The sequence below is a fragment of the Wolbachia endosymbiont (group B) of Melanostoma mellinum genome (assembly GCF_947251465.1).
Classification (GTDB): domain Bacteria; phylum Pseudomonadota; class Alphaproteobacteria; order Rickettsiales; family Anaplasmataceae; genus Wolbachia.
Map to the genome: position 1 here is coordinate 864680 of NZ_OX366366.1, position 922746 is coordinate 1787425.

The window sequence follows — 922746 nt, forward strand, 5'->3', positions numbered from 1 at the left end:
TGCTACGTTGCTTATTACCTTGTTTCTACGCGCTGTATATCCAATAATTATTGCAATGCTGATCGAGATTAGCGCGGTAATAAATGATAAACCAACACTATTTGCTATTATATTATAGAATCTTGCTTCGTATATGAAAAAGCCTTTCTCTATGCTCCAATATATAAGTGGAATCATTGGTAAAATAAAGCCTATTAATATCGGCAATAAACACATAAGATAAGAAAAGATCAACGATATAGAACCGTTTATACTACGTTTATTGTGATAATCTGCATTAGTATTGATTGAAGAGTAAGATATTTCTCTTTTTTGTAGTTTTTTCTCGATAACTATTAGTGTTGCAACGAAAATCAGTTCTGCAACTGCCAAAACAGTAGTTGAATATTTGTCATGCAATAAAAACCAAGTACGGTATATTCCTGTCGTGAAAGTATCGATAGCAAGAAACTGTGGTGTGCCGAAATCTGTAATTACTTCCATTAGTACCAAGGATAACCCAGCTATAATTGATGGACGTATGGAGGGTATGATGACAGAAAACAGACTCTGTAATGAGGAGAACCCAAGTGTTGATGCAATAGTGACTGAGTTACTAACGCTCTTTAGACTTGAGCGGACCAACATATAAACGTATGGATATAGACTAAATCCCATTACTAATATTCCACCACCTAGGGATTTGATCTCGGGAAACCAATAGTCACCTTTGCCCAATTGAAAAGTATCTCTTAACAAGCTCTGAATCGGACCTGAAAACTCTAGCGTATTTACATAAACAAACGATACTATATATCCAGGAATTGATATCGGAAAGAATAAGGCAATCTCAAAAATTCTACTTCCGGGAAACGAAAAAAATGTAGTAAGCCAAGCTGGAATTACTCCAAATATAAAGGATATTAACCCTACTCCTACCATCAAAATTAACGTATTGAGTATATATTCAGGAAAAAGTCTACTAATTACCCATCCAGAGTTTGCTGATTCTGTAAATAGAATCGATATTAACGATAGTATAGGGCAGACAAATAATACACTTACTAAAAACAAGAATATATTTTTAAATACTCTCAGAAACATTAACTTGAATCTATATTTGATATTAAAATGTTATATGCAAAAACTAAAGATATCCAGTAATTAACAGCCGTCCTATTGAATATCTTCATAATTTTATATATTATGTTTTAAATCGATAAACTAATTAATTATGAGTTTTGTCATTGCAACTTTCTATCATTTTGTAAAACTCTCTAATTATTATGACATGAAAGATGAAATAAAAGTTGCATGCGACAATGTCGAATTAAAGGGTACTATACTCCTTGCAGAAGAGGGAATTAATGCAACCGTATCTGGTGAAAGAAACGCGATTGATAAAATATTCGATTTTCTACGTTCTGATTATAGACTAAGGGACCTTACATGGAAAGAGAGTGCAGCAGAATATCAACCATTTAGTAAGATGAAAGTGAGATTAAAAAGAGAAATTGTGAATCTTGGTGTAAGTAATCTCGATACTTCCGTTAGAGGTCAGTACATTGATCCAGATTATTGGGATGATTTTATCTCTCAACCTGATGTTTTAGTGATAGACACACGAAATGATTACGAAGTAAAACTAGGCAAGTTTAAAAATGCAATCAATCCACATACTCAGCGTTTTCGAGATTTTCCTCAGTGGGCAGAGTCTTTCTCTGAGAGTAAAGATCTGAAAGTGGCTATGTACTGCACTGGTGGAATCAGATGTGAGAAATCTACAGCATATATGAAAAGCCTTGGATTTAAAGATGTTTACCATCTTAAAGGCGGTATTCTTTCCTATCTTGAAAAAACTGGTAATAAAAGTGGTAATTGGGAAGGCGAGTGTTTTGTTTTTGATGATAGAGTTGCTGTTGATCACTCACTCGCCCCAAGTGATAAAATAAAATGCATATTCTGCTCAAGTAAAGTTTCAACTGATGAGCTGAAATCAGTTCCACGTGGCCAGGTAGTTTGCTCTGATTGTAAATCTTTAAGTATTGAAAGAAAGCTAGAATTCAATACGAACCTCTAAGAAAATCTGCTTATTGCACACTTACTAACCTCAATTTTATCAAGACATTTACCTACTACATAGCTCGCTCCAGCTCCAAGTAACGCACCAACTATAGCAAATGCAATCAACACTACACCAGAACCGCCAATAAGAGCTAAAGTGTCTTGCCATAAACAACATGCTGCAACTAGACCAGCAACTAAACCAATTCCTACACCTATGCACCTAAGTTTCATGTTATTACTAATATTGTAACCTCTTCTATGCTTTAGGCTATGACTAGTATTGTTACTTATCCAATCAAAGATTTTGACATTTGGGTTTTTGTCCATAAAATCGATAAGCTCACCTATTGTTTTGTTACGCAAACTATCTAAAAATATAACTTTATCTTCTACATATTGTTCAAATACATTTTTTTTACGTGTCATTTATTTTTCCATACTATTAGAATATGTTTTTACTACACTGCACATCTTAACAATTGGTAAATTCCCATACAAGAATAAGTAGATAATCTTACCACTATAGGTGGGACTAAAGCGCTATAAGATTAAATTCCTGAAAAATGTTGGTAAGAAGAGCTTTTCCAAAAACAATAAAGTTAAGAGTTGAAGAGATAGTAAAAGAGCGACTTACAGTTAATCCAATTGATTTTGGTGAATCGTTTTGTTACAAACTCAAAGGATACAGAAGACTGAGAACTGGCGATTATCGTATCATGTAAATGCTGCAAAGTATGAAGTGTTTCAATAAAACACAGAAAAGACATTTATGAATCCTAGATTAATATCCTTCCAGTATTAACTTACTGTAACCTTTCCGGTTGATCCACTGCGATTCTTTGCAACGTTTATCTCTAATCCGTTATTAGCATCGATTTTATAGTCTGTAGAATAGTAAAATTATAGGGGTATAGTCAAAAAATGAGTTATTTTTGAGCTGAGCAAAGCCGCCTAAGGTGAAGAGGAAGAAGGGCTGTATAATGTATATTTAATGTTTATATTTATTTTTTATAAATATCACATCTATGTCCTATCTCTGTGATAGTTACTATTTGTTCTAATTGATTTACTCTATAAATTATACGGTATTCACCAACTCTTAGTCTTCTATGTCCTTTTAGGTTATGATGTAATGGTTCACCGAGGTTTATTGGATCAACTGTAAGACGTTCTTTTATAGCCTTTTGGATTCTTAACCTTATTGTTTTTTGAAGGTTTGGTAAATCTCTCTCAACAACACTTTTGAGAGACTTAACTTTATAATGCTCTAATCCCACTTAATATCTTCAAAATCGACTGTTTCTGCACCTTCAACATCACGCTCATCAGAAATTTTAGACACTAAAAAGTCTTCAATTTCAAGCTCGATTGCTTCTTTAAGTAGTTTTTCTGCTAATGCTTGAGCAGGTTGCTTAGTAAGTTCAGATAATTCAGCAAGATGCTGTAAAGTTTCTTTACTGAAAGCTATATTAGCGTTTGCCATAAGTTTTACCAAATTCTACTACTCTATAATTATACAACATTTTTCTGAAATTTTCAATAAAGAAAGCGAAATAATTATATCAGTATTAATATAATATTAATACTGATATGTTAATATTATGTTAGTTTTTTAATTAAGGAGAATATTATGATAGGAAATCTTACAAAGTTTAAAGATGTTAAGTTCAATGCTCCAGAGGAGTCAGATGATCAATCAACACAATATGGAGTTAATCCAGGTCGCTACAATTGCCACAGAGAGTGTGAAAAAAGCTGGGGTAGTTTGGCTCGTGCAATTTGCAAACAAAACTGTAATTATTATTATAAAGAATTTGGCGCTCCTGAACATACCCCACAAGAGTCGGCATCTACTGTCATAAGTAATACATTACAAAATATAGGAGATAATTTCCATGCTCTTGCAGATTCATTGTCTGTTTTGTAGCAGATAAAGTTTAATATCAAAAAAGTGTGAGGCTTCTTTTGTCTTCCGAAATTTTCAATAAAAGCAATCATACTATTGTTAATATAGTATTAATGCTTATATGTTATAACTATGTTAATTTTTTAATTAAGGAGAATGTTATGGTATCTAATTTACAAAGAGGTATTGTTGCTACAAATTCAGGAAGGTGGGGAGATAATATATTCAAAGCTCCAGAACAAGAGTTGAAGGATCAATTAATACAACATGGAGTAACACGGGTACATCTGGGAGAAGTACTGAACCATGATCCATTTGATGGACATTACTGGTGCCATAGAAAGTGTGAAAGTGACTACACTAAATGGTACGAAGGACTCGATAAATCTATGTGCAAGGCCAGATGCAATAGACAATATCAAGCTCCAGAGAAATCTCAGAGTTCTGAATATCCTTCACAAGCTAGTGACATAAAGAGTACATTAGAAAATATTGGAGATAGTTTCTATACTCTCGCAGATTCATTTTCTGTTCTGTAGCAGATACAGTAAAAAGCGTGAGGCTTCTCTTGTTTTCCGGAATTTTCAATAAAAGTAATTATACTATTATTAATATAATATTAATGCTTATATGTTAAAATTATATTAGTTTTTTAATTAAGGAGAATATTATGAGTTTTTGTTATGATTATGTTAAGCAATTAAGAGAATGTATTAATTCGGGAAGATCAGATTGTGTTAAAGTTAATAAGCATCATGATTGTCACAGATGCTGTGAAAGGGCTACTGATAGTCCTGCGTGGAAAGCACTGTGCAAAAGAGATTGTAATTACGAGTATGCATCATTTAGTGATACAAAGGATACACCAGAAGATATTTCCTATTATTCTGCAGATTCATTTTCTGTTCTGTAGAAGGTACAGGTTTAATATCGAAAAAGTGTGAGGCTTCTCTTTTCTCCCGGAATTTTCAATAAAGAATTATATTGACAGATTATGACAGGTTGAGTATATACGGGTATTAGCTTTTGCTGAGGTTAGGGAGAAATGACACAGACTAAGTATAGTATTGCAAGATATTGTTAGGAATAGGGAAGGTATGCTGGCTACTGGATGTATTTCTATGATAACAACTACTCTTCGTCATCAAAAATCAAGAAGGCTCTGCAACTTGATAACTCTATTCTTTTATTGACGTAGATGACTCTGAAAAATTGCGGAGCTGAAGTGCTAATGCTATATGGTTATTACGTTCAAGAACAAAACGGAAAATCCTATTATACTAGAAATAATGTGCGGAAAAGGGGGGATTCGAACCCCCGACATATTTTCATATGTGCACGCTTTCCAAGCGTGTGCTTTAGACCGCTCAGCCACCTTTCCATACTTATTCATAATATTAAAAATTATGCTGCTAAACAACTGGTATATATGGTTCGCCACGGAAATTCACAGTATTGTTAAACTTGTTTTTGCACGTTAAAAACGCTTTATCACAACCTGCAAGTATCGAATATTTATCTCCGGTAGAAATTTGATATGGAGGAGAAGCAAATAATGTAACTACTTTATTTTTGTATTCTTTAACTACAACTTCAAATGTTGCTGAACTAAACACTCCGTGCTTATAATATCCATCGCTTTCGATTAAATTAGTGTCTTCAAATCTTCTTTCATCTATCACTTTAGTAATTGTGCTCATTCTACTAAACTTTTTAGCATCAGCTTTACATCTATCATCGCAAAATTGTGCCCTGCATACAGGAGAATATAGCTCTGTTATGCTTCTCTCAAGCTTTGTCGCAAGACCTCTAATTTCAGCGATAAACCTCCCACTATTTAATGTTACTTTACCAAAAGTTCCTGCATGCAAATTCATAATTCCCTGACTCAAATCTTTATAATTCACAAGAAATATTTCAATATTTGCAAAGTCATGCCTTCCTGATAAAACATCTTTTTCTTTAATATCAGCACTATTTAATATTCCTTCAATTTCTAGATTATCAGTTCTCAAATCGCTATTTAATATTATACTGCTGGCTATAAAACCGCTTGAAGATTTATAGAGTATATTATTGAGATTTAAATCTTTATCATAGTCAGTGAATCCCATTACCTCCCCACTTACAAGTGTTAATTTCCAGCAAGTAGCGATGGTAAGTAATTCTCCAGTTAAATGGTTTTTTAGTTTGGTTTGCATACTGCTTAATTGATTGAATTTGAAAACGTTCGATAGGTAAGGGATTATATCCATTATCTGAGTAGCCATAGGGTGTCATGCCAGCGCCCAGACATTGGCATCCAGTTAAATTTACGAGTATAGAAGTAATGTTAAAATACAACGTTTCTGATGATGATGGAAAAATGGATCCCAGTGTCAAGCACTGGGATGACACCATCTACTATGCAAATTGCCACAATTTTCGTACAGCTGTGACTGGTATGACATTACTTATTGTGTGAATAAAATAAATACTCGTAGAGTTTGTTACGCACTGGCTTATGTTTATTTGATCGATGAGTAAATGCTAACAGATAAGACACACACCACATTCAAGTTGTGGTGTGTATTACTAGAACAAATTAGAAAGAAAACTTCACACCAGTGAGGAGAAGAATTCCTTGGTTAGAAGGTACATCAGCATTATTTTTACCTTTCAGCGCACCTTTTTCATCAGTCATAAAATAATGTAAGGCTGCATAAGGAACAAACTTGCTCTTATTGCAAGAAGATAGATCATACTGAACACCAAGTGCAACATCATGAAGCATATCTTTATCATTCATTGTACTGCCAAAGTATGTCAAGCTTGTATAAACATTCTCATATTGATAACCAGCACCTGCAGTCCAATACATGGTGTCCTTGTCATTAAATTGCTTTAAGCCATTTTTTCTAGCAATATCAGTAGTCTCTTTATATTCTTTTGAAGCAGGGTCGAGTTCCTTGATAATCTTCGGTTGACCAGATTTGCCTAAATATGCAAAAGAAGCAGCGAATTTTATATTTTGACCTTCATCAATCTTATAATCAGCGCTTACACCCAAATTAACACCCATCAGGTCATTGTACTCTACAAATTCCTTATAAAGATGCTTATCTTTACTCGGTTGCTTTGAAACCCCATATTCACCAACTACGGAAGTTTTAACTTTTACATTATGTTTACTAAAGTCATATTCATATGACGCACCAGCACTTATTATATGCTGGTAATCTGGTCCAACATGTCTTAACGTTTCCTCATTCTTTACCCCTGTTACCTTATTACTTGAATCTTTGAGGAAATCTGGAGCTATTTCTTTTACAACGGATAAACCACTATCGTAGCGAGGTGAGTAGCTAAGACCAAATCTTGCACCCATATAATTCGGCGAGTAGTAAGCAGCTCTAAATGGCAATGTGGTCATAACCTCTTTGTTGTATTTTCCTGCCATACGGAAGGAGAGTTTTTCGCTCTCGCTCGAGAAGCTTTCAGTGTAAAGACGTGGTGTTACGTAAAATGGGAAGTTTGCAGCACTTCCTTCTAAGTTTACTTTTCTGAACCAGTCACTATCTGCAGCTCCATCAACAGTTGCAATTCTTGTTGCATCAAGTCTCATCAGAGACTCAGGACCAAACTGATAGCCAAGTTTCAGATCACCATATTGTGAATTTAAGAATACATGCGCACTTCTACCTCTTGCAGCATTCACGCCTTGTGAAGCTCCTTTACCTTCAGTAACTGGAACATGGAATTGTACATCGGCACCATAACGAAGACCAATATCCTCATTTTTATTTTCAGCTCTTAAGTGCAATATTGCATCTGAAATCATGCCCATGTTTTCACTGTAATCACCAATATTCCCTATCCCTTTAGGAAATATTGGATTTGCTCCTTTTATACTATCTGGAGTATTGTTAAAATAATCTGTAGATTTACCTGGCATAACATTATAATGGTTATAGCCACTTAGCCCATGGTTACCATAACCTTGAGAATCAACAACGCCACCGAAAGTTATTCTTAAACCATCCCCTTGATTGGTATTGATAATATCAATACCACCAACTGAAACAACAGGACTTGCCTTACCTTTTTCCTCTGTATTGCTGTTAACAACTTTTACATCCTTTTTTATATCTTTAGCTTCAATTTTAGCATTCTTAGTTTTAGAACCCTTAATTTTTGACTTTTCTACATTAGAATTTTTAGTGCTTAGAGCTTTCGCCTTTGAATCCTCTATAAGCTTTGCTTTTTTCTCTTTTGCTAGCCTAATTTCATCTTTTTTCTTTTGTTTTGCTACTAATTTTAACTCTTCTTTTTTCTTCTTTTGTTCAGTTGCTAATTTTAACTCCTCTTTTTTCTTCTGCTCAGCTGCTAATCTTAGTTCTTCTTTTTTCTTAAGCTCCTCAGCTTTTTTTCTTGGATCAGCATTACATATCCTGTCCATTTTTTCTTTTAGTTTCTTATTTGACGTCTTCATCACTTCCATCTTTCCAGAAGTTTTGATTGACTCGTTACTCTCTTGCTTTTTTACTTCCTTCATACTCTCGTCAGAAAAGTCAGCAGCAAAGCCACTGAAAGAACATAAAGTCAATAGAGAAGCTAGAGCAGTTCTAGTATAAATAGATTTTTTCATGAAGTGCCCCCAAAAAATTTTAAAATCATAACATAAATAGTATAAAGGTGTTGAAAATCCAACTTAAAGCAACCTTATAGCGAAAATAAAAGTAAAATGCAATACTTTAAAAGCAACTTTCTTAATACGCTCAACGTGTATATTAACCAAAATTTAGTACAGAGGTTTGCTTGTTAGTGTATTATAACTCTATACTTATTCTATGGAAGTAAAATTTACTCAAGTGAAAGTACATAAAGATTAAAATATTAATATAACTATTGACAATAATATTAGTTTATATTATAATTAGTGAATTATTGTTTTATTTTTAATAATTAAGGTATTTATGGATTTTAGTTTTTTACGAAATTGGTTTAGCACTACAGGTGCTGCTACAGGCTCAGAGCCAGGTAATACTGAACAGCCAGATTCTATTTCAGTAGATGATGGCAAATACGAGATGAAAGAATATGACGATGAATTTGAGATCATTGAAGATTATGAATTTATAAATCGTGCTGATCCAAATGAGCCATGTTCTTTACCTTCTGACTATAAAATAGATGAAAGTATTGTAAAAATTGCAGGATTTGATCGAGAGAAATTATTAGAAATGGGTAATTTCTGCAAGATAAGCTATGGCGATGATGATGGTAAATTAAGTAAAAAAAGATGTAACAACCTAGCTCAAAGAGTATACAAAACTGAATTTGAAATTGTAGAAGATTTTGAAATTGTTCCATCTACTGAAAAAATGTATAAAACTAGAGCTGAACTCATCAGCGAAGGTTATGAAATTATTCCATTTGGTAATAGCTTTGAAAAAGATGCTGGTCACGTTTTTATAAAAGGTAAAGAAATAACAATAGCTTACCATGGTACTCGTCTGAGCCAGAGTTTTAATGATGGAATTACTGATATAAATGTACTTTTTGCTACTTCGGAATTTTTACCTGAAGGTGGAAGAATTCATTGTGGTTTCTATAATTCATTTATGGATTCATGGCCTAATCTGTATGGCATTTTGAAATCTTATGCTGAAAAACAAGAATCAGAAATCAAAGATTTTAAAATCAATCTCACAGGTCACAGTATGGGAGGAGCTATTGCTAAGATAGCTGCTTTATGCCTCAATAAAACAGAAGGAGCTGAAGATGTTCATGTTGCAACTTTTGGTGATCCACGAGTTTTTGATCTTACTGCTAGTGAATTTTATAATGATGTTCTTCAAGAAAAAACCATTAGAGTAACTCAACATAGACAAGACCCAGTACCAGCGGTATCACCTGGTATTTGTGGTTATGCTCATGTAGGTGCACAATTGAGAATATCAGTACCTGAAGGATATTTTGTTCATCAAATAGATGGTTATCATGAAGCCATTAAAATAATGGATGAAAAGGATTTCCGATCGAACAATAACGTTTCTCTCTTTTATTACCCTTCGAGAATATTAAGTCGAATTAACTGTGCAGTTTTAGGTAATGCTCAATATTATGCTGCTAATTTAGGTAATTATATTCTTGGTGGACAAAATTTTTTCGAGAAAGTAAAAAAGGAATACCAAGATAAAAACTTAGAAAATTTTTCTAAGCTTGAACAAGCAGAAGTTAAGCAAAGGGCACATCAAAATGTCTTTTCTACTACAAGGAGTTTATAACTACTATACAGAGCAATCATTAGATTGCTCTGTAGCATCTATTCATTTAAATTCAATATAAAAATTTTCACCAGAAGTTATTTTCCATTCTTCTTTAAATTTCTTTAGGTGTTCTTTTTTTTCGCATTCTAAAAGCAGTTCTTCTATGCTCTTATTATAGCTTTCTGTAGTAATTCTTCCTTGATGATGCATAAACCTCAAATAAATCAAATAAGTGTTAATCACATCTGTTTCACAATAATCGCGAATCTCTTGTATTTTGCCACTATCATATAAGTCCATAACTTGTGAACCATCAACTCCAATCTTACCGGGAAGATTAAATGCTGCGCAAACTTCGTTCATCTTCATTCTTGCGGAAGCTCCAAAATCAGAGAGAGATTCAAGCAAATCACAATGCCAATCACTACTGTACCTCTGATTGTAACTATTCCACTTATCGCCAGCTTTGTGAAAATATTCTGCTTGAATGCCATGAACCATAGCACGGTACTTCAGTACCGGTATATCAAAAGTGCGTCCATTGAACGAAACTAGTCTTGGCTTTTTCTCTGATATGTAGTTAAAAAATCCCTTTACTAGCTCTTTTTCATTGGAGTTTACTGTGCCTCCAGATCTTATTTCTTGTAGTGTGAACATTTCATAACCGCTCTGGCGTGTTATATTACAAAGTAAAAAACTAATGACTACAACAAGGTGGAAGGGCTGACGCAGAAAAGAGTTTTGCCCGTTTGTTATTTCAAGATGATATTTTGTTAATGCGTTCCTCTTTTCTTCTACACTGCTATCATCACTAATATTTAGTAAATTCTTGCAGGAATTTACATCTGGTATAGTTTCAATATCAAATACTAACAAAGAATTAAGCATTACTTATATATTCCTCAGGGCGATCAGTCCAAGGTCGCACTTTTACGAACAAAAAGAGATGAACTTTACACTCAAATAACTTTTCCAATTCTGTACGTGCCTCGATATTAATTTTTTTTATGCTACTGCCGTCTTTTCCTAGCACTATTTTCTTATGATTATCTTTCAATACAAATATGATCTGTTTTATGACTAAACTCTTATCTTTTTTTTCCTCAAATTGTTCAGTTATAACAGCTGTAGAGTATGGCAATTCTTCACGTAGGTTCAAGAATAACTTTTCTCTCGTAATTTCCGCTGATAAAAAATCAGCTGAGGAATCAGTTATTTGATCTTTTTCATAAAACCAAGGGCCTATCGGTGCAATTTTAGACAAGTAACTAGTCAGATCAGAAAGTCCATCATTCTTCAGTGCCGAGATCGTAAAAATTTTTTCAAACTTATAAAGCAAATTTAGATGCTCATGTGCCATCTTGAGCTCTGATTTCTTTACTAAATCAGTTTTATTGATAACCAAAATGCATCTGCCTTTTGTGCGCTCTAGTCGTGCAAATATCGTTTTTATTCTTTCTATATTTTTTAGGTAATTGTTTACATCAACAAGCAACAAAGTAATGTCACTATCCTTAACTGCTCCCCATGCAGATTTGACTAAAGCTTTTTCAAGATTTGTTTCTGCTGAAAACACTCCTGGAGAGTCAGTAAAAACAATTTGCGCATTGTTGCATATAGCAACACCCCTTACCTGCGTCCTTGTTGTCTGCACTTTAGGGGTGACAATAGCAATTTTCTTGCCTACGATGCTGTTAATCAGCGTTGACTTTCCAGCATTTGGCAAACCAGCTATCGTTACAAATAAGCATCTTTCTTCTTTCACAAAGGAAATTATAAAGAAAACTAAATGCTAACGTCAATTGATTATTTTGCAGGTAGATCGCACTCTTCCTCTTTTGAAGAAAAACGCTCAACTATAGGTGATATAATATACTCATTCACTTTTTCAGCTATTGGTTCAATAACACAAACTGTTACAAATAACCCTGCGATTACTGCTATGGGTGCTATCACCGCACCTGCTAAAGCTGCCGATCCCATTCCAAGCATTGCACCAGGGAAAACAGCAGTTGCAGCTGCAGCAAGACCAACTCCAATTGCAGCACTTGCAAGTGCGAAAATACCAGAATAGATAGGATCATATTTTTCATCCTTTTGAATATGATCTTTTTTGCAAAATTTGTATAGTAGCTTCCCCGCAAACAGAGCTGTAATCAATGCTGGAACTATAGAACCAACAATCCCACCCATTACCAAAGGTGATAAAGCTGTAAAACTGAGTCCCAAACCTGTAAGTGCTCCTATTGATGTAGCTATACCTAAGTCAAATAACATTGGTTTAGTCTTGTTGTCCATATAATCTTCCTAAATAATAATTTTCTAAAAAGCTTTTAGCTACTTTTAGTATAGCTGAACTAGTTGAATAGGGGAAGGAAATTTTTTATGTTAAAATTAAAGAGCGGGAGAAGGGCCTCGACCTCAACCTTGGCAAGGTTGCACCTTACGAACTTCCACAAGCCACTTATAGGCAAAATAAAAAGCAAAAACCTCACTTAAACTCCCTGTTCTTTTGAAGAAAAACGCTCAACTATAGGTGATATAATATACTCATTCACTTTCTGAGCTATTGGTTCAATAATACCAAATGCTACAAGGAACCCTGCAATTACTGCTATGGGTGCTATTATTGCACCTGCTAAAGCTGCCGATCCCATTCCAAGCATTATACTTGGAGAAATAGCAGTTGCAGCTGCAGCAAGACCAACTCCAATTGCAGCACTTGCAACAAATAAACAAGCATGAGCGCAAGCATGAGCATAAGAGAATTGGGATTGTGAGAGTCTCTCACCTGTACAAAGGGCAAAGTGTAAGAGTGCAGGAATTGCAGCAATAATTCCACCCATTACCAAAGGTGATAAAGCTGTAAAACTGAGTCCCAAACCTGTAAGTGCTCCTATTGGTATATCTGTACCTAAGATAAATAACATTGGTTTAGTCTTGTTGTTCATATAATCCTCCTAAATAATAATTTTCTAAAAAGCTTTTAGCTACTTTTAGTATAGCTGAACTAGTTGAATAGGGGAAGGAAATTTTTTATGTTAAAATTAAAGAGCGGGAGAAGGGGTTCGAACCCTCGACCTCAACCTTGGCAAGGTTGCGCTCTACCAACTGAGCTACTCCCGCAGTTAAATTCTGCTTAGATTCTACTTCTAATTATAGGTACATATTACAATTTGTAAACCCTACATGCATGAAAATCATGAGAGCCAATTTTCTATGATCTTTTCGTATACTTAAAACTCATTTTTGATTATTGTATATGTCATAAAACATATTAAATTTATGAGAATATTTATATATAAGGACGACCTGCCAGCCAGTGCAATACCGAATGATATAAAATCTATAGCTGTTGATACAGAGGCAATGGGGCTACTGCATAGCAGAGATAGATTATGCCTTGTTCAGCTCTCTTTCAATGATGGCAACGCTCACTTAGTTCAATTCAAAAACGATTATACAGCTCCAAATTTGAGAAAAATATTAGAGGATAAAAATATAACCAAAATATTTCACTTTGCGCGATTTGATGTGAGTATAATACATTACTACCTGCAAACTTGGGCACTGCCTTGCTATTGCACGAAAATAGCCTCACGTTTAGTTCGCACCTACACAGATAATCATAGCTTAAAAGAGTTGTGCTTAGAACTACTTGATATAAAATTAAATAAGCAACAACAATCTTCTGATTGGGGAAATGAAAATTTAACAGACAAGCAAAAAAGTTATGCTGCATCTGATGTTTTATATCTCCATAAAATAAAGGAAAAGCTAGATTTAATGCTAGAACGTGAAAATAGAAAAGAATTAGCCGAAAAGTGCTTTGAATTTCTTCCTACTCGTATTGAGCTAGATTCAATGGGTTGGGGGAGTGTAGATATCTTTAATCATCATATGTAATCACTTCACTTGAATCCAGAAAAATTTAGTTGATCAGCTGTTAATTGATACGCTATATTTATAAAAATTTAGGTATTTTATGAGTGATGATATTAAAGCGGTAAATGATCAAAATTTCGAATCTGAAGTTGCTAACCACAAAGGATTTGTGCTGGTAGATTTTTGGGCAGAATGGTGTGGACCATGCAAAAGTCTGATGCCACGTATCGAGCAGTTAGCCAAGGATAGAAAAGACAAGATCAAAATCTGTAAGTTTGACATAGATGGAGAAACTGAGGTGCCAAGTAAGTATGGAGTTCAATCTATACCTACTTTAATCATATTTCAAGATGGTAAGGAAATTGCACGCAAAATTGGCGCAATAAATGATTTACACAGTTGGGTTGATAGTGAAATAAGCGAGTAGACAAATTTCCTTTTGCGTGTATTATAGGTGTTGATAAAAGGGATTGTAGCTCAGTCGGTTAGAGCAGTTCGCTCATAACGAATTGGTCGTAGGTTCGAGTCCTACCAATCCCACCACTATTGATACAATTGCAAGGCCTACTCTCTTAGATAAGCTTTTTGCCTTATTAAAGTACTTGGTTGTTAGTGTTTGAAAACTCCATGATATTAGATTCCTTGCATAACTGGAATTCAAAAGTTCCAGCGCGGTTTTCTTATTGGATCTCAGCTGGGATGACGCCTCGTTATGAAAGAAATCTATTGTCAAAAAAAATTACTTCCGCGTATTTTGAATCTGATTATAATGACAATTAGAGATATTTTAAGAGCTCAAAAATTTATCTTTGTCTGCAGACTTTCAATTAACTTTTCAATAAAAAACGTAGCGTATCTTTTTCAGCGTATACACACTTCTGTCATATGTGCGCTGCATTTTTTTCTAATCTTTTTATACAGGAGGATTTTATGTCCAGAATTCCAGATACTTGACCTTTACTTTAGCTAATAAAAACCAACTGGCGCCTTTGGTTTTTATAAAGAAAATCTAGGAAATAACCAAAAACTGTTTCCAGGCATAAATTTGCCATGTATGCCTAAAAAGTAATAATATTAACATAATGTTCATATTTGTATGCTAATATTAGAATTATTTGAATTGGAGAATATTATGCAACAACAAGCATCAAACAGAGAGCAAGGGATTAAATTTAGATATAATCAATGTCAGCAGAAATGCCATTCCTACAAAACAAAACGGACAGACCAAGAATGCCTAGATGAATGCTATGAGAAGTACGTTTCTAAACTTTATCCACAAATTAGTGAGAAATTATTAGCTAGTGAAAACAATCTCTATGATGAAAGCACAAAATTATCACTTATGGCAGATACTCTAGATGCAATGTTTTTTTAATCACAAAAGAAACACTTATTTCAATATTTGCAGAGATGTTAGCTTTTTAGATATATTCTGACTTATTGAATAATTCTTTAAATTGGTAAAATACTGTTTCTTTTCCTCTATTTCTTTTTCACTATTCTTTCCACATATCGCTTCTGTTTTTATCTCTGGTTGTTTCTCTTGATTGAGAGAGCCCTTCTTTTCAAAATAATTATCTGTGAATTCTAAAAAGAGTGAAATCAGCTCAGGAAGATTGTATTTGTGTTCACTTGATGAGCACAATTCTGTAATCGAAGAAAAGTGAATATCATCTGCCTTAATAGGTAGTAACGATAGAAACTTATTCCAGCATTTTTTCATTATTCCAACTTCAGGTTCAAGGTTTTTTATTTTAGCTAAGTTGGCATGCTCCATAAAAAACTCTTTATATTGCTCAAAACCTTCAAAAGTTTCTTTTTTTTGGTAGTTTTTTTTCCTATGACTTTTTTCTATGTCAGCAATTTTAGTACCTATATTTGCCTGCTTACTAATAAAGCCATCGTTCTCTAAGTTAAAACAAATTGTGTATGGAGTAATGTCGTTTACTATTGTGTGTGGCTTAAAGTGCCAACCAAAGCATTTGAGTATGAATTTTATTATAGGAGGAAATAGCCATTTAGGTTTTGATATGTGTAGTAATTTCACTACAAGTTTTTTGAATGAGCTAAAGGATTTATTGATAATGCATCTTAAATGAATATTTTCATCTTTTTTAAACTTTTTATAAACCTCCGCAGCTATTGGTCCTCCAGCACAGCTTCCATACAGTACTATATTGTCTGGGTGAATGCCTTGCTTTAGAAGATCTGAAATGACTCCAATTCCTGCATTTACTCGATTTCGACCGTTTAAAGAATGGCCTTTGCTTTTTCCAGAACCAGGAAAATTAATAAGGTGAACATCCATACCTGCTTCAGCTGCCCAATTCCATTCACTTTTGTCTTCATTTGGCTCTTTTTCAAAAGTATATGTAAGCCCTGGAAAGTAAACTATATGCTTTTTCTTTCTGCTATCTGCACTGCTCTTCGAGTTTGACATCACTATCTTTTGAATTCGCATTCCATTTTGAACTTCTACGAACTCTTCCCTAATTTTTATTGTATTTTCTTCTGTTACTTTCATTTTGCGTTTTTCACTATATTGATTTAATAATACATGAAATTTTAGAAAAAATCAATTTTACTAAAAAATTAACTTATAGCGTATCTATCTTTATATTTATTGGAATTAAAGTAGTAGTGAGAAATGCCTCTTGACATTTGATAAACCTAAACGTAGCCTAAAACAATTTACTGTTTATTTATGACATTTGTTCAATTACTTAATAATCAATTAGATAGTTTACACTTATTAAAACACCCATTTTACGAGTCATGGAATGAAGGTAGCTTAAGCCTGCAGGCTCTGCAAACCTACGCTAAGGAATATTATCACCATGTTGCTGCTTTTCCTCGTTATATCAGCGGTATACATTCCTTGTGTCCGAATTTGAAAATGCGGCAAGTTTTACTTGGTAATTTAATAGAGGAAGAACAAGGCGACGAGAATCACCCAGAATTATGGCAGCGTTTTGCTGAAGGACTGGGAGTAGCACGTTCAGAACTTTGTGAAAATGCACAAATTAAGGAGACACGAGAATTAGTTGATGGTTATTTTGACATTGTAAAATCAGATTTTGCAGCAGGTCTTGGAGCTCTGTACGCTTATGAACGTCAAACTCCAGAGGTTTCTAAGTCTAAAATTGAAGGTCTGAAAAAACACTATTCAATAAATGATGAGCGTTCTCTCAAATTTTTTACCGTTCATATGGAAGCTGATGAGTGGCATTCTGAAGAATGTGCAAACCTTATTGCAGATTTAAACGAAGAAGAACAAGAGAAAGTTATGCAAGGCGCTGAAAAAGGAGCAAAACTCTTATGGGGTTTTCTTGATGGCATGATGAATGTTGATGTTTGTCATTAATTATAAGTAGATACTAAATTCAGTGGTAGCATGTAATCTTCTTATATCTGATTTACGGCTTTGGGTTCATTTGGGATGTAGTGCAGAAGAGAAGTCTTCTCCCCAATTGGTGAGTATTGACGTTGATTTCACTTTTAAATCTCCTCCTTCAGGGCTTACAACTGATCAACTTAAAGATACTATCTGCTATTTGGAAGTAGTGCAAAATATTCAATCTCTTGTTCAGGGCAAGCAATTTAATTTAATCGAGCATTTAACTCATGAGATATACAGAGCCATTAATAACCTTTTGCTGCGAAAGAAGCATATTATTTCTTCTGTCAGGGTGACTACTCACAAAATCGCACCACCAGTTCCTGGTGTGCATGGGGGCGTTTTTTTTACTTACTGTAATGAATTGCAAGAATGATCTATATTTCTATTGGATCAAATATAGGGAATCGCCTTTCCCATTTACAAAGAGCTACTGAGTTACTAAAGAAGCGCTATTTAAAAGGCTTAAAGTCTTCGATCATTCTAGAAACTGAGGCTATTTTACCAAATGGTGCTCCACCTGAGTGGAATAAGCCATTTCTTAACATGATTGTCTATGGAAGTTGTTCTTCTTCTCCTGAGGAGCTACTAAAAGGCTTAAAACAAATTGAATGTGACATTGGTCGTCCACAAGTCTACGAAAAATGGGCACCTCGTGTTATTGATTTAGATATTTTGTTATGGGATGATCTAACGCTTGATACACCTGACCTTAAAATTCCTCATCCAGAATTGGTACACAGACCATTTTTGCTCCACTTGATGGCAATGGTTAACAAAACTTTTGCTTTCAATGTTCAAGAATGTTTTTCAAAGAGTTTTACGCTTTCACCAAAGCTTATGGGTATCGTCAATATTACCCCTGATTCATTTTCAGATGGTGGTCTTTATTATGATGCGAATCGAGCAACCAAGCAGGCATTGCAGTTGGTATCAGATGGTGCAAGCATAGTTGATCTTGGAGCTCAATCAACAAGGCCTGGAGCTTCAATAAAGACACCAGAGGAAGAGTATGAACGTCTAAAACCAGTACTTGATAATCTTAGCGACTATATGAAAAATGGTGATATTGAAGTCAGCATTGATAGTTTTTGGCCAGACATTATTTTAAACGTTTTGAAGCACTACAATATTGCCTGGGTAAATGATCAGAAGGGAGATCTGAGTAGTAATACCTTAAAAGAAGTTGCTAGCAGTGGGTGTAGTGTCGTTATTATGCATTCACTTTCGATACCACCACATAAGGAAAATATTATTCCACATGATATTGACCCAATTGATATCATAAATAATTGGGCAGAGAAGAGCATTAATAGGTTACTTGACCTTGGTTTTGATGAAAATTCAATAATTATTGATCCTGGTATTGGTTTTGGCAAATCTATGTATCAGAATATTCAGATTTTACGCAGTATAGAAACTTTACAAAATTTTGGCTGCAAGGTTTTAGTTGGCCATTCTAGAAAGTCATTTATTTCTTCTTTTTCCACAGAGCCTGCCTCTAATAGAGATTTAGAAACAATTGCTACATCTGCTATACTGCACAATAAGGTTGATTTCCTTAGAGTGCATAATGTACGCGACCACATGAGATTTTTTGTAGCCCAAGCTGTCTTAAAAGGATGAAGATTATTGGAATTATGGCTGTTGACCCTAATGGGGTAATTGGAATAAATAATGATTTGCCCTGGCGTTATCCAAGTGAGTTTAAACATTTTTGTCAAGTGACCGACAAACAAATTATTGTGATGGGAAGAAAGACATTTGAAACCGTGCCTCAAAGCATACTAAAGAATCGTACACCTATTGTTTTCTCCCGTAACAAGTGTTTTAATAGAGGTCCAAAATGTACTGTTGTCTCTTCCATGCAAGAATTTCTGTCAATTCAAAGTAGTTCTCAAGTCTTTGTGATTGGTGGGGCACAAATAGCACACCTTTTTTTAGAGCATAACCTAATCTCAGAATTTATTATAACTGAAATTCACAAGCCCTATAAGGGTGATACATACCTCAATTTAGCATTTTTTGATGGATGGAATAAAACTATTCTCGTCAGAACAGAAGACTATACTATATTCAATTGTATCCGTTCGGCAGAGTAGTAAAATTATTAGCATAAAAGTAATCAACGTTTCTAATGAAAGCTGGATCCCAGTGGGCTTTGTTGCAAATACCCTTTTATGAACCCGACTGTTTGTCTTAAACCAATTCTAAAGAAACTGACGATTATATGCACTAAAATCACAACTTTATCACTATAAATATAGTTGCCACCCTGCATTTTTGGACAATTCTCGTACCAATTTTCTATGGCGTCATTGATATAACAAAAAATGCTTCCTCTTTCTTGGAGAAATTTGTTATATTTATGGCAGTTACTGACTCTCATTTTTTGTGGCATATTTTTTCTTCAACAGTTAAATGGCTGTTTTATAATGAATTTTGTCAGTAACTGCCAGTTCTTTTCACTTGAGCGATGCAACAAAGCCCACTGTGATCCAGCCTTTCTTACCAACAAAAACCTAGCATAACTTTTGTGCTCAAAAGATTTCTGGATTCCAGCATCAAGTGCTAGCCTGAAGCTTTAGCTATAAATATTAAGAAATTTACCAAACGAAGAAAAAAGGCAGAAGAATCCCCGTGTGACGAGTTTTATAATGTAAATTGGCGCTATAATAATGTGCTAACAAGCGCGTTTTGGCTGAATGTAGAAAAAATAAAAAAGGCCGCTATAATTTTTGTGTAATTTGCCAATAAATATTTGAGTTTTTTACTGATTTTGTGATTGAGCCTGCAGGTCAAAAATAAGGATAAATACTCTTAGTATCATAGTAAAGGGAATGACGAAATTTGTAAAGTAGTTTTCACTCAAATGACGCCCAGGCAAAAACTATATGGTTATGCAAAAAATCTATTTTTAAAACTGTTAATATAACATAGAAAAAACCTCACCTTCATTAATAATAGATTACTTACCAATTGGGTAGTCACCAGTGAAACAAGCATCACAATATTGCGGTGTAGCATTGTTACGTTTTTCTGCTTTAACAGCTCTGTATAGCCCATCAATACTCAAAAAGGCTAAGCTATCTACTCCTATACTTTCCTTTATCTCTTCTATAGATTGAGTCGCAGCAATTAAATCTTTGCAATCTGGTGTATCTATTCCATAAAAACAAGAGTGCTTAATTGGTGGACTTGAAATTTTGAGGTGAATCTCTTTTACTTCTGCATCCTTTAGCATAACTATTATATTTCTGAGCGTACTACCACGCACTATACTATCATCTATTAAAATTATGTTTTTGCCTTTCAAAGTGTGCTTATTAGCATTGAATTTTAATTTTATTCTAACTTTACGTACTTCAGCGGTGGGTTGTATAAAAGTTCTTCCTATGTAATGATTACGAATTATCCCCAGTTCCATAGGTAATCCTGAATGCTTTGCATATCCAATAGCTGCAGGTATTCCAGAATCAGGTATTGGTACAACCATATCTACATTGTTTTTTGGTGGGCTCTCTTCTGCAAGTATTCTTCCTATTTCTTTTCTTATATCATATATGGACCTCTTCTCCATTATGCTGTCTGGCCTCGAGAAGTAAACGTATTCAAAAATACAAAAACTTGATTTTTGCTGTGGGAAAGGAAACATTGAGGCTAGCTTACTATCCGAACTGATGGTAACTAATTCGCCTGGTTCTATTTCTCTAATAAACTCTGCATTTATTATATCAAGAGCACAAGTTTCAGATGCAAGAACGTAAGAACCGTTTAACTTTCCTAAAACAAGAGGCCTGATTCCAGATGGATCACGTACTCCAATAACTACTTCTTGATTGATTGCCACAAAAGAATAAGCACCTTGTATTTGCTTTAATGCATATATAAAACTCTCTAAAAAGCTATCTTTTTCACCGCTTGCTGTCAGATGCACTACTACTTCTGTATCAATATCTGACTGAAAAACGCACTCTTGTTTAATTAATTGTTCGCGTATCGGAGAAATATTAATTAAATTACCATTATGTGCTATGGCAAAATCCCCAAATTTGCCACTTTTGCCAAACATGGGCTGCACTCCAAATTTACTACCACTTGTTGAGTATCGAACATGACCTATTGCACAATCTCCAGGTAAGGATTTCTTTATTTCATCTATATCATCAAATACACTGCTCACTTGACCCTGAAAGTGATAAGAGTGCAGCTTATCGTTGTTACTGGTTACTACGCCAAAAGACTCTTGACCTCTATGCTGCAAAGCGTGGAGAGCAAGTATAGAGTTAAAAGCAGCACTTTGGTTGTAACTTATGCCAAATACCCCGCACTCCTCATGTACTTCATCAAGCATGAAAAATATTAAATAAAGCCTGATTGTACTTTAGTAGAGGCAAAGTACAAGAATTTTATTTGTTAATCCCTTTCAAAGTTGAAGTTTTCTACGGTAGTTTTGATGTATACCAGAAAGTAGGTTATATGCAATTAACCAATTTTGAGATTTTTGACAATTTTTTAGCACTGAAGAGAAAAAGATATTTTTATTGACTTATCTATGTATTGAAGTAATCACTAAAAAGTTTTAGTGGTTATGGTATATAATATGTCTAAGCAAGTAGGTAAACAAGGTGAAAGTAATCTTATTTTAGAGCCTGAACAGTTCTCTAACAGCTTCTTCAATAGTCAACAGAGTAGTTCATCAAATCCAAAATTACCGACTATAAGTCGTAAAGATAGGCATATGGATTTAATCAAGAAAAGGTACGCAAAAAACAAAGATGTTGCAGAATATCTAAGAAGTTATGACTTTATTAAAAGAGCAGAAGAATTGTCAATAATTTATCTTTTTGAGCGAGACTCATCTTCTACGAAATTGCAAATACCATTGACTACAGATGAACAAATTCTAGTTAAAAAATTTTGTGATGAGATGATAAAAGGTATAACAGAACACGATGAGCAAGAAAGCGTTTTAAAGTACATGGAACGCATAATAGAGGGTTATTTAAATCAAGGAATAAGATTAAACTCATATTACGGTAAGGATAATAAGACTGTAACAAATTTTATATTTGAAAAAATGGAAGAATTAATTAATCGCTTTCATGCAAATCCACACAATTCAACTACAAAAAATATCATACAAAAGATCACTCGTAATTTAGTGTTAAAAGGTGGGGTAGAAAAAGGATTATCTTTTTATAGCGATATTGAAGGCGGATATTACGGCTCTAATTATTTAAATGATCTTAACGAACAATGTAAGAGTAAGAAAAAAATGCTAGAGGGTCTAGCATATGAAGGTATTGTGAAAGAAAATAACAAGCAAATTGATAAATATGATCTTGAAGTAGAAGTAGATAATAAATATTTTTATATTAAGTATCCACAAGGTAGTATTGTTGAAACTGCGAGAACTTTAAATAATGAAAAAGCTAAGGATTTAGAAGTTGGCATATTTCAGATTGAGGAAAGTATAGTAAAAGTTGAAATTACAGAAGATGGAAAAAGAAATTACACAGATATCTTAAAAGGTGGTATTGAAATATTTTTTACTACTAAAATAGGAGAGATTAGTATTTATCTACGGAAAGATGGTAACAAAATGGTAGTAGAAATTGATGAGAAAAGCAAAATAAGGTTTAGCAAGTTAGAAAACAAATCAAGCTTTGGAGGGAATTGTCTTATACAGGGGAAAAGTGTTTTAGAAGTTATGGGCAAGAGTTTTGAAAATATTCCTGAGGAGTTAACTCAGACTATTAAAAACGTTCCATCTACTAGTCTTATGCAAACATGTTTACAACAACAAGAAAACTCTAATAGGGAATTAAATTAATGTATTTTTAGGATAATAATTAAGAAATTAATTATAAACATTCATACGCATTCGATTGTAGTAGAGGATATGGGGCAGCAATTAGCACAAGAACTAAAGGCAAATGTGGTTGGTTGTCAAATAGTGATTGATTAAATCAATTTAGAGAGGTAAATAGCAGCTTTGCAGCTTGTTTTTATGAACAAAGATAAAACGTTGTAGCCAAGTGCGCTTTCGGCATTGTGCTGAATTGCAATATCTCTGTGCTCTAATTCCTCATCGCGAAATTTACTTATAGTTTCTCTTAATTCCCCATCTTCTAAATGTAAGACTTGCTCCTTGTAGTGCTTTCCGATCACTTCTTCAACTGCAGCAGTGCAAGCCATAGCGGCTTTTTTACCCATCATGGCAGTTACAACACCAAGTGATACCCCTAAAGCACCCCAAACTGGCAACAAAACAGTAGGACGAACTCTTTGCTCCTTGATTTTCTCATTAAAATAGTGGAAATGTTTTTTTTCCTGCTCCTCCATTTCAATTATTTTGTCAATTATGGAAGATTTTTTAAGAATAAATTTTTGACCGGAATAAATGCAAATGGCTCCATATTCGCCAGCATGATTTACTCTAATTGCTTGTTCTAAAAAATTTCCTTTCAATTTTTTTATATTGCTTTCCAATGTCTCCTCCCTTTATTTCTGCATTAGTACTACTATAAACCAACATATTATAGAGTAAATAAAATTCCATGCGTGCATTGCACCAACATTGTGATTACAGGAACTCAAGCAGCTATAGCAACGGCAAGAGTTACTTGACGGACTCCGCCATTCTCCTTAAAATAAGGGTGAAGATATATTATTTATCTTCAGTCTGTGCAGATAAAACGACAAAAAGCTCAATATACTTGATGTTTAATTTTTTGCACTATGTGCACTCTATGTCTTTATAAAACTTTTACCCACATAAGCTAAAATGCGCTTATCAAAGCATTTAATACAATGAAAAACGCCAATTAAAAAAATAGGTAGTAGCTGATAGATTTTCTTTTGCCTTTTTCTCTGTTTAGTAAATTTTTCAATATTTAATGCAATTAGCCGGCACTGGGATGACAACGAGTAGTGAGCTAAACGTCCGTGTGGTTATTGGTATTATCAAGATATTCTCTAATCTTCTTTAAATCTTCCCAAGCTAAGCGTTTTTGTGCTGGTTGACGAAGTAGATAGGCTGGATGAAATATAGCGGCTGTGGTAATTGCATGAGATAAATATTGGTTAGTATAAGTATGAAATTTGCCACGCAAGTTCGATATAGTCTTTGTGTTATCAAGAAGGCTATAACATGCAATTCCTCCAACTAAAATTAGAATCTGCGGTAAAACAAGAGCAATATGCTTCTCAACAAATGGTCTGCACATATCAAGCTCTAGATCAGTTGGTTTTCTATTACCTGGTGGACGCCAAAACACGGTGTTGCTTATATATACCTTAGTGCGGTCCAGATTAATTGCACCGAGCATCTTATCGAGCAGCATTCCGCTTGCACCACAAAATGGTATGCCTTTCAGGTCTTCATTTGCTCCTGGTGCTTCACCAATAAGCATGATTTTTGCATTTGGATTACCATCAGAAAAAACAGTATTAGTTGCAGTTTTTTTTATTTCACAACCCTCAAATGACTTAACTGCACTTCTTAGTTCATCTACACTACCACATTCACTTGCAAGCTTCCTTGCTTCAATGATCCAGTCACTTGGGAACATGGCTTTTTTCTGCTCGATGACAGAAGACTGTGCAGCTCTCTCATTTTCCACTTTTTTTTCCTCTTCACCTTCAGTTAGCGTGCAGTCAACACCCACTTCATGATAGAACTTCAACAATTCTAGATCTTCATTGTTCATAGTGCCTCTTAACCTTTTGAGCTTTTTTCATAGCCATATCGTACTTCAATTTAGACAAATGTCTAACGTATAATATACCATTTAAATGATCTAACTCATGCTGAATACACCTTGCAAGCCAACCACTAGCTTTTAGCGTCTGTTCTTCGTTATTTAAATTTTTATATTTCACAGTTAAATATTTTGGACGCTTAATTTCATGGCTTTGCTCTGGAATTGAAAGGCACCCTTCTTTGAGAATTACTTGTTCACCCGATAATTCTGTAATTTCAGGGTTAATCATGCAAAATTTGCCAGTTGATTCATATCCTGCTGGCCCATCTTCAGCCTTCTCTGGCTGAACGTCCATGATAAAAATTCTCTTCAGCACTCCAACTTGTACTGCAGCAAGACCAAGACCTTCTGCATAGTACATAGTTTCGAACATGTCGTTTACTAATTCTTTAATTTTATCGGTTATATCTATTACTTCACTGGCACGTGTAGTTAACCTTTCATCAGGGGCAATTACAATTGGCAATTTAGACATAAAATTAAAATTTTATGTTTTATTTTTTCCTTTGTACAGTATTTTGGGTATATTAAAATGTTGCTGTATTTTTAATAGAAATATAAATTATTAAAGGAAGCTACAATTTGAATGGAATTGTGTCATAAGGTCAACTAATGTACTCTGCAGTAATAATAAAACCAAAGCGAAATGTTTTTGCCGTTTTAGACGTAGGTACAACAAAAATTATCTGTCTCATTGTTAAGATCAATAGCAACTTCAGCTATAAAATAATAGGAACGGGTTATAAAAGTGCAGAAGGTATAAGCGGTGGATCAATAACTGATGCAAAGCATGCAAGTTACTCTATTTCATCAACTATAGGTTTAGCTGAGCAAGTATCAGAAGAGACTATAGACCAGATATATGTGAATGTAGCCGGATGTGGAGTCTCATCTTTTAACGTATATAACGAAATTATTGCAGCTAATCACGAAATTTCAGACCGAGATATAAAACGTGTAGTCTTTCAGACGTTTGAGAAATATATCGAAGAAAATGTTATCATTCACAATATACCACTGAAATATCACTTGGATGACATGACTGATATAAAAGAGGTTGGTGGATTGTACGGAAAAAGACTATCTGCTGATGTTAATGTCGTCACTGCTTCGCGTCCAGCGCTTACCAACATTGAAAATTGTATAACTAATAATAGCGGGATAAGTATGGCTGGTTGTATTGCTTCCGCATATTCTGCAGGCCTTGCCTGTCTAAGTGAAGATGAAAAAGAGCTAGGAACTGCCATTGTTGACATAGGGGGTGGGTGTACTGCAATTGGAATTTTTAAGAGAGGAAAGCTTATATACACAAGCAGCATTCCAATTGGTGGCATTCACATCACTCGAGATATAGCTTATGGACTATGCACAAGTATAGAGCATGCTGAACGCATAAAAATACTATACGGTAGCACTGTCGTAACTTCAATAGATGAGAACGAATATATTACACTGCAAAACAGTGAAAATGATGAACCGACTCGAGTACCCAAGTCCGAACTTATTGACATCATAAGACCTAGAGTTGAGGAGATATTTGAACTGGTAAGAGAACAATTTCAAGAACAAAAAGATCCAATCAATAAAGTAGTGCTCACAGGTGGAACCAGTCAACTCACAAGCATGAAAGAGATTGCAAGCTATATATTCAACAAACAAGTCCGCATTGGATGCCCTGAGTCTCTCAGTGGCCTTGATGGCGAGTATGATAAAAATCCCGTATTTTCTGCTGCCATAGGCTCTATCAAGCTAATAGTTGACACTTTTTATAAAAATAACTCTGGAATGCTCGGTCAAGATGGTAAAATGAGTAAATTGTATAATTGGGTTAAATCGAAAGTCACGGTTTGATTTTACCAAATAAAGTTTTGATATCCGTCAAAGGAAGTATAAAGAAAATTATTTCAAGATTGATAAATTGATTCGTGATCATACACCTGAAATTATGCGCTCCCATGGAATGATTGTTTATGATATGGTAATGGAAAAAGATGAATATGCTGAACGTCTCATTCTATGATAAAAGATAAAACAGGCTGGATCCCAGTGGGCTTTGTTGCATCGCTCAAGTGAAAAGAACTGGCAGTTACTGACAAAATTCATTATAAATAGCCATTTATAGCTCTTTTCATAATAGTCCGAAAAGCTTATAGAAAAGCGGAATCAACAGCATGACGAAAAGATGTGAATAGAGGACTAGCTCTGTTTTTTATAGCAAACCAATGATGCTCAATTTTGTTAAAATCGGGAGAATAAGGCGGTAGATATAAAATTTCTGCGCCAACTCCTTTAGCAAATCTTATTAGACTTATGAAAAGTAGCATTATCAAGGATAACAGTTTGTCCAGGTTTCAAAATCGGTGTCAGAAACTGCTCAAACCATTTATTAAAGATATCCATATTACAGTGGCCTTCAAATGTTAACGGAACAACTATTTTTCTGCCGTTTAAGGCTGCAATCATACTGATTCGTTGAATTTTTTTACCAGATTTTAGAGCATAAAACCTCTGTCCCTTCTGGCAATATCCATAACTCGGTGTCCAGACTCATCTATATAAACTAAGTTTTGAGGTTCTTTTGTTGCTATAATTTTCAAAAATTCAGCGCGTTTTTCTTCGTTTCTTTCTTTGTATCCATATGTCTTTTTTTGCGTGTGAGTCCAATTTTTTTAAGAGCTCGATGGATCGTTGGGATACTAACATTGCTCCAAAGCTTAGCCATTTCCGATACCACCATATTTTTTAGCAAATTCAGTAAATTTATTCCAGTCAGTAATTTTGTGATTATAACCTCCATTTCCAAGTTTTTTTGACTGAAAATCTCCTGTTTCTTTTCTTCTTTGCTGCCACTCCCATAACGTAGTTCTTCCAATTTTAAATCTTGCTGCCACCGTTTCCCTGCTTTCTCCTTCTTCTAGTGCTTCCATTGCTTTTTTTATAACTATATGCTGCTGGCATCCTTACCTTCACTACTATAAAACCTTATTTTACCTCGTTTGGACTATTATGAAAAGAGCTATACTTTTAGAGTTTATTTCTTGCTCGTTTACAATATAATGAGTTCTTATAAAATCTATGCATGTTTGATACCCTGACCGAGCATTTCTTCCTTCGTCGCCATCTTTAGGAGCTTCTAATAGACAAAGCAAATTATTGAGTGGAAGTTCTAAAATAATATTCTCATCAATATCACTGCTTTCATAAGCTGAATTAAGACTTGCTCTAGGTTCTGGAAGATTTTGCAGTTCTGATGCTAGAGTTTTTGATGAGTATTTTTCTTGTGTAATCCCTGTCACTACTAGTACCTTAGTGTTATTACAGTATACTGTTAAAAAAAGATTTTTGCAACTTAGCACTAATTTTTCTCAATCTAAAATATTTTTCAAAACAAACCTCTCTCTACTGTCAAATTAAATTCTTTTATTGACTTGTTTACTCTATCTAAATTGTTGAAAAATACCCTATATTGTAGAGAAATAGAGAGTATTCTTAATAGATTATGTAAAATATAGAGTTTTTATGGGTAAATATTGACAGTGAGATACCGTGTTTATTTGATTAGTTTTTAGTGTATTTTTGTATTTTAAATTTTGGCTAAAAACTCTCCATTTAATGGGCGATGACAGTGCCACTGCCATTAAGTTAAGGGAAAGAGAAGTTAAGATTGGACAAAAAATTTGAAGTGATTGATAATTATGGTAAATACTAGGGTGAATTTTTAAGAAAAGGGAGTCTGAAAAGTGCAAGTTATTTAAAAAAGTAATAATTGCAGGTTATTTTGCAAAGAATGTACTAATGCAATGATACTGAAAAGATATCTTGAATTTAAAACACATGTTTTCTAGCTCTTTTCTGGTAGTTGAGTGAACGAATATCAGATATCTTATGACGATCAACTCTTCTCCCTTTTCTCACCACTAAAGTGTTCATCAAAAATAACTGTGATAGTCGATACATAATGCAGTCTATGTCTGACTCTGTAGAAAAAATATCAAAGGCTAAGTTTTTAATCGCATTAAATGAGACAGATTTATTGATGCTTTTTTTTAGTTTACTATTCTGTGAGCTCAATGTCTCTTCATCATCTTCTATCATGATACTTTCTAGATTACTGATGAAGATAGTTGACCAAAAATCCTGCTTGATAGTTTCAATACTTTTTCCTGTGAAATTCTCTAAATTTAATCTTCCCTTCAGCCTAGAAAAAAATGTTTCTACTCCCCAGCGCAAGTAATATAATCTCTCAAACTCTTCAACTGTAAAACGTTTCTCATCTAACAGAGATGTTACTAACACTTCAACTTCGCCAGAAGAAAGTATTATTTTGACTAACCTGAATTTCATCTCATCAGGTAATCCTAGCTTTCGTAGCTGTCTTGCTACTTTAATAGGTGCGGTAGACACTACCACCGTACTAGATGGGCTTTCCGGCTTAAACATAGTGTTTATTTCATTGAAAGACGAACTTGAACAGCGAATTATATAATTGATTTTCCTTCCTGTAAGCTCAGCAAGAAATCGATAAGATACGTATCCTCTATCACAGATTAACAAATCGTCTGATTTTATGGATTCAAGCATACCGATTGCTAAATCAACCTCATAGCTGTCACCTCTACTTAGCACAGATTTTATTGCAATATTATTTAGCACATCGTAGCAAACTTCAAAGGTTGCACTTGTATAGTCTTCAAATCTCTGGATTCCATTCCATACTGCTCTTGAGCCAAACTCACCTATTATTTTGTCGCTCTTTGGCAGAATCAGTATTGAAGCATCAAATGCAAGTACTCTGAAGCCATGGTGGGTTTTAAATTCCTGATCTTGGTAGTATAGGGAAACTATATCATCATTTAACTCTGAAAACGCAGTATGTTTTAGCTTCTTTCTTGCTTGAGTAAATGCACTTGCCGTAATTGTATAATCTTTTCTTGTATGCAGAACAAACTCATTAAGCATCACTTGTAATGACTTTACACTCTTTCTAAAAATCAGGAGAAATACATTAACGAAGGGCAGCTTTCTTTTTCGTGAGAAGTCTTTTGAGGATGCTCTGTGTGCGTTTATAAAGTTTAAACTCATCAATTTATTTTTTATAAACATGATTATTCTTTTTTTTACTCATGTCATTACTTCTTTTAATTTGTGAATCTTACCTGATTTTATAATACAGTTCATCACTTTTCCTTAACTTAATGGCAGTGATGACAGTGCCGACCCCCTCGGTGTAAACGAGATGCTCTACCAACTGAGCTAACCGCCCTTTTCTTGTTTGTGGATTGGTGGAGGCAAGCGGGATCGAACCGCTGACCTTCTGCGTGCAAAACAGATGCTCTACCAGCTGAGCTATGCCCCCAACTTTTGCTTAAAGCATAAATCACTCAGGCTGAAATGCAAGAAATATTTATTTGTGAGGCTATTGCTAAATAGTGCACAAATTCTGCATTTATGTATAATTCTCTATCTTTTTAGAGTTGTACGTCAGCTTTACCAAATGAATCTTTGAATTAACAAGAAGTTTTCCTTCAAAAATTTTTAATTAAATTATCACTAATACAGTACATTATATAATTTATTTAACCACACATGAAAATTTTAGTTTGATTAAAATGGATAAAAACTATATTACTGTTTATTATAGCTGAAAAATAAAATGATCCCGTAGCTCAGCCGGTAGAGCAACTGACTTTTAATCAGTGGGTCACGCGTTCGAATCGCGTCGGGATCACTTAGAATCTTAAAAGCATGCTAAAAGAACAGGACAAAATATTCACAAACTTAAATGGTAAAGAAACACCACTACTTGAGGGTGCAAAAAAACGTGGTAGTTGGCAAAAAACAAAGGAATTACTGGATTTAGGATCAGAAAAAATCATTGATGAAGTAAAGAAATCTGGCTTGAGAGGTCGAGGGGGTGCAGGATTTTCTACTGGCCTTAAGTGGAGCTTTATGCCTAAAAATCCTCCAAAAGCATATTTAGTAGTCAATGCAGATGAGTCAGAACCTGGTACATGTAAAGACAGAAACATATTACGATATGAGCCACACAAGCTACTTGAGGGAATTCTTCTGGCTGGCAGAGCGATCAGCGCATCAGCTGCGTATATTTATATCAGGGGTGAATTTTATAATGAACATTTAGTTCTAAAAAAAGCACTTGAGGAAGCCTATAAAGAAAACTTAATTGGAAAAAATGCCTGCAAGTCAGGTTATGATCTTGATGTGTTTATCCATAGGGGTGCAGGAGCTTACATATGTGGGGAAGAAACAGCTCAACTCGAATCCATTGAAGGAAAAAAGGGCTTTCCTCGCATGAAACCTCCATTTCCCGCAGGTGTTGGACTTTTTGGCTGCCCCACTACAATAAACAACGTTGAAACTATATCTATGGTTCCAGATATCCTAAATCGCGGAGGAGAGTGGTTTGCATCTCTTGGTAAACCAAATAATACTGGCACTAAGGTCTTTTGTATTTCAGGGCATGTAAATAATCCATGTAATGTTGAAGAAGAGCTAGGAATTTCACTACGTGAATTAATTGAAAAATATGCAGGTGGAGTGCGAGGAGGTTGGGATAACTTACTTGCTGTAATACCTGGTGGGTCTTCAGTACCATTAATTCCAAAATCTATATGCGATACTATTGAAATGGATTTTGATTCATTGAGAGCTGTACAATCAGGGCTTGGTACTGCTGCTGTGATAGTGATGGATAAATCAACTGACATAATAGCTGCAATAGAAAGATTATCACATTTCTATATGCATGAGTCCTGTGGGCAATGTACACCATGTCGTGAAGGTACTGGATGGATGTGGAGAATTATGAGAAGAATGGTAGCAGGAAATATTAAACCTGGTGAAGTAGATAAGCTACTTGACCTTACAACTCAAATAGAAGGACATACAATTTGTGCGCTTGGCGATGCTGCAGCTTGGCCAGTGCAAGGGCTAATCAGACATTTTCGTCATGTAATTGAAGATAGGGCAGTAACTTAACTTACACTTTTAAGTCGTTTTACTACTTAGCAACCAGAGTTAGAAAATATTGATTTCCTTCCCTTTTAGGCGCTAGCTCTACCTTTGCAATATCTTCAGTGTCTCGAATTAGCCGTTCTAATTTTTCCACTCCAACCTCAGTATTTATAAGCTCTCTACCTCTAAATTTCATTGTGCACTTGATTTTATGCCCAGATATAAGAAAATCTCTTGTTTGACGCAATTTTGTTTCATAGTCATGATTATCAATATTGGGGCCCAGCTTAATTTCCTTTATAGTTAATGCTCTTTGTTTCTTTTTTGCCTCGCTTGCCTTCTTTTTTGCATCATATTTTTGTTTACTGTAGTCGAGTATTTTACATACTGGAGGAGTTGAATCAGGTGCAATTTCTACCAAGTCTAAATTGACACCTTGTGCAACTTCCAAAGCTTGTCTTAATGGCACAATTCCAACCATTTCACCATTATGATCAACTAAGCGTACTTCCTTAGCTGTAATGAATTCATTAATTTTGTTTTTATTATTCTTTTGAACTTGCAAGTTTTTCTCCCTTAACTCAAATTAATACTTTTTAAAAGCAATTCAGTAGCCTTTTCCAAAGGAAAAGACTCTTGTTCTTCTGACCCTAAATTTCTCACTGACACAGTTCTATTGATGATCTCATTTTTACCTATAACCCATAATATAGGTACCTTATTTGAACTATGCAAGCGTATCTTATAACTAATTTTTTCATTGGTCAAATCGGTCTTAATTCTAACACCTTGTTCTTTTAAAATATTGCTGATTTCAGTAGCATAACCATCAGCTTCATTTATAATGGTCAGAATAGCAAGTTGCGTTGGAGCAAGCCAAATTGGAAATTTTCCTGCATAATTTTCTATCAAAATCCCAATAAAACGTTCAAAAGTTCCAAGAATTGCTCTATGTAGCATAACAGGGTGGTGCTTTTGTCCGTCTGCTCCTATATAAAAAGCTCCAAGCCGCTCCGGTAAAATAAAATCAACTTGCAACGTTCCACATTGCCAATTTCTACCTATTGCATCTTTCAAAACAAACTCTAACTTTGGACCATAAAATGCACCTTCACCAGGATTAAGTTCATAACTAAGCCCTGCTTCTTTAACTGCTTCAAGCAGTGCTCTTTCAGCTCTATCCCACACTTCATCATTACCTGATCTAGTATCTGGACGGTCTGAAAATTTCACAGAAATTTCATTGAACCCAAGTTCTGAATATACTTCTTTTAAAAGGTCACAAAACTTTACAGTTTCAGAATTCACTTGTTTTTCCATACAAAAAATATGTGCATCGTCTTGCGTAAAACCACGCACTCGCATCATTCCATGCAATGAGCCTGAGCTTTCATTTCTATGGCATGTGCCAAACTCTGCCATACGTATCGGTAAATCACGATAGCTTCTGGTGTGAGAATTAAAAATCTGCACATGACAAGGGCAATTCATGGGTTTTATTGCTAGCTTTTTACTTTCAGATTCATCAATAATGAACATATTTTCACGAAACTTATCCCAATGTCCCGATTTTTCCCACAGCTCTTTGCTTACTAAAATAGGTGTTTTTACCTCAAAGTAGCCATTGTTCATTAACTTTTTTCTGATGTAAGACTCAAGAACATTATATAAAGTATATCCCTGTTCATGCCAAAAAATCTGCCCAACAGCTTCCTCTTGAATGTGAAATAAGTCCATATCCTTAGCAATTTTGCGGTGGTCGCGTTTTTCTGCTTCCTCCAGACGTTTAAGATAAGTATTTAATTCATCCTTATTTCTCCACGCGGTGCCATATATTCTTTGCAACATTGGGCCCTTAGAATCGCCACGCCAGTATGCACCTGCTACTTTCATAAGTTTAAACGCTTTAACTCTGCCAGTTGATGGTGAGTGCGGACCACGACATAGGTCTACAAAGTTGCCTTGTTTATAAACAGTTAGGTTTTCGTTTTCTGGTATTGATGAGACAATATCAACCTTGTATCTTTCACCTATATCACTAAAGAAATCAATTGCCTGCTTACGAGTCCAAACTTCTCGGACGAATCTGTGGTTACTTTTTATAATTTCCTTCATTTTTTTTTCTATTGCAGTAAGATCGTCCGTGGTAAAGGCACGATCTGTAGCAAAATCATAGTAGAAACCATCTTGAATTGTTGGCCCGATAGTAATCTGAGTATTAGGAAAGAGCTCTTTTACTGCCTGCGCCATTATATGAGCAGCATCATGCCTTATTATATCTAAACCCGCTTCGTCACTCAGTTGTATTACCTCTATCTCTGTATCAGATTCAATTTCACGTGAGAGATCATACAACTCACCATTTACCTTAAAGGCAATTGCTTCTCTCAAAGCATCCGGTTGTAATATATCAAAGCCAGTGACTCTACCACTGTATTCTTTTACTTTTTGTTCGGATAAAAAGGTAACTTTTATCATTCATTAGACCTTTTGTCATCCCAGTGCTTGACACTGGGATCCATGTTTCTTTCTTTTCTAGATTCCAGCGTCACGCGCTGGAATGACACCAAAAGGTGAGCTACTGATCTTTCAGTTAAATAACAGTTGTACAAGAGATCTATTACATACTTGCTGTAAGAAATTTTAATTGTTGACATACCTAGTTAATAATACGGCCTGTTCTTTTTTAACCTGAGTGCAATTGCGTCTTCCCAAACTTCACCATTACGCAATAATTTTTCCTTATTGTACATTAGCTCTTCTCTTGTTTCAGTAGCAAATTCAAAGTTAGGACCCTCCACAATTGCATCAACAGGACATGCTTCCTGGCAAAGCCCACAATATATACATTTTGTCATATCAATATCATAACGTGTAGTGCGACGACTTCCGTCTTCTTTTTCCTCTGCTTCGATAACTATTGCTTGGGCAGGGCAGATAACTTCACATAATTTACAAGCTATGCAGCGCTCTTCACCGTTTGGATACCTACGCAACGCATGCTCACCACGAAACCTTGGACTTAACGGGCCCTTCTCCATAGGATATCTCAAAGTAACCTTTGGCTTAAACATATATTTTAATGTAATAACAAACCCTTTAATCAACTCTATAAATGACCAATACCAAGCTAATTTCTTGAGCATAAAATGTTTAAAACCCGTATTCATGATTATAAATCATATTATCAGTTTTCAAAATAAATATTTTTACCTGACGGTTTTTCTATACAATATATTTACTAATACTGCATTAACATAAATTAGCAAAATAAGTAAAAATTTTTTAGATTAAGTATTTTAAATTGCTAAGTAGTGTATATAAATTAATGACAAACAAAAATGAAACTATCTTTGCCTTATCAACTGTATTTGGTAAGTCAGGAGTTGCAGTAATTAGAATTTCAGGTAACGATGCACTTAAAGCTTTAAATCATTTTAACATTAAGAAAGAAGTTAAACCAAGGCTTGCTACTTTAGTTGACTTATATGATGGTTCCAATCAATTGATAGACAATGGAATAATTATTTATTTTCCTGCCCCAAACAGCTTCACTGGCGAGGATGTTATAGAGTTACAAATGCATGGAAGCAAGGCAATTATAAAAATCATCTTGGAGGAATTATCAAAAATTTTCGTTATGGCCAGGCCTGGGGAATTCTCACTTAGGGCTTTTCTAAATGGTAAATTTGACTTAACGCAAATAGAAGGGATTGCAGACTTAATTGATGCTGAGACGAAAATGCAAGCTAAACAAGCGATTAAGCAGATATCAGGAGAATTGGAGAGACTATACAGCAATTGGAGGCAAAGATTAATAACGATACAATCCAAAATCGAAGCATATATAGACTTTCCAGAAGATATTTTGGCAGAAAAAAATGAGTTGGAAAAAATTAATAATGAAGTGAAAACTCTTGTGCAATCAATACAAGAGCACCTAAATGATAATAGACGAGGCGAAAGGTTGCGTGAGGGTTTACACGTTGTAATAACTGGTAAACCAAATGTTGGTAAATCAACTCTGTTTAATTTCTTAGCCAAGCGTGATATTGCTATTGTTTCTGAATATGCAGGCACAACAAGAGATATACTTGAAGCTCATATTGACATTGGTGGATACCCAATCATTCTCTCTGATACTGCTGGAATTCGTGAGAGTTCAGATCCAATAGAATCAGAAGGTATAAGTCGAGCGAAAAAAAGGTCTTTTGAAGCTGATTTAAGAATAGAACTATTTCCTTTTGAACAGCGTCATAATATCAATTGCAACGTTGTAAATAGCGATACTATTTATGTATTGAGCAAAGCTGACGATGTTATCAATAATCACAATATAAAAATTAATGGCATAGATCTTTTACCCATTTCTATTCTAAAGGGAATAGGTACAAACAAATTGATCTCTCTCATAAAAGAGAAGGCAAAGGAAAAATTTGGGCATGATAGAGATACTCCTGTGATTACTCGGCAAAGACATAGGAATCACATGCAGAAAGCACTGGAACATTTACAGCGTTTTAATATCTATAATCCAATTGAGTTGATATCTGAAGACTTGAGGCTTGCTGCATTTGAACTTGGTGCAGTAATTGGAATTATTAATGTTGAGGAAATATTGGATAGTGTGTTTAGTAGCTTTTGTGTAGGCAAGTAAGATTTTTATAGATTGCTTGAAATTAAATATTGTGGTAAAAAAGAGGTGGACGGATGGCCGAGCGGTTTAAGGCACCAGTCTTGAAAACTGACGTACGTGATGAGCGTACCATGGGTTCGAATCCCATTCCGTCCGCACAGCATCTCGCTATGATAGCTGATTTTTAGAGCTTATTTGGACTATGTGGTTCATAACGCTGGAAATCTTATCTAATCTAGCCACATCTTTTAAAAATACATCCCTTTGTAAATTGACCTTGTTAGCAAAGAAAGCTAATATCTATAAATAGATCACCATCTGAATATGGAAACCGATATCGTAATAATAGGTGCAGGGCCTGTTGGAATATTCACTGCTTTTCAAGCGGGAATGCTTGATATGAGATGTCATGTAATAGATGTTTTGGATCAAGCAGGAGGACAATGTACAGCTCTTTACTCAGAAAAGCCAATATATGATATACCTGGTTATCCTGTAATTACTGCCCAAAAATTAATTGAGCGACTAATGGAGCAAGCTTCACCGTTTGAGCCTGTTTACCATTTAAGTCAAAAAGTGGAAAAGATTTCAAATAACGAAGGTGAAAACTTTACTATCATAACGAACATAGGTACAGAGGTAAAATGCAAAGCCGTTATCATTGCTGCAGGTAACGGAATGTTTGAACCTAACCGTCCACCCTTAAGTGGTATATTAGAATATGAAAATAAATCTGTATTTTATAATGTAAATAAAATTTCTGATTTTCAGGACAAAACTATAGTCATTGCAGGGGGGGGGGATTCTGCGGCTGATTGGACTGTAGAACTTTCTAAAGTTGCAAAGAAAATTTATGTGATACATAGGAGAAAGGAATTTCGCTGCACTCCTGAAACTAGAAATAAATTAGAATCACTTGAAAATAATGGAAAGATAGAACTGGTAGTGCCATATCAATTACACGAACTAGCAGGAGGTAATGGGCAGTTGAGCGCAGTGATAGTAAAAAACATTGCCTCTAAGGAAGAAAAAGAAATATCCACTGATTTTCTGCTGCCATTTTTTGGATTGTCAATGAATCTTTGGCCAATAAACAGTTGGGGTATAGAGTTAGAACATGGCCGCATAACTGTCGACCCAGCTACACTTAGAACCAGTAGAGATAGAATATATGCAATCGGAGATATAGCTACTTATCCAGGCAAACTAAAATTGATACTAAATGGCTTTGCTGAGAGCGCCATGGCTTGTTATCACATATACAAAGTAATTCACAATTCTCCAGTTAATTTTCAATATTCAACTTCAAAGGGAATTCATCGAAATTAAAGAGTAAAGAGATCCATGAACCTGCATGCAGTTATCTCAAGCATAAGGGAATACAAACGAAAAAGATTACTTTACAAATTCCCCCAACTCCCTTGCCATGATAATAAGAGTATTTATCCTTATTTTTGACCTGCAGGCTCAATCAAAAAATCAGTAAAAAACTCAAATATTTATTGGCAAATTACATAAAAATTATAGCGGCTTTTTAAATTTTTTCTACATTCAGCCAAATCACGCTTGTTAGCACATTATCAATTTAAATTATTAAAACTCGTTACACGGGGACTTTTTTGCTTTTTTTTGCTTGGTAAATTTTTTAATATTTGTAGCTAAAGTAATTTTCGAGAGGTGTTATGTAAGTAGCTGACACACAGCTGTACGAGCATTCATTTTTGAAAGTAAATTGCGTAGCAAATGGTGTCATCCGAGTAGCTGACGCTGGGATCCATCTCTTAATACAGCCTCATCAAAAATGTTGTGTTTTAACATAAAATTAACTGCTTCTATGCTCATAAACTTAATATCTAATCAAATTTCCTGGATCCCAGTGTTAAGCACTGGGATGACAAGGGAGGGATTACTAGAATAACACCTTTATGGTGGCTTAAGTCACAAGTTCGTGCAATGATGGTGCTTCTTTAAGAAGCACCATTTGCTAATGTTTTGAAGCTTTAATGCTTATTATGCGCATGTATTTGTTGTTGCATTCCATGTTTTACCATCAGGGCAAGCAGTTGCACCATCTTTACAAATCACACCACCTGGTACTATTTTTGAAACAACTACAGGTGCACCAAAAAACACAGCAGTAAATGCACCAAGTGCAAAGAGCGCCGGCCACGGCATTCTGCCAAATATCGCAAGCAAAGCTGCACCTATTATCACTATTGTAATCATAGGCCCACCTATACCGTGAGTATAGCCTACTATTTTGCATATTGTATTGGTTGTTGCATCATCAGTAACAGTAGCAGCAAAAACATTATCAAATGCAAAGGAAAGAATTAAAGCTACAAGTAGAAGAAAATTTTTCATTATGCCTCCGTATTTAACGCTGGATTATCTATCATTTTGATTAAATTTAAGTAAACGGTGAGGATTTTTTGCTTAAAAGTATGCTTTATTTCATTTAGAATACTTTTCTTAGTTTATTTATATTACAAGTGCTACAGAAATTTTATAGTATCGTTTATTGCCTTTATCGTGCTTTAATTGACACAATTTATAATGATGGAGTGGAGCATGCAGGGTATCTATCATTTTTAATCCTGTTATCAATATTTCCTTTTCTTATTGTTTTAATAGCCATGGCATCAACGTTCGCAAATTTCTTAGATCAATACAATGTCGGCTGGGCATTTATTATTGATAACATGCCACAGGATATTTTATCATCTTTGATGCCACGTATTAGGGAGATAATATCAGGCCCTCCGCAAAGCTTATTAACCTTGGCAATTGTAGGAGCTGTTTGGACTGCCTCATCGACAATTGAAGGATTTAGAACGATATTGAATAAGGCCTATAAAGTTCCGGTTTCATCGCCTTATATATGGAGAAGGGTGCTCAGTATATTACAATTTTTAGTAATTACGCTTGTTACAACTCTGACTATAGTATTTTTTACATTAGTGCCAATGTTAATTGATTTTTCTTACCAAGGGCTAAGTTATACTAGATATTTACTTATTGAGTTTGTGCTTTTTACTATAGTATCTTGGCTATATTTCACATTGCCAAACATAAAACAAAACTTATCAGACGTATTTCCCGGATCTTGTGTGGCTGTTATTCTTTGGACGATCTCTGCTTCAGCTTTCAAGCAATATTTAAAAGCTTCCTTTGACCAACTGAATTTGATATATGGAAGCTTAGGTGGTGTGGTAGTATCGTTACTATTTTTTTATGTGCTAAGTTTAATTTTTATATATGGAGCAAAATTTAATTTTCAGCTAAAATATTTCAATAGATCTTGCTAAGGAGAAAGAAATGGGTGACTTAGAAGGTAAAATAGCTTTAATTACCGGAGCTTCAGGTGGAATAGGTTCTTCTGTTGCAAAAAGATTTGTAAAAGAAGGTGCATGTGTAATTCTGATTTCCAGATCTCTTGATAATCTCAAGCCATTGTATAACGAAATTGAAGAGCTTAAAGAAGGCTCTGTGAAACTAATTCAGCTTGATCTTTTAGACTTTGAAAACGTAGAAAAACTGGCAAATATGATAGAAAGCCCAAAATTATCAGAATCTGGAACACTTGATATACTGATTACATGCACTGAAATTTTAGGTAAGTTGAGCTCTGTTCATGATTGTGAGCTTGAAGATCTACAGAACGTAATGAATACAAATTTTACTGCCAGTTGGTACTTGCTAAAAAATTTGGGTCCAATACTAAAAAAGTCTAATGCTGGAAGAGCGATATTCATGACCTCAGAGATAACACTTTCTCCTTCCTCTTATCCATATTGGGTACCATATGCTGCAAGTAAGGCTGCACTAGAAGTAATGGTGAAGATATATGCATCTGAGACAAAGCATACGAACTTATGCATAAATGCCGTGTATTCGGAAGAGCCTATCGATAGTGAGATGTATAAGCAAGCATTTTCGGGAAAAGATATATCTGAATTAGTATCGCCTGAGAAGTTAACAAATAAATTCGTAGAGTTGGCTTCTGATGACTGCAGTATATCAGGACAAATCTTGCCACTTAGCAAATCTACCGAGTAAATTACCATAGTATCTGCAAAGATACCGTTAAGCCCACAACTGTATGAACATTGTGATTTGAGTCCACTAGGAAGGATGTCATCCCAGTGCCTCTATGGTGTCATTCCAGTCCGGAATCTAGTCTTTATTGTGCGGCCACTTATTTAAAGTTAAGTTTTCTGGATCCCAGACTGGGATGACACCTCTGGGCACTGCCGTCATAAAGGAACCAGTGTCAGCTACTTGAATGACATCATTTGCTGTGCAATTTACCTTCAAAAATGAATGTTTGTACAGCTGTGTGTCAAGCACTGGAATCTGCCACGCAAATTGCAATGTTCGTACAGTTATGCGTCAAGCCTAAAAGTAGTTAGCTAATAGGTTTAATAAAAATTCACATATACAGGAAAGATTGGTAACATTACTTGAATAGAGATCGTTATTGTAATTATGCCAAAACGCACAGATATAGAATCTATATTAGTAATAGGAGCAGGTCCAATAGTTATAGGTCAGGCATGCGAGTTTGATTATTCTGGAACGCAAAGCTGTAAAGTATTAAAAAGTGAAGGTTATAAAGTCATTTTGGTTAACTCCAACCCCGCAACTATAATGACAGATCCTGAATTCTCTGATGCAACTTATATTGAGCCGGTACTGCCTGAAATCATAGAAAAAATTATAATTAAGGAGAGGCCAGATGCAATATTACCAACAATGGGCGGGCAAACAGCACTGAACTGTGCAATAAAACTTGCAGATGATGGAGTGTTAGACAAATACAACGTAGAATTAATAGGGGTAAATAGAGAAGCAATAAAAAAAGCGGAAGATAGAGAATTATTTCGCCAATCCATGGATAAAATAGGGCTAAAATACCCAAAAAGTATCATTATAAAAAATCAAGAACAAATAAAAAAGGCTTTGGATTACATTGGATTACCAGCAATCATCCGTTCATCATTCACTCTTGGTGGCGCAGGTAGTGGCATAGCATACAATAAAGAGGAGTTTTTCAATATCACAGAAAGTGCTCTAAAAATTTCACCAATAAATGAAGTTCAGATAGATGAATCAATTATCGGCTGGAAGGAATATGAAATGGAAGTTATCCGTGACTGCAAGGATAACTGTATAATAGTGTGTTCAATAGAAAATGTTGATCCAATGGGAGTGCACACCGGAGATAGTATCACAGTTGCTCCTGCTTTGACTCTGCGTGATGCTGAATATCAACAAATGAGAAATGCATCTATAGCAGTGCTGAGGGAAATTGATGTTAGTGCCGGTGGTGCAAATGTTCAGTTTGCAGTGAATCCTAAAGAAGATGGAAGCCTCGTTGTAATTGAAATGAATCCAAGGGTTTCTCGCTCTTCTGCACTTGCCTCAAAAGCAACAGGCTATCCTATTGCAAAAGTTGTCACTAAACTTGCTATTGGCTATTCGCTCGATGAAATACGTAACGACTGTGCTCCAATAATACCAGCAGCATTCGAACCAGTGATTGATTATATCGTCACTAAAATTCCTCGATTTGAGTTTGAGAAATTTAAGGGGACAAATTGTGAATTATCAACCTCCATGAAATCAGTGGGAGAAGTGATGTCAATCGGCCGTACTTTTAATGAGTCACTGCAGAAAGCTTTTCGCTCACTTGAAACAGGGCTCACGGGACTTGATGAAGTGTTTTCTGAAGACACAGATATTAAATCTCAGTTAGCAAAATTGCTGCCAAACAGATTACTGATTGCTGCTGACGCAATGCGCCACGGAATTAGCATAGAAGAAATAAATTCGATTACAGGTTATGATTTATGGTTTTTGCAAAATATACAGCAAATTATATTAGCTGAACAAAAAATCAAGGAAAACGGCCTTCCTGAAACTGCATATGAAATATTAGAGCTGAAAAAAATGGGCTTCTCAGATGCAAGGCTCGCAAAGTTAAGTAATAGACCTACCTCTGTCATCCCAGCTGGGATCCAAGAAAAAAATAGGTGGATTCCAGTGTCACGCACTGGAATGACATCAGAGCAAATTGAAGCAATGAGGAAAAAATTTGGTGTTAATCCAGTTTATAAACGTGTAGATACCTGTGCAGCTGAATTTGAATCGAGCACTGCTTATATGTATGGATGTTATGAGGGAGACATTACAAACAGGACAGAATGCGAAGCGGACATTTCTGACCGAGAAAAGGTTGTCATTTTAGGAAGTGGTCCAAATCGCATTGGTCAAGGTATTGAGTTTGATTATGCATGCGTTCATGCAGTTTCTGCCACCAAAGAAATGGGATACGAAACAATAATGATTAACTGCAATCCCGAAACCGTTTCAACTGATTATGATACCGCTGATCGTTTATATTTTGCACCACTCATTGCAGAGGATGTGCTTGAAATACTAAGTAAAGAGCAAGAAAATGGCACACTAGTTGGTGTAATAGTTCAAATAGGTGGTCAAACGCCTTTAAAATTAGCCAAAGTGCTGAACGAAAGAGGTTTTAATATCTTGGGTACATCTTTTGATTCTATTGACCTTGCAGAAGATCGCATGAGATTTAAAAATCTTGCTTTGCAACTTAATTTAAAACAACCTGAAAATTCTATCTGTCATTCAGTGGAAGAAGCGTTAATCAACGCAGAAAAGGTGGGGTTTCCATTAGTAGTGAGGCCATCCTATGTCCTTGGTGGTCAGTCTATGTCAATTTTGCATGATATTGATAGCTTCAAAGAGTACGTCCTGAATCACACTAAAATCTTTGAGCATGGTTCGCTGCTTCTTGATAAATTTTTAGTCAATGCAGTTGAGGTTGACGTTGATGCTGTATGTGATGGGGAAAGAGTTTTCATTGCAGCGGTTATGGAGCATATTGAAGAAGCTGGTATCCACTCTGGCGATTCAACATGTTCAATACCGACAAATACATTGAGTGACGAAGTAATAAAAGAGATCGAGCTCCAAACTGAGAGAATAGCATTAGCATTAAAAGTGAAAGGTCTGATAAACATTCAGTTTGCTGTTCAAGAGAGTGATGTATACATACTTGAAGTAAATTTACGAGCTAGTCGAACCGTTCCTTTTATTTCCAAGGTGATCAACATTCCTATTGCAAAGCTTGCCACTCAGGTTATTTTGGGTAAAAAATTGAATCAGGAAAACAAGCCTTTCAATCATTTTGCAGTTAAAGCTGCTGTTTTTCCATTTACCCGCTTTGCAGGAGTTGATACTTTACTTGGTCCTGAAATGAAATCAACAGGAGAAGTAATGGGAATTGACTCATCTTTCGAAGCTGCACTTGCAAAAGTGCACATGGCTGCAGGATACAAGTTACCAACAGAAGGAACAGCTCTGGTTTCAGTAAAAGATGATGATAAAGAGTATATATTGCCTGTTGCACGAATGTTGAAAGAACTGGGCTTTGAAATATATGCAACTAAAGGTACAGCTTCGTATCTGAACAATAACGGCATTGCTGCAAAAGCTGTAAATAAAGTGAGAGAAGGCAGACCCCACATAGTTGATATGCTCAAAGATGGAAAAATAAACCTAGTGATCAATACCTCAAAAGGTGTAAAGTCAGTTTCAGATAGCAAAGATATTCGCAGAACTGCTATTTTGCAAAATATAGCTTACAGCACCACAGCTTCTGGAAGTAAAGCGTTAGTGCTTGCAATTCAGTATGTAAAGAATAGCACTTTGGAAGTGAAATCATTACAGCAAGTACAAAACGTTTAAATATTAAAACTAATATTACTCTACTTCAATGAGAATTTTGTAACGTAGCAAGTTCAAGTGAGTTAGAAATTCAATTAAAGAGATTTTATTATGGTTGTCGATATATAATTGCCTTGAGAATTTGGTTGCTCGTTGAAATGCTTTGTACTAATTCTCTTGATTCAAACAATATGCTAGATTTTAACTGTAAAAATCTGTGTACTTATAGCATGATTCCTGCTTTATAAGTGATCACGACTGAAAGGTGTTTTCATGCATTTTTTACCTGAGTGCAATAAGTATAATTCATTGAGTTTCTAAAATTGATAATGAAGAAAAGTATTATTCGTCTAGTAAAAGCAATTCAATATTCTTGTGAAGGAATAAAATCAGCTTTTATATCAGAAGTTGCGTTCAGACAGGAGTTACTGCTTTTTATAGTATGTGTTTCAGCTTTATTTGTTTTAGATGTAAGTAATCTAGAACGTGCAGTGATGGTGAGCAGCCTATTTCTAGTGTTAATTGTGGAAATTATTAACACTGCTTTTGAAACAACAATTGAGCGTATTTTCAGTGAACAACACATACTGTCAAAAAAGGTGAAAGATTTAGGTAGTGCAGCAGTTTTTCTCTCATTAATTAACTTCTTGATAACATGGATGATAATATTGATATGAATTTTATTAAGATATATTTTCAAATTCACCGATTAAGACTTGCATGTCTTGTGGTACATCAGAAACAAATTCCATGTATTCCTTACTTTTTGGGTGATATAATCCCAGCGTGTGAGCATGTAGTGCCTGTCTATTGAAATTACGGATAAAGTCAGAATTTTTAGCATATTTTACACTTTTACTACTATTTTTTCCGTAAACTTGATCACCAACTACAGAATGTCCTATGTGGCTCATGTGTACTCGAATTTGGTGTGTTCTGCCTGTCTCTAAAGTACATTTAACCAGGCTTGCTTGCCCTATAATTTTCTTCACTGAGTAATGAGTGATTGCTAATTTGCCTGTTGTTTTTGTTACGCACATCATTTCTTTATTACTGCGTTTTGGAGCAATATTAGTTTTTATAGTTCCTTGCAGATTAGGTAATGTTCCCCAAACTACTGCTAAGTATTCCCGTTTTATTTTACGATTTGATAGCAGCTCAGACAAGAAGCTGTGGGATTGTTCATTTTTTGCAATTACCATTAGTCCACTGGTATCTTTATCGAGTCTATGAACAATTCCTGGTCTTGTATTTGTATATGGGATTTTGCCAAGGTGAGCAATAACTGCGTTCAAAAGTGTATCATTGTTTGTTCCAGCACCTGGGTGCACTGTTAATCCACTTTGTTTACTCAGAACTATAATGTCCTCATCTTCGTAAATGATATCAAGCTTTATATTATGGTTAGGTTCAATTGATGTGGATTCATTTTCACAAGTAAGATGCACCGTGTACTTCTTGCCTATTTTTACTATATGATTGTTGTCGATTACAGGAATGCCAAGCAATGTTACCCGCTCATCTTGTATCAATCTTTGTGCTTTACTGCGTGATATGTTACACTTTTTAGCTATGTAAGTATCTAGCCTTAATTTTTTTTCGTCACTATTAACATTTAAGGTTATATCTATGGTCACTACCCTGCGCAAGCTACTTTGAATGCTGCATGAACATCTGGATTCACAAAATCAACTTTTGTACTAGGTTGAATTTGAAGGCCGTCTTGTTTTTTAATATGGCAAATTGTTTGAGAGCCATCTTTCCAGTAAATTATTATTTTATTATCAAAATCCCGTAGCGTTAACTCCCTCTTTTCTTCTTTTTTATCTTTTTCTTCTAGCTTAATAGACTCTAATAAATAATATAGAAAGTCACTTGCTTTACCGTTAACTTTTTTTCTCCATTCATCCATTTTTTCTTGTTCAGATAATTCTTTTTCCAATTTTGCATTTTCTTGCTCCAGCTCTTTCATCCTTTTTTTTGATTTTAATAATCTATGTTTTTCTATTGCTTTTTTCTCTTCATCTCGCTGTTTTTCAAGAGAAGTAGCAGTAATACTGCCTTCACTGCTATTAGGTTCATTTGATTGAGTCTGTTTATTCTTTAATTCTGCTAGCTCATCTTTTACTTTTTTTAGTTCTTCTTCTAATTCGTTCTTTATCTTTTCCGCTTCTTCTTTTTGTTTTTCCAATGTATCTATGAACTCACGATCATCGCTAATTGTTCTTTCTCCAGATTGAAAAAAGCCAACTAATCTGCTTGGTTCAAATCGCTCAACCTTATCTTCAGCGATTTTAATAGTATTCTCTAAACTAGAAAAAATGCTTTCAATTTTTAGTGAATTTGTTCTTTTTGCCAGCTCTTTAGCTTCGCTTAAAATGACCATCATTTCCTTACGCAACTTATCTAAATCTTTTTTGATGTCTCCTCTAATTCCTTGTAGATGAACAAGTGTTTCTTGAATTTCATCATTTGCAGGTTTTAGAAGTTTGCTATCAAGTAGATCTTTAGCTTCATCTAAGCGCTTATCAAATGAGTCAACAATTTTATCTGTAAAATTAGTCAAGTGCTTATCTAGTAATTTTATTAATCGAGATATTGGATCATTTTCTTCCTCATCTTTTGTCTTTTTTTCCATTACCGATACAAAACCACCTCTTCTGCATGGAAAGAGAATATCTAAATTATTAAATTTTTTAATAATATTATGATTATTGTTTATCTCATTGGTTTTTAGCTTGCTGAATGTTATACATATTCCAACGATAGCAATGATACTAGCCAGTACAACTGGAACCCATTCCAAAGCCTGAATATTGGCAAAGCTCAATCTATTTTGTATTAACGCACCAACTATAATTACAGCACTAATTACATATGGTATGGTAAGAAAAATGGCCTTATTTTTATTCTCTTGTATTTGATTATCTAATATTTTTTTCTGATTTTCAGAAATTGGCAAAACTATTGAAAAGTTTGCTTTTTTGGAATCTATAAGACTTAAATTTGGTTTTATCTCTATTTTCAGAGCATTTTCAGCGATTTCACTCATCTCGTTGTCTTTGCCACCTCTAATTTTATTATTTATTAATTCCTCTATCAACTTTTCTCCTTCTTTTATCTCCTGCTTATGCATATATCTCATAGCAGAAGAGGCTACAAAAGTTGTTAAAAGAATAATAGAAACCAAAGTGTAAATTGGCATGAATGTTGGGTTAAAAATATCTGTAATAAACCTTAGATCATTATGGGTTATTATTATTGCAGCTACATAAGCCAAAGAAAATTGAAGCCAAATATTTACAATCGCTATGGGTAGAGTGTTACTTACAGAATATTTCTTTGTTGCACGCCATAACCTAGGAAAAAAACCAATAGCATCATCTATTTTGGCAAAATTATGATCTTGTATCTTGTAAAAAGCATCTAATGTTTTAAGCTTAAGCATTAGATGGAGAAGAGAAGAACTCTGTCAGTGGTCTTAGATATAAAATCTGTAAGGTAGATAAGAGTTCTCTTCTCAAGAGTACAGGCTGGACGGTATCGTAGAAAAACCTAAATGGTTCTAATTCTGTATTCACAAGACTAGCCTTACTTTTCATTTTTAATGGTAACGCATGGGGTTATATATGATCAACAACTTTTTAGGTATAGATGTATCGAAAGATCGCTTTGATGTTTTTCTCTCGTTCATAAGCAAAAAAGGAAGATGTGAAACTAGAAAAAGGAGTTTTAAAAACGAGGATTCTGGGTTTCAAGGTTTACTTAGCTTTCTACAAAAACATAATGTAGAAGAAGTAAAAGCCTGCATGGAGGCTACTGGTTGTTATAGCGAAGCTTTGGCTGAGTTTCTGCACAACGCTGGACATTCTGTTAGTGTTGTAAATCCTTATTGCATAAAATCTTATGCAAGGAGTAAGCTGATACGACAAAAGAATGATCAGACCGATGCAGAAGTTATTGCTGATTATTGCCAAAGACAGGAACCTTCTAGTTGGACACCACCTTCTCCTGAAATGAAAAAATTAAAACATCTTTATCGTTGCTCAGTTGCGTTAAAAGATGAGTTAACATTAGTAAATAACCACTTAGAAAAAAAAGAGAGACTGCTTAAAGAAGTTGCAAGTGCTTGGGAAGACCTTGCAATGAATATAGCTCAAAAAATAGAAACAATAAAAAACTCCGTACGTGAACTATTAAATCAACATAAAGAATTGTTGGAAAATTTTCAACTTCTATTGACTATTCCAGGAATAGGAGAAGAATCAGCAATAGCTATTTTAGCTGAAGTTCCTGACATAGAGGTTTTTAGAGATGCCAGGCAATTGGCAGCATATACAGGAGTTATACCACGAAATATGACGTCAGGTTCCTCTGTATATGCCAAACCCAGATTAAGTAAATCCGGTTCACAAACATTACGTAAAGCACTTTTCTTTCCTGCTATAGTAGCTAAGAATCACAATCCTATCATTATTAGTTTTTGCCAGAGATTAAAGGAAAAGGGTAAGCATAATATGGCTATCGTTGGTGCTGCAATGCGTAAGCTACTCCATATCATTTTCGGTGTTCTAAAATCCAAAAGTGCTTTTAATCCTGACCATATCAAGAATTACAGGGCAAAGCGGTTGGAGGAGAATTTAGTACTTTAAAATCAAAAAATGCGTACTTTCTATCTTATGTAAAATAGCATTTTACACAAATTTATTTAATGTAGTTGGTTAGTGTATATGTTGATAGAAAGTATTTTTTGATTTCGTAATACAGCTTAAGATTCAATTTCTATAATTTTCTTGTTGACTGACAAGACGGTATCTACCTATTATTCAAATAGTACCACATGATGACAAATTAACTCGATTTCACCGAATTGTCCCAATTATAGAATCTGAGCGGGTTTTTCTCCCTAACCAAGCAGTATGGCTTAGCGACTTTGAGTATGAGATTTTAATGTTTCCAGAAATCCGTCACGACGATCAAGTAGACAGTACCGTGCAATATCTTCAGTGGGTGAGAAATAATATTGCTAGAGTGGTAGCTATACGTTCATTGTAGCTTGAAAAGGTTCCTCGGAATTGTGTATAATTTTTTTAACTGAGCTTATTTAACTTATCCATTTTCTGAATGATATTTTAGGGTTTATTGAAATAAATACTACGCAAAAATTCTATCTCTGGGTGCTTAGATGAATATCTTTATATTAGACGAAAATCCTGTAACTGCAGCACAAATGTTATGCGATAAGCACATAGTAAAAATGCCGCTAGAAACTGCTCAATTGCTTAGCAGTGTTTTTTCAATAGCATTAAAAGAGCCAAATCCTTTAGTCAGCATTACAAACCAGAATATAGAAGTTCCATATAAACTTACTCACAAAAACCATCCTTGTTCTTTATGGGCTAGACAATCAAAAGGAAACTTTGATTGGTTAATAAAATATGGAAAAGAATTGTGTATAGAATATAGCTTGCGATACAAAAGAACGCATAAATCCGAAGAAGTTATAGATTGGTGCGATAATAACAAGGATTTGCTAATATTTCGATCAGCTGATATACAAGCTTTTACACAAGCGTTACCTGATCGATATAAATGTAATAACCCAATAGAAGCATATAGAGAATATTACCTAAAAGAAAAGATGAGATTTGCTAAGTGGGAAAAAGGTAGAGAAGCACCAGATTGGTTGCTAGACAAAATGCTATAGGTTATAAAATTATCCAAACCGATCATAAAAAAGGTAGAATTGAAGTTGCAAAAGCAATGCTGGCTGATAATGTTGATGTTTATCAAGTTTATTGATCTTTCTATTTGTGAGATTAAAGAATTCAGTAAACTGTTATTCCCAGTATATGGTAGGCTACTTGCACTATAGAGTGTCATGTACACATCTGTACTAAAAAGCAGAGGTAAATCTAAGTCAGTTTAGATATAACATTTACTTTAAAAAACTTTATTTTACGCTGATATTCTAGCGCTTTTCTGTGGTATTTTGTTGGGGTATAATTTGCAAAACTATCTTCCTTATAGGTTAAAAAATTACACTGCTTTATATGTAACTCTATCCACTCTGCATAATCCTGATGATCAGTTGCAATAAATATTTCACCTGTGACAAGTATTTTTTTTGCTAATAAATTTAAAAATTCCGTATTAATTAACCGTCTTTTGTTGTGACTTCTTTTTGGCCATGGATCTGGAAAGAGAATAAAGAATTTTTCAACACTGTGGTCAGGAAAATTGACAATTAATTCTCTTGCATCTTCTGTCCATATTAAAATATTTTTTATGCTGTGTGCTTCTATGCTTTTTAGCAAGGAAGAGACCCCCTTTAAATAAGGCTCACATCCTATAAATAATAGATCAGATTCATTGAATGCCTGATGGAGCATATTTTCACCATTACCGAAACCTATTTCTACTCGTATTCTTTTTTGTAAGTCTACGATCTTTTTTATAGATTCCTTGCTGTTTTTAATAGAATACTTCTTCAAAACATTCAACTTCAACCTAGATCTTCTGGAAAATGACCTAATCCAATTATTATTCCTAGATAACATATCTTACATAACTTAATCTTTTATAGCTTAAACAATTCTCGAAATGAATTAATGAGAATTTACTTGTCACTAATTATTAATATTATATAATATATGAGTTCTAATGAAGTTAAAATTAAAAGGTATGGAAAGTACAGTTGCTATCAAGAGGCTATCATCAAATAGGTTCATAGAAGAGATATTTCAAGATCAATTTGATAATCAAGACAATGACTTTTGTGAAGATTCTTTTGCTAACAAAATCAAAGAAGGAGATGTGGTAGAAGGTATAATCACAAGAAGAAATTCTAATGATATTGTGGTTGATGTTGGTTTAAAGTCAGACGGAAGAATTCTGATTAAGGAGCTCAGTTGTAATGATGATATCACTGTTGGCTCGAAAATTAGAGTTTATGTTGAGAGAATTGAAGATTACCATGGTAATGTTGTTCTTAGTCGTGAGAAAGCAATCAGAGACGAAAAATGGAATAAATTGGAAGAAAGCGCAGTTACAAAAGATGAAGTAACAGGAATCATTAAACGCTCAATTAAATGCGGTTTTATTGTTGATCTTGGTGATGGAATAAGTGCGTTTTTACCGCTGAGTCATGTGGATTTGAAGCAAATAAAAGATGCTAATCACCTTATTGAAACTGAACAAAAATTCATCGTGCTTAAAATGGATAAGAAGCAGGGGAATATTGTAGTATCAAGAAAGCTGGTATTAGAGAAATTGCATGCTGGTGAAAAAATTAAGTTTTTAGAATCTTTAAATGAAGGTGATGTAGTAGAAGGCAAAATAAAAAGCATCACTCACTACGGTGCATTTGTTGGCATTCATGAATCAGATACAGTGGGAGTTATAGATGGGCTGCTACATATTACAGATATCTCTTGGAGTAATGTAAGTCATCCATCTGCAATTTTTTCTTATGGTCAGCATATAAAAACTAAAATTATAAAAATAGATAGAGAAAATGGAAAAATCTCCCTGGGTGTAAAACAATTAGGAGACAATCCTTGGCAAGATCTAGAGTCAAAATGTCCAATTAACAGCGTACACAAAGGATGTGTAACGGGTATAAAAGATTGTGGATTCATTGTTGAGATTAAACCTGGGATTGCGGGTTTGGTACACTCATCAGAAATAACTTGGAGCAAGAGTAATTTACCAATCAGTAGTTTTGTAACAATAGGACAAGAAGTGGATGTAAAAATTCTCGGTATTGACATTATTAAAAATAAGATGAGTTTAAGCACAAAAAGGTGCGTAGAGAATCCTTGGCAAGTATTTATTGATAAATATCCTCTTGGTTCTATTGTTTCTGGTAAAGTTAAAAGCAACAATGGTTCACAAATATCTGTGACTTTTGATAATTCTGAGATATCTGAGGACGTAGAAGGAACAATTTATATGCAAAATCTAAGTTGGTCGAAAAACAATTCAGATGAGATAAAAAAGTATAATGTAGGTGATGAAATAGAAGCAAAAGTGATAAGGGCTAACGTAGATCGGACAAGAATTTATCTTGGAGTAAAGCAAATAGAGTATGATCCTCTTGAAGAACTGATAGAGAAAGTTAAAGTAGGGGATAAAATTCAGGTTACTGTAAGTAAGAGAGAGGAAAATGGTCTAATCGTTGAGGTTGAGAACAATGTAACCCTTTTAGTAGATCAAGAGCATTTACCAGAAAATAAAAAGTTTTCTATATCAGAAAAAATACAAGTTGAAGTAGTAGGTGTTGAAAAATATAATATAATATTATCTGCCAAATAACTTCTTGTGCTTCATATAAATGGCAACGAAATCTGATATAATAGCAAAAGTGGCAAAAAAACACCTTTTGTTAGATAAGGTCATTATAGCAGACATAGTTGATAGTTTCTTTCGAGTGTTTTCAAACACGTTGAAATATCATAATAGAGTTGAAATCAGGGGGTTTGGTTCTTTTTCAATTAGAAGCTATAACTTGAAAGAAGCAAGTAATTTGACGTCACAGAAGGTTGCAAAACATCAATACTTTAAAACTTATTTTCGTAGCAGTAAAAAGTTATCCCTCTTGATAAATGAATAAAAATCTATATTGTAAATTTGAAAGTTGTACAATATAGCATCATATGCAAGTAGTAGAAATAGTTATACATAATAACACATATAAAATATCTTGCGAAAGTAAAAAGAAGGACCATTTATTACAACTTGCTAATAGCTTCAACAAGCTAGTTAGCTCCATATCTCAAAGAACTGGAGGTAAGGGCTCAGATGCATTAAATTTCTTACTTGCAGCATTGACTCTCGAAGACAAAATTTTAGAATTAACAAAGCGATTAGACGAAATAAATCAAGAATGCAAAAAGTATAGGGAGGAAAAAAGAGTAGAATATGCTGAAGTATTAGATAGGGTAAACAAGATTATTGGGTGCATAAGTGATTAAAGCAAGCAATCAAATCGACTACCTCACTACTCAAATCAGGGGGGAGAAGTTTCTTACGAGTGATGTAACAATATAATTCGCAATCATCAAGATCAACTATTTTTTCGTATTCAATTAGTTCACTTAAGGAAAATTTATCAAGATATTTCAATGCAAAATGCCCTAAAAGTATATCAGTTTCTTTACAACCCCTATGCCAACTCCTATACATCAGTTTTCTTCTTAATAAGGAGATATCTATCATTGTCATTAAACTTTTTTTTAATTTAAAGACTAAACTAAATACTTGTCAAGCAAGGCGCATTTTAATATACTCAACGTTTGATTAAGATTTAAAACATAGGTGGAATTAATTTCTCATCAACTTAGCGCTGGAATATATTATTTTTTATCGTTTTCTTTAATAATTTCTATCATAGTATTCGTGCATGAATATGGGCATTATATTGTCGCTAAAGCATGCAAGGTTAAAGTTGAATCTTTTTCTATAGGCTTTGGTCCTGAAATTTTTGGTTTTAACGACAAGTCTGGAACTAGATGGAAATTAAGTGCCTTTCCATTGGGTGGCTACGTTAAAATGTTAGGGGATACTAATGCAGCAAGCGTTCCTGTTGATCAACAAAAATTAACTGAAGAAGAAAAATTATACTCATTCCATACAAAACCTCGATATCAAAAAGCAGCAATAGTTTTTGCAGGGCCTTTTGCAAACATGATATTTACCGTTATAGCTTTCACAATATTTTTCAGCGTGGCAGGTTATTATCGTACTCCACCAGTAATTGGTAATGTAATTGAAGAAAGTGCAGCAAAGCAAGCTGGCCTATTACCAGGTGACACTATTACACAGATCAATGAGTACAAAATAAAATACTTTGAAGATATTTCACGCGTGATAATGTCCAATCCTGAAACAAGGATAGAAATTAAGTATAGCAGAAATAACGAAGAGTACAGAACTATTCTAACTCCGTTTACAGTTGAGGATAGAGATGTCTTTGGTAACATAATAGAAAGAAAAACTATAGGAATTACCTCAATTAATATGATAGGGTTAAAACAGTCATCTTTTCTTGGAGCTGCTAGCCTATCAGTGAATGAAACCTACCACACTATGTGTTTAACAATCAAAGCACTCTTTCAAATTGTTGTTGGTAAAAGGAGTATAAATGAAATAGGTGGGCCAATAAAAATTGCAAAATATTCAGGGCAATCAGCTAAAAAGGGACTTATGATGGTTCTATATTTTATGGCAATTATTTCAGCTAATTTAGCTGCAATTAACTTGCTGCCAATACCACTACTAGATGGTGGGCATTTATTTCATTATATTATAGAAGCAGTTATACGTAGAGATTTGAGTTTGAAATATCAAAAATATGCAGTCACTTTTGGTGCTACCATACTGTTTTTGTTGATGGCAGTTGCAATCACAAATGATATTAGGCATCTTTTTTAAGATACATATGAAAAAGTTATTTCACATACTAATAATAATACTTATTTCTTTTCCCACTCTACTTGTTGCTCTAGAAAATAAAGAAAAAGTACAGATAAAAAATATTAAGTATATTGGCAATGAGCGAGTAAGTGATCAAACAATAAGGTTTTATACAAAATTAGAACCAGGTAGTCATATAAATGATGATGATGTAGATTCAGTTATAAAAGATTTATACAAAACAAAGTTATTTGCTAGTATTAACGCCTATATCGATGATGAAAAAAACTTAGTAGTAAAAATTCATGAGAATCCATTGATTAACAAAGTAATATTGAAAGGCAATAAGTTATTTAACAGTAAAGAGTTGCTAAATAACGTTATCCAGTCAAAATCACTAACTATTTTCACTGAAACAAAATTACAAAACGATTTAATAAATCTAGCTACTCTTTATAGGAACAGTGGTAAAATTGGTGTTAAAATTGCATATGAGCTAGATAAGCTTGGTAGCAATAGGATAAACCTAATTTTTAAGATAAAAGAAGGAAGAACGTCTAAAATTAAGGGTTTACGATTCATAGGTAATAAAAACTTTTCAGCAAATGAGCTAGAGCAAGTTATCAAAAGGCATAGCAACGATATATTTAGTAAGTTATTTAGAGCCATTTTTAAAAGCGGAACTCATTATTCACCTCAATATCTACTGATTAACACAGAACTGCTTGATCGCTTCTATTCATCTAAGGGATATATTCAAAATAATATCCAACCAATTGTTGAGGTTGATAATAACAACCAAATAGAGTTAACTTTTTTGATTGATGAAAAGCAGCAATACTTATTTGGAAATAATGAAGTTGATATTGAAACTGAGATTCAGGATTTAAGTTTAAGGGAAGAAATATTAGAATTTATCAAAGAGGAAAATAATCAAATATTTAATAGGGTTAAAATTAACAATACAGCAGAAAAAATAAGTAAACATTTAAACGAAAAAGGATATATATTTGCAAAAGTTAATCCAGAATATACACAACGTAACAATATTGTGGATGTAACTTACAAAGTGCTACCAGGTAAAAAGATTTATATAAACCAAATTACTATTGATGGCAATGACCGCACTTTAGATAAAGTAATTAGAAGAAAACTTAGCATGGCAGAAGGCGACGCATATAACACATCTGAGATTCAAAAATCACGTAGAAAACTTATATATAGCGATTTTTTTGAAACAGTAAAAATAAATAGTTATATAGTGGATGAAAATGCAGTAAATCTTGATTTAAATGTCAAAGAAAAAAGAACTGCCTCGTTATCTTTAACAGGTGGCATGTCTCTTCCTGGTGGAGTATTTGTTAAAACCGATTTCACAGATCGTAATTTATTTGGTAGTGGTAAAGAGGTATCTTTTGCTCTTGAAAAAAGTCAATATGTTCTTTCTACTAGTATAGACGCTGTTGAAAATAATTTTAACGATTCTGATACGTCATTAGGCGTAGGTATATTTTATGAAAAACAAGATAAGCCAAACACCACTTTTGATACTTGTGACTGGGGAGGAACAGTAAAATTATCTTATAAAATTTTAGAAAATCTAACCAACTCTATTCGCTATTCTTATAAATATAACCATATACATATGGACAATAAGAGTGGAAAAGATGAGGATATCTCTGAGATAATAAGAGATCAAAAAGGTGAGTATCAGATCTCATCAGTTGGATACACGTTAGCGTACAATAAATTGGATAATCTATATACTCCAAAGGAGGGGTACTTGTTGCGCTTAAATCAGGATATTTCAGGATTGGGAGGAAATGTAAATTTCCTAAAATCTGAGTTTTTGTCTTTTTATACACGCCCTATACTAAGCAAAATTGATGATGATATAACATTGCGCTTTAAAATAGCAGCAGGTCATATTTTCTCTTATACCGATAAAGAGCTAAATATTGGCCAGCACTTTTTTAAAGGTGGTAATGAAATTAGAGGGTTTGATCTTTCTGGTATTGGACCAAGAGTAAAAGATAAGAAAGGTAAAGAAGGTAAAGAAGGTAAAGAAGGTAAAGAAGATAGAAGCTCATTAGGAGGCAAAACTTATTTTAATTTAACACAGCAAGTAGATTTTCCATTACCTAAATTATACGACTACACTGGTATCAAAGGCTCATTATTTGTTGATTATGCAATGCTTTTTGGCTTAGATGAAAAAGTAGGGTATAAAGGAAAATATTACGACAGTAAGCTTATAAGAGTATCACCAGGTTTTGGCTTTTCAATGCCCTCTCCTTTTGGTAGACTTAGATTAGATTTTGGGTTTCCCTTAGTAAAGGAAACTTATGATATAATACCATCACCAAACGTTAAAATTTCTATTGAAGCGGGGATTTAAATGAAATATATACAGTTATTTACATCAGTTATTGCCTTAATTATTTCCTTATTTGTGGGGTATAAGTTTGTAGGGTATCAACCTCAGAGCACGCTTAATACAAAGGCTGCCATTATTGATAGTGACAAAGTTATCAACGAATCTCTGGCTCTGCAAAATATACAACAACAAATAAAGGAGCAGAATTCTAGATTACAGCAAGAATTTGAAAATGAGTTAGAAAAATTTAAGCCATCGAAAGAAGAATTTGACCTTTTGTCAGAGGAAGCAAAAAAAGAAAAGACAGAACAATTTAGTAAGCATACTGTAAGCGTTAGGGATAATTACGCTAAGAAAATGTCACATTTAGAAGAAAATTATAGAGAAGCAGTAGAAAGTGTCTTTAACAAGATAAAAGAAGTTGCTAAAAGAACGGCAGAAAAAAACAATATAGATTTAGTACTATTTATTTCAAAAAAGAATCAAGTTTTATACTCCATGGATGAAGTCGATTTATCGGATGTGGTATTAAAAAATGTAAACAAGGAAATACCTGAATTTGCTTTGCAAAGCATTGAGTAGGCTTATGCAATGTAATATCAATGATATTATAAAAATACTACCACATTCTTATCCTTTTCTCTTAGTAGATAGGGTTATAGAATGCGAACCTGGTAAAAGTATAAAAGCAATCAAAAATGTGACTTTCAACGAGCAATTTTTTATTGGTCATTTTCCTGGCCATCCGATAATGCCAGGAGTTTTGATAATTGAGTCTTTAGCTCAGGCATCTGCTATATGTGTTCTCGGTAAAGAAACAATAGAAAATAAAGTTGTTTACTTTATGTCTATTGAAAACGCAAAATTCAGAAGACCAGTTATTCCAGGGGACACGTTGGTTCTTCAATCCAATATAAAAAATGCGCGTTTGGGTGCACGCAAATTTGAGTGTGTTGCATATGTTGGGGAAGAAAAAGCTGCAGAAGCAACAATCTTAGCAAGACTGCAAGACAAATAAAATCTTCATCTGTAAGAAACAGTATGTACACTGTATAGTATAACAATGCAACTGAATTTCAAAATCTCATTTTCAAACTTATACACTTGTAGTGGATTAATAAAATTAGATGAGACGTTTTTAGATTATATAAAATCGTGCGATGAAAGCTTGTTTTGTTCATTAATTGAAGCAAGAGAAAAAGCAGCTTCTTCTTTGATGTCATCCCAGTGCTTGACACTGGGATCCATAGAACAACCAATGTTGGCCACTCAAATGACAGATAGTCAGTTAATAATAGACCTCTCATATTTACTTGATGAATTTATTGCAAAACTTTTTAATATTGGAAAAGAAGCAGAGGAGCTAAAGAAAAAGCACAACGACTTTGCTGCAATATATAAGTGTAAAAGGTTATTTGTTCAACGCTATGCATTAAAGAAGTACACTGATATAGCAGATATAGATATTGATTATGTTACCAGCAAATTAAATCGCTTTCTTGCCCTACCAACAACAGAAAAAAATTTTGCTGAGCAGGTGATGCGTTGGTTGGAAAATAAAGAGGATCACAAAGAAGAAATAGAACTTGCAGCGCAATATGCAGCGTGGAGAGTGAAAAATAAACAGAGTATACTTTTTAGTATTCACAGAAAAATTGATCACGAAAATCTCGTATCGTTCTTCAAAAAAGAAGTAGACGAAGTTGAGGTATTGTATTCAAGCAAAACAAAAAGACGACATGGTTTTGATCTGACAAGTGAAAAAGTGAGTTTGAATAAAGCATTGGATAATGCTCATTACTGCATATTTTGTCATAAGCAAAATAAGGACAGTTGTTCAAAGGGGCTAAGTAATAACGACAATACCTTTAAACAGTCCCCACTCAAAGTTGAATTGCACGGCTGTCCACTAGAACAGAAAATATCAGAAATGAATCTGGTGAAAAGCGAAGGGTACAGCATAGCAAGCCTTGCAATTGTGGTAATAGATAACCCATTATGTGCAGCTACTGGGAACAGAATATGCAATGATTGCATGAACTCATGCATATATCAGAAACAAGAACCTGTAAATGTGCCAATGATTGAAACAAGGATTCTAGATGATGTGCTCAGTTTACCGTATGGATTTGAAATATATTCTCTGCTTAGCCGTTGGAATCCTTTAAATTTTCAGCGTCCATTGCCAAAAGGAAACACAGGAAAAAACGTCCTAGTTGTAGGGCTTGGTCCTGCGGGTTTTAATTTAGCTCATCATTTATTAAACGATGGGCATAACGTTATCGCCATTGATGGACTAAAGATTGAACCTTTGATCGATAATTTTCAGCTAATTAAAGATTTCGAGCATGAAAAACTAAGTGAACGCACAGCTGGTGGATTTGGTGGAGTAGCAGAGTATGGCATAACCTCTAGATGGAACAAAAATTATCTAAAAATCATTAGACTTTTGCTGGAAAGACGTGAGAATTTCGCACTTTATGGAGGCATTCGTTTTGGCAGCACGATAACTGTTGATGACGCATTTAACTTGGGTTTTGATCACATTGCCTTGGCACTTGGCTCTGGTAAGCCACGAATGATCAAAATAAAAAACATGCTAGCTCGTGGAGTGCGCATGGCATCTGACTTTCTTATGTCATTACAACTGACTGGCGCTCTTAAATTTGATTCTATAGCAAATCTGCAAGTTCGTATGCCGATAGTTGTTATAGGTGCGGGGCTTACTGCGATTGACACTGCCACTGAAGCTTTAGCGTATTATCCAATTCAAGTAGAAAAATTTCTTCTTCGTTATGAAATATTGGTTGATAAGTACGGAAAAGACTGTGTTGAAAAAGATTGGACAGAGGAAGAACACAAAATTGCAAATGAGCTGATATCGCATGCACAATTGATCCAAAAAGAGCAAGAATTAGCAAAAAAAGAGAATAGAGGAGCAAAAATACTGGAGTTAATGCAGAGCCTTGGGGGAGTGAAAGTTGTATATAGAAAAGAGCTAAAAGACTCACCAAGTTATCGATTAAATAGTGAAGAGGTGCAAAATGCACTGTCAGAAGGGATTTACTTTATTGAAAATTTAGAGCCAGTTGAAGTTGTGACGGATAAATATAACCATGCTGAATCAATAAAACTAATAGACAAAAAATCCGGCGAAATTAAATGCATGAAAGCACGTTCTATTTTTATAGCAGCAGGTACTGAGCCAAATACAGTTATTGCAACAGAAGATAAAAAGCATTTTAAATTAAGTAATGGGTATTTTACTCATTTGAATTCATCAGGAAAAGAAATAGACCCAATATTTTCTCCTAAAATGCAAAATAAAGATAGAATATTAGTGTATAAGCAAGGCAATAAAACAATCAGCTTTTTTGGTGATCTTCACCCTTCGTATAGCGGCAGCGTCGTGAAAGCTATGGCAAGTGCTAAGAACGGCTACCCTATTATTTCTCAGCTTTTGAGTGGAGTGATCCAAACAGCTAATCAGCCAGCGTCACGCGCTGGAGTGACGCTGTTCCGTCAAGCTAACAAAGAATTCTTTAATAGAATCAAAGAGCAATTCACTGCAAAGGTTATAAAAGTTCAATATTTAACAGACAAAGTTGTGGAAATAGTGATCAAAGCACCACTTGCGGCAAAGAATTTTAAACCTGGACAATTCTTTAGGTTGCAAAATTTTGAAACCAATAGCAGAAAAACTCACCTCACTATGGAAGGTATAGCAGTAACCGGCACTGAAGTAGACAAAAAAAAAGGATTTATTTCTACTATTGTGCTTGAAACTGGCGGTTCCACTAATTTATGTAAATGTTTTAAAAAAGGTGAACAAATAATTCTTATGGGTCCAACTGGCAGTCCTACTGAGATTGGTTAAACCTATTTTGTACTAACTATACCATAATGTATATTATTTATTAATAAATCTATACTATAATAATGATTTTTATTAAGGTAGTATTATGACACATCAGTTAATATTCACACTTCCAAAAGAAAGCTACTCTATAGCTATAGGACCATGTTCTGCAAAAAGTAGAAAGTGTAAGGAGTTTATAGCAAAAAACGAAGACGTAGGTATGAAATTTCTTATTTCTACTAAAGATGATACTGGCAAAACAGGAAAAATGTCCCTTTGTAAAGATAATAACGGTCAAGATGAGTGTACAACATCCTACACAGTTCAATCTCCAGTAATTTATAATGATCTTTTTAATGATAGCTTTAGCTACGTAAGTGTTCTTTCGGATCATGATAAAGGACATTTAACTAGGATGCGCAATGAATTCGATAAATATAATATTGATTACAAAGTTATGGATGACGGTAAAACACAGAATGTGCTGTCAGAGGATTTTATGATCTAATTTTCATTATACAGCTACTAAAGAGCTTTCTTGATTCCAGTGTCCGCTACTCGAATGCCGTCATTACAGTACTTGATACAGGGATCTATAGCTAAAACAATTTAAGATTCCGCTACGTGTTAGCGGAATCTATGCTGAGACACCGCGGCGGTATCTAAAAAAAGCGTTAAAGACTAGATTAGCAAAGAATTCTTTAATAGAATCAAATATTGCGAAGAGCATAAAAGTCGAATGAGTGCATTGAAAACTGGCAGCTCCATTAGATTTATGCAGATACTTAAAACAAAGAAAGTAAATCACTCTCAACTAGCAGACTTACTGAAGTTCTGGATATTGAATTGATGCCAAATTTTATTTCAAAAAGTAAATAATTTACTAACGCTCGTGCACAAATTAAAAATAAATTATGCACGAGTGTAGCACTGTGAATTAGGAGTGCTATATTAAAGCTTACCTCACTATTAAAGCTATCGGTCAGATTAGATTAAAAACCTAATCTGACCGGTTTCTCTATAACCTTCTAAACCCTGATATAATTATATGGTAATTAGCTTAACTAGTGGTTAATATGCAAATTGATTTTATTTGTATGTTGAGGTAGCATAAACCATACTGTTTTACATCATTGTGCAACTTTATAAATTTTTATTGCTATTTCTATTGACTACATTAATAGTGATAGTCCTAATATTACCTAAAAATTTAGGTACTACACTGAATTGCTCTCATCCAGTTCTAAATTTTGATTTATCTTTTCGCATCGTACTAATATCTTTTTTATCAGTTGCATTTTTAGCTGTTCTACCAACACAAAATTTGACTTTTTCAGAGATGCTATCTTTTTTTGCTTATACTACCTGCTCACTCTGTGCAATTTTATCCAAGCAGATAATGTTGGTTATAATATTCTTTGAATTAATGACCATCAGTGCATTTTTTATTATCGCAGCTAGCTGTAGAGATAGTGGATCTGCAATAAGGTACGCTTGTGTACACTTTTTGGTTGGAGTTATATTGACAGCAGGATTGGCACTTCAAAGCACTAACCTGATAATTTTGGGTTTATTGATAAACTGCGCTTGTTTTCCTTTTTCGTTTTGGGTTGTTGATGCATATCCTGCTGCATCACTACATGGCACTACATATCTCTCTTTATTTACCACTAAAGTCTCTTTTTTAGTGATGCTTTTACACACTTACACCCTATGGCAAGATTGTACTGAAATATTAGCACTTGTAGGCGCCATCACTGTAATTTACAGCATTATATTTGCTTCTCTTGAGCAAAATATTCGTAGATTTCTATGCTATAATGTTGTAGGACAAATGGGCTTGCTGATTATTGCAGGAGGTTTACTCAGCCCTTCGGAAAAGGCAATACCAATTTTGATGCTACACATAATTTTCTCTCTTGTTTATCAATCATTATTGTTTGTGGTTAGCAATGCGATTATTTCGCGGACAAAAACAATTAGTTTTAATGGAGTGGGTAAATTGATGTCAGTCGAAGGCATGTGTGCTATAATTGCGATATTCACAGTGGCTGCATTTCCTGGAACCGTTGGATTTATTAGCAAATCATACATTACAGCCGAAATTGAAGCAAGTGGTGCTAATTTAGAAGTGTATAAAAATTTATACAAGATTCTAAATTTACTGCTTTATTTAAGCGTGGGACTCAAGTTTTTCTATTACATATTTATCGCTAAAAGCAAGTCCAAACCTTCAGAAGGGAAAGAAGGTAGAATAACAATGATTATTTTAGCATTCATATGTATAATTGCTGGCAACCCTTACTTGCCTATTTACAATAACCCTTCGATTTTCGATTTTGTGTACAACACAAAAAATATTTTGTCGCAATTTAATTTGTTATTATGTACCACTTTATTGTTTATTCCTTTACGCAAGTTATTTTACCCAAGAATAAATTTTAAAATGGATATTGATTGGATTTTTAGAGCTTTCGTACCCTATATTGTCTTGCTGTTCAATCAATTGGTCTTTAAAGTGAGAGAAATGTCTGCCAACGTACTGCAAAACTTGACTAATTCACTTACTAATTTATACTTTAATAATATTACTAAACTTAAAGAAGTGATAAGTTATAACTCAGTAAGTTTTGTTTCAGCTTCTTCTCTCTTTTTAATGAGTATTCTACTAATGCTATTATGTTTAAATCGTTAACTGAAAGTTTAAATTCTGTATTTAGTAAACTGAGAGGAAAGTCGATCATTTCTGAAGATGATTTTAATCTTGCCATGCGTGAAATACGTATAGCTTTAATTGAAGCTGACGTTTCACTTGAAGTTGCAAAAAAATTCATCAACGACATTAAAGATAAAGTGATTGGGGAAAAAGTCATAAAAAGTGTTTCTCCAGCACAAATGATAATTAAAATTGTGCAGGATAATTTAGTTGCAGTTCTCGGATCAGAGAAAAGTGACTTAAATCTAGCAGTTAAACCCCCTGCTGTGATTATGATGGTGGGCTTACAAGGTGCAGGTAAAACAACTACCTCAGGAAAGCTTGCTTTAAAGCTAAAAAAGCAAAAGAAAAAAGTGATGCTTGCCTCTTTAGACATTTATAGGCCGGCTGCCCAGAAACAACTTGAGGTGCTGGGTAAACAGATAGACGTACAAACTTTATCTATAGTAATAAATGAGGAGCCTATTGCAATTACAAAAAGGGCACTGGCAGCAGCAAAGAACGATAATTATGATGTATTAATACTAGACACCGCAGGCAGGCTTCATATTGACAATAATATGATGAATGAGTTGAAAGCCGTAAAGGAAATAGCTTCACCTGCAGAAGTTATTTTAGTAGCCGACGCAATGATAGGCCAGGATGCGGTCAACATTGCCAAATCATTCAATGAGGTAATAGGTGTAACCGGCATTATTCTCACCCGTGTTGATGGTGATGCACGTGGTGGTGCTGCTCTTTCTATGAAAATGATCACCGATTGTCCAATTAAATTTATTGCTTGTGGTGAAAAATTAAGTGACCTCGATGATTTTTATCCCGATAGAATTGCAAAAAGGATACTTAGCATGGGTGATGTTGTATCATTGGTTGAAAAAGCTGCTGAGATTGTTGGTCAGGAAGAAATTGATAAGTTACAAAAGAAAGTAAAAAAGGGTAAATTCGACCTAAACGACCTAGTGGGAATGTTAAAAACTCTGAGTAAAATGGATGGCATTAGCAACATAATGAAATTCATCCCTAGTTCATTCACAAAAAAGCTAAGTAGCAGTGTGCCAGACGACAATAAAGTGAAAAAATATATAGCCATCATAAACTCAATGACCGAAAAAGAAAGGCAAAATCCAGATATTTTAAATGGCAAAAGAAGACTTAGAATTTCTAAGGGGTCCGGAACAAGTGTAACTGACGTTAATCTTCTAATTAAGCAGTATAATCAAATGAGCTCTATGGTGAATAAATTCAGTAAAGTTGATCATAATAAACTCAAAGAATCTGATTTAATGGATATGCTGAGCAGAAAATAAATCAGCAGGTAGTAGAATGAAATAAAATCATCAGTTGTAATTGCTGTTGAGTAGTGAAGTAACAAATTCAATAAATTTCCGCAGTTGGAATTGGCATAATAATAAAAATTGATATAAGTTACTTTAGCTATATTTAATGCGTTGTTTTATAGCTAACACACCATACCACCGTGGCACTACACTAGTAACAGAACGACAATTGTCAGTAGCTCAAGTTAGGCTAGATATGGCATTCACAATATCGTTTGTAAACCTATAGCTATATATAATGAATGAATTTTTTTATATATTCGTTATTAGTATTTTGTATTTCTTGGACAGTTCCGTGGTAGATAATATTCCCTTCGTATAATACTGCTATTTTATCAGCTATTTTAAATGCACTATGAATATCATGTGTAATCGTGATAATTGTAGGGTTAAAGTCTTTAGATAATTTTATTATTATCTCATTTACCATATCTGACATAATTGGGTCCAATCCTGAAGTTGGCTCATCCAATACAATAATTTCTGGATTGTGCGCAATCGCCCTTGCAAGTGCTACTCTTTTTTTCATTCCGCCTGATAGCTCGATTGGAAACATATCTGCTATGCTTTCCTCCAGTCCAACATCATTTAACTTCTCGATTGCTAGCTGTTTTGCCTCCTTTTCGCTGATATTAAAGCGCTTTTTATAATTAAAAGATATATTTTCCCACACTGTAACGTAGTCAAATAAAGCAGAATTTTGAAATAAGACTCCAAACTTATTTTTGCTTTCACTATTTATTTTAATAGACCCTGAGTCTGGTTTTAGCAATCCAATGATTATTTTTGTTAATACAGATTTACCACTTCCTGAGCCGCCAAGTATGACTAATGATTCCCCCTTCGATATATTAAAACTTATGTTGTTTAATATCGTTCTATCATCAAAAGACAAGCTTAGGTTCAATATTGATATTATGGGGCTATACATGTATCAAAGTAATCAAGTAGTTTGCTAAAATGATCAATATGGACGAAAAAACAACAGTTGATGTTGTAGCAACACCTACTCCTCGTGCACCTTCTCTACAATGGTAACCGTAATAACAACTTGAAACAGAAATTATAGCGCCAAAAGCAGTCGCTTTCATTAGCCCAACAACAAAATCGTTTATATTAAAGAATTGAGCTGTATATTTTATGTATATATTTAAATTGTGGTTAAATTCAAAGACTGCGGTGACATACCCTCCAAATATTCCTATTAGATCTGCACATACTGTAAGTATTGGAAATACTATAACTGACGCTAGAATTCTTGGTGCAATTAAATATTTGAAAGGATTGATGTCCAAAGTTGTAAGTGCATCTATTTGTTCAGTGATGCGCATCGTGCCAATTTCTGCTGCAATTGAGGACCCAACCTTTCCTACCATTATTAAGCTAATCAAAACTGGCCCTAACTCTTTAATGATAGTGATCGTAACAAGCTTAGGTACTACTTGTTCTTGATTAATCAATAGACCACTTAAGCTACTTTGTAAAACTATCACCGCTCCTATAAAAACTCCAGTGAGCCCAACAATTGGTAAAGAGAAAAAGCCTATCTCTATAATTTGTTTTGCTACATTGCTAAAATAATACGGTGGCACAAAGCAGTGGTATAGAGATTGAATAAAAAACACAAATGCGTTACCAAGCCTCAACAGAAAGTTGATAAAGCACCTACCGATTATTCTAACACTGTTTACATCAAAGGAACTCACTTTGCATTTATCTTAGCTAAAAATTAGTTTTACTGATTTTATTAAAATTTTTATTAACTCTATCGCAGAGTATAGTCAAGATATATCTTAAGTTCAATATACTTTGATCAAAATGCTTGAGTTTAAGTTTATAAGACTGAATTGTATAAGAAAACCTTACTTATTTCGCTATTTACTTCTTGTAAAAAACATGCTACTAATAAATTGTGTTATATAATTGAATTGGAGTAAGTTTTGGCAGTTCCGAAGAGAAAAAAGTCAAAGTCAAGGCGTAATATGCATCGTTCTCATCATACTATTAAGCCTAAGAATATTGTGGTATGTGCAACAACTGGAGAATTCATGTTGCCTCACAACATAGCAGTTGACAATAGTTACAAAGGAAAACGTGTTTTCATTAAACAAAAGGCGGAGTAACTCATGATATGTTACCCACGGTCAACAACAACATAGTTATCGCACTTGATGCTATGGGAGGGGATTTTGCACCTCTTTCCGTAATTCAGGGTGCTAGTTTTTTCTTGGATAATCTTGTTGATCCAGGTGTTGAAGTTTTTTTTCATATTTATGGAGATCAGAAAGAAATATCTCCTTTGCTTTCAAAATACAAAAAAGTAATCGATAACTCCGAATTTACCCATTGCTCTGATAATGTTCTTCCAAATGATAAACCCTCTTTTGCACTGAAACATCGCAAAGATTCAAGTATGAAGGCAGCTGTTGAAGCAGTGAAAAAAGGTAAAGCTTTTGGAATGGTGTCTTCAGGCAACACTGGAGCATTGATGGCTATCTCCAGATTTATTTTAGGAACATTACCCAATATCTATCGTCCTGCTATTGCATCTGTCTGTCCAACTAAGACAAAAAGCTTTGCATTGCTTGATCTTGGTGCAAATGTTGACTGTAATACTGACTCATTATTTCAATTTGCATTAATGGGGAGTATATTTGCAAAAATAGCATTAAAAGTTGAAAATCCTGAAGTCGCTTTGCTAAACATTGGTACAGAAGAAGTGAAAGGTACTGACTCAGTAAGAGGAGCTTTTGAGTTACTCAAAAATGCTCCAAGTATTAACTTCAAAGGATATATAGAGGCAAGTGAATTTTTAGATGGTAATATAGACGTAATTGTTGCTGATGGTTTTGTTGGTAATGTAATGCTCAAGACAGCTGAGGCAACTGCTGGTACTTTTATCAGTCTAATAAAACAGGAAGTATTTAATTCATGGATGACAAAAATGCTTGTCGGCATATTGTTGAAACCCAAGCTAAATAAAGCATTAGAGCGTTTTAATCCTAAAATTAGAAGTGGAGCTATGTTTTTAGGGCTAAATGGTATCATTATAAAGAGCCACGGAAATTCTGATGCTATTTCTTTTGCTCACGCTATAAAATTTGCAGTAAATGCAATCAGTGAAAATTTAAACCAGAAGATAATTAACGGGGTAAGTCATATTGAATAAAAGTTTCATATTGAGCACTGGTTCTTACCTACCAAAAAAAATTTTGAGTAATAACGAAATTGCATCGATAGTTGAAACAAACGATGAATGGATAAGGCAAAGAACAGGAATAGTTCAAAGACATATAGCAGATGAAGGAGAACTAACGTCAGATTTAGCTGTTAATGCAGCGAAAAATGCTATAGAAAAAGCGAAAATTTCAATAGATGAAATTGGTTTGATCATAGTTGCAACAACAACACCTGACAAAACTTTTCCTAGCTGTGCAACGATTATACAAAGTAAATTAAAGTGTAAAAACGCATTTGCTTTTGATGTACAGGCAGCATGCTCTGGTTTTATATATGCAGTTACAGTTGCTGATTCACTTATAAAGTCTAACGATAGAATTAAATACGCGCTTGTTATTGGTGCTGAAATAATGTCTAGGATTGTTGATTGGGAAGATAGGTCAACTTGTGTACTCTTTGGTGATGGTGCTGGTGCAGTGATAATGAAATCAGAAATGAGTAGCAGTAGCATTATATCAACAAACTTACACTCTGATGGCAATGTGGACTTATTATGTACAAACGGAGGAATATCCTCTACTCGTGATTCTGGAAAGATACTTATGAATGGAAGAGAAGTGTTTAAACATGCAGTAGAGAAATTAACAGCCTCAGTAGAGGAAACTCTAAAATGCAATAGTTTGAAGATTACTGATATTGACTGGTTAATTCCCCATCAAGCAAACATTCGCATTATTGAAGCAGTAGTAAAGAAATTAGATTTTCCTATAGAAAAAGTAATTAATACAGTTGATAAGCATGCAAACACCTCAGCAGCGTCAATTCCACTAGCCTTAGACTATGCAGTACAAGAATCAAAAATAAAGTCAGGAAATCTGATATTGCTGATTTCAATAGGTGCAGGTTTAGCCTGGGGTTCTGTGTTACTGCGCTATTAGACTTCCTATTACCCACGCTTCTTTTTTCTCAATTTTATCGTTACATGCTGTACTGACAAAGTTTTGAGATATTATCACAAACATTATATTCACAAGAAATACTTGACTTCACGTGTACTAAGAAGCATTTTATATATGATGTGTGCCCGTAGCTCAGTTGGATAGAGCAACAGCCTTCTAAGCTGTGGGTCGTAGGTTCGAATCCTACCGGGCACATTCTTCTATCAATGCTTTCTATAAATTTTCAAGTATTCTGGTACCACATTTTCAATTGCTAGTGGTCTAATTTTCATTGTTTCGAGATCATCTGACTTTTCGATTGAACTACTCATCATAACTTTCACCTGATCTCGAGTAAGTATAGGGCTTGCATCTCCAGTTATAGGTTTTAACAGCACAGAAACAACTTTACTTTCTAAGAAAAAGGCTATCAATCTTGCCATTGGAAAAGGTACATTGATCAGTAGACACTTTCTGTTAGTCACATTCAGAATAAACTTTAATAAGCTTTTAAAAGAGTAAACTTTTGATCCACCTATATTATAAATTTTTTTATCTTGCTTATTAAAGCTGATAATACGGTATACCACTTCAGCTAAGTTTGTTACACATATCGGCTGAAACTTCGTTATTCCACTACCGATCAACGGCAAAAAAGGAAGAATTGTTGCTAATCTTGCAAATTTATTAAAGAAATTATCTTCTTTACCAAATACAAGACTGGGCTTAATTATCATTGCTCCTTGAAACGCCGAAGCTACAGCTTTCTCACCTTTCAATTTACTTTGGGCATATTTTGATAACTTATCATTTTCTATTCCCATGGCAGAAAAATGTATCATCATGGATACATTTTTTATTTGCGCAGCTTTTGCTATTCTTTCAGCTATTCCAACATGAACTGTATAGAAATCGTATTTTCTTTTTTCATATAATATTCCTACTAAGTTTATAACAACATCACACCCCTCCATACTTTCTAAAATTGATTTTTCATTAAAAAAATCTCCTTCAAGTATTGATATTTGCCCTAAGTTGCCACATAACTTTAGACAAGCAGCTTTTTCCTGATCACGAGTAAATATTCTTATTAAATACCCCGCCGCTGCCAAGCGTCTTACGATGTGTTTTCCTATAAATCCCGTTCCACCAAAAATAACTATACGTTTTATCACAGTTAAAACTTCCAATAACTTAACTTTAAATTAATACAATAGTTTTATTTAATATTCTATTGTGAATTCCTGCACTATAAGGTCCATTCTCATTCCATGAGAACCTTTAACTAAAATTACATCATTACCTTGAACAATATTAGCTAAATTACTTTTCAATTGGTTAGAATCATCGAAATGCATGCCTTTTATATTCTCCGGTAAAAGTTTATTCAATTCTAACATAAATTTACCAACTGTATGAACTTTATTCACATTTTGTTTTACTATAGAGTCAAGCAATTCTGTATGAAATACTATGCTTTCATTACCAAGTTCTAACATATCGCCGAGTAGTGCCACTTTTCTTAAATTAGAATATGTACCTAAAGTTCTTATTGCAGCCTTCATTGAAGTAGGGTTAGCATTATAGGAGTCGTTAATCAAATGTACTAATTTTCCATTGTATTTAGCTTGATGAACATTACCTCTACCTTCTGTTACAGTAAAATTCTCAAGTGCTAGTGGTAATTTCGATAAATCAAGTCCTAGACTTTGCACAACTGCTGTCACAACTAATGCAGAGTATGTAAAATGCTCACCCCGCAAACGTAAATTACAGTTTATAATTTGACCGTTGTGCGGTTTAATTTTTAAATTTATACCGCTATCGTTTCTTATTAGGTCTAACAAACGAACAGTAGCACTTTCATTCTTACCAAAGCTCACTACATTTCTGTCAGCATTTGATAAAAGATAATCATAATGTTTATTATCCTTGTTCAAAATCAAAGTACCATTATTTTTCATACCACATAGGACTTCTAACTTCGCTTGCGCAATATCAAGTAGAGATGAAAAATTTTCAACATGCGCAGGTTCGATGTTGGTAATAACTGCAATATCCGGATTGCTAATCTTCGATAGCTCTTTTATCTCACCAGCTCTATTCATTCCCATTTCAAGGATTAAGTACTGGCAGTTTTTTGGGACTTTTAGAATAGTAAAAGGTAATCCTATATTATTATTCAAGTTATCTTTGTTTGCATAAGACGCTCCATATTGCGATAGAACAGTGTGCAGCATGTCCTTTGTAGTCGTTTTCCCGACACTACCTGTAATTGTAATAACTTTAGCATTAACAAGAACATTTCTAATGTAATATGATGCCATATTATGCAAAGCTTTTAGAGTATCTTGCACAATAATTAGAGGAAAAGTTCTATATTTATCTTCGCTTACTACCGCAGCAACAGCTCCTTTTAAAAATGCTTCATGTAGAAAATCATGCCCATCAAATTTCTTTCCCTTGAGAGCAATAAATAAATCACCTTTTTTTATGCTTCTTGTATCCGTTGAAATATTTGAGCTATATACCGAATTACAAATACCCTCCCCTCTTCCGCCAGTAGCATCGATAATATTATTTACGTTCCATTTTAACATAATTTATCTTTAAAGGTAATTTGAACAAGAAAAGCAGCAAAAATACTACATACTTTGGTAATGTACAAATAATGATTGCTATCTCTATAATTTCATCTTATAATAGATATACAAGCTTAAATATTTTCGTCTATAATTGGGTGTATTTTACTATCTGATTGTAGAAAGTGACTTGGAGGTATGTATGGCAAAAGATGAGTCAAATAAAAAGTCTATTTTGGCTAAGATAAAAGGCGTGTTTTTTCTTGTGCCTAAAGCACTTATTTATCCTATAAAGAAACCGTTTGCTTCAATTGATGAAATGAAGCATGATGCTAAAGTTTCATTAAAAAAGGCTGTGAGTGATGTAACTAAAGAAGAAGAGAAATATGACCCACCTATAAAAACCACAGAAGCTAGTAAGTACCTTGGCATACAAATAACAAAACAAGAAAAAGGTAAGGTAAGTTTTTTAGCGTCAAGAACTTTAACGGGGGATATACCTTACTTGATTCCAGAGAAATTAGATAAAATAAGGAAAGATCTGCCAAATATAACTATTTTTAGAGAAGAAAACAAAATTGTAATTGAAGTTGATGTTGAGAAGATTATCCAAGAAATAAAAGATAAAAATCCAGGTATAGACGCAAAAGTAATGAAAAAGTACGCTCTTGAAGGAATTTATAATAAAATTGATTATGATCTCAAAAATTTGGCAAAAATTACTGGTGGAGAGTTTAAAGTTCACACAGACCGAAAGTTGCTGTATGATATTGCAGAAAAGTTGTATAGTGGATACGATAGTAAAAAGCAACAGTCACAAGAAGTTATAAGGTCTATAGGTAAAGAAAAGTCATCAGAGAAAATTTTAAATAATTGGCAAAAAGCTATTAAACAAGATTTTGAAAGTTGCGAAAGCATAAGAGGTAGGGGGAAATAAATTATGGAGAGTGTTATGAAAGAAGTTAAAATAGAGGAAAGGTATCATAGCCTAACTGTTCCTGGAGATATGTATCATTTACAACCAGAAGTTATTGCTGCAAGAAGGGCAAAAAGAATAGAAACGTTTTCAAAAAGACACCAAATGGACTATGGGTCAGTTTTGCGTGGACAAGATATACAGCTAAAAGACGTTTCAAGTCTTGAAGATGCTTCTAGCGAAGCAGCAATAAGCCCACCTTCTACACCAAATCATAAGCAAAATAGAAGAGGACCAGGAATTTAATAAAGTATGGGTAGTACAGCTTATGATGACACTAATATTTTTGCTAAGATATTAAGAGGTGAGTTGTCTTATGAGGAAATACATAAAAATGAAAATTTGCTAGCTTTTCGTGATAAGTATCCTGATGCACCAGTTCATATTCTAGTTATACCAAAAGCTCAATACGTTTCATACGATGATTTTGTTCTGAAAGCTTCCGAAGAGGAAATAGTAAGTTTTTTTAAAACTGTTAGAGAAATAGCACATAAATATAACTTAGAAAAAACAGGATATAGATTAGTTACTAATCACGGTAAAGATGGAGAGCAAGTTATACCGCACTTTCACATACATATTTTAGGTGGTAAAAGATTAGGAAAGCATGTAAATTCATAGTGTTATATGTTTTTTAAATGAGTGAATATTTAACCATATTAATTTTTATCTGTGTATCAATTGTAGTATCCTTTACTTTAGGTGTATTACCTATGTTTCTTGCAGTCAGTAACCCAGATGGTGAAAAGCTTTCTACATATGAGTGTGGCTTTAATCCTTTATCAAGAGCCAGAAAAAGTTTCGACATAAAATTTTACTTAGTTGCAATATTGTTCATAATATTCGATTTAGAAATTGCTTTTCTTTTCCCTTGGGCCGTTTCTTTATCTAAAATAAGCTATTGCGGATTTTGGTCTATGATGATATTCCTTGCAATACTTACTATAGGCTTTATTTATGAGTGGTGTAAAGGTGCGTTGGAATGGGAGTAAATTTATCTAATGACGACTGGAATCGTTACAAAAAAGAAGGTTTTCTTATCACTAAATTTGGCGATTTAATAGATTATATAATGAACTGGGCAAGGTCTGGTTCATTGTGGCCAATGACATTTGGTCTTGCATGTTGCGCAGTAGAGATGATGCACACTGCATCCAGTCGTTATGATCTTGATAGATATGGCATAATCTTTCGTGCAAGCCCAAGGCAAGCAGATGTTATGATTGTTGCTGGCACGTTAACTAATAAAATGGCAGCAGCATTGCGTAAAGTTTATGATCAAATGGCAGATCCCAAATACGTCGTTTCTATGGGAAGTTGTGCAAATGGCGGTGGCTATTATCATTATTCTTACTCAGTAGTCCGTGGTTGCGATAGAATTGTGCCAGTTGATGTGTATGTTCCTGGATGCCCTCCAACTGCTGAGGCGTTGCTATATGGAATGCTATGTCTACAAAATAAAATAAAACGAACTAAAAATATATAGCATGGATAAAACTGCAAAATACATACAAAAAAAGACTAAATGTGAATGTACTCAGAAAAATGATGGCACTATTGTAATATATTCAGCTTTGAATGACATTGAAAATCACTTACTCTTTCTACGTGATGATGAAAAGTGTAGGCTTGAATTATTAGTTGACGTTTTTGGAGTTGATTACCCAAATAGAGAAAAACGTTTCGAGCTAATATACAATTTGCTCAGCGTTGTACACAATATCAGAGTGCACATAAAGCTTCAGTTATGTGAAGGTGATATACCTCTAAGTGTAGCAAAGATATTTAACGCAGCTTCGTGGTTTGAGCGTGAAGTATTTGATATGTATGGAATAGAGTTTTCTGATCACCCAGATTTACGTAGGATTTTAACGGATTATGGATTCAAAGGTCATCCAATGTTAAAAGATTTTCCTCTCACTGGCTACGAGGAAGTAAGATACGATATAGAGGCAAAAAAGGTTGTATATAATCCTATAGACTTACCACAAGATTTTCGTATGTTTGACAGCTTATCCCCTTGGGAAGGTAGTAAGGCCACAAAAGTAAATATAAAGGAGTAGAAAATGACAGCACAAAGAAAAAAAATATCTTTGATTGGTGCAGGAAATATCGGTGGGACTCTTGCCCATATGATTGCACTAAGAGAGCTAGGAGATGTTATTTTGCTTGATGTAAGCGATGGAATACCACAAGGTAAAGCACTTGACATTACAGAATCATCTCCTATTGATCGATCTAATGTCAATATTACTGGTACAAATAGGTATGAAGATATAAAAAACTCTGAAGCAATTATAATAACTGCTGGCATTGCCAGAAAACCTGGAATGAGCAGAGATGACCTTCTGCAAACTAATGCTGCAGTAATGAAAGAGGTTGGGGAAAATATTAAAAAACATTCTCCAAACGCATTTGTAATAGTGGTTACCAATCCTTTAGATGCTATGGTTTCAGTAGTATACAAATCTTCAAGTCTGCCAACTAATATGATTGTTGGTATGGCAGGAGTGCTTGACTCTGCTCGTTTTCGTTATTTTCTTGCAAGTGAGTTAAATATTTCTGTCGAAGATGTATCTGCTTTTGTGCTTGGAGGACATGGTGACACTATGGTACCACTAATCAATTATGCTTCAATTGCTGGCATTCCACTTACCCAAATCATTGAGATGGGCTTGATTACGCGAGGAAAAGTTGATGAAATAGTTGAGCGCACTCGTAATGGTGGAAAAGAAATAGTTGATCTACTTAAATCTGGATCTGCATACTATGCTCCTGCATCTTCAGCCATAAGCATGCTAGAATCATACTTAAAAGATAAAAGGCGTATATTACCATGCGCTGCTTATCTTAATGGTGAATATGGTGTGAAAGACTTATTCATTGGTGTTCCTACTATTATTGGCAAAAATGGAGTTGAGAAAATTCTAGAAGTTAAGATGGATAATAGTGAACAAGAGATGTTCAATAAATCTGTAAATGCAGTGGAAGAGCTTTGTCGGCTAAATTAATTGCCCTATAGAATTTCTTTGAGCTCAAGTTTTGTAAACAGCCTAAAAAAATTATTTGTAGTTATTTTTGCTACTTGTTCCGGCGATTCATTCCATAATTCTGCTAAACAATTCACAACATATTTCACCATTGCCGGTTCATTTTTTCTTCCTCTGTAAGGCTCAGGAGATAGATAAGGTGCATCAGTTTCAACTAAAACACGCTCACGTGGCACATTTTGTGCAATTTCTCTTAGTAAGTTCGCATTTTTAAAAGTAATAATTCCAGAAAATGAAATGTATAATCCCAAGTCCATAGCCTTATAAGCAAGCTCTTTAGAAGAAGCAAAGCAATGCATTACTCCACTAAAAGCGTCCTTCTTCATTTCTGAATTTAACATATCAATCATCTCACTATCAGCATTTCTAGTGTGAATAACTAAAGGTAATCCTGTTACTTTTGCCGCTTCTATATGTGATGCAAAACTTTTTTTTTGATTGCTTTTGTTATCAGATTTATAAAAATCTAATCCGGTTTCACCGATACTAATTACCTTTTTGCCCTTAGTAAATTCAATCAATTCATCAGCATTTATACACTCACCTTTTTCCACATTAGTATCAAGCGGATGTATACCAACGGAGCAGTAGACTTGATCATAGGATGAAGAGATTTTTAATAATTTAGGGATATCATTAATGCTTATACATATGTTATGCAAAATTCTCACACCATTTTGCTCTGCTCTTGAAATTACCTTTGGTATTTCATCATCAGAAAAATAAATTAGATGACAATGAGAATCAACTATCATAAATAGATCCTTTTATGATAGAAGAAAACTCTTCTATCACTTTTTTATAAACTTCTTTTTTGAACGGTATGGCACTGGCTACCAAATCATCCACATTTTGCCAACGCCACTCTTTGAACTCTGGATGATCAGTATAGTTAATATTAATATCCTTATCCTTCCCACAAAATTTCATTAAGAACCATCTTTGCTTTTGGCCAGAATATCTCCCATTCCAGCATGTTGGTATAACTTCCTCAGGTAAGTTATAGTGTATCCACTCTTTATTTTTAGCCACAATTTCTGCTTTATCAGTACCAACTTCTTCCAATAGCTCACGTAGCGCTGCCTGCTCTAGCTCTTCACCATCGTCAACTCCCCCTTGCGGCATCTGCCAATAAGAGTCACTATCAAAGCGTTTTCCAATAAAAATATTCCCCTGTTTGTTAAATAGCATTATGCCAACACAAGGGCGATACTCTTTCTCCTGGCTAACCACAAATATTCTCTGTTACTAAATTATCTATCATAGAAGTTCCAACTACTTTTTTACTATTCATTTTTTCAACAATTTTTTTTGCAACTTCTTTTGCGCTTAAGTTTGAGTTATCAATTTCAAGTGAACCTTGAGGCACAAATAGTTTCTTTCCTTTAATTCTTCTCATAGCAAAATCTGAATCAGTAATTTTTCTCTCCTGCTCTCTTTCCTTTAATTGAACGCGCTTTACTAGTTCTCCACTATTACAATATAACACCACAGGGAGAATCTCCACGTTCATTTTTTTACTTAAATTCACCACTGAGTTATATACTTTTTGATCATAGGAATCACCTTTTATCAATTCGTTTGTAAATATATAATGCTTTGATTCTATATGGTATTTTTCCAATATTGCTAACATATTCTCTCTAATCACAAAAATTTCTTCCCATATTTCACTTGTAACCTCAGCGTTTCTGAAATCAATCATATCAAATATAATATTATTAAACAGGTTATTGTCTACTATCACCCCATCAATAATATTACACAGCTCTTTTGCAATCGTAAGTTTGCCACTACCCGGAAATCCGATTAAGTAAATGATCATACCATCAGAAAACTATCATATATTACAAATATATGTATTATAAACGTTACACTAGAAACATATCAAAAATAGTTCATATTCAGAAATTTTGAGTGTATCATTACAGATAAATTATATAATTTAGAATAATGAATGGTGATACAGAATCAATAAAAAATACAATTGTAGATGTAATAGATCAAAACAAAGGTCAAGATATAGTTACTTTTGATGTACAGAATAAAACTGTCATTGCAAAATATATGATCATTGCATCCGGTGATTCGAGCCGCCATGTAAAAGCATTAGCTGAGCAAGTGATGAAAAATCTCAAGCAATATGATAAAATAGATGTAGAAGGTATGGATGAAGGTAACTGGGTGATTGTGAATTTTCAAGGTATAATGGTTCACCTATTCAGGCCAGAAGTAAGAGAATATTATAAGATAGAAGAGTTATGGAATTGATTATCCAGGTAGCTGGTATACACTTGCTCAAATGTTGTAATTTTGAAGGCAACCCTTATGAAGTTGGTGGTGTCATTCCAGTGCTTGACGCTGGAATCTAGAAAACTTAATCATAAACGAGCACACTATACAACATTTTTGATGAAATTTCATAATAAACTGGATTCCAGCGTCAAGCACTGGAATGACACCATCGTTAACAACACCGTTTACACACAAAATAACATATTATGAAACATAAATCCGAGTTTTTAAACTTCATTCAAGAAAGAGGATACCTATATCAATGTACAAACATTGATAGGTTAGACCAGCTATTATCACAAGATAATTATATAATTGCATACATTGGGTTTGATTGTACGGCACCAAGTTTGCATATTGGCAGTCTCATTCAAATCATGATGCTCCGTCACCTACAAAAATTCGGTTATAAGCCAATAGTTCTACTTGGAGGTGGCACAACAAAAATTGGTGACCCATCTGGTAAAGACAAAGCAAGAAGCGTCTTGCCGATAGAAGATATCAATCAAAATATACTTGGTATAAAGAAAACCCTCGAGAAGATGATATCTTTCGATTATGGAAAAACTGGTGCAATCATAGTAAACAACGCAGATTGGTTAGATAACATAAAATATATAGACTTTTTGCGTGATATAGGGACACATTTTTCTGTAAATCGCATGTTAGGCTTTGATAGTGTGAAAATTAGGCTAGATAGGGAGCAAAATCTAAGCTTTCTCGAGTTTAATTACATGTTGTTACAAGCCTATGATTTTGTCGAGTTGAATAAAAAGTATGGCTGTCGTCTCCAGATTGGAGGGTCAGACCAATGGGGAAATATAGTAAACGGAATTGAACTTGGCAAAAAGTTAAATTTACCTGAGCTGTTTGGTCTTACCACACCTCTTTTATTAAACGCACAAGGAAAAAAGATGGGCAAAACTGAAAGTGGAGCAGTATGGCTTGATGGCAGCATGCTAAATTCTTATGACTATTGGCAATATTTTCGCAATGTTGATGATCAAGATGTTGGTCGTTTCTTGAGACTTTTCACTGATTTACCAACTGATGAAATTAAAAAACTAGAGTCCTTGAAGGATCAAGAAATAAATGAAGCAAAAAAGGTCTTGGCAACAGAAGTGACAAAAATATGTCATGGTTGCAAAGAAGCTGAACTTGCACGATCTGCTGCAATCTCTGCTTTTGAAAATGAAGACAGTTCATTGCTTTCTGGTTACACTATCACAAGAGAACAAGTTGCAAATGGCATACTCCTGATAGACTTGCTTCATGACACCGGTTTTGAACCTTCAAAAGGTGCGGCAAAGCGTTTAATACAGGGAAATGGATGTAAAGTTAATGATAATACTATAAACGATGTTAACTATATAATAAATTCTGAGAGCTTCAAAGATCAGTCATTCATAAAATTGTCTGCAGGAAAGAAACGCCATATTAAAATTTTAGTGAGTGAAGTAAGAAAGTGAATTTGTATCTGTTCAGCAGAATAGCAAAATAAGGTAGCCAAGAAAAGATAATTATAGGAACAAATGGATATCATTGAAGCAGCTGACACTGTGGCAGAATCGCTAGGCAAACCTACTATCGCTAGCAGTTTCTTGCTGTCGATTTGCTAAGATTGGTTTATCAACTTGAGTATCAGGCTTTGACAATTTATATATAGCATTGCCAACTATTAGTGCTGTTGCTGTAATTGCAACTACTGCTATAACTATAGGTATTAACTCAGCTGTAATTGCTCCGGCTGTAAAAAGTGCTATAGATATAGCAGTACCTAATAATGCAGTTACTCCACCGGGGCTTTGTTGCATCACTATCTATGAAAGGCTAACTATACAAGCAGCTTATTGAAAATCTTATTTTTTGCAATCAATCTGATTAAATTTAAGAATAGTAATTTATTGTTTGTACTAGTAAATTTAATTCTACTTAAAATAGCTAAAGCATTGAAATTCTTTAATTCTAGCTAGATTAGTGAATGATAGTAAAACTTCTTTTACTTAAATTTAGATATTTACTGACTGTCCTTACTATAAATGCTAGAATAATAAGCTATTGATATTCTACATTTTATCTTTTATTCATCGTAGATAGCGATTCAACAAAGCCCAATAGCGTCAACTTAAGGAAAGATGTTAAGGAGTAAAATACTGTGAAAAATAGGACCTTTGGTTTCTATTTTATTTCAATAAAGAAGATATCAGTAAAGCTTATCTATTAAGGTGTCACATAGAGGAGTGCTATAAAAGACTCAAAGTAGAAGGAGAATTAGAGAATTTTTCTGAGATAAATTTAGAGATAAGAATTTTGTGCAAATTTGGTCATGTGCAATACTTCATATGTGTGATGCACAAGAGCCTTGGAACCCAGATCAAATTGCTAAGTATCGTTTAAATTTTTCAGTTTTATTTGCTATAATGAAACAAAAACTTTATCAGGTGCTTGTTGGAACCAAAAAATTTTCAAGCCCTTTTTAAAATACTCACTAAAGTTAACGTGAAGATTGTATAGCCGCAATAAAGTAGATAAGCCTAAACGCCATAATGTCTTTAGGAGAGCTTGCTAATTTATTCTCTTAAGTTAACGCCATTGCCTGAACAGATACATAAAAAAGTAGTACTTGCAAGAAAGAGTTACTTAAGAAATTAATTAACTTTGCTATTTTCTCTAACATACCTAGAAGAAATAGATACATTATCTAATGCACTACTAATCCTAGTATTCCTTTCATTAATCGCTGCAGTTGGTTGAAAAGTGGCATAGATATATTGTGGTATGTCATTAATTCGTACTATAATAGAATTAATACATTCAATATTACCTTTATGTATAGCGATGCCAAGTGGCGTTAAGCTGTACGTCTGACCAGTTGGAGATATTACAGCATTGTGATTAGCAAGAATATCTTGCAATATACCACTATTTTGAGCATGAGTTAAAATCGAATTAATATGTGCATGATTACCTTCATATATAGCAAAGCCAAGTGGTGTTAAGTTGTACTTCCAACCATTGTAAGTTAAAAATATGATATAAAGGAGATAAGAGGGAAGATAACCCTACTCACTATAGGAATAGAGTTATCACGGGCGTGTGCGACCGACCAACTGTTGGTATTATAACCGTTCGGATCAAGGTACACTAGCCCATCTCTCGATACGTTTGAATAGTTGCATGGGACATATGTATGCACCCGTTTACAATCTTAAATTAATTAAAACTAATCGAGGTTATTATGATTACATCTTATCAAAATTTTATTGGCATTGATATTGGAAAATTTAAAAATGTTGTTGCAGTTCACAAACAGAAGAACGCTGTCGAATTCGACAATGATACTGCTGGCTGGCAACAATTGTTTCAAGATTTTTCAAATATCTTACCTAATTCTTTAGTAACTCTGGAAAACACTGGAAAATATGAGCTTGGCTTAGCACATTTTCTTGTTGATAAAGATATTGCTGTACATCGAGCTAATACTCGCAAAGTAAAAAGCTTTGTTCTATCTCATGGAACTTTAGCAAAGTCTGATCAATCAGATGCAAGAGCCCTTGCTCAGTATGGGTTTGAACGCTATAGTACTCTATCTCTATTTGCACCTATGTCAAAAGAACAAACAACCTTAGTTGCACTTTGTCAACGTCGTGATGACATTACAAAAATGAGAGCTCAAGAGAAATCTAGGCTTGCAGCACCTGAAAACGACCATATAAAAGAAAGCTGTCAGAAAACTATTGAATTCTTTAATAGCCAGATAGATGAGCTCAACAATACCATACAAAAAATTATTGATGAGAATCCAGAGTTACAAAAGCGCCAAAAAATCCTTAAAACAGTTCCAGGAATAGGTGCAAAATTATCTCAAGATTTTCTGTGTCTAATGCCAGAACTTGGTTATGTAAGTAGGGGAGAAATTGCAAGTCTTGCTGGAGTTGCACCTCATCCGAAAGAAAGTGGTAAAACTATTGGTTATCGCAGAATAAGTGGTGGCAGAAGCAACGTTCGTGAAAAGCTTTTTACAGCTGCGATGTCTGCTTCAAGGTCTAAGTCTGCGCTTGGTGCCTTCTATTCAAGGCTTGTTGGTAAAGGTAAAAAGAAGATGGTGGCTATGACAGCTCTAATGCGTAAAATCATAGTAATTGCCAATGCGAGGCTTAAAGAAGCAGTCAATGTGAATTAAAAAAATCTGCATAGAAAATAGGTTAACGAATATGTGGATAAATACGTCTACACACATTTAAAGTATTTATACACATATTCGTTAACCATAAGATCTAAGCAGTAACTGTTGTTTGATACAAAATTTTTCTATGATTAAGTTAGGGTTTTTATTGTCAAAAATGCACTTTTTACTCGAATAAAAAACAAAATTACAAACAAAAGTTGTAATGAAACTAAATTCAAAAAATTTTAAAAAACATAGTTGATCTGAAGAATACAAAGTATTTTTAGCAGTAAGAACTTCTTGCAGCTTACCATTATTTTGAGCTTGTCTTAAAATAGAATTAACATATTCATTGTTATTTCTATATATAGCAAGGCCAAGCAATGTTAAAATGTATGTCCAATTATTCAGAATATCTTGCGATACAACATTATTTTGAATCATTGTTGAAATGTAGTTACAACATTCCTTATTATTTTCATATATGGCAAAGCTAATTGGTGTTAAAATATGCGTCAGACCATCTGAAAACTGTAAAATATTTTCAGCAATAAAAACGCCTTGCAGCATATCATTATTTTGAGCTTTTTCTAAAATAGAACTGATACATTCTTTATTACCTTTATATATAGAGAAACTGAGTGGTGTTAAAGCATACTCCTTAGTATTGAAATACTGTACAATATTTCTAGCAGCAAGAATATCTTGTAGTATTCCACTGTCCTGGGCTTTTGTTAAAATATCATTAATATATCTTGGCTTATTGTAATGTATAGCAAAGCCAAGCGATGTTAAGGTGTACATCAGACCATCTTGATAGTTTATAATATTTTCAGTATTAATAATCTCTTGCAGTGTACCGTTATTTTGAGAATGTATTAAAATAGAATTAACGCATTCGTTATTACATTTGAATATGGCGAGGCTAAGTAGTGTTAAAGTGCGTTCCCCACCTCTTGGAAATCGTTTAGTATATCCTATTGTAAGAACTTTTAGTAAATCATTCTCTGAGGCTCTTTTCAAGATATTACCAATTTCCTCACCATTTGATATTACCTTTTTCAACTTTAAATGCAAATTTCGTTGTGCTTGTGTTAAGTTGTTATCATTTAGCATATTCTTGTAACCTCGCTTTAAAGTCAGTGCAGTTTAATTATTCTATGTTAGTATACACCAATAGAAAAAATTTCATCATATGTTCTGGAAAAAATTTACACAGGTTAATGAGGAAATCGTAAGAGAGAGCCTAAAAAAGGTTATAGAGAAGAAAAGTGGTAAGAATGTTGGTGTAGTATCCTCAATTGTTATTAAGGGTAAAGATGTTGCTTTTGCTCTTGAAGTTACTGAGCCAAATGAAGAATTAAGAAAAAATTGTGAGCAAGCTGTTAAGGCGATACCGGGAGTAGGAAAGGTTACTGTAGTTGCTACTGGTCAAAAACAAGCTAGGCAACAAAAAGCTAAACTTCATATCGAAGGAGTGAAAAATATAATTGTCGTTGCTTCTGGTAAAGGAGGTGTGGGTAAGTCGACAGTTGCACTAAATCTAGCTCTTTCGTTAGCAGAATTAAAACATAAAGTTGCTCTAGTTGATGCAGATATATATGGTCCTTCGATTCCTAAAATGTTGGGCACTGAGAAATTAAAACCAGAAATACAGAGTGGTAAAGCAATGCCTATAGAGAAACATGGTCTCTATACTATTTCAATTGGCTATTTTATTGATAAGGACCGCGCAGTAATATGGCGTGGACCTATGATCACAAAAGCACTTTACAATTTGCTAATGGGAACAAGGTGGTCTGATATAGAATATTTAATCATTGATACACCGCCTGGCACTGGCGATGTACATTTAAGTCTGATGGAGAATTTTAGTTTAACTGGAGCAATAATAGTTTCAACTCCACAGGAGCTTGCTTTAGTCGATGCACAAAAAATTTATGATATGTTCACAAAGCTCAGCGTGCCAATTATCGGCATTGTGGAAAATATGAGCTATTTTGTTCAAGATAATTCAAAAATACACATATTTGGAAAAGGTGGTGCAAAAAAAATGTCTGAAGAGCTGGGAGTCAAACTCTTGAGCAGAGTTCCTCTAGATCCGCAAATATGTAGTGCTTCTGATTGTGGAAATCCTTCAATACTAAGTGAGGATTTAGTAAGGATTTATGAAGGCATTGCTAAAGATGTTAGGTCTTTTGTATGCAGTCTATAAAGTTTTTTTAAACTACTTTTAAAATAGGTAGAATGTAATTTTAGGTGAATAAAATATTTCAAATGGCAGCAGCTACCTCGTATCTGAACAGACAATAGACTTCTTGGATAACTTAAGAAACAAGTAGTAGAAGCAATATTAGGGAAGGTATAAATTTTGAGCAGATAAGTAAACTTGATGAAGAGAAGCTTCGAAGACTAAGAGGAGTAAAAAGAAAAACATTGGAAAAATAATAGAAATTTTAATAGAGGAAGAGGCCAAGAAAAAGGCAAGAGGAGGAAAACCAAATATATTTATTAATAGCACTCGAATATTTGTGTAAATACCGTACATATTTCCATATAGTGCAAAGCTATGGAATAAGTGAAAGTTCTTGCTAACGGCTGAATAGAAGATGCATTGATAAAACATCCAGATTTCAGGAAGATAAAGAGCTATTAAAGTTAAATAGGAGTATGCAAAAGTTTTATAAAAAGGGAATGTTCAACTCCCCCATAGAAGATCAAAAAATATCCTTAGGTTATCCAAGAAGTCTATTGTTGGTAAACATAAAAGGCTATTTGCCTTTTTATCTAGTTTATGCAGGAGGTCTAATATTTATTGTTGAGTGTGATTTTAGGCATGTCTGCTAAAACGCAACTTTTAAATCGCCAAAATTTCTCCTTGCCTTTACTAATTCCGATTCTTGGAGTGCACACATAATCTGGTTTGAGGTGATATTCATAGAGACAAAATTCATGACTTATAGTAAGGTCTTGTTTATTATGTTCTTTTGTAATGTTTAATTTTTTGCACAGTATGCCTGGCCCGCCTAAATTTGCTTCAAGCGGTTCAGTGAGCTTTAATCCTCGTATTAACACTGCTGCTGGGAATCCTTCTGCTTCTGTTACAATATTTAGACAATAGTACATTCCATATATAAAATATACGTACGAAAACCCTGGCGTACCAAACATTACTGAGGTTCGATTAGTATAGCCTCTTGCTGCATGACAAGCTGGGTCATCCATTCCTATATACGCTTCAACTTCAGTTATTATTCCACTAAAATTAGAAAATTTCAGCATCTTCCCTAGCAGCTCCCCAGCTACGGTTAAAGTTGGCCGTTCATAGAAATTTCTTGGTAATATTGTGTTATTCATCATAGAAGTACAAGTTACTTACATTTGCAAGCAACTCATACTATTTTCGCTTTTCCTTATTTAGATAAGAGGATACCTACATCTCTGAGAAGTAGAAGTTGGTGTTGTTGTCACATTTGTTACATCTGTTGAAGGCTGCTGTAAAACCTTGACTGATTCAGAGCTCTTTTGTTGCAATTGCGGTACTAACGCTTCATATAAAGATTTTGGTTCACGTCTCTTACCTATTTTGACTTCTTTATTTGCACGCAACTGCTCTGCAGTAACACCGTTGCCTTCAAGGAGAGTTACACCATTATTACCATCAATGTTAACTTTAATTTTGCATTCTCTTCCATCAACATACCACTTTAAAGTCATTTCATATAACCCACTAATTATTTCATAAACTCTTTCCTCATTATCACTATCATTATTAATATAGCAACATGCCCCTCTCTTTTTTTCTTGATTAGGATGACAAAATGTAATTGTTCTTACACCATACTCTTTACATATACTACCGCCTAGAAGTTTAGCTATATCTACTCCTTCTTTATTGGCATGTAGCACAACTCTCACGGTGGGGTAAACAATATTACCTTCCCTTTTGCCTTCTTTTATCATTTATGGACTCTATGGTATATACCTTCGATATCTCTGCCTTAATTTGGTCAGCAATCTTGCCTACAATCTCTTTACCATGATAGTGAGATTCTCCTTTCTTCGGAGAAAAAGGTTCTTTGTTTGTAGTATTAGTGTCTGGATCATTCTGTAACTTAAAGAATTTATCCCATTCTTCATCACTGTCTAATTTAATATATTCACGCTTGTTCTTGCCTGATACTGCATTCTGAATACTAGACGATCCTTCTGTTACAGTTGTACCAGAGCTATTGCCTTTACCTTTTAGAAGAACAAGATGCTCTTCTGACCTTTCTTCCTTACTCAACTTTGAAGCTGCATCACCAAAAGAAGGTTTCTCTACTATATGCGTGTAAGAACTTTTAACTCTACTCTCATTATCAGGTACTGTATTAGCCCACAAAAGCTTTTTAATATAATCTAACATATGCCACCTCTTACCATTAACTAAATATCAGTATGCAAACTTTGCTATAACTAATCAATAACTAAATTTACTCCAAATAAAATAAGCTGATAAAAAGGTATAAATTGAGATTAGGTAAAGCTTTTGGTATAATATCTAGTTAATTTTGAATAGGCAGGTGATCTCAGCTACAAAGACGTTTTTTATCTCATTTATTTTTGGGTTTATTCTCTTTCCCTATTTTATAAAACTTCTAAAAAAGATAAGTAAAGATGGACAACCAATCAGATCATATGGACCAGAAAGTCATTTAATAACAAAAAAGAATATACCACCTATGGGTGGAATAATAATACTAACTTCTGCTTTATTACCAATCCTGCTTTGGACTCAATTAACACCAGAAATTTCATTGCTGGTATTTATAACTCTATTTTTTGCTCTACTTGGATTTATTGATGACTATTTAAAATTGAAGACAAATCACCACCGAGGTTTAAGTGCAAAAACCAAAATACTTATTCAGTTTGTCGTTACTCTGGTCTGTATGTTTATACTTAAGCTACAATCTGCTGAAGGTTTTACAAAAATTTCTCTATTTAGAGAAGTAGCAATCGACCTTGGCTATCTATATCTTCCGTTTGCTGCATTTGTAATTGTCGGCTCTTCTAATGCTGTGAATCTTACAGATGGCCTAGATGGCCTTGCTGCAACTCAAGCCATTACTTCCTTTGCTTTTTTGGGGCTAATTGCATACATCACTCAGACAGATGTAAACATTACTTTATTCTGCATTGCATTTATAGGAGCTATTTTAAGTTTCTTGTGGTTTAACACACATCCAGCAAAAATATTTATGGGTGATGTTGGAAGCCTATCAATCGGTGCAGCTTTAGGACTCACTAGTGTTCTAATTAAAAAAGAAATGCTTTTTGCCGTTATTGGAATAATCTTTGTAATAGAGACTTTATCTGTGATTATTCAGGTATCATATTTTAAATATACAAAATTTAGATATGGAGCAGGAAGAAGAATTTTCCTTATGACACCAATACATCATCACTTTGAAAAGAAAGGGTGGTCAGAAAATACAATAGTTATAAAATTTTGGATAATTTCTATTGCTTGTTCGATTTTTGCTTTAACTTTCTTATTATAGGAATTATGAAATATCCAGACTTTTCATTAGAAAATACATTATCAGGAATTATAGCAGGAGTAGATGAAGTAGGAAGAGGTCCGCTTGCCGGTCCAGTGATATCTGCAGCTGTAATATTTACTGATAGAGATACGGTTATTGATGGAATAAACGACTCAAAAAAGCTAACCCCTAAGTGTAGGCAAGTTCTATACGAAAAAATAACGTCTGTTGCAAAATTTGGTATAGGAATGGCAAGCGTAGAAGAAATAAACTCATACAATATTTTGCAAGCAACAAAGCTTTCAATGAAACGTGCGTTGGCAAACTTGAATCTAGAACTAGATTATGTGCTAGTTGATGGTAATCAACCACCTGAAGTAAAATGGCAAGTAAAATCTATAGTGAATGGTGATAGCTTAAGTATATCAATCGCAGCTGCTTCAATCGTTGCAAAAGTTACAAGAGATCGGCTTATGGAAGAATTGCATAATAAACATCCTCAATATAATTGGTATAAAAATAAAGGATATGGAACAAAAGAACACCTCAGCGCTATTGGCCTTCATGGAATTACGAAGCACCATAGAAAGAATTTTGCACCTATAAGAATACTATAGCCTTTAATCACTTACCTTTTTTGAAAGGTATGTTTTCATTAAACAGGCAGATTGTACTTGATCCGTTTCTTAAGGTAAATACCGAGCTTACTCTTTCAATTATCAGGTAGTCATCAACTGTACGAAAATTTATCAAGGATTCATATCCTGCAGAATCAACCATAAAAACTGCCGGGAAATCAGAGTTTATTTTATTAAATTGTAGATATGTAAATTTTCCGTCATCAAAAACCTTAATTGGTATTATTGATTGACTGCCTTTAACGTGCGAGATGGAATAGTTAAAATTCAAGCCTTTCTTTATAACCTCAATATCACTTATATCAGGGATAGTGGTATGACTAGCTTGCTCTAGAATATCACCGTTACTCGTTGAATAAATTTCATCACTGTTGAACAGTGGATAAAGAAACCTTACTTCATATGCTAACCTTGGATCATCTAGCCCGTTTGCTTCTTCAGCATGAAACTCGAAATAATAAACTCTTTTATTGGTAATTATAGTTGCATTAGTATCGGCAATATCATCTATAGGCTTAATAAATAATCTATTACCTTGAGGAAGGAGCTGCCAACCGGTTGCATCACCCATTGAAAGACTCTCTATTACCTCCCCTGGCTCAAACAATATGCTGGATTGATAACCATAAAAGCCCGTGTACTTATGTATAGCCTGTGGATTATAATTCATTACCTTTATGTGGTTATCACCAGCTATTGGTCTTGGTTCCTGTTTTGCAAGTGCATGACCACCACAAAAAAATAATAGTGCAACAAAGAGTACCCTAATCATAGTATCAAAATAAACTGATCTTTATTTTATCATTGATAGACATGTACTGCAACTATCAAACTATCCCAGTAGTAAGCGACAGAAAATGCAAGCTTCATAATAATTCATTACTGCAGGAAAAAGGGGAGTGTTAAATAAACTACAGATTTTATGTCTAAGTTACTCCACAAAATTTTTCCTTTCCTTATCCAAGATTCAAATTTATAGTATCGATTCCTTTTTATGAAATATGAAGCCACCTCAAGTTATAGTTAAGCCTATATTCAGTGAATTACTTTCACAAGTGCAATTGATTTTAGTGTTATACTGTTCTAACAGTAAAGAAGTCATATAGATAATAATGTCTTTTGTATCCAAACGAATATCATTTTTTTTTGTTAATTTGCTCACTAATAATGTACTTATTGATTTATGTTCATTTACTACTTTTATAGTGAGTAGTGTTTTATCTTCTGTTTTAGTCAGTAAAATAGACACTAATTCAATTTGTGCCACTGCACTGATTATAGTTATCACCATATTGGAAATTATCTTATTTATTTTTTCAATTAAGTTTTCTGTAGGACATTCACTTACTCTCCACTGAAGCTTTACTTTTTTTTTTAATAAATAATTTTCTATATTGGATTTAGTCTTAACAAAGCTGCAATTATCTGATGAATGAGAATACGCTTGCTTCATAACTTTATATTTATATATTAAATCATCGGAGCTTTCTTTAAGCAATGACAATGCTTCGTTTTGCATATTAGGGTTGTTTTCTTCAAGCTCTTCCAATCCACCCACTATTCCTTGCATAGAACTAGCAAAATCATGAAGAATTCGTCCTGATAGGCACTCTGTTATTAACATTATGTTTTTATTCATTGGATAAAAGTATAAATGATTTAAGTTAACCCTATATTGGTAGGCATGTAGTAGTCAATTTAAGAGAAAGTTTCGTTGCGCTTTTTGTGTCAAAGCATTAATGTAGTATTAATAATTATAAGATTTATGAAGGCGTTATGAATACTTATGCTAAATCTGGAATAGACCTTAAACTATATAATGAACTAATAAAAAAAGTTAAACCTATTATTGAAAAGACTAAAGGAGAAGAAGTAATTAGTGAAGTAGGATCATTTTCTGCATTGTTTGACTTTTCTTCGCTGAGTAAGAAATACGACCATCCAGTACTTGTTTCCTCAACTGATGGAGTGGGCACAAAACTATTAATAGCTCAAGAGGTGAATAAGCATGATACTATAGGTATAGACTTAGTTGCAATGTGTGTAAATGATCTACTTGCACAAGGAGCAACACCTTTATTTTTCCTTGATTACTTTGCAACAGGCGTTTTAAACAAAAACGTTTTATTGTCTGTAATCCAGGGCATTGCAGAAGGGTGCAAGGAATCTAAAATAGCATTAGTTGGTGGAGAAACTGCAGAAATGCCTGGAATGTATGGTAACAATCACTATGACCTTGCAGGGTTTGTGGTTGGTGTTGTTGATCGAAAGCAAATTCTTCCAAACTGTAGTATAATGAAAGCAGGTGACTGTGTAGTTGGTTTAGAATCAAATGGAATTCACTCAAATGGATTTTCTTTGGTGCGCCATATTTTTAAAAGCTTAGGTATAAATTATAATGATATATCTCCATGGAATAATAAATCTTGGGGTGAAATATTACTTAAGCCAACAAAGATATATGTTGATTCTTTGTTGCCTATTATGCCAAAGGTAAAAGGCATTGCGCATATAACAGGTGGCGGGTTAATAGACAATATTCCAAGAATTCTCTCAGGAAATTTATTTGTAGACATAAATATTAATTCTTGGAAATGGCCAGATATATTTTTATGGCTGAAAGAAGAAGGCAAAATAGAAAAGAGAGAAATGTTAAAAACATTTAATTGCGGCATAGGTATAGTACTGATTGTAGATCCCGATAATATGAAGGATGTGGAAAGCCATTTCCAAAAGCGTGGAGAAAAAATTGAGATTATTGGAAAACTTGATGAGGCATGTAACCCTCCACTTGATAGAGTAGTATTTAGTTAGTCTAACTTTACTGACAGTCTTTTTGCAACTTCTGAGTATGCTTCCTTTAAGTTTCCTAGATTTAAACGGAAAACATCTTTGTCTAGCTTTTTATGCGTATTTTTATCCCATAGCCTACAATTATCAGGGCTGATTTCATCGGCTAAAATGATTTTAGTGCTGTTGTTTATCAATTTGCCAAATTCTAACTTGAGATCAACTAAATATATATTTGCATTTGAAAATAGGTCGACTAAGATTTTGTTGATCTTTAAAGTTGTAGTTTTAACTTCTTCCATTTCTTTATGGGATAACCAACCAAAATATAGTATGTGATTTTCATTCACCATTGGGTCGGCTAGGTCATCATTTTTGTAAAAAAACTCGATTATAGGAGATGTAAGTGTCTCACCTTCTTTGATATTAAAACGTTTGCAAAAGCTGCCAGCTGCAATGTTTCTAACCACTATCTCAAGAGGTATTATCTTGAGTTTTTTGACTAGCTGTTCTCTTTCGTTTAAAGTGTTTATAAAGTGCGTGCTAATTCCTGCTTCTTCAAGCTTTTCCATGATAAAAGCACTAACATGATTATTAATTATTCCTTTGCCCTCAATAATTTCATATTTTTCCTTGTTGAACGCTGTAACATCATCTTTAAAGTACTGTATAACAGTTGATGAGTCTTCAGTTTCAATAATGACTTTGGCTTTACCTTCGTATATCGTTTTATTCAGTGACATGATTGATTTAGCTGTATACTATAAGATAATATCAAATTGCTGCTTAGTTTACTACAAATTTGCTAATGACGTTTAGTGTTACAGTGTTAACCATATTTCCAGAAATGTTCCCCGGGTTTTTGAACTATTCTCTTGCCGGAAAAGCGTTAGAAAAAAAAATATGGAACCTTGAAGTAATAAATATTCGTTCTTTTGCAAAAGATAAACATTCAACTGTGGATGATGTTCCATACGGAGGTGGGGCAGGGATGGTTATGCGCCCAGATGTGATTGGTAATGCAGTTGATAATGTGCTTTCTGCTCATAAAAATACTAGATTTATTTATATGACTCCATCTGGTACAAAATTTAATCAGAGCATTGCAAAGGAGTTAACAGAAATTCCTCATGTAACAATATTGTGTGGTCGATTTGAAGGTGTTGACCAAAGAGTAATTGATGTGTATACTCCTTATGAGTTAAGTATTGGAGATTATATACTTTCGGGAGGTGAGCCAGCTGCAATGGTGGTTCTTGATGCATGTATTAGGCTTCTTCCAGGTGTAGTAAATAATTTCGATAGCGTTGCTGAAGAAAGTTTTAGTTATAGTGGTGGTATGCTTGAATATCCTCAATATACTAGGCCTGAGCAGTGGAGTAGGTACAAAGTTCCTGAGGTTCTGTTGTCTGGCAATCACAGAAAAATAAGTGATTGGAGAAGGGAACAGTCATATGTTAGAACAAAGGAACGTCGACCTGAATTGTTGAATGGAGATGATAAATGACAAACTTACTTGAAAAATTTAACGAACAACAAATACAAAGGTTAGCCAAAGAGATGCCAGCTTTTTGTCCTGGCGATGATTTGAAGGTCACTTTTAAGGTAGTTGATAGTACGGGTGAGCGTATACAGATATTTGAGGGCGTATGTATATCAAAAAGAAATCGTGGATTACACTCTTCTTTTTCAGTTAGAAAGGTAAGTCATGGAGAAAGTATAGTATCACAATTTTTTGTTTACTCTCCTGCATTAATTTCAGTACAAGTGATAAGAAAGGGAAAGGTCCGTAGAGCAAAATTATATTATCTGTGCAAGCTATTTGGGAAAGCTGCAAGGATCAAAGAACGTACTACTTATGTTAAAAAAAAATCTAAGTAGATACAATAGGGAGTGATGTCAATTGTATCATCTCAAAACTCTCTCTTATTATCCCAGTGTGTGGCGCACAACTGTACTTTGCCTCCTGCTGTGGTGTCATCCCAATGTTTGACACTGGGATCCAGATTCTCCTTTTGGTTTGTGCTTTCATGGAAAATATAAAAATTATTTGCAGGCAAAGCCTGTTAGATCTCAGTGTCAAGCACTGGAAAAAGGGGAAAGTCTTTTCAAATCCTCATGTAAAGAAAAGTAAATGGGTATAATAAAGAAAAACTTCCTTAAGTTACTTCAATCTAAGCGCGTACATGCTCGTGTAAAAAGAAAAAATAAAAAGAACAGCATTTTATGCTTTTGCTCTTTTACAGCACTGATTGTCTCAATTGGGTGTCCTATATGTATATTACTAAGTATATTAGTTAACTCTTACAGTGCTTTAACAGTAACGAAAATTTTATTGCCAGTTGAAATAAATGCTGATCTTATTTTAACTAATAATCCTGGTGATTTACGATATAAGTCCATTGGCTTACTCAACAATTCTTTACGTAAGGTGTTTGAAGGAACTGATTTTAAAGACGGTGACGAAATTTTAAGTCGTAATTCTTACAAAGAACTAGAGAAATTTTTTCGTAAGAGAGTAAAAAATAGTGGTGAATATGAGATCTGGTTTACCGCATCGAGTGTGATCAATTCACTATATAAAAATAAATGTTTGAATGATCATTATGCTAAATTACTTGATTGGTTAAAGGAGAAGGGAAGAGTAAGAAAATTTTTTAATAAGTCTCTGTTTCTTAAGTCTGATTCTCGTGAGCCTGAGAATGCAGGGATTTTAGGGGCATTTATCGGTTCATTAATGACAATTATAGTATGCTTAGCGTTGGCATTGCCAATAGGAATTATGTCAGGTATCTGTCTTTATGAATTTATGCCTAGAAATAGGCTAATAACCAGTATTGTAGAAATTAGCATGAATAACCTTGCTGCAGTGCCTTCGATAATATTTGGTGTGGTAGGACTGACTCTCTACTTGGGCATATTTGGTTTACCCCGTTCTTCACCGCTTGTTGGCGGGATGACTCTTTCATTTATGATGCTGCCTAATATTATTATTGCAACAAAAAATGCCTTTACAAACGTTCCTATTGCAATAAAAGATGCAGCGTTTGCGCTAGGTGCACCTCACATCAAGGTGATATTGGATCACTCTTTACCGATTGCGTTGCCACGGATAATACATGGTGCAGTGCTTGCAATTGCAAGGATTTTAGGCGAATCTTCCCCTTTACTTATGATAGGCATGGTAGCATTTATTGCTGATACACCTACATCCTTCTTCGATCCGGCAACTGTTTTACCTGTACAAATATACATATGGTCAAGTAGTCCTGAAATTTCATTTATTGAGCTTGCTGCCATTGCAATTATAGCTTTATTGTTAATGCTATTTGCTTTGAATTTAATAGCAAATTTTGTAAAAAGAAAGTTCGAGTTTTTTGATTCATGAAAATTACAATCCTATCTGGTTATGGCTTAAATTGCGAAAAAGAAACTGCATTTGCATTTATGGAATGCAGCAGAAAGCTTGGTATTAATAATATTGAAGTAAAAATCGTTCACATTAATGATATTATAGATAATCCAAGTGAACTGAAATTAAGCAATATACTTGCAATTCCAGGAGGTTTTTCCTATGGTGATGATACTGGTGCTGGTAATGCATTTGCTTTACGTATAAAAAACAACTTGTTAGACGAATTTCAAAATTTCTTATCTCAGGATAAGCTTATTATAGGGATATGTAATGGTTGCCAGATATTAGTAAAATTAGTTCCAGAATTCTCTAATCTAGCTTTAACCTCTAATGATATAGGTAATTACCAATGTCGTTGGATTAGAGTGAGAGTTAATCCGCAGAGTAGTTCTGTTTGGCTACGGGGCCTGAGTGAGCTATATCTTCCTGTTGCTCATGGAGAAGGCAGGTTTTTTATGGATCAAGATATTTTAAATCAATTGATTGAAAATAATTCCGTTGCACTGCGTTACGTTGATGAAAATGGTGACTATGCAAATTTACAATTTCCTTACAATCCAAACGGATCTATATACGACCTGGCAGCTTTGTCAGACAAAAGTGGTAGAGTTTTAGCTTTAATGCCTCACCCAGAGAGAGGAATATTTTTTACTCAGCAGGACAACTGGCCTCTTGAAAAAGAAAAATGTAAACGTTCAGGAGTGGCTATGCCAAAATATGGTGATGGAATGCTCATATTTGAGAATGCACTAAAATATTTTGCGTAACGTTACATACAACAAGCCATAAAAAGTTACTTTCCTTGTTATGACAATAAATCCTTATTTTTGATCTGCAGAGTAGCTTTCTCTAACGTTAGGGATATAATTGTTCCACTTTCCAATTGCTTTTCTCAACAAGAGTATATCTAAATCTAGTGTGTCTCCTATATTCACCTTCTTGCCAAAATTCAATTACCTTTGGGATTACGCAAAATCCCACCCAAAAGTCAGGACGAGAAACTTGTGTATTGTGAAATTCTTTCTCTTTCAATTCTATAGCCTGCTCAAAATCTTGCCAATTTTTCAGAACTCTTGATTGTTTTGAGCACCACGCGCTAATTTGACTATCACGTGCTCGAGAAGAGAAATATTCGTCAGCCTTTTTGCCGCTTAGAAGCCTAACTTCTCCTTCAATTCGTACTTGTCTAGAAAATTCTGTCCAATGAAATACGAGTGCAGCTTTGGGGTTCTCAGTCAATTCTTTTCCTTTTCTACTGTTTACGTTAGTAAAGAACACAAAACCTTCTTTACTATATTCCTTTAGTAATACCACTCTTGCAGATGGAATGCAGTCTTTGCTACACGTTGCTAGCGTCATTGCAGTTGACTCTTTACACGGAAAATTAAGTACTTCTTGATACCACTTTGAGAACAAATCAAAAGGATCTTTTTCAGGTAAGAGTGTCATATGCAAAAATAAAATTTAATTCTGACATGCATTGCAAAAATAAGTGCTACGACCATTTTGTCGTATAAGTGTTATGATATTGTTGCAGATTCTGCAAGGTTTTTGCACTTTACCATATACGTAAAAGTTATTTTGAAAGTATCCAGCAGATCCAGATGGTTGTGCATAATCTTTCAGTGTTGAACCACCAGCAGCAATTGCATCACTCAGAGTATTTTTTATTTCGATAGCAAGTTTTTCGCACTCTATATATGTTAAATCTTGTGCTAGCCTAAGTGGTGATATGCGAGCTCTAAATAAGCTCTCAGAAGCATATATGTTACCTACGCCAACTATTAGCTTATTATTCATTAATACTGATTTGATATTTGCTTTTCTGTTCTTTAGCAACTTCTGTAAATAATGTCCGTCAAATTCATTCGTGAGGGGTTCTATTCCTAGGTTATTAAAAAAATTTAGTTCTTGCTCTCTGTTTAAAACAATCACTAATCCAAACCTTCTTGGGTCATTAAAGATTAGTGAAGTGTTGTCAGAAAATAAGAATATCACATGATCATGTTTGTTCTGTGCTTGATTGTCTTCAGCATATATAAGCTTTCCGCTCATGCCAAGGTGTATGATGACAGCCATACTAGCATCTATATTCGAGATTATATATTTACCTCTACGCTTGATATCATTTATAACTTTGCCCTTTAGCAAATCATCAATATTTTTTGTTATTGGTACACGCAAATTACAATTATTGACTGTCACATTGCTTATTTTCTTATTTTTGATTTTATCAAATAAGAAGTTAGAGATGACTTCCACTTCTGGCAGCTCTGGCATGATACCTCCTTCAAAACTTAAGTTTCTGATGGTAATTTTGTTGTTAAAGCTTCCTCAAATACGTTTGGGTATTCTGCGGCGCTTTCTCCTAAAAATTCCTCACCACAAACAAATTTTGAAAGGGGTCTGCTTTGTCTACTCTGTTGCTGTTTTTTTCTTTTTAGAATATTTTGCTTTAAAGCTTTTGCCAATCTTTTTCTCTCTTCTTCTTTTTCCTTATTTTTTTTTATGTTATTCATTATCATAATACGTGAACTTGCCGTTGTAGCTCAGGTGGTAGAGTACGTCATTGGTAATGACGAGGTCCCAAGTTCGAATCTTGGTAACGGCACACTGAATTATATTCATGTTATTGTAGACGTAAAGTAATTAATAAGATTTAAGGTAGGAGCAATAAATGGTAGAAAATGTAATTATAGACTTATCGCACTGGGAGCAAGATGTAGATTTTAAATTAGCAAAAGAAGATGGGATATTAGCCCTAAAAGACAGGAAAAACGACTTATTGGATAAGCTTTTTGCTAATTGGCAAAGTAAACAAAGACAACTTTTGTATATCTTTGTTAGTAGTCAGTGCCTTACTTATATACTCTCACTTGAAGTCTTTTTCATAATTAGCTGATGAGTATCTTTACTTAAAATCAACTACAAAGTTTAAAAGAACAAAGGTTATAGAGGTTTTCTATGTTCTTATCATCATAGCGCTGTTACTACAGTAATAACACTAAGAATAACTATAAGTTTCTTTGAATGATAGTTGAAGCTTGATTGAAATTTTGAGGCTATAAAAACCGCAGGTACCAGTTGGTTTTTATTAGCTAAAGTAAACGTCAAATATCTGGAATTCTGGACATAAAATCCTCCTTTGAAAAAAAGATTAGAAAAAAATGCAATGCACATACGACAGAAATTAAGTATGTGTGTATGCACCCACATACGCTGAAGAGGATACGCTACATTTTTTTATGAGTTTAATAAAAAAAGTCTGCAGACAAAGATAAATTTTTGAGCTCTAAAAGTATCTCTAATTGTAGTTATAATCAGATTTAAAATGTGCGGAAGTAATTTTTAGCTAAAGTAAGAATATATTGTAGAAAAAAGAATCCAAAAGTTAGCGTTATTGGTAATCCAACTTGGTGTAACGGCACTGTAGACCTTACAATAAAGACTGAGAGGAAAGTTACAAAGGAAGATTATCATGCTTCTTCCATATTCTTTCTACTTTCTTGTTTTTAAGTAGCTCTAATGCTTTGTGAAAGTGATGCCTTGTTTTGCTTGGCACTATTATATCATCAATATATCCATACGATGCAGCAAAAAATGGATTAGCAAATTTCTCTTTATATTCTTTGATTAACGTTTGCTGGTCTTTTTCATGCCTAAATATAATTTCAACTGCACTTTCAGGGCCCATTACAGCTATCTCAGCGGTTGGCCAAGCATAATTTATATCACCTTTTAAATGCTTTGAGTTCATAACAATATATGCACCACCATACGCTTTTCTAGTGATAAGGCTAATTTTCGGCACGGTCGCTTCAGCGTAAGCGTAAAGCAGTTTCGCTCCGTGTTGTATTATATTATTGTATTCTTGATTCGTGCCAGGTAAAAACCCTGGAACATCAATAAGTGTGATGATGGGAATGTTAAATGCGTCACAAAATCTTACAAACCTTGCAGCTTTTCTTGAAGAGTCAATATCCAAGCATCCTGCAAGGTGCATAGGTTGATTTGCAACAACACCAATAGTATTTCCTCCAATTCTGCCAAAGCCAATTATGATGTTACGAGCAAAATCGGGTTTTAGTTCAAAAAATTTCCTTTCATCACACACCTTTTCAATGAGTTCATACATATCATAAGGAGTATTAGGATTATTAGGAACTAGAGTGTTCAAAGATTCATCAACATCATCAATTAAGTCGCAGATTGGTACAGTTTTTGGCAACTCTTGATTATTTGCTGGCAAAAAGGTGAAGAATTTTCGCATTTCTAGTAGCATTTCAACTTCATTATTGAATGCAAAATCTGCTACTCCTGTTTTGCTCGTATGAATTTTTGCTCCACCGAGATCTTCGTGGCTTACGTTCTCGTATGTAACTTTTTTCACTACATCTGGTCCGGTTATAAACATGTATGAGCTATTTTTTACCATGAAAATAAAATCGGTTAGCGCTGGAGAGTAAACTGCACCGCCAGCACATGGGCCCATGATTAGAGAGATTTGTGGTATAACGCCTGATGCATTTACATTCCTTTGAAAAATTTCTCCGTAACCAGCAAGGGAATTTACTCCTTCTTGGATTCTGGCTCCACCAGAATCGTTTAGTCCGATAATTGGAATTCTGGCATTAATTGCCATATCCATAATTTTGCATATTTTTTTTGCATGTGATGCACCAAGTGATCCACCAAAGACAGTGAAATCCTGAGAATAAACAAAAACTTTTCTGCCATAAATAGTACCATGGCCAATTACAACTCCATCACCTAAAAAATCAGCATTTTGCATGCCAAAATCAGTTGCGTGATGCTTCACAAACTTATCATACTCTTGAAATGAATTTTCATCGAGCAATATACTCAGCCTTTCTCTAGCGGTTATCTTTCCTTTTTCATGTTGCTTGTTAACTCTATCAGGACCTCCTCCTTTTTCGGCTTCTAATGTTTTGATCTTTAGAGTTTCTAGTATTTCAGAGTCTTGCATGTAGTAAAATAACTTTCAAATTGGTTGTAAACTTTATTGAGCTTACAAATCCTATTGATTATACACATACACCGTTGCTGCATGCAACGGTGTATGTGTACGATAATTAATGCGCTAGCAATTTCTATTTAATATTTTGAGAATGCTGAGACTCACTAACATTCTGTGCACTTGCACTTGTTACACCTGTTGATGGATTAATTGTTATAACTTCTCTTTCAATTCCTTGTAAGTTTGAAGCCAATGAGACCAATTTTGCTAGAGTCATGTCATTATATTTATCCATCTTCTTATTCTCATAATAGCCAATTTTTATTTTTACAGCTTTGTTTTCCTCGAAGTCCTCAGGACTTATATTATCACTTAAATCAGTACAAAATACGTTACCATTTCCACTAATATTTAAAGCAATACTGCAATCTCTATCACCCACTTTCCAGTTAAATTTAATTATACAAGACTCATTTAGTATTTGATAAAGCCTTACACCATCATCACTTTGTGAAACACGCACCAACCTTTTATCTTCTGGAGATACCAATGTAAAAGCTCCAATTTTTGGATTACTATCCTTTAAGACTTTACCAGGAAATGAGTTATCAAATTTTAACTCACCTCTGCCTTCTTTTAACGATACCCATGCAGTAAATGATTTATCTTCTTTTCCTCTCAACCTCACATCTACAGAATCATTACCTGTATATTCAGCAATTCCTTTTCGAATTACACTCAGAAATTTCTTAGTTTCTTCATCATTGTCACTCAAAAAAAGCTCCTTATTTGCATGTGACCGGGATGGATCATTGAGATTCTCCAATGCTTTAGCTAAAGTTATATAGTTATATATACGTGTCCTGTTGTTATAAGGTGTCCCTAATTTATAAATTTGAGGAGTTAATTGAGCAACTTGATCGAAATTCATTATTAAAGTTTCATTTGCATTATGCATAGCGCCTCCAATTCTACATAATAAACTTAAGATAAAATATACTAATTTTAGGATAGATATATAATCTATCAAGTCAATAGTTAAAATGAAAAATTTTGATTATAATCTATTATGTACAAAACATGCTCTTAAACTATGCTGAAAATAGTCATAATAGGCCTTCCAAATGCAGGCAAGTCAACTCTATTTAATAGGCTAGTAAGAAGAAAAGCAGCGGTAGTTAGTGACATTCCAGGAGTAACGAGAGATAGGCGTGAAGGAATTGGAAGAATTAGTGATTTAGAGTTTAAAGTTATAGATACAGGAGGATGGAATGACCAAACCAGTTTTTCACTACAAGTTATTGAACAAATAGAGTTTTCTTTATTAAGCGCAGATGTAATTTTTTTTCTTGTTGATGCAAAAGTGCAAAACGAGCAGAACAAAGAGTTTGCAAAGTGGCTGAAGAGAAAAACGAACAAACCTGTAATACTAATAGCAAACAAATGCGAAAGTCATAAATCGGAAAATGTTGATTATTTGCAGTTCTTCAACTTCATAGGTCCGATGTATATCTCAGCCGAACATAATCTTGGTATGATTGATCTTTATGATGTATTAGCTGGTGTTATTGAAGATTTTAACAAAAAAACTGAGCTGCCTGAAAGTGAGTCCATTAGACTGAGGATTGCAATCATCGGTCGCCCAAACGTTGGAAAATCAACTTTTTTAAACAGTTTACTTGCAGAAAATAGACTAATAGTAAGCTCAAAACCTGGTACCACGCGTGACTCTGTGGATATTTCATACGACCATAATGGAAAATTAATCACTCTCATCGATACTGCGGGAATCCGCAGAAAGGCAAATGTTGTTGATAACTTAGAATCAAGATTTGTTGAAAAAAGTATAGAGTCAATAAAGCGCTCTCATGTAGTGATCTTAATGCTAGATTCCTTGCTTGGCGTTGAGCAGCAGGATTTATCAATTGCTGAAGCTGCAATTAAAGGGGGGAAGGGAATTATCATTGTTTTAAATAAGTGGGATTTAATAGGTAAGGATGACAGAAGTAAGTTAATAAAATTTGTCAAACAACAGGAAGTGACTCGGTTATTTTTGGAAGTGCCAACTGTAACAATTTCTGCATTGAAAGGTATGCGCTGTGGTGATGTGATAGATAAGTGTCTTGAAGTGAGTGAATCCTTAAACAAGAAGATCAGCACTGCAAAACTGAATAATTGGCTAATAGATGCTGTGGAAAAACATTCTCACCCACTTATAAAAGGTAGAGCAATTAAAATGAAGTATATTGCTCAAATTGGCACCAAACCTCCAGCTTTTTCTTTGGTATGCAACGTCCCGGAAAGTGTTGATGAGAGTTATAAACGTTATTTGACTAATGGTCTTAGAAAAAACTTCTTTGTTGAAGGCGTACCAGTCAGATTGCTTTTGAAAAAGAATAAGAATCCCTATGTAAAGTAGGTAATCTTGTTTTATTAATAATATAGTTTTTTATCTTATTAATATTCTTAATAAGTAAATAATATTACTTAAATAAGTAGTTGATAAATTAATATTATATAGTAAAGTATTAACTTGTTTAGTACTTTTGCTATGAATTATAAAGGACAAGATTTAAGGCCTGGATCTCCACATACTTTCACGGTTGATACACCTTTAGTATTTCAGTGGCTTCCAAGGCGATATGGATATCCGATCCCAGAAAAATATTTGGAGAGATTGAGCGAATGGGCAAAAAGAAAAGATACGCGTGTAGTGAAGTTAGTAATAAATGGATCTGGTTTTACTCCTACGCAACGTAAAGAGTTGGAGAATAAAATATCAAACAGAGAGTTTAACCCAAACAAAAACATAGAGCTTATAGACTTTAATGAGCTGGATTTAGGAGAGTATGAATTCAGCTTTCACTTACAACCAAATAAGAAAACAGAACTATCTAAATGTCCTTTATACAATGTATCTCAATATTTCAAAGATCTATACTCTATTCCAGAAAGTAAAAGATTATCTTTTGGTGTTGAGATAGACAGTATGCGTATATTTATGTTGTTAGCACTGAAGTCTCCTATGATCTATTTTGATTTTGATATCTTACCTAAAGAAGATAAGAAAGTTGGTGAGATTCAGGCTGTGCATGGCTTTTTGGTTGCTGAAAATGACAGAAAAGGTTATGACTATGATGGTATAGCAAGTATTGAAAATGCTATCATTGCTCTAAGCGATGCTGGTAGAGTAAAAATTATGGAAATTTACAATGAAGTAAAGAATAAGTTTCAAAAAGATTATCCTTTGTTTAAGTTATCAGAACATGAGATTTACAAAATTATGGAAGAGATAGTATATTTCACTCTTTCTAATGACGTTCTTCTTCTTATATCTAGCTATCAAGATTCTAACAAACGTTACAATAGACGTTTGGAAGAAGCAAGATTGCTTATGCAAGAAACATTTGGGTTTAAAACCAATGGAGGAGAAGTTGATATTCAATATGACAATAGCTGGACGAAAAACAAGGATGAATTGTATACCAAAGAAGAAATTGCAAAAATAGATAGTGATACTAGGGTTGTAACTAGTATGCAAACTAAATCAGTATCTAGCTGTGAATACATGCATAGAGGCTAGATAAAAAAGTTATAGAGTGATATGTGTCGCTTTATAATTATATAGAACATTATTAAACAAAAGTTGACTTTTTCGGTTGTTGTGGTAATTCGTTAATTATGTCAGATATAAATAACAGTTCTACAATCTTTTTGCTGTCAAGTGCCGCTGCTCTGATTTTTGCATATGTGCTAGAGTATTTCTTCAATATGCTACCATGCAAGTTATGCATATACGAGCGAGTAGTTTACTATGTTACAGGGCTACTTGCAGTTGCGTACATGTTCAAAGACAACAAAATCCTAATCTATGCAATGTTTTGCAGCTATCTCATTGGTGCAATAATATCTTTTTATCATGTAGGTCTTGAACTCCACTTATTTCATGATGTTTTAGGCTGTACAGAGCAAGCAAGTGGTAACGTTAGCATAGAAGAGCTAAGAAATAATCTATTAAACCCTAACTACTCTCCGTCTTGTGACAGACCTCATTATATTTTTGGTGTTTCGTTAGCAACATGGAATCTTATTTATCTTATAGTAGCTCTATTCTTATCAGGTAAAATGTATTGTGGAGAAAGAAATAAGGTACAACAGTAACTGGTATAGACGCTGTACTTGTTCGTTACTTGGTGCTGTCCGTAATTTAAAAATTTGGCAAGTCACACCCACTGATTCTTGCACAGCTGTACGAACATTATGGTTCAGCATGCCAGTGCCCTCTTTCTTGTCATCCGAGTAGCTGAAACTGGAAGTGCAGCTATCATCCAAATAACCTTTCATTGTTATGAAAGCAGCCTATTTCTTGTCATCCCAGTGCCCAGATACTGGGATTCAGTTTGTCCATAGTCTCACCAAAAACGTTGTATTTTAGCATAATTTTGTGCTCAATATGCTTATTTGTAGTAAAGATTTCAGCATCAAGTGCTGGCCTGAAGCTTTAGCTATAAATATTAATAAATTTACTAAGTAAAAAAAGGCAAAAGAATCCCTATATAGCGAGTTTTAATAATGTAAATTGATAATGTGCTAACAAGCGTGTTTTGGCTGAAGTAGAAAAAATTTAAAAAACATGTAGCCGCTATAATTTTTATGTAATCTGCCAATAAATATCTGAGTTTTGTTGTTAAACCCGCGGAGATTAAAAATAAGGATAAATACTCTTATTGATATAAGAAGAAAAGTGGGAAGGTTTGTCAAGCCGCTTCTATGCACCTGAGCATTGATCATACGGGTTCCATCTGTTATATATAGTCTTTTGCATACGAAGAAAACTGATGAATGAGTATGATATTACAGTTATAGGCAGCGGTCCTGGTGGTTATATAGCAGCAATTAGAGCGGCGCAGCTTGGACTTAAAACTGCAATTGTTGAAAAGGAGGAAAATTTGGGTGGTATATGCTTAAATTGGGGATGTATACCAACAAAATCGCTACTTAGAGCGTCTGAAGTTTATAGATTAATAAGAAGATCAGAAGAATTTGGCATAAAAGTAAAGGATACAAGTTTTGATATACAATCAATAGTGAAATATTCAAGGAACGTTGTTGATAAGCTATCAAGTGGTGTTGAGTATTTGATGAAAAAAAATAACATCAAAGTTCATCAAGGCTTTGGTAAACTTGCAGGTAACTATGTTGTAAAAATTCTTAATGATAAGAAGGAGGAGGAAATTTCTTCTAAGCATATCATTTTAGCAACAGGTGTAAGGGCAAGAAATCTTCCTGGAATCGAAGTAGATGGAGATTTAATATGGAATGCGCAGCACGCTATGACTCCAAAGAAGTTACCAAAATCTCTACTAATCATAGGTTCTGGTGCGATAGGAATAGAGTTTGCAAGTTTTTATAGTACTTTGGGAGTTGATGTAACAATTATAGAAGTAAAAGACACTATTTTGCCGCTGGAAGATAAAGATATTTCAAATTTAGCACAAGAAATATTCACAAAACAAAGGATAAAAATATATACAAACAGTAGCGTAAAAGCTTTGACTAAAAATAAAGACTTTGCTCAAGTGTTACTAAGTAGTGGTGAGAGCAAAGAATTTGATAGGGTGATTGTTGCAGTTGGCGTGCAAGCAAACACTGAAAATATAGGTTTAGAAAATACAAAAATTAAGTTGAGTCCTTCTGGTTTCATTGAAACGAATGAGTGGTATGAAACAAGTGAATCAAGTGTGTATGCAATAGGTGATGTAGCTGGTCCCCCATGTTTAGCGCATAAAGCAAGTCATGAAGCTGTAATCTGTGTTGAGAAAATTGCCGGTAAAAATGCTCATAAGTTAAAAAAAGAGTGCATACCAAATTGCACTTACTCTCATCCGCAAGTAGCAAGCGTTGGCCTTACTGAGGAACAGGCAATAAAAAGTGGATACGATATAAAAGTAGGAAAATTTCACTCCAACTTTAATGGTAAATCTATTGCACTAAGTGAAACTGAAGGTTTAGTGAAAACAATTATAGACAAAAAAACAGGCGAACTTCTTGGAGCTCACATGATAGGAGCGGAAGTAACAGAGTTAATTAGCAATTTCGCTCTTGCAAAGCAACTAGAGGGAACAGACTGCGACATAAAATCTACGATTTTTCCTCATCCAACTATTTCGGAAATTATACACGAATCAGTACTTGCTGCAGATGATGAATCGTTAAATAGTTAAGCTAACGATCCATTGTTTTAGAGCTACAATTATCCTGATTAGGCGATTCAATTCTAATAGATTGATTACCAATATCAGATTTTTCTAACTTTTCTTTTAACCCTTCAGCTGCTTCTTCCACTTCAAGCTTTTTTTCCTGATTAAGATCCTCTGGGCTTTTTCTTTTACTGTCTAAACCTTGTTGTCTATCAATATTTTTATTGAGTTGTTCTTGCTGAGGTAGATCAACAACTGAGTTAAAAAGAGCTTTTATTATGTTTTTTAATAAACCTCCGCTTCTGCTTTGCTCTTGAGGCTTATTTTTTACTGTCACTATTTTTAGGCATTTTTAACTCAACTATCATAAAGCTTGATAAAATTTTACATGCAAAGTATTAAAAAATAATTAACAATCTATTATCAAATTACTACTTACAGATGACTATTATTCTAGCAACAGGCGGTACAGGTGGGCATGTTTTTCCAGCTATAACCTTAGCAAAAGCACTAAAGGTACAAGGGCACAATTGTATATTATTCAATGATCAAAAAACCATCAATATAGAAAGTTATATTTTACCATTGTGCAAGCCAAGTGGCAACAAATTGAAGTTTCTCTTTTTGTTAATGTATAGTTGTGTATTAGCACTGTATCAAACGAGAAAATTAAAACCAAAGCTAATCATTGGTTTTGGTAGCTACGCTTCTTTTCCAACTCTTCTTGCAGCAAAGATTCTTTCTATACCTATAGTTTTACATGAACAAAACACAGTTTTAGGGAGAGTAAATAGATTCTTTTTCAAGAGTGCAAAATTAATTGCAACTAGCTTTCCAGAGACTAAGTATGCAGAAGGTAGTAAATGCGTTTTTACAGGAAATTTTGTCGATATAGAAGCACAAGGCTATTCTAGAGCTGAAACAGTTTTAAACGTGTTAATAATAGCAGGCAGTCAGGGTGCAAATTTTTTTGATGATGTAGTGAGCAGCGTAATTTGTGATCTACCTGTTGAAGTAAAAGAGAGGATGAGAGTAACGCAGCAATGTACGAAGAAAAATATAAACAAGGTCAAGAGTCTATACAAAAGTGAAGGAATTGATTGTGAGTTAAGTGAGTTTTTCGATGATATGGAAAATAAACTGGCCAATGCTCATTTGGTAATTAGCAGAGCGGGGGCAACTTCAATAGCAGAGATTACTCTTGCTGAGCGTCCTGCTGTATATATTCCTTATCCTCACTCAAAAGATAACCATCAATTTTATAATGCAAAACATATTGAAGATTCGGGAGCAGCTGTAATTGTTGAGCAAAATAGTAACGCGAAAAAGAATCTAGGAGAGTTGCTAGTTGATTTATTGCAAAATTGTCAAAAATTGCGTGATATGGCTAATAATACTAAGAAAACAAGAATAAGGAATGGAGTTACTGAATTTATTAAGGCAATAGCTCAAGAACTTAGTTGACGAATTGCTTTTTTTCAAATGCATCCCATAGTTCTTTTTCTAGTGATTTACTATACAATTTATTGATATAAACTACTCCCGTAGGCGAAGTTGTGTTAATTTCAAGAAGGAAGTCATCTATAATATCAATGCCAACGAATATTAGCCCTCTTTTCTTTAGCTCAGGACCAATTTTATTACATATTTCAGTGTCTCTATCATTCATTTGGGCAGGCTCAAAACTTGCTCCGAGTCTCAAATTTGTTCTGATTTCTCCGCTAGACTTTGGAACTCGCTTCATTACTCCTATTTGCTTTCCATCCAGTAGCAGTATTCTTTTATCTGTATTTATCTTTTTACAAAATGCTTGTGCAATTACAGGACATTCATATTTTGCAATCATGAGATCGACTACCACTTGAATGCTATTTTGGTCTTGTATTCTTATTACGTCATTTCCTCCATAGCTATATAGTGGTTTCAAGATGATATCTTGATAGTCGTGACAAAAATTTCTAATCATCGATATATTTTCAGTGATCAAAGTTGGAGGAATTAGCTCTGGAAATAGTGAAGTAATTAATTTTTCAGGACAGTTTCTTATTTCTGTTGGATTATTTATTACTAACGCAGTAGTCTTTTCTAAGATATAGGTTGTTGTAATGTACCGCATATCAAATGGTGGATTCTGTCTGATAAATATGATATCCATTTCATTTAGGTTGATTACTACATCCTCTTTTGAAATGAAGCTACAATCATCAACGCTGACTTTCTGAGCAAGGGCAATTGGCTGATTTAACTTGAGTGCTAAATTATTAGGTACATAAACAAAAATTTCGTACTTTCTCCTCTGCGCTTCTTTTATTAATGCAAATGTAGTATCAGTTTCAAAATTTATATTTTCATCCATTTGAAAAGCTACTTTCATTTATCCTCCCTTCCTATTACAATATACTATAGTACCATAAAAGTGTTAATAATGGAGCAAAGTATGGAATTAACAATAGGAAATAATGCACCTGATTTTAGCTTGCCAACAGATTCTGGTGAGATTTTATCACTGAGTGAATTTTTTGATAAAAAAAATGTAGTTCTTTATTTTTATCCTAAAGACGATACTCCGGGCTGCACAATGGAGGCAAAAGGCTTTAGAGACAATATAGAAAATTTCTCTTCTTTTGACACAGTGATAATTGGTGTATCAAAAGATAGCGTTAAGTGCCACGCTAACTTCAAAGCAAAATATTCTCTGCCATTTTCTTTAGTTTCTGATGAAAATGCTGAAATGTTGGAAAAGTATGGTGTTTGGGTAGAGAAAAGTATGTTTGGCAAAAAGTATATGGGAATAGAGCGCACTACTTTTTTAATAGATAAAAAAGGTAAAGTAGTGAAGATCTGGAAAAACGTAAAAGTTAGTGGACATGTTGATGAGGTTCTAGAAGAAGTAAGGAGAATATAAATTAAAGAATGACTACCCATTGCTATATAAAAAAACTGAAATTATATAACTTTCGTAGTCATTCAAACTTTGAACTGGATTTAGATGATAGACCAGTTGTAGTAACTGGCAAAAATGGTATTGGAAAAACTAATATACTTGAAGCAATCTCATTGCTTGCTAAAAGCAACGGAATGAAAAAAGCAAAAATCAATGAGATGCAAAATAGGCGCAGTAATGAAAGTTGGGTAGTGTATTATGATTTTTTCAATGGAGCAGAGCTTAACTCAATTGGTATAGGAAAGAATCTTAATAAGAAATTAATACAAATTGATGGGAAAACGCAGTCAAGCTACTCATCTTTGTATAGAATATCTAATGTAATATGGCTAATTCCACAAATGGACTATATTCTTCTTAATTCTCCAAGCGACAGGTTAAAATTTTTAGACCGTATAGTTTCACTATTTGAAGAAAATTACACCTATTGCTACATGAAATATAGAAAAGCTAAGCATGAGCGAAGTAAATTGCTTAGAGAGAATATTTTGGACGAAAGTTGGCTCTCTAGTCTTGAAAACGTCATGGCTACCAATGCAATTGATATTTTACGTATGCGATCATCTGTTTTAAAGATATTACAAGACACAATTGATAACCATTCTTGTGAGTTTTTTCCAAAGGCAAGTTTGAAATTTAGCAGTCAGCTAACTTTGAACGATACTGCAGAATATTTTCAGAATCGTCTAAAGGAAAACAGAGAAAAAGACTCATTAACTGGTAGAGTAACCTTTTCTGTACATAATGATAATTTTTGGGTTTTTTGCCAAAAAGGGGACATGCCAATAAATCTTTGTTCTACTGGAGAGCAAAAGCTATTACTGCTTTCTATCATCTTATCTAGTGTAAAAGCAAGGTGTATTCATTACAATAAAGCACCTCTTCTTCTGCTTGACGATATAATGTCGCATCTGGATAAAGATTACAGAAAGGTGTTAATGGAGGAGGTGTTAAGTATTCAATGTCAAACTTGGATAACCGATGTAAATCAAGATAATTTCAATAACTATCTTTGCTCTTTCAAGTTTTTTGAATTATCAAGTAAATAAATTTCAAGCGTGCTGTCATACATCAAGCTCATATTCGGTATGTAAATCTCTAATTAAAGCCTCAGCGTGTTTTTTTTGAACAACTATACTGATCTTGATTTCGGACATTGTGACAGCAAGTATTTCTATCTTTTTTTCGCTTAAAACCTTGAGTGTGCAGTGCATCACAGACATAACACCAATACCAATTATTGAAATTTTAGCTATATTATTGTTTACGACATAATTTTCATTTTTGTTCAGCAGCTTTCTCATTGAGTCAACATCAAACTCGGAAATCACAAAGCTTGATCCATGTATCATGTTAATTTTAATATTTGCCCCTGCAATATCTTTTAGAATACACAACATATCTGCAAGGTTAGTGAAAGTTACAAGAGCTTCGTTAGTGCTATAAGTTATTCCAGTAATTAAGTATCTTTCCAGTACATCTTTTTCGTGTAGTACTGTAGTGCCTTCTACTTCCTCAAAAGTGGATAACACCTGCACCTTAATATTATGCTTCATTGCAAGTTGTACTGAACGATTATGCAATATTTTAGCACCAGATGACGACATCTCCAATATTTCATTGTAAGAGATAGATTTAAGCTTGCGTGCCCTTGGAACAATTTTTGGGTCTGCTGTATATATTCCGTCAATATCAGTAAAAATTTCACAAGTCCTAATACCAAAGACTACAGCAAAGGCAATTGCTGAGATATCAGATCCTCCTCTACCAAAAGTAGTGATTCTATCATCGTGTATACCCTGAAAACCAGCAATGATTGCAGCAGTATAACCCTCAGCAAAAGATCTTTTTACATGGTCAATTTTTATCTTTTTTATTTTAGACTCAGAATAAAAATTATCCGTTACAATTGGTAACTGCCAGGCGAGCCATGATTTAGCATTAACTCCAACAGACAGAAGAGTGATAGCTAATAACCCGCAAGAGATTTGTTCTCCTGCTGAAAGCAGGACATCATACTCTGATAACTCTTGTCTACAATTTAAATTTGAAATTTGCCTGGCTTGAAAAGCCATTTGGTCAGTGAATCCTGCAGCAGCAGATACAACAGCAATTACATTATAACCTTTTTCAATATCGTTTTTTATTAGATTTGCAACTCGATTTAAGTCAGTTAGCGAAGTACCACCAAATTTTTTTATTATTATTTTGTTCATAGTTACAATAAGGTCAATTTCACCTTTCTAGAGAGTATAGTTGCTTAATTAAATGTGTTTTTCTGGTCACTAATTAAAGTGATAGAGGATTATTCATCTTTATCACTACCAAGGTCTTTTAACATACTGTAGTTGCCTTTTCTAAATTTACCTTTTAAAGATGTAACTCCGCTTTCGCTAATTCCACTTAAGCTTAATGCTGCTCCACCTAGCTGCAATCCAATCTCAGACGTCTCGGGAATAATTTTACTAGCCCCTAGATCTTTATAAACCTCCACATTATTCAAATCTGGTAAACGTATTATAATATTTACATGCGGGAAGTTTGTTGCAACTAGAGAAACTATTTTCTTTATAGTGACTTCGTTCTTTATTGAAACCACAAGAGCTTGAGCTCTTTCTATTCCTACTGATTTTAAAATTTCATATCTTGTAGCATCTCCAAGATATATAGGGAAACTGTCATTTTTTCCTTCTTTCACTATTTTTGATTGAATATCTACAACAACATAACTTAAATGCTCTGCAGTAAGCATTTTCGTTACCATATATCCCACTCTACCAAACCCAGCAACTATTACGTGATTATAAAGGTCTTGTGTGTCTGTTTCGATTGCTTCATCGTCTAGTATTATTTTTTCAGTGCTAAATGAATTTGCTATCCAGTCTCCAATTCCCGATAAAAGAGGAGTAAAAGCCATAGTTACTGTAGTTACCATCATAAGCACTTGAGCGATTTCACTTGATAGTACATCTAATTCATCTGCTAAACGGAATAAAATAAATGCAAATTCACCGCCTTGTGCAAGCAGTAATCCAGCTTGTATTGCAGGTGCACTTCTAAATCCAAAAAATCTACACAATGTATATATAATGGACGTCTTTAAAACGATAAGGATAATTGATAATAAAGTAACGAGTGGTAACTTATTGAGTAAAAGGTCAATATCAATAGACATGCCAACAGTCATAAAGAATAAACCAAGAAATAAGTCTTTAAATGGCAATACTGCATGTTCTACCGAATTCCTGTGTTCTGTTTCTGCAACTAGTAACCCAGCAACAAATGCGCCTAATGCCATTGATAAATGAAATTGTTCAGTAATAAATGCTGATCCTAATATTATCAGAAGTGTTGTTGATATAAAGATTTCATTACTCTCCATTTTGGCAATAACCGAAAACAATGGCCTCAGTAATAACCTACCAGTTACAAATATCAACACCAATGCAATAGCTGCTTGCACTAATGAGCCTGCCAACGAGCTTATTAAGCTGTGTTCAGAATTGCCAGTAAGCAGGGGCACTAGTACTATTAGAGGTACCACTGCAAAGTCCTGCATTAGTAGCACTGCTATTGACAATCTACCAACTTGGCTTGCTTGAGAACCCTTTTCTTGCAGAACCTGCAACACTATTGCTGTTGAGGATAGTGCAAGTCCACCACCAATAACTGCTGCCATGTTTGTATTTACTCCAAAGGCAAGAGCAATGCACCATATTGCTATCATGGTAACTATAACTTGAAGGGAACCAAACCCAAACACATGCCTACGCATAGCGATAAGGCGTTCAAATGTCAATTCAAGACCTATAATGAACAATAGGAAAACTACGCCAAACTCTGCAAAGTTATCCATTACTTCAACTGAATGTATCAGATTAAATCCATGAGAACCAATCAATGCACCTGCAACAAAGTAACCAAGTACTGGGCTAATATTCATTTTCCAAAACGCTATGACTATAAACACAGCAGCAGAGAGTAAAATTATAATATCAAACAAATGCTGAGAGCCGCTGTGCATAATATTTAACCTGTAGAATTAGACCATTTTATTGAACAACCAATGCTTGATTTTTGGTCAACTGGAGGATTGCTAGTTTCTGCAATAAATTTCATGGCTTGAAATAAATCACTACTTCCTACTTCGTAATTTTGAACTTTCTCTTTTTTTGTGTTGTTAAAACGCCCGCGATAGCAGAGGGCTAGTTTGGAATTAAAGCCAAAAAAATCAGGGGTACAAACAGCACCATACTCTTTAGCTACTTCTTGGTTGTTGTCAATCAAATATGGAAATGTAAACTGATTTTCCTTGGCAAAATTAATCATGTTTTCAAAGGAGTCTTCTGGGTACTCATTTACATCATTTGGCATGATTGCAACGGTGTTTACCTGATAATCTTTTTTCAACAAATTAACATCTCTTACTAGATTGCTAATAATTGATTGAACGTAAGGACAGTGATTGCATATAAACATTACAATGAGACCATTTTCCCCATAGCAGTCACTTAATGTATAATATTTGTTATCCACTCCCAGGAGATTGAAATTCTTTGCAGTAAAGTCTAAATCTATCTTAGGAGTGTCTAGCGTAACCATAGCTCATAGAGAATTGTATACCATAATTTATGATCTTATTGCTTAAATGTCAAATGGTTTCTATGTACACTGCTTGCATTTAGCATTGTAATTATAAAATTTATGTTCATAACCTTCGAAGGAATAGATGGTTCTGGTAAAACAACACAGTCTGAGTTACTTGCAAATTATTTCAAGCAAATTCACGGTGAAAATAATGTCGTATTGACTAGAGAACCAGGTGGTACTGATTTTGCAGAAAAAATAAGAGGATTACTACTTAAGGATAATATTGATCCTATTTCTGAACTCTTGCTGCTTATCTCGATGAGGCACGAACATATGAAAAAATTAATATTGCCAGCTCTTAAAGAGGGAAAGACAGTTATTTGTGATCGATTTATCGATTCAACTATTGCGTATCAAGGGTATGGACTAGGTGTTGACTTGAGTCTAATAAGAGACTTACACAAATTAGTGGAAATTAAATATCCAGATATCACATTTATTTTAGATATTGATGTTCAAGTTGGACTCAGCAGAGCAAAGGATAAAAATAAGTATGAAGAAATGAGCATTGATTTCTATCATAAAATTCGAAAAGGATTTCAAGAAATAGCTATAAAAGAATCTAATAGATGTAATGTTATTACTGGAATTGAAAAAAAAAGTGATAATCATGTACACAATGAAATTATTGATATTGCAAAGACTTAGCTATACGTATTGAACTTTTGCTAACCTAAACAGTTACTGCATTAACCTGTGGTAAAAAATTATCAATTTTAGGTGACGTTATTTCATACGAAAGACTCTCTTTTTGATTAGCTAAAAAACTTTGTATTTCATTTTTAGGTTTTTCACTTATTGTTCTATATATTCTTGCGCGATTAATTAGCTCATTTCTACTATTCTTATTGCTTACTTCAGTTATGGTAAAAAATTGATCAAAGTGATTTAACAGATCCTCGTCTTTTATCGAGGATGCAACGCTATCAATTTCTCTTACATATAAAGCAAGTTTGTGCGCTTTGATACGATCCTCAAAACAAAGATTAATCAGTATGTTACAAAACTTATTTTTTGTGATATCTCTTGTTTTTGCTAGCAAAGATTCGATCTCGTCTTGGCAACGCACTCTCTTAACTGACTCAGCAGGTTCAACCATACCTAGAACATTTTCTACTACAGATTTTTTCTCACAACCAAAAAGAAACGTATAATATCCCATAGACAGAGTCAAGAGAAGGAATATAGCTGGAAGCAAGAATGGAGCAAGTACATTTTGCGATCCAGGAAAGATAAACCAGATAGCAGTTGCTGCTGATACAGCTAAAAATAACCCTGACATAACGAGTTTTATTTTTCTTCTGTATCCGTTATCAATAACCGTATTTACGCCAATAAAAGCCACATCAACCATTGCTCATACCTCACTAAAAGTAATATTAGCTTAATAATAGCATTGTTGTGATAAGAAATCAATATTATGAATATTTTAATTAATTTATAAAATCATCCAACCAAATAGAAAAAAGGCAAAAGAAGTCCCGAATAGCGAGTTTTAATAATTTAAATTGATAATGTACTAACAAGCGTGATTTGGCTAAATGTAGAAAAAATAAAAAAGACATGCAGCCACTATAATTTAATGTAATTCACCAATAAATACCTTAAGTTTTTTACTGAATGTTGCGATTGAGCCTACAGGTCAAAAACAAGCTTTGAGTCAGAAATACCATTGCTATTATAATAAGAGAAATCGCGATGTTTGTACAATTGAAAGATGGTTGCGGGAGTAGGATTTGAACCTACGACCTTCAGGTTATGAGCCTGACGAGCTACCGAGCTGCTCCATCCCGCGTCGTTGCTTATTTATTATTATATGCGTAATAATAATAAATAAAAGAATAAAATCACACTATTAGATATATTTATATATCTATTAACCTTTCTTAACATGATAGTAAATTATATACATAACAATCTGTGCAATGAAAAATATAACTTGATATTGTGGTTCCCTGTTTTTCAGTGTGCAGGAATTTTAACCTATTTCTCATTAAATTTTGAACCAAGCTGTGCTTTCACTATATCTATTTTTCTCTTGCTTTCACCTATACTAATTCTGATTGCAATATTATACAGGAAATACGCAATATTATGCATTTCTTTAATTGCAGTGCTCATAGGATTTACAGCCAGCAAATTCAGAACAGATTCAGTTAATACTCACATTCTTGATAAGGAAAGGTATGTGAAAGATATTGTTGCTACAGTGAAGGATATTAACGATAGGGGCTCATATAAACAATTTTTGCTTTATGAAATAAAAAACACGAAGTTCAAGCTGGATAACATCAGAATATCAGTTAAAACCAAAGCGGAAGAAGGCATTAAAATAGGGGATCAAGTAAAATTATCAGCAAAACTCTTTCCTCCAAAAATTGCGCCTTCGGAATATGCATATGATTTTGCAAGAATAGCATATTATCAGAAAATAAGTGCAACAGGCTTTGCAACAAGCAAAATAGTCCTGTACAAAAAGGCTGAAGCAAGAAAATTTCAAGAGTATATAGAATCTTTCCGTCAATATATCTATGAAAACCTACAGCAAAATACCAAAAAGCCACACGCGGACATAATCTCTGCATTATTAATTGGCAAAAAAGACGGGATAGATCAAAAAACTATGAATGCGATACGAGATTCAGGTATAGCACATTTATTCGCTATATCTGGTTTACATTTATCGTTTGTTGCTGGTCTATTTTTTATAGTATTCCGTAATTTATTTGCAATATCTGAAACTTTGACTCTTAAATATAACACTAAAAAAATATCTGCATTCTTTACTATCTTGCCAACTACCTTTTATTTGTTGATTACCGGTATGCAAATTTCTGCTCAGCGTGCCTACATCATGGTGATCTTGGTACTTGTTGCAATAATCATAGAAAGGAAATATCGAGGATTAATAGCAATTGCGTTTGCTGCTTCGGTGATACTCATAGTGGAGCCAGAAGCAATCTTAAAGCCAGGTTTTCAAATGTCATTTTCTGCTGTTTTGGCACTAGTTGCCAGCTATCAGATCAATGCCAACAAATTTTTAAAAATAATAAAATATTTTGTGTCGATAATGATCAGCTCAATAATAGCAAGTTTAGCAACGGTTCCGTACACAATATACAACTTTAATTATTTTTCAATCAGCGGCATTATCACAAATTTAGTTGCTATACCAATAGTTACACTCATTATTATTCCACTTGGAATAATCTATGTTTTATTGATTCCTTTAGGTACTCAGTGGATTATAACGCCTCTCATGGAACGCCCAATTGACAGCGTTTTATATATAACAAATGCAATAGCTAATCTTCAGTATCTGGTTATTCCTATTCGCACTTTTCCTGCATCATCGATCATTATAATAACGCTTGGGTTATTGTGGCTGTGCCTGTGGGAAAGGAATTGGCGTTTCTTTGGAATTTTCTTTATTCTGCTAGGTATTTTCTCTAGCGCTATGTATAGAACTCCTGATATTCTAGTCAGTGCTGATAATCTTGCTGTAAAAGAAGGTGACAATTTACTATATTCTCTTACTAGAAAAAACAGAAATTTTGTTGTCAAAACGTGGGCAAAGCAAAACGGGCAGAATCAAATTGTGAATCATACTAAATTCAGTGATTCAAACAAAAGGCTAAAATGTAATGATTATGGCTGTATATATAATAAAGGAAATAATAAGTCAGTGTTGCTAGCTCACAAAAGAGAAGATATTTTAGAAAATTGTAACAATGTCGATCTAGTAATTCAGCTAAGCAAATTCAATCACCCAGCTTGCAATACTAAAATCATCAAGTATTCTGATTTAGAAGTATATGGTACACATTCTATTTGGCTAACAAATAGTGGCGTAAACGTTAGTAAAGTGCGTTCTAATCGTCCTTGGCATAAGCCAAAAACTTGTTTTTAAAGTATCATTTATATATAATTACTTAATTAGGATGTAAGGAAATTTATGCCTTTAGATACAACAAATCCTTTCAATGTTAAAGTAGATACCGTCTTGTCAGTCAACAAGAAAATTATAGAAATTGAATCTTAAGCTGTATTACGAAATCAAAAAATACTTTCTATCAACATATACACTAACCAACTACATTAAATAAATTTGTGTAAAATGCTATTTTACATAAGATAGAAAGTACGCATTTTTTGATTTTAAAGTACTAAATTCTCCTCCAACCGCTTTGCCCTGTAATTCTTGATATGGTCAGGATTAAAAGCACTTTTGGATTTTAGAACACCGAAAATGATATGGAGTAGCTTACGCATTGCAGCACCAACGATAGCCATATTATGCTTACCCTTTTCCTTTAATCTCTGGCAAAAACTAATAATGATAGGATTGTGATTCTTAGCTACTATAGCAGGAAAGAAAAGTGCTTTACGTAATGTTTGTGAACCGGATTTACTTAATCTGGGTTTGGCATATACAGAGGAACCTGACGTCATATTTCGTGGTATAACTCCTGTATATGCTGCCAATTGCCTGGCATCTCTAAAAACCTCTATGTCAGGAACTTCAGCTAAAATAGCTATTGCTGATTCTTCTCCTATTCCTGGAATAGTCAATAGAAGTTGAAAATTTTCCAACAATTCTTTATGTTGATTTAATAGTTCACGTACGGAGTTTTTTATTGTTTCTATTTTTTGAGCTATATTCATTGCAAGGTCTTCCCAAGCACTTGCAACTTCTTTAAGCAGTCTCTCTTTTTTTTCTAAGTGGTTATTTACTAATGTTAACTCATCTTTTAACGCAACTGAGCAACGATAAAGATGTTTTAATTTTTTCATTTCAGGAGAAGGTGGTGTCCAACTAGAAGGTTCCTGTCTTTGGCAATAATCAGCAATAACTTCTGCATCGGTCTGATCATTCTTTTGTCGTATCAGCTTACTCCTTGCATAAGATTTTATGCAATAAGGATTTACAACACTAACAGAATGTCCAGCGTTGTGCAGAAACTCAGCCAAAGCTTCGCTATAACAACCAGTAGCCTCCATGCAGGCTTTTACTTCTTCTACATTATGTTTTTGTAGAAAGCTAAGTAAACCTTGAAACCCAGAATCCTCGTTTTTAAAACTCCTTTTTCTAGTTTCACATCTTCCTTTTTTGCTTATGAACGAGAGAAAAACATCAAAGCGATCTTTCGATACATCTATACCTAAAAAGTTGTTGATCATATATAACCCCATGCGTTACCATTAAAAATGAAAAGTAAGGCTAGTCTTGTGAATACAGAATTAGAACCATTTAGGTTTTTCTACGATACCGTCCAGCCTGTACTCTTGAGAAGAGAACTCTTATCTACCTTACAGATTTTATATCTAAGACCACTGACAGAGTTCTTCTCTTCTCCATCTAATGCTTAAGCTTAAAACATTAGATGCTTTTTACAAGATACAAAATCACTGTTTTTCCTGAGCTCCTGAACCAATTGCTGACCGCTTGCTTTTGCTTCGATTAAAATTGCGTGTGGCTTCCACCTTGCAGCCAGCGATAGAACTTTCTCTTTAAGTTTTGGATATTCAAGTTTTGCGCGATATACATCGAGTAAATAGAATGTATTATCTACTTTTGTCCAGGTAGTGCAGACACTAAAGTCACTTGTATTGTTTGTTGAAATTGCAGTATCCCAACTTTGTGTTACATGCAAGAGGCTATCAGGAAAATTTTTATAGCGCTTCAACCACTCTCGTTTAATTATAGCACTTGAAAGTGGTAGAGGGTTTTGTTGGTATTGAGCAGCAAAACCATAACTCCCAAGTTCAGCTTTTATCATCTCAATTTCTTCTTTTCCTTCAGTTAGGGAATACAACAATTGACCTTCTTTTCTTGAGTATATTTCCTGTTCATGCTCTGGAATATGATTATTAACTGAATAAATAATCTCCTTATCTTCAGCTATTATTGGTAAACAGACATGATGCCATATGTTTCTTGGTTTACAGAGGAGGTGACCAGTTAAATCTTCTAAATGGAGTCTGTGCATCACAAGAACGATAACTCCTTTTTTTCTGTCGTTGAGCCTGGTTACTAAAGCCTGATCAAACCAGTTTGCAGCACGCTTTCTAAATGTTTCGCTCAAAGCTTGTGCGGGACTTAGTGGATCATCCACGATAATGAAATCTCCACCTTCACCGGTTAATGTTCCTCCAACTGATGTTGCAATTCGACATCCTCTCTGCACTGTTTGAAATTTATATTTAGTGTTTTGATCTTTGCATAATTCTACTTTCGGAAATAGCTCTCTATACCAATCAGATTGCATTATGCACCTTGTATCGAGTGAGTGCTTTTCGCTGAGGAGCCGAGAATAACTTGCAACTATTATTCTTGCAGTTGGCTGATTTCCGAGTATCCATGCGGGCCATGCAACACTTACACAAATAGACTTCATTGAACGCGGAGGCATATTGAATATTATTCTTTTCACTTCACCTGAACTTGCCGCTTCAAGCCTATCCGCTATGACTTTTATATATTGATAATCATTATACTCACACCCCGGCACTACCGTTTGAAAGCATAATTCAATGAATTTTAAAAAGTTTATATTGTTCATAAAATTGAGATTTTGTTGATTTTTTAAGATTTTTTTGTATAATTATAGTGAGAGTTAAAATATGAAAGAAATAAGAGAGCAAACTGAGAGAGAATTTATAAAAACTCAAAACGGGATGAAAATAGAGACAATTACGCTTCTTGGTAAAAATCAAAACAATAATCAAGGTGAAAAACATCTGGTATACTTTATTGGCGGAGATAAAGCATTAAGTCCTAGCAAAGATTATTTCCAAAACTTCGATTGGGCTACAGATCAAGGTATTACTGTATACCTTTTTAATTATCCTGGATTTGGTTTAAGTAAAAATAACTCACTGATACGTAGCAATAGAGTTAAATCTGGTATATCAGTTGTAACTAACTTGTTGGAAAAAGGTATAAAACCAGATGATATTATATTGTTCGGAAACTGCTTAGGTGGACATGTAGCAGCAGAGGTTCATAAAAATTTTAAAGATAAGGATATACATCTAAGATGTATAGTTAATAAGGCTGCTAGTTCACTCAAACAAGCTTCTCTTTATTATTTTGGATTCATAGCGAAATTAAAAATTTTTCTTGCTCCAATAATCAAATTAGTACTAAAGGTTTTTGGTTGCCATTGGAAAACACACAAAATTATTAATGCAATTACCCCTTACACCTTATACTTTAATCAAGAAGGAGACAAGACGATAAAACAACCAGCACAACTTGCAACAAAAATAGAAAAAATAGATCAAAGCGGTAGAAACCAAGAAAAAGAAGTGTTTGAAGGTTTTGAGGAATATGAAGAATTTTTCAAGCAGCATATAATATTAAGAAAGAATGATAAATGTATTGATTCTAAAAAAGCTGATAAAGATATACATAAATTGCCAATTACGTGTTTAAAGTCTTCCAACAAAACTGACTACACTTTTCCTGAGCTGATTAGTTTATATATTCAAATAACAGATGAGTATTTTTCTAAACATGGCTCACTAAACAATGAAGAGAAAGTTAAAGTGTTTAAAGAAAGTAAATTTTATAAAGATTTTTCAAGCTGTAAAAATTCAAAGGGCTTTTTGCATAATCACATGAAGAAGCAAGAGATGTCATTTCAGCATGTGATAATAGAATCTGGGGAAAAAAGACCTTTCTTGACAAGTCAAAGAAGGTAGTTGCTCTTAACTTGACGCGTATACTTTTTTTAACATTTGAGCCATCTGTATCTGTTCAGATGCATGCAAATATTGAAACCAGTGTTTCTTTTCTTGTCATCCGAGTACTGGGATTCAGAAGACTCAGGTAATAAGAACTAGATTCCAGCGTCACGCGCTGGAATGACACCGTCATAAACTGCTAGGCCTTCATAATGTCATCCCAGTACTGGGATCCAACTAAATTGGTGAACACTTTACAGCATTTTTGATAGAAAGAACTAGATGCCAGTGTCAAGCACTGACCATTTTTTCCTTAAGTTTTTGCAGCTTGTGTTCTATTACAAAACCACTGCGGTACTAACGAGCGGCAAAATGGTAGCGAATCTAAACTAAAAAGAATACATTTTTACACTGCTTGAAAGTCTACTCGATTCAATTTTAAAAACAATTATTGAAACAATTATAATATACTTTGTGCGTGGTTAAGATAGCTCTGGAATAGTATAAAGAACTATGTCATCATTGAAGAGAAACTCATCTGTTGCTGTGTACTCTTTATTAATTTTATAAGAATCATAAACATCGTAATCTGCTTTTGTATGGTAATCACAATATTGAAACTTACCCTCTTTATTGAAAAAGCCAAATTGATCAATTAATGTAGCCATTTTCTCACGTTTTGCTAATTCAAATACATCAGCTGGGAAGTGGCCTGAAGAATCTTGATTAGTAGTTCCTTTTGCAATAAAAAAAGATGGTTTATCGTTAAGTAACTTGCAGAAATTTGGCTTATATTCCTTTTTCATACAGTTTAAACTTATATATTGATATTTATCTGGAATATTTGAGTATTGAGAATCGTATTTTTTATGTTCAAAAAACTCATTACCTAAGAAATTACAAAACGTTAATTGATAATCATCATTACTACTGGACTTGACTACTTTAAGATAATGAAAGTCTCTAGGAATTTTTATCTCTTCTTCTGTAACGTGATTATGTATGACCAATTGGTCATCAAGCATGCAGTAACCTATTTTTGGTAAAGTAGCTACAAGCTTACCGTTTAACATGATATCTGCTTGATAGATATTATCCGATAATTCTTTTCCCTTTTGCAAAGTAAAATTCTGCCATGCCTTAGCTGGCGCACTGCATTGCTCAGTTTTAGTTAAGTTTTTTATTATTGTTGATATCTCACTAATTTCTAATATATCATGTTCATTTTTTGTGTATTGATACTTATAGCAACTACCATCTTCACATACTGGAAGACATTTTCCTTCTTCATCTGATATATAGATATAATCACCTTCTATTGTAAAATAAAGTCCACCTTTTTCTTCTTGAATTTTTTGTAGTACTGGGTCATTTTCATCGTTAAAATTGATAAAATTGAGTACTCCAGTTATATCTCTACCAGACAATTTGAGGCCAAAGTTAGGACTATCTTTTATGTTGTAAAGCGAAATCAAGATAGGTTTTGATTCAAGCTTTTCTATAATATTGTTTCTATTTGTACTTATTATAGCTTCTTGTTCTACAATAAGATCCTCTTTAATAGAGTTTCCACTTTCATCAGATCTTTCTGCCTGCAGGGGTAAGTTTCCTTCATATAAAGATATTTTATCTCCCTGCTTCTTTAACTTTAAACTATTAATATTCTCTACTTTAATTGTACCAATATGTGAATGGATAACCTTACTATTTTTGTTTAATATATAATATTCAGCAGGAAGTTTAATCAATTTTTTATAGAGCGGGTTTTTATCCTCTATTTTAAATATATGTTTTTCCATGATATTACCTTAAATAACCGACAACTTGCTGATTAATAGCACTGAGGCTACTAGGAGGAGAGACATAACTCATAAAACTCCTTGGCTGCTCATTATTTGCCACTATTTTTTCAGTATTAACGAAAGCTCTTTGCTGCTCATTGTCTTTTAATCTTTTTTCCATATGATCTTTAAAAGTAAACAAACATTTACTAGTTTGTTTGTAATTAGGGAGTGATTTTTTTGCAGTTACACACAAGAACTTCAACAACTCATTATGATTTTCATCATTAAGTAATGACTTATTGATAATGGTTGACTGCAGTTCCACTGGATCAAAATTTAGACTTTTCTTTGAAATGCCACATTTCACAGCTGTTGCTCCCAATACTTCTTCAAATTTTGTTACAACATCTGCTGCATCTATTATTTTTGCCACTTCCTGTATTTCATTTTTTACTTTATATTCGTCCTGTCCTACCGCAGGGTAAAAGAAATTTATGACTTGAGATATAAATGAAGTTGGTCTGCTTGCTCCGCTTGTCACTGATGATTTTTTAGTTTCCCTCCTTCTTCTGCGTGCACTACAAACTTGATCTGCAGGATTTGTTGTACAAAACATATCTCTTACGCTACTATGCAATGCTTCCGCATTTTCTGCGGATTGAAGTGCTTGATCAGCAGAATCTTCAGCTTCTCCTGTAAGATTCACTGTTTGATTGTGTAGTATTTTAACCTTATCTTCCGTATCTTTAGCTTGTTTGGCAAAACCTTCTGAAGCATTTTTAGCTGCCTCTGCTGCTTTTTTAGCATCCAGAGTTTCATTTTTTGCTTTTCTTATCTCACGTAAAAACTGATCAGCTAATGTAGCACCTATTCCATCTTCTCCCTTGGAACCTGGCAATCCATTCGCACCTGGAGCTCCGGTATCTCCTTTTGGACCTTGTGGACCTGGCATACCCTTAAGACCAGATCTACCAACTTGACCTTTAGGTCCTTGCAAACCTATCTCTCCCTTAGGTCCTTGCAACCCATTCGCACCTGGTTCTCCTTTGTCACCTTTAGAACCTATCTCTCCTTTCTCACCCATATCACCTTTTATTCCCATGGCTCCGTCTAATCCTTTAGGACCAATATCTCCCTTTGTTCCATTTATACCTGGCTCACCTTTTATACCTTGAGGTCCTATATCTCCTTTTAATCCTTCTATACCCGGCTCACCCTTGTTACCTGTAAGACCTTGTGTACCATTGAAGCCCCTCAGACCTGGCTCTCCCTTAGGACCTTCTGGACCTTGCAATCCATTTGCACCTGGTTCTCCTTTCTCACCCATATCACCTTTTATTCCCATGGCTCCGTCTAATCCTTTAGGACCAATATCTCCCTTTGTTCCATTTATACCTGGCTCACCTTTTATACCTTGAGGTCCTATATCTCCTTTTAATCCTTCTATACCCGGCTCACCCTTGTTACCTGTAAGACCTTGTGTACCATTGAAGCCCCTCAGACCTGGCTCTCCCTTAGGACCTTCTGGACCTTGCAATCCATTTGCACCTGGTTCTCCTTTCTCACCCATATCACCTTTTATTCCCATGGCTCCGTCTAATCCTTTAGGACCAATATCTCCCTTTGTTCCATTTATACCTGGCTCACCTTTTATACCTTGAGGTCCTATATCTCCTTTTAATCCTTCTATACCCGGCTCACCCTTGTTACCTGTAAGACCTTGTGTACCATTGAAGCCCCTCAGACCTGGCTCTCCTTTTGAACCTGGCAACCCATCTGATCCTTTAGGACCTTCTGGACCTTGCAATCCATTTGCACCTGGTTCTCCTTTCTCACCCATATCACCTTTTATTCCCATGGCTCCGTCTAATCCTTTAGGACCAATATCTCCCTTTGTTCCATTTATACCTGGCTCACCTTTTATACCTTGAGGTCCTATATCTCCTTTTAATCCTTCTATACCCGGCTCACCCTTGTTACCTGTAAGACCTTGTGTACCATTGAAGCCCCTCAGACCTGGCTCTCCTTTTGAACCTGGCAACCCATCTGATCCTTTAGGACCTTCTGGACCTTGCAACCCATTCGCACCTGGTTCTCCTTTGTCACCTTTAGAACCTATCTCTCCTTTCTCACCCATATCACCTTTTATTCCCATGGCTCCATCTAATCCTTTAGGACCAATATCTCCTTTTTCTCCCTTTGGACCTTGGACTTCTCCTGGATTTTTCCTTAGTTCTTCTGCAATGCTTTGTGTTAGCTCGGTATTATTTGCAAGGTTTTCTACTAATGTATGATTAGCATCACTTAGTAACACATCTGCTAGCTCTTCCATTCTGTTATCAGCTAATGCAATGGCTATTCCTGTTTGAATATCTTGATTACTAATAATTCTTCCTGCAACTTGCTTCTCTAATACTAAATCTCCGCCTTGGTCACGATATTCAAGCACCTGATTAGCAATAGTGCCATTATTAATTAATTTTTGTGCAACTTCTTCAGGACTTGCATCTCTACCTTTATCACCTTTAGAACCAGTATCTCCTTTGGGACCTTTAGAACCTATCTTTCCTTTCTCACCCATATCACCTTTTATTCCCATGGCTCCGTCTAATCCTTTAGGACCAATATCTCCCTTTGTTCCATTTATACCTGGCTCACCTTTTATGCCTGGCTCTCCCTTAGGACCTTGTGCACCTGGCAATCCATCTGTTCCGGTATCTCCTTTATCACCTTTAGAACCAGTATCTCCTCTCTCACCTTTTAGACCTTGAGAACCAGGCTCACCTTTCCAACCCCTTGGCCCACTCGTTCCACTTTCACCTCGCACACCTCTATCACCCTTTATACCTTTTGTTCCATCTATACCTGGCTTACCCTGAGAACCAGATTCTCCCTTGTTGCCTTTTGGACCCAAATGGCCTGGTTCACCTTTAGGACCACGTGCTCCAGTGCTACCTACAGAACCTTCTGGACCAGGAAAACCTCGGTCACCCTTATCACCTCTGGAACCTTGGTTGCCGTTGAACCCCGGTTCACCGGGTGCACCGGTATAACCTAGTTCGCCCTTTTGTCCTGGAGGACCTTGAGGACCAGGCGCTCCATCGAAGCCTCTATCACCTTTTTGTCCCCTTTCACCTGGCTCACCTTTAGGACCTTGTACACCAGTACGTTCTAATCTGTCTATTCTGCGTTTTAAAAGTTCAATTTCTGTTTCTAAATTTATATGTTCTTGAATATTCACATCAACCTCCAAAAAGTTATCAAAATTTTCTAAGTTATAATAATAAGGATATGGACCTGGTCTATTGTCGTGCTCATACCCAAAAGAATTAGGGTTAAAATTATAAAAATTTTTGCATGTGCTATTTTCATACGATATGCAACCAACATAACTATTGCCTAACTTTTTTACTGCGAAATAGGTATCTTGTGCTTTCAAGCTCTCCATTTCATGAAAAGGGAATAGCTGGAATATATTGTCTATACGAGTAAATGCTGAAAGGATATTATTCAATATGCCAACTTTTCCACCAGTTAAATTATATACCTGAGCGCTCCTATATAATTTGTATATATTTCTTGATTCTTTAAACAAATAGTCTCCTATTTTTATTTTGAGTCTTTTATCAGGTGAACTTTTAAGATCTTCCAAAATAAGACTGACATTTTTGCTACTAATTATGTCTTTTGGATCTATTAAAACCTTCCTGTTTTCTAGCAGTTCATAATAAATACTACAGCTTTCACGATTATATGCGTTAACATAGAAACCATCTGTGTAACCATGAGGTATACGATCAATAGTATCTATCATAGTATTTTTGCCATCATAGTAATAATAATAAGGTTGATCAGAGGTAGTAACTAAAGCGAATTTGTAATCATTTCCTACCCTTTCTAGCTTTAATTGTGGCCATTCAGATAAGTCGTTTAGTATACTTGCCACGTCATGCTTCAAATCCCAAATTTGAAAGTGCAGACCAATATTGTTGTCGATGATAATGTAAGATACACTAGGCAGGCTAAATGTTGTTTTGTTATTTAATCTTATTTGTGCAGGTACCCTACGACCAATTCTATTATTACAATCGTTTTGTGGAATATCTTCTTTTTCTAGTTTAAAACGCATCTCCACCTCCCTTTGCGATTAGATATAGTTAATTTATGGGTATTAATTATTGATTAATAATGATGATAAGTAAATATGATTATGCTTTATACTAATTTAGTTATAAACTAATTTGTGAAAGAAAGTTATTTTTTTACAACTGAGCATAAAAATGCTTTATATTATCGAATTTCTTACCACTCCAGCTCTTTCATCTTATAGATGATGATGTTCCAGTGCTTGATACTGAAATCTAGTTCTTCCATAATCTCGTTGGAAACGTTTTCAGTATAGGGATAAATTTTATTAATCTAGAGAAAAGCCCTCACCCTTAGGGTAAAGAAGCTAGTTAAATTTGTCAAGCAATTTTTTCATGACCAGCTAGATAAATAGCTACTTCTTCAATTTGATTGAAGTAAAAAACTGGTTTCCATTGCGGTAAATAAGCAACATTACTGAATCTTTGCCGTCTTTCTTTACTGCTGAATCAATTTGTTTTTGAAAATCATTAGTATTTTCAATATCGATTCCATCTAGTTGGATAATTATATCACCTTTCTTAATAACACGTAGTGTAGAATTACTACTACTATCTACACTAGTAACTACTACACCCTTTGTGGGTGCATTTTTTTTTAGTTCTTTTGGCAAATTTGAAACGGTTAAACCACTTATATAACTAGATGTTGATTTATTTTCTTCTTGATTATTACCTGAATCATCATTTGTAGATTCCTCGATTGCAACCTTGATATTGACTTCTTTACCTTTTCTAAGTAACTTAACCTGTACTTTCTTTCCGGGCTCAGTTCGTGAAACCATATGAGGTAATTGCGTCATTCTATCAATTTTTTTGCCGTCAAACTCTAATAGTATATCACCTACTTTGATTCCTCCTTTCTCTGCAGGACTGCCCTTTACTACGCTTGCAACTAATGCACCTTTGATATCTTTTAAACTCAAGGATTCAGCAAATTCTTTTGTTATAGGCTGAACTTGCACGCCAAGCCAACCATGTTTTATTTTTTTACCACTTTTTAATGTGTCAATAATTGAAATAGCTAGATTAGATGGTATAGCAAAGCCTATACCCACGTTACCGCCAGACTCAGATGGGGAATAAATAGCAGTATTAATACCTATAACTTTTCCATTTAGATGAAATAGTGGTCCCCCTGAGTTACCTCTATTAATTGCAGCATCAGTTTGAATAAATTCATTCATAGTACCAATACTAATGTCTCTAGATCTTGCAGACACAATTCCTGTACTTACAGAGCCACCCAAACCAAAAGGGTTGCCTATTGCAATAACTGTATCACCAACTCTTGCTTTATCAGAGTTACCAAATTCAACAAAAGGAAGATCTTTATCAGAATTAATCTTAAGCACAGCAAGATCAGTTTTTGCATCATAGCCTAAAACTTCTGCTTTGAAATAAGTATTATCGTTCATAGTAACTGTAATATCTTGGGCATTTTTAATAACGTGATAGTTGGTTACTATGGTTCCACTTTTATCTATAATAAATCCAGACCCAAGTAACGTCACTTCTCTATTAATGCTAGGAGCTCTATCGAAAAATTGATCAAAATGCTCGAAAAATTCTCTAAAGTCATCAAAGAGATTATTTCTTGGCGTAAAGGGAATTTTAGTTCTACTGTTATTTTCTTGCTTAACTATTTGCTCACTTGAAATATTTACAACTGCGGGAATAAGTTCTTCCACTATATCAGCAAGCCCTTTATTACAACTACATACAGGATCTGCAACTGTTTTTGCAAACAGATTAGCATATGAAGAAAATGAAATTAAAAAATATGCAAATATAGATAAAATAAATGCTTTACTTTTCATAAACTATTTCCATCCCTTGTTCAAAATATCTAAGAAATTATTATTTGGTGAAAGCACAAATTTAGTATTACCCTCAGCAAATGATTTACTGTAAGCTTTCATAGAGCGATAAAAGTTAAAAAACTCTTCATCAACCTTGAATGCCTCATTATAGATTCTAGTTGCTTCAGCATAACCACGGCCTCTTATTTCATGTGATTCTTTTACTGCACTAGAGACAATTCCCCTTTTTAATTTATCAGCTTTTGATCTAATTTCTTGTCCAGCTTGTTCTCCTTCTGCTCTAATTTCTTTTGCTTCCTTTTCTCTTTCAGTTTGCATGCGGCGGAATATTGCAGAACTATTTTCTTCTGGTAGATCTGCTCTCTTAATTCTTACATCTATTATCTCTATGCCAAATTTTCCAGCTTCAGAATAAACTCCACGTTGAATTAATTGCATAACTTCTGATCTCTTTTCATTCAACAAACTAATTAATGAAAATCTTCCTATATTCTCCCTTATGTGAGCTTCTATGACAGGATATAATCTTCTAACTAGCCCTGATTCATTTTTCACAGTTTGATAAAAAGTAATAGGATCTATTATTTTATATTTTGCATAAGCATCTACTATAATACGCTTTTGATCTGCAGTTATCACTTCCCTTGGAGTTTTATCAGGACTTAAATCTAAAATTCTCTTATCAAGAAATTCTACGTTATTTATAAATGGCAATTTAAAATATAAACCACTGTCCCTAACATCTTTTACGACTTTACCGAGTTGTATAACTATTGCTTGTTTTGTTTCTTGAACAACGAAGATTGAATTAGATAAGGCAATCAATAATACAACAAATATAAAAGCAAAAACAATTTTTATATTACTACTCATGGCTATTTTCTTAAATTTGTAAGAGGTAAATAAGAGAACATACCTTTCAGATCGTCTGTTATAACAAACTTATCTACCTTGCTGAAAATATTTTCCATAGTTTCAAGATAAATACGATTCTTAACAAGAGAAGGATTTTGTCTATATTCTTTGTAAAGAGATAAAAAGCGATTTGCATTACCTTTTGCTTCATTTATTATTTCATTCTCGTATGCTTCTGCATCTAATTTTATCTTTATTGCTTCACCTTTTGCACGAGGTATAATATCATTACTGTAAGCGTATGCTTCGTTTATGGTACGCTCCTTATCTGCGCGAGCACTTTGTACATCCCTAAATGAGCTAATCACCTTTTCTGGTGGATCAATTTTTTTCATTTGAACGGATAAAATCTCTATACCCATTTGATATCCATCAAGAATCTGTTGCAATAAAATTATAGTATCTCTGGAAATTTCAGCCCTGCCTTGACCTTCGAGTGCAAAAGAGATCGTATTCTTACCTATTATTTCTCTCATAGCACTTTCAGCAGCATTTTTAACGCTAAAACCAGGTTTATAATCCCGCACTTTGAATAAATAATCTTTAGCATCCCTGACTCTCCATTGGACCTCAAAGTTAACGTTGACTATGTTCTCATCTCCGGTAAGCATCACTCCTTCACCACGATCTGTATCTCGCCCATAAGAGCTGCTTATCCCAATTTCTTCACGATTTACTTCTTTAACATTTACTTTAAAAACCTTACCAATAGGGTAGGGAAAGTGATAACGCAAACCAGATGTTTCTGTATTGGAATATTTGCCAAAAGTAAGTTCTATACCTTCCTCACTCGGATGGACAATATAGAAACCAGTACAAAGATAAAACAACAAAACAATAAAAATGATGAAATAAGGTTTTTTCCCTCTATTTCTGGTTAAGCCATTAAAAAAGCATCTTATATCAGACACAGCTTTACTTAAAATATCTTCATTACTTGAACCTGACGGTTTCTTTCCAAGATTCCAAGGATTACGCTCATCCATAAAAATTATTAATTGTATAACTAATACGCTGATATTACTTAATCTTATCAAAAAATGCAAAACTATTTTGTTTGCAGATTAATGATCGGAGTGAAGGATGTGATCATACACTTCCTTTTTCTCTATATGATATGGTCAATTCTACAGAATTTCTGGCTTTTTTTGAATTCTTTATTGTCGTTTTTGATAAGTATCTTTAGTTGTATATTAATTATTAACATAAAAGACAATGCCTGGGATTTAGGAAACTTAATTTTAATCAAGTAGCTGCATAATAAATCATCGTCAAGTAATAGAATGACATTATCTACTATACAAATTACCTGCAAATTGCAATGTTCGAACAATTGTGTATCTGAGTTTTGAGATGACGAAACTAGGGTTGTATAATCTATACACATTTGTGACAATTTCTTACCTTCGCTCAAATAACTTTTCAATATCGCTTAATTTCATTTCTATATAGGTTGGTCTTCCGTGATTGCATTGTCCAGAATATGGTGTTTTTTCTATTTGCCTCAACAACTCATTCATCTCCTCTAATTTCATCTTTCTACCTGCTCTAATTGATCCATGGCAAGCAATTGTAGCTAGTATTTTATTTATTTTATCCTCTATAGGTAGAGTATCTTCTATTTCTATTAATCTATCCACTATATCAATTAGCATTTCCTTCACATCTATTGACCCTAAGATTGCAGGTATTTCTTTTACTATGATCGCATTTTCTGATTTAATTTCGATATCAAAGCCCATTTCGAAAAGCTTATCCTTATAAACTTCTATCATTTCCATACCGGCTTGACTTTTGATTTCAACCATTTCAGGCAAAAGAAGTTTTTGTCTTTTTATACTTGATTTCTCCTTTAAGCACTCGTATACTAGTCTTTCATGGGCTGCATGCTGATCTACTATAATTAGTTTGTCTCTTACCTCGGCAATAATATAAGTATTGTAGATTTGACAGTGTGCAAACCCAAGTGGATAGTCCCTTATTAGATCGGTTTGTTTCCTTTCCAAAATTGTAGTTTCTGCTCGTGGAGGAGATTTTTGCATACCAGTATAATCAAACGATTTTGAATGTTCTGATAAGCTTTTTGTCTCTATATTTGGAGAAGTAAATTCTCTCATTAACTGGTTTTCAAAAGGATCCGACCTTCTTCCATAAAATTCATTTTTAAGACTAGACCTACTAAAAGGATCTGATGATAGATGATTCGTTGTTGTTCCACTCTGGGCCAATACAGTTTCTGCAAGATCTATTCTCTTTGATAGCACTTTTATTAGCCCTCTTCTCACTATTTCATATATTAGCCTCTTGTTCTGAAACCTTACCTCTGATTTATTTGGATGCACATTTACATCAACTTGATCATACGGTATCTCTAAGTGCAGCGCTGCAAAAGGATATCTATTGCTTGGAATAAGGTCGTGATACGCATAACGAATTGCACCAATAAGTAGATTATCTTTAATTGGTCTACCATTAACAAATGTATAGATCTGAGTTGAATTGCTACGATTGACAGTAGGTTTACAGATGTATCCTGTAAGTCTAATGCCATCTTCTTCTTCACTAATTTGCAAAGAGTTTTCATGAAATTCTTCTTCTACTTCGCATAGCCTGCTAAATAATGAGTTCTGCTTAGCATACTTAAGAAGCTTCTTATTATCGGAGATAAGAGTAAACTCAATTCCATAATTGATCATTGCTAAGTTGTTTACAATATCAACAATGCTTTGTGTTTCTGCCCTTTCGGTTTTGAGAAATTTTAGTCTATTTGGTGTGGCAAAAAATAAATCTCGTACTTCAATATATGTTCCTATCGATAAAGGATAAGGAACAAGCTCTCCTATTTTTTCTCCCCCCTCATACCTTATAGACCATGCTTGATCTGCTTTGCTTGCCTTAGATGATAATTTTATTCTGCTTACTGCTGCAATTGAAGGCAAAGCTTCTCCTCTAAAGCCAAGATGCTTGATCTCTATCAATTCACTGTCACTCAATTTTGAAGTAGCATGGCGCATAAACGCAAGTTCTAAATCATCCTTTTTTACTCCGCTACCATCATCGATTACAGTAATGAGGTTACGCCCACCACTTTCTATCTTAATTTCTATCTCTGAGCTTCTGGCATCTATTGCATTTTCGACTAATTCCTTTACCACACTTGCAGGCCTTTCTATTACCTCTCCTGCTGCTATACGATTTATGGTTTTTGTATCTAAAAGAACTATTGCCATTATAATGTTGGTTTTTCTTTTACTGCTTTAGTTTGCCCCTCTCTCCATTTTTTTAATCTATCTGCAATTTCACTATTAGAAATCGACAATATAGATGCAGCAGTAATAGCGGCATTGCATGCTCCACTCTCTCCTATAGACATTGTTGCAACTGGAACACCTTTTGGCATCTGCACTATAGATAATAGACTATCTAGCCCATTTAATTGCTTGCTATGCACAGGAATACCGATAACAGGTAAATAAGTAAGCGATGCAGTCATACCAGGTAAATGAGCCGCTCCTCCTGCACCAGCTATAATAACCTTAAAGCCTTTTTCTTGAGCAGACTTAGTAAAATTAAAGAGTCTCTCTGGTGTTCTGTGTGCGGATATTATAAATACATCATGTGAAATTTCCAATTCTTTTAATAGGTTAATAGCATGCACCATAGTGCCATAATCCGACTCGCTTCCCATAATTACAGCAACATCCTTTTTCATTTTTTCTGTATTAGACATGATTTTATTTACTAACCAAATAGTATTTCAGAAGCAACAGATATTTAAATTAAATTACGAATATGATATAGCATTCTTATTAAATAGAAACTTTAAAAATTGAAATGAATCCCTATATTAAAATATAGAGGTATAAATTTCGGATATAAGGGTCTATTCATAATCTTTTTAGAAGCAAAGCGGTGGAAGCAAGAAGACGATTTGTAAGCTAGTATTGAATTTTGCTTATCACAATTGTCTACACTTTTCTATAAGAGTATTAGAGACTTACCTTTTGACAATACGGCAAAGATTTCTACAGTTACATCCTTTTATTTGTTTCTTTGCAATTACTTTTTTATATATGTTTCAAAACACTTTCTTTACTTCCGCTATGTTTTTTACTTCATTTATTAAAATAATCTTGCCATTTTGAAAACATTGTTGATTCACTGAAGCCACTTTTTAGGACCTGTAACACTATGTAAAATATATCCTAAATCTTCTTGATTTTGTTTCTTTCTACAGAACTCTACTCAGTTTTTCTCCTACTCATCTTGCTCTGTTTTCATAATTTACATACTCTATCTCCCGCTTTATTCCTTTCTTGAGATCATGTACAGTCTCTAAAACGAGTTTGTAAAATGATTATTTCTGTATTTTAAACTTTGCAATTTCAACTTATTCTCTTTAATAGTAAGTTTTTTACAAAATAATAGTTTGAAATTACTAGTATTTTGATAAAAATTATAGTCAATTTAAAATTTTGAGTATCAGTATATCATTATAGTTATTGACAAATTATATAATATTAATATATTGGTATATTAAATATTATGATATAATATTTAATAAAGCTAGTTGGTATGTGAGAGTAAAAATTATGGAAACAATATCATTAAACAATCTGGATAGTGAAGCAATAAAAAAAAAATTGCTGAGCATAATAAGTAAAATTATAGGAAAAAATACTTGGACTCAAGCTTGTGCGGCTGAGAAACTTGGTATTGATCAACCAAAGGTGTCACAAATTAAAAGTGGTAAGACAAGTGGTTTTTCTTTAGAGAGACTGTTAGGTTTTTTGAAAAAGCTTGATCATGAAATAACAATTACAATAACAGAAAATCAATCAGTAAAAGCTAAAGAAGAAAAAGTAGAATGTAGAATTGGATCTCAATAGATCCGAAGTTGACATCTTATTTTTTGTGATATAGTATAAAGTTTATCAAGGTAGTATTTTATGATTGAGTCTATTGTAGAAAAGTGTGTAGAACAGGTACACAACCGTTTTAAATTGGTTCTGCTAGCAAGTCAAAGAACGCATGATTTGAGTACAGGGGCAAGCGATCCCGTTGAAATGGTTAAGTTTAAAGATCATAAGGATACGATAGTTTCTTTATATGAAATAGCAGAAAAGAAGGTGAATACTCATGAGTTGTTTAACCTTTTGGTGAAAAGGTGCAAGGAGCACATGAAAGGAAACACAGATAATACTTATATTAATAGTCCAAGTAAGCTAGCAAATTTGTTAAATTTTTCTGATCATCAACTTAACACAAGTCTGGATGTAAGTCAAGAAAGCCACGATGATGAAATAGATGATCAAGATAGTGGTGAAGAAGTACCGATTTAGAAATCTGCAGAGGTTATAATAGCTTATAAATGATTAGTATTGCTATCTATGCGCTTTTGTTCTGTATGAGTGTAATGTTATGTTGTATAGTATTTAGGTCAAGTGATGTGTACAATAAGATTTTAGCATTCAATAGTTTATCAACACAAGTAGTTTTACTCATAACAGCAATATCGATTACTCTGAATGATTTTTTTTTAATTGATATAGCATTACTATATGCTAGCATCAGCTTTATATCAACTATAGCGCTAATGAGATTAATGTTGTTTTGATAATTTATGGTAGCATCCATTCTCATATTTTTAGGTGTTTGTTTAATAGTCATTTCAAGCGTAGGAGTAGTAGTATTTCCTGATTTCTATACTAGACTACATGCTGCAGGTATTGCAGATTCTAGTGGCGCAATGTTGTTGTTGATTGGTTTTGCTTGGCAAAATGAATTTTCAATCAATACTATTAAAGTTATATTATTGATTTTTATAATATGGATAGCCAATTCAACTAACAGTTATATTTTAGCGCTTACTTATTATAAAAGTAAAGACTATTAAAGAAGGTTAAGATGCTAGAAATACTGAATCTAATATTACTTTTGCTGTTACTCACGGTTACAGTTTTTATAGTTCTTTCGAAACATTTGGTTGTAAGTGCTGTTCTAATGTGTGTATTTAGTTCACTTATTGCACTTATGTACTTGATTATGAATGCGCCAGATGTTGCAATTACTGAAGCTTCTGTTGGTGCAGGATTGAGCACAGTCTTTACGTTTGCAGCACTCTCTTTGGTAAAGAATTACAAAGCAAATTTATCTCATAGCCCCACAACACTTTTTTTTATGTTATTTTTGACTGCATGTTTATCATACTTTATGATTCAATTACCAGATTTTGGCAGTCATAATGCTCCAGTTCACTTGCACGTTGCTCCTTATTATGTAGAAAATACTGAAAAAGCTATTGGTATTCCTAATATAGTGACAGCTGTTTTAGCAAGCTTTCGTGGCTATGACACATTTGGAGAAACTATAGTAGTTTTTACTGCTGCACTTTGTATAATGTTAATATTAGAAGAGAAAGAAAGTGATTAAAGATCCGGTATTAAGTGCAGTAACATTTTTGATGATACCTTTTATCATTTTGTTTGGTTTATACATACAGTTTCATGGTGACTATACTCCAGGTGGAGGTTTTCAGGCGGGAATAATTATTGCTTCTGGGATAATATTATATTCTATGTTATTTGATATACCTACAACTTTAAAAGCAATACCTTACTCTATTATCAAATTTACTAACGTACTAGGTATTTTAACCTATGGAGGAGCTGGTATTATAACAGTTTTATTTGGCCAAAATTTTTTATCCTATAGTATATTGTCAGCTGATAGTAGAACAGGTCAAAAATTGGGTATTTTCTTAGTGGAGCTGGGTGTATTGCTTACCGTCTCTTCTTCCATGTTAATCATATATATAAATTTTGCTCGCAAGAAAAAACAATGACTCTATATAATTATGTAGGCATTACTATATTAATGGTGCTAGGTTTCTATATCATTGTAAATGATAAAAACTTAATCAAAAAAATGATGGGATTAAGTGTCTTACAAGCATCTGTTTTATTGTTTTACATATCTTTAGGGTATGTAAAAAGTTCTTTACCTCCTATATTGACTTCAAATTTTCACTTATATACCAATCCTATACCTCACGTCTTAATGCTTACTGCTATAGTGGTTGGAATTGCAACATTTTCAGTTGGATTGTCCATAGTAGTAAGAATGGAGAGATTAGTTGATTAAGAAGAGTGTGAATAAATTGACAGTATCTTAAACTATATGAAGTAGCAAGTAACTATAAATTAAGAATAAAACTATAAGCTTGCTAATTGTAAGTTTATTTGATAAATAAGAAATAAAATTATAAACTGTAAAGGTAATGATGTCAACTATTAATGGTACGGAAGATAGGAAAAAGATCATCAAAGATCTTGTAACCAAAAGTATAAGAAAGGGCGGTTTTATCACTTTTGATGATATAAATGATAAGTTGTCAGATGAAAGTTTTCCACCTGATTTTATAGATGATACTATAGCTTTATTGCAAGACTCTGGAATTAACATACTCGAAAGTAGTGAAGATGAGGAAGAAGCTCCTTCTAATGATGATGGTAATAAGCTTGATGATGATGAGACATCGTTGAATACTACTACAACTTTAGTGCAAAATGATGATCCAGTAAGGATTTATTTACAAGATATGAGCTCTGTAAAGCTTTTGTCACGAGCAGATGAAATTAAGATAGCAAAAAAAATTGAATCTGAAAAGCATAACATGTTACGTGCAATAATTGAAACATCAGTGGCATTCAACATGATCAAAACATGGCGTGATGATTTAAGTGGGGGAACTTTTTTGCTGAGAGAAATGATAAATCTAGATGCAATTTATAACTCTGATTTCAATATGGTAGCCAAAGAAGAAAGTGAAGCTGAAGATGTTAAAGATTATGTTGATGATGAGGAAAAAGGCAACGATGAAAAGGGAAATGAGAGTGAAGATATAAGTTCAGCGAATTTAAACATTTCTGTTCTTGAAATGGAAAGTGATTTATTGCCAAAGGTTATCACAGCATTGGATGAGATCATTACTTTAACAAATGAAGCATTGGTATTGAAAAAAAATTCTAAAGATTTCTCTAATGAGCTAGAAAATTTATATAATCAAATATGGTCTGTAGCATTACAAATTCAGTTTAGTGATGCTGCTATTGCCAGAATTACACAAAAACTTTACGAAATAAATAGATTAATCACGTTTGAAGAAGCTAATCTTATTACTGAGGCTAGAAAGTACGATATTGATAGAGAAAGTTTCTATAATATTTATTGTGCTGTGCTTTTAGAGCACGAATTGAGCGAAATCAGTCTTTTAAAGAAGAATGAAAATCAGTCCCTTTTTACAGGTGAATTAAAAAATAAATTCTTAAGGTTTATAAACGATAACTATGAATATATAGCTAGTGCCTTAAGAAATATTAAGAGTTATGTACAAGGAGATAAAGTACAAGAGTTTAAGGAGCTAATCAAGAGAATACAAAAACACGAACGAGAAGTCTCTGAAGCAAAGCAAGAGATGATAAAGGCTAATTTAAGGCTAGTGGTTTCAATTGCTAAAAAGTATTCAAAAAGAGGGCTTGATCTACTTGACTTGATACAAGAAGGCAATATTGGTCTTATGAAGGCTGTAGATAAGTTTGATTACAAACGTGGATATAAATTTTCGACTTATGGTACTTGGTGGGTAAAACAATCAATAACTAGGGCAATACCTGAACAGTCTAAAGTAGTTAGAATACCAGTTCATATGGTGGAAATTATCAGTAAAATCAATAAAGCATTAAGAAAGATGACTCATGGAATGGGTAGAGAGCCAACATTAGAGGAATTAAGTATAGAATTGGCAATGCCGATAGAAAGAATACGTAAAGTTATGAAAATAGCAAGAGATCCAGTAAGTCTTGAAGCTCCAACAGGAAAGGATGATAGTAGTACCTTCGGTGATTGTATAGAAGATAAGCGAGTTTCTAAACCAGAGGATGCTGCAATACTTGCCGACTTGCGCGGTATTACGACCAATGTTCTTGCAACTTTAACACCAAAAGAAGAAAGAATTCTAAGGATGCGCTTTGGCCTTGGTAAAGATGGAAAGGAGCATACCTTAGAAGAAGTAGGAAAAATTTTTAATGTTACACGTGAAAGAATTAGGCAAATAGAGGCAAAAGCACTACGTAAGTTGAAACATCCAAGCCGTGCTAAAAAACTTAGAGGTTTCTTTTAAGGCAGAAGGGCTGCTCAAAAAATAGGTAAAATTCAGCCAAAGTTCTATAATTTTACCCTATTTTTCTTTTTTTATAGGCTTCATAGAGCAGTATGATTAGATATTGAATGTTATGGCAAATGAAAAGAATAACTCTAATTCAAAGTGTAAAAATTTTTGTGTTCTGGGTGATAGTTTATCTGATAATGGTGTAATTATTGAAATTTTAATAACTTATCCTTTGTAAGAAACGTGAAACTTAATGCCCCTTTTTATTAAGGAGGATTTTTAGCAATTGCCTTACTGTTGTTGAATATGTAGCAAGGTATTTAGGTTTAGAAGAATTTAAGTCATCATGGAGATGCTCATTTTTTGATCGATACTATGAACAGTAAGGTCATAACTATGCGATTTTATATGCAACAGCATCTGAAATTCTTAACCCTATTTTTTCTTATTTCCTCAATAAATTTCGTTTAGTTAATCAGCTAAACGCAGTAATTAAACATCATCCAGACGTAGGTAAAGGAGATTTTATTTTTCATTATAATCGAGGAAATAATATTATGGGTGCCACTGCTTATAACAATGTTAAAGCAGAAAAAGTATTGAAATAAAGCGGTTAGTGAAATATGTAATGCATTTGGTTCTAAATGAATATGGTGTAAAGCATGTGATTGTTGCAAATGTGACTGAGGTTGGTTTGATACTAGCTTTAATAAAGACGAAAAGCAAGAGAGCTGGCTGCAAAGCTTACACAGAGTTTCAATACAAAATTAGCTAATGATTTAGATTATATGAAGAAAGGTGCAGATCTTGAAATAAAAGCATTCGATCTTAATTCTAAAATGAAAAGTATGCTTGGTAAATATAAGAGCAAAGGGTTAAATGATCGAGATGCATACCTATCAAACATCGTAGACCAGTTTGGGGGAGGGTGATTTGGAAAAAGTATAAAGATACTCTTGTTGATATTTAAAGGAAGGCTTGATACTTACTATAATTCTGGATGCAGCACAGAAATACTAAAGGATTATTTCTTTTTTGATTATTTTTATCCAACTGCAGAACCTTATTGTGAAGTTGGTAATGAAATGTATGAGTTGATAAAAAATTAGATTTCTTTTAAACATCTTTACGGTTTGTAGTAACTATCTGCGTAGCTGAATGATAAAGGGAGGGGGGTAAACAAAGTAATCTAAAATATAGAGAAAATACAACGGTGCTTGATACATAGCTATTGCGATTTTATCCTCTTTTTGTCATTTTAGTGCTACAATGACATTCTGCGAGTGAAGTTTATTCTTTGATATATTAACTATAAATATAGAGAAGTCTTACTAAATAAAAAGGTAAAAGGAACCTCTGAGTAGTGAAATTTTGACTCTATATTACTGTAAGTGGTGCTGTAATAATGTTCTAACAAGCGCGACTTGGCTGAGTATAGAAAAAATTTAAAAAACCGCTATAATTTTACGTAATCTACCAATAAACACCTAAGTTTTTACTGGATTTTGTGATTGATCCTACAGTCAAAAACAAATTTTGAGTCATAAATACTTTTAGTGCCATAATAAAATAGGGAGGTTTGTCAAGTAAAGTTCTTTATTTCATCAGATGCGCTGCCAAATTGTTATGCAAGCAAGTTTTTTAGTTTTCGTATATCCGAAGTAATTCTTGTGCATTGGCCTTGATTAGAGTCGGACATTCTCTATCATTTAATAATGAATGCAATATTTCAATTGCACCTTTAATGTCGTTACTGTGTATCTTTACTATAGCGATAGCTTCTTGGCTTGAATAAGGGTACACTGCATTTGATTCTAAATTACTAATTTTATCTCTATTTGTTTTTTCACCGCTGGAGTGAAGTAAGCTCATTACTTCTAAGTATTGTGCTAACTCACGCAAAACATCAGGAGCATCTTTATCGTCTGCCAAAGCATTATAAATAATAGATGCTGTGTCTGTTGGCATTGAATCTGAGATATGATTGAATGCGCGTTCAAAATTTGCTAAATACTCCCAATTTGAATCTATTTCTTCTAGCAGTGACTTATTATCTTTTTTTAAGAATAATACTTCGTAAAACTTGTCACCTGCAGTTATAGATTGTTTTGTGTTATCAATGTTGCGCAATAAGTATAATGTGATGCCAACTAACATTGGCGCGAGTGCAAGCAGAAAGATGTATTTTTTCATGGTAATATTCCAAATAGTTATATATTTATACATTAATGCTTTTGATTTGCAAAAACATATTGACATAGTGATTATATCACATAATAATATTCTTAGAGTTGTTTGAATAGTTGGAGATTAAAATATTTCTAAAGTAGAAATAAAGACAGCAGTATTAAGCTAAATTATTTTTTGTCGGATTTATCCGATGTACCCTCAACCTTTTATAGGTTGAAGTCTAAATTTGAGAGTTTGATCCTGGCTCAGAATGAACGCTGGCGGCAGGCCTAACACATGCAAGTCGAACGGAGTTATATTGTAGCTTGCTATGGTATAACTTAGTGGCAGACGGGTGAGTAATGTATAGGAATCTACCTAGTAGTACGGAATAATTGTTGGAAACGGCAACTAATACCGTATACGCCCTACGGGGGGAAAATTTATTGCTATTAGATGAGCCTATATTAGATTAGCTAGTTGGTGGAGTAATAGCCTACCAAGGCAATGATCTATAGCTGATCTGAGAGGATGATCAGCCACACTGGAACTGAGATACGGTCCAGACTCCTACGGGAGGCAGCAGTGGGGAATATTGGACAATGGGCGAAAGCCTGATCCAGCCATGCCGCATGAGTGAAGAAGGCCTTTGGGTTGTAAAGCTCTTTTAGTGAGGAAGATAATGACGGTACTCACAGAAGAAGTCCTGGCTAACTCCGTGCCAGCAGCCGCGGTAATACGGAGAGGGCTAGCGTTATTCGGAATTATTGGGCGTAAAGGGCGCGTAGGCTGGTTAATAAGTTAAAAGTGAAATCCCGAGGCTTAACCTTGGAATTGCTTTTAAAACTATTAATCTAGAGATTGAAAGAGGATAGAGGAATTCCTGATGTAGAGGTAAAATTCGTAAATATTAGGAGGAACACCAGTGGCGAAGGCGTCTATCTGGTTCAAATCTGACGCTGAAGCGCGAAGGCGTGGGGAGCAAACAGGATTAGATACCCTGGTAGTCCACGCTGTAAACGATGAATGTTAAATATGGGAAGTTTACTTTCTGTATTACAGCTAACGCGTTAAACATTCCGCCTGGGGACTACGGTCGCAAGATTAAAACTCAAAGGAATTGACGGGGACCCGCACAAGCGGTGGAGCATGTGGTTTAATTCGATGCAACGCGAAAAACCTTACCACTTCTTGACATGGAAATCATACCTATTCGAAGGGATAGGGTCGGTTCGGCCGGATTTTACACAAGTGTTGCATGGCTGTCGTCAGCTCGTGTCGTGAGATGTTGGGTTAAGTCCCGCAACGAGCGCAACCCTCATCCTTAGTTGCTATCAGGTAATGCTGAGTACTTTAAGGAAACTGCCAGTGATAAGCTGGAGGAAGGTGGGGATGATGTCAAGTCATCATGGCCTTTATGGAGTGGGCTACACACGTGCTACAATGGTGTCTACAATGGGCTGCAAGGTGCGCAAGCCTAAGCTAATCCCTAAAAGACATCTCAGTTCGGATTGTACTCTGCAACTCGAGTACATGAAGTTGGAATCGCTAGTAATCGTGGATCAGCATGCCACGGTGAATACGTTCTCGGGTCTTGTACACACTGCCCGTCACGCCATGGGAATTGGTTTCACTCGAAGCTAATGGCCTAACCGCAAGGAAGGAGTTATTTAAAGTGGGATCAGTGACTGGGGTGAAGTCGTAACAAGGTAGCAGTAGGGGAATCTGCAGCTGGATTACCTCCTTAGGCTTTGTACGTAATTCACCATTTCAAATAATAGTGTCATTATGTACTATACTGCTGTCTTTACTTCTACTTTATTTTTTAATTTCTCGATAACGAAATTTTATGAGTAACAGGCCTCTTTCCCCACATTTACAAATATATAAAGTACAAGTTACTAGTTTTTTTTCTATTATGCATAGATTGACTGGTATCTTGCTATTTCTTTTATTAATCATACTTTCTTGGTATTTTATATTATATGTTTACTCCCCTAAGTTAATTATAGTAAGGTGCTTAAATGCATTATTGTTCACTCCTGTTGCTAAATTAGCTTATATCTTATGCTTTGTAAGCTTTATGTATCATTTTCTTAATGGTATTCGTCATTTATTGTGGGATGCTGGGCTTAATTTACAAATTGCTAGTGTTTTAAAAAGTGCTATATTACTAACAATAATGCTATTTCTTTCTACTATGGCTTTTTTATTTATATTTATATGAGTCAATCTGTAAATTCAGTACATCATTGGTGGATCCAGCGTGTTTCTGCGGTGATTTTGTTATTTTTATTTCCTTGGTTTATTTACTCATTTTCTTGCACATTTTATGTTGATAGCCCTTTATCTTTTAATGAAAAATTATTTCAGGCTATTAATCATCCACTAGAGCTTTTGTTTTTTGTTATACTGGTGTTTTGCATTTTTTGGCATGCAGTTCTTGGAATGCAGGTAGTGTGTGAAGATTATATAGACAGAGTACCTCTAAGGATTTTTACAATTACATGCATGAAATACTTATCAAGCATTACTTATATAGTCCTTGCTTTTACGACTTTTTTCTTTTATAGGCATATTTTCTTGTAAAGTTGCCAGTTCTATGTTAATATATTATTAGTGTACTAGTTTTATTATTGAACTATAGCGATTTTGGTTTAGCAATATGTTAGAGACATTGAAAAAGCGGGGAATAGACCTTACGCTAAAGGTGAAGGATCTATTTAGTTCATCTGAGTCTCAAGTTTATGTCAAAGACCTTAGAAAGGTAATGATATATGAGGATGGACGAAAGTGTCAATATCCAAAAAATTATGATCAGATTGTAGATTCTGGGAGAGTTGTAAAAAAAAATGACAAGCTTGTAAAAGATAAAGACGGAAATCCAGAGTACCAGCTTATATATAATGAATACAAATTTGATCTAGCCTTGGTTAAGGAAATTGATAAAAAATCTTACTTTACTATTGACTTTTTAGTTAGTAAAGGTAGGCGTGAGGTTAATGATTATAGTAAATTTTATAAGCCATTTAAGTTTTCAAAAATAGATCTTGAAAAACACTTGCCGGTCTTTGAGGTTGATACTAAGTTACTTAGATTAACTAATTCTTCTTTTCTTGCTAAAAAAGGTTGCTTCATCAATGATGACACGGGAGAAGTTGATGAGAAAGATAGAGATGAAAAAGGAAGAAATGGAAAATTACTATACGCTAGTGATTACAAGAAGCTAAGCACCCATTTTTCAGAAATTAGAGATCAGGATGGTAATCTAGAGCTAGATAAAAGTCTTATATCTGTTTCTATCGTTTTTGCTACAAGCTTGGCTAAAGTTTGTACTAAATTGTTGACCTCTCTTCCTATAAAGTTAGGGGAGTATTTAATAAGCGAACAAAACCCAATTGCAAAGTCTTTTGGCTATCTTTTGTTCACCCCTGCAATGGCAGTAAAAAATTTAGTGAATATGGGAGCTACCATACTTAAGGCTCCAATTTTATTGTTTGTAGCAAATGAGAAAAAGTATGGTGATGCTTATCTTACTATGTGGAAACACCAATTGAAAGAATGTTGGAAAGAAGTAAAAAGCGACTTTAATGTTGTTACAAATGGGGAAAGGCCAAAGCCGAAGCAGAAGGATCATAAGCCACTTAGCATAGCGGGTACATGGAAAGAGCTTAACGCTAGAAAATCAGATATTGAAAAAAACTTAGAGAAGGGGTTGAGCAAAAATAGTGAAAGTATAGATAAATCTAGAGAACTAGTTGTTGGAGAAAGCTTAAAGGAAAAGTTGCAAAACAAAACTGATGAAAAAGTAGCTGCAGCCGTTAATCAAAAAAGCAACACTCCTCATATTGATAGAGAGATAGAAAGAAGACAAGACTCATCACGAAATGTAGGGACTCCATCACGCTCGTAGTCAACCATCACTTTAAATTACTTTTTACTTTAATCATCTCACAATAAAAACTTGCATGCATTTTGCCGTTAGTATAAGATATTAATCAAATAATTAATATCTTAATTAAATGCGCCCTGTAATACTGTGTGGTGGTAGTGGCAGCAGACTTTGGCCTCTATCTAAGCCAAAGCAATTTCAGAAAATATTTAGTCAGAATACTATGTTTCACAACACTTTGTTGAGGCTAAAAGGCGATTATATGCCACCCATCATTACCACAAATATACAATATGAGTCATTATTGATGCAGGAATTACATGCATTACAGGAATGTAAAGTAGTTTTTGAACCAGTTAAAATTGGGACAGCGGCAGCAATACTAATTGCTGTGCTTCTCTGCGATAGGAACGAGACAATCTTAGTTCTGCCTTCAGACCATTTTATAGGTGATTTGAATAGTTTTTATGTTTCTATTGAGAAAGCGTCTAAGCTAGCCTCTGAAACTGACTCTATAGTCACTTTTGGGATAAAGCCTCATGAATTCAATTCGGAATACGGCTATATAAATGCAGTATATGGTCAGAAAGAAAAATGTCATATAGTAAAAGATTTTACAGAAAAACCCGAGCGTAAGGTAAGTAACGATCATTATTGGAACTCTGGAATATTTGTGTTTAGAGCAAAACGCTATATAGATGAGATAAAAAAAATTGCTCCGACTCTCTATAATTTATGTTGTGAAAGTATGAAGCATTTTGTACCACGAGAGAGATTTCTGTATTTAGAACAGCAAAATTGTGCAGGAATGGGTGATACATCTATTGATCACCTAGTGATAGAAAAAGCAGAAAATATTGCAATGGTAGAAGCTAATTTTGATTGGATGGATATTGGTACTTGGAGTTCAGTTTTAGAACTGAGTAAGAGATTTAGTGAGAATTTAGTTTCATTTCAGCATGTAACAAAAGGAAGAGAGCCAGTTTTGATGACAGAAAATGATGAAAAGATTTTATTAGGTAGAGTTTATAAACGGCAAAATAAGAGCCTAATGTTGTTCATTAATAAAGTTAAAGAAGCAAAGCCAACAAGGAAAGAGATTAAGCCATGGGGATTTTATAGTGTGATTTTAATGGGTAAGGATTTTCTTATAAAATACCTTTTTATAAATCCACTGAGCTGCACTTCTAAGCAATTTCACCACTATAGAGATGAGTACCATATAATACTATCAGGGGTTGGATGTGTGAGTTTAGATGACAAAACATATGCTATAACAAAAAATCATGTAGTAGAGATTCCAAGGAAGGTGTTTCATAAAATTGAGAATAAAAGTACAAGATTTCCTCTTGAGATAGTTGAGTTTCAGGTAGGAAAGTTTTTATCTGATAATGATATAGTAAGATCGGACGATATATATGGAAGGTCTTAATATAGAATATTGAATATATTCTATAAGCTTGCTAAATTTAGACAACCTAATTTGAGGTAAAGGAAAAATTACAGTTATATGAAGCATAAAAAGTATGATATTTAAATCTTAGTATAATGTCTATTGCCTTTGAATTTACTATGGCTATTCGCTATTTGCGAGCAAAGAATTCTAGATTTTGCTCTATAATGGCCTTGTTTTCTATTATTGGTATTGCTCTTGGAGTTGCAACGCTAATAGTAGTAATGTCTGTAATGAATGGGTTCAGAGCAAAGCTGCTCGACTCTGTACTTGGCATTAATGGCCATATTAATGTTTACTTTGATAGAAGCATAAATTCAGATTACCACGCAGTGTTAAAATCTATTGAGAAAATACCAGGTGTATTAAAAGCTACTTCTATGACCAATGATCAAGTGATCGTTGCATCAAATGGTGGAATTGTGGGTAGCGTAGTTCGTGGTGTATCAGCTAAAGACTTATTTAATAACACTACCGTTAAGAATAATGTAATTATGGGTAACGTGGAAAAATTCGATGAAGGTATCATAATAGGGGCAAGATTAGCAGAAGCTTTGAATATTGATTATGGTGATAACATTATGCTTATATCAACTGAAGGATTTGACGCACTGTCTGGTGAAATACCAAAAATGAAAGAATATAAAGTTGTAGCAATATTTGATATGGGTATGTTTGAGTACGACAATACCTTGATGTATATGCCCATGAAATCAGCTCAGGCTTTTTTTAATTATAAAGATAGTGTGAGAAATATAGAAGTGTTCATAGACGATATTGCTGCGGCTAATAAGCTAGCAAATGCTATAGTAGAAGAAACAGGAATGAAAGCTGAAAGTTGGCAATCTCAGCAAAGCCATTATGTTAATGCTTTAAAAACTGAAAGAAATGTGATGTTTTTAATTCTTACTTTGATTATAGTTGTGGCAGCATTCAATATTGTTTCAAGTTTGATGATGATAGTGCAAGAAAAGAAATCCGCAATTGCAATTATGCGTACGTTTGGTGCAACAAGTGGAAGCATTATGCGCATATTTTGTGCTTGTGGGCTGTTAATTGGTTTTACAGGAACTTGTCTTGGCTCTGTTATAGGAGTTATTTTTTCTCTCAACATTGAAAATATTAGAGTGTTTTTAGAAAACATTACCAACATCAAGCTATTTGATCCTATGATATACTTTTTTTCAAGTTTGCCAGTGATATTAGTTTCTCAAGATGTAGTGAACATTTCTGCACTTGCATTGTTCTTGTCATTTTTAGCAACAATTCCTCCTGCATTGCAGGCAGCTGCACAAGACCCAGCGGAGATATTACGTTATGAATGATACTCGAAAAAAATGCATAGGTTGGTTCTTAATTATATTGTTATTTGTTAGCCATATTGCAATAAATAACATAATATTTTTCAAAATAAATCAGCAAGAAAGTGAAAATAGTATAAATGGTTTAACGGAAAAGATGGATGAACTTAGAGTATTGCTTGAAGTGAATCAATCTAGGGTAGAGAAAAGGATATTTGACTTAAAGAGAAATCTGCACACTCAATGTGAGCAAGGTGATGGTAGTTTAAGGCATAAGAACCTCGCAAAGTTGCTGCTACTTGTGATTAAGATGAAGAATTCGTTATTGCGAGAAGCCAAGTTTGATAATCATATAAATTCAATAAAGCCTTTGATATCAGAGCTTGACGATCCAGAGATAGAAAATGCAGTAAATGAATTGGAAAATTTGAAAGAGGTAGATACTTTACGCGGGTTGAAATTGTCTTTTGAGAAGAACATGACTGTTATTAACTACAATAAAAGTAACTTGTTTAAAAAAATCATTTCAAATTGGATAAAGATAGATGATCGTAGTGATCCACTCAGGTTAAAGCTTGCGGAAATTGAAGAATTAATAAGCGATAATGATTGGCAGAGCATAGCCACCGCAATAAGTGACTTAACATACCCAGAATTCAAACCATGGCTTAATAAATTGAATGATTTTATTGTAGCTTTCAAGAATACTTCAATAATATATCGTCACTTATTACAATACATCTCATGATTTATTTTATAATTTTTGCTTTTTCGTTTTTATTTGGCATATGGATCAAGGTAAGTGGTGAAGTAATAAAATTGGAATTAGGCAATTACACTATAAGTATTGATCTATATTTCGTTATTCTTGCTTGCGTAGTCTTATTATTTTTATTGATTGCAGTTGCACGTTTTTGTTCTTCTATTTCATCAACATTTGCTAACATAAAAAATAGAAGAAGAAGTAGGGAAGAATTGCTTCTCTTTGAAGCTTTCTTTAGCTTAGACTTAGGTAATATAGAGAACACCAATAAGCTAATTAAAAATCTAAATGAAGAAAGTGGTAAATTATCTTTAGTAAAGCTCTTTAATTCAGGTAAAACGGGAAATTACAGCTTTTTCAGCCATAATTTAACGAGTATTGCAAGTAAAAATCGCAACTTAGCTCTACTTCTGATCAATAAACTGATTATTCACCTAAAGCAAGAAAGGTTAGTCTTTCAAAAATTTATAGAATATTGCTCTAGTTCAATTAATGATAAAATTTTGTCTATTCCCTTTCAAATAGAGCATTGTATATTGCAAGAAGATTGGATAAATGCAATTTCAAAGTTAAAGGAAGCTATCAAATTCAATATTTTTCTTCCCTTTGATCGTAAAAAGATGTTAGCGGTTTTTTATTGCGCTTTAGCAAAGCAATACGAAAGTAAAGGAAGTTTTTACAAAGCTATAGATTATTTAGCTAAAGCACAAAGTTATTATGCAAATTTTCAGCCCATCAATTATTTAAAGGCAGAATTATATATCAAGCTTGAAAAAATCAAAAAAGCTTCCACAGTATTAGAGGAAGAGTATAGAGTAAATCCTACTCCTCAATCAGCTAGAATGTATATCAAGTTAAATAATAAAGGCGCTGAAAGACTATATAACTTACGCCCTGATTATTATTTTAGTTATTGCTTGCTTGCTTTGTCTTCAATTAGCTTGGGGAAATATGATCTTGCAAGTCAGCATTTAGATATTGCTATGAAAAAAGCTAATTACATATCAATCTACCTTGTTATGGTACAGCTCAAGATTATGTTGCAAGAGTATGATCAAGCAATTTATTGGTTAAACAGGATGGACTCAGAAGCTGTGCCTGATCCAGGTTGGAAATGTGCTGATTGTAATAAAGAGCTAAAGCAATGGGATTATAAGTGCTCAAGTTGTAATAGTCTTAATTGTATTTACCTTATATTATAAGACTCCATAAGGTGTGATACTTTTACATCGAGATTGCTTTAATATAATCTTTATCTCAAAACAGTAAATCTGTGAGTTTCTTAGTTAGGTTTGACTCCAATGTCAAAAAAACTTGTTTTTAGACATTACCAGTTATATATTTTAATAAATTAGAATTATATACAAAATGAAGAGCTTAAAGGAATTATCCTTAAGAATTAAAAATATTAAGTCTGTGCAGAAAACCACGAAAATAATGCAAATGGTTTCTGCAGCAAAATTATTACAAAGCCAAAAGAAATTATCAAATTCAAAATTGCATATATCTAAGCTGCATAGCATTATTTCTTCACTAGCGCTATCAGCGGATCAAGAGTTACTAGCAAGAATTCTAAATATCAATAATGAAGATTCTTTCCTAGTATTTATTATTGCATCTGATCGTGGTTTATGTGGCAGCTTTAACTCCTCTGTTGTTAAATTCAGTCAGGAGCATATAAACAAATTAATTGCAAATGATAAGAAAGTAGAAATTGTTTTTTTTGGTAAGAAAGCTTTTGAGACAGGCAAAAATAGATTTAATTCTAAAAATATCTTGAAGGTTGAAAATAGTAAGGGAATCACACTAAAGCGTGTGGAAGCCTTGGTTAGTGATATAGATCTAAGTAAATACAATAAAGTTAAGGTTTTTTACAGTAAATTCTATAATACCTTCATGCAAAAGCCAATATTAGAAACAATAAAACCATGGAGTAAAGACTCATTATTAATTGATAATTCTGTAGTTAGTCCTCTAACAGATTACAGCTATGAGTATGAACCACAAAATATTGAGTTTATTTTAAAATCTTTGACTCAAGATTATGTTACAGCTGCTCTTTATTCTGCTTTACTTGAAAGTGCAGCAAGTGAAAACAGTGCTAGGATGGTTGCTATGGAATCAGCAAACAGAAATACAAAAGAAATGCTAAATAAACTAGCATTACTTTATAATCGTTCTCGTCAAGCAGCAATTACAACTGATTTGATTGAAGTTATAGGTGGTGCAGAATCTTTATAGAAACTCAAGGAATGAAAAATGAATATATTAAATATTGCAGCAGATATCACTAAACTAATAAAAAAGCAGAATCAAGACGCAGAAGTTACAATATATGAAACTAATAAGACCTCGGTTTCTCAGCGTCTATCAAAAATTGAACAAATATCACAATCTAGAAACTGTACTGTCGGAATTAGAGCTATAGCAGGTAAGAACAAAGCTGCGTATATTTCCACAAACGATTTGAATAATCTTAGTAGTGCAGTGAGCCAAGTGGTGGAAATGGCAAAGAATGCCCAGGAAGATCCTTATATTAGTTTTGCTGTAGATGGCAGTAATTATATCTCTTCTGCAGATTTAAATATCTCAGATAATAATGTTGTAACAATTGATAAATTAAAAGAAATTACTGAAGCTACAGAAAATTCAGCTCTTGCACATAAAAATATTATTAATTCCGAAGGAGCTTCATCTTCACATACTTCAGTAAATACAGTATTATCAACCGTTTCTGGTTTTGTTGGTTCATTTAGTAAGTCAACTTTTGTTAATCAGGTTTCTGTTGTTGCTGGAGAAAAGAGTGAAATGAAAATAGGCTACGATTACGATGTAGCATGCAACTTCAGTGATTTAAAAACACCGGAGTCAATAGGGAAAGGAGCAGCAAAAAGAGCAATAGATCAATTGGGTTCATGTACAATCAGGACAGGCAAATTTCCGGTTGTTTTTGAAAAAAGAGCAGCAAAAGAGCTAGTAAAGAGCTTTGCTTCTGCCATAAATGGTAGCAATATTGTAAATAATAGCTCTTTTTTGAGAAATAGTTTAAATAATCAAATTTTTAATACTGAGATTAGCATTATTGATGACCCATTGTTACCAAGGGGTATAACATCAAGACCGTTTGACGGGGAAGGAATAATGAGCAGAAGAAATGAATTTGTAAAAAATGGAGTACTGCAAAACTGGATTTTAGATCTATATTCGGCTAGGAAATTAAACTTGGAAACGACCGCAAATGCAACTCGTGCAAGTAATGCTGCAATTATTCCTTCAGCTAGTAATTTCTATTTCAAAAATGGTAATAGATCGTTTAAGGAATTAATTGACGAAGTAAAAGAAGGAATATATGTAACTGATTTATTTGGTTTTGGTGTTAATTTAATCAATGGCGATTATAGTCAAGGTGCATGCGGATTTTTTATAGAAAATGGTAAAATAACGTATCCAATACACGAGATTACTGTTGCCGACAATTTGAAAAATATGTTTAGCAATTTAGTTGTTGCAAATGACCTAACTTTCTGTGGGCAGTTTAATTCACCAACGATTAAAGTTAGCGAAATGACAGTAGCAGGTTCACTTAGTGATTAAAAATTTTAGTTGCATTAAGTACAATAATTGTGTACTATTACTATGTAATGTTAAGAATAGACTATGGAGTATAGAAGTTTAGTTGCAGTAACTAAGCTTAAAGCATTCTAAATCGTAATTTCAAAGTTTTTCATCACATTAATAATATTAGTTAGTAGTTTAGGAGTTATCCATATGGAATTTGGTAATATAAAATGGTTTAATGTTGAAAAAGGCTATGGTTTCATCAAGCCAGAAGGTAAAGGTGAGGACGTTTTTTTACATGTTAGTACATTAGAACGTTCAGGAATAAGACCTGATGCACTTCGAGGAGAGGATAAAAAGGGAGGAATGAAAGGGGAAAGAGTAAGTTATGAGCTTAAAGAAGAGCGTGGTAGGAACGGAGAAAATAAAAAGTCTGCAATAAATTTAAGATTGGAAGATTAGTCTATCGTGAAGCTTTTTAATAGGGTAATGTATTGTGAGTAATTTTCATGAAATGGGGCTTCCAACTTTGCTTAGGCAAGCTCTAAGTAAAAATAATCTTTGTGTTCCAACCCCGATTCAGGTGCAAGCGATTCCTCTAGCTCTTCAGGGCAAAGATATTCTTGGGTCTGCTCAAACGGGAACTGGAAAAACCTTAGCGTTTGCTATTCCACTGGTTGCTAAATTGATGAATGAGCCAAGCATTGGTTCAGCTTTAGTCATCGTGCCAACCAGAGAGCTTGCTCATCAGGTAACAAGTGAGATAAGAAAACTCTTATCTCAAAGTTCTTTACTAAGAGTTGCTTTGTTGATCGGAGGCGAGCCTATTTTTAGGCAGCTAAATCAGCTTCAGAAAAAACCACAAATTATAATAGGTACTCCTGGTCGTATTATAGACCATATTGAGCGTAAAACTTTAGTTACTCGGAATGTTGGTATTCTTGTGCTTGATGAGACGGATCGTATGTTTGATATGGGCTTTGGAATTCAGATTGAAGAAATTATGAAGCATTTGCCTAAAATAAGGCAAAATCTTATGTTTTCTGCAACTCTTCCTGGAGAAATAGTAAAACTTACTGAAAAATATCTTAATCAACCAGAGCGTGTTTCTGTTGATTGCCAGGCTACAACTTCTGTAAAAATTAAACAAGAAGTTGTTTATGCATCAGAATCAGAAAAATATGGCAAGCTTGTTACACAATTATGTCAGCGCAAAGGATCGATCATTATTTTTGTCAAAACAAAGCGAGGAGCGGATCAGCTAGCTGACAAATTGCACAAAGATGACTATAGCGCTTTGGCAATTCATGGTGATTTAAGGCAGCACAAGCGTGAAAGAGTCATTGATTCTTTTCGTCGTGGCCGCAATCAAATCATGGTTGCAACAGATGTTGCTTCTCGCGGCCTTGATATTCCGCACATTCAACATGTTATCAATTATGATGTACCACAATCGCAAGCTGATTATGTTCATCGTATAGGTAGAACTGCACGTGCGGGAGCTGAAGGATTTGCATTATCTTTTGTTACACCTCAAGATAAGAGAAGACTGCCTGCACTAGCAGATAAAGAAGGAGAGCCAAATTTTGATTGTAGTATGCAATCTCAAAAACGTAACAGCAAAAAGATCTTTAAAAGGCCAAGTACGTTAAAGGCTAAATACGGTAGAAAAAAGATCAATGTATTTAAGAAGAAAAGCAGAGTACTAGAAAAAGCGTATTAATGTACTTAACTATTCTTCTATTCTTTAAAAGCTCCAGTAAACTTGCTGCAAAGTGAAGTGATTGGAGGATGGTAGAAAGAATATATAGCTAGCCCAAATTAGATTTACCTACAATTTGATAATCTTAATTCTGCTGCTTATAACGTTTTGAGATTATCACAACGGTATAATGTTAGGCTGTGTGGACTATAATCTGTAGCTTAATTTAATTTGGCTACAACGAGCTGCTAGATTTCAGTTTTTTTAATAATTGTGTGCTACTAATTATATATAAATTTACACTTTTAAAGAGAATAGATGATTTCTAAAAATTTAGAGGCAAGTTTAAATAGAGCGTTACAGATTGCTTCTAATTGTAAGCTTAAATATGCAAAAGTGGAACATTTGTTGCTAGCATTAACCAAAGATGTGGATGTAAATTATGTTTTATCAAGATGTAACATCAGAGCTGGTGAAATCATAAATATAGATAATATTATATTAAGGAATGATCGTGGTAATAATACAAAAGGTTTTTTACAAGACAACTCCGAATTAACTGTCAATAAAGTTGAGCCTGATGTGCTATTTCAACGCATAATACATAAAGCCATGATACGAGCTCATCGTCTGGGAAGAAAAGAAATAAATGGAGCAAGTATTCTATTAGAGATTCTGTCTGAGCAAGATTTATACATTGAAGAGCTATTACGCAAACAGAATGCAAAGGATTCTAATTTGATTTATAACATATCCAATATAAAATATTCAGGTGATATAGAAGAATATGTAACTAATCGCAAGATAAAACTTGATAAGAATAACGATATCTCTACTGTAGCAAATAAAGGTGAATTATTAAAAGATGAAGAAGTTCTACAAAATTATTGTAGAAATTTAAATGATTATGCAAGAAGCAAAAAAATAGATTATGTCATTGGTCGTGATTATGAATTAAATCGCACTATAGAAATCTTGCTAAGACGCAGAAAAAATAACCCTTTATATGTCGGAGAACCAGGTGTTGGTAAAACAACAATAGTTGAAGGCTTGGTATTGAAAATTATTGAAGGTAGTGTTCCGAGTGCACTGAGATCCAGCATAATTTATGCTTTGGATTTAGGATCACTTCTTGCAGGAACACGCTATAGAGGTGACTTCGAAGAGAGAATAAAATCTATAATAAAAGTAATTGAGGCAAAACCTGGCGCTATTCTTTTCATTGATGAAATACACACTATTATTGGAGCGGGTTCAACAAGTGGCAGCTTTCTTGATGCTGGCAATCTGCTCAAACCTGCACTTGCAAGAGGTGCATTGCGTTGTATAGGTGCAACTACATATAGAGAATATAGCAATAGCTTTGAAAAGGATAAAGCATTAGCAAGGAGGTTTCAAAAAATTAATGTAAAAGAGTCTTCTATTAATGATACAGTAAAGATACTAGATGGTATAAAGCATTACTATGAAAGGTATCATGGAGTGTATTACACGAAACATGCCATTAAATCTGCAGCTGAACTTTCACACAAGTATATTACTGGGCGAATATTACCTGATAAAGCAGTTGATGTTATAGATGAAGCAGGGGCATATTGTAAGTTACAAAAAAACAGGCGAAAAATTATAAACAGTAGAGATATTAAGAATACTATCACTAGGATTACAAACGTACCTTGCGAGCTTGATGATGTGCAAAGAGTAAAATCTTTGAAAGAAAATCTCAAGAAAGCCATTTTTGGTCAAGAGCAAGCGATAGAGTCTCTTGTTAATTCTATTAAAATTGCTAAATCTGGTCTGAGAAGTTACAGTAAACCCTTGGCAAATTATCTTTTTGCAGGACCAACTGGCGTAGGTAAGACTGAGCTTGCAAAGAAATTAGCACAGAATATGGGTATGAACCTTATACGATTTGATATGTCCGAGTATATGGAACCTCACACAATATCTAGAATGATTGGTTCCCCTCCTGGATATGTGGGTTACGACCAAGGTGGATTGCTTACAGAATCTGTATCTAACAATCAATATAGTGTGGTACTTCTTGATGAAATTGAGAAAGCTCATAGTGATATTTACAATATATTACTACAAGTCATGGATTATGGTTATGTTACAGATACTTACGGGCGTAAAGTTAATTTTTCCAATACAATTTTAATTATGACAACCAATGCAGGTGCATTTGAGCGTAGCAAAAGTTCTATTGGCTTTGGGTATAAGGACTTTAATATTGGTGATAGCGAAAAAGCAGTAGAACGGATTTTTAGCCCTGAATTTCGTAATCGCTTGGATGCAGTCATTTCTTTTTCTGACCTCAATTTAGATGTCATTTTGTATATTGTGGATAAATTTGTTCAAGAATTGAAAAAGCAACTTATGCAAAAGGGCATAAGTTGCTCAGTCGAAGAGGAAGTAAAGTTTTATCTTGCACAAACTGGCTACAGCAAAGAAATGGGAGCACGTCCGATAGAGAGGTTGATTGAAAAAGAGATAAAAAGTCATTTGGCTGAAGAAATGCTGAATCGTCAATTAATCAAAGGAAAGAAATTAAGGATTTATATGGATAAACAAGAAATTGCTTTTAATATAGTTTAAATTCTTGCTTGAGTATTAAATTTGTAGTATAGTCACTATTTTTTAATGAGGCTATAGTGGCAAGTTTAACTAGAAATCAATATTACAGTAATCAAGATTTACAGAACTTATTTTCAAGGCTGGGAATAAAAGCAGAAGAAGTAATAAGCCAGGAGTTTGATGATGTACTTAAGTTAGTTGAGCGGCACTTTAGAAGAGCTTCATTAAAATGTCACCCTGATAAAGTAGTAGGAGAGAAAGAGAAAAAAATAGCTGAAGAAAAGTTTAAAAAACTTAGTGCAGATAAAGATAAGCTAGAGAAATATCTTAACGACTTAAAAGCAGCTGGCATATCTATAACATTACAGCGAGAAGTGCAGGAAAAACAAAGGAGAATCAATGAGATTCTATTGCGTAGAGAGAAAGCTGTGAATAGAGCATGTTTATTTTTTATATTAGCAAATGTGGTACTTGGTCCGTCGCCTCAAGTCAAATATTGCTTATCACAACTTGCTAACAGTGGCAAAGTGCAAAATATTGCTTATAAATTTTATGCATTCAGCATCGGAGTTTGGCCATGGTTATTTATTATATCCTTTTGTAGTATTATCTATGCAGCAAGTAAACAAAGAGGCTCACAAGAAGGAAATATGGATAGATTCAACCGAAGGTTTAATTTACTTATTGCTGCTGATAATTATGTGATATGTATTGCAGTAGCGTTTGCTGTGTGCAGTTTAGCATCGGAAATTGCACAAAATGGCTGGCCTGTTCAATATGGAACAATGCTGATAGTTAATTTGGCATTGGATTTATTACTTATTGCTTTACTTAGAACTTTTACGAAAGCTTCTGAATTATATAGCGAACACTGCATTCAGCGTTTATATGAAGAAGACACAGAATTTAGCTACAAGGAAAAATTTGCATGGTATGACTACAAATTAGTGCTTATGCCACTCATTCTTCCTATTGTTAAAATGTATTTTGAAGATTTAATTCAAGAAAAACCACAACAGCACACCACCGATCCTAAAGTTACACCTTTAAATATAGGTGTAGGAGCAAGAGTATAAAAAGGTCTTTGCTTCAACTATAGTTTTTGCTACACTTTAAGTAAATTTGAAGATATTAATGAGTGAAGAAGTAAAACAAATCCTAAGTTATTACGAAAGTGAAAATCCTGGAGTAAAAGCAAATCTTGCTCGTATTCTTATGCATGGAAAACTTAGTGGAATTGGCAAGTTAGTAATTCTTCCTGTAGATCAAGGATTTGAGCATGGGCCAATAAAAAGTTTTGAAGTTAATCCTGATGCTTACGATCCGCATTATCATTTTCAGCTTGCAGTTGATTCGGGAGTAAGCGCATATGCTGCTCCGCTTGGTATGATCGAAGCTGGTGCTTCAACTTATGCTGGAATGCTACCACTTATTTTGAAGCTTAATAGTGCTAACTCCTTGCACTCGAAAAACTTAACTTCTGATCAAGCAATAACTGCTTCTGTAAAAGATGCGCTGCGTTTGGGTTGCGTAGCTGTTGGGTTTACTATATATCCTGGTTCTGCTAAGTGCTTCGATATGATTGAAGAAGCTCGCGAAATTATAGCTGAGGCTAAGTCTTGCGGCCTTGCCGTAGTGCTATGGTCTTATCCACGCGGTGAAGGAATTTCCAAAGAAGGCGAAACAGCAGTTGATGTTATTGCCTATGCTGCGCACATAGCAGCTTTACTTGGCGCTAATATAATCAAAGTAAAACTTCCAATTAACTATTTGGAAAGGGAGAAAATAGAAACAGAAAATATTGAGTCATTATCTAAAAGAATTGAATATGTTAAAAGATCTTGTTTTGCAGGGAAAAGAATAGTAGTTTTTTCTGGTGGCGAGTCGAAATCAGTGAATGACATATGCAATGAAGCGAAAGAAATTAAGCAAGGCGGTGGTAATGGTTCAATTATCGGGCGTAACACTTTTCAAAGAAAAAGAGAGGATGCTTTATCTATGCTAAAAGATATAATGGATATCTATGCATAAAAAACGGCTGGGTGGCAGAATGGCTTATGCGGAGGACTGCAAATCCTTTTATACCGGTTCAATTCCGGTCCCGGCCTCTTACTCCAATTAGATCGTTTTTTCTTCTGAAATTTTAACAAGAAGTGTGGCTTTTAATGAAATATTTAAAAAAATAAGATACTATATTCAAAATATAAGCAGTAAAATGCCAAAGAGATTAACAGAAGTTTTATTATTGATTGGTTTGCCCTTCTTGCTTACCAGTTGCACTTTTCACTATTTATTAAAGAGCTCGTATACTCATCTTGCACCAGAAAAGTACCCTTCATCCAACAAACAGCCGGTTTACGTCGGTACAGCTTACAGTGCACAGACTATATATAATGCGTTATTTAATGACTTTCTGTTAATAGGTAAGTCATCATTCACAGCCAAACATGGGCGTGCTAGTCAATATGTTAACTATGGAAGAGAAGTTGGAGCAGATGTGATAATCGTATCATTTCAAAATATGCAAAAGGATAAAGAGCATTTTAGCATCACAGAAAAACTATTATGGGACACAAGCTTAACAACATTTCATACAAGGACCATTATAAACTTTGATCAGGACGTACTCTTTCTAAAAAAGGTAGGTGATGCAAAAGCTCCATGGGAATATGTCAAAGGAGAGTTCAAGCTTCACGAAAAAGACGATACTGATCCATATCTAGGGAATTGGGTAGGGTATAGAATATGCAAGATTGCAATATCTTCTTCAGAAGATGAATACTTAGGATTTGTAAATGAAGATAATTGTAAAGAAAAATCTGGAATAAATAAGATGCTTGCTTGGAAAAATGGGGATGTAAGGTTGCGGATTAATAAACAATCAAAACAGGGATTTTATTTAAATCGCAATAAGATTCCTATACTAATAAAATCTCAAATTAACAAATTTGGCTACCTCGAATTAGTAGATAAAAATACTGATCAAGTTCTGGTTTCCCTTCAGAAAAATTAGTTTTTACTACTCATAGAAACTATATACTTACTATTTTGATAAACCTCAAGCTTTCTAAGTTATTCTTGTTGCATGGTAAAAAATAAACTAAAAATAAGCAAAGTGTTTTACAAAATGATATTACGTAATTTATTGTTTTTACTGCCGCCTGAAATTGCTCACTCCTTGGTAATAACGGCGTTAAAAAAGATGCCCTGTAGGAAACCTATAGAACTACCTAAGTCTTTAAATGTAAACTTTTTTGGTAATAAAATTAGGAGTCCTGTAGGTCTTGCTGCAGGTTTTGATAAAAATGCGGAAGTTGTAAAGCCGATGCTCTCATTTGGTTTTGGATTTATTGAGGCTGGTACTGTAACTAAACATCCCCAATATGGAAACAAAAAACCGAGAATTTTTCGATTAATTAAAGATGAAGGAATAATTAATAGATTGGGATTTAATAATAAAGGAGTAGACTATTTTCTTAAACAGATAAGTGAAACTAAACTTGGTGATTGTATTTTTGGTATAAATATAGGAAGAAACAGTACATCAAAGGACCAAATCAGCGATTATGTTGACTTAATAAAGATAGTATATGGAAAGAGCAATTATATAGTACTGAACATCTCATCTCCAAACACACCTAACTTGCGCAATTTGCACAATAAACAAGAATTATCCAAATTGTTGAAATCTATCACTCTAACCCGAAAATCAATCGATAGCTCTGAATCCATACCGATAATATTAAAAATTTCTCCAGATATAGATCAGCAAACAAAAGAAAATATCGCTGAGCTTACACTAGAATATAAAATTGACGGCTTAATAGTAAGCAACACTACGATAAGTCGAGATTCTTACTATAATGAGAGCGGTGGGTTGAGTGGCAGACCATTGTTTCAACTTTCAACTGAGTTATTGAGTGATATGTACAAGCTTACTAAGAGCAGAATTTTATTGATAGGATGTGGGGGAGTTTCAAGTGGTGTTGACGCATATGAAAAAATAAAGGCAGGAGCTTCTTTAGTCCAGCTATACACTGCTCTTGTATACCAGGGGCATCAAGTTGTGAACAAAATTAACCTGGAGCTTGCGGAACTAGTAAGAAGGGATGGATTTAGTAACGTTACTGAAGCGGTGGGTTGTATACATTAATTTTGGAAGTGGTGGTATTATTTTAATAAAATAAAACTAATTCTCTGGTATAAAGGTGGTAGAAAGCGTTTTTCTTTTGAATGATGAACATGAAAGTTTTGAACGATATAATATCTAAAGTTATTAATTATCAATTTACAGATCATGCAATATTAGAAGAGGCATTAACCCATCCAAGCGTAAATAAAAGGAATAGCGAAGACCAGATCGTAAGCTACGAAAGGCTAGAGTTTTTGGGCGATAGTATTTTGAACATGGTTGTATCTGCTATGCTGTTTAAAATGTTTCCTGAAGAAAAAGAAGGAGCATTGGCAAAAAGAAAAACGGATTTAGTTTGTGGTAGTACCATTGCTAATGTTGCTAAAGAAATAGAGTTAGGTAACTTTATTATCATTAATAATAGTGAACGTTGCAACGGAGGGAAATGTAACTTAAAAAATTTAGAAAATTCGCTTGAGGCACTAATAGGTGCAATTTATATTGACGGTGGACTTGAGAGTGTTGAAAAATTTATTATCCGACATTGGGAAAAGCTAGCTAAAGACATCCTCGATCCTCCTCAAGATCCTAAAACTTCACTGCAAGAGTGGACTCAGAAAAACAAATTACCTTTACCAGAGTATGAACTTGTAAAACAAACTGGACCAGCACACAATCCTGAGTTTACTATATCAATTTTCATAGAGAATTATGGCAAAGTTTCTGCATGCGCTTCTAGTAAGAAAATTGCTGAACAAAAAGCTGCTGAGTTGATCCTAGAAAAAATTAAAAAAACGACTTAGTTTAATCAAAATAGCTGTTAGCATAAATTTAAAGTAAGCTAAGCTCTTTAGTTCAGCTTACATATTTTTTTATCTCAGCCAGAATCTTATCAGATTGACTTTCATCTGAATTTAAATCAGCTACAAAGTGTGTGACATATTTTCCTTCAGGGCTAATAAGGTATATCATTGAAGAATGGTTAATTTCCTCTTCTCCATCTACTTTACTTGCATATACTTTATACTTTGCAACTACTTCATCTATTTTTTGTCTTTCACCAGTTAGCATTTGTATTCTATGGTCAAATTGCTGCTGAAATTCTTTAAGCCTTTCTGTGTTATCGCGCTCAGGATCAACTGTGATAAAAAATGTTTGTAGCTTATTGTCAGTTTTCTTATCTAACTTTGCAAGTGTTTCTGAAATTATGCCGAGATTCATAGGGCAAATTCTTTTGCATGAGGAAAATCCGAAAAAAATCATCATATACTTATTTTTAAAATCACTACTGCGTACTGTTTGTCCGTCTTGATTGATCAAAGAAAAATCTCCACCTACCTTAATTTCTGTATTTTGTGAAACAAATATGCCTTGCTTGGTAAAATAACAATAACCTAAGAAGATAGCTGCTACTGTTATTAGCAAACTAGACAATAACCTTATAAACTTTATCATTAAAGCGTTTCCAATAAAGTTAAATCATATATTGATTAGTTGATTGATTCAATATATTCCTTCCAAAGTGGGTTGTTAATTTTATCTAACAATTTCTTATGCTCATCAATTTCTTTAATACTTGGTGAATGTTCTCTGCGAGCTAAATTACGCACTTTATGCTGAATAAACGTAGAGTTATTGTCCTGAGCACATTCATTATTAAATAAAAAGGTTTGCAATCCTCCTGTAAGCTCAACATAGACCTTTGCAAGCAATTGAGCATCAACTAATGCTCCGTGTAACTCTCTACCTTCTAGCGATATATCAAAACGCTTGCATAATGCATTTAAAGAAGCAGGTGATCCTACAAACTTTTTTCTTGCAAGTGGTAATGTATCTAGCACTCTATCTGAGGAAATTAACCCGGCATTCAACTTGTTTAACTCCATATTAAGGAACTTAATATCAAACTCAGCATTATGAATTACCAAGATGTCATTAGATATGAAGTCAAGAAATTCAAGTGCAACATCTGAAAATAGTGGCTTATCTTCCAAAAACTCCTCACTAATACCATGAATCTTAAATGAGTGGTAAGGTATATCTCTCTCTGGATTAAGATATCGATGAAATGTTTTACCTGTTGGAATACGGTTAATTAGTTCTACACATCCTATCTCAATAATTCGATGGCCAGACTCAGTGTCAAGACCTGTAGTTTCAGTATCAAGTACTATTTCTCGTAGCCTACTTTCCATCGGTTTAACTAATCTTACTTGTCATTTGCTGTTAAATTTTTATCGGTACTTGCCTTCTTGTAGTTAATGGAAACAAGCAACCAGGTTGGATCTGATGAATTAATATTTTTTTTGAATTGCCATACATCCTCAACTTTGTTAATAGTAGACATACTACCTGATATGATATCTCCTTCATTATTCTTAACGAAGTTAATTTGCTCTGAAAGGAAATATACTGCAATAAATATTACGTTTTTTACTAGCTTTATTTCTAAGATCTTTTGTGAAACGATAGAAACAATTATAGACTCGTGTATCTCTTTACGATGCTTAATCTTATCCACAAAGCTGTTATACAAATCTTTGTCCAGAAGGGATTTTAATTGAGGTAAATTCCCTTGGTTAAAATATTTAATTATTAATTCAAAAGCTATGCTTGAACCTTCTATAAAATTGGAAATAGAGAACTCTCTGTTTTTTTGTAATATTTGTTTATAAGTAGCTTCTATTGAACTTTTGTCGTTGCTATAAATATAATCTTCGATATTTTCTACCACATCCTCTTTACTTTGACTTGCATCCAATACAACTGTTAGCTTTTTTAGGTTGAGACTGGCTGATCTTCCTAAAGAATTGTATAAGCGTGAAAAAATAAACGCCGCTAGTAAAGCATATATTACAAGCTCTATCATGGTAACTTAACCCCTTGGTATATAAAGTATCTAAATATTATTAATTATTGATAAAAATATGTTTTGCATATTAGCCTATAGTTAGGTTTGCTATTCGTTTATAAATGAATATATTATATAAGAAAGTATTAAATATCTCAACTTAATTAAAGGAGAAGTAAGAAATGTTACAACACAAAATGAAAATTCATGGTCAGTATGTCAAAGATCTTTCGTTTGAGAATCCAAATTCGCCATTCCTTCCTTCTAGTAAAGCTCCCGATATTAATGTAACGGTTAATATTAATTCAGCAAAATTAGAAGGAACGGAAAGCAAAGAAGGAATAAATGAAGAAAAACCTTTTCATGAAATTACTTTGCATATAGAAGTCAAAGCGACGGTAAAAGATGAAGATATAAAAAATGGTATAGCTTTCATTTGTGAGATAAAGTATTGTGGTATTTTTTCAATAGAAAATTTGAAAGAGTTGAGTGAAGAGGAAGTAAGACAAGCTTTGTTTATTGGCGGGCCTACTTTTCTTTTTCCTTTTGCAAGAGAAGTAATTGCAAGAACTACAAGTAGTGGTGGGTTTCCTCCACTTATGCTAGATCCTATAGATTTTGAAACTATGTATCAGCAGCAAAGTCAACAACAAAAAAGTAGCGCTAGTAATTCCAATTTTAACTAATACAGGATGAACAATTCTTTAAATGCAAAGACGACTTTAAATATTGATGGAAGGTTATATAACTACTTTAACCTAAGTAACGCTGGTAAATTCTTAGGAGTAAATTTAACCAAATTGCCTTGTTCACTCAAGGTATTGCTTGAAAATTTATTGCGCAACGAAGATGGAGTAAGCGTTAAATTAGATGACATAAAGATATTAGCAAATTGCGTCAAGAAACACATTAATCACGAAATTAGCTACAAGCCAGCAAGGGTTTTGATGCAGGATTTCACAGGAGTTCCTGCTGTCGTTGACTTAGCTTCAATGCGTAATTATGTGAAGAAAAACGGAGGTAACCCAAGCAAAATAAATCCATCTGTAACTGTTGATCTTGTGATCGATCACTCTGTTCAAGTAGATAGTTATGGAAGCACTTCCGCATTCAGTAAAAATGTTGAGCTAGAAGTAAAAAGAAATTTGGAGAGATATCAATTTTTAAAGTGGGGAGAGTCGTCCTTCACAAATTTTAGAGTAGTACCACCAGGTACTGGAATTTGCCATCAAGTAAACCTTGAGTATTTAGCGCAAGTTGTGTGTAATAATGATGGGGTCATATATCCTGACACTTTAGTTGGTACTGACAGTCACACTACAATGATTAACGGGTTATCAGTCCTTGGTTGGGGTGTTGGAGGCATAGAAGCTGAGTCTGTGATGCTTGGTCAACCAATTAGTATGGTGATTCCAGAAGTAGTTGGATTTAAATTAATTGGCAGACTACCGGAAGGAGTAACTGCGACTGATTTAGTGCTGACGGTTACCAGTATCCTAAGAACAAAAGGTGTTGTTGGTAAATTTGTAGAATTTTATGGTGATGGTTTAGATTATTTATCTCTAGCAGACAGGGCCACTATAGCTAACATGGCCCCAGAGTATGGTGCAACTTGTGGGTTTTTTCCAATTGATCAGAAAACACTCGATTATTTACATTTAACAGGGCGACCAGAAGAGCTGATCAAATTAGTTGAAGTCTATTCAAAAGAGCAGGGATTGTGGCGTAGCAGTAATGAGTTAGCATTTTTTGACACACTAGAGCTTGATTTATCAAGCGTAAAGCCAGTGATGGCTGGTCCTAAAAGACCACAGGATAAGATTTTCCTTTCAGAAGTAGCGGAATCTTTTTCTACATCTTTTCCTATTAATGAGACAAACAGACCTCCGTTGGAACCTATCTATGGCGATCAGCTCCAGAGTGGCAGCGTAGTGATTGCAGCAATAACAAGCTGCACTAACACCTCAAATCCAAGTGTGATGATTGCTGCAGGTCTTGTAGCTCGTAATGCAATTAAACTTGGATTAAAATCAAAGCCTTGGGTTAAAACTTCTCTTGCTCCAGGGTCACAAGTTGTGACAGAATATTTAGAAAAGTCTGGATTGCAGGTAGATCTAAATGCTTTGGGTTTTAATCTAGTTGGATATGGCTGCACAACTTGCATTGGAAATTCTGGTCCACTTAATAAGGATATAGAGGATGATATAAAAAACAAAAACTTAACTGTTGCTGCAGTTTTGTCTGGCAATCGTAACTTTGAAGGAAGAATTCATCCGTTAGTCAAAGCTAATTACTTGGCATCTCCGCCACTTATTGTTGCATATGCACTTGCAGGCACTGTGCAAATTGATTTGACAAAAGATTCAATATGCAAAGATAAGAATGGAAATGATGTCTATCTCAAAGATATATGGCCAACAAATAATGAAGTTGAGAGCTGTGTTAAAAGTGTTGTGACGCGTGAAATGTTCATACAAAAGTATAAGGATGTTTTTTCTGGTGATGAGCATTGGCAAAAGATAAAGTGTGAGAAAGGTGAAATCTATGATTGGGACGCGAAAAGCACTTATATACAAAACCCTCCCTATTTTGATAATTTATCGACTAAGAACAATGGAAGCAACATAGTTGATATAAAGAATGCGCAAATACTAGCGATGTTTGGCGATAGCGTCACTACCGACCACATTTCCCCTGCTGGAAATATTGCCTCAAATAGTCCTGCAGGCATATATTTAAAAGGTCTTGGAGTTGAACCGCAAGATTTCAATTCATATGGATCTCGCCGCGGTAACCACAACGTAATGATGCGTGGAACCTTTGCTAATATCAGAATAAGAAATAAAATGGTGAGCGCTGAGGGTGGCTATACAAAACATATTCCTTCTCAAGAAACTATGTCAATTTTTGATGCAGCAATGCAATATAAAAGAGAAGCTGTTCCATTAGTTGTCATTGCAGGAAAAGAATATGGTACAGGTTCAAGTAGGGATTGGGCAGCAAAGGGTACTGCATTACTGGGAATTAAAGCTGTGATTGCAGAAAGTTTTGAACGCATACATAGGTCCAACTTGGTCGGCATGGGTGTTCTTCCACTTATATTCCAAAATGGAATAACCAGAAAGATATTTGATGGTAGTGAGATAATAAGCATAAAAGGTGAAATAGTATCAAATGGAAATCTAGAATGTATCATTAAAAGACAGGATAATTCAAAGCAATCAATACAACTCAAATGCTGTGTACAAACCGCAACTGAGATTAAATACTTAATGAGTGGTGGAGTGTTAAGCTACATACTTCTTTCGACTTAGTAAAAGTAAGTACTAGACTTCTTTTAGCTCCAGCCCTGGTCCTTTTAAATAATGATTTGTTCTATGCGAAGTTATGATATAATTTTACCTTACATATAGTAAAGGTGTTTTATAGATAATTATGATTAGCTCTATACAAGAACCTAATGAACTCAGAAAACGTTTACAAGGATTTTATCGTACTGATGAAAAAAGCTGTGTACGTTATCTTGTAGAAAAAGTAGAACTTTCGGTTGATTCGAAAAACAGAATTTACAATATTGCAAAACAAGTTATTGAAAAAATCAAACACAATAAATTAAGTATTGTAGATTCCTTTATGCAGCAATATTCGCTTTCCAATGATGAAGGAATAGCATTGATGTGCCTTGCTGAATCGCTACTTAGAATACCAGATGATTACACAATAGACGAATTGATCAAAGATAAAATTACCAACCAAGAATGGAATAAACACTTGGGGCGTTCCTCTTCATTGTTTGTTAATGCTTCCACATGGAGCTTGATGATAGGTAGCAGTATATTGAGAGATAATGAAGGCGATTCGAAGTTCTATTACGCAATTTCTAAGTTACTTAAGAATTTAGGGGAACCGATCATTCGCAAAGCAGTAAAACAAGCAATGTCTATGCTTGCTAATCATTTTGTTGTTGGAGAAACCATAGAAGAAGCTTTAAGATATGCAAAACTAGATGACAATAGTAAGTTTTTATACTCTTTTGATATGCTTGGCGAAGCTGCTCACACAGCTGAAGATGCAGAAGAGTGTTTTGATTCATACATGCACTCAATAAAAGCTATAGGTGCAACTACTGAAGTGAATGATTGTTTTAAATCCCATGGAATTTCAATAAAACTTTCTGCTTTGCACCCACGTTATGAATTTGGTCAATTTGACCGAATTGCTGGTGAGATATTTACTAGGGTTTTAGAGCTCTGTCGTGAAGCAAAAAAATACAACATTTCACTATGCATAGATGCAGAAGAATCAGAAAGACTTGAGATGTCATTAGTTTTATTCGAGCAACTGCGTCTTGATGAGTCACTTTCTCAGTGGGGAGGGCTTGGCTTGGCTGTACAAGCATATCAAAAACGTGCTTTATCTGTGCTTGATTTTGTTGAGGATGTTGCTATCCGATCAAAGCATAAAATTATGGTGAGGCTTGTGAAAGGTGCATATTGGGACTCAGAAATCAAGTGTGCACAAGAGCTAGGGTTAAGTGGTTATTCAATATTTACAAGAAAAAGCTATACTGATGTATGCTACCTTGCGTGTGCACAGAAGCTTTTAAGCAAAGTAAATCACTTTTACCCATGCTTTGGAACTCATAATGCCTATACTTTTGCTACTATAATAGAGCTTGCTGACAAAGATCATCCTGGATTTGAGTTTCAGCGTTTACACGGAATGGGTGAGGATTTATATGATTATGCAATGTCAGAACTTGCAACAAGCATCAGCTGTCGTATATATGCACCAGTTGGTAAACGTAGTGATTTATTACCATATCTTGTTAAGCGTCTTCTTGAAAATGGAGCTAATAGTTCGTTCGTCAATCAAATAAATGATCCTAACGTTAAAATTGAAGAATTAGTCTCGGATCCATTAGAAAAAGCTAAAAGTTTAGAATATGAACCTCATCAAAACATTCCATTGCCACAAGATATTTTTGGAGAGGAAAGAAAAAACTCCTTGGGGATGGATATTAGTGATTCAATTACAGTTTCGCAATTTGCAAATGATATAAAAAAATTTAGTGAAAAGAAATGGCAAGTTGGGCCAATAATTGATGGAAAGGCACTACTTGATAGTGCTGAATTTATCGAAGTAGTGAATCCTGCACATTTGGAAAATGTAATTGGAGAAGTGTCAAGTACAACAAGCGCTCAGGCTTTAAATGCTCTTGAAATAGCACATAGTGCTTTTACTAAGTGGCAGAATATTTCAGCAGAAGAGCGCGCTAAATGCCTTGAAAAAGCTGCAGATTTGCTTGAGGAAAGGATGAAAGAGTTGGTTTACATTCTCATCTTGGAAGCAGGAAAAATTTTATCCGATGCAATAGCAGAAGTAAGAGAGGCAATCGACTTTTTGCGTTATTATGCAATGATAGCAAAAAACGAACTGAATGACTGGAAAAAATTGCCAGGTCCAACAGGTGAAGATAACTTTATCTTTTTTGAGGGCAGAGGAGTTTTCTTATGCATATCACCGTGGAATTTTCCACTCGCTATCTTCATTGGACAGGTTTCAGCTGCACTTGCAGCAGGTAATGCAGTGCTGGCAAAACCGGCAGAGCAAACGCCGATTATTGCCTGTGAAGCCGTTAAGATACTACACGAAGCTGGAATACCAAAAAATGTGCTACACCTTATTCCAGGGGATGGTTGGTATTTAGGTAAAACATTAGTGCCAGATAATAGAATTTCCGGTGTAGCTTTTACTGGTTCAACACAAACTGCTCAAATAATTAATCGAATGCTTGCTAGTAGAGATGGTCCTATTGTGCCACTTATCGCTGAGACTGGTGGATTAAATGCTATGATTGTTGATAGTTCTGCTCTTTTAGAGCAGGTAACTAAGGATGTTTTAATTTCTGCATTTCGCAGTGGCGGTCAACGTTGTTCTGCTCTCAGAGTGCTATTTATTCAAGAAGATATAGCAGAAAAACAAATAAAAATGATATGCAATGCAGCTCAAGAACTAAAGATAGGTGACCCAATACAACTGAGCACAGATATTGGTCCAATAATTGACAAAGCATCTATTGATATGCTCACTAAACATACGGAAAAAATATCAAGGGATGAAGATTCAAACCTTTTGTCCAAGGTACCCATGGATACAAATTCTTATAATGGTTATTTCTTTCCTCCGTACATTTATGAGATACAAAAAATTTCGCAATTAAAGCAAGAAGTGTTTGGGCCTATTTTACATATCATACGTTTTAATAAGTCGCAGTTAAATGAAGTTATAAGTGATATAAACAATACAGGATATGGACTTACGTTTTCTTTGCAAAGCCGTGTACAAAGTCAGATCGATTTAATAAGCAAGAAAATATCAGTTGGAAATGTATACATCAATCGCAATCAAATAGGTGCAGCAGTTGGAATGCAACCATTTGGCGGTAGAGGACTGTCAGGTACCGGACCAAAAGCTGGTGGTCCTAATTATCTGCAACGTTTTTCTATAGAAAAGGTTGTAAGTGTCAACACTACAGCATGTGGCGGTAACATTACACTTGCGTGTTTGGATTGATTTGCAATTTCTAAATTGGAAGTCCGTGCAGTTGTGTATGCAGTACTAAAACCTAAAACTCATACACTGAAAGGATAGTTGTGATTCTAAGGAGGCTTCAAAGAAAGTCTTGTCTTTAATAAAAGAAAAAGGTTGCTATAATTCTGATAAAAGCACTATAAACAAAATGAATGTAAAAAATATCTTATTAGCGTTTTTAGTACAGTTTATATTCGATTTGTCATTATTTGCAGCTGATCCTATTTTGCTTAATTGTATTGAAACTCCAGGGATTTATGATCTTGAAACAAGGCCAAAAAGCTTTAACTCTTCAAATAATTTAAGAAGAAAACCTGGCTCTCCAAATAATGCAGCAGGAGAATTAATAAATGTAGTGGGTAGAGTTACTGATGTAAATTGCTTACCGATACAAAATGCTGTGGTTTCTATATGGCACGCAGACTCAATTGGCATGAGCTATTATGATGAAAATGTGGAGCTTGATCCAAATTTTGCTGGATCAGGAAGATTTGTAGTAAATAACCTTGGCTATTATAATTTTATTACAATAGTACCAGGTAAAATTGGTGATAGGGCTCCACACATCAACTTTTTGGTCCAACATCCAGATTTTCCAGAATTCACAACACAAATGTTTTTTGCTGATCATAATTGCGATAACTGTGATGATCTTCTTCTTGGTAATCTTATTGAGAGTGGACTTGCAAGCCTTCTGATAGCACCATTTACTTATAACAATCAGGCCATGAAGACCTACACATTTAATATAACCCTAGGTGGGCATAACAAATTTTCTGATAAAAGATAAAGCCCTTGCATATCAGGGGAGTTCATAGTAGTCTTAAGCGCTATTGTACTTAAAATGTATATGAAAAATATCTTACTAATGTTTTTACTATATTTTATGTGCAGCTTACAATTATTTGCAACGGAGATGTCAACGATGAAGATAACAATTTCTAAAGCTTTACCCGATTTTGAGACGCTAGTGGTAGGTTTGTTTGAGGGTGATAAGCTCATAACTAATGTTCTACAAGATAAGCAAGCTATAGATAACATCAAGAAATTTAGTGGTTTTAATGGAGGTTTTGGTGAATTTTTCTCCGTTACTTCATCAGAGGGAAAAAATATTATAGTTGCTGGTCTTGGAATGAGAGATGAATGGGATGAAAGCAAAGGATTAAATATTGGTGGTAAAATATATTGTGAGCTAAGCAGATTAAGAATCAAGCGAGCAGCTATTTCAATCGAGGGCAGTACAGCAAATGTTGCATATGGAGCATTTCTGCGCAGTTTCAAGTTTAATAAGTATAAAACTAAAAAGGATGAAAAAATTACAGAAGTAGAGGAAATTACATTATTAGTAAAAGATGAACAGTTAAGTAGCATTGAAAAATCATTTGAGCGTTTAAAACACGAAGGTGAAGGTATCTTTCTTGCACGTGCTTTTACTACTGAGCCACCTAATATTTTATATCCAGAGTCTTACGCTAATCGTATAAAAGCTGAACTTACTAAACTTGGTCTTGAGGTTGAAGTGCTTGATAAAAAGCAAATGGAAGAGAAAAAAATGGGAGCCCTGCTTGGAGTAGCACAAGGAAGTAGTAAAGAGCCAAAGTTAGTGGTGATAAAATGGAATGGGGCTTCTCAAGAACAAAAACCAATAGCTTTTATAGGCAAGGGTATAACGTTTGACACTGGTGGAGTGTCACTCAAGCCTTCGCGTGGCATGGAGTCAATGAAATATGACATGGCGGGTTCTGCTACTGTGGTTGGGGTGATGCGTACTCTAGCTGGACGAAAAGCAAAGGTAAATGCAGTTGGTGTAGTTGCACTTGCAGAAAATGCAGTGGACGGTAATGCTCAAAGACCAAGTGATGTAGTAACTTCGATGTCTGGACAGACGATAGAAGTGTTGAACACTGATGCAGAAGGAAGGCTCATACTTGCAGATGCTTTGTGGTATACGCAAGACAGATTCTCACCTAAATTTATGGTTGATCTTGCAACTTTAACTGGTGCTATAGTGGTTGCGCTTGGAAATAATGAATATGCTGGTCTTTTTTCAAATAACGATGAATTAGCAAATCATCTGATTGATGCAGGAAATGAAGTAAATGAAAAATTATGGCGCTTTCCTATGAATGAAACTTATAACAAAATTATTGATTCGCCGATTGCTGATGTGCAAAATATAGCTCCTGCAGGTTCTGGTGGAGATAGTATAATGGCTGCACAGTTTCTACAGCGTTTTGTAAACGACACTTGTTGGGCACATTTAGACATTGCAGGCACTGCTTGGCACGAAAAAGGCACTGATATTTCTCCAAGAGGGGCAGTAGGTTTCGGTGTAAGGTTGCTAAATAAGTTGGTTGAGAAGTACTATGAGATTAATAATTAAGGATCTTTGTATTGAGTTTATAGCTTAATTTACGGCTACATGAATGTCTATTTATAAGACGTAGAAAATGATATCATCAAAGTAACTTACATTTTCTTTTTTGGGGATTCTAAAGTTACACACTTGAGCAGCATCAAGAGAAAGTATTTTGTTCAAATGATGATTGTAATGATGGACTATTAAAACTTTAAAGCTATTTAGCATTGACGGTGTATACTTAAGTGTTAAAATAAAATAAGAAGTTTTTAGGAGTTTATATGGCAGCAGGTGGGAAAGCAAAGACAGCTAGTAAAAATAACCCTACTCAGCGTAAGAAAGCCGAGCAAAAAATGTATAAAGATAAACCGGTAAAACCTGTTAGATATATAGATCGTGATTCGCGCATGAATTATATGTCTGCTCAATATGACAACGGCAATCTGGTTGAAGATGAGGTGAGCGGCAATCCTATAAAGTGGGAAGCTGTATAATAGTTGTGGTTAAAGTTACTATTAATTCTAAGGAATGTGAAGTAGAGCATGGGCTCACTATAATTCAAGCTTGTGAAGTTGTGGGCGTTGAAATTCCACGTTTTTGTTATCATGAGCGTTTAGCAATTGCTGGTAACTGTAGAATGTGTTTGGTTGAAGTGGAGGGTGGACCTCCAAAACCAGTAGCCTCTTGTGCAATGCCAGTTGCAGAAGGGATGGTTATTCACACTGATACCCCTAAGGTTAAAAAAGCACGTGAAGGTGTGCTTGAGTTTTTGCTAATTAACCACCCGCTTGATTGCCCAATTTGCGATCAAGGTGGTGAATGCGATTTGCAAGATATCACGATGGCTTATGGGAAAGGAACCAGCAGACTTGATGAGCATAAAAGAGCTGTGCCAAAAAAACATTTTGGTCCACTGATTGGAACTGCAATGAATAGATGCATTCATTGTACTCGATGTGTTAGATTTTTGTCTGATGTTGCAGGTACAAATGAACTTGGAGGAATCGGAAGGGGAGAAAATGTAGAGATTAGCACTTACATAAAAAGGCATATTAGTTCTGAATTATCTGGAAATATCATAGATCTCTGCCCGGTAGGGGCTTTAACTTCAAAGCCTTACTCCTTTACAGCGCGTCCATGGGAGCTATCACATTGTGAGACTATAGATGTGCTAGATGCTGTGGGAAGTAATATTAGAGTTGATTGTCGTGGTCCTGAAGTTATGCGAATATTGCCAAGACTCAATGAAGAAGTGAACGAAGAATGGATATCAGACAAAACTCGTTTTGCTTACGATGGACTCAAAGTACAACGCCTCGATCGACCTTATATAAAAAAAGAGGGCAAATTAATTCCAGTTGATTGGAATGAAGCATTGGCTTTTGCTGCAAAGAAATTAAAGAATACAAAATCAAATAAAATAGCTGCAATTGCAGGTGATTTAGCAGATTGTGAGTCTATGCTTCTACTCAAAGAAGTGATGCAGAAGCTTGGTTCGGGGAATATAGACTGCAGGCAAGATGGTGCAAATCTTATATCAAGTAATCGTGGATCTTATGTGTTCAATACCACTATTCAAGGTATAGAAAGTGCAGATTTATGCTTGCTAATCAATACGAATCCAAGGATAGAAGCACCAATAATTAACGCAAGATTGAGAAAGAGATATTTACAAGGTAATTTCACTATTGCAAATATTGGTCCTAATCTTGAATATCTATATAATGTTGAAAGATTAGGTGATGGTCCAAACGTTCTAAAAGAAATAGAAGAGGGAAATCACAAATTCTGCGAGTTACTGAGTGCGGCTCAGAACCCTATGCTAATTATCGGTCAAGATGCATTAATAAGAGATGATTCTGAATCAGTTTTAGCTCTAGCTGGCAAAATTGCAGAAAAATTTAACATGATCAGAGATGACTGGAATGGCTTTAACGTACTGCATAAGGCTGCAGCAAGGGTTGGTGGACTCGATATTGGATTCGTTCCTAGCAAAGGTGGAAAAGACATTAATCAGATGCTAAAACAGGCAGAAAGTGGTGAGATAGAAGTAGTCTATCTTCTTGGCGCAGATGAAATTGATATATCAAAGTTAGAAAGTACATTTGTAATTTATCAAGGTCATCATGGTGATAGTGGAGCACACATAGCAGATGTTATTCTACCTGGAGCTGCTTACACAGAGAAATATGCAACTTATGTAAATACTGAAGGGCGAGTACAGAGAACAAATTTAGCTGTTTTTCCTCCTGGTGAAGCAAAGGAAGATTGGTTGATTATAAAAAATTTATCCCAATATTTGGGCCTTTCCTTACTATACGATAATTTATTTGATGTGAGGAAGAAATTATACACTATTGGTCCACAGTTTAGAGATGCTGACCAAGTGGTGAAAAACAAATGGGTACCAATTACCTGTGATGAAATAAAATTAAGTAATATCTCTTTCACTCTAAAAAAGTGTAATTTTTATATGACAGACTCAATAAGTCGCGCTTCAAAAATAATGGCAGATTGTACTAAGGATTTTTATGAACACTCTACTTAATATTTTATTTATTCTAACACCATTATTACTAATAACTCTGGTATATTTTCAACGAAAATTAAACTCTATATTTTTGTGTAAAGAACAAAATACATTAGAAAAACAGTTCGTTTATAAGCTAGTTGATTTTATCAATGATATTATTGCACTATTTACGGAAGGATATGTATGGATGGCAATAACATTTATTATAGTTACCGAGGGAAGAGGGAATTATTTGCCTCTTACAATGATCTTAATTATGATGTCACTAGTGTCATTCATATGCATATCATTTTACTATTCTATTAAGCTAAATGCTGTACAGAAAAGTGTTGTCCTATTGATTTCAATAGGGACATTGTCTTTTGTGTCTAGAGCATTTGCTGTATTTTTTATTGCCACAATTATGAACTATTTTTTTGATTTAGGGTTGCATGTACTTGATATTTGATATTCTTTTTCTTCTTATTCCACTTTTGCTTTCAGTAGCATATTTAGTGTACTTTGAGCGTAAAGTTATTGGTGCAATTCAACTAAGGCATGGTCCAAGTGTAGTAGGGCCATTTGGGCTACTACAGCCATTTGCAGATGCTATCAAATTGATAATTAAAGAGCCGATAATACCATTTAGAGCAAACACCATACTGTTTATTATGGCTCCAATGCTCACCTTTATTTTAGCATTAATTTCCTGGGCAGTTATACCATTTGGAGCTGAAATAATTACAGAAAATGGACAGCAGGTAATAATCCCTAAGGTAATAGCAAATATTAATGTTGGAGTGCTTTATGTGCTAGCTATATCCTCTTTGGGAATATATGGCATTATTATTGCAGGCTGGTCTAGTAATTCTAATTATGCATTTCTTGGCGCTATAAGGTCAGCTGCTCAAATGATTTCATATGAAGTTTCAATAGGTCTAATAGTTGCTACAGTTGTTATTACAACTGGCACATTAAATCTTGGAGAGATGGTGGTAGCGAAACATAATATGCCATTTTGGATTGATTTATTACTAATTCCTATAGGAATAATATTTTTTATTTCTTTGCTTGCCGAAACTAATCGTCACCCATTTGACTTACCAGAAGCTGAAGCAGAGCTCGTCTCTGGGTATAACGTCGAGTATTCATCAATGCCTTTTGCTCTCTTTTTCTTGGGAGAATATGCAAATATGATTTTAGCAAGCGCTATGATGACAATATTCTTTCTAGGAGGGTGGTATCCTCCATTAGAGCTTAGTTTGCTGTATAAAATTCCTAGTTTAATCTGGTTTGTTTTGAAGATAGTTGTACTTTTGTTTATATTTGTTTGGATTAGAGCTACAATACCTCGTTATCGTTATGATCAATTAATGCGTCTTGGTTGGAAAGTATTTTTGCCAATATCGGTACTTTGGGTAATACTCATTTCAGGAGTGTTGCTTTTTACTGGGAATTTGCCTGGATCCAATGTTTAATTTCCCAAATACAAGGTTAAGGCGTAGGCGCTCAGGCAAGTGGATTCGCAATTTAACAAGTGAAAGCACTTTATCAGTAAATGATTTGATTTTTCCCTTATTTGTTCATGACGGAGAAGAAACAATTGAGCCAATTTCTGGCTTACCTGATATCAAATGTTATTCAATAGATGGATTAATTTCTATAATTCAGAAAGCTAAGGACTCGGGGATTAATGCTGTTGCAATTTTTCCTGTAGTTGATAGTAAACTAAAATCTGAAAACGCCGAGGAAGCGTACAATCCTGACAATTTAATCTGTAAAGCAATTTGTGCTGTAAAATCAAATGTACCGGATATTGGCATTATTGCAGACATTGCACTAGACCCATACACTACTCACGGTCATGATGGCATTTTAAAAAGCAGTAGGATAGATGTAGAAAATGACGAGACTGTGTCAGCATTATGTAAGCAAGCACTTGTTTTAGCAAAAGCAGGATGCGATATAGTTGCTCCTTCTGATATGATGGATGGCAGGATAGGAAAAATAAGAAAAACATTGGATGATAATAACTTTCAGAATGTGTCAATATTGTCCTATGCAGTAAAGTACTGTTCTAGCTTCTATGCGCCGTTCAGGCAAGTTGTCGGTTCGTGCGCATCATCAAATTTCATCGACAAAAGTGGTTATCAAATGGATTATAGAAATGCACGTGAAGCAATCTGCGAAATCGAAATGGATATAGATGAAGGTGCAGATTTTATTATGATAAAGCCGGGTATGCCATACTTAGATGTAATAAAAACAGCAAGTGAAAAGTTTAATTTTCCGATTTTTGCTTACCAAGTAAGCGGTGAATACGCAATGATAAAAGCTGCAGCAAATAATGACTGGCTGGATTATAACAGAGTGATTTATGAGTCCTTAATTGGTTTTAAACGTGCAGGTGCAAGTGCAATATTTACCTATGCTGCACTTGATGTTGCAAAAATTTGGTATCTACTTAGCAGTGTGGAACATCTAAGTAGGTAGCTGGCCGAAGTGACTTGACAAACCTTCCCACTTTCCTTATCATATCAATAAGAGTATTTATCCTTGTTTTTAATCTCTGCAGATTTAACAACAAAAATTCAGTAAAAAACTCAGGTATATATTGGCAGATTACATAAAATTATAGCGGCTTTTTTTATTTTTTCTACGTTCAGCCAAATCGCGCTTGTTAGCACATTATTACAACGCCAATTTAAATTATAAAACTCACTACTGGGGGATTCTTTTGCCTTTTTTTTCGCCTGGTAAATTTTTTAATATTTTGAATTAGCTATACATACTGACATCATATCACAGTGCGTGACACTGTGATCCAGAAAAACTAACCGCAAATTGAATCATAATAAAGACTAGATTCCAGCGTCATGAGCTGGAATGACATCAACTTTTGAATTCCAGTTATGCAAGAGATCTAATGACGCAAAGGGGCTACTTGAATGACAGGAAAAGGAGCACTGGGATAGAGGCACTAATATGAAGAAAGAAGGGATAACGGTTATTGGTAAATTTAGATCGTTTTTAACTATTTGCCTTTTTTCTATGCAAGAAGTGTATTGATAAGTCCATTACAATTCAGTATTGTGAAAAATATAAGTCAAGTGTTAGTTAGGACATGGGGATTTTTTTTAAATTTTTGGGTAAGGTGCTAGGCAAGGTTTTTCCTGCCAAAATAGTAAGCTCTTTTTTAGGAGTAGGATATTTACCGGGTTGGCAGCATTATTGGTCTTCTTTTCTAATATTATTTATTACCGACATTATATTAATGCTTACATACGGAGGTGATTTTATACTATATAAAATGCCGAATTCAGGCATAGTTGTAGCTGCTATTTTTACCAAGCTAGCAATAGTTATGTTAGTGCTGCAATTAGTTGGCATATCTATTTTTCACACTCAAGATCCTTCAGCTAGCAGTGATGAGAATATAGTAATACAAATAGCATCAGGACAGGTGCTGACTGTTGCGCTTTCGATGCCGGCAATAATGTCAATTTATTATATTGTAAGTAAATTCTATCTAAGTATATGTAAAGCAATACTTCAATGTCCATTTTGGTTTAATGATCTTATGCATTTGTTCTTTTTCTTTATAATACCTTATTTATTTTTTAATATTGTAGAAGTAATAAAACCATGGCCGATAAGTACGATACAGCTTAGTTATAACAATGCAATATCAATCACATTTGAAGGGATTTTTCATGTGTTTTATGCAGTGATTTTATTGTACTTGACTGCATTTATATTCTGCGATCTGACTATGCATGATGCGATTGTTTTAAATAAAAGCATATTTGAGTATGTAAAAGAAAGTTCAATAGCCTTAAGTGACTATTTCCATGGCACTATTAAAAAAATAAGTATAGAATAGTACTTATTTGCTTATATATTCAGTTTAAAAGATATACAGTTTGCGTGAATCTACAGGATATAATAAAGGGATTACAAGATTTTTGGGCAGATGAAGGGTGTACTATACTTCATCCATATACGTCTGAAGTTGGAGCTGGAACACTACATCCCGCAACAATCATGTCAGCGATTGACGAAAAATCAACAAAAATTGCGTATCTACAGCCAGTAATCAGACCTGCAGACGGACGCTATGGCGACAACCCTAATCGTTTATATCAGCATCATCAATACCAAGTTATAATAAAACCATCTGGCAGCAATTTGCAAGATATTTACTTAAATAGCTTAAAAGCTCTTGGTGTATCGACAAAAGAATATGATATTAAGTTTATTGAAGATGATTGGGAAAACCCAAGTGTTGGTGCATCCGGTCTTGGTTGGGAGGTTACATGCAACGGAATGGAAGTAACACAACTTACTTATATACAGCAAGTGGGAGGTATTGACTGCAGAATAATTCCTGGTGAAGTAGCATATGGGTTAGAGCGTTTAGCAATGTGCATACAGGGTGTAGATAATGTTTACGACATAATGTGGAACGGTAGCGGTGCAACTTATGGAGATATTTTTAAACAAAGAGAGCGAGAGTTTTCTTACCTGGCACTTGATTATTATGATACTAAAGTAGTACAACAGCAGTTTGAGGATACAGAAAAACTGTGTAAATTCCTTGTTGAAAAAGAATTGCCGATAGCAGCTTATGACCAATGTATTAAAACGAGCCATCTACTTAATCTACTTGATGCAAGAGGTGTGCTTGGTGTGAATGAACGTACAGCCTATATTGGTAGAGTGAGAGAGTTAACAAAAAAATGCTGTGAATTATATAGAGCAAAGTAGAATATGTTGTCACAATTATTGTTTGAATGTCTTTCAGAAGAAATTCCATCAAGAATGCAGAATTCATCTGCAGCTCAGGTTAAGAGCTATATCACTAATGCTTTTAGTAAAAATAATGTGAAATTTGCATCTATAGAAGTTTATGTGACTGCACGTCGCATTGCTCTTTTTATTGATGGTATAAGTGCTTTGGAGCTAAAAGATTCTAACAATGAGATTAAAGGACCAAGAGTTAATGCACCGAAAAGTGCTATCGAAGGTTTTTTGAGAAAAAATCGGAAAGGTGAAGAAGATTTACTCATTCGCAAAGTAAATGATGAAGATTTTTACTTCATTAAGAGAGAAAGCTGCTTATTTAACATCAACGGGTTTCTCAAAAATCAACTGGAGGAAATGCTAAAAAACTTTTATTGGCCAAAGAGTATGAGATGGAGTGAAAGAAAAGAGAGATGGGTTAGGCCAATTAAAAATATTCTATGTATTTTAAATGACGAAATAATACCTATATCTTTTGCAGGGGTTACAGCATGCAACGTGACGTATGGTCATAGGTTTCTCTCAGGTGATGCAGTACTTACTGTTAAAACACCCAAAGACTATTTTGAATTGTTAGAAAAAAATAATGTCATTCTCCAGTTGGACAAAAGAAAGCAATTTATACTAGATCAGATTAATAAGTTTACAAAAGAGGAGAACTTACAACTTGAAAAAAATGATTATTTACTTAATGAATTGGCAGGGCTTATAGAGTGGCCAATAGTATTATTTGGTAAAGTAAAATCATCAGAATTACCGAAGGAAGTAATACTTAGTATAATTAATACGCAGCAAAAGTATCTTGCTTTAAGTGATGGACAGAAAATATCACATTTTGTTACTGTTGTAAATGTTAACAATAATGAAGTTGTCAAAGGTCATGAAAGAATATTAGAAGCACGTCTTGCTGATGCCCAGTTTTTGATATCTCAAGACAAGAAGGAAAACCTAGATTACTATGTCAAAAAATTGAGCTCTATTTCATTTCATGCTTCGCTCGGTAGCGTAGAAGAAAAAGTGAAGCGTATTATCGCTCTTTCAAAGTATATAGCGATATTTATTCCACATGCTTCATTAATTAAAGTTGAACGTGCTGCATATTTAGCAAAGGCAGATCTTGCAACGTTGATAGTGAAAGAATTTCCGGGATTGCAAGGAGTAATGAGTGGATACTACGCTTCTTATTTTCAAGAAGATAAAGAAGTAGTAGAAGCTATAACTGAGCACTATAAGCCAATTGGATCGGAGCAAGAATGTCCTAAATCTCCTACTGCGATTGCTGTAGCTATTGCAGACAAAATGGATAGTTTGGTTGGCTTAATTGCAGCAGGTGAGAAAATCTCTGGTTCGTATGATCAGTTTGGTTTGCGGAGAATGACAATTGGTATAATTAGAACAATACTTGAAAATAATTTGCATATTCCAATTAGATTGCTGATAGATAAGTCAGTATCTTTATGTTCAAGGCTTCTATTGAATAAAAATATAACTCCAGTTGATAAGCCAAGTGAAAAACAAATTTTAGAACTAGTATTTAAATTCTGCTTAGAAAGGTTCAAGATTATTTTAAAAAATAGAAATATAAGGCAAGATGTTGTAGATTCAATACTATATAAAGTCGATATTAATGATCTGCTGAAAGCGGAAAAGCAAACTGTGATATTGGATCGTTATCTTAGTACAAAAGAAGGTGAACAGGTTCTAAGCACTTATAAAAGAGCCAGTAACATGATGAGCAAAGTGAGAAAAAGTGATGGCACTACTTATAATGCATCTTACAGTAAGAAGTTTTTGATTGAAGATGAGGAGATTGCGCTATCAAATTGTGCTATAGCTGCTTGTAAAAACATCAAACAAGCGATAGAAAATAACGACTTTAATACAGCGCTTGATGAACTTGCTCGTTTTGCTCCGTTTATCAATCAATTTATGGACAGTGTAAAGATTAACTGTGATTCTAATGAGCTTAGAATAAACAGGTTATCTTTGCTTGCAAATGTTGTTTCTACCTTTCATTTAGTAGCAGAGTTTAACCTTATACAGGTTAAACAATTGATAAATGCTCAGGCAATATAAGGAACAAATCAAATCATCTCCACAATCCTGTGGCGTTTATAAGATGATTGGAGATAAGAGTAAGGTTTTATACATTGGTAAAGCAAAAAACTTGAAGTCAAGATTATCCGACTACCTTCAATTCGAAAACCTTTCTGAACGAATCAGAGTAATGATCTCACAGGTTATTAAGGTTGAAATATTCATCACTGAGAATGAAATCGAAGCATTGCTTCTTGAAGCACAGTTAATAAAATCGTTAAAACCATCTTATAATATTTTGCTTAGGGATGGAAAATCTTATCCTTATATAACAATTTCTAAGCATGATTATCCAAGAATAGCGAAATATAGAGGTAAGTTTAAGAAGAATGAGTTTCATTACTACGGCCCTTTTCCATCTGCCGCTGCTGTTAAGAACACTATATTATCATTGCAAAAAGCTTTTCTCTTAAGAGTATGTTCAGATCAATATTTCTCTTCAACAAAAAGACCATGTCTTGAGTATCAAGTTAAGCGCTGTTCAGCACCATGCGTAGATAAAATTACAAAAGATGATTACTGCAAATCAGTAAAACAAGCACAAGATACTCTGCTAGGAAGGAATAAAGAAGTGCAAAGACAGCTATTTTCTACAATGGAAAAGTGCAGTAGGGAGATGAACTACGAGCTTGCTGCTGTCTATAGAGATCGATTGAAATTTCTTCAGCAAATTCAAATGCAGCCAATGGATTTTTCTTTTGAAGAAGATGCAGATTTCTTCAGCATTGTACTTGAGGCAGACTTAGCATGCATTGGTGTACTATCTTTCAGAGATAAAGGTAACTATGGAAGCATTCCTTACTTCATTGAGAATTGTAGTGATCATCCAAATAATGAAATTTTATCCACCTTTTTGGTCAATTTGTATAATCCAGTTAATACACCACCAGCACAAATTTACGTTCCCGATTTTATTAAGGATAAGGAAATTATAGAACAAGCACTTTATGCTCTTACTCAAAAATCAATAAAAGTTTTGTATGCGAAAAATAGTAAAGAGCGTGATTTGTTGAATTTTATTTACAATAATTCTAAGCATAGCCTAGAGCAGAAGCTTACTGATTATAGAAATAACCTAGAAAAGCTCGAAGAGCTTAGGAAGATTTTCTTGTTACCAAATATTCCAAAGCGTATCGAAGTTTATGACAATAGCCATATATCTGGAAATCAACAGATTGGTGTGATGATTGTTGCAGGGCAGGAAGGTTTTTTAAAAAGTGAATACAAAAAATTTACTATAAAAGAAGAAATTTCAGGTGATGACTATAAAATGATGAGAGAAGTGCTGACTAGACGTTTCTCTGGCAATATAAAAGATATAATCCCTGATTTTTTACTGATTGATGGCGGTCCAGGACATGTTTCCATAGTGCAGAATGTATTGGAAATATTGAATATAAAAGTTCCTTTTGCTTGTATGGCAAAAGGTCATGATCGTAATGCAGGAAATGAAAGATTTTATGTGCCGAGCAGAGAAGAATTTACTCTAGCAAGTGACAGCAAGGTCATGCTTTATTTACAATTGCTGCGTAATGAAGCTCACCGTTTTGCGATAACTTCGCATAGAAAAAAACGCGATAAACAGTTTTTTGCTTCACAATTAAGTAAAATATCTGGTGTTGGCAGTAAAAGAAAGAAGGCACTCATGTCTCATTTTGGTTCGGTAGAAAACATAAGCAAAGCTTCTCTAGCTGAAATTCAAAACGTACCTGGAATTAGTAAAGGTTTAGCAGAAATCATTCTTCAACACGTGAATTCTAAGAAAGGTACTCCTAAATAGGTACTCTAAAATTAACCTTTATTTCTTCTTAATAAGACATAAAAAGCTCCTTTGCCACCATGTTTTTTTATGGCTTGCTGATAGTATAAGATCATATTTCGAACTTTTGTGTCATTCAACCACTTATTTAAGCTATTCTTTATAGTGTCTATTTTATCTGTACTATTACCATGCCCCGTAATTACCAATAAGCACCTATTCCTTGCTTGATAATTTTTGATAATAAAATCTATCAATTTACAATAAGCATTATCTATACTATAGCCATGCAAATCGAGTTTATCGCTTATAAAATATTTGCCTCTATCGATCTTTAATTTTGTATTGTAGTCAAGACAAAATGATGAATCACCATTATCGGTATTAAGAAAATTTTCTTGTAAGCCAGAGATACCTTTATCAATCATAGATTTTATATTTACTTTGTGATCAACTTTCAAAGTAACTTTGCCACATTCTATTGGCTTAACATTTTTTTGCCAATCTAACTCATCGTCTGACATAAATTCATTAATTGAACTGCATAATTTTACAATAATATATAAACACAGTAAAATATTGCTTACTCTATAAAAATCTGATTTTTAATAATGAGATGAAATCATCAAAAGCTAATGAAAACTGTTGGATATATGGAAAGCACACTTGTATTTCAGCATTAAGAAACAAAAATAGGCGGTGTATAGAACTGTTAGTAACAGAAAATTTCTACAGAGAATTTGAGAAAGAAATTAAACAATGTGCAGATAGTAAGGGCATTAAAGCTCGACTGGTAGAGAACAAAATGTTCAATGATGTTTTACCCAAAGGTGTAAATCACCAAGGAATTGCTTTAAAAGTTACTCCTATTTTTCACAGCTTAAATATTGAAGAAATAGCTGAAGGTTCAGGTGAAAACTCTACTATAGTCATTTTAGATCAAATTACTGATACACACAATATAGGTTCGATTTTAAGAACCTCAGCTTGTTTCAACATTGATGCATTGGTTTTACCACATCACCATTCGCCGGGCGAAAATGCATCTATCGCAAAAGCAGCAAGTGGAGCACTGGATATTGTCCCTCTAATATACGTTACAAACATAGTAAAGACGATGGAGTCTTTAAAAAAGATAGGCTACTGGTGTTATGGGTTTGATTGCAATGCAAAGGAAAATATAGATGAAATAAAGAATTTTGGGCAAAAAAGAGTAATTGTTTTTGGTTCTGAAGAGAAAGGAATGCGGAGACTAGTTAAAGAAAATTGTGATTATCTTTTAAAAATCCCAATGTCAAACGTAATTAACAGTCTAAATGTTTCAAACGCAGCAGCAATAGGACTATATTCCATTTACATTAAAACAAAAATCACTGCAAATTAGTTGCAATGAAAAATATACTTCTTGCCTGTTATCAAGACCGTTGGAATCTAGAAAAAAGAATGCCAGTATCCGTTCAGAGGTGTGGTTTAAGAAACAACAGCTAGCAGGTTTTGAAAAGGGTTTAATTCCTTTTGTTTCCAAGTCAGATACAACGAAATTATCCGCTCAAGAAATCTATTCCCTCGCTCTGACTGTGCAAAATATGAATTCTTACGATAGACAACATAATGCCGTATCTGTCGCTCAACATGGTTATTCGTTAATGGAATATTCTCTGGGTCATCCAAAAATGTCCACATCATTGACTCGGATTTTATAATACCCTTTACCGTTCGTGAAGCTCCTTTTGCTTCAAGTATATAAGATATTTTTATCATGCAGTACTGTATGTATCTTCGTAATTCTTTAGCTTGCTTAGTGAACTTTGAAATACTAATTTCATTTTCTGACAAAGCGTTTTTTAATACAAACAATCCATTAGCTGCGTCTTTTAAACAATGGCTAAGTCTCATTACTTCACTATTCCAACTATGAGATAACCTCTCGAAATTTCTCAATAAGTGAGCCCAACAAATTTGTCGTTTTTCATCACTGAAGTGGTTGTAAACTGCATATCTGTCAGTAATTACCAGGTTTTTGTAATCACAAAATGCACTATTCTTTAAAAATTTCATTCCTCTTGTATCTGCTAACTTCATAAGACTTGCTTTATTGTTGGCAAACATCCAGCACCATCCCAATTTGCCTTTGTTGTAGTGACTGGTTTCATCAATATGCAAAATTTCGCTTGCTTTTATTTCTTCCTCTATTTGTTCATAGGCTTCTTTACATTTTGACGAAACCCTTGCTTCACTATTGGACACACTACCAACACTTATACTCATGTTAAAGATGTCTTTCATAATATTCGCTATTTCTCGCTTTGAATTCTTATAAAACCCACTTAGTGATGCAACTACTGACTTAACTCTAGGACCAAAGGTATCCGGTGTAACTCCTTCTGGTAATTTGCTACTCCTTCTTTTTCCGCATTTACGACAGCGACCATGTTCTAATTGATACTCAACTACGTAAGGCTTAATTTCTGGTAAATCAACTTTTTGATAGACATATGGTTTTTCCGATATTGCGATTTCTTCACCACACTCGCATCTATTTGGTAACTCTACCTTCACCACCTCATCTGCTTCCATTTTAGCTCGGCAATTCCCCTTATGTCCAACTTGACCACCTATCTTCCTGCCGCCCTCTGACTTATCTTCTGGTGTGTCTTTTTTTATTTTGTACAGCTCTTTTGAACTTGGTAAAGATGAATTCCTTGAGTTTAAGCCGAGTCTCTCTCTTAGTTCAGCATTCTCTATTTCTAAGATTTTATTTTTTTCTTCAAGCTTTGCTACTTTCTGCTCTAAGTTTTTACATAACTCTACAATACTGATCAACAATTGAAGCATCTAGCCTTACTTTACTATCAACATTTTGTGTTATTACTACTTTAATATATTATGTCAATTGTTTTTTATCCTTGCCACACCTCTGAACGGATACGAATGCCATTTTAGCTTCACATGCACAGCTGGAAGATGTCATCCCAGTGCGTGACACTGGGATCCAGTTAAATTTGCGAGTATAAAAGTAATGTTAAAATATAACGTTTCTTATGATGATGGGAAAATGGATGCCAGTGTCTGGGCACTGGCATGACATCTTCCTACAGAATAATGTTCGTACAGCTGTGTATCACATGCTGTAATGACAACAGTAAATGACATAGCGAGATATCATCTACTGGCACTTACATTACCAATCCCAAGAAAGAGGTGAACTTGAATCTGTTGGAATCTCGAAGGATGGCTGTGACACTATCTCTTTTATCTCATTTTTAGTATCCGTTCAGAGGTGTGGCAAGGATAAAAAACAATTGACATAATATATTAAAGTAGTAATAACACAAAATGTTGATAGTAAAGTAAGGCTAGATGCTTCAATTGTTGATCAGTATTGTAGAGTTATGTAAAAACTTAGAGCAGAAAGTAGCAAAGCTTGAAGAAAAAAATAAAATCTTAGAAATAGAGAATGCTGAACTAAGAGAGAGACTCGGCTTAAACTCAAGGAATTCATCTTTACCAAGTTCAAAAGAGCTGTACAAAATAAAAAAAGACACACCAGAAGATAAGTCAGAGGGCGGCAGGAAGATAGGTGGTCAAGTTGGACATAAGGGGAATTGCCGAGCTAAAATGGAAGCAGATGAGGTGGTGAAGGTAGAGTTACCAAATAGATGCGAGTGTGGTGAAGAAATCGCAATATCGGAAAAACCATATGTCTATCAAAAAGTTGATTTACCAGAAATTAAGCCTTACGTAGTTGAGTATCAATTAGAACATGGTCGCTGTCGTAAATGCGGAAAAAGAAGGAGTAGCAAATTACCAGAAGGAGTTACACCGGATACCTTTGGTCCTAGAGTTAAGTCAGTAGTTGCATCACTAAGTGGGTTTTATAAGAATTCAAAGCGAGAAATAGCGAATATTATGAAAGACATCTTTAACATGAGTATAAGTGTTGGTAGTGTGTCCAATAGTGAAGCAAGGGTTTCGTCAAAATGTAAAGAAGCCTATGAACAAATAGAGGAAGAAATAAAAGCAAGCGAAATTTTGCATATTGATGAAACCAGTCACTACAACAAAGGCAAATTGGGATGGTGCTGGATGTTTGCCAACAATAAAGCAAGTCTTATGAAGTTAGCAGATACAAGAGGAATGAAATTTTTAAAGAATAGTGCATTTTGTGATTACAAAAACCTGGTAATTACTGACAGATATGCAGTTTACAACCACTTCAGTGATGAAAAACGACAAATTTGTTGGGCTCACTTATTGAGAAATTTCGAGAGGTTATCTCATAGTTGGAATAGTGAAGTAATGAGACTTGGCCATTGTTTAAAAGACGCAGCTAATGGATTGTTTGTATTAAAAAACGCTTTGTCAGAAAATGAAATTAGTATTTCAAAGTTCACTAAGCAAGCTAAAGAATTACGAAGATACATACAGTACTGCATGATAAAAATATCTTATATACTTGAAGCAAAAGGAGCTTCACGAACGGTAAAGGGTATTATAAAATCCGAGTCAATGATGTGGACATTTTTGGATGACCCAGAGAATATTCCATTAACGAATAACCATGTTGAGCGACAGATACGGCATTATGTTGTCTATCGTAAGAATTCATATTTTGCACAGTCAGAGCGAGGGAATAGATTTCTTGAGCGGATAATTTCGTTGTATCTGACTTGGAAACAAAAGGAATTAAACCCTTTTCAAAACCTGCTAGCTGTTGTTTCTTAAACCACACCTCTGAACGGATACAGTTTTCTTCTCTATGCAACTGCACCTCAAGCTAATAATGGACCATCAGGCGTATTACCAATTACATTGATCTGGTTTAATATTTTATTAGTGGGGTAAAAATAATTTTTTATAAACTCCTTATATATAGCTGTTAATTTATGTATATCGTCTATTGATACGCATTCATTTACCTGATGTGCGGTTTTGTTGATCATACCAAATTCAATTACTGGACAAATATCCTTAATAAACGCAGCATCAGATGTGCCACCATTTGTACTCAGCACAGCATCAATGCCGGTAATTTTATTTATCGCATCAAGCATAATATCAGTATTTCTATCAGGAATAGAGAGAAAAACGTTTCTGCTGCTCTGCATAGACAGTTTATAATCGTTAGTTACACTAGAGCATATTTCATCAATCAGCTTATATAAGCCGTCAAGCGTCTGTATGTTGTTATATCGAATATTGAAACCTGCTGCTATTGAGCTAGGTATTAGATTATTAGTATTATTTCCAACGTCGATAGTAGTAATTTCGCAATGTGAAGGCTGAAAATATTTATTACCAGTATCAAAAGTGGTATCTTTTATCTTACTTAGTATCGATACCATTTTATATATTGGATTATCTGCTAGATCTGGGTAGGCAACGTGCCCTTGTTTACCATGGCAAATCAATTTAAATGTTGCAGAACCTCTTCTACCTATTTTTATGGTATCACCTAATTTCTCACTACTCGTTGGTTCTCCAACTATACAAAAATCTATCTTTTTTTGCTTACTTTTCATCCATTCCAAAACTTCCTTTGTTCCATGTTCTTCCGCGCTTTCTTCAGCACTGGTAATCAATGCACTGATTGAACCACTGAATCGAAACTTACCTGCAACTGAATCTACCATAGCAGCAATAAATGCAGCTACTCCGCCTTTCATATCAGCTGCTCCTCTTCCGTATAGCATTCCATCTCTAACTTCTGGCTTAAATGGATCAGATATCCAATCTTTTAACTCACCTGGTGGTACAACATCAACATGTCCAGCAAAACACAAGTTTGGTACTCCATTTATATATTTCGCATAAAGATTTTTAACTTTATCACCAAACTCTAAAATCTCACATTCAAAACCACTTTTCTTGAGAATGGCTGCTATATGCTCTATTGCCCCATCGTCTTTTGGTGTTATACTTTTAAAAGAAATTAATTTCTTAGTTAGTTCTACAGGGTCAATCTTCATACCAATCTTGAAATACTAACATTACCGTATTGTAAACATTCTATGCGATATTTAAAACAAATATTACAGCACACAGAACAAGTTCTTATTAGGGAAGTTGCTGATAATATCTATGAAATATGTAGACAATATGGAAATGACATTTTTCTGATTGCAGATGAAAATACAGCAAAACTTTTAAACAAAAACATACTTAATAAAGTTTCTCATTTAATTATTCCAGCCACACCTGTCATTCCAGCGCGTGACTATGATGGATCGCAGTGTCACGCTACTTGGATGACACCAAATAGACTGAACAGAGCTGCTTCTCTCCAAGCTGTAAACCTAGTTAGAAATAAAGCAAAAGATAGTGACTTAATGGTTGCATTTGGCAGTGGCACTGTTAATGATATCTGTAAGTACGCAAGCTATTTAGAAGGCAAAGACTACATATCCTTTCCAACAGCTGCTTCCATGAATGGATATAGCTCTGCAAACGCTTCAATATTAGTTGATGGATATAAAAAATCGTTCGGAGCACATCTTCCAAAGGCAATATACATTGATACCGATATAATTGCCAACGCACCACTACGCCTCACATTAAGTGGATTTGCAGATTTCATCTGCCGTTCAACAGTACAAGCCGATTGGCTATTATCTCATCTATTACTTGGCACAGAATATAATGAACTCCCCTTTAAACTTGTTCGCAATCTGGAGGAAATTTTGCTCAGAGAACACTTGGCACTTGCTAAAAAAGATAAAAGAGTAGTTTTATTACTTATGGAAGCCTTATTGATTTCAGGACTCGGAATGGTGATGTCAAAAGGCAGTTACTCTGCAAGTCAAGGAGAACATATGATAGCTCATGCAATTGAGATGGTAACACAGGATTATTCCTCCTCGTTACATGGGGAAAAAATTGCTGTGACAACGATTACCATGGCTAACTTGCAAGAGGAGATATTGTCAATACGAAACCCGATTACCAAACCGATCACTTTAGATGTAAAACATATAACTCAGTGCTTTGGTAATACCGAATTTATAAAAATTCTAAAGCAGAAGCAAATGATGCAGCAAAAAATTCAAGAGATTATTTGCAAAGAATGGAGTAATATTTCTAGTTTAATTAAGCAAAATTTACTATCTGCAAAACACCTGCAGAAAGTATTTGAAGATCTATCAATTCCGTACTTACCGGAGCATCTTAATTGGAACAAAGAGCAATATTGCAAGGTAGTCAATCTTACATTTGCAACAAGAGATAGATTCACCTTTCTTGACCTGGCTGGTTGTATAGAAAAAAGTTAGATTTTGTGTATTCGTTCAGTAGGGTAGCAAAATAAGATAGACAAAAACACAGTAACAAATGGTGTCATGCAAGTAGCTATCCAGCCTTTCTTAACAACAAAAACTTAGCATGACTTTTGTGCTCAAAAAACTTCTGGATTCCAGCATCAAGTGCTGGAATGACATGGTAAAATATTATTCAAGTAGCCTCTGTCCCAGTACCTATTCGGTGTCATTCAAGTCAACTCTTTTCTTGTTATCCCAGTGCCTAGACACTGGGATCCAGAAAACTTCACTTTAAATGAGTGCATTAGATTGTCTTTATATAGATGCCAGTGTCAGCTACTCGGATGAAATTCATTTAGTTGTCTTTTCTCATCTACCTTACCACTTTCTTGAACGGATACCATTAGCCATTCCCCTGAATAGATACAACAAATGTTGTATCTTTATCGCTTCACATACATTATTCCATATACTATATGAACAACTGAAAAAAAACTTCAGTTAATTGACAATGAATCACGTTATTTTGTCAAGTGCGCTGCTATCGCCAAACCATAGCTTAGCTTGAGTGGCTGAGGAGGGATTTGAACCCCCGACCAAGAGATTATGATCCTCCTGCTCTACCACTGAGCTACTCAGCCTAATTAAAAACCTTGCTATATATGTAATCTATATGTTTCATATAATACTTCAAATCAAACAAAGACTCAAGTTTTTCAGAGTCAATAATTCCATGCAAGGATTTATCTTGTTTCAATTCGAACAGAAAATCACTGTTATCTTGCTTTACTTTCATTGCATTATTCTGAACAATTTTATATGCCTCTTCCCTCGCCAAACCAATATTTACCAACTCGAGTAATACTCGTTGTGAAAAAACCAAGCCTTTTGAAGAATTTAAGTTCTTTTTAATGTTTTCCTTATTGATCACCAATTTATCTATCAAATCTGTTAATCGTACTAAAGCAAAATCCATTGCTATACAAGCATCAGGAGCAATGCATCTTTCCACAGACGAGTGCGATATATCTCGTTCGTGCCATAATGCAACATTTTCTAATGCAGGAAAAACATAGCTGCGTATTAAGCGTGAGAGCCCAGTCAAATTCTCACTTAAAATAGGATTACACTTATGCGGCATAGCAGAACTTCCCTTCTGACCAGTGGAAAAATACTCAGAAATTTCTCCAACTTCAGTTCTTTGCAAGTGACGTATTTCAACGGCAATATTCTCTATTGAACTTGCAATCACTCCTAAAACTGAAAAGAATATTGCGTGTCTATCACGAGGAATGACTTGAGACGATATGGTTTCAGGTATAAGTCCCATTTCTTTCGCTACATACTCTTCAACAAACGGATCAACATTTGAAAAATTACCTACTGCACCTGATATTTTACAAATCGAGATCTCTGTTTTCGCGCTAATTAATCTCTGATAATTGCGTTTAAATTCAGCATAAAATCTAGCAAATTTTAATCCAAGAGTTGTTGATTCTGCATGCATTCCATGACTGCGCCCAACACAAACAATATTTTTATAGTCCTCAGCCTTTTTTTTCAGTGCTGCAAGTATATTTTTTAAATTTTCGAGCAAAATATCACATGATTCCTTTAACTGAACCGCAAGGCATGTATCTAAAACGTCAGAACTTGTCATTCCATAATGAAGATAACGAACATCAACTCCCGCTTCTTCAGCAACATATGTTAAAAAAGCTATAACATCATGTTTTACAATGGATTCAATTTCGTTAATACGTTCAATATCAAATTCAATAACATCAGAGAGCTTCTGAGCAACACTATTTGGAATCACTCCTAACTCTGCTTGAGCTTCACACGCTAATTTTTCTATTTTGAGCCATATATTAAACTTATTTTTTTCTTCCCAAATGGAAGACATTTCTTTGCGGCTATAGCGTGGGATCATTTTTGATTTATTCCAATAATGGTGTCATTCCAGTGCATGACACTGGAATCCAGATATAAAAGTATTTGCAAATTATTCAATGGACAACGGATTCTAGAAGCATAAAATAATGTCCATGATGAAATAAACTGGATCCCAGTGTCACGCACTGGGATGACATGAGGGGAGCACTGGGATGATACCAGCTTAGCAATGGAAGACATTTCTTTACGACTATAACAAGGGATCATCTTTGATCAGCTATCATCACCATCAGTAGCTTCTTTACTCGCATCTTGCTCTGCCTCTTGTTGCTCAGATTTCTGATTTTGCAACTTTACTTGCCTCAATTCATGTGCATCTTTTTCAGATCTTACAACGTATATAGTAATTGGAACTATCACTTTACTATGTAATTCTATATTTACTTGATACTCGCCCAAATTTTTGATACTTATTCCACCAAAAGATAAACTATGATGACTTATATCATATCCTTCTTGTAATAAAGTTTTTGCAATTTCACGTGTGGTTACAGAGCCAAAAATCTTTCCATCCTCTGAAGCTTGCTTTATTAATATAATAAATTTATCATGCAGTGATGATGCAAGCACTTTTGCTGCATTTAATTTTTTGATATTTTCTTCTTCCAATAATAAACGCTGTTCCTCTAACTTTATTAAATTTTCCTTAGTGGCTTTCATCGCCTTTTTTTGTGGAAAAAGAAAATTACGTGCATAACCTGGCTTAACTTTGACAACTTCACCAAGCTTACCTAAAGTTGTTATATTTTCCTTTAAAATTATTAACATAAATTACCTAACTTTTTTAGTACAGTAAGGAGCAAGAGCTAAAAAGCGTGCTCTTATAATTGCTAAGCGCAACTTTCTTTGTTTTCTTGCGCACACACCTGTTAACCTTCTAGGTAATATTCTACCATAGTCAGAGGTGAATTTGGACAATAAATCTATATTCTTATAGTCTATGTCCTCATCTTTAGATGCAGTAAGAGGACAGACCTTAGGACGCCTAAAGCCAGTTCTGTTATTTACAGACACGTAAGAATTATTAAAACTATTTCGTCTTTTCATCATTATGCACTTTTCTCCTCAATTTGTTTATCCAGCATGTAAGATTTACCTTTAAAAAACTCATTAACCCGTACAGACAAGTGGCGAATAATATTCTCATTCAGTTTTACTCTACGCTCAAATTCATCCATAATGCTTGAAGTAAAACTTATACACATCATACAGTAATGACCACTTTTCATCTTATTTATTGGGTATGCAAAATCCAATAGACCCCAATATTCATATTTTATCAATCCTGAAGCTTCAATATTTTTCAAAAGCACTTCCAGCGTTTTACTCAATTGATTTGAGTCTACTATTTTAAAACTTTTTAAAACCTCTTGAAGGGGCTTTATTAGATGTTGTGAAATATTTTCCTTAAAAGCATTTACTACATTATAGATAAATGCACTTTTAGTGTTAGCTCCTGGAAGGTCCATAAAATTTTGTTTTATTCCCGTATCACTTAGTTCATTTTTCAATTCTTTATCGATTCTTGACTTTATTTCTTTTAAATTTGAAAAATCTTCTTCCAATTCAACCCATAAAATTTTTGTCAGAGTTTCCAAAAAATCAGAGTAAACAATCAGACTTTTTTTAATGCTTTCAGTACTTGCCTCTAGCTCTTGTTTTGTAACTGTGCTATGTTCTCTTTCTATGAGACCTTTAACCTCCTGAGAAATAACATCTGCTTTAATATTTTTCAACAAAATAGCCAATTCTTGGACCATTTCTTCTACTTCTTGCTGCAATAAGTTCGGTTGTGCTATAAAAGTAAATTCATAGAGATTCACTATATCTTCCTTTAATATCAATTAAACACTTTATTATATAAAACTTTTTTATATAAGCAAGTTATTTGTATTAATTTCTACGCCTTCAATCCAACTTAAGTGAGATATTTCATAAATAGCTTGGGGGGTGATTGAATATGTACCTGGCAACAAGATGCTGACTTTATGTTTTTTGAGAAGAAACTTTAGCATTATTTTGGTTTTGCCTCCATTTTTCAACACTGAATTCAACTCCTCAGCAACTTTTTGCGAGTCTGCACATACAGCAGTTAAAACTAATCCTTTCATTAGAGAAGTAACCTTTTCTGTAAATTCAGATATGTCCTTTCCTGATAGTCTCGTTGTGTTTTCTGAAATTTCAAGATCAATTATCACAAATGCTCCAGGTGAAAATAGATTCCTTTTTTCTTCTATTATTTCATTATTGTAGAATGCTATTTCAGAAACATTGTGGGGATCAGAAAGTGTTAGGATAACAAATCTTCCACGTTCTGAGGTTCTCATACGCACATTTAATATTACACCAGCAGTTTTTATCGTCTTACTCTCTCCGATAAACCCAATATTTAATTTTTTCAAGAGAGTTCTAAACTTTTCAAGTGGATGATTAGTTAAGTAAAATCCCAATGAAAATAACTCATGCTCTAATTTTTCCTCTTCATTAAAATCTTCCACGTTCTCAAGTTTTGGCTTCAGAATATCAAGATTACCAAATAAAGCAGCTTGATTTGACTGCCTATTTTTATTTGCAAAGTAAATCAATGTGTCTATTGACTCGTATAACTGCTTTCTATTTTTGTGCACACTATCGAAAGCTCCAGATTTAATTAAGCTTTCTAGCGCCCTCTTATTTATCATATGACCAGAATTTTGAATAAATTCCCATATGTCCTTATAAGGTGCATTTACTATTCCTTCTGCTGTAGCAAAACCAACATTACGCAAAGCAGCAATTCCGTAGCGTATGTGCTCACCCTCTATTGAAAATTCAGCCTTAGATTTGCTGATATCAGGCGAAAGAACAGCAACTCCACTGAATTTTGCAGCATGATAAAACAAATTCAGTTTGTCTCTATCATCAATGTTGAGATTCATCAAGGCCGTAAAAAATTCTAGCGGGTAGTTAGCCTTAAGGTAAGCTGTTTGGTAAGATATAATCGCATATGCTGCAGCGTGGGATTTATTAAATCCATAACCAGCAAATTTTGCAACAAGATCAAAAATATAACTTGCCCTGTCGTAATCAACACCGTTTTTTGTTGCTCCTTGAACAAAAAGTTCACGTTGTTTATCCATCTCTGCCTTAATTTTCTTACCCATGGCACGTCTGAGTAAATCCGCCTCTGCTAAGCTATATCCAGAGAGAATACGCGCTATTTCCATTACCTGTTCTTGGTAGATTATTACTCCGAATGTTTCTTTTAACACCTCCTCAAGCAATGGATGAATGTAATCTGGCTTTTCAAGTCCATGCTTTCTTGCAACATAAGTTGGAATGTTATCCATAGGCCCTGGGCGATAAAGAGAAATTAAAGCGATGATATCTTCAATGCAGTCTGGCTTTAGTTTGATTAAAGCTTCTCTCATTCCCGAACTTTCAAGCTGAAACACTCCGATTGAATCACCTCTTGAGAGCATTTCATAGGTTCTTTGATCAATCAAAGAAACCGAGGAAATATCAAATTTTTTTTCATCACGATTAATTAAACGACATACATGATCTATTAGTGTTAGCGTACCAAGTCCAAGAAAATCAAATTTTATTAACCCAGCTTTCTCTACATATTTCATGCTGTATTGAGTGATTGGCAGAGCCGAATTTGGATCATAATAGACGGGAACAAAATTTTCTAATTTTTGATCGCATATTACAATTCCAGCAGCATGAGTTGAAACGTGACGATATATTCCTTCGAGCTTTAGTGATATATCAAGAAGCTTTGCAATTACCTCATCACTATCTCGTTCTTTCTGTAGGTTTTGATCAAGCTCTATCGCTTGCGATAAAGTTACAGGATTTACTGGATTAAATGGAACCATTTTAGATATTTTATCCACTTGAGAGTAAGGCATTTGCAATACTCTACCAACATCACGCAATACTGCCCTTGCTTGCAATTTTCCAAAAGTGATTATTTGAGCAACATAACCGTACTTTTTCTGAACATAATCAATAACCAGGTCCCTTTTCTCTTGGCAGAAATCGATATCAAAGTCAGGCATCGATACACGATCAGGATTTAAAAATCTTTCAAAGATCAGACCAAACTTTATTGGATCAAGATCTGTAATTTGTAAGCTCCAAGCAACAATCGATCCAGCACCAGAACCTCTTCCCGGTCCAACTGGAATGCCATTTGCTTTGCTCCAACGAATGAAATCAGAAACTATCAAAAAGTAGCCAGCGTAGTTCATCGAAGTTATTACGCTTAGTTCGTAATTCAGCCGATCGTAGTATTGTTTAAGGTCTATGTCCGTTTCATTTGCAATGCGGAATTCTAATCCTGCAACTGCCTGCTCCCTCAGTTCTTCATTCTCAGTTTTATTTTCTCGACAAGGAAATTTAGGCAAGATAGGCTGCCTGCTTCTTGGCATGTAAGAGCACCGCTTAGCTATCACTGAAGTGTTATGAATTGCTTCGGGAATGTCGCTGAACAGTTCCTCCATTTCTGCCACAGATTTGAAGTAATGCTCGGTAGTTAACTTCTTTCTGTTATTCTCCAGGGCATAACTGCCCTCTGATATGCACGTTAATATGTCATAAGCCTCATAGTCAGACTTATTTGGAAAAAACACATCATTCGTTGCAACTAGTGGTATATTGCGCTGATAAGCAAAATCTATTAAAGCTTCTTCAAGCTCTAGCTCTTTATTCAGCCCATGACGCTGCAATTCAACATATAAATGACCATCGAATGCTGAGAGCAGTCTTTTTATCGTTTCTTTATCTTGCTTCAATAACAGTTGAGCCAATATGCCGTCATATCCACCAGTTAAGGCGATTAGGCCTGAACTTAAATTTAATAGCTCATCAAAATCAACGTAAGGAATATCGCTGTTATTCTTGCACTTTTTAAAAGACTCACTCACCAAGGTGACTAAATTAGTGTACCCTTGTTCATTTTTTGCAAGTAGCAGTATTGATAAATTTTGTTCTAAGTGTCGAACGATAATATTGCATCCTATTATTAGCTGTATTCCCCTACTTGCTGCATATTCTGCAAATTCAAGTGAGCCAAATAAGTTACCTGAGTCAGTAACTGCAACTGCCGGCATTTTGTTCTGCAAACAAAGACCAATCAGCTCCTCAATTTTAACCGAACTCTCAAGCAGAGAATAAACGCTATGAACACGCAAGTGTATGAACATAAAAAACTTTAGATTAGCAATAAAAGGATAACATTAATTTGCTCGTAGGGATATGAAAAGGTCTAACACTGAAATAACACCAAAGAGGCTATTTGAATCTAATTTACTATTCACAATCCCGGTTATTAGCTTGTTTTAATTGACTTTTTATCATAATCATGTAATAATTAAACATATCGTTTAATATTGAAGGTAAAATCATGACAGGAGAATATGAATTACTGAAAAAAGTACTGAGGACGATTGAGGTTAAGGAAGGCTTAAATACAGATAATATAATTGAGGAAATACAAGAAGAACTAAAGAAACAGGATCAAGGTCTATATCAAGAGTGGGAGAAAGATGAATTTGATGTAAATGATGCATTTGATATTCTCCTACGCAGAAATCAGAAGTTATTAATTATAGCTGCTCAGAATGGTTACACAAAGACAGTAGGGGTTTTACTCGAAGCAGGAGCAGATGTTAATGCGAAAGATATGTTGAATCGCACTGTTTTGCACTATGCTGCTTTGTGTGGTCGCAAAGAGATAGTAGAGTTTTTAATCTCAAAAGAAGCAGATGTTAATGCGAAAGATATGTTGAATAGCACTGCTTTGCACCATGCTGCTTTGTATGGTCGCAAAGAGGTAGTAGAGTTTTTAATCTCAAAAGGAGCAGATGTTAATGTGAAAGATAGTGCGAATCGCACTGCTTTGCACTATGCTGCTTTGTATGGTCACAAAAAGATAACAGAGTTTTTTTTCGGAAGAGGAGTAGATTTTGGTTTAAAAGAACCTCTTTTTTTACATAATGATGCTAAGAATGGTCTCGTAGGTATAGTAGGGATTTTATTACAAGAAGGAACAAATGTTAATGCAGTAGATTTATATGGAAAGACTCCTTTAGATTATGCTAAGAATCAAGACTTAGTAAAAGCTCTATTAGACGCAGGAGGACGTTCTTTTGTGGAAGAACATAATAATAAGGCAATGATTGTGAAAGCACGTAATAAATCAATGATTGCCGGTGGAGTAACTACATTATTAGGCACTGCCATAGCAGTGGCACTTTTTACAACTGGAACAATTACAGCTCAGTTGATACCTATAGTTATAGCAGTGGTTGCAGTTACAGCAGCAGCACTGGTAGTTGGTTGTGCTACATATGAATTACTAAAGCCTAGTACTAAAGTTGATGGAGCAGAAAAACCAATTGTCAACTCAATAAATGAACAGCAGGGAGTTACTGGCATTCCTTCATAGTAGAGCGCGTGACGCAGGTTCCTGGATCCCAGTGTCTGGGCACTGGGATGACAATGAAGGGGCTGCTTGAATAACAACGAAGGGTTATTTGGATAATAGCCGTACTTGATCTGGATTCCAGTGTCTAGGCACTGGGATGACAAGAAGGAGGGCTACTTGAATGGTTGAAGGGAAAGTGCTGGAATGAAAGGAGTGTGAGATAAAGCTACTTGTATAACTGTTGCACATCCATAAACTCCTTCTCGTTTTGAATGCTGATGATAGTGTGAGTGTTGAGAGGTAAAGGGTCATTTATATGTCCATGGCCTACTCCTTTCATTGTAAATACTGGAAAGTTAACACTTTTTGCAAACCTTTCTTTTACAATTTCAACAAGATTATCATTATAACAGTTAACAAAGTCACCAAAGATTACTGCATGTACTCCATCAAAAATATGAGCTTGTTTTAGGTGATCTAAACTGCGTTCAATTGAATATGGATAAACTCTTATGTCTTCTAAAAATAGAATTTTGTTTTTTGCGTTTATTTGCCAAGCAGTTCCTATACTGTTTTCAACCAAAGTCATATTACCACCGATGATTTTAGACTCTAATCTGCCATTTTTTAGTCTAACTCCATTATTTATCATCTTTAAGTTGTCAAATCTGATAGAGTTGCGTTGGTTAAGAATTAATTCTTTTAATTTTTCAACAGAGCTTTCAGCAACAGAGTTATTTACTATCATTTCCAACATGGTGCCGTGGAGGGTTTGCCAGTCGTATTTAACTTGCAGATAAATATGTAAAGCAGTGATATCACTATAGCCTATAAGAATTTTTTTGTTTTGAGCAATTCTTTCTTTTTTATCATTGGGCAGCTTTTCTAGGTAAGGAATTAGCCGAGAAGCCCCTTCTCCTCCTCTGATACACCAAATTATTTTGCTATCATCAGTGAGCGCATTAACCAAATCATTCGCTCTAAACTCATCAGAGTTAGAATAAAATGGGTTGTCATTACTGTATATTTTCTCCGAAATGTGAGGATTAAAATCCAAAGTTTTTACGTATTCTCTTATAGTAGGCAGATCTGATCCTTTTCCTTTCGAAGAAGGAGCAATAATATCAACTTGATTTGCAGGATTAGTGAGTAAAAGGCATAGAAAATAAAGAATAGAAAAATACATTAAAATATCTTATGAAACTCTTGCTTTAATATATCATCTAATTCGCAAAGAGAAACTTTTACTCCTAGTTTTTCCATTGATGTAACGCCGTAATCTTTTAGTCCACAAGGAATAATACCCTTATAGTGGGAAAGATTCGGAGAGAAATTAAGCGCTATGCCATGATAAGTTACCCATTTTCTCAAGCGAATGCCAAAAGCTGCTATTTTTTCTTCTACTCCGTTGTTGTTCACCCAAATGCCTATTCTATCTTCCTTAAATTCCCCAAGTATATTAAAGTGTTTTAAAACATTTATGATCCAATTACTTAGGTCTCTGATATATAGTTTTATGTCACATTTGTTTCTTTTTTTAAGATTTAGCATTAAATATATAATGCGCTGCCCTGGTCCGTGATATGTATATTTACCGCCCCTGCCTGTTTTATAGACAGGAAACAATTTTTCAATAATGTCATCATCTGTTGCACCGATTCCTGCAGTATAAAGTGGAGGGTGCTGGAGCAGCCATACTAGCTCGTCAGATAAATTATTGTAAATTTGTTGAATTTTTGCTTCCATGAATTCTACAGCATTGTTATAATCAATAAGTTGGTTAGATATTAGCCATTCTGTCATATTCTATTTCTTTAGGTCTATCAATGTCATTCCAGTCTGGAATCCAGAAATTTGATTGTAGATAGCACACTGAACTGGTAAGCATAGCTGTTTTACGCTAAAAGGAACGTATTTGACTAAATTGTATAAAAAGATGGATCCTAGTGTCAAGCTACTTGGATGACAAATATGGGCTACTTGAATGGCACTATCGCAAACGAACTAGTGTCAGCTACTCAGATGATATCATTCTTGTAACACCAATTGATATAATTCAACTATAATTTTAATCTTTTAACAAATTTAATTTTTCAGGAGGCACATATGAATTTTAACATTTTTCAAAGAAAGAAAAGCAGTGAATACTCTGCTTTGCAACTAATGATGGAACCAAGTTGGAGTAGGCGTGATTATGTAAGTTTTGCTGAGGAAGGCTACATAAAAAATGTTATTGCCTTTCGAGCAATTAATATGATCGCAAGTGCTTCATCTTCGGTACCTTTTACTCTCTGCCAGCTTACTGACCAGGGAAAATCACAACTAAAAGCGCATCCATTACTGAAGTTACTTTATTCTCCTAATCCAATGACATCAAAATCGGAATTTATTGAAGGGATTGTGACTTATCGATTAGTTAATGGCAATTCTTATGTATTGATGATTGAGGCGCAGAATAAACCAACAGAGCTTTATCTTCTGCGCCCTGATAGGGTTGAAATTATTCCAGGGAGAAGTAACGTTCCTTATGCCTATCGTTATACCGTAAATAACAACAGTTATGACTTTAGAGTTGATAAATTAACCGGGCGTTCAACAGTACTGCATCTTAAAACCTTTAACCCTTTGAATGATTGGTATGGACTTTCACCAATTGAGGCAGCTGCATATAGTATAGATCAGCATAATCAGGCTGGTGCTTGGAATCAGGCAATGCTGCAAAATGGAGCAAGACCAAGTGGTGCAATAGTTGTAAAATCAGAAAAGGATGGAAGTGGTGGAAACTTAAGTCAAGAGCAGTACCAACGCTTAAAAGCACAGATAAATGATCATTATTCAGGTCCTGTCAACGCTGGAAGACCAATATTACTTGAAGGGGGCTTAGAGTGGAAGGAGATGAGCTTATCACCAAGGGATATGGATTTTATTGAATCCAAGCATAGCTCAGCTCGTGATATTGCGCTAGCTTTTGGCGTTCCGCCGCAGTTGCTTGGCATACCAGGTGATAATACTTATAGCAATTTGATCGAAGCACGTCTTTCCCTTTGGGAACAGACGATTTTACCAACGCTAGAAAATATTATTTGTCACTTAAATTCTTGGCTAGTGCCCAAGTTTGGCAAAGATTTATGTTTGTCATATGATAAAGACGCGATAGAAATTCTAATGGAGAAAAGACAAAAGATGTGGAAATACGTGCAAAACGCAAGCTTCATGACGCTCAATGAAAAAAGAGAAGCTTTTGGCTTGCCACCGTTACCCGGTGGTGATAAGTTGAATTGATATTTATATAGTGTAGATATTTATACTAAGCTGTAATAAACTGGGGGTATTTTATGTATCAAGAACAAGGAAATTCAGTAAGTAATTCTCGATTTACTCTTCCTCATATAGAATTGTTATCGACATGCAAAGCGAATGTTAATGCAGCAGATCATAAGGGTGCTACTCCCTTACATTATGCTGCTTGCGGAAACCGCTTAGAGGAAATGAAATTATTGCTTAAAAACGGAGCGAGTGTTAATGCAGTAGATTATAATGGCGCTACTCCCTTACATTATGCTGCTTGCGGAAACCGCTTAGAGGAAATGAAATTATTGCTTAAAAACGGAGCAAATGTTAATGCAGTGGACAATTCTGGTTTTACTCCTTTGCATTTGTCTGTTTGTGAAGGCTACAGGGAGATAACACGTTTATTGCTTGGAGAGACAGAGAGTCCAAGCACAAGCTGCAGCGACGCAAGCATTGAGAATGTACAAACAATCAATCAGTTTTATCATTGGTGAGAGTAGAACATCTTTTACTAAGGTCTAACTTAAAGATAGATGGTCCCTTAAATCCTACATCTAAATGAGTTAACTATTTTTCTTGCTAACTAAGGTGTTGTAAATTTGGTCTACATCAAAACTCATCTTAGGGCACCAAATAGGGCCATCTAAGTGTGCCTCGATATAAAGAGGACTATTATGATTTGGTAGTATGAAAAAGAGTCTGAATATAGAAGTTAAGGAGAAATTAGATAAGATTAAATTAGAAGAGATAGAACCTGATGCTTGATCGGTACTAAACTGTGAACTAGTTGAACATACACCACTGTTAATACTTACTTTTCCATTAATATTTTCAAAAAGCGTACTGCCATTATATATATCAACGTAAGCAAGCTTGGAAATTTCAGGTTTATTCTTACTGCTTAACAACTTAGTGATGAATGAATTAAAATCCACATTTGTAAACTCTATTTTCTGTGCTTGAAAGTTTACATTTCCTGATAAGTTACTAGCCCAATCATCAAAGCTTGTCCCTTGAGTTTTGATTTCACCACTTAAGCTTATCTTGCCATTTATGTTATTAACTCCTATAACTTCCTTGGTGTCCAAATTTGCAATAGAAAATTTTGTGTGAATTGAGCCTGCTTTTAGATAACCCTGAAAAAACATTTGTCCATGTTCTAGTATGTAACTTATCTGTTTGATAGTGATAGTGTTGTTTCTTATCACTGTATCCAAGTTAAAATCTTTTAAGACGTTTTGCCCAATTTTAAATTCTGTAGTTTTGATTTGCACGTTTGCATCAAAATCTCCTTTCTCATCTAAAAAATTAAGCTGCTTTGTTGACCATTGAATTTGATTTATTTCATTTCTTGAGTTTCTTTTTACCTCTAATAGTTTTGGTAATTTAAAGATATTTCCATTAAATTTATTACCTGTAAGGTTTACGTCTAATAAAGGCTTAGTGTATTTTTGATCCACTAATATTTTTACACTACCGGTAATGTCGAAATTTTCTCCGAATAACTTTATTTTATCTGCAACTAGCTTGTTCTCTTGTATTTTTAATGAAAAATCCAAATCTTCAATTTTTGTACCATTGAATATAGAATCTTTAACACTAGTTCTTATATTTACATCATATTTAAGATTTTTCAGCCATTGCACTTTGCTGAATAATGAATAATCATATTTATCTATATTAATGTTATGTATGCTAAATTTACTATCGATCATATTGTGTTTTTTTGTGTGATTTACCTTAATTGATCCTTGCCAAGATTCTTTGTTATTTAGCAATCTGATATCTGAAAGAGATAATATTCTAGGTGCTAAATATAGTTTAGAACTTGCTGTAAATTGACTTTTCTCTCTTTCTTGCATCTTGATAGAAGGTAAAATATGTGAGATGAACGACTCACCCTTTATCAATATATCACCATTAAATTCAGACAAGTTGCCATTGTTTGAAACTCTTCCTGATAAGCGAGATATATTATTGGTTCCAGGAAATTGAAGAAGAGTATCAACGTTTATTTCGCCATTAGCAAATTTTAGCGTAGCATGAAATTTGTCCAATATCCTGTTTTGATATTGAATATTTGAAGCTTCCATATTAAAATCCAAGCTCAGGTTCTTTGGCACAACCTCTCTAAAAGATTCTAAAAGACCCTTCATATCTGTTGTTTTGTGTGAGCCGTTTTTTAGGTCGACTTTACTAAAACTAATATTGATATTAGTATGATCACTTTTTCTATCATTTTGTATTATACCAGTGCCTTGCATGCTTTTGGACTCAATTTTTAAATCAGTTGCCGTAAACTCGCTTTCATTGAGATTGATATTGGATGATATCTCAATATTTTCGCTGGGAATCACATAAGAAAGGAAGCTAAGATTAATGATTTTTGCTAAATTGCTCACAGAACCGGAACTGTTATTGATTGTCAGTGTTAAATTACCCTGTTGATTTCTATTACCTTTAAATAGCAAATTTGCAAAATTTGAATCAACACTAATGTATACATTATTTTTTGTGACATTAACCTTTCCAGAAAAATCGTAATTGTTGTCACCAATCTGTACTTCACCAAAAAACTGCTTATTTTTTTTTATAGCAACTTCCTTGATGTTAATAGTATCGGCGTTAAAACTTATTTGGCTGTCCTTTATTAATATATCAACTATATTATCATTGGCTTTCGTATTTATAATATTAAGTAAATTTTCTTTGTTGCTTTTCATGCCCAAAAATGAGATTGACTTTGGTTGCAATGAAAATGAAAACAACGATGGCCTTATTTCAATTTTTTTTGCACTAATTAAATCTGATAATTTTTGTTCCTTGTTTTTGTTATATTGTACATATACATTGTAAATAGTAAGTTTTGGAGTAATGAGCGAAACTTCAATTTTTCCTCCAACATGTACTTTAGCATCATACGTCTTCTCTAACTCTTTTACGATATATTCTCTGTAGCCACTCCAATCCTTAAAAGTTGCAGCAACGTGCATGAGAATTAATAGCAACGAGATTGATGATATGGCGTATAAAGAAAGTTTCATAATAGACCTCTCATTCCAGCATCCCTTCTCTTCTTGTCATCCCAGTCTGGGATCCAGGAAATTTGATTAGACATTAAGTTAATTAGCAAAAAAGTAGCTATTCTTATGTTAAAACACAGCATTTTTACATGAGAAGCTGGTCTGATGAGCACTGGGTTCCCAGTGGAAATTGCTCTCAAACCACAACACTCATACAGTTGTGTGTGTGACACTGTGATCCAGTGTGACTTAAATAAGGTTTTCCAGATTATATAATCAACAAAATTTCTGGATCCCAGTGTCAAGCACTGGGATGACAGGAATAGGTGCTGGGATGACAGGAATAGGTGCTGGAATGACAGGAATAGGTTATGGGATGAAAGGAGTGGATATTGGAATAGTAGCTGAAATGACATATAGCAATACAAAGGGTGTAATTTATACATATTTCAAATTATTCAAATTTCCTCTAAAAATTAGGTAAAGAGTGCTAGAATAAATAATAACACTCAAAGCTATTAAAGTTACTAAATAAACAATACGAGCTAGCCCTCTATCGAAAAACAACCCTGCTGATAAGTAATTAGAGAGATAAAGAACTATTGACATAACCAATGTTGCAGTGAGAATTTTTACAATATTTAGTAATAATGCTTGGCTAATCTTATACATCTTATTTATTGTTAAATAATTAATCAATAAAATAGAATTTATCCAAGTGGAAATGGAAGTAGCAATAGCAATTCCTATATGTTGGTATTTGTTCATTAATATGAGATTTAGTATTACATTAATTCCAAGGCACGTTAATGAGAACATAGTTGGTATTTTTAGCTTTCCCCTAGCAAAGAATGTGGGTAGCAATACTTTATTTATAATAAATGCGGGTAAAGAAAGAGAAAATGCTACTAATGTAGGAACAGTTTGCTGCACTGCATAATAATCAAATCGGCCGTAAGAAAAAAGCGTAAGTAAAATTATGTCAGGAATAATGATAAAAGCAGCAGTTATTGGCATAATTAATATTAACCCTATATTAAGGGCCTTGTTCTGTATTTTGACTATATTCTCAGTATCATTTATTCGTTTTGAAATCAGAGGAAGAAGTACTGTACCAATTGCAGTGCCAATTACTCCTTGCGGTAGTTGATTTAGTCTATCGGCATAATATATATAAGAAACTGCATTTGGTATAAAACTCGCCATGATTGTGTCAATCCATACACTTATTTGTATTACACAATTGTTGATAATTGCAGGTATCACACGTTTAAAAAATAATTTTACTTCGTTACTTAATTCTAAACTAAAAGAAAAGAAAGCCTTTAATTTGTATGCACTAAATATTATTAAAAGTAGCTGCAAAATCCCTCCAATCAGGACAGCTATAGAAAGGTTATGAGCCGGTGTTTCAATGTAAGGTAAAAACAAACTGATGATTAAACAGAGGTTCAAAATGATTGGTGAAATAGCTGTTGAAGCAAAATGCTGTTTTACTTGCAACATTCCACCAATAAGTGATGCGATTGACACGAAGATTATGTAGGGCATCATAATTTTCGACAAAGTTACAGTAAAGGTAAATTTATTTTGGTCAAATCCAGGAGTGAAGATTTTGATCATGTAAGGGAAGAAGGTTTGTGTGATAAGGCAAAAAATTACTAGAATAATAAACGTAATGGATATTACACTACTTGCGAAATTAAATGCCTTTTTATTATCATATGACTCTGCAGAGTATAATGGTATGAATGAGGTAGTAAATGCTCCCTCTGCAAAAAACGATCGAAATAAATTAGCAAAGCGAAACGAGGAAAAGAATATATCTGCAAGAGAAGTTGCACCAATAACTGTAGCAATCAATACATCTCTTATTAGCCCTAAAATTCTTGAAATAGCTGTAAAAAAACTAAATGTGAAAATACTTTTAAACATATCACGATTTCAATACGATTAACTATAATGCTAAAAGCATAAATGAAAATGTTTATTCGCTAAACTTAAAACTCTATGCAAAAGTAGGTAGCTTAAATAATTAATTGACTATTTATGCTTGTGTGTTAGAAATTTTATACCTTGGCGGGCGTAGCTCAGTTGGTAGAGCGTCAGTTTGTGGTACTGAATGTCGCCAGTTCAATCCTGGTCGCTCGCCCCACTAAAAATTTCCACTTTACATAAATATAAACATTAGATATTTTTGCACGTCCGTTAGCATTCCTTGTTGCTTTAGTATTTAGATGGCGGAGGGGAAGTTTGCGATTTAGAGTAAAAATGATGCCTATTAATTAGTGAGAGGGATTGTATGTATATTTGTTTGTTAGCTTATAGTATAGTGTCAGCACTAGGAGTATTATCTTGGTGGTTAAGTTTTGACACTTCATCACCTTTAGCCATAGGTGGAATTGCTGGTTGTATAGCTCCAGCATTGATTGCGGTTTTTCACGTAGGATGTTTGCTATATAAGTTTTGCAAAAGAGATCCTGTTGGGGAAAAGCATGAAAAAGCAGCAATTCTTTTGAGTATTACTATATCTGCAAGTGCTATAATTGGAATTACACTTACTGCAGGTGCAGCTTCTATTTTTCCTAATCCAATAATAGGATTTACATTTATAGGTACAATAATAGGTCTAATAGCACCGATTTTAGGGCTTTTTACAACTGTAGCTATAATGCATTGTGTAGATAAAACAGCAATTACATCTGCAGTAAGTGCAATTTCTATTACAGATTCTACATATGTCAAAATATCTCAGGAAGAAGAAGTAGATGAATGTATTACCTTTCCGGAAGAAGAAGTTAATAAAAGTATCATCTTTCCCAAAGTTGAAAAAGTTTTTTCTGCGAGAGAGACGGCAGTTTGAGCTAAGTTAGTGTGCAATGTTGTAATCTGTAAAATTTGACATCAATCACTGATAGTTGGAATATTATAGAGTAGGAATTACTCAAGAAGATGCATAAGTACGATGTAGTGGTAGTAGGTGGCGGTCATGCCGGGTGTGAAGCAGCCGCAGCTTCAGCTCGTCTTGGTGCAAACACGCTACTTATAACTCATAAAATTTCAACTATAGGAGAGATGTCCTGTAATCCAGCAATTGGAGGAGTTGCAAAGGGTGTTGTGGTGAGGGAAGTTGATGCTCTTGATGGAATAATGGGAAGAGCTATCGACCGAGCAAGCATACACTCAGTCATTTTAAATAGCAGCAGAGGTGCAGCAGTATGGGGACCACGTGCACAGGCAGACCGAAAATTATACAAAAAAGCAATACAGGAAATTATTCTAAATTATAACAACTTGACAGTAAAAGAAGAGTCAGTTGACGATTTTCTTATCGAAAGTGATAGCAATGGAGAATCTTATATAAAAGCTGTAATAACAGACTCAGGTGAACGTATACTGACAAGCAGAGTTGTTTTGACTACAGGGACTTTTTTACGTGGTGTGATTCATATAGGAGAGCAAACAACTCCTTCTGGAAGAATGGGAGATAAACCTGCAATAGAGCTTGCAAATACGCTAAAGAAGTATGATTTTAAACTGGGCAGATTACGTACCGGAACTCCACCGAGGCTTGATCGTGGCACTATAAACTGGTCGGTATTACAAGAACAAGTGGGTGACAATCCACCTACACCATTTTCTTATCTTACAGAGAAAATTAACCAGCCTCAGGTTTCATGTTTTATTACTCATACTAATGAACATACACACAAAGTAATTCGAGAGAATCTTCACAGATCAGCTTCTTCATATTTAGATAACGTTATTGCACCAAGATACTGCCCATCAATTGAAACTAAAGTTAAAAAATTTGCAGAAAAAAATAATCACCAAATATTTCTAGAACCAGAAGGGATTGATGATAACACTATATATCCAAATGGAATTTCAAATTCATTGCCCATCGAAGTGCAGTATGAAATGATAAAGAGTATAAAAGGGCTTGAAAATGCAGAAATATTAAGACCTGGATATGCAGTTGAATACGATTATATCGATCCACGAGAGCTATTTCATACTCTCGAAACTAAGAAAGTTAAAGGACTATATTTTGCTGGTCAAATTAATGGTACCACTGGATATGAAGAAGCAGCCGGGCAGGGAATTATTGCCGGAATCAATGCAGCATTCTCTTTATCTCAAAAAAGTTTTGTTCTTCATCGTACAGACTCATATATCGGTGTAATGATAGACGACTTGGTCACTAAGGGAATTGCTGAGCCTTACAGATTATTCACCTCGCGTGCAGAATATAGACTGGCAATCAGGTCAGATAATGCAGATAGAAGATTGACACAAAAAGGTTATGACATCTCTCTTGTGTCGCATGAGAGATACTCTGTTTTGCAGGGTAAACTTAAATCCATTAAGCAACTTGAGGAGAAATTAGAGAGCCTAACAATTACTCCTGAGCAGCTCAGGTCCTATGGCATTAAAATATCTTATGATGGAATAAGAAAAACAGCATTAGATTTGCTCGGTTATCCAAATATTGACTGGAATAAATTACGAGAAATATGGCCAGAGTTAAACATGGATTCCAGTGTCAGCTACTTGCATAACACCAAAGCACCTCTTCCTGTCATCCAAGTAGCTGACACTGGGATCCAGTACTTGAATGATGATAGAATGGATGCAGTTGACACTGAAAAAAATGTAGATTCCAGCGTCATGTGCTGGAATAACACTATAACTGATAGCATAGCCAAGAATGAAATATATGAAGCAGTTGCAATTGAAGCAAAATACAAGCCTTATTTAGTAAGACAAGAAGCCGATATGAAGTTTCTACAAGAGGAAGTTAATACTCAAATTCCAACTAATTTCAACTACTCACAGATTAAAGGCTTGTCAACTGAAGTGATAGAGAAGTTGCAATCAATAAAACCAGCAACAATTGGCATTGCAAAGCAAATACAGGGCATCACTCCAGCAGCAATAGTTAGCATATTAGTGTACCTTAGGAATAAGAAAACGAAAATAGCTGCTAATTCTGCGTAACATGTCAAAAATCGAAGAATTTCGCTCTTTTATGCACGAAATAAATGTTGATGCATTTATGTTGCATACTAAAGACGAGTATTTAAATGAATATTCAAAAGAGTTAGCAGAGTTATGTGGCTTCACGGGAACAAATGGGCTACTTATCGTTACAAAGAGTAATAAGTGCCCATTTTTTACAGATGGACGCTATATCACACAAGCTCGCAGTCAGCTCGATCAGGGCAGTTTTCGAGTATATAATATACAAGAAGAGGATCCACACAAATGGGTAAAAGCAAACTTAACATTGACTACCTCACTGGGTTACTATCCGCAATATTTTACTATGAAGGACATAAGAAAATATGAAGGCATTTGTAAACTAGTACCATACTTAATTAAAAAAGATAGTAGTCATAAAGCACAAACAATAGTCTCACATGTATCTGGTGAGAGTGGTAAGGATAAATGTGAAAGAGTAGCTAAAAACATAGAGGCTGAAGCAGTGCTTCTGACTGATCCAAATTCAATTTCGTGGTTATTAAATTTAAGAAATGAAAGTGCTGAATATACTCCTTGTATATTGGGTCGTGCTATATTGTATAAAAATGCCAATGTTGATTTATTTATTCAAGATAAAGAACATTCAACTATAGAAGCAAATTTTGATAACCATATAAATGTTTTTGATATTAGTGAGCTAGAAAATTCACTACATAAGTTAAATTTGGTGGTGATAGATCCAAGCACGACTCCAATGAGCATTATGAATGCAATAGATCCCTTGTATAACCATTATTTAAATGAAAAATCAGCTTCGGTGTCATTCCAGTGCTTGACCAGAAATAAAAAAGCATGGATCCCAGTGTCAAGCACTGGGATGACAATAAGTAATGAAAGAGGTCTAATAGAAAATAAGCAGATAATTGAGAAGGAGGATCCTTGTTTGATTCACAAAGCAGTAAAAAATCAAACTGAAATAACTGGAGCTATAAGTGCGCACATCAAAGATGGAGTAGCAGTTATAAATTTTCTATATTGGCTTGAAAACAATATTGACAGTGAAATTACTGAGCTTGAAGCTGAAGAAAAAGTTTTAGAATACAGAAAAGAGCAGAATTTGTTTAAGCAATCGAGTTTTCCAACAATTTCAGCATTCAACGAGAATGGAGCAATCATTCATTACCGTGCAAGCAATAAGACAAATAAAGTCATTCAAGAAGATGGGCTGTATTTAATTGACTCTGGTGGTCAGTACCTTGATGGCACAACCGATGTTACAAGAACTATAGCAATTGGTAGTCCAACCAATGAGCAACGAGCTCACTACACAATAGTATTAAAAGCTCACATTGCGATAGCAAGTGCGGTCTTTCCTTCTGGCACTACTGGTGGAGAATTGGACATATTAGCGCGTATACATTTATGGAAATTTGGAATGGATTACATGCACGGTACAGGACATGGAGTAGGAAGTTACCTTTCGGTACACGAAGGACCGCAAGCAATATCAAGAGGAAATAAAGTGGAACTCATTCCAGGCATGATACTTTCTAACGAGCCTGGTTATTATATTCCAGGAAAGTATGGAATAAGAATTGAGAATCTGATGTATATTGAAAGGCGAGAAAACGTCTTTTTAAGCTTTAAACAATTGACCTCTGTTCCTTATGATAAAAAGCTAATAGATATACAAATGCTTACTGAAGATGAAGTTAAATGGATAAATAGCTATCACCAATTTGTTTATAAAAATATAGAAAATGGCATAAAAGATAAGGAATGGTTAAAGAGAGTATGTGAACCTTTAAAATAGTTAATTTGTCATTTAATCAAGTATTAATATAGTTGTTCTTGTATTGTTTTTAATTAAAAACAATATATAATATTAGTTTCAAATAGGTGTAATTATGACAGATAAAATGCAAGATGATGAATTTATGAAGCAGTACATGGATACTTGCAAAGAGCAAATAGAAAAATTGGCAAGCGACCCTAATTTGCTTCAACAGACCTTAAAGCCATTCATGCAAATGTCTCAGCAACTTATGGCTGGCGGTATGCTAGAAGGAAATATGCCTAGCATGATACCTGATATGGGTGGTATGGATATCAACAAGATGATTGCTCAGATGAAGGAAATGTATGATTACATAAAGAGTAATCACAAAGAGCTCATGAGAAAAGATGCTTCACAAATTCAAGAGCTTGATGATTCCAGCAGAAGATTGAGAGGCTTGGTCAAGAAATTGATAGAGAAAGTTGAAGCTAAGTAGTATTTATTCATATCAAAGAGCTATAGCAGTAGTGAGGTCTTGTTCCTCAAATTTAGTATTACCATAAAGTTAAATATAAACATAAAGGGATGAAGAGATGATTGAACTACAAAGCCAAGAAATTTGTCCAAATGGAAATAAGAAAAATTTGATTATTTTTTTTCATGGTTGGGGTTCAAGTGGCGATAATTTCGCTCACCTTGCTAAAGTTATGAGCAAATTTTTACCCGATTCATGTTTTGTGGTACCGAATGCTCCGTTTGAGAGGGAAATAGGTGATGGTTATCAGTGGTTTAGTTTAGAGGATCGTAGTGAAGAAGCACTATATAATGGGGTGAAAAATGCTGCATCAATTGTAAATCATTTTATTGATACAAAATTAAAGGAGCTTAATTTAAAAGATACTCAGCTTTCTTTAGTTGGATTTTCTCAAGGGGCAATGCTTGCAATACATGTGGCTCTTACCCGGCTTCAGTCTTGTGCGTCAGTTGTTGCGTATTCTGGTAGATTTCTTTCGCCTTCAAAAACTGCACCGCAGATAAAATCAAAACCTAACATATGTATTATTCATGGTGACGCTGATGATGTGGTACCTTTTTCTTCACTTGATTTAGCGGTTAAAGCTCTGAAAGAAAATGGAGTAAACGCTCAAGGATACCAAATTCATGGACTAGGCCATATTATTAATGAAGAAGGAATAAGGTTAGGGGTTGAGTTTATCAAGAAGAATTTTGGAAATTAATTTCCATGCACTTGTTTTGCTTTGGTTACGGATATGTAGCTAAATTTCTATCGAAAAAATTGCTAAATTTAGGCTGGAAAGTTAACGGTACATCAAGAAATAAAGATATACAACTTTTTGATTATGAAAAGGTTGATCAAGATCTGCTTAAAAGCGTAACGCATGTTTTAGTTTCTATTCCTCCAGACGGCGATGATGTTATGGAGAGATACGGTCATTGTCTGGAGAATATTAAATGGCTTGGTTATCTGTCTGCAACTAATGTTTATGGTGACCACTGTGGTAATTGGGTGAATGAGGAATCTGAAACAAAGCCTATAGAAATTAGAGGAGAAAAGCGCCTTGAGTCTGAAAAGAAGTGGCTAAGTAGCAAATTGCCTGTACATATTTTTCGTTTGGCTGGGATATATGGTCCTGGTAGAAATGCGCTAATTGACCTGCAGCTTGGCAAAGCAAGAAATGTGAAAAAAATTTTTTCTCGTGTTCATGTTGAAGATATATCGAATATTTTATTTTCTTCCATGCAAAATATAAAGCCTTATGAGATATACAATTGTGCAGATGATTTACCTGCTACGCAATCTGAAGTGGTCACGTATGCAGCCGAGCTTCTCAATATTAGCCCTCCAGAGCCAGTTGAGATCTCTTCCGTACCAAATTACGCACGGGGTTTTTATTTAGGGTCAAAAAAAGTAAGCAATACTAAAATTAAAAAAGACCTTGGTGTCTCTCTAGTTTATCCTGATTACAAGTTGGGTTTAAAGAGTTTGTATATATTAGAATAGAGAAAATAGATTGCCAGATGCAAAAAATTTTTCTTGAATGTTCCTTGTTTTGATGTAGTACCACTAGGCATACTATTATATAGAGGTAAATATGTTCAGCACTCAATCGCTCCCGGTTGAAAATATTCTATTACATCAAGCCGCTTATAATGGTAACATAAATGAAGTTAGGTTATTACTTAATGTAAAAACTGATATCAATATCAAGGATAAAAAAGGATTTACAGCCTTGCATTTTGCTGTTTATTCAGGACATTTAGACTTAGTAAAGTTACTAATCAGTAAAGAAGCTAATATTCATGCAAGAACTACTAAAGGCAGTACAGTTTTACACTTTGCTGTTGTAGCTGAAAGCAAAGCTATAGTAGAGGAGTTAATTAAAGCGGGAGCTGATCCCAATATAAAAGACTGTACTGATGGTAAGACACCTTTACATATTGCTGCTCAAAATGGACTTGTAGAAGTTGTAAAGGTGTTACTTAATACTCAAGAAATTAAGATTGATGCTAAAGACAATGAATTTGGTATAACAGCTCTGTACTTAGCCTCTCAGAACGGACATACTGAAATAGTTGAACTATTAATTAGCACAAAAAATGCTGATGTTAACATAGTAGATAAAAAAAATAATGTCACACCCTTGTATCTAGCTGCTCAGAATGGGCATGAAGCAGTAGTCAAGTTGCTTCTTGATAATGGTGCTAAGGTCAATGGCTGTAATGTCGATAGAGATCCTTTAAGTGTAGCTATCAAGAATGGCCATAAGAAAATAGTTGAGTTATTACTTAGTATAGAAGGAATAAATGTCAATATTGGCGATAAGATTGGCAATACACCTCTACATATAGCAGCTATAACAGGCCGCAAAGAAATAGCAAGATTACTATTAGCAAAAGGAGCTGATGCTAATATTAAAAACCATTCAGGAGATACTCCTTTACAAATAGCTGAGATAATTGAAAACTCTACAGTTTTTATGCTTGAAAAGGATACAAATTCAGTACTTCTTGTGAAAAAAGGAGTTAAGGAGCTTTTGTCACAACATGTGAAGAACAACAAACCTAGCTCATCAGTAGATAAAATTGACGTATCTGTTCAGCAGAGTAGCAAAATAAGATAGATGAGAAAACTAGTTTGTGACATTGGCGTCCAGTTAAATTTACATGGATTCCAGTGTCAAGCACTGGAATGACATTATGGAAGCTGTGATGACAAGGAAGGAAGCACTAGAAAGAAATGGGTGTCACGCACTGGGATGACATTATGGGAACTGAGATACAAGAAAAGAAACACTGGTTTGACATGCACCTGAACAGATACTCTCAGTGATGTAAATTCAACTTTACCCCATTTGCAACCATCAGGGTCCTTTGACTATAATCCTAACAATTCTTTTCTAATTTCTTCTTTAATTGTATCAATAATCTTTTGATCAAGTTTATTTATTAAGGAATCATCAATACCTGTGATATCATCTGGATTTTGTATCATTTTTTCAATAGCATCATCTATTTTTTTTACTCTTTTTTCATTAATTTCCTCAAATATAGGTTTAATGTTTGCGTAACCAGGAGCGCCCTTGCTATAACTTTTGCTGCTTTCGTTGATACAACCACCAGCACCATATGTTTTATTCACGTAGTTTTTACTACATTTTGTTACATCTTTATACCCAATCTCACCATTTTCTATATATGCTATTTTATTATCTTTACTAGAGTTTAGCTTGTCACCTTTCTTAATTTCTTCTTTTAATTTTAAACTTTGTTCATGAATTATTGTATCTTTGTAATTCTTTCCCCCATAGGTTCTGTATGTACCTCCGCCTGCAACAGTAATTAAATCTTTACAAATTGTTTCTGAAGAGTCTCTGCACATTTTTATTAAAGTTGGTCCCCCATCCTTGTTAGATTCATCATCTTCTTGTCCACCACCTCCTTCTGTCACTTTTACTTTAATATAGGGATAATTGGGGTTGATTTTTAGTTTAGCTTTAATGTAATCACCTGGCATTCCTAGTCTACTTATAGTAGACTGAGCTTTATCAGCTATATGACCAGCTTCACCACCTCCCCATGCTTCTATTTCAACGTAATCATACATTGACAGATCATCTGTATAGCCATCTCCAAGCTCATAAAGTTTTTGATCCCTGTTTTCAATAATCTGCTTCTTATGTTTCAATTGTGCTATTATTATTTCACGTAATCTCTTTTTTAAACCCTCTAAATCGAACCTACACAATGTATCAGCATAAAAGACTTCTGTTCTATTTGCTTTAATCGGTTGATTTTTTAATTGTGTGCACTTTTGTATTTCACCTTTCTCGTTTTTTACTGTTTTACCATCCTTATCCTTGCAATCCACTTCCTCATATCTTAAGTAAAATAGTTTATCATTCTTATCTAAATACTGTGTTGAGCGACTACATACTCCATCAAAGCAGAGGCAACCATCATCACCGTGATTACAGTTTTTTTCTTCATACTTTCCATCTGTTAACTCATATACTATTTTGCATTTGTCACAATTTTGTTTTGTATCTACCTCTTTATCCTCTTTTGCCATGCAATTGTCTCTAGGCTTATTTTCTTCAGGAATAGAAATATATCCTTTCTTATTGAATATTATTTTATTTAGTGCATCTTGTGGCTTTGCTAAAACATCAACTAATTCAATAATTCCCCCTTTTTTGCAAGGAAAATAATAAGATTGATTTGATTCTTTCGAGTAAACAGTATTGTGTTTAGCATAGCTTGCTCTCATTGACTTCAGTGATATTAGCTCACTTCCTTTTTCAAGAACGAATTCCTCCGGTTCTGGCTGCCAACCAGAAAGGCATAGCATTTTACTTTTAGGATTTTCTTTATATTTTATTTCTACTTTTGGATATCCTGAGCCATCTAGTTTGCACTTACCATTCTGAAGCTCTTTACATTCTGCTTCGATATCGGGAACATACCCATATTTTTCTAGAACTTCAAATTGCGAATTATTTTTTAATATACCTTCTATTACGCTATCGATGTCGCTTTTACTGTTACTGCTATCAGTTGTTTTTGCCACTATTGCTGGCTTTACTACTTTTAAAGGTAGATGGCCAACATATGTAGGAGAATTTTTACTAACATAAAAAGTACAGATGCCATTACTGTGAGTTCCACGTGCGTCATAAGTACAAACGTTCTCACTCATCTTCATTTTTACTTTTAGCGTATTTTCGCCTTTACCCTCATTAGGCTTTGGTATGCTCACTTCTTCAATCTTTGGAGCAGGTGGCGCTGGGAAGCAGCGAGCAGGAAATTGTAATTTTCTTTTTGATTCTTCTTTTTCAGTACCATAATATTCAGCGCAGAGCTGATCTTTCTTTCTATAGGTTTTGAAATAATGGATAGTATCTTTATCTGGAATAGGATATGTCCAACTTGGAATATTCTTGTGATTTGAAACAGCAGATGGAACATATATCTCCCTTCTTTCTTTCAGCTCACCAATAATGACTCCAACTCTTGGATGGAAATAATCATTTTCTTCATTTGTTATAGGAACAATTCTAACTTGTGGTGGTGACATTGCAAGTTGTTCACAAAATGGAGGTGGACCAGGTGCAAGTTGCACAGGGGCACACTTTACTTTTGTTTGATAGCATGTATCACAAGCTTTTTCCATCTCTCCAGGACGAAAAATATTTTCCCCAGAAAATACTCTAGAGCCCCATGAAGAAATTCCTGACATACAAGCCCCCTTTTGACTACAAGCGCATATTTTAGGGGCATTAACAAATTTTACTTTTTCTTCATCAGTAACACCATCTGCCCATTCCCATTCAAGGCGTTTCGCAATTCCTTCTTTGATTTCTTTACTGTTATCTGTCTTAATTGTTCCATCAGCTAACATTTTATCTCCTTCCCAATCGATAAAAGCTGCTGCAGAAACTCCAGCACCTGTGGCTTGTGTGCCATATATTTTGTGGCAAGATGTTCCACTGGATAATATATAACAGTTGTCGTTCCCTTCGTAATTGCAGACCTTAATCTTTGGATCGAAGTAACCTTCTGGTCCCTGATTATTTACTGCTGTAACTTTAATAAATTGCAATAATTTTTTGTCAAAGTCTAAATCGCTCCACTTGCCTTTAAAAAAATTTGCAATACCTTTTCCTGTTTTATTTCCTACAACCTCAAGTTCAGTATTGCTCTTTACAAAATACGGACAATCAGCATATCCTTGATAAGAAAGACAAAATATCAAGGAGAATATCAATAAAAAATTAAGCTTTACATTTTTCATAGAACGCCGGTAACCACTTACTCACTTTTTCGCCTTTTTCCTTTATTGCTTCATACATATACTTTATAGTCTCTTTATTAGCTGAAAGTACATGTATTTCTTTCATATTCTTCAAATCTAGATTTAAAGTTACTAAACCTTTGTATTGCTTTATCAAAAATAAACCTTCCTGTGTTGGTGTTTGCAAAATGACATTCAGTTCCTCTTTCGACAGAGAAAATGCTTTCATGTATAACCTGTTTGCATTTATGTTCGGCATCAGGATTCTCGTATCGACATGCTTATCTAAATATTGAGTAAACTTGCTAGCAAATGCTAGGTTTAAGTTTTCAGTACTTAGAATTACTACAACATTTAACTTTGTCATTCTTTGCATCCAGTCGTCAAACTCTCCCTCTGTAGGAAAAATATTACTTATCTCCCATGCTTCATCCAAAACAAGTATTGCAGGTGAGCTATCACATTTTGCTTCGAAAGAGTATAAGAAATAGTAAAGTATCACGGACATACATTCTTTTTGCTTAGTGAGATTTGCAGTATTGAGGGATATAGTTTTTGTTCCCCAGTCAATATCTGACTCATCACCATCTTGGAATAAGTAAGCAAATTCACCTTCACCACACCATTTACTTATTTTGCCTCCAAGAAGTAAAAGCACTTCAGAAATTTGAGAAATAGATCGCGATTCTCTTGGTATAGCAAATATAGAATCTACAATTTTTTTTGTCTTTTCTTCTACGTCTACCAAACTTGCATCTGCAACCATCCTTTTGATCAATTCAACAAGCATATTGCGATTAGAAGCACTATCTTCAATGTTCAGTGGGTTAAATTTTAGACTTTTATCTTTATATTTTGGATCAATTATGTAATATTGGCCGCTTACTGCTTTAGTAAATATTATTGATTTTCCAGTATTATCCAATATAACAATCCTAGGGTTAAATTTTCTTGATTCCGAAAGTAAGAAATTGATCAGTGAGGTTCTACCTGAATTTGGAGCTCCAAGTATTGTGGTATGACCATTATTTTTCTTTCCATGAAAGTTAAAAAAGTAAGGACTGCCTTTTTTTGAAAAAAAAACTGTTACTGCTTCTTTCCATCTTCCTCCTTTTAACGTACCTGATGTAAAATCATGCAACATAGCAAAGCTGCAAGCATATTTTTCTAATATATTTTTTGGTTGTGTAACAAAAGCAAAGTTTCCAGGAAGCTGTGCCCAAAAATGATTTTCCATGTGCAGATCAGTTCTAAACATCATCAACCCGATTAACGACATTACAGAGGATAAATCGCTGATATTTTTAGCTAACCTATTCTTATCATCTGCAAAGATTGTAACAATAATTTTCTGTTGACAAAAATCCATAGCAGAAATTTTTTCAAGCTCTATTATTTCATTTATTCCTGAGTTTTGAAGTAAGGTATTGTCCTCACTGATTTGCAGTATATTAATTTGTTTTTTGAATTCTTTTACTGCTTTATTATTACTAGTAAATATTATTATTTCTGTGATGATAAGCTCAGAGTCAAGTTGCAAACACCTATCTATATTTTCTAAGGGGATTTCTCGATATTCCTTTATGCAAAAAATAGAACCAAACTTCTGTTGACCTTCAAACGATGTTTGAAATTTATTGAAACCAAAAGCTACTTTTAAATTTTTAACATGCTGCGATAGATCCCTTTCACATATTGGATAATCTTTGTGCGTTAATGTAATAATGTAATGGAGAAATTCCATCATTTGAGAATATATTTTGCCTTCACTAGACCTAAGGCCCAGTTTTTTAGCTCCAAAAGGTTCTAAATCTTTTTGAATCAGGTCAGTTATTTTTTGTAATTCTTGATGATTTTTTTGTAAAAATAACTTGTGCCTATTCTTTATCCTGCCAAAAAAAAATGCATTATTAATATGTTTGCCAAAATCACTAAGTAACACCACAATGTATAACTCATTTATATACTGTAGTTTACTATCAACTAGTTTATTAAACCACGTTGAGTGTAGCTGATCGGAAAAGTCTGCAGTTTTATTCCACTGTAAGCTCAGTTTATTGCGCTTACGGACAGTGTGAATCCAAACTGTAAAATATAAACTCTGGATATTTTTTGATATACTTTTTCTAATTTCAGTTCTAAGATCACCATAGTTATCAACTGAAGAATAGTCTTCTAACTTGATTATTTTTAACAATTCTCCCTGTTTTGTTAGTATAGTTTCTTCATCGTAGTGGCAAGCATAAGGGATAAAATCTAAATTAATACTTTCTAGTAACGCTAAATTGTTCTTTTTTTCAGAATTAGAGCTAGTGGCCGGTACTTTTGGTTGCATACAACATTATGTGTATTCAATAAAAAGATAATTAAAAAACATAAAAATACTATCTTAATTTTTATCTTTTTTTTCGCTGTCGGGCTGTAATTTTATATCTTTTGCAAAGTTGAATTTTTCTTTCAAGTAATCTGTTGCTTTTTCTGTACTCCCAAACATCATGATCAGTACACCAAACAGTATCATGAAGAAAATTAGACCTCTGAACACTACTGCAAGTATCACTGTAGCTATACATAACCCTATAATTGTCGAAGGATTCATATTTTCCATAGTATCTTTAACTGAAAATGAAGAAATAAGTTCTTTCAACGTTCCTGGTATATTTTTCAATTCATCACTTGCTTTGCTAGAACATGACATGAAGATAAAACTTAACAGGGCTACAATAGCAAAAACTCTACCCAATTGAATACGCATCAGCTAAATACCTTTAAGATACTCCTTAACTGTAACAATTTTTACATCAATAGGCAAGAACCGAATTCACTTGCTCACCATAAGTAACTCATATTTAACTTTTATCACTGTGTTAGCCCTTTATTATCAACAAGAGGACTCACACTAATGGATATCAATTTACTTGACAGAATATTTGAACACAATTCAGCAGCAGCAGCTGTAGCAAACACTGCAGCCACCACAAACAGTCCTGCTCCTACTAATCCTGATGTCATTGCTCCTGCAACAATGCACCCTATTGCTAAGAGAGCAGAACTTGTTACAAGTGCGACGTGAAGATTTTTGTTTTTGATTTTACTATTATTTTCATAATTATTGGATTGCATTGTATCTTTTACCTTACTGCCTGTCACTGCGATCACACAATGAGGCCCTTCTTCAGTCTTCTTATAATGTTTAGAAGGGGATCTTCTTCCGCTTGGGCCTTTGGGCCTTGTTTTGTTCGGATGTGCTAATTTTGTTTTTCCTTCATCTTCTAGTTGCAAACTATTATCTTCCTCAGCAGGGTTTAATTTTAAGTGTACACTTTCCTCAGATGAAATGCTTGTTACTGAAGTTAAGCTGTTCCTTCTGCTACTTGATGCCAAGCTAGATGAATTTATTCGACTATCTAAATCACTACTACTACTGAGTTTAGAAGTATTTGCACCACTTGGCACTTCTACAGCATTCACAGTTATATTAGGCTTTTCATTTTTTAAATCTTTACTATCAATCGAAAGATCAGATTGACTATTCAATTGTGATTGTGTGATCTTCTTTCTTGCTTGCGATTGTTTTGATGTAAGAATTGTTGAAGCATCATAACTATCTAAACTTCTCAAGGAATTATATGTTCCAGAGATTCCTATTCCACTTACACCCTTGCCTGCAGAATCCTCTTCCTGAGGAGTCATGTCCGAACTTGTAGAATTTGGAACTTCAGCAGGAAAACTTTTTTTCTTAAATAATCCCATAGCATTATCTTGCCTATCTGTTTGATTGTTTTTACGACTTTTTTGATTTTGAATAGTGCTACTAGAATGATTTTTGTCACTACTTTTATTAGTAATCCCTGTAATCTCTAAAATTATTCCTAATATTTTTCCTCTTCTTGTTGGTGATCTTTGTGATGATTTTTCTTCATTGTTAAGTACTGAAGGTTTCATTAATTCCTCTGACTCTATCACTTCTTTTTCCAATGCTGGAAGAAATTTCTCGGTGTAATAATTATAATATTTTTCTTGCTCTCTCAGTAATTTTTCTAATTTAATTAATATGTTCGGATCAGCTCCTTTGTTGAACAACTCTATGCATTTTGCGATAGTTCCATCTCCCTTTTTTAGATTTTCATGATTATGTCTTTTTTTTGTGACCTTTTTGTGTATAATTTCGTGCAACTCTTTCGTTTTTGATGCTGAAGAATTCCCTGTTTTCTCCTTTCTCTTATCTGAGATTTGTGAACTTCTGATAGGATCGCTAGTAGATGAGTAAGTATTGTTTCCTACTGCGCTATCAAATAGCACTCTTTTCTCATATGATGAATCAAACATAACATTCCTCTCATATAAATAAAATGTATGAATACCTCTTTAGCGTTAATTTTACATTAAAACTGGGCAGTTATGCCTTATTGCGGATAATTATAGCAATTTGCTAACTATTTTCTTTGCTGATTACTGATTTTACATTTCAACATAATTGCTTGCCTGTTGAACTAACATATCTATCACTTCTTTTACAGGCTTTTCTCTATCAACCATGCCAACACTTTGACCGGCCATTAAAGATCCTGTTTCAACATCTCCATCAATTACTGCCCTTCTTAAGGCTCCAGCCCAGAACTTTTCTATTTCAAGCTGCCCATTTTCTTTTGAGATTTCTCCATTTTGATATTTATCAATAATGTCTCTTTGATGCTCCATAAAATCGTCACTTGCTTTGTTAACTATAGCCCTTACTGGAATTACAGGGAAATCAGCACTAATCTGCACAGAAGATACAGCATTACGCGCAGCTGATTTGATGAATACTTCTTTAAAATTTTTGTGAGCGATTGACTCATTCGTGCAGACAAATAATGTACCTATTTGACAGCCACTTGCTCCCATTTCTAGGTAGTTCACTATCATTTCGCCTCTTCCTATTCCACCTGCAACAAACACCGGTGTTTTCTCATTTTTAAAATGAGGTAATATCTCTTGTGCGAGAACAGAAGTGCTAACAGGACCGATATGTCCTCCTGCTTCCATACCTTCTATTATTAACGCATCTACTCCCATTTTTACTAACCTTTTCGCGAGGCTTAATGCTGGTGCAAAACACATAACTTCAATGCCCGCACTCTTGATTTTTTCTATATTAGGCTTCGTTGGTAGTCCACCGGCAAGCACTATATGGCTTACTTTCGTTTCAATGCACACATCTATCAACTCACTCAACTTTGGGTGCATAGTAATTAGATTTACACCAAATGGTTTGTTAGTTAATTTCTGTGTCTCTATGATTTCTTTTTTCAGTAAGTCTGGAAACATTGCACCGCAAGCAATCACGCCAAATCCACCAGCATTTGAGATTGCTGAAACCAAATTTCTCTCTGAAACCCAGCTCATAGCACCACCCATTATGGCAAACTCACTACCGAGAAAATTTGTTCCTTTTTTCCAGAGGCTACTTAACATATAACCTATATCATACGTTTAAAAATGTTTTGTTTATCTATAAATGTGTGTTTTAAAGCACCAATTATATGCAAGGCTATAAAGAGTATCATAAAATATGCAAGTATCGAGTGTAACTGATTAGCTGCACTAGCTAGATCTTCATTATGGTTAATTAATAAAGGGATATGGAAAAAATATTTGATCTCTTTGCTAGAAGCAGAAGACATGACATAACCAGATAGTGGCATTAGCACCATCAAAGCATATAAACCAAAGTGTATCGTTTTGCTCGCATTGATTACAAATCGAGAAAAATTGGCTGGTAATGGCGGAACATAAGTAAAGACGCGAAAAAATATACGTACTATAATTAATCCAAGAACGGTGATACCACAAGCCTTATGAACAGCGTATATGCTGAATTTAATTTCACTGCTAATCGGCAAACTTTTCATGTACAGCCCAGAACAAAGCATGCCAATAATAAAAGCAGACATTAACCAATGAATGATCCTTAAACCTAAACTATATTTATTGTCTTTCATTAATTTTGATTACTCTAAAGTAGAATTTATATAGTAGAAAAACTATTTCTCAATCAAAATTATCTATACATAATTTCGCTGCCTTGATCAACATAAGTGCAATAATTGTATGTGACACATAAACATTGTCTATCAGATTATGAAGAAGTGGTGAAGTTTTTGAGAGTTTTTCTATTGTAACGATGAGTTATAGCTTGTACAAGAAGCCTATTGACTTTAAGCACATTTTACCCTATACAATTCCAATACCTTAAGCTACCAAAGCATGCCTGATCTAAAGACAATGATGCTAAATTTTGGCCCTCAGCACCCAGCTGCACACGGGGTGTTACGTCTTGTTTTAGAGATGGATGGTGAAGTGATCGAGAGGGCAGATCCCCATATTGGGCTTTTGCACCGTGGCACTGAGAAGTTAATAGAACATAAAACGTATCTTCAAGCTCTGCCTTATTTTGACCGCCTTGATTATGTGTCACCAATGTCACAAGAGCATGCATATTCGTTATGTGTAGAGAAATTATTGCAGTGCGAAGTTCCGATTAGGGCAAAATATTTGCGTGTTCTATTTTGTGAGCTGACAAGAATACTAAATCATTTACTAAATATCTCTTCCCAAGCACTTGATGTTGGGGCGATGACTCCTCTTTTATGGCTCTTTGAAGAGAGAGAAAAAATACTCGAGTTCTATGAAAGGGCCTCAGGTGCAAGATTTCACGCAGCTTATATAAGGCCAGGTGGACTTGCAGAAGATATCCCAGAAGGTTTGATTGAAGATATTGCAAAATTTATAGAGCAATTTCCAAAGTATATAGATGATGTTGATGAACTTTTAACGGAAAATAGGATATGGAAGCAACGCACTGTAGGAATTAGTGAAATATCAATAAAACAGGCGCTTGATTGGGGCTTTAGTGGACCAATGCTCCGTGCTGCTGGGCTTGCTTGGGATCTGCGAAAAAGCCAGCCATATGAGATATATGACCAATTAGATTTCGATATACCAATTGGCCAAAATGGTGACTGTTATGACCGTTATTTAGTAAGAATGGCGGAGATCAGACAATCTATCAGCTTGGTGAAGCAATGCATAGAGAAGATGCCTGAAGGGTCAATAAAAACTGAAGATAGAAAAATTTCTCCACCGCCAAGAGCAGAAATGAAAGAATCTATGGAGGCTATGATTCATCATTTTAAGCTTTATTCAGAAGGATATCATGTGCCAGAAGGTGAGGCATATGTGGCTGTTGAAGCGCCAAAAGGTGAGTTTGGAGTATATATAGTTTCAGATGGTACCAATAGACCTTATAGATGTCGAATAAGAGCACCTGGCTTTGCGCATTTACAGGCCTTAGATTTCATGGCAAAAGGACACATGCTTGCTGACATTGCAGCAATTATCGGTTCACTCGACATAGTCTTTGGTGAGATTGATAGGTAATTATTTTAAAATAGTAACTTAACTAATGGTTAAGACATCTTCTATCATAAATTGTATAAATTCATTGCCATTCCAGTAATTCATAGAGATTTTACCCAAAATGGCTTTAACATTACCCTGCATAATAGCAGAGCCGAGCTCAGTATTTGCACAGCGAAACGCAATAGCTTTGACCATAACATTATCGTCAGCAATAAAACATTTTATATGGTCAACTCCTATAACTTCCGGCTTTCTTATCTTTGCCCCTTGAATGATGAATCTTGGTTCAGGATTGCCAGCTCCAAATGGCTCTAAGCGCTGCAGTTGATTCCAAAGGGATAAGTTTATTGCTTTAGCTGTTACTATACCATCAGCTTTTATAGTTTTATCGTTTGTGGAGTTTGCAAATCTTTCAGTAAAAAAATCATGTAGATCACTTATTTTATCTTCTTCAATCGAAAATCCTGCTGCCATACTGTGACCACCACCTTCAATGATTAGGTTGGTAAATTTTGCAGAAAGAACCGCAGCACCAATATCTACTCCAGAAATTGACCTACAGCTTGCTTTTCCTATTCCATTGTTTAAAGATATCACTATCGTTGGTAAGTGAAACTGCTCTTTTAGTTTTGATGCAATGATACCAATTATTCCCTGGTGCCAATTACCACTTACCATTATAAAATTTACACCTAAGTGGGCAAAATTTTCCGCTTGTGTTGTGGCTTCCAAAATAGCCTCATTTTCTAGCATTTTTCTTGCATTATTCAAATCTATTAGTTTTAGCGCGATTGAATGTGCATCATCATCATCATCGGTGGAAAGCAACCTTGCACCGAGCGATGCTTCTCCAATTCTTCCTCCGGCATTTATACATGGCCCAATACTAAACCCTAATCGTGAAACACTTGGTTTTTCAAGGATTCCCAAAGCGTCAAACAAAACACGTAAGCCAACATTTTTTCTTGCTGACATAACTTTTAATCCTTGTAAAACAAAAGCCCTATTTAGGCCTGTAATCTGCATAACATCGCAAACAGTTCCAAGAGCAACCAAATCCAGTAGATCAAATAAATCTGGTTCTTTTTTGTTGGTAAAAAATCCTTGCTCACGTAGGATTCTGTTAAGAGCAACAATTAGCAGAAATGACACTCCAACTGCTGCTAAGTTATTATAAGGAGAGCTCTCATCAAGGCGGTTGGGATTAACAACTGCTACAGCACTTGGTAATTTTTCTGTTCCAAGGTGATGGTCGACAACTATAATATCAAGTCCAAAGACTTTTGCATCTTCTATTGGTTGATATGCAAGCGTACCGCAATCAACAGAAATACATAAATCAATACCATTCTTTTTAAGTTGTAATAAAGCATCTGTGTTCAATCCATAGCCCTCATCAACACGATCTGGAATATAGATTATAGAGCGTGTTCCAATCGCTCTTAGGTACCTATTAATCAATGCTGATGACGTTGCACCATCAACATCGTAATCACCAAATATTGCAATATTCTCATTATTGTTTATTGCTTTTATTATGTGAGAAACAGCTTTATCCATATCAAGGAGGTGAAAGGGATCTGGTAATAGCGATCTGATTAGTGGGTGTAAGAAGTCATGTGCATTTTCTATGTTAACACCACGAGCAACTAATATTCTTGCTAATATTTCTGGCAACTCAAATCTCTGTATAAGAGTAAAAATCTCCCTTTGATCTGCTTCTTGTAACTTCCACAGTGCATTTGTTATGCTGCGTTTTTCAATATCAAGTAGCATATTTTTTGTAAATAAAACTACTTTACCAGAACTTTTACGCTTGTTCTATAATTGTGTTAGACTTCTGTATAACCTAAAGAAAGATATAGGAGAGTGTCACTCGAAAGGAATCACATTTATTTTGACAAAGAGCATCTGTAAAATCTGATACTTCTTCTTGCATAACATGCTCTTTAATTAGTATTATATCTATATTAGCATATAAGTGTGAATATTATATTAGTGTAATTACTTTTTGGTATACATAACAAATTTATGCCTGGAAACAGTTTTTGGTTACTCAAACCTTTTCTACCTTTATTTCATATTCTTTAAAGTATTTTTTGCACTTTCTTTATAAAAACCATAGGTACCAATCGGTTTTTAGCTTAAGAATAAAGGTTAAGTATCTGGAATTCTGGACATAAAATCCTCCTGAAAGATTAGAAAGAAAATGCAGCGCACATACAACAGAATTTGAACACGTGCTGAAGAAGATACACTACGTTTTTTTTTGAAAAATTGACTGAAAAGTCTGCAGACGAAGATAGATTTTTGAGCTCTTAAAATACCTCTACTGTTAGAGTAAGGAAAGCGAGAAGGTTTGTCAAGCAATCTTTATTGGCTGTTGTACTAGAATTCAGTTTTTCGTATAATTTGCTAGAATTTGTGTGAAGAATTTTAAATATGAAAGGCCTATATATTAAAACTTACGGCTGTCAGATGAACGTTTATGACTCCATTTTAATGGAGAATATAGTTAAGCCTTTAGGGTTCAACGTTGTTAGTGATGCAGAACAAGCTGATTTGGTGATATTAAATACTTGTCATATTAGAGAAAAGGCAGCAGAAAAGCTTTACTCAGAGCTTGGAAGAATCCATTCATCACAAAAAAATAAGGAAATGACCATAGTGGTGGCTGGATGTGTAGCGCAAGCAGAGGGAGAAGAAGTGTTCAGAAGGGCTCCTTTTGTTGATATTGTTGTTGGTCCGCAGAGTATTTCTGCTTTACCGGAGTTAATAGTCAAAGCAAGCAGAAGTAAAGGTCATGTAATAAATACTGATTTTCCAGAAGTTGCGAAGTTTGATAAATTGCCAGATGAATGCTATGGCAATAGCCAGGGGTCTTCTGCGTTTCTTGCCATACAAGAAGGTTGTGATAAATTTTGTACGTTTTGTGTGGTACCATATACACGCGGGGCTGAGTATTCACGACCAGTAAATGAAATATTCCGTGAAACATTGAAGTTAGTTGTAAATGGGGCAAGGGAAATCAATTTGCTCGGTCAAAATGTTAATGCTTATCATGGAGAGTGCGAAGGAGAGGTGTGGGATTTAGGAAAATTAATTAGTCACATTGCTAAAATTGAAAAGCTAGAAAGAATCCGCTACACAACTTCTCATCCAAGAGATATGCACGAATCTCTCTACTTGGTACATGCGGAGGAATCAAAACTCATGCCGTTTGTTCACCTACCTGTGCAGTCAGGTTCGAATAAAATATTGCATGCAATGAATAGAAAACACACGGCAGAGGAATATTTGGGAATAATAGACAGATTGCGCAAATTGAAACCTGAAATTGAATTTTCTTCTGATTTTATCGTTGGCTTTCCTGGAGAAACTGAAAAAGATTTTGAAAAAACTATGAAATTAGTAGAAAAAATAAAATATGCTCAGGCTTATAGTTTTAAATATAGCCCAAGGCCAGGAACGCCAGGGGCGGAAAGAAAAGATCAAGTACCAGAAGAGGTTAAAACAGAGCGCCTTCTTCGTTTACAGAAATTAATTAGTGAACAACAACTTGAATTTAACCAGAGTATGATAGGCAAAACTGTATCTGTTCTATTTAGTGATAAAAAAGGTAAACACCAAAATCAAATTATTGGTAAAAGCCCATACATGCAATCAGTATGCGTTGATGATCCTGACGATAAATACAAAGATAAAATAGTAAATGTAAGGATATTGGAAGCTCGGCAAAATAGTTTGTTGGGATGCGCTGCCTAATTAGAGAAAAGTGCTCCCATGGTCTCATGTAGAAGCACTTTGTGTGTTTTTATAAGTTTATAAGCTATCTAGATTTAATCCTTAAGGGACTACAACTCTCTGTTACGCAATCATATGAGACTTGATATAATAGATTTGCGGGATTTTTTTTCTTTTCCCACTGATAGTGTACTTTTTCAACCTTTCCAGAATTATTATATTCATAAGAAAGCGATCTCCAAATAACGCTGCTTTTACTATTATTTTTGTTAGCATCGTGAAATTTCTGATAAGGCCAACTGTTATTGTCTTTATTCATCTTTAACTTAAGTAAATAAGTCTGATTTATTAATATGCTGTATAATAATGTCAACACCTATCAATGTTTATAGAAACAGAGTTTTTGGATTTGTAATTTTCCAGAAAGCTCTATATTCTTTGATTTTATCCAGTTAAAATGAATATGAAGTATTATCCTGATACAAGCAGCAGTCCTGATTTTTCATTGCTAGAAAAGGAAATCATAAAATTTTGGCAGGAAAATAAAATTTTTGAGCAGTCAGTCGAGAAACGTTCCAAGGATCATTGTTTTGTATTTTATGATGGGCCTCCGTTTGCAAATGGACTTCCGCATTACGGACACTTGCTTACTGGTTTTATAAAAGATGCATTTGCAAGATATCAAACTATGCTGCAAAAAAGGGTTGAACGCAGATTTGGTTGGGATTGCCATGGGCTACCGGCTGAGATGGGCGCGGAAAAGGAACTTAGAATATCTGGTAGAACTGAGATAGAGAAATTTGGCATTGAAAAATTCAATAATCATTGCCGTACTTCTGTGATGAAATTTTCATCAGAATGGGAGAAGTATGTAAATAGACAAGCAAGATGGGTAGATTTTCACAATGACTATAAGACTATGGATAAGTCATTCATGGAGTCGGTCATGTGGGCATTTAAGCAGCTTTATGATAAAGGTCTGGTGTATGAATCAATACGCGTTGTTCCCTATAGCTGGGCGTGCGAAACTCCACTCTCTAATTTTGAAACAAGGCTTGATAATGCATATAGAGAAAAAATTAGCAAAGCTGTAACTGTTGCTTTTGAACTTTTAGAAAATCCAAAGCAATTTAAACAAAAATGTAGATTACTTGCTTGGACTACAACGCCTTGGACGTTGCCGAGCAATCTTGCACTGGCAGTAGGGGAGGATATTGAGTATTGTATGGTGTTAGTAAATGGTGAAGTCTGCATCTTTGCTGAAAGTTATTTAGAGAAATTTGTCAGCCACTGTGAACAAAGCAATATTCAATATGAAAACTGTAATACAAAACTTAAAGCGAGTGATCTTGCAGGTCTTTCCTATAAACCACTGTTTGATTACTTTAAAGATACAAAGAATGCGTTCCGTGTTTTCATTGCTGATTATGTTACAGGAGAAGATGGTACTGGTGTTGTGCACACTGCTCCTGGATTTGGTGAAGAAGATTTTTACCTTTGCCAAAGCCATGATATTCGAGCTGTTTGTCCAGTTGATAACGCTGGAAAATTTACTACTGAAGTTTCAGATTTGGCAGGAGTTCATGTTTTTGATGCCAATGATACAGTAATCAAGAAATTAAAAAGGCAGGGGAGCTGGTTTAAAACTGAGCAATATATTCACAATTATCCACACTGCTGGAGAACTGACACTCCTTTAATCTACCGCACTATGCCTTCTTGGTATGTTGCTGTGACAAAGTTTAAGGGAAGAATGACAGAGCTAAATAAGAGGGTTAATTGGATGCCAAATCATATAAGAGATGGTCAATTTGGAAAATGGCTTGAAGGAGCGCACGACTGGTCTATTTCACGCAATCGATTCTGGGGTACTCCAATTCCTGTGTGGAAATCAGACGATGCAAAATATCCAAGAGTGGATGTGTATGGCTCAATAGCAGAACTAGAGCGAGACTTTAATGTTAAGATAGATGACTTGCACAGACCGTTTATCGATACTTTGACGAGACCAAATCCTGATGATCCAACAGGAAAATCAGTTATGCGTCGTGTGCCTGATGTGTTTGATTGTTGGTTTGAGTCTGGCTCGATGCCGTTCGCGCAAGTTCACTATCCATTTGAAAATAAAGAATGGTTCGAGAAAAATTTCCCTGCGGATTTTATCACTGAATATATAGCACAAACAAGAGGATGGTTCTATACGCTTTTTGTGCTTTCCACTGCTTTATTTGACAGTGAGCCATTTAAGAACTGCATATGCCACGGTGTGGTTCTTGATGTGAAAGGGCAGAAATTATCCAAACGTCTGAATAATTATGCGGACCCAATGGAAGTGTTTGACAAATATGGTTCTGATGCGCTGCGTTTTCTTATGCTGTCTGGTTCCATTGTCTGCGGTGGTAATTTACTACTCGACAAAGAAGGAAATTTAGTGCGTGATGTTCTGAAAAACGTAATAAAACCTATTTGGAACAGTTATCACTTTTTTACTATGTATGCAAATGCAGATGGAATTAAAGCTGAGATTTGTAGGGATTATCAGAATACTATTGATTGCTACATGATTTCAAAATGTTTTGAAGCTGTGGAAGGTATGCGAGCTTCTATGAACAACTATAACTCCCAGGAGGCTTGCAAAATCCTGACAGATTTCTTTGAAGTGCTAAATAACTGGTATATTCGTCGCAGTCGTGAGCGTTTTTGGAAAGGTGATTTAGATCAAGACAAAACTGACGCTTATAATGTGCTATACACAGTTTTTTATTACATGCTTCGAGCTGCAGCTCCTTTGTTGCCACTCATAACAGAGACTATATGGCAAGGGCTTAAGTACAAAGAAACATCTGTTCATTTGGCTGATTTTCCACAATTAGATAGATATAATAGTGAACTCATTGCCAAGATGGATTTGGTAAGGGAAATATGTAATGCTGCACTCTCTATTAGAAACATGTTTAACATACGTATAAGGCAGCCACTTGGTAGCATGACTATTTATCATAAGCCTTCCTGCAATTTTCTTGAAGATGAATATCAAGAGATGGTAAGAGATGAGGTGAATGTAAAAGAACTAGAAATAGTAAGTGAATTGAAAGAGGTTGCATCACTAGAGTTAAAATTAAATTTTCCTGTGCTTGGAAGAAAAGTTCCAGACAAAATCAAGAAACTAGTTCAATACGTTAAGGAAGGAAAGTGGAAGCAAGTTGAAAACGAACAGATATTTTTGGGAGATGAAACAGAGAGCTATACTATGGAAAAAGGTGAATATGAACTATTATTAAAAGCAAACAGTGAATATTCTGCTGTGTTTGATAATAACAAAGGAGTTGTTATTCTAAATACTGAATTAAATAATGAACTAATTCTAGAAGGGCTGGCAAGAGATATTGTGAGGCTTATTCAAGAAACTAGAAAACAGGCTGATTTTTATATATCAGATAGAATCAGAGTAATAATCAAAGCAGAAGATGAGAAAATTAAGGAAGCAATAAATACATGGGTTGAATATATAAAAGATCAGACCCTTGCCTTATCTTTGGACACTAATAAAGAGATCGAGGCCGATTTCTATTCTAAGGAATACCAAGGTTTGACAGTTGGTATTAAGTTAATAAAGTTGCAAAGTTAGTAATGTTTATGCTATACTTAAATTGCTTTAAGTAGGGTGGTGATATGAATCAAGTTGTTGCAGATGGTCATAGAGAAGTTATTGATTTAAATAACAATAGTGATGGTTTAGGTAAAGTAGAATCTATTTCCAATGTTGCTTTGGAAGAGGAAGAAGAGTTTTTTGATGCTATGGAAGATGTTTCTAATGTAGAAGAAGGGAATGATTTAGGTCTTGCTAATTCAGAAGAGGAAGAAGAGTTTTTTGATGCTGTAAGTAAGCAGGATTGGTTAATTAAACAAATAGCTGCTTTTAATGTTCCGCTCAGTATATTCCATTATAAGGATTATGACTCTGACTTTTTTACCTCTTGGTATAATATGTCAAGCGAAATATTGAAAGAGATAAACAGAGCTTGCCCAGAGAAGAAAGTATTAAATTTAGCTCTGTCAGTTTTAATGCTCCCTTATATTGCTTTTACTGCACTGGGGTTAGTCATATACAGTAGATTTAAAGCAAATAGCAAGACACAAGAAGGTGTAGTGGAAGATAAGACAAAAAAGAGTGAAACAGGTGTGCCAAAAAGATTGGCATATGGCGCTCTTGCTGCAATGGCAATTTTTGTTAATGTGACTGTGCTTGTAGCCTTAATCGTTCCTGCAACAGTTGCTTTGGCTACTTTTTATCTTTTAAATAGAGAGTTATCTCACTCTTTAGTTACTGCTCTTAAAATAACTATGGGGCAGTATTCTAATAAGCACCAAAATATTGAGATATCTTTTCATAAAACGGAGTTTCCTGAACCAAACATTACATGGGATATGGAAATAAAATTTCCACCGCAATTTAAACAACTGCTTAGAGATTTATGTGAAAATGGAAATGATAAATGGTTTAGTGTGAAGCGGGGTTTAGAGCATAATATCATACTGAAATTATCAGCTAGTATCAATTTAAAAAATGGTCTTAAGCCCTTACATAGTGAAATCAAGAATGTGCTTGCAACTTCGATTCAAGAATGCGCAAGAACTATGGAAGAGCTGATGAAGCTAGAAAAGAAAGAGATTACATATGATAAACTGAAGGAATTGTTGAACGAATTCAGGCTGAAAGTTGTAGATAGTATAGGCCATCAATTGACAACTCATTTGATAGAAAATGCTTATCAAGTTGCCTTCATACAAGCAATTAAGTTTCATCAAAATAGACGGGAAGAAGATTTTTTACTGGAGGATGAGCTAAAAAATACTTTAGTGAAACAGAAATTAGAAAGTCAAGGTAAGGAATTACCAAATGAGAAAGAGATGATAATAAAAGATCTGAGAAAAGCAGGAGCAAAAGTACCAGATATCTTAGAAGATAGTGAGCTTCCTGTATTTAAAGCAGAATGGGAACGGCTTAAAGAAGAAAGGAAAATATCTAAGAGGGCAATTATTGATGTTTATGAGGATATATATCCTCAAGAAACGAAGAAAGCTCTAGATAACACTAAAAGAGAGATTGAGTGTTTAAAAAAAGAAGGACAGGAAAGATATATTAGGATACATGAAAAATTGAAAGCAATATATGATGAAGGAAAAAATAACTTAACAGACAATGATTTAAAAAGGAAATTAGAAGGTCTTTTTAAGTTCGAGTATGGTGATCAAGAAGTTGAGCGAAGGCTAGTAAAATCAGTAATGAGAAAAGCAAAGGGTGAGTTAAGCCTGTTAGGAATACTAAGCTTAATAGACCAGTTTCGAGATTTAGAAGAGGAGATAAAAGGTCCTTTGAATGGGGAAAGTTTAGAAGAAGCTTCAGGTAAAGTGAATGATTTTATAGCAAAGATGTATTTAGAAATAACGAAACGTAAAACGCAAGATTTGTTTAAAAGTCAAGCAAAGGGTATAGAGAATTCATGTAAGCTGTTAGAGGAAAAGGAGCCGGATTTAGTACAGAGGATTAATGTGCACCGAGTGAAAATTGCAGAATGCTTAGATCAACCTATATCGTTAAGAGAAGTAATAGAAGAAAGTGAGGATTTAAATAAGTACTTAGAAGATGAGCGAAAGAGAAAAGGAGAAAAGCATCCAAATACAAAGCTAATACAGAAGCACTTAGAAAATAACAAAGAAATTCTAAAAGCATTAGAACAGTTAAAATTAGAAAAAGAAGGATTATTGATAAATGAAAAAACAAAAAATAATTATAGAGAAGAGCTAGAATCTCGTGAAAAAATAAAATTTGCAATAATAGAGGATGATTTACTGGAGGCGTTCGAGCATGAAATTTTTGATGAAGAAGCAATTAAGAAGTTGCTAGAGAAAGCAGAGCTTGGGTACTATTTGGCAGAAAAGTGCATAAAAAGTCCTGTAATTAAAATGAAAGATAATATCAAACACTTTTGTCAAGATTTATTGTCTCCTCTAGTAGATAGATTAGCAAATCTTATAATAAATAATGTACCAAAAGATAATGAGAGTGGTGTGTGGAGGATTTGGAACTCTCTCAAAGTTGGTTTTAATTATAATGTGATTGGATGGTCAGCTACTGTAAACAAAGATAATAGCACAGAAGGGAAAGCATTGAGTGTGGCACATGATACTCATAAGGAAGTAGAGACATTTCTTCAACATTTTCAATCAAGTTATGAAGAAATTGGAGTGTTTTTAGGTAATTTATTTTCTGATGATGGAACGACATTTAAAAATGATGTCTGGCCTAAAGTAGAAGAGCATTTGCATGGAATGTGGGATAGGTTTTTCAAGGATATTGAATTCAAGATAGGGAATAAATTGGATGAAGTAAACGTGACACATCAAAATCAGGAAACGGTGATTACGGCTTAATAATGAGCTCTCAAAGTTCCTTCAGTATTTTCACACACTAAGTTGACTATCATATTTGATTCTTTTTGGATTTCCTCTTCAGTTAAAGTGTGAGTTGGAGAGCAGAAAGTAACTGAAAATGCTATAGACATCTTATTCGATTCTATATTGTTTCCATGATATACATCAAATATCAAAACTTCTGTGATGAGCTCTGAGCTTTTTTTCACCATATTGATTATACTGCCTGCTGCTACATCTTTATTTACAATAAATGCAAAGTCGCGTTTTACACTTTGATATTTATAATCGATAAATTTTTTTCTACTTATAGGTAAATTTTCGATATTTTCTAATATCAACTCAAAGCCTACAATTTTTTGTTTGATGTTAAAAAAATCCAATATACTCGGATGCAATTCTCCAAAATAACCAACTATTTTACTTCTAAAAGATAAGGAGCCTGATTTTCCTGGGTGATAATATTCTTTTTCTGCTCTCTCTATTGCTAAATTATCACAATTGACATTAAAAAGTTCCAAAGCTGTTATGAGGTCAGCCTTTGCGTCAAAAATATCTATTTTTCTATCAGTGTTATAGTGGTTTTTCGGCGAATTATTTCCTGATCTAATTCCACTTAAAACGTACTTAGACTGAGCCTCACCATTATAAATTGGTCCAATTTCAAAAATTGCGAGATCAGATATCCCGTGAGCAATATTATCTGCAGTGACTTGCAACAAATTTGGTATGACACTTGGCCTCATTATATTGAAGTTATTATTAAATGGATTATCGATAATGAATAACTTATTCAAGTAACCAAACTTTTCAGCTGTTGATTCACTCATAAAAGACCAAGTTATCACTTCATGAAACCCTCTGCTTGCCATTAAAATGCGCAAATCATCTTGTGTCTCTTCTTCTACTGTAACGTCTTCTGCTAGTTGCTCTTCCTTTATTTTATCATAGCCGTATATTCTTACTACCTCTTCAACTAGGTCAGCAGGTATGGTTATGTCTGGTCTCCAGCTTGGTACATGTACGCTCCAATTATTTTCAGTTCTTTTATCAATACTAAACCCTAATTTTGTTAAAATATTGAGTACTTCATCAGGTGATGCAGATACACTTCCAAGTTTGTTTGCATTCTGATAATCAAAATTTATCTTGGTATCAGCCTTGTTCAGATTGCCAGCAGACACTACACTTGACACTTCTCCGCCACATAAATCCAAAATCATTTTGGCTGCAAGATTGAGTCCATCAAGGGTAAATTCAGGGTCAATTGAACGTGCAAATCTGTAACTTGAGTCTGTGGAGATGCCTAGCTGCCTTGAAGATTTAGTGATGGAGATGGGGTCAAACCAAGCAGACTCTAAAAAGATATCAGTAGTTTCAAGTGTACATTCGCTATACTTGCTGCCCATAATTCCAGCAATTCCATGAACATTTTTATCATCAGAAATAACTCTTATTTCTTTATTTAATGAATATTCTTTACCATTTAAACCAATAAATTTTTTTCCATCATTTGCTTTGCATACTATGAGCTCACCTTCTATTTTCTTTGCATCATATGCGTGCATTGGGCGGCCAAAAGATATCATGATGTAATTAGTAATATCAACTATTGCAGAAATGGAGCGCATTCCTATCGATTCCAAATTATCTTTTAACCATTTTGGGCTTTCTTTATTTTTTACATTGGTGATGTATATTCCACTAATAAAGCTCTCCCCGTCAGTAACTTTGACGTTTACTGGTGAATTTATAGAGCAGGCAAGTTGTGGAATGTTTAAAGCCTTTAACGTTCCAATTCCAGTTGCTGCTAAATCTCGAGCTATTCCATATACGCCTAAGCAATCTCCACGGTTTGGGGTGATGTTTATGTCAATTACAGGATCGCAATTGAAAAATTTATCTCCTGTTTTATAATCATCAGAAAGTTCAATTATTCCCTCACTTTCCTCTTGAGTGAGCGCAAGTTCGAAAGCAGAGCAGAGCATCCCTTCACTTAGCACTCCTCGTATTTTTGTAGGCTTAATTGTAAAGTCGCTTTCTGGCAATGTGCTACCAAGAGATGCAAGTACAGTCTTCATGCCTTCTTTAACATTTTTTGCTCCGCAGACTATCTGCAGAACTTTACTTCCATCATTTACTTTACATAATTTTAATTTATCAGCATTTGGATGAGGTGCGATTTCTAATACTTTTGCAACAACAAATCCAGCTAATTTGGTATTATCTACTATATCTTCGACTTCCAATCCTATGTGAGTTAGCTTACCAGTAATTTCTTCTAAATTGGCATTAGTTTCTAAGTACTCTAGTAACCAAGATAATGTGAACTTCATTTATCTAACAAGAAACAAAAATTCATAGTAATGTAAAATGTGATGTTTTTAAAGTTTGTTGTAATAAGTGGCTTCTATATTGCAAGAAACAACAGAGAAGCCTACTCTTTCTACAAAGAAAGAATTTTCTTTATATCACCTTTGCAGTCCATTTCCATGCAGAGTTGAATGTTCATATTGTGATCATCTATATGGAAATTATAAATGTAAGCATCACCAGTGAAATTTCCTATAACATCATGGCTTTCATTTAGCATTTCACCTGCCATGTGGAAAAGACCAGTGTCTGAGTTAGAAGAATAATCTGTAAACTTGATGTACCCGTTACCACATTCCTGTTCTAAATTTAAAGGTGGATTAGTAAAATCTATTTCGTTCATAATTGCCTCATATTAAAACTAAATTATAGTTAAAATAAGATGTTAAGTCAAGAATTTAGAATAAGATTGGTAGCTGACTATAATTTGCATTTTAATTGTATATTTTGTTAATATGTTAATGCTATAATAATACAGAGCTCCTTATCTTAATTCTTGACTTTATTTTATAAAATTTATACTTTATTTACTGCTGCAGTTTAAGTATACAGGGTCAAAATGGCGTTAAATCCGCTAGAACAATTTAAAGTATATACAATAATAGAACTACCAAAATTATTTGGGTATGACATAAACTTTACCAACTCATCTCTTTTTATGATGATCTCGGTGATATTAATGGTACTGTTTTTGCTCCTTGGAATAAGAAAAGGTGCAGTAATACCAGGATATTTGCAAGCTGCAGTTGAATATGTATATGATTTTGTTGTTTCAATAATAGAAAGTAACACTGGAAGCAAAGGTTTGGAGCACATTCCTTTGATATTTACAGTATTTATTTTCATTTTATCGTGTAATTTAGTTGGTGTTCTTCCTTATAGTTTCACAGTTACAAGTCATGTGATAGTTACCTTCGCTTTATCAATGGTGGTTTTTACTTATATAACGATTGTTGGGTTTAAAGAAAGAGGAGTAGAATTTTTACGCATATTGCTACCAAAAGGAACTCCTTCGTGGCTTGCACCTATAATCATCATTATTAAATTATTTGCTTATTTAGTAAGACCGATTAGTTTATCAATAAGGCTTGCAGCAAATATGATTGCGGGTCATACAATCATCAAAGTGATAGCAGGATTCGTCATAAATATGAACATATTTTTTACACCTGCACCTTTTTTGTTTATAATTGCACTAATAGGATTTGAAGTATTTGTTGCAGTTTTGCAAGCTTATATATTTACTATATTAACATGTGTATATTTGTCAGATGCAGTAAAGTAATTGACTTCCTTGCAGAATATTTTACAATTATATTATAAAGAAATAGTTAAAGGTAATATATGGATTTAGTGGCTTTAAAATTTATAGCAATTGGTTTGGCTGTATTTGGAATGCTCGGTGCTGGTTTAGGTATAGCTAATATCTTCTCTGCTATGTTAAATGGGATTGCGAGAAATCCTGAGTCAGAAGGTAAAATGAAAAGTTACGTTTATATTGGTGCTGCCATGGTTGAAATCATGGGGTTGCTTGCGTTTGTACTTGCAATGTTATTAATATTTGCTGCTTAACAGATGCCACAGCTTGATGTTTCAACTTTCTCTTCTCAAATTTTTTGGTTTTTAATTTTTTTCTCTTCACTTTTTTTTGTAGTGAGTTGTTTGTTTTTACCGAAGTTAGATGAAATAATAAGCACTAGAAGTAAAGAAGTGTTAGATTCATTTAATAGTTCTATTCACCTTTTAAGACTTACAGAAGAGCAAATTGCCAAGTATAATGCAGCTTTAAATCAAGCTAGAGTACGGGCAAAAAAAATCATAGATGATGCATTTGCTCAAGTAGAAGAAATGAGAGCGAATGTTAAGGATATATTGGAAGAGGAAGACAAGAAGATGATTAAACTTGTTGAAGAAAAGGTAGTACAATTTAAATCTAAGTATATTAGTGAATTAAAACAAATGGCTACTAGTATTGCTTTGATTTACTATACTAAGTTAACTAATTCTGAGATTGAAGAGGAATTTGTTGCTGACTTGGTGTCAAAAGAATTTTAGGGTTTTTATGTCTACATTACTAGTTATAAGCCTTGCTTTTTTAGTAGGTTTTATCCTCTCATATAAATTGCTAAGGAAGGTAATAAAAAACGCGCTTAACAATAAACGTAACAAAAGCAAGTTTTCAAGTGAAGAAACTGAAAAATTCAGAAAAGATATGTTGGAGTATTACAAAAAATCTTCTGAAAAATACAAAAAATTAGATGCAGAAGTTAACAAAATGATGAATGAAGCACTTGATAAGGCTAATAGTATTATTAAGCATAATAGACAGCAACTCGATCAAACGTTAGATGAAAATGCCCATTCTAATTTGAAGAAAGTTACTGACCAAGTTGAAAAAGCTCTTGGGGATTTACAAGCTAACACAGCGAGTATAGCTGCTGATGCTGTAAAAAAAATAATGCATGAACGTAAAGATGATAAGCGTAGTAGTGAGGTTATATCTTCGTTTTCACGTGACTTGAGCAAAAAGTTGCATTAAGTTTAATGCCTGTACTTCAAACTGATAATGTAGAAAAAATTAAATTTGATTCTAGTTTATGCAAAGAACAAGAGAAACTTTTCTACTATAGGTTTAATATAATTCCTTGGCAAAAATTAAATGATACTACTTTTTTTATGGTTGAAGACATAAGCCAAGATATCAACCTTTGGGTCGAATCTCATTACGGTATTGAATATGTATTGATAAAAGTAGATAGCAAACAGATTTTAAATCTTCTTAACTCACACTTTGGTATTTCAGAATTCGCAAGTAACTACTTATATTATAAGAATCCTAATTTTTCAGCTAAAAGCATTAGGCTCAGTTCAATCTTTTTTTCCTCTTTCTTTGTTATGATTTCGACTTTAACACTGACAAAAAAATATGCATATTTTGCTTTGGTGTTGATATTTATAATCGGATGTTCTAGTTCTTTATTCAAATTTGTAACTAAAATTTTTGGCTTGCGTAAAATTTCTAACCAAAAAGCAGATTATGATAAGATGAATGAACCTATATATACTATTTTATTGCCTGCTTTTAAAGAGAATGCGGTTATAAAGCAATTGATTAAGAGCATTGAAAGTTTGGATTATCCAAAATCAAAATTAGATGTAAAGCTTGTGATAGAGAGCGATGATCAAGAAATGTTGGCAGCTATAGAAAAATGCACTTTACCACAGTATTTTGAAGTAATAAAAGTGCCTCATTCTCTGCCTAGAACAAAAGCTAAGTCATGCAATTATGCTATGAGCTTTGCTAGAGGAAAGTATGTGGTAATATATGATGCAGATGACAAGCCAGATCCGTTGCAGTTAAAAAAAGCACTAATTGAATTTAATAAGGGCGACGAAAAGTTGGCTTGTGTACAGGCGAAATTAAATTACTATAACTTTGGTTGCAATTTTCTTACAAAATTCTTTTCTCTCGAGTATATGAACTGGTTTCAATATTTTTTGCCTGGATTTCAAAAAATGAACATGCCAATACCTTTGGGTGGTAGCAGTAACCATTTTTCAGTGGAAATTTTAAAGAAAGTGCTTTTTTGGGATGCTTACAATGTCACTGAAGACGCTGACCTTGGTTTGAGACTTGCGCAAATGGGATATAAAACCAGGATTATTGATTCAGAAACATTGGAAGAATCACCAACTACTGTGTTTGCTTGGATCAAACAAAGAGCACGCTGGATTAAAGGTTATATGCAAACTTATATCGTTCATTTAAAAAATATAAAATTACTTTTTAAGCACACTGGGCTTAAGGGAGTTTTGCTATTAAACCTTTTTGTTGGTTCCTCAGCTTTTATATTTTTCACGACTCCTTTTTTGTTACTTTCATTGGTGCTGACTCAAATTTTGAATGAATTATTCTTATATTATTTTATAATAGTATACGGTATTAACTTGATTTTTTTGATAATAGCTATCAGACAACAAAAAATGCCTTTTTATTTTTATATAGTATCAATATTTTTTCCCGTCTATAGTCTACTACATAGCGTTGCAGCTTTTCTCGCTTTGTGGGAATTTGTTATTAACCCTCAGCAATGGAATAAAACTCAGCATGGATTATGGAAGCAAAACCTGTAGCTATTTGGCTTTTTCTCTGCTCTCTCATGGTGATTTGCATGGTGGGAATTGGTGGATTTACCAGACTTTCAAAAGCAGGATTGTCAATCACGGAATGGAAACCAATTACCGGAACATTGCCACCGCTGAGTGAACAAGACTGGCTAAAAGAAAAATCAAAATATGAAGCTACACCTGAATATAAAGCATTTAATTATGGTATGAGTATGGAAGAGTTTCGCACCATATACTTAATAGAATATGTGCACAGGTTAATTGCAAGGCTGACAGGTTTAGTTTTTATCTTACCATTTATATACTTTACACTAAAAAAAAGAATACCTAAAAATGCAGTAATAAGGTTATCTACAGCACTATTATTTGGAATTTTACAAGCTTTTGCTGGTTGGTATATGGTAAAAAGCGGTTTGGTAGTCAATCCTCATGTTAGTCACTATAAGCTTGCACTTCACTTACTGCTTGCGTTGGTTATTTTTGCATTATTGTCGTATCAATTTTTTGATTACCAAATCAAACCAAGGCAAACTAAACTTAAGGTTAGTACATGTTACATATGGATAATTTTAATCCTAGTGACAGTACAAATAATCTTCGGTGCATTTGTTGCAGGGCTAAATGCTGGTTTAATTTATAATACCTTTCCACTGATGGATGGACAAATTGTTCCAGAAGATTTATTTTACTTACAGCCTGCTTGGCTAAATATCTTTGAAAATAGAGTAACAGTGCAATTCATACACCGGGCATTGGCATTGCTGATATTAGTTCTGACAGCAATACTCACAATAAAAAATGCCAGTGTAAAACCAGTATATATTATGCTACTCTCCGTCATTATTCAGGTAATTTTAGGAGTAGTAACTTTGTTGCTGCATATACCAATGGCCATTGCCATAGCCCATCAAATGTTTTCATTTATCTTATTTGGGTCAGGTTTATACTGCTTGCGTTATTTAAGAAATCAGATCTAATACCAAATCACCAGCATGTATATTTTTTCCTTCTTTAACAGGGATATTTTTTATCACCATTTCTGATTCAGCACATATGATATTTTCCATTTTCATTGCCTCTACAACAAATAGAGGTTGTCCTACCTCTACCTGATCTCCAGCATTGACGTGTAATTTAACCAATAAACCGGATATTGGAGATTTCACAGTGTCTACTGAAATCCCTTCTGTTTTGTTGTTTAGCATTAATTTGCTTAGTTCAGCTACATGAGGTTTCAATACACAACATTTAGCTTTCATACCTGCGTGTCTTATAAAGTATTTGCTGCCTTGCCTTTCTATTTTAAGTGCTATATTGGTATCATCATTAATTGTGATATATAGTAATCTGTAACTTGATTTCCACTTACCCACCACGGAGTATTTATTGTGGTTATATACTGTTGTTAATGTGTTATCTTGATACTTTGCATTTACGGAGTACTCATTGTCATCTATTTTCACTATGAATGCTTCGTCTGTTGACTTACTGTAATACTTTCCCTCATTTTCTAAGTGAACATACAGTGCAGTAAAGATAAATATTTTAATATATTCTTCTGTAATAAGATCGCCTTGAAACCCACCAGGATAATGGTCTGGAATGAATCTTGTGTGGAGTTTTGCTGCAATAAAATTTGGATTATGGAAGATGGATTCTAGAAATTCTATATTATTTGTTACTCCTTCTATATAACATTCAGACAATGCTTTTTGCATTCTGCTGATTGCTTCTATTCTATCTTTTCCATAGGTTATAATTTTTGCAATCATTGAGTCGTAGAACATGCTGATTTCTGAACCGCTAGCTACTCCATCATCTATTCTTACATGACCATTTTCATCTGGTTTGTCGTAATATTTGATTCTTCCGCTGGAAGGAAAAAATTTCTTTGATGGGTCTTCAGCACAAATTCTACTTTCTATTGCAGAACCAGTAAGTTTAATATCATCCTGATTGAATCTCAATTTTTCTCCACAGGAAGTTCTAATCATTTCTTCTACTATGTCTATTCCAGTTATAAATTCTGTTACTGGATGCTCAACTTGTAATCTCGTATTTACCTCAAGAAAATAGAAGTTTTGGTCTTTATCTACAACAAACTCGACAGTACCTGCTGAAAAATAACCAACTTGCTTTGCCAAAGAAACACATTGGGCATACATTTTTTGTCTTACTTCTTCACTAATAAATGGACTTGGAGTTTCTTCCATTATTTTCTGGTTATTCCTTTGTATCGAGCATTCCCTCTCTCCAAGACACACTATATTGCCATATTTATCTGCTATGATTTGTATTTCAATGTGTCTTGGCAGCTCTATATATTTCTCTATAAAAATACTGCCATCTTTAAAACTTTTCTCTGCTTCATTTGTTGCTGATGTAAATGCTAGTTCAATTTCTTTTTTGGAATATACAATTCGCATTCCTTTGCCACCACCACCTGATGCAGCTTTGAGCATAACGGGAAAACCAATCTCTTCAGCAACGATGGCTGCGTGGGCAGCATCTTCGATCTTACCCATATATCCTGGCACTACATTTACTCCAGCCTTTCTTGCCTCTTCTTTTGCTGTTATTTTATTGGCTGTAACTTCTATTGTTTCTGCACTTGGACCAATGAAATCTATGTTATGTTTTTCCAGAGCACGGGGAAAATCTGGATTTTCTGCTAAAAACCCATAGCCAGGATGAACCGCTTCAGCACCTGTTTCAACTGCCACCTCGCATATTTTTTCAATATTTAAATAACTCAGGCAAGAAGGTGAAGGACCAATGTACTTCGACTCATCTGCTTGCCTTACATGCACAGAATTTACATCTGCATCTGAATATACGCATACACAAGATATACCCATCTTGCGCGCAGTTTTGATTATCCTGCAAGCAATCTCTCCTCTATTTGCTATTAAAATTTTACTATACTTCTTTCTTATCATCTTATCAGTATACTTTCTTAAGTTAAGAAAGTAAATTTCTATATTATTCCTTGCAAGTACTTCATGTTGGGGCTAAACCACCCTCTAAAAGTTGCATAACATTAGGATCTGTCACTATAGTACTTTCGTTATAGAGGCCATATACCTCGTTACATGCCTTAAATAACAGATATGAAGACCCTCCAGAAGCTATTGTCGCTATTGAAGCCAACGCAAGAGACTGAGAAACCGAAAATAGAAGATACAAAGATACACACATAGCGATAGCACACACTATAGCCCCTGCTATATATAAGCATAGATGAAACTTCTTATTACATATAAAGCCACATTTTATATCTGCAATTTGCTTAACTTCTTTCCGCTCTGCAGGGTCCAAGAAATAAAGGGGTGATACTGCCTTCACTGCCATTAAGTTAAGGGAAAGAGAAGTTAAGATTGGACAAAAAATTTGAAGTGATTGATAATTATGGTAAATACTAGGGTGAATTTTTAAGAAAAGGGAGTCTGAAAAGTGCAAGTTATTTAAAAAAGTAATAATTGCAGGTTATTTTGCAAAGAATGTACTAATGCAATGATACTGAAAAGATATCTTGAATTTAAAACACATGTTTTCTAGCTCTTTTCTGGTAGTTGAGTGAACGAATATCAGATATCTTATGACGATCAACTCTTCTCCCTTTTCTCACCACTAAAGTGTTCATCAAAAATAACTGTGATAGTCGATACATAATGCAGTCTATGTCTGACTCTGTAGAAAAAATATCAAAGGCTAAGTTTTTAATCGCATTAAATGAGACAGATTTATTGATGCTTTTTTTTAGTTTACTATTCTGTGAGCTCAATGTCTCTTCATCATCTTCTATCATGATACTTTCTAGATTACTGATGAAGATAGTTGACCAAAAATCCTGCTTGATAGTTTCAATACTTTTTCCTGTGAAATTCTCTAAATTTAATCTTCCCTTCAGCCTAGAAAAAAATGTTTCTACTCCCCAGCGCAAGTAATATAATCTCTCAAACTCTTCAACTGTAAAACGTTTCTCATCTAACAGAGATGTTACTAACACTTCAACTTCGCCAGAAGAAAGTATTATTTTGACTAACCTGAATTTCATCTCATCAGGTAATCCTAGCTTTCGTAGCTGTCTTGCTACTTTAATAGGTGCGGTAGACACTACCACCGTACTAGATGGGCTTTCCGGCTTAAACATAGTGTTTATTTCATTGAAAGACGAACTTGAACAGCGAATTATATAATTGATTTTCCTTCCTGTAAGCTCAGCAAGAAATCGATAAGATACGTATCCTCTATCACAGATTAACAAATCGTCTGATTTTATGGATTCAAGCATACCGATTGCTAAATCAACCTCATAGCTGTCACCTCTACTTAGCACAGATTTTATTGCAATATTATTTAGCACATCGTAGCAAACTTCAAAGGTTGCACTTGTATAGTCTTCAAATCTCTGGATTCCATTCCATACTGCTCTTGAGCCAAACTCACCTATTATTTTGTCGCTCTTTGGCAGAATCAGTATTGAAGCATCAAATGCAAGTACTCTGAAGCCATGGTGGGTTTTAAATTCCTGATCTTGGTAGTATAGGGAAACTATATCATCATTTAACTCTGAAAACGCAGTATGTTTTAGCTTCTTTCTTGCTTGAGTAAATGCACTTGCCGTAATTGTATAATCTTTTCTTGTATGCAGAACAAACTCATTAAGCATCACTTGTAATGACTTTACACTCTTTCTAAAAATCAGGAGAAATACATTAACGAAGGGCAGCTTTCTTTTTCGTGAGAAGTCTTTTGAGGATGCTCTGTGTGCGTTTATAAAGTTTAAACTCATCAATTTATTTTTTATAAACATGATTATTCTTTTTTTTACTCATGTCATTACTTCTTTTAATTTGTGAATCTTACCTGATTTTATAATACAGTTCATCACTTTTCCTTAACTTAATGGCAGTGATACTGCCTTCTTCCCTTCATCCTTAATATAGCTTTTATCGAGGAGTGCTTCCTTAATATATTTCTTGTTATTCTTAAATTCCTTTTCTAATCTTTTTACTTTTTCCCAATCTTTAGCTTCTTTTGCTTTTTCAACCTCACTCCTGGTACTTTCTTCTAAATCCTTTATGATCTTCTGTAACGCAGATAATAGAAACCCTTTACTTGCTGCTATATGAAATGGGTTTCCATTTTCATCAATTCTATGCTTAGCTACACAAGCAACTCTTTCCTTGCAAGAATCGACAAATTTATCCACATTCCCTTTTCTTGCAATTTCAAATAAATTATCCATATATACACCTCACTGCATTCACTAATATTAAATTATACAATGCAGTTTGTTAAAAATAAATGTAAATTGATCTTTCAAATTTACTATAGTTCCACGTTGTTGCAAGTACAAATTTTAGTTATCATCGGTTACGTTATCACAATAGACAAATATGCCAGGTATAGTCACTAGATTCGCTCCATCACCAACAGGATTTTTACATATTGGAGGAGCTCGCACAGCTTTGTTTAATTGGCTCTATGCGCAGCGTCATGGTGGCCAGTTTTTACTAAGGATTGAGGATACCGACAGAAAACGTTCAACACAGGAAGCAATTGATGCAATAATAGATGGGTTAAAATGGCTTGGAATAAACTATGATGGAGAAATAATATACCAATCGAGAAGAATAGCTAGACATATTGAAGTTGCAAATCTTTTAGTTGAAAAGGGTAGGGCGTATCACTGTTACTGCCCTGAAGATGAAGTTGCAGAAAAGAAGGCAAGAGCAAGAGAAGAAGGAAAAATATATAAGCATAAGTGTACTCATTCGACATCAAGCGCAAACCCTGTTGTCCGTTTCAAAGTGCCAGACTCAGAAGATATTGTTGTTGACGATAAAATATACGGCCAAGTTACAATAAGTAGCGATCAGCTTGATGACATAGTAATCTTGCGCTCTGACAATACTCCAACATATATTTTTGCTGTAGTGGTTGATGATCATGATGCTGGAATAACCGATATTATACGTGGCTCTGATCATCTCACTAATACCTTCAAGCAATTACTAATATACCAAGCTCTTGATTTTGATGTTCCACGCTTTGCACACGTACCGCTTATTCATGGAGAAGATGGGAATAAGCTATCTAAAAGACATGGTGCAACAAGTGTTTGCGATTATGAAAAGATGGGAATATTGCCACAGGCAATGCGTAATTACTTGCTAAGACTTGGCTGGAGTCATGGCAACGATGAGATTATTAGCGATGAGCAAGCAATAGAGTGGTTTAATTTAGAAAGCATCGGTCGTTCACCTGCACGGCTCGATTTCAAAAAACTGGAGCATTCGAATAACCACTATATTAGTAATATGAGCAATGAAGATATTCTGACTCTAATGCTTAGAGAAAATACTCTAACTGACAAAAAAAAGGGCTATTTACTGCAGGGACTGACAGAGCTGAAAAAAAGAGCAAACTATCTGACCGAATTATTGGATTTAGCAAAATTTTATATTCAAGTTGATTTTAGTGAAGAAGCTCAGCAAATTGTCAAATCTAACCTCGATGTAATTAAGTTACTTGCATCATTTCTTTCGAGTGTAGGTAGTGAAGATTGGAATAAGAATTTTTTATCTTCTCAGATTAAGGAATTTTCAAAATTACATAATATAAAAATGAGCGATATATACCACTCATTACGCGCCCCAATAACTGGAATAATGGATGCGCCTGGAATCATCGATATCATGGTAATTCTTGGTAAAGATGAGTGTATAAAAAGATTGCGAGCAGTTTAAATAAAAAATTACTTGACAGACTCTGGTGGCTTCATTATAGTGGAGGATGAAGATTTTTTAGGATCCAAAATCTATCTTCACCTGCAGGTTTTTTCACCAAATAATCAAATTTCAGCAAAAAATATATAAGTTTATTTTTGCTAGCTCTTTATTCATATAGGAGGGTTTATGTCTAGAATTCCTGATACTTGACTTTTATTTTTAAGTTAAAAAAACAATTGGCGCCTATGGTTTTCACATTAAATCATTTTAAATTGTTAAAGTTAATACGGGCTTTTTTTGCCTTTTTTTTATTGGTATTTTTTTCATATTTTATTATATCATTATACTGTGGTACCATATAGACTTCAGTTTCATGATAAGGGGAGCAGGCTCCGTCTCAGCTATGGAATTAAAAAATGACTATGCATAAGATCTAATGGTGTGTCTAATCTATAGATAATTTTTTGTATTGCTAAGTTAATATTTTGCATATCTGTTCAGCAAAGTGGCAAAAAAGACAACTAAATGAGTGTCATGAAAGTAGCTTACACGTAGCTGTAGGAATATTCATTTTTTAAGGTAAATTACACAGCAAATATTGTCATTCAAGTAGCTGACACTGTAATTCCAGCTTCTATAATGTCATGCCAGTGCTCGACACTGGCATCGAGCAAAATTTATCACAAACAAGACAACATTTTCAATTAAAAAATCAGTGTCTGGGTGCTAAGATGACACCTTCATAAGGGAGCCAGCATCAGCTACTTTCATGACATTCATTTAGTTGTCTTTTCTCGTTTACCTTATTTTGCCACTCTGCTGAACAGATATTAAAATAGCAAGCCTCAAGGTCAGAAGCCTGCTATTACTTACTGGTTACTTTACATCAATTTTCTTGATGTGTTTCTCTGACTTAGGTATGGTTACATGCAATACCCCATCTAAAAAGTTGGCAGATACCTTATCTTGCTCTACATTTGTTGGAAGTTGAATAGATCTATAGAAAGAACCATAGTACCTTTCTTTATGGTAAAACTGCTTATCTTTTGATTCATTATTACATGTTTTTTCACCCTTCACTATTAAGTTATCGCCAGATATACTAATGTCTATGCTTTCTTTAGGAATACCTGGTAACTCTAATGATAGGCAATAGCTTTCCTTTGTTTCATAAAAATCACAAACTGGTAGTAGACTACTGCCTCTTTTGGAAAGCTCTGGGTTCCATCCTGTAAAAAAGCTATCAAATATGTCATCAACGGCTCTTTGTAACCCTCTTACACTAAAATTATCACGATTATTGTTTTTATTTAAATGAACTATATTACTCATGTTGTACCTCCTTTTACTAATACATGCATTACATAATCACTCCACTTATTAATTTCAATCCTAAATCTAAAATTTTTTAGATGCGAAAAATTTTCCCCGTTTACTATAACTTGATTATGAGAAAAAATCTTGTTTGGATTACCACGAGTAGTTCTATAAACTAGATTAACTGTAAAAAAGGGCAAGTGTATGCAAATTTATTACTTCTCTTTCCACTTCCACAATCAAACAATTTTGAATGTTTCTTATTTGACTTGCCAACAATGAGAATTGGTATAACTGCTAGCTCCGTCTTTCAGATATGGCATTAAACAATGACATGCATAAGATCTAATAATATGTATAATTTATAAATAATTTTTGAGGTAAATTGTGAAATTGGGCGTTAATATTGATCACGTTGCAACCCTTCGCAACGCACGTGGAGCTTCTTATCCAGATCCATTAAAAGCAGCAAAAATAGCTATTGATGCTGGAGCAGATTTTATCACCGTACACTTACGAGAAGACAGAAGGCATATCAGAGATGAGGATGTATTCAATCTAAAACAAAACATTAGCACTGAGTTAAATCTTGAAATCGCAGCTACGGAAGAAATGCTCAAAATAGCAAAAGAAGTAAAACCCTATTCGATTTGTATAGTACCAGAAAAAAGAGAAGAATTAACAACCGAAGGTGGCCTGAATATCGTGAATATGCACAGTAAACTTTCTGGTATAATAGAGGAAATGCATAGCTTTGACATAAAAGTCTCACTGTTTATCGATCCAAATATTAATCAACTAAAATATCTTGAGAAGCTAGAAAGAAAGCCTGACATAATAGAAATTCACACAGGGGATTACTGTGATAATCCATCAGAAGAAAAATTAAAACTTATTACTAACTCTGCAGAATACATTAATAAGCTAGGAATAGAATGCCACGGAGGGCATGGCATAAATTATAAACATGCTAAAAGAATAAAAGAGATACCTCACATCTCAGCTCTTAATATAGGCCATTCTTTAATCAGCGAGGCTATATTTCATGGCTTACATAGTGTAACTAAAAAGATGAAAATGACAATATCTAAGTAGCTTATACTTTCTCTTTGGTATTTAAAGTACTTGAAAGAGCTTGACTTGCTTTAAACCTTACTCTTTTCTTTTCAGGAACGGTCATAATCTCACCATTTTGAGGATTACGGCATTGTCTTTCCTTACTTATAGCAGTAGAGAATGTCCCTATTCCATGCAAACGTATTTCACCTTTACGATTTAGATCGTTCTTGATTGTTTCCATAAAAATATCATGAAGCTTACCCAAACTAGCTTTTGTTATATCTATACCTTGACTAGAGCACTCTTGACTCAGTTGGTTTACTATATCTTCTTTACTCATAAATTACCTTAATATTGAAAAATTACATAAACAGCATATTATGCTAATGCCAATAGTCAACTAAATTCGTCATAAAAAGAGAAAATGTCATAAACCCTTGTAAGAACTTGTATAATATTTACAAAAAAATACCATTATGAAACAATTATCTCTTAGAAAACTGACATTTTTTCCGAGCTTTATGTTGACCATATTTCTTACGCTCAACAACACGTGAATCTCTAGTTAGGAATCCACCCTTACGTAATATAGAGTGTAGATCTTGACTTATACTACTTAAAGCTCTGCTTATTCCATGAGCTAAGGCACCTGCTTGGCCAGATAGTCCTCCACCTTTTACAGTTGCAAACACATCATACCTATCTAACATAGAAGTTACTATGAATGGCGATTTAATCATTTGACACACTGATTCTCTTTTAAAATAAGAAATTAAATCATCTTTTTTATTAACACTAAATTTTCCACTTCCTGGCTTTATCCATACTCTTGCTACAGATTCTTTCCTTCGACCTGTGGCATATGAACGACCAAGTGAGTCAATCATTTCCTTTTTTGGCTGATCATTATTATTTATTTTCACTTTTTACTCCATTATTTCTTATTTTTACGATTTAAAGAGGCAAAATCTATTTTTTCAGGTTGCTGTCCTTGATGCTTATGTTCTGAACCAGAATAAACATACAAATTTTCAAACCGTCTACGTGCCATAGGACCATCATCAAGCATTCTTTTTACTGCCATTTTTATCACACGCTCAGGGAATTTGCCATTTAAAATATTATCTGGAGTAGTTTTCTTTAAACCACCAGAATAACCTGTATGCCTATAGTAAATTTTATCTTTAAGCTTCTTCCCAGTAAAATGCACCTTTTCTGCATTAACAATAATTACATTATCTCCACAATCCATATGAGGTGTGTATTCAGGCTTATGCTTTCCACGCAATAGCGCTGCTACAAACGCTGCAAGCCTTCCTACTACTAATCCTTCTGCATCTATAACAAGCCATTTTTTATCGACTTGTTTCTCTTTTAAGAAAAAAGTTTTCATATATCAATACATAACAGTAGATTATGATATACTAAGTTGCTTGATAGTGTCAACAACATTAGTTATTGATTATTAAAGTAATTTATGCTAATAACTTTAATAATATGCTAGAAAGCAAAATGTTTCGATTGATTATTATATTTGTAATCGCTTTTAGTGCTATAGATTGCTATGCAATCGATTTGGAAGAGGCTATAAGCAAAGCTATCAAAAATAGCTCAAAAATAAAGTCTCAATTTTACCAATATAAAAGCGCAGAAAAATATTATAAATCTTCTGGGTTAGCTGGATTTTTACCTGACATTAATTTACAATATAATTTCGATAGTAGTTTTAGCCTGGAAAACTCTGGAAAGGATCTAATATTAAGTCAAAGAATAATAGATGGTGGTGGCACCTTTGCTACATTCAGTCGATCAAGTAATCTTCTCAAAGCAGCAAAAATGCAATTTCAGCAGTCAAAACAAGAGCTTGCACTTAATGCTGTGAAAGCATATGTTAGTGTTTTACAAAAGACAGAAATATTAAAGCTCAGAGAACATAGAGAACGCGTTTCTTTGGAACATTTGTCAGCTATGAAAAAACGCTTTTCCCTTGGAGAAGTTACTAATGCTGAAGTTTTGCTAGCAAAAGCAAAATTTTTGTCTTCTATATCCGAAAGAGTTGATGCTGAAGGTAAATTAAAATTGGCAAATATTGTTTATTATCATTTGATTGGCGAAGATGCTGATGAACTTTCTGAAGCTAATGATAAATTACCTTCTGTTCCAGAGCTAAATGAATGTTTACAATTAGCAAAAACCAATAATTTATCTCTAAAAGCAGCAGTTTATCAAAAAAGAGCTGCTGGAATGGAAGTGATCGCTGAAAGCTCCAAGTGGCTTCCTTCTTTAAATCTAAGAGCAAACAAAAATTTTGGGAAGGATGGTGTAAAATTAGACAAGCTATTAGAAAATGTTCATATAGTTTTTACTCTTGATGTTCCAATCTTTAAAAAAGGAGCGAATGCTTTTGGTGTCAGTAAAGCTAAAATGGATGCAAAAAAATCTACCTACGATTATTATGAAACGGTAAAAAATATAGAAGGAGCAGTTGTAGATGCTTGGAATAATGTGCTAACAGCAAAAGCTATTATTAAAGCAAGTCAAGAAGCGGAAAAAGCAGCAGCTTTAGCATTGGAAGGAGTTGAGCAAGAGGTAAACTTAAGTTTAAAGAGTACATCTGACCTTTTGGACACTGAAGATGCATTATTTAAAGCACGCTCCGATCTGGTTGGAGCAAAAAGCAATTATGTAATTAGTGTTTACAACTTGCTTTTTATGATAAATAGTATAAACCTTTAAATTTAATGGTATGAGCGATAATCAATCTGTAAAAGATATCCTAGAAGATATAAAAAAGCTATATCGGGTAAAAATGCAAGTGTTGATAAAGCAGAAGTAATCGATGAAGATGATGATGTACTATGCCTTGAAGAGGAGTATCCAGAAGACATCGAAGAAAAAGAAAATAGTGAAGAAGAGAATAATTGCCAAAGTGAGAAAATGAATAACCAATTTAATAGCCATAGTTACAACTCAGAAGAGAAAAATTTGTATGATAATATCCAAATGAGTAATAACAAAGTGAGCTATCAAGAACAAAGTAACGAGCATTTAGTTTTAAAAGAAAATATGGAGGAAATTAAAACATTGCTTGAAAAGATGCAAAGCGAACTACGGCATAAACAACAAAAAAGAGCGGATCTTACTGTTGAAGAATTAGTTGTATCTCTTTTAAAACCTCAGCTTTCAGAGTGGCTGAATAAGTATCTACATGCATTGGTAAAAGAAGTAGTTGAAAAAGAGCTCAAAGATATAATCAATAATAAGTAGGTTATTAGTATAAAGACCAGAGTAAAAACAGCTAGAGGTAGAAAGTTATCTTCAACAAGATGGCTACATCGCCATTTGAATGATCAGTATGTGCAAAAAACCAATAAGGACGGTTATAGATCGCGCTCGGCATATAAGTTAATAGAAATAGACGATAAATTTAAACTACTCCAACAAGGGCAAAAAATTATTGATCTTGGCGCTTTTCCTGGTGGGTGGTCACAAGTTGCATCTAAGAAAGGAGCGAGTGTGATTGCTGTTGACATCAAACCAATAAACGCAATTAGTGGAGTAGAGTGTATACAGTGTGATATTATCAGCGAACTTGAAATTTTAAGAGAAAAATTCAAGGATCACAAATTTGATGTAATTTTATCTGATATGGCACCAGAATCTTGCGGTTTAAAATCGTTAGATCATATAAGAATTATGCTTTTATGCGAAGCAGCGCTCAATTTTGCAAAGCATTTTTTGAATCATGATGGCAAATTTGTAGTAAAAATTTTTCAAGGGGAATCTGATAAAGATTTCTGCAATGAGCTAAAAAAAATGTTTAAAACAGTAAGATACTTCAAACCAAAATCAAGTAGATCTGAATCTACAGAAATGTATTTGGTCAGCTTAGGCTTTATTGGTAGCAACCCTTCTATATAGAAGATACTTACAGAAACGTTGACGAATCTTATCCTATTAAACTGAAGATTAATAACGCTCGCACAAAAGCCCCTTTTTCTTGCTTGAGTGTTTATGATAGTTAATTAAATTCTTGACTTTATTGCTTAAGTATATAATAATTAAAGTATATTATTATTTTTATAGGAGAATTTTATATGTATTTAGCATTGTTCGAACAGGTATTAGGTATAGTAAATCGTGAAAATGATTTGAATGGTGATAACATAGTTGAAAAAATAAAAGAGCAACTAGAAAAAGTAGACCCATCTACTTGTAAAGAATGGGAGAAGAAAAGTTCTGATATAAATTATAAATTTAGTGATAATGATGGCTTTAGAAAAAAAGAATTAATATTATTACACATAGCATGTCTAAATGATGAAAAAGATGTAGTAAAAGCTCTATTAAATGCAAGAGACATAAATGTTAATTTGCAAGATGTATCTAAGGAAACCCCTTTACATTTGGCTATTGAAAAAGGTAACGAAAATATAGTAAACGCTCTATTAGCAGCACAAGGTATAGATGTTAATTTGAAAAATCGATCTCAAGCAACTCCTTTACATTTGGCTATTAAAGAAGGTAACGAAAATATAGTAAAAGCTCTATTAGCAGCACAAGGTATAGATGTTAATTTGCAAAATCAATCTCAAGAAACTTCTTTACATTTGGCTATTGAAAAAGGTAACGAAAATATAGTAAACGCTCTATTAGCAGCACAAGGTATAGGTGTTAATTTGAAAAATCGATCTCAAGCAACTCCTTTACATTTGGCTATTGAAAAAGGTAACGAAAATATAGTAAACGCTCTATTAGCAGTAGAAGGTATAAATGTTAATTTGCAAGATAACGATAAAAAAACTCCTTTACATTTGGCTATTGAAAAAGGTAACGAAAAAATAGTAAAAGCTCTATTAGATAAGGGGGCTGATGTTAATTTGCGAGATAACGATAAAAAAACTCCTTTACATTTGGCTATTGAAAAAGGTAACGAAAAAATAGTAAAAGCTCTATTAGATAAGGGGGCTGATGTTAATTTGCGAGATAAAAGTGAAAGAACTCCTTTATATCTTGCTGTTGAGAAAGGCAAAATGGAGATAGTAAAGGCTATATTAGATAAGAAGCCTAGTATTGATCTTCCAAATGAATATGGACACACTCCTTTGTGCGTTGCTGCTCGGGAACATCATAAAAAGATAGTAAGAGCTCTATTAAAAGCAGGTGCTGATCCTTTATTAGATAATCTTGATAACAAAACTCTAGATAAAGAACTTACTGAAGACGCAATTATGCTAGCAATAATCTCGGGTGTTGGTATATTTGTTATTGCATCTGTTGTAGCTGCGATAATAGTTACTTCTGCATATTTTATTGGTGTGTCATTATCAGTAGGTGCTATGGCTGGGATAGCTGTGGCTGCTGCTGTACTCACAGGACTTGTTGCTGGTGGCATTATATATGAAGTGTTGAAGCCTTGTGATGAGTTAAAGGATGCTATTGCAAAAGCAACGTCAAGTCCTGGTAAGAAGCTAAATGGAGTTGATTTACAATCAGAAATTTCTTCAAAGTCAAGTGTAACAGTGTAGTTAAGTAGAAGGAAGAAGTCTCTTCTTCCTTTTCAAGTAGCTGACACTGGTTTCTTACCAAGAAAAACTTAGCATAACTTTTGTGCTCAAAAAAACTTCTGGATTCCAGCATCAAGTGCTGGAATGACATGGTGAAATATTATTAAAGTAGCCAGTGTCCATTTGGTGTCATTCAAGTCAGCTCTCTTCTTTTCATCCCAGTACTGGGATCCAGAAAACTGACCGGGTTGGTCACGCGCTGGCTCTCTAAAATTACTTTAGCTATGAATATTAAGAAATTTACTAAATAAAAAAAAGACAAAAAAATTCCCGTGTAACGAGTTTTAATAATGTAAATTGATAATGTGCTAACAAGCGTGATTTGGCTGAATGTAGAAAAAATAAAAAAAGCCGCTATAATTTTATGTAATTTGCCAATAAATATCTGAGTTTTTTACTGAATTTTGTCGTTGAGCCCAAAAACAAGGATAAATACCTTTATTAGTATAATAAGGAAAGTGGGAAGGTTTGTCAAGTAATAAAACTAGAGGACTCAAATGAAAGAGGGTAAACTCTAAAGTGTACGTTCAGTAGCACTTTCTATAAGAGAGATTGTATTATCTATTCCATAAAGCTTGATAAAAGATCCCATTCTAGGACCGGTTTTTTGTCCAAGTAATGTTTCATACAAAAACTGAAACCAATCGCGTAAGTTATTGTAATTATGTTTTTTTCCGATGGAGAAAACCTGAGATTGAATCTCTTCAGCAGTGGCTGTAATAGGCAGGGAATGTAGGTTGTTCTTTAAATCTAGTAACGCTTCTTTCTCTTTTTCGTTTGAAGCTTTATACGCTTTTGTTGGCTTGATAAAGTCGTGATAATACCTAACTGCAAAATCCGAAAGCCTATCTAGCATTTTGTTGCTTTCTGGTGTAACGTTTGGTGCATAAGTTGATATAAAACCCCAAAGAATCTCTTTGTTTTCAGCATTACAAGCTGCTGCCAGGTTTAAAAGTAACGAAAAATTTATGCCTGAAGTTTCTACGTTTGGAACTTTACCCTGGTGGATGTGCCATACAGGACTGTTTACATCCTTTTCTTTACTTTCATTATAACGCTTAACAAATTCCAAATATTCATCAGTTGATTTTGGTATCACATCAAAATATAAACGTTTAGCTTTTTTAGGACTCTGAAAGATGTATAATGCTAAACTCTCTGTGGGTGCATAAGTTAGCCACTCCTCAATTGAAATACCATTTCCTTTTGATTTTGATATCTTCTTTCCTTCTTTATCAAGAAATAACTCATAGCAAAACAAAAGCGGTGGCTTTTCTCCAAGTATTTTACATATTTGACTTGAAAGCACAGCAGATGGAGTCAAATCCTTTCCATGAGCTTCGTAATTAACTCCGAATGCAGCCCACCTCATCCCCCAATCAGGTTTCCATTGCAGTTTACATTTTCCTTTTGTCACTGGAACTTCTATTTTTTCCCCGTTTGGGTCTTCATACGTGATTGTTCCTTTATCTGTATTTGTTTCAATTACTGGAACTTGTAAAACTTGGGAAGTTTTTGGGCATATCGGCAAGAATGGACTGTAAGTCTGCTGCCTTTCTTCCCGAAATGATGGAAGCATTACTTCCATCACTTTATCATAATTTTTCAGCAGGAGTAAAAGTTTTTCATCGTAAACGCCAGATTTATAACACTCTGTTGCACTCCTAAATTCGTATTCAAATCCAAACAAATCAAGAAATTTACACAACAACGAATTCATGTGATGACCATAACTCTCATGAGTGCCAAATGGGTCAGGTATCATGGTTAATGGCTTGTTCAGATTCTCTCTTAGCATTTCCTGATTTGGTACATTATCTGGTATTTTTCGCAAACCATCCATATCGTCGGAAACTGCAATGATTTTGGTTTTTATACTAGGAGCTATTTTTTTTAGAGCGTTTGCAATAACTGTGGTACGAAAAACTTCCCCAAAAGTACCAATATGTGGTAAACCCGATGGACCATAACCAGTCTCAAATATTATCTCTTTTTTATTAGGGAATTCTTGTAGTATTTTTTCTGCTTCTTGAAATGGCCAGCTTATAATCATTGAATTTAAATTAATTATCTTACCTAAAGTGCTATTCATTTCAATAGATTTTTAATTAATGATGTAGTATTAGTGTTAGAGCTCTTATTAGAAGGTTAAAGATATGTCTACTGGCAGCATACAAACGAATCAATTATTTAAAGGTCTTACAAGACCTGCAATGCTCTTTGGTGTGAGTTATATGTTTGCAATATTAAACGTTCTAATTTGCATGCTAATTTTCATTAATACAAATGATCTTAGAGTAATTCTCCTGATGTTACCAGGTATACATGGACTTGGCTATATAGCTTCTGCAAAGGAACCGTTGTTTATTGAGTTATTTATGGTAAAGTTGGGAAAATGTTCCAAATGTTTAAATCGGTTTTATCATGGAGCCAATTCTTATGACATTACTTGATGTTATGCAATGTTGAGATTTAGAGCTATTCAATCAAAGAATAAATCTATTCTAAGTAGAGAGGTTCACGCTGCCGAATTTATACCTTATTCTTGCTATTGGAATAGTACAACCTTGATAACAAAGCAGAATTGGTTAGTTAAATTTATAAAATTAAATGGCTTTGCGTTTGAAACGGCCGATGATGAAGACTTGGTGATACAAAATAATATCAGAAATCAGATGCTAAGAAGCATTTCATCTCCAGCATTTAGTTTGTACTTTCATACCATCAGGCGTAAGAAGAATATCTTTTCTGATGAATTTGCAAACCAGAGTTTACCAAATTTTTTTGCTAACCATGTAAATCTAAAATGGAGAGAAAAACACGCAACTAGGCAATCTTTTATTAATGATTTATACATTACGATTATTCGTAGGGCAGATACAAAGGGAGTAGAATTTTTATCACATCTACTGAAAAAATTTGGGCATGTAACTTCAAAACATGCTTGGGAAAGTGATATGCGTGATACCTATGAAGATTTAGAGGAAACGACAAATCGTATAGTAACAAGCCTTAGGAATTATTCGCCTAAAGTCCTTGGAGTAAAAGAAACTCCAAACGGGCTGTTTTGTGAAATAATGGAGTTTCTGTCTAGAATTGTAAATTGTGGCTTTGTTACAAATACGCTTTTTCCACTAAAAACTGAAATATCAAGATACTTACCAGTTCATAGGTTATTTTTTGGCCATAAGATGATACAGGTTGTGACTCATAATGAAAGTAAATATGCTGGAATAGTTAGTATCAAAGAATATGGAAATAATACTTCCGCAGGAATGCTTGATTCTTTTTTACAACTTCCTTATGAATTTATTATCACGCAGTCTTTTCAATTTACAAATAGGCAAATGGCAATTGCGAAAATGCAGATACAGCAAAATCGTATGATACAATCTGCAGATAAAGCTATTTCTCAAATAGCAGAAATTTCTCATGCGCTTGATGATGCAATGAGTGGTAAAATTGCGTTTGGTGAACACCATTTAACTATCTTATGTATAGAAAAAAGCCCTAAATCATTGGACAATGCTTTATCATTGGTTGAATCGGAGCTTTCTAATTGTGGTGTTTATCCTGTTCGTGAGAGGGTTAATCTAGAACCAGCATTTTGGGCGCAAATTCCTGGTAATTTTGATTATATAGTAAGAAAAGGTACAATAAGTAGTCTTAATTTGGCCGGTTTTGCATCTCAACATAATTATCCTACTGGTAAAAAATTCAATAACCACTGGGGAGATGCTGTTACAGTTTTTGATACAACATCTGGCACTCCATTTTTCTTCAACTTTCATATAAGGGATGTTGGACATACTATGATAATTGGGCCAACAGGTGCTGGCAAAACTGTTTTAATGAATTTTTTATGTGCTCAAGCAATGAAATTTTCTCCAAGAATATTCTTTTTTGATAAAGATCGCGGTGCAGAAATTTTTTTAAGAGCACTTGGTGGTATCTATACTATAATAGAACCAAGAACTAAGACAAATTTTAATCCTCTGCAACTTGACGATACTCCTGATAATAAAACATTTTTGATGGAATGGATAAAATCTTTAATTTTAGTGTACAACGATAAATTCACTTCAGAAGATATTGCTAGAATTAATGATGCAATTGAGGGAAATTTTAAATTAAAAAAAGAAGACAGATTTTTGAGAAATCTTGTACCATTTTTAGGACTTGCGGGCCCTGATACTCTAGCTGGAGCAATATCTATGTGGCATGATGATGGCTCTCATGCTGCAATATTTGACAATAAAGAAGATTTGCTAGATTTTTCAAAAGCAAGAGTGTTTGGCTTTGAAATGGCTAGCTTGCTAAAAGATCCTGTTGCTCTTGGGCCGGTCTTGATTTATTTGTTTCATAGGATTAGTATATCGCTTGATGGCACTCCATCTATTATTGTTCTTGATGAAGCATGGGCGTTAATAGATAATCCAGTTTTTGCACCTAAGATAAAAGACTGGTTGAAAGTGCTGAGAAAGTTAAATGCTTTTGTAGTTTTTGCTACTCAGAGTGTTGAAGATGCAAGTAAAAGTGCTATTAGTGATACGCTTGTACAGCAGACAGCAACACAAATTTTTTTGCCAAATCTGAAAGCTACTAGTGTCTATCGAGATGTTTTTATGTTAACTGAACGTGAGTACATACTGATCAAACACACAGATCCAAGTACTAGATTCTTTTTAGTAAAGCAGGGAGTTAATGCTGTAGTAGCTAGAATAGATCTGAAAGATTTGGATGATGTGGTCAACGTGTTATCTGGACGTGCGGAAAGTGTTCTATTGTTATATGATATACTGAAAGAAGTCGGAGATGATCCAAAGATGTGGTTGCCTGTGTTTTATCAAAAGGTGAAAAATGTTTAAAACTAAACTGTCATTACTGTTAGTTGCGATATTTTTGTTAAATATAGATTTTTTGCTCTCGTATCCAGTGTTTGCAGATACAGTAAGTGGTACTGACAAAACGGAATTTGTTAGCAGATTTAATTCTACTGGTAGCTTTAGCCGTGCCTCTAATCCTGACTGTAAGGCGTTTGAAACATCTGCAGCAGTTGCTGGGATAGCAATTGCTATTGGTGCAATATTTACTGGTATTGTTTTGATTGTCTCTTCTGCTGGTTTATTTACTGCTCTTGTTATCGTTGGAATGATAGCTGCAATTGTTGGAGTCTGGAAGGCAGTTGGGGGACTTATTGTTTGTCAGCATAGTTTTGTTAGGCATCCAGTTGCATACGATAATGATGGGAGATATAAAAATTTTAAACTAAAAGATACAGGTTATAGTGGTGATACAGATAAAAATTATCGAACAGAAGATGAATATTTTTCTGCATTACAGAAAAGATCAGGAAAAGATGGAAAACAAACAGAGAAAGATATTTTAAACTTTACTGATTGGGATGTTGTGAATGTTGATAGGGAACACTACTACTGGCCAAAAAACGGTGTGCAATACAGTGAATATATAGAAATATGTCATCGAAATCCTTTAACTTTTGGTAATCTTTTTAACAAGAAAGACTTTGATTCCAGAGAAAAAACTGGATACATAGACTTTGATGTAAGGGAAAAAGATACTGGATATGTAGATGGGTCATGGTCCCCGACGGTCGATGGTGAGCTGAAATGTAAAGTTCTCAAAGCAGGACAGAGCGAAGACATATATGGATCAACGTTCAGGGCAGTGAGAAAAATGGGTAGGTTATGTGTGGAATTGGCTGAAGTTAGGGCAGCTGGAACTGCTTGGCCGCAAGGAATTGATATAGGATGCACGGAATTACCACCTGATCCGATTGCTCCTATGTGTGAACAATCTGTGATATTATTCAAAAATAAAGATGGTACAGGTGGTGAAGAAAGGAGTTTTATCAACAGGGATGACGATTATAAAACTCTTATCAGGAAAAAAGAAAAAGAAGGAAAAATTTTTGTAGGTTATGACAATAAAAGCTGTTTTAGCTCGTATGTATCTGAAGCTTGCTACAATCAAGCGGGAAGTAAGTCATTATCTCCTATTCCTATAACTTCTATGATAGTGCAATGCATTAAGGAATCGTTAGATAATTTAGTGGCAGGTATTGATTCAAGTGGTAACTTACTTACAGACAAAAATGGACATGCTAAGGGTAGTTTTTTGTCTGTAGCACAAAAAAGACTGAAGAACACTGTTACTGCTATCTTAATTTTAGCTTTGATATTGTTCTCTATAAAAGTTATGTCTGGTGGAGTGCGTAGTCCGCAAGAAATGTACATGTTGATCATTAAATTCGCTTTAGTGATTTACTTTACGACAGGTAGCACTATGTCTCATTATTACGGGGAATTAACAAAACTTTCGAACGGCTTATCAGAAATAGTGCTTAAAGCTTCATCTGAGAGTAAAAATATATGTAATTATGAGGCAGGTAAAGATTATGAATACGATCGTGCAGGGCAGAAGGTATCCTACAGTTATCTTGCACCTTGGGATAGGCTTGATTGCAGAATTTTATTTTATTTAGGTGCCCCTTTAGATGGAATTGGTGGCAAAATTGGTACTGGAGGTGTTGCAACGTTAGCGGTTTTGCTTGGCGCTGCTCCTGTCTTGTTAGTTGCAGGTTCGGTGATTGGTATTATTTTCGCTGGTGGACAAATTTTAGTAGCTCTTGTCTGTATATTTATGGCCATTTTGCTGATGATGGTTATTTTGTGGATGTGCTATGTATTTATTTTATCTCTAGTTGCTTTAAGTGTAATTGTTATTCTATCACCTTTGTTTATTCCTATGGTTTTATTCCAACACACCAAAGGATATTTTGACGGCTGGGTGAAAGAGTTGATTACCTATAGCTTATACCCGGTTATCCTTTTTGCGTTTTTATCCTTTATGTTCATAGCATGTGATAAAATCTATTTTAAAAATTTAAATTTTAAACTGGACGAGTCATATAAAAATGAACAACCAGACAAGTCATATGAAAAGAAACAAGCAGAAATCTCATATAGTAAGAAAAAACAGTGGTTTAAATTGAAAGATGGGGAATGTGATAAAAATGAAACTACTCTCGCATGTATGATGCAAAATTATAGCTTTAAAAAGAGCAGCATACTTGGTCTATTCGACTTTACATACATGGAGTTTGGCAGCTCTCTAATCGGAGAATTATTAAAATTGTGTTTAGTATTATTCCTCTTTTACCACTTTTTAAACGTTCTTCCCGGCATGGCTGCTGAGCTTGCTGGTAATCACAGGGCAGCACTTGGTTCAGGTAGCACTCCTGCACAAATGGTGAATAAAGCTTTATCTGCTGCCAAAGATGCTGCTGGAGGTGCTGGTCAAGTTGCTGCTGCGGCTGTAAATAAGGCAAGAGGGGCTATTGGAGGAGGTGGAGATGATAATAAGGGATCGGGATCTTCCTCTAGTGAATCTATAAAACCAGGTGGAGAGTGAGCGCAGGTGAGTAACAGATGTTTGAACATTTGAGCAACCAAAACTTGGTTAAGCTATGCATAAGTTTTGTGATACTCTTTTTATTATCTGGGTGCGGGTGTATTAAGCCAGAAGATTCATCAGGCTTGCGTGAGAAATTGGATATAGTGTCAACAGAGCAGAAATGGGTTGATTCTGGAGTTTATATTTCGGATAAAATAAAAGTAACAGAGATTAATATAGTACCTAATAAGGTTAATTTTTGTTCGCAATATAAAGATTTTGCAATTGAACCTGGAGTAGGAAACGTTACATTACCGTTTGCGCTTAAAGATGGCGATGCGATAAGCTTTAGTGTTGTTGGAAGTAAAATGTGTAAAAACGATAATGGCGCGGTCACCTATAAAAAAATTGACGAGAGTTGCGGTGAAGGAGAGACGGAGTATTTTGCACATGTTTTAAATCAAGAGAATTGTCAAGGTGAAATATGCCCTAATAAATATATCATAGGTAACGCAAAATGGTTGAATGGAAAAGAATACTGGAATCCAAGTTTTGTAAAATCTGATCAAGATGAAAAGGAGATTGAAAATATCATTAATTCTATAAAACAAGGAGAAAATATAGACTGCAGGAGGCTTTCAAGCAGTCAGAAAGTTGAGATAGATACGTACCTTTTAAATCTTGCGTGTGAGAATACATGTTATTATGCCAGTCAAGATTGTGTGCAAATTGAATCTAATACTATAGATGGCAATAAACGTAATGTAGCTAAAAATCTTGCCAACGAACTAGCTGTTGGAAAAGTAAGTAAGGAAGAAGCTATCAAGAAGGCTGTAGATGGTATAATGGTAGTGTTAGATGATAGCAACATAGCTAAAGGACACAGCGATAGTTCAGATGGTGAAAAGGATAAAGTAAATACAGAAAAAAATACCAAGGGAGCTGTGGATGATATAAGAAAAAAGAAAATGAAGAGGATAAAGACTTACATTCCATCATTAAAGGTGTCGATAGGAAGAAAGGAAAGTTTTAAATATGTAAGGAGTGATGGTATACGAACTAACTTTGATTATAAGATCGAAAAAGAAAACTATGATAAGGGTACAGAGTTAGTATTTACACTTAAAAATGCTAAAGAAAAGAATGCTGGTAAAGGGGGATATAATATAAGGGTCACAAAGAGCCATAGTCTAGCAAAAAACTTATATATACATGTTTCTGATAAGTTTCCTGAGCACAATCCTGGTGAAATTCTGGGGGATATACCTGTGAATATCAGTGAAGTTCATAATACTGAGTATATGGAAAGATTAAAAGAAAAGCTAAAAGACAAGAGTGGCACTATATATTACGGAATAAGAGATCATGGCTGTGATTATAAGAAAAATGAAGGTCAGTTTAGCATTAACCTTACAACTAAAGAGCCACCTGTAAGAACTTTTAGTGCGATATATAATTTTTTTGATGAAAAAGTAAAAATTGCATTTTTTGGTTCCAGTTATAAAAATTCAGAATGGAATCACTCTGAATCTAGTCCCGTGAAGTCTCTTTATCAAAGTTTTGTAGCGTCAAATAGAACAAAGACTATCAGATCCACAATAGTGTCGTTATTAGTGTTATATATAACTTTATATACCCTTTATTACTTTTTTGGATTGTCTCATGCTTCTACATATGAATTTTTAATTATATGTGTAAAGATAGGAGTTATTACCCAATTGCTGAACGATAACAGTTGGAGTTTTTTTTATAACAATGCATTTTCTATTTTTGTTAATGCTCCAAAACAGTTAATAGAAATAGCAAATTTCAGAGGTACAACATCAAATGTTTTTGAATTTCTTGATTTACCGCTCAATAGGTTTTTATCAGCACACTCAGTGTTACTCATAGTATCTCTTATATTCTCTGGTCCTTTGGGTATTGTATCGTTTTGCTTGGTGATTTGGGGTTTGATAACAGTGAGCTTATCGATGTTTAACGCCTTATTTTCTTTTATCACATCTATAGCAATAGTTGCATTATTGCTTTCCTTGGCGCCTCTTTTTATTATTTGCCTTCTATTTGGATATACTAGACAGATGTTTCACAATTGGGTCAAAAATTTAGCAAGATTTGCAATTCATCCGGTAGTGCTTTTAATTTTTATATCATTAATAAGCCAGGTTATGGATTATATTGTGTATTCGGTCTTTAATTTTGAGGTCTGCCCTACATGTATACTTAATCTTAACTTAAAGATTTTTAATCCTTGTATTATTTATGGTTATGCTTCCAAACATGCACCTAATATCACCGCTATGATGGCTTTTGTGATTTTGGGACATGCTATGAAAGCTTTAGTTGAGGCATCTTCAACAATATCTGATTCGTTGTTTGGTGTTTATGTGGCAAGCGAACCAGGAAGGCAATATCAGCAAAGCTTAATGGGAACAGTAGGTTTAGATGAACAAAGTATCCAAAGAAGAGCAGGTCAGCAATCTGGTACACCAAGTCGAAGACCTCAAATACCACAATCAGCTCAAAGATCAGCACCTAAAATACCGACAAACACAGGAAATCAATGATGAGCAGAAAATCATTATTATTGATACTATGTCTTGTAATTACTGGCTGCACAATGGATTGTGTTGAACCTGGGCTGCAGAGCAGAAATACTAGTGTCAGTATAGATGTTCCAGTTCGTGAAGCTGGCGAAGGAGTTAAAATTCATTGGGTTGATTCTGGTCAAGTAATTAGCAAGGATGAGAAAATCAAATTTACTCTTGGTGGGTCAGTAAATTTTTGTCCTCTTAAAGAAGGGAAAAATCCAAAGAGAGTACTTGTGCCCGCTGTATTTTGTGCTAATGATTTAATACCAAATTACAGTAATAAGTTAATTGATAATGCTAGTCTTGATGAACGAGAAATATGTGGTGATATAGGCTTTGGAAATAATGAATTCTATAGCAATAGACGTTATGTAGATACTGGAATTAAAGCAAATCTTGGTGATAAGTTAAGCTTTAGCTTAGTTCCCAGAGAGATAACGATTAATTATGACAATCCGGAAGGGAAAGGTATCAGCTTTGATGACAATTGCTATAGAGCTGAAGAAAATGATAAAAAAGACAAAGCTACAATAAAAGACATGCTCAATGGAGGAACGTTCTTTTGTGGAGAAAGTGGTAAGAGGACTAAAGTAGAATTTCCTAAGATTAATAAAGAGAACATAGAAGAAAGAAGAGTGCTAGTTGGTAATGGCTACACTCCATATGATAATAAGGTACATTTTAATAAGGATTATATTCAAAATTCATGGATAAATGGTGCATTGTTAGATTTACGACGAACTAAAATAGGACTGGATAAATTATGTAATGGGAAAAAATGTGATTTTAATGAGATAAGCAAGTACAGCTCTTATGAGCTTAATTGTTACTATCAAAATATATGTTACAACGCAAAAGGTATAGGGGAGAATTGCGTCTCTTCTATAAGGTATGAGAAGTATGATAAAAGAAATACATGTGACATGTATTCTCACCTTAAACGTATTGAGGATGAACTAAAAGAGATTGAAGAAAATAAGAGGGATTCTAAGCAGATTGACATTAATTTAATATCAAATTCTAAATTAAACTTCAAAGAGGACAGAGAAGATATTTCTTGGGCTGAGGCTCTTGTTGCAAAAGTTGGCGATCTTAATAATCAGAATACTGCTAAAGGTATTCAATGTTTTCCAGAGAGAAAGGGTGCAAAAGGGGATAATGTGTGTTCGCAAATTGGTGATAATTTTGAACATTTTTCTTTGAAATTAAATCATGATTATAAAATAGATGAAAAAGATATAATACCTGGTAGTAGTGTGATGCTTGCTATAGCAAGCAATGGCAATTACTTTCTTCATAGAGGTGGATATCATGTTGCAGTGACTAGATCATGTAACTTCGATAGTGGTGAAAAACTGTATATGTACTTGGGTGATAGCCCGCCAGAAGATCCATCTGCTCGAAAGACTAATAATTTCAAAAAAGTAAAGAAATTAGATAAAATAACAGAGGATAATGTAGACTATTACATAATAGATGGAAGTCATTTAAAGGATAAAGAGTCTAAAAAGATATACTTTGGTATTAATGTAGAAAACGTAAAGAAAGATGATATTACGGACAAAGAAGGCAAATATTATGAAGATAACAAATACACAGTAAATTTATTTTTAAAAAGAAAAATAAACGATTTTATTTCATCAACTGTAAACAAGATTTTTGATTTCATAACAGACGGGGGTGAAGACGGAATTAAAATTCCATATGAAGGATATAGAAAGGGGCTTCTACAAGGAATAAGAGCTTTGCTTATTCTATACGTTATATTTACTGTTGTTGGCTATATGCTTGGAACAATACAATTAAGTAAATTCGATTTTATTATAAGAATATTCAAAATAGCATTTATAGCTTTTGCTTTTAGTGATAGAAGTTGGGAATTCTTTGGTACAACTTTGTCTGGGCTTTTTGTTGATGGTAGCATTTATTTAGTTGATAGTTTTTCTGGCTATATAGGAGAAGGAGGTAAAAAATTTGCATTCTTAGATTTAACAGCGGGAGTATTATTTACAGGAGAAACATGGCTGAAATTTTTGTCTTTAATGCTATCAGGACCTTTTGGCTTTATTGCATTTTTGGCAATACTTTATGCTACTTTTGTGTTTTTAAGATGCATTATTAGTGCTACGTTTAAGTATGTAATATCTACTGTTTTAGTGGCATTTTTATTGTCATTAGCACCTTTATTTATCGTATTTATTCTATTTCAACAAACTAAAACATTATTTGATAATTGGATAAAAACGCTGGCTCATGTTTCATTGCAACCAGTCATTTTATTTTCATCCTTGTCTCTTTTAAACCAGTTAATGTATTCAGTTCTATACAACCTCACAAATTTTTCTGCATGCTATCAATGCTTAATTAGTGTAAATTTTTTATCGTATGATCTGTGTCTTATGAAATCAATATTACCTCTTGGGTATAGTCCTGGTACTAGTGTTGATGTTGCGTTCAGTACTGGAGAAAGGGCTGGTGGGCACTTTGCAGCATTACCTATAGATCTAATCCAGGCATTTATATATCTCATCATTGCTAGTGCAATGGAAGCTTTTGTTTCTATATCAGAAACTATGGCGCAGGCGTTGTTCAGCTCTGGTTATGGAGTTGCTCAAAGTGTTAGTCATATTTCTAGGAGCGCATCACAAGCTATGCTGTCAACTGTTGGCCTTGATGATAGAACCCAAAATATGATACATAACATCAAGCAGGGAATGAGTAAAGATCGTAGCAAAATTGAAGCTAAATTGCCTGATACACCAAAGCAAGCAGATGGGAAAGGGAGTGCTGGCAGAGAAATGAGCAAATCTGAAACACTAAGCCAGCCAGATAAGCAAAAGGATTCTGATAAAACAAAAGGACAAGTCAAGGAAGATTGATGAGATATATGGAGTAACTAATTAAAAAGATATTTGAAGTAAGGTTTTAGAAATTTATTCTGTATTGGAAAAAGTTTAGGTATGCAATCACGCTTAGGCAAATGTTGGTTTAGGTTATTAATTTTGGTAATCTGTGTTCTGGTTACAGGTTGTAGTAAGAATGATATGCCTTTTCCAAGATGTATATCTGCTGATTATTTTGGTCCTGAACCCATTGCAATTGGTGCTCATTTTTCAAGAGATCATGATGCTTTTGTTCCAGAAGATAGAGAAATTATTGATCCTAATACTGGAGAAATTAATTATGGTTTTCACTCTAATCAAGTGGTGAAGTGGAAAGATACTGGATTTGAAACCAATGGAGATAGTTTAGTAGTACGAGTAAATGGTGCATGGACATCTTGGAGCAATAGTAATAAGAAGAAATCTCAAAGTAGTTATAGTTTGGAAAGTTTGGAGCAGTTAAAATATGCAACCAAATTTGAAAGAGGGGAAGGTGACAACAGTCTGCCTGACTTTCACTTAGTTTGTAATGATTATAAATCTAGCATACAAAAATTTTCAAGTAAGCCTAAAGCGAGTTGCACTGTAAAGTGCAAGTGCATTAATGAAGATGATAGCGCAAATACAGTATCACGTGGTGCTCCATGTTGGTTTACCAACGGTCATGGTGCTTATCTTTTGTTTAAAACGGGGAAAGGTGATCCTAACGAAAATCTAAAGTTAATGCGCGATCCTCAATATCCTACTGTACATCTAGGTTACAACTCCATGGCAGAAAATGGGAGCGGTCTTTTTACTTTAGACAGAGATAACACCATATTACAGGACAGGAATTGTAATACGGTGAGGTTAGAAAAAGGATGGAAAATATATGTAAAGATATTAGATAGATATTATCTAGATAATGCAGGTGGCTACTCTTTTGAATTTTTGAGCGGAGTGCAGAAACCAAGTAACTTTGGATTTTTTGATTACGTTTATAACTATCTAAAATGTGTATTATTGATTAACGAAAATTGTAAAAAGCATTTTGATAGCAATGATCCTGCAGCTGCACAAGCGATATTTCAAAATATAGCTGAAAAAAGTACGAGCTTTCACAATTTTGTTCTTTCCTTGCTTGTTCTATTTATAGTGATTTCATCGCTTCTTTATCTTTTTGGAATGATAAGAGAAACTAAGCATGATATGCTCATCAGAATGATGAAAATCACTCTAGTAATAGTGCTTATATCTCCTGGAAGTTTTAGATTTTTCTATGATCATTTTCTTGTTTTATTTGTTAAAGGTCTTGAACAATTGATAAGCATAATTACTAATTTTGCTCCCAACATGAACACCGGAGGTAATTCAAACGTTGCTCAAGGAAATGAAGCTAAATTGTTTAGCTTCATGGAGGATATGTTTAATAAGTTTTTTGCTTACTCTGTTTGGAAAAAGTTTGCAGCATTTTTACATTATCAAATGTGGGCAAGTCTCCTTATGATACCGGCAATTTTTATAGGGATTGTCTTATATTTCCTGCTGTGTATGTATGCTTACATAATATTCCTTTCTGGTTTTATGGGTATAGCTTTTCTTGTAGCTATAATGCCGCTATTCCTAATCTCTATTTTATTTTCACCACTGAAAAGTCTATTTGAGGGTTGGATAAAATTCTGTATTAGTTTCTGTTTGCAATCAATTATGATATTTACCCTGCTGTCATTACTTGCTGCGATGATAATGAATACCTTTTATAAACAGTTAGGCTTTACTGTGTGCTATAATAAATGGCTTGAAATAAAGTTATGTGCTCCAAAATGGGTATTTGGTGGTTTTTGTATAATTGATAAAGAATACTTTAGCTGGACTCCAGGGCAAATTTTTGTACCTTATGCTATTGGAGAGGCTTCTCCATTGAACGTAGATAAGAATATAGAAGGTATAGAAAAACTAAGCAGAATAGGTGGTACAGTAAAGTTTACTGGTGGCGCTGGATATATCCCTCTTCCACCAGATTACATTAATAAAGGTTTTCGTTATATAGATTATCCTTTCTTTAATCCAATTCCTGGAACTAAAGATAATCCAGCAGACCACTATATTGCGGAAAGTGATATGATAGTTAGTAATGGCTGTAGTGCAAAAGATCTAGTACGCTTAACAAATAGTTTATCTCATGCATCAGAGAGGGCTGACATTATATTACTGATCAACAATATAGAGAAAAGGATAGGTGATGTTAGTGAAATAATAAAACGCTACTGTCAAGATATAAATAAATGCAATAGTTATAGGGAAATAATTAATGAAATAAGATCTTTAGTGCGGAGTGCGATAAAAAAACAAGGTTGTAGAATACTGAAACTTCATGATTTATATAAGGATCCCAACAGTGAATACTGTCAGAAATGTAAAGATTGTGAGGATTGCAAAAATTATAAAGAAAATAGTGATTACCAAAGGGTGCAAGACATACAGAGAGGTTATTTAATCAACGCAGGAGAGATCTTTGTATTGTTCTTGCTTTCGTTTTTGATGTTTTCTTTGAAGGAGTTTGTACAACAGATGGGCTCAAGCATTGCCGGTGGTGGGTTTGGTGTTTACAATATATCTAGTATGTATCAAGCATCACCTGTGACTGGTTTAATGCAGGGATTAAAACAACAGATGCAAGATAAAATTGGTGGAGGGCTAGAGTCTTTAGGTAATTGGGCTACTCATGTACCGGACAGATTAGCTGGAGGTACAGCTAATTTGCTAGGTAGAATACCAGGAGTTGGGGGTGTGCTGAAATATTCTATTAATGTGCCACGTAAGCTTGTAGGTGCTACTATTGAAGCAACAAAATTTGCAACATCACCTAAAAATGATGTTGATAAGCTTGAGGAAAAAATCTACAGGGCGTTTGGAATTGATAAAGAAGATATTGCACATAGAAGAATTGATAAATATTTAGAATATTATAAAGGATATGTAGGATCACATTTGGGCTATACAATAGAAGATGCTATGAAGTTTACTTGGGAACATGGTCTCGACTCTATAGGAATTAACCCTGCTACAGGAGAAAAGGATGGTTACCAGCATAATCTACTCTATAGAGCAAAAACATATAGACGGGAATTTCTTGAGAAGCTTCATGACTACACTATTGGCCGCAAGAGAGAACCAGAAGAAGATGAATCATCAAAAGAAAATAAGCCTAATCAATCAAATCGAAAATTAGGTACGGAACCAGAAACCCTAAAAAACACTACAGAAGCTATACGTGCCGGAGAAGATAGAGAGCGTCAAGATAATGAAAGGAATGAGAACATAGAGAATGATGAAGAATCGTAATTTCAAAGGGCTAAGTTATTATGGTCTTCAGCAAGACGAAGATGGTAATATCAAGTTAAACGATTACAATGATGTTTTAAATGCGCGCAGAGCGAGGGTAGATTTGTTACTAGATAGCACTAAGCAAGGTGATGTTAGTCTTTCAAAGCTAAATAAAGCTCTGAATGAGAGACTTATAGATGATAAAGGGCTATCGTCAGAATTTGACAAAGAAGACAAAGAAATTGCACAGAAGGAGCTTAAGATGTTCTCTATTTTAGACGATCTTGATAATCTTGCAAACATTGAAAGTGAAGATCTATTAGAGGTTAGTTTGTTACTATCAGATCTTAGTTTTATAGAGAGAAATATTGTGTTGAATGCCGATCAGAGTTCTGATCTAATAGGGTTCAAAAGTCTATTTATAGAAAAAAAAGCATCTGGTGAGGAATATAGTGATGAAGAGTGTCACAATTTCCTCGATAGTATAGAGAAAATCAATACTTTAATTAAGTTAGAGTTAGAAAGTAGAATTGAAGGGATGGGTCATGATGAAAAAAACAACCATGATGATTTACAAGACGAGATTGGTCGTGCAATCAGTATAGAAAATAAATCAAAGAAAAGCGATTGATCTTGCGTTCCTCCACAAGCAACCTTCTTTCTATTAGACTGCTGAAGCTATGTTGACATTAAATGTGTATTATAAATAATTAGTTAACTTCGAACTTGTTTTATATGTTACGTGTTATTGCGGGTAAATATCGTGGAAGAAAAATAACTACAGGCAAGAATTTAGCTGCACGGCCCACTATGAGTAGTGTCCGAGAAGCAATATTTAGTATACTTTCTTCAAGAAAACCTATTTATAACCTAAATGTACTTGATTTATTCTGCGGAAGTGGCTCTTTTTCATTTGAAGCACTTTCTCGAGGTGCTAAACATGCATTCATGGTAGATGCAGATTATTACAATTTGCAACTGCCTAAAAAAACAGCAGAAGATTTTGGAATTACGAACGATATCACGTTAATTTGTTGCAATGCTAACGGATTACCAAGACCTATTTCAAAGTGCGATATAGTTTTTATGGACCCACCTTATAATATCAATCTGGTTAACTCAACTTTAGACGAGTTAGCTCACTCAGGCTGGTTAAATGATAATGCGTTAATAATTCTAGAAATGAGGAAAAATGAAGGTTTTGAGTGCAATAAAAACTTCAATATAGTTGTGGAGCGTACCTACGGTATTGCAAAAATAATTTTTCTTTCTTCACTCACTTGAATTTCTTTTGTAAACATCTATAGCTAAGCTAAGTAAGATTTTTCCGAGGACTGAAAGAAAAAATCAATTCGTTTTGGTGGGAATAGGGTGTGTAACAGCAAATCAATACGAGTTGATATACTAGAAGAAGCAGTATGGAAAGAAATGAAGATGGTACTCAAAGAACCAGAGGTAATGACAAAGGTTAGACTTTTAAAATATGAAAATAAGCAGGCAAAGGATGAGATTGAAAAACGCGCAGATAAAATAGAACAAGGTATAGAAAAATTAGCTTATGTATATGCAAGGGGTCATATAACGAAGGAAAAGTATGACTTAGAAGTTGAGAGCATGGAAAAGGAGTTAAAGGAATCAGAGATCAAAGGGAAGAAGCTATCGATGAAAAGAGGCTACAGAAAGAATTAGATTTTATCACAAACAGTGTAGAAAGTTTTTCCTCTGAGAGAGCTTAATCAAGCAGACTATGAAACTAAACTTGATATAATAAGAAAGTTAGTTCAACGCATTGAAATTGATGATGATAACGTGCATGTAGTGTTTCGGTTGAAAGAACTCGCTCGAAAGGGAGTGTTAAATAAACTGTGTCAAACCGAGAAGTAAAGTAATAAATTGATAAAATGGAGGTTTGACACAGTTTATTTAACACTCCCCAACATTCTATCGGGATGCCAGTGTCAGCTACTTGCATGACATCCTCTTGCTTCTATAGGTGTCTTTATCTCGTCTACTTTATTTTGCCACACAGATACAATGGTTTCACATGCACTTGGTAGGCTATCTATTTTGAAAAAGAAGGACTACCAACACCTTCAGCGTTTGCATCACTAAACTTACTTGCTACTTTATCAATAGTCCAAACTAGTGGTGTAATAACAAGCGCAGCAGCCCAAATGACAGCACTAACAGCATAACTCAAAACTGTTTCAACAAATGTAGCTAATGTATTACTGTGATTCCCTGCCTTATTTGATAACATAGATGAATAATCTATTAACGATTTTGTGTTACACTTAAGATCAAAACTATCTACTACTTTCGCTAATCCTTTTGCCGGCCAGTATGACAAATACGCCAATGCTAGATATAAAGGTTGCAGAATTACACTAGCTAACGCAAAAGTAGTAGTCTGAATCATAGAAGGATTTTGGTAACTACCAAGAGCTACATTTTTCACTGGCCCAACAACACTGTTGATAAGGTAAACGGATTTATAGAAACTATTTTGTGGAATTTTGTTACATCCAACACTTTTGGTAGGAACATCTCCAAACTTAGCATATTTCTTAAAATTATCATATAAATTTAACATATTACCCCTCTAAAATAAAAACATAATTATCTTACTAATATCGCTTGTTTTAGAATAAATGCAATCACTACCTAACTAAATTATCTGTTGCGCAAAAGCACATATTACCATACCATCGAAAATAAAGAGGTCAGCATGAGTTTTACTTTACCTGAGCTGCCATATGATAAAGCAGCTTTAGAACCTTACATATCTGCAAATACATTGAATTTTCATTATGATAAGCACCATAAGGGATATTTAAATAAACTCAACGAACTGGTTGAAAACACAGATTATCAACATATGGAAATTGAGGAATTAGTAACGAAAGTTCATGGAAATAATAATACAGTTCCTATTTTTAACAATGTAGCACAAGTTTGGAATCACACTTTTTATTGGAATTCAATGAAAAAAAATGGTGGTGGTAAACCTAAAGATGATGGTCTTCTAGCAAAAAAAATTCAAGATGATATCGGTGGCTTTGACAAATTTTGTGAAGAATTTTCAAATTATGGAGTAAGCCAATTTGGTAGTGGATGGGTGTGGTTAGTGCTTGAAAAAGGAAAACTCAAAATCACTAAAACTCCAAATGCGGATCTACCGCTAATTTATGGCCAAGTGCCACTACTTACTATGGATGTATGGGAGCATGCATACTATTTGGATTGCCAAAATCGCAGAATTGACTACATAAAAGTTTTTCTTGATCATTTGATCAATTGGGATTTTGTAGAAGAGAATTTAAAGAAGAATATATAAGATGAATATACCACAAGTAACAAAACTAGATAATGATCTGCGCATAATAACTGAGCGAGTGCATGAAGTTGATTCCGTAGCTTTAAATATACGAGTTGGTGTTGGCAGTAGAGCTGAAAGTGCAAGTCAAAATGGAATATCTCATTTCCTAGAGCACATGGCTTTCAAAGGAACGAAAACGAGGACTGCATTTGAAATTGCAAAAGCTTTTGATGATATAGGTGGAGCCTTCAATGCCTGCACCGGTAGAGAAAGCACCAGTTATTATGCAAAGGTTCTTAAAAAAGATATAAAAACTGGCATTGATATATTAATAGATATATTAATGAATTCTACATTTCCAGAGGATGAATTGGAACGCGAAAAGGGTGTTGTAATACAAGAGATTTTTCAAACTAATGATTCACCGAGCGATATCATTTTTGATAAGTATTTTGAAGCAGCTTATAAAGATCAACCATTTGGTAGGTCAATCTTGGGTACGCAAGATACTGTCAAATCTTTTACTCGAGCTAATCTAGATAACTACATAAATGAGCATTACTTTGGCGAGAACATTATATTTGCTGTTGCAGGAAATGTTGAACATGAGGAGGTTGTTCAATTAATCAAAGACTTTCTCTCAAAGATTCATTCAAAAGAGCTGAAAAAAATCGAGAATGCAAGTTATACCGGTGGTGAGTATTTAGAACATCGTAAATTAGATCAAGTACATTTATTAATTGGTCTACCTAGTGTTTCTCGTGATGATAATAGATATCACACATTCAAAGTTCTTGATGCCATACTGGGAAGTGGCATGTCATCACGCCTGTTTCAGGAAGTAAGAGAAAAGCAGGGGCTTGCTTATTCCATTTACTCATTCAACTCTAGCTATGCTGATACAGGAATGCTTTCGATTTTTGCTGGTACAGATAGCAGTAATCTAGATAAGCTTTTGAAAGCTATAACGACAGAGTTGAAGAAATTGTCTACAGATGATTTAAAGGAAGAAGAAGTAAATAGAGTAAAAGAACGAGTAAAATCTCAAATTTTAATGTCACGCGAAAGTGTTAGCTCGCGTGCTGAAACGTTAGGACACTACTACGGTAACTATAATAAATACATCAGTAAAAACGAATTAATAGAAAAAATTAGTGCTGTTACTATTTACGATATAAAAAAAGCAGCAGAAGAATTGCTATCTCAGCATGAAAGAATTACTTTAGCTGCGATTGGAGAAATTAATTCATTGCCAAGTTACGATAAAGTGGTTTCTATGCTTAGTGTACTTTAATTATGTTGCTTATGCTCACTAAAAAGTTCAATGAATGGTTGCAAAATCCTTTCTATAAAAAGTTTGCTTTCTGGTTCATCGCATATACCACTAATCATTTTATTGAAAGTTTTTTCGCTGTTTTGTAAAAATAAATAGCTTTCTACTGATTGCACGTATCCGTTCAGAGGTGTGGTTTAAGAAACAACAGCTAGCAGGTTTTGAAAAGGGTTTAATTCCTTTTGTTTCCAAGTCAGATACAACGAAATTATCCGCTCAAGAAATCTATTCCCTCGCTCTGACTGTGCAAAATATGAATTCTTACGATAGACAACATAATGCCGTATCTGTCGCTCAACATGGTTATTCGTTAATGGAATATTCTCTGGGTCATCCAAAAATGTCCACATCATTGACTCGGATTTTATAATACCCTTTACCGTTCGTGAAGCTCCTTTTGCTTCAAGTATATAAGATATTTTTATCATGCAGTACTGTATGTATCTTCGTAATTCTTTAGCTTGCTTAGTGAACTTTGAAATACTAATTTCATTTTCTGACAAAGCGTTTTTTAATACAAACAATCCATTAGCTGCGTCTTTTAAACAATGGCCAAGTCTCATTACTTCACTATTCCAACTATGAGATAACCTCTCGAAATTTCTCAATAAGTGAGCCCAACAAATTTGTCGTTTTTCATCACTGAAGTGGTTGTAAACTGCATATCTGTCAGTAATTACCAGGTTTTTGTAATCACAAAATGCACTATTCTTTAAAAATTTCATTCCTCTTGTATCTGCTAACTTCATAAGACTTGCTTTATTGTTGGCAAACATCCAGCACCATCCCAATTTGCCTTTGTTGTAGTGACTGGTTTCATCAATATGCAAAATTTCGCTTGCTTTTATTTCTTCCTCTATTTGTTCATAGGCTTCTTTACATTTTGACGAAACCCTTGCTTCACTATTGGACACACTACCAACACTTATACTCATGTTAAAGATGTCTTTCATAATATTCGCTATTTCTCGCTTTGAATTCTTATAAAACCCACTTAGTGATGCAACTACTGACTTAACTCTAGGACCAAAGGTATCCGGTGTAACTCCTTCTGGTAATTTGCTACTCCTTCTTTTTCCGCATTTACGACAGCGACCATGTTCTAATTGATACTCAACTACGTAAGGCTTAATTTCTGGTAAATCAACTTTTTGATAGACATATGGTTTTTCCGATATTGCGATTTCTTCACCACACTCGCATCTATTTGGTAACTCTACCTTCACCACCTCATCTGCTTCCATTTTAGCTCGGCAATTCCCCTTATGTCCAACTTGACCACCTATCTTCCTGCCGCCCTCTGACTTATCTTCTGGTGTGTCTTTTTTTATTTTGTACAGCTCTTTTGAACTTGGTAAAGATGAATTCCTTGAGTTTAAGCCGAGTCTCTCTCTTAGTTCAGCATTCTCTATTTCTAAGATTTTATTTTTTTCTTCAAGCTTTGCTACTTTCTGCTCTAAGTTTTTACATAACTCTACAATACTGATCAACAATTGAAGCATCTAGCCTTACTTTACTATCAACATTTTGTGTTATTACTACTTTAATATATTATGTCAATTGTTTTTTATCCTTGCCACACCTCTGAACGGATACGATTGCACAATAGACAAGGCAGTTAAAATTCCTCCTATCACTAAACAAGAAGCTATAGCAGGTACGGTACCCACTGCAATTCCAGTTGCGATTAATGATAAACCAGCTAAGAGTGTAAAGGCTGAAACGCAAAACGCTATTTGATGTTTTTCTTTATTTTTAACCATAAATGCCTCACAAAAATTATATTTCTAGTATATCCGTATATATAATGTACTGTCAAGTTTTTAAAGAAGATTAAAAAATGCAACGCACATGTGCAAAATATGAACTAGGTATATAATTCACAATGCAGCGGTATTTCACTAATCCAATTATTTTTTTCCTGATCTAGCCTATCATTCAATATTGCTTGTCTTATTGATTCCATCAACTTATTCATGAAGAAAACATTGTGAATGGTAACGAGTGTATAAGCCAGCAACTCTTTAGCTTTCAGTAGATGGTGTATATAAGCTCTTGAATGTTTTCTGCAGGTAAAGCACAAACAATCACTCTCAATTGGGTTATCATCTAGTTCGAATCGTTGATTTCGCAAATTAATATGCTCTTTGCACTTTGAAGAAATAGAATCTCTATTTTTTACTTTAACAAGCGCGCCACCATGTCTTGCGAGGCGAGTTGGATGCACGCAATCAAATGTATCAACTCCAAGCTCTACTCCACGAAAAATGTCTACAATTCCACCAATACCAAGCAAATGAGTAGGCCTATCTTTTTTTAAATGTTTCATAGTAAAGGAAACTACATCATACATCTGCTCTTTACTTTGACCAAGTGATCCACCTATTGCTTGACCAAAAAATGGCAAATCGTTGATAAAATCACAACTTTCTCTACGCAAATCTTGATACACTCCGCCTTGACTAATTCCATAAAGCACCTGTTTGCCATTATTATTTTTTTCAAATTCATTTAAAGAACGTTCAGCCCATCTATGGCTCATGAGCATCGATTTCCTTGTGTACTCCTTGCTGACGTGAAATGGAGTACATTCATCTAAAACTAAGATTAAATCTGCACCTAATTTTTGTTGAATTTGTATCGACTTTTCAGGAGTTAGACAATAAGTTTTACCATTTATGTAAGAACGAAAAATTGCCCCATCCTCGTTAATTTTGATCAGAGTTTTTTGTTTCTGTCTTACTCCCTTTATCTCTTCTGAAACTGATCCGTGTCCTAAACTAAATATCTGGTATCCACCAGAATCAGTGAGCATTGGCCCACTCCATCCCATCATCTTGTGCAAGCCACCAAGCTTTGCCACAGTATCCTCTCCCGGTTGGAGCATTAGGTGATAGGTGTTGGAAAGTATTATCTGAGTACCTGCTTCTCTGATTCTCTCGATATCTGCAGCTTTAATAGCAGCTTTGGTTGCACAAAATATAAATGCTGGTGTTTCTATACTTCCATTTGGAGTTTTGATCGTTCCAACTCTTGCAGAACCTGATTGCTTGGTTATCCTAAACGAGAACTTTTCCATCTATTTACTTGAAAGTTCTGCTATGATATTTTCCACTTTTTCAGGAGTGAGGTTTTCATAAAAATCGTTATTGATCTGTACAACAGGGGCATTAACACATGCACCAAGACATTCAACTTCCTTTAAAGTAAATAGATTATCTTTAGTGGTTTCACCGATATTGATTCCAAGCTTCTTTTTAAAGGTACTTAAAACTTCCTCGCTATTGCATAACCAGCAAGGAGTTGTTCTACAAACTTGTATTAGATATTTACCTACTGGCTTTAAATTATACATGGTATAAAAATTTGCCACTTCATACACGCGAATATGTGGAATATGAAGCATGTCAGCAACGTAGCGCATGGCAGATTCAGGAACCCATCCGCATTGTTCTTGTACTAGATACAGTAAAGGCATAACAGCGCTTCCTTCTCTACCTTTAGGATACATCTCTATAGACTTTTTTGCTTTGCTAAGATTGTCTGGTGTAAAACTAAACTGCTCTTCTTTCTCTTTCATCTAATAAGGTTCATGTAAATCTCAACAAATTATACTTGAAGAGTTAACAATTGCAATTAGACTTCTTGCATAATCTAAGACCTACTGTAAACCAAGCTTAGTATAATCCAATTTGACGTACCTTATTATTTTTTTTACTTTGTAATTGATCTACATGAGAAACTTTTTCACCACTTTGTAATCTTTCTCCCTGAAAAATTCCTGCAGGCCTTTCAAAGTACCCACGTTCAATAGCATTGTAAACTGAGTAACCACCAAATAAGCAATTTTTTCCTATTTCTTCTCCACAATCTTTTAATTCTTTCAACCTCTCTTGATCTCTTACTTCTACCTTTATCCAGTCTTTATTTTGCTTATCAGGATATAACCTAACGTCTAACTCTCCCTTAGTGGTAGGGAAAGTCAACACTATATCACTATCGTCCGCAAGATTGGTGTAATTCCTTATACCATTCTTTGTTATAATTGCTACCTCACTTTTACCAATCTTTATTATATCTCTTTCATAGCCTATGTTGCCCTGAGCTCGCCTTAACTCACTAGCTTTTTCTGTGAGCCTTGCAACATTTATCATACTATCTTCGGAATATTCCGAGTATAAAGTAGTGTTATCTATTTTTGCATTCTTTACCATACCATTAATAACTGCTCCTTTTATAACTTCCATAAAATCTAGGGTACTCTCTAGATAATCTAGATAAGCTTCTATCATATTTTCTTTGTGCTCTTTAAATTCAGATTCTAGTGTATCAATTACTTTCATATTATCTTTATTATATAACACTGCCCCTATTGATACCAACTTGCATACTATCTTGCTTGCAACTTCAGGATTCTTTCCTAACTCACCAATCCTTTCCATAACACAATCTGTAAAATTACGCTTCTTATCTTGAGAAAATCGTCTATTAATCCTTCCTCCTGAGAGAATAGCCTCATTTACAACTCCTTCTAGTTCATCCATATTTTGAGCTTTAGAAACTTTATCTAAAAATTCTTTTAGCTTTATCTGTCGATTCGGCGGTAAATTACTCCATAAATCCCTAGAATAATACTCCTTCTCATCATAACTTGACCATTGTAAATTGATTGCATCTGCTTTCAAAAGTAATCTTTTTACTTCAAATTTATTTGCTCTTTCATCAGTACCTGAACGAGCAAAAGAATCAAGATTTTTAGCATGTTGATGCACCTGCAACTCTCCTTCATTACTTCGAAGATTCAAAACCATTCTTAGATCTTGATCATTCCCAAAATCATCTAAGAATTCTTGTAGATCTTCAACAACTGAATCACCTTCTGAGTTATTTACTATATCCAACAACTTTCTTCTCAAGCCCCCCTGTCTCTTAGTTAAAACGTAACCTGAACCATCTTCGAACCAGTCTTTTGTTTCCATTATAGAGCGTAACTTATCACTCAACTTCTCTCGCTTATAAGTCACAAAGTACTTTTCAATATGTTCATGATGATTATCACGTGCAACTTGCAGAGGAGTTTTTCCTTGTTTATCACCTTGATCAGAAATAGCTCCTTTCTCTAAGAGTAAAACTACGCCTTCAGAACAACCAACACTAGCAACATGATGCAAAGGCGTTTTTTTTTCATTATCTTCTGCATTAAGGTCAGCTCCCTTTTCTAAGAGAGCAGCTATACTATAAGGTCCAGTAGCATAGTGTAATGGTGTCCTTCCTTTATCATTCTTGATATTAGGGTCAGCTCCTGCTTCTAAAAGCAAACTTACGGCACAATCATATTGTTTTCTTGCCCAAGCCATACTTGATATTATGTGCAATATCGTCAAACTAGACTCTCCCCTTTCACAATTAAGAACGGTTTTTAGATTTTGATTATCTTTATTATTTAATAAAAACTTTTGAAGTTGTCGGTAACTATCTCCTGCACTCAAAGATCTCATTGCACTAAAAATAGATAGCAATTCCTCATCTAACTCTTCTTGACTGTCTGTCAACTCAGTTGTAACAAGCCACGCACACATTAAATTATCAAACGAGCCTTTTGTAGCTTCAGCAATATCTACCAAATGACGCCTATCAGGAAACATGAATAAACTTTTAATCAATTCATATTCATAATCCTGTTGTAGCTCGTTTTCTATTCTACTTTCCTTATTAGAATCTTCCCCAGTAACTTCTGGCATATTTACTCCTCACTTTATAAAACCGAATGTAATTATAACAAATAAAGCTAATGCAAGCTAGCTTTCTACTACTTCTTGTATAGTTATATCACTAACACGTAGCGGGATTATAAACATTAAGAAATTAACTAGATGGAAAAAAGGCAAAAGAATCCCCTAGTAGTGAGTTTTATAATGTAAATTGGCGCCGTAATAATGTGCTAACGCTTAAAATAAGCGCGATTTGGCTGAATGTAGAAAAAATAAAAAAAGCCGCTATAATTTTATGTAATTCGCCAATAAATACTCTGAGTTTTTTACTGAATTTTGTCATTGAGCCTGCAGATCAAAACAAGTTTTGAGTCATAAATACCCTTGATGTCATGGTAAGGGTATTTGGGGGATTTGTAAAGGAATTTCTGTTGTCAACAAGCTGCTAAATTTATTATATGGTTTCAAAGGAAACATATTGTCTATGGGAAATCTGGGTTTATTAGCGTATTATCTTAGAGTACTTAAAAATTAATTTCTTAATTTTAGTTAAAATTTTATTGACGTTACATATAGAAATAATCATAATAGCGTTTTATTAAAATTTTAAATATAATTATGTCTATATTAAGTAGATTATTTAGAGTTAATACAACTACACTGAAAGTTAAAGAAGCGATAGGTTTTAACCCAGTAAACGTAGGGTTGATTGAAGGAAATGGAGTTACTTATGGACTCAGCTATCAAGATAACGGCAATGGAAGCAGTAGAGTAAAGTTACTTATTAGTCCATTATATCAATCGAAAACATACGAGTGTGATACATGTGTCAACGTAGCAAATGAATTCAAGGGCCAATTATCTCCCACACTAATAGAAAATTCAGCTGAAGTAGATAAAGTTGGAGTTATTTTTCCTACAGGAGAAATTAACAAAAAAGAAAAGTGCATCAAAGGCTTAACATTCAACACCTACGAAATCAAGCATTCAACTAATATTCCCTTAGTTGAATACGTAGGAAAAGTAAAATTATACAAGAACATTGATATACATAATCTTGCAAATGAAGACAATAGTTACTTTCAACCAAAAGCAGTAAAAGTTGGTAAAGGTAATGTCATTGTAATCGCTCATAACTTAAAGGATCAAGCTTTAGTTTCTTGGTATTTACAATCAGACACGAATGGAAAATTTAAAGCTTTATCTGGAGCAAACGGCATCATAGAAAGAAAATTATTCAAGTTTAATAATCCAGGGCAATTAGTACTAGATGAAAATACGATGCTTTATTCGCAAGTGGGAAAAAATAGTATTGAAAATCAAGAGGTAAGAACAAATATTTTTAAGTTCGATATGGCCAAAGTGGTTGAGGATCTAAAAAGTGGAAAGAAAGATGAATGTTTGCTTAGTAAGAGATGTCAGATAGATAATAAAGCACTATCTCTTTCCAGAGAATATGAAATAAGCTTTTTACAGTATGTGAAACAAACTGAAGGCGATGATCAGGTTGCTTTTCTTGCAAAAAAACAATCTTCTAATACGCAAGAATTGCATTTAGTAAGCCTTGCTAAGAAAGGACCAAAATCAAATTTTACTGTTTGTGAATGTGAAGATCCTATAGAACAATTGTACGTTAAAGACAATGGCCAAGGAGGTTTTATCGTCACTGCGGTAAGTGGAGAGAGTATTATAACTTTTAATAGAGAGAGCTCTGGAAAATCTTCTGAAGCAACGATAATACCGACAAGCAGTATCAAAGCTCTCAGTGATTTTGTTAATATCATTAACGGCCAATTGATGCCTAGTATTATTTCCAGCAGTACTGTGGCTCCTATAACTGTTACAGAGACGGTTGTGACTTCTAAGAAAACGACGACTGCTGCAATTACTAGCACAACAGAAACCGACACTGTAAAGACTACCAAATTAACAACAGAAGCATCAACTATCATTGTACCAACTTCCACAATGAGTAAATCTTCAACAGAGTCAACAACTCAGGCAAGTACAGTAACAGTGGAGTCAACAACAGTAGCATCAACTACCACTGCACCTACTTCTACAACGAGTAGGCCTTCAACAGAGTCAACAATTCAAACAAGTACAGTAACAGTGGGGCCAACAACAGTAGCAAAAACAACTTCTACTTCACAAACGACCACGGTTGCTAAAACGTCAACTAGTGTGCCTTCGGAAACTGAGACAAGTACTGTAAAATCTACAGCAGCGACTGTTGAGTCAACTTTTACAGCAAGCAGTACTACGATGAGTAAGCCTTTAACAGAATTAACAACTAAGATGAGTACGTCATCAGAACCAACGACAGTAGCTGAAACTATTGCGACTTCACAAGCAACTATGATTACTACAATGCCAACTAATGTGCCAACAACAAACTCAGAGGCAACTATACAAACAGTGTCCACTATATCAAATACTGGAACAAAGGTAACAACTCCTTTGTTCACTACAACTTTACTTCCTCAAACTACTCTTTCAACACAGCCCGCTCAGCTTGCTATAGAGTCTAATAGGGCAGGAATGATAGGTGGGTCTTTGGTTGGAGCGATAATAAGTATTGCTGGAATTATAGGATTCATAGCATACAAATATGTTAAGGGTCGTAATTCTGTCCCTGTGTTAGAACTAACTAATTTCAATGATAGAAGGCGATCATCTTCAAGTGGCAATAGCGATGAAGAAATTTTTATCGCTAATAACAGAATGAGACATATATCTATGCGAACTATGGATCAATCTGAAACAGTGCTAAACAGTATATCGGTGGAGAGTAGTAGTCGGTCAAGAAGTAGCTCATCGTCTTCAAGCGGTGGACCAGGATCTTGACTGACTGAGCTAGAGTCTAAAAGTGAAAAAAGCTTATCTTGGGATAGCAATGATGTACCGGAATATCACCTTTAGCTATTTGTCTGAATGTTTTTAGTATGTAGACTGTTAGGAAATTTTCTTTTGCTTTTGTGATTTTAATGTTAAAGTATAATTTCTAGGTGAAATAAGTAGCTGCTGTTGTGTGATAAACACAGCAGAGGAAAGTCCGAGCTCCAAGAAAAGGTAGTGACGGGTAACGCCCGCCGGAGGTAACTCCAGTTATAGGGCTACAGAAAATTACCGCCTAAAATATTATTAGGCAAGGGTGAAAAGGTGTGGTAAGAGCGCACCATAACAATGGCAACATTGGTAGTCAAGTAACCAACACTAGGAGCAAGATTAAATAGAAGTAGATTTTATGTTTTTCTCATATCTACTCGGGTAAATCGCATGAAGTAAATGGTAACATTTACTCCAGATAAATAGCTACATAAACAGAACTCGGCTTATATTTCACCTAGGCAATGCATGAATGTCAGCCATACTATGTAAATGTATCAAACATTTCACATATCCTGTACGCTCAATTTGACCACCTATATTCCTTTTACTTCTTGGCTTATCTCTTTTTTTATTTCCTTTTGAACTTAACAAAGCTTGAATTTTAACCGAGCTTTTCCTTTAACTCGTCATTCTCTATCTCTAAAACCTTATTTTCTTACCTATAACTTTTTAGCTTAGCTTCCAACTTTTCTATTTTTTGCTGCAAGTCTTTGTAAAGTTCTAAAAGACTAACCATGTTACCTCACTTTTACGATTGGTTTTTATCTTATTTCATCTACCTATTTTGTTGCTTCAATGAATGGGTGAATAAAGCATTTCATGCGTTGTCCTTCACTTGTTCTGCTTGATAGTCACTACTGCTTTCGCTTATATTAACACTAGAGTATTCTTCATCGTCAACATACTCTTTTAGAACATATCCTCTACCCCAAACGGTTTCTATGTGGCTTATTCCATCATTTGCACTTTCAAGTTTTTTACGTAATTTACACATAAAAACATCAACTATTTTGTTGTCTGAAGGTTCGTCCAAGCCATTGTAAAGATGGTTTAAAAACATTTCTTTTGTCAACACTGCTCCTTTACGCAATGCCAGCAATTCTATCATGGAATACTCTTTGTTAGTAAGGTGAACTGTTTTGCCTTTTACCTCAACAATCCTGTGATCAAAATTGATATTCATATTACCAATCTTTATCACTGATTCGGGATGGCCTTTAGTACGTCGGACTATGGCCTTAATTCGAGCTAATAATTCGCTCTTGTGAAATGGCTTGGTTAAGTAATCGTCGGCACCATACCCAAGTCCTTTAGCTTTATGGTTGGCAGCGGAGATACACGAAAGTATTAAAACAGGAACTTTGATTTTTGCACTTCTTAATCTTAACAGTATATCATATCCATCAATATCACCAGGCAGGTGTATATCTAGAATAACTAGATCGTAACAGTCTCCACCCGAGGAAACCATATTATTGTTATAATCTTGTGCAGAAGTAACAACGTCGCAAAAATGTCCATCAGAAGTTAAGGCATTAACTACAGTCCTTGCACTTACTTGATCATCTTCAATTAATAATATACGCATATTTTACACCCCATAAATAATTTATAATTTTAGTAATATATATAACCAAGGAAAGTAACAAATCAAATTTTTATTAATGAATAATAGAAATTACACTTATTAATTAATAGTTAATGTGTCGTTCCAAAATTATACAAATAGATCTAAAATACAATAGATATACTATAATAACACTATTTTTAGTAAATATTGAATAGAAGCTATTTTTATTAAAAGAATACTTAGGTTAATAGATATTTAAACTATTTTATACTTTTATGTTATATTTTTAATTTACTTATTCTACAGTTTTAAATTATAAGTAATACTTTCAGGAATATTGAGTGGTAATATCAGTTTTAGGTGCTGGCGCATGGGGTACAGCAATTGCGATTTCATTAAGTAGTAAGAAAAATGTAATTTTGTGGACTCGCAATAAGGCCATATTTGAATCAATTAAAGAGAAAAGAGAAAGTGACAAGCTACCTGATTGTCCAATTTCTGATAATGTATCAGTAAAATTAGCTATTGAAGATGCAGTTAATGCTTCAGTAATAATTCTAGCTGTTCCCACTCAGTCTCTAAGGGAGATATGTCATCAATTGAATGATTGTAACCTAAAAAAAAATGTAGCAATAATTTTGGCTTGTAAGGGAATAGAAAAATCTACATTAAAATTACCTAGTGAAGTAGTCAATGAAGTTTTACCTAATAATCCTCTTGCTGTTTTTTCTGGTCCTAGCTTTGCTATAGAAGTTGCAAGAAAATTACCATATTCGATGGTTCTTGCATGTCAAAATGAAGTATTAGGTTTAAAATTAGTATCAGAGCTACAGCAAGAAAATATTAAATTGTACCTTAGTAGCGATGTTATAGGAATACAGGTTTGTGCAGCGTTAAAGAATGTTTTTGCTATAGCATGTGGGGTTGTTCTAGGTAGGTTTGGGTTTAATGCTCATGCAGCATTAATTACGAAAAGTATGAGTGAAATTAAGGCTTTATACTCAGCAAAAGTTGGTGACGGCAATGTAGATATAAATACACTACTTGGACCAGCATGCTTAGGCGATTTGGTTGTGACATGCACATCATTAAATTCAAGAAATCTATCTTTTGGATCTAAAGTAGCTAATAGTAATGGTTCTAGTGCTCAGCAGATTTTATCAGAAGGTAAGTCGGTAATTGAAGGTTTTAACACTGCTAAGTCTGCATTTGATTTAGCAGAAAAGCTAAAGATAAAAATGCCCATATGTGAAGCGATCTATAGATTGCTATATGAAAATACTTCTATAGAAGATACTATTTCTGTTCTTGTAAATTAGTTTTATATTTCGGTATATTGTGAAATTTTTATATAAATTAATATCAACATGGTGGCTATCTGGCACGGTAAAACACATGCCAGGTACTATAGGCAGCTTGGCTGCTTACCCAATTGTTCCTATATTACTCAATGACAGAATTTTAGGTACAGCAATTATTTTTTTTTTATTCTTAGTTGGATTATGGTCTACAGGCAATTATATACAACATTACAAAGCTCCGCATGATCCAAAAGAGGTAGTAATTGATGAAGTAGTTGGTCAATTGCTGACAGTACTTCTAGTTTCAATATTATTAGAACAAGAAATGAATAGCTCTGTATTGTTGGTGTGCTTTTTCTCCTTTAGGTTTTTTGATATAATAAAAGTGTGGCCTATAAATTTGATTGATAAAAATACAAAAGGTCCTTTAGGTATTATGCTAGATGATGTTGTAGCTGCAATTTTAGCCTTTGTTTTTATAGGAGCCTTTTATTGTTTATTGTTGGTTTATGCAGAATAAAAAAATTTGTTATTCAAGCTTAATTATTCAGAACCTAAAGGATTATATACTTTATGCAACGAATTTGTCCAAGTGGGAAATACATGACGAATTTGATAATGTTATATTTACAGTAAATGGTACCAGAGAATCGTTATTTAATTTTGTGTTTTGTGAAGATCAATGTACTGAGCTTTCCATATGCAGAACTCTAGATTATCTCAAAGCACGAAATATAGAAGCAACATGGATAATAAGTCCACGTATAAAAATAGGGGGTATTTTAGAAAAATGCGAAATAAAACACGTTAGCACACCAAAAAAAGTTTTACTCAATATAAAAGATTATTTTTTGCCTGATGATGCTGTTCCAAATTTGAAGTTCAATGTTGTAAATAGTAGTGAGCTCTTAGAGCAATTAGATTTACACACTTCTAAAATTTTTTATCACAGAATTAGTATTGTTAGCACATTTTTTCGCCAATTATCGAATTATGATGATAAGAGCTCAAGGTTAAGATTTTTTCTTGTAATGCTAAATAACGAAATTGTTGGAACATGCGGTCTTTATATTCAAGACAGCATAGCTGGTTTTTATAGCGATGGAGTTTTACCAATTTACAGGGGTCGTGGAATAGGAACTCAAATGGTTCTAGAAAGAATAAAGATAGCTAGGCAATTTGAATGCAAATACATAGTAGCACATTGCATGAAACCTTCTGTAAACCTTTATAAGAGATTAGGCTTTAGGGTATTGGGCAATCTTCACTTATATACCTCTTCAGTACAATCTCTTTGCTGAGAGATTATAAATTTTTATATTTGTTTTAGAATACTATGTTTTTTTTGTATGAAATAGTTTTACTACTAATTCTAGTATTCTTCTTTTTCTCATATTCTAAATTAAAAATTAGTAATAAAATTAAGGACTTACAACATCAAAATGTTATCATAAATAATTTAATAGATACTGTAAATGATGGATTTTATATTTGGGACGCAAAAAAACGTATAGAAAAATTTTCTCCCAATTTACTAATTTTGCTTAATACTGTTTTTTATTCATTTAATGAGTTTGTAAATTTTTTTGAGCAATCAGAAAGCTTAATTAAAAGTTTTGCTGAGGCAAAGGAAATAAATAAATCTTTTACTCTAGATTTAAAGTCAAAAGACAGTGAGGTTTATTGCACATGTTATGGTAAAAGCATAATAGATTATTCTAATAATGTGATTGGTGTGTTGTTGTGGATAAGAAATATCTCCGATTATAAGATAAAAGCTAATGAACTTGAGTTAGAAAATAGTAAGCTTATGCGAGAATTGGAGAACTATAAAAAAATTTTTGACTCTTTACCATTTCCAATACTGAAGCACAATAAGAATAAAAAAGTAAGGTTTTATAACTTATTTTATGATAAATATATAGGCAGCTCTAAAAAATTTACTGTTGCGAGTGGCTCCTATAACGTAAAACCAGGAGAGTGTGTAATAACTTACAAGAACGAACCTAAGGTTTTTAATTTTGTTGAAGTTCCAGTGCAAAATTCTAATAGCATAGTAATGTATGGAAAAGATATTAGTGATGAAAAAAAATTACATACTGAGCTAAGCAATTGTTTAGCTGCACAAGAAAGTTTGCTTGAGAAGCTATCGATTGCTGTAGCGATATATAGTAAGAATCAAAAGCTAAAATTTTATAATAATGCTTTTATAAAAACTTTTCAGTTTGATCCAAAATTTTTGGAGTCTTATCCAACTTATCACGAGATTATGCTTCACCTATTTGAATCTAAAAAGCTTTTAGGAAAAGAGGATTTTCAAACTATTAATAATCAAAGACATGAGTTGTTTAAAAGATTACTGGAATCATATGGTGAAACAATACATTTCATGAACGGAAGAACGTTTAGAGTATTAACAATACCCTATGCTTCAGAGGGTCTACTATTTTCTTACGAAGAGTGCCAGAAATAACACTCAAATTCCTTCTCTCTCTACCATAAGCTGTTTTACTTTCGCTATCGCTTTTGCTGGGTTAAGACCTTTCGGGCAGGTTTTTGTACAATTCATTATTGTATGACAACGATACAACTTAAATGGGTCGTTTAAAGAAGCAAGTCTTTCTTCTTTCTTATTATCACGACTGTCAGCAATCCATCTATAAGCTTGCAGTAATATCGCTGGCCCTAAAAATTTATCACCATTCCACCAATAGCTTGGGCAACCAGTCGAACAGCAAGCACATAGTATACAATCAGACAGACCATCCAATTTTTTTCTATCTTCAGGAGATTGAAAGTATTCTTTATTTTGTAAGGCAGATTTATCTGTTTGTAACCAAGGTTTAATCGATTTGTATTGCTCATAAAATTGGCTTAGATCTGGAACTAGATCCTTTACTATATACATATGAGGTAGTGGATATATTTTTACTTCACCTTTTATATCATGTATAGATTTAGTGCATGCAAGAGTGTTGGTACCATCAATATTCATTGCACAAGATCCGCATATTCCTTCTCTGCAAGAGCGTCTAAAAGTTAAGGTTGAATCTATTTCATCCTTTATTTTTATTAATACATCAAGTACCATAGGGCCACAATTATCCATATCGATAAAAAATGTGTCTATTCTTGGATTTTTATCATCATCAGCAGACCAACGATAAATTTGAAATCTTCTAATATTTTTTGCTCCAGTAGGAGTAGGATAAACCTTGCCCTTTTTATTAACTTTAGAATTTTTTGGTAAAGAAAACTGAACCATATTGCTTACCTTTTACAGCTAAAACCCCTTTTTTGTAAATAACATATTTTGGTATTATCTACCATACTTTTCCTTTTCAAATTCAAGCAAAGCTAAAATCTTGCTCTCTAAACTTTTCATTATAATTTCTTCATCTTCTTTTTGATGATCATAGCCAAGTAAATGCAGCAATCCATGAACTAACATGTGTGCAGTGTGAGTGAGGATAGATATACAGTACTCATGAGACTCTCTTTCTATTGTATCTACTGCAATTGCTATGTCTCCTAGATCACATTCACTAGATAACTGTTCGCATGGAAATGATAGTACATTAGTTGGCTTATCTATTTCTCTAAACTTAAGATTAAGTTGATGTAGCAAGTTATCATCAGCGAGAGCTATTGATATATTTGGTTTATAATGATCTATTTTTAATTCTTTTAGAGAAGCATTAATAATATTTAATACAAAACTCTGTGGGTCCTTCGTAATACTATGCCACCTCTTATCAAGAATATTTACTTCTAACATGAATAAAGCACCAGAAAGGACATTATCCCATCACTTGACATTGGAACCCAAAAAAGAAGAATTATAGACCATCGTATCATACACACAACTATACGAATATTGTACACTAGAAGTATGTCATCCCAGTGCTCCGACACTGGGATCCAGGAATTCTGATTAGACATTAGGTGAGTGAATATAAAAGCTATATTAAAACACAACATTTTTAATGTGGTTGCATTACAGCTGGATTCCAGTGTCAAGCACTGCTTTGTGTTTGATGAAAAATCGGCTACTTCGAAACAAACACTCATACAGCTGTATGTTGTGTGCTGAGGTAATATTGTTTGGCAACAGGTATTACACATCACTCATCCTTATTATTTCATTCCACTCAGTCTCTAAAACTGGAGAAACTGATAAACGTGATTGTTTTAATATAACCATATTTTTCAAAAGTGGGTTTTGTTTTATACTGTTTAACGTCACTTGGTTACTTAAAGGTTTCAAAAATTTTACATTCACTAGTCCAAATTTGGAATTATAAACATGATAATACTCCTTTAATACTTCAACTATTCCAAGTATAACTCTCTCTTTACCTGTATGATAAAAAAATGCAAGATCGCCTAATTTCATAGCTCTCATGTAATTTTGAGATTGATAATTGCATACACCATTCCACTGCGTCACCTGCTCCTTTCCCATTTTTTGCCACGAGTATTCACTTGGCTCTGACTTGAGTAGCCAAAATTGCATTATTTTTTTCTTCTTAAATAAGCTGGTATATCATAAACATTGCTACCCCACTTAACTCTTTCGTTTGTTTGCTCAGTTGAAGCATATTCTTTTGTTTCTAATATTGGAATTTGATTATAAGGCCATTTAAAATTTTTTTCCTCTGCTGGGATCTTGTTTTGATTAACAGATGAATTGTTGTTACAGCTATCAATGCCAGTTGCAAGAACAGAAACTCTAACTCTTCCCTCCATCGCCTGATCAAAAGTAGCACCAAATATTATATTTGCATTTTCATCCACTTCTTCACGCACTCTATTTGCTGCAGAATCAACTTCAAATAGAGTCATATCTCCACCACCAGTAATATTAATCAATATTCCTTGCGCACCTTTCATTGATACATTATCAAGCAATGGATTAGATATCGCAGCTTCTGCAGCACTAATTGCCCTATCTTCTCCTTCTGCCTCTCCAGTACCAATCATTGCTTTACCCATCTCACTCATTACTGTTTCTATATCAGCAAAATCAAGATTAATCAGTCCTGGCATGATCATCAAATCAGTTACTCCTCTTATGCCAATATGTAGAACATTATCGGCGAGTTGAAATGCGTCAGCAAATGTAGTTTTCTCGTTAGCAATTCTAAATAAATTTTGATTTGGAATGACAATAAGTGTATCTACGTATTTTTGCAACTCTTCAAGTCCAAGCTCTGCAATGCGCATACGTCGCACACCTTCAAAACCGAACGGCTTAGTTACAACTCCAACAGTCAGTATCTTTTTTTCTTTTGCTCCTTTATCTTTAACTACCGCTCTTGCTTCTCTGGCTGCTTTTGCAATTACCGGTGCAGCACCTGTTCCAGTACCACCACCCATCCCTGCTGTGATAAAGAGCATATGGCTATCTTTTATATGCTCCATAATTTCATCAATTGATTCTTCTGCTGCACCTTTACCAACATCAGGCAAAGCACCAGCACCAAGGCCCTTAGTTAAGTTAATACCAAGTTGAATTTTTTTATCACATAATGACTTCTCTAACGCTTGAGCATCGGTATTTGCTACAACAAAATTTACTCCTTGTAAATTGGATTGAATCATGTTGTTCACAGCATTTCCACCAGCACCACCCACTCCCACAACGGTAATCCTTGGGTGCAATATGGGTAATTCTGGTAAACTAAGGTCGATTGACATTTAAATTTTACTCAAATATTAGTGAATTCACTTGATAACAAGTTACTGCTTTTTTAACAATATGCAAACATTTTTCATTTTGATATATGCAAATAGTAAACAAGATTTACTTATTCTTAACATTATTAATCAGTAGGTATAATAATTGCAGGCTTTCAAACAGCACTACTTAGAATGCAAAAAAAATTGTGAAAAAGGGATAGAGGCCTATCCCTTTTCTTGATTTTTGTTAAAAATTAATTAAACACTTTGTACAGTTTGTAAACCAAGTATTTGCTTAATATTATTTAGTTTAGTATCTGGTTGTGTAATACTACTGTCATTCAGCACTTCTGCTACTTTCTCAACTTGAGCTGCCTTATTACTGTTTTTATATGCATACACAGGTGCAGTTATTAAAGCTGCTACTGCAGCAAGAACTACCAAACTAGCAATGAGTGGATGAGCAACTGCAAATGCAGACATTGCAGTAATAGCAGGACTAACAAGTGTTGCAGCTTTTGTTCCAACTGTACCAACAAAAGTTGCATAAGCTGGACTTAAGAGATAAGCAGCTGTAAGCGAGGCTACTGCTATAACTGCTAAAGAAATACCAATTGTCTTGCCTTTATGTTCTTTTACGAGATCCCAACCTTGCACAGGCACTTCTTTAGCTGCTGACCAAAGTCCTTCGCCTCTATATTTATTTTTTATTGCTTCAAGTTTTCCCATAACTATACTCCAAAAATATTAAAATTTCACTAAGGGTAGTATATGGCAAAAAAAGTTTCCTGTCAAGTAAATTAACTTATTTATACATTCTTATTCTGTAATTTAGTGCTTCTGCAATATGTGCTCTTTTTATTTCCTCACTTTTTGCAAGATCTGCAATGGTTCTTGCAACTCTTAATATGCGTATGTAGCCTCGATTGGAAATGTAATTTTCTTTCAGTACGTATTTTAGTAATTCTAATCCTTCCTCGTCTGGCTTAGTTAATGCTTCACCACTTACTTCTGCATTACAATAAATATTCAATTTACTATAACGCTCAGCTTGAATTTTCCTCGCTGCTATCACTCTTTTTCTAATATTTTCAGTGCTTTCTCCTTCTGAAGAAATTTCAGGAGAGAGTATACTAACGTTTGGCATTTCAATGCATATGTCTATTCTATCAAGCAAAGGTCCTGATATTTTATTTCTATAATCTGTGCCGCATTTTGGAGCTTTGTTGCACGATCTACTTGCATCACCTAAGTAACCGCACCTGCAGGGATTCATTGCAGCTATAAGTTGAAAATTAGCTGGATAAGTAATGTGAGCATTTGCCCTTGCGATAGTGACTTTTCTATCTTCAAGTGGTTGGCGTAGAGAATCAAGCACAAGCCTTGGAAATTCAGGTAGCTCGTCAAGAAATAACACACCATTGTGAGCCATGGTAATTTCCCCAGGCTTTGCATTTTTTCCTCCTCCTATCATTGCTGGCATGGAACATGAGTGATGAGGTTCACGAAAGGGACGAGTTACTTTAAATGTTTCGTTACTGGCTTTTGTTATGCTAGAGATAATATTAACATCAATCATCTCCTGCTCAGTCAAATCAGGTAATAGCCCTATAAATCGCTTAGCAAGCATTGATTTTCCAGTACCAGGAGGTCCAACAAGAAGCATATTGTGTCCACCTGCTGCTGCAATTTCAGCTGCTCTTTTTGCAACAACTTGACCTTTAATATCCTTTATATCTGGAACTGAATTTTTTCTTTGGGTGCAGCGCTATAGTTAAAAGTTACCGGCTGAATTAACTGCTCACCCTTAAAATGTCTGATAATATCGGTTAATTTCTCTATAGCTAGAATAGAAACATTCTTTATCCATGAAGCTTCTACTCCATTTCCCCTTGGGCAAATTACTCCTTTATTTGCCTGTTTTGCATTGATTGCTGTTGGAAGTACTCCTGAGATTGGTATGACTCTGCTGTCTAGTGCAAGCTCGCCCATAATTATATAAGACTGAACTTTTTCAACTGGTATCACATTCATTACAACAAGTAATCCAACAGCAATAGCTAAGTCATAATGACTACCTTCTTTAAGCAAATCCGCAGGGGAAAGATTAACCGTAATCCTTTTTGGAGGTAACAGAAGATTGATTGAATTTAACGCTGCTCTGATGCGCTCTCTGGATTCTGCAACAGTTTTATCTGGCAGTCCAACAATATTGACTGCTAGTACAACATTGCATAATTCTATTATGGCTATTTTGATCAAAATTTGCAAGACTTTTTATGCGAAATACTATATACAAGTGATTGTGATTGATTTCAATTTGATGAATTAACATTCTAATAATATTTTGCTTAGTCTGCCAATCCACTTGATCAAGCTTTGATTCAACACTTGAGGAAAAGTTTTTCAAGCTATCTGTAACAAGGCTCAATTCTTGTTGTAGTTTTTTTTGATCAAGCGTTCTTTCTTTCTCTTCTTCAATTTCTTTCAAATGCTGTTTCATTGTTGTGATTCTTGGTTCAAATTCTTCTTGGCTTATAAACCCTTTAGCATAGCTATCAATAAATTTTTTGATACTTAATCTTAACTTACTTTCTTGCTTTTCACGTGTTTGATTATGTAAAGGTTTTTTGTTCTCTGATAATCTACGTTGATATTCATTTGCAATCCTATCTGGCTCTTTCAAGATACTCTTGACTTCTTCCCATATAACTCCATCTAATATATCAGTGCGTATTGATTTATTATCGCAGATTTTATTGCCATTGAATTTGCTAGAGTTTGTACCAGAGCAACGATAGTAATAATATGTCGACTTTTTATGAACGTGGTTTGTACCACAATAAGTATATTGACAACGTTGACATACCATTAAACCTTGCAATAAATATGTTTCTCTTCTTTGTCGTACTCTTGCTCTTTGCCTATTTTCAGTTAGTTGTGCCTGCACTGAATCAAATAAATGCTCATTGATTATTTTTGGTACTGGAATATAAGTCCAATTCTCTTTATCACTATTAAAGCGACCACTTTTAAGTTTACCACAAGTTCCTTTTTTTGATTTTTTTACTTGTGGTTTTGAGCATGTCCTAGTTTTACCATAAGCTGCTTGTCCTATATAAGCAGGATTTTTTAACATGTTCCAAATAGTGCTCCTTTTCCAATACCTTTTTCCTGTTCGTGTTATTACCGGTATCTTATTCAGTTCATGTACAACTTCTCCTATACTTGCTCTTTCTTGGCCAACCCGACTAAATATTTTACGCACTATATTTGCCTCTTCTTCATCAACCTCAAATTGAGCACTTCCTTCACCTACATGTTTTGCTATGTAGCGATAACCGTAAGGCGCCCTACCCATCACACTTATACACCCAGCTTTGGCCGCATGAAGTTTACCTCTACGGTTTCGTTCCATAATCTTTGCACGTTCATACTCTGCTATTGCTCCCTGAATCTGTAGAAATAAATGGGAATCCGGATTATCATCAAACTTATGATTCAAAAATACTATTTCAGATCCAGCCTTTTTAAACTCTTCGAGTAAGATCATTTGATATGAAAATTTACGTGATAGCCGATCAGGTGAATGAATGTATATCTTATCAATCTTACCTTCTGCTACTCTATCACGTAAACTCTCTAAGCCAGGACGTTCTAAATTTGATCCACTGTAACCATTATCGATGAACCTATGCTCATCTAACAATTCATGTCCATCACTACTAATGCGACGCTCCAATTCTACAATCTGACTCTCTATTGTATTCTCCTGTGCCTGTTGTCTTGATGAAACTCTTGCATACAAGCTTACCGTTATCATTTTCTTCTACCTCCTTTGTTTTATATTTCAACAATTGTTCATAAGCATCTGCCAAATATGTACCTGCCAACCGACTGGGCTCATAACGGCAATAAATAGTTAAATCCCCTTTTTGCATGTTTTTCTTCCTGTGAATTTTTTTATAAGGTTAGGAGACTTCTATTAAACTAAATCAATGCACACCTTATTTAAGAAAGCTATCTAGTTCACACAAATTCTCCTTAATTAAATATACAAGATTTGAAGAAATTATGTCCAAAAAATCTTTGCTCGAATTGTCATATTATGTATAATATAGCTTATTTAGTGTGTTATGAATATTCATCCAAGTTACGAATTCTGGGAGAGTGATTTAGAAGTTCCCGTTAATCTTTTACTAGATCGCTTTCAAGATTCAAAGATACGCCAATCCTGGCTTGACTCCCTTTCTGGTAAGCAACTGAGCATCATTTTTCAGCATTGCTTTAAAAATCATTTAAATGGACAACTTTTTCAGGACGGAGATTATGACGATAGATCGACTCAACAAAAACGTAAGATACTTACCAGTTACTCTGACTCTCTTTTTGACTATTATCTCATTAGCTACTTTGATCGTACGAAACTTGAGGCTACGGTCAGTGAAGTGGCAAGATTTGCTCTGACTGAGAAGTTAATGAGATCGTACCTGGTAAAAAACAATACCAAGTATGATAAAAGATCCTTATTGTTTTTACTATTTCACATAAATTGCGAACTTCTAAAATCTGTTTATCACTTTGATAAAGTGCAAAAGAAAGGTTTCGTATCATTTGCTTTACAGAAATCACCAAGACAAATAAACACTTCATTTAAAGAGTTTATGTCACAAGAAGCTGTAGAGCAGATACTTAAGGATGATGACCAGTTGCAGGGTTTTTTCCATCATCAAGATCGAATATATATGTTTGTACGTCGAGGAAGTGACATGGATTTACTGCTTAATTCAAACAAAGTTGTTCATGGTCATAAACCTGAGTGGATGATTTTAGACTTTTCTCTTGATGGCACTCAGGTTAATCTTTGTGCTAAAAATACTAACAAGGCTGTGGAAATAGCAAATAGCATTGTAAGTGGGTATTTTGACTGCGAATGTACTTTTGTAAATATACAAGATAAGAACTTTCCATTACAAGTGCACAAATTTCTTCAAGCATGTATAGATGGTTCTGACCCTGACATTTGTATATTTGAGTTAAATTTCAAGTCAGATTATTTTAAAAATAGTAATACATATCTTACTTTAAGTGTAAAACCGTATGATCCTATTGCACCAGAGTTACATATTTTAAAGCCAGCTATTGGCAACATACTACAATCTATTCAATCAGCTAAAGTAATGTTCCAAAACAAAAAGGTAACATTTTCTTTCAAAATAAGTGGGGAAGTTTATTATTCAGAGCATCCACTCAATAAAAAAGAAAGAGAGGACCTGAAGAAACATATGGAACAATCTTATGGTCTTAAAATTCTTTCACGAGCAAATTGCTGATCTTTTAAGTTCAAATAGTTCCTGGATTAATCCAAGCCAAAATCATATTAAAGCAGCAAGATACTTATTCGATCTTGGATTGATAAAAATGCAAGAAAGGTATTATATTGTTTGCTCTCGTGAAGAAGATCATCTTGATTGGCCAAATGTAATTGATTCAAGTTGTAGCAATGAGATTTTTATCGATTCAGACTTTGATGAAGCATGTGATGACGCTATTTGTGAAAACTGTTCTCGTCATATTCTGCCTAATACTTATCAAAAACAGAGATTTCATCTCTTATCCATATACTTAAATACAGAAAAGGTCATAGACTGGTTTGAAACAAAGTTGAATGATTCAAAACTTATGTGGGAAAAAGTGGAAAAAGGAGTTTATTATATTTGTAATCAAGGTCGTATTGTAAATCTAATAATCCTTGATTTTTGTACTGATGCGATATTTTTAACTATAGATAAACTTAGAGTCCACCCTACAGTTCTCATCACTCTAAAAAAAGATATACCGAATCTATTATTGAGCCTATATGTAGTGCCAATGGTGAAACTGTTTTGTCAGCTTAAGACTGTAACTGAGATATTCCAAGAAGCAGCTAAAAAAGGAGTACCAGAGGTAGTAGAAAATACTTCTTTGCAAGTTTTACCAGCTTCATATATTTCGCTTAAACGTGTTGAACCAATTGTGCCAACAAAGCTTCTGGAGTTACAGGTAGTTAAAGGTATGGTATATGTTAATAGTGTTGAAGTTATAAATAAAAAAGCTGTATCATGTCTTAATATTTTTCGAATATTGTTCAAGCAATTTTTACATGACTGTGAGAAAGAATTACCACCTGAAAAACATAAACTTCTCAATATTAACCAGTTAGAAAAACTCTTGGGACTTAGTTTAGAAGCAGATTTAGAACAACAGATCAGAAAGCCATTAAATAAAATGCAAAGAACAATCAAATCTACACTTGCTGAGAAATTAGGATTAAGTATTGAACGTGATGATGTAATACAAACCCTTGGTTGGCAAAGATCATCATATGGTTATCGTATTAACCCTTTTACTTTGACTATAAAAAAATAGAATTTCCTGATTTTAAAAATTTTCAGCTCCATGAGTAAATTTTCCAACTCCACGTGCAAATGGTCCTGTTTTTACATCAAGCCATTTATCTTCTTTTGAACCATTAGCCATTCCTTTAACTATTTGCTTTGCTTGTAAAAGCTCTTGAACTATACGCTCTAGTCTATCCCTTCCCATACTATGAAAAACTTCAAGCAATCTATGTCGTTGTTTATGTATGCCTGCACTTCCTGTATGAGTAAATGGATGTCCTGAACTAGCAGCTCGCGCAATTGAGTCAATAAGATATATTTTTAGATCTTTATCGCTAATATTTTGAGCTTTTAATTGTTCAGTAATGTCTTCCAATAGCCCTGTTTCTTCATTTCTCAGATAAGTACGTACAGTACGATCAGCCAGGCCATTTGCCTTAACAACAGCTCCATAAAATAGTGCATTTTGTCTTGGGATTTTTCCAATTGACCTAAAAATCATTGGTTTAGTCATATCTTCAACAGGCCAAAAAGCAAAAGAACACCTGACTCCATTTACGAGAGCAGAAGTACCTCGAATAGCATCTCGTGCTTGCTCTACTGTTGATATAGGCTTTTCTCCCTTCAGCTTTCTCATATGATGTGCAGTAATTATTGAAGCTCCAGTGCTACATGCTAAATCAGATAATAAACACATGAGATAATCCCCTACTGCTGGGTCAGCATTTAAATCTGCATGAATGAAAGAAGCAAGGGGATCAAATATAATGAGCTTTAAATCCTTTATTCTGCTCAGCTGCTTCATTACCAACTCAAATTCTGGAGATATTTCTACAACTTTACCGCGAACATTCTTAAGTATGGTAAATGATCCTCCTATATTTGGCAATGGTACAATAAATAGCCTATCTTTATATTTTAATCTCTCGCATTTTGGATCAAGTCGTTCTAAGCGACGATGTATTTCATTTGTATCATCCTCTGCGGAAAATACCACCACAGACCCATGTTCAGTAACAGGTGGGCCAAATCCACACACCTGGTCTATGCTACTTGCAACCTTGAGGGCTAGGTCAAGAAGAAGCATACCTTTGCCTGTATCTCCCATTGCAGCCAAAATGGAGGTTACACCCAAAGGAAATAATCCTTCAACCAAGAATCTTTGCTTTGGTACTGGACCTACAAAACGCTCTACACTCCAGCTGAAAATATCAAGTGGTGGTTTAATAATTATTTTTCTTGAGTTTTTTTCAATAAATTCCGAAACATTTATTCCCTCTAACAGACAATCAGCAGCATCCCAACTCCTTGGTTTATTCGGTGGAATCTTAAGCGTAGTAAGTGATGCAACACCAAGTTCTAAAAGCTTCTTTTCAGCGTTTTTGGCATATTTATTACCTGCTTCATCGTTGTCTGGCCAAATGATAACATGTTTACCTCTAAGCGGAGTCCAATCTGTTCTATCAATAGGTGCATTTGCTCCAAACATCGCAGTTGTAGCTTTAATTCCTTTCTCTATAAGTGCTTCTGCGCATTTTTCTCCTTCAACCAGAATAACCTTATCGGACTTTAAAATACCTGGAATGTTGTAGAGTGGCCTGATCTCTGGCTCTTTGAATTTTTGTCTTTTAACATCAAATGGTTTAAACTGTTTTTTCTCTAAAGGAGGATCATAACGATAGACTATTACAATCAATTGGTTATTTTCATCGTAGTAATTCCAACTACAAGTCAGATATTGTTCTAGATTTCTGATATTGTTTTGTTTCTTAAGACCAAGCCATTCACTTATTGAAGCCATTACTTCAGGAAATTCTATTTTGGCATTTTTCCCATGTACCGTTGCCCAAAGGTCAATAATGTCACCGCCTTCTCCTGTTGCAAAATCTTTCCATAATCCAGCTCTTTCGCCTGTTAATTCTATTACAGTACTTTTGCCTTTGTTACCCTGTACATCACCTACATAAAACTTATCACCACGAAATGTCCCTCTTGGTAGTAGATGAAAAAGACAAGATCTGATATTTTGCAAAAGCTGAGTCTTTAGCTCTACCATAGTATCCGTTTTTTGCGGACAAGTTAAGCCGTAGCTATAATTTTAGAATTCTGCCAACGCCCATTTACTCTGCTAATGAATTTTGCTGGTATTGATTTACCGTTTCTTAGCTCATATACTACTTGCAAGATATTTGCGCGTTTATTTGGTTGAAACATTACCATACCAGATGTATAAAAACTTCTTAAAGCATTAGCACCAATTAAAGCTTGAAAAGGACTTTTTGCGAGTGTAGCTGTCGATACTTTTCTGGTATGACGTGTAATAATTATTCCAGCCATCGGATTAATTATAGAACGTAATTTTTCTATTCTGCTTTGCAGGCCAGAAAATATATTTTCATAGTCAATCGAATCCAAGACGATAAGATCTATCGTTTTAAATTTTTCCCCTATGATCTCTTTTATTCTCTCTATACCTTCATCATTTAAAGTTAATCTCATCTTTGTAGTAACAATCAAGTTTTCCTCTGCTAGATTTGGCAGCCTTTGATTAGTTATGATTTGTTGTATGCGTTCCCTGATATAATTGTACTCCATCTCATTTTGCAGATAGATTATTTTTAGTGGCCTTGCTGACTTCATCTTAAGAAACGACACTCCTGCTGCAAGATGTGCAAGCAAAGAGAGAAGAAAATAACTTTTGCCAACCTTTGGCGTACCACCAATGACTAAAAGACCACCTGGAGTGAGAATTCGTGGAGCTATTATATCTTCTGGTATTGGTGATTGATCACTTAAGTACTGCTTTACAGAAAATATTTTTTCTTCTCTTTTCCCCCCTTTTTTTTCTCCACTCTTTGATTTTTTATTGAGCCACTTTCTAGCAGAATATATATCACCTTTAATCAAAATCCAAAGATCAATAATATCACCGCTAGTCCCTTTGGTAAAATTACGCCAATCACCAGCTTCCTTACCTACTATTTTAACTGTAATTGTATTTCCATTTAAGTTTCCGATATAAGTTTTTTCTCGGTAAAACTCACCATTTGGAAGTAGGTAAGAAACACACTCCTTGATATTATCAATCAATAACATCTTTAACTCTTTTTGCTTTTTAGACATAAAATTCCCATACATATTTTTCATACGTGTAAAGTTGAGATTAGCTAGCTCACAAACAGTTTCAAAAGATTTTGAATTCAGCCAATGAATTGCTTCTTCTCTTAGCTTTGAGTTTTTTCCTACTGCGTCCTGAATACCTCTAGTAACGACAGCAGACCAAAGCTTTTCCTCGTCGTACTTCAAAATGGTACTCTGTCAATTTCATAATTTTTGCGGTATTCTACCGAAGCAATTTTGTTCTTTTCTCCATATTCATCAGTTATAACACTTACCTTTACTGTAAACTCTAAGCCATTTAATTCTGCAATTGAATTTAGCTTACGAGCAAGGATTGCACTTTCTGAGTTATCATGTGGATGAATGTCACGTGCTGATTCCAAGATACTGCGAAGCATAGAGCGACCCATTTCTCCCCAAGTATCTTCTGCTTTATTACTTTTAATACCAATTATTTGGTAAATCTTGTGCTTTTCATATAGACCTTCAATAACGGTAAATTCTGTATTTAAATAAATGCTACCGGTAGTGGGGCTTTTAGTAAACCAATGCTCATAACCTCCAGGCTTGATTGTCATTTTTACCTTTACTATTGTACCTTTTGGTATCAGTCTACTTTGCGGTTTTACAGTGTTAAAATCAGTTAATAGGTTTTGTAACATATATCACTCTCCATGTTTAAATTTTAAAACTTGCTTTTAATCTTTGTAAGCAGCTTGCCTAAATGCGGTTCTTCAACCATACTCAGGCGTCCACTGCGGTCTTTAGCTGGGTATCCCCAAGGGTTTAAAGTGTGGCAAACAAAAGAGCGCTTCTCCGTTCCATCATCTTTCTTGATTCCAACCATACTGATTACTTCGTCAACTATCCCAGGAATTTCACTGGCAGTTTTAGTTCCTTCGCATTGAGGTAGCCAAGTTGGACGATTGCAGTCATCGAGATATTGACCTAAAGTGCCAACTATGATGATGTCTTTGTCTCTGATGTGTTGAAATTGATTGAGCCAAGCCATCATTTCTTGAGCAAGTAATCCATACGCAGCTCTCATATCCTGTTTTCCTGATCTCTCAGAAAAAGCTTCAGGTTGCATTTTTGCCCATAAAAGACATAAACGTGAAGCAACGGTTATGCTATCTACAAAAATGCATCGGTATTTAGAAAACTCAGAGAAAAGATCTTTGTACTTACCAGATACATGTTCATGGTGTCTTTGGCTATATGCTTGATCAGACTTCAGCGCAGGATTAGACCCCCCTATAAGACAAGCAATATCTCTAGCTTCATTCCAAGTGCGAAGACTAATTGAATCTCCTTGCCAGTCTTGAACGGCAAGAAGCCCTGCTTCAAAATCAAGGCAAAGTGTTGGTTCATCTATAGTCTTTAGGAGACTTGTTTTACCAATACCATAAGGACCAAAGATGACCATCTTTACACTTGATATTGTTTGCAATCTTTCATTATTATTCAAAATTTTAAGAATCATTATTTATCCATGCTGCAATGTATATATACAAGAAAGGCAAAAATTTTGTTCAATTTTTCTTTTTGCCTTCGTAGTAAATAGGAGAAAGTTTGGCACGTATCTTCTTGATAATATTGTTTAAAGTGGTTCTTGAAACGTTGTTCATTTTGGCAACTTCATGTAAGTTGAAAAATTTAAGTTGCTCACATATATTTTGCCATTCCTTTGGTAAAACCGAGATCATATAGTCTACATCAATGCGTTTTGTTATTTCACCCTCAAATAGATCTGTTACATCAATGCTAATATAGTTATTGATATTACGTTTTGCACATTGCTGTTTCTTTAACATGTTAATAGCTTTATTTTCAGTTAGTCTTGCTACAAAAGTGTTAAAGCTACTTTTATCTTCATCATACTGATCAAGGCATGGCCAAATTTCACAGAAGAGTTCTTGCTCAAGGTCTTCGTTATTCTCATCAATAAAGCACTTGGCAAGTTTTAGTCTATAGGCTTGGTATTTTACGTTTTTAACAATTATAGCTATATTTTTTAATTTCATGGTTTTCCCTAAAACAAATTAATGCTTTAAGGATGGAAGTTATTAATGCCCTTATGTAGGACAGGAGCAAAAATAAATAATACTGATGCGATTTTTAATCTATTGATATTCTGTTATTTTTTTTTGAGAATAATACTGATGCAATTTAAAATAATACAGTTCAGGTTTTTGGAAACTATTTTGAATGGATTTCAAAGAATGGGTAGCTCAGGCTTTCTAAAATTATGTTAAAAATGTAGTAAGATATATAAGAATTTCATATTTTGAAATTCAATATTACCAATTTTTAAGAGGGAAAAATGTGCTCTCTATGATCTTAAGTTCCGTTCCTAATTACTGGCTTCCTAAATCAGGAATTAGGAATCAGGAATCTAGAATTAGCCTGTATGGAGGGTTTTCACCATGCGTTCCTAAAACCGTTCCTAGGAACGGCATATCTGAAGTCCGCCAATATGGAGGGTTCCAGCTTCCTAAAACCCTTATATATAATATATATATAATACATATATAAAAATATACACATATATAAAAACATATAAAATATAAGATTTAGAATAATAAAAAAAACTCTAAAAGTAGAAAAATCATGTTTAGGATAAGTAAGGTTTTTAAATAAACATCTTCAAGAAAGAGTTAATTATAAAAAATTTTTCAAAAATTGAAGATTTTTTGGACGAAAATTTTCCAAATCTTGTATATATATGTACTCAGCAATTGAAAGGAAATGCTCACCCTAGATCTTGGCAAACAAACTGGTTGGACTATTTTACATGATGGAATAGTGCAAAGTGGAAGTAAGAGTTTTCATGTTAGCAGGTTTAGTGGTGGTGGAATGCAGTTTTTAAATTTTCGTAATTGGCTTAATGCACTTAAGTATAAATTTCCAGGTATTGAAGTTGTGTACTTTGAAGAAGTGAGAAGACACTTGGGAACTGATGCTTCACATATCTATGGAGGGTTTTTAGCACATCTTTCTGCTTGGTGTGAAGAACATCATGTGCCATACAAAGGTGTATCTGTGAAAACTATCAAACGCTTTATAACAGGCAAAGGCAATGCAAGTAAAGCTGATGTAATTGAAGCAGTACAGAAAAAGGGTTTCTGTCCAACAGATGATAATGAAGCAGATTCTTTAGCTTTAATGTTCTATGTTATGAATTTCAGTAAAGATTTTAATACATTAAAAGTATCATAAAAAGTGGGTCCTTTCGGCCATGCTGGAGGGTTTGGTGGTCCTGACCTCGGGCCTTCTTTAGCGTTAGACATATTTCAAATGTTAACTACTTACGAAATTATAGCTGAGCAGTGCTAAAATAAGGAGAAAAAAAGGTGAGAATTACGCAAGCAGAATGGGCAAGGGAAAAAGGGTTTTCGAGGCAATATGTCTGTTCTTTAGTAAAAAAAGGAATAGTTGAGCTGGAAGATGGACTTATTGACCGAGAACAAGCAAATGAAGCGGTAGCAGCAATAAGAGATCCAAGTCAACCACTGAGGAGAAAAGAGCGCGGAGAAACACTTTCAACGATATTGCTAAAAACGCGAATAAAAAATGAAACCGAACGTGGTAAACTTTTGGAAGCTAAAGTGAAAGCTGAAATAGGCAAATTTGTGTCAATTGAAGAGGTAAAAACTGAAGCATTTAACGTAGCAAGAGTTGTCCGTAATAATTTGCTTAATATTCCAAATAGAGTTTCAGCATTGCTTGCATCACTGAGTGACACTGAAAAGATTCATATGGTGCTAACTGAAGAGATTACAAACTCATTACAAGAATTATCTAATACTAAATTTCAAATATAAGAAAGATTTTGAATATAAAATGGCTGATAACTTAAGTTTAGAGTTAATAAAGTGTCTCATTAATCAACCTGGATTAGATGTAAATGTTAGAGGATTAAACGGAAAAACCCCACTACATTGCGCTATAGAGTTTGATGAATTAAGTATGGTAGATCTGTTACTCACGAAAAAGAACATTAATCCTTTTATAGAAGATAATGATGGTAAAACATCTCTTGATTACGCCAAAGAAGGGAAAAAAGCAGAAATATTACAAGCGCTAATTAATAACAAGTACGGGTCAGAACAAGATAGCTTACTTCATTTGGCTGCAATGATAGGTGAAGTTAATGCAGTTAGATATTTGATAGGAAAAGGTATTGACGTTAATGTACGAAATGCTCTGCATCATACGCCATTACATCTAGCAGCAGGAATAGGACATGCAGAAGTTGTAAAGATTTTGATAAGAGAAGGAAAAGCTGAAATAGATGTCTTTGATGCGCGAAATCAGACACCAATGCACTATGCAGTTAATAATAAAAAGTTAGAGATAGTAAAGTTACTGCTGAAACTTGGAGCAGATGTAAATAGTGCACGTATGGGACAAAACTCAATGAAATTGTCGCCTGTTCATATAGCTGTAAGTAATACTAATTACGATGAAAGAGACTTATGTCTTGATATTCTCAAATGCTTAATGGCTTTGTTGCATAGCTAGTGTTGGTTGAGGTTATTGTAAGAAGAAAAGCTTATGGTTACTAACGCATTTTGTTGTAAAATAGGCATTTTTCAAACAAGTACAACTTATGCCACAAAAAATGAGAGTAAGTAACCAAAGAGAATATAACGAGTTTCTCAAAAAAAGAGGAAATGTTTTTCATTTTGTTAATCAAGCCATAGAAAATTGGTATGAAAATAGTCCAAAAGTTGCAGGTGGCAATAACACTTATAGTGATAAAGTTGTAATTTTAATACACATAATAGTTCATCTTTTTAGAATTGGCTTGAGACAAGCTGTAGGTTTTGTAAAAGGTTATATGGTGCAAATAGGCAAAAAACTTAAGATTATCAGCTATACACAAGCTTCCAGAAGATTTAAAAAGCTTAATTTGAAGATTGATGACCATAGAAGCAATAAAGATGATCTGGAAAATGTTGAAATTGCCGTAGATAGCACTAGAGTTAGTATCTACAATAATAACGGTGGGCATAGTAAGCTTAATATTCGAAAAAGAAAATACAGTGGTTATGGTCAAGTAAGAAAATTACATGTTGTTTTAAACATAAATGATAAGAAAGCAATAAGCATCTAGTGGTGTTGCTGTAGACTATTTGCCGGTCTGCGATATGTTAGAAGAAGTCAGTGATAAATATAACATTTGTTCTATTCGAGCAGATGCGGCTTATGATATAAAAAGTGTGTATAAAGAATGCAGAAAATACAATATTGTGCCTATTATTCGCCCTAGGAAGGATACTAAAATTTGTTTAGCTGACTACTTATCAGAAAGAAACAAGTATGTTAGTAGAATTAGGTCATATGAGAATTATGAAGATGGTATTAATGAATGGAAGAAAAAAGTTAAGTATGGAGCACGGTCTTATATTGAAGTCTTTTTCTATAGGTTGAAGCAAATATTTGGGTTTGGCTTGAAAAATAAATCAGAGGTAAATCGTGAAAAAGAGCTGTTAATTAAGTGCTACTTATTGAACAAATTTACTGATATAGGTATGGCTGAATTTAAATTAGCTGCGTAAATTCACTGTGATTTACATGCCTATCAGTGCTATGCAACAAAGCCATGCTTAATAAGGGAGCCTAATGCTCAAGTCAATTTACAAGATTACGAAAATAAAACGCCACTACATTACGCTGAAAGACTTAAAACAATAGAGGTTTTACTAACACGAGAAGATATAGACCCTCTGGTAAAAGACGATAGCGGCAAGACACCATTTGATTACGCTAAACCTGAGATAAAGAAGGCTTTGATGAGTAATAAATACGGTTCTGAAAAGAATAGTCTACTCCATTTAGCTGCACAAAGAGGAGAAATTGAGATTGTAGAGTCTATCTTAAAAGAAGAAATCGATATTGATATTTCAAATAATAAAGGTCTATCACCGATTTACCTTGCTGCAGAAAAAAGGCATTTACATGTAGTAAAGTTATTGCTGACAAAAGGAGCAAATTATACACCTGTTCTGCACTTAGCAATCAAGTCAAATAATTTAGAGTTGCTAAAAACTTTATTTAAAGAAAAGAGCATCAAATTACCAGACGAGATAGGCAAGTCTGTACCAGTTTATTATAGGTGTATAGAACATAGAGATGCAAAAGTAAGAAAATACAACAATGTGATCTGTGTTTTTACCTCAGTAAGTGCAGTAGCAATAGCGGTATGTATAGGGTTAACAGCAACAACAATAAGCAGTGCAATCATTTTTGCAACAATAACAGGGATATTTGCGCTTATTATAGCAATAATGATAAGTGAGATGAGCAAAAGATATATAGAAAACGAATTTCAGAAAAAGATGTTTATGGAATTGGAGGAGTGTGGAGGAATAAACTCTACTGTTAACAATATTGAGATAGAACCAATTATGAGTAGATGCAGACAATGATATACGCTAGAGCTTTTTCTGAAGGTTTAAGACCAGATCCAGAGCTTAAAGTATCAGAGTGGGCGAATGAGTATCGAGTTTTAGCGCCAACTGCAGCATCAGAGCCAGGTAAATGGAGAACAGAAAGAACTCCTTATTTAAAAGAAATAATGGATTCACTATCTCCATCTTCGTCAGCGGAGAAAGTAGTATTCATGAAAGGAGCGCAGATTGGGGGAACAGAAGCTGGCAACAATTGGATTGGCTATATCATCGATCAAACACCAGGACCAATGCTAGTAGTACAGCCAACAGTCGAAATGGGAAAACGTTGGTCGAAGGGAAGATTTGCACCGTTGATAGAGAGTACACCATGTTTAAAGAGTAAAGTAAAAGACCCAAGATCAAGAGACTCAGGCAATACTGTACAAAGTAAGGAGTTTCCAGGTGGAATAGTAGTAATAACTGGAGCGAATAGCAGTGTAGGACTTAGATCCATGCCAGTAAAATATCTCTTTCTTGATGAAATAGATGCCTATCCAGGAGATTCAGGAGGAGAAGGTGATCCAGTACTGCTCAGTATTGCTCGAACTAATACATTTGCACGTCGAAAGATTTTTTTAGTATCAACACCAACGATTCATGGAATAAGCAGAATTGAGAAGGAGTTTGAAGCAACAGATAAGAGATATTTTTTTGTACCATGTCCGCATTGTAATTACTATCAAGTTCTAAAATGGTCACAAATAAAATGGGAAAATAACGACTCAAGAACAGCACATTATGTCTGCACTGAATGTAGCGGCAAAATAGAAAATCATCAAAAGACAGAGATGCTAGAACGTGGAGAATGGAGAGCTACAGAGGCAAAAGAAGGTGAGAAAAAAGGATTTCATCTTTCAAGTCTTTATAGTCCAGTTGGCTGGTATAGTTGGCAACAAGCAGTAGAGGACTTTCTCCATGCAAAGGAAAGTGAACAATTACTGAAAGTTTGGATAAATACCACGCTTGGAGAAACTTGGGTAGATAAAGGAGAAGTACCAGACTGGAAGCAATTATTTAATAGAAGAGAATTTTATCAAATTGGCACAGTACCAAAAGGCGAAGTAGTTCTCACAGCAGGTGTTGATGTACAAAAAGATCGTTTAGAAGTAGAAGTCGTAGCATGGGGAAAAAGCCGTGAAAGTTGGTCAATAGACTACCGAGTATTTGAAGGAGATACAGGAAGTGGAGAAGTATGGAAAAAGCTTTCAGAGCTGTTAAATCATCATTTTATCGGTGAAAATGGGCTTGAATATATGATAAGTATGATGGCAGTAGATGCTGGATATGCAACGCAAGAAGTATACAATTGGATAAGAGGTCATCAAGGCTGTGGAAGAGTAATGGCAGTCAAAGGTGTAAATAAAGCTCTAGTACCACTTAGCAGTCCAAGCAGAGTAGATATAACAGTTGGTGGGCAAAAGCTGAAAAGAGGAATAAAGCTCTGGCCAGTAGGAGTATCAATATTAAAGTCAGAACTTTTTCAATTACTTAATGTTTTAAAAGAAGAAGAGAAAGTGCCAGCAGGGTATTGTCATTTTCCCGAGTATGCACCTGAGTATTTTAAGCAGCTAACGGCAGAGCAGTTAGTCAGCAAGGTAGTAAAGGGATACACCAAACAGGAGTGGCAAAAGGTAAGAGAAAGAAATGAAGTGCTAGATTGCCGAATTTACGCGAGAGCAGCATCTATTGCTTTAGGAATTGATCGTTGGCCAGAGAGTAAATGGAATAGTTTAAGTGAAAAATCAGAAAGTAAAAAGCCTAAAAAAGTAAGACAGAGTAAGTGGTTGGAAAATGTATAACGAAGAGTATTTGTTTCAAATTGAAGAAGCGATAAAGAAACTACAAAATGGAGAGCGAGTAGTATCAATTGCATATGGTGATCATGTTGTTCGGTACGGGGAAGTTCAGATAAATGATTTATTGAATTTAAGACAACGAATTAAGGCTGAGTTAAAAGTTGCAGGTATGAAGCCAAAGAGAAAGATTATTTTTTCAACGAGTAAAGGAATTTTATAAATGCTGCTAAAAACCTTCAAGCAATTGTTTAACAAACCAAAAATCAAAAGTTCTGCTTGGGATGCAGCAGGCTCAGGAAGAAGATTTTTTCACTTTCAACCAGAGTTAGGAAGTATAAACAATTTGCTGTCTCAAAGCCTTGAAACTTTACGTAGTAGATCACGTGACATGGTGAGAAAAAATCCTTACGCTGCAAATATAATTGATACGATAGTAAGTAACTCTATCGGAACAGGAATAAAACCACAATCAAAAGCAAAAGATGGAGAATTTCGAAAGAAAGTACAAGAATTATGGCTAAAATGGACAGACGAAGCAGACAGTAGTGGAGTAAATGATTTTTATGGACTGCAAGCACTGGTTTGTAGGAGCATGATAGAAGGCGGGGAATGTTTCATACGGTTAAGAACAAGAAAACCTGGAGATGGTCTGTGTGTACCGTTGCAATTACAAGTGCTTGAATCTGAACACTTAGATAATAAAACAAATCAAACTTTAGCAAATGGTAATGTAATAAGAAACGGGATTGAGTTCAATAGACTTGGGCAAAGGGAAGCATACTACCTATTTAAAGAACACCCTGGTGAAAGTACGTTTGGAGAATCAGTGAGAGTGCCAGCAAATGATGTTTTACATATTTATAGACCATTAAGACCTGGGCAAATTAGGGGAGAGCCATGGCTTTCTAATATACTGCTAAAGCTCTATGAGCTTGATCAATACGATGATGCAGAGCTAGTGAGAAAAAAGACAGCGGCGATGTTTGCAGGATTTATTACGAGACTCGATCCAGAAGCAAATATTTTAGGAGAAGGTGAAAGTAATGAGCAAGGAGTAGCACTATCTGGTTTAGAGCCTGGAACAATGCAGCTTTTAGACCCAGGAGAAGATATAAAATTTTCAGAACCATCGGATGTTGGAGGAAGTTATGAAGCATTCATGAGACAGCAGCTGAGAGCAATAGCAATAGGTACAGGAATAACATATGAGCAACTAACTGGGGATCTAAGTGGCGTTAATTATTCATCAATCAGAGCAGGATTAATAGAGTTTCGTAGGAGATGTACAATGTTACAGCATAACATAATGGTATTTCAGTTTTGCCGTCCTGTATGGGATAGATGGTTAGAGTTAGCACTACTTTCTGGAGAACTAGACATAGGTGAAGAATGGACAAAGGGAAAAGAAGGAGCAAAAAAAGAAGTAAAATGGATACCACAGGGATTTGATTGGGTCGATCCGCTAAAAGATCAGCAAGCACAGCAAATGGCAGTAAGAAATGGATTTAAGAGTCGATCAGAAGTAGTATCAGAAATGGGTTACGATGTAGAAGAAATTGAGCAGGAAATTGCTGAAGATCAAAGACGTGCAAGTGAACTGGGCTTAAGTTTTGATTCTGACGTTACGGCCAATCAAGAGGTGATATGAAACAACAATGGCTAAACAGATGTGTAATGGTAGAACCAAGGAGTTTTGAATTACTGTCACTACAAACAGGAAAGCAGCCTATCTTTAAAAATATAAAACATGCAGTAAGAAATAGTGAAAGAGGAATAATACCGATACATGGAATCTTGACAAAAAAGTCAGAAACTTTTGATGATATTTTTGGAATGACTTCCTATAATCAAATAGAAGCACAAATTACACAAGCAATAGAAGATAGTGATATAGAAACAATCCTGTTGGATATAGACAGTCCTGGAGGAGAGGTCAATGGAGTGTTTGACCTTGCTGATTTTATTTACAGTGCAAGGGGAAAAAAGAGGATAATAGCGATAGCAAATGATGATGCATATTCTGCTGCGTACGCTATAGCTTCTAGCGCTGAAAAGATTTTTCTCACCCGCACTTCAGGAGTTGGGAGTATAGGAGTAATAGCAAGTCATATAGATCAAAGTGGATTTGATGAAAAATGTGGAATAAAATATACCACAGTGTTTGCAGGAAGTAGAAAAAATGATTTAAATCCACATGAGCCAATAACTTCTGAGAGTTTAGAAAATCTAAAAAGCGAAGTGAATCGTTTATATGAAATGCTGGTTGAGCTAATAGCACGGAATAGAAACCTCTCTGTAGAGGCAATAAAAAATACTGAAGCAGGGCTTTATTTTGGTGAAAATGCAGTAGAGATAGGTCTTGCAGACGGAATTACAATTCTTTCAGAGTTTAAATATATTAATAAAAACAGGAGTATTACTATGAACGAACAAACTATAACTGACCTAAAAGAAGAAACTAATAATTTAACTAAGTATCGTACTGAAGTTCTTGAATTAATACGTTTATGTAATATATCAAAGATGCCAGAGAAAATAGGAGAATTTATTGAGGAAAGCGTAAGTGTTGAGCAAGCAAGGGAAGTTTTAATGGAATTACTTGCAGAAAGAACAAAGAAGACAGAGATAATAAGTACAATACCACAGAATTCAGGAGAAGAGTTGATGATGCAGGTAGCGAAAAGTCGTAGGCATTTAAAATATATAACAAAAGGAGAAAAGCAAAATGAGTAGTATAACAGAACAAAATAATCTAGGTGACTTATTAAAGTATGAGGCATCAAGTCTATATTCAAGAGACCAAATAACGGTAGCAAAGGGTCAAAATCTGAAGCTAGGGACAGTTGTTGGTCGTGATAAAGACAACATGATTAGGATAATAAATCCAACTGCCACAGATGGCACACAAACAGCAATAGGAGTAATTTCAAGTGATGTAAACGCAAAGGAAAATGCTAAAGGAGTAATTATTGCTCGCGGTGCAATGCTAGCAGATCATGCAGTTGTATGGCCAGCAAATATCACTGAAGAGCAGAAAAATGCAGCAATAAAGCAACTTGAAACACGAGGGATCATTATTCGTAAAGCAGTCTAAAGCTATATTAAACAATAAAAAACACAAAGGGGGAAAAGAAAAAATGCAAAATCCATTTACAAATACAGCATTTAGTATGACGGCACTAACTAATGCGATGAATATATTGCCGATAAATTATGGACGGGTTGAAAATTTAAATTTATTTCCAAGTAGGTCAGTAAGATTTAGACATATTACCATAGAAGAGCAAAATGGAGTATTAAGTTTACTACCAACGCAAGTACCCGGAGCACCAGCAACAGTAGGAAAAAGAGGAAAAAGAAAGGTAAGAACATTTACGATTCCACATATTCCGCATGATGATGTAGTGTTACCAGAAGAAGTACAGGGAATAAGAGCATTTGGATCAGAAAGTGAACTTAAAGCGCTGGCAGATGTAATAACTGACCATTTGCAGCTAATGAGAAATAAACATGCAATAACGTTGGAGCATTTGCGTATGGGAGCGCTGAAAGGAATAATTCTGGACGCAGATGGCAGTGAATTGTTAAATCTGTACAACGAATTTGAAATAACACCAAAAGTAGTAAATTTTGCACTGGGAGCAGCGATAACTGATGTAAAACGTAAGTGTCTGGAAGTATTGAGGCACATAGAAGATAATCTAAGTGGTGAATATATGACAGGAATTCATGCTTTAGTAAGCCCTGAGTTTTTTGATGCACTTACTTCTCATGCTAAAGTGAAAGAAGCATATGAGAGATGGCAAGAAGGAGCAGCGCTAAGAAATGATATGAGGTCAGGATTTACGTTCTGTGGAATAACGTTTGAGGAATATAGAGGACAAGCAACTGATCCTGAAGGAACCGTGAGAAGATTTATAGAAAGGGATACGGGGCACTGTTTTCCAGTAGGAACAGCAAGCACATTTACAACATATTTTGCACCAGCAGATTTTAATGAAACAGTGAATACTCTTGGACAGCCACTCTATGCAAAACAAGAGCCAAGAAGATTTGATAGAGGGACTGATTTGCATACGCAGTCAAACCCTCTACCAATGTGCCACCGTCCAGCAATACTAGTCAAGATCGTTGCAACATAGGTAGAGCAAATATAAAGCGGTGTGAGGCAGAAGAATGCTTTACCTCTTCTTAGCATATAAATGTTAGTATATAGCGGAGAAATGTGCAAGAGAATATTAAGAGATTATTTAAAGATTGTTTTGCTCATTTAGGAAAAGTAGCTTTGTATGAATCAAAGGATAAATCATATATGGTACAAGTACTAAAGCAACAGCCAGATAAATTATACGAGATTGGTGAAGGACAATTTGTGGGAGAGATGCTTTTTCTTGAGGTAAATGTTTTTGATGTACTGAGGCCAATGGTGGGAGATATTTTTGTTATTGATGGTCGTAAATATAAAGTATATTCTCCACCACTGCGAGATAATTCAGGAATAGTTTGGAATATAAACTGTACAGTACTTGGAGAGAAAGATGTTTAAAATTGAAGTTAATGAAAACATTGAGAGAATTACTCACGACATTGATGCTAACAAAGCTAAAGTAGAGTTGGCAGCGGTAAGAGCGCTAAACAAAACGGCACTATGGTTAAAATCTCAGGCTGTCCGAGAAATCAGTGAAGAAAAGCAAATTAGGCTGAAAGTAATTAGAAAAAGACTAAGAATCATCAAGTCAAGAAAAAGCACTTTGAAAGTTTTAATTAGAGCATATCTGTATGATATAAATATAAAACAAGCAAAAATAAGAACAGCATTTAATGATGAATTTATGGCAACAATGCCAAGAGGCTATCGTGGTATTTTTAAACGTGTAGGAAGAACAGCACTACCGATACAGGAGGTTAAACTACCACTTGAACCTGAGGCTTCAAGGATAATAGAAAATCTTGTTAATTATGAAGTTGAAAGGATATTTGAAAAATATTTTACACATGAGTTATTTTATGACGGCATTTTGGACTAATTTACATGAGGCAATTTGTAATACGCTAAAGGCAGAGATACCAGCAATTCAAACTTGTGAGGTTTATCCAGCAATCAGGAAAGAATTGATAGCACCAGCAGTATTTATAGAACTTAGTGGCTTTGAAAAAGGACATGATCCAGGAACAGAAGAATTAGCGCTGAGAGCAAAATTTGAAGCACGAATTGTGATTGATAGCACAATAGAAAATGCACCTATTATTGTCAGAGCACTGGCGGCAGAAGTAGCAAGAGTGGTAAATAAAAACACTTGGAAAGTGGAGAAAATTTCACCAGGAGAATTTATCTCAGGAGGAGGAGATGATTTTAGGCCAGAGCTCGATGCATATTTAGTGTGGATGGTAGAGTGGGTGCATGAAGTACATCTTGGTGATTCAGTATGGGCAGAGAGTAGTATTCCGCCGAGTACTGTTTACATTGGGTTTACGCCTGATATTGGAGTTGCTAATAAGCATAAATATGTAAAGGTTGGCAAAAATGATGAATAGTTTTGAAGATGCGAACTTACTAATAAAACTTAATAACTTGATTAGAGTTGGCACAGTCGAAGAAGTAGGCTGTGGAACGGCTAAGGTACGTGTAAAAATGATAGGTAATATATTAACAGACTGGTTGCCATGGGTAACAGCAAGAGCTGGAGAAGACAGAAGTTGGTCTGCACCAAGTATTGGAGAACAGGTGATAGTACTTTCGCCATCTGGTGAAATTGCCAAAGGGATTGTCTTACCTGCAATTTATTATAAAAAATATCCTATTCCAGAAGGAAGTAAGGAAGAAGTAAGCGGTTTTGTTTTTAAAGATGGAACAGTTATTTACTATGACCGAAATGGTCATAAGTTTACAATTTCTGTCAAAGAAGAAGGAGCTCTTGTTTTTGCAGTGAAAGAAACGCAAATGGAAGTAACTAGTAAGGAAGTTATTTTAAAAACGGGAAAATCAAGTTCAAATATAACTGATGAAAAGATTGTCTTACAGGTTGGGAACTCAAGTCTAGAGATTACTGAGAGTGGCATTAAGTTAAATGCGAAAAAAATAGATTTAAACTAGCCGGAGAAAAATGTTAGAGCTAATAATGATAAGGGTATTATGATTGGTGATATTGAGTATACCTCTCAAACATCAGAATTAAGTGGATATGAATCAGGATGTGAAGATGAGTCAAGAAGAGAGGAGGAAACAAGAGGTTCATTGTTAGGGCAAAAACGACTTTCAGAATCAGACAAAGATTTAAGTTTGGCAAAACAGGGAAAAGTTGTTCGTTTTGGTGATATGTGTAACCAACATGGAGATTATTTACAAAGCCCTGGCATAGGAGGAAGCAGTAATGTGTTTGTAAATGGTAGGCCTGTGCATCGTCAAGGAGATGAATGGTCACAACATGCATCAACAGACCCTTATAAACCACCACATACTAGTCAATCCCTTCTTGAGGGGTCAGATTCAGTGTTTGTAAATGGCAAAGCCATTGCTCGTACTGGTGACCTAATTTCCTGTGGAGCAGTGGCAGAACAAGGAAGCAATGATGTCTTTGCAGGGTAAGTGATATGCGTGGTATGAATTCTGAAACTGGTAAAACAATAAGTGGTATAGAGCATTTAAAACAATCAATAGTTGATATTTTAACTACACCAATTGGTGCTCGTGTTATGCGCCGAGATTATGGATCAAGGTTATTTGAGCTGATTGATCATCCAATTGTACCTGGTTTTGCACAAGAGCTTTATGCAGCAGTTGCAGAAGCATTAGAAAAGTGGGAGCGTCGATTTAAGCTTAAACGTGTACAAATAACAGAAATAAAAGAAGGTAAAGTAACTCTCATTTTAGAAGGAATCTATCTGCCAAATGGAAAGCCGATCCGCCTTGATGGTATTATAGTATAAGGTAGTAGGATGAAAACACCAAATATTGTCGAAACATTAAAATTTGAGGAAATCTTTTCGCGAATGAAAGAAGAGTTAGTGCGTCGGAATGCAAGTTTTTCTGCGCTAACTGAGAGTGATCCAGCAATAAAGATACTGGAAGTAGCAGCCTGGCGTGAACTTTTGCTTAGGCAAAGGATTAATGATGCAGCACAGGCAAATTTACTTGCTTTTGCAAGAGGTAATGACCTTGATCACTTGGCTGAATTTTATGGTGTGCTGAGAAAGGAGTCAGAGAATGATGAATCCTTAAGGAAGCGGGTAAAAGCCAAAATTGTTGGTTGGTCAACAGCAGGGAGTAAAGAGCATTATCGCTATCATGCATTATCTGCTGACACGAGAGTAAAAGATGCGCAAGTGGTATCACCTATACCAGGAAGTGTACAGATTTCAATACTTTCCACAGAAAATGGTGGAGTACCTTCAGAAGAATTGCTAGAGATCGTCAGAAATCACGTTATTCGCGATGATATTCGTGTATTAACAGATACGCTTACAGTTATTGGCTGTGGTATTATTCCCATTACTATTCATGCTAAAGTGCATATTTACCCTACTGCATCAAAAGATGTTATCGAAGCTGCAAAGGAACAATTTATCAAAGGTCTTGAGTCTACTAAAGGTTTAGGGTGGAATGTAACCAGGTCCTGGATTATTGCTCATCTTTTTACAGAAGGTATACAAAATATAGAGCTTACAGAGCCAATAGAAGACATAATTGTACAAAATAATGAATGCGTTGCTTTAAGTGATTTAAGTGTTAGGTAAAAATTGGTGATACTTCCTCCAAATGCTTCAAAGCAAGAGCAAATACTTACAGACATAATTAATTATTCTCTTGATGCAAATTCTCTACGGGGATTTAAATTTAACCCACAGACTGAAATGTTGCCGTGGCTAGTAGCGGAATACGGCTTGGGAGAAATTTTATCCTGGGGTAAGAAAGCTACTAAGAGTGCATTAAAAGAATGGGTCTTAGCTAAGCAAAACGGAATAAGATTTCAACGTTTGCGCGGTACACCACAGTCACTGAAGATGGCGCTGAAATGGGCAAACATTGATAATATTACCATTCAAGAAGAACCACCAGGAGAGCATTTTGCTGAATTTCAAATTGGCATCTCTGATGTTCCTAATGACTTTTTTGTCGATAGTGTAATTGCTCTGGCAAAACTTTCTGCACCGGCAAGATCTCGATTAATGCGAATATTCAATGATTATTACAATGCTCAGCGGTTTATGTTAGATGAAAGTATTTTTGGAGATCTTCTTTCAGACTACTCGGGTGTAAGAATAGCAAAAGAAGGGCCAGTATTATCGTTTGGAAGAAAAAACTCATTTGAGCTAAAAATAGGAAATCCAAGATTTAAATTTAGCACTTTTAGATCACATTATGATAGAAGTTACAGTAATGATTTATATAGGTTGGATGTTGCAGTATTAGGAGAGACAGAGCCTCACACCAAGAATTACAACGGTATATATGAAAGAAGTCACGAGTGGTATAACTTAAAAGCACTATATCCTCTACCACAGGGTTTATTGCCAGAAATTAAGTTTGCTAAAGCGTTGATAGTATTATCAGATCAACTATGTTTTTTAAAATTTTTTGAATTTAGTTTCATTACAACTTTTGTTTGTAATTTTGTTTTTTATTCGAGTAAAAAGTGCATTTTTGACAATAAAAACCCTAACTTAATCATAGAAAAATTTTGTATCAAACAACAGTTACTGCTTAGATCTTATGGTTAACGAATATGTGTATAAATACTTTAAATGTGTGTAGACGTATTTATCCACATATTCGTTAACCTATTTTCTATGCAGATTTTTTTAATTCACATTGACTGCTTCTTTAAGCCTCGCATTGGCAATTACTATGATTTTACGCATTAGAGCTGTCATAGCCACCATCTTCTTTTTACCTTTACCAACAAGCCTTGAATAGAAGGCACCAAGCGCAGACTTAGACCTTGAAGCAGACATCGCAGCTGTAAAAAGCTTTTCACGAACGTTGCTTCTGCCACCACTTATTCTGCGATAACCAATAGTTTTACCACTTTCTTTCGGATGAGGTGCAACTCCAGCAAGACTTGCAATTTCTCCCCTACTTACATAACCAAGTTCTGGCATTAGACACAGAAAATCTTGAGATAATTTTGCACCTATTCCTGGAACTGTTTTAAGGATTTTTTGGCGCTTTTGTAACTCTGGATTCTCATCAATAATTTTTTGTATGGTATTGTTGAGCTCATCTATCTGGCTATTAAAGAATTCAATAGTTTTCTGACAGCTTTCTTTTATATGGTCGTTTTCAGGTGCTGCAAGCCTAGATTTCTCTTGAGCTCTCATTTTTGTAATGTCATCACGACGTTGACAAAGTGCAACTAAGGTTGTTTGTTCTTTTGACATAGGTGCAAATAGAGATAGAGTACTATAGCGTTCAAACCCATACTGAGCAAGGGCTCTTGCATCTGATTGATCAGACTTTGCTAAAGTTCCATGAGATAGAACAAAGCTTTTTACTTTGCGAGTATTAGCTCGATGTACAGCAATATCTTTATCAACAAGAAAATGTGCTAAGCCAAGCTCATATTTTCCAGTGTTTTCCAGAGTTACTAAAGAATTAGGTAAGATATTTGAAAAATCTTGAAACAATTGTTGCCAGCCAGCAGTATCATTGTCGAATTCGACAGCGTTCTTCTGTTTGTGAACTGCAACAACATTTTTAAATTTTCCAATATCAATGCCAATAAAATTTTGATAAGATGTAATCATAATAACCTCGATTAGTTTTAATTAATTTAAGATTGTAAACGGGTGCATACATATGTCCCATGCAACTATTCAAACGTATCGAGAGATGGGCTAGTGTACCTTGATCCGAACGGTTATAATACCAACAGTTGGTCGGTCGCACACGCCCGTGATAACTCTATTCCTATAGTGAGTAGGGTTATCTTCCCTCTTATCTCCTTTATATCATATTTTTAACTTACAATAGTTGGAATTTGGGAGATATCAATGCTTGTTTTGCACCAACTGCTTATAAAGAAATAGAGCATACATTTTACTTAAGTGAAGATAAACTCTCTGAGCAGATTTGGAATTTTCGACGTACACCAATTTTAGAGCGGTTTAGTATAACTTATTACTACGAAGCAAAGAGTTTTACTGATCAAAGAATAATAGAGTCTAATTTAAGGGAATATCATATTGATTGTCAAAATGACTCAGATTTAAAACAGAAAGATCCTATTCATGAGCTAGAAAATTACGTAGCAGTATTTTACCCAGGTATGGTCACTTGGCATGAACATCGCCACTTAAATCGCCCTTGGAAAAATTTTGAGCCCATTATTACAAAAAAATTGGACGTTTTTTCTACGAATCTTGTATATATATAATATCAATCACGCAATCAGACATGTCAATACTGACACAATCAGGCAGAGCAGCTATTGCTGCGAGCATAAAAGAGCAACCAATACATCTTGCTTGGGGATCTGGAGATTCTACCTGGGAAAGCAGCTACAAAGTTGAAAAAACTTTTACAGCAGGCGGCAAGATAAGTTTAGATCACCACACTATTAAAGATGTAAAAGTTTATACAGGGCAAACAATTTATCAGTCAAGCATAGATTATATAGTTGATGGTAGCTCAGGCGCTATTGAGCGTGTAGAAAATGGTGCAATTATAGCAGATAGCGTAATCACTATAGAGTATACTCAAGACACACCACCGGAACTAATTACTTCTGCAACATTAATTAAGGAAGTTGGACGTCGTGTTGTTGATGAGGTGCTCTTTTGCAGTGGTGATGAGAATGGAGAACTTGTGACTCCATCTGGAAGGTTTAAACCATCGAATGTACCAATCAATAATCTGTATCTTAAATTTACTTTCGATTTCACGGACGCAGCAAATCAAGTAATAAGAGAGCTTGGAGTTATGGTTGGTACAAAGGTGGTAGAAAAATTGCCTCCTGGACAGAGATATTTTGAACCAAAAGATATAGAAGAACATGGAATCTTGCTGATTTTAGAACACACTGTACCACTTATCAGAACTGCTGCCACAAGAGAGACTTTTTCATTTGTTGTAACCTTTTAGAATAAAATGACTTTAAACACCTATTATAACCGCTTTAATCCTGACAAAGAATACGAAAAAAGCTTATTTCTTGCTGGAAGAGGTTTGCAATCTGCAGAATTAAACGAGACTCAGGAGTATGCTCTCTCTAAGCTTAAAGGCATAGGCGATGCAATATTTCGTGATGGTGATGTTATAATAGGAAGCAATTGTATTATAGATAGAGAAACTGGTAAAGTTACGCTTGAATCAGGAAAAATCTATCTTCGTGGAGCGGTTAGAAAAGTTGAAAAAGAAGAGTTTGTTATTCCACTGAGTACCACAGTGCGTATAGGTGTTTATTACGTAGAATCTACCATTACAGAACTTGAGGATGAAAACCTTCGTGATCCTGCTGTTGGTACACGTAACTATCAAGAAGTAGGGGCTGCAAGGCTTAAAGTTTCCACCACTTGGAGTTATCAAGCTGAGGGTGTGACTACTAATGCTTCAGGAGAATTTTATCCAATTTATAACATTGAAAATGGAGTATTGATAGAACATTCACCGCCACCACAAGCAAATATAGTAACTACTGCTCTTGCTCGTTATGACAAAGAAGCAAATGGTTCCTATGTCGTAAATGGTCTTGAAGTAATGTTCCTGCAAAAGGAAGAGGGAGAAGGAGGAAAAAAAATATTTGTGATTAATGAGGGCAAAGCTCATGTTGATGGCTATGAGATTGAGCTACCTCACAGTATTCGTGTTTTTTTTGATGAAGATCCGGATATAAAATCAGTTGAATCAGAACCACATACTTTTCAGCCAAATAGCCAAAGAGTAATGGAACTTAAAGTTAATGATTTTCCAATAAGTGAAATCAAAAAAGTAGATATAACCGTTCAAAAAACCATTACCATTACTCATGGTTCATATTCAGGAGCTGTTGATCCAATACCTGACTCTGCAGTACTTGAGATTATTCAAGTTAAACAAGGCAATGTTATTTATGAAAATAGTATAGATTACAAATTAAACGCAGGAAACGTTGATTGGTCATTACCTGGTAAAGAACCAGCTCCTGGAAGTAGTTATCAAATAACTTACCGCTGTCGTACTCATGTAAGTCCTGAAGATATAAGTGAAGAGGGATGTAAAGTAAAAGGAGCAGTTGATAACAGCTTGGTTTTGATTGATTACACCTGGAAAATGCCCCGCTATGATTTAATTACTATCGATAGCAAAGGAGCAGTAAGGAGAATAAAAGGTATAGCTCACCCTTGGCGACCATCAATGCCTAGAGCGCCTAGTGGACAACTTTTGCTCTGCTACATTCATCAGACGTGGAAAAAAGGCGAAGGGGTAAAAATAGTGAATAATGCTGTTCATGCTGTACCGATGAATGAGCTTGAAGCAATGAAAAAAGGAATAAATGATCTTTATGCTCTTGTTGCACAGGAACGTCTACGTAGTGATGCAAATTCAAGAGAGCCAACCACGAAAAAAGGAGTATTTGTTGATTCGTTTTTTGACGATGATATGCGTGATCAAGGAGTTTCACAGTCTGCAGCAATAGTAAATAAGGAACTCATTTTACCAATAGATGTAACTATTGCTGATATTGATGGGGAAGAAAAAACTTATTTGTTGCCGTATGAACTTGAACCGGTACTGGAGCAGCTTTTACAGACTAAAGGAGAAAAGATTAATCCATATCAAGCTTTTGATCCAGTCCCGGCACAAATTACTCTAAATAAAAACATTGACCACTGGACGGAGGTTACCACGAATTGGAAAAGTCCAGTAACTAGAGTATTTAATGTTAAAGAAACAACAGAGCTGCTGTCAAGCACCTCATACGAAACTGAATTTATGCGAGAAGCAACTCAAAATTTTGAGATTGAAGGTTTTGCAACTGGTGAAAAGCTTAAGGAATTAAAGTTTGATGGAATTTTTATTCAACCTAAAGCATAGAAAATATTTGAAAGAAAAACATGATCGCAACATTTATTGCTGATAACAGAGGAAAAATAAAAGGAAGATTTACTGTACCAAGAAACATTCCTGCTGGGACTAAGTTAGTGCAGTTCTTCGGTGATAAAGGCAGTTATGGAGAAGCAACTTATACTGGTAAAAAAACAATTACCATAGAGGAAAGAAGAAGAGTTATCGCAGCAAGAAGAGTTGATCCTTTAGCGCAAACATTTACTCTAAATGAAAGTAGGCACATAGGAGGCGTGGAACTATGGTTTGTAAATAAAGGCAAAAAACGTGTTGTTGTGCAGATTAGAGAAACAGCAGTGGGAGTGCCCTCGCAAACTGTCATTGCTGAAAGCTATATTGAGCCAAAAGATATAAAGATAGATGGCACAGCAACACGTATAGAGTGGTCACCAGTGTTTTGCCATGCAGGAGAGGAGTATGCAATAGTACTACTTACTGATGATGCAGATACTGCAGTAAAAATAGCAGAACTTGGCAAATATGATGCAGTAAATAGCCGTTGGGTAACAAGCCAGCCATATCAAGTAGGAGTATTACTTTCATCAAGCAATGCAAGCACCTGGACTCCACATCAAAATTTAGATTTAACGTTTCGGCTTTTGGCTGCAAAATTTAGCGAAAATTCTCACGTTATTGATCTGGGAAAAGTTACAGCAACCAATACTTCAGATTTAATTGTTTTGACGAACGTCGAAAAAGTAGCATTTGATACCAATGTGGAATTTATCTTAACAGATGAAGAGGGAAAAGAGAACTTTTTGTCTGATAATTTGCCACTTGCACTGCGTGAAAGACTATCTGGAGAGCTAACAGTAAAGGCAAGCCTAAAAGGAGGGCGAGAAAAAAGTCCAGTGCTATATCCTGGGTTACAGCTAGTTATGGGTAATATAGGGGAAAAAGGAGATTATGTTACAAGAAGTATTACAGCAGGAGCTAATACTAAAATCACCATAACGTACGATGCGCTGATACCTGGCACTGCAGATGTTAAAGCTTATGTACAAAAAAGCAACAGTGATTGGCAATTAGTAAATTTAACATCAGGAAAACCAATTGGAGAAAATTGGGTAGAGAGAACTCATGTGCTGACAAATTTTAATGCTAATGAGACAAGGATAAAATTAGTTTTAAGTGGAACGGTTATTTATCGTCCTAAAGTCAAAAATCTCAGAGTAATAGTAACATAAAATTTAAATGACTTTTGATCAAACCAAACGAGGATATCCTTTGCCGCATCCAGAGAACATAGCTGTAGAAGATGTAGTACGTATTCGCAGAGCCATAGAAAAGATAGATGAAGATATGAGTGAAAGAGAAGATGAACTTAAAAATAATTTTGAACGATTTAGATTTGAAACTTTTTTGAATTTTTGGGAATGAAAGAAGCAATAGAAGCATTACAGCAAAGGATAAAGGATTTAGCAGCAAATAGCACGGCTGATCAACTGGCATATCTTGCAAAATCGCTGGAATTGATAGCAGATAAAAAAGCTATTGCTGACATTGTACAAATAACTGAAGTAAAAGAGATAATTGATGCACTACAGAGAAGGCTTAAAGATTTAGCAGGAAGTAGTACACCAGATCAACTAGCATATCTTGCTAAAGCACTGGAATCAATAATCGACAAAAGTGCGGTTTCTGAAATTGTACAGATGACAGATGGTAAGTTAAAAGAACTCTTGAGCGCTGCAAGGACGCACTTAAGTGACATAAATAGCAATAAGGAAAATTCAATATCTGCAATAACTGAAGCGAAAACAGATTCTGTCAATGAAATTAACAAGCTTAGGGATAATTCCTTAAACACTTTAAAAGCATCATCAGATTCACATATATCGCTACTTGATACGAGAAAGAATGCCAATATTGCAGCAATAAATAGCATTAGTAACAGTCATAAAGATGGTCTTAAAGGTTTAGTAGAAGATTTTCGTGCTGTTAATAATGTACCACCTGGCTCATCAATTATTGGGGAAATAGAAACTCGTGATAACCAATTAAAAACATCCCTGATAAATGAGGTAAAAACTCGGGATGAACAGTTAAAAGTGTCTCTTATAAATGAAATAAGAAAGCGCAACATGGTTGAACCAGGGTCATTACCTTTCTTATTTGGTGTACTTGGCAGAAAAAATAATTATTTTGGCCACGGAACTTTTACGACAGAGCTTGGAAAGTGGAGTAGTGATATAACAAAAACTGACTATATGTTACAACTACTAGCAGGTAGCCATACGTACAATACAGATTACGTTAGTTTTTATCGGCCAAGACAACTAAGTTTTATAGAGGGAAGTAAAGGAACATTTATTTACGGAGAGTTATGCACAAAAAGTTTTTCGGGTAGTTATGATGAGATATACTATTACCCGTATGCTGCACTTGGAGTAGTATTTGTAAAAAATACAACCAATGTGAACATAAATAAGACAATGGAATTTGTTGGATCATCGTATTCGAGTACGGAGTATGGGGGAGCAGGATTATTTGTGGGAACACCAGATAATACCAATTCTAATAAATCAAGAATTTCAAGAATAATATGGAAAAATGTTTACCAATACACGAGTTCTGATAGCAAATTAGCTGGATCTGGTAATGTGGAGATTCCAGCAGGAAAAACAGTTGCAATATTACTTTACACATCATCTTACCTGTATTCCAGAACACAAGTTAGTCAAGGTATGCTTGCATCAAATTATGTACACAACTATGGTCAATTTATTCAGTGGGGGATTTATAACATACGTAGCAATGTTCTAACTACAGGACTTGAAGTAGATGTGGAGAGAACGCTAAAAGCTTGGCAATGTCCAGGATTATCTAACACGTATGAGATTTGGAGGTAACAAACAATGTCTATCTACATTAGATTTGAAAATGATAAACAAGTAGAAACAACAACACTTGAAAGCAAGCCAACTGAAAATGATTGGTATGAAGCACCAGAAGATTTTGATTGGCAAAAAAGCTATTGTTTAACAGAAGGAGGCAAAATTGCTCAGCGGAATCAAGAAGATATTGAATTGGAGTTACTACAAAATGCGAAGTTTTCTGCACTTTCTAATCTTCATGCTTATTATGATAACTATACTCACCAATACGCAGGATATTCTCATCAGAAGTCTAAGTCGTACGAAATACAAGCAAAAGCCGCAGAGAACATTTTAGCAGCACCAGAATCTATAGACAAAAAAGATGCAGAAATTATAGAGCCATTAGCAAAAGTCCGAGGAATTTCAGTAGTAGAAATGGCAAGAATAATTCAGGAAAAAGCAAAAAGAGCGAAAAAAGCAATAATCAAGTGCGAAGAATTGGTGGATATAGCTGAAAGGGAAATCGGTGAAGCTAAAAGTAAGGAAGAGCTGCAAACTTTGCTAGATAATTGTAAACAAAAAATGCAAGAAAGTTGAAAAGGGGAAAAAGAAATGACAGAACAGTTTCTACATGGAGTAAATGTTATCGAGGTTACCTCAGGAGCGAGGACAGTACGAACAGCTAAATCATCGGTAATTGGAGTAATTGGTACTGCACCTGATGCTGACGGGCAAAAGTTTCCACTAAATAAACCAATATTAATAGCAGGAAGCTTAAAAGAAGCAGCAAAACTTGGTCAATCTGGGACTTTGCCTTCAGCTATTAATGCAATTTTTTCCCAAATTGGTGCAACAGTAGTAGTTATTCGAGTTGAGGAGAAAGTAGAAGAGACGCTCAGCAATGTCATTGGTGGAGTTAACGAAGAAACTGGAGAATATCAGGGAATTCAAGCGTTCTTAAGCAGTGAAAGCATAGTTCATGTTGCGCCAAGAATACTAATTGCACCTCAGTTTACTCATCAATTATCTGGAGATGCTGGAAATCCAGTGGTTAGCGCTTTAATTCCTATAGCAGAAAAGCTAAGAGCAATAATAGTAGCAGATGGACCAAATACCAATGATGAAGAAGCAATAAAATGGAGAAAAAGTGTAGGCAGCTCAAGAGTTTATGTTGTTGATCCGTGGGTTAAGGTTTTTATTGAAGGAAAAGAAGAAATTCTCCCTCCAAGTTCATTTGTAGCTGGTTTAATAGCTAAGATAGATAGCGAGCAAGGCTTCTGGCACTCACCTTCAAATAAAGAGATAAATGGTATTGTTGGAACAAGCAGGCCTATTGATTTTACGCTCGGTAATATAAATTGTAGAGCAAACCACTTGAATGAAAATGAAGTAACAACGATAATTCATCAAAATGGCTATAGGCTTTGGGGAAATAGAACATGTTCAAATGACTCAAAATGGGCTTTTTTGTCAGTGAGAAGGACTGCAGATTTAATCAACGATAGTCTACTTCGAGCTCATTTATGGGCAGTTGATCGCAATATTACCAAAACTTATATAGATGATGTGATTGAGGGGGTAAATTCTTATCTTGCAAATTTAAAAGCGCAAGGAGCTATTATCAGCGGAAAATGTTATGCAACACCTGAACTCAATACACCAACAAATATTGCAAGCGGAAAAGTGTCTTTTGATTTTGAGTTCACGCCACCATATCCAGCTGAACAGATTACTTTCAGGTCACACCTTGTGAGTGGCGCAATATTGTAAAAGGAGAAAGAGAGATGTTACCAAAGATCCTAAAGAATTTTAACGTATTTGTTGATGGTCGTGGCTATGCAGGAAAAATAGATGAAGTAACCTTGCCAAAACTTACCATAAAAACAGAAGAATACAGAGCTGGTGGTATGGATATTCCAATAAATATTGATATGGGCATGGAAAAGCTTGAAGCAGATTTCACTTTTTCTGAATATGACTCTGAGCTCTTTAGACTTTTCGGATTGATAAACAATAATGCTGTTTCTCTTACTTTAAGAGGAGGTTTGCAGGGAAGTAGTGATGCCGAATCAGTAGTAATTAACTTAAGAGGGCTCTTTAAGGAACTTGATTTTGGTAACTGGAAGGCTGCTGAAAAAGCAACACTAAAATGTATAATTGCTGCCAACTATTATAAGCTTACCATTGATGGCAGAGAATTGATTGAAATTGACGCTGAGAATATGATTCGCAAGATCGATGGTGTTGATCAAATGACTTCTATGCGCACAGCTTTAGGAATTTAACTAAAAGGGTAAAACAATGCAAAAAATTAAATTAACTGAACCAATAAAAATCGATGGAATTTTAGTTTCAGAGCTAACTCTACGCCGTCCAAAAGTTCGAGATCGTTTAGCTGTTGAACGTATGGGTAATAGCGATGCAGAGAAAGAAGTAGCACTGATTGCAAATCTTGCAAGTATTTCAAGAGAAGCAGTAGAAGAATTTGATTTAGCAGACTACAATAAGATTCAAGAAACGTTACAAGGTTTTTTGTCTCAGCAGAAGAATTGAGGTTGAGCATATTATCACTTAGCTCAATGGTTGGTGGTGGAATCAATCAGTGGCTTGATATGGATATTGAAGAATTTATTACTTGGTTTGAAAGTAGCGGAAAATTATACAAATGAAAGCAATTTCTATAGTAATTGGAGCAACACTGCAAAGCAGTTTTAATAGTACGATAGCAGGTAGTACGAAGCAGCTTTCTCGTATTGGTAGTACGATAAAACAACTTGAATCATCAAGTAAATCAATATCCAAGTTTAAAGAGCTCAGCCACGATGCTCTGCTTGCTAGGCGTTCTTGGAATGAGCTAGGAATAAAAACAAAATCTCTGGCTAAACAGATAAAAAATGCAGAAGCACCAAGTAAGAGCCTGCAAAATGAATTTACAAAATCTAAAGCTGCGGCACTGAAAGCTAAAACAGCTTATTTACAAAAAAGAAGTGCTCTCCACCATTTACGCACGGAGTTCAGTAAAAGTGGTAGAAATATAAAATCTCTTATTGGAGATCAAGTTAAACTTGGCTCTTCTATTGAAAAGCTTAAAAATAACTATACAGCTTTAAATTCCGTAATACAAAAACGTAAAGGAGCTTTAGCGCAAAGAGCAAATTTTAGAGCTCAAATCATGGATACCGTGGCACTTGGCCTCACCCTTGCAGCACCACTTAAGGCTGCAATTAGTTTTGAGAGTGCTATGGCTGATGTAAAGAAAGTTGTAAAGTTTGAAGATACAGATGTAAATGGTTTAACAAAGCTTGGTGAAACATTAAAGGAAATGTCACGGACAATTCCGCTATCTGCAGCAGAACTTGCACAAATTACTGCAAGTGGTGGTCAGCTTGGTATTGCAGCTAAAGATCTTACAATCTTTACAGACACTGTGGCCAAAATGGCAACTGCATTTGATATGTCAGCAGAAGAAGCAGGCGACGCTATTGCTAAACTTTCTAATATTTATCAAATTAAAATTGGTGAAATGAAAAGCGTTGGCGATGCGATAAACCATATCTCTGATAACACTGCGGCAAAGGCTCAGGACATTGTTCCAACGCTAAACAGGATTGGTGGTACAGCAAGGCAATTTGGCTTAACTGCAGTGGAAGCAGGAGCTTTAGCAAGTAGCTTCATTAGTCTTGGCAAAACTCCTGAAAAAGCAGGTACGGCGATTAATGCAATGCTCAGCAAGTTGCAAACAGCAAGTAAGCAAGGTGGCAATTTTCAAAAAGCTTTTCAGCAGCTAAAAATAAATGCTCAGGAGTTTGAGAAAGCAATCGGTAAGAATGCACAAGGTACATTACTTAAGTTTTTAGAAACAGTTGCAAAATTAGATAAGCAAGAACGTTCTAGCGTTCTCTTTGACCTCTTTGGTCTTGAATATCAGGATGATATAGCGCTACTTACTGGTAGTCTAGATGAATATAGAAAATCTTTGCGATTAATAAACGAAGAATATCATGGCTCAATGCAAAGAGAGTTTGAAAATAGAGCAAATACTACAGCAAATAATCTTCAGTTACTTAAGAACTCAATAGCAGAATTGGGTATGAATCTTGGTACGGTATTATTACCACCTTTAAATTTTACTGTTAATCTTTTCAAGTCAGCAACTACACAAGTAGCGCTGTATGCAAAAGAATATCCAATACTGACTACAGTAATCATGAGCACAATTACTGCTTTGATTAGCATTAAAATAGCAGCCATATCTCTTGGATATGCTTGGACTTTTGTAAAAGGTTCCTTATTCGCTCTTTTATCTACTTGGAAAGTGTTTGGATCTGTTATTACTTTGGTAAAAATAGGTCTTTCTGCAGTTTTTCCAGCAATAATTGCTGGATTTAAAGCATTGACAATTGCCTTAATGAGTAACCCTATGGGACTCGTTATTGGCGGTCTTGCTGTTGCTGCAACTTTGATAATTACCAAATGGCAAGTGGTAAAGAACTTTTTTGTTACTATCTGGGAATCAGTGAAAATTGTATGGAAATCTTTTTCTGATTGGGTAGGAAAATTTTGGAATAATATTACTCAGCCCTTTAGAACAATCAGTAATCTGTGGAATAAAAGAAATGAGTCTAAACTAGAAGTTAAGTCTGTAAATAACGTTATAAGTGATTCTCTTAAGTACCCCATTGCGGCACACAGTAAAGCTATAGAGAATAAAACTCAAAATAATCACTTCAGTATTAATATTCATTCAACCCCTGGGCAAGATACACGTAGCATTGCTGATGAAGTAATGGAGCGAATTAGAGAGCAATTTAGTGGCGCACTTTACGATATAAATTAGATTATGTTATCTCTTGGCCCATATAGATTTGCATTAACTGAGCAAGGTTTTACACGCAGAAGTGAATATCGCTGGCCTGCACTTGAGCGTATTGGGGAAAAACCATTGCTTCAAAGTATTGGTCCTGGAGAGGAAATTGTTGAGCTTGCAGGAGTAATCTATTCAGGAGGGCTGAAGCAAATAAATAATATGCGAAATTCATCGAAACCTCTTTTACTTATTGATGGCCAAGGTAACATTTTAGGACATTTTGTTATCGTAGAAATAGAAGAAACACAGAAATATTTTTTTCCGAATGGTGAATCAAGGAAGATTGAGTTTCATTTAAGTTTAAAACATTATAGCAATTTATCATCACAAAATAACACTACTGACTTTATTACAGCTGACAATGATGTACTACAAAACTAAAGAAAATGACATGTTAGATTTTATTTGCTGGAGACACTATGGATTCAGCTCTGGCACAGTTGAGGTTGTATTGAAAGCTAATCCTGGTCTTGCAGAGTACGAGCTTCTTCCTGCAGGGTTAACCGTTAAACTGCCTGTAATTCAAAAAGCAATACAAAAGCAAGTAGTAAAACTATGGGATTAAAATGACACCAGACTTTAGTATTTCAGTAGAGGGCATTTCCATCACTGAATTGGTGAAAAGTCGATTGGTATCAATGCATATTACTGATGAAGCAGGAGTAATAAGTGATACTGCTGTAATTCATCTTGATGACCGTGATTCATTATTTGAGATTCCTAGAACTGGGGCAAAGCTAAATATTTTACTCGGGTATAAGGAAACTGGCATTGTGCCAATGGGAGATTATATAGTAAATGAAATTACGCTACAAGGCCCGCCACAATCACTAAAGATTAAAAGTCATGCAGCGGATCTAAAAGAGTCATTAAAGGAACAAGTGTTTAATGAGTGGCATCAAATCACCTTAAATGATTTGGTAAAAAAGATTGCAGACAAACATGGCTATCAAGCTAAAGTTGCTGCAGAGTTTGTAAATATCATGATATCACATATTGATCAAACTGCAGAGAGCGATATGCATTTTTTAACCAGGCTTGCTCAAATTTATGGAGCAATAGCAAAACCTGCAGGAGGATATTTACTGTTTGTTTCAAAAGGAAAAGCAAAATCAGTTACCGGAAAAACTTTAAGCACTATTACTTTAACACCTAGAGATATTACAAATTGGAAAGTAAAATTTAATGAGCGTAATCAATATGGCTCGGTTATTGCTTACTGGTATGATTATGAAAAAGCAGAGACAATAACGGAAAAAGTAGGTGATCAAGAACCAAGCTATATTTTGCGAGATATTTATGCAAGTAGTGATTTGGCACAAAGTGCAGCATCTGCGAAGTTGAATCAGCTGATGAGTAATGAAGCAACACTCAATGTCACAATGCCAGGAAATCCTGAATTATTTGCTGAAGCAAAGATTAATCTTTCTGGATTTCGCAAAGGAGTTTATGGTAAATGGATAATAAATAGGGCTGAGCATGTAATTGATAACCTTGGCTATCGTACTATTGTTACGGGAATAATTGATAGTTGGAAAGTAAATTGATAATTTCCTCATAGATATCTTCTTTATTATTGTTTAATTCCTCTACAGCAAGATCTAAAGGAGTTTTTTTATCTTTGTTTTTAGCAGAAGGATTTGCTCCATTTTTCAGTAGAAATTTAGCAATTTCCAGATGTCCTTTTCGTGCAGCATAGTGCAGAGCTGTCCAGCTAAAAGCATCAGTAGTATTTACATCAATGCCTTCTTCAATTAGAAATTTTACGACTTCTAAACAGCCTCCGCTTGTAGCATAGTGTAATGATGTTGCACCAAAATAATAGGTATCATTGATATTTACTGTGTTTTTTACTAAGGATTTTACGTTATCCAAATTGCAACTTTCAGCTGCAATGCGTAATGCTATTCTATCCTCACTAGTTGTTTTACTTTTTATTGGTATGTTTTTTGAAGGTTTAAAGTGCTGAAACAAAAAGATAGCACATATTATTGGTATTATCGAGTTTATTAATAACTTTCCAAGAAGGCTAGATTTCATGTCTCTTATATTATTTGCATCGCTTGTTCAGTGCAACCAATTAACTTTATTTTAGAAAAGATTTTTTGGACGTAATTTTGATGAATCTTGTATATATCAATACGCAGCTATTTGTGCAAGAGAACTTTAAGATGAAAAACCAAAGTACAGGAAAGATCCCTGTAGCAGTAATTGCTACTATGGTGATACAAACAATAGCATTTATCTGGTGGCTGGCCAAACTCGATTTAAGAGTGCATATGCATGATAAATTTATAGAGCAAAATCAAAGGACTACAGAAATCATCTATCGCCTTGAAGAAAGGGTCAAAAACCTTGCTGAGGAAGTTAATGAACTTGAGCAGAGACAAAAATAAAAAAGTGGCAAAGTATATTTTATCTGTTGATGGAGGTGGAATCAGAGGAATAATTCCTGCCATTATTCTAGCAGAAATTGAATCTAGAACAAAAAAGCCAATTTCCCAGATTTTTGACTTAATGGCAGGAACCTCAACCGGTGGAATTATTGTTGCTGGACTTTGTAAAAGCAATAAACCTCAATACTCTGCCAATGATTTAGTTGAACTTTACCAAGAGTATGGAGCTTATATCTTTCAATCATCATTTTGGAGAAAATCAATTGCTTCTTGGCTGAGTGGTTCTCAGTACTCGTATAGAAATATGGAATTTATTCTCAACAAATACTTTGGTGAAAGTACTATGGCCGATGTTGCAAGTAATCTACTGCTCACCAGTTATGACATTCACAATAGTTGTGAATTTTTCTTCAAAAGTTGGAAAGAAAAAAACATTAAGTTGAAAGATGCACTCAGAGCTACAACAGCTGCTCCAACGTACTTCACACCAAAACGTCTGAAAATTAGCCAAACAGAGAGAGTGTTGATAGATGGCGGAGTGTTTGCTAATAATCCAGCAGCTTGTGCATATGCAAGTGGCAAGAGATTATTTCCAAATGATGAGATTATACTGCTATCAATAGGCACTGGTGGAACAGATAGAAGTATAAAGTATGCTAACTCAAGGAAATTTGGCAAAATAGGGTGGATCAAGCCACTACTGAATGTGATGTTCGCTTCTGGATTGGATTGCGTTGATTATCAACTAGAACAAGTAATAGATGATAAATACATAAGAATACAATCGCAATTGAAAGTAGCATCGACTGAGATGGACAATATTACACTCAGAAATATCAAATTTCTTCAGCAAGAGGCAAGTAAAATGATAGAGGATAACCAGAAAGTGATAGACAAATTCTGCAAGCAAAATCGAAAACTATAACTGAGCTAGAAAAACAAAATAAGCGAGTTTCTAGTATCTACTTTAATAAATTTACTAAAATATTTTTTTAATATTATATATTGAATACAGAAGCACAAGAATTTCATCCAGTAATGCAGATAATTAATTATGTAATCACCTTTGTTGGTATTTTAATATATTGTGTAGAAATCAGTAAACTAATGTTGCTTTTAATTCAGGTTAAGTTTTGGAAGCATGATTTTCAAGTTCCTCAATAGATAAATCTGTTATTTTAGAAATAGCATTAACAGAAACGTCCAACATAAGTAGATTATTTGCAACCTTTATTGACTCTGCTTTGTAAATCAGGAATGTTGCACCAAATGTTGACATTAAACTTTATAATATGAGGTATCTTTGATGTTTTTACGCTACTAAATTCATGATATCCATCTCTTGGCGATTTAAGCCTATTTTTAGAGTATTTATAAAAAGACGATAAGACCCCCCTTCTACATCTAAAGCCTAAAATGCAATTCTCAGATGATCTCTGACAGACGTTTTTTTCATCAACACATTCAAAACAATAAAAAGATTGAATATTTCTTCACAATTGTGTATAATTATTAATGCTTTGGTGCACGTAACGATTATTCTTTAAAAAGAATATTGGCTACTGAGAAGAATGAAGACATCTTCATCAGAAAAAAAAGGGGCAAAAACAGAGAAAATTGATGTAGCTACTTAAGGAAGGTGTCTCTATTGCAGATGAGACACCTAATCTATCCGTGATCAAATAAAAAAGTTATAAGCATACAGGTTGGATTACAGTATCTTTTTTAAGAAGAAGATTTATTTTGCTTAAAAACTTGTAGATGCTATATTTTACATAAATTCTTCAATGCGAGGCCTTTATGTTTACTAATAGAATATCTAATAATCTGGATCAGCTGCAATTTTTTGTAGAGTTTTTAAATGAAAACTATGAAACTCAGAAACATCTTAGTCTTACGCCGCTACATTTAGCAGCAGGAAATGGTCAGTTGGATTTAGTCAACACTTTATTAGGAGAGGGTTTAGATATTAACTCAGAGATTAAGTACGATGCCTTTACGCCACTGTATTTTTCAATTGCAAAAAATCGCTTAGAGATGGTTAACTTTCTTATTACTCATGGAGCAGATGTAAACCATAAGACCATTCTAGGCTTTACACCTTTAAGTTTTGCATCCCAGCAAGGATATTTAGATATAGTCAACACCTTGATTGCAAATGGAGCAGATCTTAGTACTAAAACAGATAAACTTAATACACCTTTACACCTAGCAGCAGAGAATGGTCATCTAGATATAGTAAATGTTTTTATTGAAAAGGGATTAGATGTTAATGCTGTAAATAATGATCGAGCAAGACCTTTGCATTCTGCAGTACAAAATGGTAACCTCGAAGTAGTTAAAGCTCTTATTTCACAAGGGTCTAATATTAACGCTGGATCTTCAGGCATAGGTAATCATAAAGTTGATGCAAACATTACACCCTTACATCTGGGAACACAAACTGGTAGGTTAGATATAGTTAAAGTTCTGCTTGAAGCGGGAGCAAACGTTAATGCAAAAACAGATGATAAGATTACACCTCTACATTTAGCGTCTCAAAATGGCTTTTTAGAGTTAGTAGACATTTTACTAAAAGCAAAATCTAATGTTAATGCTAAGGATTATGAGAATCTTACACCTCTACATTTAGCAGCAGAACGTAATCACTTTGGAGTAGTTAAGTCTCTTCTTCTCGTAAGGGGAATTGATGTTAATGCTAAGGACCACGATAATTCCACAGCTTTACATATAGGATCTCAGAATGGTCACTTAGAAGTAGTGAAGCTACTAATAGAGAAAAAAGCCAATGTTAATGCTAAAAAAAACGAAGGTTTTACACCTTTGCATCTAGCAATTACATAATGCAGCATATAATGGTTTTTCTTTAAAAATAGTAGAGAGCTTAATTGCAAAAGGAGCAAATATAAATGCAAAGATGGATGATGGTAGAAGAGCTCTACATTTGGCAGCAGAACATAATCGCTTGGAAATAATGAATTTCTTGATTGAAAATGGAGCAGATATTAATGCTCTAGATAACAGAAGTTGGACTCCTCTACATTGTGCAGCATATGATGGTAATTTAGAAGTTGCTAAATTTTTGCTTGATAAAGGAGCAGACATTAATGCTAAAACAGTTAAAAGTACTACACCTCTACACTTTGCAGTAGACCATGATCATTTAGAGGTGGTTGAATTGCTCTTAGAAAAGGAAGCAGATATTAATGCTTTAGATCACACAAATTGGACTCCTTTACATTTTGCAGCAGAAAAAGGTTATGATCAGATAGCAACCGTTCTATTGAAACATGGTGCTGATGTAAATGTAAAAGAAAATCAAAATAAAGGCACAGCCCTACATCTTGCAGCTCAATATGGTCATCCTAAGGTAGTTAAAACTCTTATTATAAATGGAGCGGATGTTAATGCAAAAATGGATAAAAATGCTACGCCTTTACACTTAGGGGCACAAATTGGTAATTTAGATATAGTTAGGTCTCTACTTATGAGCGGAGCATACTTTAATGCTAGAGCTGAAGGAGGTAGATATGTTTTACCATTACACTTTGCGGAAAGAAGAGGAAACCCAGAAGTAATAAAATTACTAAAATTGGTTGAGAAGTTATTTAAGGCTATAGAAGATAATAATTATTTAGGAATTGAGAGTTCCATTAGAGATGGAGCAATCATTGATTCGAAGAACGTGGATGGAAGAACGCCATTACATTATGCTGTTAATAATGGGCACATAAAAGTTGTAAATATCTTGCTAGCAAATGGAGCTGATGCTACTCAAGTTACTAACAAGGGTAATACACCATTACACACTGCTGCTTCCAAAGGTCATAAAGAAATTATTGAAGCTTTGTTACAACGTGTAAGCCACAATAAATTGAGTGATTTTATTAATGCTAAAACAATAGTTAAAGGCACTACATCGTTGCATGTTGCTACTGAAAATAGCTTTTTCGAAGCTGTAAAATCTTTGTTGAAACATGGTGCAATTTATAACATCAAGAATAAAGAAGGTAAAACACCACTTGATCTTTCTCGAGACCAGAATATTACTAACCTATTGAAATTAGTAGAAGAGCTATTTGAAAATGCAAAAAATGGTAATGTTGAAATTATCAGTGAGCTGAGAGCAATAAAACCCGATGAGCGCGTAGCTGTAACAAATGCTCGTGATGATCAAGGCAAGTCATTAGTCCAGGTTGCAGTAATCAATAAACACTCAAACCTTGCAAGTAGATTATTAGAAATATTAAAAAGTCCAGATCAGAGTTTACAAGATGTCAGCGTAGAAAATCGAGTAAAGAGTTTAAAGTTATAGCTCTCTTAAATGAAACTCTAATGAGGGTGCCAAGATCTAGAAAATATACAAAAATTTTGTTACAAAATAGTGAAATTTAGGAGGATTTTAAAAATATGCTAAATAATAATATTAACAAAGAATTAGAAAAAGCAGTCTATGAACGAAACTTAGAAAAAGTTAAAGCTCTTTTGTCTGCAGGTGCTAATGCTAACCTTAGAGTAGAAAGGAATAGAGATACGTTACTTCATACTACTAGTAGTGTAGAAATTACTAAAGAGCTTTTGTTAGGTGGTGCCGAAGTCAATTCAAGAAACATGTATAGTGAAACTCCACTACATTCTGCTATAACACTGGGGAAGGAATTAGAATTAGTTAGAGAACTTCTGAAACATGGTGCTGATGTAAATGCAACAAACCGTAAAGGCAATATTGCACTGAACCATGCTGTAAAAAAAAGTGGTAAAAATCTGGAAGTAGTTAAAGAACTATTAGAATATGGAGCTGATATTAATATAAGAAATCGTGAACGACGGCTTTATGATAATTGTTCCACATCTTTAGATAACGCTGTAAGTGATCTAGCATGCGCTAAATTGTTGATTAAATTTACTTTAGTAAGGAACTTCAATAAGGATTACGGAAAAATTATTGACTTATCTCCTTATAAAGGATGCAGTAATTACAGTAAATTATCAAGTTATCTAGATGACTGTGTTTGTGAAATTCTTCAAATGAAAACAGATGAAATAAAAGATAGCCTTCCACTATATGAATTTGTTACAAATAACTTCAACATACATGTACTATATAATAATCAATTATCTGTAAGACTAGCAAAAATTGATTATTCCATACGCTATCCTATATATAATGATATCATATTAGATAAGGTAAAACCTTTTTTAGAAAGAGCAGATTTGTTAAATAAGTTAAGTAAGATACAATTTTATACTAAATTAGATGTGGCAGATCAAGATGCCAAAGAAAAGAAAATTATTCTGGATCATGATTCTACATATAATATAACTGAATATCTATCTAATGATAACTTGTTAAACTTTATAGTAGCGTTTGATGATTCCAATAAACGTACTTTTCAATCTTTAAGTTCCTTAAATAATCTCGTAGAGCCTGGTACAAGACTTTATGAAACTTCTATAAGTAATGATACCAAACGTGCAAGATTAGAATAAATACATTTTTTGTCAGTACTAGAGTTTTTTATGAACAACAATTAGTCGTATGGTTCCAGAGAGGTGATACATAAGAGATTGCTATAATGCCAAAACACTAAACTTAGTGCTTTTTTATGTAAGTTGATCATCATTTCTCTTTGTTGTTTTCAAACGGGTTATTATTAGTAGGTGTTACTAAAAATTTAAACAACCAACACATTTCCCACACCCAAAATCAAATGTTGTGAAGGCTTTTCGTCCTGAAATTGCAGGATTAGTAGATATTCTCTCAAAAATATTTTATTAACAAAAGATGCTATTTTAATTTTTGCCATATTAAGTAAACTTTGCTATTCTAATACTGGTGTAAATATATCTCAGAGAGGGTTTATGCATGTACCTAAACAACAAACCAGTTTTTATCAAGAAGATAAACAGTTTTTATCACGTTCTTACACATCAAAAGAGGAGTTTATTAGAGAATATAAAAAGCTCTACCGCAGAAAAGCAAAAGCTGAAGAACTTTATCTCCTGGTTTTAACTGAACTCGAAGAGGCAATATCAGATGGTAATGTCGACAGCTTAAAAAAATTAAGCAATTTTATTGATTACATAACTGATGCAGAAGATCAAGTAACTTTGAGAGACTATTATGATAATGCTAACAATCCTGTTAAGAGTACTAACTTAGTTATCTTAGCTTGTAAACACAATAAGGTAAAGATTTTAGAATACCTACTTGGCAATAATAGTAAAATTCTCAGTAATTTATCTGTTGGCATCAGAAAAACTACTATATTACCAGATGATGAGGATGAAACATGCCATAATGCGTTTTATTATGCTATACGTTCAGGTAATGTTGAACTTCTTGATACACTCATTAATAAATGGCCAGGTAATTATTTTGCTGTTCATTTCAGGGAATTAGATGAAATTCTTTCACGAGCTTATGAGGAATTAAAACTAAAGAACGTATTCTTGTCAGAAGAGATAGAAATTTTTGTTGAAAATAAGTTGATAAACCTCCGTTTTTTCTCTAGTGCTTCTGGACAAGATCAGAATGTGAAGAGTTATCTTAATAACATAAGAGAGCGGATTGAGTTAGTACTTCAAAATATTAGCCTGTTAAAGGCAGAGTATTCAAACACAGAAAAAGTAGATGAAAAGTTTTTATTCATAGCAAAATTTATTGCACAAAATATTCATATATTAAAGCGGCAGTTGAAATCAACCTACGATAGACTACCTTGGGAAGAAATGGAATTTTGTTTGATCAGTTTTGTTTCTTCTCACATAAAACGACAGGAAATGAATCTATTCTATAATGCCACATTGAATAAAAGTAAAATACTAGACCACTTGGAAAATTTTGCAAAGAAACTTAAAGAAGAAAAAGATATTATAGAAGGTGTGGACATTGGTAAATTTGCTGATCTCCCGAAGTTAAAACGTGAGAGGGTTGTTGCAGAGATCGTTAGCAATTATCCTCAATTTGGAGAGTTGTATAGCGATTATCAACAAATTAGGGATATTCATTCTTTAGAGAAAATAAGTGATTATATAAAGTTGGCATTATCAGCTAATCCTAAAGAAAGGGAAGGACAGTTAATTATTACAAGGGTTTTACAGGTTATTGGTGAATATTTAAAAAACACTCTAGAATCTCCCAAGTTATCTAGCACTACAAGCGAGCTTCTTCTACTATCATTACCAAAGAACACAAGAGAAGTCATTATAGATTTACGTAACTCACTATCACATGCTTACTCGCTCTCTAAAAGAACAGAGATTGAGGAAAATACAGATGTTAACTTTTTTATTGGTGTTCAAAATGATACTAAAAGAATCGATAATGTAATTACTGATATTCTTTACAATAACAAGATTAAAATAGTCATAATATTGCTAAAGAAAATTACCAGTAGTGAAAACTTAGACGAGATAAAAGAAGTTGCTGGAATATTTAGTAACGTTGAATTAGATGAAATGATTACAGAGAGTTTTAAAGTGATGGAACATGATAAGCTTGAAAAACTCATAAAAGAATTAAGCAATAATATAACTGAAAAGACGAATTATGAAAAGGAGCTGTTTAATAAAATTGATAACATAATCAATTTTGCAAAAACTAAATCAAAAAATATCAGAACTGATTATGTTACGGCGTTTATATCATTAAAGAGCTTAGATGTTGGTTTGAATGACAATAAGATTGACCATAATGTTATTAGAGGAATAAAATTCTTTGCTAATAAAACACTAGAGAATATTCCTTCCCAAATAGAGTCTCACAATCTTAAAGAAATAGCCGAACTATCAATGAAAATTTCTCATAGTGTTAGGTCAAGAATACAGGATGACAACCTTGATAAAGTAAATAGATTAACTTGTGAGATTTTTTACATTGCTGAACTTGGAACAGGTGACCTTAAATGGATTGAGGAATTAAGAAACAAGTTGAATGAGAAAGGTTCGTTTATTCCTATACATAAACAAAGGAAGGCTTACAACATAACAGAAGAAAAATACAATAACCAGCTTGAACTGAAGTTATCTGAACTGAAAAGTATTTTGAGGAATAACGCATTAAGTGGCAAGTTAACTGAAAAGCTTCCTTCCTACAAGAGGAATAAAAAGTTGCAAGCAGTAGTAGAAATGCTTGTTCTGGATATAATGTCAATTTTAGGTAGATCAGAGAAGCATCTAGAAAACAATCTACTTTTTTTAGATGATAACACTCCTTTATTAACTGGAAAATGTTTGCGTAATCATTTAGCACACGGTAATACCTTAGTTGATGTATTGTTATCTGATCCCTCAATAGCAGTTATCTTGAACGCTAAAAAACTTATTTCAGAAAATGTAATAAAAAGTAAGAAGAAAATTGGCAAGTCGGTAAGAGATGATCCTTCCAAGCTGAAAGATAAATACGATCAAAACCTTATCACTATTACTAATCAGGAAAAAATGTTTGCTGCGTTGGAAGAAGGAAATCTTGAAGACTTAAAGAGTTATCTCAAAAAAGGAGCAGACATCAATGCTAGAAGTATTAACTCATGGACTACATTACATTTTGCTGCTAAGGGACCTAGTCTTGAAATTATAAAATTTGTTCTTAATCAAAATTTAGACGTTAATGTTAAAGATATTAATGGTCAAAGCCCACTACATATTGCTGCTGCATATGGAAGGAAAAATATTGTGGAATTTTTTATAGGAAAAACAGGTGTATATGTTGATGATCTAGATAATAGTGGCAAAACATCACTACATATTGCAGCTAAAAATGGTCACAAAGATGCTGTTGAAATTCTACTAAAAAATAATGCTAATACTAATACCAAAGATATAGCTGGTTTTTCACCTTTACACTATGCAATAAAAAACAATCATATTGATGTTGCTAAGATTATGCTGGAAAAAGAAGCGAATGTTGACATCAACGAAACTATGGGTGGCTTTACTTCACTACATATAGCTGCAGAAAGTGGTTATCTAGGGCTAGTTAATTTTTTACTGAAAAATGAGGCAAATGTTAATGCAAGAAACGATAAGGAGGGAATACCATTACATACAGCAGCACTAAATGGCCACCTAGAAGTAGTGAATGCTTTAATTCTCAAAGGAGCCGATGTTAACTCCAGAGTTATAGATGGTTGTACACCATTACACTATGCAATAGAAAACGGTCATGAAAAGATAGCTAATATTTTATTGAAGCATGGAGCTAATGTTAATGTTGTTGACAAAACCTATAATAACACACCTTTGCACTACGCAGCAAAAGATGGACATGAGAAAATTGTTAAGGCTTTACTGACAAATAATGCAAATGCTAGTATTGCCACTGTGGAAGGTATAACCCCACTACATTTTGCAGTGCAGAGTGGCCACTTGAAGATAGTTGTTGCTCTTCTCGAGCATGGGGTTAACATTCGCGCTAAAGATAAAAATAATGCTACGCCATTACACTATGCAGCAGAGAGTGGTCATAAGGCAGTTGCTGAGCTTTTAATAAAAAATGGAGTAGAAATCAATGATAAAGCCAATAATAATCTAACACCATTACATGTAGCTGCTCTGAAAGGTCACAAAGATATTATTGAACTCCTAATAAGAAATAAAGCTGAAGTTAGAGCTCAAGATATTAAGGGTAGTACACCATTACATGCAGCTGCGATGAATGGTAGCAAAGATATTATTGATCTTCTAATAAAAAATAAAGCTGAAGTTGATGCTAGAACTAATGATGGCATGACGCCATTGCATGTAGCTGCTCTAAGTGGACATAAAGACGCTATTGCTTTTCTAATCAAAAGTAAAGCTGAAGTCAATACTAGTGCTAATTATGGTCTTACACCTTTACATGCAGCTATTGTAGGGGGTCACAAAGATATTGTGAACCTTTTAATAAAAAATGAAGCCAAAGTTAATATGGAAGGTATTGCAGGTAGTACACCATTACATGTAGCTGTGGAGGAAGGTTATAAAGAAATCGTTGGAATTTTGGTAGCAAATAGAGCCAATGTTAATGTTAAGAGTAACAACCTAACACCATTGCTTTCTGCTATTAAGCATAATCATAAGGAAATCGTTGAAGTTCTTGTAGAAAATGGAGCTAGTGTTAATGCAGAAGGTGGTGAACCTTTATCATTAGCAGTGCTCGCTGGTTATAGGGATATTGTAGAGATTTTGCTAAAAAACAAGGCCCGTACTAATATGAAAGGTCCTGAAGATGCTACACTATTACATTTGGCTGCTAAAAGAGGCCACAAGGAAATAGTAAATGCTCTGATAGCAAGGGGAGCCAATGTTGATGCTATGACTATTAATAGTACAACACCATTATATCTTGCGGCACAAGAAGGCCATGAAGAAGTTGCTGAAATTTTGATAGCAAACAAGGCTAACGTTAACTTTGTAAATGTTGAAGGTGCTCCACTACATATAGCTGCAGGACACGGCCATGTTAATGTTATTGAAGTCCTATTAAGTAATGGAGCAAAAGTTAATGTTAAGGACAATAAGAGCAGAACACCTTTAGAATTAGCAGTTGCACATGGTCATTTGCAAGTGGTTAAAATGTTACTGCAGTATAAAAAAGTAGATATGAATGCTAAAGGCAATGATGATTGGACTATACTGCACATTGCTTCACAGGAAAGTAACTTGGAAATGGTAAAATGTCTAGTAGATGAAGGGTCTAATATTAATGCTAAAAATGCCTCTGGATCAAAGCCTATACACATTGCAGCTAGAGAAGGTTATAAAGATACCGTAGAGTTTTTCCTTAGCAAGGGGTTGAGTATTAATGAGCTTGGTACAGCTAACCAGACATTACTACACTATGCTGCAATGAAAGGTCGGTTAGAAGTTGTAAAGTATTTGATAGCACAAGGTGCTGACGTTAATGCTAAAGATATTAATGGCTTAACCCCTATGCATATTGCTGCTAATTTTGGTTATAAAGACGTTATTGAAGTTTTATTAAAAAATGGTGCAGTTTATAACGCTGTTGACAAGCTTTGTAGAAGACCATTAGAAATGACTAACGATAAAGACGTTATCAATCTATTAGCATCAACTGAGAAATTATTTGAGGCTGTAAAACGTAATAGCTCTTCAGAGGTTGAGAATTACATTAAAGCAGGAGCGTTTGTTAATACCAAAAATGCTGATAGTGTAACACCATTATATTATGCTGCATGGAAGGGCTATGATGGAGTTGTCAATATTCTATTACAAAATAAAGCTAATCCTAATGTGGTTGGTAACAAGGGGTTTACTCCTCTGCATTATGCTGCTAAGTTCTCTCACTTAAAAGTTGTAAAGGCCCTATTATCTAATGGTGCAGTATACAATGCTGTCTCTGACAGTGGGAAAACACCATCAGATTTTACTGTGGATAAAAGTATAACTAGCTTATTTAAACTAGTCAGTGAATCATTTAAAAAGGTTAAAGATGGTAATGCTCAAGTTATTAATGACCTAAATAAGATAAAGGATATTGATACAGTAAAAGCAGTGATGAGTGCTCGTAATAGAGAGAACAAAACGTTAGTAGTTGCTGCAGTACATAGTAACTTTTCAAAAGTCGAGCAGTTGAAGCAGATATCGCAAAGTGACGTATCCGCTCAGATTGATACAGCTTTAGTGCTCTTGAATCAAGGCAATTACCAAAAAGCCTTAAGTATTTTCAGAAGCGCATTTGAAAGAAGAAAAGAAATACTAGGACCAGACAATCCTGGTACTTTAGATATTCAGACATATATAGCCAAAGTGCTATATAAGCAAGGAATTTACCAAGAAGCTTTAAATATGCTTAAAGAGATTTTTCAGAAACAAAAAGAAATGCTGGGTTTAAACGATAAGGATACTTTAAGTACAAGAAGTACAATCGCTTTAGTGCTGCATAGACAGGGGAAAGATGAAGAAGCTTTTAATATTTATCAAGAAGTCTATCAGAGACAAAAGGAAATACTAGGGTCAAATCATTCAGATACCTTAAATACTCAGTTTCACATGGCATTAGTATTAGATAAACAGGGAAAATATGAAGAAGCGTTAAATATCAATAGGGCAGTTTTTGAAAAGAGGAAAGAAACACTAGGTACACATGATCTAGCCACTGTGAGTGCCAAAAATAATATAGCAATGGTACTAGCTAACCAAGGTAAATACGAAGAGTCCTTAAAAATCTATAAAGAGGTTTTTGAAAAGAAGAAAATAATTTTAGGTATTAATCATGCTGATACCTTGAGAACGTTACATAACATTGCTGGGGTACTCTTCAATCAAAATAAATATCATGAAGCCTTGAAAGCTTTTCAAGAGGTTTTAAATATCCAGAAAAAAGCTTTACAACAAAATCACCCAGAAACCTTGAATACTCAATACAACATAGCAAATGTACTTTTTGCTCAAGGGAAATGGATCAGCGCACTTAAAGTCTACAGAGAAAGTTTAGATCAAAGAAAAGCTGTTTTTGGACCAAGTCATCCGAGTGTTTTAGATATTTTAAAAAAGATAGAGATGATTAATTTTAGATTTAAGCTTGAGGGTAGCGAAGCATCAGAGGTTCTCCAGCATCTGCAGAAAGATATCAACATTGCTGCTAGTAAAGGTGATATACGAACTGTTCAGCGTCTGTTAAAAGATGGAGCTGATGCCAACGATAAAGATATTGATGGAAGAACACCGTTGCATTACGCTGTTAGCAATGGACACATAGATATAGTAAACATCTTACTAACAAATGGAGCTAATGTTAGTCAAGTTACTAATAAAGGTAATACACCATTACACACTGCTACTTCCAAATGTTACAAAGAAATTGTTGAGGTTCTGTTACAACATATCAGTCGTGATAAATTAAATGACTTTGTTAATGCTAAAACTACTTCTAGTGGTACTACATCACTTCATGTTGCAGCTAAAGGTGGCTCCTTGGAAGTTGTAAAATCTTTATTAAAACATGGTGCAATTTATAACATTGAGAACAAAGAAGGTAAAATACCTATTGATCTTTCTCGAGACCAAAAAGTTACTAACCTACTGAAATTAATTGAAGAATTGTTTGGAGATGCAAAAAAAGGTAATGTTGAAATTATCAGCAAGCTTAAAGCAGTAAAACCTGATGAGTTTATAGCTGTAACAAATGCTCGTAATAATCAAGGGAATACATTATTGCAAGTTGCTATAGCCAATAAACATAAGAATATTGCAACTAAATTGTTAAAAATGCTGAAAGAGCCAGATCAAAATTTACAAGACGTCAATATAGAAAGTGGAGTTAAAAGTTTGAAACTTTGAATAATACTATTGAAATATTTATATATAACCTAAGTTAATATTATACTTAAATCAGTTACAATATCTGAGTTTCAGCAAGCCATAGAGTCAAATTAAGGAAAGTAGATATAGAAAAAAGTACAAATTTTTGGTACATGGGCTACTTTATACTCCACATCACAGCTACAAGTTTACCATTTTATTCTATTAGACATATTTATTGCGTTAAAGGAGAGTATATGTAAACACCTGGATTTATTACAGAAACTAAAACACTGCAAGATAGTAAAAATATTATGTTTAAACTAGTTTGACTTATATTATATACTGTGGATAATATATCATCTATTTATGATTATATTAATATAAGGAAAATGTTATAATCTGGAGGGTAAGTAGTTATGCTAGGCAATGATAATACAAGCTACAGTTTAATTTCTGCAGTTCGTGAAGGAAGACTAGAAAGAGCAAGGGAGTTAATTAATTCTTTTGGACTATCTTATTCACAAGCATGGTCAGAAGGATATGTTTTACTTCGTGATGCTATTGAGAATAAACATACAGCGGTTACTAAACTACTTTTAACAAACGGTTCTAAAGTTAACAGCAAAAACAAAAGACCTTCTAATACTCCACTTCATTTTGCTGCTATAAATGGTGACATAGAAATTGTTAAGATGCTTCTAGACAGAGGTGCTAACATTGATGCTAAAAATCAGTATGGCAGAACTCCGCTTCACAATGCGATTGAAAATAAGAAAATGGAAATTACCGAACTACTTTTAAATCGTGGAGCTAACATTAACGTCAGAAGCAATGATGGTATAACTCCTCTTCATATTGCAGCTGAGAGAGAGTATTTACAGATTGTTGAGCATCTTTTAAAATATGGAGCTTATGTTAATTGTGTGTGTACTTCAACATGGAAAAAAGGTTATGCACCACTGCACTTTGCTGTTGAAAAAGGTAGTAAAGAAGTTATCACGTTGCTTTTAAGTAGAGGTGCTAATGTTGATGTTAAAGGGGAAGATAGTATCACTGCCATTAAGTTAAGGGAAAGAGAAGTTAAGATTGGACAAAAAATTTGAAGTGATTGATAATTATGGTAAATACTAGGGTGAATTTTTAAGAAAAGGGAGTCTGAAAAGTGCAAGTTATTTAAAAAAGTAATAATTGCAGGTTATTTTGCAAAGAATGTACTAATGCAATGATACTGAAAAGATATCTTGAATTTAAAACACATGTTTTCTAGCTCTTTTCTGGTAGTTGAGTGAACGAATATCAGATATCTTATGACGATCAACTCTTCTCCCTTTTCTCACCACTAAAGTGTTCATCAAAAATAACTGTGATAGTCGATACATAATGCAGTCTATGTCTGACTCTGTAGAAAAAATATCAAAGGCTAAGTTTTTAATCGCATTAAATGAGACAGATTTATTGATGCTTTTTTTTAGTTTACTATTCTGTGAGCTCAATGTCTCTTCATCATCTTCTATCATGATACTTTCTAGATTACTGATGAAGATAGTTGACCAAAAATCCTGCTTGATAGTTTCAATACTTTTTCCTGTGAAATTCTCTAAATTTAATCTTCCCTTCAGCCTAGAAAAAAATGTTTCTACTCCCCAGCGCAAGTAATATAATCTCTCAAACTCTTCAACTGTAAAACGTTTCTCATCTAACAGAGATGTTACTAACACTTCAACTTCGCCAGAAGAAAGTATTATTTTGACTAACCTGAATTTCATCTCATCAGGTAATCCTAGCTTTCGTAGCTGTCTTGCTACTTTAATAGGTGCGGTAGACACTACCACCGTACTAGATGGGCTTTCCGGCTTAAACATAGTGTTTATTTCATTGAAAGACGAACTTGAACAGCGAATTATATAATTGATTTTCCTTCCTGTAAGCTCAGCAAGAAATCGATAAGATACGTATCCTCTATCACAGATTAACAAATCGTCTGATTTTATGGATTCAAGCATACCGATTGCTAAATCAACCTCATAGCTGTCACCTCTACTTAGCACAGATTTTATTGCAATATTATTTAGCACATCGTAGCAAACTTCAAAGGTTGCACTTGTATAGTCTTCAAATCTCTGGATTCCATTCCATACTGCTCTTGAGCCAAACTCACCTATTATTTTGTCGCTCTTTGGCAGAATCAGTATTGAAGCATCAAATGCAAGTACTCTGAAGCCATGGTGGGTTTTAAATTCCTGATCTTGGTAGTATAGGGAAACTATATCATCATTTAACTCTGAAAACGCAGTATGTTTTAGCTTCTTTCTTGCTTGAGTAAATGCACTTGCCGTAATTGTATAATCTTTTCTTGTATGCAGAACAAACTCATTAAGCATCACTTGTAATGACTTTACACTCTTTCTAAAAATCAGGAGAAATACATTAACGAAGGGCAGCTTTCTTTTTCGTGAGAAGTCTTTTGAGGATGCTCTGTGTGCGTTTATAAAGTTTAAACTCATCAATTTATTTTTTATAAACATGATTATTCTTTTTTTTACTCATGTCATTACTTCTTTTAATTTGTGAATCTTACCTGATTTTATAATACAGTTCATCACTTTTCCTTAACTTAATGGCAGTGAAGATAGTATAACCCCTCTTCATATTGCTGCTAAGAAAGGATATATGCATATTGCCGAAGATCTTCTAAACCATGGTGCTTGTACTCATTCTTTCACATTGAAGGAAGGATATACGCCACTACATTTTGCTTCTGAACTAGGCAATGAAGAAGCTGTGAAATTATTCTTGAATAAAGGTGCTGATATTAATGCTAGCACAAATAGTAATTTAACGCCACTTCATATTGCTACCAAAACAGGACGTAAAACAGTTGTAAAGCTGCTCTTACAACATGGAGCTAAAGTTGATAATCAGGACAAAGATGGTAAAACCACACTACACCTCGCTGTTGAAAAAGGATATTTAATGATTGTTGAGGATGTTTTAAAGTATTGTCCTGATATTAATCATCAAAGTAACAGAAGCTCTCTTAAAATCGCAGTGCACGGCTATGGAGAAGAGTATAAAAAGATTGTTGAGGCTCTTCTAGAATATGGTCTTATTGTTAATCTCGAAGATGCAAATAATCCTAAGTTATTACATGCTGCTGTTGAAAAAGGATATTTGAAAATTGTTGAAGACCTATTGAAGTATGGTGCTGATGTTAATACGTTACACAATTCAACATCTAAAGAAGGTTTTACACCTTTACATAGTGCAGCCAAAAACAAACAGGAAGAAGTAGCTAAATTATTGATAAGCTATGGAGCTGATATAAATGCTCAAGACAAAACTGGAAAAACTCCAATATTTTATGCTACTGAGAATGCCGATTTAAAAATTACCAAGCTACTTTTAACTAATAGAGCTAATGTAAAAGATAATCCTGAGCTATTGAATATTGCTGTTAAGAAGGAATGCATAGAAATCGTTGAAGCTCTTTTGCAACACGATACTGATATTAACGCTAGTGATAAATATGGAAGAACAGCATTGCATTTTACTGCTTTAAGTGAGAGTGAAGGTTTTTTTGGATTTCTTACTAATGAAGATCCTGATATTAATATTAAGGGAGAAATTGCTAAACTGCTTCTAAGTAAGGGAGCTAATATAAATGCTCAAACCAAAAATGGTATTACGACGCTTCATGCTGCTGCTCAGAAAGGATATACGAAAGTTGTTGAAGCTCTTTTAGAATATAATGCAGATGTTAATTCTACAGTTAAAAGTGATATAACACCTCTCCATCTTTCTGCTCAACAAGGAAATGAAGTAATTAGCAAAATGCTCTTGAACAAAGGAGCTAACGCAAACGCTAAGCAAAAAGATGGAATAACTGCGCTTCATATTGCAACTCAAAAAGGCCATAAAGAGGTTGTAAAAGTATTGCTAGAATGCGGTGCTAAAGTTGGTTCTAAAATTAAAAGTGACATAACACCACTGCACCTGGCTGCTCAAAAAGGTTACCAGGAAATTATTGAGACTGTCTTGAAATTTGGTGCTGATATTAACTCTAGAGATGAGTATGGCAGAACAGCACTTCACATTGCTTCTAAAGAAGGACATGAAGAAGTTGTTACAACTCTTTTGGAATATGGCTCTGATATTAATATTACGAGTAGAAATAATCATACACCACTTGATTCTGCTATGGCTGGTATAAGGTCATTCTATAGTCAACTCAACAACTATGACTCTGATGATGATGGTTATTACGATCCTGATCGTGGTGTCTGTTCGTGTGAAGTAACTGCTGAAGCTCTTAAACGCCACATAGTTAAAATGAAAACCGCAAATTTATATGTAAGTGAAAAAAATTTACTATCAATGAGTATCAGTGGTGAAATAAGTGGCTTTCAGGATGAATGTGAGGAAGAAATAGCAAGGATGAAGAGTGAGAAGATTAATAATCCTAACATTTCATTTTATGATATCTTGGCAAAAGGTACAAGCTCATTAGCAATATATATGAGGAATGAAAATATAGTGCAGGTTTTAAAATCAGACGACTATAAAACAAAATTTCCAATATATGCTAGTATGATCGAAAGTCATTTCAGAAAGGGTATGGAAAGAAAAGAGTTACTTGAACAAGGCAATAAAATTTTCCATTTTCTCTTTAACAATTTTCCTGAGTTACCATATGACTGTACTGAAAAAATATTTAGCTACCTGAGTAACGAAGACTTAAGAATTTTGATAGATGCTTGTAACCCTCTTAGCATCAGTAATCCTAATACTAATATTAACAATGTAGTGATTACCTCAAGTACATCTCAAGTACAGTACGTTTAAGTTAAGGAAAAATAGCAGAACAAGCTACTTTCAACATTAAGTAACGGCTTTAGTAATTTAAAGATTATTTTAAAGGTTTTATGGAAATATTCAAAAAAGTATACGTGTCAAGTTAAGGAAAAATGAGCAAATTTAGTGCACTAAAAGTTGGGGAATATTAAATAAATCATTGGAGGTAAGTTTGGAAAGTAAAATACTTATCAAATGAAGATGAAGAAAATAATCGCAGAAATGGGAGGAATGCAATAACTCTACGTACTACAATTAATCTAGTTTATAGCATTACCCATGGTAATCCAAATAAGATTTTTTTCTCATAATCAAGTCATAGTAAATTGGAACAACTTTTCACATCTAACAAAAGCTCTGACTTTAGATTTAGGATTGAAATTAGTAAGTAGAATGATTACGTAATGCATATATTAGTGAAAGGAGGTACAACATGAGTAATATAGTTCATTCAAATAAAAACAATAAATGTGATAACTTTAGTGTAAGAGGACTACAAAGAGCCGTTGATAACATATTTGATAGCTTCTTTACAGGATGGGACTCAGAGCTTTCCAGAAGAGGTAGTAGTCTATTACCAGCTTGCGATTTTTATGAAACAAAAGAAAGCTATTGTCTCTCACTAGAGCTACCAGGTATTTCCAAAGAAAGCATAGACATTAGTATATCTAGCGACAGCTTAATAGTGAAGGGTGAAAAGACGTGTAATAACGAGTCAAAAGATAAGCAGTTTTACCATCGAGAAAGATACTATGGATCTTTCTATAGGTCTATTCAGCTTCCAGTAAATGTAGAGCAAGATAAAGTGTCTGCTAATTTTTCAGATGGAATATTGCACGTAACCATACCTAAGTCGGAGAAACATATCAAGAGAATTGATGTAAAGTAACCAGTAAGTAATAGCAGGCTTCTAGTTTGAGGCTTGCTACTTTAAATTATTATAGATGGAATGTAATAAAGTTCAATTATCTTTTCTAGATCTAAATTTTTGTCTTAGCGTATTTATTATACAGATAGTGTAAAGCCTTTGTTAAGCTTACATATTGTCAATAATCTATTAATAACTCTTATGGTATAATTGACTTTGAAGAAAGAGGGAGTATGAGTGAGGCAAATCCAATAGTTACATTGAAGGCTAAAATTAAAGAATTTGGTTTTAGTGAATTAAAGGCTGGTGAGAGCAATAAATCAGCAAACTCTGGTGAAACAATGTATTTCGATTTTCCAAGAATGAACTTTGTTATTAATGGAAAAATTATAGATACAGTTTTAACCTCTGCATTAATTGAAGGAGCTCAATATCGCAAAAGCAACCTTTTTAATAGTTATGATATATACAGTAGTGAAACCGCAAGAGAAAAACAAAGAGAAATAGATACAGATTATGGTAGAGCTTTTGTTGATTCAGTCCTCAAGGATCTTGAAAAGGAACTTGCACATAATGCGTTATGTGAATTATGGAAAAGTCACTGCAAAAATTCTGAAATTCCTGATTATCAGAAAACCACCTCATATGGGAAAGATTTTGAGAGATTTTACAATGCTGGAAGAGAGCATCTGCATCTATTACTAAAAGTAGGAGATGAGAATAAGAACTATCGCCCATTTGTAAAAGAAGTCTTTAAGGAAATGTTCCAATACGCAGAAGCAAGTGTTCCGAATGACCCTATTTTAGAAGAAATAATCACTAATTGTAACCAAGCGGGGTATGAATTTGCTGTAAGCATCCCTATTCTTGAAAGTTCACTCTTGGAATATGGATTAAAAGGGGAATATAGCAAGAATAAAACAATGTGTATTGATTGTGCTGATCCAATCAGTACAAAAGTAAAATCTGATATGTTAGTGTTCGTAACGAAGTTTGATAACCCAGGAGAAAAAATATGCGATCTATCGACTTCACTTGAATTTGTACTTGAGTCTCAAGATGGTAAAGATGGTGTAACCTATAAAGATGGCAAATTATTACTTACTATTCCTAAGGAACTAAAAAATTATAAAGGGGAAAGTAGAAACTTGTTTGATGTTATTAAAGAATATTTTCAAAAATTCTGCGAAAAATTAGGATTTAAATTCGAGATAAAAACACAAAAAATAGAGCATGATTTGGACGATTCGCTGAAAGTAAATAGTCATCTTGAAAGCCTAAGACCACCTATTTGTAGTAATAATTATGCTCTTGGTCATTAAGTACTTTAAACCATAAGCTCAAGTTAGAGAGAATGGCACAAATGTTATTAAACAATAAAAGTTATAGTTGTATCTGGTTACTTAAGTTAGCTATAGAATGCCTTCTGTGTATATTAAAAGGGTATTTATTTTGTTATTTAAGTTTCCTCTTTTGGAACATAGAAACATCCTAGGAATAATCCTACTGAATTCTATGATATTATTTTTTGTAACATTGTTATATACTTCATAAGAAAGCTTATATCTCTCACCGCCATCTTTAAAGAAGACATCATTATCTTTAATTGTTTCAACCAAAATTTCCTTTCCTTTATTTTTTTTGCACTTTCAACTTTTTTACTGCATCTTGTGTTCTGCTTTGATCTAGATCAAAATCAATGTTGGTACAAATAACAAAATCTTTCAGTTCACCATTGATAAAGTCTTGATTGTATTTAATCTTTAAGTAGGAAATGAAATACTTTGCCAAATTAAATTCACCATCTTTATTTTTTGTGAGTAAATCGCTTATTCCAATTTTATTATCCTCCTTATTTTGCTTGTGTTTTGCTTGCAAAAAACGATATATTTTTTTTGATTTTGAATTATTACATATAAAAACCAAATCATCAAATTTTTCAGCATTATTCTACTCTGTAGCCAAACGAAAAGAGTAGCTTTTATCTAGTCCACGCTTTAAAAATAACATTAACAATTTTAGCTGGTAAATGTTGCCATGAAGAGTATTATTTAATCCAGAAGCAAGGTATGTTCTTGATTCATCCTCTTCGATTTTTGTTCCTTCAGGCTCTTCTTTTTTCATGAAGGAAATTCGTAACCGTTCACGGATTGTGAGAATGAATAAAGAACTAAGCAGTGACAGCTAGTAGATTCTGTAGCTTTTGAAAGGGGTTTTGGCCATTTAGACGTGATGTCAAAAATATTGACAACATTCTTTCCACGAATCTTTCCCCACGTTCTGACCAGGTGAAAAAGCTGTTTTTACGATAAATTACGTACCGTCTAATTTGCCGTTCTGCAAGGTTGTTGGTTGTTTCTATCACTTCAGGTTTTCTTAAAAACTTCCACATCATATCCTCAGACCGTAACATCTTAGCGGCCATTCTTGAAGCTTGAGTGCTATTTACAACCCTCGTCATTTTACGCAAAAAATGTTTTACCCTTTTCCGAATTTTTCGCATCAGTCGATAAAATCTCAAATTATCTATCGAATTGTGTTTTTTTGCCTTGTCTACTACAAACACCTTATTGCTGAGCGATTTTAGTGCTTGGCCAATTTTGCTCACTTCAACATTTTTACTATGGGCAAATCTCTCAAAATCTCTTGCCAAATGTGTCCAACATATCTGTCTATTTTCACGATTGAAGTAATTGTATACAGCGTATCTATTGCTCACAACTATGCCATCATATTCTGGCAGTAAACTCTTCAACACCTTCTTACCACGAGACTCGCTTACCTTCAGAAGTGTCAACGCTTTGTTCGTTATTACCCAACTCCAGCCTCTCTTTCCTTGATTTCTGTGTCCTGTTTCGTCTATATGCAAATATTCGCTTCCTTGTAACTCTTCCTTCATTTTCTCATATTCAGATGCACACTTCTTCGATGCCCTGCGTTCAGTATTTGAGACTAAACCAAGGCTTATATTTAGATTAAAAATACTGCCTAAAATTTGCTGTACCTCTCTTTTTGAGTTAATAAAAAAGCCGCTAAGGCTGCTTATAATTGTTTTAGCATTAGATCCTAGAAGATCTCTTGCAACACCTTCGGGTAAATTTGCTGTAATTCTTTTATTACATACTCTACAATGTCCTCTTTGCAATCTGTACTCAGTTACAGTTGGCTTAATTTCTGGCAATTCTGCCTTCTGATGAATAATTTCATCTTCTAAAGTAACCTTACCTCCACACATACAAATCGTATCAATTGTGCAGCTCACTACCTCGTCTGCAGCCATTAATTCACGCTTATGCCCCTTATGTCCTGGCTGACCTCCTGGTTTTTTATCACTTTTCTTTTTTGCTTTCTTACGATATATATCTCGTGATGGTGGCAGCGATGAATTTTGCGAATTTAAGCCCAATTTGTCTTGTAATTCAACTATTTTTGCTTTCAAGCTGTCATTTTCTCTGATCAGCGCTTTTATTTCTTCCTTGAGATTAGCGTTTTCTGCTACAATCTTTTCTTGCAGCACTTTTGTCATTTACCCATTCCATATTTAGCTTCCTATTTCTTTACGCTTTTATATTTACTTTGTAAATCACCTTATCTCTGTGAGCGATTACGGAAATTCTTGGCTTTTTAGAAGAACCAATTTCTGGCTTGTTTTCTCCAGTATTTGCCCTTTTTAGAAGTGAAGCTCTGCCTAATTCTTGAATAATACCTTCGTTATTAAGACTTTTAGCAATATCTAGTGGCATTTTACCTTTACTATTCTTGATTTGTATTGCTCCATTTTTGACAAGCAGCTTAACTACTTTAGGTTCCTGTTTGCGAACAGCCGCATGTAACGGTGTATTTAACTCATAATTAGCGTCCTGAAAATTAATGTTCGCTCCTTTCTTCAAAAGATCTTCAATGTCGTTTGATTTTTATTTTTCTGAGGTGCTACTCTTAACAATTTTTATCAACTCCTCATTAAGATTGGCTTGACTCATAATATCATTATAGTCAGAAGAATGAGAGCTCCTATGTTTAAAAATATAGCTTACCTCTTGATTTTTAGCTAATTCATATGGCTCTTTACCCTCATTATTTTTGATATCACTTCTTGCTTGTTTATCTAGAAGTAGCGATACAAGTTTTTTGTTATTTCTGGAAACAGCAATATGCAAAGGTGTATCACCTTTATTGTTTTTAGCGTTAACATCTGCCTTCCATTCTTGCAGTAATTTTCTAACTATTTCTTTTTTATCCCTTTCAACAGCATAGTGTAAAGGTGTATTATCTTTATTATTTTTATCAATGATGTTAAGCTTTACTCCTGCTTTTAAAAGATCTTGTACTTTCTGCAGGTTGCCATTTCTTATAGCAGAAAATAGCTCTGTATTTTTCTCTCTTTCACCATCACTATCAAACCTACGATAACGTTTAAGTTCAGAAGATTTATAAGCTTGTCCTATACGTTGTACTTTCTCTAATATTTTGGAAGCTTCTGAATTATTTTTTTCTTTTTCTAAGTAATCTATTGAACGCTCCACTTTGAGCATAAATTCCACTGCCTATTTTATATAGAAACCTATATTAGATTTGATTATATGCTAATGAATAACATTAGCAATGCAAGTAGTTTTTATGCATACCTCTTTAGGTTTTACAGAATAGGCAGTTAGAGTAGAAAAACAAGTTCCAAAATAATATAAGACCTGCTGTAAAGTAAATCAGATTTTTTTTGAAAATAACTACCGTAAAAAACAGCAGCTTTCCTTTTGCAACAGGTCTATAGAAGTTGTAATTATAACAAGTAACAAATTTAACTCTATTTTTAGAGAATCTATTTGGATTCACTCTATTTCTAGGTGTCTTTCAAACTGTGTAACTAACTGCTTTACGTTTACATGTGTAATTAAGAGAGCTTTCACAAGGCTCATGATCAAACTGCTACTTTGCAGGATTTTCTAGAGATCTTTTATTTCTCATAAAGGATGACTGAGCTTGGGAAGCAACTTTTAATGGATTTTTCTTTATACCAACATCTGATTGTGCTGCTATAATGGCACTACTTTTAGCGGGTTGCATACCTACACATTCTCTTGCTTGGTTTTGCTCAAAATTTTCCACTGTTGCTTTTACTTTACTTTTCATCTTGCGATTAACCACTATAACAGGCACCTCCACTTTTGGCACTACTTGTCTATAATCTTGATTCTCAGCTCTTAATGGTACTATCGATTTACTTTTAACTGATTTTTTAAGAACCGCTCCCACTATTTTTGGTTTTGCGCTTATTTTTTGATTGTTATAGCCTAGATTTTTAGACTGTGATGATAACGTAAGTATATCTTTTATCGCTTGTGATTCTTGTTTAACTTCTTGAACGGTAAAGGATGTTTTCTTTTGTATTTCTTATAATTCCAATAGAATTTTTGTATTTGTTCGAACATAGAAAATATTTTGCATGGAGTTTTTTCTATCTTTGGTGATTTTAGTGTTGCTATTTAATTCTAACTTTTGCATAGTACTCTCAATATTTTTATATAGGAGGTACAATGCCAAAAAAGATGGAGCGTCATGCTGCAGTGCTTAGTAAGTTAAAGAGTGTTATTCAACATACAGATTCCAAGGTCATGGCTGAAAGGCGTTCAGCTATTGAAAGATGGGTAAAAACTTACATTAGGCAGGTAGAATATCTTAAAGATGATAAGCTACAATTCTTATACAACATATTTCGCGATGAAAGTTGTTGGTCAGGTACGAGATTGAACAATACAATCTTAGGACAGAGGTTTACTGAAGAAAAAATAGGCGAAATAAAGAACCCTCTTCCTATATATGATATGGCATGTCGATACTGCGTGATAGATAAAATTCCTTTGCTCTTTCAGAAGCAGTTTGAATCTTACAAAAGTAGCTTCTCTTCTGAAGAGATAGATGATGATGGTAAGCCTGCAACTAGCAATAACAAATATGTAAAGAGTGAGTTGTTGGGTTATATGAAGAGTCAAGACCCTGTATTTAGCTTTTGGGTTGATAAAAAATCTGGAGAATTTAAGAAGCATGTCAGCGCAACAGAAGGATTTAAGAAAGCTATAGAACTTAAGTGGAGCGAAGGAGTAGAATATTTTTATAGCCTTCTAAATGAAAAAGAAAGAGAAAGGAAAATTACTGATGCAGTTACTATATTATCCTCTGTTCAATGTGACCATAATGGTGCTGTTACTTTAGACTTTTGTCTTAGTAAAATGAGCGATCAAGCAAAAAACAAGCTGTTTAAAGATTCTGAGCTATCAAAAAAAGATAAAGGAGTGTACTCTCTCTTTAGCGCGTTGATACATCAAGGTTTTTTTGATACGATGCAAGCTATACTTCCGATGTTTAAAGATAAAATACTGGAGGATAAGATACTTTCACCTAGGAGTTATACTCTTCTTCTCTCCTCACTTTCGGACATGATGCTCGAAAATTCTGAGTCAACTATTCAAGCTAGGGAAGCTATAATGAACCTTATAAAGTGTGGTAATTTCAATAATCATGAGGGGCGTGAGGAAAAAGCTGCGGTATTTTTTTCTAATGGAAGGGTTCCGATTAAGCGTGCGCTTGCAGGATTGATTGTCGATTGGCAACTTGGTTGTACAAAAAAGGAAGAGGTGTTAAAGGTACTACAGTTTGCCAAAGAGTTTTGTGCAGTTGAAAGTTTTATGTATTTTAAAAAATCTGTTGTTGATAACCTAAAAATGGTTGGTAGGGATGGTATGAGAAAAAATATAGACTATGGTAAATTAGCAGAAAAGTTGTTTGCTGAATTAGATACGGTATCCGTGCCTAACGGAAGAGGTGATTTTGGTGGAGCTGGTGACCCACAGTCTACACTAGGAAGCACTGAAGTTAGTAGTTTTTCTGGTCGCAATAAGTAGGAGTATTTTATGCATGGGTTAGTTAGAAGTTTAATAAATGGAAATTGTGGAGAATTCACGGAAAAGTTTGAATATTTCTTGGATTCATGTCCATCTTTTCTGCATTCAGTTGGCAAAGATCACTTTTTTCCTGCGTTCTTTTTTGGCATGTTTGCTACTGCACATGATTCTGGTGTTGCAAACAATGATGAAAGAATCTTCTTTCGTTTTGATAATGATCCAGGTAGTCCTGGAAGGGGAAATCTAAAGGTTGCAATTCTAACAACTGATGGAAATAACAGAAGAGTTGTAAGGTGCTATACTATTGCTGACAGAGAGAATAGCTACGGTTCTAGGTTTAGCCAGCAGGAAAGGGAGCAGCTGGAAGGTATCCTGCGAGATGAAGAGCTTGAATGGCAAGAGTATAAAACATTTATATGGGCGGATAATCAAGGTGAAGATGAAGAAGAGGAAGCAGTAAGATGTAGGATATTTCAGGCAGGACAAGGGCCGTTTACTGGAAATCATGCATCTTATTTAACTCGTAGACATAGTTTTCAAGAGATTACCAGAACACCTGGGCTGCAAAATAATTATTTACCGGATTTGATGAATCAGCTAGAAAGTGATGATGCAGATGATGTACACGACACTACTGAGGAAGTGTTTCAGCATATTATTGGTGTCTACGATAGATATAGTCAGGCATTGGACTTCTATGGTAGAGAGTCTGACTATCATGGTTTTGTTTCCGGTGTTTTGATGCATTTTAGATATCGCAATGTAGCCAATATTTACCTTGAGCTGTTTGTAGGTGGTGGATATGCAGATATTACTTCTATTGTACGTGGTACACAGAGGTTAATTAATTCTGTTCCCTGTGTAACTGAACTTAAGGCAGGCAGAAGAGCAGATAGGAATGCTGGCCGTGCATTAGAGCAGGCTGGAAATTATGTTAATGGATGTCCCGTTTCATCCATATCTATTCCAACATTATCACCAAGAGCTGTCTGCGCTGGAGTGAATTTCGATTTTGGTAACCCAGGACGTTTACAGCTTGGTGTGAGGGCTTTTTTAGCAAAAGGTTCTTCTTTAATGGAAAGATTATTTGAACCTGTAGAGGATGAGGAGATTGGAGAAAATGTTAGGGATTATCTACTCCATCCAGCCTTTGGTGTACCTGCTGTACCAGGTATTAGGAATAGGGGTGGTGTTAACGCTAGAGATAGAAGAATATTTCTCTATACAAGTGGATTTGCTTTCGCAAGTATTGCATTTGCAAAAGGAACTGTGCCAATAGAAGGAAATCGTGCAATAGTAGATAAGCACTTGTTTCACTATGACGGTAATGCAAAAATGTTAGATGAGCAAAGATACAATACACAAGTAAATATTGGAGATCGTGCTTTGACTATGGTTTTGCATGTATCACGAGGTAGAGACCAGAAGGAGGAGGTGATCGTATTTCATGTTCGCCACGTATTGGCTAATCAACTTTTTCCGGACAATGGATTGGATCTATCGCGTTGGCCGAATGCTATGGTACATGAAGTGGTGTGTAATTTGACCATAAATAGAAGGACAAGAGGAGTAAATGATAATCTTGGTTTAACTGTTAATGTAGAAACATTTGACTCGCCTGCTGACTACCTGCTTGATAGAGGTAATCAGCCTTTTCAAGGTGAGCTTTTACGAATAGGTGGCGTTAGTAATGTGCATCGCGCTGCAAATGTAATGATGAATACTGGCTGGGAAAATGAAGATCCAGACAGTCATGAACGGTTTTACCAAGCAATTTCCAACGTGCTAAATCCACCCCAGCCAAATAATGCAGGACTCCAATCATTAGCATGGGTAGTGAACAGAGATAATGCTAGAGAAGCTGGGTTTCATGCTGCATTGCATGGATTATTTTACACTTGCGATAATCCTGCTAGGGTAGTTAGTGAATTTCAGGTTGGAGGAGGAGGAAAGTTAGACTTAGTATTGTCACGAGCTATAGGAAGGATGGGAGGTACTCATCCGATTGGAACAGAGCTAAAGTTTGCTGCCACTGAAGCAGACGTACAAAATAGAGAAGAAGAAGCAGATGAACAGGTGGAGGGTTATCTGCAGAGTAGAGGGTTTGATCGCATTACTGATGGAGATAAAATGGTTTTCTCGTATGCCGTATTTAATGATCAAGCGCCAGCACCAGCACAAAATGTCCCAAATACCCTTATAGCAGTTAGTAATGTTCTACGCATAAAAGATAACTTAGGAATTGACACTGTGGACGACTTTCCTTATAGATAAAAGGGATTATTGAGAGTTTAATTGTCTGTCATAAATAGCAGATACAAGGTTTATAGTTAGAATTGGTTGATAGTGTTATATTGACTACTTCATTTTGTAACCAGATCGGCTTTATTGAGTAGTGGATTACAGATGGGCAGGCAAAAAAATCCGTGTAGTAAGTTCAAAATTAATGTCGGAGAATTTTATAGAAGTGTCAAGTTGAAGTTGATGTGGAAGGAAAGAGACTATAAATTCTGCTATGTTGATTGCTTAACACTCTGAATCAAGGTTGCAAGTTTACTATCCTATCAGGCATCTTTATTAGGTTAAAAGAAAGTTTATGTAAACACCTGAACTTACTACAAAAACTCAAAAATTGCAAAATAATAAAAATATTATATTAAAATCAGCTTGACTCATATTATATATTGTACATAATATATCAAGCTAGGAGGAAAATATGGTTATTGCTGAAGCTATCAACGGGCAAAGTAAACAAGCGAGCAAAAAGCTAGAAGAGAAATTAAGTCCTGGACAAGAGTGGTCAGAAACAGACAAACTATTGGATGAAGAGTACGAGTTAATTAAAAAATATTTATGGGTTCCATATGAATTAAATGGAGGTAGATCTCTAGTTGATGGTCAATGTTCATTTGAGGAGCTGGTGTGTATATGGCTTGCTCATACAACAAATTTGAACGAGAATCAAAAAAAGTTAAATAAAGAATTACTAAAAACTCTTAAGGGTATAGGTTCTTATCTTCATGAGTACGATACTAAAAAACTTGAAAATTTTTTAAAAAATAACAAGGACGATCAAGATTTAAAAGTTGTTCTTAACCTTAAAAGGGGAGAGTCAGGATTAACGTTATTGCATGCTGCTTCAAGACTCAATGATGATCAGAGCGGTCCTACTTTAGTCAATTTACTTCTACAAGCAGGGGCTGATCCTAATATAGAAAGCAATGAAGGGAAAACACCTTTACATTATGCTGCTGATAGTAACTATAGGTATCTCACTATAAATCTACTCTTGGAGGGAAAAGCTGATCCTAACATACGGGACAATAAACGAAAAACCCCATTACAAACTGCTATTGATAATAATAACTGCCACATTTTAGAATGCTTCTTAACTGACAATCAGAAAAAGTTGAGTAAAGAGCTGTATGATATACTTTTAGGTATACTCTCGCCTGAAGATTATAAAAAACCTCATGTTATAGGTGAAGTTTTTAATCGTCAGGCTATTGAAAATTTAGGCAAGTTTCTGGATAAACATAAGAATAGTCAGGATCTCAAAATGATTTTCATTGTTCAGGATAGAGTAGGTATGTCAAAAGTACTTAGTTATGCTAGAGCTACTTGCAAAGAAGCAGTGGATTTACTTCTAAAGGCAGGAGCAACTGATCCTAAAAAAGATGCAAATATGTGCAATAAGAAGAAAAAGTGTTTGCTTCCACCTAGGACTTTATGGAGTATCCCAAACCAACAGATAGTGCTAGGTGGATTTTTAAATGACATATCTCAAGTTGAAAGTATGGATCAACTGGAAAAAGTTGTAGATAGAGCTATAGATTTCGGAGTAATGTTAAATTTCGCTAAAAAATCTTCTCAAGGTGAAAAGTACAACTTTACAGATTATGTAATAAAAGAAATTAGTAGATTAGAAAAGAATCCTAAAGTTGCAAGTGATATAGTATGTAAGTTGGTATCGTGGGGAGCAGCGTGCTATACTAAAAACAGTATAGATGTAATTGGCGAACTGGAATTAGAATTTAAAGATCACAAAGCTAATATGATAAAAGCTCATGAAAAGTATGTTAATTGTACTCAGAAATTCCTGAAAATCGCAAAAAATGCGACCAACGGCAAGTTAAATCGTGCAAAAATGGATAACGCTACTTTTTACTTAGAATATTCAGAGGACAGTACAATAGATGTTGCACAAATTACAGATGGAACAAGGGATTTAGGGCTAACCCATGGAGATGTAAAGTGTGGAAGAAATATAGTAAAGATCGGTAATAGTGAAGTAGAGATTATCACAAAAGATGGTGTAAGGAATTACACAGATCTTACAGAAGGTGGTGATATAGTATTAACTTTCTATACCATTCAGGGGGAACTAGAGGTCAGGTTATATCCTGATACACAAAATAAAGATCTAATAAGAGTAGAGGTGAACGATCAAGATTTACTGGAGGAATTAAAAAATTGTAACGAAAAAATAGGTAAGAATTGCTTACTAGGGGGGTTACCAGTTGATCAAGCCATAGAACGAGGTTTCTTTACTAGATCAGGAAAACTTTGTCAATATTCCGAAACAGTTAGTTCAGCTGCTCAAACTGTAAATGAAAAGCAACAACTATTACAGGATTTACGCTATATTGAGTCTAATATTGTAAAAAAGGAGAAGAATTTTGACATAAAAACTCACCTGGTAGAAATCTTTAAAACTTTATCTAGATTCTGTGAAGAAAAAGGGGATATTTCTAAAACAGACTTAGCTAAAGCAGCAGAAAAGGAAAGTAAAAAATTGGGGTTAGAAGGTAAATATAACTGGAGTAAGATTTTTGGTTTAGAGAAAGGAGTTATTGAAAAAGCAGAAAAACAAGGTGATAAAGAACAAAAATCAAACATACCTGATAATTTCTATTTAGGACAAGCAATTGAAGATGGAAACTGTTTTTTTGATTCGTTTAGACAAGAACTAGAACAACAATTAGGGATAAAAGCTACTGTTGAGCAATTGCGACAATATTGTAAAGAGTTTGCACGAAATAACCCACCAGAATGGTTCATAAATGCTATTACTAACAGTCATGATAATAATGGCGTGGTGCGTAGGGAAACTCCAGATTTTTATGCAAAAAATATTCTAAATAACAATAGATGGGGTGATCCTGAGGTTGAAGGTAGAATACTTTGCGGAAAGTATGGTGTAAAATTGCATGTTGTAGAGAGTAATCCATTACATGCTACTGATGAACAACAAGATCCATCCTTGCATCAACTAATAGATAGTTTAGGATCAAGAAGTACAGGTGAGTATAATAGGATAGATTATGATGACAATAATGTCTTACATATAGTAAATAAGGGACATGATCATTTTGAACCACTGTTTAATAGTAATAAAATCTTGGCAAAATGCTATTCAAGCTTACCAAGGTGTAGTATGGACGAGTTAAAGATAGAATCTCACCAACATAAGTCACTACTTGTAAGTGGATCATAGCTCCGTATATGACTTGTTACACAGCAATGATGGAGGAAGTTTATTTAGATGGTTAAAAAAGAATTTACTTAGCACTTATGAATTTTCAAGTACGCTTTCAGGTTCAAAGGAAGCTGTAGATTAGTCCACATGTACTACTTTCTCGAGTTGTATGCTGGGATTTAGAGTATTGTACGTTGCATTTTTCGATTTCTATAGAATTTTTCCCCAGATCTATTATTAAAATGTGCAGCTAAAATTCGATACATTTTCTGCCATTGTCGTATCTAGCATGCTAAAATCTTCGTCATTTATATTGATATTTTTGCATAATTGAGTGTCAGCTTTTATAACATTGATTTGCTTTTTTACATCAATCTTGACTTCCTCAACATCTTTTGGAATGGCCCTTCGTATCAGCTCCTTCTGGCACGTACTCTTTCTGTTACTTTTGTAAATTAAGACGCCATTCCTTACAATTTTTCCATCTGCTCACTCCACAACACCGGTATTTCTCTCAAATCAACTAATTTCAAATTTCTTGGCTGCCTCCCATTTACTATATCTTCTTTAATCTTTGGTGCTAAATAATTTCACTTTTTCTTTCCCTATTAAGAACTTCACAAACTCAAGATTTTCATGGTTATAACTGACAGCATGGTGCACAGCCATCTTCTCGACGTACATAATTAACATTAGCCCCTTTATCAAGTTGAGCTTCTACTCCACTGCGGTCTTTTCTCTTGACAGCATCAAGAAGTAATTCATTTCTTAGTAAACTTTCAACTTCTTCATGTCCTCCATCATTTGCAAGTTCCAATGGTGATCTATTATTGGAATTTTTAATATCAATTCTTGCTCCTTTTTCTATGAGAAACTCTACAGCTGATAAATGTCCTTCCTTGGCAGCATAGTAGACTGATCTGTGGTTTTAGAATTAATAAATGATTCTTGTTGTTGCTTTTATATTAGAAGCTTTACAATCCCTAGATATCCTTTATTGGTAGCATAATGCAAAGGAGTCCAATTGTTTTTACCTTTTGTACCAACTTCTACTCCCTTATTAAGAGAAAACTTTACAATATCGATATTTCAAAAATCAGCTGCAATATGAATAGGCTTGTTTTCGTCATTAGTTTTAGCGTTAAAACTTACACCTTTATTATTTACTAAAAATTTTGTTACTTCTAAGCTATCAAACTTAGCTGGATGGTGCACAGCCACCTTGACCAAAAAATCATCCCCCTATCGCGTTCTTATCATTATGCCTTATACGCTGTATTACACCTTCAGATATAGTCATTGCTAACCTCCAACATCCTTGCTAATAAACCCTCGCTAAAACTGCCGAAAAGACTTTATAAGTTAATATTCTAAATCTCAATATTTTATGGTGCAGGTTTTTATTTTTAAAACATTATACTTTGTGTAGGGTATAACTACACGCATCAAAGTGAAAGAAAAGCAAAATGATGAAGAAAATGAAAGTTTAAGTTTTCTTCAACGACTCAAGGAGAGATGGTATGAATAAGTATTGCTTGGTTGGAAGCAAGAGAAGATAATGACTTCTCAGAGTGGATAGGTGGCAGGTTGGATATTTTTCTGAAGCAACTTTCTGCTCAGGGAGTAGAAAGAAGACTTCGTAGGGGAGATTAACTGCCCCTGCCACCGAAAATCATCGTGAGGCTCACAAAATGTGATGACCTCGTATAGGAGTTTGGAACAACCGGCAATATTCTACTCTGATATATTGAAATATGCAATTGGAGGAAAAAATATGCGTCACATTGGAGTTGATTTACATACCAATAGTTTTACTGTTTGTTACTTACAGGAAGGGAAACCTGAGCATATTCAAACGTTTCGCTTAAAAGACTTGGATAATTTCACCAAAGATCTTCAAGAAACAGATGAAGTAGCCATAGAAGCAACAGGTAACAGCTGTTTCTTTTATGATGCAGTTTCACCTTACGTTAAACGCATAGTAATAATTGCTCCTGGGCAGTTTGAAGTTGTTCGTCGCTCTGTGAACAAAACAGATAAGCATGATGCACGAGCTATTGCTTTCTTTCTCAGCAAAGATATGTTGCCTGAGGCAAGGTGCAAAAACAAACAATGCCAGCAGTTAGCTTCTCTTCTTCAAATGAGAGATCAGTTAGTAAAGTCACGGGTATCTTTAATCAATAAAGTTCATGGTCTTTTTAATTACCATGGAATAAAAATTAAAAAAGAAGTACTTACAACTAAAGTAGGATTTGAACGTGCTACTCAAAAGCATAATTGGGATCCTTTAGAAAAAGTTGAAATTGAAGTGATTAGCTATCATTTAGAAGCTATCCGAGAAAGCCTTAAAAAGCTTGAAAAGGAAATTATAGCTTTCGCTAAACAACTTCCTGGGTTCAGCAATCTTATCAGCATAAAGGGAATAGGTCCAATTTCTGCAGCTGTTTTTATTGTAACAATTGGAGACATTAATGATTTCCGTAGACCTGAGAAACTTACTGCATATTTTGGAGTTGTGCCAAGAGTTTCTCAATCTAATCAGCAATGTACAATTGGAAGAATTACCAAACGAGGGTCAAAAATAGCGCGTACTTCTTTAGTTCAATGTACTTGGATTGCTGTACGTTACAGTCCTTACTTGAAAAGCTTTTATGAACATATAAAAAAGAAGCGTGGTTCTGCTAAGGCTATAACTGCTACTGCTAGGAAATTTCTTATAACTATTTTCTACACTCTTAAAAATAACTGGGTTTTTAAAGATTTTACAAAATTTGAAATTTTTACTGGACAATAATCATAGGAGAATTTATGCCTTAAAGCCTGTATTAGCAAGAGCCTTAATCACTAAATGAACAATGTCACGCAGAGTTTCATCCTCAATTTTTCTATATTCCCTCACTAGCCTTGATATTTCTTCGCTGCCTACATCGCTATGGAAGGCCTTATCATGTAAGTCTTCAGAGGCTTTGGTAAAAAAATACGACATATCAACCGATAGTACTTCTGCTAATTTATATAACCTATCAACTACAAGCCTAATCTCTCCGCTTTCATATCCTTGTACATGCTGAAATGAAATTTCAAGCTTTTTTCCTAAGTCTCTTTGACTAAAACCACACATTAGCCTTCTTTTCCTTATTCTTTCACCTATTTGTTTATCGATAGGATGTTGTATAGTCATTTTACGTATCAGGTAATATTAACTATGTATTATCACTTTGAGAAAAAGATTTTACCAATATATAAACTGCACTACGTAACCTTTTGCTCTTAATTTCGTTATATCCTTTGACTAACTTTAGTATTTCTTCATCATAAGCTTCATGTGAGTCAGTGTGCATATCAGTAAAAAAGTTAGCAACATCTATCGATAGTGCTTTTGCTAAATCATATAATCTACTGGCCAAAACACAATTTGAACCATTTTCGTACTTTTGTATCTGTCTATACGAAACACCTATTCTCTTTCCCAATTCGGTCTGTGTCAAAGCACGATCTAACCTAAGTTGTTTTATTTTTTTACCTAATTGCACTTTTCACCTCTTATTCAAATTTACAACAAATTTTATGAAGTGGAAAAAAAGCTAGCAAAGTAATTGCTTTAATAATTTCTGCCTCTCGCTAATTAAATCGTTTGGCCTTACGTATTTTTTCTCAATTTCCCTCATCTCTTTTTCTCGTTCTGCAATGCTATTTCGTATTACTTCAGCCGAGTATCTGCTTTTGCCACTTGCAAACTCTGATCTTAATCTTCTAACCTTGTATTCGAGCTCAGCAAATCTTTCGTGTTGCTCAAGAAGTTCTATCATATGACTAATTTCAGAGTTTAGCTTTTTTTCCTCAACATCTCTTACAATAAAAGAAAGTAGAAGCTTATCTATTTGGTAATCAATATTTGGTTGAGCAGCAAATAGATCAATTATGGCTTTTACGTCAGTAGGATTTGTAACTAGTAAGTTAAAATTACTACATAAAAAACTATAGAACTTTATCGTCTTCTCAAGATAATTTTTCATATCTTGTGATAATTGCAATTCTTTGTGAATTCCTGACAGCAATATTTTCAATTCTTCCAAGTATTTCGTGTCAAAATTACTTACTTCTGTAGGTGAAAGGATCATTAGCAGCTTTTTTACAAGCTCAACATCATTTAACTTTACTGCATTATAAAGAGCTTTTTCTTTATCTTCTTTTAAATCATAAAGCTCTGATGAGTTATCTATGCTGAATAGATATTCAGTATTTCCTTGAGGAGAGTAGATTAAAATGTCCACTTCTCTTAGCGGGTGATCATCATTAAACTTTTCTAGTAACTGCTTATCGGTAGTTTCCTCTATTGCTACAACTGCTTTGCTTACCTCTTTCAACTTTGCAATATCATCTCTTGAGTTTTCAAGTATATCTTTAGCCTTGTCTAGCAGCTGCTCATATAGAACTATTTTTTCTTCATCATCAAGTAGCTGACAATGCTTTTTCAGCTTTTCAGTAGAGTAAGATAGGATATCCATTTTTTTCAATTTTACGATTACGATACCCCATTTTTGTTGAAACTGAAATAATTTTTATAGGATGTGTTTTTCTAGTGTAGATGCCCGCAAAACTTGTTATTATAATATACAGTAAATCAATAAGTCGTATAATATTAACAATTAAATAATATTTATCACGATATGATCGAATAGTAATGAAATTAAGTGAGGGTTACAATGAAAAAAATAAATGGTAAAAAATTGTCTAGTAAAATGTTAAAAGCGGTAGAGCGAATAGCAAAAGAAGGGTTATTACCTAATTTTATAAAAGCTGCTCCAACAGCAAATAAAAAGATTAGTAAATTACCTGTCTTAACATATCCTGAGGAGCTCAATCCATTTCGATCAGCTTTATGCAAGATAAGGCTAAGTGAATATGAAAATGTGAAATTAAATGAATTCTTGGAAAAAGCTATTGCAGCTGAAAATCTAGACAAATTAAGTAAAATCGTCGATGAAGCTTTGGATTTAGGAATAAGAGTAAACGCTCGCAACGAAGATGGCTTTAGCTTCACTAACGTTACAATGTTTAAGATGTATCGTGATGAATTCAAAGAAAATAAACAAGAAGATATAATCAGAAAGTTAGCCTTACATGGAGCAGATTTTAATGTACAAGTTGATAAGAAAATAGCTGAAATGTATCAAAAAGTGCAAAAAGAAATTGAGCCACAAATATATAGTAGGCTCAAGAAACTTAGGGAAGTTGGAGAAGACGCTACTATAGAAGGAACTGTTGAAGATGTAGAAATCGATAATAAGACCTTCGTGCGACCCGAAGTTGCGATTTTGTGATGGTTAGATTCCATCTTCCCTAGACATCAGGGATAATGTATGTCTCACATTTTAAAGAATGGCAACCTTTAGGATGCAAGCATGAGATAAAAGCAGGTAATGCTAAACCTTATAGCAAACTCCTGCAAACAGAGTTAGATATGGTTACGAGAGAAACTTATGATTGAATTGTCGTTATATTGAATATGCGAAATTAAGGTTGTTTTACGCATAGACCAAAATGGTATGAAGCATACGAGGAATTAAAGTTAGATGTCTTTGATTATAGATGTTCTCAGCTTCCGGTAAAAAGTAAGAACCTAAGTCTAACACGAAACAAAATCGTGAAACGGGATAACCATATAGGTGCTCTTATATTCATTTGAATGTAAGTAGGCAGCCAGCCATAAGCACTTACATTGGAGGGATTGTCCAAGAAGCTAATGCCCAAAGTAATATTTGGGATATGCAGACGTGGACACTATAATTTGGAAGGTAAAGTGGTGAATAGTAGTAAATATGTTATAGACCAACAATTTGTTAGGTATGAATGGAATACAATTCCTTGGCGTAAAGTTGAGAAATTTGTATTTAAGCTACAAAAGCGAATTTACCAAGCTGCAATATGTAATGATAAGAAGAAGGTACATAAACTTCAAAGATTATTACTCAATTCAATAAGTGCAAAACTACTTGCTGTCAGAAAAGTAACTCAAGATAACAGAGGGAAGAAAACTGCAGGTATTGATGGAAAAGCAAATCTTAATCATAAAGAAAGATTGCAATTAGCATATTCTTTAAATGTTAGAGAAAAAGCGAAACCATCAAAACGTGTTTGGATTCCAAAACCTGGAAAACCAATAGAATATCGCCCTCTTGGTATACTTACTATCTCAGATAGGGCAAAAGAAACACTTATGAAAATGGCACTAGAGCCAGAGTGGGAGGTAGGATTTGAACCGAACATGTATGGTTTTAGACCTGGTAGGTCATGTCATGATGCTATTGAAGCCATATTTAATTCACTGAATTGGAAAACAGCGTACTGTTTAGATGCTGATATTTCTGGATGTTTTGATAATATTAATCAAAATGCTCTGTTGGAAAAACTTAACACTACACCAACCTTTAGAAGAATTATAAAAGGATGGTTAAGAGCTGGAGTAATGGAAAACAGAAAATTTGAATCCACAAAACGTGGTACAATTCAAGGAGGGACGATCTCACCGTTACTTGCTTGTGTTGCATTAAATGGATTAGAACAATATATCAAAGAAACGTTATGGAGTGAACTTCTTCAATATAGGAAGATGAAATGTGGTGTTGCAAGCAGTAGAGAAGCAAAAAGCTCATTAAGTGTAATTTTCTACGCAGATGACTTTATCATCATACATGAGAGTAAGGAAATCATTCTGAAGGCAAAAATGATAGTTGAAGAATGGCTCAAAACCATTGGACTAGAATTGAAACCTTCAAAAACAAAGATTTCTCATACTCAAAATGGAGAAAAGCCAGGATTTAATTTTCTTGGTTTCTCAATAAGGCATTACTCTACGAAAAATAATAAGAGGGGTTATAAATTATTAGTCAAACCAAGTCGTGAATCCAGAAAACAGCATACACTCACTATAAAACATAAGATTAGAGGATTAAGAGGATCAACACAAGAAACAGTAATAAGACAGCTTAACCCAATTACTAGAGGGTGGAGCAAATATTATTCTTCGGTTGTGTCAAACAAGACCTTTAGGTTTATTGACAGTGTAATGTTTAGAAACATCTGGAAGTGGGCAGTCTACAGGCACCCAACCAAAGGAAAATACTGGATTAAAAATAAATACTTTAAAAAGTATAAAAACGATAATTGGCGATTTATGACAAATAACAAAGTTCTTCTTATTAAGCACGGAGATCATGCTATTAAAAGGCATGTCAAAGTGAAAGGAACCAAGTCTCCATATGATGGCGATTGGGTTTATTGGGGTAATCGTTTAAGGAAGATACCAGATAAACTACCAAGAGTAATAAAATTGTTGAAGTTACAACAAGGTAAATGTGGTCATTGTCAACTTTGGTTTAAAAATGATGATATCTTAGAAACACATCATATTGACCGAAACAGACGTAATAATATGAAAAAGAATTTATCCTTGTTACATGGACATTGTCACGATGAATTACATAGAAAGTGTGCATGACAAGCACCAAATTATAGAGGAGCCGTATGAGGCGAAAGTCTCACGTACGGTTCTGAAGTCGAGTGGGGAGAGGCGACTTTTCCCACTTAGATAACTATATTGAATTTTCACATAGCTGCATAGTTGATGTTGCCAAAGTTGTAGAAGGTGCAAAAAATTTGGGCTTAAGTAAAGGAGACTTAAACCTTGGCGGTAGTATCATAAAAATAGGTGATGGTGAAGTTGAGGTCAAAACTGGGAAAGACGGTAAAAGAAATTACGTAGATATATCCGATAACAGCGCTTTTACAGTAACACTTTGCACTAGCCTAGGAGAGCTAAATTTAATGGTATATCATGACACAGAAGACTATCATCAAGTACAAGTTGAGGTAGAAGATGAAGAAATGTGGAACGAGTTGCAAGAAATAGGAGAAATCGTAGGAAAGGGTTGTTTATTTGGTGGAATGTCTGTTAAAGAAGTAGTGGAAAAAGGCAGCTTTACTAGATGTGGAAGGTGGGGCGACCAAAATTCTAAAAGTAGTGAGACCTTTTCTTGGGTGAGCAAATTAAAAGATACCAAAACGACATCTGTAGGACGTTCTTGATTGGTGGCTATGTTTTTACATAGCCATAATTATTGCAAAGTAAAGTAGTTCTTGAAATTTAATCAAAATTACCATAAAAAATTTACCTTAACTAGCATTGCTTGTAGAAGTGGATTGAAGATATATTCAGGCAATATTATTTATTGGCAAGCGCTTTTATCACTGAATGCACAATATCACGCAACGTTTCATCCTTAATTTTCCTGTATTCCCTCACTAGCCTTGATATTTCTTCACTACCCACATCGCTACAAAAGGCCTTATCGTGTAAGTCTTCAGAAGCTTTGGTAAAAAAATATGACATATCAACGGACAAAGCTTCTGCCAAATTATACAATCTATCAATTACAAGCCTTACCTCTCCAGTTTCATATCCTTGTATATGCTGAAATGAAATTCCGAGCTTTTTTCCTAAGTCTCTTTGGCTAAAACCGCATATTAACCTTCTCTTCCTTATTCTTTCACCTATTTGTTTATCAATAGGATGTTGTTCATCTTGTACAATCATTTATTAATATATTAACTGAGGTATTGAAGCAATACTAACTCTCATTGTAACTTTGAGAAAAAGATTTTACCAATATATAAACTACGCTACGTAACCTTTTGCTTTTAATTTCATTATATCCTTTGACTAATTTTAGTATTTCTTCATCATAAGTTTCATGTGAGTCGACATGCACATCAGTAAAAAAATCAGCCACATTAATCGATAGTGCTTTTGCTAAGTCGTATAGCCTACTGGCCAAAATTTGGTTTGAACTATTTTCGTACCTTTGTATTTGTCTATACGAAACGCCTATTTTCTTTCCCAACTCAGTTTGTGTTAAACCACAGTATAATCTAAGTTCTTTTATTTTTTTGCCTAATTCCACCTTTCATTACTAATTTTAGCTGCTCAAGCTTATATTGAATTTTTTAATTTATGAAGTAGAAAAAAAGAAGGAAAGTTGGAGAACTTTCCTTCCGGTCTACAGATTACAATAAACCACTATCATAAAAACTAAAGTGGCTCTTCTGTGTTACGATTATGTGATCTATTAATTTCATTCCTACATTTTCGCAGGTTGCAGCTAATGTAAGTGTGTTATCCTCATCCTCCTTTGATGGTTCTGTATCTCCACTTGGATGATTATGTGAAATTGCAATAGATGATGCATCGATCAGTAATCCCTGTTTGATTATTTCTCTCACATATAGAGGTACTCTGTCTATAGTTCCACAGTCTTGAATATACTCGTATATCAAATGACCACTTCGATCTAAGTATATTACTCGCAAGCTTTCCTTTCGTGACTGCCCTATTGCTGTTTTAAAGTATTTTAGTAGCTCTTCTCTGTTATCAAGAATCGACAGCTTTTTTAACTTACCTTTCAGTATCCTATCGAAAATCTCTTTCAGACAAAAGATACTTGCTATTGCTCCATCGTTCATTCCTGTAACATTTTTTAGCTCATGAAAATCAGCATTAATTACCCTTCCTAAACTACTAAAAAGCTCCATTAGCCTTTTGGCGACTTCTCTTCCTTCTGTACACGCGGATAGATTACGTTCCAGTAGCTCATGGTCAAGTAAAGACCTACCCCTACTTGATAGAATACGAGTTTCTAATTTCTCTTTTCTCTCACTATTATTCATAAAAACCTCCAAGATCAACATTATATACAAATTCAGCGCCAGCTTTCTGACGCAGTAGTTCCCGAGGAATAACCCTTTTGAACTCTAAATTTGCAATGTTGTCCTTGTTGCTTTAAAAGCTGGAATACCATTTGCCATGTGAATTTGTGCATTAACATTTACTGTGCTGGTTCCCTGAAGTGCAACGGTATTTATATTTGCAATCATACTATATTATATAAAGTTATTAATATAGTATATTGACAAAGTAACGAAGTAAACAGTAGCTGTTAAAAGTGGTTTAATTTAGCAAAAAAGTGTAGTACTCTATCACTTTGCTGATTATATATGTTTATAAGAATAATCGCTTTTCTTTTGCTATATTCAAGCGCAGTTTTCTGTAGTGATTGTAACTTTAACTTACCATATCGTGGGCTCAATTGTGATTTGGATCTATCATATAAAAATTTAAGTAATATAAAGAAATTATTGAATAACAACGATAAGTTCGTTGCGCTTACGTTTGATGATGGTCCATCTTATAATAGATCAGGAGATATTATTAATATTCTGGAGAGCAATAAAACAAAAGCGACATTTTTTTTGCTTGGTGAACGCATAAATAAAAAAACATCTAAAATAGTAGAAAAGATCCATCAAGCAGGTCATGAATTAGGTAATCATTCTTGGTCGCATAGGAAGTTGACATCACTTTCAAGTGAGGAGCAATTGCAAGAACTGGAAAAGACAAATGTGGCAATTAAAAATGCAACAGAACAGAATGTAAAATGGTTTCGTCCACCATATGGATGTCACAATGATAATTTGATCGAAAATACTAATCGATTAAATATGTATTCCATATTATGGACAGTCGATTCTATGGATTGGCAAGGTGATAAATCAGAGATTTTGGTTGAAAGAGTTTTAAGCAATGTACATAATGGAGCGATTATATTGTTCCATGATCACGATAACAAATCAAATACAGTTGAAGCTTTACCTCAGATTATTGAAATACTAAAAAAATCGGGTTACAAACTTGTTACCTTAAGTGAGTGGGAAGAAAGGGTTTGTGATGTAGTGAAAGCTAGAAATATGCCAATAAAAGGAGAAGGAGTGCATTCTAAAGGAATTCTATGTGGACAAAAAACAAGGTCTTCAACCGCAGGGCATTCATATTAGGTGGTATTCAGCTTACTATTTCTGCTATTTTTAGTTATAGGTTGTATACTTTACAAGTACGAGATAGACAAAAATATGAAGTGCTATCCAATAATAATAGGATAAAAGTTGTTACTATTGTGCCTAAACGAGGCAGGATTTTGGATAGGAATAGCGTTGAACTCGCAGTAAACAAAATTTCGTATATTGTTTTATTTGATGGGCAAAAAACCTTTACTAGGGAAGTTGATTTGCAGATGTTATCAGAAATTAAACCTGATGCAACAAAATCATCAGATACAAAAATAACTGCTCTTTATAAACGTTATTACCCGTTTGGTTCGATATGTTCTCATATAATCGGATATACAAAAAGACAGCAAGACATAAATGAAGCAGGGGTTAGTGGAATTGAATATACATATGATCATGTATTAAAAGGCAAGACCGGAAAATCTGAGCAGGAAATAAATTCTAAGAAGCGTATCATGAGAGAGTTATCTAGCATACCGCAGCAAGACGGACAAGATATACAGCTGACAATTGATGTTGATTTACAGAAGAAAATTGCAGAGATATTTAAAGACCACCAAGGTTCCACAGTGGTAATTGATGTGAATAACGGAGAAATTTTAGCATTATATAATTCACCTTCTTACGATAATAATCTTTTCACTAGCAGATTATCAAATGAAACTTGGAAAAATTTAAACAATCCTTCATTACCGCTTGTAAACCGTGCATTATCATATCAAATTCCACCTGGTTCAATATTTAAAATAATAGATGCGCTTGCGGGTTTAAAAGATGGAATAATAACACCAGAAGAAAAATTCTCGTGTAGGGGATATATGAAGATAGGTGAGCGGAAATTTCGTTGCATGAAAAGCAAAGTTCATGGATATGTATCTTTAAATGAGGCAATGGCTCTCTCATGCAACACTTACTTTTATAATATAGGAAAAAAAATAAATGTAGATTCTCTACTAGAAATGGCTAGCAAATTTGGTATAGGAAGTGGACCATTAATTGGAATGTTTAAGGAAGAAGCTCCGGGATTGTTGCCTGATGTGGATTGGCGTGCACGCAAGCTATATTCAGAGTGGTATTTAGGTGATACCATTAACTTAGTTATAGGACAAGGGTATTTACTTACAACGCCATTACAGCTTGCGGTTCTTGCAGCGAGGGTTGCAACAGGAAAGGAGGTAATTCCCCACATTGAGATGAGTAAACCAGGGCAAGACTTTCTTGATATTGATGTGAATCATGAGCATCTTAGTGTGGTTCGAAAAGCTATGTTTGACGTGGTGAATTCTAACTATAGAAAAGGACTAGGCAGTATACAAATTGCTGGCAAAACCGGTACACCAGAGATAAACTCTAAAGGTGAAAGTCATAAATTGTTTATCGCTTATGGCCCCTACCATGATCCGTGCTATGCAATCTCAGTGTTTATAGAACATGGCAAAACTCCACGCCAAGATGTTGCAATTGCTAGTGAGATATTGCAATATATGCTTGAAAAATGAACTTATGAAATTGCCATATATGTTACTTGTAATTTATATATTCAAATCAGAGCTTTGAGGTTAAAAAAAAGAAACAAAAATTGCATAAACCTTTTCAATTTAGTGCTTTAATGTTTCTAACGCAGAGAAGGTACTATCTTTATTTTCTATGGAGGAAGGTAGATACCGTCTTGTCAGTCAACAAGAAAATTATAGAAATTGAATCTTAAGCTGTATTACGAAATCAAAAAATACTTTCTATCAACATATACACTAACCAACTACATTAAATAAATTTGTGTAAAATGCTATTTTACATAAGATAGAAAGTACGCATTTTTTGATTTTAAAGTACTAAATTCTCCTCCAACCGCTTTGCCCTGTAATTCTTGATATGGTCAGGATTAAAAGCACTTTTGGATTTTAGAACACCGAAAATGATATGGAGTAGCTTACGCATTGCAGCACCAACGATAGCCATATTATGCTTACCCTTTTCCTTTAATCTCTGGCAAAAACTAATAATGATAGGATTGTGATTCTTAGCTACTATAGCAGGAAAGAAAAGTGCTTTACGTAATGTTTGTGAACCGGATTTACTTAATCTGGGTTTGGCATATACAGAGGAACCTGACGTCATATTTCGTGGTATAACTCCTGTATATGCTGCCAATTGCCTGGCATCTCTAAAAACCTCTATGTCAGGAACTTCAGCTAAAATAGCTATTGCTGATTCTTCTCCTATTCCTGGAATAGTCAATAGAAGTTGAAAATTTTCCAACAATTCTTTATGTTGATTTAATAGTTCACGTACGGAGTTTTTTATTGTTTCTATTTTTTGAGCTATATTCATTGCAAGGTCTTCCCAAGCACTTGCAACTTCTTTAAGCAGTCTCTCTTTTTTTTCTAAGTGGTTATTTACTAATGTTAACTCATCTTTTAACGCAACTGAGCAACGATAAAGATGTTTTAATTTTTTCATTTCAGGAGAAGGTGGTGTCCAACTAGAAGGTTCCTGTCTTTGGCAATAATCAGCAATAACTTCTGCATCGGTCTGATCATTCTTTTGTCGTATCAGCTTACTCCTTGCATAAGATTTTATGCAATAAGGATTTACAACACTAACAGAATGTCCAGCGTTGTGCAGAAACTCAGCCAAAGCTTCGCTATAACAACCAGTAGCCTCCATGCAGGCTTTTACTTCTTCTACATTATGTTTTTGTAGAAAGCTAAGTAAACCTTGAAACCCAGAATCCTCGTTTTTAAAACTCCTTTTTCTAGTTTCACATCTTCCTTTTTTGCTTATGAACGAGAGAAAAACATCAAAGCGATCTTTCGATACATCTATACCTAAAAAGTTGTTGATCATATATAACCCCATGCGTTACCATTAAAAATGAAAAGTAAGGCTAGTCTTGTGAATACAGAATTAGAACCATTTAGGTTTTTCTACGATACCGTCCAGCCTGTACTCTTGAGAAGAGAACTCTTATCTACCTTACAGATTTTATATCTAAGACCACTGACAGAGTTCTTCTCTTCTCCATCTAATGCTTAAGCTTAAAACATTAGATGCTTTTTACAAGATACAAGACTATTTTGATTATCACCATCAATTGAAGTAATAGGGTGAGTTAAAGCAATTTTTATAACTTCATCAATATTCTTAGCAAAAATTACGTTGATCCCTTCTTTAATATTTGAGGGAATCTCCTGCATATCTTTCTCATTTTCACTTGGTATAATCACAGTTTTGATTGATCCTCTTAGCGCAGCAAGCAATTTTTCTCTCAAACCCCCAATAGCCAACACTCTACCACGCAATGTTACTTCACCTGTCATAGCAACACTTTTGTTAACTGGTATATTTGTCATAAGAGAAACAATAGATGTACATACTGCACTGCCAGCAGAGGGACCATCTTTTGGCACAGCACCCTCAGGTACATGCAAATGTATATCATTATTTTGAAATTTTTCGGGTTTTATACCGAAAAATAAACAATTTGATCGCACATAACTATACGCAGCTTTTATAGATTCTTGCATAACCTCTCCAAGCTTTCCTGTGTATTTTATTTCTCCCTTGCCCGGAATTAGGACTGATTCTATCATCAAAATATCACCACCTGTTTCAGTATAGGCGAGACCAGTTACTACCCCTACCAAACTCTCATTTTCTGCAATGCCAAAGGTATACTTACGTACCCCTAGGTAATCTTGTAAATTACCAGTCTCTACGGATATTTTCTTATTTTTATCAGTTAATATTGCTTTAACTGCCTTTCTCATGAGTTTTGCAAGTTCCCTTTCCATGCTTCGCACGCCGCTTTCACGTGTATATAAACGTATCAACTCGTATAATGCTTCATTGGTTATTTTCCACTCCTTCTGATGCAAACCATGCTCTTTTTTTAATTTTGGAATAAGGTGATGCGTAGCAATACTGATCTTCTCATCTTCGCTATATCCAGATAATTGTATAATTTCCATCCTATCACGCAAAGGATGTGGCAAATTTAAGCTGTTTGCCGTAGCTACAAACATTACACTTGAAAGATCAAATTCAACTTCCAAGTAATGATCCGTAAAGTGTTTATTGTGCTCAGTATCCAAAACCTCAAGTAATGCAGATGCAGGATCACCACGCGAATCAGAACCCATCTTATCTATTTCATCAAGCAGAAAAAGCGGGTTGCATGAATTAGCTTTTTTCATGTGTTGAATGATTTTACCAGGCATTGAGCCAATATAAGTTTTTCTGTGTCCTCGTATTTCAGACTCATCACGTATACCACCAAGAGATATGCGAACAAAATCTCTTCCTACTGCTTTTGCCATAGACTTAGCTAAAGAAGTTTTACCAACACCAGGTGGTCCAACTAAGCAAAGTATAGGACCCTTTATCTCTTTTACTCTCTTTAATACTGCTAAAAATTCTATTATTCTATCTTTTACTTTCTCTATGCCATAATGATTTTCATCTAAGATTTTTTTAGCCGCATTTAAGTTAATTTTTGCATCTTTGTACTTTCCCCATGGCAAATCAAGCAACCAATGCAAGTAACTAGATATAACTGTTGCTTCAGGAGAAATGGGATTCATTTTCTTATATCTCTTTAAGTCAGTTATGGCTTTCTCTTTTGCTTCCTCAGAAAGCTTTGTTTCATTTATCTTTTTTTCAAATTCATTGAGTATATTCCCTTCATCTCCATTTTCAAACTCACCTAATTCTTTCTGTATAGCTTTTAATTGCTCATTAAGGTAGTAAACTTTTTGAGTACTTTCAACCTGTGATTTAATTGTCTTATACAAGCGGTTTTGTGCACTCAAAATACTTATTTCTCTCTCAATAAGAGCAAAAACTTTTTTTAAACGCTCTTTTGGGTTATAAACTTCAAGTATGTTTTGCTTATCTGATACCTTTATATTTAAGTGCGAAGCTATCATATCTACAATTTGATTAACCTCTTTAACTTGATCAATGGGGTCAATAATAATCTCGGGTCGACTTTTCTTGCTTAGTTTACACCAATTGTCGAATGCATCTATAACAGAACGCCTTAAAGCTTCTAAATCAATATTATCTTCATTTTCTCCATACTCATAATGACCATCTAACGCTACTCTGGCCTGTAACAAAGTGTGAGAGCTAATATATTCTATAACTCTTCCCCTTCTTACCCCATGAATCATGACTTTTACTGCATTGTCAGGCAGTTTTATTAATGGTTGTATAATGTTTGCTAACACGCCTACTTCATAAAGATTCTCTGGCTCTGGATTATCAATAGAACCATCTTTTTGTGCTATGAGAAAAATCTCGTTTTGGTGACTACTGCTACTTATTGCATACTCTAGTGCATGAACAGATTTTTCTCTACCTACGAATAAAGGCAACATTATATTTGGAAAAATTACTACATCTCTTAGAGGTAATACTGGTAATACAGTAGAATTAAAGTTTACAGCACGTCCAATACTCATAATATATGCCTCAAATTAATCATTAACCGTTATAACACTACCCTTATTATTATGATTAATAGTCGCTTTGCCTAATTCTACCATTTTCTTAGTAACCGTTATAGCGCTACCTTCAAAACCTCCATTGCCAGCTGTATACATAACATCAAGCAAAAGTGACTCTAAGATAGCACGTAACATCCTTGCACCTGTTTTATAGCTTATAGCTTTTTTAGCAATAGCTGATATTGCTTCATCTGAAAACTCAAGGTTTACTTTACTAAATGCAAGCAATGCTTTATATTGTTTTACTAGCGCATTTCTTGGCTCTGTCAACACATGTATTAAATCCTCGTGATCCAGCTCATCTAGAACAGCAGTTATTGGAACCCGTCCTACAAATTCGGGTATCAAACCGAATTTGATTAAGTCCTCAGGTTGAACATCATGTAAAGCATTTTTTTTCTTTTGTTCTTTAGACTGACTTATGTCCGCACCAAAGCCAACTGACGTTCCCTTTTTTCTTGCTTCAATAATTTTATTTAGGCCTTCAAAAGCTCCTCCACAAATAAATAGTATGTTACTAGTGTCTACTTGTATAAACTCTTGTTGCGGGTGTTTTCGCCCTCCTTGTGGAGGAACATAAGCAACCGTACCTTCCATGATTTTTAGTAGAGCTTGTTGGACCCCTTCACCTGAAACATCACGGGTTATTGAAGCGCTTTCAGACTTTCTTGTGATCTTGTCTATTTCATCGATAAACACTATACCATGCTGTGCCTTTGCAACATCATAATTTGCAGCTTGTAATAGACGTGACAACACGCTTTCTACATCATCACCTACATAACCTGCCTCAGTCAAAGTTGTCGCATCGGCCATAGCAAATGGCACATCTGAAACTTTAGCAAGTGTTTTTGCTAGCAAAGTCTTACCAGAACCAGTAGGGCCAATAAGCATTATATTTGACTTCTCAATTTCAATATCACTTATAGAATGAAGTTGCACCATGGATTGACAATGGTTATACATAGCCACAGATAAAACGTGTTGCGCATGTTCCTGACCTACAACATGCTTACTAAGAAAATTTTTTATATCTTCAGGTTTCTTTAGTAATAGCTTCATATCAGATATATGATCTGAATTAAAAGCTCTCTCTTTCTTTTGACTTATTGCTTTATGGGATAACTCTATGCATTCATTACAAATGAACACCTTTAAACCATCTGAAGAGTTAGTAATCAATTTATCTACTTCGTTTTGTGCCTTGTTACAAAAAGAACAGTAGTGTAAATCATTATTGTTATCCATTAAACTACCTTTTGTTTAACTTTAATATTTTCAATCTTCATATCTTTACGCTCAGCTATTACTTTATCAATCAAGCCAAGTTTCATTGCTTCTATAGGATCCAAAAATTTATCTCTTTCCATCATTCCTTCAATCTTCTTGAGTGAATGCCCAGTATGTTTTTCATAAATTTGATTTAGCTTTTTCTTAATTCGCAAAATTTCCTTAGCATGTATTTCTATATCAGTTGCTTGACCTTGATAACCACCAGATGGTTGATGTATCATAATTCTTGAATGAGGTAGAGAGTGGCGCTTACCTTTCGCACCAGCTGCAAGCAACAAAGAACCCATAGATGCAGCTTGACCTATACATAAAGTTGAAACGTCTGGACTTATGTACTGCATTGTATCGTAGATTGATAAACCAGCAGTTACAACACCGCCTGGCGAATTAATATACATATGAATGTCTTTATCAGAATTTTCCGATTCTAAAAATAAAAGCTGTGCTACTATTACGCTGGCCATGTTGTCTTCAATAGGGCCAGTTACGAAAATTATTCTTTCTTTTACTAGCCTTGAATATATGTCATAAGCCCGCTCACCGCGACTAGTTTGTTCAACTACAATTGGTATAAGAGTCATACCTTTTCCTATCAAATATTATCAAATAATTCCTTTAATTCTTTCACAGAAACAATCTGTTCTTCTTTACTAGCTTTTTCTATCATATAATCTGTCACTTTATACTCAAGCGCTTGCCCTCTAACTAATTCCTGAAATTGTCCGTCTGATTTAAAATGTTTAAATACTCTGTCAAATGATACATCTTTACTGACATATTGATTTACAATAACATTCATAATATCACTTTGAGTTAATGATATTTCATGTTCTTTACTGAACTCCATAAATAGCATTGCAAGCTTTACACGTCTTTCAGCTTCTTTACAAGAATCATCTTTAGCATTCAACTCTCTTTCCACTCTCTGCTGTTCCTGTTTTACTACTTCTATAGGCAAATCAAAACTATAACTAGCATCCAAACAATCAAATAGCTCTTTCTTAATTAAGAGATCTCCCATTTCTTTACACTGATTATCAATTACTTCTTTTACATGATTTATTAGCGAAGAATGATCTTCAAAACCAATTCTCCTAGCTATTTCATTATCACTTTGCAAATCTTCGGCAATCTGAATATCATTAACTCGAACAGAAAAAGCAGCCTCCTGCCCCGCAAGGGAAATTACCTGGTAATCTTCAGGAAATCTCAACTTAAAGCTTTTTGTTTCCCCTTTTTTCATGCCAATTAATTGATCTTCAAAACCATTTATAAATGTTCCAGATCCTAAATTAACAGTAAAATTTTTGCCACTTCCACCTTGAAAGAGCTTATTTCTAATTCGCCCTTCAAAGTCAATTATCAGTTTATCCTCGTTTTTTGCTTGATAAGAAGCATCATCAACAGAGACAAAGTTAGGAAATTTTGTTTTTATAGAATCAATAAATTCTTTTATGTCTCCCTCTTTGATTTTTGCCTTAACTTTCTTCAAATTTATTTTATCAAGATCTATTACTGGCACTTTTGGCATCGATTCAAAAGATAATTTGTACAGAAAGTCGCCTTTTTCATCCTTTTTATCCAGGTTTGGTAATGACATAATATCAACCTTAGGATGGATGTGAGACTTAACTTCGATTTTTTTCATTAAATCACTTGAGCAATAGTCAATCGTATCTTTTATCACATATTCCAAAGCTTCGTTTTTATAATTTGTAACAACAAGATCGTAAGGTATCTTTCCGGATCTAAATCCAGGCAATTTTGCATCCTTCGCTATTTCTTGTAATCTAGAGTTTATCTTGTGTTCTATATAATCACTACTAACTGTGATTTCATACTCATACTTTATTTTATCTACACTAAGTTCCTTATAGGTATATATATTACTTAATGTATCTGCTTCGACTGCATTTTGAGTTATATTACTAGACATTACAACCTGTTATCAATATTTTATTTATGTTTTAATAAAGCCATTTTACCAGAATTTAAGTTAAATACAATCCTTAAGAACAGGTTCTTATACAAACAAAAGTGTACTTAGTGATTATAAATTTTCTCTTAAAACCTGAGTTACATGACTTTAAGTGCGGATAGAGGGACTTGAACCCCCACGAGCAAGCTCACCAGGACCTAAACCTGGCACGTCTACCAATTTCGCCATATCCGCAAGAACCCTTCATTAACTTATAGATAACCACTTCTTTCATCTTATGCAATTTAAAGATTAGATTTTAGTACCACAGACTGAACTTATAATACTGGTTAACTCCACTATGAATCTAAGCCTGAATTACTTTAACTAACATTATTGAGATAAGTACTGTCTTAGAAATATTCAAGGCTTATTCAATTTATAGTATTTACACAATAAAAAAAGCTTATTAATATTCTTTAATTAAAGCTCTAAACTCTGGAAATTAATAATGAGATTAATAGCAAGCTTCTTACTCGCAATTTTTCTGATTACACAGAGTGGCTGTACGACTCTTGTGAGTGGTATAGTGGTAACAGCAACTGCAGCGGCTACAGCAATAACAATGCAAGATAAATCCTTGGGAAACATTATTGATGATACAACTATAGTAATAAGAATCAATAAGGGACTCTTAAAACACGGACTGTTCTCATCTATAAAAGTTAAAGTGAGTGAAGGAAGAGTATTACTCATTGGAAATGTTGATAATCATGAAAAGCAACTCACAGCAGAGAAAATAGCTTGGCAGCAAAAAGAGATTAAAGAAGTGATAAATGAAATAAGAGTCACACCAATTAAAATGGCTTCTATGCTAGATGTTACTGTAGATGGTATGATAACAGCAGAGGTAAGCACGAGGCTTCTGGGAAAAAGAAATATTAAATCAATTAATTATAGCGTTAATACAGTTGATAGAGTCGTTTATTTGATGGGTATAGCTCAAAATAAGGCGGAATTAAAAGCTGTAATAGCAATTGCAAGAAAAGTAAAAGGAGTAAAGCAAGTTGTAAGCTATGTGAGATATAGACATAGCAAATTGCGTCATTGATGAAAATTTACTTGAGTGTTAGTACCATGTAGCTAAGCCATAAAACTCCTTTACAAATTTCGTCAGTTCACTCTTATGGTATGTATAACAATGTTACAAAAAATAATATCATAGAATTCAATAGAATAATTCCTAGAAAATCTCTACATACTAAAAAAAGTAAAATGCTATTTAACACTCCCAAGCTTAAGAATAAATAGCAAACATCTATATCTCGTGCGATATGGCGTTTTATTCCTGAGATTTTTTTACCAGCGTCATAGCCTTTTTCTTTATCAGTGTCTGCGTTCTTTACACTCTGAGTGTCAATTATGCAAAAGCTGATTTTTTCTTTCCAAACATTGTTTTGTCGGACCACACTAACTATTTTTTTTAACATGCACTCCAAAATACTTTTTTTTATTTCCTTTTACTTTTTCACTCCATTTTTGAAATAATCATAACAATTGCGCCATTTTGGAAACTCTTTTGGTAGCATCCTCCACTGATAACCACTTTTTAGGGCGTACAACACTTCGCAAAATATATCATACAAATCAAGTTTTCTTGGTTTTGTTTTTTCCACAAGACTCCATATCTGGTGAAATAATCTCAAACTTCTCTCGACTTATGTCACTTGGGTATACACTCCTCATATATCCTAATTTATACACTCTATTTCTTACTTTATGCCTTTCTTGAGATTATGAACAGATTCTTAGAAAGCTAGCGTTCTACTAGTCATGTTCTTTATCTTGCTTTACAACAATGCATCTTTTCATTCCAGCCAAGTCGTATACGTATTCCTGAAAAGCCAGTCCATATAAGGGTATTATTTTGTCAATATTGCTTTGATCTTCGCCTATTTCCAATATCGCAAACCCATCTTTTTTAAGGCACTTTTTCAATATTGGAAAAATACTCAGGTAACAGCTCAATCCATCGATACCGCCATCAAGAGCAATTCTTGGCTCTTTTTGCACTTCAGCTTGCAGATCTTTTAACTTACTTCTTTTAATATATGGAGGATTGCTTATTATGAGATCAAATAAATCTCTGCATTCTGTCCACGAATTTGGAAATATTTTAGCTCTGTTGAGAAGATTATGTTTCTTTGTGTTCTGGCAGGTAATTTTGTATGCTTCCAGGCTTTTTTCAAAACCAACTCCAATAGCATATTCATACTCACTAAGTACGGAGATCAACAAACAGCCTGTGCCTGTGCCAAAATCTGCAATTTTTATTTTTTGCTTCTTATTTTGGTAATATTTTAACACTGTTGAAATTACTGTCTCACTATCTGGTCTTGGATCTAGAACATGTTGGTTAACTATAAAATTTTTACTCCAGAATTCACGATTACCTATTATTTGCGATATTGGATATCTTTCTGCTCTTTTTTTTGTTAATTTCCAGAATAGAAGTTCTTTGTTTCTTGGTACCTGATTGATGTGATTCATGATTGTGAATGATCTTTCTACTCCAAGTACGTACTGCATGATGATTTCACAATCCAAATGTGGTGATTCAATTCTATGTGATGATAGTAGCTTTGACCCTTCTTTAATTAAAGCGCTGATTGTTTTCATTATTCTAAAAACGTGTTCCTTGTACGCAAGAACAGCAAAATTGAGTATAGAATTTTGAACTTAGGGTAGCTGCATTAAATCTAAGTGTCAAGAGTAGGATTGTAAAAATCATCCGGCTTTACTGGTAATTCGGTTGGTATTTTTGCATTAATGTTAGAAGCTCTTGGCTCTATTATAAGCATTATTTTCTGCATATTCTTTGATAGCCATCACAGTATATTACTTGTTCCATATCTATATTAATTAGACCACAGCAAGTGATAATTTCTTAATATTAAAACCAATATGCGCTTTAGCATATAATTATCAGTAGCTTTCAAAGCAATTAGGCTGAGATTATTAGAGTAGTAATGTTTATTTTTATATTGACTATTGAGGTTTATTATTTTATAACTAAGACTTAGTTATTTTTAGAGTTTTAAGTTTACAGTATATGCCTACGATAAATCAATTAATATGTAAAGGTAGATCAGGGTTAACTCGCAAGAAGAAGGTGCCAGCTTTGGGAAAATGCAATCCTCAAAGAAGGGGTGTTTGCACTAAGGTATATACTACAACTCCTAGAAAGCCTAATTCAGCACTACGTAAGGTAGCTAGAGTAAAGATTAGTGGATACGGTGAAGTGACGGCTTATATACCTGGCGAAGGTCATAATTTACAAGAGCATTCTGTTGTTTTAATACGTGGTGGGCGAGTTAAGGATTTGCCGGGTGTACGTTATCACATAATAAGAGGTGCTCTTGATCTACGTGGTGTGCAAAATCGAAAGAAAGCTCGTTCAAAATATGGTGTAAAGAAATCTGGTTAAAATTTATGGCACGTCGTAATAAAGCAAAAAAAAGAACAAGCCCTGACTCTCGTTATGGTAGTGTCTTGCTTATGCGTTTTATTAATATAATTATGAAATGTGGTAAAAAATCTATTGCAGAAAAGATTGCTTATAGTGCTTTGTCCTTAGCTGAAAAGAAAATAGGCAAAGATGCCTTATCAATTTTTGAAACAGCAGTAGAAAATGTTACCCCTTCTATAGAAGTACGCTCTCGGCGTATTGGTGGTGCAACTTATCAAGTCCCTGTTGAAATTCGTCAAGATAGAGCAATTTCTTTGGCATTAAGGTGGATTGCTAGAGCAACTTCTGCTGCTCGAAAAAAGAGCGGTAGAACTACTGTTTATTGTTTGCAGTCTGAAATATTAGATGCTTATAATAAATGTGGTGGTGCATTTAAGATGTGTGAAGAAAAGTATAAAATGGCTGAAGCTAATAAGGCATTTTCTCATCTTCGTTTTTAATATTAGCTGATTGATTGTGGTATGGAAGTTTTAATATCTAGGTATAGAAATATAGGAATAATGGCTCATATAGATGCTGGCAAGACCACCACAACAGAGCGTATTTTATTTTATACTGGCAAACAAAATAGGATTGGTGAAGTGCACGATGGTGCAGCTTCTATGGATTGGATGGAGCAAGAGAAGGAGCGTGGCATTACAATTACCTCTGCTGCAACAACATGTTTTTGGAATGATCATAGGATTAATATAATAGATACTCCTGGTCATGTTGACTTCACTATTGAAGTTGAGAGATCTTTGAGGGTTTTGGATGGTGCGGTTGCTGTATTTGATGGAGTTGCTGGAGTTGAGCCTCAGTCTGAGACAGTTTGGCGTCAAGCTGATAAATATAACGTTCCTCGTATCTGCTTTGTTAATAAAATGGATAGAATCGGGGCAAATTTTTATCGATGTGTCGATATGATAAAAACGAAGCTTGGCGCATCACCTTTAGTTATTCAGTTGCCAATAGGAAGTGAGAAAGATTTTAAAGGCATAATCGATCTTATTTCTATGAAGGCTATTATATGGCAAGAAGAAACATTAGGCGCTAAATTTTCTTATGAAGATATTCCTTCTGATTTGCTTGATAAGGCTCAAGAGTATCGAAATCTTTTATTAGATGCTGCAGCTGAAATGGATGATGAGGCGATAAATACTTACTTTGAATCTAACGATCTGCCAATTGATTTGTTGAAAAAGTGTGTGAGAAGCGGGACCATTAAAGGAAAATTTGTCCCTGTATTATGTGGGTCAGCTTTTAAAAACAAAGGCGTGCAATCACTTTTAGATGGTGTGGTTGATTTTTTACCCTCTCCTATTGATGTTGATGTAATTATTGGAACTGATCCTAAAGATTCAGAAAAGAAAATTGAGATCAAACCTTCAGAAAAAGAGAAATTCGTTGCTCTTGCGTTTAAAGTGATGACGGATAAATTTGTAGGTAGCCTGACGTTTATTCGTATTTATTCCGGTAAGTTAAAATCTAAATCTGCTGTGTTAAATGCTGGAAAGAATGAGACTGAAGGAATTGGTAGAATGTTGCTTATGCATGCAAATAACAGAGAAGATATAAACGAAGCTAAAGTTGGTGATATAGTTGCCTTAGTTGGATTAAAGAAAACAATTACTGGTGATACTTTATGTTCATCTGATTTTCCTATACTATTAGAGCGTATGGAATTTCCTGATCCTGTTATTGAAATTGCTATAGAACCGAAAACCACCTCAGATCAGGAAAAATTAGGTGTTGCTTTGAATAGATTGGTTGCAGAAGATCCTTCTTTAAGGATGTCAGTAAATGCAGAGAGTGGGCAGACTATATTGAAAGGTATGGGTGAGCTGCATCTTGAGATTATTATTGATAGAATGAAGCGCGAGTTTAATGTTGAAGCTAACGTTGGTGCGCCTCAAGTTGCATATCGTGAAACTATCACTAAATCTGTTGAAATTGATTACACTCATAAAAAACAATCAGGTGGTGCTGGTCAGTTTGCTAAAGTTAAAATAAAATTCGAACCTCTTGAGCCTGGTTTTGGCTTTCAGTTTGAAAGTAAAATTGTAGGCGGTGCTATTCCAAAAGAGTATATACCTGGAGTGCAAAATGGCTTAGAGTTGATAAAAGAAGGTGGTATAATTTCCGGCTTTCCATTGATTGATTTTAAGGCTACTCTTCTTGATGGTGCTTTTCATGATGTTGATTCTAGTCCTTTGGCTTTTGAACTTGCTGCTAAAGGTGCTTTTAAGGAAATGGCAAATAAAGCTGGTCCAAAAATGCTAGAACCTATAATGAAAGTGGAAATCATTACTCCTGAAGAATATATGGGTGATGTTATGGGTGATATAAATAGTAGAAGAGGCAGTGTTGTTGATATGCTGGATTTAGGTAATAATAGCAAAATAATTACTGCTTCGGTTCCTCTTGCAAATATGTTTGGTTATATAAATGTTTTGCGTTCTATATCTCAGGGAAGAGCTCAGTATAGTATGCATTTTTCTTGTTATGAACAAGTGCCACAATATGTGGTTGATGAGTTAAAGTTAAAGTATAATTAAAGGTTAGTAATTATGACAGCGATAGTAGAAGCATTTGGAAAGCCGCATGTAAACGTGGGAACGATAGGACATGTGGATCATGGGAAGACAACGTTAACAGCGGCGATAACAAAGCATTATGGTAATTTTGTAGCATATGATCAAATAGATAAAGCGCCAGAAGAGAGAAAGAGAGGTATAACAATAGCAACAGCGCATGTTGAATATCAAACAGAAAAGAGACACTATGCACACGTTGATTGCCCTGGACATGCTGATTATGTAAAGAATATGATAGTAGGTGCAGCACAGATGGATGCAGCGATATTGGTAGTGTCAGGGGTTGATGGGCCGATGCCACAAACGAGAGAGCATATATTGCTGGCAAAACAGGTGGGTGTTGGATATATCGTGGTATATATAAATAAAGCTGATGTTGCTGATGCTGATATGATAGATTTGGTAGAAATGGAAGTGAGAGAGTTGCTGAGTAAGTATGGATTTCCAGGTGATGAAGTGCCTGTGATAGTTGGGTCTGCGTTAAAAGCATTAGAGGATGATAGTAGTGAGTATGGAAAGAAATCAATAGATAAATTGATGGAGAAGTTAGATGAGTATGTGGCAGTACCTCCAAGGCCTATAGATTTGCCGTTTTTGTTGCCAATAGAAGATGTATTTTCAATATCGGGCCGAGGGACGGTAGTAACAGGAAGAATAGAGAAGGGGGAGATAAAGACAGGGGATGAGATAGAGATAATAGGTCTGAAAGCGACGCAAAAGACGATATGTACTGGTGTTGAGATGTTTAAGAAGTTGCTAGATAAGGGAAGTGCAGGACTCAATGTAGGAATACTACTAAGAGGAACAAAGAGAGAAGAAGTGGAGAGAGGGCAAGTATTGGCAAAACCAGGGACAATAACCCCGCATAAGAAATTTAATGCGGAGGTGTATATATTGAAGAAAGAAGAAGGAGGAAGGCATACACCATTTTTTGGAAATTATCAGCCACAGTTTTATTTAAGGACAACGGATGTAACTGGGAGCATAAAATTGCTAGATGGAAAGGAGATGGTAATGCCAGGGGACAATGTAAGTATAGAAGTGGAATTGCAAGTACCAATAGCAATGGATAAAGGATTGCGTTTTGCGATAAGGGAAGGTGGTAGAACTGTTGGTTCTGGCGTTGTTTCGGAAATTTTAGAGTAAACTTTGAATTATAGGAGTGTAGCTCAATTGGTAGAGCGCTGGTCTCCAAAACCAGAGGTTGTAGGTTCAATTCCTATCGCTCCTGCATTAATATTATGGTAGAAATGTTAAAAAACCTGTATGTTTTTTTTTGCGATATAAAGCAAGAAATAAGGAGAATTGCTTGGATAAAAAAACAGCAGGTATTGTCATCTTTGTTTATTGTAATAACTGTTATATTATGCTTTTCGATTTTCTTTTGCTTCGTAGATTTTATGTTTCTTTACGTAATTAAGACTTTATTTGGAATTATTTATGGAATATAAGTATAAATGGTATATCATTAAAGTCGATTACGGGTATGAGAAGGATATATGCGAGTTGGCAACCAATACTGTTTACTTTAAGGAGGTGTTTATTCCTTATCAGACAGTATGTGATGTAAAATCTGATATAAAAGAGTTATGTGAAGTATATATATGTATGCATCTGTGTGATGAAAGCAAAAATATTTTGAATCAAATGACTGGGTTTTGTGGTGATGAGTCTGGTCATTTTGAGATGATTTCAGATGATGAGGTAATTTTAAAACGTAAGGAATTTAATAGATATAAGTGGTACATTTTAAGAGTTGCCTCTAATTATGAAGAGAAAGTGCGCCAATATATATTAGAAAATTCTATGAGATTGAATATTAATAATTATTTTAATAGGGTTTTTATTCCTTGTGAAGAATTAAGTGAGATGGATTTAAAATCTAAAAAAAATGCTAAACGAAGGAAGTCCTTTCCTGGTTATGTCTTTTTATACATGAATTTATGCGATGAGGTATTAAATTTTATTAATAATATACCAAAATCTCTTAAGGTTTATGGATTTTTGAAAAATGGTAATGTTCCAAAGGTGATTGAGGATAATGAGATTCGCTCAATGTGTAGTGCGCTTTACAATGCTCAAGAAACGAAAAAGTTGAGTTATGGTTATGAGAAAGGTGAAAAAGTAAAAATTAATGATGGTCTTTTTCAAAATTTTACTGGTAAGGTAGATATGGTAAATGATGAGAAAAAAATTATTAATATTGAAGTATCAATCTTAGGTAAGCCAACAATAATAGAGCTTGATTTGGCTCAAGTAGAGAAAATAGAGGATTAATTATGAGTAATGTAGTTGCTAAGATTAACTTGCTTATGGAAGCTGGAAAAGCAGTTCCAGGACCGAAAATTGCTTCAGTACTTGGCCCGCGTGGTATACCTGTTCCTAAATTTTGTGAAGCTTTTAATAAAGCTACTAGCGCTGCTAACGCTAGTTATAAAGTAGGTGATTTAGTAACAGTGAGAATTTCCATAAAGGATGATCGCTCTCATGATTTTACTGTCAGCGGTCCGCCTGTGGCTTATTTGCTTAAGCAGGAAGCTAAATTAAGTAAAGGTTCTGGTAATTCTGGTAAAGAATTAGTGGCTAAATTATCTATGTCTGCTATCATTAAAGTGGCAAAGTGTAAGATGGTTGATATGAAAGTGGATAATGAAGATTCAGCAGTGAAGATGGTTATAGGCACTGCAAAATCTATGGGTATAGAAGTTGTGGAAGGTTAGGTAAATGAGTACATATAATGATGATTCTAAGCGGTGTTTGGAGAAGATTGTTGAGTCTGCTTCAGCAAAATTTAATGAATCAGTTGATATCGCAGTCAATTTAGGTGTAGATTCACGTAAATCTGAAGAGCAGGTGCGTGGTACAGTAGTGTTGCCTAAAGGTATCGGGAAGAATATTAAAGTAGCTGTTTTTGCTCAAGATAAACATTTATTAGAAGCTGAAAAAGCTGGTGCTGATATTACAGGAGGAGAAGATTTAATTGAAGAGATAAAAAAAGGTAGAAAGTTGAATGTTGATTGGTGCATCACTACTCCTGATTTCATGGCAAAAATCACTCCTATTGCAAAAGTATTGGGTGCTAAAGGGCTGATGCCTAACCCTAAATTTGGTACTGTGACTTCTAACATTGCGGAAGCTACTAAAACCATTAAGTCTGGTCAAATAAAATTCAGGACGGATAAAAATGGGGTTATTCATGGTAAATTAGGAAGTATTAAATTTGATATTGATGATTTGCTGGAAAATTTAAAGGCCTTTCTTAAAGTAATTAGAGACAATAAACCTGCTTCTGTGAAAGGAGTTTACTTTAAAAGCGTTTTTTTAAATTCAACTATGGGTAAAGCTCATAAAATAAACAAAGTAGAAGATATAATTTAAGGGAGCGAAATTGTGAAGCGTAAAGATAAGGATGAATTTATACAAAACATAATGAATGTGTTTGTAAATAATGATTTCTTAATATTGGTAAATTTCAAGTCTATGAATGTTAGCAATTCATTAATTCTTAGGAATAGTCTAAAATCTGTAATGGGTGGGATGTTAGTAGTTAAAAATACTCTAGCTTGCTTGGCTTTGGAAAGGACTGGTAAATTTTCTTATTTATCAGGTAAATTTTCTGGTTCTGTTGCTATTATATATTCTAGTGCTATAGTAGAAGCTGCAAAGTTAATAGTTGATTTTATTAATGCTAACAAAGAAAAAATGTCTGTGATTTGTGCGGCTCATATAAATGAATTGTTAACAGTGGAAGATGTTAACAAATTGGCTAAGCTTCCCTCTCTGGATGAATTGCGTGTTAAAATTATGCGTTTAATATCTTATGATATTCCTGCTCGGTTAGCATTGTCTATTAATTCATCTTCTATGAGGCTTATGAGAGTTTTGGATTACTATAGTTCTAAAAAATAAATTTGTTGTTAAATAAGGTGGTCAGTATGAATAATGTAACAAGTGATTTGGTTGATAAAATATTATCTTTAAGTCTATTAGAAGCTTCTGAACTTGTAAAAGTTCTAGAAGAAAAAATAGGGTTGCCTAGTGGTTCTTTTCTTGGTGGAGCTGTTGGTGCTGGGGTGCCTATTAGTGATAATGCTAATGCTCCTGTTGCTCAAGAAAAAGCTGAATATAAAGTTGTAATCAAAGAGATTGATGCAAGCAAAAAAATAGGAGTGATTAAAGCTATTAGAGAAGTTAATTCTACATTGAATTTAAAAGAAGCGAAAGAATTAGTTGAGTCTTTACCAAAAGATTTGACTGCTAATGTTTCTAAAGACGAAGCAGAAAAAATAAAGCAAAAACTTATTGAAGCAGGAGCAACTAAAGTTGAGCTTGAATAAAATGTTAGTATATTAATTTTATGTTGATATAGCTCTTTTAATTAGTGAAGGTATTTTAATGGTTGATTCTTCTTATATGTGTGCTTCTAGTGCTTTTGTTCCTAGAGTTTCTTATTCCAGGTCGATTGATTTAAAAGATTCTTTGTTGGATTTGGTTAAAGTCCAAAAGGGGTCATATAATTCCTTTACTCCTAATAATGAGAGTAATGAAAGACTTGAAGCTATCTTTCATACAATTTTTCCAATATCTGATCCTTTGCATAGGGCTACTATCGAATTTTTGAATTGTAGGGTAGATGATCTTAAGTATAGTGAGTCTGAATGTATAAAACGTGGTATAACTTTTTCTGCTCAGGTTATTGCTTCTATACGTCTTGTTATTATGCAGGATGGTGTTTCTCTTGAAAAATATCAAGAGATTAAAGAAGATGATGATCATTCTAAGCTTGCAACTGTTATAAAATCTGCTGAAGAGCAGGAGGTTCGCTTTTGTGAACTGCCTATGATGACTGATAAAGGTACTTTCATCATCAATGGCGTAGAGAAAGTTATCGTTTCACAAATGCATAGATCTCCTGGAGTCTTTTTTGATAGTGATAAGGGAAAAACTTACAATTCTGGCAAATTGATCTATTCTGCTAGAGTGATTCCTTATAGGGGTTCTTGGCTTGATATTGAGTTTGATGTTAAAGATCATTTGTATTTTCGTATTGATAGAAAGAGAAAGTTGCCAATATCAGTTTTATTAAAGGCTTTGGGCTTATCAAATAATGACATACTTAATAAATTTTATGAAAAAATAGAGTATATAAAACATAAAAGTGGCTGGAGAGTACCTTTTTCCCCTGATAAATTCAAGGGAGTGAGGCTTCCTTTTGATTTAAAGAATGTTGAAGGCAATGTGTTACTCAAAGCTAATGTTCGTATTACTTCAAAATTAGCTAAAAATCTATATGATAACGGATTGAAAGAGTATCTAATTCCTTATGATTCTATATGTGGTTTATTTCTTGCAGAAGATTTAATAGATAGTGCTAGTTCTACAAAAGTCTTATCTGCTGGTGAATCTATAAAATTAGAGGATATAAAAAAGCTTGAATTATTATCTATAGATAAAATATCAGTGTTGAACATAGATAATGTTTCTGTTGGACCTTACATATTAAACACACTTTTCTTAGATGAAAACATGTCTTATGAGAACGCTCTATATGAAATATATAAGGTTTTGCGTCCTGGTGAAGTTCCTGTTTTAAAGATAGTAGAGGAGTTTTTTCGTAATCTTTTCTTCAGTTCGGAATATTATGATTTGTCTAACATTGGTAGATTAAAACTTAACTCTTGCCTTGGGTTAAATTATGAGGAAAATTTAACTACTTTAACACATGAAGACATTATTGAAATTATAAGAAAAATAGTATTGTTACGTGATGGTCAAGGATCTGTAGATGATATTGATCATTTAGCAAATAGAAGAGTCCGTTCAGTTGGAGAGTTTATAGAAAATCAATTTAGAACTGGATTATTAAAATTGGGACGGGCAGTAGTTGATTCTATGTCTACTTCTAGTTTAGATAAAGTCTCTCCATCTGATTTTATAAATCCAAAAGTGTTAACCAATGTCTTAAGAGATTTTTTCAACTCTTCCCAATTATCTCAATTTATGGATCAGACTAATCCATTATCTGAAATAACACATAAAAGAAGGTTGTCAGCGTTAGGTCCTGGTGGTTTAACAAGAGAGAGGGCGGGATTTGAAGTGCGTGATGTTCATCCAACTCATTACGGAAGAATTTGCCCTATTGAAACTCCTGAGGGGCAGAATATAGGCTTAATTAATAGCTTAGCTATATACGCTCGTATTAATAAATATGGGTTCATTGAAAGTCCTTATAGGAAAGTAGTTAATAAGGTTGTTACTGATCAAATTGAGTATCTGTCTTCTATAGATGAAGGTTTATATTATATAGCCGATACCAGCGCAAAGCTTGATGAGAACAACTGCTTTGTTGATGATATGTTATACTGTAGGTATGCTGGTACCTTTGTAATGGTAAATAGTAATCAAGTAAGTTACATTGATTTATCTCCTAAGCAGGTAATATCGGTTGCTGCTTCTTTAATTCCATTTTTAGAAAATGATGATGCTAATAGAGCGTTAATGGGTTCAAATATGCAGCGTCAAGCTGTACCTTTATTGAAGCCTACTGCTCCTTTGGTTGCTACTGGCATGGAATCTTTCGTAGCTTCTGGCTCTGGTGCTGTAGTTTTAGCAAAACGTGGTGGCATAGTTGACAGCTCAGATAGTAACTCTATAGTTATACGTGCTTTTGACAAAGGAGGAATTAACTACTTGGATGTAGATATTTATCATCTAAGAAAATTTCAGCGTTCTAACCATAATACTTGTATTAACCAGAAACCACTGGTGCATGTAGGTGATTGTGTTAAGGAAGGTGATGTGATAGCTGATGGTCCTGCTATTAATAACGGTGAATTGGCACTTGGCCAAAACTTGCTAGTCGCTTTTATGTCTTGGCAAGGTTATAATTTTGAAGACTCAATCATTATTTCTAGTGAAGTTGTTAAAAAAGATCTATTTACTTCTATTCATATAGAAGAATTTGAATGTGTTGTACATGACACTCCTTTAGGGTCGGAAAAAATAACTCGTGCCATACCCGGTGTTAATGAAGAAAATCTTTATCACTTGGATGATAGTGGTATAGTAAAGGTTGGTACAAGAGTTGGTCCAGGTTATATTTTGGTGGGGAAAGTTACACCTAAGCATTCTCTTTCATTGCCTCCTGAGACAAAATTGTTAATGACAATTTTTGGTGAAAAGTCATTTGATTGTGTGGATTCCTCTTTATATACATCTCCAGATATTGAAGGGATAGTGATTGATGTGCAGGTCTTTACACGCAGAGGGGAAGAAGAAAACGAAAGGGCGTTTCTTATTAAGCAAAAAGAGGTAAATGATTTTGAGAAAGAGCGGGACCATATAATCAATGTTATTAATCAATATTTCTATGATGAATTAAGAAAAATTCTTATTAATTCTGGCTCTCAAGATCGAGAAAGTATTAATTTTATTGAACGTGAGGGATGGTGGGATATAGGATTGAAAAACCAATCTATTTCTAAGCAAGTTGAGAGCTTAAAAAAAGATTTTGATGAAAAAGTATCACATGCGATAGCAAACTTTAAGCGAAAAGTAGAAAAATTGCATGAAGGCTATGATCTGCCTCAAGGTGTGTCGATGTCAGTAAAAGTTTTTATTGCTGTAAAACATAGTTTGCAGCCAGGGGATAAAATGGCTGGTAGACATGGAAATAAAGGTGTGATTTCTCGAGTTGTTCCAGTAGAAGATATGCCTTATTTAGAAGATGGTACTCCTATTGATATTATTCTTAACCCTCTTGGCGTTCCTTCGCGAATGAATGTAGGTCAAATATTGGAAACGCATGTAGGTTGGGCTTGTAAAAAATTAGGAGAAAAAGTAGGTAATATTCTTGATGAGATCAATAAAATCAAACGTGCTTTTTGTGAGGCAATTAGATCTCTCAGTGATGATGATTTTGAAAAATTTGCAGCATTATATCTTGATAATAAAAAATTTGAGGATATTAATGATGATGAAATAACGGCTTCTATTTTAGATACGCCTAATAAGGATGAATTAAATAATGAATTGACTACATTAGTAGAGAATTATTTCAACTCTTGTAAAGATGCACACAGTAGTTTACGTCACTTCCTGATTGAGGTTTATAGTTGTGGCAGTAATTTATCTATTTGTAATAACATTCGCGATATTAATGATAATCACCTCATTGAATTTGCGTATAAGTTGCGTGATGGCATTCCTGTTACTGCACCTGTATTTGAAGGTCCAAAAGATGAACAAATAGTAAAGCTATTTGAACTTGCTGGATTGGATAACTCTGGGCAAGTTGTATTATATGATGGTTGCTCGGGTGAGAAGTTTGATCGCAAAGTTACAGTTGGTTACATGTACATGCTTAAGTTGCATCACTTAGTAGATGGTAAAATTCATGCGCGTTCAGTAGGACCTTATAGTTTGGTTACTCAACAACCTCTTGGAGGAAAGTCTCATTTTGGTGGTCAGCGTTTTGGTGAAATGGAATGTTGGGCACTGCAAGCCTACGGTGCTGCTTACACTTTGCAGGAAATGTTAACTGTGAAGTCTGATGACATTAATGGCAGGGTTAAGATTTATGAATCGGTAATAAAAGGTGACAGTAACTTTGAATGTGGAATTCCTGAATCCTTTAATGTCATGATAAAAGAGTTGCGTTCCTTGTGTTTTAATGTGGATTTGAAGCAAAATGACATAGTAATTGAAGATATATCTCACACTAATATCGCACAATCTTTTAATGAGGTTAGCATTTCCATTGCTAGCCCTGAAAGTATTAAACGTATGTCTTATGGAGAGATAACAGATGTTTCAACTGCAAACTACCGTACATTCAAAGTTGAGAAAGGTGGATTATTTTGTCCTAAAATTTTTGGTCCTGTCAATGATGATGAATGTTTATGTGGAAAGTACAAAAAAAGAAGACATAGGGGCCGTATATGCGAAAAATGTGGAGTAGAAGTTACATCTTCTAAAGTAAGAAGAGAAAGAATGGGTCATATAGAGCTTGCATCTCCTGTTGCTCATATATGGTTTTTGAAGTCACTTCCTTCAAGAATTGGAGCATTATTAGATATGTCTCTTAGAGATATCGAAAGTATTTTATATAGTGATAATTATGTTGTAATAGATCCTCTTGTTTCCTCTTTTGAAAAAGGTGAAATTATTAGTGAGAAAGCTTATAATGAAGCTAAAGATAGCTATGGGGTCGATAGCTTTATAGCTATGCAAGGTGTTGAAGCTATAAGAGAATTGCTAATACGCCTTGATTTACATGAAATTAGGAAGAATTTAAGACAGGAGTTAGAGTCTGTTGCTTCTGAAATGAGAAGAAAGAAAATTATAAAGAGATTACGTATTGTTGAAAATTTTATCAAGTCTGGAAACAGACCTGAGTGGATGATACTTACAGCTATACCTATTTTACCACCTGACTTGCGTCCCTTGGTATCGCTTGAAAGTGGTCGACCTGCAGTTTCTGATTTAAATCATCATTATAGAACTATTATTAATAGAAATAATAGATTGAGAAAATTGTTAAGTTTGAATCCTCCTGAGATTATGATTCGTAATGAGAAAAGAATGTTACAAGAGGCAGTTGATTCTCTTTTTGATAATAGTCGTCGTAATGCTCTGGTAAATAAAGCTGGCGCTACTGGGTATAAAAAGTCTATTAGCGATATGCTGAAAGGAAAGCAAGGTCGTTTCCGTCAGAATCTTTTAGGAAAAAGGGTAGATTATTCTGGACGTTCTGTAATAGTTGTTGGTCCAACTTTAAAACTAAATCAGTGTGGATTACCGAAAAGAATGGCTCTTGAGTTATTCAAGCCTTTTGTTTACTCAAGGCTTAAAATATATGGAATCGCTCCAACTATTAAATTTGCTAGTAAGTTAATAAGAGCAGAAAAGCCAGAAGTCTGGGATATGCTTGAAGAAGTAATAAAAGAGCATCCTGTTTTACTAAATAGAGCGCCTACGCTACACAGGCTTGGTATTCAGGCTTTTGAGCCAGTCCTTATTGAAGGTAAAGCAATACAGCTTCATCCACTTGTTTGTACAGCATTTAACGCTGACTTTGATGGTGATCAAATGGCAGTACATGTGCCAATTTCATTGGAAGCTCAACTTGAAGCTAGAGTGTTGATGATGTCAATTAATAACGTTTTAAGTCCTTCTAATGGAAGACCGATTATAGTTCCTAGTAAAGATATAGTGCTTGGTATATACTACCTAACTTTACAGCAACTTAAGGAGGATGATTTACCACTTTTCTGTTCTTTTTGTGAAGTTGAGCATTCCTTAAACAACGGTACTCTACATATTCATTCTCATATAAAGTACAAAATGGAATACATCAATAGCGATGGAAACATTCAGTATAAAACTATTTGTACAACTCCTGGACGTTTAATATTATGGCAGATTTTTCCTAAACATGAGAATCTAAGCTTCGATTTAATAAATCAGGTATTAACAGTTAAGGAAATAACTAGTATTGTTGATTTAGTATATCGTAGCTGCGGTCAAAGTGCTACAGTGGTATTTTCTGATAAATTGATGACACTTGGCTTTGAGTATGCTACATTTTCTGGTACTTCTTTTAGTCGTTGCGATATGGTCATACCTGAAACTAAAGCTACACACGTTGATTATACAAGGGGTGAAATTAAGAAATTTTCTGCACAGTATCAAGACGGACTAATCACTAAAAGTGAGAGGTATAATAAAGTTATAGATGAGTGGTCTAAGTGCACAGATATAATAGCGAATGATATGTTAAAAGCGATATCTGTGTATGATGAAAATAGTAAGTACAATTCAATATATATGATGGTTAGCTCAGGTGCAAGAGGTTCTACTTCCCAGATGAAGCAGTTAGCAGGAATGCGAGGGTTAATGACCAAACCTTCTGGTGAAATTATAGAAACACCTATAATTTCTAATTTTCGCGAAGGATTAAATGTATTTGAATACTTTAATTCTACTCACGGTGCGCGTAAAGGTTTAGCTGATACTGCACTTAAAACTGCAAACTCTGGATACTTAACTCGTCGCTTGGTTGATGTATCTCAAAATTGCATAGTTACAAAACATGACTGTAAAACGAAAAATGGCCTTATTGTAAGAGCTATAGTTGAAGGTAGTACTATAGTTGCATCTCTAGAGAGTGTTGTACTGGGTAGAACAGCTGCAAATGATATATATAACCCAGTAACCAAAGAGTTATTATTAAAAGCAGGGGAATTAATTGATGAAGGTAAAGTAAAGCAAATCAACATTGCAGGTCTTGATGCTATAAAAATTAGATCGCCTTTAACTTGTGAAATAAGTCCTGGTGTGTGTTCTTTGTGTTATGGAAGAGACCTTGCAACTGGTAAAATTGTTTCAATAGGTGAAGCAGTTGGTGTTATTGCTGCTCAGTCTGTTGGAGAGCCAGGTACTCAGTTAACGATGCGTACTTTCCATATAGGTGGGGTAATGACTAGAGGTATTGAATCCTCAAATATTATAGCTTCTATTAATGCTAGAATAAAACTAAACAATAGTAATATAATTATAGATAAAAACGGAAATAAAATTGTGATAAGCCGTTCCTGTGAAGTCGTTTTAATTGATAGCCTTGGTAGTGAAAAATTGAAGCACAGTGTGCCTTATGGTGCTAAACTTTATGTAAATGAGGGTGAGTTAGTAAAAATTGGTGATAAAGTTGCGGAATGGGATCCGTATACACTACCTATTATTACGGAAAAGAGTGGTACAATATCTTACCAGGATTTAAAAGATGGAATTTCAATCACTGAAGTGATGGATGAATCTACAGGAATATCAAATAGAGTAGTAAAAGATTGGAAATTGCACTCTGGTGTAGCTAATTTACGTCCTCGTATTGCACTGCTTGATGATAATGAAAAAGTAATAACACTTTCAAGTGGTGTGGAAGCATGTTACTTTATACCAGTTGGTGCAGTGCTTAATGTACAGGATGGCCAAAAGGTTCATGCAGGTGATGTTATCACAAGAACGCCGAGAGAGTCAGTTAGAACTCGTGATATTACTGGTGGCTTGCCTAAGGTTATAGAATTATTTGAAGCACGTCGTCCTAAAGAGCATGCTATCGTTAGTGAAATAGATGGCTATGTAACGTTCTCTGAAAAAGACCGTAGAGGAAAACGCAGTGTAGTAATTAAACCTGTAGATGAGCAAGCTTCTCAAGTTGAGTATTTAGTATCAAGAAGTAAGCATGTAATAGTCAATGAAGGTGATTTTGTGCGTAAAGGTGATTTATTGATGGATGGCGATCCTGATCTTCATGATATTCTACGTGTGCTTGGGTTAGAAGCGTTAGCACACTATATGATTTTTGAAATACAGCAAGTTTATAGATTGCAAGGTGTGCGCATAGATAACAAGCATTTAGAAGTGATCTTAAAGCAAATGCTACAAAAAGTAGAAATTACCGATCCTGGTGATACTATGTACTTAATTGGAGAAAATATCGACAGGCTGGAAATTGATAGAGAAAATGATGCTATGAATAACTCTGGAAAACGACCTGCTCATTATCTTCCTATTCTGCAGGGAATTACTAGAGCAAGCCTTGAAACTAATTCCTTTATTTCTGCTGCCTCTTTCCAAGAAACAACAAAAGTACTTACGGAAGCAGCATTTTGCGGAAAGAGTGATCCTTTGAGTGGGTTAAAAGAAAATGTTATAGTAGGAAGGTTAATTCCTGCTGGTACGGGTCTGATTATGAATAAGGTGAAAGCACTTTCGCTTTGTGAAAATATAGATAAATATGAAAAATATTTTGATATTGAGACTTATGACGAAAAATTGCTGAGTGATAATAGTTATCAATTACATTCTGATGAAGAAGAGAGTGTGGTGGCATCGCACTATGATCAGTCAAATTGAATATATCTAATGAGGTAGTATGTTTAATCTGTTTTTAACTAAAAAAATCAATTATATTTTCTTTCACCTCTGTGCTGTCTATTATGTTATTTACTCTTACACGAAATTCAGATGAGTTTTGAAGCCCGCTACTGTACCATCCTATATGTTTGCCGGCCATCTTTATTCCTGTATCGCTTCCATAGTACTCAAGAATACTGTCATAATGCTTGAGTATTATGCTTAATCTCTCTGAGGCTGTTGGCTCAGAAACTTTATTTCCACTCAAAAAGTTTATTGCTTGATTAATCAGCCAAGGTTTGCCGTAAGCACCACGACCTATCATTACTCCATCTGCCCCAGATTCTTTAAGTGCACTTTGAACATCATTCAAACTCTTAATATCTCCATTTACTATAACTGGAATTTTTACCTGCTCTTTAACATTTCTAACGAATTTCCAATCTGCTTGACCATTATAAAGCTGTGCCCTTGTCCTTCCATGTACAGTAATCATCTTTGCTCCCAAATCTTCTGCAATTTTTGCCAAGCGCGGAGCATTACGATTTTCGTCATTCCATCCAGTACGCATTTTTACTGTAACTGGCACACTCACTGCCTTGACTACAGCTTCTATTATCTCAGCAGCCTTTTTTTCATCACGCATAAGTGCTGACCCTGCGTAACCGTTTACAACTTTTTTAACTGGACAACCAAAATTTATATCTATGATTTTTGCACCCATGCCCTCATTTAACTTTGCAGCTTCCGCCATAACATCAGGCTCACAACCAGCAAGTTGTACAGCGGTTAGTTCATCGACTTTTGCTTTTTGCATGCTCTGGCGAGTTTGCATGATCATAGCTCTGCTTGCAATCATTTCTGAGACTAGCAAACTTGCACCAAGTTTCTTTACAATACTCCTAAATGGATAGTCAGTCACTCCAGACATTGGCGCTAAAATAACTGGAGAATCAATCGTCAAACTTCCTATTTGTAGGGACATAGATTTTATAGATTAATTACTTAAGCCCAAACGTCTTGCACACGTTGTAGTAACATTTTGAATAATCGAACTTATGGTAGATTGTGCCTCCTCTTTCTTACTATCTTCAGAAATGAGCTGCTGTATAGTATCATGTAAAATTCCACCTTCAGCAATGGATTCTTTCCACTCTTCATCCTCCATAAGTGCTTTTGCGAACTCTCTTCTCTTCTCGTGCAATTGTCCTGGACTAGGCTTGTACTTTGATAACTCTCTGTCAATTTCATCAAATGATTTATCCTCGTTGAGCATTTCCGTAATCCTATGAGCATTTTCTAAAGCAAATACTCCACAATTACAGCCATCTTTTTGCTGATCAACTGCAGAACTCTTTATGCTATCATTTCCTATCTCTAAGGTTTCCTGCAATATGCCCACTATATAACTAGTATCAATTGGCTTACTAACTAACTTATTTCTATATTCTCTTGCATGACCTAATGTTTTTTCAACATCATCTTTTTTCTCTTTAAGGCTAGCATTATCTGGATTATTTTCTCTTTTCCGTATTAAACTTCCCACCTCATTATTTAAGGGTACTAGACACTTCTCAGCAATCTCATTAGCAAGACTTATATCGTCTTTTACCTTTCCTTCAACCTCATTTGGTAATTTATTACCAAATGAGTCACAATAATAAGCTCTAAATTGTCTGTTACCATTACATGTGACTATCAGTGTTACCCAGTGATTTCCTCCTAAATTAATAATCGAGGCAAAGATTTTTTTTGTGTTCCCTTGTTCTATTTTATACTCTTTCAGTTTTGAGTTTAAAGTACTCACATCACCAGGAATACAAAAAACTACATTGCCACTTGAATTTTCTGAATAGTTATATACAGCTCTTGCAATATGAGAAATATCATGTTCTTGTAGCCAGTAATAGTAATTTTCTCTATTTGTCTGATGCATAAGAGTTTGTAAATTTTCATGAAACTCTTTGCCACCCAAACCACTATCTCCTGAAGCATTAGAATTTCTACGACTATTGTTACTTGAGGCAGGTTCACTTCCTGGTACAATACCACTATCTGTAGATGGAGAATAGGAATTTCTACGTACCCTCTGATCCGAATCATTTGTTTGTCTTGATATAGTATCTAGTCCACTATCCAGTGATTTACTTCTTGTGAATTTTTGCTCTTTTGGACTCTTTTCTTCCTTTACAGTTCCTTTTTCATCAACATAACCTTTTACCAAGTAAAATAAAGGTTCAATAACCATCTTGTATGTCGCTGCAAGCACTATTCCCATTAAGATCCAAGCTATAGGGTTGGAGATGAGCATAGCAAGTGGTAAGGTTAAGAGGAAAGATCCCATTATTAATCCCAAACAGCCAATGGTAAATGTAGTCGCCAAATATATACAAAAAGCGTAGACAGCAAATCTTCCACTAGCCTTAAGTTTAGTGAAGTGAGTACTCTCTTTAGATTTATTGTATCTTTCTATGATGGCTAACATATTATATTTCACGTTTATCAATTCTAGCAAATTATGAAGGTAAAATCAATATTAGCATTTATATGTAAAAATATTGAGCATTCAAAGCTTTTGAAGTAGAGTAATGATGTTAGTAATAGCACAACATATGCATGATATAGAACATATACGCAAAAACCCTAAAGGATTTGAAAAAGCAATAAAAAGCAGAGGGGTGAAAGAATTTACTACAGAAGAAATATTAGAGATTGACCATAAAAAAAGATCACTGACTACTAAATTGCAAGCTTTAAATAAGCAACGAAACGAGGTCACGGAAGAAATAAAGAGGCTTAAAATGAACAAAAGCCCATGTGAAGAACAAGTAAAGTTATCAAAAAGCATCACAAGTGAGATAGAGACAATCAGCCTCAAGGAGCAAACAGAAAAAAATAAGTTAGTGGATATTTTATCTAACTTACCAAATATTTCTGCACAAAATGTACCAATAGGTGAAGATGAGAGCTCCAACGTAGAAATCAGAAAATATGGAGAAAAAAGGCAATTTAGTTTTATGCCAAAATTTCATTATGAACTCGGAGAAAGGTTAGGCTTGATGGATTTTGAACAAGCAGCAAAAATTTCTGGATCAAGGTTTACAATACTAAAAGGACAGTTAGCTAAGCTTGGACGAGCATTAATAAATTTTATGCTGGAAACACATGTTAATGAATTTGGTTATACTGAAGTGCATCATCCAGTTTTAGTAAAGGATAGGGCGATGTATAATGTTGGTCAACTACCAAAATTTTTTGATGATTCATATTTAACTACCGATAAATTAAGATTAATTCCCACAAGTGAAGTAGTTTTAACAAATTTAGTTGCTGACAAAATAATAGAAGAAAAAGAACTGCCTATTCGTTTTACTGCATATTCAGAATGTTTTCGTAAAGAAGCTGGTAGCGCAGGACGAGATACAAGAGGTATGATAAGGCAACACCAATTTGGTAAAGTGGAGTTGGTAAGCATCACAACTGAAGACCAGTCAAATGATGAGCTTGAACGCATGACAAATGCTGCTGAGGAAATATTAAAAAAATTAGAACTACCGTATAGAATAATGCTGCTTTGTAGTGGTGATATGGGCTTTGCTGCACAAAAGACTTATGATATAGAGGTATGGTTACCTGAGCAAAATAAGTACAGAGAAATATCAAGCTGCTCAAATTGCGGTACGTTCCAGGCAAGAAGAATGAACACTAAATACTTCTTAGAAACTGACAGAAAAACAAAAAAATACGTTCACACTTTAAACGGCTCAGCTTTAGCCATAGGAAGAACAATTGTTGCCATAATGGAGAACTATCAAAATTCCGATGGGTCAGTTACAATACCAAACGTGTTGCAAAGATACATGAGTAATGATACTGTTATAAGCAAACAATAATTTTGACATATAGAAAAGCGAGGAAATAAAGATGAAGGTTCTGGTTATAGGTTCTGGTGGGCGTGAGCATGCTTTACTTTGGGCTTTAAAGAAGTCTCCTACCTTGACTAAGTTATATGTTACTCCTGGTCGCCCGGCCATGGAAAATTTTGGAGTTCTTGTGAATATAAATATTCAAGATTCAGTGGATGTTATACAATTTTGCAAGAAAGAAAATATAGAGCTAGTAATTATTGGTCCAGAGCAACCGATAATTAATGGACTTGCTGATGATTTAGCTGCAGAGGGAATAAATGTTTTTGCTCCAAGTCAAGCAGCTGCAAAACTTGAGGCATCAAAGTCTTTTACGAAGGAACTATGTAAACAGTATGGTATACCAACTGCAAAGTATGAGCGTTTTATTGATGAAAGGTTAGCTAAAAATTTTGTCCGTAGTAATAAAATAAAATTTCCGCTTGTAATTAAAGCAAATGGAATTGCAGCAGGGAAAGGCGTCATAATATGCCACACAGAAAATGAAGCTTTTTCAGCAATAGATTCAATGCTAGTGGAGAAAAATCTTGGTGAGTCAGGTGAAGAAATAATCATAGAAGAGTTTTTAATTGGAGAGGAAGTAAGTTTTTTTGCTCTTATTGATGGGTTGAAGGTAGTAACCCTTGGGTGTGCAAAAGATTACAAGAGAGTTGGTGAAAATAACGAGGGACAAAATACTGGAGGCATGGGGTCATACTCATCACCTTCGATTATAAGTAAGGAGATGGAGCAAAAAATTATCCAAAAAATAATATATCCTACAATTCAAGCACTGACTAACATGGGAACATCCTATAAAGGCGTACTCTTTGCTGGTTTAATTATTTGCAAAGATAGTCCAAAGCTTCTTGAGTATAATGTTAGATTTGGGGATCCGGAAATACAATCTATTTTACCTAGACTTGATCCAAATTGTGATTTGTTAAAGTTGATGTTGTCAGTTGCAGAAGGCAAGTTAAATACAAAAATAGTGGAGTTTAATCACAAAACTACAGTTTGTGTAGTTGTTGCAAGTAAAGGCTATCCTGGTGATTATCAAAAAGGAGAGGTAATTAAAGGATTGGATAAAATTGAAAACATTCCTGGTGTGCTAGTTTTTCATGCTGGTACTAAGTTGGATGAAAGTGGTAATTGGATTTCCGATGGCGGAAGGGTGCTAAATATAGTAGGAGAAGGAAATACTGTGGAAGAAGCTAAAAGTAAAGTGTACTCAGCGTTAAATTTTCTAGAATGGTCAGGTGGGTTCTTCAGGTATGATATTGGTAGTTAATTTAGCTCATGCAGAAACAAAAAAAGTCACTTTGTAAGCAGTAAACTAAAGAAAAACATGATATCTGTTCAGATTCATGTGAAACCAGTGCTTCTTTTCTTGTCATGAAAGTAGCTGACACTGGGATCCAGGTTGATGAAAGCACACTAGCATAGAAAGTGGTTACAACGTTTTCGATGAGATTATATGGAAAACTGGATTCCAGTGTCAAGCACTGGAATGACACCCTCTATTATGCAAATTACCTGCTAATTGCAATGTTCGTACAGATGTGGGTCACGCGCTGAAATAACACCCTTGGTGGTAACAACTAAAGAAAAATATCAACTAGGTTTATAGTCTATTACTACTGTTTTTGCAATTTTGTCATAAAACGTTTGTTTGCGTTGATCAAATATTGCAAACATTAAAACTAAAGTTAGTATAATAAAAAGGCATCCAGAAACATAGCCAGGCAAAAGATAAGACAGAAAACTATAAATAACCCAAATGCCTTCCCTAAAAATGTATCTTATTGTTGCTTGCATTAGAGTAACGTTTTTAAATGTATTTGCATCTTTTATACGTACACTGCACAGTAATCTTCCTGGGGTGCAACCGTACTTTGTTATTGTTAATATATTAAATATTATATATGTTATAAGCAGTGTTGCCATAAGAATTGTCATGTTTTTATCCACATTATCTAGATCAAAAAGGAGTGAAACGAATGCTATTATCATCCATAAAACACCGTCGACCACACATGCTGAAACTCGCCTTAGAATTCCTGCATAACTTATTTTAGTATCCATACACTTTCCATATTTTGCAATGCTATAACCACTATAAAAGTTCATTATGAAATAACCGTAAATATGCTATTTTAGCAACATTGACCCACTTTATTATTTGAATTAACATTAAGTCATTTGTAGTTAGGAAAGTTATGTCAACACCAATCACAGTTGCGTATGGTGACGGTATCGGACCAGAAATTATGGAAGCGGTGCTGTCGATATTGCGTGAAGCGAAAGCAGAGATCTCAATAGATATTATTGAAATAGGGGAGCGTGTTTATAGTAAGGAATGGTCTCATGGAATTTCTCCGAGTGGTTGGGAATCTATCGAAAGGACAAAGATATTACTCAAATCTCCAACAACAACCCCTCAAGGTAAAGGGCACAAAAGCTTAAACGTTGCGCTCAGAAAGAACTTAGGGCTGTATGCAAATATTAGACCATGCATTTCGTATCACCCTGTTATAGAAAATAAATTCGATAAATTTGATGTTGTTGTAATACGTGAAAATGAAGAAGACGTTTATACGGGAATAGAGCATAGGCTCACTGGTGATTCTTACCAATGCACTAAAATTATTACTAGATCTGGCTCAGAAAAAATATGCAGGTACGCTTTTGAATATGCGAAAAAACATAACAGAAAGAAAGTAACTTGCCTGACTAAAGACAACATAATGAAAATGACTGACGGCGCTTTTCATGCAGCGTTTGATCGTATTGCAAAAGAATATCCGGATATAAAGGCGGAACATTATATAGTTGATATTGGAATGGCACGTGTTGCCACAGAACCCGAGAATTTCGATGTTATAGTAACTGAAAATCTATATGGCGACATATTATCAGATATAGTGGCACAAACCTCAGGTTCTGTAGGGCTTGCAGGAAGTAGCAATATAGGTAATGAATATGCAATGTTTGAAGCGGTTCACGGCTCTGCTCCTGATATTGCAGGAAAAAACATAGCTAATCCTTCTGGTCTTTTAAATGCTGCAGTGCATATGTTGGTCTATATCGGTCAAGTGAGTACTGCAAAGCTAATTTACAATGCATGGTTAAAAACCTTAGAAGATGGAATACACACTGCTGATTTATATAAGGAGAAAAAGAGCAAGCAGAAAGTTGGGACAAAAGAATTTGCACAAGCTGTTATAGATAATCTAGGAAAGAAACCTGCAACATTAACTGAGCTTATAATTAGCAGTGATTTGGATAGTAAAATAAATAAAGTACAAGACCATTACGAACAAGATTACAAAGTTAAAAAGCTAGTGGGTAGTGATATAGCGCTTGCTTGGGACAAATCCAACAATTTTGATCAAATAGTAAGATTATTTGAATCGAGTAATCTGAAAATGATAGCAATATACTCAAAAGGACTTGCAATTTGGCCAGGAGGCTCAAAATCTTCAAGTGACCAAATAACCTGCAGGTTTATCGCAAATAATGAAAAGCAAGCTATTACAAATATTGATGTGAATAACTTGCTAATCAAACTTGAAGAAAATAGCTTTGACGTGGTGAGAATGGATAAATTGTATTTATATGATGGAAAAGAGGGTTTTTTCTCCTGATTATTGTTTAATGTTTTTGTGTTTGCGTAAAACACTAAATATGATATATTTATGTGAGGAATAGTAATGAGTCAACATTTTAAGTTAACTAATCAGGAGTTTCGTGATAATGCTAATCTATTCGACATATTAGAAATAGAAGCTAAGCAAGTTGTAGACAAGAATTATGAAGAGCTTAGCGCAATTTTGAAGAAGCAGCATAAGAAGTTAATTCTTGCAAACCATCCTGACAAAGGTGGAGACAAAAATAGATTTGATCAGATTTATAAAGCTTATCAAGAGCTAAAAAAGTACATTGAACCTTTGGAGTCAGGAAATCCTTGTGTTAAAGTCAGTGTTGGTGCTGAAAGTAATGGACGTTTAACGGCAAGAGAGTTTCACTATAGGAGAAAGTTGTTTAACGAGCTAAAAATCAGTGAGGAAGAAGCTGTAGGTAAAGATTTTGATGGGTTGATTGCTATACTAAAAAGAAATGATTGTTCGTTTGGAGAAGACCTAAAAAGCTATAATGAACTTCAGGCTCAAATAGAGAGGATTTTGCTAAATCCAAATTTAGATAATTTTCAGAAGAGTGTACAAAGTGCAAAGTTAATGCAAGAGTTATATCAATATATAGCAAAGCCAAGCATACAATTATTCAATTATATTACTCCTCTAAAAGAAAAGAGAAGCCTAATTGAAGAAGATAAAAAGACATTAGCATTGAAATTTATAGAGCGCAAAAATGCTCTAATGTTAGTACCAAAAATAAGTTTTCTGCCTTTAGCTATATTAACTACAATTACTATAGGTTGCTATTTTTCATGGTGGATCATAGCACTTAATATCATTATTAATAACGCCTCTCGTTTATTAGTAGGTCATTATATGAAAAAGTATGCCAATTCAGAAATTTCTACTGATGAATTCATAAGTAAGATGAGCTATATCGAGCTAAGCAGTAAACTTCTTATCAACTATCCTTTAGCTGCTTTTTCTGTTTATTTAGTTACAATAAATTTCATTGCTAATGGATTAACTGTTGGTGGAGCTGTACTTGGTCCACTATTGTTATTGGCAGTATTAATTGAAGCATTAGCTCCTATTTTCTCAAAAGGCTGTGAAATATATGCTGACAAGCACACAAAAGATTTACTAGAAGAGGATCCAAGAGATAGAGTGCAAAAGGAGACTGATCTGTTAGGACGGTATGATCCACGAAAACTGTTAATGCCAATTATCATGCCTCTTGTTAGAAAATGTTTTGCAGAAGTGGCAAGCGAGTTTGCTGAAAGGAATTTTGATGAGGTAAAAACTGATATGTCTGATGTTAATATTGAAGGACTATCTAATCCTCAAGCAATTGAATTTACACAGCAAACAGTGTAGTATAAGCTTTTAGCTCTATGCATGGACTCAAAAAAAGTAGAATTAATATTTGAAAAATTTCAACAGTCAAATCCTGCGCCAAAAATAGAGCTAAATTATACCAATCATTTTACGTTATTAGTTGCAATAGTTCTGTCAGCGCGGACGACCGATATAAGTGTTAATAAAATTACAAAGGAGCTATTTAGTATCGCTGATACGCCAGAAAAAATGTTGAATCTTGGGCAAAGTGAGCTGAGAAAATGCATAAGCAGTATTGGTTTATATAATTCCAAAGCAAAAAATATAATCGGGCTCAGTAAAATATTGATTGAGAGGTACAATAGCAAAGTGCCTACTAATTTCGATGATTTGGTATCTTTACCAGGGGTTGGGAGAAAGAGCGCTAATGTGTTCTTAAATTCAGGGCTTGGTATTCCAACATTGGCAGTTGATACTCACGTTTTTAGAGTGAGCAATAGAGTTGGGCTTGTGAAAGAAAAAGATGTACTTAAAACAGAGCAGTCTCTTTTGAATGTAGTGCCAAAAAAATACCTACTTTATGCTCATCATTGGCTAGTTTTGCATGGTAGATATGTTTGCAAAGCGCAAAAACCTTCGTGTGAAACATGCATAATTCATGATTTATGTGAGTTTGAATGCAAGAGGTTAGTATCTCTTCTTTTTTAATTCAAGTAGCTCACAGAGGTGAAAAAGATTACTTTACACATTTTTCCATTTTCCTTATCATAAGACTGAAGGTATTTTATTATCTTCAATCTGTGCAGATTAAACGACAAAAGTATTATACAGTTGGCGTCTTATTTTTAATTTTTTGCACTATGTGCACCTTATGTCTTCACAATATTTCTAGGTTTTTACCTACATAAGCTGAAACGAGCTTATAAAACGTTTAAGACAGTATAGAACGCCAATTTTCAGGATTAGAGAGTAACAACTAGCTAACGTGAGAGATCTTTTGCCTGGTTGGAAAAATGTAGGCGACTTTGGAAAAATTGCGAGCGTAAACTTAATACTAGCCTACAAATTTGCTTTTACTTCTTTCCTCCTCAAAAGATTATGAACAGGTTCTAAGAGATAAGAAATATAAACCAAAAAGCCATTGGATGACAAAGTTAATGCTTTTTTAGTTTTAATGGTTTATATTTTATTTCTATAACAGTAAAGGAATATTAAAATGGGAGATGTTTTTTCGATGTCAATGAAATCTTCTAAAGACAATAAAGATAGAAATGAACAATTTCTCATGCAAGTAGCTGCTTGGTTGGTTGATAACACTAGCTTAACTTTTGATCAAATAGCACAATGTTGCAAGTTATCCCTTGAAAAAGTACAAGACATAGCTGATGAGGAAATAGAAGTTGAAAAGTATGACCCTATTATTTCTGAAATAATTACTGAAAAAGAAATCGATAATTGCAAAAAAAATCCAAATCGTGTACCAAATTTGATTATAAAAAATATGAAAAAAAGGGCAAAGACGATTAGCTTTCTTGCCTTTGCTTCCACAGCAAGGCGTAGAGATAAACCTAATGCGATTTATTATTTGGTAAAAAAATTTCCTATCTTGAACAATAATGTGATAGCTAAGCTAGTTAGTACAACAAATTACACAGTTGAGCAGGTAAGAGATGGATCTCATCATAACATACTCAATATCAAACCTCAAGATCCTGTACTACTTGGTTTATGTAGCCAGGAAAATTTAGAAGCGGAAGTAGAAAAAGCGAAAGTAGAAGAAGAGAAGAAACAAAGATTAAAAAATATAAATAATAGCTATTGATGATTCTCAAATTCTTGTACTTTGTTAATATTAAATTGACTTGACTTGTTAGTTTTTATCAGTATAATGTAAGTAAAGTATCTAGTTTAATAATAATTAAGTCTAAATACGCACTAAAAACTAGCTCAGCCTAATTTATTGTTTTATACTCACATTTTAGGTTAGTAAGCATCAATTAAAATTTTTGGAGGATTATGACAACAATCAATGAAGATGTCTTAGCAAAAGGAGAGGTTGTAGGTCAACCTGAAAAAAGCGAACAAATTCATAATGCTGACGCAGCAAAACAAATGACCAGTGAAGGTGCTGAAAAAAACAAGAAAACATTGGACCTGAGCGAATTGAAAGAGAAAACAGCAGAAGAATTGTTAGAGCTAGCTGAAGAAAGAAAAATTTCAACTAGTGGTAAAGGCAATGGCAGGATGCTAAAACAGGAAATGATATTCAGTTTAATGAAGAAAATGAGTGAAGAAGGAGGCATAACCACAGGAAGTGGAGTAGTGGAAATATTGCCTGATGGTTTTGGTTTCTTACGTTCATCAAGTGCAAATTATGCTCCAAGTACCGATGATGTTTATATTTCCAATGGCCAAATAAAGAAGTTTAATTTACGTACAGGAGATATGGCATGTGGAGAAATAAGGCCACCTGGTGATAAAGAAAGATATTTTACTTTAACTAAGGTTCACAGTATAAACTCTACTGAAATCAGTGAATTAAGAAAGTACGTACATTTTGATAATTTGCTTCCACTTTATCCTGAAAAAAGCCTCATCCTTGAAAACAACATTAGCGGAGATAATAAAAAAGATATAAACATGCGTGCTGTAGATATAGTTACACCTCTTGGAAAAGGACAAAGAGCATTGATAGTTGCTCCACCTCGTACAGGAAAAACGATATTGCTTCAGCAAATGGCTCACTCTATAGCTACAAATCATCCTGAAATAGAACTAATAGTATTACTTATAGATGAAAGACCCGAAGAGGTGACAGATATGATACGCTCTGTAAAGGGTGAAGTGGTAAGCTCTACATTTGATGAACCTGCCTACCGTCATGTCCAACTTGCTGAAATAGTAATAGAAAAAGCTAAAAGAATGGTTGAACACAAAAAAGATGTAGTGATTTTGCTTGATTCTATAACTCGCCTTGCACGTGCTTATAATGCAGTCATTCCTTCGTCTGGAAAGGTTCTAACCGGTGGTGTAGATTCAAATGCGCTGCAAAGACCAAAACGCTTTTTTGGAGCAGCTCGTAATATTGAAAATGGTGGTTCTTTGACAATCATCGCTACAGCCCTTATAGAAACTGGTTCAAAAATGGATGATGTTATTTTTGAAGAGTTTAAAGGCACAGGTAATGCTGAAATTATACTAGATAGAAAACTTGCTGATAAACGTATATTCCCTGCTATTGATATTACAAAATCCGGAACAAGGAAGGAAGAGCTATTAGTTGATAAGGCCATACTAAATAAAATATGGGTATTGCGTAGGATACTTAACCCTATGGGATCTGTTGAAGCAATGGAGTTTTTACGTGACAAATTACTTTTAACAAAGAGCAATGCTGACTTTTTTAACTCCATGAATCACTAAAAGTAAGCCAATTCTGATGGAGCAAAAAAGCAAAGCTCTCTTATAGCTAAAATAATTTGGATTTATCAAAATATATTAAGCTGGCAATCTACCTTAAGTTGCTATTCCAACTTATAGCACTGATTTAGATGACATCTTTTTGACTCTTAATATTAATATCAATTGTGTACCAGTGTTGAAATGACCCACTCAAAAGGGGATTGTATTTACTCTGAATCAGATGATAAATTAGATGCTTGGTAAGCGTAATTTGGAGCTTCCTGTGTAATGATTATATCATGAGCATGACTTTCTCTTAACCCTGATGAAGTAATAGTGACAAATTTGCAGTTTTTTTTCATCTCTTCTATATTACGGTTGCCAGTGTAACCCATTGCAGCTTGCAACCCACCAATTAACTGATAGATCACTCCTGAAGCTGGACCTTTAAAAGGAACTCTTGCTTCTACTCCTTGTGGGACTAAATCAAGTTTTGAATCTTGAAAATAACGGCTAGCTGACCCTCGTTTCATTGCACTAATAGATCCCATTCCTCGATATTCCTTATATGCTCTACCCTTATACATGATAATCTCACCTGGGCTTTCCTCAGTACCAGCAAAGATTGAACCTATCATCACAGTATCAGCACCAGCTGCAATAGCTTTTGCAACATCTCCCGAATATTTTATTCCACCATCAGCAATTAGTCTGACGTTTTTTGCTCTACACACCTCTGCAACATTCTTGATTGCAGAGAATTGCGGCATACCAATACCTGTAACTATTCTGGTAGTACAAATTGATCCGGGCCCTATTCCAACCTTTACTGCATCAACACCAGCATCAATTAACGCTTCAGCAGCCTCCTTTGTTGTAATATTTCCGCCGATTAATTGCGTATTCGGATACATCTTTTTTATTTCCTTAATGGTGCTGATAACGTTCTCGGAATGACCGTGAGCGGTATCTACAATAACCACATCAACTTCTTCTTCGACCAAAGCTTCACATCTTTCTATACCGTCTTTTTTACCAGTACCAATTGCAGCGGCAACTCTGAGTCGACCTTTACTGTCTTTACATGAATTTGGATATCTATTGTATTTTTCGATGTCTTTAACTGTGATTAGACCTATGCAACAAGAATTTTCATCAACAACCAAAAGCTTCTCTATTCTATTTGCATGCAACAATTTCATTGCTGAGGCGCTGTTTACTGCCTGCTCTCGAACTGTTACTAACTTATCTTTTGTCATTACCTCGGAAACTTTTATATTCATGTTCTGGTCTTCAATAAACCTCACATCTCGATTAGTTAAAATTCCCACTAACTTGCGTTGATCAACTACAGGAATGCCGGAATAATTATACTCTCTCATTAATGAAACTGCTTCTGCAACTGTTTTATCTGGGGAAATTGTAATTGGGTTATACACGATCCAGCTTTCATATTTTTTCACCCTTCTTACTTCTAACACTTGTTCATCTATTGATAAATTCTTATGTATGCAACCTATTCCACCATGTTGGGCAATAGCTATTGCAAAGCCTGATTCAGTGACAGTGTCCATTGCAGAGGATATGAGAGGGATATTTAGTTCTATATTATTTGTTAGATAAGTTCTTGTGTCTGCATCACGAGGCAATACATCAGAATAGGCCGGTAAGAGAAGTACATCGTCAAACGAATAACAAGCTTCCATTTTTTTCATATGCTTTATTTAAAGCTTATACGCCAATTAATGAAATTGCAATAGAGCTTTTGCAAAATTAGCCTAGCTCCAGCTATTTTTAGATCAAAATAGGATAGAAGAGGTATGTAGCTCCTAATATATTTATCGCATAATTATATTATTTGCTAGCAAACAGAACTGCTCAATAGTTAAGCTTTCTGGACGTTCGTCTCCACTCAGTTTAGCATTCTCAAGAGTAGTTGAGACATCACTAGTTATACTTTGCAAGCTATTTCTCAGCATCTTTCTTCTTTGAGCGAACACAGCACGTGTTAGCTTTGTTAAGGTTTCTAAATTTACTGCAAATCTTGGAGTGGGTAAAGGTTTTACTGTAATTACTGAAGAATATACTTTTGGTCTTGGAAAAAATTCCTTAGGTTCAATATCAAATTCCTTTTTTATGTCGCATAGTAACTGGCTTAGCACTGATAGGGAACCATAATCTTTAGAATTAGGTTCTGCTGTAATACGCTCTGCTACCTCCTTTTGGAACATTAACGTCAAATTCGTAAAAAATTTTATATTATTTAACCACTTTAAAAATAACGCTACTGAGATATTGTAAGGCAAATTAGCAATGACTTTGACTGGACATTCTACCAGCTCTTTTTCTACAACATTAAGTGCATCTGCTTCTATAATTCTATATTTTCCCTGATGCTCATTTAGCAATTGTTCGTGATGTTTCACTAAACTACTATCTTTTTCTATAGAAAGTAGAAACTTTGGATTATATGCCAATATTTCTCTTGTTAACGCACCATACCCAGGACCAATTTCAATAACATTAAAATCTTTCAGGCTACCAGCTAAGGCAACTATTCTTTTTATTATCTCATTCGATAAAATAAAATTTTGCCCTAGACTCTTTTTTGGCTTCAGTAAAAATTTTTTCATATGATCTTAGTATGCAGTATTTTAAAAATTAGTTGACGAAAATTCATCAATAATTGTATATTGTCAGTGTATTTAATGCCGGCTTAGCTCAATTGGTAGAGCAACTGACTTGTAATCAGTAGGTTGTCAGTTCAAGTCCGACAGCCGGCACTCTCATTCATATAAGAAAAATTGATGTCTTTTTTAATAGTAGCAAATTGGAAAATGAATGGAACACGTTCTTCATTTGTTAACTTTATAGGCAAACTTAACAACAAGAGCAACGAAATTACCTCTAAATTAGTAATTTGCCCTCCTTTTACATCATTTCCAAGCAATATAGAGTTGAACAACAATATTAAAATAGGAGGACAGAATTGCCATCATAAAGAGTTCGGTTCTTACACAGGTGAAATTAGTGCAGGAATGTTGAAGGAACTAGGATGTAGTTACGTAATACTTGGACATTCTGAAAGGGCTCATGAAAAAGATAGTGAAATAAAACTTAAATCGAAAACAGCAATAGAATCAGGATTACACCCAATCATCTGTGTAGGTGAAAACTCAGAAGATTATAAAAATAAAAAAACAAAAGAAGTAATAGAATATCAATGCAAAAACCGTTTGCCAACACAAGGTGAATATACCATAGCATACGAACCGATATGGGCAATAGGAACAGGAAATGTGCCAAATAATGACGCAATTGCTGAGGTGATAGAGATAATAAAATTGTGTACTGGTAAAAAACACATTATATATGGTGGCTCAGTCAGCTCAGAAAATATAGGAAACTTGCTCAGTATTCCAAATCTATTGGGAGTTTTAATTGGTAGTGCAAGCTTAGATTTTGATCACTTTTATCAAATTATACAACAAGTCGAGAAAAAACTTTCTCTTAATTAATTCTAAAGTATAAATACTCTTATTGTAATGGTAAGGGAGTTGGCAAAATGTGTCAAGGAGTTTTCTATTGGCTAAGGTTGTGACAATAAAGTTAAGCACTGCCAAAAACTATGGAAGAAGTCATTATAATTTGTATTATATCTTTATAAAATGGTTCGCATAAGTTATCTAGAAGTGCAACTAAACAAATACAAAAATCAAAGTGTTGCGGTTTTCGGCCTTGGTAAAACTGGTTTGTCCGTTATTAATGCTCTAACAAAAAGCAGTGCAAAAATATATGCATGGGATGATAATAAAGAGCAAATAGCAAATGCAAAAAAGATATATAAAGAGTGTAACTTTACTCATCCCAATGAGTATAATTGGCGTGAGATAAGCACACTAATTTTGAGCCCTGGAGTGCCAATACCAACGCATTGGGTAGTAAAACTTGCAAGAAGCTTTGACTGCAAAATAAAATCAGACATTGAGCTATTTCTTGAAACTAAAACTACAAGCCAGAAGGTTGTAGGCATCACTGGAACAAATGGCAAATCAACCACCACGTCACTAATAGGGCACATATTAAAATCCACAGGGAAAAAAGTAGCTATTGGCGGGAATTTAGGTGTGCCTATTTTGGATTTAGAAAGAGATGCAGAAATTTATGTAATTGAATTCTCCTCTTTTCAATTGGAGCTAATGAATGAAATTAATGTGGATATTTCTGTATTGCTCAACATCACACCAGACCACATAGATAGACATGGAAGTATGAATAACTATATAGCAACTAAACTAAAATTGATAAACAGTAGCAAGATTGCCGTGATAGGATGTGATAACAAAATTACCGCTGATGTATTCAATAAATTCACTGGGAACAAAATTCCAATCTCAGCTTCGATGTCACCCTCTTTGTCATCCCAGTGCCTAGGCACTGGGAAACTAGAGAATCATAGCTTATCAGTAAGCGACGTGAAAATAAACCTAGTATCCAATGTAGAAAATATAGTAGCTGCACACGCTGTGTGCAAGTTACTTGGAGTAGATAGCAGCACTATTGTCAATGAAATCAAATCCTTTCCAGGGCTAAGACACAGAAATGAATTTCTTGGCAAAATACATAATGTACTTTTTATCAACGATAGCAAAGCAACCAATTCAGAATCGACCGAAAAGGCAATTTTATCTTATAAAAACATATATTGGATTGTTGGCGGAAAAAGCAAAAAAGGCGGAATAGAATCATTAAGCAAGCATTTCACCAAGATTAGAAAAGCTTTTCTTATTGGAGAATCAACTGAAGTTTTTGCAAACATTATGGAGAACAAAATAGATTATATGAAGTGCTATAATCTAGAAAACGCATTTAAACTGGCTTTTGAAGAGGCCATAAATAGCAAAGAAGAAGTAGCGATATTACTTTCTCCTGCATGTTCTTCTTTTGATCAGTGGAAAAATTTTGAAGAGCGCGGTGAAGCATTTTGCAGAATGTTTGAAAATCTCAGGTACAATTATATGTGATGTTTAGTATAATATTGTATGGAACAAAAGTTAATAGTAGATGAGCTGATTAAGGTTATTCCATTTGAAGGAATAAGTGATGCAACCTTATTGAAAGTGTGCACGAACCTTAACCTAGCCAATAGTTTTTGTAAATTTCAAAATGGAATATATAGTGCTTTGGAGTACATAGCAGAGGACTTAAATAGCTCAATGGAAACTGAACTTTGGAATTCCAATTTAGAAGATATGAAGGTAAGAGAGCGGATAAAGTTAGCTGTCCAAATACGCCTTTCAAACTATGCTAAGTTACAAAATTACAGAGAGTTTTTAAAAAACGTTTTATCATTCTCTATATTACCAAAAAATGCATACTTTTCTAGTAAACTCTTGTACAGAACTGTTAGCACGATTTGGTATGGCATTCATGATCAATCAACAGATTTTAACTACTATACAAAAAGAGCAATATTAGCTGGAGTGTACTTAAGTACGATACTTTTTTTTATCAATGATTATTCAGAAGATTTTGCAGATACCCTGTCGTTTCTTGACAAACGTATCAACAATGTCATGACATTTCAAAAGTTTAAAACCCGTTTGAATAGAATGGTAAGAAACTTCTTATAGACTCTTTACTTATACGAGTTACTCGTATTTATACCTAAAGCTGCCTTGATTTTTATGTTAAGATAATTGAACATCCACTAACAGTGAGCTTAACAAAGAACTTGATTGAAAGCAATACATTAGAAAGTAGTTTTGCTGGAAACTTGAAGTAGACAGAATTGATACACATAAAGCTGATCCATGTACAAAAGTATCTGTTCAGATACACGACTAATGCTGTGTGATCCATAGAGGTTATTACAATAAGAATGTAAGATCAAATAGAAATTTGGATTTGCAGTAGTTTATAGACCTTATTACAATTGCAAAGGATAAATTCTAGGGTTAAACTACGTCTGAGTTGGATAAAACTATACAAAGAGTTGGGTCATGCAGGAAAGGTATGTCAGCATTATGGTATTTCACGTTTTACCTTACGTAAATGGTACAAACGTTATGAAGAGTTAGGTGAAAAAGGATTAGTAGATCTCAGTAGTAAGCCTAAAACTTCACCTTTGCAAAAGATCAATGACTCAGATGAGCAGCTTATTCTTCATCTAAGACAAACTAGAAAGCTAGGGGCAAGGCGTATTCAAACCGAGTTAAGACGTCTATATGATTTATCCTTGTCATTGGCTACTATACACAAAATTTTCAAAAAACATGATGTAAGTCTTCTGCATGTTAAACGTCATTATCGCAAACAGGTCAAGCGTTATAACTGTAAAGTACCTGGAGAGCGTGTGCAGATGGATGTGTGCAAAATATCGTCAGGGCTTTATTCAGGAAATTGTGGACTTTAATATATCGGATTTAGTAACTTCAATAAATTGTGATATCTCTCTTACAGATTCATTCAAACTTAATTAAGTGGGAGTATTGTTAATGCGAAAAGGGTTTAATTAAAATGGTATGGCGTGTGAGGAAGACATACATCAATTGGTAGAAAGTGGATTTGATATTAACTCAAAAGATGTAAGCGGAGTCACTCTCTTGCATAAGTTTACAAAAGAAGGCGATTTAGTTGGAGTAAAATCATTATTAGAGCACGAAGCTGACTTTAATGTTGTGGACAATGAAAATAGAAATCCACTGCATTATGCTATTATGCATGGACACAAAAAAATTGCTAAACTTCTTGTTAATCAATTGACAATTAATTCTAGAGATAAAAATGGATTTACTCCACTTCACCTTGCTACACTACAAGATGACACAGAATTAATGGATTTTTTAATAACAAAAGGCGCAAAAGTTAATGAAAAAGATGCTGAGGAAGGCTATACTCCTCTTCACATAGCTTCATTATACGGTTCTAAAAAGAGCGTCCAGATTTTAATTGATAGCGGAGCAAATCTTGAATGTGAAGATAACAACTTTCGTACTCCTTTATTTTTGACCATTTATCAATGTACTACACATTATGAAAGTAGAGCAGAGATTATAGAATATCTGATAAAGAAAGGTGCAAACATAGAAGCAAAAGATGCAGAAAATAATACTACGCTTTTTCTAGCAGCATATAACAACAAAATGCAACTGGTAAAGCTTATTGTAAAGCAAGCAAAAGCTAAGTTAAAAGAGTTTATTTGCACAAAAAATAAACATGGTTTTGATGCACTGGATTGCGCTATTAAGCATAATAATAGGCAAATGGTAACATTTCTTGTTTCAAAGGGAATAGAAGCAGATGACCAAGATTGTAGCGGTAACACCAGGTTACATAAAGCTAGCTATAATGGTGATACTAAAGCAGTTAAGTTCTTATTGGAGCTTAAGGTAAACGTTAATGCCGTCACTAGATGCAACAGAACTCCTCTGCTACTTGCAGCTAAAAAAGGCCATGTAGAAATTGTAAGAATGTTGTTAGCAGTAAAAGCCAATATGAATATTTGTGATCAACAAGGTTTTTCACCTCTGCATCTTACTATTCAAAAGGATTATTTTGATATAGCTCAGCTATTAATAGAAAAAGGGGCAATTAATTGTAGTAATGATTATACTGCAATAGATATGTTTATTGACAAGGCTCATAGCAAAAAAAATATTGAAGAAAATTACAAAAAATTTTGTAGGTTTTTGATGCTTTACTTGAAAGAGCTACATAGTAAACACAAAGCCTTTTGTGTACTTTCAATCCTAGCTCTAAGCTTAACAATTATAGGTTTACCATTTATTTTCAAGCCTATTATTAAATATAGAGAAAGAAGTAAAATATATAAAAAAATTAGGGCTATGCTGATTTATATTTAAGTATAACAGGAGAACTAAGCTAATATATGACAATTATCTGCTCGATAAAAATGGAATTAAATGTATCTGTTTAGCAGAGTGGCAAAATAAAATAGACAAAACCATAAAAATAAATGGTGTCATGCAATTTGAGCTTCGGCATAGATCCCACATAAATTTTTTGGTACATATTTTTTCAACATTAATTTCGTATTCCATTCAAAGAATATTAATATTGGCATATAAGTATGAATATTATGCTAATATAATTACTTTTTAGGTATACATGGCAAATTTATGCCTGGAAACAGTTTTTCCTACACTTTCTTTATAAAAATCACAGGCGCCTGTTATTAGCTAAAGTAAAGGTCAAGTATCTGGAATTCTGGACATAAAATCCTCCTGTATAAAAAGATTAGAAAAAAATGCAGCGCACATATGACAGACCGCTGAAAAAGATACGCTACGTTTTTTATTGAAAAGTTAACTGAAAGTCTGCAGACAAAGATAGATTTTGAGCTCTTAAAATATCTCTAATTGTCATTATAATCAGATTCAAAATATGCGGAAGTAATTTTTTTTGACAATAGATTTCTTGCATAACCAAGTGTCATTCCAGCTGGGATCCAACTAAGTTGGTAAACACTTTACAACGTTTTTTGCGCGAAAAGGCTGGATGCCAGTGTCAGCTACTTGCATGACATCGTCTTGGATGAAAATCAGTACGTGATGCACCAAAAATTGTGCATCAAAAGGGTGTCATTTGAGTAACTTTTTTGTTGTCATGCCAGTGTCAGCTACTTTCATGACACCTATTTGTTCCTATGATAGTCTTATCTGTCTATCTTATTTTGCTACTCTGCTGAACAGATACGTTTTTTTTACCTTTTTTATTCTGTAAATTTTTTAGTATTTGTATGTTTAACATAAGAACTACACAAGACTAAAAATGGTGAATCAGCATTACCTTAAAGAGAGTACCCATATTTTCAGTTAACCTTAAAAATTCACTGAAGATCTTATTCTTCTGTTCATTACTTGCATTTTTCATTAAAGCTTGTGCTCTTTCCTTTATACCAAAAAGGTGTAAAAATTCTCTTTGAGTCAAAATCTCACAATTTACGTGCCTTAATGAATCTTTTAATGATTGAAAGTTCACAAGTGCAGTGATGTCACTATTACCGACGTTTTCAAGAAAATTAGTATATTTATGCTGCCTTATCGATTGCAAAGTGCTCTTGTATGAAGGATATACATAACCATAATCTATAATCAGGGCAGCTCCTCCGTTATTGACTATCTTATTCTCAAGTTTCTTTAATATTTCGATTCCGGCTAGGCATACTTCCACTACTGCACCATTGAAACCCCCTGTCATTCCAGTCTGGAATCCAGTTTTTGGTCTGGTTAAGCACTGGAGTGACAATGAAAGACTGCCATCATCTTGTTTTATTACTCTATTTTCATACCACTGCCCATCACGATAAATAAATTGGTCAATTGGAAGGGCGTCAAATAACTCATTTGCAAAAAAAATAGTTGGCTGATTTGGTAAGTTGTCGACATCTGTGTGCCAATTAATATCTAATCCCTTTAATTTTTCCTTTTGTATTTTCTGTAAAATAGGGCTTATCTCAACTAGATGAATGTCCATTGAGCTAAAAAAACAGCTATATTTTTTGGTGACTCTTATTACATCATGAATGAGTGTTCCTTTACCTGGTCCAAGTTCAACTAGAGAAAATTTTGATGGCTTTCCTAATTTTTCCCATGTATTCATTATCCACACTGCAATTGTTTCACCAAATAGCTGACTAATTTCAGGTGCAGTAATGAAGTCACCATCTTTGCCAAGTGGTAATTTATTCATGTAATAGCCGTACTCTTTATGATATAGAGCAGCATTCATAAAATTACTGATGGATATTGATCCTTGGCTTTTATCAATTAATTCGTGTATATAAGTAAGCATATTATTAATAAATGTTTAACTATAGCGTGCCATACTATAAAATAGTGGAGTATTTATATATATAATATAAGTTTAAAGGCGATAGTGCTTTGGTTATGAATAGTCAAGATACGGATTATGTTACCCTTATACCTCAAGATGATGGTGTTGAATATAAATTTGAAGAAGTTGTCAATTTTGTAGAAAATAAGGTTGTAGGTGCTGATGGATTAACTTTAGCGGAGGTATTTCAAGCATTAGTTAAAATGCTGAATGGTGACCTAGAGTTAGTAAAAAAAGTGTTAGCATATGCTAATATTATGGTAAAGCATGGAATGAGGTTAGCAAAAGAGTCACAGCTAAACAGAGCCGATGTTCGTTGAGCTTTAGAACGCAAAGAAAGTGTGTTTAATAGGCAAGATTTTATCAAAAAACCACCTCTTGTATCTTCTATAAAATCGGTTAAAAAGAAAAGTAGAGGTCTTTAAATGGTTGAGTCTATAAAAAAATTTACTGTACAGTGTGATTTCAAAGGACAGAATGCACCTTTTGCAGTATATATAGGAAATCCAAAGGGTGATACTCATCCAATTCACCATCAAGATTCATGGCTTGCAAAGGAGCGTGGAGGAAACATTCCTAATAAAGTTAAAGAAAGTTTGCAAAAATTATACAAGCTGTCTCAAGAAAACGGGATCTCTTTTCCAGAATTATGCGCATATGCCATTACTATAGTTAGTAATAATGATAAAAAAAGTGACGGTAAGTAGTTAGATTCTCAATATTTCATTTATAGAAGTTTTTGATCTCGTCTTCTCGTCCACTTTTTTTACTATAACTGCGCAATAGGTTGAAATGTTGTTTTTAGGTGGAGTAGATCCTGGTACAACTACAGAGTAAGGTGGTACTTCACCATAAAATATCTTGCTTGTTTCTCTGTCAATAATTTTTGTTGATGCTCCAATAAACACCCCCATACTAAGGACTGATCCTTCTCTTATTATGACACCTTCGGCTACCTCACTGCGCGCTCCAATGAAGCAATTATCTTCTATAATGACTGGAGAAGCTTGAATAGGCTCGAGAACTCCGCCTATTCCCACTCCACCGGAAATATGGCAATTTTTTCCTATTTGTGCACAACTACCAACTGTTGACCAAGTGTCTATCATTGTACCAGAATCAATATATGCACCAACGTTGATAAAGCTTGGCATTAGAACAACATTTTTACCTATGTAAGCAGATTGGCGGACAAAACATCCAGGGACTGCTCTAATTTTTGACTGGTAAAATTTTTCCTCATTCCATTCACTAAACTTGCTACCAATTTTGTCAAACCAGCAATTGGTATTGTCTATTATTTTGCTTTCCTCAGTGAGAAAATGTAATAATATTGACTGCTTTATCCACTTATGTACTATCCATTCTCCACTTGATAGCTTTTCTGCTACTCTAATTTTACCACTGTCAAGTAACTCAATTACCTCTTTGATTATTAATCTTGCTTCGTGTTTTAGATTATAGTCGTTAAGTTTTTCTTTATCTTTCCAAATATTTTCTATCTCATCTTGTAATTTTTTAGTTGCAAATTTTTCATTTATTATATACATATTGATATCAAATTTATATTATTTTATACGTAAGCACTATGAAAATACAATGTCATAATTGTACTAAAACTTACTTAGTATCTCGTGGGCAAATAGGTGAATCTGGAAGAAAAGTGAAATGTACAAACTGCAATCACATGTGGCATGAGTATCTAAAAGAAATGTCAAGTGAATTGTGCCCTGCTGGTATACAAGAAAAAAAAGCTAACTGGAGGCAAAGTTTAACTCTAGCTTTTGCAACAGTTGCAGGGTTATGCGTTATAATTGTTGGTGGTATCTTTCCAGGAGAGGTAAGTAAGATATATAAAGCAGTTAGTTCATATAAAGATTCAATAAGCCATAAATTAGGATACAAAAAAGTGCAAACGGAAAATTCAAGTGCGAGAGAACTTGTTGTAAATGAGTTTTATCAAGATTACCTTTTTCTATCTAATTTTAGATCTAATTAAATAGGCATAAGTCATCAATGTTATGCAAGTAACTACACTTATTCCTTTATGGTAGTGTCATTCCAATGTCAGCTACTTTCATAACACCCTATGGTTGTTATTACATCGTTTACTATAGATTTGTTTCAGAAGCTTACATCCAGAAAACTTGTATAGATTTTTTCTACTTCTGTGATATTATAAGCCTGTGATGATAAAATAAGTGGATATGGATAAGTCAGCGTATGAAATCATAGAGCATGAGTATGATGTGGTGATAGTAGGTGCAGGTGGAGCAGGGCTTAGAGCAACACTTGGAATGGCTGCAACTAATTTTTCAGTTGCCTGCATTTCTAAAATTTTCCCTACACGAAGTCATACAGTTGCAGCGCAAGGAGGAATTAGTGCAGCTTTGAGTAATATTGCTGAAGATGACTGGCGCTGGCATGCATATGATACAATAAAAGGTTCAGACTGGCTTGGCGATCAAGATGCAATAGAGTATATGTGTAAAAATGCTGCCAAAGCTGTGATTGAACTTGAAAATTTTGGTGTACCCTTTTCTCGTACGGAAGATGGAAAAATATATCAGCGTGCCTTTGGTGGAATGACAACTCACTTTGGTAAAGGAAAATCGGCTCAGCGTACTTGTGCAGCAGCAGATAAAACTGGGCATGCAATTCTTCATACTCTATATCAGCAATGTCTTAAATTTAACGCTGAATTTTTTGTCGAATATTTTGTAATCGATTTGATTATGGACAAAGGGACATGCTGTGGGGTGATAGCTTGGTCGCTGTGTGATGGTACGTTGCATAGATTTCGTGCACATTCTGTGGTAATAGCAACAGGTGGTTATGGACGTGTTTATTTTTCTGCAACAAGTGCACACACCTGCACAGGTGATGGTAATGGCATGGTGGTGAGAGCTGGGTTGCCACTTGAAGATATGGAATTTGTGCAATTTCATCCAACAGGAATATATGGCTCAGGGTGCTTGATGACGGAAGGATGCCGCGGTGAAGGTGGGTACCTCGTTAATTCTCAGGGTGAGAAGTTTATGGAACGTTATGCGCCAAAGGCAAAAGATTTGGCTTCTCGTGATGTAGTAAGTCGAGCAATGACAATTGAAATTAGAGAGGGAAGGGGAGTTGGGCCAAAGAAAGATCACATGTACTTGAATATAGCTCATCTTGATCCGGAAGTAATAAAGCTCAGATTGCCAGGTATTAGTGAAACAGCAAAGACCTTTGCAGGAGTTGATGTTACTAAAGATCCGATACCTGTTATTCCAACTGTTCACTATAACATGGGAGGTATTCCAACCAACTATCATGGGGAAGTGATCACGTTGCAAAAAGGTAAAGAAGAAGTGGTAGAAGGATTATTTGCAATAGGAGAGGCAGCATGTGTTTCTGTACATGGTGCAAATCGACTAGGTTCCAACTCGCTTCTTGATCTTGTGGTTTTTGGTAGAGCTGCCGCGCTTAGGGCAAAAGAAAAATTGAAACCTGATACACCACATAAAAAATTGCATTCAGACTGCACAGACTTGATAGTAGATAGATTTAATAAAATGCGATTTGCTTCTGGAGAGTTCAAAGTAGCAAAAATACGAAGTGAAATGCAGCACACTATGCAGAAATATGCATCGGTATTCCGTGTTGCTGAAGTTTTAGAGGAAGGTAAAAAAGCTATAAAAGAAGTAGCAAAAATGATGCCTAACATTGCAGTTGAAGATCGCAGTATGATATGGAATAGTGATTTGGTTGAAGCGCTGGAGCTTGCCAATATGATTCCACAAGCAGTTATTACCATGGAATGCGCAGCTAATCGCGAGGAAAGCAGGGGTGCTCATGCTCGTGAAGATTTCCCTGAACGTGATGATAAAAACTGGATGAAGCATACTATAGCATGGCTTAAAGAAGAGAAAAGCCAAGTTAGTGTAGAAATTGACTATAAAAAAGTTGCTGAAAAAACTCTGAGCGATGAGATTGATTTCATCGCCCCGGAAAAGAGAATTTATTAGTCAACCCATCTGGTTTATTTATAAATTGACGTAGTATTGATACATAGCTCATTTGAGTAGCTGGGCTTTCTGTATGCTCCGATTGATTTGACGATCTTTGTACTTCTTGCTCTGCTGAGTTGTTAGCTAAATTTTGTTGTTCAGTAATATTTTCAGGTTGTTTTGCAGCTAGGTGATCATCTTTACGGCTTTGCTTATCGTTGGTTAATTCCTTAACAGACTTCCTAATGTCGCTAAGTCCCAAAGTGAATATCAGACACACCACTCCTGTTATAGCTATGATGGGTAACGCTGCTCCAATTGCAATTTGTCCTTGGAAGCAAGAAAGTGTTACCATTGTAATAATAGTAGTTGCTACTGTGATTGCTAACAATACACTAGCTCTCCTGCCCGGATCAATGCATTTCCATGCAGCTTTTAGGCCATCTCCTGTTTTGTGTAGAATATGCTGACATTTTTTTGAAAAAGTTCTAACATTATATTTTTTTTCAAGTTTTTTCCTTAGTTCTTTAGCTTTTACCTTTCCTTCTTGTGGAGTTTTTGAGTAATTTTCTAAATTACGTAAAGTGCAATAATATTTTTCAGTATGAAATTCTCGATCTTTTAGTTTCAGAGAACGGGAATCAGCACCTATTTCTAGCAGCTTTGCACAAAACTTTGTTGTATTGTCGTACTTTTTCCCTAGATCAAAAATTGTTTTCATTTGCGAAAGGTGGTTGCCTTTTTCTGCTTTTTTTGTTAATGATACTTGTAGCGGTGTTCTTCCTTCTTCGTTAATGGCCTTTATGGCCTTACCTAACTGATCTTCAGATATTTCTTTTTCTTTTACTAAACTGGAAATCAACTCCAAGCATGCAACCTTTTGTTCTCCTTTTAGCGAAGCAATATAGTGCAAAGCATTATTACCCTCTTTGTCTTGAGCAGTAATGTCTGCACTATTTTGGAGAAATAACTCTAAGGCTTTATATCTATTTGTTTTTTCAAATTTTTTATCTGTACATGATCGATCCTCATTTTTTTCTTTTATATGCTGGAATAAATAATAAAGAGGTGTTTGTTTTGCTGTATTTTCAGCATTTATAGCTTTTTTAAACTGTGCTTTAAGATACTCTTTTTCTTCCTCCTTACTTACATTTAATATTATATTTGAAAATTCAAACTTTCGTTTTTGCTTTAATTCTAAAACTATTAGATGTAAAGCATTATTACCATCTGTATCTTTCAGGCTAATATCTGCTCCTTTTTGCAATAACTCCTTAAAGGATTTCTCATCTTTATTTTTAATTGCTAAATGTAATTGATAATTATCATTACTATCTGGAGTATTTATGGTATGGGCTATAACTTCTTCAACTTTTGTTTTTATTTCTGGTTTTCGCTCAGCCAATTTCTCTAAAAATTTAAGATAGTATTCATTTTGCTTTTTAGATAATTTTTCTAAATCCTCTGTAGGTAAGCTTAGCTTGGCTCCATACTTTAACAATTTTGCAAGAAACTTAAGTGTATTATCGCTACTTCTAACTGTATTAGACTCATGTTTCCCTTTTATTATCTTGTTAATTAGTGCTACCTGAAAAGGAGTCTTTCCTTCTTGATTTTCACTATCAACAAGTTGTACTAAATTTTTCTCGTTAGCTATTTTTATCAAGGTATCTAGAAACTTAAGCTTTTGTTTCTTTTTGAGCGATGCAATAAGGTGTAAAATATTATTTCCTTTTTCATCTGTTATGCCACTGACATTTGTGCAATCTTTTAGGTATTTTCTAAATTTCCTGTTGTTTCCATTTTGGATTGCATTTAGTAATTGAACGTCATTATCAGAATCCGATATTCCGTTTATTCCATCTTCAAAATCGCTATCAGAATCTGATATTCCGTTTATTTCATCTTCAAAATCGCTACCGTAGCCACTGTCTTGTTCGCTGTGCCTACTAAAACAACTTTTAGTGACTTCAGAAATTACTTGTTTTTTTGTTTCATTTGATATTCTTTTCGATCGTTCTATTACTTCACCTAGCACTGGAAGGAAACATTGGACATAATATCTGTGATATTTTTCCTGTTCTCTAAGCGATTCTTCTAATTTAGTTAATACTTCAGGACTAGCGCCTTCCTTAAATAACCTTTTACATTCCTTGAGTGTTCCATCTCGACTTCCTGGTTTTTCATGCTGATGTTTTTCTTTTTTTACCTTTCTCTCTATAATATTATACAATTGCTTGTCTTTTTTATCTTGTTTTTCATTTTTGTTTATATATTTATCTAGTTTGTTTGCATTAGTAACTGATACACTTAGATCTATACTCATATTAAAACCTCAATATTAAAAGCTATTTGGCGTTAACGAATTGTATTAAACTTTTAAATTGAGCTAGATGTTATCGAAATATAGGTGAAAAGGCAGAAAACTAGTTTCTATTAGAAAATCTATTGTCATAGTCAAATCCCCACTTTAGCACTTGTCTACTATTTTAACTATTTTATCTTAAAAAATAATAAATGTGGCTAAACTGTGAAGCATGAGTGCTCTGAAAGAGACAAACCAATGTTTTTATAGATCTTTCAAACTTGATTTTTCTTCTAATTTTTTAAGCATTCCTTTACTTAGTATTGATTTTATCTCTTCTACGCTTTTATCAAGATCATCATTAATTATTACGTAATCATATTTATTACTTTTACTTATCTCTTTTTGCGCTTCGGCTAATCTACGCTCTATTTCAATTTCATCATCACTATTACGCCTTTGTAGACGCAGTCTAAGCTCTTCCATTGAGGGAGGTAGTATAAAAACACTTACAACTTTTTCTCTTAAGATTTCAAACAAATGAAATGCTCCTTGCCAATCTATATTCAGTAAAACACTTATTCCACTGCTCAGGTTTTGTTCTATAAAATCTTTTGGTATACCGTAAAAATTCTCAAAAACTTTGGCATATTCAAGCATTTGACCAGCCTTACATAGTTCGTGAAACTTTTCTTCAGTAACGAAAAAATAGTCTTTTCCGTTTACTTCACCGGGACGAGGTTTGCGTGTAGTCATAGAAACAGACATAACTAAATCAGTTGATTGCTCAAGTAATTTTTCTGATATAGTAGTTTTTCCAGCTCCAGAAGGAGAGGATAGAATCAGTAGTATGCCCTCATTTTTTACGGTCATTTTTCTTTATTTAACAAGTACATTATAGAGCTTTTTTAAGACTTTGTATTTTTTGAATCAAAGTTTAAAAGACTAGAGCCCTCTAAATTAGAATTTGATAAATTGGCATCAATAAGAGAGGAATTATCAAAGACAGTATAACGTAAATCGGCTTTTTCAAGATTTGCCTTATTCAAATTAACGTTTACAAACTTTGCTCTACTTAATATTGAATTAGAAAAATTAGCATTTTCTAAATTCATATCCTTAAACTCAAAGTAAGAATAATTTACATCAAATTTTTTGCCCTGCGATATTTTCTCTTGCAGATCTTTAATTGAAGTTATGGCATTCTCTAGATTTGTAATTTTTGTCTGTCCTTGATTGTCAATCAAAATTGAATTATCAAATTTGCAATCTGTTAAATGAATATCAGCAATTGAACTTTTATATATGCTTGAAGAGAGGAAAGAGACATCACTCACTGTTGAATTACTCAAATTGCTAAGAAAAAAACTAGTCTTTCTAAAGGCATTATCATAAAACACGGAGGATTTGAAATCACTTTCAATAAAGTTTGAATTAGTGACTTTTGAATTAGACCAGCTCGAATTATCAGCTAATAATTTGAAGAATATTGAATTTTCTATCTCACTCGAATCCATATTATGGTGGGAAAGAGTACTATTATAAATTTGAGAGTCTTTAATTTTTGTCTTATACATTGAAGTTGTGGAAAGATCTGAATCTTCTATTTTTGCAGAGGTAAACAATGAATGGTCAAAGAACGAACCATTCATGTCAGAATTCACAACTTTAGTATTATGAAACTTTCCGTGACAAATGTTAGCATCATAGGCGTTAACTTTATACAATTCACTAAAACTAAAATCAATATTAGATAAGTCAGCATCCTGAAGGTCTGCTTCGAAAACATATGCATGTTTTATCTTGGAACCATTTAGTATAGATTTAATGAAGTTTGAATTATCCCCTTTCACATAGGAAATTTGTGAATTGCTTAAATTGGCTTTTTCGAAATTACTGTTGACTATAATGGAAGAATTAAAATAGGCGTTTGAAAGATTGCTACCTGTAAAATCCGATTTTTTTATTTCTGCACCATATATGTTAGCATTTTTTAATGAAGAAAATTGTACCTTGAGCTTATGTGCATCCACTCCAAAGAAACTTGCGTTGTCGAAATTATTTTTCTGCATAACAGTGTCGTTTATTTCACTATCACTAAAATTGATGTAGCTGGCACTTGAGTTTGATAAATTGGAGAAATTCATTTTTACGTTCAAAAACTTGGTATGCAAACCCATTATATTACGCATACTTACTTTGTTGAGATTAGAATTGATAAAATCAGCATAACTGATATTAGACTGATCAAATATGATATCTGTTAAATTTGTAGAAGCAAATTTTGAAAAACTTAAATTTGTGCCTTTTATTTTAACGCCATGTAAATTAGCATTGGAAAAATTGGCACCACGTAAATCAACATCGATAAAAGACACATCTGATAAATCGGTGTTAGAAAAATCGGCACCAATTAAACTTACTCCATCAAAAATAGATTTGCTTAAATACAATTGACTAAAATTAGCACCATTTAAATTAGGACCAAAACCTTTCTTAAAATCTTGTGGTATGCTGGCTTTATTACACTGTACTAAAAATTTAGCAAAATCTTTTGTATTGTAAGATACGTATTTTACATCATGCAGAGCGCTTAAAAAATCATTGATTGCATCATCTCCATAGCATAAATGACCAACTAAAATTAATATCAAAAGTCTAATTATCTTTTGCATCACACGTGTTTTCTTTTGTTTTTATAGCAAAGTTATACATCTCTGAGTTTTCTTGATTGTTTATTTCTTTATCCTCTAAAAGGTATGGCATCATTTCGGCAATTGCGTTTATTATGTTGATCTGATTCCTTTCGATTGCTATTTCAATAGGGGACTTAAAATTATTATCAACTACTCTAGGATCAGCACCTTGTAATAAGAGAAAGCGAACTGTGTCTATTTCACCTTGTTTCACTGCATAAATTAGAGGAGTATCACCCAATTTATTTCTAAATCTTAGTATTTCTTGAATTGTTAATCCAATTTTTTCTAGCTTATTTATTACTCCTCTTAGACAAATTAAGTTGCCCTTCTTGATGCAGTAAAAAAATTGCTTACTGTAATCATCAGTAAATATAGTTTTAGGAAGGTGCTCATTTAGGCTATCATATTGTCTTTTATATATAGACTTGCTTTTATGTTTTTTTATTTCTTTGTTTAGCTTTGTCCATTTTTCGCTTTCTTCATTTTCTTTTTTCACAGGTGTTATATTGTCAGGCTGTTCTTCTTTCTTTTTCTCTGTTAATTGGCTTGTTGAAAGTTCGGTGTCTTTTTTGCTAATCTCCTCTTCAGGCTGTAGGTTTGTTTGATTATTGTGACTGATTTTCTTCTCTTCAGGTTCTTCTTTTTTTTCTTCTGATAAAGGACTTGTTAGAGCTTTGGTATCTTTTATATTAGTCTCCTCTTCAGACTGTAGGTTTGTTTGATTACTTGAAGGTACTTCTTCATTGATTACATTTGTTGGGTCTGTGATTTCTTTGAGTTCGCTCAGAAGCGGAGAAGTTTTTTCAGCATCAGTGTTGCTTTTCGATACGTCTTCTTGATTTATACTGCTTTCATTTTTATTTTCTTCAGGCTGTTCTGCAGCAAGCAGGTTAGATATAACAATTAATAGTATGAAGAATGCTTTATATTTCATAAACATTGCAAATATAGGCTTAATTAAAATGATACTATAATCAAATGATTAATCTACAGTAAAAAGTGCTTTAGTTATTGTACAAGTATGATTATGTAAAAATTTATTTTTCTCTTTTATCTAGGTTTTATTTGAAATTGTCATTCGAGTAGCTGACATACAACTGTACGGACATTAAAGAAATCAGTATACAGCTGTATGAACATTGTGGTAATTTGCGTACTAAACAATGTCATCTAAGTAGCTGACACTGGGATCCATTTTCCATCATCATTAGAAACGTTATATTTTAGCATAACTTTTAACTCACAAATTTAACTGGATGCCAGTGCTGGCTACTTTTATGACATCTATCATTTTATGTTTATAGTATTTTTTGCAAATAAACGTTCGTAGTTGTAAATTAAATGCAAAAAAATACTTGACACATTTGGTAAGTTGATTATTATCAGTAAGAATGAGGGTATTTTAGAGCTCGAAATCCACCTTATTCAAGTCTGCAGACCTTTCAATTAATTTTTCAATAAAAAATATAGCACAGTCTACCTCAGTGCGTACACGTACGCTTAATTTCTGTCATAAGGTGTGTTATATTTTTCTAAATCTTTTCTTTATAGGAGGGTCATTATGTCTAAAATTCCTTAAACATTAATTTTTAACTTAAACATTTATTAAATAGTGCAGTACTGCCTTACGCGTTGCTAATCCAAACTTTACTTGCTGTAAAATAACACAATCTGCTATATCATTGCTAATTTCGATACCTCTGTTTATTGGTCCTGGGTGCATAACAATTGCATCTGGTTTTGCGTGCGATAGTTTTTGTGAATCAAGTCCATACAAATGAAAATATTCTTTTTCTGAAGAATTATTATTCATGCGCTCTTTCTGCAATCTTAAAAGCATAATGACGTCAGCATCCTTTATACCTTCGATTAATGAATAGTGAAGTGAATCTACTTCAGGAAGATGCTTGCAAATCAAAGCTGGTGGTGCAACTAAGCTTATTTTTGCTCCAAACATTTTTAGCAATCTTATATTTGATCTTGCAACTCTACTGTGCAAAATATCTCCACATATCACAATTTTGAGGTTTTTTATTTGCTTTTTATGACTGATAATTACGAGATAATCTGCAAGAGCTTGAGTTGGGTGTTCACTGCTTCCATCGCCTGCGTTGATTAGCGAGCAGTTGACATGCTTTGCCAATGTATTAATAATACCACTACTTTTATGCCTGATTATCATATAGTCAGGATTCATTGCATTTAATGTTTTTATCATATCTTTTAGATCTTCCCCTTTGTTAATAGAAGAAGATTTTATTGGTAAAGTTATAACATTTGCTCCAAGGCTCTTTGCTGCTATTTCAAAAGATGCGAGCGTACGTGTTGAATCTTCAAAGAATAGGTTTATGACTATTTTATTTTTCAGAACATGACTATTTTCAACTTTTTCTTCAAGGTATTGGTTGGCTAATTTAGTTATATTTTCTACATCACCGATTGTGAGGTCTGAGATATTTAATAAATTCCTTCTCTTGTCCATAGCTCCTTTTTTGAGCTTATTCTACTTTCTTAATTTCAATTACACAACTGTAAAGTAAAGTAGAAGGAAGCTATAAAATTTTATTTCCACTTACATTCATCTGCTATCATAACAGCCTCAAAGAGATGCTTCTCAAGCTCACTTATAGGCAGAGTACTTTGTAGGTAATTTCCCCAAGATTTTAACACATCAGAAGTTTCAATACCTTCAACAATAGGATATTCTTGATTTTTTTTAGCATATAGCTCTTGAGCCTGTTTGCTTACAAAAAACTCCAATAAAGCTATGGCATTTTCTCTGTGTTTTGCGTTTTTTGTTACTGCTGCACCACTAATATTCACCATTACACCATCACTCGGAAAGAAAGCTCCTAACTTTTCTGTGATATTCTTTTTATTTTCTGATGAAAGGATTCTTGCAAAGTAGTAGCTATTTACTATTGCAACATTGCCTTCACCAGCGGCTACAGCATAAATTTGATCTGTGTCACCACCGCTTGGTTTTCTTGCCATGTTGCTTACAATTCCACTCACCCATTCTTTTGTTTTTTCAAAACCATTTTTTGCAATCATAAAAGCGATCAATGATCGGTTATATGGACTTGTGGAAGAGCGTACTAATATTTTCCCTTTCCATTTTTCATTCGCTAAATCTTCATAGGTACTTAATTCCTTAGGATCTACTGATTCTTTATTGTAAACCAATATTCTAGCTCTTTTTGTGAGACCAAACCAATAATCTTCATTATCTCTAAATTTTGCAGGTATGGCATTTTTTAGAGTCTCTGAATCCACTTGAGATAAGAGCCCTCTTTTTTTGGCTAAAATCAAATTCACTGCATCTGCAGTTAAAAACAAATCAGCTTCACCACCATTTTCCATGCGTGAAAGCAATTGGGAATAATCGTCAATGATATAACGTACCTTGATGCCAGTGGTTTTTGTAAAATCATCAAACAAACTATGTACTAATTCTTCTTTACGTGATGAATAAACGTTTACTACTTGTGAATCATCAATTCCGCTATTTTTATATAAAAAATTAACGACTATCAATAAAGCCGCTACTAAAGATATAAATATTAAACCTTTTTTCATAAACAAACCCCTTCCTTGTCATCATCTCAAGCTATCAAAATAGCAAGGTCTTAGCAAGTGTAAAAATTCCAATCAATGGACATTGTAGGAGATTTATTTCATTCACCTATACTATAGATAGCATCCTTATAATTGTGAGATTGAACTACAACCTGCTCAAGCGTTAAACTGCTGCGTTTAGCATCTTTACTATGATTTTCTCCAAGAACATTTGTTCTTTCTCGTTTTATTTCCTCAATGAATTTCCCATTAACATTTTTAGGATCAATCGTTTCTTCAGAATATACAAGATTAGTGCAATTTGTTTTTCTATAGTAATGCACGCCAAGATATACAGCTAGTAATACAAATATACCTAAGCCTATAAGTGGTAATAATCTTATATTATTGGTCAAAGGGTTTTGGTAAAATTTTTGTATATTATTAACACCACCTTCTGCATAAAGCAATAAAGGGAGCGCTATATTTGCAGCAACTACACCAGTTAATAATGCAGTAAATAGTGGCCTATTATTAATTACGGACTCTATTTTATTAGTTTTACTGATTACTTTTTCATCAATATTGACGAAGCCTTTTTTAGATTCCCAAGCATTAAATACAAAATTTGAATGAGTGCCATTGCTATATTCCAGTCTTACAGACTTTATAACTTTACCTTCTGGCTGGTCCATCAAAACATTATCTAAAACTTCATCTGCATTTTTTACTTGAGTTTGATATTCTTTGGTATTTACAAACTGTTTTATTCCAAGCAGCATTGGGCTAATTGCAAACAATGAAGCAACTGCAATAATCGGTACGATGGTATATAGCGGACTGTTTGTAAAGAACGCAATAAATTTTGCTTTATCTTGTAAATATACTAAAGCTGTAGATGTGCCAAGCACGATAGCGGCCGCACCAAAAATTACAACGCCTTTCTGCTGCATGGCATACTGCGCTTTGGGCCAGAATCTGTTTTTTTGCGGTTTAAGTTTACTATTTGTAGACAAAGAATTTTCAGAGCCGTCTGTCTTATATGACGGCGGAAGACTTGAAGGTGTATCGCTATGCTGACTGAGATTTTCAAAAGTTTTGTTTTCACTTTCATTCCTATTACAAGGTTCATTAAATTCCGTTTCTTGAGAAGGTGATCTGCTTAGAGTTGGATGTTGACTATCTGTTTGATTATCAGGACTCTTTTTGGGAGTTTTTTTACTTATATCTATTGATGCATAAAGAGGTTCTGAACTGTTCACATTCGATCCTTCTTGCCTTTCTTCATCAGAACTTGATTCGCTAGCCGAATTTGTTTGTAACGCTGTGTTTCTAGGTGCTGGTGTTGGTGGAGTTGCTGCACTATTTTCACTCACCGTTGTATGAGAAACCAGTGTGACGTTATCTTTATTTCCTGATCCAGGCATATTCGCTCCAAAATTAATTACAATGTTATGTTGATTACGCTATAGTTATTAAGATATAGTGAATACTAATTTAAGAATAAATATTAGTATAAGAACTGCTGATCAAAGATCCTTTCATTCAAAGGGCAATCTTTGTCAAAAAGTAGAGTGACTGTATTTTCGTGATCTTTCTGTATTTTTACCTGCGATATGTCGTGAAATTCCTTGTAATCTGATACTACAAGTGCTGGACGATTTTTCACATCATTGATATCAATTTGCACTATTGTATCATTTGAGATTAGCGCTCCATTCCAACGCCTTGGGTAGTAGCTATTAATGGAAGTCAGTGCAAGTAAATTTGAATTAAGTGGTAAGATTGGCCCACCGGCAGAGAAGTTATATGCAGTGCTACCTGTTGGGGTAGACAATATAATTCCATCTCCTCTGAATTTTTCTACTTTTAGCTTATCATTAATGGTAATATTCATCTCCACTATTTGATTTGCATTTCTAAAGACATACACTTCATTTACTGCGATGTAATGGTGTTTTTTGCCACTTATGTCTGTGGCTTCCATTTTTAGTAAAGTTAGCTGAGTAGGAACTGCATGTTCTATATGATCAATTAGATCTTCAAAGCATTTATTCATCAAAAATCCGACGTTACCGGTATTTATTCCATACACATGTATATCTTTATTTCCTATGACGTAGTTGTGTAGGGTGCGTAGCATAAAACCATCGCCACCAACAACTATCAGCAGATCAACTTCATGCTTACCTGCTTCTGCTATATTGATAAAATTGAGTTTCTGTAGTAGTTTAGATACTTCCTGAGACTTGGGTAGCGAAGAAGCAATATAGCCTACATTTTTATATTTATACATGTTAAATAAAGAGGGGAGGAACTAAAAAAGACTCCCGTATTTATCATTAAACTTAGCTATTTTACTATCCTTCTCCCCTGAACCGCTTGTCAAACTTCCAGTCCATGCAGGATGAGTAAGAGGATCTCTATCAAGCTTTATTCTTTGACCTTCTTTTCCATAAGTGGAATAAGTTTCAAACTCTTGACCATCTGTCATAACTATAGTAACTTTGTGATAATCGATTTCTGCCATTGTTCTTACAAATTTCTTACCAGCTAAGATTTTAGTGAATCTGGTTCATTTGGTCAATCATTATTGTGAAATATTGACAAAAAATAAATAAAGTAGTATTCTCAATGAAGAATGAAAAATTTTTTATGATTTTTGCTTTTCCTGGTCAGGGCTCTCAATTTGTAGGAATGGGAAAGAGCTTATATGATGAATTTTCAGTTGCAAGGAACGTATTTGATGAAGTAGATGACATATTGGGTAGAAAGCTGTCTCATTTGATTTTCAATGGCCCTATTGAGAAATTAACCATCACGGAAAACGCTCAGCCAGCTATAATGGCGGTGTCAATTGCAACGCTACGTGTTATGGAGCATGTGCTTGGTAAATCTCTTCACAATGTTCAGTATGTTTGTGGGCATTCAGTTGGCGAGTATACAGCGCTGTGTGCTGCAGGGGCATTGACGCTTGAGTCTGCAGTCAAATTGCTAAAAGTTCGTAGCGAAGCAATGCATGAAGCTTCACTAAAATGCAAAGGTGGAATGTTTGCTCTACTTGGAGCAGAAATAAGTGAAGTAGAAGGTATATTAAAATCAGCTCAAATTGATTGTGAAATTGCAAACGATAATGGTGGTAGGCAGGTAGTGGTGAGTGGTACTGCAGAGGCTCTTGAGGTCTTACCTGATTTATTCAAAAACTCAAGTGTCAAGAAAATGATAAAATTACAAGTTAGTGGGCCTTTTCATTCATCTTTTATGAAACCTGCTGATGAAAAACTTCTGGAATTTTTAAAAAGCATCAACATAACTCGCCCTTCGATTCCTTTTGTATCAAACGTTACAGCTAAGGAAGAAAGTGATCCAGAGATCATAAGAGCTTTGCTCGCTAAGCAAGTTGTAAGTAGAGTAAGATGGAGAGAGATGGTTTTATATATGACAAGCCATGGCACTAATAAGTTTGTTGAAGTTGGCCCTAACAAAGTTTTATCTAATCTAGTTAAAAGAATTGACCAATCTATCAATACAAAAAGCATAGGTAGCATTAGTGATGCTGATAACTTCTTTAATGAATCATTAATGTTGACAGCAAAAAATTTAAAAATAAAAGCTTATAACTAACATAAAGTAAAATTTGTACTATTTTTTGCTTTGATTATTGATAGCAGCGGAATGTCAAACATCGACACTAAAGAATATGATCTAGCGTTGGGTGATACCACGGTTAAGCTTTTTATTAAAAGTAGCGATACAAGTGGGATCAATTTTATTAATGTGCATCAAAATGAAGTAACTTCAAAAGGGGCTGGTGAGCATATACTCCAGCAGTTTGGTGGAAGAATGCTATACATTACTCATGGTGATGGTACTCCGCGTAATGTAGAATTTTACTTAAATGGTGAGCGGTATGAATTCGATCCCAATCGCATGTTTGATGATGTAGGTGCAGAAGCTAGCTTAAGAGAGTTTGGCAGTGTTTCAGAAGATGCTTTGAGAGCTGTTAGAAACTTTGCAGAAAGAATTTTAGATTTTTTACTTCCTGGTCAAGATCACGTTATCGCTCTGCACAATAACTACAATTCTCCCAGCTACTCATTCAAGAGCTATTTTTCTCCACCACTTTCTCATGATGTGCTAAAGATTTCTCCAGAAGTGTGTCCGGAAAGTGGAACGGGTGAGTTTTTCTATACGACAGTTGAAGATTGGTTCGATGCTTTAAAACAGAAAGAAATTTTTAATATAGTATTGCAAAATAACAAAGCAGTTGAAGATGATGGTTCTTTATCTGTATATGTAGGGAAGAATAATATTCGGTACTCTAATGTGGAAGCTGAGCATGATCATTTAGAGCAGCAAATAGATATGCTATCTTCTATACACAGTGTTTTATTTCCTCAACCCTTAACAATAGAGTTATAGCAACATGGAACGCACTAACGAACTACCTGTCATCTCGTTTGGCTTTTTGAGCCCAAGTAGCTGTAAAATAGTAGGAGCAATATCAGATAATTTTCCATCTCTTAGTTTTAAATTGTCACAAGATATAATAAATGGCACTTTATTTAAAGTGTGAGCTGTGTGAGGTGTATTATTTTCTTCATCGAACATACATTCCACATTACCATGGTCTGCTGTAACAATGAGTGCAGTATTACCCACTTCTTTGACAACGCTGAGTACTTTTGCAAGGCAATCATCTACAGCGAGCACAGCTTGCTCGGCTGCTTTTATATTACCTGTGTGTCCCACCATATCAGGGTTAGCGTAGTTTACAACTATCAGCGCAAATTCTTGAGAATGAATTTTTTTTACAAGTTCTTCTGTGAGCTCAAAGGCTGACATTTTAGGCTGCAAATCATAAGTTTTAACTTTTGGTGAAGGAATGAGTATTCTTTCTTCACCAGAAAAAGGTTCTTCTCTTCCGCAATTGAAGAAGAAAGTCACATGAGCATATTTCTCAGTTTCAGCAATGCGCAGTTGCCGTAATTTATTGTCTTCTATTATCTGTCCCAAAGTGTTGGCAAAAGATTCAGGAGGAAAGAGATAAGAGATTTTTAAGTCCGCTTTATATTGCATCATACTTAAAATTGAAGAGAATTTTGCCACTTCAGTATAGCCTGCTTTACCAAGACAAATACTTGCCAATTGTATCATTCGATCAGCACGAAAGTTAGCCAATAGCAATCCATCTTCTGGTTTTATACCTTGATAATCGGCTATTACTGCGGGCCTGATAAATTCATCGGTTATATTATTTTGATAATTTTCATCAATAAGCGATACTGCATCATCATAACGAGGCGCCTTTGCAAATGCGATGGCTTCATAAGCTTCAATTGTTCTTTCCCACCTATTATCACGGTCCATAGCATAATAACGCCCAGAGACAGTGGCGATTCTTATATCATTTTCCTTTATGCTTTCTGTAAATTCTTGAATGCATCTTTTCCCTGAATTTAGCAGTGTGTCTCTGCCATCTAAAAATGCGTGTATTACAACTTTAATTCCGCGCTGTGATATCTTGTTTGCTAAAGCTGAAATGTGCTTTTGATGCGAATGAACACCGCCATCTGATATCAATCCCATTATATGGCATATGCCATTCTTACTTTTTAGATCATTAATAAAATTCTGTAGATTTGCATTATTTTCTATCGTTTCGATTGCTTGATTAATACGCTGAAGGCTTTGCATTACCACTCTACCGCTACCAATATTCATGTGACCAACTTCTGAATTGCCTATTTGGCCTTCTGGTAATCCAACATCAGTTCCACAGGCAGATAAACTGCACTTTGGATAATTAGAGCTAATATGTTGCCAACAAGGTGGATTTGAATTGCTAATAGCATTGTATTTACTATTTTCTATTCCATTACCCCAGCCATCTAGTATACATAAAACGACTGATTTAAAGTTCATATAAAAGTTAACATCGAAACCCTCAATGGTACCAAAAACAAACTCTTCTCACAACTTTTGTGTTAAAATAAGAGATAGAAAAAGCTGCTTGGAGGCAATGGTATATGAAGTTTTTCATAAAATATTTTATTAAAGTGATTGACAGTTGCTGAAGTGTTTACTAAAACACTTGCATAGCTTTAATAGTGAGTTCAAATGAGTTATAGTCAATATGTAAAGGATAATACTTTAGCAACATCAGGTGCTATAATTAATGTTGATAGATTAGTAAACTTTTTAAAAAGCAATACAAACATTACAAGACTTATTTTACGATGTTCAAAAATTAATTATGAGGTTATAAAAGAATTAGCTCAGCTTTCTCATCTTACTTCACTTGATCTAAGTTGCAGTTATGTTGGTACAGAAGGTGCAAAGATTTTAGCAAGCGGGAATCTTATAAATCTTACTTCGCTTGATTTAGGAGGAAACGAAATTGGTGATGAAGGTGTAGAGGCTTTAGCCAGTGGAAATCTTACAAGTCTTACTGAGCTTAAATTATATGATAATAAAATTGGCGATAGGGGGGCAAAAGCTTTAGCCAGTGGAAACCTTCAAAAGCTTATTTTACTGAGTTTAGGATGGAATGAAATCAGTAATGAAGGTGCAGAGGCTTTAGCAAGTGGAAATCTTAAAAATCTTATTACACTTAAAGTATATGATAACAGGATTAATTACAGAGATGTACAGACTTTGGCGAGTGGAAATTTGGTGCGTCTTACTTCGCTCATTTACAATTATTGCAGTATTGATGAAACATTGCCAAAAAATGTCCTTCCTCAATTAAAAAGGAAATGTAATAAAAGAAAAATAGAAGAGGAGCCAGATAGCAAGCTAAGTGAAGCGCAGACATCTTTGCATTTTGACAGTAAAGGCCTTAAAACTATATAACTTCACACGTTTTGTCTGTTTAAGAGACAAAAAAAAGGTAGTGAATTTTGTGCTAAAAGTGAAATGTACAGATTGTATAAAATAGTGCTCCCCGGGCCGGATTCGAACCAGCGACCAATTGGTTAACAGCCAACTGCTCTACCACTGAGCTACCGAGGAATAAACTGCTTTCAACTTATCACATTGAACGCCGATTGTAAACGATTTTTATGTAGACTTTAGACCTAGATATCATTCCAGTGCATGGAGCTGTAATCCAGTTTTTCTTACCAACAAAAACTTAGAATAACTTTTGTTCTTAAAAAATTTCTAGATTCCAGACTCATGTTTCAATGTTAAACAAGGTACAATAGAATTGAGTAGGGTAATTTCTAGGGAATTATTATATTCTAGAAAAAGTAAAATGTCATCCAGATAGACTAATGTACAAGGTAAGCTGAATGTCTATAAGGAAAAACAGCAAGGCATTTTAGGATTTGCTATAAATCGCATCAGGAGCTCAAGAGTACAGCTTACAATTACAGATAGGTATAGTTGAGTTTAAAGTAACTACATAAATTTACTACAATTTTCATACCTATAAGCTGCTATGCAACAAAGCCCTGTGTGGGTATAATTTTGACAGGATACAAAGCTTAATGGAGAAAGTTACGAACATCAGTGAAAAACATGGCAATTTTATTCTCATTTGCAGCTGCTATCACGTCTTGATCTTTCAATGAGCCACCTGGCTGAATTATAGCTGTAATTCCATGCTTTGCACTCTCTACTATACTATCTGGAAATGGAAAAAATGCATCTGAAGCAAGCGCTGCGCCTTTACATTTTTCACCTGCTTTTTTTACTGCAATATTCACACTATCTATTCTGCTTGTTTGTCCTGCACCGATGCCAATAGCACAACCGTCTTTTGCTATCACTATTGCATTGGATTTTACATGTTTACATATTTTCCAAGCAAAAATAAGATCTTCCTTCTCTTTTTTTGTTGTAGTGCATTCTGTCACTCGGTTTATTTCTTCTACTTTTACTGTATGGTTATTATTTTCTTGCACTAAGAACCCGCCAACAACATTTTTGATTTGATATTTTGCATTTTGCTGAAGAGATTGATGAATAATCACTCTTAAATTTTTCTTTTTTTGTAAAATTTTTAATGCCTCATTGTTTACCGATGGTGCTATCACCACTTCCAAAAATATCTCGTTTAATTTCTCTGCTAGCTTTAAATCTATCTCCCGATTGAAAGCAACTATTCCACCAAAACTGCTTATTTCATCACATGATAGAGCTTTTTCATATGCTTTTAAAGCACTATCACTAACAGCAGCGCCACATGGATTATTGTGCTTTATTATCACTGCTGCAGGTTCTTGAAACTCAGAAATTATGTTAAGTGCAGACTCTATGTCGACTATATTATTATAGCTCAACTCTTTTCCATGTATTTTCTCCAGTGGATACTTGCTAAATTGATTGCTATAAAATGCAGCTTTTTGATGAGGATTTTCACCATACCTGAGTCCTTGTGCTTTACATCCATATAAAGTAAAAAACTCTGGTAACTCATTGCTTTTACCCTGTGATAAAAACCAATTGTAAATATTAGAATCATACTGTGCAGTCAGAGCAAATGCTTTAGTTGCTAGATGTTTTCTATATTCTAATGTTGTCTGATTGTTATTTTTGATCATCTCAGCTTTCAGTGTTTCGTAATCTTGAATGCTAGAAATCACTGAAGTGAAATGAAAGTTTTTTGCTGTAGCTCTAATTAATGCTACTCCACCTATATCTATTTGTTCTATGATTTGCTTCTCACTTGAGTTGCTATTAACCGTTTTCCAAAATGGATATAAGTTAGTTATAAGCAGATCTATCGGCTTAATTTCTAGATTCTGCATTTCCTTTTCGTGCCTTTTTCGATCACAGAGTATTCCTCCATGAATTTTAGGATGTAAAGTTTTCACTCTGCCATCTAGTATTTCTGGAAATTGTGTGTAATCTGAAACTTCTTGCGTTTTTATTCCCGCACCTGATAGCACTTTATAAGTATTCCCTGTTGAGAGAATTTCTATTTGTTGCTGCATCAAAAACGATGCAAGTTCAATTATATTTGTCTTATCGTATACTGATATTAAAGCTCTTTTAATTTTCATATGGAAGGTTTCTTAAGATTATATCTAAGAAAAGAAAATTTGTCTATATATAGCTACTACGTCATACCACTGCGGTATCTCGTTGTAGATTCCGCTAACAAGCACATAGCTGTACGAACATTGTGATACAAGAGACCAAGAAAGATGTCATCCCAGTGCCCAGACACTGGGATCCAGAAAACTTCACTTTAAATGAGCACACCAGGTGGCTGTACAATAGAAACTGGATTCCAGTGTCAAGCACTGGAATGACACCATCTACTACTCAAATTACCTGCAAATTGCAATGTTCGTACACCAAAACGCGGTATCTTGTTGTAGATTCCGCTAACAAGCAGCGGAATACCAAATTGTAGAAGTTGCTTTAGCTCTCCTCACCCTCCTTTCAAAGTAGTCTATTCTATAAATTTTTTTGTTAAACTTGATTTTAAGCCACGAACAAAATCTTTAATATCGCAAGGATTTCTTCCTTCCATTTGTACAACTTTAGGAATTAAAGTACCACCTTTTAAACTTATATGCATATTATCATTAATGATCTCACCTTGTCCTGAAGTGAAAGCTTCAAATTCAGCATCAAGTATCTTGATACGTTTGTTCTCTACCTTAATGAATGCTTTTGGATAAAATGCTTTAACCTTTCTATAAGCAATTTCACAGGCGTCACTTGCGTAAATTTTATAGTCTTTTACTTTGTCAGCATAGCACGCATCGTTATCGCTCTGTTTTAAGGGAACTTGCTTTTCAATTTCGTTTAGTACTTTCAGCAGTAAATCACTACCTAATTCAGACAATTTATCATACAACGTCTTATAATTATCGCTTTTTTCAATAAGAAATTTTTTCTGTTTTAAAATAGGGCCAGAATCTAATCCTTCATCTAGCTGCATAATGCTAACTCCGGTTTCTTGATCTCCGGCTAAAATTGTGTGCTGTATCGGAGCTGCACCGCGCCACCTAGGCAGCAATGATGGATGAATATTAATACAACCATATTTGGGAATATTTAAAATTTCTTTTGGAAGTATCAATCCATACGCAGCAACAACTGCAACGTCTGGCTTAAAATTTCCAAACTTTTCTTGCTCTATCGAAGATTTTAAAGAGGCAGGAGTGCATACCTCTATGTCACTTTTTTCAGCAACGATGTGTACTGGGGATTTTGTTAACCTCTGCCCACGTCCAGAAGGTTTTGGAGCTTTGGTATATACTGCTACTATTTCACTCTGTAATTTCAGTAGTAAGTTTAACGCACCAACAGCAAACTCCGGTGACCCCATGAAAATAATTCTCATGGTGTTTTTGCTTTAAGCTAACTTACTATTTACAATTTCTGTTAATTTAGCAAAATCATCCTTATGATTAACAGCCATCTCAGCAAGAATTTTCCTATTTAAATCAATTTCAGCAAGTTTAAGACCATGCATAAATCTACCGTAAGTAAGTCCATGTTCTCTTACTGCTGCATTAATACGTATTATCCACAAACCACGAAAATCACGTTTACAGGTTCTTCTGTCTCTGTAAGCATATTGGAGTGCTTTTTCAACTCTTTGTAATGCAATTCTATAACAATTTTTTGACCGTCCTCTATAACCCTTTGCTAGTTTCAATATTTTTTTATGACGAGCATGAGTAGTGACTCCACGTTTTACTCGAGCCATTTTTATTTTACCTCCATTTTGTTAAATACCATAAGGCATATAAAGCTTAACTATACGCGAGTCAGATTTACTAAGAATCGTCGTACCACGCTGATTACGAATATTAGATTTACTTCTCTTTACCATACCATGTCTTTTACCTGACTGAGTAGAGATGACTTTACCCTTAGCTGTAAGGTGAAAGCGCTTTTTGACAGAAGATTTGGTTTTTAATTTTATTTTCGTCATATTCTAAACAAATTTACAAACACCACTATTTAGTTCTTTATTAGTAATTAAGTATGAGTATAGATAACTTTATTAAAAAATCAAATTAAAATTGTATTTTAAAGCAGCTTGAATGTAATCACACCCAGTATATGTGTTATACCTTCTTTATCTCCAATTGGCAACAATACTTGCCTCATTTTAACACTTTCACTTTCTTCCTCTTCGTTAATTGAGCATTTACTCTCTATTACAGTCTCAAGTTTATCAATAACTGCATCTATTTTATATAGCCGCAAAAATGGTGCATCAATTGCATACTTATCATCGATGTACATCTTTTTTTCAAAACCATAGAATTCAATAGCTTTTTCTCCTGCATTTTCACAAATATAACCTCGATCTTTAACTTCAATGATAAAACAATGCTGCCATGACTCCATGATTTCTGCAGTGTCTATTTCATGTCTTTCTGGCCATTCTCTATCTGATCCTTTTATATCACTCCAATGTTGAGTAACTATATTCACTATTCTTCTTTCTTTGCCTGCATAATTTTCCATTCGAAATTCCACATATAAAACACAGATATGAGGTAAATTTATCGTGAATGTATTGATTTTTTCTTACTAAAGGATGTAGATTATTGAAAATTCTCATCCTGTTTACACAACAGGTAATGATAAATTAAGTATAATAATTAGAGCATAAAAATTATTAAATGAGGAAACTGTAAAAAAATAATAAAAAAATTCTATTTTTGCAATATTTTGGCTAACGAATAGAATTAGTTCCACTTTCTAAAGTTATTGCACTTAATAAATAACTAGATGGAGTTTCTTCCTTAGCACTACTATGGCTTTTATTTTTTCTATTATAAAACCAACATTTAAATGGTACAGCTGCTGCGATAGCTGCTACCAAAGCTACTGTTACTGCTAACATACCTACTGTGAACACTATATTATTTTTCTCGTTTGAAGGTGTTTCCAATAATTTAAACTCTCTCAAGTTTGTATCATGAATCATAGGATTACCCAAAATATTCGTCGTATTTTGAACACTTTCTATATTTCGCATTGTAATTCCATTGCTAGCGTTTGATTTTTTCATTTCTTCCATTACTTGTTTTAAGTTTGGTAGTTCTGCTGTTGTATTTTCAATATCACCAGCTTCCAGCTTTTGCAAGTTCTCATTACTCAAAAACTCTTTGAGATACTTTTCATAAAACTCTTTGGCATTATATCTTTTATAACTTCGTATTTTTCCACTCTTGAGATCAGAAACAATATCATCAATCATCACTTTTGGATTTTCTGCATGCACTATTTCTCCTTCAGCAACAAGAATACGATAAGATGTATCGTCAAGCATACATACATACTTAAGTTTTAAATCACCTCCTCCCAATAGAAAATATATTGTTCTGTTTTGTTCTACATCTCGCAATTCTGATTCAATACTAATCCATCTATTCCTTTTTTCCTTATTGATTGATCTTTTTTTTCCTACAGTATTTTTAAATCTTCTTGACATATATGACCCCCAAGCTGACCAATATTTCCTTATGTATAAAAGATAAATTATTTAAGTCCACATCTTTTCACTAAGATTTTTATATTTTTATTATACTAAATAATACATATATTAATATCTGAATTTCTCATTGCAATTTATTATACCTTAGTAAAAACGATATAAAATTAGAGAAAGAGTTATAAAATTTTTTGTAAGACAGGAAAATTTCTTCTCCTTTGGTTCCAGAGCATATAAGTGCTGTAAGAGCTAAGTTGATGGCACTGTTGTGCCATCAAACTCTGGAATCTTACTCGACACTAATCTGAGAAGATAGATGTGCTACCGATGTAGCATTGCTGAGCAAAGATTCTATTTCTGATGTAGATCCGGAATGCTCAAGTTGAGCTTGTTCAGGAAGGTTTTTCATCGCTTTTTCAACATCGTAGCTACCTTCCCTATTTTTTCTATGCCATACAAAGTATCCTAATCCTGCAAAAGCTACTGCTAGCACTCCACCCAATATACCACCAGCAATCCCTGCTATTCCTATATACTGTCCTCCATTTATTTCGGGTAATTTAGGCCCTTCCACATCTGTGCTATTAAATATAGAATGATCTAACACTTCTTGTGAATTACTATCAAAACGGGAAACACTACTTATATCTTCAGGAGTAATTCCATAACTAGCATTTGATTCTTCTATTTCATTTATTACGTCATTAATCTCTTTAGTAGTTACTTTGCTTGATGCAAAATCGAATTCTTGTTTTGTTAAAGAAGCTGATTCGATAGTTACATCTTCCTGCATCTGATAATCAATTTCTTCAGTAGTAGATTCTCTCAATTGGCTATTTTCATCAGTTCTTTCTTTTAGCTTTTTTGAACTATCCTTACCCAATTCATCTACAAGGTTTTTTAGATATATTTTCTTAAATTCTCTATAATTATATTCTTTACCTTTTTCTATTTCTCCACTCTTAAGACCTAAAATAATTCCATCTATTGTCGATTCACGAATTGCTTGAGGAATGTCTATTGAATTTACTATTCCTGTAACCAAGCCTATCTCAGCTGCTCTAGAAGATATAGAGAGGTCTTTTACTGTTAAATTCTCTCCTTTAATTAAAAATTCTACTCTTCTGTTTTGTTTTATACTTTCCAAGTCAGATACAATTCTAATTGTTGGACCATCCATCTCCTGCTTATTTGTTGTTTCTCTCTTTCGCATGCTATTCTTAGTGTTTTGGAATTTTTTTGGCATTTCACACTCCTTAAATGAATTAATAAAAGTATTATTTGAATTAACAAATACTTCTCTATGTTAGTGGATAAAATATTTAAACCTATATCTTTTTATTAAAATTTTTATGTAAAAGTTACCTTTATTATACTAAGTAATGTATATATTAATATTTAGATTGATAAATTGATTTTACTTCTGTTACAACTTATTATGCATAGATAACCTCAGTAAAAACGATGAAGCTAAACGAAATTAGAGAAAGATTTATAAAATTTTTTGTAAATAATAATCATGAGCAAGTTCCTTCTTCTCCTTTGATTCCAGAGCATGATCCAACACTCATGTTTACAAATGCTGGTATGGTACAGTTCAAAAACATCTTTACCGGCACGCAAAAAACTGAAATGAAACGTGCCGTCTCAAGTCAAAAGTGTCTCAGAGCAGGTGGTAAACACAATGATCTTGAAAATGTTGGCTATACATCTCGGCATCACACATTTTTTGAAATGCTCGGAAATTTTAGCTTTGGTGATTACTTTAAAGAAACTGCGATAGAATTTGCGTGGAAATTTATTACTGAAGAATTGTCTCTTGATAAAAACAGACTATCCATAACTGTTTACCACACTGATGATGAAGCATATGAAATTTGGCGTAAGATAAGTGGCTTTTCAGATGATAAAATCATAAGAATTACAACAGATGATAACTTTTGGACCATGGGCAATACTGGTCCATGTGGCCCATGTTCTGAAATCTTTTACGATCATGGAAATTCCGCTTTACATGAAGACGACAGAATTGTTGAAATTTGGAACCTGGTGTTCATGGAATTTAATAAAGATGAAGAAGGTAATTTACAAAAATTACCAAAAAAATGCATCGATACCGGAATGGGCCTTGAAAGAATAGCAGCTGTTATGCAGAACGTTCATGATAACTATGATATTGACCTATTTTCTGCTCTGGTAAGTAAATCGCAAGAGTACTGTGGAAATACGGAAAATAAAGTAGCTCATAAGATTATCGCAGATCACCTTCGTGCAGCTGCATTTCTCATCGCAGAAGGAGTGCTTCCTGGAAATGAAGGAAGAAATTATGTACTACGCAGATTGATCAGGAGAGCAGTACGTTATATCCACCTACTTGGATATAATGATTCTCTATTAAACCTTGTTTTTCCTGCACTCATAGATGGCACAAGTTTGGCTTATATGGGAGATGCTTATCCAGAGCTAATCAGAGCTAAAAGCTTAATAGAAACAACGTTAAAATCAGAGGAAGAAAACTTTAAAGACACTTTAATGAAAGGCATTAATCTCTTGGACAAATTCACTGCAGATTTAAAATCAGGTGACACTCTATCTGGAGAATCAGCATTCAAACTATATGACACTTATGGATTTCCTTTGGATATCACACTTGATATTTTGAAAGAAAGGAAAATAAATTTTGACCAAAAAGGTTTTGATAATGCAATGAAAGAGCAAAAAGAAAGAGCACGTGCTAATTGGACTGGATCTGGTGAAAAATCTGTTGAACAAGTATGGTTTAATTTAATCGATCAGTTTGGCAAAACGGAATTTGTTGGTTATGAACGTGATGAAGTAAAGGATGCAACAGTACTCGCAATAATTTCCTCTAAAAATGAAGTAATTGATTCTGCAAAAGAAGGAGAAAAGATAACTATTATACTTGATAAAACACCTTTTTATGGAGAGTCAGGTGGACAAGTGGGAGATATTGGAAATCTTATACAGTCTGATGGAAGTATGGTAACAGTCGAAAATACCAACAAGATTAATGACTTGTATTTGCACAGGTGCGTCGGCTCAATTTGTAAAGGTAACACAGTTACAGCTAGTATTAATAAAAAAAGAAGACAAGACTTAAGAAGAAATCATTCAGCTACACATCTTCTACACTTTGCACTCAGAAAAATCTTAGGTGATCACGTTGCTCAAAAAGGTTCTCTAGTCGCACCAAATAGACTAAGATTTGACTTTAGTCACAATAAGCCAGTCACTCAGGATCAGCTGTCTTCAGTAGAAGATATAGTAAACTCTCTAATCAGAGAAAATCTTTCTACGTCCACAAAAGTTCAAGGTATGGATGAGGCAATAGACGAAGGAGCGATGGCCTTATTTGGTGAAAAATATGGTGATAATGTTAGGGTTGTAAAAATTGGAGATTCAAAAGAATTATGTGGTGGTACACACGTGGAGCGTACCGGAGAAATTGGTTTGTTTAAGATAGCAGCAGAATGTTCCGTTGCATCTCGAGTAAGAAGAATTGAAGCTTTAACCGGTCAAGAAGCAATTAATTATGTACGCAATAACGAAATTAGCTTAAAAAAAGTTGCAGAATGCGTAAAAGCACCAGTAAATGAAATAATAAGTCGACTCAGTATTTTAAGCCAGGAGCGCAAAGAATTTGAAGTCAAAATAAAAAATCTTTATAAAAAGCTTATCAGTGTAGAAACTGTAAAAAGTACCGAAATAAATGGAATAAATTTCGTAAGCCACACTTTCAATAACGTTCCAGGAAGTATAATAAGGGAATTTGCTCTACAGCAACAAAAACCGAAAACTGTAATAGCCTTCATGGTAACAGAAAAGGATAAAACAGTTTTGATTGTCAAAGTAAGTAAAGATTTAACTAATAAGATCAATGCAAAAGAGCTAGTATCTACTGTAACCAGAAGGGATTGCGGTGGAAATGCCGAACTTGCCCAAACAGGCTGTGATAACAATAAAATAGATGATGCCATTACAGCAATCCATAGCAAAATAACAGCTTGCAAAAACTAATACACCCTACTACCTCGGTATCTTTTAACCATGAGCGAAGGTGTTATGCAAATCGTGGTAGAGAAGACTTAACTGTCAAATGAGCATATCAGGTAATAAGAACTGGATTACAGCTCCATGCTCTGGAATGACATCATTTTATTCATCAAAGTAGCAGCTTTATAACGGCAGTGCACAGAGGCGTCATCAAGTAGCCCTTCATTGTCATCCCAGTGTCAGCTACTCGGATGACACCATCATAGAGATCAGCTACTTGGATGATAAAAGTAAGAAATATCGAAGTGTTGTGCTAGACTTTATACCTCTTACATTCAAACTCACATAAATCATGAATTATGCATGTTTCACACGAAGGTTTTTGCGCTTTGCAAACATATCTACCATGCAAAACTAGCCAATGATGAGCATAAAGTAGGTATTTTTTTGGCACTACATTCAAAAGAGACTGCTCTGTTTTAAGTACATCTTTTTCTTTCACAAGCCCAACTCTATTGCTCACTCTAAAAACGTGAGTATCAACTGCCAATGTTGGAATACCAAGCCCTGAATTTAAGAACACATTAGCGCTCTTTCTCCCAACCCCTGGTAAAGATACCAAATCATCGAAATTAGTAGGCACTTTGCTATTGTACCTCTCAATCAATATTTTACTGAGCCCGATTATATTTTTTGCTTTGGAATTATATAAACCAATACTGCTTATGCATTTTCTCAGCTCACTTTGCCCAAGATTCAACATTTTTTCTGGCGTATCAGCGATACTAAATAGCTCCTTTGTAATTTTATTAACACTTATATCGGTCGTCCGCGCTGACAGAACTATTGCAACTAATAACGTAAAATGATTGGTATAATTTAGCTCTATTTTTGGCGCAGGATTTGACTGTTGAAATTTTTCAAATATTAATTCTACTTTTTTTGAGTCCATGCATAGAGCTAAAAGCTTATACTACACTGTTTGCTGTGTAAATTCAATTGCTTGAGGATTAGATAGTCCTTCAATATTAACATCAGACATATCAGTTTTTACCTCATCAAAATTCCTCTCAGCAAATTCGCTTGCCACTTTTTCAAAATACTTTCTAACAAGAGGCATAATTATCGGCATTAATAGCCTTCGTGGATCATACCGTCCTAACAGATCAGTCTCCTTTTGCACTCTATCTCTTGGATCTTCCTCAAGTAAATCTTTCATGTGTTTTTCAGTGTATATTTCACAACCTTTTGAAAATGTAGGACTAAATATCTCAGTAGCTAGCAGTGCTAACAATGACAAAGTACCAAATATTGTCACATCAACATAAAGACTATTAGAAATAAACCCTCTATCATCAAAGAACCTGTTCATAATCTTTTGAGGAGGAAAGAAGTAAAAGCAAATTTGTAGGCTAGTATTAAGTTTACGCTCGCAATTTTTCCAAAGTCGCCTACATTTTTCCAACCAGGCAAAAGAAGATCTCTCAACAACCCATCTTTTTGGCAATACAGCAAAGGTGCTTCACCTCAACAGTTGCACCAATAGTTACTTTCATCTGTGTTGCAAAATTTTCTCCAGTGTAGCCTGCATCAACCAGTATGTTTTTAACTTCAGAGAGACTTTCTTTAGCATTTTTAACCATTGTCAAAGCACTGCTACGATCAGTTATTTCTGCCGTTGTTATATGAATTGCGTGTGTCAAACCTTGTGTATCAACTGCGATATGACGCTTTATTACTGAAATTTTCTTGCCAGCATCATAACCTTTTTCTTCAGCAGTATCGGTATTTTTTACACTTTGGGCATCAATGATGCAGAAGCTTGTTTTGGTATTCCGACCACTGTTCTCTCCAACCAATTTTTTTTAAGACAATTTCTAGAACATTTTCTCTATCTTCATTCGTTTTTTTACTCCATTTCTTGAAGTAATCGTAAAAATTTCGCCATCTTGGAAACTCTTTTGGAAGCATTCGCCATTGACAGCCACTTTTTAGTACATAAAGCACACCACAAAATAACTCATATAAACCTAATCTTCTTGGCTTTGTTTTCTTTCGCACGCTTTCTAAAATTAGTCTAATCTTTTCGAATTTTTCACAACTTATGTCACTTGGATATGTATTCCTCATACTTTACCTCATGTCAACTATACCTCATCTTAACATATTCAGAGATCACTTACAGGCTCTTAGGTTAATATAAGCTTCCATTCAATTTAATACACTACAATATTACATATATTAGCTAATTTGTTAATAGATTTACAAATATTAAATTATTGCTATTCTAAATTTAAGTGTTAGTTAACTGAGTTTACAATGAGTATTAGAAATTTTTTTACCAAGGCAATCGTTCTCCTTTTAGTTTGCTTATTAATCTTTATGGGGATTGGCAATCTTTTATCAAATGATGATGAAAGGAAAGAATTAGCTAAAGTAGGAAAGGAAGTTATAACATCAGATGAATATAAATTACTATATCAAAATTATGAAAAGCAAATTTCTGGATCTGATGTAAGTAAAGAACAAGTAAAAAAGCTGAAATATGATTTACTTAACGCACTTATAGAGCAAAAACTATTGTTTAACCTAATTAGCGAACTTGGATTAAAAGTTGGAGAAGAATCTATCAAAAGCCATATAAAAAATACCAAGTACTTTCAGGACGATAAAGGAGAATTTGACCATAATAAATTCCATCAAACTCTAAATAGCCTGCATATAACAGAAAAGGAATATATAGAAAAACTAGAGAAAATCCTGCCTGCAATGATGTTCATGACTTCGTTATTTAAAGATAATTATCCGGTAACTTTTGGTGAGAGTGTTGATGAGCAGATATACAAAAATCGCTACCAAACTAGAGTAGTTGATATTGTTAAAATAACTGAGGATGCAATTACAGACGTTCCTGAACCAGATGATCAAGCCTTACTTGATTTGTATGAAAGAAATAAGTCCAATTTTTATTACCCTGAGTATCGAACTGCGCAATACATTTCTCTGGATCAAAAATATTTTGAAGATCAAATCAGAATTTCAGATGAAGAGGTTGATAGTATAATAGAACATCAGGAACTTAAAAATCAAAGAGACATATTCAATGTGATATTTCCTACCAAAGAAAAAGCTGAAATAGCAAGAAGAGCACTTGAAGAAAGTAAAGCAAGCTTTGAACAAATAATAGAAGAGTTTAATAAAGTGAAACTCGATGAAACCAGAGTAAATAATATAACTAAGGATTTCTTACCTGAAAATATGAGAGAAAAGGTATTTGCTCTCAAAACAGGTGAAGTAAGTGAAGTTTTAACAAGCAATTTTGGATGGCACGTAATAAAGGTAGAAAGCATACATCAAATCTCTGATGAAGACTTGGTTGATTTAAAAAAAGACATAAGGTCAGTTTTAACCAATCAAAAGTCTTTTGAAAAAGTCAATGATTTCATAAATCAAGTGAATTATAAGATATACAATGGTGCAACGATTGAAGAAATCTCCAATAATTACAATTTACCTATACAAACCATTGGTCCAGTAGATGCTAGTGGGAAAGACCAAAGTGGTAATGAAGTAGGAAATTCCAGTGATTTCATTTCTTTCATTTTTTCACGCGAGAAAGATCAGAAGAGTTATTTTAAGGGTGTTGGAGATACTGTTGTTGGTGTGAAAATCAGTGATATCGTTCCTCCTAAATTACAAAATTTTGAAGAAAGTAGGGAATCAGCCATAAAGCTTTGGCGTAGTGAATTTATAAAAGAAAGAATGTTTAAAATGGGACAAGAAGTAGCAGTTCAACTAAGAGAAAAGACAGATTTGGAAGAAATGCAAGGTATAAAATTGGTTAAAGGCCAGCAAATACAACGCAATGAACAAAACTACCCTTTTTCTTTCATAGAAGAGATTTTCAATATGAAAACAACTAATTCGGTAACAGATCCTATTCAATACAATAATGAAATTATAATAGGCGTTCTAAAAGAAATGCATTCATCAAATGGTAAATTAAACATGCTTGATACCGGAAAACGTGTGATGATATCGCTAAAGGAACAGTTAATTAGCTATCTAAAATCAAAGTATAGAGTAGAAGTTAATCATGCTATGATTGATGATATATAAAAAAGTTTATTATCTTCCTTTTATGAGTGATTGGAGGGGGCTATATTGTATTTTTAGGTAAAAGAGGTACAATTAGTTTGACTTGAGCTGTTTATTGTATTTAAATTATAATTAATATATGAATAAAGGTTGACATGGCAGTTAAAATAAGGTTAGCAAGGTTTGGGGCAAAGAAACGTCCTTTTTATAGGATAGTTGTAGCCGATTCACGAGCACCAAGAGATGGGCGCTTTATTGAGAGAATAGGACAATATGATCCAATGTTGCCAAAAGACAATAAAAATCGTGTTGTGGTAAAAGCTGATAGATTAAAACATTGGCTAAGTGTAGGAGCGCAAGCAACTGAAAGGGTAATGTGGTTCATTAAAAAAGGCATAGTAGATTTAGAAACAGAATCGAAAAAAATAGAAAAGAAAAAAGTTGAGAAAGTACAAGGGCAAGAAGCATAAGTCCTATTAAATGCTAAACACTGATTTAACAAAAAGTAGTAAATTAGATGATATTGTATCTTCTGATTTATTGGCTATGAATGACTTTATCTTCAAAAATGTCAATGATGAAGGTATTAAGCTTGCTACCGATATTACATCTCATCTTATTAATTCAGGAGGAAAAAAGATAAGGCCTAAGCTCATTTTTATTATTTGTAAAATGCTGAATTACTCTGGAGAGAGTAGGATCAACATTGCTGCATCGGTAGAATTTATACACAACGCTACTTTACTTCATGATGATGTGCTTGATGAAAGTAAGGCACGCCATGGAGTTGCAACAGCAAATAAAATTTTCGGGAATAAATCAAGCATTTTAGTTGGTGATCTATTATTGACCTTAGCATTTAGATGGCTTATAGAATGTGGGAATTTAAGTGTTCTCTCTATTTTATCTAAGGCATCTAATTTGCTTGTCAAGGGTGAGATAAAGCAGATGACAACGCGTTTTGACCCTAACACAATTAGGAAAAATTATTTTAATATCATTGGAGAAAAGACAGCATCTTTATTTTCTGCATGCTGCGAGGCTGCATCAGTAGTATCTGGAGCCACAAGTGACGAAACAGAGAGGCTAAGGAATTTCGGGTTTAATTTTGGTATAGCATTCCAAATAATTGATGACGTGCTAGATTATACTGCTAATCAAGGCACTTTAGGAAAGCAACTTGGAAAAGATTTCTTTGAAGGTAAAGTTACTTTACCTTCTATTATAGCATATGAAAAAGGCAGCCCATCAGAACAAAAATTCTGGGAGAAATCTTTTTCTTCAGCTAGACACAATTTTGACCAAGCATTACAATATATTAATCATCATAATGCCATTCATGTTTCTATGGAAGAAGCTAAACACTATATTAATATGGCGCAAAGTAATATTGATACTTTTTCTGATTCTCTTTATAAAACTGCTTTGATTGACTTTTTAAATGCAAGCATAGAAAGACAAGGATAGCTAACGCTTGATATTTTTAGATTGATTGTTATATATTTATTAAGTTTGTAAGGGTGAATGATATGTCAGATAGTAATAAAGAGAAAAAAAAGAAATTTGCAGATATGGTCAGTAAACGAAAAGGGGATGATCAAGAAGATCAGCAAACAGGTGATTTAAGTGAAGAGCTTAATATATTAAAAGAACGTGCAATTCAGCTTGAAGATCATTTACGTCGCGCTGTTGCGGATAATGAAAACGTTAAACGTATAATGCAAAAGCAAATTAGCGATGCAAGTGATTATGCAGTCACAAAATTTGCACGTGATATGATCGACTCTTGTGACAATTTAAAAAAAGCAATGGAAAACTTGAAAGATGATGATCCTATTCATGAAGGAATAAAAGCGGCGCACCAAAAGATTGTGAGTGATCTAAAAAAACATGGAATAGAAGAAATAGATCCAATAGGTAACTCTTTTGACAGCAATTTACATCAAGCTGTTGTGGAAAGAGAAGATAATGAAAAAGAGCCTGGCACTATTGTAGAAGTACTACAAACTGGTTATACCATTAAAAATAGGTTGCTTCGTCCTGCAATGGTTATTCTTTCTAAAAAATCTGCTGATTGCGAAAGTAACTAATAACACACTCAAGGTATGGAAGAAGTTGTCTTCTCAGGTATTCAGCCAAGTGGAGTATTACACTTGGGCAATTATCTTGGTGCAATTAAGCAGTGGATAGGCTTGCAGGATAAATATAAATCTCTTTTTTGTGTTGTTGATCTGCATGCAATCACAGCAAATAAGCTTCCCGCAAATGAATTAAAAAATAATATTTTTAAAGCAGCAGCAACTTATATTGCATGTGGAATAGATCCGGAAAAGTCGATTATTTTCAATCAATCCGCAGTTAGTGGTCATGCAGAATTGGGCTGGCTGCTAGGGTGCTATACACCAATTGGTTGGCTTAATCGTATGACTCAATTTAAAGATAAGGCTGGAAGCGATAGACAAAAAGCTTCTCTTGGGTTATATAGCTACCCAGTACTTATGGCTGCGGATATATTGCTGTATCAAACTAAATATGTTCCTGTTGGCGATGATCAAAAACAGCATTTAGAACTTGCACGTGATATTGCATCAGCTTTTAACAATCATTATAAATGTAGTCATTTCATCATACCTGAAATCTTAACTTTGGATTGTACATCAAGGATAATGAGCTTAAGAGATGGAGCAAGCAAGATGAGCAAATCTGATCCTTCAGAATATTCATGCATTAACCTTGACGATACAGATGACTTAATTGTCAAAAAAATAGAAAAAGCAAAAACAGATTCAATTCTAGGCTTTGATTTTTCTACTTTAAAATGTCGTCCAGAAATAAGCAATTTGATAAATATTTATTCAGTGCTTAGTGATTTAAATGTAGAAAAAGTGTGTAAAAAAGTGGATAAACATGACATGAAGAACTTTAAAAAAGAGTTAGCTGACTTAATCATCAGTGTTATATCACCCATACGTGAGAAGTTGAACGGTCTTTTGAAGGATCAGCTCCATTTACATAAAATATTAAAAGAAGGTACAGAAAAAGCAGCAGAGATTGCAAATAACAATATAAAAAAGATCAAGGATATTATAGGGTTTGTTCAATAGGTTACAACTATTTCTTCCCATGGCTTTCAAATCGTGCAGCTATTTTCTTTACACTAACATGAGTGAGAAGAGGTTTTTTACTAACCGGAAGTTTAGAATCGGACTTTGCTGTTATGGGGTTCATTTTAGATCTTTTATTTCCTACCGGAAATGAGTGAGATTGGGAGGCAGTTTCTTGCGATGGTGCAGGATCTTTCTTCATACCGATATCTGCTTGTGTTGCAGGGGTGGCTTTGCTCTTAGCAACTTGATTTTGCTCAAATTTTCCTACTATTGACTTTACTCTACCGTCCTTCTTGTTATTTACTTTTTCTTTTATAATAACCGCTTTTACTTCTGATGCTGCTTTATCAGCAGATTTTTTCAGGATTGGTTTACTTTCAGCTGATTTTTGCGAAGTCACTTCTACTATTATTGGTTTCGTGCTCACTTGTTGATCAACAATATCTAGCCTTTTAGGATTTGACAGTATTTCAGATTTATCTTCTTTAGTTTCTTGCCTAATTTCTTGATTGGTAGCGTTTAGCGCTGGTGGCTCTGGAGCCTGTCTCTTTTTATATCCTCTTCTTGTTCCTGCATTTTTCTTAGGTTTCGTTTTGTGAGTTGGCTCCTTTTTAGCTAACTTTGAGTCTTCCGAATCTTTTGTTGAAGATTTACTACTTTTCTCTTGATAATTTGATATTTCCTCATGTCCAGACTCTTCACTTAATGAACTTTCATAGCCTGAATCTTCAGGAGATACATTCTCTATTTCTGGTTTAAAGTGTACCTTTTTTGAGGCAGTAGGAGGTGGCGGAGGTGCTGTTGTTGGCCGTTTTATTCTCTTCATAACTAATTTTCCTACCGGCTGTTTTCCTTCTTGCAGCTTAGGAGTATCTTCCTTCTGCTTTGATGTCGTTTTATTTTCCGTGCTTACTTCGTATGATTTATGTGCTTTATTGCCTTTTCCACTCTGTTTCGAATCTAAAATTTCTTTAAGTCCTTTCTTGAATAGATTAATTGTACTTAAAATATTTGTGTATTCGGCTGCTTTTTCTATAGTGAAACCTGATAATTCATCACCAACAAAATTTTTTATGTCATTATCATTAGTTGGAATATCTTTTCCCAAGACTCTATCTAATATCCCTTTTAATGTTCCAATAAAACCGAGTGGCTTTGTGCTCAAAGGTTCTACATAATTATTCAAGTCGCTATATATAACAAATTTGGCTACATCTTTTGCGTTGTTTGTAAAATTCTTCAGAGCTTGAGATAAATCTTTCAGTGTTTCATCATATTGTTCATTAATTTTTTTTGTATCCTTCAGCTTTATGACTCTTATCAAAGAATTGAGATTTTTATCATAATTGTCACTTTTAAATAGATCACTCATACCAATTACTGTTTATCGTTTACTTAAATATAAATTCAAAGTATTAAGACCGAGTAAATGTTATATGACTTATCCTCTGACTCATAAACGCTTGCGTTCCTTAATGTGCAAAAAAATTTCAATAATCAGCAATAGTATAGAAATCCAAAAAACAAGTAGCTAACACTGGAACCTAGGAATTATGATTGGGCACAAGTTGATGAGTATAGTTGTTTTATGTTGAAATACAGCATTTATGGAAAGATTAGATGTCAGTCTAGAATGACACCCTTTCTGGAAAACTCGGATTACAGTGTTTGTATAACTTAATAATTAGAAACTAAAGGAGTTCTTTTTTAAAAAACTTAAGTTATACTTATAAGTATTTGATATCTTTTGTAGTGATTATGCTAAGTCTAAGCTGCCTTTATGGTGATAATGCAGAATTTGTAGAAGAAATGTATAGCCGTTATCTGCAGGGCGATAAATCAATCGGGGAGGATTGGAATAGGATTTTTTCAAGCAATTTAGAAATGAATAAAGCAGAACCCTGCAGAGCACAGAATGAAGCCAAGGTAGATGCTGATGATTTAGCAAATTTTTTCAGATCTTATGGTCACTTTTTTGCAGACTTAAATCCATTATCACCGAATGTAAATAAGGAAATAGATTATCAAAAATACTTGAATCTTTCTCCTACAAGTGACACTAGAATCTACAGAGATATTTACTGCAAGAATATCGGTTTTGAATTTATGCATATTTCCCCTTATGAGGAAAGAGTTTGGCTGCAGGAGAAAATTGAAAATCAGGTCTATACGCTAAGCCCTCAGGATAAAAAAGAAATACTAAGGCACTTGATTGAATCTGAGATGTTCGAGCAATTTCTCCATATGAAATTTCCTGGATATAAGCGTTTTTCTATCGAAGGTGGGGAGTCAGCCATTGTTGCAATTGAAAGAGTTATTAGTGATTCTGCAGCTTTTGGTATTGAAGAAATAGTTCTTGGTATGGCCCACCGAGGACGGCTTAATGTTCTAACCAAAGTGATGGGAAAAGATTATGCGGCAATGCTGTCTGAATTTCAAGGCAACCTTGCATATCCAAGTGGTCTTGAGGTGTCTGGTGATGTCAAATATCACCTTGGTTACTCTTCTGATCGAGCACTTGCTGGTGGTAAAAAAATACACTTAAGTTTATGTCCTAACCCATCTCACCTTGAGGCGGTAAATCCGGTTCTAGCTGGAAGAGTAAGGGCAAAACAAAATACGAGATCTGTGCTTGGAATATCAATTCATGGTGATGCGGCTTTTATCGGGCAGGGAGTGGTTGCTGAAACCCTGACTTTGAGCAACATTGAAGGTTATAAAGTTGGTGGTATCGTGCATATTGTCATTAATAACCAAGTTGGTTTTACTGCAAATCCTAGTTGTGCACGCTCTTCTTTTTATTGTACTGATGTAGCAAAATCAATAGAAGCTCCAATATTTCATGTTAATGGAGATAATCCAGAAGCCGTGAGTTTTGCCGCGAATTTGGGAATGGAGTATGTGCAGAAATTTAAAAAGGATGTGGTGATTGACATAATATGCTACCGCAAATATGGCCATAATGAAGGCGATGAGCCAAATTTTACTCAGCCACTTATGTATAAAGCAATATCAAAGCATAAAACTCCAGGCACGCTGTACGAAGAGAAGCTGACTGCAGAGAAAGTGCTAGGTAGCGATGAAGTAAGTAAATTACGCAGCGAATTTAGAACAAGATTAGATAAAAGCCTTACTGAGTCAACGACTTATACTCCGAAGAAAGCTGACTGGTTTGATGGAGTGTGGTTAAAACTCAGGAGAGCAAAGTTGAACGATTTGAGTGAATATTATACGGACTCTGGTGTTTCACCAGATGAGCTAAAAAAATTAGGTGTACACATAAATAGCAATATTCCAAGTAGTTTTAATCTCAATAATAAAGTCAGAAGAATACTTGATGGCAGAATAGACAGTATAAATTCCGGTAGCAACATAGACTGGGCAACTGCTGAAAGTCTTGCATTCGCGTCATTGCTTAAAGAAGGAATAGGAGTGCGCTTGTCAGGACAAGATTCTGGTCGCGGTACCTTCTCGCACCGTCATTCAAGACTTGTTGATCAAGTAACAGAAGAAACGTTTATTCCACTGAACAACATAAGTGAGAAGCAAGCTCGCTTTGAAGTTATAGATAGCGCACTATCTGAGTATGCTGTGATGGGTTTTGAATATGGATATAGCCTTGATTCTCCTTATTCACTTGTGCTATGGGAAGGGCAGTTCGGTGATTTTGCAAATGGTGCGCAAATTATGATCGACCAATTTATCTCATCTGCAGAAACAAAGTGGTTGCGGTCAAGTGGTCTAGTTTTACTTTTGCCTCATGGTTATGAAGGGCAGGGGCCTGAGCATAGTTCTGCTCGTATAGAGAGGTTTTTGCAGCTCTGTGCAGAGGATAATATGCAGGTGGTTAATTGCTCTACTCCTGCGAATTATTTTCATGCTTTACGCCGACAAATTAATCGAGATTTTCGTAAGCCTTTAGTGGTGTTTACACCTAAATCACTATTGCGTCATAAAAGCGCAGTTTCTAACCTTTCTGACTTTGAAGGAAAATTTCTTACGGTAATTCCAGAGTGTAGAAAAGGTTTAGTTGCAAGTGATAAAATACGTAAAGTTGTAATATGTAGTGGTAAAGTTTATTACGACATAATTGAAATGCTTGAAGCACAAAAAATAAACGATATAGCAGTAGTGCGTTTAGAACAATTTTATCCATTCCCGGCCGATAAACTAGGCAGTGAACTTGAAAAATATAAGAACGCTGAAATTACATGGTGTCAAGAGGAACCAAAAAATATGGGAGGATGGTTCTTTGTCAACCCATTGATAGAAGAGGTATTGTCTGGCCTCAATGCTCAAGCAAAAAGACCTAAGTGCATTGCAAGACCTGCTGCTGCATCTCCTGCATGTGGTTATGCTAATATCCATGCTCAGCAACAAGCAGAAATTTTGAAGCAAGTTGTGCAGGGTATCTAGCACAATCTCACAGATATTGAAGCGAAAGCTAGAAAGCGAACATTGTTCTTAATATTTGGCACTGCAGCCGGGTGCGATAGAAAATATATCACAACAATCAAATTGCTTGTATACTCATACAAATATAAAAAGACTTTACTTTTTTAATAAAAGCTTAATATTTATTAACATTTTCATTTATTTTTCTTAAAATAGTTAATATAGTTAATATTAATATTAACTATATTAAGATATATATGAAGACAGAAATATTTGAGAGGCTAATAGGGCAAACTAGACTACGCAGCGATAGCAAGGCTAAAATCATACGGTTAAATAGAGACAAAAAGGCTTTTATAGATGAGGATAAAAAGTCTATCGAATTAGCTGAGGCTATTTTTGCAGAAAATAATATGTTTCGTTTTCGTAAACCAGGTCCTGCTACGGATTACATTTTGCACAAACTAATAAATGATAGAAAGCTTCTCGAGGAAATGAAAGATAGAGGTACAAGTATAATACGTCTTTTTTCTTTGCTATCAATGTATCGTGGTCTTCCTAAGTGCTATGTTGTGAGAAAAGAAGGGTGTATTACTGAGTTTGGAATACTTACTTATATTGACGAATGTTTAGAATCAGTACCTTTAGAAGACTTTATACTTATTGAGTCTGCTTCGTACCTAGAGTACATTTTGTTTGAGAATGATGATATTAGAAATAGGTTAGCTGAAGATTTGACTGAAGATAAAACAAAATTAGATATTTTCGTAAATGGAATTTTAGCAATAAATAGCTCGGATTTAGTATTATCTTGTATCAACACAATCGAGGCTTTTAATGAGGAAGCTAGAAATTTTGTCAATCACATACAGAAAACCAATAGGATGGACTACCTCTTTAAGGAAAATGGTACAACACTTGTAAAGTTAGTTCTAAAAGAATTATTAAAACTTTCTATTTTACAAGAAAGAGAAAACACTACATTAGAATTTCCTCAAATTTCGAGTGTGGAACATTGTAATGGGCGATAGACTTTAAAATGTGCAAGGCTCATTTAAATATGAGCCTCAGTATCGCTTAACTTTTATGGAGCATACTTTAACTTTATTTCACTTCCACCAAGGGAATATTGTTCCAGCTATTGCTGCCATAGTTATCAATAGAAGCGTTTAGGTAATCTGTATCAAATCGTACTGGTACATCAAATTCGAAGCTTGCGGTGATTATTGTGCCTTTTGCTGGTGGTTTCATAAATGCTATTTCTCCAGTTGAATAATTCACTGAATATTTTTCTGTCTTTTCACCATCTAGGTAAATTTTTATTGTATCATGCACTGGCTTTTTAATAGTTCGTATATGCTTGTCTTTTCCACTTATGTAAGTTTTCATCAGTTGAAAGATCGTTTTTTTATCGTCTCCTATGCCAATTTCTTGATTGATAACGGTAAAGTCTGACCAATCCTTAAAACGAAATCCTATTGCTTTACCTTTTCGTGCCTGAAAAAATGTTATGAGTTCTGTTAGCTGCTCGTTTGACCTGACTCCATAAGCTATGTTATACCTGGCACGTGCACGAGACCAATTAATATTGCGCTGCTCACAACCATTATGAGTTGTTACAACGTCAGTGGAAAATTCCGGTCCTCCAGTAGAGCCATAAGATATATTTTCTGGAAATCTAATTTCTGTAAATGACATATGCCCTCCTGTAAAAATAAAATTGAGTTGATATAGATGAAGTAGGAAAGATCTTAAACTTTTGAGATTGCCTTATCAATAAGGCTGTGTATTTCTAGTCCCACTCCTTCTAGAAAAGCATGGGCAATATTTTCCTTTGGCTCACTTTTGAGTTCATGAATGTCGTTATGACTTTGCATTAACTGATATACACAAACACATGCAATGGCTAAAGCAACTCCAGCAAGACATGCTAAAGGAATTGGTTGAGTAAAAACAGTAGCTATAGCAGATGCTGTGAATGCTATAGCTGTTATTACAGCAGCTATGCTATAAATAGCTTCTCTTCTGTAACTATTGATTAATTTCTTTTGTATTTCCTCTTGTTGTGTTTTTTGCTCGTGTGGATGAGAAATAGTAATTACTGTATCTGTATGAATTGGCTCACTAGCGCTGGTATTAATTCTCTCTTTTTGTGTTTCATGATCTTGCACAATTGCTGATTTGCTAGTTCTGATATTATATTGTTCTTCTTGCTCTGATTGATCAGAAGCAGGAACTTCTGTCACCTCACCAAAGATTTCTTCATTAGAAACTGGTTGACTTTCTGTTATATCTTCAGAAATTTCACTTAGAAGTGGCACAAAATGCCTCATGTAATTCACTACTCCTACAGTTTTTTTGCTACTATCTATCTCTAGTTGATTGAGATTTATATCTTGTATAAAAACTTCTGGATCATCATCATGTGCTGTAATTTTAGTTACCGTAACTTTTTGACTATCTTCCTCTATTGAATAAATATAAAGTTCCACTTTGTACTTGTCGCATATCATTCTACCTTCAATGTTTGGACGACCCCATATAGGTGCGTCAGCTGTATGTGTATTAGTAATACACTCTAAATATTTGTAGAAAGACTTTGCGTCGTCTTGCTTATTAAGTCCATTTTCGCTTATTACTTCTCCATCCGGATCTTTTTGAGGTACGAAATACTCTCCGGCATCTCTTATTACCGCTTTATAAACCCACTGATCTGGCTTTTTGTTTGCTCTAGCATAATCTGCGCAGTCTTTTCTTAATGATTTTGCAGTAAAACGATAATCAGGTTTTATGTTTAATTCATTCAATCCTTGAGCCACAGAGTCAAAAAAGCAATCCCCTGTCTTTATAGCAGCCCCGATTTTTAGTTTTTCAGGATAAGCGCTCTTTAGATTATGCAATAAATCACTTGATTTTTTATTTTCTTTGATTTTTTGAAAAAGAGCAATTGGCTCTCTTACATAGTTAGAATCTCTCATGTTATAACTCCAAAATAATAATTGTATTTTAATAGATTAACCAGCCTAGGAAGGCTTATTACTTAAGGTCGTGCTGTATTGCAAGGAAACATCACCTACTTTTCTTGAACTAATACGTAGCTTATACATATTGTTACTTACTATATCTTAACTTAATTATACTTAAACTTTCTTGTGCTGTCAAGCAGGAATTTTATTAATCTTTTAACTCATTCACTTTTTTACGTAATATATTCAAATCAGTTTTTCCTACAAAAAGACTATCTCCTATTATCAAAAAAGGTGTACCGCCTACTCCCAAATCCCTTACTAAAAGTTTGCTGTTGTTTATCATTTGCTCAATTTTGTCTGCATTATTTTTCATAGAGTTGTTAAAATCGTTCTCGTTGATCCCTATATTTTTCACTATACCTAATATAGTTTCATCTGAAAATTCTCCTCTGTGATCTAGTGCAGCGTAGTGAAAATCTAAGTACTTTTCTTTATCGATAAAATAAGTTGCTAAAGCACCTTTTGCTGCCTTTAAAGAATTGTTACCAAGTATTGGATCATCCCTAAAGATATACTTAACTTTGCCATCATTGATCAATTGTTTTACATCGTTCTTTATAGCTTTGCAATATCCACAAGAATAGTCAAAAAAACCTACAGCTATGATATTGCTATTTTCATTTCCTGAGTAAGGATAAGTAGAGTCGAATATTTCATTTTTATGCTGAGAAATTTTATTTTTGGTTGCATTAGCATAACTATTTTTAGCTGACTCTTCCTGGAGAGCTTTTAGAACTCTATCAAAATTTTTACTGATGTAATTATCCAATCTCTCACCTATATAATCATCATTTAAGTTCTGACTGCGGTGTGAAAGCCAATTGTTTATTACTGGTAAACTTGCTACTGCAAGTATAAAAATCAATAAAAATGGTATCTTAGACATATACTTACTTAAAGAATACAAATATTAAAGAAATGCTTAATGTTAAAACATTTTTATCAAGAAATGCAAACTTTATATATGTTATATCAGAGAATCTGGTGATATTAAGTAACGAAAACTTGTGTATAATAAGGCATTTGAGATTTAAGCAATCCTTACCGCCACGTATAACAATTGTAACCGCGGCGGTAAAAAAGTTGATTATTTTATAACCGCCGCATATAATGCTGACAAACACGGCGGTAAATTATATGAGCGAACCAATAATTGGTAGAGAGAAGGAAACGGCCATTCTAGAAAATAAGCTTCTTTCCCAATCTGCTGAGTTTATTCCTGTTTACACTGTGAACAAAATTGCATGGATTTAATGGTTCAATAAGTGTAGGTACATAATGAAATTTTTAAAAACTCTCTTTAACTTAGCATTACTAGTATTTTTCATGTCTACTATAGCTGAAGCAAGGTGGAGCAAGTACGAAGATGCTTCTGTTGAGGTTAAGTTTTCTGATGTTAACATTAATGTTAATAGAGATGGTACCTACGAAACGGAAGTAGAACTTCAAGCAAAAATACTCAAAGAATCTGGACGTGATAGATTCTCTCTATATAGTCTTATTTACAATGATGATAGTGCAGATCTTACTGTTTTAGAGGCTAAAACAGCTTATAATGGAGAGGAATATATAGTTACTGAAGATATGATGGAGGATAAGCCACTGGCTAGTCCTGGTAAAGGCTTTGATCAGCTAAGGCAAGTAACCATACCATTTCCTAAAATAGAAATTGGTACAGAAGTATATTTAAGGTATAAACGAGTTAATAAAAAGGTTCCTGTTGATAATTTTTATGGCTTGAGCTTTTCTTATTATGGGGATTATTTACAAGCAGAAAATACTAAAATAAATTCTGAATTGCCTCTAGAAATTAAAGTGAATGATCCAAGAGAAGTACTAGAGATCTCTGAGAAGAAAAAGAAAGGTTTACATTCTATAAGCATTGCTTTAAAGAAAGCAGTTTATGAAAACACAATAAATGAACCACATAATGGAATATTGAATATTAAACACAACACTTGGGTATCACTGTCGAGTCTATCTAAATGGGAGGATTTGGCTAAAAAATTAGCCCCTGGGTATCATAGCGTCATTAATCAGCCACTTCCTGCAACTTTTAAAGCTATAGCAGAATCTGCTATCAGTGAGAGTGCTGATGAAGATAAGATCAATGCTGTTACTTCTTTATTGAATGAAAAAGTTCAGTACATGGGAGACTGGCGTACAGTATCAGGAAAATATTTCCCGAGAGATTTAGAGAAAATTGCTGATTCTCAAGTTGGGGATTGCAAAGATTTTTCTGCTAGCACGGCTGCTATTTTACAGGAACTTGGTTACAAAGTTCAACCTGTTTTAGTTATGAGAGGAACTACTAACACTTCTAACTCTAAAGCATTACCTAATATGGGTAATTTTAATCATGTGATGCTCAGAGTAACAAATAAAGATGGAAAAATATATTGGATTGATCCCACTAATACCGTCAGTATGGCAAAGGGTATTTTTCCAGACATTGCTGATAGGAACGCTCTAGTACTCAATTCTGAGGAAGCAGATTACATAAAAATTCCTGCTGTAAAAGCTGAAAATTCAAAAGTGATATCTCATAGTGAATTAACTATAGAAGATAATGTTGTAAATGAATATGGCCGGCTTACCGTGCAAGGGGAAGCAGCCTTAGGCTTAACAGGTGTTGGATTATATTATTCAAATGAGCAATTAAGGGATTCTGTTTTTCATATGATTAGTGGGGTATATCTTGATGAAGAAGAAAAGAAGTTCTTAGAATTGCCTGACCTTACTTTACGTAATGTAGAAGATCTTACAATCAAATATGAGTTTCAGCAAAAAAATAAGATTTTTAAGACAAATCTAGGACCTGCTTTGAATTTAGGAGATAATTGGCTTAATGATGTTGTCAGTACAGCTTCTGACCAAGTGTCAGACCTTTTTATTGGTGTTCCTAAAACTAAGGAAAGCCATATGATAATAAAAGATATCAAAATTAAAAACTGTGAAAATTTGAATTTTGAAATAGATTCTCCTTGGTTATATGTAAATAGGTTCTGTAAATATAAAAATGATGGAACCGAATTTAGCAATTTAATAACCATAAAGAAAAGCTTTATTACCAATGAAGAATTAAAGACTGCTGAATATAAAAACTTAAAAAGCGAATTGGAGAATAATTTTTCTAGAGCCTCTATAATAATAAGTGAATGAGTTGTGCTGGGAAAAGCACTTCTTAAAAGGCTTAAAATTTTTAAAATATGTACAATAACTTACGCGACTTCATCAGAGCATTAGAAGAAAAAAAAGATCTAATTAGAATTAAAAAAGAAGTTTCAACTATTCTTGAAATGACAGAAATTCATCGTAGGGTTTTGTCAAACAAGGGACCAGCTATCATCTTTGAAAATGTTGTCACAGAAAATGGCAAAAATTCAATTCCCGTTTTAGTGAATTTATTTGGTACTATTGAGAGAATTGCATTCGGACTTGGTATAAATTCTGATGAATTAAGGGATCTGGGTAAACTTCTAGCATTTTTGCGATCACCTGAGCCGCCAAAAACCTTCAAAGATGCTGTGAAAATGTTTCCTCTACTAAAAGTTGTATTGTCGATGCGGAGCAAAGTTGTGAGCAAAGCCCCATGTCAAGAGGTGGTGCTAACTGGGGATGAGGTGGATCTTAGTTTGCTACCTATTCAGACATGCTGGCCAAACGAGCCTGCACCGCTTATCACTTGGCCACTTGTGGTAACAAAAGGACCAACAGCAGACAAGCAAGATAATTTCAATCTTGGAATATATCGTATGCAGGTTGTGAATAAAAAAACGACTCTCATGCGCTGGCTTGCACATCGTGGTGGTGCAGGTCACCATAAACGGTGGAAGGAGAGGGGACAAAATATGAAGTTTCCTGCGGCTGCTGTGATTGGTAGCGATCCTGCAACAATTATTGCTGCGGTAACTCCGGTGCCGGAGACTTTATCAGAATACCAATTTGCCGGGCTGCTGCGAAAAAAACCACTTGAGCTTGTAAATTGTAAAACTATTCCTCTTCAGGTTCCAGCTCATGCAGAAATTGTTTTGGAAGGATATGTAAGTTTGGATAATTACCAAGATGAAGGGCCATATGGAGACCATACCGGTTACTATAATGCTGTTGAACAGTTTCCTGAGTTTAACATCACTGCAATTACAATGCGCAAAGATCCAATTTATCTCAGCACTTTTACTGGCAAACCACCTGATGAACCATCAATTCTTGGTGAAGCACTCAACGAAATCTTTGTGCCGATTCTTATCAATCAGTTTCCGGAAATAGTAGATTTTTATCTGCCCCCAGAAGGTTGTTCATATAGAATAGCGGTAGTGTCGATAAAAAAGGCTTATCCAGGGCATGCAAAAAGAATTGTTATGGGCACACTATCTTTTCTCAAACAGTTCTTATACACGAAATTTATTATAGTTGTTGATTATGATATAAATATACGTGATTGGAAAGAGGTGATGTGGGCAATGTCAACAAGAATGGACCCTGTGCGTGATACAATTACGATAGAGAATGCCCCAATTGATTATTTAGATTTTGCTTCCCCTGAAAGTGGTCTCGGAGGTAAAATAGGGTTTGATGCAACAAACAAACTTCCACCTGAAACCAAACGAGAATGGGGAAGAAAAATTGAAATGAGCGAGGAAATAATAAAGAAAGTTACAGAGAAGTGGAAGGAATATGGGTTGACAGATGATTAAACTATGATGTAGACTACCGCCGTGTATTTAGGTGTGGCTTGTGAGGCTTTTATATCTTTTATTTTTGTCGGCATGTTTTTCTCTGTATTACTATGTGGGTCCTACATTCTCGCCTTGCCCAAAAGCAACAGTTTGCTTCTCACCTGAACAAGACTGTGCTGTACCGATAATCAGCGAGATAGACCAATCTAAAGAATCTATCTTAGTTCAAGAATATACATTTACTCTTGGAACAGTTGCAAAATCTTTGATTAACGCCAAAGAGCGTGGTGTTGATGTTAAAGTCGTCTTAGATAAATCACAACTCCATTCAAAATATAGTGTCATAAGCGAATTGTTTTTAAATGGAATACCGATTTGGATCGATAATAAGCCAAAAATTGCTCATAATAAGGTAATAATTGTTGATAATCAAAAAGTCATCACAGGATCGTTTAACCTCAGTAAGACAGCTGAAAAGGGAAACGCTGAAAATTTATTAATTATTGAAAATTATCCTGAATTAGTCCAGCAGTATGTGAAGAACTGGGAAATACGAATGTCACAATCCTATCAATATACTCCCTAGATACTTGATATCAAAAAAAGTCTTTTTATTGATAGATGTAATTTCTTGTGATATAATAAATTAAAAGGTTTTAAGGGGTAGGTAATGGATTACATAAATGATGCTGCTGATAGTTACGCTGCCATTCATGATTTTTTTCAAAATAATGGTGTTGGAGATTACAAAGTTCAATGCAATTATGGTGGTGTACCGTATGCTACTGACGAATATGTACATTCTGGAGACAAATTTTGGAGCAATAATTTTATAGACTCACATTTTGGAAGGGAAATAAAAATGTATCCTCAAAGTGAGCTTTTAGCTAAAGAGTATGCTGGGAATACACTACCGGTTTCAATATCACTAAACGAGGATCTAATAAAAATAAAAGAATGTCAGAAAAAAACTAAATTTGTAGAACTAGAAGGGGAATCAGGTGATATAGTATATGATAAGCAAAAACATATAAAGTGCTACACGACAAAGTTATCATATGACGATGTTTCTGTTCATAATAAAAACAAATTTTCAATACTGAATATTAGATATGATATGCCAAATGATCCGAGATACAGTTTAAACATAGCCTTCACAAAGGTTAATGATAATCAACCAGGGTTTTGGCAAAAATTTAAAAATATGTTTTAATAAAGTAGCTTCTCAATCAGGAATATTCTGGTGGAAAATGAATATCTACTTAGTAATGAATTTGGTCAGTAGCTACTAAGTTTTTCTTATAGCTATACAACGAAGGTTTGCTGGTCTTACATTTATTCTCTGCAAGACAAAAAATTCACATAATTGTACATAGTATGGAATAAATAAACTTCCACTATATTTTTCGATTAAACTTACCTTTTCTCTATTGAACAGATTTCGTATTAAATCTTAAGCTCAACGCACCTAAATATATAAGCATTCCCAGCAAAATCATAGGTATAGAAAGAAATTGTCCCATAGTTAAATTGAACCATAAATAGCCAATTTGATAGTCTGGCTCGCGGAAAAATTCAACCACAAAACGTGCTATTCCATACCACATAACTGCAATACCAGTTGTTGCACCGTAATACAGTTTCACTCTAGTCAAGAAAAACAGTGAATTTGCAACTACAAAAAGTAGCGCTCCTTCAAAAAATGCCTCATAAAGTTGGCTTGGATGGCGCAATAAATTATCACCATTTTCTGGAAATACCATACCCCACGGCATATTTGTAACCCTGCCAAATAACTCTCCATTTATAAAATTACCTATGCGGCCTAGAAGTAAACCTATCGGAACTCCACAAGAAATTAGATCCAGTGTGTAAAATATAGGAATGTTATGTCTTCTACAGGAGATTATTACTGCAAGCAAAACTCCTATAGCACCGCCATGAAATGACATACCTCCTTCCCAGGTCTTTAGTATTTCGATAGGATTGCTTATATAGAGAACTGGATCATATATCAATACGTACCCAAGCCTACCTCCAAGGATAATGCCTATAATAACGGCTGTTAATAACGAATCGTAAAAATTCTTAGTAAATATTTTTTGATTGTCTAGCTTATGTAAATACCAATATGCAAAAACTATACCCAAAACATATGCTAAAGAGTACCAATATATAGAAACAGGACCGATGCTAAAAATAACTGGACTTAAAGACATATTTTACTACAAATTATTCTTAGACAATCTACTTTTCTCACGATCCCACTCTCTCTGTTTTATAGTTGCTCTCTTATCGTAGAGTTTTTTTCCTTTAACAATAGCAATTTTAGTTTTTGCCAACCCTTTATCATTAAAATAGATAGAAAGTGGCACAACAGTTATTCCAGAGGTTTTGATTTGACCAATTAGCTTATTTATCTCTTTTTTATGCAAAAGCAATTTACGTTCTCTTTTTGGCTTGTGATTCTTTTGGTTTGCAGCTTTATACTCTGCGATATGCATATTGTTTAGCCATATTTCACCTTTTTTTTCGGTAACGTAAGCATCAGAAATGTTTGCTTTTCTTTCCCTTAGTGATTTCACTTCACTACTTAAGAGGATCATACCTGCTTCAAATTCTTCTAAGATAAAGTATTCAAACCTTGCTTTTCTATTTTCTGCAATAACTTCCATATCTAAAGATATCTTTAAGCTTCAATATATTACAGAACTTTTGGTTTAATTCATAACAAAACAATTATCTCAGTAAATGCAAGTTTGGTTAAAAAAGCTCCAATCTTCCTGCAAGTGTAATTTGTTCCACTCTTCCTACTGCCATTTCAGCCCTAGGACTAGCATTACCTGACAAAGAACTTATCACATCTTTGCAGCCCCATTCAATAGCAAAGTGTAAAGGAGCATATCTATTATTGTTCTGTTTACTAACATATGCCCCACTTTCAATTAAAATATCTCTTATACTTTCATGATCGCTAGCAAAATGCAAAGGAGTGCGTCCACAACTATCCCACACATTAACACATGCTCCATGTTCAATCAGAGTTCTTACTATGTTTTCATTATCACTTTCAGCAGCAAAATGCAAGGGAGTGCTTCTATAATTATCCCACGCATCGACATATGCTCCGTGTTCAATTAGAGCTATTACTATGTTCTCATAGCCACTCTTAGTAGCAAAATGTAGAGGAGTGTGTCCATCATTGTTCTGCGCGTTAACATCTGCTCCACATGCAATTAGAGCTCTTACTACACTTTCATTCCCACCTTCGGCAGCAAGATGTAAAGGTGTACATACATCATTGTCCCACGCATTAACATTTGCTCCACTTTCAATTAAAATATCTAATATGCCTTTGTGGTTCCATTCAGCAGCAAAATGTAAAGGAGTGCATCCATCGCTGTCCCATGCATCAACATATGCTCCATATTCAATTAGAGCTATTACTATGTTCTCATAGCCACTCTTAGCAGCAAAATGCAACAATGTAGTTTCTACAGGATCTAGATCACTATGTGTAGTGAATATATGATTGATATTAAATCCACTATCTTCCCACCTCCGTAAATCAATTCTTTCTAATTTTATTTTTATTCGTTCAACTATGTTGTTCTTGCTTAAACCTGAAGTATCATTTATTTCTTCAAGCATTTTTAGAAAATCATCAAGCGTCATAATCTCCACTACTTATTAAAATAACTTGGTTATTATGTTCTTTGACACAAAAATCAAGAACTTTTTATTTTCCTAAAAAATCATTTAAGTTATACTCCGAATCATGAAAGTCAGGCAAAATATTAAGTTTTTTTCTCTATCATTTGTGATTTTGTCTTCTCTATGGATTACATTGTCTGGTTATTTTGAGCCTTTTTTTATTCTCTGTGGAGTATTTTCTTCTGTGTTCACATTGATTATCTTTAAAAGGTTAATTGATGCTGAAAGTGCCCTTAGTCAAATTCTAAATGATAGTGGTAGGCTGTCACTTTATCAGCTTATAAGTTATATACCTTGGCTAATTTACCAAATTATTTTTTCAAGTATTTATGTAACAAAAAAGGTGCTACGATTCAAATCTACAGTTGAGCCAATTGTTATTGTAAGAGAATGCATAGGACATAATGATAAGACCATTGCATTATTTGCTAACTCGGTTACGATTACTCCTGGAACTTTAACTATCAATGTTGAAAAGAAGCAGAAAACATATTTATCTACCATATGTTTGATAGATAAAGATCTTGAAAGTGGCATTTCTGAAATAGAAGGTAAAGTCTTAAAAATGCTACACCTAGTTAAGTAATTGCTTTAAATAAGTTAACAGCGTCTCTGTATTCTCTTCTTAGGCTTTCAAGCATTTCTTTTGGAAGGCTATCAATAACAGTAGAACATAAATAATTGTACAAATCTTCTAGCCTTGATATGTTATTTTTCTTCTTGCTGTTGAATTTGTACGGAAAAATGCCCTCCATAATTTCAATATCAACAACCTTATTTAAAAATGCATTTTCACTTGTTATGCTTATTCTTGTAAGTATAGTATTAATTTCAGGTTCATTACTCGTATAAATATCTGATAATTCTGCCATTTTAATGACGTATAAAGTTACTACTTTTGATAAACAATTATCAGAATATTCACAATTTTTTATTACCTCCCACTGAGTAACCTGAGACTTGCTTGTTTTTGCATTGCTTGGTAATTTATTCATTGAATTTTCTCCATTTAATTCAGTGTAGTAAATTATACTAATACTTTGTTAAATAAATAATAACGCAGCCATAAAAATATGCATTTATTTACCATAAATTGTATAATATTCCTAAAATTAAATGTTAAAGTTACTTCAAACTGAATGATTTCTTTAATTCCATGTTATCCAGCAGTGTAAAATATTGCTACACAATAGTATTTATTCTAAAATAAACTTTCCTTTTGAGCTATTTTATTAATATCCATTCTTACGGCTGCACTAAAATGAAAAAGATAAAACTCGGAATACTAATTTCAGGTAGAGGATCAAACATGCAGGCTTTAATAGAAGCATGTCAAGATCAGAATTTCCCTGCTGAAACTGTGTGTGTTATCACAAATAATAGTGAAGCTGGAGGCCTTAAAATAGCAAAGCAAGCAGGAGTTTCAGCGTTTGTTGTTGAAGATAAGCCACTTGATACTGATAAAATTCATGAAATACTTGTTCAACATAAGGTTGATTTAATTTGCCTTGCAGGGTTTATGAGAATTATAAAGGCCAATTTCCTGAATAAATGGCATAACAAAGTTATAAATATTCATCCCTCTTTACTTCCGTCATTTAAGGGCCTAAATGCTCAGGAGCAAGCTCTGAAAGCGGGTGTAAAAATTACAGGATGTACTGTGCATTATGTTACTCCTGAAATTGATGCTGGAGCCATAATCGCTCAAGCTACTGTTCCAGTATTACCAAATGATGATGTTCACAGTCTCTCAGAGCGCATTCTAGCTGAAGAGCACAAGTGTTATGTGGAAGCAGTAAAATCAATAGCAGAAAGTATTAATTATTGACCTTGAGCGTTTCTTCCAACTTCAACAAAAAATAAATTTTCAGGTTCCAGTAAAGAACTTGCCAGTTCGTTTACTTCCTCTAATTTAACATCATTAATGATATTCGCATAATTATTTATACGGTTAACATCACGATCATTTATCTGCATATTATCTAGCAGCGTTGCTGTATTTGTGTTATTGGACAGGAAAAGGACAAGATTATTTACCAAGCCAATTTTTGCATCCTTGAACAATTGTTCGTCAATTCCTTGCTTTTTTATTCTGCTAAATGTATCTTTTACTGCTGATATAGCTTTGCCAGCAGTAGAACTATCAGTACTTATAAATCCAGATATAATATTTCCATGTTTATTGGTAACATTACGTGCACTAATACCATAAGTAATACCTAGATTTTGTCTCAACTCTTTCATCAGTATTGAGTTTAGACTCATACCACCAAGTGCATCAATTAAGACACCAGCGTTATAATAATTAGGATCTTCATAAGCTATACCTTTTTGAGCAAAAAGTATCACACTTTGTGGTATATCCATAAAAATATTCTTACTTTCTGCAGAACCAAAATTATTTTTTACAGGTATTTTTCTAACTTTTGATCTTTTTGACGGCAATTTAGATAAATATTTATCTAATAGCGTAATAATTTCTTCTTTTTTTGCACAACCAGCAACACTGATAACTATGTTATCTTTAGCAAAATTACGCTTTATGTATGTTAAAACATCGTCTCTAGTAATGCTCATTATAGTATCAAGAGTACCATACACACTTTTTGAGTAAGGATGTTTTTTAAACAATAACGTATCTAATTCTTTTCCAGCAACAAAATAAGGATTTTTTTCAAGATTATTAAAATCAACTTTGGCTTTCTCGAAAACTCTATTCAACCCTTCAGGGTCAACTTTAGGGCGCATTATAGCATCACTCAGTAATGAAATTGCTTCCTCTAGATTGTCAGACAAAGTATTTAATGAAACCCTAAATGCTTCTAAATCAGCAATAAAATTTAAACTAATCCCTTTATCTTCAAGCTTTTTCGCAAAATCTTTGGCATCATTTTTTCCTGCTCCTTCTTGAATTACAAGAGAAGTAAACCAAGCAAGCCCCTGTTTTTCCGCGTTTTCGTGTGCGTAGCCTGCATCTTTGAACGATATATTGAGTGAAACTTTTGGTAAATCGCAATTTTCAACAAATAAAAACTTAAGCCCTTTATTAGTAGTAACCTCCTCTATATTTAGGTAGGTGCTCGCCTGCAAATTAAAGACCAGACAGAAAAAAAGTAGAAATATAAGCTTACTTATTCTCATCATTATTACCTCCTTTTGGTAGTAGACGACCAACTAATTTATTAGTAGAAAAGATAGCGTGAACTTTATTATTTACATCCTCTAGATTGACATCATTAATTTTGCTATATGAAATGTCTATTTCATCAAGTGGGATACCTAGTGCTAGACGTGGTATATAAAACATTGCTACACTAGTTAAATCAGATAGATTATCAAACTGTGCTGCTTTGTATTTAGACTTTGTGCTTTGCAACTCTTCACTTGTTATTTCTTCAGAGGTAAAGTGATTAATAGAATTTTCTAACTCTCTTGCAACAGCATCCAAATTCACCCCGCTTTTTGGAGTTACCCGAATCTCAATGTAACCATTACTAAAAGCTAAGCTGTTATAATAAGTAAACACTTCTACTGCTACATTCTTATCTAGAACTAAATCTTTATATAGCTTACTAGACTTGCCATTCCCCAAAACATCAACTGCCAAATCAACAGGAAAAGTTTCACTTATTTGCTCAAATAAAGGAACACTATAGCGAAAGTATAAAACTGGCTCTTTTACTTCAGTGCTTTCTAAAATTACCGATATATCTGCATTATGTATTGAATCTTGGTTCGGATAATGCTTAACTACAGGCTCAGCTTTAATTGCACCATATTTTTCCTTTGCTAATCCCGCTACTTCTTCAAATTCTACATCACCAACAACGAGCAGTATAGCATTACCTGGATGATAATAGTTATCATGAAACCTTGTTATGTCATCTTGATTGTAAGTTTTAATATCGCTCTCCCAACCAATAACAGACCTACCATAGCCATTACGATAAAATGCACTGTTCATTTCCTCCCATAGTAAAGCTTCAGGATTATTATCAAATCTCATCTTTCTTTCTTCTAATACGATATTTTTTTCTCTATCTATTTTGTCTTGAGTAACATCAAAATTGCCCATTCTATCTGCTTCAATTTCCATTGCTAGTGGTAAATCTTTTTTGAGAACTAATTCGTAGTAGCAGGTGTATTCTTTAGTGGTAAAAGCATTAAATTGGGCCCCAATGCTGCCCAAAGTGGATTCTATGTCTTTAAATTTTCCTGTAGTTTCAAACATTAAGTGTTCAAAGTAGTGAGCCAAGCCTGCTTTGCCAATTGGGTCATCCATTCCCCCAACTTTATATATTATTGCATGAAAAACAGCTGGAATTCGGTGATTAGGTACTACATAAACATCCAATCCGTTACTGAGCTTAGCATGCTTTATGATTTCAGCTTCCAAAGAAATCGGACAAATGAAAAAAAACACAGATAGTATAAAAAAACTAAAGAATTTGCGAAGCATTATTTCATTCCTCATTTTGCTTAGAGATAGACCTATCATATATATACCACTTATATAACAATGTACACATTCCACAAACTATAGATAGATCTGCTAAATTAAAGGCTGGCCAATACCAATCATTGATATGAAAATATATGAAGTCATATACAGCTCCCCAATAGATTCTATCAATTACATTTCCGATCGCTCCACCAATCATCAGAGAAAAACTAAGGTAAATTGACTTATCATTAGATTTATATATCAAGTATGCAAGTATACCAATTATTAATATTGAACATGCTGAAAAAAAGAAGCTGCCATGCGGCAGAGTACTACACATTCCAAAGCTAATTCCTGAATTCCAAACTTCAACTAATTTCATAAAACTAGTAATCTCGATTGACTCCCCCTCATCAATCAAAGAGTTTATATACAATTTACTTGTTTGATCGAATGATACTATAATCAATATAATAACTAAACATATCCTTTTCATAAATTTATCTTTAACTGGTAAGCCTTCATTATATCACGATCTATCTGTTTTGTTAACTCGTTAATACTATGGAATTTTTTTTCTGCCCTAATAAATTTTAAAAGTTGTATATCAACCTTAAAATTGTATACATTTTCGTTGAAGTCAAATATATGCATTTCTACTATAGGTTTTTTTAAGTCCTTAAATGTAGGTCTCATACCAATGTTGACTACTCCATATAGCCAACTTGAACTATTTTCAGAAAATGCAACTTTGGCGTAATATGTACCAAGCTTAGGTTTTATCATGTAATCTTCTATCGGAATGTTTATGGTTGGAAACCCTATTTCTCTACCTCTACATGCACCTTTTGTTACAATACCAGAAACTTGATAAGACCTACCAAGCAATTTATTAGCAATTTCTATTTCGCCTTTTTGTAAACACTCTCTGATTGAGGAAGAAGAGCAAATTTTTCTATCGATTATCAATGGCTCTAATTTAGTTAAAGAATATTCATACATCTGAGAATATTTTTCTAGAGTTAATATGTTACCCAATCGTTTGTGACCAAAAGTACAACTTTCTCCAACAGTTATATGTTTAGCACCATACTTCTTTACCAAAATCTTACCAATAAAGTCATCGCAGCTAACCTCAGAAAAACCTCTATTAAAATTAATAATATACAAGTAATCTATACCATAGCTGCTGATTAGTTCCTTTTTTTGTTCTTGGTCTATTAACCTAAAATTGTTCCTACTAAATAAAACAGTTGATGGGTGAGGCTCAAAAGTTAAAACTGCAGAGGGTAATCCTCTTTCTTGTGCTACCTTCTTTAGATTGGAAATTGCAAACTTATGTCCTAAATGAACGCCATCGAAATTTCCGAAAGTTAGTGCCACATTATCTTTTATCCCTTGCTCACAGTTGTAAATAATTTTCATACAATTTGATATTTTATATATATTTTTTATATATAATAGTTGTATTTTATAAACTATGGAGATAAATCATGAAAAACACTAAAGGAAAAGTTGTAATATATGTGAAGAAGTACTGCCCATTCTGCAAGAAAGCAAAAGAGTTATTGGATGAAAAAGGTGTGAAATACGAAGAAATTGATGTACTTAGAAACTCGGATTTGTTTGACGGTATAAAATCAAAATATAACGTCAGGACAGTTCCACAAATTTTTATTACTGATGAAAATGGTGATTATGTACATCATATTGCTGGATGTGACAAATTGATGGATCTTGAAAAAGAAGGAAAGTTGGATAATATGTTAAATAACAATGAAGATAGCATTAATGCAACAGCTTACACAAGCGGCAGTGATGAACACGAGGGATGTAATATAATACATAATGAAGATTTTATGTGATTTTTTTGTCTTACTGTTGCTGGCATACCCACTTTAAACAATTTTTAATGAATTAAAAATACAATTCATCTAGTGAGTTTTTTTAGTGGGAAAAAATGATAAAAAATATTATAATTGTTAGCAAAAACTTAATTAGTATTGAATTAATTAACAAACAAGATTTAGAGAGTTTCATCAAGATTTTCACAGTGCTTGATAAGCATATAGCAGCTAAAACTCTTTTTACAGAAGAAGTGACAATAGAGTATAAACAACACAATTGCATAGAAGTTGTTGAATTGATAAAAGATACAGGTTTTACATATCATGATGTTGAGAATGTGTTAAATCACCTAAGTAATCATGGAATGAAAGTACCAAGTAGCGTTATAGCAAGCACCCTTTCTTCTTCATACAATCACGCACTTGAGTCTAAGGATGTAGCATTTGCCTGTTCTAAAGGGTTGCCACAATTTTACATCAGGGTAAATAAGAATACCTTTATAATGACTCCTATAAGTGAAGAGAATCTGGAATTGAATTCGCAAAATAGCAAAATGCTTATAGAGTCATTAAAGAGCGAAAAAAGCACTTATGATTGCATAGTGGAAGAAAATATCATCAAAGTTATAGTGCATTCTGAAATACATCAGGCTATAAACTCGATTATAAAATCACTGATAAAGTCTTGCCTTTTAGCAAGAGATGAAGAAGAAAAATTCAAAGAGAAATTGAGACAACTTGCTTTTAAAGATCAAGCTTTTGTTGAGTATTCTAGCATCAAAACCATTCATAGATATCCGAATAACCATCCTCTGAGAAAGCATGAAAGTGTTATTAAAGATATAGAAAATATTTTATGTGATTTCATAATAAATGAGAACAGCGGGTTTGCTATAGAGCGGTTAAATAGACTGGGCTCAGAAGTCTCTCCAAATACTCCAAGAATCATCACTAAAACTATAGATAAGCTTGTTAAGTTTCACTAAAATGTTGTTGGAATGGTTTTAGCCAATGTCTACATATATCTGATTTTTACTGATTGAGTGGAGCAATTGAGCTGCTCTCTGTCATCCCAGCGTTTAACACTGGGATGATTTCGTTGTATGGTATCTTATATAGTGTTTTACAAATTCACATAGCTATTTCAAATTTACCCATATCAATGTCAGTAAATTTATTGAGAAAATATCACTTAGTTCTTTAAATTTATGTTTTTGGATATATATTAATCATTTATTTTCAAAGCCTCAATAAAAGCATTTTGTGGGATGCTTATGTTTCCTACAGAATGCAATCTTTTCTTACCTTTCTTCTGCTTTTCAAGCAGCTTCATCCTTCGTGTGACGTCTCCACCATAGAGCTTGGCTGTTACATCTTTTCTATACGGGTTAATCGTTTCTCTAGCAATAATTTTTCCGCCTACTGCCGCTTGAATCGCGATTTTATATTGCTGGCGTGGTATCAAGTCTTTCAAACGTGCACATATTTCACGGCCTCTTTTTTCTGCCCTGCTTTTATGAACAATGCAGGCTAACGCATCCACAGGTTCTCCATTAACTAAAAAACTTAATTTATCTATCTGACTTTCCTGATAATCGGATATTTCCCAATCTAAACTTGCATATCCCTTGGAAATTGATTTTAGTCTATCGTAAAAATCAAAAACAACCTCAGACAGCGGTAATTTATACTTCAGTAGTGCTGTTGTCGTATTACCAACATAAGATAAATCCTGCTGTTCTCCTCTCCTCTCTTCACACAGAGATAAAATCTCTCCTAAATATTGATCAGGTACCATTATAGTTGCAGTGATCCACGGTTCTTCCACTATTTCAATTTTTGTAGGGTCTGGCATATCGCTTGGGTTATGGATATTTAAAACTTTACCATTTTGTGTTGCAACTTTATATATAACACTCGGTGCAGTTGCTGTTAGATCTAAATCAAATTCTCTTTCGAGTCTTTCTTGAATGACTTCAAGATGTAGCATTCCTAAGAAACCGCAACGAAATCCATAACCTAGGGCATTTGACGTTTCAGCATCAAATGTAAAACTAGCATCATTTAAATGTAATTTTTCTAGTGCTTCCCTTAAATATTTAAAATCATCTGTGTTATTGGGAAAAATACTGCAAAATACTACAGGATGTACTTCTTTAAAGCCAGGTAATGCCTTGCTGCACGGCCTTTTCTCTTCAGTAATAGTGTCTCCTACTTTGCAGTCTGCTACTTCTTTCATTGAAGCAGTTATAAAACCAACTTCACCTGCTGAAAGTTCACCAGTCATAACTTTTTTAGGAGTGAAAATACCGATATTATCGACCTGATATGTAGCATTATTAGACATCATAACGATTCTCATGCCTTTTTTTAGTACTCCATTTTTAACTCGCACTAAAATTACTACTCCTAGGTAAGGATCATACCAACTATCAACTAAAATTGCTTGCAGTGGAGCATTTGTATCACCTTGAGGAGCGGGAAGTTTTGTCACTATAGCTTCAAGTACATCCTTTATCCCAAGACCAGTTTTTGCCGATATCAAAATTGACTCAGTTGCATCAATTCCGATTACCTCTTCAATCTGAAGCTTTATCCTTTCTGGATCTGCAGCAGGAAGATCGACTTTATTAAGCACAACTATTATCTCATGATTATTGTCAATTGCCTTGTAGACATTTGCCAGAGTCTGAGCTTCAACTCCTTGGCTGCTATCTACTACCAAAAGTGAGCCTTCACATGCGGCTAAGCTTCGGCTGACTTCATATGAAAAGTCAACATGACCTGGTGTGTCCATGAGGTTGAGGCAATATTTATTACCATTATTTGCAGTGTAATTGAGTCTTACCGTTTGTGCTTTGATTGTGATTCCGCGTTCACGCTCTATATCCATTGAGTCAAGTACCTGATTGGTCATTTCCCTTGTCTCAAGACCGTTACATTCTTCTATCAAACGATCAGCAAGAGTTGACTTCCCATGATCTATATGTGCTATTATTGCAAAATTTCTTATATTGTTCATAGATCTACTTATTTAAGTAGATCTATTTTACATTTTAAGTATTACAAGAGCAATTACTTATCTTCCTTTTTGCTGAAAACATTAAGCTGGCGTCTGTACTGGTCGGAAGTATTCAGTAGTTGATGGTTGACTCAGTTTGCTACTTGCCTCATTCTTTTCCTGCTTGCATGTTTTTACTGCATCAGCAAGGCTTAGGTAATCATTACCAACTTTAATTCTTACATCTTTATTTTCTTCTAAATCTTTATCATCTGGCTTATCACTTGCTATTTTAATAGTGCCATCGCTATTAGCACTTAATATAATGATAAATTCCCTTTCATCTATATACCAATTAAACTTTATTCCATATTGAGCTGCAGTACCTAAATTATAACACCTCACTCCATTTTTATCTACAAAGCCACAGACAACTTCTTCTTGATCGCCATTTAAAATACGAATTTCATGAATATTGTTTTTTTTACGAAAATCATTATTTAAAAACTCGCTTATCTCAATATTTATGCTTTTACTGTTGTCTTTTAGATTGATTACTGCATCACACAAACTACAATTATCATATTTTTCAATTGATACTGCATCAATAGTGCCGTTTTCTATATACTTTCTAAACTTTTCTTCAATTTTCTTTTCTAATTCTTCTTGCCTTGCTTCATTTTGTTGTTGCATTCCTTTTAGCTTTTCTTCCATTTTTTTCTGAAGTGATTCGATATCACAAATTAACGTGGATTCATCAATGCCGAGTATCACGTATGCTTGGCCCAATCCTGTCTTCAATCCTTCAATTATGATTACCATCTCTAAGATAGACCCTAAGTTTTGATAATGTATATTAATTTTTTCACTACTTAGGCTACCTCGATTGCTATCCCAGTCGATAGCAATGTTAGTAAACATAGAATTAAGGCCTTCATAAATATCTTTCAATAGACTTGATTTCTCTGAGTTTATTCCATCACGTTTAATACTACTAACATAATCATTAAATGACTTTATTTCTTCAGAATATGTAAAGAAACTGTACAGTTCTTTACGTGTTACTCTATCTTGTATTTTTTGTTTTATTTTTTTTAATATCTCACTACTAATACATTTTACCTCATAAAACTATTCAATATTATATACATAAACATTAGGGAATGTTAGCACTTTCTATATGCTTGCGCACTTCCTATTATTCCTTTAACATAGCTGACACTTTTTTTGAATGAGAAATCACTTTATTAATCATATAATTCTCATGATTGTTACCTATTTTAGGCAATTCATACAAATAATTTACCATTATCCCGGCTGACTGACTAATGCCTTTTTCAGAAGTATCAGCCATCCAGTTTAGTTGTTTGATTGATGCACCATTGCTTAAATGAAAGTGTGCTACTGGATCATAAGCACCCCCACCACTGCTTTTAACCTTTAGCAAATAATGTGCACAAAGTTTCAGTAGGGACTGTTTTTCGCATTCAATGTTAGTTTTTATGCTTTCTAAAATTTCTGTACCTGATTGTTTTATATTAAGCTTACCTAATAAAGCTACGTCTTGATTTTTTAGCCATTTTGTAAATCCAGGAACTGGAGAAAGAGTTGCATACACTTTTACGCTTTTAAATTCTTGCGATAGTTTTTCTACGACTCTCTTTATTAAAAAGTTACCGAGGCTAATTCCAGATAAACCAGTTTGAGTGTTTGATATTGAATAGAATATAGCAGTACTTGCACTGCTTGGGTCACTTGAGGGCACTGACTCATCCAAAAGGTGTTGAATACTATCTGAAATCTCATTCATCAATGCAACCTCTACAAAAATTAGAGGTTCGTTTGGTATTTTGTAATGAAAGAAAGCAAAACAGAGACGATCAGAATCTAGCCTATTTTTTAGGTCACCCCAAGAAGAAATTTTATGTACAGCTTCATATTTTATAAGTTTTTCCAACAATGATGCAGGTGAATCCCAGGTGATTTGATGAAGATCAAGTAGATCAACATCAACCAAAGTACAGAGTATATTTTTTAATTCATTTTCTAGTGGGTTTAGATTTTCATATTGGTTCTTTAGCTTAAGCACATCAGAACGCATATCAACAATAAACTTAAGACCTTCTGGTAAGGAGATAAACTGCTTCAATATTTTAGAGCGTGGTGATTCAAGGACTTTTATTAAGTCTTGTTCAAACTTATAGCTCGACTCAGAATCTTGATTTTTCTTATATACTTTTATTTCTTCATCTATTTTCGTTTTATCCGGATTGAACTTTTCTGCCAGGGTTTGTAAAAATTTTATTTGACCTGCCTCTGATAAACTCAAGTACAAATTACCAAGAGATACGGTGTTCTTACGTGCTGAGACTTCACCCCCCTTTGGGTTTAAGCATTCGTTCATCTTCAAGACTAAACTATCGACATCGCGACTACTACTTAAATCAGGGTTAATATTGCCAACCCATGATCTTACAGCGTTTGCTACTTCACCTAGTATCTTAAAAAAGCTCTTTGGTGCTTTCTGATCCTCAACTTTCACTATATCAGTTTTTGCTAATGATTCTTTTGTCATATTTCCTTTTATCGTGTATCTATCTTAATTTAAAGAAAAATCTTAGTCTACAAAGAAGGCATATACTTTCATCACTGCCATTAAGTTAAGGAAAAGTGATGAACTGTATTATAAAATCAGGTAAGATTCACAAATTAAAAGAAGTAATGACATGAGTAAAAAAAAGAATAATCATGTTTATAAAAAATAAATTGATGAGTTTAAACTTTATAAACGCACACAGAGCATCCTCAAAAGACTTCTCACGAAAAAGAAAGCTGCCCTTCGTTAATGTATTTCTCCTGATTTTTAGAAAGAGTGTAAAGTCATTACAAGTGATGCTTAATGAGTTTGTTCTGCATACAAGAAAAGATTATACAATTACGGCAAGTGCATTTACTCAAGCAAGAAAGAAGCTAAAACATACTGCGTTTTCAGAGTTAAATGATGATATAGTTTCCCTATACTACCAAGATCAGGAATTTAAAACCCACCATGGCTTCAGAGTACTTGCATTTGATGCTTCAATACTGATTCTGCCAAAGAGCGACAAAATAATAGGTGAGTTTGGCTCAAGAGCAGTATGGAATGGAATCCAGAGATTTGAAGACTATACAAGTGCAACCTTTGAAGTTTGCTACGATGTGCTAAATAATATTGCAATAAAATCTGTGCTAAGTAGAGGTGACAGCTATGAGGTTGATTTAGCAATCGGTATGCTTGAATCCATAAAATCAGACGATTTGTTAATCTGTGATAGAGGATACGTATCTTATCGATTTCTTGCTGAGCTTACAGGAAGGAAAATCAATTATATAATTCGCTGTTCAAGTTCGTCTTTCAATGAAATAAACACTATGTTTAAGCCGGAAAGCCCATCTAGTACGGTGGTAGTGTCTACCGCACCTATTAAAGTAGCAAGACAGCTACGAAAGCTAGGATTACCTGATGAGATGAAATTCAGGTTAGTCAAAATAATACTTTCTTCTGGCGAAGTTGAAGTGTTAGTAACATCTCTGTTAGATGAGAAACGTTTTACAGTTGAAGAGTTTGAGAGATTATATTACTTGCGCTGGGGAGTAGAAACATTTTTTTCTAGGCTGAAGGGAAGATTAAATTTAGAGAATTTCACAGGAAAAAGTATTGAAACTATCAAGCAGGATTTTTGGTCAACTATCTTCATCAGTAATCTAGAAAGTATCATGATAGAAGATGATGAAGAGACATTGAGCTCACAGAATAGTAAACTAAAAAAAAGCATCAATAAATCTGTCTCATTTAATGCGATTAAAAACTTAGCCTTTGATATTTTTTCTACAGAGTCAGACATAGACTGCATTATGTATCGACTATCACAGTTATTTTTGATGAACACTTTAGTGGTGAGAAAAGGGAGAAGAGTTGATCGTCATAAGATATCTGATATTCGTTCACTCAACTACCAGAAAAGAGCTAGAAAACATGTGTTTTAAATTCAAGATATCTTTTCAGTATCATTGCATTAGTACATTCTTTGCAAAATAACCTGCAATTATTACTTTTTTAAATAACTTGCACTTTTCAGACTCCCTTTTCTTAAAAATTCACCCTAGTATTTACCATAATTATCAATCACTTCAAATTTTTTGTCCAATCTTAACTTCTCTTTCCCTTAACTTAATGGCAGTGATACTTTCATGGTACAACTATTTTATAATCTATTTAAAATTTTCGTAAAGAGAGTTAGATTTTTAATTTTATTATTCTTCTTACAAAAGTACTTTTATTATAAAAATGACCTTTTTTCTCTTCCTTTTTCGGGTAAGGCTGATTTTTTAATTACCTAGGCGAAGTTACTTAATTTTTACACATCTATTGTAAAGTACAAAATCTGACTTTGGAATGAAAATGCTAGCTGATGCTTGGACTTTATTGATACTTACGCTACTTGAAACTATACTTGGTATAGACAATTTAATCTTTATTTCTCTAGCAATAGATAAGGTGCCAAATCTGCTGAGAGAAAGAGCCCGCCTTATAGGTTTTGGCTTGGCGCTATTGATGCGTTTTGTAATACTATTTTTTACATCATATATATTATCAATGCAAAAGCCTATATTTCACACTGTATCTCTGGATATCTCAGTAAAGGATTTACTTATGATTGCAGGAGGGTTATTCCTTATTGTTAAAAGCTCTATGGAGTTATGGAGCGACATTTTTGTACATAAGGAGAATAAAACAAAGGCAAATGTTAAATCACAATTTTTTTTAGTTGTGCTACAAATTATATTAATAGATTTAGTTTTTTCGGTTGATTCGATATTAACTGCCATAGCATTAACTCACAATATGATAATCATTGCCATAGCATTTACATTTTCCATACTAGCGATGCTATTTTCATCAAGTTATACCGCTCAGGTAATAAAATCCAACCCAATCTTAAAAGTAATTGCCATTCTATTTATTTTACTCGTCGGTGTATATCTAACACTTGAAGGGCTTCACATAGAACTACCAAAAGCATATTTGTATTCTTCATTTATGTTTGCATTGCTTGTGGAAGTTATAAGCAAAATAAAGAAAATACAGCCTTGAAACTATTTTACACGAAGCAAAAATCCAATCAGTGCGTGACGTACAACTGTGCGAACATTTTCTAGCAGGAAGGTGTCATTCAGCTTCGGTGTCATCCCAATGCTTGACACTGGGATCCATTTTTCCATCATCAAAAACATTGTATTTTTACATTACTTTTATGCTTACCAACTTAACTGGATGCCAGTGCCCAGACACTGGCATCCTACAGATAATGTTCATACAGCTGTGCGTCACGCGCTCTACTGTCAAGCAGCTCCTTGCTGTTCATTTGTTGTTAAAACGGCAGATGGTTCTTCTGCTTCACCAACTTTAGTACTAGGCTTTAACAATGCATATGTAGAACAACCAACTACCAGTGCTGCTGCTGTAACTGCAACCACTGCTATAACGATAGGTATCAACTGAGCTGCAATTATTCCAGTTGTAAAAAGTGCCACTGCTATAGCAGTGCCTAATAATCCAGTTACTCCACCGGCAATCTTTGCTTTATTACGCGCTTTTACAAAAGAGCCTCCTCCTGCGTCTAATAGAGCTTTTACTACGTCTTGACTCTTAGCATGATCTAAAGGAGTCTTTCCATCTTTATCTACTGCATTAACTTTTGCTCCTTCTTTGAGTAAAACCTCTACTATCTCTGTGTAAGCAGCAAAGTGCAAAGCAGTGTACCCACTTTTATCTCTCACATTAACATCTGCTCCTGCTCCGATTAAAACCTCTACTACCTCTTTGAAACCATACAAAGCAGGATAGTACAAAGCAGTGCACCCATTTTTATCTATCACATTAACATCTGCTTTTGCTCCGATTAAAAACCCTACTGTCTTTTTGTAACCATTCTCAGCAGCTATAATTAATAACGTCCACTTTTCGTATGGGTAAATATCAAATACATGATTTACATCAAAATTACCTTTCTCCCACTCTTGATATAGATCTTGATTCTGTTTCTTTAGTTCTTCTTGTATTTTCTTAATTATATTATCTTTATTTAAATCTTTCTTAGCCTCAATCGTCCTCAGTACTGTTTTCAGTGATTCATATTCTCTTGTCATGATTTTACCTTCAATATCAAACGATATGTTTAATTATTACATGATTATGATAAAAAGTCGATTAAAACAAGCTAATAACTGGGATTGTGAATAGTAAATTAGATTCAAGTAGCCTCTGTGGTGTCATTCAACTTCGTTGTCATCCCAGTACTGGGATCCAGGAACCAGCGTCACGCGCTGGAATGACATTAAATAGTTTTCCTTAAAATTTGAGTTATGCAAGCAGCCTCTTTGGTGTGATTCGAGTAGCTGAAACTGGAATGAAATTATTGCTACTCCCACTCAATAGTTGCTGGTGGCTTGGAAGTTAAATCATACACAACTCGATTTACTCCGGAAACTTTGTTAACAATTATACTACTGACGTCTTGCAAAAACCTCCAAAATACTAACGAATGTTGATCTTTATTTTCAAATGGAAATGCATCAGCTGTCATGCCATCAGATGAAGTCACAGCCCTTAAAGCGCAAACATATCCGTATGTACGATTATCTCCCATAACTCCCACAGTTTTTACTGGTAACAGTACAGCAAAAGCCTGCCATATTTTATCATACAGATCATAATTTTTCATTGTGTTGATATATATTTCATCTACTTCTTGCAATATTCGTACCTTTTCTTCATCAACCTCACCTATGATCCTCACTGCAAGTCCAGGCCCAGGAAATGGATGTTGAAATATTATCTCATCTGAAAGCCCAATTTCTTTGCCAAGCAGCCTTACTTCATCTTTAAAGAGATAGCGTAAAGGTTCTACTAGTTTCAGATTCATTTTTTCTGGCAACCCACCAACATTGTGATGAGATTTAATTGTACTAGTGTTTCCTGAAGCGTGCCCTGATTCAACTACATCAGAGTAAATGGTGCCTTGCATTAAAAAATCCACATCACCTATTTTTTTTGCCTCTTCTTCAAATACTTCGATAAAAGTATTGCCGATAATTTTTCGCTTTTCTTCCGGATCAGTTATTCCCCTTAACCTACTTAAAAACAAGTTTGATTTATCAACGTAATTTATTGGAATTTCTTTTAACATAGCAGTGGTCTGGCTCTTACGCAATAACCCAGTATCGATAAAAATACAGTTTAATTGTTTTCCTATAGCTTTGTGTGTAAGAACTGCTGCAACACTTGAATCAACCCCCCCACTTACTGCAGCAATTACTTTTTTCTCCCCTACTAAGTTTTGAATTTTTTCCTTCTGTTTTTCAACGAATGACTTCATTGTCCAATCTCTCTCACAATTTGCAATATCTAAGAAATTAGAGAGAAGTTTACTACCATTTGTCGTAGGCTTAACTTCAGGATGGAACTGAGTACAGTAAATCTTCCGCTGTTCGTTGGCAATTATTGCGATTGTTTGATTTATTATACCTGAGGCAATAGCAGTAAATCCTTGCGGTATAGTTTCGACACTGTCTGCATGGTTCATTAGCACATCGACTTCGGAATTAACGTTCCAAGTATCCTTTATAATTGGGGATTCTTTTAGTATCTTGATTTTAGTTTTGCCAAATTCCTGATTGAATTCTTTTCTTACCTTTGCCCCGAAATAATGACAAATGAGTTGCTGTCCATAACATATTCCAAGTATAGGAGTGTTTATTGTTTCGTTAAGTTTTATAATTTTATGTGCTACTTCACTTACTTCAGAGCAATTGTCATTTACAGATTGCGGTCCTCCAGAAAAAATAAATCCATTGAATTTTGATACTGTTTCGAAATCGATATTGCTTGGAAATATTTCACAGTAAACGCCCATTTCCCTGATTTGTCTTGCAATAAGCTGTGTAAACTGTGAACCAAAATCAATAACGGCAATTGCTGACAATGTGCTCCTCCATATTATTTAAAGCAATATTTGATAATAAAGAAAACAATAAAGTAAGTAAACTAAGACCTGTTTAAAAACTTTAATATATGACTAAAGTAACTTAAATTTACCGCAACAGATTTGTGATTAAGCTGTCTTAATTATCATTCTGATACTCTCTTCTTATCATAATAGCAACCCCAACATCTTTCCTTAAGTTGATGCCATTGCCTGAACGGATACGTTTAATATATATATAAATTCCTATCTTTTATATCTAATAAACCAAGTGTTGGTACGATTGTTGCTTTCAGGAAGATGACGGTTTCTACTGTCTTAGCCAGTTTTTTTGACTTTTGATGCAATAAGTTTTGGTTATCTTTTCTATGCTCTATAAGCCCACCAATTACCATAACTTCGCCGCTCTTAATTTTTAACGTAGAGTGCATTTCTCTGGTTTCAATAATTGGAATGTCACTATTTAATTTCATTTTATTCTGCTGTGCGACATATTCTATATTTGGGTCTTTAGTGTAATCGTTAATTCTTGATAAGGTTGGATGTATATCCATGAATATTTCATTAGTATCAATGTTAATGCTTGGGTGGATTATTAACACCACACCTATTGGAGTGCTATTCATCTTGGTAATTAAGGCATGATTGGAGTTTCCGGTATCTTTCTGTATATCGGAAGTAAAATAGATATGGTTTTTAGTAAATGAAATCATTGCTTGCTGATTATTTATAGCATGTACTCTAGGGATTGAAATTACGGTTGAAGTGCCAAATTTATTTAAAATTTTTACTAAATCTCCTAAATCACTCACACTAGAGTTAATTTCTAGGTCAATAATAGAGTTACCTTGATTTGTTATAGATTTGGTTTCATTATGCAAATCATTTAAGTTGATACCAGAAAGGTATTTATCGTCTAATAAAACTTCAACTATTTTGGCCTCGATCATTACTTGAGAAGACGCCAATTTCTTAACTTTATTAATATATTCTTCAACAGCTTTGTGAATATCTTTTCTAGCATTTAGAATAATGACACCAGCTTCTCTGTTGGATGAAAGAAACTCACCATCATCTACTCCGTTAACATCCATTATTGCATTTAAGCCTTTTTCTAATGAATTCCATAAATCACTACTATATTGAGATTTCATATAGTTTCTATCACCATCACTGTCGGTAATATTGTTACCAATGATAAAACTCCTTTGCGCAGAGTGTTGAATATTGATGAAGTCTACGTAATAATTTTGTGCATATGGCAAATCTTGTTCAATTCTAATTACACCATTATTCATTGAGTAACGCAATTTGGCGCTGTTGGCTATATTCTGAATTACTTCGTTTATGTTCTTATCTTTTAGCTTTAAAATAATATTACCTGATATTTTGGGATCTATGTCTAAGTTAACGTCAGAAAGTTTTCCTATCTCAATCAGTAAATCCTTTACTGGTACTTTTTCATCAACATTAATCGAAAGAAACTGATTACTGGTTGTAAGATCGGGAAACTCTACCGGTAAAGGTATCATTTCTGGTATTGCTGGTTCGTTATTCTTCAAAGGAGTATTATATTGTTGCAACGAATAATCGTGCTTATAATTGTCTATATTAACAGAATGTTGCTTGTTAGGTAGATGTGTACAAGAAATAATGAAAAGGAGTATTAAACATTTTAAAATAGCCATGAGGGCAGCATACAAATCTATACTAATAGTTTTCTATAAAAATGTTAAAAATGTATTTAATTGTATCCGTTCAGGGGAGTGGTTTAAGAAATGATAGATAGGAGATTATGAAAAGGGTTTTAGCCGCATGAAAGTGGGATGAAAAGAAGCACTGGTTTCACATGCGTCTGAACAGACACCATTTTACAGCATTTTAAATTTGTCCTGTGCAATGTTTGTACAGTTGCGATAAAAATTACTTGACAAATTTTGACAGCTTTGTTATTTTGATAGTGGAGATATTCTAGAGCTCGAAATCTATCTTCGTCTGCAGACTTTTCAACTTCATTAATTTATAATCTCTAGTTAAAGTATATTGTACTTATGTATAGATAACTTCTATCATAGCTATATACATTTTTCTGAGTTTTTTTGTATTACTTAGGAGGATCATCATGTTTAAAATCATGGATTACGCATATCATTGACATAAATGCCTTAAAAGGACAGATGGTACCTACGTCCTCTTTATATAGATTATGTATTTGTTCAGATACGACTAAATTGTGTCTAGTGTAGAAAAAATTAGACAAATTCAGCCTTATATAGAACCAAATTCAACGGAAGTAGAATTATCCTCATTTCCATAATAGTAAGGATTTGCTTCTTGCGTATTATTAACAGCAGTTTTTAATAGTACTTCCTTATCACTATTCCATGCAACTTTCTCCATAATTGGAATATAATCCTTACACTTTTGATTATCTCCACAATCCTTGATGGCTTTGTTGCATAGCACTGATAGGCATGTAAATCACAGTGAATTTACGCAGCTAATTTAAATTCAGCCATACCTATATCAGTAAATTTGTTCAATAAGTAGCACTTAATTAACAGCTCTTTTTCACGATTTACCTCTGATTTATTTTTCAAGCCAAACCCAAATATTTGCTTCAACCTATAGAAAAAGACTTCAATATAAGACCGTGCTCCATACTTAACTTTTTTCTTCCATTCATTAATACCATCTTCATAATTCTCATATGACCTAATTCTACTAACATACTTGTTTCTTTCTGATAAGTAGTCAGCTAAACAAATTTTAGTATCCTTCCTAGGGCGAATAATAGGCACAATATTGTATTTTCTGCATTCTTTATACACACTTTTTATATCATAAGCCGCATCTGCTCGAATAGAACAAATGTTATATTTATCACTGACTTCTTCTAACATATCGCAGACCGGCAAATAGTCTACAGCAACACCACTAGATGCTTATTGCTTTCTTATCATTTATGTTTAAAACAACATGTAATTTTCTTACTTGACCATAACCACTGTATTTTCTTTTTCGAATATTAAGCTTACTATGCCCACCGTTATTATTGTAGATACTAACTCTAGTGCTATCTACGGCAATTTCAACATTTTCCAGATCATCTTTATTGCTTCTATGGTCATCAATCTTCAAATTAAGCTTTTTAAATCTTCTGGAAGCTTGTGTATAGCTGATAATCTTAAGTTTTTTGCCTATTTGCACCATATAACCTTTTACAAAACCTACAGCTTGTCTCAAGCCAATTCTAAAAAGATGAACTATTATGTGTATTAAAATTACAACTTTATCACTATAAGTGTTATTGCCACCTGCAACTTTTGGACTATTTTCATACCAATTTTCTATGGCTTGATTAACAAAATGAAAAACATTTCCTCTTTTTTTGAGAAACTCGTTATATTCTCTTTGGTTACTTACTCTCATTTTTTGTGGCATAAGTTGTACTTGTTTGAAAAATGCCTATTTTACAACAAAATGCGTTAGTAACCATAAGCTTTTCTTCTTACAATAACCTCAACCAACACTAGCTATGCAACAAAGCCATCCTTGATTTTACTATCATCATTTAGATAACGCTTCAATGCATCATAGTATACTTTAGTGTTATTACCCTCTTTATCTATCATTTGTCCTAAGGTATTAACAAGTATCAATGGTGCAACTTGTTTTGCTTTTACAACACTTGTTTCACTGGTCTCTCTAAAGAGATTAGGACATGCTCCTCTAGAAAAAAAGCTCTTGTTGAATTCTGGATTACTACGGTAAACGTTCGGGTAACAGAAACTCTTAATCTCTTCTTCTTGACACGCTAACTCTATTTGATCATCCACACATTTTTCACATTCTATATTACCAAGCCAGGATATTGAATTAAGATCCTCTGTAAAGGCAAATTTAAAATTTACTGCACCATAATTACCATTTGCTCCCTCTTCTATATATTTTGCAATCTTAGGATTACTGTACATCTCAGGATATAATTCCTTTAGTAAATCAGATGCACTAAAACCTTGACAACCTATCTTATTATCAACTTTATAAAAATGAGAATACGGCCCACAATTTTCATACTTGGAACAATCTGAGGTTACTTTTCGAGATGTAATTTCTCCATTTTCATTCTCTCCTTCATCAGTAACAGGTTCGCCCGTATCAATTTCACCTTCTCTATCGGTAACAGGTTTATCTATACCACTTCCTTTTTTACATTCTTCAGCTATTTTTTATACCACTCAGTCTCTGCTGATGATTGCTCTACATTTTAATTTCCGTAGCTGTTCACAACATTACACTCTGGAACTATATACCTAATATCGCATGCTGATTTCTCTCTTTATCTTCTGCAAATTAATTAAATGAAGGGCATTAAGTATCCACACTACTAAAAAAAGTGTGGTACAAAATATAAACATTGCAATGAGTGGCAGCAGTAAAGAACCTTCTATTGCTACTCCACCTTTTCTAAAAATACTTGCTGGCTGATGAAGAGTAGACCATAAATTCACAGAAAATTTTACTATGGGAATATTTATAGCACTAAAAATGGCAAATACTGCTGATGATTTCTCTGCTCTTGCTTGATTATCAAAAGCGCTCCACAATGAAAGATAACCAACATACAGAAAAAACAAAATCAGCATTGAAGTAAGCCTTGCATCCCATACCCACCAAGTACCCCATGTTCCTTTTCCCCAGACGCTACCTGTGATTAAGCATATTGCCGAAAAGACTGTCCCTGCAGGAGCAGCGGCATGTGCTAAGACACTAGCAACACTATTGTTCCATACCAACGAAATGAAACTGAGTGATGCAATGAGTCCGTATATTCCAAGAGCAAGCCATGCAGAAGGCACATGAAGATACATAATTCGTACAATTTCTCCTTGTTTATAATCTCCTGGGGAGAAGAATAATGCCAAGAACATTCCAATTAAAAAACATGCGAAACAAATAACCCCAAGCCAAGGTAGAGCTTTTTTAGCAAAAGAAGTGAAATTTGTAGGCTTTAATAAAAACATTCGTTTTGAGAATAATTGTGTTAAGAATTTATCAATTAGTTTGAGTTTTATCAACAAGATAGTTTTTCTATATTTACGTAGTATAATAAATTAGCACAATTTCAGTAGCAGATTGCTTGCTATTATTTTTAGTATAACGTTGATGATCCTTAAAAAGCTTAACCTACACTTAGTGTCAGATTCAAGTGGTGAAACTGTTATATCAGTTGCAAAATCAGCTCTGAAACACTTTCGTTCTGTAGAAACGATCGAATATGTTTGGTCTTTCGTAAAAGGAGAAGAGCAGATTGACAAAATTTTAGAGGAAATTAATAGAAAAAGTGATGAGCATAATTTTGTTATATGCACTATTACTAATGATGAGCTAAGAAAATATCTAAAAAATAATTGTGTAAAGCTAAAAATTCCCTACAGAGCGATATTATCACACATTATTAGGGAAATCTCATCCTATCTTGAAATTGAAAAAGACGAAAAACTTGACTTACATGCTGAGATAAATAACGAATATTTTCAGCGCATTGAGGCAATAAACTATACCATTAATCATGATGATGGACAAAATATTCAAGATATTGATAAAGCCGATATAATTTTGGTTGGAGTTTCACGCACATCAAAATCTCCCACCAGTATGTATTTAGCTTACCGAGGCTATAAAGTTGCAAATGTTCCTTTTGTTAGCGAGATACCCTTTTACGTCGACTTAGCAAAATTAAAAAATAAACTGACTATAGGAGTAACAATAGACGTAAGAAGGCTAATAGAAATACGCAAAAATAGACTGACTTCAATTAATAATGAAGGTAATAATATATATGCTGACCCTAGAAAAGTAGAAAAGGAAATTAAAGAAGCAGAGGAGTTCTTTAAGCAAAATAACTGGCCAATTATTGATGTCACGCAAAGGTCAATCGAAGAAGTATCAGCAACAATTATACAGTATTTTAATAAAGTGTGAAAAATTTATCAATTGACTAACTCTCTGTCAGTGATCATAATGTAAGGTAATTCTATTCTTACTGTAGATATGAAAGTTAAAGGGTCACTAAAATCTCATCGTAACAGAGATAAAAATTGTAAAGTTGTGAAAAGGGGTGGTAAGGTTTATATTATAAATAAGGTAAAGCCAAGATGTAAAGCGCGTCAAGGTTCTTAGCTTTTTGTTTTCCTTTTTATGTCATATGTTTTTCATATGGAAGCATGGTTAGAAAGAAACAAAAATTGTTGCATAGCACTGCCCATTTCTTCTCTTACATTATATTTTGGTATTAACATGATTACAGGCAGACGTGGCTTGTTAACATTAATTAACTTAAAAAAAAGAAATTAATTACGTGCGTCAACAAGTCCATGAATTTTAGTTCCACCCTAAGCCCTCTTGAGCTTGAGAATTTTTTCTATATATAGGCTGAGCATGAATGACATCTGATCATCAATTATGCAAATCTTGTTGTGCATACTTAAGTCATTTTGCCAAAATTCCCTTTTTGCATCACCTTTTAAACCTCTTGTGTATATTTCTGTAATTGTGGTAAATTTTTGATCATTGGCAGCCACTTCTCCACACTGCTTCCATACATATTTTCAACTTCTTCTCGCTTTTACTGTGTATTCCTTTTGTGCTCTTTAAAACGGTACCTTCTATATATATATTTATTGTCATTAGGCTAATTTACCGCTTTTTTTCCATTTTTATACTTCCTGCCCTTGATTAATTTGACCTGCTAACATTTTGTTTACAGGGCCTGCTATTAACTCTGCACAATTTATTCTTATGGTAAAAACTTCTTCTTCACTCTTATTTTTCCTTAACTTGACGCATATGGTTTGTTAAATACTCCCGTCTGTCAAGGAATTTCTACTCATGAAGGTTATGGCTTGGAAGATTACTGAAATTTTGAAAAATGTAGTCTACTTCTATATTCAAATATATCAAGCAGTAATTCAAAATTAGCTATTGTACCTTTTGCACTATTATATGCAAGGTTGAGCAATTCTCTGTCCTCATATAAATCAGCAAATTTAAACTCCATGCACCCTGATTGTTTTGTGCCTAGAATATCTCCGCTACCCCTCAGCATCATATCCTTTTCAGCAATATAAAATCCATCTTGTGACTCACACATAATCTTTAACTTTGAATACGAACTTTTACTGAGATTGTCATATAACAGTACACAAAAAGACGGTTTATTTCCTCGTCCTACTCTACCTCTTAACTGATGTAATTGCGATAACCCGAACTGCTCTGCATTCTCTATAATCATAATAGTTGCATCTGGTACATCTATGCCAACTTCTATCACAGTAGTTGCAACAAGCAGAGAAAATTCATTCCTCTTGAAGGAAAACATCACTTGATCTTTCTGCTCTTGAGTTAGTTTTCCGTGTATTATTCCAACTCTATCAAAAAATGTCTTTTGTAGTTCCTGAAAGCGCATTTCTGCTGCGGCAATATTGAGTTCTTCGTTTTCTTCTATATATGGACAAATCCAATATGCTTTTTCGCCTCTATTTATAGCATCTTTCAGTCTTTGAATAATATCTGATACTTTTTTAACGTTCATAATAACGGTTTTTATTGGCAATCTAGATTTTGGTTTTTCCCTTAAAATAGAACATTCAACATCACCATACATAGCTTGCTGCAAGGTTCTTGGAATGGGAGTTGCAGTAACAAAAAGTATATCGGTATTTTCTCCTTTTCCTACCAACCGATTCCTCTGTATCACTCCAAATCGCTGTTGTTCGTCTATGACTGCGAGTCCTAAATTTTTAAATGTAACGTTGGCTTGAAATAATGCATGAGTACCAATTACTATATTTAAAATACCACTTGCAAGTTCGTTCATAATAATCTTTCTTTCCTTGCGCGCAGTTTTACCGGTAAGCAAAGCAACTTTTATATCAGTACAAGATAGAGCTTCTTCGATCCAATTATAATGTTGCTCAGCCAAGATAGTAGTTGGTGCCATTAGAGCTACTTGCATGTTATTTTCTACCACATTCAGCATCGCAAAGAGTGCAACTACAGTTTTGCCACTCCCAACGTCACCTTGCAGCAGACTTACCATGCGGTATCTGGATTTTTGTCTTTCTGAGATTTCATCTATCGCTCGAATTTGATCATTTGTTAATTGGAACGGTAATTCATTTAAGACCTGCTCTTTGTATTTACTCAATATTATAAATTCTTTTCCCTCTTTTTTTACATGATTTTCCCTTGCAAGCTTTAGTGCCAACTGGTACGCAAATAGCTCATCATAAGCAAGTCTTTCTCTGCAAACTTCTGCTTCTGCGAGTGAGCTCGGTCTGTGCAATCTTATGATGCTTTCTTTCCAATTCAGCCATTTCTTTTGCTTGATTAATGTTTCATCTATCCACTCTGGCAAATCAGGCAAATCTTTTAGATTAGAACTTATTATGTTTCTAATGCTCTTGTTAGTAATACCGCGACATAATTGGTAAATTGGCTCTATGCAGGCTATTTCTTTAAATTGATTGATATCAGATAACATATAATCTGGGTGAGTAATTTGCCAATGTTCGGCAAACTTTTCAAGTTTACCACTGATTACTATATCTGTTCCAACTGGAAATAATTTATACAAATATTTAACTGAGTAATTAAAAAAAACTATAAATAAATACTGACTTTCACTTTCAACGATTATTTTATATGGCCTACCTCTAACAGTGGGGCGCTGGTGCTCATACACTTTTGCCATAAAAGTTGTAAATTCTCCCACTTGAGCATCAGGTAGTGATTTACTTCTATCCACATAGCTGAGCGGCCTATAAAACAGCAAGTCCATTACTCTGTCTCCACCGCAAAGTTTAGGCAATATTGCGGAATGAAACCTTGGTATATTCTCAATTTTACTATTTAGAAAAGTCAGCACACTTGACTGCTCATCAACATTCATACTGTGTAAAACCGTTTATTCATAATAGAGCCTTACTAAAATCCTGTCACCCTATTATGACTGTCTATGTTAAGTATATTATTGACATATTAACTATTTTTATGTATTATTATACTGTCAGCAATTCATATCAAAGTATTAACAATGAACAACTCTACACAGGAAAAAAATGAAAATCCAGTCGTTACACTAAAAGCTCAGGCAGAAAAGTTTGATTTTAGTATGCTAAAAGCGCGTGAAGATAGTGTTGAAGCGAACTCTGGTTATCAGGCGTATCAAGACATTGACAGAATGGATTTTACTATTAATGGTCAAAGTGTAGATAAAATCTTAATTAAAGCACTGATAAATAAAGACAAAAAAGAATTTGACAAGGTTTGGGAAGAACATTACAAAAACGAACAAATTCCTGACCATAAAAAAAATGACCAGTACAAAAAGAAATTTGAAGAATTTTACAATCGGGGCACAAAGTATACTCACCTATTACCAAAGGAAGAGAACGGAAATTATCGACCATTTGCAAAAGAAGTTTTTAAGGAAATATTTGAATGTGCTGAAGTTCAAGTTCCAAGCGATTCTATCCTCGAGGAGTTAATTGTTAATTGCAACCAAGCAGGGTATGAAGCTATTGTATTTATAGAATCTCAAATTGCGCTTGAACAATATTCACTTGTAGTACGTTCCCCTGAAAAAGTTATAAATATCGATTATGTTAACCAAAATAATGTGAGTATTAGGTCTGATATGAAACTACCGATACTCTTCCAAGAGAGTGATGGTCAATTCGGTGACAAGGTATGTGATCTATCCAGCTCACTGGAATTTACACTTGAATCTCAGGATGGAAAAGGTAGTGTGGTATATAAAGATGGCAAATTCTCACTGACTGTGCCTCGAAAATTGAGAGATTATAAAACTGATGGCAGAAATTTATTTGATATTATTAAAGAATATTTCTATAAATTCTGCGAGAAGTTAGGGTTCAAGTTTGAAGTAGAAATAGAGCATGATTTAGGTGATCCGATGAGCTACCTCGAAGAGGTAGCTCTGCCCATTCATAGCAATGAACACGAAAATACACCCTAAAACTAACAATTAAAATATCTCAAGTTCTGTTAGCTTATTTGCATAGTCAGTTGTACTAGACGCAACTTAATCTGACAGAAAAACTAATATCAATCTCTATGTTTGATGCTACTAATATTTTTCTAAAAAGCAATATGCTTGCTATCAAGAAAAGTCTGCATAGCAATATTTACCTAAATGAGGCCTTGTCTCAATTCCTAAATATAGCTGTGATTTTCTGGTTTATCATAGCCCATATCAGTCAAAATGCGCGATAATAGCACCATCAAAGAAAGATATATTAAAAAGATTAGCGGCAGTAATTGCAGTTTTCTCTGTTTGCCATAGCAACTCTTGAGTAGGTATCAATAATAATGATAATCTATATATCTGCTATAAAACCTCGAGATCCGTAGAATAGGGCTGACTAAGGTTCTCATACATTCCTGTATGCTGAGAACATAAAAGCTCTTTTGATTCTATTCCTAAATCCTCAAGTATTTGCTCCTGTTCAGCTATAAGTTCTAATAGCCCTGTTCCACTTTCACTTACTTCACTTCGTTCAAGACACATAAGTTCTGTTAACTCTGCTATGTCTTCTCTAGAAAGCTGATTTTTTTCAGAAAAAGTTGTTTCACTCATATGGTCCTCTTTTTGATATAAAGAGTATCTTATACAAGAGAATAACTAAAATAATCTAAACTCTTGTGTCATATTTGTAGCTTGGTGTAGTTATATGGTACATTTCAGATAAGAGTACTGATTATCTAATTGTAGGAGAAGACCTAGTCAAAATATAAAAAAGCAGTGGAATTGGGGGTGGTAAATTCAGAAGTGTCTGAATAACTGTGTGAACTAAGTTCGGAGGAGAATAGTATCAAGAAAGGAGAAAATTATATGGTCTTACCTTTATTGATGTATTAATTGAGAAGAGTTCTTAAAAGTTAATGTTTTGTTAGTTGTTTCATGCTAAAATAGGAATATATAAGTAATTAGGAAAATGTTATGCGGTCTAATTTCAATTCACTTAATAAATACGGATATGTATCTGATGCAAATGGATTGTCTCACCAACAAATGGGAATGTATGATGATTTAGGAAGATATGAAGTTGCTGATGAAGATATGATGTACCAAAAAAACTATGGTATTATTGGTGATAGTTTAAAAAAAGTAACAAATCTGACTGGAGATACAGCAAAGAGTATAGCAGATTACCTTATTAAACCTGTTAGTGATCAGGTTGCAAAGCAAATCGTTGTTCCATTAGGAACGGAGATTATAAGTAAAATTGTCGTACCTATTACAAAGAAAGTTGCAGAACAAAATCAAGACATGATAAAAGAGCTAACAGATAAACTCATGGTTCGCGTGGAAGATTTTGCTCGGTTACAAATAGAAAAATTAAAAGAAGACGTGAAGCAAGAGATAACATCAATACCAGGTAAAGTTTTAGAGAAGATAAAACCTTCTTCATGGCTTCCATGGAAAGCAGAAAGTTTGGATGAAGCTTATTCTGACACTTATGTACCAAATGATATAGATGAATTTGCATGGTAGAGCTTCAAGGTTTAGCAAAATGTTTTTTGGTTTATATTCGCTTGAGGTTAACATCATTGGCCTTAAGCTTTTTTTAATGCTAAATGATCTTACTGTGTATCTACAAATTCTTCCTGTGATTTTCAACTCTAGAGGTTATGTTTAAATTATAATATCTACCAAAAAAATAGTCATTTTGCTTGGATATTTGATATAATTTAGATCTATTAAAGCAAAAGCATGAATGAAGTAATAACATTTGGTTGTCGTCTAAATTTCTACGAGAGTGAGTTAATCAAAGAAGCATTAAAAAAAGCAAAGAGAGAAAATGTTGTTGTAGTGCATAGCTGTGCAGTGACAAACGAAGCAGAACGCCAAGTGAAGCAAAAAATACGTAAGATCTATAAAAACGACCCAAGTAAAGAAATTATCGTAGTTGGCTGTGCCGTTCAATTAGATCCTAAATCATATAGTGATATTCCTGGTGTAAGTAAAGTGCTAGGTAATCAAGACAAGCTAAGAGCTGAAAATTATCTACTAAATAATGATGAAATCTTAGTCAGTGATAACCAAGTAGAACCTATTCTCATTAATGGATTTGAAGATAAATCAAGGGCATTTATTGAAATTCAAAATGGTTGTAATCATAGTTGTACATTTTGCTCAATTACTGAGGCAAGAGGAAATAATCGATCTGTGCCAGTAAACAATATTATAGAGCAAATTAAGATTTTTATAGAAAATGGGTATCAAGAAGTGGTGTTTACAGGTGTTGATATTACTGACTTTGGTACAGATTTGTTTGGTAAGCAATCACTCAGTTCAATGATTAGAAGAGTTTTAAAGGATATACCACAGTTAAAGAGACTAAGACTTTCCTCTATTGATGTTGCTGAAGTTGATGATGAACTAATGGATTTAATAGCTAATGAGTCAAGACTTATGCCTCACTTACACTTGAGTCTACAGTCTGGTAATAATTTAATACTAAAGAGAATGAAACGTCGTCACAATAGAGAACAAGTGATAGAATTTTATCATAAAATGAAGAGCTTAAGACCTAATATAGCATTTGGCGCTGATATTATTGCTGGATTTCCAACAGAAACTGATGAAATGTTTCAGGATACAGTTGATTTACTGAAAAAAATAAATGTAGTTTATCTACATGCTTTTCCATATTCAGAGCGGAAAAACACACCTGCTGCACGGATGCCACAAATACCAGAGAATGTACGTAAAGAACGAGTAAAGCATCTAAGAGAAATAAATAAAGAAATGATGAGCAGTTTTTATCAGTCTTTGCTCGGCACTGAGCAAAGCGTTTTGGTTGAGCAGAATAATATTGGTAGAACAGAAAATTTTGCATTAATAAAACTTACATCAAGAGTTCAAGCTAAAAGTATTGTGAAAGCTCATGTTAAAGGAATAGAAAATAATTGTTTAATTGGAAATATTATTTCTTAATTTTTGTACATTAAAGGAATATATGATATAGTAGTTATACTATAAGTGATAATTCATTTATGATAATTAGAATATCTATTGCTTTATTTTTCATCTTCATTCCGTGTGTCTATTTTTTTATTACTTATATCAGTAACAATACACACATTGAGCAAGTGCAGCCCTTAAAATTAGAAACGGACAATAATGAAAGTGTGATACATTCTGAAGAAGTTACTGAAAAAGAAGTGCCAATAAAATGTCAAGAACTTGAAAGTAGTTCACCTTCTGTTTTCCAAGTAGCTAATCAGAAAAATATGTGGCCAAGTATTGCAGATCAAGCTGAACCTACAAAGGAAAAATCAAAAAAACTTGATTTCTATGTTAGTGCTAATGGTGGTAAGATATATTCTGATAGCTCAGAAGTATTTGTGGAGGGTATACGTGCAATAGGAAAAAGAATTCTTGCTTTAGCTGAGGGCCGTTATGGTGGTTTTCTTTTAGACCTATTCTTAGGAGATGAAATTAAAAACATAAAAAAATTTAACGGTAAAATTGATTTTCAGTGGCTTAGCAGCATATCTGTAGGTTACTATGCTGGAGAAAATGGCCGAGTTGATTTTGAGACCATGTATTCTAAAGTCAATATTGAAGATAGTAACTCTCCTCCGGTATTTGATAAATCAGCAAGTGTATCTGCATTCTTATTAAATTTTTACTATAACCCTAATGTTCAAAATACTCAATTTGCTCCGTATATTGGTCTTGGTATAGGATCAACAGTTTTTAGATTTAAAAGGATTGATAAATCATCTAAAAATTTAATGCCACTGAATGTTCCTTGGCTTGTTTATCAAATAAAGCTTGGTGTTGATTACTCAGTAATTCCAGAAGTTAAAACCTTTCTCGGCTATCGTTACTTTAATATTCCAACACCTATTGCAGACGATATATCCACTCATAATATTGAAGTTGGTTTGATGTTTAATTTTTAGTAATAATATCTTTTCAATTCTAATATCCTGATTTCCATTCAGAAATTTGATAAATCTATCCATATCTTTAATCTTATGGCCATATCCTTTGTGATAGCCTGAAGATGGTTTCTGTTTCTTTTTTCCTTTTCCTCCACAAATATATTGGTTTTATGCTCACTAAATTGGTGAGCATGTTACAACGTTTTTGACGACGAAAAGACTGGATAGCTACTTTCATGACAACCATTTAGTTGTCTTTTCTCGTCTATCTTATTTTGTCACTCTGCTGAACAGATACTAAAGTACTAGCTTTTGTGGGTTGATGCACAATTCTATCAGAAGTTTTGTGACTATAATTGCAGAAAACATCGAGCACAGGATTCCTATCGATAAAGTGACAGAAAACCCTCTAATTGCTCCGCTACCAATAATGAACATTATTCCTGCAGCAATCAGTGTAGTGAGGTTTGAGTCAAGAATTGTTTTTATTGCGTTTTTAAATCCTTCTTCAATGGCACGAGCTGTTCTTTTTCCTGCTCTTATTTCTTCGCGGATGCGTTCAAATATTAAAACATTTGCATCCACTGACATGCCAACAGTTAGCGCAATTCCAGCAATTCCAGGGAGAGTAAGAGTTGCTTCAAGTAAGGTAAGAATGAGTAGTATAGAGATTACATTAAAAACGAGTGCAACAGACGCTAATAAGCCTAATTTGCCGTAAGTAATGATTATAGATAAACCAACTGCTATGATAGAGATTATTGCTGCAATTTCTCCTGCTTTTATTGACTCTTCTCCAAGGCTTGGACCAATGTTTTTTTCTTCAATTATTTTAAGTGGTGCAGGTAGTGCACCTGATTTTAAAAGTATTGCAAGTTCACTCGCTTGTTTTTCAGTGAAATTACCGCTAATTTCTCCCTCTCCATTTAGAATAGGTTCACGTATTGTTGGTACAGTTAAGACTGTGTTATCTAAAACAATTGCAAAAGGCTTTCCTACATTTTCTTTAGTAATTTTTGCAAATTTTTTACTTGCTATGCTGTCGAATTTGAAATGTACTGTTGGTTTACCTAAATTGCCAAATCTAACTGATGCGTTAACTAATGAATCACCGCCTATTTCAGTTTTGCGGAATATCGGGTAGGAATTACCCAAAGAATCCTTGAGCATAATCGTAGTGTCATGATCGATATCTTGCATTTTAGCTACATTGGTGTTTGCCAAATGGAAGGCCAGCTTGGCTGTTTTGCCAAGCAGAGATTTTATCTGCTGAGTGTCTTCTACTCCAGGAACTTGGACTAATATCTTATTTTGTCCTTGTTTTTGCACACTTACTTCCTTAGTACCAAGCTTATCTAAGCGTCTTTGAACATTAACTATTGACTCTGAAACTACTTCATTGATTAATGAATTCTTATAATGCGGTTTATATGAAATGAAAATTGCAGTATTTTTTCTACTCAATTCTAAATTTGGGTTTATTTTATGTATTAACGTTGAAACTTTTTTGTAATCATCAATATTATTTAAAGTTACAACCACTTGTTTATCGTTTTTTGCGCTAAATTCAATCTTTTGTGTTAACAGACCTTCTTTTATTTCATCGGTTAGCATGCTTAGTTTCTCTTTGAAGTAAAAATCTAAGTCTACATTTAGAAGCAGAGATGATCCACCTTTCAGGTCAAGCCCTAAATTTATTCTCTTTTTTGAGGTAAAGAACTTATTATCAATAAAATTTGGCAGTATTATATATAAGGACAGCAAAAAAATTAGTAACACTGAAAGAGATTTAACTATTATCTTGTTTGGCATAAATTTAAACTATATTAGTGCATTGTAGACCGAATAGTTGCTAATCACAAGCACCTAAAAGATTAGGACCGCCTAAAGCCCTGATCTATAATTGATGGTCTGCGTTTGTTTTTCTAAAATATCATTATAAATCCATGAATGAGGTTCAGAGGTAGCTTTAAGATTCTCTATTTGTTTATTTTTTCTAATGCTATCAATCGGAAGGTAAATGCATAAACCAAGTATTGAGAAAGTAACTATGGTAGCTGGTATGTGAATAGCAAGAAATTCACTATAACTTGGATCTTTCCAACCGAGAGGACTAGATAGAGAAGGATGAGAGGAAAATCTGGGAATTGCTACTACTGAACTTAATGCTGTTAGAATAATAGCGACAGTGGCACCTACAAGAGGTAAAATATTCTTTTTATTAAATCTGCCATTAGAATCTTTTAAAATATCAAACATACATACTCGTCGATTACTAAATGTTCGTGATACTATGCACTAATTATAAAGTATTCAATAACTAAACTGGAGATAATAAAAAATGGACATAGAATATAGACATATAATATGAAGGATATATGCTAGTTAAAATAGGTACGAGAGGAAGCGACCTTGCGATCATCCAAGCTTTGGAAGCAAAACAAAGATTATTAGAGTCTTTTCCTAATCTATCCGTTGAGATCATTAAAATCAAAACTTCTGGTGATAAATATGCTAATGTAACCCTTGCTGAAATAGGAGGTAAAGGACTGTTCCTCAGGGAGATTGAGGCTGAATTACTCAAAAATAATATAGATATGGCGGTTCATTCGCTAAAAGATGTACCTGCGTTTTTCTCGAAGGACTTAACAATTCCTTGTGTTTTAGAGAGGATAAGTCCATGTGATGTATTTATTTCTCATAAATATAAGAGCCTAAAAACTTTGCCACAGCAGGCTACAATTGCAACTTCTTCAATAAGAAGAAAAGTTCAGCTGTTAAATCTCAGGCCAGACTTAAATGTAGTGACACTGCGTGGAAATGTGACAACTAGACTGCAAAATCAGAATTTTGATGGAATGATTTTAGCTGAAGCAGGGCTGATAAGATTAAAAAAATATCACTTAATTACAGAGGTATTGCCACCAAAAGTCATGTTAAGCGCAGTAGGGCAGGGGGCAATTTGCATTCAATGCCGAAAGAATGATATAAAAGTTATCGATCTTTTAGAGAAAATTAATAATAATATGTCTTTTATAAGGGCAAAATCAGAGCGCAGTTTCATGAAGACAGTAAATGGTTCATGCTTTACACCGCTTGCAGCTTTAGCAGAATATGTGAGTGAAAACATGCTACATCTTTATTGTATGTTAGCGGGCGAGAGAGTTATATACTTTACTGAACGCACTTCGTTTGTAGAAGATGCAGAAAAAATGGGTATGGATGCAGGATTAGAGTTAAAATCAAAATGCTTATAAGCTTACCTAAAGTATGTGGAATCTACCGTTATAATGTTTCAATGTCTAAAATGACTTGGTTAAATGTTGGTGGCCAAGCTGATGTACTATTTAAGCCACGTGACATTGAAGATCTAATGTGCTTGATAAAAGATGCGGAGTTACCAATTAGCGTTATCGGTGCAACATCCAACATAATAATTCGAGATAGTGGCATTCGAGGAATAACGGTGAAATTAGGTAAGGAATTTGCGTATATTAAATGTAAAGATAATAGCTCCATAGTTGCAGGTGGTGCTGCACTGCTTAGTAACCTTGCCTACTTTGCAGGGGAACAGCAAATTAGTGGGCTTGAGTTTCTTGCTGGAATTCCAGGAACAGTTGGCGGTGGGGTAGAGATGAATGCAGGTGCATATGGTAGTGATATTGCGAGTGTTGTAAAGTTTATAAGGGCAGTGAATCTAGAAGATGGGAATTTATATGAATTTTCCAGTGAAGAAATGGGATATTTTTATCGTGGACATAGTCTAAAAGGCAGGTGGATTTTTATTGAAGCTGAATTTAAAGGAGTAAGTTCAGAGTATGAGCTTATATTGCAAAGATTGAAAGAAGTTATTGATAAAAAAAATAAAAGTCAACCAGTAAGAGGAAAAACTGCTGGTTGTATATTCAAAAATCCAATAGGCTGCAAGGCATGGAAACTGATTGATGAATCTGGCTGCCGAGGATTAGATAATGGTGTAGCTAAAATTTCTAAGAAACATTGTAATTTTCTACTCAATTACAATAATGCAACTGCACTTGACTTAGAAAACCTTGGCAACAGAGTACAAAATGCAGTAAAAGATAAATTTAATGTTGAGCTTAAGTGGGAGATAAGGGTTTTGGGTAGGTAACTTCTAACCTTCTCTAATATGACCTATTTCAATTGAGTACACTTCAATTTAAGTCCAAGGTACACTATTTTGCGAGGATAATTTATGCTTCCTTTGAAGAAAAGCATTCTTTTACTTTTTCGACTGTAGGTTCTATAATACATTCATTTATTTTTTCAGCCGTCAATGCTAATAAACCTAATGCAAAAAGACTTACAACTGGTGCAATAACTCCTATTGTTGCACTCATCAAAGCTGCTGATTCTATATTTAACATTACAGCAGGAAAAATAGTACCTATAGCTGCACCAAGACCAATCCCTACTGCGGCAGTGGTAGCTAAGGTACATAAAAAATAAGCTATTAGCTTTGTTTGGCTTGTTTTTTCATAATGCTTAAGACTATCTTCTCTGGAAGTAATTAAAATGAGAAATGAGTATGTAGAAACCAAAGAAATAATTCCGCCTATGATTAAAGGTGATAAAGCTGCAAAGTTTAAACTAAAGCCTATAAGTGTTCCTATTATAGCTGCTATCCCATAAGACTTTAAACGCTTTTTAATTTCTGGACCCATACCTTCTTCTATGTATATTTAATTAATAATGAAATGTTACTCATTTTTCCTTCATCTGTAAAGTTATCTTAACCTAATTCCAAAAATTGTTATATAATGTTATTTTGAGGTTTTATTTTCAATGCGCAAACTTGCAATACTCTTTTCTATACTGTTTGCGGTAATTGCTTACTATTTAAACAATGAAGTAATATTTGAAATAGCAAAGCTATTTAGCGATATATTCATCAGTCTGTTGAAATTGATTAGCTTACCTTTAGTTTTTCTATCTATAGTGTCCACAATTTCAGGGCTTAAAGACTCAATTGAAATTAAAGTATTACTTAAGAAGACGCTGTTTTATACGCTGCTTACAACCATTATAGCTGCATTTGTTGCGCTATCTTTCTATTTATTCATAGATCCAGTAAGAAAAAATTTCATAAGTAACACAATAGAAAGTGTGAGTGACAGCAACCACAATTACTTTTCATACTTAAAATCACTCATTCCTTCGAATTTTGTGCAAGTTTTTCTTGAAAATAATGTTATTGGTAGCATATTGATTGCTTTTTTGATGGGTGGAGCTATTATTTCGCTCTCAAAAGAAAAACAAGATATATTACACCAAATATTTTCTGCACTATTTGATACACTTCTTAGAATTGCTCAAGGGTTATTAAAGTTTATTCCTCTTGCTGTATGGTCTTTTATCACATGTTTTTTATACGAGTTAAAAGGTGGCAGCGAATTCCATAGTCTTTTTTGGTATTTTGCTTGCATAATGTCTGCAAATTTCGTGCAAGCATTTGTGATTTTGCCACTACTCATGTGGTATAAAGGTATATCACCAATTCAAACGATGAAAGGTGTTATGCCAGCACTTACACTTGCGTTTTTTTCTAAATCATCTAGTGCAACGCTGCCTACAACTATAGAATGTGTGCAAAATCAGCTAAAGGTACCAAAAAAATTGTCATCTTTTATTCTACCAATATGCACAACAGTCAATATGAATGCGTGTGCTGCATTTATTTTAATCACAGTGATGTTTGTTGCAGAGATGAATGGGCACACATTTTCCTTAAGTGAGATGTTCATATGGATTTTTTTAGCTACAGGAGCTGCAATTGGTAACGCTGGAGTGCCGATGGGGTGCTATTTTATGGCAACTAGTTATTTGGTATCAATGAATGTTCCTTTGTACATTATGGGATTGATTTTGCCTATTTATACAATCATTGATATGTTTGAAACTGCAATAAATGTGTGGTCTGATATCTGTATAACGCAGATAATTAATAAAGAATTTCAAACTCAAGAATGATATTAGATAATACAATAATAAAAGAATTTGAAGAGGCTGGTGCGATTTTGCACGGACATTTTGTACTCTCGTCAGGGCTGCACAGCAACACTTACATACAATGCGCTAAAATTTTTGAAAATCCAAGCAGAGCAATGAACGTTTGTGAGCTATTGGCGAATAAAATAAGAAAAGAGCTTATTGAACCCATAGATTTAATACTATCTCCTGCGATTGGTGGAATAATCGTGGGTTATGAGATTGGTAGACAGCTTGGAATCCGAACAATATTTTGCGAACGTGTTAATGGTAAATTTGAATTACGCCGTGGATTTGAGATTAAACAAGGTGAGAAAATCTTACTAATTGAAGATGTGATTACCACAGGTAAATCTTCACTTGAAGCAGTAAAATGTGCAGAAGAGAAGGGAGGTAAAGTTGTTGCTGGAGCTTCTTTGATCAAGAGAAATAGTGAAACAAAACTGCCCTTTCCTGTAATATCTTTGATTGAACTAAATATCAAAAACTATAGCGAGGAAGAACTGCCAAGTGAATTAAAACAATTACCTATAATGAAACCTGGGAGTAGAGAATATTTAACAAAATAATTCTATATATGGCTAAAGTGATTCAGTAACTTTTACGTGTTATATGTTAATCTTTTTGCATCAAAGTTAGATATTACAGTTTATTTTCCTGTATTCGTTCAACAGAATGGCAAAATAAGATAGACAAATAAAGATATAAAGTAAAAACAATAATAGGTGTCATTCCGGTTCGTGACACTTGCTTTATGTAGTTTCATTGAAAACGTTGTTTTTATTATAATACCTCCTATGATTAGTTTGCTTGTGAGCACCAGTGTCTGGGCACTGGAATGACAAGAAAAGGCTACTTGAATGACAGGAAAGGAACTACTAAAACAAATAGGTGTCATTCCAGCGCGTGACGCTGTAATCCAGAAAGGAAGGGAGTGTTAAATAAACCATACGCGTCAAGTTAAGGAAAAGTGGTATAAGGAAGAAAGGAAACGAAAAAAAACTATTTTATATATTAAGTAATAAAGTTATTAATTTATAGGTTCTTCTGAAAAAATCATCTTCTTCTAGATAAGAACTCCCTAAAAAAATAAATGTAACAAATAAAATGCCCATCTCAAATGTTGCTATATTTCACGATATTTCCTTAACTTGACGCGTATGGTTTATTTAACACTTCCAATAAAAAAATATCAAAGTCATCATATTATATCACGAACCTTTTCCAAGACTTTTTTCATATTTTCGCTTGAAAGTGGAATTAAGCCAAGCCTAGATAAATATCCACCTTCAGTACTAATAGAGTCTATAACTTCTCTAATGAATTCCCTTAATCCATCAACAGTATCTAAGTGTTCTTTCTTTATATAAAGATATAAAGGCCTTGCTAACATATACTCCCCCGATGATATATTTTTATAAGTTGGCTCAATTCCTGCGATTGTGCTTCCTTGAATCTCATCTTGGTTTTTCGCTAAAAAGCTGAAGCTAAATATTCCTAAAGCATTTTTATTGCTCTTCAATTTTTGTATTATTATGTTTTCATTAATTCCAACTTCTATATATCTTCCATCATCTCTGATATTACTACATGCTTTCTTTCTTTTTTCTTGGTCTTGATAATTCTCTTTGAAAATCCTTGAGTTCATACATGAATATTGATCAAGCATAATAAAATTAATCAAAGTTTCATGTGTACCTGTATTTTGATGTGGGCCATAGATTTTAATTTCTGTTTTTGGTAGAGCTTGATTTACATCAGACCAAAATTTCTTGTTATTCTTTACTAATCTATCATTGTCTTCAGAATATGAAGATAAAGTTTCAAACAGGTCATTTTTTGTAAAATCAAATCTATGGCTTTGATTTGAATTTGCAATAACAATTCCATCATAGCCAATTATGATCTCTATTACTTCATTCACTTTATTTCTTTTACATAATTCTCTCTCTACTTCCTTCATAGGGCGAGATGAAGTAGTGATATCTGGTGTGCCTTCCCCTATTCCTGAACAAAACATTTTGAACCCTGATCCACTTCCTATCGATTCTACAACTGGAGTTTTAAAGGAAAATATACGGCTGAATTCTTCAGATATAAATGAGATAAAAGGAAAAACAGTTGAAGATCCAACAATTCTGATATATCTTCTGGCATCAACATTTGACAGTGGGATGAGTAATACAAATGCAAAAATAAGGAAAAGGCGTTTCAGCATCGTTTTCGCTCAAGAGTGTAAACTTAATTATCGTAATAAAAAATCAAACTGAAAAGCTTTTTTTCTAGATTTCAAAAGGTATAACGATCAAATGTGTGCGTAATGATGAGATCTGAATCACAGCATTCATACAACTGTATCTATATCGAATCCTCTTATGTTTTTCAATACTGAAAAATTCTTTCATATTAACTTAATGATGCAATATATCCTTTTCTTTAATAGATAAGTCATCATCGACTTTTTTTACATTATCATCAGTAATGTTTTGTATTTCCTTTTTGGCAACATGAAAATCATCTTCTGAGATTTCCTTATTTTTCTTCATTTCCTCTATTTCTTCCATAACATCTCTGCGTATATTTCTAATTGCAACTCGTGCATTTTCAGAAAATTGATGCAATAATTTCACTAATTTTTCACGAGTTTCTTGTGTTAAGTCTGGAAGAACTATACGTATAGTATTTCCTTCAACAACAGGATTTAAATTCAGGTTAGCATTGATTATCGCATTTTTTACTTCACCGATAACAGTAGCATCCCAAACTTTAACTGATAGAGTTTTGTTATCTATAGCTGAAACGCCTGCAACTTGGTTCAGTTTTTGATGTCCACCATAGATATTTACAACTATACCATCAAGTAATGATGCGTTAGCTCTACCAGTACGTACACCTTTCATATCATCGTGAAAAGACTGAATAGTTTTTAGCATTCTTTCTTTTGTTTTAGCTTTTATTTCGTTTAACATAAATTACCTAATGTTTACAATCTGAAACTATAGTATAAGTGCCTTGACCCTTAATAATATCAACCATTTTTTCTCTTTTTAAAGAAAAAACTACAATTGGGATAGAATTCTCACGAGCAAGTGAAATTGCTGATGCATCCATAACTTTTAAATCACGAGTTAGCAGATCTGTATAAGAAAGCCTATCATACATCACAGCATTCTCATTTTTTTTTGGATCGGCAGAATATACACCACTTACTTGAGTACCTTTTAAAATAACATCACAATTCATTTCAACAGCACGTAAAGCTGCAGCTGTATCTGTAGTAAAAAATGGGTTACCTGTGCCTGCTGCAAAAATGACCACTCTACCTTTCTCTAAATGATGAATAGCCTTCCTTCTTATATAAGGCTCACATATAGTAGTCATGGGTATAGCAGACAACACCCTAGAGACTATAGAGCTTTTTTCTAAAAAATTTTGCAAAATTAAAGCATTAATGACAGTACCAAGCATTCCAATATAATCACTGCTTGCTCTTTCACAGCCACTTAAAGACGCTGATGCACCACGAAAAATATTCCCACCACCAACAACAATACAAACTTGAACCCCGAGATTACAAACTTCAACTATGTCTTTGGATAGTTTATCTATAACTTCCATATCATGGCCAAATAGCTTTGATCCCATCAAAGCCTCCCCAGAGATTTTGAATAACACTCTGGGGTACTTTACTTCTGAAGTTTTGTTACTTATTTGCACCATCCAAAGTAAGTAACTTATAATTAGCTAATTTAACAGCACTTGATTCTATAAAATCAGCAATCTTCATTTTATCATCTTTTATAAACTTCTGCTCTAGCAGAACAACTTCTTCATAGTATTTAGCCATTCGTCCATCTACTATTTTTTTCGCTACCTCTTCAGGTTTATTTAAGCTCTTTACTTGCTCCTCGATTATAGAACGCTCATTTTTTAATTTTTCTTGATCTAAATCATTTATAGATAAAGCTTCAGGTTTCATAGCAACTACATGCATAGCTATTTGCTTTCCAATCTCTTTTTTATCACCAGATGACTGCAATGCTACTAAAGCACCAATCTTACCTAAGCCAGGCATATCACCATGTACGTATCCAGAAATAATCCCATCTTTAGTCTCTAGGTAGCAAAGATTGCTTAACTCTAACTTCTCACCAAGAACCGATGTACCACTCATAATAGCTTCCTGCACTGTACCAACATCTTCATATTTGGCATTTTTTAACTCATCAAGACTAGTACAACGTTCTTGACAAGCAATTGATGCTAAATTTGAAACTAATGCTATGAACTTCTCATTTCTAGCAACAAAATCAGTTTCACAATTGACTTTAACCAATACACCATAATTTTTAGCCAAGCACATAGCAATAAGCCCATCCGAAGCTACTCTATCAGACTTTTTGTCAGCTTTAGCAAATCCTATTGTACGTAACCTATCAACGGCTTTCTTAATATCACCATCACACTCTTCTAACGCTTTCTTACAATCGCTTAAGCCAAGCCCTGTTCTATCGCGTAATTCCCTTATACTACTTGAATCCATCTTCATTTACTTACTATTACCTCCCTTTCTGTTTCAACCTTAATACGCTTCTTTTTAGTTTGCACAATATCCTCTTCTTTTTCTTGAATAAGCTCATCATCCTTAACTCTAGACCTTGTCAAACTAGACTCTATTCCAGCTAATATAGAATCAGCAACTAATTTACAATAGAGCTCTATTGATTTTCTTGAATCATCATTTCCTGGTATAGGATAGGCAATACCATCTGGGTCAGAATTGGTATCAAGTACTCCAACTACAGGAATACCCAGTTTTTTGGCCTCTTTAACCGCTATATGCTCTTTGTTAGTATCAATAATAAATAAAATATCAGGAACTGCTCCCATTTCTCTAATTCCACCCAATTCTTTATCAAGCTTTTTTCTTTTCTTTTCAATGTTTCCTAATTCTTTTTTTGTTAAGATGCTATCTTCATCATTGGATATTTTCTCATATTGTATCAAAGTTTTTATCGAAGAAGAAACAGTGTTCCAATTAGTAAGCATACCACCAAGCCATCGATCATTTACATAATACTGACCACAACGAACTGCTTCACTTGCAACAATATCTAAAGCTTGAAATTTTGTACCAACAAATAAAATGCGACCATCTTGAGATGCAACATCGTATAAAGCTTTCATCGCCGCCTCTAACAATGGTAATGTTTTTCGTAAGTCTATTATGTGTATACGATTCTCTTGATGTATACCATATATATATGGGGCCATTTTCGCATTCCAGCGACTAACTTTATGGCCAAAATGCACACCAGATTCAGCTAAATCACGTATAGTGACTTTAGGCAAATTTGTCATATTTACTCCTCCAAATAGTTTATCCTCCATGGCATAACCCTAACGGGACTACTTGCATAAGCCATGTGTGAAATTAAGTTATTTACATAGTAATAAAAAAGACAAAAAAGCGCAAACAAAAAATATTGACAAGTGGCAACACGTTGATTAGCTTTAAGGTTGCAAACGTTAAAAAGCAATGGGGGGTGTAGCTCAGTTGGTTAGAGCGCATGCCTGTCACGCATGAGGTCGTGAGTTCAAGTCTCATCACTCCCGCCATTACAGCAGAAACATCTTAAAATTCTTTAACTTTCTTATTAATTTGAATTAATTTCTTTCAGAGACTTGACATGATATTGTAATTGCTGCTTAATCTATTTAATTTTATCATTAATAATTGGGATTAAATATGTTCATTTCTGAGGTTTTTGCGGCAGATGCGACTAACAATGTATCAGCATCTGTTGCTAGCTTTATTCCACTCATTTTAATATTTGTAGTATTTTATTTTCTCATTATTCGCCCCAATCACAAAAAACTAAAAGAACATAGAAGGATGATAGATCAAATAAAACGTGGTGATACGGTTATTACTTCTAGTGGAATAATAGGTGAAGTAAACAAAGTTGACGAAGTAAATGCACAACTAATACTAGAAATAGCACCAAAAATTGAAATAAAAATCCTAAAGTCTGCTATATCTGAAATCTTAAATAAAGAAATTCAAAAGCCAGTAGCTAAATCTATTGAAAAAAGCAAAGTTGAAAAGAATGGCAAGAAAAATAAACTAGAGGAAAGTAAAAAAGACAAAAATGCTTCATAATTTAAGAAGTGTGTGGAATATTAGGTATAGTAAGTAGCGGTGATTCAGTAATACCAACTTTACTAACCGCGTTGCAAAAATTGGAATACAGAGGTTATGACTCTTCAGGTATAGCAATTATAAATAATAGAGGTAAGATAGAAGTAAAAAAATCAGAAGGTAAAGTTGAAAGATTGTGTGAAGTTGTTCATGAGAGCAAGATATCTAGTAGCAAAGTTGGTATAGCACATACTCGTTGGGCTACACATGGAGCTCCAAATCTTAAAAATGCTCATCCCATTTATATAAATAATGTTGTTGTTGCTCATAATGGCATAATTGAAAATTACAATATATTAAAAAAGGATCTGGAGGAAAAGGGAGTATCTTTCCACACCGATACTGATACAGAAGTGATACCAAACATATTAACTTCATATCTTGATGAAGGGTTATCACCAGTTGATTCTATATTACAGTGTCTAAACAATTTACAAGGTTCACTTGCTTTGGCTTTATTATTTGCAGAATATCCAGATACTTTATTTGTTGCAAAAAGAAATTTGCCTTTAGCAATAGGATATAACTGTAATAAAGTGTTTGCTGCTTCTGATACTAATACTTTGAATTCATTTGTAGAAAAAATATTGCATTTAGAAGATAATGATATTGCAGTAATAAAATCTAACGAATTCAGTATATATAATAATGGTATACAAGTTAAACGCAGAACAGAAAATAGCAGTCCAAGAAATTTTCTAATTAGTAAAAATGGTTACCCTAGCTTTATGCTAAAAGAAATTTTTGAGCAACCGTATGCATTAAACAAAACAATAAATCAATTTTATAAACAATATAAAGAAATCAACAAAGAATTATTTTCTGAACTAGGTTACATTACTATAGTTGGATGCGGTTCATCCTATTTTGCTGGACTAATAGCAAAGTGTTGGCTGGAAAGTATTGCTCAAATTCGGGTATATCTAGAAATCTCGTCAGAATTTAGGTATAGCAGCGTCAAGCTCGAAGAAGGTAGTATTGGCTTATTCATTTCTCAATCTGGTGAAACTGCAGATACTATGGAAGCACTACGTTATGCGAGATTGCAGAAACAAATGATCATTAGCATAATTAATACATTTAATAGCAGCATAGAAAAAGCCTCAGATATTGTATTGCATACTCTTGCTGGACCTGAGATTGGTGTTGCTTCGACAAAAACCTTTTCTACGCAGCTTGCAATTTTAGCATGCTTTGCTGTAGAGCTTGGAAAAATAAAAGGTATACTGGGTAGAGAGAGGATAAAGGAACTAAGCGGTGCTATTAATTCCATTCCCGAACATGTAGAGCATGTTTTGAATGTGATGGAAATACAACATATATCAGGCAGTATATTAGAGCACAATAATATAATTATAATTGGGAGAGGAAGCTCATATGGAGTTGCAATGGAAGGTGCATTGAAGATAAAAGAGCTTTCATATATCAACACAATTGGTATTGCAGCGGGAGAAATGAAGCACGGTTCTATCGCCTTGATAGACTCTACTGTACTTGTTATCGCAATTATTCCTTACGATAATTTATTCTTTAAAACGCTATCCAATATACAAGAGATTATTGCAAGAAAAGGTAAAGTAATTGCCTTTAGTGATAAGCAAGGAGCACCGCTCTTAAAGGGAATTTGCATAGATGTGGTGCAACTTCCAGAAGTTGACAATTTTGTTTCTCCAATTATCTACAGTGTTGCTATGCAATTTCTTGCTTATTCTATTGCAGAAAAAAAAGGGTTAGATGTAGATTGTCCGAGAAATTTAGCTAAATCTGTCACAGTTGAGTAACTTATTTAAAGTGAGTTGCTAATTAACAGCTCTAATTGTCAGTTATAAATTACTGAATTTTACTAATAAATTCATTGCTATCATTAGCCCTCTGCGAAAGAATATGTAACTAATGTAAGGATGAGAGAGGCTAAAATCCACGCCTCAAATTAACAAGATTTGCCATTATGGTTACCAGACACAACTTAATCTAGCAAGCAAGAATTAACTAACAGAAAAATTGAAAACTAATATCAGTCTCTTATGTAATGCTACTAATATTTTTCTAAAAGCAATATGTTTTCTATTCAGGAAAGTCTACATCGCCATAACAATATTTACTAGAATGAGGTCTTGTCTCATTGTAAAAACACAACCAATGATCAACGTCTATCTGAAGATCTTCTAATGAATTGTAGATTGTTTTACAAAAAAAGAGGAGTAAATGAGAGTTCAGTAACTTGATTATAGAGTTGTACTGCCTTTCCATATTTGAAGCAAGTTGTTATTCTATCTCAAACCGTAGCACAAAGTAAATATGGCAATTTACACTAAAATTTTCTGTTTATGATTTATATTATGTAAAGATACTATTTGACCTTGAGCTTTAAAGATATTATGTAATAGCATTATTTAATATGCGAGGTTTATTATGGCTAAAGTAAATGCAGGTGAAAGCGCAAGAAAGCTCAAAGAAATTAAATTTCAGCTTATGTCACCAAAAAAGTCCAAAAGTAGTCAACAAATGTCACCAAAACGGAGTCGGAATTCTGGTGAAAAGCTATGGAATGCATTAGAATCATTACAAGAAGCAAAATCAGAGTTAAAAAAAAGAAAGTTTGAAATAGAACTAAAAAAAGACACTGAAATATCAGACGAAGGAATAGAAAAAGTAGTGGAATTGGAAAGGAAAACAGAAAAAGAGATAGAAGAAATAGCAATGCCAATATCAACGTTACTACTTAAGGAAACAATAATAAAATTACAAGGAACAAAAATAATAAATTTTTTAAAAAAATTAGAAAAACAAGTAAAAGAAATGCAAGAATTATGTAAGAAACTAGAATTAAATGCTAAAATAGAAGAAGAAGATCTAAATAAGCTCGAGGACATAAAGAAAGAATCAGAAAAGTGTTGCAGAGAGTTAGTGAGCTATATGCCTAATTCAAATAATCCTAGAATGTTGTACACTGCTGTTATTGGTGTTGGTCTTGCTGTTGGGCTGGTAGCAAGTACTATACTTGAACATACAACTAGACTAAGTATGTTAGCAATAATTGGCATAGCTACATCATCTGCACTCGTAGCTGGTGGTACTACATATGCAGCACTAAGACCTAATACTAAAATAGATGAATCAAAAGAAGTCCAAATAAAGAGTTCTCATCACTCACTTTCCTAATCACACTTTAATTCAAACTTTATCAGTTTTATTCAAGTTGCTTCTAAAAGGAGAATATCAATGGTGTTCTCCTTACTGATTTGGTTAAAATGCAGAAAACGCCTATGTCAAAATTTACACAGATGTTAAGTGCTGCCACTAATTCCCAGTTAGTACAATTTGTGTATCTTATTGACATATTTAATTTATTCTGTTACAATTTTTAGTAATTAGATTGGGGTAAAACAATGAAGAGTTTTAAATGGCTACTTAATCAAGTCAGACTTTCATGGATTAGCTTAATATCAAAAGTAAAGAGCTTTTTTCAAACTAACGATACACATTATCAAACAACTGCTAGCAATGGAAATGATCATACAAGAAAAATAAGTGTAGAAAATACAATAGAGGCGAAAGTTAATGAAGAGGATGTATGGTATGATTCTCTGAAAGAACAAGAGCCAGGTGAAAAAGAAAGAGATCTGGATGAAGAAGAATTTTTTGATGCTATTGAAAATTTGGATGAAGAGGAAGTGAGTGCTAACATAGAAGGAAAAGAGTATGAAAAAAATAAGTACTATAGTCTACAAGATGGTCTACAAGAAAAAAATGAATTTGATCACACAACGCACACTCTTACACTTGCTTTTGAAATTGAAAAGCCATTTCCAGACTCTGACCTTAGTAAATTTAAGTTATGCGAACTTAAGCAAAATGGTGATAAATATACGTTTATCTTAGAAAATGATCAGAAAAATCGAATAGAATTACACTCTGAATATCTCAATATTTATTTTCCTAAGTATTTTGAGAAACACAGAAAAAAAGGAGCTTACACCGAACTTTTTTCTCAAGAGGAAAATAGAATTAGCAATGATATTATAATACCGCTACAAGTTCCAAAAGAAGCAAGCATACTTACCAAAGAGTGCAATTGGTTAATAAGAAAGGTTGTAGGTGAAATACCATATTATCCAGTGGGCAAATCGCTTAAATACTGCAGGAGTCGTGTAAATTTCTTTCTTAACTTAAACAATATTATGTCTTTTTCTCTAAAATCAGCAAAAGCACAATATGCAGCTATGCTATCAGGTACTCCAACAGAAACAAACTGGCCAATAAAGGATATTCTAGTCAGAGGTAGTTTTATTAATCAGCATATTCCTAGAGTTGAAGAAGCTTATATTGATAAGCATTATATAGTTGAAGAAACTTTTGAAGTAGTTAACGTAGAATGTGCATCAGAGCTGAAGATTTCTCAACCTAGCATATAGCCTTATATTCTTTCATCAGCATGATATAATTTTGTGCAGATTGTGTAATATGTTTTATTTCTTCATTTGACATTTTTTTGAAGAATTGTGCTGGCCTGCCAGCCCATACTTCACCACTTTTTATCACTTTTCCATGTGTCACCAGTGAACCAGCAGCTACCATAGCTTCAGACTCGACAATCGCATGATCCATTATAACAGAGCCCATACCAATAAATGCTTTATCATGTATCGTGCATGCATGTAACACACAAAAATGTCCAACCGTCACCATACTACCAATAATCGTGTCACCGCCTGGATTTCTATCTACATGAATTACGGTGCCATCTTGAATATTCGTTTCATCACCTATTTCGATTGATCCAACATCTCCTCTGATCACACAATTAAACCAGATACTCGCATTCCTTCCTATTTCAACGTTACCTATAATACGCACACCATCTGCGATAAAAGAACTTTCATCCATTTTTGGTTCATAATCTTTGTATTTTAGAATGTGATAGCTCATAATTTAAATAAGGTTTAATACATACTTGGGTTCCAGTAGTCAAGTTACTCGGGTAAAGATATTCTTGACTTATGATCCTTATGCTCCTAAAATCTTTATTTTTAGCTCTATTTATAATGTCAGTAACAGTACTTAGTGTACTTCAAATAATATTAGTTGTTGTATTGGTAATTTTAGTGCTCCTGCAGCCACCTGGAAGTAGTTCATTAAGTGGCTTTAGTAATTCACAACAGGGAATGAATTCAATAATTCCGGTAAAGTCTTCTGAAAATCCACTCAGTAGAATAACTTCTATAGTTGCTGGGCTGTTCATTATAAATACACTGTTACTATCAGGATTATGTTCAAAAGATGTACATAAAAAATCAATTGCAGAGAAGATTATATCAGAAAAGAAGCAAGAAGGCCAATCAACTTCTGTTCCATTTGAAAATTAATGAAAGAAACCAAGTTTATCTTTGTTACAGGTGGAGTTGTTTCATCACTTGGTAAGGGTTTAGTTGCTTCAAGTGTGGGAGCACTTCTTCAAGCTCATGGATTCAATGTTCGCATCAGAAAGCTTGACCCATATCTCAACATTGATCCTGGAACAATGAGCCCAGCTCAGCACGGGGAAGTATTTGTTACTGAGGATGGTGCTGAAACTGATTTAGACCTTGGACATTACGAGCGTTTTACTAAAATTAAAGCAACCAAGGACGACAATATAACAACTGGTAAAGTATATAATAAATTATTAAAGAAGGAAAGGTGTGGTGATTATCTAGGCAAAACTGTGCAAATCATTCCTCATGTGACAGATTTAATCAAATCTTTCATTTTTAATGGTACAGAAGATTTAGATTTTGTAATATGCGAAATAGGCGGAACCGTAGGTGATATTGAAAGCCAACCGTTTTTGGAAGCTATACGCCAAGTTAATTATAAACTAGGAAAGCAAAAAGTTATCCTTATTCACTTAACTTTAATACCATATCTCACTGCAGCACAAGAATTAAAGACAAAACCGACACAGCATTCAGTTCGAGAGTTAAACTCTGCGGGGTTACAACCAGATATTATATTATGTCGCAGTGAAAAAGAAATTTCCGATAATCAAAAAGAAAAGATAGCCAATCTTTGCAATGTTTCTTTATCTAACGTAATACCTGCTCCTGATGTAAACCATATATACGAGTTACCGTCCTTGTATAATCAATGTGGGCTCGGGACACAAATTTTGGATCACTTTCACTTAAGTAAGCCAAAACCAAGCTTACCTGAATGGGACCAAATAGTACACTCTATGAGACATCCAACACAAGAAGTTATCGTTTCCATAGTAGGAAAATATACTGAATTTCCTGACGCATATAAATCACTGATTGAAGCATTAAACCATGGTGCAATTAGTAATAAAGCTAGAGTGAAGATAAATTGGGTCAACTCAAGAGAAGAGAATGGAAAATCTATAGATGCAAAGTTTATCAGAGAAAAATTACAAAGCTCTAATTCAGTCCTTGTTCCAGGAGGATTTGGTGATAACGGAATAGAAGGTAAAATATTAGCAATAAACTATGCCCGTGTAAATAACATTCCTTTTTTAGGAATATGTCTTGGTATGCAGCTTGCAGTGATTGAATTTGCTCGTAACGTTATTAAGCTTGAAGATGTACACTCTGAAGAATTTTATACTTGCAAACACCCAATCATCAAGCTCGCTGATGGTAAGAACGTTGATCTTGGTGGAACCATGAGACTTGGAACATACAAGTGTAATGTAAATCCAAATTCAAAAATGGCAAATGTGTATAGTAGTGTCACTATTTCAGAAAGACACAGACACAGATATATAGTTAATTTAGATTATAAAAATAACTTAGAAGAGAATGGAATGATATGCAGTGGTATATCAGAAGATAAAACATGCATAGAGGCAGTGGAGCTAAAAAATCACTCATGGTTTATTGGTGTGCAATTTCATCCAGAATTTCAATCAAGACCATTTTCTCCTCATCCTCTCTTTACATCATTTATTAAGGCAGCTATTGACAATAGAGTTTAATAGAACTGAATAAACTCTATTCTAATAGAGAGGTAAAAAATGTTACTAAGAAATAGTAAAGATAGCATTACATATGGATCTGCGACCTTCGAGGAATTGAATAGGCATGTAGAACAAATAATATATAAATTAGAGGAGGATCAAATTATAGAGGATATAATGGAAGAAGTAGTTGTAGCTATAAACGAACTAAAATCGGTAGAAGAAATAAAAAAATATTTAAAGCGAGAAATAGATAGCCTTGTAAAAAGGACAATAGTCCTTAGTGAATTCTATAACCTAGAAAAAATAGAAAAGCCAAGAAAAGAAAATTATATTTACCCAAGCACCTAATGTTTAAGTACCAATACATGGAACTTGCCATAGAGCAAGCAAAACTTGCTCAGAAAGATGGCGAAGTGCCAATAGGTGCTGTAATAGTTAATGGAAACAATATCATCTCCTCTGCACACAATATATCTAATGATCCAACTGCACATGCAGAAATGTTAACAATTAGACAAGCATTTTCAACTTCCACGCTTTATGAAGCTGAAATGTACGTAACGTTAGAGCCGTGCCCGATGTGCGCTCAAGCTATCTCTTTTGCAAAAATTAAACGTCTGTACTTCGGGGCTTACAATCCCAAAGGTGGAGGAGTTGAAAACGGCACTAGAATATTTCAATTCTGTAACCACATACCTGAAGTTTATGGTGGAATATTAGAAACAAAATGTTCTCTTTTGTTAAAAGATTTCTTTGAGAAATTGAGAACTTAGTTTAAGATGTGTGAGATTGTTTCAATATTTTTTGAGTAAAATCTGTATTATAACTCTTTCGTATATTTGACCAATTTGCTCATGCAACGTACATAAGGGGTGTTATTACGATAACTCCGTTGCAGGGAGTGTTAAATAAACTGTGTCAAATCGATTTTTAACCTACCAGGAAAAAAGATATCAAGTTGAGAGATAGTAAAAGCCCAATCATGTATAGGCATAGTCCATTTCTCACTGCCATTAAGTTAAGGAAAAGTGATGAACTGTATTATAAAATCAGGTAAGATTCACAAATTAAAAGAAGTAATGACATGAGTAAAAAAAAGAATAATCATGTTTATAAAAAATAAATTGATGAGTTTAAACTTTATAAACGCACACAGAGCATCCTCAAAAGACTTCTCACGAAAAAGAAAGCTGCCCTTCGTTAATGTATTTCTCCTGATTTTTAGAAAGAGTGTAAAGTCATTACAAGTGATGCTTAATGAGTTTGTTCTGCATACAAGAAAAGATTATACAATTACGGCAAGTGCATTTACTCAAGCAAGAAAGAAGCTAAAACATACTGCGTTTTCAGAGTTAAATGATGATATAGTTTCCCTATACTACCAAGATCAGGAATTTAAAACCCACCATGGCTTCAGAGTACTTGCATTTGATGCTTCAATACTGATTCTGCCAAAGAGCGACAAAATAATAGGTGAGTTTGGCTCAAGAGCAGTATGGAATGGAATCCAGAGATTTGAAGACTATACAAGTGCAACCTTTGAAGTTTGCTACGATGTGCTAAATAATATTGCAATAAAATCTGTGCTAAGTAGAGGTGACAGCTATGAGGTTGATTTAGCAATCGGTATGCTTGAATCCATAAAATCAGACGATTTGTTAATCTGTGATAGAGGATACGTATCTTATCGATTTCTTGCTGAGCTTACAGGAAGGAAAATCAATTATATAATTCGCTGTTCAAGTTCGTCTTTCAATGAAATAAACACTATGTTTAAGCCGGAAAGCCCATCTAGTACGGTGGTAGTGTCTACCGCACCTATTAAAGTAGCAAGACAGCTACGAAAGCTAGGATTACCTGATGAGATGAAATTCAGGTTAGTCAAAATAATACTTTCTTCTGGCGAAGTTGAAGTGTTAGTAACATCTCTGTTAGATGAGAAACGTTTTACAGTTGAAGAGTTTGAGAGATTATATTACTTGCGCTGGGGAGTAGAAACATTTTTTTCTAGGCTGAAGGGAAGATTAAATTTAGAGAATTTCACAGGAAAAAGTATTGAAACTATCAAGCAGGATTTTTGGTCAACTATCTTCATCAGTAATCTAGAAAGTATCATGATAGAAGATGATGAAGAGACATTGAGCTCACAGAATAGTAAACTAAAAAAAAGCATCAATAAATCTGTCTCATTTAATGCGATTAAAAACTTAGCCTTTGATATTTTTTCTACAGAGTCAGACATAGACTGCATTATGTATCGACTATCACAGTTATTTTTGATGAACACTTTAGTGGTGAGAAAAGGGAGAAGAGTTGATCGTCATAAGATATCTGATATTCGTTCACTCAACTACCAGAAAAGAGCTAGAAAACATGTGTTTTAAATTCAAGATATCTTTTCAGTATCATTGCATTAGTACATTCTTTGCAAAATAACCTGCAATTATTACTTTTTTAAATAACTTGCACTTTTCAGACTCCCTTTTCTTAAAAATTCACCCTAGTATTTACCATAATTATCAATCACTTCAAATTTTTTGTCCAATCTTAACTTCTCTTTCCCTTAACTTAATGGCAGTGACATTGGACTCCGCTCCATCAGGTGTGTTTTGCTTCTTGTTTATTGCTGATCTAAGCAGTGCAATTATTACACAGCTTGAGAGATATTTATTGTGATCAGAATTGCTGAAGTCGACTTTAAACTCAGAATCTATTTGAAGTTGTTCTCTGAGTGATAATTTCCCTTCTTCAATTATTTTTAGAAGATTTCTTATACCATCTTCTGGTATACCTGTCATGTACTTTAAAAGTAACTTAACTTTTGGTAGGTCGCCATCTACAGAGGCATTACTCAAAGCCTGAACTTTCTCTTCTCCAGTAAATCTTTTGTTATTCAAGAGTATCTTCATAACTTCAGTGCTCTCATTGTGAGGAGCTGTGTTAAGAACCTCTAGTATTTTCGTATGATCTATGTAATCTAAAAATATCTCAAACTCTTGAACTTTACCTTCATTAACGGCGGTCAACAAAGCATTCGATTTTCTTTCTTGATCAAATTTATCGCTATCCAAAAATATCTTTATAACGTTAGGTTTTTCACCTGACACAGCGTAATCTAATACAGTTTTAGAAGTAGTATCTCCAATATCAATTTTAATATTTGACTTTGCGAGCAATTCAACAATTTTTAGAAATGTATCATAATCATTTAAAATACTGCTTTTCCCTGAGCGGAGAATATCCATAAACAAATCACAAATCTTTGCATCTGTTGGCCCACTTTGTTTTAGCTTCTCACCAAATTCCTGAGCAGCTATATTAGGATTATCAGTTACAAATTTCTTTACATCTTCATAAGTTAAATTACCGATCATATTCAAATCTTACTATTATTGCTATACGCTTATTCTTTTTCATTATTCAGTCAAGTAATCTTGCAGTATCAAATGGCATGATATATATTGATTTATGATTCTCGAGCAAATGATAGAAGATTTAGCCTATAAGTTAGTGAAAGTAACCGAAGCTGCAGCACTTGCTGCATATAAATTGGCAGGCCTTGGTAATGAAAAAAAGGCCGATCAGGTTGCAGTTGATGCAATGCGTACGGTGCTAAACTCAATGGAAATAAATGGTACAATTGTGATTGGGGAAGGGGAGAGGGACGAAGCACCGATGCTATATATCGGAGAAAAAGTTGGCACAGGAAGTGGCCCTGAGATTGACATCGCTGTTGATCCACTTGAAGGCACTACGATTTGCGCTCATTATAAACAAGGGGCAATGTCTGTTCTTGCTGCAACAAAAAAAGGTAATTTTTTACATGCACCTGATGTTTATATGGAAAAGATAGCAGTGGGAAAAAATCTCCCAGAGGGTGTAGTCTCATTAAAAAATAGGATTGAGAAGAATCTGGACAATTTAGCCAAGGCAAAAGGATGTAAAGCAAGTGATCTTATAGTAACTGTACTTAAACGTGAAAGACATGATGAATTAATAGCAAAAATTAGGAAGCTAGGAGCAAAAGTGAAATTAATAGATGATGGTGATGTTGCAGCCATAGTTTCGCTAATAAATGGCAATCACGATATGTATATCGGCACAGGAGGAGCTCCAGAAGGAGTGCTTGCAGCAGCAGCGCTAAGCTCAATCGGTGGGCAGATAGAAGGAAGATTAATATTTGACACGGATCAATTAAAAGAAAGAGCAAAAAATTTGAATATCACTGACCCAGAAAAAATCTACACCGTGAAAGACATGGCAAGAAGTAAATCAGTGTTCATTGCAACTGGAGTAACAAATGGAGAGTTTGTGGATGGAGTAAAGTTTGGCCAAGATATTTGTCTGACTAATTCATTAATAATATTGCCTGGTAAAGTAATAAAAATACAAACAAAATCAATATCTTAAACATTTGTTATATGCTAATTATAAAATTTTATAGAAGGAAGATACTTATAATTGTCTTAAAAAAATGAATTTACATATTAATTTTAGCTTTACAACATTTGGCATTAAGTTATAGTTAAATAGTAATACTAAGAGGTGCTTAATGTTTAGTTCACTAACTAATTTTTTTACGAATACGTCTAAAAAGAAAAGTTCTCAATCTGAAGAAAATAATCATTCTTTCTCTAACAGCACAGAAAGTTTATTAGTCCAATCTACTAAAAAAAATCCTCAACTTGATGATCAAAGTAGAACTGACGTGTCTCCTCAAACAAATCTTCAATTTAGTGAGGATGATGTAAAAAACGTGCTCCAAGACTTCGAAAAATTGGATTTTAAGAACAGTAATGAGTGTTTTAACGAAATAGCAGAAGATTATGAAAGGAGGAAAAAAAGTGACCTTTTTAACTACGTAATATTGAATAAGCGAAAATACATAACAGATATATTAGATCAGAGGCTTGCCCACAAAGATCAAGAAAATTTTAGGAAGAAATTTAGTGAATATCTTCTTAAAATAAATGAGAAAATGAATTATGGGAAAGAATTTCAAAATAAACTTCAATTTTTTGAAGATAGGGTAGAAGAAGTATTATCAGATTTTAGAAAATTGAATTTTGGCCTTAAGGATAATTTGTGTAAAGATGATAAGGATAACGTAAATTATAATAAAGGCTGGCCTGCAGATCCATTTGACAAAATAGCGAATTATTATCGATGGAATAAGAACATTTTCCTTTTTAATTATGTAGTATTAAGTAAGCAAAAAGAAATAATAAGTATATTGAATGAAAAGTCTATTCCTGAAGACAAGCGAAAGAATTTTAAAAAGAGGTTGGGTAGATATCTTCTTCGAGTCGAAGAAGGGATGAGTAACGGACAGGAATTTCTCAAAACTGATAGTGCAGTTGCCTTTTTTGATGGATGTTATGTGCCATGCGCATATGCAAAACGTTCTCTTTAGTATTAATATTTCTAAGCCTGGGTGTAGCTTAGAAATCAGCCGTCTTTTCACTGACAAAATTGAAGGGATGGAAAGAAATAAAAATGAGGTAAAGATAGTAGAAATATACAGTAACGATAAAAGAATAGCAACGGTTGAGAAGAATGATAATGGAAAAAGAAATTACCGCTTTGCAAAAGATGCAACATGCAACATGAAAATTAGGTGGAGTGCAGAAGATGAGAAAGGTAATTCTGTTGACTGCTTTATTAGTTTAAATGCAAATCCTAGTAATATTGAGATTGGTCAGGTAACTATTAATGGTAAAGATGTTCAAGTAAGGGAAATTTTAGAATTAGCTAAGCAAAATAAGGATATGCTTATAGAAAATCAAGCTTTATATGAATTTTTAGAAGAATGTCTGGAGAACGTATTATGTGAGGAGGAGAAGAATATACAACCACAGGGGAAAGAAGTTGTTACAACACCTAGCTCCATTCTCCATGACGTGGAACTAGATGAGATCAGCGAAGAGGAAGCCATAAAGAAAGGCTGGACTCCCGGGTACTTTGGTAGTTAGATGTATACTACACATTAAACCTAAAGTGCATTATATCGCCATCTTGCACGATATAATCTCTGCCTTCGAAGCGAATTTTCCCTGCATCTTTGCAAGCTAATTCGCTTCCATATTTTATATAGTCTTCAAAGCTTATGGTTTCTGCTTTTATAAAGCCCTTTTCAAAATCAGTGTGAATTACACCTGCTGCTTTGTCAGCTGTTGATCCTATCTTTATTGGCCATGCACGTGCTTCTTTGGGGCCCACAGTAAAAAAAGTTATCATACTTAGCACTTCATACATAATACGTGCTACTCCATCAAGTCCTGATTCTTGTAAGCCAAATTCTGATAAAAAATTCTGTTTTTCCTCTTCACTATCAAGATTTGCAATATCTGCTTCAAGTTTCGCTGAAATACAATAAAATTTGCTTTTATTTTCTTCCGCCATTTTTTCCACCCTTTTAGATAGTTCATTACCAGTTATGATATTCGTATCTTCAACATTGCATACATACATAACAGGCTTTGTTGTTAGCAATTGAAGCAACTTCATCTCATCTTCATCGATATTCTCCAAGCTTCTTGCCGGTTTACCTAATTTTAAAGTAGCTAATACCTCTTGCATTAATTCAAGTTGTCTCTTTAGCTCTTTATCACCTTGCTTTGCTTTCTTTTCCAATTGAGGAAGCCTTTTTTCTATGCTATCAATATCAGCTAGAATTAACTCCATTTCCACTATTTCAGCATCTGATATTGGATCTATTTTACTGTTTACATGGCTGATATCGTCATCCGTAAAGCACCTGAGCAGATGAACAATGGCATCAACTTCTCTGATATGACTCAAAAATTTATTTCCTAGTCCTTCACCCTTGCTCGCACCCTTAACCAAGCCGGCAATATCGACAACTTCCAGTTGATTGTAGATTATTTTCCCCGAGTGAGCAATCGAGGCAATTTGTTTCAAACGCTGATCTCGTATTGGCACTTTGCCAACATTTGGCTCGATTGTGCAAAAAGGATAATTTGCAGCTTCAGCTGCACTTGACTCTGTAAGTGCATTAAATAAAGTTGATTTTCCTATATTTGGTAACCCAACTATACCACAGTTAAAGCTCATATTTGCTATTTAAAGCCTTAATTATTGCATAATTAAAAAATTTTTGCTATACCTAATTAGTTACTTATTAATAAGTTAGTTAATATAATAACATATAGCTTGAATTAAGGTAGAAATTATGGTTGGGCTTAGAAAACGGAAATTACCAAATGGTTTTGACAGTATTGAAAATGCTAAAGGACGCAAGACTTCAGAGAGTAATGTAGAAAAAGAACCTTCTAATAACCAAGTAGTTAAATATGATACTGCAGGTGATGGCAATTGCTTTTTTCATGCAGTGTTTGGTGATAACAGTTCTGGTACATATAAAGCTGAAAGAGCGCAAGATATGAGAATGGAATGGCACAAATTTTTAAGTCGATTTACGTCTTTAGATGATCCAAGTATGCCAGCTCCTTTAAAGGATCAGCTAGAAAAGGTTTTTAATATGTTTTTTAATAAGCCAGGGGATTTAACTGGCAAGTCTGATAAAATAAAGGGTCTGGTTAAGCAAACAAATAGGAAAATTGAAAATGCTGAAGGTAATGTGAAGAGGTTAGTAAGTAGAGCTGTTAGCAAATTTAATATATCGCATAATCAAGCTGTGCTTAATCTAAGTGAATATGCAGAGGCTCTTGATGGCATTGGTGAGAGTGACTATAATGCCGAATATAACAGTGATTTTATTACACGCTCATTTCTTGACAAACCTGAACTCTATCAATCCTATCTAGAAGCAATAGAAAGTAAAAGTTATTTTCCTTTTATTGAAGAAATTCAATTATTAGCTTCTTTAGCTAACATTGAAATTAATGTCCATTGTAAAGTTAGCGGCAGAGAGAAACAACAAAAGTTTGAACCAAATCCTGAAATGATAAACAATGATCAACTAAATCAGATGTTTAATCGTGAGAGTTATAAATTAAATGACGAGTTATGGGGTAGTAAAGAGAGAGAAACAATATATCTTGAAGGAAATCATTACTCTAGGGCTAAAATTGTAACTCAAGAGTTAATAAAACAGCAGCAGGAGCAAGAAGACTTTCTATTAGCAAAACAACTTCAGATAGATGAAATTTTGGAATATTGTGATCTTTCAAAGGATATCTCTGAGAGAGTAGAGATTGAGAGGGAGTTTGATGAGTTATTGGCAAAAAATGCTGATGGAAAAATTGGTGATGTTATAGGGCAGTGCATTAATGATGTACAGCAACGTATAAAATGCCTTGAGGAGCCAGTCTTATCAAGAAGGTGCAGTGTGGAAGAAGCACGTGTAGAAAAAACATTTTATCAACAACAAGTACCACAACCTGTAAGATAAGTCTTCATAGTCTATATACTTCTATAGGGGGGCATTCTATAATAAAAGCCATGCTCATTTTTAACCACTGCTTAATAAGAATAAAGTCTTAGCAAAACAAACACAAGAACAATAGGATTTCTTGCTTGCAAAGCAACTCCAAGATCGGGAGGAAAAAGACTTTTTCCTTGCAAGGCAACTTCAAGAGCAACCCTCACGCACAATCCCTTAACCCAAATGGAGGAAGTAAAAATAGAAGATCAGCAGCAACAAATACTTATAAAATAATAACTCTATGGTTAATGTGCGAGATTTAATTAAAAAATGTTGTCATTCGAGTAGCTGACACTGGGCTCCAATGTCAATTACTCGGATAACAAAAAAACACAGGCTTCACATGCATCTGCAGTACTGTATTAGTCTACTATCTTCATTCCCACAACATTATACCCTGAATCAACATGTAAAATTTCTCCAGTTGTACCACTACTCAGGTCGCTTAATAAGTATAGTGCTGCCTTGCCAACATCTTCTATTGTAACATTGCGTCTAAGTGGAGAATTACTTCTATTCCATTCCGATATGGAGTGAAAGTCACTTATTCCAGAAGATGCCAAAGTTCTGATTGGACCAGCAGAAATTGCATTTACTCTGATGTTCTGTGGTCCGAGATCACATGCTATATATTTTACACTTGCTTCAAGTGCTGCTTTACATAAACCCATCACATTATAATTTGGCATAACTTTTTCAGCACCATAGTAAGATAAAGTAAGTAAACTACCGCCATTTAACATCATTTTTTCCGCTCTTTGCGCTAAAGCAGTAAAAGAATAGCACGATATATGCATTGCATTAATAAAGTTGTTTAGTGAAGTATTGACATATTTACCATTTAGCTCATTTTTATCGGAGAATGCTATTGCATGTACCAAAAAATCAATAGCACCCCACTTCTCCTTTATTTCCTTAAAAGCATTATCTATAGTTTCCTCATTTGAAACATTACAGTGCAATATTAACTCTACATTTAATTCACTTGCTATTGGTAATAATTTCTCTTTTATTGTTTCATTTTGATAAGTGATTGCAAGCTCAGCTCCATGTTCTGAGAGGGTCTGTGCTATACCATATGCTATTGACCTCTTATTTATTATTCCGGTTATTAACCCTTTTTTGCCCTGCAATATCATAGAATTATTTGCCTTTTTTATAATTTGAAATATTAACTAGGCAAAGTCAATTATGTTTTAACTGTAGCTAACGTATAAAAAAGGTTCTGTCGCATCTATAAACCATAGGAAAGAAGATCATTAAAGGTGGGATTATAGGAGTTATGAAGCCATTAACATAGCAAAATTCTCAAAAGTAGAAACATTATTTTAATAATTTGTCTTTTTTGAATCATACGAATATTTTCGGTTCTGTCGCATTTGTAGGGAAGTAGAAAGAAGAATGATATAATTGTCTAAAAAAAAAGCAAAGATGTTTCGTATCAATCAAAAATTGTTGCCATATTTCAAAGGATTTAGCTTTTCAGCGGATGTTATCTGTATACATGAAATGTCGATTCTCTTTGAGCTATCGAGATTTGGAAGAAATGATGAGTATAAGGGGAGCAAAATGCTACGTTACAAAGGTGGGTTATCACCACTGATAGATGAGGCAGTAAGGAAAAGAAAGAAGCAGGTTGGTAGTAGTTGGAGAGACTTACATTAAATTAAACGGTAAATGGGTTTATTTATATACTGTAGACTTGTGTGTTAGTAGAGACAAGTCTGCAGCACTTGCATTCTTTCATAAAGCCTTCAGGAGTAACTATCTTCCTGAGAAAATTGTAATTGATAAAAGCGGCAGTAATACTGCTGCTCTTGATGATTTGAATGCAGAAATTTCTGAAGATTACAGTTCTTCAAATAAAATATCTAAATAATATTGTTGATAGATTTATCAAAAAACTAATAAAGCCAATGCTTGGGTTTAAAAGCTTCCATTCCGCAAAGATTACCATCACAGGCATAGAAAATATTCGTATGATTCAAAAAAGACAAATTATTAAAATAATGTTTCTACTTTTGAGAATTTTGCTATATTAATGGCTTCATAACTCCTATAATCCCACCTTTAATGATCTTCTTTCCTATGGTTTATAGATGCGACAGAACCATATAATATAACCAGTGTATTAGGTTACTATGTAAAAATGATTAACATAGAAGCTTTATCATCAAAATATTATTTACTTATTAGTTTAAAATACGTCACAATATAAAAATGAAAAATAGCCGATTAGCGGTAGTATTCGATTGGGATAATACCTTAGTTGATACTCAAGATAATATTTCTAATGCCATTAAGCATACTTTAGATTTGATGGGATCTGGCAGTAAAGTTGTTGATAGAAATTCTCATGAATCAAGAAAGAGCTACATGGTCAATTTGTTTGGTGATCAGTGGAAAAAAGCGAATCAGATATATCAAAAATACCTAGATAATGCATTGTTACAAAATATTACTCTGAATGAAGGAGTAGAGAAAATGCTGCAGACACTGAAAAGCCACAATATTTACCTAGCGATAGTTAGCAATAAGAAAAATACTAATTTACGTCAAGAAGTTGCCTACTTTAAACTAGATTCTTACTTTGAAAGAATAGTTGGATCATGTGATACTGCAGAAGATAAACCATCTGCAACTCCACTGCTATTTGCACTAGAGGAGAGTACGCTACCTGTAAATAGAGAAAATGTGTTTTTTGTTGGTGACAGCATCACAGATATTCTATGTGCACAAAATGCAAATTGCTTACCTATTGTATACGGACAATCAATAAGAGGTTATGAAGATTTGTTATATTTTCAACATTTTAATAAACTTACAGAATTCATAGTAAAGTATTTGAAAGATAGGTGGTAATGACAGAGATCGCTAGTGTACACAGGCGCTTTTGCGCATATTTAATAGATGTAGCAATTTTATTAATTCCAACCTTACTAATTGTGTTGTCATTAGGGGATTTTCCATTAATTTTACACCTGTCATACATGTGTATAAATTGTGGATACTTTACATATTTTATATCTTCAACAGCTCAAGCAACTCCTGGTCAACAGTTAATGAATATATATACTATCACTTTAGATAGTTCTAAAATAGGTTTGAGCTTAGCATTTGATCGCACTATCTCTCAGTTTTTCCTTCCTATGCTAAATAATTCAATTATCACCTTTATCAAACTTTTTCAAACATCAGTAAATGCTTTAAGTACACTAGAAGTGATTATAGTGATGCTTACCTTCAGTTGGTATTTAGTTGCTTGCTTCTCTCAGAGGAAACAGGCATTTCATGATGTGCTATTTGATACGATTGTTGTGAGAAAAATGAATTGATGTTGCCTTGATTGTTATGTAGATTACATTGGTATATTAGCTAAAGAAAGGTTATGAATAAAGAAATAGTAGAACATTTAAATAAATTACTTACAAATGAGCTGACTTCTGTACGCCAGTATCTTTTGCATTCTGCGATTCTTAAAAATAGCGGAATTAATAAACTTGCAGAAAAGATGAAAAACGAGCTTAATGAAGAACTTGAGCATGCAAATAGGCTAGCAGAAAGAATTTTACTGCTTAAGGGCATGCCAAATTTTCAAGATACAAATAAAATCTCAAAGTATGAAGGAAAGTTCACAAAAGATACAATGCAGAAAATCTTAGAAGATAATTCTAACTTAGAAGAAGAAGGTATTAAGGGCATCAAAGAGGCAATTTCCGTTGCTGAAAAAGAAAAGGATTTCGTGAGTGTAATGTTATTAGAAGGACTACTGAAAAATGAGGAAGAGCACTTACATTGGATCAAAGAACAGATTGACCTTATTGAGCTTATGGGTATTGAAAATTACTTGAGAACACAAATATAGAGTGTTAAGAAAAACAGTATTTATTTTCATTATACCTTTTTTACTTCTTTTTTCACTCGGGTTATGGCAGTTATTTAGATTGAGCTGGAAGAATAATATTATCAAAAATATGGATCTTCCAGTTATTCATCTACTGCCTAGTGATAATCTTTCAAAGTTTAACTACAGAAACGTTAAAATCGACGGAATTTTAAGTGATATAGAACTATATGTTTTCGCAGGTCAACGTGGCTATCATGTGCTGTCTCCTATGTTGCTTATCAATGGACATTACATGTTAATAAATAAAGGAATAGTCAGAGAAAAAAAAGAAGAAAAAGCAAAAATTGAAAAAGTAGCTGCTGATGGCGTTTTGTATTGTGATGGTAGCAAAAATTGGTTTATCAAAAATGATATTGCTTCAAATACATGGTTTACCTTAAGTACAGAAGAAATCTCCAATGATCTAGGTATTAAGCTAGAGAAATGTATATTGTGGCAAGATAATTTTGGTGGCAAATTGACTATACAGCCAATAAAGCATCTTGAATACGCAATTACTTGGTTTGCACTTTCCTTGATTTGGCTCATTATGTGCGTATTTTACTATAGGCAAAATATATATAAGTCGTAGAGATACAGTGTGGAAAAAGAAAAGCTACAAATAGAAAAAATGCAACAAAGTGGAAGAAAATACTTATTACAAGGGTTAGTGATATGTCAGTGTTGCAAATCCGTTTATTATGGAATGAGTAATGCTAAGGGAGGAAGAAGTTACTATCGTTGTCCTGGAAAACGTTTTGGTGAATGTAACAGCAAATCAATACGCGCAGATATACTAGAAGGGGTAGTATGGGAAGAAGTGAAGATGTTAAGAGGGCATATAACGAAGGAAAAGTGTGATTTATCAGAGGTAGATTGGGAGACTAAATTTAATATAATTAGAAAGTTAGTTCAGCGTATTGAAATTGATGATGATAATGTACATATGGTGTTTCGATTAAAAGAACTCGCTCTCGAAAGACAAAAAGAAGATATTCAACCTTGTACCAGAATTATAAAGAATGTAGTGCTATCAAATGCAATAGGAATGCATAAAGTTAGCAATGCCCTGGCTGCAATATCAGTTGCAGTGAAACTTGGAATTAGTGATGAAGAGATTAAAAAAGGTCTTTTGGAATTTAAAGGAGTAGCAAGGAGATTTTCTTTAATTGCCGATATTAAAGGTGTTAAGTTAATTGAGGACTATGCTCATCATCCAAATGAAATACAAGCAACCCTGGCAGCAGCACGTTTGACCACTAAAGGAAAGGTAACAGGAATTATCGAGCCGCTTCGTTTTGCTCGTGTTCGTAATTTTTTTGATGAGTTCGTACGAATTTTCATGATGTTTGATTATGTAATTCTCACTCCTGTCCATCCTCCAGAAGATAAGCCTATTCCTGGCTGTGGAATTGATGATATACAAAAAGCCTTGATCAGTAATGGGTTTAATGATGTGAAGATTATGAATGATGCTTTACTCATTTCACATTTTATTAGTAATTCGACAAGTTCAGGAGATGTAGTATTATTTATTGGTGCTGGTAGTAATATAGCTAAACTAGCGAAAGAAACTGCAAAGCTGCTGCTAGTAAAATAAACTTAAGCATTGGTGATTTATATGATAAAATTGTGTAGTAAAACTGGATCCCAGTGTCTAGGCAAACAACTGTACAGACATTGCGATATGGGGATAGCTTCCATTAAGAATGGTGTCATCCCAGTGCCCAGACACTGGGATCCAGAAGACTTAACTTTAAATAAGTGGCTGTATAATAAAAACTGGATTCCAGTGTCAAGCACTGACCATCCGCTACTCAAATTACCTGTATATTGCAATGTTCGTACACTGAAATGTTACAGCGCTGGGGTGACATTTCCCGAACGTGAACACAATTGTGAATCTAGTGGAGGTTTAGCATGATGAAAAAGACGATCAGCAGTGTATTTGCAAGAGAAATTTTAGATAGCAGGGGTTACCCAACAATTGAGGTAGAAATAGAACTATGTGATGGAGCAACAGGTAGAGCCGCTGTCCCTTCTGGGGCTTCGACCGGTAAACTAGAAGCATTGGAGATGAGAGATCAAGATGAAAAAAGGTATTGTGGTAAAGGAGTGCTGAAAGCTGTTCAATCTGTGAGTGGAGTGATAGCAAATAAAATCATTGGCATGGATGCAGCAAACCAGAGTGCAATTGATAAAGTTTTAATTGAACTAGATGGAACAAAAAATAAATCTAAACTTGGAGCAAATGCAACTTTGGGTGTGTCTCTTGCTGTTGCAAAAGCAGCAGCAAACAGCTTTAAAATGCCGTTATATAAGTATTTGGGAGTAGGGGAAGAGCAGATGCCAGTTCCGCTAATTAACGTCATTAATGGTGGAGTACATGCAGATAATAAACTCGATTTTCAAGAATTTATGATTCTTCCGGTTGGTGCTGAAACTTTCAGTGAAGCAATCAGAATATCTGCAGAGGTATTTCATAACTTGCGCAGCATTCTTAAGAAAAAAGGTTATAGCACAAACGTAGGAGATGAAGGTGGTTTTGCACCAAACATTGGAAGCACTGAAGAAGCTCTTAATTTGATAATTCAGGCTGTTGAATCTGCCGGTTATTCGATGAAAAATCACTTTGCACTGGGTCTTGATGTTGCTGCATCTACTTTTTATGAAGATGGAGTTTATAAATTTGAAAACAGAGAACTCACTTCAGAGGAATTGGTTCAGTATTATTTTGACCTTGTAGGCAAATATCCAATAATTTCTATAGAAGATGCAATGAATGAAGACGACTATGAAGGTTGGAAATTACTTACTGTAAAACTTGGGAATAAAGTTCAATTGGTTGGAGATGATTTATTTGTTACAAATTGTGAACTAATAAGTAAAGGAATAGAGGAGAAAATGGCAAATGCTGTACTAATCAAGCCAAACCAGATAGGAACACTTACGGAAACTTTTGCTGCTATTGAAATGGCAAAATTAAATGGCTACAGGGCTATTATTTCTCACCGCTCAGGTGAAACAGAAGACACAACGATATCCCACATATCAGTTGCGTCGAATTGTGGGCAAATAAAGACTGGCTCGCTGTCGCGTTCTGATAGGCTTGCAAAGTATAATGAATTGATGAGAATAGAAAGTTCATTAGGAGAAAATGCTAAATATTATCGTGAGTTGGCATGGATTTCATAGACGAAGTTAAATTATATTTAAAAGCAGGTGATGGTGGCGATGGTTGCGCGAGTTTTCGTCGAGAAAAATTCGTTGAATTTGGTGGTCCAAACGGTGGTAATGGTGGCAGGGGAGGAGACATAATTTTCATCAGTGATGCAAATCTCAACACTTTGCTTAATTTTCGTTGTCGAAGACACATTAAAGCGAGTAATGGAAAAAGTGGTACGAGTAGAGATAGATCTGGCACAGCAGGAAAAGATATTATACTTAAAGTTCCAGTTGGTACACAAATAATCGATGAAGAAAGTGAGGAAGTGATAGTAGATCTTGATAAACCCGACATCGAATTTCAAGTAGTGCAAGGTGGAAAAGGTGGACTTGGGAATACCAATTTTAAATCTGCTACCAATAGGGCACCAAGACATTTTACCCATGGTCAGCCTGGCGAAGAAAGAAATATAATATTGAAGCTAAAAGTTTTATCTGATGTTGGCATTATTGGTATGCCAAATGCAGGTAAATCTAAATTTTTAACCCGCTGCTCAAATTCTGATACGAAAGTAGGCGATTATGAATTTACTACTATAAGACCACATTTAGGTGTAGCAAAAGTGGATTATAGCGAAATTGTAATAGCAGATATTCCTGGAATAATCGCTGATGCTCATCTTGGAGTTGGGCTCGGACACAAATTTTTAAAGCACATAGAAAGGTGCAAAATTTTACTGCATTTAATTGATGTAACTCACGATGACATTATTTCAGCTTATAATTGTACGCATAATGAACTGAAGCTTTACAATAGCAATCTTGTTGAAAAAGAGGAAATTGTAGTGTTAAATAAATGTGACTTATTGGAAGAAACAGAAATTCTTGAGAAGAAGAATCATTTAGCCAATTATCTTGATAGAGAAGTACTGTGCTTATCAATCGACGATGATTTACAGCCCATCTTAAGATTATTAAATGAAAAAGTGAAAATTAAGGAAATTAATGTATATGATCCTTTTAAGATGTGAATTTTTTATTTGACAATCAAAGTCTGGATTCCAGTGGGTAATTTTCCACAGTTGTCTGCATTTTTTGTTCCACAACTTATCTTTTTTTCGGCTTGTGCCATTTCTCACACTGTCTCTTGCTTTCTTGAACTCAGAAATTCAATAGCTACAAAAGCATTTGAGTAGTTTTTTGTTAAGAATTAGGCATAGAATCCCCCATATTTATTAATAAAGAACAGAAAAAATGTAACGCACATACGACAGAGATTAAGCATATGTGTGCACCCATTTGCGCTGAAGAAGATACGCTACATTCTTTACTGAGTTTGATTATTTGATAAAAAAGTCTGCAGACGAAGATAGATTTTGAGCTCTAAAAATACCTCTACTGTGAGTATACTAAGATTAGATAAATAGGCGAAGTAATTTTTATATTAGTTTTTTAGTTGCCAATCAATTTGGAGTTCAATAACTTGACATTTATTCAATACTACTGTATAATAAGCATGTGTATTTTTTATACACTATGGCAATAAAATTACCTTGTAATAGGTGTATTGGACCCGAGGGCAGTACTCGGCGCCTCCACCATATTTTTTGATTGATACGGGGGCGAGTAAGGATCGACATGCATAGTAAAGATGGTAGCTTTGCTCGGTTAGATACCACCGCTAAGAGTTCACAATTTAGATGCAAACGATAACTTTGCTGCTGAAGACAATGTTGCATTAGCTGCTTAATTTAGGCACTATAACTTCATTGCTATAAGCACGGTTTAGGGAACGCCGGGTAACAGAAGTTCCCCCAAACATGTAAGGGTTATATGGATAAAACAGATTATCAGAAGTCGCTTAGTTATGCTAAATTTCAAGTTATCAAAAAGGCTTTGAATACTATATTAGATAATGTTTTTACTCCTCACTTAGAAATAGTATTTTTTACGTGCTTTAATGGTGTTGTCATGCCAGACTACTTGAAAGAATCATACCCTACTCAAATGCTTATTATATTACAGCATCAATTTTTTGGTCTAAAAGTTCTTGAAGATAAGTTTAGCGTCAGTTTGAGCTTTCGTGGAAAACAAGAACAAGTCACTGTACCGTTTTTTGCTATTAGTGAGTTTCATGATAAAATTTCAGGAGATACTTTAGTATTTAGCGTTGATTCTGATAAAGAATATGAAAGTGAGAAATGTGCTGAAAAGTCATCAAATGGTAGTATTATATCTATAGATCAACTTTACGATAAGTAGTTACTTCATTTTATAAATAAAAAATATTGTATCTGTTCAGGATATCGACAAGACCATAGAGTAAAAGTGAGTTTATAACAAATGGTATCATTTGAGTAGCTGACATTGGCTTTCACATAAAAAACGTTGTAAAGCGCTTTCATGTTTACCAACGGTTCTGTCGCATCTATAAACCATAGGAAAAAAGGTGGGATTATAGGAGTTATGAAGCCATTAACATAGCAAAATTCTCAAAAGTAGAAACATTATTTTAATAATTTGTCTTTTTTTTAATCATACGAATATTTTCTATGCCTGTGATGGTAATCTTTGCGGAATGGAAGCTTTTAAACCCAAGCATTGGCTTTATTAGTTTTTTGATAAATCTATCAACAATATTATTTAGATATTTTATTTGAAGAACTGTAATCTTCAGAAATTTCTGCATTCAAATCATCAAGAGCAGCAGTATTACTGCCGCTTTTATCAATTACAATTTTCTCAGGAAGATAGTTACTCCTGAAGGCTTTACGAAAGAATGAAAGTGCTGCAGACTTGTCTCTACTAACACACAAGTCTACAGTATATAAATAAACCCATTTACCGTTTAATTTAATGTAAGTCTCTCCAACTACTACCAACCTGATTCTTTCTTTTCCTTACTGCCTCATCTATCAGTGGTGATAACCCACCTTTGTAACGTAGCATTTTGCTCCCCTTATACTCATCATTTCTTCCAAATCTCGATAGCTCAAAGAGAATCGACATTTCATGTATACAGATAACATCCGCTGAAAAGCTAAATCCTTTGAAATATGGCAACAATTTTTGATTGATACGAAACATCTTTGCTTTTTTTTTAGACAATTATATCATTCTTCTTTCTACTTCCCTACAAATGCGACAGAACCAACCCCATAGCGTGACGAATGAAGCTTTTTTTAAGAAAATCTGAATTTTCAACTACCATTAAACCAAGATTGCTCAGAACTTTAACGCAAAGTATTCTGTTGGAAAATATTCTATTTAGTCCATCAGTTGCAAGTGCCATAGTAAAATTATCAAAGTATCTATCACGTGAAATTTTCTTTAATAGATAATTACTGCCAACATCAATGCCAGAGGATTTTGCAGCAGTTATTTGTCTAATAACACTCTCTACATCTCTCATTCCAAGGTTAAGTCCTTGACCTGCAACTGGATGGATTGAATGTGCTGCATCGCCAATAAGCAAAATTCTGCTTTTATGAAGCTTTCTCGCAAAAGTAAAACTCAAAGGGTAAGATTTTCTTTCACCCTCTAATTCAATTTCTCCCAAATAAGAACCAAATCTTTTTTTGAGTTCTATGATAAACTCCTCTTCAGATAAGCTCATCAGCATTTTTGAAATTTCGCATTTTTCTGTCCAAACTATTGAAGAAGTATAGCCACCTTTCATTGGCAAAATTGCAAATGGACCACCAGGAAAAAACCGCTCTACAGCTAAGTTTTGGTGATGTAGTTCATGTTTTACATTAAATACCATGCTATTTTGTTTATAATCAAATTTTATTATTGTTATAGAAAACAACTCTGGCAGCTTAGAGTTTTTACCTTCAGCGCAGATAAATAGCGATGATATCAATTTTTGATCATTATCAAGAGTAACTTCCACGGTATCCGTTCAGAGGTGTGGTTTAAGAAACAACAGCTAGCAGGTTTTGAAAAGGGTTTAATTCCTTTTGTTTCCAAGTCAGATACAACGAAATTATCCGCTCAAGAAATCTATTCCCTCGCTCTGACTGTGCAAAATATGAATTCTTACGATAGACAACATAATGCCGTATCTGTCGCTCAACATGGTTATTCGTTAATGGAATATTCTCTGGGTCATCCAAAAATGTCCACATCATTGACTCGGATTTTATAATACCCTTTACCGTTCGTGAAGCTCCTTTTGCTTCAAGTATATAAGATATTTTTATCATGCAGTACTGTATGTATCTTCGTAATTCTTTAGCTTGCTTAGTGAACTTTGAAATACTAATTTCATTTTCTGACAAAGCGTTTTTTAATACAAACAATCCATTAGCTGCGTCTTTTAAACAATGGCCAAGTCTCATTACTTCACTATTCCAACTATGAGATAACCTCTCGAAATTTCTCAATAAGTGAGCCCAACAAATTTGTCGTTTTTCATCACTGAAGTGGTTGTAAACTGCATATCTGTCAGTAATTACCAGGTTTTTGTAATCACAAAATGCACTATTCTTTAAAAATTTCATTCCTCTTGTATCTGCTAACTTCATAAGACTTGCTTTATTGTTGGCAAACATCCAGCACCATCCCAATTTGCCTTTGTTGTAGTGACTGGTTTCATCAATATGCAAAATTTCGCTTGCTTTTATTTCTTCCTCTATTTGTTCATAGGCTTCTTTACATTTTGACGAAACCCTTGCTTCACTATTGGACACACTACCAACACTTATACTCATGTTAAAGATGTCTTTCATAATATTCGCTATTTCTCGCTTTGAATTCTTATAAAACCCACTTAGTGATGCAACTACTGACTTAACTCTAGGACCAAAGGTATCCGGTGTAACTCCTTCTGGTAATTTGCTACTCCTTCTTTTTCCGCATTTACGACAGCGACCATGTTCTAATTGATACTCAACTACGTAAGGCTTAATTTCTGGTAAATCAACTTTTTGATAGACATATGGTTTTTCCGATATTGCGATTTCTTCACCACACTCGCATCTATTTGGTAACTCTACCTTCACCACCTCATCTGCTTCCATTTTAGCTCGGCAATTCCCCTTATGTCCAACTTGACCACCTATCTTCCTGCCGCCCTCTGACTTATCTTCTGGTGTGTCTTTTTTTATTTTGTACAGCTCTTTTGAACTTGGTAAAGATGAATTCCTTGAGTTTAAGCCGAGTCTCTCTCTTAGTTCAGCATTCTCTATTTCTAAGATTTTATTTTTTTCTTCAAGCTTTGCTACTTTCTGCTCTAAGTTTTTACATAACTCTACAATACTGATCAACAATTGAAGCATCTAGCCTTACTTTACTATCAACATTTTGTGTTATTACTACTTTAATATATTATGTCAATTGTTTTTTATCCTTGCCACACCTCTGAACGGATACCTTCCACGTATCCTTCGTCACAAGCGATTGTTTTATAGAAACGTGGAGAATATATATTGAGTTTATGCAAAAAATTATTATTAATTGCATTCCATATAATAGCGCTCTTGATTACATAACCCATTGGCTCTTCACCAACCATTTTATGGTCATAATGAACAGTAAATGGGCTATCTCCATCTAATATGCATATATCAAGTATTGGTTCAGCTTCATCTTCTAAGAACTGCCAAATTCCTAATTTTTCTAGTATTTTTTTTGACCCTTGAGAAATAGCGAATGCTCGATTATCATCAACTGCACGTGGTAAACTATTTTTCTCAATTACGGCTACAGATACAGAGTCATTACTCAGGCCAATAGCAGTAATAAGACCAATTAGCCCACTACCTGAAATGATTACATCGTAATTCATTTTATTTACCTAAAATTACATTTTATTCGTTTTGAAAATAGTTTAAACAAACTTTGTAGATGCTGGACTTCTTATCACTACCTTAGTATACCTCAGATTAGTAATAAAGTATTAATTATTTTATTAAAGGAAACAGCTTATGACTACAGATTGCAAAAAAGAATTATCAAATTGCATTTCTAGGTACAGAGAAGAAATTGTAAACAACAAAGAAGCAATTGAACAAATCATAACTGGCAATAATAAAATCAATATAAGCGATTACTTTTATCAGGGTAATACAATCTGTAATGAAGAACTATTTAATGTAGGAGGCGAGTGTCAAGATACACAACGTGGTAAATATACGTATGATGAATGGAAGCAAAAAATTGAAAAATCTCACGCTAACGAGTTGTTAAAAGACAAAAATTGTATCCGTTCAGAGGTGTGGCAAGGATAAAAAACAATTGACATAATATATTAAAGTAGTAATAACACAAAATGTTGATAGTAAAGTAAGGCTAGATGCTTCAATTGTTGATCAGTATTGTAGAGTTATGTAAAAACTTAGAGCAGAAAGTAGCAAAGCTTGAAGAAAAAAATAAAATCTTAGAAATAGAGAATGCTGAACTAAGAGAGAGACTCGGCTTAAACTCAAGGAATTCATCTTTACCAAGTTCAAAAGAGCTGTACAAAATAAAAAAAGACACACCAGAAGATAAGTCAGAGGGCGGCAGGAAGATAGGTGGTCAAGTTGGACATAAGGGGAATTGCCGAGCTAAAATGGAAGCAGATGAGGTGGTGAAGGTAGAGTTACCAAATAGATGCGAGTGTGGTGAAGAAATCGCAATATCGGAAAAACCATATGTCTATCAAAAAGTTGATTTACCAGAAATTAAGCCTTACGTAGTTGAGTATCAATTAGAACATGGTCGCTGTCGTAAATGCGGAAAAAGAAGGAGTAGCAAATTACCAGAAGGAGTTACACCGGATACCTTTGGTCCTAGAGTTAAGTCAGTAGTTGCATCACTAAGTGGGTTTTATAAGAATTCAAAGCGAGAAATAGCGAATATTATGAAAGACATCTTTAACATGAGTATAAGTGTTGGTAGTGTGTCCAATAGTGAAGCAAGGGTTTCGTCAAAATGTAAAGAAGCCTATGAACAAATAGAGGAAGAAATAAAAGCAAGCGAAATTTTGCATATTGATGAAACCAGTCACTACAACAAAGGCAAATTGGGATGGTGCTGGATGTTTGCCAACAATAAAGCAAGTCTTATGAAGTTAGCAGATACAAGAGGAATGAAATTTTTAAAGAATAGTGCATTTTGTGATTACAAAAACCTGGTAATTACTGACAGATATGCAGTTTACAACCACTTCAGTGATGAAAAACGACAAATTTGTTGGGCTCACTTATTGAGAAATTTCGAGAGGTTATCTCATAGTTGGAATAGTGAAGTAATGAGACTTGGCCATTGTTTAAAAGACGCAGCTAATGGATTGTTTGTATTAAAAAACGCTTTGTCAGAAAATGAAATTAGTATTTCAAAGTTCACTAAGCAAGCTAAAGAATTACGAAGATACATACAGTACTGCATGATAAAAATATCTTATATACTTGAAGCAAAAGGAGCTTCACGAACGGTAAAGGGTATTATAAAATCCGAGTCAATGATGTGGACATTTTTGGATGACCCAGAGAATATTCCATTAACGAATAACCATGTTGAGCGACAGATACGGCATTATGTTGTCTATCGTAAGAATTCATATTTTGCACAGTCAGAGCGAGGGAATAGATTTCTTGAGCGGATAATTTCGTTGTATCTGACTTGGAAACAAAAGGAATTAAACCCTTTTCAAAACCTGCTAGCTGTTGTTTCTTAAACCACACCTCTGAACGGATACCAAAAATTTGCAAAAAACGTTAAAAAGCAAAGATTCGCAAGAAGAGTTAAAAGGCAAAATATTAAAGAATTTTGAAGATTATGAAAAGTGTTATGAAAAGTCTCATGAAGAGTATCATAAAAATGCTACTGAAGATATAAAAAAAGGATTAGACGAAGCTATAAAAAAAGAATCAGACATAGATTAGAAATTAAAGGAAATATTAAAACAAAAGCAAAAACCAGAATCAGAAACTGATGAAACTCGAGCATATTATGACGTTATACGAGGTTTATATGAAAATGGAGACATGCGCTCTCAACTAAAGTGCAATGATCTTGATTGTTTCAATAGAACAATAGAAGATAATCTATCTCAAAGACAATCTCAAAAACAATCCGAGCTAGCTGCTATAAAGGATGACTTTTTGGATAATACGCAAAATATTTTTCAACATATTCAAGTTGAAGATAGTATTTTTTAGAGAAATAGGGAGTGTTAAATAAACTGTGTCAAATCGATTTTTAACCTACCAGGAAAAAAGATATCAAGTTGAGAGATAGTAAAAGCCCAATCATGTATAGGCATAGTCCATTTCTCTCCTGCCTTCTTTATAGCACAATATACCTGTTTATGCAAGGCATTTGTGCTGGTAAATGAGCCCTTAGTTTTAGTAAATTTTCTGATCTGTCTATGTAACCCTTCAATAGGATTTGTGGTATAAATTAACTTTCTTACAGGGCCGGAATATTTAAAATAACTAGACAGATTTTCCCAATTATTCTCCCAAAACTAAAGTATATTTTTCTCCCCATTTTTCCTCCAATTCAAGTAAATAATTTTCGGCTATTTCTCTACTTGATATGTTTTTTTCAAATCATTCATGAAAACTTTTGCTCGATACATATTTCAGTGAATTTCTTATCTGATGTACTATACATTTCTGCATTAGGAAATACGCTATTTATAGCTGTAGGAAAGCTTTTTAACACAAGCTATCAGAATATCATCTACTCCTCTCTCCTTTAGGTCATTTAGTACTTCCAACCAGAACTTCACTTTCAGCCAAATAAAAACCCAAAACTTCTTTTCTGCCATTTTGCTAATATGTTATACATACATTTGCTTACACAATGCCCGTCCTCCTTGACCTTAAAAAACCATGAACACTATTGGATATACAGATTGCAGCGGACGACTGCGCCATTCGTTGATTACCGGTAACAATTTGTCAGTAATACTTGATATCTCTGCTGCAGATATTTTATATTTCTTCTACATGCGATGCTATATCCCATGCCACTGGCATATGTACTTAAAACCTTTGCTTCAAGTTCGGTTGTTTGCCTTTTTCTGACTACTTGTGGCTCAAAGCTTCCTTCCCTATCTATTGGTGTCAATAGTTCAAATACTTGTCCGTAAAGTCTTTGAATTTCTTCGGTTGTTTTTTTCGCTTTCAGCTGACAAATGGTTTTCTATCTCGCCTTCCCTCTAGCAGTTTTTTTACAAACGGTGTTAATGCACCATCTCTTTCCGTCAATGGTCTTGTATCTTGTAAAAAGCATCTAATGTTTTAAGCTTAAGCATTAGATGGAGAAGAGAAGAACTCTGTCAGTGGTCTTAGATATAAAATCTGTAAGGTAGATAAGAGTTCTCTTCTCAAGAGTACAGGCTGGACGGTATCGTAGAAAAACCTAAATGGTTCTAATTCTGTATTCACAAGACTAGCCTTACTTTTCATTTTTAATGGTAACGCATGGGGTTATATATGATCAACAACTTTTTAGGTATAGATGTATCGAAAGATCGCTTTGATGTTTTTCTCTCGTTCATAAGCAAAAAAGGAAGATGTGAAACTAGAAAAAGGAGTTTTAAAAACGAGGATTCTGGGTTTCAAGGTTTACTTAGCTTTCTACAAAAACATAATGTAGAAGAAGTAAAAGCCTGCATGGAGGCTACTGGTTGTTATAGCGAAGCTTTGGCTGAGTTTCTGCACAACGCTGGACATTCTGTTAGTGTTGTAAATCCTTATTGCATAAAATCTTATGCAAGGAGTAAGCTGATACGACAAAAGAATGATCAGACCGATGCAGAAGTTATTGCTGATTATTGCCAAAGACAGGAACCTTCTAGTTGGACACCACCTTCTCCTGAAATGAAAAAATTAAAACATCTTTATCGTTGCTCAGTTGCGTTAAAAGATGAGTTAACATTAGTAAATAACCACTTAGAAAAAAAAGAGAGACTGCTTAAAGAAGTTGCAAGTGCTTGGGAAGACCTTGCAATGAATATAGCTCAAAAAATAGAAACAATAAAAAACTCCGTACGTGAACTATTAAATCAACATAAAGAATTGTTGGAAAATTTTCAACTTCTATTGACTATTCCAGGAATAGGAGAAGAATCAGCAATAGCTATTTTAGCTGAAGTTCCTGACATAGAGGTTTTTAGAGATGCCAGGCAATTGGCAGCATATACAGGAGTTATACCACGAAATATGACGTCAGGTTCCTCTGTATATGCCAAACCCAGATTAAGTAAATCCGGTTCACAAACATTACGTAAAGCACTTTTCTTTCCTGCTATAGTAGCTAAGAATCACAATCCTATCATTATTAGTTTTTGCCAGAGATTAAAGGAAAAGGGTAAGCATAATATGGCTATCGTTGGTGCTGCAATGCGTAAGCTACTCCATATCATTTTCGGTGTTCTAAAATCCAAAAGTGCTTTTAATCCTGACCATATCAAGAATTACAGGGCAAAGCGGTTGGAGGAGAATTTAGTACTTTAAAATCAAAAAATGCGTACTTTCTATCTTATGTAAAATAGCATTTTACACAAATTTATTTAATGTAGTTGGTTAGTGTATATGTTGATAGAAAGTATTTTTTGATTTCGTAATACAGCTTAAGATTCAATTTCTATAATTTTCTTGTTGACTGACAAGACGGTATCTTCCTTCTCGTATAGATGATAAGATATTTGTTTCTAATTCTTTATAGTCTACCAAACCGGTAGTTGTGTTTGCTTGACTCATTGTCAAACCTCCATTTTTTTATCAATTTATTACTTTACTTCTCGGTTTGACACAGTTTATTTAACACTCCCGACAAGTTCTAATCATTAATGTTATACACGTTCTTTTCTTTTTCTATTCTCTCTTGTTCTTCAATACAATACATAGCAAGCGGATTAGCTTTAAGTCTTTCGACTCCTATTTCTTCTCCCGTTCCATCGCAGTAACCATAAATGCCTAATTTTATTTTTTCCAACGCCTCCTTAATTTTTTCTTTTCTATCTTTTCGGCGCTTAATTAATTCTCCATTTTCACTATCAGAATAAATACTACTATCTTCTAGATCTTGTTTCTCCAGTTCAGAGAGTATTGATTGTAACTTTAAGCTAAAGTATTCCAGTTGTTTTACGTTCATATATTCTTCATTTTCTGAAGGAACGTAATCTTCCGGTAACTTTATTTTTATTAATTTTTCCATAGCATTATCAATAAAATATATTAAAACTTATATAACTTGTAAACACAAAAAATTATACTATCCTCAAAGTAAACACTATAATTTATAATAAACATTTAAAATCCTGGTATGATTAGTTTGGTAAAAAAATTAGTAATAAATGATAATAATCTTACTTATATAGTATGTATTTTTATTATAATGTTAAGTTTATCTTCATATACACTTGAAAACAACAGTAAACAAGAAGTCATATTAACATTAACATGGATATGTGCTACATTTGTTTTACAGATCTCTACAAATAATTTATTTACATCTGATTATCATGATGGAATATTAGAGCAAATCTTTTTACAGCCACTCTCTTCTAGGCTGATAGTTGCTTATAAAATCTTCGCTCACTGGTTGTTATTTGGGTTACCGATTTCAGTGATTTCTTTCATGTTCAGCTTTGCAATTCTAGGCAATAATATTGAACATTCAATAGCAGTTGGAGTGTCTTTATTATTTAATACGCTGATAATCATTAATATTTCAGCTACTGGAAATGCATTGATGATTGGTCGAAATAACTTAGCATCAGGAGTGTCGCAAATTCTTGTTTTGCCAATGATAATGCCAACTTTTGTATATTTCAAATTGCTAACTCAATTTGAAAATTTATCCTTGAATATTTATACACTACTAATCACCATCTTAGTTTTTGTCATTTTAATTGTTAACAGCACTATAACTACTCACATAGCATTAAAATTTGCTGTGGAGCAGGATTGAAAAAACTTACTAGTTATAGCCCTTCTCATAATAGTCCAAAAAGAGTAAGATATGGATTGATAGTAGTGGAAGGTAAGGATGCCAGTAGCAAATAGTTATGACTTAAGAAAAAAGGTAATGGAAGCATTGGATGAAGGAGAGAGTGGAGAAACTGTTGCCAAGAGATTTAAGATCGGAAAAACAACTTTATATGAGTGGCAGCAAAGAAGAAAAGAAACAGGAGATTTTCAGTCAAAAAAGCCTGGAAGCGTGGCATAAAATTACCGACTGGAATTCATTTGCCGAATTTGCAAATGAGCAAGGTGGCAAAACTCAGTCAGAGATGCTGGGGCAATATTAGTAGACAAACAATTCATCGAGCACTTAAAAATATAGGATTCACAAGAAAAAAAAGACCTACGGATATAAAGAAAGAAATGAAGAAAAGCGAGCTCAATTTTCAAAGGTTATAGCAACAAAAGAACCTAAAGAATTAGTGTATATAGATGAGTCTGGACACTGAACCTATGGGTATTGCCAGAAAGGACAGCGGTTTTATGCCCTAAAATCTGGGAAGAAAACTCAACGAATTAGCATGGTTGCAGCCTTAAGTGGAAGAAAAATAATTGCTCCGTTAACCTTTGAAGGCCACTGCAATATGGATATCTTTAATAAATGGTTTGAGCAGTTTCTGACACCGATTTTGGAACCTGGACAAACTGTTATCCTTGATAATGCTACTTTTCATAAGTCTAATAAGATTTGCTAAAGGAGTTGGTGCAGAAATTTTATATCTTCCTCCATATTCTCCAGATTTTAACAAAATTGAACATTATTGGTTTGCTATAAAAAACAGAGCTAGGAAAAACATTCCTTTATTCAAATCTTTTCGTCATGCTGTCGATTCTTCTTTCTTATGACCTTTTTGGACTATTATGGGAAGGGCTATATTTACTTGTATCTGCTTAGTTAAGGGTGTTAACTTAAGTAGAGATGGAGACATTAGACTTCTTACATGAATTGAAGAGTTACAGCGTGTGAAATCATTATTGGATTTCAGACTGGCTGGTTATGCAAGAAATCTAATATCTATCGAAGAGTCAGAAACTTTTATAACTTACCTTTAATCAACCTAACCCATGCGTGCCAATCTCTCTCACCAAGATTGCTTTCGAAAGACAGAAGATCCTTTACGGCTTTTGAGCAAATTTCTTCACTTGGAATTGACAACTCCCTATTCATTGCTAGCGTCAGGCATTGAGTTTTACAAGCTTGTTCTAAGTGATACGTATAAAACATTGCTTCTTGTATAGTCTGACCACATGTTATAGATCCATGATTGCGCATTAACATCACAAAATTTTCTTTCAAATCAGCTATTAATCTTTTTCCTTCTGTATCATCAAGTGCCAGGGAATTATAATCATGGTAAGATACCTTATTATAAAAGTGCAGCGCCCACTGACTTATTGGGAATAATCCATCCTTGAGAGAAGAAACTGCTACAATAGAAGGTGTATGTAGATGAAAAATTGCTTGAATATCTTTCCTTGCTTGATAAATGAAGCCATGGATTACATAGCCAGTTTTATTATATTGATATTCTTTGCCTTCAATTATATTCCCATCAAACGATACTTTCATCAATGAACTTTCATCTACTTCATAAAAACGTATACCAAACGGATAAACATAAAATGACTTTTTATCTTCAGAACGTACAGAGAGATGAGTATACGTATGATCATCTAATTTAAGATAAGATAAAATTTGATAGGCGTTAACTAGGTCTCTTTTCAACTCACTATTTGTTAATAACATAGCTCTTGACTAAAATTTTCTAAAGATTTATACGTAAAAAAAAGTTTATTACAAACTAAAAGGTGAACCTACGTTAAAATACTAAGCACTTTTACTTGCCTTAGGTGATTAGAGTTTACATTTCTAGATTACATAGTATTTTAACTATAAAAGCGACTTTTTATGTAATATTTCATATGTTTTAAAGCCTTGTTTTTATGTTATTATAATTGTAGGTTTTAATATTAAAAATAATATGATAAACGTTGACATAAAAAAACAGCTAACAAAATTTTTCATATATATCACTGGTCTTCCAGGAAGTGGTAAACTTTCTACAGCAATAGTATTATCTAGTATGATAAATGCAGTAATTGTAAGTGGACTTGAATATAATCAAACTTCCAAAGAAGCTCGAGATAGAATATATAACACTACACATGTTATGTTTCAGGCAATAGAAGCCTATCCTATTGACTCAAAAAATTATATATTTGTTGATGAATTAATTAAAAATAATGATTACAACATAAGAATATATAACTCAGTAGTAGAACTTAGTAAAAAAATGAGCACAAAAATCCTCCCTATAGTACTTAGGTGCAATCCATTGATATTACAAGAGCGTACTATATCAAAAAAGCAAAGAAAAAATAGGAAGGTTACTAATATAAATAGTATTAAATTTAGGGAGGAAGATTTATTTGTACCACAAAATGCTATAGAGGTAGAAAATTCAAATATGAGTATAAAAGAAGTAGCAGAAGAAATAGTAAGTCAGATGTACAAACTTGGCCAAATTAATAGTGTTTACGCAATAGGCAACGATTTCATATACTGAGGCTCATTTAAATATAGAGCCTCAACTCCATTTAATTTTTGTTTATTTTTTAGTCTATAACGGACTAATAGCCCTGCATGGCTAGCATCCAACTTTGGTAAACTGCAATCCATATATGTAATGCAGTGCGTTTCAGGCTGGAGTTCACTTACTACAGCAGGATTTGATAGCGGTAACAAATTGAAATCAAATAACTGCGTATAAAACTTTTGATCATCTTCGATTATAGCTTTAATATTTTTTTTGCTATTTGTACAAAGTAGCGATATTGCATATGCTTGAGCTTCCAGGGCACTAACCCCATATAACGGCTTATTTGTAGCAAGATTTATACCTTGTGCAGTTGATATACCAACTCTGATTCCAGTAAAACTTCCTGGTCCAACTATCACTGCTAAATGGTCTATTTTATCGTAGCTGTAATTATGCTTATCAAACAAAGTATTCAGTATTTGAAAAAATGATTCTGCATGGCTATTGTTTGCAGAATTGCGTTCTACGAAACAATTACCATCGTAATCAATTACTGCTATTGAACTACCAGCACCTACAGTATTAATTGCTAGAATGGACATCACTTAAGCTTATCATAGAGCTTTGTAAACATCATAGTGAACGCACCGTTACCCATAACATTTGCTGAAGTTATTATTGGGTCAAACACTATATACAATGCTGTAATTAATGAAAGCATCTCTGGAGAGAATTTAAGATACTTCTCAAGAACAGGCAACATTACCATAATTCCTCCTGCTGGAACTGCAACAATAGCAAATTTAAATAACAGAAAGTAGAGAAGGAAAGTCACATAGTCTGTTGCAGACAATGCACCACCAAAAGTCATTATCATTGATAGTATTATAATAAAAAAGCAATCACCTACTAAATGAAAGCTAGCAGTTATTGGCACAACAGACGATGCTATATCATGCTGCTTTACATTTTTTTTGCTTCCTTCAAGAGTAAGCGGCATAGCTGCATTACTAGACATTGTGCTCATTGCAGTAATAAATGCTGGTATCATGTTACCTATACTAGCTATCCAGCTTGTGATCTTGAACGAATTTGCTGCTCCATATAAGAGAAAAACATAAAGGTAAGTTGAAGATGATATAATAATAAAAATTATTGAGTAATCCTTAAATATTATGGGTAAAACCTGATCATGTTCCATTTTTAAAGCAAGACCAAGTACAAACATTGGAATAATTGGCGTCAAAAATGTCTTCAAAATAAAGAGAGTTAAATCTAACATTTTGTTCGAGAGCTCTTTGCTTTTTTTTGGTAATATTGTGGACACTAATATGCTTAACACAAATCCACAAGCAAGGGCATAAAAATTAGAAAGCAATGCAGGTATCCTAAATGACCATAAAGGAACAATTGTTTCTTCATATGTTATATCTTGTATTGAATAAGTGTTTTGTGTGATGAAATGCCCAACAGAATAAGCTATTAAACTTGAAGCTAGATTCGACAAGAAAATCGTTATAATAAGTAACAATATAAACTTTATAGCCGACTGCTTAAGATTGTTAACACTACTAAAGATTAATGCAAAAACAATAAAAGGCATTATAAATAGTAAGATCTCTTTTATACTAAGGCTTATTGAATACAAGAAGGTTTTCACTTCCATTGGAACTAGATGACCAAAAAATACAACCGAAGTGATAACAGCAAGTAAGGTTAGTAATTGTAACATATTCTAATATAGCGATATCCTATGGAAATACATATGATAAATTAGCTGCTAAGTAAAGTAAAACTGCCTAAAATATTTGCATTACCTTCTAGTACTTGAATGAGATTTCAAATTACAACGTTTCCACAAAGTATATAATTAACATCCACACCTTTGGTCAAGTTCCATTCACGCTTTATTACATTATATTCCATACCAGTCATATCTTGTAGTGTTACATTGTTTTCCCTTAGATGATTTGCAATTTCTGATGGCTTGAGAAATTTATTCCAATTATGTGTGCCTTTTGGCAGCCAGTTTAATATGTACTCTGCGCCGACTATTGCAAGACAGAAGGATTTAATAGTTCTATTTATCGTCGATATAAAAATTAGCCCTTCTGGCTTCAACAGCTCTATTGCTTTTTTCATGAAAAACTCTAAATTATCGACATGTTCAACCACTTCCATCAACAAAACCACGTCATACTTCTTGTCATTGCTTAGCTCTTCAATGCTAGTGTGTGTGTATTCTATATTTAACCCTACTTTCTTCGCATGCGACTGTGCCACTTTTATGTTTTCCTCACATACATCTATTCCCGCAACGCTAATACCAATACGCGCCATTGACTCTGACAAAATGCCACCACCACAACCAACATCGAGCAATGATAGTTCTTTTAAATCGCATTTTTTTAATTCTTTTATTTTCTCAACGATGTATGATACTCTCACAGGATTCATCATGTGCAATGGCTTGAACTTGCCATTCTCATCCCACCATTCACCTGCTATTTTAGCGAATTTTGATATTTCATCTTCATTATAAGTTTTTGTGGTTTTTTTCTTGCTAATATTGCTAAGTTTATCAAGGCGTTCTTTATGTCTACTTTCTTTTGAAAATTCTGTTTCGAGGAATTGTTTGACTATGTCTTTTGCTAATCCACTCGCAGTAAACCCTGCACCAAGACACAGTATATTCGCGTTGCCATGCTCGCGAGCTAATTTTGCGATCTCAACACTATTACATAAAGCAGCGTAGATTCCTTCAAAACGATTTGCCACAGTACTCATGCCCAAACCTGTACCGCAAATTAATATTCCATAATTTGCTTTTTTGTTTGTTATATCTTCTACAACTTCAGCAGCATAGTCAGGGTAGTCTACACTCTTTTGTTCAGCAGTGCAGCCACGGTCTATCACTGTATAATCTAAAGTTTCCAAGTAAGCCTTTATTTCTGATTTTAGTTCATAACCTGCGTGGTCTGAAGCAACTGATATCACATCTGACATATAAGAAATTGCAACTTAAGGGTATTTATATGCGTAATTTATTTTGAGCTTTTTGTCAAGCTCTCCTGATCTTTCTGAATAAATTTCGAGTCAGATATGCATAAATTCTATATAATTTTTATCCTACCACTACTCATTCGGTAAAATGGATCATATAGATATTATAAAGTCAAAATTATTGTTGTCCGACATAGTAGGAAAAAAAGTTAGGTTAATAAAAAGAGGAGATAGTTTTGTTGGACTCTGCCCATTTCATAACGAAAAAACTCCATCTTTTTCGGTCAGCAATGTTAAGGGCTTATATTACTGTTTCGGTTGCTCAGCTCATGGTGATGCGTTTGAATTTATTTCACAAACTGAGGGCTTGAGTTTTAAGGAAGCGTTGGAAAAATTGGCATCTGTTGCAGGTGTTGAGTTACCCAAAAACCTCAGCTTTGCTAAAGAAAATGACAAACTGTTTTCAGCACTGAATTTAGCTGCAAGTTGGTTCGCGCAGAAAAATCGAGGTGTTATGGCTTATTTAAGGCAGCGCAAGATCTCACTCAAAATCATAGATAAATTTAAGATAGGTTATGCACCAAGTTCTGGCTTGAAGGAATATTTGAACTCCTCTGGTATTAAAGACGATATTTTGATCGATGTTGGGTTAATAAATAAGAATTCTCGTGATTATTTCTATGATCGGCTGATATTTCCTATACACAACATCACGGGCAAAGTTATTGGTTTTGGCGGACGTGCGCTGAACTCTGAGCAACAGCCGAAGTATCTAAACAGCCCAGAGAGTCAGCTCTTTAAGAAAAGAGAAAATTTATATGGATTAAACTTTGCTTTGAGTGAAATACGCAAAAAACAGCATCTATTTGTTGTTGAAGGATATATGGATGTAATAGCACTACATCAAGCGGGAATTAGCAATACAGTTGCTCCGCTTGGTACCGCAATTTCTGCAGAGCAGATAAAAAATCTTTGGAAACTTGCTAAAGAAATTTCTATCTGTATGGATGGCGATAGTCCTGGATGTCATGCTGCTATTCGAATTGCAGAACTTGTTCTGCCGATACTGGAGCCTGGATACACATTGAAGTTCGTGACTTTGCCAAGCAACAAGGACCCATACGATATATGCAATGAACTAGAATATAAGACGGAAGATGTACTATCCGCTTTTAACCGCTCAACAGAACTGCACTCTGAATATTTATGGCATCACATAATTGGTAGCAATTTGCAAAATTATGAAAAATTTGCTCCGGAAAAATATTCAATTCTTGAGCACAAGTTCATGAAATATGTCAATGCTATCGGTAACAGCAGTATTAGAAGGTATTATAGAGATTATTTTTACAATAAGGTCAGTGAATTAAGAAGAAACTTTAAAAAGCTGATTTTTAATAGCAAAGCAACAAAAGGTGAGTATCTTTACAATAAATCTCCAGAGCTAATTGAAGCAGAGCAAAATCAGGCCATAATTTTGCGTATAGCCGTAGAATTTCCTGAAATCTTGAACCGTCCTATATTTTTTGAGCAATTTTCTCATTTCGAATTTACTAATGAGATGAAAAAATTACAACAGTGCGTAATTAATATGGTAACTAATGAGAGCAACTTTAATAAAGAAATTCTGCTACAGGAGTCTAGTGTTATAAAGTTTATATTTGAAAAAACTAGCGTACTAAATAGTCAATTAAGTGAGAAGAGATCGGCAGAAACTGTCTGGAATAACATAGTATTACGGAAAGAATTAAATGTATTACAAGAAGAAAAAATTAAAGCAAGGCTGGGCGGTAATTTTGACTTAGAGGAAAGGCTAATAGAACAAATAAAGCAAATAGAGGATAGTATACAAGAAATGCAAATGGAATTTATTCAAAAGTAGATGGCTTAAGATGTTCAAAATTATTAGAAAAACACTGTATTAGTAGTTGCTTAAAATAGCTTATTCTAGTATATTTCTGGTTTGTTCAACTACGATAAGTGTTTTCATTTCTTCCTCTTATTATCTTTCTAGCCTTATACCTTGGAAGTGGTATTTATTTTTCTTTTATCGGACTTGGTAATCCTCTTCATCAAATTTCACCGTTAGTTTGCTTATTACCAGCATTATTTTTTGCTGTTCTATTCAATAAAAACAAAATTCAACATAGTATTGATACTCTTATAAAAGGTATGGGTAATAAAACTACTCTTACCGTATGTTTGATTTTTCTATTTGCTGGAGCATTTTCTACTGTTACTGAATTGCTTGGTAGTATAAATGTTATTACTAACTTAACTATTCGATTTCTTCCAGCAAGATTATTACTTCCTGGAATGTTTTTACTTTCTACTTTTATTTCAAGTGCAATCGGCACATCAATCGGAGTTATTGCACTTATAACACCAATAGCTGTTAATTTAGCACAAAATGGAGCTTTTGATTGTGCAGTGGGTGTTGGAGCTGTGATAGGTGGGTCTATGTTTGGCAGCAACCTTTCAATGATATCTGACACTACTATTGCTGCTACTTCTTCACAAGGAGCTTCAGTAAAGGATAAAATAAAACTCACTTTCAAGACAGGATCTGTTACAGGTCTTATAATACTTATTTATCTAGTAATAATTTCAAATAGTACAGAAGTTGTTTCTATCTCAAGTCTGAATTATTTATCCATAGTCAAAATTATCCCTTATATATCTTTAATAATTATGGGTTTATTTGAAATAAACACTCTGGTAACATTAGCTATTAATATGGTTATTGCTGGGATATTAGGAATAGCTTTTTTTGATTATTCTCTTATTGAATATTCTCGTGACATATATAGGGGTTTTTATAAGATGAATGAAGTAATGATATTTATTCTCTTCAGTAGTGGATTAAGCCACTTAATGTACGAATACAGTCAGAAAAAGATAGATATATTCACCGATAAGGTGAATATGACAAAAACTCAAGCTGAATTTATGATTGCGGGAATATCATCTCTGTTTACTATTTTAGTTTCCAGCAATGTTGTTGCTATTTTATTAACTAGTAATATTGCTAAAAGGCTTGCGCAAAGATATAACATTGCACCACACCGTAGTGCGTACTTATTAGAGATATTTACTTCTATCACAAAAAGTATCTTACCTTATGGTTCTCATGTATTACTAGCAAGCAGCATTGCCTCTCTGTCACCTATCATCGTACTAACAAAAGTATATTATTGTTTTGTTTTTGCAGCAGTTGCGATAGGTGAAATAGTGATTAATGACAGACGTCATGTGGTTGTAGCTCCTCAATTACCATAAACAACTCTTCTGTAGCTTTGTGGAAATTATGCTAACCATGGATGGCTTTCTTGCATAGTACTAACAGACATATGGTTTTAGAGTATCATTATAGGGATTTGGTATTAATAATTCAGGAATACTGGGAACATATAAATTCATAAAGGGTTTTGAGTTTTTTTGCTCTACCAAATGATCTTTACGAACTTGTTATTTATTATAAATGCAATAGGATATACTATATGAGATATGATAGTAAATATAGTTCCTAATAGGAATATAGATGACAAGAGATAGGCAATGGAATTACAAAGAGTTTGCAAATATTAGTTATTATTTGTAGAATATAGAGAAATTAGTAGAGATTTTAATAGTATGCCATCCGTTACTTTTATTTTACCTGATGGAAGTAAGAAAAGTTATGAAGCTGCAGAGGGAGAAACTCTTCTTAATTTAGCCCATAGAAGTGATCCAGATCTGCTTGAAGGTGCATGTGAAGGTTCTCTTGCTTGCTCTACATGCCATGTGATTGTTGATCCAAAATTTTATGATGTTGTAGAAACACATAATCCTATATCTGATGAGGAAAATGACATGCTGGATCTAGCTTTCGGTTTAACAGAGACATCGAGGCTTGGATGCCAAATAAAAATCACAAAAGATATTGACGGTTTGTGCGTAACCGTGCCCAGAGGTACAAGAAATATATCATTAGATAAATAAGAGGATAATGCGTAAAATTTTTATCTATATTCTCATCTCCTTACCTTTGTTTATTCCTCTAGCGTATAGTGGTTTTTGGTATTTTTCTGCATTTAAGGTAAAAAGTCTTTTAACTGATTACATTAATGACGAAAAAGTTGATATTTCACATGATTTTAAGGGATTTCCTTTTAACCTAGTTTTTCGTGTAACGAATCCAAAATTTTCTAATGAGCAATTAACTGTTTCATCTGAAGCTTTAATGATAAAAAACAGATTATTTGATAAGTCAGTATATATCTATATACCAAGCAATAAAGTAAACATTGCTGTCCGTAGTGATGAGAAAAAGAATATAAAGTGTCACACACACGTGAGTAGCCACTTTGTTGTTAAACTAAATGATTTACTATCTTCATTAAAATTCAACAGAAATAGCACTGTAATAGAATATATAGATACATTTCGTTACGAAGATTATGGATTAAAATGTGATGTTTTAGAAAATCAGCAAAGTGTTATAACTGAAGTGAATGATAAAAGTAATTACATTCAATTTCACTTTGATAAAGAACTGAATGAAAATACTAAACTAGAATTTGATTTTTATACTTACCGTTATAAACATACTGCAAGTCCTGAAAATTACCTTAGTGTCGACGCTAAATTAGATTATGAATTTGTAAACCATATTTCAGCTTCTAAGATTAATTTCAACATAGAAAAATTTTTGATTGAGAGTAATAACTTTTCTATTGCTGCGAATGGTGGAGTAAGTAATTACAATTTAGTTACATCTTCATTTGAAGATAAAATCAATGTAGCCATATCAAATTATAAAGAATTAATTTCGTTTGTGACTAATGATTCAAAGACTGCAGATAAATTGGAAAAATCAATATCTTCCTTATCAGAAAAAATCACTGATAACGACATTCAATTTTCAATAAAGTACGACAATAATGTAGGTTCAGGCTTTATTGGAAAATTATCCACTACTGATTTTATCACTCAATTCACCAAGAATGAGAATAGTAATTAGCTTACTTTTTACATTGATATTCCATTTAAGCATAAATGCTTTTACTTTGGATGATAAACTAAGAGACGAAAGCATGGAAGAGCGAGCAAGTAGCTTATTTGCAGTAATAAAGTGTCCAGTATGCTCTGGTGAATTATTATCCGAATCTGAGTCTCAAGTTGCATATGGTATGCGTAAGACAATTCGCAAGAAGATCAGTGATGGATATACTAACGAGCAAATAGTTTCAGAGTTAAAAAATTCTTATGGAGATTCAATTATCATTGTACCACCTGTAAAATCTAGTACCTACATTTTATGGTTTATTCCTTTTATAATTCTTCTTATTGGATGTTTTCTAATACGAAAATCAGTTCAGAAAATAGATAAAGTAGTAAAAAGATAACTATAGAGTAAAAGTGAGTTTACAACAAATGCAAGTAGATACTATAAGAACATTTGAGTTTAGATCAAAGATTGTAAGGTTAAATCTTCCATCCAAATAACCACGCACTCTACCTGCTTATCTGGGTAGACTTCTTGCACTAAGGTTTTATAGATCAACATTTGCTTTTTTATTTCATTTGATGAGGAAATAGAAACGTTATGGTGTGATTTATAGTCAATTATGATTGCTTTGTCTTCTGTTATACACAGTCTGTCTAGCCGCACTAATACTGGTTTTCCGTCAATTGTTCCACTAAGTGGAATTTCTGATTTGCCCTCCAAGTCGAACAGGTAATCATATTTTTCATTAAAGGTTAATATTTTGCTGTAAATTTCATCCTTATCTTCACTAGTGTTTATGCTATCAAGATATTTCCTAACCCAATTTTTTCTCCTGTCTTTCTCTATCTTGGGCATATATTGCAATATACTGTGAATTATTAAGCCTCTTGCATAGCTGTCTGTCGTCCCAATGCTCCTTTTTGTCATTCCAGCATTCTCATCTGTCATCCCAGTGCTTGACACTGGCTTTTTTTCTCCAGGTTCCAGCGTTACGTGCTGCAATGACATTGATAGGTTTGATGGAGGTGAAATCACTGGAACATCAAAATAATCACGTTTTTTATAAATAGAAGGGTAGTTTGCATTCATGCATAGCACTTCAACTTTTTCTTTAAATATCGGCTGTAAGTATAGTTTTTTCCTCTCATATAATGCTCCATATTGAATAACTAGATCATACCAAGAGCCCTTTTGCACTGGCTCTTTGCCTAAAATGTATAACTCATCTTCAGCACGCGTAAGTGCCACGTACAGCAAACGCAAATATTCGTTATAATCCTCTAGTTTTTTCTCTCTTTTTACTTGATTACAATAAGCATTACTATTTTTGCCACACCAAAATGGTGCTTCCGTTGCATCAAACAAAATATTTTCACTGTTTCTTGGTACTGTATTTGTGTCAACTAAAAACACTATTGGAGCTTGTAGACCTTTTGATTTATGAATTGTCATTATTCGTACAGCATTGAGTTCTGATTGCATATCGTTTTTAATCTCAGGATTATTTCCTTTGATCCACTGAACAAATGCTTGAAGAGATGGGTGCTCAAATTGCAATACGAGGTTCATAAATTCGTCTAGAATCTCGAAGCACTCAAGACCTAGCCTTGCAGCAAATTTCTTCTTGCCTGTGCGCAATATATGCGTGAATAGTGTAAGGGGGGATTCTGTCTGAGATAAATTAATTAGATAGTTTAATTCATTAGAGATAATCTCCTGATAATCTTGAAGTTTTTCCCACAACGACTGTTCTTTACGATCGTATGCAATATTGAATAAATCATCCTCAGTGAAGTTAAATAGCGGTGATTTTAAAACATTTGCAAGAGCAAGATCATTTGCCTGGAGGAGCAAAAATTCAGCTAAAGCTATTAAGTCCTGCACAGCTATGTAATCCATAATTCTAAAATAATCTCGGCCTATAACTGGTACATTTACTTTTTTTAGTTCACTTATTATGTAATCAACTAACACATTTCGCTGCCGTACCAAAATCATAATATCCCTTGGTTCTATATGACGATCTTTGGCGACTAAAATCCGCCCTTCGTTTAACCAATTGTGAATTCTTTGGGCTATTGCCTGAGCAAGTAATCGATCTGTTACTACATAATCTTTCCTCTGTATTAAATGAATTTGTAAGGCTTGCTGCTCTTCCTCTTTATACCTTGGCAGTAACGGCCAGATTTCAATGTACCCTTGATCGTTTTCTCTATATGGAATATGTTTTATCTTGTTATCATTGAAAGATATTTCTTCACGAAAATTGTTAAATATTCTGTCTACAAGCATCAAAACTTCTGGAGTTGAGCGAAATGACTTTTCAAGTTGACATGATACCCAATCTCTGCCACCGGTTTTCGTGTGAAAATATTGCTGCATGTAATTAAATAGATGGGGATTTGCTCCTTGAAATCTGTAAATTGATTGTTTTACATCGCCAACAACAAATAAAGTTCTCTTTTCATCACTGCCGGTAAAAAATTCATCGCAGAGACTTGTTATAATTTTCCATTGACTAATACTATTGTCTTGTGCCTCGTCAACAAGAATGTGGTCTATTTTTTGGTCTAGATTAAACAATATCCAATCTTTATTGCCTGGATTGCTAAGGAGATTTGTTGCTAAATTGATGATATCATCATAATCAAGCAGTGCATTCTTTGATTTTTCATTATTATATAGATCAACATATACTTTAAATATACTAAGTAAACTACTGGTTCTTCCGAATATTTGATAAGAATTCATGTCTTTTACGTGAGTGGATACTGTGTTTTGAATGCTTTCTATCATTTGCTCTGCATCTTCAAATTTTTCCAAAGTACCCTTTGTTATAATTGATGATATGCTTTTTTTTTCCTGCGATTCTGACTTCAGAAATACTTTGGCTAGATTTTCTATCTTAGTTTCATCCCACTTTATTCCGGTGTCATCCAAGTAGCTGACACTGGGATCTGCTAGGCCTGGTGTCATTCCAGTGCTTGACACTGGAATCCACATATTTTCTTTCTGGATCCCAGCTGGGATGACAGTAGAATAAAGTATCGCACTGTAACTCTGATCTCTTTTGCTTCCCTTACTTAATATTTCAGCTAATCTTTTTATCTGCTCAATCGTTTCATTCTGTAAATTGTCAATCTTGTCTGGGACGCTTAGTTTATCTTTTATATATCCTAAATTATTTTCTAGAGCTGATCTCTTTATACATAAGGTATAGAGCAAATCACGCAGCTTATTTTCATCAATTTCAGCTGCAACGATATTGATATCGTCCTGCACAGTTTCATTATGAAGCGTTTTTTCAAATACAATGGAATGCAATTCTTTACATTCGCTCAACGTACAATGTGGAGCGATACCAGCTTCTGTAGGAAAGCTGGAGATTAATTTGTAACAAAAGGCGTGTATAGTTTGAATATTAAGACCAATATTTTCCAGTTCAGAAAAAAGCCTTCTTGCTCTTGTTAAATAATCTTTATTTTCTCTGGTCACACACTGGGCTAATTGTTCTAAATCTGTGACCAATATACCCTCTGGACATATTGCCCACTTACTAAGTGTACTGTAAATGCGATCCTCCATTTCATTTGCTGCAGCATTGGTAAATGTTAAGCAGAGAATATTTCTCTTATTCTCTAATAGAAGTCTTAATACTCTGTCTATTAAGATCTTTGTTTTACCTGTACCAGCTGATGCACTTACCCATACAGAGAAGTTAGGATTTATGGCATTTGATCTCATTAGGAGTGTATAAAGTTTGACTGAAGTGGCATTTCAAGTATAGTAAATAAGATAGTGTTAGTGAAGATATACAGATGGAAAGTTTTTGTGTAAAGGCTCCTGCAAAGATCAATCTTTTTTTACATATTATAAATAGAGAAGAAAGAGGGTATCATTTAATTGAAAGTTTGGTTGTCTTTGCTAAACTTTCTAATTTTTTAGAGATAAAAGTAGGAGAAAAAAACTTTAGATATGATAACTCTACAGTTGAATTTGTAAATTCTGAGTTTAGAATAAATTATCGATATAATACTATAACGAAAGCAGTGAGTCTACTGCTTAGGCATGCTCCTGTACGCACTAAAGTCACTGTGAAGGTTGTAAAAAATGTACCAATTGCTGCGGGATTTGGTAGTGGTTCCTCAGATGCTGGAGCTGTGATACGCATGCTGGGAGAGCTTTGGAACATTGATAGGCAAATTTTAAATGATATAGCTTTAAGAGTTGGTGCTGATGTGCCTGCAAGTATAGATAGTAAGCCAGTTTTTGTCAGAGGTGTTGGTGAGGAATTATGCCCCATTAAACAATGCTCTTTACCCACAAGTCTGGTACTTGTGAAACCAAAAAAAAAGTTTTTGAATACATCAGAAGTATTTTCCAAGTATAAAGAGGATTTCTCTAATCCAATTAAGTGGAGTGATAAAACTGAGGAGAATTTGTTAGAGCTTCTTAAAGAGACAAAAAATGACCTTCAAGAAGCAGCAATAGGTTTTGTACCTGAAATTCAGAATGTAATATCAACACTAGAGTCACAAGAAGGCTCTATACTTTCTCGTATGTCAGGTAGTGGTGTAGCGTGTTTTGGAATGTTTGATAGTGAAGAAAATGCAAAAGCTGCAGCGGCAAATATCAAAAAGGAATATCCAGAATGGTGGGTGTGCGACACGGAATTAATAGTTTGATTTATGCCCTTAATTTCCAAGAAGAAAAATCTTATAGATGGTTACAGGGAAGAAAGATTTTGGGTAAATAATCAAGAATATCATGGCTCAATTATAATTTTTCCTGAAAAGGTGATTAAATTGAAAGAAAGTGATATAAATAACAAGGAGTATTTTAAATCTTTTTTAACAGAGGAAATAGAGATTTTGATAATAGGTACTGGTAAGATACGCGATTGTTCAATGAAGTCTTATCTTATGGAGCAAAAGAATTTAAATTTTGAATTTATGACGACGGGTTCTGCATGCAGAACCCATAACGTTTTAATATCTGAAGATAGATTTGTTGTCAGTTATCTGATAGCATGTTAGAGATATTTACACAGAGTTTTTTTATAAACAGTCTAATTGCGGTAATTATGATTAGCCTAGTCACAGGAGCTCTAGGGTCATTTATGATATGGCAAAGGTTATCGTATTTAGGTGATAGTTTGTCCCATTCTTCATTGCTTGGTATTGCACTTGCTTTGATCTTTAATATCAGCCCATCGGTAAGTATAATGCTCATTGCAATTATGTTTGCTATACTACTTTCTCTTAATTTTAATAAATTATACTCTGCTGATACGATATTGAACATAGTTACCAATGTAGTTTTATCATCGAGTTTAATACTTATGTCTTTTCTTCCATCAGGTAATAATAGTATTATTAGCTCACTTTTTGGTGACATATTAATGATTGACCAAAGTAATATAATATCAATTTTTCTAACCTCCGTAATAGTTACTTTGATATTAATATTTAGATGGCGCTATTGGCTGATGATTTCGATTAATCAAGATTTGGCAACAGTTGAGAAAGTACATGTTAATTTTGTTAGGCTAGAATTTTTGATTATACTCGCTATCTTTATTGCAATTTCTGCTCAATTAATAGGAATATTACTCATTGCTGCATTTTTGTTAATACCTGCTGCATCAGCAAGACTCATTTCAAAAACTCCAATGCAAATGATTATTGTTGCAACAGTTTTTTCTGTGATTTCTGGAGTATCAGGTTTGATATTATCTGCAAGTTTTGACTTATTAACTGGACCTGCAATTATACTTATCGCAGCTGTGTATTTAATCATTGCTTATTTTATAAGATTGGTGTTAAGTAGATCGACTTAATTTTGGTCTCGGAAGTTCATAATTCATTAACAAATGAGTGTAACTATCTGAGCGTAAAGTAGTTTTTGCTACGTTGTTTTTATGTGCTAATTGTTAATTTGTGGAGTGAAAGATATGGCCGAAGGATTTTTTTCTAGATATATAGGACAGCCTATAAAAAATTTTTATAATTATGTTACGGGAAAGAAAGAAGTGTCTGATGATATGCAGAATACAGCAAATCAAGAAAGCTCAGAATTGTTGGAAACTGATGTGCAATCAAATGATGTACCACCAAGTAGTGATAATATAATATAGATGGCATGAGAATCACGCCATCTAAAGTTAAAAAATTCCTTGAGAAACCCGATACTTTAAGTGGTCTATTAATTCATGGGAGTGACAATAGTAAGGTCGATATTTTTGTACAGGAAATAATTGCCAACTTGAATGAGTATTCAGTTCAGGTGATGGATTTTGCAGTAGTGAATAAGTCGCCTGGCTTGTTATTTTCCGAGTTGGCAAACATTTCGATGTTTACTAAAAAAAGGTTAGTTAAGCTGATAAATGTCAGTGGAAGTATATCTAAAGAGTTAAGAAACATATTGGATCATAATATAGGCGATCATTATATAGTAATGATAGCAAATGATCTTCCATATAGTTCTACAACTAAAAGTTATATGGAAAGCTCAAAAATTTTCGGTGTCATTACCTGCTATAAGGACAGCGGTAGTAATCTTTGTGATATTATATCAAGTTACTTGAAACAAAATGATATAGAGTGCACAAGTGAGATAATCTACCACTTGCAGTCTTATTTTAATCATAGCAAACTGCCTATATATTCAGAGCTTGAAAAATTAGTTTTATATCTAGGAAAAAGAAAAGATCTTAAACTTGCTGATATAGATCTATGCTTTTCAACCTCCGGCAATGATTATGTTACACTTGATAATCTGTGCTCTGCAATAGTGAGTAAAGACATGGGACAATTCATCAAAATTTCCGATGTATTGATATTACAAGAGAATTTTTCACCGATAGCATTAATCCGTATTATATCAAATTATTTTCTACGGCTAGAAAGCGTTTTGCTGTTAATACAAAATGGAATGAATGAACAAGCTGCAATTGACCAGCTGAGTCCTCCATTGTTCTTCAAACAATTGCAGAGTTTTAAATCTCATTTGAAAAGTTTGCAACTTTCAGAACTTAAGAAGATCTTAGAAAATTTGATGAGCTTGGAAGTGACTTGTAAAAGAACTGACTTGGACCATAAAATGATCTTTCAGCATGAGATTAACTATTGGTGTTATTCGTTCAGCAGAGTAGTAAAATAAGGTAGACGAGAAAAAACAACTAAATGTTGTCATGAAAGTAGCTGACACTGGGATCCAGAAATATGGGATATGTGTAGAAGTTATTTTAAAATACAACGTTTTGGCAAGATTATGGATTCCAGTGTCAAGCACTGGAATGACAGGAGCAGAAACTGGAATGACAAGAAATCTAATATTTTCACATTTCCTGAACAATGCTTATTGGTGTCATTCAAATACATTCGGTGCATTTAAACCTTTTGTATGATTTTCTTCTAACCTTGCAACAATGCTCTCTCTACCGATAAAAATTAATAATTTAGCGAGTTCTGGACCTGTTTCTGTTCCTGTTAAAGCGAGGCGCAACTGCATAAATAGATCTTTTGCCTTTATATCAACTGTCTGTCGAATATTTTTAACCCACTCTGATAATGTGTTTTCATTACAATCACCTTTAGGCAATGAACTTAGCGCTATTTTTATAAACTCTTTATTAAGAACCACAGGCTCTATACCAAATTTGCATGTTTTCCACCATTTGGCCACCTCAGAAAACTTTTCTATATTACTCCTTATAAAATACCAAAACTCTGAGCCAATTTGACTTAAACGATCTTGCACCATTTCAAATGGCATTTGTTGCAGCACTTTGCTATTTAGCTTATACATTTCACTCAAGCTGAATTGTGCAGATGCTGAGCTAAATTTTTTAATATCAAATGAGTTAATTAAAGACTGCATATCAACATGAGCTTCTATCGGATCAGATGTGCCAAGTTTTGCTAAATAGCTAGTTAGCGCCATTGGCTCAATCTCATCTTCTCTTATGGACTTAATATCCAACCCACCTTTCCGTTTCGATATCTTGCTATCATCAAAATGTAGTAGGGGAAGGTGAGCAAATATAGGAATTTTCGCTTTTAATGCTTTAATAATTTGGATCTGAACTGCGGTATTAGTTACATGATCTTCCCCGCGTACAACATGGGTTACATTAAAGTCAACATCATCAACAACAGAAGGTAACATGTATGTATAAATTCCATCTTCTCTTTTTACCACAGGATCGCTAATGTGAATTGTTGCAATATTTATTTCACCTTTAACTTCATCATTCCATTTTACAATTTCGTTTCTATTCAATTTAAATCTGAAATGTGGTTTTCGTCCTTCTTGCTCATAACGAATTTTCTCTTGCTCAGTTAGAAGCAACGCACCTCTATCGTAAACAGGGGGAAGACCTTGTTTTAATTGCAATTTTCGTTTAGTGTCTAATTCTTCTCTTGTTTCATAACATGCATAAATATGACCTTCTTTCATTAACTGTAAGAACACCTCGTTATAGCTCTCAAAACGCTCTGATTGCTTAAAACTTGAATTCCAATTTATGCCAATCCATTTTAGGTCTTCTATGATATTATCTACATATTTGATATCTGAACGCTCAAGATCAGTATCATCAAAACGTAGTAAAAATTTTCCATTTTGATTACGTGTGTACATCCAACAAATGAGTGCAGTGCGTATGTTTCCTACATGTAGGTAGCCAGTTGGGCTTGGAGCGAATCTTGTTAGCATTTAAATGATTACTTTAGTTTATTTTAATTTTATATAAATGTACTGCTAAAGCAAGATTCTTCTTTGTCTTGGTGTTAGTTGCTACAAAGTACAGCGAACATGAAACCTTTTTGTTAGAGTTCCATGATCTGCCTAAAATACTCTGAAAGCACGGCTTTAGTTATTTACTCTAAATATATTATACGTATACTTGTTATTAAATTAAATTTGAAATGATAAGAAATGAGTGAATTTAAATCAATCCGCAATATTGCAATAATTGCACACGTTGACCACGGAAAAACTACTTTACTTGATAACATGTTAAAACAAAGTGGCACGTTTCGTGAGAATCAAGAAGTTCAAGAACGAGTGATGGATAGTGGTGATCAAGAACGCGAACGTGGGATTACAATACTTGCAAAATGTACGTCAATAATGTGGGGTGATGAGAAAATCAATATCATTGATACACCAGGACATGCGGATTTTGGTGGAGAAGTGGAAAGGGTGCTCTGCATGGCAGATGGTGTATTACTACTGGTTGATGCTGCAGAAGGTCCAATGCCACAGACTAAGTTTGTGTTGTCAAAAGCACTAAAGGCAAATTTAAAACCGATTGTGATAATCAATAAGGTTGATCGACCAGACAGCAGAATTGATGAAGTACTAAATGAAATATATGAGTTATTTTTTAACCTTGATGCAACCAACGAGCAACTAGATTTTCCAGTACTCTATGCTTCAGGTAGAAATGGTTGGTGTGCTAAGGAGCTATCTGATGAGAGAAAAGATTTAAGCCCATTATTTTCAACGGTGATAGATTACATAAAACCTTCCGTTTATGATCAAAATGCACCTTTTGCTATGCTAGTTACTTTACTTGAATCTGATAAATTTCTTGGCAGAATATTGACAGGAAAGATTTACCAAGGAATCGCGCAAGTTAACTCAGATCTTAAGGTAATTGATCTTGATGGTCAAGTGGTTGAGCGAGGGAGATTAACTAAGTTACTCTCATTTTCTGGCTTAAAACGCGTTCCAGTAGAGCAAGCTGTAGCTGGTGATATCATTGCCATTGCAGGACTTGAGAAAGCTTCAGTTTCAGACACTATAGCAGCACCAGAAGTTACAACTGCGATCAGCTCAACTCCAGTTGACCCGCCAACAATGGCGATTACTATAAGCGTTAATGACTCACCTTTTGCTGGGCAAGAGGGAACAAAACTTACCTCAACTGTTATAAAAGATCGTTTATATGCAGAAGCAGAAACAAACGTTGCAATTACTGTAACTTTGGCTCCAAGTGGTGAAGCATTTGAAGTAGGTGGACGTGGTGAGTTGCAGCTTGGGGTACTGATTGAAAATATGAGAAGGGAAGGTTTTGAACTTTCAGTTTCACGGCCTCGAGTGCTGTTTAAAGAAGAAGATGGCAAAAAACTTGAACCTATAGAGGAAGTAGTAATTGATGTAGATGATGAGTATAGTGGAATCATCATGGAAAAACTTAGCTTTCGAAAAGGTGAAGTAACTGATATGAGACCTTCTGGTAGTGGCAGAACTAGGTTGACATTTTTAGTGCCATCAAGGGGATTAATTGGCTATCAAGGAGAATTTTTAACTGATTCTCGCGGCACTGGTATAATCAACCGTTTATTTCACAGTTATGCTCCACATAAAGGTTCAATTTCCGGAAGGCGTAATGGGGTTTTAATTTCAACAGACAAAGGCGAAGCAGTAGCGTATGCAATTTTCAATCTGCAAGATAGGGGAATTATGTTTGTTAAGCCACAAGATAAGGTATATTGTGGTATGATTGTCGGTCAGCATAGTCGTGACAATGATTTAGAAATAAATGTACTTAAAGGTAAGCAATTAACAAACGTAAGAGCTTCAGGTAGCGATGAAGCTATAAAGCTTACTCCACCAAAAATAATGACACTGGAGGATATGATAGCATATATAGACGATGATGAATTGGTAGAAGTAACTCCAAAATCTATACGTTTGCGTAAGAAGTTCCTCGATCCAAATGAACGTAAACGTGCAGGAAGGGCGAAGAATAAAGAGTAATCAACGTTCCTGATAAAAAGCTGGATGAGCTACTCGGATAACACCATCATAAAGGGAACCAGTGTCAGTTACTTGAGCAGGTATTGGGATGACAAGAGAAGGCTACAAAGGTGTCATGCAAGTGGCTCATCCAGCTTTTTTATAATCATCGAAAACATTGTATTTTAACATTACTTTTATACTTATAAGTTTCTAGGCACTGGATTTGTTGTAGACTTACTCTATCACTTTACCCTCTTATTTTACCACTCTCCTGCCTATATATTTTTATATGAGGATTTTTGCAAAAGTTTCGCATTTTTTGTAACATGATTTTCAGTATGTGTAACCTAAATGCAAATTGATCACGAAACTAGTGTAATTATTGAGGCCATAGAGAAATTTGGTGGTGAGGCAAGGCTTGTTGGTGGATGTGTTAGAGATTCAATTTTACAGCGTGACATTCACGACATCGATCTTGCTACTAATCTGCTGCCTAATCAAGCAGTTAAAGCGTTAAAACTCCGTAATATAAAAACTATTCCAACTGGCTTAAAACATGGAACTATTACTGCGATTTTAAATAAAAGATCCTTTGAGATTACAACGCTAAGGCATGATGTAAAGTGTGACGGTAGACATGCGAAGGTAGAATTTACTAATGATTGGCAAGCTGATGCTTCAAGGCGCGACTTTACGTTTAATGCTCTTTATGCAGACAAATATGGCCATATATACGACTACTTTGGTGGCATTCAGGACTTAAAAGCACGAAAGTTAAACTTTATAGGTAACGCTGAAGATAGGATTAAGGAAGACTATCTACGTATTTTAAGAGCGTTTCGTTTTCACGCTAAAATATGCATAGGAGATTTAAGTGATGAAATATTGGATGTGTGCAAAAAGCATTCGCACATGATTCAAAACCTCTCTGGAGAGAGAATAAGAGAAGAAATATTTAAACTCTTGGAATGCAATGATCCTGCTCCAACACTTAAGAGCATGCAAAAATCTGATGTTTTACAAAAAATTATTCCAAAAGAAGTAAAATGCGAAATTTTATCTTCACCACTTCTTATCAACACTAAACCTCCTACAAAACCCTCAGCGTATGGCCATACGCCTTTCCTAGATCCCACAATCGATGCACTAACAAAATTAGCGTTGCTTATTAGGACTGCTGAAGATAGAGTTAGTCTTGGGGAAGAAGTGAGCAAGTTTTTACGTCTTTCAAATAAGCAAAAGAAAAAAATATTATTTTTATTATCAAACAATATCAAAACAGAGCTTTCAGAAAAAGAGCAAAAGAAATACATATCTTTATTTGGTAAGGAATTATATTGTGACTTAATGAAGATTTGTGGTATTGAGTCTGAAATAAATGTTGATGAGTATATTTCATTTGCTAAGATGTTTAACATTCCAAAATTTCCTTTATCTGGTGATGATTTAATAACTATAGGTCATCAACCAGGGAAAAGTTTAGGTAGAAACTTGGAATTGCTACGACAACATTGGGAAGACAGCTCCTACACTTTAACAAAGGAGGAGCTGATACTTTATGCTAAGAGCCTACTCTAGTTACTCTCTGAATGTTTGATGAAGTAGTGTGACGCATGGAAGAGTTAGGTGTTAATTCGTATTCTTTTTTAGCTTTATCTGTTAATTCATATTCATTGTTTTCTTTTGAAGTTTGAACGCACATTTTCTGATCTGGAGATAAAAATTTATCTCGTATGCTTGATGCTAGTTGTAATCCTTGAATCTTATCTGAAAAACATTTCATTTCAGCTTCCGTTAACTTCTGCACAACAAATTTTTTGACTGAATCATTATTGCTATTATTTTTGTGAGCTAAAAATTCCATTAAGGAACTTATTATTGCTTGACTATCTTCTTCATTTAAATATAACCCTTTTGCACACTCTTGAACAAAAATTACCTGTTCGATAGAATGCTTTTTACCAACTTTTTCAACAACTGTGTTAACCTTAATTTCTATAATCGCTCTTCCAGATTTCATCAAATTACTTTTCAATAACTCAAGTAATTTATCACTTTCAAATTTACCATCACCTTGATTTGATAAAGATTTTATAGTTTCATCAAGCACGTTATGGCAAAAGTGTTTTCCTTCAAATTCAGGAAAACTTTTTTTCAACTTTGTATTTTGATCAGATAAAAATTTATCGAGACTGTCATTCCCGCGAAGCTTAGATAAAGTATTTGAAAATTTTAACTTCACAGAACCAGAAGTAGAAAAAATACTCTTTGTATCTGCTTTAGTTTTTTTATTAATATCTTCTGGCTTTTTACTAGCGTCTTTTTGCTTGTTTTGTAACTTTTGTTGTTCTTGATTATTTGACAATTGCTGTTGCTCCAACTGCTTTGGCGTGCTTGATAAGCTTCTCTTTAATTGATCTATTTCAGCTAACAGACCTTTATTTTCGTATCCGTTCAGAGGTGTGGCAAGGATAAAAAACAATTGACATAATATATTAAAGTAGTAATAACACAAAATGTTGATAGTAAAGTAAGGCTAGATGCTTCAATTGTTGATCAGTATTGTAGAGTTATGTAAAAACTTAGAGCAGAAAGTAGCAAAGCTTGAAGAAAAAAATAAAATCTTAGAAATAGAGAATGCTGAACTAAGAGAGAGACTCGGCTTAAACTCAAGGAATTCATCTTTACCAAGTTCAAAAGAGCTGTACAAAATAAAAAAAGACACACCAGAAGATAAGTCAGAGGGCGGCAGGAAGATAGGTGGTCAAGTTGGACATAAGGGGAATTGCCGAGCTAAAATGGAAGCAGATGAGGTGGTGAAGGTAGAGTTACCAAATAGATGCGAGTGTGGTGAAGAAATCGCAATATCGGAAAAACCATATGTCTATCAAAAAGTTGATTTACCAGAAATTAAGCCTTACGTAGTTGAGTATCAATTAGAACATGGTCGCTGTCGTAAATGCGGAAAAAGAAGGAGTAGCAAATTACCAGAAGGAGTTACACCGGATACCTTTGGTCCTAGAGTTAAGTCAGTAGTTGCATCACTAAGTGGGTTTTATAAGAATTCAAAGCGAGAAATAGCGAATATTATGAAAGACATCTTTAACATGAGTATAAGTGTTGGTAGTGTGTCCAATAGTGAAGCAAGGGTTTCGTCAAAATGTAAAGAAGCCTATGAACAAATAGAGGAAGAAATAAAAGCAAGCGAAATTTTGCATATTGATGAAACCAGTCACTACAACAAAGGCAAATTGGGATGGTGCTGGATGTTTGCCAACAATAAAGCAAGTCTTATGAAGTTAGCAGATACAAGAGGAATGAAATTTTTAAAGAATAGTGCATTTTGTGATTACAAAAACCTGGTAATTACTGACAGATATGCAGTTTACAACCACTTCAGTGATGAAAAACGACAAATTTGTTGGGCTCACTTATTGAGAAATTTCGAGAGGTTATCTCATAGTTGGAATAGTGAAGTAATGAGACTTGGCCATTGTTTAAAAGACGCAGCTAATGGATTGTTTGTATTAAAAAACGCTTTGTCAGAAAATGAAATTAGTATTTCAAAGTTCACTAAGCAAGCTAAAGAATTACGAAGATACATACAGTACTGCATGATAAAAATATCTTATATACTTGAAGCAAAAGGAGCTTCACGAACGGTAAAGGGTATTATAAAATCCGAGTCAATGATGTGGACATTTTTGGATGACCCAGAGAATATTCCATTAACGAATAACCATGTTGAGCGACAGATACGGCATTATGTTGTCTATCGTAAGAATTCATATTTTGCACAGTCAGAGCGAGGGAATAGATTTCTTGAGCGGATAATTTCGTTGTATCTGACTTGGAAACAAAAGGAATTAAACCCTTTTCAAAACCTGCTAGCTGTTGTTTCTTAAACCACACCTCTGAACGGATACTTATTTTCTTCCTGTAGTTTTGTAATATCAATTTTCGATCGATTTTCTGCTTGCTTATGTTCCTCTTGTAACTGCTTAATCTGCTTCTCTTGCTTTGCAAGTTCTTCTTTTAACATTTCTGTCAGATTCGAATGAGTTTCCTTTAAGCTATCATCTATTCCCGCTGATTCCCACTCTTTACTTTTTTCTAATGCCTGTACTTGTTCTTGTAGACTAGTAATCTTACTTTCTAATTCTTTTTTCTCTTTTTCAATGGTATTTAGATTAGTCTTTTCTTTCTCTAATTGTTGTTTAAGATTCTCTACTTCAGCATCTTTTCCCTTAGCTTGTTCTTTCAATTCATTAATTTCACTTTCTAAATCTTGTTTCTTTTTTTCAATGGTATTTAGATTAGTCTTTTCTTGCTCTAATTGTTGCTGAGTACTTTCCAATTCTCTTGTAAGGTCCTCTACTTCAGTATTTTTTTTCTTAGCTTGTTCTAATTCTGCTTTTTTTTGTTCATTTAATTGCTTTATTTTAGTATCAAATTCGTTTTTTAACTTACTAACTTCATTCTCAAGTTCTGTTTTTTGCACTCGTAGGTTTTCATTCTCTTTCTTCACAGTTTCATTTATATCTTTATTTTCATGAAATGACTTTATTAAATCCTCTTGCTCTTTTATTCTTTTCTCTAGATCAGATATAACTTGCTTTTGTTCGTTATTTTTAGTCTCCATTTCCTTTTTCTCTTGTTCTAATATTTTATTTAATTCCGTTAAACTACCTATTTCCCCATCTTTTTCTTCTAACCTTACTGAGAGCATTTCTATTTTATTTGCAAATTCTTTACTGCGCTCAGTTAATTCTTTCTGCAAACGTAATATCTCTTCAGACTTTTTCTTCAACTGTACTAAAAATTCTTCTCCTCTTTTTCGTGCAACTTTTGCTAATTCTTTATAACTCTCTTTAAGTTTTTTAATTAAGGAGTTTAATTGTTCTTTTTCCTCTTTTAAAAAATCACTCTCTAATTGTAAATTTTCAATATACTCTGCTTGATTATTATAGAGCCCAATGAACACCTCTAGTGCCTGACTTACACCTTCCAGTTGCTCCTTTAATATTTTCATTCTTATCCTCTGTCTCAACAAATTCAGTCTGAATTTCTGTATCTTTAAATGTAGTTTTACCTTCACTAATTATTTTACTTTGGACCTCTTGTGCTACAACTTCAGAAATTTGAACACTTTGATCTACTACTTCGGGAGCATCAGTTTGAACTCCATTATTCACAATAACTTTATTGTGGTGTAGGATATTCTTTGCCCATTGATTCCATCTCCCTGGCAATATTCGTCCGATTGTTTTTAGATATAGCCAAGCAAGCACAGTGGATAAGCTGTATTTTTTTTCCTTTTGTTTAATACTAGGTTCGTAATTAACCTTATTGTTAGCATTTAGCATAAAATTACCTAATTTTTAAAGTATTGAAGTTATATATATTAATATAATTATTAAATAAGTAATAATATAAATGTTAAATTGTGTGAAAATTTTTATAGATTTTAAGTAGAAATACACATGTTCGTAAGCACAGAATTTGCTTTTTCTATTGCTCTTGCTAACATTTCTTGTTCATTGTAATGATTCTTCACATTGATTACCTGAGCTGACAAATTTGCAGGGAAAGTGACTAAACTAACTTCCCATAGCTCCACTTGTTTTAACACTCGAGCTCCGCTTTCATGATCAACATCATACTCTATCGGTATATAGCCAATCGAAAGCCCGTTAATAGTTCCAGTTTTTAGCATTAAATATGCTTCCTCTGCTTTTTGAATACCAAAAAGCAAATGTGCAGTTATATATAGGCCAACATCATTTTCGCAAATATCTGTAATATTACCTATAGGCTCACTTGGGTTGTGCTGCCAAAGAAGTTTTATCTGACTTTTATTTAAGTTGTTCTTAAATGCTCCGGGTAATATCAGATCATTTTGCTTATCAACTATATTAAAAACGCTCGCATAGCCAGAAAATACTCCGTTTTCTTCTATGCTTTTTATTGATAATGGTGAATAGAGAAATTTCTTATTCATAAGTCCTCCTTGTAAATTATGGTATTGGGTTTGCCAGCGCTCTGAGCCAGCTTAAAATGTTGTATAGATTGTTTTCCTATATCTCAGGATGAGTATAAGGCACTACAATATAATTCTATTGTATGCAGTGCTTTGAAAATGGGGAAGTACTTTTTTAGTTATAAAATTTGTCATTTTATATACATAAGGGTAGGGTTTGTTGCACATTGGGTTGTTCAACAGCAGCGTTTTCCAGATTTGTAGAAACAGCTTCATTTGTAGGATTAATTATTTTTCCTAGAAGGAAGCCAAATCCCAAAGAAACAGCGGCTATAAAACCATTCATTAATGACTCTGTCCATGTTTCTCCCTCGTATTCTTGATAGATTTTAGAATATATCATTGTGCCTAAGAATGCTCCAATCATTGATCCAACCAGTTTACTTGTTTCAGCTACTCTCTGTCTTCTCAACTCAACTTCTCTTAGACCTTTATTATTGGCTTCATTCAGGTTTAAATTTCTTTCCAACTCTTCTGATGTTTTCTCCTCAGCATCTTGGGATTTTGTTGATGAACTTTTCTGTAAGTTTTCTAATTCTTGTGTGTCCATCAACACCTCACTATTAAAGCTTAAGTACAAATCATACAGCACTATAATTGTTTAGTCAAGGTAAATACTAGTATATTAAGTAAATATTTACTATATTAATATGATTGCTTAAATTCACAACTAATTGTTTGGGGGAATAAAAAGATTGTGTTTTGTAGGTGATTTGCGTAGCGGAAGGTGTTACCCCAGTTTTACAACACTGGGATAACGGTAAAAGTAGCTATATGCTCTGTCCTTGAATATTTTGTTGTTCAGTGGTAGCATTTTCGGGAGTGTTAAATAAACTGTGTCAAATCGATTTTTAACCTACCAGGAAAAAAGATATCAAGTTGAGAGATAGTAAAAGCCCAATCATGTATAGGCATAGTCCATTTCTCTCCTGCCTTCTTTATAGCACAATATACCTGTTTATGCAAGGCATTTGTGCTGGTAAATGAGCCCTTAGTTTTAGTAAATTTTCTGATCTGTCTATGTAACCCTTCAATAGGATTTGTGGTATAAATTAACTTTCTTACAGGGCCGGAATATTTAAAATAACTAGACAGATTTTCCCAATTATTCTCCCAAAACTAAAGTATATTTTTCTCCCCATTTTTCCTCCAATTCAAGTAAATAATTTTCGGCTATTTCTCTACTTGATATGTTTTTTTCAAATCATTCATGAAAACTTTTGCTCGATACATATTTCAGTGAATTTCTTATCTGATGTACTATACATTTCTGCATTAGGAAATACGCTATTTATAGCTGTAGGAAAGCTTTTTAACACAAGCTATCAGAATATCATCTACTCCTCTCTCCTTTAGGTCATTTAGTACTTCCAACCAGAACTTCACTTTCAGCCAAATAAAAACCCAAAACTTCTTTTCTGCCATTTTGCTAATATGTTATACATACATTTGCTTACACAATGCCCGTCCTCCTTGACCTTAAAAAACCATGAACACTATTGGATATACAGATTGCAGCGGACGACTGCGCCATTCGTTGATTACCGGTAACAATTTGTCAGTAATACTTGATATCTCTGCTGCAGATATTTTATATTTCTTCTACATGCGATGCTATATCCCATGCCACTGGCATATGTACTTAAAACCTTTGCTTCAAGTTCGGTTGTTTGCCTTTTTCTGACTACTTGTGGCTCAAAGCTTCCTTCCCTATCTATTGGTGTCAATAGTTCAAATACTTGTCCGTAAAGTCTTTGAATTTCTTCGGTTGTTTTTTTCGCTTTCAGCTGACAAATGGTTTTCTATCTCGCCTTCCCTCTAGCAGTTTTTTTACAAACGGTGTTAATGCACCATCTCTTTCCGTCAATGGTCTTGTATCTTGTAAAAAGCATCTAATGTTTTAAGCTTAAGCATTAGATGGAGAAGAGAAGAACTCTGTCAGTGGTCTTAGATATAAAATCTGTAAGGTAGATAAGAGTTCTCTTCTCAAGAGTACAGGCTGGACGGTATCGTAGAAAAACCTAAATGGTTCTAATTCTGTATTCACAAGACTAGCCTTACTTTTCATTTTTAATGGTAACGCATGGGGTTATATATGATCAACAACTTTTTAGGTATAGATGTATCGAAAGATCGCTTTGATGTTTTTCTCTCGTTCATAAGCAAAAAAGGAAGATGTGAAACTAGAAAAAGGAGTTTTAAAAACGAGGATTCTGGGTTTCAAGGTTTACTTAGCTTTCTACAAAAACATAATGTAGAAGAAGTAAAAGCCTGCATGGAGGCTACTGGTTGTTATAGCGAAGCTTTGGCTGAGTTTCTGCACAACGCTGGACATTCTGTTAGTGTTGTAAATCCTTATTGCATAAAATCTTATGCAAGGAGTAAGCTGATACGACAAAAGAATGATCAGACCGATGCAGAAGTTATTGCTGATTATTGCCAAAGACAGGAACCTTCTAGTTGGACACCACCTTCTCCTGAAATGAAAAAATTAAAACATCTTTATCGTTGCTCAGTTGCGTTAAAAGATGAGTTAACATTAGTAAATAACCACTTAGAAAAAAAAGAGAGACTGCTTAAAGAAGTTGCAAGTGCTTGGGAAGACCTTGCAATGAATATAGCTCAAAAAATAGAAACAATAAAAAACTCCGTACGTGAACTATTAAATCAACATAAAGAATTGTTGGAAAATTTTCAACTTCTATTGACTATTCCAGGAATAGGAGAAGAATCAGCAATAGCTATTTTAGCTGAAGTTCCTGACATAGAGGTTTTTAGAGATGCCAGGCAATTGGCAGCATATACAGGAGTTATACCACGAAATATGACGTCAGGTTCCTCTGTATATGCCAAACCCAGATTAAGTAAATCCGGTTCACAAACATTACGTAAAGCACTTTTCTTTCCTGCTATAGTAGCTAAGAATCACAATCCTATCATTATTAGTTTTTGCCAGAGATTAAAGGAAAAGGGTAAGCATAATATGGCTATCGTTGGTGCTGCAATGCGTAAGCTACTCCATATCATTTTCGGTGTTCTAAAATCCAAAAGTGCTTTTAATCCTGACCATATCAAGAATTACAGGGCAAAGCGGTTGGAGGAGAATTTAGTACTTTAAAATCAAAAAATGCGTACTTTCTATCTTATGTAAAATAGCATTTTACACAAATTTATTTAATGTAGTTGGTTAGTGTATATGTTGATAGAAAGTATTTTTTGATTTCGTAATACAGCTTAAGATTCAATTTCTATAATTTTCTTGTTGACTGACAAGACGGTATCTTCCTTCTCGTATAGATGATAAGATATTTGTTTCTAATTCTTTATAGTCTACCAAACCGGTAGTTGTGTTTGCTTGACTCATTGTCAAACCTCCATTTTTTTATCAATTTATTACTTTACTTCTCGGTTTGACACAGTTTATTTAACACTCCCGCCTTCCTGGATAGATATGTACTCTTGTATAACCTCGTCTGTCAGAACTTACGGCTCAATATCCACGTGCCCAAAGGTGCCTGCCCCAAAATTGCTTACTTAGACTTGCAAAATCTTGCATCAGCAACCTTGAACTTGTTCCTTTCAAAAGTTGTACAATTTTACTAACACTTTGCTGTGGTTTATATGATATAAACATATGAATATGATCTACTGCAACTTTGCCTGAGATAATTTGGATCTCATTTTCCATAGTAACCTGCCTTAACAGCTCCCTAACTCTAACAGCAATTTGGCCTATTAGCACCCTTTTGCGATATCATACCAAGTGTACTTTCATATCGTACTTAGAGTGTGCATTATACCCATAACGTCGCATACGCGACTATTGTAACTTGTCCTTCGCCTCAAGGCGGGACAATCCCCGAAGGGGGACACTAAAAAATTTCTTCCTTAAGTTGTGTAATGTCAGCTTGAGGAAGACCAGTAGATTCAGCTATTAAGTCAATAGATACACCAGCTTCAAGTAAATTTTTTGCCACTGCTATTTAGCCTGTTTTTCGCCCTCTTCCCTACCTTCCGCTTTACCTTTTTTATGGCCGATTGGGATGCCTTCTTGTCTACCTTCTAGTTTAGCATCATCGAGTTTTTGTTCCAAGATAGCAGCTTCTTTCTGTAAATCCATTACTCTTTCTTCATAAGCCACTAGATCCTTCTCATTCCAATGAAACTTGTCTAATTCATCATATGCTAGCTTTATTATTGGTGATTTTTCTGCTATTTTTCTTAAATCTTCATCGGTCGTTTCTTCTGCATATTTGAAGAAAAATAGCCAACGATCTACTACATTTTCTAGCTGCTCTTCTCTACTCTTAGGAAACTTTGGTAACTCAATGAAAATAAATTGAAAATCTTTTAAGTCATGCTCGTTAGTTTTTTCATCTCTTATGGTATGGCTAGATATATAATCAAGCTTATCAGGAAATAAATTACAGTTAGAAATAGCAATAAAGAAAACCTTCTTTAAATCAATGTACTTACCACCTTTATCAGCCTGCCTTGAGTAAGCCTTAGCAGCATATAATTGAGCCCGTTTTTCGAAGCCTTTATCACGAGCGAGTTGCATCTCAATCACGTATCTGGCCCCAGTAGAATCTCTGCACAGAACATCGACAATACTCTGCTTATCAGAGGCAATTTCAGGGTCCATAATGGTGCTAAGGAATTCAACTTCTTGTATAGTATTTATTTCAGTAAACCCCAAAATATCATTCAAAAAGTGGATAAGGATATTCTTATTTTTTTCAGTACCAAAAATTTTCTTAAATGTTAAATCAAGCTTAGGATCTAAAAATCTTGAGAGAGCCATAGAAAATCCACTTAAAAAGCATTAATAATTATACACAATTGTGAAGAAATATTCAACTAAAATTCAAACATAGAAAGAAGCATCCCTTTTGTATATCTTTATTTGGTAGTATTAACCTGTATAATATTTATGACAAATACCTCGATAAGGTACCAGATAGCACAAAAAGTAAGGAGCTGGAGGTTAAAACAAAAATATACCCTGAAAAACTTAGCAGACAAGGCAGGCATAAACTATCATACACTGCTAAGATATGAGCAAGGAGCATGTGGCATTCCAATTGGAAGGCTAAAAATCCTAGCAGAGTCGTTATCAATCCCTATTAGAAATCTCTTTCCAAGACAAAAAGTACTAAAAGAAAACAGTTGTTTTGATAAAGCTAAGATCCAGGAAATGTATAATTTCATAGAAAAATACAAAAGAATAGAAGGACGCAAAGCAATTTATGCATTAACCAAATCTATCCGAACTGAGGAAGAAAGTAATATAAAAGCAGCAAGAATAAAAATTGCAAAGGATCTAGTTAAGGTAGGGCTTGATACTGAGATTATCTATCAAGCAACAGGCTTATCAACCGAAGAATATGCTGATAAAGAGAGATACGAGCCAAACAGAGGACAAGAGATAAAAAAGTGGAAGAGGCTATACGCAAGAAGAATTAGCAAAAAAGCTTAATATAGGACCCTCACAGATACATCACTACGAGCAAGGGAGTGTTACGATTTTAAGTGAAAGGTTATGGAAAATAGCAAGAGAATTATCAGTGGATGTTGAAGATTTGATAAAGGAATATAAAGAAAATGATTGCAAAGATGGTGAAGCAGAAAATGAATTATTAAGTTGGGCAAGAGAATATAGAAAAATTGATAATCAAGAATCACTAGATGAACTGAATATATGGGTAGAATTTTTATTGCAAAGAAAGCAAATTTACAAAGAGAAGATTGATAAAGTAGAGGAAATGAAAGTTGCAAATAATTTACTCAAGTTAGGTTTTTCTACTGATGTTATTTCTAAAATAGTAACAACTTCTTTTACATAAAGAATTAATTTTCAATTAGATAAAATAAGCATCTGTTAATATCTTAATTTCTTGATGAAAAAATAAGTAAAAAAGATTGAAAAATTGATTTGACTTCACTCGAAAGCTATGGCCTTATGCCAATGCTGATAAAAAACAGCAGTAAATAATTAAAAACAATTTGTTATTAACGAGGAGTATATTTTATGAATAATGGTAAAAAACTTACAGAAGAAATTGAGAGAGTACTACAAAGGGTTCTGTCGCATTTGTAGGGAAGTAGAAAGAAGAATGATATAATTGTCTAAAAAAAAAGCAAAGATGTTTCGTATCAATCAAAAATTGTTGCCATATTTCAAAGGATTTAGCTTTTCAGCGGATGTTATCTGTATACATGAAATGTCGATTCTCTTTGAGCTATCGAGATTTGGAAGAAATGATGAGTATAAGGGGAGCAAAATGCTACGTTACAAAGGTGGGTTATCACCACTGATAGATGAGGCAGTAAGGAAAAGAAAGAAGCAGGTTGGTAGTAGTTGGAGAGACTTACATTAAATTAAACGGTAAATGGGTTTATTTATATACTGTAGACTTGTGTGTTAGTAGAGACAAGTCTGCAGCACTTGCATTCTTTCATAAAGCCTTCAGGAGTAACTATCTTCCTGAGAAAATTGTAATTGATAAAAGCGGCAGTAATACTGCTGCTCTTGATGATTTGAATGCAGAAATTTCTGAAGATTACAGTTCTTCAAATAAAATATCTAAATAATATTGTTGATAGATTTATCAAAAAACTAATAAAGCCAATGCTTGGGTTTAAAAGCTTCCATTCCGCAAAGATTACCATCACAGGCATAGAAAATATTCGTATGATTCAAAAAAGACAAATTATTAAAATAATGTTTCTACTTTTGAGAATTTTGCTATGTTAATGGCTTCATAACTCCTATAATCCCACCTTTAATGATCTTCTTTCCTATGGTTTATAGATGCGACAGAACCTTTTTTAGTGCTGTGCATATTTGGCAGTAGACGTTTACTTATTACTAAATTTATTATAGTATAATTTAAAATCCTCATGGTATCGAACCATTTCACTAAGTACAATGATAAAAAAACTAGCCTTTCTATGTCTAATATTCGTTTTGATGAGTAGTTGTAGTTTTAGCAATAGGTGTAATCACACTGCAGGTCATTATAAAATTGGCAATAGCTATACAATAAATGGTATCACCTACCACCCAAAATACTGTAGCTGTTACGAAGAAGTAGGAATAGCATCGTGGTATGGAATAGAAGATCATGGCACAATTACAGCCAACGGTGAAGTGTTTAATCGTCACTTGATTTCTGCAGCACATAAGACCTTGCCCCTACCCTGCTTTGTTCGTGTTACTAATTTAGAAAATGGAAGAAAGCTTGTTATAAGAGTTAATGATAGAGGGCCATTTGTTGAAGGTAGAATAATAGACTTGTCAGAAAAAGCAGCACAAGTTTTAGGACTTCATAAGTCTGGGCTTGCGAAGGTAAAAGTCGAGTACTTAAGAAAGAGGTCAGAACAATTGATACAAAATACTCCTCATTACAAAAGGCAATATGAAAAAGAAATGCAGAAACGTCACCCAAAACAAAACAATGCAGAAAGTAAGGGATATGTAGCATTTTTTGTAAACGCTCAAGTAGCTAAATCAGCTGCATCAAAGCTTCGTAATCAAGGAATAGAAAATGTTAGATTGCTTTTCAAGAATGATCAATATTGCGTAAAAGTAAGTTAAAACCTGCATTACAGATTGTGTAGCATGCCAGAAACTATTTGACAAATGAGAATGTTCCAAAAGCATGTGCGTCAAGTTGAGAAACTATCGTGAAATATAGCAATATTTAAGATTGGTATTTTATTTGTTACATTTCAGGTAGTGACAGCTACCTCAGCTAGAGCTGTAAAAAATAATCTACCACTCAAGAAATTTCATTAAAAAAATAGCATAATCTTATTTCTCGGGAGTGTTAAATAAACTGTGTCAAACCGAGAAGTATAGCTCTTTTCATAATAGTCCAAACGAGGTAAAATAAGGTTTTATAGTAGTGAAGGTAAGGATGCCAGCAGCATATAGTTATAAAAAAGCAATGGAAGCACTAGAAGAAGGAGAAAGCAGGGAAACGGTGGCAGCAAGATTTAAAATTGGAAGAAGTACGTTATGGGAGTGGCAGCAAAGAAGAAAAGAAACAGGAGATTTTCAGTCAAAAAAACTTGGAAATGGAGGTTATAATCACAAAATTATAGCCCTTCCCATAATAGTCCAAAAAGGTCATAAGAAAGAAGAATCGACAGCATGACGAAAAGATTTGAATAAAGGAATGTTTTTCCTGGTTCTGTTTTTTATAGCAAACCAATAATGTTCAATTTTGTTAAAATCTGGAGAATATGGAGGAAGATATAAAATTTCTGCACCAACTCCTTTAGCAAATCTTATTAGACTTATGAAAAGTAGCATTATCAAGGATAACAGTTTGTCCAGGTTCCAAAATCGGTGTCAGAAACTGCTCAAACCATTTATTAAAGATATCCATATTGCAGTGGCCTTCAAAGGTTAACGGAGCAATTATTTTTCTTCCACTTAAGGCTGCAACCATGCTAATTCGTTGAGTTTTCTTCCCAGATTTTAGGGCATAAAACCGCTGTCCTTTCTGGCAATACCCATAGGTTCAGTGTCCAGACTCATCTATATACACTAATTCTTTAGGTTCTTTTGTTGCTATAACCTTTGAAAATTGAGCTCGCTTTTCTTCATTTCTTTCTTTATATCCGTAGGTCTTTTTTTTCTTGTGAATCCTATATTTTTAAGTGCTCGATGAATTGTTTGTCTACTAATATTGCCCCAGCATCTCTGACTGAGTTTTGCCACCTTGCTCATTTGCAAATTCGGCAAATGAATTCCAGTCGGTAATTTTATGCCACGCTTCCAGGCTTTTTTGACTGAAAATCTCCTGTTTCTTTTCTTCTTTGCTGCCACTCCCATAACGTACTTCTTCCAATTTTAAATCTTGCTGCCACCGTTTCCCTGCTTTCTCCTTCTTCTAGTGCTTCCATTGCTTTTTTATAACTATATGCTACTGGCATCCTTACCTTCCACTACTATCAATCCATATCTTACTCTTTTTGGACTATTATGAGAAGGGCTATAAATGACCTAAAGGAGAGAGGAGTAGATGATATTCTGATAGCTTGTGTTAAAAAGCTTTCCTACAGCTATAAATAGCGTATTTCCTAAAGCAGAAATGTATAGTACATCAGATAAGAAATTCACTGAAATATGTATCGAGTGAAAGTTTTCATGAATGATCTGAAAAAAATATATCGTGCTTCAAGTAAAGAAATTGCTGAGAATTATCTTCTTGAGCTGGAAGAAAAATGGGGAGAAAAGTATCCTTTAGTTATAAAATCCTGGCAGAACAATTGGGAAAACTTATCCAGTTATTTTAAGTATTCTGGGCCAGTTAGGAAGCTGATTTACACCACTAATCCAATTGAGGGGTTGCATAGACAAATCAGGAAATTTACTAAAACTAAGGGTTCATTTACTAGTACAAATGCCTTGTACAAACAGGTATATTGTGCTATAAAAAAGGTAGAGCAAAAGTGGATTATGGCTCTACCTAATTGGGCTTTAACTATGTCTCAACTTGATATTTTCTTTCCAGATAGATTGAAAATTGAGTTGAACTAAAAATGCGGCTTGACACACTTTTTTGAACATTCCCTTTTATAGATAGCAAACTCAACCCTCCTGCTATTTCTCCTTACCTTGAGTTATAATCATTTCACTGTTATTTGATTCACTACAATTTCAACATTGCTATCTTTAAGTAAATTTGAAGGACTATTACAACAGTATATGACTGCAGCAGCAATTAGACAACAAACTCCAACTGCTATTCCTACCGCTAACATTCCTGAGTAAACTGCAATAGCTATCCCTGAAACAATTCCAGCTATTGCTAATGTGAAAGCACATACAGTAGGCAGTTTATTTTTTTCTTTACTTCGTGGAGCATCATTATTTAAATTACTCGGCTGTTGATTATTATTTTGAATACCATTTGTTTGATCTGTTGCTACAACTGAAGTTTCTGAGTATAACCTTTCTGGAACTAACGGTTCTTCATCTGTGTCGCTTTCTCTAATAGTTGCACGACTTTTATTATAATTTTCTGCATCAAAAAACTTATCCTCACTATTCTCATCAATTTGAGCTTCCGTTTCTCTTATGGTATTCTCCTGCTGATTAGATGGATCTTGTGCAAAATCTTGCATTACTTTTATCTCTGGCAGTTTCTCGATGATAAGTTTGTATTCATCATTATTTGGTATATTTCTATCGTAATTCGGTAAAGCCTCTTTAATATTTTCATAAAAATATTTATTTATCTCTGCTAAAATTTTTTGCCGTTCAAAGGTAATTTCTTCAGGCTTATCAATATCTACATTGCACACAGCAAAATCTTTAAGAGCTTCTTTCAATTCTGGATGAGATTCCACATGTTGAACTAGATTCTTAGCCAAATCTTCCAGAAATGGTTTAATGTTCTCTTCTGTAATAACAACTTTCTGTGCTTCTAGTTTTTGTTCTTCTTCTAAATAATGATCATATTGTTCCAAGATCTCAGAGCTAATTTCGTCTATACTATTAATAATTTGGGTCCATGTGCCTTGAATGCAGGCACTGCTACCTTCACCATATGTTGTTGACGCTATATATATTTGTTTTAGAAGAATGAACTCTTTTTGCTCTCTCCAGATCTTTTCTATATCTAGATCACTGATTTCTTTAAATAACACATCTACTTTTTTATTGTCGTCTATATCATTTAACAATGTATGTAGTTTCGTTTTATCAAGTTGTTCTTTATCGAAATCTCCAAGTTCTCTTTTTACTGCAGAGAGTTTGCTCATTACTAAATCTTTGTTTTGTGCCATGAGAGTAACTAGCAATTCTTTTTTTTCTTTCAATGGAATGGAAAAATTATCAATAAGTAGTTTTATACGGCCTATAGATTCAGGTATAGTAATCTTTGCATCATCTCTCTTATAATCATATTGTAATGGTTCTGTAGGATATCCTTGGTCATATTCACCAAATTGATTTTTCCTTAAGTATTTAGTGTTTAATGCATCTTTAGCTTGGTCGATTACAGTTTTTATAAACTCTTTGTCATTTGGTACAGGATTACCACCTAATGTTTTCTCCATCACACTTCTTTTTTCTTTGTCATCTACACTAAGAAGATTTAGTCTTATTGGATCATTCTGATATTGTTTAAGTAGTTCTATACTTTCTACGTAAGAAGTCGCTGCTTGCTTTAACTGTTCTTCATCTTCTTTCGTCGATTCAACCAGTTTTTTAGCAAGAAAGTTTGTTTTTTTAACTGCTTGATTTGCATGGACAGATTGACGGTCTTGTACAATGCGCAAGTCATCTCTTTTTTGTTCAGGTCTTTGTTTAGGTATCATACCACGTTCAAAGAAAAACCTTTGCATTCCAGGGTCGTGATTATAGAAATGAGATAGTGTATGCCCTTGCTCATCTCTTGAATTAATTAGAAAAGGATATTTATCATAGTCATCCAGCAAAACCTTTATTCCCCCTGTATAACCGCGTTGTGCAAGATCAAAAAACAAACTCCTTATAGTGCTTTCATCTAGCTTGCTAACATTACTGTTAGATTTTGCTCTTGCTTGAGACCATGATTTTTTCAGACGTTTACAAAAACCCATAGGTTCGTTATTACCTTTTATATGAGTAATTTTATCTATGAATTCGCAGTATTTCTCAGATTCGGCTAAAGCTTTTGCTCCTTTGTTACCAATCTTATTGACACTTAAATCAAGTTGAGTAAGTTTTGTAAGATTACTATCAGCTAAAGCTTTTGCTCCTTCTGCATCAATATAGTTAAATTGCAAACCAAGTTGAGTAAGGTTTGTAAGATTAGCTAAAGCTTTTGCTCCTTCGTTACCAATCTGATTGCCAATTAAATCAAGTTGAGTAAGGTTTGTAAGATTAGCTAAAGCTTTTGCTCCTTCGTTACCAATCTGATTGCCAATTAAATCAAGTTGAGTAAGGTTTGTAAGATTAGCTAAAGCTTTTGCTCCTTCGTTACCAATCTGATTGTAACTTAAATTAAGTTGAGTAAGGTTTGTAAGGTTACTATCAGCTAAAGCTTCTGCTCCTTCTTTACCAATCTGATTGTAATTTAAATTAAGTTGAGTAAGGTTTGTAAGGTTACTATCAGCTAAAGCTTTTGCTCCTTCTTTATCAATATTATTGTAACTTAAATCAAGTTGAGTAAGGTTTGTAAGATTAGCTAAAGCTTTTGCTCCTTCGTTACCAATCTGACACGAACCGAGAGAAAGTTCTTTAATATTTTTGTTCTCTTGCAAATAGCTTATCAAATTATTGATATCTACTTTTTTATCATACAAATGTAATCTGTTGCCTTCAACATACTGACTGAAAATCATTTTTACCTACTAATGTTATTTAATTAACAATTATAACAAATTATTTTACAATTATCAACTTTACTAATATATTAACTGAACTATATTATAGTTTGCAGAAAATACTGGATTCTATAGCGTTACAACAAATTTGATCATTTACTCTTTTAAAAATCGCAAAAAAGTACATACATTTGTGAGAGCAGCTCAAATAAAAGCAGGATTGTGAAAATAAAGATGTAAAATTTTGCAACAAAATCAGGCAAATTAGTTCGTATGTAGATTTAGCGAAAGTGAGCCAATATGGTTAGTTTTAGCGTATAGTAAAATTATTATAAACAAAAATTTGAACGTATCACTTGGTAGACCATGCCATCCCAAGAAAAACACTTCTCACCGCCCTTGGTTTTGAATGCTGGAAATGGTTATATTATTTAGGTTATTAGTGAAATATGTTATTAAATTAATACCAATTCATTTGGTAATTGAAAAAATTTTAAGGCAAGTTTATAGTCAAAGTAGAGTTAAAATCTTTTTTTATTAGTGTAATTAACTTTAATCAAATTCTTTCATTTAGAAGCTCGTGCAACTTTATTTAACGCCTTTATTTTTGTACGTAATTTTTCCTTTACAACCCCAGTTATGGATTAGAAAATAGATAAAAGTAGAAGTAACAAAGAGTGAAATAGGGTAAACTTAAGTATTTTAGCAATAATTAAGAGGTTACCCATGAAAAAAGATATTTTACTGTTTTATAGAAGATTTTTGTTGCGTTGCTGATGAAAAGTTTTCAGAAAGGCTTCTATCAAGTAGCAAAAAAACAACAAGAATACCTGAAATTACTGTACCAGAAATACTTACTATAATCTTACTTTACCACAAATCGCCGTGCAAAAATTTCAAGTTTTTTTACTTGAATTATCTTAAATTATTGTACAGTTCTGAGTTTTCTAAACTCCCTTCATATCATAGGTTTGTTGCTCTAAAATCGCGGGTTTTATGGTATTTAGCAATGCTTTTGCAGTGGTTCTGCAAGCAAGCGAAAATTACTGAAATTTCCTATATTGATACAACTGCAATCGCTGTTTGCCACACAAAAAGGATCTCAAAAAATAAAGTTTTCAAAGAGTTGGCAAATATAGGAAAGACTACCTATGGGTGGTTTTTTGGTTTTAAATTGCATCTGGTAATCAATGAAATATGCGAAATTCAAGGTATTACGCTAACTAAAGGCAGCGTTGATGACAGAAAACCTGTACCAAATTTGACTAAAAAATTGACAGGACTTTTGTTTGGAGATAAAGGTTATATCAAGAAGGAGCTCTTTGAGAAACTCTTTGGATAGAGGTCTAAAACTCATCACTAAAGTGAAAAAAGGTATGAAAAATGCACTAATTTCACTAAAAGAGAAGATTTTATTGAGAAAAAGGTCGATTATTGAAACAGTTTTTGGTTGTTTGAAAAATAAGTTTGAGATTGAGCATACTCGGCACAGATCGCCAATAAATTTTATGGTACATATTTTTTCAACATTAATTTCATATTCCATGCAGCAAAAAAAGCCTTCTATTTCTAAGTTTTATTGCCTTGGATAATCCGTAACTGGGGTTTCTACAATTAATAAAGTTGCGTTTCATTATTATTTTTTGTAAAGCTAGTTCTGCTCATACGCAAATCAAATATCTTTATGCTATCAATGCTCAAAATACTATGATATTATCTGCTGTGAACTATTTTTTAGTAATTTAGTAATATGAATAAGGAAAAGTTTATTGAGAATTTTCTATCTGTGACAGATTTTCAAAACCCTGTAGAAGTTACCATGGATACATTGCTTGATGATTTGCCAGAGTGGGATTCGCTTGCTGCACTTGGCGTTATCGTTATGTTTGATACAGAGTACGGCAAGAATATAACCGGTGATGATCTATATAAGGCAAAATCCGTAGGTGACTTTTATCAGATGCTCATGTCCTGATTATGCCTATTTCTACTCTTAATAAAGTACGTTTTGCTGGAGTATCAACTTGTGTTCCAAAGAACATTGTCTCTAATCTGACAGATTGCGAGCCCCATCTGCGCTCTGAGCGTGAGCGTCTAGTGCGTAATATTGGCATCGAGACTCGCCGTATGGCACCGAATTGGCAGTGTTTTTCTGACCTTGCTTTTGACGCTGCCAACCTCCTAATTGAAACCTTAAAATGGAAGCGCGAGGAGATCGATGCACTGATCGTTGTTACCCAATCCCCGGATTACCTAGCTCCTGCAACTGCGATTATACTACAAGATCGGCTGAGGCTTTCCCTAACAACAGTAGCATTTGACGTTAACCTAGGCTGCTCAGCCTATCCATTTGGTATCAATCTTTTAGGTTCAATGATCACTGCAGGCGGCGTGAAAAAAGGGCTACTACTAGTTGGCGACCGTAGTTCCAGCGTGAACGATCCTATTTTCTCTGATGCGGGTACTGCAACGGCACTGGAGTTTTGCAACAGTGCTCCACCTATGTACTTCGACCTAAACAGCGATGGTAGCGGCTATAAGGCTATCATTCTGCCAGTCGGAGGACACCGTGAACCGATCAATATCCAGCATTTGATTCCTTTCCGCAAGGGTGAGGATACGCGTTGGCATCGCGCTGTAGATTTGCAGTTGGATGGTGCAGCAGTGCTTACCTTTTCCACGCAAAATGTGCCTATAGCAGTTGAGAAGTTGCTCAACTATGCCGGTGCTACTAAGAAAAACGTAGATTATTTCGTCTTTCACCAGGCCAACCGCATGATTAACGAAACTATACGTAAAAAACTTCAACTATCTGAGGAAAAGGTACCTTCTTCTTTGCGCGAATTCGGCAATACCAGCAGTGCTTCATTACCATTGACCATGACCGTCTGTATCAACAAAAAGCTCGAGGAAAAAGATAATTTTGTACTCCTCTCCAGCTTCGGTATAGGCCTATCGTGGGGGACCTGCTTGATAAATATTCAAGGAGCGAAATTTCCTGACCTAATTGAATCCTAAAACATGGAGTAATAGTAAGTGAAAGATAAAAACGTATTTAATCCTTTTAGTCTTTTTGGAAAGCGCATATTGGTTACCGGTGCCACTTCAGGGTTAGGTAAAGCAATAGCCCAGAGTTGTGCTCGAATGGGAGCAGAGATGATAGTTACCGGTCGCGACCAGAATCGCCTCGCTCATAGTTTGGAAGCGTTATTCTTGATTTCAGACCTGCCACATATGTCTATACAAGCAGATCTGACTGTTACAGAACAACGTGCCGAACTGGTAGCCGCTCTTGACAAGGAGATCGATGGTCTCGTTCATAGTGCAGGCATTTCACAACTGTGTCCGGTGCGAATGATTACCACTGAACATCTCTACAAAGTTCAGGCGATCAATGTAGAGGCTCCTGTAATGTTGACTCAGGCGTTGCTGAAGAAAAACCTGGTCAATGTTGGCGGATCGATTCTGTTCATCTCCTCTATTGCTGCACACATCGGTGTAGCAGGGGTCAGTGCTTATTCTGGTACAAAGGCTGCTTTGATCGCAATATCTCGTTGTTTAGCCATGGAGGTTGTGAAACGAAGGATTAGGGTCAATTGTCTATCTCCGGCTCTAGTAGAAACATCTATGCTTGAGCGCATTTCTGTGGTTGTTGGATCCAGAAAGTACGACGATAGCAATTATCCACTTGGGTTTGGCAAGCCAGATGATGTCGCTAATGCTGCTATCTTCATGCTATCTGATGCTAGTCTCTGGATTACTGGAACAACACTAGTAATGGATGGTGGCCTGACAATCAGCTGATAAAGATAGCAAATTCTTTATTCTAGTAGTGGTCAAATACCAATCTAAATACAATAGTACTAGGCATTGATTTTAAAAGGAAATCTAGGTTTGTAGATTACAATTAGGGTCTTAAGACATTTTAATAGCCCGTTTGGTTGCTTTTGTAACATCCAGATGTGACCAGAAAATTATTTACACCACAGATGCTCTTGAAGAGTTAAGTATCTAGTTGAGCAAAGTCACCAATAAAAAATAAGTTGATAAGGATATTTTAAAACTTTTTATTTGACAATAAATTGCATTACGCGAGAATGAAGTATTCCTGATTAGGCAAGTAACTTTTTAGTGGAACTGACGATGAAGTTTAATATCTAATGGAACAGATATATTTTTTACTTGGGTGATTTGTAATAATTTATAAGGATTTATATATGATGCGTCATGCCCTCAATGCAGAGCACTACATTAGCCCGCGTACCTTCTTACTAGAAAATGACAGGATCTTCAGTAAATTGTGGATATTTGTTGGCTTCAGCTCAATGGTACGTCGTCGAAACCAGTTCTTCACACGTAAGGTGGCCGGTATTCCTATTCTGGTACAGCGCACTAAAGCTGGCATACGAGCCTTCGTTAATCAGTGTCCGCACCGGCTGTCAGCGATTCAGATGGGATACGTAGGGCAGCGCCCTCTTGTTTGTCCATATCATGCCTGGTCTTTCGGTCCTGAAGGTGAGCTAAGAGCTATACCGAATTCTGCTCTATACAATTTTACAGCTGAGGAGCAGAGTGAAATCTGTCTACAAAAACTTCATCTCGAAGAAGTGGGGAAATTGCTGTTTGTAAACTTAGCAGTCAAGCCAATCCCTCTAAATGAGCAGTTTACTGATGATTATCTAGACATCTTGAGAGAAGTTTCATTGCATCTAGACTCTAGGTTGATTTATAGCTGTCATCGAGTCCGTTACAACTGGAAGCTAAATATGGAAAATGTACAAGACTCCAATCACGTACCATTTATTCATTCCAAGACTCTCCTACCATTCATAACTTCACCAATCAAAATGATTAAGCACGAACCAAAAGCACCGTCAAAATTGGTTGGCCTGCTGCAGCTTGGTAAAGTTCCTGATCTGAGTTCGCTCAGCTATTCCGCGCAGACGCCTTTACAACATCTCAACAAGAGCTGGTTTGCTAACCTCTGTTACGTTTATGGGGATAAATATGTCTACTATAGTTGGTATATCTACCCGAACGTCAACTTCTGTAGTGTACTCGGTGAGTATTTCCTATTGCAGCAATACGATCCAATTTCACCAGGAGAAACCGACTACCATCTGTGGATGATGACAGCGCGTCGCAAGGATGAAAGCACAGATTTCACTGCTTTACTGAATATGTTAATTAAGAAGGAACGCATGGTCATCGCCGAAGACACGATAGTTCTCGAACATTTGCAGGAGGGGATCAGTAATCGCTCTAAGCATTTTACTCATGGCGATTACGAGGCACACTTGGTATTGCAGCATCTATGGTATCGATCCCAGGTAGTTAGAGAGGCAGAATGAGGCATTCAATAATCATCGGTGCGGGAAGGATGCTAGAGCAAGCATATGAAACAGCTCAGAACAGTGGTTTAGGCTGCGTTAGGCTTGAACTCAACTCCTCTGATCAATACAACTTTGATACAGCTCCTCTATTTGAAAACTATGCCGCAGCTGAAACCGAGGTCTTTGTAGCTTTGGATGAGCGAGCCATTAACTATGCACGCTACAAACTGATAGCAAGAGTTCGTCTGGCCGGTTACCAAATATTTAACATTGTCTCATCTAAGGCCATTGTTAGCATTAGTGTAAAGTTGCTAGGTAACGTATACATTGGACCCGGATGCAATCTGGCTGGACGCTGTAGTATAGGAACGGGAAGCTGGCTGGATCAGCAGGTTATTGTTGAGAATGAAAGCAGTCTGGGTTCTTGCACAACATTGCTGTCTGGTGTTCAGATTGGCTTGGAGGTCAAGATTGGACGAGGTAGCACGTTGGGAAGTGGCTGTATAGCAGGTGCTAAGACAAAAGTGGGACGTCATTGCGAGTGGTTGTTGCCGGGTATGCTCCCAGAAAAGATTCCAGATTACTCGTTTTACAACCAAGTCATGCCACAAGGAGCTCATATATTCGACTAGAATATGGGTAATATTACAAAAAAGCAAGTACTGGGTTTTATTATCAGAATGCTTTATCCATTTAAATGGGAAATTATTCTTATGTGCGTTATAGCATTAGTCTGGGCAATTGATGTTTCTTTGAGTCCTTATCTGGTAAAAATGATAATTGATCGTGTTTCTACGCCAGATACAAAAGAACTTTTTCATAGTGTTACAGCTACAGCTATATTTTATATGCTAATATTATTTTTAATTGCATGTATTCATAGAGTATATGATTATCTTGTTAATATTAGACTGATTCCAAATCTGCACAAAAAAGTTAATGATTTTATTTTTAAAATGCTACTTAGCAAAAGTCATTCCTATTATCAGAATGAATTCCCAGGTAGTCTTGCTTGCAAAGTAAACCAAATAGTAGATAGTATCCCTCATATTATACAAATTGTAGTAGGGGTATTTCTTTATCAAATACTAGCGCTTAGTATTGCTGTTTATGCACTATGGATGTTGAATGCTAATTTTGCCATTACAATGTTAACTTGGGCTCTAACATTCATAATCTTATCTGCTATTCTCTTAAAGAGGTTAGTACACCTTTCAACTAAATGTTCAGAATACGAGTCAATAATTACGGGTAAAATGGTAGAAGTATTTTTCAATATTTTATCTGTAAGATTATTCTCAAGAAATAATACTGAAAGGTTGTATTTAAAAACTACTCGTGAAGAAGCTAGTTTGGTAGAACAAAAAACAGGTTGGATTTATTTTTTGATTTTTTGTGTTTATGGATTCTCATACGTAATTGTACAAGGGTTCAATTTCTATTTTTTAATCAGAGGTAGACAAGAAGGTGTTATGACAGTAGGAGATTTCATTCTTGTAATGGCAATCAATAGTACCATAGTGAGCTTTCTTTGGGTTTTGACGAGACATTTCTCACAATTTATCATATTATGGGGAAAGGTTACTAATGGCTTACAGACAATTTTATTGATTTCTGAAATTCAAGATCAACCAAATGCACCAAATTTGGTTGTTATTAAAGGGGAAATTAGCTTTGATAAAGTTTATTTTAACTATAAAGCTACAGAGTCGATATTCCAAAATAAATCAGTTACTATCAGTGCTGGTCAAAAAGTAGGGTTAGTTGGTTATTCAGGTAGTGGTAAATCAACCTTTGTTAATCTGATCCTTCGGCTTTATGATGTAACATCAGGAAGAATTTTAATTGATAATCAAGATATCCGTAATGTAACACAAAATTCTTTACATGAAAATATTGCCATGATTCCTCAAGACCCATGTCTTTTTCACAGAACAATCATGGAAAACATTCGCTATGGAAAAATGAATGCAAATGACGAAGAAGTAATTGAAGCAGCAAAAAAGGCATGTTGTCATGAATTTATTTCAAAATTGCCTCAAGGTTATGATTCACTTGTAGGAAACAGAGGTATAAAACTTTCAGGTGGGGAACGTCAACGCATTATAATTGCAAGAGCTATTTTAAAAAATGCACCTATTTTGATTCTAGATGAAGCAACATCTCAGCTAGATTCTATTACTGAAAACTATATACAAGGATCTCTATGTGAATTAATGCAAGGTAAAACTACAATAGTAATAGCACATCGCTTGTCTACAATTTTAAATATGGACAGAATTTTAGTATTTGATCGAGGCAAGATTGTTGAAGATGGTAACCATAAAGAACTTCTTGATAAAGATGGTTTATATCAAATACTGTGGAACACACAAGTAAGTGAATTTTAAAATAATCCTAAAAAAGTTGTAAGTTAAAAATGTGATATAAAAGAGATAAGAGGGAAAGATAGCCCTACTCACTATAGGAATAGAGCTATCACGGGCGTGTGCGACCGAAAAAAAGTTGGTATTACAACCGTTTCCATCAAGGTACACTAGCCCTATCCCTCGATACGTTTGAATAGTTGTGTGGGACATATATATGCACCCGTTTACAATCTTAAATTAATAAAACTATCGAGATGATATGAATTGTTATTGCTTGGCTGGAAGCATGAGAAGATAATAACTTCTCAGAGTGGATAGGTGGCAGGTTGAAAGGATTCATGAGGCCCTATTTTGCTTTTATATGCAATAATGGGATTAGACCTCGTTATCGAGATTAACCGCCCCTGCCACCGAAAACCATCGTGCGGCCCATAAAATTTGGTGACCGCGTATAGGAGGTTGGACCAACCGGTAATATTCTACTCTGATATTTTGTAGTATTCAATAAGAGGGAAAATTTATGCGTTACATAGGTGTTGATTTACATACTAATAGCTTTACTGTTTGCTACTTAGAAAAAGGAAAGCAAGAATGTATTCGCACATTTCACTTACAGGACTTGGACAATTTCGTTGAAGGTCTTAAATCAGAAGAAGATGAAATAGCTTTCGAAGCTACAGGTAATAGCTGTTTCTTTTATGATGCAGTGTCATCTTACGTCAAGCGCGCAGTGATAATTGCACCCTGGCAATTTGAAGTTATTCGCCGCTCTGTAAAGAAGACAGACAGGCATGATGCAAGAGCTATTGCTTTCTTTTTAAGCAAGGATATGTTGCCTGAAGCGAGATGTAAAAGCAAACAATGCCAGCAGTTAGCTTCTCTTCTTCGAACAAGAGAGCAGTTAGTGAAATCACAAGTATCTCTAATCAATAAAATGCACGGTCTTTTTAATTATCATGGGATAAAAATTAAGAAGGAAACGCTGACAACTAAAGCTGGATTTGAACGCTCTATTCAAAAACACAATTGGGATTATATAGAAAAGATAGAGATTGAAGTAATTAGCTATCAACTGGAAGCTATTCGAGAAAACCTCAAGAAGCTTAAAGAAGAAATTACCGCTTTTGCTAAACAACTTCCTGGGTTTAATAATATTATCAGTATTAAAGGTATTGGTGCAATTTCTGCAGCAGTTTTTATCACAACAATTGGCGATATTAATGATTTTAGCAATCCTGAAAAGCTCACTGCTTATTTCGGAGTTGTACCATCAGTTTCTCAATCTAATCAGCAATGTACTATTGGAAGAATCACCAAATATGGGCCAAAAATGGCACGAACTTCTTTAGTACAGTGTACCTGGGTCGCTATACGATATAGTCCTTACCTGAAAAGTTTTTACGAGCATGTGAAAAAGAAGCGTGGTTCTGCTAAGGCTATTATTGCAACTGCTAGAAAATTTCTAACAACCATTTTCTATACACTGAAAAGGAACTGGATTTTTGAAGATTTTACAAAATTTGAATTTTTTATTGAACAATAATTGTAAGGGAAAATATGATACCTTAATTTTTGTAAGCCAAATGAATATGTGCTTTAAGTGTATGTAGACGCACATATTCATTAGCTGTATTAATTTAAAAAATATTAATTAAAAACTTAGTATTTTTGTTGTCAATGAAACAACTTTTGATCGAATAAGATGGTACAGTAATAAATAAAAAATTGCATTAGAGCTGAATTTTACATCAGAAAATGTTTTGAGTAATACAAAAAATCATTATTGACTTTTATGCAATTGAGAGCTACCGATTTCTGACAGACATTTTCTACACACTTTAAAGATAACCGGGTTTTTAAAGATTTTACAAAATATGAAATTTCTTATTGACAACAATCATAGGAGGTTATCATGGTTAGATCTTATCAAAATTTTATTGGTATTGACATCGGAAAATTCAAGAATGTTGTTGCAGTTCACAAGCAGAAGAATGCTGTCGAATTTGACAATAATACTTCTGGTTGGCAACAATTGTGTCAAAAGTTCTCAGATATCTTACCTAATTCTTTAGTGACTTTAGAAAATACAGGAAAATATGAGCTTGGTTTGTCGAATTTTCTTATTGACAAGAATATCACTGTACATCGAGCTAATACTCGCAAAGTAAAAAGTTTTATTTTATCTCACGGAACTTTAGCAAAATCCGATAAATCAGATGCAAGAGCTCTTGCTCAATATGGATTTGAACGCCATAGAACTCTCTCTCTATTTGTACCTACTTCTGAAAAACAATCAACCTTGGTTGCACTTTGTCAACGTCGTGATGACATCACGCAAATGAGAACTCAGGAAAAATGTAGACTGGAAGCACCTGAAAACGACCATATAAGAGCCTGTTCATAATCTTTTTAGAAGCAAAGCAGTGAAAGCCAGAACGACCATTTGCAGGCTAGTGTTGAGTTTCCGCTTGCAATTTTTCCACAATCGCCTACATTTTTGCAACCAAGCAAAAGATCTCTCAACAACCCATCTTTTCGGCAATACGACAAAGGTGTGTAATTCGTTTCGCTTTATTACTTCAAAGGTAGCGCCGATAGTTGCTTTTATTTATGTTGCAAAATTTTCTCCTGTGTAGCCAGCATCAACTAGTATATTTTTAACTTCAGATAGGTTTTCTTTAGCATTTTTAAGCATTCTCACAGCGCTACTACGATCAGTTATTTCTGCCGTTGTTATATAAATTGCGTGGTTGCGTATCTACCTCAATATGGCGTTTTATTCCTGAAACCTTTTTGCCTGCATCATAGCCTTTTTCTTCAGCAGTATCTGCATTTTTTACGCTTTGTGCATCAATTATGCAGAAGCTGATTTTTTCTTTCCGACCATTGTTTTGTCGGACCACGCCAACTATTTTTTTTAATACCAGCTCCAGAACACTTTCTTTATTTGCATCTGCTTTTTTACTCCACTTCTTAAAATAGTCGTAACAATTCCGCCATTTTGGAAATTCTGTTGGTAACATTCTCCATTGGCAACCGCTTTTTAAGACGTACAATACTCCACAAAATACCTCATACAAATCAAGTTTTCTTGGTTTTGTTTTTTTTCTGCAAGACTCTAGATCTTTTACAATAATCTCAAATTTTTTCCGACTTATGTCGCTTGGGTATGAGCTTCTCATATCCTTCACTATCTATATTATCCTCTCATTTTATTTCTTTTTTGAGATCATGTACAGGCTCTTAGGAAATATTCAACTAAAATGCAAACATTTTGTATATCTTTATTTGGTAGTATTAACATGTATAATATTTATGGCAAACATCTCAATAAGGTATCAAATAGCACAAAAAGTAAGAAGCTGGAGGTTAAAGCGAGGTTATACTCAAAAAGATTTAGCGGGAAAGATCGGTGTAACATATCAAATAGTATTACAATATGAAAAAGGAACACGAAAAATTTCGATTGAGAAATTGTACGCTATAGCGGAAGCATTGTCAGTAAGTATTGCGGATCTCATTCCTGTATCAAATGAGAAAATCTATCTTGAAAATAAAGAAGAAGAGATACTAAATTTAATAAGAGAATATAAAAAGATTAGCGGTCAGGAGTTACGTAAGGTATTTTGCTTATTAACCAAATTTGCCCGAGTTGGTGAAGAAAATAGTAAAAAAACAGAGAGAATAAAAATTGCAAAGGGTCTAGTTAAAGAAGGAATTTCTATCGATATTGTCTCGAAAACAATAGGTCTCTCTGCTGATGAGTGTGTTGAAGAAAAGGTTGGTTCTATATACTGCCAAATAGGAAAGAAGATAAAAGAGTGGAGGATAGTGAGAGGGTATACTCAAAAAGATTTAGCAGAGAAAATGAGTACAACACGTGACGAAATAAGCAACTATGAACAAGGGCGTGTAGCTATTCCACTGGAAAAATTATATGCAATAGCAGAAACATTATCGATTAATATTACAGATCTGCTAATAGAGGAAGGTAGTAAAGTAGAAAATGAACTACCGAATTTAATTGAAGAATACAAAAAGATTGAAAGCCAAGAACTACGTCATGCACTAATAAAATCTTTGTTTGAAGGCACACGGATTTGTGAGGAGAAAATTAGAGAAGAAGAAAGAATCAAAATTGCAAAAGATTTAGTAAAAGAAGGAATTTCTATTGATATTATTTTGCAAGCGGTAGGCCTCTCTTTAGACGAAATGCAACAAGTTTAAAATAAAAAAATCATCATATATTAATATCTTCACTTCTTGATGAAAAAATAAGTAAAAAAGATTGAGAAATTGATTTGACTTCACTGAAAAGCTATGGCCTTATGCCAATGCTGATAAAGCAGTAAATATTTAAAAAAAGTTTGTTGTTAGTGAAGGGTAAATTATATGAATAAAAGTAAAGAGGAAATAGAGTTCAGAATATTAGAAAGCAAAGGCAAAGCATTACTTGATCGTGAAATAATGGAAACGTTTCTAAGTGCAGTACATGAAAGGCCACAAGCTCAAGAAATTGCTAAAAATCTGGTGAATACTTATACGGGAGTAGGAAGGATTTTAGGCCGAGAAATGGATGACCTGAAAGTTATAGAAGGAGTGACTGATTCTGCAGTAGCAATGATTATGTGTGTTAAGGAAACACTAGAAAGGGTGCTCAGAGAAAAGCTCAAGAGTGAGCCAGTAATGGACTTACAAGGTCTAGTAGAGTACTTGAACGTAAGCATAGGTCACTCAGAAAGGGAATGTGTAAAAATACTGTACTTGAATAACAGGCGCCAACTAATTGGAGAAGAATCCTATATTGGTGAAATGGAAAAAGCACCAGTGTACATAAAGGAAATTATAAGAAAAGCATTAATAAAGAATGCAACATTAGTAATAATGTCACACAACCATCCTGGGGGACGCTTAGAACCATCAGAAGAAGATCAAGCAGTAACAAAGAGCTTAGCAGCAGCATGTAGTACTGTAAGCGTTAGATTATTTGATCATATTATTATCACAAGTGGAGGCTATTTCAGCTTTCGAGAAAACGGATTGTTATAGTAGAAAGTATTTGCAAATATACTCACTATAATTTATAATGAGTAGTAGAGTGTATAACAACTATACACTTAAAAAGTATATTTAATAGCGGAGGCTAATATGGGTAATAAGATAATTGTACCTTTTAATGATAAAAAGGGAGGTACTTACGAATTAAACATTGATCTTGATAAATTATCAAAAGGTGAGATGTTGAATGCTATTATAGGAATTGGTCGTGCTAAAGAGCAGTCCACTTTTGTAAGCAAAATTAATAAGGCTAAAAAACCTGGAGAAGTGCCCTTCCCTAATAGAGACGTTCAAATCAACTACGGAAAGGGACTTGATTACATATATGGCACAAAACCTATAAGTGATCAAGAAGATAAAAATCCATTTACCTCTGCCTTGCAAAAAATAAAGCCAAGTAGAGGTGAAAGTGAAAAGTTGAGCTGGTTTAAGAGTACTGTGGTAAGAGCAAAAAGTCCAAATGAACTGCACAAGGCTGTAGACGAAGCACTAGCTGCTGGAGCAAGGCTAAATGCATGTAATGATGGGGAATGGAGTTTTGCAGAATATGTAGTATTAGGTACACATTTTCACAGATTAGAAAAAAGTGATCGAAAAAAGCTAATACGTAAATTAATGCTAAGCGGTGCAGAGTTTCATGATACTTTACTGCAGAATAAACTGATAGGTGAAATCTATAATGAGCTACAGCCAGAAGTTCAGCCACAGATAGATAAGCAACTAGAAGAGCTAGAGGAAGCTGGCGAAAGTGCTGTTCAAGAAGGATCCTTAATAGATTTCGAGATAGACAATACAACATCATATATAGAATTTTCTGATGATAGCAAGGTAGAGGTAGCCAAAATACTGGAAGCAAACAGAGGTTTAATTTTAAGAATGGGCAATAATGCAGTAGAGGTTAAAAGCGAGAAAGGAGATATAAGAAACTATACTGATATGTCAGATGGAAGCTCTATTGTATTAGAATTTCCTACGAGCATTGGTAAGCTAAATGTTATATTGTACCACGATGTAAAAAAATATGATCAAGTACAAGTCAGAGTAGAAAACAAGGAAATGTGGGCTGAGTTACAAAAAAGAGGCGAAGAAATAGGAAAAAATTGCCTCTTTGGGGGAGTAAAACTTAAAGAAGCAGTAGAGAGAGGTAGTTTCACTAGATGTGGCATATGGAGTGAAAAGTATGCTATAAAAGAGATTAGCAATGATGAAGTATTGTCTCCGTCTTCATGGGTAAATAGGGTATTTGGAGGTAGTAAAGAAACCTTTAGGGAACTTTAATTCATTTATTTTAAGGTTCCAGAGTTTACTGGAGCCTTTGAGCTATAGTAGAAAATATTATATATATGGTTTTTTGCGTGGAAAAAAGTCTAGACTATGAAGTAGGGCAAAAATTGAAAAGTTGGAGGTTAGAGCGAGGGTATACTCAGAAGGATTTAGCTGAGAAAATTGGTGTAAAGTATTGGGTAATACTGCAATATGAGAAAGGGAATCGTAGAGTTCCAATTGAAAGGTTATATGCTATAGCTGAGGCACTATCAATCAGTATTACGGATCTCATTCCTGTATCAAATGAAAAAATCTGTTTTGAAGATAAGGGAGAGGAAATATTAGATCTAGTAAGAGAATATAAAAAGATTAATGATCAAGAGTTACGTAAGATATTTTGTTTACTAACCAAGTTTGTTCAAATTAGTGAGAAAAGTAGTAAAAAAGCAGAGAAAATAAAAATTGCAAAGGGTCTGGTTAAAGCAGGAGTTTCTGTTGATATTGTTTCACAAGCAATTGGTCTCTCTGCTGATGAATGTGTTGAAGAAAAAATAGGTTCTATCTACTACAAAATAGGGAAAAAGATAAAGGAATGGAGACTGGTAAGAGAGTGCACTCAAAAGGATTTAGCAGAGAAAATGACTACAACACGTGATGAAATAAGTAACTATGAGCAAGGAAGGACTGCTGTTTCACTTGATAAATTATATGAAATGGCAGAAGCATTATCGATTAATATTACGGATCTACTAATAGAGGAAGGGAGTAAAGTGAAAAATGAGCTACCTGATTTGATTAAAGAATACAAAGAAATTGAGAGCCAAGAACTACGTAATGCACTAATAAAATCTCTGTTTGAGGGAATACGTATTTGTGAGGAGAAAGTGAGAGAGATAGAAAGGATTAAAGTTGCAAAGGATTTAGTAAAAGGGGGAATTTCTATTGATATTATTTTGCAAATAGTTGGTTTATCCGCTGATCAAATTGCATGAAAATTTATTTCTAAGTAAGGTATATATGTTTGTTTCTGTAAGAGATATTAGTTCTATAAGTTATAAAATAGGGCAAAAAATAGAAGATTGTAGATTAATGCAAAGGTGTACTCAAGCAGAGTTAGCAAGTAAAATCGGATTAGCATATAAAGAAGTAACCAATTATGAAAATGGGTATATTCCTATTACGATTGAAGTACTATATGTAATAGCAAGAGTACTGTCAGTTAATGTTGTAGATCTATTACCTAAACCAATAACAGTAAGAGAGTATGAAGATGAAGACGAAGAAATACTCTATCTAACAAAAATATATGAGAATCAAAAGTTAGGCAAAATAGTACCTTCATTAATCAGGTTTGTTCATATTAGCGAGAAAATCAATCAAGAGGAGGCAAGATTAGAAGTAGCAAAAAATCTAGTTAAAGAAGGAGTGTCAGTTGACATAATTTCCCAGGCAACGGGTTTATCTATTTACGAGTATGATAGTACAGAGAGAGAAATCTGCACTGATTCTATATATTACAGAATAGGACAAAGAATAAGAGAATGGAGATTGATAAGGAGATACACTCAAAAAGATTTGGCGGATAAAGTTGGTGTAACACTCAAGGAAATACACGAGTATGAAATAGGATACACTGCCATATCATTTGATAAATTATATCAAATAGCAGAAGGATTATCAGTGAATATTAAAGTTCTGCTACCTAAAACAAGAGAAAGCAAAAAGCTATTGAGTTTAATGGATGAGTACAGAGAACAAGAATCATTAGATGCATTAGTCAAATCTCTATCTGAAGATATGAAAAGTGGCAAGGAAAAAGTTAAAAAAGCAGAGAAAATCAGGGTTGCAAAAAATCTAGTGAAGGCGGGTGTTTCTACTGATGTTATTTTGCGAGCAAGTGGCCTAACTGTTGATGAGTTAGGTGAGTGTGAAAATTGAATTGTGTTTAAGATATAAGTAAAGTTAGTTAATGATTTAACCAACAGAATTTGCTAACCAACTTTTTTGGCTCAGTTGAATTTTGCTTGGTATAAATTAAGATATGAAATCGCAAAGTTTATCTATTAATTTCTGATTGTCCTCTATCATTGCCTTTGCCTCTTGTTGAAGAGATTTGATATTTTTTGATGTAATATTAGTATCCGTTCAGAGGTGTGGCAAGGATAAAAAACAATTGACATAATATATTAAAGTAGTAATAACACAAAATGTTGATAGTAAAGTAAGGCTAGATGCTTCAATTGTTGATCAGTATTGTAGAGTTATGTAAAAACTTAGAGCAGAAAGTAGCAAAGCTTGAAGAAAAAAATAAAATCTTAGAAATAGAGAATGCTGAACTAAGAGAGAGACTCGGCTTAAACTCAAGGAATTCATCTTTACCAAGTTCAAAAGAGCTGTACAAAATAAAAAAAGACACACCAGAAGATAAGTCAGAGGGCGGCAGGAAGATAGGTGGTCAAGTTGGACATAAGGGGAATTGCCGAGCTAAAATGGAAGCAGATGAGGTGGTGAAGGTAGAGTTACCAAATAGATGCGAGTGTGGTGAAGAAATCGCAATATCGGAAAAACCATATGTCTATCAAAAAGTTGATTTACCAGAAATTAAGCCTTACGTAGTTGAGTATCAATTAGAACATGGTCGCTGTCGTAAATGCGGAAAAAGAAGGAGTAGCAAATTACCAGAAGGAGTTACACCGGATACCTTTGGTCCTAGAGTTAAGTCAGTAGTTGCATCACTAAGTGGGTTTTATAAGAATTCAAAGCGAGAAATAGCGAATATTATGAAAGACATCTTTAACATGAGTATAAGTGTTGGTAGTGTGTCCAATAGTGAAGCAAGGGTTTCGTCAAAATGTAAAGAAGCCTATGAACAAATAGAGGAAGAAATAAAAGCAAGCGAAATTTTGCATATTGATGAAACCAGTCACTACAACAAAGGCAAATTGGGATGGTGCTGGATGTTTGCCAACAATAAAGCAAGTCTTATGAAGTTAGCAGATACAAGAGGAATGAAATTTTTAAAGAATAGTGCATTTTGTGATTACAAAAACCTGGTAATTACTGACAGATATGCAGTTTACAACCACTTCAGTGATGAAAAACGACAAATTTGTTGGGCTCACTTATTGAGAAATTTCGAGAGGTTATCTCATAGTTGGAATAGTGAAGTAATGAGACTTGGCCATTGTTTAAAAGACGCAGCTAATGGATTGTTTGTATTAAAAAACGCTTTGTCAGAAAATGAAATTAGTATTTCAAAGTTCACTAAGCAAGCTAAAGAATTACGAAGATACATACAGTACTGCATGATAAAAATATCTTATATACTTGAAGCAAAAGGAGCTTCACGAACGGTAAAGGGTATTATAAAATCCGAGTCAATGATGTGGACATTTTTGGATGACCCAGAGAATATTCCATTAACGAATAACCATGTTGAGCGACAGATACGGCATTATGTTGTCTATCGTAAGAATTCATATTTTGCACAGTCAGAGCGAGGGAATAGATTTCTTGAGCGGATAATTTCGTTGTATCTGACTTGGAAACAAAAGGAATTAAACCCTTTTCAAAACCTGCTAGCTGTTGTTTCTTAAACCACACCTCTGAACGGATACTTATAATAGCGTTTTAAAAAGATTCTATGACTTCAGGGTACAATTATACCACCAAGACCTAAGTTACTTATGTAGGGTAGCTTAAAACTCGATTACGAGGCATCTTAATACCCCAAACTTTTATTTATTAGAAAAAACCCTACAACTAGTCTATCATGCTTTTTGTTGATTGCAAAGAAAATTTTTTGAACCTAAAGAACAAATGGTTAGTAGACTTTTTGAAACATTATTTTTGCAATAGCTTTACTTCTACCATAAGTTTAACAGAGGCTCTAACCCTCATCTTTTTTTTAACAAACGCATAACGCTGGTCTACTGAGTTTAATAGCTGAACTAAGAATTCAGATCTCCGGATTTTCCGGAATACTCAATAACTTCCAAGTGAGCTGGGTCTAGTTGCTTTAATAAGGCTTTTATGCAAGCGCGATGAAGACTTCAGGTGGAAAAGATTGAAGAAAGCAAAATAAACAGCTTTATATTCTTAATTTTTTTAGATGAGGCAAAAGCTGCATTTTAAAGCTATCTGTAACTTTAGGGTGTAAACACTTACTAGCCACACTAAAGAACGCTTATAATGCCCTCTAAAACGCAAATAAAAGGCATCTTTAGTAAACTAACTAGTAAGTTTAACACATTTTTTACACTTTGCAAAGAAAATTTTTCAAAAAAGATTGAACAACTTATGGTGAGTATAAGGGGTTATGGAGACTATTATGGGAATACAACAACTTTTATCGCAAACCTCTGAGCAATTAATTGCAAAACTCTCAGTAATGAAATTAGCAAATTGTAGATGAAGCTCAAGGAAAAAAGTCTCTAGCTACTGCCATAGAAGAAGAAACAGAAGCTCGTAAAACTTGATTGCCGCTTAAAATGGAGACAAAGATCAAAATTTACGCCTCCAATTTTATCATACATAAGGGAGACAAAACTTCCACTATTTATTAGTAATAAAAAGCAACTTAGTTTATATTTGGTTTTTAGAATAAACTTATTTTCAATATGATTGACACTTTAACTTTAAAAGAAGGGGATATTGAGACTACTGCATTTGATAATAACAATGTAACTAGAGTATTACACAATGGAGAGTGGTGGTATGTAATAACAGAGGTAATAGCTTTTCTCACAGGTAGTAAGAACCCATCTGATTACCTAAAAAAGATTGTAATCTGCATGAAACAGTAGAAACAGCAAAGACTTTTTATCATATTTATTATTATTTTTTACAAGATAGGATTTCATGAGTTCCGTAGTTAATGCAGATCTTGCAATTTCACTGACAGTAACTTCTAGTTTTGTACGGTCAAAACAGGTAATCAAGTAGTAAGTAACGAGAGAATCGGAATAATTAGCAATCACTTTACGTTTGTATTGTACAGATGTATTATCGTAACTTTCATCATCAAAGAGTTGAGCATTTAATTTATCTTTAAAGGAGTTTTGAAAAATAATATTTAATTGCTTACCAGAAAGTGAATCTATCCAAGACTGACGTATTTTTGTATTGTGAAAACGATCAAGCAAATGGTTAACAGGGACTTCTAAATCATCTTCCCAAAATTTACGATTTGGATAAATGTTCATAAGAAACTAACCACACCATAATAACATAATAGACTATTTAAATAGTTAAGATAGAAATCTGTAAGAAACTAACCACACCATAATAACATAATAGACTATTTAAATAGTTAAGATAGAAATCTGAAAGTCTTGACCAATAATTATGCAAGGGCTGTTTACTGATTTTTAACCAAGTTTTTTCTAAAAAGTTTGCTTAAGAAGAAGATTTTTTGGACAAAAATTTTTCAAATCCTGAATATATATTATATAGCACTCTAGCAAAACAAATTCTGAATATAAATGTCAATCCTAACACTGGACCTCGGTAAACAGACAGGCTGGGCAATTCTAACCAATGGAGTAATTGAAAGTGGAAGCAAAAGTTTTCATGGTAGCCGTTTTAGCGGAGGTGGCATGTGCTTCTTGAATTTTCGTAATTGGCTCAATTCTTTGAAAGACATTTCTGCAGTGTATTTTGAGGAAGTAAGAAGACATTTAGGAACTGATGCAGCCCATTGCTATGGCGGTTTTCTTGCAGTGTTGTCTGCTTGGTGTGAAGAACATCATGTGCCATACAAAGGTGTTAATGTTAAAACTATAAAACGCTTTGTAACAGGCAAAGGCAATGCAAGTAAGAGTGAAGTTATTGAAGCGATACGTGAAAAAGGTTTTTCACCTAGAGATGATAATCAAGCAGATGCTTTAGCTTTGATGTTCTATGTTATGGAAAGATATTAATAAGCTCATAAAAAGTGGGTCCTTTCGGCCATATTGGAGGGTTTGGTGGGTCAGACCCCAGGCCTTCTTTAGCGTCAGAGATATTTTGAATATTAACTTTTTAATTATTAAGATATGAATTTAGCAATCCACTACTATCCTACTCGAAACCTAGTTGAATATGAGCGTAATCCTCGTAAAAATGATGACGTAGTAAATAGAATGTGTGCTTCAATCAGGGAATTTGGCTTTCGTATACCAATAGTTGCAAAAAGCGATGGTACTGTGGTTGATGGTCATTTAAGACTTAAAGCAGCAAGAAAACTTGGTATAGAAAGTATTCCTGTGGTTTTAAGTGATAATTTAAATGAACCACAAACCAAAGCTTTTCGATTACTGGCAAATCAATCAGCTAATTGGGCAAAGTGGGACGATGATCTTTTGAAGGTGGAAATTCAAGAATTAGAAGATTTGCAGTTTGACCTTAAAATGACAGGATTTGAATTAGAAAAAGTTCAACATTTCCTTGATGATTTAGATAGTGAAAAAGAAGATTTTTCTGACTTGGTTGGTGATGAAAAAAGGGTAGAAATAACAAAACCAGGTGATCTATGGATTTTAGGTGATCATCGAATCTATTGTGGTGATAGCTCTGTAGTGGAATCATATAAAGCGCTGTTAGATGATAAAATGGCAGACATTACTGTTTGTGATCCTCCATATAACGTTGATTATGGTAGCAGTCAAGAAAGAGAGGATAAAAAGATACTAAACGATAATCAAGGTGAAAAGTATGAGCTTTTTCTCTATGATATTTGTACTCATATTTTAGCATATACTAAAGGTGCAATTTACATCTGTGCATCATCATCAGAGTTTTCAACGTTGCAAAAAGCATTTGAGGAAGCGGGAGGAAAATGGTCAACTTTTATCATTTGGGCGAAGAATCACTTTACGCTAGGAAGATCAGATTATCAAAGACAATACGAAGCAATGCTTTATGGATGGAAAAGCGGCAATAAACGTGAGTGGCATGGCGGTAGAAATCAAAGTGATCTGTGGTTTTATGATAAGCCAATACATAACTCACTGCACCCAACAATGAAGCCAGTAGAGCTAATGGAGAGAGCAATAGTAAACAGCAGCAGATCAGGAGACATAGTACTTGATCCATTTAGTGGTTCTGGCAGCACACTGATTGCATGTGAGAGAACAGGAAGAATTTGTAGGACAATAGAGCTAGATTCAAAATTTGTAGATGTAACCATAAAACGTTGGCAAGTGTACACAGGTAGGGAAGCAATTCTTTCTGGTGCTGGTAAAACTTTTTCAGAGATTCAAGAAGAAAAACAGTAAGAAAAAAGTTGTAAGTTAAAAATGTGATATAAAAGAGATAAGAGGGAAAGATAGCCCTACTCACTATAGGAATAGGACTATCACGGGCGTGTGCGACCGAAAAAAAGTTGGTATTACAACCGTGTTCATCAAGGTACACTAGCCCTATCCCTCGATACGTTTGAATAGTTGTGTGGGACATATATATGCACCCGTTTACAATCTTAAATTAATAAAACTATCGAGGTTATCATGGTTAGATCTTATCAAAATTTTATTGGTATTGACATCGGAAAATTCAAGAATGTTGTTGCAGTTCACAAGCAGAAGAATGCTGTCGAATTTGACAATAATACTTCTGGTTGGCAACAATTGTGTCAAAAGTTCTCAGATATCTTACCTAATTCTTTAGTGACTTTAGAAAATACAGGAAAATATGAGCTTGGTTTGTCGAATTTTCTTATTGACAAGAATATCACTGTACATCGAGCTAATACTCGCAAAGTAAAAAGTTTTATTTTATCTCATGGAACTTTAGCAAAATCCGATAAATCAGATGCAAGAGCTCTTGCTCAATATGGATTTGAACGCCATAGAACTCTCTCTCTATTTGTACCTACTTCTGAAAAACAATCAACCTTGGTTGCACTTTGTCAACGTCGTGATGACATCACGCAAATGAGAACTCAGGAAAAATGTAGACTGGAAGCACCTGAAAACGACCATATAAGGGAAAGTTGTCAAAAAACTATTGAATTCTTTAATGGCCAAATAGATGAACTCAATAATGCTATACAAAAAATCATTGATGAAAGCCATGAGTTACAAGAACATCAAAAAATCCTTAAAACAGTTCCTGGAATAGGTAAAAAGTTATCACAAGATTTTCTGTGTTTAATACCAGAGCTTGGTTACTTAAACAGAAGGGAAGTAGCAAGTCTTGCTGGAGTTGCACCTCATCCTAGGGAAAGTGGTAAAGCTGTTGGTTATCGAAGGATTATAGGTGGTAGAAGTAATGTCCGTAAAAAGCTTTTTACAGCTGCGATGTCTGCTGCAAGGTCCAAATCTGCACTTGGTGCCTTTTATTCCAAGCTTGTTGAAAGTGGTAAGAAGAAAATGGTAGCTATAACAGCTCTAATGCGAAAAATTATAGTAATTGCTAATGCAAGACTTAAAGAAGCAATTAATTTGCATACTCTCACAATGGTAACTGAAATTGGCTAATGAATATGTGCGTCCGCACAGACTTAAAGCACATATTCATTAGCTAAGCAGAAATTGTTATGGCAGTTGTTTGATATAAAATTTTATTTCTACGACACATAGGTTTTTATTGTCAACATGATTGAACAAAGTTACAGAATTACACAAATAAAAAATTTTTTAAAAAACATAGTTGATGGAAAAGATAACGCAAACAGAAATTTAGTAAGCCTTGGTAGTTGTAATATTAATTTACTGGTATATACCGTATTTTAATGAGTTTAGCGTAACAAATAACTTTGGATTAAATGTGGTGTACTCAATGAATCAAGAAAAGACGTTAGCTGGAGTAGTAACGTCGCAAACAAATAATGAAGCATCGTTTTCTGAAGAAGTAGAAAATAATGTTTCAAATTCTACACTATCTGTTAAGGAGAGAATTGAATTGTTTGAAAAAGGTACGAAGCAAGAACCTGACCTGAACACTGAATGCAAACTAGCTTCTTTAAATGTGATTAGCAATAGTAGCGATAGCAGTATTACAGCAAAAATAGACGAAGCAGGTGCTGATTTTTCAGTGAGTTGTTCTTCTTTAGTATTTGATGATGGTAAAGACATAGAGGACGAATTTAATGCAGTTTGTGAGGCAAATGGAATAGAATATAACCGTCCGTATTCTCTTGATCAGTTTGAGGCAGCATCCAACACATCTTCCAACCCCAAAATAGACAATACAAAAGAAATGCAAAAAGAGGAAGAGGATAAAGAATTAGGAGATAAACCAAAGCCGTTACCTAGGAATGGAATGTTGGAGAAGGACAATATTAGAAATGTAGCTCCACCTTCACCTAGAACAGCAGAAAATCATCGGTTGAGTATTATTCAGGATATTGCACCACCAAAGCTACCACATTCTTCTTTCCAATTAAATGGAGAAAAATGTGATGAGCAAGAAGCTATAGGAGAACCTATGTATGCAACTATAGACAAAAATAAAAAATTCTCGAAAAGAGGGTTAGATGGTGAAATAAACGATCAAAGTCCGGAGATGGAAAAGTCAAATTCTGAAGAAACATCAATTAAGAAAGGATCAATTGGTGAACCTGTAGATCTGAATACAAAATTTTTAAAAAAGAGTTTGGAAGGAAGTGATAGTGGAATAGACAATAGAAGTGCAGAGATGACAAGATCAAATTCTCAAGTAACAGAAATGAGTGAGTTTTGTGGCAGTCAAGGATGGGAGAATATGTCATTAAATCATGATAGTCCAGTTACACTTTCAACTAGCTCATCAGAAAAAAGTGATAATGAAGAAACCCCGTTAATTAAAAAAGAAAAGAAAACAAATAGAATTTTGCCAAGAGTAAAATATGCAGTGCAGCAGAAGGAATTTGTAATTTTCGGTATAGCTGCTGTTGCACTTAGCGCTTCTGCAGCTTTGGTATATCTACAGGATAAAGGACAATTTATTGCATTTTTTGCAAACAGCCCTCTCTATATTACTATGCCAATGATAGCAATTACTTCATTGCTTGCAATTAGCACAATATTTTGTGGAATAAAGCAATTTAGAGATACTGAAGAGTGTCAAATAGGAGGAAAGAATGCGAATGAAACTTTGAATCAGGTGCTAAAGTATCAACCAAAAGATAAAGTAATAAAATCATTCAAACTTGAATACAGCAATGGTACTCATTCACATTTTACACTTAACGCTTGGAAGGGTAAGAACAACTTCATTAATATTGACGACAAAGTCATTAGTAGAAGAAATAAAGTAGAATCAGTAATCAAAGATAGGCCATTATTTACAGCATTATTAAGCAGTTTGGTTGCTGCAAATATAGTATGGCCTTTATTACTGTATGTAGAAGGTGGTATTAATAGTGTACAGAAGTTTTACCAGAACGCTTTGATTAATAACGTAGGGTTATCACTACTTATAGGCTCGAGTATACTTGCACTATCAGTGATATTCCTTGGAGTACATTACTACAGAAAAACAAATTGCACAAATCTTGTATATTGTGAGGAAAGAATTGAACCAGAAAAAGTTAATGGAAAGTTCATTGAGGAAATAAAGGAAGCAAGGACAAAAGTGCTTGAAGAAAACCATAGTAAAGATGCTAAATGCAGCAGTTTAACGCTAGAGCAAGTAGTGGTTGAATCTCATAACTACAAAGATGTAATTTATAGTATTAGTTGAAAATAGCCAAATTTCACTATGTAAAAAGAAAGCAGCTATAAACCGGAGTACTTCGCTTTGTGTTAGTAAAATATCTCTGAAATATTGGCAAGTATAAACAGGTAGGGAATTGCTGATACTGGCAAAACCTTTTCAGAGACTCAAGAAGAAAACTCGTAAAAAATAGGCAAAAAAAAAGTGAAAATCACGCAAACAGAATGGGCAAGAGAGATAGGAGTATCAAAGCAATATGTCTGTTATTTAGTAAAAAAAGGAATAGTTGAGTTGGAGGATGGACTCATTGACCGAGAACAAGCAAACAGGGCTATAGAAACAATCAGAGATCCAAGTCAACCACTGAGAAGAAAAAACTATTCAGAAAGCGGAGAAAAACTTTCCACGATGTTGCTTAAAACGCGAATAAAAAATGAAATGGAGCGAGGTAAACTTCTTGAGGCGAAAGCTAAGGCTGAGATAGGAGAACTTGTAGCAGTAGAAGAAGTAAAGCGCGATGCGTTTAATGTAGCAAGAGTTGTCCGTAATAATTTGCTTAATATTCCAAATAGAGTTTCAGCGCTGCTTGCATCACTGAGTGACACTGAAAAGATTCATATGGCGCTAACTGAAGAGATTACAAACTCATTACAAGAATTATCTAATACTAAATTTCAAATATAAAAAAGATTTTGAATATAAAATGACTGATAACTTAAGTTTAGAGTTAATAAAGTGTCTCATCAATCAACCTGGATTAGATGTTAATGTTAGAGGATTAAATGGAAAGACACCACTACATTGCGCTATAGAGTTTGACGAGTTAAGCATGGTGGATTTATTACTCACGAAGAAGAACATTAATCCTTTTGTTGAGGACAATGAAGGCAAAACCTCCTTAGATTATGCCAAAGAAGGTAAAAAAGCAGAAATATTACAAGCGCTAATTAATAACAAATACGGATCAGAACAAGATAACTTACTTCATTTAGCTGCAATGATAGGTGAAGTTAATGCAGTTAGATATTTGATAGGAAAAGGTGTTGACGTTAATGTACGAAATGCTCTGCATCATACTCCATTACATCTAGCAGCAGGAATAGGACATGCAGAAGTTGTAAAGATTTTGATAAGAGAAGGAAAAGCTGAAATCGAGGTTTTTGATGCACGAAATCAGACACCGATGCACTATGCAGTTAACAACAAAAAATTGGAGATAGTAAAGTTATTACTGGAGCTAGGAGCAGATGTAAATAGCGCACGTGTAGGACAAAACTCGATGAAATTATCACCTGTTCATATAGCTGTAAGTAATACTAATTACGATGAAAGAGACTTATGTCTTGATATCCTCAAATGCTTAATAAAGGAGCCTAATGCTCAAGTCAATTTGCAAGACTATGAAAATAAAACACCACTACATTACGCTGAAAGACTTAAAACAATAGAAGTTTTACTAACGCGAGAAGATATAGACCCTCTGGTAAAAGACGATAGGGGCAAGACACCATTTGATTACGCTAAACCTGAGATAAAGAAGGCTTTGATGAGTAATAAATACGGTTCTGAAAAGAATAGTCTACTCCATTTAGCTGCACAAAGAGGAGAAATTGAGCTTGTAGATGCAATCTTAAAGGAAGAAATTGATATTGATATTGTAAATAATAAAGGTTTATCACCTATTTACCTTGCTGCAGAAAAAGGACATTTACATGTAGTAAAATTACTACTGAAAAAAGGAGCAAACTATACACCTGTTTTGCACTTAGCAATCAAGTCAAATAATTTAGAGTTACTTAAAGTTTTATTTACTGAAAAAAATGGAGCGTTACTCTGCAGAGATACCGTTGTTAATTTTCCAACCCTTCATAATAAATATATAGCACAGAGAGAAATAGCAGATAAAAGGATGAAAAAACATAATAATATTATCTGCATCTGTATTACAGTTAGCGCAGTAGTAATGGCAGCATATATAGGTTTAACAGCAACAACAATAAGCAGTGCGATCATTTTTGCAACAATAACAGGAGTATTTGCGCTTGTTATAGCAATAATGCTAAGTGAGATGAGCAAAAGATATATAGAAAAGGAATTTCAGAAAAAGATGTTTATGGAGGAGTGTAGTTCTACTGTTAATGATATTCAGATAGAACCAATTATGAGTAGATGCAGACAATGATATACGCCACATCTTTTTCTGAAGGTTTAAAACCAGATCCAGAGCTTAAAGTATCAGAGTGGGCAAATGAGTATCGAGTTTTAGCGCCAACTGCAGCATCAGAGCCAGGGAAATGGAGAACAGAAAGAACTCCTTATTTAAAAGAAATAATGGATTCACTTTCTCCTTCTTCACCTGCAGAAAAAGTAGTATTCATGAAAGGAGCGCAGATTGGGGGAACAGAAGCTGGTAACAATTGGATAGGCTATATCATCGATCAAACACCAGGGCCAATGCTAGTAGTACAGCCAACAGTTGAAATGGGAAAACGTTGGTCAAAAGGAAGATTTGCGCCACTGATTGAAAGTACACCATGTTTAAAAAGTAAAGTAAAAGACCCAAGATCAAGAGATTCAGGGAATACTGTACAAAGCAAGGAATTTCCAGGTGGAATAGTAGTAATAACCGGAGCAAATAGCAGTGTAGGTCTCAGGTCCATGCCAGTAAAATATCTCTTTCTTGATGAAATAGATGCCTATCCAGGAGATTCAGGTGGTGAAGGAGATCCAGTGCTGCTCAGTATTGCTCGAACTAATACATTTGCACGACGAAAGATTTTTTTAGTATCAACACCAACGATTCATGGAATAAGCAGAATTGAGAAAGAATTTGAAGCAACAGATAAGAGATATTTTTTTGTACCATGTCCGCATTGTAATTACTATCAAGTTCTAAAATGGTCACAAATAAAATGGGAAAATAACGATTCGAAAACAGCACATTATGTCTGCACTGAATGTAGCGGCAAAATAGAAAATCATCAAAAGACAGAGATGCTTGAGCGTGGAGAATGGAGGCCTACTAATAGAGTAAAAGGTGAGAAAAAAGGATTTCATCTTTCAAGTCTTTATAGTCCAGTAGGCTGGTATAGCTGGACTCAAGCAGTAGAAGATTTTCTTCATGCAAAAGAAAGTGAACAATTACTAAAAGTATGGATAAATACTACGCTTGGAGAAACCTGGGTAGACAAAGGAGAAGTACCAGATTGGAAGCAATTATTTAACAGGAGAGAATTTTTTCCCGTAGGCACAGTACCTAGGAGAGAAGTGGTGCTTACTGCAGGAGTAGATGTCCAAAAAGATCGTTTAGAAGTAGAAGTTGTAGCCTGGGGAAAAGGCAGAGAAAGTTGGTCAATAGACTACCGAGTATTTGAAGGAGATACAGTAGGTAGGGAAGTATGGGGAAAACTCTCTGAGCTTTTAAATCATCATTTTATTGGTGAAAATGGGCTTGAATATATGATAAGCATGATGGCGGTTGATGCTGGGTATGCGACACAAGAAGTATACAATTGGGTAAGAGGTCATCAAGGCTCTGGAAGAGTAATGGCAGTGAAAGGTGTAAATAAAGCTCTAGTACCACTTAGCAGCCCAAGTAGAGTAGATATAACAGTTGGTGGTCAAAAGCTAAAAAGAGGAATAAAGCTCTGGCCAGTGGGAGTATCGATTTTAAAGTCAGAACTTTTTCAATTACTTAATGTTTTAAAGGACGGTGAAGAAGCTCCAGCAGGATACTGTCATTTTCCCGAGTATGCGCCTGAATATTTTAAGCAGTTAACGGCAGAGCAATTAGTCAGCAAGGTAGTAAAAGGATACACCAAACAGGAGTGGCAAAAGGTAAGAGAAAGAAATGAAGTATTAGACTGTAGGATTTATGCAAGAGCAGCATCGATAGCACTGGGAATAGACAGATGGCCAGAGAGTAAGTGGAATAGTTTGAGTGGAAAAATGGAAAGTAAAAAGCCTAAAAAAGTGAGACAAAGTAAATGGTTGAATGAGAAGTAAAATGTACAATCAGGAATATTTAAGTCAAGTCGAAGAAGCGATAAAAAAACTGCAAAGCGGAGAGCGAGTAGTATCAATTGCATATGGTGACCATGTTGTGCGGTACGGGGAAGTTCAAATAAAGGATTTATTGGAGCTCAGGCAACGAATAAAAGCGGGGTTAAAAGTTGCAGGCATGAGGCCAAAGAGGAAAATTGTTTTTTCAACGAGTAAGGGGATCATATAATGATGAAAATCGTTGAAAGGAACCGTATGACAAAAATTATAGCAAAAGAATATACAGAATTTTTAGAGCAGCTGAAAGAACAGATTGCTATTAGTCGTTATAAAGCAGCAAGAACAGTAAATAAAGAGCTACTACTACTTTATCATTATATTGGAACACAGATTCTAGAAAAACAAAAGAGCCAAGGTTGGGGATCCAAAGTAATTGAGCAGTTAAGTAGAGACTTAAAGGCTGAGTTTCCAGAAATGAAAGGTTTTAGCACAAGAAATCTAAAATATATGAGGCAGTTTGCAGGGGAATATCAAGATATTGAATTTGTGCAACAACTTGTTGCCCAATTGCCATGGGGACATAATGTATTTCTGATGGACTTAGTTCGGGACAAAGAAGCGAGGCTATTCTACATAAAAGAAGCTATAGAACATGGCTGGTCAAGAAACATCATGGTAATGCAGATTGAACTTGGGTTACATAAACGTCAAGGAAAGGCTATCACTAATTTTAAAGAGAAGTTACCTTCACCTCAATCAGATCTAGCGCATTACACGTTAAAAGATCCATATATTTTTGATTTTTTAAGTATAGGAAAGGATGCTCATGAAAGAGAAGTAGAAAAAGGTCTTGTAGGACATATGGAGAAGTTTTTGTTAGAACTTGGTGAAGGCTTTGCATTTGTAGGTAGACAATTTCATTTAGATGTTGGTGATGAAGACTTCTTTGTCGATCTATTATTCTACCATCTAAAATTACGTTGTTTTATAGTAATTGAATTGAAAGATAATAAGTTTAAACCAGAATACGCCGGTAAAATGAATTTCTACCTTTCAGCAGTAGATGACTTGCTAAAACACGAGACAGATCAACCATCTGTAGGGTTGATTTTATGTAAATCTAAAAATGATGTACTAGCAAAATACACTCTAAAAGATATGACAAAACCAATAGGACTAGCAGAATATCGAATAACTGAAAGTCTACCAGAGAATATAAAGACAGCTTTACCAACGATAGAGGAATTAGAAGCTGAGTTATCTAAAGTTTCAGATAAAGAGAAGTAATGCTACTCAAATCATTCAAACAACTATTTAGTAAGCCAAAAATCAAAAGCTCAGCCTGGGATGCAGCAGGATCAGGAAGAAGATTTTTTCACTTTCAACCAGAGTTAGGAAGTATAAACAATTTGCTGTCTCAAAGCCTTGAAACTTTACGTAGTAGATCACGTGATATGGTGAGAAAAAATCCTTACGCTGCAAATATAATTGATACGATAGTAAGTAACTCTATTGGAACAGGAATAAAACCACAATCAAAAGCTAAAGATCCAGAGTTTCGGAAAAGAGTGCAAGAGTTATGGCTGAGATGGACAGATGAAGCAGACAGTAGTGGAGTAAATGATTTTTATGGACTGCAAGCACTGGTTTGTAGGAGCATGATAGAAGGCGGGGAATGTTTCATACGGTTAAGAACAAGAAAACCTGGAGATGGTCTGTGTGTACCGTTGCAATTACAAGTGCTTGAATCTGAACACTTAGATAATAAAACAAATCAAACTTTAGCAAATGGTAATGTAATAAGAAACGGGATTGAGTTCAATAGACTTGGGCAAAGGGAAGCATACTACCTATTTAAAGAACACCCTGGTGAAAGTACGTTTGGAGAATCAGTAAGAGTACCAGCAAACGATGTTTTACATATCTATAGACCACTAAGACCTGGGCAAATTAGGGGAGAGCCATGGCTTTCTAATATACTGCTAAAGCTCTATGAGCTTGATCAATACGATGATGCAGAGCTAGTGAGAAAAAAGACAGCGGCGATGTTTGCAGGATTTATTACGAGACTCGATCCAGAAGCAAATATTTTAGGAGAAGGTGAAAGTAATGAGCAAGGAGTAGCACTATCTGGTTTAGAGCCTGGAACAATGCAGCTTTTAGACCCAGGAGAAGATATAAAATTTTCAGAACCATCGGATCAACTATGTTTTTTAAAATTTTTTGAATTTAGTTTCATTACAACTTTTGTTTGTAATTTTGTTTTTTATTCGAGTAAAAAGTGCATTTTTGACAATAAAAACCCTAACTTAATCATAGAAAAATTTTGTATCAAACAACAGTTACTGCTTAGATCTTATGGTTAACGAATATGTGTATAAATACTTTAAATGTGTGTAGACGTATTTATCCACATATTCGTTAACCTATTTTCTATGCAGATTTTTTTAATTCACATTGACTGCTTCTTTAAGCCTCGCATTGGCAATTACTATGATTTTACGCATTAGAGCTGTCATAGCCACCATCTTCTTTTTACCTTTACCAACAAGCCTTGAATAGAAGGCACCAAGCGCAGACTTAGACCTTGAAGCAGACATCGCAGCTGTAAAAAGCTTTTCACGAACGTTGCTTCTGCCACCACTTATTCTGCGATAACCAATAGTTTTACCACTTTCTTTCGGATGAGGTGCAACTCCAGCAAGACTTGCAATTTCTCCCCTACTTACATAACCAAGTTCTGGCATTAGACACAGAAAATCTTGAGATAATTTTGCACCTATTCCTGGAACTGTTTTAAGGATTTTTTGGCGCTTTTGTAACTCTGGATTCTCATCAATAATTTTTTGTATGGTATTGTTGAGCTCATCTATCTGGCTATTAAAGAATTCAATAGTTTTCTGACAGCTTTCTTTTATATGGTCGTTTTCAGGTGCTGCAAGCCTAGATTTCTCTTGAGCTCTCATTTTTGTAATGTCATCACGACGTTGACAAAGTGCAACTAAGGTTGTTTGTTCTTTTGACATAGGTGCAAATAGAGATAGAGTACTATAGCGTTCAAACCCATACTGAGCAAGGGCTCTTGCATCTGATTGATCAGACTTTGCTAAAGTTCCATGAGATAGAACAAAGCTTTTTACTTTGCGAGTATTAGCTCGATGTACAGCAATATCTTTATCAACAAGAAAATGTGCTAAGCCAAGCTCATATTTTCCAGTGTTTTCCAGAGTTACTAAAGAATTAGGTAAGATATTTGAAAAATCTTGAAACAATTGTTGCCAGCCAGCAGTATCATTGTCGAATTCGACAGCGTTCTTCTGTTTGTGAACTGCAACAACATTTTTAAATTTTCCAATATCAATGCCAATAAAATTTTGATAAGATGTAATCATAATAACCTCGATTAGTTTTAATTAATTTAAGATTGTAAACGGGTGCATACATATGTCCCATGCAACTATTCAAACGTATCGAGAGATGGGCTAGTGTACCTTGATCCGAACGGTTATAATACCAACAGTTGGTCGGTCGCACACGCCCGTGATAACTCTATTCCTATAGTGAGTAGGGTTATCTTCCCTCTTATCTCCTTTATATCATATTTTTAACTTACAATGTTGGAGGAAGTTATGAAGCGTTTATAAGACAGCAACTCAGGGCAATAGCGATTGGTACAGGGATAACATATGATCAACTAACAGGAGATTTAACCGGTGTTAATTATTCATCAATTAGAGCAGGATTAATAGAGTTTCGTAGGAGATGTACAATGTTACAGCATAACATAATGGTATTTCAGTTTTGCCGTCCTGTATGGGATAGGTGGTTAGAGTTAGCACTACTTTCTGGAGAGCTAGACATAGGTGAAGAATGGACAAAGGGAAAAGAAGGAGCAAAAAAAGAAGTAAAATGGATACCACAGGGATTTGATTGGGTCGATCCGCTAAAAGATCAGCAAGCACAGCAAATGGCAGTAAGAAATGGATTCAAGAGTCGAGCGGAAGTAGTATCAGAAATGGGTTATGATGTAGAAGAAATTGACCAAGAAATAGCAGAAGATCAAAGACGTGCAAGTGAACTGGGCTTAAGTTTTGATTCTGACGTTACGGCCAATCAAGAGGTGATATGAAACAACAATGGCTAAACAGATGTGTAATGGTAGAACCAAGGAGTTTTGAGTTACTGTCACTACAAACAGGAAAGCAGCCTATCTTTAAAAATATAAAACATGCAGTAAGAAATAGTGAAAGAGGAATAATACCGATACATGGCATTTTAACTAAAAAACCTGGTGCATTTGATGAAATGCTCGGAATGACATCATATGAGCAAATAGAAGAACAAATTACACAAGCATTAGCAGATAGTAGCATAGAGACAATTATACTGGAAATAGATAGCCCCGGAGGAGAGGTAAACGGTATATTTGACCTAGCTGACTTTATTTATGAATCAAGAGGAAAAAAGAGGATAATAGCGATAGCAAATGATGATGCATATTCTGCTGCGTACGCTATAGCTTCTAGCGCTGAAAAGGTATTTGTGAGTAGAACTTCAGGAGTAGGAAGCATAGGAGTAATAGCAAGTCATATAGATCAAAGTGGGTTTGATGAAAAACAGGGAATAAAATATACGACAGTATTTGCAGGAAGTAGAAAAAATGATTTAAATCCACATGAGCCAATAACTTCTGAGAGTTTAGAAAACCTAAAAAGCGAAGTGAATCGTTTATATGGAATGCTGGTTGAGCTAATAGCACGCAATAGAAACCTTTCTGTAGAAGCAATCAAATCAACAGAAGCAGGGCTATATTTTGGCGAGAAAGCAGTAGAGATAGGTCTTGCAGATGGAATTACAATTCTTTCATCTATTAATCAAAACAGGAGTATTATTATGAATGAACAAACTACAAATGACCTAAAAACTAATAATTTAACTAAGTATCGTACTGAAGTTGTTGAATTAATACGTTTGTGTAACTTATCACGAATGCCAGAGAAAATAGGAGAATTTATTGAGCAGGGTGTAAGTGTTGAGCAAGCAAGGGAGGTTTTAATGGAATTACTTGCAGAAAGAACAAAGAAGACAGAGATAATAAGTACAATACCACAGAATTCAGGAGAAGAGTTGATGATGCAGGTAGCGAAAAGTCGTAGGCATTTAAAATATATAACAAAAGGAGAAAAGCAAAATGAGTAGTATAACAGAACAAAATAATCTAGGTGACTTATTAAAGTATGAGGCATCAAGTCTATATTCAAGAGACCAAATAACGGTAGCAAAGGGTCAAAATCTGAAGCTAGGGACAGTTGTTGGTCGTGATAAAGACAACATGATTAGGATAATAAATCCAACTGCCACAGATGGCACACAAACAGCAATAGGTGTAATAACAAGTGATGTAAATGCGACAGAAAATGCCAAAGCAGTAATCATTACACGTATAGCAATGCTAGCAGATCATGCAGTTGTATGGCCAGCAAATATCACTGAAGAGCAGAAAACTGCAGCAATGAAGCAACTTGAAGGACGAGGGATCATTATCCGCAAGGGAGTTTAACTAAAATTAATAAGGAGAAAAAGAATGCAAAATCCATTTACAAATACAGCATTTAGCATGACGGCACTAACAAATGCGATGAATATATTGCCGATAAATTATGGACGTGTTGGAAATTTAAATTTATTTCCAAGTAGATCAGTAAGATTTAGACATATTACGATAGAAGAACACAACGGAGTGTTAAGTTTACTACCAACGCAGTTACCCGGAGCACCAGCAACAGTAGGAAAAAGAGGAAAAAGAAAAGTAAGAACATTTACGATTCCACATATTCCTCATGATGATGTAGTGTTACCAGAAGAAGTACAGGGAATAAGAGCATTTGGATCAGAGAGTGAACTGAAAGCGCTGGCAGACGTAGTAACTGACCATTTACAGCTAATGAGAAACAAACACGCAATAACATTAGAGCATTTACGAATGGGAGCGCTGAAAGGAATAATTTTAGATGCTGACGGGTCAGAATTATTAAATCTGTACAACGAATTTGAAATCACGCCAAAAGTAGTAAATTTTGCACTAGGAACAGCAACAACAGATGTAAAGCGTAAGTGTATGGAAGTACTCCGGCATATAGAAGATAATCTAAGTGGTGAATATATGACAGGAGTACATGCTTTGGTAAGCCCTGAATTTTTTGATGCATTAACTTCGCATAGTAAAGTAAAAGAAGCATATGAAAGATGGCAAGAAGGAGCAGCGCTAAGGAATGATATGAGGTCAGGATTTACATTCTGTGGAATAACATTTGAGGAATATAGAGGGCAAGCAACTGATCCTGAAGGAACGGTGAGAAGATTTATAGAAAGAGATACAGGGCACTGTTTTCCAGTAGGAACAGCAAGTACATTTACAACATATTTTGTATCCGTTCAGAGGTGTGGCAAGGATAAAAAACAATTGACATAATATATTAAAGTAGTAATAACACAAAATGTTGATAGTAAAGTAAGGCTAGATGCTTCAATTGTTGATCAGTATTGTAGAGTTATGTAAAAACTTAGAGCAGAAAGTAGCAAAGCTTGAAGAAAAAAATAAAATCTTAGAAATAGAGAATGCTGAACTAAGAGAGAGACTCGGCTTAAACTCAAGGAATTCATCTTTACCAAGTTCAAAAGAGCTGTACAAAATAAAAAAAGACACACCAGAAGATAAGTCAGAGGGCGGCAGGAAGATAGGTGGTCAAGTTGGACATAAGGGGAATTGCCGAGCTAAAATGGAAGCAGATGAGGTGGTGAAGGTAGAGTTACCAAATAGATGCGAGTGTGGTGAAGAAATCGCAATATCGGAAAAACCATATGTCTATCAAAAAGTTGATTTACCAGAAATTAAGCCTTACGTAGTTGAGTATCAATTAGAACATGGTCGCTGTCGTAAATGCGGAAAAAGAAGGAGTAGCAAATTACCAGAAGGAGTTACACCGGATACCTTTGGTCCTAGAGTTAAGTCAGTAGTTGCATCACTAAGTGGGTTTTATAAGAATTCAAAGCGAGAAATAGCGAATATTATGAAAGACATCTTTAACATGAGTATAAGTGTTGGTAGTGTGTCCAATAGTGAAGCAAGGGTTTCGTCAAAATGTAAAGAAGCCTATGAACAAATAGAGGAAGAAATAAAAGCAAGCGAAATTTTGCATATTGATGAAACCAGTCACTACAACAAAGGCAAATTGGGATGGTGCTGGATGTTTGCCAACAATAAAGCAAGTCTTATGAAGTTAGCAGATACAAGAGGAATGAAATTTTTAAAGAATAGTGCATTTTGTGATTACAAAAACCTGGTAATTACTGACAGATATGCAGTTTACAACCACTTCAGTGATGAAAAACGACAAATTTGTTGGGCTCACTTATTGAGAAATTTCGAGAGGTTATCTCATAGTTGGAATAGTGAAGTAATGAGACTTAGCCATTGTTTAAAAGACGCAGCTAATGGATTGTTTGTATTAAAAAACGCTTTGTCAGAAAATGAAATTAGTATTTCAAAGTTCACTAAGCAAGCTAAAGAATTACGAAGATACATACAGTACTGCATGATAAAAATATCTTATATACTTGAAGCAAAAGGAGCTTCACGAACGGTAAAGGGTATTATAAAATCCGAGTCAATGATGTGGACATTTTTGGATGACCCAGAGAATATTCCATTAACGAATAACCATGTTGAGCGACAGATACGGCATTATGTTGTCTATCGTAAGAATTCATATTTTGCACAGTCAGAGCGAGGGAATAGATTTCTTGAGCGGATAATTTCGTTGTATCTGACTTGGAAACAAAAGGAATTAAACCCTTTTCAAAACCTGCTAGCTGTTGTTTCTTAAACCACACCTCTGAACGGATACCATATTTTGCACCAGCAGACTTTAATGAAACAGTAAATACTCTTGGACAGCCACTCTATGCAAAACAAGAGCCAAGGAGATTTGATAGAGGAACAGATTTACATACACAGTCAAATCCTCTGCCAATGTGCCATAGACCTGGCGTATTAGTAAAAGTCGCTATAGCATAACATACTGGTAGAGTAACTACAAGGTGGTGAGGCACAGAACGACTCTACCGATATGCGCTTTCTTAGCATGTGAAGGTTAGTATATCAAAAAGAAATATGCAAGAGAATATTAAGCGATTATTAGAAGATTGTTTTGCCCATTTAGGAGAAGTGGCTTTGTATAAATCAAAGGATAAGTCATACATGGTACAAGTATTAAAGCAACAGCCAGATAAATTATACGAGATTGGTGAAGGACAATTTGTGGAAGAAACTTTAGCGTTAGAAGTAAGTGCGTTTGATGTGTTAAAGCCAATAGTGGGAGATGTTTTTGTTATAGGTGATCGAAGATATAAAGTACACTCACCGCCACTTAGAGACAAGTCTGGAATAACGTGGAAAATAAAAGCGTCTGGGGTGTAAAATGTCTGTTCATATAGAAGTTGAGGTAATAGAAAGTGTAAATGCTAAAAGAAGAAAAGTAGAATTAGCAACGGTAAAGGCATTAAACAAAACGGCACTATGGTTAAAAGCGCAAGCAGCTAAGGAAATCAGTGAGGAAAAGAAAAGTTTGATAAGAAAGAGATTAAGAATTTTTAAGGCGAAAACTAGCAGATTAGAAGTGTTAATTAGAGCAAATCTCTATGACATTAGAGCATCGACAATTGGCAAAATACAAAAAACAAGAAGAGGATCGAAAGTAGGAAAGCATGAGTTTATAGGAGGATTTGTAGCAGTTATGCCAAAAGGAAATAGCGGTATGTTTAAACGTGAAGGAAGAGCAGCATTGCCAATAAAGGAAGTAAAACTACCGCTGGAACCAGAAGGCTCAAGAATAATAAAAGACCTTGTTAATTATGAGAGTGAGAGAGAGTTTGAGAAATACTTTAAGCATGAGCTAAACTATATTTTAAAGATATGACAAAGTTCTGGACAGATTTACATCAAACAATTTGCAGCACACTGAAGGAAGAAATACCGTCTATACAGACATGTGAAATTTATCCATCGATAAGAAAAGAATTATTAGCGCCAGCGTTATTTGTAGAGCTTGTGAGTTTAGAATCGGGAAAAGATCCAGGAACAGAAGAATTAGCACTGAAAGCAAGATTTGAAGCACGAATTGTGATTGATAGCACAATAGAAAATGCAGCTATTATTGTCAGAACATTAGCAGCAGAAGTAGCAAGAGTAGTAAATAAAAATACTTGGAACGTGAAAAATGTTTCACCAGGAGAATTTATATCAGGAGGAGGAGATGATTTTAGGCCAGAATTAGATGCATATCTCGTGTGGATGGTTGAATGGGTGCATACAATACACGTAGGGCGATCTATTTGGAAAGAAGGAAAATTTATGCCACACAAAATAGAAATCGGTGAAATAAATGTTAGAAAATAATTTTGCAATTTCGGAACTACAGAGGAAAATGGCCAACATTGTTCGTATAGGAGTTGTAAAAGAAATAGATTATGAAAAAGCAAAAGTAAGAGTTAAAATAGGAGAATTTTTAATAGATTATTTACCATGGATAACGAGCAAAGCAGGAAAAGATAGAGATTGGTCTCCACCAGATATCGGTGAACAGGTTATGATATTTTCTCCTCTTGGCGAATTATCGTTAGGAGTGGTGTTAGGAGGGATATACCAGGAAAAATACCCTGCATCAGAGAATAAAAAAGAGGTGAGTAGCTTAACATTTCAAGATGGAACAAAGTTGTCATACGATAAAGATAAACATCATTTAGAGATTGAAGTAGTAGATAAAATAACACTGAAAGCTGGAGAATCGAGTATAGAAATGACAAAAGAAAGAATAAAACTTAAGGGAAGGAGAATAGATCTAAACTAGCATATGGGTAAAGCAATCGTTTGTGTAGGGGATAATTGTACAGGAATACCGGTTCATGTTTGTATGAGTGGAAGTGAAGACGTATTTGTAAATAGTAGATCTGTGTGTCGTAGGGGTGATATCTTGACTATAGGGGAGACACTAACGCAAGGGTCAAACAGCGTATTTGTGAACGGTATGGGAGTAACAAGAACAGGAGACTTGGTATCGTGTAGTTTTAAAGTGATAGGTGTTAGCAAAAATGTATTTGCAGAATGAGAGGCATGAATGCTAGCACGGGAAAGGAATTGGAAGGAATAGAACATTTAAAACAATCAATTACTGATATTTTAACCACTCCTATTGGATCACGTATTATGAGAAGAGAGTATGGTTCTCGATTATTTGAATTAGTAGATAAGCCAATAAATAGAGATTTAACTTTGGAAATCTATGGAGCAACAGCAGAAGCACTGGGGAAATTTGAGAAGAGATTTAAGTTAGAAAAAGTAAAAATAACAGAAGTGAAAGAAGGAAAAGTAACGCTTGACCTAGAAGGATTGTACTTACCAAGTGGAAAAAATATTCGCTTTGATGGAGTTGTGGTATAAAGATGGAGCAGCCTAACATTATTGAGCCACTGAACTTCGAAGAAATTCTGTCTCGGATGAGGGAAGAGTTGGTGAAGCGTGACGCAAGTTTTACAGCATTAGTTGAAAGTGATCCAGCGATAAAGATTCTGGAGGTAGCAGCATGGAGAGAACTTTTGCTCAGACAAAGGATAAACGAAGCTGTAAAGGGTAATTTACTTAAATTTGCGATAGGAGAAGATCTTGATAATTTGGCTGAATTTTATGGAGTAGAGAGAGAAAAAGAAGAAGATGACGAACGATTTAGAAAGAGGGTAAAAGCAAAAGTAAAAGGCTGGAGCACATGTGGGAGAAAGGAGTATTATAGGTATTATGCACTGTCAGCAGATAGTAGAGTAAAAGATGCACTAGTGGAATCACCTATACCAGGGAAAGTACAAATTTCAATCTTATCAACAAAATTATCCACAACTGGCATAGTGTCAGAAGAGCTACTAGAAATTGTAAAAAAGCAGGTTACTAGAGATGATATAAGGGTTTTAACCGATACAGTAACAGTGATAGGTTGCAATATTACGGAAATAGATATTCACAGCAGAATGAGCATAAGTCCTTTAATATCAGAGGAAGAAATCAAGAAGCAGTTTATTGAGAAGTTTGAATTAGCAAAAAGATTAGGGTGGAATGTTACAAGATCATGGATAATAGCAAATTTATTTGTAGAGGGTGTAGAAAACGTAGAATTAATCGAACCAAAAAAAGATGTTGTTGTAGCAGGCAATGAGTGTGCCAAGTTAGAAAATTTGAGAATTGAACTGGTGAGGAAAAACTGATGCTGCTTCCACCCAATGCCACAAAACAAGAACGTACAATAATTGAAGCAATAGATTACAAAGTTGATTCGAGCTGCATTAAGGGATTTAAATTTAGCTTTAAAGAAGAGTTATTACCATGGCTAATAGAAGAATATGGTTTAGAAGAGATACTACGTTGGGTAAAAAACAAAAGAAAAGCCGTAGAAGAAGGGATAAAATTTCAAAGACTTAGAGGAACGCTCGCATCATTAAAAATAGCTCTTAAATGGGCAAATATAGATGAGATTACAATTATTGAAGAACCACCTGGTAAACACTTCTTTGAGCTGCAAATTGGTATAAAGGATGTTCCAAATGACTTTTTTGTTGATGCCGCTATAGAGCTAGCAAAACTGTCACTTCCAGCAAGATCGCGATTAATGAGAATTTTTAATGACCATTACAACGTTGATAGGTTTATATTAGATGAAAGCTTTTTTGGAAGTTTGTTATCGGATTACTCAGGGATAAAAATTGAAAAAGATGGACCAGTACTGTCATTTGGTAGAATAAACTTTTGCAGTTCTAGAGGTCTGTTAGTAGAGATTGTAGACAACTATTTAAGAGAGCATTACGAACAAGCATTTAATGATGATGTATATCGATTAGATGTAGCAGTACTTGGAGAAACAGAGCCACATACCAAAAACTACAGTGGAATATATGAACGAAGTCACCTGTGGTACAATTTCAAAGCACTATATTCATTACCACAGAGCTTACTACCACCAATAAAGTTTGCCAAAGCACAGATTGTACTGTCAGATAGCTGGAAATTAGGAGAAATAAATAGCTGTTTTTCTCTTTGTTATCAAGAAGAGATAGGAGGCACACTTTTCCTTGGTAATGATAAACTTTCTGATCAGCTATGGAACTTGGAATACAAACCAATTTTGGAAAGATTTAATATCAGCTATGAATATGAAGCAAAGAATCTTACTGATCAAAAGGTTGCGAAAGCTAATTTAACGGAATATCACGTTAGTTGCGAAAATGATAGAAGTTCAGGAAAAGAAGATTCGATACACGAATTAGAAAAACACATTTTAGTATTTTACCCAGGAGTACTGAAATGGCACGAACATCGACATTTGCACAGAAGTTGGAAAAATAGTCAAGCAATATGTGTAATAAGTTAAGTACTTATATTTAGATTCTCATATATTATATTAATAATAGGTTAAAATGTATGAAATAAAAAGAAAAGGACTTGCTTTCTCATGCTAAAAAGGACATGACTTGAATAGCGGCAGGTAAATATAAGAAATTTGTCTGGCGCTAGAAAAGCTAATTTTGTGAGGTAAGTATGAAGTTTAGCAAGAGTAAGTTTTTTAAAGAAGTATCAAGTAAAAACATTAATAAAAGAAATGAAGAAGGAGAGACGATCTTGCATCAAGCAGTAGAAATCTCTGATTACAAAACAGTGAGATTATTAATAAAAAAAGGATCAGAGGTAAATGCAAGAGATAAAAAGGGTTATACACCACTACACTGTGCAGTATTTGCAAAAAGTTTAGAAAATGTAAAAGTGCTGCTAAGGTCGAGAGCAGAAGTAAATGCCACTCAATATGTCACTGGATGTACGCCACTCCACTCTGCATGCAAAATAGGAGGAGTTGAAATAATAAAAGAGCTAGTAAAGGCAGGAGCTGAGGTTAATCAACTGAATAAATATGGTGCAACACCAATGTATTACATATGGGAAAGTGAAAAGTATCGTCTATGTGATAGCAAAGAGAGTGAAAAAGCAAGTAAATTTTTGAGAGAACAAGGAGGAGTAACAAAAAGTAGAGAACTGACATGCTATGGAATAGAGAGGCTAGTGGGAGAAATAGCAGACATGTTGAATGGGAGTTATTTGCCAGAGTTAAAAATAATAGAGATAGAAGAAATAAGGAAGAGAGACAAATCACTGATAAAGGAAGAATGTAAAAATTTAGCAAGCAAAATAATGAGCCAAGTGAACGAAATGATAGATGAGGTAGCGAAAAGGAAGGTTTAAAAGAGGGATTTAAATTTAAAGAAAAGGCGAGGTGGATTATGTTAAAGCTTGGCAAATTTAATAAATCAGCAAAAGAATTATCAGAGAACTCATATAAAAATATTTATGCAAGAGACGAGAATGGAAGAACAGCTCTGCATTATGCAATAGACGCAAAAACAGTGAGTTTATTAGTTGAAAAAGGAGTGAATGTGAATGCAGCAGATGTGAAAGGATACACAGCACTGCACCTAGCGGTAACGGAGAAACGTCTAGAAACAGTTAGAGAATTGATAAAGTCAGGAGGGAATGTAAATGCGGAAGAATATGGAAATAAATGCACGCCGCTGCACCTTGCATGTATGGTGGGGAAAGTGGAAATAGTAAAAGAGTTAGTGGAAGCAGGAGCAGAAATAGAGCAAGCAGATAAATTTGGAATGGCAGCAATGGGTTATGCGAAAAATAGTAAAGAGATAACCGAGGTATTAAAGAAAGAAACAGAGAGAATTGAAAAGTTATTTGAACAGCAAAGTGGGAAATCTTCTATGAGAGGCTAAAAGCATGGAGAAAGAAATAGAAAAGAAGGTAATGAATTTAGAGAAAAAAGCGTTGGTAGAGTTGAGAAGAATATGGAAGAAGGTATATGGGGAAGAGGCGCCTAGATACTCAAAGAAATATCTGATACCGAGATTAGCTTATAGAATGCAGGAGGAAGCGTATGGAAAAATGTCAAGAAAGGGGACAAAAAGACTAGAGTATCTGGCAGATCGGCTAGAGAAAGGAAAAAGAATAAGTAGCGATAAACTACCAGTAGAAGGGACAGAATTAATACTAGAGAGAGGAGAAGAGACACATGCGGTAATGGTGACAGATAAGGGTTTAATCTACAGAGAAGAATTTTTTACGTCATTATCAGCAGTGGCAGGAAAAATAATGGGAATGAGCTACAATGGGCCGCTCCTATTTGGTTTGCGTGATCAAAAGGGAAAGGAAAATGTGTAAAGGGATAAGATGTGGAATATATACTAGGAAGTCAAATGAAGACGGTCTAGAACAAAAGTTTAATAGTTTAGATGCGCAACGAGTAGCATGTGAAAAGTATATAAAGAGCAAAGAAGGCTGGGTAGCATTGGCAAAAAAGTACGATGATGGAGGATATTCAGGAAAAAATTTAGAAAGACCAGCGATAAAGGAATTATTTGAAGATGTCAAAGGAGGAGAGATAGACTGTGTAGTAGTATATACACTAGATAGGTTATCAAGAGAAACAAAAGACAGCATAGAAGTAACGTCATTTTTTAGAAGGCACCGAGTAAATTTTGTAGCAGTAACACAGATATTTGACAATAATACGCCAATGGGAAAATTCGTACAGACAGTATTATCAGGAGCAGCACAACTAGAAAGAGAGATGATAGTAGAGAGAGTAAAAAATAAAATAGCAACATCAAAAGAGCAAGGGTTATGGATGGGAGGAACTTTACCGCTTGGGTATGATGTAAAAGATAAGGAATTAATAATAAATGAAAAAGAAGCAAAAACAGTGCAGCATATATTTGAAAGATATTTGGAGCTGAAGTCAATGGCAGAGTTGGCAAGAGAGTTAAACAGGGAAGGATACCGAACAAAAGCAGATATCTTTAAAAAAGCAACGGTGAGAAGAATAATAACAAATCCAATATATGTGGGAAAGATAAGACATTATGACAAACAGTATGAGGGAAAGCATGAAGCAATAATAGAAGAGGAAAAGTGGAAAAAAGCACAAGAATTGATAAAGAATCAGCCATATAGAAAAGCAAAATATGAGGAAGCTCTGCTTAGAGGAATAATTAAATGCAAGAGCTGCGGTGTAAATATGACACTGACATACTCAAAAAAAGAGAATAAAAGATACCGATATTATATATGTAATAACCATTTAAGAGGAAAAAATTGTGAATCAGTAAATCGAACAGTGGTAGCAGGAGAAGTAGAAAAAGAAGTGATGAAGAGAGCAGAAGATTTATATGAAAAATGGAGAGAAAAAGCAGAAGAGTGGAAAAATTTAAGTTTTGGAAAGCAGAAAGAAGTAGTGAACAAGTTAATAAAAGGAGTAATGATAAAAGAAGATGGAATAGAGGTGAGTTTAGAGAATAAGGTGGAATTTATACCAATAAAAAAGAAAGGAAAGAAATGCACAGTAATTGAGCCAGAAGGCAAAACAAACAATGCACTACTGAAAGCAGTGGTAAGGGCTCATCTGTGGAAACGTCAACTGGAGGCAGGAAAATATGCAAGTGTGAAGGAACTGAGCGTTAAAATTAATATAGGTACAAGACGTATACAGCAAATTTTAAGATTAAATTATTTAGCACCAAAAATTAAAGAAGATATAGTAAATGGAAGGCAGCCAAGAGACTTGAAGCTAGCTGATTTAAGAGAAATACCGATGCTGTGGAGTGAGCAATTGGAGAAATTTTACGGCTCAGCGTCGTAACGTTTATAAAAACAACAATATGAAAAAACATCGAAAAAAGTATGTGCCAGAAAATTAAAAAAGGTTATTGCAAAAGGAGCTACTACAAAGGGCCACACAAAAAGATGCTGAAATTGATATAGAAAAGTAAGTCAATGTTACAGAATCAATTATGTGAAAATATCAATATAAATAATGAAGATTTTAGCATACTGGGCGCAACAATGGTAGAAAATGATCCAAAATCTATAAATTATAGTAGTTTATATTTAAATAATAATCTTTAACCTTTATGGCAAATTAATCTACCTAGAAACTTCTCTCCTAGGATCAGAAGTCCTTCTTAATTCTTCACGTTCTGTCCATTTGTTGTTAGACTCGCTTATTACTTCAGGACGCATTAATCCACAAGATCTTTCAAAATATCCCTGTTCAATAGCATCGTAGACCCAGTAGTTACCAAGCTCGCAATCATTGCCTAACTCTTCTTCGCAACCTTTGAATTTTTCTAATATTTCTTCTCTATTACTCACTTCTACTATAATTTTGCTTTTATTCTGTATGTCAGGATACAGCCTAACGTCTACATTTCCCAAACTGGTATAAAAAGTTAATACTATATCGCTACCTTCTGTAAGATCTGTATAATTCCTTATGCCGTTTTCAGTTTTAATTTCTACTTCACTTTTACCGATCTTTACTATATTTCTTCCACACTTTACCTCTCCATCGGTTAGACCTAAATCCCTTGCCCCATCTGTTATCTTTATAATGTCTATTTTACTATCTTTAGAATATTCTAAGTAAAAAACGGAGTTGTCTACTCTTGCATCTTTTAGCTCGCTATTGGTTGCACTTTTTGCGATTTCAATAAACTTATGAGAATTTCTAATATAATCTCTATAAGCTTTTTTTAGGTTAGTTTTATGCTCTTTAAATTCTGATGTCAGTGTGTTAGCATCAACTGTATTACCAAACACTGCCCCTTTTGATACTAATTGACATATTATACTACTAGAAACTTTAGGATTTTTTTCCAACTCACTGATTTTTTTCATCACATAATCGGTAAAAGTGTACTCATTACCTAAAAAAAAATCTTGTGAAAAAGAATAGTTTAATCGTACGCCAGACTTTATAGCATCATTTACAATCTCTTCAAGTTCAGCCATATTTTGAGCTCGCAATACCTTGTCAGAAAACTTATTTAATTTCTCCTTTTGATTTGAAGTTAAATTAACGAGTAATTTACTGGCCTGTCCTTCCTTTTGCTGACGATAAATATTTATACCATAATATAATAATGCTCCTGCTTCTAAAAATATCTTTCTTAACTCTTGAATAAGACCTTCATTGTCCCAAGAAAAACGATCAACATACGAAAACACTTTTGATTCACCCATTCCTTGCCGAATATTTAGCACCACTTTTAGGTCTGAGTCTCTTTTATGCTTACTTAAAAACTCCTTTAAATTTTTAGTGCAGTCTGAATCGAGTACAAGTAAGTCATACAATTCTGCATTTAACTTTTTCTGTTTATCAGTTAGAAATAATTCTTCTATATTATAGCAGAGTTTATTAGTTGCTATTTGTTGTGGAGTTCTCCCCTTTCTGCTTGTTATATTAGGGTTAGCTCCTTTCAAGAGAAGAGAGTTTGCATTATCGTAATGACCTTTAGCAGCAGCAAGGTATAGTGGTGTTTTTCCTTTATTATCTTGTATGTTAGGATCTGCACCTGCTCCTAAGAGTAAATCTATAGCCTGATTTCCTAGGGAACGGAATTCATCAATCTTTGCTCCTGCGATCGCATGTAGTACTGTTGACTCAGATGTTCCTCTTTTGAGGTTAAGAATTACTTTTAAATCTTTATTATTTTTATTGCCTTGTAAAAACTTTTCAAGGGGTTCAGTATTATCAGATAAGCTATGGTAAGAAGTTAAACATCTTAAGGTATTGAGTAACTCCTCATTTAATTTTTTTTGACTTGGAGTAAGATCATACTCAAGAGCAGACCAAATATAAACCTTTTCTCTTAGTCCAAGTTTGCTATCTATCGAAGATGGTGGTTCGTTATAGTTTCTAATTGATGGCAAATCCCCTAAATACAACCCATCGCTTATCAGTTCATTTAACAGATCCTCTTTGGAGGAGAGATGTTCTATAATCAATTCATATTCAATATCATATAGTCCTGATTTGGATTTTGGCTTTAGTTGATTGATGATAGATTTTATTCCAGTAGACTTACCCATAGTTACCCCTCCAAACATACATAATATATTATATGCAATATATAATATTAAATCAATACCATAATCTTTTTACTACTCGTATTTTTGTTAAGTTTTTATGGTGATAGTAGGTTAAGAATTGTTTATTACTGGAAGTTTTAGCCAGTTTTACTATAGATCAACAAAATTTAGAAGCACTAGCGATATTTAATATATAGGAATATGATGCTTTAAAGGAGTGCAAAAACTGCTGAAGCTTGTACAGTAACCTGCGGAGCCACTTCAGCAGAATAAACAAACACATGCCAGTATTAGTAGAGAATTATTTATAAGTCAACTAACTTTTACAAAAAATATTTTAGTGAAGATACCATGCTAGCTAGTGTTATAAAGAATTGAATTATTGACTTTTTCTAAGATTGCAAAAAAGGTCGTATATTTGTGAGAACAAGCCGCGTAAAAATAAGGTTATAAAAATAGAAGATTTAAATTATTTCCATAAGCTTAGGCAAAATAGTTCGTATGTAGATATGGATGGAATGGTCTAATATGGCTAGTTTTAGCGTATAATAAAATCACCATATTAAAAAGTTCGTATGGTACACATGGTAGACCAACGCATTCCAAAAAGAACAGTTCTCACACTTGCTTGTTAATTATGTAAAAGTAAAATTATATTGTTGATTTAATGATAAAAAATATGAAAATATATACTGATTAAAGTGATGTTGTTAGCTATAAAAAAGTAACTTGCTTTAATGATTTTTGCTGCTATATATGCTATAAGTTTAATATAGTGGGTTTGATATGTTTGGATTAAATGAAGTACCAGATCTATCATCTGGTGGTGGTGCTCGAGAAAGCTGTGTTATTAGAGAGCCTATTTCCATTTTTAGTCAGATAAAAAATGTAAAGGATGAAAAGAAAAAAGAGAAGCTTACTCAACTTTTAGAGACACTAAAAAAGAATTTGCCTGAGGGCTTTAAAATTGGAGCTGCTGTAAGTGCTAGAGATTGTTTTTTTGATTCAGTTACTCAAGGTTTGAATGAATTAAAAGGCAAAGGTCTTATTACAAGTGATGAAGGGTTTAACGTACAGTCTTTACGGAGGGGCTGCAAGGAATATGCACAGAGAGAATTGAATACTTCGCAAAATTCATGGTTGAATAAGCTTCTAGATAAGGAGAGTGAGAAACTTCCTGAATATATTCCACGTATTGAATTTACTGCAGAAGATATTAAAAATACTAGTTCTGGTTCAGCAGTAGGAATTCTAAACTTGCAAAATGCTATATGGGGCAGACCTTATATTGAGGGTCAAATATTATGTAATGAGTATAAAGTTAATCTTTGCTACATGGAAGTACAAGATGATCTTATAATAGAAAATGGGAAGTTTTATTTGCGGTTAGAAGAAGATAGTAAGGCAAAAAGAGGAGAAGAAATATCAGATATAATTCTAAAAAATGTTATCGAAGCGGATAATGGAAACACAGAACAAAGAACTATACATATAGTAAACTATAAGCAACATTTTGTACCACTTCTTAGTGACCTAAAAGAAGATATTGAAGAAGCTATAAAAGTTTCTAGAAAAGAGATTTATGGTATACCAGATAATAAAAATAGTCATTCTTTGACTGAAGATACTGGAAGTTATGATTTAGAGAAAATGAAAAACTCTAAAGAAGCTTATGGCAAAAAGCAAGAAAAAGATTCTAATTCTAAAGACAAGGCTAGTGAGCAAATGAAGTCTTTGAAAACAGTAGGTGATGGCAATTGCTTTTTTCATGCAGTGTTTGGTAATAACAGCTCTATTGGATATAAAGCTGAAAAAGCGCAAGAGATGAGAATGGAATGGCACAAGTTTTTAAGTCAATTTAAATCCTTAAGTGATCCAAGTATGACAGAGCCTCTTAAGGAAAGCTTAAAACTAGTGTTCTCATACCTATTATCTAACGTTTCCGAAATTCATAATGTATCACCAAAAATGGGAGATTATATTAAAGAAACAAATAGAGTGATCGATAAGAGGATAGATGAATCTAAAGAAAAAGTAGAAACCTTAAAAAATAACATTATAGAGGTTTTTTGTAAAGATGAAGAACTTCGTAAACAAATGTATGAAAAAATAACTCAATCCATCGAAGCACGTAATGAGCGTAATAAAAATTCTCCACAAAAGCAAAAAGTTTTGCTCAGTATCGAAGATCTGCGAGAGGAAAAGAATAGGAAGGAATTGTGTGATAGAATAGGAGACGTAACTTTTCCGTGTGCAAGTATATGCGGCTACGTTTCGACTCAAGCAGAGTATCAAGACCAATATATAACTAACAATGATGACATATTAAATAGTCTTTTTGATAATCAAGAATTTTATCGGCTTTATCTTGAAAATATAAAAAGTCAGGATTATTTTGTTTTTCACAATGAAATCGGCATTTTGGCTTCTCTCTCTGGTACTGAAATTGAAGTATATTCGGATGGTCAAATAAATCCAGTAATATATACACCAGACTCAGGCATGATAAATTCTAATTATGTAAGAGAATATGTATTATGGGGTAATAAAAAGCGAGAAAAAATATATCATTCAGGGATGCATTTCTCTAGAACTGAGGTAATCCCAGAACAAAAGGAAAGTCATTCACCAGATTCAAGCTGTGGCAAACAAGGATCTTCTATTAATAGAAGTAGTTCTAGAGATGAGATGCAAAAGCAGTCATTAAGGTTAGAAGAAAGAACTAGTACAAAGAGTCAAAATAAGGGGAGTAGTGTTTCAGCTAAAAGTTCTCTTGATCAATCTTCTAAAGAATTTATTCAATCTACCGAAGAGGATAATTTGCAAGTATGGTTGGAAAATACTGTTATTGATGACATTGCAAAGTACTTATATGAGTGGACTGAAGATAACAATGTGATTTGGGGAGTTGAAGGTCCTGGTAGGCTACCAAGAGAATTAAATAAGTTCAAGAAGAATAAAGGTAAAACATTAATATACATTATAAATAAAGATGGTAACCACTGGGTAACATTGGTTGCTATCAATAAGAATGGGCAGGGAGATATTTTTTTCTATGCAGACTCTTTTGGAGAAGGGATTGAAAAGTGTCTTGTAACTGGTTTTGGTAAAGGTGATATTGATAGTAATACGCAGAATAAAGTCTCTCAAGGAGAGGTAGATTGTAACGGTCAAAATGTTAAACAAAATAGCGATAACGATGTCATTTTTGTGGAAGAGACTGTTCCTCTTATAAATGATAATATACGAATACCCTTAGATGAGTTTCTAGAAAGAGAAGGGTTCTCAAAGAATAATATTCACAGTGTATCTTGCAAACAGCAGAATGACACTTACAATTGTGGAGTGTTTGCTTTAGAAAATGCAAAAGCAATTTTAAATGCGGTGAAAGATGGCAATGATGATCCTACTAAAGTAAAAGAGAGCTTGAAAGCGGTAAACAAAGATATAAAATATTTAAATAGCTTAAGGGAGAATTTCGCTAGTAGTTTAAAAAAAGTAAGTTCTATTAACAAACAGAGTTCTGTGACATTTTCTAGTAGCTCTGAAAAAGGTATTGAAGAAAGTATAGAGCAGGAACCCTTGCACAATTATGAGGAGTTAGAAGAACAAACCCTCAGAAAGCTTAAAGAGATCTCAAGTAAGTATATTCTGACTGATAAGCAGAAAGAAAATGAACTTTCTGCTTTTATAAAGATGCAGGACAAGGATAGAGGAAAATTTGACAAGTTGTGGGAAGGCTTTGTTAGCCTTTCTCCTGATGAGAAGAAGAAAGCAATTTTGCGTATTTTCTTTTTTGCTGAGTTTTGGGATTCTAGTGTTGATACAAATGAAAATGCCTTGCGTAATGTTGTGTGGAAGGAAGTTGGCAAGCTAAATGCTGAGGATTACATATTTAGAAAATCTGTTGATTATCTTATATCTTTTGCTTCAACTCCTTCTCCTTCAGAGCCTTTAATTTCTACTGGGAAACGTCTGCATAGCAACGGATTGCGACGAGTACTAAGTAGAGCTCAATCTTTTCTTTCAAAAGATGAAATGGGCAACTTAATCATTAGAATTTGCATAGAAATCTTTAAGATGCGTAATACCTTTAACATCGGTGAACTTTTCACATCCAATAAGGTTAAAGAACGACTATCTACTCTGAAAAATTTTTGTGAAAGTGGTAGAAAAGATAAAATTGCTGATTTGACATTATGTGATTATCAAGATTATAAAATACTTTGTCCACTGTTAAAAGAAAGATCACAGCCTAGTGTTAAATTTATTATAGATTATTTAATAAAAAATTTAGAATGGGAAGAAAGTACCTTAAAGGACCCTCTAGAGGACTTTATCGGTGATTTATATGAAGAAGAACATCCGAGAAAAGATTATTCAAGTAATCAAAAAAAAGAGTTTCTCAAACAATATAATTATTACCTTATTGCCCTCGCTATAGATCAAGTCATTCAATATAATGAATCTCCTTTAGAAAAAGTATTAAGTATAGCTAAAGATCACTTTAGTGAAGAAGAGATGAATGCTATGTTGGAGAGGGCTTGTAAATATATTGTAGATCAGCGTAACAAATCTGTTGAAGGTGTTGCTTTTGATAGCGAGAAAGCTTTCCGCTTGCTGTCCGACAAGCTTAATTCTATTAATCGTAAGAAGGAAGAAATTTTAAAATTTTTAGTAGATAAGTTAGGGAAGATTCAAGATTTTTCTGAGAATTGTCAGTCGAGTACGTTACAGCAAACACTTGAAGAAGTTGTATCATATAGTCCATCTCGTGGAAAGAATACAGGTAACAGAAATCATGAAAGTTGTTCAAAGAATTTTTTTGATGAATTAACAATGATATTGGATGGAGGTAAGACTGATAAACAAGATAAAATCCAATCATTTATAAGTAGTAGACTTTCTCGTTATAAAGGTAATTGCTTTTATAGTCTATTGTTAGGAGAGTTTTTATTTGAAAATCAGGATCATGCTCAGATATCACAAAAATATCTTTTATTGCATCTAGATAGTGAAAGTATTGCATTTTTGTTAACCGCGGGTCAACGTGAAAAAGCCAAAACTACAGTTTTGAGTATCATAGACAAGAGCAGAGGCCCTGTGCCTAATATAAGCAGCTTTGCTATTGATTATAGAAATTTGCAAATTGTCAATTTAGAAATAGACTCTCGTAAAAGTCATCTACTTGATGATATCAAGAAAGAAGATATTGAACAAGGTTATAAAATTAAGTTTATACCGATGAACGAAGAGGTTATTAGTTTGGATTTATTAAGAAAAGCTATAAAAGATGTAGGATCTAGACAACAAGTAATTTATAATTTAAATAATATAATAAATCAAGTTAATTATATAGTTAACTTAGATAACGATAAAATAAAATTTTCTTTCATAAGAAATGAAAAGGATTGTGAAACTTTAGTAAATAGTTTACTGATGGGTAGTGAGCACAAAATATCATTTGATTCTGAGATAATAAACGAAATTATAAGTAGTTTAGTTAAAAACAATATTCAAGCTAAAAGCAATAATATAAGAGACCATCGCCTACCTATTGCTGATAAAAGATCAGGAAAGAAGGATAAGAAGAAAGCAGAGTATTATGCCTACCTTTCTCGAGAGTACGGCATTTTTTCTTCTCAAGCTGATGTTCGAGGTGATCGAGCAATTTTTAATAGGTCAGGAATTCATGAGAATAGGAAAAGACCTATCATAAATGAGGAGAATTATGGCTGTAATGGTCTTCATTTGGCTATCGCTAATGAGAAGTTTGATGATGTTAAGAAGTTAGTAGAGGCTAATGATGGATATGTTAAAGGTCGAGATTTTTATGGTAATACTCCTCTACACTTTGCTGTTCAGGGAAAGAATTTAGAAATTCTTCAATTTTTAATGGATTATATTGGAAAACAAAATCACAAAGAAGATTATTTCGTAGATGAAAATCATGATGGATGCACACCACTACACTTTGCTGCTGGAAGTGGTAATGTAGAGTTTTTTAGTAAATTATTAAAGTTTGTAGGTGCGGAAGCAAAAGAAGGTTATGTTAAAATCGAAAACAATAAAGGTGAAACGCCTCTGCATTTTGCTGCTAGGAGTGGTAAAGCAGAAGTGGTTAGTAAATTATTAGAGTTTGTAGATGCAAAAGAAGGTTATGTTCAAAGCAAAGACAATAAAGGTGAGACACCACTACACTTTGCTGCTAGGAGTGGTAATGTAAAAGTTGTTGAGAAGTTATTAGAGTATGTAAATGATAAAAAAGAAGGGTATGTTAAGCATGAAAACAGTAATAAATGTACACCACTGCATTTTGCTGCTTGGGGTAGCAATGTAGAAGTTATTAATAAATTATTAGAGTTTGTAGGTGCGGAAGCAAAAGAAGGTTATGTTCAAAGCAAAAACAATAAAGGTGAAACACCACTACACTTTGCTGCTAAGAAGAATAATGTAGGAGTTATTCTGAGTTTAATAGGGTGTGTTACAGGAAGAGAGGGAAAAGAAAATTATGTTAAGTGTACAAACAAACTTTTATATACACCACTACACTTTGCTGCTAGGAGTGGTAATGTAGAAGTTATTAATAAATTATTAGAGTTTGTAGGTGCGGAAGCAAAAGAAGGTTATGTTCAAAGCAAAAACAATAAAGGTGAAGCACCTCTGCACTTTGCTGCTAGGGGCGGTAATGTAAAAGCTGTTGAGAGGTTATTAGAGTATGTAAATGATGAAGAAGGGTATGTTAGAGCTGAAAACAATGAGAAAGAGACATCACTACACTTTGCTGCTAGAAGTGGTAATGTAGAAGTTATTAATAAATTATTAGAGTTTGTAGGTGCGGAAGCAAAAGAAGGTTATGTTCAAAGCAAAAACAATAAAGGTGAAGCACCTCTGCACTTTGCTGCTAGGGGCGGTAATGTAAAAGCTGTTGAGAGGTTACTACAATGCGTTGGAAAAGATGAAAAAGAAAACTATATTGGATTTGTAAACAATGATAATGAGAATGCGCTGGACATTGCTATTTCCTGTGGTAGTTGGAAAGTTTTTGATGAGCTATTAAAATACATAAAGAATCTAGAACAAAGCCAGCATTATCTTGATCTTGCAAAACAAGCAAGTGGTTCTAAAAAGAGGAATGTTTATAGTTTAGATGATTTACAAACAAAAGGCCGTGTTGAAGGAAGGAAGAAACAGCGTAATAAAGAGTTAATTACTAAAGAGACGCATTCTCATTCAGAAGCTGTGAAAGATGACAATAACCCATGTTCTCAGAGTGAAAGTCCTACATCGCCGTATTCGAAAAAAAGGTCACGTATTAGTGATGGAAATACACAAAAACCATCAGAAAAAAAGGTTGCACTAGATGATTCTCTTAGGCAGAATGTAGATGTTGAAGAGTCAGTAGGTAGCCATCAGAAAGAAGATGAGTTCTATAAACAGGACTCAAGTAGCTTGGGTTCTCAAGAAGGGGAACAACCAACTTTAAATGATGTAGAATCAAATGGTGAAAATCAAGAGGCATTTTCTAGGTCATCTAGCACTAGTGATAAAAGTGATAACAACAATTTATCAGAGGAAAGTGAATCATGGTCGAGTGTTGATGTGAGAGATAATATAGATGACGATAACATTTCTAAATCAAAACAAGATAGTGCCAGCAACAAAAGTAACATGTTTGAATCTTGTATTTCTCTTATTTCAGATGTTAATGCTTCTGAAAATCAGTTGTTAGAGAAAGTAAAGCATTTCGTTAAGATGGAAGGTGATATAAATTTAACTAGCAAAGATAACATGACTCTTCTTCATCTTGCTTGTAAGAACAGTCGTTGGGAAGTAGCAAAATATCTTATAGGAAACAAAAAAGTTAGATTAGATTTAGCTGATAACGATGATAAGACTCCTCTTCATCATGCTGTTTACTATATTCGATTTTACTTATATCACTACCTGTTAGAGGAAGAGAAAAAGGAAGTAATAAGACAGATCTTAGAAGGAATTAAGAAAAATTTTAGTCAAAATCAACAGCAAATGTATAATTGTATTAATGCTAAAGATAGCAAAGGAAAAACACCACTAATGTATATTGTTGAAGTAAGCAAGGTAAATGTAGCTAAAATATTACTAGAGTATCAAGCTGATATTAAGACTCAAGACCACTGTGGTAACACAGCTCTGCATATTGCTGCTAGTAGTAGTAATGTAGCAATTCTTGATAAATTATTAGAGTTTGTAGATGAAGAAAAAAAAGAAGATTATCTTGAAATCAAAAACAATAAAGGTGAGACACCTCTGCACTTTGCTGCTAGGAGTGGTAATGTAGAAGTTATTAATAAATTATTAGAGTTTGTAGGTGCGGAAGCAAAAGAAGGTTATGTTCAAAGCAAAAACAATAAAGGTGAAACACCTCTGCACTTTACTGCTAGGAGTGGTAATGTAAAAGCTGTTGAGAGGTTACTACAATGCGTTGGAAAAGATGAAAAAGAAAACTATATTGAATGTAAAAATAATGGTGGTAAGAATGCGCTGGAAATAGCCATTTCCTTTGGTAATCAGGAAGTTTTTTTTGAGCTATTAAAATATATAAAAAATTCAGAACGAAAGCAGTATTATAAAGAGTTAATTGCTAAAAAGACACATTCTAATTCAGGAACTGTGAGAGATGGCAATAACCCATGTTCTCAGAGTGAAAGTCCTACATCGCCGTATTCGAAAAAAAGATCACGTATTAGTGATGGAAAGACACAAAAACCACCAGTAAAAAAAGTTGCACAATCTGATAGTCCTAGACAAGAAGTAAAAATAAAATCAAGTGTTGGCAATGACGAATCGGATGAACAACAGGACTCAAGTCGAGAAAGAGGCCCAGAAATAAGTAGTTCACGGTCAAGTAGTCCAGATTCTCAAAAAGTAGAACACACTGCTTCAAATGATATTAGTGAGAGAAGCTCTGGTGATGAAGAAAGTGTTTACAGTTCACCAGAACAAAATAGTGGTAGTTCATTGGAGCAAGCTAGTAATTCTAGCGAAAGAAATGACTTACAGAGTATCTCTTTGCAAGGGGATAATCATGATAATGATGAAGTTGCTGTTGCGTTAAAAGACCTAGAGCATGGTAGTGCTGGTAAGAGAAGTGACATAGATGGTGGTGACATACCACCAAAAAACAGTGACCTAGTAGATTGCTTATTATCAGATACTTTAAGCGATGAGTATGTTAATTTTATTTCTTCGATGCAAGGTTCGTGTGGAATTGGTAACGCGTCACCACAAAGCGTTGACTTAAACTCTCTTCCTTCAATTTCTAGTTTTTTTGATCTTTTTAAGTCCAGGTCAAGTAGTAATAATAGTGATAATTCCGCAGAACAGGAGAGTGCTAATGTTGGCAACGATGAATCGTATGAACAACAGGACTCAGATCGAGAAAGTGATCTGGAGGCAAATAACTCACGGTCAGATAGTATGGACTCTCAAAAAGATGAAGAAGGTAGTACACGATTACATATTGCAGCAGCAGAGGGTAACAATGAGTTTGTTAAGACCTTATTGAAAAAAGGTGATGATGTTAATTCTAAAAATAAACACGGTCGGACACCATTACATGATGCAGTAGTAAATGGTAATAATGAAGTTGTTAAGACTTTATTAGAGAGAGGTGCTAGTATTGATTCTAAAGATAAAGATGATTGTACACCATTACGTTTAGCATTAGCAGATAATAAATGGGAGATTGTTAGGATTTTATTAGAAAAGGTTGCTAATGATTCAAATATGTTGCCAATATTCAATGCTCTAAACATAGAGATACAATCACCAAAAACTACCTTAAATAGTGTAACATTAGACAATCAGCTAAGAAGGAGGTCAGCATCCTTTTGAAGTTTTTTAATTTCATCAATGGGTAATCCGGTAAATTTGGTAACAGTATTAACATCCATTTTATCAGCAAGCATTTCTCTAGCCACAGCTATTTTAGCTTGTTTTTCTCCCTCTGCCTTGCCTTCCTGTCTACCTTTTTCATGGCCGATTTGGATGCCTTCTTCCCTGCCTTTCTCTTCTCCAATTTGGATGCCTTCATGTTTAGCATCATCGAGTTTTTGAGCAAGAACAGCCTGTTCATCACGAATACGCTTTATCTCTTGTTCATAAGCAATAAATTCTTTTTCTGACCAGTTGAACCTATTTAGTTCTTCATATGCTCTTTTAATTATTAGATCACTTCCTATTATTCTCTCTAGCTCTTGTTCACTAGTTTCATCTGCATATCTAAAGAAGTAGACCCATTTTTCAACTATACTTGAAAGCTGATCTTCTTTGGTTTTTGGAAATTTAGGCAACTCAATAAATATAAAGTAAAAATCTTTTAGATCATGTTCATTAGTATCTTCATCGCGAATAGTATGCTTTGATTTATACTCGGATTTATCAGGAAATAAAATACAATCTGCTATGGCAATAAAGATAATTTCCTTAAGATCATGATATTGATCACCTTTATCAGCCTGTCTTGAGTAAGCTTTAGCAGCATAATATTGGGCACGTTTTTCAAAGCCTTTGGTTTTAGCTACCTGCATCTCGCAAACGTACTGAACACCTGAAGAATCTCTACAGAGTACATCAACAATACTTTGTTTTTTAGAGGCAATCTCAGGGTCTTGAATAGTACTTAAAAACTCTATATCCTGTATTGCATTCTTGCCAGCAAAGCCGAGAATATCGTTGAGGAAGTGAATGAGGATGTCTTTATTCTTTTCAGTACCAAAGATACGTCGAAACGCAACATCATTTTTGGGGTCAAGGAATTTGGAAAGAGCCATGAGAAAGTAAGATAAAAAACATTAATAATTATACACAATTGTGAAGAAATATTCAACGTTTTTGTGCTAAAGTCTATTAAAGTTAGCTAAATTTCAAGAATTGGCAAAAAACCACCTTCATAGATGACCATAGAATGCTACTGCGCACCTTAGCTGTTTATTTTATCATCTTTTACAACTCCCTCCATAAACCCCAGCAAATGAATTCATGAGCTATAAAGAGCTTTAAAAACACTTATTTTGGGTGTGAGAGATTAACCTCTTAATAAAAATACAAGCCCAAAAGCTCAATTACGATTTACCTAATATCGTGAGGACAGGTTCATTAATCTCCCACACCTTTACATGATAAAGATCTTGAAACTTAGTGTCAACATTTCAGTAGCAAATTTATGTTAAATCTATATCCTGTCAATATGGACAAAAAGAAGGTTATAATATATACAGATGGAGCTTGTTCTGGAAACCCTGGTCCCGGTGGATGGGCAGCCGTGGTAATGTATGAAAATAAAAGTGTCTTTATCAAAAAACGTATCTCTGGAGGTGAAGAAAACACAACAAATAACAAGATGGAGCTAAAGGCTGTAATTAATGGACTAAAGATGTTAAAAATTTCCTGCAAAGTTATTGTACACACTGATAGTCAGTATATTAAACAAGGTATAACAGAGTGGATCAACAAGTGGAAAATAAATGGTTGGAAGACAGCTGATAAAAAGCCAGTGAAGAACAGAGAATTATGGCAGGAACTAGATGAAGTTGCTTTGCAGCATGATATTAATTGGAAGTGGGTTAGAGCTCACAACGGTAATATGTACAATGAGGAGGCAGATAGACTTGCTAGAAAGGAATCTAAAAAGCTAAAATATAGAGATTGTGAGGTCAAGAAATCACCAAAAAATAGAGGGAACTCTAAGTTTCATAGATTGGGTGGAGTATTATGGCAATAATTCTTTTAGACACAAAAACTATAAATCGTATAGCAGCGGGAGAGGTAATAGAAAGGCCAGCGAGTGTAGTAAAGGAATTAGTAGAAAATGCAATAGATGCTGGAAGTTCAGAGATAGAGATCAAAATAGAAAGTGGTGGACGTAACCTTATAACTGTGACAGATGATGGAAATGGAATAGAAAAGAACGATCTGGAACTAGCACTTATGAGGCATGCCACTTCAAAATTAAGTGATAGTGAGTTAATAGAGATCAGACATCTTGGCTTTAGAGGAGAGGCTCTGCCTTCAATTGCAGCAGTAAGCAGAATGAAATTATCATCCAAGGCAAGTGGAGCAAAGGAAGCATGGTCTATAAGATATGAGGGAGGAGAAAAAATAAGAGAGATTACCCCTTGTTCTTTGTTGCAAGGTACATATATTGAAGTTCGTGACTTATTTTTTGCCACTCCAAATAGATTAAAATTTCTAAAAACCGAGAGGGCAGAAACACAAAGCATTGTTGATATTGTAAATAACTTAGCAATGATTAACTATAGTATTGGGTTTACTCTCACTTCCGGTAATAAAAAGCTCTTAAAATATGTTAAGCAAACTTCATTATTTAACAGATTATGTGAAGTAGAAGAATTTCAAAGCAATTCGCTGGAAGTAAAAGAGGAAGAGGAAGGCATCAAACTTACGGGACACATCTGTAAACCTAATGTCAATCGAGGCAATTCAACTCAGATCTATACGTTTGTTAATAGAAGGCCAATAAAAGACAATCTACTTGTTGGTGCAATTCGATACGCATATCAAGATTTGATTCCAGTTGGGAGGTATCCTTTTGCAGTGTTGCATTTAGAAGTACCATATGACCAAGTAGATGTAAATGTGCATCCAAATAAATCGGAAGTAAGATTTCAGAATAAAAGGCTAATATATGAAATAGTGAGAAGAGGGATAATAAAAACACTATCAACGAGATTTGCAGCGGGTGATCAAGGTATTGAAGAGGAGCTAATTTTTAATGATAGTAAAAGCCAAGAGCAGGTTGATAGTCAAGAGAAAAAAGATCAAAAAGAGTTTTATGAAAAGAGACCAAGTCTTTTAGAAAATCGTCTAATGAAAGAATTCAATGCACCAGATGAAAGAAGGCAAAGCTTACCAGAAACGTTTAAATATGGAGAATCTCCACCCCAAAAGGGAACGATGGTTTTAGAAAGGAAGCAAATTGATTTGATAGAGCTCTAGGATATGCACGCTGTCAGGTCTACAATACTTACATTATTGCTGAGGCTAAAGGCAAATTAATTATAGTAGACCAGCACGCAGCTCATGAGAGGTTGATCTATGAGTGCTTAAAACAAAAATCAAGCATAAAAAGGCAAAAGCTTCTTCTTCCTGAAATAGTCGAGATTAAAAACCAAGCAGGAATGGAGATGGTTGAAATGTATAAAGATAAGCTTTTCGAAATGGGTTTTGGTATTGAAATAGAATCAGAAGATAAAGTAAGGGTAAAAGAAATACCTGCAATTTTAGGAACAATAAGTGTGAAAGAGATGGTGATGAATATAGTTGATAGATTAGTGGAGATAGGAGATACGCTACCTATAGAAGAAAAAGTGAACAAGATATTAGCTACCATCGCGTGTCATGGGTCAATTAGAGCTGGAAGGGAAATGAAGTTGGAGGAGATGAATGAGTTGATGAGACAAATGGAGGAAACACCTTATGCTGGGCAATGCAATCACGGAAGACCAACGTATATAGAAATGAAACTAAGTGATATAGAAAAATTGTTTGAAAGGAGATGAGTTCAGTTTGTCAAAAAGGTTCTCAATTAAGCATACGTAACAGCTCTTCTGGTTATGGAGTATAAAATGTGAAAAAAGAGAATAATTACTCTAATTTTTTATATTATAAAGTAGTAGGACAGAAAGTAAGAAGTTGTAGGATAGCGAAGGGGTATACTCAAAAAGATTTAGCAAAAAAAATCGGAACAACATATCAGGTAATACTGCAATATGAAAAAGGAACACGCAGAATTTCAATTAAGAAGTTATATGAATTAGCAGAAGCATTATCAACAACTGCTAGAGATCTAGCTTGCGGACAAGAAGTATCAAATGAGGAAAAGTACGAGGGAGAAGAGGTATTAAATCTAGTAAGAAGACATAAAGAGATTAAGGACCAAGAATTACGAGAAACGTTTTATTTATTAACTAAATTCATCCGTATTAGTGAGGAAGAAAGTGGAAAGGCAGTAAAAGTAGAGGTGGCAAAGGGTTTAGTTAAGGAAGGAGTTTCTGCTCATGTTATCTCTCAAACGACCAGTTTATCTATTGATGAATATGATAATGATGAGAAAAAAATTTCCATTCCGTATAAAGTAGGTCAAAGAATAAAAGAATGGAGGTTGAGAAGAGGATACACTCAAGAAGATTTAGCAAGTAAAGTGGGTATAATAAATCAAAGAATATATGAATATGAACAAGGACGAGCTGGTGTTTCACTTGAAATGTTAGATGAAATAGCAAAGGTACTATTAATTAATATTACAGATCTGCTTCCAGAAACAAGAGAAAATGAGAATAGTGAAGCAGAGCTATCAAGGTTAATAGAAGAATATGAAAAGATTAAAAGCCAAGAACTACGTCATGTACTAATAAAATCTCTGTTTGAAAGCATACAAGTTTGCAAAGAGAAAGTGGAGAGTGTAGAAAAGATGAAAATTGCAAAGAATTTAGTTAAGGAAGGAATTTCTATCAATATTATTTTAAAAACAGTAGGCATCTCTTTAGACGAAATTCAACAAATTTAAAATAAAAAAATCAGTATCTATTAACATTTTTATTTTTTGATGAAAAAATAAGTAAAAAAGATTTAAAAATTGATTTGACTTCACTCAAAAGCTATGGCTTTATGCCAATGCTGACAAAAAACAGCAGTAAATATATAAAAACATTTTGTTATTAGTGAAGGGTAATTTTTATGAATAATAAGGAAAACAGTAAGGATCGTAGAGAAGAAATAGAATTCAGAGCATTAGAAAGCAACGGTAAAGCTCTACTTGATCGTGAAGTAATAGAAACGTTTCTAAGTGCAGTGCATGACAGGGAAGAAGCTCGAATTATTGCTAGAAAGCTAATAGATAATTTTGGAATAGGAGGAGTTTTAGGCCAGGAAATAGATGACTTGAAAACTATAGAAGGGATAACTGACTCTACAGTAGCAGTAATTTTATGCCTAAAGGAAGCTGCAAAGAGAGTACCAAGAGAAGAGTTAAAGAAAGGACCTGTAATGGATAACTTGGAAACCATCGTAAAATATTTGAGGGTGAGTATTGGTTATTCAGAGGAGGAAAAGATGAAAATAATATATTTTGATCAAAAGTGCCGTTTAAAGGGGGAAGAAGTGTTTACTGGTACAGTGGATAAGGTACCTTTTTACATAAGAGAAGTAACAAGAAAGGCATTAATAAGAAAAGCGACGTCAATAATAATATCGCATAACCACCCAGAAGGAAGGTTAAAGCCATCTGATGAGGATGAAGCTGTAACTAAAGACTTGGCTAAAGCTTGTCAGACTATAGGAATTAGGTTACTGGATCACATTATCATTACAAGTGTTGGATATTTTAGTTTTAAAGAGCAAGGACTGTTATAAAGCAGATATTTGAAGATTTTCATGAGTTGTTTAACTACTTGAATGAAGAAAGTATTTGCAAATGCATTAATCATTACTTATAATTAATGAGAAAGTATATATTGAATTAATAATCAAGTAATAAAGTCGGTTGTAGACTTAGTAAAGTATATTTAATAGCGGAGGCTAATATGAGTAATAAAATAATTGTACCTTTTGATGATCAAGAAGGAAGTACTTACGAGTTAAACATTGATCTTGATAGATTATCAAAAGGTGAGATGTTAAATGCTATTGTAGGAATTGGTCGTACTAAGGAGCAATCCACCTTTGTAAGCAAAATTAATAAGGCTAAAAAGCCTGAAGAAATAGCACCTTTCCCTGGTAGAGAAGTTCGCGAAAACAAAATCAACTATGGGAAAGGATTTGACTATGTTTATGGCACAAAACCTGTAAGCAATCAAGCAGATTATCCAGAAGGGTTGAATCCATTTGCTTCAGCTTTGAAAAAAATAAAGCCGAGTGCAGAAAAGTTGAGCTGGTTTAAGAGTGCTGTGGTAAGAGCAAAAAGTCCAAATGAACTGCACAAGGTTGTAGACGAAGCACTAGCTGCTGGAGCAAGGCTAAATGCATGTAATGATGGAGAGTGGAGCTTCGCGGAATATGTGATACTGGGCACACATTTTCATAAATTTGATAAGGCTAATCGTAAAAAGCTAATACGTAAATTAATGCTAAACGGTGCAGAGTTTCATGATAGTTTATTGGAGAATAAATTGATAGGTGAAATCTATAATGAGCTACAACCAGAAGTTCAGCCACAGATAGATAAGAGACTAGAAGAACTAGAAAAAGCTGGCGAAAGTGCTGTGCAAGAAGGAGAATTAATAGATGTTGAGATAGATAATACAACATCGGTGCGACCCGAAGTTGCGATTTTGTGATGGTTAGATTCCATCTTCCCTAGACATCAGGGATAATGTATGTCTCACATTTTAAAGAATGGCAACCTTTAGGATGCAAGCATGAGATAAAAGCAGGTAATGCTAAACCTTATAGCAAACTCCTGCAAACAGAGTTAGATATGGTTACGAGAGAAACTTATGATTGAATTGTCGTTATATTGAATATGCGAAATTAAGGTTGTTTTACGCATAGACCAAAATGGTATGAAGCATACGAGGAATTAAAGTTAGATGTCTTTGATTATAGATGTTCTCAGCTTCCGGTAAAAAGTAAGAACCTAAGTCTAACACGAAACAAAATCGTGAAACGGGATAACCATATAGGTGCTCTTATATTCATTTGAATGTAAGTAGGCAGCCAGCCATAAGCACTTACATTGGAGGGATTGTCCAAGAAGCTAATGCCCAAAGTAATATTTGGGATATGCAGACGTGGACACTATAATTTGGAAGGTAAAGTGGTGAATAGTAGTAAATATGTTATAGACCAACAATTTGTTAGGTATGAATGGAATACAATTCCTTGGCGTAAAGTTGAGAAATTTGTATTTAAGCTACAAAAGCGAATTTACCAAGCTGCAATATGTAATGATAAGAAGAAGGTACATAAACTTCAAAGATTATTACTCAATTCAATAAGTGCAAAACTACTTGCTGTCAGAAAAGTAACTCAAGATAACAGAGGGAAGAAAACTGCAGGTATTGATGGAAAAGCAAATCTTAATCATAAAGAAAGATTGCAATTAGCATATTCTTTAAATGTTAGAGAAAAAGCGAAACCATCAAAACGTGTTTGGATTCCAAAACCTGGAAAACCAATAGAATATCGCCCTCTTGGTATACTTACTATCTCAGATAGGGCAAAAGAAACACTTATGAAAATGGCACTAGAGCCAGAGTGGGAGGTAGGATTTGAACCGAACATGTATGGTTTTAGACCTGGTAGGTCATGTCATGATGCTATTGAAGCCATATTTAATTCACTGAATTGGAAAACAGCGTACTGTTTAGATGCTGATATTTCTGGATGTTTTGATAATATTAATCAAAATGCTCTGTTGGAAAAACTTAACACTACACCAACCTTTAGAAGAATTATAAAAGGATGGTTAAGAGCTGGAGTAATGGAAAACAGAAAATTTGAATCCACAAAACGTGGTACAATTCAAGGAGGGACGATCTCACCGTTACTTGCTTGTGTTGCATTAAATGGATTAGAACAATATATCAAAGAAACGTTATGGAGTGAACTTCTTCAATATAGGAAGATGAAATGTGGTGTTGCAAGCAGTAGAGAAGCAAAAAGCTCATTAAGTGTAATTTTCTACGCAGATGACTTTATCATCATACATGAGAGTAAGGAAATCATTCTGAAGGCAAAAATGATAGTTGAAGAATGGCTCAAAACCATTGGACTAGAATTGAAACCTTCAAAAACAAAGATTTCTCATACTCAAAATGGAGAAAAGCCAGGATTTAATTTTCTTGGTTTCTCAATAAGGCATTACTCTACGAAAAATAATAAGAGGGGTTATAAATTATTAGTCAAACCAAGTCGTGAATCCAGAAAACAGCATACACTCACTATAAAACATAAGATTAGAGGATTAAGAGGATCAACACAAGAAACAGTAATAAGACAGCTTAACCCAATTACTAGAGGGTGGAGCAAATATTATTCTTCGGTTGTGTCAAACAAGACCTTTAGGTTTATTGACAGTGTAATGTTTAGAAACATCTGGAAGTGGGCAGTCTACAGGCACCCAACCAAAGGAAAATACTGGATTAAAAATAAATACTTTAAAAAGTATAAAAACGATAATTGGCGATTTATGACAAATAACAAAGTTCTTCTTATTAAGCACGGAGATCATGCTATTAAAAGGCATGTCAAAGTGAAAGGAACCAAGTCTCCATATGATGGCGATTGGGTTTATTGGGGTAATCGTTTAAGGAAGATACCAGATAAACTACCAAGAGTAATAAAATTGTTGAAGTTACAACAAGGTAAATGTGGTCATTGTCAACTTTGGTTTAAAAATGATGATATCTTAGAAACACATCATATTGACCGAAACAGACGTAATAATATGAAAAAGAATTTATCCTTGTTACATGGACATTGTCACGATGAATTACATAGAAAGTGTGCATGACAAGCACCAAATTATAGAGGAGCCGTATGAGGCGAAAGTCTCACGTACGGTTCTGAAGTCGAGTGGGGAGAGGCGACTTTTCCCACTTAGATAACTATATAGAGTTCTCTGAAAATAGTAAGATAGAAGTAGCCAAAATACTGAGAGAGTTAGGAAGTAATATTTTAAAAATTGGTAATGATGCAGTTGAGGTTAAAAGTGAGAAGGGAGGTATAAGAAACTATACCGATATGTCAGATGAAAGCTCTATTATATTAGAATTTCCTACAAGCGTTGGTAAGCTAAATATTATATTGTACCATGATGTAAAAAAATATGATCAAGTACAAGTCAGAGTAGAAAACAAGGAAATGTGGGCTGAATTACAAAAAAGAGGCGAAGAAATAGGAAAAAACTGCCTTTTTGGGGGAGTGAAACTTCAAGAAGCAGTAGAGAAAGGTAATTTCACTAGATGTGGCATATGGAGTGAAAAGTATGCTATAAAAGAGATTGGCAATGATGAAGTATTGTCTTCATGGGTAGATAGGGTATGTGGAGGTAGTAAAGAAACCTTTAGGGAACTTTAATTCATTTATTTTAAGGTTCCAGAGTTTACTGGAGCCTTTGAGCTATAGTAGAAAATATTATATATATGGTTTTTTGCGTGGAAAAAAGTCTAGATTATGAAGTAGGACAAAAAGTAAAAAGTTGGAGGTTAGAGCGAGGTTATACTCAGAAGGGTTTAGCTGAGAAAATTGGTGTAAAGTACTGGGTAATACTGCAATATGAGAAAGGGAACCGTAAAATTCCAATTAAGAAGTTATATGCTATAGCAGAAGCATTATCAGTAAATGTTAAAGGTCTAGTTTGTAGAGAAACACTACCAGATGAAAAAAGATATTTTGAAGATGAAGAAATATTAAATTTAGTAAAGGGTTATAAAGATAAAGAATTAAGCGAGGTATTTTATTTATTAACCAAGTTTATTCGTTTGAGTGAGGAAAGAAGCAGAAAAGCGGTAAAAATAGAAGTAGCAAGGGGTTTGATGAAAGTAGGAGTTTCTGCTCATGTTATCTCTCGAACAACTAACTTATCTATTGGTGAGTATGAGGAGAACAAAATTCCGGTTCCATACAAAGTAGGGCAAAGGATAAAAGAGTGGAGATTGATACGAGGATATACACAAAAAGATTTAGCGAATAAAGTTGGTATAACAAATCAAGGAATATACGAGTATGAACAAGGGCGAGCTGCTGTCTCACTTGAAATGTTAGATGAAATAGCAAAGGTATTATCAATCAGTATCATAGATCTACTTCCCGAATCAGATGAGGATAGTGAAGCGGAAGAAAAGCTATCAAACTTGATAGAAGAATACAAAAAGATTGAGAGTCGGGAATTACGCGATATGCTAATCAAGTCTTTATTTGAAGGTATACATGTTTGTAGAGAAAAGGTCAGAGAGGAAAAGAAGATTGAAGTTGCAAGGAATTTAGTGAAAGAAGGAATTTCTGTTGATATTATCTTGCAAACGACAGGCTTAACAAATTATATGATTGAGAAATTTTTGTGATTTCATAAAAACTTAGCCAATAGTGGATTTTTTTGTGATAGAATATATGTTTGCTTCTGTAGGAAAAACAGCTTTTAGAGGATTTATCTATGATAATTCAGAGCATATTGGCTCAGTAAGCTACGAGCTAGGGAAAAAAATAGAAGGTTATAGGATAGTACAAGGGTATACTCAGGCAAAATTAGCAAGCAAAATTGGTTTAACACATAAGGAAATACATAACTTTGAACTAGGGTGCAAGGCTATCACAATCAAAGAATCGTATATAATAGCAGGAGCATTGTCAGTCAATGTTGTAGATCTACTTCCAGGACCAACAGTACTAAGAGAAAACAGTTGGTATGAAGATGAGGATAAAGAAATAGTCTATCTAACAAAAATACATAGAGAAATTAAGGATCAGGAATTACGCAAGAAGCTGTATCCATTAGTAAGGTTTGTATATATTAGCGAGAAAATTAGCCAAGAAGAAGCGAAAATAGAAGTAGCAAAGAATCTAGTGAAAGAAGGAGTTTCAGTTGATATTATTTCCCAAGTGACTCGCTTATCTACTTATGAATATGATGATATAGAGAAAGAAATTTGTACTGATTCTATACTCTACAAAGTAGGGAAAAGGATAAAAGAGGAGAGATTAATACGGGAATACACTCAGGAGGACTTGGCAAATAAAATCGGTTCAACACCTAAAGAAATACATGACTATGAACGAGGATATACAGACATTCCAATTGAAATATTATATAAGATAGCAAAGACATTATCAGTTAACATTAAAGCTCTTGGACTAACAGAATATGAAAATGAGCCAGTTTTGCGGTTTGTAGGTAAATGCGAAAAAATTGAGGATCAAGAATTACTGGATACGGTAGCCAGATCTTTATCTGAAGGAATGCAAACTGGTAAAGAAAAGGTTAAAAAAGCAGAGAAAATCAAGATTGCAAAAGATCTAGTTAAGGCAGGTATTCCTATTGATATTATTGTGCGAACAAGTGCCCTAACTGCTGATGAGTTGGGTGATTGTGAAAATTAAATTGTGTTAAAGATAGTTAATAGTGTTAAATAATATATTAAGATATAAGTAAAAATAGTTATATATTTAATATTTCTATACAGAATTTATCTATCAGTTCCTGATTTTTCTCTATCATTGAATTTGCCTCCTCCTGCAGAGATTTGATATTTTTTGATGTAATATTATCCATGTCAGGTGATGCTATTTTTAATTGCGATTGTATGCGTATATATTTATCAGCTATTACTTGATCAAGTTGGTAGTTTACTGCATCTAAACTTGAAGCAAACATCACATGTAATAGTGGTTTTATCCAGCCTATTTTTCCAAATCTCCTCGAGTTAGAATACCTTATACTTCTATCTGTTCTGCCAGTACCAATTGATAACAGTAGAATATCATCATTTGGAAATAACCTCTTACCACTTGCATATGCGCAAGCCGCAGGATTGTTGGCAAACACCCCTCCATCCACTAATACTCTGTCTATCTGGTCAATTTTTAGATGTTTTGGTATGAAATAAGTAGGTGCAGCCGTTGTAGCTCTGAGTGCATCTTTTAATTTGACAAAATCTCTATCTTCTCTCCAGCTCTTAAAAAAGAAAGGATAGTTGTTATGAATATCATAACTTGTTATCAGTACCTTACTTAAAGTGTTTTGTAGAGTATCATCACCAAAATATTTTTCTAATATCGATTCGATGTTTTTATGTGGGTATTGTGCACAGTTAAACCAAGATAATATTGATCGCCTGAAGAATGAAGATTTGAAAATATATGATCCATATTCCCGATAGAGCTCAACTAAATCATTGGCTGAATATTGGGGATTTCCTTGATTATCTTTCTTGCATAACCCTGCTACAACAATTCCACCAGTTGAAGTACCTGCCATAAGATCAAAGATTTCAGCTATCGGTTTTCTTGCTCTCTTTTCTATTTCTGCTAGAATAATGGCTGGTATTATGCCCCTTATGCCTCCTCCGTCAACTGAAAGGATGTATTTTTTCATATTTATTAGTTCTGTTAACTTGCTCACTTTTATCAGGGTTGCCCAAAAACTACAGTTTGCTTCACACCTAGAGAAAATTGTGCCGAACAAATAACCAATGCTATAGATCAAGCTCAAAAATCCATATTAATTCAGGCATATCAATTTACTTCAAAGCCTATTGCTGAGTCCTTGATTCAAGCCAAAAAACAAGGTGTAGAAGTTAAGATAATTCTTGATAAGTCGCAAGTTCATTCAAAATATAGTGTCATCAATGAGTTATTCGAGCAAGGTATTAAGATTTATATTGATTTCAAACCAGCAATCGCTCACAATAAAGTCATGATTATTGATAACCAAAAAATCATAACTGGGTCTTTCAATTGTTATCTAAGGAGAGAAAGTCGCCCTTCCCCCCTCGACTTCAAAACCGGACTTGTGACTTTTACCACATCCGGCTTCTCTCTAGTTTAGTGCTTATCATGCACACTGCTTATGTATATAATCATGACAATGCCCATGTAACAAAAATAAATTTTTAATATCATTATTGTTTTTAATTTTATCTTGGTGATGCACTTCAATTAAGTCATCTGACCTAAAATATAATTGACAATAATTACATTTACCTTGTTGTAACTTCATTAATTTTATTACTCTTGATGACTTGTCTGGTAATCGATTTAGTCGATTGCTCCAATATATCCAGTCTCCATCATATGGAGATTTAGTTCCAATCACTTTGATATGCCGTTTAATAGCATGATCTCTATGTTTAATAAGATATCTTCCATCACTTGTCATAAACTTCCAATTGTCATTTTTATACCTTCTAAAGTATTTCTTCTTTATCCAGTATTTTCCTTTATTGGGGTGCCTACGAACTGCCCATCTCCAAATCTTTCTAAACATGATATTATCCAATAAGCTAAAGGTTTTGCTTGAAACTGCCGAGGTATAATATTGACACCATCCTCTAATAATAGGATTAAGCTCTTTTATTATAGCTTCCTGAGGAATTTCACGTATTTTCCTAAGCTTATGTTTAATGGTTAATGTGTGCTGTTTTATAGAATTAAGATTTGGTTTAATGAGTGACTTATATCCCATCTTATTTTGCTTTGTTGGATATTGTCTCACTGTAAATCCAAGGAAATCAAAACCTGGTTTTATTTCATTTAGAAATTTTAATGTGTGGGAAATTTTTGTCTTGGATGGCTCTAACTCCAATCCGATGGTTTTTAACCATTTTTCAATCAGAATTTTTGCTTTCAAAACAATTTCTTCACTTTCATGTAGCACAACAAGATCATCTGCATAAGTAATTATACTGAGTGACCTTTTTGCCTCTTTTCTGTATGTTTTTCCAGGTTTCTTTTTCATACAGCTAATGACTATCTCATCTGCCATTGTTTCTTTTACATATCCTTCTAAACCATGCAGAGCAATACAAGCCAATAGTGGAGAGATTGTTCCTCCTTGAATTGTACCACTTCTGGTTGGTTTAAGTATTCTGTTTTCCATAACTCCTGCTTTTAACCACCCTTTTATTATTTTCCTTAGAGTTGGTGTGGTATTGAGTTTTTCTAACAGCACGGTATGGTTAATATTGTCATAACACTTTGCAATATCAGCATCCAAAACAAATACTGTTTTCTTGCTAAGTACTTGAAATATAGCCTCAATGGCATCATGGCAAGATCTACCAGACCTAAAACCATTGTAAGTTAAAAACATGATATAAATGAAGTAAGAGGGAAGATAACTCTACTCACTATAGGAATAGAGTTATCACGGGCGTGTGCGACCGAAAAACCATTGGTATTACAACCGTACTTATCAAGGTACACTAGCCCCATCTCTCGATACGTTTGAATAGTTGTTTGGGACATATATATGCACCCGTTTACAATCTTAAATTAACTAAAACTATCGAGGTTTATTATGGTTACATCTTATCAAAATTTTATTGGCATTGACATCGGAAAATTTAAAAATGTTGCTGCAGTTTACAGCCAAAAAAACACTATCAAGTTCGACAATAATGCTGATGGTTGGCAACTGTTGTTTAAAAAGTTTTCAGATATCTTACCTAATTCTTTGGTAACTTTAGAAAATACAGGTAAATATGAGCTTGGTTTATCATATTTTCTTGTTGACAAGAATATTGCAGTACATCGAGCAAATACTCGAAAAGTAAAAAGTTTTATCTTGTCGCACGGAACTTTAGCAAAGTCTGATAAATCAGATGCGATGGCTCTCGCCCAATATGGATATGAACGCCATAGAACTCTCTCTCTATTTACACCTGCGTCAAAAGAACAATCAACTCTAGCTGCACTTTGTCAACGTCGTGACGACATTACGCAAATGAGAACTCAGGAAAAGTGTAGACTGGAAGCTCCTGAAAATGACCATATAAAGGAAAGTTGCCAGAGGACCATTGAATTTTTCAATAGTCAAATAAGTGAACTCAATGATACTATACAAAAAATTATTGATGAGAGCCATGAGCTACAACAACGTCAAAAAATCCTTAAAACAGTTCCTGGAATAGGCAAAAAGTTATCACAAGATTTTTTGTGTTTAATGCCAGAGCTTGGTTACTTAAGTAAAAAAGAAGTAGCAAGTCTTTCCGGAGTAGCACCTCATCCTAAGGAAAGTGGTAAAGCTGTTGGTTACCGAAGGATTACAGGCGGTAGAAGTAATGTTCGTTCAAAGCTCTTCATATCAGCTATGGCTGCTACAAAGTCCAAATCTGTACTTGGTGCCTTTTATTCTAAGCTTGTTGAAAGTGGTAAGAAGAAGATGGTGGCTATAACAGCTCTTATGCGTAAAATTATAGTAATTGCTAATGCAAGACTTAAAGCAGCGATTACTTCACACAGTAGTAACTGACAATGAATATTGTGAATAAGTACGTCCACATAAACTTAAAGTACTTATTCACATATTTATTGGCTTAAGCAGGCAATAGCTGTTTGACATAAAATTCTATTCCTATGACGAATGGGTTTTTATTACCTACATGATTGGGTAAAGTTGCAAAATTACACAAATAAAAAATTTTTAAAAAACATAGTTGATAGGTGTTTGACTCGAATTTTGCCTCCCACTCTGGTTCTAAAATCATCTTCACAAGCGTTTGTTTTGCTCGACACGATATAGTGGGTATTCCAAGGGGGCGACGCTCCAATGGTTTGCCAGGTTTTGGGATCCAAACACGTTTTGACGGTTTTGCTTTTTCTCTTAGATCCATAGAATATGCTAATTGCATTCTTTCTTTTTGGTTAAGATTAGCTTTTCCATCAATACCTGCAGTCTTTTTTCCTCTATTGTCCTGTGTTACTCTTCTAACGGCGAGCACTCTTGCACTTGTTGATTTGAGTAATAATTTCTGAAGACTATGCATCATCTTAATATTATTACTTTTCGAAGCTCGGTAAATTCGTTTTTGTAGCTTAAACGAAAATTTCTCCAGCTTGCGCCAAGGAATTTCATTCCATTCATACCTGACTTTTTGTCGGTTCATAACATATTTACTACTACTCATAACTTTACCTTCCAAACTACAGTGTTTACGTCTGCATATCCCCAATATTACTTCGGGCGTTAGCTTCTTAAACAATCCTTCCACAAAAAAAAAACTTGCGGTTGGCTACCTGCTTATTATCCTTATTCAGAAAAATAAGAGTTTTCCTGTGGTTACTCCGTTCCATGAAACCGTTTCTTGTCAGACTTAGGTCCTTACTATTTGCCGGGAGATCGGAAACATTTTGATTAAACCAGAAAATTTTAATCATCCATTTTCTCCATACCTTTTGGTCTATGCGTATCAACCTTTTTCGCATATTGCAGCTCTCGACAATTCAAACATAAGTTTCTCTCGTAACCATATCTAACTTTTCTTGGAGGGATTTGCTACAAGGTTTATCATTACCTCCTTTTGTTCCATGCTTTCATCTCGAGAAATTGCCAATTTCTTAAAATGTGGACCACGATTTCAACCCAATGTTAAGGCGGACAGAATTTAGCTGTCACGATTTCACGACTTCCGGATCACACTTTCTGATGCCGCACAGAAAAAAAACGCTGAGAATCTACTAATTATAACAGGAGATCCTCCATTAGTTGAGCAATACATCGAAAACTGGAAGGATCGTAAATCTCAATCTGATCCTTATACACCAAAAGTAGAAGAATAATTACTTAAAATCAGCTTTAAGCTCATCCAATTCCTCAGAAAGATTTTTTACCCTTTCCTCAAGCACTAACACTTTTTCCATTAAACCATATTCAATAAGTTTATCGTGAAATTGTACCCTTGAGTCTAGCTTGGATAACCACCATATCAATGCTACGGTTTGGATTAATATGGTAACAATTACCGTAATTGGGATTTTTTGATTTTGCATGTTTCTCCTAATTGTGTAATAAAAAATTTTCAACTACTTCTTGTTTCCAGTTACGAAATATTACCGCTCAGATTCGTGTTTCTTTTCAGCATTATAGAGCAAGTGTATAATTTCATCGTACGGTTTATCTTTATTATGCCGTGATCTTAGTACAGCTACATCTCTTGGGTTTTTCCCACCTGTGTCTCTAATGTTAGGGTTTGCGCCTTTTTCTAACAAAAGTTTAATTATCTCTAGGTTACCTTTGTATGAAGCTGCATGTAATGCTGTCCATTTTTCATATTTTGCTGTGTTTATATCAGCTCCTTCCTCTATTAGAAATTTAACAACTTCAAAACATCCTGCACCTGATGCATAATGTAATGCTGTTAATTCGGGAATCTGTGTATTAATATCTAATAGATTATTTGCTGAAAATTTCACTACTTCTAGGCTGCAGCTCTTAGAAGCAACTTGCAACATTGTTTTATAATTATCTGTAGCTTTTGTTTTCATATAGCAATAGGTAATAACAACAAATATTATCATTGTTATACACCACCAAAAATGTAGCTTATTTCTTGAGTCTCTATTCATATTCAATACTTTTTTCAACATTAAACATTTGTTTTACTGATTTTCCTTTAACGTTGATGCTGACAACACAGTGCGATAACCTGAACTATTTAACACATGTTCCGCTCTGTCAATTATCCATGCACCGTCTATATCTTGATGAAACCCTAATAAACTGAGTTTTGCCTCTGCAAATAGTTCTGGATTACCAGGCATAGTAACATCCAATACTGCATTATTTCGCTTTAATTGTTTTAACTTAGCATTTGCTGCACTTAGTGCTGATTCTACATTAGAGTAAAGCGTTTGTATAGTATAACTTGGGCTACCAAAGCCAACTGTTTCTGACATAGTTTCACCTCTTTCATAGCTATGCCATTTTGCAACCACTGAGTTGTACCTACTCACAGTAAAATGCACTTTCCAATTTATCGTGTCTTGAGGTCTAATAGCTGTTGTTCCTAAAGCTTTTCCAGTTGCTGATTTTGCTCTGCCTTTTGGAATAAAAAGTATGTATCCGCCAGCTAACTTTGCCATTGCCTCACGTTCTATTGCTATTTTTGTTAATAAACTTATATCACTTTCTTCTGTTTGGTTAATATGTGGAATCAACACATTTTCAAATTCTTCTGCAACTTTGCATCCATATCCATGCTTTTCTGCTATTTCCTTAACCAAGTTACCTAGAGTAATTTGATGCCATTCTTTAGATACTTTCTCCTTTAATGATAGTCTTAAATTTGTTGCATGAGCCTTTATTAGTAAGGTTTTAGGTGGACTCTGTACCGTAATTTCATTAACTGTATATATACCCATGGGCTTCACTCCGATTTCCCTATACCCTAAAGAAATATTCAATTCATCTGGGATATTTAAGTTTTCATCTCTGTAATCAACACACACTTCAACTACATCGTCTATTGTCCCAGATTCATCGGTAAGGCGTAATGATATAACTCTATCTTTAATTGATTCACATTTATCTATTATAAAATCTGGCTGCATTTATTCCCAGATCTTCAATTTTGACTTTTGTATTGTTTTTTGAATAGTAGGGAGCTTTATCTTTAATCCTGCCGGTAAAAAGCTTCCGTATTCTGCCAAACCTAAGTTCTCTGCTAGTACTAATTCCACTACTCCATCCGTAAATCCGTAATGTTTCCAGCAAATCAGATCTAGCATTTCTCCTTCTTTGGCTAAATAATATATAGTCATCTATAGCTCTTCAAACTCAAACTAAATTCAACTTTTCTTGGTAGTCCATTAGGTAAAAAATACATCTGCTTTTCTTCTAACTTGGTAATTACGAATTGTCCTAAAATATTACCTAAACTATCTACTAAAACATGTGGGTTTTCAGCTTCTTTCATATTCTTTAATTGATTTAGCCCGTTGAGATTATGTAGATAAATCGTTCCTTCTAAATCTATATTTTCTATACCTTGACCGATATTTTGTAATAGTGGTATATTTTCAATACACTCAATTGTACTCCAACGATTTTCTCTATTATACTTTAAACTTGTTGGAGCAAATTTATAAGGGCCAAGAGACAACATTTTAATAAACGGAGTCTATGGTATCAAATAAAACATCACTTGACTTTTCTCTTATCCTTTTTATTACTTCATCTGCAAGACTACGAACATCTTGATTTGGCTCTGCTTTAATGCTGATAGTATAATTATTAGTGATGTTCTGAGTTTTATTTTGTTCTTTATTTTCAAATTTACTCTTTGCAAATATCTTATCATTATCACTCTCTGTAAACTTTTTCTCCTCAATAAGGCTTTTGATTCTGAAGCTATTCTGATTTCTATTGGAAAATTCTTTAATTATACTGTTACCTAGCAAAGGATTTCCACTGTTGAGAATATTACTCTTTAGGGGACTATGTACTGCTTTTATTTCAGTAACAATACTTTTTCTTTTTTCAAATTCTTTCAGTGGACTATTTTTAGCAAATATGCTACTAACTGTATTTTCTATCCATGAAAAGGCTTCTCCTATAGGTTTAATGAGTGATTTTATGTATTCCAAAAAGCTAGAAAAAAAGTCTTTCACCTTTTGCCAGTTAGTCACAACAAGAGCTGCACCAGTAACAAGACTTGCTATTAAAAATCCAATCGGGTTACTCATTATAGCGAGTGTTATTGCTCTTAGTCCTGTTACTACTGCAGGAAAAACTGTAGCTGATAAAAATGAAAATACTCCAAGTAGGTTTGCTTTCAGACTAAAAATCGTACTTCCTAGCAATGTAAATCCGTATCCTAGTCCTACTGCTACAATTTTTAAACTTATTAAAGCTGCTATAGTTCCCATGATTGCTGTAGTTAAGGTTGGATATTTTTCTGCAAACTCTGCTATATATCTAGTTTTTTCTTGTAAAAATTCAGCTATAAATTTTAAAGTAGGCAGCATCACCGAGCCCAGGTTCATACCAACTTCAGCTATTGCATTTCGAAGGAGTTTTAATTTATTGGCTGTAGTGTCTGCACGATTTTTGAATTCTTTTTGCAGAGAGCTTCCGTACTTTTCTGTATTAGCCAATAACTTTATTGCATCCTCATACTTATTAAAACTTCCAGCTAATAATGCAATATCATCTTGATATTCCTGACCGAAAAGTTTCATAAGGATTGTAGAACGTTCCTGATTATCCATTTTCTTTAGAGTTTGAAAAAAGTGAAGTAGTGTTTCTTCTCCGCTTTCACTGATCCTTTGTACCATTTCTTCCGCGGTTATGCCCATTTCTTCTAGTGCTGCTTTGAATTCTTTTCCTTGACCTTCAGCAGTTTGAAGTTTGCTAAGCAGTGCATTTATAGCAGTTGCAGCTTTTGCTGGTTGTTTACCTAAACTAATAAAAGCATTTACTAAGCTGCTAGTTTGTTCAAACTTTAATCCAAACTGCTTTGCAGTACCACCAACTATTGCTAGAGCTTCAACCATATCTTTTGCTTTAGCAGCAGTGTTATCTGATAAGTGGTTGATTACATTACCAACATGCTCCATTTCACTAACATCAATTCCATAAACGTTAGAGAGTTTAGCTATGGAATCACCTGCTTGCTCTGCAGACATATCAAATGCTGTAGACATTTTTGCCACCGTTTCTGTAAATTTGAAAAGATCTTCTTTTTTGATACCAAGTTGACCACCGCTTGCAGCTATTTGTGCTAATTCTGCAGCAAATAATGGTACAGTACGTGACATCTCTTTTAACTTCTTAACAAATTTATCAGCTTCCTTTGTTTCTTTGTTAAACTCAACTACTTTTGCAACATCAGCCATAGCCGATTCAAAATCAACAGCAACTTTAATTGGCGCTGCAAGCGTTAGCCCTAGTCCAATAGTCTCTATAATTTGTGACTTAAAATGTGCTTTGCTTGCTAAAAAACTTTGGTGACTACGTATTGCAGACCCAAGTTTACCATACTTACCTTTTAGCGCTTCAACAGATGAACCAAGTTTATATTGGTCACTTACTAATGACTTAATATTTCTGCCACTTTTCCTTACTTCTTCATTAAATGAATGCAAAGCATCTCTCTTTTTCAAATATGCTTCTTTTGCTTTTGTTGCAGAAAACTTAGCTTTATCAAACTCAGCTTTTAAAGTTTTGCTCGGTTTCTCTATTGCCTTCATTTGTTTAGCTAAAGATTTTACTTGATCTTCAAAGCCTTTCCATGACCTCTTGCTAGTCAAAACATCATGACCTAACTGCTTAAACTTTGATACTGATTTTAAAGATGAGTCAAGCTTTCTTATATTCTCACCAAGACGGGTAAGTTGACTACTGCTTCCCTTTATTACAGTATTAAAACTGCCATCAAGTACTGCACCTATTTTTATCGATAATACTGACATTTGAACTCCCTAGCTAATTTGCTCCATAAAATAAACTCACTAATCTCCATATCAAGAATGTGCTCAACTCCACCACCTATGATAGAGCCAAGCACTAGTATTTCTAATCTCAAGTTTTTTGGATAATCGGTGAAAAAAAATCCTTTAATACCTCTTGCACTTTCACATAATCAGCAATATCTAACTCTTCAATCGCTTCTTTTGCAACTGATGTCAAATTGGCAGTCAAAGTTACTTCCTTACTTAGATCACTACCATTAAGGCGTTCTATTGCTAAATAATCCCTTACTTTTGGACGTCTAATGGTAAGTTCTGAGACAGAAATACCATCAACTGTTATTGGATTATCAAGTTTTACTGTTGTCATACTTTCTCCTAAAAAATAAAATTCTAAAATCTTTTTAAAACTGAACCTAAATACCTAAAACCGTTTGCAGCAAGGCCATTTGATCAACACCATTTATCTTTCTTATCATATTTTCAGCATCGATCTCTATCAGCTCATTGCCACCTATCGTAAGTTTATAATAATGAGCAGCTACAGTGCATTTTAGAGTGGCTTTTTCAGCAGGTTTCCAGCTACCAAAATCAAATTCTTTGAATATGCCTCTAAGGTTGATAATTACTCCTTCAACCTCATTGCTACCACTACCTTGCATTCCTCCACGGAGCGTTAAAGATACTGAGTTTCCATCTATCAAGCCAAAAAGTCTAAATAGTTCTGAATCATACTCAGCGAAAGTAAAGTCTGCTTCAAGTTTCTCCATGCCCATATCAATATTTATTGGAATATCCATACCACCAGCACGATACTCCTCTGTTTTTATGGTAAGTTTTGGTAGCGTAATTTCATCTATTTTTCCTGCATAACCACGACCATCAACAAATACGTTAAAATTTCTCAGTATTTTCGGTAACACTTTGCTTTCTCCTAACTTATTACACTATTATTTACGAGATGAGATTTGAATGTTATTTGCTCAGCCGGATATGGTGGTGTAAACTCAAAGTCAAAATATACTTTTCCGCTTGCGATGTTTGCTGGTGTGTTTAATTCTGAAGTTGCATAACATTTTCCGCTGATAATCGCTCCCTGAGCTTTCAAATTTGCAAGATAAGAATTCACCCCCTCAATTACATCATCTATGTAAGTTTTGGTAATATTGCGATCAACTGCCCATAGATGAGCTCTAAGTAAACTATCGTTGATTAAATCTGCAGTTCTTCTCACTGATAAAAAAGCCCATTTCGAATCATTTGAACATGTCCTATTTCCCCAAAGCCTATAGCCATTTTGATGAATTATCGTTGTTACTTCATTTTCATTTAAGTGGTTTGCTCTACAATTTGTATTACCGAGCGTAAAATCAATAGGTCTGCTTGTGCCAACAATACCATTTATCTCTTTATTTGAAGGTGAATGCCAAAATCCTTGTTCGCTATCTACTTTTGCTATTAAACCAGCTACAAATGGGCTTGCTGGCAAGATTTCTTCTTTTCCTTCAATAAATACCTTAACCCAAGGATCAACTACGTAAATTCTTGAGCTGCCTACACTTTTTCTCCACTTGATTGCTTCTTCATCATTGGTATTTGGCCCATCTGCTACTATTATGCTTCTCAGCTTTTCTGCTACGGAAATTAATGCTGCAACCACTGCATCTTCTGGTAGTTGGTGAGTAAATTGAGGTGCAATTAATATTCTTGGGGCAACATGAACTATACTTTCACTGCTGAGGAATGCCTCAATTCCCTGATATTCTCCGGTTTCTTTATCAACACTGCCAATTATATTCTTCAGCGTCTCTTCTTCTTTTAATTTTGGATCACTGTTTTCACTTTCTTTAACTCGAATAACTACTACTGTTGCACCAACTTGTGTAAAGATAGAGCTTACTGCTTGTGGAAGGGTACCTGTTTTACCAAGCTTCGCAGCCTCTTTTAATCTTCCTGCAATTAACACTGGTTTATTTAGCGGAAACTTTTGCTCGTCAGCTTCAGGTGCAGTACCAATTACACCTATCACTGATGATTTAGCTGTGCGTACTGTTCTTGACCCTGAGGTTACCTCAATAACATTTACTCCGTGTAAAAATTCTTCAGCCATTTCTTTGTATTTTTTTCCTGAAATCATCGAGCAAAGTCTGTAGCTCATTTTCACTCTTGGCTTCTTCAATCTTTCTCTTGGCTAAATCTTCAAGCTCTTCACATTTCATTATTTCTTTTACTGCTTTTTTCACTTTTTCCTCAATTATTCTTGCCATTTCAATAACCGTAATACCACGGACTTTTGCTAAAGGTTCTATAATTTCTTTATCCTTTTCATCTATAGATTCTGGTGCTGCTAGAATGCTTTTTGCGGCTTTCGCTTGAATCTCATAAGATTTAGCTTTTTGGTGAGAATGACCTGCATATTGGTGAGTATGATTATCATAATAGAAACGCATACTATCAAATGTACAAAGCTTCGCATTATCCAGTAACTCCTTTTGTATATCTTCTTTAGTACGCTGAGCAATTTCTCCTCCTTCTGTTAAACAATAACTTTTTTGCCAATCAAAATCTTTTGGCGCTTCATACCAATTTTTACCTTTTGGCTTGCTTTCAAGTATTGTTGTTTCTACTTGTTTATCATTTTCAAATCTAATGTAGATAGACATTGTTTGTTACCTCCAAATCTCATGCGTGTTAGATAATCCTGGACATTGCCAAGCCCTTAGCGTTCTCTCTACATCTATCTCAAGCCCCGTGGTTAGAAAATTGCTACGTATGTTATATATTCCCCACTGAATAAATTGACCATAGTTGTATACATAATTTGATGCAAGCATACCTTGACTGACTTGTGTTCTGGAACATAGGTAAGATGATGTGTAAAGTAATGTTGCAACTGTTTTTCCTGCTGGAATTTCCACATTACCAGATCCAGCTAACTTGCTATCAGAACTCGTGTATTGGTAAACATTTTTCCATATTATTCTTGAAATACTTGATTTATTAGAATTGGTATTATCTGGTGTTCCCACAAATAGTCCTGCACCCCCATACTCCGTACTAGAATATGATGATCCAACAAATTCTATTGTTTTATTTATGTTCACATTCGTTGTATTTTTTATAAATACTACTCCAAGTGCAGCATATGGGTAATAGTATATCTCATCATAACTACCCGAAAAACTTTTTGTGCATAACTCTCCGTAAATAAATGTTCCTTTACTTCCCTCTATAAAACTTAGTTGTCTTGGCCGATAAAAACTAACGTAATCTGTATCGTATGTATGGCTACCTGCTAGTAGTTGCAACATACAGTCTGTTTTTGTTATATCACTACTCCACTTTCCAAGCTCTGTCGTAAAAGTTCCGTGGCCAAAGTAATTATTTTTTCTACCAAGTACACCAAATAAGAAAGGTAATGACCCTGGTTCAACCATATTGCGCTTTCTTATTTCATTTATAAGAGACGCTTTTAACTGTTCATCCCGAGTTTTTACCTCATTAGAGATGTTTTCAATTCGAGTTTCTATTTCTCCTATAATTGATGAGCCAGATGGTACATTATTAACAGCACGAAAATCTTCTACTAAACCTTTAAGACCATCTTTATGACTATTACTAATGCTATTTATTGCTGCAATACTGGCATTCTTTCTCGTATCAAGTAGCGATAAATTTGTTGTCCCTTTTTCATCAATTCTCTTTAATAACTGCTTCTCTGATTCAGAGATCACTGCTAAAGAACTAGCTTTTTTATTATCCAGATCAGTTAAGTGTTTTTTTGCACTATCAAGAAGTTCTTTTAGCTTACCATCTGTCATCTGCACAATTTCAGAAACCGCACTTTTGTCGATTATTGATTCCAATGCTTTAGCAAGATATGCTAATTGATCTGGAGTACTGTTTGCTACTAAATCCTTAAGTCTTTTTTGTAGTGCATCAATTATTTCTTTTATTGTGGTCATTTGTACAACGTTGGAAATAGCTTTTTTATCTGCTAGCAATTCCAGCGATTTTGCAAGATATGCCAATTGATCAGGTGTGCTGTTTGCTGCTAAATCCTTTATCCTTTGGTATATTGCTTCTTTCATTTCCAAAAATTTAAAAAAGTCTCAAAATTAAACCGCTCAAAATTACTCTTAAGTTGATTATGCTCATCTTCTCTTTCGGTAATATCTTCATCTATTTTCTCAATTGTGGTACGGATACGAACAACATCCTGCACAGCAATATTTTCTGGATGCGGTAAAGGATATCCACGCCTTGTTTTATCATTTGGCATTTTTCTTATGTTATAACAATCCGCAAGTTTTTTACCTTTGGCCGATAGACAACCGTTCCGCTAAGCACCAACTTTATCCTCGTTTCATTACCATTAAAGTTCGTTAGCACATGAGTTCTCTCCACCCAGTTTTCTCCAATAGGTTTTCCTGATGTTAAATTTACTAATTGCCAATCCACATTTTTTTGCACATATGCTTTAATATCTGCAGTGCCGGGTATTAGCGCATCATATGTTATGGTAATCTTAGTGTTAGCTCCTGCTGTAATACTTCTTGTAACATAATCTCCGGACTCTGAAAGATTACCTAGAACTAGCTGTAACCCAGGATAGAGAACAGGACTTTTTTCTCGCCCTCCTTTTAGGCTTGCTTTTACCGTTAGCTCTCCAGATAATCTTTCACGCAGTGCAAGTGGCAAATTATCAGACAAAAAGTTCTCTTTTCCCTCTTCATCTGTTAAGATAAATTCTACATTGGTATCAAATGCTACTTTTTCGACGTTTGTCAAAACAATTAAATCTGAAGTATTGTTTGCTGTCACTTTGCCCAGATCAACAACATGAGAAACTTCGCTAAATTTGTATCCGTTCAGAGGTGTGGTTTAAGAAACAACAGCTAGCAGGTTTTGAAAAGGGTTTAATTCCTTTTGTTTCCAAGTCAGATACAACGAAATTATCCGCTCAAGAAATCTATTCCCTCGCTCTGACTGTGCAAAATATGAATTCTTACGATAGACAACATAATGCCGTATCTGTCGCTCAACATGGTTATTCGTTAATGGAATATTCTCTGGGTCATCCAAAAATGTCCACATCATTGACTCGGATTTTATAATACCCTTTACCGTTCGTGAAGCTCCTTTTGCTTCAAGTATATAAGATATTTTTATCATGCAGTACTGTATGTATCTTCGTAATTCTTTAGCTTGCTTAGTGAACTTTGAAATACTAATTTCATTTTCTGACAAAGCGTTTTTTAATACAAACAATCCATTAGCTGCGTCTTTTAAACAATGGCCAAGTCTCATTACTTCACTATTCCAACTATGAGATAACCTCTCGAAATTTCTCAATAAGTGAGCCCAACAAATTTGTCGTTTTTCATCACTGAAGTGGTTGTAAACTGCATATCTGTCAGTAATTACCAGGTTTTTGTAATCACAAAATGCACTATTCTTTAAAAATTTCATTCCTCTTGTATCTGCTAACTTCATAAGACTTGCTTTATTGTTGGCAAACATCCAGCACCATCCCAATTTGCCTTTGTTGTAGTGACTGGTTTCATCAATATGCAAAATTTCGCTTGCTTTTATTTCTTCCTCTATTTGTTCATAGGCTTCTTTACATTTTGACGAAACCCTTGCTTCACTATTGGACACACTACCAACACTTATACTCATGTTAAAGATGTCTTTCATAATATTCGCTATTTCTCGCTTTGAATTCTTATAAAACCCACTTAGTGATGCAACTACTGACTTAACTCTAGGACCAAAGGTATCCGGTGTAACTCCTTCTGGTAATTTGCTACTCCTTCTTTTTCCGCATTTACGACAGCGACCATGTTCTAATTGATACTCAACTACGTAAGGCTTAATTTCTGGTAAATCAACTTTTTGATAGACATATGGTTTTTCCGATATTGCGATTTCTTCACCACACTCGCATCTATTTGGTAACTCTACCTTCACCACCTCATCTGCTTCCATTTTAGCTCGGCAATTCCCCTTATGTCCAACTTGACCACCTATCTTCCTGCCGCCCTCTGACTTATCTTCTGGTGTGTCTTTTTTTATTTTGTACAGCTCTTTTGAACTTGGTAAAGATGAATTCCTTGAGTTTAAGCCGAGTCTCTCTCTTAGTTCAGCATTCTCTATTTCTAAGATTTTATTTTTTTCTTCAAGCTTTGCTACTTTCTGCTCTAAGTTTTTACATAACTCTACAATACTGATCAACAATTGAAGCATCTAGCCTTACTTTACTATCAACATTTTGTGTTATTACTACTTTAATATATTATGTCAATTGTTTTTTATCCTTGCCACACCTCTGAACGGATACCTAAATTTTGCAGCCAAAAGCCGAAACGTTAAATCTAAGTTCTGATGTGGAGTCCAAGTACTTGCGTTGCTAGATGAGAGTAATACTCCTACTTGATATGGCTGACTCGTTACCCAGCGGCTATTTACTGCATCATATTTGCCAAGCTCTGCTATTTTTACAGCAGTATCTGCATCATCAGTAAGTAGTACTATCGCATACTCCTCTCCTGCATGGCAAAACACTGGTGACCATTCTATACGTGTTGCTGTGCCATCTATCTTTATATTTTTTGGCTCAATATAACTTTCAGCAATAACAGTCTGCGAGGGCATTCCCACTGCTGTTTCTCTAATCTGCACAACAACACGTTTTTTGCCTTTATTTATAAACCATAACTCTAGACCTCCTATGTGTCTGCTCTCATTTAAAGTAAATGTTTGCGCTAATGGATCAACTCTTCTTGTTGCGATAACTCTTCTTCTCTCTTCTATGGTAATAGTTTTTTTACCAGTATACGTTGCTTCTCCATAGCTTCCTTTATCCCCGTAAAACTGTACTAATTTAGTACCTGCTGGAATATTTGCTGGGATTTTTATCTTTCCCTTTAATTTTCCCTGGTTGTTAGTTGTGAGCATATTTTTTACCTCTTACGCAGTAGGATGAATGAAGACACCATCGAACTTCACCTCCTTGAGCTTTTCATTCGGGGAAAAACCTTCAATTTCAAAATTCTGTACCGCTTCTCTCATAAATTCAGCTTCATAAGAATTACTTGACAATAGCTCTGTCGTTTCTTTAGCATTAAATACTCTGGTTACTGGACTTTTCCAATTTGTTTTTACCTCCGTCCAGTGATCAATGTTTTTATTTAGAGTAATTTGTGCCGGGACTGGATCAAAAGCTTGATATGGATTGATCTTTTCTCCTTTAGTCTGTAAGAGCTGTTCTAGTACCGGTTCAAGTTTATACGGCAACAAATAAGGTTCTCTACCTCTTTCAACATCAATGATTTCTACGTTTATCGGTAAAATTAGTTCCTTGTTTACTATCGCTGCAGACTGAACAATTCCCTGATCACGCATATCATCGTCAAAAAACGAATCAACAAATACTCCTTTTTTCGTTGTAGGTTCTCTTGAATTTGCATCACTGCGTAAACGTTCCTCTGCAACCAGCGCATAAAGATCATTTATTCCTTTTTTCATTGCTTCAAGTTCATTCATCGGCACAGCATGAATAGCACTATTCACTACTTTCACTTTTTCACCTTCTTTCCATGTCTGATGAATATAGCAAAGCAAAAGTTGTCCGTTAGGTGCTTTAGGCATTGATGGTCGCCAAGAATGGGAAATTCCTTTTATTCTCCTTACCACCCCTTTGCTATCGATAGTAATTAAATCAAAGCGGGGCATTTTCCAGGTATAATCTATCAAAACCAAGCTGTTATCAACTGCTCCTTTTACTTTACACCCCTGCTCACTTATATCTTCAGGACTTACATGAGTGCGAAAGCGGTAAGTTATTTGATAACTACTTCCAGGAGCTGGTTCTTTGCCGGGTAATGACCAATCAACGTTTCCTGCGTTTAGTTTATAATCTATGCTGTTTTCATAAATAACGTTGCCTTGTTTAATTTGAATAATTTCAAGTACTGCAGAGTCAGGTATCGGATCAATGGCTCCTGAATATGAACCGTGAGTAATGGTAATAGTTTTTTGAACAGTTATATCTACTTTTTTGATTTCACTTATTGGAAAATCATTAACTTTAAGTTCCATTACTCTTTGGCTATTTGGCTGAAAAGTATGCGGTTCTGATTCAACTGATTTTATATCAGGATCTTCATCAAAAGAAACACGAATACTGTGAGGAAGTTCAATCTCATAGCCATCAACATGAGCTTTGCCCTCATTAATCACAAATATTTCTCCACCTTTTTCGTCCCTTTGCAAGAACATTACTTCAAGGCCATTTACAACGTAGGAACCATTTGCTTCTTTGTCATAACGAGCAAGAGCAGTAGTTACTATGTTTGCTTGTGGTGGCGGTGAATGTTCTATTAATACTCCATTTTCAATGTTATAGATTGGATAAAACTCTCCTTCAGAAAAACGTGGAGAAAGACCTTCTGCTTGATAACCCCAAATGGTGGAAACTTTAAGTCTTGCAGCTCCTACTTCTTGATAATTACGTGTACCAATTGCAGGATCACGAAGGTTTTCATCCTCAAGTTCTGTAATCGTAGATTCTACATAATAAACACCTATGCGAACTGTGGTACTCAGTGGAATAACAAATTCTTCTTTTTCAACTTTTCTAACTGCACCGCGCAGATAGATTTTTCCTCCCTCAAGTGTAGCTTTACCAGTTTCCCCATCTATAATACAATTGCTTCCTGTTATAACATCGCCATCACGAAATATTGCATCGCCTATGCCTTTAAGCTTAGAGAGAGCATACTCCTGAGTCTCGTTTAATTCTGCAGACTGTAGACCTCTTCCAGCAAGAAATAAGCTTTTTTCGTACTCTTTGTCAGGATTAAAGCGGTTATAATAGCTAGTCAGTGTCATAGTTAAAAAGTCACTACAAATGAAAAAGTTTCCCGGGTTGCAGCTGTTCTGATAAGTGGCACAGTGTGTTCTAAAACTAATAAAATTCCATGGTTTTCTACATCTTTTGGCTCAAAATATCTCTGTCCTCTAGGTAATCCTTCTTTTATTTTAGTGCCAACCATAACCCCAAGCTCTCTGATTACTTGATTTGCTGCATCCGTGAAATCGAAAGTAAATTTAAGGTACAAATTATTGGTTGGTACATTTGAGGACCTAAACCTTCCAGAAGGAGTTACAAGTTCTCCATTCTCATCACCTGTGCAGAAGAGAACCTCATCTGCAGTACGTCTGCCAAGTTCATTCAAGAGCTTTATAGAATTTATAGATTCAGGTGGTGTGCTTTGAGTATATTCTACAGTAACTGCACTATTTGCCGTGATAGAGCTATTTTCCGTAAGTTTTATTACACCAGTACTGCTATCAACTGTATAGTCAACACTTGACTGATACACTGTTTGTCCTGTAAAAACCCTTACATCTTTAATAGTGTGGTGATCTAGAGCTATTTCATCCTCAACAAAAACTTTTTCGACCTGATGGCTACTTCCAGAGTTTGCATCACCACTGCCCCAGGCAAGATGTATCGGCTGCTCTTTTATGCTTGCTGCTATTGCTGCTCGACCTGATTGTGTAAGAATTGACATTTCCCTTTTTACGCAGACCTATTACTTAATATATACATTTTTCATAGTTGTATGTTTAAGTGAAAGAAAAATATTTTTATCAATTTGTTTTCTTAAATCTTTGTTATAATTTTTACCGTTGACTAGTTTTTGAATTATGTTAAATGTAGCGTATTATATTACACATAATATATGGTTAATCTTTATCCTAGTAGAGAATTCTGGGAGAGTAGTTTGGAAATGCCAGTAGATCATTGGCTGACTAGCTTTCAAGATGAAGAAATACGTAAAAATTGGCTTTATTCTCTTTCAGGTAGACAACTAAATGTTATTTTTCAGTATTCCTTTACACATAAGCAAAATGGCCAATTGTTTGAATTTCATAAACATGATGATATTTCAGTTCAAGAACAACGCAAAATGCTTATAGGTTGCTCAGACTCTTTGTTCAGCTATTATCTACTTAGCCACTTCAACCATTCTAAACTTGAGTCTGCTGTTGTTGAAGTAGCAAGGTCTATTTTGACTGAAGAGTTGATCACAAACTTTTTATGTAAAAATAACAAACATGATAAAAAATCCTTAATTTTTGTTTTATTTCATAGTGACCCAGAATTAATCAAATGTGTTTACCACTTTGATAAAGTACAAAAGAGAGGATTTTCATCTTTTACTTTACAAAATTCACCAAGGCAGATGAAAATTCCATTTAAAAACTTTATATCAAAAGAAGTTACTCACCGATTACTACAAGAATACGATGCTGAAAAAGATGATGGCTTTGAAACTCAACTACAAGGGTTTTTCTATCACCAAAATCGTATATATGTGTTTATACGTCGAGCTAGCGATAAGGACCTACTCTTCAATTCAAATCGTATTATCCATGGATATAGACCAAGTTGGATTATTCTGGATTTTTCACTGCATGGTAATCAAGTAAATCTGTGTGCTAAAAATTTTAATGAAAGCCTAAAAATAGCAAATAGTATCGCAAGTAATTATTTTGAATGTGAATGCTTATTTATCGACATGAAAGACCAGAATTGTACACTTCTTGTTGCAACATTCTTAAAATCTTCCATAGAAGGTACTGATCCTAATATTTGTCTATTTGAGGTAAAATTTCGTTCAACTCAGCTGAAGAAAGATACGTACTTAGTTGTAGTTACCAATCCAGTTAACTCAATTGCTAGGGAACTACAAATACTAAAGCTAACAATTGAGCAAGATAATTCACTTGTTGAATCTATTCGTATTGTATTTAAAGAAAAGAAAGTAACTATGTTCTTTAAAAGAAACCAACACTATACTATTATTTACTACTCAGAGCACATACTCAATAAAAAAGAGCGTGAAGATTTTAAATCATTAATGAAAGAAACCTATGGACTTACAATCCTCCCAAAAGCAAGCTGCTGCAGATATTCTGAGATCTCATGACTCCTGGATTGATCCTAGTAAAGCTTATTTAGAAACTGCATTGTGGTTGTCTGACCTCAGCTTTGTTAAGCTAAAAGAAGTTGATTTTGTTATTTGTTCCCGCATAGAAGACCATCTAGATTGGCCTCACGTATTCTACCCAGATTGTAATAATGAAATTCCTATTAGTCGAGATTTTGATGAAGAGTGTGATGACATGATTTGTGAAGATTGTTGTCGCTACATTTTACCAAATACACACCAAAAACAACGATTTCACCTACTATCAACCAATCTTAACTTAGAAAAAATTGCAAGTTGGTTCGAGGATTTATTAAGTAGCTCAAAATTAATCTGGCGAAGAGCAGCAGAAGGAGTTTACCACATAAGCAGCCAAGGTAGTATAGTAAGCGTAATTATTCTTGACCTTTGCACTGATGCAGTACATTTAACTGTAGATAAACTGAGAATTCAGCCCACTATCCTAATTACGGTAAGAGAAAATATACCAAACTTGCCACTAGTTTTACCTATTGTAAAAATGTCTGATCTTTTTTGTGAGCATAAAACTTTAAATGAAATACTTTGTGAGGCAGCTATACCAGAATTAATTGCTAATGTTTCTACGCAAATATTTCCCATTATTTCACTAAAGGAAGTCAAACCTAAATTACCAAAAAAGGTTCTACAACTAAAGTTTTCACATGGTGTGGTTTACATTAATGACATTGAAGTAGTAAATAAACGAGCTACATTGTGTATTAGTATTTTTAGCGTTTTATTCAAACAATTCCTTAATGATTTTGAAAATGATGTACCGTTAGAGAAACATATACCCCTTAGCATTGAAAAAATAGCAGACCGTTTAACTTTTCATTCAGAAATTACAGATTTAGAACAACAAATAAGATATCCTCTGAATAAAATGCAAAGAACGATAAAAGAAAAACTAGCCAATCAATTGGGATTAAACATTAAACGTGATGATGTTATTCAAACCATTGGTTGGCCAGAATTAACTTGTAAAGAACATGGTTATCGTCTTAACCCCTTTACTCTTATGTTGAAAAGGTAAATTTCTGCTTCACCTTTTGTATTTCCTCATTCTCAGTTAAACACACAAATGTATCTGGTTCACTCATTACACCAAGCTCCGAAAAACCTTCTTTTTGAAACCCTATTCTTTTACATACTAAATACCGCAAACTTGTGAACACCAACTGCCATTAACCTTACTGATAAACTTTGTCGGCAAGGACTGACCATTTTTTGACTCAAACATCAACTGGCGAATATTTTCCTCTTCAATTGGTTTTAACATGAGCATACCAGAAGTGTAAACGTTTCTTAAACTACTTGCACCACTTAAACTTTGAAAAGGATTTTCCTTAGGAAGCTTTTTATTAACATTGTGAGTTAAGATAACTCCTGCACTTGGATTAATTGTAGAACGTAACTTTTCAACTTTTTCCTGCAAAAAAGAATACATAACATTGTTGTCATTTTCATTTCTATAGTTAAAGACATTGCGTAAAGAGTCAATAACAACAACATCTACCTCTGCTGGGTTGAAAAATTGTTTTACGGTATTATAAACTTTACTGATATTGTTCTTATCAAGTAGTAAATTAGCATCAGAAGTAATAGCAAAGTTATTGGCAACTAAGTTCAAAAGTTTGTTGTCAATCTTAAGTTGTTGTAGTCTCTCACGCATATAGTGATAGCCAACATCAGTCTGTAGATAAAAGATTTTTAGAGGTTTTGCTGGCACCATATCAAAAAATGGAATACCTGCTGACATATTAGCGAGCCAAGAAATCAAAAAATCAGTTTTTCCCACTTTAGGAGTACCACCAAGTACTAATAATCCACCTGGTATTAAGATTCTTGGGGAAATTATATCTTTTGGTATTGGTGACTTATCGTTTAAATACTGCTTTACAGAAAAAGCTGAGATGTTTTCTTTTATTACTGAATTGGTTAGCTGGTTTATATCTATTTCTTCTGCAATAGCATCAAGAGCACTCCATCCACTCTTTTTACCTTCTGGAATGTTGAGAATAGAGCACTTTAGGTTACTCAGCTTATTAGCTATTTTTTCAGCATACTGTTTACCTGCTTCATTATTGTCTGGCCAAATGATGATCTGTTTTCCATTGAGAGGTGAAAAGTCTGTCTGATCAATTGAGTCAAACATCACTGTTGTTGCTGTGATACCATGATTTGTTAATTTTTCAGCACATTTTTCGCCTTTTACTATAACTACTCTGTCTGATTTTATGATTTCAGGAATGTTGAAAAGAGGCCTTGAATTACTACTGCGCGTTTTAGTATTCCAAGCATAATAACTGTTATCATTATAAAGATAGACATAAATAATGTCTTTGCCGTTTTCATCACGGTAAATGAATCTTTCAGCATTGAGCCATTTTGATATTAAGCCAATAACGTCAAAAAGTTTAGTTTTACCAGTAACGAATGCCCAAAGACTGATGATATCTCCACTTTTACCGGTAACTAGGCTAGACCAATTTCCTGCTTTTATGTCGACTACGATTTGGTCCTTTTGTAGATCAGCAATACAAAACTTCTTTTTATAGAATTTTCCATTAGGAAAAAGATGAGAAATGCATGCTTTAATATTATGAAGTAGCAGTGATCTAATTCCTAAAACATCTTCAGAATCTTTCCACAAAAAGTTTTCTGTAATACTCCAAAAATCCATATATCCCCCATATTTACTATTTTTTTTACTTTTCAATTTTTTAATTCCAATTAACTGTTGCCTTCATAAAACTCGCGTAACTACCATATTCTGGAGTAATCACTGAGATGATCTTATTTTTTTCACCATATCCACTAGTTTCCGTGCCAATCTTAACTAAACATTCCAGGCCATTTAGTTCTGAAATGGATTTAATTTTACGGGCAAGATTTGCTTCTTCTCGATCATCATGAGGATAGATATTGCGAGCTGACTCCAAAATACTCCTAATCATCGAACGACCCATTTCTCCCCAGACATCTTCTCCATTTTCGTTGAGTTTACTCCCTTGAATACCAAAGATTTGATAGATCTTACGTTTTGAGTATGGTCCTTCTACCACAGTAAATTCGAGATTTAAGTAGATGCTGCCAGTATTTTTACTTTTCGTGAGTAAGCCATTTGGTTCATGGCCTCCAGGACAAATTTTAACCAATACTTTTACTATGGTACCCGCTGGTATTAAGCTACTTCTTGGTTTCGCAGTATTAAAATCAGTTAAAAAATCTGTTAGCATATTGTTCCCTATAAATTAAGTAAAAAAAGAATCAACTCCATTGGTCTACAAGCTGCCAATGACCATTTATTTTATCAACAAGCTTGCTTGCTACACGTTCACCATTGCGCAGTTCAAATACTATTTGACGGGTAGTACTTTCTTCATCATGAGCAAACATTACCATGCCAGTACTATAAAATCCCCTCAAAGAACCAGCTCCGCTCAAACCCTGAAATGGATCTTCTTCCAGCATTTTTTTTGATAATTTTTTTGTATGATGAGTGAGTACAATGCAAGCATCTGGATTGACAGCACTGCGTAGCTTTTCAAGAGTCTTTTGCAGAAAAAACAGCATAGCACTATTATCGTTTTCATTTCCATACTCGCTGCTAAAGATGTTACGTAATGGATCTATGGCCAAAACATCAGGTTTAAAGCGTTCATTCACAATTTCCTTCATTTCACTTATTTCATCGTGATTAAATGATAAGTGCACCTTTGGCGTAATGATTAAGTTGTTAGCAGCTATATCCAAAAGTTCCTCATCAAGTTGAAGTTGTTGCAAACGTTCTTTCATATATTCATACTCAATTTCAGTTTGCATGTAGAAAATTTTCAAAGGTCTATTTGGTGTCATACCAAGAAATGATCTACCAGCAGCCATGTGAACAAGCCAAGAGATCAAAAAGTCACTTTTGCCGATTTTAGGTGGGCCACCTAGTACCAATAAACCTCTTTTCGTTAAAATTCTAGGGCAGATTATATCTTCTGGTATTGGCGTTTGATCACTTAAATACTCCTTTACGCTGAAAAAAGGAATTTTTTGACCGATGTTGAAAAAGCTTTGTTCCATAATAATTTCTCCAATTTTTAATTAAACAATAGGAGCCAAAGTTTTGGCTTTAATTTTCGCAAGTAATTTACCCAAATGTGGTTCTTCAACCATATCAAGGCAGCCACTTCGATCTTTAGCAGGGTATCCCCAAGTATTAATAGTCTGACAGACAAATGAGCGAACTTCTGTACCATCATCTTTCTTGATTCCAACCATGCTGATTACCTCATCAACTATCCCTGGAATCTCACTAGCAGTTTTAGCCCCTTCACATTGAGGTAGCCAAGTTGGACGATTGCAGTCATCAAGATATTGACCTAATGTACCAACTATGATAATGTCTTTGTTTCTGATATGTTGAAATTGATTGAGCCAGGCCATCATTTCTTGGGCGAGTAGTCCGTAAGCAGCTCTTTTGTCTTCTTTTCCTGATCTATCAGAAAAAGCTTCAGGTTGTATTCTTGCCCATAAAAGACACAAACGTGATGCAACAGTTATGCTATCAATAAAGATAGAGCGGTATTTAGAAACCTCACAAAGAAGATCTTTGTGCTTGCTACAGACATGCTCATAGTCCCTTTGACTATATGCTTGATCAGATTTCAGTGCAGGGTTTGGCCCACCAATAAGACAAGCAATATCTCTTGCCTCATTCCAAGTGCGAATCTCAGTTGAATCTCCTTTCCAGTCCTGAACGGCAAGAAGTCCTGCTTCAAAATCGAGACAAAGTGTTGTTGATTCATCGAGGGTTTTGAGCAGACTGGTCTTGCCGATTCCATAAGGTCCAAAGATTACTATCTTCACACCTGTTACTATTTTTACCCTTTCTTTGCTGTTTATTATTTTTAAGGTCATATATCGTGGCCCTCCTATAAGAGTTATACTAGAACTGTTACTTGTTGTTTGATTTGCTAAAAAAAATTTTTTATGTGCCGTCTTATTCGTTGCAAAGTGTTATAAACTGTTGTGCGTGGTATTCCATTTATTTCAGCTATTTCTGGAACACTGAAAAATTCCAGTTGTCTGCATAGTACTTGCCATTCTTGGGGTAGTGTTGAGATAACATCGTTCACATCAATACGAGTTGTGATTTCAGTGATAAAATGACATCTATCATCAACTACTTCATGTAGATCATCAGGATCAACATAGAATATACCTTCTCTGCCACCACGTTTTTTACAGAGTTGCTTATTGATTAAATTAATAGCTCTACACTTAACAAGTTGACATACAAAGGTAGAAAAAGAGCTTCTACTTTCGTCATATTTCTCAATAGTAGGCCAAATCATACAGAAAAGTTCTTGCTCAATATCTTCAAGACTTTCATGCGCAAAACACTTTAAGTTCTTTATACATTTTGCGTAATGTCTAACGTACTTGACAATTATGGGATCAATCCCCGAGTAAGAATTCTTTGATTTCATTGAAGCTCCTTGAATAACTAACTGTCAAGGATGACCTTTATAGACGGTTAATTGCAGGTTCAGAGAAATTTAAATAATTGCGGTGCGATTTTTAACCTATTGATATTCGCTTGCTTTTTTCTGAGAATAATTGCGGTAGGATTTAAAATAATGTCGATGTAAACATTAGCCTTCAAAACTTGAATAACCCTTATATAAGGTTGTTTATGGTTTTATTATGAATATCGATTCTAAATCTTTAAATGATAAAGCAGAACTATTGCTTAACATAAGATCTTGTCTTTTTTACCTTTTGCCAAGAGGAACTTTTCGTGGTGATAAGTTTTACGTAGGTGATGTGCATGGTAATAAAGGAAAAAGTCTGGTAGTAGAATTAAGTGGCAGTAGAGCTGGGTTATGGAATGATTTTGCAACTGGAGAAGGTGGTGACATTATCGACCTTTGGGCAGTTGTGCATAGAAAGAATGCAAGGACAGAGTTTCCTGAGGTAGTAGCTTCAATAAGTGAATGGCTCGGAAATAATAAAAAATACAGAGAGAAACAATATGTTGATGAAGACTTCGAGAAATTTATTACCCACAGTTGGAATTATTATGATGAAAATGGCCAGGTGATTGTAAAAGTTTACCGTTCTGATCCTCCTGGAAAGAAAAAAGTATACAAGCCTTTTGATGTCAAACAATCTAAGTTTGCAGCACCAGAGATAAGGCCACTCTACAACATTCCAGAAATCTTAAAGTCTGATAAAGTTATTCTGGTTGAAGGAGAAAAATGTGCAGAAGCGCTGATAGAGAAAGGAATAACTGCAACAACAGCAATGTCAGGAGCAAATGCACCTATTGAGAAGACAGATTGGACTCCACTTAAAGGTAAACACATTATTATATGGCCAGATAATGATGAAGCAGGTAAGAAATACGCTGAAAAATCTGCTATGAAACTTACTTGTCTTGGAGTTGAAGAACTTTGCATTTTGGAAATACCTAAAGATAAACCAAAGGGTTGGGACGCTGCTGATTGCGTGAAAGAAGGTATAAATGTTGAAAAATTCTTATCTTCAATTCTTCAAGTTCCATATGTGAAAAAACTATCAACTACCGAGGAATTCTCGAAAGTTCAAAAAGCAGGACGTCGCATTTCACTTTCAGCAATTCCAGTAATAAAGTATTTAAACGATAAATCACCAATGCCGAAAGACATAATAGCTCCAAGAATTTTAACTCCAGGAGGACTATTGGTGTTTGCAGGTGCACCTAAGGTTGGAAAAAGTGATTTTCTTATTTCTTGGTTATTACATATGGCAGGAGGAATTCCATTTTTGAACATGATGCCCACAAGACCTTTGAAAATCTTTTACTTACAAACTGAAATTGGCTATCACTATATGCGTGAACGTCTTCAGCAGATTAAACTAAATGAAGAACTTCTTGAAATTGCTGGATATAACTTAGTTATTACACCACAAGTGGAGTTACTTCTAAATGATGATAGTATAGAGATTATTGTAGATAAAATAGAAAGTTCATTTGGCTCGAATGCAGTTGATATAATAGCAATAGATCCACTACGCAATATTTTTGATGCCGGCGAGAATAGTAGTGAAAATGACAACAATGCTATGTTATTCTTTCTACAAGAAAGGGTTGGTAAATTGAGAAAGCTGGCTAATCAAGATGCAGGGGTTATTTTAGTACATCATACAAAAAAGATTCAAAAGAAATCATTAGAGGAAGATCCCTTTCAAAGCTTTAGTGGAGCTGGTTCATTGCGAAGTTTTTATACTACAGGAATGATAATGTTTAGACCAAATGAACAACAAAGCTGTCGTCAGCTAATATTTGAGTTACGCAATGGTCATGCTATTGCATCAAAATACGTTGATAAAATTAACAATAACTGGTACGTGGTTGATTATGAATCGCAAAGACTTGTGAATAAAGATTATGGTCAAAGGTTAGATGCAGAACGTTCGCGTAGGTATGATACTATTCTACAATTAATTTATGATGAAGCACGGAAGGGACGTCTATATACAATAAATTCGTTCTGTCAGGCATTTGAGAATAAAGCAGGTCTTGGTAGTCAACATTCGATCCGTGAACGTATTGATACTTTAGCTACAAAAGGCTATATAAAATTTAACAGAGAAGGTAAAAATGGAGCAAGAACTAGATATGGGGTGCTTTGTGTTGCAGGCATGGAAAAGAAAAGTAAGGTATTTGATCATCAACTGAATAAAGAAGTGACAATTTATGAAAAGGTCTTACCAACCGACTATAAATCACTGGAGAATGGTAGCATTTTACCAGTTGAAAATCCGAATACTTGGGTTCATCATAGCATCTGCAATTAATAAAATTAAAATAGAAAATATGAGTTATTTCAGTCTTCGGATTTGCTCAGTTTGTCTTCAGAATTTGCTTAGTCTATGCAGACTGAATTTAGTAAGGGTGAAAGAAATGCGAGATTTTCAACAACTTAGAGGGATTATTGAATTTTATAGCTGCAGACTGAGCAATAGGGAAAAAGTTCAGGAATATAGAGGGTTTTGTTCAACTCTCAGTTTTCAGAATAACTCCTATTATTATATAATAATAATATAGTAGTATGGCTTTAAAACATACTACTTGTACCTAACCTTTGCAACTAAAATAAATATAATTTCTTAAAATTAAAGGAAGTCAGAAAAACAGGTGCAAATAACTTAATCAACAAAAACTCTATGTGCAATTGAAGTGTATAACTTTGAGTTTTCGTAGTTAAACTAGAAATTTTAGTCTAATGCTTTAAATTTTTTTAGAGAAGGTAAAAACACATTTTTAAGCTAGGTGTAATTTTTAGGATATCTGTATAGTCAGGCTTATAACAGACCTTAAAGCTCAAATAAAAGCTATTCTTGAATCACCGTAGAAGAAAGAAATTTTTTCAAAAAAACTGTTAACGCAAAGAGGAGACGAAGATTTAAATTTTGGGTTTTATGTCTCCATGTTGATGGGCAAAACTAGAGCTGTACCTTTTAACGTTTATACTCTGGCTTTAAAAAATAGTGCCTTTTACCCCAAACTTTTATTTATTAAAAAACTGTAGTTGCAAAGAAAATTTCTGAAACCTAAAGAACAAATAGATTTTTTTATGATTTCTTTACCTTTACAAGATTCAGCCCTAAGCTTTTACACTTTTTTGATCAAGACTTTTCTTTTCTTCTACCAATTTATCAAAGTCTGACTTGTATGACTTATCCTGTGTTTTTCTAAACACCTCATATTCTTTTGTAGCTAGGGCAATTGCTACTTCATGAGAGGTTTTGCCATAATTCTGTAATATATCTTGCTCATTAAATCTTAAAAATGCATCGAGTTTCTCTTTCCAATCCTTCATATACATTACTTTACCCCTGGCAGCTTGAAACTCTGCGTAATCTATATACATATTTACTATCCTGTTTAGCTGAGCAATTTCATTTTTATCTAAATAGTTTTTTGCTACTTGCATGTCAGAAAGAAAGATTTTTCCCTTAGGTGCCTTACGCCAATTTGTTAATCCCATATTAGGTTTATTTCTATCCACTCTGTTAGCAATAATTTCTGCTGCTGTATTTCCAGTAATAGCAAAATGCAATTTATTCTGTACTACAGCAAAGAAATTTTTCGTTTCGGTTTGCATAGTCTACTGAAGTTGCATAAATGTCTGTGATTTTCTGATAAGCCATACGCTCACTTGCACGAATTTCTCTAATTTCTTCAAGCAACTCATCAAAAAAATGAGTATCAAATCTAGAGCCATTTTTAAATCTATTGCTATCAATCACGAAACCTTTGAAAATATACTTCTTTAGCTTATCAGTTGCCCATGTACGAAATCACGTTCTGAATTGACACGATAACCAACTAGCCTCTAAATTGTAGAAAACCACATCACGTTTTACTTCTCTTTCTCCCTCTTTTTGAACTATCGAGATGATATGAATTGTTATTGCTTGGCTGGAAGCATGAGAAGATAATAACTTCTCAGAGTGGATAGGTGGCAGGTTGAAAGGATTCATGAGGCCCTATTTTGCTTTTATATGCAATAATGGGATTAGACCTCGTTATCGAGATTAACCGCCCCTGCCACCGAAAACCATCGTGCGGCCCATAAAATTTGGTGACCGCGTATAGGAGGTTGGACCAACCGGTAATATTCTACTCTGATATTTTGTAGTATTCAATAAGAGGGAAAATTTATGCGTTACATAGGTGTTGATTTACATACTAATAGCTTTACTGTTTGCTACTTAGAAAAAGGAAAGCAAGAATGTATTCGCACATTTCACTTACAGGACTTGGACAATTTCGTTGAAGGTCTTAAATCAGAAGAAGATGAAATAGCTTTCGAAGCTACAGGTAATAGCTGTTTCTTTTATGATGCAGTGTCATCTTACGTCAAGCGCGCAGTGATAATTGCACCCTGGCAATTTGAAGTTATTCGCCGCTCTGTAAAGAAGACAGACAGGCATGATGCAAGAGCTATTGCTTTCTTTTTAAGCAAGGATATGTTGCCTGAAGCGAGATGTAAAAGCAAACAATGCCAGCAGTTAGCTTCTCTTCTTCGAACAAGAGAGCAGTTAGTGAAATCACAAGTATCTCTAATCAATAAAATGCACGGTCTTTTTAATTATCATGGGATAAAAATTAAGAAGGAAACGCTGACAACTAAAGCTGGATTTGAACGCTCTATTCAAAAACACAATTGGGATTATATAGAAAAGATAGAGATTGAAGTAATTAGCTATCAACTGGAAGCTATTCGAGAAAACCTCAAGAAGCTTAAAGAAGAAATTACCGCTTTTGCTAAACAACTTCCTGGGTTTAATAATATTATCAGTATTAAAGGTATTGGTGCAATTTCTGCAGCAGTTTTTATCACAACAATTGGCGATATTAATGATTTTAGCAATCCTGAAAAGCTCACTGCTTATTTCGGAGTTGTACCATCAGTTTCTCAATCTAATCAGCAATGTACTATTGGAAGAATCACCAAATATGGGCCAAAAATGGCACGAACTTCTTTAGTACAGTGTACCTGGGTCGCTATACGATATAGTCCTTACCTGAAAAGTTTTTACGAGCATGTGAAAAAGAAGCGTGGTTCTGCTAAGGCTATTATTGCAACTGCTAGAAAATTTCTAACAACCATTTTCTATACACTGAAAAGGAACTGGATTTTTGAAGATTTTACAAAATTTGAATTTTTTATTGAACAATAATTGTAAGGGAAAATATGATACCTTAATTTTTGTAAGCCAAATGAATATGTGCTTTAAGTGTATGTAGACGCACATATTCATTAGCTGTATTAATTTAAAAAATATTAATTAAAAACTTAGTATTTTTGTTGTCAATGAAACAACTTTTGATCGAATAAGATGGTACAGTAATAAATAAAAAATTGCATTAGAGCTGAATTTTACATCAGAAAATGTTTTGAGTAATACAAAAAATCATTATTGACTTTTATGCAATTGAGAGCTACCGATTTCTGACAGACATTTTCTACACACTTTAAAGATAACCGGGTTTTTAAAGATTTTACAAAATATGAAATTTCTTATTGACAACAATCATAGGAGGATTCCTCGGTAGTTGAGTTTTTATCTAGTTCTTTACATAGATAAATGTTCTTTAGATGCAATGAAATATTATCAGTTGAACAGCCAAATAACTCAGCCATATGTTTCTGAGTAAGCCATAGATTTTCATTTTCAAATCTAACTTCAATACATACCTTTCCATCATCTGTTTCATAAAATAAAATTTCATTATGATTTCTGTTCATACACTTCCTTTAACACCCTTTAAAAAGCAAATAAAAAGTACTACTAATGATTAGATTGATATAAGTAAACTTACAAGTAAGTTTAACATCGTTTTTATTCATTGTAAAGAAAAAATTTGTATGAAGGAGAAAACTCACTTTGCAATAGCTTTCATAAGTTTAACAGGCTTCGGAAGTTCCTATTATCATCTTTTGTTTATACTGAGTGTTCCGAGAAAGCCCTTAAATTAGCTGATAGCAAGAGAGACGAAGTGTTTGGTAAGTTGCGTAATTGAGAAGTTTTGAATTCTTTTAAACGACTTATTATTTTTTCAAATCTAGCTTATTTTTTGAAGAAATAATTTAGCTAAAACAAAAAAATTTTAGTGCAAATCAAATTTCTAACCTCATTTCTAGTATATATCTGTTAAGAGGTGGTTGAAAGAGCTACTATAACGTAGACAACCTTAACCCATATACTTCTTAGGGGTAGCACATGATTCTTGGATTTCCGTTGTTGGCCAACAAAAAAACTATAAACCGCTTTTTGATAGTACGTTGCAGGAACCAAACGATATTTTGGAATCAGTGCTACTTATAGTTTTAAATAATGTCAACCCTAACACTAGATCTAGGCAAACAAACGGGCTGGGCAATTCTAACAGATGGAGTAATTGAAAGTGGAAGCAAAAGCTTTCATGGTAGCCGTTTCAGTGGAGGTGGAATGTGTTTTTTAAGTTTTCACAATTGGCTTAATTCTTTGAAACATGAGTTCACTGCAGTGTATTTTGAGGAAGTAAGAAGACATTTAGGAACAGATGCAGCGCATTGTTATGGTGGTTTTTATGCCGTTCTGACTGCTTGGTGTGAAGAGCATCATGTGCCATACCAAGGTGTTAATGTTAAAACTATAAAACGCTTTATAACAGGCAAAGGCAATGCAAGTAAGAGTGAAGTTATTGAAGCTGTAAAGAGAAAAGGTTTTTTACCTAGAGATGATAATGAGGCCGATGCTTTGGCATTAATGTTCTATATTAGTAAAGATATTAATAAGACAAAAAACCCATAAAAAGTGGGTCCTTTCAGCCAGAATGGCGGATTTGGTGGGTCAGACCCCAGGCCTTCTTTAGCGTCAGAGATATTTTGAATATTAACTTTTTAATTATTAAGATATGAATTTAGCAATCCACTATTATCCTACTCAAAATCTGGTCGAATATGAGCGTAATCCACGTAAAAATGATGACGTAGTAAATAGAATGTGTGCTTCAATCAGGGAATTTGGCTTTCGTATACCAATAGTTGCAAAAAGCGATGGCACTGTGGTTGATGGTCATTTAAGACTTAAAGCAGCAAGAAAACTTGGTATGGAGAGCATTCCTGTTGTTTTAAGTGATAATTTAAATGAACCACAAACTAAAGCTTTTCGGTTACTGGCAAATCAATCAGCTAACTGGGCAAAATGGGACGATGATCTTTTGAAGGTGGAAATTCAAGAATTAGAAGATTTGCAGTTTGATCTTAAAATGACTGGATTTGAGCTAGAAAAAGTTCAAAACTTTCTTGATGATTTAGATGGTGAAGAAGAAGATCTTTCTGACTTAGTTGTTGATGACAAAAAGGTAGAAATAACAAAGCCAGGTGATCTTTGGATTTTAGGTGATCATAGAATCTATTGTGGTGATAGCTCTGTAGTTGAATCATATAAAGCGCTGTTAGATGATAAAATGGCAGACATTACTGTTTGTGATCCTCCATATAACGTTGATTATGGTAATAGCCAAGACAAAAAGATATTAAATGATAATCAAGGTGAAAAGTACGAACTTTTTCTCTACGACATCTGTTCCCATATTTTAGCATATACGAAAGGTGCAATTTACATCTGCATATCATCATCAGAGTTTTCAACGTTGCAAAAAGCATTTGAGGAAGCGGGAGGGAAATGGTCAACATTTATCATTTGGGCAAAGAATCACTTTACGCTAGGAAGATCAGATTATCAAAGACAATACGAAGCAATGCTCTATGGATGGAAAAGCGGCAATAAACGTGAGTGGCATGGGGGTAGAAATCAAAGTGATCTGTGGTTTTATGATAAGCCAACACATAACTCATTACATCCAACAATGAAGCCAGTAGAGCTAATGGAGAGAGCAATAGTAAACAGCAGCAGATCAGGAGACATAGTACTTGATCCATTTAGCGGTTCTGGAAGTACACTGATTGCATGTGAGAGAACAGGAAGAATTTGCAGGACAATAGAGTTAGATTCAAAATTTGTAGATGTAACCATAAAACGTTGGCAAATATATACCGGAAGAGATGCCCTTTTAGCCAGTACTGGTAAAACTTTTGCAGAAATTCAAGAAGAAAATTCGTAAAAAGGAGCAAAAAAAGTGGAGGAAAAGAGTGGAAAAAATCACGCAGACGGAATGGGCAAGAGAGATAGGAGTATCAAAGCAATATGTCTGTTATTTAGTAAAGAAAGGAATAGTTGAGTTGGAGGATGGTTTGGTAAATAGAGAACAAGCAAATGAAGCGGTGGCAGCAATAAGAGATCCAAGTCAGCCACTGAGGAGGAAAAATCCAGAAAGTACAAGTAACCTTTCTACGATGTTGCTAAAAACTAGAATAAAAAATGAAATGGAACGAGGTAAACTGCTTGAGGCAAAGGCAAAAGCTGAGATTGGTGAACTTGTAGCAGTAGAGGAAGTAAAGCGCGATGCATTTAATGTAGCAAGAGTTGTCCGTAATAATTTGCTTAATATTCCAAATAGAGTTTCAGCACTGCTTGCATCACTAAGTGACACTGAAAAGATTCATAAGACGCTCACTGAAGAGATTACAAACTCACTTGAAGAATTATCTAATACTAAATTTCAAATATAAGAAAGATTTTGAATATAAAATGGCTGATAACTTAAGTTTAGAGTTAATAAAGTGTCTCATCAATCAACCTGGATTAGATGTTAATGTTAGAGGATTAAATGGAAAGACACCGCTACATTGTGCTATAGAGTTTGATGAATTAAGCATGATAGATCTGCTACTTACGAAAAAGAATATCAATCCTTTTGTGGAAGATAATGATGGTAAAACATCTCTTGATTACGCCAAAGAAGGGAAAAAAGCAGAAATATTACAAGCGCTAATTAATAACAAATACGGATCAGAACAAGATAACTTACTTCATTTAGCTGCAATGATAGGTGAAGTTAATGCAGTTAGATATTTGATAGGAAAAGGTGTTGACGTTAATGTACGAAATGCTCTGCATCATACGCCATTACATCTAGCAGCAGGAATAGGACATGCAGAAGTTGTAAAGATTTTGATAAGAGAAGGAAAAGCTGAAATAGATGTCTTTGATGCACGGAATCAGACACCAATGCACTATGCAGTTAATAACAAAAAATTGGAGATAGTAAAGTTACTGCTAAAGCTTGGAGCAGATGTAAATAGCACGCGCATGGGACAAAACTCAATGAAATTGTTACCTATTCATATAGCTGTAAGTAATACTAATTACGATGAAAGAGATCTGTGTTTGGATATCCTCAAATGCTTAATAAGGGAGCCTAATGCTCAAGTCAATTTGCAAGACTACGAAAATAAAACACCACTACATTACGCTGAAAGACTTAAAACAATAGAGGTCTTACTAACGCGAGAAGATATAGATCCATTGGTAAAAGACGATAGCGGCAAAACACCATTTGATTACGCTAAACCTGAGATAAAGAAGGCTTTGGTGAGTAATAAATACGGTTCTGAGAAGAATAGTCTACTCCATTTAGCTGCACAAATGGGAGAAGTTGAGCTTGTAGAGTCTATTTTAAAAGAAGAAATTGATATTGATATTTCAAACAATAAAGGTCTATCACCGATTTACCTTGCTGCAGAAAAAGGACATTTACATGTAGTAAAATTACTACTGAAAAAAGGAGCAAACTATACACCTGTTCTGCACTCAGCAATCAAGTCAAATAATTTAGAATTGCTAAAAACTTTATTTAAAGAAAAGAGTATCAAATTACCAGATGAGATAGGCAAGTCTGTACCAGTTTATTATAGATGTATAGAATATAGAGATGCAAAAGTAAGAAAATACAATAATGTGATCTGTATTTTTACCTCAGTAAGTGCAGTAGCAATATCGGTATATATAGGGTTAACAGCAACAACAATAAGCAGTGCAATCATTTTTGCAACAGTAACAGGAGTATTTGCGCTTGTTATAGCAATAATGATAAGTGAGATGAGTAAAAGATATATAGAAAACGAATTTCAGAAAAAGATGTTTATGGAATTGGAGGAGTGTGGAGGAATAAACTCTACTGTTAACAATATTGAGATAGAACCAATTATGAGTAGATGCAGACAATGATATACGCTAGAGCTTTTTCTGAAGGTTTAAGACCAGATCCCCAGCTTAAAGTATCAGAGTGGGCGAATGAGTATCGAGTTTTAGCAGCAACTGCAGCATCAGAGCCAGGTAAATGGAGAACAGAGAGAACTCCTTATTTAAAAGAAATCATGGATTCACTATCTCCGTCCTCACCAGCAGAAAAAGTAGTATTCATGAAAGGAGCACAGATTGGAGGAACAGAAGCAGGAAATAATTGGATTGGCTATATCATCGATCAAACGCCAGGGCCAATGCTAGTAGTACAGCCGACAGTTGAAATGGGAAAGCGTTGGTCAAAAGGAAGATTTGCACCACTGATTGAAAGTACACCATGTTTAAAAAGTAAAGTAAAAGACCCAAGGTCAAGAGACTCAGGCAATACTGTACAAAGTAAGGAATTTCCAGGTGGAATAGTAGTAATAACCGGAGCAAATAGCAGTGTAGCACTGAGATCTATGCCAGTAAAATATCTCTTTCTTGATGAAATAGATGCCTATCCAGGAGATTCAGGAGGAGAAGGAGATCCAGTACTGCTTAGTATTGCTCGAACTAATACATTTGCACGGAGAAAGATTTTTTTAGTATCAACACCAACGATTCATGGAATAAGCAGAATTGAGAAAGAATTTGAAGCAACAGATAAGAGATATTTTTTTGTACCATGTCCATATTGTAATTACTATCAAGTTCTGAAATGGTCACAAATTAAATGGGAAGATAATGACTCAAGAACAGCACATTATGTCTGCACTGAATGTAGTGGCAAAATAGAAAATCATCAAAAGACAGAGATGCTAGATCGTGGAGAATGGAGACCTACTAATAGAGTAAAAGGTGAGAAAAAAGGATTTCATCTTTCAAGTCTTTATAGTCCAGTTGGGTGGTATAGTTGGCAACAAGCAGTAGAAGATTTTCTCCATGCCAAAGAAAGTGAACAATTACTAAAAGTTTGGATAAATACCACTTTAGGAGAAACTTGGGTAGATAAGGGAGAAGTACCTGACTGGAAGCAATTATTTAACAGGAGAGAATTTTTTCAGATTGGCACAGTACCAAAAGGTGAAGTGGTTCTCACAGCAGGTGTTGATGTACAAAAAGATCGTCTAGAGGTAGAAGTTGTAGCCTGGGGAAAAAGCCGCGAAAGTTGGTCAATAGACTACCGAGTATTTGAAGGTGATACTGGAGGAGGAGAAGTATGGGGAAAACTTTCGGAGCTCCTCAATCATCATTTTATCGGTGAAAATGGTCTTGAATACATGATAAGTATGATGGCGGTTGATGCTGGGTATGCGACACAAGAAGTATACAATTGGGTAAGAGGTCATCAAGGATCTGGAAGAGTAATGGCAGTCAAAGGTGTAAACAAAGCGCTAGTACCACTTAGCAGCCCAAGTAGAGTAGATATAACAGTTGGTGGTCAAAAGCTAAAAAGAGGAATAAAGCTATGGCCAGTAGGAGTATCGATATTAAAGTCAGAGCTTTTTCAATTACTTAATATTTTGAAAGAAGAAGAGAAAGTGCCAGCAGGATATTGTCATTTTCCGGAGTATGCACCTGAATATTTTAAGCAGCTAACGGCAGAGCAATTAGTCAGCAAAGTAGTAAAAGGATACACCAAACAAGAGTGGCAAAAGGTAAGAGAAAGAAATGAAGTATTAGACTGTAGGATTTATGCAAGAGCTGCATCTATTACGCTTGGAATCGATCGTTGGCCAGAGAGTAAATGGAATAGTTTAAGTGAAAAGCCAGAAAGCAAAAAACCTAAGAAAGTGAGACAAAGCAAATGGTTGAATGAGAAGTAAGATGTACAACGAAGAGTATTTAATTCAAGTCGAAGAAGCGATAAAGAAACTACAAAACGGAGAACGAGTGGTATCAATTGCATATGGTGACCATGTTGTGAGATATGCTGAAGTTCAGATAAATGATTTGCTCAGCCTCAGACAACGCATCAAAGGTGAACTAAAGATTGCTGGAATGAAGCCTAAACGAAAGATTATTTTTGCAACAAATAAAGGAGTTATATGAGGGAAAATTTTCTGAGAAAAGTTGTAAAAGAGGAATATTCTGAATTTTTAGAGCAATTAAAAACTTTTATAAAACTATGGGAGAATAGAGAGAGTCCAGTAAATGGAATAATAGATTTGTCACATTGGCAAGAAAATGTGGATTTTGAGTTAGCTAAAGAGAGTGGTATAATTGGAGTAATTCATAAGGCAACACAAGGACTAAAATATGTGGATTCAAAGTATGCGAAGAGAAGAAAGAAAGCTGAAGAAGAAGGATTACTCTGGGGAGCATATCATTTTGGCACAGAAGGAAACGGCAAAAATCAAGCTGATCATTTTCTAAAAACGGTAGGCGAAAGCAAAAATACTATACTTGCGCTGGATATTGAAGAAAACAAAAGTGGCAAAAATATTACAGTTAAGCAAGCTGAGGAATTTGTAAAGAGAGTTGAAGAAGTAACAGGAAGATTACCCCTAATTTATGGCAGTAGCTATTTTCTTAAGGATTTTGCCACGCCAACTTTGACAAAATGTCCATTATGGATAGCAAGCTGGAGAAAAGAGCTCACATTACCAAAAGGCTGGAATGATTGGATTTTATGGCAATATACTGACGGTAAAACAAGTCCAGAGCCACATGAAGTAGAAGGAATCGGAAAATGTGACAGAAATAAATTTAACGGAACTTTGAAAGAATTAAGAGAATTTTGGTTAGTATGATGCTGAAAAATTTCAAACAACTATTTAGTAAGCCAAAAATCAAAAGTTCTGCTTGGGATGCGTCAGGCTCAGGAAGAAGGGTAATATATTGGCAAGGAGAAGCGGGAAGCATAAATAATTTACTTTCTCAGAGCCTTGGGCACTTACGTAGCCGCTCTCGGGATATGGTGAGAAAAAATCCTTACGCTGCAAATATAATTGATACGATAGTAAGTAACTCTATTGGAACAGGAATAAAACCGCAATCAAAAGCAAGAGATGGAGAATTTCGAAAGAAGGTGCAAGAATTATGGCTAAAATGGACAGATGAAGCAGACAGTAACGGAGTAAGTGATTTTTATGGATTACAAGCTCTGGTATGCAGAAGTATGATAGAGGGAGGAGAATGTTTTGTACGTTTAAGAACGAGAAAGCTGGAAGATAGATTTTCTGTGCCATTACAACTGCAAGTACTTGAGTCTGAACATCTAGATAATAAAACAAATCAAACTTTAGGAAATGGTAATGTAATAAGAAACGGGATTGAGTTTAACAGGCTTGGGCAAAGAGAAGCATACTACCTATTTAAAGAACACCCTGGTGAAAATACCTTTGGAGAGTCAGTAAGAGTGCCAGCAAACGATGTTTTACATATTTATAGACCACTAAGACCTGGGCAAATTAGGGGAGAGCCATGGCTTTCTAATATACTGCTAAAGCTTTATGAACTTGACCAGTATGATGATGCAGAATTAGTGAGAAAAAAGACAGCAGCGATGTTTGCAGGGTTTATTACGAGACTCGATCCTGAGGCAAATATTTTAGGAGAAGGCGAAGCGAATGAGCAAGGAGTAGCATTATCAGGTTTAGAGCCAGGAACAATGCAGCTTTTAGACCCAGGAGAAGACATAAAATTTTCAGAACCGTCAGATGTAGGAGGAAGTTATGAAGCATTCATGAGACAGCAACTGAGGGCAATAGCAATAGGCACAGGGATAACATATGAGCAGCTAACAGGAGATTTAACAGGAGTGAATTATTCATCAATCAGAGCTGGATTAATAGAGTTTCGTCGTCGATGTGCTATGCTGCAACACAACATTATGGTATTTCAATTTTGCAGACCAGTATGGAATAGATGGCTAGAACTTGCCACTTTATCTGGAGAGCTTTCTACAACAGATAATCAAGTATTTAAAGATGTAAAATGGATACCACAGGGATTTGATTGGGTGGATCCACTAAAAGATCAGCAAGCACAGCAAATGGCAGTAAGAAATGGATTTAAGAGTCGCTCAGAAGTAGTATCAGAAATGGGTTACGATGTAGAAGAAATTGACCAAGAAATAGCAGAAGATCAAAGACGTGCAAGTGAACTGGGCTTAAGTTTTGATTCTGACGTTACGGCCAATCAAGAGGTGATATGAAACAACAATGGCTAAACAGATGTGTAATGGTAGAACCGAGGAGTTTTGAATTACTGTTACTACAAACAGGAAAGCAGCCCATCTTTAAAAATATAAAACATGCAGTAAGAAATAGTGAAAGAGGAATAATACCGATACATGGGATCTTGACAAAAAAGTCAGAAGCTTTTGATGATATTTTGGGAATGACTTCCTATAATCAAATAGAAGCACAAATTACACAAGCAATAGAAGATAGTGATATAGAAACAATCCTGTTGGATATAGACAGTCCTGGAGGAGAGGTCAATGGAGTGTTTGATCTTGCTGATTTTATTTACAATGCAAGGGAAAAAAAGAGGATAATAGCGATAGCAAATGATGATGCATATTCTGCAGCGTACGCTATAGCTTCTAGTGCTGAAAAGATTTTTCTTACCCGCACTTCAGGAGTTGGAAGTATAGGGGTAATAGCAAGTCATATAGATCAAAGTAGGTTTGATGAAAAGCAAGGTATTAAGTACACCACAATCTTTGCTGGTAGTCGAAAGAATGATTTAAACCCGCATGAGCCAGTGACGTCTGAAAGTCTGGGAAGCTTACAAAAAGAAGTAGACCGACTATATGAAATGTTTGTGCAGCTAATAGCAAGAAACAGAGGTCTTTCAATTGAAAAGATTCGATCAACAGAGGCAGGGCTATATTTTGGCGAGAAAGCAGTAGAAATAGGTCTTGCAGATGGAGTTACAATTCCTTCGGAGTTAAAATCTATTAATAAAAAGAGGAGTATTACTATGAATGAACAAACTACAACTGACCTAGAAACTGATAATTTAACTAAGTATCGTACTGAAGTTCTTGAATTAATACGATTATGTAATATATCAAAGATGCCAGAAAAGATAGGAGAATTTATTGAGCAGGGCGTAAGTGTTGAGCAAGCAAGGGAAGTTTTAATGGAACTGCTAGCAGAGCGAACGAAGAAGACAGAGATACTGAGTGCAATACCACAGAATTCAGGAGAAGAATTGATGATGCAGGTAGCGAAAAGTCGTAGGAGTTAAAGTATTTTTATAACCGCCGTATATAGCATTGATAAAAGCGGCGGTAAGCAGTTAAGGAGAGAAATTTATGAGTTGTATAAGCGAACAAAATAATCTGGGTGACTTATTAAAGTATGAGGCATCAAGTCTATATTCAAGAGACCAAATAACAGTAGCAAAAGGGCAGAACCTAAAGCTTGGTACAGTAGTGGCTCTCGATAAAGATAGCATGGTTAAGATAATAAATCCAACTGCCACAGATGGTACACAAACAGCGATAGGTGTAATAGCAAGCGATGTAAACGCAAAGGAAAATAGTAAAGGAGTAATTATTGCTCGTGGTGCAATGCTAGCAGATCATGCAATTGTGTGGCCAACAGGTATCACTGAAGAGCAAAAAGCTGCAGCAATAAAGCAACTTGAAGGACGAGGGATCATTGTCCGCAAGGGAGTGTAACTTAAATTAATAAGGGGGAAAAAGAATGCAAAATCCATTTACAAATACAGCATTTAGCATGACGGCACTAACAAATGCGATGAATATATTGCCGGTAAATTATGGACGAGTTGAAAATTTAAATTTATTTCCAAGTAGGTCAGTAAGATTTAGACATATTACCATAGAAGAACACAACGGAGTATTAAGTTTACTACCAACGCAAGTTCCAGGAGCACCAGCAACAGTAGGAAAAAGAGGAAAAAGAAAGGTAAGAACGTTTACGATTCCACATATTCCACATGATGATGTAGTGTTACCAGAGGAAGTACAGGGAATAAGGGCATTTGGATCAGAAAGTGAACTGAAAGCGCTGGCAGATGTAATAACTGACCATTTGCAGCTAATGAGAAATAAACATGCAATAACGTTGGAGCATTTGCGTATGGGAGCGCTGAAAGGAATAATTTTAGATGCTGATGGGTCAGAATTATTAAATCTGTACAACGAATTTGAAATCACGCCAAAAGTAGTAAATTTTGCACTAGGAACAGCAACAACAGATGTAAAGCGTAAGTGTATGGAAGTACTCCGGCATATAGAAGATAATCTAAGTGGTGAATATATGACAGGAGTTCATGCCTTGGTAAGCCCTGAGTTTTTTGATACACTAACTTCTCATGCTAAAGTAAAAGAAGCATATGAGAGATGGCAAGAAGGAGCAGCACTTCGAAATGATATGAGATCAGGATTTACGTTCTGTGGCATAACGTTTGAGGAATATAGAGGACAAGCAACTGACCCTGAAGGGACGGTAAGAAGATTTATTGAGAAAGATACAGGGCACTGTTTTCCACTAGGAACAGCAAGCACATTTACAACATATTTTGCACCAGCAGATTTTAATGAAACAGTAAATACTCTTGGACAGCCACTATATGCAAAACAAGAGCCAAGGAGGTTTGATAGAGGGACCGATTTACATACACAGTCAAATCCTTTGCCAATGTGCCATAGACCTGGAGTGTTAGTCAAAGTTGCTGCAACATAACAATACCGGTAGAATGAATGTAGTGAGGTATTCTACCAGTATGTTCCTTCTTAGCATACTTATAAACCTTAATACATAAAATGGAGAAATGCAAAAAAATATTAAGAGACTACTAAAAGATTGTTTTGCCCATTTAGGAAAAGTGGCTTTGTATGAATCAAATGATAAGTCATATGTGGTACAAGTACTAAAACAACAGCCAGATAAACTATACGAGATTGGTGAAGGACAATTTGTGGGAGAGATGCTTTTTCTTGAGGTAAACGTTTTTGATGTACTGAAGCCAATGGTGGGAGATATTTTTGTTATTGATGGTCGTAAATATAAAGTATATTCTCCACCGCTGCGAGATAATTCAGGAATAGTATGGAATATAAAATGTACAGTACTTGGAGAGAAGGATGTTTAACATTGAGGTTAATGAAAATATTGAGAGGATTATTCACAACATTGATGCTAACAAAGCCAAAATAGAATTGGCAGCGGTAAGAGCACTAAACAAAACGGCACTATGGTTAAAAGCGCAAGCAGCTAGGGAAATCAGTGAGGAAAAGAAAAGTTTGATAAGAAAGAGATTAAGAATTTTTAAGGCGAAAACTAGCAGATTAGAAGTGTTAATTAGAGCAAATCTCTATGACATTAGAGCATCGACAATTGGCAAGATACAAAAAACAAGAAGAGGATCGAAAGTAGGAAAGCATGAGTTTATAGGAGGATTTGCAGCAGTTATGCCAAAAGGAAATAGCGGTATGTTTAAACGTGAAGGAAGAGCAGCATTGCCAATAAAGGAAGTAAAACTACCACTGGAACCAGAGGCTTCAAGGATAATAGGGAATCTTGTTAATTATGAAGTTGAAGAAGTCTTTACAAAGTTTTTTGAACGTGAATTGAGCTATAAAGGATGAATTTGAAAGATTTACATGATAAAATTTGTACCACGCTGAAGAGAGAAATACCAGCAATTCAAACTTGTGAAATTTATCCATCGATAAGAAAAGAATTAGTAGCGCCAGCGTTATTTGTAGAGCTTGTGAGTTTAGAATCGGGAAAAGATCCTGGAACAGAGGAATTAGCCCTAAAAGCAAGATTTGAAGCGAGAATTGTAGTTGATGGAACAGTCGAGGATTCCTCGTTAGTTGTAAGGTCATTAGCAGCAGAAGTAGCAAGAGTAGTGAACAAGAATACCTGGGAAAAGAATGTATCTCCGGCTGAATTTCTTTCTGCAGAGCCTGATGGATTTAGACCCGAATTAGATGCATATTTGGTGTGGATGGTTGATTGGAATCATCAGCTTCATTTAGGTAAATCAGTATGGGAAGAGGGGAAAATTAAACCACATACAATAAACGTAGGAAATATAAATGTTGGATCATAGTTTTGCGATTTCAGAGCTGAATAGGAAGCTAGCAAACGTTATTCGTATAGGAATTGTAAAAGAAATAGATTATGAAAAAGGAAAAGTAAGAGTGAAAATAGGAGAATTTTTAACAGATTATTTACCGTGGATAACAAGTAAAGCAGGAAAAGATAGAGATTGGTCTCCGCCAGATATTGATGAACAGGTTATGATATTTTCTCCTCTTGGTGAACTGTCATTAGGAGTGGTATTAGGAGGAATATATCAGGAAAAATACCCTGCACCAGAGAATAAAAAAGAAATAGATAGTGTGAAGTTTCAAGATGGAACAAGATTGTTATATGATAAGGAAAAACATCATTTAGAGATTGAAGTAGTAGATAAAATAACACTGAAAGCTGGGGGATCAAGTATAGAAATGACAAAAAGTGGAATAAAACTGAAAGCAGAAAGGATCGACTTAAATTGAACAAAGGAATAGTGAGGTTAGGAGACTACTGTGGAGAAGCTATACCACATTTCTGCATTAGCGGCAGTAATAATGTTTTTGTAAACGGTAAGTCAATATGTAGACAAGGAGACAGTTTTAGTGAAGGAAAAGTAATGATTCAAGGATCAAAAATAGTATTTGCAAATGGTCTTGGTATAGGAAGAGTAGAAGATATAGTTTCATGTGGGTTTAAAGTAATTAGAGGGAGTTCTGATGTTTTTACAGAGCCAGTATGAAGGGAATGAGCAAAGAAACAGGTAAAGAACTAGAGGGTTTAGAACACTTAAAGCAATCAATAATTGATATACTGACCACTCCTGTTAACAGTAGGATCATGAGAAGGGATTATGGATCGAGATTATTTGAGTTAGTGGATAAGCCAATAAATAGAGATTTAACACTTGAGATATATGCAGCAACAGCAGAAGCACTGGGAAAATTTGAGAAGAGATTTAAGTTAGAAAAAGTAAAGATTGCTGAAGCTAAAGAAGGAAAAATGACTCTTGTACTTGAAGGTATGTATCTTTCAGAAGGCAAGTTCATAAATATTAGTGGAGTAGTTGTTTAGAAATGCAAACATCTAATATTATTGAAAAACTAAGCTATGAGGAAATATTTTCGAGAATGAAAGAAGAGTTAGTAAATCGAGACACAAGTTTTACAGCATTAGTTGAAAGTGATCCAGCGATAAAGATTCTGGAGGTGGCAGCATGGAGAGAGTTGTTACTCAGAGAAAGAATAAATGAAGCAGTAAAGAGTAACTTACTTAAATTTGCGACAGGAGAAGATCTTGATAATTTGGCTGAGTTTTATGGAGCAGAGAGGCAAGATGGAGAAGAAGATGAACGCTTCAGAAAAAGAATCAAGGCAAGAATAGTTGGCTCAAGCACAGGAGGGAGTAAAGAGCATTATCGGTTTCAAGCACTCTCAGCAGATAGTAGAGTAAAGGATGCGCTGGTTGAATCAAAAGTGCCAGGAAAAGTACAAATTTCAATCTTATCAACACAATTATCCACAACTGGCATAGCATTAGAAGAGCTACTAGAAATTGTAAAAAAGCAGGTTACTAGAGATGATATAAGGGTTTTAACAGATACAGTAACAGTAATTGGTTGCAATATTACGGAAATAGATATTCACAGCAGAATGAGCATAAGTCCTGTAATATCGAAGGAGGAAATCAAGAAACAGTTCATTAAGAAGTTTGAAGCAAATAGAAGGCTGGGATGGAACGTTACAAGATCATGGATAATAGCGAATTTGTTTGTGGAAGGAGTGGAAAACGTAGAATTAATCGAGCCAAAAGAGGATATTGTGATACTAGGGAACGAGTGTGCAAATTTGCGAAAATTAAAGATTGAGTAATGCTATTACCACCAAATGCAACAAAACAGGAAAAAGCGCTAGTAGATGCAACAGATTATAAGGTTGATCCAAGCTGTATTAGAGGATTTAAATTTAGATTGGAAGAAGAAACATTGTCGTGGATAATAGAAGAATATGGTTTAGAAGAGATATTACGCTGGGTAAAAGATAAAAGAAAAGCCATAGTAGAAGGAGTAAAATTTCAAAGACTGCGAGGAACACCTAAATCACTTAAAATAGCACTCAAGTGGGCAAATATAGAAGACATTACAATCATCGAAGAACCACCCGGTAAACACTTTTTTGAGTTGCAAGTAGGGATAAAAGAGGTACCAAATGACTTCTTCGTAGATGCAGTAGTAGAGCTGGCAAAACTATCACTGCCTGTAAGATCCAGATTGATGAGGATTTTTAACGATTATTATAATGTGCAGAGATTTATATTGGATGAGAGTTTATTTGGAGATCTTCTTTCTGATTATTCAGGGGTAAAAATAGAAAAAGATGGACCAGTGTTATCATTTGGAAGAGTAAATTTTTTCAGGTCTAGTGGTCCAGTTATTAGGATTATAGAAAATTATCTACGCGATCATTATGAACGAGCTTTAAGCAATGATATATATCGCCTAGATGTAGCAATCCTTGGAGAAACCGAGCCTCACACAAGGGATTATAAAGGCATCTATGAAAGAGATCATTTGTGGTACAACTTAAAAGCACTATATCCATTACCACAGAGTTTATTACCATCGATTAAATTTGCAAAAGCGCAGATAGTCTTATCAGATCAACTATGTTTTTTAAAATTTTTTGAATTTAGTTTCATTACAACTTTTGTTTGTAATTTTGTTTTTTATTCGAGTAAAAAGTGCATTTTTGACAATAAAAACCCTAACTTAATCATAGAAAAATTTTGTATCAAACAACAGTTACTGCTTAGATCTTATGGTTAACGAATATGTGTATAAATACTTTAAATGTGTGTAGACGTATTTATCCACATATTCGTTAACCTATTTTCTATGCAGATTTTTTTAATTCACATTGACTGCTTCTTTAAGCCTCGCATTGGCAATTACTATGATTTTACGCATTAGAGCTGTCATAGCCACCATCTTCTTTTTACCTTTACCAACAAGCCTTGAATAGAAGGCACCAAGCGCAGACTTAGACCTTGAAGCAGACATCGCAGCTGTAAAAAGCTTTTCACGAACGTTGCTTCTGCCACCACTTATTCTGCGATAACCAATAGTTTTACCACTTTCTTTCGGATGAGGTGCAACTCCAGCAAGACTTGCAATTTCTCCCCTACTTACATAACCAAGTTCTGGCATTAGACACAGAAAATCTTGAGATAATTTTGCACCTATTCCTGGAACTGTTTTAAGGATTTTTTGGCGCTTTTGTAACTCTGGATTCTCATCAATAATTTTTTGTATGGTATTGTTGAGCTCATCTATCTGGCTATTAAAGAATTCAATAGTTTTCTGACAGCTTTCTTTTATATGGTCGTTTTCAGGTGCTGCAAGCCTAGATTTCTCTTGAGCTCTCATTTTTGTAATGTCATCACGACGTTGACAAAGTGCAACTAAGGTTGTTTGTTCTTTTGACATAGGTGCAAATAGAGATAGAGTACTATAGCGTTCAAACCCATACTGAGCAAGGGCTCTTGCATCTGATTGATCAGACTTTGCTAAAGTTCCATGAGATAGAACAAAGCTTTTTACTTTGCGAGTATTAGCTCGATGTACAGCAATATCTTTATCAACAAGAAAATGTGCTAAGCCAAGCTCATATTTTCCAGTGTTTTCCAGAGTTACTAAAGAATTAGGTAAGATATTTGAAAAATCTTGAAACAATTGTTGCCAGCCAGCAGTATCATTGTCGAATTCGACAGCGTTCTTCTGTTTGTGAACTGCAACAACATTTTTAAATTTTCCAATATCAATGCCAATAAAATTTTGATAAGATGTAATCATAATAACCTCGATTAGTTTTAATTAATTTAAGATTGTAAACGGGTGCATACATATGTCCCATGCAACTATTCAAACGTATCGAGAGATGGGCTAGTGTACCTTGATCCGAACGGTTATAATACCAACAGTTGGTCGGTCGCACACGCCCGTGATAACTCTATTCCTATAGTGAGTAGGGTTATCTTCCCTCTTATCTCCTTTATATCATATTTTTAACTTACAACAGTTGGGATTTAGGAGACATAAATACGTGCTTTCCAGTTAGTAGCGTAGAAGAAAGAGGAAATAAATTTGTATTGGGAAGCGATAAACTTTCAGGGCAATATTGGAATTTAAAACACAAGCCAATTTTAGAAAGATTTAGCGTTACTCACAACTATAAAGTAGAAAATTATACAGATCAGAAGGTCAGAAAATATGTTTTAGCAGAACACAACGTTTACTATAAAAATGATTTGGATTCAGAGCAAAAAGACTCAATACACGAATTAGAAAAGCACATTTTAGTATTTTACTCAGGAGTACTGAAGTGGCACGAACATCGACATTTGCACAGAAGTTGGAAAAATAGTCAAGCAATATGTGTAATAAGTTAAATACTTATATTTAGATCCTTATATATTATATTAATAATAGTTTAAAGTGTATGAAATAAAAAGAAAAAGACTTGCTTTCTCATGCTAAAAAGGACATGACTTGAATAGCAGCAGGTAAATATAAGAAATTTGTCTGGCGCTAGAAAAGCTAATTTTGTGAGGTATGAAATGAGTTTTAGCAAGAGTAAGTTTTTTAAAGAAGTATCAAGTAAAAACATTAATAAAAGAAATGAAGAAGGAGAGACGATCTTGCATCAAGCAGTAGAAATCTCTGATTACAAAACAGTGAGATTATTAATAAAAAAAGGAGCAGATGTTAATGCAAGAGATAAAAATGGTTATACACCACTACACTGTGCAGTATTTGCGAAAAGCTTAGAAAATGTAAAAGTGCTGCTAAGAGAAGGAGCAGAAGTAAATGCTACTCAATATGTCACTGGATGTACGCCACTGCACTCTGCGTGCAAAATAGGAGGAGCAGGAGTTGAAATAATAAAAGAGCTAGTAAAAGCAGGAGCTGAGGTTAATCAACTGAATAAATATGGTGCAACACCAATGTATTACATATGGGAAAGTGAAAAGTATCGTCTATGTGATAGCAAAGAGAGTGAAAAGGCAAGTAAATTTTTAAGAGAAAAAGGAGGAGTAACAAAAAGTAGGGAACTGACGTGCTATGGAATAGAGGGGCTAGTGGGAGAAATAGCAGACATGTTGAATGGAAGCTACATGCCGGAGCTAAAAATAATAGAGATAGGAGAAATAAGGAAGAGAGACAAATCGCTAATAAAGGAAAGATGTCAAAATTTAGCAAGCAAAATAATGAGCCAAGTGAATGAAATGATAGATGAGGTAGAAAATGTAGTGAGAGGGAAGGCTTAAAAGAGGGATTTAAATTTAAAGAAAAAGTGGGGTAAGTTATGGTAAAGCTGGGTAAAAAAGAGGAGTCACTATTAGAGAACTCGTTTAAAAATATTTATGAAAGAGACGAAAAAGGAAGAATAGCTCTGCATTATGCAATAGACGCAAAAACAGTGAGATTATTAGTTGAAAAAGGAGCGAATGTGAATGCAGCAGATGTAGGAGGATATACAGCACTGCACCTAGCGGTAACAGAGAAACGTCTAGAAACCGTGAGAGAATTGATAAAATCAGGAGGGAATGTAAATGCTGAAGAGTATGGCAATAAATGCACTCCATTGCACCTTGCATGTATGGTGGGGAAAGTGGAAATAGTAAAAGAGTTAGTGGAAGCAGGAGCAGAAATAGAGCAAGCAGATAAGTTCGGAATGACAGCAATGGATTATGCGAAAAATAACAAAGAAATAGCCGAGGTATTAAAGAAAGAAACAGACAGAATTGAAAAGCTATTTATGAAGGGCTAAAAATATGGAGAAAGAAATAGAAAAGAAAGTAATGAATTTAGAGAGAAAACCTTTGGGTGAGCTGAGAAAAACGTGGAAGAAGGTATTTGGGGAAGAGGCGCCTAGATACTCAAAGAAATATCTGATACCAAGATTAGCTTATAGAATGCAGGAAAAAGCGTATGGAGAAATGTCAAGAAAAGGGTTAAAAAGACTAGAATATCTGGCAGATCGACTAGAGAAGGGAAAAAGAATAAGTAGCGATAAATTACCAGTAGAAGGGACAGAATTAATACTAGAGAGAGGTGAAGAGACGCATGCGGTAATGGTAACAGATAAGGGTTTAATCTACAGAGAAGAATTTTATACATCATTGTCAGCAGTGGCGGGGAAAATAATGGGAATGAGCTACAATGGGCCGCTTCTATTTGGAATGAGAGATAAGGAGAAAGAATGCTGAAAGAGGTAAGATGTGCGATATATACTAGGAAGTCAAATGAAGATGGTCTGGAACAAAAGTTTAATAGTCTTGATGCGCAACGTGTAGCATGTGAAAAATATATAAAAAGCCGAGAAGGCTGGGTAGCATTGGCCAAAAGGTACGATGATGGAGGTTTCTCAGGAAAGAATTTAGAAAGACCAGCAATAAAGGAATTGTTTGAAGATGTAAAAAAAGGAGAGGTAGATTGTGTAGTAGTGTACACACTAGACAGACTATCAAGAGAAACAAAAGACAGCATCGAAGTAACGTCATTTTTTAGAAGGCACCGAGTAAATTTTATAGCAGTAACGCAGATATTTGACAATAATACGCCAATGGGAAAATTCGTACAGACAGTATTATCAGGAGCAGCACAACTAGAAAGAGAGATGATAGTAGAGAGAGTAAAAAATAAAATAGCAACATCAAAAGAACAAGGATTGTGGATGGGAGGAACTTTACCGCTTGGGTATAATGTAAAAGATAAGGAATTAATAATAAATGAAAAAGAAGCAAAAACAGTGAAGTATATATTTGAAAGATATTTGGAGCTGAGATCAATGGCAGAATTGGCAAGAGAGTTGAACAGAGAAGGATATCGAACAAAAGCAAAATCAGATATTTTTAAAAAAGCAACAGTGAGAAGGATAGTAACAAACCCAATATATGTGGGAAAGATAAGACATTATGATAAACAATATGAAGGAAAGCATGAGGCGATAATAGAAGAAGAAAAATGGCAAAAAGCACAAGAATTGATAAAGGATCAGCCATATAGAAAAGTAAAATATGAGGAAGCATTGCTAAAGGGAATAATAAAGTGCAAGAGCTGTGAAGTAAACATGACGCTGACGTACTCGAAAAAAGAGAATAAAAGGTATCGATATTATGTATGTAACAATCATCTAGGAGGGAAAAATTGTGAATCGGTAAATCGAACTATAGTTGCTGGAGAAATAGAAAAAGAAGTAATGAAAAAAGCAGAGCAATTATATGAAGAACGGGGAGAAAAAGGGGAAGAATGGAGTTTTGGAAAGCAGAAAGAAGTAGTGAAAAAGTTAATAAAGAAAGTAATGGTAAAAGAGGATGGAATAGAAGTGTGTTTAGAGGATAAGGTGGAATTTATACCAATGAAGAAAAAAGGAAAGAAATGCACAGTAGTAGAACCAGAAGGTAAAACAAACAATGTGCTACTGAAAGCAGTGGTAAGAGCACATCTGTGGAAACGTCAACTAGAGGAAGGGAAATATGCGAGTATAAAAGAACTGAGTGCCAAAGTTAATATAGGTACAAGACGTATACAGCAAATTTTGAGGTTGAACTATTTAGCACCAAAAATTAAAGAAGATATAGTAAATGGGAGGCAGCCAAGGGGTTTGAGGTTAGTGGATTTAAGAGAAATACCGATGCTGTGGAGTAAGCAAAGGGAGAAATTCTATGGTCTTAATTTATAAAAGCCACAGGAGATAGATGTGCCAGAAAATCAAAAGGTACCACTATTGCAAAAGGAGCTGCCACAAAGGGCCATACCAAAAGATGTTGAGATTGATGTAGAAGAGCAAATCAATGTTACAAAATCAATTATGTAAAAATATCAATACAAATGATGAATATTTTAATATTCTGGATGCAACAGTGATAGAAAATGTATCCAATTTAGCTGCATATTTTAATAGTAGATCTGGAGTGTAAAAGGCAGCTCAGAGCCAATTGTATGTTCCATATCCTCATTTTGTAGCCAGCTTAAAAACAATATAAAAGAGTATTCTTAGAAGACATTGGTACAATTTCCTTAATCTATAAATCATAGTAGTTTATATTTAAATAATAATCTTTAACCTTTATGGCAAATTAATCTACCTAGAAACTTCTCTCTTAGGATCAGAAGTTCTTCTTAACTCTTCACGTTCTGCCCATTTCTTGCTAGATTCTCTTATTACTTCGGGAAGCATTAATCCACCAGATCTTTCAAAGTACCCATTTTCAATAGCATCATAAACCCAATCTTCACCAAGTGCACAATCATTACCTAATTCTTCTTTTCTACCTTTGAATTTTTCTAATATTTCCTCTCTATTACTCACTTCTACTATAATTTTGCTTTTATCTTGTACGTCAGGATACAGTCTAACGTCTATATTTCCCAAACTAGTATAGAAAGTTAATACTATATCGCTGCCTTCTGTAAGATCTGTGTAATACCTTATTCCACCTTCGGTTTGAATTTCTACTTCACTTTTACCAATCCTTATTATATCTCTTTCATATTTTATGCTTCCCTGAGTTGATCCTAAATTTCCTGCTCTATCTGTAATCTTTGCAACATCTATTATGCTGTCTCCAGAATATTCTAAGTAGAGAGTAGAGTTATCTATTCTTACATCATACAACTCACCATTGGTGGTACTTTTCGCCAATTCAATAAACTTATGAGCATTACTAATATAATTTTCATGAGCTTTTACCATATTAGCTTTATGATCATTAAATTCTGATTCCAGTGCATCAATTACACCAATACCAATTTTACTGTTAAACACTGCTCCTCTTGATACCAACTTACATATTATGTTGCTGGCAACTTTAGGATTTTTCTCTAGCTTACTGATTTTTTCTATTACATGATCTACAAAATTGTATGCTTTTTTACCTTGAGAAGACTGCTTAGAAAAACCAATCCTTACTCCGGAGCTTATAGCTTCATTTACGATTTCTTCTAGTCTATACATATTTTGAACTTCAGATATCTTGTTTAAAAATTTATTCAGCTTTACCTGATTTGGTGTATTCCATAAAGTAGATTTTACACAATACTTTTCTCCCACATTATAAAAAGATCCACGACAATCTAAGAGAGAAGCTTCTTTCTTGCAAAAAATACCTGCCCCTACCGATAGAAATAAATCTACTACTTCCTTATCAATGTACCGAGCATAATTAAGTATTTTTGAATTACCATCTATGTCTCGAATACTAAAAATCACCTTTAGGTCTTCGCTATTCTTGTGTTTACCTAGAAACTCTTTTAGATTTTTAATGAAGTCAGAAGCATAACATGAATGATCCTCATATGCACCAAGACATTCATCAAGCATACGGTATAATTCTGTACTCAAACTCTTTTGGTCATTAGTGCAAAAGCATTCTTCAATATAATAGTAACGATTATCAATTGCAACTTGTAGTGGCGTTTCCCCTTTTCTATTCTGTATGGTAGGATTAGCTTCTTTCTCTAGGAGTAAATTAACATAGTCAGCATGACCAATACTAGCGGCATGATGTAAGGGTGTTTCTCCTTTGTGATCTTGTATATTAGGGTTGGCCTTTCCTTTTAAAAGAGAAGCTGCATTAGCAAGAACATCAGTATAATGCAGGGGAGTCCTTCCTTTATCACTCTGTATGTTAGGATTAGCACCTGCCTCTAGAAGTAAATCTACAGTTTCATTATATCCTTGAGTCACCTTACCTACAGAAGATACTAGATGCAATACTGTTAATCCAGATTCTCCTCTTTTAAGGTTAAGAACAGTTTTGAGGTCTTGATTATTCTTATTGCTTTGTAGGAAATTTTTAAGTTTTTCAATATAGTATTCACAATGTCTATCTTCTTTTTGATCATAATGACATGGATCTAAACCTTTAACGATGTTTAGTAATTCTCTATTTAACTTCTTTTGACTGTCTGTTAAATTAGATGTGCAGGCAATCCATGTACATACTATACCTTGAAATGAGAGTTTACTATCCATCAAGATAGAAGAAGCAAGAGGTGAAAAAAGACGATTTTTTATCAATTGATATTCTTCATCTAATATTTTGCCAATGCTTAAATCCTCTTCTAATTTTTGCTCATATGCTTTTTTATTTTGCACAATAATAGATTCAGTAACAACCATACCACACCTCCTAACCTAGACGGATATCGTATCATATACAATATACAACATAAGTAAAACTGATTAAACATAATCTTTTTATCATTCTGCAATGTTTTAACTTCTGCACTAAACTCAGATATTCACATAAACTTTAATCAGCACCCTAATATACAAGAAATATAACTTACATTTTCCTTCAATTATGCCACTTATTTTTCTTGAGCATTTTTAGATAGGTTTTCTATTATTTTATAAGTTAGCACTATCCCAACCTTTTATAGTATTCTTAATCGACCACATTGCGAACGTTGTTAATTTTTTCCACCTTAACTTTTGTAAATCAAGTTATTCTGCTTAAACATTAGTAAACACAGCACCCACAAAACCTCCACCAACTTATAAGTTCTTTGCTCAAAACTTAATCACTGATTAACTACTCGAGATGGACCTGCTTGTTGAGCGTTAAGCTGTTGGAGATTACTACTCTGATGTTGACGAGTAGAAAGCATTGTTTCAGAACTATGCTCTTTAGGTAGAGTTTGAAAACCACCAGTTTTTATAAGAGAGTCTTTATCTTCTGCATTTTCATCAAAGATAGCGTACATTACATTTACTCTATCAGCATCGGTAATTATCTTATATGCTCCACCCTCTTTATATCTTATCAACTGGCCCTCAGCCTCTTTTTCTTTTTTACCTAATTCTTTTTTCTTAGCAAATTTCAACTCTATTCCAATAGGGGGATACTCCTTTGTGCTAGAAGCTTGAACCAATATCATATCCAACTTCTCTCCACCACCTATTTGGAACTCAGTAATAACTTTTATATTATCATCGCTGTAGCTACTAAACAAACCATGTAACACAGCTTGAAATGTAGCTTCATTGTTTATTAATGATTTGAAAGGATACAGTATATTAGAAATTTCTTTAAATACTTTTTTGTAATTACTATCATCACCGGATTTTATAGCATTCTTCATGGCTGTCTTAAACTCCTTGTTTTCAATAATCGAAGTAAAATTACCCTGAAGAATTTCTCTATCTTCTTTGTATTCACCCAATGAGTTGTACGTGGTTACTGCAATTCCCTCACAGTATCGATCAAACGAATTCCTATTACTAGGTGTACCACGTAAGTTACAGATTATTTCCTGTATCTCTATGTTATCAATGTTTCGAAATTTTTCTTCAATCGGAATCCTTGTATCAGGTGGTACTTTTAACGCAGGTCTATCTTTTTCGTTTATATTGAGTATAAACATCTTTTTACCCATAGTTAACACTATGGTTGTAACACAGTCTGCAATACTTTCTTCTGCTAGTTTTGGACGTGTTTGTGTTCCTTCAACCATTTTACCACCCCTATTATAAGTAAAAAGATACTTTTTTAATTTCTCATCTTCAATCTTATCAGGAATAAGTATTAACTGACCTATAATAAACTGACTTACATAGTGTATATTATCACTACCTCCATTACTCCAAACGATTCCATGATATAGGTATTCTAACTGTTTCTTTATGATTTCAGTTGCACAAATATTAGGTAACTTTTTCAAAAGTTCCTCTAAACACTGTTTATTAACTTTATCTTCTTTTCCAAATAAATCTATTAATTGGTTTTCTATTATTTTATCAATTTCTTTTTCACCTAATCGCTCTTCTATAGTGCTTTTATTTACTTCCTTTTTCCGAGTTTTTAATAAATTTTTTAACTCTAACTTGTCCACTGCTTTAGCAGCTGATATCATATCTTGAGAAATACTAAATGACTTTTCTATTACAGAATTACCTTCCCTGTTTAAGAAACTTTGCGCATAAAGTGAATATTTAGGAACATAGTTCATTTCAAAGTTCAACCCTATACAAACCACTTCTTTAGCTGCAGTAATCATTCTAGTAAAATTAGAAAAGAAACCTTTAACATAATCTTGAACCTGTTTCATTGCTTCTTGTGGTGTGTTTTTTTTATCCGTACCAGCTTTAAGCTCAATAATAATAGGCACAGCATTTAGTGATTTATCAGCGCCACGTACAAGTAAAATAATATCTGCATAACCTTTTCCCGCAAACAGCTCTAGATAAAGTTTTAGATGAAAGCGATACTTAAAATTCATCAAAAATCCTGCTAAAAAGCCATGATAACTTGATTCTTTACCTTCAAATTGTTTTTTAATTTTATCCTTATATTGATCACGGACACCAGTAATATATTTTAACACTTTTTCAATTGTATTTATTACTTGCCCAGAGTTTGTATTCGCTAACCCTCCAATTGAATCTTTCAAGTTCTCTTGGTTGTTTTTTATTAAAGTAAATTTTTTCGCCTGTTCTGAGTCAGAAGGAGCTATTTTAGGCTTTTCCATCACATCACAAGCAACCTTTCTTTCCTTTCCAATTGTTACACTATAAACAGTTTCTTTGCGATTTTCATATCTTGGATCTTGACCTCGATTAGGAAAGACATGGAGATATATGTTTCTCAATTCTTCTGAATCAAATTTTGGTTTATGATTCTCTTTATCAGATACTGCAATATAGATTATTTTTTCACTTTTTGTCTTAGAATCTTCAGTTAGTACAGCTAACTTCAAAGCACCATAACGATCAAAACGAAAGTAAATTTCCTTAACCTTAACATCTCCAAAATCAGCAAGATCTGAATCCAATAAAGTAGCAAAAGCACCAAAAAAGAAACTAGGAAAAAATCCTTCTTTCCCAACCGAGTGCAAGAAAGAAGGAGACTGATCAATGAATGACTGAAACCTTTTTTGAAAATCTAAAAACTCGTCCCCTGATGTATTTTCCATCAATAGAAGTTGTACCAATTCAAGTGGCCCTGTAGTATTTAGCATATAATCCTTTGCTATGGCTTGAAGATTCTACATGACATGGGGCATCAGTTAGGCTAAACCTTGATTGTGGCAAACCGGCTGGCTCACCAGCCCCATCATCACCTTGAGCAGCTAGATCCCCTTTTTTGCACTTAAAGGACTTATCTAAATCAGAAAAAAGCTGCTCTATCAGTTTCTTATCCTCAGTGAATCGCTCTTCACCAATTCCATGCACCGCACTCATTCTATGTATTAAAGAATTTTGAATCTCTTCAATTTGTGTATGCTTAACACACTCCAATATTCCTAATATTTCCTTCTTTCTATTTTCATTATCTGAACTTTCCTTTCTTAATTCTACTATTAAATTCGTTACCATTACAATAAAAGAGTAGTCTTTAAATACAGATTTTCTGCATTCCTCAAAATTCTCATGTTTCCAAACGTACATGATAGTTTCCTTAGTTTGTTCAGCTAAGTCTGAACTTAAAAGCATCCTTCTTGATAGTGATGATAAAATAACCCCATACTGCTCGAACGAAAGATCATTGGATTCAAGTAGGTCAAATAAATTCTTAAAAGAGTCAAAGCAGTATTCATCAATCAGTTCACTTAACACTGCATAATATGTATTTTCTTTAAAGTCTCTTTTCAATAACTCCTTTTTCTGCTTATCACTCATATTGGGTAGACAAAACTCTATAATATCTGAATCTCTGTACCCCTTGACTGCAGATAAAGCTGCGTTGATTAATAAATCTCCTTTACTGTAAATACTTGGATCATTTTGTAACTTATTATAGAAGAACTCTATACCCTCTTCCCAATTTTTACGTGAGTTTACTCGTATGGCTTCTTTTAAACCTTCAACTGCTGTATATTCATTTAGTTTTCCAGTCTGTTTATCAATAAGGGAAGACCAAAAAGCCTTTATAGGGCTACTCTCTTTATGGTGATCCAAAAGTTCATCTTTTAGCTTGTCATCAGAAATATCTTCTTCAAATGCACTATTTTTAAACTTTATAAATACTTGCTCAAATAATCTAGGTATCTTACCTTCTAAGCAGTATTTACATGCTAAGTAATATCTTTTAGAAACGTTTAACGGATTCTCTTTTCCATTTTTATTTATTTCTTCAGTTAGCCTTTCACCAACAACTTCATTTTTTAACCCCGCTCCTTTCCAACAAGAATCATCAGAGAATATATCAGAGAAAAATTCTAGCTCTACTCCGCTAAAATTTTCAATCAACTGAATGTTAACTTTTAACCACCTTTCTATTCTTAAACGTTTTCTTGCTTCGGTCTGTTTGTCACTGTCCTTGACAGCACTTGTTAACCTATTGAGTATTGCATTGTAATTACAATCTAAACCAGATTCCATACTTACTACCCCACTATATATTTTAATGTAGTTTCTAGTGTACTAAGTCACCATTGTCAACAACTATTTTTCTAAATTTTAAGTAAATTTTTTGTTGATACCTAATTATAAACATGAAAACTTTGAGCAATGTATGAAAAAATTCCACACTGTACTTTGCTTTTCCATGCTTAAGAGAAGGAGCTAAGTGTGGTACTCTCATTTGATTATTTGTTCTTCTTTTTCTTAATCTAACGGTTAATTATAAAACATTTTTACCATATGAGAAATGGACCTCTTTGTCCTCATTGTAAATAAAAACACATCTATTTTAGCGTCACAGAAAATTTGTTTATTTACTTCTTAAAAACGTAAGATAAAGATCGTATATTCGTGAGAACAAACTGCGTAAAAATGGGATTGTAAAAATAAAAGTTTGAAACCTTTGCAACAAAGTCAGGCAATTTGATTCATATATAAATGTGGTAAGAATAGGCTAATATAGCTAGTTTTACGATATGGTGAAATCACCATATAAAAAAGTTCGTATGGTACACATGGTAGATCAACGCATCCCAAGAAAAACACTTCTCACGTTCCTTGGTTTTGAGCGCTGGAAATGGCTAAATTGCCTGAGTTTTCAACACAATATATTGCTAAATTAATAATATTTAACTTGAGGATAAAAATTAAGATAAGTTTATAATAAGTAAATAATTTGAAAGCAATCAACTGTAACAAGCCTATTTAGGAAGCTTTTATCAAAAATGGCTTAAAATTAAAAAATTTTTTCTAAAATAGTAGTTGACAAGCCTTAAAAATGGAGTGACTATGCTAAAAATAGTTTTTAGAGTAAGTTTTACGTTATAAAAAGGTGACCGTCTAAGAGTAGGGAATTAATTTATTCAAGGTGGTTCATCAGTATATAGGCTTTTCTAGTCTGGGTGTTAGTGTAAGTAATCTATAGGGTGTTATATTATGGAATCTGATAAAAACGTTGATTATCTTTTGAACTCTGCAGGAGCTGGTGATATAGAAAATGTTAGGTTCTATATTGAGTCCTGCGGCGTGGATGTAAACTCCGCTAATGACATTGGGCGTACTGCACTGCATAGGGCTGCTTACAGAGGTAGAAATTCAATTGTAGAGTACTTGTTATCAAAAGGGGCAAATATTGATTCCAAAATTGAATGTTCTGATCCAAAGCTCTCTGGTGCTACGCCTCTCTCCTGGGCGGTAATGTCTGGGCATATAGATGTTGTTAAAACTCTTATTCAGCACGGTGCTAAGGTTGATGTGGTGCTAAATGGCTCCAACCTTCTGGGTGTTGCTGTGCTTTCGGATAATCCTTTTATGGTAGAACTATTATTAAATTATATTCCTGATATTAATGGGTATGATCATGATGGTGAGACACCATTGATAATTGCTCTAGGAGAAGATAAATATGAAAGTACGCGTTTTTTACTGGAGAGAGGTGCAGATTATAGGAAATTCGATGCTGATGGGCATTCTCCATTACTTGTTGCTGTACAAGAAAAAAAGGGAAGTAAGTATACCACTGCCATTAAGTTAAGGGAAAGAGAAGTTAAGATTGGACAAAAAATTTGAAGTGATTGATAATTATGGTAAATACTAGGGTGAATTTTTAAGAAAAGGGAGTCTGAAAAGTGCAAGTTATTTAAAAAAGTAATAATTGCAGGTTATTTTGCAAAGAATGTACTAATGCAATGATACTGAAAAGATATCTTGAATTTAAAACACATGTTTTCTAGCTCTTTTCTGGTAGTTGAGTGAACGAATATCAGATATCTTATGACGATCAACTCTTCTCCCTTTTCTCACCACTAAAGTGTTCATCAAAAATAACTGTGATAGTCGATACATAATGCAGTCTATGTCTGACTCTGTAGAAAAAATATCAAAGGCTAAGTTTTTAATCGCATTAAATGAGACAGATTTATTGATGCTTTTTTTTAGTTTACTATTCTGTGAGCTCAATGTCTCTTCATCATCTTCTATCATGATACTTTCTAGATTACTGATGAAGATAGTTGACCAAAAATCCTGCTTGATAGTTTCAATACTTTTTCCTGTGAAATTCTCTAAATTTAATCTTCCCTTCAGCCTAGAAAAAAATGTTTCTACTCCCCAGCGCAAGTAATATAATCTCTCAAACTCTTCAACTGTAAAACGTTTCTCATCTAACAGAGATGTTACTAACACTTCAACTTCGCCAGAAGAAAGTATTATTTTGACTAACCTGAATTTCATCTCATCAGGTAATCCTAGCTTTCGTAGCTGTCTTGCTACTTTAATAGGTGCGGTAGACACTACCACCGTACTAGATGGGCTTTCCGGCTTAAACATAGTGTTTATTTCATTGAAAGACGAACTTGAACAGCGAATTATATAATTGATTTTCCTTCCTGTAAGCTCAGCAAGAAATCGATAAGATACGTATCCTCTATCACAGATTAACAAATCGTCTGATTTTATGGATTCAAGCATACCGATTGCTAAATCAACCTCATAGCTGTCACCTCTACTTAGCACAGATTTTATTGCAATATTATTTAGCACATCGTAGCAAACTTCAAAGGTTGCACTTGTATAGTCTTCAAATCTCTGGATTCCATTCCATACTGCTCTTGAGCCAAACTCACCTATTATTTTGTCGCTCTTTGGCAGAATCAGTATTGAAGCATCAAATGCAAGTACTCTGAAGCCATGGTGGGTTTTAAATTCCTGATCTTGGTAGTATAGGGAAACTATATCATCATTTAACTCTGAAAACGCAGTATGTTTTAGCTTCTTTCTTGCTTGAGTAAATGCACTTGCCGTAATTGTATAATCTTTTCTTGTATGCAGAACAAACTCATTAAGCATCACTTGTAATGACTTTACACTCTTTCTAAAAATCAGGAGAAATACATTAACGAAGGGCAGCTTTCTTTTTCGTGAGAAGTCTTTTGAGGATGCTCTGTGTGCGTTTATAAAGTTTAAACTCATCAATTTATTTTTTATAAACATGATTATTCTTTTTTTTACTCATGTCATTACTTCTTTTAATTTGTGAATCTTACCTGATTTTATAATACAGTTCATCACTTTTCCTTAACTTAATGGCAGTGGTAAGTATACCGAGTTACTACTGAAGCATGTAAAGGAGAAAGAAGGAAAGGAAGGGTTGGTAGAGTATATAAATTCTATCGACTCTGGTAGTGGTCGTACTGCATTACATCTTGCTTGCTCGGTTCAGAACTATCATACGGTAAAGGTTCTTTTGGAACATGGTGCAGATTATAGGATAAGAGATAAGGAAGGTTTTGAACCCGATGATCTTGTGGTGGGAAATTCACATTCGTCTCGTCAAATAAGGTATTTGTTTGGACCTTATAGACATAGGGATTTTGCAGTAAATAGTGTAGGTAAGTGATTTTATGTTCGTGAATTTGTTTCTGAGGAGGTTCGTGTATGCTAGATTGTACTGATACGAGTAAGCTTATTAACAATGAAAAAGGCGATCGCAGAGGTTTTATCCTTCTATCCCTACTGACAAAATTACATTTGGAATGCTTGAAGCAAATTCAAAGTGGTGGTCGTTCTAAATTTCCAGAGGACCAAGAGAACTTTCTCTTCGATAAGATTAAAGCTGAGGTCAAAAATCTTAAAAGTCAGCTAGTTCAGTTAGATGCTAAACATCTTAAACTTATTGAATTAGCCCTCATTGATTATAAAAATTTGGGAGATATTACCCTTAATAAGCAGAATTTATTGGAGTTTCTTATCTCATCTTACAAGGCAATATCAGAGACAATTTTAGAAAAAGAAATGCCCCCAGAAACTTTGCAAGAAACTTTGAACGAGAAAGAATCGAGAAAAGTCGAGCTACTTCAAAAATGGAAAGAAACTATTTCAAAGTTTAATAAAGATGAAAAAATCAAAGTCCTTTTAGATGAGGCTATCCTGAGTAAAGTTAATAAGTATTTAGATATTAGAGGGGATGCTGAATCTTTATACGAAATTTATTCTACTATTGATTCATGCAAAAAATATTTTGAAAAAAAAGGAACAACTATAGAAGAAAAGAGGTTAGTTCTGCAAACAGTATTGCAGAAGGTTGGCGAGTATCTTAAAAGCACTTTAGATACTCCCAATTTATCAGATGGTACAAGGAAATCTCTAGAACTAGAACAACTGCCTATCAAGCTTTTAACTGATTTTAGAGACCAGATAGTGCATTATCAGGTATTCTCTCTAGAATTAGATGGCCGGGATATAACAAAGCTACTTGATGAAGGTTTGGTACCTATTAAGGAGTTTGTCTATAATAAAATAATTGGGATGGAGAAGGATTTTATTCAGGATCTTGTGAAAGAAAAAACGTCTGGGATTGGAGATAAGAATGTTAAAGAGCTTAACTCTTACGCCGGTGAAGGTATAACGGAGCTTATAAAAGGTATTGAGCAGATAAAAGGAAGGGAAAATAGTAAATACAACTCTATGGATGATAAGAGCAAACGACTGGTTGACGAAATTTACGGAAGTGCTCTGCAGATGAGATCTAGGGATTTTCCTTCACAGAGCGAAGGGGTTTCTAAAATAAAACTAGATGCTAAAAAATTAGAAATTATTGAAAAATGCACTGGGAAAAGTAAATCGAAAGTAAACAAGAAGGTGAATGATGAGTTGAATTCATGGAATCTAGGTCTAAGTCAATACTTAAGTGACGTATCCAAGATAGAAGAAGTAGTTCACTATCTTCAATATGGTATTCCTTCGGTAGTTAACAAAAAAAAAGAAGCGGATGTCGTTTTAAATAATTTCCTTAGTATCACCGAAGTACTTGATAAAATAACCATATTTGATAACGATCAGCGGGTTCCTCTCAAAGGTCAGCTGGAACAATATTTCGATCTACAAAGCTTTAGAGAAAAGCTCCTCTATTCTGAATTTAGAGGGATTAAAAAGGTCTCTTTAGTTAATTTGTTGAATAGTGTCAATGTGGATAGTGGCAATAAAAGAGCTTTACTTAAATTTTTAAAATCTAGTAATCAAAATCAAGGTAGTCCCCACGATTTTATTACACCTGATCGATATGAAGAACTAGTTAAGGGACTCAACCTTACTCCTAAAAGCGAAGAAAAACTACTTTCGTACTCGGTAGAGTGGAGAAGAAATAAATGTATTAATTTACTTAAAAGTAACCCTACTGCTCTTAAAGTAATATGTGACAGCATAACAGAAGGTAAGGTAATACCAGATCGGGTGTTTAAAAATCTTGCTTACCAGTATAAACCTAAAGGTGAGGGTAATACTGATACGGAAAAGAGAGCCATTTCTTTACAGCAATCCATTGAGAGTGAAGTGGGAAATCTCTACTCAAGGGAAGTAAAAAAGAAAATTGATGTGCTGGGTAGATTGCACCATCCTGATGCGGTGCAAATGCAGTTTATTAGTATATATTCTCTTTTAGATAGAACTAGAAAAAATGGAGATGACCCTTTTCTAATAAGAAAGTTACGTAATCATTTAGCACATAGTGAACAAAGTGAACTTTTTAGAGGACAATTTCTGCAGTTAATAGAAGGAGCCGTAAAAAAATAGATATTTCAAAAGAGGTCACTCTTTCCAGTTTCAACAAGGCTGTTTCTGATGCACAATCACAACTTAGATTATCTGAGATAAAAGAAGTTGTTGGTGAAACTGGTACTAAATCCAATTCTGGCTTTTCAAAGGGAAACCTAAATCATTGTGGAAGTCGAGGCTCGGCGAGAAGGGCAAGAAGTATTACCGAGTGCCTGTTTTCAAAGGAAGACGTAGAAAAGTTTAGTAAAGGAAAGGTAGATGAAAATAATGTAGATAAGGTCATAATTGATAGCGAAAAGTTTCTAACTTATGTTAAAAGCAGTCAAGATGAAGCAAAAAATGCTCAGCTTATAAAGTTTATTGGGGATAAAAGTATTGAAGGTGATTATAGGTATTTAGTTAACAGGGTGGTTCAAGAGCAAGGGTATGAACGTTATATTCAGAATGAACGTGTTAAAGATTTGTACGGTGGCATTTTACAGAAGGATGTTGGTTCAACGAAAAACTCAAAATTAAAAGGTAGGTTAATAAATGCTGCAGGTAGAATACAGTTAATAAGAGGAATTCATGGAACGGTTGTATCTTGTGCTGATGGAGACTCCATAGATTGTGGACTGAGTGTGAGTGGAATGGCATGGTCTTTTGCATCTCAACCAATTGAGAATGTAATAGTTAAAATTGCCCCAAAAATTGTAAAATCAGCGGGGCAATTTGTAGGAAAAATGGTACCAGGTACTCTAGGGAGACAAGCACAGTTTGCTGTTGCTTTTACGGGAGCAAAGATTGGAAGTAAAATAGCAAAAGGTGTAGCAGGGGCGGTAGGGGGTATCTTTGATATTATTGATATAAGTAGGTCAGCAAGTAATCTCGTTGATTGTAAGAAGAGGGAAGATAGTGATAATCCATGTGGAAAGAAGGAAATAAGGGATGAGATAGTATCTATGTCCTTTTCTAGTGTGTCGTTTGTTGCTGGTGTTGCTCTTACAGCTGCTGGTATGCCGGTAGTCGGTATTGCAATTGGATTTGCGCTCATGGTGGGTCAGGGAGTTTATAGTGGTGTTAGCAATATTATAGAGTATGAAGAGAAGTATGATACAACTCATGATGAAAATTGGCGTATTTTTTGGCACACGTTTGCTTTTCAACCTATACCATTGGATGTGCAACACCTTGCAGAGAGAAAGGAAGTTGTTAATAGTCTCGCTAAAGAAGTTTGGAAAATGCTAAATAACGTCCCTGATAATGTTGTTGCTTATGGTGTTGGTCTTGGAAAAGTAAGTGGTGGTACTCTTCGTCCGGATCATGCAACGATTATGATGAATACAGAAAGGGCTGATATAAGAAGTCTTTCACGTGTTATACCTGATGATATCGAAGGTGCTGACATGATTTGTTTACCAAAGATTACTAATCAAGATTATGAAAAAGGTATCACAAGTTTTGTTCCATCAGCTAAGCACTATTGTAAGAATGCACTGATTATTGCTGATAAAAGCAAAAGTATGCAAAGCAACAAAACAGTTGTTTTTGATTTAAGGAATGTAAACTTTGGGAATATAGTTGGAAGCAAGAAATGGAATAACAATTTTCTAATTTTTGAAGGATCAGAAAAAATAATTGGTGTTTCTAACATAGTAAATAGATTTGTTCTTACAAATTCTAGATTTGTGGGCCAGATCATTATGGGCATTAATTCTACTAATGTGTTTGATTTGAGTCAGATAGAAGATAGTGTTGTAAGAGTGAATCCTGTTGATAGTATTATATCTACAATTTTTCAGACACTGGACTATGCAAAATTGGAAGTAGGAATAAATCAATGTATTACCAATTATGTCAATACTATTAGATATCATTATATTGGAAGACATAATAAGGTGGATATAGTTTCATGTACTACTAGTACAGGGGATTTCATAGATTGCGATACTATCATAGATAGTTGTGGAGGGAATAATGACAAGCAAAGAGATACAATTGCAAACTGCAATAAGGTAGTAATAGCTCCTTATACTGATGTTCTAGGTAAAGATGGTAATTATATCTTCTATGTACAGAGTAAAGGATACAAAGGTAAAAATTTACATTCTGAAATTGATGTAGAAGGAACAGGGATCGTAATTTTTCCGGAAAATGACTTGCTTAATGATTGTGATAACATAACCTATTCTTCGGATACTAATACTTTATCTTTGAGAATAGTATTAGGACAAAATAATCGATATACCCTTGACATTAAGAATTATAGGAAACAAGGTATCATTCAACCTAACTTTACATTAGTCGATATAAATGGTAGCAATGTCGTTCCTAAGATTAGAGAATTCGGCATTAGAAAAATCAATTCATTTGAATTACATTCCGAGCATTCTCTAGATAGTCTTGATAACGTTAAAACCCATTACAAAAAGATTATAGGCAATAATAAGAGTTATGAGGTTTTCACTGTCATTAGAAACAAAACACAGAGCCAGGATGATAGTAAATTTCAAAAGATGGTTTTTGGTTCTTTTGGAGATGATGTAATAAACTTAGATCAAGGCACTATATTTGCTAAGGGAGGAGAAGGAAGTGATTTGTACTTTGTTAGTGGTGATATGGATAGTGAAAAAGTTAAAATTGATAATAATTCAGATGATAGAAGCTTAGATGCGATATCTATGCCAGAAGTTCCAGAAAAGTTTCTCATGCAAGGGTGTGATTTATATTTAGATCATAATGGTACTGATATTCAAGTAGAAAACTACCTCAAAGACAACGGGTATAGACACATTGCGTTTGTTAATGGTAAAGGGGAAAGCTTTATTCCTTATATACAATCAATATCATGTGTTGGGTCTTCTGAAGAAAATGGTAAATTAGTTCCTTTTTTCCATGCTACACCAACTCAAAACATGTTTGTATTACCTAAAGGTTTTCAGGGTGATAGTGTAGTGATAGATTCCCGTCCTGAAGAGATTGAGAGGTATAAAGACAGAGATGATCTCTTACTGGTAAGAGAAGGTGGAATTCCTTTTATAATAAAAGTGGAAAATTTTTATAACGATCGAGGTGGGTGGGAAAATGTTAATTTTCTTTTATGGAATGATGGTAATTTTTCTCCATATTCTGGTTTGTACCAGAAAGTGAGTGAAGTAATCGATTATCAAGATAAGCTTAAGAGTGATTATGAAGAATCTTTCAAAGAATATGTTGTAGATTTTACTCAGTCTGTAAATATTACACATAATCAGAACGATACTTTAACTTCGTTGGAAGAGGATGAAAAACGCATAGGGGTAATGATACTAAAAAATATTACTCCGGATAGGATTCAAGTTTCCAGTAGTGGTAGGGATTTAGTATTCTCTGACAAAGTATCTAACAATGTAATCAATATAAAAAATTGGAGTGATTCTGAGTCTTATAGAATTTCTATGTTGGAATTTGATTTAGGGTTAGAACCAATATTGATCCGAAGATTAGATCAGTTTACTTTGTCTAATATAGAGGAAATACGAAATTTAGTCGATAAGGTTTCAGAAATTTGCCAAAGCAATGCTGTATGTGAAACCAACATTGAAGCTGAAAATTGTAATGTACAAGTATCTTTGCACTGTGCTGCTGCAAGTGGTCAATTAGACGTAGTAGAAAAACTTGTGAAAGAATTAGCTTTAGCTGATGTTAATGTAAAGGATAGTACTGGGTGGACGCCTTTGCACTATGCTGCTGCAAATGGTAAGCTAAATGTGGTGAGATACCTTATAGGGAAAGTGGCTTCTGTTGATGTAAGAGGTGACCTTGAACAAACACCTTTGCTCTTAGCTGTTGAGAATGGTAGGCTAGATGTAGTAAAATATCTGATAGAAAAAGGGGCTGATGTTGATGTAAGGAATGACCTTGAACAGACACCTTTGCACTTAGCTGCTGGGAATGGTAGGCTAGATGTGGTAAAATATCTGATAGAAGAAAAGGAAGCTTACATTAACACAAGGGATAAGTTTTGGATCACGCCTTTGCATTTAGCTGCTAGGAATGGTAGGCTAGGTGTGGTAAAATATCTGATAGAAGAAAAGGAGGCTGACATTAACATAAGGGATAAGTTTTGGATCACGCCTTTGCATTTAGCTGCTAAGAATGGTGAGCTAGATGTGGTAGAGTACATTACGGAAAAAGGGTCTAGTACTAATGTACGTGACCAATCTGGAACATCACCTTTACACTTAGCTGCTAGGAATGGTAGGCTAGACGTTGTAAAATATCTGATAGAAAAAGGGGCTGATGTTGATATAAGGAATAAGTTTGGAACCATGCCTGTGCATTTAGCTGCTGGGAATGGTAGGCTAGATGTAGTAGAGTACATTATAAGAGAATGGGGTGATTTTAATGCATATGATTGGCTTGGGAGAGTGCCTTTGCACTATGCTGCTGAAGGTGGTAAGCTAGATATGGTGAGGTACATTATAGAAAAAGGAGCTAATGTTAATATAAAGAGTAAAGCTAGAGAGATATCTTTAAGTGTAATTGATGAGAATAATGAGCTAGAAGAATTGGAATATTTTACAAAAAAGAGAGCTAATGTTAATGTAGAAGATGACTTTGGGTTCACACCTTTACACTTGGCTGCTGAGAATGGTAAACTAAATGTGGTACGGTATCTAATAGAAGAGAAACATGCCGATATTAATATAAAGGATAATCTTGGACGGACACCTTTGTCCTTAGCTGACGATATGATGTATTATGATGTCGTTGAGTATTTAGAAAAAGAACTTAATGAAAGAAAAGAAATACCTAAACAACGTAACCGTCGTCATCACCATGGAGATCACGATCGTCATTACTTATCACGCAAACCTCGTGCTACAGATTCAATTAATCAACCTGAAATAGTAGCAAGTAGTGGTGCAAGTTCATCTTCGTGGATAAATGATTTATTTGGTTGGGTAAAAAACTCTATAGGTGGGTTATTAGGTTCTAGAACTGCCTTATCCAAGGAGACATCAAGCACTCCAAGTTCAATCTCACAAGTTGATGCAAAAATGGATGTAAATGGTACAATAATGTTACTTGATGTGCTCATTAGAAAAGTTACAGATCAGAAATATATTTCTACAGTAGATCAGTCTATATCTCCACTAGAAGCACAGGGCTATGCACTCAATATTACAAATGGATTTAAGAAAGTAGTAGAGCAAGCTGCATTAAAAAGTGGCATATCAATGCACCGGTTAGATATTGATTATATGGGAATGCAGAAAGAGATTACTAGAAAAGTCATGAGTGGTAAATTCAATGAAATTTCAGGGATTTTAAACTCATATGTAGAGAAAGCATATCCTAGTAGAGAAGTAGGATGTCCTGGTAAGTTAAGTTCGAAGAAGTTTGACAAGTTTATGGTAGAGTTTAATAGCGGGCTGCTAAATCAATCAATAGAGCAGATATTACACAACAGAGATGGTAGATTGAAAGTTGATGATGCGAAGCAAATGAGTTTAGAGCCTCAAAGTTATTTAAGTAATTCTTCCGTTCAAGGCCATTCAAAAGTATCAACTTGTCTTTCTGATATAGGAGTAACTAAGCTTGTGAATAACCTCAGTAGGTAGATTAAAATATGAGAGATGGAGCTATAATATGCCAAGTAGTGGAAAATTTAAAGTGAGGGTAGCCAAAATAATTAGGGAAACCAGTAGCAAGTTTGATAGTCTTAATACTAAAATGGATGAAGTAGACATTAAATACTAAGTGGTTAATGTGTTTTCCATATTGAACTTACAGCACGTAGCTTTGATATAGAAGTTTGAGTAACGTTATGATAGTAATTTATATAATTCTTTGTGCAATCTTCATAGCTGTTTTAGATAGTTCACCAGATTCTTAATTAGGTGATATGTCGAACTTAGAGAAGGTTTTCATAAATGTTGAAGTGAATAATTATGTTTTTTCTTTGAATTGTGAAATTTCAGAATGAGAGAGACCGGTAATTTGAGCGATAACATCTATAGAGACACCGGCCTTGAGTGAGTTTTTGGCCACAGCTATTTTAGTCTGTTGTTCACCCTCTGCTATACCCTCTTCCTTACCTTCAGCTCTACCTTTTTCATGGCCGATTTGGATGCCTTCTTTCTTGCCCTTCTCTTCTCCAATTTGGATGCCTTCATGTTTAGCATCATCGAGTTTTTGAGCAAGGACAGCCTGTTCATCACGAATACGCTTGATCTCTTGTTCATAGGCAATAAATTCTTTTTCTGACCAGTTGAACCTATTTAGTTCTTCATATGCTCTTTTAATTATTAAATCACTTCCTATTATTCTCTCTAGCTCTTCTTCACTAGTTTCGTCTGCATATCTAAAGAAGTAGACCCATTTTTCAACTATACTTGAAAGCTGATCTTCTTTAGTTTTTGGAAATTTAGGCAACTCAATAAATATGAAGTAAAAATCTTTTAAATCATGTTCATTAGTATTTTCATCGCGAATAGTATGCTTTGATTTGTACTCAGACTTATCAGGAAATAAAATACAATCTGCTATAGCAATAAAGATAATTTCCTTAAGGTCATGGTATTGATCACCCTTACTAGCTTGTCTTGAATAAGCTTTAGCTGCGTAATATTGGGCACGTTTTTCAAAGCCTTTGGTTTTAGCGACCTGCATTTCGACTATCACTTGCAGCCCATTTTCATCTCTACAGAGAACATCAACAATGCTTTGTTTTTTAGAAGCAATATCAGGGTCTTGAATAGTACTTAAAAACTCTATATCCTTTATTGTACTTTTGCCAGTGAAGCCAAGAATATCATTAAGAAAGTGAATAAGGATATCTTTATTTTTTTCAGTACCAAAGATACGCTTAAACGATATATCATTCTTGGGATCGAGAAACTTAGAAAGAGCCATGATAAATTAACCTAGAAAGCATTAATAATTATACACAATTCTGAAGAAATATTCAACTAAAATTCAAACATAAAAGTTTTTGTATATCTTTATTTGGTAGTATTAACCTATATAATATCTATTTCTGTATGGCAAAGTATACTACTGTTTCCATAAGGTACCAAATAGCACAAAGAGCAAGAAGCTGGAGATTAAAGAGAAAATATACCCTGAAGGATTTAGTAGGCAAAACAGGCATAAACTATCATACGCTGCTAAGATATGAGCAAGGAACATGTGGCATTCCAATTGAAAGGCTAAAAGTGATAGCAGAAGCGTTATCAATTCCTATTAGAAATCTATTTCCTGGGCGAAAAGTACTAAAAGAAAGTAGTTGTTTCGAGAAAGCTAAGACCGAGGAAATGTATAATTTTATAGAAAAAACAGGAGGACACAAAGCAATTTATGCATTAACCAAATCTATCCGAGCTGAGGAAGAAAGTAATATAAAAGCAGCAAGAATAAGAATTGCAAGGAATCTAGTTAAGGCAGGGTTTGATAATGACATTATCTATCGAGCAACAGGCTTATCAACGGAAGAATATGCTGATAAAGAGAGATACGAGCAAAACGGAGGACAAGAGATAAAAAAGTGGAGAATAATAAAAGGATATACACAAGAAGAATTAGCGAAAAAGCTTAATATAGGGCCCTCACAGATACATCACTATGAACAAGGTAGTGTTACCATTTTAAGTGAAAGATTATGGGAAATAGCAAAAGAATTATCAGTGGATGTTGAAGATTTGATAAAGGAATATAAAGAAAATGATTGCAAAGATGGTGAAGGAGAAAATGAATTATTAAGTTTGGCAAGAGAATATAGAAAAATTGACAATCAGGAATCACGAGATGAGCTGGATACATGGGTAGAATTTTTCTTGCAAAGAAAGCAAATTTACAAAGAGAAGATTGATAAAGTAGAGGAAATGAAAGTTACAAATAATTTACTTCAGTTAGGTTTTTCTACTGATGTTATTTCTAGAATAATTGATTAACAACAACCTTTTTACATAACTTGAAAATAAATATATATATTAATATCTTTTCCTATTCATGAAAAAATAAGTAAAAAAGATTTAAAAATTGATTTGACTTCACTCGGAAGCTATGGCTCTATGCCAATGCTGATAAAAAAACAGCAGTAAATAATTAAAAACAATTTGTTATTAACGAGGAGTATATTTTATGAATAATAGTGAAAAACTTACAGAAGAAATAGAGAGAGTATTACAGAGTGGAGGAGGAAGTGCTCTATTTGATCGTGAGATAGTGTCAGTGCTTCTAGGAGCAGTTCACGACAGAAAGCAAGCACAAGATGTTACTAAAACTCTAATGGATAACTGCCCAGGAATAGGAGAAATTTTGGGACGAGAAATCGATGATCTGAAAATGATAGAAGGAATGACCGAACATGCAGCCGCAGCAATTGAATGTGTTAAAGAAGCTTATAAAAGAGCACTCAGAGAAGGGTTAAAGAGAGGCCCTGTAATGGATAGCCAAGAAAAGCTGATAGAGTATGTAAGGGTAAACATAGGCTTTTCAGCAAAAGAAGCTGTCCTGATAATATATTTGGATAAGCAGAACCGTTTGATAAGAGATGAAGTGTATTTTGGTACAATAGATGAAGTACACTTATCTGAAAGGAAAGTGGTAAAAAAGGCGTTATCAATGGAAGCAGCATCGATAATATTATCTCACAATCATCCAGGGGGGAGTTTAGAACCATCAGAAGATGATAAAGTAATGACTAGAGAATTAGTATCAGCATGTCAAGGAGTGGGAATTGAGTTAGAGGATCACATTATTATGACAGACAAAGGATATTGCAGTTTTAAGGAAAGAGAGCTGTTATAAACCAAATTTCAATTGCTTGAGAAGTTTGGCTACACAATGAAATATAAAATCAAGTAGCAAAAAGACTTAGTCAAGAATCTGTATTGGAGAATTACAAAATATAAAAGATCTTTGTATAGTTTGTATATTAAGTTGTAGTTAAAGAATAAAAGTCCTGATAAAGCTATTCTTTTATTATAAATAGTTGCAGAATATACAAGATCTTTTTATAATTTGCGTATTAAGTTAATTATAAAGCAATAAATTGCTCTATAGACTTGAATAATATGCTTAATATGAGAGGTTATATGACTACTAAAAAAGCAGTATCATTTGATGATATGGATGGAAATACTTATGAGTTAATCATTGATTCTAAAAAGTTACCAAAAGGACTATATAGTGCTATTAGGCGTACTAGCAAAAAAAATCAGCAGCTTATACTTTTAGACGAGACTGATCCGAAAATATTTGATGATAAAAGCAGGTTTGAGAAGCCTGAAGGTGTGCCTTCCCCTAGCGATGTTTCTGAAAAATCAATCAATCTTGGAGAAGGACGTGAGGTTTATAACAAAAAATCTTCAAATCGTCAAAATCCGTTTATTCCATCTTTAAGCAAGATAGAGCCAAGTGCAAGTGAAAATGCAGAATTGAGGTGGTTTAAAAGTAGAGTGGTAAAGGCAAAAAGCGTAGAAGAACTGAACAAGACTATAGACCAAGCACTAAGTGCTGGAATCAGGATAAATGCGTATAGCGAAGGGCAGAAGAGTTTTGCTGATACAGTAATATCGAAAATGCCTTTGATCAAATGCAAAGAAAATGAGAAGGAAGATATAATATGTGAATTGATGCTAAATGGAGCAATATTCAGTTACGATCTATTGCAGGATAAGGGAATAAGTGAAATGCATAACAAACTCTATCAAGAGATTCGTCCACAGATAGATGAGTGGCTTAAAGAACTGAGAGAAATCGGTGAAAGTGCTATTGAAAATGAAGGAATCATAGAAGACGTGGAAATAGATAATAGGATGTTTGTGCGACCCGAAGTTGCGATTTTGTGATGGTTAGATTCCATCTTCCCTAGACATCAGGGATAATGTATGTCTCACATTTTAAAGAATGGCAACCTTTAGGATGCAAGCATGAGATAAAAGCAGGTAATGCTAAACCTTATAGCAAACTCCTGCAAACAGAGTTAGATATGGTTACGAGAGAAACTTATGATTGAATTGTCGTTATATTGAATATGCGAAATTAAGGTTGTTTTACGCATAGACCAAAATGGTATGAAGCATACGAGGAATTAAAGTTAGATGTCTTTGATTATAGATGTTCTCAGCTTCCGGTAAAAAGTAAGAACCTAAGTCTAACACGAAACAAAATCGTGAAACGGGATAACCATATAGGTGCTCTTATATTCATTTGAATGTAAGTAGGCAGCCAGCCATAAGCACTTACATTGGAGGGATTGTCCAAGAAGCTAATGCCCAAAGTAATATTTGGGATATGCAGACGTGGACACTATAATTTGGAAGGTAAAGTGGTGAATAGTAGTAAATATGTTATAGACCAACAATTTGTTAGGTATGAATGGAATACAATTCCTTGGCGTAAAGTTGAGAAATTTGTATTTAAGCTACAAAAGCGAATTTACCAAGCTGCAATATGTAATGATAAGAAGAAGGTACATAAACTTCAAAGATTATTACTCAATTCAATAAGTGCAAAACTACTTGCTGTCAGAAAAGTAACTCAAGATAACAGAGGGAAGAAAACTGCAGGTATTGATGGAAAAGCAAATCTTAATCATAAAGAAAGATTGCAATTAGCATATTCTTTAAATGTTAGAGAAAAAGCGAAACCATCAAAACGTGTTTGGATTCCAAAACCTGGAAAACCAATAGAATATCGCCCTCTTGGTATACTTACTATCTCAGATAGGGCAAAAGAAACACTTATGAAAATGGCACTAGAGCCAGAGTGGGAGGTAGGATTTGAACCGAACATGTATGGTTTTAGACCTGGTAGGTCATGTCATGATGCTATTGAAGCCATATTTAATTCACTGAATTGGAAAACAGCGTACTGTTTAGATGCTGATATTTCTGGATGTTTTGATAATATTAATCAAAATGCTCTGTTGGAAAAACTTAACACTACACCAACCTTTAGAAGAATTATAAAAGGATGGTTAAGAGCTGGAGTAATGGAAAACAGAAAATTTGAATCCACAAAACGTGGTACAATTCAAGGAGGGACGATCTCACCGTTACTTGCTTGTGTTGCATTAAATGGATTAGAACAATATATCAAAGAAACGTTATGGAGTGAACTTCTTCAATATAGGAAGATGAAATGTGGTGTTGCAAGCAGTAGAGAAGCAAAAAGCTCATTAAGTGTAATTTTCTACGCAGATGACTTTATCATCATACATGAGAGTAAGGAAATCATTCTGAAGGCAAAAATGATAGTTGAAGAATGGCTCAAAACCATTGGACTAGAATTGAAACCTTCAAAAACAAAGATTTCTCATACTCAAAATGGAGAAAAGCCAGGATTTAATTTTCTTGGTTTCTCAATAAGGCATTACTCTACGAAAAATAATAAGAGGGGTTATAAATTATTAGTCAAACCAAGTCGTGAATCCAGAAAACAGCATACACTCACTATAAAACATAAGATTAGAGGATTAAGAGGATCAACACAAGAAACAGTAATAAGACAGCTTAACCCAATTACTAGAGGGTGGAGCAAATATTATTCTTCGGTTGTGTCAAACAAGACCTTTAGGTTTATTGACAGTGTAATGTTTAGAAACATCTGGAAGTGGGCAGTCTACAGGCACCCAACCAAAGGAAAATACTGGATTAAAAATAAATACTTTAAAAAGTATAAAAACGATAATTGGCGATTTATGACAAATAACAAAGTTCTTCTTATTAAGCACGGAGATCATGCTATTAAAAGGCATGTCAAAGTGAAAGGAACCAAGTCTCCATATGATGGCGATTGGGTTTATTGGGGTAATCGTTTAAGGAAGATACCAGATAAACTACCAAGAGTAATAAAATTGTTGAAGTTACAACAAGGTAAATGTGGTCATTGTCAACTTTGGTTTAAAAATGATGATATCTTAGAAACACATCATATTGACCGAAACAGACGTAATAATATGAAAAAGAATTTATCCTTGTTACATGGACATTGTCACGATGAATTACATAGAAAGTGTGCATGACAAGCACCAAATTATAGAGGAGCCGTATGAGGCGAAAGTCTCACGTACGGTTCTGAAGTCGAGTGGGGAGAGGCGACTTTTCCCACTTAGATAACTATATAGAATTTTCTGATAATAGCAAGGTAGAGGTAGCAAAAATACTGAGAGAGTTAGGAAGTAATATTTTAAAAATTGGTAATAATGCAGTTGAGGTTAAAAGTGAGAAGGGAGGTATAAGAAACTATACCGATATGTCAGATGGAAGCTCTATTGTATTAGAATTTCCTACAAGCGCTGGCAAGCTAAATATCATATTGTACCAAGATGCAAATCAGGTGCAAGTGAGAGTAGAAAACAAGGAAATGTGGGCTGAGTTACAAAAAAGAGGCGAAGAAATAGGAAAAAATTGCCTTTTTGGAGGAGTGAAACTTCAAGAAGCAGTAGAGAAAGGTAATTTCACTAGATGTGGCATATGGAGTGAAAAGTATGCTATAAAAGAGATTGGCAATGATGAAGTATTGTCTTCATGGGTAGATAGGGTATGTGGAGGTAGTAAAGAAACCTTTAGGGAACTTTAATTCATTTATTTTAAGGTTCCAGAGTTTACTGGAGCCTTTGAGCTATAGTAGAAAATATTATATATATGGTTTTTTGCGTGGAAAAAAGTCTAGATTATGAAGTAGGACAAAAAGTAAAAAGTTGGAGGTTAGAGAGAGGGTATACTCAGAAGGATTTAGCAGAGAAGGTTGGTGTAAAGTACTGGGCAATACTGCAATATGAGAAAGGGAATCGTAGAGTTCCAATTGAAAGGTTATATGCTATAGCTGAGGCACTATCAATCAGTATTACGGATCTTATTCCTGTATCAAAAATCTGTCTTGAAGATGAGGGAGAAGAAATATTAGATCTAGTAAGAGAATATAAAAAGATTAATGATCAGGAGTTACGTAAGATGTTTTGTTTGCTAACCAAATTTGTCCAAGTTAGTGAGAAAAGTAGTAGAAAATCGGAAAAAATAAAAATTGCAAAGAGTCTGGTTAAAGCAGGAGTTTCTGTTGATATTGTTGCAAAAACAATTGGTCTGTCTGCTGATGAATGTGTTGAAGAAAAAGTTGGTTCTATCTACTACCAAATAGGAAAAAAGATAAAAGAATGGAGGCTAGTGAGAGAGTATACTCAAAAAGATTTAGGAGAGAAAATGAATACAACACGTCACGAAATAAGCAACTATGAACAAGGAAGGACTGCTGTTCCACTTGATAAATTATATGAAATGGCAGAAGCATTATCGATTAGCATTACAGATCTGCTCATAGAAGAAGATGAGATAGTAGAAAATGAGCTACCTGATTTAATAAAAGAATACAAAGAAATTGAGAGCCAAGAACTACGTAATGCATTAAGAGAATCTCTGTTTGAAGGTATAAGGATTTGTGAAGAAAAAGTGAGAAAAGCGGAAAGGATCAAAGTTGCAAGAGATCTAGTAAAAGGGGGAATTTCTATTGATATCATTTTGCAAATAATCGGCTTATCCGCTGATCAAATTGCATGAAAATTTGTTTTTAAGTAAGGTATATATGTTTGTTTCTGTAAGAGATATTAGTTCTATAAGTTATAAAATAGGACAAAAAATAGAAAATAGCAGGTTAATGCGAGGGCATACTCAAATAGAATTAGCAAGTGAAATAGGTTTAACATACCAAGAAGTAAACAGTTATGAAAATGGATATAGCCCTATTCCAATTGAAGTACTATATGTAATAGCAAGAGTATTGTCAGTTAATGCTGTAGATCTGTTACCTAAACCAATAACAGTAAGAGAGTATGAAGATGAAGACGAAGAAATACTCTATCTAACAAAAATATACGAGAATCAAAAGTTAGGCAAAATAGTACCTTCATTAGTCAGGTTTGTTCATATTAGCGAAAAAATTAATCAAGAAGAGGCTAGATTAGAGATAGCAAAAAATCTAGTGAAAGAAGGAGTTTCAGTTGACATAATCTCGCAGGCAACGGGCTTATCTATTTACGAGTATAATGATACAGAACAAGAAATTTACACTGATTCTATATATTACAGAATAGGGCAAAGAATAAGAGAATGGAGGTTGATAAGAAGATATACTCAAAAAGATTTGGCGGATAAAGTTGATTTAACGCTCAAGGAAATACACGAATATGAAAAAGGATATACTGCCATCTCATTTGATAAATTATATGAAATAGCAAGAGCATTATCAGTGAATATTAAAGTTCTGCTACCTAAAACAAGAGAAAGCAAAAAGCTATTGAGTTTAATGGATGAGTACAGAGAACAAGAATCACTAGTCAAATCCCTATCTGAAAGTATGAAAAATGGCAAGAAAAAAGTTAAAAAAATAGAAAAGATCAAAGTTGCGAAAAATCTAGCAAAGGCAGGTGTTGCTCTTGATATTATTGTGCGAGCAAGTGGCCTAACTGCTGATGAGTTGGAAATGTGTTAAAAACAGCTGAGAAATAATATATAAGTGAAAGTAGTTATATACTTATCTCTAAAAATTTACTTATTGTTTGGCTGATTCAACTGAAGCATTTTCATAATTGAGGTAAAGTTTTGCTGCTAATTTGCATTGGATGTTTTCAGTTATGGTATTATCCACATAGGTGAAGGTGATAGTTGTGATTGTATTTGCAAATATTATTATATATTAAAACAAATCTGTCAGTATCTCTACCTTCAAGTCTATTAAAACTATACAATTAAGCCAAATTTTATATAATATTTTTTTTACTAAATATTCATGAATATGGTTAAACAGTAGGTAGAAGAAAGCCTTTGTATTGTTAATCTTTTTAAAGTCAAGTTATGTTGTGGAAATTTTTGTAAGAACTTTATGAATCACAAATTAAGGTTTTACTTACTTGGAGTTGGATGGTTTATACTTAGCTTACTTAGTAGTGTAGCTAATGATACTATATCAAAATATCTTGGTTTACATCTTCAGAGTTTTGAAATAATTTTTTTCCGCTTTCTGTTTACCACTATTACCCTTGTACCTTTTATGTTTTACTATGGAATAGAAACTTTTAAAACAAGTCAAATATCTACTCAAATAACCAGGGGTGGGTTGTTGTTTTGTGGAATGACCTTATGGACTTACGGGTTGACTGTTTTCCCCATAGTAACTGCAACGATTATAAGTTTTTCTATACCATTATTTGTTATACTTCTTGCAATCCCTTTGCTAAACGAAAATATAATTTGGCAAAGATGGATAGTAACTGTTATTGGCTTTGTTGGTATTGCTATTACTACCAAAGCTCATAGTGAAGATTTTAATCCTAAAATTCTTATTTTTATTGTATCTGCGTTAATCTTTGCTATATTAGACATACTTAATAAGAAACTTGTGATAAAAGAGTCAGTAATAAGTATGTTATTTTATTCAGCTCTAACGACAACTATTTTTTCTACTCCACCTTTGTTATTTTATTGGCATATGCCTTCCTTGTTGGAGTTAGTATTACTGCTGATTTTAGGAATAAGTTCAAACCTAATTCTGTTCTTCATGTTAAAAGCTTTTGCTCTTACTGATGCTACTGCACTTGCACCGTATAGATACATAGAGCTAATAATTTCTGCAATAGTAACATACGTTATATTTAATGAATTACCTGATAAAAGTGCTTTATATGGTACTTTGATATTAATACCATCAACCTTATTTATAGCTTATTCGGAAGGTAAGGCAATTAAGAAAAATAATGTAACAACAAAAGTTTATAATTGTTAATGGTATTTATTTTAGATGCTAAGCTACATTTTTAAGGTGATAGTAAAATGCACATAACTATTATAGGAGTAGGGTATGTAGGCTTAGTATCTGGTACAATGTTATCGGAGCAGGGCCATAAAGTTGATTGCATTGACATAAATACTGAGAAGATTGAACTTTTGAAATCAGGGAAAATTCCTCTATATGAACCTGGATTAGCAGATTATTTAGAGAATAATATAAAGTCACAAAGGATAAGATTTTTTGATTCGTATTCTCAAATAAATCCCAATACAGAAGTAGTATTTGTAACTGTAGATACTCCATCAGACTCCCTAGGAAATGCAAATTTAAAGAATGTATATAATGCAGTAAGTGAAGTTTCTGAGAGGGTTAATCAAGATTGCTTAATAGTGATAAAGTCAACTATTCCTCCTGGTACTGCAGAAAATATACATAATTATTTATCTAATAAGGGCTATAACTTTGATTTGGGAGTTAATCCAGAGTTTCTCAAGCAAGGCTCTGCAGTATCAGATTTTTTATACCCAGATAGGATAATAATAGGAGTAAAAACTAAGCTAGCTAGGGCAAAACTAGAAGTTATATATAGATCATTTATAGATAAGAATATTCCGTTAATAGTCACTGATACAGTTACTGCTGAAATGATTAAATATGCTTCTAATGCTTTTCTAGCAACAAAGGTTGCTTTTATCAATGAGATGGCAGGTTTATGTGAGCTATTAGGAGCAGACATTGACCTTTTAGCTAACAGTATGGGAATGGACCATAGAATAGGTAAGGAATTTCTCAAAGCTGGTCCAGGATTTGGAGGATCATGTTTTCCTAAAGATTTGTCAGCTTTAATAAGGCTTGCTGAAGATCACAATGTCAAGCTACAAATTTTAAATTCAGTTAAGGAATCTAACTATAATCATATAACAAACATTGCTAAAAAGGTAGAATATGTATTAAATGGAGTCCAAAATAAAAAAATAGCGATATGGGGGCTAACTTTTAAGTCTGGTACTGATGATGTAAGAAATAGCCCAGCTATAGACGTTGCAAAATTGCTAGTGAATAACAAGGCTAAAATTACTGCATATGATCCAATGGGGATGGATAATGCTAGGCAAGTTCTAAAGGATATAGAGTACGCGGACAGCGCTATAGGAGCTGCAAGAGACGCGGAAGCCTTATTATTATTAACGGAGTGGAAAGAATTTAAAAATCAAGATTTTGCAAGTTTAAAGAGTATTATGGCTGCACCTAATATTTTTGATTTCCGTAATTTATTAGATAGCGAGCTATTACTAAGATATGGTTACCATATTTATTCCTTGGGTAAAAAATCTATCTACAAAGTTTAACGGTTGAGAAATTTTTTTTACACCGCTTTACTTAGTTTTTTAAGATCTTTGCTTGATAGTATGGAAAAGCAAACGAGTGCAACAACAGAGCAAATGGAAAAAAATGAAAACATAATACTGTTACCACAGTGCTTAACAAGTACTCCTAAGAGCAGACATGAAAATATTGAACTTGCAATATACCCAAATAATCCTGTTAAGCTTACAATTGCACATACATTATTTTGTGGAGCAATTTCTACAGCTATAACACCTGTCAGTACTTGAACTCCAAATATAAAGAATCCTGATAAGATTGCACCAAGGTTCATAAGAATTATGTTTTGGCCAAAGTTCATTGCAATAAAAGTGAGTGCTATACCCAACATGTAAAGTAATGCCAGCAAGCTTCTATTTTGAAAAAAGTACATATCACTAATTCTTCCTGTGATTAAAGTTCCAAGGATTCCACCTAAATCATATACGCCTGTTATTAGTGAGGATTGTACAAGAGAAATTTGTAATTTATCCCTTAAAATTATAGGAAACCAAAAGAAGATTCCCATTTTTATAATATAAGCACAAAAAGTAGCACAACATAGAAACCATATGGAACTTTTCACTTTGACACCTATCTGAGATTTCTGCACCTTATAATAGGTAGTAAAGTTGGCACTTTCTTTGTAATATGCTTTTAATATTATATAAATTCCAAAAAGTAAGCATAAGAGACCAGAGTACAAAAATGCACTTTTTGCATCATATATTTTAATTATACTTGGTAATACAATTAAAGTAATACAAGAACCAAGTTGCTGAGATGCGCTCATAACTCCCCATGATGATGCAATTGAAGAGATGCTAGAGTTTGTAACCATAAACTTGGTAATAGCTGGCCAACCTAACCCTTGTGTCCAAGCTAATAATATTAATGTTAACAGTAATAAAGTTAGATTATTATATGATAAAGTTATACCAATGGTTAATAATCCAGTTGCAATATTGCATAGCCCAAACATAAATAATGGATTATTTTTGGAGTCCATGATTATTCCATTAACGAATTTTGATACTCCATAAAAAAAAGAAAAGCAGGCAAAAAAATAGCTTAATTTTACATGGTCAGTATCTATTAACAGTGGTAGAGCAATTGGTATACTTTGTCTTGATAAATAAAGCAGCATATATCCACAGAAGAATAGCAAATATTGAAAGAAGACAAAGTTCACACCTATTCCCAAATAGCTCTATGCAGATGCTAGCATAATACTATATTGGTATAATATTGTTTGACAAGAAGTTTGCAAACAATTAGTGCAGAAAATTACTTACTTAGTATCTTTCTTATAGCAGATACAGTAGTATTAATATCTTCATAGCTTATATCTCTATGTGTTATAGCTCTGATTTTACCTCTTATGTTAGCCATTCTAATTCCATAATTTGTAACTAGTACGTTTATTAATTCTTGAGTAGATATACAATTAGTACGTAATGAAAAATACGCTATATTAGTTTTGTATAGGTCGATATCAATTATAACTTGATCTATGGAGTCTAGGCCTTCTATAAGGTGCTGCATCTTTTTATGATCTTCCTCTAAACAATTTATATTATTATGTAAAGCATATAAACATGCAGCTGAAATAATGCCAGCTTGGTGCATACCTCCGCCAATTTGAAACTTATAGTACCAAGCTTTTTCAATAAACTCTTCACTTCCAAGCAATATTGCGCCCATTGGAGCACCTAATCCTTTACTAAAATCAATGAATACCGAATCAAAATAACTTGCATACTCTTTTGGAGATATTTTAGTATGAGCACAAGCGTTGAACAGTCTTGCTCCATCTAAATGAGTGAATACGTCATTCTCTTTGCAGAGACTTGAGATCTCTTGAATATATTCTAAAGGCCACACAGCTCCACCACCAAAATTTGTCGTTTGTTCGATAGAAACAAGCCCAACTCTCGGAATATTTCTTAAACTAGGACGAGTAATAAACTCAACAATTTGTTTTCCAGTAAATATTCCTCTCGTACCTTTGATGGGCAAAGGAGTGGCATGTGCCTGGGCTGCGATCAAGCCAGATTGTACTATGAGCGGATGTGAAGTTTCATCAAGCAGCAAGTAATCACCAGGTCTTTGAATGTGTACTTTATAAGCAATTACATTGGACATCGTTCCTGAAATCAAAAAGATTCCTGAAGGTTTACCTAATATTTTACATGCGGTTGCCACTAATTCGTTCACAGTTGGATCTTCACATGCAGCTTCGTTTCCAACTTTTGCTTTAGCCATCGCTTCCCTCATTTTAGCTGAAGGGTCAGTGTTTGAATCGCTAAAGAAATCTATTTTTATTCTCATATTAAATTTAACACAACTTCCTTTATAATTTCAGCAGCTTTCATGATGTCTGTTTCCTTTGTGCCAAGATGGGTAACTGCTCTTATATGAGACTCGAGCCAAGGAAAAAGCAATAAACCATAAGCTTGGCACTTACTCAAGAAAACCTCATTAGTTACATTTAGTGCTTTTATACTAAAGCTTACTATATTAGTTTCTGGATAAGGTAGTACCAGTTTTATGTGTGGAATTTCTTTAATCTTATCTGCAAACAATTTAGCGAGCTTATTATCTTCTTTAAGCCTAGAGATATTATTCTGTAGTACGTATTTTGCTGCATTAGCACAATACCCTATCTGATGATAACCACTACCTAGCCAAACCTGTAGCTTTTTAGCCCTTTCAATTATCTCTCTTTTACCCATAAGCATTGAACCAAAAGGAGCGCCAAGTCCTTTAGTAAAAGAAAAGCTCATTGTATCCACATATTTAGCATAATCTGCTAAAGCAATATTTGTTTCGATATGAGCATTAAATATTCTTGCACCGTCTAAATGAAGATTTACATTGTGAGCTTTTAAAAAGTGATATAACTCGACTTGTTTTTCAAAAGGATAAATTTTACCATTAAACCCATTTATACTATTTTCTATAGAAACAAGACTCACCTGAGCAAAAATTTTATACCTCGGCTTAGAATTAATAGCATATTCTACTTCATCAACATCTAAGATTCCGCTATTATTTCTAATACAATTAAATACGATATTATTTACTTTTGCATTGCCTGCGCTATCGAAAAAATTAACGTGATAATTATAATGAGTTATTAGTTCATCACCAGGACTTGTTTGACTGGCAATGGCTAATCTATTTGCAAGCATACCGCTGGTTACAAATAATGCTTCTTCTACTTTGAATAATTGTTTGCAATATTCTGATAAGTCATTACAGCTTTTGTCTTCACCATAAGCAAAATCTCCAACAGTTGCATCACTTATTGCATGTATAACGTTGGAGCTCTGCAGAGTTGTAGTGTCGCTTCTCAGATCAATAATTTTTTCCATCTTCTTTTTTGCCATTCAAACAACCAATTTGAGCATTCCAAAGTTCTTTATAAAGACCGTGTTTAGAAACTAGTTCAGCGTGTTTACCATCTTGGACAATTTTTCCTTTGTTAAATACTATAATTCGGTCCATGTGTAAAAGTGTAGAAATACGGTGTGCTATAGTAATTGTAGTTTTATTTTTCATCAATTTGAATAAACTCATTTGAATTGTTTTTTCTGTTATAGAATCTAACTGACTAGTTGGTTCATCGAGAAATAATATTGGAGCGTTTTTTAAAAATGCCCTTGCTATTATTATTCTTTGTCTTTCTCCTCCAGATAGCTTGATGCCTTTTTCTCCAACTGTAGTTCCATATTGATCTGGTAGAGTCATAATGAAATCGTGAATACCAGCCAGCTTTGCAGCTCTCATTATTTCTTCGATAGTAGATTGAAGTTTACCATATATGATGTTTGCTAAAATAGTATCATGAAATAACAATGGGTCTTGAGGTATTACAGATATTTGTTGCCTCAAAGAACTCTGTGTAACTTCTGATACTATTTGATTATCAATCTGTATATTACCTTTTTTAACATCAAATAGCCTTAGAATTAAGTTTATAAAAGTAGATTTACCACCTCCAGAATAACCAACTAGACCTACCTTTTCGCAAGGATTAATGGTAACTGAGAAATCTTGAAATAATGGCTCCTGACCTTCATAAGAAAAAGAAACATTGTTAAACGTTATTCTTCCACTTAATAAATTTAATTCTTTAGCATTTTCCTTATCTTGAATTTCTGGTACGGTAGTCAAGATTGGCAATGCATCTGAAACTTTGCCGAAATGAGTAGAAAATTGGGTAAGATTCCTAGTTAGATGGTTAAGAAACTCTATAATCGATATATTAATTCCAAGTACAAGAACAATATCTCCTATTGCGATTTTGTTCAATTGATAATCATGAATTAAAAAATACAAGATACCGTCTTGTCAGTCAACAAGAAAATTATAGAAATTGAATCTTAAGCTGTATTACGAAATCAAAAAATACTTTCTATCAACATATACACTAACCAACTACATTAAATAAATTTGTGTAAAATGCTATTTTACATAAGATAGAAAGTACGCATTTTTTGATTTTAAAGTACTAAATTCTCCTCCAACCGCTTTGCCCTGTAATTCTTGATATGGTCAGGATTAAAAGCACTTTTGGATTTTAGAACACCGAAAATGATATGGAGTAGCTTACGCATTGCAGCACCAACGATAGCCATATTATGCTTACCCTTTTCCTTTAATCTCTGGCAAAAACTAATAATGATAGGATTGTGATTCTTAGCTACTATAGCAGGAAAGAAAAGTGCTTTACGTAATGTTTGTGAACCGGATTTACTTAATCTGGGTTTGGCATATACAGAGGAACCTGACGTCATATTTCGTGGTATAACTCCTGTATATGCTGCCAATTGCCTGGCATCTCTAAAAACCTCTATGTCAGGAACTTCAGCTAAAATAGCTATTGCTGATTCTTCTCCTATTCCTGGAATAGTCAATAGAAGTTGAAAATTTTCCAACAATTCTTTATGTTGATTTAATAGTTCACGTACGGAGTTTTTTATTGTTTCTATTTTTTGAGCTATATTCATTGCAAGGTCTTCCCAAGCACTTGCAACTTCTTTAAGCAGTCTCTCTTTTTTTTCTAAGTGGTTATTTACTAATGTTAACTCATCTTTTAACGCAACTGAGCAACGATAAAGATGTTTTAATTTTTTCATTTCAGGAGAAGGTGGTGTCCAACTAGAAGGTTCCTGTCTTTGGCAATAATCAGCAATAACTTCTGCATCGGTCTGATCATTCTTTTGTCGTATCAGCTTACTCCTTGCATAAGATTTTATGCAATAAGGATTTACAACACTAACAGAATGTCCAGCGTTGTGCAGAAACTCAGCCAAAGCTTCGCTATAACAACCAGTAGCCTCCATGCAGGCTTTTACTTCTTCTACATTATGTTTTTGTAGAAAGCTAAGTAAACCTTGAAACCCAGAATCCTCGTTTTTAAAACTCCTTTTTCTAGTTTCACATCTTCCTTTTTTGCTTATGAACGAGAGAAAAACATCAAAGCGATCTTTCGATACATCTATACCTAAAAAGTTGTTGATCATATATAACCCCATGCGTTACCATTAAAAATGAAAAGTAAGGCTAGTCTTGTGAATACAGAATTAGAACCATTTAGGTTTTTCTACGATACCGTCCAGCCTGTACTCTTGAGAAGAGAACTCTTATCTACCTTACAGATTTTATATCTAAGACCACTGACAGAGTTCTTCTCTTCTCCATCTAATGCTTAAGCTTAAAACATTAGATGCTTTTTACAAGATACAAGACCACTGACAGAGTTCTTCTCTTCTCCATCTAATGCTTAAGCTTAAAACATTAGATGCTTTTTACAAGATACAAGACCAACGCATACCAAGACAAACACTTCTCTCATTAGCTGATTTTGAGTGCTAAAAATAGTTATTTTGCTTGAGATCTTAATAATATGTTTTGCTAAATTAATATTGATTTACTTGCGGAAGAATAATGAAGACAAGCTCATGACGAAAGAAAATTCAAAATAAATAAAATGTCATTTATTGAGTCTATTAAGGGTCTTTTGCCTAAAACTACTTTGGGTTAGAAAATTTTTCTATACATAATGGTAATTGACAAAGTTTTAAAGGTAGAGCAACATGTCTAAAATATATTAAATCTTGTTAGGGGGTAAGTATGGATTACGAAGATGTACAAAAGATATTACTAACGTCTATCAAAGAAGATGATCCTCATAAAGGGTTTAAAGGGTTAGAGATTAAGAGATATTGTATTGCATATCAGGGACTATTTAGTAGATGGAATAGCATAATACTACCACCTTTTTTAAAGAAAATTCTAGAAAGCAAAATTTGTTGGAAAGTCGATGATACCTTAGGTTATGTTAAACTCGATAGGTATGCACTAGGGAAAAAATTGTTAGGCTTAAAAACTGAAGATGGACAAAAATCTCTTCTTGATTCCTTTGACCGTTACAGAATTGCCTGCTGGTGTTGTTTTGAAGACGAGATAAGAGCTATTTTTGAAGAATTTAAATTAACATTAGGTAATAAGCCAGTAGAGAGTTTAGTTAAGGGATGTAATAAAGGGGCTTTAATGATTTACTGGTCACATGCTATAAATAACCAAGAACATCAGTTAGAATTAAATAATGAGCATCCGTACGTTTACGCTTTTAAATGTGCGATGCTAGAAAAGCATGTTGAAGCTTTGGAATTCTTTTGGAATAAATTGCAATCTATTGATTCTGTATCTCCAAAAAGAAAAGAAGATTTATTAATGGAAGTAGCATATAATAAAGGAAATTTTTCTACTGATGATGTTGGTATGGTTGATTTTTGCCTACGTTATCTTGATCCTGACAGATATTATGAATTATTAAAAAGAGATTTTAAACAAAATAAGTATCATTATACGTTAAGTACGCTCACAGGAAGTTACTCCTTTGAAAGTGCTAAAAGGCTATTTGAAAATTTAAAGTCAGAAGATTTATCTCCTGAAGGTTATAGTACATCGATGTTTGGAGCATTGGATTCACTTATTTCTGTACCAGATGATAGTTTTATTAAGTCTGGTAGTGACATGCTTACCTCCATGTGGAATCGTTCTGGCTTTGAAACTCATAAACAACACTTTTTAGATAAGTTGGGTATAGGATATGCATCTAGAAATAGAATTGCTTGTTTGATCAAAAAGAATGTGGATATTAAGGTATTGCCGGAAATTATTAAATCTCTTAATCAAGAGCAAATGCAATCTATTATGGAAGAAGATAAATCAATACATGAGATATTCACTAGAATTAGAAATAAGCAACTAGTTGGTGGAGGAGGTGATCAGTTGCCAAGTTCATCATTAGATGTAGAAACTATACAGCAGAAGGTAACTGATGTTAGAAGCAAAGTGTAGAGTTTCTCTTTTTGAAAATTCAGTTACTTAGACTTAAACGAAAGCATACAAAGAATTTTAGTGAGAGTAAAAATTGTAAAAGGTTAAAATCAGGAGGCGGTTATGGTTGATAACAATCAACACCAAGAAAAACCACAAGATTTCGAGTTAATTGAGTTACTTTTTGGGAAAGTAGATTCTTCAGCTTCTAATGCAGTAGATCAATCTTTTGAAGCAAGATATCAGTCATTGGTTGATCAAATACAATCTTATTTACATTCTAGTGAAAAGCCTGGCTTTTTTCCTCATAGATTTTTAGGTTCTTTTTCCAGTGTATTAGATACTAAACTTAATGATAAGTTAGGTATAAAGAAGTTACACTTTCATTTTGAGGGGGCAAGAACTTTAAAGATTGTAGCAGAAACAGAATCCAAAACACATGTTTTTATTTTCACTGAAGATATAGAAGCTCAACATTCTAAACAAACAAATACTAAGAATTTTGAATTCACCACAGGTGAGTGGAAGAATGTGATGGGTAGAGATTACACTCCATTAGACGAACGTAAGCTTCAAATTGATGTGATAAAAATTTTGAAAGATAAGTATGAGTTAGTAAAAAGCAGACCAAAGTCAGACAAGGATGTTAAGTCGAAGAAGTTACATTTATATCTGAAGAATAACGTATTGGAGTATAAAGCTAAGGATATATATGGAAATATTCAAACAATGCAAATTGATTCTGGTGAGTTAAAGGGTAATGATGCGTTTAAAAATAAATTTTTTGATGAAATCAAGCAGTTTCTAGGTAAGTCAGGTAAAGATCTTAGTGATGATGTTAGAAAAGAATTATCAAGACTTACGTCAGCAAAGGGATATACCTTAAAGAGTGATGGAGAAGATGAAAAAATAAACATTAAGGTAGAAAGTAAAAAGAAGATTGTAGATCAACCCATCGAGCCTACAGTAAAGTTTCAGGAAGTGACAAAAAAGCTGGGTAAATCTATTTACCTAGAGGGTTATATAGAAAAGCTTGTCAGTTCAGATACACGTCAAGCTAAGGAAAATCTCGAAGACATTCTAAATTATATAAAAAAAATTCATACCAATTTAGACTTGCAAGCTAATGTTTATGGTATTAAAGCTCGCGAAGCTGATCAACATGGCTTTGTAGCAGGAGTATTTGATAACTTTCGATATCGTGATAATACCAAACTCTATCTGGAGCAATTTGCTGGTGGAGGTTATGCTGATGTTGTTTTGCTTGTTCGTGGGCCTAATCGTGCTGTTGATTCAGTTCCAATTCTTATTGAACTTAAGGCTGGAACTGAAGGACAAGTTGATCCAAATGATGCACTGGAGCAAGCTAAAGGTTACATTGAAGGTTTTAGACCAAATAAGATGAGGGTTTTAACCAATGCAGATAATACTATTGCTGTTGGGTTAAATTTAGATAATGCGGAACCGTTTAAAACTGAAGTAAAACCTATTAAACAACCACCAGCTCCTTTGATGGAAGAATTTATCGAACTAGTTGGCAAGTGGGATAATCAATCAGCTTATGAGGAATTTTTTAAGCGAGAGGTAAAAGATTTATTATCAAGCGAATACTATACTTTTCCAGCAAATAAAGAAACAAAAGATCATTACTATTTCAGTCGAGACATATTAGGTCAATCAATTTTAATCAACAAGGTTGGTCAAGATCAAAGTAACATTAAAAAATATATATACTCATATGGTGAGTACCCTCTGGATTGGTCTGGGGGAACAGAGTACACTTTATCCAAAAGCCCTGTTACAACATTAATATTTGTTCAAGGTAATGAAGGGCAAGAGAAAACAGCGTTCATTTTGCATATACGAGAGTCCAATACAAAAGAATTCTATGCTGATAAAAAAATTCCAGTGCTGGACATACCTGGAATAGGAAGAGTAGGCAATGTCATAGAAACTAAAATGAGTCTTAAAAAATATGAAACAGGGTTATCTTTTGAAGAACTTTTTGAAATAGAACAGATAAGCAAATATAAACCAAGTAGTGCAGATCAACAATTTGCAGGTAGTTTTTTCAAGATACCTAATTCTGATGAATTAAAGGGAAAACTTGATCAAGCAATTACTTCTCAACATGCTTCTGACGGTGAGGTTTCATTGCAAGCATATAAAGCGTTGCTTACTGAAGTAGCAGATAAGATTTACCCTATTAAAGATTTGATTACTAATGAAGCAAGATTACAAGCTGTTCTTAATGGTTTACTTAGTAGCTACAGTGATTTGAAGCTAAAAGAGACTTCTACAAAACAACAAGATTCTGCGAAGACTGTAGTTATACCTGAATTTCAAGTAGGAGCAGGTGGTCGTGTAGATATGGTAATTCAAGGTATTGGTCCTTCATCTCAGGGTACTAAAGAATACACTCCTATAGCGCTGGAATTTAAGCTTATAGATAAAAACTTAGATGAAGAAGGGATGAAGAAAGAGGTTGATAAATTAACAAAAGAACAAAATGTTAGATATGCTAAAGGAGCGGCACTGAAAGCAATTACAGACAGTGACAAAATGCTTTTTATGGGAGTAGTTGTTAATGTGAAAGCTAAAGATAAAAATTCTTTAATATTAACAAGTGATACATTTGTTTCTGCTACAGTAGTTCATAGTTCTATTCATATGATACATCCTGATACAGTAGCACAACAAGGAGAAGATCAACGGACTTTAGAATCTACAATAGGTAGTAATGATGGTGCGAGGCCTAGAAATAAGTTAGAATTTCCAGGAGTTAGTGATATTTCCAGAGGTCGTGGGAATCAATGAGTAAACGAGGATATTCAGTTAACTCAAGCAGTTCATTATACTTCTCTTCATGATAAATATGATTTGATTAGTACTAACGCTTTTTATGACAGTATTATGACAAATAACGGGAATGATATGGAGGTAGGCAATTCATTTGTAATATATTTAAAAATTTCTATAAAGAGCCTAAAATGAAAATCTTTACTAATTTGCAAGAAAGTCTTATAATTCTTTTAATGAAATAACATAAAATTGATCAGATTATTCACCTAATCGGAGAGGAGAAGTTTGTTGAGGGTTTACGTGTGTTTATAGGTATTAAGCCTGAGCAGTATAGTGATGCAAGTTGTTTTGTTTACCACAGGGAAATGGTGAACCTGCACCAAGTTATGGGTCATATTTATGTGAAAATGCAATTGGTATATTCGCAAATAAAACAGGAGATCACACTTTTAGGAGAAGGTAAAGATTACGCAAAAAGATGTTTAAATAGTCCAAATTTATGGTGAATAATGGTTCTAAGAAAATATTTTCAGCAAAGCAATTAACATTACCAAAAGATTTCAAGAAGAAAGTCAAGTAAAATATAGAATTGTGCAAATAAAAATTTGGCATTACTATAATCAAGCTAACATGTATCAATAACAAAAACTTTAAACCATTAGTTTTGTGGTATATCATTAATTCTGGTGTTTTTTATGTGAGGTAACTATGCTAAATACTTCTTCTAGCAAGGTAAGAAGGGAATCTTTGAAAAAGTCTTCCTTAGAGTCAAAAGTATCTTCTCAGCAATCTACTGAAGAAATGGGGAGTGAAGATTCTGATAGATGCGAACCAAATTCTATAGAAGGAAAACATTGGTATGAGTTATTAAAAGAAAAAATAGGTTTTGATATTAATGCGAAAAAATGGATGGAAGAACATCCAGAATTGGCTTCAAAAAATAAGTCTGAACTACTAATAAGACTAGCATACGAACTGTGTTTAGCTAAAAATACAAAATATGATCCAGAAAACGAAAATGAAGAGCAGAATAATAAATACATAAGATTTGATACACAAAGGATATTTGCGTTATTTGAAGTGGCTAATGAGCTGATAGATCCTTCAGATCGTAAGAATTTTGTAGAGTTTGTCTGTCAAAAGGGTAATGTGCAGTTATTGGAAATGATTTGTAAACAAGAAAGTTCAAAAGACTTTAATAAGATAAAACGTCAGTACAAATGGCAAGGAGCTTTTACTGGCTATTCAAAACTAATAGACTTATTACAATATGTAATTGACAATCGATGTTCTCAAGAAATAGTGCTGTGTATTGCAAAAAAAGTATATGGATATTCACATATTTTTTATAATGGAGAACAGTATCTTGAACCTAGTGCTGTAGTAGCTATGAAAAGCATTTTCAATTATCAAGATTCAGTTGTAAAAGAGCTTTTAAAGCAAGCAATTAAACTAGGTTACAAAGATACAGTATCAGTAATGTTAAGTGGTGATATTTATCACTCTATTCGCTTAATGAAATGGCAAAAATTCCAAGAGGAGCCAGAATTTATTGCAGCCTACAACATGATAAAAGAAACAGTAGCAGATGTAATAGATTCATGGGTGGAAGGTTGCAAAGATGATTTACGACGTTTATTGGATCAAGGAATAGAGATAGACATAAATGAAATAGGCAAGGAAGATCTAATATATCAACTAGAATATCTAGGAGAAGAGGTGAAAAGAGAAACCACAAGAAGAAAAGAAAGATTAGTGCAAGAGTTAAAGAAATTAGGAAAGGAAAAAGGAGAAGTAAGACTCAAGTCAACTATAGTTGGTGCTTTAATATCGACGTTGTTTTTTAACTATCAGGACAAAGTGATGGAAGGTGGGTTGTTTATATTGAAAATTAAGCAGCAAGATGATAGTAAAAAAGGAAAAATTCTTGATACATTAAAGAAAAAGATAAGTAAAGAAGAGTCTATAGACAGCATAATGTTAGAATTAATCAAATTATTGCACTTAGGTAATCATATAAAAAGTAACTGGTTCTTTAGAGAAGTGTTAGTAGAAGTTGTGAATAAGAATTTAGATAAGTTAAAGGCAGTTTGTGCTGCTATCTGTAAAGAGCCCATGGAAGAATTGCTAAGGGGTGAAGAAGTTCATGAGGATGTGATTGATGTTCTGCAATTTTTTGGTGTTGATACTCATTCATTAAAGAGAGATTTAGGGTCAGTAGAAAGTCAAGAAACATTTGAGTATACAGATTCGAGTAGTGCAACTGAAACAAACAAGTTAAGCAGTCAGGATATTGTGGATGTTGCAAAATATTACTACAAGTGGATGGAGCCTATAAATGGCAAGTATTTAGAAGGTATGAATGAAAAAGTGTTTTTCACTTGTACTGATAGATTTTCACTAGAAGATAAATTAAAACATTATAAAAAAATTCAACAAAAGGATTTAATATTTACCTCAATTATTAATACAGGTAGAAAGCATTGGGTAACATTGGTTGTTGCACGTAATGTACTAGGTAAGAATGTCGCTTACTATTGCGACTCATTTTGCAAAAAGAAAATACCAAGTGTGTTGAAGAAAGCTCTAAAAATAGATATTGATTGCATTGGCACCTCTCAGATTAAACAACATGAAGATGAATACGACTGTGGAATATTTGCTTTAGCGAATGCTTATAAAATTACCGGGATGATAAAAGGTAAATCATTTACTGAGATTAATATAGAATTAAAAGGTAAGTTTGATATAGGGCAATTAAGAAAAGATTTTGCAAAGAAAGTGAAAGAAATGCGGCAAAAGAGTGGTGTAGATAGTGAAGAAGAAGTACATGAGCCTATGGAAGTAAAGGACGGCGTTGATTCATTATTTTTACCTGATTTAAAAGCTGCGGAGAGAAAAAATGAAGAAATTGTGAAAAATGATTGTAGACAGGACAAAAATATTCAGTACCCTAGGGGGGTGTTATCTGTAATAGCACACAGAGTTGGTGTTTTTCATGAGAGGAAGGTAATGATTGGTAGTAGTAGTGTTAAACGTAAGCGCAACTGGTCTGAAGTGGAAGATATAGCAAGTAGACGAAAAAGGGGGAGAACAAGGGTTATTAAATTTACTCCTCCGACGTATTTAGAATTTTTGACTATGTTTGAAGAAGAATATAAAGATCTCTTACTAGAGTATGAATTTAGTTACGATAACCTCAAGCTTTTATGTGCTCCTTGCAATAAAGAAGTTGTAGGTTATGATGAGTTTAGTTCGCCTTCTAGCGGTGAATTTTCCTCGCCTACTAGGGATGAAGAGAGCGAAGAAACTGCTTTTGAGATATATGATCGTGCGATTACACTCTTGACGAACGGAAATAAAAAGGAAGCTATTTCAAAGCTAAATGATTTGTCAGAGAAGCACGAAATGCCGCATGCGCGCTATGCATTAGCAGTAGTAAAATTTAAGGATTTATGGAAGGGTGAAGCCGCTGAATTCGGGAAAGATAAAAAATCAGATCTTGTAGTTTCTGAAATTATTAAATCGTTAAATAGGATGACTCTCGATAATGATCTTCGTCCTTTGAATACCAGCTTGCTTTTGAAGGTACAAAAATATGATATAGGAGGGTATGGTAATCAAGTTCGGGAGATAACAGGATTAACTGTAGATGATTTGCTTTATAAGATTGTTAGTTGTACTAAAGATACTGTCTTTAGGTTTCGTAGAGAATTAGTTCCGGAAAGTGCGTTACTTCAGCCTGGTCAGATAATAAGCAAGGATACAGACAGAAGGGATTATGCTGAGTTTCTTATTAGATTTTCAATGTATGAATTCCTTAAATTGAAAATGTTAAAAAAAGATGACCTGCGAGGAGAAGATGTTGCGATAATAGATGCATTCTCCCAAATATCTAAATGCAAATTTATAAAAACGTTTAACTCTTTTCCTGCTTGGGTGATGTATGGACATGCAATCTACCTCCTAGAGTCTAATATTGGGGAAGATAATGGAAAAAGAGATGCTGTGGAACTTCTTAATAAAGCTTGTAAGCTGAAACATCAAGGAGCGTTATATTTACGTGGGGCCTTGCTTTGCGATAGGAAGAATTTTCAATTTATCTCAGAAGATCCTATTCAATTTCAGGAGTGTTTTAATGGTCTTGAGAGTTTCGCTAAACGGTATAAGAATGAAACAGCAGCATGTATGGTTGCTAATGAGCATTTAAGAAGTGATTCTCTTGTTCGACAAATGAGTCAAGGGGATGCTGAAAAGAAAGCTAAGGAGATTTTAGAAAACAGTGGATGTATATATATTTGGAAAGATTGGGAGGATAAGCAAGAATGCAATGGTCAATTACTAAGTTCTACTCCAGTGAGGACTGGTGCTCTGAGAGAATCAAAACTTTCTCTCTCTTTTACAACTTCGACAGCAAGTCAAGCTCATAGTTCTTCGTCTCCTCTTTCTTTTACGTCTTTTCAACAAGTTGAGCATAGCCCTATGAGCCCTATGTCATACTTTAACTCTAGTTTTGCTCAGGGATTGTTTCTAGGATCAAGAGAGAGAAGTGAATCAGTCTCACGTTTTGGCCAATTAACTAATGAGGATATGAAGCATAGAGGAAACATATCACATAAGTTCATCTCAGCTTTTGACGATCAATATTTAAATAGTAGAAGTATACTTTTATCCAGAAAGGAGTATTTTTTTCTTACTAGAAGAGGTGACGGGATTCTAGACAATAATTTTTCCGATATAGAAGAATATTGTAAAAAAGGTGAATACAACAGGGTTATCTCACATTGTGAGGATTTTATTGGTCTTAAAGGTGCGGGTTATATTACTAATGATGTTACCCTCAAAGCCTATTATAATAAAGGGGAAGCGCTTTTCGTACAAGGTAAATATGAAGATGCTATACAGGTTCTCGAGAAGGTGTTTGACTTAAACAATTTAAGAAAAAAAGATTATCAACAGATTTCATTTGCACGTCTTATAGCAGAGATATGTTACAAAGCTGGTAAATATGACAAGGCTATTTCCATTCTTAAAGAAGTGAGTGGTAATAGTGATAAAAACCTTAATGCGTTAATTGATAAAGATATCAAAGAAATAAAGAATATACAAAGTAGTCCTGATGTTACAGAAAATATATTTCTCCCCACTAGACCTAGTACTAGCATGAGTGGTATAGAATCAGAAAAGCATATGGTAGAAGGAAAGAAAAAATAATAGTGTGCTTTCCATACTAAAATCACAGTATGCATGGAAGGCTGAAAAAGTAGGGTTTTTATGGTACTAATCTATGTAGTTCTATGTGTAATTTTTATAGCCATTTTAGACAGTTCACTAGATTCTTAATGATGGGATATGTCTAACTTAGAAAAGGTTTTCATAAGTGTTAAAGTGAATAATTATGTTTTTTCCCTGAGTTGTAAAATTTCAGAATGAGAAAAACCTGTAGTTTGTGATATAATATCAGTAGAGACACCAGCTTTAAGTAGGTTTTTTGCCACAGCTATTTTAGCTTGTTTTTCGCCCTCTTCTCTCCCTTTTTCTGCACCAATTTTAATACCTTCCGCTTTACCTTTTTCATGGCCGATTTGGATGCCTTCTTGTCTACCTTCTTGTCTACCTTTTTGAGTGGCATCATCGAGTTTTTGAGCAAGGACAGCCTGTTCATCACGAATACGCTTGATCTCTTGTTCATAGGCAATAAATTCTTTTTCTGACCAGTTGAACCTATTTAGTTCTTCATATGCTCTTTTAATTATTAAATCACTTCCTATTATTCTCTCTAGCTCTTCTTCACTAGTTTCGTCTGCATATCTAAAGAAGTAGACCCATTTTTCAACTATACTTGAAAGCTGATCTTCTTTAGTTTTTGGAAATTTAGGCAACTCAATAAATATGAAGTAAAAATCTTTTAAATCATGTTCATTAGTATTTTCATCGCGAATAGTATGCTTTGATTTGTACTCAGACTTATCAGGAAATAAAATACAATCTGCTATAGCAATAAAGATAATTTCCTTAAGGTCATGGTATTGATCACCCTTACTAGCTTGTCTTGAATAAGCTTTAGCTGCGTAATATTGGGCACGTTTTTCAAAGCCTTTGGTTTTAGCGACCTGCATTTCGACTATCACTTGCAGCCCATTTTCATCTCTACAGAGAACATCAACAATGCTTTGTTTTTTAGAAGCAATATCAGGGTCTTGAATAGTACTTAAAAACTCTATATCCTTTATTGTACTTTTGCCAGTGAAGCCAAGAATATCATTAAGAAAGTGAATAAGGATATCTTTATTTTTTTCAGTACCAAAGATACGCTTAAACGATATATCATTCTTGGGATCGAGAAACTTAGAAAGAGCCATGATAAATTAACCTAGAAAGCATTAATAATTATACACAATTCTGAAGAAATATTCAACTAAAATTCAAACATAAAAGTTTTTGTATATCTTTATTTGGTAGTATTAACCTATATAATATCTATTTCTGTATGGCAAAGTATACTACTGTTTCCATAAGGTACCAAATAGCACAAAGAGCAAGAAGCTGGAGATTAAAGAGAAAATATACCCTGAAGGATTTAGTAGGCAAAACAGGCATAAACTATCATACGCTGCTAAGATATGAGCAAGGAACATGTGGCATTCCAATTGAAAGGCTAAAAGTGATAGCAGAAGCGTTATCAATTCCTATTAGAAATCTATTTCCTGGGCGAAAAGTACTAAAAGAAAGTAGTTGTTTCGAGAAAGCTAAGACCGAGGAAATGTATAATTTTATAGAAAAAACAGGAGGACACAAAGCAATTTATGCATTAACCAAATCTATCCGAGCTGAGGAAGAAAGTAATATAAAAGCAGCAAGAATAAGAATTGCAAGGAATCTAGTTAAGGCAGGGTTTGATAATGACATTATCTATCGAGCAACAGGCTTATCAACGGAAGAATATGCTGATAAAGAGAGATACGAGCAAAACGGAGGACAAGAGATAAAAAAGTGGAGAATAATAAAAGGATATACACAAGAAGAATTAGCGAAAAAGCTTAATATAGGGCCCTCACAGATACATCACTATGAACAAGGTAGTGTTACCATTTTAAGTGAAAGATTATGGGAAATAGCAAAAGAATTATCAGTGGATGTTGAAGATTTGATAAAGGAATATAAAGAAAATGATTGCAAAGATGGTGAAGGAGAAAATGAATTATTAAGTTTGGCAAGAGAATATAGAAAAATTGACAATCAGGAATCACGAGATGAGCTGGATACATGGGTAGAATTTTTCTTGCAAAGAAAGCAAATTTACAAAGAGAAGATTGATAAAGTAGAGGAAATGAAAGTTACAAATAATTTACTTCAGTTAGGTTTTTCTACTGATGTTATTTCTAGAATAATTGATTAACAACAACCTTTTTACATAACTTGAAAATAAATATATATATTAATATCTTTTCCTATTCATGAAAAAATAAGTAAAAAAGATTTAAAAATTGATTTGACTTCACTCGGAAGCTATGGCTCTATGCCAATGCTGATAAAAAAACAGCAGTAAATAATTAAAAACAATTTGTTATTAACGAGGAGTATATTTTATGAATAATAGTGAAAAACTTACAGAAGAAATAGAGAGAGTATTACAGAGTGGAGGAGGAAGTGCTCTATTTGATCGTGAGATAGTGTCAGTGCTTCTAGGAGCAGTTCACGACAGAAAGCAAGCACAAGATGTTACTAAAACTCTAATGGATAACTGCCCAGGAATAGGAGAAATTTTGGGACGAGAAATCGATGATCTGAAAATGATAGAAGGAATGACCGAACATGCAGCCGCAGCAATTGAATGTGTTAAAGAAGCTTATAAAAGAGCACTCAGAGAAGGGTTAAAGAGAGGCCCTGTAATGGATAGCCAAGAAAAGCTGATAGAGTATGTAAGGGTAAACATAGGCTTTTCAGCAAAAGAAGCTGTCCTGATAATATATTTGGATAAGCAGAACCGTTTGATAAGAGATGAAGTGTATTTTGGTACAATAGATGAAGTACACTTATCTGAAAGGAAAGTGGTAAAAAAGGCGTTATCAATGGAAGCAGCATCGATAATATTATCTCACAATCATCCAGGGGGGAGTTTAGAACCATCAGAAGATGATAAAGTAATGACTAGAGAATTAGTATCAGCATGTCAAGGAGTGGGAATTGAGTTAGAGGATCACATTATTATGACAGACAAAGGATATTGCAGTTTTAAGGAAAGAGAGCTGTTATAAACCAAATTTCAATTGCTTGAGAAGTTTGGCTACACAATGAAATATAAAATCAAGTAGCAAAAAGACTTAGTCAAGAATCTGTATTGGAGAATTACAAAATATAAAAGATCTTTGTATAGTTTGTATATTAAGTTGTAGTTAAAGAATAAAAGTCCTGATAAAGCTATTCTTTTATTATAAATAGTTGCAGAATATACAAGATCTTTTTATAATTTGCGTATTAAGTTAATTATAAAGCAATAAATTGCTCTATAGACTTGAATAATATGCTTAATATGAGAGGTTATATGACTACTAAAAAAGCAGTATCATTTGATGATATGGATGGAAATACTTATGAGTTAATCATTGATTCTAAAAAGTTACCAAAAGGACTATATAGTGCTATTAGGCGTACTAGCAAAAAAAATCAGCAGCTTATACTTTTAGACGAGACTGATCCGAAAATATTTGATGATAAAAGCAGGTTTGAGAAGCCTGAAGGTGTGCCTTCCCCTAGCGATGTTTCTGAAAAATCAATCAATCTTGGAGAAGGACGTGAGGTTTATAACAAAAAATCTTCAAATCGTCAAAATCCGTTTATTCCATCTTTAAGCAAGATAGAGCCAAGTGCAAGTGAAAATGCAGAATTGAGGTGGTTTAAAAGTAGAGTGGTAAAGGCAAAAAGCGTAGAAGAACTGAACAAGACTATAGACCAAGCACTAAGTGCTGGAATCAGGATAAATGCGTATAGCGAAGGGCAGAAGAGTTTTGCTGATACAGTAATATCGAAAATGCCTTTGATCAAATGCAAAGAAAATGAGAAGGAAGATATAATATGTGAATTGATGCTAAATGGAGCAATATTCAGTTACGATCTATTGCAGGATAAGGGAATAAGTGAAATGCATAACAAACTCTATCAAGAGATTCGTCCACAGATAGATGAGTGGCTTAAAGAACTGAGAGAAATCGGTGAAAGTGCTATTGAAAATGAAGGAATCATAGAAGACGTGGAAATGGATAATCAGACGTTTTTTATGAAATTTTCTGAGAGTAGTAAGGTAAATATTGCAAGAATATTGGAAGGTACAAAAAATTTAGGATTAACCACAGGAGAGGTAAAATTAGGAGGTGATGTTATAGAAATAGGAAATAGTAAGGTTGAGGTTAGAAGTGAAAAAGAAGGTGAGAGGAATTACGTTGATGTGTCTGACAATAGTGCTTTTGAGATAACATTTCCTACAAGTATTGGTAGCCTAAAAATTGTAGTATACCATAATGCGAAAAATGACAGTCAAGTAGAGGTCAGAGTAGCAGATAAAGAAATGTGGTCTGAACTACAAAAGAGAGGGGAAAATATAGGAAAAGGGTGTTTTTTTGGAGGAATGACGGTCACAGAAGCGGTAGAAAAAGGAAGTTTCCCTAGGAGTGGTAAGTGGAGTAAAGAAAAGGCAAAAGAAGAAATAAGGGCGATTAGTAATAATGAAACATTATCATGGGTTAATAGGATATATGGAGGTAGTAAAGAGACCTCTCGGAAACTTTAAACGAAGGGAGGTTTTCTTCCCTTCTTTAACCAAAATCATAAAATTACAAAATCTTTATAAGCTAAACTTAGGTTGTAGCAAAATAACAGATGTTTATTTCGGTAAAATTGTTACGATATGGCAAATATCTCTATAAGATATAAAATAGCACAAAAAATAAGAAGCTGGAGGTTAAAACAAAAGTATACCCTAAAAGATTTAGTAGATAAAACCGGCATAAAATATCATACCTTGTTAAGATATGAGCAAGGAGCATGTGGCATTCCAATTGAAAAGTTAAAAGTGATAGCAGAGGAATTATCAATCCATGTTAGAAATCTATTTCCTAGGCGAAAAGCGCTAAGAGAAAGTGGTTGTTTTGACGAAAGTAAGATCGAATGGATGTATAATTTTATAGCAAAAACAAGAGGACGCAAGGCAATTTATGCATTAACTAAATCTATTGGAGCTGAAGAGGAAAGTAATGTAAAAGTTGCAAGAATAAAAATAGCAAAAAATATTTTAAAGGCAGGGTTTACTAATGATATAATTTACCGAGCAGTAGGTTTATCAACTGAAGAATATTCTGATAAAGAGAGTATACATTATACAAGCCAAAACGGAGGACAAGAGATCAAGAAGTGGAGAATAATCAGAGGATATACACAAGAAGAGTTAGCAAAAAAGCTTAATGTGGGACCCTCGCAGATACATCATTATGAACAGGGGAGTGTGACAATTTTAAGTGAAAGGCTATGGGAAATAGCAGAAAAATTATCGGTGAATGCTGAAGATTTGATAAGGGAAAAAGATTGTTATGAGGATGATGAAGGAGAAAAAGAGCTATTAAGCTTGGCAAGAGAGTTAAAAAAAATTAACAATCAAGAATCACGAGATGAACTGGACATATGGGTAGAATTTTTATCGCAAAGAAAGCAAGTTTACAAAGAAAAGATTTACAAAGCAGAGGCAATAAAAGTTGCGAATAATTTACGTATGTTGGACGTTTCTATTGATGCTATTTCTGAAATAACGGGCTTATCTATTGAGGAGCTTGAAAATTATGCTTTTAAAACTTAGCCTGGTTTAAAAACTGCAGTAGCTTACTGACTCATAAATAATACATTAAAATATCAATAAAAATAGTTGTATATTTAATATATCTAAATTACTGAATGAAATTCTTGTGCTTCTGTATTTAATATATAATGTTCAAATAGATTGAAGTGAATTAACTAAATTAGGTACTAGAAATTTGCTTAATGTAATTCATTGGTATCACAAATGATTATCTTGAGTATGCCAATTTTTCTAAAAATATTGACGGTACTAAAAAAATAAGTTATCCTTTTAACAGATTTATTAAGAAGGTGTGTATGGTTAGTCATGAAAAGAAACATACAGTAGCATTTTGCATTTCAGCTATTGCGTTTTGTGTTGGCATCTCATTAATTGCAGCAGTACTTACAACAATAGCACCTTTAATTGCCATAATTGTTTCAACTATAATAGGGGTAATAACTATTTTGTCTGCTTGCCAAGCTATTGAAAGCTACTCAGTCATAAAAAATAGCAATAAGGTAACAAGTAGTTTGCATGAAATAAAAGAAGCTTTTACAGGAAAGGAAAGCGAGCTTTTTATTGAAAAGGTTTTTAACCATTTATGTGGATTTTTTAGTAGTGAAAAAGAAAGTAGTACACAAAGATAATAAGATTTCTCAACAAGGCAAATTTGCTTATTTTACTTTTCTGGTTCAACTAAAGCTTTAGATTTTACTTGATGTAAATTAAGATACAATGTCACAAAATTTATCGATTACTTTTTGATTGCCTTCTATCATTGCATTTGCCTCCTCCTGAAGAGATTTGATATTTTTTGATGTAATATTATCCATGTCAGGTGATGCTATTTTCAGTTGCGATTGTATGCGTATATATTTATCAGATATAACTTGATCAAGTTGGTAATTTACTGCATCTAAACTTGAGGCAAACATTACGTTCAACAGAGGTTTTATCCAACCTATCTTTCCAAATCTCCTTGAATTAGCTATGCTTCTATCTGTTCTTCCAGTACCTATCGATAACAGTAGAATATCATCATTTGGAAATAACCTCTTACCACTTGCATATGCGCAAGCCGCAGGATTATTGGCAAAAACCCCTCCATCCACTAATACTCTGTCTATCTGCTCAATTTTTAGATGTTTTGGTATGAAATAAGTAGGTGCAGCCGTTGCAGCTCTGAGTGCATCTTTTAGCTTAATATTACCTTTTTTCCAGCTTTTAAAGAAAAATGGACGATTATTGTGAATATCATAACTTGTTATCAGTACCTTACTTAATGTATTTTTTAGAATATCCTCTCCAAAATATTTATCCAGTACAAATTAAATATTTTTATGTGGGTATTGTGCACAGTTAAACCAAGAAAATATTGATCTCCTAAAAAATGAAGACTTAAAAATATATGCTCCGTACTCTTGGTAAAGCTCAACTAAATCATTGGCTGAATATTGGGGATTTCCTTGATTATCTTTCTTGCATAACCCTGCTACAACAATTCCACCGGTTGAGGTTCCTGCCATTAAGTCAAAGATTTCAGCTATAGTTCTTCTTGTTCTTTTTTCTATTTCTGCTAATATTATGGCTGGTATTATGCCCCTTATGCCTCCTCCGTCAACTGAAAGGATATATTTAATCATGTTTAGATATTTAATAATTTTATTAACTTGTTCTCTTTTATCAGGTTGTGTTTCTTGTCCTAGTACTACTGTATGTTTCACTCCTAGAGAAAATTGCACCAACCTAATAATTGATTCCGTGGATCATGCTAAAAAATCCGTGTTGGTTCAGGCATACCAATTTACCTCAAAGCCTATTGCTGAATCCTTGGTTCAAGCTAAAAAGCGTGGAGTTGATGTCATGGTTATTCTCGACGAATCGCAAGTTAGCTCAAAGTATAGTGTTATTAATGAACTGTTTCATCAAAAAATCCCAATATACATAGACTATAAACCTTGTATCTTGAAAAAAGCATCTAATGTTTTAAGCTTAAGCATTAGTTGGAGAAGGGAGGAACTCTGATATAAACCTTAGATATAAAATCTGTTTTGCAGATAAGAGCTCCCTCTCAAAAGTATAGGCTGGACGGCGTCTTAGAAAGACCTAAATGGTTCTAATTCTGTATTAACAAGGTTAGCCTTACTTTTCATTTTTAATGGTAACGTATGGGGTTATATATGATCAACAACTTTCTTGGCATAGATGTATCAAAAGATCGCTTTGATGTTTTTCTCTCATTTATAAGTAAAAAAGGAAAACGTGAAACTAGGAAAAGGAGCTTTAAGAACGATGATCATGGGTTTCAAGGTTTACTGAGCTTTCTACAAAAACATAATGTAGAACAAGTAAAAGCCTGCATGGAAGCTACCGGTTGTTATAGTGAAGCTTTGGCTGAATTTCTACACAATACTGGACATTTTGTTAGTGTTGTAAATCCTTATTGCATAAAATCCTACGCAAGAAGTAAGCTTACACGGCAAAAAAATGATCAGACTGATGCAGAAATTATTGCTGATTGTTGCCAAAGACAGGAACCTACTCGTTGGACACCACCTTCTCCTGAACTGAAAAAATTAAAACATCTTTATCGTTGCTCGGTTGCGTTAAAAGATGAATTGATATTAGTAAATAACCACTTAGAAAAAAAAGAGAGACTGCCCAAAGAAGTTGCAAATGCTTGGGAAGACCTTGCAATGAATATAGCTCAAAAAATAGAAACAATAAAAAACTCCGTACGTGAACTATTAAAGCAACACAAAGAGTTGTTGGAAAATTTTCAACTTCTACTGACTATTCCAGGAATAGGAGAGGAATCAGCAGTAGCTATTTTAGCTGAGGTTCCTGACATAGAAGTTTTTAGAAATGCCAGACAATTGGCAGCATATGCAGGAGTTATACCGAGAAATATAACATCAGGTTCATCTGTATATGCCAAACCCAGATTAAGTAAATCCGGTTCACAACCATTACGTAAGGCACTTTTCTTTCCTGCCATAGTAGCTAAGAATCACAATCCTATTATTATGAGCTTTTGCCAGAGATTAAAGGAAAAGGGTAAGCATAATATGGCCATAGTTGGGTCTGCAATGCGTAAGTTACTTCATATTGTTTTTGGTATTTTAAGATCAAAAAAGGCTTTTGATCCTGACCATATCAAAAACTACAGGGCCAGGAGGTTAACTGAAGGTTTAGTACTTTAAAATCAAAAAATGCTTCCATTCTATCTTACGTAAAATGGCATCTTACACAAATTCATTGAATGTAATTAGTATGTTGATAAGTAAATTAGTTTTATATATACAAGACAGCAGAAATTTACTTATCAACATAACTATAATCTGTATCCGCTATACAGGATGTGAGTTGGAAGTATTTTTTAGTTTTACAATACAGCCTAGGCAATGAGACAATTTTTATAATTTTTTTGTTGACTGACAAGACGGCGTCTGCAATTTCACACAGTAAAATTATGATTATTGATGAGCAAAAAATCATAACTGGATCTTTCAATTTCTCTGACGCCGCGCAGAAAAAAAACGCTGAGAATCTACTGATTATAACAGGAGACCCTACATTAGTTGAGCAATACATCGAAAACTGGAAGGATCGTCAATCTCAATCTGATCCTTATACACCAAAAGTAGAAGAATAATTACTTTAAATCAGCTTTAAGCTCATCCAATTCCTCAGAAAGATTTTTTACCCTTTCCTCAAGTACTAATACTTTTGTATCCGTTCAGAGGTGTGGTTTAAGAAACAACAGCTAGCAGGTTTTGAAAAGGGTTTAATTCCTTTTGTTTCCAAGTCAGATACAACGAAATTATCCGCTCAAGAAATCTATTCCCTCGCTCTGACTGTGCAAAATATGAATTCTTACGATAGACAACATAATGCCGTATCTGTCGCTCAACATGGTTATTCGTTAATGGAATATTCTCTGGGTCATCCAAAAATGTCCACATCATTGACTCGGATTTTATAATACCCTTTACCGTTCGTGAAGCTCCTTTTGCTTCAAGTATATAAGATATTTTTATCATGCAGTACTGTATGTATCTTCGTAATTCTTTAGCTTGCTTAGTGAACTTTGAAATACTAATTTCATTTTCTGACAAAGCGTTTTTTAATACAAACAATCCATTAGCTGCGTCTTTTAAACAATGGCCAAGTCTCATTACTTCACTATTCCAACTATGAGATAACCTCTCGAAATTTCTCAATAAGTGAGCCCAACAAATTTGTCGTTTTTCATCACTGAAGTGGTTGTAAACTGCATATCTGTCAGTAATTACCAGGTTTTTGTAATCACAAAATGCACTATTCTTTAAAAATTTCATTCCTCTTGTATCTGCTAACTTCATAAGACTTGCTTTATTGTTGGCAAACATCCAGCACCATCCCAATTTGCCTTTGTTGTAGTGACTGGTTTCATCAATATGCAAAATTTCGCTTGCTTTTATTTCTTCCTCTATTTGTTCATAGGCTTCTTTACATTTTGACGAAACCCTTGCTTCACTATTGGACACACTACCAACACTTATACTCATGTTAAAGATGTCTTTCATAATATTCGCTATTTCTCGCTTTGAATTCTTATAAAACCCACTTAGTGATGCAACTACTGACTTAACTCTAGGACCAAAGGTATCCGGTGTAACTCCTTCTGGTAATTTGCTACTCCTTCTTTTTCCGCATTTACGACAGCGACCATGTTCTAATTGATACTCAACTACGTAAGGCTTAATTTCTGGTAAATCAACTTTTTGATAGACATATGGTTTTTCCGATATTGCGATTTCTTCACCACACTCGCATCTATTTGGTAACTCTACCTTCACCACCTCATCTGCTTCCATTTTAGCTCGGCAATTCCCCTTATGTCCAACTTGACCACCTATCTTCCTGCCGCCCTCTGACTTATCTTCTGGTGTGTCTTTTTTTATTTTGTACAGCTCTTTTGAACTTGGTAAAGATGAATTCCTTGAGTTTAAGCCGAGTCTCTCTCTTAGTTCAGCATTCTCTATTTCTAAGATTTTATTTTTTTCTTCAAGCTTTGCTACTTTCTGCTCTAAGTTTTTACATAACTCTACAATACTGATCAACAATTGAAGCATCTAGCCTTACTTTACTATCAACATTTTGTGTTATTACTACTTTAATATATTATGTCAATTGTTTTTTATCCTTGCCACACCTCTGAACGGATACATACTTTTTCCATTAAACCATATTCAATAAGTTTATCGTGAAATTGTACCCTTGAGTCTAGCTTGGATAACCACCATATGATTGCTACGGTTTGGATTAATATGGTAATAATTACTGTAATTGGGATTTTTTGATTTTGCATAATGATTTAAAATGTGAGTTTATTATGGATAGCTACTTTAGTGATTACTTTGTTGATTCGTATCTATCTTCTGCTTCTGCAAGTAACTTTATTATTTGATCGTAGGGCTTGTCTTTGTTGTGCCTTGACCTTAACACAGCTACATTTCTAGGTTTTTTTCCATCATCGTTTATAATGTTAGGATTAGCGCCTTTTTCTAGCAAAAATTTGATAATCCTTAAATCACCATAATATGCAGCATTATGTAGTGCTGTGCTTCCATACTTGTTAATAATGTTTACGTTAACTCCCTCATCTATTAAAAACCTGACTATCTCTAAACATCCCCCTTCTGCAGCGTAATGTAACGCAGTTAACTTAGGCATGTGTGTATCAATATCTAATAAATTTTTTACTGAGAATTTTACAGTCTCTAAGTTACAATCAACTATGTTTTTTAAAATTTTTTGAATTTAGTTTCATTACAACTTTTGTTTGTAATTTTGTTTTTTATTCGAGTAAAAAGTGCATTTTTGACAATAAAAACCCTAACTTAATCATAGAAAAATTTTGTATCAAACAACAGTTACTGCTTAGATCTTATGGTTAACGAATATGTGTATAAATACTTTAAATGTGTGTAGACGTATTTATCCACATATTCGTTAACCTATTTTCTATGCAGATTTTTTTAATTCACATTGACTGCTTCTTTAAGCCTCGCATTGGCAATTACTATGATTTTACGCATTAGAGCTGTCATAGCCACCATCTTCTTTTTACCTTTACCAACAAGCCTTGAATAGAAGGCACCAAGCGCAGACTTAGACCTTGAAGCAGACATCGCAGCTGTAAAAAGCTTTTCACGAACGTTGCTTCTGCCACCACTTATTCTGCGATAACCAATAGTTTTACCACTTTCTTTCGGATGAGGTGCAACTCCAGCAAGACTTGCAATTTCTCCCCTACTTACATAACCAAGTTCTGGCATTAGACACAGAAAATCTTGAGATAATTTTGCACCTATTCCTGGAACTGTTTTAAGGATTTTTTGGCGCTTTTGTAACTCTGGATTCTCATCAATAATTTTTTGTATGGTATTGTTGAGCTCATCTATCTGGCTATTAAAGAATTCAATAGTTTTCTGACAGCTTTCTTTTATATGGTCGTTTTCAGGTGCTGCAAGCCTAGATTTCTCTTGAGCTCTCATTTTTGTAATGTCATCACGACGTTGACAAAGTGCAACTAAGGTTGTTTGTTCTTTTGACATAGGTGCAAATAGAGATAGAGTACTATAGCGTTCAAACCCATACTGAGCAAGGGCTCTTGCATCTGATTGATCAGACTTTGCTAAAGTTCCATGAGATAGAACAAAGCTTTTTACTTTGCGAGTATTAGCTCGATGTACAGCAATATCTTTATCAACAAGAAAATGTGCTAAGCCAAGCTCATATTTTCCAGTGTTTTCCAGAGTTACTAAAGAATTAGGTAAGATATTTGAAAAATCTTGAAACAATTGTTGCCAGCCAGCAGTATCATTGTCGAATTCGACAGCGTTCTTCTGTTTGTGAACTGCAACAACATTTTTAAATTTTCCAATATCAATGCCAATAAAATTTTGATAAGATGTAATCATAATAACCTCGATTAGTTTTAATTAATTTAAGATTGTAAACGGGTGCATACATATGTCCCATGCAACTATTCAAACGTATCGAGAGATGGGCTAGTGTACCTTGATCCGAACGGTTATAATACCAACAGTTGGTCGGTCGCACACGCCCGTGATAACTCTATTCCTATAGTGAGTAGGGTTATCTTCCCTCTTATCTCCTTTATATCATATTTTTAACTTACAATAGCTGGAAATTAGGAGAAATAAATAGCTGTTTTTCTCTTTGTTATCAAGAAGAGATAGGAGGCACACTTTTCCTTGGTAATGATAAACTTTCTGATCAGCTATGGAACTTGGAATACAAACCAATTTTGGAAAGATTTAATATCAGCTATGAATATGAAGCAAAGAATCTTACTGATCAAAAGGTTGCGAAAGCTAATTTAACGGAATATCACGTTAGTTGCGAAAATGATAGAAGTTCAGGAAAAGAAGATTCGATACACGAATTAGAAAAACACATTTTAGTATTTTACCCAGGAGTACTGAAATGGCACGAACATCGACATTTGCACAGAAGTTGGAAAAATAGTCAAGCAATATGTGTAATAAGTTAAGTACTTATATTTAGATTCTCATATATTATATTAATAATAGGTTAAAATGTATGAAATAAAAAGAAAAGGACTTGCTTTCTCATGCTAAAAAGGACATGACTTGAATAGCGGCAGGTAAATATAAGAAATTTGTCTGGCGCTAGAAAAGCTAATTTTGTGAGGTAAGTATGAAGTTTAGCAAGAGTAAGTTTTTTAAAGAAGTATCAAGTAAAAACATTAATAAAAGAAATGAAGAAGGAGAGACGATCTTGCATCAAGCAGTAGAAATCTCTGATTACAAAACAGTGAGATTATTAATAAAAAAAGGATCAGAGGTAAATGCAAGAGATAAAAAGGGTTATACACCACTACACTGTGCAGTATTTGCAAAAAGTTTAGAAAATGTAAAAGTGCTGCTAAGGTCGAGAGCAGAAGTAAATGCCACTCAATATGTCACTGGATGTACGCCACTCCACTCTGCATGCAAAATAGGAGGAGTTGAAATAATAAAAGAGCTAGTAAAGGCAGGAGCTGAGGTTAATCAACTGAATAAATATGGTGCAACACCAATGTATTACATATGGGAAAGTGAAAAGTATCGTCTATGTGATAGCAAAGAGAGTGAAAAAGCAAGTAAATTTTTGAGAGAACAAGGAGGAGTAACAAAAAGTAGAGAACTGACATGCTATGGAATAGAGAGGCTAGTGGGAGAAATAGCAGACATGTTGAATGGGAGTTATTTGCCAGAGTTAAAAATAATAGAGATAGAAGAAATAAGGAAGAGAGACAAATCACTGATAAAGGAAGAATGTAAAAATTTAGCAAGCAAAATAATGAGCCAAGTGAACGAAATGATAGATGAGGTAGCGAAAAGGAAGGTTTAAAAGAGGGATTTAAATTTAAAGAAAAGGCGAGGTGGATTATGTTAAAGCTTGGCAAATTTAATAAATCAGCAAAAGAATTATCAGAGAACTCATATAAAAATATTTATGCAAGAGACGAGAATGGAAGAACAGCTCTGCATTATGCAATAGACGCAAAAACAGTGAGTTTATTAGTTGAAAAAGGAGTGAATGTGAATGCAGCAGATGTGAAAGGATACACAGCACTGCACCTAGCGGTAACGGAGAAACGTCTAGAAACAGTTAGAGAATTGATAAAGTCAGGAGGGAATGTAAATGCGGAAGAATATGGAAATAAATGCACGCCGCTGCACCTTGCATGTATGGTGGGGAAAGTGGAAATAGTAAAAGAGTTAGTGGAAGCAGGAGCAGAAATAGAGCAAGCAGATAAATTTGGAATGGCAGCAATGGGTTATGCGAAAAATAGTAAAGAGATAACCGAGGTATTAAAGAAAGAAACAGAGAGAATTGAAAAGTTATTTGAACAGCAAAGTGGGAAATCTTCTATGAGAGGCTAAAAGCATGGAGAAAGAAATAGAAAAGAAGGTAATGAATTTAGAGAAAAAAGCGTTGGTAGAGTTGAGAAGAATATGGAAGAAGGTATATGGGGAAGAGGCGCCTAGATACTCAAAGAAATATCTGATACCGAGATTAGCTTATAGAATGCAGGAGGAAGCGTATGGAAAAATGTCAAGAAAGGGGACAAAAAGACTAGAGTATCTGGCAGATCGGCTAGAGAAAGGAAAAAGAATAAGTAGCGATAAACTACCAGTAGAAGGGACAGAATTAATACTAGAGAGAGGAGAAGAGACACATGCGGTAATGGTGACAGATAAGGGTTTAATCTACAGAGAAGAATTTTTTACGTCATTATCAGCAGTGGCAGGAAAAATAATGGGAATGAGCTACAATGGGCCGCTCCTATTTGGTTTGCGTGATCAAAAGGGAAAGGAAAATGTGTAAAGGGATAAGATGTGGAATATATACTAGGAAGTCAAATGAAGACGGTCTAGAACAAAAGTTTAATAGTTTAGATGCGCAACGAGTAGCATGTGAAAAGTATATAAAGAGCAAAGAAGGCTGGGTAGCATTGGCAAAAAAGTACGATGATGGAGGATATTCAGGAAAAAATTTAGAAAGACCAGCGATAAAGGAATTATTTGAAGATGTCAAAGGAGGAGAGATAGACTGTGTAGTAGTATATACACTAGATAGGTTATCAAGAGAAACAAAAGACAGCATAGAAGTAACGTCATTTTTTAGAAGGCACCGAGTAAATTTTGTAGCAGTAACACAGATATTTGACAATAATACGCCAATGGGAAAATTCGTACAGACAGTATTATCAGGAGCAGCACAACTAGAAAGAGAGATGATAGTAGAGAGAGTAAAAAATAAAATAGCAACATCAAAAGAGCAAGGGTTATGGATGGGAGGAACTTTACCGCTTGGGTATGATGTAAAAGATAAGGAATTAATAATAAATGAAAAAGAAGCAAAAACAGTGCAGCATATATTTGAAAGATATTTGGAGCTGAAGTCAATGGCAGAGTTGGCAAGAGAGTTAAACAGGGAAGGATACCGAACAAAAGCAGATATCTTTAAAAAAGCAACGGTGAGAAGAATAATAACAAATCCAATATATGTGGGAAAGATAAGACATTATGACAAACAGTATGAGGGAAAGCATGAAGCAATAATAGAAGAGGAAAAGTGGAAAAAAGCACAAGAATTGATAAAGAATCAGCCATATAGAAAAGCAAAATATGAGGAAGCTCTGCTTAGAGGAATAATTAAATGCAAGAGCTGCGGTGTAAATATGACACTGACATACTCAAAAAAAGAGAATAAAAGATACCGATATTATATATGTAATAACCATTTAAGAGGAAAAAATTGTGAATCAGTAAATCGAACAGTGGTAGCAGGAGAAGTAGAAAAAGAAGTGATGAAGAGAGCAGAAGATTTATATGAAAAATGGAGAGAAAAAGCAGAAGAGTGGAAAAATTTAAGTTTTGGAAAGCAGAAAGAAGTAGTGAACAAGTTAATAAAAGGAGTAATGATAAAAGAAGATGGAATAGAGGTGAGTTTAGAGAATAAGGTGGAATTTATACCAATAAAAAAGAAAGGAAAGAAATGCACAGTAATTGAGCCAGAAGGCAAAACAAACAATGCACTACTGAAAGCAGTGGTAAGGGCTCATCTGTGGAAACGTCAACTGGAGGCAGGAAAATATGCAAGTGTGAAGGAACTGAGCGTTAAAATTAATATAGGTACAAGAAGGGTACAACAAATTTTAAGGTTAAATTACCTAGCTCCAAAAATAAAGGAAGACATAGTAAAGGGAAGACAACCAAGAGGTTTGAAGTTAGCTGATTTAAGAGAAATACCAATGTTATGGAGTGAACAATTAGAGAAGTTTTACGGCTCAGCGTCGTAACGTTTATAAAAACAACATGAAAAAACATCGAAAAAAGTATGTGCCAGAAAATTAAAAAAGGTTATTGCAAAAGGAGCTACTACAAAGGGCCACACAAAAAGATGTTGAAATTGATATAGAAGAGCAAATAAATGTTACAAAATCAACTATGTAAAAATATCAATACAAGTGATGAAGATTTTAGCATATTAGGTGCAACAATGGTAGAAGATGTATCCAATTTTAGCTGCATATTTTAATAGTAGACCTGGAGTGTAAAAGGCATCTCAGCCAATTGTATGTTCCATATCCTCATTTTGTAGCCAGCTTAAAAACAATATAAAAGAGTATTCTTAGAAGACATTGGTACGAACTCCTTAATCTATAAATTACAGTAGTTTATATTTAAATAATAATCTTCAACTTTTTAGCAAATTAATCTACCTAGAAACTTCTCTCCTAGGATCAGAAGTCCTTCTTAACTCTTCACGTTCTGTCCATTTGTTGTTAGACTCGCTTATTACTTCAGGATGCATTAATCCACCAGATCTAGCAAAAACACCTCGGTCTATAGCTTCAATAACCGATAAACCTCCCAATAAGCAATTTTGCCCTATCTTTTCATAATTTTCTATTCCTTCATTGCAATCTTCTATTGCTTCATTATAACTGTCTATTTCATCGAGTAGAAGTAGGCCTTCTTCACTCACCTCTACTTTTATCCAATTTTTATTTTCTTCATGAGGGCATAATCTAACTTCTAATTCTCCCAAACTAGTATAGAAAGTTAATACTATACTGCTGCCTTCTGTAAGATCTGTATAATTCCTTATGCCATTTTCAGTTTTAATTTCTACTTCACTTCTACCGATCTTTACTATATTTCTTCCACACTTTATCTCTCCATCGGTTAGACCTAAATCCCTTACCCCATCTGTTATCTTTATAATGTCTATTTTACTATCTTTAGAATATTCTAAGTAAAAAACGGAGTTGTCTACTCTTGCATCTTTTAGCTCTCTATTGGTTGCACTTTTTGCGATTTCAATAAATTTATGAGAATTGCTAACATAATCTATATAAGCTTTTTTTAGGTTAGTTTTATGCTCTTTAAATTCTGATGTCAGTGTGTTAGCATCAACTTTATTACCAAACACTGCCCCTTTTGATACTAATTGACATATTATACTACTAGCAACTTTAGGATTTTTTTCTAATTCACTAATTTTTTTTATCACATAATCGGTAAAAGTGTACTCATTGCCTGAAAAGAAATCTTGTGAAAGAGAATAGTTTAATCGTACACCAGACTTTATAGCATCGTTTACAATCTTTTCAAGTTCAGCCATGTTTTGAGCTCGAAATACCTTATCAGAAAACTTATTTAACTTCTCCTTTTGATTTGAAGTTAAATTAACGAGTAATTTACTGGCCTGTCCTTCCTTTTGCTGACGATAAATATTTATAGCATAATCTAATGCTCCTGCTTCTAAAAATATCTTTCTTAACTCTTGAATAAGACCTTCATTGTCCCAAGAAAAACGATCAACATAAGAAAATACTTTTGATTCACCCATTCCTTGCCGAATATTTAGCACCACTTTTAGGTCTGAATCTCTTTTATGCTTACTTAAAAACTCCTTTAAATTTTTAGTGCAGTCTGAATCGAGTACAAGTAAGTCATACAATTCTGCATTTAACTTTTTCTGTTTATCAGTTAGAAATAATTCTTCTATATTATAGCAGAGTTTATTAGTTGCTATTTGTTGTGGAGTTTTACCCTTTCTACTTGTTATATTAGGGTTAGCTCCTTTTGAGAGGAGAGAGTTTGCATTATCGTAATGACCTTTAGCAGCAGCAAGGTATAGTGGTGTTTTTCCTTTATTATCTTGTATGTTAGGATCTGCACCTGCTTCTAAGAGTAAATCTATAGCCTGATTTCCTATGCGACGAAATCCACCAATATTTGCTCCTGCAATCGCATGCAATACTGTTGATTGAGATTCTCCTCTTCTTAGGTTAAGAATTACTTTTAAATCTTTATTGTTTTTATTATCATGTAAAAATCCTTCAAGGGGCTCAGTATTATCAAATGAACCACAGTTAGAAGCTAAACATTTTAGAGCACTAAGTAACTTTTTGTTTAAAATTTTTTGACTTGGTGTAAGATCGTGATCTAGAGCAAACCAAACACAAATCTGTTCACTTAATCCAAGTTTGCTATCTATCAAAGATGGTGGTTCATTATAGTTTCTAACTGATGGTAAATCTCCTGAGTACCACATATCATTCATCAGTTCATTTAATAAATGCTCTTTAGATGATAAATGTTCTATAATGGATTCATATTCAAAATCAGATGGTTCTGGTTTGGATTTTGGTTTTAGTAGATTGATGATAGATTTTACTATCCCAGTAGACTCACCCATACTTACCCTTTAAGCTAAGATATATGATATATTGTATGCGATATGTAACATTAAGTCAATAACCATAATCTTTTTACTACTCACGTCGTTAAGCTTTTGTTAAGTTTTTATGGTGAGTACTGCTAGGTTAAAAGTTGTTTATTACTGGAAGTTTTAGCCAATTTTACTATAGATCAACAAAATTGAGAACACCAGCAATATTTAATATATAGGAATATGATGCTTTAAAGGAGTGCAAAAACTGCTGAAGATTATACAGTAACCTGCGGAGCCACTTCAGCAGAATAAACAAACATATGCTAGTATTAGTAGAGAATTATTTATAAGTCAACTAACTTTTTCAAAAATATTTTAGTAAGAACATCAGTGTTGTGAAAAAAAGTTCAAAACCTTCCAGCGTTGGTAACTATTTACACAATACATACTTTTAGCTCTTAGCTATCTAAGGAATTCACTGGAGATTGATTACTATAAATGTAATTCTGTAGTATATGAGAAATTTCTTCAAATAGTTTTTTGTAATCATCATATTTACCAGATTCTATAGCTTTGCTCAAAGCTGCTTTAAATTTTTTATTTTCCACAATTGGAGTAAAATTACCTTGTAAAATTTCTTTACCTCTTTTGTATTTGTCCAATGAGTCATACGTATTTACTGTAATTCCCTTATTCTTATTACAGTACTGATCAAATGGATTCTTATTACTAGGTGTACTGTATAAGTTACAGGTTATTTCTTGTATCTTTATGTCATTGACGTTTTGAATTCCCCTAATATTTTCAATAGGAATTCCTTTATTATCTGGCACTCTCAATGCAAATTCATTTTTTTCATTTATGTTGAGTATAAGCACCTTCTTACCTAAAGTTAGCACTATAGTTGTAACACAATCCGCAATACTTTCTTTTGCTGCTTCTGGGCGTTTCTGTGATCCAGTAACCATTTTATCATTTTGATCATAAATAAAAATATGTTTACCTAACTTTTCACGCTTAATAATATTAGAAATGAGTACTAGCTGACCTAAGATCATTCTGCTGACATAATTAATATTATCACTTCCACCATTGCTCCAAACAATTCCATAGTAAAGATACTCTAGCTGTGTTCTTATCACCTCAGCATTCGCTGCTTCAGTGCCAAGTAACTTTTCTATTACAGAATTACCTTCTCGACTAAGAAAATTTTCTACATCAATTTTAACATTTTCGTGATGAACCATGTCAAAATTTAATCCTACACAAATAGCTTCATTAGCTATAGTAATCATTCTTATAGAGTTAGAAAAAGAGCCCTTAACATAATCTTGTGCTTGCTTCAATGCTTTTATCACTGTACTTATCTCACCAGTACCTGCTTTAAGCTCAATAATAATAGGAATAGAGCTTAGCGACTTATCAGAACCGCGCACAAGTAAAATAATGTCTGCGTAACCTTTTCCAGCAAATAATTCGAGATAAAGTTTTAGGTGAAAACGATACTTAAAATTTATCAAAAACCCAGCTAAAAACCCATGATGACTTGATTCTTTACCGCTAAATAGAGTTTCTTTTTCATATTTCTTATAGACATTTGTAATATAATTAAACATTCTTCTAGCGTTCTTTTTTACTTCTTCGAAATCTTGATTACTCAATTTTGAAATTAAGCTCTCTAGGTCTTGTTGGTCACGATCTTTTTCTATTTCTGTAAAACCTTTTTGTGAATAATCAGTCTTTTTACTAAAAGCTGGATCAACATTTCCGTACTTTACTTCTTTTCCTGTAATTGTTATTTCATGCTCTTCTTTTTCTAGTTTATCAAACTCTGTTACCATTTTCCATTCCTGTGCTATTTTTTCTAACTCTCCTTGAGAGAACTTTAGATGCATGTTACCATCAACTTGATCAGACACCGTTATACACTTAAGTCCCTCATTAGTTAATATAGCTATTTTTAAAGCTCTATTATCATCAAAACGAAAATGAAGTTTTTTGATACCAATTTTAGTAGCAAGTTCTGTGTCTAATACAGTAGCAAACATACCAAAAAAGAAACTAGGGAAAAAGCCTGGCTTTCCAACTGAATGCAAAAAAGAAGGAGATTGATTGATAAACGATTGGAACCTTTTGTGAAAATCTAGGAACTCGTCTTTTGATTTATTTCTCATTAACAGAAGCTGTACCAACTCAAGCGGCTTGACATTACTTGGCATATTACTCCTATTTGCTATGGCCTAAAGATTTTATATTATATGGGGTATCAGTTGTACTGAGGCTTGACTGTGGCAAAGTATCACCAGCTTCACGCAAAATTGATTCTTTAGAAGCTTCTTGAGCTAATTTAGAAAACACTTGTTCTCCTAATTGCAATTTTTTACCCCCATGAAATAACTGAATTTTACTTAATACAGAATCTTTAACCTTTATCATCTCTTCACTACTCATTTCTTTTACGTGCTTTAATATCTTCCCTAATATTTCTTCTTTACTTACCCCTTGTCTACTTGGATCCACAATTAAATTTGCTATTGTATATGTAACTGAATAGTCTACAAAAATAGAGGAAATAGATTGCTCCCCGCGGTCTTGAGTTTTTAATTTTATTATACGTTCCCAAACATTCATCATACATTTTTTTGTTTCTTCAGACAGATCTGGATTTTTCAGTACTTGATCTGATAATGAAGATAAAAAAGTTGTGTAACGTTCACATTCAATCTGACTACACAATCGGCTTAATTCCATAAAAGAATCAAAGTAATACTGACCTACTAGCACATTCAACACTGCATAATAAGTATTTTCCTTATAATCTCTATTTAGTAATTTTTTCTTTTGTTCATCATCCATTTTAGACAGGCAAAACTCTATGGTGTCTACTTCTTTGTAACCCTTTACTGCAGATAAAGCTGCTTCAATTAACAAATTATTTTTATCTTGACTAGAAATACTGGAATCATTGTGCAATTTATTATAGAAGAACTCTATACCTTCTTCCCAGTTTTTATTAGAATTTATCTGTATGGATTTTTGCAAACCTTCAACTGATTTATATTCGTTTAGTTTTCCAATCTGCTTATCAATAAGAAAAGACCAGAAAGCTTCTATAGGGCTAGTTTCTTCGATATTTTCCAATAATTCTCTTCTCAGATCATCATCAGATCCATCCTCTTCAAAGGCACTTCTCTTAAATCTCATAAATACTTGTTCAAACAATCCAGGAACCTTATCTTCTAGACAATATTTACATGCCAAGTAATATCTATCTGCAAGATCAAGCGGATTTTCTTTTCCATTTTTATTTTTTTCTTCAGTTAGCCTTTCACCAAAAGCTTTATTTTTTAATTTTATTCCATCCCAACAAGAATTATCAGAGAATATATCAGAGAAAAATTTTAATTTTCCCTCATCAAAATCTTCAATTAATTGAATATAAACCCTCAACCATCTTTCTACTCTAAGATGTTTTCTTGCTTTAACTTGATTATCGTCGCCTTTAATACCACCTTTTAATATATCAAGTATTTTATTGTAATTGTGATCCAAACCAGATTCCATACCCGTAACCCCATTTTGTATTTTAATATAAACTTTAGTCTAGTAAATTATCGTTGCCAAGCCAATCTTTTTCTCCAAACCTTACCACTGCACAACAGGAAATTTCTTGAGAGCCAAGTATGATATTTTCATTCTAATAATTAATTAGAAAACATTTTTATTTACGAAAAAATAGACCTTGTTGTAACTAAAGAAACGTCTATTTTAGTGCTGCAAAAATTTGAATTATTGACTCTTTCTAAAATTGCAAAAAAGGTCGTATATTTGTGAGAACAAGCCGCATAGAAATAAGGTTATAAAAATAGAAGGTTTAAATTATTTTCATAAGCTTAGGCAAAACAGTTCGTACGTAGGTTTAGTAAAAGTGAGCCAATATAGCTGATTTTAGCGTATAATAAAATTATTATAAAGAAAAGTTCGTATGGATCACATGGTAGATACCGTCTTGTCAGTCAACAAGAAAATTATAGAAATTGAATCTTAAGCTGTATTACGAAATCAAAAAATACTTTCTATCAACATATACACTAACCAACTACATTAAATAAATTTGTGTAAAATGCTATTTTACATAAGATAGAAAGTACGCATTTTTTGATTTTAAAGTACTAAATTCTCCTCCAACCGCTTTGCCCTGTAATTCTTGATATGGTCAGGATTAAAAGCACTTTTGGATTTTAGAACACCGAAAATGATATGGAGTAGCTTACGCATTGCAGCACCAACGATAGCCATATTATGCTTACCCTTTTCCTTTAATCTCTGGCAAAAACTAATAATGATAGGATTGTGATTCTTAGCTACTATAGCAGGAAAGAAAAGTGCTTTACGTAATGTTTGTGAACCGGATTTACTTAATCTGGGTTTGGCATATACAGAGGAACCTGACGTCATATTTCGTGGTATAACTCCTGTATATGCTGCCAATTGCCTGGCATCTCTAAAAACCTCTATGTCAGGAACTTCAGCTAAAATAGCTATTGCTGATTCTTCTCCTATTCCTGGAATAGTCAATAGAAGTTGAAAATTTTCCAACAATTCTTTATGTTGATTTAATAGTTCACGTACGGAGTTTTTTATTGTTTCTATTTTTTGAGCTATATTCATTGCAAGGTCTTCCCAAGCACTTGCAACTTCTTTAAGCAGTCTCTCTTTTTTTTCTAAGTGGTTATTTACTAATGTTAACTCATCTTTTAACGCAACTGAGCAACGATAAAGATGTTTTAATTTTTTCATTTCAGGAGAAGGTGGTGTCCAACTAGAAGGTTCCTGTCTTTGGCAATAATCAGCAATAACTTCTGCATCGGTCTGATCATTCTTTTGTCGTATCAGCTTACTCCTTGCATAAGATTTTATGCAATAAGGATTTACAACACTAACAGAATGTCCAGCGTTGTGCAGAAACTCAGCCAAAGCTTCGCTATAACAACCAGTAGCCTCCATGCAGGCTTTTACTTCTTCTACATTATGTTTTTGTAGAAAGCTAAGTAAACCTTGAAACCCAGAATCCTCGTTTTTAAAACTCCTTTTTCTAGTTTCACATCTTCCTTTTTTGCTTATGAACGAGAGAAAAACATCAAAGCGATCTTTCGATACATCTATACCTAAAAAGTTGTTGATCATATATAACCCCATGCGTTACCATTAAAAATGAAAAGTAAGGCTAGTCTTGTGAATACAGAATTAGAACCATTTAGGTTTTTCTACGATACCGTCCAGCCTGTACTCTTGAGAAGAGAACTCTTATCTACCTTACAGATTTTATATCTAAGACCACTGACAGAGTTCTTCTCTTCTCCATCTAATGCTTAAGCTTAAAACATTAGATGCTTTTTACAAGATACAAGACCAACTGATTCCAAGAAAAATTGTTCTCACCGTCCCTGGTTTTGAGCACTGAAAATGGCTATATTATTTAAGCTATTAGTAAAATACGTTGTTAGATTAATAATAATTTTCTTAAGGAGGAATTTAAGGCAAACTCATAATGAAAACAGAATTTGAAGGTAAAGAAAAATCCCGTACCGACCTTCTTAAGAGACTTTTGCCTAAAACTACTTTGGGTTAGAAAATTTTCTACAATAATGATTGACAAGTTTTAAAGATAGAATACTATACTTAAAATGTAATTGATAATCTAATTAATTAAGGTAGTGGCTATGTTGCGTTCAGATATTCCAAAAGTTTTGTTTTCGTCTATTAAAGAGGATGATCCCCATAGAGCATCTAAGCTTTTTCAAATTGAACGCTGGTGCTATGCAAATTGGCGTCTGCACCAAAAAAGTGGCAAGAAAGGACGTAATTTTCTTGCACAGGTATTGTCTAGCGAGGATTGTTGGAAAAAAGTAGACAATTTACACGGAGTTAAGCTTGATAGGCAAATGGTAGGTAAAAAATTGATTGTGCAAAATTCAAATAGTCCTTTTAGTACTGATAAAAGATATGAGATTGCCTGTCGTTATTGCCTGGAAGAAGATATTATTGCTCTATTTGAAGAGAGAAAAAATAAACTATCAGCTCAAGGTAAGAGCAGTCTGTTGGAGTATGGTCACTTAGTTAAGACTCTAGGAGGCAACCTTTTAATAGTTTTTTGGTCACATTTTGTTAGTGGTTACATCTCTAAACTAAATTTAGATGGCTGTCATCCATATGAGTACGGGCTTAAATGTGCTGTGAGTCTTAAGCAAGAGCAGGCAGTGGAATTCTTCTGGAATAAAATAAAATCATTACCTGAAAGTGAGATGAGCGAACAGAAAAAGGATGAAATCTTGATGAAGACAGCAGTATATGTAGCAGGGAACCGTTGTAATAGTTATCCTGAAATATTCGAGTTTTATTTTAGTCAAATAAGTCCTGATAAATATCCAGAACTTCTAAAAAGAGACTTAGCTGAAAATGGTTATTATGGTAGTTTGAATACACTACAGGGTGCACTTCGCTTTGATCAATTTCAAGCATTGTTTGACTATTTGAAACCAAGTAATGTTTCAGAAGATAAATATCTTGTCTGGCTACACTATATAAAAACAGAAAACAGCTCATATTATGCTGGTGAAGGTGCAAAGCTTTTCATGCATATGTGGAGAAAGGAGGGATTTGATAGCCATCGTACTTATGTGCTGAAGGAAGAAGTTTGTAATAGATCTTGCTTTCTTGTTACAAGTTTATTAGTACCTTGGGTAAATCAAAATTACATGGAACCGGTATGGGCAATATTAGATAAGGCTAATTCTGATCAAATTAAAGAATTTATGGATTCTAGGCAAGCGGAGTATATACGATCTGTGTTAGAGCAAAGAGATATTGATTCATTAAATAAATTTTTATCATACGGTAAGTCTACAGCTGAAGGGTTTACTAGCTTGACTGAGGTTAAATTAAGCAAAGCATGTGAGCAATTAGGGTTGGGCAATTAAGGTATTATAAGGCAATTCTATAAAACAGGTGATGGTTTCTTGTTACTACTTTAGCTTCTGTCAAAAAGGCGTTGCATTATAATATAAATGTTATATATCCAAGTTAGTATGCAGGTAAAAATAGCTTATATTGTTGATATCTCTGATAATAAATAGTGGATTTGGTATAATGTAATGAAGGGGGCTTTATGTTTAAGACACAATATCTAACAGATCACCTAAAAAAAGAAGGCGTTAATTCAAAGATTACCGAATTATCGGATCAAATACAATATATAGAGCAAGCTAAAGAATTTTATCAACTTAAGCGTTATCGTAGATCTGATGTTGATTCCGAAAGTGGAAGTCAGGTTAAGAGAATCGATGTTCCAGGAGACGGTAGTTGCTTATTTTGGTCTGTTACTATGGCTTACTTAATACCCGTCAGAAACGACGATGCTTTATTTCGACAAAGGTATGAAGTACTATTTGGAAATGATGGAACTGTAACCCAAAATTTAGATCATATTAGAGGTTTGGTTCGGAATTTAGGTGCTGCGAATTATGATGATACATTTGCAAATTTAGTAAGAAACGTATTTCGTAATCGAGTAGTTGATCACATAAGTTCTTATAGAAATGAGTTCAGAGATTTTGTTGAAGGTGATTTTGAGCGTTACTTGGAAAACATGAGGAACCCTGATACTTGGGGAGGTGAACCTGAAATAAGAGCAATGAGTGGAATGCTTAGCGCAACGATTAGTGTTTCTGGTGAGGTTGAAACTCAATATGGTAATGGAAATACTCAAATACAGTTATTTCATGTTGGTGCACCAGGTAAACGAAACCATTATAATTTTGGTCTTGAAAGGAATATTATTGATAATGATAAAGAGCTTGCAAAAGGCTTAAAAAGAGTCATGGGTAAAGTAAGACCACAAGACTTTGAGTTAATACAGTTATTGATAGAGGAAGCAAGTAAAGAAGTTGGTATAAGCCAGCAAGATGAGGATTTTAAATCTTTTGAACCGAGATTTCAGTCATTTGTGGATCAGATTCCATCTTATTTACACTCTGTAGAAAAAGCAGGATTTTTTACACACTTCTTCCTAGGGAGCTTTTCTACTTTGCCAGATATAAAAATTGCAGAAAAGTTAAATATTAAAAAGATTTATTTTAGTTTTGATACTTCAAAAACTTTAAAAGTAGCTATTGTTAAAAATGGTCAAATTGGAAATGCTGAAGATGCTATTAATAATATAGATTTATTTTCCATTTCAGAAGGTAAGCGTGGCCATCAGTTTACTGTTAATGAGTTGGAGAACATATTAAGAAAGAATATAGATAGGAGTAAGATTAGAGATCGGGATGTTGAGAATGAGATCCTAAATATTAAGAATGAAATTCAAGATAGAATAAAATCTAGATTAGTACAGATCTATAAAGGAAAGGGTGATATTTTTGTTAATATGGAAGCTAAAGAGATACTTGATTCTGCTACTAGCAAGGAATTTTATGAAATAGAAAAAGGAATATGGAATAATCCGGAAGGTGATATAGCGAAGCTATCTGATTCTGATGCGCAAACAGTTAGCAGGTCTTTAAAAAAAGTTCTTGAAAAAATTAATAACGTTCATTCTGAGTATGTAGGATCAGTAGTCTATGATAATAGTGCACGTGAAGCAGCACATCATGGATTTATGGTAGGCGTTTTCATGAATTTCCACTATAGGTATAATCTTAGAGTTTACCCAGAGCAATTTGCAGGAAGGGGTTATGCAGATATTATCTTGCTGGCTCGTGGTCCTGATCGTGCATTGGATTCTATTCCCATTATTATTGAATTAAAAGCGGGAGCAGGTTCTAATGCTACTCCAGATAAGGCTTTGCAGCAAGCAGAAAAGTATGCACAAGGCTTTCAACCAAATATTCAGCGAGTTCTAACCACTGCAGATGACATTTTATGTGTTGGTGTCAATCTTGATAATCCATCTCCTATCTCTGATATTAAAGTATCAAATCGTGGAGAAGAAATAATTCCTCTTTTTCAAGATATGTTAAAATCCTCTGATGATTGGGATACGCAAGAGATTGGTAAAAGAGAATTAAAAGAACAGATAAAAGATAATATGGAACGTATTTATCATACGTTTCCTGGTACATCAGAGAAGGGAGATAATCATTATTTTAGTAGGTTTTTACTAGGGCAATCATTATTATTAAGTGAAGATTCAGGAACAAGTTTAAAAAAGTATATTTTTATCTATGGAGACAATATACCTACTGAAGTGCATCCTAATCTTCGTAGGCTTGGACGTCCGGCAGCTCAAAGAGCCAGAGAAAGACTGTCAGCTAACCTTGATGCAAGCCATGCAGTTGTAACAATGGTGCTCATTCCAGAAAATACAGAGAAGTTGGTTTATGTGATGAATATTGTTGAAGCTAACAGAAAAGATGTTTTGAACGGGCTGAATGAAGTTCTTCCTCTTGATAGATTAAATAGAGAAATAGGGAATAGGGAAATAATCGAATTAAGTCTTAATTTTGATACTAGATACAAGTCAGATTTTAAAAGATATCTTACTATTTGGGCTGAAAAATACAATTCTTTACAAGAGTACAACAACGGAGATAATAGATTTCAAGGTACTTTTAAAGAAGTTACTTATCCTAATGAGTTAAAAGAAACATTTGATAAAGCACTAGATATCCAATCCTTATCAATAAGAGGATATAGTAGATTATTAGAAAAAATTGGAGAAGGAATCTTTCCTTTTAAGAGTCTCGTTAATAAAGAAGCTCATTTCCAGGGAATATTGAATGGAGTGTTTAGTTATTATAGTGACTTAAAATTACAGGAATCACCAGAAACTAGAGCATTAGTTTTAACTGAGTTTCAAACTGGTAGAGGGGAACGTATTGACATGCTAGTTCATGGTATTAAGTTTGTGGCTCAAGGTGGAAATGCTGAGGAGTACACTCCAATAGGGTTAGAACTTAAGGCATCAAGGCAGGGTAAAGGGGCTCAAGCTTTATTGAGGGAAGCAAATGATCAAATAAATGAAGAGTACAAAGAAGGTGTTACCTATAAAACACTTACAGATGGTGATGAGGTAAAATTTATCGGTGTTGTTTTCGATAAAGGATCTAATAATCCGAATAAACTTATTTTAACAAGTAGGACAACCAAGGAAGGATTTATTCCTGTTGAAGTAGTTCATAGTTCAGTTCATATGCTGCCTACTGGTGAAGCAACACAATCTTTGAATAAGTTAAATCTTAATGGCTGTGCAAAGCAAAGCAATAGAAAGAAGAGAAGTATTAAATGTTTATTTTCAAAGGATGATGTGGAAAAGTTTAGTAAAGGAAGGGTAGATAAAAATAATGTAGGTAAGGTTATAATTGATAGTGAAAAGTTCCTAACTTATGTTAAAAGCAGTCAAGATGAAGGGAAAAATGCTCAGCTAATAGAGTTTATTGGAAACAAAAATATTGAGGGTGACTATAAATATTTAGTTGATAAGGTGATTGGAGACCAAGGGTATGAGCGCTATATTCAGAATGAGCGTATCAAGGATTTATATGGTGACGTTTTACAGCAAAACAGTGATTTAACAAAAAACCCGAAATTAAAAAGCAGATTAATGAATGCTGCAGGTGGAATACAATTAATAAGAGGAATTCATGGTGCTATTGTATCTTGCAAGGATGGAACAGCAACGGATTGTGGATTAAATCTAGGTGGAATAGGATGGTCTTTTGCGTCTCAACCAATTGAGAATGTAATGGTTAAAATTGCTCCAAAAGTTGTAACATCAGCTGAAAAAGTTGTAGGAAGGATTATACCGGGTACTTTAGGTAAGCAGACAAAATTTGTTGTTCAAGTTGCAGGAGTAAAATTTGGAAGTAAAATAGCGAAAGGCACGGCAGGAGCTATAGCTGGTATATTTGATATTATTGATATAGGCATATCAGCAAATAACCTTGTAGACTGTAAAAATAGAGAAGATAGTAATAATCCATGTGGAGAAAAGGAGATAAGAGATAATATAGCTTCTATAGCCTTTTCTGGTGTGTCATTTGTTTCTGGTGTTGCTCTTACAGCAGCTAGTCTGCCTGGAGTTGGTATTGGAGTTGGATTTGGACTCATGGTAACTCATGGAGTTTATAGTGGTATTAGCAATATTATAGAGTATGAAAAGAAGTATGATACAACTCATGGTGAGAATTTCGATATCTTTTTGCATACGCTTTTACTTTCATCTATGCCATATGATCTGGAACACCTTGCAGCCAGAAATAATATGGTTAATAGTCAAGCTAAAAGAGCCTGGAAAGCTTTAAGTGATAGCCCTAATGATGTAGTTGCCTATGGAGTTGGTTTTGGGGTGGATAGCGACACGCCATCTCTTCATGCAGGGTATGGAAAGATTCTAATGAATAGAACAGATGCTGATACAACAAACCTTTCACGTGTTATACCTGACCCAATTCAAAATGCTACGATGATTTGCTTACCACAAGTCACTAGCGAAATTTATGAAAAAGGTATTAAAAAATCAGTTCCAACAGCTGTGCATCACTGTGAAAATACAATGGTTATTGCTGATAGAAGAAGAATGCAAAATGGTACAATAATTCTTTATAATTTAGAAAGCATAGATGAAGGTACCATTGTTGGAAGTAATACATTAAATAACTACTTCTTGATTTTTAGAGGAAACACAGGAATAACTGGTGGTAATAATACTGTTAACAAATTTATTCTTGTGAAACCTGGAGGTTTTTCGGGTAAAATTATTGGTGGAAGTAATGCTACTAATATACTTGACCTAAGTCAATCAACAGAATACGACTTTGTACAAGCAAAAATTGACTATCGTTTTAGACCTAACGCTCCCGGTCTTTTAAGGTTAACAACAAATCTTCATCGATTGATCAATGATTATGTTGATAGCAATGTCGATGCTTTCAGGTATAGCTATATTGGAAGGCAAAATAAGACAGATAATGTTTTATGTACATATAATTCTAGGCGCCTTACTAGAAACGATAATCGTGACGTCTTTATAAATAGTGGTGGAGGTTTGAGCAAAAATGAGAAGGATACAGTTGATAATTGTAAAAAAGTAGCTATTGCGCCATACACTAAAGTTACAGGTGCAGAAAATGATTATACCTTTTATATAAAAACCACAGATTACGAGGCTAAAGATTTATATTCAGAAATTGATGTAAAAGGAACGGGAACTGTAATCTTTCCGGAAACTAATCTGCTAGATGATTGTGATGAAATATCTTATTTCTCGACTAATAATACTTTATCTTTAAAAATAGGGCTGGGTCAAGGTAATCAATATACCCTTGATATTAAAAATTATATTAAGCAAGGCAGTAATCAACCTAATTTTATGCTGATAGATAAAAATGGTAGTAATATTATTCCTAAAATTGAGAAACTAGAATCATCCATTACAAAAATTAACTCGTTCGAGTTACATACAGAACATTCTCTTGATAGCTTTGATGCTGCAGAAAATCATTACAAGGAAATACTCATTAATAATAAGGACTATAAAGTCTTTGGTGTTGTTAGAGCAAAACTACAAAGCAATAGCGAATTCCAACATATGGTATTTGGTTCTTCAGGAGAAGATATAATAAATTTTGACCAAAGGAGTATGTTTGCTAGAGGTGGAAATGGAAGTGATATGTATGTTATTGATAGCAACACAGAGAAAAGAGAGATTATTATTGATAATAACTCAGGTGATAAAAAATTAGATATGTTGGTTATGCCAGAAGTTCCTGAGGAGTTTTCAATTCAACAGTGTAACTTGCATTTAAACTATAGTAATACTCATGTTCAAGTAAGAAATTATCTTAAGGGTAACAGCTATAGGCACCTTATGGTTATGAACAGTAAAGGAGAAACCTTTATTCCTTATGTACAATCAATGTCATGTGCTGGCTCTTCCGTAGAAAGTGGCAAATTATCTCCCTTTTTCCATGCCACACAGACTCAGAATATGTTTTTGTTGCCTAAGGATTTTGAAGGTGATCATTTAGTGATTGATTCTAATCTTGAAGATATCGAGAAATATAAAGATGAAGATGATCTCTTATTAACAAGAGAAGGTGAGATTCCTTTTATTATTAGAGTAGAAGATTTTTATAATGACCAAAGTAAATGGAGAGATGTTAATTTTCTTCTGTGGAACAATGGTAATTTTTTTCCATATTTAGGTTTACAGCAAGAGGTTGATGGAATAATGGACTATCAAGATAAACTTAAGAATGATTATGAAAAAATTATAAAAGAATATGTTATAGATTTCACTAAGTCTATCAGTATCACACATAATCAAGATGGCACTTTAACTTCGGTGGGGCAAGATGAAGAACGCATAGGAGTAGTGATATTAAAAGATATTACTCCAGATCAGATTAGGGTTTCCAGTAGTAATACAGATTTGGTGTTTTCCGACGAAGTATCTAACCATGTAATCAATGTAAAAAATTGGAATAATTCTGAGTCTTATAGGATTTCTACATTGGAATTCGATTTAGGGTTAGAACCAATAATAATCCGGAGATTAGACAGGTTTAGTTTGTCTGATATAGCAGAAATACAAGGTCTGATTAATAAAGCTTCAGAGATTTGCCAAAAGAAGGCTGGGTGCGAAGCTAACATTGAAGCTAAAAATAACGATGGCCAAACACTTTTTCATGTTGCTGCTCAAGAAGGCAAATTGCGTTCTATTAGGTTTCTTATAGGTAAAATTGAAAGTATGAATTTTGAAGATAATTTGTATTCAGAACCTGATGAACTAGTAAAAGCAGTTCGCCAAAGAGAAAGATTAAAGTCTCTCATAAATGAAAAAGATAAGTTCGGTTATACACCGCTACAATATGCTGCTAAAAATGGCAAGTGGGATATAGTTAATCTTTTCCTTGATAAAACTGCTGAAAGAAATCAAGATGACGTTGCAGATAAAGATAAATTCTCAACAAGCTGGACTACCGTGCACTATGCCGTTTACAATGGTAATATGAGTCTATTTAATGATATATTTCAATTTCTTTCAGATAAAGAAACTATGATTAATACTAAAGACAGTAGTGATTGGACACCTCTACACTATGCTGTATATTACAATGCTTTAGATGTGGTAAAATTTCTTGTGAACAAAGGAGCTGATATCAGTGTTAAAGATAAGGATAGTAAAACACCTTTAGACTTAGCTGCTCAAGAGAATGACACAAATGTAGCAGAGTTTCTAAAGCAAACGGAATTAGATAAAAAATTGTTAGCTGCAGTGCAAGATGCAGGTCTTAATGAAGTTAAAGATCTTATTAATCAGAAGGCTAATATTAATGCTAAAGACATGTACGGTTGGACGCTTTTACACTTTGCTGCTTCTCGTGATAAACTTAGTGTAGTTGAGTTTCTCTTCAATAACAATGCTAATATTAATGCTAAAGATGTGTATGGTAATACACCATTACATGTAGCTGCCCAGTACAGTAGTAGTCTTGAAATAGTTAAGTTTCTTTTAGACAAGGATATTAGCGGTATTAATAATATAACCAATAATGGTTGGACACCATTGCATGTAGCTATACAAGGAAACAAATTAAATACAGTCGAACTCCTTCTTGGCAGAGGTGCTGATATTGAAGTTAGAGATATTTATAACCAAACATCTTTAGATTTGGCTACTCGAAAAGGTTACCTAGATATAGCAGGAATTTTGAAGCAAGTACAATTAGATAGAAAATTGTTGACTATTGTGGAAAGCGGTGGTTTTAATGAAGCTAAAGGTCTTATTGCTCAGGGTGCTAACATTGATACCAATGACAAGAACGGTAATACACTACTGTATTCAGCTGCTGAAATCGGTGATTTAAACCTAGTTAAACTCCTTCTTGATAACGGTGCTAATATTGAAGCTAAAAACGGAGAATATCAAGCAACTCCATTGCATGGAGCGGTTGAAAACTACAGGATAGATGTAGTCAAATTACTTCTTAATCGTGGTGCAAATGTTAACGCTGAAGACAAAGACAATTGGACACCTTTACATTATGGTGCTGATACCAACAGTCCTGATATAGTAAAAGTTCTTGTCGATGCTCATGCTAATCTTGGTGCTAAAGGTAATTACGGTAAAACACCGCTAGATATTGCGAAAGACAAGGGGCACAATAATATTGTGGAATACTTAGAAAAAAAGCTCAGGGGAGGAAGAGGAGAACGCAAACGCCGTCATCACCATGGAGATCACAATTCTCATAACTTATCACGCAAACCCCTTGCTATAGACCAACCTCAGATAGCAACAAGCAGTGGCGCAAAACCATCTTCATGGATAAATGATTTATTTAGTCGGGTGAAAAGCTCTGTAGGTAGATTATTGAGTTCTAAATCTGAGGGGACTGCAAGTTCATTATCACAAGTTGATGGGCAATTTGCCAAAGCGTCGATAAGTAATAGTAGTTTCACAGGTACCACACTACCATCTGATGGTACAGATAAAAGACAAGAAAATGGAGGTTTCTTTCGAGACAACGTCGATTATGTAAATGCAAATCTAAAACGAATGTGTGAAAGGCAAGCACCTGTTAAATTTAAGCCTAAGGATAGAAATACAATATTAGAAATGGGAGATCACTATCTATCACAGGTTGACTTTAATGGTACAATAACTTTATTTGACTTATTGATTAGAAGGGTTACAGGTCAAAAGTATATTTCTACAATAGATCAGTCTATATCTCCACTAGAGGCACAGGAATATACACTCAATATTACAAAGGGATTTGAGAAAGTAGTAGAGCAAGCTGGATTAAAAAGTGGTGTGTCAATGCATCGATTAAATATTGATTTTGTGGAAATACAGAAAGAAGTTACAGGAAAAATCATGAGTGGTAAATTTGATGAGATTTCGGGGATTTTCAACTCATATGTAGAGAAAGCATGTTCTGGTAAAGAAGCTGGTAAATTAAGTCCGAAGAAATTTGAAAAGTTTATAGCTCAATTTAATAAGGGTCTGCTAAATCAATCAATAGAGCAGATATTACACAACAGAGATGGTAGATTAGAAGTTGATGGTACAAAAAAACAGCAGATAAGTTTAGAGCCTCAAAGTTATTTAAGTAATGCTTCAGTTCACAGCCATTCAGAAGTATCAACTTGTCTTTCTGAGATAGGAGTAACCAAGCTTGGAGGTAATATCAATAGGTAGGTTATAATATAAGAGGTGCAGCTATAAAATGCCAAGTAGTGAAAATTTTAAAGTGAAGGTAGCAAAATTAGCCAAAATAATTAGGGAAACCAGTAGCAAGTTTGATGGTCCTAATACTAAAATGGATGAAGTAGACATTAAATACTAAGTGGTTAATGTGTTTTCCATATTGAACTTACAGCACGTAGCTTTGATATAGAAGTTTGAGTAACGTTATGATAGTAATTTATATAATTCTATGTGCAATCCTTATAGCTATTTTAGACAGTTCATTAGATTCTTAATTAGGGAATATATCTAACTTAAAGAAGATTTTCATAAATGTTGAAGTGAATAAGTTGTAGTATTTATGTTTTTTCCCTGAGTTGTAAAATTTCAGAATGAGAGAGACCGGTAATTTGAGCTATAACATCTATAGGGACATCGGCCTTGAGTGAATTTTTTGCAACTTCAATTTTACCTTCAATTTTACCTTTTTCATGGCCGATTTGGATGCCTTCTTTCCTGCCTTTCTCTTCTCCAATTTGGATTCCTTCATGTTTAGCATCATCGAGTTTTTGAGCAAGGATAGCGTTTTCTTTCTGCACGCTCAATATTCTTTCTTCATATGCGATCAAATCCTTTTCATTCCAGCGAAACCTGTCTAATTCATCATATGCTAGCTTTATTATCGGAGCTTCTGCTGCTATCTTTTTTAGATCTTCTTCAGTTGTATCTTCTGCGTATTTAAAAAAGAAACACCATCTCTCTGTAGTATTCTCTAATTGCTCTACCTTATTTTTTGTAAATTTAGGCAACTCAATAAAGACAAATTGTAAATCTTTCAAGTAATGCCCATTGGTTTTGATATCGCGTATATTATGAGTAGAAATATAGTCAACTTCTTCAGGCAGAAGGTTACAATTGGAAATAGCAATAAAGAAGACTTTCTGAAGATGAATGTAATTACCAGATTTATCTAATTGCCGAGAGTAAGCTTTAGCAGCATAAAGTTGAGCACGTTTCTCAAAGCCTTTATCACGAGCGAGTTGCATTTCGATAACAAATCTATTACCAATAGAGTCTTTGCAAAGAACATCAACAATGCTTTGTTTGTCAGAGGCAATTTCAGGATCCATAATGGTACTAAGGAATTCAATTTCCATTATTTGATCAGAAGTAGAAAAACCTAAGATATCGTTGAGGAAGTGAATTAAGATATTTTTATTCTTTTCAGAGCCAAAGATCTTTTTAAAGCTCAAGTCATTTTTGGGATCAAGAAATTTCGAAAGAGCCATGACGAATTAACCTAAAAAGCATTAGTAATTATACACAATTGTGAAGAAATATTCAACTAAAATTCAAACATAAAAGTTTTTGTATATCTTTATTTGGTAGTATTAACCTATATAATATCTATTTCTGTATGGCAAAGTATACTACTGTTTCCATAAGGTACCAAATAGCACAAAGAGCAAGAAGCTGGAGATTAAAGAGAAAATATACCCTGAAGGATTTAGTAGGCAAAACAGGCATAAACTATCATACGCTGCTAAGATATGAGCAAGGAACATGTGGCATTCCAATTGAAAGGCTAAAAGTGATAGCAGAAGCGTTATCAATTCCTATTAGAAATCTATTTCCTGGGCGAAAAGTACTAAAAGAAAGTAGTTGTTTCGAGAAAGCTAAGACCGAGGAAATGTATAATTTTATAGAAAAAACAGGAGGACACAAAGCAATTTATGCATTAACCAAATCTATCCGAGCTGAGGAAGAAAGTAATATAAAAGCAGCAAGAATAAGAATTGCAAGGAATCTAGTTAAGGCAGGGTTTGATAATGACATTATCTATCGAGCAACAGGCTTATCAACGGAAGAATATGCTGATAAAGAGAGATACGAGCAAAACGGAGGACAAGAGATAAAAAAGTGGAGAATAATAAAAGGATATACACAAGAAGAATTAGCGAAAAAGCTTAATATAGGGCCCTCACAGATACATCACTATGAACAAGGTAGTGTTACCATTTTAAGTGAAAGATTATGGGAAATAGCAAAAGAATTATCAGTGGATGTTGAAGATTTGATAAAGGAATATAAAGAAAATGATTGCAAAGATGGTGAAGGAGAAAATGAATTATTAAGTTTGGCAAGAGAATATAGAAAAATTGACAATCAGGAATCACGAGATGAGCTGGATACATGGGTAGAATTTTTCTTGCAAAGAAAGCAAATTTACAAAGAGAAGATTGATAAAGTAGAGGAAATGAAAGTTACAAATAATTTACTTCAGTTAGGTTTTTCTACTGATGTTATTTCTAGAATAATTGATTAACAACAACCTTTTTACATAACTTGAAAATAAATATATATATTAATATCTTTTCCTATTCATGAAAAAATAAGTAAAAAAGATTTAAAAATTGATTTGACTTCACTCGGAAGCTATGGCTCTATGCCAATGCTGATAAAAAAACAGCAGTAAATAATTAAAAACAATTTGTTATTAACGAGGAGTATATTTTATGAATAATAGTGAAAAACTTACAGAAGAAATAGAGAGAGTATTACAGAGTGGAGGAGGAAGTGCTCTATTTGATCGTGAGATAGTGTCAGTGCTTCTAGGAGCAGTTCACGACAGAAAGCAAGCACAAGATGTTACTAAAACTCTAATGGATAACTGCCCAGGAATAGGAGAAATTTTGGGACGAGAAATCGATGATCTGAAAATGATAGAAGGAATGACCGAACATGCAGCCGCAGCAATTGAATGTGTTAAAGAAGCTTATAAAAGAGCACTCAGAGAAGGGTTAAAGAGAGGCCCTGTAATGGATAGCCAAGAAAAGCTGATAGAGTATGTAAGGGTAAACATAGGCTTTTCAGCAAAAGAAGCTGTCCTGATAATATATTTGGATAAGCAGAACCGTTTGATAAGAGATGAAGTGTATTTTGGTACAATAGATGAAGTACACTTATCTGAAAGGAAAGTGGTAAAAAAGGCGTTATCAATGGAAGCAGCATCGATAATATTATCTCACAATCATCCAGGGGGGAGTTTAGAACCATCAGAAGATGATAAAGTAATGACTAGAGAATTAGTATCAGCATGTCAAGGAGTGGGAATTGAGTTAGAGGATCACATTATTATGACAGACAAAGGATATTGCAGTTTTAAGGAAAGAGAGCTGTTATAAACCAAATTTCAATTGCTTGAGAAGTTTGGCTACACAATGAAATATAAAATCAAGTAGCAAAAAGACTTAGTCAAGAATCTGTATTGGAGAATTACAAAATATAAAAGATCTTTGTATAGTTTGTATATTAAGTTGTAGTTAAAGAATAAAAGTCCTGATAAAGCTATTCTTTTATTATAAATAGTTGCAGAATATACAAGATCTTTTTATAATTTGCGTATTAAGTTAATTATAAAGCAATAAATTGCTCTATAGACTTGAATAATATGCTTAATATGAGAGGTTATATGACTACTAAAAAAGCAGTATCATTTGATGATATGGATGGAAATACTTATGAGTTAATCATTGATTCTAAAAAGTTACCAAAAGGACTATATAGTGCTATTAGGCGTACTAGCAAAAAAAATCAGCAGCTTATACTTTTAGACGAGACTGATCCGAAAATATTTGATGATAAAAGCAGGTTTGAGAAGCCTGAAGGTGTGCCTTCCCCTAGCGATGTTTCTGAAAAATCAATCAATCTTGGAGAAGGACGTGAGGTTTATAACAAAAAATCTTCAAATCGTCAAAATCCGTTTATTCCATCTTTAAGCAAGATAGAGCCAAGTGCAAGTGAAAATGCAGAATTGAGGTGGTTTAAAAGTAGAGTGGTAAAGGCAAAAAGCGTAGAAGAACTGAACAAGACTATAGACCAAGCACTAAGTGCTGGAATCAGGATAAATGCGTATAGCGAAGGGCAGAAGAGTTTTGCTGATACAGTAATATCGAAAATGCCTTTGATCAAATGCAAAGAAAATGAGAAGGAAGATATAATATGTGAATTGATGCTAAATGGAGCAATATTCAGTTACGATCTATTGCAGGATAAGGGAATAAGTGAAATGCATAACAAACTCTATCAAGAGATTCGTCCACAGATAGATGAGTGGCTTAAAGAACTGAGAGAAATCGGTGAAAGTGCTATTGAAAATGAAGGAATCATAGAAGACGTGGAAATAGATAATAGGATGTTTGTGCGACCCGAAGTTGCGATTTTGTGATGGTTAGATTCCATCTTCCCTAGACATCAGGGATAATGTATGTCTCACATTTTAAAGAATGGCAACCTTTAGGATGCAAGCATGAGATAAAAGCAGGTAATGCTAAACCTTATAGCAAACTCCTGCAAACAGAGTTAGATATGGTTACGAGAGAAACTTATGATTGAATTGTCGTTATATTGAATATGCGAAATTAAGGTTGTTTTACGCATAGACCAAAATGGTATGAAGCATACGAGGAATTAAAGTTAGATGTCTTTGATTATAGATGTTCTCAGCTTCCGGTAAAAAGTAAGAACCTAAGTCTAACACGAAACAAAATCGTGAAACGGGATAACCATATAGGTGCTCTTATATTCATTTGAATGTAAGTAGGCAGCCAGCCATAAGCACTTACATTGGAGGGATTGTCCAAGAAGCTAATGCCCAAAGTAATATTTGGGATATGCAGACGTGGACACTATAATTTGGAAGGTAAAGTGGTGAATAGTAGTAAATATGTTATAGACCAACAATTTGTTAGGTATGAATGGAATACAATTCCTTGGCGTAAAGTTGAGAAATTTGTATTTAAGCTACAAAAGCGAATTTACCAAGCTGCAATATGTAATGATAAGAAGAAGGTACATAAACTTCAAAGATTATTACTCAATTCAATAAGTGCAAAACTACTTGCTGTCAGAAAAGTAACTCAAGATAACAGAGGGAAGAAAACTGCAGGTATTGATGGAAAAGCAAATCTTAATCATAAAGAAAGATTGCAATTAGCATATTCTTTAAATGTTAGAGAAAAAGCGAAACCATCAAAACGTGTTTGGATTCCAAAACCTGGAAAACCAATAGAATATCGCCCTCTTGGTATACTTACTATCTCAGATAGGGCAAAAGAAACACTTATGAAAATGGCACTAGAGCCAGAGTGGGAGGTAGGATTTGAACCGAACATGTATGGTTTTAGACCTGGTAGGTCATGTCATGATGCTATTGAAGCCATATTTAATTCACTGAATTGGAAAACAGCGTACTGTTTAGATGCTGATATTTCTGGATGTTTTGATAATATTAATCAAAATGCTCTGTTGGAAAAACTTAACACTACACCAACCTTTAGAAGAATTATAAAAGGATGGTTAAGAGCTGGAGTAATGGAAAACAGAAAATTTGAATCCACAAAACGTGGTACAATTCAAGGAGGGACGATCTCACCGTTACTTGCTTGTGTTGCATTAAATGGATTAGAACAATATATCAAAGAAACGTTATGGAGTGAACTTCTTCAATATAGGAAGATGAAATGTGGTGTTGCAAGCAGTAGAGAAGCAAAAAGCTCATTAAGTGTAATTTTCTACGCAGATGACTTTATCATCATACATGAGAGTAAGGAAATCATTCTGAAGGCAAAAATGATAGTTGAAGAATGGCTCAAAACCATTGGACTAGAATTGAAACCTTCAAAAACAAAGATTTCTCATACTCAAAATGGAGAAAAGCCAGGATTTAATTTTCTTGGTTTCTCAATAAGGCATTACTCTACGAAAAATAATAAGAGGGGTTATAAATTATTAGTCAAACCAAGTCGTGAATCCAGAAAACAGCATACACTCACTATAAAACATAAGATTAGAGGATTAAGAGGATCAACACAAGAAACAGTAATAAGACAGCTTAACCCAATTACTAGAGGGTGGAGCAAATATTATTCTTCGGTTGTGTCAAACAAGACCTTTAGGTTTATTGACAGTGTAATGTTTAGAAACATCTGGAAGTGGGCAGTCTACAGGCACCCAACCAAAGGAAAATACTGGATTAAAAATAAATACTTTAAAAAGTATAAAAACGATAATTGGCGATTTATGACAAATAACAAAGTTCTTCTTATTAAGCACGGAGATCATGCTATTAAAAGGCATGTCAAAGTGAAAGGAACCAAGTCTCCATATGATGGCGATTGGGTTTATTGGGGTAATCGTTTAAGGAAGATACCAGATAAACTACCAAGAGTAATAAAATTGTTGAAGTTACAACAAGGTAAATGTGGTCATTGTCAACTTTGGTTTAAAAATGATGATATCTTAGAAACACATCATATTGACCGAAACAGACGTAATAATATGAAAAAGAATTTATCCTTGTTACATGGACATTGTCACGATGAATTACATAGAAAGTGTGCATGACAAGCACCAAATTATAGAGGAGCCGTATGAGGCGAAAGTCTCACGTACGGTTCTGAAGTCGAGTGGGGAGAGGCGACTTTTCCCACTTAGATAACTTTATGAAATTTTCTGAGAGTAGTAAGGTAAATATTGCAAGAATATTGGAAGGTACAAAAAATTTAGGATTAACCACAGGAGAGGTAAAATTAGGAGGTGATGTTATAGAAATAGGAAATAGTAAGGTTGAGGTTAGAAGTGAAAAAGAAGGTGAGAGGAATTACGTTGATGTGTCTGACAATAGTGCTTTTGAGATAACATTTCCTACAAGTATTGGTAGCCTAAAAATTGTAGTATACCATAATGCGAAAAATGACAGTCAAGTAGAGGTCAGAGTAGCAGATAAAGAAATGTGGTCTGAACTACAAAAGAGAGGGGAAAATATAGGAAAAGGGTGTTTTTTTGGAGGAATGACGGTCACAGAAGCGGTAGAAAAAGGAAGTTTCCCTAGGAGTGGTAAGTGGAGTAAAGAAAAGGCAAAAGAAGAAATAAGGGCGATTAGTAATAATGAAACATTATCATGGGTTAATAGGATATATGGAGGTAGTAAAGAGACCTCTCGGAAACTTTAAACGAAGGGAGGTTTTCTTCCCTTCTTTAACCAAAATCATAAAATTACAAAATCTTTATAAGCTAAACTTAGGTTGTAGCAAAATAACAGATGTTTATTTCGGTAAAATTGTTACGATATGGCAAATATCTCTATAAGATATAAAATAGCACAAAAAATAAGAAGCTGGAGGTTAAAACAAAAGTATACCCTAAAAGATTTAGTAGATAAAACCGGCATAAAATATCATACCTTGTTAAGATATGAGCAAGGAGCATGTGGCATTCCAATTGAAAAGTTAAAAGTGATAGCAGAGGAATTATCAATCCATGTTAGAAATCTATTTCCTAGGCGAAAAGCGCTAAGAGAAAGTGGTTGTTTTGACGAAAGTAAGATCGAATGGATGTATAATTTTATAGCAAAAACAAGAGGACGCAAGGCAATTTATGCATTAACTAAATCTATTGGAGCTGAAGAGGAAAGTAATGTAAAAGTTGCAAGAATAAAAATAGCAAAAAATATTTTAAAGGCAGGGTTTACTAATGATATAATTTACCGAGCAGTAGGTTTATCAACTGAAGAATATTCTGATAAAGAGAGTATACATTATACAAGCCAAAACGGAGGACAAGAGATCAAGAAGTGGAGAATAATCAGAGGATATACACAAGAAGAGTTAGCAAAAAAGCTTAATGTGGGACCCTCGCAGATACATCATTATGAACAGGGGAGTGTGACAATTTTAAGTGAAAGGCTATGGGAAATAGCAGAAAAATTATCGGTGAATGCTGAAGATTTGATAAGGGAAAAAGATTGTTATGAGGATGATGAAGGAGAAAAAGAGCTATTAAGCTTGGCAAGAGAGTTAAAAAAAATTAACAATCAAGAATCACGAGATGAACTGGACATATGGGTAGAATTTTTATCGCAAAGAAAGCAAGTTTACAAAGAAAAGATTTACAAAGCAGAGGCAATAAAAGTTGCGAATAATTTACGTATGTTGGACGTTTCTATTGATGCTATTTCTGAAATAACGGGCTTATCTATTGAGGAGCTTGAAAATTATGCTTTTAAAACTTAGCCTGGTTTAAAAACTGCAGTAGCTTACTGACTCATAAATAATACATTAAAATATCAATAAAAATAGTTGTATATTTAATATATCTAAATTACTGAATGAAATTCTTGTGCTTCTGTATTTAATATATAATGTTCAAATAGATTGAAGTGAATTAACTAAATTAGGTACTAGAAATTTGCTTAATGTAATTCATTGGTATCACAAATGATTATCTTGAGTATGCCAATTTTTCTAAAAATATTGACGGTACTAAAAAAATAAGTTATCCTTTTAACAGATTTATTAAGAAGGTGTGTATGGTTAGTCATGAAAAGAAACATACAGTAGCATTTTGCATTTCAGCTATTGCGTTTTGTGTTGGCATCTCATTAATTGCAGCAGTACTTACAACAATAGCACCTTTAATTGCCATAATTGTTTCAACTATAATAGGGGTAATAACTATTTTGTCTGCTTGCCAAGCTATTGAAAGCTACTCAGTCATAAAAAATAGCAATAAGGTAACAAGTAGTTTGCATGAAATAAAAGAAGCTTTTACAGGAAAGGAAAGCGAGCTTTTTATTGAAAAGGTTTTTAACCATTTATGTGGATTTTTTAGTAGTGAAAAAGAAAGTAGTACACAAAGATAATAAGATTTCTCAACAAGGCAAATTTGCTTATTTTACTTTTCTGGTTCAACTAAAGCTTTAGATTTTACTTGATGTAAATTAAGATACAATGTCACAAAATTTATCGATTACTTTTTGATTGCCTTCTATCATTGCATTTGCCTCCTCCTGAAGAGATTTGATATTTTTTGATGTAATATTATCCATGTCAGGTGATGCTATTTTCAGTTGCGATTGTATGCGTATATATTTATCAGATATAACTTGATCAAGTTGGTAATTTACTGCATCTAAACTTGAGGCAAACATTACGTTCAACAGAGGTTTTATCCAACCTATCTTTCCAAATCTCCTTGAATTAGCTATGCTTCTATCTGTTCTTCCAGTACCTATCGATAACAGTAGAATATCATCATTTGGAAATAACCTCTTACCACTTGCATATGCGCAAGCCGCAGGATTATTGGCAAAAACCCCTCCATCCACTAATACTCTGTCTATCTGCTCAATTTTTAGATGTTTTGGTATGAAATAAGTAGGTGCAGCCGTTGCAGCTCTGAGTGCATCTTTTAGCTTAATATTACCTTTTTTCCAGCTTTTAAAGAAAAATGGACGATTATTGTGAATATCATAACTTGTTATCAGTACCTTACTTAATGTATTTTTTAGAATATCCTCTCCAAAATATTTATCCAGTACAAATTAAATATTTTTATGTGGGTATTGTGCACAGTTAAACCAAGAAAATATTGATCTCCTAAAAAATGAAGACTTAAAAATATATGCTCCGTACTCTTGGTAAAGCTCAACTAAATCATTGGCTGAATATTGGGGATTTCCTTGATTATCTTTCTTGCATAACCCTGCTACAACAATTCCACCGGTTGAGGTTCCTGCCATTAAGTCAAAGATTTCAGCTATAGTTCTTCTTGTTCTTTTTTCTATTTCTGCTAATATTATGGCTGGTATTATGCCCCTTATGCCTCCTCCGTCAACTGAAAGGATATATTTAATCATGTTTAGATATTTAATAATTTTATTAACTTGTTCTCTTTTATCAGGTTGTGTTTCTTGTCCTAGTACTACTGTATGTTTCACTCCTAGAGAAAATTGCACCAACCTAATAATTGATTCCGTGGATCATGCTAAAAAATCCGTGTTGGTTCAGGCATACCAATTTACCTCAAAGCCTATTGCTGAATCCTTGGTTCAAGCTAAAAAGCGTGGAGTTGATGTCATGGTTATTCTCGACGAATCGCAAGTTAGCTCAAAGTATAGTGTTATTAATGAACTGTTTCATCAAAAAATCCCAATATACATAGACTATAAACCTTGTATCTTGAAAAAAGCATCTAATGTTTTAAGCTTAAGCATTAGTTGGAGAAGGGAGGAACTCTGATATAAACCTTAGATATAAAATCTGTTTTGCAGATAAGAGCTCCCTCTCAAAAGTATAGGCTGGACGGCGTCTTAGAAAGACCTAAATGGTTCTAATTCTGTATTAACAAGGTTAGCCTTACTTTTCATTTTTAATGGTAACGTATGGGGTTATATATGATCAACAACTTTCTTGGCATAGATGTATCAAAAGATCGCTTTGATGTTTTTCTCTCATTTATAAGTAAAAAAGGAAAACGTGAAACTAGGAAAAGGAGCTTTAAGAACGATGATCATGGGTTTCAAGGTTTACTGAGCTTTCTACAAAAACATAATGTAGAACAAGTAAAAGCCTGCATGGAAGCTACCGGTTGTTATAGTGAAGCTTTGGCTGAATTTCTACACAATACTGGACATTTTGTTAGTGTTGTAAATCCTTATTGCATAAAATCCTACGCAAGAAGTAAGCTTACACGGCAAAAAAATGATCAGACTGATGCAGAAATTATTGCTGATTGTTGCCAAAGACAGGAACCTACTCGTTGGACACCACCTTCTCCTGAACTGAAAAAATTAAAACATCTTTATCGTTGCTCGGTTGCGTTAAAAGATGAATTGATATTAGTAAATAACCACTTAGAAAAAAAAGAGAGACTGCCCAAAGAAGTTGCAAATGCTTGGGAAGACCTTGCAATGAATATAGCTCAAAAAATAGAAACAATAAAAAACTCCGTACGTGAACTATTAAAGCAACACAAAGAGTTGTTGGAAAATTTTCAACTTCTACTGACTATTCCAGGAATAGGAGAGGAATCAGCAGTAGCTATTTTAGCTGAGGTTCCTGACATAGAAGTTTTTAGAAATGCCAGACAATTGGCAGCATATGCAGGAGTTATACCGAGAAATATAACATCAGGTTCATCTGTATATGCCAAACCCAGATTAAGTAAATCCGGTTCACAACCATTACGTAAGGCACTTTTCTTTCCTGCCATAGTAGCTAAGAATCACAATCCTATTATTATGAGCTTTTGCCAGAGATTAAAGGAAAAGGGTAAGCATAATATGGCCATAGTTGGGTCTGCAATGCGTAAGTTACTTCATATTGTTTTTGGTATTTTAAGATCAAAAAAGGCTTTTGATCCTGACCATATCAAAAACTACAGGGCCAGGAGGTTAACTGAAGGTTTAGTACTTTAAAATCAAAAAATGCTTCCATTCTATCTTACGTAAAATGGCATCTTACACAAATTCATTGAATGTAATTAGTATGTTGATAAGTAAATTAGTTTTATATATACAAGACAGCAGAAATTTACTTATCAACATAACTATAATCTGTATCCGCTATACAGGATGTGAGTTGGAAGTATTTTTTAGTTTTACAATACAGCCTAGGCAATGAGACAATTTTTATAATTTTTTTGTTGACTGACAAGACGGCGTCTGCAATTTCACACAGTAAAATTATGATTATTGATGAGCAAAAAATCATAACTGGATCTTTCAATTTCTCTGACGCCGCGCAGAAAAAAAACGCTGAGAATCTACTGATTATAACAGGAGACCCTACATTAGTTGAGCAATACATCGAAAACTGGAAGGATCGTCAATCTCAATCTGATCCTTATACACCAAAAGTAGAAGAATAATTACTTTAAATCAGCTTTAAGCTCATCCAATTCCTCAGAAAGATTTTTTACCCTTTCCTCAAGTACTAATACTTTTTCCATTAAACCATATTCAATAAGTTTATCGTGAAATTGTACCCTTGAGTCTAGCTTGGATAACCACCATATGATTGCTACGGTTTGGATTAATATGGTAATAATTACTGTAATTGGGATTTTTTGATTTTGCATAATGATTTAAAATGTGAGTTTATTATGGATAGCTACTTTAGTGATTACTTTGTTGATTCGTATCTATCTTCTGCTTCTGCAAGTAACTTTATTATTTGATCGTAGGGCTTGTCTTTGTTGTGCCTTGACCTTAACACAGCTACATTTCTAGGTTTTTTTCCATCATCGTTTATAATGTTAGGATTAGCGCCTTTTTCTAGCAAAAATTTGATAATCCTTAAATCACCATAATATGCAGCATTATGTAGTGCTGTGCTTCCATACTTGTTAATAATGTTTACGTTAACTCCCTCATCTATTAAAAACCTGACTATCTCTAAACATCCCCCTTCTGCAGCGTAATGTAACGCAGTTAACTTAGGCATGTGTGTATCAATATCTAATAAATTTTTTACTGAGAATTTTACAGTCTCTAAGTTACAATTTTGAGAAGCAATGCGTAATATCGTTTTATAATTATCTACAGCTTTTGCCTTCATGTAGGAATAGGTAGCAATAATACATACTATTACTGTTATAAGCCACCAAAAATGCAGCTTGTTTTTTGTATCTTGACCCAATTTATCCATATTCAACATCTTTTTAATATTAAATAGATCATTTACTCATTTTTTATTAACATCACTTACTCAAAGATGCTGACAACATAGTAAGGTAACCTGAGCTATTTAAAGTATGCTCCGCTCTATTAACTATCCATACACCATCTACTGCTTGATTGAAACCTATAAGATTAAGTTTAGCTTCTGCAAATAACTCTGGATGGCTTTGTTGCATAGCTAGTGTTGGTTGAGGTTATTGTAAGAAGAAAAGCTTTTTAATATATGGCTACTAACGCATTTTGTTGTAAAATAGGCATTTTTCAAACAAGTACAACTTATGCCACAAAAAATGAGAGTAAGTAACCAAAGAGAATATAACGAGTTTCTCAAAAAAAGAGGAAATGTTTTTCATTTTGTTAATCAAGCCATAGAAAATTGGTATAAAAATAGTCCAAAAGTTGCAGGTGGCAATAACACTTATAGTGATAAAGTTGTAATTTTAATACACATAATAGTTCATCAACTATGTTTTTTAAAAATTTTTTATTTGTGTAATTCTGTAACTTTGTTCAATCATGTTGACAATAAAAACCTATGTGTCGTAGAAATAAAATTTTATATCAAACAACTGCCATAACAATTTCTGCTTAGCTAATGAATATGTGCTTTAAGTCTGTGCGGACGCACATATTCATTAGCCAATTTCAGTTACCATTGTGAGAGTATGCAAATTAATTGCTTCTTTAAGTCTTGCATTAGCAATTACTATAATTTTTCGCATTAGAGCTGTTATAGCTACCATTTTCTTCTTACCACTTTCAACAAGCTTGGAATAAAAGGCACCAAGTGCAGATTTGGACCTTGCAGCAGACATCGCAGCTGTAAAAAGCTTTTTACGGACATTACTTCTACCACCTATAATCCTTCGATAACCAACAGCTTTACCACTTTCCCTAGGATGAGGTGCAACTCCAGCAAGACTTGCTACTTCCCTTCTGTTTAAGTAACCAAGCTCTGGTATTAAACACAGAAAATCTTGTGATAACTTTTTACCTATTCCAGGAACTGTTTTAAGGATTTTTTGATGTTCTTGTAACTCATGGCTTTCATCAATGATTTTTTGTATAGCATTATTGAGTTCATCTATTTGGCCATTAAAGAATTCAATAGTTTTTTGACAACTTTCCCTTATATGGTCGTTTTCAGGTGCTTCCAGTCTACATTTTTCCTGAGTTCTCATTTGCGTGATGTCATCACGACGTTGACAAAGTGCAACCAAGGTTGATTGTTTTTCAGAAGTAGGTACAAATAGAGAGAGAGTTCTATGGCGTTCAAATCCATATTGAGCAAGAGCTCTTGCATCTGATTTATCGGATTTTGCTAAAGTTCCATGAGATAAAATAAAACTTTTTACTTTGCGAGTATTAGCTCGATGTACAGTGATATTCTTGTCAATAAGAAAATTCGACAAACCAAGCTCATATTTTCCTGTATTTTCTAAAGTCACTAAAGAATTAGGTAAGATATCTGAGAACTTTTGACACAATTGTTGCCAACCAGAAGTATTATTGTCAAATTCGACAGCATTCTTCTGCTTGTGAACTGCAACAACATTCTTGAATTTTCCGATGTCAATACCAATAAAATTTTGATAAGATCTAACCATGATAACCTCGATAGTTTTATTAATTTAAGATTGTAAACGGGTGCATATATATGTCCCACACAACTATTCAAACGTATCGAGGGATAGGGCTAGTGTACCTTGATGAACACGGTTGTAATACCAACTTTTTTTCGGTCGCACACGCCCGTGATAGTCCTATTCCTATAGTGAGTAGGGCTATCTTTCCCTCTTATCTCTTTTATATCACATTTTTAACTTACAATCTTTTTAGAATTGGCTTGAGACAAGCTGTAGGTTTTGTAAAAGGTTATATGGTACAAATAGGCAAAAAACTTAAGATTATCAGCTATACACAAGCTTCCAGAAGATTTAAAAAGCTTAATTTGAAGATTGATGACCATAGAAGCAATAAAGATGATCTGGAAAATGTTGAAATTGCCGTAGATAGCACTAGAGTTAGTATCTACAATAATAACGGTGGGCATAGTAAGCTTAATATTCGAAAAAGAAAATACAGTGGTTATGGTCAAGTAAGAAAATTACATGTTGTTTTAAACATAAATGATAAGAAAGCAATAAGCATCTAGTGGTGTTGCTGTAGACTATTTGCCGGTCTGCGATATGTTAGAAGAAGTCAGTGATAAATATAACATTTGTTCTATTCGAGCAGATGCGGCTTATGATATAAAAAGTGTGTATAAAGAATGCAGAAAATACAATATTGTGCCTATTATTCGCCCTAGGAAGGATACTAAAATTTGTTTAGCTGACTACTTATCAGAAAGAAACAAGTATGTTAGTAGAATTAGGTCATATGAGAATTATGAAGATGGTATTAATGAATGGAAGAAAAAAGTTAAGTATGGAGCACGGTCTTATATTGAAGTCTTTTTCTATAGGTTGAAGCAAATATTTGGGTTTGGCTTGAAAAATAAATCAGAGGTAAATCGTGAAAAAGAGCTGTTAATTAAGTGCTACTTATTGAACAAATTTACTGATATAGGTATGGCTGAATTTAAATTAGCTGCGTAAATTCACTGTGATTTACATGCCTATCAGTGCTATGCAACAAAGCCACTCTGCATTTGAGTAAAGTTCCAGCATAATATAACTTGGTTCACCGCTACCAACTGTTTCTTTAATAGTTTCACCTTTTTCATAGCTATGCCATTTTGCTACTACTGAATTATACTTATCACGTACGGTAAAATGCACTTTCCAATTAATTGTGTCTTGAGGTCTAATAGTCGTTGTTCCTAAAGCTTTTCCTGTGGCTGATTTTGCCATATTCTTTGAAATAAACAATATATACCCACCAGCTAATTTTGCCATTGCTTCACACTCTGTTGCGATCTTTGTTAACAGACTTATATCACTTTCATCTGCCTGATTAATATGGGGTATCAATACATTCTTAAATTCCTCAGCAACTTTATGTCCATATCCATGTTTTTGAGCTATTTCTTTCACTAAGTTTTCTATGGTAATTTGATGCCATTCTTTTGATACCTTTGCTTTTAAAGATATTCTTAAATTTGTTGCATGAGCTTTTATTAGTAGAGTTTTAGGTGGGCCTTGTATAGTAACTTCGTTGACTGTATATATACCCATTGGAAAGATTCCCGTTTCCTTATAACCTAGTACTATGTTCAATTCATTTGGAACTTCTACATTTTCATTGCCATAATCAACGCATACCTCTGCAACATCATCTATAGTACCAGATTCATCAGTAAGATGCACCGATATTACAGGATCTTTTATTCCTTCAATGCTAAATTCAGGTTTCATTTATTCCCACACTTTTAACTTCGATTTTTTTAATTGCTCTTGTATTCTAGGTAACCTGATCTTTAATCCTGTAGGCAAAAAACTTCCATGTTCTGCAAGGCCTGGATTTTTAAGCAATACTTCCTCTACTGCTCCAGAGCTATATCCATAGTGCTTAAAACATATGTAATCTAACATTTCATTTTCTCGGGTTATATAATGTACTGTCATACATAACTCCTTAAACTTAAGCTAAATTCAACCTTTTTTGGTAATCCACAGGGAAAATACGACATTTGCTTTTCTTCTAACCGCACAATAACAAATCTTCCCAAAACATTTCCTAAACTATCTACTAAGATACTTGGTTCCTGATTTTTCTCAGCTTCTTTCATACTTTTTAATTGATTTAAATCATTGAGATTATGGAAATAAATTATTCCTTCTAAGTCTATATTTTCTGTACCTTGGCCAATATTTTGTAATGAAGGTATTTTACCAATAGACTCAATTGTACTCCAACGATTTTCTTTACTATACCTTACACTTGTTGGAGAAAACTTATGTTGACCAAGTGATAGCATTAGTAAATTGGTTCTATTGAATCAAATAGAACGTCTCGCGATTTTTCTCTTATTCTTTTTATTACTGCATCAGCAAGACTACGTACATCTTGGTTAGGTTCTGCTTTTATACTTATATTAAATGTAAAAGTTTGATTGAAAATTTTTTGTTCACACTTTTCACAGTCTTTTAAAACTTTCTCTGAATTATCTCCTGCAGAACTTTTTTCTGTAATCACACTTTCAATATTCGTTCTACTATTCGAAATTCCACTAAAAGCATTATTATTTAATAAAGGATTTCCTTTACTAAAAACATTTCTATTTTCACTAGTTGCACTGCCTATTTTTGCTTCTACTGGTTTCTTTAATGCTTTTATTGGACTATCATTAAACAATTTTTCTACACTAATCCAATTTTCTATAGGTTTTGTCACTGATTTCCAGATACTTGAGAAAAAGTTCTTTACCTTTTGCCAATTAGCGATTACAAGCGCTGCACCAATTGATAGTCCAGCAATAGCAGCTCCTATAGGATTGGTTAGCGTTAAAGCTTTCAGTCCCATGATCACTGCTGGAATTACTCGAGCTGATAACGAAGTTAATACTGGCAAAAGTGTTCCCTGCAAAATAGCCTTAAAAGTTAATATTCCACCTCCAGCCAATGCAAATGCATAACCAAAACCTACCACTGTAATCTTACCAATAATAAGAGCTGAAATTATGCTCATAACTCCTGTAGTCAAAATTGGACACTTCTCTGCGAACCAAGCTATACCTATAGATATAGACCTCAAAATCTTACTTATCCAATTTAAAGGAGGTAGCACAACTGACCCTAAGTTCATTCCTAGCTCTGCTATTGTATTTTTGAGTAGCTGCAAATTATTTGCTGTAGTACTTGCACGGTTATTAAATTCCTTTTGCATAGATTTATTATACTTTTCTTTATCAGTCACAAAACCTATTGCTTTTTTATATTCTTCCAAACTCCCAACTATCAATGCAATATCATCTTGATATTCTTGACCGAAGAGGTTGAGAAGAATTTGAGAACGTTCCTGTTTATCTATTTTCTCTAAAGTTTTAAAAAAGTAGAGTAATGCTTCTTGACCGTTTTGAGCAACTTTTTGTGACATCTCTTCTGCAGTTATGCCTATGGATTCCAATGCTGCTTTAAATTCTTTGCCTTGCCCTTCAGCAGTTTGAAGTTTGCTAAGTAGAGCATTTATAGCAGTAGCAGCTTTTGCTGGTTGTTTACCTAAACTAACGAAGGCATTTACTAAACTACTTGTTTTCTTGATATCAAGACCAAATTGTTTTGCAGTACCACCAACTATTGCTAGAGCTTCAACCATATCTTTTGCTTTGGCAGCAGTGTTATCTGATAAGTGATTGATTACATTACCAACATGCTCCATTTCACTAACATCAATTCCATAAACATTAGAGAGTTTAGCTATGGAATCACCAGCTTGTTCGGCAGACATGTCAAATGCTGTGGCCATTTTAGCTACTGTTGTGGTAAATTCAAGTAGCTTATTTTTGTCAATACCAAGTTGACCACCACTTGCAGCTATTTGTGCTAACTCTGCAGCCGATAATGGTATTTCACGAGATAACTTCTTTAATTTTTGAGCAAATTCATTAGCTTCGTTTGTCCCTTCTTGAAAGCCTACTACTTTCTTAACATCAGCCATAGCACTTTCAAAGTCAATAGCAACTTTAATTGGCGTTGCAAGCGAAAGTCCTAGTCCTATAGTCTCCATTACTTGTGATCTATAATGCGCTTTTTTTGCCAAAGCATTTTGCTGTTTTTGTATTACAGATCCTAATTTATTGTATTTCCCTTTGAGTACTTCAATAGATGAACCAAGTTTAGTTTGATCCCTCACTAAAGATTTAATATCCTTTCCACTTTTCCTTATTTCTTCATTTAATGTGTGAAGTGCATCTCTCTTTTTAATATAAGCCTCTTTTGCCTTTGATGCCGATGCTTTCAATTTTTCGAATTCATTTCTCAGTGCTTTGCTTGGTTCTTTTTTTTCCTTCTTCTCTTTAGCGATTGCTGTAGCTGATTCTTTTGCTTTCTTCTCCGCTTCCTTCCAATTCTTCATGGCTTCAAGAGCATCATGATTTAATTGCTTAAATTTGGAGACTGATTTCATTGACGAATCAAGCTGCTTTATACTATCACCCAACTTAGAAAGCTTTGCTGCACTACCTTTCATTGCACTATTAAAACTGCCATCTAATGTTGCACCGATCTTTATTGAAAGCATTGACATTTTTTTGCCACTCCTTTACTTATTTCTATCCAGGATAAAAATTCATTTACATCCATATTAGTAATCTGCTCAATTCCACTTCCTGAAATAGAACTGAGTAGTAATACATTATACTTTAAGTTCTCTGTTCCAGCGGCGACAAAAAATCTTTTAGTACCTTTTGTATTTCTACATAATCTTTAATACATAAATCTTCAACTACTTCTTTTGGCACAGATGCTAGATTAGCAATTAAAGCTACCTCTTTCAAAGCTTCGCCTTCTATGCGTTCTATAGCAAGTAAATCTCTTACTTTAGGTTCACGCATCGATAACTCTGAGACAGAGATACTATCAACTGTTATTGATTCACTAAGTGTAATTGTTTTCATATTTTCCTCTAAAAAAATAAAATTTCAAATAAGTTTTCATATTCCTAAAACCGTTTGCAGCAAGGCCATTTGATCAACACCATTTATCTTTCTTATCATATTTTCAGCATCGATCTCTATCAGTTCATTACCACCTATGGTAAGTTTATAGTAATGAGCAGCTACAGTACACTTCAGCGTTGCTTTTTCAGCAGGTTTCCAGTTACCAAAATCAAATTCTTTGAATATTCCTCTGAGGTTGATAATTACTCCTTCAATATCATTGCTACCACTTCCTTGCATTCCTCCACGAAGCGTTAAAGAAACCGAGTTTCCATTTATCAAGCCAAATAGCCGAAAGAGTTCTGTATCGTATTCAGAAAAAGTGAAATCTGCTTCAAGCTTCTCCATGCCCATATCAATATTTATTGGAATATCCATACCACCAGCACGGTACTCCTCTGTTTTTATGGTAAGCTTCGGCAAAGTTATTTCATCTATTTTTCCTGCATAGCCTCTACCATCAACAAATACGTTAAAATTTCTCAGTATTTTCGGTAACATTTGTTTTTCTCCTTTTCTTACAGTACTTCGCTATTGATCAAGTGTGATCTAAAAGTAATCTGTTCTGCCGGATACGGTGGTGTAAATTCAAAGTCAAAATATACTTTTCCACTTGCAATGTTTGCCGGCGTATTGAGTTCTGGGGTTGCATAACATCTTCCACTGATAATCGCTCCTTGGGCTTTTAAATTAGCCAAATAAGAATTCACCCCCTCAATTACATCATCTATATAAGTTTTGGTGATATTGCGATCAACTGCCCATAAATGAGCTCGAAGTAAACTATCATTGATTAAATCTGCAGTCCTTCTCACTGATAAAAAAGCCCATTTTGAGTCATTTGAACATGTTCTATTTCCCCAAAGCCTATAGCCATTTTGATGAATTATCGTTGTTACTTCATTTTCATTCAAGTGGTTTGCTCTACAATTTGTATTACCGAGCGTAAAATCAATAGGCCTGCTTGTTCCAACAATACCATTTATCTCTTTGTTTGAAGGTGAATGCCAAAATCCTTGCTCACTATCTACTTTCGCTATTAAACCAGCTACAAATGGGCTTACTGGCAAAATTTCTTCTTTTCCTTCAATAAATACCTTAACCCAAGGATCAACTACGTACACTCTTGAGCTGCCTACACTTTTTCTCCATTTTATTACTTCTTCATCATTGGTATTTGATCCATCTGCTACTATTATTGCTCTTAGCTTTTCTGCTATAGGAATTAAAGCGCTAACCACTGGATTTCCAGCATCTCCAGATAATTGATGAGTAAACTGAGGTGCAATTAGTATTCTTGGCGCAACATGAACTATGCTTTCACTACTGAGGAATGCCTCTATCCCTTGATACTCTCCAGTTTCTTTATCAACACCGCCAATTATATTCTTCAGCGTCTCTTCTTCTTTTAATTTTGGATCGCTGTTTTCACTTTCCTCAACTCGAATAACTACTACTGTTGCGCCAATTTGGGAAAATACTCCATTTACTGCAGAAGGTAAACTGCCACTCTTTCCAAGCTTTGCTGCTTCTTTTAAGCTTCCTGCAATTAACACTGGTTTATTTAGCGGAAATTTTTGCTCATCGGCTTCAGGAGCAGTACCAATTACACCTATCACTGATGATTTAGCTGTATGCACTGATCTTGTCCCCACTGCCATTAAGTTAAGGAAAAGTGATGAACTGTATTATAAAATCAGGTAAGATTCACAAATTAAAAGAAGTAATGACATGAGTAAAAAAAAGAATAATCATGTTTATAAAAAATAAATTGATGAGTTTAAACTTTATAAACGCACACAGAGCATCCTCAAAAGACTTCTCACGAAAAAGAAAGCTGCCCTTCGTTAATGTATTTCTCCTGATTTTTAGAAAGAGTGTAAAGTCATTACAAGTGATGCTTAATGAGTTTGTTCTGCATACAAGAAAAGATTATACAATTACGGCAAGTGCATTTACTCAAGCAAGAAAGAAGCTAAAACATACTGCGTTTTCAGAGTTAAATGATGATATAGTTTCCCTATACTACCAAGATCAGGAATTTAAAACCCACCATGGCTTCAGAGTACTTGCATTTGATGCTTCAATACTGATTCTGCCAAAGAGCGACAAAATAATAGGTGAGTTTGGCTCAAGAGCAGTATGGAATGGAATCCAGAGATTTGAAGACTATACAAGTGCAACCTTTGAAGTTTGCTACGATGTGCTAAATAATATTGCAATAAAATCTGTGCTAAGTAGAGGTGACAGCTATGAGGTTGATTTAGCAATCGGTATGCTTGAATCCATAAAATCAGACGATTTGTTAATCTGTGATAGAGGATACGTATCTTATCGATTTCTTGCTGAGCTTACAGGAAGGAAAATCAATTATATAATTCGCTGTTCAAGTTCGTCTTTCAATGAAATAAACACTATGTTTAAGCCGGAAAGCCCATCTAGTACGGTGGTAGTGTCTACCGCACCTATTAAAGTAGCAAGACAGCTACGAAAGCTAGGATTACCTGATGAGATGAAATTCAGGTTAGTCAAAATAATACTTTCTTCTGGCGAAGTTGAAGTGTTAGTAACATCTCTGTTAGATGAGAAACGTTTTACAGTTGAAGAGTTTGAGAGATTATATTACTTGCGCTGGGGAGTAGAAACATTTTTTTCTAGGCTGAAGGGAAGATTAAATTTAGAGAATTTCACAGGAAAAAGTATTGAAACTATCAAGCAGGATTTTTGGTCAACTATCTTCATCAGTAATCTAGAAAGTATCATGATAGAAGATGATGAAGAGACATTGAGCTCACAGAATAGTAAACTAAAAAAAAGCATCAATAAATCTGTCTCATTTAATGCGATTAAAAACTTAGCCTTTGATATTTTTTCTACAGAGTCAGACATAGACTGCATTATGTATCGACTATCACAGTTATTTTTGATGAACACTTTAGTGGTGAGAAAAGGGAGAAGAGTTGATCGTCATAAGATATCTGATATTCGTTCACTCAACTACCAGAAAAGAGCTAGAAAACATGTGTTTTAAATTCAAGATATCTTTTCAGTATCATTGCATTAGTACATTCTTTGCAAAATAACCTGCAATTATTACTTTTTTAAATAACTTGCACTTTTCAGACTCCCTTTTCTTAAAAATTCACCCTAGTATTTACCATAATTATCAATCACTTCAAATTTTTTGTCCAATCTTAACTTCTCTTTCCCTTAACTTAATGGCAGTGATCTTGTCCCTGAGGTAACCTCAATAACATTTACCCCATGTAAAAATTGTTCTGTCATAGCTATTATAAACTTTCTAAAGAATTCTTCACTTGCTTTTTAAAATTGTTAAGAAAACTCTTTGATTTTCTTTTGATTACTACTTTTTAAGATTTAGTATATTTATTAAAATAAAGACAAAAACTAGAAAATATAGAAAACTACGCATTTTGTAATAAGTCTTCTTGAATATTCTTTTCACTTCGTTTAATACTCTTTTGTTAAATAGTAACTTTTTTTACCAATAAAAATTCTTTGGTGCCTATGGCTTGTTTTTAAGCTCTAATATCTTACGTAGTGAAAGATACAAGTATTTTGGTTTCAACTTATATATTTTTTTAATGCCAAAGTTTATATGTTGCATCTAACCCTGGAAATTGCCAAGCTCTTAGCGTCCTCTCTACGTCCACCTCAAGCCCTGTAGTTAAAAAATTGCTGCGAAAATTGTATATTCCCCACTGGATAAATTGACCATAGATTGTGCTATACGTATGCTCACTTGCAAAGAACTCAGGTGTCTCACCAACTCTTTCACCTTCTGAGTGAAGATTAGATGACGTATAAAGTAACACTGTAACAGTTTTTCCTGCTGGAATGATTATGTTACCTGATCCAATAAATTCAGAACTGCTAATTTCATGCTGGTAAATACGTGTCCAAGTAATTCTCGAAATCTCTGACTTCCTTGTATTAGTTTTATCAGGTGTACCTATAAATAATCCTGCTCCTCCATAATTAACTTCATCTTTATACCACATTGCAGATCCAACAAAGTTTATAGTTTTACTTATATCTACATTGCTTGTGTTTTTTACGAATATTACTCCCAATGCAGCATAAGGGTATTTCAGCATATTGAATTGCTCAGAAAATCCATCATACATGAATCTTGGGTATGATTCTCCATAGATAAATGTACCTTTGCTTCCCTCTAAAAAGCACAATTGTCTTGGCCGATAAAAACTAACATAGCTTGTATCATATGTGTGAGTACCTGCTAGTAGTTGTAGCATATAGTCTGTTTTTGTTATATCACTACTCCACTGACCAAGCTCAGTTGTAAAAGTTCCGTGACCAAAGTAATTATTTTTTCTACTTAGTACACCAAATAAAAAAGGTAATGCTCCAGGTTCAATCATGTGACGATTTCTTACTTCTTTCATGATTGATGAGCCGCTTGGTACATCATTTATAGAGTTAAGCTTAGTTGTTAGTTGATTTTCTCTGCTCCTTATCTCCCTCATAATCGATGAACCGCTTGGCACATCATTAACAGTACGGAAGTTATTCACTAAACCTTTTAGACCATCTTTATGATCATTGCCAACACTGTTTATTGCTGCAATATTGGCATTCTTTCTCGTATCAAGTAGTGATAAATTTGTTGTTCCTTTTTCATCAATTCTCTTTAATAACTGCTTCTCTGATTCAGAGATCACTGCTAAAGAACTAGCTTTTTTATTATCCAGATCAGTTAAGTGTTTTTTTGCACTATCAAGAAGTTCTTTTAGCTTACCATCAGTCATCTGCACAATTTCAGAAACTGCACTTTTGTCGATTATTGATTCCAGTGCTTTAGCAAGATATGCTAATTGATCTGGCGTACTATTTGCTGCTAAATCCCTAAGCCTTTCTTGTAGTGCATCAATTATTTCTTTTACTTTAGTCATTTGCGCAATATCAGAAATAGCTTTTTTACCTATCATCGATTCTAATGATTTAGCAAGGTACGCTAATTGATCAGGTGTGCTATTTGCTGCTAAATCTTTAATTCTTTGATGCAATGCATCTATGGCTTCGTTAGCAATGGTCATTCCAAAAATTCAAAAAAGTCTCAAAATTCAGTCGTTCAAATGCTTTTTTAAGCTTATTGTGCTCATTCTCTCTTTTAGCGATATCTTCATCTATTTTCTTAATTGTAGTACGGATACGAACAACATCCTGCACAGCAATATTCTCTGGATGAGGCAGTGGATACCCTCTGCTTGTTTTATCATCTGACATTCTGCTAAGTGATAATGATTCGTAGATTTTTGACTTTAGGACGATAGACAACTGTTCCACTTAAAACCAATTTTACCCTCGTCTCATTAGCATTAAAATTTGATAGTACATGAGTTCTCTCCACCCAGCTTTCTCCAATTGGTTTTCCTGATGTTAAATTTACTAATTGCCAATCCACGTTTTTTTGTACATATGCTTTAACATCTGCAGTGCCAGGTATCAGCGCATCATATGTTATGGTAATCTTAGTGTTAGCTCCTGCTGTAATGCTTCTTGTAACATAATCTCCAGACTCTGAAAGATTACCCATAACTAACTGTAACCCAGGATAAAGAACTGGACTTTTTTCTCGCCCTCCTTTTAGGCTTGCTTTTACCGTTAATTCCCCATTTATTCTTTCACGCAGTGCGAGCGGCAAATTATCAGACAAAAAGTTTTCTTTTCCTTCTTCATCTGTTAGAATAAATTCCACATTAGTATCAAATGCCACCTTCTCAACATTTGTCAAAACTATTAAATCTGATGCGTTATTTGCAGTAATTTTGCCCAGATCAATAACGTGAGAACTTTCGCTAAATTTTGCAGCTAGTAGTCGAAACGTTAAATCTAAATTTTGATGCGGTGTCCACGTACTTGCATTGCTTGATGAGAGTAATACTCCTACTTGATATGGTTGACTTGTTACCCAACGGCTATTTACTGCATCATATTTGCCAAGTTCTGCTATTTTTACTGCAGTATCTGCATCATCAGTGAGTAGCACTATTGCATACTCTTGTCCTGCATGGCAAAACACTGGTGACCACTCTATACGTGTTGCTGTGCCATCTATCTTTATATCTTTTGGCTCAATATAGCTTTCAGCAATGACAGTTTGCGAGGGCACTCCCACTGCTGTTTCTCTAATCTGCACAACAACACGTTTTTTGCCTTTATTTATAAACCATAAGTCTAGACCTCCTATGTGTCTGCTTTCATTTAGAGTAAATGTTTGCGCTAAAGGATCAACTCGTCTTGCTGCGATAACTCTTCTTCTTTCCTCTATGGTAACTGTTTTTTTACCAGTATAAGTTGCCTCTCCATAACTACCTTTATCACCGAAGAACTGCACTAACTTAGTCCCAGCAGGAATGTTTCTTGGTACAGTAAATCTTCCTTTTATTTTTCCTCTGTTATCAGCAATAAATGTTGCGATCATGTTTTTCTTTCAAATATTTTCTATGCTTGAGGTTGAATAAAAATTCCATCAAACTTTAATTCCTTAAGCTTTTCACCAGTTGCAAAACCCTCAATCTCAAAATTTTGAGTTGCTTCTCGCATAAATTCAGTTTCGTATGAGGTACTTGACAGCAGCTCTGTCGTTTCTTTAGCATTAAATACTCTGGTTACTGGACTTTTCCAATTTGTTTTTACCTCCGTCCAGTGATCAATGTTTTTATTTAGAGTAACTTTTGCGGTTACTTTATCAAAAGCTTGATATGGATTAATTTTTTCACTTTTAGTCTGTAAAAGCTGTTCCAATACCGGCTCAAGTTCATACGGCAAAAGATATCTTTCCCCACCTTTTTCAATATCTGCAACTTCTACATCTATTGGCAGAACTAGCTCTCTATTTACTATTGCTGCAGACTGCGAAATTCCTTGATCACGCATATCATCATCAAAGAATGGGTCAACAAATACTCCTTTTTTGGTAGTAGGTTCTCTTGAATTTGCATCATTGCGTAGACGTTCCTCTGCAACCAGCGCATAAAGATCATTTATTCCTTTTTTCATTGCTTCAAGCTCATTCATCGGTACAGCATGAATAGCATTATTCACTATTTTTACCCCTTCTTTTTCTCCGTTTTTCCATGTCTGATGAATGTAGCAGAGCAAAAGTTGTCCAGAGGGCGCTTTAGGCATCGATGGTCTCCAAGGGTGAGCTATGCCTTTTATTCTTCTTACCACCCCTTTGCTATCGATAGTAATTAAATCATAGCGGGGCATTTTCCAGGTGTAATCAACCAGAACCAAGCTGTTATCAACTGCTCCTTTTACTTTACACCCCTCTTCACTTATATCTTCAGGGCTCACCTGAGTACGACAGCGATAAGTTATTTGATAACTACTCCCAGGTGCTGGTTCTTTGCCAGGTAATGACCAATCAACATTTCCTGCATTTAACTTATAGTCTATACTATTTTCATAAATAACATTGCCTTGTTTAATTTGAATAATTTCAAGTACCGCAGAGTCAGGTATTGGATCAACAGCTCCTGAGTATGAACCATGAGTAACAGTAATGGTTTTTTGAATAGTGATATCTACTTTTTTGATTTCACTGATTGGAAAATCATTAACTTTAAGTTCCATTACTCTTTGGCTGAAAAGTATGTGGTTCTGATTCAACTGATTTTATATCCGGATCTTCATCAAAAGAAACACGAATACTGTGAGGAAGTTCAATCTCATAGCCATCAACATGAGCTTTGCCCTCATTAATTACAAAAACTTGTTTTCCTCCTTCTCCCTCTTCCTTTTGCAGGAACATTACTTCAAGACCATTTACGACGTAGGAACCATTTGCCTCTTTGTCATAACGAGCAAGCGCAGTAGTTACTATGTTTGCTTGTGGAGGTGGTGAATGTTCTATTAATACTCCATTTTCAATGTTATAGATTAGATAAAACTCTCCTTCAGAAAAACGTGGAGAAAGACCTTCTGCTTGATAACCCCAAATGGTGGAAACTTTAAGTCTTGCAGCTCCTACTTCCTGATAGTTTCTTGTACCAACAGCAGGATCACGAAGGTTTTCATCCTCAAGTTCTGTAATGGTAGATTCTACATAATAAACACCTATGCGAACTATAGTACTCAGTGGAATAACAAACTCTTCTTTTTCGACTTTTCTAACCGCTCCACGAAGATAGATTTTTCCTGATTCAAGCGTAACTTTACCAGTTTCTCTATCTATAATACAATTGCTTCCTGTTATAACATCACCATCACGAAATATTGCATCGCCTATGCCTTTAAGCTTAGAGAGAGCATATTCCTGAGTCTCGTTTAGTTCTGCAGACTGTAGACCTCTTCCTGCAAGAAATAAGCTTTTTTCGTATTCTTTGTCAGGATTAAAGCGATTATAATAGCTATTCAAAGTCATTCTTTTCCCCTCTTCAGAATGTAACGACAAAGGCAAAAGTTTCCCGGGTTGCTGCGGTTCTGATCAGTGGTACCGTGTGTTCTAAAACTAACAAAATTCCAGGATTTTCCACGTCTTTTGGCTCAAAATATCTCTGTCCAGGAGGTGCTTTCTCCTTTACCTTTGTACCAACCATAACCCCGAGTTCCCTGATAACTTGATTTGCTGCGTCCGTGAAATCGAAAGTAAATTTGAGAAAAAGATTATTAGTTGGTACATTTGAGGGCCTAAACCTTCCAGAAGGAGTTATAAGTTCGCCGTTTTCATCACCTGTGCAGAATAGCACTTCATCTGCAGTACGTCTGCCAAGCTCATTGAGCAGTTTTTGAGATGTAATGGACTCTGGTGGTGTGTCTTGAATGTATTCTATAGTTACTGTACTATTCTCTACAATAGAGCTGTTTTTCGTACGTTTTATTATACCACTACTGCTCTCAACTATATAGTCAATACTGGATTGATACACTGTTTGTCCTGTAAAAACCCTTACATCTTTAATAGTATGGTGATCTAGAGCTATTTCATCCTCAACAAAAACTTTTTCGACTTGATGACTACTTTCCCAATTGGCATCACCACTGCCCCAAGCAAGATGTAGAGATTGCTTTTTTATGCTTGCTGCTATTGCTGCTCTTCCTGACTGTGTAAGAATTGACATTTGAAAATTTGACTCCTGTATATATATTCACCAAAATTACAAAAACTGTTCAGTTTTTTTAGGAAAATTCTTCTTTTATTTCATAATAAATTTTTGTTGACTAATCTTTAATCTATTTTAGACATAATATATTTACTTTTAGATATATGATAGCTAGTGAGGAATTTTGGGAAAATAATTTAGAAATGCCAGTATCCTTTTTGCTTAAGGACTTTCAAAATCCAAGTTTACGTGAAAGTTGGCTTAATTCTCTTTCTGGTAGACAATTAAGTGTGATTTTTAACCACTATTTTCAGAATAAGCAAAATAGGCAATTATTTAAAGACTACGAAAAATCCGATGATATTTCAACTCAGCAAAAGCGTAAGATGCTTATTAAAATTTCTGAATCTCTGTTTGATTATTACTTAGTCAATCGTTTTAGTCGTGCAAAATCAGAAACAACTATAGCTGAAGTAGCACAGTCTGTATTAAGCCAAGATCTTCTGAAATCATTTCTGTTGCAAAATAACAAATATGACAAAAAGTCCTTGTTGTTTACTCTCTTTATAATTAATCATAACTTACTGAAACAAATTTTCTGCTTTAATCAAGTGCAGAAAAAAGGTTTTTTACCTTTCGTATTAAAAAATCCTCCAAGACAAAAGTCCACTTCATTTAAGGATTTTTTATCAAAAAGTACGATACAGGAAATATTAAAACAGCATGATCTATTCGAAAATGATAGTTTTGAAAGTCAGTTTCAAGAACTCTTTTACTACCAAAATAGTATTTACTTATTTATACGACGTGCTAGTAAAGATGAAGATTTGGTAATGAGTTCAAATAAGGTAATACACGGTTATAAACCTAGTAGAATTATTATTGACTTTGCTTTAAATGCTAACCAAGTAAATCTATCTATTCAAAGTTTTGATCAAGGATTAAAAATAGCAAATAAAATAGTAAGCTGTTATTTTCAACGAGAATGTTCATTTACTAACATGCGCCACCAAAATACAACAGCACAAGTGAGTACTTTTTTGAATGACTGTGTAAAACAACATGTACCTGATATTCGCCTATTTGAATTGAAATTTGGTCCATCTAAATCTAAAACTAATCTTACGTTAAACACGGATAATATTGAAGAGTGGTTGCAGAAGATAGAGCCTTCGGTTGGTAGTGTACTGCATGATGTTTCGCTTGTTCAGCATATCAAAGTATTGTTCAAAAGTAAAAAAGTTACTTTATCCTTTCAGACAGACACGCAATACGCAAATTATATAGAAATTGATTACTCAGAATATGTTCTCAATAGAAAAGAACGAGATGATTTTAAGTCTTTAATTAGAGATAGCTATGGAATTACCGTTTTGTCGAAAACACTCTCAAGATATTGATACTATGTTAGTAAATAGGTCCTGGGTAGATCCTGATGAGAACTATATAGATGCTGCAGAGTATCTCAACCAGATTGATTTTGTTAAACTTGAGAAGCATTACTTCGTTATTTGCGCTAATGATTTAGATCTTGATTTTCCAAATATACAAAATCCTTATTGCAAAAACGAGGTTATCATTTCTCATGATTTTGATGAAGAGTGTGATGATCTAGCTTGCGAGGATTGTGGTCGTGATATTTTTCCTGATACTTATAAAAAACAGCGTTATCTTGTGCTTTCAATTAAACTTAATACGGAAAAAATTATAAGTTGGTTTGAAAAACTATTAATAGGGCTCATATGGGAAAAGGCGGCAAATGGGATATATCATATAAGCTTTAAAAGTAAAATAGTAAGCGTTATTATACCAACTTTATGTACTGATAAGTCATATTTAACTGTAGATAGGTTAAGAACTAATGTTGCTGTTCTTATAACTTTTGGAAAGGCAGACTTAAAAATATTGTTAAGCCTATACACTGTTTCCATGGCTGATTTAATTTGTAAACATCAAACTCTAAATCAAATACTAAGCGAAGCAGTTGAAAAAGGAGTACCAGAGCTATTACCTAATGTTTCTTTTCAAGCATTCCCTTATGTTCCACTGCAAGAAACAACTCTTCCAGAAAAAAAGATACTGCGATTAAAAGTTGAAGATAATACTATTTATGTTAATGACATTGAAATTATAGGCAAACAAGCAATTTCGAGCATCCGCATCTTTAGAGTATTACTTAAACAATTTTTGCGTGACTTGGAAGCAGTTAAAGAATATAAATTTCTTAGTATCATTCAAATAGCAGATAGTTTGTATCCGTTCAGAGGTGTGGTTTAAGAAACAACAGCTAGCAGGTTTTGAAAAGGGTTTAATTCCTTTTGTTTCCAAGTCAGATACAACGAAATTATCCGCTCAAGAAATCTATTCCCTCGCTCTGACTGTGCAAAATATGAATTCTTACGATAGACAACATAATGCCGTATCTGTCGCTCAACATGGTTATTCGTTAATGGAATATTCTCTGGGTCATCCAAAAATGTCCACATCATTGACTCGGATTTTATAATACCCTTTACCGTTCGTGAAGCTCCTTTTGCTTCAAGTATATAAGATATTTTTATCATGCAGTACTGTATGTATCTTCGTAATTCTTTAGCTTGCTTAGTGAACTTTGAAATACTAATTTCATTTTCTGACAAAGCGTTTTTTAATACAAACAATCCATTAGCTGCGTCTTTTAAACAATGGCTAAGTCTCATTACTTCACTATTCCAACTATGAGATAACCTCTCGAAATTTCTCAATAAGTGAGCCCAACAAATTTGTCGTTTTTCATCACTGAAGTGGTTGTAAACTGCATATCTGTCAGTAATTACCAGGTTTTTGTAATCACAAAATGCACTATTCTTTAAAAATTTCATTCCTCTTGTATCTGCTAACTTCATAAGACTTGCTTTATTGTTGGCAAACATCCAGCACCATCCCAATTTGCCTTTGTTGTAGTGACTGGTTTCATCAATATGCAAAATTTCGCTTGCTTTTATTTCTTCCTCTATTTGTTCATAGGCTTCTTTACATTTTGACGAAACCCTTGCTTCACTATTGGACACACTACCAACACTTATACTCATGTTAAAGATGTCTTTCATAATATTCGCTATTTCTCGCTTTGAATTCTTATAAAACCCACTTAGTGATGCAACTACTGACTTAACTCTAGGACCAAAGGTATCCGGTGTAACTCCTTCTGGTAATTTGCTACTCCTTCTTTTTCCGCATTTACGACAGCGACCATGTTCTAATTGATACTCAACTACGTAAGGCTTAATTTCTGGTAAATCAACTTTTTGATAGACATATGGTTTTTCCGATATTGCGATTTCTTCACCACACTCGCATCTATTTGGTAACTCTACCTTCACCACCTCATCTGCTTCCATTTTAGCTCGGCAATTCCCCTTATGTCCAACTTGACCACCTATCTTCCTGCCGCCCTCTGACTTATCTTCTGGTGTGTCTTTTTTTATTTTGTACAGCTCTTTTGAACTTGGTAAAGATGAATTCCTTGAGTTTAAGCCGAGTCTCTCTCTTAGTTCAGCATTCTCTATTTCTAAGATTTTATTTTTTTCTTCAAGCTTTGCTACTTTCTGCTCTAAGTTTTTACATAACTCTACAATACTGATCAACAATTGAAGCATCTAGCCTTACTTTACTATCAACATTTTGTGTTATTACTACTTTAATATATTATGTCAATTGTTTTTTATCCTTGCCACACCTCTGAACGGATACGATAGTTTAGGTATTGAAGACCCAGAACAGCAAGTACGCAGACCTCTTAACAGAATGCAAAAAACAATAGCAGAAAAGCTAGCTAGCACCTTGGGACTAAATATAAAACGCGATGATGTGATACAAGCGTGTAACTGGTCAGGCTATCGGCTTAATCCATCTACCATTAACTTAAGTGCTAGCTAGCCCTATTGCTAAAAACAGTCTAATGGTAACATAACTTTAACGCGTCTGTTATTTCTTGTTTTTCACGAAATTTTATATAACCTTCAGTAACTAAGGCATTAATATATCTAAGAATAGAATGATGACTCTTAAGACCATTCAAAAAAATAGCAAAATTGGGTTTTAGTAAAAAAGCGTCCCTTCCTCATTAATTAACTGTAAAACAGTATCATATTCTCTCTTCCAGCGTATGGTTCCTTTATGTTTAGTAATTTAACAAGGTTTATGTCACTTATAATTGAACTCAAAAATTCAGCTATATCCCCGTTTTTATCTTTAGAAACCTGTTGTTCAGCATTCATATCACTAATACCAGGCGATAAATAAGACAGACATTCTTTAAATCAATAGTGTTTTTTGGGATTTATTCATCTATAAAAATTGTTTCAAATAAACACAGCAGCTTTAGAAAGGTATCCAATCACGCTCAGTATTTTGATGTTGCTCTTGAGTAATAACCGTAGCAATCTTGTTTTTCTCTCCATATCGATCAGCCTCAATACCAACTTTTGCAGTAAACTCTAACCCATTAAAATCAGCTATAGAGTTGACTTTTCTAGCAATAACTGCTTTTTCTGAAGTGTCATTTGAATGAATGTTCCGTGCTGACTCTAAAATACTTCTAAGCATAGAACGACCCATTTCTCCCCAAGTATCTTCTCCTTCAACGCTTGCTTTGCCACTTTTAATACCAATTACTTGATAAATCTTACGTTTTGCATATGGACCTTCAGTGACAGTAAATTCAGCGTTTAAATAGATGCTACCAGTAGTGTAGCTTTTCGTGAACCAATTCTCATAACCTCCAGGCTTTATTGCCATTTTTACCTTGACTATTGTACCTTTCGGTATTAAACTGCTTTGCAGTTTTGCGTTATTAAAATCAGTTAAAAAATCTGCTAGCATATTGTCTCCTATAAATTAAGTAAAAAAAGAATCAACTCCATTGGTCTACGAGTTGCCAATTGCCATTTATCTTATCGACAAGTTTGTTTGGTACACGTTCACCATTACGAAGCTCAAATACTATTTGACGGGTAGTGCTTTCTTCATCATGAGAAAACATCACCATGCCAGTACTGTAGAATCCTCTTAAAGATCCAGCACCGCTTAAACCCTGAAATGGATCTTCTTCTAACATTTTTTTGGATAGTTTTTTTGTATGGTGGGTGAGTATTATGCCTGAATCTGGATTGATAACATTTCTCAGTCTTTCAAGTGTTTTTTGCAAGAAGAATAACGTATCCGTTCGGAGGTGTGGCAAGGATAAAAAACAATTGACATAATATATTAAAGTAGTAATAACACAAAATGTTGATAGTAAAGTAAGGCTAGATGCTTCAATTGTTGATCAGTATTGTAGAGTTATGTAAAAACTTAGAGCAGAAAGTAGCAAAGCTTGAAGAAAAAAATAAAATCTTAGAAATAGAGAATGCTGAACTAAGAGAGAGACTCGGCTTAAACTCAAGGAATTCATCTTTACCAAGTTCAAAAGAGCTGTACAAAATAAAAAAAGACACACCAGAAGATAAGTCAGAGGGCGGCAGGAAGATAGGTGGTCAAGTTGGACATAAGGGGAATTGCCGAGCTAAAATGGAAGCAGATGAGGTGGTGAAGGTAGAGTTACCAAATAGATGCGAGTGTGGTGAAGAAATCGCAATATCGGAAAAACCATATGTCTATCAAAAAGTTGATTTACCAGAAATTAAGCCTTACGTAGTTGAGTATCAATTAGAACATGGTCGCTGTCGTAAATGCGGAAAAAGAAGGAGTAGCAAATTACCAGAAGGAGTTACACCGGATACCTTTGGTCCTAGAGTTAAGTCAGTAGTTGCATCACTAAGTGGGTTTTATAAGAATTCAAAGCGAGAAATAGCGAATATTATGAAAGACATCTTTAACATGAGTATAAGTGTTGGTAGTGTGTCCAATAGTGAAGCAAGGGTTTCGTCAAAATGTAAAGAAGCCTATGAACAAATAGAGGAAGAAATAAAAGCAAGCGAAATTTTGCATATTGATGAAACCAGTCACTACAACAAAGGCAAATTGGGATGGTGCTGGATGTTTGCCAACAATAAAGCAAGTCTTATGAAGTTAGCAGATACAAGAGGAATGAAATTTTTAAAGAATAGTGCATTTTGTGATTACAAAAACCTGGTAATTACTGACAGATATGCAGTTTACAACCACTTCAGTGATGAAAAACGACAAATTTGTTGGGCTCACTTATTGAGAAATTTCGAGAGGTTATCTCATAGTTGGAATAGTGAAGTAATGAGACTTGGCCATTGTTTAAAAGACGCAGCTAATGGATTGTTTGTATTAAAAAACGCTTTGTCAGAAAATGAAATTAGTATTTCAAAGTTCACTAAGCAAGCTAAAGAATTACGAAGATACATACAGTACTGCATGATAAAAATATCTTATATACTTGAAGCAAAAGGAGCTTCACGAACGGTAAAGGGTATTATAAAATCCGAGTCAATGATGTGGACATTTTTGGATGACCCAGAGAATATTCCATTAACGAATAACCATGTTGAGCGACAGATACGGCATTATGTTGTCTATCGTAAGAATTCATATTTTGCACAGTCAGAGCGAGGGAATAGATTTCTTGAGCGGATAATTTCGTTGTATCTGACTTGGAAACAAAAGGAATTAAACCCTTTTCAAAACCTGCTAGCTGTTGTTTCTTAAACCACACCTCTGAACGGATACAGAATAACATAGCGCTATTGTCGTTTTCATTGCCATATTCACTTGAGTTAAAAATGTTACGAAGAGGGTCAATCGCAATAATATCAGGTTTAAAACGCTCTTTGACAACATTTTTGATTTCATCTATTTCTTCACTGCTAAATGATAATTGCACTCTTGGCGTGATAATTAAGTTATTGGCAGCTATGTCCAAAAGCTCTTTATTCAGTTGAAGTTGTTGCAACCGTTCTTTCATATATTCATATTCAATTTCAGTTTGCATGTAGAAAATTTTCAAAGGTTTATTTGGTGTCATACCGAGAAATGATCTACCAGCAGCCATGTGGACGAGCCATGAAATTAGAAAATCGCTTTTGCCAATTTTAGGAGGGCCACCCAGTACTAATAGACCTCTTTTTGTCAGAATCCTTGGTGAGATTATATCTTCTGGTATCGGTGATTGATCATCCAAATATTCTTTCACACTGAAAAAGGGAACTTTTTGACCGATATTGAAAAAGCTTTGTTCCATAATAATTATTCTCCAATTTTTAATTAAGCAATAGGAGCCAAAGTTTTGGCTTTAATTTTCGCAAGTAATTTACCCAGATGCGGTTCTTCAACCATATTCAGGCAGCCACTGCGGTCTTTAGCTGGATATCCCCAAGAGTTAATAGTCTGACAGACAAATGAACGTTTCTCTGTGCCATCATCTTTCTTGATTCCAACCATACTAATTACTTCATCAACAATACCTGGAATTTCACTAGCAGTTTTAGCCCCTTCACATTGAGGTAACCAAGTTGGACGATTGCAGTCATCAAGATATTGACCTAATGTGCCAACTATGATAATGTCTTTATCTCTGATGTGTTGAAATTGATTGAGCCAAGCCATCATCTCTTGAGCAAGTGTGCCATAAGCAGCTCTTTTATCTTCTCTCCCTGATCTATCTGAAAAAGCTTCAGGTTGCATTCTTGCCCATAATAGACATAAACGTGAGGCAACGGTTATACTATCCACAAAGATGCATCGGTATTTAGAAACTTTAGAAAGAAGATCTTTGTGCTTGCTACAGACATGCTCATAGTGTTTTTGACTATACGCTTGATCAGACCTTAATGCAGGATTAGGACCACCAATAAGACAAGCAATGTCTCTGGCCTCATTCCAAGTGCGCATATTGATTGAATCTCCTTTCCAGTCTTGTACAGCTAGAAGTCCTGCTTCAAAATCAAGGCAAAGTGTTGTTGATTCATCGAGAGTTTTGAGTAAGCTAGTTTTACCAATTCCATAAGGGCCAAAGATTACTATCTTCACACCTGTGACTATTTTTGCTCTTTCTTCGCTGTTTATTATTTTCATGTTTTTACCTATATGCACTTATATATAAATTCACCAAATTTCAAAAAACTGTTCAATTTTTCTTATGCTTTTTTCCGTAAACAGGTGCAAATTTAGATCGCATTTTCTTGAAAATGTTGTACAAAGTAGTCCGTGACATATTGTTCATGTCTGCAACTTCAGCAATGCTGTGATGTTTAAGTTGTTCACATAAAACTTGCCACTTCTTTGGTAATTTTGAAATAATTTGCTCAACATCAATACGTAGTATCGTTTCATCTTCAAAGCAGTAACTTTCTTGTTGCACATTATTTTCAAGCTTAGGAGTAGTACGTGAGTGTTTACGGACTAGATTATTAATACGATTTTTAACAACTTGCTTAGCAAAGGTTGAAAGACTGCCCTTAGTTTTATCATACTGATCTATGCATGAAAGAAACTCACAGAAGAGGTCTTGTTCTATGTCTTCAATATCTTGATCAGTAAGCGATTTATAATATTTTGCGTAAAATTTTATTAAATTAACAACTTTAGGATCAATACCTGAATAAGAGTTTCGAGATTTCATAAGATGTATCCTTAAATGAAAGACTTAAGGATGAAACTTGCTTAGTAAATATTGTAGGACATGAAAAAAATACCTCAGACAATCGTGAGTTTTTTACCCTCTGAAAACCTGGAATCTTTTTTCAAACCTCAGACACTCAAAACTTTGATCAGACAATGCACTTACGAACTGAACAGTTTTTGTAAATCCGGTGAATATATAGAACAAGACTCCGAATTTAAAGGTTAATTATGAGTGTTTCATACAATGTTCCAGAGATTAAAGCACAACTATTGTTGAATTTAAGATCATGCCTTTCTTACCTTTTCCCCAATGGTACCTTCCATGGTGATGAATTTCGAATAGGTGATGTGCATGGTAACAAAGGACAAAGTTTAAGAGTAGAACTAAGTGGCAGTAGAGCAGGATTATGGAATGATTTTGCAACTGGAGAAGGTGGTGACATTATCACTGCCATTAAGTTAAGGGAAAGAGAAGTTAAGATTGGACAAAAAATTTGAAGTGATTGATAATTATGGTAAATACTAGGGTGAATTTTTAAGAAAAGGGAGTCTGAAAAGTGCAAGTTATTTAAAAAAGTAATAATTGCAGGTTATTTTGCAAAGAATGTACTAATGCAATGATACTGAAAAGATATCTTGAATTTAAAACACATGTTTTCTAGCTCTTTTCTGGTAGTTGAGTGAACGAATATCAGATATCTTATGACGATCAACTCTTCTCCCTTTTCTCACCACTAAAGTGTTCATCAAAAATAACTGTGATAGTCGATACATAATGCAGTCTATGTCTGACTCTGTAGAAAAAATATCAAAGGCTAAGTTTTTAATCGCATTAAATGAGACAGATTTATTGATGCTTTTTTTTAGTTTACTATTCTGTGAGCTCAATGTCTCTTCATCATCTTCTATCATGATACTTTCTAGATTACTGATGAAGATAGTTGACCAAAAATCCTGCTTGATAGTTTCAATACTTTTTCCTGTGAAATTCTCTAAATTTAATCTTCCCTTCAGCCTAGAAAAAAATGTTTCTACTCCCCAGCGCAAGTAATATAATCTCTCAAACTCTTCAACTGTAAAACGTTTCTCATCTAACAGAGATGTTACTAACACTTCAACTTCGCCAGAAGAAAGTATTATTTTGACTAACCTGAATTTCATCTCATCAGGTAATCCTAGCTTTCGTAGCTGTCTTGCTACTTTAATAGGTGCGGTAGACACTACCACCGTACTAGATGGGCTTTCCGGCTTAAACATAGTGTTTATTTCATTGAAAGACGAACTTGAACAGCGAATTATATAATTGATTTTCCTTCCTGTAAGCTCAGCAAGAAATCGATAAGATACGTATCCTCTATCACAGATTAACAAATCGTCTGATTTTATGGATTCAAGCATACCGATTGCTAAATCAACCTCATAGCTGTCACCTCTACTTAGCACAGATTTTATTGCAATATTATTTAGCACATCGTAGCAAACTTCAAAGGTTGCACTTGTATAGTCTTCAAATCTCTGGATTCCATTCCATACTGCTCTTGAGCCAAACTCACCTATTATTTTGTCGCTCTTTGGCAGAATCAGTATTGAAGCATCAAATGCAAGTACTCTGAAGCCATGGTGGGTTTTAAATTCCTGATCTTGGTAGTATAGGGAAACTATATCATCATTTAACTCTGAAAACGCAGTATGTTTTAGCTTCTTTCTTGCTTGAGTAAATGCACTTGCCGTAATTGTATAATCTTTTCTTGTATGCAGAACAAACTCATTAAGCATCACTTGTAATGACTTTACACTCTTTCTAAAAATCAGGAGAAATACATTAACGAAGGGCAGCTTTCTTTTTCGTGAGAAGTCTTTTGAGGATGCTCTGTGTGCGTTTATAAAGTTTAAACTCATCAATTTATTTTTTATAAACATGATTATTCTTTTTTTTACTCATGTCATTACTTCTTTTAATTTGTGAATCTTACCTGATTTTATAATACAGTTCATCACTTTTCCTTAACTTAATGGCAGTGGGGACATTATCGACCTTTGGGCAGCTGTGCATAGAAAGAATGCAAGGACAGAGTTTCCTGAGGTAATGGCTTCAATAAGTGAATGGCTCGGAAATAATAAAAAATACAGAGAGAAACAATATGTTGATGAAGACTTTGAGAAATTCATTACCCAAAGTTGGAATTATTATGATGAAAATGGTCAGGTGATTGTAAAAGTTTATCGTTCTGATCCTCCTGGAAAGAAAAAAGTATACAAGCCTTTTGATATCAAACAATCTAAGTTTGCATCACCAGAAATAAGGCCTCTATATAATATTCCAGAAATCTTAAAGTCTGATAAAATTGTTCTGGTGGAAGGGGAAAAATGTGCAGAAGCGCTGATAGAGAAGGGAATAACTGCAACAACAGCGATGTCTGGAGCAAATGCACCTATTGAGAAAACTGATTGGACTCCGCTAAAAGGTAAACACATTATTATATGGCCAGATAATGATGAAGCAGGTAAGAAATACGCAAAAAATGCTGAAGAAAAGCTTTTAGAAATCGGAGTTGAATCACTTGTTGTTCTTAATATTCCACAAAATAAAACAAAAGGTTGGGATGCTGCTGATTGTGTAGAGGAAGGAATAAATGTTAAAGAATTTTTAGCTTCAACTGCACTTACTACTAATACTCTAAGTACAAAAAGTTTGATTTCATTTTCTGCAAGGCAATACTTTAACGATAAATCACCGATGCCAGAAGATATAGTTGCTCCTCGAATTTTAACTCCAAGTGGACTTTTAGTGTTTGCTGGAGCACCTAAAGTAGGAAAAAGTGACTTTTTAATTTCTTGGCTAATTTACATGGCAGCAGGAGTTCAATTTCTTGATATGGTACCTAAAAGGCCTTTAAGAATCTTTTATCTTCAAACTGAAATTGGCTACCACTATATGCGTGAACGTCTACAGCAACTAAAAATCAATGAAGAACTGCTTGAGATTGCTTTGGATAACTTAGTCATTACACCTCAAACAAAGCTACTCTTAAATGATAATAGTATAGATGAAGTTCTTGATGAAATAAAAAAATCATTTGATTCAAATACAGTTGATATTATAGCTATTGATCCACTACGTAACGTTTTTGATGCTGGCGAGAACAGTAGTGAAAATGATAACAATGCTATGCTATTTTTCCTGCAAGAAAGAGTTGAAAAATTGAGAGCGTTAGTTAATCCGAATGCAGGAGTCATTTTAGTACATCACACGAAGAAGATGCAAAAGAAATCATTAGAAGAAGATCCTTTTCAGAGTTTCAGTGGTGCTGGTTCGTTAAGAAGCTTTTATACTACAGGAATGATAATGTTTAAGCCAGATGAACGGCAAAGTAGTCGTCAACTGATGTTTGAATTACGTAATGGTCATGCTATTCCATCAAAATGTGTTGATAAAATCGATAACTGCTGGCAAATACTTGATTATGAGTCACAGAGACTGATACATAAAGATTATGGACAAAAATTAGATGCAGAGCGTTCTCGTAGATATGATATTATACTGCAATTAATTTACGACGAGGCGAGAAATAGAGGGAAAGTATATACAATCAATACATTCTGTGAGGTATTTGAAAATAAAGCAGGTCTTGGTAGTAAAAACTCCATTCGTGAACGCATTGATGTTCTTGCTGCAAAAGGTTACATTAAGTTTAACAGGAATGATAAAAATGCTGAAAGAAGTAAGTATGGGATACTTTGTGTTGAAGATATGGAAAAGAAAGTTACAAACCAACTAAATAAGGATATTACAGTATATGAGAAGATTTTACCAACCGATTATAAATCGCCAGAATATGGCAGTATTATGCCAGTTGAAGATTCAAACATTTGGCTTTACTATAATTAGATCTCTTCTATATCATTTACAGTAATAAGGTTACTTACGAAGTATATTGATTATTTCAGACTCCAGAACTCTTCAGTCTTGGCAGAATCTGGTGCAGTTTATGAGATCTGGTACTTTCTGGTAGTAAAAAAATGCTAGATTTTCAATGGTTTAATGGTTGACAGATTTCTGAGCTGTAATCTGGTTTAGGTGGCAAAAAGCTTAGGAGTATTGAGGAGTTTTGACCAGTCTCCAGTTTCCAAAATTTCCTATTATTATATAATAATAATATAGTAGTATGACTTTAAAACATACTACTCTGTTCGGTTACTAACCAGTCTACAATAATAAGCTATGGATACGTATAAAGCTCTCTTTCAAAATTATCTGATAAAAGAAATGAAAGACAATGCTCAGAAAAAACAAATGAACCGTAATTGGATTTTAAAGCGATTCTACAACCTCAGGGTACAATTATACCACCAAGACCTAAGTTACTCACGTAGGGTAGCTTAAAACTCGATTATGAGGCATTTCTAAATTATTTCTTGCTTTAAAGTTTTACTTGTTATAAAAAAACCCTTATTGTACCCTATCACGCTTTTTATTCGTTGTAAAACATTTTTTTCAAAAAAGTGAAAAGTTTTTGTAATTTAGGTGAAACAAGAGCTGGTTTTGGAGGTCTTATTGAGATATAACGACTTTTATCTAAAATTCTTAAGTTGAGTCTTTAGGTAATCTCTATAAATAATTTGTAAATGAAGCTAAAGGAAAAAAGTTGCTGCCATAAACATAAGCTACAAAACCCTCTCAATAGTTCAAGATGGAGACAAAGATCTAAATTTATTTATTTACGTCTCCAATTTTATCTAGTATAACGGAGACAAAGATTTATATTTCGTATTTTATGTCTCCATCATTTATTGGTAGGCAAACTGAGTTAAAACAACTACTGGAGCTTACAGAAAAAAATACTGCATCTTTTGTAGTAGTCAAAGGAAGGCGTCGTATAGGAAAAAGTCGTTTAATTCAAGAGTTTGGTAAGTATTTTGAACAATATTACTCCTTTATAGGTTTGCCACCAGAAAAGCATACTACAATGTCCTACCAACTTAATGAATTTTCTAGACAAGTTGCTAGACAATTTAATACATCTTTTGCTAGGTATGATGACTGGAGCGATTTACTATGGGCAGTTGGTGAACGTCTACTATCAGGGAAAATACTATTGTTATTTGATGAGATTTCTTGGATGGGCTCAAAGGATCCAACCTTTTTAGGCAAAATAAAAAATTTTTGGGATACACAGCTAAAAAATAATAACAAACTAATTTTCGTTATTTGTGGATCAGCTTCATCATGGATCGAGAAAAATATACTTAGTAGTACTGGCTTCGTAGGAAGAATATCGTTAACTTTAACACTCGGAGAATTATCACTTTCTGATTGCAACGAATTTTGGCCAAAAAATATTTCAGCATATGAAAAGTTCAAGGTGCTTGCAGTAACTGGCGGAATTCCAAAGTATTTAGAAGAGGTAAATTTTAAGCATAGCGCTGAAGAAAATATTAAAAGGCTTTGTTTTACAAAAGGTGGGTTTTTAGTTGAAGAATTTAATCAAATATTCTCAGATTTATTCATGCGAAAAACGGCTTTTTATAAGCAAATAGTCAGAGCTCTTTCTACTGGAGCTAAAGAACAAGAAGAAATTTGTGCTACTTTAAATATCGTAAGACATGGACGCATTTCTGAGTATCTGTATGAACTTGAGCTTGCTGGTTTTATTGCAAAGGATCATACTTGGAGTATAAAAACGGGTACTGATTCACGACTCAGGAGGTACAGACTTCAAGATAATTATTTAAGGTTTTATCTAAAATATATCGAAAAAGATCTAGGAAAAATTAGTCGTGACACCTATTCTATAGGGTTCTTACCAGAGTGGTATACAATTATTGGGCTTCAATTTGAAAATTTGGTGCTGAACAATAGAAAGAGTATACATAATATCTTAGGAATTGATGGAATAATAAGCGAGAATCCATTTTTTCAGAAAAGAACGCGTAATAGTGCAGGTTGTCAAATTGATTATATGATTCAAACGAAGTTTAACACTCTCTACATTTGCGAAATCAAATTTTCAAAAGATAAAATTGGTCATTCAATAATACAAGAGGTACAAAAGAAAATAGATGCACTAAATCGTCCAAAAGGCTTTTCATGTCGTCCAGTCCTTATCCACGTCAATGATGTAAGTGATGATGTTATAGATAGTGATTACTTTTCAAACATAATTGATTTTGGAAAATTATTAAATTGTAAGTAATATTTTTCCTGACTTAAACAATGGTAGTTTCTACAGTTATTCTTAAATTCATAGAGTTTGCTAACATTAGTATCTTTAGCTTTACAAAAAGGGGATGGAGCCAAAACAATCTCTCTGCTGCAACATAATTCTTTAAACCATTTAAAGGGCTATTATAGCGTTATTGATGATCTAGATAGGGGGATCAAAAGCTCGTGTAGTCTCCTCTCAACTCAAATAGTAAGGTGTCTAGGAGGTCGGACTTACGTTTAGTGGGTTCTTAAAGTTTAGGCTCTCTTTAATTCTTTTGGTAATTTAAAATTATTTTAACTTTTTTTCAAAAAATCCCGGAAAAAGTAGTAAGAAATCCGGTATATATTTAGTATAGGGGCATTGAGTGTAGATGTGCTTCAAACAGAAAAGTTGGAAAACAGAAAGCAAAAGAAATCTAGGCTTTTACGTAATTGAGAATTTATATTTTTTTAAATAAGGCAAAAACTGTGTTTTAAAGCTAGATATGGCTTTAGGGAAAAAACTATCACTGCTCACCAAAGAACGTCTATAATAGCCTTTAAACTCAAATAAAGTATCCGTTCAGAGGTGTGGTTTAAGAAACAACAGCTAGCAGGTTTTGAAAAGGGTTTAATTCCTTTTGTTTCCAAGTCAGATACAACGAAATTATCCGCTCAAGAAATCTATTCCCTCGCTCTGACTGTGCAAAATATGAATTCTTACGATAGACAACATAATGCCGTATCTGTCGCTCAACATGGTTATTCGTTAATGGAATATTCTCTGGGTCATCCAAAAATGTCCACATCATTGACTCGGATTTTATAATACCCTTTACCGTTCGTGAAGCTCCTTTTGCTTCAAGTATATAAGATATTTTTATCATGCAGTACTGTATGTATCTTCGTAATTCTTTAGCTTGCTTAGTGAACTTTGAAATACTAATTTCATTTTCTGACAAAGCGTTTTTTAATACAAACAATCCATTAGCTGCGTCTTTTAAACAATGGCCAAGTCTCATTACTTCACTATTCCAACTATGAGATAACCTCTCGAAATTTCTCAATAAGTGAGCCCAACAAATTTGTCGTTTTTCATCACTGAAGTGGTTGTAAACTGCATATCTGTCAGTAATTACCAGGTTTTTGTAATCACAAAATGCACTATTCTTTAAAAATTTCATTCCTCTTGTATCTGCTAACTTCATAAGACTTGCTTTATTGTTGGCAAACATCCAGCACCATCCCAATTTGCCTTTGTTGTAGTGACTGGTTTCATCAATATGCAAAATTTCGCTTGCTTTTATTTCTTCCTCTATTTGTTCATAGGCTTCTTTACATTTTGACGAAACCCTTGCTTCACTATTGGACACACTACCAACACTTATACTCATGTTAAAGATGTCTTTCATAATATTCGCTATTTCTCGCTTTGAATTCTTATAAAACCCACTTAGTGATGCAACTACTGACTTAACTCTAGGACCAAAGGTATCCGGTGTAACTCCTTCTGGTAATTTGCTACTCCTTCTTTTTCCGCATTTACGACAGCGACCATGTTCTAATTGATACTCAACTACGTAAGGCTTAATTTCTGGTAAATCAACTTTTTGATAGACATATGGTTTTTCCGATATTGCGATTTCTTCACCACACTCGCATCTATTTGGTAACTCTACCTTCACCACCTCATCTGCTTCCATTTTAGCTCGGCAATTCCCCTTATGTCCAACTTGACCACCTATCTTCCTGCCGCCCTCTGACTTATCTTCTGGTGTGTCTTTTTTTATTTTGTACAGCTCTTTTGAACTTGGTAAAGATGAATTCCTTGAGTTTAAGCCGAGTCTCTCTCTTAGTTCAGCATTCTCTATTTCTAAGATTTTATTTTTTTCTTCAAGCTTTGCTACTTTCTGCTCTAAGTTTTTACATAACTCTACAATACTGATCAACAATTGAAGCATCTAGCCTTACTTTACTATCAACATTTTGTGTTATTACTACTTTAATATATTATGTCAATTGTTTTTTATCCTTGCCACACCTCTGAACGGATACCAAATAAAAGGTATCCGTTCAGAGGTGTGGTTTAAGAAACAACAGCTAGCAGGTTTTGAAAAGGGTTTAATTCCTTTTGTTTCCAAGTCAGATACAACGAAATTATCCGCTCAAGAAATCTATTCCCTCGCTCTGACTGTGCAAAATATGAATTCTTACGATAGACAACATAATGCCGTATCTGTCGCTCAACATGGTTATTCGTTAATGGAATATTCTCTGGGTCATCCAAAAATGTCCACATCATTGACTCGGATTTTATAATACCCTTTACCGTTCGTGAAGCTCCTTTTGCTTCAAGTATATAAGATATTTTTATCATGCAGTACTGTATGTATCTTCGTAATTCTTTAGCTTGCTTAGTGAACTTTGAAATACTAATTTCATTTTCTGACAAAGCGTTTTTTAATACAAACAATCCATTAGCTGCGTCTTTTAAACAATGGCCAAGTCTCATTACTTCACTATTCCAACTATGAGATAACCTCTCGAAATTTCTCAATAAGTGAGCCCAACAAATTTGTCGTTTTTCATCACTGAAGTGGTTGTAAACTGCATATCTGTCAGTAATTACCAGGTTTTTGTAATCACAAAATGCACTATTCTTTAAAAATTTCATTCCTCTTGTATCTGCTAACTTCATAAGACTTGCTTTATTGTTGGCAAACATCCAGCACCATCCCAATTTGCCTTTGTTGTAGTGACTGGTTTCATCAATATGCAAAATTTCGCTTGCTTTTATTTCTTCCTCTATTTGTTCATAGGCTTCTTTACATTTTGACGAAACCCTTGCTTCACTATTGGACACACTACCAACACTTATACTCATGTTAAAGATGTCTTTCATAATATTCGCTATTTCTCGCTTTGAATTCTTATAAAACCCACTTAGTGATGCAACTACTGACTTAACTCTAGGACCAAAGGTATCCGGTGTAACTCCTTCTGGTAATTTGCTACTCCTTCTTTTTCCGCATTTACGACAGCGACCATGTTCTAATTGATACTCAACTACGTAAGGCTTAATTTCTGGTAAATCAACTTTTTGATAGACATATGGTTTTTCCGATATTGCGATTTCTTCACCACACTCGCATCTATTTGGTAACTCTACCTTCACCACCTCATCTGCTTCCATTTTAGCTCGGCAATTCCCCTTATGTCCAACTTGACCACCTATCTTCCTGCCGCCCTCTGACTTATCTTCTGGTGTGTCTTTTTTTATTTTGTACAGCTCTTTTGAACTTGGTAAAGATGAATTCCTTGAGTTTAAGCCGAGTCTCTCTCTTAGTTCAGCATTCTCTATTTCTAAGATTTTATTTTTTTCTTCAAGCTTTGCTACTTTCTGCTCTAAGTTTTTACATAACTCTACAATACTGATCAACAATTGAAGCATCTAGCCTTACTTTACTATCAACATTTTGTGTTATTACTACTTTAATATATTATGTCAATTGTTTTTTATCCTTGCCACACCTCTGAACGGATACAATAAAAGTATCCGTTCAGAGGTGTGGTTTAAGAAACAACAGCTAGCAGGTTTTGAAAAGGGTTTAATTCCTTTTGTTTCCAAGTCAGATACAACGAAATTATCCGCTCAAGAAATCTATTCCCTCGCTCTGACTGTGCAAAATATGAATTCTTACGATAGACAACATAATGCCGTATCTGTCGCTCAACATGGTTATTCGTTAATGGAATATTCTCTGGGTCATCCAAAAATGTCCACATCATTGACTCGGATTTTATAATACCCTTTACCGTTCGTGAAGCTCCTTTTGCTTCAAGTATATAAGATATTTTTATCATGCAGTACTGTATGTATCTTCGTAATTCTTTAGCTTGCTTAGTGAACTTTGAAATACTAATTTCATTTTCTGACAAAGCGTTTTTTAATACAAACAATCCATTAGCTGCGTCTTTTAAACAATGGCTAAGTCTCATTACTTCACTATTCCAACTATGAGATAACCTCTCGAAATTTCTCAATAAGTGAGCCCAACAAATTTGTCGTTTTTCATCACTGAAGTGGTTGTAAACTGCATATCTGTCAGTAATTACCAGGTTTTTGTAATCACAAAATGCACTATTCTTTAAAAATTTCATTCCTCTTGTATCTGCTAACTTCATAAGACTTGCTTTATTGTTGGCAAACATCCAGCACCATCCCAATTTGCCTTTGTTGTAGTGACTGGTTTCATCAATATGCAAAATTTCGCTTGCTTTTATTTCTTCCTCTATTTGTTCATAGGCTTCTTTACATTTTGACGAAACCCTTGCTTCACTATTGGACACACTACCAACACTTATACTCATGTTAAAGATGTCTTTCATAATATTCGCTATTTCTCGCTTTGAATTCTTATAAAACCCACTTAGTGATGCAACTACTGACTTAACTCTAGGACCAAAGGTATCCGGTGTAACTCCTTCTGGTAATTTGCTACTCCTTCTTTTTCCGCATTTACGACAGCGACCATGTTCTAATTGATACTCAACTACGTAAGGCTTAATTTCTGGTAAATCAACTTTTTGATAGACATATGGTTTTTCCGATATTGCGATTTCTTCACCACACTCGCATCTATTTGGTAACTCTACCTTCACCACCTCATCTGCTTCCATTTTAGCTCGGCAATTCCCCTTATGTCCAACTTGACCACCTATCTTCCTGCCGCCCTCTGACTTATCTTCTGGTGTGTCTTTTTTTATTTTGTACAGCTCTTTTGAACTTGGTAAAGATGAATTCCTTGAGTTTAAGCCGAGTCTCTCTCTTAGTTCAGCATTCTCTATTTCTAAGATTTTATTTTTTTCTTCAAGCTTTGCTACTTTCTGCTCTAAGTTTTTACATAACTCTACAATACTGATCAACAATTGAAGCATCTAGCCTTACTTTACTATCAACATTTTGTGTTATTACTACTTTAATATATTATGTCAATTGTTTTTTATCCTTGCCACACCTCTGAACGGATACGATTTTTTCACTTTCAACCAGAGTTAGGAAGCATAAATAATTTACTTTCTCAGAGCCTTGGGCACTTACGTAGCCGCTCTCGGGATATGGTAAGAAAAAATCCATATGCAGCAAATATCATTGATACAATAGTAAGTAACTCTATTGGAACAGGAATAAAACCGCAATCAAAAGCAAAGAATGCAGAATTTAGAAAGAAAGTGCAAGAATTATGGCTAAAATGGACAGATGAAGCAGATAGCTGTGGAATAAGTGATTTTTATGGATTACAAGCTCTAGTATGCAGAAGTATGATAGAGGGAGGAGAATGTTTTGTACGTTTAAGAACGAGAAAGCTGGAAGATAGATTTTCTGTGCCATTACAACTGCAAGTACTTGAGTCTGAACATTTAGATAATAAAACAAATCAAACTTTAGGAAATGGTAATGTAATAAGAAACGGGATTGAGTTTAACAGGCTTGGGCAAAGAGAAGCATATTACCTATTTAAAGAACACCCTGGTGAAAGTACCTTTGGAGAGTCAGTAAGAGTGCCAGCAAACGACGTTTTACATATTTATAGACCATTAAGGCCTGGGCAAATCAGAGGGGAGCCTTGGCTTTCTAATATACTGCTAAAGCTCTATGAACTTGATCAATATGATGATGCAGAATTAGTGAGAAAAAAGACAGCAGCGATGTTTGCAGGGTTTATTACGAGACTCGATCCTGAGGCAAATATTTTAGGAGAAGGTGAAAGTAATGAGCAAGGAGTAGCACTATCTGGTTTAGAGCCAGGAACAATGCAGCTTTTAGACCCAGGAGAAGACATAAAATTTTCAGAACCGTCAGATCAACTATGTTTTTTAAAATTTTTTGAATTTAGTTTCATTACAACTTTTGTTTGTAATTTTGTTTTTTATTCGAGTAAAAAGTGCATTTTTGACAATAAAAACCCTAACTTAATCATAGAAAAATTTTGTATCAAACAACAGTTACTGCTTAGATCTTATGGTTAACGAATATGTGTATAAATACTTTAAATGTGTGTAGACGTATTTATCCACATATTCGTTAACCTATTTTCTATGCAGATTTTTTTAATTCACATTGACTGCTTCTTTAAGCCTCGCATTGGCAATTACTATGATTTTACGCATTAGAGCTGTCATAGCCACCATCTTCTTTTTACCTTTACCAACAAGCCTTGAATAGAAGGCACCAAGCGCAGACTTAGACCTTGAAGCAGACATCGCAGCTGTAAAAAGCTTTTCACGAACGTTGCTTCTGCCACCACTTATTCTGCGATAACCAATAGTTTTACCACTTTCTTTCGGATGAGGTGCAACTCCAGCAAGACTTGCAATTTCTCCCCTACTTACATAACCAAGTTCTGGCATTAGACACAGAAAATCTTGAGATAATTTTGCACCTATTCCTGGAACTGTTTTAAGGATTTTTTGGCGCTTTTGTAACTCTGGATTCTCATCAATAATTTTTTGTATGGTATTGTTGAGCTCATCTATCTGGCTATTAAAGAATTCAATAGTTTTCTGACAGCTTTCTTTTATATGGTCGTTTTCAGGTGCTGCAAGCCTAGATTTCTCTTGAGCTCTCATTTTTGTAATGTCATCACGACGTTGACAAAGTGCAACTAAGGTTGTTTGTTCTTTTGACATAGGTGCAAATAGAGATAGAGTACTATAGCGTTCAAACCCATACTGAGCAAGGGCTCTTGCATCTGATTGATCAGACTTTGCTAAAGTTCCATGAGATAGAACAAAGCTTTTTACTTTGCGAGTATTAGCTCGATGTACAGCAATATCTTTATCAACAAGAAAATGTGCTAAGCCAAGCTCATATTTTCCAGTGTTTTCCAGAGTTACTAAAGAATTAGGTAAGATATTTGAAAAATCTTGAAACAATTGTTGCCAGCCAGCAGTATCATTGTCGAATTCGACAGCGTTCTTCTGTTTGTGAACTGCAACAACATTTTTAAATTTTCCAATATCAATGCCAATAAAATTTTGATAAGATGTAATCATAATAACCTCGATTAGTTTTAATTAATTTAAGATTGTAAACGGGTGCATACATATGTCCCATGCAACTATTCAAACGTATCGAGAGATGGGCTAGTGTACCTTGATCCGAACGGTTATAATACCAACAGTTGGTCGGTCGCACACGCCCGTGATAACTCTATTCCTATAGTGAGTAGGGTTATCTTCCCTCTTATCTCCTTTATATCATATTTTTAACTTACAAAGAGTTGGAGATTCAATATCTTGTGGTTCTAAAGTAATAAGTGGTAGTAGTAATGTTTTTTCAGGATAAAAATAAACCATCTGCTATACTTACCAAAAATAAAGTTATGAACATGGATATAACTATTAGCCTATTAGGAGACATTAGTAATTTAATAGATAGAGCAAAGAATCATCTTTCTGTTCAATTCAACTCTACTCTAGTATTGTTAAACTGGGAAATTGGCTCCAGAATTGATCAAGATATTCTAAAGCACAAACGCGCAGATTATGGGAAGCAAATCATCTCCCAACTTGCAAAAGAACTTCAGATTAAATATGGACGTGGGTTTGATAGAGCGTCATTATTTCGTATGGTGCAATTTTCTAAATTCTTTCCTGATCAAGAGATTGTCGCGACACTGTCACAACAATTGAGTTGGTCACATTTTGTAGAAATTATTGCAATTTCTGATGAGCTGAAGCGTAATTATTATATAGAAATGTGTCGTATTGAAAGGTGGAGTGTTAGGGCACTACGTAGTAAAATCGATACTATGTTGTATGAACGTACAGCACTAGCAAAAAAACCTGAAGATTTCATAAGAAGGAGTATAAAAAATTTACGTGAAGAAAATATGTTAGCACCAGAATTCATTTTTCATGACCCATACTTCCTTAGCTTCATGGAATTGCCATCAAGTTATAGTGAGACTGATCTAGAAAATATAATCTTGGATGAATTGACAAAGTTTTTACAAGAGTTTGGGAATGATTTTTGTTTTGTAACACGTCAAAAAAGGATGAGTACTAAAACAACTGACAGGTATTTGGACCTGCTATTTTTTCACAGAGGATTAAAACGCCTTATAGCAATAGAACTAAAAATAGGTCGCTTTGAACCAGCTTATAAAGGACAGATGGAATGGTATTTAAATTGGTTAGATAAAAATGAACGAAAAGCAGGTGAAGAAAAACCGTTAGGGATTATTTTATGTGCTGATAAGGATCAAGAGGATATAGAATATCTTGAACTCGAAGGCTCTAATATTCATGTTGCACAGTATTTAACACAGCTTCCTTCTAAAGAAATTCTTGAAAAGAAGTTAAGAAAGGCTATTTCTATAGCACGTGAAAAACATGCAAGTATTCAGTCAGAGCCATGAAAAATATATGCGAGGAATGGATGCTAAAACGGGAAAAGCTCTTGAAGGAATAGAGCACTTAAAGCAGTCGATAATTGATATACTGACCACTCCTATTAACAGTAGAATAATGAAGAGAGATTATGGGTCAAGACTATTTGAATTAGTAGATAAGCCAATAAATAGAGATTTAACTTTGGAAATCTATGCAGCAACAGCAGAAGCACTGGGGAAATTTGAGAAGAGATTTAAGTTAGAAAAAGTAAAGATTGCTGAAGCTAAAGAAGGAAAAATGACTCTTGTACTTGAAGGTATGTATCTTTCAGAAGGCAAATTCATAGGTATTAGTGGAATAGTTGTTTAGAAATGCAGACATCTAATATTATTGAAAAACTAAGCTATGAGGAAATCTTTTCCAGAATGAAGGAGGAGTTAGTGTGTAGAGATGAAACCTTTTCAGCGTTAGTAGAATCCGATCCAGCGATAAAGATTCTGGAGGTAGCAGCCTGGCGAGAACTTTTGCTCAGACAAAGGATGAACGAAGCAGTAAAGAGTAATTTACTGAAATTTGCAAGGGGAGAAGATCTTGATAATTTGGCTGAATTTTATGGAGTAGAGAGGCAGAAAGAAGAAGATGATGAACGATTTAGAAAAAGAATTAAAGCAAAAATAGTGGGCTCAAGCACGTGTGGAAGCAAAGAACACTATCGATATCATGCACTGTCAGCAGATAGTAGAGTAAAAGATGCACTAGTGGAATCAACTATACCAGGGAAAGTACAAATTTCAATCTTATCAACACAATTATCCACAACTGGCATAGTGTCAGAAGAGCTACTAGAAATTGTAAAAAAGCAGGTTACTAGAGATGATATAAGGGTTTTAACAGATACGATAACAGTAATTGGTTGCAATATTACGGAAATAGATATTCACAGCAGAATGAGCATAAGTCCTGTAATATCGAAGGAGGAAATCAAGAAGCAGTTTATTGAGAAGTTTGAAGCAAATAGAAGGCTGGGATGGAATGTTACAAGATCATGGATAATAGCCAATTTATTTGTAGATGGTGTAGAAAACGTAGAATTAATCGAGCCAAAAGAGGATGTTGTAGTATTGGGGAATGAGTGTGCAGTGCTTGGCCATGTCAAGTTAGATAGGATTTAAAACGTATTTTTTTGTTTTGTGCCAGTGAGGGGATTGCGTGCAATAAGTGGTTTACTGGATCCAATGTTAGGAAGAAGAAAGTATTGATTTTCTTCCAGAAGTTGTAACTTGTTTTTTAAAGTATGGATAATATGGTCAAATTAACCCTCTGACATTAACATCTATTATGGAAAGTGTTTTCGATATTAAGAACATCTTTATTTTTCTGCAACGATCTCTTGGTTACTCATAAGCTACCTAAATAAAGGAAATTAAAGCAACTTGAAAGAAAAGACAAGTATCCGTTCAGAGGTGTGGCAAGGATAAAAAACAATTGACATAATATATTAAAGTAGTAATAACACAAAATGTTGATAGTAAAGTAAGGCTAGATGCTTCAATTGTTGATCAGTATTGTAGAGTTATGTAAAAACTTAGAGCAGAAAGTAGCAAAGCTTGAAGAAAAAAATAAAATCTTAGAAATAGAGAATGCTGAACTAAGAGAGAGACTCGGCTTAAACTCAAGGAATTCATCTTTACCAAGTTCAAAAGAGCTGTACAAAATAAAAAAAGACACACCAGAAGATAAGTCAGAGGGCGGCAGGAAGATAGGTGGTCAAGTTGGACATAAGGGGAATTGCCGAGCTAAAATGGAAGCAGATGAGGTGGTGAAGGTAGAGTTACCAAATAGATGCGAGTGTGGTGAAGAAATCGCAATATCGGAAAAACCATATGTCTATCAAAAAGTTGATTTACCAGAAATTAAGCCTTACGTAGTTGAGTATCAATTAGAACATGGTCGCTGTCGTAAATGCGGAAAAAGAAGGAGTAGCAAATTACCAGAAGGAGTTACACCGGATACCTTTGGTCCTAGAGTTAAGTCAGTAGTTGCATCACTAAGTGGGTTTTATAAGAATTCAAAGCGAGAAATAGCGAATATTATGAAAGACATCTTTAACATGAGTATAAGTGTTGGTAGTGTGTCCAATAGTGAAGCAAGGGTTTCGTCAAAATGTAAAGAAGCCTATGAACAAATAGAGGAAGAAATAAAAGCAAGCGAAATTTTGCATATTGATGAAACCAGTCACTACAACAAAGGCAAATTGGGATGGTGCTGGATGTTTGCCAACAATAAAGCAAGTCTTATGAAGTTAGCAGATACAAGAGGAATGAAATTTTTAAAGAATAGTGCATTTTGTGATTACAAAAACCTGGTAATTACTGACAGATATGCAGTTTACAACCACTTCAGTGATGAAAAACGACAAATTTGTTGGGCTCACTTATTGAGAAATTTCGAGAGGTTATCTCATAGTTGGAATAGTGAAGTAATGAGACTTAGCCATTGTTTAAAAGACGCAGCTAATGGATTGTTTGTATTAAAAAACGCTTTGTCAGAAAATGAAATTAGTATTTCAAAGTTCACTAAGCAAGCTAAAGAATTACGAAGATACATACAGTACTGCATGATAAAAATATCTTATATACTTGAAGCAAAAGGAGCTTCACGAACGGTAAAGGGTATTATAAAATCCGAGTCAATGATGTGGACATTTTTGGATGACCCAGAGAATATTCCATTAACGAATAACCATGTTGAGCGACAGATACGGCATTATGTTGTCTATCGTAAGAATTCATATTTTGCACAGTCAGAGCGAGGGAATAGATTTCTTGAGCGGATAATTTCGTTGTATCTGACTTGGAAACAAAAGGAATTAAACCCTTTTCAAAACCTGCTAGCTGTTGTTTCTTAAACCACACCTCTGAACGGATACCATTGAACTTCTAAAAGGGTGTCAGCTACTTGGATGACATCATTATAGAGTACAAAAGCATCAGCCCCTTTTCTCCAATATCAGCTACTGACATTTGCTAACTCAACAATTCAAAAAAATCTATCAATTAAAAAGGAGGACATTATGTCTACAATAATTTTATCATCAATTTTAAGTAAAGCGGGCAGTATTTTTGGGCCAATTGGCCAGATTGTTGGCTCAGAACTCGGTGCTCTGCTTGGTGCACAGCTTGATAATGCAATATTTGGTCTTGGTGCCGAGCAAAAGATAACGCATGGGGCGAGGCTGAAAAATCTGCAAGTTCAAACCTCAACTTATGGCAAAGCAATTCCAATTATCTATGGCACTGCTCGTGTTGCAGGGAACATTATTTGGTCACAGCCAATAAAAGAGGAGGCGATAACTACCAAAATCGGAAGAGGTATAAATGTTGCGTACAACTACTATGCAACGCTTGCAATTGCAATCTGCAAGGGGAAAGTGGAAAAATTAAATAGGATCTGGGCGAATACAAAATCGCTTAGTTTTGATGAAATAGACTATACTTTTTACCACGGCAGAGAAGACCAGAACCCTATGTCATCAATTGAAGGTGAGAAGAGTCTGCCAGCTTATAGAGGAATATCTTATATAGTTATCAAAAATTTCCCTCTAACGGACTATAACAATCGCGTCCCGGTGTTTACATTTGAAGTGCAAACTGCATTAAAATCAAGTGGATTTTCAGTGGCAAAGAATATTCGGAATATCAATATCATACCAGGTTCAGGTGAGTTTGTGTATGATACGAAAATACAGAAGAAAATTGCGCGAGAAAGAATAAGCAGTAGCCAATATATTCCCTATGGACCGGCACAAAGAGTAAATCACAATAATCACACAAAAAAGAGCGATGCTATGCTTTCTTTAGACCAATTGAAGGAAAGTTTACCAAATGTTGAATGGGCATCGGTAGTGGTTAATTGGTTTGCAAGCAGTTTAAATATCAAAGATTGTAAAATATATCCTGCAGTTGAATTTCAAGATGATTCTGCGATAGTGCCTGATGATTGGCAAGTGGGAAATATAACCAGAGATAATGCCCAGCTCATTTCAAAGGATGATGATGGTAATCCAAGGTATGGTGGTACAGTTAGCGATGCAGCACTAATAAGATATATAGAAGAGCTGCATAGCAGAGGTTATAAGGTGATGCTCTATCCAATGCTCTTGCTTGACACAAAAAACAAAGAGTGGCGAGGAAAATTGAGCGGTACTCCTCAGGATATAAGTGATTTTTTTGAGAATCAGTACAACAAATTCATAGAGCATTACACGAGCATTGCCAAACAAACTAAAGTGGAAGGGTTTATAATCGGGTCTGAGTTTGCTCAGCTTACCAGAGTAAAAGATGTAGAGGGTAACTATCCTGCAGTAGCAGAGCTAGTTAAAGTTGCAAAGCAAGTAAAACTTCAGCTTGGAAAAGAAGTAAACGTAACTTACGCTGCCGATTGGAGCGAATATCATTCATATGATGGTTGGTATAATATGGATGAACTTTGGTCTTCACAGTTCATCGATGTTATTGGCATAGATGCTTATTTTCCACTCACCGATGGTCCAGAACCTCCTTTTGGCTATTCCGCTAAAGATGTAACGGGTGGTTGGAGCAGTGGAGTAGGGTATGATTATTTTTACGATTACTCAAAAAGTGATCCTGAGAAAATAAAGTATAATGACAGCGAATATGCGTGGAAAAATATCGAGAAATGGTGGAGTGAAGTTCATGTAAATCCAGGTGGTAGTAAAACAAAATGGCAACCAAAAATGAAGAAAATATGGTTTACCGAATATGGATTTCCCAGTATGAACGGCTGCACTAATGAGCCCAATGTGTTTGTTGATAAAGGTAGTATAGAGAGTAAATATCCACGATACTCAAACGGAGAGGTGAGCTTTCTTTCGCAGAAAACTGCAATCGAAGGAACATTAAAAAAGTGGCAAAGCTCAGAAATGGTGGAGAAAATGTTCCTCTGGGCGTGGGATGCAAGGCCATTTCCTTATTTTCCCAACTTGTGTGATATGTGGACTGACTGCCATAATTGGCAAACAGGGCACTGGATTCAGGGAAAAATTTCACAACTTAATGTTTCCGATGTTTTGTCTGATCTGTTGCAAAAGGTAGGTCTCAAAGGCGATCAGTTTGATACAAGTGATGTTAAAGGATTACTATCTGGGTATGTAATAAATGATCAGCAACCCGTACGCTCAATTATTAAAATGCTGCGAAGGTGCTATTTTTTTGATGTGGTTGAACAGAACTCAAAACTGAAATTTATTCAAAAGGGCAGGGGAGTGAAAACTGAAATACCAATTGGCGAGATGGTTACCAATAACGTTGCAAAACTTGTTAATATTAGTCAGCTAGATTTAAATAGTAAAGTCAATGTTGTCTATTTTAACCGCAATTTTGGCTATCCAATTGATGTGAAATATGCTGAACTGCCAAAGCAGGGCAATGCTGCAACAGTTGAAATACCTCTCATTATGGAGGAAGGGGAGGCGCAAAATATAGCTGAAGTTTTACTTTATTCTTCGTGGCAAGAGAGAAATGTATACAACTTTAAGCTCCCGATAAAATATGCATGGCTTTTACCAAGTGATGTCATAGCAATTTCAGATGGCGAGAAAAGACATACGATGAGAATTATAAAAACAAAGTTTGAAAGCATGTCCATTCAAGTAATGGGAGTTGGTTATGATCCCTCTATATACAAGCTCTCCTTTCCTTCAACAAGATCACTTATGCTTAAAGAATACCCTCCTTCTCGCGTCAGTAAATCTATCGTAGAAATGATAGATTTACCGCATATTAAAGGTAATATCGCAAGTTTTACTTTAATTAGTGAAGAGGAAGGTTGGAAAGGAGAAACACTTTTTATTTCGTATGATGATAAAGATTATAAGCCTATCGCAAGTGCAAATATACAATCTACTTACGGATATATAATGGAATCTAGCAATGAGGAAATTGTAGTAGTATTACGCTTTGGCAAGCTGGATGCAACTGCATCAGCACTCGTTGGCAAAGAGATAATAAAATTCCAAAATGCTGAGCTTATAGGTAAAAACAAATATAAGCTTAGTGACCTAATTAGAGAACAAGAGGGTACTAAGAAATATGAACACACCTCAGGTGAAAAATTTATTCTACTTGATGATTCAATAATTTCTTTTGAAGTGCAAAAAGGGAGAAAGTTTTATCTTAAGGCAGTCACTTACGGTGATTCATTAGATAATACGGAAACAAAAATTGTAAACTGAGAGAGCGTAAGTGAAATCTTAATGTCTACTTGCATTTTATTAAAAAATCTACTATATTATAAACATAGCAATATAGTAAGGTAAAATAATGATCGGTAATGTAAAAAAATTATCAAATGAAGCGCCAATAATACTAACATGGGTGTCAAGAGTACATGGTGCATCTTTACCAGATGGTAAAAACAGTGACCTTAATTACTTAGATATAATAAAAAATCATAAATTAATAAATAAAGAAGAGAGGGATATATATTTGATTATCAACGGTCCTGGATTCAAAGAAAATCAAATAGATGATTTAAAATGTAAACTGAAAGGAATTGAAGGAGTACATGTTATAGACTTGCATCAGTATGACTGGAGCGAAATAGATCAAGGATGGAAGATAGATGGTAAAGATACTAGTATCAAAGATTTCTTTAGAGATATGTATAACATGACAGATGAACAAAGAACATACTTTGCTGTTGAAATAGATACTTTTAGATTAGTTGCTCTGGCACTCTTAAAGCAGTTTACAGGACACGAAGGTGGGATATATATAGATTTTGATTCTTTAAAAGCCATTGACTCTCATATAGGGAAGGATATAACAATTCCTGAGGGAATTTTATTAGGGCAAGTTACTGCACATGTTAATCAAGAGACCGGCAAAATTATTAAAACGGATTTAAATAATGATCTGATTGCAGTAAGTTGTCCACATATAGCGATTAATATTTTATCTCAATATAAAAGCGCAATACTGAGTCAAGAAAAAATGTGCTATGAGTTAGCAGAGCGTTTATCTAATTTTGTGAAAAAAGAAAAACTACGGTTTTTTGCTATTTATAAAGGGTTGGGAGAGAAACAGCTGTTAGATGATGAAGCGAAGAAAAAAGGGAAGAGTGTTATAGAGGAATTAGATAAGATAGAGCACAAAATAGTTGATCTAAGAAATGGTAAGATAAGAGAACTATATGATCCGCTAGTCTGTCATTATTCTAGGTATCGTGAAATAGGTTTAAATTTAGGTCAATTTTATACCGTGGAAGTAGTCCGTAATGAATTGATCGGTCAAGACGAAAGCAAACTAGGGCTATTTTTTTTCGAAAAGAACAATGGCAATTACGTTTGTACAATAAATGGTGACCTATCCTGGATGAAGGGAAAAGATCTATACCATGAACGAGTAGATAACAAGCTAGAAGAAGCAGAAGTAGACAGGGTAGCAATGCGCTTGCATAACAGTTGTTAAAGATAGAAAGTCCTTTAAAGCAAAGGTTCTAAATAATTGACAGTCAATAAAATATAATACTAGTATTAATCTATGTGATAGAGGGAATAATATGGCAAAAAAAATAGTTAATGCATTAAAATCTGAAGTGGAAAAGCTCAAGTATGCTGATTTAAAATCTGTGCCAATAAAATCAGATTGTTGGAACTCTGGTTACAACACATATATTGACCTTGGTAGATCACACAACCTTACTATTAATGAGAAAGAAGTGCCTAATGAGCTTATTGAGAAGCTATATTCAAAACATAAAGATCTCATTTTAGAAGATGAGAATGGAAGAAAGAACTATAGTCCATTTCTTAAGCAAATTTTCATAAAAATATTTGAATATGCTGGTGCAGAAGTTCCGAGTGACTCTATCATGGAAGAATTGATAACTAACTATCATCAAGAAGGGTATAATCATTTTCTGTTTCTTCATATATTAAAGGCTCTTTCTCCATTTGGCTTGCTTGTGTTAGATTCTAGCATAACAATAACTTATAGTATGGATTGCCGTGACTCCAATTGTCTAAAATTTAATTTTAGCATGGATTGTATAAAGGTGTGCAGCAGTGATCTTGTTAATGATATTAAAACACCAGGTTTTTGCAGTTCAGTAGAATTTAAACTAAAATGTAAGGGTCGAAATGTAACATATGAAGATGGTAAAGTGCTTATTACTATTCCGAAAGAGCTGAAAAATCATAAAGCAAGTGGTAGAAATTTTTTTGATATTGCTACTGAACGTTTTCAAGAATTTTGTGAGAATTTAGGATGTAATTTTGAGACAAAAGTGGAACATAGTCTAGGTGAACCACTTAAAGTGTTAAAAGATGTAAATACATACCATGATAAGAACTTAAACTTGAACCAACAGTTAAGTAATTCAAGATAAGATATTGAGATTCGCATTTTTAAAGCTAGAAAACACATTCATTGAGAGAATAATTTCGCTACTGAAAGCAAAAGGCGTTTTTACAATCTTCTATCTACTACTCCCTCATGAACAGATACGTTAATCTCATCTAACTGCTCACTAACTTCTTCATTACTTGGCAAGTGTCCTCTAAGAGATAAGTTACGTACTGCATGCTGACATCGATCCAAAGGAGTTTGTAATCGCTCAACATATACTTTTGCTAGCAACTCAGCGTCAATTAGCGCTCCATGTAACTCCCTACTCTCTAGTGATATACCAAAACGCTCACACAATGCACTTAAAGAAGCCGGTGGTCCAAATTTCTTTCTTGCAAGCGGTAATGTATCTAACACTCTGTCTGAAGAGATTAATTTGGCATTCAGTTTACCAAGTTCCATGTTCAAAAATTTAATGTCAAATCCAGCATTGTGAATTACCAAAGTATCGCTAGATATAAAATTAAGAAATTCAGATGCAATCTCTGAAAATAATGGCTTATCCTTTAGAAATTCTTCGCTGATACCGTGAACTTTAAATGCACCTTTGTCTATGCTCCTTTCTGGGTTGATGTATCGATGGAATACTTTGCCTGTTGGAATATGATTAATTAGTTCTACACACCCTATTTCGATAATTCGATGGCTATTGACATCAAGACCTGTAGTTTCAGTGTCAAGTACTATTTCACGCAGCCCATCTTGTTTGGAAAGTTCTATACTTAACCTACTACTAGGATCTGACTGACTATTGGTAGCTTGTATCGTTTTTTTTCTTTTAGCTACTAATTTTTTTGTAGCACCTTCACCATCTTTTACTCTAGAGTGTCCAGGCGCTTCGGTTATTGAGCTTTTTTTTATACTATCAAGGATAACTTCTTTATCATTTAAGAATTTTTTACCGTTACCTTCTACATAAAGTGAGGTGAGATTTTTGAGTGCTATATCTCCTCCATAGTGGTGGCGCCACACTCCAACAATGTTGTTGTTTTCTACATTTAATAAAGTAAGATTTGGGAGACGTTTGCTGCCAATCAAAAATGCAAAACCTATGTCTCCAATATTGTTATTACTTATTTCAAGTAAAGTAAGGTTTTTTAGATTGCTTTTACCTATATATCCTGCACCTTCAAAACCAAGTTTATTGTTCCTTAGAGTAAGCGAAGTAAGATGTGTAAGTTTACCTAACTCTTTTACATCTTTACTATCAATCTCTACATTTATTAAATTAAGCTCGTTAATATCTTTTTTATTCTTTAGAAAGTTTACTAGATCTCTTACATCAATCTTAGCACTTATATCTGATATTGTTAAAATTTTGTCATGTACATAGTCACTAAAGTTCACCTTACCCTATGTTAATATACTATGTAAATATTTTAGCTGGCATCTCAGTAGCTGTCAATTGCTTATATAAGATCTTAAACAGCTGGTTTAGGTGCTGTAAAATTCATACTTTTTGTGATCAGCTAAGTAAAAAGTTAAGCCCAGGGCAACACACTAAGCTTTCCTGACTTATTGTCCCAAATTTGGGACAATAAAATCGAGATGTCAATTACAGGACTTGAGCCTGTTAAAATCTTCTTCAGCGTGATATGATGAACGGGTTAATGGACTTGATGCAACTACCAAGAAGCCTTTAGAATAAGCAATATATTTATAATGCTCAAACTCTTCTGGAGTAACATATCTATCAATTTTTGCATGCTTTGGAGTTGGTTGCAGATATTGACCAATTGTAATGAAATCAACTTCGGCGCTACGTAAATCATCCATAACCTGAAAGATTTCTTCTTTTGTTTCTCCAAGACCAACCATAAGCCCTGACTTCGTGAAAAGTTTAGGATTAATCTGTTTCACCATCTTTAGCAAATATAGTGAATGAAAATAACGAGCTCTTGGTCTTATTTTTGCATACAGCCTTGGTACTGTTTCGATGTTGTGGTTATAAACATCAGGTGATGCAATAGCTATTGCTTCAAACGCTCCTTTCTTATTTAAAAAATCAGGAGTGAGGATCTCTATTGTTGTTTCCGAAGTTATCTTTCTAATTTCTTCTATACACCTTATAAACTGATTTGCACCACCATCTGGTAAATCGTCACGGTCAACAGAGGTAATGACAACGTGCTTTAAATTTAACTTTTTTATTGCTTTTGCTAAATTTTCTGGTTCATGAGGATCGAGCTTATCAGGAATGCCAGTTGCAACGTTGCAAAACGCACAAGCACGAGTACAAACAAAACCGAGAATCATCACAGTAGCATGACGTTTATTCCAACATTCACCAATATTTGGACACGCAGCTTCTTCGCATACTGTATGTAAGTTATGTAGCTTAACAGTATTTAAGGTTTCATTGAATACTTTACCAGCTGGAGCTTTTGCTCTGAGCCATGTAGGCTTACTATGCATTTGAAACAGCTAGCTCTACCTCTTGTTTTGCTAAAACTTTCTTTAATCTTCTTTTTATCTTTTGCGCTTCTTTACTTAGTTTAATTGTTTTTGTGTTGAGCAAGAAAGCATCAAGATCACCTTTGTAATCTATAGTTCTTAAAGTTCTTGTCGCTATACGAAAGCTAAACTTTTTGTCTAATATATTACTCGTCAATGTAACTTTATGTAAATTTAAGAGAAAGGTACGCTTTGTTTTACGATTTGAATGCGATACCTTATTACCAAAAGACTTTTTTCTATTTGTTAACTCACAAATTCTACTCACTTCAATATACCAATTTATCCTATGTAACTAGGTTAACCTGATATAGTTAAATAGTCAACTCCCTTGCTTGATTTTTATACCGTATACTGCTTTATAGCCAAAAAACACTGTAATTTTTTCTATTACAAGAGAAACCATATGCTGCATTTCTAATGCTTTACTGCCATTTGTTACTAACAGATGCAGAACACCAGAATTTACGTTTTGTGCGTATGAGATCTTTTGTGGTTTTGTACATTCTGCTAATTCCTCTCCAACTATACTTTTCCAGTTTAAAATAAGACGTATTTCATTTTTGCTGATCTTATTTTTCATGCATTTTAATGCATAGTTTTCTATTATAGATTTTAATTTCTTTGGCCCGCTATATTTAAACATCTTTCCAGTGCTTAAAATTAAATTATATTACAACTTTCTTATACAAAAAACTAACTTATTGTTTTCATAATCCTCGGCCTCACACATAAAAAGCAGTATTTGTATATCTAGCATTTGCCAGAATTTTGTGTTTCCTACCTTGTAATCATTTTTAATTTTAATTTGTTAAATTATTATGAAGCTAATTAAAATTCGGGTAAAGTATAGTATTTCCAAGAAAATTATCTTTTTACTGTATGCAGTAATTTTCTTATAGCTATCTGTTTTTTAAGATCTTTCTGCAATCCAAGCTGCTTGAATGGCCTCTAATATTTTTTCATTACAATACTTTTCATCATCATCAAACTCTTCTAAATCCAAGACTTTTCTTTTAAGTTCAGTGAATCTAATACTAATTATATCTTCATTTGGAAATTTCTCTTCTAGAGCTTCTGCAATATCTTCTATATCAAGCCATTTCATACTTTTTTAATAAATTAAACTGGTGCCCATGGGGAGACTTGAACTCCCAAGGTCGCAAAACCCACGGATTTTAAGTCCGCTGCGTCTACCGATTCCGCCACACGGGCCTTATGTTGTTTATCTAGAGTAAAATTCTACTACTAAATTGACTTCCATGTCTGCTGAATAGGGGACTTCGGAATATTGAGGCGCTCTCAAATACTTCACTGAAAGTGCTTTGCTATCTGCCTCTAAATAATCTGGAGCCTTACGTTCTTGTTTTTGTTCAGCCTCTATTAATATAGGAATTTTTGCTGCTCTTTCCCTTATTTTTATTATATCACCAGGCTTCACTCTATAACTTGATATGTTAACCACCTTATCATTAACTGTAACATGTTTATGAGATATAAGCTGTTTTGCCGAGTAAATTGTTGGCACAAAACCAGAGTGATATAAAACAGAACTTAACCTTGATTCCAAGGCACCAATAAAATTATCAGCCGTATAACCCTTTCTTTTGTAGGCATCTAAAAATGTACGTCTAAGCTGCTTACTTGAAATTGCATAGTAGAACTTAAATTTCTTATGTGCAGCAAACTGCTTACCAAAATCAGATAACTTCTTAAATCCAAGAATACCATGCTGACCTGGAGGGTATTTTCTTTTATTGACCGAATCTTTTGCTCTACCCCATAAGTTTACACCAAGCCTGCGACTGATTCTATACTTTCTATTGATAACAGTTGTCATACAAAAATTCTCACAATCTAACTATAAATTATTAATGATTTTAACATTAAGTGTCAACTTGTTTTTGCCACTATGATGTAGTATACTTCACTTTTAAGTTTTCCTATTAATACATGAATCATCTACTACTAAAATCCATGGCAAATGCTGTCCGCTTTTTATCAATTGATGCGGTACAAAAAGCAAATTCTGGACACCCAGGTATGCCACTTGGCATGGCAGATGTTGCCACTGTATTATTTGCTAAATATCTAAACCATAACCCTGATGATTCTAAATGGATCAGTAGAGATCGTTTCGTCCTATCAAATGGTCACGGTTCAATGTTGCAATACTCTATATTATATCTGACAGGCTACATTAGTATAGATGAACTAAAAAACTTCAGGCAACTTACATCAAAAACTCCAGGTCACCCAGAATTTGGCTTAACTTCTGGTATAGAAGCAACAACAGGCCCGCTTGGTCAGGGATTTGCCACTGCTGTTGGCATGGCACTTGCTGAATCGATTCTTGCAAAGCAGTTTGAAATCAGTCACTACACTTACGTAATGCTAGGAGATGGTTGTCTTATGGAAGGTATAAGCCATGAAGCAGCATCCCTTGCTGGGCATCTTAAATTAAATAAGCTGATAGCACTTTTTGACGACAATGACATCTCTATAGACGGCTCTACTAGCCTCTCTTGCTCTGATGATGTAGAAAAGCGTTTTTCAGCGTATGGATGGAATGTTGACAAAATCGATGGGCATGACTTTGATGCTATATCCCTTGCAATAGAGCAGGCGCAAAAGTCTGATAAACCTACACTAATCTGTTGCAAAACTATTATCGGAAAATTTTCGAGCCGTGCTGGCACATCTTCTGCTCATAGTGGTGCCTTTACAGAGGAAGATGTAAAACAGATGAGAGAAAAATTAAATTGGGACTATGAACCATTTCATGTACCAGAAGATGTGAGAAACGCTTGGATAGAAACAGTTAAGAGGGCAAAGCAAAACTATACATCCTTGATCAATAAAGAACTACAAAGAAGACTTGAGAAACGTTTGCCGAATAATATCGAGAGTGATTTGGCTGATCTGAAGAAACAAATATGTAAGCTAATGCCAAACGAAGCTACTCGATCTTCTTTCGGCAGAGTAATGGAACTATTAACTAAGTCTATGCCAGAACTAATTGGTGGCTCTGCTGATCTTACCGGTTCAAATTGTACTAAATATAAGCACATGCAGGCAATAGATAGTAATAATTATAGTGGCTCTTATGTACACTATGGAGTGAGAGAGCACGCTATGGCAGCTTGTATGAATGGTATGGCTCTTCATGGTGGGATTATTCCTTATGGTGGAACTTTTTTAGTATTTTCCGACTACTGCCGCCCTGCTATACGTCTTTCAGCCTTGATGAAACAGCAGGTTATATATGTAATGACTCATGACTCAATTGGAGTAGGAGAAGATGGTCCAACTCACCAGCCAATAGAGCATTTAGCTTCTCTGAGAGCTATACCAAATCTGTATGTTTTTAGGCCAGCAGATGCAATTGAAACTTTGGAGTGCATTAGCATTGCACTTGAAAAAAAAGAGTCACCTGCACTATTTGCGCTTTCAAGGCAAAATATTAATTACATGCACTCTTATACTGACCAATTGGCCAACCTATCAAAATTTGGTGCATATATACTATGCGAATATTCAGGGAAGCTAGAAGTGACGATATTTGCTACCGGATCTGAAGTTGAAATTGCAGTTGAGGCAAGAGAAAAATTACAGGAAAAAGGTGTAGGTACAAGGGTCATTTCTATGCCGTGTTGGAGGCTTTTTGACGAGCAAAGTGATGAATATAAAGGGGTAATATTAAATAATGATAGTATTAAAGTTGCAATTGAAGCTGGAAGTGAAGTGGGTTGGCATAAATATATAGGTTCAAACGGTATATTTATTGGCATGAAAAATTTTGGAGAATCAGCACCTTATGAAGCTCTTTATAAGCATTTTAATATTAGCGCTGATTATGTAGTAAAATGTGTTTGTGAAAACGCTTTTTATCATTCCACTGCCCATAAAATTACTTAATGAACTCAGCCAGTGCCGTTATTATGATATATATAACAATTTTACAAAAATAATATCATAGAATTCAAGAATTGCTACGTGCTAAAAAAAGCAAAATGCTGTTTATAAGAATAAATGGCAAACACTCAACCAATTTCTATTTGTAAATCAGGTGAAGTCAAACCTATAAAAAATTTGGGAGTGTTCATACGCGTCAAGAAAGGTGGTTTTTTTAAAAATATCTTAAATTTTTGATCAAAAACTACCTCACTCTACACTTCCGCCATTTTCTTCAATTTAAGCTACAGCACCAGCAAGGACTTTTTAACTTGCCAAACAGGTACAGATTTAAAAGCCTAAAAACTATCTAAACAACTACAAGATTAGTAGTTTGATCAATTTCAACATTACTAAGTGTTGTATTTGCCTTATACAAACAGTAACATCCTGCTGCAAGAAAAATTAATGCGGCTACAGCGAGTGAAAGACACATTGCTAAATGAAACATTGTCAAACTTGCACCAACAGCAGATGCTCCAGATAATACAAAAGAAATAGAGGCGTAACTACCTTGCCTTTTACTATTGTTGCTTGCTCCTAAGAATTTTTCATATTTACTATTTAGCTCTTTATTTTTACCTTCAAATTGTTTTTGTAGATCTTTAACACGATTCTCTAATGTGCTTTCATGTTTCTTGAGTTCGGTTGTTACCATACTCTCTAATTCACTCTTTAGTTGAGTATATTTTTCAGTGATAGTCTTTAGATCATCCTTTAATTGAGTGTATTCTTTAGTACATTGAGTTACTTTAATTAAGTCTTTCCTTACAGAATCTAGGCCCTGTTCTAAGTTACTGTTCCTAGAGTCAAGTTCTTCAAATCTTTCCTCACGTTCTTTCTGTAGCGCATTAATTTTAGTTTGTATACCATTAAGTAATTTAGTCACTTTAGCCAACTGTTGAGTAACTACAACATCTGAACTACTATTTGCAGAGCTATGACTTTCTACATTATTTTTATTACGAAGAAGACTATTGAGTGACTCTAGATCATTATTAACTTGCTCACCTTCAGGCTCTTTAGATTTCTTCTCCTTAATTGCCTGAATGAAGTTACTAGTACCAATAGTGACTTTTCCTTCACTTTCAAAAGAAGATATGATATCCCCTGTTGTTTTATCTATTAAATATTCTAACTCAGCTCCCGAGAAACCATCAGTTTTATCTGCAAGTTTTTGAGTATCTACTGTAACTTCCAACTCTTCAATACCTTTGAATTTTTTTATATATAAGTCCAATATATCCTTACGCTGGGCATTACCTGGCAAAGGAATTTCAATATGATTAGAGAGACGGCCTGGCCTAGTAAACGCTGTGTCTAAAACATCTCTACGATTAGTTGCAGCAATTACTGTTACACCTTCTAGTGGGTTGAAACCATCGAGCTCGGTTAAAAACTGATTCACAAGGCTGTCGCATGATTGAGCATGACTAGAACTACCACCGCTACCACGTTTTGTAGCAATACAATCAATTTCATCTATAAAAATTATACAAGGAGCATTTGCTCTTGCCTTTTTAAAAATTTCTCTTACGTGCTTTTCACCTTGACCAATATACGATTTCAGAAATTCAGATGCAGAAACACTAATAAACTTTGCTTTAGCTTGACATGCAATTGCACGAGCAATTTTGGTTTTACCATTTCCGGGTGGACCATAAAAAAGATAGCCTTTTTCTGATTTGCAACCTGCCTTTTGAAGTAATGCTTTATTTCTTTCTGGAATAATACCAAGAATCTTGTTTAGCTCCTTTTTAACGCTTTCTGGAATTATAATATCATCAAGTGTTGTTTTATTTTCCGATTTATCTGGATCAAAAATTTCTATTGAAGAGTTACTTTGTTTTAATTGATTTATAAAACTATCTATTATTCCAAAATTTTCTATACCTTTAACATTAACTTTTTTAAGATCAGCTAAAGCTTTTGCTCCTTTATCACCAATGTTGTTCAAAGCTACATCAAGTGAAGTAAGGTTTGTAAGATTACCATTAGCTAAAGCTTCTGCTCCTTCATCACCAATACTGTTACAACTTAAATTAAGTTGAGTAAGGTTTGCAAGATTACCATTAGCTAAAGCTTTTGCTCCTTCAGCATCAATTTTGTTACAACTTAAATCAAGTTGAGTAAGGTTTGCAAGATTAACATTAGCTAAAGCTTTTGCTCCTTCATCACCAATATAACAGCTTTTTAAACTAAGCTTTGTAATACTAAGATTGCTCTGTAAAAAGCTTACTAATTCACTTATGTTTATTGTTTTCGAGGACAAATCAAGAAAGTCGTCTAGAAGAAATTTACTAAAATCCATTTCGTTTCTCCATTAAATATATAGATATTTTAGCCTATATTTTAATAATTGTCAAATTTTTAATAAATCTAATGAAAAATTATAGAAAATGCTTAGCATCACAAAAAATTTACTTTATTTTTAAGTAGAAAAATAGTACGTACCTTTGTGAAAACGAGTTGCATGATAAGAAAGCTGGTGAAATGTTTCGAGTAACTTTTTCGTTTCTATGATCCACTTGGCGGCAAGAATAAAGTTTTAATCGTTCCATGGTTTCTGTATAATTTTCAAAACTTAATTGGTATATATGAAGGTAATAATAGGTAGCGCTAGTAAACGATTAGGAGATTCAATAGCAAGTGGGCTAAATGCTCAGCTATTCCCCAATCAGGTGTCAAGATTTGCCGATGGTGAGGTAAATGTAGAAGTAGCAAATGATCTACGTGATCAAGAAGTATACGTAGTGCAATCTCTTTCTTCCCCTGTAAATGATAACCTTATGGAGCTTCTGCTTACAATTGATGCAGCAAAGAGATCTGGAGCCAAGAGAATAACAGCTATTATTCCTTATTACGGATACAGTAGGCAGGATAGGGTTATTAAAAACAATAATATGCAATCTGCTTTAAGTGCTAAATTAACTGCAAATCTTATTCAAACAGCTGGTGCAAACAGTGTTGCTGCTATTGATTTGCATTCAAGTCAAATTGAAGGTTTTTTTGATATACCAGTTACTAATCTAAGCTGTTTTGAAGTATTTGTTAACTCTATATACAAGGAAAACTTGGCAATAGTTGCGCCTGATGTTGGAGCAATTGGCAGAGCTCGTGCTTTTGCAAAGATTTTAGAGGAAAAACACAAGTTGGATAATGATATTGTTGTAGTAGATAAATATAGAGAAAAAGCAGGTACATCTGAGGTAATGAATGTAATCGGAGAAGTTGCAAACAAAAATTGCGTCATTGTTGATGATATAGTTGACTCTGGCGGAACATTATGTAATGCAGCCCTTGCTTTAAAAGACCGAGGAGCAAAGTCTGTAGTTTCATGCATTACACATGGCGTACTTTCAGGAAATGCAGTTGAGAAAATCTCTTCCTCTTCTCTGGATAAATTAGTAATTACGGACACCGTATTTCACAAATTTGAAAAAAATGATAAGATAGAGGTTGTTTCAATTGCAAATATTTTAATTTGCTTTATGCAAGGAGGTAAAAGTGCCAGCTAGATCAACAGAAGATGTTATCACTTCGTTAATAGAATTTGCAAATAAGAGAAAAATAACAATTACTAAGGAAGAAATGCTTAAAACTGCACAGCTTGTGAGGATTAAGTTATCCGATGATGAGATTCAATACTACTCAAAAGAACTGACAATGCTGGATTGGATACATGATACTTTGTTGAAAGTTAATACTGAAGGTGTTTCTCCTATGCGTTATGGAACTATAGATAAGGATGTCCATGTACGCGATGATATTATAAATTCTCAAAACATTAAAGAAGAAATATTATCCAATACAAAATCGGAGCATGGGTATTTCGTAGTACCGAAGGTTATAAACGATTAAGATAAAGCAAGATTTATACCGATTTTATAGATCTACTTTCAAAAATAAGACCAATCTGGTAAAGAAGCATTCGTTGGAGTAAAAACCATTTTTTGATTTTTCTTTACTAAATCTACTAAATATAATTTAGAGTTGCTTGGTGATTCTGCGTTAGTAAAGATAATTTCTCTGCCATTTGGTAGCCATGCCGGAGATTCAATTTTATGTCCCTCTGAAAGCAAGCGCTCTTCTTTGCCATCTGGCTTCATAACTCCTATGTAAAATTTTCCTGACTGAATTTTTGTAAAAGCTATCAGATCTCCTTTTGGCGACCAAACAGGTGTAGCATATCTTCCATTTCCAAAACTAATTCTCTTGGGTTTTTTGCTTTTTTTAGTGAAATCTATGATATATAGTTGCTGACTTCCACTTATATCAGAACTAAAAACCATGTACTTTTGATCTGGAGACAAAGAGGGAGAAGTACTTATAGCTGAACCTTTAGTAATTTTTTTTGTTCGTTTACTGCTTAAGTCTAGAGATAATATATTTGTTTCACCACTCAATGAGTGGGAAATAAAAAGAGATTTACCATCAGGAGAAAATCTGGGTGCAGAAATAACTCCTTCAAATGCGCTGATTATTGATTCAGTGTTATCTTTTAAATTTTTTAATATTATATAACTTTTACCATTTGTGTATGAGATATAAACAATACCCTTTCCATTTGGTGAAAATCTTGGTGTTGACACAAATTTCTCACCATTTGTTAAGTACTTTATATTACTTCCATCTTGATTCATCACAGCAATTTTACGGACGGATTTGTAATTGCTATCTTTTTCTTCAGCGATATATGTAATTTTTGTATTGAAATGCCCTTTCTCACCAATCAATCTATCATGTATCACATCTGAAACAAGATGACTAATTTTCCTCCAGTCTTTTGCTAGAAAAACAACCGACTGAGTAAGTAATTCTCTGTTTGTAAAGCTGTCAGATAAACGAAAAGATAGCTCTAAATTTCTGTTTGATACTTCACTTAAACTTACTGTGACTACAGTATCGCTTTTCCAAGACTCAACTTTCGTGTTACGTTTCACATTAAATAAGCCACAATTAGATAGATTTGTTTCAATTACTTTTGTGATGCTTTCACTTAGCTCACTTTCCACTTCTGTCTTGCATGCACATTTAGATACAACAAGATCAATATTACCAATATTGCTTTTTTTTATATCAACATATAAAACAGCTTTTGTGGAATAAGGAATAAATAACGAAATAAATAACACCAATTGAACGAATAGCTTCATTAGATTTCTTGCATTACCTCCTGTCATCTCAGCAAATAGCTTACTTTTGAAGTTAAACTGCATGACAGTAGAGTAAATCAATTTCTGCAGTACTTGACACTGGAATCCAGAAATTTGACTGCAAGTAAGTGCACTGAGGTGGCAAGCATAAAAGTAGCTGTTTTATTCTAAAATAAACGTCTTTGACAAGGTTGCATGAAAAACTGGATTCCAGTGTCAGAGCACTGGGATGACACTCTACTGGTGGAGATTGCTCTAAAACTACAATGTTTGCCTGGGCGTTGAGATGGCACCTTTCTGGTAGATTCAAATCACAATGTTTGTATAGTTGTGTGATCTGACACTGATTTTTTTTTACGGATTCCAGTATTGCATGCTGAAATAACATCAAAGAATACATTGTTAACTTCTTACTCAAATAATGGTTAATAAAAAGAGGTATATTTCTATACCTGTTCTATTTGGACTTCAATTATAGGTCTTTTTAGTAAATATTCCTTTAAGATACTAAATATTGAACTTTCAATCTTATTTCTTATTTTTTTTATCGGTTGTGGACTAAATGCTGACTCAACCTTCTCTATGATCTTTTGCATAATGGCTGCATCTTCTTGCGCTTCGAAAACACCAGGTGCAAATACTTTTGGCTTAGCGAGCAATTTGTTTTTCTTATTCACAATTGCTGTTACTACAATAACCCCAGCATCTCTCATTCTCTCACGCATCTTTATAACGCTGCATTCTGGATGGCGTAGCAACGTACCATCAATACCAAAGTAGTCAACATCAATTGAACTAACTTTTTCTCCATTCTCCAAATTAACAATATCACCTGGTGCAATCATTATTGCTTTTTTCACACCGCACTCTTTAGCGAACTTTACATGTGCATCCGTATGAATATACTCACCATGAACTGGAATAGCTATCTTAGGTTTTATCAAAGAATACATTTCCCTTAGCTCTGCTTTTACTGGATGTCCGGAAGCATGAACATTCTCTGTTTTTTCAGTAATAACTTCCACTCCCATCTCAATAAAGGCATTGAGCATGTTATGTGCACGAGTTTCATTGCCAGGAATGATTTTTGATGAAAAGATCATGGTATCACCTTGCTGCATTTTAAATGCTTGATGACTCTTATTAGCAAGCCTTGAGGTTGCTGCCAGTGGCTCACCTTGACAACCTGTGCAAAGTAGCACCAGCTTTTCCCTTGGAAAATTTACTGCCTCCTTTGCTTCTAGAAACTCAGGAGAATCAGTTAAATAACCACTATCCTGCGCAACTTTCACTATTCTCCATAAAGATCTGCCAAGTAAAACCACTTTTCTATTTAGTGCTTTTGCAGCTTGGCTTATTGTTTCAATTCGCGCCACATTCGAGGCAAATAGCGAGACAGCAACCAATTTTTTAGACCGCTTTATTATATTGTAAATATTATCATAAATTTCACTTTCTGATTCAGGGTCGTGTTTGCTCAGTATGTTTGTTGAATCACAAATTGCTGCAAGTAGATCACCTTTATCGCCAATTTCTTTTAAACGCTCTATATTAGAAATTAATCCAACAACAGGTTTTGGATCAAATTTCCAGTCCCCAGTATGAAGTGCACTACCTGCTTCAGTGCTAATTAATATTGAATTTGCCTCAGGAATTGAGTGAGTTACATTTATAAACTCAACGGTAAAAGGACCCAAATTTATGCTGCCATTTATGTCTACCTCTTTCACAGGTACCACACCTTCCAATCGAAACTCCTTTAGTTTCTCCTTGAGAAAATTAACTGTAAATTTTGTTGTATATATGGGACATTGCAAATCTTCCCACAGATGAGGCACTGCACCACAGTGATCCTCATGTGCATGTGTAATTATTATTCCAAGCAAATCTTTTTTTCTTTGAGCAATAAAATCTACATCAGCGATGAGCAGCTCAACACCTGGCATAGTTTCATCTGCAAAACCGATACCAAGGTCGATCATAATCCACTTGCCTTGATAATGATATAGGCTAACGTTCATCCCAATTCTTCCTACTCCTCCAAGAGGAAGAAATAAAAACTCATTTTTGTTTATGTTCATTAATTTTAAATTATTAAAATGCGAGGATAGCAAAACTTCGACCTTAAATAAAGGAATTTATCACTTTTGCATAACTTAAAAAAATCTTTTCACTAAAAGAGAAGGCTTTCAAATTGGTAAAAAGAATTAAGTGTATACAGCTACCTCTTTATATCATTTAGCAAATTTCTCATTTTTTTTTTACTTTTCCAAAGAATCCTTCAGATTTCTGCTCTACACTTTCATGTTCCTCTTCCTCAAGCGCTTTTAATAGCTCAATCTGCTTTTGGGTTAAATTCTTTGGATTTAAAGTCTCAACTATTACCTGTACGTATAAATCACCACGAGCATGTGAGTTCATATATGGCATACCCTTTTCCCTACAACGTAGTTTGGTACCAGTTTGAGTGCCTTCAGGGACCTTTACTTTTATTTTAGCTCCATCAATTGATTGAATATCGATTTCACCACCAAGTACTGCTAGTGTCATTCTTATAGGCACTTTACAGTGTAAATCTGCTCTATTGCGAGTGAAGATCTGATGAGTAGCTATTTTCACACATACGTATAAATCTCCGCTTTTTCCACCTCTTGCTCCAGCTTCTCCTTTACCACTGACCCTTACTTTAGCTCCTTCTTCTATGCCTTTTGGAATTGAAACGGAGATATTTACTTCATCTCTTTTACGTCCACTTCCACCGCATTTCTTACATTTATTTTGTATTATTTCTCCTTCCCCATAGCATGTAGTACACGTTCTTTCAATGGTAAAAAAGCCCTGTTGAGTTCTAATTCTACCGCTTCCCTGGCATGTGTTGCACTGAACTGGTTTGATTGCTCCTTCGCTACCTGTGCCTTGGCATGTATTACATTTTATATTTGTCACATAATGTATAGGTGCTTGTATTCCTTTAAATGCATCTTCCAAGGTAATTTTAAGGTCGTAGCGCAGATCTGCTCCAGATACTCCTGTTGTACTTCTTTTTGTTCTTGACCTACTTGTACTGCCGCCGAATCCTCCACCAAAAAAATCGTTAAATATATCGCTAAAATCCCCTCCAGCTTGGCTGAAATCAAATCCACCGGAAGCACCATCGTGACCATAACGATCATAACCTGCTCTTTTTTCAGAGTCAGATAGAACTTCATATGCAGCTGTTACTTCTTTAAATTTTTCCTCTGCTTCCTTATTACCAGGATTTCTGTCAGGATGATATTTTAATGCTAGTTTTTTATATGCTTTTTTTATCTCGTCAGTACTAGCATTTCTGCTCACTTCTAGCAGATCATAGTAGTCTTTTTTGTTCATATATAATAGCTCAGTATTTTACCTTTAAAGATAGGTATTACATATATGAATTTCAAGTATGACCTCTATTTCCTATAAAATATGGTGCACCCTGAGCGACTTGAACGCCCGACCTTTTGATCCGTAGTCAAATGCTCTAATCCAACTGAGCTAAGGGTGCTTGCACAAAGCTGACTTTAACAGATTTTATAGCTTATTTCAATTGGTTTAGCTAAAAATAAAACTCTTATCATGTATGAAACCTGTAAGAAATTGTACTAGCTCTCTTAAAGGATAACTTAAGTTAACAGTTTCCAATTACTGTGATTTTAGAACCGCTATCCGAATAAGAGCTTTTCACATTATACTGCCAAGCTGCTAACAAATAGCGGAATGACGGTTATAGTTAAATCTAAACTATTTTGGCTATATCAGAAGACGGGTTATGCAGAAACCTTAAAATACTTCTTGCTTGCCAAGGAGAATAAATACATTCCTACAAACAAGCAGATACTCAATATCGATGCATAGGAAAACTTGAAAATTAAATCTTTAATATATATTGATAAGCATTTACCTGCAGAAATTTTGTATAGTAGTCCAACACAAATAATCGTACTATCAATGACCGATGCTATAATTAAAGTGATGAAATTTGCCATATGAAAATTCAATTTCGACTTTAATTCTTCAAAAACAACTATGCTTGAGAGAAGAGAGATTAAAATTGCAGTATATAGAACCAGTATCATAAAACTAAAATTTTGCAATTTAAAAAGACAGCATATCACTGTACACACTATTAAGCTGTAAGTAGCTTTGCTTCTACCATAAAACTCAACCATTGAGTTTACAACTAAAGTAGCTCCCACAAATAAGGCAGCACATATCATTAATTTATTTGAAGTGTTAAGTAAAGAAAGACTGATAAGCAAGAGTATTGATAAAATGGACATAATCACCTACCCAAATTTAATAATATGCATTTATTTTAATCAGACATTACACATAATGAAAAATTTGTCTAGCGTAATCAAAAGTTATTTAAACTAGTACCTAAGTCTTTCAAATCTATTCTTATAATATCCTTTATATTGAGAGCTTTCTCCTCTGTCACTTTTCCAATACATGAAAAAACTATACCTTTAAACAATTCTTCAAACTTCCGCTGATTTTGCGGGGCAATGGTTACTAATATTCTACTTTGCGATTCAGAAAACATTATTATCTTGTTTATTATGTCTGTATTTTGTGTTTTTCCTATTGGTACTAGTGAAAGATCAATTTCAGCACCAAGGTCTCCTGCAATTAGCGATTTTGCCAAAGCAATAATTAAGCCGCCTAAGTTTGGTGCAATTGCAGAGACAATTATGCCATCTTTTATTGCCTGGTTGTAACGTTCATACAACTTCCTAGCGCTCTTTGCATTAACTTTTGGCACGTTGTTATTATCTATTCCACTATATAACTGATATTCAGATCTACCAAGCTCATCGTGGGTTGTACCAAGCACATATATCAAGTCCCCTGGCATTTTCACATCAAGCGATACCGCATTTTCAATATTGTCTATAACTCCAATTGCTGAAATGAGTAGTGAAGGTGGTGCAGATATCATCACTTTCTCGCCATTTTCATCATATCCCTTAAAGTCGTTAAACATACTATCTTTTCCGGATATAAATGGTGTTTTAAATGCAGTTGCAAAGTTGTAACAAGCCTCTGCAGCTCTCTTTAGTTGCCACAGCCTTTCTGGATTATAAGCATCACACCAGCAAAAATTGTCGAGCAACGCTAGATGATTTATATTTCCTCCTGCAGCTACGTAGTTGCGTATTGCAGTGTCAATCGCACATGCTGCCATGTGATAAGTGTCAATTTCTCCATAACTTGAGCCAAATCCCTGCGATTTTACAACACCTTTGTTTGAAGAAAGGACTGGCCTCGAGACAACAGCTTCACTGCACACTCTTCCCTTGCCTTGCAGTGGTTTCAGTATTGACGATCCTTGAACCTCATGGTCATATTGCACCACTATAAACTCTTTGCTGCGTATGTTTGGTCTGCTTAGCATTTCTTTTAGTGCAAAGGTGTCATTCCAGTGCTTGACACTGTAATCTATCTCAAGCTCAACTCTGCCATCGCACGTATTTTTACATAAAGTTTTAGATTTATTTGCAGACAAAGCCTGCTGGATTCCAGTGTCAAGCACTGGGATAACAGGAGAGAATTCTGGAATGACAGCGTATGGGTTAGATTTTCCAGACCATGGCTTTGTCTGTAAATGCATTTTAGGATTACCATCATGCAGAAATTCAGTTTCGATGTCCATTATTACTGCCCCTGGGGGACATTTAACAACGGCTTTGCCACTTTTGTTGAATTCTCCAATTACACAGACCTCCACATCATGTGTTTTCATGATTTGCTTAAACGCAGGAAGATTTTCTTCTGGCACTGCTAAGGTCATTCTCTCTTGTGATTCTGATATCCATATTTCCCACGGAGCCATACCATTGTTTTTAAGGAGAACCTTGCTCAAATCAACTTCAAATCCGTCTTTTCCCATTTCACCAATGGACGATGATAGACCGCCTGCTCCATTATCCGTTATTGCATTATAAAGACCAAGATCTCTTGCTTTTACGACGGCGTTGGATAATTTTTTTTGTGTTATAGGATCACCAATTTGCACAATTGTTGAAGGGCTGTTTCCCGACAATGCCTCTGAAGAAAAAGTTGCACCGTGAATTCCGTCCCTTCCAACTCTTCCACCAATAATTACGATTTTATCACCGTTTTTGGGTTCTTTTATGTGTGAAGGTGCATTATTTATATTCCGTGGAATAATTCCGATGCTTCCAACAAAAACTAATGGCTTTCCACAGAATCTATCGTCAAAGTATACCGATCCAAGTTGCGTTGGAATACCGGAGCAATTACCAGCAACATTAACACCGTGAATCACTTCTTTCATTATATATTTTGGTGGTAAGATTTTATCAGTACGCTCTTTATCTCTATAAAGTTTGCCTTTTGATTCTTTGGCAAAGCAAAAGTAATAAGTATTCATGATAGGTTCTGCACCTTTGCCAAAACCGACTATATCTCGATTAACTCCAAGCACTCCAGTCATTGCTCCACCGAACGGATCGAGAGCTGAAGGACTATTGTGAGTTTCAACTTTATCTACAATCAAGTAATCGTCATCAAAAATTATTCCTCCTGCGTTGTCGGAGAAAACTGACACGCATATGTTAGAATTTATCTCACGCGTTGCACGCTTAATATAATGAGCATATAGACCATCTTTTATTTCATCAATAGGGGAGCAAAAAATATTGTGTTTACAATGTTCAGACCAAGTCTGTGCCAGAGACTCAAGTTCAATATCATATGGATTTCTACCGAGTTTTTTAAAGTAATCCTTTATAGCTTTCATTGCTGCCAGCGAGAGCCCTAAAGTGCCATTACCATCGATTCCATCTCTGCTGATTTTTTCAAGCTCTTGGTCACTTACATTGAGTTTGACAGATTTTGCTCCATTATTACCTGGTGTCATCCCAGTGCTTGACACTGGAATCCATTCTTTTTTTTCCTGGTCACGCGCTGTAATGACACCAGGTGGGGTATTTGGTTTACTGTAATACTTCCAATGGCAATTGCCGTTTTCTTTATAGACAAGTGTGCAATATTCAGTAATAGGATTGAATTCCTGTTTTATGTCATCTTCGGTTGGAAAACCTCCTTGACTTAGAATCAATTTTGAACTTCTTGCCTTGATAGAAACACTTTCATCAATGTGGCCTTTGCTCATTAGATATTCTCTAACAATTTGTTTTGCCGTGTTTCCTACGTTATCGGTCATGCCAGGTAAAAAGCTTATCTCCAAGCCCCACTTTTCTTGTGATTCTATGAAGTTATATTGAAGGTTTTCATTGTAGGAATAATAACGGCAGTCTTGTATGACTTTATTATAAAATAGCCCACAAATTTCTTCATGTAATTTTGATGGTAATTCTTTGCTTATGTAAATCAAGTAAACATTAACTACCCTTCTACGGCCAACTTGTTCACATTTATTAAAAACTTCTATTCTGATGTTTGCCATGTAATATTGTGAAAGACTTTAATATATCATAGCATAAGAAACTGCGAGCACATTTATATTTTAAATAATTTCTATACAATAAAAGTGTTGTATTAATTGTTACTGTTAGTGGGAAGAGTTTTTACTGTTAATGTGAATGAGTCCCTTTTTGATGTTCTGGTTCAGCACATATTTTCTGAATATGAAAGAGAAAAAATTCCCGAGATAAAGATCATACTTCCCTGCAAGAGGGATGTGATAGCATTGCTGAGTGCATTCAAGAATTACAGAACTATAATTTTGCCAGAGATAGTTTCACTAGAAAACATTGATGAAGAAGATTTAATATTAAATCTTGATAGAGTTAAAGTTATTAACCCGACAAAGAGAACGCTGCTACTCATTCAATTTATATTGGAGTGGAATAAAAAACACAATGATAGTTTTCCAATCGATCTAGTTTACAGTTTGCCGTCATTACTTCAATATACCCAAATAGCGGATTGTTATCAGCTTGATGAGCATTCAAAGAAAATGGAGAATTTCATAAACTTACTTATCAAAACTTGGAGTAACACTTTAAAAAATTTAGGAGTAGTAGATATACTAAAGCATAAGAGTGACTACATAAACAATATGATAGCCTCCCTGAAGAAAGATCAGCATATGATCTTTATTGGAATTGGAAAGGAGGAGATTTATAAGTTGTTGATTAAAGCTGTATACGACCTGCCATTTGGAAAGATAATTTTACCTAATCTGAATTTGAAAATTAAAGAGAAAGATTGGCAATCACTTGATAAAAAACATTATCAATATTGCCTGAAAGATCTGCTCGATTATTTAAGTATAGGCAGAGAGGATGTAAGTTTTCTGCCAGAAGCTTGTTCTGATGTCATTCCAGTGTCCAGACACTCGGATCCAGAAAACTTAACTTTAAATGAGTGCACCAGGTGGCTGTACAATAGAAACTGGATTCCAGTGTCAAGCACTGGAATGACATCATCTACTACTCAAATTACCTGCAAATTACAATGTTCGTACACTAAAAATCAGAGGGCTGGGATGACAGGCAGTCCTGAACTAGATTATGTCTTTGATACAACTGCCGATCTAAGTAAAGTTAGTAATGGATATATTGGCAATATTGAAGTCATCACTTGTGATTCCAGAGAGGAAGAAGCACAGGTGACGTCACTAATTATGGAGAATGAAGGTTATGAAAACGTTTCTTTGTTTGTTTTTGATAAATTACTTGCAGTTCGTATGGTGTGCCCCATATCGAAAAACTATTCTTATGTGACGCTTCTGCTTTATAGTATTGAGATTTTGAACTCAAAATGGAACGGTGTGGCATTGCTTTCTCTTCTTAAACATAGGCTAGTGACTTTTGGTTACGCTCAAGAAGAGTACACTCGTATTTTATCTGAGTTTGAGATAGAAGTATTGCGTAGCTTTGATATAAATGGTCTTAAGGATATTATCAACGCTATTAGTACTTGTAAAAAGCTAAGATATAAAGAAGATATATTAATTATTATCAGTAGATTAGAAACTATATTTAATCTTTTACTTAATCTTATAAATTATCCTATTTCTGATATAGCAGCAGCTCATTTACAGTGTGTTAATGTGCTTTCTAATGTGAATTTTCTAGAGCTAAATGGTGAAATAGGTAATTTTACTCGTGATTTCTTAAATGCATGTGACGGTATAGCAATTGAGTGTTCCTTAGAGTTATATAGTCAAATCCTGATATTATTTTTAAAAAGGAAGTTTTTTTCTCCAGAAAATAACTTTGATAAATTTAGCTTATATCAAAATAAAGTTGTAATACTTGCTGGATTTAATGATATACCAAATTTTCAGAATCCGTTTTTGAGTGCACTGAATAGAGAAAAATTTAACCTTCCTTCTGTGCAAGAAGAGCAAGGGTACTTTTTGTATACTTTGCGCAATTTATTTGGTGCCGGCAAGGTTTATATTACGAGGCTAGTGAGTGATAGAAAATCAATTCTATTGCGCCGTTTGGAAGTTCTGTTACAAGAACCAAAATATCCTTATCGCAATTGGCTAAGAATATTAAATACACCTGAGTGCATTGTTCCATGTACTCAGCCTATGCCAAAACCTCAAGCCAAAGTCAGAGAAGGAAAAATGCAAGTGATGTCTTGCAGTGCGGTAGAAAAACTGATTCGTAACCCTTATTCATTTTATGTTGAATACATACTGAACCTTAGACAGTTGAAAGACTTAAATTTTAAGCCATCGATATTGGAGTTTGGCACTATGGTACACAATATTCTTGCAAGATATTTACGCAACGAAAAGTCGCTGATGAGTATTGCACGAGAAATATTCTCGTCTAATCGATTCCACTTTTCAAATATGTGGTGGGTAAGGTTGCAGAGGATAATTCAATCTTTTGTTGAGTTTGATAGGACTGGAAACAATCAAGTTGAGTTGGAGAAGAGCTTTTCCTATCCGATATTTCATATTCCAGCGCGTGACACACAACTGCGCGGATGCTGTACAACTTCCACTAAGAATAAGGGTGTCATCCCAGTGCTTGACTACTTGGATCCAGAAAATTTGATTGCAAATGAACACACCAGACAATTGTGTAATAAGAGCTGGTCAGATACTCGAATGACAGAAGAAATTTTATTGACAGCAAGATGTGATAGAGTTGAGTATCTACCAGGTGGGCAAGTAGCAATTATAGACTATAAACTTGGTTCACCACCTTCCAATGAGGAAGTTATGTCAGGATTTTTCCCGCAATTAATTTTACAAGCTTTAGCAGTGGAATACACAACAAAAAAAGAAGTCTCGGAGCTTGCTTATTGGAAACTTGATTATGATAAAATAAAGGTTATTGCTTTGAAAGATTATAGACAAAAAATGCATGAATTTCAGAATATTCTACCAGATTTCTTATCTAATTATTTAAGAGATACTACTCCCTTCATTGCCTCTCCTTATTTTGATAAATTCCTGAGATTTAACATCTACAAACAACTAGAAAGGATAGGGGAGTGGTTATAAATTATATCTCCTCTCATCCAGATCAAAATAGCTGGTTGTACAGCTGGTTTACTAAGTGCAGTAGGAGAATTACTAGATTGTGATATAGACTAATCTTTGCTAGACTCAAACAACCATAAAAAAACACTAAAAAGTGATTCAATCAATTTTAGCCATTAAAACTTGAATAGTGGCTAAAATAGCTTTAAATTGTATATTTATTTTAGAGGGGTATATGCCATCACAAAAACAGCTAAATGCGCAGCTAATTGATGCTGCTAAAAAAGGACAGCTAGATTTTGTTCAGCAAGCTATACAGGGTGGAGCAATTATTAATACAATAGATGATGATTATGGGAGAACTGCTTTAATATGGGCTGCTGACAATGGTCAACTAGAGATATTACAATACTTGATAGAAGAGGGAGCAAATGTTAATGCAGAATCTCCGGGAAACATAACTGCTCTAATTCATGCTGCTGCCCATGGTCATCTTGAGGTAGTACAACTTCTAATAGCAAATGGAGCTGATTTAAAGTATCCGTTCAGAGGTGTGGTTTAAGAAACAACAGCTAGCAGGTTTTGAAAAGGGTTTAATTCCTTTTGTTTCCAAGTCAGATACAACGAAATTATCCGCTCAAGAAATCTATTCCCTCGCTCTGACTGTGCAAAATATGAATTCTTACGATAGACAACATAATGCCGTATCTGTCGCTCAACATGGTTATTCGTTAATGGAATATTCTCTGGGTCATCCAAAAATGTCCACATCATTGACTCGGATTTTATAATACCCTTTACCGTTCGTGAAGCTCCTTTTGCTTCAAGTATATAAGATATTTTTATCATGCAGTACTGTATGTATCTTCGTAATTCTTTAGCTTGCTTAGTGAACTTTGAAATACTAATTTCATTTTCTGACAAAGCGTTTTTTAATACAAACAATCCATTAGCTGCGTCTTTTAAACAATGGCTAAGTCTCATTACTTCACTATTCCAACTATGAGATAACCTCTCGAAATTTCTCAATAAGTGAGCCCAACAAATTTGTCGTTTTTCATCACTGAAGTGGTTGTAAACTGCATATCTGTCAGTAATTACCAGGTTTTTGTAATCACAAAATGCACTATTCTTTAAAAATTTCATTCCTCTTGTATCTGCTAACTTCATAAGACTTGCTTTATTGTTGGCAAACATCCAGCACCATCCCAATTTGCCTTTGTTGTAGTGACTGGTTTCATCAATATGCAAAATTTCGCTTGCTTTTATTTCTTCCTCTATTTGTTCATAGGCTTCTTTACATTTTGACGAAACCCTTGCTTCACTATTGGACACACTACCAACACTTATACTCATGTTAAAGATGTCTTTCATAATATTCGCTATTTCTCGCTTTGAATTCTTATAAAACCCACTTAGTGATGCAACTACTGACTTAACTCTAGGACCAAAGGTATCCGGTGTAACTCCTTCTGGTAATTTGCTACTCCTTCTTTTTCCGCATTTACGACAGCGACCATGTTCTAATTGATACTCAACTACGTAAGGCTTAATTTCTGGTAAATCAACTTTTTGATAGACATATGGTTTTTCCGATATTGCGATTTCTTCACCACACTCGCATCTATTTGGTAACTCTACCTTCACCACCTCATCTGCTTCCATTTTAGCTCGGCAATTCCCCTTATGTCCAACTTGACCACCTATCTTCCTGCCGCCCTCTGACTTATCTTCTGGTGTGTCTTTTTTTATTTTGTACAGCTCTTTTGAACTTGGTAAAGATGAATTCCTTGAGTTTAAGCCGAGTCTCTCTCTTAGTTCAGCATTCTCTATTTCTAAGATTTTATTTTTTTCTTCAAGCTTTGCTACTTTCTGCTCTAAGTTTTTACATAACTCTACAATACTGATCAACAATTGAAGCATCTAGCCTTACTTTACTATCAACATTTTGTGTTATTACTACTTTAATATATTATGTCAATTGTTTTTTATCCTTGCCACACCTCTGAACGGATACGATTTAAATGTGAAACGTAAAGGTCAATTCTCTGCCCTAACATATGCTATTGTAAATGGCCATACGGAGATAGCAAAGCTTCTAACTAGATATCATTTAATAGCTAATCTTGATATGTCAATACCTCGCTTACCTCTTCCTACTTGTATACCAGAGTTATCATCTTATTGGTATGACTGTAAGGATGAGCTCAATAAAATGAAGGAAGAAGATAGTGAATTATATAATTTTCTTGTAAGTAAGAGAATTAATGAACAGGTAAGAATTTGGACAGAGAGTGAGACAATACGAAATATTTCACAAGATAGATTAAATATAGAATACTCAATCTATGCTAAAGATTTAACAGGTAAAATAGAATTAGTGATATTTTTTCTTAACAACAGGGAAATAATCAATTCTTTATCGCGGTATTATAAGGTAAGAATTCAAACAATTGATCAGGTAAAAAGGCTACTTGATCGTTTCACAAGAGAACATGTAGAGCTTGAAGTAGAAATTGTTCCAGCACAATTAAACTTTAATACTCAAGAGTTACAACCCCCTAAACTAAAAACATTATCATTTGCACAAATGATTAACAATCATGCAGGATTATTTTCAGCTGCCAAAAATGGTCAATTAGAAACAGTAAGATACCTGATAGAAAAACAGAAAGAAGATATTAATTCAACAGATCACTATGGAAGAACTGCTCTAATGTGGGCTGCTGGAAGTGGCTATTTAGAGGTAGTAAAGTACCTGATAGAAACAGCAAAAGCAAATGTTAATGTGAAAGATGGCTATGAAAACACTGCTCTGAATTATGCTACTAGAAACGGGCATTTAGATGTAAAAGAATATCTGAAAAGTCATATACAAAAAGAGCTACGGAAGAAATACGTCTGCATTGGTGTTAGTGGTATAGTAGGTTATGTTGCAGGTATGACAATATCATGTTCTGCGGGAGCAGTGATTACAGTTTGTGCAGCATCAGCGACCGTTAGTCTAGCGTTAGGTGCAATGTTGGGTTATATGATTGTAGAAGTAAAAAAAGAGAAAGCAAACAAAGGTATAGCTTCTGCGCTTAAAGATGTTTTCACTATTCAAGCTCTAAGTAGAATAGCCTTATAGAGAGTGAAAGTAGGTTTATTGCTTAAGGTTGCATGATTGCCTTAATAACAATAAAAAAATAATAGAAGTAAAAGATATGGCTTGAAAATTTTCTAAGGTCTTCACTAAAAATGTCTCAACTTGACACTGAAATACAATTTGATTTAATTAATTCATATATGTAGTGTCAAGCACTAGAATGAGGAAATATGGATAAAAAAGTTAGAATAGAATCAGATAGCTTAGGAGAAGTAAAAGTACCAAGTGAACATTACTGGGGAGCGCAGACTCAGCGTTCTTTGGAAAATTTCAAAATTGGTACAGAGAAAATGCCAGAGTTTCTGATTAAAGCGCTAGCAATAGTAAAACTTGCAGCAGCACGTGTTAACATGAAGCAGGGTAGCATAGATAATAGAGTAGGGGATGCAATCTGCTCAGCTGCAAAGGAAATAATAGACGGTAAATTTAATAATCAATTTCCACTTGTTGTTTGGCAAACCGGATCTGGAACTCAGACTAACATGAATATGAATGAAGTGATCAGCAATCGTGCAATAGAAATTTTGGGCGGTGATTTAGGTAGTAAGTCTCCAGTGCATCCAAATGATCATGTAAACTGTGGTCAGTCATCAAATGACACTTTTCCAACAGCAATGCATATAGCAGTAGCAGAGCAAATAAACCGCTTGCTTATTCCCAATCTTGAAGAATTATATAAAGCGCTAAATAATAAGGTTCATGAATTTAAAGATATAATAAAAGTAGGGCGTACTCATCTGCAAGATGCAACTCCTCTAACACTTGGGCAGGAATTTTCTGGCTATGCAGTTCAGATTAAAAAGGGAATAGAGAGAGTAAAGTCAACTCTGATCAATGTATATGAACTTGCACAAGGTGGCACCGCGGTTGGCACGGGAATCAATACTAAAAAGGGTTTTGCTGAGGATTTTGCTAAAGAAGTGGCAAAAATCACTAATTTTCCATTTATTTCAGCAAAAAATAAGTTTGAAGCACTAGCAGCAAATGATGCTTTAGTTGAGCTCAGTGGAGCACTCAATACAGTAGCAGTAAGCTTGATGAAAATTGCAAATGATATAAGGCTACTTGGTTCTGGTCCAAGATGCGGAATTGGAGAAATAATGTTACCAGAAAATGAGCCTGGCTCTTCAATCATGCCGGGTAAGGTGAATCCAACTCAATGCGAAGCGGTGACTATGGTATGTGCTCAAGTTATGGGAAATCATGTTACCGTGACAATTGGTGGCTCAAATGGTCACTTTGAATTGAACGTGTTTAAGCCGGTGATAATTTACAATGTTTTGCAGTCTATAAGACTTTTAGCTGATGCAAGTTTAAATTTTGCAGAGAAATGCGTAGTTGATATTAAAGCAAACGAAGAAAGAATAAAGGATTTACTAAATCAGTCGTTAATGCTAGTTACTATATTAAATACGCATATAGGATATGACAATGCAGCAAAAATAGCGAAGCTTGCTTATAAAGAAAATATCACTCTAAAAGAAGCAGCAGCAAAACTTCAACTGCTCACTGAGGAGGAGTTTGAAAGGATAGTGAAACCAGAGGAGATGGTAGGTTAAACTACCACCTTTTTTAGGGTTCTGTCGCATTTGTAGGGAAGTAGAAAGAAGAATGATATAATTGTCTAAAAAAAAAGCAAAGATGTTTCGTATCAATCAAAAATTGTTGCCATATTTCAAAGGATTTAGCTTTTCAGCGGATGTTATCTGTATACATGAAATGTCGATTCTCTTTGAGCTATCGAGATTTGGAAGAAATGATGAGTATAAGGGGAGCAAAATGCTACGTTACAAAGGTGGGTTATCACCACTGATAGATGAGGCAGTAAGGAAAAGAAAGAAGCAGGTTGGTAGTAGTTGGAGAGACTTACATTAAATTAAACGGTAAATGGGTTTATTTATATACTGTAGACTTGTGTGTTAGTAGAGACAAGTCTGCAGCACTTGCATTCTTTCATAAAGCCTTCAGGAGTAACTATCTTCCTGAGAAAATTGTAATTGATAAAAGCGGCAGTAATACTGCTGCTCTTGATGATTTGAATGCAGAAATTTCTGAAGATTACAGTTCTTCAAATAAAATATCTAAATAATATTGTTGATAGATTTATCAAAAAACTAATAAAGCCAATGCTTGGGTTTAAAAGCTTCCATTCCGCAAAGATTACCATCACAGGCATAGAAAATATTCGTATGATTCAAAAAAGACAAATTATTAAAATAATGTTTCTACTTTTGAGAATTTTGCTATGTTAATGGCTTCATAACTCCTATAATCCCACCTTTAATGATCTTCTTTCCTATGGTTTATAGATTCGACAGAACCTTTTTTTTGACTCTGTTGAATTAAAAGGCTAACTACAGAACGGCCAACTCAGTCTAGTCTTGTAACGGCTTACTAAGGATTCTTTAAATATCGATCCTCAAAAAAATCGGCGTAGGTTTAGGCAGTGTAATGCCTAAGCTTACACATGCGTTGCACAGAGATTTTAAATCACGTTGTTCTTTTGGAATTTGCAACTGATCGAGTATCATTTTTGCTGACTTTGGAGCAATTGGCTGCAGCAAAATGCCAATCATTCTAATGTATTCAAGTAATTTGTAGATTACTAAATCCATGCGCTCTCTATCGGTTTTACTGAGTGTCCAGGGTGCACTTTTATCTATGTAAGCATTGGCCTTGGAAGAGATATTGATAATCAGGAGTATAATCTGGTTAAATTCATACTTTGATAGATGATCCATTACTTGATCAATTATGGCTTTGCAATTTGGTAAACTCTCATCATCTTTAAGCAAATTGCGATCGACCACTGGTACAACTCCAAAGCATTGCTTGTGCAGAAATGAAATTGTTCTTTGCACTAAATTGCCTATATTGTTTGCCAGCTCTGAGTTTATGCGGCTGATCATGTTCTTCTTACTGAAATTACCATCTTGACCGAAACTTGCTTCCCGAAGGAGAAAATAGCGTAGTTGATCAACACCAAACTCTTCTGCCAGACCAATTGGATCTATAACGTTACCAAGGGATTTGGATATTTTTTCCCCCTCGTTCAGCCACCAACCATGAACTGCAATTTGCTTTGGCAGTGATAAATCTGCTGCAAGGAGGATCGCTGGCCAGTATACAGCGTGAAAACGCAATATGTCTTTACCGATCACATGAACGTTGAAGGAGTTTGTCCAAAATTTCTTATATTCCTCATCTTCTATATTAGGAAAGCCTATTGATGTGAGATAGTTAGTGAGCGCATCTATCCAAACATAAATTACGTGCTTGTCATTCCCTGGTACTTTTATTCCCCAATTAAAACTAGTACGAGAAATCGAAAGGTCAGTAAGTCCTGATTTTACAAACGATACCACCTCGTTTTTTCTGCTCTCAGGAAAGATGAAATTCGGCTGATTTTCGTATAACTCTAGTAATTTATTTTGCCAACTTGACAAACGAAAAAAGTAGCTCTCTTCTTTTATCCACTGAACTTCAGCACCTGTTGGTGCTCTGCCATCTATCAACTCTGATTCCTGATAAAACGCTTCATCACGAACTGAATACCAACCTGAGTAAGAATCCAGATATATTTGCCCTCTCTCTTCAAGCCTATTCCATAGAGCTATAACTGCTTTTTCATGACGTTCTTCTGTGGTGCGAATAAAATCATCATAATCAAAGTTCATTAGCTCAGCCAATTTTCTGAACGTAACACTTATTTCATCTGTAAATTCTTTTGGCTCTATTCCCTTTACCTTAGCCGCTTTTTCAATTTTCTGTCCATGTTCATCTGTACCAGTGGTAAATTTGACGTTCTTTCCAGCTAATTTCATAAATCTAGCTGTAACATCACAGATAAGGGAAGTATATGCGTGGCCGATATGTGGCTTGTCGTTTACGTAATATATTGGCGTAGTGATGTAAAAGCTCTCAAATTGCTCCATCTTGTAGTGCTTAAAGCTTTATCGTATCTGCACTAGTAATAAAAATCAATATATATCCTATCGTACAAGCAATCTGAAAAGCCATTATACCGCTGCGTTTTGCAGCGGTATAATGTGAGTAACTTACGTTTGAGTTGCTATGATATTGTTGTCCATAACTTCACAACTGTACAAACATTCATCTGTGAAAGCAGTGTGTTAAATATTATAGCAGATTTTGCCTCAAACACAAAAATGTCATCCCAGTGCCCAGACACTGGGATCCAGAAAAATTAATTGTAAACAAACGACTATACAACATGTTCAATAAAATTACAAAAAAGCTGGATTCCAGTGTCAAGCACTGGAATGACACTATTTGCTGTACAATTTACCTTCTACAATCAATATTATATCCATGATTTCCAGAATGTTTTTCCGCATTAGAATGAGAAAACAACCCACCAGGTCTGGTGTCATCATAAGAAGGAGCACTTGGAGCAGTATTAAAATCGTAAGGAGGTGGTGCCTCGCGATGAGAAGAATCTCCCAAATCATATCCAGGTCCTGATTTATGATAGTTAATTACCGCTTCTTCAGCCTTCTTAATATTTTCTGACTCTTTCTCATGCTTCATATGAAAAGCCACACCACCAGCAAGACACACAAGAGAATTAATGCCAAGAATGACTAAACCCCAAACTGGTAAGACTGGGTTAATAGCGCAACCTATCAAAGCTGCTAAAGAAATTGCACCAACTGCAAATTCTATATTTCTGAACATTTTAAGTTGACTATCTAGATAATCGTATCCGTTCAGAGGTGTGGCAAGGATAAAAAACAATTGACATAATATATTAAAGTAGTAATAACACAAAATGTTGATAGTAAAGTAAGGCTAGATGCTTCAATTGTTGATCAGTATTGTAGAGTTATGTAAAAACTTAGAGCAGAAAGTAGCAAAGCTTGAAGAAAAAAATAAAATCTTAGAAATAGAGAATGCTGAACTAAGAGAGAGACTCGGCTTAAACTCAAGGAATTCATCTTTACCAAGTTCAAAAGAGCTGTACAAAATAAAAAAAGACACACCAGAAGATAAGTCAGAGGGCGGCAGGAAGATAGGTGGTCAAGTTGGACATAAGGGGAATTGCCGAGCTAAAATGGAAGCAGATGAGGTGGTGAAGGTAGAGTTACCAAATAGATGCGAGTGTGGTGAAGAAATCGCAATATCGGAAAAACCATATGTCTATCAAAAAGTTGATTTACCAGAAATTAAGCCTTACGTAGTTGAGTATCAATTAGAACATGGTCGCTGTCGTAAATGCGGAAAAAGAAGGAGTAGCAAATTACCAGAAGGAGTTACACCGGATACCTTTGGTCCTAGAGTTAAGTCAGTAGTTGCATCACTAAGTGGGTTTTATAAGAATTCAAAGCGAGAAATAGCGAATATTATGAAAGACATCTTTAACATGAGTATAAGTGTTGGTAGTGTGTCCAATAGTGAAGCAAGGGTTTCGTCAAAATGTAAAGAAGCCTATGAACAAATAGAGGAAGAAATAAAAGCAAGCGAAATTTTGCATATTGATGAAACCAGTCACTACAACAAAGGCAAATTGGGATGGTGCTGGATGTTTGCCAACAATAAAGCAAGTCTTATGAAGTTAGCAGATACAAGAGGAATGAAATTTTTAAAGAATAGTGCATTTTGTGATTACAAAAACCTGGTAATTACTGACAGATATGCAGTTTACAACCACTTCAGTGATGAAAAACGACAAATTTGTTGGGCTCACTTATTGAGAAATTTCGAGAGGTTATCTCATAGTTGGAATAGTGAAGTAATGAGACTTAGCCATTGTTTAAAAGACGCAGCTAATGGATTGTTTGTATTAAAAAACGCTTTGTCAGAAAATGAAATTAGTATTTCAAAGTTCACTAAGCAAGCTAAAGAATTACGAAGATACATACAGTACTGCATGATAAAAATATCTTATATACTTGAAGCAAAAGGAGCTTCACGAACGGTAAAGGGTATTATAAAATCCGAGTCAATGATGTGGACATTTTTGGATGACCCAGAGAATATTCCATTAACGAATAACCATGTTGAGCGACAGATACGGCATTATGTTGTCTATCGTAAGAATTCATATTTTGCACAGTCAGAGCGAGGGAATAGATTTCTTGAGCGGATAATTTCGTTGTATCTGACTTGGAAACAAAAGGAATTAAACCCTTTTCAAAACCTGCTAGCTGTTGTTTCTTAAACCACACCTCTGAACGGATACAGATAATCTATTTTTTCTGACTTTCTAGCCGTTTTTTCGCTGCTGTTGTACCAAACACACATTAAAGCATGGAAAGCAACACACGCAACTACAGCTACTATCCCTAAAGCTAATAATTTCCTGCTGTCTTCTGAGTCTTTTTTCTTATCTTCTCTGCTTTGGTAGCCAACAGTATCAAAACCAGGGTTATTTATAACTGTAGTACGACCACCAAACAGGTTGCTAAGTAGTAAATAATCCCAAAAATCTAAACCTCTATTATCGTTTATATGTACGTGCGTAACTTGAGGGCCTGTAGTTTGTTGCCTATTGCTTCTATCATATTCTGTACTGTGCTGATCATTAGTTGGATTACTGCGCTTAAATCCCTTATACGCATCTTCAAAAATTTTATCACTACAGTTCTCAATATTTTGCATACCACAAGAACATAAAAATTCTTGAACACCATTGTCACTGCCATTTTCTTTTATATAGGCAAGTGCATACCTTTTTAAAACACTATCACGCATAAAAGTTCCCCCTAAATTAAGGTTAAATTAATAAACATTTATTATAACAAAGTAAAGTTTACTTGTCAATTCAACCATACCCTAATACCCAGTTAATATCCTTCCCACCAGTTCTTTTACTGTCGGTACGTAGCCATTTTCATAAAATGGGTCTTGCTTAAATCTGTACACATTGTGTCCAGAAAACATGAGTTCATTTTCAACATTGCCGTCATGTACAATGTTTTGCAGTGTCTTTTGTATACAGAAACTCCGTGGGTCTGGCTTTCGCCCTGTTGAATGGTCACCATGATCTTTCCAATTGCTAAACAGACAATGGCTTAAACATCCCATGCAATTAATTTGATCTTGTCTTATTTCCGCAAATTTGCCTGGTGTCACAAAAATAACAGTTGTATCTGGAGTTTTCATTACCTCTGTATACCCTGCTTTAATCCATGCATTTGCTAGCTCTTTGTCTTTTACAGTGAGGTAAATCTTTCTACCTCTGCTACCCATTGCAAATTCATTATTAAACTCTCCGCTTGCACTTTCCGAAAATTTTATTTGACGTGAATTCCTCTCCTGTAGCTCACGTATGAAGTTATTTCTTACTGCAGATGAGTAAAACCCTGTTGGACTAAATTTGTTTAAAAATACATCACCTTCTTCTAAAGTAAGTAACTTCTTTTTCCACTCTGTAGAAATCGGGCTTTCTTTTGTTAAAAGTGGACGAGTACCAAGCTGAAAAGCTATTGGTCCGATTTGTAAATTGTCAAACCAATGTTCCCAATCCTTCAAATGCCACACTCCCCCTGCCATAACAATTGGCGTTTCAGCAAGACCAACTTCGTTCATGAAAGATCTAAGCTCTGCAACTCTTTCAAATGGAGCCTGTAGTAATTCCGGATCTTCACTATTACTTAGTCCATTGTGACCACCAGCAAGCCACGGATCCTCGTATACTACTCCACCAAGTAAAAAAGAAGATATTTTTTGGTAAGCACGTTTCCACAACGCTTTAAAAGCACGTGCTGATGAGATAATGGGGTAGTAATAAACTTGATATTTAGCTGCAATTTCTCCAAGCCTGTAAGGCATACCAGCACCGCAAGTGATGCCATGAACTAAGCCTTTTGCTTTTTCTAATATGCCATGAAGGACTTGTTCTGCTGCTCCCATTTCCCAAAGCACGTTCATATGTATTCTTCCACGGCCCTTTGATATTTCATTCGCTATTTTTGCTTGACTAACTCCAGCCTCAATACTATACTTGATTAACTCTTCGTGCTTTTCATTTCTTGTTTTACCTTTATAAATTAGTGGTACCAGCTCGCCATTGTCATCGATAAGTTTAGCATTTGCACCAGAAAACGTACCAACAGCATCCGCTGCAGCAAATGCCCCACTTGATCCTCCATCACTGATTGCAATACCTTTACCGCCCTCAATGATTGGCCACACTTCTTTCCCTGAAATCACTATCTTTTTTATCTTATCTTTCAAAATTTCCTCTTAATCTTTCACTCTATTTTACTTAATTACTAAAAAAATAATAGCTTTTCTTTTTATACCTATGCATTCAGTTTTAAATAGGCATAGGAGATGCTATAAATATAGTTTTATAAGAAATTTGCTATATGATCATAGGTTTAACAGGTGGGATTGCAGTTGGAAAGAGCTTTGTAGCCAATTGCTTTAAAGAATTTGGTGCCGCTTTGTTTGATGCCGACTCTGTCGTGCACCAGCTTTATAAAGTGGACAAAAACATAATAAGTTATGCAGAAGAAAAATTTCATGGGGTAGTAGTAAATGGAAAAATTGATAGAACAGTATTGTCTAAATATTTTTTAGCACATGATGAAAATTGGAAGCAATTCCAGTCTTTAGTACATTCCGCTGTGCGAAATGAATTAGAATTTTTTATTGATCATGAGAAAGAAAACAACAGAAAACTTCTAGTTCTAGACATTCCACTCCTGCTGGAAACGAGATTCCATTTGTATTGCGATTTTATTGTTTTTATCCATGCAGATAGCGTTGTGCAAGCTCAAAGGATTAGTGAGCGTAATATGGATAAAGAAAAGCTGAATCTAATGTCCAGTATTCAGCTACCTATTGAAGAAAAAAGGCAAATGAGTAACTTCATAATCGATAGCAGCGCAAATGTTTTTTCTCAAGTGAAAGACATAATAAACTCGTTAGACCTCAGCACGTGATACGGTTATTTTTCACGAGATTACTCCGAATTTTAGCTGTACTATCAGCAGATTTTACCATTAAAATCTCAAACCTTGAGCCTGCGTTCAAAAATGATTCAACTGACTTACCGAAAAAATCATATCTCCACCCCTTGAATAGTTTATCTATCTGCCCAGATATTGAACCAGCTAACTCATCTTTTGATGAAACTAACTTTCTTGATATGTTATTTTCCTTACATTTGCTCTCTAAAATAATCGAGAGTATATCAAATACAGATTTATCATAATTATCTGACAGAGTATAATTTTGCTGCACAAACTCCTTCTCATTCTCATTGAAAATATTCATAAATTCTAATAAATCTTCCTCTTTTATATTTTTTGTGTTCCTCTCAAGATCATCTAAAACCTCGTCAATACGCTCCACATTTTTTTCAATAAGACCAATTATTACAGCATTATTAATTACTTTATTACGATTGATGTTATAGCGTTGTGCTAAAGTCTCTTGCCACTCACTCACTGCTTTAACAACTAACATTAGCCTCGGATTTGCTTCATAGTTAAATTTAATCCTCCTCCATGCATCTTTTGGACTATGCAAATACTTATTTATATCAACCAATAATTCCATCTCTTCTTGAAACCAACTCATCCTATTACTTTCTTCAAGTTTATTGCACAATATTTGGTATAGATCATATAGATATACCACGTCGTTTATTGCATAGTCTAGTTGATCCTCAGACAATGGACGCCTTAACCAGTCTGAATTTTTAGCTTTAATTTTATCCAGTGCTATTCCTTGATATTGCTCTACTACTTTTGAATAACCAATAAAGTCATGATAATAATGGCAAAACATAGCAGCAACTTGGGTATCAAAAATAGGAGTGGGAACACATTTAAACACAGTGAGTAAGGATTCTATATCCTGCCGGCAGCTATGAAACACTTTGATTATTCCCTGATTTAGCATCATTTTCTTAATGAATGATAAATCAATTTCTGGCACTAATGCATCTACAATAAAACTCTTCTCTCCGTAAGAAATTTGAATTAACGATAATTTTGGGTAGTAGGTTAAATTATTTCTAATGAACTCCGTGTCAATTGCTATAAATTTTGGATCTTTTTCCATCAATTCTTTACATGCATTTTCCAGTTCCGATGTCGTACTAATTAGCATATATTTTTTATTCAGTGGCTATATTTTACCACTTATATTAAATCTTTACAATTGATTGAAGTTGAGAGCACAATTGTATAATAACTAACTCTTCTGTAAATATACAGTTTTGCCAGACACAACGGTACGTACTACGTGCCCTTTCACTTTGCGTCCACCGAAAGGCGAATTCTTTGATTTACTAGCAAAGTTGTCAACTTTAATTTCCCATTCATGATCCAAATCAACTAAAATTAAGTCCGCTACAAGGTTTTTCTGTATGCGGCCACGTGGCATATGTATGATATCTGCAGGCTTATATGTCAATTTTGCAAGCACATCAAGTAGACCCATTTGTCCACTATGATATAGTTCAAGTGAAAGGGGCAGCATTGTTTCAAGGCCAACAATACCAAATGCAGCATTTTCAAGTGGAAGATCTTTAGAACTAAGATCATGCGGAGCATGATCGGTTGCAATGCAATCAATCACACCTGTTTTTAAACCTTCAATCATAGCTAAACGATCTTCCTCAGTACGTAGTGGCGGATTCATTTTTGCGATTGCTCCGTGTTGTTTTACTATATCTTCAGTTAAAGTAAAGTGATGAGGAGTTACTTCACATGTAACATTTAATCCCAAATCTTTTGCACGTTTAATAGCATCAAGTGAATCTTTTGAAGAGACATGTAAAATATGGTAGTGTACATTTTCTATGTCCTTCATTAGCAGTATATCACGAGTTACCATAACCGATTCCGATTCACTCAAGATTCCCTTTACTCCCAATTCTTCAGAAATCTTACCCTCGTTAATTACGCCACCAGCAGATAGATTCAAATCCTCTGCGTGTTGAGCAATAGGAACACCAAGCATACTTGAATAAAGCAGTGCCTGTCTCATAATCATTGGATTCATAACTGGCATACCATCATCGGTGAACCCAACTGCACCTTCTTCCTTTAAGAGTGCCATTTCAGTTAATTTTTCTTCCGAAGTGGTGATTTTAGCGTAAAATTGAACATTCACATGCGAAGTTTCAAATGCTCTATATTTCAAATACTTAGCCAAGACAACACTATCAATCGCTGGAACAGTGTTTGGCTGGCAAACTACAGTTGTAACGCCCCCTGCAGCTGCAGATTTGCTGCCTGTATGTATAGTTTCTTTATGCTCTTGACCTGGTTCACGAAAATGCACGTGAATGTCAATAAGACCTGGCATTAGAACAAGCCCTTCACAATCTATTGTTTCATCAACTCCACTTGTTGAAAATAATGATTCGCCAAAATCAACAATTTTACCCCCTTCAGTCAATAATGAACCTTTTATATCAAGTTTAGTTTCCGGGTCAATAATACGAGCATTGGTATACGCAATTTTATAGCCTTCCTTTTGCCCTGTCTGCAATAAATTCCAAATCATATTTGAGTATCGATTATAAAATAAATCTAAAGTTTTTTTAGTAAAATACAACCAAATTAAAGTGATGATATAAAACTAGCAATAAAGAATATTTAAATTAATACTCAAGCAGCTATTCTATAACTACCATTTTCGATTTCAACGTTATTAAGTGCGGTATTTGCGTTATAAGAACAGTAACATCCTACTGCAAGAAAAGTTAATGCAGCTACAGCAAGCGAAACACACATTGCTAAATGAACCATTGTTAGACTTGTACCAACAGCAAATGCTCCAGATAATACAAAAGAAACAGAAGCATAATTACCTTGCCTTTTACTATAAATTTTTGCTTTCAAGAATTTTTCATTTAGCTCTTCATCCTTGCTTTCAGATTGTTTCTGTTGAGTTACTTCATCAGTTAGACCTTGCCTTGTATCATTCAGCTGCCCTTCCGGTTCTGTCGAATCTATAAACCATAGGAAAGAAGATCATTAAAGGTGGGATTATAGGAGTTATGAAGCCATTAACATAGCAAAATTCTCAAAAGTAGAAACATTATTTTAATAATTTGTCTTTTTTGAATCATACGAATATTTTCTATGCCTGTGATGGTAATCTTTGCGGAATGGAAGCTTTTAAACCCAAGCATTGGCTTTATTAGTTTTTTGATAAATCTATCAACAATATTATTTAGATATTTTATTTGAAGAACTGTAATCTTCAGAAATTTCTGCATTCAAATCATCAAGAGCAGCAGTATTACTGCCGCTTTTATCAATTACAATTTTCTCAGGAAGATAGTTACTCCTGAAGGCTTTATGAAAGAATGCAAGTGCTGCAGACTTGTCTCTACTAACACACAAGTCTACAGTATATAAATAAACCCATTTACCGTTTAATTTAATGTAAGTCTCTCCAACTACTACCAACCTGCTTCTTTCTTTTCCTTACTGCCTCATCTATCAGTGGTGATAACCCACCTTTGTAACGTAGCATTTTGCTCCCCTTATACTCATCATTTCTTCCAAATCTCGATAGCTCAAAGAGAATCGACATTTCATGTATACAGATAACATCCGCTGAAAAGCTAAATCCTTTGAAATATGGCAACAATTTTTGATTGATACGAAACATCTTTGCTTTTTTTTTAGACAATTATATCATTCTTCTTTCTACTTCCCTACAAATGCGACAGAACCCTTTGTAGTACTCAAAAAAAGAGAATAAAAGGTACCGATATTACGTATGCAACAATCACTTAAGGGGAAAGAATTGTGAATCAATAAACCGAACAATAGTAGCAGGAGAAGTGGAAAAAGAAATAATGAAGAAAGCGGAGCAGCTATATGAAAAATGGAGAGAAAAAGCAGAAGAGTGGAAAAATTTAAGTTTTGGAAAACAGAAAGAAGTAGTGAAAAAGTTAATAAGAACAGTATTGGTGAGAGAGGATGGAATAGAGGTGAGTTCTGAATCAGAGGAAAAATTTATACCAATGAAGAAGAAAGGAAACAAATGCACAGTAATCGAGCCAGAAGGAAAAACAAATAATGCGTTACTCAAAGCAGTGGTAAGAGCCCATCTGTGGAAACGGCAACTAGAAGAAGGAAAATACAGAAGTGTGAAAGAGCTGAGTGCCAAAATTAATATAGGTACAAGACGTATACACCAAATTTTAAGATTAAATTATTTAGCACCAAAAATTAAAGAAGATATAGTAAATGGAAGGCAGCCAAGAGATTTGAAGTTGGTTGACTTGAGAGAAATACCGATGCTGTGGAGTGAGCAGATGAAGAGATTTTATGGGTTTAAGCAAGCTGTCTGCCAATAAAAAATAAGATAAATGGGAGTGTTAAATAAACCATACGCGTCAAGTTAAGGAAATATCGTGAAATATAGCAACATTTGAGATGGGCATTTTATTTGTTACATTTATTTTTTTAGGGAGTTCTTATCTAGAAGAAGATGATTTTTTCAGAAGAATCTATAAATTAATAACTTTATTACTTAATATATAAAATAGTTTTTTTTCGTTTTCTTTCTTCCTTATACCACTTTTCCTTAACTTGACGCGTATGGTTTATTTAACACTCCCTCTCAAAGAGGTGCTTTTAAAATGCTATTTGATTAATAACTTTACTGATATAGGTATGCCTATTTTCAAATTTGCCTCGTAAATTCCTTTCATTACTCCTCCTCATTCCTTGCCATTCAACAAAGCCTCCCAGAAGCACCATAAATACGCTTTTCAACACATATTTAATAGAGTTTGTGAAGAAAATGACACTGAACACCATTTGACAAAAGTCTTGGACAAATGGGCAAGTTGAACGTATGAATAAAACTTTTAAAAATGCTACAGTTAAAAAATATTACCACCGCTCACATCAACAGCTCAAAAAGCATCTTTACAATTTTATGATGGCTTACAATTATGCTAGAAGAATTAAAACTCTTAATGGTCTTACACCTTTCGAATTTATATGTTTACAGTGCTCCTCATTTATTTACACTACCATCACACTCTGGAACCATGTATCTAAACTTCTGCTGAAACCTTACTGTAATTGTCCTTAGATTATCATTAAATAATATTAAAAATTTAAGCATCTAGACCCATCTGTTGTAAGAAGATAATGTTTTGCCAGTCAATATTATAAATTGACTATAGCATCTTGCTGACGGCTAAGATTTACGTTGACATCGTTAAGATAACTCTTAATGGCTGGCTGGTTATCTATTTTTCTCCTTTTAGTTTTTGTACTCTCTGTGTCTAGAAACCTTTTGTTTCCTAGCAGTAACTCTTCACTTGATACTGAAGAAGAACTTTCGCTATTTTTTTCTACATAAAGCTCTTTTAAGATTGAGACACCCTTAGCATTCAAATCAGATTTTTCAAATTGTAAGAGCGATTCTCTTTTTTCTACCTCATTTTTTAAATATGTTGATTTATCTTCATCTCTAGTAAACAACTTTTGTATAGCATATACAGTATCTAAAGTATCAAGATGATTTATCCCTATAACCTTCTCTTGTAATTCTTGCAATCGTTGAAGTTCTTGTAATGCTTTTTCTTTATCCTCTAAGCAACTATGTAAAACAGCTATATAAAACTTCACAGATAGTACGTTAGGATGATTATCTAAAAATCCATAATTTTTTTGTAGCTTCAGCACTTTCTCAAAATATTGCAATGCTTTCTCTCTTAATTCTCTTTGAATTACTTTTCCTACCTCTATTGCAACAAAATAAGGAGCCGGTTGTAAGTACTGACTACTCTCTTGATTTATCAGAATATCTTGTAGCTGCCTAAATAAAGCTTGTATACTCAATTCACGAGGTAAATCTTCTTTATGTGGTAACGCTTCTTCATTTATAGTTACTTTTTTTCTTTCTTGAATCATAAAGAAATATGCTAAGGCATAGATATATTTTGTATCTAAATTATAAAATTCATACACCTCGGAAGGATCAAGATAAGGATCATCATCGGAGTTAAAATCACTTATTTTAAGGAAAATTTCATTTCTCAGTTGTCTTACATAGTACAAAGTTGTAAATGCATCAGTATATCTTTTTTGCATTACAAATACTTCAGCTATAATAACTGCCATATCTAGATGTTCTTCTATAAGTTCCATGATTTCTTCGTTAAATGAACTAGTAAATATAAAGTTATTGTATTTACTGTACGACAATGCTTTTTTATAATTTTTTTGTTTGAGATAAATAGAAAGTATTTTTTTATCCAAAGCAAGAGAAGGAAATACATCATTTACCTTCTCTAATTTTTTCAAATCTAGAAAGACTTTTAATGCTTTATCATACCATCCCAAACCAGCTCGCGCACAGGCAAACTCATATTTGATCAACCTTGAATATCCATCATCTACAGCAAGTAATTGATATAATTGCGACGTAAGATTGATAACTTTTTGATACTCATATAACTCATTTAAGCCACTTAAAATTAAACAAGGAAGATTCTTATTTTCTTCTATTAGATAGTCATATTTTTGACCATGATCAAACAAAGATAAGAGGTGAACTACATCTAAAAACCCTCCTTCAGTTTCAGATACCAGTTCTATGACACAACTTAATATGTGTTTTTCCTCATCTATGGTAAACTGTGAACGTATTACTTTTTTTATTAATTCATGCATAGTATAGACCTTGTATTTACCTTCCTTTTTTGGATAAATTATCGAATATTGTTCTAGCAATTTAAAAATGGAGTATAGCCTATCCTCATATCTAATCCAGGGAAGAAATAAATTGGGATCAATTGTACCATGACCAAAATAAGCCATAGCATTTAAAATTTTTAGAACTTTCTCTCCAGAACTCATCTTTTCTATTGTTTCCATCGAGATTAGTAATGTTATTTGCAGTATTCTATCGTATTCATTTTGTCTAGTGTTTCGTGGAAATTTCTGATTAAACCTTTCGTATTGTATTAAATATTCAAAAATTCCAAATGCTTCGCTCAAAGAGCTTGATCCTTTGTTTTTAATACATGCTACTGCTAGATTTATAGCTAATGGAAAACCTTCGAGTTTTCTTATTAGTGCTTTTATTTTTTCATCTTGCGACTTATCTGCTATCTCTAAAATTCTTTTTACAAGTTGTATAGCTTCTTTTTCTCCAAGACTATCTAAAGACACTTCTGCTATATCTTGATAACCTTGATCAGAAGAAGTAAATAAGCAGTCAAAACCACCTCTTTTACCTCTGATCTTTAAAATTCTCTCTAGATCTTCTTTTTTAACTCCCTGAAAAAGGAATAGGCATTTTTCCTCTACTTTATTTCTTTCTCTTTCCATACACATGCTTAGCCTATCTCGGACAAGGGAATCAAAAGAACTTTCTATGGACAATATATCTTGAGTATTTACCTCATAGATATGAAGATAAACTCCTTTGTTTTCTTCAACAAATTTTCTAGCTAGTTGAGTTTTGCCAATTCCAGATGGACCTACTATTATTACTTCTCCCCCATGTAATTTTGTATATATCTCCTCTATTTGTTTCTTTCTTCCAGTGAATTCTTCTACTGGAGCACATACATCCTTAAAATTCATTTTCCCAAGTAGAGATGATAATCTTTTTATATCTGATACTTTTATACTAGGCCAAAAACTCCTAGATCTTGCTGTATTACCATGCTCTGATTCAAGTAGGTTGCTATAGTTTTGAGAGACTGTTTCAGCATGATTTACAAATGCTTCTTTTACTTTTAGATAATAAAACGAATTTGGAATTGTTTTTAAATTTTTTTCCATCAAAGATACAACATCACTATTTTTTTCAGTTCTTCCTATTAACTCTTTGCCTCCTATTATATGTTGTTCTTTTTTTCCTTCTTCTTTAACTAAGTATTTCAAATTCATATCTAAATTTTGTTTGCGCTCTTGACAACAAAATAAGATATGCTCGTTTAAAAAGCTTACCTCTTGTTCAATATGGGATTTAATTTTTACTATAAGATCCTCAATTATCTTTTTGCTTGGAATTTGGATTTCTTTATTGACAATATAAAATACCTTCTCCACTTTAGCCTTAAATTCTTGTATATTTAAGGCATCTAAGGTATACACATAGTTTTCAAGTTCTACGTTTGTAGCTTCTACTCTAATATATCTTGTATCATATGTTCTTTTCGACTTTTCACCCATAAGGGAACGGCGATAACCATACTGACTAGATTTATCCTCACTTTTCTTTCTATAATAGACGAAAGAGCCTTCACTGCCTTCTGCAATTCCGATATTTTCATATAGGTCTCTAAGATTATAACTTATTTCTCCATACTGCGCAGACATACCTTGAAAGTATGTATTTAGAACAAGGGTTTCAGCTATTCTTATATTGCTCAAATCTCCCTTGTATTCTTTCTGAATGTAATATTCAATTATCTTATCTACGATATCATCTGCTATCTTTGAAATATGATCAAAGCCTATTTTCTCAAACTGCATTTCAAAACTTTGAAAAATATTGCATCCAGCATCCATTAATATTTTTCTAAAGCCCAGTTTATATTCATTAAACGTTCCTATTAAGTCTGATAGATTAATAAAACTTTTTGTCGCTTTTGTTACATTACCTTCTCTCAAAGATGCTTTCATACCAAACATCTCCCAATCATCATGTGTTGAACATCCAAAAATACTTTGCACAAACCTGTTAATGCTCACCCCATCCGAAAATATTCTGTTCCCCTCTCTCAGTGTACTTGCAAGTATATCATATATAATAAGCCTCGTTTCAAATGATTGAATGAAACTCAGAACAAACTTCATCAAATTTGAATACTCTACTTGATAAAATTGATAATGATTATTTTCTTTATAAGACAAGCGTATTTTGTTACAGTATTTTTTCTTTTCATTGTATATAAGATCTTTTGAATCTTTCTCAGACACTATTATCGCTGTATTTAGTAGATCAGACATTGCATTTATTTCATGCTTTCCACCCCAAGTTTGAGTCATTTCCATGCATTTCAAGTATGTATCAAATATAAATTCCTGAACTTGATCACGTTTTTTTATCTTATTAAGTTCAGTACAAATTTCCTTTATTGCACTTTCATCAAAAAAATTGGGTTGGAGTTTACTAGTGTCAATATTATACTGCTCAATTTTTTCAGCACCGAATTCATGTTCAAACTCTTTTTTAAAGGTACCTCCTGTAAAATAACTTCCACTGTGACTCTCAAAAAGATCCATAATCTCGACCTTATTTTCAAATCTTCTTTGGCTGAAACATACTTCATCAGCAACCTCACAACGAAATGTCTTCGTTACCAACCGCCTCATTACACTATCTTCATAAATATTTGCATTACTTTGCATTAGCCTTTGAATTGAATGTACATCATGGTCGCTCGCAAATAATTCTTTAAACCTTTCATGAAAGGCATAATCATCAAATTTTACGGGAGTTAAGTAAGCTAAAGCAACGGACCAAAATAAGCAACTGCCATCTCCAGGTACATCAACTTCTTCATATGAAATAAGCGGTTGCAGTATCTTAGCGATATCTTTTCTGTTATTATCTTTAGCAATATCTATAGGAGTCTTTCCCTCTCCATTTACAACATCAACTTGTGCTCCTATCTTTAGCAAAAACCTAACAATTTTTAATTCTCCCACACGAACAGCAATATGTATCGGTGTATCATTATATTGATTCACCTGAAAATTAACGTTTAGACTCGGATATGCTTCAAAAAAACTTTTTAGCTTTTCAAGCTTTCTATCTTCTATAAGATTAGAACCCTCTAGAATACTAGTAAATTCTTTCTGTATTTCACTTATTAATAGTGTCTCGCTCAAGATTGGCTCAAAATGGAAATCTCCTTTATTTATTATATGTATAGTATCTTTTTCATTATAATCTGTACTTACAGGTTTGGATCCTAATCCATCAATAAGAGACCCTGACCATTCATATATGGGAAGATATTCAATAACATGCAGCTTAACATTATATTCATTACAAATCATGCTTCCCTCAATTTTAGGTCTGCCACATATAGGAACCTGCAACGTATTTCCATACTTTAAATCAGTTAATGATGAAGCCACTTCTTTATTGTCCTTCTGCATTCTTTCTATATCTTCATTACTGTATTCTATACCAACCAAATAAGTCTTCCATAATTCATCATCATCAATACCAGGCCCTGGAGGTATGACTGTAGAATCTTCACGGTTTCTAGCATCGGCTATAATCTTTTCTTTCATTTCTTGACTAATTAAAGCTTGCTTCCTACAAATTTCTCTCAAAGATTTCACAGTAACACTTGTTCCTGGCTTTAATTGCTTAAGTCCTTGTACAACCGCGTGAAAGAAACCATCCCCTCCTCCAACTGCTTTCCCTATTGTAAAACCTTCTGGCAGCTGTAATATTTGCTGACTACTAGATGACAATGTGTCTTCTTTTTGCGCTCTTATTAACCTAGATTGATTATCTGTTACTTGTTCCTTTGTATTTTCTTTACCTAACATAAAGCCTCCTATATTTTAATATTCATATTTTGATTGTTTTGTCGTACACCTCTTTTCTGAAGATTGGTTTTGACATCTAATTCATTTGATTCTTATGCAGCTGTACCAAACCAATTTGCTGTAGAAACTTTACGGTAATCCTAAGTAACTTTGATTACAGTGCGCCTTTCTTTTGATTTCTTACTAAACTAGATATATTCTTAAAAAAGCCAGGATTGCTTTCTGAATGATGTACATAATACAATTCATCTAACACCCCATGTATTCTTTACATTGAATCACATTATAGCTAAAAAGATCTAGCAGAGCAAGAAATTTTTAGCATTTTATTTTAGTTTGTATTTTTAAAACTAAAGCCAGTACTTGCAAAAACACTTCTGTTTTTTTACTGCAATGTACTCTTTCTATTTTTAAGTACTAATTCAACTTTACATATTACTCAAAACTGAAACAATACAGCCATTTCCGATAACTAAAATCAGCAAGCGTGAGAACTGCTTGTTTTGGGATGGATTGGTCTCACTGCCATTAAGTTAAGGAAAAGTGATGAACTGTATTATAAAATCAGGTAAGATTCACAAATTAAAAGAAGTAATGACATGAGTAAAAAAAAGAATAATCATGTTTATAAAAAATAAATTGATGAGTTTAAACTTTATAAACGCACACAGAGCATCCTCAAAAGACTTCTCACGAAAAAGAAAGCTGCCCTTCGTTAATGTATTTCTCCTGATTTTTAGAAAGAGTGTAAAGTCATTACAAGTGATGCTTAATGAGTTTGTTCTGCATACAAGAAAAGATTATACAATTACGGCAAGTGCATTTACTCAAGCAAGAAAGAAGCTAAAACATACTGCGTTTTCAGAGTTAAATGATGATATAGTTTCCCTATACTACCAAGATCAGGAATTTAAAACCCACCATGGCTTCAGAGTACTTGCATTTGATGCTTCAATACTGATTCTGCCAAAGAGCGACAAAATAATAGGTGAGTTTGGCTCAAGAGCAGTATGGAATGGAATCCAGAGATTTGAAGACTATACAAGTGCAACCTTTGAAGTTTGCTACGATGTGCTAAATAATATTGCAATAAAATCTGTGCTAAGTAGAGGTGACAGCTATGAGGTTGATTTAGCAATCGGTATGCTTGAATCCATAAAATCAGACGATTTGTTAATCTGTGATAGAGGATACGTATCTTATCGATTTCTTGCTGAGCTTACAGGAAGGAAAATCAATTATATAATTCGCTGTTCAAGTTCGTCTTTCAATGAAATAAACACTATGTTTAAGCCGGAAAGCCCATCTAGTACGGTGGTAGTGTCTACCGCACCTATTAAAGTAGCAAGACAGCTACGAAAGCTAGGATTACCTGATGAGATGAAATTCAGGTTAGTCAAAATAATACTTTCTTCTGGCGAAGTTGAAGTGTTAGTAACATCTCTGTTAGATGAGAAACGTTTTACAGTTGAAGAGTTTGAGAGATTATATTACTTGCGCTGGGGAGTAGAAACATTTTTTTCTAGGCTGAAGGGAAGATTAAATTTAGAGAATTTCACAGGAAAAAGTATTGAAACTATCAAGCAGGATTTTTGGTCAACTATCTTCATCAGTAATCTAGAAAGTATCATGATAGAAGATGATGAAGAGACATTGAGCTCACAGAATAGTAAACTAAAAAAAAGCATCAATAAATCTGTCTCATTTAATGCGATTAAAAACTTAGCCTTTGATATTTTTTCTACAGAGTCAGACATAGACTGCATTATGTATCGACTATCACAGTTATTTTTGATGAACACTTTAGTGGTGAGAAAAGGGAGAAGAGTTGATCGTCATAAGATATCTGATATTCGTTCACTCAACTACCAGAAAAGAGCTAGAAAACATGTGTTTTAAATTCAAGATATCTTTTCAGTATCATTGCATTAGTACATTCTTTGCAAAATAACCTGCAATTATTACTTTTTTAAATAACTTGCACTTTTCAGACTCCCTTTTCTTAAAAATTCACCCTAGTATTTACCATAATTATCAATCACTTCAAATTTTTTGTCCAATCTTAACTTCTCTTTCCCTTAACTTAATGGCAGTGGGATTGGTCTGCCGCTAGATCCGTGCGAACTTTCCTTTATAGTAATTTTAATACAACACGAAACTAGCTATTTTAGCCTACTTTCACCAAATTTATATACGAACTAATTTGCTCAAGCTTATGGAAATAATTTAAATCTTCTATTTTTATAACCTTATTTTTACGCAACGTGTTCTCACAAATATATGACCTTTTTTGCAATTTCAGAAGAGTCAATAATTCAATTCCTTATAACACTAATTAGTATGGTCTTTTCATTAAATTTATCCTCTCAAAAAGACTGTGCTTTATTCACCTGCTTTAATGGTATTATAATATTTTACACCTAAACCTACTCTATAAAAATTCACAATACGAATTAGTAAATAGATTATATTCAAATTGATTGTATTTATGATATATAGCGCATACAATATATTACTTGTTTATTTTAGTGGGGGGTATAGGTATGTTTAGTTTAAAGCAGGTAGTACAATATAATTTATTTGGTAGTAACGACCTTGAAGGCAATTCATCTTGTGAATTTGAAGATTTTCCTGAAGAGGTATTTGAGATTAGCAATGAAGAAAATCAAGCAATAGATAGTTTGAAAAGTAAAATAGAAAATCTACAACAAGAAAATTTTGATCTTAAAAAAAATGTAGAGTTACAAAAACACTATAAGAAAATAGTAGAAGAGTATTACGAAGAAGTAAGTGAACTTAACAGAGAAATGCAAACCCTAGAAGGGAAAATTAAAAGGCTTGAAGTTGAATTACAAAGAAGGACGAGAAATTTAATTGAAAATGATCAAGACATCGAACAGCTAAAACAGAAAGTAGAAATATTATTATTAGAAACTCAGAACAAAAGTGATATAATTAAGAACTTAAATAATCAATTAAAAGAGGCAAAGAATGAAATTCAGTTAACAGACAAAATAAATGAAGAGTTACAGCAAAAACTGGTTTTGACTGAAGATGAGTTAAATAGAGTAAGAAAAGAAAGTACAGTGCTGATAAACAGTATAGAGGATTTGAAAGGTGATTATGAAAATCAGATATTAGAAAAAGAGAAGGAGCTTAATGATGTAAGAGATCAATTTTGTATTTATTTATCAGAGTATAAAGAACTATTTGCAGAATTCAATAGACTGCAGAAGGAAAACGAAAGTTTAAAACAGAAAAATTTCTATATTAGTAATGAAGTGTCTCTTGCAGATGAAATAAACAAAGAAAACGTAAGAGAAGAAATAGCAAAGCTTCAGTTTGTACCTGAAGTGAAAATTAAACATATTATTGATAATAATGACCAAGAATCAACCTTACCAGATAGAGAAGCAGAAAATTATCGAACAAGTGAAGATAAAAACCTTGAAAATACTGATTTCGAGATTGGAGTATGGAATGAAGCTGACGATGAAAGTAGCGATGACCAGAAATCAACCTGGCTATATGGAAAAACAGAAAATTGTCGAACAAGTGAAGATGAAAACCTTGAAAATAATGATTTCCCAATTGAAGTATGGAACGAAACGGATAGTGAAAGTGACGATGACAACAATGTTAGCCCTTGCCCTGATTATGATGAAAGTTTTGGTAGGCGTTACAGTCAACTATTCTATGATGAAGCCATAATTCATAAAGAAAAAGATACTTTTGTTTTAATTCGTCAAAAAGATTCTTTTTCTTTAGCGAAAGTGAAACCGAATACAAGAGAAGAAGAAAAGTATGAAAGTATTTGGCAAAAAATAAATAAGATCCATGATTATCTGGATATTTTAGGTTACTCTGGTAGCGAAGAAGATTATGAGGAGTGCGAAAAAGAACTTGATAAAGTTATAAACGAAGCACTGAAACAAGGAATAATGTTCACTTTTCCATATAAATCTGATATGTCCTTGATAGATCGTATAGCTGACACATTCCCAAAGCTATATTTATCTGCTGACACTACTCGAATTTATGAGTTTTTATACAAGAAAAAAATATTTCAGATAATATCAGAAGGTGCATCTTTAAACAGATTTAGCGATGAAGAGCATGGAGATGTAGTAAACGTAATTTGTTCAGATAAAGATACCTTAGGTCAGCGAAAAGCAAACCTTTCAAAGCTGAAGGAGTTAGCACTTGAAAGTATTATAAGTAAAAGTGAGCAAATTGATGAACATGACTTTGAACTAGAAATAGATAATGGATATTTTTGTATAGATTACCCACAAAATAGTACTATTGAAGTTGCAAAGATATTCAATAATCAAAAAGCTAAAGATTTAAATCTAAATATTGGTATAGTTCAAGTTGGAAAAAGTATAATTAGAGTTGAAAACATAGAAGGAAGGAGAAATTATACAGACATCTCAGGAGATATCATTGAAATGTCTTTTACCACTGAAGTAGGAGAGATCAGTATTTATCTATGTCCTAATGAGAAAGATAGTAATAAAATAGAGGTGAGGCTTGTCGATGAAGTAAGATTTAACAAATTAGAGAATAAATCAAGTTTAGGGCTAAATTGTCTATTAGGGGGGAAAAGTGTTTTAACAGCTATAGAATATGGGTATTTTAAAAGAAATAGCAGCGTATTTGAAGAGTTAGATAAGGCTATTAAACAGTCAGATTATACAATAGAAAATCCATCTAGCTTTCTAGAGGGGGTTAATAAAAATCAACTACTCAAAGTGAATGCAAGGAGATATGGTCCAGGATTATGATAATACAAATTATCTGCATTATACTAAAATGTAAAAACAAGAGGAGCGAAGATGCTTTTTAATTTAGAGCCAGGCAGTGTTGGTTATAGTGATAAACATAGGATTGGAACTATCAAAATAAATGATAAAGAAAGAAGGAACTATAGCCCTTCTCATAATAGTCCAAAAAGGTCATAAGAAAGAAGAATCGACAGCATGACGAAAAGATTTGAATAAAGGAATGTTTTTCCTGGTTCTGTTTTTTATAGCAAACCAATAATGTTCAATTTTGTTAAAATCTGGAGAATATGGAGGAAGATATAAAATTTCTGCACCAACTCCTTTAGCAAATCTTATTAGACTTATGAAAAGTAGCATTATCAAGGATAACAGTTTGTCCAGGTTCCAAAATAGGTGTCAGAAACTGCTCAAACCATTTATTAAAGATATCCATATTGCAGTGGCCTTCAAAGGTTAACGGAGCAATTATTTTTCTTCCACTTAAGGCTGCAACCATGCTAATTCGTTGAGTTTTCTTCCCAGATTTTAGGGCATAAAACCGCTGTCCTTTCTGGCAATACCCATAGGTTCAGTGTCCAGACTCATCTATATACACTAATTCTTTAGGTTCTTTTGTTGCTATAACCTTTGAAAATTGAGCTCGCTTTTCTTCATTTCTTTCTTTATATCCGTAGGTCTTTTTTTTCTTGTGAATCCTATATTTTTAAGTGCTCGATGAATTGTTTGTCTACTAATATTGCCCCAGCATCTCTGACTGAGTTTTGCCACCTTGCTCATTTGCAAATTCGGCAAATGAATTCCAGTCGGTAATTTTATGCCACGCTTCCAGGCTTTTTTGACTGAAAATCTCCTGTTTCTTTTCTTCTTTGCTGCCACTCCCATAACGTACTTCTTCCAATTTTAAATCTTGCTGCCACCGTTTCCCTGCTTTCTCCTTCTTCTAGTGCTTCCATTGCTTTTTTATAACTATATGCTACTGGCATCCTTACCTTCCACTACTATCAATCCATATCTTACTCTTTTTGGACTATTATGAGAAGGGCTATAGTACTCCCAACCAGAACTTCACTTTCAGCCAAATAAAAACCCAAAACTTCTTTTCTGCCATTTTGCTAATATGTTATACATACATTTGCTTACACAATGCCCGTCCTCCTTGACCTTAAAAAACCATGAACACTATTGGATATACAGATTGCAGCGGACGACTGCGCCATTCGTTGATTACCGGTAACAATTTGTCAGTAATACTTGATATCTCTGCTGCAGATATTTTATATTTCTTCTACATGCGATGCTATATCCCATGCCACTGGCATATGTACTTAAAACCTTTGCTTCAAGTTCGGTTGTTTGCCTTTTTCTGACTACTTGTAGCTCGAAACTTCCTTCTCTATCTCTTGGTGTCAATAGTTCAAATACTTGTCCGTAAAGTCTTTGAATTTCTTCGGTTGTTTTCTTCGCTTTCAGCCGACAAATGGTTTTCTATCTCGCCTTCCCTCTAGCAGTTTTTTTATAAATGGTGTTAATGCTCCATCTCTTCCTGTCAATGGTCTTGTATCTTGTAAAAAGCATCTAATGTTTTAAGCTTAAGCATTAGATGGAGAAGAGAAGAACTCTGTCAGTGGTCTTAGATATAAAATCTGTAAGGTAGATAAGAGTTCTCTTCTCAAGAGTACAGGCTGGACGGTATCGTAGAAAAACCTAAATGGTTCTAATTCTGTATTCACAAGACTAGCCTTACTTTTCATTTTTAATGGTAACGCATGGGGTTATATATGATCAACAACTTTTTAGGTATAGATGTATCGAAAGATCGCTTTGATGTTTTTCTCTCGTTCATAAGCAAAAAAGGAAGATGTGAAACTAGAAAAAGGAGTTTTAAAAACGAGGATTCTGGGTTTCAAGGTTTACTTAGCTTTCTACAAAAACATAATGTAGAAGAAGTAAAAGCCTGCATGGAGGCTACTGGTTGTTATAGCGAAGCTTTGGCTGAGTTTCTGCACAACGCTGGACATTCTGTTAGTGTTGTAAATCCTTATTGCATAAAATCTTATGCAAGGAGTAAGCTGATACGACAAAAGAATGATCAGACCGATGCAGAAGTTATTGCTGATTATTGCCAAAGACAGGAACCTTCTAGTTGGACACCACCTTCTCCTGAAATGAAAAAATTAAAACATCTTTATCGTTGCTCAGTTGCGTTAAAAGATGAGTTAACATTAGTAAATAACCACTTAGAAAAAAAAGAGAGACTGCTTAAAGAAGTTGCAAGTGCTTGGGAAGACCTTGCAATGAATATAGCTCAAAAAATAGAAACAATAAAAAACTCCGTACGTGAACTATTAAATCAACATAAAGAATTGTTGGAAAATTTTCAACTTCTATTGACTATTCCAGGAATAGGAGAAGAATCAGCAATAGCTATTTTAGCTGAAGTTCCTGACATAGAGGTTTTTAGAGATGCCAGGCAATTGGCAGCATATACAGGAGTTATACCACGAAATATGACGTCAGGTTCCTCTGTATATGCCAAACCCAGATTAAGTAAATCCGGTTCACAAACATTACGTAAAGCACTTTTCTTTCCTGCTATAGTAGCTAAGAATCACAATCCTATCATTATTAGTTTTTGCCAGAGATTAAAGGAAAAGGGTAAGCATAATATGGCTATCGTTGGTGCTGCAATGCGTAAGCTACTCCATATCATTTTCGGTGTTCTAAAATCCAAAAGTGCTTTTAATCCTGACCATATCAAGAATTACAGGGCAAAGCGGTTGGAGGAGAATTTAGTACTTTAAAATCAAAAAATGCGTACTTTCTATCTTATGTAAAATAGCATTTTACACAAATTTATTTAATGTAGTTGGTTAGTGTATATGTTGATAGAAAGTATTTTTTGATTTCGTAATACAGCTTAAGATTCAATTTCTATAATTTTCTTGTTGACTGACAAGACGGTATCTTCCTTCTCGTATAGATGATAAGATATTTGTTTCTAATTCTTTATAGTCTACCAAACCGGTAGTTGTGTTTGCTTGACTCATTGTCAAACCTCCATACTTCTCGGTTTGACACAGTTTATTTAACACTCCCGGGCCACTTGAAACTGATTTTTCTTTGCATTCCAGTTATGCAAGAAATCTATTATATAATATTATTATCACCCTCTTGATAGTTTGTTAGCTCCTCTCCTCCTGAGTTACTTGGTGCAATTATTTGATCAGATTCAGTTGATGGTTCATCAGATCCAAACAACCATGAAAAGAAATTACCAAAAAATGACCCTATTAAAGAAAAAGGCTTCATAAGTATACTAAACAAGTTACTAAAAAAAGAACTTTCTGTCTCTGTAGATTCTGGAGTAGAAGCAGCATAAGCTTGTACATCTGTTTCTTCTAAAGACCTGCTGCAAAAGGTGATTGAAAAAATGATGTGAGAGAGGTAGAAGAAGAATAAGCAGATCAAGTAAGGAAAAAAATGAGCTTTAGTTACTATAATATGAAAAAACACCCAAGAAACTTTCGTAATATAACAGGTTTAACTATAGAGGAGTTCGAAAAGGTGGTGGAAAAAGTGAGGTCTGAATGGGAAAAACTTGAAAAACAGAAAAAGTGTCATGGTAGAAGATCAAAACTACCAACTCTGGAAGATAAGTTGTTTTGCGTAATTTTGTACTATCGCACTTACATAACGCATAGATTTTTAGGATGCCTATTCAATGTACACAACGCAAATGTATGTAGGTTACTTAAGAGAATAGAGCCATTACTCGCCAAAAAAGTGACTATAATAAAAGATAGAAGTATGACATCAGAAAAAATACTAAAGATTCTGGCTGATGTTACAGAACAGCGCCGGACAGATAAAACCTGTCAAACCAAAAAGAAACTTCCTAGCTGAGTGTATAGCAAATTTTATGTATAATTTTGTAGAGAAGAGCTTTTTGCAGTTATAGCCGAACTGTGCAATGGTGCCTTAAGTGCCCGTAGGACAGCGTGGCTTTGGAGGAACGGTCGAACCACTGATTGAGCCTTTTGGGCTAACTCGATTAGAAGAATGTATAACTCAACCGTCCCAAGCTTAAGCACTTCTCAATTATGGATTATTATATAATGGAGATTAAAAATGGCAAAGTTCAAAAGTAAATTAGAGATCTAATGCAGCAGGAATCGATGTTGGCTCGGCTGTACATTATGTATGTGTACCCGAAGGAAGCGATGAACAACGTATACAAAAATTTAGCTGCTTTACGTAAGATCTCTACAACATAGCAAAATGGTTGAAAAAATGTAAAGTTAATACAGTAGCCATGGAGTCAACAGGAGTGTACTGGATTCCTTTGTTTCAAGTACTTGAATCACACGGATTTGAAGTAAAACTGGTAAACGCAAAACATGTTAAAAATGTACCTGGGAGAAAATCAGATGTGCAAATGGATTCAACAACTACACAGTTACGGGTTACTCCAAGGGTCATTTAGGCCAGATGATCAAATGTGTGTATTGCGTAGTTATGTTCGGCAACGTAAAAATTTAATTGAAAATGCTTCTACACATACTTTGCGTATGCAAAAAGCGCTAACACAAATGAATATTCAACTACATAAAGTTATAAGCGATACAACTGGTGTAACTGGAATGCAAATTATTAAAGCAATAATAGATGGTGAGAATAATCCTGAAAAATTGGCTGAACTAAGAGATGGACGAATAAAAAGTGATAAATCTGTTATTGCAAAAGCATTAGCAGGAAACTATAGAAAAGAACACCTATTTACATTAAAGCAAGAATTTGAGCTATATAATATTTATCAGGAAAAAGTAGCAGAATGTGACAGGAGCATTTAAGAATATTATAAAACATTTGAGACAAAGTCTGATGAGAGTAAAAAGTTAGGTGAAGAGAAAAATAAGCACAGAAAAAGTAAACCAAACTTTGCTTTGCATGAAGAATTATATCGAGTAACTGATATAGATTTTACCAAAATTCCTGGATTGGATATACTAACTGTACAAACTATCATTTCGGAAGTTGGTATTAACTATAATAAATGGCGATCAGAAAAGCATTTTACTTCGTGGTTGGGGCTAAGCCCTGCTAATAAAATTACAGGGGAAAAAGTGTTTAGCACAAGAACACGTAAAGTCATTAATCGTGCCGCGAATGCATTTCGAATGGCTGCTCACTGTGTATCAAGAAGCAATAGCGGAATAGGTGCATATTGTAGAAGGTTAAAAAAACGACTAGGTGCACCAAAAGCGATTACTGCTACGGCAAGGAAATTAGCATGTATCTTTTATAGTATGTTGAAGTATGGACAAGAATATGTAGAAAGAGGAATAGATTATTATGAAACACGTTACAAAGAGAAAGTTGTAAAAAATTTAATCAAAAAGGCACAGGAATTCGGTTATATCTTAGTTCAACAGGAATAACTAATGGGAAGTTTCTTAGAAGCAAATACAGAGACCAGAAGATAGTAAAAAACGGAAGAAATCATATTCAGGAAAAAAAAGAACCAACACTATGAAAACTGAATCGAAGAAGGAGGAAGAATGTTATCAGTGTCAAAGCCATATCGTGTAGTGATTTTCGCATAAGGAAACAAGAAACCACTTGATAGCATAAAACATGCCGATTCTTGATATCAAAGTTGGCAAAAATTGCAAAGCAATGTTATAATTCCATATAAAAAGTATCGTAAAAAGCCATTAACTCCAGAGCAGAAAGAGCATAATAGAAGATTAGCATCATTTAGAATGAGAGTAGAAAATAAGATCCGTGAGGTAAAAGATTATGTCCCATGTTTACCGCAATTTTCAGAAAAAATACAACCTGAGATTATTGCTGGTATTGTAGCACGCCTTTTAGTTAACCTTCATTTTAGTCACCCTCCTTTCCTTCTTTTTATCGCTTGATTCGCAGCAGGTCTTTTGCGGAATGGAAGCTTTTAAACCCAAGCATTGGCTTTATTAGTTTTTTGATAAATCTATCAACAATATTATTTAGATATTTTATTTGAAGAACTGTAATCTTCAGAAATTTCTGCATTCAAATCATCAAGAGCAGCAGTATTACTGCCGCTTTTATCAATTACAATTTTCTCAGGAAGATAGTTACTCCTGAAGGCTTTACGAAAGAATGAAAGTGCTGCAGACTTGTCTCTACTAACACACAAGTCTACAGTATATAAATAAACCCATTTACCGTTTAATTTAATGTAAGTCTCTCCAACTACTACCAACCTGATTCTTTCTTTTCCTTACTGCCTCATCTATCAGTGGTGATAACCCACCTTTGTAACGTAGCATTTTGCTCCCCTTATACTCATCATTTCTTCCAAATCTCGATAGCTCAAAGAGAATCGACATTTCATGTATACAGATAACATCCGCTGAAAAGCTAAATCCTTTGAAATATGGCAACAATTTTTGATTGATACGAAACATCTTTGCTTTTTTTTTAGACAATTATATCATTCTTCTTTCTACTTCCCTACAAATGCGACAGAACCCTAAAAAAGAAGTAATACATATAATCGGTATAGGTGGAATTGGAATGAGCGCAATTGCTGAAATTCTTCATAATTCCAGTTATAAAATTCAAGGCAGTGATAGGCGATCAAACGACAATATAGATAGGTTACAAAAATTAGGTATAGAGGTCTATATTGGTCACGATGCAAGTAGTATTAGACAAGCTCAAATAGTTGTACATTCTTCCGCAATAAAACCTGATAATGTGGAGCTAGTTGCAGCAAGAAATAACAATAAAACAGTTTTGCATAGGTCAGACATGCTGGCTAAAATTATGAAAGGTAAATATTTGATAGCGGTTTCTGGTTCAAGTGGCAAGACAACAACAACAGCTATGATTGCTTCCATTTTTGATCATTCTGGTACTGATGCTACTGTAATTGTGGGAGGAGTATTAAACTCCTATCAGAGTAATTCAAAACTTGGCAAGAGTGACATTTTTTTAATCGAGGCTGATGAGTCTGATGGAACTATGTTAAAAATTCCTGCAAATATTGCTGTTGTAACAAGTATTAATGACGACCATATAGACCATTACGGTACATTTAACGAAATCAAAAATGCATTTTCTCGATTTGTAAACAACGCGGATTTTGCGGTTTTACCTGATTCTGCAAGCGTCAATTATGATGAGAATAATTCTATAACGTTTGGGTTTGGGAATGATAAGATTAGAGCCAGCAACGTCAAACAATACAATAATAGCATAGAATTTGATGTATTGATTAGTATAAACGAAAATAACTGGATTCCATTGTCAACTACTCAAATAGTTGATAGGGATGGGATAAAAGCAGCTCTTGATTCGTCACTTCAATGCTTGAAACGGGACTCTCGTTTCAATGTTGAACAAAATACTATAGAACTCAAGAAGACAATCCCTAGAAAATCTCTACATCCCAAAAAAAAGTAAATCGTACTAATGATATTTGAACGAACTAGCGCAAAAGTAAGCTAAATTTTTTAGGGTATAAAAACAGCAAGAAACAGTATTTTAAAGAAAGTTAGAATTTGATTGGATTGTTGAAAGTTGGCTCTCAAATTTTAGACGCATGAGCAAGCTCATATTTGTTAACTAATATAGACTAGGTGATGTGGAAGAGATACATTTAGAGCAGCCGGCAAAATTGCAATACATATTACCGCAATAACTAGAAATGAGAAGGATCTATATGGTGATTATAGATTTTTCCAGATCTTGAAAACAATAAATAGACAGTAAATTAGAACTACTGCAAAAAAAACAAGAATAGCTACACTGGTTGCTTGACCATCGTAAACGTAGCTTGTTAAGCCGATAAAAATAGCCATGATAGAAGCTCTAATAAATGAAATTGCAGAAGAAGTTGTGCCTTTCATTTCAGGGAAAATATTTAATGATGCATTGAAAATGACTGCTTGACAAATTCCACAGCCAATACAAAAAATAGCCATAGACAGCGTTACTAAGTAGTAAGCACTGGGCATGATTATACTGAATATTAAAAGTGATAGGGATCCAATAGCAATTACGCCTGTACCGGAAATTACACACCAAATTGCTCCAAGTTTCTTTAAGATCTTACTGGAAAACAGGCTAATTAGTGAGAAAGACCCAACCATTGCACCTTGATGTAGCGCATAAATAGTGCTGGATAAACCAAAAGTTTCCATATACAAAAAAGGTCCACAAGTAATGAATGACATATAAGCCGCAGAAAAAAGGCTCTGTGCCAAAGACAACACCATAAATTTTGAACTTGATAATAATTTTTTATAGTCTTTCATCATTTTTTTTAGACTAAAAATATCACGGTCCTTTTTTGTTTCTGGTAACAGAAAAAGCAGCAAAACCCAAGAGATGAAACAAAGTATTGCAACAGTTGCATAGTTGCCACGCCACCCAACAATTTTGTTGATGAAACTGCCTAATACTGGTGCAATTGCTATGAGAACTGTGAGAATAGAATTCATGATTCCAATAAATTTTACTGCTTCGTTGCCTTTATAGCTGTCTGCAATAATTGCAAACACAACTACAGATGTGCTAACACCAATGCCTTGAATAAAGCGAGAGATTAAAAGCCAAGAAACTGACAGCGCAAAAACACAGCCAACAGCACCGATGAGTAGCAAAGTGTTGCCTATGATCATCATCCTTCTTCTGCCATAGCATTCAGACAATGGACCAAAAAATAACCCTCCTATGCAAACGCCTAAAAAATTATAAGCAATAGTTAATTGAATTGTGCCTTCCGGTACGTTAAAATAGCGTACTATATCAGGAAAACTAGGTACAGAAATATCAATTTCAATGAACTTAGCAATTAGAGATAGAATTAATAAAAACGGTAGTAACACTTAAAATCTTTAATTAATGAATAAAAATATCACATTTAAAGCGTTGAAAGAAGAACATTTTTCACTATTATTAAAATGGGTAGAAACACACCATATAAAGAAGTGGTGGGATGCGGATATAAATTGGACACCAGAGTTAATTGAGAAAAAATATAGCAACTACGTTAAAGGATTCAAACGTTTGAAATCTAAGACACAAATTATTGAAAAACCAATGCACGCATTCATTATTAATTGTGATGGAGTTGATATTGGTTATATTCAATATTACAACAAACATGATTTCCCACCTGAACAGGTCTATAACACTTTAGAACTTCCAGAAAGTTGTGCTGCTATAGACTGGTATATCGGAGAGCTGAATTATGTAGGTAAAGGAGTTGGTTCACAAGCTTTGAATATATTTTTAAACAAATTTGTCTTTAAAGTTTATGAGAATGCCTTTGTCGACCCAGGTATAGCAAATGTTTGTGCAATCCGTGTTTACGAAAAAGTTGGCTTTAAAAAAATTATGGAAAGTAATAGTGCGATTTTAATGATTAAGGCAAGAATTCCTGAGAACCATTCAAGATGAGTGTTTTTTCAACAATCTACCTAAATTACTACAAGTGGTTTATAAAAATATACAAGGAGCTTTATACAAACTTAACATAATTTAATCATAAAAATATCATTATTAAGTCCTATATAAGAACAAATTTTGGCACTCAGTGAATCTTTTTTTAACTAACTATGAACTTGATTAATTGGAAAATAAATTTTACTTACTTTTACAATACCTTAAAATCTAATATCACTTTATCAGCAAAGATATCACAATAGGCTAGTATGTTCTTTACTCTTTTCCTCAAAATATTACCTATTTACATTACAATACTTATTGGTTACTTAGCAGGAAGATATCTTAAAATTGATAGAAATACTATATCTCAAATACTCTTTTATATAGCTAATCCAATAGTGATTTTATACGGAGTATCTCATACAGAAGTTAATTTAAAAGTAATTTCTCTGCCGATTTTGATATGGTTTATAGGTAGTACTATGTCCTTATCAGTGTATTATCTTTCTTCTTTTTTATTTAAGGACAACACGAGAAACATATTAGCGTTTAGCTCGGGCAGCACAAGTATGGGTTATTTTGGTCTACCGATTGCCATGGCTTTATTTGATGAAGATTCAGTGTCTGTGTATGTTGTCTGTTACATAGGAATGGCACTATTTGAAAATAGTTTGGGATTTTATATAGCTGCAAATGGTATCTATACTGCAAAAGAATGCGTATTAAAGTTATTCAAACTTCCCTCATTATATGCAATGATTCTAGGTTTCTTTTTAAGTATATATGATATACAAATACCCACTTTTTTGACAGATGTTATGATAAATATCAGAAGTACATTTATCACATTAGGAATGGTGCTGCTTGGAGTAAGTATTGCACAAATTACAAATTTTAAAGTAGATTGGAAGCTTGCCTTGACCACTATTGTAGCAAAGTACATATTCTGGCCATCATTTGTTTTGGGAATTGTCTTGCTAGACAAGCATGTTACAGGTATATACGATGAAAGCATCTATAAAGCACTGATGTTACTGGCTATTATTCCGATTTCTGGATCCAGTATAATACTTGCTAATATTTTAAATTACCAACCAGATAAAGCTACTTTATTGCTCCTAATTAGTACTGCAGTGGGACTATTTTATGTTCCACTTATAATATCATTATTTTTTACTAAACTTGTCCCTTTTTGATCAAAAATTTAAGCGCTAGCCTATTCACAAAACTTGAATTTAGACTAGACTTCTTGGATAATCATAAAAGAAACTAATCCTTTTTTCCTCTCCTTTCTTATTTTTTTACACAGAATAGGAAGTTATCAATTGATGGAATTTTCGCAATAATGTCAATAGCAGTAAGATTTCCTACACCTTTTAGCAGGTCTATAGTTGAATTTGGATGTTCTATGAGCAGCAACAAATAAATGTAACTTGCCTTTTTCTATATGATGCTATTAACCGAATAGGTATTCGCTTGACATTTCCATATCTTTGTTATCATTAGTAATACTAAAGGGAAAACTAAACTTAATAAGATTTGGAAGCATATTGTTGTTCTATGATTCACGTAATGCTGCTATGCCTTCGTTGCAGACGTTGTCATAAAGTAAATTAAATTCTTTAATATTTGAAAAACTACCACCCCTTAGCGCACTCATTAATATTATTCCACTTTCAACATCAATATCATTAGAAATTAAATCAAGTTTAATAAGATTTGGAAAGTTACCATTCTTTAACATTTAGTGATTGCTATTGAGCCTTCTGCGCCAATAATGCTAGAAGTTAATTTACACTCAGTAATATTTGGAAGATTAATATTCTCTAATGCTTCATTTAAAACTTCTCCGCACTGAGCATCAATATAACAATTAGATAAAGTCAAGCTTGTAATATTTTGCTTTTTCTGTAAAAAGTTTACTAGCTTTTCCATATATACATATAGATTATTTAACTCTAAGGTGTTACTATTAACATATTGATTAAAGTCAACTTCCATGGTTTCTGTAAGTTATAGAGCTGCTAATTATAGCATAAATTTAAATAATTGTCAACCTTATGAACAACTAACTTTACTTCTTTTTAACCTGATACCTATGCTTTGTTTCAAATTTCCATCAAAAAGTAACATTACCCCCTCCAGTCAACCTTTCTGCTTCATTTCGTGAAATCAATGCCTCAATAAATTCATCTAGTTCACCTTCTTTTATAATCTGTTCTAGTCGATGTGAAGTGAGATTAATTCTATGATCTGTTATTCTTGATTGTGGAAAGTTATAAGTTCTTATACGTTCAGAGCGATCTCCAGAACCAATTTGGCTTTTCCTCATTGTTGACCTTTCCATTTCTTTTTTTTGTCTTTCAATTTCGTATAGCCTTGCTCTCAATACTTTGAGCGCTTTAGCCTTATTTTTGTGCTGCGATTTTTCATCTTGCTGTATTACAACTATCCCTGTTGGCAAGTGGGTGACCCTTACTGCGCTGTCAGTTGTATTCACTGATTGCCCTCCAGGACCACTGGATCTATAAACATCTATGCGTAAATCTTTTTCTTCTATTTCAAAGTCAACCTCTTCTACTTCAGGTAATATTGCAACAGTAGCTGCGGAAGTGTGCAATCTTCCTGAGGATTCAGTTTCTGGCACTCTTTGTACTCTGTGCACCCCTGACTCAAATTTCAGTCTTGCAAAAACTTCTGTTCCATTAATGAGTGCAGAAGCCTCCTTATAGCCACCTATACCTGTATTAGAAATACTTATTGGCTCAAACTTCCAATTTCTTCTTTCTGCATATTTTTGATACATACGAAATAACATCGCTGCAAATAATGCTGCTTCTTCTCCGCCTGTGCCTGCCCTAATTTCTAATATTGCATTTCTTGAGTCATCTTCATCTTTGGGTAATAATGCCAACTTTAGTTTTGCTTTTACTTTCGGTAATAGTATCTTTTGCTTCTCAAGAAGTTCTTCTTTTGCTAACTCTTTTATATCACCATCGCTGTTCTCATCTTTCATGATTTCTTCTAAATCCGAAATTTCCTCTTTTAATATATTATATTCATCGATTATCTCGATAATTGGTCTGAGTTCAGAGTATTCCTTTGAAAAACTAACGAATTCTTTTTGACTCAAATTGGTAGGGTTTTCCAGATTTCTCTCTACATCAGAAAACTTTTTTTTTAAGTCTTGTAAATTATTCTCTATATCCATACAGTACAGGTCTAGTTTTCAGCTGTTTAAGTAAGTAATATATACTGAAATAAAAAATTTCTTATATCAAGCAATAACACTATAATTGTCTCGAATATTTCTACCTAAGTATAATGGCAAAACAGATAACATCAATCTGCAGCTTCATATTTGGAGCTTCAGACAAAAAATCATTACCAGATGAGTCGGCTCCAGAGATTGCATTTGCTGGTAGATCAAACGTAGGAAAATCAAGTTTAATCAACTTGCTGATAAACAGCAAAAAAGCTGCAAGAGTTTCTTCTAAACCTGGATGCACTAGACAAATAAATTTTTACTCTATGTACAATGATAAGTTTAGGATTGTCGACCTACCGGGTTATGGCTATTCTTGTGCAAGCAAGGAAGAAGCAGTACAATACTTAAACCTAATTGAGTACTATCTAATTCACAGGAGAAATCTAAAAAGAGTGTTTGTGCTTATAGATAGCAAGGTAGGATTAAAAGAAATAGACAAAGACTTTGTTTATTGGTTAATATGTAATAATATTAACTTTAATATTGTGCTAACAAAAATAGATAAAGTGAATCAGGAAAGTCTAGATGCTATTCTAGAAAATACTCAAAAGTGGGTTAATAATGAACATGTATCAATTCATCAAATAAGCATTCGTGTTAAGCATAAAATCACCAAGGTAAGAGATGAGTTTTTCAAATTTACAAGATAAAAAAATGAAAAGTGATGAATCTTTAAATGGTAAGATGCCATTGAAGGAAAAAACAGAAATATTATTTGAAGTTCTGTCTAACATACCTAAATTTGTAGGCGAAACTTTTATCATCAAATGCAGCAGTGTAATAATCTCAGATGAAACGCTGCTTAGTGCTTTTGCGCATAATGTTGTTCTGTTGAAACAGCTTGGTATAAATCCGGTGGTAGTTCATGACGGAGAATATGAAATTAACTTAGTGTTAAAAATGCTAGGTATGAATGATAAGTTTATAAATGGTGTCAGACTTACAGACAAAAGCACTATGAAAATCATTGAAATGGCACTGTGTGGTTCAATTAATAAAAAAATTGTTCAGCATATAAATTCTGCTGGTGGTTCAGCTATTGGACTATGTGGAAAAGATGGCAACCTCATAAAAGCTGAAAAGATAAGCACTACGCTTAGGGAAAATAGATTAAATAATATTGAAAAAATACTAGACATGGGATTTATCGGTAGACCAACTGAAATCAATCCTGATATATTATTCTTTATTGAAGAATCAGATTCTATACCAGTTATTGCACCTATCGGTTATGGAAAAAATGGAGAAACATATCATATTGATACTGATAGCACTGCAAGTGCAATTGCACTTGCAGTTTACGCATCTAAAATGATAATCTTGAGTGATACAGATGAAGAAATAAACAAAGTTGGCAATGGAAGAGTCTTGATTAAAAATTTAAAAGAATCGATTGATTGTGGAAAAATTAAAGGAGAAAAATTTGTTGAAAGGCTTATGTCATATACTAAAATGGTAGAAGAATGTGCAGGGGTTGTTCACATAGTTGATGGTAGAGTACCTAACATTATACTTGATTTATTTACTGAGAATAATTCAGGTATATCAATAATGGATGATTAATAGCTGTACTGCTTATAACCATATGAATGTTGAAAATTTGGGAATAGCTTATGTCAAATTCCTATTCTCTTTTCCAGTTTTTTAGGGTTTTTTTTTTCTTGCAAGCATAATAGTTTCGTATACATAATGAAACCAAATGGTATTTTTAGCTTGATAACAGAGGAAAATAAAGAGGGCTTGGGTGTAACACTCAAATAATGATTTACCTTATGGATACCGCTAGAAAAGTTGACTAAGGTATACAATTCTCTCTGCGTCAAGTTACTCAAGATATCGAATCTACAAACGCTTTGGATTGAGTGTGTTTGGTCAATTTGAGTGCTTTAAATGAAAGGCGAAAATTGAGCATACTACGCCTCTGTACACAGTATCTTTAATGCAAATGCCCATGTGATTCCACAGATAATTTCTGTTTTTTGATTCTATCTGTCCATTTACCATTTTCCATATCTTGTTTATTGGTTGCTTTTTTTTCTTGTTCAACAATTGCCTTATCTACTTTCTTATGGATTGCATCAATTGCATTAATCGCACCTTTTTTTTCGTATATTTCTCTTTTCCCTTCAATAATTAAATTGGTAAAAATATTTACAACACACTGGACTTGATTATAATTGACCGCACCTTTTACTAAAGAAGGTAACAATTTTAGTGCAAAAAGATCGGGCTTATCGTGGAACCTATAGCCTTGAGAAGGAAGACCTAAATTATCTGCTACTTCCTTTATTAATAACTCTCTGTTTTCTTTATTATCTTCCAATTTAGCATAATTACTCAATAGACCTATAACGGTAGATACTTTAATTTCAATAAAATCATCAACATCTTCTATAGCAGAACCTGATTTGAACAATCTATCTCTGAGATTTTCGCTTAAAAGATTGATAAATCTTTCATTTGCATCTGATCCTGTAGTTGATATCGTACCATCTAAATAGTTACTTACTTTGATTTGAGTACCTAAGTCATGCTCTATTTGTATTTTTGTCTCATGTTTAAATCCTAATTCTGCACAGAATTTCTGAAAATATTCTTTAATAATGTCAAACAAACTCTTGCCATTATCTTTATAGTTTTTCAACTCTTCAGGAATAGTAAGTGACAATTTACCTTCTTTATATGTTATACTATCTTTGCTATCTTGAGACTCAAGTGTAAATTCTAATGAGCTGGATAGGTCACATATTTTCTCTTCCGGATTGTCAATCGTGGTTATAGGTATTGCCATATCAGACGTCACTTTTATGCGGTTGTGGTCAGTGCAGTAAATGTTTAGCACTTTTTTAGGACTGTGTGGAGTTAAATTACAACTACTGAGTGCGGCATGAGATTCATTAAATATACCAGCCCCATACCCTGCTTGATTACAATTGGTGACTAACTCTTCTAA

At 34.2% G+C, this 922746-nt stretch carries 761 protein-coding genes, 19 tRNA genes, 1 rRNA gene, 2 other RNA genes and 77 pseudogenes (2 of these 860 only partly in view); 504 read left to right on the forward strand and 356 right to left on the reverse strand.

Features of this window, described 5'->3' with window-relative positions; genetic code table 11:
• A protein-coding gene (locus OPR42_RS03995; RefSeq protein WP_265041886.1) for an ABC transporter permease crosses the window boundary here: on the reverse strand, window positions 1-1083 show its 5' portion. The gene continues 516 nt to the left of window position 1, outside the view; only the first 1083 of its 1599 coding nucleotides appear in the window; its start codon is at window positions 1081-1083; its stop codon lies beyond the left edge, outside the window.
• A gap of 130 nt (window positions 1084-1213) precedes the next feature.
• Here OPR42_RS03995 and trhO point away from each other — a divergent pair, with 130 nt between their 5' ends.
• Window positions 1214-2059 carry an oxygen-dependent tRNA uridine(34) hydroxylase TrhO gene (gene trhO, locus OPR42_RS04000; protein ID WP_264376631.1) on the forward strand — a complete coding sequence of 282 codons (846 nt, stop codon included), beginning with the start codon at window positions 1214-1216 and terminating at the stop codon, window positions 2057-2059.
• Here trhO and OPR42_RS04005 read toward each other — a convergent pair.
• Window positions 2056-2472 carry a hypothetical protein gene (locus tag OPR42_RS04005; RefSeq protein WP_265041887.1) on the reverse strand — a complete coding sequence of 139 codons (417 nt, stop codon included), beginning with the start codon at window positions 2470-2472 and terminating at the stop codon, window positions 2056-2058. The two genes, trhO and OPR42_RS04005, sit on opposite strands and share 4 nt — an antisense overlap.
• Window positions 2473-2609: 137 nt before the next feature.
• On the opposite strand from OPR42_RS04005, the gene OPR42_RS04010 reads away from it, so the two are divergent.
• Complete coding sequence (locus OPR42_RS04010; protein WP_019236727.1) at window positions 2610-2768, forward strand: type II toxin-antitoxin system RelE family toxin; 159 nt, start codon at window positions 2610-2612, stop codon at window positions 2766-2768.
• 279 nt (window positions 2769-3047) lie between these two features.
• Here the strand turns inward: OPR42_RS04010 and OPR42_RS04015 are convergent, their stop codons facing one another.
• Together OPR42_RS04015 and OPR42_RS04020 are read right to left on the reverse strand one after the other, a co-directional pair.
• On the reverse strand, window positions 3048-3323 hold the full coding sequence (locus tag OPR42_RS04015; protein ID WP_064085396.1) for a type II toxin-antitoxin system RelE family toxin: 276 nt from the start codon (window positions 3321-3323) through the stop codon (window positions 3048-3050).
• A complete protein-coding gene (locus OPR42_RS04020; RefSeq protein ID WP_254229392.1) occupies window positions 3314-3529 on the reverse strand; it encodes a hypothetical protein in 216 nt (71 codons plus the stop codon). Before OPR42_RS04020 ends, OPR42_RS04015 begins: the two co-directional genes overlap by 10 nt.
• A 147-nt stretch (window positions 3530-3676) precedes the next feature.
• On the opposite strand from OPR42_RS04020, the gene OPR42_RS04025 reads away from it, so the two are divergent.
• The 3 genes from OPR42_RS04025 to OPR42_RS04035 all read left to right on the forward strand — a co-directional run bounded on the left by OPR42_RS04025 (window position 3677) and on the right by OPR42_RS04035 (window position 4865).
• On the forward strand, window positions 3677-3973 hold the full coding sequence (locus OPR42_RS04025; protein WP_265041888.1) for a hypothetical protein: 297 nt from the start codon (window positions 3677-3679) through the stop codon (window positions 3971-3973).
• Window positions 3974-4113: 140 nt separating this feature from the next.
• On the forward strand, window positions 4114-4491 hold the full coding sequence (locus OPR42_RS04030; protein ID WP_265041889.1) for a hypothetical protein: 378 nt from the start codon (window positions 4114-4116) through the stop codon (window positions 4489-4491).
• Between the two features lie 131 nt (window positions 4492-4622).
• A complete protein-coding gene (locus OPR42_RS04035) occupies window positions 4623-4865 on the forward strand; it encodes a hypothetical protein (protein ID WP_265041890.1) in 243 nt (80 codons plus the stop codon).
• 381 nt (window positions 4866-5246) lie between these two features.
• On the opposite strand, the gene OPR42_RS04040 is transcribed toward OPR42_RS04035, so the two are convergent.
• The 3 genes from OPR42_RS04040 to OPR42_RS04050 form a co-directional block, all read right to left on the reverse strand.
• Window positions 5247-5333: transfer RNA gene (locus OPR42_RS04040), tRNA-Ser, on the reverse strand.
• 31 nt (window positions 5334-5364) lie between these two features.
• A complete protein-coding gene (locus OPR42_RS04045) occupies window positions 5365-6207 on the reverse strand; it encodes a DUF2163 domain-containing protein (protein ID WP_458694389.1) in 843 nt (280 codons plus the stop codon).
• Window positions 6208-6536: 329 nt separating this feature from the next.
• Entirely contained in the window at window positions 6537-8579 is a 2043-nt protein-coding gene (locus OPR42_RS04050) for a WD0745 family porin (RefSeq protein ID WP_265041892.1), read from the reverse strand.
• A gap of 328 nt (window positions 8580-8907) precedes the next feature.
• Here OPR42_RS04050 and OPR42_RS04055 point away from each other — a divergent pair, with 328 nt between their 5' ends.
• Window positions 8908-10221, forward strand: coding sequence for a lipase family protein (locus OPR42_RS04055; protein WP_265041893.1), 1314 nt, complete (start codon window positions 8908-8910; stop codon window positions 10219-10221).
• 42 nt (window positions 10222-10263) lie between these two features.
• On the opposite strand, the gene OPR42_RS04060 is transcribed toward OPR42_RS04055, so the two are convergent.
• From OPR42_RS04060 to OPR42_RS04080, 5 genes are all read right to left on the reverse strand, one after another.
• Window positions 10264-11091 (reverse strand): 3'-5' exonuclease, encoded by an 828-nt coding sequence (locus tag OPR42_RS04060; protein ID WP_019236725.1) that lies wholly within the window; start codon window positions 11089-11091, stop codon window positions 10264-10266.
• A complete protein-coding gene (gene era / locus OPR42_RS04065; RefSeq protein ID WP_265041895.1) occupies window positions 11084-11968 on the reverse strand; it encodes a GTPase Era in 885 nt (294 codons plus the stop codon). Before era ends, OPR42_RS04060 begins: the two co-directional genes overlap by 8 nt.
• A gap of 41 nt (window positions 11969-12009) precedes the next feature.
• Complete coding sequence (locus OPR42_RS04070; protein ID WP_265041896.1) at window positions 12010-12501, reverse strand: hypothetical protein; 492 nt, start codon at window positions 12499-12501, stop codon at window positions 12010-12012.
• Between the two features lie 197 nt (window positions 12502-12698).
• Window positions 12699-13154 (reverse strand): hypothetical protein, encoded by a 456-nt coding sequence (locus OPR42_RS04075; RefSeq protein WP_265041897.1) that lies wholly within the window; start codon window positions 13152-13154, stop codon window positions 12699-12701.
• A gap of 102 nt (window positions 13155-13256) precedes the next feature.
• Window positions 13257-13329, reverse strand: a tRNA-Gly gene (locus tag OPR42_RS04080).
• A gap of 159 nt (window positions 13330-13488) precedes the next feature.
• On the opposite strand from OPR42_RS04080, the gene OPR42_RS04085 reads away from it, so the two are divergent.
• The 4 genes from OPR42_RS04085 to OPR42_RS04100 all read left to right on the forward strand — a co-directional run bounded on the left by OPR42_RS04085 (window position 13489) and on the right by OPR42_RS04100 (window position 15466).
• Window positions 13489-14109, forward strand: coding sequence for a ribonuclease D (locus tag OPR42_RS04085; RefSeq protein WP_007302121.1), 621 nt, complete (start codon window positions 13489-13491; stop codon window positions 14107-14109).
• Window positions 14110-14188: 79 nt separating this feature from the next.
• On the forward strand, window positions 14189-14515 hold the full coding sequence (gene trxA, locus OPR42_RS04090; protein WP_064085368.1) for a thioredoxin: 327 nt from the start codon (window positions 14189-14191) through the stop codon (window positions 14513-14515).
• A 39-nt stretch (window positions 14516-14554) separates the two neighbouring features.
• Window positions 14555-14631: transfer RNA gene (locus OPR42_RS04095), tRNA-Ile, on the forward strand.
• A gap of 589 nt (window positions 14632-15220) precedes the next feature.
• A complete protein-coding gene (locus OPR42_RS04100) occupies window positions 15221-15466 on the forward strand; it encodes a hypothetical protein (RefSeq protein ID WP_265041898.1) in 246 nt (81 codons plus the stop codon).
• Window positions 15467-15481: 15 nt separating this feature from the next.
• On the opposite strand, the gene OPR42_RS04105 is transcribed toward OPR42_RS04100, so the two are convergent.
• Window positions 15482-16615, reverse strand: a complete 1134-nt coding sequence (locus OPR42_RS04105; protein WP_052264773.1) for an alpha/beta hydrolase — start codon at window positions 16613-16615, stop codon at window positions 15482-15484.
• 180 nt (window positions 16616-16795) lie between these two features.
• Here OPR42_RS04105 and OPR42_RS04110 point away from each other — a divergent pair, with 180 nt between their 5' ends.
• From OPR42_RS04110 to OPR42_RS04125, 4 genes are read left to right on the forward strand one after another with little or no spacing between them, the layout of a single operon-like run.
• On the forward strand, window positions 16796-17455 hold the full coding sequence (locus OPR42_RS04110; RefSeq protein ID WP_052264774.1) for a CADD family putative folate metabolism protein: 660 nt from the start codon (window positions 16796-16798) through the stop codon (window positions 17453-17455).
• Window positions 17456-17477: 22 nt separating this feature from the next.
• On the forward strand, window positions 17478-17864 hold the full coding sequence (locus OPR42_RS04115; protein WP_052264775.1) for a dihydroneopterin aldolase: 387 nt from the start codon (window positions 17478-17480) through the stop codon (window positions 17862-17864).
• Window positions 17861-19114, forward strand: coding sequence for a dihydropteroate synthase (folP, locus tag OPR42_RS04120; protein ID WP_265041900.1), 1254 nt, complete (start codon window positions 17861-17863; stop codon window positions 19112-19114). Before OPR42_RS04115 ends, folP begins: the two co-directional genes overlap by 4 nt.
• A complete protein-coding gene (locus OPR42_RS04125) occupies window positions 19111-19590 on the forward strand; it encodes a dihydrofolate reductase (protein ID WP_064085991.1) in 480 nt (159 codons plus the stop codon). Before folP ends, OPR42_RS04125 begins: the two co-directional genes overlap by 4 nt.
• A 59-nt stretch (window positions 19591-19649) precedes the next feature.
• Here OPR42_RS04125 and OPR42_RS04130 read toward each other — a convergent pair.
• Together OPR42_RS04130 and purF are read right to left on the reverse strand one after the other, a co-directional pair.
• A pseudogene (locus OPR42_RS04130) lies at window positions 19650-19889 on the reverse strand (transposase); the annotation flags it as partial.
• 567 nt (window positions 19890-20456) lie between these two features.
• Window positions 20457-21842 carry an amidophosphoribosyltransferase gene (gene purF, locus OPR42_RS04135; RefSeq protein ID WP_265030815.1) on the reverse strand — a complete coding sequence of 462 codons (1386 nt, stop codon included), beginning with the start codon at window positions 21840-21842 and terminating at the stop codon, window positions 20457-20459.
• Between the two features lie 237 nt (window positions 21843-22079).
• Here purF and OPR42_RS04140 point away from each other — a divergent pair, with 237 nt between their 5' ends.
• On the forward strand, window positions 22080-23324 hold the full coding sequence (locus tag OPR42_RS04140; RefSeq protein ID WP_265041904.1) for a hypothetical protein: 1245 nt from the start codon (window positions 22080-22082) through the stop codon (window positions 23322-23324).
• Between the two features lie 131 nt (window positions 23325-23455).
• Here OPR42_RS04140 and OPR42_RS04145 read toward each other — a convergent pair whose 3' ends face one another.
• From OPR42_RS04145 to def, 3 genes are all read right to left on the reverse strand, one after another.
• The gene (locus tag OPR42_RS04145; protein WP_265041905.1) at window positions 23456-23983 is read right to left on the reverse strand and encodes a demethoxyubiquinone hydroxylase family protein; all 528 of its coding nucleotides are present in this window, start codon (window positions 23981-23983) and stop codon (window positions 23456-23458) included.
• A 446-nt stretch (window positions 23984-24429) separates the two neighbouring features.
• Window positions 24430-25203 (reverse strand): uracil-DNA glycosylase, encoded by a 774-nt coding sequence (locus OPR42_RS04150; protein ID WP_064085643.1) that lies wholly within the window; start codon window positions 25201-25203, stop codon window positions 24430-24432.
• The gene (gene def, locus OPR42_RS04155) at window positions 25193-25732 is read right to left on the reverse strand and encodes a peptide deformylase (protein ID WP_007302315.1); all 540 of its coding nucleotides are present in this window, start codon (window positions 25730-25732) and stop codon (window positions 25193-25195) included. Before def ends, OPR42_RS04150 begins: the two co-directional genes overlap by 11 nt.
• Window positions 25733-25869: 137 nt before the next feature.
• Between def and ftsA the strand changes: the two genes are divergently transcribed.
• Complete coding sequence (gene ftsA / locus OPR42_RS04160) at window positions 25870-27108, forward strand: cell division protein FtsA (RefSeq protein ID WP_010403853.1); 1239 nt, start codon at window positions 25870-25872, stop codon at window positions 27106-27108.
• Window positions 27109-27404: 296 nt separating this feature from the next.
• On the opposite strand, the pseudogene OPR42_RS04165 reads toward ftsA, so the two are convergent.
• The 4 genes and pseudogenes from OPR42_RS04165 to OPR42_RS04180 form a co-directional block, all read right to left on the reverse strand.
• Window positions 27405-28215: pseudogene (locus OPR42_RS04165) on the reverse strand (IS630 family transposase).
• A gap of 29 nt (window positions 28216-28244) precedes the next feature.
• Complete coding sequence (locus OPR42_RS04170) at window positions 28245-28553, reverse strand: hypothetical protein (RefSeq protein ID WP_264704516.1); 309 nt, start codon at window positions 28551-28553, stop codon at window positions 28245-28247.
• Between the two features lie 529 nt (window positions 28554-29082).
• Window positions 29083-30360, reverse strand: a complete 1278-nt coding sequence (locus OPR42_RS04175) for an IS4 family transposase (RefSeq protein ID WP_265041416.1) — start codon at window positions 30358-30360, stop codon at window positions 29083-29085.
• A 177-nt stretch (window positions 30361-30537) separates the two neighbouring features.
• A tRNA-Ala gene (locus tag OPR42_RS04180) sits at window positions 30538-30613 on the reverse strand.
• A 299-nt stretch (window positions 30614-30912) separates the two neighbouring features.
• On the opposite strand from OPR42_RS04180, the gene OPR42_RS04185 reads away from it, so the two are divergent.
• Window positions 30913-30985 (forward strand) — tRNA-Lys (locus OPR42_RS04185).
• Between the two features lie 17 nt (window positions 30986-31002).
• Window positions 31003-32256, forward strand: a complete 1254-nt coding sequence (gene nuoF / locus OPR42_RS04190) for an NADH-quinone oxidoreductase subunit NuoF (protein WP_064085745.1) — start codon at window positions 31003-31005, stop codon at window positions 32254-32256.
• Window positions 32257-32278: 22 nt separating this feature from the next.
• Here the strand turns inward: nuoF and infC are convergent, their stop codons facing one another.
• The 3 genes from infC to nuoI all read right to left on the reverse strand — a co-directional run bounded on the left by infC (window position 32279) and on the right by nuoI (window position 35378).
• A complete protein-coding gene (gene infC / locus OPR42_RS04195; protein WP_010404127.1) occupies window positions 32279-32797 on the reverse strand; it encodes a translation initiation factor IF-3 in 519 nt (172 codons plus the stop codon).
• An 11-nt stretch (window positions 32798-32808) separates the two neighbouring features.
• Window positions 32809-34710, reverse strand: a complete 1902-nt coding sequence (thrS, locus tag OPR42_RS04200; protein ID WP_264704515.1) for a threonine--tRNA ligase — start codon at window positions 34708-34710, stop codon at window positions 32809-32811.
• A 185-nt stretch (window positions 34711-34895) separates the two neighbouring features.
• Window positions 34896-35378, reverse strand: a complete 483-nt coding sequence (nuoI, locus tag OPR42_RS04205; protein WP_264374802.1) for an NADH-quinone oxidoreductase subunit NuoI — start codon at window positions 35376-35378, stop codon at window positions 34896-34898.
• Window positions 35379-35560: 182 nt separating this feature from the next.
• Between nuoI and mnmE the strand changes: the two genes are divergently transcribed.
• From mnmE to OPR42_RS04220, 3 genes are all read left to right on the forward strand, one after another.
• Window positions 35561-36889 (forward strand): tRNA uridine-5-carboxymethylaminomethyl(34) synthesis GTPase MnmE, encoded by a 1329-nt coding sequence (mnmE, locus tag OPR42_RS04210; RefSeq protein ID WP_265041906.1) that lies wholly within the window; start codon window positions 35561-35563, stop codon window positions 36887-36889.
• Window positions 36890-36936: 47 nt separating this feature from the next.
• Window positions 36937-37024: transfer RNA gene (locus tag OPR42_RS04215), tRNA-Ser, on the forward strand.
• 168 nt (window positions 37025-37192) lie between these two features.
• Window positions 37193-38197, forward strand: coding sequence for an NAD(P)/FAD-dependent oxidoreductase (locus tag OPR42_RS04220; RefSeq protein WP_265041907.1), 1005 nt, complete (start codon window positions 37193-37195; stop codon window positions 38195-38197).
• 681 nt (window positions 38198-38878) lie between these two features.
• Here the strand turns inward: OPR42_RS04220 and OPR42_RS04225 are convergent.
• Window positions 38879-39232, reverse strand: coding sequence for a TrbC/VirB2 family protein (locus tag OPR42_RS04225; protein WP_265041908.1), 354 nt, complete (start codon window positions 39230-39232; stop codon window positions 38879-38881).
• A 128-nt stretch (window positions 39233-39360) separates the two neighbouring features.
• Between OPR42_RS04225 and OPR42_RS04230 the strand changes: the two genes are divergently transcribed.
• Window positions 39361-40176, forward strand: coding sequence for a YihY/virulence factor BrkB family protein (locus tag OPR42_RS04230; protein WP_264682477.1), 816 nt, complete (start codon window positions 39361-39363; stop codon window positions 40174-40176).
• 10 nt (window positions 40177-40186) lie between these two features.
• The gene (locus OPR42_RS04235; RefSeq protein ID WP_265041910.1) at window positions 40187-40927 is read left to right on the forward strand and encodes an SDR family NAD(P)-dependent oxidoreductase; all 741 of its coding nucleotides are present in this window, start codon (window positions 40187-40189) and stop codon (window positions 40925-40927) included.
• A gap of 117 nt (window positions 40928-41044) precedes the next feature.
• Here the strand turns inward: OPR42_RS04235 and OPR42_RS04240 are convergent, their stop codons facing one another.
• Window positions 41045-41218, reverse strand: coding sequence for a hypothetical protein (locus OPR42_RS04240; protein WP_010405589.1), 174 nt, complete (start codon window positions 41216-41218; stop codon window positions 41045-41047).
• Between the two features lie 138 nt (window positions 41219-41356).
• On the opposite strand from OPR42_RS04240, the gene carB reads away from it, so the two are divergent.
• Both carB and OPR42_RS04250 read left to right on the forward strand, forming a co-directional pair.
• Entirely contained in the window at window positions 41357-44644 is a 3288-nt protein-coding gene (carB, locus tag OPR42_RS04245; protein ID WP_265041911.1) for a carbamoyl-phosphate synthase large subunit, read from the forward strand.
• A gap of 308 nt (window positions 44645-44952) precedes the next feature.
• Window positions 44953-45300: a diacylglycerol kinase gene (locus OPR42_RS04250; RefSeq protein ID WP_265041912.1), complete on the forward strand. Its 348-nt coding sequence runs from the start codon at window positions 44953-44955 to the stop codon at window positions 45298-45300.
• A 6-nt stretch (window positions 45301-45306) separates the two neighbouring features.
• On the opposite strand, the gene OPR42_RS04255 is transcribed toward OPR42_RS04250, so the two are convergent.
• Both OPR42_RS04255 and OPR42_RS04260 read right to left on the reverse strand, forming a co-directional pair.
• Window positions 45307-46260, reverse strand: coding sequence for an RluA family pseudouridine synthase (locus tag OPR42_RS04255; protein WP_406848678.1), 954 nt, complete (start codon window positions 46258-46260; stop codon window positions 45307-45309).
• On the reverse strand, window positions 46260-48071 hold the full coding sequence (locus tag OPR42_RS04260; protein ID WP_265041913.1) for a coiled-coil domain-containing protein: 1812 nt from the start codon (window positions 48069-48071) through the stop codon (window positions 46260-46262). The genes OPR42_RS04255 and OPR42_RS04260 overlap by 1 nt, the downstream gene beginning before the upstream one ends.
• A 181-nt stretch (window positions 48072-48252) precedes the next feature.
• On the opposite strand from OPR42_RS04260, the gene OPR42_RS04265 reads away from it, so the two are divergent.
• The 3 genes and pseudogenes from OPR42_RS04265 (at window position 48253) to OPR42_RS04275 (ending at window position 50330) form a co-directional block, all read left to right on the forward strand.
• Window positions 48253-49275 (forward strand): IS110 family RNA-guided transposase, encoded by a 1023-nt coding sequence (locus OPR42_RS04265; protein ID WP_264375440.1) that lies wholly within the window; start codon window positions 48253-48255, stop codon window positions 49273-49275.
• A gap of 163 nt (window positions 49276-49438) precedes the next feature.
• Window positions 49439-49678: pseudogene (gene terL / locus OPR42_RS04270) on the forward strand (phage terminase large subunit); the annotation flags it as partial.
• Window positions 49679-49808: 130 nt separating this feature from the next.
• Window positions 49809-50330: a pyrimidine dimer DNA glycosylase/endonuclease V gene (locus OPR42_RS04275; protein ID WP_265041915.1), complete on the forward strand. Its 522-nt coding sequence runs from the start codon at window positions 49809-49811 to the stop codon at window positions 50328-50330.
• A gap of 208 nt (window positions 50331-50538) precedes the next feature.
• Here the strand turns inward: OPR42_RS04275 and trmB are convergent, their stop codons facing one another.
• Window positions 50539-51183, reverse strand: coding sequence for a tRNA (guanosine(46)-N7)-methyltransferase TrmB (gene trmB, locus OPR42_RS04280; protein WP_265041917.1), 645 nt, complete (start codon window positions 51181-51183; stop codon window positions 50539-50541).
• Window positions 51184-51286: 103 nt separating this feature from the next.
• Here trmB and OPR42_RS04285 point away from each other — a divergent pair, with 103 nt between their 5' ends.
• The 3 genes from OPR42_RS04285 to OPR42_RS04295 are packed head-to-tail and all read left to right on the forward strand — an operon-like array spanning window position 51287 to window position 53598.
• On the forward strand, window positions 51287-52939 hold the full coding sequence (locus OPR42_RS04285) for a 30S ribosomal protein S1 (protein ID WP_264375979.1): 1653 nt from the start codon (window positions 51287-51289) through the stop codon (window positions 52937-52939).
• A 19-nt stretch (window positions 52940-52958) separates the two neighbouring features.
• A complete protein-coding gene (locus OPR42_RS04290) occupies window positions 52959-53237 on the forward strand; it encodes an HU family DNA-binding protein (RefSeq protein WP_010404234.1) in 279 nt (92 codons plus the stop codon).
• Between the two features lie 43 nt (window positions 53238-53280).
• The gene (locus tag OPR42_RS04295; protein WP_010404232.1) at window positions 53281-53598 is read left to right on the forward strand and encodes a cell division protein ZapA; all 318 of its coding nucleotides are present in this window, start codon (window positions 53281-53283) and stop codon (window positions 53596-53598) included.
• Here OPR42_RS04295 and OPR42_RS04300 read toward each other — a convergent pair.
• Window positions 53576-53842 carry a succinate dehydrogenase assembly factor 2 gene (locus tag OPR42_RS04300; RefSeq protein WP_010404229.1) on the reverse strand — a complete coding sequence of 89 codons (267 nt, stop codon included), beginning with the start codon at window positions 53840-53842 and terminating at the stop codon, window positions 53576-53578. The genes OPR42_RS04295 and OPR42_RS04300 overlap by 23 nt on opposite strands.
• A gap of 99 nt (window positions 53843-53941) precedes the next feature.
• On the opposite strand from OPR42_RS04300, the gene rseP reads away from it, so the two are divergent.
• The 8 genes from rseP to ffh all read left to right on the forward strand — a co-directional run bounded on the left by rseP (window position 53942) and on the right by ffh (window position 65298).
• Window positions 53942-55057, forward strand: a complete 1116-nt coding sequence (rseP, locus tag OPR42_RS04305; protein WP_264374540.1) for an RIP metalloprotease RseP — start codon at window positions 53942-53944, stop codon at window positions 55055-55057.
• 7 nt (window positions 55058-55064) lie between these two features.
• Window positions 55065-57437 (forward strand): outer membrane protein assembly factor BamA, encoded by a 2373-nt coding sequence (gene bamA, locus OPR42_RS04310; RefSeq protein WP_265041918.1) that lies wholly within the window; start codon window positions 55065-55067, stop codon window positions 57435-57437.
• The gene (locus tag OPR42_RS04315) at window positions 57438-57998 is read left to right on the forward strand and encodes an OmpH family outer membrane protein (RefSeq protein ID WP_264682578.1); all 561 of its coding nucleotides are present in this window, start codon (window positions 57438-57440) and stop codon (window positions 57996-57998) included.
• 4 nt (window positions 57999-58002) lie between these two features.
• Entirely contained in the window at window positions 58003-58434 is a 432-nt protein-coding gene (gene fabZ, locus OPR42_RS04320; RefSeq protein WP_264682576.1) for a 3-hydroxyacyl-ACP dehydratase FabZ, read from the forward strand.
• 45 nt (window positions 58435-58479) lie between these two features.
• Window positions 58480-61293 (forward strand): FAD-dependent oxidoreductase, encoded by a 2814-nt coding sequence (locus OPR42_RS04325; protein ID WP_265041920.1) that lies wholly within the window; start codon window positions 58480-58482, stop codon window positions 61291-61293.
• 85 nt (window positions 61294-61378) lie between these two features.
• Window positions 61379-61783, forward strand: coding sequence for a hypothetical protein (locus OPR42_RS04330; RefSeq protein ID WP_265041921.1), 405 nt, complete (start codon window positions 61379-61381; stop codon window positions 61781-61783).
• 627 nt (window positions 61784-62410) lie between these two features.
• Window positions 62411-63970, forward strand: coding sequence for a proton-conducting transporter transmembrane domain-containing protein (locus OPR42_RS04335; RefSeq protein WP_265041923.1), 1560 nt, complete (start codon window positions 62411-62413; stop codon window positions 63968-63970).
• Window positions 63955-65298, forward strand: coding sequence for a signal recognition particle protein (gene ffh, locus OPR42_RS04340; protein WP_264374535.1), 1344 nt, complete (start codon window positions 63955-63957; stop codon window positions 65296-65298). Before OPR42_RS04335 ends, ffh begins: the two co-directional genes overlap by 16 nt.
• A 259-nt stretch (window positions 65299-65557) precedes the next feature.
• Here ffh and OPR42_RS04345 read toward each other — a convergent pair whose 3' ends face one another.
• Together OPR42_RS04345 and OPR42_RS04350 are read right to left on the reverse strand one after the other, a co-directional pair.
• Complete coding sequence (locus OPR42_RS04345) at window positions 65558-66259, reverse strand: ABC transporter ATP-binding protein (RefSeq protein WP_010405332.1); 702 nt, start codon at window positions 66257-66259, stop codon at window positions 65558-65560.
• Window positions 66252-67034, reverse strand: coding sequence for an MlaE family ABC transporter permease (locus OPR42_RS04350; RefSeq protein ID WP_029237671.1), 783 nt, complete (start codon window positions 67032-67034; stop codon window positions 66252-66254). The genes OPR42_RS04345 and OPR42_RS04350 overlap by 8 nt, the downstream gene beginning before the upstream one ends.
• Before the next feature lie 234 nt (window positions 67035-67268).
• Here OPR42_RS04350 and rpmF point away from each other — a divergent pair, with 234 nt between their 5' ends.
• The 4 genes from rpmF to OPR42_RS04370 all read left to right on the forward strand — a co-directional run bounded on the left by rpmF (window position 67269) and on the right by OPR42_RS04370 (window position 69662).
• Entirely contained in the window at window positions 67269-67451 is a 183-nt protein-coding gene (gene rpmF / locus OPR42_RS04355) for a 50S ribosomal protein L32 (protein WP_029237672.1), read from the forward strand.
• 8 nt (window positions 67452-67459) lie between these two features.
• The gene (gene plsX / locus OPR42_RS04360; RefSeq protein ID WP_010405337.1) at window positions 67460-68497 is read left to right on the forward strand and encodes a phosphate acyltransferase PlsX; all 1038 of its coding nucleotides are present in this window, start codon (window positions 67460-67462) and stop codon (window positions 68495-68497) included.
• Complete coding sequence (locus OPR42_RS04365; RefSeq protein WP_264377619.1) at window positions 68490-69446, forward strand: beta-ketoacyl-ACP synthase III; 957 nt, start codon at window positions 68490-68492, stop codon at window positions 69444-69446. The genes plsX and OPR42_RS04365 overlap by 8 nt, the downstream gene beginning before the upstream one ends.
• Before the next feature lie 142 nt (window positions 69447-69588).
• Window positions 69589-69662, forward strand: a tRNA-Arg gene (locus OPR42_RS04370).
• 8 nt (window positions 69663-69670) lie between these two features.
• Here the strand turns inward: OPR42_RS04370 and OPR42_RS04375 are convergent.
• Both OPR42_RS04375 and OPR42_RS04380 read right to left on the reverse strand, forming a co-directional pair.
• Window positions 69671-70621: a complex I NDUFA9 subunit family protein gene (locus OPR42_RS04375; RefSeq protein WP_179945645.1), complete on the reverse strand. Its 951-nt coding sequence runs from the start codon at window positions 70619-70621 to the stop codon at window positions 69671-69673.
• 48 nt (window positions 70622-70669) lie between these two features.
• Window positions 70670-72046, reverse strand: coding sequence for a UDP-N-acetylmuramoyl-tripeptide--D-alanyl-D-alanine ligase (locus tag OPR42_RS04380; RefSeq protein ID WP_265041925.1), 1377 nt, complete (start codon window positions 72044-72046; stop codon window positions 70670-70672).
• A gap of 184 nt (window positions 72047-72230) precedes the next feature.
• On the opposite strand from OPR42_RS04380, the gene OPR42_RS04385 reads away from it, so the two are divergent.
• Genes OPR42_RS04385 through mdh form a run of 7 tightly spaced genes read left to right on the forward strand, consistent with a single transcriptional unit; the run spans window position 72231 to window position 76015 of the window.
• Window positions 72231-72965: a hypothetical protein gene (locus OPR42_RS04385; RefSeq protein ID WP_265041927.1), complete on the forward strand. Its 735-nt coding sequence runs from the start codon at window positions 72231-72233 to the stop codon at window positions 72963-72965.
• A gap of 3 nt (window positions 72966-72968) precedes the next feature.
• Entirely contained in the window at window positions 72969-73250 is a 282-nt protein-coding gene (locus tag OPR42_RS04390) for a hypothetical protein (RefSeq protein WP_010403548.1), read from the forward strand.
• Window positions 73251-73256: 6 nt separating this feature from the next.
• Complete coding sequence (locus tag OPR42_RS04395) at window positions 73257-73625, forward strand: HIT domain-containing protein (RefSeq protein WP_265041929.1); 369 nt, start codon at window positions 73257-73259, stop codon at window positions 73623-73625.
• Between the two features lie 17 nt (window positions 73626-73642).
• Window positions 73643-73996: an NADH-quinone oxidoreductase subunit A gene (locus OPR42_RS04400; protein ID WP_064085468.1), complete on the forward strand. Its 354-nt coding sequence runs from the start codon at window positions 73643-73645 to the stop codon at window positions 73994-73996.
• Entirely contained in the window at window positions 73987-74490 is a 504-nt protein-coding gene (locus OPR42_RS04405; protein WP_265041931.1) for a NuoB/complex I 20 kDa subunit family protein, read from the forward strand. The genes OPR42_RS04400 and OPR42_RS04405 overlap by 10 nt, the downstream gene beginning before the upstream one ends.
• Window position 74491: 1 nt before the next feature.
• Window positions 74492-75067, forward strand: a complete 576-nt coding sequence (locus OPR42_RS04410; RefSeq protein WP_264377615.1) for an NADH-quinone oxidoreductase subunit C — start codon at window positions 74492-74494, stop codon at window positions 75065-75067.
• A gap of 3 nt (window positions 75068-75070) precedes the next feature.
• Complete coding sequence (gene mdh, locus OPR42_RS04415; protein ID WP_265041934.1) at window positions 75071-76015, forward strand: malate dehydrogenase; 945 nt, start codon at window positions 75071-75073, stop codon at window positions 76013-76015.
• A 5-nt stretch (window positions 76016-76020) separates the two neighbouring features.
• Here the strand turns inward: mdh and OPR42_RS04420 are convergent, their stop codons facing one another.
• Genes OPR42_RS04420 through OPR42_RS04430 form a run of 3 tightly spaced genes read right to left on the reverse strand, consistent with a single transcriptional unit; the run spans window position 76021 to window position 77879 of the window.
• Window positions 76021-76809, reverse strand: a complete 789-nt coding sequence (locus OPR42_RS04420; RefSeq protein WP_264682557.1) for a TatD family hydrolase — start codon at window positions 76807-76809, stop codon at window positions 76021-76023.
• The gene (locus tag OPR42_RS04425; protein WP_226079329.1) at window positions 76799-77287 is read right to left on the reverse strand and encodes an RNA pyrophosphohydrolase; all 489 of its coding nucleotides are present in this window, start codon (window positions 77285-77287) and stop codon (window positions 76799-76801) included. The genes OPR42_RS04420 and OPR42_RS04425 overlap by 11 nt, the downstream gene beginning before the upstream one ends.
• Entirely contained in the window at window positions 77280-77879 is a 600-nt protein-coding gene (locus OPR42_RS04430; RefSeq protein ID WP_265041938.1) for an AAA family ATPase, read from the reverse strand. Before OPR42_RS04430 ends, OPR42_RS04425 begins: the two co-directional genes overlap by 8 nt.
• Window positions 77880-78007: 128 nt before the next feature.
• Here OPR42_RS04430 and rsfS point away from each other — a divergent pair, with 128 nt between their 5' ends.
• Both rsfS and tyrS read left to right on the forward strand, forming a co-directional pair.
• Window positions 78008-78325, forward strand: coding sequence for a ribosome silencing factor (rsfS, locus tag OPR42_RS04435; protein ID WP_064085463.1), 318 nt, complete (start codon window positions 78008-78010; stop codon window positions 78323-78325).
• Window positions 78326-78555: 230 nt separating this feature from the next.
• Window positions 78556-79818 carry a tyrosine--tRNA ligase gene (tyrS, locus tag OPR42_RS04440; RefSeq protein WP_264682551.1) on the forward strand — a complete coding sequence of 421 codons (1263 nt, stop codon included), beginning with the start codon at window positions 78556-78558 and terminating at the stop codon, window positions 79816-79818.
• Between the two features lie 102 nt (window positions 79819-79920).
• On the opposite strand, the pseudogene OPR42_RS04445 reads toward tyrS, so the two are convergent.
• A pseudogene (locus OPR42_RS04445) lies at window positions 79921-80148 on the reverse strand (ankyrin repeat domain-containing protein); the annotation flags it as partial.
• A 388-nt stretch (window positions 80149-80536) separates the two neighbouring features.
• On the opposite strand from OPR42_RS04445, the pseudogene OPR42_RS04450 reads away from it, so the two are divergent.
• Window positions 80537-80918 (forward strand): annotated as a pseudogene (locus OPR42_RS04450) (IS4-like element ISWosp8 family transposase); the annotation flags it as partial.
• 79 nt (window positions 80919-80997) lie between these two features.
• Here OPR42_RS04450 and OPR42_RS04455 read toward each other — a convergent pair.
• Window positions 80998-81384, reverse strand: coding sequence for a WD_0033/WD_0034 family tandem repeat-containing protein (locus OPR42_RS04455; RefSeq protein ID WP_458694735.1), 387 nt, complete (start codon window positions 81382-81384; stop codon window positions 80998-81000).
• 203 nt (window positions 81385-81587) lie between these two features.
• Between OPR42_RS04455 and OPR42_RS04460 the strand changes: the two genes are divergently transcribed.
• Complete coding sequence (locus OPR42_RS04460) at window positions 81588-82532, forward strand: IS110 family RNA-guided transposase (protein ID WP_264336326.1); 945 nt, start codon at window positions 81588-81590, stop codon at window positions 82530-82532.
• A gap of 81 nt (window positions 82533-82613) precedes the next feature.
• Here the strand turns inward: OPR42_RS04460 and OPR42_RS04465 are convergent, their stop codons facing one another.
• Window positions 82614-83633, reverse strand: coding sequence for a WD_0033/WD_0034 family tandem repeat-containing protein (locus OPR42_RS04465; protein WP_265041941.1), 1020 nt, complete (start codon window positions 83631-83633; stop codon window positions 82614-82616).
• A 79-nt stretch (window positions 83634-83712) separates the two neighbouring features.
• Here OPR42_RS04465 and OPR42_RS04470 point away from each other — a divergent pair, with 79 nt between their 5' ends.
• Together OPR42_RS04470 and OPR42_RS04475 are read left to right on the forward strand one after the other, a co-directional pair.
• Window positions 83713-84732, forward strand: a complete 1020-nt coding sequence (locus OPR42_RS04470; RefSeq protein WP_264682546.1) for an Mrp/NBP35 family ATP-binding protein — start codon at window positions 83713-83715, stop codon at window positions 84730-84732.
• 149 nt (window positions 84733-84881) lie between these two features.
• A pseudogene (locus OPR42_RS04475) lies at window positions 84882-85109 on the forward strand (helix-turn-helix domain-containing protein); the annotation flags it as partial.
• 213 nt (window positions 85110-85322) lie between these two features.
• On the opposite strand, the gene OPR42_RS04480 reads toward OPR42_RS04475, so the two are convergent.
• From OPR42_RS04480 to OPR42_RS04490, 3 genes are read right to left on the reverse strand one after another with little or no spacing between them, the layout of a single operon-like run.
• A complete protein-coding gene (locus OPR42_RS04480; RefSeq protein WP_012481934.1) occupies window positions 85323-85874 on the reverse strand; it encodes a DNA-3-methyladenine glycosylase in 552 nt (183 codons plus the stop codon).
• 60 nt (window positions 85875-85934) lie between these two features.
• Complete coding sequence (locus OPR42_RS04485) at window positions 85935-86480, reverse strand: hypothetical protein (protein ID WP_265041943.1); 546 nt, start codon at window positions 86478-86480, stop codon at window positions 85935-85937.
• Window positions 86452-86925, reverse strand: coding sequence for a hypothetical protein (locus OPR42_RS04490; RefSeq protein WP_265041945.1), 474 nt, complete (start codon window positions 86923-86925; stop codon window positions 86452-86454). The genes OPR42_RS04485 and OPR42_RS04490 overlap by 29 nt, the downstream gene beginning before the upstream one ends.
• A gap of 157 nt (window positions 86926-87082) precedes the next feature.
• Between OPR42_RS04490 and mraY the strand changes: the two genes are divergently transcribed.
• Together mraY and OPR42_RS04500 are read left to right on the forward strand one after the other, a co-directional pair.
• Complete coding sequence (gene mraY, locus OPR42_RS04495) at window positions 87083-88063, forward strand: phospho-N-acetylmuramoyl-pentapeptide-transferase (protein ID WP_007302271.1); 981 nt, start codon at window positions 87083-87085, stop codon at window positions 88061-88063.
• A 5-nt stretch (window positions 88064-88068) separates the two neighbouring features.
• Entirely contained in the window at window positions 88069-88662 is a 594-nt protein-coding gene (locus OPR42_RS04500; protein ID WP_007302272.1) for a ribonuclease HII, read from the forward strand.
• 7 nt (window positions 88663-88669) lie between these two features.
• Here the strand turns inward: OPR42_RS04500 and virB9 are convergent, their stop codons facing one another.
• Both virB9 and OPR42_RS04510 read right to left on the reverse strand, forming a co-directional pair.
• Window positions 88670-89455 (reverse strand): P-type conjugative transfer protein VirB9, encoded by a 786-nt coding sequence (gene virB9 / locus OPR42_RS04505; RefSeq protein ID WP_265041947.1) that lies wholly within the window; start codon window positions 89453-89455, stop codon window positions 88670-88672.
• A gap of 240 nt (window positions 89456-89695) precedes the next feature.
• The gene (locus OPR42_RS04510) at window positions 89696-90322 is read right to left on the reverse strand and encodes a histidine phosphotransferase family protein (protein ID WP_010403653.1); all 627 of its coding nucleotides are present in this window, start codon (window positions 90320-90322) and stop codon (window positions 89696-89698) included.
• Between the two features lie 137 nt (window positions 90323-90459).
• Between OPR42_RS04510 and purM the strand changes: the two genes are divergently transcribed.
• Window positions 90460-91497: a phosphoribosylformylglycinamidine cyclo-ligase gene (gene purM, locus OPR42_RS04515; protein ID WP_264730070.1), complete on the forward strand. Its 1038-nt coding sequence runs from the start codon at window positions 90460-90462 to the stop codon at window positions 91495-91497.
• Here purM and purC read toward each other — a convergent pair.
• The gene (purC, locus tag OPR42_RS04520; RefSeq protein ID WP_264377528.1) at window positions 91494-92216 is read right to left on the reverse strand and encodes a phosphoribosylaminoimidazolesuccinocarboxamide synthase; all 723 of its coding nucleotides are present in this window, start codon (window positions 92214-92216) and stop codon (window positions 91494-91496) included. The two genes, purM and purC, sit on opposite strands and share 4 nt — an antisense overlap.
• 65 nt (window positions 92217-92281) lie before the next feature.
• On the opposite strand from purC, the gene trmD reads away from it, so the two are divergent.
• From trmD to OPR42_RS04540, 4 genes are all read left to right on the forward strand, one after another.
• Window positions 92282-92980, forward strand: a complete 699-nt coding sequence (trmD, locus tag OPR42_RS04525) for a tRNA (guanosine(37)-N1)-methyltransferase TrmD (protein ID WP_211907678.1) — start codon at window positions 92282-92284, stop codon at window positions 92978-92980.
• Window positions 92977-93354 (forward strand): 50S ribosomal protein L19, encoded by a 378-nt coding sequence (gene rplS, locus OPR42_RS04530; protein ID WP_064085768.1) that lies wholly within the window; start codon window positions 92977-92979, stop codon window positions 93352-93354. The genes trmD and rplS overlap by 4 nt, the downstream gene beginning before the upstream one ends.
• A gap of 253 nt (window positions 93355-93607) precedes the next feature.
• Window positions 93608-94861: a phosphate ABC transporter permease PstA gene (gene pstA / locus OPR42_RS04535; RefSeq protein WP_265041948.1), complete on the forward strand. Its 1254-nt coding sequence runs from the start codon at window positions 93608-93610 to the stop codon at window positions 94859-94861.
• A complete protein-coding gene (locus OPR42_RS04540; RefSeq protein ID WP_064085770.1) occupies window positions 94858-95655 on the forward strand; it encodes a phosphoribosylformylglycinamidine synthase subunit PurQ in 798 nt (265 codons plus the stop codon). The genes pstA and OPR42_RS04540 overlap by 4 nt, the downstream gene beginning before the upstream one ends.
• Before the next feature lie 88 nt (window positions 95656-95743).
• Here OPR42_RS04540 and pdxH read toward each other — a convergent pair whose 3' ends face one another.
• Genes pdxH through OPR42_RS04555 form a run of 3 tightly spaced genes read right to left on the reverse strand, consistent with a single transcriptional unit; the run spans window position 95744 to window position 97407 of the window.
• The gene (gene pdxH, locus OPR42_RS04545; protein ID WP_006014087.1) at window positions 95744-96337 is read right to left on the reverse strand and encodes a pyridoxamine 5'-phosphate oxidase; all 594 of its coding nucleotides are present in this window, start codon (window positions 96335-96337) and stop codon (window positions 95744-95746) included.
• 15 nt (window positions 96338-96352) lie between these two features.
• Complete coding sequence (gene mutM, locus OPR42_RS04550; protein WP_265041949.1) at window positions 96353-97168, reverse strand: bifunctional DNA-formamidopyrimidine glycosylase/DNA-(apurinic or apyrimidinic site) lyase; 816 nt, start codon at window positions 97166-97168, stop codon at window positions 96353-96355.
• A 17-nt stretch (window positions 97169-97185) separates the two neighbouring features.
• Window positions 97186-97407, reverse strand: a complete 222-nt coding sequence (locus OPR42_RS04555) for a hypothetical protein (protein ID WP_265041950.1) — start codon at window positions 97405-97407, stop codon at window positions 97186-97188.
• Between the two features lie 19 nt (window positions 97408-97426).
• Here OPR42_RS04555 and OPR42_RS04560 point away from each other — a divergent pair.
• Window positions 97427-97499 (forward strand) — tRNA-Thr (locus tag OPR42_RS04560).
• 66 nt (window positions 97500-97565) lie between these two features.
• On the forward strand, window positions 97566-97790 hold the full coding sequence (locus OPR42_RS04565; RefSeq protein WP_265041952.1) for a hypothetical protein: 225 nt from the start codon (window positions 97566-97568) through the stop codon (window positions 97788-97790).
• 558 nt (window positions 97791-98348) lie between these two features.
• Here OPR42_RS04565 and OPR42_RS04570 read toward each other — a convergent pair.
• Window positions 98349-99875, reverse strand: coding sequence for an acyl-CoA carboxylase subunit beta (locus OPR42_RS04570; RefSeq protein ID WP_265041953.1), 1527 nt, complete (start codon window positions 99873-99875; stop codon window positions 98349-98351).
• Window positions 99876-99999: 124 nt separating this feature from the next.
• Window positions 100000-100824 (reverse strand): hypothetical protein, encoded by an 825-nt coding sequence (locus OPR42_RS04575; RefSeq protein WP_265041954.1) that lies wholly within the window; start codon window positions 100822-100824, stop codon window positions 100000-100002.
• Window positions 100825-100959: 135 nt separating this feature from the next.
• On the opposite strand from OPR42_RS04575, the gene der reads away from it, so the two are divergent.
• The 4 genes from der to lpdA all read left to right on the forward strand — a co-directional run bounded on the left by der (window position 100960) and on the right by lpdA (window position 106090).
• Complete coding sequence (der, locus tag OPR42_RS04580; protein WP_265041955.1) at window positions 100960-102285, forward strand: ribosome biogenesis GTPase Der; 1326 nt, start codon at window positions 100960-100962, stop codon at window positions 102283-102285.
• Window positions 102286-102417: 132 nt separating this feature from the next.
• A complete protein-coding gene (locus tag OPR42_RS04585; RefSeq protein ID WP_265041956.1) occupies window positions 102418-103449 on the forward strand; it encodes a hypothetical protein in 1032 nt (343 codons plus the stop codon).
• Window positions 103450-103547: 98 nt separating this feature from the next.
• Window positions 103548-104027, forward strand: a complete 480-nt coding sequence (locus OPR42_RS04590) for a disulfide bond formation protein B (protein WP_010403761.1) — start codon at window positions 103548-103550, stop codon at window positions 104025-104027.
• 677 nt (window positions 104028-104704) lie between these two features.
• Window positions 104705-106090 (forward strand): dihydrolipoyl dehydrogenase, encoded by a 1386-nt coding sequence (lpdA, locus tag OPR42_RS04595; protein ID WP_139686719.1) that lies wholly within the window; start codon window positions 104705-104707, stop codon window positions 106088-106090.
• Between the two features lies 1 nt (window position 106091).
• On the opposite strand, the pseudogene OPR42_RS04600 reads toward lpdA, so the two are convergent.
• Window positions 106092-106434, reverse strand: a pseudogene (locus OPR42_RS04600) (hypothetical protein).
• 73 nt (window positions 106435-106507) lie between these two features.
• Here OPR42_RS04600 and OPR42_RS04605 point away from each other — a divergent pair.
• The gene (locus OPR42_RS04605) at window positions 106508-107530 is read left to right on the forward strand and encodes a UDP-N-acetylglucosamine--N-acetylmuramyl-(pentapeptide) pyrophosphoryl-undecaprenol N-acetylglucosamine transferase (RefSeq protein ID WP_265041958.1); all 1023 of its coding nucleotides are present in this window, start codon (window positions 106508-106510) and stop codon (window positions 107528-107530) included.
• Here the strand turns inward: OPR42_RS04605 and gshB are convergent.
• Window positions 107523-108440 carry a glutathione synthase gene (gshB, locus tag OPR42_RS04610; protein WP_265041960.1) on the reverse strand — a complete coding sequence of 306 codons (918 nt, stop codon included), beginning with the start codon at window positions 108438-108440 and terminating at the stop codon, window positions 107523-107525. The genes OPR42_RS04605 and gshB overlap by 8 nt on opposite strands.
• Before the next feature lie 63 nt (window positions 108441-108503).
• On the opposite strand from gshB, the gene bcp reads away from it, so the two are divergent.
• Window positions 108504-108971, forward strand: coding sequence for a thioredoxin-dependent thiol peroxidase (gene bcp, locus OPR42_RS04615; RefSeq protein ID WP_265041962.1), 468 nt, complete (start codon window positions 108504-108506; stop codon window positions 108969-108971).
• A gap of 8 nt (window positions 108972-108979) precedes the next feature.
• On the forward strand, window positions 108980-110059 hold the full coding sequence (gene recF, locus OPR42_RS04620; protein WP_007302298.1) for a DNA replication/repair protein RecF: 1080 nt from the start codon (window positions 108980-108982) through the stop codon (window positions 110057-110059).
• Between the two features lie 15 nt (window positions 110060-110074).
• Here recF and OPR42_RS04625 read toward each other — a convergent pair whose 3' ends face one another.
• The 3 genes from OPR42_RS04625 to OPR42_RS04635 all read right to left on the reverse strand — a co-directional run bounded on the left by OPR42_RS04625 (window position 110075) and on the right by OPR42_RS04635 (window position 113612).
• On the reverse strand, window positions 110075-111226 hold the full coding sequence (locus OPR42_RS04625) for an aspartate kinase (protein WP_265041965.1): 1152 nt from the start codon (window positions 111224-111226) through the stop codon (window positions 110075-110077).
• Window positions 111227-111315: 89 nt separating this feature from the next.
• Window positions 111316-113034 carry a monovalent cation:proton antiporter-2 (CPA2) family protein gene (locus tag OPR42_RS04630; RefSeq protein ID WP_007302300.1) on the reverse strand — a complete coding sequence of 573 codons (1719 nt, stop codon included), beginning with the start codon at window positions 113032-113034 and terminating at the stop codon, window positions 111316-111318.
• A gap of 5 nt (window positions 113035-113039) precedes the next feature.
• Window positions 113040-113612 carry a thioredoxin family protein gene (locus OPR42_RS04635; RefSeq protein ID WP_265041967.1) on the reverse strand — a complete coding sequence of 191 codons (573 nt, stop codon included), beginning with the start codon at window positions 113610-113612 and terminating at the stop codon, window positions 113040-113042.
• 102 nt (window positions 113613-113714) lie between these two features.
• Here OPR42_RS04635 and tmk point away from each other — a divergent pair, with 102 nt between their 5' ends.
• Complete coding sequence (gene tmk / locus OPR42_RS04640) at window positions 113715-114308, forward strand: dTMP kinase (RefSeq protein WP_010403811.1); 594 nt, start codon at window positions 113715-113717, stop codon at window positions 114306-114308.
• A 25-nt stretch (window positions 114309-114333) separates the two neighbouring features.
• Here the strand turns inward: tmk and OPR42_RS04645 are convergent, their stop codons facing one another.
• Entirely contained in the window at window positions 114334-115014 is a 681-nt protein-coding gene (locus OPR42_RS04645; protein WP_265041969.1) for a hypothetical protein, read from the reverse strand.
• A gap of 364 nt (window positions 115015-115378) precedes the next feature.
• A tRNA-Met gene (locus OPR42_RS04650) sits at window positions 115379-115455 on the reverse strand.
• A gap of 96 nt (window positions 115456-115551) precedes the next feature.
• Between OPR42_RS04650 and OPR42_RS04655 the strand changes: the two genes are divergently transcribed.
• Window positions 115552-117570 (forward strand): ComEC/Rec2 family competence protein, encoded by a 2019-nt coding sequence (locus OPR42_RS04655; RefSeq protein ID WP_265041972.1) that lies wholly within the window; start codon window positions 115552-115554, stop codon window positions 117568-117570.
• A 248-nt stretch (window positions 117571-117818) separates the two neighbouring features.
• On the opposite strand, the gene OPR42_RS04660 is transcribed toward OPR42_RS04655, so the two are convergent.
• Together OPR42_RS04660 and OPR42_RS04665 are read right to left on the reverse strand one after the other, a co-directional pair.
• Window positions 117819-118841, reverse strand: a complete 1023-nt coding sequence (locus tag OPR42_RS04660; protein ID WP_264375440.1) for an IS110 family RNA-guided transposase — start codon at window positions 118839-118841, stop codon at window positions 117819-117821.
• A 224-nt stretch (window positions 118842-119065) separates the two neighbouring features.
• Window positions 119066-120223: pseudogene (locus tag OPR42_RS04665) on the reverse strand (phage terminase large subunit family protein); the annotation flags it as partial.
• A gap of 61 nt (window positions 120224-120284) precedes the next feature.
• On the opposite strand from OPR42_RS04665, the gene OPR42_RS04670 reads away from it, so the two are divergent.
• Complete coding sequence (locus OPR42_RS04670) at window positions 120285-121367, forward strand: alpha/beta hydrolase family protein (RefSeq protein WP_265041975.1); 1083 nt, start codon at window positions 120285-120287, stop codon at window positions 121365-121367.
• A gap of 464 nt (window positions 121368-121831) precedes the next feature.
• On the opposite strand, the gene OPR42_RS04675 is transcribed toward OPR42_RS04670, so the two are convergent.
• The 7 genes from OPR42_RS04675 to purE all read right to left on the reverse strand — a co-directional run bounded on the left by OPR42_RS04675 (window position 121832) and on the right by purE (window position 133746).
• Entirely contained in the window at window positions 121832-123148 is a 1317-nt protein-coding gene (locus tag OPR42_RS04675; RefSeq protein ID WP_265041976.1) for a hypothetical protein, read from the reverse strand.
• 4 nt (window positions 123149-123152) lie between these two features.
• Window positions 123153-127262, reverse strand: coding sequence for a collagen-like protein (locus OPR42_RS04680; protein WP_265041977.1), 4110 nt, complete (start codon window positions 127260-127262; stop codon window positions 123153-123155).
• Between the two features lie 372 nt (window positions 127263-127634).
• The gene (locus tag OPR42_RS04685; RefSeq protein ID WP_265041979.1) at window positions 127635-129098 is read right to left on the reverse strand and encodes a DegQ family serine endoprotease; all 1464 of its coding nucleotides are present in this window, start codon (window positions 129096-129098) and stop codon (window positions 127635-127637) included.
• Between the two features lie 3 nt (window positions 129099-129101).
• The gene (gene hflC, locus OPR42_RS04690; protein WP_010407101.1) at window positions 129102-129974 is read right to left on the reverse strand and encodes a protease modulator HflC; all 873 of its coding nucleotides are present in this window, start codon (window positions 129972-129974) and stop codon (window positions 129102-129104) included.
• A gap of 2 nt (window positions 129975-129976) precedes the next feature.
• Window positions 129977-131002: an FtsH protease activity modulator HflK gene (gene hflK / locus OPR42_RS04695; protein WP_265041980.1), complete on the reverse strand. Its 1026-nt coding sequence runs from the start codon at window positions 131000-131002 to the stop codon at window positions 129977-129979.
• A 414-nt stretch (window positions 131003-131416) separates the two neighbouring features.
• Window positions 131417-133246: a DNA mismatch repair endonuclease MutL gene (gene mutL / locus OPR42_RS04700; RefSeq protein WP_265041982.1), complete on the reverse strand. Its 1830-nt coding sequence runs from the start codon at window positions 133244-133246 to the stop codon at window positions 131417-131419.
• Window positions 133246-133746 carry a 5-(carboxyamino)imidazole ribonucleotide mutase gene (gene purE / locus OPR42_RS04705; RefSeq protein ID WP_007302433.1) on the reverse strand — a complete coding sequence of 167 codons (501 nt, stop codon included), beginning with the start codon at window positions 133744-133746 and terminating at the stop codon, window positions 133246-133248. Before purE ends, mutL (OPR42_RS04700) begins: the two co-directional genes overlap by 1 nt.
• 862 nt (window positions 133747-134608) lie before the next feature.
• Between purE and OPR42_RS04710 the strand changes: the two genes are divergently transcribed.
• From OPR42_RS04710 to rpoD, 8 genes are all read left to right on the forward strand, one after another.
• Entirely contained in the window at window positions 134609-134905 is a 297-nt protein-coding gene (locus tag OPR42_RS04710; protein WP_064085421.1) for a helix-turn-helix domain-containing protein, read from the forward strand.
• A 60-nt stretch (window positions 134906-134965) separates the two neighbouring features.
• On the forward strand, window positions 134966-135358 hold the full coding sequence (rpoZ, locus tag OPR42_RS04715; RefSeq protein ID WP_264682592.1) for a DNA-directed RNA polymerase subunit omega: 393 nt from the start codon (window positions 134966-134968) through the stop codon (window positions 135356-135358).
• Window positions 135359-135387: 29 nt separating this feature from the next.
• Window positions 135388-135633, forward strand: coding sequence for a monovalent cation/H+ antiporter complex subunit F (locus OPR42_RS04720; protein WP_010404268.1), 246 nt, complete (start codon window positions 135388-135390; stop codon window positions 135631-135633).
• Window positions 135634-135639: 6 nt separating this feature from the next.
• The gene (locus OPR42_RS04725) at window positions 135640-135912 is read left to right on the forward strand and encodes a monovalent cation/H(+) antiporter subunit G (protein WP_265041985.1); all 273 of its coding nucleotides are present in this window, start codon (window positions 135640-135642) and stop codon (window positions 135910-135912) included.
• Window positions 135913-135923: 11 nt separating this feature from the next.
• On the forward strand, window positions 135924-136448 hold the full coding sequence (locus tag OPR42_RS04730; RefSeq protein WP_010404272.1) for a DUF4040 domain-containing protein: 525 nt from the start codon (window positions 135924-135926) through the stop codon (window positions 136446-136448).
• Window positions 136441-136860: a Na(+)/H(+) antiporter subunit B gene (locus OPR42_RS04735; RefSeq protein ID WP_010404274.1), complete on the forward strand. Its 420-nt coding sequence runs from the start codon at window positions 136441-136443 to the stop codon at window positions 136858-136860. The genes OPR42_RS04730 and OPR42_RS04735 overlap by 8 nt, the downstream gene beginning before the upstream one ends.
• Window positions 136857-137159: a cation:proton antiporter subunit C gene (locus OPR42_RS04740; RefSeq protein WP_010404276.1), complete on the forward strand. Its 303-nt coding sequence runs from the start codon at window positions 136857-136859 to the stop codon at window positions 137157-137159. Before OPR42_RS04735 ends, OPR42_RS04740 begins: the two co-directional genes overlap by 4 nt.
• Before the next feature lie 139 nt (window positions 137160-137298).
• Entirely contained in the window at window positions 137299-139197 is a 1899-nt protein-coding gene (gene rpoD / locus OPR42_RS04745) for an RNA polymerase sigma factor RpoD (protein WP_264682595.1), read from the forward strand.
• Between the two features lie 1629 nt (window positions 139198-140826).
• Here rpoD and OPR42_RS04750 read toward each other — a convergent pair.
• On the reverse strand, window positions 140827-141444 hold the full coding sequence (locus OPR42_RS04750) for a hypothetical protein (RefSeq protein ID WP_265041986.1): 618 nt from the start codon (window positions 141442-141444) through the stop codon (window positions 140827-140829).
• Window positions 141445-141597: 153 nt separating this feature from the next.
• Between OPR42_RS04750 and OPR42_RS04755 the strand changes: the two genes are divergently transcribed.
• The 19 genes from OPR42_RS04755 to rnc all read left to right on the forward strand — a co-directional run bounded on the left by OPR42_RS04755 (window position 141598) and on the right by rnc (window position 161535).
• A 16S ribosomal RNA gene (locus tag OPR42_RS04755) occupies window positions 141598-143101 on the forward strand.
• A gap of 102 nt (window positions 143102-143203) precedes the next feature.
• Window positions 143204-143581: a succinate dehydrogenase, cytochrome b556 subunit gene (sdhC, locus tag OPR42_RS04760; protein ID WP_265041988.1), complete on the forward strand. Its 378-nt coding sequence runs from the start codon at window positions 143204-143206 to the stop codon at window positions 143579-143581.
• Complete coding sequence (gene sdhD / locus OPR42_RS04765; RefSeq protein ID WP_064085698.1) at window positions 143578-143943, forward strand: succinate dehydrogenase, hydrophobic membrane anchor protein; 366 nt, start codon at window positions 143578-143580, stop codon at window positions 143941-143943. Before sdhC ends, sdhD begins: the two co-directional genes overlap by 4 nt.
• 76 nt (window positions 143944-144019) lie before the next feature.
• On the forward strand, window positions 144020-145267 hold the full coding sequence (locus tag OPR42_RS04770) for a hypothetical protein (RefSeq protein ID WP_265041989.1): 1248 nt from the start codon (window positions 144020-144022) through the stop codon (window positions 145265-145267).
• A 109-nt stretch (window positions 145268-145376) separates the two neighbouring features.
• Entirely contained in the window at window positions 145377-146678 is a 1302-nt protein-coding gene (locus OPR42_RS04775; protein WP_265041991.1) for a sugar phosphate nucleotidyltransferase, read from the forward strand.
• Between the two features lie 116 nt (window positions 146679-146794).
• Entirely contained in the window at window positions 146795-148024 is a 1230-nt protein-coding gene (locus OPR42_RS04780) for a lipoprotein-releasing ABC transporter permease subunit (protein WP_264375965.1), read from the forward strand.
• Window positions 148017-148748, forward strand: a complete 732-nt coding sequence (locus OPR42_RS04785; RefSeq protein ID WP_226079284.1) for a hypothetical protein — start codon at window positions 148017-148019, stop codon at window positions 148746-148748. The genes OPR42_RS04780 and OPR42_RS04785 overlap by 8 nt, the downstream gene beginning before the upstream one ends.
• Entirely contained in the window at window positions 148745-149965 is a 1221-nt protein-coding gene (locus OPR42_RS04790) for a tetratricopeptide repeat protein (RefSeq protein ID WP_265041994.1), read from the forward strand. Before OPR42_RS04785 ends, OPR42_RS04790 begins: the two co-directional genes overlap by 4 nt.
• 166 nt (window positions 149966-150131) lie before the next feature.
• Complete coding sequence (gene atpG / locus OPR42_RS04795; RefSeq protein ID WP_264686923.1) at window positions 150132-151004, forward strand: ATP synthase F1 subunit gamma; 873 nt, start codon at window positions 150132-150134, stop codon at window positions 151002-151004.
• An 18-nt stretch (window positions 151005-151022) separates the two neighbouring features.
• Window positions 151023-152357, forward strand: coding sequence for a TldD/PmbA family protein (locus OPR42_RS04800; RefSeq protein ID WP_139686619.1), 1335 nt, complete (start codon window positions 151023-151025; stop codon window positions 152355-152357).
• A 174-nt stretch (window positions 152358-152531) separates the two neighbouring features.
• The gene (locus OPR42_RS04805) at window positions 152532-152783 is read left to right on the forward strand and encodes a cold-shock protein (protein ID WP_064085705.1); all 252 of its coding nucleotides are present in this window, start codon (window positions 152532-152534) and stop codon (window positions 152781-152783) included.
• A gap of 34 nt (window positions 152784-152817) precedes the next feature.
• The gene (locus tag OPR42_RS04810) at window positions 152818-154044 is read left to right on the forward strand and encodes a DEAD/DEAH box helicase (RefSeq protein WP_010404320.1); all 1227 of its coding nucleotides are present in this window, start codon (window positions 152818-152820) and stop codon (window positions 154042-154044) included.
• Window positions 154045-154341: 297 nt separating this feature from the next.
• Window positions 154342-156621: an AAA family ATPase gene (locus tag OPR42_RS04815; RefSeq protein ID WP_265041998.1), complete on the forward strand. Its 2280-nt coding sequence runs from the start codon at window positions 154342-154344 to the stop codon at window positions 156619-156621.
• A gap of 56 nt (window positions 156622-156677) precedes the next feature.
• On the forward strand, window positions 156678-157676 hold the full coding sequence (locus tag OPR42_RS04820) for a molecular chaperone DnaJ (protein WP_265042000.1): 999 nt from the start codon (window positions 156678-156680) through the stop codon (window positions 157674-157676).
• A gap of 58 nt (window positions 157677-157734) precedes the next feature.
• Window positions 157735-158631, forward strand: coding sequence for a class I fructose-bisphosphate aldolase (locus OPR42_RS04825; RefSeq protein WP_265042002.1), 897 nt, complete (start codon window positions 157735-157737; stop codon window positions 158629-158631).
• Between the two features lie 5 nt (window positions 158632-158636).
• Window positions 158637-158708 (forward strand) — tRNA-Cys (locus tag OPR42_RS04830).
• A gap of 107 nt (window positions 158709-158815) precedes the next feature.
• Window positions 158816-159613: a hypothetical protein gene (locus OPR42_RS04835; protein WP_006015735.1), complete on the forward strand. Its 798-nt coding sequence runs from the start codon at window positions 158816-158818 to the stop codon at window positions 159611-159613.
• Window positions 159614-159685: 72 nt separating this feature from the next.
• Window positions 159686-160753 carry a quinone-dependent dihydroorotate dehydrogenase gene (locus OPR42_RS04840; RefSeq protein WP_265042004.1) on the forward strand — a complete coding sequence of 356 codons (1068 nt, stop codon included), beginning with the start codon at window positions 159686-159688 and terminating at the stop codon, window positions 160751-160753.
• Window positions 160754-160842: 89 nt separating this feature from the next.
• Complete coding sequence (gene rnc / locus OPR42_RS04845) at window positions 160843-161535, forward strand: ribonuclease III (protein ID WP_265042006.1); 693 nt, start codon at window positions 160843-160845, stop codon at window positions 161533-161535.
• 52 nt (window positions 161536-161587) lie between these two features.
• Here rnc and OPR42_RS04850 read toward each other — a convergent pair whose 3' ends face one another.
• From OPR42_RS04850 to OPR42_RS04860, 3 genes are read right to left on the reverse strand one after another with little or no spacing between them, the layout of a single operon-like run.
• Window positions 161588-162187: an SCO family protein gene (locus OPR42_RS04850; RefSeq protein WP_010404358.1), complete on the reverse strand. Its 600-nt coding sequence runs from the start codon at window positions 162185-162187 to the stop codon at window positions 161588-161590.
• A gap of 35 nt (window positions 162188-162222) precedes the next feature.
• Window positions 162223-162927, reverse strand: a complete 705-nt coding sequence (gene dnaQ, locus OPR42_RS04855) for a DNA polymerase III subunit epsilon (protein ID WP_010404360.1) — start codon at window positions 162925-162927, stop codon at window positions 162223-162225.
• 14 nt (window positions 162928-162941) lie between these two features.
• Complete coding sequence (locus tag OPR42_RS04860) at window positions 162942-163601, reverse strand: Tim44/TimA family putative adaptor protein (RefSeq protein WP_010404363.1); 660 nt, start codon at window positions 163599-163601, stop codon at window positions 162942-162944.
• Between the two features lie 164 nt (window positions 163602-163765).
• Here OPR42_RS04860 and secB point away from each other — a divergent pair, with 164 nt between their 5' ends.
• The 13 genes from secB (at window position 163766) to uvrC (ending at window position 183728) form a co-directional block, all read left to right on the forward strand.
• Window positions 163766-164269 (forward strand): protein-export chaperone SecB, encoded by a 504-nt coding sequence (secB, locus tag OPR42_RS04865; protein WP_064085710.1) that lies wholly within the window; start codon window positions 163766-163768, stop codon window positions 164267-164269.
• 6 nt (window positions 164270-164275) lie between these two features.
• Window positions 164276-166897, forward strand: a complete 2622-nt coding sequence (gene acnA, locus OPR42_RS04870) for an aconitate hydratase AcnA (protein WP_010404371.1) — start codon at window positions 164276-164278, stop codon at window positions 166895-166897.
• A gap of 121 nt (window positions 166898-167018) precedes the next feature.
• On the forward strand, window positions 167019-170159 hold the full coding sequence (putA, locus tag OPR42_RS04875) for a bifunctional proline dehydrogenase/L-glutamate gamma-semialdehyde dehydrogenase PutA (RefSeq protein ID WP_265042008.1): 3141 nt from the start codon (window positions 167019-167021) through the stop codon (window positions 170157-170159).
• A gap of 166 nt (window positions 170160-170325) precedes the next feature.
• On the forward strand, window positions 170326-170967 hold the full coding sequence (locus OPR42_RS04880) for a protocatechuate 3,4-dioxygenase (protein ID WP_265042010.1): 642 nt from the start codon (window positions 170326-170328) through the stop codon (window positions 170965-170967).
• 96 nt (window positions 170968-171063) lie between these two features.
• Window positions 171064-172560 carry a leucyl aminopeptidase gene (locus tag OPR42_RS04885; RefSeq protein ID WP_265042370.1) on the forward strand — a complete coding sequence of 499 codons (1497 nt, stop codon included), beginning with the start codon at window positions 171064-171066 and terminating at the stop codon, window positions 172558-172560.
• A gap of 257 nt (window positions 172561-172817) precedes the next feature.
• Window positions 172818-173030, forward strand: a complete 213-nt coding sequence (locus tag OPR42_RS04890; RefSeq protein WP_006279675.1) for a hypothetical protein — start codon at window positions 172818-172820, stop codon at window positions 173028-173030.
• A gap of 5 nt (window positions 173031-173035) precedes the next feature.
• A complete protein-coding gene (nuoG, locus tag OPR42_RS04895; RefSeq protein WP_265042012.1) occupies window positions 173036-175084 on the forward strand; it encodes an NADH-quinone oxidoreductase subunit NuoG in 2049 nt (682 codons plus the stop codon).
• A gap of 416 nt (window positions 175085-175500) precedes the next feature.
• Window positions 175501-176526 (forward strand): NADH-quinone oxidoreductase subunit NuoH, encoded by a 1026-nt coding sequence (gene nuoH / locus OPR42_RS04900; RefSeq protein WP_264682617.1) that lies wholly within the window; start codon window positions 175501-175503, stop codon window positions 176524-176526.
• Window positions 176519-177541 (forward strand): porphobilinogen synthase, encoded by a 1023-nt coding sequence (gene hemB / locus OPR42_RS04905; protein WP_265042015.1) that lies wholly within the window; start codon window positions 176519-176521, stop codon window positions 177539-177541. The genes nuoH and hemB overlap by 8 nt, the downstream gene beginning before the upstream one ends.
• Before the next feature lie 631 nt (window positions 177542-178172).
• Window positions 178173-178931, forward strand: a complete 759-nt coding sequence (locus OPR42_RS04910) for a phosphatidylglycerophosphatase (protein ID WP_265042017.1) — start codon at window positions 178173-178175, stop codon at window positions 178929-178931.
• Window positions 178932-178975: 44 nt separating this feature from the next.
• A complete protein-coding gene (locus tag OPR42_RS04915; RefSeq protein ID WP_264374578.1) occupies window positions 178976-179815 on the forward strand; it encodes a glycine--tRNA ligase subunit alpha in 840 nt (279 codons plus the stop codon).
• A gap of 3 nt (window positions 179816-179818) precedes the next feature.
• Window positions 179819-181927 carry a glycine--tRNA ligase subunit beta gene (gene glyS / locus OPR42_RS04920; protein WP_265042019.1) on the forward strand — a complete coding sequence of 703 codons (2109 nt, stop codon included), beginning with the start codon at window positions 179819-179821 and terminating at the stop codon, window positions 181925-181927.
• Window positions 181911-183728 carry an excinuclease ABC subunit UvrC gene (gene uvrC, locus OPR42_RS04925; protein ID WP_265042021.1) on the forward strand — a complete coding sequence of 606 codons (1818 nt, stop codon included), beginning with the start codon at window positions 181911-181913 and terminating at the stop codon, window positions 183726-183728. Before glyS ends, uvrC begins: the two co-directional genes overlap by 17 nt.
• A gap of 11 nt (window positions 183729-183739) precedes the next feature.
• On the opposite strand, the gene OPR42_RS04930 is transcribed toward uvrC, so the two are convergent.
• Window positions 183740-184231, reverse strand: a complete 492-nt coding sequence (locus OPR42_RS04930) for a Smr/MutS family protein (protein ID WP_264374581.1) — start codon at window positions 184229-184231, stop codon at window positions 183740-183742.
• A gap of 92 nt (window positions 184232-184323) precedes the next feature.
• Here OPR42_RS04930 and rlmB point away from each other — a divergent pair, with 92 nt between their 5' ends.
• Window positions 184324-185091 (forward strand): 23S rRNA (guanosine(2251)-2'-O)-methyltransferase RlmB, encoded by a 768-nt coding sequence (gene rlmB, locus OPR42_RS04935; protein WP_264377652.1) that lies wholly within the window; start codon window positions 184324-184326, stop codon window positions 185089-185091.
• Window positions 185092-185177: 86 nt separating this feature from the next.
• Here the strand turns inward: rlmB and tnpC (OPR42_RS04940) are convergent, their stop codons facing one another.
• A complete protein-coding gene (gene tnpC, locus OPR42_RS04940; protein ID WP_265042338.1) occupies window positions 185178-186530 on the reverse strand; it encodes an IS66 family transposase in 1353 nt (450 codons plus the stop codon).
• 549 nt (window positions 186531-187079) lie between these two features.
• On the opposite strand from tnpC (OPR42_RS04940), the gene tnpC (OPR42_RS04945) reads away from it, so the two are divergent.
• Window positions 187080-188432: an IS66 family transposase gene (gene tnpC, locus OPR42_RS04945; RefSeq protein WP_264330462.1), complete on the forward strand. Its 1353-nt coding sequence runs from the start codon at window positions 187080-187082 to the stop codon at window positions 188430-188432.
• 47 nt (window positions 188433-188479) lie between these two features.
• Here the strand turns inward: tnpC (OPR42_RS04945) and dapE are convergent, their stop codons facing one another.
• Entirely contained in the window at window positions 188480-189676 is a 1197-nt protein-coding gene (dapE, locus tag OPR42_RS04950; protein ID WP_265042023.1) for a succinyl-diaminopimelate desuccinylase, read from the reverse strand.
• Between the two features lie 42 nt (window positions 189677-189718).
• Here dapE and OPR42_RS04955 point away from each other — a divergent pair, with 42 nt between their 5' ends.
• Window positions 189719-190975, forward strand: a complete 1257-nt coding sequence (locus OPR42_RS04955) for an iron-containing alcohol dehydrogenase (protein ID WP_007302109.1) — start codon at window positions 189719-189721, stop codon at window positions 190973-190975.
• A gap of 554 nt (window positions 190976-191529) precedes the next feature.
• On the opposite strand, the gene OPR42_RS04960 is transcribed toward OPR42_RS04955, so the two are convergent.
• The 6 genes from OPR42_RS04960 to dnaE all read right to left on the reverse strand — a co-directional run bounded on the left by OPR42_RS04960 (window position 191530) and on the right by dnaE (window position 198108).
• Window positions 191530-191601, reverse strand: a tRNA-Met gene (locus OPR42_RS04960).
• Complete coding sequence (purB, locus tag OPR42_RS04965) at window positions 191601-192893, reverse strand: adenylosuccinate lyase (protein ID WP_265042025.1); 1293 nt, start codon at window positions 192891-192893, stop codon at window positions 191601-191603. The genes OPR42_RS04960 and purB overlap by 1 nt, the downstream gene beginning before the upstream one ends.
• A 236-nt stretch (window positions 192894-193129) precedes the next feature.
• Window positions 193130-193684: a 50S ribosomal protein L9 gene (gene rplI, locus OPR42_RS04970; protein WP_010402757.1), complete on the reverse strand. Its 555-nt coding sequence runs from the start codon at window positions 193682-193684 to the stop codon at window positions 193130-193132.
• Window positions 193685-193687: 3 nt separating this feature from the next.
• Window positions 193688-193966, reverse strand: a complete 279-nt coding sequence (gene rpsR, locus OPR42_RS04975; protein WP_010402759.1) for a 30S ribosomal protein S18 — start codon at window positions 193964-193966, stop codon at window positions 193688-193690.
• Window positions 193966-194739: a 30S ribosomal protein S6 gene (gene rpsF / locus OPR42_RS04980; protein WP_029237619.1), complete on the reverse strand. Its 774-nt coding sequence runs from the start codon at window positions 194737-194739 to the stop codon at window positions 193966-193968. The genes rpsR and rpsF overlap by 1 nt, the downstream gene beginning before the upstream one ends.
• A gap of 48 nt (window positions 194740-194787) precedes the next feature.
• Window positions 194788-198108 carry a DNA polymerase III subunit alpha gene (gene dnaE, locus OPR42_RS04985; RefSeq protein WP_265042027.1) on the reverse strand — a complete coding sequence of 1107 codons (3321 nt, stop codon included), beginning with the start codon at window positions 198106-198108 and terminating at the stop codon, window positions 194788-194790.
• Between the two features lie 200 nt (window positions 198109-198308).
• On the opposite strand from dnaE, the gene OPR42_RS04990 reads away from it, so the two are divergent.
• Window positions 198309-199352: an ankyrin repeat domain-containing protein gene (locus OPR42_RS04990; RefSeq protein ID WP_265042029.1), complete on the forward strand. Its 1044-nt coding sequence runs from the start codon at window positions 198309-198311 to the stop codon at window positions 199350-199352.
• Between the two features lie 205 nt (window positions 199353-199557).
• Here the strand turns inward: OPR42_RS04990 and OPR42_RS04995 are convergent, their stop codons facing one another.
• Together OPR42_RS04995 and lipB are read right to left on the reverse strand one after the other, a co-directional pair.
• On the reverse strand, window positions 199558-200517 hold the full coding sequence (locus OPR42_RS04995; protein ID WP_265042030.1) for an LD-carboxypeptidase: 960 nt from the start codon (window positions 200515-200517) through the stop codon (window positions 199558-199560).
• Window positions 200517-201134, reverse strand: a complete 618-nt coding sequence (gene lipB, locus OPR42_RS05000) for a lipoyl(octanoyl) transferase LipB (protein ID WP_265042032.1) — start codon at window positions 201132-201134, stop codon at window positions 200517-200519. Before lipB ends, OPR42_RS04995 begins: the two co-directional genes overlap by 1 nt.
• A gap of 303 nt (window positions 201135-201437) precedes the next feature.
• On the opposite strand from lipB, the gene OPR42_RS05005 reads away from it, so the two are divergent.
• Window positions 201438-202613 carry a phage portal protein gene (locus tag OPR42_RS05005; protein ID WP_265042034.1) on the forward strand — a complete coding sequence of 392 codons (1176 nt, stop codon included), beginning with the start codon at window positions 201438-201440 and terminating at the stop codon, window positions 202611-202613.
• A 53-nt stretch (window positions 202614-202666) separates the two neighbouring features.
• A complete protein-coding gene (locus OPR42_RS05010) occupies window positions 202667-203116 on the forward strand; it encodes an ankyrin repeat domain-containing protein (protein WP_264682940.1) in 450 nt (149 codons plus the stop codon).
• A gap of 69 nt (window positions 203117-203185) precedes the next feature.
• Here OPR42_RS05010 and OPR42_RS05015 read toward each other — a convergent pair whose 3' ends face one another.
• Window positions 203186-205666: an AsmA-like C-terminal region-containing protein gene (locus OPR42_RS05015; RefSeq protein ID WP_265042035.1), complete on the reverse strand. Its 2481-nt coding sequence runs from the start codon at window positions 205664-205666 to the stop codon at window positions 203186-203188.
• A gap of 277 nt (window positions 205667-205943) precedes the next feature.
• On the opposite strand from OPR42_RS05015, the gene OPR42_RS05020 reads away from it, so the two are divergent.
• On the forward strand, window positions 205944-206129 hold the full coding sequence (locus OPR42_RS05020) for a hypothetical protein (RefSeq protein WP_264375044.1): 186 nt from the start codon (window positions 205944-205946) through the stop codon (window positions 206127-206129).
• Here the strand turns inward: OPR42_RS05020 and murJ are convergent.
• The gene (gene murJ, locus OPR42_RS05025) at window positions 206084-207580 is read right to left on the reverse strand and encodes a murein biosynthesis integral membrane protein MurJ (RefSeq protein ID WP_026092648.1); all 1497 of its coding nucleotides are present in this window, start codon (window positions 207578-207580) and stop codon (window positions 206084-206086) included. The genes OPR42_RS05020 and murJ overlap by 46 nt on opposite strands.
• A 144-nt stretch (window positions 207581-207724) precedes the next feature.
• On the opposite strand from murJ, the gene OPR42_RS05030 reads away from it, so the two are divergent.
• The 8 genes from OPR42_RS05030 (at window position 207725) to OPR42_RS05065 (ending at window position 215551) form a co-directional block, all read left to right on the forward strand.
• A tRNA-His gene (locus OPR42_RS05030) sits at window positions 207725-207800 on the forward strand.
• Window positions 207801-207947: 147 nt separating this feature from the next.
• Window positions 207948-208508 (forward strand): hypothetical protein, encoded by a 561-nt coding sequence (locus OPR42_RS05035; RefSeq protein ID WP_264682943.1) that lies wholly within the window; start codon window positions 207948-207950, stop codon window positions 208506-208508.
• 89 nt (window positions 208509-208597) lie between these two features.
• On the forward strand, window positions 208598-210646 hold the full coding sequence (gene mnmG, locus OPR42_RS05040) for a tRNA uridine-5-carboxymethylaminomethyl(34) synthesis enzyme MnmG (protein WP_265042036.1): 2049 nt from the start codon (window positions 208598-208600) through the stop codon (window positions 210644-210646).
• A 1-nt stretch (window position 210647) separates the two neighbouring features.
• Window positions 210648-212444, forward strand: a complete 1797-nt coding sequence (locus tag OPR42_RS05045; protein WP_265042037.1) for an aminopeptidase P family protein — start codon at window positions 210648-210650, stop codon at window positions 212442-212444.
• A 94-nt stretch (window positions 212445-212538) separates the two neighbouring features.
• Complete coding sequence (locus OPR42_RS05050) at window positions 212539-212904, forward strand: hypothetical protein (RefSeq protein WP_019236690.1); 366 nt, start codon at window positions 212539-212541, stop codon at window positions 212902-212904.
• Window positions 212905-213001: 97 nt separating this feature from the next.
• Window positions 213002-213646, forward strand: a complete 645-nt coding sequence (locus OPR42_RS05055) for an alpha/beta hydrolase (protein ID WP_265042038.1) — start codon at window positions 213002-213004, stop codon at window positions 213644-213646.
• A 5-nt stretch (window positions 213647-213651) separates the two neighbouring features.
• Window positions 213652-214431 (forward strand): SDR family oxidoreductase, encoded by a 780-nt coding sequence (locus OPR42_RS05060; protein ID WP_265042039.1) that lies wholly within the window; start codon window positions 213652-213654, stop codon window positions 214429-214431.
• Between the two features lie 91 nt (window positions 214432-214522).
• Complete coding sequence (locus tag OPR42_RS05065; protein ID WP_265042040.1) at window positions 214523-215551, forward strand: ankyrin repeat domain-containing protein; 1029 nt, start codon at window positions 214523-214525, stop codon at window positions 215549-215551.
• A gap of 254 nt (window positions 215552-215805) precedes the next feature.
• On the opposite strand, the gene OPR42_RS05070 is transcribed toward OPR42_RS05065, so the two are convergent.
• The 6 genes from OPR42_RS05070 to OPR42_RS05095 all read right to left on the reverse strand — a co-directional run bounded on the left by OPR42_RS05070 (window position 215806) and on the right by OPR42_RS05095 (window position 224705).
• Window positions 215806-218721 (reverse strand): hypothetical protein, encoded by a 2916-nt coding sequence (locus OPR42_RS05070; protein ID WP_265042041.1) that lies wholly within the window; start codon window positions 218719-218721, stop codon window positions 215806-215808.
• Complete coding sequence (locus tag OPR42_RS05075) at window positions 218702-221056, reverse strand: VirB4 family type IV secretion/conjugal transfer ATPase (protein WP_265042042.1); 2355 nt, start codon at window positions 221054-221056, stop codon at window positions 218702-218704. The genes OPR42_RS05070 and OPR42_RS05075 overlap by 20 nt, the downstream gene beginning before the upstream one ends.
• A 54-nt stretch (window positions 221057-221110) precedes the next feature.
• The gene (locus OPR42_RS05080) at window positions 221111-221476 is read right to left on the reverse strand and encodes a hypothetical protein (RefSeq protein WP_010402638.1); all 366 of its coding nucleotides are present in this window, start codon (window positions 221474-221476) and stop codon (window positions 221111-221113) included.
• Window positions 221477-221580: 104 nt separating this feature from the next.
• Complete coding sequence (locus tag OPR42_RS05085; RefSeq protein WP_265042043.1) at window positions 221581-223050, reverse strand: DUF350 domain-containing protein; 1470 nt, start codon at window positions 223048-223050, stop codon at window positions 221581-221583.
• A 132-nt stretch (window positions 223051-223182) separates the two neighbouring features.
• A complete protein-coding gene (locus tag OPR42_RS05090; protein ID WP_007302056.1) occupies window positions 223183-224178 on the reverse strand; it encodes an NAD(P)H-dependent flavin oxidoreductase in 996 nt (331 codons plus the stop codon).
• Between the two features lie 5 nt (window positions 224179-224183).
• Window positions 224184-224705: a cytochrome b gene (locus tag OPR42_RS05095; RefSeq protein WP_213863969.1), complete on the reverse strand. Its 522-nt coding sequence runs from the start codon at window positions 224703-224705 to the stop codon at window positions 224184-224186.
• Between the two features lie 265 nt (window positions 224706-224970).
• Here OPR42_RS05095 and OPR42_RS05100 point away from each other — a divergent pair, with 265 nt between their 5' ends.
• Complete coding sequence (locus OPR42_RS05100; protein ID WP_265042044.1) at window positions 224971-226143, forward strand: NADH-quinone oxidoreductase subunit D; 1173 nt, start codon at window positions 224971-224973, stop codon at window positions 226141-226143.
• A gap of 18 nt (window positions 226144-226161) precedes the next feature.
• Here OPR42_RS05100 and recJ read toward each other — a convergent pair whose 3' ends face one another.
• Window positions 226162-227901, reverse strand: coding sequence for a single-stranded-DNA-specific exonuclease RecJ (gene recJ, locus OPR42_RS05105; protein WP_265042045.1), 1740 nt, complete (start codon window positions 227899-227901; stop codon window positions 226162-226164).
• Window positions 227902-228567: 666 nt separating this feature from the next.
• Here recJ and miaB point away from each other — a divergent pair.
• From miaB to OPR42_RS05120, 3 genes are all read left to right on the forward strand, one after another.
• A complete protein-coding gene (gene miaB, locus OPR42_RS05110; RefSeq protein ID WP_265042046.1) occupies window positions 228568-229890 on the forward strand; it encodes a tRNA (N6-isopentenyl adenosine(37)-C2)-methylthiotransferase MiaB in 1323 nt (440 codons plus the stop codon).
• Between the two features lie 436 nt (window positions 229891-230326).
• Window positions 230327-233497 (forward strand): isoleucine--tRNA ligase, encoded by a 3171-nt coding sequence (gene ileS, locus OPR42_RS05115; RefSeq protein WP_265042047.1) that lies wholly within the window; start codon window positions 230327-230329, stop codon window positions 233495-233497.
• A gap of 44 nt (window positions 233498-233541) precedes the next feature.
• Window positions 233542-236304 (forward strand): hypothetical protein, encoded by a 2763-nt coding sequence (locus tag OPR42_RS05120; protein ID WP_265042048.1) that lies wholly within the window; start codon window positions 233542-233544, stop codon window positions 236302-236304.
• Here OPR42_RS05120 and pheT read toward each other — a convergent pair.
• Window positions 236301-238640, reverse strand: a complete 2340-nt coding sequence (pheT, locus tag OPR42_RS05125; RefSeq protein ID WP_265042049.1) for a phenylalanine--tRNA ligase subunit beta — start codon at window positions 238638-238640, stop codon at window positions 236301-236303. The two genes, OPR42_RS05120 and pheT, sit on opposite strands and share 4 nt — an antisense overlap.
• 110 nt (window positions 238641-238750) lie before the next feature.
• Window positions 238751-239020: a hypothetical protein gene (locus OPR42_RS05130; protein ID WP_010402566.1), complete on the reverse strand. Its 270-nt coding sequence runs from the start codon at window positions 239018-239020 to the stop codon at window positions 238751-238753.
• 216 nt (window positions 239021-239236) lie between these two features.
• Between OPR42_RS05130 and OPR42_RS05135 the strand changes: the two genes are divergently transcribed.
• The 6 genes from OPR42_RS05135 to OPR42_RS05160 are packed head-to-tail and all read left to right on the forward strand — an operon-like array spanning window position 239237 to window position 243782.
• A complete protein-coding gene (locus OPR42_RS05135) occupies window positions 239237-239962 on the forward strand; it encodes a F0F1 ATP synthase subunit A (protein WP_007302047.1) in 726 nt (241 codons plus the stop codon).
• 59 nt (window positions 239963-240021) lie between these two features.
• A complete protein-coding gene (locus OPR42_RS05140; RefSeq protein WP_006014985.1) occupies window positions 240022-240249 on the forward strand; it encodes a F0F1 ATP synthase subunit C in 228 nt (75 codons plus the stop codon).
• A gap of 3 nt (window positions 240250-240252) precedes the next feature.
• The gene (locus OPR42_RS05145) at window positions 240253-240732 is read left to right on the forward strand and encodes a F0F1 ATP synthase subunit B family protein (protein WP_007302046.1); all 480 of its coding nucleotides are present in this window, start codon (window positions 240253-240255) and stop codon (window positions 240730-240732) included.
• A gap of 7 nt (window positions 240733-240739) precedes the next feature.
• Window positions 240740-241216 (forward strand): F0F1 ATP synthase subunit B family protein, encoded by a 477-nt coding sequence (locus OPR42_RS05150; protein ID WP_052264897.1) that lies wholly within the window; start codon window positions 240740-240742, stop codon window positions 241214-241216.
• 5 nt (window positions 241217-241221) lie between these two features.
• Complete coding sequence (locus OPR42_RS05155) at window positions 241222-242811, forward strand: glycosyltransferase family 2 protein (protein WP_320157550.1); 1590 nt, start codon at window positions 241222-241224, stop codon at window positions 242809-242811.
• Window positions 242793-243782, forward strand: a complete 990-nt coding sequence (locus OPR42_RS05160) for a COX15/CtaA family protein (RefSeq protein WP_265042051.1) — start codon at window positions 242793-242795, stop codon at window positions 243780-243782. Before OPR42_RS05155 ends, OPR42_RS05160 begins: the two co-directional genes overlap by 19 nt.
• On the opposite strand, the gene OPR42_RS05165 is transcribed toward OPR42_RS05160, so the two are convergent.
• The 4 genes and pseudogenes from OPR42_RS05165 to OPR42_RS05180 all read right to left on the reverse strand — a co-directional run bounded on the left by OPR42_RS05165 (window position 243765) and on the right by OPR42_RS05180 (window position 248056).
• Entirely contained in the window at window positions 243765-245744 is a 1980-nt protein-coding gene (locus OPR42_RS05165; RefSeq protein ID WP_265042052.1) for an acetyl-CoA carboxylase biotin carboxylase subunit, read from the reverse strand. The genes OPR42_RS05160 and OPR42_RS05165 overlap by 18 nt on opposite strands.
• Before the next feature lie 61 nt (window positions 245745-245805).
• Window positions 245806-246147: pseudogene (locus OPR42_RS08745) on the reverse strand (ankyrin repeat domain-containing protein); the annotation flags it as partial.
• Between the two features lie 196 nt (window positions 246148-246343).
• Window positions 246344-247621 (reverse strand): IS4 family transposase, encoded by a 1278-nt coding sequence (locus OPR42_RS05175; protein WP_265041416.1) that lies wholly within the window; start codon window positions 247619-247621, stop codon window positions 246344-246346.
• An 84-nt stretch (window positions 247622-247705) separates the two neighbouring features.
• Complete coding sequence (locus OPR42_RS05180) at window positions 247706-248056, reverse strand: hypothetical protein (protein WP_265042054.1); 351 nt, start codon at window positions 248054-248056, stop codon at window positions 247706-247708.
• 151 nt (window positions 248057-248207) lie between these two features.
• Between OPR42_RS05180 and gltX (OPR42_RS05185) the strand changes: the two genes are divergently transcribed.
• Complete coding sequence (gltX, locus tag OPR42_RS05185; protein WP_265042055.1) at window positions 248208-249560, forward strand: glutamate--tRNA ligase; 1353 nt, start codon at window positions 248208-248210, stop codon at window positions 249558-249560.
• An 858-nt stretch (window positions 249561-250418) separates the two neighbouring features.
• Here gltX (OPR42_RS05185) and OPR42_RS05190 read toward each other — a convergent pair.
• Window positions 250419-250874 (reverse strand): Hsp20/alpha crystallin family protein, encoded by a 456-nt coding sequence (locus OPR42_RS05190; RefSeq protein WP_017532141.1) that lies wholly within the window; start codon window positions 250872-250874, stop codon window positions 250419-250421.
• A gap of 372 nt (window positions 250875-251246) precedes the next feature.
• Here OPR42_RS05190 and OPR42_RS05195 point away from each other — a divergent pair, with 372 nt between their 5' ends.
• Window positions 251247-251954 (forward strand): pyridoxine 5'-phosphate synthase, encoded by a 708-nt coding sequence (locus OPR42_RS05195; protein WP_264375024.1) that lies wholly within the window; start codon window positions 251247-251249, stop codon window positions 251952-251954.
• 1 nt (window position 251955) lies between these two features.
• On the opposite strand, the gene OPR42_RS05200 is transcribed toward OPR42_RS05195, so the two are convergent.
• The 3 genes from OPR42_RS05200 to rplM form a co-directional block, all read right to left on the reverse strand.
• Window positions 251956-252258, reverse strand: a complete 303-nt coding sequence (locus OPR42_RS05200; RefSeq protein ID WP_019236673.1) for an HU family DNA-binding protein — start codon at window positions 252256-252258, stop codon at window positions 251956-251958.
• 145 nt (window positions 252259-252403) lie between these two features.
• Entirely contained in the window at window positions 252404-252805 is a 402-nt protein-coding gene (rpsI, locus tag OPR42_RS05205; protein WP_265042371.1) for a 30S ribosomal protein S9, read from the reverse strand.
• Between the two features lie 47 nt (window positions 252806-252852).
• Window positions 252853-253311, reverse strand: coding sequence for a 50S ribosomal protein L13 (gene rplM / locus OPR42_RS05210; RefSeq protein ID WP_006014941.1), 459 nt, complete (start codon window positions 253309-253311; stop codon window positions 252853-252855).
• A 119-nt stretch (window positions 253312-253430) separates the two neighbouring features.
• On the opposite strand from rplM, the gene OPR42_RS05215 reads away from it, so the two are divergent.
• From OPR42_RS05215 to OPR42_RS05230, 4 genes and pseudogenes are all read left to right on the forward strand, one after another.
• Window positions 253431-254654, forward strand: a complete 1224-nt coding sequence (locus OPR42_RS05215; RefSeq protein WP_265042056.1) for a TolC family protein — start codon at window positions 253431-253433, stop codon at window positions 254652-254654.
• 10 nt (window positions 254655-254664) lie between these two features.
• Window positions 254665-255185: pseudogene (locus tag OPR42_RS08750) on the forward strand (PopZ family protein).
• Between the two features lie 75 nt (window positions 255186-255260).
• The gene (locus OPR42_RS05225; RefSeq protein ID WP_052264860.1) at window positions 255261-255839 is read left to right on the forward strand and encodes an RlmE family RNA methyltransferase; all 579 of its coding nucleotides are present in this window, start codon (window positions 255261-255263) and stop codon (window positions 255837-255839) included.
• A gap of 176 nt (window positions 255840-256015) precedes the next feature.
• Complete coding sequence (locus OPR42_RS05230) at window positions 256016-257446, forward strand: ankyrin repeat domain-containing protein (protein ID WP_265042058.1); 1431 nt, start codon at window positions 256016-256018, stop codon at window positions 257444-257446.
• A 553-nt stretch (window positions 257447-257999) separates the two neighbouring features.
• Here the strand turns inward: OPR42_RS05230 and OPR42_RS05235 are convergent.
• Window positions 258000-259577: a lysine--tRNA ligase gene (locus OPR42_RS05235; RefSeq protein WP_265042059.1), complete on the reverse strand. Its 1578-nt coding sequence runs from the start codon at window positions 259575-259577 to the stop codon at window positions 258000-258002.
• 64 nt (window positions 259578-259641) lie between these two features.
• Between OPR42_RS05235 and OPR42_RS05240 the strand changes: the two genes are divergently transcribed.
• The 9 genes from OPR42_RS05240 (at window position 259642) to OPR42_RS05280 (ending at window position 275369) form a co-directional block, all read left to right on the forward strand.
• A complete protein-coding gene (locus tag OPR42_RS05240; protein ID WP_006015054.1) occupies window positions 259642-259938 on the forward strand; it encodes a type IV secretion system protein VirB3 in 297 nt (98 codons plus the stop codon).
• A 9-nt stretch (window positions 259939-259947) separates the two neighbouring features.
• On the forward strand, window positions 259948-262353 hold the full coding sequence (locus OPR42_RS05245; protein ID WP_010402460.1) for a VirB4 family type IV secretion/conjugal transfer ATPase: 2406 nt from the start codon (window positions 259948-259950) through the stop codon (window positions 262351-262353).
• Window positions 262346-264919 (forward strand): TrbL/VirB6 family protein, encoded by a 2574-nt coding sequence (locus OPR42_RS05250; RefSeq protein WP_265042060.1) that lies wholly within the window; start codon window positions 262346-262348, stop codon window positions 264917-264919. The genes OPR42_RS05245 and OPR42_RS05250 overlap by 8 nt, the downstream gene beginning before the upstream one ends.
• 17 nt (window positions 264920-264936) lie before the next feature.
• Entirely contained in the window at window positions 264937-267468 is a 2532-nt protein-coding gene (locus OPR42_RS05255; protein WP_265042061.1) for a TrbL/VirB6 family protein, read from the forward strand.
• Window positions 267465-270371: a TrbL/VirB6 family protein gene (locus OPR42_RS05260; protein ID WP_265042062.1), complete on the forward strand. Its 2907-nt coding sequence runs from the start codon at window positions 267465-267467 to the stop codon at window positions 270369-270371. Before OPR42_RS05255 ends, OPR42_RS05260 begins: the two co-directional genes overlap by 4 nt.
• Before the next feature lie 81 nt (window positions 270372-270452).
• Complete coding sequence (locus tag OPR42_RS05265; RefSeq protein WP_265042063.1) at window positions 270453-273698, forward strand: TrbL/VirB6 family protein; 3246 nt, start codon at window positions 270453-270455, stop codon at window positions 273696-273698.
• On the forward strand, window positions 273682-274311 hold the full coding sequence (locus OPR42_RS05270) for a WD_0853 family protein (protein ID WP_064085846.1): 630 nt from the start codon (window positions 273682-273684) through the stop codon (window positions 274309-274311). The genes OPR42_RS05265 and OPR42_RS05270 overlap by 17 nt, the downstream gene beginning before the upstream one ends.
• Before the next feature lie 104 nt (window positions 274312-274415).
• Window positions 274416-274964: a 16S rRNA (guanine(966)-N(2))-methyltransferase RsmD gene (gene rsmD / locus OPR42_RS05275; protein ID WP_264375012.1), complete on the forward strand. Its 549-nt coding sequence runs from the start codon at window positions 274416-274418 to the stop codon at window positions 274962-274964.
• A gap of 87 nt (window positions 274965-275051) precedes the next feature.
• On the forward strand, window positions 275052-275369 hold the full coding sequence (locus OPR42_RS05280) for a hypothetical protein (RefSeq protein WP_265042064.1): 318 nt from the start codon (window positions 275052-275054) through the stop codon (window positions 275367-275369).
• Window positions 275370-275742: 373 nt separating this feature from the next.
• Here the strand turns inward: OPR42_RS05280 and OPR42_RS05285 are convergent, their stop codons facing one another.
• Window positions 275743-276273: a hypothetical protein gene (locus tag OPR42_RS05285; protein WP_265042065.1), complete on the reverse strand. Its 531-nt coding sequence runs from the start codon at window positions 276271-276273 to the stop codon at window positions 275743-275745.
• Between the two features lie 135 nt (window positions 276274-276408).
• Here OPR42_RS05285 and OPR42_RS05290 point away from each other — a divergent pair, with 135 nt between their 5' ends.
• Window positions 276409-277017, forward strand: a complete 609-nt coding sequence (locus tag OPR42_RS05290) for a superoxide dismutase (RefSeq protein WP_007302021.1) — start codon at window positions 276409-276411, stop codon at window positions 277015-277017.
• A gap of 1 nt (window position 277018) precedes the next feature.
• Window positions 277019-278293 (forward strand): M16 family metallopeptidase, encoded by a 1275-nt coding sequence (locus OPR42_RS05295; RefSeq protein ID WP_265042066.1) that lies wholly within the window; start codon window positions 277019-277021, stop codon window positions 278291-278293.
• Between the two features lie 176 nt (window positions 278294-278469).
• Here OPR42_RS05295 and tnpC (OPR42_RS05300) read toward each other — a convergent pair whose 3' ends face one another.
• From tnpC (OPR42_RS05300) to OPR42_RS05320, 5 genes are all read right to left on the reverse strand, one after another.
• Window positions 278470-279822: an IS66 family transposase gene (gene tnpC / locus OPR42_RS05300; RefSeq protein ID WP_264330462.1), complete on the reverse strand. Its 1353-nt coding sequence runs from the start codon at window positions 279820-279822 to the stop codon at window positions 278470-278472.
• Between the two features lie 66 nt (window positions 279823-279888).
• The gene (locus OPR42_RS05305; RefSeq protein WP_265042067.1) at window positions 279889-280095 is read right to left on the reverse strand and encodes a WD_0736 family protein; all 207 of its coding nucleotides are present in this window, start codon (window positions 280093-280095) and stop codon (window positions 279889-279891) included.
• A gap of 104 nt (window positions 280096-280199) precedes the next feature.
• Window positions 280200-281411, reverse strand: a complete 1212-nt coding sequence (tgt, locus tag OPR42_RS05310) for a tRNA guanosine(34) transglycosylase Tgt (protein WP_265042068.1) — start codon at window positions 281409-281411, stop codon at window positions 280200-280202.
• Window positions 281412-281912, reverse strand: coding sequence for an NADH-quinone oxidoreductase subunit NuoE (gene nuoE, locus OPR42_RS05315; RefSeq protein ID WP_010402402.1), 501 nt, complete (start codon window positions 281910-281912; stop codon window positions 281412-281414).
• Window positions 281913-282009: 97 nt separating this feature from the next.
• Window positions 282010-284073 carry an ankyrin repeat domain-containing protein gene (locus OPR42_RS05320; RefSeq protein WP_265042069.1) on the reverse strand — a complete coding sequence of 688 codons (2064 nt, stop codon included), beginning with the start codon at window positions 284071-284073 and terminating at the stop codon, window positions 282010-282012.
• Between the two features lie 588 nt (window positions 284074-284661).
• Between OPR42_RS05320 and OPR42_RS05325 the strand changes: the two genes are divergently transcribed.
• Together OPR42_RS05325 and rnpB are read left to right on the forward strand one after the other, a co-directional pair.
• A complete protein-coding gene (locus OPR42_RS05325; RefSeq protein WP_265042070.1) occupies window positions 284662-286890 on the forward strand; it encodes a hypothetical protein in 2229 nt (742 codons plus the stop codon).
• A 157-nt stretch (window positions 286891-287047) separates the two neighbouring features.
• Window positions 287048-287397: RNase P RNA component class A (gene rnpB / locus OPR42_RS05330), an RNA gene on the forward strand.
• Between the two features lie 355 nt (window positions 287398-287752).
• On the opposite strand, the gene OPR42_RS05335 is transcribed toward rnpB, so the two are convergent.
• The gene (locus tag OPR42_RS05335; RefSeq protein ID WP_010406882.1) at window positions 287753-288523 is read right to left on the reverse strand and encodes a response regulator transcription factor; all 771 of its coding nucleotides are present in this window, start codon (window positions 288521-288523) and stop codon (window positions 287753-287755) included.
• Window positions 288524-288846: 323 nt separating this feature from the next.
• On the opposite strand from OPR42_RS05335, the gene OPR42_RS05340 reads away from it, so the two are divergent.
• From OPR42_RS05340 to OPR42_RS05355, 4 genes are read left to right on the forward strand one after another with little or no spacing between them, the layout of a single operon-like run.
• Window positions 288847-289824: an NAD(P)H-dependent glycerol-3-phosphate dehydrogenase gene (locus tag OPR42_RS05340; protein ID WP_064085646.1), complete on the forward strand. Its 978-nt coding sequence runs from the start codon at window positions 288847-288849 to the stop codon at window positions 289822-289824.
• Between the two features lie 19 nt (window positions 289825-289843).
• Window positions 289844-290326, forward strand: coding sequence for a phosphatidylglycerophosphatase A family protein (locus OPR42_RS05345; protein WP_029237689.1), 483 nt, complete (start codon window positions 289844-289846; stop codon window positions 290324-290326).
• Window positions 290316-291107, forward strand: coding sequence for a GNAT family N-acetyltransferase (locus OPR42_RS05350; protein ID WP_064085647.1), 792 nt, complete (start codon window positions 290316-290318; stop codon window positions 291105-291107). Before OPR42_RS05345 ends, OPR42_RS05350 begins: the two co-directional genes overlap by 11 nt.
• 35 nt (window positions 291108-291142) lie before the next feature.
• Window positions 291143-292279 (forward strand): hypothetical protein, encoded by a 1137-nt coding sequence (locus OPR42_RS05355; RefSeq protein WP_265042071.1) that lies wholly within the window; start codon window positions 291143-291145, stop codon window positions 292277-292279.
• Window positions 292280-292282: 3 nt separating this feature from the next.
• Here OPR42_RS05355 and OPR42_RS05360 read toward each other — a convergent pair whose 3' ends face one another.
• The 8 genes and pseudogenes from OPR42_RS05360 to OPR42_RS05405 all read right to left on the reverse strand — a co-directional run bounded on the left by OPR42_RS05360 (window position 292283) and on the right by OPR42_RS05405 (window position 299429).
• On the reverse strand, window positions 292283-293071 hold the full coding sequence (locus tag OPR42_RS05360; RefSeq protein ID WP_265042072.1) for a succinate dehydrogenase iron-sulfur subunit: 789 nt from the start codon (window positions 293069-293071) through the stop codon (window positions 292283-292285).
• Window positions 293072-293125: 54 nt separating this feature from the next.
• On the reverse strand, window positions 293126-293584 hold the full coding sequence (ybeY, locus tag OPR42_RS05365; protein ID WP_015587883.1) for an rRNA maturation RNase YbeY: 459 nt from the start codon (window positions 293582-293584) through the stop codon (window positions 293126-293128).
• Between the two features lie 339 nt (window positions 293585-293923).
• A complete protein-coding gene (locus OPR42_RS05375; protein WP_265042073.1) occupies window positions 293924-294322 on the reverse strand; it encodes an EVE domain-containing protein in 399 nt (132 codons plus the stop codon).
• On the reverse strand, window positions 294322-295506 hold the full coding sequence (gene ftsZ, locus OPR42_RS05380) for a cell division protein FtsZ (RefSeq protein WP_265042074.1): 1185 nt from the start codon (window positions 295504-295506) through the stop codon (window positions 294322-294324). The genes OPR42_RS05375 and ftsZ overlap by 1 nt, the downstream gene beginning before the upstream one ends.
• Window positions 295507-295746: 240 nt before the next feature.
• Window positions 295747-296217: a hypothetical protein gene (locus tag OPR42_RS05385; protein ID WP_265042075.1), complete on the reverse strand. Its 471-nt coding sequence runs from the start codon at window positions 296215-296217 to the stop codon at window positions 295747-295749.
• Between the two features lie 76 nt (window positions 296218-296293).
• A pseudogene (locus OPR42_RS08760) lies at window positions 296294-297759 on the reverse strand (YifB family Mg chelatase-like AAA ATPase).
• Window positions 297680-299311, reverse strand: coding sequence for a recombinase family protein (locus OPR42_RS05400; protein WP_265042077.1), 1632 nt, complete (start codon window positions 299309-299311; stop codon window positions 297680-297682). The pseudogene OPR42_RS08760 and the gene OPR42_RS05400 overlap by 80 nt, the downstream one beginning before the upstream one ends.
• Window positions 299214-299429 carry a hypothetical protein gene (locus OPR42_RS05405; protein WP_265042078.1) on the reverse strand — a complete coding sequence of 72 codons (216 nt, stop codon included), beginning with the start codon at window positions 299427-299429 and terminating at the stop codon, window positions 299214-299216. Before OPR42_RS05405 ends, OPR42_RS05400 begins: the two co-directional genes overlap by 98 nt.
• 195 nt (window positions 299430-299624) lie before the next feature.
• Between OPR42_RS05405 and OPR42_RS05410 the strand changes: the two genes are divergently transcribed.
• A complete protein-coding gene (locus OPR42_RS05410; protein ID WP_265042079.1) occupies window positions 299625-300821 on the forward strand; it encodes a hypothetical protein in 1197 nt (398 codons plus the stop codon).
• Window positions 300787-301896 (forward strand): hypothetical protein, encoded by a 1110-nt coding sequence (locus OPR42_RS05415; RefSeq protein ID WP_264953854.1) that lies wholly within the window; start codon window positions 300787-300789, stop codon window positions 301894-301896. Before OPR42_RS05410 ends, OPR42_RS05415 begins: the two co-directional genes overlap by 35 nt.
• A 12-nt stretch (window positions 301897-301908) precedes the next feature.
• Here OPR42_RS05415 and OPR42_RS05420 read toward each other — a convergent pair whose 3' ends face one another.
• Genes OPR42_RS05420 through OPR42_RS05440 form a run of 5 tightly spaced genes read right to left on the reverse strand, consistent with a single transcriptional unit; the run spans window position 301909 to window position 307012 of the window.
• Entirely contained in the window at window positions 301909-303924 is a 2016-nt protein-coding gene (locus tag OPR42_RS05420) for an AAA family ATPase (RefSeq protein ID WP_264377179.1), read from the reverse strand.
• A 23-nt stretch (window positions 303925-303947) separates the two neighbouring features.
• The gene (locus OPR42_RS05425; RefSeq protein WP_264377178.1) at window positions 303948-305174 is read right to left on the reverse strand and encodes an AAA family ATPase; all 1227 of its coding nucleotides are present in this window, start codon (window positions 305172-305174) and stop codon (window positions 303948-303950) included.
• On the reverse strand, window positions 305171-305650 hold the full coding sequence (locus tag OPR42_RS05430; RefSeq protein ID WP_264377177.1) for a hypothetical protein: 480 nt from the start codon (window positions 305648-305650) through the stop codon (window positions 305171-305173). The genes OPR42_RS05425 and OPR42_RS05430 overlap by 4 nt, the downstream gene beginning before the upstream one ends.
• Window positions 305651-305673: 23 nt before the next feature.
• Window positions 305674-306471 (reverse strand): ATP-binding protein, encoded by a 798-nt coding sequence (locus OPR42_RS05435; protein ID WP_264376795.1) that lies wholly within the window; start codon window positions 306469-306471, stop codon window positions 305674-305676.
• Window positions 306472-306520: 49 nt separating this feature from the next.
• On the reverse strand, window positions 306521-307012 hold the full coding sequence (locus OPR42_RS05440; protein WP_265042080.1) for a sigma-70 family RNA polymerase sigma factor: 492 nt from the start codon (window positions 307010-307012) through the stop codon (window positions 306521-306523).
• 724 nt (window positions 307013-307736) lie between these two features.
• Between OPR42_RS05440 and OPR42_RS05445 the strand changes: the two genes are divergently transcribed.
• From OPR42_RS05445 to OPR42_RS05540, 19 genes and pseudogenes are all read left to right on the forward strand, one after another.
• Window positions 307737-308207 carry a RuvC family protein gene (locus OPR42_RS05445; protein WP_264377173.1) on the forward strand — a complete coding sequence of 157 codons (471 nt, stop codon included), beginning with the start codon at window positions 307737-307739 and terminating at the stop codon, window positions 308205-308207.
• Window positions 308208-308341: 134 nt separating this feature from the next.
• Entirely contained in the window at window positions 308342-308812 is a 471-nt protein-coding gene (locus OPR42_RS05450) for a hypothetical protein (RefSeq protein ID WP_007549853.1), read from the forward strand.
• A 19-nt stretch (window positions 308813-308831) separates the two neighbouring features.
• A pseudogene (locus OPR42_RS05455) lies at window positions 308832-309494 on the forward strand (ankyrin repeat domain-containing protein); the annotation flags it as partial.
• Window positions 309495-309600: 106 nt separating this feature from the next.
• Window positions 309601-310552, forward strand: a pseudogene (locus OPR42_RS08910) (IS5 family transposase).
• A gap of 42 nt (window positions 310553-310594) precedes the next feature.
• Window positions 310595-311422, forward strand: a pseudogene (locus OPR42_RS05470) (ankyrin repeat domain-containing protein); the annotation flags it as partial.
• The gene (locus OPR42_RS05475; protein ID WP_265042083.1) at window positions 311419-313245 is read left to right on the forward strand and encodes a phage terminase large subunit family protein; all 1827 of its coding nucleotides are present in this window, start codon (window positions 311419-311421) and stop codon (window positions 313243-313245) included. The pseudogene OPR42_RS05470 and the gene OPR42_RS05475, both read left to right, overlap by 4 nt.
• Window positions 313238-313462, forward strand: a complete 225-nt coding sequence (locus tag OPR42_RS05480) for a gpW family protein (RefSeq protein WP_265042084.1) — start codon at window positions 313238-313240, stop codon at window positions 313460-313462. The genes OPR42_RS05475 and OPR42_RS05480 overlap by 8 nt, the downstream gene beginning before the upstream one ends.
• Window positions 313463-314890, forward strand: a complete 1428-nt coding sequence (locus tag OPR42_RS05485) for a phage portal protein (protein WP_265042085.1) — start codon at window positions 313463-313465, stop codon at window positions 314888-314890.
• Window positions 314887-315975, forward strand: coding sequence for a S49 family peptidase (locus OPR42_RS05490; RefSeq protein ID WP_265042086.1), 1089 nt, complete (start codon window positions 314887-314889; stop codon window positions 315973-315975). Before OPR42_RS05485 ends, OPR42_RS05490 begins: the two co-directional genes overlap by 4 nt.
• A complete protein-coding gene (locus OPR42_RS05495; protein WP_265042087.1) occupies window positions 315968-316336 on the forward strand; it encodes a head decoration protein in 369 nt (122 codons plus the stop codon). The genes OPR42_RS05490 and OPR42_RS05495 overlap by 8 nt, the downstream gene beginning before the upstream one ends.
• Window positions 316337-316379: 43 nt before the next feature.
• Window positions 316380-317384 (forward strand): major capsid protein, encoded by a 1005-nt coding sequence (locus OPR42_RS05500; protein WP_164224824.1) that lies wholly within the window; start codon window positions 316380-316382, stop codon window positions 317382-317384.
• A gap of 83 nt (window positions 317385-317467) precedes the next feature.
• Window positions 317468-317788 (forward strand): head-tail joining protein, encoded by a 321-nt coding sequence (locus OPR42_RS05505; protein ID WP_164224823.1) that lies wholly within the window; start codon window positions 317468-317470, stop codon window positions 317786-317788.
• Window positions 317781-318269 (forward strand): phage tail protein, encoded by a 489-nt coding sequence (locus OPR42_RS05510; protein WP_164224822.1) that lies wholly within the window; start codon window positions 317781-317783, stop codon window positions 318267-318269. The genes OPR42_RS05505 and OPR42_RS05510 overlap by 8 nt, the downstream gene beginning before the upstream one ends.
• Entirely contained in the window at window positions 318250-318777 is a 528-nt protein-coding gene (locus OPR42_RS05515) for a hypothetical protein (protein WP_224721422.1), read from the forward strand. Before OPR42_RS05510 ends, OPR42_RS05515 begins: the two co-directional genes overlap by 20 nt.
• Window positions 318767-319336, forward strand: a complete 570-nt coding sequence (locus OPR42_RS05520; RefSeq protein WP_205517798.1) for a phage baseplate assembly protein V — start codon at window positions 318767-318769, stop codon at window positions 319334-319336. Before OPR42_RS05515 ends, OPR42_RS05520 begins: the two co-directional genes overlap by 11 nt.
• 39 nt (window positions 319337-319375) lie before the next feature.
• Window positions 319376-319828: a PAAR domain-containing protein gene (locus OPR42_RS08765; RefSeq protein WP_318010167.1), complete on the forward strand. Its 453-nt coding sequence runs from the start codon at window positions 319376-319378 to the stop codon at window positions 319826-319828.
• 5 nt (window positions 319829-319833) lie between these two features.
• A complete protein-coding gene (locus OPR42_RS05530) occupies window positions 319834-320169 on the forward strand; it encodes a GPW/gp25 family protein (protein WP_015588498.1) in 336 nt (111 codons plus the stop codon).
• Window positions 320170-320178: 9 nt separating this feature from the next.
• A complete protein-coding gene (locus tag OPR42_RS05535) occupies window positions 320179-320976 on the forward strand; it encodes a baseplate assembly protein (protein WP_015588499.1) in 798 nt (265 codons plus the stop codon).
• Between the two features lie 6 nt (window positions 320977-320982).
• A complete protein-coding gene (locus OPR42_RS05540; RefSeq protein ID WP_264336837.1) occupies window positions 320983-321960 on the forward strand; it encodes a phage tail protein in 978 nt (325 codons plus the stop codon).
• Window positions 321961-322041: 81 nt separating this feature from the next.
• Here the strand turns inward: OPR42_RS05540 and OPR42_RS05545 are convergent, their stop codons facing one another.
• Entirely contained in the window at window positions 322042-322986 is a 945-nt protein-coding gene (locus tag OPR42_RS05545) for an IS110 family RNA-guided transposase (protein ID WP_264336326.1), read from the reverse strand.
• Window positions 322987-323219: 233 nt separating this feature from the next.
• Here OPR42_RS05545 and OPR42_RS05550 point away from each other — a divergent pair, with 233 nt between their 5' ends.
• The 14 genes from OPR42_RS05550 to OPR42_RS05615 all read left to right on the forward strand — a co-directional run bounded on the left by OPR42_RS05550 (window position 323220) and on the right by OPR42_RS05615 (window position 335517).
• Entirely contained in the window at window positions 323220-323615 is a 396-nt protein-coding gene (locus OPR42_RS05550) for a hypothetical protein (RefSeq protein ID WP_264336325.1), read from the forward strand.
• A 20-nt stretch (window positions 323616-323635) separates the two neighbouring features.
• Window positions 323636-324322, forward strand: coding sequence for a hypothetical protein (locus OPR42_RS05555; RefSeq protein ID WP_265042088.1), 687 nt, complete (start codon window positions 323636-323638; stop codon window positions 324320-324322).
• A 6-nt stretch (window positions 324323-324328) separates the two neighbouring features.
• Entirely contained in the window at window positions 324329-326254 is a 1926-nt protein-coding gene (locus tag OPR42_RS05560; protein WP_265042089.1) for a DUF4815 domain-containing protein, read from the forward strand.
• Window positions 326255-326274: 20 nt separating this feature from the next.
• On the forward strand, window positions 326275-327471 hold the full coding sequence (locus tag OPR42_RS05565; RefSeq protein WP_264336323.1) for a hypothetical protein: 1197 nt from the start codon (window positions 326275-326277) through the stop codon (window positions 327469-327471).
• A 7-nt stretch (window positions 327472-327478) separates the two neighbouring features.
• Window positions 327479-327664 carry a hypothetical protein gene (locus tag OPR42_RS05570; RefSeq protein ID WP_174517025.1) on the forward strand — a complete coding sequence of 62 codons (186 nt, stop codon included), beginning with the start codon at window positions 327479-327481 and terminating at the stop codon, window positions 327662-327664.
• Complete coding sequence (locus OPR42_RS05575; RefSeq protein WP_264336322.1) at window positions 327661-329136, forward strand: coiled-coil domain-containing protein; 1476 nt, start codon at window positions 327661-327663, stop codon at window positions 329134-329136. Before OPR42_RS05570 ends, OPR42_RS05575 begins: the two co-directional genes overlap by 4 nt.
• A gap of 6 nt (window positions 329137-329142) precedes the next feature.
• Window positions 329143-329700 carry a hypothetical protein gene (locus OPR42_RS05580; protein WP_208571640.1) on the forward strand — a complete coding sequence of 186 codons (558 nt, stop codon included), beginning with the start codon at window positions 329143-329145 and terminating at the stop codon, window positions 329698-329700.
• Window positions 329701-329715: 15 nt separating this feature from the next.
• On the forward strand, window positions 329716-330873 hold the full coding sequence (locus OPR42_RS05585; RefSeq protein ID WP_208571641.1) for a phage tail sheath subtilisin-like domain-containing protein: 1158 nt from the start codon (window positions 329716-329718) through the stop codon (window positions 330871-330873).
• 14 nt (window positions 330874-330887) lie between these two features.
• Window positions 330888-331388 carry a phage major tail tube protein gene (locus OPR42_RS05590; protein WP_065094343.1) on the forward strand — a complete coding sequence of 167 codons (501 nt, stop codon included), beginning with the start codon at window positions 330888-330890 and terminating at the stop codon, window positions 331386-331388.
• Window positions 331389-331404: 16 nt separating this feature from the next.
• Window positions 331405-331656: a phage tail assembly protein gene (locus tag OPR42_RS05595; protein WP_015588509.1), complete on the forward strand. Its 252-nt coding sequence runs from the start codon at window positions 331405-331407 to the stop codon at window positions 331654-331656.
• A gap of 112 nt (window positions 331657-331768) precedes the next feature.
• Window positions 331769-333940, forward strand: coding sequence for a phage tail tape measure protein (locus OPR42_RS05600; protein ID WP_265042090.1), 2172 nt, complete (start codon window positions 331769-331771; stop codon window positions 333938-333940).
• Window positions 333941-333943: 3 nt separating this feature from the next.
• Window positions 333944-334351 (forward strand): phage tail protein, encoded by a 408-nt coding sequence (locus OPR42_RS05605; protein WP_265027775.1) that lies wholly within the window; start codon window positions 333944-333946, stop codon window positions 334349-334351.
• A 10-nt stretch (window positions 334352-334361) separates the two neighbouring features.
• Window positions 334362-334535: a tail protein X gene (locus OPR42_RS05610; RefSeq protein WP_353279928.1), complete on the forward strand. Its 174-nt coding sequence runs from the start codon at window positions 334362-334364 to the stop codon at window positions 334533-334535.
• A gap of 1 nt (window position 334536) precedes the next feature.
• A complete protein-coding gene (locus tag OPR42_RS05615; protein ID WP_265027774.1) occupies window positions 334537-335517 on the forward strand; it encodes a phage late control D family protein in 981 nt (326 codons plus the stop codon).
• On the opposite strand, the gene OPR42_RS05620 is transcribed toward OPR42_RS05615, so the two are convergent.
• The gene (locus OPR42_RS05620) at window positions 335483-336010 is read right to left on the reverse strand and encodes an ankyrin repeat domain-containing protein (RefSeq protein WP_265042091.1); all 528 of its coding nucleotides are present in this window, start codon (window positions 336008-336010) and stop codon (window positions 335483-335485) included. The genes OPR42_RS05615 and OPR42_RS05620 overlap by 35 nt on opposite strands.
• A gap of 131 nt (window positions 336011-336141) precedes the next feature.
• Between OPR42_RS05620 and OPR42_RS05625 the strand changes: the two genes are divergently transcribed.
• Window positions 336142-336366, forward strand: a complete 225-nt coding sequence (locus tag OPR42_RS05625) for a hypothetical protein (protein ID WP_065094365.1) — start codon at window positions 336142-336144, stop codon at window positions 336364-336366.
• Between the two features lie 4 nt (window positions 336367-336370).
• Window positions 336371-337291 (forward strand): patatin-like phospholipase family protein, encoded by a 921-nt coding sequence (locus OPR42_RS05630; protein ID WP_265028059.1) that lies wholly within the window; start codon window positions 336371-336373, stop codon window positions 337289-337291.
• Window positions 337292-337492: 201 nt separating this feature from the next.
• Here the strand turns inward: OPR42_RS05630 and OPR42_RS05635 are convergent, their stop codons facing one another.
• Complete coding sequence (locus OPR42_RS05635) at window positions 337493-337645, reverse strand: hypothetical protein (RefSeq protein ID WP_174516912.1); 153 nt, start codon at window positions 337643-337645, stop codon at window positions 337493-337495.
• A 521-nt stretch (window positions 337646-338166) separates the two neighbouring features.
• Here OPR42_RS05635 and OPR42_RS05640 point away from each other — a divergent pair.
• The 5 genes from OPR42_RS05640 to OPR42_RS05660 all read left to right on the forward strand — a co-directional run bounded on the left by OPR42_RS05640 (window position 338167) and on the right by OPR42_RS05660 (window position 350720).
• Complete coding sequence (locus tag OPR42_RS05640; RefSeq protein ID WP_265042092.1) at window positions 338167-339210, forward strand: ankyrin repeat domain-containing protein; 1044 nt, start codon at window positions 338167-338169, stop codon at window positions 339208-339210.
• A 28-nt stretch (window positions 339211-339238) separates the two neighbouring features.
• On the forward strand, window positions 339239-340681 hold the full coding sequence (locus OPR42_RS05645) for an ankyrin repeat domain-containing protein (protein ID WP_406848682.1): 1443 nt from the start codon (window positions 339239-339241) through the stop codon (window positions 340679-340681).
• Window positions 340682-340776: 95 nt separating this feature from the next.
• The gene (locus OPR42_RS05650; RefSeq protein WP_265042093.1) at window positions 340777-341856 is read left to right on the forward strand and encodes an ankyrin repeat domain-containing protein; all 1080 of its coding nucleotides are present in this window, start codon (window positions 340777-340779) and stop codon (window positions 341854-341856) included.
• 372 nt (window positions 341857-342228) lie between these two features.
• Window positions 342229-349653, forward strand: coding sequence for an ankyrin repeat domain-containing protein (locus tag OPR42_RS05655; protein WP_265042094.1), 7425 nt, complete (start codon window positions 342229-342231; stop codon window positions 349651-349653).
• Window positions 349654-350033: 380 nt separating this feature from the next.
• The gene (locus OPR42_RS05660; RefSeq protein WP_265042095.1) at window positions 350034-350720 is read left to right on the forward strand and encodes an ankyrin repeat domain-containing protein; all 687 of its coding nucleotides are present in this window, start codon (window positions 350034-350036) and stop codon (window positions 350718-350720) included.
• Between the two features lie 144 nt (window positions 350721-350864).
• Here OPR42_RS05660 and OPR42_RS05665 read toward each other — a convergent pair whose 3' ends face one another.
• Window positions 350865-352142 (reverse strand): IS4 family transposase, encoded by a 1278-nt coding sequence (locus OPR42_RS05665; protein ID WP_265041416.1) that lies wholly within the window; start codon window positions 352140-352142, stop codon window positions 350865-350867.
• Window positions 352143-352251: 109 nt separating this feature from the next.
• Between OPR42_RS05665 and OPR42_RS05670 the strand changes: the two genes are divergently transcribed.
• The 3 genes from OPR42_RS05670 to OPR42_RS05680 all read left to right on the forward strand — a co-directional run bounded on the left by OPR42_RS05670 (window position 352252) and on the right by OPR42_RS05680 (window position 356658).
• On the forward strand, window positions 352252-354459 hold the full coding sequence (locus OPR42_RS05670) for an ankyrin repeat domain-containing protein (RefSeq protein ID WP_265042376.1): 2208 nt from the start codon (window positions 352252-352254) through the stop codon (window positions 354457-354459).
• A 442-nt stretch (window positions 354460-354901) separates the two neighbouring features.
• Entirely contained in the window at window positions 354902-355357 is a 456-nt protein-coding gene (locus OPR42_RS05675) for an Hsp20/alpha crystallin family protein (protein ID WP_007549102.1), read from the forward strand.
• Window positions 355358-355569: 212 nt separating this feature from the next.
• Window positions 355570-356658, forward strand: a complete 1089-nt coding sequence (locus tag OPR42_RS05680) for a hypothetical protein (RefSeq protein ID WP_264688613.1) — start codon at window positions 355570-355572, stop codon at window positions 356656-356658.
• Window positions 356659-356968: 310 nt separating this feature from the next.
• Here OPR42_RS05680 and OPR42_RS05685 read toward each other — a convergent pair whose 3' ends face one another.
• The 6 genes from OPR42_RS05685 to OPR42_RS05710 form a co-directional block, all read right to left on the reverse strand.
• Window positions 356969-357214, reverse strand: a complete 246-nt coding sequence (locus OPR42_RS05685; protein ID WP_146038228.1) for a hypothetical protein — start codon at window positions 357212-357214, stop codon at window positions 356969-356971.
• A gap of 72 nt (window positions 357215-357286) precedes the next feature.
• The gene (locus OPR42_RS05690) at window positions 357287-357460 is read right to left on the reverse strand and encodes a hypothetical protein (RefSeq protein ID WP_007549098.1); all 174 of its coding nucleotides are present in this window, start codon (window positions 357458-357460) and stop codon (window positions 357287-357289) included.
• 46 nt (window positions 357461-357506) lie between these two features.
• Window positions 357507-358862 carry an IS66 family transposase gene (tnpC, locus tag OPR42_RS05695; RefSeq protein WP_264688612.1) on the reverse strand — a complete coding sequence of 452 codons (1356 nt, stop codon included), beginning with the start codon at window positions 358860-358862 and terminating at the stop codon, window positions 357507-357509.
• Between the two features lie 31 nt (window positions 358863-358893).
• Window positions 358894-359226: an ankyrin repeat domain-containing protein gene (locus OPR42_RS05700; protein ID WP_265042096.1), complete on the reverse strand. Its 333-nt coding sequence runs from the start codon at window positions 359224-359226 to the stop codon at window positions 358894-358896.
• A gap of 24 nt (window positions 359227-359250) precedes the next feature.
• On the reverse strand, window positions 359251-359868 hold the full coding sequence (locus OPR42_RS05705) for an ankyrin repeat domain-containing protein (RefSeq protein WP_007549519.1): 618 nt from the start codon (window positions 359866-359868) through the stop codon (window positions 359251-359253).
• Window positions 359869-360259: 391 nt separating this feature from the next.
• The gene (locus OPR42_RS05710) at window positions 360260-360586 is read right to left on the reverse strand and encodes a hypothetical protein (protein ID WP_007549972.1); all 327 of its coding nucleotides are present in this window, start codon (window positions 360584-360586) and stop codon (window positions 360260-360262) included.
• Between the two features lie 281 nt (window positions 360587-360867).
• Between OPR42_RS05710 and OPR42_RS05715 the strand changes: the two genes are divergently transcribed.
• From OPR42_RS05715 to OPR42_RS05725, 3 genes are all read left to right on the forward strand, one after another.
• The gene (locus tag OPR42_RS05715; protein ID WP_264688609.1) at window positions 360868-362232 is read left to right on the forward strand and encodes a hypothetical protein; all 1365 of its coding nucleotides are present in this window, start codon (window positions 360868-360870) and stop codon (window positions 362230-362232) included.
• Between the two features lie 9 nt (window positions 362233-362241).
• Entirely contained in the window at window positions 362242-364506 is a 2265-nt protein-coding gene (locus tag OPR42_RS05720; protein WP_191111445.1) for a hypothetical protein, read from the forward strand.
• A gap of 442 nt (window positions 364507-364948) precedes the next feature.
• Entirely contained in the window at window positions 364949-367729 is a 2781-nt protein-coding gene (locus OPR42_RS05725; RefSeq protein ID WP_265042097.1) for an ankyrin repeat domain-containing protein, read from the forward strand.
• A 452-nt stretch (window positions 367730-368181) separates the two neighbouring features.
• On the opposite strand, the pseudogene OPR42_RS08815 reads toward OPR42_RS05725, so the two are convergent.
• From OPR42_RS08815 to OPR42_RS08820, 3 genes and pseudogenes are all read right to left on the reverse strand, one after another.
• Window positions 368182-368301: pseudogene (locus tag OPR42_RS08815) on the reverse strand (zinc ribbon domain-containing protein); the annotation flags it as partial.
• 50 nt (window positions 368302-368351) lie between these two features.
• Window positions 368352-368612 (reverse strand): annotated as a pseudogene (locus OPR42_RS05730) (hypothetical protein); the annotation flags it as partial.
• 59 nt (window positions 368613-368671) lie between these two features.
• Window positions 368672-368797, reverse strand: coding sequence for an ankyrin repeat domain-containing protein (locus tag OPR42_RS08820; RefSeq protein ID WP_084741744.1), 126 nt, complete (start codon window positions 368795-368797; stop codon window positions 368672-368674).
• 688 nt (window positions 368798-369485) lie between these two features.
• Here OPR42_RS08820 and OPR42_RS05735 point away from each other — a divergent pair.
• On the forward strand, window positions 369486-370505 hold the full coding sequence (locus OPR42_RS05735; RefSeq protein WP_253303708.1) for an IS110 family RNA-guided transposase: 1020 nt from the start codon (window positions 369486-369488) through the stop codon (window positions 370503-370505).
• A gap of 12 nt (window positions 370506-370517) precedes the next feature.
• On the opposite strand, the gene OPR42_RS05740 is transcribed toward OPR42_RS05735, so the two are convergent.
• The 3 genes from OPR42_RS05740 to OPR42_RS05750 are packed head-to-tail and all read right to left on the reverse strand — an operon-like array spanning window position 370518 to window position 372219.
• Window positions 370518-370892, reverse strand: coding sequence for a helix-turn-helix domain-containing protein (locus OPR42_RS05740; protein ID WP_007549999.1), 375 nt, complete (start codon window positions 370890-370892; stop codon window positions 370518-370520).
• Window positions 370893-370914: 22 nt separating this feature from the next.
• Entirely contained in the window at window positions 370915-371244 is a 330-nt protein-coding gene (locus OPR42_RS05745; protein WP_007549995.1) for a helix-turn-helix domain-containing protein, read from the reverse strand.
• A 51-nt stretch (window positions 371245-371295) separates the two neighbouring features.
• A complete protein-coding gene (locus OPR42_RS05750; RefSeq protein WP_012673225.1) occupies window positions 371296-372219 on the reverse strand; it encodes a hypothetical protein in 924 nt (307 codons plus the stop codon).
• A gap of 198 nt (window positions 372220-372417) precedes the next feature.
• Between OPR42_RS05750 and OPR42_RS05755 the strand changes: the two genes are divergently transcribed.
• From OPR42_RS05755 to OPR42_RS05765, 3 genes are all read left to right on the forward strand, one after another.
• A complete protein-coding gene (locus OPR42_RS05755; protein ID WP_264375452.1) occupies window positions 372418-373035 on the forward strand; it encodes a hypothetical protein in 618 nt (205 codons plus the stop codon).
• A 422-nt stretch (window positions 373036-373457) separates the two neighbouring features.
• Window positions 373458-375212 (forward strand): reverse transcriptase domain-containing protein, encoded by a 1755-nt coding sequence (locus tag OPR42_RS05760; protein ID WP_214303292.1) that lies wholly within the window; start codon window positions 373458-373460, stop codon window positions 375210-375212.
• Window positions 375213-375274: 62 nt separating this feature from the next.
• A complete protein-coding gene (locus OPR42_RS05765; RefSeq protein ID WP_265041531.1) occupies window positions 375275-375799 on the forward strand; it encodes a hypothetical protein in 525 nt (174 codons plus the stop codon).
• A gap of 136 nt (window positions 375800-375935) precedes the next feature.
• Here the strand turns inward: OPR42_RS05765 and OPR42_RS05770 are convergent, their stop codons facing one another.
• From OPR42_RS05770 to OPR42_RS05780, 3 genes are all read right to left on the reverse strand, one after another.
• Window positions 375936-376307 (reverse strand): helix-turn-helix domain-containing protein, encoded by a 372-nt coding sequence (locus OPR42_RS05770; RefSeq protein WP_041582616.1) that lies wholly within the window; start codon window positions 376305-376307, stop codon window positions 375936-375938.
• A gap of 34 nt (window positions 376308-376341) precedes the next feature.
• Entirely contained in the window at window positions 376342-376674 is a 333-nt protein-coding gene (locus OPR42_RS05775) for a helix-turn-helix domain-containing protein (RefSeq protein ID WP_041582615.1), read from the reverse strand.
• Window positions 376675-376777: 103 nt separating this feature from the next.
• Window positions 376778-377437: a JAB domain-containing protein gene (locus OPR42_RS05780; RefSeq protein WP_265041532.1), complete on the reverse strand. Its 660-nt coding sequence runs from the start codon at window positions 377435-377437 to the stop codon at window positions 376778-376780.
• A 327-nt stretch (window positions 377438-377764) separates the two neighbouring features.
• On the opposite strand from OPR42_RS05780, the gene OPR42_RS05785 reads away from it, so the two are divergent.
• Complete coding sequence (locus OPR42_RS05785) at window positions 377765-378601, forward strand: polysaccharide deacetylase family protein (RefSeq protein ID WP_265042098.1); 837 nt, start codon at window positions 377765-377767, stop codon at window positions 378599-378601.
• Window positions 378556-380112, forward strand: a complete 1557-nt coding sequence (locus OPR42_RS05790) for a penicillin-binding transpeptidase domain-containing protein (protein WP_265042099.1) — start codon at window positions 378556-378558, stop codon at window positions 380110-380112. Before OPR42_RS05785 ends, OPR42_RS05790 begins: the two co-directional genes overlap by 46 nt.
• A 325-nt stretch (window positions 380113-380437) precedes the next feature.
• Here the strand turns inward: OPR42_RS05790 and OPR42_RS05795 are convergent, their stop codons facing one another.
• The 6 genes from OPR42_RS05795 to OPR42_RS05820 form a co-directional block, all read right to left on the reverse strand.
• Window positions 380438-381460, reverse strand: coding sequence for an IS110 family RNA-guided transposase (locus tag OPR42_RS05795; protein WP_264375440.1), 1023 nt, complete (start codon window positions 381458-381460; stop codon window positions 380438-380440).
• 191 nt (window positions 381461-381651) lie between these two features.
• Complete coding sequence (lon, locus tag OPR42_RS05800) at window positions 381652-384078, reverse strand: endopeptidase La (protein ID WP_265042100.1); 2427 nt, start codon at window positions 384076-384078, stop codon at window positions 381652-381654.
• 15 nt (window positions 384079-384093) lie between these two features.
• Window positions 384094-385371 carry an ATP-dependent Clp protease ATP-binding subunit ClpX gene (gene clpX, locus OPR42_RS05805; protein WP_265042101.1) on the reverse strand — a complete coding sequence of 426 codons (1278 nt, stop codon included), beginning with the start codon at window positions 385369-385371 and terminating at the stop codon, window positions 384094-384096.
• A complete protein-coding gene (gene clpP, locus OPR42_RS05810) occupies window positions 385371-385997 on the reverse strand; it encodes an ATP-dependent Clp endopeptidase proteolytic subunit ClpP (protein WP_265042102.1) in 627 nt (208 codons plus the stop codon). Before clpP ends, clpX begins: the two co-directional genes overlap by 1 nt.
• A gap of 11 nt (window positions 385998-386008) precedes the next feature.
• On the reverse strand, window positions 386009-387352 hold the full coding sequence (gene tig / locus OPR42_RS05815; RefSeq protein WP_265042103.1) for a trigger factor: 1344 nt from the start codon (window positions 387350-387352) through the stop codon (window positions 386009-386011).
• Window positions 387353-387507: 155 nt separating this feature from the next.
• Window positions 387508-387589: transfer RNA gene (locus OPR42_RS05820), tRNA-Leu, on the reverse strand.
• 256 nt (window positions 387590-387845) lie between these two features.
• On the opposite strand from OPR42_RS05820, the gene OPR42_RS05825 reads away from it, so the two are divergent.
• On the forward strand, window positions 387846-388445 hold the full coding sequence (locus tag OPR42_RS05825; protein ID WP_265042104.1) for a BON domain-containing protein: 600 nt from the start codon (window positions 387846-387848) through the stop codon (window positions 388443-388445).
• A 211-nt stretch (window positions 388446-388656) separates the two neighbouring features.
• Here the strand turns inward: OPR42_RS05825 and OPR42_RS08825 are convergent.
• Together OPR42_RS08825 and prmC are read right to left on the reverse strand one after the other, a co-directional pair.
• Window positions 388657-389080: pseudogene (locus OPR42_RS08825) on the reverse strand (transposase); the annotation flags it as partial.
• 81 nt (window positions 389081-389161) lie between these two features.
• Window positions 389162-390013 carry a peptide chain release factor N(5)-glutamine methyltransferase gene (prmC, locus tag OPR42_RS05835; RefSeq protein WP_139686898.1) on the reverse strand — a complete coding sequence of 284 codons (852 nt, stop codon included), beginning with the start codon at window positions 390011-390013 and terminating at the stop codon, window positions 389162-389164.
• A 433-nt stretch (window positions 390014-390446) separates the two neighbouring features.
• Here prmC and rpsL point away from each other — a divergent pair, with 433 nt between their 5' ends.
• From rpsL to OPR42_RS05895, 12 genes are all read left to right on the forward strand, one after another.
• Complete coding sequence (gene rpsL, locus OPR42_RS05840) at window positions 390447-390821, forward strand: 30S ribosomal protein S12 (RefSeq protein WP_010406837.1); 375 nt, start codon at window positions 390447-390449, stop codon at window positions 390819-390821.
• 5 nt (window positions 390822-390826) lie between these two features.
• Window positions 390827-391303, forward strand: a complete 477-nt coding sequence (rpsG, locus tag OPR42_RS05845; protein ID WP_006014699.1) for a 30S ribosomal protein S7 — start codon at window positions 390827-390829, stop codon at window positions 391301-391303.
• Between the two features lie 21 nt (window positions 391304-391324).
• The gene (fusA, locus tag OPR42_RS05850) at window positions 391325-393400 is read left to right on the forward strand and encodes an elongation factor G (RefSeq protein WP_010406835.1); all 2076 of its coding nucleotides are present in this window, start codon (window positions 391325-391327) and stop codon (window positions 393398-393400) included.
• 12 nt (window positions 393401-393412) lie between these two features.
• On the forward strand, window positions 393413-394585 hold the full coding sequence (tuf, locus tag OPR42_RS05855) for an elongation factor Tu (protein WP_265041690.1): 1173 nt from the start codon (window positions 393413-393415) through the stop codon (window positions 394583-394585).
• A 12-nt stretch (window positions 394586-394597) separates the two neighbouring features.
• Window positions 394598-394670 (forward strand) — tRNA-Trp (locus tag OPR42_RS05860).
• A 19-nt stretch (window positions 394671-394689) separates the two neighbouring features.
• On the forward strand, window positions 394690-394890 hold the full coding sequence (secE, locus tag OPR42_RS05865; RefSeq protein WP_265042106.1) for a preprotein translocase subunit SecE: 201 nt from the start codon (window positions 394690-394692) through the stop codon (window positions 394888-394890).
• Window positions 394880-395716, forward strand: coding sequence for a transcription termination/antitermination protein NusG (gene nusG, locus OPR42_RS05870; RefSeq protein WP_010406831.1), 837 nt, complete (start codon window positions 394880-394882; stop codon window positions 395714-395716). The genes secE and nusG overlap by 11 nt, the downstream gene beginning before the upstream one ends.
• A 2-nt stretch (window positions 395717-395718) precedes the next feature.
• On the forward strand, window positions 395719-396159 hold the full coding sequence (locus OPR42_RS05875; protein WP_010406829.1) for a 50S ribosomal protein L11: 441 nt from the start codon (window positions 395719-395721) through the stop codon (window positions 396157-396159).
• A 4-nt stretch (window positions 396160-396163) separates the two neighbouring features.
• On the forward strand, window positions 396164-396817 hold the full coding sequence (gene rplA, locus OPR42_RS05880; RefSeq protein WP_019236646.1) for a 50S ribosomal protein L1: 654 nt from the start codon (window positions 396164-396166) through the stop codon (window positions 396815-396817).
• A 12-nt stretch (window positions 396818-396829) separates the two neighbouring features.
• On the forward strand, window positions 396830-397348 hold the full coding sequence (gene rplJ / locus OPR42_RS05885; protein WP_007301987.1) for a 50S ribosomal protein L10: 519 nt from the start codon (window positions 396830-396832) through the stop codon (window positions 397346-397348).
• A 26-nt stretch (window positions 397349-397374) separates the two neighbouring features.
• A complete protein-coding gene (gene rplL / locus OPR42_RS05890; protein WP_265042107.1) occupies window positions 397375-397776 on the forward strand; it encodes a 50S ribosomal protein L7/L12 in 402 nt (133 codons plus the stop codon).
• Window positions 397777-397834: 58 nt separating this feature from the next.
• Window positions 397835-406354, forward strand: a complete 8520-nt coding sequence (locus OPR42_RS05895; protein WP_265042108.1) for a DNA-directed RNA polymerase subunit beta/beta' — start codon at window positions 397835-397837, stop codon at window positions 406352-406354.
• Between the two features lie 34 nt (window positions 406355-406388).
• Here OPR42_RS05895 and dusB read toward each other — a convergent pair whose 3' ends face one another.
• Both dusB and OPR42_RS05905 read right to left on the reverse strand, forming a co-directional pair.
• Window positions 406389-407339 (reverse strand): tRNA dihydrouridine synthase DusB, encoded by a 951-nt coding sequence (dusB, locus tag OPR42_RS05900; RefSeq protein ID WP_265042109.1) that lies wholly within the window; start codon window positions 407337-407339, stop codon window positions 406389-406391.
• 12 nt (window positions 407340-407351) lie between these two features.
• Window positions 407352-408839 carry a hypothetical protein gene (locus OPR42_RS05905; RefSeq protein WP_213864008.1) on the reverse strand — a complete coding sequence of 496 codons (1488 nt, stop codon included), beginning with the start codon at window positions 408837-408839 and terminating at the stop codon, window positions 407352-407354.
• Window positions 408840-408966: 127 nt separating this feature from the next.
• On the opposite strand from OPR42_RS05905, the gene serS reads away from it, so the two are divergent.
• The 3 genes and pseudogenes from serS to OPR42_RS08915 all read left to right on the forward strand — a co-directional run.
• Window positions 408967-410247, forward strand: coding sequence for a serine--tRNA ligase (serS, locus tag OPR42_RS05910; protein ID WP_064085932.1), 1281 nt, complete (start codon window positions 408967-408969; stop codon window positions 410245-410247).
• A gap of 31 nt (window positions 410248-410278) precedes the next feature.
• The gene (purD, locus tag OPR42_RS05915; RefSeq protein WP_265042110.1) at window positions 410279-411550 is read left to right on the forward strand and encodes a phosphoribosylamine--glycine ligase; all 1272 of its coding nucleotides are present in this window, start codon (window positions 410279-410281) and stop codon (window positions 411548-411550) included.
• Window positions 411551-411733: 183 nt separating this feature from the next.
• A pseudogene (locus OPR42_RS08915) lies at window positions 411734-411799 on the forward strand (WPE palindromic element domain-containing protein); the annotation flags it as partial.
• 74 nt (window positions 411800-411873) lie between these two features.
• Here the strand turns inward: OPR42_RS08915 and OPR42_RS05920 are convergent.
• Window positions 411874-412344, reverse strand: coding sequence for an RDD family protein (locus OPR42_RS05920; RefSeq protein WP_265042111.1), 471 nt, complete (start codon window positions 412342-412344; stop codon window positions 411874-411876).
• Between the two features lie 134 nt (window positions 412345-412478).
• Between OPR42_RS05920 and icd the strand changes: the two genes are divergently transcribed.
• The 6 genes and pseudogenes from icd (at window position 412479) to rho (ending at window position 418658) form a co-directional block, all read left to right on the forward strand.
• Window positions 412479-413906 carry an isocitrate dehydrogenase gene (icd, locus tag OPR42_RS05925; protein ID WP_264719588.1) on the forward strand — a complete coding sequence of 476 codons (1428 nt, stop codon included), beginning with the start codon at window positions 412479-412481 and terminating at the stop codon, window positions 413904-413906.
• 66 nt (window positions 413907-413972) lie between these two features.
• Complete coding sequence (locus OPR42_RS05930; protein ID WP_265042112.1) at window positions 413973-415274, forward strand: molecular chaperone DnaJ; 1302 nt, start codon at window positions 413973-413975, stop codon at window positions 415272-415274.
• A 21-nt stretch (window positions 415275-415295) separates the two neighbouring features.
• Entirely contained in the window at window positions 415296-415943 is a 648-nt protein-coding gene (gene nth, locus OPR42_RS05935) for an endonuclease III (protein WP_010402332.1), read from the forward strand.
• Between the two features lie 279 nt (window positions 415944-416222).
• Window positions 416223-416337 (forward strand): annotated as a pseudogene (locus tag OPR42_RS05940) (IS5/IS1182 family transposase); the annotation flags it as partial.
• 114 nt (window positions 416338-416451) lie between these two features.
• Window positions 416452-417057, forward strand: a complete 606-nt coding sequence (locus OPR42_RS05945; RefSeq protein WP_265042113.1) for a cell cycle transcriptional regulator TrcR — start codon at window positions 416452-416454, stop codon at window positions 417055-417057.
• Between the two features lie 194 nt (window positions 417058-417251).
• A complete protein-coding gene (rho, locus tag OPR42_RS05950) occupies window positions 417252-418658 on the forward strand; it encodes a transcription termination factor Rho (RefSeq protein WP_265042114.1) in 1407 nt (468 codons plus the stop codon).
• 206 nt (window positions 418659-418864) lie between these two features.
• On the opposite strand, the gene guaB is transcribed toward rho, so the two are convergent.
• On the reverse strand, window positions 418865-420352 hold the full coding sequence (guaB, locus tag OPR42_RS05955) for an IMP dehydrogenase (RefSeq protein WP_265042115.1): 1488 nt from the start codon (window positions 420350-420352) through the stop codon (window positions 418865-418867).
• 123 nt (window positions 420353-420475) lie between these two features.
• Window positions 420476-421270 carry a 16S rRNA (adenine(1518)-N(6)/adenine(1519)-N(6))-dimethyltransferase RsmA gene (gene rsmA / locus OPR42_RS05960; protein ID WP_019236635.1) on the reverse strand — a complete coding sequence of 265 codons (795 nt, stop codon included), beginning with the start codon at window positions 421268-421270 and terminating at the stop codon, window positions 420476-420478.
• Window positions 421271-421347: 77 nt separating this feature from the next.
• On the opposite strand from rsmA, the gene OPR42_RS05965 reads away from it, so the two are divergent.
• From OPR42_RS05965 to OPR42_RS05990, 6 genes are all read left to right on the forward strand, one after another.
• Window positions 421348-421420, forward strand: a tRNA-Thr gene (locus OPR42_RS05965).
• 24 nt (window positions 421421-421444) lie between these two features.
• A complete protein-coding gene (locus tag OPR42_RS05970) occupies window positions 421445-422155 on the forward strand; it encodes a triosephosphate isomerase (protein WP_052264645.1) in 711 nt (236 codons plus the stop codon).
• Window positions 422156-422305: 150 nt separating this feature from the next.
• On the forward strand, window positions 422306-423661 hold the full coding sequence (gene murD / locus OPR42_RS05975) for a UDP-N-acetylmuramoyl-L-alanine--D-glutamate ligase (protein ID WP_265042116.1): 1356 nt from the start codon (window positions 422306-422308) through the stop codon (window positions 423659-423661).
• A gap of 18 nt (window positions 423662-423679) precedes the next feature.
• Complete coding sequence (locus OPR42_RS05980; RefSeq protein WP_265042117.1) at window positions 423680-424270, forward strand: COQ9 family protein; 591 nt, start codon at window positions 423680-423682, stop codon at window positions 424268-424270.
• A 302-nt stretch (window positions 424271-424572) separates the two neighbouring features.
• Entirely contained in the window at window positions 424573-425052 is a 480-nt protein-coding gene (locus tag OPR42_RS05985; RefSeq protein ID WP_265042118.1) for a helix-turn-helix domain-containing protein, read from the forward strand.
• Between the two features lie 109 nt (window positions 425053-425161).
• Window positions 425162-426502 carry an ankyrin repeat domain-containing protein gene (locus OPR42_RS05990; RefSeq protein WP_264683079.1) on the forward strand — a complete coding sequence of 447 codons (1341 nt, stop codon included), beginning with the start codon at window positions 425162-425164 and terminating at the stop codon, window positions 426500-426502.
• A 922-nt stretch (window positions 426503-427424) separates the two neighbouring features.
• Here OPR42_RS05990 and OPR42_RS05995 read toward each other — a convergent pair.
• Complete coding sequence (locus OPR42_RS05995; RefSeq protein WP_265042119.1) at window positions 427425-428453, reverse strand: class I SAM-dependent methyltransferase; 1029 nt, start codon at window positions 428451-428453, stop codon at window positions 427425-427427.
• 95 nt (window positions 428454-428548) lie between these two features.
• On the opposite strand from OPR42_RS05995, the pseudogene OPR42_RS06000 reads away from it, so the two are divergent.
• Window positions 428549-428920, forward strand: a pseudogene (locus OPR42_RS06000) (hypothetical protein).
• On the forward strand, window positions 428921-429202 hold the full coding sequence (locus OPR42_RS06005) for a DUF2610 domain-containing protein (RefSeq protein ID WP_052264858.1): 282 nt from the start codon (window positions 428921-428923) through the stop codon (window positions 429200-429202). It begins immediately after the preceding pseudogene.
• Here the strand turns inward: OPR42_RS06005 and dapD are convergent, their stop codons facing one another.
• Window positions 429203-430045 (reverse strand): 2,3,4,5-tetrahydropyridine-2,6-dicarboxylate N-succinyltransferase, encoded by an 843-nt coding sequence (gene dapD / locus OPR42_RS06010; protein WP_064085332.1) that lies wholly within the window; start codon window positions 430043-430045, stop codon window positions 429203-429205.
• A gap of 38 nt (window positions 430046-430083) precedes the next feature.
• Here dapD and OPR42_RS06015 point away from each other — a divergent pair, with 38 nt between their 5' ends.
• Window positions 430084-430494 carry a zinc-ribbon domain-containing protein gene (locus OPR42_RS06015; RefSeq protein ID WP_007302100.1) on the forward strand — a complete coding sequence of 137 codons (411 nt, stop codon included), beginning with the start codon at window positions 430084-430086 and terminating at the stop codon, window positions 430492-430494.
• A gap of 208 nt (window positions 430495-430702) precedes the next feature.
• Window positions 430703-432502: a succinate dehydrogenase flavoprotein subunit gene (sdhA, locus tag OPR42_RS06020; RefSeq protein ID WP_010406910.1), complete on the forward strand. Its 1800-nt coding sequence runs from the start codon at window positions 430703-430705 to the stop codon at window positions 432500-432502.
• Here the strand turns inward: sdhA and OPR42_RS06025 are convergent.
• From OPR42_RS06025 to rpmE, 9 genes are all read right to left on the reverse strand, one after another.
• Complete coding sequence (locus tag OPR42_RS06025) at window positions 432474-434810, reverse strand: ankyrin repeat domain-containing protein (RefSeq protein ID WP_265042120.1); 2337 nt, start codon at window positions 434808-434810, stop codon at window positions 432474-432476. The genes sdhA and OPR42_RS06025 overlap by 29 nt on opposite strands.
• Window positions 434811-435053: 243 nt before the next feature.
• Window positions 435054-435662 carry a guanylate kinase gene (gene gmk / locus OPR42_RS06030; RefSeq protein WP_010406904.1) on the reverse strand — a complete coding sequence of 203 codons (609 nt, stop codon included), beginning with the start codon at window positions 435660-435662 and terminating at the stop codon, window positions 435054-435056.
• 35 nt (window positions 435663-435697) lie between these two features.
• A complete protein-coding gene (locus OPR42_RS06035; RefSeq protein ID WP_265042121.1) occupies window positions 435698-437464 on the reverse strand; it encodes a pentapeptide repeat-containing protein in 1767 nt (588 codons plus the stop codon).
• Complete coding sequence (locus tag OPR42_RS06040) at window positions 437448-438422, reverse strand: ankyrin repeat domain-containing protein (protein WP_264378021.1); 975 nt, start codon at window positions 438420-438422, stop codon at window positions 437448-437450. The genes OPR42_RS06035 and OPR42_RS06040 overlap by 17 nt, the downstream gene beginning before the upstream one ends.
• Window positions 438423-439082: 660 nt before the next feature.
• On the reverse strand, window positions 439083-439970 hold the full coding sequence (locus OPR42_RS06045) for an aspartate carbamoyltransferase catalytic subunit (protein ID WP_265042122.1): 888 nt from the start codon (window positions 439968-439970) through the stop codon (window positions 439083-439085).
• A gap of 80 nt (window positions 439971-440050) precedes the next feature.
• The gene (locus OPR42_RS06050; RefSeq protein WP_007302093.1) at window positions 440051-441067 is read right to left on the reverse strand and encodes a Fe(3+) ABC transporter substrate-binding protein; all 1017 of its coding nucleotides are present in this window, start codon (window positions 441065-441067) and stop codon (window positions 440051-440053) included.
• Between the two features lie 98 nt (window positions 441068-441165).
• A complete protein-coding gene (locus OPR42_RS06055; protein WP_265042123.1) occupies window positions 441166-442473 on the reverse strand; it encodes a hypothetical protein in 1308 nt (435 codons plus the stop codon).
• Window positions 442474-442556: 83 nt separating this feature from the next.
• The gene (locus OPR42_RS06060; protein WP_010402806.1) at window positions 442557-443342 is read right to left on the reverse strand and encodes an NAD kinase; all 786 of its coding nucleotides are present in this window, start codon (window positions 443340-443342) and stop codon (window positions 442557-442559) included.
• A gap of 21 nt (window positions 443343-443363) precedes the next feature.
• Window positions 443364-443576 carry a 50S ribosomal protein L31 gene (rpmE, locus tag OPR42_RS06065; protein ID WP_006013575.1) on the reverse strand — a complete coding sequence of 71 codons (213 nt, stop codon included), beginning with the start codon at window positions 443574-443576 and terminating at the stop codon, window positions 443364-443366.
• A gap of 125 nt (window positions 443577-443701) precedes the next feature.
• Between rpmE and fabD the strand changes: the two genes are divergently transcribed.
• Complete coding sequence (fabD, locus tag OPR42_RS06070; RefSeq protein ID WP_265042379.1) at window positions 443702-444670, forward strand: ACP S-malonyltransferase; 969 nt, start codon at window positions 443702-443704, stop codon at window positions 444668-444670.
• A gap of 51 nt (window positions 444671-444721) precedes the next feature.
• Window positions 444722-445468: a hypothetical protein gene (locus tag OPR42_RS06075; protein WP_007302088.1), complete on the forward strand. Its 747-nt coding sequence runs from the start codon at window positions 444722-444724 to the stop codon at window positions 445466-445468.
• On the opposite strand, the gene gpmI is transcribed toward OPR42_RS06075, so the two are convergent.
• A complete protein-coding gene (gpmI, locus tag OPR42_RS06080; protein WP_265042124.1) occupies window positions 445463-446971 on the reverse strand; it encodes a 2,3-bisphosphoglycerate-independent phosphoglycerate mutase in 1509 nt (502 codons plus the stop codon). The two genes, OPR42_RS06075 and gpmI, sit on opposite strands and share 6 nt — an antisense overlap.
• Before the next feature lie 195 nt (window positions 446972-447166).
• Between gpmI and OPR42_RS06085 the strand changes: the two genes are divergently transcribed.
• Window positions 447167-447901, forward strand: coding sequence for a leucine-rich repeat domain-containing protein (locus OPR42_RS06085; RefSeq protein WP_265042125.1), 735 nt, complete (start codon window positions 447167-447169; stop codon window positions 447899-447901).
• Window positions 447902-447988: 87 nt separating this feature from the next.
• Here OPR42_RS06085 and OPR42_RS06090 read toward each other — a convergent pair.
• A tRNA-Asn gene (locus tag OPR42_RS06090) sits at window positions 447989-448060 on the reverse strand.
• A gap of 476 nt (window positions 448061-448536) precedes the next feature.
• Window positions 448537-450057 carry a bifunctional phosphoribosylaminoimidazolecarboxamide formyltransferase/IMP cyclohydrolase gene (gene purH, locus OPR42_RS06095; RefSeq protein ID WP_006013536.1) on the reverse strand — a complete coding sequence of 507 codons (1521 nt, stop codon included), beginning with the start codon at window positions 450055-450057 and terminating at the stop codon, window positions 448537-448539.
• A 152-nt stretch (window positions 450058-450209) separates the two neighbouring features.
• Here purH and OPR42_RS08830 point away from each other — a divergent pair.
• Window positions 450210-450365, forward strand: a pseudogene (locus OPR42_RS08830) (WPE palindromic element domain-containing protein); the annotation flags it as partial.
• Between the two features lie 87 nt (window positions 450366-450452).
• Here OPR42_RS08830 and fmt read toward each other — a convergent pair.
• The 6 genes from fmt to OPR42_RS06130 all read right to left on the reverse strand — a co-directional run bounded on the left by fmt (window position 450453) and on the right by OPR42_RS06130 (window position 454710).
• The gene (gene fmt, locus OPR42_RS06105) at window positions 450453-451352 is read right to left on the reverse strand and encodes a methionyl-tRNA formyltransferase (RefSeq protein ID WP_064085375.1); all 900 of its coding nucleotides are present in this window, start codon (window positions 451350-451352) and stop codon (window positions 450453-450455) included.
• 12 nt (window positions 451353-451364) lie between these two features.
• Window positions 451365-451721 carry a 50S ribosomal protein L20 gene (rplT, locus tag OPR42_RS06110; protein WP_265042126.1) on the reverse strand — a complete coding sequence of 119 codons (357 nt, stop codon included), beginning with the start codon at window positions 451719-451721 and terminating at the stop codon, window positions 451365-451367.
• A 21-nt stretch (window positions 451722-451742) separates the two neighbouring features.
• Complete coding sequence (gene rpmI / locus OPR42_RS06115) at window positions 451743-451949, reverse strand: 50S ribosomal protein L35 (RefSeq protein WP_010402777.1); 207 nt, start codon at window positions 451947-451949, stop codon at window positions 451743-451745.
• A 98-nt stretch (window positions 451950-452047) separates the two neighbouring features.
• Window positions 452048-452491, reverse strand: a complete 444-nt coding sequence (locus tag OPR42_RS06120) for a PAS domain-containing protein (RefSeq protein WP_007302082.1) — start codon at window positions 452489-452491, stop codon at window positions 452048-452050.
• Between the two features lie 211 nt (window positions 452492-452702).
• Window positions 452703-453464, reverse strand: a complete 762-nt coding sequence (locus OPR42_RS06125) for a hypothetical protein (protein WP_264374978.1) — start codon at window positions 453462-453464, stop codon at window positions 452703-452705.
• A gap of 289 nt (window positions 453465-453753) precedes the next feature.
• Window positions 453754-454710, reverse strand: a complete 957-nt coding sequence (locus OPR42_RS06130; RefSeq protein ID WP_064085574.1) for a hypothetical protein — start codon at window positions 454708-454710, stop codon at window positions 453754-453756.
• Window positions 454711-454928: 218 nt separating this feature from the next.
• Here OPR42_RS06130 and alaS point away from each other — a divergent pair, with 218 nt between their 5' ends.
• Entirely contained in the window at window positions 454929-457502 is a 2574-nt protein-coding gene (gene alaS, locus OPR42_RS06135) for an alanine--tRNA ligase (protein WP_265042127.1), read from the forward strand.
• 289 nt (window positions 457503-457791) lie between these two features.
• Here the strand turns inward: alaS and nth (OPR42_RS06140) are convergent, their stop codons facing one another.
• The 3 genes and pseudogenes from nth (OPR42_RS06140) to OPR42_RS06150 all read right to left on the reverse strand — a co-directional run.
• A complete protein-coding gene (nth, locus tag OPR42_RS06140) occupies window positions 457792-458430 on the reverse strand; it encodes an endonuclease III (protein ID WP_108784611.1) in 639 nt (212 codons plus the stop codon).
• 21 nt (window positions 458431-458451) lie between these two features.
• A pseudogene (locus OPR42_RS06145) lies at window positions 458452-458823 on the reverse strand (molecular chaperone DnaJ); the annotation flags it as partial.
• Between the two features lie 42 nt (window positions 458824-458865).
• Window positions 458866-459608: pseudogene (locus OPR42_RS06150) on the reverse strand (IS5 family transposase); the annotation flags it as partial.
• Window positions 459609-459797: 189 nt separating this feature from the next.
• Here OPR42_RS06150 and OPR42_RS06155 point away from each other — a divergent pair.
• The 5 genes from OPR42_RS06155 to trpS all read left to right on the forward strand — a co-directional run bounded on the left by OPR42_RS06155 (window position 459798) and on the right by trpS (window position 464680).
• Window positions 459798-461597 carry a peptidylprolyl isomerase gene (locus OPR42_RS06155; RefSeq protein ID WP_265042129.1) on the forward strand — a complete coding sequence of 600 codons (1800 nt, stop codon included), beginning with the start codon at window positions 459798-459800 and terminating at the stop codon, window positions 461595-461597.
• Window positions 461598-461731: 134 nt separating this feature from the next.
• A complete protein-coding gene (rpsP, locus tag OPR42_RS06160) occupies window positions 461732-462046 on the forward strand; it encodes a 30S ribosomal protein S16 (RefSeq protein ID WP_006015540.1) in 315 nt (104 codons plus the stop codon).
• Between the two features lie 10 nt (window positions 462047-462056).
• Complete coding sequence (locus OPR42_RS06165; RefSeq protein ID WP_265042130.1) at window positions 462057-463043, forward strand: polyprenyl synthetase family protein; 987 nt, start codon at window positions 462057-462059, stop codon at window positions 463041-463043.
• Between the two features lie 62 nt (window positions 463044-463105).
• A complete protein-coding gene (locus OPR42_RS06170) occupies window positions 463106-463666 on the forward strand; it encodes a nucleotide exchange factor GrpE (RefSeq protein WP_265042131.1) in 561 nt (186 codons plus the stop codon).
• 15 nt (window positions 463667-463681) lie between these two features.
• Entirely contained in the window at window positions 463682-464680 is a 999-nt protein-coding gene (trpS, locus tag OPR42_RS06175; RefSeq protein WP_265042132.1) for a tryptophan--tRNA ligase, read from the forward strand.
• 7 nt (window positions 464681-464687) lie between these two features.
• On the opposite strand, the gene OPR42_RS06180 is transcribed toward trpS, so the two are convergent.
• Entirely contained in the window at window positions 464688-466055 is a 1368-nt protein-coding gene (locus OPR42_RS06180; RefSeq protein WP_265042133.1) for a hypothetical protein, read from the reverse strand.
• A 386-nt stretch (window positions 466056-466441) separates the two neighbouring features.
• On the opposite strand from OPR42_RS06180, the gene OPR42_RS06185 reads away from it, so the two are divergent.
• The gene (locus OPR42_RS06185; RefSeq protein WP_265042134.1) at window positions 466442-469099 is read left to right on the forward strand and encodes a 2-oxoglutarate dehydrogenase E1 component; all 2658 of its coding nucleotides are present in this window, start codon (window positions 466442-466444) and stop codon (window positions 469097-469099) included.
• Window positions 469100-469335: 236 nt separating this feature from the next.
• Complete coding sequence (locus OPR42_RS06190) at window positions 469336-470109, forward strand: hypothetical protein (RefSeq protein ID WP_213863778.1); 774 nt, start codon at window positions 469336-469338, stop codon at window positions 470107-470109.
• A gap of 73 nt (window positions 470110-470182) precedes the next feature.
• On the opposite strand, the gene OPR42_RS06195 is transcribed toward OPR42_RS06190, so the two are convergent.
• The 3 genes from OPR42_RS06195 to OPR42_RS06205 all read right to left on the reverse strand — a co-directional run bounded on the left by OPR42_RS06195 (window position 470183) and on the right by OPR42_RS06205 (window position 472993).
• The gene (locus tag OPR42_RS06195; RefSeq protein ID WP_019236629.1) at window positions 470183-470776 is read right to left on the reverse strand and encodes a TIGR02217 family protein; all 594 of its coding nucleotides are present in this window, start codon (window positions 470774-470776) and stop codon (window positions 470183-470185) included.
• Window positions 470777-470829: 53 nt separating this feature from the next.
• Window positions 470830-472056 (reverse strand): OTU domain-containing protein, encoded by a 1227-nt coding sequence (locus tag OPR42_RS06200; protein WP_265042135.1) that lies wholly within the window; start codon window positions 472054-472056, stop codon window positions 470830-470832.
• A gap of 196 nt (window positions 472057-472252) precedes the next feature.
• Window positions 472253-472993, reverse strand: a complete 741-nt coding sequence (locus tag OPR42_RS06205) for a DsbA family protein (protein ID WP_265042136.1) — start codon at window positions 472991-472993, stop codon at window positions 472253-472255.
• A 392-nt stretch (window positions 472994-473385) separates the two neighbouring features.
• On the opposite strand from OPR42_RS06205, the gene OPR42_RS06210 reads away from it, so the two are divergent.
• The 4 genes from OPR42_RS06210 (at window position 473386) to OPR42_RS06225 (ending at window position 477999) form a co-directional block, all read left to right on the forward strand.
• Window positions 473386-475269 carry a DUF3857 domain-containing protein gene (locus tag OPR42_RS06210; RefSeq protein WP_265042137.1) on the forward strand — a complete coding sequence of 628 codons (1884 nt, stop codon included), beginning with the start codon at window positions 473386-473388 and terminating at the stop codon, window positions 475267-475269.
• Between the two features lie 47 nt (window positions 475270-475316).
• Window positions 475317-476804, forward strand: coding sequence for a UbiD family decarboxylase (locus OPR42_RS06215; RefSeq protein ID WP_052264652.1), 1488 nt, complete (start codon window positions 475317-475319; stop codon window positions 476802-476804).
• A 40-nt stretch (window positions 476805-476844) separates the two neighbouring features.
• Complete coding sequence (locus tag OPR42_RS06220; RefSeq protein ID WP_265042138.1) at window positions 476845-477372, forward strand: phospholipase D family nuclease; 528 nt, start codon at window positions 476845-476847, stop codon at window positions 477370-477372.
• An 84-nt stretch (window positions 477373-477456) separates the two neighbouring features.
• Window positions 477457-477999, forward strand: a complete 543-nt coding sequence (locus OPR42_RS06225) for a hypothetical protein (RefSeq protein WP_264337136.1) — start codon at window positions 477457-477459, stop codon at window positions 477997-477999.
• Window positions 478000-478213: 214 nt separating this feature from the next.
• Here the strand turns inward: OPR42_RS06225 and lgt are convergent, their stop codons facing one another.
• From lgt to OPR42_RS06240, 3 genes are all read right to left on the reverse strand, one after another.
• Window positions 478214-479005, reverse strand: coding sequence for a prolipoprotein diacylglyceryl transferase (gene lgt, locus OPR42_RS06230; protein ID WP_010402205.1), 792 nt, complete (start codon window positions 479003-479005; stop codon window positions 478214-478216).
• Window positions 479006-479011: 6 nt separating this feature from the next.
• Complete coding sequence (smpB, locus tag OPR42_RS06235) at window positions 479012-479461, reverse strand: SsrA-binding protein SmpB (protein ID WP_015587785.1); 450 nt, start codon at window positions 479459-479461, stop codon at window positions 479012-479014.
• Window positions 479462-479549: 88 nt separating this feature from the next.
• Window positions 479550-480461 carry an ankyrin repeat domain-containing protein gene (locus OPR42_RS06240; protein WP_007301945.1) on the reverse strand — a complete coding sequence of 304 codons (912 nt, stop codon included), beginning with the start codon at window positions 480459-480461 and terminating at the stop codon, window positions 479550-479552.
• 103 nt (window positions 480462-480564) lie between these two features.
• Here OPR42_RS06240 and OPR42_RS06245 point away from each other — a divergent pair, with 103 nt between their 5' ends.
• Entirely contained in the window at window positions 480565-481086 is a 522-nt protein-coding gene (locus OPR42_RS06245; protein WP_006015458.1) for a Na+/H+ antiporter subunit E, read from the forward strand.
• Here OPR42_RS06245 and OPR42_RS06250 read toward each other — a convergent pair.
• Window positions 481079-481495 (reverse strand): hypothetical protein, encoded by a 417-nt coding sequence (locus OPR42_RS06250; protein ID WP_007301944.1) that lies wholly within the window; start codon window positions 481493-481495, stop codon window positions 481079-481081. The genes OPR42_RS06245 and OPR42_RS06250 overlap by 8 nt on opposite strands.
• A 266-nt stretch (window positions 481496-481761) precedes the next feature.
• Here OPR42_RS06250 and purN point away from each other — a divergent pair, with 266 nt between their 5' ends.
• Window positions 481762-482328 carry a phosphoribosylglycinamide formyltransferase gene (purN, locus tag OPR42_RS06255; protein ID WP_265014650.1) on the forward strand — a complete coding sequence of 189 codons (567 nt, stop codon included), beginning with the start codon at window positions 481762-481764 and terminating at the stop codon, window positions 482326-482328.
• On the opposite strand, the gene OPR42_RS06260 is transcribed toward purN, so the two are convergent.
• Genes OPR42_RS06260 through ribF form a run of 4 tightly spaced genes read right to left on the reverse strand, consistent with a single transcriptional unit; the run spans window position 482322 to window position 486369 of the window.
• Window positions 482322-483641 carry a M16 family metallopeptidase gene (locus tag OPR42_RS06260; RefSeq protein WP_265042380.1) on the reverse strand — a complete coding sequence of 440 codons (1320 nt, stop codon included), beginning with the start codon at window positions 483639-483641 and terminating at the stop codon, window positions 482322-482324. The genes purN and OPR42_RS06260 overlap by 7 nt on opposite strands.
• The gene (locus OPR42_RS06265; RefSeq protein ID WP_265031111.1) at window positions 483628-484959 is read right to left on the reverse strand and encodes a M16 family metallopeptidase; all 1332 of its coding nucleotides are present in this window, start codon (window positions 484957-484959) and stop codon (window positions 483628-483630) included. Before OPR42_RS06265 ends, OPR42_RS06260 begins: the two co-directional genes overlap by 14 nt.
• Window positions 484960-484963: 4 nt before the next feature.
• Window positions 484964-485440, reverse strand: a complete 477-nt coding sequence (lspA, locus tag OPR42_RS06270; RefSeq protein WP_007301940.1) for a signal peptidase II — start codon at window positions 485438-485440, stop codon at window positions 484964-484966.
• Entirely contained in the window at window positions 485437-486369 is a 933-nt protein-coding gene (gene ribF, locus OPR42_RS06275; protein WP_019236620.1) for a riboflavin biosynthesis protein RibF, read from the reverse strand. Before ribF ends, lspA begins: the two co-directional genes overlap by 4 nt.
• 68 nt (window positions 486370-486437) lie before the next feature.
• On the opposite strand from ribF, the gene OPR42_RS06280 reads away from it, so the two are divergent.
• Window positions 486438-486809 carry a glutaredoxin gene (locus tag OPR42_RS06280; protein WP_006015443.1) on the forward strand — a complete coding sequence of 124 codons (372 nt, stop codon included), beginning with the start codon at window positions 486438-486440 and terminating at the stop codon, window positions 486807-486809.
• 95 nt (window positions 486810-486904) lie between these two features.
• Window positions 486905-487777 (forward strand): hypothetical protein, encoded by an 873-nt coding sequence (locus OPR42_RS06285; protein WP_007301937.1) that lies wholly within the window; start codon window positions 486905-486907, stop codon window positions 487775-487777.
• A gap of 239 nt (window positions 487778-488016) precedes the next feature.
• Here OPR42_RS06285 and lepA read toward each other — a convergent pair whose 3' ends face one another.
• From lepA to OPR42_RS06300, 3 genes are all read right to left on the reverse strand, one after another.
• Entirely contained in the window at window positions 488017-489813 is a 1797-nt protein-coding gene (gene lepA / locus OPR42_RS06290) for a translation elongation factor 4 (RefSeq protein WP_265042139.1), read from the reverse strand.
• An 81-nt stretch (window positions 489814-489894) separates the two neighbouring features.
• Window positions 489895-490713 (reverse strand): hypothetical protein, encoded by an 819-nt coding sequence (locus tag OPR42_RS06295; protein ID WP_265042140.1) that lies wholly within the window; start codon window positions 490711-490713, stop codon window positions 489895-489897.
• A gap of 277 nt (window positions 490714-490990) precedes the next feature.
• Window positions 490991-492367: a malonyl-CoA decarboxylase gene (locus OPR42_RS06300; protein WP_265042141.1), complete on the reverse strand. Its 1377-nt coding sequence runs from the start codon at window positions 492365-492367 to the stop codon at window positions 490991-490993.
• Window positions 492368-492540: 173 nt separating this feature from the next.
• Here OPR42_RS06300 and OPR42_RS06305 point away from each other — a divergent pair, with 173 nt between their 5' ends.
• Entirely contained in the window at window positions 492541-493818 is a 1278-nt protein-coding gene (locus OPR42_RS06305; protein WP_265041416.1) for an IS4 family transposase, read from the forward strand.
• 415 nt (window positions 493819-494233) lie between these two features.
• Window positions 494234-494926, forward strand: coding sequence for a TerC family protein (locus tag OPR42_RS06310; protein ID WP_265042381.1), 693 nt, complete (start codon window positions 494234-494236; stop codon window positions 494924-494926).
• Between the two features lie 248 nt (window positions 494927-495174).
• On the opposite strand, the gene OPR42_RS06315 is transcribed toward OPR42_RS06310, so the two are convergent.
• From OPR42_RS06315 to ccmC, 7 genes and pseudogenes are all read right to left on the reverse strand, one after another.
• Window positions 495175-495981 (reverse strand): ankyrin repeat domain-containing protein, encoded by an 807-nt coding sequence (locus tag OPR42_RS06315; protein ID WP_265042142.1) that lies wholly within the window; start codon window positions 495979-495981, stop codon window positions 495175-495177.
• Window positions 495982-496253: 272 nt separating this feature from the next.
• On the reverse strand, window positions 496254-497816 hold the full coding sequence (gene guaA, locus OPR42_RS06320; RefSeq protein ID WP_264375878.1) for a glutamine-hydrolyzing GMP synthase: 1563 nt from the start codon (window positions 497814-497816) through the stop codon (window positions 496254-496256).
• Window positions 497817-498043: 227 nt separating this feature from the next.
• On the reverse strand, window positions 498044-499519 hold the full coding sequence (locus OPR42_RS06325) for a type II secretion system protein GspD (protein WP_265042143.1): 1476 nt from the start codon (window positions 499517-499519) through the stop codon (window positions 498044-498046).
• 565 nt (window positions 499520-500084) lie between these two features.
• Complete coding sequence (locus OPR42_RS06330) at window positions 500085-500216, reverse strand: hypothetical protein (protein ID WP_265042144.1); 132 nt, start codon at window positions 500214-500216, stop codon at window positions 500085-500087.
• A 92-nt stretch (window positions 500217-500308) separates the two neighbouring features.
• A pseudogene (locus OPR42_RS08920) lies at window positions 500309-501260 on the reverse strand (IS5 family transposase).
• A 92-nt stretch (window positions 501261-501352) separates the two neighbouring features.
• Window positions 501353-501793: a hypothetical protein gene (locus OPR42_RS06345; protein WP_265042145.1), complete on the reverse strand. Its 441-nt coding sequence runs from the start codon at window positions 501791-501793 to the stop codon at window positions 501353-501355.
• 339 nt (window positions 501794-502132) lie between these two features.
• Window positions 502133-502843, reverse strand: a complete 711-nt coding sequence (gene ccmC / locus OPR42_RS06350) for a heme ABC transporter permease CcmC (protein WP_264377995.1) — start codon at window positions 502841-502843, stop codon at window positions 502133-502135.
• Window positions 502844-502985: 142 nt separating this feature from the next.
• Between ccmC and OPR42_RS06355 the strand changes: the two genes are divergently transcribed.
• Window positions 502986-503804 (forward strand): pyruvate, water dikinase regulatory protein, encoded by an 819-nt coding sequence (locus OPR42_RS06355; RefSeq protein ID WP_265042146.1) that lies wholly within the window; start codon window positions 502986-502988, stop codon window positions 503802-503804.
• A gap of 69 nt (window positions 503805-503873) precedes the next feature.
• The gene (gene ykgO, locus OPR42_RS06360) at window positions 503874-504002 is read left to right on the forward strand and encodes a type B 50S ribosomal protein L36 (RefSeq protein WP_006015378.1); all 129 of its coding nucleotides are present in this window, start codon (window positions 503874-503876) and stop codon (window positions 504000-504002) included.
• A 730-nt stretch (window positions 504003-504732) separates the two neighbouring features.
• Here the strand turns inward: ykgO and recG are convergent.
• Complete coding sequence (gene recG / locus OPR42_RS06365) at window positions 504733-506772, reverse strand: ATP-dependent DNA helicase RecG (RefSeq protein ID WP_265042147.1); 2040 nt, start codon at window positions 506770-506772, stop codon at window positions 504733-504735.
• Window positions 506773-506916: 144 nt separating this feature from the next.
• On the opposite strand from recG, the gene OPR42_RS06370 reads away from it, so the two are divergent.
• Window positions 506917-507861: a hypothetical protein gene (locus OPR42_RS06370; protein ID WP_265042148.1), complete on the forward strand. Its 945-nt coding sequence runs from the start codon at window positions 506917-506919 to the stop codon at window positions 507859-507861.
• Between the two features lie 372 nt (window positions 507862-508233).
• Here OPR42_RS06370 and OPR42_RS06375 read toward each other — a convergent pair whose 3' ends face one another.
• A complete protein-coding gene (locus tag OPR42_RS06375) occupies window positions 508234-508482 on the reverse strand; it encodes a hypothetical protein (protein ID WP_019236609.1) in 249 nt (82 codons plus the stop codon).
• Window positions 508483-508845: 363 nt separating this feature from the next.
• Here OPR42_RS06375 and OPR42_RS06380 point away from each other — a divergent pair, with 363 nt between their 5' ends.
• The 3 genes from OPR42_RS06380 to OPR42_RS06390 all read left to right on the forward strand — a co-directional run bounded on the left by OPR42_RS06380 (window position 508846) and on the right by OPR42_RS06390 (window position 511820).
• The gene (locus tag OPR42_RS06380; RefSeq protein ID WP_265042149.1) at window positions 508846-509400 is read left to right on the forward strand and encodes a hypothetical protein; all 555 of its coding nucleotides are present in this window, start codon (window positions 508846-508848) and stop codon (window positions 509398-509400) included.
• A gap of 219 nt (window positions 509401-509619) precedes the next feature.
• Window positions 509620-510846 (forward strand): tRNA (N(6)-L-threonylcarbamoyladenosine(37)-C(2))-methylthiotransferase MtaB, encoded by a 1227-nt coding sequence (gene mtaB / locus OPR42_RS06385; RefSeq protein ID WP_010402133.1) that lies wholly within the window; start codon window positions 509620-509622, stop codon window positions 510844-510846.
• 59 nt (window positions 510847-510905) lie between these two features.
• The gene (locus tag OPR42_RS06390; RefSeq protein WP_265042150.1) at window positions 510906-511820 is read left to right on the forward strand and encodes an outer membrane protein; all 915 of its coding nucleotides are present in this window, start codon (window positions 510906-510908) and stop codon (window positions 511818-511820) included.
• Window positions 511821-512099: 279 nt separating this feature from the next.
• On the opposite strand, the gene secD is transcribed toward OPR42_RS06390, so the two are convergent.
• Both secD and OPR42_RS06400 read right to left on the reverse strand, forming a co-directional pair.
• Complete coding sequence (secD, locus tag OPR42_RS06395) at window positions 512100-513614, reverse strand: protein translocase subunit SecD (protein WP_010405309.1); 1515 nt, start codon at window positions 513612-513614, stop codon at window positions 512100-512102.
• A gap of 72 nt (window positions 513615-513686) precedes the next feature.
• Window positions 513687-514061, reverse strand: a complete 375-nt coding sequence (locus tag OPR42_RS06400) for a hypothetical protein (protein WP_264374926.1) — start codon at window positions 514059-514061, stop codon at window positions 513687-513689.
• 119 nt (window positions 514062-514180) lie between these two features.
• On the opposite strand from OPR42_RS06400, the gene hemC reads away from it, so the two are divergent.
• Both hemC and murB read left to right on the forward strand, forming a co-directional pair.
• Window positions 514181-515059 (forward strand): hydroxymethylbilane synthase, encoded by an 879-nt coding sequence (gene hemC / locus OPR42_RS06405; protein ID WP_064085264.1) that lies wholly within the window; start codon window positions 514181-514183, stop codon window positions 515057-515059.
• Window positions 515050-515934, forward strand: a complete 885-nt coding sequence (gene murB / locus OPR42_RS06410; protein WP_265042151.1) for a UDP-N-acetylmuramate dehydrogenase — start codon at window positions 515050-515052, stop codon at window positions 515932-515934. Before hemC ends, murB begins: the two co-directional genes overlap by 10 nt.
• A gap of 82 nt (window positions 515935-516016) precedes the next feature.
• On the opposite strand, the gene OPR42_RS06415 is transcribed toward murB, so the two are convergent.
• Window positions 516017-516487, reverse strand: coding sequence for a hypothetical protein (locus OPR42_RS06415; RefSeq protein WP_265042152.1), 471 nt, complete (start codon window positions 516485-516487; stop codon window positions 516017-516019).
• A gap of 121 nt (window positions 516488-516608) precedes the next feature.
• Here OPR42_RS06415 and OPR42_RS06420 point away from each other — a divergent pair, with 121 nt between their 5' ends.
• Entirely contained in the window at window positions 516609-517793 is a 1185-nt protein-coding gene (locus OPR42_RS06420) for a dicarboxylate/amino acid:cation symporter (protein WP_010402120.1), read from the forward strand.
• Window positions 517790-518380, forward strand: a complete 591-nt coding sequence (pyrE, locus tag OPR42_RS06425) for an orotate phosphoribosyltransferase (protein ID WP_010402118.1) — start codon at window positions 517790-517792, stop codon at window positions 518378-518380. Before OPR42_RS06420 ends, pyrE begins: the two co-directional genes overlap by 4 nt.
• Window positions 518381-519012: 632 nt before the next feature.
• Here the strand turns inward: pyrE and OPR42_RS06430 are convergent.
• From OPR42_RS06430 to rpsB, 5 genes are all read right to left on the reverse strand, one after another.
• Window positions 519013-520029, reverse strand: coding sequence for a substrate-binding domain-containing protein (locus tag OPR42_RS06430; protein ID WP_010407224.1), 1017 nt, complete (start codon window positions 520027-520029; stop codon window positions 519013-519015).
• Between the two features lie 193 nt (window positions 520030-520222).
• Window positions 520223-520780, reverse strand: a complete 558-nt coding sequence (frr, locus tag OPR42_RS06435; RefSeq protein WP_017532537.1) for a ribosome recycling factor — start codon at window positions 520778-520780, stop codon at window positions 520223-520225.
• A 7-nt stretch (window positions 520781-520787) separates the two neighbouring features.
• Window positions 520788-521531 carry a UMP kinase gene (pyrH, locus tag OPR42_RS06440; protein ID WP_010407219.1) on the reverse strand — a complete coding sequence of 248 codons (744 nt, stop codon included), beginning with the start codon at window positions 521529-521531 and terminating at the stop codon, window positions 520788-520790.
• Window positions 521515-522360: a translation elongation factor Ts gene (gene tsf / locus OPR42_RS06445; protein ID WP_264375865.1), complete on the reverse strand. Its 846-nt coding sequence runs from the start codon at window positions 522358-522360 to the stop codon at window positions 521515-521517. The genes pyrH and tsf overlap by 17 nt, the downstream gene beginning before the upstream one ends.
• Complete coding sequence (rpsB, locus tag OPR42_RS06450; RefSeq protein WP_064085438.1) at window positions 522357-523172, reverse strand: 30S ribosomal protein S2; 816 nt, start codon at window positions 523170-523172, stop codon at window positions 522357-522359. The genes tsf and rpsB overlap by 4 nt, the downstream gene beginning before the upstream one ends.
• Window positions 523173-523353: 181 nt before the next feature.
• Between rpsB and OPR42_RS06455 the strand changes: the two genes are divergently transcribed.
• The 3 genes from OPR42_RS06455 to glmS all read left to right on the forward strand — a co-directional run bounded on the left by OPR42_RS06455 (window position 523354) and on the right by glmS (window position 525794).
• A tRNA-Asp gene (locus tag OPR42_RS06455) sits at window positions 523354-523430 on the forward strand.
• 130 nt (window positions 523431-523560) lie between these two features.
• Entirely contained in the window at window positions 523561-523974 is a 414-nt protein-coding gene (gene yajC, locus OPR42_RS06460; RefSeq protein WP_006012489.1) for a preprotein translocase subunit YajC, read from the forward strand.
• Window positions 523975-523982: 8 nt separating this feature from the next.
• The gene (gene glmS / locus OPR42_RS06465; protein ID WP_010407205.1) at window positions 523983-525794 is read left to right on the forward strand and encodes a glutamine--fructose-6-phosphate transaminase (isomerizing); all 1812 of its coding nucleotides are present in this window, start codon (window positions 523983-523985) and stop codon (window positions 525792-525794) included.
• Between the two features lie 241 nt (window positions 525795-526035).
• Here the strand turns inward: glmS and OPR42_RS08835 are convergent.
• Window positions 526036-526212 (reverse strand): annotated as a pseudogene (locus OPR42_RS08835) (IS481 family transposase); the annotation flags it as partial.
• Window positions 526213-526425: 213 nt separating this feature from the next.
• On the opposite strand from OPR42_RS08835, the gene OPR42_RS06470 reads away from it, so the two are divergent.
• Together OPR42_RS06470 and OPR42_RS06475 are read left to right on the forward strand one after the other, a co-directional pair.
• Complete coding sequence (locus tag OPR42_RS06470; protein ID WP_265042153.1) at window positions 526426-527175, forward strand: hypothetical protein; 750 nt, start codon at window positions 526426-526428, stop codon at window positions 527173-527175.
• A 227-nt stretch (window positions 527176-527402) separates the two neighbouring features.
• A complete protein-coding gene (locus tag OPR42_RS06475) occupies window positions 527403-528428 on the forward strand; it encodes a hypothetical protein (RefSeq protein WP_265042154.1) in 1026 nt (341 codons plus the stop codon).
• Here OPR42_RS06475 and OPR42_RS06480 read toward each other — a convergent pair.
• On the reverse strand, window positions 528418-528942 hold the full coding sequence (locus tag OPR42_RS06480; RefSeq protein WP_010404888.1) for a gamma carbonic anhydrase family protein: 525 nt from the start codon (window positions 528940-528942) through the stop codon (window positions 528418-528420). The genes OPR42_RS06475 and OPR42_RS06480 overlap by 11 nt on opposite strands.
• A gap of 116 nt (window positions 528943-529058) precedes the next feature.
• On the opposite strand from OPR42_RS06480, the gene secG reads away from it, so the two are divergent.
• From secG to OPR42_RS06505, 5 genes are all read left to right on the forward strand, one after another.
• Window positions 529059-529379: a preprotein translocase subunit SecG gene (gene secG / locus OPR42_RS06485; RefSeq protein ID WP_007302593.1), complete on the forward strand. Its 321-nt coding sequence runs from the start codon at window positions 529059-529061 to the stop codon at window positions 529377-529379.
• Window positions 529379-530986 carry a CTP synthase gene (locus OPR42_RS06490; protein ID WP_127464150.1) on the forward strand — a complete coding sequence of 536 codons (1608 nt, stop codon included), beginning with the start codon at window positions 529379-529381 and terminating at the stop codon, window positions 530984-530986. Before secG ends, OPR42_RS06490 begins: the two co-directional genes overlap by 1 nt.
• A gap of 39 nt (window positions 530987-531025) precedes the next feature.
• Complete coding sequence (locus OPR42_RS06495) at window positions 531026-531319, forward strand: hypothetical protein (RefSeq protein WP_007302591.1); 294 nt, start codon at window positions 531026-531028, stop codon at window positions 531317-531319.
• 17 nt (window positions 531320-531336) lie between these two features.
• The gene (locus tag OPR42_RS06500) at window positions 531337-531744 is read left to right on the forward strand and encodes a nucleoside deaminase (RefSeq protein WP_010404879.1); all 408 of its coding nucleotides are present in this window, start codon (window positions 531337-531339) and stop codon (window positions 531742-531744) included.
• Window positions 531745-532077: 333 nt separating this feature from the next.
• Complete coding sequence (locus OPR42_RS06505) at window positions 532078-533355, forward strand: IS4 family transposase (protein WP_265041416.1); 1278 nt, start codon at window positions 532078-532080, stop codon at window positions 533353-533355.
• Window positions 533356-533499: 144 nt separating this feature from the next.
• Here OPR42_RS06505 and OPR42_RS06510 read toward each other — a convergent pair whose 3' ends face one another.
• Window positions 533500-534345: a hypothetical protein gene (locus OPR42_RS06510; protein WP_265042155.1), complete on the reverse strand. Its 846-nt coding sequence runs from the start codon at window positions 534343-534345 to the stop codon at window positions 533500-533502.
• Between the two features lie 112 nt (window positions 534346-534457).
• Between OPR42_RS06510 and glpX the strand changes: the two genes are divergently transcribed.
• The 3 genes from glpX (at window position 534458) to OPR42_RS06525 (ending at window position 536943) form a co-directional block, all read left to right on the forward strand.
• The gene (gene glpX / locus OPR42_RS06515) at window positions 534458-535381 is read left to right on the forward strand and encodes a class II fructose-bisphosphatase (protein ID WP_265042382.1); all 924 of its coding nucleotides are present in this window, start codon (window positions 534458-534460) and stop codon (window positions 535379-535381) included.
• Between the two features lie 142 nt (window positions 535382-535523).
• Window positions 535524-536384: a hypothetical protein gene (locus OPR42_RS06520; RefSeq protein ID WP_265042156.1), complete on the forward strand. Its 861-nt coding sequence runs from the start codon at window positions 535524-535526 to the stop codon at window positions 536382-536384.
• Entirely contained in the window at window positions 536365-536943 is a 579-nt protein-coding gene (locus tag OPR42_RS06525; protein ID WP_265042157.1) for a hypothetical protein, read from the forward strand. Before OPR42_RS06520 ends, OPR42_RS06525 begins: the two co-directional genes overlap by 20 nt.
• 7 nt (window positions 536944-536950) lie before the next feature.
• Here OPR42_RS06525 and ychF read toward each other — a convergent pair whose 3' ends face one another.
• Window positions 536951-538045 (reverse strand): redox-regulated ATPase YchF, encoded by a 1095-nt coding sequence (gene ychF, locus OPR42_RS06530; protein WP_010406370.1) that lies wholly within the window; start codon window positions 538043-538045, stop codon window positions 536951-536953.
• Between the two features lie 118 nt (window positions 538046-538163).
• On the opposite strand from ychF, the gene OPR42_RS06535 reads away from it, so the two are divergent.
• A complete protein-coding gene (locus OPR42_RS06535) occupies window positions 538164-539345 on the forward strand; it encodes a hypothetical protein (protein ID WP_010406367.1) in 1182 nt (393 codons plus the stop codon).
• A gap of 395 nt (window positions 539346-539740) precedes the next feature.
• Here the strand turns inward: OPR42_RS06535 and OPR42_RS06540 are convergent, their stop codons facing one another.
• The gene (locus tag OPR42_RS06540) at window positions 539741-540517 is read right to left on the reverse strand and encodes an enoyl-ACP reductase FabI (protein ID WP_010406361.1); all 777 of its coding nucleotides are present in this window, start codon (window positions 540515-540517) and stop codon (window positions 539741-539743) included.
• 292 nt (window positions 540518-540809) lie between these two features.
• Here OPR42_RS06540 and OPR42_RS06545 point away from each other — a divergent pair.
• The 11 genes and pseudogenes from OPR42_RS06545 to OPR42_RS06595 all read left to right on the forward strand — a co-directional run bounded on the left by OPR42_RS06545 (window position 540810) and on the right by OPR42_RS06595 (window position 548691).
• Window positions 540810-541431 (forward strand): annotated as a pseudogene (locus OPR42_RS06545) (IS6 family transposase).
• Window positions 541432-541598: 167 nt separating this feature from the next.
• A complete protein-coding gene (locus OPR42_RS06550) occupies window positions 541599-542240 on the forward strand; it encodes an HAD family hydrolase (protein ID WP_010401658.1) in 642 nt (213 codons plus the stop codon).
• Window positions 542240-542713: an RDD family protein gene (locus tag OPR42_RS06555; RefSeq protein ID WP_064085312.1), complete on the forward strand. Its 474-nt coding sequence runs from the start codon at window positions 542240-542242 to the stop codon at window positions 542711-542713. Before OPR42_RS06550 ends, OPR42_RS06555 begins: the two co-directional genes overlap by 1 nt.
• Window positions 542714-542766: 53 nt before the next feature.
• Entirely contained in the window at window positions 542767-543243 is a 477-nt protein-coding gene (gene bfr / locus OPR42_RS06560; RefSeq protein WP_213863731.1) for a bacterioferritin, read from the forward strand.
• A gap of 1 nt (window position 543244) precedes the next feature.
• A complete protein-coding gene (locus tag OPR42_RS06565; RefSeq protein WP_052264983.1) occupies window positions 543245-543856 on the forward strand; it encodes an SURF1 family protein in 612 nt (203 codons plus the stop codon).
• Between the two features lie 9 nt (window positions 543857-543865).
• Window positions 543866-544864: a recombinase zinc beta ribbon domain-containing protein gene (locus OPR42_RS06570; protein WP_265030520.1), complete on the forward strand. Its 999-nt coding sequence runs from the start codon at window positions 543866-543868 to the stop codon at window positions 544862-544864.
• 120 nt (window positions 544865-544984) lie between these two features.
• Window positions 544985-545118, forward strand: a pseudogene (locus OPR42_RS08925) (WPE palindromic element domain-containing protein); the annotation flags it as partial.
• Between the two features lie 66 nt (window positions 545119-545184).
• Complete coding sequence (gene eno / locus OPR42_RS06580; RefSeq protein ID WP_265042158.1) at window positions 545185-546459, forward strand: phosphopyruvate hydratase; 1275 nt, start codon at window positions 545185-545187, stop codon at window positions 546457-546459.
• Window positions 546447-547460 carry an Obg family GTPase CgtA gene (gene cgtA, locus OPR42_RS06585; RefSeq protein WP_265042159.1) on the forward strand — a complete coding sequence of 338 codons (1014 nt, stop codon included), beginning with the start codon at window positions 546447-546449 and terminating at the stop codon, window positions 547458-547460. The genes eno and cgtA overlap by 13 nt, the downstream gene beginning before the upstream one ends.
• Window positions 547461-547908: 448 nt before the next feature.
• Window positions 547909-548246: a transfer-messenger RNA gene (ssrA, locus tag OPR42_RS06590) on the forward strand.
• 16 nt (window positions 548247-548262) lie between these two features.
• The gene (locus tag OPR42_RS06595) at window positions 548263-548691 is read left to right on the forward strand and encodes a ClpXP protease specificity-enhancing factor SspB (RefSeq protein WP_264682772.1); all 429 of its coding nucleotides are present in this window, start codon (window positions 548263-548265) and stop codon (window positions 548689-548691) included.
• 250 nt (window positions 548692-548941) lie between these two features.
• On the opposite strand, the pseudogene OPR42_RS06600 reads toward OPR42_RS06595, so the two are convergent.
• The 4 genes and pseudogenes from OPR42_RS06600 to OPR42_RS06615 form a co-directional block, all read right to left on the reverse strand.
• Window positions 548942-549516, reverse strand: a pseudogene (locus OPR42_RS06600) (IS6 family transposase).
• A gap of 46 nt (window positions 549517-549562) precedes the next feature.
• Window positions 549563-550324, reverse strand: a pseudogene (locus OPR42_RS06605) (FAD-dependent monooxygenase); the annotation flags it as partial.
• A 22-nt stretch (window positions 550325-550346) separates the two neighbouring features.
• Window positions 550347-551699 (reverse strand): IS66 family transposase, encoded by a 1353-nt coding sequence (tnpC, locus tag OPR42_RS06610; protein ID WP_264330462.1) that lies wholly within the window; start codon window positions 551697-551699, stop codon window positions 550347-550349.
• Between the two features lie 107 nt (window positions 551700-551806).
• Window positions 551807-552220, reverse strand: a pseudogene (locus OPR42_RS06615) (FAD-dependent monooxygenase); the annotation flags it as partial.
• Window positions 552221-552359: 139 nt separating this feature from the next.
• Between OPR42_RS06615 and OPR42_RS06620 the strand changes: the two are divergent.
• The 4 genes from OPR42_RS06620 (at window position 552360) to OPR42_RS06635 (ending at window position 554576) form a co-directional block, all read left to right on the forward strand.
• Entirely contained in the window at window positions 552360-552662 is a 303-nt protein-coding gene (locus tag OPR42_RS06620; RefSeq protein WP_265042162.1) for a hypothetical protein, read from the forward strand.
• Between the two features lie 77 nt (window positions 552663-552739).
• A complete protein-coding gene (gene tnpC / locus OPR42_RS06625) occupies window positions 552740-554092 on the forward strand; it encodes an IS66 family transposase (RefSeq protein WP_264330462.1) in 1353 nt (450 codons plus the stop codon).
• 28 nt (window positions 554093-554120) lie between these two features.
• Window positions 554121-554300 carry a hypothetical protein gene (locus tag OPR42_RS06630; RefSeq protein ID WP_265042163.1) on the forward strand — a complete coding sequence of 60 codons (180 nt, stop codon included), beginning with the start codon at window positions 554121-554123 and terminating at the stop codon, window positions 554298-554300.
• A gap of 102 nt (window positions 554301-554402) precedes the next feature.
• Window positions 554403-554576 carry a hypothetical protein gene (locus OPR42_RS06635; protein ID WP_265042164.1) on the forward strand — a complete coding sequence of 58 codons (174 nt, stop codon included), beginning with the start codon at window positions 554403-554405 and terminating at the stop codon, window positions 554574-554576.
• A 14-nt stretch (window positions 554577-554590) separates the two neighbouring features.
• Here OPR42_RS06635 and OPR42_RS06640 read toward each other — a convergent pair.
• Window positions 554591-555641, reverse strand: a pseudogene (locus OPR42_RS06640) (IS256 family transposase); the annotation flags it as partial.
• A 219-nt stretch (window positions 555642-555860) separates the two neighbouring features.
• On the opposite strand from OPR42_RS06640, the gene OPR42_RS06645 reads away from it, so the two are divergent.
• Entirely contained in the window at window positions 555861-556883 is a 1023-nt protein-coding gene (locus tag OPR42_RS06645) for an IS110 family RNA-guided transposase (protein ID WP_264375440.1), read from the forward strand.
• A 123-nt stretch (window positions 556884-557006) separates the two neighbouring features.
• On the opposite strand, the gene OPR42_RS06650 is transcribed toward OPR42_RS06645, so the two are convergent.
• Window positions 557007-557129: a hypothetical protein gene (locus tag OPR42_RS06650; protein ID WP_264375462.1), complete on the reverse strand. Its 123-nt coding sequence runs from the start codon at window positions 557127-557129 to the stop codon at window positions 557007-557009.
• 79 nt (window positions 557130-557208) lie between these two features.
• Complete coding sequence (locus OPR42_RS06655) at window positions 557209-557586, reverse strand: TraR/DksA family transcriptional regulator (protein WP_007302671.1); 378 nt, start codon at window positions 557584-557586, stop codon at window positions 557209-557211.
• Window positions 557587-557694: 108 nt separating this feature from the next.
• Here OPR42_RS06655 and OPR42_RS06660 point away from each other — a divergent pair, with 108 nt between their 5' ends.
• Both OPR42_RS06660 and OPR42_RS06665 read left to right on the forward strand, forming a co-directional pair.
• Complete coding sequence (locus OPR42_RS06660; RefSeq protein WP_007302672.1) at window positions 557695-558342, forward strand: heme exporter protein CcmB; 648 nt, start codon at window positions 557695-557697, stop codon at window positions 558340-558342.
• Between the two features lie 78 nt (window positions 558343-558420).
• A pseudogene (locus OPR42_RS06665) lies at window positions 558421-559241 on the forward strand (IS630 family transposase).
• A 190-nt stretch (window positions 559242-559431) separates the two neighbouring features.
• On the opposite strand, the gene OPR42_RS06670 reads toward OPR42_RS06665, so the two are convergent.
• Window positions 559432-560142, reverse strand: a complete 711-nt coding sequence (locus OPR42_RS06670) for a class II aldolase/adducin family protein (protein ID WP_264374762.1) — start codon at window positions 560140-560142, stop codon at window positions 559432-559434.
• Window positions 560143-560377: 235 nt separating this feature from the next.
• Here OPR42_RS06670 and OPR42_RS06675 point away from each other — a divergent pair, with 235 nt between their 5' ends.
• Window positions 560378-560962, forward strand: coding sequence for an adenylate kinase family protein (locus OPR42_RS06675; protein WP_250120390.1), 585 nt, complete (start codon window positions 560378-560380; stop codon window positions 560960-560962).
• Here OPR42_RS06675 and tsaB read toward each other — a convergent pair.
• The 3 genes from tsaB to ubiG form a co-directional block, all read right to left on the reverse strand.
• Window positions 560932-561537 carry a tRNA (adenosine(37)-N6)-threonylcarbamoyltransferase complex dimerization subunit type 1 TsaB gene (gene tsaB / locus OPR42_RS06680; protein WP_007302675.1) on the reverse strand — a complete coding sequence of 202 codons (606 nt, stop codon included), beginning with the start codon at window positions 561535-561537 and terminating at the stop codon, window positions 560932-560934. The genes OPR42_RS06675 and tsaB overlap by 31 nt on opposite strands.
• Window positions 561537-562667, reverse strand: a complete 1131-nt coding sequence (locus OPR42_RS06685; protein WP_064085278.1) for a cation:dicarboxylate symporter family transporter — start codon at window positions 562665-562667, stop codon at window positions 561537-561539. The genes tsaB and OPR42_RS06685 overlap by 1 nt, the downstream gene beginning before the upstream one ends.
• A 107-nt stretch (window positions 562668-562774) precedes the next feature.
• Window positions 562775-563941: a bifunctional 2-polyprenyl-6-hydroxyphenol methylase/3-demethylubiquinol 3-O-methyltransferase UbiG gene (ubiG, locus tag OPR42_RS06690; protein WP_064085277.1), complete on the reverse strand. Its 1167-nt coding sequence runs from the start codon at window positions 563939-563941 to the stop codon at window positions 562775-562777.
• Between the two features lie 145 nt (window positions 563942-564086).
• On the opposite strand from ubiG, the gene dnaG reads away from it, so the two are divergent.
• The 5 genes from dnaG (at window position 564087) to OPR42_RS06715 (ending at window position 569325) form a co-directional block, all read left to right on the forward strand.
• Window positions 564087-565820, forward strand: coding sequence for a DNA primase (gene dnaG / locus OPR42_RS06695; RefSeq protein ID WP_265042165.1), 1734 nt, complete (start codon window positions 564087-564089; stop codon window positions 565818-565820).
• A gap of 98 nt (window positions 565821-565918) precedes the next feature.
• Entirely contained in the window at window positions 565919-567217 is a 1299-nt protein-coding gene (locus OPR42_RS06700) for a Na+/H+ antiporter NhaC family protein (RefSeq protein WP_265042166.1), read from the forward strand.
• Between the two features lie 354 nt (window positions 567218-567571).
• Entirely contained in the window at window positions 567572-567919 is a 348-nt protein-coding gene (locus OPR42_RS06705) for a ferredoxin family 2Fe-2S iron-sulfur cluster binding protein (protein WP_006013713.1), read from the forward strand.
• A gap of 7 nt (window positions 567920-567926) precedes the next feature.
• On the forward strand, window positions 567927-568940 hold the full coding sequence (locus OPR42_RS06710; RefSeq protein ID WP_264682415.1) for a hypothetical protein: 1014 nt from the start codon (window positions 567927-567929) through the stop codon (window positions 568938-568940).
• A complete protein-coding gene (locus tag OPR42_RS06715; RefSeq protein WP_010401557.1) occupies window positions 568924-569325 on the forward strand; it encodes a cytochrome c-type biogenesis protein in 402 nt (133 codons plus the stop codon). Before OPR42_RS06710 ends, OPR42_RS06715 begins: the two co-directional genes overlap by 17 nt.
• 59 nt (window positions 569326-569384) lie before the next feature.
• Here OPR42_RS06715 and OPR42_RS06720 read toward each other — a convergent pair whose 3' ends face one another.
• The gene (locus OPR42_RS06720) at window positions 569385-572672 is read right to left on the reverse strand and encodes a UvrD-helicase domain-containing protein (RefSeq protein WP_265030456.1); all 3288 of its coding nucleotides are present in this window, start codon (window positions 572670-572672) and stop codon (window positions 569385-569387) included.
• A 74-nt stretch (window positions 572673-572746) separates the two neighbouring features.
• Between OPR42_RS06720 and OPR42_RS06725 the strand changes: the two genes are divergently transcribed.
• The 5 genes from OPR42_RS06725 (at window position 572747) to holA (ending at window position 576089) form a co-directional block, all read left to right on the forward strand.
• Window positions 572747-573613, forward strand: a complete 867-nt coding sequence (locus tag OPR42_RS06725; protein WP_265030455.1) for a 4-(cytidine 5'-diphospho)-2-C-methyl-D-erythritol kinase — start codon at window positions 572747-572749, stop codon at window positions 573611-573613.
• Window positions 573614-573616: 3 nt separating this feature from the next.
• Entirely contained in the window at window positions 573617-573964 is a 348-nt protein-coding gene (locus OPR42_RS06730; RefSeq protein ID WP_017532635.1) for an Mth938-like domain-containing protein, read from the forward strand.
• The gene (locus tag OPR42_RS06735) at window positions 573958-574767 is read left to right on the forward strand and encodes a metal ABC transporter permease (RefSeq protein WP_007302687.1); all 810 of its coding nucleotides are present in this window, start codon (window positions 573958-573960) and stop codon (window positions 574765-574767) included. The genes OPR42_RS06730 and OPR42_RS06735 overlap by 7 nt, the downstream gene beginning before the upstream one ends.
• Before the next feature lie 114 nt (window positions 574768-574881).
• The gene (locus OPR42_RS06740; RefSeq protein ID WP_015588477.1) at window positions 574882-575064 is read left to right on the forward strand and encodes a hypothetical protein; all 183 of its coding nucleotides are present in this window, start codon (window positions 574882-574884) and stop codon (window positions 575062-575064) included.
• A gap of 5 nt (window positions 575065-575069) precedes the next feature.
• A complete protein-coding gene (holA, locus tag OPR42_RS06745) occupies window positions 575070-576089 on the forward strand; it encodes a DNA polymerase III subunit delta (RefSeq protein ID WP_265042167.1) in 1020 nt (339 codons plus the stop codon).
• A gap of 207 nt (window positions 576090-576296) precedes the next feature.
• Here holA and gltX (OPR42_RS06750) read toward each other — a convergent pair whose 3' ends face one another.
• Window positions 576297-577646, reverse strand: coding sequence for a glutamate--tRNA ligase (gltX, locus tag OPR42_RS06750; protein WP_064085301.1), 1350 nt, complete (start codon window positions 577644-577646; stop codon window positions 576297-576299).
• A gap of 222 nt (window positions 577647-577868) precedes the next feature.
• Between gltX (OPR42_RS06750) and typA the strand changes: the two genes are divergently transcribed.
• Together typA and OPR42_RS06760 are read left to right on the forward strand one after the other, a co-directional pair.
• Window positions 577869-579698, forward strand: a complete 1830-nt coding sequence (gene typA / locus OPR42_RS06755) for a translational GTPase TypA (RefSeq protein ID WP_007302691.1) — start codon at window positions 577869-577871, stop codon at window positions 579696-579698.
• Window positions 579699-580031: 333 nt separating this feature from the next.
• Window positions 580032-581258, forward strand: coding sequence for a CCA tRNA nucleotidyltransferase (locus OPR42_RS06760; RefSeq protein ID WP_265042168.1), 1227 nt, complete (start codon window positions 580032-580034; stop codon window positions 581256-581258).
• Here the strand turns inward: OPR42_RS06760 and OPR42_RS06765 are convergent.
• Window positions 581242-582162, reverse strand: coding sequence for a hypothetical protein (locus OPR42_RS06765; RefSeq protein ID WP_265042169.1), 921 nt, complete (start codon window positions 582160-582162; stop codon window positions 581242-581244). The two genes, OPR42_RS06760 and OPR42_RS06765, sit on opposite strands and share 17 nt — an antisense overlap.
• A 70-nt stretch (window positions 582163-582232) precedes the next feature.
• Between OPR42_RS06765 and tnpC (OPR42_RS06770) the strand changes: the two genes are divergently transcribed.
• Window positions 582233-583585 carry an IS66 family transposase gene (gene tnpC, locus OPR42_RS06770; RefSeq protein WP_264330462.1) on the forward strand — a complete coding sequence of 451 codons (1353 nt, stop codon included), beginning with the start codon at window positions 582233-582235 and terminating at the stop codon, window positions 583583-583585.
• Here tnpC (OPR42_RS06770) and OPR42_RS06775 read toward each other — a convergent pair.
• The 5 genes and pseudogenes from OPR42_RS06775 to OPR42_RS06795 form a co-directional block, all read right to left on the reverse strand.
• Window positions 583582-584712, reverse strand: a complete 1131-nt coding sequence (locus OPR42_RS06775; protein WP_265042170.1) for a coiled-coil domain-containing protein — start codon at window positions 584710-584712, stop codon at window positions 583582-583584. The two genes, tnpC (OPR42_RS06770) and OPR42_RS06775, sit on opposite strands and share 4 nt — an antisense overlap.
• Entirely contained in the window at window positions 584645-585046 is a 402-nt protein-coding gene (locus OPR42_RS06780; protein WP_265042171.1) for a hypothetical protein, read from the reverse strand. The genes OPR42_RS06775 and OPR42_RS06780 overlap by 68 nt, the downstream gene beginning before the upstream one ends.
• Window positions 585047-585147: 101 nt before the next feature.
• Window positions 585148-585681, reverse strand: a complete 534-nt coding sequence (locus tag OPR42_RS06785; protein WP_264374754.1) for an HK97 family phage prohead protease — start codon at window positions 585679-585681, stop codon at window positions 585148-585150.
• A 175-nt stretch (window positions 585682-585856) separates the two neighbouring features.
• A complete protein-coding gene (locus OPR42_RS06790) occupies window positions 585857-586270 on the reverse strand; it encodes a hypothetical protein (protein ID WP_264377900.1) in 414 nt (137 codons plus the stop codon).
• Window positions 586271-586545: 275 nt separating this feature from the next.
• A pseudogene (locus OPR42_RS06795) lies at window positions 586546-587596 on the reverse strand (IS256 family transposase); the annotation flags it as partial.
• A gap of 219 nt (window positions 587597-587815) precedes the next feature.
• Between OPR42_RS06795 and OPR42_RS06800 the strand changes: the two are divergent.
• Window positions 587816-588838, forward strand: coding sequence for an IS110 family RNA-guided transposase (locus tag OPR42_RS06800; RefSeq protein ID WP_264375440.1), 1023 nt, complete (start codon window positions 587816-587818; stop codon window positions 588836-588838).
• A 123-nt stretch (window positions 588839-588961) separates the two neighbouring features.
• Here OPR42_RS06800 and OPR42_RS06805 read toward each other — a convergent pair whose 3' ends face one another.
• From OPR42_RS06805 to OPR42_RS06815, 3 genes and pseudogenes are all read right to left on the reverse strand, one after another.
• On the reverse strand, window positions 588962-589084 hold the full coding sequence (locus OPR42_RS06805; RefSeq protein ID WP_264375462.1) for a hypothetical protein: 123 nt from the start codon (window positions 589082-589084) through the stop codon (window positions 588962-588964).
• A 56-nt stretch (window positions 589085-589140) separates the two neighbouring features.
• Window positions 589141-589534 (reverse strand): annotated as a pseudogene (tnpA, locus tag OPR42_RS08930) (IS200/IS605 family transposase).
• Between the two features lie 58 nt (window positions 589535-589592).
• Window positions 589593-590524, reverse strand: a pseudogene (locus tag OPR42_RS06815) (Rpn family recombination-promoting nuclease/putative transposase).
• Window positions 590525-590653: 129 nt separating this feature from the next.
• Between OPR42_RS06815 and OPR42_RS06820 the strand changes: the two are divergent.
• From OPR42_RS06820 to OPR42_RS06840, 5 genes and pseudogenes are all read left to right on the forward strand, one after another.
• The gene (locus tag OPR42_RS06820; protein WP_265042172.1) at window positions 590654-591199 is read left to right on the forward strand and encodes a helix-turn-helix domain-containing protein; all 546 of its coding nucleotides are present in this window, start codon (window positions 590654-590656) and stop codon (window positions 591197-591199) included.
• 1 nt (window position 591200) lies between these two features.
• Complete coding sequence (locus tag OPR42_RS06825; protein ID WP_319803547.1) at window positions 591201-591566, forward strand: transcriptional regulator; 366 nt, start codon at window positions 591201-591203, stop codon at window positions 591564-591566.
• A gap of 300 nt (window positions 591567-591866) precedes the next feature.
• Window positions 591867-592488: pseudogene (locus OPR42_RS06830) on the forward strand (IS6 family transposase).
• A gap of 163 nt (window positions 592489-592651) precedes the next feature.
• Window positions 592652-593320 carry a septal ring lytic transglycosylase RlpA family protein gene (locus OPR42_RS06835; protein ID WP_012481726.1) on the forward strand — a complete coding sequence of 223 codons (669 nt, stop codon included), beginning with the start codon at window positions 592652-592654 and terminating at the stop codon, window positions 593318-593320.
• 322 nt (window positions 593321-593642) lie between these two features.
• Window positions 593643-593825 (forward strand): annotated as a pseudogene (locus tag OPR42_RS06840) (IS630-like element ISWpi11 family transposase); the annotation flags it as partial.
• A gap of 29 nt (window positions 593826-593854) precedes the next feature.
• On the opposite strand, the pseudogene OPR42_RS06845 reads toward OPR42_RS06840, so the two are convergent.
• Window positions 593855-594666: pseudogene (locus OPR42_RS06845) on the reverse strand (IS630 family transposase).
• Window positions 594667-594727: 61 nt separating this feature from the next.
• On the opposite strand from OPR42_RS06845, the pseudogene OPR42_RS06850 reads away from it, so the two are divergent.
• A pseudogene (locus OPR42_RS06850) lies at window positions 594728-595273 on the forward strand (IS256 family transposase); the annotation flags it as partial.
• An 89-nt stretch (window positions 595274-595362) separates the two neighbouring features.
• On the opposite strand, the gene OPR42_RS06855 reads toward OPR42_RS06850, so the two are convergent.
• Window positions 595363-598065 carry a TomO hydrophobic C-terminal domain-containing protein gene (locus OPR42_RS06855; protein ID WP_265042173.1) on the reverse strand — a complete coding sequence of 901 codons (2703 nt, stop codon included), beginning with the start codon at window positions 598063-598065 and terminating at the stop codon, window positions 595363-595365.
• A gap of 718 nt (window positions 598066-598783) precedes the next feature.
• On the opposite strand from OPR42_RS06855, the pseudogene OPR42_RS06860 reads away from it, so the two are divergent.
• The 9 genes and pseudogenes from OPR42_RS06860 to OPR42_RS06900 all read left to right on the forward strand — a co-directional run.
• A pseudogene (locus OPR42_RS06860) lies at window positions 598784-599639 on the forward strand (IS982 family transposase).
• A 158-nt stretch (window positions 599640-599797) separates the two neighbouring features.
• Window positions 599798-600022 (forward strand): acyl carrier protein, encoded by a 225-nt coding sequence (locus OPR42_RS06865; RefSeq protein WP_265042174.1) that lies wholly within the window; start codon window positions 599798-599800, stop codon window positions 600020-600022.
• 2 nt (window positions 600023-600024) lie between these two features.
• Window positions 600025-601065, forward strand: coding sequence for a ketoacyl-ACP synthase III (locus OPR42_RS06870; protein WP_265042175.1), 1041 nt, complete (start codon window positions 600025-600027; stop codon window positions 601063-601065).
• A gap of 18 nt (window positions 601066-601083) precedes the next feature.
• Entirely contained in the window at window positions 601084-601851 is a 768-nt protein-coding gene (locus tag OPR42_RS06875; protein ID WP_265042176.1) for an SDR family NAD(P)-dependent oxidoreductase, read from the forward strand.
• Between the two features lie 413 nt (window positions 601852-602264).
• The gene (locus OPR42_RS06880) at window positions 602265-603398 is read left to right on the forward strand and encodes an aromatic ring-hydroxylating oxygenase subunit alpha (protein ID WP_265042177.1); all 1134 of its coding nucleotides are present in this window, start codon (window positions 602265-602267) and stop codon (window positions 603396-603398) included.
• 29 nt (window positions 603399-603427) lie between these two features.
• Window positions 603428-604012 carry an LbetaH domain-containing protein gene (locus OPR42_RS06885; protein WP_265042178.1) on the forward strand — a complete coding sequence of 195 codons (585 nt, stop codon included), beginning with the start codon at window positions 603428-603430 and terminating at the stop codon, window positions 604010-604012.
• Between the two features lie 3 nt (window positions 604013-604015).
• A complete protein-coding gene (locus OPR42_RS06890; RefSeq protein WP_265042179.1) occupies window positions 604016-605770 on the forward strand; it encodes an ABC transporter ATP-binding protein in 1755 nt (584 codons plus the stop codon).
• Window positions 605771-606269: 499 nt separating this feature from the next.
• The gene (locus OPR42_RS06895; RefSeq protein WP_265042180.1) at window positions 606270-607292 is read left to right on the forward strand and encodes an IS110 family RNA-guided transposase; all 1023 of its coding nucleotides are present in this window, start codon (window positions 606270-606272) and stop codon (window positions 607290-607292) included.
• Window positions 607293-607661: 369 nt separating this feature from the next.
• Window positions 607662-608141, forward strand: a pseudogene (locus OPR42_RS06900) (IS110 family transposase); the annotation flags it as partial.
• Between the two features lie 6 nt (window positions 608142-608147).
• Here OPR42_RS06900 and OPR42_RS06905 read toward each other — a convergent pair.
• Window positions 608148-608931, reverse strand: a pseudogene (locus OPR42_RS06905) (IS5 family transposase).
• A gap of 133 nt (window positions 608932-609064) precedes the next feature.
• Here OPR42_RS06905 and wmk (OPR42_RS06910) point away from each other — a divergent pair.
• From wmk (OPR42_RS06910) to wmk (OPR42_RS06930), 5 genes are all read left to right on the forward strand, one after another.
• Entirely contained in the window at window positions 609065-609976 is a 912-nt protein-coding gene (gene wmk, locus OPR42_RS06910; protein WP_265042181.1) for a WO male-killing family protein Wmk, read from the forward strand.
• A 165-nt stretch (window positions 609977-610141) separates the two neighbouring features.
• Window positions 610142-610798 (forward strand): JAB domain-containing protein, encoded by a 657-nt coding sequence (locus OPR42_RS06915; RefSeq protein ID WP_265042182.1) that lies wholly within the window; start codon window positions 610142-610144, stop codon window positions 610796-610798.
• Window positions 610799-610897: 99 nt separating this feature from the next.
• The gene (locus OPR42_RS06920) at window positions 610898-612085 is read left to right on the forward strand and encodes a hypothetical protein (RefSeq protein ID WP_265042183.1); all 1188 of its coding nucleotides are present in this window, start codon (window positions 610898-610900) and stop codon (window positions 612083-612085) included.
• Between the two features lie 65 nt (window positions 612086-612150).
• Window positions 612151-613065: a WO male-killing family protein Wmk gene (gene wmk / locus OPR42_RS06925; protein ID WP_265042184.1), complete on the forward strand. Its 915-nt coding sequence runs from the start codon at window positions 612151-612153 to the stop codon at window positions 613063-613065.
• A gap of 25 nt (window positions 613066-613090) precedes the next feature.
• Window positions 613091-614011 (forward strand): WO male-killing family protein Wmk, encoded by a 921-nt coding sequence (wmk, locus tag OPR42_RS06930; RefSeq protein ID WP_265042185.1) that lies wholly within the window; start codon window positions 613091-613093, stop codon window positions 614009-614011.
• Window positions 614012-614107: 96 nt separating this feature from the next.
• Here the strand turns inward: wmk (OPR42_RS06930) and OPR42_RS08840 are convergent.
• A pseudogene (locus OPR42_RS08840) lies at window positions 614108-614209 on the reverse strand (patatin-like phospholipase family protein); the annotation flags it as partial.
• 107 nt (window positions 614210-614316) lie between these two features.
• Between OPR42_RS08840 and tnpC (OPR42_RS06935) the strand changes: the two are divergent.
• Together tnpC (OPR42_RS06935) and OPR42_RS06940 are read left to right on the forward strand one after the other, a co-directional pair.
• Entirely contained in the window at window positions 614317-615669 is a 1353-nt protein-coding gene (tnpC, locus tag OPR42_RS06935; RefSeq protein WP_264330462.1) for an IS66 family transposase, read from the forward strand.
• Window positions 615670-616692: 1023 nt separating this feature from the next.
• Entirely contained in the window at window positions 616693-616878 is a 186-nt protein-coding gene (locus OPR42_RS06940; RefSeq protein ID WP_265042186.1) for a BRO-N domain-containing protein, read from the forward strand.
• On the opposite strand, the gene OPR42_RS06945 is transcribed toward OPR42_RS06940, so the two are convergent.
• A complete protein-coding gene (locus tag OPR42_RS06945; RefSeq protein ID WP_265042187.1) occupies window positions 616846-617277 on the reverse strand; it encodes a hypothetical protein in 432 nt (143 codons plus the stop codon). The genes OPR42_RS06940 and OPR42_RS06945 overlap by 33 nt on opposite strands.
• A gap of 279 nt (window positions 617278-617556) precedes the next feature.
• Between OPR42_RS06945 and OPR42_RS06950 the strand changes: the two genes are divergently transcribed.
• The 10 genes and pseudogenes from OPR42_RS06950 to OPR42_RS06995 all read left to right on the forward strand — a co-directional run.
• A complete protein-coding gene (locus OPR42_RS06950) occupies window positions 617557-617994 on the forward strand; it encodes a crossover junction endodeoxyribonuclease RuvC (protein WP_265042188.1) in 438 nt (145 codons plus the stop codon).
• Window positions 617995-618108: 114 nt separating this feature from the next.
• Complete coding sequence (locus tag OPR42_RS06955; protein WP_265042189.1) at window positions 618109-619329, forward strand: DNA modification methylase; 1221 nt, start codon at window positions 618109-618111, stop codon at window positions 619327-619329.
• A gap of 231 nt (window positions 619330-619560) precedes the next feature.
• Entirely contained in the window at window positions 619561-620532 is a 972-nt protein-coding gene (locus OPR42_RS06960; RefSeq protein WP_265041405.1) for an IS110 family RNA-guided transposase, read from the forward strand.
• 301 nt (window positions 620533-620833) lie between these two features.
• Window positions 620834-622717 (forward strand): hypothetical protein, encoded by a 1884-nt coding sequence (locus tag OPR42_RS06965; RefSeq protein ID WP_265042190.1) that lies wholly within the window; start codon window positions 620834-620836, stop codon window positions 622715-622717.
• A gap of 177 nt (window positions 622718-622894) precedes the next feature.
• Window positions 622895-623374 carry a hypothetical protein gene (locus tag OPR42_RS06970; protein ID WP_264337193.1) on the forward strand — a complete coding sequence of 160 codons (480 nt, stop codon included), beginning with the start codon at window positions 622895-622897 and terminating at the stop codon, window positions 623372-623374.
• A 19-nt stretch (window positions 623375-623393) separates the two neighbouring features.
• Complete coding sequence (locus OPR42_RS06975) at window positions 623394-624872, forward strand: ankyrin repeat domain-containing protein (RefSeq protein ID WP_265042191.1); 1479 nt, start codon at window positions 623394-623396, stop codon at window positions 624870-624872.
• Window positions 624869-626695: a phage terminase large subunit family protein gene (locus OPR42_RS06980; RefSeq protein ID WP_265042192.1), complete on the forward strand. Its 1827-nt coding sequence runs from the start codon at window positions 624869-624871 to the stop codon at window positions 626693-626695. Before OPR42_RS06975 ends, OPR42_RS06980 begins: the two co-directional genes overlap by 4 nt.
• A 1-nt stretch (window position 626696) precedes the next feature.
• Window positions 626697-626921: a gpW family protein gene (locus OPR42_RS06985; protein ID WP_264688549.1), complete on the forward strand. Its 225-nt coding sequence runs from the start codon at window positions 626697-626699 to the stop codon at window positions 626919-626921.
• 26 nt (window positions 626922-626947) lie between these two features.
• Window positions 626948-627979, forward strand: a complete 1032-nt coding sequence (locus OPR42_RS06990) for a PDDEXK nuclease domain-containing protein (protein WP_012482036.1) — start codon at window positions 626948-626950, stop codon at window positions 627977-627979.
• A pseudogene (locus OPR42_RS06995) lies at window positions 627979-628893 on the forward strand (phage portal protein); the annotation flags it as partial. The gene OPR42_RS06990 and the pseudogene OPR42_RS06995, both read left to right, overlap by 1 nt.
• Window positions 628894-629139: 246 nt before the next feature.
• Here the strand turns inward: OPR42_RS06995 and OPR42_RS07000 are convergent.
• Entirely contained in the window at window positions 629140-630084 is a 945-nt protein-coding gene (locus OPR42_RS07000) for an IS110 family RNA-guided transposase (RefSeq protein ID WP_264336326.1), read from the reverse strand.
• Window positions 630085-630305: 221 nt separating this feature from the next.
• Here OPR42_RS07000 and OPR42_RS07005 point away from each other — a divergent pair.
• The 18 genes and pseudogenes from OPR42_RS07005 to OPR42_RS07090 form a co-directional block, all read left to right on the forward strand.
• A pseudogene (locus tag OPR42_RS07005) lies at window positions 630306-630821 on the forward strand (phage portal protein); the annotation flags it as partial.
• Window positions 630818-631891: a S49 family peptidase gene (locus OPR42_RS07010; RefSeq protein ID WP_264337590.1), complete on the forward strand. Its 1074-nt coding sequence runs from the start codon at window positions 630818-630820 to the stop codon at window positions 631889-631891. The pseudogene OPR42_RS07005 and the gene OPR42_RS07010, both read left to right, overlap by 4 nt.
• Entirely contained in the window at window positions 631884-632252 is a 369-nt protein-coding gene (locus OPR42_RS07015) for a head decoration protein (protein ID WP_265042193.1), read from the forward strand. Before OPR42_RS07010 ends, OPR42_RS07015 begins: the two co-directional genes overlap by 8 nt.
• 24 nt (window positions 632253-632276) lie before the next feature.
• Window positions 632277-633119 (forward strand): annotated as a pseudogene (locus OPR42_RS07020) (major capsid protein); the annotation flags it as partial.
• Window positions 633120-633225: 106 nt separating this feature from the next.
• The gene (gene tnpC, locus OPR42_RS07025; protein WP_265042338.1) at window positions 633226-634578 is read left to right on the forward strand and encodes an IS66 family transposase; all 1353 of its coding nucleotides are present in this window, start codon (window positions 633226-633228) and stop codon (window positions 634576-634578) included.
• A 17-nt stretch (window positions 634579-634595) separates the two neighbouring features.
• Window positions 634596-634769 (forward strand): annotated as a pseudogene (locus OPR42_RS07030) (major capsid protein); the annotation flags it as partial.
• A gap of 96 nt (window positions 634770-634865) precedes the next feature.
• Window positions 634866-635171 carry a head-tail joining protein gene (locus tag OPR42_RS07035; RefSeq protein ID WP_262986521.1) on the forward strand — a complete coding sequence of 102 codons (306 nt, stop codon included), beginning with the start codon at window positions 634866-634868 and terminating at the stop codon, window positions 635169-635171.
• Window position 635172: 1 nt separating this feature from the next.
• The gene (locus OPR42_RS07040; RefSeq protein WP_265042195.1) at window positions 635173-635670 is read left to right on the forward strand and encodes a phage tail protein; all 498 of its coding nucleotides are present in this window, start codon (window positions 635173-635175) and stop codon (window positions 635668-635670) included.
• Entirely contained in the window at window positions 635667-636149 is a 483-nt protein-coding gene (locus OPR42_RS07045) for a hypothetical protein (protein WP_265041490.1), read from the forward strand. The genes OPR42_RS07040 and OPR42_RS07045 overlap by 4 nt, the downstream gene beginning before the upstream one ends.
• Window positions 636136-636600 (forward strand): phage baseplate assembly protein V, encoded by a 465-nt coding sequence (locus tag OPR42_RS07050; protein ID WP_265041489.1) that lies wholly within the window; start codon window positions 636136-636138, stop codon window positions 636598-636600. Before OPR42_RS07045 ends, OPR42_RS07050 begins: the two co-directional genes overlap by 14 nt.
• Before the next feature lie 3 nt (window positions 636601-636603).
• The gene (locus tag OPR42_RS07055) at window positions 636604-636858 is read left to right on the forward strand and encodes a PAAR domain-containing protein (protein WP_015587734.1); all 255 of its coding nucleotides are present in this window, start codon (window positions 636604-636606) and stop codon (window positions 636856-636858) included.
• Window positions 636855-637190, forward strand: coding sequence for a GPW/gp25 family protein (locus OPR42_RS07060; protein WP_265041487.1), 336 nt, complete (start codon window positions 636855-636857; stop codon window positions 637188-637190). The genes OPR42_RS07055 and OPR42_RS07060 overlap by 4 nt, the downstream gene beginning before the upstream one ends.
• A 2-nt stretch (window positions 637191-637192) precedes the next feature.
• On the forward strand, window positions 637193-638002 hold the full coding sequence (locus OPR42_RS07065; RefSeq protein ID WP_265041486.1) for a baseplate assembly protein: 810 nt from the start codon (window positions 637193-637195) through the stop codon (window positions 638000-638002).
• Window positions 638002-639162, forward strand: coding sequence for a phage tail protein (locus tag OPR42_RS07070; RefSeq protein ID WP_265042196.1), 1161 nt, complete (start codon window positions 638002-638004; stop codon window positions 639160-639162). The genes OPR42_RS07065 and OPR42_RS07070 overlap by 1 nt, the downstream gene beginning before the upstream one ends.
• Before the next feature lie 167 nt (window positions 639163-639329).
• A complete protein-coding gene (locus OPR42_RS07075; RefSeq protein ID WP_265041482.1) occupies window positions 639330-640025 on the forward strand; it encodes an ankyrin repeat domain-containing protein in 696 nt (231 codons plus the stop codon).
• A gap of 38 nt (window positions 640026-640063) precedes the next feature.
• Window positions 640064-640561 (forward strand): ankyrin repeat domain-containing protein, encoded by a 498-nt coding sequence (locus tag OPR42_RS07080; protein WP_265041481.1) that lies wholly within the window; start codon window positions 640064-640066, stop codon window positions 640559-640561.
• A 4-nt stretch (window positions 640562-640565) separates the two neighbouring features.
• Entirely contained in the window at window positions 640566-641006 is a 441-nt protein-coding gene (locus OPR42_RS07085) for a DUF2924 domain-containing protein (RefSeq protein ID WP_265041479.1), read from the forward strand.
• A complete protein-coding gene (locus OPR42_RS07090; RefSeq protein WP_265042384.1) occupies window positions 640999-642483 on the forward strand; it encodes a recombinase family protein in 1485 nt (494 codons plus the stop codon). Before OPR42_RS07085 ends, OPR42_RS07090 begins: the two co-directional genes overlap by 8 nt.
• A 284-nt stretch (window positions 642484-642767) precedes the next feature.
• Here the strand turns inward: OPR42_RS07090 and OPR42_RS07095 are convergent, their stop codons facing one another.
• Window positions 642768-644714, reverse strand: a complete 1947-nt coding sequence (locus OPR42_RS07095; protein ID WP_265042197.1) for an ankyrin repeat domain-containing protein — start codon at window positions 644712-644714, stop codon at window positions 642768-642770.
• 786 nt (window positions 644715-645500) lie between these two features.
• On the opposite strand from OPR42_RS07095, the gene OPR42_RS07100 reads away from it, so the two are divergent.
• Window positions 645501-654590, forward strand: a complete 9090-nt coding sequence (locus tag OPR42_RS07100) for an ankyrin repeat domain-containing protein (RefSeq protein ID WP_265042198.1) — start codon at window positions 645501-645503, stop codon at window positions 654588-654590.
• Here the strand turns inward: OPR42_RS07100 and OPR42_RS07105 are convergent.
• The gene (locus OPR42_RS07105) at window positions 654560-655528 is read right to left on the reverse strand and encodes an Rpn family recombination-promoting nuclease/putative transposase (protein WP_265042199.1); all 969 of its coding nucleotides are present in this window, start codon (window positions 655526-655528) and stop codon (window positions 654560-654562) included. The genes OPR42_RS07100 and OPR42_RS07105 overlap by 31 nt on opposite strands.
• A 416-nt stretch (window positions 655529-655944) precedes the next feature.
• Here OPR42_RS07105 and rnhA point away from each other — a divergent pair, with 416 nt between their 5' ends.
• From rnhA to wmk (OPR42_RS07150), 9 genes and pseudogenes are all read left to right on the forward strand, one after another.
• Entirely contained in the window at window positions 655945-656478 is a 534-nt protein-coding gene (gene rnhA / locus OPR42_RS07110) for a ribonuclease HI (RefSeq protein WP_264376578.1), read from the forward strand.
• Window positions 656469-658276, forward strand: a pseudogene (gene mutL, locus OPR42_RS07115) (DNA mismatch repair endonuclease MutL). Before rnhA ends, mutL (OPR42_RS07115) begins: the two are co-directional and overlap by 10 nt.
• A gap of 68 nt (window positions 658277-658344) precedes the next feature.
• Window positions 658345-659283, forward strand: a complete 939-nt coding sequence (gene wmk, locus OPR42_RS07120) for a WO male-killing family protein Wmk (protein WP_265042200.1) — start codon at window positions 658345-658347, stop codon at window positions 659281-659283.
• Window positions 659284-659453: 170 nt separating this feature from the next.
• On the forward strand, window positions 659454-660128 hold the full coding sequence (locus OPR42_RS07125) for a JAB domain-containing protein (RefSeq protein ID WP_265042201.1): 675 nt from the start codon (window positions 659454-659456) through the stop codon (window positions 660126-660128).
• A 170-nt stretch (window positions 660129-660298) separates the two neighbouring features.
• Window positions 660299-661024, forward strand: a pseudogene (locus tag OPR42_RS07130) (hypothetical protein); the annotation flags it as partial.
• A gap of 449 nt (window positions 661025-661473) precedes the next feature.
• Window positions 661474-663228, forward strand: coding sequence for a reverse transcriptase domain-containing protein (locus OPR42_RS07135; RefSeq protein ID WP_214303292.1), 1755 nt, complete (start codon window positions 661474-661476; stop codon window positions 663226-663228).
• A 92-nt stretch (window positions 663229-663320) separates the two neighbouring features.
• Window positions 663321-663794, forward strand: a pseudogene (locus tag OPR42_RS07140) (hypothetical protein); the annotation flags it as partial.
• Between the two features lie 65 nt (window positions 663795-663859).
• Entirely contained in the window at window positions 663860-664780 is a 921-nt protein-coding gene (gene wmk, locus OPR42_RS07145) for a WO male-killing family protein Wmk (protein ID WP_265042202.1), read from the forward strand.
• 46 nt (window positions 664781-664826) lie between these two features.
• The gene (gene wmk, locus OPR42_RS07150) at window positions 664827-665813 is read left to right on the forward strand and encodes a WO male-killing family protein Wmk (RefSeq protein WP_265042385.1); all 987 of its coding nucleotides are present in this window, start codon (window positions 664827-664829) and stop codon (window positions 665811-665813) included.
• A gap of 58 nt (window positions 665814-665871) precedes the next feature.
• Here the strand turns inward: wmk (OPR42_RS07150) and OPR42_RS07155 are convergent, their stop codons facing one another.
• Window positions 665872-666807: a patatin-like phospholipase family protein gene (locus tag OPR42_RS07155; RefSeq protein ID WP_265042203.1), complete on the reverse strand. Its 936-nt coding sequence runs from the start codon at window positions 666805-666807 to the stop codon at window positions 665872-665874.
• On the opposite strand from OPR42_RS07155, the pseudogene OPR42_RS07160 reads away from it, so the two are divergent.
• Window positions 666798-667170, forward strand: a pseudogene (locus OPR42_RS07160) (phospholipase D family nuclease); the annotation flags it as partial. The gene OPR42_RS07155 and the pseudogene OPR42_RS07160 overlap by 10 nt on opposite strands.
• Before the next feature lie 96 nt (window positions 667171-667266).
• Here the strand turns inward: OPR42_RS07160 and OPR42_RS07165 are convergent.
• A complete protein-coding gene (locus OPR42_RS07165; RefSeq protein WP_265042204.1) occupies window positions 667267-668523 on the reverse strand; it encodes a reverse transcriptase domain-containing protein in 1257 nt (418 codons plus the stop codon).
• A gap of 207 nt (window positions 668524-668730) precedes the next feature.
• Here OPR42_RS07165 and OPR42_RS07170 point away from each other — a divergent pair, with 207 nt between their 5' ends.
• Window positions 668731-669684, forward strand: coding sequence for an IS110 family RNA-guided transposase (locus tag OPR42_RS07170; protein WP_265042205.1), 954 nt, complete (start codon window positions 668731-668733; stop codon window positions 669682-669684).
• Window positions 669685-669748: 64 nt separating this feature from the next.
• Here the strand turns inward: OPR42_RS07170 and OPR42_RS07175 are convergent, their stop codons facing one another.
• The 18 genes and pseudogenes from OPR42_RS07175 to OPR42_RS07265 form a co-directional block, all read right to left on the reverse strand.
• Window positions 669749-670339, reverse strand: coding sequence for a reverse transcriptase N-terminal domain-containing protein (locus OPR42_RS07175; RefSeq protein ID WP_265042206.1), 591 nt, complete (start codon window positions 670337-670339; stop codon window positions 669749-669751).
• Between the two features lie 652 nt (window positions 670340-670991).
• On the reverse strand, window positions 670992-671201 hold the full coding sequence (locus OPR42_RS07185; RefSeq protein WP_143688873.1) for a hypothetical protein: 210 nt from the start codon (window positions 671199-671201) through the stop codon (window positions 670992-670994).
• 60 nt (window positions 671202-671261) lie between these two features.
• The gene (locus OPR42_RS07190; protein ID WP_096676758.1) at window positions 671262-671798 is read right to left on the reverse strand and encodes an ankyrin repeat domain-containing protein; all 537 of its coding nucleotides are present in this window, start codon (window positions 671796-671798) and stop codon (window positions 671262-671264) included.
• A 12-nt stretch (window positions 671799-671810) separates the two neighbouring features.
• Window positions 671811-672761 carry a contractile injection system protein, VgrG/Pvc8 family gene (locus OPR42_RS07195; RefSeq protein WP_265042207.1) on the reverse strand — a complete coding sequence of 317 codons (951 nt, stop codon included), beginning with the start codon at window positions 672759-672761 and terminating at the stop codon, window positions 671811-671813.
• Window positions 672762-672971, reverse strand: a complete 210-nt coding sequence (locus OPR42_RS07200; protein ID WP_096676762.1) for a tail protein X — start codon at window positions 672969-672971, stop codon at window positions 672762-672764.
• A complete protein-coding gene (locus OPR42_RS07205; RefSeq protein ID WP_096676764.1) occupies window positions 672968-673315 on the reverse strand; it encodes a phage tail protein in 348 nt (115 codons plus the stop codon). Before OPR42_RS07205 ends, OPR42_RS07200 begins: the two co-directional genes overlap by 4 nt.
• A 1-nt stretch (window position 673316) precedes the next feature.
• The gene (locus tag OPR42_RS07210; protein ID WP_265042208.1) at window positions 673317-675623 is read right to left on the reverse strand and encodes a phage tail tape measure protein; all 2307 of its coding nucleotides are present in this window, start codon (window positions 675621-675623) and stop codon (window positions 673317-673319) included.
• Window positions 675624-675732: 109 nt separating this feature from the next.
• Complete coding sequence (locus tag OPR42_RS07215; RefSeq protein ID WP_149168985.1) at window positions 675733-675990, reverse strand: phage tail assembly protein; 258 nt, start codon at window positions 675988-675990, stop codon at window positions 675733-675735.
• A gap of 46 nt (window positions 675991-676036) precedes the next feature.
• A complete protein-coding gene (locus OPR42_RS07220; protein WP_265023128.1) occupies window positions 676037-676543 on the reverse strand; it encodes a phage major tail tube protein in 507 nt (168 codons plus the stop codon).
• 11 nt (window positions 676544-676554) lie between these two features.
• Window positions 676555-677730 (reverse strand): phage tail sheath subtilisin-like domain-containing protein, encoded by a 1176-nt coding sequence (locus OPR42_RS07225; protein WP_265042386.1) that lies wholly within the window; start codon window positions 677728-677730, stop codon window positions 676555-676557.
• Entirely contained in the window at window positions 677723-678283 is a 561-nt protein-coding gene (locus tag OPR42_RS07230) for a hypothetical protein (RefSeq protein ID WP_265042209.1), read from the reverse strand. Before OPR42_RS07230 ends, OPR42_RS07225 begins: the two co-directional genes overlap by 8 nt.
• A gap of 6 nt (window positions 678284-678289) precedes the next feature.
• Complete coding sequence (locus tag OPR42_RS07235) at window positions 678290-679711, reverse strand: hypothetical protein (protein ID WP_265042210.1); 1422 nt, start codon at window positions 679709-679711, stop codon at window positions 678290-678292.
• Complete coding sequence (locus tag OPR42_RS07240) at window positions 679708-679902, reverse strand: hypothetical protein (protein WP_017532579.1); 195 nt, start codon at window positions 679900-679902, stop codon at window positions 679708-679710. Before OPR42_RS07240 ends, OPR42_RS07235 begins: the two co-directional genes overlap by 4 nt.
• 5 nt (window positions 679903-679907) lie before the next feature.
• A pseudogene (locus OPR42_RS07245) lies at window positions 679908-680483 on the reverse strand (hypothetical protein); the annotation flags it as partial.
• Between the two features lie 21 nt (window positions 680484-680504).
• A complete protein-coding gene (gene tnpC, locus OPR42_RS07250; RefSeq protein WP_264330462.1) occupies window positions 680505-681857 on the reverse strand; it encodes an IS66 family transposase in 1353 nt (450 codons plus the stop codon).
• Window positions 681858-681965: 108 nt separating this feature from the next.
• Window positions 681966-682580, reverse strand: a pseudogene (locus OPR42_RS07255) (hypothetical protein); the annotation flags it as partial.
• Between the two features lie 12 nt (window positions 682581-682592).
• A complete protein-coding gene (locus OPR42_RS07260) occupies window positions 682593-684515 on the reverse strand; it encodes a DUF4815 domain-containing protein (protein WP_265042211.1) in 1923 nt (640 codons plus the stop codon).
• A gap of 2 nt (window positions 684516-684517) precedes the next feature.
• Window positions 684518-685201 (reverse strand): hypothetical protein, encoded by a 684-nt coding sequence (locus tag OPR42_RS07265; protein WP_265042212.1) that lies wholly within the window; start codon window positions 685199-685201, stop codon window positions 684518-684520.
• A gap of 171 nt (window positions 685202-685372) precedes the next feature.
• On the opposite strand from OPR42_RS07265, the gene OPR42_RS07270 reads away from it, so the two are divergent.
• Window positions 685373-686623 (forward strand): hypothetical protein, encoded by a 1251-nt coding sequence (locus OPR42_RS07270; protein WP_265042213.1) that lies wholly within the window; start codon window positions 685373-685375, stop codon window positions 686621-686623.
• Window positions 686568-687677, forward strand: coding sequence for a hypothetical protein (locus OPR42_RS07275; protein ID WP_265042214.1), 1110 nt, complete (start codon window positions 686568-686570; stop codon window positions 687675-687677). The genes OPR42_RS07270 and OPR42_RS07275 overlap by 56 nt, the downstream gene beginning before the upstream one ends.
• Before the next feature lie 117 nt (window positions 687678-687794).
• On the opposite strand, the gene OPR42_RS07280 is transcribed toward OPR42_RS07275, so the two are convergent.
• From OPR42_RS07280 to OPR42_RS07300, 5 genes are read right to left on the reverse strand one after another with little or no spacing between them, the layout of a single operon-like run.
• On the reverse strand, window positions 687795-689327 hold the full coding sequence (locus tag OPR42_RS07280; RefSeq protein WP_265042215.1) for an AAA family ATPase: 1533 nt from the start codon (window positions 689325-689327) through the stop codon (window positions 687795-687797).
• Between the two features lie 40 nt (window positions 689328-689367).
• The gene (locus OPR42_RS07285) at window positions 689368-689883 is read right to left on the reverse strand and encodes a hypothetical protein (protein WP_265042216.1); all 516 of its coding nucleotides are present in this window, start codon (window positions 689881-689883) and stop codon (window positions 689368-689370) included.
• 31 nt (window positions 689884-689914) lie between these two features.
• Window positions 689915-690718 carry an AAA family ATPase gene (locus OPR42_RS07290; RefSeq protein WP_265042217.1) on the reverse strand — a complete coding sequence of 268 codons (804 nt, stop codon included), beginning with the start codon at window positions 690716-690718 and terminating at the stop codon, window positions 689915-689917.
• 21 nt (window positions 690719-690739) lie between these two features.
• Complete coding sequence (locus tag OPR42_RS07295; protein WP_265042218.1) at window positions 690740-691555, reverse strand: ATP-binding protein; 816 nt, start codon at window positions 691553-691555, stop codon at window positions 690740-690742.
• A gap of 56 nt (window positions 691556-691611) precedes the next feature.
• Entirely contained in the window at window positions 691612-692127 is a 516-nt protein-coding gene (locus OPR42_RS07300; RefSeq protein ID WP_265042219.1) for an RNA polymerase sigma factor, read from the reverse strand.
• Window positions 692128-692344: 217 nt separating this feature from the next.
• Between OPR42_RS07300 and OPR42_RS07305 the strand changes: the two genes are divergently transcribed.
• Window positions 692345-694480, forward strand: coding sequence for an AAA family ATPase (locus OPR42_RS07305; RefSeq protein ID WP_265042220.1), 2136 nt, complete (start codon window positions 692345-692347; stop codon window positions 694478-694480).
• Window positions 694481-695289: 809 nt separating this feature from the next.
• Here the strand turns inward: OPR42_RS07305 and rhuM are convergent.
• Window positions 695290-695935 (reverse strand): annotated as a pseudogene (rhuM, locus tag OPR42_RS07310) (RhuM family protein).
• Between the two features lie 414 nt (window positions 695936-696349).
• On the opposite strand from rhuM, the gene OPR42_RS07320 reads away from it, so the two are divergent.
• On the forward strand, window positions 696350-697372 hold the full coding sequence (locus tag OPR42_RS07320) for an IS110 family RNA-guided transposase (protein WP_265042180.1): 1023 nt from the start codon (window positions 696350-696352) through the stop codon (window positions 697370-697372).
• A gap of 341 nt (window positions 697373-697713) precedes the next feature.
• On the opposite strand, the gene OPR42_RS07325 is transcribed toward OPR42_RS07320, so the two are convergent.
• On the reverse strand, window positions 697714-697941 hold the full coding sequence (locus tag OPR42_RS07325; RefSeq protein WP_265042223.1) for a hypothetical protein: 228 nt from the start codon (window positions 697939-697941) through the stop codon (window positions 697714-697716).
• A 589-nt stretch (window positions 697942-698530) separates the two neighbouring features.
• On the opposite strand from OPR42_RS07325, the gene OPR42_RS07330 reads away from it, so the two are divergent.
• The 19 genes from OPR42_RS07330 (at window position 698531) to OPR42_RS07420 (ending at window position 713140) form a co-directional block, all read left to right on the forward strand.
• Window positions 698531-698989: a crossover junction endodeoxyribonuclease RuvC gene (locus tag OPR42_RS07330; protein WP_265042224.1), complete on the forward strand. Its 459-nt coding sequence runs from the start codon at window positions 698531-698533 to the stop codon at window positions 698987-698989.
• Window positions 698990-699092: 103 nt separating this feature from the next.
• Complete coding sequence (locus OPR42_RS07335) at window positions 699093-700304, forward strand: DNA modification methylase (protein ID WP_253303081.1); 1212 nt, start codon at window positions 699093-699095, stop codon at window positions 700302-700304.
• A 28-nt stretch (window positions 700305-700332) separates the two neighbouring features.
• Window positions 700333-700812, forward strand: a complete 480-nt coding sequence (locus tag OPR42_RS07340) for a hypothetical protein (RefSeq protein WP_265042225.1) — start codon at window positions 700333-700335, stop codon at window positions 700810-700812.
• Window positions 700813-700831: 19 nt separating this feature from the next.
• Entirely contained in the window at window positions 700832-702310 is a 1479-nt protein-coding gene (locus OPR42_RS07345; protein ID WP_265024151.1) for an ankyrin repeat domain-containing protein, read from the forward strand.
• Entirely contained in the window at window positions 702307-704133 is a 1827-nt protein-coding gene (locus OPR42_RS07350) for a phage terminase large subunit family protein (protein ID WP_265042226.1), read from the forward strand. Before OPR42_RS07345 ends, OPR42_RS07350 begins: the two co-directional genes overlap by 4 nt.
• Window position 704134: 1 nt before the next feature.
• Window positions 704135-704359 (forward strand): gpW family protein, encoded by a 225-nt coding sequence (locus OPR42_RS07355; RefSeq protein WP_264336184.1) that lies wholly within the window; start codon window positions 704135-704137, stop codon window positions 704357-704359.
• Entirely contained in the window at window positions 704356-705060 is a 705-nt protein-coding gene (locus OPR42_RS07360) for a glycoside hydrolase family 25 protein (RefSeq protein ID WP_265042227.1), read from the forward strand. The genes OPR42_RS07355 and OPR42_RS07360 overlap by 4 nt, the downstream gene beginning before the upstream one ends.
• On the forward strand, window positions 705057-706466 hold the full coding sequence (locus tag OPR42_RS07365; protein WP_264336182.1) for a phage portal protein: 1410 nt from the start codon (window positions 705057-705059) through the stop codon (window positions 706464-706466). The genes OPR42_RS07360 and OPR42_RS07365 overlap by 4 nt, the downstream gene beginning before the upstream one ends.
• The gene (locus OPR42_RS07370) at window positions 706463-707509 is read left to right on the forward strand and encodes a S49 family peptidase (protein ID WP_265042228.1); all 1047 of its coding nucleotides are present in this window, start codon (window positions 706463-706465) and stop codon (window positions 707507-707509) included. Before OPR42_RS07365 ends, OPR42_RS07370 begins: the two co-directional genes overlap by 4 nt.
• Window positions 707510-707576: 67 nt before the next feature.
• Complete coding sequence (locus OPR42_RS07375) at window positions 707577-707945, forward strand: head decoration protein (protein WP_253309042.1); 369 nt, start codon at window positions 707577-707579, stop codon at window positions 707943-707945.
• 25 nt (window positions 707946-707970) lie between these two features.
• Window positions 707971-708975, forward strand: coding sequence for a major capsid protein (locus tag OPR42_RS07380; RefSeq protein ID WP_265042229.1), 1005 nt, complete (start codon window positions 707971-707973; stop codon window positions 708973-708975).
• An 88-nt stretch (window positions 708976-709063) separates the two neighbouring features.
• A complete protein-coding gene (locus OPR42_RS07385; RefSeq protein WP_264686489.1) occupies window positions 709064-709384 on the forward strand; it encodes a head-tail joining protein in 321 nt (106 codons plus the stop codon).
• The gene (locus OPR42_RS07390; protein ID WP_265042230.1) at window positions 709377-709880 is read left to right on the forward strand and encodes a phage tail protein; all 504 of its coding nucleotides are present in this window, start codon (window positions 709377-709379) and stop codon (window positions 709878-709880) included. The genes OPR42_RS07385 and OPR42_RS07390 overlap by 8 nt, the downstream gene beginning before the upstream one ends.
• A complete protein-coding gene (locus OPR42_RS07395; protein WP_265042231.1) occupies window positions 709877-710350 on the forward strand; it encodes a hypothetical protein in 474 nt (157 codons plus the stop codon). Before OPR42_RS07390 ends, OPR42_RS07395 begins: the two co-directional genes overlap by 4 nt.
• Window positions 710337-710801 (forward strand): phage baseplate assembly protein V, encoded by a 465-nt coding sequence (locus OPR42_RS07400; RefSeq protein WP_265042232.1) that lies wholly within the window; start codon window positions 710337-710339, stop codon window positions 710799-710801. The genes OPR42_RS07395 and OPR42_RS07400 overlap by 14 nt, the downstream gene beginning before the upstream one ends.
• Complete coding sequence (locus tag OPR42_RS07405; RefSeq protein ID WP_265042233.1) at window positions 710798-711058, forward strand: PAAR domain-containing protein; 261 nt, start codon at window positions 710798-710800, stop codon at window positions 711056-711058. The genes OPR42_RS07400 and OPR42_RS07405 overlap by 4 nt, the downstream gene beginning before the upstream one ends.
• Entirely contained in the window at window positions 711055-711390 is a 336-nt protein-coding gene (locus tag OPR42_RS07410) for a GPW/gp25 family protein (RefSeq protein WP_265042234.1), read from the forward strand. The genes OPR42_RS07405 and OPR42_RS07410 overlap by 4 nt, the downstream gene beginning before the upstream one ends.
• Window positions 711391-711392: 2 nt before the next feature.
• Complete coding sequence (locus OPR42_RS07415; protein WP_265042235.1) at window positions 711393-712187, forward strand: baseplate assembly protein; 795 nt, start codon at window positions 711393-711395, stop codon at window positions 712185-712187.
• A complete protein-coding gene (locus OPR42_RS07420) occupies window positions 712187-713140 on the forward strand; it encodes a phage tail protein (protein ID WP_265042236.1) in 954 nt (317 codons plus the stop codon). Before OPR42_RS07415 ends, OPR42_RS07420 begins: the two co-directional genes overlap by 1 nt.
• Before the next feature lie 81 nt (window positions 713141-713221).
• Here the strand turns inward: OPR42_RS07420 and OPR42_RS07425 are convergent, their stop codons facing one another.
• Window positions 713222-714166: an IS110 family RNA-guided transposase gene (locus OPR42_RS07425; RefSeq protein WP_264336326.1), complete on the reverse strand. Its 945-nt coding sequence runs from the start codon at window positions 714164-714166 to the stop codon at window positions 713222-713224.
• Between the two features lie 221 nt (window positions 714167-714387).
• On the opposite strand from OPR42_RS07425, the pseudogene OPR42_RS07430 reads away from it, so the two are divergent.
• The 6 genes and pseudogenes from OPR42_RS07430 to OPR42_RS07455 form a co-directional block, all read left to right on the forward strand.
• A pseudogene (locus OPR42_RS07430) lies at window positions 714388-714762 on the forward strand (phage tail protein); the annotation flags it as partial.
• Window positions 714763-714930: 168 nt separating this feature from the next.
• Window positions 714931-715641, forward strand: a complete 711-nt coding sequence (locus OPR42_RS07435) for an ankyrin repeat domain-containing protein (RefSeq protein WP_264705155.1) — start codon at window positions 714931-714933, stop codon at window positions 715639-715641.
• 38 nt (window positions 715642-715679) lie between these two features.
• The gene (locus tag OPR42_RS07440) at window positions 715680-716144 is read left to right on the forward strand and encodes an ankyrin repeat domain-containing protein (protein WP_264705156.1); all 465 of its coding nucleotides are present in this window, start codon (window positions 715680-715682) and stop codon (window positions 716142-716144) included.
• A 4-nt stretch (window positions 716145-716148) separates the two neighbouring features.
• Entirely contained in the window at window positions 716149-716583 is a 435-nt protein-coding gene (locus OPR42_RS07445) for a DUF2924 domain-containing protein (RefSeq protein WP_264704947.1), read from the forward strand.
• The gene (locus OPR42_RS07450; RefSeq protein ID WP_264704948.1) at window positions 716577-718058 is read left to right on the forward strand and encodes a recombinase family protein; all 1482 of its coding nucleotides are present in this window, start codon (window positions 716577-716579) and stop codon (window positions 718056-718058) included. Before OPR42_RS07445 ends, OPR42_RS07450 begins: the two co-directional genes overlap by 7 nt.
• Before the next feature lie 112 nt (window positions 718059-718170).
• Entirely contained in the window at window positions 718171-718296 is a 126-nt protein-coding gene (locus OPR42_RS07455; protein WP_264704950.1) for a hypothetical protein, read from the forward strand.
• Between the two features lie 164 nt (window positions 718297-718460).
• Here the strand turns inward: OPR42_RS07455 and OPR42_RS07460 are convergent, their stop codons facing one another.
• The 3 genes from OPR42_RS07460 to OPR42_RS07470 form a co-directional block, all read right to left on the reverse strand.
• Window positions 718461-720500, reverse strand: a complete 2040-nt coding sequence (locus OPR42_RS07460; RefSeq protein WP_264704951.1) for an ankyrin repeat domain-containing protein — start codon at window positions 720498-720500, stop codon at window positions 718461-718463.
• 404 nt (window positions 720501-720904) lie between these two features.
• Window positions 720905-723340: a hypothetical protein gene (locus OPR42_RS07465; RefSeq protein ID WP_264704952.1), complete on the reverse strand. Its 2436-nt coding sequence runs from the start codon at window positions 723338-723340 to the stop codon at window positions 720905-720907.
• Window positions 723315-724703, reverse strand: coding sequence for a hypothetical protein (locus OPR42_RS07470; protein WP_265042237.1), 1389 nt, complete (start codon window positions 724701-724703; stop codon window positions 723315-723317). The genes OPR42_RS07465 and OPR42_RS07470 overlap by 26 nt, the downstream gene beginning before the upstream one ends.
• Window positions 724704-725660: 957 nt before the next feature.
• Here OPR42_RS07470 and OPR42_RS07475 point away from each other — a divergent pair.
• On the forward strand, window positions 725661-726293 hold the full coding sequence (locus OPR42_RS07475) for an ankyrin repeat domain-containing protein (protein WP_265042238.1): 633 nt from the start codon (window positions 725661-725663) through the stop codon (window positions 726291-726293).
• A gap of 144 nt (window positions 726294-726437) precedes the next feature.
• Here OPR42_RS07475 and OPR42_RS07480 read toward each other — a convergent pair whose 3' ends face one another.
• Window positions 726438-727715 carry an IS4 family transposase gene (locus OPR42_RS07480; RefSeq protein ID WP_265041416.1) on the reverse strand — a complete coding sequence of 426 codons (1278 nt, stop codon included), beginning with the start codon at window positions 727713-727715 and terminating at the stop codon, window positions 726438-726440.
• Between the two features lie 115 nt (window positions 727716-727830).
• Here OPR42_RS07480 and OPR42_RS07485 point away from each other — a divergent pair.
• The 3 genes and pseudogenes from OPR42_RS07485 to OPR42_RS07495 form a co-directional block, all read left to right on the forward strand.
• Window positions 727831-728121 (forward strand): annotated as a pseudogene (locus tag OPR42_RS07485) (ankyrin repeat domain-containing protein); the annotation flags it as partial.
• Window positions 728122-728159: 38 nt separating this feature from the next.
• Complete coding sequence (locus OPR42_RS07490; protein WP_265042239.1) at window positions 728160-730292, forward strand: hypothetical protein; 2133 nt, start codon at window positions 728160-728162, stop codon at window positions 730290-730292.
• A gap of 389 nt (window positions 730293-730681) precedes the next feature.
• Window positions 730682-735859, forward strand: a complete 5178-nt coding sequence (locus OPR42_RS07495) for an ankyrin repeat domain-containing protein (protein ID WP_265042240.1) — start codon at window positions 730682-730684, stop codon at window positions 735857-735859.
• Between the two features lie 328 nt (window positions 735860-736187).
• Here OPR42_RS07495 and OPR42_RS07500 read toward each other — a convergent pair whose 3' ends face one another.
• Window positions 736188-737153 carry an Rpn family recombination-promoting nuclease/putative transposase gene (locus OPR42_RS07500; protein ID WP_265042241.1) on the reverse strand — a complete coding sequence of 322 codons (966 nt, stop codon included), beginning with the start codon at window positions 737151-737153 and terminating at the stop codon, window positions 736188-736190.
• A gap of 128 nt (window positions 737154-737281) precedes the next feature.
• Between OPR42_RS07500 and wmk (OPR42_RS07505) the strand changes: the two genes are divergently transcribed.
• The 9 genes and pseudogenes from wmk (OPR42_RS07505) (at window position 737282) to OPR42_RS07545 (ending at window position 747376) form a co-directional block, all read left to right on the forward strand.
• On the forward strand, window positions 737282-738190 hold the full coding sequence (gene wmk / locus OPR42_RS07505) for a WO male-killing family protein Wmk (RefSeq protein WP_265041412.1): 909 nt from the start codon (window positions 737282-737284) through the stop codon (window positions 738188-738190).
• A 190-nt stretch (window positions 738191-738380) separates the two neighbouring features.
• Complete coding sequence (locus OPR42_RS07510; RefSeq protein ID WP_264704329.1) at window positions 738381-739049, forward strand: JAB domain-containing protein; 669 nt, start codon at window positions 738381-738383, stop codon at window positions 739047-739049.
• A 287-nt stretch (window positions 739050-739336) separates the two neighbouring features.
• Window positions 739337-740092 carry a hypothetical protein gene (locus OPR42_RS07515; RefSeq protein ID WP_265041652.1) on the forward strand — a complete coding sequence of 252 codons (756 nt, stop codon included), beginning with the start codon at window positions 739337-739339 and terminating at the stop codon, window positions 740090-740092.
• A 422-nt stretch (window positions 740093-740514) separates the two neighbouring features.
• Complete coding sequence (locus OPR42_RS07520) at window positions 740515-742269, forward strand: reverse transcriptase domain-containing protein (protein ID WP_214303292.1); 1755 nt, start codon at window positions 740515-740517, stop codon at window positions 742267-742269.
• Between the two features lie 92 nt (window positions 742270-742361).
• Window positions 742362-742826: pseudogene (locus tag OPR42_RS07525) on the forward strand (hypothetical protein); the annotation flags it as partial.
• Between the two features lie 65 nt (window positions 742827-742891).
• Window positions 742892-743800, forward strand: coding sequence for a WO male-killing family protein Wmk (gene wmk, locus OPR42_RS07530; RefSeq protein WP_265041654.1), 909 nt, complete (start codon window positions 742892-742894; stop codon window positions 743798-743800).
• Window positions 743801-743825: 25 nt separating this feature from the next.
• The gene (gene wmk, locus OPR42_RS07535) at window positions 743826-744731 is read left to right on the forward strand and encodes a WO male-killing family protein Wmk (RefSeq protein ID WP_265041655.1); all 906 of its coding nucleotides are present in this window, start codon (window positions 743826-743828) and stop codon (window positions 744729-744731) included.
• Between the two features lie 390 nt (window positions 744732-745121).
• Window positions 745122-746021 carry a DMT family transporter gene (locus tag OPR42_RS07540; protein ID WP_264375757.1) on the forward strand — a complete coding sequence of 300 codons (900 nt, stop codon included), beginning with the start codon at window positions 745122-745124 and terminating at the stop codon, window positions 746019-746021.
• A gap of 47 nt (window positions 746022-746068) precedes the next feature.
• Window positions 746069-747376, forward strand: a complete 1308-nt coding sequence (locus OPR42_RS07545) for a UDP-glucose dehydrogenase family protein (RefSeq protein WP_019236556.1) — start codon at window positions 746069-746071, stop codon at window positions 747374-747376.
• Window positions 747377-747393: 17 nt separating this feature from the next.
• Here OPR42_RS07545 and OPR42_RS07550 read toward each other — a convergent pair whose 3' ends face one another.
• The 5 genes and pseudogenes from OPR42_RS07550 to OPR42_RS07570 all read right to left on the reverse strand — a co-directional run bounded on the left by OPR42_RS07550 (window position 747394) and on the right by OPR42_RS07570 (window position 752923).
• Window positions 747394-748539 carry an MFS transporter gene (locus tag OPR42_RS07550; RefSeq protein ID WP_019236557.1) on the reverse strand — a complete coding sequence of 382 codons (1146 nt, stop codon included), beginning with the start codon at window positions 748537-748539 and terminating at the stop codon, window positions 747394-747396.
• Between the two features lie 140 nt (window positions 748540-748679).
• On the reverse strand, window positions 748680-749723 hold the full coding sequence (locus tag OPR42_RS07555) for a threonine aldolase family protein (RefSeq protein ID WP_265041656.1): 1044 nt from the start codon (window positions 749721-749723) through the stop codon (window positions 748680-748682).
• The gene (locus tag OPR42_RS07560; RefSeq protein ID WP_264375841.1) at window positions 749720-750769 is read right to left on the reverse strand and encodes a threonine aldolase family protein; all 1050 of its coding nucleotides are present in this window, start codon (window positions 750767-750769) and stop codon (window positions 749720-749722) included. The genes OPR42_RS07555 and OPR42_RS07560 overlap by 4 nt, the downstream gene beginning before the upstream one ends.
• Window positions 750753-751736 (reverse strand): annotated as a pseudogene (locus tag OPR42_RS07565) (ABC transporter ATP-binding protein); the annotation flags it as partial. The gene OPR42_RS07560 and the pseudogene OPR42_RS07565, both read right to left, overlap by 17 nt.
• 164 nt (window positions 751737-751900) lie before the next feature.
• On the reverse strand, window positions 751901-752923 hold the full coding sequence (locus tag OPR42_RS07570; protein WP_264375440.1) for an IS110 family RNA-guided transposase: 1023 nt from the start codon (window positions 752921-752923) through the stop codon (window positions 751901-751903).
• A gap of 610 nt (window positions 752924-753533) precedes the next feature.
• Here OPR42_RS07570 and OPR42_RS07575 point away from each other — a divergent pair.
• The 4 genes from OPR42_RS07575 to OPR42_RS07590 all read left to right on the forward strand — a co-directional run bounded on the left by OPR42_RS07575 (window position 753534) and on the right by OPR42_RS07590 (window position 762761).
• Window positions 753534-754766, forward strand: coding sequence for a hypothetical protein (locus OPR42_RS07575; protein WP_265042243.1), 1233 nt, complete (start codon window positions 753534-753536; stop codon window positions 754764-754766).
• A 102-nt stretch (window positions 754767-754868) separates the two neighbouring features.
• Window positions 754869-757562: a hypothetical protein gene (locus OPR42_RS07580; protein ID WP_265042244.1), complete on the forward strand. Its 2694-nt coding sequence runs from the start codon at window positions 754869-754871 to the stop codon at window positions 757560-757562.
• A 287-nt stretch (window positions 757563-757849) separates the two neighbouring features.
• The gene (locus OPR42_RS07585) at window positions 757850-758053 is read left to right on the forward strand and encodes a hypothetical protein (protein ID WP_265042245.1); all 204 of its coding nucleotides are present in this window, start codon (window positions 757850-757852) and stop codon (window positions 758051-758053) included.
• A gap of 202 nt (window positions 758054-758255) precedes the next feature.
• Window positions 758256-762761 (forward strand): tetratricopeptide repeat protein, encoded by a 4506-nt coding sequence (locus tag OPR42_RS07590; protein ID WP_265042246.1) that lies wholly within the window; start codon window positions 758256-758258, stop codon window positions 762759-762761.
• 182 nt (window positions 762762-762943) lie between these two features.
• Here OPR42_RS07590 and OPR42_RS07595 read toward each other — a convergent pair whose 3' ends face one another.
• On the reverse strand, window positions 762944-763909 hold the full coding sequence (locus OPR42_RS07595; RefSeq protein WP_265042247.1) for an Rpn family recombination-promoting nuclease/putative transposase: 966 nt from the start codon (window positions 763907-763909) through the stop codon (window positions 762944-762946).
• Window positions 763910-764037: 128 nt separating this feature from the next.
• Here OPR42_RS07595 and wmk (OPR42_RS07600) point away from each other — a divergent pair, with 128 nt between their 5' ends.
• The 5 genes from wmk (OPR42_RS07600) to OPR42_RS07620 all read left to right on the forward strand — a co-directional run bounded on the left by wmk (OPR42_RS07600) (window position 764038) and on the right by OPR42_RS07620 (window position 769022).
• On the forward strand, window positions 764038-764946 hold the full coding sequence (gene wmk, locus OPR42_RS07600; RefSeq protein WP_265041412.1) for a WO male-killing family protein Wmk: 909 nt from the start codon (window positions 764038-764040) through the stop codon (window positions 764944-764946).
• 190 nt (window positions 764947-765136) lie between these two features.
• Window positions 765137-765805, forward strand: a complete 669-nt coding sequence (locus OPR42_RS07605; protein WP_264704329.1) for a JAB domain-containing protein — start codon at window positions 765137-765139, stop codon at window positions 765803-765805.
• A gap of 287 nt (window positions 765806-766092) precedes the next feature.
• The gene (locus OPR42_RS07610; protein ID WP_265041411.1) at window positions 766093-767334 is read left to right on the forward strand and encodes a hypothetical protein; all 1242 of its coding nucleotides are present in this window, start codon (window positions 766093-766095) and stop codon (window positions 767332-767334) included.
• A gap of 117 nt (window positions 767335-767451) precedes the next feature.
• Window positions 767452-768393, forward strand: a complete 942-nt coding sequence (wmk, locus tag OPR42_RS07615) for a WO male-killing family protein Wmk (protein WP_265041410.1) — start codon at window positions 767452-767454, stop codon at window positions 768391-768393.
• A gap of 296 nt (window positions 768394-768689) precedes the next feature.
• Window positions 768690-769022, forward strand: a complete 333-nt coding sequence (locus tag OPR42_RS07620) for a WD_0736 family protein (protein ID WP_265041409.1) — start codon at window positions 768690-768692, stop codon at window positions 769020-769022.
• A 78-nt stretch (window positions 769023-769100) separates the two neighbouring features.
• On the opposite strand, the pseudogene OPR42_RS07625 reads toward OPR42_RS07620, so the two are convergent.
• Window positions 769101-770018 (reverse strand): annotated as a pseudogene (locus OPR42_RS07625) (patatin-like phospholipase family protein).
• Between OPR42_RS07625 and OPR42_RS07630 the strand changes: the two are divergent.
• The 3 genes from OPR42_RS07630 (at window position 770017) to OPR42_RS07640 (ending at window position 772030) form a co-directional block, all read left to right on the forward strand.
• Window positions 770017-770400 carry a phospholipase D-like domain-containing protein gene (locus OPR42_RS07630; RefSeq protein WP_406848679.1) on the forward strand — a complete coding sequence of 128 codons (384 nt, stop codon included), beginning with the start codon at window positions 770017-770019 and terminating at the stop codon, window positions 770398-770400. The pseudogene OPR42_RS07625 and the gene OPR42_RS07630 overlap by 2 nt on opposite strands.
• A gap of 155 nt (window positions 770401-770555) precedes the next feature.
• A complete protein-coding gene (locus OPR42_RS07635) occupies window positions 770556-771578 on the forward strand; it encodes an IS110 family RNA-guided transposase (RefSeq protein ID WP_114517465.1) in 1023 nt (340 codons plus the stop codon).
• Window positions 771579-771847: 269 nt separating this feature from the next.
• Window positions 771848-772030: a phospholipase D-like domain-containing protein gene (locus tag OPR42_RS07640; protein WP_353272771.1), complete on the forward strand. Its 183-nt coding sequence runs from the start codon at window positions 771848-771850 to the stop codon at window positions 772028-772030.
• A 97-nt stretch (window positions 772031-772127) separates the two neighbouring features.
• On the opposite strand, the gene tnpC (OPR42_RS07645) is transcribed toward OPR42_RS07640, so the two are convergent.
• The 3 genes and pseudogenes from tnpC (OPR42_RS07645) to OPR42_RS07655 all read right to left on the reverse strand — a co-directional run bounded on the left by tnpC (OPR42_RS07645) (window position 772128) and on the right by OPR42_RS07655 (window position 775343).
• Window positions 772128-773480 carry an IS66 family transposase gene (gene tnpC / locus OPR42_RS07645; RefSeq protein WP_264330462.1) on the reverse strand — a complete coding sequence of 451 codons (1353 nt, stop codon included), beginning with the start codon at window positions 773478-773480 and terminating at the stop codon, window positions 772128-772130.
• 292 nt (window positions 773481-773772) lie between these two features.
• Window positions 773773-774153: pseudogene (locus OPR42_RS07650) on the reverse strand (ankyrin repeat domain-containing protein); the annotation flags it as partial.
• Between the two features lie 245 nt (window positions 774154-774398).
• Entirely contained in the window at window positions 774399-775343 is a 945-nt protein-coding gene (locus OPR42_RS07655) for an IS110 family RNA-guided transposase (protein WP_264336326.1), read from the reverse strand.
• Window positions 775344-775675: 332 nt separating this feature from the next.
• On the opposite strand from OPR42_RS07655, the gene OPR42_RS07660 reads away from it, so the two are divergent.
• From OPR42_RS07660 to OPR42_RS07680, 5 genes are all read left to right on the forward strand, one after another.
• On the forward strand, window positions 775676-775939 hold the full coding sequence (locus tag OPR42_RS07660) for a hypothetical protein (protein ID WP_265041483.1): 264 nt from the start codon (window positions 775676-775678) through the stop codon (window positions 775937-775939).
• A gap of 167 nt (window positions 775940-776106) precedes the next feature.
• Window positions 776107-776802, forward strand: a complete 696-nt coding sequence (locus OPR42_RS07665; RefSeq protein ID WP_265041482.1) for an ankyrin repeat domain-containing protein — start codon at window positions 776107-776109, stop codon at window positions 776800-776802.
• Between the two features lie 38 nt (window positions 776803-776840).
• Window positions 776841-777338 carry an ankyrin repeat domain-containing protein gene (locus OPR42_RS07670; protein WP_265041481.1) on the forward strand — a complete coding sequence of 166 codons (498 nt, stop codon included), beginning with the start codon at window positions 776841-776843 and terminating at the stop codon, window positions 777336-777338.
• Between the two features lie 4 nt (window positions 777339-777342).
• Window positions 777343-777783, forward strand: coding sequence for a DUF2924 domain-containing protein (locus tag OPR42_RS07675; protein ID WP_265041479.1), 441 nt, complete (start codon window positions 777343-777345; stop codon window positions 777781-777783).
• On the forward strand, window positions 777776-779260 hold the full coding sequence (locus OPR42_RS07680; protein WP_265042387.1) for a recombinase family protein: 1485 nt from the start codon (window positions 777776-777778) through the stop codon (window positions 779258-779260). Before OPR42_RS07675 ends, OPR42_RS07680 begins: the two co-directional genes overlap by 8 nt.
• Before the next feature lie 419 nt (window positions 779261-779679).
• Here OPR42_RS07680 and OPR42_RS07685 read toward each other — a convergent pair whose 3' ends face one another.
• The 4 genes from OPR42_RS07685 to OPR42_RS07700 form a co-directional block, all read right to left on the reverse strand.
• Window positions 779680-781668 (reverse strand): ankyrin repeat domain-containing protein, encoded by a 1989-nt coding sequence (locus OPR42_RS07685; RefSeq protein ID WP_265042248.1) that lies wholly within the window; start codon window positions 781666-781668, stop codon window positions 779680-779682.
• Window positions 781669-782102: 434 nt separating this feature from the next.
• Window positions 782103-783863: a hypothetical protein gene (locus OPR42_RS07690; protein WP_265042249.1), complete on the reverse strand. Its 1761-nt coding sequence runs from the start codon at window positions 783861-783863 to the stop codon at window positions 782103-782105.
• A 7-nt stretch (window positions 783864-783870) separates the two neighbouring features.
• The gene (locus OPR42_RS07695) at window positions 783871-785208 is read right to left on the reverse strand and encodes a hypothetical protein (RefSeq protein ID WP_265042250.1); all 1338 of its coding nucleotides are present in this window, start codon (window positions 785206-785208) and stop codon (window positions 783871-783873) included.
• 600 nt (window positions 785209-785808) lie between these two features.
• Complete coding sequence (locus tag OPR42_RS07700) at window positions 785809-786831, reverse strand: IS110 family RNA-guided transposase (RefSeq protein WP_264375440.1); 1023 nt, start codon at window positions 786829-786831, stop codon at window positions 785809-785811.
• 536 nt (window positions 786832-787367) lie between these two features.
• Here OPR42_RS07700 and OPR42_RS07705 point away from each other — a divergent pair.
• Window positions 787368-788624, forward strand: coding sequence for a hypothetical protein (locus tag OPR42_RS07705; protein WP_264376371.1), 1257 nt, complete (start codon window positions 787368-787370; stop codon window positions 788622-788624).
• 188 nt (window positions 788625-788812) lie between these two features.
• Window positions 788813-797851 (forward strand): ankyrin repeat domain-containing protein, encoded by a 9039-nt coding sequence (locus OPR42_RS07710; protein ID WP_265042251.1) that lies wholly within the window; start codon window positions 788813-788815, stop codon window positions 797849-797851.
• A 347-nt stretch (window positions 797852-798198) separates the two neighbouring features.
• Here the strand turns inward: OPR42_RS07710 and OPR42_RS07715 are convergent, their stop codons facing one another.
• On the reverse strand, window positions 798199-799128 hold the full coding sequence (locus OPR42_RS07715) for an Rpn family recombination-promoting nuclease/putative transposase (protein ID WP_262986565.1): 930 nt from the start codon (window positions 799126-799128) through the stop codon (window positions 798199-798201).
• 128 nt (window positions 799129-799256) lie between these two features.
• On the opposite strand from OPR42_RS07715, the gene wmk (OPR42_RS07720) reads away from it, so the two are divergent.
• The 7 genes from wmk (OPR42_RS07720) to OPR42_RS07750 all read left to right on the forward strand — a co-directional run bounded on the left by wmk (OPR42_RS07720) (window position 799257) and on the right by OPR42_RS07750 (window position 806540).
• Window positions 799257-800165, forward strand: a complete 909-nt coding sequence (gene wmk, locus OPR42_RS07720) for a WO male-killing family protein Wmk (RefSeq protein ID WP_265041412.1) — start codon at window positions 799257-799259, stop codon at window positions 800163-800165.
• A gap of 190 nt (window positions 800166-800355) precedes the next feature.
• Complete coding sequence (locus OPR42_RS07725) at window positions 800356-801024, forward strand: JAB domain-containing protein (RefSeq protein ID WP_264704329.1); 669 nt, start codon at window positions 800356-800358, stop codon at window positions 801022-801024.
• A 287-nt stretch (window positions 801025-801311) separates the two neighbouring features.
• Window positions 801312-802067, forward strand: coding sequence for a hypothetical protein (locus OPR42_RS07730; RefSeq protein WP_265041652.1), 756 nt, complete (start codon window positions 801312-801314; stop codon window positions 802065-802067).
• Between the two features lie 422 nt (window positions 802068-802489).
• Window positions 802490-804244: a reverse transcriptase domain-containing protein gene (locus tag OPR42_RS07735; RefSeq protein WP_214303292.1), complete on the forward strand. Its 1755-nt coding sequence runs from the start codon at window positions 802490-802492 to the stop codon at window positions 804242-804244.
• Window positions 804245-804306: 62 nt separating this feature from the next.
• Window positions 804307-804852, forward strand: coding sequence for a hypothetical protein (locus OPR42_RS07740; RefSeq protein ID WP_265042252.1), 546 nt, complete (start codon window positions 804307-804309; stop codon window positions 804850-804852).
• 117 nt (window positions 804853-804969) lie between these two features.
• The gene (gene wmk, locus OPR42_RS07745; RefSeq protein ID WP_265041410.1) at window positions 804970-805911 is read left to right on the forward strand and encodes a WO male-killing family protein Wmk; all 942 of its coding nucleotides are present in this window, start codon (window positions 804970-804972) and stop codon (window positions 805909-805911) included.
• A 296-nt stretch (window positions 805912-806207) separates the two neighbouring features.
• Window positions 806208-806540, forward strand: a complete 333-nt coding sequence (locus tag OPR42_RS07750) for a WD_0736 family protein (RefSeq protein ID WP_265041409.1) — start codon at window positions 806208-806210, stop codon at window positions 806538-806540.
• Between the two features lie 78 nt (window positions 806541-806618).
• Here OPR42_RS07750 and OPR42_RS07755 read toward each other — a convergent pair.
• Window positions 806619-807536, reverse strand: a pseudogene (locus OPR42_RS07755) (patatin-like phospholipase family protein).
• Between OPR42_RS07755 and OPR42_RS07760 the strand changes: the two are divergent.
• The 3 genes from OPR42_RS07760 (at window position 807535) to OPR42_RS07770 (ending at window position 809548) form a co-directional block, all read left to right on the forward strand.
• A complete protein-coding gene (locus OPR42_RS07760) occupies window positions 807535-807918 on the forward strand; it encodes a phospholipase D-like domain-containing protein (RefSeq protein ID WP_406848679.1) in 384 nt (127 codons plus the stop codon). The pseudogene OPR42_RS07755 and the gene OPR42_RS07760 overlap by 2 nt on opposite strands.
• Window positions 807919-808073: 155 nt before the next feature.
• Window positions 808074-809096 carry an IS110 family RNA-guided transposase gene (locus OPR42_RS07765; RefSeq protein WP_114517465.1) on the forward strand — a complete coding sequence of 341 codons (1023 nt, stop codon included), beginning with the start codon at window positions 808074-808076 and terminating at the stop codon, window positions 809094-809096.
• A gap of 269 nt (window positions 809097-809365) precedes the next feature.
• Window positions 809366-809548 (forward strand): phospholipase D-like domain-containing protein, encoded by a 183-nt coding sequence (locus OPR42_RS07770; RefSeq protein WP_353272771.1) that lies wholly within the window; start codon window positions 809366-809368, stop codon window positions 809546-809548.
• Here OPR42_RS07770 and OPR42_RS07775 read toward each other — a convergent pair whose 3' ends face one another.
• From OPR42_RS07775 to OPR42_RS07785, 3 genes are read right to left on the reverse strand one after another with little or no spacing between them, the layout of a single operon-like run.
• Window positions 809549-809758, reverse strand: a complete 210-nt coding sequence (locus tag OPR42_RS07775; protein WP_264954104.1) for a hypothetical protein — start codon at window positions 809756-809758, stop codon at window positions 809549-809551. It abuts the gene before it with no gap.
• Between the two features lie 44 nt (window positions 809759-809802).
• Window positions 809803-810327, reverse strand: coding sequence for an ankyrin repeat domain-containing protein (locus OPR42_RS07780; RefSeq protein WP_265041408.1), 525 nt, complete (start codon window positions 810325-810327; stop codon window positions 809803-809805).
• 52 nt (window positions 810328-810379) lie between these two features.
• Window positions 810380-810535, reverse strand: a complete 156-nt coding sequence (locus tag OPR42_RS07785) for a hypothetical protein (protein ID WP_265041407.1) — start codon at window positions 810533-810535, stop codon at window positions 810380-810382.
• Window positions 810536-810637: 102 nt separating this feature from the next.
• On the opposite strand from OPR42_RS07785, the pseudogene OPR42_RS08935 reads away from it, so the two are divergent.
• A pseudogene (locus tag OPR42_RS08935) lies at window positions 810638-810820 on the forward strand (IS5 family transposase); the annotation flags it as partial.
• Window positions 810821-810994: 174 nt separating this feature from the next.
• On the opposite strand, the gene OPR42_RS07795 reads toward OPR42_RS08935, so the two are convergent.
• Window positions 810995-811966, reverse strand: coding sequence for an IS110 family RNA-guided transposase (locus OPR42_RS07795; protein ID WP_265041405.1), 972 nt, complete (start codon window positions 811964-811966; stop codon window positions 810995-810997).
• Between the two features lie 50 nt (window positions 811967-812016).
• On the opposite strand from OPR42_RS07795, the gene OPR42_RS07800 reads away from it, so the two are divergent.
• Both OPR42_RS07800 and OPR42_RS07805 read left to right on the forward strand, forming a co-directional pair.
• On the forward strand, window positions 812017-812514 hold the full coding sequence (locus tag OPR42_RS07800; RefSeq protein WP_265041404.1) for a transposase: 498 nt from the start codon (window positions 812017-812019) through the stop codon (window positions 812512-812514).
• A 34-nt stretch (window positions 812515-812548) separates the two neighbouring features.
• Window positions 812549-812959, forward strand: coding sequence for a transposase (locus OPR42_RS07805; RefSeq protein WP_265042081.1), 411 nt, complete (start codon window positions 812549-812551; stop codon window positions 812957-812959).
• 12 nt (window positions 812960-812971) lie between these two features.
• Here OPR42_RS07805 and OPR42_RS07810 read toward each other — a convergent pair whose 3' ends face one another.
• From OPR42_RS07810 to OPR42_RS07840, 7 genes are all read right to left on the reverse strand, one after another.
• Window positions 812972-813718 (reverse strand): phage tail protein, encoded by a 747-nt coding sequence (locus tag OPR42_RS07810; protein ID WP_265042253.1) that lies wholly within the window; start codon window positions 813716-813718, stop codon window positions 812972-812974.
• The gene (locus OPR42_RS07815) at window positions 813719-813928 is read right to left on the reverse strand and encodes a tail protein X (RefSeq protein ID WP_265042254.1); all 210 of its coding nucleotides are present in this window, start codon (window positions 813926-813928) and stop codon (window positions 813719-813721) included. It abuts the gene before it with no gap.
• The gene (locus OPR42_RS07820; RefSeq protein WP_213863735.1) at window positions 813925-814281 is read right to left on the reverse strand and encodes a phage tail protein; all 357 of its coding nucleotides are present in this window, start codon (window positions 814279-814281) and stop codon (window positions 813925-813927) included. The genes OPR42_RS07815 and OPR42_RS07820 overlap by 4 nt, the downstream gene beginning before the upstream one ends.
• On the reverse strand, window positions 814281-816548 hold the full coding sequence (locus OPR42_RS07825; RefSeq protein ID WP_265042255.1) for a phage tail tape measure protein: 2268 nt from the start codon (window positions 816546-816548) through the stop codon (window positions 814281-814283). Before OPR42_RS07825 ends, OPR42_RS07820 begins: the two co-directional genes overlap by 1 nt.
• Before the next feature lie 115 nt (window positions 816549-816663).
• Entirely contained in the window at window positions 816664-816918 is a 255-nt protein-coding gene (locus tag OPR42_RS07830) for a phage tail assembly protein (protein ID WP_265042256.1), read from the reverse strand.
• 36 nt (window positions 816919-816954) lie between these two features.
• On the reverse strand, window positions 816955-817461 hold the full coding sequence (locus OPR42_RS07835; protein WP_264707795.1) for a phage major tail tube protein: 507 nt from the start codon (window positions 817459-817461) through the stop codon (window positions 816955-816957).
• Window positions 817462-817478: 17 nt separating this feature from the next.
• Window positions 817479-818621 carry a phage tail sheath subtilisin-like domain-containing protein gene (locus tag OPR42_RS07840; RefSeq protein WP_265042257.1) on the reverse strand — a complete coding sequence of 381 codons (1143 nt, stop codon included), beginning with the start codon at window positions 818619-818621 and terminating at the stop codon, window positions 817479-817481.
• Window positions 818622-818713: 92 nt separating this feature from the next.
• On the opposite strand from OPR42_RS07840, the gene OPR42_RS07845 reads away from it, so the two are divergent.
• Window positions 818714-819991 carry an IS4 family transposase gene (locus OPR42_RS07845; protein ID WP_265041416.1) on the forward strand — a complete coding sequence of 426 codons (1278 nt, stop codon included), beginning with the start codon at window positions 818714-818716 and terminating at the stop codon, window positions 819989-819991.
• Between the two features lie 571 nt (window positions 819992-820562).
• Here the strand turns inward: OPR42_RS07845 and OPR42_RS07850 are convergent.
• The 5 genes and pseudogenes from OPR42_RS07850 to OPR42_RS07870 form a co-directional block, all read right to left on the reverse strand.
• On the reverse strand, window positions 820563-822038 hold the full coding sequence (locus OPR42_RS07850; protein ID WP_265042258.1) for a hypothetical protein: 1476 nt from the start codon (window positions 822036-822038) through the stop codon (window positions 820563-820565).
• Window positions 822025-822228: a hypothetical protein gene (locus OPR42_RS07855; RefSeq protein ID WP_114516972.1), complete on the reverse strand. Its 204-nt coding sequence runs from the start codon at window positions 822226-822228 to the stop codon at window positions 822025-822027. Before OPR42_RS07855 ends, OPR42_RS07850 begins: the two co-directional genes overlap by 14 nt.
• Window positions 822229-822232: 4 nt before the next feature.
• Window positions 822233-823426, reverse strand: a complete 1194-nt coding sequence (locus tag OPR42_RS07860; RefSeq protein ID WP_265042259.1) for a hypothetical protein — start codon at window positions 823424-823426, stop codon at window positions 822233-822235.
• A gap of 20 nt (window positions 823427-823446) precedes the next feature.
• Window positions 823447-825373: pseudogene (locus tag OPR42_RS07865) on the reverse strand (DUF4815 domain-containing protein).
• Between the two features lie 13 nt (window positions 825374-825386).
• A complete protein-coding gene (locus OPR42_RS07870; protein WP_265042260.1) occupies window positions 825387-826070 on the reverse strand; it encodes a hypothetical protein in 684 nt (227 codons plus the stop codon).
• Between the two features lie 146 nt (window positions 826071-826216).
• Here OPR42_RS07870 and OPR42_RS07875 point away from each other — a divergent pair, with 146 nt between their 5' ends.
• Together OPR42_RS07875 and OPR42_RS07880 are read left to right on the forward strand one after the other, a co-directional pair.
• The gene (locus tag OPR42_RS07875) at window positions 826217-827452 is read left to right on the forward strand and encodes a hypothetical protein (RefSeq protein WP_265024764.1); all 1236 of its coding nucleotides are present in this window, start codon (window positions 826217-826219) and stop codon (window positions 827450-827452) included.
• Window positions 827412-828329: a hypothetical protein gene (locus OPR42_RS07880; RefSeq protein WP_265042261.1), complete on the forward strand. Its 918-nt coding sequence runs from the start codon at window positions 827412-827414 to the stop codon at window positions 828327-828329. Before OPR42_RS07875 ends, OPR42_RS07880 begins: the two co-directional genes overlap by 41 nt.
• On the opposite strand, the gene tnpC (OPR42_RS07885) is transcribed toward OPR42_RS07880, so the two are convergent.
• Window positions 828326-829678: an IS66 family transposase gene (tnpC, locus tag OPR42_RS07885; protein ID WP_265042338.1), complete on the reverse strand. Its 1353-nt coding sequence runs from the start codon at window positions 829676-829678 to the stop codon at window positions 828326-828328. The genes OPR42_RS07880 and tnpC (OPR42_RS07885) overlap by 4 nt on opposite strands.
• Window positions 829679-829748: 70 nt before the next feature.
• On the opposite strand from tnpC (OPR42_RS07885), the gene OPR42_RS07890 reads away from it, so the two are divergent.
• Complete coding sequence (locus OPR42_RS07890) at window positions 829749-829970, forward strand: hypothetical protein (protein ID WP_265042262.1); 222 nt, start codon at window positions 829749-829751, stop codon at window positions 829968-829970.
• Between the two features lie 191 nt (window positions 829971-830161).
• Here the strand turns inward: OPR42_RS07890 and OPR42_RS07895 are convergent, their stop codons facing one another.
• From OPR42_RS07895 to OPR42_RS07905, 3 genes and pseudogenes are all read right to left on the reverse strand, one after another.
• Window positions 830162-830311: a hypothetical protein gene (locus OPR42_RS07895; RefSeq protein WP_265042263.1), complete on the reverse strand. Its 150-nt coding sequence runs from the start codon at window positions 830309-830311 to the stop codon at window positions 830162-830164.
• Between the two features lie 103 nt (window positions 830312-830414).
• Window positions 830415-830915 (reverse strand): hypothetical protein, encoded by a 501-nt coding sequence (locus OPR42_RS07900; protein WP_265024762.1) that lies wholly within the window; start codon window positions 830913-830915, stop codon window positions 830415-830417.
• Window positions 830916-830946: 31 nt separating this feature from the next.
• Window positions 830947-831249, reverse strand: a pseudogene (locus OPR42_RS07905) (AAA family ATPase); the annotation flags it as partial.
• A gap of 107 nt (window positions 831250-831356) precedes the next feature.
• On the opposite strand from OPR42_RS07905, the gene tnpC (OPR42_RS07910) reads away from it, so the two are divergent.
• Window positions 831357-832709, forward strand: coding sequence for an IS66 family transposase (tnpC, locus tag OPR42_RS07910; protein ID WP_264330462.1), 1353 nt, complete (start codon window positions 831357-831359; stop codon window positions 832707-832709).
• Window positions 832710-832722: 13 nt separating this feature from the next.
• Here tnpC (OPR42_RS07910) and OPR42_RS07915 read toward each other — a convergent pair.
• From OPR42_RS07915 to OPR42_RS07925, 3 genes and pseudogenes are all read right to left on the reverse strand, one after another.
• A pseudogene (locus OPR42_RS07915) lies at window positions 832723-833241 on the reverse strand (AAA family ATPase); the annotation flags it as partial.
• Between the two features lie 23 nt (window positions 833242-833264).
• Window positions 833265-834074 (reverse strand): ATP-binding protein, encoded by an 810-nt coding sequence (locus OPR42_RS07920; RefSeq protein ID WP_265024760.1) that lies wholly within the window; start codon window positions 834072-834074, stop codon window positions 833265-833267.
• Window positions 834075-834126: 52 nt separating this feature from the next.
• Window positions 834127-834621: an RNA polymerase sigma factor gene (locus OPR42_RS07925; RefSeq protein ID WP_213864031.1), complete on the reverse strand. Its 495-nt coding sequence runs from the start codon at window positions 834619-834621 to the stop codon at window positions 834127-834129.
• Window positions 834622-834851: 230 nt separating this feature from the next.
• On the opposite strand from OPR42_RS07925, the pseudogene OPR42_RS07930 reads away from it, so the two are divergent.
• Window positions 834852-835070 (forward strand): annotated as a pseudogene (locus tag OPR42_RS07930) (AAA family ATPase); the annotation flags it as partial.
• 195 nt (window positions 835071-835265) lie between these two features.
• Here the strand turns inward: OPR42_RS07930 and OPR42_RS07935 are convergent.
• Entirely contained in the window at window positions 835266-836543 is a 1278-nt protein-coding gene (locus OPR42_RS07935) for an IS4 family transposase (RefSeq protein WP_265041416.1), read from the reverse strand.
• A gap of 127 nt (window positions 836544-836670) precedes the next feature.
• Here OPR42_RS07935 and OPR42_RS07940 point away from each other — a divergent pair, with 127 nt between their 5' ends.
• Window positions 836671-838512 (forward strand): AAA family ATPase, encoded by a 1842-nt coding sequence (locus OPR42_RS07940; protein ID WP_265042266.1) that lies wholly within the window; start codon window positions 836671-836673, stop codon window positions 838510-838512.
• Window positions 838513-839398: 886 nt separating this feature from the next.
• Window positions 839399-840817 carry an AAA family ATPase gene (locus OPR42_RS07945; protein ID WP_265042267.1) on the forward strand — a complete coding sequence of 473 codons (1419 nt, stop codon included), beginning with the start codon at window positions 839399-839401 and terminating at the stop codon, window positions 840815-840817.
• A 586-nt stretch (window positions 840818-841403) separates the two neighbouring features.
• Here the strand turns inward: OPR42_RS07945 and tnpC (OPR42_RS07950) are convergent.
• From tnpC (OPR42_RS07950) to tnpC (OPR42_RS07960), 3 genes are all read right to left on the reverse strand, one after another.
• On the reverse strand, window positions 841404-842756 hold the full coding sequence (gene tnpC / locus OPR42_RS07950; RefSeq protein WP_264330462.1) for an IS66 family transposase: 1353 nt from the start codon (window positions 842754-842756) through the stop codon (window positions 841404-841406).
• Window positions 842757-842893: 137 nt separating this feature from the next.
• Window positions 842894-844246: an IS66 family transposase gene (tnpC, locus tag OPR42_RS07955; protein WP_264330462.1), complete on the reverse strand. Its 1353-nt coding sequence runs from the start codon at window positions 844244-844246 to the stop codon at window positions 842894-842896.
• Window positions 844247-844380: 134 nt separating this feature from the next.
• Window positions 844381-845733, reverse strand: coding sequence for an IS66 family transposase (gene tnpC, locus OPR42_RS07960; RefSeq protein ID WP_265042338.1), 1353 nt, complete (start codon window positions 845731-845733; stop codon window positions 844381-844383).
• A 105-nt stretch (window positions 845734-845838) separates the two neighbouring features.
• On the opposite strand from tnpC (OPR42_RS07960), the pseudogene OPR42_RS07965 reads away from it, so the two are divergent.
• A pseudogene (locus OPR42_RS07965) lies at window positions 845839-846672 on the forward strand (phage portal protein); the annotation flags it as partial.
• 246 nt (window positions 846673-846918) lie between these two features.
• Here the strand turns inward: OPR42_RS07965 and OPR42_RS07970 are convergent.
• On the reverse strand, window positions 846919-847863 hold the full coding sequence (locus OPR42_RS07970; RefSeq protein ID WP_264336326.1) for an IS110 family RNA-guided transposase: 945 nt from the start codon (window positions 847861-847863) through the stop codon (window positions 846919-846921).
• Between the two features lie 263 nt (window positions 847864-848126).
• On the opposite strand from OPR42_RS07970, the gene OPR42_RS07975 reads away from it, so the two are divergent.
• From OPR42_RS07975 to OPR42_RS08005, 7 genes are all read left to right on the forward strand, one after another.
• Window positions 848127-849230 (forward strand): PDDEXK nuclease domain-containing protein, encoded by a 1104-nt coding sequence (locus tag OPR42_RS07975; protein ID WP_265032153.1) that lies wholly within the window; start codon window positions 848127-848129, stop codon window positions 849228-849230.
• 7 nt (window positions 849231-849237) lie between these two features.
• Window positions 849238-849573: a GPW/gp25 family protein gene (locus tag OPR42_RS07980; protein ID WP_265042389.1), complete on the forward strand. Its 336-nt coding sequence runs from the start codon at window positions 849238-849240 to the stop codon at window positions 849571-849573.
• 2 nt (window positions 849574-849575) lie between these two features.
• On the forward strand, window positions 849576-850376 hold the full coding sequence (locus OPR42_RS07985) for a baseplate assembly protein (protein WP_265042268.1): 801 nt from the start codon (window positions 849576-849578) through the stop codon (window positions 850374-850376).
• Window positions 850377-850759: 383 nt separating this feature from the next.
• On the forward strand, window positions 850760-852112 hold the full coding sequence (gene tnpC, locus OPR42_RS07990) for an IS66 family transposase (RefSeq protein WP_265042338.1): 1353 nt from the start codon (window positions 850760-850762) through the stop codon (window positions 852110-852112).
• A 165-nt stretch (window positions 852113-852277) separates the two neighbouring features.
• Window positions 852278-855457, forward strand: a complete 3180-nt coding sequence (locus OPR42_RS07995; protein ID WP_265042269.1) for a glycoside hydrolase/phage tail family protein — start codon at window positions 852278-852280, stop codon at window positions 855455-855457.
• 88 nt (window positions 855458-855545) lie between these two features.
• Window positions 855546-856694 carry a hypothetical protein gene (locus tag OPR42_RS08000; RefSeq protein ID WP_265042270.1) on the forward strand — a complete coding sequence of 383 codons (1149 nt, stop codon included), beginning with the start codon at window positions 855546-855548 and terminating at the stop codon, window positions 856692-856694.
• A 91-nt stretch (window positions 856695-856785) separates the two neighbouring features.
• Complete coding sequence (locus tag OPR42_RS08005) at window positions 856786-857613, forward strand: hypothetical protein (protein ID WP_265042271.1); 828 nt, start codon at window positions 856786-856788, stop codon at window positions 857611-857613.
• A gap of 80 nt (window positions 857614-857693) precedes the next feature.
• Here OPR42_RS08005 and dnaQ (OPR42_RS08010) read toward each other — a convergent pair whose 3' ends face one another.
• The 7 genes from dnaQ (OPR42_RS08010) to rpsD all read right to left on the reverse strand — a co-directional run bounded on the left by dnaQ (OPR42_RS08010) (window position 857694) and on the right by rpsD (window position 861927).
• Window positions 857694-858353, reverse strand: a complete 660-nt coding sequence (gene dnaQ / locus OPR42_RS08010; RefSeq protein ID WP_372436136.1) for a DNA polymerase III subunit epsilon — start codon at window positions 858351-858353, stop codon at window positions 857694-857696.
• 831 nt (window positions 858354-859184) lie between these two features.
• Window positions 859185-860048 (reverse strand): lipoyl synthase, encoded by an 864-nt coding sequence (lipA, locus tag OPR42_RS08015; protein ID WP_265042272.1) that lies wholly within the window; start codon window positions 860046-860048, stop codon window positions 859185-859187.
• Window positions 860041-860355 (reverse strand): 50S ribosomal protein L28, encoded by a 315-nt coding sequence (gene rpmB, locus OPR42_RS08020; protein ID WP_006012685.1) that lies wholly within the window; start codon window positions 860353-860355, stop codon window positions 860041-860043. The genes lipA and rpmB overlap by 8 nt, the downstream gene beginning before the upstream one ends.
• A 54-nt stretch (window positions 860356-860409) precedes the next feature.
• On the reverse strand, window positions 860410-860733 hold the full coding sequence (locus OPR42_RS08025) for a DUF721 domain-containing protein (protein WP_006012687.1): 324 nt from the start codon (window positions 860731-860733) through the stop codon (window positions 860410-860412).
• Between the two features lie 267 nt (window positions 860734-861000).
• Window positions 861001-861195 carry a Fe-S cluster assembly protein IscX gene (gene iscX, locus OPR42_RS08030; RefSeq protein WP_007302643.1) on the reverse strand — a complete coding sequence of 65 codons (195 nt, stop codon included), beginning with the start codon at window positions 861193-861195 and terminating at the stop codon, window positions 861001-861003.
• Between the two features lie 20 nt (window positions 861196-861215).
• A tRNA-Leu gene (locus tag OPR42_RS08035) sits at window positions 861216-861302 on the reverse strand.
• 10 nt (window positions 861303-861312) lie between these two features.
• Window positions 861313-861927 carry a 30S ribosomal protein S4 gene (gene rpsD, locus OPR42_RS08040; protein ID WP_265042273.1) on the reverse strand — a complete coding sequence of 205 codons (615 nt, stop codon included), beginning with the start codon at window positions 861925-861927 and terminating at the stop codon, window positions 861313-861315.
• A 113-nt stretch (window positions 861928-862040) separates the two neighbouring features.
• Here rpsD and tkt point away from each other — a divergent pair, with 113 nt between their 5' ends.
• Complete coding sequence (tkt, locus tag OPR42_RS08045) at window positions 862041-864005, forward strand: transketolase (protein ID WP_265042274.1); 1965 nt, start codon at window positions 862041-862043, stop codon at window positions 864003-864005.
• Window positions 864006-864351: 346 nt separating this feature from the next.
• On the opposite strand, the gene OPR42_RS08050 is transcribed toward tkt, so the two are convergent.
• A complete protein-coding gene (locus tag OPR42_RS08050; protein ID WP_265042275.1) occupies window positions 864352-866352 on the reverse strand; it encodes an AAA family ATPase in 2001 nt (666 codons plus the stop codon).
• 286 nt (window positions 866353-866638) lie between these two features.
• On the opposite strand from OPR42_RS08050, the gene OPR42_RS08055 reads away from it, so the two are divergent.
• Both OPR42_RS08055 and gatC read left to right on the forward strand, forming a co-directional pair.
• Window positions 866639-867559 (forward strand): ribose-phosphate diphosphokinase, encoded by a 921-nt coding sequence (locus OPR42_RS08055; RefSeq protein ID WP_265042276.1) that lies wholly within the window; start codon window positions 866639-866641, stop codon window positions 867557-867559.
• On the forward strand, window positions 867549-867902 hold the full coding sequence (gene gatC, locus OPR42_RS08060; RefSeq protein ID WP_010401704.1) for an Asp-tRNA(Asn)/Glu-tRNA(Gln) amidotransferase subunit GatC: 354 nt from the start codon (window positions 867549-867551) through the stop codon (window positions 867900-867902). Before OPR42_RS08055 ends, gatC begins: the two co-directional genes overlap by 11 nt.
• 38 nt (window positions 867903-867940) lie before the next feature.
• Here the strand turns inward: gatC and OPR42_RS08065 are convergent, their stop codons facing one another.
• The 6 genes from OPR42_RS08065 to OPR42_RS08090 form a co-directional block, all read right to left on the reverse strand.
• Window positions 867941-869197, reverse strand: coding sequence for a Tol-Pal system protein TolB (locus OPR42_RS08065; protein ID WP_064085826.1), 1257 nt, complete (start codon window positions 869195-869197; stop codon window positions 867941-867943).
• 446 nt (window positions 869198-869643) lie between these two features.
• Window positions 869644-871278, reverse strand: coding sequence for a ribonuclease J (locus OPR42_RS08070; RefSeq protein ID WP_265042277.1), 1635 nt, complete (start codon window positions 871276-871278; stop codon window positions 869644-869646).
• A 169-nt stretch (window positions 871279-871447) separates the two neighbouring features.
• A complete protein-coding gene (dnaJ, locus tag OPR42_RS08075; RefSeq protein ID WP_012481762.1) occupies window positions 871448-872566 on the reverse strand; it encodes a molecular chaperone DnaJ in 1119 nt (372 codons plus the stop codon).
• Between the two features lie 82 nt (window positions 872567-872648).
• Window positions 872649-872726, reverse strand: a tRNA-Arg gene (locus tag OPR42_RS08080).
• A gap of 262 nt (window positions 872727-872988) precedes the next feature.
• A complete protein-coding gene (locus OPR42_RS08085; protein WP_264376426.1) occupies window positions 872989-873297 on the reverse strand; it encodes a hypothetical protein in 309 nt (102 codons plus the stop codon).
• Between the two features lie 281 nt (window positions 873298-873578).
• Window positions 873579-876656 carry a phosphoribosylformylglycinamidine synthase subunit PurL gene (locus tag OPR42_RS08090; protein ID WP_265042278.1) on the reverse strand — a complete coding sequence of 1026 codons (3078 nt, stop codon included), beginning with the start codon at window positions 876654-876656 and terminating at the stop codon, window positions 873579-873581.
• A gap of 108 nt (window positions 876657-876764) precedes the next feature.
• Between OPR42_RS08090 and OPR42_RS08095 the strand changes: the two genes are divergently transcribed.
• Together OPR42_RS08095 and OPR42_RS08100 are read left to right on the forward strand one after the other, a co-directional pair.
• Window positions 876765-879683, forward strand: coding sequence for a PD-(D/E)XK nuclease family protein (locus OPR42_RS08095; RefSeq protein WP_265042279.1), 2919 nt, complete (start codon window positions 876765-876767; stop codon window positions 879681-879683).
• Window positions 879684-879897: 214 nt separating this feature from the next.
• Window positions 879898-880224 (forward strand): ankyrin repeat domain-containing protein, encoded by a 327-nt coding sequence (locus OPR42_RS08100; protein WP_265042280.1) that lies wholly within the window; start codon window positions 879898-879900, stop codon window positions 880222-880224.
• Here OPR42_RS08100 and tnpC (OPR42_RS08105) read toward each other — a convergent pair.
• Window positions 880221-881573 (reverse strand): IS66 family transposase, encoded by a 1353-nt coding sequence (tnpC, locus tag OPR42_RS08105; RefSeq protein WP_265042338.1) that lies wholly within the window; start codon window positions 881571-881573, stop codon window positions 880221-880223. The genes OPR42_RS08100 and tnpC (OPR42_RS08105) overlap by 4 nt on opposite strands.
• Before the next feature lie 70 nt (window positions 881574-881643).
• Between tnpC (OPR42_RS08105) and OPR42_RS08110 the strand changes: the two genes are divergently transcribed.
• The 3 genes and pseudogenes from OPR42_RS08110 (at window position 881644) to OPR42_RS08120 (ending at window position 885073) form a co-directional block, all read left to right on the forward strand.
• On the forward strand, window positions 881644-882792 hold the full coding sequence (locus tag OPR42_RS08110; RefSeq protein WP_265042281.1) for an ankyrin repeat domain-containing protein: 1149 nt from the start codon (window positions 881644-881646) through the stop codon (window positions 882790-882792).
• Window positions 882793-882980: 188 nt separating this feature from the next.
• Window positions 882981-884369 carry a class II fumarate hydratase gene (gene fumC / locus OPR42_RS08115; protein WP_265042282.1) on the forward strand — a complete coding sequence of 463 codons (1389 nt, stop codon included), beginning with the start codon at window positions 882981-882983 and terminating at the stop codon, window positions 884367-884369.
• 82 nt (window positions 884370-884451) lie between these two features.
• Window positions 884452-885073: pseudogene (locus OPR42_RS08120) on the forward strand (IS6 family transposase).
• A gap of 142 nt (window positions 885074-885215) precedes the next feature.
• On the opposite strand, the gene metG reads toward OPR42_RS08120, so the two are convergent.
• Both metG and OPR42_RS08135 read right to left on the reverse strand, forming a co-directional pair.
• Window positions 885216-886745, reverse strand: coding sequence for a methionine--tRNA ligase (metG, locus tag OPR42_RS08125; RefSeq protein WP_264375458.1), 1530 nt, complete (start codon window positions 886743-886745; stop codon window positions 885216-885218).
• A 370-nt stretch (window positions 886746-887115) separates the two neighbouring features.
• On the reverse strand, window positions 887116-887568 hold the full coding sequence (locus tag OPR42_RS08135) for a hypothetical protein (RefSeq protein WP_265042284.1): 453 nt from the start codon (window positions 887566-887568) through the stop codon (window positions 887116-887118).
• 70 nt (window positions 887569-887638) lie between these two features.
• Between OPR42_RS08135 and tnpC (OPR42_RS08140) the strand changes: the two genes are divergently transcribed.
• Window positions 887639-888991, forward strand: a complete 1353-nt coding sequence (tnpC, locus tag OPR42_RS08140; RefSeq protein WP_265042338.1) for an IS66 family transposase — start codon at window positions 887639-887641, stop codon at window positions 888989-888991.
• Here the strand turns inward: tnpC (OPR42_RS08140) and OPR42_RS08145 are convergent.
• On the reverse strand, window positions 888988-889524 hold the full coding sequence (locus OPR42_RS08145; RefSeq protein ID WP_265042285.1) for a hypothetical protein: 537 nt from the start codon (window positions 889522-889524) through the stop codon (window positions 888988-888990). The two genes, tnpC (OPR42_RS08140) and OPR42_RS08145, sit on opposite strands and share 4 nt — an antisense overlap.
• Window positions 889525-889605: 81 nt before the next feature.
• Complete coding sequence (locus OPR42_RS08150; RefSeq protein ID WP_265042286.1) at window positions 889606-891009, reverse strand: NAD(P)H-dependent flavin oxidoreductase; 1404 nt, start codon at window positions 891007-891009, stop codon at window positions 889606-889608.
• 134 nt (window positions 891010-891143) lie between these two features.
• Here OPR42_RS08150 and coaE point away from each other — a divergent pair, with 134 nt between their 5' ends.
• The gene (gene coaE / locus OPR42_RS08155; RefSeq protein WP_265042287.1) at window positions 891144-891722 is read left to right on the forward strand and encodes a dephospho-CoA kinase; all 579 of its coding nucleotides are present in this window, start codon (window positions 891144-891146) and stop codon (window positions 891720-891722) included.
• Here coaE and OPR42_RS08160 read toward each other — a convergent pair.
• From OPR42_RS08160 to OPR42_RS08175, 4 genes and pseudogenes are all read right to left on the reverse strand, one after another.
• Window positions 891712-892896 (reverse strand): ribonuclease D, encoded by a 1185-nt coding sequence (locus OPR42_RS08160; RefSeq protein WP_264375319.1) that lies wholly within the window; start codon window positions 892894-892896, stop codon window positions 891712-891714. The genes coaE and OPR42_RS08160 overlap by 11 nt on opposite strands.
• An 84-nt stretch (window positions 892897-892980) precedes the next feature.
• A complete protein-coding gene (locus OPR42_RS08165) occupies window positions 892981-894300 on the reverse strand; it encodes a dihydroorotase (RefSeq protein ID WP_265042288.1) in 1320 nt (439 codons plus the stop codon).
• A gap of 104 nt (window positions 894301-894404) precedes the next feature.
• Window positions 894405-894638 carry a TomO hydrophobic C-terminal domain-containing protein gene (locus OPR42_RS08170; protein ID WP_064085884.1) on the reverse strand — a complete coding sequence of 78 codons (234 nt, stop codon included), beginning with the start codon at window positions 894636-894638 and terminating at the stop codon, window positions 894405-894407.
• A 156-nt stretch (window positions 894639-894794) separates the two neighbouring features.
• Window positions 894795-895416, reverse strand: a pseudogene (locus OPR42_RS08175) (IS6 family transposase).
• A gap of 73 nt (window positions 895417-895489) precedes the next feature.
• On the opposite strand from OPR42_RS08175, the pseudogene OPR42_RS08180 reads away from it, so the two are divergent.
• Together OPR42_RS08180 and OPR42_RS08185 are read left to right on the forward strand one after the other, a co-directional pair.
• Window positions 895490-896110: pseudogene (locus tag OPR42_RS08180) on the forward strand (recombinase zinc ribbon domain-containing protein); the annotation flags it as partial.
• A gap of 409 nt (window positions 896111-896519) precedes the next feature.
• A pseudogene (locus tag OPR42_RS08185) lies at window positions 896520-896856 on the forward strand (integrase core domain-containing protein); the annotation flags it as partial.
• Between the two features lie 77 nt (window positions 896857-896933).
• On the opposite strand, the gene OPR42_RS08190 reads toward OPR42_RS08185, so the two are convergent.
• Window positions 896934-902297 carry an ankyrin repeat domain-containing protein gene (locus OPR42_RS08190; protein ID WP_265042289.1) on the reverse strand — a complete coding sequence of 1788 codons (5364 nt, stop codon included), beginning with the start codon at window positions 902295-902297 and terminating at the stop codon, window positions 896934-896936.
• A gap of 621 nt (window positions 902298-902918) precedes the next feature.
• On the opposite strand from OPR42_RS08190, the gene OPR42_RS08195 reads away from it, so the two are divergent.
• From OPR42_RS08195 to OPR42_RS08205, 3 genes are all read left to right on the forward strand, one after another.
• Entirely contained in the window at window positions 902919-904196 is a 1278-nt protein-coding gene (locus OPR42_RS08195) for an IS4 family transposase (protein ID WP_265041416.1), read from the forward strand.
• A gap of 644 nt (window positions 904197-904840) precedes the next feature.
• Entirely contained in the window at window positions 904841-907084 is a 2244-nt protein-coding gene (locus OPR42_RS08200) for a coiled-coil domain-containing protein (RefSeq protein WP_265042290.1), read from the forward strand.
• Between the two features lie 51 nt (window positions 907085-907135).
• Window positions 907136-907261: a hypothetical protein gene (locus tag OPR42_RS08205; protein WP_265042291.1), complete on the forward strand. Its 126-nt coding sequence runs from the start codon at window positions 907136-907138 to the stop codon at window positions 907259-907261.
• Here the strand turns inward: OPR42_RS08205 and OPR42_RS08210 are convergent.
• Window positions 907256-908067 (reverse strand): annotated as a pseudogene (locus OPR42_RS08210) (IS630 family transposase). The gene OPR42_RS08205 and the pseudogene OPR42_RS08210 sit on opposite strands and share 6 nt — an antisense overlap.
• A gap of 81 nt (window positions 908068-908148) precedes the next feature.
• Window positions 908149-908643 (reverse strand): annotated as a pseudogene (locus OPR42_RS08215) (transposase); the annotation flags it as partial.
• Between the two features lie 219 nt (window positions 908644-908862).
• Between OPR42_RS08215 and OPR42_RS08220 the strand changes: the two are divergent.
• A complete protein-coding gene (locus tag OPR42_RS08220) occupies window positions 908863-909885 on the forward strand; it encodes an IS110 family RNA-guided transposase (RefSeq protein WP_264375440.1) in 1023 nt (340 codons plus the stop codon).
• Between the two features lie 123 nt (window positions 909886-910008).
• Here the strand turns inward: OPR42_RS08220 and OPR42_RS08225 are convergent, their stop codons facing one another.
• A complete protein-coding gene (locus tag OPR42_RS08225) occupies window positions 910009-910131 on the reverse strand; it encodes a hypothetical protein (RefSeq protein WP_264375462.1) in 123 nt (40 codons plus the stop codon).
• Between the two features lie 100 nt (window positions 910132-910231).
• Window positions 910232-910408, reverse strand: a complete 177-nt coding sequence (locus OPR42_RS08230; RefSeq protein WP_265022366.1) for a hypothetical protein — start codon at window positions 910406-910408, stop codon at window positions 910232-910234.
• A gap of 156 nt (window positions 910409-910564) precedes the next feature.
• On the opposite strand from OPR42_RS08230, the pseudogene OPR42_RS08235 reads away from it, so the two are divergent.
• The 3 genes and pseudogenes from OPR42_RS08235 to OPR42_RS08245 all read left to right on the forward strand — a co-directional run.
• Window positions 910565-910975, forward strand: a pseudogene (locus OPR42_RS08235) (helix-turn-helix domain-containing protein); the annotation flags it as partial.
• A gap of 237 nt (window positions 910976-911212) precedes the next feature.
• Window positions 911213-912522 (forward strand): annotated as a pseudogene (locus tag OPR42_RS08240) (IS110 family RNA-guided transposase).
• A 228-nt stretch (window positions 912523-912750) separates the two neighbouring features.
• Window positions 912751-913005, forward strand: a complete 255-nt coding sequence (locus tag OPR42_RS08245) for a transposase family protein (RefSeq protein ID WP_264686406.1) — start codon at window positions 912751-912753, stop codon at window positions 913003-913005.
• A 16-nt stretch (window positions 913006-913021) separates the two neighbouring features.
• Here OPR42_RS08245 and OPR42_RS08250 read toward each other — a convergent pair.
• A pseudogene (locus OPR42_RS08250) lies at window positions 913022-913536 on the reverse strand (IS6 family transposase); the annotation flags it as partial.
• Between the two features lie 52 nt (window positions 913537-913588).
• Between OPR42_RS08250 and OPR42_RS08255 the strand changes: the two are divergent.
• Window positions 913589-914377 (forward strand): annotated as a pseudogene (locus tag OPR42_RS08255) (Mur ligase domain-containing protein); the annotation flags it as partial.
• A 425-nt stretch (window positions 914378-914802) separates the two neighbouring features.
• On the opposite strand, the gene OPR42_RS08260 reads toward OPR42_RS08255, so the two are convergent.
• Window positions 914803-915963: a multidrug effflux MFS transporter gene (locus OPR42_RS08260; RefSeq protein ID WP_265042293.1), complete on the reverse strand. Its 1161-nt coding sequence runs from the start codon at window positions 915961-915963 to the stop codon at window positions 914803-914805.
• Between the two features lie 16 nt (window positions 915964-915979).
• Between OPR42_RS08260 and OPR42_RS08265 the strand changes: the two genes are divergently transcribed.
• Window positions 915980-916537, forward strand: a complete 558-nt coding sequence (locus OPR42_RS08265) for an acetyltransferase (protein ID WP_264686402.1) — start codon at window positions 915980-915982, stop codon at window positions 916535-916537.
• A gap of 254 nt (window positions 916538-916791) precedes the next feature.
• Window positions 916792-917721, forward strand: a complete 930-nt coding sequence (locus OPR42_RS08270) for an AEC family transporter (protein WP_265042294.1) — start codon at window positions 916792-916794, stop codon at window positions 917719-917721.
• Window positions 917722-918083: 362 nt separating this feature from the next.
• Here OPR42_RS08270 and OPR42_RS08275 read toward each other — a convergent pair whose 3' ends face one another.
• The 3 genes from OPR42_RS08275 to prfA form a co-directional block, all read right to left on the reverse strand.
• Window positions 918084-918269, reverse strand: a complete 186-nt coding sequence (locus OPR42_RS08275) for a hypothetical protein (RefSeq protein WP_264686401.1) — start codon at window positions 918267-918269, stop codon at window positions 918084-918086.
• A complete protein-coding gene (locus OPR42_RS08280) occupies window positions 918263-918526 on the reverse strand; it encodes a hypothetical protein (RefSeq protein ID WP_264375588.1) in 264 nt (87 codons plus the stop codon). Before OPR42_RS08280 ends, OPR42_RS08275 begins: the two co-directional genes overlap by 7 nt.
• 118 nt (window positions 918527-918644) lie before the next feature.
• A complete protein-coding gene (prfA, locus tag OPR42_RS08285; RefSeq protein WP_010401258.1) occupies window positions 918645-919736 on the reverse strand; it encodes a peptide chain release factor 1 in 1092 nt (363 codons plus the stop codon).
• Window positions 919737-919846: 110 nt separating this feature from the next.
• Here prfA and yihA point away from each other — a divergent pair, with 110 nt between their 5' ends.
• Both yihA and argB read left to right on the forward strand, forming a co-directional pair.
• Window positions 919847-920443, forward strand: coding sequence for a ribosome biogenesis GTP-binding protein YihA/YsxC (gene yihA, locus OPR42_RS08290; protein ID WP_369800778.1), 597 nt, complete (start codon window positions 919847-919849; stop codon window positions 920441-920443).
• 4 nt (window positions 920444-920447) lie between these two features.
• Window positions 920448-921356 (forward strand): acetylglutamate kinase, encoded by a 909-nt coding sequence (gene argB, locus OPR42_RS08295; protein WP_040754531.1) that lies wholly within the window; start codon window positions 920448-920450, stop codon window positions 921354-921356.
• Window positions 921357-921729: 373 nt separating this feature from the next.
• On the opposite strand, the gene OPR42_RS08300 is transcribed toward argB, so the two are convergent.
• On the reverse strand, window positions 921730-922746 hold the 3' portion of the coding sequence (locus tag OPR42_RS08300; protein WP_265042295.1) for a hypothetical protein. Its footprint extends 516 nt past the window's final position; only the last 1017 of its 1533 coding nucleotides appear in the window; the start codon falls outside the window, past its right edge; it ends in the stop codon at window positions 921730-921732.

Bases quoted from the DNA above. Each gene is read 5' to 3' on its own strand.
- trhO (WP_264376631.1), top strand. From the start codon at position 1,214: ATGAGTTTTGTCATTGCAACTTTCTATCATTTTGTAAAACTCTCTAAT.
- OPR42_RS04005 (WP_265041887.1), bottom strand. From the start codon at position 2,472: ATGACACGTAAAAAAAATGTATTTGAACAATATGTAGAAGATAAAGTT.
- OPR42_RS04010 (WP_019236727.1), top strand. From the start codon at position 2,610: ATGTTGGTAAGAAGAGCTTTTCCAAAAACAATAAAGTTAAGAGTTGAA.
- OPR42_RS04020 (WP_254229392.1), bottom strand. From the start codon at position 3,529: ATGGCAAACGCTAATATAGCTTTCAGTAAAGAAACTTTACAGCATCTT.
- OPR42_RS04025 (WP_265041888.1), top strand. From the start codon at position 3,677: ATGATAGGAAATCTTACAAAGTTTAAAGATGTTAAGTTCAATGCTCCA.
- OPR42_RS04030 (WP_265041889.1), top strand. From the start codon at position 4,114: ATGGTATCTAATTTACAAAGAGGTATTGTTGCTACAAATTCAGGAAGG.
- OPR42_RS04035 (WP_265041890.1), top strand. From the start codon at position 4,623: ATGAGTTTTTGTTATGATTATGTTAAGCAATTAAGAGAATGTATTAAT.
- OPR42_RS04045 (WP_458694389.1), bottom strand. From the start codon at position 6,207: ATGGATATAATCCCTTACCTATCGAACGTTTTCAAATTCAATCAATTA.
- OPR42_RS04050 (WP_265041892.1), bottom strand. From the start codon at position 8,579: ATGAAAAAATCTATTTATACTAGAACTGCTCTAGCTTCTCTATTGACT.
- OPR42_RS04055 (WP_265041893.1), top strand. From the start codon at position 8,908: ATGGATTTTAGTTTTTTACGAAATTGGTTTAGCACTACAGGTGCTGCT.
- OPR42_RS04060 (WP_019236725.1), bottom strand. From the start codon at position 11,091: ATGCTTAATTCTTTGTTAGTATTTGATATTGAAACTATACCAGATGTA.
- OPR42_RS04070 (WP_265041896.1), bottom strand. From the start codon at position 12,501: ATGGACAACAAGACTAAACCAATGTTATTTGACTTAGGTATAGCTACA.
- OPR42_RS04075 (WP_265041897.1), bottom strand. From the start codon at position 13,154: ATGAACAACAAGACTAAACCAATGTTATTTATCTTAGGTACAGATATA.
- OPR42_RS04085 (WP_007302121.1), top strand. From the start codon at position 13,489: ATGAGAATATTTATATATAAGGACGACCTGCCAGCCAGTGCAATACCG.
- trxA (WP_064085368.1), top strand. From the start codon at position 14,189: ATGAGTGATGATATTAAAGCGGTAAATGATCAAAATTTCGAATCTGAA.
- OPR42_RS04100 (WP_265041898.1), top strand. From the start codon at position 15,221: ATGCAACAACAAGCATCAAACAGAGAGCAAGGGATTAAATTTAGATAT.
- OPR42_RS04105 (WP_052264773.1), bottom strand. From the start codon at position 16,615: ATGAAAGTAACAGAAGAAAATACAATAAAAATTAGGGAAGAGTTCGTA.
- OPR42_RS04110 (WP_052264774.1), top strand. From the start codon at position 16,796: ATGACATTTGTTCAATTACTTAATAATCAATTAGATAGTTTACACTTA.
- folP (WP_265041900.1), top strand. From the start codon at position 17,861: ATGATCTATATTTCTATTGGATCAAATATAGGGAATCGCCTTTCCCAT.
- OPR42_RS04125 (WP_064085991.1), top strand. From the start codon at position 19,111: ATGAAGATTATTGGAATTATGGCTGTTGACCCTAATGGGGTAATTGGA.
- purF (WP_265030815.1), bottom strand. From the start codon at position 21,842: ATGCTTGATGAAGTACATGAGGAGTGCGGGGTATTTGGCATAAGTTAC.
- OPR42_RS04140 (WP_265041904.1), top strand. From the start codon at position 22,080: ATGGTATATAATATGTCTAAGCAAGTAGGTAAACAAGGTGAAAGTAAT.
- OPR42_RS04150 (WP_064085643.1), bottom strand. From the start codon at position 25,203: ATGAACAATGAAGATCTAGAATTGTTGAAGTTCTATCATGAAGTGGGT.
- def (WP_007302315.1), bottom strand. From the start codon at position 25,732: ATGTCTAAATTGCCAATTGTAATTGCCCCTGATGAAAGGTTAACTACA.
- ftsA (WP_010403853.1), top strand. From the start codon at position 25,870: ATGTACTCTGCAGTAATAATAAAACCAAAGCGAAATGTTTTTGCCGTT.
- OPR42_RS04175 (WP_265041416.1), bottom strand. From the start codon at position 30,360: ATGTTTATAAAAAATAAATTGATGAGTTTAAACTTTATAAACGCACAC.
- nuoF (WP_064085745.1), top strand. From the start codon at position 31,003: ATGCTAAAAGAACAGGACAAAATATTCACAAACTTAAATGGTAAAGAA.
- thrS (WP_264704515.1), bottom strand. From the start codon at position 34,710: ATGATAAAAGTTACCTTTTTATCCGAACAAAAAGTAAAAGAATACAGT.
- nuoI (WP_264374802.1), bottom strand. From the start codon at position 35,378: ATGCTCAAGAAATTAGCTTGGTATTGGTCATTTATAGAGTTGATTAAA.
- mnmE (WP_265041906.1), top strand. From the start codon at position 35,561: ATGACAAACAAAAATGAAACTATCTTTGCCTTATCAACTGTATTTGGT.
- OPR42_RS04220 (WP_265041907.1), top strand. From the start codon at position 37,193: ATGGAAACCGATATCGTAATAATAGGTGCAGGGCCTGTTGGAATATTC.
- OPR42_RS04225 (WP_265041908.1), bottom strand. From the start codon at position 39,232: ATGAAAAATTTTCTTCTACTTGTAGCTTTAATTCTTTCCTTTGCATTT.
- OPR42_RS04235 (WP_265041910.1), top strand. From the start codon at position 40,187: ATGGGTGACTTAGAAGGTAAAATAGCTTTAATTACCGGAGCTTCAGGT.
- carB (WP_265041911.1), top strand. From the start codon at position 41,357: ATGCCAAAACGCACAGATATAGAATCTATATTAGTAATAGGAGCAGGT.
- OPR42_RS04250 (WP_265041912.1), top strand. From the start codon at position 44,953: ATGAAGAAAAGTATTATTCGTCTAGTAAAAGCAATTCAATATTCTTGT.
- OPR42_RS04260 (WP_265041913.1), bottom strand. From the start codon at position 48,071: ATGCTTAAGCTTAAAACATTAGATGCTTTTTACAAGATACAAGATCAT.
- OPR42_RS04265 (WP_264375440.1), top strand. From the start codon at position 48,253: ATGATCAACAACTTTTTAGGTATAGATGTATCGAAAGATCGCTTTGAT.
- OPR42_RS04275 (WP_265041915.1), top strand. From the start codon at position 49,809: ATGAATATCTTTATATTAGACGAAAATCCTGTAACTGCAGCACAAATG.
- trmB (WP_265041917.1), bottom strand. From the start codon at position 51,183: ATGTTATCTAGGAATAATAATTGGATTAGGTCATTTTCCAGAAGATCT.
- OPR42_RS04285 (WP_264375979.1), top strand. From the start codon at position 51,287: ATGAAGTTAAAATTAAAAGGTATGGAAAGTACAGTTGCTATCAAGAGG.
- OPR42_RS04290 (WP_010404234.1), top strand. From the start codon at position 52,959: ATGGCAACGAAATCTGATATAATAGCAAAAGTGGCAAAAAAACACCTT.
- OPR42_RS04295 (WP_010404232.1), top strand. From the start codon at position 53,281: ATGCAAGTAGTAGAAATAGTTATACATAATAACACATATAAAATATCT.
- OPR42_RS04300 (WP_010404229.1), bottom strand. From the start codon at position 53,842: ATGATAGATATCTCCTTATTAAGAAGAAAACTGATGTATAGGAGTTGG.
- bamA (WP_265041918.1), top strand. From the start codon at position 55,065: ATGAAAAAGTTATTTCACATACTAATAATAATACTTATTTCTTTTCCC.
- OPR42_RS04315 (WP_264682578.1), top strand. From the start codon at position 57,438: ATGAAATATATACAGTTATTTACATCAGTTATTGCCTTAATTATTTCC.
- fabZ (WP_264682576.1), top strand. From the start codon at position 58,003: ATGCAATGTAATATCAATGATATTATAAAAATACTACCACATTCTTAT.
- OPR42_RS04325 (WP_265041920.1), top strand. From the start codon at position 58,480: ATGCAACTGAATTTCAAAATCTCATTTTCAAACTTATACACTTGTAGT.
- OPR42_RS04330 (WP_265041921.1), top strand. From the start codon at position 61,379: ATGACACATCAGTTAATATTCACACTTCCAAAAGAAAGCTACTCTATA.
- ffh (WP_264374535.1), top strand. From the start codon at position 63,955: ATGTTTAAATCGTTAACTGAAAGTTTAAATTCTGTATTTAGTAAACTG.
- OPR42_RS04345 (WP_010405332.1), bottom strand. From the start codon at position 66,259: ATGTATAGCCCCATAATATCAATATTGAACCTAAGCTTGTCTTTTGAT.
- plsX (WP_010405337.1), top strand. From the start codon at position 67,460: ATGTTACCCACGGTCAACAACAACATAGTTATCGCACTTGATGCTATG.
- OPR42_RS04380 (WP_265041925.1), bottom strand. From the start codon at position 72,046: ATGTTAAAATGGAACGTAAATAATATTATCGATGCTACTGGCGGAAGA.
- OPR42_RS04385 (WP_265041927.1), top strand. From the start codon at position 72,231: ATGGCAAAAGATGAGTCAAATAAAAAGTCTATTTTGGCTAAGATAAAA.
- OPR42_RS04390 (WP_010403548.1), top strand. From the start codon at position 72,969: ATGGAGAGTGTTATGAAAGAAGTTAAAATAGAGGAAAGGTATCATAGC.
- OPR42_RS04395 (WP_265041929.1), top strand. From the start codon at position 73,257: ATGGGTAGTACAGCTTATGATGACACTAATATTTTTGCTAAGATATTA.
- OPR42_RS04400 (WP_064085468.1), top strand. From the start codon at position 73,643: ATGAGTGAATATTTAACCATATTAATTTTTATCTGTGTATCAATTGTA.
- OPR42_RS04405 (WP_265041931.1), top strand. From the start codon at position 73,987: ATGGGAGTAAATTTATCTAATGACGACTGGAATCGTTACAAAAAAGAA.
- OPR42_RS04410 (WP_264377615.1), top strand. From the start codon at position 74,492: ATGGATAAAACTGCAAAATACATACAAAAAAAGACTAAATGTGAATGT.
- mdh (WP_265041934.1), top strand. From the start codon at position 75,071: ATGACAGCACAAAGAAAAAAAATATCTTTGATTGGTGCAGGAAATATC.
- OPR42_RS04420 (WP_264682557.1), bottom strand. From the start codon at position 76,809: ATGATAGTTGATTCTCATTGTCATCTAATTTATTTTTCTGATGATGAA.
- OPR42_RS04430 (WP_265041938.1), bottom strand. From the start codon at position 77,879: ATGATCATTTACTTAATCGGATTTCCGGGTAGTGGCAAACTTACGATT.
- rsfS (WP_064085463.1), top strand. From the start codon at position 78,008: ATGAATGGTGATACAGAATCAATAAAAAATACAATTGTAGATGTAATA.
- tyrS (WP_264682551.1), top strand. From the start codon at position 78,556: ATGAAACATAAATCCGAGTTTTTAAACTTCATTCAAGAAAGAGGATAC.
- OPR42_RS04460 (WP_264336326.1), top strand. From the start codon at position 81,588: ATGATTACATCTTATCAAAATTTTATTGGCATTGATATTGGAAAATTT.
- OPR42_RS04465 (WP_265041941.1), bottom strand. From the start codon at position 83,633: ATGCTAAATGATAACAACTTAACACAAGCACAACGAAATTTGCATTTA.
- OPR42_RS04470 (WP_264682546.1), top strand. From the start codon at position 83,713: ATGTTCTGGAAAAAATTTACACAGGTTAATGAGGAAATCGTAAGAGAG.
- OPR42_RS04480 (WP_012481934.1), bottom strand. From the start codon at position 85,874: ATGAATAACACAATATTACCAAGAAATTTCTATGAACGGCCAACTTTA.
- OPR42_RS04485 (WP_265041943.1), bottom strand. From the start codon at position 86,480: ATGATAAAAGAAGGCAAAAGGGAAGGTAATATTGTTTACCCCACCGTG.
- OPR42_RS04490 (WP_265041945.1), bottom strand. From the start codon at position 86,925: ATGTTAGATTATATTAAAAAGCTTTTGTGGGCTAATACAGTACCTGAT.
- OPR42_RS04500 (WP_007302272.1), top strand. From the start codon at position 88,069: ATGAAATATCCAGACTTTTCATTAGAAAATACATTATCAGGAATTATA.
- virB9 (WP_265041947.1), bottom strand. From the start codon at position 89,455: ATGATTAGGGTACTCTTTGTTGCACTATTATTTTTTTGTGGTGGTCAT.
- OPR42_RS04510 (WP_010403653.1), bottom strand. From the start codon at position 90,322: ATGAATAAAAACATAATGTTAATAACAGAGTGCCTATCAGGACGAATT.
- purM (WP_264730070.1), top strand. From the start codon at position 90,460: ATGAATACTTATGCTAAATCTGGAATAGACCTTAAACTATATAATGAA.
- purC (WP_264377528.1), bottom strand. From the start codon at position 92,216: ATGTCACTGAATAAAACGATATACGAAGGTAAAGCCAAAGTCATTATT.
- trmD (WP_211907678.1), top strand. From the start codon at position 92,282: ATGACGTTTAGTGTTACAGTGTTAACCATATTTCCAGAAATGTTCCCC.
- rplS (WP_064085768.1), top strand. From the start codon at position 92,977: ATGACAAACTTACTTGAAAAATTTAACGAACAACAAATACAAAGGTTA.
- pstA (WP_265041948.1), top strand. From the start codon at position 93,608: ATGGGTATAATAAAGAAAAACTTCCTTAAGTTACTTCAATCTAAGCGC.
- OPR42_RS04540 (WP_064085770.1), top strand. From the start codon at position 94,858: ATGAAAATTACAATCCTATCTGGTTATGGCTTAAATTGCGAAAAAGAA.
- pdxH (WP_006014087.1), bottom strand. From the start codon at position 96,337: ATGACACTCTTACCTGAAAAAGATCCTTTTGATTTGTTCTCAAAGTGG.
- mutM (WP_265041949.1), bottom strand. From the start codon at position 97,168: ATGCCAGAGCTGCCAGAAGTGGAAGTCATCTCTAACTTCTTATTTGAT.
- OPR42_RS04555 (WP_265041950.1), bottom strand. From the start codon at position 97,407: ATGAATAACATAAAAAAAAATAAGGAAAAAGAAGAAGAGAGAAAAAGA.
- OPR42_RS04565 (WP_265041952.1), top strand. From the start codon at position 97,566: ATGGTAGAAAATGTAATTATAGACTTATCGCACTGGGAGCAAGATGTA.
- OPR42_RS04570 (WP_265041953.1), bottom strand. From the start codon at position 99,875: ATGCAAGACTCTGAAATACTAGAAACTCTAAAGATCAAAACATTAGAA.
- OPR42_RS04575 (WP_265041954.1), bottom strand. From the start codon at position 100,824: ATGCATAATGCAAATGAAACTTTAATAATGAATTTCGATCAAGTTGCT.
- der (WP_265041955.1), top strand. From the start codon at position 100,960: ATGCTGAAAATAGTCATAATAGGCCTTCCAAATGCAGGCAAGTCAACT.
- OPR42_RS04585 (WP_265041956.1), top strand. From the start codon at position 102,418: ATGAATTATAAAGGACAAGATTTAAGGCCTGGATCTCCACATACTTTC.
- OPR42_RS04590 (WP_010403761.1), top strand. From the start codon at position 103,548: ATGTCAGATATAAATAACAGTTCTACAATCTTTTTGCTGTCAAGTGCC.
- lpdA (WP_139686719.1), top strand. From the start codon at position 104,705: ATGAATGAGTATGATATTACAGTTATAGGCAGCGGTCCTGGTGGTTAT.
- OPR42_RS04605 (WP_265041958.1), top strand. From the start codon at position 106,508: ATGACTATTATTCTAGCAACAGGCGGTACAGGTGGGCATGTTTTTCCA.
- gshB (WP_265041960.1), bottom strand. From the start codon at position 108,440: ATGAAAGTAGCTTTTCAAATGGATGAAAATATAAATTTTGAAACTGAT.
- bcp (WP_265041962.1), top strand. From the start codon at position 108,504: ATGGAATTAACAATAGGAAATAATGCACCTGATTTTAGCTTGCCAACA.
- recF (WP_007302298.1), top strand. From the start codon at position 108,980: ATGACTACCCATTGCTATATAAAAAAACTGAAATTATATAACTTTCGT.
- OPR42_RS04625 (WP_265041965.1), bottom strand. From the start codon at position 111,226: ATGAACAAAATAATAATAAAAAAATTTGGTGGTACTTCGCTAACTGAC.
- OPR42_RS04630 (WP_007302300.1), bottom strand. From the start codon at position 113,034: ATGCACAGCGGCTCTCAGCATTTGTTTGATATTATAATTTTACTCTCT.
- OPR42_RS04635 (WP_265041967.1), bottom strand. From the start codon at position 113,612: ATGGTTACGCTAGACACTCCTAAGATAGATTTAGACTTTACTGCAAAG.
- tmk (WP_010403811.1), top strand. From the start codon at position 113,715: ATGTTCATAACCTTCGAAGGAATAGATGGTTCTGGTAAAACAACACAG.
- OPR42_RS04645 (WP_265041969.1), bottom strand. From the start codon at position 115,014: ATGGTTGATGTGGCTTTTATTGGCGTAAATACGGTTATTGATAACGGA.
- OPR42_RS04655 (WP_265041972.1), top strand. From the start codon at position 115,552: ATGATAGTAAATTATATACATAACAATCTGTGCAATGAAAAATATAAC.
- OPR42_RS04660 (WP_264375440.1), bottom strand. From the start codon at position 118,841: ATGATCAACAACTTTTTAGGTATAGATGTATCGAAAGATCGCTTTGAT.
- OPR42_RS04670 (WP_265041975.1), top strand. From the start codon at position 120,285: ATGAAAGAAATAAGAGAGCAAACTGAGAGAGAATTTATAAAAACTCAA.
- OPR42_RS04675 (WP_265041976.1), bottom strand. From the start codon at position 123,148: ATGGAAAAACATATATTTAAAATAGAGGATAAAAACCCGCTCTATAAA.
- OPR42_RS04680 (WP_265041977.1), bottom strand. From the start codon at position 127,262: ATGCGTTTTAAACTAGAAAAAGAAGATATTCCACAAAACGATTGTAAT.
- OPR42_RS04685 (WP_265041979.1), bottom strand. From the start codon at position 129,098: ATGAAAAGTAAAGCATTTATTTTATCTATATTTGCATATTTTTTAATT.
- hflC (WP_010407101.1), bottom strand. From the start codon at position 129,974: ATGAGTAGTAATATAAAAATTGTTTTTGCTTTTATATTTGTTGTATTA.
- hflK (WP_265041980.1), bottom strand. From the start codon at position 131,002: ATGGATGAGCGTAATCCTTGGAATCTTGGAAAGAAACCGTCAGGTTCA.
- mutL (WP_265041982.1), bottom strand. From the start codon at position 133,246: ATGGCAATAGTTCTTTTAGATACAAAAACCATAAATCGTATAGCAGCA.
- purE (WP_007302433.1), bottom strand. From the start codon at position 133,746: ATGTCTAATACAGAAAAAATGAAAAAGGATGTTGCTGTAATTATGGGA.
- OPR42_RS04710 (WP_064085421.1), top strand. From the start codon at position 134,609: ATGGAAACAATATCATTAAACAATCTGGATAGTGAAGCAATAAAAAAA.
- rpoZ (WP_264682592.1), top strand. From the start codon at position 134,966: ATGATTGAGTCTATTGTAGAAAAGTGTGTAGAACAGGTACACAACCGT.
- OPR42_RS04720 (WP_010404268.1), top strand. From the start codon at position 135,388: ATGATTAGTATTGCTATCTATGCGCTTTTGTTCTGTATGAGTGTAATG.
- OPR42_RS04725 (WP_265041985.1), top strand. From the start codon at position 135,640: ATGGTAGCATCCATTCTCATATTTTTAGGTGTTTGTTTAATAGTCATT.
- OPR42_RS04730 (WP_010404272.1), top strand. From the start codon at position 135,924: ATGCTAGAAATACTGAATCTAATATTACTTTTGCTGTTACTCACGGTT.
- OPR42_RS04740 (WP_010404276.1), top strand. From the start codon at position 136,857: ATGACTCTATATAATTATGTAGGCATTACTATATTAATGGTGCTAGGT.
- rpoD (WP_264682595.1), top strand. From the start codon at position 137,299: ATGTCAACTATTAATGGTACGGAAGATAGGAAAAAGATCATCAAAGAT.
- OPR42_RS04750 (WP_265041986.1), bottom strand. From the start codon at position 141,444: ATGTCAATATGTTTTTGCAAATCAAAAGCATTAATGTATAAATATATA.
- sdhC (WP_265041988.1), top strand. From the start codon at position 143,204: ATGAGTAACAGGCCTCTTTCCCCACATTTACAAATATATAAAGTACAA.
- sdhD (WP_064085698.1), top strand. From the start codon at position 143,578: ATGAGTCAATCTGTAAATTCAGTACATCATTGGTGGATCCAGCGTGTT.
- OPR42_RS04770 (WP_265041989.1), top strand. From the start codon at position 144,020: ATGTTAGAGACATTGAAAAAGCGGGGAATAGACCTTACGCTAAAGGTG.
- OPR42_RS04775 (WP_265041991.1), top strand. From the start codon at position 145,377: ATGCGCCCTGTAATACTGTGTGGTGGTAGTGGCAGCAGACTTTGGCCT.
- OPR42_RS04780 (WP_264375965.1), top strand. From the start codon at position 146,795: ATGTCTATTGCCTTTGAATTTACTATGGCTATTCGCTATTTGCGAGCA.
- OPR42_RS04785 (WP_226079284.1), top strand. From the start codon at position 148,017: ATGAATGATACTCGAAAAAAATGCATAGGTTGGTTCTTAATTATATTG.
- OPR42_RS04790 (WP_265041994.1), top strand. From the start codon at position 148,745: ATGATTTATTTTATAATTTTTGCTTTTTCGTTTTTATTTGGCATATGG.
- atpG (WP_264686923.1), top strand. From the start codon at position 150,132: ATGAAGAGCTTAAAGGAATTATCCTTAAGAATTAAAAATATTAAGTCT.
- OPR42_RS04800 (WP_139686619.1), top strand. From the start codon at position 151,023: ATGAATATATTAAATATTGCAGCAGATATCACTAAACTAATAAAAAAG.
- OPR42_RS04805 (WP_064085705.1), top strand. From the start codon at position 152,532: ATGGAATTTGGTAATATAAAATGGTTTAATGTTGAAAAAGGCTATGGT.
- OPR42_RS04815 (WP_265041998.1), top strand. From the start codon at position 154,342: ATGATTTCTAAAAATTTAGAGGCAAGTTTAAATAGAGCGTTACAGATT.
- OPR42_RS04825 (WP_265042002.1), top strand. From the start codon at position 157,735: ATGAGTGAAGAAGTAAAACAAATCCTAAGTTATTACGAAAGTGAAAAT.
- OPR42_RS04835 (WP_006015735.1), top strand. From the start codon at position 158,816: ATGCCAAAGAGATTAACAGAAGTTTTATTATTGATTGGTTTGCCCTTC.
- OPR42_RS04840 (WP_265042004.1), top strand. From the start codon at position 159,686: ATGGTAAAAAATAAACTAAAAATAAGCAAAGTGTTTTACAAAATGATA.
- rnc (WP_265042006.1), top strand. From the start codon at position 160,843: ATGAAAGTTTTGAACGATATAATATCTAAAGTTATTAATTATCAATTT.
- OPR42_RS04850 (WP_010404358.1), bottom strand. From the start codon at position 162,187: ATGATAAAGTTTATAAGGTTATTGTCTAGTTTGCTAATAACAGTAGCA.
- dnaQ (WP_010404360.1), bottom strand. From the start codon at position 162,927: ATGGAAAGTAGGCTACGAGAAATAGTACTTGATACTGAAACTACAGGT.
- OPR42_RS04860 (WP_010404363.1), bottom strand. From the start codon at position 163,601: ATGATAGAGCTTGTAATATATGCTTTACTAGCGGCGTTTATTTTTTCA.
- secB (WP_064085710.1), top strand. From the start codon at position 163,766: ATGTTACAACACAAAATGAAAATTCATGGTCAGTATGTCAAAGATCTT.
- acnA (WP_010404371.1), top strand. From the start codon at position 164,276: ATGAACAATTCTTTAAATGCAAAGACGACTTTAAATATTGATGGAAGG.
- putA (WP_265042008.1), top strand. From the start codon at position 167,019: ATGATTAGCTCTATACAAGAACCTAATGAACTCAGAAAACGTTTACAA.
- OPR42_RS04880 (WP_265042010.1), top strand. From the start codon at position 170,326: ATGAATGTAAAAAATATCTTATTAGCGTTTTTAGTACAGTTTATATTC.
- OPR42_RS04885 (WP_265042370.1), top strand. From the start codon at position 171,064: ATGTGCAGCTTACAATTATTTGCAACGGAGATGTCAACGATGAAGATA.
- OPR42_RS04890 (WP_006279675.1), top strand. From the start codon at position 172,818: ATGGCAGCAGGTGGGAAAGCAAAGACAGCTAGTAAAAATAACCCTACT.
- nuoH (WP_264682617.1), top strand. From the start codon at position 175,501: ATGTACTTGATATTTGATATTCTTTTTCTTCTTATTCCACTTTTGCTT.
- hemB (WP_265042015.1), top strand. From the start codon at position 176,519: ATGTTTAATTTCCCAAATACAAGGTTAAGGCGTAGGCGCTCAGGCAAG.
- OPR42_RS04910 (WP_265042017.1), top strand. From the start codon at position 178,173: ATGGGGATTTTTTTTAAATTTTTGGGTAAGGTGCTAGGCAAGGTTTTT.
- glyS (WP_265042019.1), top strand. From the start codon at position 179,819: ATGTTGTCACAATTATTGTTTGAATGTCTTTCAGAAGAAATTCCATCA.
- uvrC (WP_265042021.1), top strand. From the start codon at position 181,911: ATGCTCAGGCAATATAAGGAACAAATCAAATCATCTCCACAATCCTGT.
- OPR42_RS04930 (WP_264374581.1), bottom strand. From the start codon at position 184,231: ATGTCAGACGATGAGTTAGATTGGCAAAAAAATGTTAAGCCAATAGAA.
- rlmB (WP_264377652.1), top strand. From the start codon at position 184,324: ATGAAATCATCAAAAGCTAATGAAAACTGTTGGATATATGGAAAGCAC.
- dapE (WP_265042023.1), bottom strand. From the start codon at position 189,676: ATGAAGATTGACCCTGTAGAACTAACTAAGAAATTAATTTCTTTTAAA.
- OPR42_RS04955 (WP_007302109.1), top strand. From the start codon at position 189,719: ATGCGATATTTAAAACAAATATTACAGCACACAGAACAAGTTCTTATT.
- purB (WP_265042025.1), bottom strand. From the start codon at position 192,893: ATGATCCCACGCTATAGCCGCAAAGAAATGTCTTCCATTTGGGAAGAA.
- rplI (WP_010402757.1), bottom strand. From the start codon at position 193,684: ATGTTAATAATTTTAAAGGAAAATATAACAACTTTAGGTAAGCTTGGT.
- rpsR (WP_010402759.1), bottom strand. From the start codon at position 193,966: ATGATGAAAAGACGAAATAGTTTTAATAATTCTTACGTGTCTGTAAAT.
- dnaE (WP_265042027.1), bottom strand. From the start codon at position 198,108: ATGTTCATACACTTGCGTGTTCATAGCGTTTATTCTCTGCTTGAGAGT.
- OPR42_RS04990 (WP_265042029.1), top strand. From the start codon at position 198,309: ATGACAGGAGAATATGAATTACTGAAAAAAGTACTGAGGACGATTGAG.
- OPR42_RS04995 (WP_265042030.1), bottom strand. From the start codon at position 200,517: ATGTATTTTTCTATTCTTTATTTTCTATGCCTTTTACTCACTAATCCT.
- lipB (WP_265042032.1), bottom strand. From the start codon at position 201,134: ATGACAGAATGGCTAATATCTAACCAACTTATTGATTATAACAATGCT.
- OPR42_RS05005 (WP_265042034.1), top strand. From the start codon at position 201,438: ATGAATTTTAACATTTTTCAAAGAAAGAAAAGCAGTGAATACTCTGCT.
- OPR42_RS05010 (WP_264682940.1), top strand. From the start codon at position 202,667: ATGTATCAAGAACAAGGAAATTCAGTAAGTAATTCTCGATTTACTCTT.
- OPR42_RS05015 (WP_265042035.1), bottom strand. From the start codon at position 205,666: ATGAAACTTTCTTTATACGCCATATCATCAATCTCGTTGCTATTAATT.
- murJ (WP_026092648.1), bottom strand. From the start codon at position 207,580: ATGTTTAAAAGTATTTTCACATTTAGTTTTTTTACAGCTATTTCAAGA.
- OPR42_RS05035 (WP_264682943.1), top strand. From the start codon at position 207,948: ATGTATATTTGTTTGTTAGCTTATAGTATAGTGTCAGCACTAGGAGTA.
- mnmG (WP_265042036.1), top strand. From the start codon at position 208,598: ATGCATAAGTACGATGTAGTGGTAGTAGGTGGCGGTCATGCCGGGTGT.
- OPR42_RS05045 (WP_265042037.1), top strand. From the start codon at position 210,648: ATGTCAAAAATCGAAGAATTTCGCTCTTTTATGCACGAAATAAATGTT.
- OPR42_RS05050 (WP_019236690.1), top strand. From the start codon at position 212,539: ATGACAGATAAAATGCAAGATGATGAATTTATGAAGCAGTACATGGAT.
- OPR42_RS05055 (WP_265042038.1), top strand. From the start codon at position 213,002: ATGATTGAACTACAAAGCCAAGAAATTTGTCCAAATGGAAATAAGAAA.
- OPR42_RS05060 (WP_265042039.1), top strand. From the start codon at position 213,652: ATGCACTTGTTTTGCTTTGGTTACGGATATGTAGCTAAATTTCTATCG.
- OPR42_RS05065 (WP_265042040.1), top strand. From the start codon at position 214,523: ATGTTCAGCACTCAATCGCTCCCGGTTGAAAATATTCTATTACATCAA.
- OPR42_RS05070 (WP_265042041.1), bottom strand. From the start codon at position 218,721: ATGAAAAATGTAAAGCTTAATTTTTTATTGATATTCTCCTTGATATTT.
- OPR42_RS05075 (WP_265042042.1), bottom strand. From the start codon at position 221,056: ATGCAACCAAAAGTACCGGCCACTAGCTCTAATTCTGAAAAAAAGAAC.
- OPR42_RS05080 (WP_010402638.1), bottom strand. From the start codon at position 221,476: ATGCGTATTCAATTGGGTAGAGTTTTTGCTATTGTAGCCCTGTTAAGT.
- OPR42_RS05085 (WP_265042043.1), bottom strand. From the start codon at position 223,050: ATGTTTGATTCATCATATGAGAAAAGAGTGCTATTTGATAGCGCAGTA.
- OPR42_RS05090 (WP_007302056.1), bottom strand. From the start codon at position 224,178: ATGTTAAGTAGCCTCTGGAAAAAAGGAACAAATTTTCTCGGTAGTGAG.
- OPR42_RS05095 (WP_213863969.1), bottom strand. From the start codon at position 224,705: ATGAAAGACAATAAATATAGTTTAGGTTTAAGGATCATTCATTGGTTA.
- OPR42_RS05100 (WP_265042044.1), top strand. From the start codon at position 224,971: ATGCCTGATCTAAAGACAATGATGCTAAATTTTGGCCCTCAGCACCCA.
- recJ (WP_265042045.1), bottom strand. From the start codon at position 227,901: ATGCTACTTGATATTGAAAAACGCAGCATAACAAATGCACTGTGGAAG.
- miaB (WP_265042046.1), top strand. From the start codon at position 228,568: ATGAAAGGCCTATATATTAAAACTTACGGCTGTCAGATGAACGTTTAT.
- ileS (WP_265042047.1), top strand. From the start codon at position 230,327: ATGAATATGAAGTATTATCCTGATACAAGCAGCAGTCCTGATTTTTCA.
- OPR42_RS05120 (WP_265042048.1), top strand. From the start codon at position 233,542: ATGAATCAAGTTGTTGCAGATGGTCATAGAGAAGTTATTGATTTAAAT.
- pheT (WP_265042049.1), bottom strand. From the start codon at position 238,640: ATGAAGTTCACATTATCTTGGTTACTAGAGTACTTAGAAACTAATGCC.
- OPR42_RS05130 (WP_010402566.1), bottom strand. From the start codon at position 239,020: ATGAACGAAATAGATTTTACTAATCCACCTTTAAATTTAGAACAGGAA.
- OPR42_RS05135 (WP_007302047.1), top strand. From the start codon at position 239,237: ATGGCGTTAAATCCGCTAGAACAATTTAAAGTATATACAATAATAGAA.
- OPR42_RS05140 (WP_006014985.1), top strand. From the start codon at position 240,022: ATGGATTTAGTGGCTTTAAAATTTATAGCAATTGGTTTGGCTGTATTT.
- OPR42_RS05145 (WP_007302046.1), top strand. From the start codon at position 240,253: ATGCCACAGCTTGATGTTTCAACTTTCTCTTCTCAAATTTTTTGGTTT.
- OPR42_RS05150 (WP_052264897.1), top strand. From the start codon at position 240,740: ATGTCTACATTACTAGTTATAAGCCTTGCTTTTTTAGTAGGTTTTATC.
- OPR42_RS05155 (WP_320157550.1), top strand. From the start codon at position 241,222: ATGCCTGTACTTCAAACTGATAATGTAGAAAAAATTAAATTTGATTCT.
- OPR42_RS05160 (WP_265042051.1), top strand. From the start codon at position 242,793: ATGGAAGCAAAACCTGTAGCTATTTGGCTTTTTCTCTGCTCTCTCATG.
- OPR42_RS05165 (WP_265042052.1), bottom strand. From the start codon at position 245,744: ATGATAAGAAAGAAGTATAGTAAAATTTTAATAGCAAATAGAGGAGAG.
- OPR42_RS05175 (WP_265041416.1), bottom strand. From the start codon at position 247,621: ATGTTTATAAAAAATAAATTGATGAGTTTAAACTTTATAAACGCACAC.
- OPR42_RS05180 (WP_265042054.1), bottom strand. From the start codon at position 248,056: ATGGATAATTTATTTGAAATTGCAAGAAAAGGGAATGTGGATAAATTT.
- gltX (WP_265042055.1), top strand. From the start codon at position 248,208: ATGCCAGGTATAGTCACTAGATTCGCTCCATCACCAACAGGATTTTTA.
- OPR42_RS05190 (WP_017532141.1), bottom strand. From the start codon at position 250,874: ATGAGTAATATAGTTCATTTAAATAAAAACAATAATCGTGATAATTTT.
- OPR42_RS05200 (WP_019236673.1), bottom strand. From the start codon at position 252,258: ATGAGTAAAGAAGATATAGTAAACCAACTGAGTCAAGAGTGCTCTAGT.
- rpsI (WP_265042371.1), bottom strand. From the start codon at position 252,805: ATGATTGACTCACTTGGTCGTTCATATGCCACAGGTCGAAGGAAAGAA.
- rplM (WP_006014941.1), bottom strand. From the start codon at position 253,311: ATGAAAACTTTTTTCTTAAAAGAGAAACAAGTCGATAAAAAATGGCTT.
- OPR42_RS05215 (WP_265042056.1), top strand. From the start codon at position 253,431: ATGTTTCGATTGATTATTATATTTGTAATCGCTTTTAGTGCTATAGAT.
- OPR42_RS05230 (WP_265042058.1), top strand. From the start codon at position 256,016: ATGTATTTAGCATTGTTCGAACAGGTATTAGGTATAGTAAATCGTGAA.
- OPR42_RS05235 (WP_265042059.1), bottom strand. From the start codon at position 259,577: ATGAATAGCACTTTAGGTAAGATAATTAATTTAAATTCAATGATTATA.
- OPR42_RS05240 (WP_006015054.1), top strand. From the start codon at position 259,642: ATGTCTACTGGCAGCATACAAACGAATCAATTATTTAAAGGTCTTACA.
- OPR42_RS05245 (WP_010402460.1), top strand. From the start codon at position 259,948: ATGTTGAGATTTAGAGCTATTCAATCAAAGAATAAATCTATTCTAAGT.
- OPR42_RS05250 (WP_265042060.1), top strand. From the start codon at position 262,346: ATGTTTAAAACTAAACTGTCATTACTGTTAGTTGCGATATTTTTGTTA.
- OPR42_RS05255 (WP_265042061.1), top strand. From the start codon at position 264,937: ATGTTTGAACATTTGAGCAACCAAAACTTGGTTAAGCTATGCATAAGT.
- OPR42_RS05260 (WP_265042062.1), top strand. From the start codon at position 267,465: ATGATGAGCAGAAAATCATTATTATTGATACTATGTCTTGTAATTACT.
- OPR42_RS05265 (WP_265042063.1), top strand. From the start codon at position 270,453: ATGCAATCACGCTTAGGCAAATGTTGGTTTAGGTTATTAATTTTGGTA.
- OPR42_RS05270 (WP_064085846.1), top strand. From the start codon at position 273,682: ATGATGAAGAATCGTAATTTCAAAGGGCTAAGTTATTATGGTCTTCAG.
- rsmD (WP_264375012.1), top strand. From the start codon at position 274,416: ATGTTACGTGTTATTGCGGGTAAATATCGTGGAAGAAAAATAACTACA.
- OPR42_RS05285 (WP_265042065.1), bottom strand. From the start codon at position 276,273: ATGTTAAATTTATATGATAATTTTAAGAAATATGCTAAGTTTGGAGAT.
- OPR42_RS05290 (WP_007302021.1), top strand. From the start codon at position 276,409: ATGAGTTTTACTTTACCTGAGCTGCCATATGATAAAGCAGCTTTAGAA.
- OPR42_RS05295 (WP_265042066.1), top strand. From the start codon at position 277,019: ATGAATATACCACAAGTAACAAAACTAGATAATGATCTGCGCATAATA.
- OPR42_RS05305 (WP_265042067.1), bottom strand. From the start codon at position 280,095: ATGGTTAAAAATAAAGAAAAACATCAAATAGCGTTTTGCGTTTCAGCC.
- tgt (WP_265042068.1), bottom strand. From the start codon at position 281,411: ATGGAAAAGTTCTCGTTTAGGATAACCAAGCAATCAGGTTCTGCAAGA.
- nuoE (WP_010402402.1), bottom strand. From the start codon at position 281,912: ATGAAAGAGAAAGAAGAGCAGTTTAGTTTTACACCAGACAATCTTAGC.
- OPR42_RS05320 (WP_265042069.1), bottom strand. From the start codon at position 284,073: ATGCCAGAAGTTACTGGGGAAGATTCTAATAAGGAAAGTAGAATAGAA.
- OPR42_RS05325 (WP_265042070.1), top strand. From the start codon at position 284,662: ATGTCTATATTAAGTAGATTATTTAGAGTTAATACAACTACACTGAAA.
- OPR42_RS05335 (WP_010406882.1), bottom strand. From the start codon at position 288,523: ATGCGTATATTATTAATTGAAGATGATCAAGTAAGTGCAAGGACTGTA.
- OPR42_RS05350 (WP_064085647.1), top strand. From the start codon at position 290,316: ATGCAGAATAAAAAAATTTGTTATTCAAGCTTAATTATTCAGAACCTA.
- OPR42_RS05355 (WP_265042071.1), top strand. From the start codon at position 291,143: ATGTTTTTTTTGTATGAAATAGTTTTACTACTAATTCTAGTATTCTTC.
- OPR42_RS05360 (WP_265042072.1), bottom strand. From the start codon at position 293,071: ATGGTTCAGTTTTCTTTACCAAAAAATTCTAAAGTTAATAAAAAGGGC.
- ybeY (WP_015587883.1), bottom strand. From the start codon at position 293,584: ATGTTAGAAGTAAATATTCTTGATAAGAGGTGGCATAGTATTACGAAG.
- OPR42_RS05375 (WP_265042073.1), bottom strand. From the start codon at position 294,322: ATGCAATTTTGGCTACTCAAGTCAGAGCCAAGTGAATACTCGTGGCAA.
- ftsZ (WP_265042074.1), bottom strand. From the start codon at position 295,506: ATGTCAATCGACCTTAGTTTACCAGAATTACCCATATTGCACCCAAGG.
- OPR42_RS05385 (WP_265042075.1), bottom strand. From the start codon at position 296,217: ATGGGAAAACTTGAAGCAATAAAAAATAAATATAGAGGCGAAGGACTT.
- OPR42_RS05400 (WP_265042077.1), bottom strand. From the start codon at position 299,311: ATGATAACGGTAAGCTTGTATGCAAGAGTTTCATCAAGACAACAGGCA.
- OPR42_RS05405 (WP_265042078.1), bottom strand. From the start codon at position 299,429: ATGCAAAAAGGGGATTTAACTATTTATTGCCGTTATGAGCCCAGTCGG.
- OPR42_RS05410 (WP_265042079.1), top strand. From the start codon at position 299,625: ATGAATATTCATCCAAGTTACGAATTCTGGGAGAGTGATTTAGAAGTT.
- OPR42_RS05415 (WP_264953854.1), top strand. From the start codon at position 300,787: ATGGTCTTAAAATTCTTTCACGAGCAAATTGCTGATCTTTTAAGTTCA.
- OPR42_RS05420 (WP_264377179.1), bottom strand. From the start codon at position 303,924: ATGGTAGAGCTAAAGACTCAGCTTTTGCAAAATATCAGATCTTGTCTT.
- OPR42_RS05430 (WP_264377177.1), bottom strand. From the start codon at position 305,650: ATGTTACAAAACCTATTAACTGATTTTAACACTGTAAAACCGCAAAGT.
- OPR42_RS05435 (WP_264376795.1), bottom strand. From the start codon at position 306,471: ATGATTCTTAAAATTTTGAATAATAATGAAAGATTGCAAACAATATCA.
- OPR42_RS05440 (WP_265042080.1), bottom strand. From the start codon at position 307,012: ATGAAATTAAAAAATATAGCTATAATTGTTAAAAACGTAAAATACCAA.
- OPR42_RS05445 (WP_264377173.1), top strand. From the start codon at position 307,737: ATGCTCACCCTAGATCTTGGCAAACAAACTGGTTGGACTATTTTACAT.
- OPR42_RS05475 (WP_265042083.1), top strand. From the start codon at position 311,419: ATGATATACGCTAGAGCTTTTTCTGAAGGTTTAAGACCAGATCCAGAG.
- OPR42_RS05480 (WP_265042084.1), top strand. From the start codon at position 313,238: ATGTATAACGAAGAGTATTTGTTTCAAATTGAAGAAGCGATAAAGAAA.
- OPR42_RS05485 (WP_265042085.1), top strand. From the start codon at position 313,463: ATGCTGCTAAAAACCTTCAAGCAATTGTTTAACAAACCAAAAATCAAA.
- OPR42_RS05490 (WP_265042086.1), top strand. From the start codon at position 314,887: ATGAAACAACAATGGCTAAACAGATGTGTAATGGTAGAACCAAGGAGT.
- OPR42_RS05495 (WP_265042087.1), top strand. From the start codon at position 315,968: ATGAGTAGTATAACAGAACAAAATAATCTAGGTGACTTATTAAAGTAT.
- OPR42_RS05500 (WP_164224824.1), top strand. From the start codon at position 316,380: ATGCAAAATCCATTTACAAATACAGCATTTAGTATGACGGCACTAACT.
- OPR42_RS05510 (WP_164224822.1), top strand. From the start codon at position 317,781: ATGTTTAAAATTGAAGTTAATGAAAACATTGAGAGAATTACTCACGAC.
- OPR42_RS05515 (WP_224721422.1), top strand. From the start codon at position 318,250: ATGACGGCATTTTGGACTAATTTACATGAGGCAATTTGTAATACGCTA.
- OPR42_RS05520 (WP_205517798.1), top strand. From the start codon at position 318,767: ATGATGAATAGTTTTGAAGATGCGAACTTACTAATAAAACTTAATAAC.
- OPR42_RS08765 (WP_318010167.1), top strand. From the start codon at position 319,376: ATGATTGGTGATATTGAGTATACCTCTCAAACATCAGAATTAAGTGGA.
- OPR42_RS05530 (WP_015588498.1), top strand. From the start codon at position 319,834: ATGCGTGGTATGAATTCTGAAACTGGTAAAACAATAAGTGGTATAGAG.
- OPR42_RS05535 (WP_015588499.1), top strand. From the start codon at position 320,179: ATGAAAACACCAAATATTGTCGAAACATTAAAATTTGAGGAAATCTTT.
- OPR42_RS05545 (WP_264336326.1), bottom strand. From the start codon at position 322,986: ATGATTACATCTTATCAAAATTTTATTGGCATTGATATTGGAAAATTT.
- OPR42_RS05555 (WP_265042088.1), top strand. From the start codon at position 323,636: ATGTCAATACTGACACAATCAGGCAGAGCAGCTATTGCTGCGAGCATA.
- OPR42_RS05560 (WP_265042089.1), top strand. From the start codon at position 324,329: ATGACTTTAAACACCTATTATAACCGCTTTAATCCTGACAAAGAATAC.
- OPR42_RS05565 (WP_264336323.1), top strand. From the start codon at position 326,275: ATGATCGCAACATTTATTGCTGATAACAGAGGAAAAATAAAAGGAAGA.
- OPR42_RS05570 (WP_174517025.1), top strand. From the start codon at position 327,479: ATGACTTTTGATCAAACCAAACGAGGATATCCTTTGCCGCATCCAGAG.
- OPR42_RS05575 (WP_264336322.1), top strand. From the start codon at position 327,661: ATGAAAGAAGCAATAGAAGCATTACAGCAAAGGATAAAGGATTTAGCA.
- OPR42_RS05580 (WP_208571640.1), top strand. From the start codon at position 329,143: ATGTCTATCTACATTAGATTTGAAAATGATAAACAAGTAGAAACAACA.
- OPR42_RS05585 (WP_208571641.1), top strand. From the start codon at position 329,716: ATGACAGAACAGTTTCTACATGGAGTAAATGTTATCGAGGTTACCTCA.
- OPR42_RS05590 (WP_065094343.1), top strand. From the start codon at position 330,888: ATGTTACCAAAGATCCTAAAGAATTTTAACGTATTTGTTGATGGTCGT.
- OPR42_RS05595 (WP_015588509.1), top strand. From the start codon at position 331,405: ATGCAAAAAATTAAATTAACTGAACCAATAAAAATCGATGGAATTTTA.
- OPR42_RS05600 (WP_265042090.1), top strand. From the start codon at position 331,769: ATGAAAGCAATTTCTATAGTAATTGGAGCAACACTGCAAAGCAGTTTT.
- OPR42_RS05605 (WP_265027775.1), top strand. From the start codon at position 333,944: ATGTTATCTCTTGGCCCATATAGATTTGCATTAACTGAGCAAGGTTTT.
- OPR42_RS05610 (WP_353279928.1), top strand. From the start codon at position 334,362: ATGTTAGATTTTATTTGCTGGAGACACTATGGATTCAGCTCTGGCACA.
- OPR42_RS05615 (WP_265027774.1), top strand. From the start codon at position 334,537: ATGACACCAGACTTTAGTATTTCAGTAGAGGGCATTTCCATCACTGAA.
- OPR42_RS05620 (WP_265042091.1), bottom strand. From the start codon at position 336,010: ATGAAATCTAGCCTTCTTGGAAAGTTATTAATAAACTCGATAATACCA.
- OPR42_RS05625 (WP_065094365.1), top strand. From the start codon at position 336,142: ATGAAAAACCAAAGTACAGGAAAGATCCCTGTAGCAGTAATTGCTACT.
- OPR42_RS05635 (WP_174516912.1), bottom strand. From the start codon at position 337,645: ATGTCAACATTTGGTGCAACATTCCTGATTTACAAAGCAGAGTCAATA.
- OPR42_RS05640 (WP_265042092.1), top strand. From the start codon at position 338,167: ATGTTTACTAATAGAATATCTAATAATCTGGATCAGCTGCAATTTTTT.
- OPR42_RS05650 (WP_265042093.1), top strand. From the start codon at position 340,777: ATGCTAAATAATAATATTAACAAAGAATTAGAAAAAGCAGTCTATGAA.
- OPR42_RS05655 (WP_265042094.1), top strand. From the start codon at position 342,229: ATGCATGTACCTAAACAACAAACCAGTTTTTATCAAGAAGATAAACAG.
- OPR42_RS05660 (WP_265042095.1), top strand. From the start codon at position 350,034: ATGCTAGGCAATGATAATACAAGCTACAGTTTAATTTCTGCAGTTCGT.
- OPR42_RS05665 (WP_265041416.1), bottom strand. From the start codon at position 352,142: ATGTTTATAAAAAATAAATTGATGAGTTTAAACTTTATAAACGCACAC.
- OPR42_RS05675 (WP_007549102.1), top strand. From the start codon at position 354,902: ATGAGTAATATAGTTCATTCAAATAAAAACAATAAATGTGATAACTTT.
- OPR42_RS05680 (WP_264688613.1), top strand. From the start codon at position 355,570: ATGAGTGAGGCAAATCCAATAGTTACATTGAAGGCTAAAATTAAAGAA.
- OPR42_RS05690 (WP_007549098.1), bottom strand. From the start codon at position 357,460: ATGAAAAAAGAAGAGCCTGAAGGAACAAAAATCGAAGAGGATGAATCA.
- tnpC (WP_264688612.1), bottom strand. From the start codon at position 358,862: ATGACAAAAGTGCTGCAAGAAAAGATTGTAGCAGAAAACGCTAATCTC.
- OPR42_RS05705 (WP_007549519.1), bottom strand. From the start codon at position 359,868: ATGCTCAAAGTGGAGCGTTCAATAGATTACTTAGAAAAAGAAAAAAAT.
- OPR42_RS05715 (WP_264688609.1), top strand. From the start codon at position 360,868: ATGCCAAAAAAGATGGAGCGTCATGCTGCAGTGCTTAGTAAGTTAAAG.
- OPR42_RS05720 (WP_191111445.1), top strand. From the start codon at position 362,242: ATGCATGGGTTAGTTAGAAGTTTAATAAATGGAAATTGTGGAGAATTC.
- OPR42_RS05725 (WP_265042097.1), top strand. From the start codon at position 364,949: ATGGTTATTGCTGAAGCTATCAACGGGCAAAGTAAACAAGCGAGCAAA.
- OPR42_RS05735 (WP_253303708.1), top strand. From the start codon at position 369,486: ATGCGTCACATTGGAGTTGATTTACATACCAATAGTTTTACTGTTTGT.
- OPR42_RS05740 (WP_007549999.1), bottom strand. From the start codon at position 370,892: ATGACTATACAACATCCTATCGATAAACAAATAGGTGAAAGAATAAGG.
- OPR42_RS05750 (WP_012673225.1), bottom strand. From the start codon at position 372,219: ATGGATATCCTATCTTACTCTACTGAAAAGCTGAAAAAGCATTGTCAG.
- OPR42_RS05755 (WP_264375452.1), top strand. From the start codon at position 372,418: ATGAAAAAAATAAATGGTAAAAAATTGTCTAGTAAAATGTTAAAAGCG.
- OPR42_RS05760 (WP_214303292.1), top strand. From the start codon at position 373,458: ATGCCCAAAGTAATATTTGGGATATGCAGACGTGGACACTATAATTTG.
- OPR42_RS05770 (WP_041582616.1), bottom strand. From the start codon at position 376,307: ATGATTGTACAAGATGAACAACATCCTATTGATAAACAAATAGGTGAA.
- OPR42_RS05780 (WP_265041532.1), bottom strand. From the start codon at position 377,437: ATGAATAATAGTGAGAGAAAAGAGAAATTAGAAACTCGTATTCTATCA.
- OPR42_RS05785 (WP_265042098.1), top strand. From the start codon at position 377,765: ATGTTTATAAGAATAATCGCTTTTCTTTTGCTATATTCAAGCGCAGTT.
- OPR42_RS05790 (WP_265042099.1), top strand. From the start codon at position 378,556: ATGTGGACAAAAAACAAGGTCTTCAACCGCAGGGCATTCATATTAGGT.
- OPR42_RS05795 (WP_264375440.1), bottom strand. From the start codon at position 381,460: ATGATCAACAACTTTTTAGGTATAGATGTATCGAAAGATCGCTTTGAT.
- lon (WP_265042100.1), bottom strand. From the start codon at position 384,078: ATGAGTATTGGACGTGCTGTAAACTTTAATTCTACTGTATTACCAGTA.
- clpX (WP_265042101.1), bottom strand. From the start codon at position 385,371: ATGGATAACAATAATGATTTACACTACTGTTCTTTTTGTAACAAGGCA.
- clpP (WP_265042102.1), bottom strand. From the start codon at position 385,997: ATGACTCTTATACCAATTGTAGTTGAACAAACTAGTCGCGGTGAGCGG.
- tig (WP_265042103.1), bottom strand. From the start codon at position 387,352: ATGTCTAGTAATATAACTCAAAATGCAGTCGAAGCAGATACATTAAGT.
- OPR42_RS05825 (WP_265042104.1), top strand. From the start codon at position 387,846: ATGAGATTAATAGCAAGCTTCTTACTCGCAATTTTTCTGATTACACAG.
- prmC (WP_139686898.1), bottom strand. From the start codon at position 390,013: ATGAAAACAATCAGCGCTTTAATTAAAGAAGGGTCAAAGCTACTATCA.
- rpsL (WP_010406837.1), top strand. From the start codon at position 390,447: ATGCCTACGATAAATCAATTAATATGTAAAGGTAGATCAGGGTTAACT.
- rpsG (WP_006014699.1), top strand. From the start codon at position 390,827: ATGGCACGTCGTAATAAAGCAAAAAAAAGAACAAGCCCTGACTCTCGT.
- fusA (WP_010406835.1), top strand. From the start codon at position 391,325: ATGGAAGTTTTAATATCTAGGTATAGAAATATAGGAATAATGGCTCAT.
- tuf (WP_265041690.1), top strand. From the start codon at position 393,413: ATGACAGCGATAGTAGAAGCATTTGGAAAGCCGCATGTAAACGTGGGA.
- secE (WP_265042106.1), top strand. From the start codon at position 394,690: ATGTTAAAAAACCTGTATGTTTTTTTTTGCGATATAAAGCAAGAAATA.
- nusG (WP_010406831.1), top strand. From the start codon at position 394,880: ATGGAATATAAGTATAAATGGTATATCATTAAAGTCGATTACGGGTAT.
- OPR42_RS05875 (WP_010406829.1), top strand. From the start codon at position 395,719: ATGAGTAATGTAGTTGCTAAGATTAACTTGCTTATGGAAGCTGGAAAA.
- rplA (WP_019236646.1), top strand. From the start codon at position 396,164: ATGAGTACATATAATGATGATTCTAAGCGGTGTTTGGAGAAGATTGTT.
- rplL (WP_265042107.1), top strand. From the start codon at position 397,375: ATGAATAATGTAACAAGTGATTTGGTTGATAAAATATTATCTTTAAGT.
- OPR42_RS05895 (WP_265042108.1), top strand. From the start codon at position 397,835: ATGGTTGATTCTTCTTATATGTGTGCTTCTAGTGCTTTTGTTCCTAGA.
- dusB (WP_265042109.1), bottom strand. From the start codon at position 407,339: ATGTCCCTACAAATAGGAAGTTTGACGATTGATTCTCCAGTTATTTTA.
- OPR42_RS05905 (WP_213864008.1), bottom strand. From the start codon at position 408,839: ATGTTAGCCATCATAGAAAGATACAATAAATCTAAAGAGAGTACTCAC.
- serS (WP_064085932.1), top strand. From the start codon at position 408,967: ATGCATGATATAGAACATATACGCAAAAACCCTAAAGGATTTGAAAAA.
- purD (WP_265042110.1), top strand. From the start codon at position 410,279: ATGAAGGTTCTGGTTATAGGTTCTGGTGGGCGTGAGCATGCTTTACTT.
- OPR42_RS05920 (WP_265042111.1), bottom strand. From the start codon at position 412,344: ATGGATACTAAAATAAGTTATGCAGGAATTCTAAGGCGAGTTTCAGCA.
- icd (WP_264719588.1), top strand. From the start codon at position 412,479: ATGTCAACACCAATCACAGTTGCGTATGGTGACGGTATCGGACCAGAA.
- OPR42_RS05930 (WP_265042112.1), top strand. From the start codon at position 413,973: ATGAGTCAACATTTTAAGTTAACTAATCAGGAGTTTCGTGATAATGCT.
- nth (WP_010402332.1), top strand. From the start codon at position 415,296: ATGGACTCAAAAAAAGTAGAATTAATATTTGAAAAATTTCAACAGTCA.
- OPR42_RS05945 (WP_265042113.1), top strand. From the start codon at position 416,452: ATGGGAGATGTTTTTTCGATGTCAATGAAATCTTCTAAAGACAATAAA.
- rho (WP_265042114.1), top strand. From the start codon at position 417,252: ATGACAACAATCAATGAAGATGTCTTAGCAAAAGGAGAGGTTGTAGGT.
- guaB (WP_265042115.1), bottom strand. From the start codon at position 420,352: ATGAAAAAAATGGAAGCTTGTTATTCGTTTGACGATGTACTTCTCTTA.
- rsmA (WP_019236635.1), bottom strand. From the start codon at position 421,270: ATGAAAAAATTTTTACTGAAGCCAAAAAAGAGTCTAGGGCAAAATTTT.
- OPR42_RS05970 (WP_052264645.1), top strand. From the start codon at position 421,445: ATGTCTTTTTTAATAGTAGCAAATTGGAAAATGAATGGAACACGTTCT.
- murD (WP_265042116.1), top strand. From the start codon at position 422,306: ATGGTTCGCATAAGTTATCTAGAAGTGCAACTAAACAAATACAAAAAT.
- OPR42_RS05980 (WP_265042117.1), top strand. From the start codon at position 423,680: ATGGAACAAAAGTTAATAGTAGATGAGCTGATTAAGGTTATTCCATTT.
- OPR42_RS05990 (WP_264683079.1), top strand. From the start codon at position 425,162: ATGGCGTGTGAGGAAGACATACATCAATTGGTAGAAAGTGGATTTGAT.
- OPR42_RS05995 (WP_265042119.1), bottom strand. From the start codon at position 428,453: ATGCTTACTTATATACACGAATTAATTGATAAAAGCCAAGGATCAATA.
- OPR42_RS06005 (WP_052264858.1), top strand. From the start codon at position 428,921: ATGGTTGAGTCTATAAAAAAATTTACTGTACAGTGTGATTTCAAAGGA.
- dapD (WP_064085332.1), bottom strand. From the start codon at position 430,045: ATGTATATAATAAATGAAAAATTTGCAACTAAAAAATTACAAGATGAG.
- OPR42_RS06015 (WP_007302100.1), top strand. From the start codon at position 430,084: ATGAAAATACAATGTCATAATTGTACTAAAACTTACTTAGTATCTCGT.
- sdhA (WP_010406910.1), top strand. From the start codon at position 430,703: ATGGATAAGTCAGCGTATGAAATCATAGAGCATGAGTATGATGTGGTG.
- OPR42_RS06025 (WP_265042120.1), bottom strand. From the start codon at position 434,810: ATGAGTATAGATCTAAGTGTATCAGTTACTAATGCAAACAAACTAGAT.
- gmk (WP_010406904.1), bottom strand. From the start codon at position 435,662: ATGACCGTAAAAAATGAGGGCATACTACTGATTCTATCCTCTCCTTCT.
- OPR42_RS06035 (WP_265042121.1), bottom strand. From the start codon at position 437,464: ATGCAAAAGATAATTAGACTTTTGATATTAATTTTAGTTGGTCATTTA.
- OPR42_RS06040 (WP_264378021.1), bottom strand. From the start codon at position 438,422: ATGAAATATAAAGCATTCTTCATACTATTAATTGTTATATCTAACCTG.
- OPR42_RS06045 (WP_265042122.1), bottom strand. From the start codon at position 439,970: ATGGACAAGAGAAGGAATTTATTAAATATCTCAGACCTCACAATCGGT.
- OPR42_RS06050 (WP_007302093.1), bottom strand. From the start codon at position 441,067: ATGAAAAAAGGTTTAATATTTATATCTTTAGTAGCGGCTTTATTGATA.
- OPR42_RS06055 (WP_265042123.1), bottom strand. From the start codon at position 442,473: ATGCCTGGATCAGGAAATAAAGATAACGTCACACTGGTTTCTCATACA.
- OPR42_RS06060 (WP_010402806.1), bottom strand. From the start codon at position 443,342: ATGTATAAATATAAAAATGTAGGCTATATTGCTTCTTCGCTACCCAAG.
- rpmE (WP_006013575.1), bottom strand. From the start codon at position 443,576: ATGGCAGAAATCGATTATCACAAAGTTACTATAGTTATGACAGATGGT.
- fabD (WP_265042379.1), top strand. From the start codon at position 443,702: ATGATTTTTGCTTTTCCTGGTCAGGGCTCTCAATTTGTAGGAATGGGA.
- OPR42_RS06075 (WP_007302088.1), top strand. From the start codon at position 444,722: ATGTCAAACATCGACACTAAAGAATATGATCTAGCGTTGGGTGATACC.
- gpmI (WP_265042124.1), bottom strand. From the start codon at position 446,971: ATGAACTTTAAATCAGTCGTTTTATGTATACTAGATGGCTGGGGTAAT.
- OPR42_RS06085 (WP_265042125.1), top strand. From the start codon at position 447,167: ATGAGTTATAGTCAATATGTAAAGGATAATACTTTAGCAACATCAGGT.
- purH (WP_006013536.1), bottom strand. From the start codon at position 450,057: ATGAAAATTAAAAGAGCTTTAATATCAGTATACGATAAGACAAATATA.
- fmt (WP_064085375.1), bottom strand. From the start codon at position 451,352: ATGAGAATTATTTTCATGGGGTCACCGGAGTTTGCTGTTGGTGCGTTA.
- rplT (WP_265042126.1), bottom strand. From the start codon at position 451,721: ATGGCTCGAGTAAAACGTGGAGTCACTACTCATGCTCGTCATAAAAAA.
- rpmI (WP_010402777.1), bottom strand. From the start codon at position 451,949: ATGACGAAAATAAAATTAAAAACCAAATCTTCTGTCAAAAAGCGCTTT.
- OPR42_RS06120 (WP_007302082.1), bottom strand. From the start codon at position 452,491: ATGGAAAATTATGCAGGCAAAGAAAGAAGAATAGTGAATATAGTTACT.
- OPR42_RS06125 (WP_264374978.1), bottom strand. From the start codon at position 453,464: ATGTCAAGAAGATTTAAAAATACTGTAGGAAAAAAAAGATCAATCAAT.
- OPR42_RS06130 (WP_064085574.1), bottom strand. From the start codon at position 454,710: ATGCCAAAAAAATTCCAAAACACTAAGAATAGCATGCGAAAGAGAGAA.
- alaS (WP_265042127.1), top strand. From the start codon at position 454,929: ATGAAGCTAAACGAAATTAGAGAAAGATTTATAAAATTTTTTGTAAAT.
- nth (WP_108784611.1), bottom strand. From the start codon at position 458,430: ATGGACTCAAAAAAAGTAGAATTAATATTTGAAAAATTTCAACAGTCA.
- OPR42_RS06155 (WP_265042129.1), top strand. From the start codon at position 459,798: ATGAGTATTAGAAATTTTTTTACCAAGGCAATCGTTCTCCTTTTAGTT.
- rpsP (WP_006015540.1), top strand. From the start codon at position 461,732: ATGGCAGTTAAAATAAGGTTAGCAAGGTTTGGGGCAAAGAAACGTCCT.
- OPR42_RS06165 (WP_265042130.1), top strand. From the start codon at position 462,057: ATGCTAAACACTGATTTAACAAAAAGTAGTAAATTAGATGATATTGTA.
- OPR42_RS06170 (WP_265042131.1), top strand. From the start codon at position 463,106: ATGTCAGATAGTAATAAAGAGAAAAAAAAGAAATTTGCAGATATGGTC.
- trpS (WP_265042132.1), top strand. From the start codon at position 463,682: ATGGAAGAAGTTGTCTTCTCAGGTATTCAGCCAAGTGGAGTATTACAC.
- OPR42_RS06180 (WP_265042133.1), bottom strand. From the start codon at position 466,055: ATGAGTGATCTATTTAAAAGTGACAATTATGATAAAAATCTCAATTCT.
- OPR42_RS06185 (WP_265042134.1), top strand. From the start codon at position 466,442: ATGCTAAGTCTAAGCTGCCTTTATGGTGATAATGCAGAATTTGTAGAA.
- OPR42_RS06190 (WP_213863778.1), top strand. From the start codon at position 469,336: ATGAAGACAGAAATATTTGAGAGGCTAATAGGGCAAACTAGACTACGC.
- OPR42_RS06195 (WP_019236629.1), bottom strand. From the start codon at position 470,776: ATGTCATTTACAGAAATTAGATTTCCAGAAAATATATCTTATGGCTCT.
- OPR42_RS06200 (WP_265042135.1), bottom strand. From the start codon at position 472,056: ATGAGAGATTCTAACTATGTAAGAGAGCCAATTGCTCTTTTTCAAAAA.
- OPR42_RS06205 (WP_265042136.1), bottom strand. From the start codon at position 472,993: ATGTCTAAGATACCATTTTTATTGATTTTTATACTTGCAGTAGCAAGT.
- OPR42_RS06210 (WP_265042137.1), top strand. From the start codon at position 473,386: ATGAAATTTTTAAAAACTCTCTTTAACTTAGCATTACTAGTATTTTTC.
- OPR42_RS06215 (WP_052264652.1), top strand. From the start codon at position 475,317: ATGTACAATAACTTACGCGACTTCATCAGAGCATTAGAAGAAAAAAAA.
- OPR42_RS06225 (WP_264337136.1), top strand. From the start codon at position 477,457: ATGGATTACATAAATGATGCTGCTGATAGTTACGCTGCCATTCATGAT.
- lgt (WP_010402205.1), bottom strand. From the start codon at position 479,005: ATGTCTTTAAGTCCAGTTATTTTTAGCATCGGTCCTGTTTCTATATAT.
- smpB (WP_015587785.1), bottom strand. From the start codon at position 479,461: ATGGAAGTTATTGCAGAAAATAGAAAAGCAAGGTTTGAATACTTTATC.
- OPR42_RS06240 (WP_007301945.1), bottom strand. From the start codon at position 480,461: ATGACGCTTGATGATTTTCTAAAAATGCTTGAAGAAATAAATGATACT.
- OPR42_RS06245 (WP_006015458.1), top strand. From the start codon at position 480,565: ATGAAAGTCAGGCAAAATATTAAGTTTTTTTCTCTATCATTTGTGATT.
- OPR42_RS06250 (WP_007301944.1), bottom strand. From the start codon at position 481,495: ATGAATAAATTACCAAGCAATGCAAAAACAAGCAAGTCTCAGGTTACT.
- purN (WP_265014650.1), top strand. From the start codon at position 481,762: ATGAAAAAGATAAAACTCGGAATACTAATTTCAGGTAGAGGATCAAAC.
- OPR42_RS06260 (WP_265042380.1), bottom strand. From the start codon at position 483,641: ATGAGAATAAGTAAGCTTATATTTCTACTTTTTTTCTGTCTGGTCTTT.
- OPR42_RS06265 (WP_265031111.1), bottom strand. From the start codon at position 484,959: ATGCTTCGCAAATTCTTTAGTTTTTTTATACTATCTGTGTTTTTTTTC.
- lspA (WP_007301940.1), bottom strand. From the start codon at position 485,440: ATGAAAAGGATATGTTTAGTTATTATATTGATTATAGTATCATTCGAT.
- ribF (WP_019236620.1), bottom strand. From the start codon at position 486,369: ATGAAAATTATTTACAACTGTGAGCAAGGGATAAAAGATAATGTGGCA.
- OPR42_RS06280 (WP_006015443.1), top strand. From the start codon at position 486,438: ATGAAAAACACTAAAGGAAAAGTTGTAATATATGTGAAGAAGTACTGC.
- OPR42_RS06285 (WP_007301937.1), top strand. From the start codon at position 486,905: ATGATAAAAAATATTATAATTGTTAGCAAAAACTTAATTAGTATTGAA.
- lepA (WP_265042139.1), bottom strand. From the start codon at position 489,813: ATGAACAATATAAGAAATTTTGCAATAATAGCACATATAGATCATGGG.
- OPR42_RS06295 (WP_265042140.1), bottom strand. From the start codon at position 490,713: ATGTTTACTAACATTGCTATCGACTGGGATAGCAATCGAGGTAGCCTA.
- OPR42_RS06300 (WP_265042141.1), bottom strand. From the start codon at position 492,367: ATGACAAAAGAATCATTAGCAAAAACTGATATAGTGAAAGTTGAGGAT.
- OPR42_RS06305 (WP_265041416.1), top strand. From the start codon at position 492,541: ATGTTTATAAAAAATAAATTGATGAGTTTAAACTTTATAAACGCACAC.
- OPR42_RS06310 (WP_265042381.1), top strand. From the start codon at position 494,234: ATGCTAGCTGATGCTTGGACTTTATTGATACTTACGCTACTTGAAACT.
- OPR42_RS06315 (WP_265042142.1), bottom strand. From the start codon at position 495,981: ATGACAAGAGAATATGAATCACTGAAAACAGTACTGAGGACGATTGAG.
- OPR42_RS06330 (WP_265042144.1), bottom strand. From the start codon at position 500,216: ATGGAGAAAGTTGCATGGAATAGTGATAAGGAAGTACTATTAAAAACT.
- OPR42_RS06345 (WP_265042145.1), bottom strand. From the start codon at position 501,793: ATGTACAGTAATCCTAAGATTGCAAAATATATAGAAGAGGGAGCAAAT.
- ccmC (WP_264377995.1), bottom strand. From the start codon at position 502,843: ATGTTTTTATTAAAGCCTACAAATTTCACTTCTTTTGCTAAAAAAGCT.
- OPR42_RS06355 (WP_265042146.1), top strand. From the start codon at position 502,986: ATGATCCTTAAAAAGCTTAACCTACACTTAGTGTCAGATTCAAGTGGT.
- ykgO (WP_006015378.1), top strand. From the start codon at position 503,874: ATGAAAGTTAAAGGGTCACTAAAATCTCATCGTAACAGAGATAAAAAT.
- recG (WP_265042147.1), bottom strand. From the start codon at position 506,772: ATGAATGTTGATGAGCAGTCAAGTGTGCTGACTTTTCTAAATAGTAAA.
- OPR42_RS06370 (WP_265042148.1), top strand. From the start codon at position 506,917: ATGAACAACTCTACACAGGAAAAAAATGAAAATCCAGTCGTTACACTA.
- OPR42_RS06375 (WP_019236609.1), bottom strand. From the start codon at position 508,482: ATGAGTGAAACAACTTTTTCTGAAAAAAATCAGCTTTCTAGAGAAGAC.
- OPR42_RS06380 (WP_265042149.1), top strand. From the start codon at position 508,846: ATGCGGTCTAATTTCAATTCACTTAATAAATACGGATATGTATCTGAT.
- mtaB (WP_010402133.1), top strand. From the start codon at position 509,620: ATGAATGAAGTAATAACATTTGGTTGTCGTCTAAATTTCTACGAGAGT.
- OPR42_RS06390 (WP_265042150.1), top strand. From the start codon at position 510,906: ATGATAATTAGAATATCTATTGCTTTATTTTTCATCTTCATTCCGTGT.
- secD (WP_010405309.1), bottom strand. From the start codon at position 513,614: ATGCCAAACAAGATAATAGTTAAATCTCTTTCAGTGTTACTAATTTTT.
- OPR42_RS06400 (WP_264374926.1), bottom strand. From the start codon at position 514,061: ATGTTTGATATTTTAAAAGATTCTAATGGCAGATTTAATAAAAAGAAT.
- hemC (WP_064085264.1), top strand. From the start codon at position 514,181: ATGCTAGTTAAAATAGGTACGAGAGGAAGCGACCTTGCGATCATCCAA.
- murB (WP_265042151.1), top strand. From the start codon at position 515,050: ATGCTTATAAGCTTACCTAAAGTATGTGGAATCTACCGTTATAATGTT.
- OPR42_RS06415 (WP_265042152.1), bottom strand. From the start codon at position 516,487: ATGGGTCCAGAAATTAAAAAGCGTTTAAAGTCTTATGGGATAGCAGCT.
- OPR42_RS06420 (WP_010402120.1), top strand. From the start codon at position 516,609: ATGCGCAAACTTGCAATACTCTTTTCTATACTGTTTGCGGTAATTGCT.
- pyrE (WP_010402118.1), top strand. From the start codon at position 517,790: ATGATATTAGATAATACAATAATAAAAGAATTTGAAGAGGCTGGTGCG.
- OPR42_RS06430 (WP_010407224.1), bottom strand. From the start codon at position 520,029: ATGCTGAAACGCCTTTTCCTTATTTTTGCATTTGTATTACTCATCCCA.
- frr (WP_017532537.1), bottom strand. From the start codon at position 520,780: ATGTTAAACGAAATAAAAGCTAAAACAAAAGAAAGAATGCTAAAAACT.
- pyrH (WP_010407219.1), bottom strand. From the start codon at position 521,531: ATGGTGCAAATAAGTAACAAAACTTCAGAAGTAAAGTACCCCAGAGTG.
- tsf (WP_264375865.1), bottom strand. From the start codon at position 522,360: ATGAAGATGGATTCAAGTAGTATAAGGGAATTACGCGATAGAACAGGG.
- rpsB (WP_064085438.1), bottom strand. From the start codon at position 523,172: ATGACAAATTTGCCTAAAGTCACTATACGTGATTTAGCTGAATCTGGT.
- yajC (WP_006012489.1), top strand. From the start codon at position 523,561: ATGTTCATTTCTGAGGTTTTTGCGGCAGATGCGACTAACAATGTATCA.
- OPR42_RS06470 (WP_265042153.1), top strand. From the start codon at position 526,426: ATGGCTAAAGTAAATGCAGGTGAAAGCGCAAGAAAGCTCAAAGAAATT.
- OPR42_RS06475 (WP_265042154.1), top strand. From the start codon at position 527,403: ATGAAGAGTTTTAAATGGCTACTTAATCAAGTCAGACTTTCATGGATT.
- OPR42_RS06480 (WP_010404888.1), bottom strand. From the start codon at position 528,942: ATGAGCTATCACATTCTAAAATACAAAGATTATGAACCAAAAATGGAT.
- secG (WP_007302593.1), top strand. From the start codon at position 529,059: ATGTCAGTAACAGTACTTAGTGTACTTCAAATAATATTAGTTGTTGTA.
- OPR42_RS06490 (WP_127464150.1), top strand. From the start codon at position 529,379: ATGAAAGAAACCAAGTTTATCTTTGTTACAGGTGGAGTTGTTTCATCA.
- OPR42_RS06495 (WP_007302591.1), top strand. From the start codon at position 531,026: ATGTTACTAAGAAATAGTAAAGATAGCATTACATATGGATCTGCGACC.
- OPR42_RS06500 (WP_010404879.1), top strand. From the start codon at position 531,337: ATGGAACTTGCCATAGAGCAAGCAAAACTTGCTCAGAAAGATGGCGAA.
- OPR42_RS06505 (WP_265041416.1), top strand. From the start codon at position 532,078: ATGTTTATAAAAAATAAATTGATGAGTTTAAACTTTATAAACGCACAC.
- OPR42_RS06510 (WP_265042155.1), bottom strand. From the start codon at position 534,345: ATGATCGGTAATTTAACTTATGAAGATGTAAAGAAATTTGTAACTGAT.
- OPR42_RS06520 (WP_265042156.1), top strand. From the start codon at position 535,524: ATGTTTAGTTCACTAACTAATTTTTTTACGAATACGTCTAAAAAGAAA.
- OPR42_RS06525 (WP_265042157.1), top strand. From the start codon at position 536,365: ATGCAAAACGTTCTCTTTAGTATTAATATTTCTAAGCCTGGGTGTAGC.
- ychF (WP_010406370.1), bottom strand. From the start codon at position 538,045: ATGAGCTTTAACTGTGGTATAGTTGGGTTACCAAATATAGGAAAATCA.
- OPR42_RS06535 (WP_010406367.1), top strand. From the start codon at position 538,164: ATGGTTGGGCTTAGAAAACGGAAATTACCAAATGGTTTTGACAGTATT.
- OPR42_RS06540 (WP_010406361.1), bottom strand. From the start codon at position 540,517: ATGATATTGCAGGGCAAAAAAGGGTTAATAACCGGAATAATAAATAAG.
- OPR42_RS06550 (WP_010401658.1), top strand. From the start codon at position 541,599: ATGAAAAATAGCCGATTAGCGGTAGTATTCGATTGGGATAATACCTTA.
- OPR42_RS06555 (WP_064085312.1), top strand. From the start codon at position 542,240: ATGACAGAGATCGCTAGTGTACACAGGCGCTTTTGCGCATATTTAATA.
- bfr (WP_213863731.1), top strand. From the start codon at position 542,767: ATGAATAAAGAAATAGTAGAACATTTAAATAAATTACTTACAAATGAG.
- eno (WP_265042158.1), top strand. From the start codon at position 545,185: ATGATGAAAAAGACGATCAGCAGTGTATTTGCAAGAGAAATTTTAGAT.
- cgtA (WP_265042159.1), top strand. From the start codon at position 546,447: ATGGATTTCATAGACGAAGTTAAATTATATTTAAAAGCAGGTGATGGT.
- OPR42_RS06595 (WP_264682772.1), top strand. From the start codon at position 548,263: ATGGATAAAACAGATTATCAGAAGTCGCTTAGTTATGCTAAATTTCAA.
- OPR42_RS06620 (WP_265042162.1), top strand. From the start codon at position 552,360: ATGACTACAGATTGCAAAAAAGAATTATCAAATTGCATTTCTAGGTAC.
- OPR42_RS06635 (WP_265042164.1), top strand. From the start codon at position 554,403: ATGCGCTCTCAACTAAAGTGCAATGATCTTGATTGTTTCAATAGAACA.
- OPR42_RS06645 (WP_264375440.1), top strand. From the start codon at position 555,861: ATGATCAACAACTTTTTAGGTATAGATGTATCGAAAGATCGCTTTGAT.
- OPR42_RS06650 (WP_264375462.1), bottom strand. From the start codon at position 557,129: ATGAGTCAAGCAAACACAACTACCGGTTTGGTAGACTATAAAGAATTA.
- OPR42_RS06655 (WP_007302671.1), bottom strand. From the start codon at position 557,586: ATGGAAAAATTAATAAAAATAAAGTTACCGGAAGATTACGTTCCTTCA.
- OPR42_RS06660 (WP_007302672.1), top strand. From the start codon at position 557,695: ATGATTAGTTTGGTAAAAAAATTAGTAATAAATGATAATAATCTTACT.
- OPR42_RS06670 (WP_264374762.1), bottom strand. From the start codon at position 560,142: ATGTTATTAACAAATAGTGAGTTGAAAAGAGACCTAGTTAACGCCTAT.
- OPR42_RS06675 (WP_250120390.1), top strand. From the start codon at position 560,378: ATGATAAACGTTGACATAAAAAAACAGCTAACAAAATTTTTCATATAT.
- tsaB (WP_007302675.1), bottom strand. From the start codon at position 561,537: ATGTCCATTCTAGCAATTAATACTGTAGGTGCTGGTAGTTCAATAGCA.
- OPR42_RS06685 (WP_064085278.1), bottom strand. From the start codon at position 562,667: ATGTTACAATTACTAACCTTACTTGCTGTTATCACTTCGGTTGTATTT.
- ubiG (WP_064085277.1), bottom strand. From the start codon at position 563,941: ATGTCAGATGTGATATCAGTTGCTTCAGACCACGCAGGTTATGAACTA.
- dnaG (WP_265042165.1), top strand. From the start codon at position 564,087: ATGGATCATATAGATATTATAAAGTCAAAATTATTGTTGTCCGACATA.
- OPR42_RS06705 (WP_006013713.1), top strand. From the start codon at position 567,572: ATGCCATCCGTTACTTTTATTTTACCTGATGGAAGTAAGAAAAGTTAT.
- OPR42_RS06710 (WP_264682415.1), top strand. From the start codon at position 567,927: ATGCGTAAAATTTTTATCTATATTCTCATCTCCTTACCTTTGTTTATT.
- OPR42_RS06715 (WP_010401557.1), top strand. From the start codon at position 568,924: ATGAGAATAGTAATTAGCTTACTTTTTACATTGATATTCCATTTAAGC.
- OPR42_RS06720 (WP_265030456.1), bottom strand. From the start codon at position 572,672: ATGAGATCAAATGCCATAAATCCTAACTTCTCTGTATGGGTAAGTGCA.
- OPR42_RS06725 (WP_265030455.1), top strand. From the start codon at position 572,747: ATGGAAAGTTTTTGTGTAAAGGCTCCTGCAAAGATCAATCTTTTTTTA.
- OPR42_RS06730 (WP_017532635.1), top strand. From the start codon at position 573,617: ATGCCCTTAATTTCCAAGAAGAAAAATCTTATAGATGGTTACAGGGAA.
- OPR42_RS06735 (WP_007302687.1), top strand. From the start codon at position 573,958: ATGTTAGAGATATTTACACAGAGTTTTTTTATAAACAGTCTAATTGCG.
- OPR42_RS06740 (WP_015588477.1), top strand. From the start codon at position 574,882: ATGGCCGAAGGATTTTTTTCTAGATATATAGGACAGCCTATAAAAAAT.
- holA (WP_265042167.1), top strand. From the start codon at position 575,070: ATGAGAATCACGCCATCTAAAGTTAAAAAATTCCTTGAGAAACCCGAT.
- gltX (WP_064085301.1), bottom strand. From the start codon at position 577,646: ATGCTAACAAGATTCGCTCCAAGCCCAACTGGCTACCTACATGTAGGA.
- typA (WP_007302691.1), top strand. From the start codon at position 577,869: ATGAGTGAATTTAAATCAATCCGCAATATTGCAATAATTGCACACGTT.
- OPR42_RS06760 (WP_265042168.1), top strand. From the start codon at position 580,032: ATGCAAATTGATCACGAAACTAGTGTAATTATTGAGGCCATAGAGAAA.
- OPR42_RS06775 (WP_265042170.1), bottom strand. From the start codon at position 584,712: ATGAAAATATTAAAGGAGCAACTGGAAGGTGTAAGTCAGGCACTAGAG.
- OPR42_RS06780 (WP_265042171.1), bottom strand. From the start codon at position 585,046: ATGCTAAATGCTAACAATAAGGTTAATTACGAACCTAGTATTAAACAA.
- OPR42_RS06785 (WP_264374754.1), bottom strand. From the start codon at position 585,681: ATGAATAAGAAATTTCTCTATTCACCATTATCAATAAAAAGCATAGAA.
- OPR42_RS06790 (WP_264377900.1), bottom strand. From the start codon at position 586,270: ATGGACACACAAGAATTAGAAAACTTACAGAAAAGTTCATCAACAAAA.
- OPR42_RS06800 (WP_264375440.1), top strand. From the start codon at position 587,816: ATGATCAACAACTTTTTAGGTATAGATGTATCGAAAGATCGCTTTGAT.
- OPR42_RS06805 (WP_264375462.1), bottom strand. From the start codon at position 589,084: ATGAGTCAAGCAAACACAACTACCGGTTTGGTAGACTATAAAGAATTA.
- OPR42_RS06820 (WP_265042172.1), top strand. From the start codon at position 590,654: ATGACAAATACCTCGATAAGGTACCAGATAGCACAAAAAGTAAGGAGC.
- OPR42_RS06835 (WP_012481726.1), top strand. From the start codon at position 592,652: ATGATAAAAAAACTAGCCTTTCTATGTCTAATATTCGTTTTGATGAGT.
- OPR42_RS06855 (WP_265042173.1), bottom strand. From the start codon at position 598,065: ATGATTTTCAGTCAGTATGTTGAAGGCAACAGATTACATTTGTATGAT.
- OPR42_RS06865 (WP_265042174.1), top strand. From the start codon at position 599,798: ATGAATAAGGAAAAGTTTATTGAGAATTTTCTATCTGTGACAGATTTT.
- OPR42_RS06870 (WP_265042175.1), top strand. From the start codon at position 600,025: ATGCCTATTTCTACTCTTAATAAAGTACGTTTTGCTGGAGTATCAACT.
- OPR42_RS06880 (WP_265042177.1), top strand. From the start codon at position 602,265: ATGATGCGTCATGCCCTCAATGCAGAGCACTACATTAGCCCGCGTACC.
- OPR42_RS06885 (WP_265042178.1), top strand. From the start codon at position 603,428: ATGCTAGAGCAAGCATATGAAACAGCTCAGAACAGTGGTTTAGGCTGC.
- OPR42_RS06890 (WP_265042179.1), top strand. From the start codon at position 604,016: ATGGGTAATATTACAAAAAAGCAAGTACTGGGTTTTATTATCAGAATG.
- OPR42_RS06895 (WP_265042180.1), top strand. From the start codon at position 606,270: ATGCGTTACATAGGTGTTGATTTACATACTAATAGCTTTACTGTTTGC.
- wmk (WP_265042181.1), top strand. From the start codon at position 609,065: ATGGCAAACATCTCAATAAGGTATCAAATAGCACAAAAAGTAAGAAGC.
- OPR42_RS06915 (WP_265042182.1), top strand. From the start codon at position 610,142: ATGAATAAAAGTAAAGAGGAAATAGAGTTCAGAATATTAGAAAGCAAA.
- OPR42_RS06920 (WP_265042183.1), top strand. From the start codon at position 610,898: ATGGGTAATAAGATAATTGTACCTTTTAATGATAAAAAGGGAGGTACT.
- wmk (WP_265042184.1), top strand. From the start codon at position 612,151: ATGGTTTTTTGCGTGGAAAAAAGTCTAGACTATGAAGTAGGGCAAAAA.
- wmk (WP_265042185.1), top strand. From the start codon at position 613,091: ATGTTTGTTTCTGTAAGAGATATTAGTTCTATAAGTTATAAAATAGGG.
- OPR42_RS06940 (WP_265042186.1), top strand. From the start codon at position 616,693: ATGATTGACACTTTAACTTTAAAAGAAGGGGATATTGAGACTACTGCA.
- OPR42_RS06945 (WP_265042187.1), bottom strand. From the start codon at position 617,277: ATGAACATTTATCCAAATCGTAAATTTTGGGAAGATGATTTAGAAGTC.
- OPR42_RS06950 (WP_265042188.1), top strand. From the start codon at position 617,557: ATGTCAATCCTAACACTGGACCTCGGTAAACAGACAGGCTGGGCAATT.
- OPR42_RS06955 (WP_265042189.1), top strand. From the start codon at position 618,109: ATGAATTTAGCAATCCACTACTATCCTACTCGAAACCTAGTTGAATAT.
- OPR42_RS06960 (WP_265041405.1), top strand. From the start codon at position 619,561: ATGGTTAGATCTTATCAAAATTTTATTGGTATTGACATCGGAAAATTC.
- OPR42_RS06965 (WP_265042190.1), top strand. From the start codon at position 620,834: ATGAATCAAGAAAAGACGTTAGCTGGAGTAGTAACGTCGCAAACAAAT.
- OPR42_RS06975 (WP_265042191.1), top strand. From the start codon at position 623,394: ATGACTGATAACTTAAGTTTAGAGTTAATAAAGTGTCTCATCAATCAA.
- OPR42_RS06980 (WP_265042192.1), top strand. From the start codon at position 624,869: ATGATATACGCCACATCTTTTTCTGAAGGTTTAAAACCAGATCCAGAG.
- OPR42_RS06985 (WP_264688549.1), top strand. From the start codon at position 626,697: ATGTACAATCAGGAATATTTAAGTCAAGTCGAAGAAGCGATAAAAAAA.
- OPR42_RS06990 (WP_012482036.1), top strand. From the start codon at position 626,948: ATGACAAAAATTATAGCAAAAGAATATACAGAATTTTTAGAGCAGCTG.
- OPR42_RS07000 (WP_264336326.1), bottom strand. From the start codon at position 630,084: ATGATTACATCTTATCAAAATTTTATTGGCATTGATATTGGAAAATTT.
- OPR42_RS07010 (WP_264337590.1), top strand. From the start codon at position 630,818: ATGAAACAACAATGGCTAAACAGATGTGTAATGGTAGAACCAAGGAGT.
- OPR42_RS07015 (WP_265042193.1), top strand. From the start codon at position 631,884: ATGAGTAGTATAACAGAACAAAATAATCTAGGTGACTTATTAAAGTAT.
- OPR42_RS07035 (WP_262986521.1), top strand. From the start codon at position 634,866: ATGCAAGAGAATATTAAGCGATTATTAGAAGATTGTTTTGCCCATTTA.
- OPR42_RS07040 (WP_265042195.1), top strand. From the start codon at position 635,173: ATGTCTGTTCATATAGAAGTTGAGGTAATAGAAAGTGTAAATGCTAAA.
- OPR42_RS07045 (WP_265041490.1), top strand. From the start codon at position 635,667: ATGACAAAGTTCTGGACAGATTTACATCAAACAATTTGCAGCACACTG.
- OPR42_RS07050 (WP_265041489.1), top strand. From the start codon at position 636,136: ATGTTAGAAAATAATTTTGCAATTTCGGAACTACAGAGGAAAATGGCC.
- OPR42_RS07055 (WP_015587734.1), top strand. From the start codon at position 636,604: ATGGGTAAAGCAATCGTTTGTGTAGGGGATAATTGTACAGGAATACCG.
- OPR42_RS07060 (WP_265041487.1), top strand. From the start codon at position 636,855: ATGAGAGGCATGAATGCTAGCACGGGAAAGGAATTGGAAGGAATAGAA.
- OPR42_RS07065 (WP_265041486.1), top strand. From the start codon at position 637,193: ATGGAGCAGCCTAACATTATTGAGCCACTGAACTTCGAAGAAATTCTG.
- OPR42_RS07070 (WP_265042196.1), top strand. From the start codon at position 638,002: ATGCTGCTTCCACCCAATGCCACAAAACAAGAACGTACAATAATTGAA.
- OPR42_RS07075 (WP_265041482.1), top strand. From the start codon at position 639,330: ATGAAGTTTAGCAAGAGTAAGTTTTTTAAAGAAGTATCAAGTAAAAAC.
- OPR42_RS07080 (WP_265041481.1), top strand. From the start codon at position 640,064: ATGTTAAAGCTTGGCAAATTTAATAAATCAGCAAAAGAATTATCAGAG.
- OPR42_RS07085 (WP_265041479.1), top strand. From the start codon at position 640,566: ATGGAGAAAGAAATAGAAAAGAAGGTAATGAATTTAGAGAAAAAAGCG.
- OPR42_RS07090 (WP_265042384.1), top strand. From the start codon at position 640,999: ATGTGTAAAGGGATAAGATGTGGAATATATACTAGGAAGTCAAATGAA.
- OPR42_RS07095 (WP_265042197.1), bottom strand. From the start codon at position 644,714: ATGGGTAAGTCTACTGGAATAAAATCTATCATCAATCAACTAAAGCCA.
- OPR42_RS07100 (WP_265042198.1), top strand. From the start codon at position 645,501: ATGTTTGGATTAAATGAAGTACCAGATCTATCATCTGGTGGTGGTGCT.
- OPR42_RS07105 (WP_265042199.1), bottom strand. From the start codon at position 655,528: ATGGCTCTTTCCAAATTCCTTGACCCCAAAAATGATGTTGCGTTTCGA.
- rnhA (WP_264376578.1), top strand. From the start codon at position 655,945: ATGGACAAAAAGAAGGTTATAATATATACAGATGGAGCTTGTTCTGGA.
- OPR42_RS07125 (WP_265042201.1), top strand. From the start codon at position 659,454: ATGAATAATAAGGAAAACAGTAAGGATCGTAGAGAAGAAATAGAATTC.
- OPR42_RS07135 (WP_214303292.1), top strand. From the start codon at position 661,474: ATGCCCAAAGTAATATTTGGGATATGCAGACGTGGACACTATAATTTG.
- wmk (WP_265042202.1), top strand. From the start codon at position 663,860: ATGGTTTTTTGCGTGGAAAAAAGTCTAGATTATGAAGTAGGACAAAAA.
- wmk (WP_265042385.1), top strand. From the start codon at position 664,827: ATGTTTGCTTCTGTAGGAAAAACAGCTTTTAGAGGATTTATCTATGAT.
- OPR42_RS07155 (WP_265042203.1), bottom strand. From the start codon at position 666,807: ATGAAAAAATACATCCTTTCAGTTGACGGAGGAGGCATAAGGGGCATA.
- OPR42_RS07165 (WP_265042204.1), bottom strand. From the start codon at position 668,523: ATGTTTTTAACTTACAATGGTTTTAGGTCTGGTAGATCTTGCCATGAT.
- OPR42_RS07170 (WP_265042205.1), top strand. From the start codon at position 668,731: ATGGTTACATCTTATCAAAATTTTATTGGCATTGACATCGGAAAATTT.
- OPR42_RS07175 (WP_265042206.1), bottom strand. From the start codon at position 670,339: ATGAGTAGTAGTAAATATGTTATGAACCGACAAAAAGTCAGGTATGAA.
- OPR42_RS07185 (WP_143688873.1), bottom strand. From the start codon at position 671,201: ATGCAAAATCAAAAAATCCCAATTACGGTAATTGTTACCATATTAATC.
- OPR42_RS07190 (WP_096676758.1), bottom strand. From the start codon at position 671,798: ATGTTGAAAAAAGTATTGAATATGAATAGAGACTCAAGAAATAAGCTA.
- OPR42_RS07195 (WP_265042207.1), bottom strand. From the start codon at position 672,761: ATGCAGCCAGATTTTATAATAGATAAATGTGAATCAATTAAAGATAGA.
- OPR42_RS07200 (WP_096676762.1), bottom strand. From the start codon at position 672,971: ATGACTATATATTATTTAGCCAAAGAAGGAGAAATGCTAGATCTGATT.
- OPR42_RS07205 (WP_096676764.1), bottom strand. From the start codon at position 673,315: ATGTTGTCTCTTGGCCCTTATAAATTTGCTCCAACAAGTTTAAAGTAT.
- OPR42_RS07210 (WP_265042208.1), bottom strand. From the start codon at position 675,623: ATGTCAGTATTATCGATAAAAATAGGTGCAGTACTTGATGGCAGTTTT.
- OPR42_RS07215 (WP_149168985.1), bottom strand. From the start codon at position 675,990: ATGACAACAGTAAAACTTGATAATCCAATAACAGTTGATGGTATTTCT.
- OPR42_RS07225 (WP_265042386.1), bottom strand. From the start codon at position 677,730: ATGGCTGAAGAATTTTTACACGGAGTAAATGTTATTGAGGTAACCTCA.
- OPR42_RS07230 (WP_265042209.1), bottom strand. From the start codon at position 678,283: ATGTCTATCTACATTAGATTTGAAAATGATAAACAAGTAGAAACAACA.
- OPR42_RS07235 (WP_265042210.1), bottom strand. From the start codon at position 679,711: ATGAAAGAAGCAATATACCAAAGGATAAAGGATTTAGCAGCAAACAGC.
- OPR42_RS07240 (WP_017532579.1), bottom strand. From the start codon at position 679,902: ATGCCAAATGATAAAACAAGGCGTGGATATCCTTTACCGCATCCAGAA.
- OPR42_RS07260 (WP_265042211.1), bottom strand. From the start codon at position 684,515: ATGACACTGACTAGCTATTATAACCGCTTTAATCCTGACAAAGAGTAC.
- OPR42_RS07265 (WP_265042212.1), bottom strand. From the start codon at position 685,201: ATGTCAATTCTTACACAATCAGGTCGAGCAGCAATAGCAGCAAGCATA.
- OPR42_RS07270 (WP_265042213.1), top strand. From the start codon at position 685,373: ATGGTTAATCTTTATCCTAGTAGAGAATTCTGGGAGAGTAGTTTGGAA.
- OPR42_RS07275 (WP_265042214.1), top strand. From the start codon at position 686,568: ATGGACTTACAATCCTCCCAAAAGCAAGCTGCTGCAGATATTCTGAGA.
- OPR42_RS07280 (WP_265042215.1), bottom strand. From the start codon at position 689,327: ATGGATTTTTGGAGTATTACAGAAAACTTTTTGTGGAAAGATTCTGAA.
- OPR42_RS07285 (WP_265042216.1), bottom strand. From the start codon at position 689,883: ATGCTAACAGATTTTTTAACTGATTTTAATACTGCGAAACCAAGAAGT.
- OPR42_RS07290 (WP_265042217.1), bottom strand. From the start codon at position 690,718: ATGGAACAAAGCTTTTTCAACATCGGTCAAAAAATTCCTTTTTTCAGC.
- OPR42_RS07295 (WP_265042218.1), bottom strand. From the start codon at position 691,555: ATGACCTTAAAAATAATAAACAGCAAAGAAAGGGTAAAAATAGTAACA.
- OPR42_RS07300 (WP_265042219.1), bottom strand. From the start codon at position 692,127: ATGAAATCAAAGAATTCTTACTCGGGGATTGATCCCATAATTGTCAAG.
- OPR42_RS07305 (WP_265042220.1), top strand. From the start codon at position 692,345: ATGAATATCGATTCTAAATCTTTAAATGATAAAGCAGAACTATTGCTT.
- OPR42_RS07320 (WP_265042180.1), top strand. From the start codon at position 696,350: ATGCGTTACATAGGTGTTGATTTACATACTAATAGCTTTACTGTTTGC.
- OPR42_RS07325 (WP_265042223.1), bottom strand. From the start codon at position 697,941: ATGAACAGAAATCATAATGAAATTTTATTTTATGAAACAGATGATGGA.
- OPR42_RS07330 (WP_265042224.1), top strand. From the start codon at position 698,531: ATGTCAACCCTAACACTAGATCTAGGCAAACAAACGGGCTGGGCAATT.
- OPR42_RS07335 (WP_253303081.1), top strand. From the start codon at position 699,093: ATGAATTTAGCAATCCACTATTATCCTACTCAAAATCTGGTCGAATAT.
- OPR42_RS07345 (WP_265024151.1), top strand. From the start codon at position 700,832: ATGGCTGATAACTTAAGTTTAGAGTTAATAAAGTGTCTCATCAATCAA.
- OPR42_RS07350 (WP_265042226.1), top strand. From the start codon at position 702,307: ATGATATACGCTAGAGCTTTTTCTGAAGGTTTAAGACCAGATCCCCAG.
- OPR42_RS07355 (WP_264336184.1), top strand. From the start codon at position 704,135: ATGTACAACGAAGAGTATTTAATTCAAGTCGAAGAAGCGATAAAGAAA.
- OPR42_RS07360 (WP_265042227.1), top strand. From the start codon at position 704,356: ATGAGGGAAAATTTTCTGAGAAAAGTTGTAAAAGAGGAATATTCTGAA.
- OPR42_RS07365 (WP_264336182.1), top strand. From the start codon at position 705,057: ATGATGCTGAAAAATTTCAAACAACTATTTAGTAAGCCAAAAATCAAA.
- OPR42_RS07370 (WP_265042228.1), top strand. From the start codon at position 706,463: ATGAAACAACAATGGCTAAACAGATGTGTAATGGTAGAACCGAGGAGT.
- OPR42_RS07375 (WP_253309042.1), top strand. From the start codon at position 707,577: ATGAGTTGTATAAGCGAACAAAATAATCTGGGTGACTTATTAAAGTAT.
- OPR42_RS07380 (WP_265042229.1), top strand. From the start codon at position 707,971: ATGCAAAATCCATTTACAAATACAGCATTTAGCATGACGGCACTAACA.
- OPR42_RS07385 (WP_264686489.1), top strand. From the start codon at position 709,064: ATGCAAAAAAATATTAAGAGACTACTAAAAGATTGTTTTGCCCATTTA.
- OPR42_RS07390 (WP_265042230.1), top strand. From the start codon at position 709,377: ATGTTTAACATTGAGGTTAATGAAAATATTGAGAGGATTATTCACAAC.
- OPR42_RS07395 (WP_265042231.1), top strand. From the start codon at position 709,877: ATGAATTTGAAAGATTTACATGATAAAATTTGTACCACGCTGAAGAGA.
- OPR42_RS07400 (WP_265042232.1), top strand. From the start codon at position 710,337: ATGTTGGATCATAGTTTTGCGATTTCAGAGCTGAATAGGAAGCTAGCA.
- OPR42_RS07410 (WP_265042234.1), top strand. From the start codon at position 711,055: ATGAAGGGAATGAGCAAAGAAACAGGTAAAGAACTAGAGGGTTTAGAA.
- OPR42_RS07415 (WP_265042235.1), top strand. From the start codon at position 711,393: ATGCAAACATCTAATATTATTGAAAAACTAAGCTATGAGGAAATATTT.
- OPR42_RS07420 (WP_265042236.1), top strand. From the start codon at position 712,187: ATGCTATTACCACCAAATGCAACAAAACAGGAAAAAGCGCTAGTAGAT.
- OPR42_RS07425 (WP_264336326.1), bottom strand. From the start codon at position 714,166: ATGATTACATCTTATCAAAATTTTATTGGCATTGATATTGGAAAATTT.
- OPR42_RS07435 (WP_264705155.1), top strand. From the start codon at position 714,931: ATGAGTTTTAGCAAGAGTAAGTTTTTTAAAGAAGTATCAAGTAAAAAC.
- OPR42_RS07440 (WP_264705156.1), top strand. From the start codon at position 715,680: ATGGTAAAGCTGGGTAAAAAAGAGGAGTCACTATTAGAGAACTCGTTT.
- OPR42_RS07445 (WP_264704947.1), top strand. From the start codon at position 716,149: ATGGAGAAAGAAATAGAAAAGAAAGTAATGAATTTAGAGAGAAAACCT.
- OPR42_RS07450 (WP_264704948.1), top strand. From the start codon at position 716,577: ATGCTGAAAGAGGTAAGATGTGCGATATATACTAGGAAGTCAAATGAA.
- OPR42_RS07455 (WP_264704950.1), top strand. From the start codon at position 718,171: ATGTTACAAAATCAATTATGTAAAAATATCAATACAAATGATGAATAT.
- OPR42_RS07460 (WP_264704951.1), bottom strand. From the start codon at position 720,500: ATGGTTGTTACTGAATCTATTATTGTGCAAAATAAAAAAGCATATGAG.
- OPR42_RS07465 (WP_264704952.1), bottom strand. From the start codon at position 723,340: ATGCTAAATACTACAGGGCCACTTGAATTGGTACAACTTCTATTGATG.
- OPR42_RS07470 (WP_265042237.1), bottom strand. From the start codon at position 724,703: ATGGAATCTGGTTTAGATTGTAATTACAATGCAATACTCAATAGGTTA.
- OPR42_RS07475 (WP_265042238.1), top strand. From the start codon at position 725,661: ATGGAATCTGATAAAAACGTTGATTATCTTTTGAACTCTGCAGGAGCT.
- OPR42_RS07480 (WP_265041416.1), bottom strand. From the start codon at position 727,715: ATGTTTATAAAAAATAAATTGATGAGTTTAAACTTTATAAACGCACAC.
- OPR42_RS07490 (WP_265042239.1), top strand. From the start codon at position 728,160: ATGCTAGATTGTACTGATACGAGTAAGCTTATTAACAATGAAAAAGGC.
- OPR42_RS07500 (WP_265042241.1), bottom strand. From the start codon at position 737,153: ATGGCTCTTTCTAAGTTTCTCGATCCCAAGAATGATATATCGTTTAAG.
- wmk (WP_265041412.1), top strand. From the start codon at position 737,282: ATGGCAAAGTATACTACTGTTTCCATAAGGTACCAAATAGCACAAAGA.
- OPR42_RS07510 (WP_264704329.1), top strand. From the start codon at position 738,381: ATGAATAATAGTGAAAAACTTACAGAAGAAATAGAGAGAGTATTACAG.
- OPR42_RS07515 (WP_265041652.1), top strand. From the start codon at position 739,337: ATGACTACTAAAAAAGCAGTATCATTTGATGATATGGATGGAAATACT.
- OPR42_RS07520 (WP_214303292.1), top strand. From the start codon at position 740,515: ATGCCCAAAGTAATATTTGGGATATGCAGACGTGGACACTATAATTTG.
- wmk (WP_265041654.1), top strand. From the start codon at position 742,892: ATGGTTTTTTGCGTGGAAAAAAGTCTAGATTATGAAGTAGGACAAAAA.
- wmk (WP_265041655.1), top strand. From the start codon at position 743,826: ATGTTTGTTTCTGTAAGAGATATTAGTTCTATAAGTTATAAAATAGGA.
- OPR42_RS07540 (WP_264375757.1), top strand. From the start codon at position 745,122: ATGAATCACAAATTAAGGTTTTACTTACTTGGAGTTGGATGGTTTATA.
- OPR42_RS07545 (WP_019236556.1), top strand. From the start codon at position 746,069: ATGCACATAACTATTATAGGAGTAGGGTATGTAGGCTTAGTATCTGGT.
- OPR42_RS07550 (WP_019236557.1), bottom strand. From the start codon at position 748,539: ATGCTGCTTTATTTATCAAGACAAAGTATACCAATTGCTCTACCACTG.
- OPR42_RS07555 (WP_265041656.1), bottom strand. From the start codon at position 749,723: ATGAGAATAAAAATAGATTTCTTTAGCGATTCAAACACTGACCCTTCA.
- OPR42_RS07560 (WP_264375841.1), bottom strand. From the start codon at position 750,769: ATGGAAAAAATTATTGATCTGAGAAGCGACACTACAACTCTGCAGAGC.
- OPR42_RS07570 (WP_264375440.1), bottom strand. From the start codon at position 752,923: ATGATCAACAACTTTTTAGGTATAGATGTATCGAAAGATCGCTTTGAT.
- OPR42_RS07575 (WP_265042243.1), top strand. From the start codon at position 753,534: ATGGATTACGAAGATGTACAAAAGATATTACTAACGTCTATCAAAGAA.
- OPR42_RS07580 (WP_265042244.1), top strand. From the start codon at position 754,869: ATGGTTGATAACAATCAACACCAAGAAAAACCACAAGATTTCGAGTTA.
- OPR42_RS07590 (WP_265042246.1), top strand. From the start codon at position 758,256: ATGCTAAATACTTCTTCTAGCAAGGTAAGAAGGGAATCTTTGAAAAAG.
- OPR42_RS07595 (WP_265042247.1), bottom strand. From the start codon at position 763,909: ATGGCTCTTTCTAAGTTTCTCGATCCCAAGAATGATATATCGTTTAAG.
- wmk (WP_265041412.1), top strand. From the start codon at position 764,038: ATGGCAAAGTATACTACTGTTTCCATAAGGTACCAAATAGCACAAAGA.
- OPR42_RS07605 (WP_264704329.1), top strand. From the start codon at position 765,137: ATGAATAATAGTGAAAAACTTACAGAAGAAATAGAGAGAGTATTACAG.
- OPR42_RS07610 (WP_265041411.1), top strand. From the start codon at position 766,093: ATGACTACTAAAAAAGCAGTATCATTTGATGATATGGATGGAAATACT.
- wmk (WP_265041410.1), top strand. From the start codon at position 767,452: ATGGCAAATATCTCTATAAGATATAAAATAGCACAAAAAATAAGAAGC.
- OPR42_RS07620 (WP_265041409.1), top strand. From the start codon at position 768,690: ATGGTTAGTCATGAAAAGAAACATACAGTAGCATTTTGCATTTCAGCT.
- OPR42_RS07630 (WP_406848679.1), top strand. From the start codon at position 770,017: ATGTTTAGATATTTAATAATTTTATTAACTTGTTCTCTTTTATCAGGT.
- OPR42_RS07635 (WP_114517465.1), top strand. From the start codon at position 770,556: ATGATCAACAACTTTCTTGGCATAGATGTATCAAAAGATCGCTTTGAT.
- OPR42_RS07640 (WP_353272771.1), top strand. From the start codon at position 771,848: ATGATTATTGATGAGCAAAAAATCATAACTGGATCTTTCAATTTCTCT.
- OPR42_RS07655 (WP_264336326.1), bottom strand. From the start codon at position 775,343: ATGATTACATCTTATCAAAATTTTATTGGCATTGATATTGGAAAATTT.
- OPR42_RS07665 (WP_265041482.1), top strand. From the start codon at position 776,107: ATGAAGTTTAGCAAGAGTAAGTTTTTTAAAGAAGTATCAAGTAAAAAC.
- OPR42_RS07670 (WP_265041481.1), top strand. From the start codon at position 776,841: ATGTTAAAGCTTGGCAAATTTAATAAATCAGCAAAAGAATTATCAGAG.
- OPR42_RS07675 (WP_265041479.1), top strand. From the start codon at position 777,343: ATGGAGAAAGAAATAGAAAAGAAGGTAATGAATTTAGAGAAAAAAGCG.
- OPR42_RS07680 (WP_265042387.1), top strand. From the start codon at position 777,776: ATGTGTAAAGGGATAAGATGTGGAATATATACTAGGAAGTCAAATGAA.
- OPR42_RS07685 (WP_265042248.1), bottom strand. From the start codon at position 781,668: ATGGGTGAGTCTACTGGGATAGTAAAATCTATCATCAATCTACTAAAA.
- OPR42_RS07690 (WP_265042249.1), bottom strand. From the start codon at position 783,863: ATGCCAAGTAATGTCAAGCCGCTTGAGTTGGTACAGCTTCTGTTAATG.
- OPR42_RS07695 (WP_265042250.1), bottom strand. From the start codon at position 785,208: ATGGAATCTGGTTTGGATCACAATTACAATAAAATACTTGATATATTA.
- OPR42_RS07700 (WP_264375440.1), bottom strand. From the start codon at position 786,831: ATGATCAACAACTTTTTAGGTATAGATGTATCGAAAGATCGCTTTGAT.
- OPR42_RS07705 (WP_264376371.1), top strand. From the start codon at position 787,368: ATGTTGCGTTCAGATATTCCAAAAGTTTTGTTTTCGTCTATTAAAGAG.
- OPR42_RS07710 (WP_265042251.1), top strand. From the start codon at position 788,813: ATGTTTAAGACACAATATCTAACAGATCACCTAAAAAAAGAAGGCGTT.
- OPR42_RS07715 (WP_262986565.1), bottom strand. From the start codon at position 799,128: ATGGCTCTTTCGAAATTTCTTGATCCCAAAAATGACTTGAGCTTTAAA.
- wmk (WP_265041412.1), top strand. From the start codon at position 799,257: ATGGCAAAGTATACTACTGTTTCCATAAGGTACCAAATAGCACAAAGA.
- OPR42_RS07725 (WP_264704329.1), top strand. From the start codon at position 800,356: ATGAATAATAGTGAAAAACTTACAGAAGAAATAGAGAGAGTATTACAG.
- OPR42_RS07730 (WP_265041652.1), top strand. From the start codon at position 801,312: ATGACTACTAAAAAAGCAGTATCATTTGATGATATGGATGGAAATACT.
- OPR42_RS07735 (WP_214303292.1), top strand. From the start codon at position 802,490: ATGCCCAAAGTAATATTTGGGATATGCAGACGTGGACACTATAATTTG.
- wmk (WP_265041410.1), top strand. From the start codon at position 804,970: ATGGCAAATATCTCTATAAGATATAAAATAGCACAAAAAATAAGAAGC.
- OPR42_RS07750 (WP_265041409.1), top strand. From the start codon at position 806,208: ATGGTTAGTCATGAAAAGAAACATACAGTAGCATTTTGCATTTCAGCT.
- OPR42_RS07760 (WP_406848679.1), top strand. From the start codon at position 807,535: ATGTTTAGATATTTAATAATTTTATTAACTTGTTCTCTTTTATCAGGT.
- OPR42_RS07765 (WP_114517465.1), top strand. From the start codon at position 808,074: ATGATCAACAACTTTCTTGGCATAGATGTATCAAAAGATCGCTTTGAT.
- OPR42_RS07770 (WP_353272771.1), top strand. From the start codon at position 809,366: ATGATTATTGATGAGCAAAAAATCATAACTGGATCTTTCAATTTCTCT.
- OPR42_RS07775 (WP_264954104.1), bottom strand. From the start codon at position 809,758: ATGCAAAATCAAAAAATCCCAATTACAGTAATTATTACCATATTAATC.
- OPR42_RS07780 (WP_265041408.1), bottom strand. From the start codon at position 810,327: ATGGATAAATTGGGTCAAGATACAAAAAACAAGCTGCATTTTTGGTGG.
- OPR42_RS07785 (WP_265041407.1), bottom strand. From the start codon at position 810,535: ATGCAACAAAGCCATCCAGAGTTATTTGCAGAAGCTAAACTTAATCTT.
- OPR42_RS07795 (WP_265041405.1), bottom strand. From the start codon at position 811,966: ATGGTTAGATCTTATCAAAATTTTATTGGTATTGACATCGGAAAATTC.
- OPR42_RS07800 (WP_265041404.1), top strand. From the start codon at position 812,017: ATGTCCCACACAACTATTCAAACGTATCGAGGGATAGGGCTAGTGTAC.
- OPR42_RS07805 (WP_265042081.1), top strand. From the start codon at position 812,549: ATGTTAGAAGAAGTCAGTGATAAATATAACATTTGTTCTATTCGAGCA.
- OPR42_RS07810 (WP_265042253.1), bottom strand. From the start codon at position 813,718: ATGAAACCTGAATTTAGCATTGAAGGAATAAAAGATCCTGTAATATCG.
- OPR42_RS07815 (WP_265042254.1), bottom strand. From the start codon at position 813,928: ATGACAGTACATTATATAACCCGAGAAAATGAAATGTTAGATTACATA.
- OPR42_RS07820 (WP_213863735.1), bottom strand. From the start codon at position 814,281: ATGCTATCACTTGGTCAACATAAGTTTTCTCCAACAAGTGTAAGGTAT.
- OPR42_RS07825 (WP_265042255.1), bottom strand. From the start codon at position 816,548: ATGTCAATGCTTTCAATAAAGATCGGTGCAACATTAGATGGCAGTTTT.
- OPR42_RS07830 (WP_265042256.1), bottom strand. From the start codon at position 816,918: ATGAAAACAATTACACTTAGTGAATCAATAACAGTTGATAGTATCTCT.
- OPR42_RS07835 (WP_264707795.1), bottom strand. From the start codon at position 817,461: ATGTTACCGAAAATACTGAGAAATTTTAACGTATTTGTTGATGGTAGA.
- OPR42_RS07840 (WP_265042257.1), bottom strand. From the start codon at position 818,621: ATGGCAGTGGGGACAAGATCAGTGCATACAGCTAAATCATCAGTGATA.
- OPR42_RS07845 (WP_265041416.1), top strand. From the start codon at position 818,714: ATGTTTATAAAAAATAAATTGATGAGTTTAAACTTTATAAACGCACAC.
- OPR42_RS07850 (WP_265042258.1), bottom strand. From the start codon at position 822,038: ATGACCATTGCTAACGAAGCCATAGATGCATTGCATCAAAGAATTAAA.
- OPR42_RS07855 (WP_114516972.1), bottom strand. From the start codon at position 822,228: ATGTCAGATGATAAAACAAGCAGAGGGTATCCACTGCCTCATCCAGAG.
- OPR42_RS07860 (WP_265042259.1), bottom strand. From the start codon at position 823,426: ATGATCGCAACATTTATTGCTGATAACAGAGGAAAAATAAAAGGAAGA.
- OPR42_RS07870 (WP_265042260.1), bottom strand. From the start codon at position 826,070: ATGTCAATTCTTACACAGTCAGGAAGAGCAGCAATAGCAGCAAGCATA.
- OPR42_RS07875 (WP_265024764.1), top strand. From the start codon at position 826,217: ATGATAGCTAGTGAGGAATTTTGGGAAAATAATTTAGAAATGCCAGTA.
- OPR42_RS07880 (WP_265042261.1), top strand. From the start codon at position 827,412: ATGGAATTACCGTTTTGTCGAAAACACTCTCAAGATATTGATACTATG.
- OPR42_RS07895 (WP_265042263.1), bottom strand. From the start codon at position 830,311: ATGAATGCTGAACAACAGGTTTCTAAAGATAAAAACGGGGATATAGCT.
- OPR42_RS07900 (WP_265024762.1), bottom strand. From the start codon at position 830,915: ATGCTAGCAGATTTTTTAACTGATTTTAATAACGCAAAACTGCAAAGC.
- OPR42_RS07920 (WP_265024760.1), bottom strand. From the start codon at position 834,074: ATGAAAATAATAAACAGCGAAGAAAGAGCAAAAATAGTCACAGGTGTG.
- OPR42_RS07925 (WP_213864031.1), bottom strand. From the start codon at position 834,621: ATGAAATCTCGAAACTCTTATTCAGGTATTGATCCTAAAGTTGTTAAT.
- OPR42_RS07935 (WP_265041416.1), bottom strand. From the start codon at position 836,543: ATGTTTATAAAAAATAAATTGATGAGTTTAAACTTTATAAACGCACAC.
- OPR42_RS07945 (WP_265042267.1), top strand. From the start codon at position 839,399: ATGTCTCCATCATTTATTGGTAGGCAAACTGAGTTAAAACAACTACTG.
- OPR42_RS07970 (WP_264336326.1), bottom strand. From the start codon at position 847,863: ATGATTACATCTTATCAAAATTTTATTGGCATTGATATTGGAAAATTT.
- OPR42_RS07980 (WP_265042389.1), top strand. From the start codon at position 849,238: ATGCGAGGAATGGATGCTAAAACGGGAAAAGCTCTTGAAGGAATAGAG.
- OPR42_RS07985 (WP_265042268.1), top strand. From the start codon at position 849,576: ATGCAGACATCTAATATTATTGAAAAACTAAGCTATGAGGAAATCTTT.
- OPR42_RS07995 (WP_265042269.1), top strand. From the start codon at position 852,278: ATGTCTACAATAATTTTATCATCAATTTTAAGTAAAGCGGGCAGTATT.
- OPR42_RS08000 (WP_265042270.1), top strand. From the start codon at position 855,546: ATGATCGGTAATGTAAAAAAATTATCAAATGAAGCGCCAATAATACTA.
- OPR42_RS08005 (WP_265042271.1), top strand. From the start codon at position 856,786: ATGGCAAAAAAAATAGTTAATGCATTAAAATCTGAAGTGGAAAAGCTC.
- lipA (WP_265042272.1), bottom strand. From the start codon at position 860,048: ATGCATAGTAAGCCTACATGGCTCAGAGCAAAAGCTCCAGCTGGTAAA.
- OPR42_RS08025 (WP_006012687.1), bottom strand. From the start codon at position 860,733: ATGTTTAAATATAGCGGGCCAAAGAAATTAAAATCTATAATAGAAAAC.
- iscX (WP_007302643.1), bottom strand. From the start codon at position 861,195: ATGAAATGGCTTGATATAGAAGATATTGCAGAAGCTCTAGAAGAGAAA.
- rpsD (WP_265042273.1), bottom strand. From the start codon at position 861,927: ATGACAACTGTTATCAATAGAAAGTATAGAATCAGTCGCAGGCTTGGT.
- tkt (WP_265042274.1), top strand. From the start codon at position 862,041: ATGAATCATCTACTACTAAAATCCATGGCAAATGCTGTCCGCTTTTTA.
- OPR42_RS08050 (WP_265042275.1), bottom strand. From the start codon at position 866,352: ATGGATTTTAGTAAATTTCTTCTAGACGACTTTCTTGATTTGTCCTCG.
- OPR42_RS08055 (WP_265042276.1), top strand. From the start codon at position 866,639: ATGAAGGTAATAATAGGTAGCGCTAGTAAACGATTAGGAGATTCAATA.
- OPR42_RS08065 (WP_064085826.1), bottom strand. From the start codon at position 869,197: ATGAAGCTATTCGTTCAATTGGTGTTATTTATTTCGTTATTTATTCCT.
- OPR42_RS08070 (WP_265042277.1), bottom strand. From the start codon at position 871,278: ATGAACATAAACAAAAATGAGTTTTTATTTCTTCCTCTTGGAGGAGTA.
- dnaJ (WP_012481762.1), bottom strand. From the start codon at position 872,566: ATGAACAAAAAAGACTACTATGATCTGCTAGAAGTGAGCAGAAATGCT.
- OPR42_RS08085 (WP_264376426.1), bottom strand. From the start codon at position 873,297: ATGATACTGGTTCTATATACTGCAATTTTAATCTCTCTTCTCTCAAGC.
- OPR42_RS08090 (WP_265042278.1), bottom strand. From the start codon at position 876,656: ATGGCAAACATCAGAATAGAAGTTTTTAATAAATGTGAACAAGTTGGC.
- OPR42_RS08100 (WP_265042280.1), top strand. From the start codon at position 879,898: ATGCCATCACAAAAACAGCTAAATGCGCAGCTAATTGATGCTGCTAAA.
- fumC (WP_265042282.1), top strand. From the start codon at position 882,981: ATGGATAAAAAAGTTAGAATAGAATCAGATAGCTTAGGAGAAGTAAAA.
- metG (WP_264375458.1), bottom strand. From the start codon at position 886,745: ATGGAGCAATTTGAGAGCTTTTACATCACTACGCCAATATATTACGTA.
- OPR42_RS08145 (WP_265042285.1), bottom strand. From the start codon at position 889,524: ATGCGTGATAGTGTTTTAAAAAGGTATGCACTTGCCTATATAAAAGAA.
- coaE (WP_265042287.1), top strand. From the start codon at position 891,144: ATGATCATAGGTTTAACAGGTGGGATTGCAGTTGGAAAGAGCTTTGTA.
- OPR42_RS08160 (WP_264375319.1), bottom strand. From the start codon at position 892,896: ATGCTAATTAGTACGACATCGGAACTGGAAAATGCATGTAAAGAATTG.
- OPR42_RS08165 (WP_265042288.1), bottom strand. From the start codon at position 894,300: ATGATTTGGAATTTATTGCAGACAGGGCAAAAGGAAGGCTATAAAATT.
- OPR42_RS08190 (WP_265042289.1), bottom strand. From the start codon at position 902,297: ATGTTAGGTAAAGAAAATACAAAGGAACAAGTAACAGATAATCAATCT.
- OPR42_RS08195 (WP_265041416.1), top strand. From the start codon at position 902,919: ATGTTTATAAAAAATAAATTGATGAGTTTAAACTTTATAAACGCACAC.
- OPR42_RS08200 (WP_265042290.1), top strand. From the start codon at position 904,841: ATGTTTAGTTTAAAGCAGGTAGTACAATATAATTTATTTGGTAGTAAC.
- OPR42_RS08205 (WP_265042291.1), top strand. From the start codon at position 907,136: ATGCTTTTTAATTTAGAGCCAGGCAGTGTTGGTTATAGTGATAAACAT.
- OPR42_RS08220 (WP_264375440.1), top strand. From the start codon at position 908,863: ATGATCAACAACTTTTTAGGTATAGATGTATCGAAAGATCGCTTTGAT.
- OPR42_RS08225 (WP_264375462.1), bottom strand. From the start codon at position 910,131: ATGAGTCAAGCAAACACAACTACCGGTTTGGTAGACTATAAAGAATTA.
- OPR42_RS08265 (WP_264686402.1), top strand. From the start codon at position 915,980: ATGAATAAAAATATCACATTTAAAGCGTTGAAAGAAGAACATTTTTCA.
- OPR42_RS08270 (WP_265042294.1), top strand. From the start codon at position 916,792: ATGTTCTTTACTCTTTTCCTCAAAATATTACCTATTTACATTACAATA.
- OPR42_RS08275 (WP_264686401.1), bottom strand. From the start codon at position 918,269: ATGTTAAAGAATGGTAACTTTCCAAATCTTATTAAACTTGATTTAATT.
- OPR42_RS08280 (WP_264375588.1), bottom strand. From the start codon at position 918,526: ATGGAAGTTGACTTTAATCAATATGTTAATAGTAACACCTTAGAGTTA.
- prfA (WP_010401258.1), bottom strand. From the start codon at position 919,736: ATGGATATAGAGAATAATTTACAAGACTTAAAAAAAAAGTTTTCTGAT.
- argB (WP_040754531.1), top strand. From the start codon at position 920,448: ATGAAAAGTGATGAATCTTTAAATGGTAAGATGCCATTGAAGGAAAAA.